This is a genomic window from Faecalispora anaeroviscerum (genome assembly GCF_947568225.1).
In the GTDB taxonomy this organism is placed as follows: Bacteria; Bacillota; Clostridia; order Oscillospirales; family Acutalibacteraceae; genus Faecalispora; species Faecalispora anaeroviscerum.
In genome coordinates this window covers 2,185,367-2,921,858 of record NZ_CANOOQ010000001.1, presented here as the reverse complement: position 1 = coordinate 2,921,858, position 736,492 = coordinate 2,185,367, and the positions used below count along the sequence as shown (strand labels likewise).

Annotated in this window: 658 protein-coding genes, 16 tRNA genes, 3 rRNA genes, 4 pseudogenes and 3 riboswitches (1 of these 684 only partly in view); of the genes and pseudogenes, 216 read left to right on the top strand and 465 right to left on the bottom strand. The window is 50.8% G+C overall.

The window, feature by feature from the left end; translation table 11 throughout:
- Together rpoC and rpoB are read right to left on the bottom strand one after the other, a co-directional pair.
- Positions 1 to 1,775, bottom strand: a 1,775-nt coding sequence (gene rpoC / locus QOS46_RS14225; protein ID WP_283610734.1) for a DNA-directed RNA polymerase subunit beta', incomplete at its 3' end; no start/stop codon positions are given.
- Between the two features lie 14 nt (positions 1,776 to 1,789).
- Positions 1,790 to 5,515, bottom strand: a complete 3,726-nt coding sequence (rpoB, locus tag QOS46_RS14220) for a DNA-directed RNA polymerase subunit beta (protein WP_283610857.1) — start codon at positions 5,513 to 5,515, stop codon at positions 1,790 to 1,792.
- Between the two features lie 445 nt (positions 5,516 to 5,960).
- Here rpoB and QOS46_RS14215 point away from each other — a divergent pair, with 445 nt between their 5' ends.
- The gene (locus tag QOS46_RS14215; protein ID WP_283610732.1) at positions 5,961 to 6,806 is read left to right on the top strand and encodes an Mrp/NBP35 family ATP-binding protein; all 846 of its coding nucleotides are present in this window, start codon (positions 5,961 to 5,963) and stop codon (positions 6,804 to 6,806) included.
- Between the two features lie 1,189 nt (positions 6,807 to 7,995).
- On the opposite strand, the gene QOS46_RS14210 is transcribed toward QOS46_RS14215, so the two are convergent.
- A complete protein-coding gene (locus tag QOS46_RS14210) occupies positions 7,996 to 8,619 on the bottom strand; it encodes a hypothetical protein (RefSeq protein WP_283610730.1) in 624 nt (207 codons plus the stop codon).
- A 268-nt stretch (positions 8,620 to 8,887) separates the two neighbouring features.
- Between QOS46_RS14210 and QOS46_RS14205 the strand changes: the two genes are divergently transcribed.
- Genes QOS46_RS14205 through QOS46_RS14195 form a run of 3 tightly spaced genes read left to right on the top strand, consistent with a single transcriptional unit; the run spans position 8,888 to position 11,828 of the window.
- The gene (locus QOS46_RS14205; protein ID WP_283610728.1) at positions 8,888 to 10,129 is read left to right on the top strand and encodes an ABC transporter substrate-binding protein; all 1,242 of its coding nucleotides are present in this window, start codon (positions 8,888 to 8,890) and stop codon (positions 10,127 to 10,129) included.
- Positions 10,126 to 10,827 (top strand): GTP-binding protein, encoded by a 702-nt coding sequence (locus tag QOS46_RS14200; protein WP_283610726.1) that lies wholly within the window; start codon positions 10,126 to 10,128, stop codon positions 10,825 to 10,827. Before QOS46_RS14205 ends, QOS46_RS14200 begins: the two co-directional genes overlap by 4 nt.
- On the top strand, positions 10,824 to 11,828 hold the full coding sequence (locus QOS46_RS14195; protein ID WP_283610724.1) for an ATP-binding cassette domain-containing protein: 1,005 nt from the start codon (positions 10,824 to 10,826) through the stop codon (positions 11,826 to 11,828). Before QOS46_RS14200 ends, QOS46_RS14195 begins: the two co-directional genes overlap by 4 nt.
- A gap of 151 nt (positions 11,829 to 11,979) precedes the next feature.
- On the opposite strand, the gene QOS46_RS14190 is transcribed toward QOS46_RS14195, so the two are convergent.
- From QOS46_RS14190 to QOS46_RS14145, 10 genes are all read right to left on the bottom strand, one after another.
- Positions 11,980 to 12,903 (bottom strand): RluA family pseudouridine synthase, encoded by a 924-nt coding sequence (locus QOS46_RS14190; protein ID WP_283610722.1) that lies wholly within the window; start codon positions 12,901 to 12,903, stop codon positions 11,980 to 11,982.
- Between the two features lie 45 nt (positions 12,904 to 12,948).
- The gene (locus QOS46_RS14185; RefSeq protein WP_283610720.1) at positions 12,949 to 13,530 is read right to left on the bottom strand and encodes a nitroreductase family protein; all 582 of its coding nucleotides are present in this window, start codon (positions 13,528 to 13,530) and stop codon (positions 12,949 to 12,951) included.
- 274 nt (positions 13,531 to 13,804) lie between these two features.
- Entirely contained in the window at positions 13,805 to 15,244 is a 1,440-nt protein-coding gene (locus tag QOS46_RS14180; RefSeq protein ID WP_283610718.1) for an MATE family efflux transporter, read from the bottom strand.
- A 156-nt stretch (positions 15,245 to 15,400) separates the two neighbouring features.
- Positions 15,401 to 15,766 (bottom strand): DUF1667 domain-containing protein, encoded by a 366-nt coding sequence (locus QOS46_RS14175; protein ID WP_283610716.1) that lies wholly within the window; start codon positions 15,764 to 15,766, stop codon positions 15,401 to 15,403.
- Positions 15,767 to 15,769: 3 nt separating this feature from the next.
- Complete coding sequence (locus QOS46_RS14170) at positions 15,770 to 17,041, bottom strand: NAD(P)/FAD-dependent oxidoreductase (RefSeq protein ID WP_283610715.1); 1,272 nt, start codon at positions 17,039 to 17,041, stop codon at positions 15,770 to 15,772.
- Positions 17,038 to 18,486 (bottom strand): NAD(P)/FAD-dependent oxidoreductase, encoded by a 1,449-nt coding sequence (locus QOS46_RS14165; protein ID WP_283610714.1) that lies wholly within the window; start codon positions 18,484 to 18,486, stop codon positions 17,038 to 17,040. Before QOS46_RS14165 ends, QOS46_RS14170 begins: the two co-directional genes overlap by 4 nt.
- Positions 18,487 to 18,644: 158 nt before the next feature.
- Positions 18,645 to 19,352, bottom strand: coding sequence for an MIP/aquaporin family protein (locus QOS46_RS14160; RefSeq protein ID WP_283610713.1), 708 nt, complete (start codon positions 19,350 to 19,352; stop codon positions 18,645 to 18,647).
- Positions 19,353 to 19,384: 32 nt separating this feature from the next.
- The gene (glpK, locus tag QOS46_RS14155) at positions 19,385 to 20,878 is read right to left on the bottom strand and encodes a glycerol kinase GlpK (protein WP_283610712.1); all 1,494 of its coding nucleotides are present in this window, start codon (positions 20,876 to 20,878) and stop codon (positions 19,385 to 19,387) included.
- 579 nt (positions 20,879 to 21,457) lie between these two features.
- Positions 21,458 to 22,024: a glycerol-3-phosphate responsive antiterminator gene (locus tag QOS46_RS14150; protein WP_283610710.1), complete on the bottom strand. Its 567-nt coding sequence runs from the start codon at positions 22,022 to 22,024 to the stop codon at positions 21,458 to 21,460.
- Positions 22,025 to 22,399: 375 nt separating this feature from the next.
- A complete protein-coding gene (locus QOS46_RS14145) occupies positions 22,400 to 23,146 on the bottom strand; it encodes a YitT family protein (RefSeq protein ID WP_283610708.1) in 747 nt (248 codons plus the stop codon).
- Between the two features lie 144 nt (positions 23,147 to 23,290).
- On the opposite strand from QOS46_RS14145, the gene QOS46_RS14140 reads away from it, so the two are divergent.
- The 3 genes from QOS46_RS14140 to QOS46_RS14130 all read left to right on the top strand — a co-directional run bounded on the left by QOS46_RS14140 (position 23,291) and on the right by QOS46_RS14130 (position 26,501).
- Complete coding sequence (locus QOS46_RS14140) at positions 23,291 to 24,121, top strand: MerR family transcriptional regulator (RefSeq protein WP_283610706.1); 831 nt, start codon at positions 23,291 to 23,293, stop codon at positions 24,119 to 24,121.
- A gap of 226 nt (positions 24,122 to 24,347) precedes the next feature.
- The gene (locus QOS46_RS14135; protein ID WP_283610705.1) at positions 24,348 to 25,178 is read left to right on the top strand and encodes an aldo/keto reductase; all 831 of its coding nucleotides are present in this window, start codon (positions 24,348 to 24,350) and stop codon (positions 25,176 to 25,178) included.
- A gap of 111 nt (positions 25,179 to 25,289) precedes the next feature.
- Complete coding sequence (locus tag QOS46_RS14130; RefSeq protein WP_283610704.1) at positions 25,290 to 26,501, top strand: GNAT family N-acetyltransferase; 1,212 nt, start codon at positions 25,290 to 25,292, stop codon at positions 26,499 to 26,501.
- 452 nt (positions 26,502 to 26,953) lie between these two features.
- Here QOS46_RS14130 and QOS46_RS14125 read toward each other — a convergent pair whose 3' ends face one another.
- From QOS46_RS14125 to QOS46_RS14115, 3 genes are all read right to left on the bottom strand, one after another.
- Positions 26,954 to 27,646, bottom strand: a complete 693-nt coding sequence (locus QOS46_RS14125; RefSeq protein ID WP_283610703.1) for an MBL fold metallo-hydrolase — start codon at positions 27,644 to 27,646, stop codon at positions 26,954 to 26,956.
- A 243-nt stretch (positions 27,647 to 27,889) separates the two neighbouring features.
- Positions 27,890 to 28,756, bottom strand: a complete 867-nt coding sequence (locus tag QOS46_RS14120; protein ID WP_283610702.1) for an EamA family transporter — start codon at positions 28,754 to 28,756, stop codon at positions 27,890 to 27,892.
- A gap of 197 nt (positions 28,757 to 28,953) precedes the next feature.
- Positions 28,954 to 29,790, bottom strand: coding sequence for an aldo/keto reductase (locus QOS46_RS14115; RefSeq protein WP_283610701.1), 837 nt, complete (start codon positions 29,788 to 29,790; stop codon positions 28,954 to 28,956).
- Positions 29,791 to 30,338: 548 nt separating this feature from the next.
- On the opposite strand from QOS46_RS14115, the gene QOS46_RS14110 reads away from it, so the two are divergent.
- Complete coding sequence (locus QOS46_RS14110) at positions 30,339 to 31,529, top strand: MFS transporter (protein WP_283610700.1); 1,191 nt, start codon at positions 30,339 to 30,341, stop codon at positions 31,527 to 31,529.
- Positions 31,530 to 31,584: 55 nt separating this feature from the next.
- Here the strand turns inward: QOS46_RS14110 and trpA are convergent, their stop codons facing one another.
- The 8 genes from trpA to QOS46_RS14070 all read right to left on the bottom strand — a co-directional run bounded on the left by trpA (position 31,585) and on the right by QOS46_RS14070 (position 39,016).
- A complete protein-coding gene (gene trpA / locus QOS46_RS14105) occupies positions 31,585 to 32,364 on the bottom strand; it encodes a tryptophan synthase subunit alpha (RefSeq protein ID WP_283610699.1) in 780 nt (259 codons plus the stop codon).
- On the bottom strand, positions 32,361 to 33,545 hold the full coding sequence (gene trpB, locus QOS46_RS14100; protein ID WP_283610697.1) for a tryptophan synthase subunit beta: 1,185 nt from the start codon (positions 33,543 to 33,545) through the stop codon (positions 32,361 to 32,363). The genes trpA and trpB overlap by 4 nt, the downstream gene beginning before the upstream one ends.
- Before the next feature lie 5 nt (positions 33,546 to 33,550).
- Positions 33,551 to 34,210: a phosphoribosylanthranilate isomerase gene (locus QOS46_RS14095; RefSeq protein ID WP_283610696.1), complete on the bottom strand. Its 660-nt coding sequence runs from the start codon at positions 34,208 to 34,210 to the stop codon at positions 33,551 to 33,553.
- The gene (gene trpC / locus QOS46_RS14090; protein ID WP_283610694.1) at positions 34,207 to 34,989 is read right to left on the bottom strand and encodes an indole-3-glycerol phosphate synthase TrpC; all 783 of its coding nucleotides are present in this window, start codon (positions 34,987 to 34,989) and stop codon (positions 34,207 to 34,209) included. The genes QOS46_RS14095 and trpC overlap by 4 nt, the downstream gene beginning before the upstream one ends.
- A complete protein-coding gene (trpD, locus tag QOS46_RS14085; protein WP_283610692.1) occupies positions 34,986 to 36,011 on the bottom strand; it encodes an anthranilate phosphoribosyltransferase in 1,026 nt (341 codons plus the stop codon). Before trpD ends, trpC begins: the two co-directional genes overlap by 4 nt.
- Positions 36,012 to 36,025: 14 nt before the next feature.
- Positions 36,026 to 36,592 carry an anthranilate synthase component II gene (locus QOS46_RS14080; RefSeq protein WP_283610691.1) on the bottom strand — a complete coding sequence of 189 codons (567 nt, stop codon included), beginning with the start codon at positions 36,590 to 36,592 and terminating at the stop codon, positions 36,026 to 36,028.
- A complete protein-coding gene (gene trpE / locus QOS46_RS14075; RefSeq protein ID WP_283610689.1) occupies positions 36,576 to 38,063 on the bottom strand; it encodes an anthranilate synthase component I in 1,488 nt (495 codons plus the stop codon). The genes QOS46_RS14080 and trpE overlap by 17 nt, the downstream gene beginning before the upstream one ends.
- A 614-nt stretch (positions 38,064 to 38,677) precedes the next feature.
- A complete protein-coding gene (locus QOS46_RS14070; RefSeq protein ID WP_283610687.1) occupies positions 38,678 to 39,016 on the bottom strand; it encodes a winged helix-turn-helix transcriptional regulator in 339 nt (112 codons plus the stop codon).
- Between the two features lie 134 nt (positions 39,017 to 39,150).
- Here QOS46_RS14070 and QOS46_RS14065 point away from each other — a divergent pair, with 134 nt between their 5' ends.
- The 6 genes from QOS46_RS14065 (at position 39,151) to QOS46_RS14040 (ending at position 46,031) form a co-directional block, all read left to right on the top strand.
- A complete protein-coding gene (locus QOS46_RS14065) occupies positions 39,151 to 39,543 on the top strand; it encodes a pyridoxamine 5'-phosphate oxidase family protein (RefSeq protein WP_283610686.1) in 393 nt (130 codons plus the stop codon).
- A gap of 315 nt (positions 39,544 to 39,858) precedes the next feature.
- Positions 39,859 to 40,464 carry a TetR/AcrR family transcriptional regulator gene (locus QOS46_RS14060; RefSeq protein WP_283610685.1) on the top strand — a complete coding sequence of 202 codons (606 nt, stop codon included), beginning with the start codon at positions 39,859 to 39,861 and terminating at the stop codon, positions 40,462 to 40,464.
- A gap of 20 nt (positions 40,465 to 40,484) precedes the next feature.
- Positions 40,485 to 41,612, top strand: a complete 1,128-nt coding sequence (locus QOS46_RS14055) for a macrolide family glycosyltransferase (protein ID WP_283610683.1) — start codon at positions 40,485 to 40,487, stop codon at positions 41,610 to 41,612.
- A 282-nt stretch (positions 41,613 to 41,894) separates the two neighbouring features.
- Complete coding sequence (locus tag QOS46_RS14050) at positions 41,895 to 42,353, top strand: MarR family winged helix-turn-helix transcriptional regulator (protein WP_283610681.1); 459 nt, start codon at positions 41,895 to 41,897, stop codon at positions 42,351 to 42,353.
- The gene (locus QOS46_RS14045; RefSeq protein WP_283610679.1) at positions 42,350 to 44,101 is read left to right on the top strand and encodes an ABC transporter ATP-binding protein; all 1,752 of its coding nucleotides are present in this window, start codon (positions 42,350 to 42,352) and stop codon (positions 44,099 to 44,101) included. The genes QOS46_RS14050 and QOS46_RS14045 overlap by 4 nt, the downstream gene beginning before the upstream one ends.
- The gene (locus tag QOS46_RS14040; protein WP_283610677.1) at positions 44,094 to 46,031 is read left to right on the top strand and encodes an ABC transporter ATP-binding protein; all 1,938 of its coding nucleotides are present in this window, start codon (positions 44,094 to 44,096) and stop codon (positions 46,029 to 46,031) included. Before QOS46_RS14045 ends, QOS46_RS14040 begins: the two co-directional genes overlap by 8 nt.
- 147 nt (positions 46,032 to 46,178) lie before the next feature.
- On the opposite strand, the gene QOS46_RS14035 is transcribed toward QOS46_RS14040, so the two are convergent.
- From QOS46_RS14035 to QOS46_RS14010, 6 genes are all read right to left on the bottom strand, one after another.
- Entirely contained in the window at positions 46,179 to 47,237 is a 1,059-nt protein-coding gene (locus tag QOS46_RS14035) for a YdcF family protein (protein WP_283610675.1), read from the bottom strand.
- A 133-nt stretch (positions 47,238 to 47,370) separates the two neighbouring features.
- Positions 47,371 to 48,561, bottom strand: a complete 1,191-nt coding sequence (locus QOS46_RS14030) for a GGDEF domain-containing protein (protein WP_283610673.1) — start codon at positions 48,559 to 48,561, stop codon at positions 47,371 to 47,373.
- Between the two features lie 324 nt (positions 48,562 to 48,885).
- Positions 48,886 to 50,049, bottom strand: a complete 1,164-nt coding sequence (locus tag QOS46_RS14025) for a GGDEF domain-containing protein (RefSeq protein ID WP_283610671.1) — start codon at positions 50,047 to 50,049, stop codon at positions 48,886 to 48,888.
- 140 nt (positions 50,050 to 50,189) lie between these two features.
- Complete coding sequence (locus QOS46_RS14020) at positions 50,190 to 50,984, bottom strand: polysaccharide deacetylase family protein (protein ID WP_283610670.1); 795 nt, start codon at positions 50,982 to 50,984, stop codon at positions 50,190 to 50,192.
- A 75-nt stretch (positions 50,985 to 51,059) separates the two neighbouring features.
- A complete protein-coding gene (locus QOS46_RS14015) occupies positions 51,060 to 51,602 on the bottom strand; it encodes a beta-class carbonic anhydrase (protein ID WP_283610669.1) in 543 nt (180 codons plus the stop codon).
- A 52-nt stretch (positions 51,603 to 51,654) separates the two neighbouring features.
- A complete protein-coding gene (locus QOS46_RS14010; RefSeq protein ID WP_283610667.1) occupies positions 51,655 to 54,177 on the bottom strand; it encodes a helix-turn-helix transcriptional regulator in 2,523 nt (840 codons plus the stop codon).
- A gap of 299 nt (positions 54,178 to 54,476) precedes the next feature.
- Between QOS46_RS14010 and QOS46_RS14005 the strand changes: the two genes are divergently transcribed.
- The 3 genes from QOS46_RS14005 (at position 54,477) to recQ (ending at position 64,939) form a co-directional block, all read left to right on the top strand.
- Entirely contained in the window at positions 54,477 to 54,740 is a 264-nt protein-coding gene (locus QOS46_RS14005; RefSeq protein WP_283610666.1) for a DUF2442 domain-containing protein, read from the top strand.
- A 123-nt stretch (positions 54,741 to 54,863) separates the two neighbouring features.
- Complete coding sequence (locus QOS46_RS14000) at positions 54,864 to 62,381, top strand: InlB B-repeat-containing protein (RefSeq protein WP_283610665.1); 7,518 nt, start codon at positions 54,864 to 54,866, stop codon at positions 62,379 to 62,381.
- A 284-nt stretch (positions 62,382 to 62,665) separates the two neighbouring features.
- On the top strand, positions 62,666 to 64,939 hold the full coding sequence (recQ, locus tag QOS46_RS13995) for a DNA helicase RecQ (protein WP_283610664.1): 2,274 nt from the start codon (positions 62,666 to 62,668) through the stop codon (positions 64,937 to 64,939).
- A gap of 197 nt (positions 64,940 to 65,136) precedes the next feature.
- On the opposite strand, the gene QOS46_RS13990 is transcribed toward recQ, so the two are convergent.
- The 12 genes from QOS46_RS13990 to QOS46_RS13935 form a co-directional block, all read right to left on the bottom strand.
- Positions 65,137 to 65,487 carry a DUF4183 domain-containing protein gene (locus QOS46_RS13990; protein ID WP_283610662.1) on the bottom strand — a complete coding sequence of 117 codons (351 nt, stop codon included), beginning with the start codon at positions 65,485 to 65,487 and terminating at the stop codon, positions 65,137 to 65,139.
- 164 nt (positions 65,488 to 65,651) lie between these two features.
- A complete protein-coding gene (locus tag QOS46_RS13985) occupies positions 65,652 to 66,641 on the bottom strand; it encodes a glycosyltransferase (RefSeq protein WP_283610660.1) in 990 nt (329 codons plus the stop codon).
- 5 nt (positions 66,642 to 66,646) lie between these two features.
- Positions 66,647 to 68,542 carry a motility associated factor glycosyltransferase family protein gene (locus QOS46_RS13980; RefSeq protein WP_283610659.1) on the bottom strand — a complete coding sequence of 632 codons (1,896 nt, stop codon included), beginning with the start codon at positions 68,540 to 68,542 and terminating at the stop codon, positions 66,647 to 66,649.
- Positions 68,543 to 68,571: 29 nt separating this feature from the next.
- Positions 68,572 to 68,907 (bottom strand): hypothetical protein, encoded by a 336-nt coding sequence (locus QOS46_RS13975; RefSeq protein WP_283610658.1) that lies wholly within the window; start codon positions 68,905 to 68,907, stop codon positions 68,572 to 68,574.
- Positions 68,855 to 69,127, bottom strand: a complete 273-nt coding sequence (locus QOS46_RS13970; RefSeq protein WP_283610656.1) for a hypothetical protein — start codon at positions 69,125 to 69,127, stop codon at positions 68,855 to 68,857. Before QOS46_RS13970 ends, QOS46_RS13975 begins: the two co-directional genes overlap by 53 nt.
- 66 nt (positions 69,128 to 69,193) lie before the next feature.
- Positions 69,194 to 69,913 carry an acylneuraminate cytidylyltransferase family protein gene (locus tag QOS46_RS13965; protein WP_283610654.1) on the bottom strand — a complete coding sequence of 240 codons (720 nt, stop codon included), beginning with the start codon at positions 69,911 to 69,913 and terminating at the stop codon, positions 69,194 to 69,196.
- Positions 69,914 to 69,921: 8 nt separating this feature from the next.
- Positions 69,922 to 71,007, bottom strand: coding sequence for a nucleotidyltransferase family protein (locus QOS46_RS13960; protein WP_283610652.1), 1,086 nt, complete (start codon positions 71,005 to 71,007; stop codon positions 69,922 to 69,924).
- 52 nt (positions 71,008 to 71,059) lie between these two features.
- Positions 71,060 to 71,683: a PglD-related sugar-binding protein gene (locus QOS46_RS13955; RefSeq protein ID WP_283610650.1), complete on the bottom strand. Its 624-nt coding sequence runs from the start codon at positions 71,681 to 71,683 to the stop codon at positions 71,060 to 71,062.
- The gene (gene neuB, locus QOS46_RS13950) at positions 71,680 to 72,762 is read right to left on the bottom strand and encodes an N-acetylneuraminate synthase (protein ID WP_283610649.1); all 1,083 of its coding nucleotides are present in this window, start codon (positions 72,760 to 72,762) and stop codon (positions 71,680 to 71,682) included. The genes QOS46_RS13955 and neuB overlap by 4 nt, the downstream gene beginning before the upstream one ends.
- A gap of 12 nt (positions 72,763 to 72,774) precedes the next feature.
- The gene (gene neuC, locus QOS46_RS13945; protein WP_283610647.1) at positions 72,775 to 73,923 is read right to left on the bottom strand and encodes a UDP-N-acetylglucosamine 2-epimerase; all 1,149 of its coding nucleotides are present in this window, start codon (positions 73,921 to 73,923) and stop codon (positions 72,775 to 72,777) included.
- Positions 73,920 to 75,128, bottom strand: coding sequence for a LegC family aminotransferase (locus tag QOS46_RS13940; RefSeq protein ID WP_283610646.1), 1,209 nt, complete (start codon positions 75,126 to 75,128; stop codon positions 73,920 to 73,922). The genes neuC and QOS46_RS13940 overlap by 4 nt, the downstream gene beginning before the upstream one ends.
- Entirely contained in the window at positions 75,125 to 76,135 is a 1,011-nt protein-coding gene (locus tag QOS46_RS13935; protein ID WP_283610645.1) for an NAD-dependent 4,6-dehydratase LegB, read from the bottom strand. The genes QOS46_RS13940 and QOS46_RS13935 overlap by 4 nt, the downstream gene beginning before the upstream one ends.
- Positions 76,136 to 76,294: 159 nt before the next feature.
- Between QOS46_RS13935 and QOS46_RS13930 the strand changes: the two genes are divergently transcribed.
- The 5 genes from QOS46_RS13930 to QOS46_RS13910 all read left to right on the top strand — a co-directional run bounded on the left by QOS46_RS13930 (position 76,295) and on the right by QOS46_RS13910 (position 80,359).
- A complete protein-coding gene (locus QOS46_RS13930; RefSeq protein WP_283610644.1) occupies positions 76,295 to 77,746 on the top strand; it encodes a DUF4183 domain-containing protein in 1,452 nt (483 codons plus the stop codon).
- A gap of 518 nt (positions 77,747 to 78,264) precedes the next feature.
- On the top strand, positions 78,265 to 78,573 hold the full coding sequence (locus QOS46_RS13925; protein WP_283610642.1) for an ArsR/SmtB family transcription factor: 309 nt from the start codon (positions 78,265 to 78,267) through the stop codon (positions 78,571 to 78,573).
- 89 nt (positions 78,574 to 78,662) lie between these two features.
- Positions 78,663 to 79,676 carry a permease gene (locus QOS46_RS13920; RefSeq protein WP_283610641.1) on the top strand — a complete coding sequence of 338 codons (1,014 nt, stop codon included), beginning with the start codon at positions 78,663 to 78,665 and terminating at the stop codon, positions 79,674 to 79,676.
- 15 nt (positions 79,677 to 79,691) lie between these two features.
- Positions 79,692 to 79,943 (top strand): 4Fe-4S dicluster domain-containing protein, encoded by a 252-nt coding sequence (locus QOS46_RS13915; protein ID WP_283610640.1) that lies wholly within the window; start codon positions 79,692 to 79,694, stop codon positions 79,941 to 79,943.
- A 71-nt stretch (positions 79,944 to 80,014) separates the two neighbouring features.
- Positions 80,015 to 80,359: a thioredoxin family protein gene (locus QOS46_RS13910; protein ID WP_283610638.1), complete on the top strand. Its 345-nt coding sequence runs from the start codon at positions 80,015 to 80,017 to the stop codon at positions 80,357 to 80,359.
- Between the two features lie 323 nt (positions 80,360 to 80,682).
- Positions 80,683 to 80,772, bottom strand: a riboswitch (cyclic di-GMP riboswitch).
- Between the two features lie 6 nt (positions 80,773 to 80,778).
- Here the strand turns inward: QOS46_RS13910 and QOS46_RS13905 are convergent.
- The 3 genes from QOS46_RS13905 to QOS46_RS13895 form a co-directional block, all read right to left on the bottom strand.
- Positions 80,779 to 86,067 (bottom strand): S-layer homology domain-containing protein, encoded by a 5,289-nt coding sequence (locus QOS46_RS13905; protein WP_283610635.1) that lies wholly within the window; start codon positions 86,065 to 86,067, stop codon positions 80,779 to 80,781.
- A 63-nt stretch (positions 86,068 to 86,130) separates the two neighbouring features.
- Positions 86,131 to 86,526, bottom strand: coding sequence for a response regulator (locus tag QOS46_RS13900; RefSeq protein WP_283610634.1), 396 nt, complete (start codon positions 86,524 to 86,526; stop codon positions 86,131 to 86,133).
- Complete coding sequence (locus tag QOS46_RS13895) at positions 86,523 to 86,903, bottom strand: response regulator (RefSeq protein ID WP_283610633.1); 381 nt, start codon at positions 86,901 to 86,903, stop codon at positions 86,523 to 86,525. Before QOS46_RS13895 ends, QOS46_RS13900 begins: the two co-directional genes overlap by 4 nt.
- Positions 86,904 to 87,185: 282 nt before the next feature.
- Between QOS46_RS13895 and QOS46_RS13890 the strand changes: the two genes are divergently transcribed.
- From QOS46_RS13890 to QOS46_RS13875, 4 genes and pseudogenes are all read left to right on the top strand, one after another.
- Positions 87,186 to 87,911 carry a LytR/AlgR family response regulator transcription factor gene (locus QOS46_RS13890; RefSeq protein ID WP_283610631.1) on the top strand — a complete coding sequence of 242 codons (726 nt, stop codon included), beginning with the start codon at positions 87,186 to 87,188 and terminating at the stop codon, positions 87,909 to 87,911.
- Positions 87,908 to 89,719 carry a peptidase gene (locus QOS46_RS13885; protein ID WP_283610629.1) on the top strand — a complete coding sequence of 604 codons (1,812 nt, stop codon included), beginning with the start codon at positions 87,908 to 87,910 and terminating at the stop codon, positions 89,717 to 89,719. The genes QOS46_RS13890 and QOS46_RS13885 overlap by 4 nt, the downstream gene beginning before the upstream one ends.
- A complete protein-coding gene (locus QOS46_RS13880; protein WP_283610627.1) occupies positions 89,712 to 91,625 on the top strand; it encodes a sensor histidine kinase in 1,914 nt (637 codons plus the stop codon). Before QOS46_RS13885 ends, QOS46_RS13880 begins: the two co-directional genes overlap by 8 nt.
- A 48-nt stretch (positions 91,626 to 91,673) precedes the next feature.
- A pseudogene (locus tag QOS46_RS13875) lies at positions 91,674 to 91,868 on the top strand (hypothetical protein); the annotation flags it as partial.
- Positions 91,869 to 92,357: 489 nt separating this feature from the next.
- Here the strand turns inward: QOS46_RS13875 and QOS46_RS13870 are convergent.
- The 20 genes from QOS46_RS13870 to QOS46_RS13770 all read right to left on the bottom strand — a co-directional run bounded on the left by QOS46_RS13870 (position 92,358) and on the right by QOS46_RS13770 (position 112,731).
- Complete coding sequence (locus tag QOS46_RS13870) at positions 92,358 to 93,107, bottom strand: GNAT family N-acetyltransferase (RefSeq protein ID WP_283610626.1); 750 nt, start codon at positions 93,105 to 93,107, stop codon at positions 92,358 to 92,360.
- 413 nt (positions 93,108 to 93,520) lie between these two features.
- Positions 93,521 to 94,075, bottom strand: coding sequence for a GNAT family N-acetyltransferase (locus tag QOS46_RS13865; protein WP_283610625.1), 555 nt, complete (start codon positions 94,073 to 94,075; stop codon positions 93,521 to 93,523).
- Positions 94,076 to 94,079: 4 nt separating this feature from the next.
- Positions 94,080 to 94,439 (bottom strand): recombinase family protein, encoded by a 360-nt coding sequence (locus tag QOS46_RS13860; RefSeq protein WP_283610856.1) that lies wholly within the window; start codon positions 94,437 to 94,439, stop codon positions 94,080 to 94,082.
- Positions 94,440 to 94,510: 71 nt separating this feature from the next.
- Positions 94,511 to 95,143 carry a Vat family streptogramin A O-acetyltransferase gene (locus QOS46_RS13855; protein ID WP_283610624.1) on the bottom strand — a complete coding sequence of 211 codons (633 nt, stop codon included), beginning with the start codon at positions 95,141 to 95,143 and terminating at the stop codon, positions 94,511 to 94,513.
- 12 nt (positions 95,144 to 95,155) lie between these two features.
- The gene (locus tag QOS46_RS13850; protein WP_283610622.1) at positions 95,156 to 95,725 is read right to left on the bottom strand and encodes a DUF1697 domain-containing protein; all 570 of its coding nucleotides are present in this window, start codon (positions 95,723 to 95,725) and stop codon (positions 95,156 to 95,158) included.
- A gap of 368 nt (positions 95,726 to 96,093) precedes the next feature.
- Positions 96,094 to 96,546, bottom strand: coding sequence for an 8-oxo-dGTP diphosphatase MutT (gene mutT, locus QOS46_RS13845; RefSeq protein WP_283610620.1), 453 nt, complete (start codon positions 96,544 to 96,546; stop codon positions 96,094 to 96,096).
- Between the two features lie 4 nt (positions 96,547 to 96,550).
- The gene (locus QOS46_RS13840; protein ID WP_283610619.1) at positions 96,551 to 97,321 is read right to left on the bottom strand and encodes a hypothetical protein; all 771 of its coding nucleotides are present in this window, start codon (positions 97,319 to 97,321) and stop codon (positions 96,551 to 96,553) included.
- 31 nt (positions 97,322 to 97,352) lie between these two features.
- Positions 97,353 to 98,117, bottom strand: a complete 765-nt coding sequence (locus tag QOS46_RS13835; protein ID WP_326521355.1) for a recombinase family protein — start codon at positions 98,115 to 98,117, stop codon at positions 97,353 to 97,355.
- Positions 98,118 to 98,315: 198 nt separating this feature from the next.
- A complete protein-coding gene (locus QOS46_RS13830; RefSeq protein WP_283610618.1) occupies positions 98,316 to 98,564 on the bottom strand; it encodes a hypothetical protein in 249 nt (82 codons plus the stop codon).
- A gap of 525 nt (positions 98,565 to 99,089) precedes the next feature.
- Entirely contained in the window at positions 99,090 to 99,443 is a 354-nt protein-coding gene (locus QOS46_RS13825; RefSeq protein ID WP_283610616.1) for a type II toxin-antitoxin system RnlB family antitoxin, read from the bottom strand.
- 22 nt (positions 99,444 to 99,465) lie between these two features.
- Entirely contained in the window at positions 99,466 to 101,172 is a 1,707-nt protein-coding gene (locus tag QOS46_RS14230) for a ribonuclease H1 domain-containing protein (RefSeq protein WP_326521350.1), read from the bottom strand.
- A gap of 271 nt (positions 101,173 to 101,443) precedes the next feature.
- Positions 101,444 to 103,105 carry a recombinase family protein gene (locus tag QOS46_RS13810; RefSeq protein WP_408611465.1) on the bottom strand — a complete coding sequence of 554 codons (1,662 nt, stop codon included), beginning with the start codon at positions 103,103 to 103,105 and terminating at the stop codon, positions 101,444 to 101,446.
- Positions 103,044 to 104,015 carry a recombinase family protein gene (locus QOS46_RS13805; RefSeq protein ID WP_283610613.1) on the bottom strand — a complete coding sequence of 324 codons (972 nt, stop codon included), beginning with the start codon at positions 104,013 to 104,015 and terminating at the stop codon, positions 103,044 to 103,046. The genes QOS46_RS13810 and QOS46_RS13805 overlap by 62 nt, the downstream gene beginning before the upstream one ends.
- A gap of 4 nt (positions 104,016 to 104,019) precedes the next feature.
- Entirely contained in the window at positions 104,020 to 105,612 is a 1,593-nt protein-coding gene (locus QOS46_RS13800) for a recombinase family protein (RefSeq protein ID WP_283610611.1), read from the bottom strand.
- 80 nt (positions 105,613 to 105,692) lie between these two features.
- The gene (locus tag QOS46_RS13795) at positions 105,693 to 105,905 is read right to left on the bottom strand and encodes an SHOCT domain-containing protein (RefSeq protein ID WP_283610609.1); all 213 of its coding nucleotides are present in this window, start codon (positions 105,903 to 105,905) and stop codon (positions 105,693 to 105,695) included.
- 644 nt (positions 105,906 to 106,549) lie between these two features.
- Positions 106,550 to 107,041, bottom strand: a complete 492-nt coding sequence (locus QOS46_RS13790) for a sigma-70 family RNA polymerase sigma factor (RefSeq protein ID WP_283610607.1) — start codon at positions 107,039 to 107,041, stop codon at positions 106,550 to 106,552.
- Between the two features lie 365 nt (positions 107,042 to 107,406).
- On the bottom strand, positions 107,407 to 109,041 hold the full coding sequence (locus tag QOS46_RS13785; protein ID WP_283610605.1) for a bacteriohemerythrin: 1,635 nt from the start codon (positions 109,039 to 109,041) through the stop codon (positions 107,407 to 107,409).
- Positions 109,034 to 109,588: a 4-vinyl reductase gene (locus QOS46_RS13780; protein ID WP_283610603.1), complete on the bottom strand. Its 555-nt coding sequence runs from the start codon at positions 109,586 to 109,588 to the stop codon at positions 109,034 to 109,036. The genes QOS46_RS13785 and QOS46_RS13780 overlap by 8 nt, the downstream gene beginning before the upstream one ends.
- A gap of 73 nt (positions 109,589 to 109,661) precedes the next feature.
- Positions 109,662 to 111,407, bottom strand: a complete 1,746-nt coding sequence (locus QOS46_RS13775) for a methyl-accepting chemotaxis protein (RefSeq protein ID WP_283610601.1) — start codon at positions 111,405 to 111,407, stop codon at positions 109,662 to 109,664.
- Positions 111,408 to 111,456: 49 nt separating this feature from the next.
- The gene (locus QOS46_RS13770; RefSeq protein ID WP_283610599.1) at positions 111,457 to 112,731 is read right to left on the bottom strand and encodes an EAL domain-containing protein; all 1,275 of its coding nucleotides are present in this window, start codon (positions 112,729 to 112,731) and stop codon (positions 111,457 to 111,459) included.
- A gap of 37 nt (positions 112,732 to 112,768) precedes the next feature.
- Positions 112,769 to 112,864: riboswitch (cyclic di-GMP riboswitch) on the bottom strand.
- Positions 112,865 to 113,088: 224 nt separating this feature from the next.
- Between QOS46_RS13770 and QOS46_RS13765 the strand changes: the two genes are divergently transcribed.
- Complete coding sequence (locus tag QOS46_RS13765) at positions 113,089 to 113,709, top strand: recombinase family protein (RefSeq protein ID WP_283610597.1); 621 nt, start codon at positions 113,089 to 113,091, stop codon at positions 113,707 to 113,709.
- Between the two features lie 208 nt (positions 113,710 to 113,917).
- On the opposite strand, the gene QOS46_RS13760 is transcribed toward QOS46_RS13765, so the two are convergent.
- Entirely contained in the window at positions 113,918 to 114,169 is a 252-nt protein-coding gene (locus QOS46_RS13760) for a helix-turn-helix domain-containing protein (RefSeq protein ID WP_283610596.1), read from the bottom strand.
- 15 nt (positions 114,170 to 114,184) lie between these two features.
- Positions 114,185 to 116,032: a VirD4-like conjugal transfer protein, CD1115 family gene (locus QOS46_RS13755; protein ID WP_283610595.1), complete on the bottom strand. Its 1,848-nt coding sequence runs from the start codon at positions 116,030 to 116,032 to the stop codon at positions 114,185 to 114,187.
- A gap of 93 nt (positions 116,033 to 116,125) precedes the next feature.
- Between QOS46_RS13755 and QOS46_RS13750 the strand changes: the two genes are divergently transcribed.
- Positions 116,126 to 117,079 carry a bacteriophage abortive infection AbiH family protein gene (locus QOS46_RS13750; protein ID WP_283610593.1) on the top strand — a complete coding sequence of 318 codons (954 nt, stop codon included), beginning with the start codon at positions 116,126 to 116,128 and terminating at the stop codon, positions 117,077 to 117,079.
- 48 nt (positions 117,080 to 117,127) lie between these two features.
- On the opposite strand, the gene QOS46_RS13745 is transcribed toward QOS46_RS13750, so the two are convergent.
- The 52 genes and pseudogenes from QOS46_RS13745 to QOS46_RS13490 form a co-directional block, all read right to left on the bottom strand.
- Entirely contained in the window at positions 117,128 to 118,075 is a 948-nt protein-coding gene (locus tag QOS46_RS13745) for a DUF3991 and toprim domain-containing protein (RefSeq protein WP_283610592.1), read from the bottom strand.
- An 11-nt stretch (positions 118,076 to 118,086) separates the two neighbouring features.
- Positions 118,087 to 118,212 (bottom strand): hypothetical protein, encoded by a 126-nt coding sequence (locus QOS46_RS13740; RefSeq protein ID WP_283610590.1) that lies wholly within the window; start codon positions 118,210 to 118,212, stop codon positions 118,087 to 118,089.
- 18 nt (positions 118,213 to 118,230) lie between these two features.
- On the bottom strand, positions 118,231 to 120,963 hold the full coding sequence (mobP3, locus tag QOS46_RS13735; RefSeq protein WP_283610589.1) for a MobP3 family relaxase: 2,733 nt from the start codon (positions 120,961 to 120,963) through the stop codon (positions 118,231 to 118,233).
- Entirely contained in the window at positions 120,963 to 121,385 is a 423-nt protein-coding gene (locus QOS46_RS13730; RefSeq protein ID WP_283610587.1) for a hypothetical protein, read from the bottom strand. The genes mobP3 and QOS46_RS13730 overlap by 1 nt, the downstream gene beginning before the upstream one ends.
- Before the next feature lie 434 nt (positions 121,386 to 121,819).
- Positions 121,820 to 122,065 (bottom strand): DUF6103 family protein, encoded by a 246-nt coding sequence (locus tag QOS46_RS13725; protein ID WP_283610585.1) that lies wholly within the window; start codon positions 122,063 to 122,065, stop codon positions 121,820 to 121,822.
- A 1-nt stretch (position 122,066) separates the two neighbouring features.
- The gene (locus tag QOS46_RS13720) at positions 122,067 to 122,450 is read right to left on the bottom strand and encodes a DUF3846 domain-containing protein (protein ID WP_283610583.1); all 384 of its coding nucleotides are present in this window, start codon (positions 122,448 to 122,450) and stop codon (positions 122,067 to 122,069) included.
- Positions 122,451 to 122,466: 16 nt separating this feature from the next.
- Positions 122,467 to 123,570 (bottom strand): M23 family metallopeptidase, encoded by a 1,104-nt coding sequence (locus QOS46_RS13715; protein WP_283610581.1) that lies wholly within the window; start codon positions 123,568 to 123,570, stop codon positions 122,467 to 122,469.
- A gap of 16 nt (positions 123,571 to 123,586) precedes the next feature.
- Complete coding sequence (locus QOS46_RS13710) at positions 123,587 to 123,820, bottom strand: hypothetical protein (RefSeq protein WP_226903821.1); 234 nt, start codon at positions 123,818 to 123,820, stop codon at positions 123,587 to 123,589.
- A 4-nt stretch (positions 123,821 to 123,824) separates the two neighbouring features.
- Positions 123,825 to 124,331 (bottom strand): gamma-glutamylcyclotransferase family protein, encoded by a 507-nt coding sequence (locus QOS46_RS13705; RefSeq protein WP_283610579.1) that lies wholly within the window; start codon positions 124,329 to 124,331, stop codon positions 123,825 to 123,827.
- Positions 124,332 to 124,343: 12 nt separating this feature from the next.
- Positions 124,344 to 125,402, bottom strand: coding sequence for an amidoligase family protein (locus QOS46_RS13700; protein WP_283610577.1), 1,059 nt, complete (start codon positions 125,400 to 125,402; stop codon positions 124,344 to 124,346).
- 14 nt (positions 125,403 to 125,416) lie between these two features.
- A complete protein-coding gene (locus tag QOS46_RS13695) occupies positions 125,417 to 125,887 on the bottom strand; it encodes a hypothetical protein (protein WP_283610575.1) in 471 nt (156 codons plus the stop codon).
- Positions 125,884 to 127,713, bottom strand: coding sequence for a VirB4 family type IV secretion system protein (locus tag QOS46_RS13690; protein WP_333782985.1), 1,830 nt, complete (start codon positions 127,711 to 127,713; stop codon positions 125,884 to 125,886). The genes QOS46_RS13695 and QOS46_RS13690 overlap by 4 nt, the downstream gene beginning before the upstream one ends.
- Positions 127,714 to 127,883: 170 nt before the next feature.
- Positions 127,884 to 128,339: pseudogene (tnpA, locus tag QOS46_RS13685) on the bottom strand (IS200/IS605 family transposase).
- A gap of 546 nt (positions 128,340 to 128,885) precedes the next feature.
- Positions 128,886 to 129,464, bottom strand: a complete 579-nt coding sequence (locus QOS46_RS13680) for a hypothetical protein (RefSeq protein WP_226903827.1) — start codon at positions 129,462 to 129,464, stop codon at positions 128,886 to 128,888.
- Positions 129,457 to 129,726, bottom strand: a complete 270-nt coding sequence (locus tag QOS46_RS13675; RefSeq protein WP_226903828.1) for a hypothetical protein — start codon at positions 129,724 to 129,726, stop codon at positions 129,457 to 129,459. Before QOS46_RS13675 ends, QOS46_RS13680 begins: the two co-directional genes overlap by 8 nt.
- Positions 129,704 to 131,491, bottom strand: coding sequence for a DNA cytosine methyltransferase (locus QOS46_RS13670; RefSeq protein ID WP_326521349.1), 1,788 nt, complete (start codon positions 131,489 to 131,491; stop codon positions 129,704 to 129,706). The genes QOS46_RS13675 and QOS46_RS13670 overlap by 23 nt, the downstream gene beginning before the upstream one ends.
- A pseudogene (locus QOS46_RS14300) lies at positions 131,433 to 131,798 on the bottom strand (DNA cytosine methyltransferase); the annotation flags it as partial. The pseudogene QOS46_RS14300 and the gene QOS46_RS13670, both read right to left, overlap by 59 nt.
- Positions 131,799 to 131,806: 8 nt before the next feature.
- Positions 131,807 to 132,178: a DUF7768 domain-containing protein gene (locus tag QOS46_RS13660; RefSeq protein WP_283610569.1), complete on the bottom strand. Its 372-nt coding sequence runs from the start codon at positions 132,176 to 132,178 to the stop codon at positions 131,807 to 131,809.
- Positions 132,179 to 132,199: 21 nt separating this feature from the next.
- The gene (locus QOS46_RS13655) at positions 132,200 to 133,105 is read right to left on the bottom strand and encodes a conjugal transfer protein TrbL family protein (protein ID WP_283610567.1); all 906 of its coding nucleotides are present in this window, start codon (positions 133,103 to 133,105) and stop codon (positions 132,200 to 132,202) included.
- 85 nt (positions 133,106 to 133,190) lie between these two features.
- Positions 133,191 to 133,493 carry a DUF6809 family protein gene (locus QOS46_RS13650; protein ID WP_133527987.1) on the bottom strand — a complete coding sequence of 101 codons (303 nt, stop codon included), beginning with the start codon at positions 133,491 to 133,493 and terminating at the stop codon, positions 133,191 to 133,193.
- Between the two features lie 90 nt (positions 133,494 to 133,583).
- Positions 133,584 to 134,018, bottom strand: a complete 435-nt coding sequence (locus QOS46_RS13645; protein WP_283610565.1) for a hypothetical protein — start codon at positions 134,016 to 134,018, stop codon at positions 133,584 to 133,586.
- Between the two features lie 58 nt (positions 134,019 to 134,076).
- On the bottom strand, positions 134,077 to 134,391 hold the full coding sequence (locus QOS46_RS13640) for a 4-oxalocrotonate tautomerase (RefSeq protein WP_133527989.1): 315 nt from the start codon (positions 134,389 to 134,391) through the stop codon (positions 134,077 to 134,079).
- A 347-nt stretch (positions 134,392 to 134,738) separates the two neighbouring features.
- The gene (locus QOS46_RS13635) at positions 134,739 to 140,621 is read right to left on the bottom strand and encodes an S-layer homology domain-containing protein (protein WP_283610561.1); all 5,883 of its coding nucleotides are present in this window, start codon (positions 140,619 to 140,621) and stop codon (positions 134,739 to 134,741) included.
- Between the two features lie 3 nt (positions 140,622 to 140,624).
- The gene (locus tag QOS46_RS13630) at positions 140,625 to 140,930 is read right to left on the bottom strand and encodes a DUF2442 domain-containing protein (RefSeq protein WP_283610559.1); all 306 of its coding nucleotides are present in this window, start codon (positions 140,928 to 140,930) and stop codon (positions 140,625 to 140,627) included.
- A gap of 171 nt (positions 140,931 to 141,101) precedes the next feature.
- Entirely contained in the window at positions 141,102 to 141,764 is a 663-nt protein-coding gene (locus tag QOS46_RS13625) for a response regulator transcription factor (RefSeq protein WP_283610557.1), read from the bottom strand.
- Complete coding sequence (locus QOS46_RS13620; protein ID WP_283610555.1) at positions 141,761 to 143,053, bottom strand: sensor histidine kinase; 1,293 nt, start codon at positions 143,051 to 143,053, stop codon at positions 141,761 to 141,763. Before QOS46_RS13620 ends, QOS46_RS13625 begins: the two co-directional genes overlap by 4 nt.
- 43 nt (positions 143,054 to 143,096) lie before the next feature.
- A complete protein-coding gene (locus QOS46_RS13615) occupies positions 143,097 to 143,273 on the bottom strand; it encodes a MerR family transcriptional regulator (protein ID WP_283610553.1) in 177 nt (58 codons plus the stop codon).
- 214 nt (positions 143,274 to 143,487) lie between these two features.
- Positions 143,488 to 143,829, bottom strand: a complete 342-nt coding sequence (locus QOS46_RS13610; RefSeq protein ID WP_283610551.1) for a DUF3852 domain-containing protein — start codon at positions 143,827 to 143,829, stop codon at positions 143,488 to 143,490.
- 20 nt (positions 143,830 to 143,849) lie between these two features.
- Positions 143,850 to 144,326: a hypothetical protein gene (locus QOS46_RS13605; RefSeq protein ID WP_283610550.1), complete on the bottom strand. Its 477-nt coding sequence runs from the start codon at positions 144,324 to 144,326 to the stop codon at positions 143,850 to 143,852.
- 14 nt (positions 144,327 to 144,340) lie between these two features.
- Positions 144,341 to 146,017, bottom strand: coding sequence for a hypothetical protein (locus QOS46_RS13600; RefSeq protein ID WP_283610549.1), 1,677 nt, complete (start codon positions 146,015 to 146,017; stop codon positions 144,341 to 144,343).
- A 66-nt stretch (positions 146,018 to 146,083) separates the two neighbouring features.
- The gene (locus QOS46_RS13595; RefSeq protein WP_283610547.1) at positions 146,084 to 146,647 is read right to left on the bottom strand and encodes a DUF6550 family protein; all 564 of its coding nucleotides are present in this window, start codon (positions 146,645 to 146,647) and stop codon (positions 146,084 to 146,086) included.
- Between the two features lie 90 nt (positions 146,648 to 146,737).
- Positions 146,738 to 147,289: a hypothetical protein gene (locus tag QOS46_RS13590; RefSeq protein WP_283610545.1), complete on the bottom strand. Its 552-nt coding sequence runs from the start codon at positions 147,287 to 147,289 to the stop codon at positions 146,738 to 146,740.
- Positions 147,290 to 147,378: 89 nt separating this feature from the next.
- On the bottom strand, positions 147,379 to 147,783 hold the full coding sequence (locus QOS46_RS13585) for a DUF4320 family protein (RefSeq protein ID WP_283610543.1): 405 nt from the start codon (positions 147,781 to 147,783) through the stop codon (positions 147,379 to 147,381).
- Positions 147,784 to 147,794: 11 nt separating this feature from the next.
- A complete protein-coding gene (locus QOS46_RS13580; protein ID WP_283610542.1) occupies positions 147,795 to 148,667 on the bottom strand; it encodes a secretion protein F in 873 nt (290 codons plus the stop codon).
- A 10-nt stretch (positions 148,668 to 148,677) separates the two neighbouring features.
- A complete protein-coding gene (locus QOS46_RS13575; RefSeq protein WP_283610540.1) occupies positions 148,678 to 149,607 on the bottom strand; it encodes a type II secretion system F family protein in 930 nt (309 codons plus the stop codon).
- Positions 149,604 to 151,124, bottom strand: a complete 1,521-nt coding sequence (locus tag QOS46_RS13570) for a CpaF/VirB11 family protein (protein ID WP_283610538.1) — start codon at positions 151,122 to 151,124, stop codon at positions 149,604 to 149,606. The genes QOS46_RS13575 and QOS46_RS13570 overlap by 4 nt, the downstream gene beginning before the upstream one ends.
- Positions 151,124 to 151,933 (bottom strand): AAA family ATPase, encoded by an 810-nt coding sequence (locus QOS46_RS13565; protein WP_408611477.1) that lies wholly within the window; start codon positions 151,931 to 151,933, stop codon positions 151,124 to 151,126. The genes QOS46_RS13570 and QOS46_RS13565 overlap by 1 nt, the downstream gene beginning before the upstream one ends.
- The gene (gene cpaB / locus QOS46_RS13560) at positions 151,930 to 152,751 is read right to left on the bottom strand and encodes a Flp pilus assembly protein CpaB (RefSeq protein ID WP_283610853.1); all 822 of its coding nucleotides are present in this window, start codon (positions 152,749 to 152,751) and stop codon (positions 151,930 to 151,932) included. The genes QOS46_RS13565 and cpaB overlap by 4 nt, the downstream gene beginning before the upstream one ends.
- A gap of 15 nt (positions 152,752 to 152,766) precedes the next feature.
- Positions 152,767 to 152,898, bottom strand: a complete 132-nt coding sequence (locus QOS46_RS13555; protein ID WP_283610533.1) for a hypothetical protein — start codon at positions 152,896 to 152,898, stop codon at positions 152,767 to 152,769.
- Positions 152,895 to 153,332 carry a prepilin peptidase gene (locus QOS46_RS13550; protein WP_283610532.1) on the bottom strand — a complete coding sequence of 146 codons (438 nt, stop codon included), beginning with the start codon at positions 153,330 to 153,332 and terminating at the stop codon, positions 152,895 to 152,897. Before QOS46_RS13550 ends, QOS46_RS13555 begins: the two co-directional genes overlap by 4 nt.
- Positions 153,333 to 153,338: 6 nt before the next feature.
- Entirely contained in the window at positions 153,339 to 157,280 is a 3,942-nt protein-coding gene (locus QOS46_RS13545) for an S-layer homology domain-containing protein (protein WP_283610531.1), read from the bottom strand.
- Between the two features lie 13 nt (positions 157,281 to 157,293).
- A complete protein-coding gene (locus QOS46_RS13540; protein ID WP_331654250.1) occupies positions 157,294 to 157,566 on the bottom strand; it encodes a DUF6133 family protein in 273 nt (90 codons plus the stop codon).
- Between the two features lie 38 nt (positions 157,567 to 157,604).
- A complete protein-coding gene (locus QOS46_RS13535) occupies positions 157,605 to 157,928 on the bottom strand; it encodes a SpoVG family protein (RefSeq protein ID WP_283610530.1) in 324 nt (107 codons plus the stop codon).
- A gap of 97 nt (positions 157,929 to 158,025) precedes the next feature.
- Positions 158,026 to 158,583, bottom strand: a complete 558-nt coding sequence (locus QOS46_RS13530) for a YodL domain-containing protein (protein ID WP_283610529.1) — start codon at positions 158,581 to 158,583, stop codon at positions 158,026 to 158,028.
- A gap of 16 nt (positions 158,584 to 158,599) precedes the next feature.
- Complete coding sequence (locus tag QOS46_RS13525; RefSeq protein ID WP_283610528.1) at positions 158,600 to 159,334, bottom strand: DUF3849 domain-containing protein; 735 nt, start codon at positions 159,332 to 159,334, stop codon at positions 158,600 to 158,602.
- On the bottom strand, positions 159,327 to 159,803 hold the full coding sequence (locus QOS46_RS13520) for a hypothetical protein (protein WP_283610527.1): 477 nt from the start codon (positions 159,801 to 159,803) through the stop codon (positions 159,327 to 159,329). Before QOS46_RS13520 ends, QOS46_RS13525 begins: the two co-directional genes overlap by 8 nt.
- Before the next feature lie 28 nt (positions 159,804 to 159,831).
- Positions 159,832 to 160,803 carry a DNA adenine methylase gene (locus QOS46_RS13515; protein ID WP_283610852.1) on the bottom strand — a complete coding sequence of 324 codons (972 nt, stop codon included), beginning with the start codon at positions 160,801 to 160,803 and terminating at the stop codon, positions 159,832 to 159,834.
- A gap of 82 nt (positions 160,804 to 160,885) precedes the next feature.
- A complete protein-coding gene (locus QOS46_RS13510) occupies positions 160,886 to 161,632 on the bottom strand; it encodes a phage antirepressor (RefSeq protein ID WP_283610526.1) in 747 nt (248 codons plus the stop codon).
- Positions 161,633 to 161,727: 95 nt separating this feature from the next.
- A complete protein-coding gene (locus QOS46_RS13505) occupies positions 161,728 to 162,927 on the bottom strand; it encodes a hypothetical protein (protein ID WP_283610524.1) in 1,200 nt (399 codons plus the stop codon).
- Positions 162,924 to 163,211: a DUF4314 domain-containing protein gene (locus QOS46_RS13500; RefSeq protein WP_283610523.1), complete on the bottom strand. Its 288-nt coding sequence runs from the start codon at positions 163,209 to 163,211 to the stop codon at positions 162,924 to 162,926. Before QOS46_RS13500 ends, QOS46_RS13505 begins: the two co-directional genes overlap by 4 nt.
- Position 163,212: 1 nt before the next feature.
- Positions 163,213 to 164,865: an antirestriction protein ArdA gene (locus tag QOS46_RS13495; RefSeq protein WP_283610520.1), complete on the bottom strand. Its 1,653-nt coding sequence runs from the start codon at positions 164,863 to 164,865 to the stop codon at positions 163,213 to 163,215.
- Between the two features lie 71 nt (positions 164,866 to 164,936).
- Positions 164,937 to 165,443 carry an SLOG family protein gene (locus QOS46_RS13490; RefSeq protein ID WP_283610519.1) on the bottom strand — a complete coding sequence of 169 codons (507 nt, stop codon included), beginning with the start codon at positions 165,441 to 165,443 and terminating at the stop codon, positions 164,937 to 164,939.
- A 103-nt stretch (positions 165,444 to 165,546) separates the two neighbouring features.
- On the opposite strand from QOS46_RS13490, the gene QOS46_RS13485 reads away from it, so the two are divergent.
- A complete protein-coding gene (locus QOS46_RS13485) occupies positions 165,547 to 165,789 on the top strand; it encodes a helix-turn-helix domain-containing protein (protein WP_283610516.1) in 243 nt (80 codons plus the stop codon).
- 6 nt (positions 165,790 to 165,795) lie between these two features.
- Here the strand turns inward: QOS46_RS13485 and QOS46_RS13480 are convergent, their stop codons facing one another.
- The 3 genes from QOS46_RS13480 to QOS46_RS13470 form a co-directional block, all read right to left on the bottom strand.
- A complete protein-coding gene (locus tag QOS46_RS13480) occupies positions 165,796 to 166,389 on the bottom strand; it encodes a hypothetical protein (protein WP_283610515.1) in 594 nt (197 codons plus the stop codon).
- Between the two features lie 221 nt (positions 166,390 to 166,610).
- Complete coding sequence (gene rlmD, locus QOS46_RS13475; protein ID WP_283610514.1) at positions 166,611 to 167,996, bottom strand: 23S rRNA (uracil(1939)-C(5))-methyltransferase RlmD; 1,386 nt, start codon at positions 167,994 to 167,996, stop codon at positions 166,611 to 166,613.
- Between the two features lie 760 nt (positions 167,997 to 168,756).
- Positions 168,757 to 170,562, bottom strand: coding sequence for an ATP-binding protein (locus QOS46_RS13470; RefSeq protein ID WP_283610512.1), 1,806 nt, complete (start codon positions 170,560 to 170,562; stop codon positions 168,757 to 168,759).
- A gap of 126 nt (positions 170,563 to 170,688) precedes the next feature.
- On the opposite strand from QOS46_RS13470, the gene QOS46_RS13465 reads away from it, so the two are divergent.
- Positions 170,689 to 171,219: a transcription repressor NadR gene (locus tag QOS46_RS13465; protein ID WP_283610510.1), complete on the top strand. Its 531-nt coding sequence runs from the start codon at positions 170,689 to 170,691 to the stop codon at positions 171,217 to 171,219.
- A 198-nt stretch (positions 171,220 to 171,417) separates the two neighbouring features.
- Positions 171,418 to 172,008 (top strand): hypothetical protein, encoded by a 591-nt coding sequence (locus QOS46_RS13460; RefSeq protein ID WP_283610508.1) that lies wholly within the window; start codon positions 171,418 to 171,420, stop codon positions 172,006 to 172,008.
- Positions 172,009 to 172,081: 73 nt separating this feature from the next.
- On the opposite strand, the gene QOS46_RS13455 is transcribed toward QOS46_RS13460, so the two are convergent.
- The 6 genes from QOS46_RS13455 to QOS46_RS13430 form a co-directional block, all read right to left on the bottom strand.
- On the bottom strand, positions 172,082 to 172,780 hold the full coding sequence (locus tag QOS46_RS13455) for a response regulator transcription factor (RefSeq protein ID WP_283610506.1): 699 nt from the start codon (positions 172,778 to 172,780) through the stop codon (positions 172,082 to 172,084).
- Positions 172,781 to 172,887: 107 nt separating this feature from the next.
- A complete protein-coding gene (gene phoU / locus QOS46_RS13450; RefSeq protein WP_283610504.1) occupies positions 172,888 to 173,550 on the bottom strand; it encodes a phosphate signaling complex protein PhoU in 663 nt (220 codons plus the stop codon).
- A gap of 69 nt (positions 173,551 to 173,619) precedes the next feature.
- Positions 173,620 to 174,375: a phosphate ABC transporter ATP-binding protein PstB gene (gene pstB, locus QOS46_RS13445; protein ID WP_283610502.1), complete on the bottom strand. Its 756-nt coding sequence runs from the start codon at positions 174,373 to 174,375 to the stop codon at positions 173,620 to 173,622.
- A 3-nt stretch (positions 174,376 to 174,378) separates the two neighbouring features.
- Positions 174,379 to 175,311: a phosphate ABC transporter permease PstA gene (pstA, locus tag QOS46_RS13440; RefSeq protein ID WP_283610500.1), complete on the bottom strand. Its 933-nt coding sequence runs from the start codon at positions 175,309 to 175,311 to the stop codon at positions 174,379 to 174,381.
- Positions 175,301 to 176,656 carry a phosphate ABC transporter permease subunit PstC gene (gene pstC, locus QOS46_RS13435; protein ID WP_283610498.1) on the bottom strand — a complete coding sequence of 452 codons (1,356 nt, stop codon included), beginning with the start codon at positions 176,654 to 176,656 and terminating at the stop codon, positions 175,301 to 175,303. Before pstC ends, pstA begins: the two co-directional genes overlap by 11 nt.
- A gap of 81 nt (positions 176,657 to 176,737) precedes the next feature.
- Positions 176,738 to 177,619, bottom strand: a complete 882-nt coding sequence (locus tag QOS46_RS13430) for a phosphate ABC transporter substrate-binding protein (RefSeq protein WP_283610496.1) — start codon at positions 177,617 to 177,619, stop codon at positions 176,738 to 176,740.
- A gap of 296 nt (positions 177,620 to 177,915) precedes the next feature.
- Here QOS46_RS13430 and QOS46_RS13425 point away from each other — a divergent pair, with 296 nt between their 5' ends.
- Positions 177,916 to 179,235 carry a hypothetical protein gene (locus tag QOS46_RS13425; RefSeq protein WP_283610494.1) on the top strand — a complete coding sequence of 440 codons (1,320 nt, stop codon included), beginning with the start codon at positions 177,916 to 177,918 and terminating at the stop codon, positions 179,233 to 179,235.
- 165 nt (positions 179,236 to 179,400) lie between these two features.
- Here the strand turns inward: QOS46_RS13425 and QOS46_RS13420 are convergent, their stop codons facing one another.
- The 3 genes from QOS46_RS13420 to QOS46_RS13410 all read right to left on the bottom strand — a co-directional run bounded on the left by QOS46_RS13420 (position 179,401) and on the right by QOS46_RS13410 (position 180,824).
- On the bottom strand, positions 179,401 to 179,673 hold the full coding sequence (locus QOS46_RS13420; RefSeq protein WP_283610493.1) for a DUF2087 domain-containing protein: 273 nt from the start codon (positions 179,671 to 179,673) through the stop codon (positions 179,401 to 179,403).
- Positions 179,660 to 180,016, bottom strand: a complete 357-nt coding sequence (locus tag QOS46_RS13415) for a GIY-YIG nuclease family protein (protein WP_283610492.1) — start codon at positions 180,014 to 180,016, stop codon at positions 179,660 to 179,662. The genes QOS46_RS13420 and QOS46_RS13415 overlap by 14 nt, the downstream gene beginning before the upstream one ends.
- 220 nt (positions 180,017 to 180,236) lie before the next feature.
- Positions 180,237 to 180,824, bottom strand: coding sequence for a nitroreductase family protein (locus QOS46_RS13410; RefSeq protein ID WP_283610491.1), 588 nt, complete (start codon positions 180,822 to 180,824; stop codon positions 180,237 to 180,239).
- A gap of 265 nt (positions 180,825 to 181,089) precedes the next feature.
- On the opposite strand from QOS46_RS13410, the gene QOS46_RS13405 reads away from it, so the two are divergent.
- A complete protein-coding gene (locus QOS46_RS13405; protein ID WP_283610488.1) occupies positions 181,090 to 182,682 on the top strand; it encodes a peptide chain release factor 3 in 1,593 nt (530 codons plus the stop codon).
- Between the two features lie 79 nt (positions 182,683 to 182,761).
- On the opposite strand, the gene QOS46_RS13400 is transcribed toward QOS46_RS13405, so the two are convergent.
- From QOS46_RS13400 to QOS46_RS13390, 3 genes are all read right to left on the bottom strand, one after another.
- Positions 182,762 to 184,120, bottom strand: a complete 1,359-nt coding sequence (locus QOS46_RS13400) for an MATE family efflux transporter (RefSeq protein ID WP_283610486.1) — start codon at positions 184,118 to 184,120, stop codon at positions 182,762 to 182,764.
- 27 nt (positions 184,121 to 184,147) lie between these two features.
- Positions 184,148 to 186,094 carry a 2-dehydropantoate 2-reductase gene (locus QOS46_RS13395; protein WP_283610485.1) on the bottom strand — a complete coding sequence of 649 codons (1,947 nt, stop codon included), beginning with the start codon at positions 186,092 to 186,094 and terminating at the stop codon, positions 184,148 to 184,150.
- Positions 186,095 to 186,390: 296 nt separating this feature from the next.
- The gene (locus tag QOS46_RS13390; RefSeq protein WP_283610484.1) at positions 186,391 to 187,665 is read right to left on the bottom strand and encodes a methyl-accepting chemotaxis protein; all 1,275 of its coding nucleotides are present in this window, start codon (positions 187,663 to 187,665) and stop codon (positions 186,391 to 186,393) included.
- A 381-nt stretch (positions 187,666 to 188,046) separates the two neighbouring features.
- Between QOS46_RS13390 and QOS46_RS13385 the strand changes: the two genes are divergently transcribed.
- The 3 genes from QOS46_RS13385 (at position 188,047) to QOS46_RS13370 (ending at position 190,010) form a co-directional block, all read left to right on the top strand.
- Positions 188,047 to 188,122 (top strand) — tRNA-Pro (locus tag QOS46_RS13385).
- A 250-nt stretch (positions 188,123 to 188,372) separates the two neighbouring features.
- Complete coding sequence (locus tag QOS46_RS13380) at positions 188,373 to 189,149, top strand: MBL fold metallo-hydrolase (protein WP_333782979.1); 777 nt, start codon at positions 188,373 to 188,375, stop codon at positions 189,147 to 189,149.
- 330 nt (positions 189,150 to 189,479) lie between these two features.
- Positions 189,480 to 190,010 (top strand): DUF1697 domain-containing protein, encoded by a 531-nt coding sequence (locus tag QOS46_RS13370; protein WP_283610483.1) that lies wholly within the window; start codon positions 189,480 to 189,482, stop codon positions 190,008 to 190,010.
- Positions 190,011 to 190,153: 143 nt separating this feature from the next.
- Here the strand turns inward: QOS46_RS13370 and QOS46_RS13365 are convergent, their stop codons facing one another.
- Positions 190,154 to 191,143: a serine hydrolase domain-containing protein gene (locus tag QOS46_RS13365; RefSeq protein ID WP_283610482.1), complete on the bottom strand. Its 990-nt coding sequence runs from the start codon at positions 191,141 to 191,143 to the stop codon at positions 190,154 to 190,156.
- A gap of 513 nt (positions 191,144 to 191,656) precedes the next feature.
- On the opposite strand from QOS46_RS13365, the gene QOS46_RS13360 reads away from it, so the two are divergent.
- From QOS46_RS13360 to QOS46_RS13350, 3 genes are all read left to right on the top strand, one after another.
- A complete protein-coding gene (locus tag QOS46_RS13360; RefSeq protein ID WP_283610859.1) occupies positions 191,657 to 191,836 on the top strand; it encodes a hypothetical protein in 180 nt (59 codons plus the stop codon).
- A gap of 108 nt (positions 191,837 to 191,944) precedes the next feature.
- A complete protein-coding gene (locus QOS46_RS13355; protein ID WP_283610480.1) occupies positions 191,945 to 192,589 on the top strand; it encodes a hypothetical protein in 645 nt (214 codons plus the stop codon).
- A 51-nt stretch (positions 192,590 to 192,640) separates the two neighbouring features.
- Positions 192,641 to 193,180 (top strand): methylated-DNA--[protein]-cysteine S-methyltransferase, encoded by a 540-nt coding sequence (locus tag QOS46_RS13350; RefSeq protein WP_283610479.1) that lies wholly within the window; start codon positions 192,641 to 192,643, stop codon positions 193,178 to 193,180.
- A gap of 151 nt (positions 193,181 to 193,331) precedes the next feature.
- Here QOS46_RS13350 and QOS46_RS13345 read toward each other — a convergent pair whose 3' ends face one another.
- The 14 genes from QOS46_RS13345 to QOS46_RS13280 form a co-directional block, all read right to left on the bottom strand.
- On the bottom strand, positions 193,332 to 194,204 hold the full coding sequence (locus tag QOS46_RS13345) for a DegV family protein (RefSeq protein WP_283610849.1): 873 nt from the start codon (positions 194,202 to 194,204) through the stop codon (positions 193,332 to 193,334).
- 260 nt (positions 194,205 to 194,464) lie between these two features.
- On the bottom strand, positions 194,465 to 195,781 hold the full coding sequence (locus QOS46_RS13340) for a pyrimidine-nucleoside phosphorylase (RefSeq protein ID WP_333782984.1): 1,317 nt from the start codon (positions 195,779 to 195,781) through the stop codon (positions 194,465 to 194,467).
- Between the two features lie 57 nt (positions 195,782 to 195,838).
- Positions 195,839 to 196,252: a cytidine deaminase gene (locus QOS46_RS13335; RefSeq protein ID WP_283610475.1), complete on the bottom strand. Its 414-nt coding sequence runs from the start codon at positions 196,250 to 196,252 to the stop codon at positions 195,839 to 195,841.
- Positions 196,253 to 196,332: 80 nt separating this feature from the next.
- The gene (gene deoC, locus QOS46_RS13330; RefSeq protein ID WP_283610473.1) at positions 196,333 to 197,001 is read right to left on the bottom strand and encodes a deoxyribose-phosphate aldolase; all 669 of its coding nucleotides are present in this window, start codon (positions 196,999 to 197,001) and stop codon (positions 196,333 to 196,335) included.
- A 15-nt stretch (positions 197,002 to 197,016) separates the two neighbouring features.
- Complete coding sequence (locus QOS46_RS13325) at positions 197,017 to 197,943, bottom strand: ABC transporter permease (protein ID WP_283610472.1); 927 nt, start codon at positions 197,941 to 197,943, stop codon at positions 197,017 to 197,019.
- Entirely contained in the window at positions 197,933 to 199,060 is a 1,128-nt protein-coding gene (locus QOS46_RS13320; RefSeq protein ID WP_283610470.1) for an ABC transporter permease, read from the bottom strand. Before QOS46_RS13320 ends, QOS46_RS13325 begins: the two co-directional genes overlap by 11 nt.
- Complete coding sequence (locus tag QOS46_RS13315) at positions 199,044 to 200,585, bottom strand: ABC transporter ATP-binding protein (protein WP_283610468.1); 1,542 nt, start codon at positions 200,583 to 200,585, stop codon at positions 199,044 to 199,046. Before QOS46_RS13315 ends, QOS46_RS13320 begins: the two co-directional genes overlap by 17 nt.
- A 94-nt stretch (positions 200,586 to 200,679) precedes the next feature.
- Positions 200,680 to 201,759 (bottom strand): BMP family lipoprotein, encoded by a 1,080-nt coding sequence (locus tag QOS46_RS13310; protein ID WP_283610467.1) that lies wholly within the window; start codon positions 201,757 to 201,759, stop codon positions 200,680 to 200,682.
- A 149-nt stretch (positions 201,760 to 201,908) separates the two neighbouring features.
- Positions 201,909 to 202,619 carry a purine-nucleoside phosphorylase gene (deoD, locus tag QOS46_RS13305; RefSeq protein ID WP_283610465.1) on the bottom strand — a complete coding sequence of 237 codons (711 nt, stop codon included), beginning with the start codon at positions 202,617 to 202,619 and terminating at the stop codon, positions 201,909 to 201,911.
- A gap of 18 nt (positions 202,620 to 202,637) precedes the next feature.
- Positions 202,638 to 203,807, bottom strand: coding sequence for a phosphopentomutase (locus QOS46_RS13300; protein ID WP_283610463.1), 1,170 nt, complete (start codon positions 203,805 to 203,807; stop codon positions 202,638 to 202,640).
- 2 nt (positions 203,808 to 203,809) lie between these two features.
- Positions 203,810 to 204,811: a LacI family DNA-binding transcriptional regulator gene (locus QOS46_RS13295; RefSeq protein WP_283610461.1), complete on the bottom strand. Its 1,002-nt coding sequence runs from the start codon at positions 204,809 to 204,811 to the stop codon at positions 203,810 to 203,812.
- 337 nt (positions 204,812 to 205,148) lie between these two features.
- Entirely contained in the window at positions 205,149 to 205,985 is an 837-nt protein-coding gene (locus QOS46_RS13290) for a YjjW family glycine radical enzyme activase (protein ID WP_283610460.1), read from the bottom strand.
- Positions 205,982 to 207,487: a YjjI family glycine radical enzyme gene (locus tag QOS46_RS13285; protein ID WP_283610458.1), complete on the bottom strand. Its 1,506-nt coding sequence runs from the start codon at positions 207,485 to 207,487 to the stop codon at positions 205,982 to 205,984. Before QOS46_RS13285 ends, QOS46_RS13290 begins: the two co-directional genes overlap by 4 nt.
- Before the next feature lie 71 nt (positions 207,488 to 207,558).
- The gene (locus QOS46_RS13280; RefSeq protein ID WP_283610456.1) at positions 207,559 to 208,263 is read right to left on the bottom strand and encodes a Crp/Fnr family transcriptional regulator; all 705 of its coding nucleotides are present in this window, start codon (positions 208,261 to 208,263) and stop codon (positions 207,559 to 207,561) included.
- Positions 208,264 to 208,721: 458 nt separating this feature from the next.
- Here QOS46_RS13280 and QOS46_RS13275 point away from each other — a divergent pair, with 458 nt between their 5' ends.
- Positions 208,722 to 209,807: a PfkB family carbohydrate kinase gene (locus QOS46_RS13275; protein WP_283610454.1), complete on the top strand. Its 1,086-nt coding sequence runs from the start codon at positions 208,722 to 208,724 to the stop codon at positions 209,805 to 209,807.
- Between the two features lie 133 nt (positions 209,808 to 209,940).
- On the top strand, positions 209,941 to 210,873 hold the full coding sequence (locus QOS46_RS13270; protein WP_283610452.1) for a pseudouridine-5'-phosphate glycosidase: 933 nt from the start codon (positions 209,941 to 209,943) through the stop codon (positions 210,871 to 210,873).
- A 462-nt stretch (positions 210,874 to 211,335) separates the two neighbouring features.
- Here the strand turns inward: QOS46_RS13270 and QOS46_RS13265 are convergent, their stop codons facing one another.
- Positions 211,336 to 211,836: an HD-GYP domain-containing protein gene (locus QOS46_RS13265; protein ID WP_283610451.1), complete on the bottom strand. Its 501-nt coding sequence runs from the start codon at positions 211,834 to 211,836 to the stop codon at positions 211,336 to 211,338.
- Positions 211,837 to 212,026: 190 nt separating this feature from the next.
- Here QOS46_RS13265 and QOS46_RS13260 point away from each other — a divergent pair, with 190 nt between their 5' ends.
- The 4 genes from QOS46_RS13260 to QOS46_RS13245 all read left to right on the top strand — a co-directional run bounded on the left by QOS46_RS13260 (position 212,027) and on the right by QOS46_RS13245 (position 216,351).
- Positions 212,027 to 212,485, top strand: a complete 459-nt coding sequence (locus QOS46_RS13260; protein WP_283610449.1) for a helix-turn-helix domain-containing protein — start codon at positions 212,027 to 212,029, stop codon at positions 212,483 to 212,485.
- Between the two features lie 426 nt (positions 212,486 to 212,911).
- On the top strand, positions 212,912 to 214,006 hold the full coding sequence (locus QOS46_RS13255; protein WP_283610448.1) for a class II glutamine amidotransferase: 1,095 nt from the start codon (positions 212,912 to 212,914) through the stop codon (positions 214,004 to 214,006).
- On the top strand, positions 214,006 to 215,514 hold the full coding sequence (locus tag QOS46_RS13250; RefSeq protein ID WP_283610446.1) for a glutamate synthase-related protein: 1,509 nt from the start codon (positions 214,006 to 214,008) through the stop codon (positions 215,512 to 215,514). The genes QOS46_RS13255 and QOS46_RS13250 overlap by 1 nt, the downstream gene beginning before the upstream one ends.
- A 105-nt stretch (positions 215,515 to 215,619) precedes the next feature.
- A complete protein-coding gene (locus QOS46_RS13245; RefSeq protein WP_283610444.1) occupies positions 215,620 to 216,351 on the top strand; it encodes a GltB/FmdC/FwdC-like GXGXG domain-containing protein in 732 nt (243 codons plus the stop codon).
- A 693-nt stretch (positions 216,352 to 217,044) separates the two neighbouring features.
- Here QOS46_RS13245 and QOS46_RS13240 read toward each other — a convergent pair.
- Complete coding sequence (locus tag QOS46_RS13240; protein ID WP_283610442.1) at positions 217,045 to 217,341, bottom strand: hypothetical protein; 297 nt, start codon at positions 217,339 to 217,341, stop codon at positions 217,045 to 217,047.
- A gap of 15 nt (positions 217,342 to 217,356) precedes the next feature.
- The gene (locus QOS46_RS13235; RefSeq protein ID WP_283610441.1) at positions 217,357 to 217,968 is read right to left on the bottom strand and encodes a polymorphic toxin type 50 domain-containing protein; all 612 of its coding nucleotides are present in this window, start codon (positions 217,966 to 217,968) and stop codon (positions 217,357 to 217,359) included.
- Between QOS46_RS13235 and QOS46_RS13230 the strand changes: the two genes are divergently transcribed.
- Positions 217,955 to 218,191 carry a hypothetical protein gene (locus QOS46_RS13230; RefSeq protein WP_283610439.1) on the top strand — a complete coding sequence of 79 codons (237 nt, stop codon included), beginning with the start codon at positions 217,955 to 217,957 and terminating at the stop codon, positions 218,189 to 218,191. The two genes, QOS46_RS13235 and QOS46_RS13230, sit on opposite strands and share 14 nt — an antisense overlap.
- A 285-nt stretch (positions 218,192 to 218,476) precedes the next feature.
- Here QOS46_RS13230 and QOS46_RS13225 read toward each other — a convergent pair whose 3' ends face one another.
- From QOS46_RS13225 to QOS46_RS13210, 4 genes are all read right to left on the bottom strand, one after another.
- Complete coding sequence (locus tag QOS46_RS13225) at positions 218,477 to 218,893, bottom strand: hypothetical protein (protein ID WP_283610438.1); 417 nt, start codon at positions 218,891 to 218,893, stop codon at positions 218,477 to 218,479.
- Positions 218,894 to 218,907: 14 nt separating this feature from the next.
- Positions 218,908 to 219,498, bottom strand: coding sequence for a hypothetical protein (locus QOS46_RS13220; RefSeq protein ID WP_283610436.1), 591 nt, complete (start codon positions 219,496 to 219,498; stop codon positions 218,908 to 218,910).
- A gap of 520 nt (positions 219,499 to 220,018) precedes the next feature.
- A complete protein-coding gene (locus tag QOS46_RS13215) occupies positions 220,019 to 220,453 on the bottom strand; it encodes a hypothetical protein (RefSeq protein ID WP_283610434.1) in 435 nt (144 codons plus the stop codon).
- A 1-nt stretch (position 220,454) separates the two neighbouring features.
- Positions 220,455 to 221,141 (bottom strand): hypothetical protein, encoded by a 687-nt coding sequence (locus tag QOS46_RS13210; protein WP_283610432.1) that lies wholly within the window; start codon positions 221,139 to 221,141, stop codon positions 220,455 to 220,457.
- Between QOS46_RS13210 and QOS46_RS13205 the strand changes: the two genes are divergently transcribed.
- On the top strand, positions 221,128 to 222,300 hold the full coding sequence (locus QOS46_RS13205) for a hypothetical protein (protein WP_283610431.1): 1,173 nt from the start codon (positions 221,128 to 221,130) through the stop codon (positions 222,298 to 222,300). The genes QOS46_RS13210 and QOS46_RS13205 overlap by 14 nt on opposite strands.
- Positions 222,301 to 222,382: 82 nt before the next feature.
- Here QOS46_RS13205 and QOS46_RS13200 read toward each other — a convergent pair whose 3' ends face one another.
- The gene (locus QOS46_RS13200; protein ID WP_283610430.1) at positions 222,383 to 223,078 is read right to left on the bottom strand and encodes a hypothetical protein; all 696 of its coding nucleotides are present in this window, start codon (positions 223,076 to 223,078) and stop codon (positions 222,383 to 222,385) included.
- Positions 223,079 to 223,448: 370 nt separating this feature from the next.
- Between QOS46_RS13200 and QOS46_RS13195 the strand changes: the two genes are divergently transcribed.
- Entirely contained in the window at positions 223,449 to 223,925 is a 477-nt protein-coding gene (locus QOS46_RS13195; RefSeq protein WP_283610429.1) for an SAM-dependent methyltransferase, read from the top strand.
- 188 nt (positions 223,926 to 224,113) lie between these two features.
- Here QOS46_RS13195 and QOS46_RS13190 read toward each other — a convergent pair whose 3' ends face one another.
- From QOS46_RS13190 to QOS46_RS13135, 12 genes are all read right to left on the bottom strand, one after another.
- The gene (locus QOS46_RS13190; RefSeq protein WP_283610428.1) at positions 224,114 to 225,388 is read right to left on the bottom strand and encodes a hypothetical protein; all 1,275 of its coding nucleotides are present in this window, start codon (positions 225,386 to 225,388) and stop codon (positions 224,114 to 224,116) included.
- Positions 225,389 to 225,478: 90 nt separating this feature from the next.
- The gene (locus QOS46_RS13185) at positions 225,479 to 225,703 is read right to left on the bottom strand and encodes an acetyl-CoA carboxylase biotin carboxyl carrier protein subunit (protein ID WP_283610426.1); all 225 of its coding nucleotides are present in this window, start codon (positions 225,701 to 225,703) and stop codon (positions 225,479 to 225,481) included.
- 153 nt (positions 225,704 to 225,856) lie between these two features.
- The gene (gene accC / locus QOS46_RS13180; protein ID WP_283610424.1) at positions 225,857 to 227,218 is read right to left on the bottom strand and encodes an acetyl-CoA carboxylase biotin carboxylase subunit; all 1,362 of its coding nucleotides are present in this window, start codon (positions 227,216 to 227,218) and stop codon (positions 225,857 to 225,859) included.
- A gap of 34 nt (positions 227,219 to 227,252) precedes the next feature.
- Positions 227,253 to 227,747 (bottom strand): acetyl-CoA carboxylase biotin carboxyl carrier protein, encoded by a 495-nt coding sequence (locus QOS46_RS13175; RefSeq protein ID WP_283610422.1) that lies wholly within the window; start codon positions 227,745 to 227,747, stop codon positions 227,253 to 227,255.
- An 84-nt stretch (positions 227,748 to 227,831) separates the two neighbouring features.
- On the bottom strand, positions 227,832 to 228,785 hold the full coding sequence (locus QOS46_RS13170; protein ID WP_283610421.1) for a 5-oxoprolinase subunit C family protein: 954 nt from the start codon (positions 228,783 to 228,785) through the stop codon (positions 227,832 to 227,834).
- Entirely contained in the window at positions 228,782 to 229,522 is a 741-nt protein-coding gene (gene pxpB, locus QOS46_RS13165; RefSeq protein WP_283610419.1) for a 5-oxoprolinase subunit PxpB, read from the bottom strand. Before pxpB ends, QOS46_RS13170 begins: the two co-directional genes overlap by 4 nt.
- A gap of 18 nt (positions 229,523 to 229,540) precedes the next feature.
- Positions 229,541 to 230,740 carry an NRAMP family divalent metal transporter gene (locus QOS46_RS13160; RefSeq protein WP_283610418.1) on the bottom strand — a complete coding sequence of 400 codons (1,200 nt, stop codon included), beginning with the start codon at positions 230,738 to 230,740 and terminating at the stop codon, positions 229,541 to 229,543.
- Positions 230,741 to 230,767: 27 nt separating this feature from the next.
- A complete protein-coding gene (locus tag QOS46_RS13155) occupies positions 230,768 to 231,541 on the bottom strand; it encodes a LamB/YcsF family protein (RefSeq protein WP_283610416.1) in 774 nt (257 codons plus the stop codon).
- Positions 231,542 to 231,953: 412 nt separating this feature from the next.
- Positions 231,954 to 233,315 carry a sigma-54-dependent transcriptional regulator gene (locus tag QOS46_RS13150; protein ID WP_283610414.1) on the bottom strand — a complete coding sequence of 454 codons (1,362 nt, stop codon included), beginning with the start codon at positions 233,313 to 233,315 and terminating at the stop codon, positions 231,954 to 231,956.
- 23 nt (positions 233,316 to 233,338) lie between these two features.
- Positions 233,339 to 234,958, bottom strand: a complete 1,620-nt coding sequence (locus tag QOS46_RS13145; RefSeq protein WP_283610412.1) for a sensor histidine kinase — start codon at positions 234,956 to 234,958, stop codon at positions 233,339 to 233,341.
- A complete protein-coding gene (locus tag QOS46_RS13140; protein ID WP_283610410.1) occupies positions 234,936 to 236,420 on the bottom strand; it encodes a sodium:solute symporter family protein in 1,485 nt (494 codons plus the stop codon). Before QOS46_RS13140 ends, QOS46_RS13145 begins: the two co-directional genes overlap by 23 nt.
- Positions 236,421 to 236,594: 174 nt before the next feature.
- Positions 236,595 to 237,509: an AEC family transporter gene (locus QOS46_RS13135; RefSeq protein WP_283610408.1), complete on the bottom strand. Its 915-nt coding sequence runs from the start codon at positions 237,507 to 237,509 to the stop codon at positions 236,595 to 236,597.
- A 217-nt stretch (positions 237,510 to 237,726) separates the two neighbouring features.
- On the opposite strand from QOS46_RS13135, the gene QOS46_RS13130 reads away from it, so the two are divergent.
- Positions 237,727 to 238,647: a LysR family transcriptional regulator gene (locus QOS46_RS13130; RefSeq protein ID WP_283610406.1), complete on the top strand. Its 921-nt coding sequence runs from the start codon at positions 237,727 to 237,729 to the stop codon at positions 238,645 to 238,647.
- A 985-nt stretch (positions 238,648 to 239,632) separates the two neighbouring features.
- Here the strand turns inward: QOS46_RS13130 and QOS46_RS13125 are convergent.
- Positions 239,633 to 240,571 (bottom strand): LysR family transcriptional regulator, encoded by a 939-nt coding sequence (locus QOS46_RS13125; RefSeq protein ID WP_283610404.1) that lies wholly within the window; start codon positions 240,569 to 240,571, stop codon positions 239,633 to 239,635.
- Between the two features lie 135 nt (positions 240,572 to 240,706).
- Between QOS46_RS13125 and QOS46_RS13120 the strand changes: the two genes are divergently transcribed.
- From QOS46_RS13120 to rpoN, 11 genes are all read left to right on the top strand, one after another.
- Positions 240,707 to 241,744: a uroporphyrinogen decarboxylase family protein gene (locus QOS46_RS13120; RefSeq protein ID WP_283610403.1), complete on the top strand. Its 1,038-nt coding sequence runs from the start codon at positions 240,707 to 240,709 to the stop codon at positions 241,742 to 241,744.
- Positions 241,745 to 241,785: 41 nt separating this feature from the next.
- Positions 241,786 to 242,973, top strand: a complete 1,188-nt coding sequence (locus tag QOS46_RS13115; protein ID WP_283610401.1) for an amidohydrolase family protein — start codon at positions 241,786 to 241,788, stop codon at positions 242,971 to 242,973.
- 37 nt (positions 242,974 to 243,010) lie between these two features.
- Positions 243,011 to 244,162 (top strand): M20 family metallopeptidase, encoded by a 1,152-nt coding sequence (locus QOS46_RS13110; protein WP_283610400.1) that lies wholly within the window; start codon positions 243,011 to 243,013, stop codon positions 244,160 to 244,162.
- A 177-nt stretch (positions 244,163 to 244,339) separates the two neighbouring features.
- Entirely contained in the window at positions 244,340 to 245,887 is a 1,548-nt protein-coding gene (locus QOS46_RS13105) for an ABC transporter substrate-binding protein (protein ID WP_283610398.1), read from the top strand.
- Positions 245,888 to 246,061: 174 nt separating this feature from the next.
- Positions 246,062 to 246,988, top strand: a complete 927-nt coding sequence (gene nikB, locus QOS46_RS13100) for a nickel ABC transporter permease (RefSeq protein ID WP_283610397.1) — start codon at positions 246,062 to 246,064, stop codon at positions 246,986 to 246,988.
- Positions 246,989 to 247,002: 14 nt separating this feature from the next.
- A complete protein-coding gene (locus QOS46_RS13095; protein ID WP_283610395.1) occupies positions 247,003 to 247,905 on the top strand; it encodes an ABC transporter permease in 903 nt (300 codons plus the stop codon).
- Positions 247,906 to 247,917: 12 nt separating this feature from the next.
- Positions 247,918 to 248,895, top strand: coding sequence for an ABC transporter ATP-binding protein (locus QOS46_RS13090; protein WP_283610392.1), 978 nt, complete (start codon positions 247,918 to 247,920; stop codon positions 248,893 to 248,895).
- Between the two features lie 3 nt (positions 248,896 to 248,898).
- Entirely contained in the window at positions 248,899 to 249,858 is a 960-nt protein-coding gene (locus tag QOS46_RS13085) for an ABC transporter ATP-binding protein (RefSeq protein WP_283610390.1), read from the top strand.
- 30 nt (positions 249,859 to 249,888) lie between these two features.
- Positions 249,889 to 251,166, top strand: a complete 1,278-nt coding sequence (locus QOS46_RS13080; protein ID WP_283610388.1) for an L-cysteine desulfidase family protein — start codon at positions 249,889 to 249,891, stop codon at positions 251,164 to 251,166.
- A gap of 42 nt (positions 251,167 to 251,208) precedes the next feature.
- Positions 251,209 to 252,105 carry a DMT family transporter gene (locus QOS46_RS13075; protein WP_283610387.1) on the top strand — a complete coding sequence of 299 codons (897 nt, stop codon included), beginning with the start codon at positions 251,209 to 251,211 and terminating at the stop codon, positions 252,103 to 252,105.
- Positions 252,106 to 252,489: 384 nt separating this feature from the next.
- Entirely contained in the window at positions 252,490 to 253,836 is a 1,347-nt protein-coding gene (gene rpoN, locus QOS46_RS13070) for an RNA polymerase factor sigma-54 (RefSeq protein ID WP_283610385.1), read from the top strand.
- A gap of 214 nt (positions 253,837 to 254,050) precedes the next feature.
- Here rpoN and QOS46_RS13065 read toward each other — a convergent pair whose 3' ends face one another.
- Complete coding sequence (locus QOS46_RS13065; protein WP_283610382.1) at positions 254,051 to 255,385, bottom strand: acetyl-CoA hydrolase/transferase family protein; 1,335 nt, start codon at positions 255,383 to 255,385, stop codon at positions 254,051 to 254,053.
- A 61-nt stretch (positions 255,386 to 255,446) separates the two neighbouring features.
- A complete protein-coding gene (locus QOS46_RS13060) occupies positions 255,447 to 256,655 on the bottom strand; it encodes an MFS transporter (protein WP_283610380.1) in 1,209 nt (402 codons plus the stop codon).
- 414 nt (positions 256,656 to 257,069) lie between these two features.
- Here QOS46_RS13060 and QOS46_RS13055 point away from each other — a divergent pair, with 414 nt between their 5' ends.
- Both QOS46_RS13055 and QOS46_RS13050 read left to right on the top strand, forming a co-directional pair.
- Positions 257,070 to 257,996: a LysR family transcriptional regulator gene (locus QOS46_RS13055; RefSeq protein WP_283610378.1), complete on the top strand. Its 927-nt coding sequence runs from the start codon at positions 257,070 to 257,072 to the stop codon at positions 257,994 to 257,996.
- 269 nt (positions 257,997 to 258,265) lie between these two features.
- On the top strand, positions 258,266 to 259,375 hold the full coding sequence (locus QOS46_RS13050; protein WP_283610376.1) for a glycerol dehydrogenase: 1,110 nt from the start codon (positions 258,266 to 258,268) through the stop codon (positions 259,373 to 259,375).
- 237 nt (positions 259,376 to 259,612) lie between these two features.
- On the opposite strand, the gene QOS46_RS13045 is transcribed toward QOS46_RS13050, so the two are convergent.
- The 14 genes from QOS46_RS13045 to QOS46_RS12980 form a co-directional block, all read right to left on the bottom strand.
- The gene (locus QOS46_RS13045; protein WP_283610374.1) at positions 259,613 to 260,992 is read right to left on the bottom strand and encodes a penicillin-binding transpeptidase domain-containing protein; all 1,380 of its coding nucleotides are present in this window, start codon (positions 260,990 to 260,992) and stop codon (positions 259,613 to 259,615) included.
- The gene (locus QOS46_RS13040; protein ID WP_283610373.1) at positions 260,989 to 262,968 is read right to left on the bottom strand and encodes an FtsW/RodA/SpoVE family cell cycle protein; all 1,980 of its coding nucleotides are present in this window, start codon (positions 262,966 to 262,968) and stop codon (positions 260,989 to 260,991) included. The genes QOS46_RS13045 and QOS46_RS13040 overlap by 4 nt, the downstream gene beginning before the upstream one ends.
- A 65-nt stretch (positions 262,969 to 263,033) precedes the next feature.
- Positions 263,034 to 263,336, bottom strand: a complete 303-nt coding sequence (locus tag QOS46_RS13035; protein ID WP_283610372.1) for a DUF6506 family protein — start codon at positions 263,334 to 263,336, stop codon at positions 263,034 to 263,036.
- 73 nt (positions 263,337 to 263,409) lie between these two features.
- Entirely contained in the window at positions 263,410 to 264,408 is a 999-nt protein-coding gene (locus tag QOS46_RS13030) for an aromatic acid exporter family protein (protein ID WP_283610371.1), read from the bottom strand.
- A gap of 240 nt (positions 264,409 to 264,648) precedes the next feature.
- Positions 264,649 to 265,170, bottom strand: coding sequence for a chemotaxis protein CheW (locus QOS46_RS13025; RefSeq protein ID WP_283610368.1), 522 nt, complete (start codon positions 265,168 to 265,170; stop codon positions 264,649 to 264,651).
- On the bottom strand, positions 265,167 to 265,418 hold the full coding sequence (locus tag QOS46_RS13020; protein WP_283610367.1) for a hypothetical protein: 252 nt from the start codon (positions 265,416 to 265,418) through the stop codon (positions 265,167 to 265,169). The genes QOS46_RS13025 and QOS46_RS13020 overlap by 4 nt, the downstream gene beginning before the upstream one ends.
- 12 nt (positions 265,419 to 265,430) lie before the next feature.
- A complete protein-coding gene (locus QOS46_RS13015) occupies positions 265,431 to 266,882 on the bottom strand; it encodes a methyl-accepting chemotaxis protein (protein WP_283610365.1) in 1,452 nt (483 codons plus the stop codon).
- A gap of 524 nt (positions 266,883 to 267,406) precedes the next feature.
- Positions 267,407 to 268,582: a tyrosine-type recombinase/integrase gene (locus QOS46_RS13010; protein ID WP_283610363.1), complete on the bottom strand. Its 1,176-nt coding sequence runs from the start codon at positions 268,580 to 268,582 to the stop codon at positions 267,407 to 267,409.
- A gap of 822 nt (positions 268,583 to 269,404) precedes the next feature.
- Positions 269,405 to 270,853 (bottom strand): sigma-54 interaction domain-containing protein, encoded by a 1,449-nt coding sequence (locus QOS46_RS13005; RefSeq protein ID WP_283610361.1) that lies wholly within the window; start codon positions 270,851 to 270,853, stop codon positions 269,405 to 269,407.
- A 112-nt stretch (positions 270,854 to 270,965) separates the two neighbouring features.
- On the bottom strand, positions 270,966 to 272,093 hold the full coding sequence (locus tag QOS46_RS13000) for a 2-hydroxyacyl-CoA dehydratase subunit D (protein WP_283610360.1): 1,128 nt from the start codon (positions 272,091 to 272,093) through the stop codon (positions 270,966 to 270,968).
- Positions 272,086 to 273,384, bottom strand: a complete 1,299-nt coding sequence (locus tag QOS46_RS12995) for a 2-hydroxyacyl-CoA dehydratase subunit D (RefSeq protein WP_283610358.1) — start codon at positions 273,382 to 273,384, stop codon at positions 272,086 to 272,088. Before QOS46_RS12995 ends, QOS46_RS13000 begins: the two co-directional genes overlap by 8 nt.
- Complete coding sequence (locus tag QOS46_RS12990; protein WP_283610356.1) at positions 273,377 to 274,174, bottom strand: acyl-CoA dehydratase activase; 798 nt, start codon at positions 274,172 to 274,174, stop codon at positions 273,377 to 273,379. Before QOS46_RS12990 ends, QOS46_RS12995 begins: the two co-directional genes overlap by 8 nt.
- A gap of 25 nt (positions 274,175 to 274,199) precedes the next feature.
- Positions 274,200 to 275,402 (bottom strand): CaiB/BaiF CoA transferase family protein, encoded by a 1,203-nt coding sequence (locus tag QOS46_RS12985; protein ID WP_283610354.1) that lies wholly within the window; start codon positions 275,400 to 275,402, stop codon positions 274,200 to 274,202.
- A gap of 70 nt (positions 275,403 to 275,472) precedes the next feature.
- The gene (locus tag QOS46_RS12980) at positions 275,473 to 276,255 is read right to left on the bottom strand and encodes an enoyl-CoA hydratase/isomerase family protein (protein ID WP_283610848.1); all 783 of its coding nucleotides are present in this window, start codon (positions 276,253 to 276,255) and stop codon (positions 275,473 to 275,475) included.
- A 593-nt stretch (positions 276,256 to 276,848) separates the two neighbouring features.
- On the opposite strand from QOS46_RS12980, the gene QOS46_RS12975 reads away from it, so the two are divergent.
- The 3 genes from QOS46_RS12975 (at position 276,849) to QOS46_RS12965 (ending at position 280,383) form a co-directional block, all read left to right on the top strand.
- Positions 276,849 to 278,042: a thiolase family protein gene (locus QOS46_RS12975; protein ID WP_333782978.1), complete on the top strand. Its 1,194-nt coding sequence runs from the start codon at positions 276,849 to 276,851 to the stop codon at positions 278,040 to 278,042.
- 41 nt (positions 278,043 to 278,083) lie between these two features.
- Positions 278,084 to 278,977, top strand: a complete 894-nt coding sequence (locus QOS46_RS12970) for a 3-hydroxyacyl-CoA dehydrogenase family protein (RefSeq protein WP_283610352.1) — start codon at positions 278,084 to 278,086, stop codon at positions 278,975 to 278,977.
- A gap of 227 nt (positions 278,978 to 279,204) precedes the next feature.
- Positions 279,205 to 280,383 carry a hypothetical protein gene (locus QOS46_RS12965; protein WP_283610350.1) on the top strand — a complete coding sequence of 393 codons (1,179 nt, stop codon included), beginning with the start codon at positions 279,205 to 279,207 and terminating at the stop codon, positions 280,381 to 280,383.
- A gap of 184 nt (positions 280,384 to 280,567) precedes the next feature.
- On the opposite strand, the gene QOS46_RS12960 is transcribed toward QOS46_RS12965, so the two are convergent.
- From QOS46_RS12960 to QOS46_RS12935, 6 genes are all read right to left on the bottom strand, one after another.
- The gene (locus QOS46_RS12960) at positions 280,568 to 288,730 is read right to left on the bottom strand and encodes an S-layer homology domain-containing protein (protein ID WP_283610348.1); all 8,163 of its coding nucleotides are present in this window, start codon (positions 288,728 to 288,730) and stop codon (positions 280,568 to 280,570) included.
- Positions 288,731 to 288,745: 15 nt separating this feature from the next.
- The gene (locus QOS46_RS12955; RefSeq protein ID WP_283610346.1) at positions 288,746 to 288,958 is read right to left on the bottom strand and encodes a hypothetical protein; all 213 of its coding nucleotides are present in this window, start codon (positions 288,956 to 288,958) and stop codon (positions 288,746 to 288,748) included.
- Between the two features lie 299 nt (positions 288,959 to 289,257).
- Entirely contained in the window at positions 289,258 to 290,544 is a 1,287-nt protein-coding gene (locus tag QOS46_RS12950) for a GHKL domain-containing protein (protein ID WP_283610345.1), read from the bottom strand.
- The gene (locus tag QOS46_RS12945) at positions 290,541 to 291,278 is read right to left on the bottom strand and encodes a LytR/AlgR family response regulator transcription factor (RefSeq protein WP_283610342.1); all 738 of its coding nucleotides are present in this window, start codon (positions 291,276 to 291,278) and stop codon (positions 290,541 to 290,543) included. The genes QOS46_RS12950 and QOS46_RS12945 overlap by 4 nt, the downstream gene beginning before the upstream one ends.
- A gap of 460 nt (positions 291,279 to 291,738) precedes the next feature.
- Positions 291,739 to 291,823 (bottom strand) — tRNA-Tyr (locus QOS46_RS12940).
- Between the two features lie 60 nt (positions 291,824 to 291,883).
- Positions 291,884 to 291,959 (bottom strand) — tRNA-Thr (locus QOS46_RS12935).
- Positions 291,960 to 292,463: 504 nt separating this feature from the next.
- Here QOS46_RS12935 and QOS46_RS12930 point away from each other — a divergent pair.
- The 9 genes from QOS46_RS12930 (at position 292,464) to QOS46_RS12890 (ending at position 304,844) form a co-directional block, all read left to right on the top strand.
- On the top strand, positions 292,464 to 294,536 hold the full coding sequence (locus tag QOS46_RS12930) for an RNA-directed DNA polymerase (protein WP_283610341.1): 2,073 nt from the start codon (positions 292,464 to 292,466) through the stop codon (positions 294,534 to 294,536).
- A gap of 174 nt (positions 294,537 to 294,710) precedes the next feature.
- Positions 294,711 to 296,537 (top strand): KAP family P-loop NTPase fold protein, encoded by a 1,827-nt coding sequence (locus QOS46_RS12925; protein ID WP_283610340.1) that lies wholly within the window; start codon positions 294,711 to 294,713, stop codon positions 296,535 to 296,537.
- 1 nt (position 296,538) lies between these two features.
- Positions 296,539 to 297,222 carry a hypothetical protein gene (locus QOS46_RS12920; RefSeq protein WP_283610338.1) on the top strand — a complete coding sequence of 228 codons (684 nt, stop codon included), beginning with the start codon at positions 296,539 to 296,541 and terminating at the stop codon, positions 297,220 to 297,222.
- A gap of 3 nt (positions 297,223 to 297,225) precedes the next feature.
- Positions 297,226 to 298,596: a Qat anti-phage system QueC-like protein QatC gene (gene qatC / locus QOS46_RS12915; RefSeq protein ID WP_283610337.1), complete on the top strand. Its 1,371-nt coding sequence runs from the start codon at positions 297,226 to 297,228 to the stop codon at positions 298,594 to 298,596.
- On the top strand, positions 298,593 to 299,321 hold the full coding sequence (locus QOS46_RS12910) for a TatD family hydrolase (protein WP_283610335.1): 729 nt from the start codon (positions 298,593 to 298,595) through the stop codon (positions 299,319 to 299,321). The genes qatC and QOS46_RS12910 overlap by 4 nt, the downstream gene beginning before the upstream one ends.
- A gap of 206 nt (positions 299,322 to 299,527) precedes the next feature.
- Positions 299,528 to 301,204, top strand: a complete 1,677-nt coding sequence (locus QOS46_RS12905) for a hypothetical protein (RefSeq protein WP_283610334.1) — start codon at positions 299,528 to 299,530, stop codon at positions 301,202 to 301,204.
- Between the two features lie 346 nt (positions 301,205 to 301,550).
- Complete coding sequence (locus QOS46_RS12900; protein ID WP_283610331.1) at positions 301,551 to 303,260, top strand: hypothetical protein; 1,710 nt, start codon at positions 301,551 to 301,553, stop codon at positions 303,258 to 303,260.
- A 187-nt stretch (positions 303,261 to 303,447) separates the two neighbouring features.
- On the top strand, positions 303,448 to 304,335 hold the full coding sequence (locus QOS46_RS12895) for an amidoligase family protein (protein ID WP_283610330.1): 888 nt from the start codon (positions 303,448 to 303,450) through the stop codon (positions 304,333 to 304,335).
- A gap of 44 nt (positions 304,336 to 304,379) precedes the next feature.
- Positions 304,380 to 304,844 carry a gamma-glutamylcyclotransferase family protein gene (locus QOS46_RS12890; RefSeq protein ID WP_283610328.1) on the top strand — a complete coding sequence of 155 codons (465 nt, stop codon included), beginning with the start codon at positions 304,380 to 304,382 and terminating at the stop codon, positions 304,842 to 304,844.
- Between the two features lie 339 nt (positions 304,845 to 305,183).
- Here the strand turns inward: QOS46_RS12890 and QOS46_RS12885 are convergent, their stop codons facing one another.
- The gene (locus tag QOS46_RS12885) at positions 305,184 to 305,504 is read right to left on the bottom strand and encodes a helix-turn-helix domain-containing protein (RefSeq protein ID WP_283610326.1); all 321 of its coding nucleotides are present in this window, start codon (positions 305,502 to 305,504) and stop codon (positions 305,184 to 305,186) included.
- A gap of 254 nt (positions 305,505 to 305,758) precedes the next feature.
- On the opposite strand from QOS46_RS12885, the gene QOS46_RS12880 reads away from it, so the two are divergent.
- The 10 genes from QOS46_RS12880 to QOS46_RS12835 all read left to right on the top strand — a co-directional run bounded on the left by QOS46_RS12880 (position 305,759) and on the right by QOS46_RS12835 (position 316,470).
- The gene (locus QOS46_RS12880) at positions 305,759 to 306,091 is read left to right on the top strand and encodes a hypothetical protein (protein WP_283610325.1); all 333 of its coding nucleotides are present in this window, start codon (positions 305,759 to 305,761) and stop codon (positions 306,089 to 306,091) included.
- 18 nt (positions 306,092 to 306,109) lie between these two features.
- A complete protein-coding gene (locus QOS46_RS12875; protein ID WP_283610323.1) occupies positions 306,110 to 306,289 on the top strand; it encodes a hypothetical protein in 180 nt (59 codons plus the stop codon).
- Positions 306,267 to 307,934 carry an Ig-like domain-containing protein gene (locus QOS46_RS12870; protein ID WP_283610321.1) on the top strand — a complete coding sequence of 556 codons (1,668 nt, stop codon included), beginning with the start codon at positions 306,267 to 306,269 and terminating at the stop codon, positions 307,932 to 307,934. The genes QOS46_RS12875 and QOS46_RS12870 overlap by 23 nt, the downstream gene beginning before the upstream one ends.
- 26 nt (positions 307,935 to 307,960) lie before the next feature.
- On the top strand, positions 307,961 to 309,268 hold the full coding sequence (locus QOS46_RS12865) for a transglutaminase domain-containing protein (protein ID WP_283610319.1): 1,308 nt from the start codon (positions 307,961 to 307,963) through the stop codon (positions 309,266 to 309,268).
- A gap of 31 nt (positions 309,269 to 309,299) precedes the next feature.
- Positions 309,300 to 310,892, top strand: a complete 1,593-nt coding sequence (locus QOS46_RS12860) for an RNA polymerase sigma factor (RefSeq protein ID WP_283610317.1) — start codon at positions 309,300 to 309,302, stop codon at positions 310,890 to 310,892.
- Positions 310,893 to 310,911: 19 nt separating this feature from the next.
- Positions 310,912 to 311,763 carry a hypothetical protein gene (locus tag QOS46_RS12855; protein ID WP_283610315.1) on the top strand — a complete coding sequence of 284 codons (852 nt, stop codon included), beginning with the start codon at positions 310,912 to 310,914 and terminating at the stop codon, positions 311,761 to 311,763.
- A gap of 909 nt (positions 311,764 to 312,672) precedes the next feature.
- Positions 312,673 to 313,530: a hypothetical protein gene (locus QOS46_RS12850; RefSeq protein ID WP_283610313.1), complete on the top strand. Its 858-nt coding sequence runs from the start codon at positions 312,673 to 312,675 to the stop codon at positions 313,528 to 313,530.
- Between the two features lie 140 nt (positions 313,531 to 313,670).
- Complete coding sequence (locus QOS46_RS12845) at positions 313,671 to 314,387, top strand: hypothetical protein (RefSeq protein WP_283610311.1); 717 nt, start codon at positions 313,671 to 313,673, stop codon at positions 314,385 to 314,387.
- 74 nt (positions 314,388 to 314,461) lie between these two features.
- A complete protein-coding gene (locus QOS46_RS12840) occupies positions 314,462 to 315,334 on the top strand; it encodes a hypothetical protein (protein ID WP_283610308.1) in 873 nt (290 codons plus the stop codon).
- A 530-nt stretch (positions 315,335 to 315,864) separates the two neighbouring features.
- Entirely contained in the window at positions 315,865 to 316,470 is a 606-nt protein-coding gene (locus QOS46_RS12835; protein WP_283610307.1) for a recombinase family protein, read from the top strand.
- Positions 316,471 to 316,716: 246 nt separating this feature from the next.
- Here QOS46_RS12835 and QOS46_RS12830 read toward each other — a convergent pair whose 3' ends face one another.
- The 3 genes from QOS46_RS12830 to QOS46_RS12820 are packed head-to-tail and all read right to left on the bottom strand — an operon-like array spanning position 316,717 to position 318,842.
- Positions 316,717 to 317,745, bottom strand: a complete 1,029-nt coding sequence (locus QOS46_RS12830) for a DarT ssDNA thymidine ADP-ribosyltransferase family protein (RefSeq protein ID WP_283610305.1) — start codon at positions 317,743 to 317,745, stop codon at positions 316,717 to 316,719.
- A 1-nt stretch (position 317,746) separates the two neighbouring features.
- Positions 317,747 to 318,610, bottom strand: a complete 864-nt coding sequence (locus QOS46_RS12825; RefSeq protein ID WP_283610304.1) for a macro domain-containing protein — start codon at positions 318,608 to 318,610, stop codon at positions 317,747 to 317,749.
- A 13-nt stretch (positions 318,611 to 318,623) separates the two neighbouring features.
- A complete protein-coding gene (locus QOS46_RS12820; RefSeq protein WP_283610303.1) occupies positions 318,624 to 318,842 on the bottom strand; it encodes an XRE family transcriptional regulator in 219 nt (72 codons plus the stop codon).
- Positions 318,843 to 319,191: 349 nt separating this feature from the next.
- Here QOS46_RS12820 and QOS46_RS12815 point away from each other — a divergent pair, with 349 nt between their 5' ends.
- The 3 genes from QOS46_RS12815 to QOS46_RS12805 all read left to right on the top strand — a co-directional run bounded on the left by QOS46_RS12815 (position 319,192) and on the right by QOS46_RS12805 (position 322,877).
- Positions 319,192 to 320,697 (top strand): tyrosine-type recombinase/integrase, encoded by a 1,506-nt coding sequence (locus tag QOS46_RS12815; protein WP_283610302.1) that lies wholly within the window; start codon positions 319,192 to 319,194, stop codon positions 320,695 to 320,697.
- A 230-nt stretch (positions 320,698 to 320,927) separates the two neighbouring features.
- Positions 320,928 to 321,686 (top strand): DUF5986 family protein, encoded by a 759-nt coding sequence (locus tag QOS46_RS12810; RefSeq protein WP_283610300.1) that lies wholly within the window; start codon positions 320,928 to 320,930, stop codon positions 321,684 to 321,686.
- Between the two features lie 30 nt (positions 321,687 to 321,716).
- Positions 321,717 to 322,877: a helix-turn-helix domain-containing protein gene (locus QOS46_RS12805; RefSeq protein ID WP_283610298.1), complete on the top strand. Its 1,161-nt coding sequence runs from the start codon at positions 321,717 to 321,719 to the stop codon at positions 322,875 to 322,877.
- Positions 322,878 to 323,313: 436 nt separating this feature from the next.
- Here QOS46_RS12805 and QOS46_RS12800 read toward each other — a convergent pair whose 3' ends face one another.
- From QOS46_RS12800 to QOS46_RS12740, 13 genes are all read right to left on the bottom strand, one after another.
- Positions 323,314 to 323,496, bottom strand: a complete 183-nt coding sequence (locus QOS46_RS12800; RefSeq protein WP_283610297.1) for a hypothetical protein — start codon at positions 323,494 to 323,496, stop codon at positions 323,314 to 323,316.
- Positions 323,497 to 323,687: 191 nt separating this feature from the next.
- Positions 323,688 to 324,167 (bottom strand): Cys-tRNA(Pro) deacylase, encoded by a 480-nt coding sequence (gene ybaK, locus QOS46_RS12795; protein ID WP_283610296.1) that lies wholly within the window; start codon positions 324,165 to 324,167, stop codon positions 323,688 to 323,690.
- A 109-nt stretch (positions 324,168 to 324,276) separates the two neighbouring features.
- Complete coding sequence (cysS, locus tag QOS46_RS12790; protein ID WP_283610293.1) at positions 324,277 to 325,680, bottom strand: cysteine--tRNA ligase; 1,404 nt, start codon at positions 325,678 to 325,680, stop codon at positions 324,277 to 324,279.
- Between the two features lie 66 nt (positions 325,681 to 325,746).
- Complete coding sequence (cysE, locus tag QOS46_RS12785; protein ID WP_283610292.1) at positions 325,747 to 326,424, bottom strand: serine O-acetyltransferase; 678 nt, start codon at positions 326,422 to 326,424, stop codon at positions 325,747 to 325,749.
- A 1,784-nt stretch (positions 326,425 to 328,208) separates the two neighbouring features.
- Positions 328,209 to 328,796, bottom strand: a complete 588-nt coding sequence (gene pgsA, locus QOS46_RS12780) for a CDP-diacylglycerol--glycerol-3-phosphate 3-phosphatidyltransferase (RefSeq protein WP_283610291.1) — start codon at positions 328,794 to 328,796, stop codon at positions 328,209 to 328,211.
- Positions 328,793 to 330,130, bottom strand: coding sequence for a 30S ribosomal protein S12 methylthiotransferase RimO (gene rimO, locus QOS46_RS12775; protein ID WP_283610290.1), 1,338 nt, complete (start codon positions 330,128 to 330,130; stop codon positions 328,793 to 328,795). Before rimO ends, pgsA begins: the two co-directional genes overlap by 4 nt.
- Positions 330,121 to 330,756, bottom strand: a complete 636-nt coding sequence (locus QOS46_RS12770; RefSeq protein WP_283610288.1) for a regulatory protein RecX — start codon at positions 330,754 to 330,756, stop codon at positions 330,121 to 330,123. Before QOS46_RS12770 ends, rimO begins: the two co-directional genes overlap by 10 nt.
- Complete coding sequence (recA, locus tag QOS46_RS12765) at positions 330,756 to 331,904, bottom strand: recombinase RecA (RefSeq protein WP_283610287.1); 1,149 nt, start codon at positions 331,902 to 331,904, stop codon at positions 330,756 to 330,758. Before recA ends, QOS46_RS12770 begins: the two co-directional genes overlap by 1 nt.
- Positions 331,905 to 332,158: 254 nt before the next feature.
- Positions 332,159 to 333,013, bottom strand: coding sequence for a peptide chain release factor N(5)-glutamine methyltransferase (gene prmC, locus QOS46_RS12760; RefSeq protein ID WP_283610285.1), 855 nt, complete (start codon positions 333,011 to 333,013; stop codon positions 332,159 to 332,161).
- Positions 333,010 to 333,963 (bottom strand): DUF1385 domain-containing protein, encoded by a 954-nt coding sequence (locus QOS46_RS12755; protein ID WP_283610282.1) that lies wholly within the window; start codon positions 333,961 to 333,963, stop codon positions 333,010 to 333,012. Before QOS46_RS12755 ends, prmC begins: the two co-directional genes overlap by 4 nt.
- Entirely contained in the window at positions 333,956 to 335,425 is a 1,470-nt protein-coding gene (locus QOS46_RS12750; RefSeq protein WP_283610281.1) for a sensor histidine kinase, read from the bottom strand. The genes QOS46_RS12755 and QOS46_RS12750 overlap by 8 nt, the downstream gene beginning before the upstream one ends.
- A 45-nt stretch (positions 335,426 to 335,470) precedes the next feature.
- Positions 335,471 to 336,175, bottom strand: coding sequence for a response regulator transcription factor (locus QOS46_RS12745; RefSeq protein ID WP_283610280.1), 705 nt, complete (start codon positions 336,173 to 336,175; stop codon positions 335,471 to 335,473).
- 24 nt (positions 336,176 to 336,199) lie between these two features.
- Complete coding sequence (locus QOS46_RS12740) at positions 336,200 to 337,567, bottom strand: FG-GAP repeat domain-containing protein (protein ID WP_283610279.1); 1,368 nt, start codon at positions 337,565 to 337,567, stop codon at positions 336,200 to 336,202.
- A 301-nt stretch (positions 337,568 to 337,868) separates the two neighbouring features.
- Here QOS46_RS12740 and QOS46_RS12735 point away from each other — a divergent pair, with 301 nt between their 5' ends.
- The 6 genes from QOS46_RS12735 (at position 337,869) to QOS46_RS12710 (ending at position 344,961) form a co-directional block, all read left to right on the top strand.
- Positions 337,869 to 338,243: an ArsR/SmtB family transcription factor gene (locus QOS46_RS12735; protein ID WP_283610277.1), complete on the top strand. Its 375-nt coding sequence runs from the start codon at positions 337,869 to 337,871 to the stop codon at positions 338,241 to 338,243.
- A 20-nt stretch (positions 338,244 to 338,263) separates the two neighbouring features.
- On the top strand, positions 338,264 to 340,597 hold the full coding sequence (locus QOS46_RS12730) for a heavy metal translocating P-type ATPase (RefSeq protein WP_283610276.1): 2,334 nt from the start codon (positions 338,264 to 338,266) through the stop codon (positions 340,595 to 340,597).
- Between the two features lie 511 nt (positions 340,598 to 341,108).
- Positions 341,109 to 342,269, top strand: a complete 1,161-nt coding sequence (locus QOS46_RS12725) for a lysylphosphatidylglycerol synthase transmembrane domain-containing protein (RefSeq protein WP_283610274.1) — start codon at positions 341,109 to 341,111, stop codon at positions 342,267 to 342,269.
- 282 nt (positions 342,270 to 342,551) lie between these two features.
- Complete coding sequence (locus tag QOS46_RS12720) at positions 342,552 to 344,252, top strand: DUF1538 domain-containing protein (RefSeq protein ID WP_283610272.1); 1,701 nt, start codon at positions 342,552 to 342,554, stop codon at positions 344,250 to 344,252.
- 18 nt (positions 344,253 to 344,270) lie between these two features.
- On the top strand, positions 344,271 to 344,606 hold the full coding sequence (locus QOS46_RS12715; protein ID WP_283610270.1) for a P-II family nitrogen regulator: 336 nt from the start codon (positions 344,271 to 344,273) through the stop codon (positions 344,604 to 344,606).
- A gap of 184 nt (positions 344,607 to 344,790) precedes the next feature.
- Entirely contained in the window at positions 344,791 to 344,961 is a 171-nt protein-coding gene (locus QOS46_RS12710; RefSeq protein ID WP_283610268.1) for a hypothetical protein, read from the top strand.
- Between the two features lie 48 nt (positions 344,962 to 345,009).
- Here QOS46_RS12710 and QOS46_RS12705 read toward each other — a convergent pair whose 3' ends face one another.
- Positions 345,010 to 346,788, bottom strand: a complete 1,779-nt coding sequence (locus QOS46_RS12705) for a methyl-accepting chemotaxis protein (protein WP_283610266.1) — start codon at positions 346,786 to 346,788, stop codon at positions 345,010 to 345,012.
- Positions 346,789 to 347,237: 449 nt separating this feature from the next.
- On the opposite strand from QOS46_RS12705, the gene sdaAB reads away from it, so the two are divergent.
- The 6 genes from sdaAB to QOS46_RS12675 all read left to right on the top strand — a co-directional run bounded on the left by sdaAB (position 347,238) and on the right by QOS46_RS12675 (position 353,177).
- Positions 347,238 to 347,945: an L-serine ammonia-lyase, iron-sulfur-dependent subunit beta gene (gene sdaAB, locus QOS46_RS12700; RefSeq protein ID WP_283610264.1), complete on the top strand. Its 708-nt coding sequence runs from the start codon at positions 347,238 to 347,240 to the stop codon at positions 347,943 to 347,945.
- Positions 347,918 to 348,793 (top strand): L-serine ammonia-lyase, iron-sulfur-dependent, subunit alpha, encoded by an 876-nt coding sequence (gene sdaAA, locus QOS46_RS12695; protein ID WP_283610262.1) that lies wholly within the window; start codon positions 347,918 to 347,920, stop codon positions 348,791 to 348,793. The genes sdaAB and sdaAA overlap by 28 nt, the downstream gene beginning before the upstream one ends.
- A gap of 278 nt (positions 348,794 to 349,071) precedes the next feature.
- Positions 349,072 to 350,601, top strand: a complete 1,530-nt coding sequence (locus QOS46_RS12690; protein ID WP_283610260.1) for a spore germination protein — start codon at positions 349,072 to 349,074, stop codon at positions 350,599 to 350,601.
- A gap of 6 nt (positions 350,602 to 350,607) precedes the next feature.
- Complete coding sequence (locus QOS46_RS12685) at positions 350,608 to 351,801, top strand: Ger(x)C family spore germination protein (RefSeq protein WP_283610258.1); 1,194 nt, start codon at positions 350,608 to 350,610, stop codon at positions 351,799 to 351,801.
- 3 nt (positions 351,802 to 351,804) lie between these two features.
- Entirely contained in the window at positions 351,805 to 352,044 is a 240-nt protein-coding gene (locus QOS46_RS12680) for a hypothetical protein (protein ID WP_283610256.1), read from the top strand.
- Between the two features lie 8 nt (positions 352,045 to 352,052).
- Positions 352,053 to 353,177, top strand: a complete 1,125-nt coding sequence (locus QOS46_RS12675) for a GerAB/ArcD/ProY family transporter (RefSeq protein WP_283610254.1) — start codon at positions 352,053 to 352,055, stop codon at positions 353,175 to 353,177.
- 127 nt (positions 353,178 to 353,304) lie between these two features.
- Here QOS46_RS12675 and QOS46_RS12670 read toward each other — a convergent pair whose 3' ends face one another.
- Positions 353,305 to 359,073 (bottom strand): IPT/TIG domain-containing protein, encoded by a 5,769-nt coding sequence (locus QOS46_RS12670; protein WP_283610253.1) that lies wholly within the window; start codon positions 359,071 to 359,073, stop codon positions 353,305 to 353,307.
- A gap of 329 nt (positions 359,074 to 359,402) precedes the next feature.
- Between QOS46_RS12670 and QOS46_RS12665 the strand changes: the two genes are divergently transcribed.
- The 4 genes from QOS46_RS12665 to QOS46_RS12650 all read left to right on the top strand — a co-directional run bounded on the left by QOS46_RS12665 (position 359,403) and on the right by QOS46_RS12650 (position 364,019).
- Positions 359,403 to 360,074, top strand: a complete 672-nt coding sequence (locus QOS46_RS12665; RefSeq protein WP_283610252.1) for a response regulator transcription factor — start codon at positions 359,403 to 359,405, stop codon at positions 360,072 to 360,074.
- Between the two features lie 21 nt (positions 360,075 to 360,095).
- A complete protein-coding gene (locus QOS46_RS12660) occupies positions 360,096 to 361,088 on the top strand; it encodes a sensor histidine kinase (RefSeq protein WP_283610251.1) in 993 nt (330 codons plus the stop codon).
- A gap of 142 nt (positions 361,089 to 361,230) precedes the next feature.
- Complete coding sequence (locus QOS46_RS12655) at positions 361,231 to 361,995, top strand: ABC transporter ATP-binding protein (RefSeq protein ID WP_283610250.1); 765 nt, start codon at positions 361,231 to 361,233, stop codon at positions 361,993 to 361,995.
- Entirely contained in the window at positions 361,992 to 364,019 is a 2,028-nt protein-coding gene (locus tag QOS46_RS12650; protein ID WP_283610248.1) for an FtsX-like permease family protein, read from the top strand. The genes QOS46_RS12655 and QOS46_RS12650 overlap by 4 nt, the downstream gene beginning before the upstream one ends.
- An 81-nt stretch (positions 364,020 to 364,100) precedes the next feature.
- Here QOS46_RS12650 and QOS46_RS12645 read toward each other — a convergent pair whose 3' ends face one another.
- The 6 genes from QOS46_RS12645 to kdpA all read right to left on the bottom strand — a co-directional run bounded on the left by QOS46_RS12645 (position 364,101) and on the right by kdpA (position 372,810).
- On the bottom strand, positions 364,101 to 364,919 hold the full coding sequence (locus tag QOS46_RS12645) for an undecaprenyl-diphosphate phosphatase (protein ID WP_283610246.1): 819 nt from the start codon (positions 364,917 to 364,919) through the stop codon (positions 364,101 to 364,103).
- A 108-nt stretch (positions 364,920 to 365,027) separates the two neighbouring features.
- Positions 365,028 to 365,738, bottom strand: coding sequence for a response regulator transcription factor (locus QOS46_RS12640; protein ID WP_283610244.1), 711 nt, complete (start codon positions 365,736 to 365,738; stop codon positions 365,028 to 365,030).
- A gap of 2 nt (positions 365,739 to 365,740) precedes the next feature.
- Entirely contained in the window at positions 365,741 to 368,434 is a 2,694-nt protein-coding gene (locus QOS46_RS12635; RefSeq protein ID WP_283610242.1) for a sensor histidine kinase, read from the bottom strand.
- Between the two features lie 48 nt (positions 368,435 to 368,482).
- Complete coding sequence (kdpC, locus tag QOS46_RS12630) at positions 368,483 to 369,031, bottom strand: K(+)-transporting ATPase subunit C (protein WP_283610845.1); 549 nt, start codon at positions 369,029 to 369,031, stop codon at positions 368,483 to 368,485.
- A gap of 23 nt (positions 369,032 to 369,054) precedes the next feature.
- A complete protein-coding gene (gene kdpB / locus QOS46_RS12625; RefSeq protein ID WP_283610240.1) occupies positions 369,055 to 371,112 on the bottom strand; it encodes a potassium-transporting ATPase subunit KdpB in 2,058 nt (685 codons plus the stop codon).
- Positions 371,113 to 371,124: 12 nt separating this feature from the next.
- On the bottom strand, positions 371,125 to 372,810 hold the full coding sequence (gene kdpA, locus QOS46_RS12620) for a potassium-transporting ATPase subunit KdpA (protein WP_283610238.1): 1,686 nt from the start codon (positions 372,808 to 372,810) through the stop codon (positions 371,125 to 371,127).
- Positions 372,811 to 373,717: 907 nt separating this feature from the next.
- On the opposite strand from kdpA, the gene QOS46_RS12615 reads away from it, so the two are divergent.
- Together QOS46_RS12615 and QOS46_RS12610 are read left to right on the top strand one after the other, a co-directional pair.
- Entirely contained in the window at positions 373,718 to 375,433 is a 1,716-nt protein-coding gene (locus tag QOS46_RS12615; protein ID WP_283610236.1) for a methyl-accepting chemotaxis protein, read from the top strand.
- A gap of 39 nt (positions 375,434 to 375,472) precedes the next feature.
- Positions 375,473 to 375,994, top strand: a complete 522-nt coding sequence (locus QOS46_RS12610) for a chemotaxis protein CheW (protein ID WP_283610234.1) — start codon at positions 375,473 to 375,475, stop codon at positions 375,992 to 375,994.
- Positions 375,995 to 376,254: 260 nt separating this feature from the next.
- Here QOS46_RS12610 and QOS46_RS12605 read toward each other — a convergent pair whose 3' ends face one another.
- The 9 genes from QOS46_RS12605 to QOS46_RS12570 form a co-directional block, all read right to left on the bottom strand.
- Entirely contained in the window at positions 376,255 to 376,512 is a 258-nt protein-coding gene (locus QOS46_RS12605; protein ID WP_283610232.1) for a helix-turn-helix domain-containing protein, read from the bottom strand.
- A 78-nt stretch (positions 376,513 to 376,590) separates the two neighbouring features.
- Positions 376,591 to 376,666: transfer RNA gene (locus tag QOS46_RS12600), tRNA-Lys, on the bottom strand.
- Between the two features lie 182 nt (positions 376,667 to 376,848).
- Positions 376,849 to 378,819 (bottom strand): methyl-accepting chemotaxis protein, encoded by a 1,971-nt coding sequence (locus QOS46_RS12595; protein ID WP_283610230.1) that lies wholly within the window; start codon positions 378,817 to 378,819, stop codon positions 376,849 to 376,851.
- 376 nt (positions 378,820 to 379,195) lie between these two features.
- Positions 379,196 to 379,459, bottom strand: coding sequence for a metal-sensing transcriptional repressor (locus QOS46_RS12590; protein WP_283610228.1), 264 nt, complete (start codon positions 379,457 to 379,459; stop codon positions 379,196 to 379,198).
- 28 nt (positions 379,460 to 379,487) lie between these two features.
- Positions 379,488 to 379,742 (bottom strand): heavy-metal-associated domain-containing protein, encoded by a 255-nt coding sequence (locus tag QOS46_RS14235; protein ID WP_333782977.1) that lies wholly within the window; start codon positions 379,740 to 379,742, stop codon positions 379,488 to 379,490.
- A complete protein-coding gene (locus tag QOS46_RS12585; protein ID WP_333782976.1) occupies positions 379,739 to 382,054 on the bottom strand; it encodes a heavy metal translocating P-type ATPase in 2,316 nt (771 codons plus the stop codon). Before QOS46_RS12585 ends, QOS46_RS14235 begins: the two co-directional genes overlap by 4 nt.
- Positions 382,055 to 382,743: 689 nt before the next feature.
- Positions 382,744 to 383,151 (bottom strand): hemerythrin family protein, encoded by a 408-nt coding sequence (locus tag QOS46_RS12580; RefSeq protein WP_283610226.1) that lies wholly within the window; start codon positions 383,149 to 383,151, stop codon positions 382,744 to 382,746.
- Between the two features lie 112 nt (positions 383,152 to 383,263).
- Positions 383,264 to 383,740, bottom strand: a complete 477-nt coding sequence (locus QOS46_RS12575; protein ID WP_283610224.1) for a desulfoferrodoxin family protein — start codon at positions 383,738 to 383,740, stop codon at positions 383,264 to 383,266.
- Positions 383,741 to 384,075: 335 nt separating this feature from the next.
- Positions 384,076 to 384,951, bottom strand: a complete 876-nt coding sequence (locus tag QOS46_RS12570) for an NAD(P)/FAD-dependent oxidoreductase (RefSeq protein WP_283610222.1) — start codon at positions 384,949 to 384,951, stop codon at positions 384,076 to 384,078.
- Positions 384,952 to 385,222: 271 nt separating this feature from the next.
- On the opposite strand from QOS46_RS12570, the gene ygiD reads away from it, so the two are divergent.
- From ygiD to QOS46_RS12555, 3 genes are read left to right on the top strand one after another with little or no spacing between them, the layout of a single operon-like run.
- On the top strand, positions 385,223 to 385,996 hold the full coding sequence (ygiD, locus tag QOS46_RS12565; RefSeq protein ID WP_283610221.1) for a 4,5-DOPA-extradiol-dioxygenase: 774 nt from the start codon (positions 385,223 to 385,225) through the stop codon (positions 385,994 to 385,996).
- 54 nt (positions 385,997 to 386,050) lie between these two features.
- Positions 386,051 to 386,602, top strand: coding sequence for an NADPH-dependent FMN reductase (locus QOS46_RS12560; protein ID WP_283610220.1), 552 nt, complete (start codon positions 386,051 to 386,053; stop codon positions 386,600 to 386,602).
- Between the two features lie 46 nt (positions 386,603 to 386,648).
- On the top strand, positions 386,649 to 387,194 hold the full coding sequence (locus QOS46_RS12555; RefSeq protein ID WP_283610219.1) for an HD domain-containing protein: 546 nt from the start codon (positions 386,649 to 386,651) through the stop codon (positions 387,192 to 387,194).
- 78 nt (positions 387,195 to 387,272) lie between these two features.
- Here the strand turns inward: QOS46_RS12555 and QOS46_RS12550 are convergent, their stop codons facing one another.
- The gene (locus QOS46_RS12550) at positions 387,273 to 387,815 is read right to left on the bottom strand and encodes a glycosyl-4,4'-diaponeurosporenoate acyltransferase CrtO family protein (protein WP_283610217.1); all 543 of its coding nucleotides are present in this window, start codon (positions 387,813 to 387,815) and stop codon (positions 387,273 to 387,275) included.
- A 208-nt stretch (positions 387,816 to 388,023) separates the two neighbouring features.
- Between QOS46_RS12550 and QOS46_RS12545 the strand changes: the two genes are divergently transcribed.
- Positions 388,024 to 389,202 carry a cadherin-like beta sandwich domain-containing protein gene (locus tag QOS46_RS12545; RefSeq protein ID WP_283610215.1) on the top strand — a complete coding sequence of 393 codons (1,179 nt, stop codon included), beginning with the start codon at positions 388,024 to 388,026 and terminating at the stop codon, positions 389,200 to 389,202.
- A gap of 185 nt (positions 389,203 to 389,387) precedes the next feature.
- Here QOS46_RS12545 and QOS46_RS12540 read toward each other — a convergent pair whose 3' ends face one another.
- Entirely contained in the window at positions 389,388 to 390,695 is a 1,308-nt protein-coding gene (locus tag QOS46_RS12540) for an NRAMP family divalent metal transporter (RefSeq protein ID WP_283610214.1), read from the bottom strand.
- A 183-nt stretch (positions 390,696 to 390,878) separates the two neighbouring features.
- Positions 390,879 to 391,733: a DUF6282 family protein gene (locus QOS46_RS12535; protein WP_283610213.1), complete on the bottom strand. Its 855-nt coding sequence runs from the start codon at positions 391,731 to 391,733 to the stop codon at positions 390,879 to 390,881.
- 338 nt (positions 391,734 to 392,071) lie between these two features.
- Here QOS46_RS12535 and QOS46_RS12530 point away from each other — a divergent pair, with 338 nt between their 5' ends.
- Positions 392,072 to 393,022 (top strand): LysR family transcriptional regulator, encoded by a 951-nt coding sequence (locus QOS46_RS12530; protein WP_283610211.1) that lies wholly within the window; start codon positions 392,072 to 392,074, stop codon positions 393,020 to 393,022.
- 113 nt (positions 393,023 to 393,135) lie between these two features.
- Here the strand turns inward: QOS46_RS12530 and QOS46_RS12525 are convergent, their stop codons facing one another.
- The gene (locus QOS46_RS12525) at positions 393,136 to 394,533 is read right to left on the bottom strand and encodes an MATE family efflux transporter (RefSeq protein ID WP_283610209.1); all 1,398 of its coding nucleotides are present in this window, start codon (positions 394,531 to 394,533) and stop codon (positions 393,136 to 393,138) included.
- 429 nt (positions 394,534 to 394,962) lie between these two features.
- Here QOS46_RS12525 and QOS46_RS12520 point away from each other — a divergent pair, with 429 nt between their 5' ends.
- A complete protein-coding gene (locus tag QOS46_RS12520) occupies positions 394,963 to 397,050 on the top strand; it encodes a glutamine synthetase III family protein (RefSeq protein ID WP_283610207.1) in 2,088 nt (695 codons plus the stop codon).
- A gap of 196 nt (positions 397,051 to 397,246) precedes the next feature.
- Here the strand turns inward: QOS46_RS12520 and QOS46_RS12515 are convergent, their stop codons facing one another.
- The 4 genes from QOS46_RS12515 to QOS46_RS12500 all read right to left on the bottom strand — a co-directional run bounded on the left by QOS46_RS12515 (position 397,247) and on the right by QOS46_RS12500 (position 401,723).
- Entirely contained in the window at positions 397,247 to 398,110 is an 864-nt protein-coding gene (locus tag QOS46_RS12515; RefSeq protein ID WP_283610206.1) for a carbohydrate ABC transporter permease, read from the bottom strand.
- A complete protein-coding gene (locus QOS46_RS12510; RefSeq protein WP_283610204.1) occupies positions 398,107 to 399,096 on the bottom strand; it encodes a carbohydrate ABC transporter permease in 990 nt (329 codons plus the stop codon). Before QOS46_RS12510 ends, QOS46_RS12515 begins: the two co-directional genes overlap by 4 nt.
- A 117-nt stretch (positions 399,097 to 399,213) precedes the next feature.
- Positions 399,214 to 400,605, bottom strand: a complete 1,392-nt coding sequence (locus tag QOS46_RS12505; RefSeq protein ID WP_283610202.1) for an ABC transporter substrate-binding protein — start codon at positions 400,603 to 400,605, stop codon at positions 399,214 to 399,216.
- A 110-nt stretch (positions 400,606 to 400,715) separates the two neighbouring features.
- Positions 400,716 to 401,723 carry a LacI family DNA-binding transcriptional regulator gene (locus QOS46_RS12500; protein WP_283610200.1) on the bottom strand — a complete coding sequence of 336 codons (1,008 nt, stop codon included), beginning with the start codon at positions 401,721 to 401,723 and terminating at the stop codon, positions 400,716 to 400,718.
- Between the two features lie 405 nt (positions 401,724 to 402,128).
- Here QOS46_RS12500 and QOS46_RS12495 point away from each other — a divergent pair, with 405 nt between their 5' ends.
- The 4 genes from QOS46_RS12495 to QOS46_RS12480 all read left to right on the top strand — a co-directional run bounded on the left by QOS46_RS12495 (position 402,129) and on the right by QOS46_RS12480 (position 408,182).
- Positions 402,129 to 404,555 (top strand): GH36-type glycosyl hydrolase domain-containing protein, encoded by a 2,427-nt coding sequence (locus tag QOS46_RS12495; RefSeq protein WP_283610198.1) that lies wholly within the window; start codon positions 402,129 to 402,131, stop codon positions 404,553 to 404,555.
- 60 nt (positions 404,556 to 404,615) lie between these two features.
- The gene (locus tag QOS46_RS12490; protein WP_283610196.1) at positions 404,616 to 405,941 is read left to right on the top strand and encodes a glycoside hydrolase family 1 protein; all 1,326 of its coding nucleotides are present in this window, start codon (positions 404,616 to 404,618) and stop codon (positions 405,939 to 405,941) included.
- A 223-nt stretch (positions 405,942 to 406,164) separates the two neighbouring features.
- Positions 406,165 to 407,157: a hypothetical protein gene (locus tag QOS46_RS12485; protein ID WP_283610195.1), complete on the top strand. Its 993-nt coding sequence runs from the start codon at positions 406,165 to 406,167 to the stop codon at positions 407,155 to 407,157.
- A gap of 176 nt (positions 407,158 to 407,333) precedes the next feature.
- Complete coding sequence (locus QOS46_RS12480; protein WP_283610194.1) at positions 407,334 to 408,182, top strand: transporter substrate-binding domain-containing protein; 849 nt, start codon at positions 407,334 to 407,336, stop codon at positions 408,180 to 408,182.
- A gap of 1,707 nt (positions 408,183 to 409,889) precedes the next feature.
- On the opposite strand, the gene QOS46_RS12475 is transcribed toward QOS46_RS12480, so the two are convergent.
- The 4 genes from QOS46_RS12475 to QOS46_RS12460 form a co-directional block, all read right to left on the bottom strand.
- Positions 409,890 to 410,156: a hypothetical protein gene (locus tag QOS46_RS12475; RefSeq protein ID WP_283610193.1), complete on the bottom strand. Its 267-nt coding sequence runs from the start codon at positions 410,154 to 410,156 to the stop codon at positions 409,890 to 409,892.
- A gap of 25 nt (positions 410,157 to 410,181) precedes the next feature.
- Entirely contained in the window at positions 410,182 to 411,150 is a 969-nt protein-coding gene (locus tag QOS46_RS12470) for a ComEC/Rec2 family competence protein (RefSeq protein WP_283610191.1), read from the bottom strand.
- A gap of 134 nt (positions 411,151 to 411,284) precedes the next feature.
- Positions 411,285 to 411,536 carry a hypothetical protein gene (locus tag QOS46_RS12465; RefSeq protein ID WP_283610190.1) on the bottom strand — a complete coding sequence of 84 codons (252 nt, stop codon included), beginning with the start codon at positions 411,534 to 411,536 and terminating at the stop codon, positions 411,285 to 411,287.
- 90 nt (positions 411,537 to 411,626) lie between these two features.
- On the bottom strand, positions 411,627 to 412,304 hold the full coding sequence (locus tag QOS46_RS12460; RefSeq protein WP_283610188.1) for an ABC transporter ATP-binding protein: 678 nt from the start codon (positions 412,302 to 412,304) through the stop codon (positions 411,627 to 411,629).
- Positions 412,305 to 412,448: 144 nt separating this feature from the next.
- On the opposite strand from QOS46_RS12460, the gene QOS46_RS12455 reads away from it, so the two are divergent.
- The 6 genes from QOS46_RS12455 to QOS46_RS12430 all read left to right on the top strand — a co-directional run bounded on the left by QOS46_RS12455 (position 412,449) and on the right by QOS46_RS12430 (position 419,077).
- Positions 412,449 to 413,969, top strand: coding sequence for a phosphohexomutase domain-containing protein (locus QOS46_RS12455; protein WP_283610186.1), 1,521 nt, complete (start codon positions 412,449 to 412,451; stop codon positions 413,967 to 413,969).
- Between the two features lie 211 nt (positions 413,970 to 414,180).
- The gene (spoVAC, locus tag QOS46_RS12450; RefSeq protein ID WP_283610843.1) at positions 414,181 to 414,630 is read left to right on the top strand and encodes a stage V sporulation protein AC; all 450 of its coding nucleotides are present in this window, start codon (positions 414,181 to 414,183) and stop codon (positions 414,628 to 414,630) included.
- Positions 414,631 to 414,644: 14 nt separating this feature from the next.
- Positions 414,645 to 415,655, top strand: coding sequence for a stage V sporulation protein AD (gene spoVAD, locus QOS46_RS12445; protein WP_283610184.1), 1,011 nt, complete (start codon positions 414,645 to 414,647; stop codon positions 415,653 to 415,655).
- A gap of 290 nt (positions 415,656 to 415,945) precedes the next feature.
- Positions 415,946 to 418,072 (top strand): 5'-nucleotidase C-terminal domain-containing protein, encoded by a 2,127-nt coding sequence (locus QOS46_RS12440; RefSeq protein ID WP_283610183.1) that lies wholly within the window; start codon positions 415,946 to 415,948, stop codon positions 418,070 to 418,072.
- Positions 418,073 to 418,222: 150 nt separating this feature from the next.
- Positions 418,223 to 418,546, top strand: coding sequence for a hypothetical protein (locus QOS46_RS12435; RefSeq protein WP_283610180.1), 324 nt, complete (start codon positions 418,223 to 418,225; stop codon positions 418,544 to 418,546).
- A 129-nt stretch (positions 418,547 to 418,675) separates the two neighbouring features.
- A complete protein-coding gene (locus QOS46_RS12430; protein ID WP_283610178.1) occupies positions 418,676 to 419,077 on the top strand; it encodes a hypothetical protein in 402 nt (133 codons plus the stop codon).
- 123 nt (positions 419,078 to 419,200) lie between these two features.
- Here the strand turns inward: QOS46_RS12430 and QOS46_RS12425 are convergent, their stop codons facing one another.
- From QOS46_RS12425 to serC, 4 genes are all read right to left on the bottom strand, one after another.
- Positions 419,201 to 419,530, bottom strand: a complete 330-nt coding sequence (locus tag QOS46_RS12425; protein WP_283610176.1) for a DHCW motif cupin fold protein — start codon at positions 419,528 to 419,530, stop codon at positions 419,201 to 419,203.
- A 197-nt stretch (positions 419,531 to 419,727) separates the two neighbouring features.
- Positions 419,728 to 420,747 carry a homoserine dehydrogenase gene (locus tag QOS46_RS12420; RefSeq protein ID WP_283610174.1) on the bottom strand — a complete coding sequence of 340 codons (1,020 nt, stop codon included), beginning with the start codon at positions 420,745 to 420,747 and terminating at the stop codon, positions 419,728 to 419,730.
- Between the two features lie 189 nt (positions 420,748 to 420,936).
- Positions 420,937 to 422,100: a 3-phosphoglycerate dehydrogenase family protein gene (locus QOS46_RS12415; RefSeq protein ID WP_283610172.1), complete on the bottom strand. Its 1,164-nt coding sequence runs from the start codon at positions 422,098 to 422,100 to the stop codon at positions 420,937 to 420,939.
- A gap of 124 nt (positions 422,101 to 422,224) precedes the next feature.
- On the bottom strand, positions 422,225 to 423,310 hold the full coding sequence (gene serC / locus QOS46_RS12410) for a 3-phosphoserine/phosphohydroxythreonine transaminase (protein ID WP_283610169.1): 1,086 nt from the start codon (positions 423,308 to 423,310) through the stop codon (positions 422,225 to 422,227).
- 333 nt (positions 423,311 to 423,643) lie between these two features.
- Between serC and QOS46_RS12405 the strand changes: the two genes are divergently transcribed.
- The 7 genes from QOS46_RS12405 to ruvX all read left to right on the top strand — a co-directional run bounded on the left by QOS46_RS12405 (position 423,644) and on the right by ruvX (position 429,883).
- Entirely contained in the window at positions 423,644 to 424,393 is a 750-nt protein-coding gene (locus tag QOS46_RS12405) for a YdcF family protein (RefSeq protein WP_283610167.1), read from the top strand.
- A gap of 210 nt (positions 424,394 to 424,603) precedes the next feature.
- Positions 424,604 to 425,881, top strand: coding sequence for a dihydroorotase (locus QOS46_RS12400; protein WP_283610166.1), 1,278 nt, complete (start codon positions 424,604 to 424,606; stop codon positions 425,879 to 425,881).
- Between the two features lie 163 nt (positions 425,882 to 426,044).
- Complete coding sequence (gene pyrF / locus QOS46_RS12395) at positions 426,045 to 426,974, top strand: orotidine-5'-phosphate decarboxylase (protein WP_283610164.1); 930 nt, start codon at positions 426,045 to 426,047, stop codon at positions 426,972 to 426,974.
- Between the two features lie 5 nt (positions 426,975 to 426,979).
- Entirely contained in the window at positions 426,980 to 427,750 is a 771-nt protein-coding gene (locus tag QOS46_RS12390; RefSeq protein WP_283610162.1) for a dihydroorotate dehydrogenase electron transfer subunit, read from the top strand.
- A 3-nt stretch (positions 427,751 to 427,753) separates the two neighbouring features.
- Entirely contained in the window at positions 427,754 to 428,665 is a 912-nt protein-coding gene (locus QOS46_RS12385) for a dihydroorotate dehydrogenase (protein WP_283610160.1), read from the top strand.
- 22 nt (positions 428,666 to 428,687) lie between these two features.
- Positions 428,688 to 429,344 carry a histidine phosphatase family protein gene (locus QOS46_RS12380; RefSeq protein WP_283610158.1) on the top strand — a complete coding sequence of 219 codons (657 nt, stop codon included), beginning with the start codon at positions 428,688 to 428,690 and terminating at the stop codon, positions 429,342 to 429,344.
- A 119-nt stretch (positions 429,345 to 429,463) separates the two neighbouring features.
- A complete protein-coding gene (ruvX, locus tag QOS46_RS12375; RefSeq protein ID WP_283610156.1) occupies positions 429,464 to 429,883 on the top strand; it encodes a Holliday junction resolvase RuvX in 420 nt (139 codons plus the stop codon).
- A gap of 89 nt (positions 429,884 to 429,972) precedes the next feature.
- Here ruvX and hflX read toward each other — a convergent pair whose 3' ends face one another.
- The 19 genes from hflX to QOS46_RS12280 form a co-directional block, all read right to left on the bottom strand.
- Positions 429,973 to 431,241 carry a GTPase HflX gene (gene hflX, locus QOS46_RS12370; protein WP_283610154.1) on the bottom strand — a complete coding sequence of 423 codons (1,269 nt, stop codon included), beginning with the start codon at positions 431,239 to 431,241 and terminating at the stop codon, positions 429,973 to 429,975.
- Between the two features lie 96 nt (positions 431,242 to 431,337).
- The gene (locus tag QOS46_RS12365) at positions 431,338 to 431,811 is read right to left on the bottom strand and encodes a hypothetical protein (RefSeq protein ID WP_283610153.1); all 474 of its coding nucleotides are present in this window, start codon (positions 431,809 to 431,811) and stop codon (positions 431,338 to 431,340) included.
- A 25-nt stretch (positions 431,812 to 431,836) separates the two neighbouring features.
- The gene (locus QOS46_RS12360) at positions 431,837 to 432,394 is read right to left on the bottom strand and encodes a hypothetical protein (protein WP_283610841.1); all 558 of its coding nucleotides are present in this window, start codon (positions 432,392 to 432,394) and stop codon (positions 431,837 to 431,839) included.
- A 10-nt stretch (positions 432,395 to 432,404) separates the two neighbouring features.
- Positions 432,405 to 433,478, bottom strand: coding sequence for a baseplate J/gp47 family protein (locus QOS46_RS12355; protein ID WP_283610151.1), 1,074 nt, complete (start codon positions 433,476 to 433,478; stop codon positions 432,405 to 432,407).
- Positions 433,479 to 433,482: 4 nt separating this feature from the next.
- Positions 433,483 to 433,842: a GPW/gp25 family protein gene (locus tag QOS46_RS12350; RefSeq protein ID WP_283610149.1), complete on the bottom strand. Its 360-nt coding sequence runs from the start codon at positions 433,840 to 433,842 to the stop codon at positions 433,483 to 433,485.
- The gene (locus QOS46_RS12345) at positions 433,842 to 434,192 is read right to left on the bottom strand and encodes a hypothetical protein (RefSeq protein WP_283610148.1); all 351 of its coding nucleotides are present in this window, start codon (positions 434,190 to 434,192) and stop codon (positions 433,842 to 433,844) included. The genes QOS46_RS12350 and QOS46_RS12345 overlap by 1 nt, the downstream gene beginning before the upstream one ends.
- Before the next feature lie 14 nt (positions 434,193 to 434,206).
- Positions 434,207 to 435,124, bottom strand: coding sequence for a hypothetical protein (locus QOS46_RS12340; RefSeq protein ID WP_283610147.1), 918 nt, complete (start codon positions 435,122 to 435,124; stop codon positions 434,207 to 434,209).
- Positions 435,121 to 435,645, bottom strand: a complete 525-nt coding sequence (locus tag QOS46_RS12335) for a LysM peptidoglycan-binding domain-containing protein (RefSeq protein ID WP_283610145.1) — start codon at positions 435,643 to 435,645, stop codon at positions 435,121 to 435,123. Before QOS46_RS12335 ends, QOS46_RS12340 begins: the two co-directional genes overlap by 4 nt.
- Positions 435,642 to 435,776 (bottom strand): hypothetical protein, encoded by a 135-nt coding sequence (locus tag QOS46_RS12330; protein WP_283610143.1) that lies wholly within the window; start codon positions 435,774 to 435,776, stop codon positions 435,642 to 435,644. Before QOS46_RS12330 ends, QOS46_RS12335 begins: the two co-directional genes overlap by 4 nt.
- Complete coding sequence (locus QOS46_RS12325; RefSeq protein WP_283610141.1) at positions 435,773 to 436,159, bottom strand: hypothetical protein; 387 nt, start codon at positions 436,157 to 436,159, stop codon at positions 435,773 to 435,775. The genes QOS46_RS12330 and QOS46_RS12325 overlap by 4 nt, the downstream gene beginning before the upstream one ends.
- Position 436,160: 1 nt before the next feature.
- Complete coding sequence (locus tag QOS46_RS12320) at positions 436,161 to 436,571, bottom strand: hypothetical protein (protein ID WP_283610139.1); 411 nt, start codon at positions 436,569 to 436,571, stop codon at positions 436,161 to 436,163.
- Positions 436,558 to 436,914: a hypothetical protein gene (locus QOS46_RS12315; RefSeq protein ID WP_283610137.1), complete on the bottom strand. Its 357-nt coding sequence runs from the start codon at positions 436,912 to 436,914 to the stop codon at positions 436,558 to 436,560. The genes QOS46_RS12320 and QOS46_RS12315 overlap by 14 nt, the downstream gene beginning before the upstream one ends.
- Complete coding sequence (locus tag QOS46_RS12310; RefSeq protein WP_283610136.1) at positions 436,911 to 437,267, bottom strand: hypothetical protein; 357 nt, start codon at positions 437,265 to 437,267, stop codon at positions 436,911 to 436,913. The genes QOS46_RS12315 and QOS46_RS12310 overlap by 4 nt, the downstream gene beginning before the upstream one ends.
- A gap of 20 nt (positions 437,268 to 437,287) precedes the next feature.
- Positions 437,288 to 438,298: a phage major capsid protein gene (locus QOS46_RS12305; RefSeq protein WP_283610135.1), complete on the bottom strand. Its 1,011-nt coding sequence runs from the start codon at positions 438,296 to 438,298 to the stop codon at positions 437,288 to 437,290.
- A gap of 19 nt (positions 438,299 to 438,317) precedes the next feature.
- Positions 438,318 to 438,659, bottom strand: a complete 342-nt coding sequence (locus QOS46_RS12300; protein ID WP_283610133.1) for a hypothetical protein — start codon at positions 438,657 to 438,659, stop codon at positions 438,318 to 438,320.
- Between the two features lie 99 nt (positions 438,660 to 438,758).
- The gene (locus QOS46_RS12295; protein ID WP_283610132.1) at positions 438,759 to 439,748 is read right to left on the bottom strand and encodes a hypothetical protein; all 990 of its coding nucleotides are present in this window, start codon (positions 439,746 to 439,748) and stop codon (positions 438,759 to 438,761) included.
- The gene (locus QOS46_RS12290) at positions 439,745 to 440,905 is read right to left on the bottom strand and encodes a phage portal family protein (protein ID WP_283610130.1); all 1,161 of its coding nucleotides are present in this window, start codon (positions 440,903 to 440,905) and stop codon (positions 439,745 to 439,747) included. The genes QOS46_RS12295 and QOS46_RS12290 overlap by 4 nt, the downstream gene beginning before the upstream one ends.
- Entirely contained in the window at positions 440,892 to 442,166 is a 1,275-nt protein-coding gene (locus QOS46_RS12285) for a PBSX family phage terminase large subunit (RefSeq protein ID WP_283610128.1), read from the bottom strand. Before QOS46_RS12285 ends, QOS46_RS12290 begins: the two co-directional genes overlap by 14 nt.
- A gap of 2 nt (positions 442,167 to 442,168) precedes the next feature.
- On the bottom strand, positions 442,169 to 442,489 hold the full coding sequence (locus QOS46_RS12280) for a hypothetical protein (RefSeq protein ID WP_283610127.1): 321 nt from the start codon (positions 442,487 to 442,489) through the stop codon (positions 442,169 to 442,171).
- A 376-nt stretch (positions 442,490 to 442,865) separates the two neighbouring features.
- Here QOS46_RS12280 and QOS46_RS12275 point away from each other — a divergent pair, with 376 nt between their 5' ends.
- From QOS46_RS12275 to QOS46_RS12255, 5 genes are all read left to right on the top strand, one after another.
- Positions 442,866 to 443,246 carry a GntR family transcriptional regulator gene (locus QOS46_RS12275; protein ID WP_283610125.1) on the top strand — a complete coding sequence of 127 codons (381 nt, stop codon included), beginning with the start codon at positions 442,866 to 442,868 and terminating at the stop codon, positions 443,244 to 443,246.
- Complete coding sequence (locus QOS46_RS12270; RefSeq protein WP_283610123.1) at positions 443,243 to 444,100, top strand: ABC transporter ATP-binding protein; 858 nt, start codon at positions 443,243 to 443,245, stop codon at positions 444,098 to 444,100. The genes QOS46_RS12275 and QOS46_RS12270 overlap by 4 nt, the downstream gene beginning before the upstream one ends.
- On the top strand, positions 444,100 to 444,738 hold the full coding sequence (locus QOS46_RS12265; protein WP_283610121.1) for an ABC-2 transporter permease: 639 nt from the start codon (positions 444,100 to 444,102) through the stop codon (positions 444,736 to 444,738). The genes QOS46_RS12270 and QOS46_RS12265 overlap by 1 nt, the downstream gene beginning before the upstream one ends.
- Before the next feature lie 45 nt (positions 444,739 to 444,783).
- Positions 444,784 to 445,419 (top strand): ABC-2 transporter permease, encoded by a 636-nt coding sequence (locus QOS46_RS12260; RefSeq protein ID WP_283610119.1) that lies wholly within the window; start codon positions 444,784 to 444,786, stop codon positions 445,417 to 445,419.
- 95 nt (positions 445,420 to 445,514) lie between these two features.
- Positions 445,515 to 446,165 carry an ABC-2 transporter permease gene (locus QOS46_RS12255; RefSeq protein ID WP_283610118.1) on the top strand — a complete coding sequence of 217 codons (651 nt, stop codon included), beginning with the start codon at positions 445,515 to 445,517 and terminating at the stop codon, positions 446,163 to 446,165.
- A 102-nt stretch (positions 446,166 to 446,267) separates the two neighbouring features.
- Here QOS46_RS12255 and QOS46_RS12250 read toward each other — a convergent pair whose 3' ends face one another.
- From QOS46_RS12250 to QOS46_RS12240, 3 genes are all read right to left on the bottom strand, one after another.
- Positions 446,268 to 448,247, bottom strand: a complete 1,980-nt coding sequence (locus QOS46_RS12250) for a trypsin-like peptidase domain-containing protein (RefSeq protein WP_283610117.1) — start codon at positions 448,245 to 448,247, stop codon at positions 446,268 to 446,270.
- A 24-nt stretch (positions 448,248 to 448,271) separates the two neighbouring features.
- Positions 448,272 to 449,789: a HAMP domain-containing sensor histidine kinase gene (locus QOS46_RS12245; RefSeq protein ID WP_283610115.1), complete on the bottom strand. Its 1,518-nt coding sequence runs from the start codon at positions 449,787 to 449,789 to the stop codon at positions 448,272 to 448,274.
- A 91-nt stretch (positions 449,790 to 449,880) separates the two neighbouring features.
- Positions 449,881 to 450,570, bottom strand: a complete 690-nt coding sequence (locus QOS46_RS12240) for a response regulator transcription factor (RefSeq protein WP_283610113.1) — start codon at positions 450,568 to 450,570, stop codon at positions 449,881 to 449,883.
- A gap of 286 nt (positions 450,571 to 450,856) precedes the next feature.
- Here QOS46_RS12240 and QOS46_RS12235 point away from each other — a divergent pair, with 286 nt between their 5' ends.
- Positions 450,857 to 451,279 (top strand): GtrA family protein, encoded by a 423-nt coding sequence (locus QOS46_RS12235; protein ID WP_283610112.1) that lies wholly within the window; start codon positions 450,857 to 450,859, stop codon positions 451,277 to 451,279.
- 38 nt (positions 451,280 to 451,317) lie between these two features.
- Positions 451,318 to 452,694 carry a glycine--tRNA ligase gene (locus QOS46_RS12230; RefSeq protein WP_283610110.1) on the top strand — a complete coding sequence of 459 codons (1,377 nt, stop codon included), beginning with the start codon at positions 451,318 to 451,320 and terminating at the stop codon, positions 452,692 to 452,694.
- Between the two features lie 150 nt (positions 452,695 to 452,844).
- Here QOS46_RS12230 and QOS46_RS12225 read toward each other — a convergent pair whose 3' ends face one another.
- From QOS46_RS12225 to nifJ, 4 genes are all read right to left on the bottom strand, one after another.
- Positions 452,845 to 453,372: a flavodoxin domain-containing protein gene (locus QOS46_RS12225; RefSeq protein WP_283610107.1), complete on the bottom strand. Its 528-nt coding sequence runs from the start codon at positions 453,370 to 453,372 to the stop codon at positions 452,845 to 452,847.
- A gap of 13 nt (positions 453,373 to 453,385) precedes the next feature.
- On the bottom strand, positions 453,386 to 454,144 hold the full coding sequence (gene ymfI, locus QOS46_RS12220) for an elongation factor P 5-aminopentanone reductase (protein WP_283610105.1): 759 nt from the start codon (positions 454,142 to 454,144) through the stop codon (positions 453,386 to 453,388).
- A gap of 3 nt (positions 454,145 to 454,147) precedes the next feature.
- A complete protein-coding gene (locus tag QOS46_RS12215) occupies positions 454,148 to 454,903 on the bottom strand; it encodes a 16S rRNA (uracil(1498)-N(3))-methyltransferase (RefSeq protein ID WP_283610104.1) in 756 nt (251 codons plus the stop codon).
- 272 nt (positions 454,904 to 455,175) lie between these two features.
- On the bottom strand, positions 455,176 to 458,733 hold the full coding sequence (gene nifJ / locus QOS46_RS12210; RefSeq protein ID WP_283610103.1) for a pyruvate:ferredoxin (flavodoxin) oxidoreductase: 3,558 nt from the start codon (positions 458,731 to 458,733) through the stop codon (positions 455,176 to 455,178).
- Between the two features lie 428 nt (positions 458,734 to 459,161).
- Between nifJ and QOS46_RS12205 the strand changes: the two genes are divergently transcribed.
- Entirely contained in the window at positions 459,162 to 460,658 is a 1,497-nt protein-coding gene (locus QOS46_RS12205) for a hemolysin family protein (protein ID WP_283610102.1), read from the top strand.
- Between the two features lie 64 nt (positions 460,659 to 460,722).
- On the opposite strand, the gene QOS46_RS12200 is transcribed toward QOS46_RS12205, so the two are convergent.
- The 7 genes from QOS46_RS12200 to QOS46_RS12170 form a co-directional block, all read right to left on the bottom strand.
- Positions 460,723 to 460,947, bottom strand: a complete 225-nt coding sequence (locus QOS46_RS12200; protein ID WP_283610101.1) for a cobalt ABC transporter substrate-binding protein — start codon at positions 460,945 to 460,947, stop codon at positions 460,723 to 460,725.
- Positions 460,948 to 460,953: 6 nt separating this feature from the next.
- The gene (locus tag QOS46_RS12195) at positions 460,954 to 462,318 is read right to left on the bottom strand and encodes a TRAP transporter large permease subunit (protein WP_283610100.1); all 1,365 of its coding nucleotides are present in this window, start codon (positions 462,316 to 462,318) and stop codon (positions 460,954 to 460,956) included.
- Between the two features lie 161 nt (positions 462,319 to 462,479).
- The gene (locus QOS46_RS12190; protein WP_283610099.1) at positions 462,480 to 463,631 is read right to left on the bottom strand and encodes an amidohydrolase family protein; all 1,152 of its coding nucleotides are present in this window, start codon (positions 463,629 to 463,631) and stop codon (positions 462,480 to 462,482) included.
- An 88-nt stretch (positions 463,632 to 463,719) separates the two neighbouring features.
- Positions 463,720 to 463,950, bottom strand: coding sequence for a hypothetical protein (locus tag QOS46_RS12185; protein ID WP_283610098.1), 231 nt, complete (start codon positions 463,948 to 463,950; stop codon positions 463,720 to 463,722).
- Positions 463,951 to 463,972: 22 nt separating this feature from the next.
- Positions 463,973 to 465,337: a TRAP transporter large permease subunit gene (locus QOS46_RS12180; RefSeq protein WP_283610097.1), complete on the bottom strand. Its 1,365-nt coding sequence runs from the start codon at positions 465,335 to 465,337 to the stop codon at positions 463,973 to 463,975.
- 15 nt (positions 465,338 to 465,352) lie between these two features.
- A complete protein-coding gene (locus QOS46_RS12175; RefSeq protein ID WP_283610096.1) occupies positions 465,353 to 466,330 on the bottom strand; it encodes a 2-hydroxyacid dehydrogenase in 978 nt (325 codons plus the stop codon).
- Entirely contained in the window at positions 466,327 to 467,325 is a 999-nt protein-coding gene (locus QOS46_RS12170; RefSeq protein WP_283610839.1) for a beta/alpha barrel domain-containing protein, read from the bottom strand. Before QOS46_RS12170 ends, QOS46_RS12175 begins: the two co-directional genes overlap by 4 nt.
- Before the next feature lie 225 nt (positions 467,326 to 467,550).
- Between QOS46_RS12170 and QOS46_RS12165 the strand changes: the two genes are divergently transcribed.
- The 3 genes from QOS46_RS12165 to QOS46_RS12155 all read left to right on the top strand — a co-directional run bounded on the left by QOS46_RS12165 (position 467,551) and on the right by QOS46_RS12155 (position 469,753).
- Positions 467,551 to 468,522 (top strand): LysR family transcriptional regulator, encoded by a 972-nt coding sequence (locus QOS46_RS12165; protein ID WP_283610095.1) that lies wholly within the window; start codon positions 467,551 to 467,553, stop codon positions 468,520 to 468,522.
- A gap of 225 nt (positions 468,523 to 468,747) precedes the next feature.
- Positions 468,748 to 469,092 (top strand): PadR family transcriptional regulator, encoded by a 345-nt coding sequence (locus tag QOS46_RS12160; protein WP_283610094.1) that lies wholly within the window; start codon positions 468,748 to 468,750, stop codon positions 469,090 to 469,092.
- Entirely contained in the window at positions 469,076 to 469,753 is a 678-nt protein-coding gene (locus QOS46_RS12155; protein ID WP_283610093.1) for a DUF1129 domain-containing protein, read from the top strand. The genes QOS46_RS12160 and QOS46_RS12155 overlap by 17 nt, the downstream gene beginning before the upstream one ends.
- 213 nt (positions 469,754 to 469,966) lie before the next feature.
- Here the strand turns inward: QOS46_RS12155 and QOS46_RS12150 are convergent, their stop codons facing one another.
- The 8 genes from QOS46_RS12150 to QOS46_RS12115 all read right to left on the bottom strand — a co-directional run bounded on the left by QOS46_RS12150 (position 469,967) and on the right by QOS46_RS12115 (position 477,337).
- Positions 469,967 to 471,358, bottom strand: a complete 1,392-nt coding sequence (locus QOS46_RS12150; RefSeq protein WP_283610092.1) for a hypothetical protein — start codon at positions 471,356 to 471,358, stop codon at positions 469,967 to 469,969.
- A gap of 233 nt (positions 471,359 to 471,591) precedes the next feature.
- Positions 471,592 to 473,472 (bottom strand): asparagine synthase (glutamine-hydrolyzing), encoded by a 1,881-nt coding sequence (asnB, locus tag QOS46_RS12145; protein ID WP_283610091.1) that lies wholly within the window; start codon positions 473,470 to 473,472, stop codon positions 471,592 to 471,594.
- Between the two features lie 101 nt (positions 473,473 to 473,573).
- Positions 473,574 to 474,206 (bottom strand): CpXC domain-containing protein, encoded by a 633-nt coding sequence (locus QOS46_RS12140; protein WP_283610090.1) that lies wholly within the window; start codon positions 474,204 to 474,206, stop codon positions 473,574 to 473,576.
- A 22-nt stretch (positions 474,207 to 474,228) separates the two neighbouring features.
- Entirely contained in the window at positions 474,229 to 475,296 is a 1,068-nt protein-coding gene (mnmA, locus tag QOS46_RS12135) for a tRNA 2-thiouridine(34) synthase MnmA (protein WP_283610089.1), read from the bottom strand.
- Positions 475,256 to 475,807 (bottom strand): flavodoxin family protein, encoded by a 552-nt coding sequence (locus QOS46_RS12130; RefSeq protein WP_283610088.1) that lies wholly within the window; start codon positions 475,805 to 475,807, stop codon positions 475,256 to 475,258. The genes mnmA and QOS46_RS12130 overlap by 41 nt, the downstream gene beginning before the upstream one ends.
- A gap of 11 nt (positions 475,808 to 475,818) precedes the next feature.
- Complete coding sequence (locus tag QOS46_RS12125) at positions 475,819 to 476,349, bottom strand: hypothetical protein (RefSeq protein WP_283610087.1); 531 nt, start codon at positions 476,347 to 476,349, stop codon at positions 475,819 to 475,821.
- Between the two features lie 150 nt (positions 476,350 to 476,499).
- Positions 476,500 to 476,961: an ImmA/IrrE family metallo-endopeptidase gene (locus QOS46_RS12120; RefSeq protein WP_283610086.1), complete on the bottom strand. Its 462-nt coding sequence runs from the start codon at positions 476,959 to 476,961 to the stop codon at positions 476,500 to 476,502.
- Positions 476,942 to 477,337, bottom strand: coding sequence for a helix-turn-helix domain-containing protein (locus QOS46_RS12115; protein ID WP_283610837.1), 396 nt, complete (start codon positions 477,335 to 477,337; stop codon positions 476,942 to 476,944). Before QOS46_RS12115 ends, QOS46_RS12120 begins: the two co-directional genes overlap by 20 nt.
- Positions 477,338 to 477,685: 348 nt before the next feature.
- Between QOS46_RS12115 and QOS46_RS12110 the strand changes: the two genes are divergently transcribed.
- The 3 genes from QOS46_RS12110 to QOS46_RS12100 all read left to right on the top strand — a co-directional run bounded on the left by QOS46_RS12110 (position 477,686) and on the right by QOS46_RS12100 (position 478,366).
- A complete protein-coding gene (locus QOS46_RS12110; protein ID WP_283610085.1) occupies positions 477,686 to 477,922 on the top strand; it encodes a hypothetical protein in 237 nt (78 codons plus the stop codon).
- A complete protein-coding gene (locus QOS46_RS12105) occupies positions 477,897 to 478,205 on the top strand; it encodes an RNA polymerase sigma factor (protein ID WP_283610082.1) in 309 nt (102 codons plus the stop codon). The genes QOS46_RS12110 and QOS46_RS12105 overlap by 26 nt, the downstream gene beginning before the upstream one ends.
- A gap of 84 nt (positions 478,206 to 478,289) precedes the next feature.
- Positions 478,290 to 478,366: transfer RNA gene (locus QOS46_RS12100), tRNA-Arg, on the top strand.
- A 401-nt stretch (positions 478,367 to 478,767) separates the two neighbouring features.
- Here the strand turns inward: QOS46_RS12100 and QOS46_RS12095 are convergent.
- The 5 genes from QOS46_RS12095 to QOS46_RS12075 form a co-directional block, all read right to left on the bottom strand.
- On the bottom strand, positions 478,768 to 479,190 hold the full coding sequence (locus QOS46_RS12095) for a winged helix-turn-helix transcriptional regulator (RefSeq protein ID WP_326521346.1): 423 nt from the start codon (positions 479,188 to 479,190) through the stop codon (positions 478,768 to 478,770).
- Positions 479,191 to 479,395: 205 nt separating this feature from the next.
- Entirely contained in the window at positions 479,396 to 480,829 is a 1,434-nt protein-coding gene (locus QOS46_RS12090; protein WP_326521354.1) for an aldehyde dehydrogenase family protein, read from the bottom strand.
- A gap of 39 nt (positions 480,830 to 480,868) precedes the next feature.
- A complete protein-coding gene (locus tag QOS46_RS12085; protein ID WP_283610078.1) occupies positions 480,869 to 481,912 on the bottom strand; it encodes a substrate-binding domain-containing protein in 1,044 nt (347 codons plus the stop codon).
- A gap of 167 nt (positions 481,913 to 482,079) precedes the next feature.
- Positions 482,080 to 483,072, bottom strand: coding sequence for an ABC transporter permease (locus tag QOS46_RS12080; protein ID WP_283610076.1), 993 nt, complete (start codon positions 483,070 to 483,072; stop codon positions 482,080 to 482,082).
- Positions 483,069 to 484,562 carry a sugar ABC transporter ATP-binding protein gene (locus QOS46_RS12075; RefSeq protein ID WP_283610074.1) on the bottom strand — a complete coding sequence of 498 codons (1,494 nt, stop codon included), beginning with the start codon at positions 484,560 to 484,562 and terminating at the stop codon, positions 483,069 to 483,071. Before QOS46_RS12075 ends, QOS46_RS12080 begins: the two co-directional genes overlap by 4 nt.
- Positions 484,563 to 484,904: 342 nt before the next feature.
- Between QOS46_RS12075 and QOS46_RS12070 the strand changes: the two genes are divergently transcribed.
- From QOS46_RS12070 to QOS46_RS12010, 13 genes are all read left to right on the top strand, one after another.
- Positions 484,905 to 486,866: a DUF5107 domain-containing protein gene (locus QOS46_RS12070; protein WP_283610072.1), complete on the top strand. Its 1,962-nt coding sequence runs from the start codon at positions 484,905 to 484,907 to the stop codon at positions 486,864 to 486,866.
- 302 nt (positions 486,867 to 487,168) lie between these two features.
- A complete protein-coding gene (locus QOS46_RS12065) occupies positions 487,169 to 488,068 on the top strand; it encodes a glycyl-radical enzyme activating protein (RefSeq protein ID WP_283610070.1) in 900 nt (299 codons plus the stop codon).
- A 49-nt stretch (positions 488,069 to 488,117) separates the two neighbouring features.
- Positions 488,118 to 490,340, top strand: coding sequence for a pyruvate formate lyase family protein (locus QOS46_RS12060; RefSeq protein ID WP_283610069.1), 2,223 nt, complete (start codon positions 488,118 to 488,120; stop codon positions 490,338 to 490,340).
- 16 nt (positions 490,341 to 490,356) lie between these two features.
- Complete coding sequence (locus QOS46_RS12055) at positions 490,357 to 491,094, top strand: cupin domain-containing protein (RefSeq protein ID WP_283610068.1); 738 nt, start codon at positions 490,357 to 490,359, stop codon at positions 491,092 to 491,094.
- A gap of 15 nt (positions 491,095 to 491,109) precedes the next feature.
- The gene (locus tag QOS46_RS12050; RefSeq protein WP_283610067.1) at positions 491,110 to 492,216 is read left to right on the top strand and encodes a type I phosphomannose isomerase catalytic subunit; all 1,107 of its coding nucleotides are present in this window, start codon (positions 491,110 to 491,112) and stop codon (positions 492,214 to 492,216) included.
- A 157-nt stretch (positions 492,217 to 492,373) separates the two neighbouring features.
- Positions 492,374 to 493,282 (top strand): AraC family transcriptional regulator, encoded by a 909-nt coding sequence (locus QOS46_RS12045; protein WP_283610065.1) that lies wholly within the window; start codon positions 492,374 to 492,376, stop codon positions 493,280 to 493,282.
- A 170-nt stretch (positions 493,283 to 493,452) separates the two neighbouring features.
- On the top strand, positions 493,453 to 493,863 hold the full coding sequence (locus tag QOS46_RS12040; RefSeq protein ID WP_283610063.1) for an RrF2 family transcriptional regulator: 411 nt from the start codon (positions 493,453 to 493,455) through the stop codon (positions 493,861 to 493,863).
- Between the two features lie 64 nt (positions 493,864 to 493,927).
- The gene (locus tag QOS46_RS12035) at positions 493,928 to 495,838 is read left to right on the top strand and encodes an acyl-CoA dehydrogenase family protein (protein ID WP_283610061.1); all 1,911 of its coding nucleotides are present in this window, start codon (positions 493,928 to 493,930) and stop codon (positions 495,836 to 495,838) included.
- 21 nt (positions 495,839 to 495,859) lie between these two features.
- A complete protein-coding gene (locus QOS46_RS12030; RefSeq protein WP_283610059.1) occupies positions 495,860 to 497,080 on the top strand; it encodes an FprA family A-type flavoprotein in 1,221 nt (406 codons plus the stop codon).
- A gap of 511 nt (positions 497,081 to 497,591) precedes the next feature.
- On the top strand, positions 497,592 to 498,599 hold the full coding sequence (locus tag QOS46_RS12025; RefSeq protein WP_283610058.1) for a CPBP family intramembrane glutamic endopeptidase: 1,008 nt from the start codon (positions 497,592 to 497,594) through the stop codon (positions 498,597 to 498,599).
- A 1-nt stretch (position 498,600) separates the two neighbouring features.
- The gene (gene tadA / locus QOS46_RS12020) at positions 498,601 to 499,116 is read left to right on the top strand and encodes a tRNA adenosine(34) deaminase TadA (RefSeq protein ID WP_283610057.1); all 516 of its coding nucleotides are present in this window, start codon (positions 498,601 to 498,603) and stop codon (positions 499,114 to 499,116) included.
- 233 nt (positions 499,117 to 499,349) lie between these two features.
- Positions 499,350 to 500,348, top strand: a complete 999-nt coding sequence (locus QOS46_RS12015; protein WP_283610055.1) for a choloylglycine hydrolase family protein — start codon at positions 499,350 to 499,352, stop codon at positions 500,346 to 500,348.
- Positions 500,349 to 500,693: 345 nt separating this feature from the next.
- Entirely contained in the window at positions 500,694 to 501,539 is an 846-nt protein-coding gene (locus QOS46_RS12010; protein WP_283610053.1) for a hypothetical protein, read from the top strand.
- 114 nt (positions 501,540 to 501,653) lie between these two features.
- Here QOS46_RS12010 and ilvD read toward each other — a convergent pair whose 3' ends face one another.
- The 17 genes from ilvD to QOS46_RS11925 all read right to left on the bottom strand — a co-directional run bounded on the left by ilvD (position 501,654) and on the right by QOS46_RS11925 (position 519,042).
- Entirely contained in the window at positions 501,654 to 503,309 is a 1,656-nt protein-coding gene (gene ilvD, locus QOS46_RS12005) for a dihydroxy-acid dehydratase (RefSeq protein ID WP_283610052.1), read from the bottom strand.
- 123 nt (positions 503,310 to 503,432) lie between these two features.
- Positions 503,433 to 504,191: a hypothetical protein gene (locus QOS46_RS12000; RefSeq protein WP_283610050.1), complete on the bottom strand. Its 759-nt coding sequence runs from the start codon at positions 504,189 to 504,191 to the stop codon at positions 503,433 to 503,435.
- Positions 504,192 to 504,198: 7 nt separating this feature from the next.
- The gene (lysS, locus tag QOS46_RS11995; protein WP_283610048.1) at positions 504,199 to 505,701 is read right to left on the bottom strand and encodes a lysine--tRNA ligase; all 1,503 of its coding nucleotides are present in this window, start codon (positions 505,699 to 505,701) and stop codon (positions 504,199 to 504,201) included.
- Between the two features lie 226 nt (positions 505,702 to 505,927).
- A complete protein-coding gene (gene greA / locus QOS46_RS11990) occupies positions 505,928 to 506,410 on the bottom strand; it encodes a transcription elongation factor GreA (protein ID WP_283610047.1) in 483 nt (160 codons plus the stop codon).
- A 179-nt stretch (positions 506,411 to 506,589) separates the two neighbouring features.
- Positions 506,590 to 507,903: a S41 family peptidase gene (locus tag QOS46_RS11985; protein ID WP_283610045.1), complete on the bottom strand. Its 1,314-nt coding sequence runs from the start codon at positions 507,901 to 507,903 to the stop codon at positions 506,590 to 506,592.
- 115 nt (positions 507,904 to 508,018) lie between these two features.
- Entirely contained in the window at positions 508,019 to 509,200 is a 1,182-nt protein-coding gene (locus QOS46_RS11980; protein WP_283610044.1) for a murein hydrolase activator EnvC family protein, read from the bottom strand.
- On the bottom strand, positions 509,190 to 510,098 hold the full coding sequence (gene ftsX, locus QOS46_RS11975) for a permease-like cell division protein FtsX (RefSeq protein WP_283610041.1): 909 nt from the start codon (positions 510,096 to 510,098) through the stop codon (positions 509,190 to 509,192). Before ftsX ends, QOS46_RS11980 begins: the two co-directional genes overlap by 11 nt.
- Entirely contained in the window at positions 510,088 to 510,780 is a 693-nt protein-coding gene (gene ftsE, locus QOS46_RS11970) for a cell division ATP-binding protein FtsE (RefSeq protein ID WP_283610040.1), read from the bottom strand. Before ftsE ends, ftsX begins: the two co-directional genes overlap by 11 nt.
- Before the next feature lie 194 nt (positions 510,781 to 510,974).
- Positions 510,975 to 512,060, bottom strand: a complete 1,086-nt coding sequence (locus tag QOS46_RS11965) for a PucR family transcriptional regulator (protein ID WP_283610038.1) — start codon at positions 512,058 to 512,060, stop codon at positions 510,975 to 510,977.
- 203 nt (positions 512,061 to 512,263) lie between these two features.
- Positions 512,264 to 513,469: a diaminopropionate ammonia-lyase gene (locus QOS46_RS11960; RefSeq protein ID WP_283610036.1), complete on the bottom strand. Its 1,206-nt coding sequence runs from the start codon at positions 513,467 to 513,469 to the stop codon at positions 512,264 to 512,266.
- Positions 513,470 to 513,750: 281 nt separating this feature from the next.
- On the bottom strand, positions 513,751 to 514,413 hold the full coding sequence (locus QOS46_RS11955) for a formate/nitrite transporter family protein (protein WP_283610034.1): 663 nt from the start codon (positions 514,411 to 514,413) through the stop codon (positions 513,751 to 513,753).
- 390 nt (positions 514,414 to 514,803) lie between these two features.
- Positions 514,804 to 515,694, bottom strand: coding sequence for a cysteine ABC transporter substrate-binding protein (locus QOS46_RS11950; protein ID WP_283610032.1), 891 nt, complete (start codon positions 515,692 to 515,694; stop codon positions 514,804 to 514,806).
- Between the two features lie 20 nt (positions 515,695 to 515,714).
- Positions 515,715 to 516,461 carry an amino acid ABC transporter ATP-binding protein gene (locus QOS46_RS11945; RefSeq protein WP_283610030.1) on the bottom strand — a complete coding sequence of 249 codons (747 nt, stop codon included), beginning with the start codon at positions 516,459 to 516,461 and terminating at the stop codon, positions 515,715 to 515,717.
- Between the two features lie 15 nt (positions 516,462 to 516,476).
- Positions 516,477 to 517,154, bottom strand: a complete 678-nt coding sequence (locus tag QOS46_RS11940; RefSeq protein ID WP_283610028.1) for an amino acid ABC transporter permease — start codon at positions 517,152 to 517,154, stop codon at positions 516,477 to 516,479.
- A complete protein-coding gene (locus tag QOS46_RS11935) occupies positions 517,135 to 517,794 on the bottom strand; it encodes an amino acid ABC transporter permease (RefSeq protein ID WP_283610027.1) in 660 nt (219 codons plus the stop codon). Before QOS46_RS11935 ends, QOS46_RS11940 begins: the two co-directional genes overlap by 20 nt.
- A 273-nt stretch (positions 517,795 to 518,067) precedes the next feature.
- Entirely contained in the window at positions 518,068 to 518,532 is a 465-nt protein-coding gene (locus QOS46_RS11930) for a GNAT family N-acetyltransferase (protein WP_283610026.1), read from the bottom strand.
- Positions 518,533 to 518,865: 333 nt separating this feature from the next.
- Complete coding sequence (locus QOS46_RS11925) at positions 518,866 to 519,042, bottom strand: hypothetical protein (RefSeq protein ID WP_283610024.1); 177 nt, start codon at positions 519,040 to 519,042, stop codon at positions 518,866 to 518,868.
- A gap of 114 nt (positions 519,043 to 519,156) precedes the next feature.
- Here QOS46_RS11925 and QOS46_RS11920 point away from each other — a divergent pair, with 114 nt between their 5' ends.
- Positions 519,157 to 519,393, top strand: coding sequence for a helix-turn-helix domain-containing protein (locus QOS46_RS11920; RefSeq protein WP_283610022.1), 237 nt, complete (start codon positions 519,157 to 519,159; stop codon positions 519,391 to 519,393).
- 150 nt (positions 519,394 to 519,543) lie between these two features.
- Here QOS46_RS11920 and QOS46_RS11915 read toward each other — a convergent pair.
- From QOS46_RS11915 to QOS46_RS11820, 20 genes are all read right to left on the bottom strand, one after another.
- Positions 519,544 to 519,619: transfer RNA gene (locus QOS46_RS11915), tRNA-Gln, on the bottom strand.
- A 65-nt stretch (positions 519,620 to 519,684) separates the two neighbouring features.
- Positions 519,685 to 519,761, bottom strand: a tRNA-His gene (locus tag QOS46_RS11910).
- Between the two features lie 6 nt (positions 519,762 to 519,767).
- Positions 519,768 to 519,844, bottom strand: a tRNA-Arg gene (locus tag QOS46_RS11905).
- Between the two features lie 8 nt (positions 519,845 to 519,852).
- Positions 519,853 to 519,926: transfer RNA gene (locus QOS46_RS11900), tRNA-Gly, on the bottom strand.
- A gap of 58 nt (positions 519,927 to 519,984) precedes the next feature.
- Entirely contained in the window at positions 519,985 to 522,267 is a 2,283-nt protein-coding gene (locus QOS46_RS11895; protein ID WP_283610020.1) for an ATP-dependent Clp protease ATP-binding subunit, read from the bottom strand.
- A 122-nt stretch (positions 522,268 to 522,389) separates the two neighbouring features.
- Positions 522,390 to 523,007 (bottom strand): CDP-alcohol phosphatidyltransferase family protein, encoded by a 618-nt coding sequence (locus QOS46_RS11890; protein ID WP_283610017.1) that lies wholly within the window; start codon positions 523,005 to 523,007, stop codon positions 522,390 to 522,392.
- Positions 523,008 to 523,042: 35 nt separating this feature from the next.
- A complete protein-coding gene (locus tag QOS46_RS11885; protein WP_283610016.1) occupies positions 523,043 to 523,729 on the bottom strand; it encodes a CvpA family protein in 687 nt (228 codons plus the stop codon).
- 179 nt (positions 523,730 to 523,908) lie between these two features.
- Positions 523,909 to 525,210: a DUF5711 family protein gene (locus tag QOS46_RS11880; protein ID WP_283610014.1), complete on the bottom strand. Its 1,302-nt coding sequence runs from the start codon at positions 525,208 to 525,210 to the stop codon at positions 523,909 to 523,911.
- Positions 525,207 to 525,962 (bottom strand): tRNA pseudouridine(38-40) synthase TruA, encoded by a 756-nt coding sequence (truA, locus tag QOS46_RS11875; RefSeq protein WP_283610012.1) that lies wholly within the window; start codon positions 525,960 to 525,962, stop codon positions 525,207 to 525,209. Before truA ends, QOS46_RS11880 begins: the two co-directional genes overlap by 4 nt.
- 10 nt (positions 525,963 to 525,972) lie before the next feature.
- Entirely contained in the window at positions 525,973 to 526,785 is an 813-nt protein-coding gene (locus QOS46_RS11870) for an energy-coupling factor transporter transmembrane component T family protein (RefSeq protein ID WP_283610011.1), read from the bottom strand.
- Positions 526,782 to 527,654 carry an energy-coupling factor transporter ATPase gene (locus QOS46_RS11865; protein ID WP_283610008.1) on the bottom strand — a complete coding sequence of 291 codons (873 nt, stop codon included), beginning with the start codon at positions 527,652 to 527,654 and terminating at the stop codon, positions 526,782 to 526,784. The genes QOS46_RS11870 and QOS46_RS11865 overlap by 4 nt, the downstream gene beginning before the upstream one ends.
- Before the next feature lie 27 nt (positions 527,655 to 527,681).
- Positions 527,682 to 528,530 carry an energy-coupling factor transporter ATPase gene (locus QOS46_RS11860; protein ID WP_283610006.1) on the bottom strand — a complete coding sequence of 283 codons (849 nt, stop codon included), beginning with the start codon at positions 528,528 to 528,530 and terminating at the stop codon, positions 527,682 to 527,684.
- Positions 528,531 to 528,610: 80 nt separating this feature from the next.
- On the bottom strand, positions 528,611 to 529,471 hold the full coding sequence (locus tag QOS46_RS11855) for a class I SAM-dependent methyltransferase (protein ID WP_283610004.1): 861 nt from the start codon (positions 529,469 to 529,471) through the stop codon (positions 528,611 to 528,613).
- A gap of 12 nt (positions 529,472 to 529,483) precedes the next feature.
- Complete coding sequence (glmM, locus tag QOS46_RS11850) at positions 529,484 to 530,836, bottom strand: phosphoglucosamine mutase (RefSeq protein ID WP_283610002.1); 1,353 nt, start codon at positions 530,834 to 530,836, stop codon at positions 529,484 to 529,486.
- Positions 530,837 to 530,922: 86 nt separating this feature from the next.
- A complete protein-coding gene (gene ruvB, locus QOS46_RS11845) occupies positions 530,923 to 531,981 on the bottom strand; it encodes a Holliday junction branch migration DNA helicase RuvB (RefSeq protein ID WP_283610000.1) in 1,059 nt (352 codons plus the stop codon).
- Positions 531,982 to 531,984: 3 nt separating this feature from the next.
- Positions 531,985 to 532,581, bottom strand: a complete 597-nt coding sequence (gene ruvA, locus QOS46_RS11840; protein WP_283609998.1) for a Holliday junction branch migration protein RuvA — start codon at positions 532,579 to 532,581, stop codon at positions 531,985 to 531,987.
- The gene (gene ruvC, locus QOS46_RS11835; RefSeq protein WP_283609996.1) at positions 532,582 to 533,091 is read right to left on the bottom strand and encodes a crossover junction endodeoxyribonuclease RuvC; all 510 of its coding nucleotides are present in this window, start codon (positions 533,089 to 533,091) and stop codon (positions 532,582 to 532,584) included.
- A 198-nt stretch (positions 533,092 to 533,289) separates the two neighbouring features.
- On the bottom strand, positions 533,290 to 534,627 hold the full coding sequence (gene bioA / locus QOS46_RS11830) for an adenosylmethionine--8-amino-7-oxononanoate transaminase (protein ID WP_283609994.1): 1,338 nt from the start codon (positions 534,625 to 534,627) through the stop codon (positions 533,290 to 533,292).
- Positions 534,628 to 534,639: 12 nt separating this feature from the next.
- Positions 534,640 to 535,362: a dethiobiotin synthase gene (bioD, locus tag QOS46_RS11825; protein ID WP_283609992.1), complete on the bottom strand. Its 723-nt coding sequence runs from the start codon at positions 535,360 to 535,362 to the stop codon at positions 534,640 to 534,642.
- Positions 535,359 to 535,895 (bottom strand): biotin transporter BioY, encoded by a 537-nt coding sequence (locus QOS46_RS11820; protein WP_283610834.1) that lies wholly within the window; start codon positions 535,893 to 535,895, stop codon positions 535,359 to 535,361. The genes bioD and QOS46_RS11820 overlap by 4 nt, the downstream gene beginning before the upstream one ends.
- A 241-nt stretch (positions 535,896 to 536,136) precedes the next feature.
- Between QOS46_RS11820 and ypeB the strand changes: the two genes are divergently transcribed.
- Positions 536,137 to 537,474, top strand: coding sequence for a germination protein YpeB (gene ypeB / locus QOS46_RS11815; RefSeq protein WP_283609990.1), 1,338 nt, complete (start codon positions 536,137 to 536,139; stop codon positions 537,472 to 537,474).
- A gap of 78 nt (positions 537,475 to 537,552) precedes the next feature.
- Here the strand turns inward: ypeB and QOS46_RS11810 are convergent, their stop codons facing one another.
- The 9 genes from QOS46_RS11810 to QOS46_RS11770 all read right to left on the bottom strand — a co-directional run bounded on the left by QOS46_RS11810 (position 537,553) and on the right by QOS46_RS11770 (position 548,261).
- A complete protein-coding gene (locus QOS46_RS11810) occupies positions 537,553 to 538,536 on the bottom strand; it encodes a DUF4349 domain-containing protein (RefSeq protein ID WP_283609988.1) in 984 nt (327 codons plus the stop codon).
- Positions 538,537 to 539,720: 1,184 nt separating this feature from the next.
- Complete coding sequence (locus QOS46_RS11805; protein WP_283609986.1) at positions 539,721 to 539,969, bottom strand: hypothetical protein; 249 nt, start codon at positions 539,967 to 539,969, stop codon at positions 539,721 to 539,723.
- A 251-nt stretch (positions 539,970 to 540,220) separates the two neighbouring features.
- Complete coding sequence (gene argF / locus QOS46_RS11800; RefSeq protein ID WP_283609984.1) at positions 540,221 to 541,123, bottom strand: ornithine carbamoyltransferase; 903 nt, start codon at positions 541,121 to 541,123, stop codon at positions 540,221 to 540,223.
- Positions 541,120 to 542,304: an aspartate aminotransferase family protein gene (locus QOS46_RS11795; RefSeq protein ID WP_283609982.1), complete on the bottom strand. Its 1,185-nt coding sequence runs from the start codon at positions 542,302 to 542,304 to the stop codon at positions 541,120 to 541,122. The genes argF and QOS46_RS11795 overlap by 4 nt, the downstream gene beginning before the upstream one ends.
- 18 nt (positions 542,305 to 542,322) lie before the next feature.
- Complete coding sequence (gene argB, locus QOS46_RS11790; RefSeq protein ID WP_283610831.1) at positions 542,323 to 543,180, bottom strand: acetylglutamate kinase; 858 nt, start codon at positions 543,178 to 543,180, stop codon at positions 542,323 to 542,325.
- A 27-nt stretch (positions 543,181 to 543,207) separates the two neighbouring features.
- Positions 543,208 to 544,428 (bottom strand): bifunctional glutamate N-acetyltransferase/amino-acid acetyltransferase ArgJ, encoded by a 1,221-nt coding sequence (argJ, locus tag QOS46_RS11785; RefSeq protein WP_283609981.1) that lies wholly within the window; start codon positions 544,426 to 544,428, stop codon positions 543,208 to 543,210.
- 29 nt (positions 544,429 to 544,457) lie between these two features.
- Positions 544,458 to 545,492, bottom strand: coding sequence for an N-acetyl-gamma-glutamyl-phosphate reductase (argC, locus tag QOS46_RS11780; protein ID WP_283609979.1), 1,035 nt, complete (start codon positions 545,490 to 545,492; stop codon positions 544,458 to 544,460).
- 75 nt (positions 545,493 to 545,567) lie between these two features.
- Positions 545,568 to 546,947 (bottom strand): argininosuccinate lyase, encoded by a 1,380-nt coding sequence (argH, locus tag QOS46_RS11775; protein WP_283609978.1) that lies wholly within the window; start codon positions 546,945 to 546,947, stop codon positions 545,568 to 545,570.
- A gap of 93 nt (positions 546,948 to 547,040) precedes the next feature.
- Positions 547,041 to 548,261 carry an argininosuccinate synthase gene (locus QOS46_RS11770; RefSeq protein ID WP_283609977.1) on the bottom strand — a complete coding sequence of 407 codons (1,221 nt, stop codon included), beginning with the start codon at positions 548,259 to 548,261 and terminating at the stop codon, positions 547,041 to 547,043.
- Between the two features lie 297 nt (positions 548,262 to 548,558).
- Between QOS46_RS11770 and QOS46_RS11765 the strand changes: the two genes are divergently transcribed.
- Positions 548,559 to 549,062 (top strand): flavin reductase family protein, encoded by a 504-nt coding sequence (locus QOS46_RS11765; RefSeq protein WP_283609976.1) that lies wholly within the window; start codon positions 548,559 to 548,561, stop codon positions 549,060 to 549,062.
- A 1,299-nt stretch (positions 549,063 to 550,361) separates the two neighbouring features.
- Here QOS46_RS11765 and QOS46_RS11760 read toward each other — a convergent pair.
- The 4 genes from QOS46_RS11760 to QOS46_RS11745 all read right to left on the bottom strand — a co-directional run bounded on the left by QOS46_RS11760 (position 550,362) and on the right by QOS46_RS11745 (position 554,628).
- Positions 550,362 to 551,156: an ABC transporter ATP-binding protein gene (locus QOS46_RS11760; RefSeq protein WP_283609975.1), complete on the bottom strand. Its 795-nt coding sequence runs from the start codon at positions 551,154 to 551,156 to the stop codon at positions 550,362 to 550,364.
- A gap of 12 nt (positions 551,157 to 551,168) precedes the next feature.
- Complete coding sequence (locus QOS46_RS11755) at positions 551,169 to 552,173, bottom strand: ABC transporter permease (protein ID WP_333782975.1); 1,005 nt, start codon at positions 552,171 to 552,173, stop codon at positions 551,169 to 551,171.
- Positions 552,174 to 552,313: 140 nt separating this feature from the next.
- Positions 552,314 to 553,357, bottom strand: a complete 1,044-nt coding sequence (locus QOS46_RS11750; RefSeq protein WP_283609974.1) for an ABC transporter substrate-binding protein — start codon at positions 553,355 to 553,357, stop codon at positions 552,314 to 552,316.
- A gap of 236 nt (positions 553,358 to 553,593) precedes the next feature.
- Positions 553,594 to 554,628, bottom strand: a complete 1,035-nt coding sequence (locus QOS46_RS11745; RefSeq protein WP_283609973.1) for an ABC transporter substrate-binding protein — start codon at positions 554,626 to 554,628, stop codon at positions 553,594 to 553,596.
- A 267-nt stretch (positions 554,629 to 554,895) separates the two neighbouring features.
- Between QOS46_RS11745 and trxA the strand changes: the two genes are divergently transcribed.
- The 3 genes from trxA to QOS46_RS11730 all read left to right on the top strand — a co-directional run bounded on the left by trxA (position 554,896) and on the right by QOS46_RS11730 (position 557,825).
- Complete coding sequence (gene trxA, locus QOS46_RS11740) at positions 554,896 to 555,210, top strand: thioredoxin (RefSeq protein ID WP_283609972.1); 315 nt, start codon at positions 554,896 to 554,898, stop codon at positions 555,208 to 555,210.
- A gap of 54 nt (positions 555,211 to 555,264) precedes the next feature.
- Positions 555,265 to 556,959, top strand: a complete 1,695-nt coding sequence (locus tag QOS46_RS11735; protein WP_283609970.1) for an FAD-dependent oxidoreductase — start codon at positions 555,265 to 555,267, stop codon at positions 556,957 to 556,959.
- A gap of 194 nt (positions 556,960 to 557,153) precedes the next feature.
- The gene (locus tag QOS46_RS11730; RefSeq protein WP_283609968.1) at positions 557,154 to 557,825 is read left to right on the top strand and encodes a Crp/Fnr family transcriptional regulator; all 672 of its coding nucleotides are present in this window, start codon (positions 557,154 to 557,156) and stop codon (positions 557,823 to 557,825) included.
- A gap of 106 nt (positions 557,826 to 557,931) precedes the next feature.
- Here the strand turns inward: QOS46_RS11730 and QOS46_RS11725 are convergent, their stop codons facing one another.
- From QOS46_RS11725 to QOS46_RS11710, 4 genes are read right to left on the bottom strand one after another with little or no spacing between them, the layout of a single operon-like run.
- On the bottom strand, positions 557,932 to 558,324 hold the full coding sequence (locus QOS46_RS11725) for a DUF2500 domain-containing protein (protein ID WP_283609966.1): 393 nt from the start codon (positions 558,322 to 558,324) through the stop codon (positions 557,932 to 557,934).
- Between the two features lie 14 nt (positions 558,325 to 558,338).
- Positions 558,339 to 558,950 carry a DJ-1/PfpI family protein gene (locus QOS46_RS11720; RefSeq protein ID WP_283609964.1) on the bottom strand — a complete coding sequence of 204 codons (612 nt, stop codon included), beginning with the start codon at positions 558,948 to 558,950 and terminating at the stop codon, positions 558,339 to 558,341.
- A 55-nt stretch (positions 558,951 to 559,005) separates the two neighbouring features.
- Positions 559,006 to 559,464 (bottom strand): GNAT family N-acetyltransferase, encoded by a 459-nt coding sequence (locus QOS46_RS11715; protein ID WP_283609961.1) that lies wholly within the window; start codon positions 559,462 to 559,464, stop codon positions 559,006 to 559,008.
- Positions 559,461 to 559,790 carry a hypothetical protein gene (locus QOS46_RS11710; protein ID WP_283609959.1) on the bottom strand — a complete coding sequence of 110 codons (330 nt, stop codon included), beginning with the start codon at positions 559,788 to 559,790 and terminating at the stop codon, positions 559,461 to 559,463. The genes QOS46_RS11715 and QOS46_RS11710 overlap by 4 nt, the downstream gene beginning before the upstream one ends.
- A gap of 227 nt (positions 559,791 to 560,017) precedes the next feature.
- Here QOS46_RS11710 and adhE point away from each other — a divergent pair, with 227 nt between their 5' ends.
- The gene (gene adhE / locus QOS46_RS11705; protein ID WP_283609957.1) at positions 560,018 to 562,651 is read left to right on the top strand and encodes a bifunctional acetaldehyde-CoA/alcohol dehydrogenase; all 2,634 of its coding nucleotides are present in this window, start codon (positions 560,018 to 560,020) and stop codon (positions 562,649 to 562,651) included.
- 231 nt (positions 562,652 to 562,882) lie between these two features.
- Here the strand turns inward: adhE and rbr are convergent, their stop codons facing one another.
- The 9 genes from rbr to QOS46_RS11660 form a co-directional block, all read right to left on the bottom strand.
- Positions 562,883 to 563,422: a rubrerythrin gene (gene rbr, locus QOS46_RS11700; RefSeq protein WP_283609955.1), complete on the bottom strand. Its 540-nt coding sequence runs from the start codon at positions 563,420 to 563,422 to the stop codon at positions 562,883 to 562,885.
- Positions 563,423 to 563,594: 172 nt separating this feature from the next.
- Positions 563,595 to 564,419: a 16S rRNA (cytidine(1402)-2'-O)-methyltransferase gene (rsmI, locus tag QOS46_RS11695; RefSeq protein ID WP_283609953.1), complete on the bottom strand. Its 825-nt coding sequence runs from the start codon at positions 564,417 to 564,419 to the stop codon at positions 563,595 to 563,597.
- Positions 564,416 to 565,156, bottom strand: coding sequence for a tRNA1(Val) (adenine(37)-N6)-methyltransferase (locus QOS46_RS11690; protein WP_283609950.1), 741 nt, complete (start codon positions 565,154 to 565,156; stop codon positions 564,416 to 564,418). Before QOS46_RS11690 ends, rsmI begins: the two co-directional genes overlap by 4 nt.
- Before the next feature lie 149 nt (positions 565,157 to 565,305).
- Positions 565,306 to 565,479: a DUF362 domain-containing protein gene (locus tag QOS46_RS11685; RefSeq protein WP_283609948.1), complete on the bottom strand. Its 174-nt coding sequence runs from the start codon at positions 565,477 to 565,479 to the stop codon at positions 565,306 to 565,308.
- Positions 565,480 to 565,570: 91 nt separating this feature from the next.
- Positions 565,571 to 566,440: a PSP1 domain-containing protein gene (locus QOS46_RS11680; protein WP_283609947.1), complete on the bottom strand. Its 870-nt coding sequence runs from the start codon at positions 566,438 to 566,440 to the stop codon at positions 565,571 to 565,573.
- A gap of 94 nt (positions 566,441 to 566,534) precedes the next feature.
- Entirely contained in the window at positions 566,535 to 567,404 is an 870-nt protein-coding gene (locus QOS46_RS11675; protein ID WP_283609946.1) for a DNA polymerase III subunit, read from the bottom strand.
- Positions 567,401 to 567,724 carry a cyclic-di-AMP receptor gene (locus tag QOS46_RS11670; RefSeq protein WP_283609945.1) on the bottom strand — a complete coding sequence of 108 codons (324 nt, stop codon included), beginning with the start codon at positions 567,722 to 567,724 and terminating at the stop codon, positions 567,401 to 567,403. Before QOS46_RS11670 ends, QOS46_RS11675 begins: the two co-directional genes overlap by 4 nt.
- Positions 567,725 to 567,784: 60 nt before the next feature.
- Positions 567,785 to 569,119, bottom strand: a complete 1,335-nt coding sequence (locus QOS46_RS11665; protein ID WP_283609944.1) for an aminotransferase class I/II-fold pyridoxal phosphate-dependent enzyme — start codon at positions 569,117 to 569,119, stop codon at positions 567,785 to 567,787.
- A 62-nt stretch (positions 569,120 to 569,181) separates the two neighbouring features.
- Positions 569,182 to 569,898 carry an HD-GYP domain-containing protein gene (locus QOS46_RS11660; protein ID WP_283609943.1) on the bottom strand — a complete coding sequence of 239 codons (717 nt, stop codon included), beginning with the start codon at positions 569,896 to 569,898 and terminating at the stop codon, positions 569,182 to 569,184.
- Between the two features lie 163 nt (positions 569,899 to 570,061).
- Here QOS46_RS11660 and QOS46_RS11655 point away from each other — a divergent pair.
- The 3 genes from QOS46_RS11655 (at position 570,062) to QOS46_RS11645 (ending at position 571,914) form a co-directional block, all read left to right on the top strand.
- Positions 570,062 to 570,138, top strand: a tRNA-Arg gene (locus tag QOS46_RS11655).
- Positions 570,139 to 570,358: 220 nt separating this feature from the next.
- Positions 570,359 to 571,126: an SDR family NAD(P)-dependent oxidoreductase gene (locus QOS46_RS11650; RefSeq protein ID WP_283609942.1), complete on the top strand. Its 768-nt coding sequence runs from the start codon at positions 570,359 to 570,361 to the stop codon at positions 571,124 to 571,126.
- Positions 571,127 to 571,425: 299 nt separating this feature from the next.
- Positions 571,426 to 571,914: a prolyl-tRNA synthetase associated domain-containing protein gene (locus QOS46_RS11645; RefSeq protein ID WP_283609941.1), complete on the top strand. Its 489-nt coding sequence runs from the start codon at positions 571,426 to 571,428 to the stop codon at positions 571,912 to 571,914.
- A gap of 220 nt (positions 571,915 to 572,134) precedes the next feature.
- Here QOS46_RS11645 and thiT read toward each other — a convergent pair whose 3' ends face one another.
- The 3 genes from thiT to QOS46_RS11630 all read right to left on the bottom strand — a co-directional run bounded on the left by thiT (position 572,135) and on the right by QOS46_RS11630 (position 574,161).
- Positions 572,135 to 572,707, bottom strand: coding sequence for an energy-coupled thiamine transporter ThiT (gene thiT / locus QOS46_RS11640; protein ID WP_283609940.1), 573 nt, complete (start codon positions 572,705 to 572,707; stop codon positions 572,135 to 572,137).
- Positions 572,708 to 573,079: 372 nt separating this feature from the next.
- Positions 573,080 to 573,742 carry an HAD hydrolase-like protein gene (locus tag QOS46_RS11635; protein ID WP_283609938.1) on the bottom strand — a complete coding sequence of 221 codons (663 nt, stop codon included), beginning with the start codon at positions 573,740 to 573,742 and terminating at the stop codon, positions 573,080 to 573,082.
- Between the two features lie 23 nt (positions 573,743 to 573,765).
- Positions 573,766 to 574,161 carry a thioesterase family protein gene (locus QOS46_RS11630; RefSeq protein WP_283609936.1) on the bottom strand — a complete coding sequence of 132 codons (396 nt, stop codon included), beginning with the start codon at positions 574,159 to 574,161 and terminating at the stop codon, positions 573,766 to 573,768.
- Between the two features lie 312 nt (positions 574,162 to 574,473).
- Between QOS46_RS11630 and QOS46_RS11625 the strand changes: the two genes are divergently transcribed.
- Positions 574,474 to 575,259, top strand: a complete 786-nt coding sequence (locus tag QOS46_RS11625; RefSeq protein WP_283609934.1) for a heparan-alpha-glucosaminide N-acetyltransferase — start codon at positions 574,474 to 574,476, stop codon at positions 575,257 to 575,259.
- A gap of 77 nt (positions 575,260 to 575,336) precedes the next feature.
- A complete protein-coding gene (ychF, locus tag QOS46_RS11620; RefSeq protein ID WP_283610827.1) occupies positions 575,337 to 576,431 on the top strand; it encodes a redox-regulated ATPase YchF in 1,095 nt (364 codons plus the stop codon).
- 657 nt (positions 576,432 to 577,088) lie between these two features.
- On the opposite strand, the gene QOS46_RS11615 is transcribed toward ychF, so the two are convergent.
- The 13 genes from QOS46_RS11615 to QOS46_RS11555 all read right to left on the bottom strand — a co-directional run bounded on the left by QOS46_RS11615 (position 577,089) and on the right by QOS46_RS11555 (position 588,972).
- On the bottom strand, positions 577,089 to 577,460 hold the full coding sequence (locus QOS46_RS11615; RefSeq protein ID WP_283609932.1) for a hypothetical protein: 372 nt from the start codon (positions 577,458 to 577,460) through the stop codon (positions 577,089 to 577,091).
- 658 nt (positions 577,461 to 578,118) lie between these two features.
- On the bottom strand, positions 578,119 to 578,883 hold the full coding sequence (locus QOS46_RS11610) for a DUF975 family protein (RefSeq protein ID WP_283609930.1): 765 nt from the start codon (positions 578,881 to 578,883) through the stop codon (positions 578,119 to 578,121).
- A gap of 507 nt (positions 578,884 to 579,390) precedes the next feature.
- Positions 579,391 to 580,398, bottom strand: coding sequence for a ketol-acid reductoisomerase (ilvC, locus tag QOS46_RS11605; protein WP_283609928.1), 1,008 nt, complete (start codon positions 580,396 to 580,398; stop codon positions 579,391 to 579,393).
- Positions 580,399 to 580,468: 70 nt separating this feature from the next.
- Positions 580,469 to 580,972: an acetolactate synthase small subunit gene (gene ilvN / locus QOS46_RS11600; RefSeq protein WP_283609927.1), complete on the bottom strand. Its 504-nt coding sequence runs from the start codon at positions 580,970 to 580,972 to the stop codon at positions 580,469 to 580,471.
- 17 nt (positions 580,973 to 580,989) lie between these two features.
- Complete coding sequence (ilvB, locus tag QOS46_RS11595) at positions 580,990 to 582,609, bottom strand: biosynthetic-type acetolactate synthase large subunit (RefSeq protein WP_283609925.1); 1,620 nt, start codon at positions 582,607 to 582,609, stop codon at positions 580,990 to 580,992.
- 71 nt (positions 582,610 to 582,680) lie between these two features.
- The gene (locus QOS46_RS11590; protein WP_283609923.1) at positions 582,681 to 582,893 is read right to left on the bottom strand and encodes a hypothetical protein; all 213 of its coding nucleotides are present in this window, start codon (positions 582,891 to 582,893) and stop codon (positions 582,681 to 582,683) included.
- 108 nt (positions 582,894 to 583,001) lie between these two features.
- Positions 583,002 to 583,400: a cupin domain-containing protein gene (locus tag QOS46_RS11585; RefSeq protein WP_283609921.1), complete on the bottom strand. Its 399-nt coding sequence runs from the start codon at positions 583,398 to 583,400 to the stop codon at positions 583,002 to 583,004.
- Positions 583,401 to 583,415: 15 nt separating this feature from the next.
- Positions 583,416 to 584,348 carry a transketolase family protein gene (locus QOS46_RS11580; protein WP_283609920.1) on the bottom strand — a complete coding sequence of 311 codons (933 nt, stop codon included), beginning with the start codon at positions 584,346 to 584,348 and terminating at the stop codon, positions 583,416 to 583,418.
- Positions 584,341 to 585,156: a transketolase gene (locus tag QOS46_RS11575; RefSeq protein ID WP_283609919.1), complete on the bottom strand. Its 816-nt coding sequence runs from the start codon at positions 585,154 to 585,156 to the stop codon at positions 584,341 to 584,343. Before QOS46_RS11575 ends, QOS46_RS11580 begins: the two co-directional genes overlap by 8 nt.
- Before the next feature lie 19 nt (positions 585,157 to 585,175).
- Complete coding sequence (locus QOS46_RS11570) at positions 585,176 to 586,012, bottom strand: carbohydrate ABC transporter permease (RefSeq protein WP_283609918.1); 837 nt, start codon at positions 586,010 to 586,012, stop codon at positions 585,176 to 585,178.
- 4 nt (positions 586,013 to 586,016) lie between these two features.
- Positions 586,017 to 586,895 carry a carbohydrate ABC transporter permease gene (locus tag QOS46_RS11565; protein ID WP_283609916.1) on the bottom strand — a complete coding sequence of 293 codons (879 nt, stop codon included), beginning with the start codon at positions 586,893 to 586,895 and terminating at the stop codon, positions 586,017 to 586,019.
- An 83-nt stretch (positions 586,896 to 586,978) separates the two neighbouring features.
- Positions 586,979 to 588,268 carry an ABC transporter substrate-binding protein gene (locus QOS46_RS11560; protein WP_283609914.1) on the bottom strand — a complete coding sequence of 430 codons (1,290 nt, stop codon included), beginning with the start codon at positions 588,266 to 588,268 and terminating at the stop codon, positions 586,979 to 586,981.
- Positions 588,269 to 588,279: 11 nt separating this feature from the next.
- Positions 588,280 to 588,972, bottom strand: coding sequence for a FadR/GntR family transcriptional regulator (locus QOS46_RS11555; protein WP_283609912.1), 693 nt, complete (start codon positions 588,970 to 588,972; stop codon positions 588,280 to 588,282).
- Positions 588,973 to 589,468: 496 nt separating this feature from the next.
- Between QOS46_RS11555 and QOS46_RS11550 the strand changes: the two genes are divergently transcribed.
- Together QOS46_RS11550 and QOS46_RS11545 are read left to right on the top strand one after the other, a co-directional pair.
- On the top strand, positions 589,469 to 590,650 hold the full coding sequence (locus QOS46_RS11550) for an iron-containing alcohol dehydrogenase (protein ID WP_283609910.1): 1,182 nt from the start codon (positions 589,469 to 589,471) through the stop codon (positions 590,648 to 590,650).
- A gap of 25 nt (positions 590,651 to 590,675) precedes the next feature.
- Entirely contained in the window at positions 590,676 to 591,041 is a 366-nt protein-coding gene (locus QOS46_RS11545) for a VOC family protein (RefSeq protein WP_283609908.1), read from the top strand.
- Positions 591,042 to 591,094: 53 nt separating this feature from the next.
- Here QOS46_RS11545 and QOS46_RS11540 read toward each other — a convergent pair whose 3' ends face one another.
- Positions 591,095 to 592,747 (bottom strand): sigma-54 interaction domain-containing protein, encoded by a 1,653-nt coding sequence (locus QOS46_RS11540; protein WP_283609906.1) that lies wholly within the window; start codon positions 592,745 to 592,747, stop codon positions 591,095 to 591,097.
- Positions 592,748 to 593,091: 344 nt separating this feature from the next.
- Between QOS46_RS11540 and QOS46_RS11535 the strand changes: the two genes are divergently transcribed.
- From QOS46_RS11535 to QOS46_RS11525, 3 genes are read left to right on the top strand one after another with little or no spacing between them, the layout of a single operon-like run.
- Complete coding sequence (locus tag QOS46_RS11535; RefSeq protein WP_283609904.1) at positions 593,092 to 594,729, top strand: BCCT family transporter; 1,638 nt, start codon at positions 593,092 to 593,094, stop codon at positions 594,727 to 594,729.
- Entirely contained in the window at positions 594,710 to 596,248 is a 1,539-nt protein-coding gene (locus QOS46_RS11530; protein ID WP_283609901.1) for an HAL/PAL/TAL family ammonia-lyase, read from the top strand. Before QOS46_RS11535 ends, QOS46_RS11530 begins: the two co-directional genes overlap by 20 nt.
- Entirely contained in the window at positions 596,248 to 596,526 is a 279-nt protein-coding gene (locus tag QOS46_RS11525) for a hypothetical protein (RefSeq protein ID WP_283609900.1), read from the top strand. The genes QOS46_RS11530 and QOS46_RS11525 overlap by 1 nt, the downstream gene beginning before the upstream one ends.
- Before the next feature lie 10 nt (positions 596,527 to 596,536).
- On the opposite strand, the gene QOS46_RS11520 is transcribed toward QOS46_RS11525, so the two are convergent.
- The 4 genes from QOS46_RS11520 to QOS46_RS11505 all read right to left on the bottom strand — a co-directional run bounded on the left by QOS46_RS11520 (position 596,537) and on the right by QOS46_RS11505 (position 601,311).
- Positions 596,537 to 597,037 (bottom strand): hypothetical protein, encoded by a 501-nt coding sequence (locus QOS46_RS11520; RefSeq protein ID WP_283609897.1) that lies wholly within the window; start codon positions 597,035 to 597,037, stop codon positions 596,537 to 596,539.
- A 556-nt stretch (positions 597,038 to 597,593) separates the two neighbouring features.
- Entirely contained in the window at positions 597,594 to 598,841 is a 1,248-nt protein-coding gene (locus QOS46_RS11515; protein WP_283609895.1) for an ABC transporter permease, read from the bottom strand.
- The gene (locus QOS46_RS11510) at positions 598,838 to 599,572 is read right to left on the bottom strand and encodes an ABC transporter ATP-binding protein (protein WP_283609894.1); all 735 of its coding nucleotides are present in this window, start codon (positions 599,570 to 599,572) and stop codon (positions 598,838 to 598,840) included. Before QOS46_RS11510 ends, QOS46_RS11515 begins: the two co-directional genes overlap by 4 nt.
- On the bottom strand, positions 599,569 to 601,311 hold the full coding sequence (locus tag QOS46_RS11505) for an HlyD family efflux transporter periplasmic adaptor subunit (RefSeq protein WP_283609892.1): 1,743 nt from the start codon (positions 601,309 to 601,311) through the stop codon (positions 599,569 to 599,571). The genes QOS46_RS11510 and QOS46_RS11505 overlap by 4 nt, the downstream gene beginning before the upstream one ends.
- 443 nt (positions 601,312 to 601,754) lie before the next feature.
- Between QOS46_RS11505 and QOS46_RS11500 the strand changes: the two genes are divergently transcribed.
- The gene (locus QOS46_RS11500; protein WP_283609890.1) at positions 601,755 to 602,504 is read left to right on the top strand and encodes an MBL fold metallo-hydrolase; all 750 of its coding nucleotides are present in this window, start codon (positions 601,755 to 601,757) and stop codon (positions 602,502 to 602,504) included.
- 88 nt (positions 602,505 to 602,592) lie between these two features.
- Here the strand turns inward: QOS46_RS11500 and QOS46_RS11495 are convergent, their stop codons facing one another.
- The 4 genes from QOS46_RS11495 to QOS46_RS11480 form a co-directional block, all read right to left on the bottom strand.
- A complete protein-coding gene (locus tag QOS46_RS11495) occupies positions 602,593 to 603,801 on the bottom strand; it encodes a cofactor-independent phosphoglycerate mutase (RefSeq protein ID WP_283609888.1) in 1,209 nt (402 codons plus the stop codon).
- 85 nt (positions 603,802 to 603,886) lie between these two features.
- A complete protein-coding gene (locus QOS46_RS11490; protein WP_283609886.1) occupies positions 603,887 to 604,576 on the bottom strand; it encodes a hypothetical protein in 690 nt (229 codons plus the stop codon).
- A gap of 1,766 nt (positions 604,577 to 606,342) precedes the next feature.
- Entirely contained in the window at positions 606,343 to 608,037 is a 1,695-nt protein-coding gene (locus QOS46_RS11485; protein WP_283609884.1) for a phospho-sugar mutase, read from the bottom strand.
- Between the two features lie 131 nt (positions 608,038 to 608,168).
- Entirely contained in the window at positions 608,169 to 608,636 is a 468-nt protein-coding gene (locus tag QOS46_RS11480; protein WP_283609882.1) for a metallophosphoesterase, read from the bottom strand.
- Positions 608,637 to 608,798: 162 nt separating this feature from the next.
- Here QOS46_RS11480 and QOS46_RS11475 point away from each other — a divergent pair, with 162 nt between their 5' ends.
- From QOS46_RS11475 to QOS46_RS11465, 3 genes are read left to right on the top strand one after another with little or no spacing between them, the layout of a single operon-like run.
- Entirely contained in the window at positions 608,799 to 609,044 is a 246-nt protein-coding gene (locus QOS46_RS11475; protein ID WP_283609880.1) for a hypothetical protein, read from the top strand.
- Between the two features lie 17 nt (positions 609,045 to 609,061).
- Positions 609,062 to 609,661, top strand: coding sequence for a hypothetical protein (locus QOS46_RS11470; RefSeq protein ID WP_283609878.1), 600 nt, complete (start codon positions 609,062 to 609,064; stop codon positions 609,659 to 609,661).
- An 18-nt stretch (positions 609,662 to 609,679) separates the two neighbouring features.
- Entirely contained in the window at positions 609,680 to 610,021 is a 342-nt protein-coding gene (locus tag QOS46_RS11465; protein ID WP_283609877.1) for a hypothetical protein, read from the top strand.
- Positions 610,022 to 610,093: 72 nt separating this feature from the next.
- Here the strand turns inward: QOS46_RS11465 and QOS46_RS11460 are convergent, their stop codons facing one another.
- From QOS46_RS11460 to QOS46_RS11385, 16 genes are all read right to left on the bottom strand, one after another.
- Positions 610,094 to 611,239, bottom strand: coding sequence for a hypothetical protein (locus tag QOS46_RS11460; protein ID WP_283609875.1), 1,146 nt, complete (start codon positions 611,237 to 611,239; stop codon positions 610,094 to 610,096).
- A gap of 65 nt (positions 611,240 to 611,304) precedes the next feature.
- The gene (locus tag QOS46_RS11455; RefSeq protein ID WP_283609873.1) at positions 611,305 to 612,558 is read right to left on the bottom strand and encodes a glutamate-5-semialdehyde dehydrogenase; all 1,254 of its coding nucleotides are present in this window, start codon (positions 612,556 to 612,558) and stop codon (positions 611,305 to 611,307) included.
- 249 nt (positions 612,559 to 612,807) lie between these two features.
- Entirely contained in the window at positions 612,808 to 613,602 is a 795-nt protein-coding gene (gene proB, locus QOS46_RS11450) for a glutamate 5-kinase (RefSeq protein WP_283609871.1), read from the bottom strand.
- 72 nt (positions 613,603 to 613,674) lie between these two features.
- A complete protein-coding gene (locus QOS46_RS11445) occupies positions 613,675 to 614,286 on the bottom strand; it encodes a phosphatase PAP2 family protein (RefSeq protein ID WP_283609870.1) in 612 nt (203 codons plus the stop codon).
- A gap of 518 nt (positions 614,287 to 614,804) precedes the next feature.
- Positions 614,805 to 617,024 (bottom strand): polyribonucleotide nucleotidyltransferase, encoded by a 2,220-nt coding sequence (locus QOS46_RS11440; protein WP_283609868.1) that lies wholly within the window; start codon positions 617,022 to 617,024, stop codon positions 614,805 to 614,807.
- A 201-nt stretch (positions 617,025 to 617,225) separates the two neighbouring features.
- Complete coding sequence (rpsO, locus tag QOS46_RS11435; protein ID WP_283609866.1) at positions 617,226 to 617,489, bottom strand: 30S ribosomal protein S15; 264 nt, start codon at positions 617,487 to 617,489, stop codon at positions 617,226 to 617,228.
- A 121-nt stretch (positions 617,490 to 617,610) separates the two neighbouring features.
- Positions 617,611 to 618,552, bottom strand: a complete 942-nt coding sequence (gene ribF / locus QOS46_RS11430; RefSeq protein WP_283609864.1) for a riboflavin biosynthesis protein RibF — start codon at positions 618,550 to 618,552, stop codon at positions 617,611 to 617,613.
- A gap of 109 nt (positions 618,553 to 618,661) precedes the next feature.
- Positions 618,662 to 619,576, bottom strand: a complete 915-nt coding sequence (gene truB / locus QOS46_RS11425; protein ID WP_283609862.1) for a tRNA pseudouridine(55) synthase TruB — start codon at positions 619,574 to 619,576, stop codon at positions 618,662 to 618,664.
- A gap of 10 nt (positions 619,577 to 619,586) precedes the next feature.
- Complete coding sequence (locus QOS46_RS11420; RefSeq protein ID WP_283609860.1) at positions 619,587 to 620,540, bottom strand: DHH family phosphoesterase; 954 nt, start codon at positions 620,538 to 620,540, stop codon at positions 619,587 to 619,589.
- Positions 620,533 to 620,922 (bottom strand): 30S ribosome-binding factor RbfA, encoded by a 390-nt coding sequence (rbfA, locus tag QOS46_RS11415; protein ID WP_283609858.1) that lies wholly within the window; start codon positions 620,920 to 620,922, stop codon positions 620,533 to 620,535. The genes QOS46_RS11420 and rbfA overlap by 8 nt, the downstream gene beginning before the upstream one ends.
- Before the next feature lie 3 nt (positions 620,923 to 620,925).
- Entirely contained in the window at positions 620,926 to 623,496 is a 2,571-nt protein-coding gene (gene infB, locus QOS46_RS11410) for a translation initiation factor IF-2 (RefSeq protein WP_283609856.1), read from the bottom strand.
- 4 nt (positions 623,497 to 623,500) lie between these two features.
- Positions 623,501 to 623,824: a L7Ae/L30e/S12e/Gadd45 family ribosomal protein gene (locus QOS46_RS11405; RefSeq protein ID WP_283609854.1), complete on the bottom strand. Its 324-nt coding sequence runs from the start codon at positions 623,822 to 623,824 to the stop codon at positions 623,501 to 623,503.
- On the bottom strand, positions 623,821 to 624,117 hold the full coding sequence (gene rnpM / locus QOS46_RS11400) for an RNase P modulator RnpM (RefSeq protein WP_283609852.1): 297 nt from the start codon (positions 624,115 to 624,117) through the stop codon (positions 623,821 to 623,823). The genes QOS46_RS11405 and rnpM overlap by 4 nt, the downstream gene beginning before the upstream one ends.
- Before the next feature lie 88 nt (positions 624,118 to 624,205).
- Positions 624,206 to 625,291 carry a transcription termination factor NusA gene (gene nusA, locus QOS46_RS11395; protein WP_283609851.1) on the bottom strand — a complete coding sequence of 362 codons (1,086 nt, stop codon included), beginning with the start codon at positions 625,289 to 625,291 and terminating at the stop codon, positions 624,206 to 624,208.
- A 6-nt stretch (positions 625,292 to 625,297) separates the two neighbouring features.
- The gene (locus QOS46_RS11390; protein ID WP_283610825.1) at positions 625,298 to 625,792 is read right to left on the bottom strand and encodes a ribosome maturation factor RimP; all 495 of its coding nucleotides are present in this window, start codon (positions 625,790 to 625,792) and stop codon (positions 625,298 to 625,300) included.
- Between the two features lie 107 nt (positions 625,793 to 625,899).
- On the bottom strand, positions 625,900 to 626,439 hold the full coding sequence (locus QOS46_RS11385; protein WP_283609849.1) for a stage V sporulation T C-terminal domain-containing protein: 540 nt from the start codon (positions 626,437 to 626,439) through the stop codon (positions 625,900 to 625,902).
- A 207-nt stretch (positions 626,440 to 626,646) separates the two neighbouring features.
- Between QOS46_RS11385 and QOS46_RS11380 the strand changes: the two genes are divergently transcribed.
- Positions 626,647 to 627,096, top strand: coding sequence for a hypothetical protein (locus tag QOS46_RS11380; RefSeq protein WP_283609847.1), 450 nt, complete (start codon positions 626,647 to 626,649; stop codon positions 627,094 to 627,096).
- 30 nt (positions 627,097 to 627,126) lie between these two features.
- Complete coding sequence (locus tag QOS46_RS11375) at positions 627,127 to 628,044, top strand: D-2-hydroxyacid dehydrogenase (RefSeq protein WP_283609845.1); 918 nt, start codon at positions 627,127 to 627,129, stop codon at positions 628,042 to 628,044.
- Between the two features lie 1,112 nt (positions 628,045 to 629,156).
- On the opposite strand, the gene QOS46_RS11370 is transcribed toward QOS46_RS11375, so the two are convergent.
- From QOS46_RS11370 to QOS46_RS11355, 4 genes are read right to left on the bottom strand one after another with little or no spacing between them, the layout of a single operon-like run.
- Entirely contained in the window at positions 629,157 to 629,747 is a 591-nt protein-coding gene (locus QOS46_RS11370) for an Rnf-Nqr domain containing protein (RefSeq protein WP_283609843.1), read from the bottom strand.
- Positions 629,748 to 629,749: 2 nt separating this feature from the next.
- Entirely contained in the window at positions 629,750 to 630,442 is a 693-nt protein-coding gene (locus tag QOS46_RS11365; protein WP_283609840.1) for an Rnf-Nqr domain containing protein, read from the bottom strand.
- Positions 630,429 to 631,361, bottom strand: coding sequence for an RnfABCDGE type electron transport complex subunit D (locus QOS46_RS11360; RefSeq protein WP_283609838.1), 933 nt, complete (start codon positions 631,359 to 631,361; stop codon positions 630,429 to 630,431). The genes QOS46_RS11365 and QOS46_RS11360 overlap by 14 nt, the downstream gene beginning before the upstream one ends.
- 7 nt (positions 631,362 to 631,368) lie before the next feature.
- Positions 631,369 to 632,607 carry a 4Fe-4S dicluster domain-containing protein gene (locus QOS46_RS11355; protein WP_283609836.1) on the bottom strand — a complete coding sequence of 413 codons (1,239 nt, stop codon included), beginning with the start codon at positions 632,605 to 632,607 and terminating at the stop codon, positions 631,369 to 631,371.
- Between the two features lie 77 nt (positions 632,608 to 632,684).
- Here QOS46_RS11355 and QOS46_RS11350 point away from each other — a divergent pair, with 77 nt between their 5' ends.
- The gene (locus QOS46_RS11350; protein ID WP_283609834.1) at positions 632,685 to 633,257 is read left to right on the top strand and encodes a hypothetical protein; all 573 of its coding nucleotides are present in this window, start codon (positions 632,685 to 632,687) and stop codon (positions 633,255 to 633,257) included.
- On the opposite strand, the gene rpe is transcribed toward QOS46_RS11350, so the two are convergent.
- The 8 genes from rpe to QOS46_RS11310 all read right to left on the bottom strand — a co-directional run bounded on the left by rpe (position 633,254) and on the right by QOS46_RS11310 (position 640,792).
- Positions 633,254 to 633,892, bottom strand: a complete 639-nt coding sequence (gene rpe / locus QOS46_RS11345; protein WP_283609832.1) for a ribulose-phosphate 3-epimerase — start codon at positions 633,890 to 633,892, stop codon at positions 633,254 to 633,256. The two genes, QOS46_RS11350 and rpe, sit on opposite strands and share 4 nt — an antisense overlap.
- A gap of 292 nt (positions 633,893 to 634,184) precedes the next feature.
- The gene (locus tag QOS46_RS11340; RefSeq protein WP_283609830.1) at positions 634,185 to 635,126 is read right to left on the bottom strand and encodes an AEC family transporter; all 942 of its coding nucleotides are present in this window, start codon (positions 635,124 to 635,126) and stop codon (positions 634,185 to 634,187) included.
- Positions 635,123 to 635,530: a hypothetical protein gene (locus tag QOS46_RS11335; protein WP_283609828.1), complete on the bottom strand. Its 408-nt coding sequence runs from the start codon at positions 635,528 to 635,530 to the stop codon at positions 635,123 to 635,125. The genes QOS46_RS11340 and QOS46_RS11335 overlap by 4 nt, the downstream gene beginning before the upstream one ends.
- A gap of 86 nt (positions 635,531 to 635,616) precedes the next feature.
- Positions 635,617 to 635,949, bottom strand: a complete 333-nt coding sequence (locus tag QOS46_RS11330) for a hypothetical protein (RefSeq protein ID WP_283609826.1) — start codon at positions 635,947 to 635,949, stop codon at positions 635,617 to 635,619.
- A gap of 146 nt (positions 635,950 to 636,095) precedes the next feature.
- Positions 636,096 to 637,283, bottom strand: coding sequence for a 3D domain-containing protein (locus QOS46_RS11325; protein ID WP_283609824.1), 1,188 nt, complete (start codon positions 637,281 to 637,283; stop codon positions 636,096 to 636,098).
- 620 nt (positions 637,284 to 637,903) lie between these two features.
- Complete coding sequence (locus QOS46_RS11320) at positions 637,904 to 638,107, bottom strand: hypothetical protein (protein ID WP_283609822.1); 204 nt, start codon at positions 638,105 to 638,107, stop codon at positions 637,904 to 637,906.
- Between the two features lie 405 nt (positions 638,108 to 638,512).
- Positions 638,513 to 639,397, bottom strand: a complete 885-nt coding sequence (locus tag QOS46_RS11315) for an NYN domain-containing protein (RefSeq protein ID WP_283609820.1) — start codon at positions 639,395 to 639,397, stop codon at positions 638,513 to 638,515.
- Between the two features lie 165 nt (positions 639,398 to 639,562).
- On the bottom strand, positions 639,563 to 640,792 hold the full coding sequence (locus QOS46_RS11310) for an LL-diaminopimelate aminotransferase (protein WP_283609818.1): 1,230 nt from the start codon (positions 640,790 to 640,792) through the stop codon (positions 639,563 to 639,565).
- A 225-nt stretch (positions 640,793 to 641,017) separates the two neighbouring features.
- On the opposite strand from QOS46_RS11310, the gene QOS46_RS11305 reads away from it, so the two are divergent.
- Positions 641,018 to 641,881, top strand: a complete 864-nt coding sequence (locus QOS46_RS11305) for a LysR family transcriptional regulator (protein ID WP_283609817.1) — start codon at positions 641,018 to 641,020, stop codon at positions 641,879 to 641,881.
- A gap of 10 nt (positions 641,882 to 641,891) precedes the next feature.
- Here the strand turns inward: QOS46_RS11305 and QOS46_RS11300 are convergent, their stop codons facing one another.
- From QOS46_RS11300 to QOS46_RS11280, 5 genes are all read right to left on the bottom strand, one after another.
- On the bottom strand, positions 641,892 to 642,371 hold the full coding sequence (locus QOS46_RS11300; protein WP_283609816.1) for a DUF6773 family protein: 480 nt from the start codon (positions 642,369 to 642,371) through the stop codon (positions 641,892 to 641,894).
- A complete protein-coding gene (locus tag QOS46_RS11295) occupies positions 642,368 to 642,565 on the bottom strand; it encodes a helix-turn-helix transcriptional regulator (protein ID WP_283609814.1) in 198 nt (65 codons plus the stop codon). Before QOS46_RS11295 ends, QOS46_RS11300 begins: the two co-directional genes overlap by 4 nt.
- Before the next feature lie 143 nt (positions 642,566 to 642,708).
- Entirely contained in the window at positions 642,709 to 643,110 is a 402-nt protein-coding gene (gene rpsI / locus QOS46_RS11290; RefSeq protein ID WP_283609812.1) for a 30S ribosomal protein S9, read from the bottom strand.
- 15 nt (positions 643,111 to 643,125) lie between these two features.
- The gene (gene rplM / locus QOS46_RS11285; RefSeq protein ID WP_283609810.1) at positions 643,126 to 643,554 is read right to left on the bottom strand and encodes a 50S ribosomal protein L13; all 429 of its coding nucleotides are present in this window, start codon (positions 643,552 to 643,554) and stop codon (positions 643,126 to 643,128) included.
- A gap of 284 nt (positions 643,555 to 643,838) precedes the next feature.
- Positions 643,839 to 644,564: a hypothetical protein gene (locus tag QOS46_RS11280; RefSeq protein ID WP_283609808.1), complete on the bottom strand. Its 726-nt coding sequence runs from the start codon at positions 644,562 to 644,564 to the stop codon at positions 643,839 to 643,841.
- Positions 644,565 to 644,749: 185 nt separating this feature from the next.
- Here QOS46_RS11280 and QOS46_RS11275 point away from each other — a divergent pair, with 185 nt between their 5' ends.
- Positions 644,750 to 645,298 (top strand): biotin transporter BioY, encoded by a 549-nt coding sequence (locus tag QOS46_RS11275; RefSeq protein WP_283609807.1) that lies wholly within the window; start codon positions 644,750 to 644,752, stop codon positions 645,296 to 645,298.
- Between the two features lie 131 nt (positions 645,299 to 645,429).
- On the opposite strand, the gene rrf is transcribed toward QOS46_RS11275, so the two are convergent.
- The 9 genes from rrf to QOS46_RS11230 all read right to left on the bottom strand — a co-directional run bounded on the left by rrf (position 645,430) and on the right by QOS46_RS11230 (position 655,260).
- Positions 645,430 to 645,546 (bottom strand): 5S ribosomal RNA (rrf, locus tag QOS46_RS11270).
- Between the two features lie 1,353 nt (positions 645,547 to 646,899).
- Positions 646,900 to 648,501, bottom strand: coding sequence for a putative ABC exporter domain-containing protein (locus QOS46_RS11265; RefSeq protein ID WP_283609805.1), 1,602 nt, complete (start codon positions 648,499 to 648,501; stop codon positions 646,900 to 646,902).
- The gene (locus QOS46_RS11260) at positions 648,498 to 649,214 is read right to left on the bottom strand and encodes an ABC transporter ATP-binding protein (protein ID WP_283610823.1); all 717 of its coding nucleotides are present in this window, start codon (positions 649,212 to 649,214) and stop codon (positions 648,498 to 648,500) included. The genes QOS46_RS11265 and QOS46_RS11260 overlap by 4 nt, the downstream gene beginning before the upstream one ends.
- A gap of 155 nt (positions 649,215 to 649,369) precedes the next feature.
- A complete protein-coding gene (locus QOS46_RS11255; protein ID WP_283609803.1) occupies positions 649,370 to 649,633 on the bottom strand; it encodes a helix-turn-helix transcriptional regulator in 264 nt (87 codons plus the stop codon).
- Positions 649,634 to 649,638: 5 nt separating this feature from the next.
- Positions 649,639 to 649,950 (bottom strand): DUF6442 family protein, encoded by a 312-nt coding sequence (locus QOS46_RS11250; protein ID WP_283609802.1) that lies wholly within the window; start codon positions 649,948 to 649,950, stop codon positions 649,639 to 649,641.
- Positions 649,951 to 650,255: 305 nt separating this feature from the next.
- Positions 650,256 to 653,091 (bottom strand): 23S ribosomal RNA (locus QOS46_RS11245).
- A gap of 265 nt (positions 653,092 to 653,356) precedes the next feature.
- A tRNA-Ile gene (locus QOS46_RS11240) sits at positions 653,357 to 653,433 on the bottom strand.
- Positions 653,434 to 653,503: 70 nt separating this feature from the next.
- A tRNA-Ala gene (locus QOS46_RS11235) sits at positions 653,504 to 653,579 on the bottom strand.
- A 162-nt stretch (positions 653,580 to 653,741) separates the two neighbouring features.
- Positions 653,742 to 655,260: ribosomal RNA gene (locus QOS46_RS11230) — 16S ribosomal RNA — on the bottom strand.
- The 16S and 23S rRNA genes sit together here with 2 tRNA genes alongside, the layout of an rRNA operon.
- Positions 655,261 to 655,751: 491 nt before the next feature.
- On the opposite strand from QOS46_RS11230, the gene sleB reads away from it, so the two are divergent.
- The 5 genes from sleB (at position 655,752) to QOS46_RS11205 (ending at position 658,172) form a co-directional block, all read left to right on the top strand.
- Positions 655,752 to 656,504, top strand: coding sequence for a spore cortex-lytic enzyme (gene sleB, locus QOS46_RS11225; protein WP_283609800.1), 753 nt, complete (start codon positions 655,752 to 655,754; stop codon positions 656,502 to 656,504).
- A gap of 217 nt (positions 656,505 to 656,721) precedes the next feature.
- Positions 656,722 to 656,907 carry a hypothetical protein gene (locus tag QOS46_RS11220; RefSeq protein ID WP_283609799.1) on the top strand — a complete coding sequence of 62 codons (186 nt, stop codon included), beginning with the start codon at positions 656,722 to 656,724 and terminating at the stop codon, positions 656,905 to 656,907.
- A 115-nt stretch (positions 656,908 to 657,022) separates the two neighbouring features.
- A complete protein-coding gene (locus QOS46_RS11215; RefSeq protein ID WP_283609797.1) occupies positions 657,023 to 657,355 on the top strand; it encodes a hypothetical protein in 333 nt (110 codons plus the stop codon).
- Positions 657,356 to 657,537: 182 nt separating this feature from the next.
- Positions 657,538 to 657,831: a hypothetical protein gene (locus QOS46_RS11210; protein ID WP_283609795.1), complete on the top strand. Its 294-nt coding sequence runs from the start codon at positions 657,538 to 657,540 to the stop codon at positions 657,829 to 657,831.
- Between the two features lie 155 nt (positions 657,832 to 657,986).
- Positions 657,987 to 658,172 (top strand): hypothetical protein, encoded by a 186-nt coding sequence (locus QOS46_RS11205; protein WP_283609793.1) that lies wholly within the window; start codon positions 657,987 to 657,989, stop codon positions 658,170 to 658,172.
- A 71-nt stretch (positions 658,173 to 658,243) separates the two neighbouring features.
- Here the strand turns inward: QOS46_RS11205 and QOS46_RS11200 are convergent, their stop codons facing one another.
- The 4 genes from QOS46_RS11200 to QOS46_RS11185 all read right to left on the bottom strand — a co-directional run bounded on the left by QOS46_RS11200 (position 658,244) and on the right by QOS46_RS11185 (position 661,463).
- The gene (locus QOS46_RS11200; protein ID WP_283609791.1) at positions 658,244 to 658,774 is read right to left on the bottom strand and encodes a hypothetical protein; all 531 of its coding nucleotides are present in this window, start codon (positions 658,772 to 658,774) and stop codon (positions 658,244 to 658,246) included.
- Between the two features lie 302 nt (positions 658,775 to 659,076).
- Positions 659,077 to 659,502 carry an EamA family transporter gene (locus QOS46_RS11195; RefSeq protein ID WP_283609790.1) on the bottom strand — a complete coding sequence of 142 codons (426 nt, stop codon included), beginning with the start codon at positions 659,500 to 659,502 and terminating at the stop codon, positions 659,077 to 659,079.
- 551 nt (positions 659,503 to 660,053) lie between these two features.
- On the bottom strand, positions 660,054 to 660,737 hold the full coding sequence (locus QOS46_RS11190) for a hypothetical protein (protein WP_283609788.1): 684 nt from the start codon (positions 660,735 to 660,737) through the stop codon (positions 660,054 to 660,056).
- 51 nt (positions 660,738 to 660,788) lie between these two features.
- Positions 660,789 to 661,463, bottom strand: coding sequence for a cyclic nucleotide-binding domain-containing protein (locus QOS46_RS11185; protein WP_283609786.1), 675 nt, complete (start codon positions 661,461 to 661,463; stop codon positions 660,789 to 660,791).
- Positions 661,464 to 661,556: 93 nt separating this feature from the next.
- On the opposite strand from QOS46_RS11185, the gene QOS46_RS11180 reads away from it, so the two are divergent.
- Positions 661,557 to 661,979: a DMT family transporter gene (locus tag QOS46_RS11180; protein WP_283609784.1), complete on the top strand. Its 423-nt coding sequence runs from the start codon at positions 661,557 to 661,559 to the stop codon at positions 661,977 to 661,979.
- A 15-nt stretch (positions 661,980 to 661,994) separates the two neighbouring features.
- Entirely contained in the window at positions 661,995 to 662,459 is a 465-nt protein-coding gene (locus tag QOS46_RS11175; protein WP_283609783.1) for a DMT family transporter, read from the top strand.
- Between the two features lie 71 nt (positions 662,460 to 662,530).
- Here QOS46_RS11175 and QOS46_RS11170 read toward each other — a convergent pair.
- The 18 genes and pseudogenes from QOS46_RS11170 to rpmH all read right to left on the bottom strand — a co-directional run bounded on the left by QOS46_RS11170 (position 662,531) and on the right by rpmH (position 677,114).
- Positions 662,531 to 662,898, bottom strand: a pseudogene (locus QOS46_RS11170) (DNA-3-methyladenine glycosylase I).
- 273 nt (positions 662,899 to 663,171) lie between these two features.
- Positions 663,172 to 663,248 (bottom strand) — tRNA-Val (locus QOS46_RS11165).
- Between the two features lie 43 nt (positions 663,249 to 663,291).
- Positions 663,292 to 663,366, bottom strand: a tRNA-Glu gene (locus tag QOS46_RS11160).
- Positions 663,367 to 663,368: 2 nt separating this feature from the next.
- A tRNA-Met gene (locus QOS46_RS11155) sits at positions 663,369 to 663,445 on the bottom strand.
- Between the two features lie 97 nt (positions 663,446 to 663,542).
- The gene (locus QOS46_RS11150; protein WP_283609782.1) at positions 663,543 to 664,271 is read right to left on the bottom strand and encodes an acyl-[acyl-carrier-protein] thioesterase; all 729 of its coding nucleotides are present in this window, start codon (positions 664,269 to 664,271) and stop codon (positions 663,543 to 663,545) included.
- Between the two features lie 121 nt (positions 664,272 to 664,392).
- Positions 664,393 to 665,685, bottom strand: a complete 1,293-nt coding sequence (gene serS, locus QOS46_RS11145; protein WP_283609780.1) for a serine--tRNA ligase — start codon at positions 665,683 to 665,685, stop codon at positions 664,393 to 664,395.
- A gap of 44 nt (positions 665,686 to 665,729) precedes the next feature.
- Positions 665,730 to 666,593 (bottom strand): ParB/RepB/Spo0J family partition protein, encoded by an 864-nt coding sequence (locus QOS46_RS11140; protein WP_283609778.1) that lies wholly within the window; start codon positions 666,591 to 666,593, stop codon positions 665,730 to 665,732.
- Positions 666,590 to 667,372, bottom strand: coding sequence for a ParA family protein (locus QOS46_RS11135; protein WP_283609777.1), 783 nt, complete (start codon positions 667,370 to 667,372; stop codon positions 666,590 to 666,592). The genes QOS46_RS11140 and QOS46_RS11135 overlap by 4 nt, the downstream gene beginning before the upstream one ends.
- Positions 667,373 to 667,556: 184 nt before the next feature.
- A complete protein-coding gene (locus QOS46_RS11130; RefSeq protein WP_283609775.1) occupies positions 667,557 to 667,745 on the bottom strand; it encodes a hypothetical protein in 189 nt (62 codons plus the stop codon).
- Between the two features lie 1,331 nt (positions 667,746 to 669,076).
- The gene (locus QOS46_RS11125; RefSeq protein WP_283609773.1) at positions 669,077 to 669,901 is read right to left on the bottom strand and encodes a ParB/RepB/Spo0J family partition protein; all 825 of its coding nucleotides are present in this window, start codon (positions 669,899 to 669,901) and stop codon (positions 669,077 to 669,079) included.
- Between the two features lie 108 nt (positions 669,902 to 670,009).
- Entirely contained in the window at positions 670,010 to 670,723 is a 714-nt protein-coding gene (gene rsmG / locus QOS46_RS11120) for a 16S rRNA (guanine(527)-N(7))-methyltransferase RsmG (protein WP_283609771.1), read from the bottom strand.
- Entirely contained in the window at positions 670,720 to 672,606 is a 1,887-nt protein-coding gene (gene mnmG / locus QOS46_RS11115) for a tRNA uridine-5-carboxymethylaminomethyl(34) synthesis enzyme MnmG (RefSeq protein ID WP_283609769.1), read from the bottom strand. Before mnmG ends, rsmG begins: the two co-directional genes overlap by 4 nt.
- A 112-nt stretch (positions 672,607 to 672,718) precedes the next feature.
- Entirely contained in the window at positions 672,719 to 674,104 is a 1,386-nt protein-coding gene (mnmE, locus tag QOS46_RS11110; protein ID WP_283609767.1) for a tRNA uridine-5-carboxymethylaminomethyl(34) synthesis GTPase MnmE, read from the bottom strand.
- A gap of 78 nt (positions 674,105 to 674,182) precedes the next feature.
- Complete coding sequence (gene jag, locus QOS46_RS11105) at positions 674,183 to 675,058, bottom strand: RNA-binding cell elongation regulator Jag/EloR (protein WP_283609765.1); 876 nt, start codon at positions 675,056 to 675,058, stop codon at positions 674,183 to 674,185.
- 33 nt (positions 675,059 to 675,091) lie between these two features.
- Positions 675,092 to 676,201 carry a YidC/Oxa1 family membrane protein insertase gene (locus QOS46_RS11100; protein ID WP_283609763.1) on the bottom strand — a complete coding sequence of 370 codons (1,110 nt, stop codon included), beginning with the start codon at positions 676,199 to 676,201 and terminating at the stop codon, positions 675,092 to 675,094.
- A 99-nt stretch (positions 676,202 to 676,300) separates the two neighbouring features.
- On the bottom strand, positions 676,301 to 676,558 hold the full coding sequence (yidD, locus tag QOS46_RS11095; RefSeq protein WP_283609761.1) for a membrane protein insertion efficiency factor YidD: 258 nt from the start codon (positions 676,556 to 676,558) through the stop codon (positions 676,301 to 676,303).
- Entirely contained in the window at positions 676,555 to 676,896 is a 342-nt protein-coding gene (gene rnpA / locus QOS46_RS11090; protein ID WP_283609759.1) for a ribonuclease P protein component, read from the bottom strand. The genes yidD and rnpA overlap by 4 nt, the downstream gene beginning before the upstream one ends.
- A gap of 83 nt (positions 676,897 to 676,979) precedes the next feature.
- Positions 676,980 to 677,114: a 50S ribosomal protein L34 gene (gene rpmH, locus QOS46_RS11085; RefSeq protein ID WP_009064849.1), complete on the bottom strand. Its 135-nt coding sequence runs from the start codon at positions 677,112 to 677,114 to the stop codon at positions 676,980 to 676,982.
- A 417-nt stretch (positions 677,115 to 677,531) separates the two neighbouring features.
- Here rpmH and dnaA point away from each other — a divergent pair, with 417 nt between their 5' ends.
- The 12 genes from dnaA (at position 677,532) to QOS46_RS11025 (ending at position 689,477) form a co-directional block, all read left to right on the top strand.
- Positions 677,532 to 678,845, top strand: a complete 1,314-nt coding sequence (gene dnaA, locus QOS46_RS11080) for a chromosomal replication initiator protein DnaA (protein ID WP_408611459.1) — start codon at positions 677,532 to 677,534, stop codon at positions 678,843 to 678,845.
- 339 nt (positions 678,846 to 679,184) lie between these two features.
- Entirely contained in the window at positions 679,185 to 680,291 is a 1,107-nt protein-coding gene (gene dnaN, locus QOS46_RS11075) for a DNA polymerase III subunit beta (protein WP_283609725.1), read from the top strand.
- 17 nt (positions 680,292 to 680,308) lie between these two features.
- The gene (locus QOS46_RS11070) at positions 680,309 to 680,521 is read left to right on the top strand and encodes an RNA-binding S4 domain-containing protein (RefSeq protein ID WP_283609724.1); all 213 of its coding nucleotides are present in this window, start codon (positions 680,309 to 680,311) and stop codon (positions 680,519 to 680,521) included.
- Positions 680,518 to 681,621: a DNA replication/repair protein RecF gene (gene recF / locus QOS46_RS11065; RefSeq protein ID WP_283609723.1), complete on the top strand. Its 1,104-nt coding sequence runs from the start codon at positions 680,518 to 680,520 to the stop codon at positions 681,619 to 681,621. The genes QOS46_RS11070 and recF overlap by 4 nt, the downstream gene beginning before the upstream one ends.
- Before the next feature lie 11 nt (positions 681,622 to 681,632).
- Positions 681,633 to 681,905, top strand: coding sequence for an extracellular matrix regulator RemB (remB, locus tag QOS46_RS11060; protein ID WP_283609721.1), 273 nt, complete (start codon positions 681,633 to 681,635; stop codon positions 681,903 to 681,905).
- A gap of 48 nt (positions 681,906 to 681,953) precedes the next feature.
- The gene (locus tag QOS46_RS11055) at positions 681,954 to 682,364 is read left to right on the top strand and encodes a hypothetical protein (protein WP_283609719.1); all 411 of its coding nucleotides are present in this window, start codon (positions 681,954 to 681,956) and stop codon (positions 682,362 to 682,364) included.
- A 36-nt stretch (positions 682,365 to 682,400) separates the two neighbouring features.
- Positions 682,401 to 684,344, top strand: a complete 1,944-nt coding sequence (gene gyrB / locus QOS46_RS11050) for a DNA topoisomerase (ATP-hydrolyzing) subunit B (protein WP_408611458.1) — start codon at positions 682,401 to 682,403, stop codon at positions 684,342 to 684,344.
- A 56-nt stretch (positions 684,345 to 684,400) separates the two neighbouring features.
- Positions 684,401 to 685,039, top strand: a complete 639-nt coding sequence (locus QOS46_RS11045) for a hypothetical protein (RefSeq protein ID WP_283609717.1) — start codon at positions 684,401 to 684,403, stop codon at positions 685,037 to 685,039.
- A 50-nt stretch (positions 685,040 to 685,089) separates the two neighbouring features.
- Positions 685,090 to 685,668 (top strand): YcxB family protein, encoded by a 579-nt coding sequence (locus tag QOS46_RS11040; protein WP_283609715.1) that lies wholly within the window; start codon positions 685,090 to 685,092, stop codon positions 685,666 to 685,668.
- On the top strand, positions 685,665 to 686,222 hold the full coding sequence (locus QOS46_RS11035) for a YcxB family protein (protein ID WP_283609714.1): 558 nt from the start codon (positions 685,665 to 685,667) through the stop codon (positions 686,220 to 686,222). The genes QOS46_RS11040 and QOS46_RS11035 overlap by 4 nt, the downstream gene beginning before the upstream one ends.
- Positions 686,223 to 688,790: a DNA gyrase subunit A gene (gene gyrA, locus QOS46_RS11030; protein ID WP_283609712.1), complete on the top strand. Its 2,568-nt coding sequence runs from the start codon at positions 686,223 to 686,225 to the stop codon at positions 688,788 to 688,790.
- Between the two features lie 267 nt (positions 688,791 to 689,057).
- Positions 689,058 to 689,477: a YjdF family protein gene (locus QOS46_RS11025; protein ID WP_283609710.1), complete on the top strand. Its 420-nt coding sequence runs from the start codon at positions 689,058 to 689,060 to the stop codon at positions 689,475 to 689,477.
- Between the two features lie 38 nt (positions 689,478 to 689,515).
- On the opposite strand, the gene QOS46_RS11020 is transcribed toward QOS46_RS11025, so the two are convergent.
- On the bottom strand, positions 689,516 to 690,238 hold the full coding sequence (locus tag QOS46_RS11020; protein WP_283609708.1) for a DUF3870 domain-containing protein: 723 nt from the start codon (positions 690,236 to 690,238) through the stop codon (positions 689,516 to 689,518).
- Positions 690,239 to 691,001: 763 nt separating this feature from the next.
- Here QOS46_RS11020 and QOS46_RS11015 point away from each other — a divergent pair.
- Both QOS46_RS11015 and QOS46_RS11010 read left to right on the top strand, forming a co-directional pair.
- Positions 691,002 to 692,594 carry an N-acyl-D-amino-acid deacylase family protein gene (locus QOS46_RS11015; RefSeq protein WP_283609707.1) on the top strand — a complete coding sequence of 531 codons (1,593 nt, stop codon included), beginning with the start codon at positions 691,002 to 691,004 and terminating at the stop codon, positions 692,592 to 692,594.
- A 65-nt stretch (positions 692,595 to 692,659) separates the two neighbouring features.
- Positions 692,660 to 693,991, top strand: a complete 1,332-nt coding sequence (locus tag QOS46_RS11010) for a TRAP transporter large permease subunit (protein WP_283609706.1) — start codon at positions 692,660 to 692,662, stop codon at positions 693,989 to 693,991.
- A gap of 353 nt (positions 693,992 to 694,344) precedes the next feature.
- Here QOS46_RS11010 and QOS46_RS11005 read toward each other — a convergent pair whose 3' ends face one another.
- Positions 694,345 to 694,890 carry an NUDIX hydrolase gene (locus QOS46_RS11005; protein ID WP_283609703.1) on the bottom strand — a complete coding sequence of 182 codons (546 nt, stop codon included), beginning with the start codon at positions 694,888 to 694,890 and terminating at the stop codon, positions 694,345 to 694,347.
- 238 nt (positions 694,891 to 695,128) lie between these two features.
- On the opposite strand from QOS46_RS11005, the gene QOS46_RS11000 reads away from it, so the two are divergent.
- The gene (locus tag QOS46_RS11000) at positions 695,129 to 695,971 is read left to right on the top strand and encodes a M14 family metallopeptidase (protein ID WP_283609702.1); all 843 of its coding nucleotides are present in this window, start codon (positions 695,129 to 695,131) and stop codon (positions 695,969 to 695,971) included.
- A 201-nt stretch (positions 695,972 to 696,172) separates the two neighbouring features.
- Entirely contained in the window at positions 696,173 to 696,826 is a 654-nt protein-coding gene (locus QOS46_RS10995; protein ID WP_283609700.1) for a lysozyme inhibitor LprI family protein, read from the top strand.
- Positions 696,827 to 697,612: 786 nt separating this feature from the next.
- Here QOS46_RS10995 and QOS46_RS10990 read toward each other — a convergent pair.
- From QOS46_RS10990 to QOS46_RS10975, 4 genes are read right to left on the bottom strand one after another with little or no spacing between them, the layout of a single operon-like run.
- Positions 697,613 to 699,085 carry a DUF4340 domain-containing protein gene (locus QOS46_RS10990; RefSeq protein ID WP_283609698.1) on the bottom strand — a complete coding sequence of 491 codons (1,473 nt, stop codon included), beginning with the start codon at positions 699,083 to 699,085 and terminating at the stop codon, positions 697,613 to 697,615.
- Between the two features lie 3 nt (positions 699,086 to 699,088).
- On the bottom strand, positions 699,089 to 700,831 hold the full coding sequence (locus QOS46_RS10985; RefSeq protein WP_283609695.1) for a GldG family protein: 1,743 nt from the start codon (positions 700,829 to 700,831) through the stop codon (positions 699,089 to 699,091).
- Between the two features lie 16 nt (positions 700,832 to 700,847).
- The gene (locus QOS46_RS10980) at positions 700,848 to 701,552 is read right to left on the bottom strand and encodes an ABC transporter permease (RefSeq protein WP_283609694.1); all 705 of its coding nucleotides are present in this window, start codon (positions 701,550 to 701,552) and stop codon (positions 700,848 to 700,850) included.
- A complete protein-coding gene (locus QOS46_RS10975) occupies positions 701,549 to 702,514 on the bottom strand; it encodes an ABC transporter ATP-binding protein (protein WP_283609692.1) in 966 nt (321 codons plus the stop codon). Before QOS46_RS10975 ends, QOS46_RS10980 begins: the two co-directional genes overlap by 4 nt.
- A 350-nt stretch (positions 702,515 to 702,864) precedes the next feature.
- Here QOS46_RS10975 and QOS46_RS10970 point away from each other — a divergent pair, with 350 nt between their 5' ends.
- The 5 genes from QOS46_RS10970 to nrdG all read left to right on the top strand — a co-directional run bounded on the left by QOS46_RS10970 (position 702,865) and on the right by nrdG (position 708,238).
- Positions 702,865 to 704,139, top strand: coding sequence for a DUF1015 domain-containing protein (locus QOS46_RS10970; RefSeq protein WP_283609691.1), 1,275 nt, complete (start codon positions 702,865 to 702,867; stop codon positions 704,137 to 704,139).
- A gap of 211 nt (positions 704,140 to 704,350) precedes the next feature.
- Positions 704,351 to 704,743 (top strand): winged helix-turn-helix transcriptional regulator, encoded by a 393-nt coding sequence (locus tag QOS46_RS10965; protein WP_283609689.1) that lies wholly within the window; start codon positions 704,351 to 704,353, stop codon positions 704,741 to 704,743.
- A complete protein-coding gene (locus tag QOS46_RS10960; RefSeq protein WP_283609688.1) occupies positions 704,736 to 705,233 on the top strand; it encodes a GNAT family N-acetyltransferase in 498 nt (165 codons plus the stop codon). The genes QOS46_RS10965 and QOS46_RS10960 overlap by 8 nt, the downstream gene beginning before the upstream one ends.
- A gap of 64 nt (positions 705,234 to 705,297) precedes the next feature.
- Positions 705,298 to 707,685 (top strand): anaerobic ribonucleoside triphosphate reductase, encoded by a 2,388-nt coding sequence (locus tag QOS46_RS10955; protein WP_283609686.1) that lies wholly within the window; start codon positions 705,298 to 705,300, stop codon positions 707,683 to 707,685.
- Positions 707,686 to 707,752: 67 nt separating this feature from the next.
- Positions 707,753 to 708,238 carry an anaerobic ribonucleoside-triphosphate reductase activating protein gene (gene nrdG / locus QOS46_RS10950; RefSeq protein WP_283609684.1) on the top strand — a complete coding sequence of 162 codons (486 nt, stop codon included), beginning with the start codon at positions 707,753 to 707,755 and terminating at the stop codon, positions 708,236 to 708,238.
- Between the two features lie 158 nt (positions 708,239 to 708,396).
- Here the strand turns inward: nrdG and QOS46_RS10945 are convergent, their stop codons facing one another.
- Positions 708,397 to 708,657, bottom strand: a complete 261-nt coding sequence (locus QOS46_RS10945) for a hypothetical protein (protein ID WP_283609682.1) — start codon at positions 708,655 to 708,657, stop codon at positions 708,397 to 708,399.
- Positions 708,658 to 709,524: 867 nt separating this feature from the next.
- Complete coding sequence (locus QOS46_RS10940; RefSeq protein ID WP_283609680.1) at positions 709,525 to 709,701, bottom strand: hypothetical protein; 177 nt, start codon at positions 709,699 to 709,701, stop codon at positions 709,525 to 709,527.
- A gap of 113 nt (positions 709,702 to 709,814) precedes the next feature.
- On the opposite strand from QOS46_RS10940, the gene QOS46_RS10935 reads away from it, so the two are divergent.
- Positions 709,815 to 709,973: an Arc family DNA-binding protein gene (locus tag QOS46_RS10935; RefSeq protein WP_283609679.1), complete on the top strand. Its 159-nt coding sequence runs from the start codon at positions 709,815 to 709,817 to the stop codon at positions 709,971 to 709,973.
- Positions 709,974 to 710,073: 100 nt separating this feature from the next.
- Here QOS46_RS10935 and QOS46_RS10930 read toward each other — a convergent pair whose 3' ends face one another.
- The 10 genes from QOS46_RS10930 to QOS46_RS10885 all read right to left on the bottom strand — a co-directional run bounded on the left by QOS46_RS10930 (position 710,074) and on the right by QOS46_RS10885 (position 721,654).
- The gene (locus QOS46_RS10930; protein ID WP_283609678.1) at positions 710,074 to 711,360 is read right to left on the bottom strand and encodes an anti-sigma-I factor RsgI family protein; all 1,287 of its coding nucleotides are present in this window, start codon (positions 711,358 to 711,360) and stop codon (positions 710,074 to 710,076) included.
- Positions 711,357 to 711,926, bottom strand: coding sequence for an RNA polymerase sigma factor (locus tag QOS46_RS10925; protein WP_283609677.1), 570 nt, complete (start codon positions 711,924 to 711,926; stop codon positions 711,357 to 711,359). The genes QOS46_RS10930 and QOS46_RS10925 overlap by 4 nt, the downstream gene beginning before the upstream one ends.
- Positions 711,927 to 712,176: 250 nt before the next feature.
- Positions 712,177 to 713,973: an aspartate--tRNA ligase gene (aspS, locus tag QOS46_RS10920; RefSeq protein WP_283609676.1), complete on the bottom strand. Its 1,797-nt coding sequence runs from the start codon at positions 713,971 to 713,973 to the stop codon at positions 712,177 to 712,179.
- A gap of 169 nt (positions 713,974 to 714,142) precedes the next feature.
- On the bottom strand, positions 714,143 to 715,441 hold the full coding sequence (hisS, locus tag QOS46_RS10915) for a histidine--tRNA ligase (RefSeq protein WP_283609674.1): 1,299 nt from the start codon (positions 715,439 to 715,441) through the stop codon (positions 714,143 to 714,145).
- A gap of 109 nt (positions 715,442 to 715,550) precedes the next feature.
- Positions 715,551 to 715,955, bottom strand: a complete 405-nt coding sequence (gene mgsA / locus QOS46_RS10910; protein WP_020074554.1) for a methylglyoxal synthase — start codon at positions 715,953 to 715,955, stop codon at positions 715,551 to 715,553.
- Positions 715,956 to 716,006: 51 nt separating this feature from the next.
- Positions 716,007 to 716,750, bottom strand: coding sequence for a nucleotide-binding protein (locus QOS46_RS10905; RefSeq protein WP_283609671.1), 744 nt, complete (start codon positions 716,748 to 716,750; stop codon positions 716,007 to 716,009).
- A gap of 138 nt (positions 716,751 to 716,888) precedes the next feature.
- A complete protein-coding gene (locus QOS46_RS10900) occupies positions 716,889 to 719,048 on the bottom strand; it encodes a peptidoglycan D,D-transpeptidase FtsI family protein (RefSeq protein WP_283609669.1) in 2,160 nt (719 codons plus the stop codon).
- A 13-nt stretch (positions 719,049 to 719,061) separates the two neighbouring features.
- Positions 719,062 to 719,583 (bottom strand): rod shape-determining protein MreD, encoded by a 522-nt coding sequence (gene mreD, locus QOS46_RS10895; RefSeq protein WP_283609667.1) that lies wholly within the window; start codon positions 719,581 to 719,583, stop codon positions 719,062 to 719,064.
- Complete coding sequence (gene mreC / locus QOS46_RS10890; protein WP_283610819.1) at positions 719,580 to 720,512, bottom strand: rod shape-determining protein MreC; 933 nt, start codon at positions 720,510 to 720,512, stop codon at positions 719,580 to 719,582. The genes mreD and mreC overlap by 4 nt, the downstream gene beginning before the upstream one ends.
- 128 nt (positions 720,513 to 720,640) lie before the next feature.
- Entirely contained in the window at positions 720,641 to 721,654 is a 1,014-nt protein-coding gene (locus tag QOS46_RS10885; RefSeq protein ID WP_283609665.1) for a rod shape-determining protein, read from the bottom strand.
- Between the two features lie 483 nt (positions 721,655 to 722,137).
- Here QOS46_RS10885 and QOS46_RS10880 point away from each other — a divergent pair, with 483 nt between their 5' ends.
- The gene (locus tag QOS46_RS10880; protein ID WP_283609664.1) at positions 722,138 to 722,971 is read left to right on the top strand and encodes a MerR family transcriptional regulator; all 834 of its coding nucleotides are present in this window, start codon (positions 722,138 to 722,140) and stop codon (positions 722,969 to 722,971) included.
- Positions 722,972 to 723,095: 124 nt separating this feature from the next.
- Positions 723,096 to 724,127 carry an NAD(P)H-dependent amine dehydrogenase family protein gene (locus QOS46_RS10875; RefSeq protein ID WP_283609662.1) on the top strand — a complete coding sequence of 344 codons (1,032 nt, stop codon included), beginning with the start codon at positions 723,096 to 723,098 and terminating at the stop codon, positions 724,125 to 724,127.
- Between the two features lie 158 nt (positions 724,128 to 724,285).
- On the opposite strand, the gene QOS46_RS10870 is transcribed toward QOS46_RS10875, so the two are convergent.
- The 7 genes from QOS46_RS10870 to QOS46_RS10840 all read right to left on the bottom strand — a co-directional run bounded on the left by QOS46_RS10870 (position 724,286) and on the right by QOS46_RS10840 (position 732,777).
- Positions 724,286 to 724,993, bottom strand: a complete 708-nt coding sequence (locus tag QOS46_RS10870; RefSeq protein ID WP_283609661.1) for an alpha/beta hydrolase — start codon at positions 724,991 to 724,993, stop codon at positions 724,286 to 724,288.
- Positions 724,994 to 725,063: 70 nt separating this feature from the next.
- Positions 725,064 to 725,261, bottom strand: a complete 198-nt coding sequence (locus tag QOS46_RS10865; RefSeq protein WP_283609660.1) for a DUF4177 domain-containing protein — start codon at positions 725,259 to 725,261, stop codon at positions 725,064 to 725,066.
- Positions 725,262 to 725,421: 160 nt separating this feature from the next.
- Entirely contained in the window at positions 725,422 to 726,819 is a 1,398-nt protein-coding gene (locus tag QOS46_RS10860) for an alanine/glycine:cation symporter family protein (protein ID WP_283609658.1), read from the bottom strand.
- Positions 726,820 to 726,966: 147 nt separating this feature from the next.
- A riboswitch (glycine riboswitch) is annotated at positions 726,967 to 727,062 on the bottom strand.
- Between the two features lie 393 nt (positions 727,063 to 727,455).
- The gene (locus tag QOS46_RS10855; RefSeq protein ID WP_283609656.1) at positions 727,456 to 728,133 is read right to left on the bottom strand and encodes a CPBP family intramembrane glutamic endopeptidase; all 678 of its coding nucleotides are present in this window, start codon (positions 728,131 to 728,133) and stop codon (positions 727,456 to 727,458) included.
- 118 nt (positions 728,134 to 728,251) lie between these two features.
- Positions 728,252 to 728,328 (bottom strand) — tRNA-Arg (locus tag QOS46_RS10850).
- A 117-nt stretch (positions 728,329 to 728,445) separates the two neighbouring features.
- Positions 728,446 to 730,290, bottom strand: coding sequence for a glycoside hydrolase family 13 protein (locus QOS46_RS10845; protein ID WP_283609654.1), 1,845 nt, complete (start codon positions 730,288 to 730,290; stop codon positions 728,446 to 728,448).
- A 39-nt stretch (positions 730,291 to 730,329) separates the two neighbouring features.
- Positions 730,330 to 732,777, bottom strand: a complete 2,448-nt coding sequence (locus tag QOS46_RS10840) for a glycogen/starch/alpha-glucan phosphorylase (RefSeq protein WP_283609652.1) — start codon at positions 732,775 to 732,777, stop codon at positions 730,330 to 730,332.
- A 399-nt stretch (positions 732,778 to 733,176) separates the two neighbouring features.
- On the opposite strand from QOS46_RS10840, the gene zapA reads away from it, so the two are divergent.
- The 4 genes from zapA to dut form a co-directional block, all read left to right on the top strand.
- Positions 733,177 to 733,803: a cell division protein ZapA gene (zapA, locus tag QOS46_RS10835; RefSeq protein WP_283609651.1), complete on the top strand. Its 627-nt coding sequence runs from the start codon at positions 733,177 to 733,179 to the stop codon at positions 733,801 to 733,803.
- Positions 733,804 to 733,844: 41 nt separating this feature from the next.
- Positions 733,845 to 734,030 carry a histidine kinase gene (locus tag QOS46_RS10830; RefSeq protein ID WP_283609649.1) on the top strand — a complete coding sequence of 62 codons (186 nt, stop codon included), beginning with the start codon at positions 733,845 to 733,847 and terminating at the stop codon, positions 734,028 to 734,030.
- A gap of 74 nt (positions 734,031 to 734,104) precedes the next feature.
- A complete protein-coding gene (locus QOS46_RS10825) occupies positions 734,105 to 736,195 on the top strand; it encodes a peptidase U32 family protein (RefSeq protein WP_283609647.1) in 2,091 nt (696 codons plus the stop codon).
- 24 nt (positions 736,196 to 736,219) lie between these two features.
- A protein-coding gene (dut, locus tag QOS46_RS10820) for a dUTP diphosphatase (RefSeq protein ID WP_283609645.1) crosses the window boundary here: on the top strand, positions 736,220 to 736,492 show its 5' portion. Its footprint extends 171 nt past the window's final position; only the first 273 of its 444 coding nucleotides appear in the window; it begins with the start codon at positions 736,220 to 736,222; the stop codon falls past the right edge of the window.

Here is a 736,492-nt window from a genome sequence, read left to right as displayed (position 1 = left end):
CCCACCAAGAAGTCGATTTCAAATTTCAGGCGGTTCTCCGGAATGGAACGATCCACATAGCCCAAATCCTGCGGGATAGGGCGGTTGAAGATAATACGGCCAACGGTGGTATCCACCAGGCCGGTGACCTTTTCCCCGTTGATTTCCAGCGTGCGGCGCACCTTGATTTTTGCGTGCAGCTGCACCACCTTGGTATCGTAGGCCATGAGGGCTTCATCCACATCACGGAAAATCTTGCCTTCGCCCTCTTCGCCGTCTTTATCCAGCGTCAGGTAATAGGAACCCAGAACCATGTCCTGTGTCGGGACGGTAACCGGGCGTCCGTCGGAGGGCTTGAGCAGGTTGCCGGCGGCCAGCATCAAGAAACGAGCCTCAGCCTGCGCCTCTGCGGAAAGCGGCACGTGAACAGCCATCTGGTCTCCGTCGAAGTCGGCGTTGTACGCGGTGCAAACCAGCGGGTGCAGCTTTAAGGCTTTGCCCTCAACGAGAACCGGCTCAAAGGCCTGAATGCCCAAGCGATGCAGCGTCGGCGCGCGGTTGAGCAGAACCGGGTGGTTCTTGATCACGATTTCCAACGCATCCCAAACCTCAGGCTTTGCGCGCTCAACCGCTTTTCTCGCCGCCTTGATGTTGCCCGCCAGGCCAGTTTCGACCAGGCGCTTCATCACAAAGGGCTTAAACAGCTCCAGCGCCATTTCCTTCGGCAGACCGCATTGGAACATTTTCAGCTCAGGACCAACAACGATAACGGAACGACCGGAGTAGTCAACACGCTTGCCCAGCAGGTTCTGACGGAAACGTCCCTGCTTACCCTTCAGCATATCCGAAAGGGATTTGAGCGGGCGGTTGTTCGGGCCGGTCACGGGGCGGCCGCGGCGGCCGTTGTCGATCAGGGCGTCAACCGCCTCCTGCAGCATGCGCTTTTCGTTGCGCACAATAATATCCGGCGCGCCAAGCTCCAGCAATCTTTTCAGACGGTTATTTCGGTTGATCACGCGGCGGTACAGATCATTCAGATCGGAGGTCGCAAAGCGACCACCGTCGAGCTGTACCATGGGTCGCAGATCCGGCGGAATCACCGGAACAGCATCCATAATCATCCATTCGGGGCGGTTGCCGGAAAGGCGGAACGCCTCAACAACTTCGAGTCTTTTCAGAATTCTGACGCGCTTCTGTCCAGAGGAATTCTCCAGCTCTGTTTTCAGCTCCTCAGATTCCTTATCAAGATCGATCTCAGCCAAAAGAGCCTGAATCGCTTCAGCGCCCATGCTGGCCTTGAAATCATCCTCATATTTTTCGCGCATATCGCGGTATTCTTTTTCATTGAGCATCTGCTTTTTTTGCAGCTCACGAACATTGCCCGGGTCGGTAACAATATATAGGGCAAAGTACAGCACCTTTTCCAGCATACGGGGCGAGATGTCGAGAATCAGGCCCATGCGGGAGGGGATGCCCTTGAAGTACCAAATGTGAGAGACCGGCGCGGCCAGCTCAATGTGACCCATGCGCTCGCGGCGAACCTTCGCGGTGGTTACTTCAACGCCGCAGCGTTCGCAGATTTTCCCTTTATAACGGATTCTTTTATATTTTCCGCAGTGGCACTCCCAGTCCTTCTGCGGCCCGAAGATCCTTTCGCAGAACAGCCCGTCGCGCTCGGGTTTCAGGGTACGATAGTTGATCGTTTCGGGCTTTTTCACCTCGCCATGCGACCACGTGCGGATGGTATCCGGAGAAGCCAGGCCGATCTTCATTGATTCAAATACGTTAAATTCCATATTGCAACCCCCTACTATTCGATGTCTTTGCTGTCAGAATCGCTGTCGAAAGAATCTTCCTCTTCGTTGTCTTCCTCCGAAAACAGATCCGGCTCCTCTTCATAGGAATCGTCCAGGTCGGGATCTTCCACCGTATATCCGTCAAAATTATCCTGAGTAGCGACAGTCGGCTCGTCAAACGTATCGCTGGACGGAGTAAATCCTACATCATCGTCATAGTTCACCTGCAGGTCGACTTCCTCGTTGTTCGCGTCAAGTACCTTTACATCCAGAGCCAGCGACTGCAGCTCCTTAATCAGAACCTTGAAGGACTCCGGCACGCCGGGCTTCGGAATGTTCTGGCCCTTAACGATGGCCTCGTACGTTTTCACACGGCCAATCACGTCGTCGGACTTCACGGTCAGAATCTCCTGCAGGGTATAGGCAGCGCCGTAAGCTTCCAGCGCCCAAACCTCCATCTCTCCGAAGCGCTGACCGCCGAACTGCGCCTTGCCGCCCAGAGGCTGCTGGGTAACAAGCGAGTACGGGCCGGTGGAACGGGCATGAATCTTATCATCAACCAGGTGATGGAGCTTGAGGTAGTACATATAGCCGACGGTGACGGGGTTGTCGAACAGTTCGCCGGTGCGGCCGTCTCTGAGCTCTACCTTGCCGTCTTCTCTCATGCCGGCCGCATTCAGGCAGGCACGGATGTCGTCTTCATGCGCACCGTCGAATACGGGGGTCATGATCTTCCAGCCGAGAGCCTTGGCCGCGCGGCCCAGATGAACCTCGAGCACCTGGCCGATGTTCATACGGGACGGAACACCCAGAGGGTTCAGCACAATGTCGAGCGGGCGCCCGTCTGGCAGGAAGGGCATATCCTCTTCCGGCAGAATACGGGACACAACGCCCTTGTTTCCGTGACGGCCCGCCATCTTATCGCCGACCGAGATCTTTCTCTTCTGGGCAATATAGCAGCGAACCACCTTGTTGACACCGGGACTCAGCTCGTCGTGGCTGTTTTCGCGGGTAAACACCTTGACATCTACTACAATTCCATATTCGCCGTGGGGCACACGCAGAGAGGTGTCGCGCACCTCGCGGGCCTTTTCACCAAAGATGGCGCGCAGCAGGCGTTCCTCCGCCGTCAGCTCGGTTTCGCCCTTGGGCGTTACCTTACCGACCAGAATATCGCCAGCACGAACCTCCGCGCCGACGCGGATAATGCCGTTTTCGTTCAAGTCGCTGAGCAGATCCTCGTTGACGTTGGGGATGTCGCGGGTGATCTCCTCCGGCCCGAGCTTCGTGTCACGGGCCTCAATCTCGTATTCTTCAATATGAATCGAGGTATAAACGTCTTCACGGACGATTTTCTCGTTGATGAGAACGGCATCCTCATAGTTGTAGCCTTCCCAGGTCATAAAGCCGATGAGAGCATTTTTACCAAGGCTGATTTCACCGTTGCTGGTTGCGGGGCCGTCGGCGATGACTTCGCCGGCTTCCACCTGCTGACCGCGATCCACCACCGGAACCTGATTGATGCAGGTGCCCTGGTTGGAACGCATAAACTTCGTCACGCGGTAGGTGTCTACCTCGCCGTTTTCCGCGGTGATGCGGATTTCATCGGCGCTGACACTTCGTATCACGCCCGCACGCCTTGCCAGCACACAAACGCCGGAGTCTACGCCCGCCTTGTATTCCATACCGGTACCCACGATGGGGCTTTCGGTTGTCAGCAGCGGAACCGCCTGCCGCTGCATGTTGGAGCCCATCAAGGCACGGTTGGCGTCATCGTTCTCAAGGAACGGAATCATCGCGGTAGCAACAGAAACGACCATGCGGGGCGAAACGTCCATAAAGTCGGCACGGGCGCTTTCCACCTGCACAAACTCATCGCGGTAACGGCCGTTGATCTTCGGATGGATAAAGTGTCCCTCATCATCCAAAGGCTCGTTTGCCTGCGCCACAATATAATCATCCTCTACGTCCGCGGTCATGTACACCACATCGGAGGTGACGCAATTAGTGCTTTTATCCACAAGGCGGAATGGAGCTTCAATAAAGCCGTACTCGTTGATGCGCGCGAACGTTGCAAGGTACGAAATCAGACCGATGTTCGGGCCTTCAGGCGTTTCAATTGGGCACATGCGGCCGTAGTGGCTGTAGTGAACATCTCGCACCTCGAATCCGGCGCGGTCACGAGACAAGCCGCCGGGGCCGAGGGAGGACAGGCGGCGCTTATGCGTCAGCTCTGCCAGCGGATTATTCTGATCCATGAACTGCGACAGCGGAGAGGAACCGAAGAATTCCTTGATCGCCGCCACAACAGGACGGATGTTAATGAGCGAATGAGGAGTCAGGATCTCAAGATCCTGCGCCTGCAGCGTCATTCTCTCGCGGATGACGCGTTCCAGACGGGAGAAACCGATGCGGAACTGGTTCTGCAGCAGTTCACCAACAGAACGGATACGGCGGTTGCCCAAATGGTCAATGTCGTCAATATGGCCGAGGCCCATCGCCAGGCAGTTCATATAGTTAATCGACGAGAAAATATCGTCAATAATAATGTGCTTGGGTACCAGCTCGTCAGTACGGGCGCGCAGAGTCTCTTTCAGCTCTTCCTCACCCTCGCAGCTTTCCAGGATTTCGACCAAAACGCTGAAACGGACGCGCTCATTGATACCGCATTCCTTCTTCGCGTCGAACGAAACAAAATCGTTCACGTTGACCATGCCGTTTGAAATCACCTTGATCTCACGCTCGCCCTGCTGCACATAGGCAGTGGATACACCCGCATTGTCAATCTCCATGGCCCTCTGGTGAGTGAGCACCTCGCCGGCCTCGGCCATCAGTTCGCCGGTCAACGGGTTCACAATCGGGCGCGACAGCTGCTGGTCGGTAATTCTGCCGGCCAAATTCAGCTTCTTATTATATTTATAGCGGCCCACGCGGGAAAGATCGTATCGTCTGGCGTCGAAGAACAGCCCGTTGATGTGCGTCTGCGCGCTTTCAATCGTGGGCGGCTCGCTCGGGCGCAGCTTGCGGTACACCTCAAACAGAGCCTCTTCGGTGTTTTTACAGGGGTCTTTCTCAATCGTGGCCAGAATGCGGTCATCTTCGCCGAAGTACTCGCGGATTTCTTCGTCGGTAGAGAGGCCAAGCGCACGAATAAACACCGTGATCGGTATTTTACGGTTCTTATCAATGCGCACATAGAACACGTCGTTCGCGTCGTTCTCATATTCCAGCCAGGCACCGCGGTTCGGAATTACCGTAGAGCTGAACAGCTCCTTACCGGTTTTATCGTATTCCATTTTATAGTAAACGCCGGGGGAACGCACAAGCTGAGATACGATTACGCGTTCCGCGCCATTAATCACAAATGTACCGCTGTCTGTCATCAGCGGGAAGTCGCCCATGAAAACCTCAGATTCCTTGATCTCACCGGTTTCCTTATTCAGCAGGCGGGCCGTTACCCGAAGAGCCGAAGCGTAGGTGGTATCGCGTTCCTTGCATTCCTCCACGCTGTAATTAGGCTTGTCATCCAGTTTATAGTTTACAAAATCGAGTACCAGATTCCCGGTATAATCCGTGATGCCGGAAACATCGCGAAAAACCTCTTTCAGGCCCTCTTCCAAAAACCACTGGTAGGAATTCTTCTGCACCTCGATCAAGTTCGGCATGTCCAGGACTTCATCAATCCGGGAGAAGCTCATGCGAGTATTCTTGCCTAGTTGTACCGGTTTGACATTCACCATTGGCTCAATCACTCCATTCATATATTTCACCATCTGTGTCAGATAAACAAACTTTCCTGCCGGCGCACACCACCGCTTCGGTAAAATTTTAAAAGATGCTCTTGCCTTTTTCCAAAAAGCATGTTAGAATAAATCTAAAGTAAGGGAAAAAAGTATACGTTTCCATGATGATGCAGTATATTATTTTATTACAATATATTGCGGTTGTCAAGTATATCCTGAAAGATAATTGGAATAATTGTGGGTAACTAATCATATTCTAGTATTTTAGAGATAAAAAACTTGTTTTCAGATCCTTTTCGCGCTGCGGAAGGGATTTTTTTATTGCCCTCACTTCTCCTGACCGCCGCGGTTGACTTTCCACTCAAATAGAGTATACTGTACAGGAATTAAATTGAAACGGGCCCTTCCCGTTCTGAAAAATAGGTCAAAGGAGCGTAAAGCCATGAGCGAAACCTGCAACCATTCCTGCGGCAGCTGCAGCGCCGACTGCGCCAGCCGCACCGAACCGGCCAGCCTGCTGGAAGCCCCCCACCGCCTGAGCCGAATCAAAAAGGTGATCGGCGTTGTCAGCGGCAAGGGCGGCGTGGGGAAATCCTCCGTAACGGCGATGCTGGCAGTCCTCGCAAACCGCATGGGTCTGGTCAGCGGCGTACTGGACGCGGACATTACCGGCCCCTCAATCCCCAAGCTGTTTGGTATCACAGAAAAAGCGCTGGCCGACCAGAACGGCATTCTCCCTGTTTTAAGCGAAACTGGTATCAAGCTGATTTCCGTTAATCTTCTGCTGGATCATCCCACCGACCCCGTGCTGTGGCGCGGCCCGATCCTCGGGGGCGTTGTCAAACAGTTTTGGAAAGACGTCATCTGGGGAGATTTGGACGTCCTATTCCTCGATATGCCGCCCGGAACCGGTGATGTGGCATTGACGGCGTTTCAGTCGATCCCTCTGGACGGAATTATTCTAGTCACCTCACCGCAGGAGCTGGTTTCAATGATCGTTTCGAAAGCGGTGAAAATGGCGGAGATGATGAACGTTCCCATTCTGGGCCTGATTGAGAACCTGTCTTATGTGGAGTGTCCCGACTGCGGCAAGAAGATTGCGGTGTTCGGCGAAAGCCACGTGGAAGAAATCGCGCAGCAGCATCACCTGAAGGTACTGGCTAAGCTGCCGATTGATCCGGCTCTGGCCGCGGCCTGCGACAGCGGAAGCATCGAAGGCTACCCCGCTGCCGCGCTCGAAGCGACAGCCGATTTGGTTGCCGGCTGGGAGAAGCCCGCAAAACAATAAAATATCTTCATAAAAACCTCCGGTTGCAGCCCGTTGCTGCGGCCGGAGGTTTTTTTTGCCCCTCGTGCCGGGGCGGGGCTTTCTTTTTTCTCGTAAGAGAATTTGTTTTTTCTCCGGGGGTTCCCCGTGGGAATTCTGCTGGCACAGGCTTGCCCCTCGTGCCGGGGCGGACACTTACTTTCGTGAAAGGACGAAAGTAAGCAAAGGCCTTCCAAAGGGCACCTTTGGAAGCCGTTTGGGAAACGATCCTTCATTGCACAAACGAAAGCCCTCAGAAAGGCGCTTCATTGAAAATGCCCATTCTCCGAGTTTCCTCCGTAAATAAGTCTTGCTGTCCCGTCTGTCGGTAGGCATTTTCAAAGCGCTCTCGTTAGCTCGGAGTTATTAGATGCGGCTTCGCCGCTGTAAGGCACGTGCGGACTCTCCGTCGTGCGCAAGAGAATTTGTTTTTTTCGGGGATTCCCCGTGGAATTTCTGCTTGCGCAGGCTTGCCCCTCGTGCCGGGGCGGGCACTTACTTTCGTGAAAGGACGAAAGTAAGCAAAGGCCTTCCAAAGGACACCTTTGGAATCCGTTTGGGGAACGGTTCCGACGAGTGCCGCCACTAGCCACCGGGAAGGCGCTCCATTGAAAATGCCCACTCTCCGAGTTTCATCTGGAAATCAGTCTTACTGTCCCGTCTGTCGGCGGGCATTTTCAAAGCGCTCTCGTTAGCTCGGAGTTATTAGATGCGGCTTCGCCGCATTTGCTCTGCAAATTGAAACATCGGAACTATGGTTGAACTTCCAATCAATCAAAGCTACCGTAAGGCTGCCCTTCTGCGAGCCAATGAGAGCACTCGGAAAGGGGGCGCCGCCGAACGAAACCGGCAAACTGCCTGTTCCCACTAAGCAAGGCGCGTGCGCACTTTCCACAGAGTGCCTTTCCGAAGGCTATTGTTAACGGGAGCCGAAACCGTTCCCCAAAACGGATTCCGAAGGCGGAGCCTTGGGCGATTCTTTGCCTACTTTCTTTTCGTAAAGAAAGTTGGGGCCCGCCCCGGCCTGAGGGGCAAGCCCTGCGCCAGCAGCATTTCTCCGTGGGAGAGCCCACAGAAAAAAACAAACAAGGCCCCGGCGCATAGCGCGCCGCCCCTCCGCGACATGGAAAGCAATTTCCCATGCGAACCGCCCCGCGATTGACACACAGGATTAATCTGCCATAGAAAACCACACCAGCCGCAGAACATTTCCATAGTGGTTTTCAAACAGCAGCTCGGCCGGGTACACCTCGCGCTCGCCGCAGTTCGAAAGAATCACCTGTTCGCCGTCGGCATCCTTACTCCAGCCGGTAATGGTGACCCAATGCCAGTTATTCTCTTTCATCTCCGGGGCGCGGTGCTTTAAAATTAGAAACGCGACTGGGTTTCCTTTGACAATCGCCTCTTTGAGAAAATTCATTCGTTCCTCACAACTGCGGCGGTGGAATAACGTGTGCGCCTGAAAAACACTCCCGTGCTCTCTGGCAAACAACAGGAATTTCTGCACAAAGCGCCCTGCCACCGGGAATCCCATCGGCCCCGGCGTCATGTATCGGTACATCTCTTCCATCACATGCAGATATTCCGGTTTGGAAAACCGCTCCGTCTCCCCGGAATACAGGCTGCGGCCCGCGGGAACCAGGGACGCGTAATATGCCGCCAGATTCGCGCCTGTAACGCTGGCGCAACCTGCGGTGCGCTGAAAAACCTGCAAAAACCATTCCTGGTTTCCCCCATACCCGGCCTGCACACCGTCTTTCCATACCACGGGAAACGGCAATTCATGTACTACCATAGCTCCACCTCCACTGAATCTCGTCTGCTTTCGCGCTCATTTTTATAATATGCGGACAACGCCTGCGCGAACCCAACCGAACCGCCAAATAGCACAAGTGCTGATATTCCCCGTATTATATCGCCCCTTGCCGCCACTGTCAACGCAAAATATCTACCTGTTTTTATAATGTTGCTTTTGCAACATACAAGCGACTCACTTTTTGGTATACTACAATCATTAAAAAGAAAATCCACCAAATCGACCGAGCTGAAAGGACGGAATTGGAATGAACGAATATTTTAAACTCATCGACACTGTTTATGATATTACTGAGAAACACCCGGAAGCAATCGAGCTGCTCGCTGCGCACGGCTTTGATCAGCTGAAAAACGACCTGATGCGCAAAACACTAGGCAAGACTATTTCACTGGAAACTGCTCTGCGCAGTAAAAAAATCAATCCGGAGCTGTTTGAGCAAAAGCTAGTGGATGTGATCGAACAGGGGCGGTATGCCGTCTCCACCGGGCTTACCGCCATGAAAAAGGAAAGCGGCGCGGAAATCAGAGTCGAGGGCGTGCTGCCCTGCCCCATCCGGATTCCGCTGCTGGAACGCCTGGAGGCCTGGCTGAAAGAAAACGACGAGCTGGCCGCACGCACCGATTACGATTTAAAGGCCGCCAGCATGGGACTCGATTCTGCCAAGGAGCGCGTGCTCGCCGCAGACGGAAGCCCCGAAAAGCTTTCGGATCTATACCTTTCCGCTGGCTTTGACCTTTTCTTTGACCGCCAGCTGATGGGCCGCTACCGCGAAGAAGGCGTGTTTCAGGACCTTTCGGGGCTTCCCCGATTGAATCCTGATTTTGAAAATCAGCGCATCAATTTAAGAGACCCACTGGGGCAGTATACGATCATTGGCGTAGTGGCATGCGTGTTTATGGTGAACACCGCTGTTCTGGGAGACCGCCCGTTCCCGACCGGATGGGAAGACCTGCTTCGCCCCGAATTCGAGAACAGCATTTCTCTGCCGGTGCGCGATCTGGATATGTTCAACGCGCTGACGCTGCACATCCGACGCTTTTACGGCAAGGAGGGCATTGAAAAACTCGGGCGCAATCTGCTCAGCGGCATGCACCCCGCGCAGATGGTAAAATCCGGCCGGCAGCAGCAGGCCCCCGCCGTTTCGATCACTCCATACTTTTTCACGCAGATGCTCGATGTCAACAGCCCGCTGGTTCCTGTATGGCCAAAGGAGGGCGCAATCATCAGCCCTATCTTCCTGCTGACAAAGGCTGCGTCCAAAGACAAGGTAAAGCCATTTGTTGATTTTCTGTTTTCCAAGGAGGTTGGCGAGCTGATGTCACTGAACGGCAAGTTTCCCTCGACCAATCCACTGGTGAACAATGGTCTGCGCCCCGACCAGCATTTTCTGTGGCTGGGCTGGGATTATATTCATGAGAACGACATTGGCGCGCTGATCCGCGAAACAGAGCGTGACTTTTATGCCGCCGCAGGAAAGGAGCAATTATGAACCTCACGATTTTTTCCGGCCCTCCATCCTCGGGCAAAACCTCTGTGATTTTAAAAACCATTGCCGCGCTGCAAAACCGCGGCCTGAAAGTGGGCGTCGTAAAGTTTGACTGCCTGTATACCGACGACGACGTCGCCTATGAAAAAGCGGGTGTTCCCGTAAAGAAGGGGCTGTCCGGCGCACTTTGCCCCGACCACTTTTTTGCTTCGAATATTGAGGAAATTGTGAAATGGGGCAACCGCATCGGCCTTGATCTGCTTATCAGCGAATCCGCCGGCCTGTGCAACCGCTGCTCCCCTTACCTCCGGGACATCAAGGGGGTCTGCGTGATCGACAATCTTTCGGGCATCAACACCCCGAAAAAAATCGGCCCCCTGCTCAAATCTGCCGATATTGTCGTCATTACCAAGGGCGACATCGTATCGCAGGCGGAGCGCGAGGTGTTTGCCTCTCGCGTCAGCTCGGTGAATCCCCGCGCTGTCGTGATGCACGTCAACGGCCTGACGGGCCAGGGTGCCTATGAACTGGGAACCCTCGTGTATGATGAATCAAAACGTGTGGATTCGGTGCAGGGCGTACAGCTGCGCTTCCCTATGCCGGCGGCCCTATGCTCGTACTGCCTGGGCGAAACGAGAATCGGTGAAACGTATCAGCTGGGGAACGTAAAGAAAATGGACCTGGGGGAGGATCTGGCATGATGGAAAAAACCATTTCGCAACTTTTAACGGAATATCCATTTATATCTGATTACTTTGCACTAAACAAGCTGGATGTAAACGGATATGAATCCATGACCTTCCCCCTGTTTTTAGATCACTTTTCCACTGCCGAGCTGGAGGATTTGGCAATTGACAAAGAGCGTCTGCTGGCAGACCTGCCAGTTTTTATTCAGCAGATGAACGACTTTCTGGGGCTTGATTCTTCTTCTCTTGTTCACTCGCTGACCCTCCTGCCGGGGCATGACAAAACAGGCACGCCGGAGGGGTTTGAGCGCCTGACGATCAACAGCTCGCAGATAATTTCCATCGTAGGGCCAACCGGCTCCGGCAAAAGCCGCCTGCTAGCGGACATTGAATGGGTGGCGCAGGGCGATACCCCAACCGGGCGCAGCATTCTCATCAATGAAGAAAAGCCAGACAACAAATGGCGCTTTTCCTCCGGCAACAAACTGGTGGCCCAGCTTTCGCAGAATATGAACTTCGTCATGGACCTGACGGTACAGGAGTTTCTGGAGCTGCACGCCCAAAGCCGCCTGTGCGAAAACCCAGACACGGTGATTGCCCGCATTATTGAGGAAGCGAACCGCCTCGCCGGGGAGCAGTTTTGCATAGATACCCCCGTCACAAGCCTGAGTGGCGGGCAGTCCCGTGCGCTGATGATCGCTGACACCGCGATTTTAAGCACATCGCCGATCGTTCTGATCGACGAGATTGAAAACGCCGGCATTGACCGCAAAAAGGCGCTGAAGCTGCTGGTTGCAGAAGATAAAATTGTTTTGATGGCCACCCACGACCCGCTCCTCGCACTCCTTGCTGACCAGCGGATTGTGATTCGCAACGGCGGAATCCATAAGGTAATTTCCACAAGTGAGCAGGAAAAACAGCTTTTGGAAGAACTGGAGCGAATGGATACGGTAATTCAGGGTGCCCGCCACAAGCTGCGCGACGGCAGTTCCCTCTCCGTATTGGATTTGAAATAATTCTTTTCGCAGACGGGTCTGAACCAGAAACGCAGTTCCCCCCGCAAACACGGAAGACAACAATCTTCTTATCAAATAAAAGCAGCAAAAGAGCGCGGATGTCTCCGCGCTCTTTTGCTGTGTAATCGTTAAGAAAGACAAAGCCTTCCTTTTATTTTATGTCGGTACGCTTGAACGAAATGGATAAAAACACAGCGGGAACCTTGGCTTCAAACCGCAGAAGCTTCCCTGTTTCCGGGTGACGCAACTCCAGAAGCCCGGCATGCAGGCCAAGCCGTTTAAAGGGGTTGCTTTTCGCTCCGTACTTTTTGTCCCCGACAACGGGACAGCCCATCTCTTTCATGTGTACACGAATCTGGTTCTTCCGGCCGGTTTGCAGGCGAACATCTACCAGGGAATACCCGGGGGCCACGCCGATCACCTTATAGTCGGTGATCGCTTCCAGTCCATTTTCGTCCTGTTCTCCGGAATAGACCAGCATCGTTTTTGTTTCGTGCAGCCAGGTGTGAATTTGCCCGCTCAGCGGCTGGGGGCACCCCTCTACCACGGCGGTATACGCCCTGGTTTTCACGATCGTGGCCCACTGATCCTGCAAAGCGTATTTCATCTCTGCGGTTTTAGCCGCCAGCAGCACACCAGAGGTGTCTCTGTCGAGCCGGTGTACAATGAAAATTCTGGAATCCGGGTCACTCTGGCGCACATGCTCCGTCATCTGGTGGTACGCGGTGCGCTCCTTTTCGTTTTCATTGGCAATCGACAGCAGCCCGGCGGGCTTATTGATGACTAAAATCGCATCGTCTTCATACAGAATCTCCAGCGTTCTGCCACCGGCCGGCGGAGCCTCCGGCGCCCAGCGAACCTGCACGGACTGCCCAGGACGCACAGGGTAATCGTGACGCGTCGCCACACGCCCCTCTACCAGCACGGCACCGCGGGCCAGCAGCGACTTAATGTTGTTTCGTGATTTTCCACGCAGATGATCGCGCAGAAAATCAAACAGAATCCCAGGTTCATTCACCAGCAAAATTACCGGTGCATGCGGATTCTTCCCTCGGGGCTTTTCTTTTTTTATCATGGGGTCCCCTTTCTTTTTAAAAGAGCGGCAGTAACCACCGCCCTGTCAGCGGATGATGTGAATTGCATCCTTGCGCGAGCTGGCGGAAGGGGGAGAACTTTTCGGCCAGCCAAGCGCAAGGGTTCCGTAAATATCGTGATGATCCGGAATGTCCAGTTCTGCCATCAGGCTGCGGATCACAGGATGGTGTGTCAGGCCGGGTAAATGATTCAGCCAGCAGGAGCCGATCCCAAAGGAATGGGCCGCCAGCATCATATTTTCCAGCGCCACGGCGGAATCGGCAAGGGCATTGACGTTTTCGCGGTCATTCGAAACAATGACATAGGTAGGAGCATGAAACAAAAATTCCGAATCCTCCCGCTCGGCCTTTGCCTTTAGGCGAACCACATACGGGTGCGTATCGGGTCCGGCCGAAACGTTACGCAAAGCCTCGCGCAACGCGGTATTGATATGTGCCAACACCTGTGGGTTCTGCACAGCGGTAAACTTCCAAGTTTGCAGGCTTCTGCCCGAAGGCGCATAGGTGCCGGCCAAAAGGATCTGATCCAGGCTTTCCGCCGGAATCTGCCGTTCCTCATAAGAACGGATACTGCGTCTGGTTAGAATGTTTTCCATCACCGGATTCATAGGACTGCCCCTCTCGCACGGCAAACAGTACAGACCGTGCTACTCTTAGTCTTATTTTATTATAACGCAGATCGCGATTCTTGTCGATAAAAGATGGAGTTGATATTTCTCTTCCACAATTTTCTGCGGAAAGTCGCCGCCTTCCTCCAAACACGTGGCGGCTCATAAAACCAAGCCGAAGCAGGGTGGAATCATCCGCCCTGCTTCAGCTGAATTATTTCTTATCAACACCATACACACAGAAAAAAGGAACTGAGAACAATCAGGCCACCTTCTATGGCTCTGTTCCTCCCTCCGGTTCCTGCGGCGGCATATCAGCCGGAGTATTCAATTTCTGATCAGCTGATTCTCCCTTTATCATATCCGGCTCGCTCTGCGCAAGCAGCCCTTCCTTTTTTGTTAACCGTACAAAGATCAGGCTGTGGAAAATGACAATCACAATCCAACCAATTCCGGTTGCGTAAGACACCGCGTCCATCCCCAGACTGGAAACAAGCAGATACGATAAAATCACACGCAGCGAAATGTGAAGGGTAGTGCCGATAAGCGGGATATTGACCAGCCCACTGCCACGGTAGAAGCCCACAAACGCGCTGCCGGTATAGCTTAAAAAGTAGAAGAAGCAAAGAATTTGAAGATAGGAGGTTCCATACGAAATTGTCTGCGCGCTGCCGTCGGGGACAAAAAAGCGCATCAGACTCTCCGCAGAGAAAAACAGGATGATCGACAGCGTACCGGCGATCGCCAGCATTCCTCGCAGGCCGGTGAAAAACCCCTTTCTTGCACGCGGCCGCTTCCCTGCCCCGGTGTTCTGTGCCACAAAAACAGAAATTGCCTCCGCTCCGCTGTCTCCCACCGCAAGAACGAGCCCCTCCACCCTCGTGGTTGCCGTATAGGCCGAAATAGCCGCAAGCCCCATGGTATTTACCGCACCCTGCACCAGGAGCTTGCCAATATACAGGCTGGACTGGTGCAGCGCCGACACCAGCGAAAACCGGGCGATTTTCGCAACCAGAGAGCCGTCGTAGCGCATATCCTTTCGCCCGACCCGCAAAAACGGGAGCGTTCGGCGAATATAGAAAAGGCACAGCAGTGCAGATAAAATTTGCGCCAGCACAGTAGAAAGCGCCGCGCCGCGCACGCCAAGACCAAGATGCGCCACAAACAGAATCGCCAGAAAAAGGCTGATGGCAATTGAAATCAGCAAAAACAGCAGTGCCGCACTGGTATTGCCGATTGCACGCAGCACCGCCGCAAAAAAATTATATAAAAAGCAGGCCATCAGCCCAAGAAAGATGGTATTGAGGTATTCCACCGCCAGAGCGGAAACCTCGGGTGGGGTTTGAATCAGCCGGAGCAGAAACGGCGTGCAGGTGAGGCCCAACAAGCTGATGAGCAGCGTAAACGACGCGCCGAACGCCAGCGACAAAAAAATTGCCTGCCGCAGCGCCGGGTGATCCCCCTTGCCATACAGCGAGGCCATAATAATAGCGATGCCGGTGCAGCAGCCGCCCAAAATAAAGATGAACAAATTCATCACCGTGCCCGCAATGCCAAGGGCCGCAAACGCAGCTTCCCCCAGGTAGCGCTCCACAATGATGGAAGAAATAATATTGTAACACTGCTGCAGGATGTTGCCTACCAGAAGCGGAAACGCAAGCCGCACCAGAAGCGGCTGTATCTTCCCCTCCGAAAGGGTAATTCGTGATGCCATAACGACCTCCCCAGATCTGAATGACTTCATTATACCGGAAAACATTCGTTTCGATAAGTACTTTTTTTACTATGACAAGATTTGTACCCAGTAATAGCAAAAGCGGGAGGCTCCATTTGGAGCCTCCCGCCGATCCCGAAAAATTCTATTGATTGCTTACCCTGCGTCTGAAACCCTGTTCATACTGCGCGTTACCACAAAATTCGCGTCGAGACCCAAAAGCTTTGGCACCACAATATCCCCCACATGCACCGGGGCCTGCAGCGTTACGCCGTCGAGCAGGCGCATGGCCTCGAAAATATCTTTCTTTGGGATTTCACGGTCCGTTTTCACCGGTACGCGCGCGAGGGACGCACCTTCGATTTTCACGGTGGAGGTGAGGGTACGAGTGGGGGCGATCAGTTCCTTTTTGCCGTAGGCTTCCCCCCGCGGGCAGGAATTGCCCGTTACCTTGTAGCCGTTCTCCTCATCCACATGCAGGCGGCATCCTTTGGGACAAACAATGCAAACCAGCTCTGTCATGCGTCATTCCTCCTTTTCAATCGAAACAATAAGCTCGCCGCTTTCCGCTTTTTGCAAAAGAGCCAGCGGCAGGGTAATCTTCTCCATCTCGCCGGGGGTGATATGCTCCCGGGGATACGAAGCAATCAGAGCTTCACCGCTTGTTACCGTTATCCTCGCGCCGCGAAAAATCTGGTTCACGCGGAAAAAGACATCCACGGATTTCTCCACGCCCTGCGGTCGGATTTTCTGCGGCACGGTATAACCGACGCCAAAGCCATTTTTTAAGCACAGCATGCCTTCCTCGGAGGGGCTGCCGGTCTTGCTGCACAGCGCGGCAGATTTGCCGGCGCGCTGACTTTCCGCAGTGACAAAATCCACCAGATCGTGCACATGAGCTACATTGCCGCACGCAAACACACCGCGGGCGCTGGTTTCCATGTTCTCGTATACCACGGGGCCGTTCGTGCGTGGGTCTACCTCAAGCCCGGCCTGGCGCGAAAGCTCGTTTTCGGGGATAAGCCCGACGGAGAGCAGCACGGTGTCGCAATCCAGTACCTCTTCCGTTCCCGGAATGGGGACGCGGTTTTCGTCCACCTTCTGCACGACCACCTGCTCCACGCGCTTATCGCCGCGAATTTCAGTAATGGTGTGCGACAAATGCAGCGGAATATCATAATCGTTCAGGCACTGCACAATATTGCGGGTCAGCCCGCCGGAATACGGCATCACCTCGTAAACACCCAGCACTTTGGCTCCCTCCAGAGTCAGGCGGCGAGCCATAATCAGGCCGATGTCACCGGAGCCGAGGATCACCACGCGGCTGCCCACACGGTCGCCCTCCAGATTCATATACAGCTGTGCCGCTCCCGCCGTGAACACACCTGCCGGGCGGCTGCCGGGAATGCCAATTGCGCCGCGCGTTCTCTCGCGGCAACCCATGGCCAGAACAATCGCCTTCGCTTTCAGCTCGAGATACCCGCGCTTGGGGTTAATGGCATATACGGTGCGCTGCTCGCTCAAATCGAGCTCCAGCACCATAGTGCCGGTCAACACCTCAATATCGCTTTTTTTCAGCTCGTCAATAAACCGTTCGGCATATTCCGGGCCTGTCAGCTCCTGCTTAAAATAGTGCAGTCCAAAGCCATTGTGAATACACTGATTCAGAATTCCGCCGAGGTCTGCCTGACGTTCCAGCAGTAATACACTCTCCGCACCGTTCTGCCGGGCGGAAAGCGCCGCCGCAAGACCGGCCGGGCCGCCGCCGACGACAATCACATCATATTCCTGTTTCACTGCTCCCCCGCCTCCTTCCGCTCTTTCGTCCGACCAAGGATGATATTCATCCCGGTGCGGTCCAGAGGCACCTGGCTCTCCGGAATCCCCAGTTCACGGGCAATAATCGCCTGTACCCTCGGCCCGCAGAAGCCGCCCTGGCAGCGCCCCATGCCTGGTGTACAGCGGCGCTTAATACCATCTACGGAACGCGGCGCAAGCGGGCGGTGCATGGCGTCCACAATCTCGCCCTCGGTCACGGTTTCACAGCGGCACACGATGGTGCCGTAAAGCGGGTTGCGTTGAATAGCTTCGCCGCGTTCCTTCGCGCTAAGGGATTTAAACCGCAGCACGCGACGCTTAGACACAAAATCAGGGTTCGGCGAAAGCTCCAGACCGGCGCGGTGCAGATGCTGCACCATATCGCGCGCAATCGCCGGGGATGAAGTCAGCCCTGGGGACTTGATTCCCGCAATGTTAAAAAAGCCCTCGCAGGCCTTACTCGGCCCCACAATAAAATCATCCTGTGTAGAAATGGCGCGCACTCCCGCAAAATTGCGGATGGAGTCGCGGAAATTGATGGTTGGAACGCTTCTGAGCGCCGCCTGCCGCACATTGTGCAGACCGTTGGAGGTGGTGTCGGCGTCATCCACGTCAACGTCTTCCGCGTTGGGGCCGACAATCAGATTTCCGTGTACGGTGGGCGAAACCAGTACACCTTTCCCCACCTTGGTCGGACACTGGAAGATCACACGGCTGACAAGCTTGCCCTGAGTGGTATCGAGAACAAAATACTCTCCCCGGTTCGGGGTAATCTGAAAGCTGTTGTCACCTGCCATAGATGCGATACGGTCTGTATATACTCCGGCAGCATTGACAACAAAACGGGCTTCCACCGGCCCTTGGGCAGTCTGGATGGTAAAGGACTCCCCATTTTTCTCAATACCGGTCACTTCCGCGTCCAGCATCACCTTCGCGCCGCCCTGCACAGCCGCCTCAGCCTGTGCAATCGCCAGCTCCCACGGATTAATAATGCCCGCGCTGGGAGCCCAAAGGGCAAACAGAGCAGTTTCGCTCAGCGCCGGTTCCATCCGGTGCAGCTCCTCTGTTTCAATAATACGCAATCCCGGCACGCCGTTTTCTACGCCTCTTTGATACAAAGCTTCCACCGTTGCGCGGTCCTCTTCAGAAAATCCAAGTACAAGTGATCCGATTTTATCATATAAAATATCCAGATCTGCGCAAAGCTGCTCGATGATCCGGTTGCCCTCCACATTGTAGCGGGCCATCAAGGTACCCGGCTCCGGGTCGTACCCCGCATGCACGATCGCGCTGTTCGCTTTGGTAGTACCGACGCTTACGTCGTTTTCCTTTTCCAAAAGCACCGCGTTCACCTTGTAGCGGCTCAACTCATACAGCAGCGAACAACCACACGCCCCACCGCCGATGATTGCTACATCAAACATCTGAAAACCTCCTAAAAGTATCGATCCGAGTCAAAAAGAGCCAAGCAAAACAGACCCATTTCACCATGAGTCTAGTTTGCCCGGCTCTTTCTCTCAATTCTCGGCAAATTTTAGTTTATGCCATTGTAGGGGTATTGTCAAGTAATCCTTCCAAAATCTTAGAAAATCGCTGCCGCCAACCAAGCGCCTAAAAGGCCGCCGCAGACAGGGCCTACTACCGGAATCCAGGAATAACTCCAATCGGAGTCTCTCTTATTGGGGATCGGCAGAATAGCATGAGCAAGACGGGGGCCCAGATCACGGGCAGGGTTCATCGCATAACCCGTGGTTCCGCCGAGGCTGGCGCCGCAAGCAAAGATAATTGCGCCCACACCGAAGGTACCCATTGCGGCAACACCGTTCACCGGAGTTTGTGCGATACCCAGAATCGCAAATACCAATACGAAAGTTGCGATTACTTCACTGATGAAATTATTGCCATAGCTGCGGATTGCAGGGCCGGTGCAGAACACGCCCAGCTTTGTGCTGCCGTCGTCGGTAGCCTCAAAGTGATCTTTATACATCACCCACACCAAAATTGCACCGACAAAGCCGCCCAGCATTTCGGCGACGATGTACCCCGGAACAACTGCCCAGGAAAGCTTGCCGATGGCTGCAAGGCCAAGCACCAGGGCAGGGTTAAATACCGCGCCGCTGGCGGTAAAGATCAGCGCCGGAATGAGTACCGCGCAGGCCCACCCGAATGAAATCACAATCCACCCGGAGTTCTGGCCTTTGGTTTTATTCAGGATCACGTTGGCAACTACCGCGTCGCCTAACAGGACAAGAAGGGCCGTACCCAAAAATTCATACAGATAGTTTTGCACAACAATTCCTCCTCTGCAAATTACGGTTCGAATTACTTGGCTGCCCAGCCAAAGGAACGTTTTACGGCTTCCTTCCAGCCGCTTACCAGTTCATGCCGTTTGGATTCTTCCATATTCGGTGTAAAGGTTCTGTCCAGCGCCACATTCTGGCGAATATCCTCTTTATCCTTGTAATACCCTACCGCAAGTCCGGCCAGGTACACAGCGCCCAGAGCTGTACTTTCAATAATCTTCGGCCGCAGCACGTTAATCCCCAGAATATCTGACTGGAACTGCATCAGGAAGTTATTGGCCGATGCTCCGCCGTCTACATGGATTTCTTTGAGCACTACGCCCGCGTCTGCTTCCATCGCTTTCATCACATCATAGCTTTGATAGGCAAGGCTTTCCACGGTGGCACGAATAAAGTGCTCCTTTTCCACACCGCGGGTCAGGCCGACAATGATTCCTCTGGCATATTGATCCCAATACGGTGCGCCAAGGCCGACAAAGGCTGGCACCACATAAACGCCGGCACTGTCCGGTACTTTTTTCGCATAGGCTTCGGTAAAGGCCGCGTTGTCGATCATCCGCAGCCCGTCACGCAGCCACTGAATTGCCGCGCCGGCCACGAACACACTGCCCTCCAGAGCATATTCCACCTTGCCGTCAAGGCCCCAGGCAATGGTAGTGATCAGCCCATTTTGAGAGGCGACCGCTTTTTCTCCGGTGTTCATCAGGATAAAGCAGCCCGTTCCATACGTATTTTTCACTAGGCCGGACTCAAAACAGCACTGGCCAAACAAAGCAGCCTGCTGGTCGCCCGCGATACCGGCAATCGGGATTTCTCCGCCCAAAAACTCCGGATCGACATTACCGTACACATAGCTCGAGGGTTTTACCTCAGGCAGCATGCTCTTTGGAATTCCCATTTCTTTCAAGATCTCATCGTCCCACTCGAGTGTATGTATATTGAACAGCATGGTACGAGAAGCGTTAGAGTAGTCGGTTACGTGACATTTGCCCTTGGTAAGCTTCCAGATCAGCCAGCTGTCTACTGTTCCGAACAGCAGGTCGCCTTTTTCAGCTCTCTCTCTGGCTCCCTCCACATTTTCCAGAATCCAGCGTACCTTGGTGCCTGAAAAATAGGCGTCTATAATCAGGCCGGTTTTGTCTTTCACCGATTGCTCAAGGCCTTTGGCCTTCAGCTCATCGCAGTACTCCGCGGTACGGCGGCACTGCCATACAATGGCGTTATAGACCGGCTGGCCGGTGTGGCGATCCCACACAATGGTTGTTTCACGCTGGTTCGTAATGCCGATGGCCGCAATATCAGAGACATCCACATTGCATCTGGCCTTTGCTTCAGTCAGTACCGCCAGCTGGCTCGACCAGATCTCCATCGGGTCATGCTCCACCCATCCCGGGTGCGGAAAAATCTGAGTGAATTCCTTCTGTGCCACATTGATGATATTCCCCTGCTTATCAAAGATAATGCAGCGTGAGCTGGTAGTCCCTTGATCCAATGCGATTAAATACTTACCCATTTACAAACTCCTCCTTCTGTTAATTCAACCTCGTACGTAGCTCTTTTTGTATCGCGCCACCCAAGAGGCGGCTTTCCGAAAGGCCTTGCCTTCCATCACAATCATAGTAATAGGCGCTGGTCACTGCTTTTCCGGGTGTCAAGATTCCCGTTGACAGAACATTGTCAGCGGATTTCCCCACAACCGAACGATAAAACGTCTTGGCTGCGGCGAACTGATCGTACGTCAGATTTTCTTTGCCGACGCACACAGGCCATCAGCGGCTCGCCGTAAACCTACACCATAAGGTTTGCCAGCATTACACTGCCTCCCCTCTTGCCGTATGATGCGCCTACCAGATCAATGCCGCACCCCAGTTTGGAACATCCGTCATCCTTCATACCGATGCCTCCTATTTCCATGTTTTTATATTTTGTGCGTTTGTTCTACAAACGCGGGGCCTCTGTTGTGTTGATTGAGTAGCAAAAAAGAGCAACAAAACCAAAGGGGTATCCCCTTCCCTTTTTGCTGCTCTCATTTCTCGCAATTTATATTCAATTTTTAAATGGATTCTCTTGGCTTTCTATTCAAAGCAATACGCTACATGTTCCAGAGCTTTTTGCAGCTGGTGGAAACCCCCATGGCCCCCATGGCCAAGCTGTCCATTGCGTTCTTTTTGGTACGGATCAGCCCGCCCGCAATGACAGGAACAGACGAACATTGGCTGATCTGATGAATGATTTCCGGCAAGATTCCCGGTAAAATTTCAATCGCGTCTACATCGCTGTTCTTTACGGTTTTATGAACGGTTTCGTAGGATTTGGAATCGAGAAGGAAAAAGCGCTGAATGACGAACACACCCACTTCCCTCGCGTGCTTTGCTACAACAGCCTTGGTCGTAATTACTCCGTCAGGACAAAAATATGTTTTCAAAAACTGAATTCCGCTGCGGTCGTTGGCTACTCCCTCCAGCAGATCGATATGTACATACATCATCTTTCCCGCTTCATGTACCTTATGGATCAGTCCTTTTAATTCACAGATGTTCCCGGACAAAAGGAAGATTACTTCACATGGCGACTGAAGTGCCTCATCCAGATCGGAAGAGTCAAAGATCGCCGCAATGACAGGGTTTCGTTCCAGTGCTTCTATAAATTCCTGGTTCATTTTGCTACCTCATGGTTTCATTTCAATTTTCCGTGCGCTTTGTCTTATATCATTTATATGCGAAAGAAAAGGAAAACTGAATAAAAAAGCGCACAAAAAACGGCCAGGCCGCTTTCTGCACGTCACAATTCTCAACGCAGACATTTGGTACCTATACACAATGCATTTCTTATCTTTTAAGCATTATACCCTGTTTTCGTTTTTAACACAAGCTAAAAAATATACAAAATACACACACTTCATCTGGTGCAATTACCATAAATTAGAGTAATTGGTCTTTGTTGTCGTTTGATAAATTATTCACATAATTTGCTGTTGCCTCTACTGAGCGGCCAGCCAAGGGGTTCCACTCCCAAAAAGATCGGGCATGCCCGATCAACACTCCGTCATTTCCTCCAGCTCCTGCTCAAAGGAGTCCGGCTCCTGAGCGTTTCCCGTCACTTCAGCTGCTTCCGAAGCCTCCCCTTGCTCGTAGCCTGTCTCTTCCTGAAGAGCCGGACTGCGGCCTGCGTTGTGAATAAAGTCGATCAGAAATGACGACACCGTTACCGTCACGAGTGAATAAGCAATGCGCCCCAGCGGAATATAAGAAAGAGAAAACAACAGCACGCTGATGTCCGTTGCGAGGTAGGCCCGCGCTATCCGGCAGCGCGTCACCTTAGAAATGGCAAGCGCCAGTGCGTCATCTCCGCCGCTCGAGCCGCCCTGCTGCAAAATCAGGCCGCAGGCGGTGCCGACGAACAGTCCGCCCAAAATTGCCGCGGGAAGCGGATAAGCGGACAGATCGGGCAGCATGGGCGGAAATTGCTCCCACAGCCGGAAAAACGCCGCCAGGCTGACAGTGGAAACCGCGGAAACCTTGATAAAATCCCACCCCAGCAGCCGGAATGCCAAAGCGTAGCACAAAAGATCCAGCATTGGCGAGAGAACGGACGGAGAAAGGCCCGTCCAATGATTCAACAGAAGAACCAGACCCAACACGCCGCCCTCGGTAATATCCACCCTTTGATGAATATTCGTAATACCAAAGGAACCGACCGCGGTGCCGAGCATAATCAACAACATCCGCTTTGTGGTAAACAATTCCTTGTTTTTTTGATAAAGAGCTTTTAATCTATTCATAACCGTCATCCTAATCTGCCTTTCTGAGCAAGCGCGCATTCAATATAAAGAGCATTGGCTATTTTCCGCTTTGACTACCTTTTCAGTATAAACTCTGGTACAATACGAATGTCAAGTTCCGTTTGTCCGAAAGGAGCCGCTGCGATGAAGGAATTTTATAAAATCAGTGAAATTGCAAAGCTGTACGGAATCGGCGCGGATTCGCTGCGCTACTATGAAAAGATCGGCGTGCTGCGGCCCCGCCGCGCCAAAAACGGCTACCGCATGTACGGCCTCAAGGATATTTACAAGCTGAGCATTCTGCGCGACCTGCGCCGGCTCAATTTTTCTGTGCCGCAGATTCGGGAATATCTGGAGCACCAGAGCATCGACCATACGCTGACAATGCTGGAGGAGGAGCGCCAGCTCCTGCACCGACAGCTGCAGGAGCTGAAAGGCCGGGAGCAATCTCTGCAAAAACGCATTTGTTCCCTCACCGAGGCACAGCGCATTTCACCGGGTGTGTTTGAGGTAAAGGAATTCCCCGCGCGGCCCTGCCTGCGGCTGAACGAATACATCACCCGCGACGAGGAAATGGATTTCGCCATTAAAAAGCTGCACCAAACGCATGAAAGCCGCATTCAGGATTTCGGGAATCAGGCAATCGGCGCGCAGGTTTCCCGTGAGGATTTGAAGAAAGGTCTGGAAAACGTGTTCCGTTCCGTGTTCTTTTTGCTGCCGCCGGGCGATCAGGAGGCTGACTTTACTCTGCCTGCCGGGCCATACCTGACGTACTGCTACCGGGGGGAATACACCCAAAGCCCCGGTAAAATCCGCGAAGCGCTGCACCATGCCGAAGCAAAGCATCTGCGGGTAACCGGTGATCCGTTTGAGCTGTACCTGATCGACAATCGCGACACAATTCTGCCGCAGGAGTTTTTCACAGAGATTCAGATTCCGGTGGAAACAGCTTGCAAAGATAACATAAAAGCATAAGCGAAGCGCTAGAAAAGTTTTTCCCTGATCCTTCCATTTTATAATTGACGAAGACTACCCGAGCGGGGTTATAATAGAATCAAATCACTTGAAAAGCTCCTTTTCATGGAGCAGCCATTCTTCCCCGTCTTAAGCGGGGAAGAATCGTAAAGTCTATTTTTAAAGCTGTAATGTCTAGAACCAGATTACTCCTGATGGTACCAACAGAAAGAGAGGAACGAAAAACATGGAGCTGAGCGACTACAAACTAGGAATGGGCACCTGGCAGATGGCGGAGAACCGCTCCCCCGGCCCGGAAGAACACCGGGCGCTCTCTTTCGGAATAGAAAACGGCCTGACGCTGATTGATACCGCTGAAATGTATGGCAGCGGCAGCGCAGAAGCTTTGGTGGGCGAGGTGATCCGCCCGGTGCGCCGGGATTCTTTGTACCTGGTTTCTAAGGTTTACCCGCACAACGCATCCCGAAAAAAGATGAAGGAAGCGTGCCATGCTTCCTTGCGCAGGCTGGGCACCGATACTCTCGATCTGTACCTGCTGCACTGGCGTGGCAGTGTACCGCTGGAAGAAACCGTTTCAGCCTTTGAGGAGCTGCAGCGGGAGGGTTGCATCCAGCGCTGGGGTGTTTCGAACTTTGACGTTGCCGATATGGAAGAGCTTTGGAGCGTGCCGGGTGGGGATGCCTGCGGTGCGAATCAGGTGCTGTACCACATTGCTTCACGCGGAGTAGAGTATGATCTTCTCCCTTGGCTTTGCGAACACCATGTGCCTCTCATGGCCTATTCTCCTCTGGCGCACAGCGCGTGTTACCGCAGTGCCATCGCGGCAAGTGCAGCGCTCCGCGAGATTGCCGCGGAGAAGAAGTCCTCCGTTTATCAGGTCATGCTGGCGTTTCTGGTCCGGCAGGAAAATGTCATCGCCATCCCGAAGGCTTCTACCGCAAAGCATGTGGCAGAAAATCTGGCCAGCCTGAGCATCCGGCTGACGCCGGAGGATTTGCGTAGAATCGACAAAGACTTTCCCCCGCCAACAGAAAAAGCCGAGCTGGATATGCTGTAAGCGCGTGATTCAATTTTCCGGAGCATGGCGGAGAGTACCGGCCACACCCCAAGGGGATTACCGGAATAACCGTTACGGCGGGAATCGCCCGCCCTTAAAAGGAGTCGTATTATGAGCAGAAGAAAACAGCTGAAAATGAAGTCGGTGAGCGTAAAGCACCTGGAGCAATACAATCAGCTGCTGAGGTATGTGTTTCAGGTCACAGACCGTGAGCTGCACCAGACCGGTTGGGAAGACGAAGAAATTATGAAAACCAAATTCCCGGTGCTGCAGCAGGCCGATGTGCTTGGGTGGTTCGACGGCGACAAGCTGATTTCACAGGTGGCGGTGTACCCGTTTCAGGTGCGTATTTTCGACCGCACCTACGACATGGGCGGCCTGACCGGAGTGGGCACCTACCCGGAATATTCGAATCAGGGACTGATGCACAAGCTGCTCTATCAGGCACTGGAAAATATGAGGAACAAAAAGCAGTCCATTTCTTATTTGTTCCCTTACTCCATCCCTTACTACCGCAGAAAGGGATGGGAGATTATCTCTGACCGCATTACCTATGAAATCAACGATTACCAGCTGCCAAAAAACAAGCAGGTACCCGGTGAGGTGGAGCGCGTGGACCCGGAAAGCAAGGAGCTGCGTCGGGCCTACCACCGCTATGCGATGCAGACGCACGGTGCCATGCTGCGCGACGACCTTGCCTGGGACGAATACTGGCGGTGGGATTTGGATGATTTGATGGCGGCGATCTATTACAACGAAAAAGGCGAACCGGACGGCTACGTGCTGTACTGGATTTCAGACGAGATTTTCCGCATTAAAGACATGATCTTTGTGGACGAAGCGGCCCGCAGCGGCCTGTGGAATTTTATCAGCGCACATTTTTCGATGATCTCGAAGGTGGTCGGCGACATTTACACCGATGAACCACTGGCGTTCCTGCTGGAGGACGCGGACATTAAGGAGTCGATTTCTCCCTACATTATGGCTCGCATCGTCGATATCGAGCAGTTCATCACCCGGTACCCTTTCAAACCGGATACCGGTGTGCGCGAATGGACCTTCACGCTCGACGACCCAATGCTTTCGTGGAACCAGGGCGTGTTCACGCTGAAAATCACTCCGGAGGGCCGGGGGAGCATCACGCGCAGCACGGAACAGAGCATTGACAGAACCGACATTCAAACCATGACAACCATGCTCCTTGGCTACAAGCGGCCCGACTACCTGCACAAAATTGGCCGGATTCACTGCAGCCCCGAAACGGTGGACTTGCTGGAGGACGCCATTGAGCAGCAAACACCCTACTTTTCCGATTATTTTTAATTACTAAGCTTTTAAAAAATAAGAATCTTTTTGTTATAAAAAATTTCATATTTTATAAACATCTTGCACATATTTTTACTGTATTCTTATCTTAAAGAGAAAGAGACTCTGGGGTAGACAAGCTCCCTTTAGTAGCTTTTTGCACACAAACTCCCTTGCAAAATCCGCGCGGGAATCGCCCGAGCAGCCTGCCTGGGAATATCAATGTCAAGTAAGAAGCTCTGTTCCTTTCTCTACCGCCAGAACACCTTGACTGTTGCCCGACAGACCAAGGCCCCAAAGAAGAAATCAAAATAAGCAGCGTGAGTCCGAACTCTTTCGGATCACGCTGCTTTTCCTTTGTTGTGAAAAAATCGGCCGGAGGGCAAATATGCTTCACCACCCGTTCTGCCCTGCTCCGGGTAAACGCCGAGGCAACCAGCGCGGTACCATGGTTACCCTGCGCGTCCGTCTTAAAGAATCCACCGGCCGCCATGGTAACAGACCAGCTCTTTTGCGCCGTACCCCAGAACCTTTTGCATCGATTCCTGCGCCTGTACCAGGTCCAGAGTAAACTGCGGGTTTGCGATCACCGGCGCGCCGTCTTCCAGCGCTACGGCATCACCTGTAATCAGCGTATGAAGCTCCCGTACATACAGCGAGATATGCCCCGGCGTATGTCCCGGCGTCGCAAGCACGGTGCAGCCGCCGCACCAGTCCAGAACATCGCCGTCGTTTACCTCAAGCTCTACCGGAGCGGGCTGTACACTTTTTAAAAGCGCGCAGAATGCCCGCCCAAATTCCTGCTGCTCCGGCGGAAGCTGCTCCTGCATGGCTTCGGCCTGCGCAAGGCGCAGGGACTTTTTTGCACCGGAAATATACGGGGCCTCCTCCCTGCCTGCCACCACCTGAATGCTCGGGTATTTGCTTTTAAACTCCGCCAGCGCGCCCATGTGGTCATGATCCTGATGGGTAATCAGAATATGGGTCAAATCCCCGGCAGAAAAGCCGTTTTCCGCCAGAGCCTGCTCCATTTGGGGCAGAAAGCCGACATAGCCGCAGTCTACCAGAACCAGGTGAGCATCATCCTGTAAAACCACCGGGTGAATGACACTACAAAGCTCCCCAAACTGAGCGCTAATGTTTAATATTGTGAATTGATTCATATTCCCTCTTTCCCCTCTGTTGATACAAACGGAGCCTTTTGTAGTAAATTCGGCTGCTCCGCCCGTCGCCTATAATGATCTTTATTATACCCGCTAAGATCGTTCCTGTCGATTTAAAAACCACACCTAAAAGGAAGCGGTGATTGAGTCGTTTCTACAAACCCACTCGTCCTGCCTATGAAAACACAAGAGCCACCTGCCGTGGTATTTTGCGGCAGGTGGCAATTTTTGACTTATGACTGTTTAAAGCAGCATCAAAAGAGTTCCGCCAATGATTAGCAGCAGGCCAACCAGCGCCTTTTTCGGCAGGTGCTCCTGCAAAAACATGCGTGAAAAAGCAATCGTCACTAGAATGCTTAACTTGTCGATCGGCACAACGACGCTGGCCGGGCCCTCCTGCAATGCCCGGTAATAGCACAGCCAGGAAAATCCTGTCGCAAGACCGGAGAACACGATAAAAAGCCAGCTGCGGCGATCAATCGTATGCAGATGCTCCTGTTTTTTTCGCAGCAGCACAATCCCCCATGCCATGACCAAAACAACAATCGTGCGGATTGCCGTGCCGAGATTTGATTCAACCCCCTGGATTCCCACCTTGGCCAAAATCGAGGTCAGAGCGGCAAACACCGCGGAAAGCACGGCATAAAAGGCCCACGACTTCCCGGTGGAGGGCCGTTCTGCCTCCGTCTCGCCCGGGCGCTGAACCATCAGAACCGTTCCAGCAGCCAGCAGCGCAAGACCGGTTAGCTTCCAAACTCCGGGCACCTCATTCAGAAACAGAAACGCCAGCAGGATGGTTAAAATCGTGCTGCTTTTATCAATCGGTGTCACTCGATTGACAGAACCAAGCTGCAACGCCTTAAAATAGCACAACCAGGAAGCCCCGGTCGCGCCGCCGGACAAAATCAGGAACACCAGACTGCGCCCCGAAACAAGCGTGAGCGCGCATTCGGAGCCAACCAGAAAGACCATCAGCCACGAAAACAGCAGCACAATCACTGTGCGCAGGGCCGTGGCCAGATCGGAATCTACCTTTTGCAGCCCTACCTTTGCAAGAACAGCGGTCATACCGGCAAACAAAGCCGACCCGAACGCGAACAAAATCCACATGGTGTTTTCTCCCTTCCATGCGAAAGCATCGCCTGCCTTATCAAAGGCCGGCGGAACCCTGTTTTTAAACAACAGTATGCCCGGCAACCGGGCAGCTTTGAAAGTAACGGACACTTTCTGCTGTTACAAGTAGAAACAAAAACGTCATGGGCAAAGTCTTTGCACGTCCGCGGCCTTTTTGATATTCTTCGGCAGAATTAGAATTCCTCGTAGCGGCTGGGATCCTGATCAAAGGTTCTGCCGTCCCGGCGGCTGAGTGCGCAGATTTTCTGCATCTCTTCCTCAGAAAGGGCGAAATCGAACACCTCAATATTCTCCTTCTGACGAGCCGGGTCAGACGATTTCGGAATTGGCAGCACGCCGAGCTGAACATGCCAGCGCAGGATAATCTGTGAAATGGTCTTGCCGTGTGCTTTTGCGATTGCTCCAATCACAGGGTCCTGCAAAACGCTGTTCGCGCGCCCAAGGGGGCTCCAGGATTCATTCACGATTCCATGAGCCGTATCCCACGCGCGCTGTTCCGCCTGATTAAAATAGGGATGCAGCTCAATCTGATTGATGCTGGGCGTGACACCCGTTTCCTGAATCAGGCGCTCCAAATGCTCCGGCAGAAAATTGCACACACCGATGGAACGGATCATGCCGCGCTTTTTGGCTTCGATCATCGCCTGCCAGGCCTCTACATACAGGCCGGTTTTCGGGTTCGGCCAGTGAATCAGGTAGATGTCGTAATAATCAAGTCCCGCACGGTATAACGATTCCTCAATGGTCAGCAGGGCTTCCTGATATTTTTGACGACGCCCGGGAAGCTTTGAGGTAACAATCAGCTCGCTTCTCGGTACACAGCTGCTTCTGGCCGCTTCGCCCACAGCGCCTTCGTTTTCATAGTTAAACGCAGAATCCAGCAAACGGTAGCCAATCTCTACGGCGTGCTGAATCGCCTTCACTCCCTCCCTTCCGTTGAGCTTGTAAGTGCCCAGGCCAATGGGCGGGAGTTTTAGGCCGTCGTTCAGGACAAATTCCTTTGCTTGCATAACAGACACCTCCTGAATTGATTGTCCCCCTTTCGGGGGCTATCTCTCTATTTCACATTCAGTATAGTGACGCGAAAGCCGTTTGTCAACGAGCAACCAATAGGTCAAATTTGAAGTGGATGACGGGAAGCTCTCGGTATCATACACCGCAAGTGCTGTATAGAAGCACGCATCAAACCAGTCAAAAAATCGTCTATCTTCCTCCCTATGTCAATTCATTTTTGGAAATATGCTTTCCATTTTTATGGAAAAATGTTATAAATAGAGTGATCTCATCAACTATGTTAAATTTATATCCTTGAAATTCTCTGCTGTTGAATCGGCTGACAAAGCCGACCGAGCCCGCAGTGCCAAAGCGCTTATGCTTTGGTGCGCATTACTCGGCAGAGCGCTTTCGGCCTTTGATGCACAGTTTCTCGCCACCGAACCGGGAACCCCAGCCAAAGGTTTTTACACAATAAAAAACGAGGGTTTCCCGCAGACCTGAGTTCTCTTACATACGGCCCTTTGGCCGAACAGATCCACACGGGAACAAAGGAGGTCTTCCATTGCAGCAGAATCACAGCCGTTACATTTACTTACTTTCCGCGGGGCATCTTTTTACAGATATGGGCCAAGGTGCGCTCCCCGCTATGCTTCCCTTTTTTATTTCAGCATACCATTTTAATTACGCGGAAGTCGCAAGCCTTGTGCTGGCTTCCACCGTGGTTTCCTCTGTCATACAGCCAATTTTCGGGAGTCTTGCGGACAAAACGCCCCGACCATGGATGATGGCGGCCGGAGTGTTACTGTCTGGCTGCGGCATGGCGGCAACCGGTTTTCTTTCGGACTTTCGCCTGCTGTTTCTATCCATTATGATCAGCGGAATCGGTGTTGCGGCGTTCCACCCGGAAGGCGCCCGAATGGCGAACAAAGTCTCCGGTGACAAAAAAGGAGCGGGTGTCAGCATCTTTTCGTTCGGAGGCAACGCGGGGTTTGCCGTAGGGCCGATTCTGGCCACGGCGTCCATCTCGCTGTTTGGGCTCAAAGGAACAGCGGTTCTGGCAATCCCCTGCGTCTTGATGTTTATCACGATTCTGTCAAAAATCAAAAAAATGAATCAGGCTTCATCCGAACAGATGGTTTCAGAAGTCGTACCTGTAAAACCTGCCGAGCCGGACAGATGGGTTCCCTTTACACTGCTCAGTCTGTTGCTATTTGGCCGTTCCATCGTATTCTGCGGACTGAACACGTTTCTCCCTCTCTTTTTTATACAGGTATTGCAGCAGCCGGAATCTGTGGGCAGCACGATCCTGAGCTTCTACTTTGTGATGGGAGCCGCCAGCACGCTGATTGGCGGTCGGCTGGGAGACCGCTTTGGCTTTGTTAAAATTACCCGCATCGGTTTCACTCTTTTACTGCCGGTGCTGGGTGTACTTACAATGGCTCAGAGTGTCGCGCCCGCGGTACTGCTGTTGATTCCGCTTGCATTCGCACTCTATTCTCCCAACAGCCTTACGGTAGTGCTGGGTCAAAAATACCTGCCCAACCGCATGGGCCTTGCTTCTGGAATCACCCTGGGGCTTTCTGTCAGCATCGGCGGAATGGTGGCGCCTCTTTTGGGGCGTTTGGCCGACGGCTTCGGCCTGATGGCCGCAATGTATGCAATTGCCGCAATTTCTGTGATACCGGCTGTTATGTCGTACACGTTATCGGACAAGGACAAAAAAGAGCCGGCCACACAGGAAATAAATTCCTAAAAAAATATCCCGGAGCTTTATTACAAAGCTCCGGGATACCATTTTTTCAGGCGGTTCAGCACAAACTGCGGACCGCCTCTTTCATTTTTTTCACATAGTCCGCCGCATATGGCGCGGCGTCTCTTCCATGTTGCCCAATGATTTTGACAATGGCCGAGCCGACGATTACCCCGTCGGAAATCGCGGCCATTTTTTGCGCCTGCTCGGGGGTGGAAATGCCAAATCCGATCGCCACCGGGGTATTTGTCACCTGACGAACCAAGGCGGTAATTTCGCCGATATCTAACGAAATCTGTGAGCGGACTCCCGTAACACCCAGCGACGACACACAATACAAGAAGCCTTCGGCCTCTTTAGCGATTCGCTTGACTCTTTCGTGAGAGGTGGGCGAAACAAACGAAATGAAATCCATGCCGTACCGCTTGCAGACCGGCTCGAATTCCTCCTTCTCCTCGAACGGAACATCCGGCAGAATCAGGCCGTTCATCCCGATTTCGGACGCGGTTTTCACAAAGCGTTCTGTGCCATACGAAAACACCACATTTGCGTAGGTCATAAACACCAGCGGAATCGAGACGGTCTTTCGCACGCGGCGCACCATCTCAAAGATGTTGTCGGTCGTAACGCCGTTTGAGAGCGCGCGAAGATTCGCCGCCTGAATCACGGGGCCCTCCGCTGTCGGGTCGGAAAAGGGAATCCCCATCTCAATCACATCCGCCCCCGCTTCCGCGATGGACTGGATCAGGCGCTCCGTCGTTTCCAAATCGGGGTCGCCGCAGGTGAGAAACGCCACAAACGCCTTTCCGTTTGAAAAGGCCTCGTTTAATCTGCTCATTCGCTCAGGTCCTCCCCTCTGTACCGCGCGATGGCCGCGCAGTCTTTATCGCCGCGGCCGGAAAGATTAATGACAAGGATCTGCTCCTTTGCCATGGTCGGGGCGAGCTTCATCGCATACGCAACCGCGTGCGCGCTTTCGATGGCGGGGATAATCCCCTCCATACGAGAAAGGTACTCAAACGCGTCCACGGCCTCGTCGTCGGTCACAGCCACATATTCCGCGCGCCCAATATCGTGCAGGTGCGCGTGCTCCGGGCCGATGCCGGGATAATCCAGCCCGGCGGAAATGGAATACACCGGTGCAATCTGCCCGTATTCATCCTGGCAGAAATACGACTTCATCCCGTGGAAAATCCCCAAACTGCCGGTGGCAATCGTCGCCGCTGTTTCAAAGGAATCCACGCCGCGCCCGGCAGCCTCACAGCCGATCAGCCGCACAGAGGAATCCTCGATAAAGTGGTAAAACGCGCCGATTGCATTCGAGCCACCGCCCACGCAGGCCAGAACCGCGTCAGGCAAGCGCCCCTCCTTTTGCAGCAGCTGCTCCTTAATCTCTTTGGAAATCACCGCCTGAAAATCACGGACAATCGTAGGGAACGGGTGCGGGCCCATCACGGAACCAAGCACATAGTGCGTGTCGGCAATCCGGCCAACCCATTCACGCATCGTTTCCGAAACAGCGTCCTTCAGTGTTGCCGTTCCGCTCGTCACGGGATTCACCTTTGCCCCGAGCAGACGCATCTTATACACATTCAGCGCCTGGCGCTTCGTGTCCTCCTCGCCCATGAAGATTTCGCACTCCATACCCATCAGCGCGGCGGCGGTGGCGGTGGCAACACCATGCTGACCCGCGCCGGTTTCGGCGATTACGCGTGTTTTGCCCATCCGCTTTGCCAACAGCACCTGCCCCAGCACGTTGTTGATTTTGTGTGCACCCGTATGGTTCAAATCCTCACGCTTGAGGTAAATCTTCGCGCCGCCAAGCTTCTTCGTCATGTTCTCCGCATAGTACAGCAGGGAGGGCCGCCCCGCGTAATTGTTGAACAGCTCCGTCAGTTCTTCATTAAACTGCGGGTCGTCTTTATAATGGTGATAAGCCTGTTCCAGCTCAATGACGGCAGTCATCAGCGTTTCGGGAATATACTGCCCGCCGTGAACCCCAAATCTTCCTCTCGACATTCTGCTCACTCCTTTTCGCCGAATGAATCCGGCCGATTTTTTGATTTCTCTTCTCTTGTAATTTCCGCACCTCTCGCCGCGGCGACGGCGGCGAGAATTTTTTCACGGTCTTTCTTTTTGTCTGTTTCCACACCGGAGCTGATGTCCACCGCGTACGGCTCAAACCGCGCAATTGCCTGCGGGATCTTCTGCGGTGTTAATCCCCCCGCCAGAAGAAAGGGACGAGAAAACCCCGAAACTAGCGACCAGTCGAAGGCTTCGCCGGTGCCGGTGCCGTTATCGAGCAATACAAGGTCTGCCGCGCTCTGCTCCGCCGCAACCAAATCCGCCCGGGTACGCACACGGAACGCCTGCCAGACTGGCACACCGGGAATCATGGCTTTCAGCCGCTCCACATCCTCCGTGCTTTCACCTCCGTGAAGCTGAACAATTTGAATCACTCCATTGCGGCACAGGGAAGCCATCTGCTCCTGCGGAGCATTCACGAATACCCCGACAGCCGGTATGGCGGGATTGATCTTTTCTCTGAGTTCCGCCGCCTGCCGCGCCGTCACGTTGCGGTGGCTTTTCTCGAAAAACACAAAGCCCGCGTAATCCGGCTTGGCTTCGTTTACAAATTCGGCGTCGCACGGGCGGTACAGCCCACAGATTTTAATTTTCGTCATTGTGCCGCCCTCCGGAATTCTGTCAGCGCCGCACGGCGGTCCGGCGATTTCATCAGCGCCTCGCCGATCAGCACTGCGTCCGCCCCCGCCGCCTTTAGGCGGGCAATATCCTTCACGCCCGAAACGCCCGATTCCGCGACGAACAGAACGTCCGCCGGGATTTTCTCCCGTAGGCGGGCGGCATTCCCAAAATCAACAGTGAAATTTTTCAGGTTGCGGTTATTGACTCCGATGATTTGTGCCCCGGCCTCTATGGCAGATGCGATTTCCGCTTCGTCGTGCGCTTCCACCAAAGCGGAAAGACCCAGCGCATCGCAAATTGCGAGATACCGTTCAATGGCTTTGGTATCGAGCAACGCACAGATGAGCAGTACCGCGTCGGCTCCCAGCACCTTAGCCTCGTAAAGCTGGTATTCCTCCACTGTAAAATCCTTGCGCAGCATTGGGGCAGCTACCTCGCTCCGGATGGCGCGGAAAACGGCATCCGACCCCAAGAACCACTTTGGCTCTGTCAGGCACGAAATGCAGTCGGCCCCCGCGGCTTCATAATCCTTTGCGATGGCAAGATACGGAAAATCCTCTGAAATAATCCCCTTGGAGGGAGAGGCCTTTTTCACCTCGCAGATGAAGGACACCCCCTCTTTTTGCAGAGCCTTTGTGAATTTCAAATTTCCTTTGGGGAGCAGCAGCGCCGCTTCGCGCAATTCCCCGAGAGAAACAAGCGTTTTGGAGTGCGCCACGCGCTGGGCGGCATAGGCCGCGATTTCATCCAGAATCATGACGCCGCCTCTTCCTTGCGGTTCGATTCCAGAATAAATTCCCGCAACTTCGCCATCGCCCTACCGCTGTCAATCAGCTCCGCCGCTAAACCAACGCCGTCTGAAAGGGATGCGGCTTTGCCGGCAATATACAGCCCCGCTCCCGCGTTGAGCAGAACCGCGTCGCGCTTGGCGCCTTTTATGCCGTTTAAAATATCGAGCGTAATTTGCGCGTTTTCCTGCGGCGTGCCGCCGACCAGCTCAGATTTTTCGCAGGGGGTCAGGCCAAAATTCTGCGGGCGGATCACATAGGTGGTAAACTGATTGCCATTAAACTCACAGACGGTGGTCGGCGACGAAAGGGAGATTTCATCCAGCTTATCCTGCCCGTAAACGACCATACCGCGCCGCACACCCAGGTTTTGCAGCACATGAGCCAGCGGCTCTACCATTTCTTCGGAGTACACGCCCAGCACCTGCAAATTCGCGTGGGCGGGGTTTGTCAGCGGGCCAAGAATATTGAAAATGGTGCGGATGCCCAGCTCCCTGCGCACCGGGCCGACGTATTTCATGGAAGAATGATAGGTTTGCGCGAACAAAAAGCAGATGCCCACGTTTTGCAGCAACGAAACGCACTGCTCGGGCGAAAGGCTGATGTTCACGCCCAGCGCTTCGAGGCAATCCGCCGCACCGCTGCGGGAGGATGCCGCCCGGTTGCCGTGCTTTGCCACTCGTACCCCGCCCGCCGCGATGACAATGGAGGAGGTGGTGGAAATGTTGAACGAATTCGAGCCGTCCCCGCCGGTGCCGACAATTTCGAGCAGATCGTCCGTATAATCGATCGGGAGCGCGTGCGCGCGCATTCCGGCGGCGCAGGCGGTAATTTCTTCAATGGTTTCACCCTTGGCGGAAAGCGCCGCGAGGAACGCTGCGGTTTGCACCGGAGAGGTACCGCCGCTCATGATTTCATTCATAACAGCCATAGCCTCGTCGTAAGTCAGGTCTTTTCGGTCAATTAGTTTTGAGATTGCTTCTTTAATCATGAAAAACGCTCCTTTCACAGCGCGAGGAAATTTTGAATCATCTGCATACCGTTTTCGGTCAGGATCGATTCCGGGTGAAACTGCACCCCGTAAATCGGGAACTCGCGGTGCATCACCGCCATGATTTCGCCGTCGTCGGTTTCGGCGGTAATTTTGAGGCATTCGGGCATCGTATCGCGGATTGCGGCGAGCGAATGGTAGCGCGCCGCCTTGATCTGCCCGGGAAGCCCGTAAAACAGCGGGCATTCCTCATCGAGCATGACAACGGACTGTTTGCCGTGCATCAGCTGCTTTGCGTGGGAAACCGTAGCCCCGAACGCCTCGCAGATGGCCTGATGCCCCAGGCAGACCCCGAGCAGCGGGATTGCCTGCCCCAACTCCTTGGCGGCCCGCACACAAATACCGGCGTCCCCCGGGTAGCCCGGCCCAGGTGAAAGGATAAGGTGCGAGGGAGCAAGCTCTCTCACCTGCTCCACCGAAAGCTCGTCGTTTCGCACGACGCGGATGTCGGGGTTTACCGTACCGATAAACTGGTACAGGTTATACGAAAAGCTGTCGTAATTATCAATCAACAGAATCATCTTCCAACCCTCCCTGTGCGGTTTCCAACGCACTGACAACCGCCCTAGCTTTCTGAATACATTCCTGGTATTCGCGTTCCGGCACGCTGTCGGCTACAATCCCGGCCCCGGAGCGAACGAACACCTTGCCTTTCTTTTTGTAGGCAAGGCGGATTGCGATGCAGGTATCGAGGTTCCCGGTGAAATCGATGTAGCCGATCGCCCCGCCGTAAATGCCGCGTTTGTTATTTTCAAGCTCGTTAATGATTTCGCAGGCGCGGATTTTCGGCGCTCCCGAAAGTGTGCCCGCCGGCAAAATTGAGTCAATCGCGTCCGCCGCGTCACAATCCTCTCGAAGGGTTCCGCGCACCGTGGATCCAATGTGCATCACGTGGGAAAAACGCTCGATCTCCATGTATTTTTCCACTCGCACGCTGCCGAACTCACTAATTCTGCCAATGTCGTTTCGCCCTAAATCGACCAGCATGTTGTGCTCGGCACATTCCTTTTCATCCGCGAGAAGCTCCTGCTCGAGCCGTTTATCTTCCTCGTCTGTTTCACCACGTGGGCGGGTACCGGCCAGCGGGAACGTGTGCAGAACACCGTTTTGCAGGCGAACCAGCGTTTCGGGAGAAGCACCGGCGATCTCGATGTCGTCACTTGAAAAATAGAATAGATACGGCGAAGGGTTTGTTGTGCGCAAAACGCGGTAAGTATCGAGCAGACTTCCCTCAAAATCCGCGTCGAGCCGGTTCGAGAGCACCACCTGAAAAATATCGCCCTCGCGGATGTACTCCTTCGCCCGCTCGACCATGGCGCAGTAGGCGGACTCATCGAACAGCGCGCGCACCGGAGAAGTCATGCGCCCCGGCTTCTCCGCCTTCGGCGCACCATTCAGGAGCAGCTCGCGAAGTTTTTTCAGTTCCATCTCTGCCCGGCGGTACTCCGTTTCCAGATCATTACACCGCGCGTTCACGATTAAAATAATCTTCTGCCGGAAGTGATCAAACGCGATCACCTTATCAAACAGCATCAGGTCCACATCCTGAAATTTCTCTTCGTCGTCTGCGTCCAGCACGAGAGACGGTTCGGCGTATTTGATGTAATCGTAGGAAAAATACCCGACAAGTCCGCCGGTAAATGGCGGCAGGTTTTCCAGGCGCGGGCTGCGGTTATCCGCAAGCACCTGCCGAATGATCTCTTTCGGGTGCTTGGTTTCCACTGTAATGGAGGAACCGGCCCGCAGGGTGAACTCGCCGTCTGTACAGGTTAGCTCGAGCGCGGGGTCAAACCCAAGGAAGGAGTACCTGCCCCAGATGCGGCTGCTCTCCGCCGATTCGAGCAGATAGCAGTGGCTGCTGACATTTTTCAACTTTCGCAGAGCCTCAATGGGAGTGATGCGGTCGGCATACAGTTCGCAGCTGATCGGGATGATTTTAAAATCGCCCGTCTGCGCCAGTCGTTTTGCCTCCGAAAACGCGGGATGTGCCATGTTTCATCATGCCTTTCTATTCGGGCTGTTTACAAAACCAGTGCTAGCCGAATTGAGTAGAAACAACCCCTGAATTTTCTGCCAGAGACAACAAAAAAGCCCGCCCCTGACAATTACTTGTCAAGGACGAGCTGAAAGGCTCGCGGTGCCACCCTGATTCACGATACAACAATCGTGCGCTTAGCAGGATACAAACATATCCCCGGCAACTAACGTATGCCTTCTCGTCGCAGAATACTCAGGTTTCCCCTTTGACTGCGCCCTCTGTGGTCCATTTGATGACTTGTTTTCTGCCCGACTCTCAGCACCGCGGGCTCTCTGTAAGAGCATGATCACCGTTATCTCCACATCAACGGTTTGGTTATTAAATTTAATTTAAAGTAACACAAAAAAACAGCGCTGTCAATAGCCTGTTTCACAAACCAATTGATTCCTCATTAAAACACAATATTCAAAGCTTCCTCTTTTTGTTCCACCGGAAGATTCCCTGTAACGCATTGACCAATCCATAAAACATATTTAGAATTGATTCTTCGCAGCTTTCACAAAGCGAAAGATAATCAAACAAATAAAAAAGTTTCCAGTGAAAGTCCCTGAAATTTTCAGAAATACGATTACTGAATTTCCTGTGTTTTCAGATAGGCGATATATTCCTGGCCCCAAACGCCCACCGCCTCCAAAACCGGTTCGAAATGTCGGCCCAGCTCGCTGAGGGAATACTCCACCTTCGGTGGAATCTGGTGATACACCGTGCGTTCAATCAGGCCGTTTTCCAACATCATATGCAACTGCTTTGTCAGCGTAGACTGCGTCAGGCGCGGTAGCGCCCGCTGCAGCTCATTAAAGCGCATTGTTTTCCTACTCAAATGATATAAGATCAAAAGCATCCATTTCCCTGTCAGCAGCTTTTGCGCCGTCACGTAGGGACAAATTCCGAACAGGTCCTCTTCCATATCTCAGGCTCCTATTAGTACCCAAAAAGATACTTACTATATAAAAAGATTGTACTTGAATTTAATTTAGTACTATGTTTAAATGATAACAAGAAATCAATCGTAAGTCAATTAAAATAATGGAGGCGTTACTCATGCAGGAAGTATACGAATTCTTAAAACAGTGCAATACCTATTACCTGGCCACAACAGAAGGCAGCCAGCCGCGCGTACGGCCTTTCGGTACAGTAGACATTTTTGAAGGCAAGTTTTATATTCAGACCGGGAAAGTCAAAAAGGTGTACCGTCAGCTAAAAGAGAACCCCAAAATTGAAATCAGCGGTATGACGGGCGGAAAATGGATTCGTTTAGAAGCAACCGCAGTGGAGGACGACCGCATAGAAGCAAGGCAGCATATGCTCGACGAATACCCCTCGCTGAAAAACATGTACAAGGCAGATGACGGCAACACCGTTGTTTTCTACCTGGAAAACGCCACCGCTACTATTTGCTCTTTTACTGAAGAGCCCAAAGTGATTCGCTTTTAATCACGATTCCATTCCGATTCCGATTTTTCTATTTTATCATAACCACCCGTAAAACGGGTGGTGTGCAAAGCCCTATAAGGGTATGTTACGAGCCAGCGTCTTTAGACGCTGGCTCGTACTTCGTTCAAGCCAGCTTGCATTAATTACCTGGCTAATCTCTAAAGGGGTCTTCTGCTTGCCGGTTACTATCCATCCTAAGTTCGGGAGCTACATCAAAGCATTAGCAAAACATTATTCTCTTAATTCTTGACCGCAAAGGTCAACTGTGCTAAGATATAAACAGAACAATATTCTGTTTATTAGGAGGGCTATAGTATGGCTCGAAAGCCTGTGCTGGAAGGTGGAAAGCGAGACGAAATACTTGATGTAGCAATTCAATTATTCCTAGAAAATGGATACGAGGGAACTTCTGTCCGTATGATATTGAATCATGTCGGTGGAGAAATTGGTATGTTTTATCATTATTTCGGCTCAAAACAAGAACTATTTGATAAAGCCTTGGAGCATTTTATGAAGCAACAAGAAATAACAATTTCACACATGCTGACCACCTCTCAAAATGGAACATCCCATTCTAAACGCATCAATCAACTCATGGATTGTTATGTTCACAGTATGGAGAAATTTCAAAAATTGTCAGGCGGCGCTGTGCATTGGTCCATTTTGTATGCTTTACATGATTTAACGGTAGAAGCTATGCTCCCAGCGGTAAAATTATCAATCTCTTCGCTCTATAAAGACTTAGGAATAGCAGTTGAGCTTTCCGATGTTGAATGGCTTGCTCCATATGTGCTAAAAGGCGTCAGCGGTTTGTTACATGATAAGCAGTTTTCTATGCTGCCGCAAAAACAGCAACAAACGATCATCATTAACCTGATATGCAGAACTTTAAAAATATCTACGTCCATTTTTGAATCTTAAAATAAAGGAGGCGGTACACAATGAATATTCTCTTTGTAAATTTACCCTTTTCGGGACACGTATACCCTACGCTAGGATTAGTAAGGGAACTTATATGTAGAGGAAATGAAGTCACTTATCTATTAACAGAGCAATGGAAGGAAGCTGTTTTGCAAACAGGTGCTCAGTTTGCCTGTTACCAAGATGATAAAAAACTCTCTATCCAAATGCAAAATGCTTATCATGCGGGAGTTAAGCTTGCGCACAATTTTGACTTAATTTTATATGAACAGTTTTTCTTTCTGGGAAAACACCTTGCAGAACAATTTCATAAACCTGTCATCAGAATATTCACTTCGCCAGCCTCTAACAAAGAACTGATGAAAGCGTATATCAACGCAGGCGGTATGATGGGCATTTTTCGTTTAAAGTGGATTTGCCAACAATGGACAAAACAAGTTAGCAAAGGAATCACATTGAAAACAGATTGCTGGCTGGAGGAGATTGTTCAAAATCCGCCAGAACTTAATTTGGTGTATACTATTCGTGAGTTTCAACCTTATGCAGATAGTTTTTCTGATGAGCATTACAAGTTTCTGGGTGCCTCCATCTATCCGCGTGATAAAAACCCAGACCTTCTCTTGGAGCAAATAAAACATCCTCTTATCTACATATCCTTGGGAACTGTTGTGAACCGAGCAAAAGGATTTTATCAAAAGTGTTTTGATGCATTCAGAAGCGAAAATGTTACTGTTGTTTTGTCTATTGGTAATTCGATCGATAAGAACAGTCTGCGTGAAATACCCGAGAATTTTTTAATTTACCCATTTGTACCCCAACTTGAAGTTCTGGAAAAATGCAATGTGTTTATTACTCATGGCGGATTAAATAGCGTAACAGAGGCGTTGTATTTTGGTGTACCTATGGTAGTCATACCATTCATGTCTGATCAGCCTATAAACGCAAATCGAATCGAAGAATTAGAACTTGGAAAGAGATTAGAGCGTAAACGCATTACAAGTACAGTCCTTAAAAATACAACAATGGATGTTATTCAAAATAAACGCATACTTCAGAATGTTCGATCAATGCAGAGTAAAATGCGTTGCGCAAACGGGAATAAATATGGTGCGGAAATTATTATAGACTATGGAAAAAGATATTGTTAAAACTAGTTCCATTTCAGTTTCTCCGGCATTGCATTATTAATTTGACTAAATTGACGCCGATTTCCGGCGCATGTTTTCATCATTTTATCTCTTGACGCATCTCCTGTTTTTGAATATAATGTTGTATATCAAACAGTTCTATATCAAACATTTTATCATAACCTCAACTCAATTAATGGAATTGAAGTATTCTCCCCGCCTGCGTCGGGGAGAATACTTCACCATTTAAAAAGCAGGTTACTTTTAAAATGCACTGACTGCGCCTTGGAAAGGAAATGCCCGATGAATAAAATGAGGGTCGGCCGGGAGCTTCGCTCTCTGAATAATATGATCCGGCGTTACTTCGAATTTTCTTCTCACCGAAAGGAGATCGAAACCGTTACCGGCAATAACGGATGGATCATCAGCTTTGTTGCCGACCGAACCGATCGCGACGTCTACCAGAAGGACATTGAAGTCTATTTCACCATCACACGCTCCACTGCTTCACGGGTGCTAAGCCGGATGGAGCAAAAGGGCCTGATTCAGCGCCTGGCCGTTGCACAGGACGCGCGCCTGAAAAAGATCGTGCTTACCCAAAAAGCGCTGGAAATTCGGGGGCTTATGCTGGAAGATGCCAAAAAAATGGAGGCAACTCTCATTCAAGGCTTTACGGAGGAGGAAATCAAAACGCTGCTGTCTTATCTGGAACGAATGAAAACCAACATAGCCAATTTGCAGGAGGAGCAAAATAATCCATGATCAAAAAACTTCTGTCCAGCGTACGGGAATATAAAAGGGAAACCATTCTCACACCAATATACGTTACTCTGGAATCTATCCTTGAAATTGTGATTCCTACCATCATGGCATTTCTAATTGATAATGGAATCAACCAAAAAAACATGTCTTATGTGCTCATGATGGGCCTTGTTCTTGTTCTGGCCGCGGCACTTTCCCTGTTTACCGGCATTTTGTCCGGGCGCAGCGCTGCCGTTGCTTCCGCAGGCTTTGCTAAAAACCTGCGCCACGATATGTTTTACAATGTACAGAACTTTTCGTTCTCCAATATCGATAAATTTTCAACCGCAAGCATCATCACCCGTCTGACCACCGACGTAACCAACGTGCAAAACGCATACCAAATGTTACTGCGCCTGGCTGTACGCTCGCCCGTAATGATTATCTTTGCGCTTGCTTTTTCCTTCCGGATCGACGCGCAGCTGTCGCTGATCTTCCTTGCGACCATCCCGGTGCTCGGCCTGGGCCTGTTCCTGATCATGTCACGCGTTCACCCGATTTTCGTGCGCGTGTTTCGCACCTACGACAAGCTGAATAACATCGTGCAGGAAAATCTGCACGGCATCCGCGTGGTGAAATCCTATATCCGCGAGGATTTTGAAGAGAAAAAGTTTTCGGATGTTTCTCAGGAAATTTTTGACGACTTTACAAAGGCGGAAAAGCGCCTTTCCTTTACCATGCCGCTCATGCAGTTCTGTCTCTACGCCAGTATGCTGCTTCTCTCATGGTTTGGGGCGAGAGAGATTATTGCCAGCGGAAACAGCGCGGCGATCGGTCTTTCTACCGGCGAGCTTGCCAGCCTGATTACCTACTCCATGCAAATTTTGATGAGCCTGATGATGCTTTCCATGGTATTTGTCATGATCATCATTTCGCGTGCATCAGCCGACCGCATTGTAGAGGTGCTAACGGAGGAAAGCGACCTGAAAAATTCCGAAAATCCAGTCCGCACCGTGCAGAACGGTTCCATTACCTTTGAGAATGTCACCTTCTCTTACGCACGGCAGACCGATAAGCCGGTGCTCGACAACATCACGTTTTCCATCGAATCAGGTCAGACCATCGGCATCATTGGCGGAACGGGTTCCTCCAAATCGAGCCTGGTTCAGCTGATTCCGCGCCTGTACGACCCCATGAGCGGCGTTGTCACCGTCGGCGGAGTCGACGTAAAAGACTACGACCTGGAAACGCTGCGCAACGAGGTGGCAATGGTGCTGCAAAAGAACGTACTGTTTTCCGGCACGATCAAAGAGAACCTGCGTTGGGGCAAAGAGAGCGCCACGGACGAAGAAATCATCCACGCCTGTCAGCTTGCACAGGCCGACAGCTTTATCCGTGAATTCCCCGAAGGCTATGACACCTATATCGAGCAGGGAGGCTCCAACGTTTCCGGTGGCCAGCGCCAGCGCCTGTGTATTGCGCGCGCATTGCTGGGGCAGCCGAAAATTCTGATTCTGGATGACTCCACCAGCGCTGTTGACACCAAAACCGACAGCCTGATCCGTCAGGCCTTCCGGGAAAGTATTCCGAACACGACCAAAATGATTATCGCGCAGCGCGTTTCCTCCGTGCAGGACGCGGATAATATCATTGTGCTGGACGACGGCCGCATCAACGCAGTCGGCACGCATGAACAGCTGCTCGAAACCTGCGCGATTTACCGAGAAGTTTATGAATCTCAGAACAAAGGGGGGATTCTGCATGAATAACCAATCCGCTGCTGCGAAAAGCAGCCAAAAACCGGCCGGGCGTCCGCAAATGCCGCGCTTTGCTCCCGGCACGATTAAAAGGCTGCTCTCTTATATGTCACAGTACCGGCTGCGTCTGATTTTCGTCGCCGTCTGCATTCTGCTCAGCGCCGCTGCGAGCGCGGCCTCCGCACTGTTTTTGCAGACCTTGATTGACCGTTACATTCTTCCGCTGCTGGGACAGGCCAACCCGGAGTTTTCCGGACTGTTCCGCGCTATTCTCATGATGGGCTGCATTTATCTGATTGGTATTTGTTCCACCCTCTTTTATAACTGGATGATGGTTATCGTGGAGCAGGGTACTCTGAAGAAAATCCGTGACAGTATGTTTACCCATATGCAGAGCCTGCCGATCCGTTATTTCGACACCCACCCCTACGGCGATGTAATGAGCCGCTACACAAATGACACCGACACCCTGCGCCAGGCAATCTCGCAGAGCCTGCCGCAGATGCTTTCTTCCATTGTTTCCGTCGCAGCGGCGTTTTTCTCCATGCTGTACCTCAGCGTGGGCCTTACCGCCTTTGTCTCTGTTTTCGCCGTTGTTTTGCTCAAGGTGATCAAAACTCTGGTCGGGCGCAGCGGCAGCTTTTTCGTCAAGCAGCAGCAGGCGTTGGGCGGTGTAAACGGCTATATTGAAGAAATGATCAACGGGCAGAAGGTCATCAAGGTATTCTGCCACGAAGATAAAACAAAGGAAGAGTTCGACCAAAAAAACGATGAGCTGTGCTACTGCGCGACCGAAGCGAACAAATACGGCAATATCACCATGCCTGTTGTTGGCAACATGGGCTACATGCTCTATGTGCTTCTCGCAATCCTCGGCGGCGCGGCGGGAATTGCCGGACTGCCAAACCTGAGTCTGACTGGAATTAATGCGCTGACGATCGGCACTATCGTTTCGTTCCTGACTCTTTCTCGCAGCTTCATCAACCCCATTGGCCAAATCTCGATGCAGTTCAATATGGTGATCATGGCGCTGGCTGGCGCATCGCGCATTTTTGAGCTGATGGATGAGGAAAGCGAGCAGGATGACGGGAGCGTCACGCTCGTAAACGCCTGTGTAACCGATGGAGAGGTAGCCGAATGCAGCGAGCGCACAGACATCTGGGCCTGGAAGTACCCGCACAGCGATGGCAGCGTTACCTATACGCAGTTGCAAGGCGACATCCGCTTTCACGATGTGGATTTTGAATATGAAGAAGGCAAACCCGTTTTGCACAACATCACGCTGTACGCAGAGCCGGGCCAGAAAGTGGCGTTCGTCGGCGCAACCGGCGCCGGAAAAACTACGATTACCAACCTCATTAACCGTTTTTACGACATTGCCGACGGAAAAATTCGGTATGACGGCATTAATATCAATAAAATTAAAAAAGCAGATTTGCGCCGTTCGCTCGGCATTGTTCTGCAGGATGTCAATCTGTTCACCGGCACCGTGATGGAAAACATCCGCTACGGCAAGCTGGACGCGACGGACGAGGAGTGCATTGCGGCAGCCAAGCTCGCAAATGCGAATGGATTTATCCGAATGCTGCCGAAGGGCTACCAGACTGTGCTGGAAAACGATGGCAGCGGCCTTTCGCAGGGGCAGCGGCAGCTCATTTCGATTGCGCGTGCCGCGGTGGCGGATCCGCCCGTTATGATCCTCGATGAAGCAACCTCTTCCATCGATACCAGAACCGAGGCCATTGTTCAGAAGGGCATGGATGCGCTGATGAAGGGCCGCACGGTATTCGTGATTGCCCACCGTCTTTCCACCGTTCAGAACGCCGACGTCATCATGGTGCTTGAGCATGGCAGAATTATTGAGCGCGGCAGTCATGACCAACTGATTGCGGAGAAGGGCAAATATTATCAGCTTTACACCGGCGCGTTCGAGCTGGAATAAAGTGTAGAAGCAAAACAAAAACAAGCGAAGAACCCATCCGACGCATTAAGCGAAGGATGGGTTCTTCGACAGGCTGGAAGGAAGGCGATGACGCCTTCCTTCTTTTTCTGCTTGAAAACAAAACACTCTTCTCTGTTCTTGATGCGGTCACAGCTGCCGCAGATACCAGCTCAGCAAATAGCCCGCGCCAAGCGCAAAAAAGGAAATCCCCAAAACGGTGACATATTTTTTGCGCCATAGCACCAGATAGGCGATCCATTCACGAATGAAGGCATTCAAGGAAAAATACAGCTTGGTACGTGAGCCGCGCCCGTCACAGGGGATTCCCAGATGCTTGGCCAAAAGCAACGCGCGAAACACATGGTAGCCATTTGTAACAACCAGCAGGTTGCCCGTACCTCCACGTGCTTCCTGCTGAATCAGCTGATAAGAAAATTGCAGATTCTCTTTTGTGTTTACAGACTGCTCTTCCACCAGAATATCCTCTTCCGGAATGCCGAGCTCTATGGCATAGCGCTTCATCGCCTCCCCCTCCGAGAGAGCTTCATCGCTTCCCTTTCCTCCGGAACACACCAGCCGGCTGCCAGAATTCTGGCGGTACGCTTCGATTCCCTTTTTCATTCGCCCTGCCAGCAGCGGCGTTACCTCCGTACCGTTCTGAAGCCCGCAGCCCAGCACAATGATATATTGATATGTTTTTCGATGATTCCTGAGCAAATTCAAAAAGCTGCTAATCGTATACAGTGCAAAAATTGACAGAGTAAAAAAGGACCCAAAGGAAAGATACGCATACAGAAAGCCCCAGAAATCATCCTTTCGAATGTCTCTCAGCATGGGCCAAACCACCAAATACGCAATATAGCTCACCCCGAACCCTAGCGAAAGCATATGAGAAAGGGAAAAGCCCTCCCTACGAATCAGCTGGATTCCAGAAATCAACAGGGTGGTAATGAGTGCAAACGGAAATAACAAAACAGCCGCCAAAAGCAGAATTGAACCCACTATGAGGATTCCCCAGGCAAAGGGCAGTTTTTCCAGCATTAGTAAAATAACGGCGCACAGGCCCAGTATCGGCAGCAGCGCCCCCAGAAAGGAAACCCCCAGCCAAAGGCTTCTCTTTTCTTTGCGGTATTGCCACACAAACCATGCCGTTCCCAAGGCGGCAGCCAGCAACATTGGGATTAAAAAGAACAGACTGTTTTCCATAAAGGTCTCCTCGTTTGGCGGCTGGCACAGTGCCGCCGCTCTAACCGAAAATCACGGCGGCCAAAACGGTCGCCGCAAAATTAAAATTTAAATATCTATTGGACATTTCCTGTCGACCATTCCGTTTTCCCGGTTATTCAAAAAACCGGCCGGAATGGTCGCTGCCTTTTTCGTACACATGAATGGAGTCACGCGTTTTTTTCGCTTCATACAACGCATAATCCGCATTGAGGAACAGCCGAACCGCATCCATGTGGAGAGAATAGGGTGCCAGGCCAAAGCTTGCGGTCAGTTTTAGTTCCGGGTGGCCCGGAAACAGCAGTTCGTCAAGCTTTGCCTGTATTCTTTCGCAGGTGTTTACCGCCTCCGTCATGCTGACATCTCGGAACAGCAGGCAAAATTCATCCCCGCCATAGCGAAACGGCGTGGAGCACCCGCAGTTTTCTCTGAGCACCTCCGCAAAGCTGACCAAAACTTCGTCGCCGACACGGTGCCCCCAGCAGTCGTTGATCTGTTTAAAATGATCGATGTCAACTATGGCCAGGGCATAGATTTTTTCCTCTCTGCTGTCTTCCATCTCCTTAAAGGCATTGTGCAGCGCTTTGCGGTTAAAAATCCCCGTCACCTCATCGGTGCGCACGCTCTCCCAAAGCTGGTAGCGTTCTACCGAGTTCTGAATACTGATCTGGTTTCGCTTCTTTTCAAAGCGAATCGTTACCATACAAACCGCGGAAAAGGCCAGCAGAACGAAAAGCGTGGTGAAAAAATCCCCCAACTGCAGGCGACTGGAAAAGACATCGATCTTATCCGGATCCCATTTGATGAATAATTCTGAGATCACAAAGCCGAGCATTGCCGTAAAGGCCGTGATTACCGTTACGCGGTAGCAGGCATAAATAATGGTCAGCATCACAGCACCCGAAAAAATGTAACACATTGCTGGGAAAACGCTGTGCACGGTATACAGAATAAACGAAATCGCTACATACGTAAGCGACACCGTATAGATTTTCTTTTGCTGCGAGATTTTCTTTGACCTTAGCACCACTGTGTCCAGGGCAATACAGGCAAAATTCGCTGCACCGGGCAAGACTATGTACTTCCAAATATATCTTTGCACAGAAATAGAGATCAGGTCGTAATGGAACAAAGTGACACCCATTACACACTCGCAAAGCATCGCAAATACCACACTTGCAAAAGAAATTTGATAGTGCAGCAAAAGCCAGTCACGATCTACCTTCGAATATTCTTTTTTAATCTCTTCCATATTCTGGCTATTCTGCTTCTCTTTCTGCCCGTGCGGCAGAAAACGTATACTCACCTTGTTCCCTCCCGGCCAGGCCCTGAAAACCACGAGTCCTCATTCAGAACATTATTTCTCAGAAACCCGTGCTGCAATATTTCGACCTGTAATTTAGGGCCATTTGTGCTGTTCCCTACGCTTTTCCAAACTGCTGCCACGCAGAATTTCACCGTAGCGTTTCACTATCATGGCACTTTTCTTATTTAAAGTCAATTGCATCCGAAAAGATACTATAGCATTTTAGAAAAGCGGTTCCAAAATCATAAAAGCGTGCATACCAACCGCACCTGAAACCAGTTTGTTCCAGCCCCGGTTGCTTATTTTCGACACACAGTTTTGCTATTAGGAAGGGTTCTGCTCTGAAGCTGTCTTGTGCTTTTGCTTGCAGCGGTACATTTCCTGATCCGCGGCCGCCAAAAAGGAATCCTCTGTGTCAGAGTCGCGAAATACGGAGTACCCTATGCTAAACAAAAGCGTGTAGGCCAACGGATGCCTGCGGTTATATTCGTCCGCATTGGTCTGGAGCGTTTGGACCAGTTGCTCCACCTCTGCTATACTGGAACGTTCCCCCACGATGATAAATTCATCGCCGCCCAGCCTGGCAATAAAATCTTCGCTCTTCCGGCAGGACTGCCGAAGCAGCTCCGATGCCTTGACCAAAGCGGCGTCACCCTCCATGTGTCCCCAGTAGTCATTGATTTTTTTAAAATCGTCGAGATCGAGAATCACAGCAAACAGCAGGCGACTTGCATGCCTGGTTCGAATCCTGCGCTGAAGGTGACGTTCCAGCCGCCGCCGGTTATATAGGCCGGTCAGGTAATCGGTGGAAACCTCCGTATTTTGTAGATTAAGATAGATGCTGGTACATGCCAGCATTGTGCCAACCCAGATGATGGACAGACCGAAGAAACGAATTTGCACCGCCGTTATCGCAATAATCAGGACGGGAAACGCAAGTAAAGGAAAATTGAGGAATCTGTTTTCTTCCCAGCCGTTAATCAGAATATCCTTCACAGACATGCCGCTGGAATACAGCAAACATACACTAGACAAAAACGCCATCACCCAAAACAGCGGCCCGCGCGTATAGTGATTTTCCTCACTGATGACAAAAAACCAGTCCGTAAAAGGAGTCAGCAGGGTCATAATGGTACAAACTGCAACCGGAATGGCATAGAACCACGCGCGCTTCATTAAGCCCGATTTACTCTCATGAATTTTGAAATCGGTATACAACAGCCACAAAAAGCTGATCAATGGGTTAAACAGATAGTACAAGGTAGTAGACACATAGTTGAGTGCGGCCAGCCCGGGGCCCGGAGCGCCGTCTAAGAGCCACATTCCGGTATCAAACAGAAAAATGAGCAGATTGCAAAACAGTACACCGTTAAAGATCTTCTGGTCAATGGACAGTTTTCCAAAGCTTCCCCCGTTTCGATTCGTCAATATTAGCAGAAGAACCATGGCCCCTACTATATTTACCTCAGCATATAAAAAGTTTAACAAACTCCCCCGCCTCTTTTCTTCCGCCACCTCACCACGAGGCTTCTTAGTCTTTCTTATGAAAAGCAGAGCGGTGTTTTTCTTAACTCTGTTTCATCTTTTCTATCCTTCTAATCAACAAAACAGTTTGTACTCGGCACCTACTAGAGCGACAAGGTTTCACCCGGCCCAATACAGACAGGATCGTTCTCTGCCAGAAACCATACCGTAATCCCGCTGGAATTGGAAACCCGCGTCATATCGGCACTTATTTTCAGATTTTTCACCGCTGTAACATAATCTTTAATTTTAATATTTGTGGTATACCAAATGTCGGGACGTCCGCCGGCATCGCGGCAAAACTCTTCGATCACCTGCCAGTTGTCATCGCGGGTAAATTCATAGCTATGCCCCCAAAGATAAAACAACTGCAGGCGAAAATCCACCGGGTGGTCGACAAAGCGCTGCCACAAATGGCCCAGGCGGTTATGGTGACAGGTTGGATTCCAGCGCATAAAATCACTTGGCACGCCAAACATTCCCGTTTCCTCCACCGTGCGCGAATATTCCATACCGCAGCTCCGCAGAACAGGAATGATTTCGTCGCTATACTCGCCGTATGGATAGCTCATTCCGCGAATAATTCCGTCTGCTGCCCGTTCCAGGATTCGCCTATTCTCCATAATTTCTGAAAGAAGGAGCGCCGGCGGAATTTGAATCAGCGAAGGATGAGAATGCGTGTGGACACTGATTTCATGCCCCCGGTACAATTCTCTGTACTCCACTGTCGGCAGGTATTCGGGCCTTCCTTCAAACGCTGTGTTCAGGTGGAAGGTCCCCTTGACTCCATACCGGTTCATGATCTCAACCAAGCGGCGGTCCTGTATTCTTCCGTCATCATAGCTGAGGGTCAGGCATTTGTTTTTGCCGCCGGGCCAAAGCGAAAACTGAAGTTTCATCTGTCTGCCTCCTCACAAATTTCCAAGAGCTTTATTGTATTCATAAAATAAAATGCAAAACAGAATTTGCCTAAATTAAATTACCTTCGTCAGCTCACCCGTTACGGAATCTATAATGAACCCATATACCATGATTTCTTTGGGAACAAGAGGATGCCTGCGTATCTGTTCTACCGATTGTTGAATGGAACGATCTAAATCCATAAAACCGCCTAGCCACAAATCAAAATCTATGCCCACGTCCTTTACCTGATCAATATCGTGCTGCGTGATTCCGCGTGCCTTCATCTTCTCTATTATTCTTTGAGCATCCGTACACCTTGCGCCACAATCCGTATGACCAATTACCAGTATTTCCTGAACATCCAGCTCATAAATTCCAATCAGCAGGCTCCGCATCGCGCTTCCAAACGGATGGGAAATGACCCCTCCCGCATTTTTGATGATTTTCGCATCACCGTTTTTTAATCCCAACGCTGCGGGCAGTAATTCCGTTAATCTCGTATCCATACAAGAGACTATGGCTATTTTTTTATCCGGATATTTACTGGTAATATATTTTTCGTAGCCTTTGTTCTGAATAAACATTTTATTGTATTCCAGTATTTCGTTAATCATTGCTCATCCTTCTTTCTGACTTAACACCGTTCGCATATGAATCAAGGTTTCATCATTTCTCCGGATTCTGTGAACTCTTTAACAACAGGTACTCATTGAGCTGAACGCGAGACTTAATCCCCAGCTTTTCGAAAGCATTTTTCAAATGAGCTTTCACCGTATGCTCCGTGATATAAAGCTGTTTGCTGATTTGCGGATTCGACAGCCCCTTTGCAGCTAATGCCGCAACCTCCTGCTCTCGTTCGGTGAGAGAGGCCAAGGCATCTGTAAAATGCTCCTTCCGAATCGCTTTGATTGAGGCGAAATAAGCGACATACAGCTTTTGGCATTGCGTTACAAATTCAGCGTGCTGATCAAATTCTTCTGACGCCTGCTGATGCTTTGTGCCCCAAAGGAGGCTCTCCAGGTATTTCCCATTTTCTACAAAAGGCAGATACAATCCATCGGCGGCAGCAATATTGAGCGCTTTGTTTAAGGATTCCACCGCATGACTTCGGCGCCCCAGCTGTTCGTAAGCTGCCGCCAGATAAATATAAAGATAGATTTGAGTCAGCAGATTCGGAAAAATAGTTGCGGTTCTTAGAAACAGTTCCGATTGTCCGATCAGCTTTAAATATTCCTTCTGCTCCAAAAGAATCCGTCCGTAAACCATATGCAGTGAGGGAACAGAGGGAAATAACATTTTGTTATTTGCAAAATTCCCCTGAGAAATCCAGACGGGAAAATTTTGTGTTTGCCCGAGCTGCGCATAAATGGCACTCTCACAAACATCCATTGTATGTAACAGGATATAGTGCTTTTGTCGAATCAGGTTTTCGCGCATTTGACTCAGCAGAGTAGCCGCAAAAGAATAATCTCCCTGGAACAGCGCGATACGCACCTGCAAAAATTCCGCACACAGGGCAACACTCCACTGATTTCTGCTTTGCGCATTTACCAAAGCCGTATGCGCGATAATTCTGGCGTTTTCCATATCACCGCCCATATAGCAGGTTTCCGCTTCCATCACATATTCGGCACCCATGCCATGCCCGCCGGTTACCTGGTAATAATACGGAAGCGCCTCTTTCATGATATGTAGATGCTTGGTGAGCATTCCGCTTTCGCGATAGAACATGAAAAGCACGGAGAAGGAGCTGAAGGTCCACATGCTGTCTGCGTCAAAAATGACGGACGCTCTTGTCATCAGCGAGCAGGCTTTCCGATGGTGTTCCGACATACCGGCAATATCGTTGTAGCACGCAAAGCTGCGGATGATTTCGTACTCACCGATTAAATTGTTTTTTTCCTCTTCGCTCAGGCTGTCGTCTTCCCTAATGTGCTTTATCGTTTCCTCACAGATTTTTTGAAAAAGCTCTGGCTGCCGAAAACCGAACAGCCTTTTTGAATAAATCAGCATTGCCAGGTGATGGTGGAAGCGTATCGAATCCGGGCATTCTGAAAAGTATTGAATCATAACCGTTTGGTTTTCCGCAGAAAAGCTGTTTCCCTTATCCTTTTCAATTGCAAAGAGCAACTGATCAAAATTTTTGGACTTAAAATAAAATTCCATTGAAGAAGCATATTCAGAATGATCAAAATACCAGTCTGCGGCGCAGTTCCAAATTTCTCTTTGCTCCATTTGTGGCAGCTGATCAAACTCCTCGCGCACACAGATGCTGAAAATATTATGCAAATGATATTCTCCCGTTAAACGGTCGCAGGTTATAAACGCATTGCAGGCAAGCAAATCGTTCAAAAGCCGCTCGGCATTGCCATGCTTCCACATATGCCGCACCTGCTCCTTACTGAACATATCAAACAGGCAAATGCGATTTAAAAAGGATTTTAATTCATCCCGTAAAGGGTCGTACACATTTTGATGAACCAACGTCGGAATATCCCGGGTAGGCGCAAAGCTGCCCCGCGATGTGTATTCCAGCAGAAACAGATATAATGCGGAGATCCAGCCTTCGCTGTAAGAAAAGAGCATGTCCCGTTCCGATTCTATGGTCACTACCCCGCACAGCCGGTAATATTTTGCAATATCATCCGGGGTAAACGCGAGAACATCCAGCCCAATGTAATTGACAAAGCCCTTGAGCCTCAGCTCGGAATTTCCGTTGAGAAAAGACATGCGGGTAAGAATGATTACATGCAGAAACTGTGGTAAATGACGCACCAAAAAAGACATGAATTCATCCACTCTGCTATCGCGGATAAAATGATAATCGTCAATGACCAAAAAGACAGGGATGTCACTATTTATCGTGTGAAGTAATTGGATGACCTCTCTCTGCCATACGCTGCCCATCGGCAGTTCCATTTGGTGGAGGTTATCTGCAAGTTCAGAATCCAGCTCTGAAAGAACGGAACAGAATCCCGCCCAAAAATCAGTGGCGCCGCTGGTATACACGTTCTGCCACAGAACCTTCGCATCCAAATTTCGCAGCGCTTCCTTAGCGGCAGTGGTCTTGCCATAGCCCATTGGCGCTTCCATCATGGTACAGGGATACTCCAAAAAAGTGCCCATGCTTTCGCGCAGTTTGTCTGTAAAATACAGGGCTCGCGTATTGTATTTTGGGGGGGTTAGCATTTTCATCGCCTCACTTTTTGCAGTAGTTTTTTGGAAGATCGGCTGAAATAATAAGTATCCTCAATATCCTCATTTTACAATTAATCATAACATAAAAAATTTAAATAATGTATAAAATTAGTAGAAAAAACTACCATGATTTTTGTTTTGTTCCATCTATTTTCAAATTTGGAAAATAGGACAGAGTAATTATTTGGAAAAGATTACTCTATGGCTAATATGATTTTTTGTCAATCTCAGATACTATTTTTATAGTGGATTTTCTCATAGCTGAAATAACCAGAAGGGAGGAAAACACCTTGCCGGGTATCGTAAGCGTTCAACCTGCGGAAAATTATTTGATGGAGATCAAGTTTGACAATGGAAACACCGTCATTCTGGATATGAAGACCAAAATACAAACCGCGCGTTTCTGGCAGCTGCGGGACAAAAAATTGTTTGAAGCCGCCACAACAGATGGCACCAGTATTCGGTGGAATGAGTTTACTGAAATTTATATGGGCGAAATTTTTGATATTGCGCAAAGCAATCGGAAGAAAACGCAGAACGAAACATGCGGGTAAGGATTTCAGAATTTCAAAAGCGGATCGAAGAAAAAGAAAACACCAGAAAAAGAACCGGATGACTCTGCGAGGGGAGAATCTGAATTATTCAGATAAAAAAATAAGTAAAGGAGGTATTCTTCAATGAAAAAAGCGCAAAAGGCGCTTTCTGTTTTTCTGGCCGCCTGTATCATCGTTTCTGCAATGCCGGCAGTTACACCCGCTGCGGCAGCGGCGTCGGCAGCAAGCAGTACCAATGTATTAACTGCGTTGGGCATAGACACCAGCGCACAGCCAAAGGGGTTTGACAGCAGCTCCACTGAAAATCCTTACGGAGGGAACACAACAACGGTTTCCCCGGTGGCGGAGCTTTACACCGAAAAAGACAGCGCGACAGCGGGCAGAGACCGCACCCTGTATGGAGATGGCCTTGCTCAAAACGCAACGGTCAACGACTTTTATTCCAGTGGAAAAACCAGTACCCAAGCCGCTGCCGGCAAATATAATGCTTACCGGGCGGCAGCAGGAAATTTCACCGGAAGCGGACTAAAGGGGCAAATGGTTACTGTAGCGGCCAATCAGGGAGGCGGTGTTTACCTGTACCTTGCCGACCCCAAAAACGGCAGTGCAGCCGGAACCACAAAAACACTGATGGATTCGAGCAAGCTGATTGGCAATAAAAGAACGGATTATACAGACGAAACCTTTGAAGAGGATTTTGCAAAATATCCGTATCAGCTTCAGAACTATATGCAGATTGCCACAGGCGATTTCACAGGAAGCGGAACGGATGAAATTGCGGTCTACGTTCCGGAGCAGGGGAATTCACGTATCGAGGTTTACCAGCTGAAAACCGCTGGAGAAGTCGGGAACGGCGACTGGATGAACACCGACAACTGGCAGCTTGCGTGGACTTATTCCCTGCGGGAAGGAAACGATGTTTCCAACATGGTTTCCTTAACAGCGGGAGATATGACCGGTGACGGAATCGACGACCTGGGAATTACCTGGGGTGTTTACTATGGTAAAAACCACAAAACCACTTGCAAAGCGGTTGTTCTTCTGGGCAGCAAAAGCGGCGATTCCTTGCAGAAGAATTCCACCATTGATCTGAAATACGGTGCGTCACAAACAGAAATCGTCCGCGCGGCCATGACGCTTGGCGACGCCGATGGAGACGGAAAAGACGAACTGGTGGTTGGTGGTCAGCTGGAATCGGATATTAACGCAGGGAATGCGAACACCCGTTTTCTCGCCCTGTATGAATACAACAGTGACACAAACGCCTTTATAGGTACCGCCTCGGGCAACATGGACCTGATTGAAAAAGACGATAAGGGCAACCTTGTTTCGGGTGAAGATGGTATTTATTGCAGCTCACCCGCCTGTGTGGTAAACCTGGCCTGCGTAAAACAGGACGGCCCGGGGACAAAAGAATATGTGTATCTGGACAGCGTGCTTTATCAGCAGGGAGGCAACGGCTTTTCAATTATAAAGGAAATGGATGAAAACAGCTCGCTCAAAACCAGCCGCAATTATCCCTATTACGCGGAGTACGGCGCCACCGCGGTAGACTTTAACGGCGATGGCAAGGAAACGATCGTGAGCATGCAGTATTTCATGCCTTATACTACAACCATCACCAAAAAAATATATTGGTGGATTTTCGCAATTGGTACACAGACCTACACAACCTATACGAACGGCGAAGGCTTTTTGAAGGAACTGAACACCTCAAAGAACAATAAAACGGAAAGCATTGCGGTAAAATCTATTGCTGTGGGCAGTACCCTGTCCTATGCCTTTGCAGCGCCCGATACCGACAATGATACCATTCAGCTGCATTACAGCGGGAAGCACTACCTTGCCTATTCAGACCCCAAGGTTTTGGCGGTGCTGGCTTCTCCTCCCTATTTTTCAGATTTGGCGCATCTGAACGGCGGCGATAGCTACGTTGGAAACAGCGAAACCGTTTATGGGGTCATTTCAAGTTCTTCCCAAAGCACTACCAAATCCTCCACCATCTCTTTGGGGGCTTATGTTTCTTTCGAGCATGAATTTTCCGTGTTTGGCGTTAAGGTCGGCTCGGTTGAGGCAGAAACGGAATTCAGCCATGGCTGGACAACAGAAACAGAAGACACCAGCACCATCACGCAGATCGTGGAATACGGCACCATGGGCGGGCAGGATACGATTGCCCTGTATTCCATCCCGATGGATGTCTATGTATATGACGCATATGTGCCGAAAAATGACGGTTCCGGCGGATATGACAAACAAACCATGACAGTCAACCTTCCCTATAATGCCGTGGTGAAAACCCTTCCTCTTTCCGATTATGATGAAATCGCGGCAGATTATAGCGAAGAGCTGCCCCAGATTGGCGGAACAATTCTGACCCACACGGTCGGCGACCCCGGCAGCTACCCCAAATCCACCGCCGGGCTTAAGAATGTCAACATGCCCTCCGGCGATTACATGGGCGTTGCTTATGGCGAAGGCGGCTATATTAAGCAGTCCATTGAAATTGACTCGGAACACAGCAAGGGCACAACCCAGACCAATTCCATCTCTGTAAAAGCGGGCGGTGGAGTCGGCGACGTGAAGGTTGGCATTACTTCGGGTTACGAGGCCGGCGCCGGCAAGGTCACCACCTCCCTGGACGGAAAATCCTTCTCCGGAACGGTGGTCAATATGCCGGCAGAGGCTCAGGGCTACGGTTACAACTACAACTGGAAAATCATTCAGTACACCTACGAAGGCAAACAGAATTTCCCAGTAGTAACGTATCTGGTCAACGACGTTGCTTCCCCGCCCAAGCTGCCTTCCAACTTTGATCTGGATGTTGAAAAGACGACCGATACCAGCGTTACCTTAACCTGGGATTCTCAGGATCTCTCCATTGCCGGATTCCAAATATACCGGCATTACGATTTCCCCGACGGCAGCGGAGATTACCCGGTAGGGGCAATTATTCCCGCAGACGGGCATACGACCAGCTATTCCTTCACAGATGAAAATCTGGCCCCCTACACCCAATATCAGTACCGGATACAGGCAATCAGCGCCTCGGCACCGTTCCAAAGCGTACTGGGTGATGTGCTGGAAGTGCGCACGAAAGCATCTGAGGGCCAGCCTACGATTACGCTGTCTGATGATTCCCTGTTGATCTACCCGGATAAGGAGGCCTCCGTCACCGTCACCGTCGCAAACAGCGCTGCGCATGCGCAGGCACCTATTTACCAGTGGCAGAAGAAAATTGACGGCGTATGGACGAACCAATCCGGAAAAACCGCCGCAACACTTACCTTTGCATCGGCAGGCTCGGCAGATGCGGGCGAATACCGCTGCCGTGTGAACCAGATTGTGGGTGAATATGCGATTTCCGCTTATTCCGCCGCAATACCGGTCACCTTCTCCAAGCGCACGGCACTCATGGAGCTTACCGTGACGAAGGATGCCTCCGGTTTGTGCCCCGTGCTGACAGCGGAACTGACCAACCCCGCTACCGACAGCGGCAGTATCCCAACCGGCACGGTGACGTTTGAAATTACCGGAAATAATTACTCCAAATCCTATACGGAGGCGGTAAATAATGCCGGAATCGCCACCTGCGATTCCTTGACAGCTTTGGCACAGGGCGTCTATCAAATTACAGCCTATTACAGCGGAAGCCTTGTATTCAAATCTGTCACCTCCGAAAGCAAGCAGTATCTGGCCGGAATCAGCAAGGGCTACTGGCTGGAAACAAACGACAGCATCATTTACGGGGACGGCCTGATTCCTGAAACCCTCAAATTTGAGGAGAATAGCGGAACCGTACAGCAAACCCCCATCACCGCGGGAAACGGCATTACCCTGGACTACACGGTGTACCGAGCCGTCAGCTACAATGAAGACAGCGCTGCGGTGCTTCAATATCTGACAAGTCAAGGCATTCCCACGGACAGCGATTCTTACTATATTGCCCACCCCGACCTACCTCTTTGGATTCCCATAACAGTAGAGAAGACAACAAACCCGACAACGGGAGCGACGACTATCACTCCCTCCGCCGTTGGTCAATACCAGCTGGAAGTGAAAATTGGAGAAAATGGCAGTACGTCAGATACGCTGACCAACGAGTTTGAGGTAACGAGAAGGCCGGTCACCATCACCGCGCCGACCAAAACAATGCCGCAGACCAGCGCGGCGCAGCCCAACGTCTCCGATTTAACCATTGTGAACAGTTCTGACGAAACGAGTCCGGCTTTCGCGGCAAACGACAGTGTCGCAGCTCTTGGTCTTGGCATACAGTGCCTAGACACCGGCGGAACAGTCAGGACTCTTGCGCCGGGCGTTCTTCCGGGCCTGTACACCACACAGGTAACCGCCAGCACCAATGCGGAGAAAGTAAAAGCGCAGACCAATTACAAATTCACCTTTGTGGACGGACTTTATACGGTAACCGGTACTACCTATACCGTAACCGGCACCGCTGAAAAGCTGTTGGGTGAAACAGTAGGTGAAGTACACCTGCTTTCTCCCGCAAACGCGGTGGAATGGAGCACAAAATACCAGGCGGGCACGCAGGTGATCTTTACCGCGTCCCCCGCGGCCGGCTACGCGGTTGCCGGCTGGAAAATCAACGGGAAATCGGTTGATATGAGTTACTTGAAGAATCCTAACCTGCTGGCCTACACCATGCTCGCCGGAAACCTGAGCATCAGCGTCAGCTTTAAGGTGTCTGAAAACACGCTGAGCTTCAGCGCGGAGCATGGAACAATTCAGTGCAGCTCAGCACTTCTCAAGAGCGGCGCAATCGTGATTCAGAATGCGGAATACACCTTTACGGCGGTTCCGGATACCGGTTACCATTTTAAGGAGTGGTGGCTCATCGGGGACGGAACCAGTTACCCGGCCGGCGATACGGACACAAACGGAAATCACACCTACACGCTCACCATGCCCGGCACCCCTTGCCATCTTTACGCTATTTTTGAGCGCGACAGCTATGAGCTGACCCTCGACGAGCACATGAAGGCAAGCTATTGGGCAGATACCGATCACAACACCTCCACCCCGAACGATCAGGTGTTTGTATCATCGGGCGGTATGGTTCCGGGCGATACGGTAATTACCGTAACTCCCGCGGCTGGTTACCTGGCTTCCCCAACAACAAGCACAGACCCGGTCACAGGACTCACCAGCACACAGTACCTTTGGAGTGCAGAACCCGCGCAGGCAAATGGTAAAATTGCGAGCGACGGACAGTCCTACACCTTTACCATGACACAGCCGACCAAAATTACCGTACCGTTGGAGCTTCAGAAATTCACGGTAAAATGGAATGAAGAGGCGGCGGGCAGTGAAGAAAACACCATTACAATTTCGGCAAACGGCAAAGAGATTGACCTTGCCAAAGGGGAAGCCCATGAGTTCGATGGCGGAACCGCAATCGAAATTACAGCCAAACCTGCCTATGGAGTCGTTTTCGACCAGTGGAAAGCGGGCGCGGGAAACAAAGCCGTGTATTCCACAAACGGAAATGTCCTCAGCTGCCAGACTCTGACCGGCGATTTGGATATCACCGCCCGGTTCAAAGCAAACGACAGCTATGACGTAACGCTCAAAAACAGTCTTCATGGCACCATGAACGCCACGCTGAACGGGGAGCCTGCCGACATCAGCAGCGGAACCCTGAAGGTATTTAAAGGGGATAAAGTCGTTTTGACCGCAGTTCCCGACGATGGCTACATGGTGGGCAAATGGAAGCAAAACAAGACTGTGACACAAACCACCGCCAAAACCTGGACCCTGAACAACATCAGCGCAAACACCAGCGTAGAGCTCAGCTTTACCGCTATGGCTTACTACACGGTTCATTTCGATGCGGGCACCAATGGCAGCATTGTCGCCGTGAAGGACGAAAGCGTCAATTTGGAATCCGGTGATAAGCCGGGTGGCGGCTCCGAAATTGTTTTCACCGCAACTCCGGATACCAACTATATGGTAGACCATTGGTCCGTAAACGGCAAAACACTGAAAACCGCGCTGGGTACTACCTATGTCAGCCAGGAATATACCATCAGCAGCCTGTCGATGGATACTGACGTAACGGTTACGTTTAAGCCCGTCAGTCTGCACACGGTAACCATTGATTCTCCTGCAAACGGCAGTATTTCTGACGTGTATGAGCCAGATGATTTTAAGGATGTACGCGACGGCGCGGCCGCGGTATTTACCGTAACCCCGAACGATGGCTACGCAGTAAAATCCGCCTCTGTGCGCAACACTGCCGGCAGTATTGGTTTTGACAGTGTCGTAAAAAACAAGGATGGCACCTGGACTTGTACGGTGAACAGCGTAACGGAGGATCTAACCGTTTCGGCGGATATCGCCAAGCTCTACACGATCACACTGAACAGCATGACAGGCGGTACCGCTACGGTAAACACCTTGCGTGCGATCGCAGGGGAGTCGATTGAGCTGAAAGCGGTAGAAACCGCGGGAAAATACCGGTTTATGGGATGGACGGCTCAGGCCGAAACCGATGGTGTTACTGTTACACTGAATGATTCAGCCGAGGCAAGCACCACCTTCACCATGCCGGAGAGCAATGTTTCCATCACACCGAAATTTGCCAAGATTTATACCATGACGTTAAAAAGCGACAACGGAGGAACGACAACCGCAAGCGATTCCCATGCTGTTGCGGGCAGCCTGATCAGCCTCTCCGCTTCTCCCTCCCTCAAATACAAGTTCACGGGATGGACTATAAAAGCGGATACGGCAGGGATTGTGGTGACCGCAGCTGACGCAGCCGCGGCAAACACCACATTTATCATGCCGGAGAGCAACGTTTCCGTCACACCGGATTATTCCTATACCGGCGGAAGCTCTGGTGGCGGAGGCGGCGGAAGCGGCAGAAGTTCCACCGTCCGCACAGTGGTCACGCCCACCAACCCAACTGTTCTGGTAAACAACAGAACAGGCGTGACCGCAGATGTTTCGGGTGCCGTTCTTCCTTCGGGAGTGAGCAGCGTGTCGCTGGACGTATCTGAGCAGCCGACAACCGAGAAAGCCGCTTTGGCATTAAATCGGCTCTTAGGGATAGCACCGGCAACCGGGGCAATTGGTACCCCTGTGCTTTATGACATCAGACTGCTGGATCAGAACGGAACTCCCGTTCCCAGCTTTACAGGAAAAATTAAGGTAAAAGTTCCTGTTCCGCCCGGAATGTCCGGAAATCTGCATGTGTTCTGGTATGATGATTCCGTCGGTACTTTGGCGGATATGGGGGCAACGTCTGAGAACGGCTTCCTCACGTTTGAGAGCACACATTGCAGCTACTACGCCGTTGTTCCCGTAGGCAATGCATTGGTATTGGATACGCTCAGTTATACGCTGGCTCCTAACGCTGTCTACGACATCGGTTCCAGTGTAATTGGTACAACAGCACAAAATTTGAAGGTGTATTCTTCGCGCAACAATATTGCAACTGTGACAAAGCTCAAAAACGGTAATTACCGCGTAACCGGCGTATCAGCCGGAGTCACCTACATTATGTATGATGTATATGACAAGAGCGGCAAACGGCTTGCACATGCGTCCGTTAAGATTACAGTACAACCCGGCGCTAAGATGCAGGGCATTTCAAAAAAACAAACAGCATTATTCTAACCATTCAAAAGACAAGGGAGGCGGATTTTCATCCGCCTCCCTTGTCTTTTTCTTATCCCCTTCTTTTGGATAGCCGATGATCACTTGGGCCTCTCCCACTTTCCTCCCTGTACTACATCCCATTCTGTTACGGTGTCTGACTGTATTAAATGATGTTAAAAAATAAACAAGTCGCCACTTTGTCGTGACGGTGAAGAAGGTTTTATGGTATGATATTTTTATCAAATACGAAAAAATCAGATTCACGAGAAAAACAGAGAGAACAAATCAGAGGTATTACAACGATGACAATTCAGCAAGCATTAAAAAAATATTTTGGGTATGACAGCTTTCGCGGGGGCCAGCAGGAGCTGATTTCGGCGAGCTTATCCGGGTGCGACGTTCTTGGAATCATGCCTACCGGTGCCGGTAAGTCCATCTGTTTTCAGCTTCCGGCCATTCTGCAGGAGGGTATCACACTGGTGGTATCTCCCCTGATTTCCCTGATGAAAGATCAGGTGGACGCGCTCAATCAGTCCGGAATTCCCGCCGCGTATCTCAATTCCACCCTCTCACCGCGCCAGATGGAAACCGCGTTGTACCACGCAAAGAACGGCAAATACAAATTGGTTTATGTTGCGCCGGAACGCCTGCTTTCACCGGAGTTTCTTGCCTTTGCTCAAAGTGTAAAAATAGAGATGCTCACAGTAGATGAAGCCCATTGTATTTCGCAGTGGGGGCAGGATTTTCGGCCAAGCTACGCGCAAATCCCGCAATTTATTGATCAGCTTGCGCAAAGGCCGAGGGTATCCGCGTTTACGGCAACCGCTACCCTACGTGTAAGAGAGGACATTGTTTCGCTCCTTTCTTTGCAAGACCCAACCGTTTTAGTTACGGGTTTCGACCGGCCCAACCTTTCGTTTGAGGTACAGGCACCCAAAAACAAAATGCAGGCATTAACAAGCTTTTTACATATCCATCAAAGTCAGAGCGGAATTGTCTACTGCGCCACCCGAAAAACCGTGGAAGAGGTTTGCGAGGAACTAAACAGGCAGGGTGTTTCCGCCTCCCGCTATCACGCAGGTTTAACGGACGAGGAACGCCGTACCAATCAGGACGATTTTTTATTTGACCGCGTGCAGATTATGGTCGCCACCAATGCGTTTGGAATGGGGATTGATAAATCAAACGTGGCGTTTGTGGTTCATTACAATATGCCAAAGGATATTGAAAGCTATTATCAGGAGGCAGGACGAGCCGGGCGCGACGGCAGTGAGGCCACCTGTCTTTTGCTTTACAGCGGGCAGGATGTCAGGACGAGTCAGTGGATGATCGAGCATTCCAAAGACGCATCTTATCCAGATGCCGAAACCGAAAAGCAGCTCAAGGAGCGGGATTACCAGCGCTTGCGTGAAATGACCTTCTACGCAACGACAAATGATTGTCTTCGGGCTTTTATTCTGCGGTATTTCGGAGAAAACCCACCCGGCTATTGCGGCCATTGCAGCAACTGCAATACGAAATTCCAAACGGTGGATGTCACTGAGGATTCCCAAAAAATTCTGTCTTGCGTGGCACGAGTAAAAGAGCGCTTTGGCGCGTCACTGGTGATTGACGTACTGCGCGGCAGCAAAAGCGAACGCATCCGGGATCTGAAATTCGACGCGTTATCCACTTATGGGATCAGTAAAAAAAGCGTGCACACCCTGCGCGCTGTCATCGAATTTTTAGTACAAAGCGGCTATCTTGAAAAAAGCGACGGGCAATATGCAGTCCTTCGTCTTACGCCTGAGGCAAAGAACGTGTTGAACGGCACCGTAGCGCTTGAAATGAAGTTGGCAGAAGAAAAGCCGGCAGCACCGGAAGAGGGCTCTGACGAGACGGCATATTCCAAAAACACGGTTCCCCCTGGCACCGAATCCCTTTTTATTCGTTTGAAAGAGCTTCGGCATGAACTCGCCGCTGAACAAGGGGTACCAGCATTTGTTGTGTTTTCTGACAGCTCCCTTGTCGATATGTGCGTGAGGTTGCCGAGAGCCCCTGCACAATTTTTAATGGTGTCTGGTGTAGGAGAAACCAAGCTGCAACGTTACGGTGAAAAATTTTTACAGGTCATTGCAGACTATTGCAGGGTAAACGCGGGGCTGGAACTGCCGGAAGAGAACGACCGCCCCACTATCAAACGCAAAAGGAAGGGCACCGCCTTTGCTGAAGTGATTCTACCGGACAGCGAAATCTGCAAGGAAGTTGAGATATTTGAAAATCCCATTCCAATCAGCTTTCTTGCCGCCGCCGCAAACGAGGTGCTTTCACAACACGCATGCTCAACGGTCTCCGCCGTGAAAATCGCAGATTGGCTTGTGTCAGAGGGATACCTGCAAATTGTGGAACAAAAGGACAGCCGTGCAAAAGTGCCGACCCAGAAAGGGATTTCGCTTGGAATTTTACAGGAAGAGCGTACCCACTCTAACCGTAATTATTGGATGAACCTCTACCCTTCGTCCGCACAGCAATTTATTATAGACCATATTTGTGACATCTTAGTCTATGATAAAAAGGGACTGAATGGTGGTCATTGAGAAGCCATACAGAGCTCGGGCGCCGCAATCACACGGAAGCCATTGTCTGTCTCCGGCTGAGCATGCCTGCCTTGCCACCCACATACCCGCTAACAATATTCAGGCTATCTATGATGCCTGATTTCTACGCAAAAAAGTCCAGCCGAAGCTGGACTTTTTCGACAGTATGAGCCTGCCTTGGGGCAGTTTTTTGAAAATTAAGGAATCGCCACCAGAGGCGTAGTGGAATTAGCGACAGTAAGTGTGAACGGAGAGCTTGCGGAAATCGTATAAGCTGCGGTTGCGCCCGTGAGGACAACCCCAGTAGAACTAACCGTATACAGTGAGCTCTGCTGCAATACACCGTTAATGAACAGATTGTAATATCCGTTTGTTGCTAACGTAAAAGCACCAGTACCTACTGCGGAGCCGTTACCTTTAATCCAAGTTGCTTTGGGAAGCGAAAAATCTACGGATGTTACCGTGATCGCTGTGGATCTTTTATAAAAATAACTTGTCTCACTTACACTAGAGTTGGTTGCCGCCAAGCGGAATAATTGTTTTGCCACTTGTTTTTTCCCCTTTCCTGTTTTATTTTTAATACCGAATAGCTCGGACCAGATTTGTTCAATACCGTCAAAACGTTCTGACTTAACCGAAACGGGATATCAGTATTAATTTAATATATACTATGCTACAAGTCCCACTTTGTGCGTGCTAACCGGTCAAGTTTTTATCGATTGCTCTTGTTCAGGTTGGCCCGAATTTCCTCCCACATCTCCTGAACAATGGAATCTTCAATTTCCGTGCAGGGCACGGAAGCGTTCGGTTCCATCCGAAGGGCGATACAGGCTTCCAGGTCCTCGAGCGCCTCCTGGTTCCGGTTCAGCAGGCGGTACGTTTCCGCGCGCAGAACCAGCAGGTCGTTGTAGAAGGAGATATTTTCAATTCCTTCGCCTAATACCTCTACCGCCTCTTGGTACCGTTCCAGGCTGATCAGGACAAAGCCAAGGCATTTATACAGGTGGGGGGCATACAGATACCCCCAGTTGACCGCTCTGCGCGCCTGATCGAGGGGAACAACGCTTTCCTCATACTCCCCCTGATTCAGCAGCTCTATGCCTTCCATATACCGCACATAGCTGCTCTGAGGGTGCTCCCTGACGTCTTCCTCCAACAGCCGAATTCGCTCTTCCAGCGGCCATGTGACGGTTTCCTTGCTGCGGTGTGTAATACGAATGCCGGTATTCCGCAAAGGGAAAATCACTTTATCCGGAAGATACTCAAAGGAACGATAACAAAAGCGATACTCCGTTCGGTTCCGGATCAGCCGCAGGAACTGCGCGGGAGAAGAAATCCCCCGCTCCTCTTGATTGTAGTCTACATAGAGGAGATACCCCTCCGCGCTGGGATTTTGCAGCAAAATTTTTAATTCTTCCCGCTGTTCCTGAGAAATCTTCTCATCTGCCTGCAGGAACAACACCCATTTTCCAGCTGCGTGCTCCATGCAGAAATTCTTTATTTTACTGAAATCTTCCTCCCACTCCAGCCGGTACAGCTTTGCGCCTGCCTGTTCTGCCAGTTTGAGCGTATCGTCATCGGAGCCGAGATCGACCACAAGAATTTCATCCGCCACGTCTTGCATTTCACTCAGACAATCCGGTAAAAACGCTGCGTCGTTTTTCGTAATCACACACAGGCTCAGCTGCTTTGTTCCCTCCATATTCTTCAGGCCTCCTTCTCATGGAATTCATGCAAAAAAGCGTTCAAGTCCTCTTCCGCTTCCTCCAGCGAAACGGACAGACTTTGACTGACCACGCTTAAATCATGGTAAAGCTGACCTTGAATATTGAAAATTTGTACTCTCTTCTCCTGTGTGTCAATGTTGCCCAGACGATTCATCAAGTAGAAATAAGCACAGATCAACTGCTGAAAAAAGCTGCGGCACAAATTGTCTTTTGCGTATTGATAAAATGCAGCGATATTCCTCTGATAAGTCTCATCCAGAATAGCGCTGTGTTTTTCATGATCTGCCGCCGCACACAGGCGCAGCATTGTTTCGGATTCCAGTCTGCGCAGATTCATTTCACTTGCCAGACTGCGAAACAAAGCAGCATAGCGCTGCACTTCCTCAAGAAATTTCTCAAGCCGTGTCCTGCGATCCGCAATGGAAAGGTCTGCTTTCTTTTCCGCGATTAATTCGTTTACCCGAACCGGAAGCGGTTGCGTACAGTACTGCTCAATTAAGTCACTGAGCTTTCCCCGTTCGGTTCCCCGTATTTTTGCTCCACCCTCCGTGGCATTGTAAAAATGATTCTCCGGTTGTTCGGCAATGATATGTTCCAAGCCCAACCGAAAATTCAGCCATAGCTGGTTGGAGGGAATCATTTCGCCATTATTGCCTTCTACATAAACCGTGGGAATGGAATGAAGAATATCCCTAGCCCGCTTTCCCTTTTCCTGAGAAGAAACCGCGTCCTTGCTGTGTGTAACACCCTCCGGGCCATAAGCAAAATCCTGCCCGACAAAGATAATGGGGTCAGCACCAAGGTACGTGGCCACATCCAGCGCAAGATGCGACACATTGCTGCCCGCGTTCAGCGCACTCATATCCCCCAGACTTTGGTTAAACCAGCGGTTCAATTCTTCTCCCTTGCGAAAAATAGGAATGATTTCGCCACCAAAGGAAGGATACACTCGCGGATCAACCAGAGCGAGCGAAAGCAGGGCAATATCCGGCGAGTAATTTCGATGTTCAAAATGATACAAATACGTGTATTTCGTCCGCTCCACAACCGCAAGCACATCCGGATTGATGCCGTTTTTTGTAAGCGGTACAATCGCCGATTCCACGCAAATAATCAGGCCCCTGCCCTGAATTTTTTTGAGTTGTGAAAGACTGAGATCCAGCGACGGCCCGTTAGAAATAATAAAGGCCGGAACATTCCGGTATTGATCTTTCAGACAGCTCAGGTACGGGTTTTTTAAAACCTCTTTGGTGTTGCGCATCAAATTGCGAAGGCCGATCATATTATCCTGATGATCATTCCCAATATAAGAGGTCAGTAAAGACAGCTCCCTGAAAATATACCGATGAATTTCGAGGTATTCTTTTTTGAAATTGCGCACCGCCGGAAGAGTAAACGCGACTGTTGGGTAAGTGGTGCTGAAAAAGATCAGGCTGTAAAACAGCTTCTCAAACGCTTTTTTAAATTGGGGACTGTCTCCGACAAAAAAGGATATTTTTTGCGTTTGAATAATAGGTGACAAATCAAAATAATACAGCATGGCTTTGAACAAATAGATGTTCTGCTCAAACACAATCACAAGTGTATGGGGCATTTTTTGCTCGAACAGCTGAAACAGCGCATATCCGAAGCCGGTACCATATAGAAAAACCTCGGTTGAACCCTGCTGCTGAATCGTTTTGGCCCATATTTCCGCTTCCTGAACCGGATGCTTGCTGGTAATATGGAAGCACAAGCCATCCTGATGATAGCGGCAAACAGGGTAGCCCTCTGCATTATAGGTAACCTCAATCTTTTCCCAAAGCTCCTCTTCGTCGATTGCCTTTACCGATTCCTTCAGCCACGGTGTTAGCAATTCCAGATTTTTTTCATACATTGCATTTATTTCATTTTGCTTTGCAATATTCATGCGTAGTCACGCCTTTCGAACCCATGTGAGATCAGCGGAAAAACGGTATCCTCCAGCAAGTCTGCAATTCCTGTCAGATCTTGATTTTGCACATAAAAATACAGCTCCCGCATGGCGGGCAGCAGTTGCTTCATCTCTATTTTCGGCTGCTGTGAATTCTGGTCGATTTCCACTACACGCTCCAATTCGTCTATACCACGTAAAAAGCTCTCCATTCCCAGAATATCCTCTCCGTTTCGGAAATGCTCGATTGCGGCGCGCAAAAGCTCCTGAAGCAGTTCATTTTTCTTTTGAAACGGGGTTTGCTCCATCATCACTGTCATCTCCTCCATCAACCAAATCTCTCCATCCACTGAGCTGATATATCTTTAAATTATTTAATGTGTTGAACGCCTGGCTTTGAATCGTAATATCGAATTCACTGATGATCCTGTTTTCCTCTTCCTTCTCCTCCTGAGTCAAAAACATCTTTTCCAGTACCTTAGATTCTGTTCGGATTTCGGTCATCAGAGTGCTAAATTCCCTGATTTCGGGATTTTTTTCTTGCTCCATCCATAACCCCCCTGTCAAGTGCGTTTACAGTTCGTCCGTAACGACTGCGGTTCTCTGTTTTTGATTTCATAAGATTGCTGTACCATATTGTTCCGCCCGTTTGCTCATTAAGAATTGGACAAACTCAAAATCCAGCTCCGAATCAATATCGGCGGAACGTTCTGGCGGCATGACATAAAGCTGTGTGTCCTCCACAAAAACCGAATCACAGCTGAGCAGCGATTCCCGCCGCCAAACATAAACCGATCCGTTCAAATCGTAGCACTTCGGGGAATCCTGCCGACAAAACACGGGCGCAGTCAGCTGCTTAGAAAGCTGCACCGCTCCCGTTTCATTCACTTCCACCAGATTAAAGTACGGAGAATGACGTGCGGGAGACCCGGTAATCACATTGGAAACACCGTTGGTCTCGAGAAGCGACACCGCACCCGCAATGTCGGAAAGATAGCGCAAGGGAGAGGTTGCGTCCAGATCCGCAATGACATCAAAGGTATGACCGGCTCGCTTTTCTGCTTCTTCCAGGCAGTGACGAATGGCGGGAATCTTTGGCGCGCTGTCTGAGGCAAGCTCGGCGGGTCTTAAAAATTGGTAATCCGCTCCCCACTCTTTGGCGGCCTGCAGCATTGCTTCTCCATCACTGCTGACCGCTACCGCCTCAAACAGGCCGCACTGCTTCGCCTGTAAAATGCTGTACGCAAGCAACGGCTTCCCTAACAGGCTGCGAATATTTTTACTGGGCACTCCTTTGGAGCCTGCCCGAACACAGATGGTGCATAATCGTCTCATGGCGTCACTCAGCTTTCCTGTATTGCCGATTTTCCGGCAACTTCAAATTGAAATACCTCTTCAAAATCTTTGGAAGCCTGATAGAAATCCTTAATTCCACCAATATCAATCCAATACTCTCGGATCGGGAAAATACAGACTAGCTCGTCATTCTGAAGCAGTGCTTCAAACAGGCTGTTCATGTCAAAATAGGAGTTTTGGGGAATATGCTTCAGTACTTCCGGATTGAGTACATAGATTCCGCCGTTAATAAAGCTGGTATAGACCGGCTTTTCCTCAAACCCGACCAGGCGGTCACGATTTGCTTTAATTACCCCATAGGGCACTTGATAGTCATAGGCGGTTACGGCAATGGTGGCTTTGGCCTGATGCTCCAGGTGGAAGCCGACCAACTGCTCAAAGCTCAGCTTCGTGAGAATATCGCCGTTGGTAACAAGAATCGGTTTCGTGGTTTCAAACGGAAGCAGGCTGAGGGACCCAGCGGTTCCCATCCGGCTTGTTTCATCAATATAGCAGATTTCCGCTCCCCACTTCGAGCCGTCCCCAAAATAATCTTTGATTTGCTCTGATTTATAGTTGACAGAAAAACAAAATTGGCGGAAGCCCTGACGGAGGAACTGTTCCACAATTGTCTCCAGAACCGGCTTTTCGCCAATTTTCAGCATTGGTTTGGGGCAGCTGTTTGTTAATGGTTCCAGGCGTTTCCCCAATCCTCCCGCCATCACCACCACCCAGTTATCATTGTGAGACTCGGTGAGCAATTCATCCAGGCACTCAATACCAATGATATGCCCCGCGTCATCCACTACCGGAAGGTGGCGGACTTTATTTGCTTTTAAGATCGTAAGAATATTTTTCCGGTCATTCAGCTTCGGGATCGTAACCGGATGTGAATTCATAATCTGGCTGACGGGGCTGTCCAAGGAAATCCCCTTTAAAATACCGCGACGGACATCACCGTCGGTAACGGTACCCAGTAAGATGCCGTCTTCAGTAGCCACAACGGCGATTTGCAGGGAATTCCGGTCAATCCGTTCGATTGCCTCATGAATCTTCATAGTGGGAAGAATCAGTATTTTTTTCCATTCATTCATTGCACGCCTCCGGCGTTCCAGGCAGCGTTTTTGATAAGAAACAAACGGTTTACTATCTAGCCGGAATGCCTTTTACTATTATATTATCGGAGACGTTTTGGGTGACAACCGCTCCCGCCCCCACCGTGGCGTAACGGCCTACTGATATTTTCTCTGTGATGGACTTCCCTTGGATGACACACGAATTTGCCCCGAGATAAGCCCCCTCCTGAAGCAGCACATTTCCGGAGATACTGGCTCCGGGAGACACAGTGACAAAATCTTCGATCACACAGTCGTGCCCAACCGTGCAGTTCAGATTATAAATTCCGAAATTCCCCGGCATAATCTGATTGGTCATTCTCACGCCGGCACAAACAATATTGCCGGCCTTTTTCTCCAATTCCTCCTGCTGGCGGTAACCGAAGGTTGCCGAAGGATGAATCAGGTTGACGTAATTCAGAAGAGGAAATTGTTCCCAAACTGCTTTCCGGCTTTTGGGACTTCCGATTCCAATCACAAAGGAAAACTGTTCGCAGAAAAGAGGAGAAAGTTCCTCCTGCGCGTGAACCGTAAAGCCTTGAATCGCGGTCTCCGGCGTTTTCCCAATCAAAACAATTTCTTTGTACCCGGCCGATAGGGCAAGGTCACGTACTTCCCGGGCAAAACCGGATGTTCCGAAAATGGCCAATTTCATTGAAGCACCTCGTTTTCCCGATAGGACCGGTTGGCCGCTCTCCCCAAAAGGTCAAAATACTCCATAGGAGACCTGCCGTTCTGCGGCCGCTTAACGGCTAAATTTCGGTCGGTGTAGCGTTCGCCCTGCTCGATTGGGCAAGCCGCAACCATGCTTTTCCGTGCAATCTGCCGGTTGCTGAGTTCAGATGGAGCAGGCCGCTTGACCGGACTGCCGAGCGACTGCTCCACCTGACGAATTCCCTGTACCATCTGGGTGAATTCCCAAGGCTCCAGCGAGGCCTTGTGATCGGGGCCGGGCAGGCTGCGGTCAAGCGTCAGATGTTTTTCCAATACAGAAGCGCCCAGTGCCACAGCAGCCAGAGGAATGGCGATTCCCGAGGTATGGTCAGAGTACCCGACCGGCAGCCCAAAGCACTGGCGCAAGGTTTGCATTACACATAGATTTACTTCTGAAAATGGCGCGGGATATTCCGTTGTACAGTGCAGCAGACTGACCTGACTACTTAGAACGGCCTGACCCGCATCGGACTGATAGGCCTGCCGAAAGGCTGCCCGGCAGGGGCTGGCCTTACTCCCCGCACGTTCCAGATAGCCGAAAGCAAGAACCCCGAGTGCTTCCTCGATCTCCCCTAAATCGGCCATTCCCACAGAAAGCAGAATCTTTTTACCAAATCCCGCCGCTTTGCGCAAAAGGGGCGCATTGGTGATTTCCCCGGAAGCAATTTTCAGCAGGGGGACATTCAAGGAAATGAGAAAATCAAGACTTTCCAGATCAAAAGCGGTGGAAAGAAACGTGATTTTCTTTGTGTTTGCGTACCCCTTTAACATCAGATGAGCCGGTTCATCCAGTTCGCATTTTTTAACCATTTCATACTGGCTTTCGCCCCGCGCCGTATTCTCTTGTTGGTACGCGGCTTTCGGCGCGTTCGGCACCATCACCTGCTCCGTGTGGAAGGTCTGGAATTTAACCGCGTCCGCGCCTGCCTGAGCGGCAGCGTCTATCAGTTGCTTTGCCATTTCAAGCGAGCCGTTATGGTTCACCCCTGCCTCGGCAATCACGGTAACCTTTTGATTCATAGTTCACCTGCTTTATAAGAGATAAAACTGTTTTTTCAGTAAAGCACGATAATCAGGAACCGATTCTAAAATCGTTATTATTTGTTTCGCACTGTCGCCCTGCCCATAGGGATTCACCGCCGTGGTACAGTCCATGGTCATTGCTTTGCGTATTGCCCGCAGAATTTCCTCCTTATTCGGGGAACAGCTCAGCACAGAGGAGGCAAGAAGCCTCCCTTTCTGGCGGTCGCCGATATTGACCGTCGGCTTGTGAAAGGAGGGAACCTCATACAGCCCGCTGGAGGAATTCCCCACAACCGCATCCACCTGCTGAATCAGGCTGAAATACCGAAACTGCCCCAGAGAGGAATACACTGCGGCATTGGGATGCACGGCTGCAAACTCCTCCGTCAGCCGGATCAGTTCCCGGCTCTGCGGGTCGGCATTGGGTTTGGTAAAAATCAGGCCAACGTCCTCGCCGAGTTCCTCCAGCGCATGCAGCAGTTCCTGAAGCTGACGGTCGGCAGGCTCCGAATCCAGCGTAACCGGATGAAATGTGATCAATAAATTTCTTTCTCGGAAGGCAACCCCCAGCGACTGCTCCAGCTCGGCGCGGCTCATGCGCGGCAGGTTGAAAATTTGGTCAATGCCAAGACTCCCTACCTTGTAAACCCGCGCGGGATCTTCCCCCAGCTGCCTGACCCGGCGGGCGGATTCCTCATTGGTTACAAAGTGAAGGTGTGCCATTTTGGTAATGCTGTGGCGGATGGCTTCGTCAAACGCGCCCTCTGTGGTATCTCCTCCGCCGATATGAGCAATTGGAATTTTTGCGACCAGAGCAGCCTGTGCCGCCGCCAGAATTTCATACCGATCACCGAGCAGCACAAGAAGGTCCGGGCGCAGCTGATCAAACGCCTCCGCAAAACCGATTACCCCCAGCCCGATGGATTTCGCGATTCCCACCGGAGTATCGCTGGAAACAAGCAATTCCACTTTCCGCTCCACGGCAAAACCATCCTGCTCAATTTCCCGGTAGGTCAGACCGAATTCCGGGGAAAGATGCGCACCCGTCACCACCAACTGAAGCTGAAAACACGGTTCTTTTTCAATCGCTTTCAGCAAAGGGCACAGCAGACCGTATTCGGAGCGGGTTCCCGTTACCACGCAAAGCTTGCGCTTCACGGCGTACCGTTCCCCGGTTTGCAGAACGCTTCTCCCAGACGCGCACCGCTCGGAATATTAATGACGCGCCGTGCAAGGCTTTCCGCAGTGGATAAATCCATACGGGGGCAGTTTCGGAACATGGGGAGCTGGTGCATTAATACCCATGCGGGGCGCGTCTGGATTCCCTGGTTATTCGTCTCTTCCAGAATCAAATCGCGCAGCGGTGCGTTTTCCTCTGATAAAATCAGCGTGTTCAGCCAGTAATTGCTCCTGGCCCAGGATTGCTCCGTAAAAAATTCGACTCCCGGTATCTCCGCGAAAGCCGTTCGGTACTCTTCCGCAAGCGCACGCTTACAGCAAAGGAAGTGCTCAATCTGTTCTAATTGGGCGCAGCCCAGTGCCGCGTTCAGGTTGGGCATTCGGTAATTATAAGCCACCTCGTCATGCACGAATGCCCACCGGTGAGGCAGCTTTGCCGTTGTGGTGAGGTGCTTCGCTTTCCGGTATAGCGCCTCATCGTTGGTCAGAACCGCACCGCCCCCACCCGTCGTGACAATTTTATTGCCGTTAAAGCTGAGAGCGGAAAGCTTGCCGAAATTCCCGGTATGAACATCCTGATAATAGGAGCCCAACGATTCCGCCGCATCCTCAATCAGTACCAGTCCATACCGCTCGCACACCTGCAAAATGGAGTCCAGACGCACCGGGTGGCCAAAGGTATGCATCGCAACCAAGGCTTTGATCGGCCGGTGGGTTCGTCTGTTATAACAGGAACCGTTTTGAAACTCCACAATTTCTTCCAGGTAGTTGGCCAGCTTCTCTGGGTTTACACCGAGGGAATCCATCTCGCTGTCGACCAGATGAGGAATCGCGCCGCAATAACACACTGCGTTCGCCGTGGCAACAAACGTAAGCGCCGGAACCAGCACTTCATCCTCCGGCTGCACACCCGCAAGCTTTAAGCAAACCTGCAGGGCGGCGGTGCCGTTGATTACCGCCACAGCATAGTTTACTCCCGTAAATCGGGCCAGTGCTTCCTCAAATTGATCTACATACCGACCGACGGAAGAAACATAGCTGGAATCCAGACAGTCTTTCACATCGTCCCATTCCCGTCCTGTAAAGCAGGGCTCATGCAGGGGTACCGGCTTTTTCTCCGGCTTCAAAACCTTCTGAATCGCAGCCGTGACTTTTGCCGGAGTCAATTTCTCCTCATGATTCATATCACATACCTGTCAGCCTGATAGCGCTTCAGGTTCTCCGGATTGCAGAACCATTCCGCGGTAAGCGCAAGCCCCTTTCTAAAACCATCTTTTCCGCCAAATTCCGGCTGCCAGCCGAACAGTCGCGCGGCCTTTGAAGTATCGGCGTAAAGGCGGCGCACCTCACTTTTTTCAGGCCGAACCCGCTCCTCTTTCGTGACTGCCTCAACGTTCGTATTCATCACCCGCGCAATCATCTGCACTGTCTCGCCGATGGAAACCTCGAAATTGCTGCCAATGTTAACCACTTCCCCCACCGCCTCATCGCAGCGGGCAACTTCCCAAAATCCTCGAACCGTATCACCCACAAAGCTAAAATCACGGGTTGGCATTAAGGAGCCTAGCTGAATCTTTCGATTCCCCTGTGCAATCTGGGTAATCACCGTAGGAATTACCGCCCGGTTCGACTGCCGCGGCCCATAGGTGTTGAACGGGCGGACAACGGCAACCGGAGTGGAAAACGAGCGATAAAATGAGAGTGCCAGCTGGTCTGCCGCGATTTTTGACGCGGCATAGGGGGACTGCGCCTGCAGCGGATGTGTTTCCGGAATCGGCACGTACTCCGCCGTTCCGTAAACTTCGCTGGTGGAAGTCTGAACAATCCGTTCTGTTTCCAATTCCCGCGCAGCCTGCAAAACATGCAGCGTTCCTTTTATATTCGTGTCAATGTATGCGTGTGGGGAATAATATGAATAAGGTATTGCGACCAGAGCAGCCAAATGGAATACCGCACTGCACCCCTGCATTGCGGCTTTCACGCGGTATGGGTCGCGAATATCCCCCTGATACACTTCCAAATTGTCTCGAACCTCTTTTGGGGACTGATCCAGCCATCCCCATGAGTTAAACGAATTGTAATAGACAAAAGCGCGAACGGAGCATCCTCTTCTCACCAGTTCTTCCGTTAAATGAGAGCCGATAAAACCATCCGCGCCCGTAACCAGAACCTTCCTTCCTGCGAAATTCATTTCACACCCCCGTTATTCGAACTATTTTTTACTATTCTGTACTATATTAATATTCCGATGCTGTTAAATTAGAAGTACAGATTGCCACGGGGACTTTTCCAGATTGGGAAAAAATGCAACTGCAGGATCATAAATTTTATATGCTTTGGAGTGACTGCTATGTCGAAATCCTGCTGTCCTTTGATTACTTGCCGGCTGACCGACCAAGACGGAAATCTTGTCAGCCCATACGAACCCGATTCTATTCAATATACCGTATTAGCCACTCCGGAACATTTCGGTGCAGGCGGGCGCTATTCGGTAACTCATAATTTACAGGTTGCAATTACAGGCTATATCGTCATTTATTCCAACGGGGAAAAAATTTCAGCTCCCATTCCTTTTTGCATGATTGAGACCCTTTGCCGTCCTGTTCCAAAAGGAAGCTGCTTCAACTTTCAGGTGAAAGGGTTTCATTGTTGGGCTGATCCCGTCTGGTGCGAAGAAAACTCTACAATGGAACGGATCAAGCTGCTCATCAGCGTGGAAACGCTCGCTTACACCAAAGCAACCGCCTCCCTGCTGGTTCCGCAGGTGGACTCCGATCTTCATGTAATTGACTGTGTTTACATTCAAACCAACCAGATTAGCGACGGAGTTCGGTTCCGCAGCGGAGGCTGCATCTGTTATAAAAACTATGCCCTGAAAGCGGATATTTCTCAGTACAACGCAATTTCTGACGGAGTAAAACGAACTTACCTCAACAGCGACGAGTTAACGCAGTACGGCCACCAAGGGATTCTTTCGCCACTGGAGGTTTCCTATTATAATGTGTTTGTCAACGCGGTACTGCAGCCGAAAGCGAACTACATTTTAAAAGAGGGCGAGCTGACCTTTATAACAGAGGATGTTCCCTCAAAAGATCAGGCTGTCATGATTCTGTTCAACACGCTGAAAGCCCCTGACGGCGAAAGGATGGAGGTCACCGACTGGCAGTACAATGTAGTTTCTGACGGCGTGAAAAAAATTTATACCAATGACGACGAATTAAAAGAATACGGAGATCATGGAATTCCTTCCCCAAGCGAAGTATCTTATTTCAATTTATATATTAACGGCGTTCTTCAGCCGCAAGTAAACTATAAAGTAAAAAGAGGCATTCTGGAATTGACTACCACAGACGCTCCTACGAAAGGATCGCCTATTATTTTGGAATCCATTGCAATCCGGGACCCGGCGGGGCAGCTTTTTCACATGGAAGCCTATGCGTACAATGCTCAATCCAACGGAGGTAATCTTTACACCAATCAGGATGAAATCCAGATGTACGGCAATCAGGGAATTTCAGGCCCGGACGAGAGTTTCTACCAAAGCTTGTTTGTCAATGGCGTTCTCCAGCCTGATGTGAACTATATGGCACAGAACGGATATCTCATTTTGGAAACGGAGGACAGCCCAACAATCGGGGCTCCGATTTCCCTGCAGTCCGTCAACAACAGTCCTGTTCCGCTATGCTGTAAAACGCTGATGTCTGATGCCGCTCTTGTACAATGGGAAAAAGAGTACGCGCATATTAAAAAGCCCTGCTTACCGGCGAAAATGCTACAAGGAACCTCCCAAACGGCAGAATAAAATCCGCCCCAAAGAAGCGTGAAAAATGCACTCTTGATTCCCCATGCCTCTTTTAGTAAATCTTTCTTATTTTCGCTCCGTCTGATCTGTTCTGCACCGTTTGAACAAGTTTTGTCTATGGCAAAACAACTTCCTTGCATTTACAACACGCAAGAATCTTTGACTTTAAAGTGGCGGCCGCAGCAGGGGCCGCCCTTTTTCTTATAAGTTAGATTATACTAACAAGCAAAGCTTAAAAAATCCACCAATATAGCGGGTGTAGCTATTCTGACCGTGACACTGATGCTGTATTTAACAGCTCCTTTACGGTAGTCGTATACAATGTGCGAGAATACAAGTTGGATAGCTTGATGAAAAAAATCGCCATGATGTTTCAGAATGTGTATCTCTTTAATGATACGGAATTATATCGTAGAGCGTCTATCCTCATTATCGAAAATCTTTTCAAACACATTGACAAAATTTGATTTGATGCATATAATAAAACATATCAAATATTTTTGATATGAGGTGATTGCTTGCAAACGAAATATGAAGAACACGCAAAGGTATTTAAAGCGCTTTGCGACGAAAAACGTCTTCGGATACTGGAGTTGCTGCACAACGGCGAAAAATGCGCCTGTGTTTTGCTGGAACAATTAGACTTGGGGCAGTCCGGTCTATCTTACCATATGAAGATACTGGTTGAGTCGGGTATTGTGGAAAGCCGGCAGGAAGGGAAATGGACGCATTACCAAATCAGCGAAAAAGGCAGCTCCTATGCCGAAGCACTTTTAAAGCAACTGACAACGCCAGATACAGATAACAATTCGTGCTGTAACCAATAAAAGCCATCAATTGGATGGCTTTTAAAATGCTTTACACATCAAAAATATTTGATATGATTTTCCTTTTGTTGAAAGTGAGGGTTTCCACCATGCAGATACTAAAAGCAATTTGGGACTTTTTCCAGTATCAGATTCTCGGCATGAAATGGCTGGATGGGCTGATTGGAAGTGGGCTTTCCGCACTGGGATTGGATATGTCCACACGCCTTATGGGAAGCATCGAGTTTTTTCTCTATGATGTCATAAAGATTACGATTCTGCTGTGCTTCCTGATTTTCCTAATCAGCTATATCCAGAGTTACTTCCCACCGGAGCGCAGTAAACAAATTCTCGGACGGTTTCATGGGATCGGAGCGAACTGCGTTGCGGCACTGCTCGGGACGGTGACACCGTTCTGCTCCTGCTCCTCTATCCCGCTTTTTATTGGGTTTACGTCGGCGGGGCTGCCTGTTGGTGTAACGTTTTCTTTCCTCATATCTTCCCCAATGGTTGATCTTGGATCATTGCTTTTGCTGATGAGCATTTTCGGAGCAAAAGTGGCCTTTCTCTATGTGATTGTCGGGCTGATGATAGCCGTTATTGGAGGAACAATGATAGAACGACTTCACATGGAGAAGCATGTGGAAAGCTTTATCCTGACCGCCGGAAGCGTGGATATAGCGTCTCCCGATCTAACGAAAAAAGACCGTCTAATTTATGCGAAAGAACAGATGCTATCTACCTTTAAAAAAGTGTTTCCTTACATCTTGATTGGCGTGGGTATCGGAGCGATTATCCACAACTGGATTCCGGAAGAATGGGTGGCGCTTGTACTCGGCAGCAACAACCCGTTTGGCGTCGTATTGGCAACGCTTGTCGGCGTTCCAATGTACGCTGATATCTTCGGCACTATCCCAATTGCGGAAGCGTTGTTATACAAAGGGGCACAGCTTGGCACAATTTTATCGTTTATGATGGCGGTTACCACCCTTTCCCTTCCTTCCATCATCATGCTCCGCAAGGCGGTTAAGCCGAAGCTGTTGGCGCTGTTTATTGCAATCTGCACCGTTGGCATAATCATGGTAGGCTATTTTTTCAATATCATTCAGAGATTTATTATATAGTAGGAGGAACATATTATGGCAAAGACTTGGTATCCTGTTATTGAGTACCTGACCTGTGTGGAGTGCGGCACCTGCATTGCAAAGTGTTCCCACGGTGTCTATGATTCCGCAAAGGCACCGTCTCCCGTTGTCACAAATCCGGAGGCCTGCGTCGACCATTGCCATGGATGCGGGAATCGTTGCCCGGTTGGCGCAATTACCTATGTCGGCGACGATACCGGATGGACACCGCCGAACGGCATGAAGGAATCTGAGGAAGCCGGTTAGCAAATCCGGCTGTTCCTGCGGGGGCAAATGCTGCTAACAAATAACATAATGAATAAAGGAGTGTAATGAATATGTCTCTATTCGGTAAGAGAACGGAAGAAAAGGCCGCTTGCTGCTGCGGAGGAAACTGCGATACGGAGAGCATGGAACAAGCGAATAAGGCAAAAGCCGAAGGTGCAGCTGTTAAAATTTTAGGCAGCGGGTGTGCAAAATGCAATCAGCTTGAAGCGGCAACAAAAGAAGCATTGGAACAACTTGGAATGGATACGACGATCGACCACGTAAAGGATTTTTCGCAAATTGCGGCCTACGGTGTGATGTCCACCCCCGCTCTGGTCGTCGACGGAAAAGTGGTTTCCTATGGTAAGGTGCTGAAAACAGAAGAGGTAGTGAAAATTCTGCAAAAAGTCAGGTGATAAGACAGGCGGTACTATTATGAAACGCAAGGTTTTATTTCTCTGCACAAGCAATTCGGCACGCAGTCCATCGCTTTTACACCCATTGGAGCACTCCTGCTTGGAATCAGAGGCGTGACAGTAGATGTGAATGAATCAGTTGAAATGCAAGCAAGGCACTCTACGGTTTGAGCGTAGAGTGCCTTGCTTTGTAACAAGTGCTAACAACAAACAGGCTATGAGTGTAAACGCCAGGCCAAACTCATTTTTCCCGCCCTGGGAGAGGGTTAGTGCGACGCCGGCAAAAATGAAAGGCAGCTTGTTGCACAGAGCCTTGCTCGGTTATTGGCAGCCAGGCTATCACAGCACCCGAAAGCACCTTAGGCCCTATGGCTTTGCGCCCCCCTCTTTCAATGGGTTTCCCCTAACGTTATTCTATATTATTTCGTTTTTCTCACACCGTTTGCATCAACTTCATAGCCATCAATCTTGGTGCTTGTGGCCAGGGAGCCGTCGGCATAGAAGTAATACCATTTGCCGTCGATCTGAAGCCACTTGCCGGATACCCGAATACCATCTCCGGTGAAGTAATAGCGCTTGCTGCGGCCGTTCTCGCCAATATCTTTCCAGCCGGTAACGGCGCTGCCATCAGAGGAAAGAAATACCCATTTCCCTTTTGCGTTTTGTCTCCAGCCGCTGGCGAAAGCGCTTCCGCTGCTGTCAAAGCAGTAAACCTTTCCGCCTATGGTCTGCCACCCGGTAAGGGCCTTGCCGTCTTTCAAGTACATCCACTGACCGGAATCATTTTTTGCCCAGCCCTGAGCTGTAGCAGGATGAATGGTGAGTTTGACATACCGGGTCAGCATAGCGGCAGCCTCCGCGCGGGTGGCACTGGAAGCGGGATGAAATACATTATTATTTTTTCCCATGATAACGCCTGCCTGCTGCATCGCTTTTACAGCATCTTTGTAAGCACTGCCGATGCTGGAGGCATCAGAAAATGTAGTAGCTTCACGAATCACAGGCAGCGTATAGCCGGTTGCCTTTGCGTAGTTTGCAAAGATCAGCGCGATTTCCTCACGGGTGACTGCTCTTTCCGGGGCAAACTGATTGTTTCCGATTCCCTGAATAATGCCCTTGCTGTACGCCCACTCGATGTAAGGCAGATAATAGGAACCTGCTTTCACATCTGTAAAGCTGCTCCTCATATAGGCTTTGGTATCCACACCCGCCAGCCTGCCGAGGGCGGTAACAAAGTCGCCCCTTGTGACGGCAGCATCGGGGTTAAACTTGCCCGCCGCATTACTGCCGAACAGCCCTCTGCCCACCACATAGTCGATGCTTTCCTTTGCCCAATGGGAGGAAATGTCCGTAAACTTTGCTGCCGAAGCAGTGTAGCCGATCCCGTACCGGGAGAAGTAATTAGTTGTAAAAATCACACTCCCGCTGTTCCTGTCATAGGCGGAGCCTGCAATGCGGGCGGCGTTGCCCTTTGCGTCTACATACACGGCGTACACGCCGCCCACCGCTTCGTTCTTGCCAAGTGTATACGGCAGGGACAGAGTTACGCTTCCCTTGTTCATCGAGGTAATGTTTACGGTTTTGCCGTTCTTTACCGTGCTGAGTGTAATGTCGCAGGCACTGCGGACATTTTTGACCGTAGCAGGCTTCAGCATCATTGTTATGTCGCCGGTTCCCTGCTCCTGCTGTTGTTTCAAGGAAGCCTGATCAAAGCAGAAGTTGGCTGGCAGACCAATGATCTGAAACAGCTTAACGTTCGTGCTAACCAATCGGTTCAGTGCAGCGCGTTCTGTAATGACCGTAAAGCTTTTCGCACCGGGAGCCGTAACAGACACCTCTGCACCGATCCCATTCGCCGTTTTGCCCTGTGCGCTTGCGGCAGACTGTGCCTTTTCGATAGCCGCTTTCACAATGCTGTCGGTAATGAGAACGACCGCATGACTATCCGTAACCTTGCCCGCGGCATTGACGCTGCCGATGACAGGCTGGTCAGGCTTCTTTTCCGGTGTTGTTGTGGTTGCGGTAGAACTGCTGCCGGAGGAAGAACTGCCGTTATCGTCATCCCCATCTCCGTTATTGTTATTTCCGCCGGGGTTTGTCGCCTTGGCAAAGGTGAGCATTCCGGTCTTCGCGCCCGTCAAGGTTACAAATTCAGGTTCCTCATTTTCCACACCCAGCTTGCCGTTTTTCGGTATCAGGCTCCAGTAGGTATGCTTACTGCCGCTAAAATCAGTCGTTCCTTTCATGGAAGCGATTTCGGTATCGGAAGGAGTGTTTGCCAGAGAAAGAAGCTCGCTCTGCGCCTTGGAGGAGGTGGTATCCAAAATGCAGAATGGGGCCACCGCACCGTTTGTAATCAATTTGCTGGTATCGTCCACCGTCAGCTTGCCGTCGATGAGGAACACGCCGTAGTCACAGCCCGCCGTCAGGGTGGAGCCGCCGGTGACGCTGACGTTACCGCCCGGTTTCACCGCTTGCACGCCGACGGAATCTGTGCCCTCGGCTTTGACAGTTAGGGTTGCGCCGTTTTCAACCTTCACATTTTGGCAGTAAACCGCATAGCCGGTGGAAGAAGAAACCTCCATCACCGTGCCCGAGCCTGTGACGGTCAGTACACCGTCCCCGCCTTCCCCCAGCGAGAGGCCGCCGTTCACCGTTACCTGTGCGCCGCTCTGCACGGTAACCGTATCGCCGTTTGAACCTGCGCTGATGCCGCCGTTGATAGCCAGCGGTGCGGCGCCGGTAAAGGTAAGATGCATGGTGGTGCCGCCGGCTCCTGTGATTCCACCCTGAATCATAGTGGCTGCGGTAGTGTTGACTGTTGCATTATTGGCAGGCAGCGTAATATTCCCTTGAATGAAAACGCCGCCCAGAGTCAGGGTGCTGCCATCCCAGCTGTAGCCGTCGTTCGCCACCGTTTTGCCGCTGTGGCCGTCGGTGGTCAGGTCAAGGTCGTCGGCGGTCTTGACCGCGACGCCGCCATTGGTGTAGAATTTTCCATCCTTTGAAGGCATACCATTTCCGTCAATGCTTTCGGGTACTAGCACAACACCGGAACCGGTCAGCTTCATGGCTTTGATTTGGCCGGCAGTGGCGCCAACAGGCAGGCATATCATCCCGTTGTTGATGATTTTGCCCTCAAGCTTCAGTTTGGCCATGTCCGTAACCATCAGCGGCTGACCAGAAGGAATGGTCATCTGCGCACCGCTTGGGATGTGCAGGGAAGCAGCGCCGAACTGCGATATGCCGATCGGTAGGCTAGTCATTATTACCGGCATGTCACAAGTGCCGTGGATTGTCATATCAAAGGTTCTAGGATCCACCTTTTCATTCACAACAACCACACTGCCGTTGAAGTTCGGCGCATGGAAGTTTCCTTCAATCATCACATCAGCCATTATGCCTTTTGCGGCAAATTTGGCAGTCGGTTCTACGGTCAGGTTTCCCCCTGTTAATACGGCGGAGCTTTTATGTGAAACCGCTGTTACGGAAGCGTTTCCGCCGATTGTGATGGTTGAGTCGTACTCTTCATTGAATTCCATGGTAAGCCCCATTGATTCCATATTCAGCGTACCGCCATTGGAGCTGGTGATGGTTAATGAACCATTCCCTACGATACCAATCCCATCCTTCGTATCTGAATGCAGGATGTTTTTGCCGCTCAGCTGCATCGTAACAGCGCCATCAGGCAGAATGATTGCATTATCTTGGGTATCTATGGTTGCATTTGTCAGTGCCAGCACGGCAGGGGTTCCCCCCTGTGCCGGGGTGTAGAGGATGGAACCCTTACCGGCAATATAGAACGTAGCGACCGCAGGCGGTGTCGATAAATTCAAGCACTCACTGGTCACATATCCGCCAAAGGCAGCCTGAATGGTCTGCCCGTCCTTGGTCCTGATGGTTGAACCGGTACTGCCCGAAACAACTACGACACTATTTTTGCTGGTGAACTGCTGCTCAGTCGCGGAAATAACCGGAACGGTGCTTCCGTCATCGTTCTCGCGCCGAACGATAATGTCATTGTCAACATCCAGCGTGAGTGATTTTCCGGAAAACACCGGCTTAGTTCCATCGTAACCAGCGATTTCGATGCTGCCATTGGAATTCACCGTACACGTTCCATTGTTGCCCAGTGAGATTCCACCAAGCAGCTGCAAATTGTCGCCCCCAGTGCACTTGATTTCTACACTTGGCTGTTCTCCGGTTCCAATCATCTGACCGTAGACTGCGACACCCTCGGCAGCTGTTATCGAAAATTTGCTGCCCTTCCAGTTCACGCCGGGTTCCCACATGTTATAGTTCATTACACTTACATTTTCAGCGGCTGATAGAATGATGTTTCCACCCACATCCAAAATCGGGTAGTTGCTGCTTGCCTCCAGGTTCACACCACCCACTGTTGCTGTCAGACTGACATCCTGCCCCGCACTTACCAGAATGCCATTGCTGGCTGAAGCAGAATGGTTTGGATTTAGAATTGTAATGCTTGCGCCCGTCATCTGAATAGAGCCGTCACAGCTGATAATCGGTGCAGAGCCTTTACCTTGAATTGCGATGGCACCGGTTGTGTTCAGGTCGATTTCCTCCATCTGTGAAAGTATGCTGCCCATACCTTCCAAACGAATAGCACCCGAATAGCCGTTTTCCGTTACGAAACTGCCTCCCAGCATGATGGGAATCCCTGCGGTGCTTTGGGCTTTGAAGTTCACCGCGCCCGCTAAAACAAGCGCCGCACCTGATTGAATATTAACGCACGGTGTGTTGTTGTTTTCAATGGTCAAGCTGCCCGAACCGACAATGGTCAGTGTGCCGCTTTGGATGCTGATTTGAGGGGTGGTAAAATTGAGATTGAGAGGATTTATCACATAAGCGCCTGTTACCGTCAGAACGCCGCCGTTGTAGTAGAGGTAGGGCGTACCGCCTGTTGGTACGGTGTCCAATACTTCTCCGGCTTGGTTGTAATATTTTCCGTCCTGCAAAGAAACAGCGCCGATTGAAGCTGACGTCTCGCCGGCCATCATCCGCATCATACCGCCGCCAATCCGCACACTGATTTCCGGCAGGCTTACGCCGTCCGCCACGGCATAGCCCTCCGGCAGAACGGGTACATAGGTGTAATAGGCGCCGTTTTCACTGGAGTCATACGTGTCGGAAGCGCTGTTTTCCGCATCAATCTCCCAGGTAATATTCTCCAGCGTGACGGTCTGTGTCGTTTTTAACGGCTCCCGCTCGGTGCCCTCCGTCTCCGCATCAATTGCGGCTCCGGTCGTGATTTCTACGGCAGGTGCTGCGCTGCTTAACTCATCCTGCGGTTCTTCCGCGTCGTTTCCCGAAACGGCAGAATCCTCGCCGGTGGGTTCGTCAGCCGCTGGTTCTTCCGGGGTGTTCCCGCCGGGCTGTGACTCCTCCGCAGTGCTTTCCGTTGTGTCTGTTGCAGGAACACCAATAGTCACCTCCAACGTATCCGGCAGATGAATGTCCGATTCCTTCGCGCCCACCGCAAGCTGCTGACCGGAAATCTCCCCGGACAGTTCCGCAAAGGCCGTGATGATTCCCGCTTCCTGCGCATGGACAATCGTGCCGTAGCCTGTGACCGGGTTCATCATCAAGACAGCCAGCGTTGCAGCCAATAGCTGCTTTACTTTTTTTCTAACAGGAACATTGTTTAGGCGCTCCGCTATTTGTTTCATTTCCATAATTCCCTCCATTGCTCAATGCCCTCCTTTTTGAAGCGGCATTGCCTTGTTATTTGTTTTTGAATCTTCTCTTGCTTATCTGCCGCTATAAGCAGCCGATCCGGCATCCGTCTCAAGGCTGGCACTGATCAATCGAGCGGCAAGTCGCTCTGTTCCGGGCGGGCTGGTGCCGTAAAAGCTTACGCCAAGCCGCTTTGCTTCCAACTCGAATTCTCTCCGGTCGCAAAGCCACAGGATGGGCAACGCGCGGTTCTGCGTTCGCAGATAATCGCAGGCGGCAAGCCCCTCGGCTCCGGGATAGCCCACGATGGCAAGTGCCACAGGCGGACCGTCTCGCAAATAATAGGCCAGCTTTACGTCCCCGCGCCGCTCCGGCTCGTCGCAAAAGCGCAGGAGCTGGTATCCGCCGCAGTGCTCCAGTGTTTGGGTTAGTTCTTCACCAACACCGCACAGCGCAATGGTTTTTGTCATTTTTCCGTTTCCTCCTCTCCTTTTTCTGAAAGTTTCAGGCAGCCTGCTACCGCTTCCCGCAGCTCCGTATCGGATACCGGCCTTCGCAGAAAACAGGTCACACGGTATTGGTAGCCAAACAGGCTGTAATCCTCATCGGAAATCCACAGAAGAGGCACGTCTGGTGCTTTTTCCCGAAGCTGCCGCACCGCTTCCAGCCCCGCCACGCTGTTTAAGGCCACAGCCAGAAGGGAAAACGGCTTTAATTCCAGCAGGGGCAACAGTGCCCGGGCGCTGTTACGCTCCGTAAGTTCAAGTCTTTGCGGGGAAGCGGCCGCCCGCAGACGGCTCTCCCAGACGTCCTCTTCCAAGAACGCCGCACACAATGCAACATTCACACGACCTCCTCCTTCCTTTATAAAAATCAAAAAACTACCAGGCCCCTTCATCAGAAGTCTGGTAGTTTTTATTAGGGTAGCATTTTGTCAAGAGGTTTTCAAGATGTTATGATCAAGCGGTCGAAAATCTGCACAAGCGGTTAAACTCTTTCCAAAATTTATGATATAATAGCCGCAAAGCGGCTATTATATCAGCTTTGCCAATTTAAAATATACCACAACGGCGCGCTGCGCCTGTGGTATAATGTTAAATGGAATATTATATGCAAAGGAGAATTTCAAATGAATGCGGCAATCGTAGATGATATGGCTACTGAGTGTGAAATACTCCGCAGCCTTTTAAAACAATATGAAGAAAAACAGCATCAGACAATAGCAATCAAGGAATTTCACAGCGGCAGGGAGTTGCTTGCCGATTACATACCGGGCCGATACGACATTGTTTTTATGGATATTTTCCTGAACAATGAAAATGGCGTGGACTGCGCACTCAAGCTGCGTCAGCTTGACGAGAATCTCAACCTTATTTTCCTTACCACCAGCTCAGAATTCGGTGTGAAAAGCTACGATGTTCGGGCAGCGGATTACATCGTAAAGCCCGCTACCTTGGAAAAGCTCTCAAGGGCGCTGCAATACTGCAAAATTGCAGAATCGCAGATTGATTCCTCCATCACGGTTACCACAAGAAACCAGCCGTTGGGAATTTCTCTGAGCCGTATTCTCTATGCCGATTACCAGAACCGCTGTACCTGTATCCATTTAAAGGACTGCCTTGTTCCGGTATCCGGTAGCTTCTCGGAACTTTCCGAACAGCTGACGGCCTATCCGCAGTTCCTGTCCTGCTTTAAGGGCATTGTGGTTAACCTAAAGGAGGTTCGCGAGCTTGGCGGCGATTATCTCATCCTGAAAAGCGGGGAGCAGTTGCCGGTCAGCCGCCGCCTGCAGCGGCAGGTGCAGCAACAGCGTCTGAGCCTTTCCGCGGGCTCTCTTCGGGGAGAAGAAATATGAAGCAGATATGGGCACTGATTTTAACCTTTCTGCTGCTTTGCGGAATGCTGGCGCCTTCCGTACTGGCGGCAGAGGAACCGGCCGCAGCTGCTGATACGATTGCGGATACCGATTCCGGCAGCGGCACTAATTCCGATATTTCCGCCGGTACAGCTGCTCCTTCTGATGCTGGAACGGTCGCTGACGGCGATGAAGCCGCTCCGGTGGTTACCGTAACGCCTTCGGCAATCACCCTGACCAGCTTTGATGAGCCGGACCGGACAGATGCCGTGGCATTTGCCGTCGGAACCTCGCAGAAGGAGCTTTCCGACTGGTTTGCTGATACCGTTGCAGGCTTTACCGGCTATGACGCAGACGGCAATCCCTATGATCTGGTATCGGGCGCATGGTCTTTGGATGCCGTGGATACCGCCACGGCCGGCGTATACTATGCTTCAGCGGCACCCGACCTTGGAACGGAATATACGCTGGCAGACGGCGTTTCTCTGCCACGGCAGCTTTGCGCTGTTTCCATCCAGACACTTGGTGAGCCGGACATCAACTGCTGCGTAGCCGGACGTGGCTTTCTTCGCTTTCCATGGATACTTTCTGCGGAGCAGCAGGAACAGCTGGACGAGTTTGCCGTATGGCTGCGGAAGGATGGCGGAGAATGGATACAACTGAGCGATGGTTTCCTGTTCACCCCCGGTGACCTTCAGCTTTCACAGCGTATCTTGAAATATGGAAGCGCTTATGAACTTAAGGTAACCTATCCCGGCGGTCAGACTGGCGTTCTGTCCTTTCAATATGACGGAGAGCTTAGTATCCTCGATTATTCAGGCGGTGACCGGGACGGCGGCGACGCTGGCGGCAGCGGCTCAGGAACAGGCTCCCAACCGCCCCCCACCTCTCCGGAGACACCCGACAGTCCCAATAAGAGCGGTGATGACGATGATTCGTCACCATCAGAGAGCAGCCCTGCTTCGCCGCCTGTCTCCGATGACACGCCGTCCGGTCAAGACCCTGTGACTCCTACCCCAACGCAAACACCGGACGGCTCCCAAAGCAGCAAAAGCCCTGATAATAATAGCAATTCGCAGGTTCAGACTCCGGTGACAGAAAAACCGGTGACCGGAATTCCTGCCGTTCCAACCGAATCGACGGTGCCGGCGTATTCCGATCCTGTTCCTTCTCATAAAACAGAGGAAACTTCACCGGAACCAGAAAATCATGCGGTATCCCAGCGGTTGGAGGAAAGCGCTGAAGCATTGCCGACAACGGTGCCTAAGACAGTCTCCGAATCACAGGAATCCACTGCCGTCTTTGAATCCTATTCACCAGAGCAAACCGTTATTTCCGGCCTGCGCCTGCGGGATTTGTGCGCGGACGGAGAAAGCGTAGTGTTCGGGTCCGGCGGGCTGACGGTCAGCATTCCAAGCAGCCTGCTCTCCGCGCTGAACGTGTCGGATTCAGATACCCTGACCGTTACGCTGACCCAGCCGGAAGATCGGCAGATACTGCTTGCGGTGGAGGCTGCGGAAGCTGCTGTCACAGAGCTTTCGGGGACGGTTATACGCCTGCGCTATACACCGCAGGCTGAGAATGCCCGAACTACTGTCCAAAATGAAGCGGGCGAACAAATTGTGAATACGGCCTATGAAGGCGGGCTTCTCTGCTTTACGGTGGATAAAGCGGGTACCTACACAATTTTAGAATCCTCCGGGATTCAAGAAGAAAAAAGGGCCTTGTCTTCGCTGCTTCCCGTATCTGGCGGGCTGCTTCTGACTGCGGGTGGGATTACCTATTTCCGGAGGCGTCGCCATGGATAAAAAGCCTTTTGTATTACGGTGTTCTTTGGCACTTCTTCTGACGATTTCCCTTTCCTCAGCGCTGTTTCTCTCTTTATATCACTTCGATAACAAGTACACAAAGTCCGCGCCCCAGGCCATCAACGGCACACTGTATGTTTCAGAAGCGGACTGGACGGACACGCCCATCCGTTATCTGCGGGACGGCTGGCGCTACTATGCAGACCGGCTGCTGACACCGGAAACCTTGCGGCAGCAGGGGGATGACTATCAGTACCTGTCCATCGCGGAGAAAGTCAATTTTGCTATGGGCGACGCCCGCCGCTCTCCCCACGGCAGCGCCAGCTACGCCCTGACGCTGTATCTGCCGGAAACGGAACACACCTATGCCATTGAGCTTCCGGAAATCTATTCCGCGTACCGGTTTTATGTAAATGACAAGCTGAAGCTGCAAATGGGTGAGCCGGAAGCGGAAGCCTATCAGGATCAGACCCAATGCCGAATCATCACCTTTGAAGCCTCCGGCAAGGTCACGCTTCTGCTGGCAGTCAGCGACCATTCATGGATATACAGCGGTCTTGTCTATCCGTCTGCCTTTGGCGAACCTTTAAATGTAAACACCACACGGGGACTGCGGATTGGAATTTGCCTGATTGTGGTCACAGCAACCCTGATGCTTGTTGTTTTCAGCTTTTATCTTGCCGTCCGCACCCGCCGCAGGAATAATATCTGGCTCTTTTTCGTGCTGTCTCTGGCCAGCGCCGTATTTACCGGATATTCCGTGATACATGGCATCCTGCTGCTGCCGGTTCAACCGTGGTATACGTTAGAATTGGTCAGCGGGTATCTGCTAACGCTGTTTGTCATCCTGCTTCACGGACGCATCTGTGATACGGAAAGACGTTTGCAGCTCATCAGCGGTATTGTAGCCGGTTCGATCAGTGTGCTGGCGCTGCTTTACGGAATATTTGCCGCACAGCTGACGCTTCCGGTAATGCTGGCCTTCTCCCATTTGGTTTTTCTCTTTAAACTGCTTACCGCCGTATATCTTTTGTTTACTGCCGTAATGGCGATGCGCCGGAATATCGACAAAGCGGTGATACTGCTCTGTGCGGATATTTTTTATGCCTGCGCCTTGGCCTGGGATCGCCTTCTGCCGAACTATGAGCCGATACTCGGAGGGTGGTTCCAGGAATGGGGCAGCTTAAGTCTGGTAATCGCAATTGGCGTGGTGCTGTGGTACGACGTAGCCATGGGTTACCGGCACAGTCTTGTCTATGCCGAGGAACAGCGGCAGATGAAACGCCAGCTTACCATGCAGGTGGAGCATCTGCGGCAAATGAACCAGAAGGTGGAGGAAAGCGCCAAGCTGCGTCATGACTTCCGCCATCATCTCCGTACCCTGATAACACTTTCCGAGGAAGGGCGCCGCGAAGAGCTTGAAAACTATATTCACGGCATTACGGTCATCAACGAGGGCACCCGGATCGGCCGCCTCACCGACAACATCGAGCTGGATGCTCTGGTGCAGTATTACAGCAATCTGGCACAGTCCAATGGTATCCGGTTTCGGGCAAGGCTTTCGCTGCCCACAAAGCTGCATTTCCCCATTGTGGATTTATGCGGCCTTCTTGGCAACCTGCTGGAGAACGCGGCAGAAGCCTGCCTGCGCCAGAAGGACGGAGATAAGACCATTTTCATCGCCGGACGTATTCAGGACGGACAGCTTGAATTTGTTGTGGACAACAGCTTTAACGGGAAACTGAACACCAGAGGCGGAAAATACTTATCCTCCAAACGCAGCGGCTTTGGCCTTGGCATTCCCTCTGTGCTGGAAACCGTGGAACGGTACGGCGGTGTAATCAATCTCTATACCGATGACAAGGGCTTTCATGCGGAAGTATCCCTGCCGTTGGGAGCGGAATAAAATTGCCGTTAAGCTCTCTTAAAGTGAGAGGTTCACCTTCATGGTTCACTAGGCAGCATCGGGCTTGTGATCTCCATTGTCGCCAGTAATTTTGGGAACATTTTCTACAACAACGTCCCTTTAACCTTGACGATCTTAATCCCCGCGATTGTCGTTGCGACGGCGGTCTGCATGGTTACAATTCTAATTTCGGCTTATATCCCGGTCAAAAAAGCCGCAAGCACTCCCGTTATGGAGAGTATGGACATCCAGTTTCTTGATGACAGCGCCTATCTGAATATTGTCCAGGGCCAGCGTACTCTTTGTGGTGTTCATTACAATGCTGTATGCCATTAGTAAGATAAAAAGAGAAAATATTATTGACGCGCTTCGGGATGATATGACTTGATTCAAAACCGATATCCACTTGATATAAAATAAAAAACATCTCGTTCCAGTGATTCGCAATAGCTTCTGCATCCACATCTCGCTGCCGACTTCAGTATGTTCCACAGGCACGAGGTGTGAAGCCGGGAATAAACTGCATTTCTATTTCTGATTTGAAGAGTGGAGTTTCACTGAAAAATCTTGTAAACATTGTAATCCGTCCTTTCGTTTTCCGTCTTATTTTTGGTAACAAAACAACGGCTGCGTTTTTCAGTTACGAAGAACACAGCCGTTAGTTGTTATTGCCTATGGGAAATTTTAAAATACAGTCCTAATAATTAACGGGAAAAAGCCAAGATTGTATTTTCATTTTTTGAGTATTCTCTTTAAATAGGAGACATCTAACAAATTCACCGTTTCAAAATTTCCTTTATAAAAAACACCCCAGTTATTGAAAACGCAAGGCAATTCCTTTGCTTTTTGTAGCGTATCCACTTGAATTAAAGATACAGGAACGTCATTCATTTCACAATACTGTTTTATCATCTCAATATTTTGATAGATATAGGGGCATTGCATATCATAATAAATTGTTAGCTCTTTGTTTTCTATTTCTTGGTTTTTAACATTTTGTGCGAACTTTGGCGTTGTTCCGTCAAAAGAAAGTGCAAGCAATTCATACCCATTATCGGTAGTATCAACAACCTCAAAGCCGAACTTCTTCGCAAATGATTGGTCAGAAAGCCAAGATTTTTGTTTTTTTGCTCCGAGCATACAAATGCCGGATTTACCCCTTTCTTTGGCATCAGCCAAACAATACTCCATCAGCGACTTCCCATACCCTTTTCCTTTGTAACTACCCTCAACCCATAAGCAATATACATAATAATAGTTGTCACCAATTATGGGAACCCAAGCTGTTTCAAGAGTAGCATATTCAATAAAAACCGTAGCCTTTGCATTTAGCTTTCGAAAGACATGGCCTTCCTTTAGTCGCTCTGAAAGCCATTGTCGCTTTGCGTTAATCCCTTGGTGGGGCTTTTTACTGCGGATAATGCAGCATAAATGCTCATTGAAAAGGTTTTCTGTTGTTAAGTTTACAAAATCAGTATTCATATGTACCCTCGCTTCAAATCTAAACTTGAGTTCTTGTTTGTTCGCCATAATTGCCCAATGAGTACAAGTTATTAATTACCTCAAAACCTATTTTTTCATCTGTCATTTCCCCAAAAAGCCGATGTCATCTATCAGGGCAAAATTCGGGCATTTGGGGGCCGATTTTTATCCGTTTTTCACTCAAGAACCACAATACATTGTAGTTTTACCTGACTTTTTATCCTTGTCACCACAACGCGTCATCATTATCACTACTTAAACATGTGATTTTTAGGCTATTGGGGGAACATGTCCAAAGTCAACGAAATTGCTTGATTGTAAAGGCTTTTTCGTTAGAGAATCTATTTCTTGACATCTAATCTATTGTGTCACGTAAGTAGGCTATTTGCTTTTTATACTTAGCAAACTAAAATTTACCCAAGCCATTCTTTTTTCAGAATGGCATACTGCACAGTGTTTTCATAGCAAGGTGTGCCGTCTGGGTTATTGACAAAGGATACGAATTCCTTAAATAATCCTTCCCGGCGCATACCGAGTTTTTCACAAAGGTGCTGGCTCGACAAATTGTAATCCTCGGTATAGGCGTAGATGCGTCTTGCACCCTTCTCACGGAACAGATAATCAAAAAAAGCGTGAGCTGCTTCATGTGCATAGCCTTTGCCTTGATAATCTCTGTTCAGCATCCAGCACGGGCTGAAGGTATCCAACGGCGAACTTGTATCGTGAGGTTCGCCACGCTCGGGATAGGCTTCTATCTCACCGATGACCTTTCCCGTTTCTTTCAGAACTATGGCGAAATAGTATTCAGTTTCACTGACTCGATTTTTCATTTTTGCTTTGGCTTCCTCAAGTGAGTTCAGTTTCATACTGGCAAAGCAGTTTACCGTTGGTTCTCTCAAATATTCCAATACATCTGTCGCATCGCTTTCAAGGAAAGAACGCAGAATCAATCTTTCTGTTTCAATCATGACTTCACCTCAACAAATTATGATTTCTTATCTTTCTTCCAACTATATTTCTTACTGCTACGATGAATACCGTCATTGTCCGTAACGACGTTACTTCTTTTCGCTCTTTCTTCCTGTACTGCCCTGAAGAAGTTCCGTTTGCAGCCCTCATCGCAAGCACCATACGAATATTTTCACTTCGGCTTTCATTTTCAGCTTGAGCTAAAGATTTCATCACCGAAATCATAAGATTGCTGTCGACTTCATCGGTATCCAGATTTTCTTCTTCAAATATGATTCTAACCCCTGCTGCCTTCAACCGATTGATTGCTGATAAGGTTTCAATCGTATCCCCGCCAAATCTGCTGATGCTTTTGGTGGATATGGAGGAATAAGGGCAAAAATGAGCAAGGTACTCTACGAAATTACATCGAAGGGTGCCTTTAAATATTTACCTTAAATATCCCTGATTTTCGTCAAATCTCCACTGCACAGAGAATCCAAATTATCAAATATTTTTTTAGCGGGCCAGTCCCACCATTTCAGCTCCAGCAGATAGGAAATCAAGTCGTCATCAAAGCGCTTGCGGATAATGCGTGCGGGGTTTCCTCCCGCAATATTGTAAGCCGGAATGTCCTTTGCCACAACAGAATTTGCAGCAACAATCGCACCATCTCCGATGTGTATTCCCGGCATGACTGTTACATTTTGCCCAATCCATACATCGTTTCCGACGACGGTATCGTCCTTGAGCGGCAGATCTTTGAGCGATGGAGTTACCTTTTCCCAACCTTGTCCCATAATGTTGAACGGATAGGTGGTGACACTGCACATCCGATGATTTGCACCGTTCATAACAAATTCGATACCTTTTGCAATGGCGCAGAATTTACCGATCATGAGTTTGTCGCCTAGAAATTCGTAATGATGGGTTACATGCTCTTCAAATCGCTCCGCACCGTCTGGGTCGCTGTAATAGCTGTAGTCACCCACGGTAATATTAGGACGGGTAATGGTATTTTTAATGAAACAAACGCTTTGTATGTTTTCATTTGGGTAAACGGCGTTTGGATTCGGCCCATACTGCATATAGATACCTCCCTAATTTTTTCGTATCGGTATATCTGCCATCATATCATATAAACTGCAAACACTTTTCCAATTTCGTACCGTAGCCATGTCAAATGCTTTGGACATGTAAGCAGCCAGTTTTGATTTTCGTATGCTTTGATGGCAAAGAAGATAGCACTCCCTTTTTCCCGCCCGCAGCATATCCGAACCGGCATACTTCCCGCATACGGCATCGAGCTGCGACTGCTCAGGCAGACTATCTAAAAAATAAACATATAGGTGTTCCACTTGAGGGTCGGCCGTTTCGGCAGCAGTTATCTCATCTGGCGAGAACGGAAGTTGCGCAATAAGATACTGAATCTCATCCATATTTCTTATGATCACGCCACTTTCAAATCCAAACCGTTTGACAAAACCATTGCAGATATTATTCTGTAAAGTGGTTTCATCAAGGTCGGACTCCAAAACCGCATTACCGCTTTGGACATACGTTTGAACGTTTTTCAATTCCAGGTCAAGCAGCAATTGCTTCAAGTCGTTCATTTTGACGATGTTTTTGCCACCGACATTGATTCCCCGAAATAACACCACATATTTCATCGGTTTCACCTCGTTTATCATAATGTTGACCTGTTCCCACGCGCACCTGAAAGCCCTCAAAAACATTTATCTTATTCTCTCACCAAGCCCCAAAAACACAAAACATCTATCCTGTCCTGTCGTAAAAGTCCGGTATCAATCCTGTTCTTTCGCGAACCGAATCCTACCCGATAGACTACTTTCCATGCACGGGTAAAATCACATTTTGAGTGTACAGTTTGAAAATCGCGAAATGACAAAAATGGCTTATTTACTGGAGTTTGTGTACATTTAGTCTTTTACCCTCGACATCAATACCACCGTCTCAACGTGTGATAGTGAGGCTGTGCAGGGAAATATGTCCATAAAAGCGTGAAATCCTTTATCTATTAGGGTTTTCGGCCATTCCGTGAATCAATGGCATACATCTCGCTTTCACGCAAAAGTAGGCTATTCTGTATTTTTTTAATCAATGTTATATCAGCGGGCAGCCAATCAACACCGTATAATTCGTCTTTGTTAAGCCACCTTGCAGCTTCTGCTTCTTTGAGGATAATTTCTCCGTCGACCACAACACACCAAAAACAATCCATACTTAAATGGAAAGTAGGGTAGTCATACTCAATGGTATCAATTAGTTCGCCAACTTTGATTTTCACAGCAAGCTCCTCTTTAATTTCTCTTATCAGAGCTTGCTGTGGTGTTTCGCCAACCTCAATTTTGCCCCCGGGGAACTCCCACTGTCCTTTGAATTCACCATGCCCTCTGGCAGTAGCAAAAATCTCAATTGGTTTTTTCAAAGAGTTACAAATAACTGCTGCCACTACTCTTATCGTTTTCAACACATTATCCCTCTAAATGCTGTTTTCTTAATCTGAACTTATACTCTTTGCGAACGTTTCCAGATTCGTCTTTGTCATCTTCGTATGTATAATCCTCCAAAGAAAATATACCTTGATAGTAATATTCCTGTGGTGAGAATTTAACAAACAAATGTATTATTTTACCGTCGCGCTCTGCATCTACAATTGCCTTATTGCCAAGAGTCATTTGCTGGTCTCCGGTTTTTCCTTCACCGGAATACATATAATCCCCGTCAGGGGTCCAATGGTCATGATATACAAAACCGGTCTTCTTTTTATCTACTGATGAAATAAGAACTACAGTTGATTGTGTTCTATTAATTCCTCGGCCAAAACCTGCAATCTTAATTCCAAATTGGTCCTCTACCTGCTGATAGGTGAGAATAGGCTGTCTTGCTAAATGCTTCACGTTATAATCAGGGTCAAAGCCATCCTCAATATTTCTTCTATTTCTTTTTATAGGAATAGCTTGTCTCCCTGCTGCACAGAGCTTTTCTTCAGTCTTATGGGCTTCCTCTGCCGCTTGCTGCTGTGCTTCAGCAGCAAGTTTTTTATTCTTGATTTCTTCTATAATTTCAGCTTGTACTGCCTCATCATCGGCTGTTATAAATTTTTCAAAAGCGTCTGGATATACAAACTTTGATTCCCTCATTGCAAATTTGATAATCAGATAATTGTCTGAGGTCTCCGTTATGACGCCTACTCCAAAAACGCTATGTTTTACTTTTAAATTTTTTAAATCCGCACAATACACTGCAATCGCCCACCTTATAATGCATAAGTTCTTATGATTTCTTTTCTTTGGAACTGTATTTTTCCCCTTTGCGATGGGTGCCGTTTTCATCTGTAATTACATTCGACCTGCGATTTTTCGCTTCCTGTGCATCCCGAAATACATCCTCCGTGATGATGGGCGGATGATTGTCCTTTGCCAAGTACTCATATTTTCCGGTAACCGAATCTGTCAGTCTGACGGTGCCGATATACTTCTCATTGGTAAGAATGTTCTCAACGGACCGCTTGCTCCATTTTGGTTTGCCGGTTGGGGAAGAAGTGTCTTTCTTTTCAAGTTCCTTGATGATTCCAAGGACGCTTTTTCCATCATTGTACCAGCGGAAAATATCACGGACAACCTGTGCCTGCTCTTTATTTAAAACCAACTCGCCCTCGGCGGTTTTGTCGTATCCGTACAGTCTGCGTCTGTATAAACCCGATGTCCCCTGGGCGGCCCGAAAATTCAGACCCATACGGATATTATCACTTCTGGTTTCGTTTTCAGCCTGAGCGAAAGATTCAATCACGGATATCATCAAATCGCTGTCCGTATTATCCGTATCCAGGTTTTCCTGCTCGAATATAACCCGTGTGCCGGCTGCCTTTAATCGACGTAGGGCCTCCAGCGTATCTACGGTGTCTCTGCCGAACCGGCTAATGCTTTTTGTCAGGATGACAGAAATGTTGTGTGCTTCGCACTCCTGTAGCATTCGCTCAAATTCCTTGCGGGGGACTTCTGATTTTGCGGAACCAATGTCGATAAAAGTATCACGCAGTTTCCACTACTCAACATGGGATACCGCTTTCGTCAATGCAGATATCTGGACAGCGAGGCTGTTCAACTGGTCTTTGTCAGAAGTACTGACCCGGCAGTATATACCGACGTTCTTCACAATTTTATCCGGTTTTGCCGGTATAAAAAACACCTTTGGATCCACTTCAATCCCTCCTTATGAACAGTCTGCCCAGATAAATTATACTTCTTCTGCAGGGTCTTTCTTCAACAGCTCATCTTCCAACTCACATTCTTTCTCTAAACAGGCGTCGCAAATGTCTGCCGCTTCGATAGAGGAAGCGCAGGCTGCTAATTCATAGAGAAATCCCGCAGGTTCGAGAACCGGAACCATCTGTCCACACTTCTTGCAGAGAATATAAACATTGTTGTCCTTGATGGGGTGGAATGTATCTTTGCCATTCTCGCCGATGCTTTTTACATATAACATAGTAGTACCTCCTATAAAATCGTACTACTATATACGCTCTAAAAAAGAACACAGTCAAGCAATATAATGACCCATTCCACCCCATTTTGCTAACCGTTATAGCCTAATTACATCATGGATTATTGCGAATAAAAAGTAGGCTATTTTCCTTTCTCGATTCAACCAAAACACAATATGTTGCGTAATTACTGCCGTGTTCCACTATATATTGCGCGTCATCAATACTACCGTCTCAACGTGCCTTGAGTAGACAAAAACTATGCTACTAAAACCTAGTGATTCCTTGGCGGTGCCTACTTTTCCGAAAATCTTCAATTGTTTTCGGCTCGACATTGGCTGTTGTACTACACAATTTTATCAATCTCATAAAATTGTACGCAATAAAACTTTCAAACATATTTATTTGAAGGCTTTATTCTATACAATTATATCATAGATTAAACTAACGCATATTGATAATCTAGAATATCAATAATTGAAAAAACCGTATCTTAAAGTAAATTAGAGATACGGTTAAAAAACTTCTTAAATCATACCAGATTTTAATAAAAACTTTAAGGAATTTGGGACTACACTATTTTGCACAACATCATGATTTTGTGCAAAGTAATTATGAGATATATTTTTAATGCACACATCTATTTCTTTTACTACAGAACAGGATTGTAAATAACTTTCACCTAGACGAAAATCACAAGAAATATATCTGTTGCTTTTTGTGCCATTTATTAATGTTAAGTCAAACAATATCTTAGCATGCTCTGCTTTAATCTCTTTGCTAATTTCGTCAATATGACTTAATGGATTTTCATATGATGTTGCAATGACGAGGAAGTCAAATGGTTCATTATTTAATTTTAAAATTTGATATGCCTCCATAACGAACCCTCCTTTCTTGTCGCTACTTATTTATACTTATATATGATGTTTCAATTAAATTCAATACATTATTTACAATTTCATCGGCTTCTTGTTTATCCTCTAGAATAGTCGTTCCTATTAGTATCTGCTCTGTATGAAAAATAACATGCCTATTATTGATTAAGTAATTATAAAGTCTTTCAAGTTCATGTTGGAAATTCACATCTGCAACTTTTGCTACAATATCAGCAGTTAGCGTACCATTATCAAAGATTTTATAAAAAGTATGCCCAATAGTAATTGATTTCATACCAAATAGATATTTGATATATCCTTCCAACGCCCTTAATGCCGGAAAAGCATAGCAAGAATAATCCTCCAACGGCATTTTAATTTTTCTTAACGAAATCGATGGTGACAACAATTTCAAAATCATTTCATCTAAATTTTTATAAGACCGAGGTAAAAGCACCTCCATCTCACTTCGCACATCTTCCGTTTTTAGATCCACATTATGGAGATTATTAATTGTATCTACGATGTCATCTACTGATACACTCTCGCAGTACGATAAAAAGGAGATTGCTTCACTATATAAATATGCGGGTTTTCCTTGTAAGGTTATTGTTCCATTATTGTAAATGTTAATTACTAACGTATCTCCAATACTGCTCGTAAATCTATAAACTTCATGTAATGGTTGCTTTTCTACTTTATCAAAAGCAGGTTCTTCTTTAACTAGCGTTTTTAAATATTGGATTAATTTCTCCGACCATTCAGTTGGTAGTTTCTTAAACGAGTAAGTTTTACCTTCTGCATCATTTGAATATGTACAGTTTTGTTCAAGAATAGCTTTTATGGTTGAGGAAATGTCTGTGTTTGTTCCTGTAGGAGATATCGTTGTTGATCCATTTGTATTAAAATAAAAGTCTAAAATTGCTTTTTTTCCATCAGCTACAATTTGGCATCTATACGGATTACCCGTCTTTACTAATTCACTTGCCTCAAAAGTTGTCCATTGCTCTTGCCCAATTTTTAAAATTGAAGGTCTAATTTCTTCTCTATTTATAAAAAATGATTTTTTCTTTGCCACTTTGTTTTCCTCCTTGGCATTGTATACTTCTTTGTGTATAGTGCCATTTACCATAGCTTCCTTTGCAAGGAGATCTGCTAACTCATTGTACTTATCTCCGGAGTGTCCTTTTACTTTTACAAAATGAATTTCCACAGTTTTTGCAGCTTCATCAAAAAAAGCTTTATATGCTTTCGTTCCTGTTTTTTTAGCTTGCCACTCACCTGTACACCATTTTGCAATGCCCTCATAGTCATGGTAAATTGTGATGCTATTTATCTTATTATCTAAACAGTATTGTATTGCTCGTTCAGAACCCTTAATTTCTCCCGCAACGTTATTCATTTCAGCTAAACTGTTATCACAAAACACTTCTGAAAAATGTTCTTCTTTTCCATTGTGAAAAAGCACTACACCGCATGAAAATCTATTAGTTACAGAGTCATAGCTGCCATCGACATAAGCTGTTGCAATCGTCTGAGGGAGTATCACATTGGGAGTATCCGAACTTTTTTTATCGACATCTCCTTGAAGATATTTTATAGCCTCATCGTATGTGGGAAAACTTTTATATACAGCACCAGAATAACCATGTATTTGCGATTGGCAATCGTTCCATGATTCATATATTCCTGGCTTAACGCCTTTTTTTACAGCATAAAATTTCTTTGCCATGGCTATCCTCCTGTATGAGAATTTTGTATTTTATCACATTTTCTTTTTAGTGTCAATATACCAAGATAATTATAGCAGATTATATTAAAAAATACAAGATTTTTTGCTGCCTGCTCATCTCACAACACAATAATTTCTTAAATTATTGTGATTTTATGCGGTTCCCTTACCTTTGATCACCAAGACTAAAACCCTCGGCAATCACCGAAGGCTTTAGTCTTAGCAATCACAGCTTAGGAGTAGGGAACATACCCTACTCCTATTTCACTGCCTATTCATAGTAGTCTACTTCCTGTTTTATCACGATTCCTGAGTGGAATTGTATCTCCAGTTTCATGTTCTTATGCACTTTGATGGAGGATATGAGCCGTTTCACAAGGTCTTGGTCGAATTCTCTCACCTGTGGATTGACAGTAGTGATGGTTTTGTCTAGTTGCTCTACTCTCTCTTTATAGCTTTCTGCCTTTTTCTTAGCTTGCACCATTTGGATTCTTGCTGTTTTTAGCCCATTGATCTGCTCGGATAGTTGCTTGTATTCTGTGTCAAAATCCTCGCTGACAGCTCCTTGCTTTGCATTGTTTTCGATAAGTGTCAGCATTTGCTGTTGTAGCTTTTCAATCTGCTCGTCATATTCTGTTGTGACACCTTGGGTGCTGTAGTTGCCGATAACTCTGATGACATTTTCTCGGAAGGTGCCGATAAATTCGCCAGTATTTTCAACCACACTGTTGATTGCCGTCATAATGGCATCGTGTAGCTGTTCTTCTTTCAATGTTGGAGAGTGTTGGCATCGTGACTTTTTGCCTTGCTTGAGCCTATCCTCACATCTCCACACTGCTGATTTATCACCATACTTGGACCATATCTGTCTGCGATAGGCGTGTCCGCATTCTGCACAGACCATGAGGTCGGTCAGTATGTATTTGGAGCTATATTTACTTTTCTCTTTTTCCTCTTTATTTTTCTTTCGGGTTACTGACGACTTGTGTAGGGAGGCTCTGCGAAGCTTTTCTTCCTGCACTTGGTGGAACAGCTCCTTGGGAATGATTGCTTCATGATTATCCTCTATATAGTACTGTCTGACATAGCCATCATTTTTAACCTTTTTCTTGGTGAGGAAATCTACGGTATAGGTTTTCTGCATACAGGCATCTCCACAGAATTTTTCGTTTGAGAGCATTTTATCTATTGTCCCCGGATGCCAGTGGTCAAGTCCTGTTACTGTCAGTATGCCATCGGCATCAAGCCCTCGTGCGATATTGATGATGCTTTTGCCCTCAAGGTATTCCCTAAAAATTCTCTTTACGATAACGGCTTCCTCTGGTACTACTACGAGGTTTCCATCCTCATCTTTGGTATATCCTAAAAATTTCTTGTGGTTGACTTGGACGATTCCATTTTCAAATCTTCGTGTCACACCCCATCTTGTATTTTCGCTGATGTTACGGCTTTCCTCCTGTGCTTGGCTGCTTAAGATGGTGATAAGCAGTTCACCACCGCTTTCCATGGTGTTAACACCTTCTTTTTCAAAAATGACGGGGATACCTTTCTCTTTGAGTTTTCGGATATTCTGTAGGGCATCTACTGTATTCCTTGCGAATCTGCTCACCGACTTGGTTAGGACTAAGTCTATTTTTCCCACAAGGCAAGCATCGATCATGGCATTGAAGTCATCACGCTTATTGGTTTGCGTTGCGGACTTACCGTCGTCAGCGAATATGCCTGCACATTTCCAGTTTGGATTGCTGTTTATTTTATTGGTGTAGTAATCTACCTGAGCTTCATAACTGCCTTCCTGTTGCTCAAGTAAGGTGCTTACTCGACAGTAGGCGGCTACACGCAAGGTTTTTTGCTCTACCCGAATCTGTTTATCATATTTCATCTGTGGCGGTATGATTGCCACACTCTTTTTCTGTACTGCCATTATGCTCATCCTTTCGTTTGTTTTCTATGATTTTACTGAACTTCAGTCCATTGATAAATTCTGTTTCTATTTTTCCATCTTGATAGATGATAATTTTCTTTACGATTTTCACCATCAGTTCTTCACTAAAATCGGTCAGTTCCTCAAGACCCTCTATACTCTCTTTTATCCTCTGAGTGTTGAATGGGCGGTCCTCTATTTGGGAAGCCTTGTAAGTAAGCTCTGCTCGTTTGAAGATAAGTGACGCAAGGTGGGAGGAGGAGAACTGTTCTTGTTCCTCTAATTCCTCGATTCGACTTTCTACTGCCTTTAGCTCCATATCCTTTTTCAGTGGTTCTTTTCGATAGGGCTTGTCAAGCAAGCTTCTTTTCCGTAGTAATTTATTGATTGCCGATGTTACAACAGCCTTTATCTCATCCTGGGTATAAAACAGGTTTCTGCACTGGACTTTGTTATTAAAAATGTATCGCTTGCACTTCCACCGCACTTTTTCGCTCGTCTTTCTACAGTGTTCTACATATTTGCGATAGGGTTCACCGCATTCTCCACAAAATATTCTGTTTGTAAAGGCATGGTGGTTATTCATGCTATTAAGCTGTGCCGTTCTTCCTAACTGTGCTGTTTTTTCCTTTCGCTTTTCCCGTGCTTTATGAAACAAGTCTTTGCTGATAAGAGGGGGATATAGGTCATCGCCCATGTATTTGGCATTTTGCAGGATTTTTCCCACTGCACCGTGGGTCCAGCTCGTTTTATTATTGGCATTCGGTATCTCATTTTCTTTGAGTTCCTTTGCAATGGTGAGCATGGATTTCCCATTCACATATTCGTTATAGATTTTCTTTACGGTATCTGCTTTTTGGGGGTCGATGTGAATTTTACCCTCCACCATTTTATAGCCAATCGGTAAGTGTGTTTGCATCTTTTCACCCCTTTGTAATGGTTTCCGTCAGTTCAAGGTTATTGATAAGTCGGAATGTGATATCGCCGTCTTTGCCGATGAGCACCTTATCTACGGTATGGATAAATAATTCTTCTTGATATTCCTCCATAATCATAGGATTATATCGGATGAGTTGCAGTAGTCTGTTGGTGCCCTCAATTTCTTTTTCAAATCCATTGTCATCAAGCAAGACATTTCGCCGTTTCTTATATTCTTCGATTTGGATATTTAGGGTATTTTGCTTCTCCATAAAAATAGCAGAGTCAATATATCCCTTTTGCACAACTCTGCTTAGGATATGACTCTGCTCTGTCAATTCTGTTATTTTATTGTTCAGCTCAAGAATTTGTTCTTCTTGTTCTTTGCTCATTCGAAGATTTCTTAGCGATTCTAAGAGGGGATAGAGGATTTCACTGTAGTTACTGACTAGCTTATTCCACATGGTGAGATAAGTATTTTTGATGATATCCTCTCTTACTGCTTTCATTTGGCACTGCTTGCTATTTTCAATATGGGTAATACAGCACCATTGTATTTTCTCATAAGGCTTGCCGATATAGATTTTTTGTCTGCGGAACGTACCTCCGCATTCTTTGCAAATAATCTTACTGCTGAACTCGTAGCGGTTTTGATACTTGCCACTATCATCAACACCCATCTGCATTCTGCGATAAGCATAGATTTCTCGTACTCTCTCTGCTTGCTGCTGTGTTATAATAGGTGGGTGGTTTTCTTTAATAGAATACATAGGAAGTTCGCCCTTATTTCGCTTTTTGGTAAAGGGTACTCCCTCTGTGGTATAGGTTTTCTGCATGAGCAGTTCCCCCTCGTAAATGGGGTTTTGTAAAATCTCCTTAATCACGCTATCGTTCCATTTTTCTCCGTTTCGGATGGTAGGTATGTTATCGCTGTTCAACCCCTTGGCTATGAGATAACTTCCTTTTCCATTTAGGTATTCATTAAAAATCCTGCGAACGATTTCAGCCTCATTTTCTTTGACGATAAGCTCGCCATTTTCATCCTTGGTATATCCATATGCTACGCAACCAATGTTGTAGCTACCATCTTGGAATCGCTTTTGGATGCCCCATCGGTTATTGGTAGAAATGCTCTCTGATTCTCCTTGAGCGATGGAGCTTAGGATGGTCAGCATTTGTTCGCTCTGCTCTGACATGGTATTGATGTTCTCTTTTTCGAAGAAGATTGCTACACCAAGAGATTTTAGTTTTCTGATGGTTTCTATGCTGTCTACAGTATTTCTTGCAAACCTTGTAACGGATTTTGTGATAATGAGGTCGATATAGCCTTTTTCACATTCCTTAATCATTCGCAAAAACTCATCACGATTTTTTACTTTCGTTGCAGTTTTTGCTTCGTCAGCAAAGATTCCGACATATTCCCAATCTTCTCGGCTTTGTATATACTGCTGATAGTATTCAGTCTGTGCGACATAGGAAGTATGTTGCTTTGATGAATCTGTACTTACTCGGCAGTAGGCACAGACCTTTTTCTTCGGCCGCAGTTCTTCAAGCACCTTTTGTCTGACTGGCTCTATGGTTTTCACTTTTTTAACCATAAATTTGTCCTCCTTTCCCGGAAGTTTACCTCCCGTTAGCAACATACAATACCACAAGCTTTTTCATATAGCTAGTGTTTTTACACATATACTTTACTAAGCGATGGAGAGAAGGATTGGCGATTTAAGGCATCAATTTGGGCATATTCCACATGGGTGATGATTCCTCGGCGTTTCAGTATTTCAAGCAATTTTATTGACATTTTATACTCTACTTCTTTTGTTGTCTGTGCAGTATCCATACGGAATTCTTCAGCAATTTCAGCACCAATTTCCATAATATCAAAATTCAAATGTATTTCCTCCTCTCAACATTAGCATTTCTTAATATCACAAAAATAGGGACTGCTCTTTAATCTGTACTCCTTGAATACATTTATGATAGACAAGGTTAACATTCAGAGCAATCCCCATTGCTTCTGACATTAAGTCTTTTTTTGCACTTAACTCGACACTACTTCCCAAGTGCTAATGGCGATTTCATAAACCGAGAGTGGGTAGCTCTCGTCATAGGACTTTCACCTCCCCGAGGATCTCTCCGGGCTGCCCTCCTTTGTTGCGACGGATCACCATATTACTATGGCTTCAACGCTCGACTTTAGGACGGGACAGAAGTATCATTGTAGGCTGATGAGGTTATGGCAAAACAATTCACCACAAATTGTTTCAAGGTCAGGAGGGTCCGCTCGCACCTTATATTGGCCGCTTTGATAGAGGAAAAAGAAGTCTGAACGAACTGTTAAAAATAAGGTGACTTCGCATTTCTTCTTTTCACCCTACAGGTGGTCTTGGCGCTCCTACCCATGTTGCTTGTCCATCTCTGGCTCATCAGCTAATGTATTTATAAAATCGGATATGAAATTTTCAAGGAACAGTGAAGGATCTGTATAACCCTTCACTGAATACCTCACTAAAAGGCAAAAAGTACCCCCTAAAATTAAAAATATTTTTTTATTTTTGATAAGGCACGGTCTATAGACTTTTTAACCCTTGTTTTTTGGCATTTTTCCAGCTGTCCAATTTCCTCATAAGTAAGTCCATTGAAGTAATAGAGAACCACTCGTCTGCGTTGTTTTTCGGGTAAAGTAGCAATGGCTTTGTATAGTTCTCTTTTTTGTAGGCTTTTATATACAGCAGTCTCTGTCTGATTTGAATGAAGTGTATCGAAAGTCTTTAATGCCAATTCAAGCTCTTTGAAATCGATATTTCGCTCTTTTTCATTTAGCTCAGACAAATCATCTAACTCAAATTGATTAAATATCTGATACAGCTCATCGCTTAAATCTAAGCAATGCAACACCCTTTGACCATCGACAAAAGACAAGGTATATATCTTACGGGCTTCGTCATACCCGATGGTGTAGGGGTTTTCTTTGGACTTTCTCCTTTTTGGAAGTCGATTGTTTTGTTGTGCTACGTTATTTGCCATTTATCTTTCCTCCAGTTTCTGAATTTTGATTTTGTTTCAAAATGTCAGAAGCGGGGGAGAACGGCAGTGGTAGATTGCCATTTGAATAGTTACTATATATAAGCGAAAAAACGCCCCAACTCTACCATTAAGAGTTGAGGCGTTTTTTCGCTTATTATAAAATTCTATATATAATGAATAGGTGGGCGGTCTATCTGCTTGTTGCATAGGAATACCTCCTTGCGAGGAGCTATTCCTGCCTTTGGCGGTCATCTAGCATATGGCCGTCATAATTCCTCATCGCATTACATCGAATAAGGATAAAAAAAACAGTACCACACTTGATAATTCAAGCACTGGTACTGCTTTTCTTTGCTTCGTAGTTTTTATTTTTTCTGAGATAATACGTGCTTGGCTACTTTTACATCTTCCGTTTTAATATGATTGATGAGCCATCCACCTAGCTGCTTATTTATTTCACCAACAAGCTGAATGGAGGGACCTTCCGCTTTTAAACGAGCAGAGATATCTTCCACAACCTTAATAAACCATTCATGATATTTCTTATGATTTGCGTAATCAGGATACCCTGACTGTATCTGCAAAGCTTGTTCATGTCCAAAGTGAGTCTTTGTATACTGATCTAAAAAATCCATCGTGTGGCTTAATTCACTTCTACCTTTTCCTGCGCTACAAGCCGCAAGCAGATTATTAATTGCCTGTATTAATTCCTTATGTTCAGCATCTATTTGTGCATTACCTGTTTCCAATTCTTTTGTCCATGTAAAAGCCATTGTTAAACCTCCTTGATTTCTTTTAATTGCTTTTTTTATATTTTTTAAAAGATACATTTTCTCATCTGCTTGCTCCATAATTGCCTCAGATGAAATTAAAGTTCCTTCTTCTATGTAGAGAACTCCATAACTAACTGACATAGAAAATTCTTTAGATAAGCCGATTATTGTTTGATCTAATTGCTCCATTTTAGTCCGCACGATTTGTTCATTACAGTTCGGAAATAGTATCGCAAACTCATCTCCGCCAATACGACAAATCATATCTGTAGATCGGGTTATTCGAGTCATTTCTTGTGCTACCAGTTTTAGATATCTGTCACCAGCTGCGTGTCCAAAATTGTCATTGGCGTATTTTAAACCATCCAAGTCTATCATACAGAAAGAGAACTCCGATTTTTTATCTGTTAGCTTATCCAAATTTTCTAAGCAAAATCGGCGATTGTATAACCCGGTTAGCTCATCGGTATATGCCAATCCCTCTATTTGCTCTTGATATTCCTTTTCTCTGGTAACATCTGCGATATAATGGGCATAGGCTAATTTTTCGTTCCATTGAATGGAATAGGTGCGTACACGGAAGATTGTCTTTCTTGTATCACACTTATGCTCATAAATGTAGCTATCATCACCGTGCTTATAGTTCTTCACATATTCAAATAATTCACAGCAGCAGTTACATATGGGTTTATCTGCTTCGGTATCATAAAAAAACTGTTTTGCTGATCGGTTTGCATAAATTATTTCGCCATTTTCTTTAGATGTAACAACAATCCAGTCTTTTAATCCATCCATGACCGATTTCATTAAATCAACGGTTTCTGTTAGCATAGAGGATTGAAGCTTTAATTGTGATTCTCGTTCAGCCAACTGATGGATCATTTGATTAAACGAAGTTGAAAAATCACCTAAAAAGCTAACGCTTTGATTGTAATCACCATTAGCAACCTGATTTGCCTGCCATGTTAAATGTTTTAGTGCGGAATGAAGCTCCTTTAGGTTTCCGGCAAGGAAATTGTGCCGGCTTGGAGCCTTTACATCAAGTTCACCCATCCATAAAGACTTTAAAAATTCATTGGATTCCGCTAGACAGTTTGATAAGTAAAATACTGCCTCTTGCAAATCTGCCAATTCTGCTGATTCGCTCCTTAATTCTTCCGTGAGAGGCTTATTCAATATTATATTTCTAATTTGTGCTACCAATAAGTCTACATCGTCTCTATTCATTACTCATCTCATCAGATTTCTTTATATTTGCTTCAAATCGGCAAACACGAGAACCGGTAGCCCAGCAATCCACCTCTGTAACTATATATTCTTTTTTTGTGTACACTTTTAAGATGCCTGCCAAAAATCCTTCGTCATAATTACAAACTGTTTCGCCTGTAATTGGCAGTCCCGAACAATCCAAATCTTCACCAACGGTCAGAACGGCTTCACCGGTATCCATATCAAATTTTTCTATGCGCAGTATACCAATTTTACTTTCTTCTAAAACGCCTTGCAGATGGGCAACGAATTCATTAAAAGGCAACTCTAAATTGAGTAGGTGATTTGCAAATTCCTTTCCTGCCAATTCTCCTGCATTTCTAAAAATATCAACCGTTGCATTATTACCAAAGCGTTTTGCTAACTCGTCTTTAATTGTGAATTGAAAAAGGCGATAGACATATACGGGCATGTTTTCGCCCAAGTTTCTCCTGCCGTCAATTACATCACTGATAGATTCCCAAGTAAATTTGTTTTCGTCTTCTGGATTAAATAGCTTAAACATTTCTTTCCACCTTTCTTAATAAGTAATTCCAAGATGCAGACATCAGGCCATTTATTCTGCTTATAACTACAAATTAATATTTATCAAACGAATGAACTTTAACTTCATTTGCATCGTTTGTTTCCATATTATATATGGATTTCATGTCATGAGACAGTTCAAATTGATCAATTAACGATTTCATTACGCCCGCCTGTCCACTAAGCTCTTCACTAGCTGCCGCACTTTCTTCCGATGTTGCAGAGTTCATCTGCACAACAGAAGATATCTGATCCACACCTTGAGAAATTTGAGAAATGGACAGGGACTGTTCATTGGATGCCTGTGCAATTTTTGCTACCATTCCTAAAATATCTTCTGCATATTTAGCTACTTCCTCAAAAGCAGCATCTGTACTGGCGGCTAAAAGTTCTCCATGTGATACATGCTGCAAAGAGTTTTCAATAAGCTCTGTGGTATCCTTAGCGGCTTCTGCTGATTTTTGAGCAAGATTTCGCACTTCATCTGCTACAACAGCAAACCCCTTACCTGCATTTCCTGCACGTGCGGCTTCCACTGCTGCATTCAGTGCTAGAATATTTGTCTGGAAGGCAATATCATCAATTGCCTTAATAATTCTTTGAATGTTTTCAGAAGCCGAAGCAATATCTTTGATTGCTTTCATCATTTGCTTCATTTCTACTTGACTTTTTTGAACGACTTCTCCTGCTTGTTTTCCTAATGTATTAGCCTTTTCAGAATATTCCGCTGTTTGAGAGATTTTATTAGATATATCTGCAATTGTGGCAGATAATTCCTCAACACTGCTGGCTTGTTCTGTTGCGCCTTGTGCCAAGGCCTGCGCACCATCAGCTACCTGACTGGCCCCTGCACTTACTTGAGCTGAAGCCATATCTAATTCCACTAATGTGTTGTTCATTTTAGCTTGGAAGTTTTCAATTGATTTTTGAATATGAGCAAAATCTCCAAGAAAAGTAATTGGGCATTCACAAGTGAAATTTCCTTTAGAAAACTCGCTCATTCCATAATCAATTGCATCCACATATTTAGATAACTCTTGAAAAGAAAAATTCATGCGTTCTGCTAATTCGCCAAACTCATTTTTTGCTTCGTATTCAATGTTAGCTTTTAAATTACCTTTTGATAATTCGAGCACAGCTTCCTTTACTTTATTGGTGGTACTCGTAATATTTGTCGTTGTTTTCATTGCAAAATACAAACTAATAATAAGTACCAGCATAAATGAAATGATGGAAATAATAATAAATGTAAAAATCAGCTTTTGCGCAGAGTCCTCAGATGCTGCTTTATCTTCATCTATTTGTGTGTTAATTTCTTTTACTATTTCAACAAGGTTGTTTAAAGCCGGGGAGCATTCATTTAAAACAATTTCTTTTGCGGCATCTTTATTTCCTTTTTCTATTTGATTAATAGCCTTCGTAGCAATGTTAAACCAGATTTCAAAAGCATCTTCATATTTTTGAGCCAAGCCATCTGTTTCTCCATGAGTTTGCTTAAATACAGAAATTTGCTCGTTTATTGTATCAATACTTTCCCCAATGCGTTCCTTTAATTTAGCATAATCCTGTGGATTATCAGTAATAACCATTTCCCGCAAATCACGGGCTGCTATATTAGCCTCTATTATACATGTTTTAACAGCTGATTCTGCTCCTAATGTTTTATCAATAAATACTTGCATATTGTCTTTTGTTTTCAAAAGCCCCACAGTGCCTATGGACGTAATGATAGCAGCTAAAACGATAATAATAGAGAATACGGTAAGTAAATATGGCTTCAACTTCATTTTTTTAAACATATATATGTCTCTCCTTTAAATATTAATGGGGGTTTATATAAATAAATTATTAATTACTAAAAAGACTCTCCATTGGCAAAGGTTTAGCAAAATAATACCCTTGTGAAAAATCAATATTTAATTGTTCAATAGATTTCTGTATTTCCATGCTTTCTACATGCTCTGCAACAACCCGCGCACCAAGTTTTTGGGAGAGATAAACAATTGCATCCAAAATAATCCTGTTTTTTGAAGATTCATTTAAAGCACGTATAATTCCACCGTCAATTTTTATGTAGTGTGGTGAGATTTGTGCTATTTCTAATAAATTAGAATATCCAGATCCAAAGTCGTCAATTGCTATCTTGACTCCGTATTTTTCAACCTCTGATACAAACTGTTTTAAAATAATGGTATCCTTAAATATCTCATCCTCTAAAATTTCAAAAACTAGTAACTTTTTTGATTTTCTTTGTGCTAATAATTCATATATGGATTTTCTAAAACCACTTGAATTAATGTCATACGCAGAGAGGTTCACAGAAACCTCCATATTTTTATCATCGATTTCCAACAGAACTCGTCGAATCATTGTTTCGCTTAACTTAGTGTATATATGATATTTTTTTGCAATATTTATAAATGAATTAGGCGGATAAATAGTACCATCATAATTTTTGATTCTCATTAACGCTTCATATTTTTCAATACACTTTTTCTTATTATCGTATATCCCTTGATAATAAGGGACTACAGCATTATTTTCTATTGCCCAATAAATAATGCTTATCATCTTTAATTCTTGTTCTGTTTCAAATGTTTTACTACTACATGGCTCACTTAAAATAAAGTGCTTCTGTGTATTACGTTCATCGCGTAATTCTTCTAATGCATATTCCAACATATTTGGTTGATTTATTACTACAACAAACCGTACTAAAATAGGGACATTAGTTTGATCCGGCTTCATGTATTGATAATTTTTGTAGAGTTTTTTAACAATTTTTAAAAACAATTCTTCTTCAATATGAGGCTTTCCTACAATTATAAAAGTACTGTTATCAATAAAGTAGGCAGAAAGAATACCATTAAACTGCTCTTCTTTCATATATTGATGTATTTCTAAAAGTGCCTTTTTCAAGAGATTTAAGTAACTCTTTTCTCCTAGATAGGCTAACAATAGATCAGAGTTTTCAATTTTAATCATGCATAGCTTATTAAAGTGGTATACTGATTTATCTGCATGGTATTGAATCATATTGCCTATAATTAAGTGTTTATCTATATACAATTCATCTTGACTCTTAAGGCTTTTTTCAGGATGTACATTACTTATATCACTCATACAAACAACTCCTTTACATAAATAAAGAATACTGTTAATATGCAACTGGTCGGCCTTCTTTCTTATAAACATTAGAAAGAGAAACCCTATAGCTTTGTGCCACTGTTTTTCAACAGCTTCACCAAACGTTTCACAAAGGTACAGCTTTATGCCAACAAGTTACACCTTATAAGCAATCAACTTTACACCTACAAAATAGTCAAAATTGCTTGAAATTTGCATGAATTTATAGTATTATTTAAAATAAATTAGTATATATCTTTTTTCATTTATTATAAGTCGAAAAGGTGTACCTTTTCGACTTGTTGGATAGAAACGGATTCCTCCTGCCATACTAATTATGGAAGGAGGTTTTTTATGAAAAATTTTTATGGTTACATGCGTGTATCCTCAATAGAGCAGAATATTGAGCGTCAAAAAGTGGAACTCCTTAAATGGGGAATTATCGATAAAAACATCTATTGTGATAAATTATCCGGCAAAGACTTTAATAGACCTCAATATCAGCGACTCAAGAAAAGGTTAAAAGAAGGCGATGTTCTCGTTGTAAAGAGCATTGACCGGCTAGGTCGTAACTATGATGATATACAAGAGGAATGGCGTGAGATTGTTAAAAATAAAAAAGCAGACATTGTTATCCTTGATATGCCTATTCTTGATACCCGAACGAATAAAGATTTAATTGGTACACTTATCTCTGATATCGTTCTGCAGCTGTTATCCTATGTAGCACAAGCAGAGAGAGAAAACATTAGACAGCGTCAGGCAGAGGGGATTGCTATCGCAAAAGCACAGGGAAAACACTTGGGTAGATTTCCATCTCCAATTCCTGATGAATTTTATCCTATTTATCAAAAATGGCAAAACCAAGAATATACACTTGAAAGTGCCAGTAAAGCGATGGGAGTTACGATAAGTTCTTTTAGAAATATGATTCGAAAATATAAAAAAGCAAAAAAAGAAGATAATTCAAACTAATTTACTAAACGAAGAAACTATAAGTAGAATTTTATTGATTCCTCTTATCCTGTAAGAGGAATGTAATTAAATCTATATACTTTCTTCTCTGTGATAAGCCTTTCTTAAAATGATATGTTCTGGGTGGTTCACTGTGAATGGACACTCCGTTCACCGAATAGCCGAATTTCCCCCTTGGCGGAAAAGTATATTTTTGCAGAATTGCTCACTAGATAAAATAACGGTTTGAAGTATGACTACCGTTCTCTCGGTATCTGCTCTCCTTAGTAAGAAAGCCATAACGGATTAGATCCGCTATGGCTCTTTTTACGGTACTAACCGACAAAGAAGTATCCTTTGCAATGGTCTTAACGGCTGGCCAACATTCACCATCCTTGTTGCTCCTGTCCTTGAGGTACATATAGACAATCTTTGCCCTTGGCGGCAAATCTTCTTTATAAAGCGTTCCGAAAAAACTCATATTTTCTATCATCTCCTATGGTCTAAATTTGTTTTTTGATTTTTGCTCCGTTATTTCCTGCTCGATAATCAGCGTATGCGACATTCCTCCACAGGCATTGTTGTTTTCCTTTGCCTCAGAGGAAGGTACAGAAGATTTTGCGTCGCTAATCGCATTTAAGATGTTTTCTACCAACTCCTCTTTGTCAGCATAATGAACCTTACGATGAGAGTGTTCCTCAGTTTCATAGGTCTTGTCAAAGGTGATACCCCAATCAAGGAACAGCTTGAGCTTGGTCTGCATAGGGTGTGCACCTGTTTTCATCACCACAAAGTTGCCTTTCTTTAGTGACTTCAGCTCGTCAGCCGTAAGCAAAGGACGTTCCATCATCTGCAAGGATTGCGACGGATCATTTTTCCCTCTGCTGATGCTGCCACTCATAACCGTGCGTGTGCCAAGTGCTTTGGATAAGGCTTCGGCAGTTTCGGAGTTGGGTGCAAAGCCACCAAAGATGGTGAGCTGACAGTTATCGGTGATGATTTCAGAACCTTCTTTGCCATAGTTTTTATCAAGCTGGGCAAAGGATTGAATGATAGGTACCACGGATATTTTTCTTGATCTGCCTGCGGACAGCATCATTTCAAAGCTATCAATTTTCGGAATAGTACCAATCTCATCGGCATAGATAACCACTCGGTTGGGTAGCTTTCCGCCATGTTCATCAGCTACTGCAAGCATTTCACGATAAAACTGTTGGAGGAACAGCGACACCATAAAATACTTGGTGTTATCTTCTTCGGGGAGTATTAAAAAGATTGCCGACTTCTCTGTGCAGAACTTTTCCGCATCAATGGCTGTATGAAAACACAAAATCTGTTCCATCTCGGTGTCGAGAAACGCATTGAGACGAGACAACACAGTGGAAAGTACAGAAGCCATTGCCGCTTCAGAGGAATTTAACGCAGCTCCTGCAAACCATTTTGCCTTGTGTGTGGAGGGTAGCAGTTCCATCAGCTCTTGAAACTGACTTTTGCCTTTGGCTTTGCCGGGAGCAGTAAGGTCTTGTACCATTTTAAACACCGAAACAATATGGCGCCTATCAACCATTTGTCCATCAATCTTTGTTGGCGGTAAAAATTCTGCAAGAAGCAAAATCACAGCGGAGAGCAATCCCTCGGCTGAATCATAGAAAAACGCATTTTGACCCATAGATGAGTTATCTCCATCGGTTGCAATAATGGTCTTTGCAATAATTTTTGCATACTTTTCGGCTTTTGCTTTTGCCATGAGGTTGTTGCTATCGTCACGGTAGATGTCCATATATTTGTTGACGAGGTGTAAGAGGTTATTTCCATCACTCTTGGTAGGGTTACGCAGGTCAATAACAGCTATGTTGTAGCCATAGTTTTCTTTTGCGATTGCTCCATAGTTTCGAGCGAGATCCCCCTTTGTATCGGTAGTAATGAAACTCATACCGCTGGCACAGGCATATTCCAAGTTGGGATAGAGAAAGAATGCTGTTTTACCAACACCGGCAGCACCAATCATTAAGCAGTGGACATCGCCTGTATCTACTAAACCAACAACCTCGTTTTTGCCTTTAATTCTATCAAGGACTGCTTTTGATGCAGACCCGACAACCAAACCCTGCTCGATTGGCAGGTTCTTTCCATTCCGCCAATGCTTAACATCGTAGGGTACTTGATTATATACTTGCTTAATTTCTTTCTTAGTCAGAAACCGTGCCACACCATGCTGACCATCTCCTACGGTTTTGGACTTAATGCCGTTAAGCGTGTAAAAGTGCGCCAACATAGAAAGACCGCCGATGACGATGAACATCAAGGCGGCAGAGGCTATTAAAATAATAAGTGGATCATTCATGAATAGGATTCCTTCCTTTTTTAAAAACGCTATGGTAAACTATATAACAATAAATATAAAAGCATTGGAACTGATTGGGGGCATCGAATTGATATGATAAATAATCTATTTGTAATAGGTAATGGTTTTGACATTGGGCATAAGATGAATACATCCTATTTGGAATTCAAAAAATGGCTTGTTGAAGAATTTCCTGAGGCTGTGGATACCTCTCGTTTTTCTCTTGCCTACAGCACCCTTATGCCAGATGGAGATGAGTACATATCTGATGAAGATTTGGCATCTTTTTTAGTCTATTGCATTGAAGAAACAGCAGGCGGAAATTGGTCAAATTTTGAAGCTGCACTTGGAGAAATAGAATGGTCACAATTTTTTGATGAAGTTGACGATGTAATGGATAGAGATGGTGAAATAGATCCATGGAAAACGGCTTATGCAAGAGAAGATTTTACAACTATGCTGAGTTTTAATACTTCTGCATTTTCCAAATTATTTTCAAGATGGATAAACACAATATCTTATCCAACCAATTGTACTTGCAACAACTTTTTATCTGATGAAATTAAGAATTCAAGCATTTTTTTGACATTTAATTACACTAAAACCCTTGAAGATATTTATGATATTTCATCTAAGCAAATTTGTCATATACATGGTGTTCAGGGTGGTGAAATTATAGTTGGTCACGGAATCGACAACATCAATGACGATGAAGATGAGGACGAAGATTATTTTGAACGCAGTTATGATTTTGGCATGGAAGGAATTGATGATATCCATAATTCACTGCGAAAACCAACCAAAAAAATAATTGAACACACACCATTTTTCAATGAACTACAAAATCACAGTGTCGAAAACATATTTTCTTGGGGATTTTCATTTTCAGAAGTGGATCAATGCTACATAAAAGAAATTTGCAATAGATTGGATACAAAATCAATCACATGGCATTTATATGATATTGGAAACGATGAACCTGAAAAATTCAGAGAAATTCTTTTGAAATGTGGATTTAAGGGTATCATCACTACTTTTAAAGCGTAATGCTTTATCACAGGGAGCAGTGTGATTTCTGCCCTCGGCTATATTAATTCACACCATCTTCAAACTCATTTCTTGTTTTGATTCTCTCTGCTGCTCCTGCAAATCTTCATTGAAATCTTTAAGGGTTGGCAGTAACTTTTTAACTGTAACCTCTCTTTGGGCAAGTAGCTTTGCAAACTTATCCGTAGCCTTTTGTCCGGCCGAGTCATTGTCAAGGCAAAGAACAACAGTGGTTAGATTTTGATTGTTATCAAGCTGTTTCAGCATTGCCTGTTCCGATAGACCGCAGAGAGCCACATAGCTGTGCTGTTGCCAATCGCTGTTTTTATACATACTGATAAATGACAGCATATCTATGGGTGCTTCAAAAACATAGAGCCTATCGCTTGTACCTTTACGGTTGAAGCTGTAACAAGGATTACAGCTTTCTATGTTGCCCTTGTAACTTTTGCCCTCGGAATAAATACCGCGTTTATGTGCGTGACGAGCAATGCCGTTTTCATCGTAGCCAACAAAGATTGCATTGTGAAACTCATTTTTTCCATCCTTGGATTTTTCAAGGCTCTCATAAATTAACTTATCCCTTGCAAATATCGATAGCACCTCACTGTCTAAACAGCGGTGCTTGATGAGATAGGCAAAGGTTCTTCGCATTTCCTTATTCTGTGGCGGCAATTCAAATGGCTTTTTGGGTTCTTCCACACGTTCCGATGCCTGATGGTAGACCGTTCCGCAGTTGCCGCCTAACAGCATGGTGACTGCATCGGGGAATGAAAGGTTATAAAAATTTTTTACAAAATCAATTGCATAACCTCCTTGCTCGGCAGCGTGATCGTACCACTCGTTGCCACGAACGGTGATGCTGTGGTCACTGGAGAGTCTTTTTTCTCTGCCGGAGGGAATGAGCTTTTCGCCTTGCTGTAACAAAAAATGTTCAAGATCAACGCTGTTTGCTCGTTCTTTTTCCTCATCGGTAAAATGAATGTATTTTGTCATAGGCTACCTCCTTAATTGTTTTTGCCCACTTTACGATGAAAGGCTACCCGTTTGATTGGGTAGCCTTTGGCATTCTGAGGGATATTGAATTTATTGGAACGGAACTTCTGATAGGGTTCTTTCTTATTCTTTTTCATAAAAGTGCAACTCCTTTTTTAATATTCCAAACGCTGTTCGTGGTCGTCCTGCTTATGACCCTGTGCCATTTTCTTTTCACGCAGTTTCCGCATACGCTTGCTGTCAATTTGTAAGCTAATAGAGGCTTTTTGCGGTGGTTGGTTATTTTCAAATATTCTACTCATATGGTGCATGAGCCTTGTCACTGCAAAGGATACCGAGGGTTCTTTCCACTTGTTCATATTGTTGAGGAAAAATTGGGCATACTCATTGCCTTGCTCTGCCGACATCTTAAACCATTTGATGGCTGTTTGCTTATCCTTTGGCACGTCCTTGCCCATAAGATATAGCTTGCCGAGAGCATACCCAGCAAACTGATTGCCTTGCTCCGCTGATGCAGTGAGATAGGAAACTGCTTTCTGGACATCCTTAGGTATCTGCGCACCTGTAAGATAAAGTTTGCCAAGCTGATACTGTGCAAACTGATTTTGCTTTTCTGCTGATTGTGTCAACCACTTTACAGCCTTTTGAATATCTCTACAGCTTTCCTCGGTAAGATAAATTTTACCGAGCGAGTATGCTGCCCACTTATTACTTTGCTCTGCCGACAGGGAAAACAGCTCCACAGCTTTAGCGAGATTCTGCTCTAAATGTTCGCCTTTGTAATAGAGCTTGGCAAGAGAATACTGAGCGAACTCATTTCCACTGTCTGATGCAGTTTGCAGATACTTTAATGCTGTTTGCAATTCTTGGGTAGTAGGATTATCTTCAGCAAGAATGAGTTTAGCCAAAGAATAGCAGGCAAAGGGATTGCCCAGCTTTGCTGATTTTTCAAAGTATTCCTTAGCTTTAGGAATGTCTTTTTCAGTACCAATACCATTTTGGAGCATCCAACCAAGGCGATATTGGATTTTGTCATCGTGGCTTTGTTTTTCTAAGCTGGCAAAACCGACATAGGCTTTTTCAAAGTGATGGTTGCTTTGTTCTTCATATTTTTGAGTACCAATGCCATCACGGAACATTTTTGCCACTTCAAAATCAGCATAGGGAAAGCCTTGCTTTGCACTGCGAAGATATAATTCAAAGGCTTTCTCATAGCTTTGCTCCACACCCTGCCCTCGATAGTAAAGACCTCCGAGAGAGTATTCTGCAAACTTGTATTTTTCTGCTACTGATTTATCAAACCACTTGGCGGCTAATTCGTAATCTTGATCTGTTCCCAAACCTTGTGCGTACATTTTTCCGATACGATATTCGAGGTATTTCCAAGGCTTTTTGTTTTCGAGAAATAGAAATCCATCAAGAGCCTGTGCGTAATATTCCTGTGCCTTGTCGGTATCAATTTCCACGCCAAGACCGTCAGCATACATTCTCCCTAAATCAAAAACTGCGAGCATATTCCCATTTTGGGATTCTGCTCGCAGTAGCTCTAAGGCTTGTTCAAAATCAGGCTCGTGGTCTGTATCCCCAAAGAGAAAAACACGAGCTTGTTTGTAATCATCTGTCCACTTGACATAGGGTGAAGTATTTTCCTCTGCTTCAAATTCTTCCTGTGCATCTATAGGTTCTGGAAAGCTGTTGTCAGTAATTGTTTCATCCTGCATAGGTGATTCATCCGGCTGCTCCACCTCATCAAGCTCTGCAAGAGTGATTTCACCCTTTGCAAGCCGATCCGCCTCATAGATGATGTGATTTTTGATAGACTTAAATTCTTTCTGCTGTGACAGGGGAAGTATCGGTTCGGGAGCATCACGATAGCTTGCGGTAATCTCACTTCGCATTTCACACCACAGCTTATAAGCGTGAGCTATGGTCGGTTCTTTAGCAAGCTCATCGGTAATGCTGTCCACTAACTTTTTTGTGCGAGGAGGGAGATAGCCATACACCCTCTTGCCCTGGGTGCATTTCAGATTTTCAGAAAGCTCCACAATCATTTTTTCAAGACCTGCCATTTGCACTTCGCCGGTAGAAATTTTCAACAGGAGCTGCTCTATCACTTTTTTACTTTCTGCTTTTAGCTCATCTCTCCGTTTCGTCTGCTGGGCATAAATAGCGGTCATCTCCTGTTTGAAAATTCCCGACACAAGTCCCGACTTAATTGTTGCAATCCCTTTTTTATCAAGAAAACCATGCCTTGCATTTTCGCAGTAGCAAATCATGTGGATATGGGGATGATGACTTTCATTGTGAAAGGAAGCATACCAACGTAATTCTTTTAAAGGGATTTTTAGGCTCTCTGCGATAGTCGGAGCATAAGAGGAGAGATAGTCTTTCCAACGCTGTGCATTATCAAAGCCTGTACTGATTGCATCCTCTCTCCTAAGAGAAATAATTGGCGTCCAAACATTTCCTCCATGCTCAGCCACTTCTTTTGCAACTTTGGACAACACAATCTCATCACTACCACCGTTAAACAATCCATGAAAAGATAACTTTTCTACACGAGGACGGTTTGCAATGTAGTCTACATAGTTTTCTTTCTTAGCTACCACATCAAGATTGTGTTCCAGTGCAATGGTGATAAACTCCGATGCATTTTCCATGGTTTTATTTTGGAGGTAGTCCTCGTACTCAAATAGATTTTTGGTATCGGAAAACTCCTTTAGGATTTGTGTGATGAGCTGCTCTTGCTTCCTAGTGGAAGGACAATTTTTATTTCGCACACTGATTTTCTGTACACCATCTCTTGTGGCAATGTATTTGACAAAGTTTTCTTTATGAGTGGTGTCACCGCTTTTAAGGTAGGGACACTTCAAGATAACTCTTGGCATTAGTCAATCAATCCTTGCTGATATTTTACGGCATCCTCCATATTGATTCTGCCCTTGTTACGTTTAACCTCTTGCACACATCTGCCACGGAGCTTTCGCATATCCTCATCACTGATTTCAAGACCAGCGGCAAGAATATTCATCATCATACTCATTTCTACCGACAGGCGAAACAGATTTGCTGACTGACGATTTTCATTTTCTTTTAGTGTTCCTGCAATGGCTTCCAATAAAATTTTGGACAGATAGGTCGTTGCATTTTGACTACCAAGATATCCGATATAGAAATCTACGGCTTTTTCTATAAACTCTGTATGGTTTTTCATGTCGTGGTTATCCATGAGGTTATTCATGTTTTCAATCATTTCTGGGTAGAGCCACGCTACTACTCGCTCTTTATTTTCATTGCTTTTTTGCTTCATAATGTTCTCCTTTTTTCTATATCACCCTAGACAGCACCTTATAAACGGGGGACTGGTGGGGTTTCTGATGGTATTACAGCACCTTGCACCACCAAAATGCCCATTTACAGCACCTTTTTCCCATATGAGATGGTGTCTTGAATGCTCTGTATTTCCTAAGAGAAAAGCGGTCGGCATTGCCGTCCGCTGTAACCGCAAGGGGCTGTTTACAGCACCTTGCTTTATCCTGCACAGAAATCGAACGGTGGGTTCACCCCTAATTCGTGGTATAAAACCGCTCTTTTCTCCTTGTGTTTCACCATCTTTTTTGGTGTTTGGCAAAGCTCCCTCAAACTGCCCTCATATCTGCCAATGGATGTTACTATCCTACCTATGGCGGTAAAAGCCCACACAGAGGCAAACAGGGGGGCAACACGAGGGAGTGTGCGGTTTTGTTAGATGGCGCTTTCACGGCTTGGCTGGTCAGCCGCTCTCGGTTTATTGGGTTTTGCCTTAGATTTGCTTTCCTCGGCGGCTTCATCAATGTACTCACGGACAGGTGACGGCACATATTTTTCATAGAGCTTTTGGAGTGCATCGGCAAGCTCCTGTTCCAAGGAAACGTCCTTTTTCTCCATGTACTTTCTTGTGGCACGGAGTTTTTCAGATTCCATCTGTACGGAAATGCTTTCTTTTTTCATCTTATCTCCCTCCAAAACAATCAAATCCGATGAACGTCATACGAGGTTCAAGCTCCGGTTCTTCACCTGTAAACTGCTGTGTAGGCGTAAATCGCAACGAGTATTTTTCGATTTGCTCATCGGTAAGCGAGGCGAAATTTTCATCGTCATCGCCACAAATAAAAAATGGACCGCAAATAATATCTGGACCCATTCTGCGATTCGGTTCCATACCGTTGATTTTACCTTCCTCATTGACCACTGCAATGCAGCCGTCATCAAGATAAACACATTCGATAAGTCCTCCCACTTCATCCTGTAACGTGTCTAAATCATTAAGAATTTCTTTTATCACTGGAGGCTCACCAACCTCAACCTTTACAACCTTGATCATATTTTCTTTCATATAATTCTTCCTTTCCTTACGGCAAATAGCTTCTTGGATTTTGCTTCTCACCGTTAATTCTAATTTCAAAATGCAGATGATTTCCCGTACTTCTGCCTGTGGTTCCTACCTCTGCAATGGTATCGCCTGCCTTAACCTGTTGCCCCTCATACACCAAAATTTTAGAGCAGTGGGCATACAAAGTGACAAACCCACCGCCATGATCCACCATGACATGGTATCCGTATCCGCTGTTTGAGTAGCGAACCACATAGACGGTTCCGTCCAAAGCAGAGCGAATTGGTGTGCCTTTGGGTGCGCCCATATCCAGTCCACTATGACCTTTGGTCTGCCCTGTGAAGGGGTCTTTGCGGTAGCCGAACTCCGAGGTGACCATGCTGCGCCAATGCTCACCTAACGGTGAGCAGAAACCGTCCGCCCCAATAAACGGTGCGTCCGTCAGATGAAGACCGTCTGACCACTCATCAAATTCTGAGCCATAGGTGGGTGCAGGCTTGCCATAAAGCACTCGGTAATAAATCTCCGTAGCATTGATTTGGTTTTCATGGGTAACGGCAATGCCCATGGTCTTTGAAATATTCGCATATACCACAGGCAGTTCCTTGATGGGAACTGCCACGATATAGGTTTCTTCCTCGGTGGTTTCATTGCCATCTGCATCGGTGGTGGTGACGATTCGGGTGCGTTCCTCATAGGTGACAAAGCAGTCTACAAACCGCCGATGATCCACCCTTGATGGACTATCAGCGCCGAAAAACAGAGCATAAAAAATAGCCTTAACTCTTACCGAGTCGAGGCTATCTCCATCTTCCATTTCACTATTTACTTGAGCAATCGTGCCATCTAAGAGGGTAAAGCTGCCACGCATATCCTCAATGTATCCCCGATAGTTCTCGGGGACATTACCCGAAATCACACCGCCCTCGAAGCACAAACCAACGGCTGTGTTATTGTGATCTGCTGTTCCTGAGAGCAGTCCACAGATTAAAACAACAATTAAAATCACAGGGGACAGGATAAGACCGATTGTCCAAGCAATGCCTTTGCGAAGCCGTTCATCGCTCAGAGCAGTGGCCGCCGCCTTTGCGACAAGCAGTGTCGTTGATACTGGTTCTGCCAAAAATAATCACCTCCACCTATAATTTCATATCCATCTCAGGCTCTTGTTCTTCAGCATACAGATATTTCTTCCTCAGATAATCTGCCTGTTCTGCCGTAAGACAGCCATTCCACAAATCTGAATTGATTGAGCCATATACCTCTCCCCACAAGCAATCCAAGTAAGAAACATTGTCTTTTTCTCCCTGTACATAGTCATCAATCGCTTTCTGCAGATGAGAATTTAATGATTTTTCAAAGTCTTTTTCCATAAGCTCACCACCATTTCATTTTGCCAAAGCCAAACAAGTTTTGTTGCTCCTGTTCCGGTTCTTCCGCCATACGCTGTGCAGTTTCCGAGATGGCATTTTCTAATACGGAGGGGTCAAAGCCAGCGGTTTCATACCCCTCGGCTATGGTATCCACATACCGATGGGAGGGCATTCCCAGCCGATGTCCCTCGGTCATCACATACACAAAGGCATCCACCGACTGACCGTCTACATCTACAGTCATATTTTCTTTCTCATAAAAAGTGGGGTAGCCTTCGTATATGTCCAGTGCCAGCTCATCTTTTTTGCCGACTGTCCATAAAAGAACAGGCACATTTTTGCCCTCGCAAGGTTCAACGGTGGCATAAGAGCCTGTCTTTGAACCACGAAACAACAGCTCATAGTCTTTAAGCTCCGACTTGCCAAGCACCTTTGCCGCGGGGCATCGCTGTGCCATCTGCGGTAGATTTAAGTTGCTGCCATAGGCGATATAGATTTTTTCTTTATTCACCAAAAGTACCTCCTACATATTCATAGACATAGAAAAAGCAGGAGCATCGTCCTCTGACTGCTCCTGCTGTGGTTCTATCTCATTTTCAGGTTGTTGTGTCTGTTGTATTTCTTCCTCCTGCTTTTTTCTAAGGCGTTCTCTCTGAGCGACAGCCTGTGCAGGGTCTTTCCATGCGATATTACCCTCCAAGTGATTTAGCAGATGGGTTCGTGCTGTTTTAAATTCATCGCCAATTAAACCGAGACGTAGCAACCAAACACGGAAGGTATACTTCTCATTTTCCGACACGGTTTTGGTCGGGCTGGCATACTTTTGGTTGTATGCCTGTGCGGTAATTGCCATGCAAAACTGAATATATGCCTTGATTTTCCCTGCGTGAATGGCACCCTTACTGCCCGAATCACCCGAATTAAAGGCTCGAAACTCTATGGTGCCTTTCTGAAATACACTATGCAAGTTGAGACAGTGGTATCGGCTATCGTGATAATGCTGATAGCTGCCGTCCTCTCCGTTATACCAAATACTTTTGAGATGGTCACGGGTAGTTGGTTTTTCACGGTTCAGCCGTTCTAAAAAGTTGGTGTCAATTTTTCGGCAGTATCGCTGTTCTCTGCGGGATTCCACCTGTAAAGCCTTATAAATCATATCCTCTTTCGCTGCCACGATATTGACAAGATTGCGGAGCTGCTTGGCTTCAAATGGAGCAGCATTGATGTGAATATGAATACCCACACTTGCATTGGCAAAGGCTCCTGCACCTCGCAAAGCTCGCACAATTTCCTGTACTGTTTCAATATCGTTATAGGTACAAATGGGACTGACAAGCTCAACGCCGTATTCTCGGCCTGCAGCAACCTTGCGGTTATCGATTTTCCTTTGGCACATAATACTGGCATCGCTCATGATTTTCCACTTGCGGCTTTGGCTGTCTAAAATATGATAGGCATCGTAACCACCACCGTCATAGTGAGAGCAAGTACCAAAATATTCAGCTACTACTTTGGCGGCTCGGCTGCGGGTGATGCCTGTCATTTCAATTTCGATACCGAAGTTCTGTTCTCTTAAATCCAAATTTCATCACCACCTCACCATCTGTTTTCACTGTCAATCACGGCAATTGCAGAAGACAGGCATTGTTCTTTCGCCGCTAAAGCAAGAAGCTGTGTTAGATGATCCTTACGCCAATTATCAATGAGCTGACCACAGCATTTGTCCTGCAGGTCATTGATGGCGGCAATGAGGTTTGTCAGCACAAGCTCCTTGTCAGAACAGCTTTGCATGTCTTGGAGATAGCCACGCAAGAGTTGTTCTAAGAGGTTGATTTCCTGTTCGCCATAATGCTGGTACACAGCATAGGGGTTGGGGTATTCCTTGCCGTCCATACATGCTCGGAGATTTTGCAAAATGGTCGGGCGAAGCTCTTTGGGTGCCTTGATATACTGCTCCATAAAACACAATAGGTCATTCTCACGACTCGGCGTGTACTGTAGGCACACACGCAAATCTTCAAGAATAACCCCCAATAGCTGCTCATATTCAGTTTTCAGCTTCATCATCGACCACCCGCCTTTCCGAATAATTTTTCCTTGTATGCAGGCGCATGAACAGCGAGATTATATCGCTCGTTGCCGCATTTATAGAGGCACACACCACGCTGCGGGAAACGAATGAGCTTGTATTCACTTTCTTCAAGCTGTAAGGTATCCATATAGAACTTGGCATCAACAGCTCCTGCATTGAACAAGAATTGATGTGTGGGGATAGAGAACAACGGCTTTGTCATCTCACGAATTCCCTCAATATTAAAGTCCTCCAAATTCTGACTACTTAGAATTACGGAGGACTCTTTTTTTCGTACTCGCTTCATAAAGTTGCGGATATATTCAATTGCGGTAAGGTTGGTGAGGAATAAATACAGCTCGTCAATGGCTGCGGCGGTGTTTCCCTCAGTGAGAAGCTTGTCGCTCATAAAGGACAGCACGTTAAACAACAGCGCATTCTTTACGTTCTTTGATGCTTGCAGAAGTCCTTTGACACCAAAGACAATGAAGCGATCAGAGGTGATATTGGTGTGTCCGTTAAAGAATTTACTTTCTGCACCCTTGCACATAGAATGCAGTCCTAAGAGGATTTCTTGCAACAGCTCGGCGGTATACAGCTGATGCTTTGCTGTATCGTAGCCTTGATATTCGTCCTCAATGAGCGTGTAAAGGTCTGATAGGATTGGGTAAGCTTTTGGTTCAAGGCTTGTGAAATCGGTGTTATCGCTGATGCTCCACTTGGTATATAGCTTGGAGAGCATGATTTCAATGACATCAATATGCTTGTCGGTGAAGTCCTTGTAGCAACGGAAGAAGTCTTTTAGGAAAGAAATGTGCTGACTTAATTTTGTTGCCTGCCTAAAGGTCATTGGAGCATCCTTGTCATGCACTGAACTGCCGTCATCCCAAGATTTAGGTTCAAGAGGGTTAATCATATATTGACCACTCATTAAGTCAATGAAGCAACCGCCCAAATTTTCGGCAAGCTCTGCGAACTCATGCTCTGGATCAAGGCAGATTACATTCTTACCACTTTCTAAGATATTGCACAAAATCAGTTTTAAGAGATAGCTTTTGCCTTGCCCGGAGTTACCCAAAATCAAGATACAGGGGTTGGTTTTGTCATCCTCTCGCTTATCGAAATCCACAAGGATATTCGAGCCAAACTTATCTCGCCCAAGATAAAAACCGTGGCTGTCGGTCTTGCCCGAATAGTTGAAGGGATACAGGTTGGCAACAGAGCTTGCGGGCAACACTCTCTCATACTGGTTTCCAAACACATCTCGCCCCGATGGACCGACACACAAAAAGCCTTGCTGCTGACGGAGCAAGAGCCTATCTACATTGAGTTTACTTCGTACAAGCTCGGTCAGCACATCGGTCTGCAACAGCTTTAGACTGTCATAGTCATTGGCGGTCAGCTCAATGTAGACTGCACAGTGGAGGAGAGGTTCTCGGTTGCGGTGCATGGTGGATACCAATGTCACCACGTCCTGCAAGTTGCTTTCGGCGGTAACCGTCTGCTGTAAATCGTTGGTGTTGCTGCTTTTCATACGGTTTTTATTGGTGGCATTGTGGATGATTCTTTTTTCTTCTGTCGGTGTTACTTGCCTTGTGTAAATTCGCAGGGTCACGCCATCTTTCTCACCAAGGTGACGGAGAATTGCCTGTTCAGATGTAGCTGTGGGATACTCTCGCAGTGCATAAACACAGCGGAAGGTGTTTCCACAGATGTAATGGTCGGTGTTAAACTTCACCACAGCAGGGGCAATCATATCCAAATAGGTTTTGATTTTGGTGTCGGTGGTGGTTTCTGTTGTCTGCTTTTTCACTGGTTTCATCATTCCTTTCTCTGTTTTAAAAATCAGCACCACCCGTCCAACGGGTGGTTTGCTCTGAGGCTATAAGCCTCTGTTACCGGCCAGCGCCTAAAGACGCTGGCTTTCACTTTGTTCAAGCCACTAAGCCCTTGCCACTTTTGCCGCCCCTTAAGGGACGAACGTACTACTTGCTACCCCTTAAAGGGGTCTTCGTATTCTTTTATGCTTAACTTATCAACCATCTTATCGTAGTTCTCCTGCTCTTGAATATATTTCTTTATGGTTGCTTCATTCAATCCAACCGTTGTTACATAATATCCTTCTGCCCAAAAGTGTCGATTACCAAACTTATATTTTAAATTTGCATGCTTATCAAAGATCATAAGTGCACTCTTCCCTTTCAAGTATCCCATGAAACTTGAAATACTCATCTTCGGAGGTATACTTACCAACATATGCACGTGATCTGTCATTAGATGCCCTTCGATAATTTCAACACCCTTGTGATTACATAGCGCTCTTAAAATTTCTCCAATGCTTTCTTTGTATTGATTATATATTATCTTTCATCTATACTTTGGAGTGAACACTATATGATATTTGCACATCCATTTTGTATGTGCCATTGAATTAGTTTTGTTAGCCATTAAACTCACCTTTCCTTTCTTAAATAGTAGCTTGAACAACTCTATTTTAACGGAAATGTGAGTTTTTGTATAACTTTTTGCCCCACCCGCATAGCAGGTGGTTTATTGTTTCGCACGCTTTGCGAGCTCAACAGGCTAAAGCCCATAATGAAAAAAGCAACCTCACGAATGAAGTTGCTTTAGGGTATTGTGGGATGGCATATTAATGCGTGTTCTAATTGTTGCTATAACGATCCGTCTTTCCGTCAGTTCTTTTTGAAATCAATGTTACTCGTGGAGTAATGCATGCTCTGATTTTAAATTCTTTTCCGCATTCAGGGCAGTAGTATTCTTCTGATTCGTTATGACCGTCCTGTAACTGACTCTCCATACGAAATACACATCCACAATAATCACAGGATTCGTGAACATCCTTATCTTTGTAAGGATGAGTAGCTGTCCAATTTGACATATATATTCTCCTTTCACAATTATATTTTAATAAGTCTAAAAAGAAATTTGTTATTTCTATTATATAACTTTGAAAGGATATTTTCAACCACACAATTACCTCTCACCAAGCACTACCCATCTTTCTCCGTCAAAATCCTCATACCTATCGCTTGTCACATTCTGCTCAAAGTAGACCGCAAGGATTCTTTTTATGTCAGCATTGTCGGCTCGTCTTGTGGTGAAGCCTTGGTCTTTCAAGCTTTTTTCAATGCGTGAGAGATAAGGGAATACATCACTATCTTTTTCATTTCTAAGACGAATGATGATTAAAAACTCTCTTGCCGTTGCCATCTGCACCTGCATTCTGTCAAGGTTTTGGCTGTCATTTTGGAGCAGTTTTCGGATAACGGGATTGGGTTCTTCCTCCATACGCTCCTGCAAAAATGCCTTGTTGTCATCAAAGTTTTCTTTGGAATTAAGGCAGAGCATCTCAATTTCTGCAATGCCTTTCAGCACTGTCATCAGTGCATAAATTCTGCTGCTGACACTACTCTCGGATAATACCGAGATATTGGTGGGGTGAATGATAAAATACACAAGCTCACCATGTGGAGTTTTAAGGCTGTAATCGGTGATACTCTCAATGTTCATAATGCTCTGGGTAGATACAGAGCCTTTCTCTTTTTTACTCATCGACTGACCTCCAATCATAGGTTTGTGGCTTTATAAAAAAGAAAGCCACAGCATATTTGATAAAATCAAGGATGCTTACATCCTCAAAGCGAATTGACAAAAAGGCATAGACAGCGGTGATTACCACCGGCAGGAGCAAGCCTGTCTGAGAAAGTGCAAAGACAGAAACAAGCAAACCGATAGCGATAATTCCAATATCACGCAGCTCCCACAACCACAAAGTTGCCTTTGCTTTCAGATTATCGGGGTATAGATATTCCATTGGATTCCTCCTTTTGTTGTTGTAAAAAATAAGCAATCCCACGCATGACAAAGTCAACGCACGGAATTGCTACACTGTTGCCAAGAGCCTTGTATCGTGGGCTGTCGGCAGCTTTTTCAATATTCGTCCACCCATCGGGAAAGCCTTGGAGTCTTTCACACTCCAAGGGTGTCAGCCTACGGACGAGATTTCTCTTGACGGCAAGGTTTTCACTGCCACCTCCGTTGGTTCCTCCACTTGCTCTTAGGGTACTGATACCCTCGGCAAAATCTGAATATCCAGTTCCACCAAACACAGCAGAACCGTCATCAATAATGCATTTGCCTTGCTCTACATATTGATTGCCGATGCCTTTTTCATCACCACTGCACAATGCACCGACTACATCTTGATAGGTTTTATCCACGATGCACTTGTCCTGATTCACATAGATAGTGTTGACACCCTTATAATCTCGGTGGCACAAAGCTCCCACCACCTCTTGGTAGGATTCCGGCTTGTAGATTGCATGGATATCAGAGGTGGTTAGTGTGTAGCTGACGCCCTTTTGCACACCCTGTCCGTTGCCACCGTTTTGTGGCTGGCGGTCTATGGTATTGGCGGCTATGCAGTAGCTTTCTTGGGGTTGCAGAATGGCAACTCCACCTTGATTTTTGCTTGGATCGGGGTTTGAGGTGTCGAGGGTTCTTGACTTATCTGTTTCTCTGCATCCCGATATGGGATTGCTTGATTTCATGGAATTGCTGTCCTTGCTGTCAAGGCTAAAGGCAAGTGGCTGTGTCAATAGCGGGATATTATTACCGCCTGTACCATAAACAGATGCCACTGTTGGTGCAACCTTTAACGGTCCATTGTAGCGGCAGTCCTTACCGTGATTGTCGAACAAAACAGGCTGATTGTTTCCCGACATGCCTGCACTGGCTGTAATGGTTGGGCATACACCCTCGGCAATTTCTGCACAGCCTTGCTGTGTTGCCATTACAATTGGCAGGTTTCCACCCATTCCTGCACGGAGGGTAGCAGTAATATCTTCGGTGATATCCATGCGTTCTCCACCTTGGTCATTAAGGCAGATGGCGGGTTCTATGACACCGTTTCTGCCGGTGCTGTTTCCGCAGTTGGTGCCAAGGGTAGCGGCTACTTGTCCTGTCACATCGCCTGCGTATCCATCAAAGCCTATTTTTTCTTTCTGATTTAATGGCTCTTTCACAAAGGTCTGCATCTGCATATTTTGTGTTGCCATCAATGCTCCCGACACATTATTAAGGTCAATGCCCTCATTTCGCTGATTGATATGATAGGACTTCAGCTCTGACATATCGAATACTGTTTCTTCAGCAGGTGTCAGTCCTGCCTGTATCTCAAGTGCTGTTTTGAGCTGCACAGGCAGTTCCTTATCCCTCGCTTTGGCTCTCCGCAAAATCCCCAAACAAGCAGTCTTGCTTAAATAATATTTGGGGAGCGGTGAGTCCTCCAAAATCTGCGACAAGGAAGATTCTACGACGTCGCTGGGCGACTCCCCAGTATTGAGCATCGATGACACGCCAAGCCAAGCTGAATTCATTTCCCAATATGGCAATCCCAGCAGATTGCCACTTCCCGGAGTCAGGTCGAGGAACATTACAGGCGCTGTCCTTAATGCGGATAATTTCTTCGAGGACCGCCCTAAAATCTTCACCCTCGGCACTGGAGAAAGCTCCGGGGACATTTTCCCAAACGAGGAATCGAGGTCGAACAAGGTGAGCTGGCATACCTCTTTGCTCATCGGCTTTTCTCATCTCCTTTGCTATACGAGTTTGCTCCATAAATAAGCCGGAACGCTCTCCCTCAAGTCCGGCTCGCTTGCCTGCAACGGATAAATCCTGACAAGGCGAGCCACCGCAGATGATGTCCACAGGAGGGAGGGTTGCTCCATTTAGCTTTGTAATATCCCCGACATGGAGCATATCGGGAAACCTTACCTTTGTTACTTCGATGGGGAAACTTTCAATCTCGCTTGCCCAAACAGGGGTAATTCCACTGTGAATGGCTGCCAAGGGAAAGCCACCGATTCCATCGAAGAGGCTCCCCATACTCATCATCAGAGTGTACCCATCTGCATTTGGGGAGCTTGATTTCTTACCTCGCCAACACGAAAACTTTGCTCATATTCCATTACTCTGCGTATGGGAATATGAAGTCTTTCCGCTTCTTCAATCTCTGCCATCATGCCATGAGAGATTCGCTCCCCAAAACACCAAAGCTCATCGCAGGACTCAAGCATTACAAGTCCCATATCCAATCCGAGCTGTCTTTCCTTGGGGTTATTCTCATCTAAAATGTTGGGATATAGCAAATGAGGACAAAAAAATGCGTGTCCTTGATTCATAACAAATCGACACGCACTCTTGGCAAACTCAGTATTCTTTTCAATGTCCCCGGCATAAGGGGATGCAACATAAATTTGTTTCATAGGCAAATTCCTTTCTCTATATTATTTAGGTGCTACTGCCTGCACCACAGTTCTTGTGGTGTTGACGGCTGCTTGTGCTGTGTAAACGGCACTCATCATATTTGCCTTAGTGCTTGTATCCAGTCCAAAGGCACCGGCAATTCTCGGCACTTCACCTGCTGCAAGCATAAGACCAAGTCCAAGCAGACAATGATCCTTTAGCACCATCAGACCTGCGGTGAGGATTGTTGCCTGCAAAAATGTCGTAAGGCACAACCCTACAATCTGCTTACACCACTGAATAAAGCCGTCATAATATCCTCTCGGAACAGAGAACATATATAGGCTGCCAACCGCTATTTGTATGAGCAGAATACCCCCTCGTTTGAGGTTTGCAAAGAACACTTTAATCACGGCATAGCCCATCATGATGATAAGAAACAGCATAAGAATTGGGCTTGTTATGGCACTGAGTCCTCCAAAGATACCGTTGCCCATTGCACTGTCAATCCCACCTGTGGTAGACAGTCCTGATATAATTTCATTTGCCACCTCGCCAAAGCTGGTGCCATATCCTGTGATGCCTGCCGTTAAACTGCTTTGCAGATTGACCGAAAGCTCAAACAATCTGATGGGAACAACAGTAAAGAGCGATACCGCCATAAAGCCTTTGAGTGCATTAATGAGGGATTCTTTAACGCTGCCTTTACCGTTTTGGTATTCGATCCCTGTTTCAAAGCAGGAAACCACAAGACCGACTACATACAGCGCCCATGCCAGATAAGAGAAAAACAGCACAATACTTTGCACCCAAGTCATTTCAAACAGCTCGACACCCATGTTGCCCATTTGGGAAAAGAAGTTGCCAAGAAAGCCAACCACCTGTCCATAAAGCCAGTCAATGATCTGATCCATTACATCGCCAAGGATAAAATCCCATATAAACAAAAACGACCACCTCCAATCGTAAAAGAATAAGGGCATACCGTTTTCACGATACACCCTTTGGTTTGGCATAAAAAATGACGAGCAGCTAACCGATTATCGGTTTTAACTGCTCGTCATCCTTTTCGAATATTTCCAGTATCATTCTTGCTCCCAAGCGAAAGCCACATATAAACTGTTCCTCAGCATTTGCATAGCCTAACTTGCTTTGTGCTGTCATAAAATCCTGCAACAGCTTTTTTCCCTGTTCGTCAAGGAGTTGATTGAGTTTTTCTTCCAATCTGCAAACCTCGGTTAAACTGTTGTGGTAATCGCTGTCATGCTGAATTGGTGCTGATGTGGGACTTATTCTGCCACGGTATAAATCTTTCAGTATTTTTTCTTTCTGCATTTCCATCACCTCTCTTTCAAGTACAACATATTACCACAAGATGTAGTAAATAGCTATACGAAATATCAACAATTACCTCTGTATATAGTTTTACATAGACATACCCATCTTAGGTTCGTTTGCTTCTGTCAGCTCATGGCTTTGTTCCATAAAAAGCTCTGCATAATCGTTAATCTGTTCCGAGAGCAGTTCCATATCTCTTGGTGTGGGCTTATACACATACCATTGTGCCTGATTGCCGTCCTTCCAAATATATGGGATAATGCCCTCACGAAAGTTTGGATTGCTCACTTGCTTTCTGCCCCAAACATCTGCAAATTTAATGGTGTTTCTATCGATTACGCCATTGTTCTTGTCTACAGCACTGATGCTGACGCCCTCATAATGGTCTGCATATCCAAGGGTGGTGAAGAACAGCTTCAAGCGATTGTTTTCACCCAAAGGGATATACATGGCATTGCCGATGCACTTTCGATTTTCAAATCCCTCGGTGCATTTCATAAGTTCATCTGTAAAAAAGCTCATAGTAGTTACCTCCATAAAAAATGGAGAGAGTGATATATCTCACGCTCTCCGTTAGCTGTTATTCATTAATTTCTTCTTGTGCTTCAATCTCATCCAGTGCCTTGGAGATAATCTCCGTAATAAATGCCTTTTGGGTAAGGTGCGGCGTGGCATCCACGTGCTTTTTGATTCGTGCGAATAGTTCCTCACTGATTTGTAGTGCCAGCGTTCTTGTCTGTGCCATATTTGAGTTCATCTCCTTCATTTCGTAGTATTCGGTAATAAGCTGTGTTACATATTGATTTAGGGTAAGTTCGCTTTGCTCCTTATTTGTGCATACCTTTTGATGTAGTACAAGCGGGATTTGTGCGCATAGATTTTTTGTTTCTGCCATTCTGTTTTCCTCCTGTTCATTGTGATTTTGCAAGCAAAGCATACCCTAAAGTGCAAGGAATAGCTATACCCAATACCAACAAGAAATGAAGTTAATTTGTAGCGTTGGCTGCTTTGACTACATACCCAATATCGTCCAGAGCATCCTTGCTCTAGTATGGTGAACGGATTTTTGCGTTCATGTGTTAACTCCCTCATATCTACAATTTATTATTTATATACTGCAAGACAAAACAGGTAGCTCTATGACAAACACCAATAAAGATAATTTAGGGAAAGCAAACTGGATACGGAAAGCAAGGGTGGGAACCGATATTGGCTCCCACCCTTGCCTTGTGTTCGTATGCGTTATTTACTTTTCCTTACACCGTTTTCGTCCACCTCATAGCCGTCGATTTTAGTATTCTTAGCAAGGGATCCGTCGGCATTGAAGTAATACCATTTTCCGTCGATCTCCAGCCATTTGCCGGATACCATCAGACCGTCCTTGGTAAAGTAATAGGTCTTGTTGTTTCCGTTTGCACCAAGATCCCACCAGCCGATTAACATTGTCTTGCCTGAATAAAAACTCCAGTTATCGCCGTCTTTTACCCATCCAGTTTGCAAAACACCATTTGAGTTAAAGACATACTTCACACCGTCGATGGTCTGTGTGCCGGTAAGAACCTTGCCGTCCTTGTAGTACATATACTGACCGTCATCGCCCTGCGCCCAGCCCTGCGCTGTGGCAGGGTTGATGGTGAGTTTGATGTAACGGTTCAGCATGGAGGAAACCTCCGCGCGGGTAGCATTTCCTTTCGGATTAAACTTGTTGTCACTGCCGCCCATCATAATGCCCGCCTGCTGCATCGCTGTTACCGCTGTTTTGTAGGTGCTGCCGATACTGGAAGCGTCCGCATAGGTTGTTGCCTCGCGGGTAACAGGCAGTGTATATCCGGTAGCTTTGGCGAAATTTGCGATAATAACTGCAATTTCCTCATGGGTAATTGCCCTGTCAGGTGCAAATTGATTGTTACCGATACCCTGAATAATTCCATTCTTGTATGCCCATTCAATGTACGGACGATATGCGCTGTCCGCATTGACATCCGTAAAGCTGTTTGTGGTGTGCACTTTTGTATCCACTCCCGCCAGCCTGCCGAGGGCTGTTACCAGCATTCCACGGGTCATGGCAGTGTCCGGTGCAAAGGTAGTTTCTGATGTGCCGGAGAGAAGTCCTCTGCCCACCACATAGTCAATGGCTTCCTTTGCCCAATGGGTGCTGATATCTGTAAACTTCGCTGTCGGTGCGGTATAACCGATACCATACTGTGAGAAGTGGGTAGTTGTGAAAATAACACAGCCGCTATTTGTATCATAGGCAGAGCCTGCAATGCGGGTTGCGTTACCCTTTGCGTCTACATAGACCGCATACAGACCGCCTACCGCTTCATTCTTGCCCAGTGTATATGGAATAGATACTGTTGCAACTCCACCTCCGAAGCTGGATACTGTTTTACCGCTGCCATAACCCACGGTGATGTCATACACCGGTCTTGTGCCGATGATCTTTTTTGCCGCATCTGAAAGATTTGTCTTAGGTGCAATAGCAATGCTGATGTTACCACTGCTTTGCTTCTGGATTTCAGCCAGCGCCTTTTTATCAAAGCTTACCTTTACAAGGGAGCCGTTGATTTTAAGGCTACTGACCCCAGCGCTCACAAGACTGTCCAAAGAGCTGCGGGTAAGGATTGCTATCAAGGAAGCTGTACCCTTTGGCATGGTGACATTCAGCTCCACTGAAATTCCATTTGCTGTTTTGTTCTGGCTCGCTGCATCAGACTGTGCCTTGGCAATGGCGTCAGTTACCGCTTTATCCGGTATAGACGCACTTGCCGCACCGTTCGCCCCTGCTGTTGCTACGACAGATGTCGTTGCTGTAACAGGCTGGTTGAGCGGAACTTGTTGCGATGTGGTGGCTGGAGGTGGTGTATAGCTTCCGCTGCCGGAGCCGCCGTTATCACTTCCACCACTGTCACCACTGCCAGAAGGCGGCATCACGGTTACGATGGCAGTATCGCTATCTACATAATCGGTGCCATCTGTGTTAAAAACGCAAAGATATCGATAAGTTCCTGCCGGTAAACCTTTAGGGATGGCTAATGTATTACTTGTTTCGCCAAGCATTAGCTGTGTGTTATCACTACCAATACCTCCGATAAATTGGCGCCACTGATAGAGAACAGTCTTGCCGTTGTTCGATACAGCTTGCGCCGTTAAAGTTGCGTTAATTCTGCCCTGTGTTACGGTTACATTCTGAGGATGCTTTGTGATGGTGATGGTTGGGGTATCGCCCGGCGCATTCACCGTAACGGTGGCAATGTCACTTCGCATACTGCCGCACTCTGCCGCTCTCAGATCGCAGTAGTAATAATAGTTGCCCTCAGTCAAGTCAGTGGGGATAGTAAAGGTATTGCTTGTGGCACCCGGTATTATAGAAGCAGTGCCCAATATGCTATCCTGATCAGATTTCAGCCATTGGTAGGTTACAGTTTCGCCATTGCTGGCTGTGCCCGATACAGAGAGGAATCCGCTGATTGCTCCCTCGGTGACAGACATATTCTGGGGCTTGGAGCTGATGGAGATCATATGCTTTGCAAATACGCCATCATTCCAATAGTAATGACCTGATGTCAGCCCGGTTGCAGATGAGGCGGCGGTGTATTCGCCGACTGTAACCGCTTCGCTTGCGGTCAACACGGTGCCGCGGTCACTGAACCGACCGTTTACACCCTCTGCTTTTGTGTCTTGTTGAAAACAAATCTTACCGCCCGTCGTGCCGTTCAGTGTACCGGAGCTAACTTGCAATTTAGTGGTTGTTACTGTTGTGCCCAGGTCAATACCTCTGTTGCCTGCCTGCCCCGGACCTACCGTAACGGTTCCGCCGTTTATGTGCAGGGTGCCGCCGTATACATTTATGCCCACATCAAAAAAGTCTTGAATATCAATTTTACCGCCACTGTTTACGGTGCAGGTGCTGTCACGTCCCACGGTAATCATGTTTCTCCTACTTCCATTATTGAGGGTGACTGCTGCGCCGCTGTTGATATTCAACGTGCCGGCATTTATGCCCAATTCGGATACTGCCACAGTGATATTCGCAAGGTTCAGCGTACCGGTACCACTCAGGCTGTCGTTCAAGCTGTAGGTGCTTGTGCCGCCGAGCGCCAGGCTGCCGCCGCCGTTTATGGTAAGCGTATGGCTTCCGAGGGCAATGTTCCCGCTGTCGGTGAAGCTGAGGGTTTTCCCGGAAGTGACCACCAGCGTGTGGCTTGCGCCCAACGTGATTTTTTCGGTTATGCCGATGTTCGCCGTCACGGTGATGGTGGAAGGTGCAGTGGCCTCAAGTGCCCCTTTCAGGTCTGCTGGGGTGGCGACAGTGACTGTGCCGCCGCTTGGTGCTTCAACCCGAATGGTGGCAATATTACTGGTCACCGTGGCGGCTTTATTTGTGGTCGCTTCGTTGTTGGTATTTGTGACTACACAATAATAGTAGGTCGTGCCGGCCGTGGCAGTGGATGGTGTATATGTGTAACTGTTCGTGCCGACTTCTGTTCCGCCAACGGTGCTGTTTGTCGTATTGCTATACCACTGGTAAGAAAGGGTTCCGCCATCCACTACGCTTGCTGTCACGGCTAACTCTACGGCCGTGTCATTCTGCGTGTAGGTTGCGCCAGTAGGTTGTTCGCTAATGCTTGGCGCCTGGGCGTTTGTCGGCGGTATGCCTCCCGCTGTTGGAGTAGTTATAGCGCTGGCCTCTATGCCGTTGCCCGCGCTATTGACCGCTCGTACCTTGAAGGTATAGCTTGTGCCGTTGGTTAGGCCGGTAAAGGTGTAGGATGTGTCGACCGCAGCCGTCACCCAAGACGCCCCGTTGTTGCTGGAAACCTCATAGCGGAGAATTTCCGCGTTACCGTTACTGGCGGGAGCATCCCATGATAAAACCACCTGCCCGTCGCCTGGAGTAACGGTGAAGCTCTGCGGCGCGCTGGGAACCGTCGCCGCCGACCCCGGCGCAATTTTGACATACGCAAATGTTTTCAAGCTGGCTATCGGGAAAGGGGTAACGCTGTGAAGTATTCCGTCGCCGCCGGGGTCAGAGATTGTGGTATTCGTCCAGTAACGGAAATCTGTGTAACTGTCAAAGCTAAGCGAGCCGTGGCTGTAGCTGCCGTTACCCGCACCTATAGCCGATGTAAGGCTACTCTTAGCTCTAGTTTTAACCGTGCCGCCGGTTATCCTTACATTACCGCCCGCGCTTTTTTGACCGCCGCCGATGCCCGCACTGCCGTAACCGCCTGTGGCTGTGACATTCGCATTATCGCTGATAATTATTGTACCGCCTGCACCATCCGCATCGCAGCTTGAGTTGTTCGCACCACCAATGCCCGCGCCGTAATCTCCTCCTGTAGCCGTGACAGTTGCATTGCCTTTGATTGTGATTGTGCCGCCTGCGCCTATCGCGCCGCCGATGCCCGCGCCGCTACTTCCGCCTGTAGCCGTAACATTTGCAGTACCTCCGATCGTAATTGTGCCGCTTGCGCTATTTGCACCGCCGATACCTGCGCCATTCGCACCTCCTGCGGCGCTAAGCGACCCTTCACCACCGAGTATCAGCGTTGTGCCTGCGGGAGCCTGTATGCCTGCGCAATTATCTCCAGCACTGAGGGTGTTGTCGCCCTCAAGGGTGAGCGTCACCTCCGCGCCGTTTTTTAGCAGCAGCGGTGACAGACTGTAGCCATGTGCAGAAATGCTTGCGCCGTCCAGCGTGATTGCGACTTTCGCGCTCACCGCAACCTCGACGCACCGTTGATTGAACTCGTTGCTGCCTGTAATGATTACATCCGCGTTATTTGCAATTGTGTAGACCTGCGTCCCACTGTCATAACTCCACCCGGTGCCGCTTGTGGAGGGGTAGTTTTCGCTTAGGTCGATGATATTGCTTGGTGGGGCCTGCGGCTCTATTCTTATGAATTTGAATATACCCAGGCTACTTTCCTGGAAAGCGGTGGTGCTGTTATGCGTCCCCGTCCCACCGGGGTCGGAGTTTGAGGTGTTCGTCCAATAGCGGAAATTTGTGTAACTGCCAAAGCTAAGAGAGCCATGGTTGCTGCTACCGGAACCACCGCCGATAGCGGCGCCGCCGTTTGTGCCGCCTATGGCTGTGACCCAACCGCTTAACCTTACACTGCCACCTGCGCCGTTCGCACCGCCACCTATGCCCGCGCCGTTGGCGCCGCCTATGGCTGTGACTGGATTGCCGTTTATCGTGATGTTGCCGCCCGCTTCATTTTCACCACCGCCGATGCCCGCACCATTCGTGCCGCCTGTGACGGTAAACGACCACGTTTCGTTGGGAAAGATTATCAGTGTTGTGCCTGCGGGGGCTTGTATGCCTGCGCAATTCCCTCCCGCACTGAGGATGTTGTCGCCCGCAGTGGCAAGGCTTACTTCCGCACCGCTTTTCAGCAGCAGTGGCGATTGGTTGTCACCAAGCCCAGAAATGCTTGCGTCATCCAGCGTAATTGTGGCTACCGCATCCGCAGCAACCTCGACACGCCGTTGACTGCCCGCGTTACTACCCGTGATGACCACATCCGCGTTGTTTGCAATGGTGTAGACCTGCGCCCCACTGTCGTAGCTCCAGCCGGTGCCGCTTGTGAGCGGATTGGTGTCGCTTAGGTGAATGGTATTGCCGCTGCTACTAAGCATCAAGACAGCGCCCCGCGCCATCTGCGTGACCGCTTTTTGCTCCACCGCCACGGTAATCGTCGGTGCAGTTATGCCCTCCGCCAGTGTCAAGCTCTCGGGCAAATCCAGCACTGGGGTAAAGGTGTAAATACCCGCCGTTTCGCCATTATACTCCGGTTCGGCAGTCCAATCGGACACTGCCACAGTAGTTTGAGTTTCTGCTGCTGCATCGCTGCCAGTTGCGGTATCGCCGCCCTCGATGACGGTGACCGCCAGCTCTTTTAGCAGCTTTAATTCATCTTTGACTGTACCGATATCAACATTTTGTTCGGCAATATCATCCTCCAAAGCCGCAAATTCGGTGATGATGCTGCTCACGCCTAAAGGCACACCGGAATCCACATCACCGGTTTCGGCAAAGGCCACCGTCGGCAGCAGGGTAAACACCATGCAAAATGCCAGAAACAAAGACAGTGTTTTGCTTGTTCGTTTTGTTATCATTGCTTATTCCTCCTCATAATTATTTTGGTTTTGTGTTACATTCCCATGAGACAAGAGCATCCCTAAAATCTCCTCCAGCGAGATGGATACCCCACCGGGCCAACAGATTGCTTTGCCGTCGGTATAGGGCTTGCAGAAATCCCTGCTTTCGATCAGTGTGGCAAAGGCAGGTTCTTTGATTCTGTGCTCCAGTTCCAGCAGGACGGTATGCCCGCTCTCCAGCGTAATTCCAAAGGTGTCTCCATCAAACGCCTCTACACGGACAATTCTTGACTGCTCCATTGCAGTTTGTTCAGATAGCATTTCCATAGCCACCTCCTCGTCTAAACACACGATTCGTAAAAGGTTAAAGTCTACTATAATCTGTGTATAATTTTACCATGCCATAAAATCAAAAGTGGCGAGAGTAACAAAATTGTTACTCTCGCCACAAGTATTATGGTTCCTAACCCAACGGGTGGTGTTGATTATTTCAAAATCCTATTCTCTCTCAAAGCAGTACCCCTCACCACGAGACCATGCAATTCGATAACCACTGCTCTTGATTTTGTCCCGCAGACGGTTAATTGTCGTTTTCAGTGTATTGCTGTTGCCCAACATGGGATGCTTCCACACCTTTTCATACAGATATTCCGCACTGATAAAACGCTCCTCGTTCTGTACGAAAATCAGCAGCAAGGCAAATTCCTTCTGGGATAGCAGCAAATCAGCGCCGTCAAGGGTTGCCTCATCAGCCGTCACATCAAGGCGGAGCCTGCCCTTGTGGATATGCTCCGGCACCTGCTGTGCACGGCGGAGCAGTGCTTCCACCCGTGCCAGCAGCACTCCAAAGTCATAAGGCTTGGGAAGGTAATCGTCGCCCCCCGCCGTAAGCCCCCGCACAATATCCTCCGGGGTGGTCAGTCCGGTCAGGAGCAGCACCGGTACTTGTGAATACTTTCTAAATTCTGCCATAAAATCCAGACCGCTCCCGTCTGGCAGCATAATGTCCAGCACAAACAGATCAGGCATCCGTGCCTGAACGGCGCTTCGGGCCTCTGCAAGGGTCAGTGCCGTGATAACCTCATAGCCCCGCCGTTTAAGCATACGCTCATTGCCCTGCATAATCTGCTCGTTGTCCTCCACCAGTAAAATCCGTTTCATACTCCTTCACCTCCATACTGTCCTTCATAAGTGGGAATGGCAAGAGTTACGATTGTGCCGCTTCCGGGTTCGCTTTCAATCCAAATTCGACCGCCGTGGGACTCCACAATAGCCTTACAAAGATACAGGCCAAAGCCTGTACCACCGGCAGAGATGCCCCGCTCAAACACATGGGGCAGTAGCTCGGCAGAAATGCCCGCACCAGTATCCGTTACCGTAATCAGAATCTCATGCCCGGCTTTTTCTGCATTTAAAGTGATCTCGCCCTGCTGGGTGTAGGCACCTGCGTTTTGCAGGAGATTTGCTACCACCTGCGCCAGCAGATCCGCATTGCCGAACACGGTCAGCCCTCCCGCAATTTCCGAAGTCAGGGTATTACCCCCCTTTTGCAGATGCAGGGTGAACATTTCCGTACTGCTGCGCAGCAGGGTGGAGAAATCCACCGCCTGCTTGTCTGTGTTTTCGCTCATGGCGGCCAGCGTCAGCGTCCCGCCTACCATGCGAGCCAGCCGCATAATCTCCCTCTGGGCGTTTTGGAGCAGCTCCGCTGCCTCCCCATCCTTTACCGCTTCACCCATGTCCTCTAAAATTTCTGCCACCGTCTGAATGTTCACCGAAATAACGGTCAGTGGCGTGCGCATTTCGTGGGAGGTATTGGACAGAAATTCTGTTTTCGCACGGCTGGCCCTCTCCAGGATATGGTTTTGTTCGTCAAGCCGTTTTTGCTGCTCGTTATAGAGCTTAAAGTGGAGATAGAGCATTGTACCAAGCACAGCGCTGACCGACACAAACCCCACCATCACATCTGCGAGCAAGTCTGGCTCCGTGTCCCAAGCATTGACCAAGTGAGGATAGCGAAAGGCAATCATGCAAATGGCAAGGTATAGGAGAATTTCGAGAGCTGACATCACAATGGCCCTTTTCCCCTCCAACATCAGGATAGTAAAGGCCACCGCAAATACAAAAAAACTGGGCATCCCACTATGGTATCCCCCCGCCGAGAAGAACATGATCGGGAAGAGCACCAGAAAAATGGCGACAATCGTGATGAAATAGCACAGCTGGTACCGACCGGTGCGCCGGGAATAGCAGAGCAAGGCGTAGGAGAGGGCGGCTGAAATGAAATTAGCCATGATATTTCCAGCCCCTGTTTTTATTGCAATGCCAACCAGAGCCATAGCCAAGCTGATGACGGTTCCGCCCATGGCCAGTACATTAAACAACCGTACCCGAAAATCGAGACCGGTGCCAAAAAATGTGCTGATAAATTGTGTTAGCCGATTTTTCATATTCTCACCTGCCATAATTTTATTCTGCAAAGGACAGCGAATTTCATCGCTTTTTCTTTCTCCTGCGCAAATCCGCAGGCCTTTCGGCGACTGCGGGAATAAGCCAAAGGTTTCCTTTTTTCACAGCGTCTGGGATGCGTCCATCCACAAGATGATAGGTAATAGAGCGGGTGGAGACACCCCACTTCTGTGCAGCTTCTTTGACCGTTATGTAATCCATATGCTTCACCTGTTTTCATGGGAATAATAGATGAATACATTATACTTCTTTTCGCGGAAGAATGCAAAGCACTTGTTTTTGTATTTTGACATTTGTCCAAGGGATGTGTTTGAGTTTATAGAAAATGATGATAGCTATTCAAATCTGCTTGTAGCACTCCATAATTTATAGAGCAGACCGACTCTATAAAAAGAGTTGGTCTGCTCTTTTTCGCCTACATACCAAGTATAGTCCAAATATAGAGCGGAGCAGTCAAGGTAAACACCAAGCAAGCAAAAAGAATTGCCGGAGCTGCCCACTCAAACTGACCTGATTTTCGATAATCAAAATACGAAAGCCCCAATTTGGCAAAGAAAAACACTGCCAAAATAAGGTCAATTGCAGGGAACACCACCTTGTTTACTACGGTTTTAATCTGCCCTGAGGCATCGTTCCAAGTGCTTTCAATGGCCCCTGCAACATCGCCTGTTCCTGCTGCAAATGCGGTAGTGCTGCAAAACAGGCAAAAGAGAAGGGCCACCACAAGAACAGTTGCTAACTTTTTATGATTCTTCATACATTGTATCCACCTTTCTTTCAATAGCAAAAGCCTTGCATGGTGGGAGCTTCTGCTGCTCTCATCTGTAAGGCTTCACTTATTTCTATAGCTTTTGGTTCTGACTGAAATTTCAAGTCACCACGATAACCGATTTTTAAGCTGCTGAATTCTTCTGCAAGAGACTTCTGCTCGGCAGAGCATCGGCTATCTATTTCTTGATTCCACTTTACCCACTCACCATTTTGATATCGTGGGGTAAGCTCTAAGATCACATACTCATCGGGCTGAAATTTAGGATATCGCTTTGGTAGCCCATCTACTCCAATATATAAGCCACCCTCATTCATAACAGTCAGTTCCATGAGTCTGAGCGTATTCTCTACAGAACTACAAAACCAACATTCTTTGTCATGAAATTTTCGGATTCTTCCATCTGCCAATATCTGTGGCAGATTTTCTTTTTTAGTGTAGTGATACAGTACCTCGGGTGGTGATGTAATGCGTTCGTATGCCATTTTTTCCTCCTGTTTTAAGGCTGCAAGGGACCAATATGCCAATCCTGCCAAAGTGATCCACGGATTGTTAAACTGTCTGTGAGATTTGCAGACAGCATTCCCGCAGGAGTCCATCCATCAATGAGCCAAGTGTTCACCTCATATTTTCCGTCCGGCATCCAAATCGGTGAGAAATGTGTCCGATTCTTATAGGTGGAGTAGTTATTCTTCTGAAATTCAAATCTACCGCCACCCATACGCTCTAACAAGCGCCAATAGGTTTGGTAGTTAAACTCTGGGAAATAGCTGACACTGTTCTGTGGCTGTGTAACAGCCGCGCTTTGGTTAGTACGAATACTGCCAGTTGCAGTCTGATTAATGCCATAGCCCGATTTCATTACACGACCATTTGCTGTTGGATTTTTGTCATCGCACTTGATGCTCATAGATGAGGTGAGGCTTGCATAATAGCGGCCTAAATCGAACTCCCACCACCCATGATCACACCAAAATCCGTCCTCATCATCACCGTGCCAAACCCAATATTCCTGCCACCACGGGTCCCATACCGTCCAATCGGCTCGGTCTTTTTCTGCCCTTTGTGGAACAGATTCTTGCTTGAAACTGTCGTTGCGGTCATCGGCAACAGGGTTTGGAGGTGGGTTTTTATCAAGGTCAATAATCTTACAGTTGATGGTGGTCTTGTCTGTACCGCCGGGGCCACGAATAGATACATGAATCACCATATCCTGCTCCGTAGCAGGTGTTGTCCATTTTACCCATGCCAACTGTGAATCGCCCTCGGGGTAATAGACATTGCCCACATTATAGGTTTTACCGCCAATATTGAAGCTGACTCTTGTAGGTGTGTCGGGATCAGACTGCCCACCACTAACAGTTACTGCGGTGATAACCTCGGTGTTTACCCTGTACTCGTAATCATAAGCAGAAACAACAGGAGGCTCTGGTTGCTCTGTAAAACGTACAACACCAAGCCCAAGGGAGGATTTGATGTCTGCATTAGAAGCTGCCTTGGTGGTACTTCCTCCCCAAGCCGGGTAGCCTAAATCCGATACCTCCAAAAACATGGCAAGAGGCAGATTCTTATGAGACAGCGACACCATGCGTTTTCGCAGAAGACCCCCGACCTGTTCATCATACATGGCGGCCTCAGTAGCAGTCGTGGCTATCATGACTCCTTCAAATTTGTAAAACGCTAAAGGTTCAAGAAGTAGCTTATACTTGCCACCGATTAACACATCGTAGTCCATGCCTGTAATATCAGCAATTCTTTTAATTGTATATTCGGAGCAAAAATATTTCTTAATTGCTTCGATGTTATTACTCCCATTTGTACTTACAATTCGTGGCATTGGCTGCACGGGATTAACAAATGCATACGCACTTTGACTTGGCGTTAATCCTGCTCCACCATTATAGCTTAGTTTACTTACTTTCCCAAAATGAACCCGAACATTAGTCGGTGATTTGTTTGTTAAATCAATGGGTGTTGTCACGGGTGAATGGTTTTCTGCTTTTACTACCGTTACTCGTACACCATCATTGCCCGGAGACCACACGTTAGAGCTGGTGCCTTCACCCATACCACCCCCTCCTGCATCAATATTTCCATCCCCGACTGCAAAGGCAGGAACAGAAAAACAGCAAGCTAAGACAAGAGGAAGGCACATTGCAATCAATTGTTTTTTCATTGAGATTCCTTTCCGCAAAGAAAAAATGCACCGCTTTTGCAGTGCATTTCCTTTACTTGATATATTCTATTCTCCCATGATACCGACCTGCTTGTTGATGTCACCATCACCATCAACGACAGTTCCTTGTCCTTCACCGATGTCATCTATCCAACCGAAGCCCGGCACATAAATCTGACCATCTTTTTTATCTCCGCCTTGAGGCTGATTATCGGTCTTAGGTGATGTAACAGGTTTTTCAACCTTATCGTGATCCTGCGGTTTGTCATTTTCGGTTACCTTATCACCCTTGGGCTTTTGATCTGGATTTTTCAGTTCTTCTTCAGTATAGTTAGGCTTTTCTGATGTATTCGGCTGAATGGTCTGCTCGGTACCTTTGTCCACACCGTTTGCAGATTCAGATTCCTGTGGGATTTGGATAGGCGGTACCGTAATACCATCCTCTTTTTCTGTGATATCAGGGGTATCCACCACCACATCTTGGGAGCTGCTGCTCTGAGACGGGATGTCTACATCCTGAATGGGGACTGTTCTAAACTGTCCTGCGATTGCCACCACGAGGACAGCACTTAGGGCAAAACCTCCGGCAATAAAAAGCCATTTCTTTGTTTTTTCATTCATATTCTTCATAAGGGGTTTCCTCCGTTCTTTTTTTGTTAAGCCACACATTACCATAGAAAGTAAGTAATAGCTACTGAAAGATTCCAAGTTATCAGAAACTTAAAATTTAGGGGTATAACCGGCGCTGTTTTTCACCTTAATTCGCATGGGCGGCAGAAGCTTTCCTCCAAAGGATACAGGAACTTCAAGCATAATAGAACTGTCTACTTGAAATCTGTAACCCTCACGATCTGATGTGGCAAGGGGTGCGTTTTCGATATTAACATCAAGATTCCATATTCGAAACTGAACTTCGGTGGTATCGCTTGCAGATTTGACATGGTATCCGTTTTCCACGGATAAGCCAAGTATTGTATCCATTTTAGCATAAATATCGCCGTAATCCAACGATTCTTCAAAGTCATCGGACAGTGGCTGATACCCACCTGAATATCCCTCACGCACTCCGTGGTAGACATCATCATAATTTTCGGTGACTGTTGCAATGACAGCATCTTGCAGAGCATCACGAACACCCTCGGCAACAATCATCAAACGAAAGTATTCTGAAATGCCTGTAAAAATCATCACCAAAACAAGAGTAATGGCAACGGCTAAAGGATAACCGTTGCCACGATTGTTTTTTATGGGTTTCAATAATTTTTCTATCATTTTTCTCCTTTCCACGAGGTTTTGTCGCAGGCACATTGGTTTGGATTTGCACAGATTGGGTGTGCGAATTGCCAGTGGCGGCTCGCCACTCATTTCCAATATACCTCGCTTTTTCCCATTGCCTCACCACGCAGGGTTACGGGGAATGAGCCGATGTCACCAAATAGTCCAATATCCATTTGGTAGGTTACCACCACAGTGATTTCCTCGTTAAGCTGAATCTTGCCTGTGCGTGACCAGTCCACATCGGGGTCAATCCCTGTCTTTTCAACAAGGATTTCCTCTCGTCTTGCTGTTTCTGAACCGACTCTGCCTGCAATCTCTGCTTCACGCATAAGCTCAGTGGCAAAGGTATCCACCTTTTGCTTTGCAATGTAGGCTGGGAATACCTTAACCGCAAGTGCCACAACAAGCATGGCACACAAGACAAGCACGACCACATCAATGTATCCCTCACCACGGTTGTTTTTCAGTGGTTTTAGTAGTTTTTGCATACTGCCACCTCCTACAGCATTCCGCCAAGAGAGCGGATAATTTCGAAGATGATAACCACCATGTACATCATGAGGAAGCACATAAGCATTAAAAAGCTGAACACTCGGATTTTCGGTGGGATTTTCATCGCTTCAGCTTTTAAGCGTTGCAGTTCCAACTGCTTCATATCGTGCGATAGCATTTGAAAATACATACTGCCGTCATCACCACGAAGCACTCCGATGAGTCCTCTAATAATATCGGAAAGCATAGGCGAGTTGAGCCTTGACTCAAATCTGGTGAGTGCTGCCTCATAGCTGCTTGAACGCATATCAGCAGTTACAATATCCAGTTCCTTGGCAAAGTCCTCACCGGCATTTTTCTTATAATGGTCAAGCATGGAGAGGACATCTCGGCTTGCTTTTAGCTCTTGGGTGATGGTAGCAACAAACCTCGGCAGTTCCACTTCAATTTTTTCTCGCTTTGCTGCGAGCTTTTCACCTGCTTTGCGTATTTCCTTGAAGTAAACAATCACCGCAAGGAACAGCACTACCGGAGCAAGAAGAGGAAAAACAAGCAGACAAGGGATTACCGCCAGTGCAATCAATCCTGCTTTCAGTATGGCATAGGCTGTAAATTCCTCCGGTGTTTCTTTCATGCCTGCGGCCGATAGGGTGTGCTGCATACGGATTTTTTTATACTCGTCCATAGGCAGATATTTCGCAAGTTTCACCGACCACGCAGTGATCATTGCATCTACGGATTTTGCTTTTTCGCCTGTTTGCTTGGTTGCGGTGAGCATTGCTTTGCCTGTGGCAAGGCTGGGTAGTTTCAGCACATCGGCAAGGACGAAGAACAATCCCAAACCGAAGAATGTGCCAAAGAGTAAAATTAAAAGTTGCATCTTGAACCTCCTATCTTCGGTATTCGATTGGCTGTGTCAGCTTTACCACAAATGCCATTGATACAAACATAATCACAAAGCAAATTGCAAGAACAATCTGCCCCGGCACAGTATGCATCAAGGTGTGGTACCAATCCTTGTTGAGAAAATACAGCAAGGGAATGTTGCAGAGCATCAGCACCTGCATGGAGATAAACTCCTTTCGTGGACCGAACACCAAGTTTTCAAGCTCCCCATTTACCACCCGCATATCGGATAGCTTTGTGACAACAGGCGTCAATGTACTTTTAAGGCTTCTGTCGTACTGACAGGAAATCATGGCATCGCACCATTCATGGAACACAGCGTTGTCAATCTGATCTCGCATGGCCCTGAGTGCTGCTACAATGTCAGGGTCAATCATCTTAATTCGGTAGGTAAATGCCTTAAACACCGATAGTACTGGAGGGTTAAGATATCCGATGTTTTCCTCCACAGCCGTTACAATATCCTCATTTCTGAGATAAGCGGTGGTAATGATAGAGAGTGCCGTTTCAAGCTCTGCGGAAATGTCCTTTTTAAAGTGGCTTTGGGTTAAGCGCACATACCAAAATGGTAACATCATCATTCCAACCGCAAGGACGGGTACGGCGAAGAAGTTGCCAAAGCCGATAGCAATAGCTGCCCCCACTGAAAAGAGTGCCAGTGAAAACAAACACAGAAAGGGGAACCGCGTACTTCTGCCTGTCACCCTTAAAATCTCTTGTACCTCGGTAATCTCTCGTTTGAAAAAGCCAACCTTTTTACGGTTGGTGCTTTCATTGATTTGTGCCTTTAAACTCTTGGAATTGGACAACAACTTTGAGAACACACCATCTGTAAATTCGGTTGGTGTAATGGAAAGCAAAATAAAAAAGCCTGTGATCATTCCCACACAGGCAAGGAGTAAAACTATATTCAAGCTGTTTTCACCTCACTTTTTAGATTTTCGATTTGTGCCAAAGGCATACCGTTTTCCAATAGTCGCTTAGAAAGGCTCTCCGAGATAGAGGCTCTTTGCTCATGGTGACCGTCAATGATGAATTTGCCATCTTCCATGCGATTTTCCGTGATGACATATTGGAAAATGGTGCGGTAAACTCTTTCGCCGTTAGGCAGGATTTCACACTCCATAACCTCCATCATGCGGCGCTGTTTATTCTCCAGTTGCTTACAAAACACAATGATAGGATAGGCTTCGGTCACATACTGCATGAGGGTTTCATCGCTCATATCCACGGCTCGTTTGCACAGGGATACCATTCGGCGGTAAGTGGCTTCACAAGAGTTTGCGTGAATGGTGGTCAGCACCGCAATGCCTGTTCGGGCGGCTTCCTGTGCTGCATTTGCTTCAGCTCCACGCATCTCGCCAACCACCGCAATATCAGGATTGAAACGAAGAGCCATGTCAAGTAGCTTGATTTGGTCAATCTTCTGGCTTTCGATTTCACTATCCCTTGTGAGGGTATGGATTACCGAATTTGTCACCTTGCCATTTTGAAAGCGTGTTAGGTCAAGCTCACGGGAACCATTTTCAATGGTGTAAATTCTCTTGTTATCGGGAATTGTGGTTAGCAACCAGCCAAGGACAGTGGTTTTACCGCTGGATGTAGCACCGGCAACGCAGACAGAAATGCCATAGCGAATGAGAGATGACAGGAAGTCAAGTATGGTGCCTGTGGCGGTTCCGGTGTTTACAAAGTCCTCTTTCTTCATGCTCTGTGGGTTTACGATACGAATGGAGGCAGAGATACCCACATCTTCGTCCACAATGGGCGTTTTCATAGCGGCAATACGAATGTTTTTGGAAAGATGTCCAAGGACAACGGGGCTGGCATTATCCAAGACCATTCCCGACACATGGAGCATTCTGCGCACCACATTTATGGCGTGCTCAGGGGAGTCAAAGTGTTCGTCCAGCTTGACATTTCGCCCATCGGAATACTGCACCTCAATGTCCTGCCACGAGTTGATGTCGATTTCTTCAATGTTTTTCCCAAAGATATATTGGGTCAAAAATCCGTACTCTGCCATCTCGGTATAGAGGGCGTCTATCAGTTCATTGCAGGTCATACCCTTAACAGCCATTCGCTTTTCCATGACGAATTTGGAGATATAGCGTTTCATCTGCTCCTTGGCATCCTCAATGGTACTGTCGGTGATGAGCTGGGCATAGTTTTCTGAGATGTATTCCTGTACCTCTTTTAGTACAGATGAGAAGTCCTTACCCTCGCTTTCAGGAGCAAAAAAAATAGAGTGGGTGTTTTTCTTAACGCCCAGCTCTATAGGTACAATATTTTCTTTTTCGGTTGTGATGATTTCTTCGGCTCGTTCCTGCACAACATTAACTTTTGCGTGGAGTTCTTGAGTCTGCAGTGCTTCTGTGATTGCCTTATCCTTGTAAAAGATGGAGTTTCCTCGCTTTTTACCTAACTTCATTAGCCGAATACCTCCTTTACAATTTTTTCAAGCTCACGGCGGAAATCTCTGCTATCTTTTAGGGTTAAATCTGAAAAGAGATTGCCCTCAAGGTACTGCTGTTCCAGTTCTTCAGAATGTGGGAGCTTGAAGCTAAGGCTTCCCATAGCACCGCCCATATGCTCTATGCCATGATTGCTTTTGATATTGGCGGCACATTTATACTGCTTTTCAAAGTCAAGGCCCGCACTTTGCAAGGTGGAAAGCTGACTGGACAGATAGCTGACCGATTTTAGGTCACAGTTTGCAAGACGAAGTACCGCATCGCTTTCGAGAAGTGCCACTGCGGACAGCACATCATTGGCAATATAGCTGCCACAGTCAATGATGATAAATGGTGCAATTTTGCGAAGAGACTCAATCAGCTCTCTTGCCTGCGTTTCTCCGAATGGGGTGTAGCTATATTCGTTCTCACCCTTCAGCATTCCCAAGATAGTCAAATGATCCATCTTTTTGTGGGTAATCATATGGTATTTCACCAAGGATTCATTGACATGAGGGGCGGCAAGAATACTGCCCAAGGACTTCTCACATTCCAAATCCGAGGGTGGACAGATGCAAGGAAGCATGGGTGCTGTCATATCGCACAAAAGCAAGACCACATTTTTTCGCTTGTCAGCAAGATGCTTGGCAAGCTTGGCTGCCACAGTGGTTTTGCCACTGCCGGGACTGCCCCAAACAGCAAGGACACCGCCATGCAAAACCTGTTCCTTGGGTTGTTCTGCCTTATCTGTTTTCTTAAATACGCTGTTTTTCATAAAATTCATTATTCACCCTCGCTTTCTCCAGTCTGCACATTTGTCTCCGGAGCAGGCTGGTTCTCATCCTGCGATACACTTGATTCTGCTGAGATTTCAGGGTGATGCAACTTATTAATCACTTCCTCTTGAATTGCAATAAACTGCTGTGCCTTTTCATTATCACCACGGAACACAAGGGACAAATGGCTCTTGCCCTCGGCTTCCAATTCAGCAAGGATATTGCCCTGTTCAGGAGTGACAAGAAGCGTCACAGTAGAGGGCAATTCTCGCTCATCTTCGCCAGTAGTCTGTTCGCCTGTGTTGGCATCATAGCCACTGGGTGCGGTCACAGAGATTACCTCCACATATTTAAGCTCGGGAGGAATGACCGTCAACCCTTGCTCTCTGAAATCGGCAGCAATGACAGAGACAATATCACCCGACTGTAGCTTGCCGGAAAGACCACCTGCAAAGGTTTTAAGGGTGAGCGAAATTGCTTGCTTTGTGCCATCAAGATTGTAGAGATAGGCATTTTCATAAGCAGGAGTCTGCGACACCTTGGTGTTTAGGATATAGTCACCCACAGCAAAATCTGCGGTTGCGAATGCGCCAATCACAGTTTCTTTGGTCTTGATAATATTTTCGGGCAGGTTATATGCTCCAACCTCTACGGTTTGTACCATATCCTTTGTGATTTCATCGCCTGTCTTAATTTCCTTTGCCACACGGACAATCTCCACCTTTTGACTGATGCTCTGATTGAAAAGCGGTGTAATTCCAAAGCAAATAAGCAGGGACAAGGCAATGCAAAGTATTCCCACTACGGTTCTGTTTTTCATAAATTTCATCATTACAAACCTCCCTTAAAACGATGTAGATGTATACTTTCTTTTCTTGCATTCAGCCACGATTTTCGGCACAAAGGCAAGTGCTGTGGCAATAGGAACGATGACACAAAGTGCCACGATGCTCTTTTTGTTCTTAATTTTTCTCATATGGTTAGTCCTCCTAATTTCATAAAATATGTGGTTAAAAATCCTACGGCTAAAAAAGGAGCAAGAGGCATGGCGTAGTTCCATGCCCCTTGCTTTGTCAGTTTCCTTTTGATTTGTTGAAATATCAGCAGCTCTAAGGTAAATGCGATGATGATTCCGTAAGCAGTAGCAGTAAAACCGATTAGAACACTTACGACAGTAGTCAGCTTAATATCGCCTCCGCCAAGCTGTTCCGGGCAAATCCATGTAGCACACACCCATAGAATAACGGGGATGCCAAGCCCTAAAAGATTTTCGGGATAAAAATCAAGTAGGCTTAAACAGGCAATTCCTATGCAAAGGTATGGGGATATTTCTCTTGTCTGTACATCTTTTACGGCGGCATAAATGAGTAATGCTGTGAACAAAATAGCTTGAATAACGACACTGGACATAGGCATTTACTCAAAGAAATACTCTACGCTGTAGGTGATGTTTGATTTCCCATACATGCAATTGTGATTTGTAAAATAATAGAACTCAAGCTTGGAATACAAACCACTGTTGAGGCTCTTTTCAAAGGTAATGCCGTTTGAAGTGGTGCCGTAGTCAAGCTGATCCCACTGCTTGGTCAGCACATTGTATCCACGCACTCGACCGTAATCATTGCCGTTGTGTCCACTGACCGGCGGAACAGTAAAGGTGTATTTGGTGATGGTTGCACCCTCAATACCGTTCTCCAAAATCGTAGAGTCGGGTCCTGTCAATGTCATACCACCACTGCCATTTCCGTCAGCCACAAAGAACACGATGGCTGCCCAAGGAGACTCTGCTCCCGTGCTGTCCACTGCTTTTACCCGAACCACATTTTTTCCAAGAGGATAGACATAACTTTCTGCTGGGCGATTTTCCCACACATAGGTGATGGCATCGCCGTCTGGATCAGTGCTGCTGGCGGTAATGGTTACCGCTGTTCCCGGTGTTACACTATTGCCGTTTGGTGTCCTTGTAATCACAGGGCGAGTGGGTGCAGAGTTTGCCACAGTAAATGTTTTGCTTACCCATTCGGAATAAGCTCCTGTGCTGTCCTTGGCACGGACACGAATGGTATGGGTTCCAACCGCATAATAGTTGTCGGCTGCTTTGTTTTCCCATTCCAAGGTAATAGCATCTCCATCAGCATCATTGCTTGTAGTAGAGATATTCACAAGGAACTTACCGTTTTTTACAGTACGGGTAGGTGTTGCTGTGAGTGTTACAGTAGGATTATTGCTCACAACAGTAAAGCTCTTTTCTATCCATTGGGAATATGCTCCGGCAATATCATTTGCACGTACCTTAATGGTGTGCGTACCAACAGCATAGTAATCGCCCTCGGTTCTGCCTTGCCATTCTAATGTAGCATCATCACCGTCTGAATCGGTGGCAACAGCAGTAATGTTTACAAGGAATTTGCCGTCTTTTACTGTTCTTGTCGGGGATGCGGTAAACGCGCTGATGGTAGGTGCGGCATTGATCACCTCAAAGGTTTTGTTTATCCATTCACCATAGGCTCCTGTGCTGTCCTTTGCTCGTACCTTGATTGTGTGCGTACCAACAGCATAGTAATCGCCCTCGGTTCTGCCTTGCCATTCCAATGTGGTGGTATCGCCGTCTGCATCGGTAGCATTGGCAGAAATCTTTACAAGGAATTTGCCGTCTTTTACTGTTCTTGTCGGTACTGCGTTAACTTCACTGATTACCGGCAGGGTGTTGGTCAGCGTGATGCTCTGGGAATAACGGCACTCTCTGCCCAAGATATCGGTGACAACCGCAGTCAGCGTAAATTCACCAATGTCATTGATTGCGATTGTTCCTCCATTCTTGGAAAGCTCGCCAACATAGGAGCAGGATTCACCATTCTTGCTTAAAGTCCATACCGCATTTGCTTGTTCTGTATGTTGAGATTTGCTGATTGCAACCTCGAAAGACTTGCCGTAATGCACTGTTGTGGGCATTGTAAAAGCAAAATCTACGATAGGCATAATGGTGATGCTTTCGCTGTGGGAATAGCTTCTGCCAAGAAGATCCACCATCTTGGCGGTCAGGACATATTCACCGTGAGAGGTAAAACGCACCTTTCCACCTAACTTATTAAGCTCCCCATCAGTAGCGGAGGATATTGCGATGCTCTTTCCGTTCTTAGTAAGTGACCACTCCATTGGCAGAGTATTGTTGTGACCACTGGTTCGAATGTCGATTTGGGTATCGGTGTAGGCAACCTCGGGGAGTTCGAAGCCAAGGGTCAGCACCGGCAGCACCTCGGTTTTGTTCTTAGGCTCAAAGAGGAATACTCTGCCTGTTTCATCGGTGGTTCTTGCCACAAGCTCATAAATTCCTGCTCGCTTAAAGTAAATATTTCCACCCTCGTTATTAAGATTTCCTGTAACAAAGGTGTCCCAGTCTTGATAACCGAAGCTGTTGTCTACAAGCCACTCCAAGCTAAGTCCGTCCAAGTCTGTGCCTGTGGTATTGATGGCTACCTTGGTATCGGTATGAATGAGCTTTGGCTGTGTATAGGTAACAGTGGGAACGGGATAGACCTTTGCTGCTTGCTCATAGGAATAGGCTCTGCCACCGTCATCGGTAAATGAGCATTTGAGGATATATTCGCCCTTATCCTTGAAACGGATATTGCCACCCTCATTGGTAAGTGTTCCTGTGATGGCATCAGATAGAGGAATTTCCTTGCCGTTTTTAGTGGCAGTCCAAGTGGCAATTTTCTCTCCGATTTCTGCAAGGGTGGTTTCCACCTTTACAGTATCATCAGTGTGGAGAATGCTCGGAATATAGAAGCCTACAGCACCCACAGGGTAGATGGTGATTTTTGCAGTATCAGTAAAGGTTCTACCAGTTTTATCCGTTAGGGCTACTATAAGTTGATAGACTCCTTTTTCCTTAAAACGAATGGTGCTGTCTGAGAGGCTCACATCGCCCTCAATTTGGCTTTGTAACTCCGCAGGCACACCATTCTTGGTCAGTGTCCAAGCTGCTGTCAAATCCTCTGTATTTTTGCTCTCTGTCTGTAAGGTGACTGCTTTATCGGTGTGGGAAATTGTAGGCAGTGTCAGCTTAATTTCGGCTACGGGATAGATGTCAATGTTTTTGGAAACAGTGGTTTCCTTGCCGATTTCATCTGTAATTTTGGCGGTTAATACATAACTGCCTTTTTCCTTAAACTGAATTGTTCCGCCTGCATGGGTAAGCTCACCGGCGATGGCTTTTTCAAGCTCAAGTGCCTTTCCGTCCTGTGTCAGCGACCATACCACAGTGTTCTGACCAAGGTTTTGGATTTTCAATTCTACAGGAATTGTTGTGTCGGTGTGTGCGGTTTTAGGCAGAGTAAAATCCATTGTAATTACGGGATATACCGTCACCGTTTGGCTATGAGTGCCCTCTCTGCCACGGCTGTTTTTAGCAGTAGCGGTAATGGTATATTTACCGACTTTCTTTGCTTTCAGTGTACCGCCATCCTTATTGAGTTCGCCCTCAAAGACGGAGGACAGCTCCACTGGAATTTCGTCCTTGGTGATGCTCCATGAAACCGAGCTTACATATTTGGCTTGGGGCGAAATCTTTACTTCCTCGCCTACATAGCTGTTTTTGGGAAGTGTAAAGCTAAACTGCGGAGCTGGGACATAGGACGAACCGCCACCGCCATTTCCACCACCACCGGAAGGCTTTTCATCCGGCTTGATCACAGGCGGCTTTTCCTGCTCTATTTTATCCTTGGCTTCTTCCTCTTTCACAAGCATTTCAAAGGCTTCGCCACGGGTAGCGTTATCGTTTGGCTTGGCTGTTTTGTCGGGGTAGCCCTTGATAATGAAATATTTTTCGCCAATGCAAAGATACATCCTATCCTCTTTTTCAAGGAGACTGATGTCAGTAAAATCAAGGTCACAAATGCAGTCCTTGCTATGGCAGTTATCGCCCAAGGCACGAACAAGCATTTTTACCATTTCTAAACGAGTTATTGGCTCGTTGGGTGAAAACAGCTTATTTTCATAATCATCGGTGTCGATAATTTTCTGCTGCACCAAATAGTGGATGCTTTGCTCTGCCCAGTGACCGCCAATATCGGTAAACGCAGCGGTATTTGCGTCTGCTTTAACGGTATCGGTCATCGTTCTTGCAAGCAAAGTAGCAAACTCTGCTCTTGTGATAATTTCATCGGGATGAACAAGCCCATCGGGAAATCCTGCAATTGCACCCTGCTCGGTGAGTGTTTTGATCGCATCTTCCGCCCAGTGTCCTTTGGCATCCTCAAAGTATCGGTGGGCAGCATAGGCGCTGCCCCCGAATACAGAGAGAACAAGGCAAAGGATAATGAGCAGAGAGGCGCTCTTTTTCAGCTTTTCTCTCATACTCTAATCCCCCTTAACCTGCGTAGTTGAACATTTCCTGAATTTTGGTTTTTAGCGTAGGCATAACCACATCTCCGAACAAAGCGTAAAGACCGGCAAGGAGCAGGCCGCCCAAAACCACAGCAATTAGAATTTTTACGGCACTATCGACATAATTTTCACCGCTGTTGTTCGCCACCGCAAGACGCATTTTATTCTTCTGAACCATAAGAAAGGTGGTTGCCTTAACGGCTGCATTGTTCACTGCATTCTTAGCCTTAGCGATCATGTTTTTAATGGTTTTCATAGTATTTTTCCTCCAATAATTTTATTTGGTTTATAGGTTTACATGGACATTTCGGGTTCGGTTTTCTGCTCCTGTTCATGGCTCTTTGCCATTTCCATCGATTGCTCATAGGCAGTTAAAACTGCATCGTTAAAGGCTTTTCGGCTTTCCTTGGTGATGGGGAAGAAAATATCGTCATATTCTCCCTTATGGTTTTTCACGCTGGGCATAGCCACAAAAAGCCCTTTGCTGCCCTCGATAATACGAATGTTCTTGATTGCAAAGGCACCGCCGATATTCACCGAGGCATAAGCCTTTACCTTGTCACCGCTTTGGGCGGGATTGACTCTTACATCAAGAGCCAAAGCATCGTTCTGCTTCATCTGTTTTCCTCCTGTTTTTTGAAATCGTTTTGTGGATACTGCATTTTTTTCTTAACCTCCGCAACACCATAGAAAATGTACACCATAGAAACTACGGCTACATTTTCATATCAAATTGCGGGGACTGCTCCTGTGCTTCAAAGCCAATCTCTTTAAATCCAAACCGATCCACATAATGAAATTCACTGCCGTTTTCGTCATACAGCTCCACTACATCGGACATGGAAAGAGAGTGACCCCTGTAGCCATCGGGGTGGTTGATGTTGCAAATCTCATAGATTGCATCAAGATTGTTGGTGGGCAAGCTGCCATCAAAGATCACTTCATAACTGTTCTTGTCCGGCTGCCCGAACTGCTTCTCAAATTCATCAAAGGAGATAAAGCGCATAGAAAAATCCGAATCGGATTTTAATTGCCAGATTCGGACATTCTTTAGGGATTCTTCATTTTTCATAAACTGTGATACATCCTCCTTCCTCGCAAGACTCTCAAAGATACCCTCAGAAAAGCAAGGCTGATACTTTTTATCTTTGCACCAAGCTAAGATTTCTTCACACTGAAACATGGTATCAATATTCGCCGTGCCATCCTTCAGATACCCTGAGGGGCTGCCATAATAGTAAATCAGGCTGTTTTTGAGTTTTACACTTTCCATGATTTCCTCCAATCTACTACATTTCAATCCCTCCCATCACAGGCGAGGACTGCTGTTGATTTGTCATCTCCTGCACTTTTTCTCTTGCCCAATCGGGGAGCAGCTCGGCTTTCAGCTCCCCGATATAGTCACTGCGGCCATACTGGCATTTTTCTCCGTCTGAAAGAAATCTGCCGAACACCTTTCTGCCGCTGGCCGTTGGACTGCAGCCAAAACCACCTTCACATAAAACAAGCTGATCACGAGGTGTCTTGTAATCGTCTTTTAAGCAGGTAGGATTGAGTACCATCACTCTGCCTGTGTAGTTAAGATGGGTTTTGTCGTTGCAGTGGGTGTAATTCCATAGATTGAGACTCTGATATTCCTTTCTCGCTTGGTTTACAAAGCCGTCAAGGACAGCGGGATGGCTGTCCACACGGAACTCGGCATTGGCATTCATACCGTTAATTTTATTTTCGGGGATATAGATACTCTTTGCCCACTCCTTGTTATCCCTCGAAAATCTGCCATCGTGGGACAGCTCTTGCAGGGTATTTGCAAGGACGAAGTTCACTCTGTCATAGCCAAACTCTGCAATCACCATTTTTGCAACATCGTGACCTAAGTGGTAACCGTCAAAATTGGCATTGATCGTGTCCTCAATAAAGTCAGCACAGCGGTTATTTTCTCGTAGAGATTCTTGGTACTGTTCCATTTCACCGTTTCGCTTGGCTTCGTTTAGACTGTAGGGATACACATATTTTTTATCCATGCAGAAGCTCCCCCTTTACCAAAAGTGCATCAAGTTCTCCGAGGCAGATACCATAATTGGAGAAAAGCTCAAGCAAGTGAGGCGGCACATCGGAGATGTCATGGTCGTACTCGGCAGGCTCAATGTGAATGATACCGGCATCTTCCTCCACAAAGGCATTCAGCTTTGTTCCTTCGGGGATTCCGGCAATCTCCAAAACCGCATCGGGCAAGTGGATACCCTCAAAGTCCAAATCCTCACAGTGACCGCAGTCATCGCACTCACCACAGTTTTTTGCCAAGATGGAGAGATACCCCTGTGTGATTTCCGCAAGGGAGTCAATGGTCTTAATCAGCTCCATTGCTGTCATTTTGGCATTGGCGATGACGATGGCGCCCTTTGTGTGGATGACTGCAATTTCATCTCCCAAGCCTGCTTTTGTAATTGCTTCATTGCTTACGGTTAAGCCCTTGTTTTGATTGTTTTTCATTGAAATTCCTTCTTTCTATAAAATAAAATTAAGCCTTCAAAGGTGATGAAGGCTCGTGGATGAGTTTGTATTCTCCTTCATTCAAAAGATTGATAAAAGAAAACAAGTTTAATTGGTGATTTTTCATTTGGAGATATGGTCTTGGGTCATAGTTGGTGATAATCAGTTCTTCATAAACATCTCCTTCCTTGTGGGACATACTGTTTGGTCTTGTAGTATGGAAAATATAGAAGTCTTGGTAAAGCTCTATAATTTCTGCTGAATTGTTGTAGCTGACCATGACATATCCCTGTGCTTTCTTAAGTGCATCTCTAAGCCTGATATGGTCGGCTTTTGGGAATGCCACGGCATAAAATCCCTCGGCATCATAGTACGGGGGATCGCAATAGATAAAGGCATTCGGTCTATCGTACTGCTTGATAAGGGCTTCAAAGTCCTTATTTTCAATGGTGACCTCCGAAAAGGCACGGTTAAACCGCCAAATATCCACAAAGAACCTGCGGACATCACATCGTTTGCCACCGTAGGTATCGCCATTGGCATTAAAGCTATAACGAAGCAGTTTGTAATAAATGGCGGCTCTCTTGATATCCTTTTCCTCTGCATTGGCAAGGAGCAGTTCCTTGGCTTCTGCTACACTTGGCGGCGAGAGCATAATTTCCGTGAGCTTTAACTCCTGCTTTAAATCTTCCTCGGTAAATTCTTCTTTTGCAATGAAACGCTTAAACACCTCAAAGTCATCACGGGCATTAAGGGTTAAAAAACCAATCTCACGAATGAGTGCAAGCGGCTTATCTCTGGCACACCGCATGAGATTCACAAGATTGGCATTGAAATCGTTATATACCTTTAGGGTACTTGGGGGACAGTCGAGGTTTAATGTCACTGTTCCGCTGCCACCAAACACATCAATGCTCCGTTCATACCTGGGCGGAGCAAGTAGGTTAATCAGCCACATGAGCTTGCCTTTGCCGCCCACCCAGCTGATAATGCTTTTCATCAATTTTTATCACCCCCTCAGATGAAAAACGGCACAAAAAAAGGCCGACTGCTCTGCTGTAAAAACAGCGGAACAATCGGCCTTAAATGCGGTTTTCTTTTTTCAGTTCTGTCAGCAAATAGAGCTTGCCATATACGGTAATCAGCGTTTGTTTACCGTGAAAGCCGTTCTTGCGAAAATCTTTAATTACAAACACGCCATCATGGACATAGGGCTGATAGGGAAGCACTTTTTGGTGTGTATCCCGATAGACATATTTGTTGTCCAAAAGAAATTGCGTGAATGCCATAGGCTTGATACCAAGCTCATGTGCGGTAATACGAAGATTGGTGAGCATTTCAGTTTCAATCAGCCTGTCATAATATTCACCCTTGGGTATAAGGACTGTGAGTTGCTGCTCTAATTCCTTGTTTTTCTGTGTTTCTGCAAGAAGCTGCTTGAGCAGAAGCTCCAAGCTGTCGGGGTTAGCCATAATTTCTTCAAGCTTTGGCATGGTGATGTATGCGCCATGCTTTCGGATGGAGGGCAGAACCTCGCCGGTTACCCAACGCTTGAACTTTTTAGCAGCAGGCAGCTTGCTGGACAGAATGAGCGAGTATAGACCGCTTTCATTGATAATAATTGGTTTCTGACTTCTGCCGATGGAGTCACGAATCGTTACCCCATCGGTTTTATCATCATCGTCCACATGATCAGCAATTGCTTTTCTTGTATTGCTATACTTCAAAATCTCAGCTATATCCCTACCCACAAACCAAGGCTCGCCGTCAATAAGCAGGGTTCGTACCTGCCCAAATTCCTCGTTTTCAAAAATCTTTATTTCATGCATTTCTATCTTCCTTTCCGTGAAAACAAAAAAGGCCGCCCCATCAGTGCATCTGCACCAATAGGACGGCCAATATTTTGGGATTCAGTTTTCTTGTCTTACATAGACATAGTCATTTCCACACAATCATTTTGCTTTTGAATTTGCTCAGACAGCTTGATTCCGTCATTGGGAATTAACATTCCATATGAAGTTTTGTCGATGCCGTTGTGCTTCATCAAGGCTTTACCATACCCATCTGTAGATAGGTAGTTGCTGATTTTCTCTTTCATGGGTAGGTCAAGGTTTTCCAATACCTTATCCACATAATCGGTGGCTGTGGTACAGCTACGGTCAAGGGTAAATTCATCCATATGCTCATAAACCACAATTGCTGTTTCAATATCCTTGCACTCCACAGTTTCAAGCATTGCCTTGAATTTTACAAGGTTGTCATTGTCAAACCGATTGATTCTTTCAGCAAGGTGATTTAGTGCATTAAAATCTTCATTGTCGCCATAGCAATCAGCAAGCTGTTGGACGATAAGGCTTTCATATCCGTAGAAGCAACAGTCATCCATACTTTTTGCACCTATTTCCTCCAAGGTTCTTAGAATATCCGCTTGGGCTGCGGGTAGCTTTAGGCTGATGGTATTTTGATCGTTTGGTTCATCACCTTGGGGCACAATGGCAATCTCCAATCGGAAGATGTAATCACAGGGCTTTGGCACAACAGGTTCTCCATTGTAGAACTGCTTGATTTCCTCGTTTTTTACGAAATACCCTACATAGGTGAACACTCCATGCTCTTGTTCACGCATTTCTTTACCGATTTTTTCTTTATCCAAGTGGTCACATACCCAGTCATACTGCTCATCGGAAAGGCTCTCCAAGTCGGCAAGCTGTGGAAGCAGTTCATTGTCGATGTAGAATTCACCGATTTCCTTATCGGTAGTGGCAGGAGCATGATGACAGTCGAGAGTGGGAGCATTAAGGGCAAGGTTGGTGATCTCTTTCATTTGAGGATATTCAGGGTTATAGCATTCCACAAGACCTGCAAATTGCAGCTGTTCATGCTCCTGCATTTTATCTATCAAGGTGGAAAAATAGTTCATCTCATAAAGGCTGCAGGATTGTATTTCCCTTCCTTGAAGAAGATCCACATCTCCAAGGAAGTATTTAACATTAACAGCACAGCTCTCGTTGGTGCCGTTTATCATCTGCAAGCAATCCGCTAATTCCTCATAGCTTGCAGGAAGCTCAATATCTGCAAAGGCTTCGTTTTCGGGGTTGTAGACTTGTGCTTTTAAGACTCTCATAGGCTCATACCTCCCATCTCCATTTTAGAGGTTTCCATTTCCTGTTCTTCGGGTTTTGAGATAACCTTGAAGCTGTCCTCACCAACCATCACTCCAAGACCACTCCCATTTTGCCATTTCATATGCAAGGTGCCAATATCGTCAGTTCCAATTACTTCACCACGCATACCTTGCTTGATGGGGTGGTAGGAGTCATCCATATCTGCTGTCAGTTCAATGACCGTACCAATGGGGTACTGCTCCTTGATTTTATTTACCTGTTCTTGTGTGGGAAATCCACGCATTTTACATCCCTCCCATAGTCAGTTCTTGTTTTGGCTCACTGATACCAAGTTCTTCGGCAGTTTGCAAGCTCCAATTTTTGCTTTGCCAGAAGCTCACATAAATCTCTTTTCCGTTACATTTGATTTCTCTTTGCTCAAAACCCTCACACCAGCCATCACTGGCTTGCCCGGAAATTTCTTCTTTTATTTTCTCCATTTCCTTATCCTCAAGAGGAGCATTTAACACTAAGGTGGCTATACCCATAAGCTTGCCACGAACATTTTCAACAGAGAAATCATAGCGTTTTACCTTGGCATTAACCGAATCATTTTCACCATAATACTTCATCAGCCCACGCTCTTTTTCTTCCGGCAGACTGTTATGTTCAATGGCTTCTAAAATTTCTTCTTCATATTCAGCAAGTTCTTCGGGATATACTTCTATTTCAAAATCCACTTGATACAGATCACCATAATCATTTTCATCATAGTAGGTGGTGGCTCTAAGGGGCATATACAGCTTAAGCGTTTGGGTTTCCTGCGGTTCAACCTCTATGCCGATTTCCGAAAGCATATTGGTAAGCTCCATATTGTAGCCGTGGTAGAGAATGTATCCTTGATCAGTGAAAACTCCGTTTTCCCATTTCAGCCTGTGACTTCCATATTTCTCAAAGTCGATGTATTCTTCAAGGTTTTCATCATACTCAAAGTGACCGCTGTCTATGATCATATATCTGCCATAGTCCTTTGCGGTATGGATGCCGTGGAAGATTTCAAACTCATGAAGGCTGTTCATAATGGTATTTACATCTTTTACTGTGCGAGGCTCAAGGCATTCTACAAGGGCATCAAGATATGGCTTTTCCCTTGTCCCAAGCTCTGCATACTTTTCGCTGAAATAGGATAGCTGCATCAACTTATTTTCAATCGGCTCTCCCTCTGTAATAGATGCGAGAATTTGGTCGGTTAAAAATTCACTATCAAGCTCTACATCACATTCGGATGTAGAGACAGCTCCAAGCCGTTCCATTGCTTTATTCAGTTCGCTTTCAGCAAAGGGCAGATAGAGATATTCCTTGACGCTGTCTTTGCTGATTGTGACGGTTCCCATATTATCGTCCCATAAATAGTCGGGGAAGTGGCTGCCGTCATACACTTGCTCATACTGATTTTTGTTTCTATAGAGAATGCCATATGGGGTAACTATGGGATTGGGGTTATCGGCAAGCACCTTTTTGAAATAGCCTTCGCCATCCAGTCGGTTTAATTCCTCCATAGTTACTCCACCTTGCTGGGTGAGGTACATATCCTTACCTATGGAATCAAGGTCGCTAAAATCCCTCACAACGCTGTAACAGTGGGTATTAAAAGTGTGGTTGATGAGCCTGTCGATGTCATTGTTCTTTTCGCTGTAGGCTACGGCATAAAAAGTAGTTAATTCATTTTTGTCGAAGCTGTCCAACCTTTTTGCAAGATAGTTTAACTTATCAAGGTTATAGGTTTTTCCCGAGAGAAGTGCATTGGCACGGTCATTCAGATAAACATAGTCTACTGTGATCTCTGTTTTGGAATTGTTTGTGGTGTCAAGGCCCTTGCAAAACTCTGCAATTTTTTCCTCTCTGCAAGGTAATTCAAGACCTGTCAGACCATGTTCGGTTTTAATTCTAATATTCAATTATTGTTCCTCCATTTCTGATTTAGGGCGTAAAAAATGAGCCACTCCTTTTGGTGAAGTGACTCATCTATTTAAGCTTCATATAGATTTATAATTTGCAATTGTTTATGCTCTGCATACTTTACGGTGTAAGCAGTCCCTCCACCGCTTCCATCATAGTAGCAAATCAGTCTGCTGCTATGATTCACCATGTAGCGATTACGCTCATGGTAGCAGCCTTGCTTGTAGTGGGTATTTAATGTTATGACCTCATCACACTGGGGAAGGGTGTCATAATAGATTTCTCTGTCTGATTCTTTCCAGCGTGCAGCCTGTTCCTCAAATGGAACTACTGCAATTAGCTTAATGTTTTTGGGGTCACTCATTTTGATCACTCGTTTTCGCTTTGCCACAATATCTGCACACATCAAATCGAAGCCATAGCAAGCACCGAAGTAGAAGGTGTCGATGCCGTTTTCAATTGCCCTGTCGATTTTCTCCCATAGTCCTAATTTCAATGTTTCCAGTTGTTCTGCCGTTTTCGGTAGTTTTTCGCTCCTATGTCCTGTGAAGCATAGGGAATGTTCTTTTAACTGCATAATATCTCTCCTTTCGCATAATACTATATACATAGTATCTATATAAATGTAAATAGTCAAGATGTAATCTTACATATAGACTATATGTAGAGAGGTGAATAATATGGATAATACTAACTCGATTTTTGAAATGAAAGATTATGGCAAAATTAACTTCCATGTAAAAGAAATCATGGATGCAAAAAATATGACACGGAGTAAGCTGTCTAAGCTTGCCAATGTTCGGTTTGAAGTAGCTGATAAATGGTACAATGGTAATATCGAGCGAATGGATATTGATGTACTCACTCGTATCTGCTATGTTTTGGATTGCAGTATTACTGATTTAATGAGCTATGAAAAATAGGGACTACTAAAGTCCAATATTATTTTGTGCTATGTGGCTCCCATTCTTTGCAATTAAGACACCATGAATAATTGCCCGAAATGCAAAATTGCCGATGAGCTGTTCATCGGCAATTTCATTTATATGGATATATTCTTTTCCTGTAGCAATTGTTCTCGCTGTCTGATACAACGCATAGCCATCCGTACTGATCCCTCGCAGGGGAATATCCATTAAACTTACCTCGTCGGAATGGATATTCCCCAAGGCACGATTCCATAAATCCTCATCGGCAGAAATCAGATAGATTATCGCACAAACCTTCTTAGAGGTATGGGGTTTGCAGATGGTCATAAATCTTTGCTCGTGGGCAGGTGTTAAAAACCACCCACCATTAAAGCTCTGAATGAGTTTTTGCAATCGCTTGTTCAAGTAGCGATGACGAAAGGTTCCAAAACAATTTTTTACCAATCTTTTATAGGTTGCATTACTTTGGCTGCTCTCAGCCGTTAAATTTTCCATAATAATCAGTCCTCTCTTTCTTGGGGTGAAATTTGGCACAAGCATCATCATCTGTTCAAATTCAGAAAATCTTGTGCCGTATAAAAAATATCTTGACATTTGAAAAACTCCTTTCTTCAAAATTTATGGCATAAAAAATAGGCAGTGGATTTTATAATTATCCACTGCCTATTTGCGTGCGTACTATTCAATTTTATCGGTACATCTTATGAAATACCCTATGTCATCTATATTTTCGCTGTTTTTTAGAGGTCAAAAACGGCACTTTTTAGCCTGTTTTTTAGCCCCAAAACCACCCGAAAACCACTACATGTTGTGGTTTAACCCTCGTTTTTTGTCTTGTCAACACAATACGTCATCAGAATTATCGCTTCTACGTGCTTCGTCCTTGGGAACATGTCCACGGGGGTAGCCGGACCGGCGGCGTAGCCGAGCTCATGGAAGAGTTTCAGATCGCGCGCAAGGGTGGCAGGATCGCAGGAAACATAAACGATACGCGACGGAGTCATATCGGCCACGGTACGGACCAGTTCTGGCGAGCAGCCCTTTCTGGGAGGATCGAGAACCACAACATCGGGGCGCTCTCCTCGCTGCACCAGAAGCTGCGCAGCTTCTACGGCATCCCCACAGAGGAATTCCGCGTTTTCAATGCCGTTCAGTTGCGCATTTTCGCGGGCATTTGCTACCGCCTGCTCCACCGACTCAACACCAATGACGCGGCCGGCGCGGCTTGCCATCGAAAGTCCGATCGTACCGGTACCGCAGTACAGATCCAGCACGGTTTCTTTCCCGGTGAGGCCGGCATATTCGCCTGCCAGCGCATACAACCGCTCAGCCTGGGCGTGATTCACCTGATAGAAGGAAATCGGAGAAATCCGGAATCGCAGCCCGCACATCTCGTCAGTCAAAAAATCCTGCCCCCAGACCGTTCGAAAGCGCCTGCCCAGCACAACGTTGGTATCCTCTCTGTTATTGTTAATCAGTACGCTTTTCAGGCCATCCACCCTTTGGCGAAGCAATTCTGCAAGCGAATCCTCCCCCTTCAGGCCGTTCCCATTGACCACGATACAGACCATCACCTCGCCGGTACCCTGTGCCATGCGCAGGTACAAGTGACGCAGCTTGCCATGATGCGTGGTTTCGTCATAGACGCTCTCTTCGCTTTGTCGCGCCCATTCCAGAAACGCGTCCAGCGCCTGCCCAAACGGCTTTGGCTGCAGGGCACAGCAGTCGCACCCCACAATGCGGTGGCTGTGGTTAGCATAAAAGCCTGCTATCAAATTTCCCTGCTTGTCCTGCCCAATCGGAATTTGCGCTTTATTGCGGTAGCCGTCGGTATACTCCGCCCCAACAATCGGTTGGATATCCGGATTCTGCAGCCCGCCAATCCGCTCCATGGCGTCGCGCACCCGGCTTTCCTTTGCCCGCAGTTCCTCGGCGTAGGTAATATGGCGGAACGCGCAGCCGCCGCACTGCAAAAAGCTGGGACAGTCCGGGGGAATCCGTTCGGAAGACGGCTCGAGTATTTCTTCAATTTTTCCGAAGGCATACGTTTTGGCCGTTTTTAAAATGCGAACCCTCAAGCGGTCACCGGCCGCCGCGCCGGGAACAAATACGGCAATTCCTTCCGCCCGGCCCACGCCGCTGCCCTCTGCGGTCATTCCGGTGATTTTCATTTCAACTATCTCATTCTTTTTCAAAAGCATCGTTTTCTCTCCGATCGTTTTTTCACTCTGATCCAAAATCACTGATAAAAACAAATGATTTATAATTACGATATCTCCCCCGACTTCGGTGAGGGAGATATCTCTGTTTTTATCTTTTCACAACAGATGTATTTCTTCCAAAAGTTTAGCATTTTATCGGGTCAAATACAAGAAAAGAAAATTATGTAAAATATTTTTCCTTTTTGAATATTCTCATGTAATGTGTCAATCATAATAAATATTAAATCGGTTTTCCATGCAATTTATGAAAAAAGCAGATTCATTATTAACCTTTTGTTAAATTCTTGACTTTACTGGATTTAGTGGTTTATACTAGGAATAAAGAAAAAAGATTTTTTTGAAATCTCCCTTAATTTGTTTATAAGACCACGGCGGATGCCGTACCTTTTTCAATACAACTCCTCCCCAAAAAGGCTGAAACCGGTAACTATTTACCGGTTTCAGCCTTTTTATTATGCCATCTGTCAATTTTTTCTCACATTCCGGCACACACACCGGCAGTCACACTGCCACTTGCCAATCATCTTTTCATCAAAACTTCGGCTTGCGTTGGTTTTTTGCATGAAGGCAGACTAGCTTCCTGCAAAAATACACAAAAATAAGATTCATTTTTAAATTTTATCATTATTTGCACAATCCCAAATAGGGTAAACTTGCAAAAACCGCACACAGGCAGCAAAAAGCAGGAAAAAATTACTCTGCAAAGAGCAGCCGGGCGCTTCGAACAGGAAAAAATCCGTCATTCCGCAGACAGCGGCAAACGAACCGTAAACGTGCTGCCCTTGCCGACTTCGCTCTCCACACTTACCTCACCGTGGTACAGCGCCGCCAGATGCTTTACGATGGAAAGGCCCAGGCCCGTGCCGCCGATTTCGCGCGAACGGCTTGTGTCGACCCGGTAGAACCGTTCAAACAGCCGATCCAAATGCTCCGGGGCAATCCCAATTCCCGTATCACGCACCCGCACAATTGCCATATGCCGCTGCTGCCGGGCCGTGACCGTTACCGTACCTTGCGGGACGTTGTACTTAATCGCATTTTCGATTAAATTACCGAACAACTGGCCAATGCGTGTGGGAGAACAGTCGCAATACAGCGAAGGGTCTGCGTCCAGCTCCAGCACAACCGAAGTCTTTTCGGCCACGGTGCGCAGCCGCTCTACGGTGGCTGTCAGCTCCTCCTGTAAATTGCAGCGGCGTGCCGAAGGATCGTCTTTGGCGTTTTCAATCTGTGAAAGCACCAGCATATCGTCGATCAGGTGGTGCAGGCGCTCTGCCTCAATATCCAGTACATCGTAAAAATACCGGCGGGTTTCTTCATCCCGGTCTCCACTGCGCAAAAGCTCGATACTCCCGCGAATCGAGGTCAGCGGTGTTTTCAGCTCATGGGTCACGTTGGCTACAAACTCGCTGCGCAGCTGTTCCAGCCGGCGCATGCGGGTCACATCGGCTATTACCGCCACCACCTCGCCGTCCTCCCGCTTGCCGGGGATCGGAGCGATATACACGGTATACTGCTGTTCCTTCGGGCCGCCGGTCGTCAGCGTTACGCGGCGCACGTCCTCTTGCTCCCCCTGCTTTTCGGCACTGCGCATTTGGTCGGCAAGCTGGCGGATGAGAAGGCTTCCGTCCAGAACTCCACCCTCCTTCAGGTCTCGGGCATTCAGCAGCTCACGCGCGCGCTGGTTGAGAAACACGATCCGATTCTCGCGGTCAATGCACAGCACGCCGTCATCCATCCCCTGAAGCACGCCTTCCAGCTGCTCCTGCTTTTTCTGTGTCTGAAGCACGGCCCGCTCGGTGCTTTCCGCCATCACATTAAACGAATGGGTCAGATCTCCAATTTCACCAGTATACTGCCCCTGCATGCGCCCCGAAAGGTCGCCTTCTGAAATACGCCGCGCCACTTTCGTTAAATTCCGGATGGGCAGGGTGAAGCGATCTGCCATAAACCAGGTAACCGTGCAGATCAGGATCAGGCCCAGCAGCAAACTGAGCAGAGAGCCGACCCAGAATTTCCCCGTCACACGGTCCAGATCCGCAATCGAAAGCGCCGCGCGCAAATACCCTTGCCCCGCCAGCTGAACCGCCGCATAATAAAAACGCTCGCCACGATTTTCGGAAAGACGCACATCGTACCCGCGCCCCGATTTCGCCGCCGCGACAATCTCCGGCCGGTTCAAGTGATTGCCTTTGATGGTGTCGTCATCCACATTCCCCGGCTGCTCGCTGTCCCCCAGCACATTCCCTTTTGAATCGAGTACGGTAATACGGATCTGCTGCCCCACAGCCGACAGGCGGTCGCTTTCGTCCCGGGCGTATTTCTGGGGATTCTCCCAGATTTTGCTGCCCTGCGTCTCCATGATTGCCAAAGAAACATCGAGCCGCTTCGTAAACTCCTCCTGATACTGCTTCTGCACCAGCAGTGCCACGAGCGCAAACGCCAGGAAAAAGCCCGCGCAGAGGATGATCGCGCTCGACAGCATCAGCCTCTGCTTGACAGAGCCATTCAATAGATGGATACGGATGCGTTTTTTCTGTTTCACCCGCAAATCCCTCCTTTTCTGTTGGGAAAAGCATATCACTTTTCCAGAAAATATGCTATGATAATAAGAGTTTTCATTGCTGTACAACGATCTGCAAATGACCATGAGAAAGGGTGCCAAAGACCAATGACCTCAGCCGAACGACGTGAAAAAATTCTTCAGCTTTTACAGCAGAGCCGCCAGCCGGTCAGCGCCGGGGCCATCGCCCGGCAGTTTCAGGTCAGCCGGCAGATCATTGTTGGAGATATTGCCCTGCTGCGCGCCGCCAATGAGAAAATAGCGGCTACACCCCGGGGCTATGTATTGGAGTCCGACGTTCCTGCCGGAGAATACCGCGTCATCATTGCCTGCCGCCATAACGGCAGCCAGATGGAGGATGAGCTGACCACGATTGTGGACAACGGCGGCCGGGTACTGGACGTAACAGTAGAGCATGCCGTTTACGGGCAGCTGAGCGGGCAGCTGCGCATTGGCTCGCGCCATGATATTGAGGATTTTCTGGAGCGCCTGAACGCCAGCAACTCTGCCCCGCTTTCAGATTTAACCGGGGGCATCCACCTGCATACCGTCGCGTTTTCCAGTTTACAGGACCGTGACCACACACTGGCCGCACTGACGCAGCGGGGCTATTTGCTGGAGCAGAGAGAATTTGACTGATTATACAAATGGAAATAAAATTTTCGCGAAGGTGTCTTGACACCTTCGCTTTTTTGTTCTACAATACTGTCAAGACACATGTAAAGCTAATAGTCGCTGATTTCATTTTACATGATTTATTACTTTCACTGGTTGGGGGAAGTAACCCAAAGCACTTAATAGCGGCATTGCTATGATGAAACTCTTGAGGTGATTGAGATGAAACAAACAAATCAAAAAATTCTGACGATGGTGATTGCGGCGCTGCTGTGCGCAGTGGGGATTGTCATTCCCATGTTTGCGCCTAAAATCGTACTGGAGCCCATGTCCTTTACACTGGCCAGCCACGTGGCGATTTTCATCGCGCTGTTTATCTCGCCCCCGGTGGCGGTGGCGGTTACGCTCGGCACCAGTATTGGCTTTTTCTTTGCGGGCCTGCCGCCGGTGATCGCGCTGCGCGCGCTGAGCCACCTCGGCTTTGTGGCCGTTGGCTGCCTGATTCTGAAAAAGTACCCGAACGTTCTTTTGCGGCCCGGAACAACCGTGCTGTTCAGCTCGATTCTGGCTGTGGTTCATGCCATTTGTGAGGCGCTCGTTGTCACAATGTTCTATTTTGGCGGAATGCTGAACAGCGGCTTCTACAACAAAGGCTTTGCGTTCTCCGTCCTTGTGATGGTCGGCGTGGGTACCATCGTACACAGCATGATCGATTTTGGCATCGCACTGGTCGTGTGGAAGCCCGTCAGCCGTATCATCCAGATTCCCGTAAGCGCCCCCAGCGCCCCTGCGCAGAAGCGTACGGCGCTGTAAGACAAATTACCCGCAAAACAAAATACCTCGCCCGGTAAATCTTACGTCAAAGGATTTACCGGGCGTTTGTCGTTTATTCCTGCTCCGTGAATTTATACCCGACGCCGCGCACTGTCTGCACCAGGCGGGGGGATTCGGGGTCTTCTTCTATTTTCTGCCGCAGGTAGCGAACGTGAACATCTACCGTGCGGGTATCTCCATAGTATTCCACGCCCCACACCTTGTCGAGCAGGGCATCGCGCGTCATTACCCGGCCGCGGTGGCGCATCAGCATGACAAGAAGGTCGAACTCCTTTGCCGTCAGCTCGCGCAGCTCGCCGTTTTTCGTCACCGTATGGCGGGCGATATCTACCGTCAGGCCGCCGCCGGTGATCACCTCTTCCTCCGTGTTCTGCGCCGCGCGCTCGCTGCGGCGCAGAACGGCCCGCACACGAGCCGCCAGCTCTTTCATGCTGAACGGCTTTACGATATAGTCATCCGCGCCAATCTCCAGCCCCAGCACGCGGTCAAATTCCTCGCCCTTGGCGGTCAGCATCAGAATTGGCAGATGCTTGCCCTCGGGGCTTTCCCGCAAAATACGGCATACCGCCAGCCCGTCCGGCGGCGGCATCATCCAATCCAGAATCACGGCGTCGGGCCGCTTTTGCCGCACCGCCGCCAGAAGAGAGGTTCCGTCCGCAAATTCCGCGCTCTCATACCCCGCGTCCTTCAGGCCGAAAGCCACCAGCCTGCGTATATTCGGTTCGTCGTCGGCAATATAAACCAGCGCCATTCCTTTTTCTCCTCTCGATCATCTCTTTAGCAAAAAATCCGGTCAGGCATTCTCCCCGCCTGCGGCGGGGAGAATGCCATGTTAAATTTGTTCTCCGCAAATTTGTATTATATTTTTTGGTTCAGCTCGGGGTGTACGCCGTTTTCAATGTAGATCACCCATTCGGCGATATTTGTGGCGTGATCCGCCGTGCGCTCAATGTATTTCGTAATAAAAATCAAATCGACTTCACACATCACATTCCGGGGATTCTGTGTAATGATGTCGCAGACCTCCAGAATGATTTTGGAAAACATGGAATCGATAATGTCGTCGTACTGGCAGATCGCTTCGGCCTCCTTGACATCGCGGGAAATGAACACGTCGATTGAGCGGCGGAACATACCGCGCGCCTCCTCCAGCATGCGCACCACGTGCGACTGCGCCAGGCTGTTGCCGTTGAAATCGCCGCCCGCGACAATGTCGCAAATATCGGCGCACTGGTCTGCCACGCGCTCCATATCCGTCAGAATTTTCAGGCACGCCGCAATCATGCGCAGATCACCCGCAATCGGCTGCTGCAGTGCAATCAGGTTCAGGCAATTCTTTTCGATCTGATGCTCCTGAATATCAATCTGGTCATCGCTCTGCGCCACCTGCCGTGCTTTTTCCAAATTCAACGTACGCAGGGCCTCAATCGTTTCGAGCAGGCGGCCGTCCACGTCGTTCCCCATAGAGATCATTTCCTGTGCAAGCTCCTGAAGCTCGCGCTCAAACATTTTTCTCGCCATCTGTTCCTCTCTTTCCGCCGCAGGCCGCCGGCGCTTGTCTTTTTATAGTATCAGACCAGCCTGGAAAAATCAACCGAATCTGCCCGTAATATAGCGCTCCGTGCGCTCATCCTTGGGCTGCTCGAACATTACCTTGGTTTCGGTGAACTCCACTACCTCGCCCAGCAGAAAAAAAGCCGTTCGGTCTGAAATACGCGCGGCCTGCTGCATGTTGTGGGTCACAATAATTACGGTATACTTGCCGCGCAGCTCATCGAGCAGATCCTCAATTTTCTGCGTGGAGATTGGGTCGAGCGCGCTGGTGGGCTCATCCATCAGCAAAACATCGGGGTCTACCGCAAGTGCGCGGGCAATACACAGACGCTGCTGCTGCCCGCCGGAAAGGCCCAGGGCAGACTTTTTCAGGCGATCCTTCACTTCGTCCCATAAGGCGGCACTCCGGAGCGATTCCTCCACGATCTGGTCAAGTTCGCTCTTGTTCTTAATTCCATGAACGCGCGGGCCGTAGGCAATATTATCATATACGCTCATGGGGAACGGGTTCGGCTTTTGAAACACCATGCCGGCGCGGCGGCGCAGGAGGTTCACATCGGTGCGGGGGTCGTAAATATCCTCTCCGTCGATCGTGACCTTGCCTTCAATGCGGCAGCCGGTCACCATGTCGTTCATACGGTTGAGCGTTTTCAGGCAGGTGGATTTTCCGCAGCCGGACGGCCCGATAAACGCCGTGATCTGGTTTTCAGGAACTTCAAGCGATATGCTGTGCAGCGCCTGAAAATCGTTATAAAACAAATTCAAATTCTGAATCGAAATTTTAGTTGCCATAAATTATTCGGTTCCTTTCCGCAGGGTTCTCGATAGCAGCCCCGCTAAGCGGTTGAGCAGAAATACCAGAATCAGCAAAACCGACGCGGTGGCAAAGGCAATGTTCATAGCGTCGGGCGTAGTCGCCTCTCTGGCGGTTTGGTACAGGTGCAGGGTCAGCGTGCGGCCGCTGCTGAAAATCTGCTGGAAAAAGCCCTTGGGCATCTGGTATGCGAGGCCGGAGGTAAACAGCAGAGCGGCGGACTCGCCGACAATGCGCCCCATGGCGAGAATGACCGCCGTCAGCACACCGGGCATGGCGCACGGCAGCACAATGCCGAGAACCACGCGCAGCTTGCCCGCGCCGAGTGCGAACGCACCTTCTTTATAGGAGGACGGAACGGAAAGCAGCGATTCCTCCGTCGTGCGCACAATCGTGGGCAGAATGCACAGCGTCATGGTCAGGCAGCCGGCCAGAATCGAAATTTGCAGCCGGAACAGGATGCAAAATACGGTATACCCAAATAATCCAAACAAAATGGAGGGAATTCCAGAGAGAATCTCAGTTGCAAAGCGTATTGCCTTTACAAGTCTGCCCTGCTTTGCGTACTGCGTGAGATAAATCGCAGAGCAGATGCCGATTGGTGCAGAAATCAGAAGGGTAATCACGACAATGTACAGCGTATTAATAATCATGGGCAAAATGCCCTTTAAATTCGCCTTCGTTTCGGAATACGGGGTGGAAAGGAACTGCCAGCTGATATAACTTACGCCGTTGACCAGAATATAGCCCAGAATGCCGACCAGAACCACCACGCACAGAAAAGCTGACCCGTTGATCAGCAGCTTCAATACAACGTCCATCGGCTTCGGGCGGCGATTGTAAAGGGATTTGCCTTCCATGACAAAATTCGCATTCGGAGCGCTCTGCTCCAGTACCCCGGATTTATTCGGCATGAATCTGCACCCCCTTCTTCGAAATGTAGTTAAACAACAGGTTGACGATCATGATGAACACAAACAGCACCAGCCCGATGGCGAACAGCGCCTCCCGGTGCAAACCCGACGCATAAGACATTTCCATTGCGATGCCGGTGGTGAGCAGGCGAACCGTACCGAGCAAGGACGGCATATTTGCCACGTTGCCGGCCACCATGATAACCGCCATCGTCTCTCCGATGGCACGCCCCACACCCAGAATCACGCCCGCCAGAATACCGGATTTCGCCGCCGGGATCGTTACCTTGAAAATGGTTTCGGTCTGCGTGGCACCCAGCGCCAGAGAAGCCTCCCGGAAAGCGGACGGCACCGCACGCAGGGAGGTTTCGGTCACGCTGACGATGGTCGGCAGAATCATTACCGCCAGAATCAGGATGACCGCAAGCAAGCTGTCGCCGATGGTATGCTCCGGCAATAGATTCCGGATTGCCGGAACGATCACGAGCATTCCGAAAAATCCATAAATCACCGACGGGATGCCCGCCAGCAGCTCCACGGCGGGGCGCACCAGCATAGCCAAACGCGGGCTTGCTGTTTCAGACAGGAACACCGCTGTCAGAATTCCGACCGGCACACCGATGACAATCGCCCCCGCCGTACCGGCAATCGACGAAAGAATCATCGGCAGGATGCCAAAAATATCAGACGCAGGCTTCCAGCTTTCTCCGAACAGAAACGGTACGGCGCCGATCTGAAGAATGGCGGGCAAACCGGCGGAAATAATGTAAATGGTCAACAGGATCACAGAACCGATGGAGACGCAGGCAAACACCTGAAACACCGATTCTGCGAGCCGCTCTGTCCCCTGCGTGCGCAACGCCAGAATAGACGAGAGAAACCCGCCCAGCAGCGTGCAGAAAAAGGGCCACAGAAAGCGCATTTCAATCTGGCTGACATTCAGCTCTGTCACCGCAGTCTGAATCGCGCCGGAGGCCGCCATCACCAGCAGCGGAGAAATACCGGACAGTAAAAACAGCAGCCCGGCCACAACGGTTTTTTTGCGCAGCAAAATCAGCACCAGCCCGCCTACTGCACAAAGCAGGCCCAGCACAACACTGGCACGCACCGCCAGCGGAATGGTAACAAGGCCGCTCTGCTGCGGCCCCACCACCCAAAATCCTTTAATAAACGCCAGCTGAATCCCGCTGACGGTATAGTTTAAACCACGGAACACAAAGGTGATATACGGCAGCAGAAAGGACAAAATGCTTGCCGCTCCCAGCCCGGCGGCAACCCACCGGTACACCGCGTTGCGCTTTTGCTCCCGCTCCCGGCCCTCTTGGCCGTTCATCGTACGCTCCATTTGTTACCCTCCTTCACCTAATGCCAAAGCGGCCCGGGGTATCCGCAGAGATACACCGGGTGCTTTTCTGTTCAGTCAGGCTCAGCCCTTTGTCACCAATCCGGCGTCTTTCACAATCTGCTGGCCTTCGTCAGACTTAATGAATTCGAACCAGGCTTTGACCAGCTCGTTGTCGCTGCCCTTTTTATAGATTTCGATAAACGGTCTCTGCACCTTGTAGGTGCCATCCGCAACGGTGGCCTCGCTAGCCGCTACTCCGTCAATCTTCAGAGCCTTGACGGAAGCGTTTACGGAATCCAGAGAAACATAGCCGATGGCAGCGGGATCACTGCTGACCTTTGATACTACCTCACCGGTAGACGAAAGCTCTGCGGACAATTTGGTTTTTTCCTTCACCTTGAAGATCGACTCAAAGCCGTCGCGGGTACCCGAGGTTGCCTCACGGCCGATGACGGTGATTTTCTGATCCGCACCGCCAACGTCCTTCCAGTTGGTGATTTCTCCGGTATAGATTTTTGCCACCTGTTCGCTTGTCAGGCCGTCAACCTTATTCTGTGTACTCACCGCGATTGCAATACCGTCGATCGCGATTTGGTTGATCTCAAAGTCGGAGGGCTTTTCCTCGTCCTTCAGACTGCGGGAAAGGTCGCCGATCAGCGCGGTTCCGTTATTGACTGCCTTTACCGCGTCGCCGGAGCCCGTGCCGCCTTTTTCTACCGTTACCTGCGGATATTTCTCCATAAATCCTTCGCCCAGCGCCTGAACCACCTTTGCCATGGAAGTGGAACCGTTCAGGGTCAGCTTACCGCTCAAAGATGCGGCGGACTGTGCAGTGGATGCCGCAGACTGCGCAGCCGCAGCGGACGAGGTATCACTTTTTCCTTCTACTGTGGAAGAACAACCTGTCGCCGCGGTGGCTCCCACCAACAGCATTGCAAGCAACGCCATCATTTTTTGCTTCATATTCTTATTTCCTCCTGAATTTCTCAATTTCTTTTTCGCATATTCTCATATTAAATGATCTTTGTTAAGTTCAGGTTAAACGAGATTTAGAAGTCGTTAAAAAACAAAAAGAAAAAACTAAATCAAAAAAATAGGAAAACAGAACAAATATCACTTACAGTTTTTGCAGAATTTGACAAATAACCAACTTCAATATATAATTAAAGTTGTTACTTATCTTTGTGTGGTTGGCAAAACAGAAACGGATTTACGGTTTTGCCTCACAATTCTATTTTAAGGAAAAGGAGTGGAGATCATTGCCTGAACAAAACACCGTAAAGGTAGGAATCGGTTTCGCTACCGGACGAAAGAGCTTTCGAAAAGTCTTGAAAACCAACATTTTAAACTGGCGCGAATGCGGGCTGACGCAGAACCGGAACATTAGCCTGAATGTATTCGTGGCGTACGACCTGAAGTATGAGGGCACGAAGGTAACGGATTATACCAACATCCCTCCCAACCTGCTGAATGAACTGGACGGCGCCTTTTTTCTAGGAGAAATAGCAATTAACCGGGAAAAGCGCGATTTGGTACGCAAAGGGATTCTATCTGCGGAGCAGGCAAGCCTGTTTTTCGAAGGAGGATATGCGGGCAAACGAAACGCGCTGCTTTACTGGGCTATGAAGAACCACATGGATTACCTGCTTTTTCTGGATGACGACGAATACCCGATGGCGGTCACCAATACCCGCAACTGGGCTGTTTGGAGCGGTCAGCACATTTTGCTGTCCCATTTGCAGCAAATGCAGAACACTGGTGCCAATATCACCCACGGGCACCACTGTGGTTATATTTCTCCAATTCCGTCCTTAGAATTCAATTCCACCCTGACAAAAGAGGATTTTCGCTCTTTTATTGAGGCGATCAGCAATGATATTGTAAACTGGGACACCCACGAGAGAGTGATGAAGCAGGGCGGCGTCACCTATGCAGACACAGCCATACTGACCAGTAATGAGCCACAGGAGGTTTTGTCAGTGAACAAATGTAAGTTCATTTCCGGATCAAACCTGTGCATCAATTTAAAAGACAGTGCCCGGGTCTACCCTTTCTACAACCCACCCGGCGCCCGAGGAGAGGACACCTTCCTAAGCACCCTGCTCGCAGACTGCAAGGTGCTTCGCATTCCCTACTACACCTTCCATGATGGGTTTTCCGCATACAATCATCTGATGGACGGCGTGCTGCCCATCCGGCTGAAGCCCGTATGTGGTGATCTGGATGTTGTGGTTGACCGGTTCTACCGCGCCTGTGTTGGCTGGGTGCGCTACAAGCCCCTGCTGCTTTACATTACACAACGGGATACCTACGAAAGCCGCATTCAGCAAATGCGGGAACAGCTGGCCGCTACCCTGCCGAAGCTTTCGGCCTATTTTGGGCGTTCGGATTTTCTAAATATCTCCAATGAACTGGAACAGTATCACAGCAGCGTAGAATCGCATTTCCAACAGTTTCAGCAGACCTTGCAGATCTGGCGAAAACTGGTTTTTTATCTGGAAACAGAACCTAAAATGCAGAGCATCTCTGCGCTAACGGTCAATCCACAAACTGCGGATTCTCTTCCCAGCGCGCTGTAAAGCTCCACCTGCTTTAAACTGTCTGGTCTGCATCCGACCAAAATAATACCGTAAAACTTTTTTCTTCATAAAAAAATAATTTTAATATTTTGGGACAGTAAAAACCTCCTTTTGTCTTTCGCACGGCACTGAAGCCATACGATTATCACAAAAGGAGGTTTTTATTTATTCGGCTTCTGCTCTCCAATAGCGGGACCCATTCGATTCCCGGCACAGCAGACCATGATCTACCAGCTCTCTTCTCAGCAGAAAGTAATCCCCGAAGGTATGCCACCGTTCGCAAAGATCATTGACCTCCCGCTCGGTATAGCTGCGGTCCGGCTCAAACTTCTGCGCAAGATAGTTCAGTATCGCCAACCGAACACTGTTTTTCTGAGGCAGCTGCGTAATTTTCCCCTCGGAGTTCAGAAATCGGACAATGTTCTTATTCTGTTCCAATCGGTTCCCTCCCCTCGCTCGGCTTTTCCTTCCAAAGCTCGAGCAGCGCAGAGACATCCTCCGAAAACTCGCGCGGTGTCTGCGTTTCTTTCTTTTCGATTTCTTCCAGCACCTCAAAAACAAAGCCGGCAGCCCTGTACTGCTCCCACGCTGGCGACATGGCCGATTCGGGGCATAAATTGGTGGAGCACTGAAACGCAAAGCGATTTTTCGCTCCCTGTAAATCTGCGCTGGTGTGAACCCAAGCTTCGCCCGATTGATCACAGCGGATTCGGTAGACCCCGCCAATCTGCTTACTGTTTTTATATTGGTTCTTCATTTCTCTTTTTAATGTTTCTTTCATCTTTCTCCCTCCATCTCTTCCCAATGCGTCTTTGCTCCTTGACGGGTCAAGCGCCCACACAATAAAAGTGCATTGATTTCGTACGCTTATTGTATCGCACCCCGCACCGCCAGGCAATCAACGCTCCGTAGAGTGCGCACCGTTCCAAAATAAAATGCAAAAAAACCGGAGCCTCTTTTTACGCAAAAGAGACTCCGGTAGGAATCGAAAGATAGAAAAATCAGATCAGAACGTCCTCCAGCCTGCGCTTCGGAACATAATGAACATCGTTTTCGTCACGATAATAGGCGACGCTCTCGCCCTTCTCTGCTTCCGTGAGCACAATGGTTTCATCCGGCTTGCCAATGGCGACGATCAGCATTGGGAGTAGGTGGGCGTCCAGTCCCAGCGCTTCTTTCACCGCGTCGGCGGAAAACGCACCCAGTATGCAGCCGCCAAGCCCCATCACCCGAGCGGAAAGCGCGATCGTCTGGCTGACAATTCCCACGTCGCGCACAAAGCCCGGGCCGGCCGCGGCAATCTGCGTATCGTGGCAGATCACAAGGAACGCCGGAGGGCAGTGCCCCTCGTGCGGCAGATGAATCCCTTTGAGCGCGCCGGCCCATTTGGTGAGCGCCTGCACCTTTGCCACCTCGTCCGGCTCACACACCAGGCGGTAGCGCAGGGGCTGCATATTCATGGTAGACGGCGCATAGCGTGCGCAGTCCACGAGCTGCACCAGCTCCTCGCGGCTGATTTTGCGGCTTTCGTCATACCCGCGTGTGCTGCGGCTGCTCTTCAGCAGGTCTTTCCATTCGTTGAACTCCATGAGAAATCCTCTCCTTTACCGGTTTCTGCTTCGGCCCGCAAACAGGTGTGAATCCCGAAAAAGCGGGCAGAATATTCTTGTTTTCTATCATACCACAATGCGGTACCCCGTCGCTATCTTTTTTGAGGAAGACGGAGGAAAAACGTCTTTTCATATCTCCTATTACAAATTTCCCGTTTTGCTGCACGAAAAATTGAAATTTATCTCTGCGCGTGGTATACTGTCTAGGTATTTTGATCCTACTGGATAGACGGAGGAACCTGACTTGAGTGACTATCGATCTTTGATTCAAAAGCGGAGAACCTTTGCGATTATCTCGCATCCCGATGCCGGCAAAACAACGCTGACTGAAAAATTTTTGCTGTACGGCGGTGCGATTGCGCTCGCCGGTTCGGTGAAGGGAAAAAAGAACTCCCGGCATGCGGTTTCCGACTGGATGGAAATCGAAAAGCAGAGAGGAATTTCTGTTACCTCCTCCGTTCTGCAGTTTCAATATGAGGGCTACTGCATCAATATTCTCGACACCCCCGGGCATCAGGACTTCTCGGAGGATACGTACCGCACGCTGATGGCGGCGGACTCTGCCGTGATGGTGATCGACGCTTCAAAGGGTGTGGAGGCGCAGACGAGAAAGCTGTTCAAGGTCTGCCTGCTGCGCGACATCCCGATCTTTACGTTTATTAACAAGATGGACCGCGAAGCGCGCAACTCCTTTGACCTGCTGGAGGAAATCGAGCAGGAGCTGGGTATCAAAACATACCCCATGAACTGGCCGATTGGCTGTGGTAAAGACTTTAAGGGCGTGTACGACAGAAACAGCAACCAGATTATTTCGTTTCGCGGCGACAGCGGCAAGCACGAGGCTGAGGCCACTGTTTCGGGCCTTGATGACCCCGGCCTGAAGGATTTAATCGGGCCGTACCTGCACGCGCAGCTGTGCGACGACATTGAGCTGCTGGACGGCGCGGGCTACGAATTTGACATGAACGCCGTGCGCCATGGCCGGCTCTCGCCCGTGTTCTTCGGTTCCGCTCTGACAAACTTCGGCGTGGAGCCGTTCCTCGAGGAATTTCTGCGCATGACGAGCGCGCCGCTGCCGCGCAAAACCACCGACGGCGAGGTAGACCCCTTCGACCCGGATTTTTCTGCCTTTGTGTTTAAAATTCAGGCCAACATGAACAAGGCCCACCGTGACAGAATTGCGTTCATGCGAATCTGCTCTGGCAAATTTGAAAAAAACATGGAAGTCCTGCACCAGCAGGAGGGGAAAAAGATCAAGCTGTCGCAGCCCCAGCAGATCATGGCGCAGGAACGCGAAATCATTGAGGAAGCCTACGCCGGCGACATCATCGGCGTGTTCGATCCGGGCATCTTCTCCATCGGCGATACACTGTGCGCGCCCGGCAAAAAAATCCTGTTTGAGGGAATCCCCACCTTTGCGCCGGAGCATTTTGCCCGCGTGCGCCAAATGGACACTATGAAGCGCAAGCAATTCGTCAAGGGCATGTCGCAGATTGCACAGGAAGGCGCCATTCAAATCTTCCAGGAGCTTGCCGGCGGCATGGAGGAAGTGATTGTGGGCGTAGTCGGTGTTCTGCAGTTTGACGTGCTGGAATACCGTTTAAAGCACGAATACAATGTAGATATTCGTTTAGAGACCTTGCCGTACCAATATATCCGCTGGATTGCGAACAGCAATGACAGCCTCGACCCCAAAACGCTGACGGTTACCTCCGACACGAAAAAGATACAGGATCTCAAGGGCCATCATCTGCTGCTGTTCACTAGCGAATGGAACATCCGCTGGGCACTGGAGCGCAACGAGGGGCTGGAGCTGACAGATTTCAGCCGCGAATAATCAATTCTCCTAAAAAAGCATTACCGCCCCGGTTTTCCCCCTGTTGTTCAGAGGAGAAACCGGGGCGGTGTTTTTTATTTTATGCGGCTTTTCCGGCAGCCTCCGCCAAGGCGGCGGTACGGCTGCGTTTGGTAACCGCCAAAAACAGCAGAAGCAGCAGCGTGGTAACAACATCCGCCACGGCCTGCGTGTACAAGATTCCCGTGACCGCAAACAGGCGGTCAAACAGAAGCAACAGCGGCAGAAAAGCCAGCCCCTGCCGGAAAATGCTGAATACAAAGCCAGCCTTGCTGTACCGGATGCAAAGCAGGTACACGGTCGCCATCGACTGAAAGCCATAAGTGAAAAACAGCAGACTGCCCGCGATCAATGCCTGAACGCCCACAGAGATGACCTCAGCATCGTTCGAAAAAGCGGATACGATCTCGCCCGAAAAGCCGATCTGCACAGCGGCAATCGCAAGACCGCCCAGCATCCCCCACAAATACGCCGTTTTGGTCGCCTGCCGAATGCGGTCGGGCCGGCCCGCGCCGTAGCAATAAGAAATAAAGGTCTGGTAGCCTCTCGAAAATCCAGTTACCCCCAGTGTCGTCATCCCGATCACCCGGTTGGCAATCCCGAGCCCCGCCACCACCGAGTCGCCGTACGGCGCGGCGGCAATATTTGCAGCCGCCATTGAGATGCTCTGGAATAGGCTAATGCACAGCAGCGGAACTCCGATTTTCAGCACCGGCTCCAGAATCCACCACTGAAAGCGCACCTTGCGAAAATCGAGCTTTAAATAACTTTTGCCGCGCAGGTAATACTGCGCCAGAATGCAGAAGGCCACAAACTGCGCCACCGCCGCCGAGGCCGCGGCTCCGCGGATTCCCCAGCCAAAGCCAAATAGGAACAGCGGCGTGAGCGCCACGTTTAGCACCGCACCGGTCATTTGAGAGATCATACTCAGCGACGCGTTACCCTCGGCCCGAACCAGATTATTCATGCAGACGGAAGGAATGTGAAACAAAAACGAAATGACGAGAATTTGACCATACTGCACCGCAAGCGGCAGCACGCCGGCGGAAGCACCCATGGAAACGAGCAGCACAGGCATGATTGGCAGCAGCAGCTGTGTCAGCACACTGAGAAGGATGCAGTAAAATGCGGTAGAGGCCAGCACTGTTTCCGCTTTTTCTTTCTCCCCGGCGCCCAACAGCTCGGCCATATAGGCTGCTCCGCCATTACCGAACAAAAGCCCAATCCCCGGCATGATCAGAATCAGCGGATAGACGATAGAGATCGCTCCCATCGCCTGCGTACCCATCTGCGCCACAAAAAAGCTGACAGCCAACTGGTAAAAGCCAGTGACAGAAAGCCCGACGATGGTCGGCAGCCCCAAATAAGCCAGCGCTTTGCTGACCGGCGCGCGCTCCATGATTTCAAGTCTTCGGTTCATTTCCTATCCTTTCGCTTGAGTGACGGATCAGCCTTCCTTCGTGTGGAACACGCAGCGGATTCCTCTGGTACGCGGCAGAGCAAAGCACTGGTTGCAATGGGTACACCGTGACTTTTCTCCGGACAACAGGCGGGGAATCAGGTCACCCTGGCAGATCAGCGGCCGGCTGAGCGAAACCAGCGGGATGCCGGCATCCATCACCTTGGCGATGTCCTGCAAGGAACACACCCCGCCAACCAGAATCAGAGGCATCTCGAGCTGCTGCTGCATCCGCGCCGCCCGCTCCAGATAGTATGTCCGCTCATTCGCACTTTTCCGCGTAAAGTCACAGCCGGAGAGCTCTGCGGCAGCAACGCCGAGCGCTTCCATCTGCTGCAGGTAGTACAGCAGGTCTTCTTCATACTGGCGGTCGTTTGCCTGAACATTGCTGTTATTCTTCACAAAAATTGGGAACGTATCGGAGGTGGTACGCCGCACCGCCTCTATAATCTCCGCGCAAAAGCGAAAGCGGTTTTCAGCAGAGCCGCCGTATTCATCCGTTCTGGTATTCATCATCGGCGTTAAAAACTCACTGAGCAGGTAATCGTGCGCCATGTGAATCTGCACGCCATCAAACCCGGCCTGGTAGGCGCGGGACGCTCCCTCGGCAAAGCACTCGCAGATTTCATCCATTTCTTCCCTCGTCAGCGCACGCGCCAGACGACCCTTGGAATACACCCGTTCCGACGGAGCCACAGGCTCCTCTACATCCGCGTTGCCACCCGCATGGTTCAGCTGGGCAACAATACAGCCCTCTTCCATGTGAACCACATCTGCCATGCGACGCATACCGGGCAAAAAGCGCCCGTCGTACACGCCATTTTGTGAGGGGGAAGCTTGTCCCCGCGGATGTACATAAAAATGCCCGGTAATGATCAGCCCCACCTCATGAGACGCGAGCGTGCGCATGATTTGCAGCTGACGTTCGCTCACGGTTCCGTCCTCATTCTCCACGCCGTCGCGCGTGGCGGAACGCACCAGATGGTTCCTCAATTGCAGGCCGCCCAGCCACATCGGGTCGAATGCCAAGGAATAACCCATGCTCCTCGCAATCATTTCATAGGTGGGCAGCTCTACCTGGTAGCGCTTTCCCATGCGAACCACCTCGAACAGCAGCTCGTTGATTTCGGACGGGCCACCCTTTTGCAGATCTCTCTGCATCGAGGTCGTGCTGTCCGGCGCGGAACGATCGAGAATCTCGAGATTTTCCTGAACCACATCGGTGGAAAAGGGAATTCCCATTGCTTGGGCGAGCTGGCCGATCTCGTCTACCAGACTGGCAAACACCTGTCGTTTTCTGGGGTTTTCGCGGATTTCTCCCATTGTATTCTGGAAGAATACGCCTGCGGCCGCCATCGGAGAAACACAGGAAAATTTCTGAAACGCGTCGCGGATAATATGATTCGATACAATCACGTCAATCCCGCTCTCGCGCAGGTCACGTTCAATCTCTAAGAAAATATCGGGGCAGCTTGAATCGCGGTTGCCATACACAATGCGGAACAGCGGGCCCTTCTGTGTAATTTCACCCGGGGCGGAAATATACGACACAATATAAACACAGCCGTCTGCCACCGTAAGACCCGGCATGCGAACCGCCATTTTTCCGCCGGTTCCATACACGTTCAGAATCGGTATGATCATGGTATCCGGCCGCGCAATCTGGCGGAGGAACGGACATACCTCCTCGATCGAATACCCCTTTACACATACAAAAATCACATCGGGGCTGTCGTGGTAGCTTTCCATATCGAAGGCCTGCGCATTCTCAATGCACAATCGTCCCCGCAGCTCAGAATCGACAACCAGCCCATTCTGGCGGATCGCCTCCAGATGGCTGCCCCTTGCGATAAAGGAAACGTCCTTGCCGCTCGCCGCCAGAAAGCCGCCGATGGCACCGCCCGTTCCTCCTGTTCCTACAATCAAGTACTTCATGGAAATCCCTCCGGTGATAAAATAACGCCGACCCCAACGAGCCGGATTTTCTAGCAATTTTTCCTAATGATAACACCTTTGTCCACTCTTTGCAAAGAGTGTTTTTTTCATGTTAAGCTTCCATAAAACATAGAATCGCGGCAGTTATCTCTCCTCCGCTTTCGACGACGGAGAGATAACTGCTTTTATTTTAAATCGCAGAATTATAAGACAAGGATTTGCCGGATTTCGGAAAAAGGAGCGGGGCGGGATCAGTCCCGCTCCGCTCTCATCTAAATTTGCTATCTTGCGCAGAATTACGCTTTTGTATTCTTGATCGGCGCGGAAGAGGCAGAGCGGAGCTGGAACTGCGACACCAAAGATTTCATCATCTGGGCCTGGCTGGAAAGCTCTTCGCTGGCCGCCGCGCTTTCCTCCGCCGTAGCGGAGTTTGTCTGCACCACCGCCGAAATCTGATCCATAACAGAGGTCAGGTGATCCACCGCCGTGGACTGCTCTTCGGTAACCTCCGCAATTTCGCGATGCTCTCTCTGCGTTTCTGCCATACTCTTTGTCACGGCCTGCAAAGCGCCGAGCGCATCCCCTACCATTCTGGAGCCTTCTGAAACCGCGTTCAGGGAATCCGTAATCAAAGCGGAAGTGCTCTTCGCGGATTCCGCACTCTTCGAAGCGAGGCTGCGAACCTCGTCCGCAACAACGGCGAAGCCCTTACCGGCCTCTCCCGCACGGGACGCCTCAACAGCGGCGTTCAGCGCCAAAATATTGGTCTGGAACGCGATATCTTCAATCGCCTTTACAATGTTGCTAATCTGAGAGGAAGTCTGCTCAATGCGCTTCATGGCCTGCACCATGCTCTGCATTTTGTCGTTGCACTGACCAACCTCATCCATTGTTTGGGTGGCCCACTCGCCTGCCTGAACTGCGTTCAGGGCGTTTTCCTTAACCTTATCGGACAAATGGTGAATCGCCGCGGCCAGCTCTTCAATAGAGGCTGTCTGCTCCGAAGCACCCTGCGCCAGACTTTGCGCACCGTAAGACACCTGCTCGGATTCATTGGACACCATATTGGCAGACTGATTGATCTGGCTTAAGGTATCATTCAGAGACAGCACGATTTTCTCAAAATTCTGGGACAGCGGCTGAAAATCTCCGCGGTACGCATCCTTCGCCTCGGATTTCACATTGAAATTCGAGTGGGAAAGGGCTTCCAGCAGCGAACCGAGATCCGAGATGATGGCGCGCAGATTCGTGACGATCCCTTCCGTCGCGTCTGCCAAACGGCCCGTTTCATCCTTTGTGTGAATCTGCGGCACAGGAGAATTCAAATCGCCCTCCGAAAGCGCATATAAACGATCAGAACAGATAGAAATCGGTTTTGCAATTTTACCCCCAATCCAAAAGGAAACCACAGCACCTACAAGACAATACACCACAGTTAAAATAATAATCCAAAAAACCTCGTCAGCTCCGGATTTGATTACCAAAGTACTGACAGCACCAAAGGAAACACTTAACAAAACGATAATTGCCAATAAAATTGAGGCGATTCTGAAACGGATGCTTTTCATCATAAAACAGCTCCCTTAACCTGATGTTGTGGGGGAAAACCTCCATATGTAATTTGTTCTTATTATCCTTTATGATAGGCCTTTATGAACAAGTCGATAAAAAGGATCAAAAAAATAGAACTACATTTAGTAATATCGACCCTATCGCGAAAAATTTTAGCTTTTTTCTAAAAAATCACAAAAATAACGATAAAAATGATTTATATTTCTTGTAATCGATCAATGATAAGGTTTCGCTTGTTGTATTACGCCGAAAAGCTTGACGAACCGGTTTTTTTCCGCTATAATTTCGAAGCAAGTATGCATTCTGGCAATCTCATTCATACTACACTTTAAGATTTTGAATGAGTATGGGTTTGAATGGCAATACGGCATCCAATATTTCCGGGTGTGGCGCAGCTGGTAGCGCGGGTGGTTTGGGACCATCAGGCCGCAGGTTCGAACCCTGTCACTCGGACCAAACGTCTTAGAAAAACCGCCTAAACAGGCGGTTTTTCTGCCTTTGTTGTTCAATTTTTAAATATTTTGACCCACTTAAATTTTCGTATTGAGGGTCAAAAAAAGAACCCGGCGGCGAGTTTCATTCTACCCCACTTTCGCCCGCAAAGCCAGCCGTGCAGCTTTTGCTGTACGGCCATTTCACCGTGCGCCCTGTGTACCCGGTACTGTGCGGTGGAAAATGAAATCCAAATTGATATGGAAGCGAAGCGATGATTATGAAATCCAAAAACGAGTGGTTTACCATCGACCGGCTCGATGAAAATTCTTACATCATCAGTGAATACCGTCACTGGGAAGAAACGCACTGTTATCTGCTCTGCGGCACAGAGCGCAGCCTGCTGATTGACACGGGGCTCGGCATTTGCAACATCTCGGAGGAAGTAAAAAAGCTGACGGACAAGCCCGTCACGGCCATCGCAACACATATCCACTGGGATCATATCGGCGGGCATAAATACTACCCGGACTTTTACGCCCATGAAGCGGAACTGAACTGGCTTCGCGGCGGCTTTCCGCTCTCCATGGATACCATCCGGGAAATGGTGGCCGACCGCTGCGATTTTCCCGAGGGCTACGATGTGAGCACCTATGAATTCTTTCAGGGAACGCCCACGCGGGTTTTGAAGGGCGGCGAAGTGATTGACCTTGGCGGACGCAGCATTGAGGTGCTGCACACTCCCGGCCACTCGCCGGGGCATCTGTGCTTTTGGGAAGCCGCACGCGGGTATCTCTTTACCGGTGACCTGGTTTACAAGGACACGCTGTTTGCCTATTATCCCTCCACCGACCCGCAGGCATATCTTACTTCTCTTGAAAAGGTGGCGGCACTGCCGGTAAAGCGCGTGCTTCCCGCGCATCACACGCTGGACATTCAGCCGGAAATTCTGATCCGGATGCGGGATGCGTTCCGAAAGCTCAAGGCCGACGGCAAGCTTCACCATGGCAGCGGAACCTTTGATTACGGCGACTGGGCAGTGTGGCTGTAACGATATTCTCAAGGAATTTTAAAGTGGGAGTATAATTGACTATGACAACAGAACGATTTGAAATTAGCGGCATCCCCGCGATTTGATTACTGGCGGCGTGGGAGCGGGAGAACATTTGAAACGAAGTGTGCGATGAACAACTACGAATGGCTGGACGAATATCTGCTTTCCAAGCCGGGCGCTGCGAAAGATTATAAGCTGGAATTCCGTCTTTCTCGACGGCGCGGTACCAGAGGAAGTGCTGCGTGATCTGTACGACCACTCCTATGAATTGGCGTTTGGAAAACTCACAAAGAAAATGCAGCGGGAAATCACCTGGGAGGCATAATAATGCAGTTTATTGCTCTTTTACGAGGCGTGACGCCCACGGGAAAAAATCGCATCCCCAGCATGGCGTATCTTGCCAAGATTTTGACTGACGCCGGTTTTCACGATGTGCGGACGTACATTCAAAGCGGGAACATTTTATTCGATACAGATCTTTCCCGCGAGGAAGCGGCGGCAAAAATTCACGACGTAATTTTGAACCAGATTGGCGCGGACTTATCCGTCATCCTCAAAATGCGGGAGCAGCTCGCTGTCGCCGCGGCGGAGAATCCCTTTGGCGAAGGCTACGACATTTCCCGCATTCACCTGACCTTCACGAATGATTCGGTGGATGCCGCGAAGGTCAAAACCATCGAGGAAACCGACTTTGGCTACGAGAAGTTTATTCGCGGCAGCGAGTGCTTTTATCTCTACCTGCCCCAAGGGGTGGCGCGCCGGGTACTTTACAGCGGGTATCTCGAAAAGCGCCTCGGCATCACGACCACTACCCGAAAGCTGAGTGTGGTGACGCGCCTGTGCGAGCTGGCGGAATAAGTGAGAAAAAGTGCAACCCGCCCCGATCTTGCGCTGATGCCCGCCGCTGACTGCGTGTGCAGGAAGCGGCGGGCATTCTATTTTCTGCCATTGCCGCCCTGCTGAACATATTCCCACAGAGTGTTGTATTTACTCATACCCGTTCACTCCTGATTTTCAAACATCGGTTCCAGAACCTCTTTGATAAAATCGATTCTGTCCCTGGGGCGCGGCACGAACCGGGACGCGATGGCAATGACCAAATTCTTCGCCGGATTCACATAGATCACGTTTCCGCCGTCGCCCATGGCCGCATAGCTGTGCTCTTCTTCGTCGATGACCCACCACAGGTAGCCATACTTTAGCCCAAGCTCGTCCCAGCGGCTGTGTTCCTTTGTGCTTTCGTCGATCCATTCGGCAGATACGAGCTGTTTGCTGTTCCATGCTCCGCGGTTTAAGTACAGCTGACCGATCTTTGCCATCTCCGTGGGCGTGAGGAAAAGGCCCCAGCCTGCCGTGTTAATCCCCTGCGGGTCCGCGGCCCAGCCGCTGATGTCATTCTCTTTCGTCATAATAGCAAGCTGCTCTTCCTTGCTCTGGAACACCACGTTGCGGTCAACGTGGATGCCCAGCGGCGCAAACAGGTTTTCACGGGCAAAATCGAGCACGGAGCGACCGGTCGCCTTGGTAAGAATTCCCGTCAGAATGTCCGGCCCAATGAGGGGCGTATAGCGGAACTGACCGATCTCACCTTTTCCGCCCAGCAAATCCAGCGCGGCTTTTACCCAGCTTTCGCTTGTGAAATACTTCGTGTATGGTGCCGACTTATATTTATACGGTGCAGTCATAGTCAGAATGTCCCTGATTGTGACGCACTGCGCAGTTTTTTCTCCGCGTTTCACCGTGTAATTCGAAAAAAAGTCCAACACCTTCTGGTCAACGCTGTTGAGATACCCCTGATCGATGGCAATGCCAATCAGCGCATTGACTATGCTCTTCGTCACCGAAAACACATGAAGAGCGCGCTCGGCAGTGTATCCATTGAAGTATCCCTCATATACTGTTTCGCCGTTTTTCTGCACAATGATCCCCGCGATATTGCTGTAGTCGCGGCAAATCGTTTGTTCCAGCTCTGTACTTTTTTCTTGGTTCATACCATCCATTTCCTTTCTTTTGTTTGAAAGGATATCCTCAAAAGAAAGGATATATCCATTAAAAATCATTTGCAAGGGGCATTTAAAATTTTCTTTTAAAAAATTGAAAACTCCGTGTTGGGAGTCGTCTTCTTACGGATTTCCCTGATTCACGATACAATAAACCAACAACAGAGAAGGAGGAGGCAAAGCTGGATCAGCTTCTGAGCATGATGTTTAACCTGGAGCCTCGTCACGCACAGAAGCCCGAATTCGGCGGTCCAATTACCGGACTTCTATAAGTACTATCATTCCATCCCGACCACAGGCACCTAATCCGCACCACTCAAAACAGATTGTTTATCTTAGAGAGGGGTTCGGATTTATACTTTATCTAAAATATTCCATAAACACACTTGACAAACAGGGTTACCCAACTATACGATTAGGGTGACCTTGCTTTTGCTAGGAGGTGTTTTACTGGAAACGGGTAAAAAGAGAGGCCCTAAGACAGGTAATCCGAAGCTGTACAGAATGGCAGTTAAGTATGACGAAGAATGCAAGCAGATATTAAACGCTTATTGCGAGCAGGAAAACGTCAACAAAATGGAAGCTGCCCGGCGTGGGATTAAGAAGTTAAAGGATGACCTCAAAAATAAAAGGAAGCGGCGCCAGCCTTGGGATCAGCACGCCACTTCCCCTACCGACAGATGAGCCAGGATGATGCGAAAGCAGTTCGTAAAGCCCAGGCTTGCCTTTACGCAGTACAATTTGGCAAGTTTGATACAAAGCAGGAGAATAAAACTTGGCCGGAGGAAGCATATGTTTGCAGTTAATACATATGAGCAGATCGAAAAAATGGAGCGTGAGCTTGGTGAGCAGCACATTATAATCTTATTGTTTGTTCGGCCGAGTCTGCAAGGCGCAAAAGAGATCATTGATGAATTTGATTATATCCATTATAATTCCGAAAAGCTCTGTTCGATTTACGCAGTGGGGTACACAAATGATTTGGATCTGGCCAAGACAAATGGGTATGGCAAATTGGATCGCAAGTACGGCGCGGACTGGTATTTTAGCGATAAAGCATTTGTTGAGTTTAAAAACAATCTGGAAAGCAGGCTGAATTGGAAATACTCCGGCGAAATTGAATTAATTGTCCTTCAAAGTAATCCCAACGGGAACCAGATACTGAATTTTCAAAACTATGTGGCCATTGATGTGAATTATGGAATCAGGAATGAATACATCGATTCCTTTCCCAGACTGATGGAATCGCTCATTCGAAGCTCACGTTCAGAAGTTACCGCAACTGAAGCTATGAGAAAAATGGGCCATTCTCGTATTAGTGTAAAAAATGTCGTACTAAACACGATTAAAGAATGCAAAAAAGTGCCGATCCCTGTGAAGAACATTGTGAAAGACCGTTTATTTTATTTGGTATCAACACATAACCTGAATGACTAAGAATTTACGCAACGCTGAACCGATTAAGCTTTTAATAAAACAGGAGGAAGTATGTTTTATTCAACACAGTATTCATCACCCGTAGGAAACCTTACTCTGGCAAGCGACAGTGAGCGCCTTGTCGGCCTATGGATACAGAATCAAAAATACTTTGGCGGCACTGTGGCAAAAAATATGACTGAAAACTCCAACTTGCCAATCTTCACCGCCACAAAAAACTGGCTGGACAAGTATTTTTCGGGTCAAAAACCTGCGATTGCCAATCTTCCTCTGGCGCCGAACGGGAGTGCATTTCGCAAAGCTGTGTGGGACATTCTTTGTGAGATTCCCTATGGTGAAGTCACTACGTATGGTGAGATCGCAAAAAAAATGGCGGTCTGGAGGAATCAGGAGCACATGTCCGCGCAGGCGGTCGGCGGAGCTGTGGGGCATAATCCCATCTCCATTATTATTCCCTGTCATAGGGTCGTGGGGTCAAACGGCAGCTTGACAGGCTACGCCGGCGGCGTTGATCAAAAAATTCGCCTGCTGGAGCACGAGGGCGCAGACCTGTCAAAGTTATTTATCCCGGCAAAAGGAACTGCGCTCTGAAGCGATCTACTCCGTCGCTTTTCCTGTCGCGCCTTTGCTATACGGGTGTGCATCCGCAGCGTGGAGGTGGAAAGGCTAAGAAACGACGCATTCGTTTCTTAGCCTTTTGTGTTATTGCCATTTTTATTTTTATAAAGGTCTTCTGTTCTGCCTAACCTAACGGATCCTCTATCAAGCCGATTCCCGCAGCGCCGGGGCCGGAATGCGCCCCTACGATAATACCAAGCTCACTTTGATGGATCGTTCCGGAAAAACCGGTCACTTTTCTGAAATAATCGATGGCGTAATCGGCGTCTGCTTGGAATCCCGCATTTTGCAGGGTAACAATCACTCGATTCCAATTCGAAATTCGTGATGCAGCAATATCGATCATCGTTTTTAATGAGTTTTTTCTTCCAATAACTGCCTTGCTTGGGCGAACAACTCCATCCACAAATTCACACACCGGCTTAATCTGAACCAGCTTCCCAACAAAAGCGGCTGCGCCCCCGATTCTGCCCCCGGCCTGCATATATTTTAAATGATTGACCACAAACAGCGTATTGATCGTTGTGGCAATCTGATGGATCGTATTGATAATCTCCTGAAACTCTCTGCCGCTATCAATCATTTTGGCAACCGCTATTTCTAACGCGGCTTGTCCGCAGGCACAGGTATTGGAATCAATCACCTCCACCTGTGCATCCGGGTTTTTCTCTGTAAAAGTATTTTTCGCCAAAACTGCATTTTGAAAGCTGGAGGATAATTTCGAAGAGATTGTTGTTACGATATACCGCTTAGCCCCCCTCGCATGCTGTTCCTCAAATACCGTCAGCCAATCATTGATATTGGGAGCAGAGGTTTGGGGAATGTCATCGGGATATTGCTCCATATGCTGATAAAACTCAGCTAAACTACAGTCGACATTTTCCCGACGATAATCCGTTTTCCCAAATTTAAAATAAAAAGGGACTTCTATGATCCCATGCTGTTGCATAAATGGCCTTGGTAATCCTCCCGAAGAGTCTATTATTTGACAAATCATACTTCTCATTTATTCGCATCCCTACTTAGATTGATTCTTTCCGTTACAGCATACCACGGTAACATTTGACTGATAAAGACATGATCACATAAACTTTGTTTTGCGTTATCCTCATTATAGTAGCTCAAAATTTATTTTTCAACCAAACATTGCCATTATACATATTACTGATTCTTTTTCGTTTTCTAAAGATTTTACACCGACGCGGCTTTCCAGTACAAAAACGAACCGCACCCACAAAAAGTGAGTGCGGTTCAAGCTTAAAACCGTTCCACGCCGTCGCACGTGACACGCGCGTAAACCAGAGGCATTTCTGCGGGAGCTTCGTCGCGAATCGTGACAGCGCTTTCAAACAGCTGTTCCGCTTCCGCACAGAGGGAAGCTTCCGAGGTGTAGAACACGGCGATCGGCTCGCCCTTCTTCACCCGATCCCCCACCTTCTTTTGCAGGATGATACCGGCGCTGTAATCGATTGGGTCTTCCTTCTTTTCGCGCCCGGCCCCGAGCTCGACAGAGGCGATTCCGCACTTTTCCGTATCCATGGCATAAAAATATCCGTCCTGCTGGGCGCAGACCTCGTGGCGCACCTTGGCCTTTTGGAATTTGCTGTTGTCGTCCAGAACAGCGGTATCGCCGCCCTGTGCCGCCACCATCTCCTTCAAGCGTTCATAGCCAGCGCCGTTGCGAATTTGCTCCATCGCCATGCGCTTGCATTCTTCGATGCTGCCCTTTCCCGCAAGGTACAGCATATTGGCCGCCAGCTCAATGCAGATGGCCGTCAAGTCAGCAGGGCCATGGCCTCTCAGCGTATCGCACACCTCGCAAATTTCGAGCGAATTGCCGATGGCATTTCCCAGCGGACGGCTCATATCGGTAATCAGTGCGACTGTTCTGCGGCCGACGTGCTCGCCGATCGAAACCATCGCCTCAGCCAGGCGGATGGAATCCTCTACCGTTTTCATAAACGCGCCGCTGCCCGCTTTCACATCCAGCAGGATGCAGTCGGAACCCGCCGCAATCTTCTTGCTCATAATGCTCGAGGCGATCAGCGGGATGCTGTCTACCGTGGCAGTTACATCGCGCAGGGCATACAGCTTTTTATCGGCCGGCACCAGATTGCCCGACTGGCCGATTACACTGACGCCGACCTTGCGGACAATATCGAAGAACCGCTCGCGGTCAAGAAAGGTCTGCATGCCGGGAATTGATTCCATTTTATCGACCGTTCCCCCGGTGTGCCCGAGGCCGCGCCCGCTCATTTTCGCAACCGGAACGCCGAGTGAAGCCACGATCGGCGAGATGACCAGCGTCGTTTTATCCCCAACGCCGCCGGTGCTGTGCTTATCTACCTTAATACCCGGGATGGAGGACAGATCGACCGTATCGCCCGAATTCGCCATGCTCATTGTCAGCGTGGCCGTTTCCTTTGCAGTCATTCCTTTCAAATAAATTGCCATTAAAAGTGCCGAGGCCTGATAATCCGGAATCTCGCCCGCAACATATTTGTGGATAAAGAATTCGATCTCTTCCTTGGTCAGTTCCCCGCCGTCGCGTTTTTTCTCGATAATATCATACATTCTCACTGTGGGTCACCCTTTTCCAATCGTATCGTCAATGCACTTGTTTCTGCCGCATCATGCAAGATCTTTGCCGCTGAAGCCGAGCGGAAGCAGCTCCGCCAGCGTATAAGACTGCCATTCTTCCGGGCTTTTCGCCAGAAGAATCCGGAAGGTGTCAGGGTCACAGAATTCCATCATCACCTGCCGGCAAACGCCGCAGGGCGCACAATATTCGCTGATCGGCTTCCCGTGCTTCCCACCAACAATCGCAATTGCGGCAAAATTGCGCTCGCCGACGCTTACCGCCTTAAAAAAAGCGGTACGCTCCGCGCAGTTGCTGGGGGTATAGGCCGCATTTTCAATGTTGCAGCCCGGATACAGCTTTCCGTCGGCGGTCAGCAGCGCCGCGCCCACAGCAAACCCGGAGTATGGCACGTAGGCCATTTCACGCGCTTCAATTGCCGCTTTTACCAGTTCTTTGTCGTTCATGTAAGCTCCTTCTCTCTGCTGTGATGGCAAAGGGCGGATCACGATCCGCCCTTTGCTTGCTAAAAAACATTCAGATCGTACTAATACTGCCCGCTGGAATCTTCGTTTTTCAGGATCTGAATGATCCGGCTCGTTCCCAAACGGGACGCACCAAGCGAAAGAAAGCGCTCCGCGTCTTCCATGCTTGTAATTCCGCCGGCAGCCTTAATCTTGATACCGGGGCCAACATGCTTTGCAAACAGAGCCACATCCTCAAAGGTTGCACCGCCCGTGGAAAAACCGGTGGAGGTTTTGATAAAGTCCGCGCCGGAGCGTGTGACAACCTCGCACATCCGAATCTTTTCCTCCTCTGTGAGAAGGCAGGTTTCTACGATTACTTTTAAAATACGCCCATCGCAGGCCTGTTTGATCTGCTGGATTTCTTCCGTCACCAGATCATAAAGACCATCCTTAACCCACCCGATATTGATGACCATATCGATTTCATCCGCGCCGTTCTGAACGGCATCCTTCGTTTCAAACGCCTTCACCGCCGTGGTGGAATAACCGTTCGGGAAACCGATGACCGTGCAGACTTGCATCGTGTCGCCTACATATTCCTTGGCCTGCTTTACATAAGAAGCCGGAATGCAGACCGACGCTGTGTGGTAATGTACCGCATCGTCGCACAGCTCTTTGATCTGCTCCCATGTAGCCACCTGTTTGAGCAGGGTATGATCTACCGAACCAACAATTTTAGAAAGTTCCATACGAATCTCCTTCTTTTAGCGTTCTCCCTTTTCATAGGGCAGTCCATCTGATTTCGGGGCAACGGAACGACCAACAAAGAGAACCAGCACAATAATTGTTAATATATACGGCAGCATGGCCAGAATCTGGCTCGGGATCGTCACGCTGCTGTCGCTGCCGCCGAGTACGACCGTAAGGGCCTGCGCCATGCCAAACAGCATGCACGCGCCATACGCGCCATACGGCGTCCATTTGCCGAAGATTACCGCTGCCAGCGCGATAAAACCCTGACCGCTGATGGCTGTTTGATTGAACTGAGAGATAATCGCCAGCGTCATGGAAGCGCCGCCGAAGCCAGCCATTACACCGGACAGCAGAACGCAGAGATACCGCGTGCGGGTCACATGGATGCCGAGGGTATCCGCCGCTGCCGGGTATTCACCCACGGAACGGATGCGAAGGCCCCATTTGGTTTTGTAGAGTACAAACCAGACAACCACCGTTGCAATGAGGGCAAGAAGAACCGTTACGTCAACATTCAGGCTTTCCGCCGGTGTACCTTGAAACGCATTTTCGCCGAACAGCTTCGGCAGCGTTTTTACGGGAGGCGTCATCGCCGCCTTGTCAAACAAAAGGCGGCAGAAGAACAGCGCAAAGCCGGGGCCGAGCAGGTTGATGGCGATGCCGGAAATCGTCTGATCCGCGTTAAAGGTGACGGAAGCAATGGCATGCAAAAGGGCGATCGCCGCTCCTGCCGCGCCAGCGGCCAGAAAACCAAGCCAGGGGTTGCCGGTAAAATAGCTGACCGACGCCGCCGCTAGGGCGCCCACCGTCATCATACCTTCAATACCGATATTGACCACACCGGCGCGCTCTGAGATCACACCGCCCAGCGCACCGAACACCAGAGGAGTGGAATACATCATTGTAATTCCGACCAAAAGCAAAAAATTAGTTAACATGTTCGGCACCCCTCTTTCCCAATCTGTCCGCCAGAACCGGAACAATCCGAGTCAGGGCCACAAAGAACACAATCGTACCGATCATGATGTTGATAATTTCGGTCGGTGCGCCAACCACCTGCTGAACGCTCTGCCCGCCGTACAGCAGCCCACCAAACAAAAGTCCCGCAAACACGCAGCCAACCGGAGAGGAACCGGCAATCAGTGCCACCGAAAGACCGTTAAAGCCGTTGTTTTCAAACGCGGCCAATGTAGAGATGCCGTGCGGCGCCGTGCCCGTAATCGTGAGCGCGCCCGCCAGACCGGAAAGCGCACCAGCGATCAGCATGGCGTCGATAATATTTCGGCTGACATTGATGCCGGAGAATTCTGCCGCGTCGCGGTTAAAGCCAACGGCGCGCAGCTCATACCCCTTAGTGGAACGGTACAGAAGAACCCAGATCACCGCGACCATAACAATCGCGATCAAAATTCCGAAATTCACGTCTGTACGGATCAGCATGTCGTACAGCCACTTGTGGGGCCTCAAAGCCTGCGTTCCCTCAGAGGAAACCTTCCACTGTGGGAGCAGCATCGTGTAGCTCGACGCATTCACCGGCAGGCTGGCGGTGGAATTCGGCTTATGATAGGCCTGCGAATTGACAATAAAATTGCAAAGGTACAGGCCGATCCAGTTCAGCATGATGCTGGTAATGACCTCATGAATCCCGAACCTTGCCTTCAAAAGACCCACCATTCCGCCAAACAGAGCGCCGCCCAGAACACCGGCCAGCACAACAATTGGGATCTGGAGTACCGGAGCCAGATCGAGCTTAACGCCCACCAAAACGGAAAAAACAGTGCCCGCAATGTACTGCCCCTCGGCGCCGATGTTGAACAGGCCTGTTTTATAGGCGAACGCCACGGAGAGACCCGTCAGAATAATGGGTGTTGCCTTAATGATCACATTGGAAATGTATTTTGGTTTAGAGAAAATTCCATTGAACAGCGCGCCGAACGCCTCAATGGGATTGTACCCCGCCAGAACCAGGACAATCGCCGCTACCAAAAAGCCGAACAGCACGGCAATCAGCGTGGAGGTGATTGGTTTTTTCAGTATTTTAACCAGCGTTTTCATTCCGCTCGCCTCCCGCCATTAATAATCCGACCGTGTTCTCGTCGGCTTCCTCCTGTGTGAAGGTGCCGGTAATCGCCCCATCGTAAATCACGCAAACGGTATCGGCCACATTCAGGATTTCATCCAGCTCCAGTGAAATCAGCAGAATACCCTTGCCTTTGTCGCGTTCCTGCACCAGCATTTTATGTACATACTCAATCGCGCCCACATCGAGGCCGCGGGTGGGCTGCACGGCGATCAAAAGATCGGGATCGTTGGAGATTTCTCTGGCGATGATCACCTTTTGCTGGTTGCCGCCCGAAAGGCCGCGGGCGGGATGATCTTCGCAATCCGCCGGGCGGATGTCGTAGTCCGCTACCAAACGCTTTGCGTAGGAGGTAATTTTGTCCAGCAGCAGCATGCCGCGCCTGCTGAATTCGCCGCTGCGGTATTTTTCCAGCACAGAATTTTCCGCCACGGTGAACGGCATTACCAGGCCGCGGCGCTGGCGGTCCTCATGAATGGTCGAAATTTTATGTTCAATGACGTTGCGCGGTGTCGTATTCTGGATTTCGGCCCCATTGATCTGAATGGTGCCGCTGTCCACTTTTGTCAGGCAGGTAATTGCCTCTACCAGCTCTTTTTGACCGTTTCCGTCAACGCCGGCAATCCCGACAATTTCGCCTCTGCGTACGCGAAGCGAAAGATTCTTGACCGCTTCGAGTCCGCGTTCGTCCTTTACTGTCAGATTTTTAATTTCAAAAACCACATCGCCGGGCTCGGCAGGCTTTTTGTCTACCACCAGCTTGACCTGATGTCCCACCATTTTCGTTGCAAGCTCTTCTTCGCTGACATCGGCCACCGGGAACGTGTCGATATATTGGCCGCGGCGAATAATCGTACAAACATCGGACGACGATTTGATTTCTTTCAGCTTATGGGTAATGATGATGATCGTTTTCCCACCCGCAGCCAGGCCGCGCATGATTTCGATCAGCTCTGCGATTTCCTGTGGGGTTAAAACTGCAGTCGGCTCGTCCAAAATCAGGATGTCCGCACCGCGGTACAGCGCCTTTAAAATTTCAACACGCTGCTGCATCCCTACGGAAATATCTTCAATTTTGGCGTCGGGGTCAACCTCAAGACCGTATTCCTTTACGATCTTCAGAACCTCCTCGCGCGCTTTTTTCATATCGAGGACGCCGAATTGACCCGTTACTTCTTTCCCGAGAATAATGTTTTCGGTAACTGTAAAATTGTCTACCAGCATAAAGTGCTGGTGAACCATCCCGATGCCGCGCGCAATGGCATCGTTCGGGTTTTTGATGGCGACTTTTTCGCCGTTTAAATAAACTTCACCGGCATCAGCCTGATACAGGCCGTAAAGCACATTCATCAGGGTACTTTTCCCGGCGCCGTTCTCGCCCAAAATGGCGTGAATCGATCCTTTTTTGACATCCAGATGCACCTGATCAAGGGCGCAAAAGGAACCAAATGTTTTCACAATACCGTGCATCTGTACTGCGTATTCCGGACTGATTTCCATAGTAAATCTCCCCTAACCTTGCGTTCTCTCTTTTACGGGGAAAGGCGCCCGAAGGCGCCCCTCCGTAAAAAAGTGTCTAGTCAGATGCAATCAATTATTTCAAGTTCTTTACAAAGGTATTGTAATCTGCTTCACTTGCAGGGGGAACCAGCTTGCCTTCTTTAATCTGATCCTGCAGAGCCGTAGCAGCCTTGTAGGTGTCATCGCCCATCAGCTTGTGCTCCTCGGGGATACCCGCAGCCTCTTCTTTCACGCCCAGGCTGATTGTGGTACCGCCGGTCTTTTTGCCGTCCATAATCTCTTTGGAGACTTCTTCCACAGCCTTGTCAACCTTTTTCAGAGCGGAGGTCAAAACGTTGTTGGGAGCAAGGAAAGCCTGATCCTTATCGACGCCAATCGCGTATTTATTGGCTTCCTTTGCGGCCTCGATTACACCGGTGCCCACGTTGCCCGCGGCATGGAATACGATGTCGCATCCGCCGGAGAACATCTTAGAAGCAATCGCCTTGCCCTTAGCGGAATCGACGAAGCTTTCGGCATACTGAGCAACGACCTCAACCTTTTTGCCCATCTCTTTCGCGCCGTAAGCAACACCGGCCTTATAGCCGTATTCAAACTGATTGATCACATCGCTCTTTACGCCACCCACAAAACCGACCTTGTTGGTTTTGGTGGTTTTTGCCGCAATGTAGCCTACCAGGAAGGAAGGCTCCTGTGCGCGAAACTCAACCGCAGTCAGATTGGAGGGGGTCTCTTTGTAAGAGTTGTCTACGATTGCAAACTGAACATCCGGGTTTGCTTTTGCAGCGGTCAGAATCGCGTCGCCCATCGCAAAGCCAACGCCCCAAACCAGGTTATTGTTGTCATCAACCGCTTTGTCCAAGTTTGTCGCATAATCGGAGTCCTGCTTGGATTCGGCATAGCTGACGTCCGCGCCGGTGTCGGTTTTTAATTTCTGCAGACCCTCCCAGGAAAGCTGGTTAAAGGACTGGTCGTTCACGCCGCCGGTATCGGTAACCATCGACACCTTGAAATCTGTTTTTGCTGCGGTGGAAGATTCCCCTGCGGGCGCCGTGCTCGGCGCGGTGCTGGACGCTGCCTTTCCTCCGCTGGAGCAGGCAGTGGCGGAGAACGCCATAGACGCTGCGAGTAACAGTGCAATGATCTTTTTCATACATTTTCCTCCTAAAATAATGTTATGTTATACCGCAGAATGCGGTATCCCTGGCTTTTTAGTGGGAGGCCAAGCGGCCTCCGGAATTTCGGTTTTCAGGCCGCCGCCGGAAAAACTTGAAAGCGGTTTCAGCAGCGGACAGAAATGCATCAGGCAAGTGCAAGGGCAATCTCCATCATTTGCGTAAATCCGGTCTGGCGCTCCTCGGCCGGTAACGATTCGCCGGCCAGCGGTCGGTCGGAAATCGTAAGCAGACAAAGGGCATTTTTTCCCGCGCGGGCCGCGTTCATATAAAGCGCCGCGGCTTCCATTTCCACCGCCAGAACGCCCATCTTCTTCCAGGCCGGGAGAGAGTCATCGTTGTCATCGTAGAAGGTATCACTGGAAAGAACATTGCCCACCTTCATGGAGATTCCGAGTTCCGCCGCGGCCTTGACCGCCCGGCTCAAAAGGCCGTAATCCGCAATCGGCGCATAGGTACCGGGCAGACGGTACTGCGCGGCAAAGCTGGAGTTCGTGCAAGCGCCCATTCCGGCCACTACGTCGCGGAGCTGAACCGTATCGGCAATTCCGCCGGCAGAACCGATACGGATAATGTTTTCTGCGCCATAAAAATTAAAAAGCTCGTAGGTGTAAATTCCAACAGAGGGCATGCCCATGCCGCCGCCCATGACTGAAACGGGGTGGCCCTTGTAGGTGCCGGTAAAGCCGAGCATATTGCGCACGGTATTGAAGCAGGTTACATTTTCAAGATAAGTTTCCGCAATGAACTGCGCGCGCAGCGGATCACCCGGCATTAAAACCGTTTTGGCAATCTCGCCTTCTTTTGCAGCGTTATGGGGCGTTGGTATGCTTGACATCTTGATTCCCTCCCGTAGTTAATGTAAAATTTCGTTCAGGCTGGATTTGCCTGTAATGCGTGGTTCTACTCCAAAATATTCCAGAATGGTTGCGCCGATATTAGCAAAGGTCGGTTTTGTTCCAAGGTTTGCACCGGCTTTGACCTGTTTCCCCGTAATCACCCATGGGATGTATTCTCTGGAGTGGTCGGTAGATGGTGTGGAGGGGTCGCAGCCATGGTCGGCGGTAATCATCAGCAGATCCTCGTCGCGCAGGCCCGCCAGAATTTCGGGCAGGCGCTCATCAAAATAAGCCAGAGCCTTCGCGTAGCCGTCCACGTCGTTGCGGTGACCGTAAAGCATGTCAAAATCCACCAGGTTGACAAAGCACAGGCCGTTGAACTCCTTTTGCAGATAGCTGAGCGTGCGCTCAATGCCATCGGCGTTGTTTTTCGTGCCAATCGCCTCGGTGATGCCCTTCCCCACAAAAATATCGTTGATCTTGCCCACGGCGATCACATCAAAGCCCCGCTCGCTGAGCTGGTCGAGCATGGTCACGGCCGGCGGCTGCATCGAAAAATCGTGCCGGTTCGAGGTGCGTGTAAAATTCGGGAACTCGCCGGTAAACGGACGCGCGATGACACGGCCAACACCGTGCTCCCCCTGGAGCATTTCCCGCGCGATTCTGCAGTAGCGGTACAGCTCCTCCGGTGGAACAACGGACTCGTGCGCCGCAATCTGGAACACGCTGTCTGCGGAGGTGTAAACGATCAGCGCACCGGTTTCCACATGCTCTTTTCCGTAATCCCGAATCACATCGGTACCGGAGTAGGGCTTGTTGCACAGCACACGGCGGCCCGTTTTTTCTTCAAATTCCCGAATTACGTCCTCCGGGAAGCCATTCGGGTAGGTGGGCAGAGGCTTTGGAGAGTAGATGCCCGAAATCTCCCAATGGCCGATGGTGGTATCCTTCCCCTTAGAGACCTCCTGCAGGCGACCATATGCACCGGAGGGAGTGCTTTCCTCCGGCCAGCAATCAACCCCATCAATATTAAAAAGGCCAAGCCGTTGCATATTGGGCATATGAAAATACGGGCTGGTTGCACAGGCAGCCAGCGTGTTGCTGCCCTCGTCGCCGTATTCCGCCGCGTCCGGCTCTTCCCCAATTCCACAGCTGTCCAGAACAATTAAAAACACGCGTTTATTCATGATTATGATCCTTCTTTCCGCTTCGTTGTCTCCCGGATTTTTAAAGAAACCGGCAAAATATTTTCTCGCTGCTTGATCGTGCCGCACTTTGTCTGCTCTACGATCAGCTGTACGCACAGGCGGCCAATCTCTTCAATCGGCTGTGCCACCGTCGTCAGCATCGGAATCATTAGGCGGCTCAGCTCCACATCGTCGTAACCCACAATCATTACGTCGTCCGGCACATTGCGGCACTGCTCGTGGAGTACCTTATACAGGGCAAACGCCACCAAATCAGTGGAGGCAAGAATCCCGTCTGTATCAGGATAGCACTCAAGCAGCTCCCGCGCGCTCTGAACTCCCTCGTCATAGCTGTATTTGTTGTTGACAAACCGCGGTTCAATCCCATGCTCCCTGCAAACATCCGCATAACCCTGGTAGCGCTGCTGGCTGCTGGAATACTGAAGCGACCCGCGCATTAGAACCAGCTTTTTGCACCCGCACTCAATCAAATGCTCTGTAGCGATTCGTGCGCCGTTGTAATTATCGGACTGAACGGAGGCCGCGTAAAATGCTCCAGCGCTTTTATCCATCACCACGATCGGAATGGGGCAGTTGCGGATTTCTTCATCGAGATGCTCGTTGTTCACGGTGATAATGATACCGTCAGCATTCATCCCCATCAGCATCTTAATGTAAGCTGCCTCCTTCTCCGGATTTTCGTCCGAATTGCAGAGGATCATTTTATAGCCGCTTCGGAATGCCTCGTCTTCAATGGCTCGGCCGACCTCGTTAAGGAAGATGTTCAAAATACTAGGAACAATATATCCGATCAGCCGGGAGGATTTTTTATAAAGAGAACGCGCAATCTCATTTGGATTAAAGCCCGTTTTGCGAATGGCTTCTTCCACCCGCCTTGTTTTTTCCTCGCTCACTTTAGCCGTACCGTTGATCACGCGTGACACCGTTGCGTTGGAAACGCCGGCCATGCGGGCAATATCGCTGATATGAACCAAAATGCTCACCCAAAATCTTCTGTTTATTTGAGTTCTGCTCCCTGTGCGGGGAGCAACGGCCTGTTACAAAATGCCTGTTTTGTTTGCAAAAAAGCATGCCCGCTGTTACCAAAGGGCTTGAAACCGGTTTCATTCAACGGCTTATTTGATCATATTATAAACCACTCTTACCAATTCGTAAATTATATTTATGGAAATTTATGGAAATTTTCTAAAAATTAAATGAAGTAACACATTTATGAAGATAAAAGAGCACTTCCAAAAGATTCCGCTCGTCGGCCAGTTCGTTCGGGAGAACTGGCCGCGGCGCAATCAGGAGGAAAAACATCTTTCAGGCATATACGATTTATTTTACTACAATCTTTCGAAACCCAACGGAAGCTGCCAGCTGCGCGAGCTGCTTCATCCGCTCCGAGGACGGAGAAGAGAATTTCGCGAATGGCCCTTTGACCCCATTGGCCCGAAAGGAAATCAGAAGCAGACGGGTGCTGCCGGTCAATGGGCCGAGCATCTCTGCGGTACCGCGGATCGCGTCCTGTGCATCTACATAGCCCTCCACATTGACAATGCGCACCTCCTCGAGCTTCCCGCAGGAGGAGAGGAACACAAGGTTATCCTTGACCGCGGCATTGTCGCCGCCCGTGAGCGCCCGGAACACCTGTGGCGACCATGCCTTCACATCGAGCATCACGCCGTCGCAGACTTTCATCAGCTCCGGGTATTTGGAAAAACGAACGGTACCGTTGCTGTCACACAAACAGGTGAGGTTCTTTGCCTTTGCCAGTGTGAACAGCTCCTGCAAAAACTGCGGGTACAGCGCGCATTCTCCGCCGGAAACGGTAATTCCCCGGATAAACGGAAGGTTCTTCTCCACTTCCTTCATCACGGCGGGGGCATCCATCCACCGAATTTTCGGGGATGCGCAGCGCGGACATACCGCAATGCAGGTATTGCATGAAATGCATTTTGATTCATCCCACACCACGGCTTCGTCCACCAGAGAAAGCGCACCCTCGGGACAGTATGGCACACAAACACCGCAGCTGTTGCAAAGTTTCTGCGTTTCGGGGTTATGGCAGTAGCCGCACGCAAGGTTGCACTTCTGCAAAAAGATCGAAGTGCGGCTGCCCGGGCCATCTACCGTGCTGAACGGAATGATTTGGTTGACGGGCACTTTTGTCATGCCATTCGAACCTTTCTTTCGGCAAGACGGTTGGTATCATAGCTCGGGGCGCCGAGCTGCGTGGTATTTTGCAGAACCGCCTCATGCTTTTTATACTTTTCCATTTCGCTGCGCTTAACCAGATAACCGGTAATGCGGATCAAATCCGTATCGGCGGAATAGAAGCTCATATATTGAACGCCGAGGGAAAACGCGCCCTTTACCACATCCAGCAGCGCGGCCGGGTTCTGATGAACATTGCTTGCGATGGGGAAAATATCGCCCACACCGGAGGGAAAATAATGGTGAAACCTGGAGCTATGGCGCAGGTGGTCAGCAAAAGAAGCCGGCTCGTCGCCGATAGGGATGCGCACACCGGACGTAATGCCAAGGTCGCTGTCGAGCCCCACCTGCGCGTGCAGCAGGAACTGATCGCCGGTAATGGGCGAATACAGCGCCTTGTACTGCGGTACAAGCTCGTTAATCCTCTCCATAATCCGTACGCCGAGATCGTCGGCCTCCGGGTCGTGCCCATATTTCTTGCCCTGTGCCTTCATCAGCGCGTTGACGCATTCCGCAAGACCGGTAACGCCGAACATGCCAAGGAAACGGTCTTTGGAGAGCAGCCCCTCCTTCACCAGAAAGTTCGACTCGAAGAAGCCGGATTTTTCAACGATAAAGCGAATGCGCTCGTTCATATAGTCGGCGATCAGGCCAAGGCATTCCGGCAGCAACTCGGTGAGGAATTGCTCCTCGTTTTTCGCTTCCTTCACCAGCTCGGTGAGCGTAATGCGCGTGAGTGTGTACGCTCCGCCCTGCGTGGGCAGAATGTTGTAGCAGCTTGCCACGCCGTACTGCCCGCCGAACGGCGCCCGGTTGGCCTGATCGTTGCAAATGGCCGGATTTGAACAGTCAAGGGAACACTGAATGGCCTGCTCCATAAAGGAATCCGGTGTCACATCCGGGTCGTATTTCACGGTAAAGTTGGGAACGGTATTTTTCAGTTCCGCTTCCACCTGCAAAATCAGGCGACCCGCACGGGTTTCTTCCGGCCCGAGGTTCGCGTGGCAGAACGAATCGGTGATGGTGCGGTCAAGATACGTGAGGAACAAACGGAGCTTCTCGCGAATCTCCTCATCTGTGTGGCCGTCGAGGTACGGCTCCATCAGCTTGTCGAGGCTGCCCAGATACACCGGGAAGTTCGTGATGGAGGGCACATGGCGGTACAGGATCATCAGGGAGAAAATCAGCTCATCCAGTGTTTTGGGCGGGCTCAGCTTTAAAAACTCACTGCCTTGCCTTACAAATTTCTCATAATCGGGAAGAATATAACGGGGGCGGTACGGCGCTCCCCCTTCAAACAGATCGTTAATGGCACCGGTTTCAAAAAAATGCTTGGTGCGCGGCGGAATATTCAGTACATCCAGCGCGTTCTCCGCGCATTTGGCCAGGCCCATCAGCTTCTGTTCATGGGTCAGCTCACGGGAGGTAACTGTTTTGTAGGTGTTTTCCAGATTGATCATGATCATTTCTCCTTTCCGATCTTCTGTGCGGGAACGATTCGCGCAGGCGGTGAACCATCCGAATGCAAGGGTTATTTCAAAAGAAAAGATTCCATCTCTTTTTTCAGGGCTTCATACTGGGCGGCGGTCATTTGCAGCTTCCCGTTTTTCACGCTCACAAGGTGCTTGCCCACGAGCCGTGAGACGGCACGGTTGACGGTTCGCACACTGTTACCCGTTGTTTCGGCAATCTCCAGGCGCGTGCAGGTCAGCCTTACGGTTTCGGGCATATCTCCGCATTTTTCATAGGCGCGGATCAAAAACTGAACCACTTTTCCGTCTGAATCAAGAAAATGCAGACTGCGCTCATTGGCCGTTTGGGTGATATAGCTGTTCAGAATCCAGCGCACATGCAGAAAAAACAACTCCGGATCACAGCGCATCCATAAAAGATAGGCCTCCACAGGGAAAGCAACCAGCTTACACGGCGTGACCGCGCGAACCTCGGCAATATAACGGGAGATTCCTCCCAACGCCTCATATTCTCCGAAAAATTCCGGTGCTGCGGCTTCCGTCAGGGTGTAGCGTGAAACCCGGGTCTGATTGGTAACAACGGACACACGGCCTTTCATGAGGTAATACACCATGTTACTCAAATCGTCCTCATGAATCAAACTTTCGCCCGCCGAAAGAGTAACCGGGTACACCTGGCCGTCTGCGGGATATTTCGCCAGCATCTTTCGAAGCTCTTTGCGGTAGGACTCGCTTTCCGCCTCTAAATATTCACCAACCTTCACTGTTCACCCTCCTGATTGCTTTTGAAGAGTGCCGCTTCTATCGTGATTTTGTAGCTTTCCCGCGCGCCGCAAGCACAGGAAAGCTACGGCTTCCTCTCCTGAAAGAAAACACTGCTTTAGTTGTATTGTATATCAATAGAAGCGAGAAACAAAAGGACAGATGTCCTATTTTTTGAAATATAGCATAATTTCTATTCGAAGTAATCTATTTTGTGCAAAAAGACGGTAATAAGGCTTTTTCTCTGCTTCCTACGTTTTCCTCTTGACAGTTTAAGACGGCATTGCTAAACTAAGTTTAGAACTTAGTAAACATAAGATTACTGATATAAACATTTGATTACATAGCCTCGTGCCGTGAGCGGCAGCAAGAGCCTTGAAATTCGAAACAGATGAATTATTTGCCTTCCGCCGCTGATCGAGGCAGAGACATTTGATTCTCGTATAAGGGAAGTGATAAAGTGATAACAGAACGAGAACGACAGATTTTGCAGTGGATTGAAAAGGACCCCACCATTTCGCAGCAGGAGTTGGCGGATAAGGCGGGGATTTCCCGCTCCTCTGTTGCGGTACACATTTCGAATTTGATGAAAAAAGGGCGGATTCTCGGCAAGAGCTACATTTTGCAGAAGGCCCCCTACGTCGTTGTGATCGGCGGCGCAAATATTGATATTGCCGGCAAGCCCCTGGCTCCTCTGGTTCAGCGGGATTCGAACCCCGGGAGGGTATCGCTCTCCCCCGGCGGAGTGGGACGGAACATTGCTCAAAACCTTGCCATGCTCGATGTGGAGGTGAAGCTCATCACCGCGCTCGGCGAGGACGCCTATGCGGCGGAGCTGGCGGGCAGCTGCCGCAGTGCGGGAATCGACATAACAGAAGCGCTCACCGTGCCGGGCGGCTCAACCTCAACGTATGTGTTTATCACAAATGAACACGGCGATATGGAGCTGGCGATCTCCGATATGCAGATTTATGAAAGCCTGACCCCGCAGTACCTGGAGCGCCGCGCCGACCTGATTAGCAACGCGGAGCTGTGCGTGATCGACACCAACCTGACCGCCGAGACGATCCGCTACATTGCTGAAACCTTCCATGTGCCGCTGTTCTGCGACCCGGTTTCTACCGCAAAGGCGGGGAAGCTTGCCGGCCTGCTGGGAAAATTCCACACGCTCAAACCGAACCTGCTTGAGGCCGAGCTGCTCAGCGGCGTAAAAATCCACGACGAACACTCGCTGGAGCAGGCAGCCAATGCACTTCTGCAAACCGGCCTTTCGCAGGTCTTTCTCTCGATGGGACAAAACGGGGTTTATTGTGCGAATCATCAGGAGCACGTCACCGTTCCCCCATACCCCAGCGAGGTGGTCAACACAACAGGTGCCGGAGACAGCATGATGGCCGCGATTGTGTGGGGCTGGATGCAGAAGTTTTCCATGGCAGACTGCGCCCGCGCCGGAATGGCTTCCGCGTCCATCTGCATTGAGAGCGCGGGAACCATCAGTCCGCAGATCAGCTGCGAAAATATCCTTCAGAAAATGAACACCATATAAAAGGAAACGCTCCCGCAACGTGATATAACCTAATTCGCTTGAAATGAAGTTGATAGAAACAAAGCAATCAACAGCCTTTTTTAAGTGCACGGATGATACATCACGCGGTAGCCCTGTTGAAAGGAGTCACATCATGAATCAACTGAAACAATATCTTACCATTTCGCCCGAGGTACAAGAGGCTCTTGCAGCCAACAAGCCGGTCGTCGCACTGGAGTCCACGATCATCTCCCATGGCATGCCATACCCCCAAAATGTGGAAACCGCTCTGAAGGTAGAGCAGATCATTCGCGACAACGGCGCTGTTCCGGCGACGATTGCGGTGATCGGAGGAAAGCTGCGCGCCGGACTTTCCAAGAAAGAAATTGACTATCTCGGAAACAAGGGCCTAAGCGTGACGAAAGCAAGCCGTAGAGACCTGCCTGTTCTGGCCGCGCGCGGTGAGGATGGCGCGACAACCGTCGCGGCGACCATGATTATTGCCGCATTGGCGGGAATCTCTGTATTCGCCACCGGCGGCATTGGCGGTGTTCACCGTGGCGCCGAAACAACCATGGATATTTCCGCCGATCTGGAAGAGCTTTCCGTCACTCCGGTGATGGTGGTATGCGCCGGCGCAAAATCCATTCTTGACCTTGGGCTGACTCTCGAATACCTGGAGACAAAGGGTGTTTCCGTTCTTGGCTACCAGACAGAGGAGCTGCCCGCGTTCTACACCCGCAAAAGCGGCTTCAAGGTGGATTACCGTGTGGATACCCCGGCGGAGCTGGCGGGCATCTTTCAGGCAAAGGAAGACCTGAACCTAAAGGGCGGGCTGCTCGTCACCAACCCGATCCCCGAGGAATTTGCCATGGATCATGATTACATCGCAAAATCCATTGATGACGCCTGCACGGAGGCGAACCGACTTGGCATCAAGGGAAAGGAAACTACTCCTTATCTGCTGGATAAAATTCAGAAGATCACCGGCGGCAAGAGCCTGGAGGCCAACATTCACCTGGTGTACAACAATGCCGCCCTCGGCGCCAAGGTGGCCGGCGAGCTGTGCAAGCTGCGCCAGTCCTGATCAAACACAACAAAAGCTCTCTTCCCTAAGGGAGCCTTTCCCCTTAAGATGTCCATTGACACCGCATGCATTAATCTCTGTTCCTAAAAAGGTTCCCCGCGCTGGGGAACCTTTCTATATTGACTGATTTTATTAATCTATAAAGAAACGGCCGGAGATGATTTCCATATTGGAATCATCTCCGGCCATTTTATGCATTTTTTTCACTTCGATTAGCAAGGGATATTCTTCATCATTGAGTATATTCCCTGTTTTGCTCTGTATTCGAAACATTTACCTGCCTGCACATTCGCTCAAAAGCGACACCCTGTATCTACTATGATAAAAGGGGATTGACCACAGGAACTGCACTCGGAACAGTCCCTCTCTTTCCTTTTAAAGTAATTTACCTTCAAATTATTTCGGGCCAGTTAGTTGAAACAAACTTTAAGATGTCACCTCTCCAGTTTACATGGCGTCATTCTAAACGTGCTGCATCTGCGCCCATACTGCTTTCAGGATCAAATCTTTGTTTTGCAGGAACAAATCCGAAAGGACGGGATCGAACTGGGTATTCGCACACCTTGCAATTTCGCAGAACGCTTCATCCGCAGATCGCTTATGGCGATAAGGCCGCCCGCTGATAATGGCATCAAAAGCGTCACAAATCGAAGTGATCCTGGCCACAATGGGAATATCCCGGCCTTTTATTCCAAAGGGATACCCCCGGCCATCCCACCGCTCGTGGTGGCCCAGCGCCGCTGATACTGCCAAACGAAGAAATCGTTCATCCTGAAAGCTATTGGAATTCAGCTTTAAGGATTCCAAAATATCCTTCCCATAGATCGGATGCTGCTGTACAATCAATACTTCTTCCGGCAACAGCTTATCCGGTTTTTCCAAAATAGAGCTATCCACCCACAGCTTCCCGATATCGTGGAAAAAAGCGGCTCGCCCAAACATCAGGCAGTCTTCCAAATTCATTTCCGGGTGCCTGTTGGATGCGATGCAAAAACAAAATACTCTCGTATACAATTCTACACGGCTCATATGTGTAAACAGACTATGGGGCATAATTTGGAGTATGTGATCAAGAGTTAGCTGGAATCCCGGCAAATCATTCATTTTTGTCATCTCCACAATCAAGTTTACCGTTACTGATAAGGAATAATAATTGTTCGTTATTAAATTATTTGGTCTAACTGCTCTTTTAGACCATTATAGCACGGTCAAACTGCACATACAATACAAGTATCAAATTTTATCGGAGGTAAAAGAGATCATGGTGGACTACCTTGATATTGGAAAGCGAATTCGTAAAACGCGAACCGCAAAAGGAATTACACAAGAGAAATTAGCGGAACTCATATGCACCGGTACAACGCACGTCAGCCATATTGAAACAGGGAACACGATCCCCAGCTTAAAAACCTTCATCGCTATTGTTAATGCGTTGGAGGTTTCACCGGATGAACTGCTTTGCGGAAATATTGATCATACAAGTTATGTCTTTCAAAATGAGATCACAAAAATTACCGCCGACTGTACAGCGAAGGAAATCCGTGTAATTGCGGAAACAATCACGAGCCTGAAAGCCTCTATGAGAAAGACGTTTAGCGAAGCAAAAAAGTAAATTCGACAGTGGCGAAAAGAAGGCCCCATAGTATGGGCCTTCTTTTCTTGTTTATGGGGCCGCCAGAGAAAACAATATTTTCCTGCGCACACAATATTTTGCGCTTTTGAAAACGGGTGTAATACGGCATGACGTCATTCCACAAAATGGAAGACGTTTCACCCTGTTGCAAAAGCAAGAAAAGCAACTGTTTTTTAAGTGCATTTTTTTAGTCTTTCTCTTTCATAAAATACACAATAATTATTAAAAAAATCAAAAAAAATCAAGTTCTATCACAAATATGAATTATAGTGTTTAAAATATTTCATTTTGCCTTGACAAGTAAAATTTTATGGAATATGATGGGGATGCTTCTTTTTGCAGGATTATAATTTAAATCATGCAAAATAAGAATCATTCACTTTACACGTCAGGGAGGTCGGTATTATGTTGAAAGAAGGCCAAGTCCGGATTCCATCCGGATGTGCTATCTCCGGAATTTTTTCACGAAATGGAAAAAGGCTAGGCGGAGAAAGAATTATTCAGTCTATTGAGACCATGCATGTGCGCAGCAACGGGCTGGGCGGCGGTTTTGCGGCCTACGGGATTTACCCCGAACACAAGGAATGCTATGCGCTCCATGTATTTTATGATGATGAAACAGCGAAAAAAGAAGCGGAAAAGCTTCTGATTCAATATTTTGATATTTCCGTATCGGAAAAAATTTCGACACGAGCTATGCCGCAGATTACCGACGCACCAATTATCTGGCGCTATTTTGCAGTTCCGGCACCCCACTTCCTTCAAGATAAGGAGCTGGAGGAAAAGGAACTGGTGGTGGAATGCGTCTTTAAAATCAATGCAGATATTGCAGGAGCGTATGTGTTCTCCTGCGGAAAGAATATGGGCGTGTTCAAAGCGGTAGGTTACCCCGAAGATGTTGGCCGCTACTATAAGCTGGAGGAATACGAAGGCTATTCCTGGACCGCTCACGGGCGTTACCCTACGAACACACCCGGCTGGTGGGGCGGAGCTCACCCATTTGCGCTGCTGGATTACACAATTGTACATAACGGTGAAATTTCCAGCTACGACGCCAACCGCCGATTTATTGAAATGTACGGCTATAAATGTTCGCTGCTGACCGATACCGAGGTGATCACCTACATGATTGACTACCTGCACCGCAGGAAACAACTCACTTTACCGGAGGTGGCCGACGTCATCGCAGCGCCCTTCTGGGAAGAGATCGACCGCATGCCGGAGGACCGCAAACGCTACTACACCTATTTGCGCAACATTTTTTCCGACCTGCTGATTACCGGCCCGTTCTCGATTCTGCTTGGCTTTGACGGCGGAATCATGGCATTGAACGACCGACTCAAGCTCCGCTCCCTTGTAGCGGCGGAAAAGGATGACATGGTTTACATTGCCAGTGAGGAATGCGCCATTCGTGCCATTGAGCCGAATCTTGACCGCATTTTTGCTCCCAAATACGGCGAACCGGTCATCTATACATTAAACAAGGAGGTGCAACTCTGATGTCTATGGATTTTTTATATCCTGATTATACCGTCGTACGCGATAAGGATTTATGCACCAACTGTCAGATCTGCGTAAAGCAATGCGGACTGGGCGTGCATTCCTACGATACGAAAACCAAAACCATGAAGACCGACAGCACCAAGTGCATCAACTGCCAGCGCTGTGTGGCGTTCTGTCCCACGCTGGCCCTCAAGGTTGTCAAATCCGACAACACCTACAAGCTCAACGACAACTGGACGGGTTCCGCGATTAACGAAGTGATTCAACAAGCCGGCTCGGGCGGCATGCTGCTCTCCTCCATGGGCAACCCCCGCAGCTACCCCATTTACTGGGATAAAATCTTAATTAACGCATCACAGGTAACAAACCCTTCCATCGACCCGCTGAGAGAGCCGATGGAAACACGCACCTTCCTCGGAAAAAAGCCGAGTAAAATAGAACGCGACGAACAGGGGAACCTGAAATTTGAAAAAATGCCACCGCATCTGACACTGAAGCTCCCCATTCTGTTCGCGGGTATGAGCTATGGCGCGGTCAGCTACAATGTACATGAAAGTCTGGCACGCGCCGCCGAGCAGCTGGGTACCTACTACAACACCGGCGAGGGCGGACTGCATCAAGACCTTTACAAATACGGTAAAAACACCATTGTTCAGGTGGCATCCGGACGCTTCGGCGTTCACAAGGATTATCTTGACGCCGGCGCCGCAATCGAAATTAAAATCGGTCAGGGCGCAAAACCCGGTATCGGCGGGCATCTGCCGGGCTACAAGGTTGGCAGTGAGGTTTCAAAAACCCGCATGATCCCCGAGGGCAGCGACGCGATTTCTCCCGCTCCCCACCACGACATTTACTCTATTGAAGACCTGCGGCAGCTGGTTTACTCGCTGAAAGAGGCAACGGCCTATACCAAGCCGATCATTGTCAAGATTGCCGCGGTTCACAATGTGGCGGCCATCGCAAGCGGCATTGCCCGCAGCGGCGCGGACATTATCGCGATCGACGGGTTCCGCGCAGGCACAGGCGCTGCTCCTACCCGCATCCGCGATAACGTCGGTATCCCCATTGAGCTGGCGGTAGCAGCCGTGGATGACCGCCTGCGGGAGGAGCATATTCGCAACAACATTTCATTGGTGGTTTCGGGAGGAATCCGGAACTCGGCAGACGTGTTGAAGGCCATTGCGCTGGGCGCGGACGCGGTTTACATCGCGACCCCCGCATTGATCGCTCTGGGCTGCCACATGTGCCGCAGCTGCCAAACCGGAAAATGCAATTGGGGTATTACCACCCAGCGCCCGGATCTGGTAGAACGACTCGATCCCAATGAGGGAACCCGCCGCCTGGTGAATCTGGTAACGGCCTGGCAGCATGAGATCATGGAAATGATGGGCGGCATGGGCATTAACTCCATTGAAGCGCTCAAGGGCAACCGCCTGATGCTTCGCGGAATCGGACTGAATCAAAAAGAGCTCGACATCCTCGGCATTCAACACGCAGGAGAATAGCAGTCAATAAGCACAGCGCTTGCCTCCCCCGCCGGAGGCGGGGGAGGCAAGCATCAGCTTTTTAAACAGTAAGACTAAAACACAATTTTACAGGAGGTGCTGGTTATGAGAATCAATGCGAAAAATAATCTGAATTTCCGACTGCTCAACGAGCAAATCAGAAACACCGAAGACAAAAACGTGATTATCGACAACTGCCTGGGGCAACGATTCATCGGCAGCGGCCTGGGGCAACGGCAAGTGACCATTAACGGTATTCCCGGGAATGCACTTGGTGCTTACCTAAACGGCGCTAACATTGAGGTAAACGGCAACGCCCAAGACGCGACCGGCGACACCATGAACAACGGCAGCATTGTAATTCACGGAAACTGCGGCGACGCAACCGGCTACGGCATGCGCGGCGGTGAAATTTACATTAAAGGAAATGTCGGTTTTCGGGCCGGGATTCATATGAAGGCCTATCAGGAAAGCAGCCCGGTCATGGTGGTTGGCGGCAAAGCCGGAAGCTTTTTGGGCGAGTACCAGGCGGGCGGCACAATCATCGTTCTCGGGCTGGATCAAGAGGAACAAGCGCCGGTCGGCGAGCAATGCTGCACCGGAATGCACGGCGGCTGCATTTACCTGCGCAGTGACTCCCTGCCGGAGAATCTTCCCGCTCAGGTAGTTTCCAGAAAAGCAACCCAAATCGATCTGGACAATATTGATGAATACCTCGACAGCTTCTGCGAGCATTTTGAGGTTGCGAAAGATCAAATTCTGGAGAAGCCCTTCTATGTTCTGGAGCCGAATACGAACAATCCTTATCGCTCCATTTACACCACTTATCTGGCGTAATAGAATACGCCCTACACTCTTCCAATTACTTTTCCAATATAAGTTAAATATTGAAAGCGTTTCTGGCGAAGAAATCAGCCCCCCTGCTGTGCCAAAGGCTCAACAGAAAGGGCTGATTTCTTTTCCGGTAAAAAAACAACAATGGGGCCAGCGATACTGTGCGGCGGTGCAGTGTACCACTGGCCCCTTTTCCATAGAAATTGGTCGTATTTCGGCAACATCCAAGGCTGTGTGCAGCTGATCCATGTGCTTCGGGGATGCCTTCGACAACACGGAGGAAAGTACTGTTTTTACCCTGCCGCTCCCAGAGTGACTCGCACTTACCGAAGCGGAATGCACTGCTCTTGCGGCGGATTTTACAGAAGATTTGACCGCAGAGGCCGCGCTGGCTATGGAAGAGGGTATCTGTTGTCAAGCGATTAGATAGAGCAAAGGCAGGAAAACCCTTGTGTTCGCCCGCCTCTACAATGATAGATTTTGATTTTATAAGCCTTGGCATAGGCAGGATAAAGGCACGTGGTCGCCTTACGCCTGCAACAAAGCACAACCGCCGGCAATGCCGACGGTTGTACGATGCTTATGACGTGGTCGAAATAACCCTTTGAGTGTCAGATAGGTGGTTGGCAATTCTTAAAAACCGCAATTTCAAGCCATTTTAAAGAAATTGTTCGGGTGTCTCTTTATAGTTGATAATTATTTCTCCCAAATTAGATCACCCTCAGCACTAAGAATTCTATCTGGAGAATTATATTGAGACACCTCAATCAACTCTCCCTTCTTATAGTTCACTTCACAGTTTTCATATGCTATGAATTTGCTTACCTCAATTGCACAGGCATAGTATTCAGCATAATCGGCACTATCTTCGTCATTCTCATTATTTGTTTCGTAAATTGTGTCAATTGATCCCTCTATTTCACAGTTTTGAAACTTCAAAATTAACTTGGTTCCATTATTTAATCGGTTTAGTGCTTTTAACAATTCATCCATTTAAATTACCATCCTTTATTTGGGTCTAGCTGGAACGATATGTGCGCCATTTTTACCGTAATGAATTATACCAACAGTAGTGTCAACAACTTCACCAGTTTCTGGATTTACATATTTCCCAATTACGCTACCAAAATCAACCCTTTCCTTATTTGTCCCAATCTTTCGTCCTGTTCCAGCAAAATCGCCAAGTAATTGCTGTGGATCAGCTGAAAGTATACTTTTCAATTTCCCATTGGCTAACTCTTGTTTATAGCTATTTGTTCCTGGAATATGTTTGTTTTGTTGCCCCATATTGATTTCTAACCCACCCTTAATAACGCTCTCTGCACTCTGAGCAACCTTCTCCGCGTCCTTGACATGGTCGGCGCCTTTGATTCCACCCATGACAACGCCGGACAAATGGGAGGCTTTCACCACCGCGCCGGCTGCCGAAACGCCTTTTGCCGCGGTTGCGGCTCCCGCTACCGCAGCGGTTCCCTTAATGGCCAAGCGCGCTCCTGTACCGACCGAGCCGATTCCAGGCACAAGCGCGGCTCCGGAGATTGCTGCATTCTTTATATCACCTTGACCCAAATAAATCAAGGCGTTTATGCCATCTGCCGCTTCTCCGATGACCGGTACCATTCCCGCAACATCCAAGGCTGTGTGCACGTCATTCGTGTGCTTCGAGGCCTCCGCCATCACGTGCGACACTGCCGCCGACACGTTCTTTACCCCGTCGCTTACGGCTTTGCCCACGCTTACCGCTGTAGACTGCGCTGTTTTCACAGCAGATGTTACGGTGGATTTTACCGCATTTAGCGCTTTAGTCGCCGCAGTAGACGTTGCTTGCTTTATCTGTGATTAAGCCATTAGATAGAGCAAAGGCAGGAGAACCCTTGTGTTCGCCCGCCTTTACAATGATAGATTTTGATTTTATTAGCCTTGGCATAAGAAGGTAAAAAATCCTTGTATTCGCTCTATACCGCATGTAAGAAGCGCGGTTGCGAGCAGCCGCGTTCGGGTCACTTGCGCCGGCAGTTCCGACGAAAGATATTTTTTTAAGTGGTCGAAACTGCCGCAAAACCGTTGTTTTTAACCTTCTACCATGTAATTTGAACGCTTTGTAATTATCTCCTTTAACTTTGGTAGCCTACCGATAATCTGAAAAACACTTTATCTCTGGTTCGTAAGCAGCAATTATATCCACTACCGAATCAACCGCAATGATTGAAAAGTGATGTAATGATTCACTATCTGATATTTCATAAGACTGATCTGACAGCCACTTCAGGTATTCTGATTGATCAACTTTAAAGATTGTCCATTTTGAGTAAAACTCACTTCCGTACTTGCAATCTAAATCTGTTATAATCTTTTGTCTATAGCTTTCATTCGTCGACCTATATGCATGTACAGATTCTGGAAATACTACTTGCACTTTTTCGCTCTCATTTTCACTGTCGGAAAGTGTAATAATGAATCCTTCTTTAGAATCACAAATCGAGTCTACATAGTATTTATTGTTTATTTTCTCTCTAGATTCCCATTTTTCCCAATGTTCTAACACGTTATCACCTCATATTATTTGTCATATCGTATTTTTGTACTTTTCTTTCCATCAAAGATTTCAAGAGTTGGACGTCTGTCTGAACTTTTTGTTCTTACATTCACAGTTCTTCCATCAGATAACTTGCCAATTTTACCGCCTGGAATATCTTTGATATCAGTCACTCCAAGGTCGTTAAAGTCATCTAGCGCTTGATCCAAACCGCCGGTTTTATTCCATTGAGTTGCTTTACCTTTTGTAACTCTACCAGGGTTCGCATTTTCAAGTATGTCATCGACTGATTTAAAAATCTTCTTAACGCTCTCTGCACTCTGAGCAACCTTCTCTGCGTCCTTGACATGGTCGGCGCCTTTGATTCCGCCCATGACAACGCCGGACAAATGGGAGGCTTTCACCACCGCGCCGGCCGCGGAAACGCCTTTTGCAGCGGTTGCGGCTCCCGCTACCGCTGCGGTTCCCTTAATGGCCAAGCGCGCTCCTGTACCGACCGAGCCGATTCCCGGCATAAGCGCGGCTCCGGAGATTGCTGCATTCTTTATATCACCTTGACCCAAATAAATCAAGGCATTTATGCCATCCGCCGCTTCTCCGATGACCGGTACCATTCCCGCAACATCCAAGGCTGTGTGCACGTCATTCGTGTGCTTCGAGGATGCCATCGACGACGCGGAGGAAAGTACTGTTTTTACCCCGCCGCTCCCAGAGTGACTCACACTTACCGAAGCGGAATGCGCCGATCTTGCGGCGGATTTTACGGAAGATTTGACCGCAGAGGCTGCGTTGGCTATGGAAGAGGGTATCTGTTGTCAAGCGATTAGATAGAGCAAAGGCAGGAGAACCCTTGTGTTCGCCCGCCTTTACAATGATAGATTTTGATTTTATAAGCCTCGGCGTAGACAGGTACAAGAACCTTGTATTCGCACTGTATTTGCCCTGTGCCGCATGTAAGGAAAGTGGTCACAAGCGTCCCACCTTCCAATCACTTTCGCCGGCAGTTCCGACGGTGTAGGGATTTGGCTTAAGTGATCAAAATGACCCTTTGTGTGTCAAGTAGGTGGTCAGAATTAAAACATTCTCCCAAAAGTGCAGGATTTATGCCGTATCCTCAATGTGTCATTAATCAAATTACCACTCACAGTTATCAAAAGTATCAAGATTGAGTTCTTGAACATATATGGAAATCCACCTAACTACATTTGTTTCCGCATCAGTTTCAATATACACACCTTTGTCTGTTTCCCATACTTCTTCAAATTCATCATACACAAATGAAGGTTCAATTTTTAACATTTCTTCTTCTGTTGTTCCAACACCTATTTTTTCAAACAACTTTCCCTTGTAGTTATCCAGTGTTGTTATTCGAAATAATTTATTATTTTTTAGATGAAACAACAACTCTATAGTATTCTGAATGTCGTATTGAATCCAATCGTTAAAAATAATCTTTGAATCAACACCTTCCATTTCTAATAAATTTCTCAATTCATCTCTTGTACTATATAATTTTATTTCTCCAAACCCTTTAAAGGGTATTATTGGAGCCGAAATATCTAATATCATATTACTTACCTCCTGAAAAAACAATTGTCGCTGTTTCTTTTCCATCTGTTTTATAAAGACTTTCTGAACCATCAATTATTTTTATTATACCTTGGTCTGTTGTACTTATTTTGATATATGGATTATTTCCATGTCTTCCTCCTCCTGGCGAAACCTGTACTTGAGAAATATTTTTTCCACCACCTGGATTGTTTATCTTTATAATTTCTGCTCCACTTTTTGACTTTGCAGATTTTTGAATTGTTACATCATAACCAGACTCTTTAAGAACCTGTGCTATCTCATCTGCTGACTTTCCACTAAATGCGCTTGGATTAGCTTTTATATCATCTATTGAGATACTTCCTTTTTTGAAGACTCTCTCTAACCCACCCTTAATAACGTTCTCTGCACTCTGAGCAACCTTCTCTGCGTCCTTCACATGGTCGGCGCCTTTGATTCCGCCCATGACAACGCCGGACAAATGGGAGGCTTTCACCACCGCGCCGGCTGCCGAAACGCCTTTTGCCGCGGTTGCGGCTCCCGCTACCGCAGCGGTTCCCTTAATGGCCAAGCGCGCTCCTGTACCGAACGAGCCGATTCCCGGCACAAGCGCGGCTCCGGAGATCGCTGCATTCTTTATATCACCTTGACCCAAATAAATCAAGGCATTTACGCCATCCGCCGCTTCTCCGATGACTGGTACCATTCCCGCAACATCCAAGGCTGTGTGCATGTCGTTCGTGTGCTTCGAGGCCTCCGTCATCACGTGCGACACTGCCGCCGACACGTTCTTTACCCCGTCGCTTACGGCTTTGCCCACGCTTACCGCTGTAGACTGCGCTGTTTTCACAGCAGATGTTACGGTGGATTTTACCGCATTTAGCGCTTTAGTCGCCGCAGTAGACGTTGCTTGCTTTACCGAGCTTGCGGTACGTGCGGCAGATAACGCTACTTTTTTGGCTGCGGAAGAGGCTACGGAAGAAACATTCCGTTTCACATCCGCCACGGTATTTCTCACCTTTGATTCCACATTTTTTACTGTCTCTCTAACCGTTCGACTCACACTGACGGAGGTGGAATGCACCGTTTTGGAAGCGGATCTTACTGAGGATTTTACAGCACTGATTGCCTTGGCTGCGGAGGAGGCTGCGGAAGAGGTCACCTGCTTTACTGAGCTTGCGGTACGCCCAGCGGAGGATGCTATCTTTTTCGCTGTCGAAACGGCGGCGGCAGAAACGTTCTTTTTTACATCTGCGACTGTGTTTCTAGCCGTTGCTGCAACACTCTTTACTGCCTTTCCAACAGACTGGCTCACGCTCACCGAAGTGGAATGCACCTGCTTTACCACAGATTTTGCAGAGCTTTTAGCAGACGCTGCCGCTTTGGAAACCTTGGCTGCAGCGGAAGAAGCCACCCGTTGCACCGAGCTTGCCGTATTTTTTGCCGAAGAAGTAACCTTTTTTGCCGCGGATGAAACTGCGGCAGAAGCACTCTTTTTCACAGAGGACACAGTTTTTGCAGCAGTTCTCGCTACACTTTTTACAGCACTGGAAACAGACTTGCTTACACTCGCGGCAGTAGATTTTACCGACTGTACCGCAGATTTTACGGAGCTTTTAACGGAAGACACCGCACGCGATAAGCTGAAGGAAGATTTGCTGGACGAGCTTTTGGTATTGCTCTTTGAGGAACTGACCCTGCTTGCAGATGCTTTGGAGGAGGAAGAAACCCGTGCAGTTGATGCCTTTGCAGTACTTTTCGTGCTGACGGAGGATTGCACGCGGGAAGTACTGCGTGCGGAGGTGGCAGATGTGGATTTTTTTGCCGCTGCCGCCTTAACTGTACTCGACTTTGAGGAAGAATAAGACGAACTGTGTGACCTTGAGATTCTTGCCATAATTATGCTCCTGTTCCTTTATTTCATTACATATTGTAATGATAGCGTTACTATAGGGTGCCAAACAGCCGCCCCTGCGCGGTATAGGCGGAAGAGCGAGTCAGGGTATATTGGTCTTCTAACACATAGCTGCCGTTTATGAACAGCTTTAACGTCCACAAGCCCTCCGGGTATTCCTTACCCGTTTCCTGTAATGGCAGCCAAAACCAAAGATAGACCGGATCATCGGGAGAATCTTCCTCTTGAAACAGCATATTTTCGGAATAATCAAAAAATTGCCCCCGGGCATCGAACCAAAGAGCGCTGATACAATGCAGGCCCTTTATATCGGTAAATCCAAATCGGGTTACCAGCTGTCCATCCATACCCAGATGAAACGTCTTTTTATTTACGGCTACCGGCAGATCTGTTTGAATCGACGTAACGGCATAGCTGTCGATATGTAAGCCATACTGCTCGTTGCTAAATAACTGCTGATCCTGCTCATTAATAATGATCACAGACCAAAGCTCATCCTCCACATGTGGAAGATAGATGTTGGCCTGAGGATCATTCAGCAAGAACTCCTGATTGACCAAAAACTTATAATAATGCTCGCCGGGCGTAAGACTCAGCTCGGTAACCCAACCGTCCCGTTCCCGTTCCATGGTTCCGGCTTTCTCATCATATCCGTTAAACGATCCTAACACCGAAACGCAATGGACGGAAAGGTATGGGCTGTCTTGAAACATCAGCCTAATCTTCATTGTTTTCCTTCTCCCCAATTAAATTAACGGAACAGAACTCCTTTCTGCCCCATTTGATTTCTTCTGTAAAACAAGAGAAAAACAACTGACCTTTGCATTTGTTCTAAAATCACAGAAGAAATTCTATTTAATATATCGAAAAAAATGAACCAAAAATTAGAAAATAATGAGAATAAATGGCATATTTTGATTCTATTTTAGAATAATAGTTATACGGTTTTGCGATAGCTGTTATAACAATTCAGGATAAGGCATGTCACTTTGCTGAAAAAGGCAGTAGATATATTTAAAAAATGCTTGTAGTATAGCCACACTTTGCTATACTGAAAATACGGTACCGTAAAAATCAAATCAAACGAGGAGATTCTTTATGGAAGGATTCACAGTAAAACAAATCGGTGTTTCCCGCGCCGATGAGCATAACTATTGGATTGAGCTGAACCCGGAGTACAGAGAGGCCATGGCCGGGCTGGAGGGCTTTGATTATCTGAATATTTTCTGGTGGTTCGACCGCTGCGACAATCCGCAGAGCAGATCGAAATTGGTGGAAGAGCAGCCTTATTCCAAGGGGCCGGCACTTTTAGGTGCTTTTGCCACCCGCTCACCGGAACGCCCAAACCCCATTGCGCTTACCTGCGCACAGGTAACGTATCTGGATATGGAAAAGGACATCGTTGGCCTTGCCTATTTTGACGCGCTGGACCAAAGCCCAATATTGGACATAAAGCCCTATACGCCCAGTCTGGATCGGGTAGAACAGCCCGGTGTTCCGGCCTGGTGCGCCCACTGGCCCCAAAATGTGGAAACCAGCGGAGAGTTTGACTGGTCTGCCGAATTCAACTTTTAAGGAAGGCGGTGCGTACCACTTTCGCGAGAAAAGCCACAGCATTTTTCTTGCCAGTAGTCTGTGTTCTCTGACTGCGCAAGCTTCTAATTGTACAGGGATAGGAATCTGATTCACAAAATAACCGAACTCGGTGAAACACGCTTACGAACAGCAAAAGACCCGCGGAAATTTCGCGGGTCTTTTCGGGCTTATTGATGCGCCGGTAGATACATAATGCGGGCGCTGATATTGCTTGAAGCTCTTCCTGTTGCCAAATCAGCATACCAGAAGAAGAGACCGGGCCACGTTTTTTGGCACCACCGTCCGCCAAACATAGAACTCTGCCATCCGTCGAACGTATTGTTCTGCTTGAAGTAGTCCCCAACAGGGCCTTCTTCCGTACCCTTCACCTCGGAAGTAAGGAACATAAAATCACATTCCTCACTGTACGCAAACGCGGAGGTAAAGCCGTTCTCCTTGCAAAGGGTAAAGCCGGTGTTGCGGTAGGGGGCTCCTTTATAGTCGTCTTGGTACTCCCCGTCGCTCCACCAAACGGCATTGATTCCGCTGCATTCAAAGTTAAGGCCGTCAACCAGCTTCCAGATATTTCCCCACAGGTTTTCTTCCCCGCGGTATGTAACCGAGGAGAAACCGTCGTCAGGGCCGCCGGAGCCGGAGGTGTTGCCAAGATGCGATGTACGACCGGTTTTTTCCGCACCGCTGCCGCCGTCGCCAACCTCCTTGTTCACCACACCTTTTCCGATTACCTTCTTCGAGTTGAAGCTTGCATATTCCACCAGCATCAACAGTTCAGTGGCATTGAGCGACAGGCAATCAATGAGCTGCCAGCCTTCCCCGCGATTGGCACTCAAAATACGCGCGTTTGCGCGGTTGAGCATCTGGCCGTTTGCACCGCTTACCGGCTTTGTGCCCGCAATGGAGGACAACGTGAGAGCCGAGCCTGGGTTAGCAGTGAAAACGCTCTCATCCTCGTAATAATACTTTGCTTTTTCCTTGTCGTAGATACCGGCTTCATATGCGCTGGAGTAAATGAAGTCGTATGTAACACCACGACGCAAGAAGCTTGGGTACACCCGAAAGCCCGGCTGTGCATACTCGCTCACCCACCAGCGGGCCCTGCGGATGTGATGCCCCTGACCTCCCTCAATCGGCTCTAAAGTAACGGGCTCCACCTTGTAGTAAAACTTGGGCTGTTCCACCATGACCTGAACAGGAGTTCCTGCCGGGTAGGTTTTTCCGTCCTTAACAATGGGAGTGTGCAGTGTGCCGGATTCTGAATACCCCTCGTCACCGTAATAGGCGACGACCGTGCCGTCGTCAGTCAGATTGCACCGCTTTCTTCCGCCATATATGCGAACGGCATCAAAATCCGCACCGGGCGTTTTCCCTACGGAAGCCCCCAGACGCTGAGCCGTGCCTGTAGTAAAATCAATGTCCACACCAAATGCGATATTGTTTTTCATAAAAATGATTGCCTCCATTTCCCATGATTTGTTTGTGCAAAGGCCCGCGGCAATTCCGCGGGCCTTTTGCTGTTAGCAGGAACGAAACGGTTACCGAATTGTGAGGAGAAGATCACCGGCACCGACGGAATTATTTTTTTCAACGCTGATTTTTTCTACAATGCCGCCTGCGGGAGCAAGCAGCTCGTTTTCCATTTTCATAACCTCCAGGAGGATCACCGGCTGGCCGGCAGTAACGGAATCTCCCTCATGTACCATAATATCTAAAATTCTTCCAGGGAAATCTGCCTTCATCATTGTTGCTTCTGCACTCATTGTCAAGACTCCTTTTCATTATAGAATAAATTTTTCACGGATGCTTCAGCTGCAAATTATTCTGACAGAAGCATCTGCATACGGGGAGTTTTCATACTCCCTGATATAAAAAACAGTGAAAGATAACCTATTTGGATAGAAAGCAAAATACCTTTACATCATTGCGGCAATGGTTTCTTCTGATTCCAGCGTACAAATATCGTACTGCGCGCTTTGGAACATCTTACTTTGCATCAGCCGCATTTGAAACGCCGCGTTGGTATCCACACCAGACACTGAAAACTCCCGGATTGCCTGCAGCATTTTCGCTGCGGCCTGTTCCCGGGTTGGGGCATAGGCAATCAGCTTAATAAGCAGGTTATCGTAATAAGGGGGAATGGAGTACCCCTCATATACAGCGGTATCGAGCCGGATTCCGTTGCCTCCCGGCAGACGGAGGTTCGTGAGCGTTCCCACAGAGGGGGCAAAGTTTTTTTCGGGCGTTTCCGCGTTGATACGGCACTCGATCGCATGCCCTCTGGGAAGCAGATCGCTCTGCCCGAAGGTCAACCTTTCCCCCCGGGCAACCCGAATCTGCCACTGAACCAAATCCACACCCCACACCAGTTCTGTAATTGGGTGCTCTACTTGAACACGAGTGTTCATCTCCATAAAATAGAAGCTGCCGTCCTGATTGAGGAGGAATTCCACTGTTCCCACGCCGGTATAGCCCACCTGGAGGGCTACACGAACAGCGGCTTCCCCCATTTTTCTGCGAATCTCGTTCGTCAAGGCCATGCTGGGAGAGGGGCATTCCTCCAAAACCTTTTGGTGCCGCCGCTGCAAGGAGCAGTCGCGTTCCCCCAGATATACCGCATTGCCGAACGAGTCCGCCAGAATCTGCACCTCTACATGCCTGGGATGCAGCAGTTTCTTCTCCAGATAAACATCCCCGCACCCAAAAAACCGCAGCGCTTCTTCCCGGGTGATGGTCAGAGCCTCCGGCAGCTGGCCCACACAATCCACCTGCCGAATCCCCCGTCCGCCGCCCCCGGCGCACGCCTTGATCAAAATCGGGTACCCTATGTCCTGCGCATACGCCTCGGCTTCCTTCAGCTCCCGTACCACGCCCGGGGAACCGGGAATCGTAGGCACACCCGCATTTTTTGCTGCGCGCTTGGCGTTGGCCTTATCCCCCATTGTGCGGATCACCTCAGCCTTTGGGCCTATAAAGCAGATTCCCTGCTGCTCGCACCGCTCGGCAAACTCCGCATTTTCACTTAGAAAGCCAACACCGGGATGCACTGCCTGGGCACCGGTTGTTTTGCACGCGGACAAAATCGCGTCGATATTCAAATAGCTTTTTGCCGACGTGGCCGGTCCCACACAGACCGACCTGTCCGCAAGTTGAACATGCATGGCGTTTTTGTCGGCCTGTGAGCAGATTGCCACCGTACCGAGCCCCAACTCGCCGCATGCCCTAAGAATTCGAACTGCAATTTCGCCCCGATTGGCGATCAAAACTTTATCGAACATTTTTTATCCCCCGCCACGCTGCCCAAAACAGCCGTTATTTCATTCGCAGAACCGGCTGGCCAAATTCTACTGCCTGCTCATTTTGCGCCAAGACTTCCGTAATCACTCCGTCGCGTTCGCTGGCAATCTCGTTCATCATTTTCATCGCTTCGATGATAAAGAGCGGATCTCCCTTTTTTACGATTTGACCCGGGCTGACCAGCGGCGGCTGATCCGGCGAGACGGAAGTATAGAACACGCCCACCAGAGGAGAGGTTACAATGCATTCCTCCTCTTTGGTACCGCTGCATTCCTCCAGCTCCTTTGCGGAATCTGGCGGTACATCGGCCTGCGCACCGGCGCTCTCCGTCGCGCCATGCTTCTTCAGGCAAATTTCTCGCCCGCCACCGTCACTCAGACGGAATTCCTGAACAGAGCTTTTCTCAAATTCGCGCATCAACTCGATCGCCTCGGGAACCTGAAGCCAATGCCCTGCCGGCTGTTCTGCCAAACGGGTATTCTGTTCCGCCTTTTCCTGATATTGTATCAAAATTTCTTGCGCTCCCTTCCTTGTCTTTTGATAGCAGTTTCCCGCATTCTCCAGTTGTTTCGGCGTGCCCTTCCAGCTCTCTCTTTAAGAATTTGCCGGGCGGCGAGTTCTTGCAAACGCATTGAGTTTCTCATAAAAGCCATGCAGCAGTTGCTGGGCCTCTTCTACGCTGACCTGCTGAAACCGGATTTTGGTGCCGGCCTGTGCCTGAGCCAACAGAGGAAGATCTGCCGTTGCCACGGTGGCAATTTTGGTATACCCGCCGGTGGTCTGCCGGTCTGCCATCAAAATAATGGGCTGACCGCTGCTGGGCACCTGAACCGCGCCCATTACAATACCGTCAGACACAATATCCGCTCCTGCCTTATGGGTGATTTCCTCACCCTCCAGGCGGTATCCCATCCGGTCATTCGCCGGGGTGACATGGTACTCCGTATTGAAAAAGCTGGCGATGCCCTCTTCGGTAAACAAGTCATCCTGCGGCCCAAGTACAGCCCTCAGAGTGATCTGTGTGGAGAATTTCGGAATCCATTCCTCACTGGCGGCCCACAGCTTTGCTTCCCCAGACGGCGCTTTCAGCGGCACCATGTCATCTCGTTTGAGCATGCGTCCCTCAAATCCGCCCATCTGCGCTTTCAGGTTGGTGGATTTACTGCCCATAATAACTGGAACATCCATTCCTCCGGCAAACGCGATATAAGCGCGGCAGCCGCTCTGAATGGGAGAAAACGACAGGCGATCTCCCTCTTTGACCGAGATAGTCTGCCACATAGGCACAGGCTGATCGTTGAGCTTCGGCTGCATCACGGCGCCGGTTACCGCGATTCGTGTGCTGCACTGGAATTCAAAAATTGGACCCATGAGGGTCACCTCCAGCACCGCTTCCTCCTGCGGGTTATCCACAAGAATATTGGCGGCACGGTGGCTGTAACTGTCCATTACGCCCGACACCGAAATACCGGACTGCAAAAAGCCGAACCGGCCCGCGTCCTGAACGGTAGTCAAGGCGCCCGGTGAAATCACTTTTACTGCGTTCATTCCTTCGCCTCCTTTTTGGGGTACAGGCGATACTGATACCTGCCCTCTGCCACCTGCTGTTCAATCTCAGCATATTCCTGTTCGCTGACGGGAACAAATTTCAGGTAATCCCCGGTACGATACAGGATGGGAGGATTGCGCTGCGGATCGTACAGCAGAATCGGTGTACGACCGATCAGCTGCCAGCCCCCGGGGCTGGCGAGCGGATAAATACCCGTCTGCTGCCCTGCAATGCCGACCGAGCCACTGTTGATTTTGGTGCGGGGTGTTTTCAGGCGCGGTGTTGCAATGCGCTCATCCATTCCACCCAGATAAGGGAAGCCTGGGGCAAAGCCCAGCATGTAAATCAAATATTCCCGCGAGGAGTGAATCCGAATGACTTCGTCGCGGCTCAGCCCGCTGTGCTGGCATACAAAATCCAGATCTGGGCCGCAATCTCCGCCGTAAAGCGTAGGGATTTCCATCACATTAGGCTTTGGCAGCTCCATTTTCTCAAGGTTGCCCTCCAGATTCTGCAGTGCTTCCAGCATTTCGCGGTATGGCGTTACCAGCGGATTATATTGAACCAGCAACGAACGGTAAGTAGGGGTCAAAGATACGATTCCCGGAAGCGCAGCCTTTTCAATTGCCAGATACATTCCGCGGACCCGTTCATTGATCTGCGGGGAGATTTCATTGCCGAACTCGACAACCAGCGCCGAATCCCCCGCGATGAGATATTTCGTCTGCGAATACATAAAATTCCTCCTGTCAGATTAAAACAAGCTGCCCAACCCTACGACAGCAAAATACGCGAACAAAATTGCTGAAACGATTCCGGTAATCGTCAGCCAAATCGGATGGTGGTAGTCTTCGCCCACAATGTCCTTTCGGTATGCGGCAACCAGGCTAATCACCAGAGCCAGCGGCAGAACAAGCGCATTCAGGGCGCCTGCGATAATCAGCAGCGTGGCAGGCTTGCCAAGCAGCAGCATAATCAGCATGGAGCAGGTAATAAAGGCAATTGTTACCGCCTTGTTGTGATTGGCTACCGTCTTGCTCAAGGATTTGACAAAGGAAAGCGAGGTATAAGATGCACCGATAATCGAAGTGATTCCGGCGAAGAACAGCAGCAAACCGAAAAGACGGTAGCAGAACTCGCCGCCGCCCTGCAAGAAGGCATCAGCCGCCGGATTGGAGGGGTCGAGCGAAACGCCTTTCGATACTACGCCCAACACCAGCAGGAACAGGAAAAACCGGCTGAAAGCTGCGATTCCGAGACCGCCGCAGGCACTGTTCACAATTCTTTTCTCATTTTCTTTTCCCACAACGCCACCGTCAATCAAACGGTGTGCGCCGGCAAAGGTGATATAACCGCCGACTGTGCCGCCGACCAGAGTGAGAATGGAGGGAAACAGAGCGGGAACTCCAGTGCTGGGCGCGAAAGTTTCTTTCAGCGCCATGCCCACGGGAGGCTGAACGATAATCATTACCACCAGAATTATGGTGATTTTCAGAATACTAAGAATTTTCGCGATATTATCCACAGCAAGCTGCGCATTTTTCACGGAAAAGACAATGACCGCGATGATGCCGGCTGTAACATAACCGGCCCGAAGATCTAGCCCCAACATGGCGTTCAGGCCAAGAGCCGCACCGCCGACGTTACCAATGTTAAATACCAGCCCGCCCGCAAACACCAGCAGAGCCAGGAAATACCCAAGACCCGGAAGAAGCTTATTTGCCACATCCTGCGCGCGCATATTGGCTACGCACAGAACACGCCAGACATTGATCTGTACCACGACCGACAGAAGAAGCGAAGTGATAATGACAAATCCGAAGCTCCCATGAAAATCGTTGACAAATTTCGCGGTCTGAGTCAGAAAACCCGGCCCCATGGCTGAGGCCGCCATCAAAAATACGCCGCCTATTGCTTGACTGCGCTTGCTTTTGGTTGTTGTTTCAGCGCCCATTACAAATCCTCCTAAATTATCCCAACATTATCTTTCAGTACAGGCCCGCAGATCAGCAATTTCGATTCCCTCTTTGGTCAGACTTTCGCGAATATGCTTCACAAATTCAACCGCCTCAGCGTTGTCGCCGTGTACACAAATCGACTGAGGACGGAGCGAAATCTGTTCGCCGGTGATTGCAGTTACCACATTGTCTTTTGCCATGCCGATAATCCGGCGCACGCATTCCTCCACATCGTGGATCACCGCACCGGGAGTTCCTCTGGCCACCAGGCTGCCATCCGCATTATAAGCACGGTCCGCAAACACCTCGCTGGCACAGGTTAAACCAACCTCTTGCGCGGCATCGAGCATTTTGCTGCCGGAAAGGCCCAGGAAGATCAGTTTGGGGTCTACCTCGTGAACCGCTTCGGCCAGCGCCATTGCCAGCTTCATATCTTTGGCGGCCATGTTGTACAGCGCACCGTGCGGCTTTACGTGGGCAAGCGGTACTCCGCTGGAAACACAGAACGCGTTCAGTGCGCCGATCTGGTATTTCAGGTAAGCCTTAGCCTCTGCGGGGGAGATGGTCATATTCCGGCGGCCAAAGCCCATCAGATCGGGAAATCCCGGGTGAGCCCCGATGCTGACACCCCTCTCTTTCGCCAGCTGAACCGTATGCTCCATCACGCAGGGATCACCCGCGTGGAAACCACACCCGACGTTTGCCGAAGAGATATACGCGATAACCTCTTCGTCACGACCAATGGTATAAGCACCGAAGCTTTCGCCTAAATCACAGTTCAAATCAATTCTGCTCATTTTTCTTTCTCCTTTTCTAAAAATTTTATGTATTAAGACCTCTGCTGCTAATATGTTATAGCAATAAGTGTGCCAACCTGTTATTTGGCGTATTTTTCTGTATTTTCGTACAAACCAGGTCCTTTTTTGCAAAAAATAAAAAAAGACCGTGCGAATTCGCACGGTCAACCTGTTCAATTTTGCACAATGTGCGATTTTGAACTGTTATAGTCAATTCACTTGAAAAGAGAATTGATCGAAATGCAGAGATTGCTTCTCCCGCCTACGGCGAGAGAAGCAATCAACAGCTTTTTTAAAGTGCAATGACTGCATACTCATTTCATCTGATCACAGACCCCGGGTTCTTCCTCTGCCTGCGGCGAATGAAGAAATCGATGTTCTCTCATGCAGCTCTCTTTTAAGTGAATTGGTTCTACTGCTCCAACCGGCGGCGCAGGGAAAACCGGCTGTACCCCAAAAGCTTTGCCGCCTGAGAATAATTGTCCCCAGTAATTTTCAAAGCCTTGTCAATATAGGCCTTTTCCAGCCGCTCCAGCTCCTTCTGCAAATCAATTGGGTGGCTTAAGTCCTGCATCGGCCAAAATTCTCCGCTAGGCGGCAGAGAAACGGCCGAAGCACCGCTCTCTTCCAGCAGTTGACCGGTATGCTCCAGAACATCGCCATCACAAAACAGCACGGCGCGCTCCAGTACATTGCGAAGCTCCCGCACATTCCCTTTCCAGGAATACTCCTTCAGCGTCTGCAAAAAGGCAGGAGAAATCTGCCGGATGTTTTTGCCCAGCTTCTGATTGAAAAAGTCGAGATAATATTGGCACAGCGGCTCAATATCCTCCGTCCTCTCGCGCAGCGGCGCGAGATAAAGCTGCACAACGTTCAGCCGGAAAAACAGATCTGCTCGAAAGGTTTTTTCTTCTATTGCCTGCTCCAACGGCCGGTTAGTCGCGGCGATTACCCGGACGTTGACTTCTACGTCACTCAGCCCGCCCACCCGGCGGAATTTGCGGTCCTCCAGAAAGGTGAGGAGCTTTGCCTGCATTGCCAGAGGCATATCTCCGATTTCATCCAGGAACACAGTGCCCTCGTTGGCCAGCTCAAACAGACCCTTTTTGCGAACCGCCGCCCCGGTAAACGCACCTTTTTCGTGCCCGAACAGCTCACTTTCAAACAGGCTTTCCGGCACGGCGCTGCAGTTGATCTTCACCAGCGGAAAATTCCGGCGCGCGCTTTTCTGGTGGATCTGCGCCACCACTACGCCTTTACCGCTGCCGGTTTCACCGCGCACCAGCAAATCTACATTATCCTTGGCGCTGAGCAGCTCCACCTGCTTTTTGATCTGCCGCATCTGCGGGCTTACCCCAATGAGATCGGGCGGCCCGCCGGAAGAAAGCAGCTCCAGCTTACGGCGGCTTTTCAGCTGATCGAGCGCGCGGCGAATGACAATATCGATGGCGTCAATATCGAAGGGCTTCTGCACATAATCGTAAGCCCCGCGGTGAATCGCCTGCACCGCCTGCGAAATCGAGCTGTAAGCCGTAATAATGATGATTTGAATATCCTCGTCCAGCTTTTTGATTGTTTCAATATATTCTATGCCCAGCACGTTCCCCAGCCGGTTGTCCAGCATTACTACGTCGGGCTTAAACTCCTCTGCCATCCGCAGGCCTTCCTCGATGGTTTCTGCCTCTTGTGTCTGGTAGCCCAGGTCTGTCAAACCCTCCCGCAGCGAGATGCGAATGAGGTACTCGTCATCAACGATCAGTATTTTATTTTGCATCAGCACATTTCCTTTCTTCCGCTCTACCGGCGGAAGGTGATCTTGGCCCTTGTCCCCTGCCCAGGCTCGCTTTCCATGTGAAAAGCGGCATCGTTTTGCCGCAGAAGCTGCGACACAATCGAAAGGCCCATCCCTCCGTCCCGGTTTTTCTCCTCCAGCCTTTCCGGCGGCATCCCCGGCCCGTCATCAATAATCCACAGACAAACGCAGTCCTCCTGCACACTGGCCTTCATCAAAATCTCCCCGCCGCTTTTCATTGCCTTGATGCTGTTATTGATCAGGTTAATCAGCACCTGCTTCATCGCGCTTTTATCCGCGTACAAAAGAATTTCCTTCGGGGCCTCGCACAGCAGACGAATATGGCTGTTTTCTGCAATTTTGGAATACAGCAGAAGAATTTCCTCAAACAGCTCCGCCACGGGAATCAGGTCTTTTTTCAGCTCTCTTTTTCGGCTCAAGCTGCACAGATTCTCTACCAGCAGATTGATGCGGTCCACCTCGCCGACTATAGTTTCGCACAGAACACGGTCGTTATCCTGCGTTACATGGCGCTCCACAACCTGTACTCCCACTCGGATTCCCGCCAGTGGGTTACGGATTTCGTGCGCAAGCTCCGCAGCCAGTTTTCCGGTATAGATCAGCTTTTCGTCCTGTACCGCCTGCTCCTCCATCATCTTGCGGTAGGTAATATCGTCCACGGTACAGAGTATGCCCCACGATTTTTGGTTTTCGTCCATCAGCCGCCATACGCCAAGCTCCACATCCAGCCGGTGGTTCTGCTCATCCGTCAGCTGAATTGGGTCGTAAATTACCTTTTGATTTTCAAGACATTCCTCCAGCAGGGCCGACAGCGTTTTGCCTTCACTGAGGTATTCTGTCCTTGCCAGCAAATTCTGCGCGCGGCTGTTGCTCAGCAGAATATTCTGCTCCTGGTCGTAAGCGATGACGGCCAGCGGCAGACTCTCCACGATCGTTTGATTCAGATTTTTTTCACGGCGCAGATCGGCCATATAGTGCTGAAGATTCCGCAGCATTCCCTGAAACGCCCGGGCCAGCTGCCCCAGCTCGTCGCCGCGATTGGTAAACTCTACATCCACCCCCCACGGATTCTGCGGCTGCTCGCTGACAGTGCGGCAGGCGTAGCTCAGGCGACGAATCGGCGTTGAAATATTATCTGCAATTAAAATACTGGCCTGAAGCACCAAAATTAACTGAGCAATGATGGCCAGCACCGTGTACTTCTGTTCGTGCAGCAATTCGGTTGTAAACACCTGCTGATCAATCGTGTATGATATATTCCAGCCAAGCGGATTGTCATTGCTGGAATACAGAACCTTAGCCTGACCTGCAGGACGCAGCCCGCCGATATACGTCCCGTCCCGATCCTCAACCAGAATGTGGAACTGCGGAAGCTCCTTGTACTTTTCCCTGAGCTGCTGCACCTCTCCCGTTCGTACGGAATAATCGATATCGAATTCCATCAGGGAGATGCTGCTCTGTGCCAACATCTGTTCCTTGGCAAGCTTTGTGTTTTTACTTGTATCATACAAAATAACACCGAACATTGCGGTGGAAACCACCCCAAGCACAAGGAAAGGAATCAATATTTTTCGCTCAATATCAAAGATCGCCCGGCGTCGCATCCGCAGTTCCCCCCTTCCATGTCAGACGGGATACGAGGAAATATCCCAATGCAGACAGAATCGTTCCCGGAAACGCCGGATGCACCGGCAGAATCTGACTATAATACAGCGGGTAAAAAACCGCGATGGCCAGGAGCCCTACAATCAGCGCCGCCCAGGCACCCTGACGCGTCGCCTTTGGGTACAAAAACGCGCCATACAGCGTGGGGAAAAAGATTACTCCAAAAATTCCCCAGATATCGCCGCCGTAAGACAGTAAACTGGCCGGAGGATGCGTGGAAAACAGCAGAGACAAGGTACCGCCGATCAGTACCCCAAGCCGCGTCAGCAGAATCGTTGTGTATTCCCGCGGCGGCTTAGGGCATAGAGGGCGAATTACATCATAGGCAAAGGAAGTGGAAAACAACAGAAGCTGAGAATTTGCGGTGGAAACGCACGCTCCCAGAATTGCAAACAGGAATAATGTATTAAGGGGCGTAAACAGTCGGTCGTTCAGAACATACACCACCACATCATCCGCATTGGAAACAGCGGCCAGCGACGGGAACAGCACACGCATCCCCAAGCCAATCGTTAAAAGAGCAAAATAGAAAATGGCCAGGTAGCACAGCGCGCTGCGCACGGTGTTGCGGGCGGTACGCTTGTCCCTCGCGGAAATCATGCGAATCATATACTGGGGATTCGTCGCCAGCCCCAGGCCCCACCCAAAGAACATGGTGGTACTCATGCGTGGGGTGAAACGCTCCCCATCAAATAGCCGGAATAAATCCCCCGGCTGATTGACCGAGGTGCTGCCACTGTGCGCAAAGCCCGAAACCTCCCCCGCGCGGCGGAACAGCTCGAACAGGCCGCCTGACTGCCCCACCACCAGAAAATACACAGAAACAGTGCCGAGAGTAAGCAATACAATATGAGCCACATCAATTCGGGTCACGGCCCGGTACCCTCCAAAGGTGGAATACAGGATAAACAGATAGATCATCAGCGTCGCCACATTGTACGGAATATTAAACAGGCCGGACGCCACAAGCCCGAAGCCTTTAATATGAATGATGATATACAGCGTATAGGTCACCATCATCACCAGCGCGAACAGAATCTGAAGCCATTTGGAGCCATATTTTTTGCCGATCAGCTCAGGGATCGTCAGCACATCGTAATCATACAAACGGCCGCTGATCAGATACAGCAAAAAGGCCCCAAAAAACCAAGGCACAACCGAATACAGCAGCGGGGCCAGCCCGCTTTCAAACACATTCCCGGTAAAACCCAGTATTGTTGCGGCGGAAATCCATGTTCCGATAAAGGTCAATGTGCTGCGAAACAGGCTCAGTTGCCGGTTCCCCAAGTAAAAATGCCGCAGAGTATTCTGCTGCTGTGTTCTGCTTTTCCCCACGACTACAAGGACCATGGAATACAGGGCAAAACACCCTAGATAAAGAATCTCCTTATCAAAATTCACCGCTTTTGCCCCCTTTGCTTTTGATTGAAAGCTCCGCCGAAAAAGCCTGATTCTTCCGTTAGAATTATCAGATGCTTTTTATATTAGCATATTATCTAAAAAAAGCAACGCAGGTCTTTCAATATTGTTTTCAAAAACAAAAGCTGTTTCAAGAGGAAGTAACGCCAATTTAGCTTAGCCGATGATATAACACCAGATTGGGATCGTCACCATAGAAAGCAGCGTGGTCAGCACAACGCATTTTGTCGCAAAGGGCGCGTCGCTGTTGTACCGTGCGGCAAAAATCGCCGCCGTCGCACCCGCCGGCATCCCCGTCATAATCACCGCAACACCCGTTGCGGTGGGCTCCAGCCCAAACAGCCAGCCGAAGGCCAAGGCAATCATCGGCAGCAAGACCAGGCGAAGCACACTGAACTGGAGTGTGGTTTTGTTCACTATAGTCTTAATGTTGACATCAGCCAGTATGGTCCCGATGATAAACATGGTGATGGCGGAGTTGCAGTTTCCAATATTTTTAATGGAGGAAACAAGAAGGGCAGGCAGTTGAATCTGTGTCATCATCAGAAACAGACCAATATAGACCGCCACAAGGCACGGGTGCGTGAGGATATTGCGGATGACCTTTTTCCGGTCTGTGGAACCCGCCACGAAATAAGACGTTCCGGCTGACCACATGACAACCCGCATCGGGATTAAAAAGATTGACGCGTACAGCAGCCCCAGGTTACCGTAAACACCCTCGGCAATCGGGTTCCCCAAAAAGCCGCCGTTCGATACGATTGTGCAGTATTGCAGCACCTTTTTCTGCTGCTCATTATAATGGTTGAACAGAAACCGGTTCAAAAAAACGCACAGCAGCTGCAGTAAAACACCAACAATCAGCAGTACGCTGCACGCTTTGAGCACGGAAGCATCAAAGGCGATCAGGCACGATTTAATAATATTGCAAGGAATGATAATGCTTACGCACAGATCGGTAAGGCACTTTTTTCCGGGCTCGTCAATAATCCCGCGGCGTTTCAGCACAATGCCGGCCAGGATCATTATAAACAGGTTCCCCTGCAAATTAAACAGGTCGATAACTTCCATATGTATTCACAGCCTCTCTTTCATAAAAGCAAATCGGTATGTGTCGGTATGTAAAACATTTTTTCAATTCTTTCTCTGTCTTCGACGGGAAAGAACCGGCGGTTTTAAATGCTTTTACTGTATATTGAAAGTATAGAAGAAAAACAGCTTATTGTATAACTGTTATTTTTGATATATAATACAGTATAAATACTGTAATTTTTCAGGAGGGCGGCAGTTGAACTTTTTAAGCATGACTTATTTTACAACGACAGCCAGAGAACGGAGCTTTACCAAAGCCGCCGACCAGCTGCATATTACCCAGCAAACACTAAGCGCTCATATTGCCGTGGTGGAACGCGAGCTGGGGTGCCAGCTGTTCCTTCGGCACAGCCCGTTGAAGCTTACCTACGCCGGAGAGGTCTTTTTGCAGTACGCTCTGGATTTTCAGCGAAAATACCGTTCCATGGAGCAGGAGTTTAGCGACATTTCTCAAAACCAGAAGGGCGTTCTGCGCGTGGGCATTGCATACACTCGGGGCCGCGCCATTATGCCGGCGCTGATCAACGAATACCAGAAAATCCACCCCCAGATTACCGTACAGGTAGTGGAAGCCAAAAACGACGAATTACAGCAAAACCTGCTCAAGGCCGAAATTGATCTGGCAATTGCCAATTTCACCAGCCGGATGCCGGGTGTGGAGCTGATGGATTTTTACGAAGAAGAGGTTATTCTGCTAATTGCGGAACAGCTTCTGCGCCGGATTTACGGGGAGAAAACAGACGCTGTGATCCAAAAAATTCAGTCCGAACAGGATCTGTCTGTTCTTTCCAATTGTCCTTTCTTGTTCAACAGCCGGGAGGACATCGCTGGAAAAATCGGCCGTCATCTGATCGCGCAGGCGGATTTTATTCCCTCTGTAAAAGCGCAGGCCAGGAACATCGAAACACTTTTGGATCTCTGCGCAAGAGGCCTGGGCGCCTGCTTCTGCCCCGAAAAATTAGTCCGCACCGCCCTTTCCGAAAACGAGATCTCCAGCTTGAGGGTCTTTCACTTCAGCGATTCTACGCGGTATCAAATCCGATTTGGGTGGCTCAAGCAGGCATATCAATGGAGTACAATCTCGAGCTTTACGGAGCTGGCGCTCCGGTTAATTTGATAAAAACACTATAAATGAAGATTTTTATGCTGAACGGCGCTTTCAGTACTAAAAAAGCGCCGTTCAGCCAAGTTTTCTGCCCCCAAAATTCGTGGGGAACGAGTTTTTATTTTTATTATAACCGCACAAAAAAAGTTGCAGTGCTTTCCAAATCGCAAATTTTGATATTGAATCCCGTAATATACAAACGAATATACACCATTTTTCCTGTGCTGTACAATCAAAATACGGTTTTATCCCGTGTGTCTTGTATGATAAAATATAAACTAATATAGGGCATACCCCTCCAATAGGAAATACAAACGGCAAGCAAAGAAGTTGGCTGAATCAGTCACTGCTTTGTTTGCCGTTTTTCATTTCCCATCCAAACACAGACTGGTACTGTTTTTCCCCACAAGCAACACTGCCCCCCCTTCGCCCAGATATTTGGAATGTATGCAGCGGGCATTCTCTGTTGCATACTGAATTTTCATTTTACATGCAAAAACAGCATATTCTTTTTTTGCTTTACATTTAAAAATTGGAGAAGGCCTTCCTTGACATCATTTTAAAAACGTAGTACTGTATTAAATAATAAATTCATATATGATTAAAATGAATAAAAGTCAAAGCCTTTTTAAAAATCTTTCTTTTCAGCTTTAGGACAGTCGCCGCTTTCTCCCAAAGGAAACCCGCAAGGAAGTTTTCCGCACAAAATCCGCATCGATTATCGCTCCTAGGCTCTTCTGCAGGCCGAAGCGACCCGGAACTCCGAATTTTCCCCAAAAATTTTCATTTTGGGGAGAAATGCCGGAAATTACAAGTATATGCCTGTGAATATCAAGGCAAAAACTGCTTGATTTCCTTGTTTTATCTGATAGAATGGGACTCAGAAATTGGAACTTGTTCCAATTTAGCCAACTCCGCGCAGTTCAGATCAAACAACAGCGGCAAACAAAGGCGTTGGCTGAACCAGCAATCTCTTTGTCTGCCGCTCTCTGATTTGTTAAAAAATGCGTTGGCCGAGCTTCGTTTTCGTGACAGAAATGAACTGCTGCATGGAGCGTGAAACAACCGCACGGTCCAAATAGCAGATGGCCAGACTGCGGCGGGTGTCTCTCTCGTTGATGGGGTAAATCCCCAGCAATTCTTCTGCGGAGGTTTGCCGCGTCAGATCCTGCAGCATCCCCGTAGGCGACAGGGTGATTCCCATACCAGCCCGGCAAAAGGCGATGGCCGTCTCCAAAAAATCTGTTTCCGTCACAATACGGGGGCTGATCTGATGGATCCGGAACAGCTCGTTGCAAGAGTCACGAACACTGCCCGTTCGCGGGAGAATGAAAGGACATTCCTTCAGAAGCTCGATCTCCGCAGAGCGGGAAAGTGCAAGCGCAACCTCCTGCGCATCGTCGTGAAATACATTCTCTAAAGAGGTCATCGGCGCATAAATGCTGATCGTTTCTTCTAGCACGGGTACCACCACTGTATTATTTGGGTACGGTGGCCGCGTCATGATCATATCGACCTTGTGCTTTTGCAGCAGTTCACTTAAATCTGAAAAATTTCTCTCGTAAAGCTCCAGCTTTACATAAGGACACTTTTTCATCAAATCCGGGAAGATTTGCGGCAGCAGGGTTCGAGCATAGGAGGATGCGATCCCGATACGCAGGTTCTGGCACTCCCCTTCAGAGAAATTCCACATTTCCTGTTCGAGCTGGCGGTGCAGAAACAAAAGCTCATCCGTGCGTTTATACAGCTGTTCCCCAGCCGCCGTCAGCGTAAGCGGACGCGTGCGTTCGAACAGAATCACGCCCAGATCCGCTTCCATCTGCGCAATGTGGGCACTCAGGGTCTGTTGCGAAATGTAAAGCTGCTTTGCCGCAGAAGAAAAACTGCGGGAATCGGCAACCACCATGAAATAGCGAAGCTGTAAAAAGCTGATCACAGTGCTCCCTCCTTTTTATTGTTGTATTTTAGCATAACCTCAGCACGTTTGACAACCCAATGCCTCCGCCCGGGTCGGCGGCACCGGGCGATTGAATGCAGATAAAATTTTGGAGAAAGAAAGGTTGTTTAATCAATGGCTTGGACGAAACGCGATCGTTTTCGTGCTGTGATGAACGGGGAACTGGCTGACCGTGTACCGGTTACCGCATACCGTCATCACACAGAATTTGAACACAGCGGGCCGCGCGTAATGGCGGATAAGCTGCTCGAGTTCCAGCGGGAATACGACTGGGATGTGATGAAGATTAACCCCCGTGCTGTTTACTACTATGAGGCGTGGGGAAACGAGTACGACTACGACCACTACAACGACGTGGTTCCCACGCGTACCAAAACGCTGATTCACGATTACCGCGACCTGGAAAAGGTTCTGGTACTACCGGGGGATCAGGGCGTATTTGCGGAGCAGCTGGATATGTGCCGGATGATCGTGCAGGACAGCGGCGGTGATGTACCCATCATCCAATCGGCGTTTACACCGATCGGCATTCTTCTGAACCTATGCGGCATGCGTAGTGTCGGACGCTACCGTCCCTCCCCCAGAGAGGAAAGTCCTCTCATTGAGCTGTGCCTTGATCACCCCGATGAGGTGAAGCGTGCGCTGAAAAATATAGCGGAAACGATGGCAGATTACTGCTCAAAGCTGATTACCACCGGGATTGACGGCGTATTCTTTGCATGCCTTGGCATGGCGCGTACCGGTTATTTTACAATGGAAGAGTGGAAAGAATTCGTCGAGCCGTATGATCTGATGGTTCTGGATGCCCTGAAAGGTTCTCAGATCATCATTCACACCTGCGGGATTCAAGGCAACCCGGAACGCTTTACCTCATGGCCGATCGACATGATCCACTGGGCCTCCAGCGCAACCGGCTGCCCGCCGATTGCGGGAAGCAAATCGTGGCTGAACGGCAAAATTGCGATGGGCGGCGTGGACGAACGTCCCTTTGGCCAGAACAAGGCCGAAGAGATCGGTCAGCTTGCCCGAACCACCCTGCAGAAAATGAAGGATCAGCCGTTCCTGCTGGCACCGGACTGTTCTGTTTCCGTACACACTCAGGATGACGAGCTGCGCGTATTCCGCGCCACCGTAGAAGAATCTCTGCGCTGAGCGGCGCACAGCAAAAGTTAAAGAGAGGATTGTGATTTCAGATGACCTATCTTCACGCCAGCAGAGCGATCACCGGCGACGGAAAAACAGTCTTGAGCCCCGCATGGATCGGCTTTGACGGAAAATTCATCACCTACGTAGATTCTCAAAAGCCCGGCGACGCCACACCGGAAAACACCGAGGAATTTGACGCCTCCGTCACCCTGACCCCCGGCCTGATGAACATTCACGACCATATCAGCCGCAAATCGCTACGTTTCCCAACACCCGGCAAAACCTTCGGCGAATGCGCCACCAAGCTAATGGCCAACGATCAGCCTTACCTGATTCTGCACAGCTACGTCAACATGCTCAGCTACCTCAAAGACGAAGGCATTACCTATGTGCGCGACCAGGGCCTGACCGGCTACACCTGCATCAATCTGCGGCAGGCGATCAACGAAGGGCTTGTCATGGGGCCATATATCAGCACATGCGGCATGTCCCTGAGCATTACCGGCGGCCATTGTTACCGCCAGAGCATGGAATGCGACGGCCCTGATGCGGTACGCCGCGCCGTGCGCATCCAGTGCAACAAGGGCGCCGATATTATTAAATTTATGGGCAGTGGGGGGCTGGAGCATTTTCCGGAGGAGGACCCCAGCATTCCGCAGTTCACACTCGAGGAACTCCGCGCCGGCGCCGATGCTGCGCACGATCTGGGTCGGGACTGCGCGATCCACGCCTATTCCAACGAGGGAATCCGCCGCGCAGTGTTCGCCGGAATCGACCATATTGAACACGGCTGCATGATGAGCGAGGACCTGATTGAAGAGATGGCCAAGCGCAGAACCCACCTGAACCCAACCATGACGGGAATCCGTGGGGCGGCAAAGGCCGGCCCCAACGCAAAATACTGGGATATGCTCCAAGAGCGCGTGTTCAGCAAGCAAGAACAGGGCATGCGCTGGGCCAAGGCGGCAGGCATTCTGATCGGCGCGGGCACCGACACCGCCGGCACGCTCCGTGACGAAATTGCCATGATCGCGGATACACTCGGTGAAGGCTCGGTCGAGGCAATCGGCCGCGCGACCGGTACGAACGCAAAGATCGCGAAGCGCGACGACATGGGTCTTCTGGAGGTTGGACGCATTGCAAATATCGCGGCGTTTGACGGCGACCTGACAAAAAGTCTGGATGGCCTCGCCCATGTGACACAGACCTGGAAGGACGGAATCCCCTGCAAGTAACCGTTACATGCAAATCCGGAGGAAGGAAGAAACAGCAATGATGCAGGAAGACCTGATCAGACGGGCCGAGCAGCGAGTGGACGAGCTGGCCCCCGAAATACTTACGATCAGCCATACTATATTTGAAAATCCGGAATTGGCGTTTCAGGAGTTCCAATCCGCGAGGCTTCTAGAGGACACTATAAAGGCACATGGCTTTTCATCGGTTCGCGGAACCGGGGAACTGCAAACGGCCATCCGGGCGGAGCATAAGCCGCGGAGCGATACACTGAACATTGCGTTTATTTCGGAATTCGACGCCTTGCCGAACGGGCACGCCTGCGGCCACAATCTGATCGCGGCCTCCGGCGTTTGGGCGGCCATCGTGTTCGATGAGCTGGTATGCCAGTGCGATCTGCCCGCAAATAGCATTTTCCTCGGCACGCCCGCGGAAGAAGGCGGTGGCGGCAAGATTAAGATGCTCGACGCCGGGATGTTCGACGGCATCGACTACGCCATGATGATTCACCCCTGTGACTCCACCATGGTGGAGGATTGGTCTCTGGCCGGGCAGACGATCACCTTCCGTTTTCACGGGCGCAGCGCCCACTGTGCCGCCAGCCCGTGGCTCGGCGCGAACGCGCTGGCCGCCGCCATGGAAACGGTGAACATGGTTAACGCCTGGCGAAGCCAGTTCCGCGATTACAGCCGGGTATTTCCCAATATTACCCATGGCGGAGAAGCGACTAATGTGATACCGGATTTTGCAGAATTGAAGTATAATGTACGCAGCGACGACGTCAATTATCATCAGGAGCTGATCGCTATTGTGGAAAACTGTGCCGAGTGTGCCGCAAAAGCGTTTGGCGTAACGGTAGAATCCGAAAAAACCTTTGCCTACGAGCCAGTGCAAAATAACAAAACGCTCGAAAAGCATATGGCGGCCGCATTTGGGCACCTGGGCGAAACCGTCATCCCGCGCTACCGCGACCACGGAATCGGCAGCACGGATATGGGCAACGTCACCCAGCGCCTGCCGGCGATTCACGGGCATTTGTTCCTGGCCAAGGAAAACACCCACACCGCCGCATTCCGGGAGGCCGCGGGCGGCGTGCCGGGGAATATCTACGTGATCAAGGCGGTCAAGGCCATGGTGCTCACCGCCATCGGTCTGATTACCGATCAGCAGGTTTTGAACAGTATGCAGTAGCCTCCCAATTTCCCCATCCTTCCTGTCGCTGTGCGGCAGCATGCAATACAGTCTATTCGCCTAGAAAACCTGCCATAAAAGCGGAAATTTTCCTCCCCGCCTTCGGCAGGGAAGGAAATCGGTAGGCTTTTTAAGGTGAATTATGATATTAGCAAGAAAAGAAAAAGGAGAAATGTTATGAAACGGATTTTAGCCATGCTCTTAACCTGTGTGATGCTCCTCGGCACCACCGCCTGCGGCAGCTCCTCCACCGCAAGCGGGGCGTCCGGCGCGGCCACCGCATCGGAATCCAGCAAAGGAAAAACAGATCTGATCATCGCAACAGCCGCCGAAGCGGTCACGCTTGATCCTCAGGGCGGCTGGGACGGCAATTCCCTGTATGTTATGCGTCAGCTGTATAACGGCCTTGTAAAACTGAACGACAAAATGGAGATCGTGGGCGATCTGGCGGAAAGCTGGAAATCCACCTCTGATACCTCCGTTACCTTTCAGCTGAAGCACGGCGTCAAGTTCCACAATGGCGACGAAATGAAGGCCAGCGATGTGGTTTACAGCATTGAACGTGCGCAGAAAAGTGCCAAAGTAAAGTCCTTTACAGCTAACATTGCCTCTGTTACTGCGAACGATGATTACACAGTTACCATCAAAACGAGCATTCCCTATGCCCCGCTGATGTCTAACCTGTGTCATACGGCCAATTCCATTGTAAGCCAGAAGGCGGCGGAAGCAGCCGGGGATAAGTTCTCCGCTTCTCCGGTCGGCACTGGCCCGTTCAAGTTTGTAAAATGGGATTCCGGCGATAAGATTGTTTTGGAGAAAAACGCAGATTATTTCGGCGGCACGGTAAAACCCACCTCTCTCACCTTTAAGCTGATGAGCGAGGGTTCCGCCCGCACCATCGCACTGGAAACCGGCGAAGTTGACCTGAACCTGAATGTGGCAGCTTCCGATGCTACCAGAATCAGCAAGGAAGACAGTGCGAAACTTGTCAACAGCATGAGCCCCAAGATTGAATATGTTTCCTTTAACCAGAAGGAAAAGCCCTTTGACAACTCCCTGGTCCGTCAGGCGATCAACTACGCGATTGACCGCAAATCCCTCAATACAGTTGCAACTGCCGGCTACGGTGAGGTGACTGACTCCGTTATGAACAAGCAAATCAACGGCTATACCGACGATGTTACCCATTACGACTACAATCCGGCAAAAGCCAAGGAACTGCTTAAACAGGCCGGCTACGAAAAAGGCTTTGAAACCACCATCCTTGTTTCCGGCGATACCCGCAACACCGAGGCCCAGCTGATTCAGGCAAACCTAGCCGAAGTGGGGATCACCGTTACCATCAGCATGGCAGAATCCACCGCCATGCTTGAGCAGATCAACAACGGCGACTACAAAATGTTTATCATGAGCTACAACAACACCACAGGCGACCCCGACACCAGCCTGTACATGCTGTTCAACTCCAAGGTTCCTGCTTCCTCGGGCAACCGTTCGTTTACGAATATCCCCGAAGTAGACCAGAAGCTGGAGGCCGCCCGTACGGAGACAAACTCCGAAGCAAGGCTGAAGATTTATGCGGAGCTCCAGAAAACACTGACCGAAAAGGCAGTTTGGGTTCCGCTCTACTGCGTGCCGAATCTGGTTGGCATTCGCAGCGGTCTTTCTGGCTACACCCCGCACCCGCTGGGCAACGATGTGTTTGATCAGCTTTCCTATGAGTAAGGACTTTCCCCCTGAGAAGTCCTGTTGAAATAGCAAGAGTCCGAGTGGGGCGCTGCTGCAAGTCTGCTTGCCGGCAGCGCCTGCTTGGAAATCGGGCGCTGTGCGATTTTGCGGAGCCAAAAGCCGCATCAGCCAAAACACACATATGGATCAAAACAAAAGTGAGGGAGTGCCGTGCATAAGTATATTTTCAAGCGCATCCTGATGATGATCCCTGTTGTCATCGGTGTATCGCTTATGGTTTTCATGGTTTTAAAAATGACTCCGGGTGACCCCGCACGTGTTGTAGCCGGATCGGAAGCGGACGAAGCAACCGTCATGCAGATTCGGGAGGAGCTAGGGCTGAACAAACCGGTATTGCAGCAGTATGTGGACTATATGGCCGGCATGCTGCACGGCGACATGGGCAACAGCTACACCACCGGCAAGCCTGTATTTTCAGAGATTCTTTCCCGCATGCCCACCACCTTCACCCTGGCATTTGCCGGTGTTCTGGTGGCTGTGCTGATCGGAATACCGCTGGGAATTATCTCGGCGACAAAACAGTATTCCGTATTGGATAATATCAGCACCCTGCTGGCTTTGACGGGCGTAGCGATGCCAAACTTCTGGCTGGGCCTGATGCTGATTCTGGTATTCGCCCTGCAGCTGGGCTGGCTGCCCAGTGGAGGCGTAACCTCGTGGCAGGGTTACATACTGCCCGCGGTTACCCTGGGCGTGGGCGCGACAGCGAACTTTATGCGCACTACGCGCTCGAGCATGCTCGAGGTGATCCGGCAGGACTACATCCGCACCGTGCGCGCGAAGGGCGCAAACGAAAAACGGGTGATCCTTCACCACGCCCTGCGCAACGCGCTGATTCCCGTCATCACAGTCATCGGTTTGCAGATCGGCACGCTGCTGGGCGGCGCGGTGGTCAATGAAACCGTGTTCTCGCTGCCAGGCGTCGGCATGCTGATGATCAATTCCATCAATAAAAAAGACGAGCCCGTCGTGCTGGGGTGTCTGATCACCTTTGCCATCGTGTTCAGTCTTGTGAATCTGTTCGTCGATATTCTGTACGCATATATTGATCCCCGGATCAAATCCCAGTACCGCTGAAAGGAGGGCTGAGCATGAAAGAATCCACTGCCGCGGCTGCCGCCGAAAAAGAGCAGTCCAGAAAGCGCAAGCGCAGCCAGATGACAGAAATCTGGCGCAGAATGCGGCGCAACAAGCTGGCGATGGTCGGTCTTGTGATCGTTTCCATTTTAATTGTTGTCGCACTTTTCGCGAGCCAGATTGCCGACTACAATACCATAGCCATCAAGCAGAATGTTGTCGAGCGCCTGCAGGGCCCCAGCGCCGAGCACTGGGCCGGAACTGATGAGTTCGGGCGCGACATCTTCGCACGACTGGTGCACGGCGCCAGAATCAGCCTTCTGGTCGGCGTTGTCGCCGTCTGCATTGCATTGATCACGGGCGGAACGCTCGGAGCGATCGCCGGTTACTTTGGCGGCACAGTTGACAACGTCATCATGCGGATCATGGATATTTTCCTGTCGATCCCGATTCTGCTGCTGGCCATCATGATTGTAGCCGCGATGGGCTCGAGCATGACCAACCTGATGATCGCCATCGGCCTAGCCAGTATGCCTACGTTCGCACGAATCGTGCGCGCCTCCGTCCTGAGCGTGAAGGACCAGGAGTTTGTGGAGGCCGCGAGAGCCATCGGCGCGAAAAACAACCACATCATTCTCCGCCACATTATGCCGAACTGTCTTTCCCCCATCATTGTTCAGGCAACACTGCGCGTGGCGACCGCGATTCTCTCCACCGCTTCGCTGAGCTTTATTTCCCTCGGCATTCAGGCGCCCGCCCCCGAATGGGGCGCCATGCTGGCCAGCGGACGTGCCTATATCCGCGACGCGCCCCATATTGTCATTATCCCCGGCCTGCTAATTATGATCACGATCCTGGCGCTGAACCTTCTAGGTGACGGCCTGCGCGACGCACTGGATCCGAAGCTCAAACGTTAAAGAGGTATTGTCATGAACAATAACAACACATTACTGGATATTCAGAATCTGAGCGTTGAGTTCCGCACCGACGACGGCGTTGTGAAGGCGGTAAACGAGATGAGCCTTCAGATTGAACGCGGCAAAACGCTCGGCCTGGTTGGTGAAACCGGCGCCGGCAAAACGACCACCGCACTCTCCATCCTGCGCCTGATTCCGGACCCGCCCGGCATTATCACAAACGGGAGCATCACGCTCGACGGCGAGGATATTCTGTCCGCAAGCAAACACCAGCTGGAGAAAATGCGCGGCAGCCTTGTCAGCATGATCTTTCAGGACCCGATGACCAGCCTGAACCCGGTGCTGCCCGTAGGCGAACAGATCGCGGAAGTTTATATTCTTCATGAGCACATCAGCCGGCAGGAGGCCGCGAAAAAGGCGGGCGAAATGCTTGAGCTGGTCGGCATCCCCGCTTCCCGCGGGCGCGACTATCCCCACCAGTTTTCCGGCGGGATGAAGCAGCGCGTCGTCATCGCCATGGCGCTGGCGTGCAACCCGAAGCTGTTGATTGCCGATGAGCCCACCACGGCGCTGGATGTGACCATTCAGGCCCAGGTTTTGAAGCTGATGAAGGAGCTGAAAGCCAAGTACGACATGTCGATGCTGATGATCACGCACGATCTGGGCATTGTGGCCGAGGTCTGCGACGAGGTTTCTGTGGTCTATGCCGGCCGGGTGGTGGAGCACGGCACGCTGGAGGATATTTATGAGCACACAGCGCACCCATATACGGAGGGATTGTTCCACTCCATTCCGAACATTGACGCCCGTGCGCACCGTTTGATCCCGATCCCCGGCCTGATGCCCGACCCGACCGATCTGCCGCCCGGGTGTCCCTTTGCTCCTCGCTGCAGCTACGCGGTGGAGGAGTGCAGCAAGGCCCTGCCCGCCAAAACACAGCTGAGCGACACGCATTATGTTTACTGCATTCTGCGCCAGAAGGAGGAATAAAGCATGGCAGAAGAACGTCCGATTCTTGAGGTGCGTAACCTGAAGAAATACTTTAAAACTCCAAAGGGCATGCTGCATGCGGTGGACGACGTATCCTTCAGCATTCAACGCGGCAAAACGCTCGGCGTTGTGGGCGAAAGCGGCTGCGGAAAATCCACCACCGGGCGCGCGATTCTGCGGCTGCTTGAGCCCACCGCGGGCGAGGTGCTCTTTGAGGGCCGCGACATACTGGGGCTGAGCAAAGACGAAATGCGTAAGATGCGCCAGAAAATGCAGATCATCTTTCAGGACCCTTACTCCTCGCTGAATCCGCGCATGACGATCAGCGACATCATCGCGGAGCCGCTCCGGCTGCACAAGCTCTGTTCCGGCTCGGCAGACTGCGAGGGACAGGTGGAGCGCATCATGGAAACCGTCGGCCTGGCGGAGCGCCTGGTCAACAGCTATCCCCATGAACTCGACGGCGGACGGCGGCAGCGTGTGGGAATTGCCCGCGCTCTTGTTCTGCAGCCCAGCTTCATCGTCTGTGACGAGCCGGTTTCGGCTCTGGACGTTTCCATTCAGGCGCAGATTCTGAACCTGATGCAGGATTTACAGGAACAGATGCACCTGACGTATATTTTTATTACCCATAACCTTTCGGTCGTCAACCACCTGGCGGACGAAATCGCAGTGATGTATCTGGGGCAGGTGGTGGAAAAGGCACCCGCGGTCGAGCTGTTCGAGCACCCGCAGCACCCCTACACCAAGGCGCTGCTGGCGGCCATCCCGGTGCCGAGCCTGAAAAGGCGCACCGAGGTGCAGCCGCTGACGGGCGAAATTTCTTCCCCGATTGACCCGCCGCAATCGTGCCGCTTTGCCCCCCGCTGCCCCTATGCCTGCGGCCGCTGCGCCGAGGGCGTGCCGGAGTTGAGAAATTTGGGCGGCGAGCATTACGTGGCCTGCTGTTTGTGCCAGCAGTGACCCGTACATCACTGGAAAGGAGGAACACCTATGGATCAGAAACTGTATCAAAATCACCTTGCCATTCTGAAAAGTGAGCTGATTGTCGCGCTGGGCTGCACCGAGCCAATCGCCATCGCCTTTGCCGGCGCCAAGGCCCGGGAAACGCTCGGCCGGATGCCGGAGCACTGTCTGGTGCGGTGCAGCGGAAATATCATCAAGAACGTAAAGGGCGTTGTCGTGCCGAAGTCGAAGGGAATGCGGGGCATGGACGCGGCCGCGGCCCTCGGCATTGTGGGCGGCGACGCCGCGCAGGAGCTGGCGGTTCTGGAGAGCGTGACAGACGAGGATGTGGAAACGGTGCACCGTTTGCTGGCACAGGGCTTTTGCACCTGCGAGCTGGCAGAGGGAGTGGAAAACCTTTATATTTCCATCCTGGTAAGCGCAGAGGAGCACAGCGCGGAGGTAGAAATTAAAGACTACCACAACAACATTACAAAAGTAGTGAAGGACGGCGTTGTGCTGTATTCCAAGGAAGAGCAGGGCGAGGCCGCTGATGTGAAAAAGGGAGAGAAAGCTCTTCTGAATTTAAAAAATATCCTCGAATTTGCGGATTGTGTTAAAATGGAAGATATTGAAGAAACCATCGGGCGGCAGATCGCCTACAATACCGCTATTTCCGAAGAAGGCCTTAAAGACCCGTGGGGCGCTCAGGTTGGGCGCACACTCGTGGAAAACAGCCGGGAAGAAGACATTAAGGTGATCGCCGCAGCAGCGGCCGCCGCCGGAAGCGACGCCCGCATGAGTGGCTGCTCCCTGCCGGTGGTAATCAACAGCGGCAGCGGCAATCAGGGAATCACGATCACCATGCCGGTTGTGGCCTACGCCAAGCGATACAAGATTCCGAAGGAAAAAATGTACTCCGCCCTGTGTGTTGCGAATCTTGTCAGTATTCATCAGAAAAAGTATATCGGCAGTCTCTCGGCCTATTGCGGCGCCGTGAGTGCCGCGGCCGGGGCAGCCTGCGGGATCGCCTATATGAACGGCGCCGGCTACGACGAAATCAGTCAGACCATCACCAACACAATTTGCACCGCCGGCGGCATCGTCTGCGACGGAGCAAAATCCAGCTGCGCGGCAAAAATCGCGGCGTCAGTTACGGCGGCGCTCACCGGGTGGCAAATGGCAAGCAAGCAGCGGGTATTTCAGCCCGGCGAGGGTTTGGTGGAAGAGAATGTGGAGGACACGATCGCCAATGTTGGCCGGATGGGACGGGAAGGCATGCGCTCCACAGACGTGGAGATTCTGAACATGATGCTTGGAAACTAAGCTGCGCTTTCGATCACTTTAAAACGGGAACAGGAGCCAATCATGCCTCTACTCAAACTCTTTCACAGCAAACATCAGGCGGGCGTTTGTCTGATTCTTGTCTCCACGCTCGGGTTCGGGCTGATGCAGATTTTTGTATCGCTGACCAGCCGCCAGGTTCCCGTCATGGAACAGACCTTTTTTCGCAATCTGGTCTGCCTGATTGTCGTCGGCTGGATGACCACGCAGCAGCACGTCCCATTCTGGGGAGAACAGGAATACTGGCCCCACCTTTTTTTCCGCTCCTTGTTCGGGTTTTTGGGTGTCGTTTTTCTGTTCTATGCGCTGCGGAACGCCACGCAGGCCGATGTGACGATCGTTACAAAAACTGACGTGTTCGCAACGACAGCGGCTTCGGTAATTTTTTTAAAGGAAAAGATCACGAAGGTGCAGCTGGCTGTGATGCTCACAGCGTTTCTCGGCGCTTTTATTGCGGTGAACCCGACGTTTGATTCCTCCGCGCTGCCTCTGCTGGCCGCTCTCGGGAGCGCGCTGAGCAGCAGCGTTGCCTATGCCCTGCTGTCTTATTTTGCAGGCCGAGTCCACCCGCTGACGATCGTTCTAAATTTCTGTCTGTTCAGCACACTCGCGGGCGGCGCCCTGATGATCCCGAGCTTTGTCGTTCCCTCCCCGGCAGATTTGTTCTGCCTGCTGATGATCGGTGTATTCGCGGCCATCGGGCAGGTTACCATGACCTGCGCGTACCTTATGGCGCCCGCGGGAGAAATCAGTATTTACAGCCAGGCCGCGATTCTGATCAACGCTCTGCTGGGCCTGATCTTTCTGCAGGAAGTTCCGTCGCTTCGAACCATTTTGGGCGGCCTGTTGGTCGTCGCCGCCTCCATCGTCCTGTTCCTGTATAAGGAGCATCCAAAAAAAGGATCGAGCGCTGACGGATGATCTGTTTGACTGTGCCGGACGAAACTCTATGATCAAACAACGAACGGCAGGGAAACCCTTCAACTGGCTTCCCTGCCGTTTTTCTTTTTATTTCAAGCAGCGTTACCATAAAACGCATACAAAATGTGCCGGCCCTGCAAAATACGGTCGTTATTTTTCTCACAAGTGCTTTTTTTCACTCAAAACAGCCGGATGGTAACTTTTTACTTTCAAACCTATTTGACTTCCGGCTAAACTACGGTATAATAAAATTGCAAAATTAAAAGAATATTGCGTCGATTTTTGTCGCATTCATACTGTTTTCTTTTGAAACAGGAGAAACCGGAATTTCATTTCTACTGTTTTGTGAAAATTCGTATAAGAGATAGAAAGGGGGAGCGATGTATGGACTTTGGCAATGAGCTCACGCTGGAACAGCGGCAGATTCTGTCACAAAAGCAATTGCAGTCGCTGCAGATTCTGACCTGCAACAATCAGGAGCTGGATGATCTGCTGGCAGACGAATACGCGGAAAATCCAATGCTGGAGCACACCGGCCCCCAGCGGGATGATTTTATTACCAATATTGATACACTCTACGAAACCAGCTCTTCCTTCCCACAAGGCACGCCCTATGGGGAGGATGAAGACGAGGAACGCAAGAACGATATTCCTTCCGTACCTGCCGATGTTTTAAAAAAAGAACTCTTGATGCAGCTGAGCCGCGACCGCTATTCCGTCGAGGAGTGGCGGTTGTTCCCCTTGCTGATCGACTGTCTCGACGACTCCGGTTTTTTCCCGTGGGACACAGGCGAAATCGCGCTCTTGGCCCGCTGCCCGGAATCAATGGTGCAGCGATGTCTGGAAACCTTAAAGCAGCTCGAACCGATCGGCATTTTCTCAAAGGATCTTTCAGAGTGTCTTCTCAGGCAGCTCGAGCACCAGGGCTGCGAGGACCCGATTATGCTGACGATCATACGGGATCACCTTCCCGATATTTTAAAAGGGCAGATCAGCAATGTGTCGCGCTCTTTGCATTTGAGCACCGCCGCCGTGCGCAAATACCTTCTGCAGATCGGCAAGCTGAATCCGCGCCCCATTATGAACGCGCAGGAAACGCAGACGGAATATATTGTTCCGGATATTCTGGTTACGCGCAAAAACGAGGAATGGGGTATTGCCATCAACGACAAATGGATGGGCCGGTATCAGCTGAACGAGTATTATATCCGCATGATGAAGAGCTCCGCCGACAGCGAGCTAAACTCGTATTTCCGCAATCACTTGGAACGCGCCCGGTTTCTGCTCCGCTGTGTGGAGCAGCGCCGTACTACGATTCTCAGCATCACCAAAGAGATTCTTGCCCGACAGCAGCCCTATTTTCTAAATCAGGGCGGTCTAACCTCCATGACGATGCAGCAGGTAGCCGAGGCGCTGCAGATTCACCCATCGACTGTCAGCCGTGCCATCCGGGGAAAATATCTGCAATTCCAGTACGGCTCCGTCCGAATGAAGGATTTGTTCGTCACAGGCGGCAGCGAACAGAAAAAAGCCGGTGGGTCTTCTCTGGATGCTGTTCGGGAGCAAATTCGGGATTTGATCGCGGGTGAGGATAAATCTGCCCCATACAGCGATCTTACTCTGGTTGCCGAACTGGAAAAACGAGGGATTCAAATTTCCCGCAGAACGATTGCAAAATACCGCGGTGAAATGGGGATTCCCAATTCCGATCAACGTCGGTATTTTTCCTGAGCCTTCCGGTGCAAATTTGTCTGCCGGCGGTTTTGCCTCTACCCGTTCAGACAATTTGTTACCGTTCCCTGCCGCAGGCTGCGCCCGTAGCAGGGAAAAGCCTCCCGCAAAGCTGATGCTTTGCGGGAGGCTTTTCATTATGGACCGCTATGTTCTCTTTGCACCCGTAAGCCGACTCCGTCGGCGCTCCTGTCGTTCCTTGGTATCAGTCAAATTACCAAATCATGTACTTTTCCGCCTGCTGACGCAGCTCATCGCGAAAATCCGGGTGTGCAATGTTGATCAAGGCCTCTACGCGCCGGCTTACATTTAACCCGCGCAGCCAGGCAATCCCGTATTCGGTCACCACATAGTCCGTGTCGTTTCGGGACGTAGTGACGACCGCGCCCTCCTGCAAAAACGGCACGATCTTGGAGTGAAGTTGCTTTTTGCCGGTGGCATCCGTTGTGGTATAGGTGGAGTGCATGGCAATAATCGACTTTCCTCCGGGGGACATCTGGGCACCCTGCACCGTTTCTGATTGTCCGCCGGTGCCGGACCACTGGGTATGGCCAACGGTTTCAGACGCGCATTGGCCGGTCAGGTCAACCTCCAGCGTAGCGTTCACGGAAACAAATTTGTTGTTTCGTCCAATGGTATACGGGTCATTGGTGAATGTGCAGGATTTGAACAGAACAGAAGGATTGTTGTCGATGTAATCATACAGCCGCTTGCTGCCCAGTGTAAAGGAGCAAACCGAATATCCATTCAGCAAACCCTTCTGCGAATTATCCACCGCGCCGCACTCAATCAGATCTATCATCGTTTCTGTAAACATTTCTGTATGGATTCCCAAATGCCGTTTCGTTTTCAGCTCCGCCGCCACCGCATTTGGAATATTGCCGATGCCCAGCTGAATGGTGGAGCCATCCTCCACCAGAGATGCAATATGTTTTCCGATTGCGGCGTCCGTTTCGGTATAGGGCACCAGGTTGCTGATGGGGATGGGTCGGTCTGACTCCACAATTGCCGCTATTTCAGAAACATGAACCTGTGTGTCGCCAAAGGTACGGGGAAAATTGGGGTTCACCTCAACAATGGCAATCGCCCCCCCATTGATGAGGTCGCGCTCATAAATGGCGCTGACAGACAAGGACATATAACCGTGCTTGTCCATGGGAGATACGGTAGCCAGCACAACCGGTCGGCGGCCTTCATAAGCGATACGGTCAAGGGTTTTACGCAGAACGGAGGTGGAGCTTTGAGGTGAGTTGCTCACCAGCTTTTTCTTCTGGGCGTCGCGCAAACCGGCGCTGAAAAACCAGCCGTTATGGGACATGATCCCCTGCATTTCAGGGTCCTTGAACGCCTCATAATATTTCAGAGGGAGGCAGGTGTTCAGAACGGTGTTTTTTACGCCGGTCTCTTTCAGGTGCTGAAGACGTTCAAGAATGGCCTGGGGCTCCCCTGTTGCCTGAGCAGAAAACATATAGTCGCCGTCGCGAATCAATTCCAGTGCCTGTTCGGCGGTCATCCGCTTTTCACGATATTCTTGTTCCAATGATTTCATAAGATAGCTCCTTTCAATCGGCAAACTCCGCAATCAAAGAATTGCGGCTGTATCGGCCCGGTCACTGCTTTTTTTCTTTGGATACACGGCCGGTTTCCGGGAGGAGGAACGAGCCGAGGAAGAAGGTTGCGCTCATCACCAGCGCTATGGTCAGCCCGGCCGAATACCCGGACTTGTCGATCACAACGCCGATCAGATAATATGCTACGGATTCGATTACATAGGACAATGCCCAGAACAAGCCCATAATGGTAGTCAGCTTGGCGGGGGTCATGTTCGGCAATTCCTGCGGAATCGTCATGAGCGAGGTAATCGGCAGAAACATAAACATACCAATGGCAAACGCGGCTATCATGGAAAGCATCCCGCTGCTGGTATAAAACATCAGTACGCCGAACAGGGTCATCGCCAAACCGCTCCAGCGGATTACGGGTAATCGCCTGAAGTATACCTTAGCCAGCAGAATCGCCAGAATTGAGCCGACAACACCGCCTGCCGCCACCAGTATGCTGAGAGTTTTGGAGTTGATTGCGGTTGCGCCGGAAATCGGAAAAATGTTGAGCAGCACAATATAGAACGTGAGCAGCCCAGAATAGGTAAACGGTAAGAACCAATTGAATTTTTCTTTTAGCGCATCTCCTGCCGTATATTTCTCGGCCACAGCGCCGGAAGAACGGTTCATCTCAAAGTCTTGACCCAAAACAGGCCATGCAAGGAACAACACGCCACTAATCGCCGCAAAAAACGCCATGCTGTACTGCCAGGTTTCCAGCCACCGGATGACGGGACCAACGATCAGCATTGCGAGAATTCCGCCGACATTGTAGGCCACGCCGTTGAGCGCATTGACGGTTGGACGCTTTTCGGGCGTAAAATAGTGGATGACCATCGGGCTGAAATAAACCACATACAGCGCGCCACCAAAGCCCATGCAAAAACGGCCTAAAATAAAAATCCAATACTGAGGCGCCAAAACAGCCAGCGCACTGCCCGCAACAATTAATCCGGAACCAAGCCCAATTGCCTTTTTGGGGAACAGCTTAATCAGAATACCGGCGGCCATAAAATTGCCAATGATTTTTGCAATAGTGATGGCATTGGAAATGAGGGTTGCCGACGCAAATGACTCCAGCTTAAAATATTTCATAATTTGCGGCGTCAGGGTGCTGCCGGCAATCCAATTGACTGCAAAAAATGCGTATGTAAAAAACATAACCATTTCAATCAGTATTGCCCTGGTTGAAGATACTTTTATTCTTTGCTCTTCCATGAAGTATTCTCCTTTCACTTGTGTGCAGACGCACCCAAGCTGTGATTTCAGTTACTTCGTTTGCTTTGGCCAAAGCATTTTTGCACCGTCATCATAGCATGGTGATTTTCAAAAGAGAAATACCACTTTTTCATGCCGCCATGAAGTAATTTCATACACATACTACATTTTCATCGCTGTTTTTTATAAAAAATTAGAGATTTTCATTGTAAAAATTCAAGATTTATGGCTTGCAGACTGGCTTTTTCAGCTTTTTGAGAAAATACCGTGAACGCTCCCCTTTTTGAATATAGCCCTACGCAGCACAGTCAACAAAACATCAATTTCCCAATAAGAAAAAAAGTGGGGATTGAAGCAAAGGTAATTTACTGTATAATAAAGTCAGAAGAGAATAATTGAGGAGGAGATTCCCCAATGACTATGATTCAGCTGTCTTATTATGTGGAAGTGGTCAATCAGCATCATTTTACAAGGGCGGCTGAGAAGCTTTTCGTCAGCCAATCAACCCTGAGCAAAGCCATTCGCGCATTGGAGAATGAATTTCAAGTGGAATTCATCAACCGCCGGGCGAAAGACTTACTGGTTACAGCGGACGGCCTGGTATTTTACGAATACGCAACCAAGCTGCTGGAATATTATAATGCGCAGACACAGGAGCTGTATCAGCATCTGCACTGCGCAAATGGCACGTTGAGGCTTGGTCTTCCCCCAACAGCCGGAACGATCTATTTTTCTTCTCTGCTGTATCAGTTTCGCGACGCTTACCCGGAAACCATTTTAAAGATTACGGAGAGCACCTCTAAATCGGTACTGGAGCTGGTAGACGAGGGGACGCTTGATCTGGGAGTGGTGATTGAGCCGTTTTCAGACAGCAAGTTTTTCAGCCAAATTGTTTACACCTCGGAAGCCGTATTGGTGGTTTCCAAGCAGCATCCACTTGCCGCCAAACAGTGTGTGGAGTTCCGGGAGCTTAAGCCGGAGCGTTTTCTCATGGTCACTCCGGACTATATGTATCACGATCGTGTGCTGGAGCGCTGCCAAACCGCAGGCTTTGTTCCAAACATCGTTTTTGAAAGCTCTCAATGGGATTTGCTGCTGGAGATGGTTTCAAACAATCAGGGAATCAGCATATTACCCAAGCCGTTGATTGATAAGGTTTACAGTGACCGTGTACACCAAATTCACTTGAAAAACCCGGAGTTTTCTTGGGCTCTCTCTGTCATATACCGAAAAGACAAATTTATTACCGTGCCCATGCAGCGCTTTTTGAAGCTGTGTGACAAAGCGCAGCAGTCCTCGACCATGCAGCCGCAAAGCAAACAAAATTCCACATATGATTAAAAAAGGGCTTTCCCCACAGGAAAAGCCCTCAGCTTGTAGACAAAAAGCAACCAACACCTCTATTCAATATGGTATCAAAAACCATACGGGCAGGAGTATTTCTATTTGCTGCGCATAAGAGGTTTATCGAAATTTTGCGCCTTTAATTTGGTGATTATTCACAATTTATGCTTTACTCTCTTTGGTATTGACATCAATTACTGACGAGAGTACAATAATAAAAACAGATTGATATTTTTCTGGCAAATTAAAATAAAGGAGGCTTTTTTATGGCAAATATCATTGGCAGCCCGGAACGTTATATTCAGGGCAGAGGTGTTCTGAAAGAACTGTGCAAGCATGTGGAACGCATCGGCAAGGCGCCTTTTATTCTGGTAAGTGCATCCGGGAAAAAGCGTGTGGAGGCTCCGATTGCGGAGGGCGCAAAGGAACACAATACCCAGTTGACCTATGAAGTGTTTGGCGGAGAATGCTGCCGTACCGAGATCAACCGTTTGATCAAAGCTTACGAGGCCTCGGGCAGCGACGTTATCGTCGGCATCGGCGGCGGCAAAATTCACGACACGGCCAAAGCGGTTGCGCACTACACCAACTCGCCGGTTGTGATCGTCCCCACCATCGCCGCGACAGATGCCCCCTGCAGCGCACTGTCTGTTATTTACACAGACGACGGCGTGTTTGAGGAATATTTGTTCCTGCCGAAAAGCCCCAACATTGTGCTGGTTGATATTGATATTATCAGCAAAGCGCCCGCAAGACTGCTGGTCTCTGGCATGGGCGACGCTTTGGCTACTTATTATGAGGCCCGCGCCTGCAAGCAGTCTGACGGACCGAACTTCCTCGGCGGAAAATGCACCGTTACCTCCATGGCGATTGCGCGGTTGTGCTACGACACGCTGCTGGCCGATGGCCTGAAGGCTCTGATTTCTGTAAAAGCAGGTTCCTGCAGCAAAGCGCTGGAAAACATTGTAGAAGCAAACACCTACCTCTCCGGCATCGGGTTTGAAAGCTGCGGTATCGCCGCCGCCCACGCAATTCACAACGGTTTTACCGCAATAGAAGAAACCCATCATTTCTATCACGGCGAAAAGGTCGCAATCGGCACGCTTTCTCAGCTGGTGCTGGAAAACGTGAGTAAGGCGGAACTGGATGAGGTTTACGGCTTCTGCCTGGATGTCGGTCTGCCCACTACGCTTTCTGATCTGGGAATTCAGGAGGTCAACCGTGAGCAGCTGATGAAGGTTGCCGAGCTGGCCTGCTCCCCGAACGATACCATGGGCAACATGCCCTTCGCTGTCACCCCGCAGATGGTTTGCGATGCGATTATCAGTGCGGATGCACTCGGCCATTACTACAAGGAGCAGCGCGCAAAGGCATAATTTTAATACCCATTCTCTTTTGAATCTATCCACAAAAGGCAGATGTATCCTTTGGTACATCTGCCTTTTTCAGTGAATCTTGTACAGACCGGCCGCTGGTGTCAATCCACACCGAACGACGCTTCTGTTTTTTTGTAAAGAGGGGGGAAATCTGGTGAATGGAAAAAACCGCAGGCTGACGCCCTGCGGTTTTTTCCAATAAAGACTATCTTTCAGCAAGATGAAAGTGTCCTGCCTTTACAGACCGAGTTTTGCTGCCTGTGTCATAATTGCCTTAGCAATTGGCCCGGCGGAGGTGCGCCCGTAATTCCCCTCCTCCACCACAACGGCGAAGGCATAGGGCGTTTTGGTGTCGGAGGAAAAACCGACCATCCATCCGTTCGGTTTCTTGCCGCCGCCAACCTCAGCTGTGCCTGTTTTAGCGCACACGCTCATGCCGGGAAACATATCATCACCGTAATCGCTGGTCACGTTGTAACGCATGAGCTGCTCCAGGGTTTGGGCGGTAGTGGGCTTAACTAGCTGAGTTCCCAGCTCCGTTTTGCCCTGCTGCTGCACAATCCCCAAGGTACTTTTGACCTGCTTGATGAAATAGGGCTGCACCGGCGTTCCACCATTTGCAATCGCCCCCATGAGCAGCATCATATGGTACGGGTTCGTCATATCGGTGTGCTGGCCAATCCCCGACCACGCCAGCGCCTGCTGTTCCGCACCCTTAACATCGTATTTGCTTTTAGAGGTATCGATTCCGTCGACGGAAAAGCTGCGGTTAAAGCCCATCGTATTGGCTTCTGCCGTCATCTTATCCGCACCAAGCTCCATAGCCAGCTGCGCGAACGCCACATTGCAGGATTTTGCCAGTGCTTCCTTGACATTGATGGTCCCGTGCGCATCGGTGCAGGTGATTTTGTTGCCATTGACCGTAATGCTGCCCTTACAGGTAAAGGTCTGAGTGTCCCAATCCGACAGATTTTCAATCGCGGCAGCGGTTGTGACGACTTTAAAGATCGAGCCGGGAGTATAGCTTGCGGAAAGCACCTTGTTCAGATAGGCCCCCTGATATTGGGAATTGGTGTCGATGTCCTTCGGCACATTCGCGGGGTCAAAATCCGGCGTGCTGACCATCACCAGCATTTCACCGGTTTTGTAGTTATACATTGCCACCGCACCGCGGCGGCCGTCGAGCTTATTGTATGCGGTTTTGGAAAGATCGGAGGATAGCGTCAGCGTAATGTCGCTGCCCAAGCGCTTACCCGTAGGCGAGGTCAGCCCGGTAATGAGATTGTACCCGCCAATTTCGGAACGGTAGCGGTACTGAACCCCGGTAGAAATATAGCCGTTGGTGTCCCCCACGGCATGCACCATCGCACGGCGGGTCGTTTCGTCGCTGCTGTACACTCGCTTGCCGTTTTCGCTTTTTGCCAGCACCACGCTGCTGCGGTCCAGCACGTCGCCGGCCGTGGTCAACTGGCTGTCGCCGGATGCATATTTATTGAATGGCTGCATGGCCCACGAGCCGCCATCCGTCACAAATCCGAACAAAAACACACCCATACCCACAAAGAAGCCCAGCACCATCAAATAGAGGACGCCGGCTCTGCCCCCAGTTGTTTTCATGTGCTTTTCCTCCTCCTTGCGGCATACGTTCTTTCATCCGATGCCTTGATGAACGCCAGTAGTCCCCACACAGACACCATACTGGAGCCGCCCGCGCTGAGGAAAGGCAGCGTGACGCCGGTCAGCGGGAGAACATCCGTTGCGCCGAAAATATTCAGCGCCGCCTGAAATAACAGCATACCAGCCGCCGAACAAGCCGCAATGGAATAAAAGGTGGATCGGCTGCGGGTCGCGTCAAGCTTGGTGTATACCGACAGCATCACAATGCACAGCGTAACCACAACCGCCAGAACCAGGCCCAGCTCCTCGCAGATCATGCCAAACATTAAATCGCTGGTTCCGGCAAACACGTTCTTTAAATAACCTTGTCCCATTCCCGCGCCGAACAAACCGCCGCTGGCGGTGTAAGAAAGCACACGGGTCTGCTGGTAGCCGGTGCCGTCTGAAAACTCCCATACATGCCGCCACGCGGCGAACCGGTCTGCAATATAGGGCTTAAATTGCAAAATCATAAACGCGCCCAAAGCGGCGGCCGAACAGGCCAGAATCACTGTTCTGAGACTGCCGGAGCGCATAAAAGAAATCAGCAGAAATGTGATAAAAAAGATGGACGCGGTACCGAAATCCTTCATCAAAAACAGCGAGCCGATGCAGATTCCCGAAAACACCAGGAATTCCGTCAAATTCTTGGCCGTCTGCAAACGGTCGAGTGAAGAAGCCCCCGCAAATACAAACGCAATTTTAATGAACTCCGACGGCTGAATCGTAACCGACCCAAGGCTAATCCAGTTTTTCGCCCCATGAGAGGCCACGCCAAACGCCAGGTTTACGGCGAACAAGACCACCGCGAATAATCCGATTGCAAGGCGCCACTTGGTTACGCGGTCCAGATCACCCAGAAAGGAAATCAGCAGGCCATACAGGATCATACCGCCGGCCAGCCCGGCAAGCTGCGTATAGGCCAGCTTTACATCCGCACCGGCAAGCAGCATGATTCCGATTCCACTGAGCAGAAAGCCGATCGTTTCTAGTTCAAAGCTGACATGGTGACGTACCCTCATAAAATAGTAATACAGTCCCCACTCCAGAGCAGCCAGCGCACCGAACGGAATCAGCGGCTGCCAGGCAAACGCCTCTCCACCAAAACAGAGCTGCGCCGCCAGAAAAATCTGAATCAAAAACACAGTACTCATCAAGCCAAACGGCGACGGCAGACGGCGATCAGATTGAAACAAGGCGCGCTTCTTTTTAAAGTCGCTTTCATTGGCTCGTTTGAGCATCAGGGCAGTCGAACCCATGGCGATGACATCCCCCGGCATCACAGACAGGGTTGGAGTCGCTTTTGTCCCGTTGACAAACGTTCCCGACTTAGAATTCGTATCTGTAACCAGCCAACCGGCTTCCCGGCGCATCAGCACCGCATGGTCGCGGCTTGCTGTATTATCCGGCAGAACAATGTCGCAGCTGCGGCTGCGACCGATTGAATTTTCCCAATACAACACCGGCAGCTTCACATGCGTCGTCATTTCCTCCAGGATAATGACCGGATCTTCTCGACGGCGGCCACGGCGAAGCGACACAAAGCAGCGCCACAGTACTACAAGAGACAGCACCGGTATCAGCACCCGCAGTGCAAACAGGATGACAGTCAGCGCAGTCCCCAAAAACTCCATAATCTGGGCCAGCAAGGGAATCCCCCTTTCTTCGTTCCAATACGCCTTTTCCTCTTTTTCGAATAATCGGAAAAAAGAGGAAAAACGCAACATCTGAACGATATTATACCCCGAAATCAGGCGAAAGTAAATGAACAAAGCTTTTACAAAAGATAACGGTTTTGAAAGAAATGAGGAGCAATATGGAATCCGCAGCGACTGCAGATCAAAGAAAAAAACGAGCATTCCAGCGGCATGGTGGTAGCCGATGCAAAAAGGCGGAGCCTGCTGCGCATGGTAGGCCGGGCCGCCCTGAATACACAAAACTCAAAAAATCTCCTCCGTCTTTCGGCGGGGGAGATTTTTCTGTTTTCCATTGAAGATCAGTATCAGCCCTTTGCAAAAAAGCGGGCGAACAGCTCGTCCTGCTCCGGCAGGTGCGTTACATAACCAATGGCAATTTTCCCATGTGTCAGGGCAATGAGTTCTTTGGTCTTTTCCTCGCCGAACGCGCCGCAAAGCTCCACGGCTCCAAAGCCTTCCTGTTCCAGCTCCGCTAGCTTTTGGCGTGCCTGCTGATCGTTCTTCACCGTAAAAATGCAGGTAATTTGCTTTTCTGTTTCAAAACAAACCTGATGCTGCTCCGGTGTGTAATGTTCTCCCATCAAAACAAACGCAAACTTCTTTTTCACAGCAATTCCTCCTATTTTAGTGTTTAGTGTTTTCTTCTGGATTAGAGCTGCCGGCCCAAAATAAAAGCGACAGCTACTTGTTCCAATAACGTGCCCGCTGTTCCGGGGTCAGCGACTGGGCAAAGGTACTCTTCAGCAACAGGAAATGCTCCAGCTCGTTAAAAATGTGCAGCAGGGCAGCGCGATCCTCAAATTCCTCACGAGTGCGGGGCAGCTCGCTGGCGCGGAATTCCGCGCGGATTTTATTCGCATCATCGAGCAGCGCCGCCGCATTATTCGATTCGCCGAAGGTGGAAGAAATCCTGCGCAGAAACTCGGCAATCTGCTCCGCCTGAGACGGAGCTCCGTTGAGCCGCAGAAGGCCGATCTGAATGCGCTGAAGAACCCGAAACTGGTTGGTACGCATGTCGATGTACTCCCGGTAATAGTTCAGGTCGAGGGTCAGCGCATTATCAGCAGCCCGGTTCGCCTGCGCACGCGCTTGCTCCAACAGGTGCTCCAGCTCAGAAAGCTTCGGCAACTGGGTAACCGATTGCTCCTGCACTGCGTCTGCAATTTGATCCAGTACCCGGCAGATGGCAGAATCGATCTCTCCCTGCGCTTTGCGAATCGCATGGAGTCCGACCGGTAAAAACAGGTTCAGCAGAATACCAATGCCGGCACCGATCACAAGGAGCAGCAGCTCGTTGCCAATCAGCCCGAGTGCCATCGAGCGCTCTACCCAATAATGGGTGACCAACACCGAACACATGGCGATATCCGCAGCGGCAGAAAAGGTATGGCACAGCGTAACAAACGCGAGTAGATAAACACCGAGGGCAGCAACCGTATAGCCCAGCAGCCCGAAGCTGCAAAAGGCAATCAGTGTCGCCGCCAGAAAGATCGGGATGCGCCGGCCGGCAGTCATCAGCGTTTCTTTTTTCGTTTCCTGCAGACTGAGCAGCATGATGATCCCGGCAGCCGTAGGGTACTGAAGCCCCAGCGCGAGAGCCACAGTGATGGCAGCGCTGGCCCCTACGGCCGCCTTTATCGCCTTGATCCATGCCGATTTGACCAAAGTTTTCAAGCGCATCCCACCTACCTGTTTTCTCAAGGTTCCGGAGCGCCGCAAATCAAAGTTCACGGTAGGCCGGCATTTACAGTATTTTGTTTCTATTATATGGAGTTGAAACCGCAATTTCAATAGCTTCTCTCTGACCACGCCCTGAAAAACAGCAAAAAGTGCATGGAACCGTTTTTCAGCGGTCAATCCATGCACTTTCTATCATAAGCGAGGCAGAATGAAGCCCGCTGGTCTGCACCCTGTTTTTTACTATTCCTGCACAGGTTCCGGTAAAGACTCCAAAGCTTTTTCATTCAGCACTCTTCCAGGATGAACAAGAAGGGCAACTTTATTCTTTTCATCATCCCCCGTACCCAGTCTGGCAATTCCAGTTAGATAAGTATTTACTTTTTCTTTATGAATGTTCGGCGGCAGAGAAATTTTTTCCGGCAAAATGTCGGTAACCTCGTCTACCTCATCCACAATCAGCCCAAAATCGCCGCCGAATATACGGGTAATAATAATGCAGGTTCGGTCTGTGTACGGTGCTTCCTTTTTCCCAAACCGAAGGCGCACATCCATCACGGGAATAATCTGCCCACGCAGGCTGATTACCCCTTTAGCATAGTCCGGCTGGTCCGGCAGCTCAGTGATTTCCTGCAATCCGACAATCTGAACCACCTGCGCAATTGGCATGCCAAACAGCTGGCGATCTATCCAGAAGGTCAGGTAGCGGTTTTGAAGCTCCTCATCCTCCAGAAGCTCGGGATTCAATCGATCCTGTTCTTTCATAGTAACCGCTCCTTGTCTTGGAAAGGCACCCGTTCACGACCACTCGCCAGCTTGAACTTGACGACCTCGCTCTGGAGGGCCTGCGCCTGAGCGGCCAGTTCTTCACTGGAAGCGGAGCTTTCTTCCGCGGTAGCGGCATTGGTCTGTATTACAGCAGACACCTGAGAGAGGCTCTCATTAATTTGCTCGATTGCTGCCGCCTGCTCCGAAGAGGCGGACTCTATCTCTCGAACGGCCTGATCCACCATCTGTGCCTTTTCCTAAACAACCTCCAACAGCTTCAACGTTTCTTCGGCAAGCCGCTCCCCATCAGATACTGTGGATACGGATTTTTGAATCAGGTCAGAGGTCTGCTTGGCGGCCTCAGCGGATTTTGCAGCCAGATTACGTACCTCGTCAGCTACTACCGCGAAGCCTTTTCCGGCACTTCCTGCCCGGGCTGCCTCCACCGCGGCATTCAGCGCAAGAATATTGGTCTGGAACGCGATGTCCTCCACCAGCTTGGTGATTCTGGAAATCTCCTGCGAGGATGCCCCGATTTCCCGCATGGCAGTATTCAGGCTCTGCATATGCCGATTGCTCTCCGCGGCACCTCTACCGGCCTGTTCCACAAAATCCATGGCTTTTCTTACACTGATTGCGTTCTGTTCCGCCTGCTGCGCAACGCTGACCGCAGAGGCATTGAGCTCTTCCACCGTCGCCGCCTGCTCTGTGGTGCCGGAGGACAGTGCCTGCGCCGCTGAGGATACTTGCTCCGACCCGGTATTCACCTGATCTGCCGCCACACTAATGAGCTGCAGCGTCGCACTGAGATCATCTTCAATTTTTTGCAGAGAAAGCCCCATCACATCTTCATTTGAGCGCAAGGGAACCGGCTGGGTAAAATCGCCATTGCCGATTCGCTCCGCAACCTGCACCTGTTTGCGAATGCCCTCCAGCATTCTGGTGAAGGCCGCTGCCAGCACGCCGGTTTCATCTTTGGAATTCACATCACTCAGATCAATATTCACCCTGCCCAATGCGATTTCTCCGGCGGCATCTGCCACGCGCCTGACAGGCTTGCTGATACTGTCCGAAATCCGGCGGCCTAAGAAAATTGCGGCGCCTGCGCCAAGTGCAATGATGACAATCAGCACCCCAATCAGCATCATGGCTGTCGTGCCATTGGAGTCACTGGTCTGCTCTACTGCATCCATGCGGTTTTCGACCAGTTTGTCAAGATTATCATTGATGGTGGTCATTTCATCGGATATATCCAGAATCGCCTTCATAGCGCTTTCCTTATCTCCCGATTTTGAGCTAGCGAAAGATTTTTCCACAGCTGGAACATACGTGTTTTCAATCAGCTTTGTGGTCTCATCATACAGCGCGATTGAGTCGGAACGGTACATGGTTTGTCTGTACGCCTGAATCTTGGTATCGTAGTCTTTTTTTTCTTGTAGATATTTCTGATAATACTCATCAACCTTTTGCGGTTCGCCCGCATAGATCATTCCGCCGCGAACCTCTGAGCGTATCAGCAAAAGGCTGGTGTTGGCCTCATAAAGATCCGCAATGGGGGCAGTTTGCTTTTCATACATATAAGTATCCATATTCTTGATTTGAACCATACCGAAAGCGCCTACACCACCTATGATGATCATGCACAACACCAGGCTCAAAAACCCCGTAAGCAGCTTCCGCGCAATACTTAAATCGCTGAATTTTTTCATAACCTTGAGACCCTCCTGTATCGTTTTTTGTTTACCGTGATACTTTTCTGTCATTCCGATGCAAGCCCGTCTCAATATTTTTCTACGAATCAAATAAGGGCTTACCTCTTATTCCAGCGAAGCTTTGCCGGTTTATGTCAACCTCCTCCATAAAACACAGCCCTGCCGAAAAAGTCCCTCGCCGGAATGGGAGCTTTTTTCGCAGCGGCTGCATTGATCTGTATCCCTGTGTAAACCTGGGATCGATTTGTTAAACTGCCTTGAATGAGTTTTTGCTGCCATATCAGAGTTTCTTAGCAAAGGATGACCTCTTATTTCTCTTTGCTGCACAACAATTTGTTCTTGGACGATCAGGCAGCTTCATTTCTATTTTGATCATATGTATTTTCGTAATCTTTGCCCCAAAAACCTTCAAATTAATTGTTGAATCTTTGACCCTAGCAGAGGATATAATAATAAAATGTGCAAGCTCTACAGTGTCGCAGTTTATCCTAAACGAAGCGCGATGTCGAATTCTTCTGGGTTTATCCGGCGGCATGAGTGGCTATGACGGCAGAATTGACGGCGAATGCCGTTTGATTCATGTACGTTACATGCATTTCGTTAAACTTTTCAATGGCGGCCTTTTTCTGTTCCATTAAAGAGTGTGCATACACATTCAACGTAATGTTCACATTGGAATGACCCAGTATCTCGCTGAGGGTTTTGATGTCAACGCCAAGTTCCAGGGCTCTCGTTGCAAAGGTGTGCCGAATTGTATGGAATTTTCGGTCTTTTACCCCTGCCGCAACCAAAACCTTCTTATACAGTCTTTGATAGATTCGCGGGTCGAATGGATCCGCTTTCCCGGAGAGCATATAACAATCATTCTCTTTAAAAGGAAGGCTGTATTCTTCGATCAGCTTGAGCAAAAAAACCGGTAATGGTATTTTCCTTAACGAGGTCTCGCTTTTGGGAGTTCCCACATGAAGAAATGTTTTTTCGCCGTTCGGATCACGATTTCGGACGCGTGATACTGTGCGCATAATGGACACTGAGCCAGCTTCAAAATCAAAATCCCCCCATTTTAAAGCACAGAGCTCACCAAGGCGAATCCCGGAGTAAAAGCAGAGTAGGATGCCTAAAAGCCTCTTATCCTCTGAGCGCTGCACGGTATTCTCGATTATCCGCTGTTCTTTCATTGAAAATACCAATATTTCCTTCCCGTTTTTCACTTTGGGTAAGGTAACGAGTTCCCCCAAAACAGGGTGATTCGGAATATCCTTACATATTTCTCTCAATGCCGTTTTGAGAATGGAAAGAATTTTTTTTCGATACGATACTGAAATGGAAGTATCTTCACTGATTTTTTCAACAAGGTATTTAATCGATTCTTCCGAAAGCTGCTCGTTCCCAGGAAGCTTGAAATAAGGGATTACATAGCGATTGATACAATGGTAATAATTTTCGTAAGTAGTTGGCTTCAGGCGGTTTATGGTCTCGCCAGACAACCATTTTTCAAACAAATCGGCAGCGTTTTTCTGGCTGCTTAACCTTTCTGTTTTGTTTGCTTTGTTAATTTCCTTTGTATCTTTCATTTTTAAGCGTACTTCCCGGTAAGTTTTAGCATAAAGATACCGATATTTCCCGTTCGGCTTTATCACCCTCCCTTCCCATCGTCCATCCTTGCGTTTATAAATATTTTCTCCTTTTCGAGACATGATCCTAGGACCCCTTTCAATATGACGATTCTTGCTGACGGCGATATTTTTTATATAAGCTAAAAAGGTCTGCATTTTCATTAAAAATGACTTGTGCTTTTTACCCCACGCTGTATTCTCCGTCAGATTGACAAGCAAAACAAGATATTATATAATAAAAATTGTCGTAGTATGTCAAATCGAAGGCGTCTTCGTTTAGGATAAACTGCGACATTTTTAGTGGTTTTTGACTGTTTTCGCCAACTTCAGCTGAGTGGGAACAAAAAATACGACTTATTTTTAAGCTGATAGTTTTTCTGCTGTCGATTTTATTGAAAAGCAATCGTATCGGCACATGATTGCGCCGATACAGATAATCCAAGTCGTAAATTTTCAAATTTAAGCTCCACTGTGTTGTTGTGAAAAATTGCTGCAAGAACTCAAAAAAGCGTTCCGATTGTTGATATCGGAACGCTTTTCTGTTTGTTTATGCATACAACAATTCCAAAGGGCATCAGTTCTCTGGCTGCACATAGCGAAACCCCCGATAACTTACATGTGCTCTCGGCAGCTCTGGGGGAGATTCTCCAAGATCAAGAAGGATTTGCTCTGACGCAAAAGCCGGCCGCCGTACCCGATGGCCTTCATCATGCCCCAGCCGCCACCCCGTGCATAGCCGCATACGCCGACGGTCGGGCAAGTTTCTCCCGGAAGGGACACAATGAGCGAGAGGTAACAATATCCGATTGACGCAAAGCAGGTAAGAAAACGGATAAAATACTCTTAATAAATAAAAGCGTCTTTGGTTTTTTCAAAAAACCAAAGACGCTTTTTCAGATATTGTTATTCATTTGAATTCTCATCCTGATAGTGGCAGCGAGAAGAAAGGTGGTACTCCCGAATCTTATACTGCAGCTTCCGGCGTGAGATTCCCAAATATTGTGCCGCTTTTTCTCTATGGTTGCCGCAAGTAGCCAGAGCGACTAATACCTCATCCCGGCTGGGGCCATCGGAGCGCTGTCCTGGATGGTTCTGGGGGGAGAACCCAGCAGATTGAGGCAGCTGTTGGGCGGTATCTGTCTCATTCGACAACATGCCGGAGGGAATGCTTTTAATTTCTCGGGTGGCGTGTGGGGTCATAACCACCATCCGCTCCACAAAATTTCGGATTTCCCGGACATTTCCGGGCCAGTTGTAGTTCCGAACCTCCTCCAGCACCTCGTCAGAGAAACTCTTTTGCAGATTATACTTCTGGCAAAGATGATGGAGAAAATGCAGACAGAGAGGAACGATATCCTCCTTGCGCTCCCGCACCGGCGGGATAGTCAAAGGGATGACATGGATGCGGTAGTACAGATCTTCTCGGAAGGTACCCCGGCGAACCATTTCCTCCAGGTTCTGATTGGTGGCGGCGATCAGGCGAAAGTCCACATTCTTAGCCCGGGTGGCGCCGATCCTCTGGACGCTCTTTTCCTCCAAGCAGCGCAGCAGCTTGCCTTGTACGTTCATAGGGAGGGAGTTCAGTTCGTCCAGAAACAGGGTGCCTCCATCGGCGGCCTCCACCAAGCCGGCCTTGCCCTCGCGATTGGCGCCGGTGAAGCTTCCCTTCTCATAGCCGAACAGCTCCGCCTCAATCAGATTCTCTGGAAAAGCGGCGCAGTTAACCGTGATGAGAGGCTTGCTTTTTCGGTCACTGTATTCGTGAATATAGTGGGCGATCACCTCTTTGCCACAGCCGGATTCCCCATAAATCAGCACAGTAGAGTCCAGCGGCGCGATGCTTTCGGCAACCGAGAGCAGCTGCCGAAATTGCGGACTCTTGGCAACGATGCTGACCTTTTCCGCTTGGCCTACTTCATTCCCGGATCTAAGAATTTTGTGCTCATTGAGCAGGGTGTGATACAGATCCTCAAAGTCCTGAACATCCTGCAATGTGGTGACGACATACTTCACATTACCCTGGCCGTCAAAGATTGGGGTACCGATGACAATACGCATCCGCGTGGGGCCGTCCACCTGCTGGAAGTCTTTGTAATACTGCAGGCGGCTGACTCGGCGCTTTTCCTGACAGACCAGGTCGAACACGGACACGTCCAGAACATGGCTGAAGTCATGGACGTTCATTTTCAGGTATTCCTTCCGGGGAATATTCCTCCAGTTGACCATAACGGTGTTCATGAAAATAAAGTTCCCCTGTGCATCGTAGAGGGCGATCCCTGTGTCGATATTATCCAGAACTTCCGTAAAGGGCAATGCCTGGCACAACTCCTGAAAGGACGAAAAATCCTGCATCTGATCTTGCCTCCCACCGAATCAAAAGTTATGCATATCATATCACAAAAGGAACAAGAAAAAAACGGAATTTATTTACAATAAATGGTTCATAAATTTGAACAGACCGGCATTACATCATGTCCCGAAATGTCTGCAATCGGGTGCGGAGCTGTTCGAAGCTGCCATTCTGCTGATCCACTTCGATCGACAGGGACGCAATGCCCGCCTCCCGCAGATCGGCCTCAACAAAGGGCTGGTCGTATTCCTCCGGGTCGCAGAACTTCATCATGCATAGAATGGCTCCCTGTGCCCCGGTTTCCCTGCACAAGTCAACCAGCATGCCGCCGCGGGGCTTGCCCAGCGTGTGGATCAGGCTGCAGCCGGATCGATTGTTCCACTGCAGAGCCAGCCGCTTCAGGCCGCCGCCTCCTTTCAGCGGAGTATCGGTGCGGTACTGGCGCATCTCCTGAGCGAGGTCATCTCCCACCACGGCAAACTGGTTTTCAGCCAGAATGTCCAGCAGTTCCTCCGGCTCGCAGGAGATACCGGTGAGAATAACCTTTTTGCCGGAGGTGGAGTAGACCGGCCTCTGCTTTAGCGCATCCACAATTTCCCGAACAATCGCGGTATGCTCGCTTTTCTCATAGAAAGAAGCGCTTTTCATTACCGCATGGCGAACCTTGGGGGTAATCACATCCAGGTGTTCCACAGCAACAGCGGAAAACTCCCGCATTGCGGCGTTGTGCTCGTTGTAGATCTGGATGCTGCGGCCGAGGGCGGCTTCGTTCATCATCCTGCCGGTAATGGTGGACAGCGTGGTCAGCACCGTCTCAAATTCGCTGATCAGGTAATCAACACTGGCGGGAGAGGTGCGGTTTTGTGGAAAGACAATGGGGATCATGGGAATGGAAGGCACACCGAAGCGCCAGTTCTGGGTCATACAGCGCAGGGTGTCACAGATAGCCGGGATAATGACGGCAGACATGCCGTCATAGGTGCCCTTCAGGCCAAATTCCATGTTGGACTGCATAATGGGACAGGCAAAGGCAGGCAAATATCTCTTGGCCAGCTTCCATTCGGTCTGGCCGCCCCACATGCCCATGGGGATCATGCCGGAGGCGTGAACCAGCTCCTCAGGAGCATAGTAAGGAAAGCACCCCACAACCTTTTTCCCCTGATTCAGATAATGCTCCAGCCGCTCCCGGGGATTGGCGCCGGCCCGCTGCAGCGTGGAAAGGTTTTGATTCAGATCAGCCATTGCACTTCGCCTCCTTTGTTTGCTCCATCACTTCTACCAGACCCTGGATGCGGGTTTCAAACTGGGCCTCACTGTAGTTGCGGTAGTCCGCCTGGTCGCCGTCGAAGGAGGTAAAGGGAACACCTGCCAGCTGAGAAAGCTGACGCTGCACCTCCATCATCTGGCAATCCATCACCTTACAGCTGCGGTTAACATGGTAGATGGTGCCCTCGCAGCCAAATTTCTTCAGACCTTCCAGCCGCCGTGAAATCATGGTGGTGGCATTGTCGCCGTTGGTGGAGGCGAAGCAGTAGGCCCGGGCCATGCCATCCAGATCTTCATATTCAATCGCCCACGCCTTTCCATAGCTGGAGGCGACCATGTTAATGCCGTACTTTTTCAGCGTGCGCAGATTGTGGCTGAGATAAGGCCAGCAGGCAATGCCGTCCCACGAGATTCGGAACCGCTCCTCCACCGGGAAGGTAGAAGTACCCTCGGCGATGTGCTGCTCAATCTCGGCGTTGAGCTGCTCCAGAATGGCGGTGGAGGATTCCTTGCCCCGGTTGCACACCATTGCGGACATGTAGTTGAACAGCTCGAATCCGCTCAGCGGAGCGGGTTTGCGGTCAAGCAGATCGTTGGCCCGCTCCCACAGATAGCTGTTTCGCTGGGAAATCTGCATGACCTTCTGGAACCGCTCCTCATCCCAGGACTTTCCGGTAAAGGCACTCAAATCGCGGATCAACTGGTCAATCTGTGCGCGGACATAACGCACCCGGGTCTCCGTCACATAATCGTAGGGGTTATAACAGGTATCGATGAAGAAAACGGGAATGTTCATCTGTCTGGCCAGGTTCTCGTACCACTTGGTCAGCTGGTTGCAAATGTTGTTAGTCAGCAGCAGGAAGTCGGGTTTGACCATTTTGCCCTCGTCGGGCAGCTCCACCCCGCTTTCGCCGTTCAGAACGGCGGCATAAGCCAGGTTCAGCTTGGCGTAAGCGCACAGGTCGTTGGAGTAGCCCAAGGGCCCTTCGCACTCCTGCAGAAGGGGGTCCGCCTGGTGACGGGCCGCGATGCCTGCGGCGTGGTTTTCCGGATAAAGCACGTTCAGGCCCAGCGTCTCTGCGATCTCCTGAGGGAAGATCGAGGCGGACCACCCTACCTTTTCGCCCCGCTCTTTGGCCAGCCGGGCGTTGTCAAACAACGCCTGCGTTTGCTCGCCCAGCATAATCATAGACTTTGGCTTTGGGCGTTTGGGCTTGGGCACCGGTGTTGCGGCGGCGGTTTCCGCCGTGGCTGTAAGTTCACTCATGATAATTAACCTTCTCCTTTTTTAGCTTTTCCCATGCCAGAACGGCGGCGCCTATGGCGCCCGCAGACTGGCATAGCGGATCGACCAGAATTCGGCATCCCATCTCCTGCTCCATAGCATGAACGACACCAATGTTCAGGGCCACCCCTCCGCTCATGGCCACGTCGGGGCTCCGCTCCAGGCGCAGCGACATGCCCGCCACGCGCTTGGCCACCGAGCTGTGAATGCCTGCCGCAATATCTTCGATGGGAACCTTGGAAGACAGCTGAGAGATCACCTCAGATTCCGCGAACACGGTACAGGTATTGCTGATGCTCACCGGGTTCCGGGATTTTTGGGACAAAGGACCCAGTTCACTGATCTCTACATTCAGAACCCGCGCCATCACATCAAGAAACCGACCCGTTCCCGCCGCGCATTTGTCATTCATTTGGAACGCGGTGAGCTGGCCCTTGTCCGTGATGCTCAGCGCCTTGGCGTCTTGCCCTCCAATATCGATGACAGTATGTACACTGGGCAGCAGGAAGTGAATTCCCTTTGCATGGCAGCTCAGCTCGCTGATTTGCTCGTCGGCGTAGTCGCAGTTCATCCGGCCGTAGCCCGTAACCACTGTATAGCTGATGTCCTCTTGTGTGAGGCCGCGCAGCCCAAACACTTTTTCCAGAACGCGTTCGGGGCCTACCGTACCGGTGCCCAGCGGTTCTACCGCGTGAGCGGCAAGTAAAGTACCGTCCTGTAGGATCACAGCCTTGCTGGAAGTGGAGCCGATATCGATTCCGAGAGTATACATAGGGCGCCGAATCTCCTTTCCGGAATTATTTGATCTCGTCGGACTGATGCATCGCATGGATTTCGTCATCTGAGTAGCCGCATTCCTTCAGAACCTCATCCGTATCCTGACCGATGGAGCCGGAAGTCCGGCAGGGGATCGCAGAGGGATCGATGGAGCCAAAATGAACAGGGCCGTTAGAAAACACGGTTTTGGTTCCGTCCGAATATTCATGGAAATAGGTATAGTGGTTCGCCTGCACCTGCGGGTCGTAGGGAACGTCCTTATAGTGATACAGAACCTCATGTGGAAGATCGTGGGCATCCAGCAGCTCATGCCAGTAAGATACCGGCTGTTCCGCAAATTTTTTATCCAGAATCCTGGTAAGCTCTCCCCTATTCCTGTAATACTCCTCCGATGTGGAGAATCTGGGGTCTGTTGCGATCTCGGGCAAACCGACCACCTGGCAGAATTCCGGGAAACGCCGGTAATCAATGATGGCAAGATAAAACCACTCCCCGTCGGCCCCCTGGTAGGTGTTGCTCCCAGCGTGTCCGCAGTCGTAACGATCACGGGGCAACTTGCGCCCGTTAAAGCCGTTTAAGATACCGGTGCAGTTAATGAAGGTGCCGGCCTGCAGCAGGGAGACATCCACCTTATCGCCCTCCCCTGTAACAGATCTTTGATAAAGCGCGGCGGCGATTCCCCCGGACAGCGCAACGGCCACGCTGTGGTCACCTATTCCTCCTACGGGGATGAGGGGAGGGCCTCCGGCCGGAGCTAAATCGGCCATCAGACCGGTTCTGGCAAAAAATACGGTGTAGTCATATCCGGGGCGCGAGCTCTCCGGGCCCTCGCTGCCATAGCCCAGCACGGAGGCATGGATCAGACGGGGGAATTTCTCCTTCAGCTGATCATAAGTAAGGCCCATGGGCTCCAATGCCTGAACGCGGTAGTTCGTGATAAAAACGTCTGCTCCGGACAAAAGCTTCATCATGGCGGCGTGCCCTGCCTCCGTTCGCAGGTTCAGGCAAACAAAGCGTTTGTTCATGTTTTGCACGTCAAAATTGGGGTTTGCTTCCTTCGTGCAGGGGGAAAGCGTGGTGCCCGCCTGCTTGCGCCATGCGTCGCCGTTGACGGATTCCACCTTGATCACATCGGCACCCCACTCTGCCAGAATCCGGGCCGTCATAGGGCCGGCCAGCATAGTGGACAACTCTACCACACGAATACCTTCCATTGGTTTCATAATAATATCCTCCCTAATGCTTTCTAATGAATTATTTTCCACTTCATTTGTGTAGCGGTGCGGCTAGCGTTCAGCGCCCCTTGAACTGTGCGGGCCGCTTCTCCAGAAAAGCGGCGGTGCCCTCTTTCCTGTCCTCGGTGCTGAACGCGATGGTCTGAGCCAAGCGCTCAATCATCAGGCCGGTGTTCATGTCGGTCTCATAGCCCAGATTGATAGCCATTTTTGCCATGGTGATCGCCACCGGCCCCTTAGCCATAATCTGGTGGGCCATCTCCTCCGCTGCGGCCATCAGGGCGCTTTGGTCGTCCTCGGTCACCTGGTTAAGCAGGCCAATGGCCTGCGCCTCCTGTGCGGTGATGATTTTTCCGGTGTAGATCAGTTCCCTGGCCTTGCCCAGCCCCACCAGCCGGCTCAGTCGCTGGGTTCCACCGGCGCCGGGAATGATGCTCAGGCCAACTTCGGGCTGCCCGAGCTTGGAGCGCCTGGTAGCGATTCGAATATCACAAGCCATGGCCAGTTCACAGCCGCCTCCCAAGGCATAGCCGTTAATCGCGCAGATAACAGGCTTATACAAATCCTCCAGATTTTTCAGGGCCACCGGCGCCGTGCCCACCAGCATTTTTAAATAGTCGCGGTCATGAATTTCGCGAATGTCCGCTCCGCTGGCCAAAGCCTTTTCCCCAGCACCGGTGATGATAACTACCCTGATGGAATCATCCTCCCGGGCGCATTGTACAGCAGCGCTGATATCCTTCCACATCTCTGGGGTAAGGGCGTTCCGGGCCTCCGGGCGATTCAGAGTCAGATATAAAATGCCACCCCGGACCTCATAGAGAATATTTTCAAATTGTATTCCCACTATGTTTCAATCTCCTTTCCAGAATTCAGCAAGGCAAGCTCCTTGTGTGTTTCTACCCAGGTGATTTAGCAAAAATCGTGCCAAATTGTTCTCCACATTTCAAAAGTTTTACCCATAAAAAAAGCCGGTCCTACCCGAAAAGTTCCGGCAGGCCAACCCGGCTTGGGAAGGCGTAACTTTTATTGTGTAAAAAACGGACTGGCTGTAAAGTGCCACTTCGACAGAATTTTCCGAATTTTTGGTCGCATGTAAATGCATTCTAAACTAAAAAATGAAATCAAATGCAAAAATATTGTGCAACGGCGCTGCACAACAAGTGCAAATGCACAACAATTTGTGCATTCCACAAGAGAACGACTGCTGTACTCAAGTCGTGACACGCTTTTCCCAAACCACAAGAATTTGCGGGAAACACCCGAATTTGGTGAAGCTACAAACAAAAAAGGGCCCTGCTTCCCTATCAATTTTATTTTCCCCTTTATCCCATAATGAATTGGCACGGAGATTGCTTTAACACGTTGATATAGAATGTGTACCAATTCAGTCTGCTGCACTGCGGCAGGACTTTGTGAAAGGGGAATCTTTTTATGGAAATGGAAACCGTTTATATCATGGGCGCCGTCCGCACCGCCGTGGGGAAATACGGCGGCTCTCTGAAAAGCGTGCCTGCCCACACGATGGGCGCGCTGGTTATTCAGGAAGCCTTGCGGCGCGCCAATGTGAACAAAGATTGGGTAGACGAGGTTATTTTTGGCGAAGTGCGGCAGAGTACCGAGGCCTCCAACATTGCCCGGTGCGCCGCGCTGGAGGCCGGTCTGCCGGAGAGTGTACCCGGTTTTACCGTCAATCGCCTGTGCGCCTCTGCCATGCAGGCTCTGTTCAGCGGCTGCCAGGAGATCTGGTGCGGCGAAGCCGACGTCATTGTGGCTGGCGGTACCGAGAACATGAGCCGCGCGCCTCACTATCTGCGCCACGAGCGCTGGGGGGACGGCCCCTTGACCCTAGTGGACTCCAACATAGAGGCGGGCACCACAGCCCAGCCCGCATCCATCTACGGCACTGCTCTGAGTATGCCCAGGACAGCGGAGAATGTGGCCGAGCGCTTCCACATCAGCCGCGAGGAGCAGGACAGCTTTGCTGCCGAGAGCCAGCGCCGGGCTGCCTCCGCCATTGCTGCCGGTCATTTTAAAGAAGAAATTCTCCCGGTGGAGGTAAAAGAAAAAAGAAAAACCTTTGTATTTGATACCGACGAGTTTCCCCGCTCCGGCACCACCATGGAAATTCTGGCTGGACTGAAGCCCATCGTCAAGCCGGACGGAACCGTAACCGCGGGCAACTCCTGCGGCCTCAACGACGGAGCCTCTGCTCTGGTGCTGATGTCTGAGCGCAAAATGAATGAGACGGGGCTGAAGCCTCTGGCGAGAATCGTAGGCATCACCAGAGCCGCCCTGGACCCGGCCATTATGGGCTATGGCCCGGTGGTCGCAACCCGCAGGCTGATGGAGCGTACCGGAATGACCGTGGACCAGATGGATTTGGTGGAACTGAACGAGGCCTTCGCCTCCCAGGCATTGGCTTGTACCCACGACCTGGGTTTGAATCCGGAAAAGGTCAACATCAACGGCGGAGCCATCGCTCTGGGGCACCCCCTGGGCAGCACCGGCACCCGCCTGATCGTTACCCTGCTGCATAACCTCCAGCGTACCGGCGGCCGGTATGGATTAGCCACACTGTGCATCGGCGGCGGGCAATCCATGGCAACAATTATTGAAAAGCTGTAATTCCAATCCAATGACTTTTATTATAAAATGAGGTGTGTCAAATGAACATTGAGCAGGTCAAAACCATTGTGGTGATCGGCGCTGGGGCCATGGGTCAGCAGATTGCTATGAATACCGCTCTCAACGGTCGGGCCAGCGGCTACCAGATCATCCTCTGCGACCCCTTCCCCAGCGCGGTGGAAAAGGCGCAAAAATGGGCCGACGACTATCTGGCGGGCCGGGTGGCCAAGGGCCGCATCACGCAAGCCGAAGCCGACCAGATCTCGGCCAGTTTGTCCTTTTCTCAGGATGTAGACGGCGCGGCGACCCAGGCTGATTTGGTCATTGAGGCCATTATCGAAGATCTGGAGATTAAGCGGGAGTTATTCGGGCGAATCAGCAAGCTGTGTAAGCCAGACGCCATTCTGGGAACCAACAGCTCCAATATCGTCAGCTCCAAGCTGGCCGAAGTCACCCAGAACCCCCAGCGGCTGCTAAATATCCATTACTTCAACCCCGCCCTGGTGATGCAGCTCGTGGAGCTGGTTCGCGGCCCCCATACCGCTCCGGAGGTCATTGAGACCGCCAAGGCCTTTGCCGTCAGCACCGGGAAAGCTCCCATTGTCATCAACAAAGAGATTGCCGGCTTTGTGGCCAACCGCATCAACGCGGCAGTGACCCATGAGGCTTGTTCCCTGCTGGAGAAGGGAGTCGCCTCGGTAGAGGACATCGACACCGCCTGTGAAAAGGGTTTGGGGTACCCCATGGGTCCTTTCCGCCTGATGGACTTGACCGGCATCGACGTCAACTACTATGTTCGCCGGGATCGCTACGCCGAAAGTGGTGACGAATATGACAAACCCAGCCCTCTGGTCGTAGAAAAGTTCCAAAAGGGCGAATTTGGGCGGAAGACCGGAAAGGGGTGGTATGACTATTCCGAAACCGGCAAAAAATAAGGGTGAAAATTGTCCGGTTTCGGTAACGGAAATCACCTGGACTCGCGCGACTGTTAGAGTGTGATACATAAGACGGAATCATTCCAAGGTATGCTAATCAAAGGAGGATGAGGTTGGGAGCGATCTTCTAACGAAAAACGGATGAAAATACAGGTATCTGTCTGCTTGATAACAGCCTTTCAGAGCCTGTGGGCACGGGTAATATTTTATATTGAGGAGATGTGACGATGATTAAAACCAATCAGCCCAAAATTCAGTGGTTTGTGGCGCTGGGCGCAGCTTTCGCATGGTTTGGAAACCATTGCGGGGCGGGATTTTGCTCCGGCTTAACTTTATTAAAATATTTTACAAGGTCAGGATGGGTATCGCTTTTCACCACGTTAGTCCCATTCATCATTCTTGGTTTCGTGTTTTACTATATGGGAGAGTATTCACGGTTAATTCGTGCCGACAGCTACAAAGATGTCGCATTCTCGCTGTATTCCAAAAAGGAATCCGTTGGAAAGGCTATGGTGGTAGTTTTTGATGTGATTGTCTTAATCTCCCTCCTGGTAAACAGCAGCACGGTGCTTGCCGGTGCGGGAACCTTCCTGAATAAATCTGTGGGTATGAATTATACCCTTGGTACGTTTGTGTGCCTGCTGATTGTTGTGGCTATTTCCATGTTTGGCGCGACCGTAATGGCGAAAATCGACCTGCCTCTCGGGCTGATCATGACCGGTGCAATTCTCATCGTGGCGTTTGTTCTGCTGAAAGAGAACTGGGGTGGTGTCGTAAACATCGTACAGACCAAAGAGACGTTCAACATTTCAACCGGAACGGCAATTGGTGATATGCTCTGGTACACCGGCATACAGGTTGGATTCTGCAGCGCTTACATAGCGATCGCAGGAAAATTCACCAGCAAGAACGATTGCAAGGTGATGGCTATTTTCGGCGGATTTCTCAATGGATTTATGCTGTTTATCGTTTCTCTCGCCGTTCTGTCCCGCATGCCTGGGATCAGCACGAGTGTCATTCCGATTTACGATATGATCGTCGAGCGTTTTGGTTCCACCGGTATTTTGTCCCTCATTTATAGCGTGGGCTTGTTTTTGGCCTATGTTTCCATGTCGGATGTGGTGGCCGTTTGCGCGCGTTTTGGCCCCTGGTTCAACCCCAAGAAAAAGTATAACCAGGTTGTTGTAGATATGATTTTCGGCATCGTTCTTCTGGGTCTGTCGCTGGTTTTGGCCCAGATTGGCATTGTCGCTCTGGTCACGAAAGGATATCAGCTGATCTCGTTCCTCCGCATTCCCACCTTCATTGTTGGCGGCTTGGTCTTTGCTCCCTGGCGGATTCACCAGATTAATAAGCAGCGCGCCGCCCTTGCGGAGAGTGCTGAGCTGGAGCCGGCGCTCAAGTAATCAAACACTTTCGGGCGTTCAGGCCGCAGCCTGTCGTACCCCGGTAATGGTATCAACTAAGGCTACTCCAAAAAGGAAGAGAACCACTGAAACAAGCGATTGTTCCAGTGGTTCTCTTTGTTCTTCTGTTCTATTTTACCCGGATTTCACCGGGCTTGCTCTTGGTTTTATTCTGCTGTTCTGGTTACTTGGTTTTTCGCACGCCGTTTTCATCCACCAGATAGCTGTCAATTTTTGTACTCTTGGCTAGAGAGCCGTCGGCATAAAAGTAATACCATTTGCCATTGATCTGGAGCCATTTGCCGGCAATCCTGACGCCATAGGTATCAAAATAATAGCGTTTCGTATTTCCTTTTGCTCCAATGTCTTTCCACCCAGTAACCGCGCTGCCGTCTGGGGACAGGAAGAGCCATTCGCCTTTGGCGTTCTGCTTCCAGCCGTTGGCGAAAGCACCGCCCTTGCTGTCAAAGCAGTAGACCTTTCCGTCCACGGTCTGCCAGCCTGTGAGAGCTTTGCCATCTTTAAAGAACATCCACTGGCCGGAATCGTTTTTTACCCAGCCTTGAGCCGTATCGCTGAAAATCGCCAGTTCCACATAGCGCCGCAGCACCGCCGAAACCTCGGCACGGGTAGCCGTTCCCTGGGGGTCATAATAATTATTGTTTTTGCCCTGAAGAATGCCTGCCATCTGAATGCGCTTTACGGAAGCTGCCGCCCACGCACTAATTTTGGCATTGTCGGCAAAGGTGTTCTGTGCGTGAACTTCCGGCAGCTGGAACCCAGTAGCCGTGGCATACTTGTCCATCATAACCGCCATCTGCTCACGGGTCACAAGACCGTCCGGGTCGAACTTGCCGCCACCTACGCCTGCCAATATATTATTCTTGACGGCCCATTCGATATAGCCCATGTAATATGCGTTGGCCTTCACATCGGTAAAACTGGACTGCTTGTAGGCGCTTGTGTCGGCATTTGCCAAACGCCCGAGTGCTGTTACAAACATCCCCCGTGTCATAGAACCGTTGGGGCTGAACGTGGTAGCACTGGTGCCAGTGATAAGACCGCGGTTTGCGGCAAAAAGAATATCGTCTTTCGCCCAATGACTGTTAATGTCGGTAAAATGGGAGCCGACGTTGTAGGCCACACCGTAGGTGGAGAAATGACTGGTGGAAAACACTACCGTTCCGCGCTTTGCATCATAGCTGGAATCGTCGAGATAAGCCACTTTGCCGTTTGCGTCCACATACACAGCACAAACATTGCCCGCAACTTCGCCTTTTTGCAGGGTATAAGGAATCTCCACACTGACACTGCCATTACCAAAATTGCTTACGGACTTACCGCTGCCATAGGTTGCCTTGAAATCAAAGGTTGGTCGGTTGCCAATGGCGCTTCTTGCATCGCCGGACAGCTTGGAGCTGTTCATGCGGGTAGCGGAAAGCTGAACATCGGCTTTTGCCTGTTGGTTGATTTCCGTCACCGCAGCACGGTTGATGCCGAGGGTGAGGTCAGAGCTGTCAATGACAAGTTGAACATTGGAAATCTTGTTGCCAATGACCTGCTCCTGTGTGGTCTTGGGCAGATTGACCGTCACAGTGTTTGCGTCCTTTCCGCCTGTCGTAACGTGAATCACCGCCGTGATGTCGCCTGCGTTCACGCCTTTTTTCGCTGCTGCAGCCTTTGCGTCCGCAATGGCGTCAGTGATGTTGTTGTCAGTCAGGCTGACGCTGGCGTTGCCCTTATCGTCCACCGTAGCCTTATTTTCCGTGCTGCCGCTGACAGGCGCGGTTGGCTTGCTTGGAGTATCGGAGGAGCTGCCGCCAGTAGAGCCTCCATCGCCGCCGGAGGACGTGCCGTTCGTCGTGACATTAAGCGCCGTGCTGGTTGTGCCGGCAAGCGTGGCAGCAGTGGCCTTAATTCGAGCCACGAAGCTATACGCGGTACTGCCGTTCAGGCCAGAAAACACATTGCTGATTTGCCAAGTAGTACCGCCGTCCTTCGAATATTCATAGCCCGCAATCGCATGGAGCGTCACACTGTTAGCGGTTTTGCTATCCAGTGTTGGTGTGGTGGATGCTGCTGGAGCTGCAATGGTTGCAACGGTGCGTTCGTTAGTTGTTTTGTCTTTTTGTCGAACCTTTACCGTGCCTGCCGTAAACGTTAGGTTTGTAGTTTCTCCTTGTGTGCAAGGTTTCCAGGTACTGCCGCCATCCAGGCTGTATTCCATATTTGCCGTCGTGCCGGTGAGCTTTCCGGTAGCTACGTTACAGCCTACGCCGGTCAAATCAAGAGAAGTGATTGCCGCCTTAAAGGTTACATCGATTGTTACCGCATAAGCGGGCATGGTGAAGGTGTTGTTGCTGACCGCCACCGATGCGTTTGCTTCACCAGTTTTATAAACCGAAATGGTGTCCAACTCATAGTCGCTGCTTGCGGTGGGGGTGATGACGACTTTTTCGTCGGATTGTGCCGAGGTTACCGCGCTGCCATCCACCTTCACGGTGTAGCTGCCATTGGTGGCGGCATTCGCGGTGATGGCATAAGTGGCGAAGCTGACTTTCACGGCATCGCTGCCGGACATGACGAGCTTTTTGCTCGCAATGCTGCCGCTGCTGCTTGTAATCGCGTTTGTGCCGTCTGTGGCATTTTCAATAGTGGCAAGTTTTTCGGTGCCGCCAACGGTGAGTGTACCTTGGTACACATTTATCGCCGCAGAAAGCACCCCTGTTGCACCATTTTTAGCGGTAACCCTTCCGCCGGTAACAGTAACCGAACTTATGGCTGCGATGCCGCAGCTTGCGTTGCCACTGGCTGCATTGCCGCCGGTGGCGGTGACAGTTCCTTGGGAGATTTCTACCTTATCAGCGAAAACACCGACGCTGGCAGACGAGTCATCAGTACCAGTCGACGCACCGCCTGTGGCGGAAACCGTGCCGCCGGTGACGGATATTTTCGCTGTTCGCGCGATGATACCTATACTTGTACGGAGATTTACCGCTCCTCCTTGACCCGCAACGACACCTCCGGTAATTTTAATATCACCTTCGGCTGCGATGCCACCGCTTTCAGCCTTTCCTCCGCCGCCGTTGCCGGTGACGGTGCCGCCGCTGATGTCGATGGTTGAATTGGAATAGATACCGTAGCTTTTATTTTCAGCGGCTGTTGGCCCACTGAAACCGCCTTTGGCAGAGATTATGCCTTCGGTGATGTTGAGCGCCCCGGCACTGTAAATACCGTAGCTGAAGCCTCCATAGGAATTGTTGCTTTTGGTGTATGCTGCTGTGCCGGCAAAGGCGCTGAGCGTGCCGCCGCCTTTTATGTTCAGGGCACCAGCACCATAAACGCCATAGGTATATACAGCTTCACTGTCCGAGCTGGTATAGCCGCTCCTTGCGGAGTTTATGGTACCCTCCGTGAGCACAATGGTTGTGCCGCCAGGAACCTTCAGGGCGGTGGCGGTAGCGGCGGTGTTGATGTTCAGGCCGGAGAGGACAAGGGTGTTGGCGGCGTAGGTATTGCTTCCCACTGTGGTTTTGGCGGCGTACCATGTCCAGCCCTCAGCGGCATTCGTGTATACGTCACCGCTTTTGGTTGAGCGGTAGAGGTTGGACTCGCTGATATCCGTCAAATCCAGCGCCGTAGTGCGAACGGTTTTGCCGTTCTTGATCCACTTGGCGTAATAGCGGGTACCGGCGGTGCCATCGTCGCTGTCGCCCAATTTCGTACCATCGCCATTCTGCTCGGTATACCAGCCGTCAAAGTCGTAGTGGTATTCACCCATATAACTACCGGGGTCGTCGGGCTTTTTCGTATGGATGTCTTTGAAGCAATTGTCGAAAACCGGGGTGGTCGTACCCCACAGCGCGTCGAATACTGGGTAGCCGCCGTTTATGCTCCCTGTATCGTCTTGCCATGTGTAGTAGTCACCGCTGGCTTTGGCGTAGACCCAGACGTTGAGGGCGTCAGAGAGGATGGTGCCATAGGCAAGGGTCTGCTGAGAGGTAAACTGCTCCTCCGTGCCCGCCGCCAGTGTGCTATTGTTGCTGCCAATCGTGCCGCAGCCTGTGATGACAGGTTCGCAATTGGGGTACACACGGCCAACGCCCTTTTCCGGCATACCTGTACCGCCGTTCAAATAATAGCAATCCTTGATTGTGCCAGCGCCTATACAGCCTGCCACACCGCCGGAATGGCCGCCTGTGCCACTGGTGGTGACGCTGGAGGTACTGTAGCAATTGCTGACAGTGATGTCGTCGCTGGCAAAGCCCACCAGCCCTCCGGCGTAGGAACCATAGCCGCTGCTGGCGCTCACGGTGCCTCCCATGACAAAGCAGTTCGTGATGGCCCCATCGAATGCTTCGCCTGCCAGACCACCGGCAAACACCTGCTTAGAGTCAGTAGAGGTGTTGGAAACGACGATTGACGCCTTCGCCAACCCTACGTTTTTAATGGAACCGCTGGTCATGCCAAACAACCCGGCATAGACTGCTTCATTACCCGCGTAAATATCCACCGTCAGCCCTGTGATGGTATGCCCCTGTCCGTTAAAGCTGCCGGTAAAAGAGTCTGCGCCTGTTCCCACCGGTGTCCACAGAAAGTTAGACACATCAATGTCATCGGCGAGAAGGATCGTGTAGTCAAGATAATTCTTGCTGCTCGCCGACCAGAACGCCGCACCCTTTGCGGTTTTGATGGTGAGGGTCTTTTTAACGGAATCGAGCACATAGTCGGTATTGGAAGCCGCCGCCGGAGAAGCCGACGCGTACTCCGCCGCCGTGGGAAGAGAAGATGGTACAATGCGAATGTATTTGAAGGATGGAATATTGATATCACTCAGCGTATTCCTTACGGCATCCGTACCGCTCGCAAATCTGCTTGTCATAACTACAGGTGCAGGCTTGTAAAAATATAAAATTGGCTTTTTATTTATAGCGGCAGAGCCTTCTGATGCGCCGTCATTATCGGTGGTGCTGGCCGTCACGGTTCCGCCCGATATCTCAAAGCTATTATTATTAGAGATAAAAATACCGTAGCTTTGGTATTCCGCCGCGCCACTGGTGGCGGATAGGCTGGCACTGTCTTTCACTTTGGTGTAACCGAAGACGTACACACCGTAGCTGCTCCCATTTTCTCCTGTTGAAGTACCGCCGGTGACGTTAACGGAGGCGCTCCCTTGAATGGTAAGGGCATCGCCAACCAGAACACCCCAACAGTTCCCATTTGTTGCGTTCCCGCTGTTGACGTTAACGGTAGCATCGTTTTGAATGCTAAGGCTATTTGTGATATACAAACCGTAGCCGCCGCCATCTGAAGTATCTCCGCCGGTAGCATTTAAGGTTCCGTTACCCATTATCGTTAGGTTCCCATCGTTGTATACAGCGAAGCTGCACTTGCCGCTGGACGGGCTAATTCCGGTAATCGTGTTATCATTTTTTAGTTCTAAGTTTAAATTACCCTCTGCATCAATTCCGGCGGGACCGTCGAAATTCTCTATCAAATGACCGCTGGTAATCGTCGCACCGTCTAATGTGAGAGTATTGGTGTCGTGGTTGTAGGTGACCGTACCCGTAATGCCATCCCCTGTAATTCCATTGGAGTTGGCACTGGTAACTTGAACATTACCTACCCAAACGTTATATTTCGTAGCGGGCGCTTCCCACTTTTCACCGAACACGGGGTAACCCTTGTTTACCGGGTCGCTTGTGCTGTCGGCTTGCCATGTGTAGTAGTCACCGCTGGCTTTGGCGCCAACCCAGGCGTTGAGGGCGGCGAGAAGACCATTTCCATAGGAAAGGGTTTGGGCACTGCCGCAGTTATCGGCGGTGCCCGCCGTCAGCACACCGCCGTTATCCGAAAAGGTTCCGCAGCCGGTGGTAGTGGCTGATCCATAAAAGTTAGTGGTTACCTTACTTGCATTTGTGGAATAGCAATTTGTTATGGTTGCGCAGTTTTTGGCGCAGATGCCTCCGGTAAGGGCTTCGGTTGCGCCGGTCGCAGAAGAAGTGCCGATGTTGTAGCTGTTGGCAATGGCGCCACTGTTGTTGAATGCGCAGATACCGCCGGCATAGGCGTAGCCCGGACTCGCGTTTGTTGAGTTGTTCGCAGCGGTAACAGCGCCGCTGTTCCGGCAGTTTTCGATTGTGCCACTATTTAGAGCGGCAATCCCCCCGCCTTTGGCATTCGCATAACTGGAGTTTCCGCTGGTACTTACCGAAACGGCGGCGTAGTTGGCGCAATTGGCAATGGTGCTGCCCTCGGTATTGTAGCCGACAATTCCGCCAGCGTAGCACTCGCCCGACACATAGCTTGCCGTCACGCTGCCCGAAACTGTAAGGTTTTTGATGGTCGCACCGCTTGCATAGCCGAACAGTCCGGCGTATCGTACGTCTGTAGTATTTATTGTAAGGCTGCTAATGGTATGCCCCTGTCCGTTGAAGCTGCCGGAAAAAGAGCCATCGTCTGTTCCCACCGGCGTCCACTGGAAAGCAGACACGTTGATGTCCTTGGCAAGAAGGATCGTGTAGTCAAGATAATTCTTGCCGTTTGCCGACCAGAACGCCGCACCCTTTGCGGTTTTGATGGTGAGGGTCTTTTTAACGGAATCGAGCACATAGTCGGTATCGGAAGCCGCCGCCGGAGAAGCCGACGCGTACTCCTCCGCCGTGGGGAGAGAGTCAGGCGGAGTGTCTCCGGTAACCTTTACTTTAATAGTATAATTACTGCTTTTGTCATTATCATCTATAAACGTGGCAGTAAATATATAAGTTCCCGTTTCTGTTGCATAAAAGTAAATTTTCTCCAGAGTATTAGATCCAATTCCGAAAGAATTATCCCCATATGGGATTAATTGGGTTTTCGCTGAATCCCAGTATAAGTTTGCAGTTTTGCTTCCATCTGTTGGTTGTGTAAACCCTTGCGAAGCAACCATATTATCCACTTGAGGGTCCCCATAAATAGGTAGAACCTTAATCTCGAGCGCCGTATTCTCAGCAACGGTGAAAATAATGGGTTCTATAGCGACATACTGTAAATTGGTTGAAGTCCCTGTAAATGCTGTCGCGCTGGCAGCATCTGTTCCAGCCTTGACCGTATAGCCATCACCCACGGTAATTGTGCCTCCGCCGTATTGGGTGGCGGAGCTGATGGCAATACCCCCATTACCGCTGCCGCTTCTGGCGATAAGGGTAGCCTCACCGGAGACATTCACATTGCCAATGATACCTATACCGCACAAGCTCATTCCTTGACCACTTGTACCGCCGGTCACGGTAAGCGTTGCCGTGCCTGTGACGGCAATATTCCCGCTGATGCCGCAGCCGCCCATTGCACCGTAGTTCGTATCAGGGTCGGTTTCTGATCCTCCGGCACCGCCAGTCAGAGAGCTGTCCACAATAACATTCAAGGTTACTGTGCCGGTTGTCACGGTCAAGGCAGCCGCACCGTTATCACTCCCGGCACCTTGCGGTGCAGTAATGTTTACGCCGACAAGGTTCAGCTTGACACCATCGGCGGTGACTTTAATCACGTTGGAGGTGGAAGTCTTTCCATCAGCCATTCCAACGGTATATTCCCCCGCCGTGCCAAACGTCAGCACGCCGTCATTATGCGTCGGCGCCGCGCCATCTTCATCTACGCTGACAGAAAAGTCGCCGTAGGTAACGGGCGTACCCGTTCGCAGAGCCGTCATCAGGGGCTGCGTACCCACCGTCACAGTAATCTCAGGCAGATCGGCGCTCACCGTATAGCCTTCTATTACCGGCGTAAATACATACTCACCGTTTTCATTTCCGTTATATTCCGGCTCGGACGTCCATGTCACCGGAACGTCCACACTCGTTTCTTCCCATTCGGGGTCGGCCGATTCCTGCTGCTCATTCACATTCCCTTGTATGGCAGAGCTGGTGGTTGCCACTGTGGAATTACCCGATGTGGAATCCTCTTCCGGGTTTTCTGAATTGATTACAGGTTCCTGGGAGGTACCGCTATCGTCCGCCTCCTGCTGGTCATTCACATTCCCTTGTACCGCAGAGCTGGAGCTTGCCTCTGCGGAATTACCCGATGTGGAATCCTCTTCCGGGTTTTCTGAATCCTGCGCGGGTTCCTGGGATGTACCACTGTCCGCAGCCGCGGCTGTTCTCACCGTTGCCGTTAGGGTTTCAGGAAGCCCTAAATCCTCAATCGCTGTGCCGGTAGCTACCGACTTTTCTGTTTCGTCAAGCGGTGCAAAGGCTATAATTTCCCCACTTGCGCTCATCGAAGCATTTGCGTCTTCCGCCATAGCGGCAACCGGCAGCAATGTCAGTACCATGCAAACCGAAAGCAAAATACTTAAAATTCTTTTTCCCATTTTCTTACGACCCTCCTATAATATCTTTTTCGGCCAGTAGCACACGCCCACATCCAACGCGCGGGGCTTGTCCAGATGAAAGTCGGCATACCGACAGTACCAGCACTGCCGCAGACCCCTCGGTGTGTCGGTTCTCGGTTCAAAGGCAGGGCAAATCTGCTTTGGCCACACATTTCCCTCGGAATTGGGGACTTTCAGCGGTACATCTTCACGCCTGCGTTTTTCCATTCCGTCATGCTCCTTCCGGCGAGAACACAGTGATATTTTTCTGAACACTTCGGCTTGCCGATTATTTTATATTGGCAGATTCAAATTTCAATTGCCCAGCTTCTTCATCGCTTCAATCATTGGGAGCTACCGGTCGGTTTCAAGCCCTGATCACCCAATGAAATCTTGCAAATTTCTGTTTAGATATTAATCCAAAAAATAAAAAAAATGAGCCTTTACACTTAAAAGACTCATTTTTACACTTAAAAAGTAGCTATTCAATTAAAATTTGCTCTTGACAAACAAAAGATTCCGTATATTTAAACCAGAAGGCGTACCTGAAAAACACCAATTTCGATTTTATACAGCAGCTCTCCATCATACTTTTTTGCAAAGGCAATGACGCTCTTGCTGCCGATTCCATGGCCTTCTTCGCGGGCAACAGGATAGCCGCTTTCATCGAGTACGGTATCCTCGGTGCAGGAATTTTCTATTTCCAGTAACAGCCGCCCCACACTTCGGCAGGTAAAACGGAGATAGGGATTTACTCCGTCAGCCAAACATCCACAAGCCTGAATGGCATTTTCCAATAGGTTTGATACCACCATGGAAAGCTCCAAGGAATCTACGGTTAGCTCTCTTGGAATATCCAGTTCAATCTCTGTGGGAATACCTGCCTGCTCTGCAACCCCTGCATAGTGGCAGACAGCGGCGTTGACGGCGGGGTTTTCACAGTAGACCTTGCTGATGGTGTGTGTCGCTTGATTTTGATTTTGCAGCAAAGCGGCGGCCTCGTCGGTTTTTTCCTGCTCCAAAAGCTCCAGAAGCACATTGTTAAAGTGGCGGCGGTCATGGGCAGCGCGGCTGTTCTTCACCGACACCTCCTCCATCAGTTTCAGACGCCGAGACATATTGCCCGCGGCCAGTTGCAGGTATTCCCGCTCCGCCTGCATTTTCTGATTTTCTTCCTTGATCCGATATTCTCGCATAAGATTTTTGAGGGAGAGGAGAATGGAGCCGTAGGCGGCAAGCCCGATAAAAATCACCAGAAGCAGCGGTATGGCCTGTTCCGTCAGCATCACGATAATATCGTCCGCAGACAAAACGTAGTAATTAAAGGTGATGTAAAGCCCCAGCGCCACGGCGAAATATGCCGTCCAATGCTCCACCGCCTGCCGATACAGCGGACGTACATACCGCGACAAAATCAGCAGAAAAGCTCCGAATAGAATTAAGCGCAGCAGCGAGTTGGCGTAGAGGGGATAAGGCAAATACCTGCAGACTTCGAAGCTAAGGATAATTACGATGTCGCTGATGTTTTGGACGGTGATATAGGAAAACAGCCACTGCATGAAGGTGTCTTTGAATAATGGCCGTACCGCAAAGCAAAGCACTGCAAACAGGATAATATCCAGCTTTGAAAGCAAGGTCAAATTGCCGCTGAGATAGCAATAAACCGCTGTACCCAAATCAGCTGCAAGAACGCCGAGCATGGTCAGCAGTGTAATTTTTTTAGAATACTTCGGCTGCAAAAGCGTCATCATCAGCAGAACATTGGCGGTAGTGGAAATCACCGCTCGCAATAAGTCAGGAAAAATTTCTATCATTGCCGTCCTCCCTTTGCCATCAGGTAGTCCATATAGGTATCCCTCACCGCAGCGTATTGCTTTGCCGTAATGGGGACGGTCTTGCCGCCGCACAGCGTAAAGCTGTCCTTGGCAAAGCGTTCCACCCGCCGCAGATTGACCACAAATGAGGTATGGCATTGCAGAAAATGCCTGTCTTTCAAAATAGGCAAGGTGTATTCCGAAAATTTCTCCCGAATCGTGCGGCTTTGCACTTCCTCACCGTTCTTTAAGCTGAAAATGACAGCGTGACTGCGGTATTCACAGCAGTCCATATCCGACAGCTTGATCACCCGCAGACTATCGGCGGTTTTCACAGTAAACGTCTTCTCTTCGGCTAGGTCTGCTTTGGAGATGGCGAGGGTCAGCGTATCAAACAACTGCCGCTTATCAATTGGTTTAATGAGATAATTGATGGGGCTTGCGGCGTATGCCTGCAGAGCAAACTGAGGTTCGGTGGTGGCATAGATAATCTGTGCCTCGCAGTCAAGGCGGCGAATTTCTTTGCCTAACTCCAAACCGTTCACCATTGGCATGACAATATCCAATATGTAAAGATGGAAGCTCTCTGTTTTAAGGGCAGTCAGCAATTGATCCGGATGAGAAAATTCTTTCATTTCCGCTTCCAGTGTATGGGTGTCAAGGTATTCTGTTATGTGTTCGTTGATGATTTCCAGTTCTCTCGGCTGGTCATCGCAGACAGCAATATGTAGCATGGCAATCACTTCCATATGGTATGTTCTTTTCGAGGATCGGTAGGCTTTTTGCATCAGATGGAATAACCCAAGAGCGCCCGAAATGCGCCGGGATACGCCCGGCTTAGCAGTATTGATGCACGCGCCGTTCCCATATTCCCCATAAGTATTAAAATACCGAGTATATTATATACGAATATCCGTATGGTTTCAATAACATACCTAAAAAGAAGATGATGTGCGTCAGCACAAGCAAATTTTCAAATGCTGGTACATAATTGCTATGTGGGAAAAAAAAAGACATCCACAGGTAACCAACCGTCTGCAAAACAGTTGGCTACCATGCGCCCTAAGGGTCTCTGCGACCACTTATGACTTGTGAATGCCGTTTGTGCGCTGCTATTCTAGTACGCATAATGGAGATACATATCTAAATAGAAAAGCAGATAATAAAAGCATTCCTGCTCTTATTATCTGCTTTTGGTGGAGGAGGGTGGATTCGAACCACCGAAACGTAACGTAACAGATTTACAGTCTGCCCCCTTTGGCCACTCGGGAACTCCTCCATATTACCTTTTATCTCAAACAGATCAAGTGCTTGTCCCGTTCAGCTGAACGCCGAAGCGTGGAGCTGGTGGACGGATTCGAACCCCCGACCTGCTGATTACAAATCAGCTGCTCTACCAACTGAGCTACACCAGCATTTCTGAAATAGAATGCTTGAATAATATATCACTTTAATGTAATTTTGTCAACATATTTTTTGAAAAAATCGTTTTTTTAGAGAAAGGCGCAGAAACTGCACTGAAAATCCTATTTGAATAGGCTTGATAGAAGATTTGTTGCACTCTCTGAGTACAGTATTGCTTGGATGCAATAGATATTTCGTACTGCGAGGTGGATACCTTTGGATACCCGTGGATACCAAAGCTCTCTCACTCGTGTGCTGCACATACTTACTCGGAGTTATATTCTATTAGAAATATGTATAAAAATGGAATAAATTCTTATTTTTAGTTGATTTGCAAGATATAAGAAAGTAAAATAGAATTAAAGTTAAAATTTGGAATTTATTACTTATTATAGCAATTAGACGAAGTTTGCACAGCTTAGAAAATATTCCGTAAAGAAAATGCTAATATTGCATATTTTGATAGAACTTGTTGGTACGAAAGGAAATATATTTAATGGAAGAGGTGGATCAGTGTGTTTTCAATTAGGGATGTGGCTAAGAAGGATAACCTGATCCTTGCATATAATCGCTTATTAACCAATCCCGAAAGCACCTACAAGAACTTCTTTAGAGATACTTATTCAACCTATGGAATGGCTGTTGAAGAGAACATCACTTTGTTAAGGGATAAAGTAAAATCAGGATATCTGCCAATAAATACAATACGGGTGTTTATGCCGAAGGCAAATGGTTTAAGCAGAATGTATACGTTGATGTCAATTGAGGACCAAATTGTATACCAAGCATACGCAAATGTCTTAGCAGAAGCACTATCGACAATTTTAAAGGTTAAAAAAAGATATAGAAAGAGCGTATTTGGCAACCTATATTCCAACAATCAGAGTCTCTTTTTCTATCAGAAATGGCAAGATTCCTATAAAGCGTACACTAAGGCTGTTATCAAGGCATATGAAGAAGGAAGCAAATATATTGCGTCCTTTGATCTTACTGCCTGCTATGACAGCATTAATCATCATTTGCTTCGGACTGTATTGAAGGACAAATGTCGATTTAGCGATACTTGTGCCAATTCGTTCATTCAATTGCTAGAACAGTGGGAGTCATCGAATGGGTTGGAGCTTGCTACAGGAATACCTCAGGGGCCTCAAGCGTCTGGTATAGTTGCTGAAGCTGTATTGGCTGAATACGATTCATATATCGAAGAGTTGCAAAAAGAAACTTCCTTTCGGTATTTTAGATATGTGGATGATATTCGGATTCTGGCTGATAATGAAGAAACAGTTCGCTGGGTATTGTTTCTTCTTGACAAGAGGAGCAAGGAGCTCGGATTATTTCCGCAGTCATCTAAAATTACCGTTCATGAAATTTCAAATATTGATGATGAGATCAAACGTATCAGTAAGCCCCTATTTGAAGATGAATTTGATCATGAGAAAAGGGCTGAAATCGCAGTAAATGCTATAAAGCGATTAATTAAGGAAAACCCTGCCGATCTTACAACCATCAAACGCTACTTTCAATATGTCAAGCAAGATGCAAAATCAAATAAGCTTGCCATTGCTACAGTTCAGAGATTTCCAAATATGATTCATTCGTTTGCATTTTACATACAAAGATATCCAAGGAAAATCCCCCCCACCCTTAGTGATTTTATTTATGGATGCTGTCAAGATAAAACTCAGCAATTTTCTTCTGGAATATTGTTGGAGGCAGCTATTGGAAACTTAAATTGTAAAGATGCAGATAGATTTACAGAGCTAGCAAAAAAATTGCTCAATGTCGATAAGAAACACGCGTTTATAGTTGATAGCAGGTATCGTTCGCAGCTATTGGCATTCATTCTTCTTTACGATTCAAAATTTGGCATTAGGCAGAAGAACTATGTTATGAAAAGCAATTGGTGGGTTAGAAGCAAGTTTGCTTATCAAGCACAAAAACACGAATTGGCAGATAAGCTTGGTGCGACTTTCTTGGAAGATTACATTAAAGCACCAGAATGTGAGTTGGCTACGGCTGGTGCGAATTGCTATTTGTTAGCGCCTGTACCCAATCAATTACCTCCGGTTAATGCAATTTCTCCATATGCACAGAATATATTTAAACGAGCCAAAATAATACAGCGTAATAGATACTCAAATAGTCAAATAACTCGATATCTATACGAGTTAACAGGTGTTCAGATGAAGTTCCAATGGAAAAAAAGATTCGGGAAAGAGCATGATCAGATTGAGCGGACACTTTTTACGGCTTTAGGTTATTGGAAAACGGATCTCACAGCATTTGTGAACCTTTGGGATACAATTGATGATAGAATTTGCAGTCTTCTTAAAAATGATCATGCTGAACTCGGCGGATATATCCTTGGGAAAATTGGTGGAATTGAAAAGAGCAAAGGTTTTATTAATTATATCCCCAAATTTCATAAGATGTGTATGGAACTGCATCAACTTAGACTTCATTCACATTTATCACATTCAGAAATAAAGAACACTCATCAGTATACAGGTCCAGTCCCTCAGGGCAAGCGAAAGCCAATTTTAAAGTTTATAGTCGAAGGAATCCAAGAGCTAATTCTGTTTTGGTAATCAGCGTTTTTGCAGTATAAATTCGTCATTAAGAACAATGATTCAAAACGGATAATGTCAATTGCTCGATTTGTTTATGATGGACATGCTGATTGTAGCAATACTATGAAGTTGGATTTTTATATATAGCAATGAAATTGCTTATGCACCGAATGGAATAAGGAGAGTGACATTATGTGGCTAGACAATGCATCTGATATCGATATTCTATTTTATGGGCCTTATGCTAAGCTGATTGCTGACATTGCGAAAGATGAGACCAACAATCCCCTTACCATAGGAGTTTTTGGACTTTGGGGTGCAGGCAAATCAACATTATTGAACCTAATTGACCAACAATTAACCAAAGAAAAAGAAAACATAATCTGCGTGAAAATTAATGCATGGATGTTTGAGGGATATGAAGATGCAAAAACCGCATTAATGGAGGCGCTTCTAAAAGAACTATATAATAAGAAACCGTTTGAGGAAGTTAAAGATAGTATTAAAAAGTTATTTCAGCGCGTTGATCTTTTTAAGCTTGCAACGTCAACGGTTTCTATAGGTGCGTCGGTTGTAGCAAGTGTGGCAACTGGGAATCCATTACCTATAGCAATGAGTGTCCCAAGAAATGTAAAAGAAGTTGCAGAGGTATTAGAATCTGCTGCAGAAAAAGTCTCAGATGAAAAAGATGCATATATTAAGAATGAAACAACTGTAGATAACATTAGAAATTTTAGAAAAGACTTCGAACAGATGCTAATAAATGCTGATACAAACAATGTAGTAGTGATAGTTGATGATCTCGATAGATGTACTCCAGAACGGATAATTGATACGCTAGAGGCGATCAAACTATTCTTATCTGTTGAACGTACAACATTTATCATTGCTGCCGATGAGAATGTCATACAGTATGCAATTAGGAAAAAATACCCTCATATCGACGGATCAGATGTAGAACTATCAACGGAATATATTGAAAAAATAATTCAGCTACCAATTTACATCCCAGAGTTGTCTTCAAAGGATATAGAAAATTATCTGTTGTTACTGGTCACTCAAAGGTATCTCTCATCCAACGATTTCAAATCATTGCTGGAAAAAATTCACGCCGAAAAGTACATAGTTAGGGATGCTCGTATTACCCTTCCAGAAATGAAATTACTGATTTCGAATTTACATCTGGAATATGCCCCATCAGAAGCAAAATTCATGGAAGATGCTAATATTATAGACAGTATCAGAGACATCGTTTCTTCTATGTTAAAAGGAAATCCAAGGCAGGCAAAGAGATTCTTGAATACTTTTATCACTAAGAAATCGCTTGCTCAAATGTATTATGGAAGCGATATTGATATACGCATCCTTGCAAAATTGTTGGTGCTACAAAAGTTGGATTCGGATTTGTTTAATCAACTTAATGAGTGGAACAAGGAATTTACACTTTGCAATGATAAATTTAAGACAATGTATGATGCTGTGATGGCAAGTACAAATAGTGTGGAGTATACAAAATGGGCAATTCCATCAATTAAAAAATGGCTTGAATGCGAACCGAAAGATTTTTATAGCCAGCGGTTAGACAGATACTTCTATTTAACACGTGAAAATCTGGCTGGAAATATCATTGATTCGCAAAATTTCAGTATTCAGGCCCGTCAGGTTTTAGATCAACTGGGATCAGTTAAAGAAGGTACAATCAGTGGGATCATGGAAGCAATGAAAGCATTATCTCCGGTTGATATTGATAATGTTTTCTCAGTTCTACTTCCCCGCATAAGGAACGGGTTGCTTGGCTATTTTGTTATAAAAGAGCTTTTCTTAACATTTACTCCATACCAAGACAAGATTTTAGATGCTGTCGGCAATGCAAAACAGACGATTACCCTTGCTGACTCTATTTATTTATCAGCAATGTTTAATGCAAACACCACTAAGGTCTTGCCGATGCTTGAAAGGATAAAGGGTGGCAGATTGAATGCAAAATTGTATGATAAGATAATTGGAAAGAAGGGGTAATATGGGGACTTCAAAAGGATACATTCCTCCTACTCGTATACAATGGACTCAGGCAAAACGTGCGGTTACACAAATGTTGAGTGATAATGATTCTGCATCTATTGCTAAAGCGGGAAGTAAATTTGCTACGGCCATGAAAGCTGACACTACCTCTGGCAGTACATTTTCTCATGCTGTCTCTGGAATCTTAGGTCTGTCAAAAAATATTGCAGGCCATGGAGCGGCATACGCATTAAATCAAATCAATAGACCCGACTTGATAGGAAAGCCCCCCATAGAGATACTAGACGAATTGTTCCATGAATATACGCATAATGGAGAAACTGTAGAAGATGCCTTGGCGGCAGACGCCTTATCTAAAGCGCTGAAAAATCTGGATATTGAGGACTTCGAGCAGTTGGGAAACATATCTCCAGAAATTTTTCTAAAAGAAACGTTGATTGACTATATATCTATTAATTTTGATTTTCGTTTTGCAGAGAAAATTGGAAAAGATCGGACCCCAGCAGAAGCACGTAGGATACTAAAAGAAATGCAGGATTACATAAGAAGTAGCTTGTACGAAAGCCTTAGCTTCGGTGATATTAGCACAATTGATTTTTCCAACTTGTCAGGCAGTGAGTATGTTGATAGGGCTCTAAATAACGCTTATTCAGTGTTTGAAGAACTTTATACGGAGGAATAGCATATGAGGATATGGGTTAATAAAAACAACTCTGAAATTCCAGATGTAAATTATATGGATGCCTATGTCTTTTCGCTTAACAGAAAAGGATACAGTACGATTTATACCAATTTGGCCGATACGTGGCTTAGACTTGGCGCATTATCCATTCAACCAATCTATGAGGATTTATTTATTATTGCAATCTCAATATTTGCTATAGACAAGAGGGTTGCACGTTCACACTTCAAAGACTGTTGGACTCGTCAAATCGATGTATCCATCCCGGTCATTGAAATTGAGAAGTGGAAATCAGTAGAAAAATTATGGAATAAAACACTGAATTTTTTAACGGGTGATTCTTGGAACTTATCTTTTCGTAAAACAGAAAATCAATATGGCCTGAGAACTCATCCTAGCCGGATAAAACTGGATGTTTCAAAATGCAATGTGGTTTGCCTGTTTTCGGGGGGATTAGATTCTTTTTGCGGAGCAATCTCGTTGCTTGAAAAAGGTAATTCACCTTGTTTGATTGGTCATAATGAGTACCCAAAGCTGAGAGCGAAACAAGAAAATCTGGCTGCTATGTTTCGGGAAGAATACAAAAATCAAACCGCTGAATTTTTAAGTTTCACGGCCAATTCGCGAGCACCTGTAAATGCAACGGGAAAGCTCGATGGAGCTGAAAATACTTCAAGGGGAAGATCTCTATTGTTTTTATGTGGAGCACTGACTGTTGCAAGTATTATGGGGAAGGATATTCCGGTTTATATCCCTGAGAACGGATTTATAGGCCTGAATATTCCACTTACAGATAGTAGAAAAGGATCATGCAGTACAAGGACAACACATCCATACTTCTTGAAGTGCTTTAAAGAAATATTAATCGCAGCAGGAATAAATAACCCTGTCTTGAATTTCTTTGCATTTAAGACAAAACGGGAGATAGTTGATATGGTTAAAGGTACAATTGCCTTTAATCGTGGCTTTGCGGATACAATATCATGTTCCCATCCTTGCAACAGAGGTTTAAATAAATATGGTGTCCGAGAATATCCACTCAATTGTGGTTATTGTTTTCCTTGTTTGATAAGAAAAAGTTCCTTACTGGATGTTGATACATCACATGAAAGATATTGGAGTAAAAATATATCACTGGATTTTTTAAAAAGATTTTCACAAGGCGATATAGTAAATGATGCCTCAGCTGTCATAAGTAGCATATACAGATACCAAAATCAGAATGATAATGAAATTAAGCGATTAATAAAATGCACGGGCCAATTATCGACTAATGAAGTTGAGAGTTTTATACGCGTTTATAGAAAAACAATGGAAGATCTAATTGAGCTATTCTCAACAGATCCGGAGATGAAAGAGTATATAGGATTATGACTAGAAAACTCATAGATTCACATTTCCATTTAGACCACTATAGAAATCATAAAGAATTGTATGATGCCATTAACAGACTTGAGCAATATACACTATGTGTGACAAATACTCCGGGAGTATTTGTCTCTTGCAAGAATTTGTATAAAGAAACAAAGTATGTGAAGTTTGCTCTGGGATTTCATCCACAAGAAAAGTCCTTGTCTGCTAAAGATTTTTCAGATTTTATGATTTTGATAAACAGAACAAATTATGTTGGTGAAGTAGGGATGGATTTTTCTTCGGATGATTATATTACCAAGGAGCAGCAATTAGATTTTTTTGGGCGAATTGTTGACTTGTGTGCAAGTAGAAATAAATTGTTGTCCGTGCACTTACGAAAATCAGAGACTGAGGCGATAGATATTATAAGAAGATACCATCCCAAAAGGTGTATCATACACTGGTTTACTGGAACGACTACTCAGCTGGAAGAGCTCATTACATTAGGTTGTTATTTCTCTATAAATAGCAATATGGTTCGAAACAAAAGCTCAAATTCAAAATTGTTGGTTATCCCGCAAAATAGAATACTAGTAGAGAGTGATGGGCCATTTACAAAAGTTGACGGCAAAAAATACACACCAGAATTACTATTGCCTGCTTATCAGACTATAGCTCAATACTTTCAAAATCCTGATATTATTGATCAAGTATATATAAATTTTAAGAAATTATTGCTAAGGTAGATTATTGTGGCACTTTTAATGCATTTACAATGACAACAGACTTATAGAAAAATCGATTGATTCACTGGTTGTTCTGACCATTTAAAGTCCGAAGAGAATAAATCTTTGTATTATCAGTTTTCGTCCGGAAAATTGATCATTCCGGTATTCAATTATACGAAAATCTCCGATGTTTTACGAAAATAAATTCTTGAGATGGTGACATAATGAAATGTATTAATTGTAAAAAACACACGGTATGCTTATATTATTACAACAATGATAAAAAGGCGCCTCTCTGTGATGTTTGCATCAAAGAAATAATAGACGTGAATATGTGTGAAGGATTTCGCCTTTGGCAACAGGCGGTGGATTATGATCAGAAATACCATAACAATGCAAAGCGCCGTATATCTAACCTCTTCAAAGAATTTTCAGCTTGTGAGAACCTTCCTGACATGGCTATCATGGTTAGGGATGGCCTTATATGTCAAATTAAGGCACATCTGCAGTTTTATAACCGCGACTGCTTAGTCGCGTTATGTGTACTCATGAAACAGCGCTTCCTTGCAGGTATGGATGGTGCTTCGTCGGATTTCTGGCACTCTTCTACAGAGTATAATGTTGCCTGCACAATAATCAGGTATTGCTATGAGATAGAAGAATTCGAGGGAGGTATGCTGTACGAATCGGAAGAGCCGGGTGTGTTCGACCTTATAACAGCAATTGTCTTTTTAAGGATTCTATTGGTATTAGAAGAAAATATCCAAATTTGCGAGCGTATTGGATATAAACAAAGAACAATCCAAGAGTTGCTTTATGAGCCTATCGAATGGAAAGAATCCGAAAAATACTTCGAGGAATATGTGGCTTCAAGTCGCTTTGACAAACCAGAGGACTACTCCTTTAAGTATCACCCCCTAGAATTAAAGCTTCGCTCAGAACACAAGGATATGAATAGCATTATATTACAGGCCGACAAGGAAATTGAACAGTCTTTTGGCTTTAATCTTGATGTAATGATGAACATTATGATGGATCCGATGCGTAAAGTACAGGATACTAGAAAAGGCGGACATCAAGATTTGTACAAAATAGTTTCGGTAAGTGAACTATACAAAAAGTTCGAGAGTATATCCGATTTTAAAACAGTGGAGAGGATTCTTGATACATTTACATTACGCAAGGCGCCAGAAGATTTCACTGACTTGCAGACCCGAGGATTCTATGAGATTCGGAGTATTGTTCGGCTTGGCGATCAGGTTATGATGACGCCATTTGACATGTTTCAATGCGCATCAGTGTTTCGAGGTTATGCGTTGTCGGGACATAACATCGAACTCTATTTGCCGAATGTCGACACACAGATAAATCTGTCATCTGTTTTGAATATTACATCGACTTTTGTTGTATACACTATGGTAGATGTTTTAAAGAATAGCGGTTACACTCTCCCGCAGGAAAAGAAAAAGATAGATGGTGTGTTGTATGTCGTCCCGATGGCAGAAATCAAAAAAGTGATGAAAGATGGTGTCAATCTCCTGAAGCAAGATGAGAACCTGATTGACATTGACATTCTGGCCTGTAATGAAAGTAGTAAAATAATATATAATATCGAGGTTAAGCATTACAAACCGGCAGTTTCGGTGAAGCAGATGTTGTTGGGAGATCAGTCAAAGATTGAGGGGAAGCAAACCGTTCGCAAGACCTTGGCGCGAGAATCTCTGATTTATAGAGAACAAGAGTCCTTCTTGGACTTTCTAAATGTACGGACAGATGAGAAGTATACGGTAAAGTCTTTCATCGTCTCATCCCGTGCAAACTACTATGCGCAGTTGTGCGATAGTGTGGAGTGTATCACCTGGCAGAAGTTTTGTGAGCGAGCGAAAAATAAAACTCTGTAGTAAGGTGTATCATGAGTCTCAACAGGTGACAGTTATCTATTTTTGGCCCCAAAATAGCAGTACTCGTTTACAATTGGCTCTATAGCGAAAGTTTTATTTTCAAATCATAAACAGTTGCCTCACATTTTCTAAGAAATTGCTGTGATTTTAAAGATATGGCTCTTTATATTAGAGAATGTGGGACTTTTTTTACCTTTTTGAGGCTTTTATGAGTTAATAAAAAAAATTTGCAGTTGTCGGAGGAGTGTAAATATATGAATTACGATGTGGTTCACATCGAATTTGATATGTGCACTGCACAGGAAAGCGTAGGTAAAAAATGGATAACTGTTTAGCAACTATGAACGTGGAAAATCAAGACAAGCAATGGATGGCTGCTGTCAGCTTTGTGCTGAGAAAAGAAAAGGAGGTGCTAACAGAGGATCTGGCAATGGAGTTGTATCGCATTGCCGATTTCAGTTTGGAGGTTCGATATGATTTTAGCTCGTCTAAAGACATGGCGATATTTGTCCCTAATGACGGGATAAAAAAACCTGCTGCGCTACCTGTCACCGAGATTTTAAAGGATACAAAATGCCTTTTTAAAATTCGTGATAGTGTTCCAATTGATGAGCGTCTTTTCCCTATCATTCGTAAAATGATAGATCTGGCCCAAAAAAACCGCTCTCAGACTTACACTCACCAGCAGATTGGATTTACATCTCTTCCCGCAGGCGATGTTTTCCTTTATAAAAATGTTGTTGGTCTAGCCAAGGGGAAGTATGACTTCTTCTATAGTGGTTGTTTGGATCTTTTCTCCAAAGGCACAAAAGATGCCATGATTTCCTTTATTCGTGAGCATGTTGTTGGTAATTTGTGCATGGAAGTCGCCTTGATCTCAGCCTTTCTCGGTGTGATCACGCAGGCATTGGGATTGGAGTGGATTTCTTCTCTCATTTTCTATCTCAACAACTACAAGGAGCAGAGGACACTGAACCAGTTTTTACTGGGATCAATTTGTAATCCTCAAAATGTCTTCCAAAGTTTCACTCAAATTAGAAACCAAAAGGGCACGGATTGCTTTCAGCGTCTTCAACAGTTAAAAGTAATTCCATACTGCATTACAGGCCAAGAAATCGAAGAAAGTGAGTTACAGCCTATCTCCATAGAATTAGCTCATATGATTCAGAATGTTTTTCGAGATAAGCAGAGTCGAAAAGACTTCATGAGTGCTAATCATGATACAGAGTACTTCTCCCCTCTTATACTCTCTCTGCCTGAGCAAATGTCCAGTACATTTGCAACGCAGTTAAGCAAGGATCAATACTTTAGTGTGTTGGAGTTGAGATTTCCAGATTCCGGTACCATACAAAAATGCACAAGAGAGTTAGAGCGTCTGCTGCGAAATAATCGTGCCGTTTTGATGGAGCCGTTTGTCCAGTACCTTTTTGATAGCGGAAATTTAGGTGATAACCTACTTGACCGCTACGATGATATTGTAGACCAGCTAATTGCTGATAATGAAGATGTCCCCTACTGGGATACTCTTTGTGACAGAATGGCATTGCTGATATTAACTGAGCAACTGGCAAATGAAGCGTTTGGCTTAAACTGCAATATTGACACAATGGAGCAGTTCCTTATCGAACAAGCTAAAGAGCAAATCATAGCTTGCAAAACACAAAAGTACTATGAAGATTTTCTACGAAAGTTCGTGGAAGAACATGAGGTTAACTTTGCCGATTGCAACGAACGATTTGAATTTAATTCTCCCATGATAGGAGAATGCCTCGGTGTCATTCGCAACCTTTCTAATGAGGGAATCGAAATTACTATTCCCTCGGATAAGATAGGCAAAATCTTTCAACACCCAAATGATTCTGAAAATACTGATACTCTAGGTAACAAGGCAAATACAACTGCTGATAAACACTTTCTGAATCTTGCTTTGGCAGCACTTGATAAAGCGGGTGTCATTCAAAAGACACATACAAGAAAGGGAGAACGCTCTTGCAACCGTAAACTCGGCTCTTATGACAGTCGATCTGTGTCTTGCTATGTCTTTCGCTTAGAATAAAAATTGCCATGTGTGGTCTTGGGGTATCCCTCATTGCACACATGGCTTTCCTTTTGTCCAGAACTAGGCACAAGCAACACAAAGAAGTCCACACAAACGTCATTTTACATATGGAATGAAAAGCACAACAGAGTTAACATACACACAGTTCCAAAGAAGAAATAAAAGCTGTGTGGAGGTTACGAAAATGGACTTGCGGAATCAGCGTTTCGGAATTGAAATTGAGTTTACTGGTATCACCCGGTCACAGGCTGCTGCAGTTGTGGCAAAGCATTTTGGTGTATCGGCGCAGCATACTGGCGGCTCGTATGACAAATACGTCATCTATGAATCAGGTCGGGAATGGGAAATCCTGCGAGACAGCTCCATACGCACCCAACGGAAAAGCGGAGCTGCTGCCGGTGACGAGTATCGGGTGGAATTTGTATCCCCCATTTGTATCTATGAAGATATCGAAACCATTCAGGCGATTGTACGAAAGCTACGAGCTGCCGGAGCGATTACCAATTCCAGCTGCGGAATCCATGTCCATGTCGATGGAGCTGCCCACACCGTGACTAGTCTGAAAAATCTACTCAGTATTGTCCATGCCCGGCAGGATATGATTTATAGAGCTTTAGATGTAGATTCTAGGCGCACTACCTACTGTAAAAAGTTACCCTCTCCGATGGTGGACAAAGCGAAAGCCACAAAGAAAATGGAACGGCTGGCGGATGTGTGGTATGTAGACGATGGCAGACGCAGCGTTCACTACAACGACAGCCGCTATCATGTGGTAAACCTGCACAGCTACTTTCTGAACCATAATATCGAGTTCCGCTGCTTCAATTCTACCTTGCACGCAGGAGAGGTCAAAAGCTACATACAATTTTCGCTTGCTATCTCCACACAGGCCATTAATCAGAAGTTTGCAAGCAGCAAGGCGGTACAGACAGACAATGAAAAATATAGCTTTCGATGCTGGCTGCTCCGCTTGGGGCTGATTGGGGAAGAGTTCAAAACCTGCCGACATCACCTACTCAAGCACCTGACCGGCAATTCCGCTTGGAGATATGGGGAACCGATTCCGGCATAAGCCGGGATTCTCCCCATGTGAAATATATCAAAGGAGTTATCACTATGAAAAAGAAGCTTTATATCGCATACGGTTCCAACATGAACAAACAGCAGATGCAAAACCGCTGCCCTGATGCGGAAATGGTCGGGGTAGCCGAATTACCAAATTACCAATTACAATTTCGCAGGGTACTTACGATAGTTCCCTGCCCCGGCTGCAGTGTACCAATTGCAGTCTGGCGAATTTCTTCAAAAGATGAGGCAAATTTGGATGTATATGAGGGCTACCCCAGTTTCTATCGGAAGGAACAACGTTCTATCCATTTTTCTGACGGTTCTACGCACAGTGGCATGATTTATCTAATGAATGGTGGCTTTATCGCACCGCCATCTGTCCACTATTTTAACATAGTGGAGCAGGGGTATCGGGATTTTGACCTGAATATCAGTCCCCTAAAAGAAGCGTTACAGTCCAGTCTGCTCGAAAAGAAAAGTTCTCTCCAGTGCGACTTTCAATATGGAGTGTAAAAACGATTTAGAATATAGGCATAGAAGAATTCTGAGCAAATCGAGCGATTACCAAATTACCAGAGTTTAAATTGAGGAATGGTATACAACTTTCATTCTCAGTTTGCTCAACGGTCAGGATATAGAATATAGGGGTATCTGGAATGGGACAGGTTCTATTTTTGAAGTGACACACTTTGCAGGAGCTGGGGTATATGGGTATTACCAAATTACCAAACTTCATTTTGTATCGTGTACAACCGCAAGGAGTTCTACCATATGGGGTATCCCATATCGCACCTGACACAGATGCAGAAAGCGGACTGCATCCAACACAGTCCGCTTCAATCCATATAAATTCTATTTCTTTTTAGAGCCATATTTCCGGTAGAGCAGTTCAGTGTATTCGGCTGCCTTGTCTTTCTCCCTTTGAGGTAGAGCAGAATACTGGCGCAGTAGGTGTTCCGCAGACTCATCCGGGGCTAGTCCTAGCAAGTAATCGGAGGATACATGGAACAATTCACACAACCCCTTTACCGTATGTAGATTGGGTTCCCGGATGCCGGTTTCAAAATGACCATAATGGCTGGCTGATATGTCTAATATCTTGGCAACGTTCTCTTGCGTCATGTCCGAGTCAATTCGCAAATCCCTTAAAAGCTCATGAAATTGCTTCTTCATTCGTTCACCCACCCTCTGAAATGATATGAAACCATTATATGGGAGGGAAAGCAGGTGTTCACAAAACAATCCATTTAGAATTAATTATATGTATTTACAATCCTATTTGTATAAATTATAATATGAGTAGCATCCAAATTTTAAGAATATTTCGTACGAATAAAAAATTATTGGAAATATTTTTCAAAATATAAAACCTACTGCACTTTTGATCCGTCTTATGTCCAGAAATAAGAAAAATGGAGGAAACAAATATGTGGGCTCAAGTTCGTGATGGAATACAGGCATATGAAATCAGCAAAGAATTCAGTGGAAAGGTTGCTTTAGAAGGACTGGCGGTCGCAATCATTTTAGGAGTTATGACGCACAGTTTATGGGTTGGGGTAATTATGTTTTTGGTCATGAACTTTTTATGGTTTGTTCCTATCATTGGAACCCTTTTGATGTTTGCTTTTTCATTTATCTATGGTGCTTTAGCTTTCTGCCTGCTGTGTGAGTTTGGGGTACCAACTGCGATTTGCTTTGGGATTGCTGCAATGATTTTTTTATCTTCTCTTGGCTCTCACATAGCAACTCTTGGACATTAAAAACAAGGGGGGATTTCTATGACACTTGGAATATTTTTAGAAATCTTGAGCAGAGAATATAAAATCAGCCAAGAAAAAGCACAGCAAATTTTGAACACTCTGCTTTTTCGGGTAAAACCTCACGAAATAGTGTCGAGATACAATAATGGGGATATTGTAAAAAAGGAGAATATTGATGAAAATGACATTTGCAAATAAACTTGCAACAATCAAAGAAACCATGAAACGAGTTTTTGGAAGAATTACTCATGGGACAACCAAAACAAAGATTTTAGCAGTATCGGGAGCTGTCGTTATCGTGGCAGCTACAGCAACAGGCAGCATTTTATTGAATAAAAAAGGCCCGGATACAATCGTTTCCTCATCCTCTAGCACTGTGCTAGAACCTGCTGTCACCACTTTATCATTGTCTCAGGATACGCTGACTTTAGAGATCGGTCAAACAGCTCAGATGTCCGCTTCTCCAAAGCCTGAATCATCGGACAAAAAGATTGCTGTTGTATGGACAAGCTCAGATGAAAAAATAGCCACTGTTAGCCCGGATGGGCTGGTAACTGCGGTTAGCAAGGGAACCTGCACCATCACCGCTTCTGTTGATGCGGCAGTCAGTGCTTCTGCACAAATCACCGTACAAGACCCGGGCGAAGAAGAAATTGCTTTATTAAAAGCATATCTGAAAGATAGACTACAAGCGCCGTCAGTAAAAAGTCTGAACAAATCCTCAATATATCCAGATGGAATGCCTGCAGAGGTTACCATCAAACAGCTTAACGATGCAGCAATTGTCGACTTAAATGGAGACAATCATTATGAAATGATTGTGGAACACCTTTTTCATATGATTCCCATTCGCAGTGAGGACTACGGTTATGAGCCGTTTTATGAAATATATTACATAGAGGATGGAAAAGTACAGAAAAGCCCAACTCTCATCGGGGCGGAAAATGGAGACTATATGGGAGGAATATGGTGCTCCATTACTCAGGACACCCAAACACAGCAGTATTTCCTGACGACCAATGACGTTTACCGACCAGATATTGATCGGAGTTTAATAACTCAGTTTAATACATTAGATGGGGCCAAAATGACACCAGTCATGTCTTCAGAAGGGGGTATTGCAATCACACTGTCAAAAAAAGAAATTCGCTCTTCTAATCAAAAACTTATTTATGCTTTGAATGAAAAGGAAGTGGATTTACAAGCCTTCAATGAAGCGCAAAAGCGTTTCAAGCCGGTTCACTTCGATCTGCCACAACAGCGAACGCAAGAGGGGATCGGTATGTGGCAAAACCATGTTGAAAATAAAAATTTTAATATCGACCAAATCAAAATCTTTAAAAACAGCACTGCGCCAAAATCTTCCTTCGATGATATGATACAGCCTGCGCAAAAACGTCTGATTTCAGAACCAACAACTTTACTTGGAATGTCATTTTACAGGGCCAAAGCCCTTTTAGGCGATTACCATTCTATCACTGTACCCCAAAATACTCCCTACTATATTGCTATGGATAATGACAATCTGCTGGAATTCGATAATTATCCATTCATCGTAGAGGGGCCAGACTCTTCAGAAGATGCCTATATTTCTAATATTCTCATACGCAAGGAAGGCACGAATTTTTATAAAGATGCAAAAATCGGAATGAATTTAACTCAAATCAGTCAAACTGAAAGCAATCTTTCCATAGGAAACTCAGAAGAAGGAGATTCGAGGAAGGTGTATATGCAACCCTCAGACCAGAAGTTCCCCTATACATACCAATTGTTTTTTGATCAGGATGATGTCACTCAACCTTCTGCAAAATGCATTTGGGCAGTGATCAGTGATATCAATTAAACAACATTTTGATAAGGAGAATACCTATGAAAAAGTCACATCGTTTTTTATCATTTGTGCTTATTTTCACAATAATGATTGGTACTTTTATGCCAAGTACTTCAGTTTATGCTGCCAGTCTTTCAAAAAGTCAGCAAGCTGAGCAAGTGGCAGAACAATTGGTAAAAAAGCATATTAGCGCAGATATGTCAGTGGAAGAAAAATATTATGCGTTGGCTCTTTTAGAGCAATGTACTTATGACAAAACATTTGCTGCAGACAGCTACACGGCATATGGCAGCTTAGTCAATCATAAAGCGGTTTGCAGTGGTATGGCTCTTGCCTATCAGCTTCTCTGCAAAAAGGCGGGGCTTTATTGTGATTATATCACCAGCAGAAAAATGGATCACGGCTGGAATATTGTAAAAGTTGGAAACCACTACTATCACATGGATATGCAATCCATTTTTTATGGAACATTCTTGTTGTCCGATGAACAACGTTTTCGTTCATATCAAGGGGGAAGGACTTTAATGGATGGCTATCAATCTATTCCTGTCTGTGACGACGGTTCCAAATTCAGTGCACCTAAAAACGAAAAATATAACGCTATTATTACTTCGGGGCTCTCCTTTCAAGGAAAATCCGGAACAGTATCTTGGCTAATCCGTCCTGTAAAAAGTACTCTGCCCAATTATTTTGATAGCCTGTCTAACTATGAAATTTCCCTTACAGATTCTACGGGAAAAATTAAAAAAGAGTTTACTATCATGGATTGTGACTCTTATCAAAAGAATTACAACCTTCAAAACTATGGATATAACGATACTAAATTTACTTTTATTTTTGATGTTTATGATGGCCACGATGTTATACAAACTGCGTATTCCTTTGATTGGAACGGAAATCTGATATCAAAGAAAAATTGTGACGATCATGATATGGAAGGGTTTAATTATCAAGGAGTCATGTACTCTATTCGTTATGATGAAAGCTCTAACACCAGCACACTGGTTGCAACTGATGCAGACTTAAACAGCCGCGATCTGTCAGTTTTCACTGAAAGTAAAATGTATGCCAATCAATGTTATCCCAGTGGAAAAAATGGTTCTCTCTTCTTGCTAAAAAACACTGGAATTTCCATTAAGGGAAATCAGGTTTCTGATTTAGTGAAAGTGGATGTTGTAACCGGAACAACAACTACCTTGCTAAAAAACATTTGTAGTATTTGGATGCTGAAAGGTTACATCCGCGAAAAAGATGTGTTTGGCACAGGGTATTGCTATTTTTATCCTGAAAAAACAACCTTTGAGGACTATATGGCCAATGTGTACAAATCCATCTACGTTATTTAAATAAATACGAATTGCTGTGAGGGGATATAAAATGGAGGCAGAACAATTATCTAGTATTGTGGAACAAGCCAAAAATCAAGATGTACAAGCAATTACACAGCTTTATGAGGAGTACCACAACGGGTTGTACTTTTTGTGCCTAAAAATTGTAAAGAATGAAGACGATGCGCTGGATTTGGTGCAGGATAGCTTTTTACAGGCATTTGATAAGCTAGAAACCTTACAAAATACCGAGCGGTTCGGCTCATGGCTCAATCAAATTGCGGCGAATAAATGCCGGGATTATCTGAAAAAGAAAAAGCCGCTTTTGTTTTCTCAAAAGCAAGGCGATGAAGATGGCGCCGGAGAAGAGTTTGAAATTGAAGACCGTAATGAAACCCTGATTCCAGACCAGTCGCTTGACACACAAGAAACCCGGCGGTTGATTATGCAGATCATTGACGCACTGCCAGACCTGCAGCGGATGACGGTGATGCTGTATTATTACGAAGAAAAGCCGGTCAGTGAGATTGCCGAGATCATGGAATGCTCCGAAAACACGGTAAAAAGTCGCCTAAACTATGCACGCAAGCAGATTCGGGCCGGTGTGCTGGAGCTAGAGCAAAAGGGCACCAAGCTGTATGGCGCAATGCCGATGCTCTTCCCGCTCATTCAAAATGCAGCGGCTGGATATACAATGCCGGCAGGGACTTCTGCCTCTATGTTGGGGAGCATCACTTCTTTTCTTCCCTCACAGAGTTCTGTTAGCACCATTTCTTCTTTATCTGCCAAAACCTTACCTCAAAAGCTTCAAACAGTTTTAAACGTAGTGAAATCCTCCAGTCTGCCGGTCAAAGCAGTTTCTGTCCTTGCTGCAGCAGCCATAGTCACCGCAGCAGGAGCAAATCTGTTGAATCATGATACGTCAATTAAAACGGAAAAAACCGTCAGTTCTGTTGCAGTTCAGACTGAAACGGTAGATGAAACAGTGATATTAAAAAATTATCTTGATTCCTTGCCTTCAAAAACTGAGTTTGAAGTAAAAGGGTATCCTGACGAAGATAATATGCCTTTCCCTGCTCCTATGGATTATCCTTCCATACAAGTTCCTGTGACAAAACAATTACTCGCTGGGAAAATAATTGATTTTAAGGACACTCCTCATAAACAGCTTGTCTTAAAATATCAATACGGTAGCACTTATTCAGGCAAGCTGGTTACTATGGATGTGTATAGTGTGGTTAAAGTTGTTTCTTCAAAAGCCCAAAAATCAATTACTGAAACTTCAATTTATGAGGATACCATTGAATCTAATGATATACCTAGCGATGGTGAAGAGCCAGGTAACCAATTTACCTATAGCCATGTATTACATTGCTTAATGGATGATTTTTCAAAAGAAAAAAATTCAACTGCTGATTTCGCTTTATACCATAAAGAAAGAGTGCTGAAACATAGAAAGACAAATCAGATTAGTATTTTGTGGATCGAGGGGACGGATAATCCAGAGGATGATCATTATTATTATTTGAAGATAGGCCCCAATGGCAACAATATTTCAGCCGAAGATAAGGAAGGCGATGATTACAAAAAACTTCAAGCTACTTTAGCGGAGTATGATGATATTACAGACCAAATCAAATAAACATAAAGGAGTTATTCAAATGAGAAAAACAAGAAAAGCAATCACATTTCTGTTGACACTAGCGCTTGCAGGTTCCTTATCTCTTTCAGCTTTCGCAGAGGTCAACACTGTGCCGCATTTTTCTGCCAGCGCAGGGGAAGCCGGGGATCCCACGCGCTCTTCTGAATTTGCGTGGGTGGCTGCCGACAATGCGTTTAAGCTAGATACCTTGAGCTACACAATGGCCCCCGGAAATCTTTACGATTTTAAGGTGACCTTAAAGGGAAATCTCACTCAAAATGATGTGAAGGTAACAGATTCCCGAAACGGCAGTGTGGTCAAGCTTTCGCGTATTAAAGGCACAGATAAATACCGCATTCAGGCGGTGAAAGAAGGAACTTCTTATATTGTTGCACAGGTTGGAAACGCTCATCTCTCCTTTGCTGTACAGGTGAAAAAGGGAGTAAAGCAAAATGGCAAAGCAAGTCACTCCAACTATGCAGTGGTTTCTAAAGCTTCAGACAAAACTGTTCCCAATGAAAACAAACCTTCTGCCGGGCAGACAAAAAGTCTCACTCTGAAAGGAACTGAGGATCCGACTTTCAGCATTGTGATCTCTGATGTCATCAGCCAGAAAGATTATCCGAACAATGAAGAAACAGTAACGGTTTATTCTGTTCCGGTTGGCACCCGTGTCACCGGCTACAGTCAGGGAAAAGAAATTGGCTTGAATTATGCAATTTATCCTAACATAGCGTCTATTAGTGAGGGTACTGATAATATGGATCAATTGGATTCTTCTGTTACTTTTACCAAGGATATGATAGGACAGGTATTTAACTTCTGGTACCCAACTGATTCCCAAACACTAACGTGTATCGTAGTGGGATAATAATATAAGAACGTTTTACTACACATTAAAATTTTGCAGATTAAGAAATCATTTTGGAAAATAGAATAAAAGCTCCAGATTGCAAACAGTATGGCAATCTGGAGCTTTTTACATGAATTATATAGATATTAAAATACACATAAAAGTGTTTAAAATAATTCTCATCAAATCTTTAGATAAGAGGTGGGAACCAATATGGTAGCTCATATGGTATCAAAATGGTAGCTTGAAATGTATATCATTTGGGGTATCAAATCGTACTATATTGTTCCGTTAAAAGGAAATATACAAGCTGTTATATAAGGATTATAAAATAGCTAAATTATAGTATGAAGGTCTTTTCATAGACAATTTTATCATCTCCCGGATTGAGTAATCAGTCCGGGAGTTTTTTATGAGCTAAGCTGCCAGCAATGCAGTAATATGCGCACCCAGATAGATTAACTTCAATTGATTCATAATTTTGAAGAATGTCTTTTCCTTTAAAAGCATTGTTATATACAATCTAATTACAGTCTTTTTAATAAAGAGCAGTTTACAGATTCTTTCACTGATTTTGATAAAATGTGTGTTTCAAATACTTTAAAGCGGGTTATAAAACAGAATTTTATAGCCCCGAAAATATCTTAATTTTTTTACGGAATTTTTTGAGGGTATATATTTTTTATTTTTTTAGCCTACCAGCTGCATTTTTTACTATTTTACAAAGCTAATAATCGGAAAAGTCTTAAATTTTTTTTGGGAGAATCTATTGTTTGAAAATATGTATAGCTCTTTCTAAAACAAAAAAGAAAAGACTTTGATGATAAGATATTTACTTTTATTTTGAAGATAAGCACCACGATTTGGCACAGTCAAATATACCTCTTTATAGGACTACAACTTACAGCCGAAAGGAGAAATTTAAGCATGCTCAAACATGAGGAATATTGGGCACAGGGACGCTTTGACACAGAGGTGAATCTGAATTTGGGGTATGCAAATAACCATTGTTATCGGCAGCTGCTAGATACTATAGCGAGAGATCTGCGCTTGCCGGTGGCAGGAAAAACTCATCCCGGTTTACAGTTTTCTATCTCTGCAATGCAAGGGGTATTAAATGCACAAAAATCATTGGGACTGGAAATGGCCCGAGCGCAAAGAAACTTTCTGAATATGGATGGGAGTTTGAGCAATTTGGCATATCCCTATCTATACAATACTTGTTCGGAGGCTCTGAACATCTCATACTTGCTAGATACTTCTATTTGCTGCGTGAACACGGAGTCAGGAGTTGAGTTTCACACAAGGAACATTAAATTGATACAAGAATTTCTGACAGATCTAAGCGAAGAAATTGAATTATCCTTATCAGGTTTTCTTCTAAATGACTTGGAAGGACAAATCACACAAGGACAAGTTTCTAGTATTCTTTTGCATGTTTCTAAAAGAGAGATAGAATGTTCTGTCGTTTCCACTCAAAGCACAGTAAGCCCTCACTGCTTGGTTAAGAAGTATTCTCAGGTACTCGTACAAAATTTACAATACCATTCTGCATGTCTGCATTATGAGAGCGAAGGGGAAATATCGAGATGTACCGTAAGCCTAGAAAGTAAATATTTAAAGAAGAAATTTGACGTTCAGCCTGAAATTTATAGAAAGGTTGCATGGGATGGCGGAAGTCCTGAAATCATTCTCCCAGTACATCGAATTTCAAAGGAAGGGCATCTATCACTAGAGTCGTTCTGTATTTTCTGTTTACGTGATATTCAATGGTTTGACTTTTAAATATTCTTACAGTTGGTAAGAAAAAAATAAAATGAATAGAAATTCTGAACAGTAGGTTGATGAGATAAAGCATCCATTTTTATACCTCCATAGAAACGCGAAACCTTTTCGGCAAGCGTTAAATAAGGAGGCGTATTAATATGGACGTACTAAAGCAAGGAAAAGCATCGCAAGAAACGATGTTCAAGGTTCTGAGTAAGATTCCCGGAGGAATGTCTGGAATGGCTTCAACAAAGACTTTTGCAGTCTTTGATTCCCAAACAGATATTGTCCTCTTGCTTCGAAAGGATTCCACTGATACCATACAGCTTTGTGGTATCACAGACCAAGCAAGTTGCAATGCGGTATGGCCAACAATTGACTACATCGTTCCTCACAAGAAGGATCGTGAGCATAAGAATGTAAAGTGCTCACGGCTTTATTGGAGGTCTAGACGTAGCTTGTTGGCAAATATCTTGGAAAGTCTGGGGTATCCCAAAAATGGTGAGGATATAGTTGCACACCATTGCAACGGTAACTGCTATGACCATCGAATCAGCAATGCGCTGTTTTTAGCAGAATCTGTTCACAATGCATTTCATGCTAGAGTAACTAGGACGTTAGTTCTAGGATATGATGCTTTCATTGCAGCCGTTGAAAAAGTTGGATGTTCTGAATTGCTTTTACGTTACGTCAATAGCCAGAAAGAGATTCTGTATCGTAAGGAAAGTGATGCTCAGATGCAAGACCGTGTTATTCGAGAGTTTTGCGGTTCAATAAAGGCTTACGAACAGATCTGCAAATCTCTATTGGAAATAACAGAAACACAAATTGAAAAGGAGATTCAATTCTCTATACCGAGGCCAACGGAAAATTGATTGACAGTATTGCTCGAGTCCGATTTCTTACTTTGAAATGGACTCGGGCAATCTTCTCTATTAGGAGGGAAGTTATGAATAAAGAATTAGTTGCAAGACTAAATTACATCTACGGTGGAACTCAATTTTGTAATCTTCATATTTTACAAAATCCCTTTTATAGGAAACTGTTGCAACTGGTGCAAGAAAGACAAAAACTACCCATAGTGGGAAAACCCATAACTGAAATGCAACTACCATTGGAAGAGATTCCATGCATTACAAAAAACTTTCCTTCTTTAGCTACAGAGATAGCTTACTATGAGCAGCGCGTGTTAGAGGGAAAAGGCCTACATTTGCCCCCAGATTACTATAAACGGCACACACAAGCTTTAGATGCACTGTATCTACTAAGCACATCAACAAGTATGGTTGTTAAAAAAAGTGAGCTTTCCAAAGCTTCTATCCGTACTACTAGTCTTGGGGTACTACATTCTTTTCCTACCAAAACAGTGGAGAATTTCTCTCAACAAAAGCTGCTTGACTATTTCAATGTTGACGAAAGAAATGACCTTGAAAAAGGTGTGTTTCGCAGCATTGAACTTCGTCCGACCGGAAAAGAGTCCTATAAACTTCACAAAATGCAATTGCCGGTTAATAGTAATATTCTGTTCCCGGAAGTTCTGTTAAAGGCATATACAGGATACTTTCTGCAGCAATTGACAAAAAAAGTAGTAATCCTACAGTACCAAGTTTCCAGCAACGAGGTTGTGTTGATGCATACTTCTCTAAGAAAGGACTTTTTACAGAAGTATTGTGGCAATCAGGCACAGGCAGTTTATAATCGTTGCAGAAATTCTTATAACGATATGGAACTGACTCTGGTTGTTGTTACAGAGAAGACTCATAGGGTAAAAATAATGACCATCAATATTTTACAGATCAATTCTACCACTACAAATATTTGATTGAGTTATTTCACTTCCACGGCTCCCGCTACTCCCTCTACTTCCGCTGCTCTCCATAGGTGTGCGGCGGGGCAACGCTCGTACAAGCGGTTTCTAGGGGTATACGGGGGCTACCGACTCTGTTCGAGCCACACGGCGGCTCACGGCGGTCACACCGTCGGACTGCAGGTTGGGCTGTATTCTGCAAGGTTTACCGCCCGCCTGCTCTCGACGCTTTGGGGTGTAGGGGTATCGTCCTCACCGCTTTGCTACGGCGGTCAACGTGCCATGCACGTTTGCTTGGGGTATTAGGGGCTGTCCCCTGCCTGTTATCGTCACACGGGGCGAACACGGGCGCAACACGGTTCGGGCTGCTGTATGGGGGCAGCCCACTGCGTTGTATGGGTTCCTTGTTTGTTAGGGTGTACTTTGAAGGACTATCCGGTCGCTCCCTGTTTCCTAGAGGTTTTCTGTTTTAAAAGATTATGGGTAAATCCGGAAAATGGGCAGCTGAGGCGTTGATGGTTTTCGGACAGATTGGAGGAATTTTTATGCGGGTGTATGGCTACGCTCGGGTTAGTAGTAAAGAACAGCACTTAGACCGGCAAATCGCAGCTCTGCTCCAGTATGGGGTAGAAGAGCGCAATATCATAGAAGAAAAGGCTTCCGGCAGAAACTTCAATCGTCCCCAGTATGCAGTATTGCGAAATGCGCTGCTTCGCGAGGGGGATACACTAATCGTAACTTCCCTTGACCGGTTATCCCGTAACAAAGTCGATATCAAAGCGGAGTTGGAGTATTATCGCCAGAAAAGCATCCGAGTCAAGGTGTTGGATTTGCCGACTACTCTGATCGATTTGGAGGAGGGACAGGATTGGATTTTGGATATGGTGAATCACATCCTGATTGAGGTTCTTTCCAGCATCGCAGAACAGGAGCGTGTCACCATCCGAAAGCGTCAGGAAGAAGGAATCGCCGCAGCAAAAGCAAAAGGAAAGAAATTCGGTCGACCTGAAATTATGATGCCGGAAGATTTTCCGCAGCAGTTGGAACGAGTCAAAAGACATGAGGTTTCGGCAAAGCAGTTGATGCAGGAGTTGAGCTTGAAACGAAACACTTATTACCGCTTTGTACATGAGTTGGAGCACTTATCTTAACCATAGTTAATTATTTTACAGTAACAAGGGAGTACTGCCTGTAAATTACAGACAGTACTCCCTTGTTACTTTTAGAAAACGGCACAGTGTTTTACTATTTGAAATGCAAACTTTCAAATATGATAGGTAATATTATAAGTATACTTATAATAACCCTTGGATATTTTAAAACTTTTACTTTTTATATCCCTTATGAGGCACAAACGATCCGCATGTGTCCTCACTTACTGCTGGAAAGAGTATTCGTTATAAAAGCTCCAAACTATCTATCGCACGTTCAATACAACAGACTAGCTTTCCCTCAAGCGTCAAAGTAACCATCATACTTTTAGAGCCTTTATACTTAGGTAATTTGTTAAACACAATTTGCTCTGGATTTTGGTAATCAATTTCTCTTTCAAACGAGATTTCAGCAATACTGTTCCCATTTCCAGCAACCCATTTAAATTGAAATTCTGCTGAAACAGGAACCAAACTTTCACAATCAAGCTTAAACATTTGCGACTGCTCATATTTACTTTTGAGATAGGTATCTGCAAAAGCAAAGCTGATAGAATTCATACCGAATGAAACATTCTTCAAAAACAAGCCATTATTTTCGAACATATCAGCTTTACAAACTTTTATAATGTTTTTGTATTTATAATAGCTTTTTGAATCTTTTTTCTTCAGCAGAGTCATCAAAGTGGTTTTTTCAATTTCGCTCCGACATAAAACAAATTTTAAGCTGTTATCAATCTGATATGAATTGGGATAAAGAATTTCAGCATGACGATATTTTCTAACTTCTTCCTCAACATATCCCTTGCTGTAAATTTTATTGAAATCCAATTTCTGAAATTCATCAATTCCACTAAAAATCGGGGCGCTATGACCTGCTTGACTAAACTCAGAAAATTTTGTAAGAGGTTCCTTTAATAATTTTTCTAGATCAAAAAGAAAGAATACCGGCACCGGAACATTTGCATTTTCATCATTGCAATAACGAATTGCCTCATGTTTAAAGCCCTCGTTATAATATTGCGTGGGAGTCAACGGTCGAAAATAGAACCGAACGGAGGAAGTCGCCGCACTTTCCGTCATGTTAATCACTTGAATACTTGCGTTATCATTGGCCATAGCCTTTGTTTCTTGTGCTTTTATTCTACTGTATAAATAACCTGTGGATAAAATATTGACTGCGTTAGACACATCGGTATAATGGTACGCATATCTTGGCCACCATCTCACCGAAGCCGTATCACAGTTTTGCCGGATAATTTCTGAGAATGTCATATTAACACTCCTTTACGCCGTATGCCCGGCCAAGTCCTTCGTTTAATTGATAGCCGTCTAACATATTTCCAGACTTACTGTCCTGAATTCGAATTTTAGAAAGATATCCTAGCTTAAGAAGTAATCTATATACCAAAGAACTGCGAAAGGAAGCATCAGCTGCAAACACACCGTCGGTGCGTATAACATCCCATAGCTGATACATCTCATCATCAGAAACAACCTGTGTTTGTCCTTTATATTCAAATACGATTCCATCTGAATATTTAACGGTTACCTCACTTTCTTCATATAAGAAAGTTATCGGTAACAAGGCGGCTTGATACGCAATATCATCAATCAGTCCTTTAAAAGACATGTCTTTCGCATTTTCATGCAGCCATGCCATTGTTTCTTTCTGTGCCTTGTGCTCCGGCACAACATCTGGCCCTGTCCCAATATAAATATAAACATCAATCGGGAGGGAGCGTAGATATTTCTCCATCAGTGGACGAACGTCATCCCAATTTAATTCACCGTTTCCACATCCGAGCCTCGGAAATGCAATAGAGGTAATGCTCTTTTCTGCATAAGTTTGAACAAACTTCACCAGTCCAGCTTCAATGTATTCTAACTTTGAAGGATATCTCCAATTTTCTTTTGTTGGAAATAAAAGAATCCAATGATCTGGAGAATAAAACAACATCAGTTTTCCTGTTTTCAATAGGTTCTTTTCACATGCACGCCTGTAAGATTGAAACATTTCGGGGTATCTTTTCTTGAATGATAATGCGAGACCCTTGCCCATAACGCCTACAGTGTTAACTGTATTTACAATTACCTGTGCAGGACTGTTAAATATGTCGCCCTCAATATATTCGATCATTACGACTCTCCTTTCACTGAATCTGTATTCTTTCGCCATTTGGCAAAACAAAACTACACTCCAGTTTGCAATCTGTAACCATAGCAACCTGATCAAGATCATCAATGGTAAATGTCCCCCGCTTCACTTTCTGACAAAATGCTTGTGGGGTTTTATTTAATCGCTTTGCAATTTCTGACATCGTCAGATCTGTCTTAATACAAAGTATTTTTATTGGCTCATCAATTCTCATTTCAAATCCCCTCTCGTATAAATATTAAACATTTATATTTATAATGTCAATATAAATGTAGAAATGCACTTACATTTAATCTGTTTTTATCGAATTAAAAGAAGAAGCAAATTTTAAAATGAGTTCAGCACAAATCAAAACAATATACTAAACCAGTTTACCGTTTGGGGAAAAGGAGTTGAGCCTTCTCCCCTTTCTTTTTTGCTTTTTGGGCAGCAGTTGAGAAAATATTTTTCGATGATTGTCATTCCCCAAGGAGTTCAAGTAATATTTCCAGTTGAACAAACAGTCTGGTTATAAAAACCGGCGATGCGAAGTATCGACTACTGTAATTAGGCTGGTATGAAAAATGGAACTGAACGAAAAGTATGGCAAGCAGGCTTTGACGCTGGAGGAAACGGCAAAGGAATTGGGAGTTAGTGTCCCCGACCTTGATCTTCTTATCGAGAACGGAGAATTATCCGTTAAAAAGATCGGGAAACGCACTCTTGTACCAATCATCTCTCTGGAACGGTATTTGGGACTTGCTGAATCAGCAGGTCAGAGTTATACTACCGAACCAAACGACGAAGAGGAGGTTTTCAGAATGGCAACGCCGCATAGCTCCGGCAGCATTTTATATGTAAAGGCAAGGGATGAGTTCCGATACGCCATCAGTCGGGGAAAAGATCCGGTAACAGGAAAACGGGAACGACTGATTAAGGGAGGATTCCTTACTCGTGAGGACGCAGAGGAAGCTCTCCAGAAGGCACTGAAAGAGATGGATGGGGTGTTGTTACCTGATTCTGGGGTATCTTTTACAGCACCTGCCACTCCCCCCACTCCAAATGCTCCACGCATTACCGTTCGGGATTATTTGGATCAGCATCTCTTTACAATGTTCTCGGCTCCGACTGCACGTACAAAGCATTGCTATGCTACCAATGCGAAGCGAATTGTAAAATCAAAACTTGGAGATATGTATTTAGATGAGCTAACACGAATGGAGCTTCAGGAATTTCTGAACAGTATGTCCCATATGTCCCAGAGCACACTGGATAAGGTTCGTCTTGTCCTGCGTAAAATGACTGCTGTTGCCGCTGAGGACGAGTTGATCCCGAAAGATGTGGGACGGATGGTCAAAAAAGCGAGATCCACTCAAAGGGATTTACGTTCAGATGACGAAAAGGTGTATTCGAAAGAGCAAATCAACACCATTTTATCTTGTGCGAAACAGGAAAGTGATCCTATGATTTACACAGTTCTTTTGCTGGAAACGCTAACTGGAATGAGACCGGAAGAAATTCGTGCCTTGCTGAAAACCGATGTGAATTTCAGCACATGCGAGATTCACATCCATCAGGCCGCAGTAATGAAACCAATACTGGGCAACAGCGCATTTTCCAAAAGCACTGGTAGAGAGTCTGCGATAGGCCCCACAAAAAGTCCGGCAGGAATTCGGACTTTGTACATTGGCGAGCAGGGAATTGAGGCAATCAAAGAATGGTTGGGGTATTTGGAAAAGAACGCCCCTGCAAAATATCAGAACCGGTTCCTGTTCCCCTCATCAACTGACGTTCCAATGCGGGACGATGTTCTAAACACGGCATTCAATCGCTTCAAAAAACGACATGGTTTTGGGAAAGAGTACACGCTGTATAAATTTCGGCACACCTTTGCCACAACATTAGCAGAATCGGGAGTCCCGGTCAAGACCGCCATGTGCTTGATGGGAGACTCCACCACAAATGTGATTTTAGGTGTCTACACTCACGTTAGAAGCGATGAGGCAAAACGTACCGGTCAGCAAATCAATCAGGTGTATTGTGATATGCTTTCATTAGCGGAAATAAAAGAGAAAGTCAATAGAGTGTAGAAACATTAACACTGCTCTTTAATATAGCAAGGACCGAAATTGATACAATAAGTCAATTCCGGTCCTTGTCGTAGATATATCATTATTCCTTTTTCACTATTAAACGCTTCATATACAAATATTTAAGACCAGTATTTTTTACATTTCACATTATCAAGACTTTTAAACTTGACATTTTATATAAAAACGCCTATAATTATAAAAATTATGTATTTTGAGGTGAAAGCAGGATGGATAAAGGGTTCAAATTGACATGTGGAGAACAATTTATTACCAAAGTTGTTCATTGTGTAAACGATGCCGTTGGAGACAGCATTAGAGAAGATACATATTATCTCAAAACAAAAAATAGCACACCAACTAGAATCTGGGATATATTAAATACAAAACTATGCAATGAAATGCCTAAAATATCTTGTGTAGCCGATTCCACACAACGAGGTTCGTGGCAAATGGTTCCCGTTTTTTCTCAAGAAAAAAGAATACTTTTTACATTTATGAGAGAGAGCCGTTTTGAACAGCTATTTAAAAATCTTAAAAAGAGAAAAAATCCTCATTATCTAGACGGTCTTGTAAATATATTGAACGCAAAACTATTAAATAATGATCAGATGACCCTTTATCCAATTGACTTGTTTGATGAAGATAATATGAAGGACATTGTTCAAAAAATTTTATTTGATTTGAAAGTGGAACGAGAATTTATTGATCATCACGCTCTAATATTATTTGAAAGCCATAATTTTGAGTTAATTTCAATTCGAGCCGTAGTAATAGATAAAAACATGAAGATAGTATATGAAGAAAATTGGAATCAGTATATTACTGCGGATGTAAGTACGATTATGCAATCTGCAACGGAATTTTCAACTGCGTCCAACCATCCTGAGCGCGGTTTAAAGTTATCTGAGAAGGCAAATAAAAGAAAACAACATAACATTAAAGTACGGCCGTCCGAAACAGATGATGAAGAAAATTTAAATAATTAGTATAACTTAAATCAATCATAGTATTGTGAGGTGTCCTCATTGAGAGAGGAACTAGTTTTTAACGGAGATAGGCTTAAAAAAGCTCGTATCTATAGAGGTTTTACAGTGGCTGAGTTAGCTGAGCATCTTGATTGTCAACGACAAACTGTATCGATGTACGAAAACAAAAAAATTGATAATCCAGATTCAACTATTGTTAATAGAATGTCGGATATCTTAAAATTTCCAAAGAAGTATTTTTATGAAAAAGACAATAGTATCAATATTGGATCAACGTATTTTAGAGCTTTATTGACCACCAATAAGAAATATCGCAACGAACAAATACAAAAAATGGAATTTGTTTCAAATATATTTGCTTTTATAAAAGAATATATTGATTTTCCTCAACTGGATTTACCGTCAATAAGCACTACCTCTACACCGGAAGAGGCTGCAGAACTATTACGAGATAAATGGAATCTTGGGAGACGTCCAATAGAAAACTTAATTTTTGAAACCGAGCAAAAGGGAATTGTTATTACTTCCTTTGAGACTGCCACAGATAACATCGATGCTTTTAGTCAAATGATTGACATCAATGGAGATGACATTTTTACTATTGGCTACTCAAGTAATAAAACATCCGCTGCAAGGCTGCATTTTGATATTGCCCATGAATTAGGACATATCTGTATGCATGAATGGAGTGAGGATATCGAGATACTATCAAAAGAAGAATTTAAAGAACGTGAAAACGAAGCAAATCAATTTGCCTCCGCTTTTCTTCTTCCTAAAGACACCTTCTACTTTGATGTTAAGCAGAATCCGACTAGTATCCCTTACTATATTGAATTGAAGAAAAAATGGAAAGTATCTATTGCTGCTATGATCCGCCGGGCATATACATTAGCTGTGATTTCATATGAGGAATACCAATCATTGATGCGCGTTCTTCAGCGCAGAGGTATGCGAAAAGAAGAGCCACTAGATAATGTACTGACCACAGCACAACCATCCTTATTAAAAACTGCTGTTCAAATGTTATTATCTGAAAAAGTGTTTACAGCCAAAGAATTTATAGATGAGTTGTCTTTTAGCTATAATCTTACTCTTTATCCTAATGAAATAGAGCATTTACTTGGACTTCCAGTAGGTACCCTAAAAATTGATAATGTAATTCCGCTGCATAATTTACAACTAAAAAACTAAAGGTATACTGCTTACCCAAAAGAGTAAAAGCCGGAGTTGACAAGGCCTGTCAATTCCGGCTTTTGCGTATGGAATATTATTCATTTATAAGTTATATTTTTATTTCCTTTTTATCAATAACTTTTACTGTTTATTGGATACCTCTGGATACCCGTGGATACCATTTTGCCCTTTTTGCGCCCGGTGTAAAATTAAAAAACGTAGGATTCATGCGGGTTTCCGCAATTCCTACGTTTGTTTTATTTCTATTTCTTGGATTACAAATCAGCTGCTCTACCAACTGAGCTACACCAGCACGACTCAAAATTGAACGCTTGAATAATATATCATTTTTATCTTACTTTGTCAATACCATTTTCGCAAAAAGTGGGCGAGAACAAAGAGAGGCGCATCCCCTTGCTAAATCGCCACAATCCTTGCAAAACGAACCTGCCCGTCAGTCAGAATCCTGCTCCTTTTCTTTGGTCAATTTCATCGCACTGTCCATCAAGCTTAACAGCTCGATCTCGCTGCGAAAAGCACTTTCCTTATTGCCCTCAACCCAACGCAGATTTCCCTGCCATGTGGAATGCTGCCGGTACAGCATATCCACAACAAAGGTCGCCTTATCCTCTTTCATCCCGTTTCTCTCCCTTTTTACATTCCCGGTTCTCTGCCAAAACCGGTACTTGTAACTACCTTTTTGATAATAATCAAAACTATGCTTTCGGTATCTTCCCCCGCCTTGCGCTAAGTAAGATACCGCCATTTTGATCGTGTATTGATTCTGGATCAATCATATAAAATTTGTCGGAATTTGTCAAATTTGGATCATTTGCAAAGGGGCGCGGTGGAGGCTGCAATCAGCGTGATCAGATCAGCGGGAGCAAGCTCCACCTGTGTGCCGATCTTGCCGCCGCTGACGATAATGGTGGGCAATTGCAGACAGGATTCGTCAATTACCGTTTGAAACTGCTTCTTCATGCCAACCGGTGAACAGCCCCCGCGGATATAACCCGTGATCTGGTTGATTTCACTGACGTGGACCATCTCTACCGATTTTTCGGAAACCGACTGTGCGGCTGCTTTTAAATCCAGCTCCTCCTCTACCGGAATGACAAACACATAAAAGTTCTTGCTGGCCCCGCGCGTTACAAGCGTTTTAAACACCTGCTCCACCGGCTGATTCAGCTTATGAGCCACAGAGATGCCGTCGATCTGGCCATCTTCGTGAGAATAATAATAAAACTGATACGAAATCTTTTCTTTCTCCAGAATTCGCATTACATTTGTTTTATGTTCCTTCGCCATCTAAAATCTCTCCCTTTTCGAAACACAGCGTTCCCCGGAACGCATAAACAACCCTCTGTAAAAGCGAACAGCCGTATCTCGACGGCTGTTCGCGCTGCCAGCGGCAGAATCATTCTACAATTTTCCACTTAATGCCCTGGGGGGTATCCTCCAAAACCACGTGGCGGGCTTTCAGCTCGTCGCGGATTCGGTCGGCGGTGGCCCAGTCCTTGGTCTGGCGCGCTTCGGTACGCTGCTGAATCAGCGCCTCAATTTCCTCATCCAGCGACTGCTTCTTTCTCTGGTACAGCAGGCCAAGCACATCCGCCAGCTCGTTATACAGCGCCAGAGCCGCGCTGTACAGCTCCCTGCTCTTTTCGCCGGGAATCAGGTTGGTATTCATCTCGCGGGCCAGATCAAACAGCACCGAAATCGCGTCGGCGGTGTTCAGATCATCGTCCATCGCGGTGATGAAGCGCTGGCGGAACGAATCAAGCGCATCAATTTGCTCCTGCTCCCCGGCTTTCAGTCCTTCGGGCGCGTTGTCTCTGGCAAACGTCAGATTGTCGCGGCAGTTATAAAGGCGATCCAGAGCAGATTTGCACTGCTCGATGATCTCCACGCTGTAATTGATGGGGCTGCGGTACTGCGACGAAACCATCAAAAAGCGGATTGGCTCATAACCGTACACGTTCGCGACCTCACGCACTGTGAAGAAGTTATTGAGGGATTTGCTCATTTTATGGTTATCGACGTTGATATAGCCGTTGTGCATCCAGTAATGGGCAAAGGGGACGCCGTTGCAGCATTCGCTCTGCGCAATCTCGTTTTCATGGTGGGGGAAAATCAAATCCTGCCCGCCGCAATGAATATCGATCGTATCCCCCAAAAAGTGACGAGCCATCGCGGAGCACTCAATATGCCAGCCGGGGCGGCCCTTGCCCCACGGGGAATCCCAGCTCGGCTCGCCGGGCTTTGCGGACTTCCACACGGCAAAGTCCATCGCGTCCTCTTTGATCTCATCCACGCTGATGCGCGCGCCGGCCTGCAAATCGTCCAGCGGCTGGTGAGACAGCTTACCGTATTCATCGAATTTTTTGGTGCGGAAGTACACGTCGCCGTTCGGGGTGGCATAGGCGTAACCCTTTTCCACCAGAGTTTCAATAATTTGCAGAATATCGTCCATGCTTTCAGTCGCCAGCGGATGAACCGTAGCAGTGCGCACATTCAGGCCGGAGGCGTCGGTTTTGTATTCCTCAATATATTTGCGGGAAACCGTCAGGTAATCCGAACCCTCCTCATTTGCCTTGCGAATGATTTTGTCATCAATGTCCGTAAAATTCTGGACATAAGTCACCTTCAGGCCACGGTATTCCATATAACGGCGCAGAATATCAAACACACAGATCGGTCTGGCATTGCCGATATGAATAAAGTTGTACACCGTGGGGCCGCAGGCATAAATTTTTGCTTCTCCCTCTTGAATGGGGATAAACTCTTCCTTTTGTCTTGTCAGCGTATTGTAAATTTTCATAGAAAACCTCCCGCGCAGTTGCGCCGTCATTCTATTGTTATCTTTGTCTTTGGGCAGTCCTTCCATTCACGAATCCCGTTTCACTGTTCGCTCTTTCTGGCAGGATTCCAGACGATCCAGCAGCTCTTCAACCTGCATGCTGAGCGCCGTGCAGACATTCTGCAGATCGGTCATCTCCTGCTCAACAGGGTCAGACACATGGATCTGATCGAGATCGTAAGGCTTCTCACCGTTAATCCGCACAATCCTGGCAGGTACACCTACGGCGGTTGCACCGGCAGGAACTTCACTGAGTACGACGGCACCGGCGGCAACACGCGCATTGTCCCCCACTTTAAACGGCCCAAGAATTTTTGCACCGGAGCCCACCATCACATTATTGCCGAGGGTGGGGTGACGCTTCCCGTGATCCTTGCCCGTTCCGCCCAGAGTTACCCCCTGGTACAGCGTGCAGTAATCACCAATCTCGGCCGTTTCGCCGATCACCACGCCCATGCCGTGGTCGATGAACAGGCCCTTGCCTATTTTAGCGGCAGGGTGAATCTCCACCCCTGTTTTATGGCGCGCCCGCTGCGAAATATATCTGGCAATCAGTTTCCTATTATGACGATAAAACCAATTGGCCCAACGATAGGAACGCACAGCGCGAAACCCTGAGTACAGCAAATAAACCTCTAACCGGGTTCTGGCCGCAGGGTCCCGATCCAGAATAGAATCCAGCTCTGCTTTTAAATTATTGAACATACCCGATTCCTCCATTATGGCAATACAATTTACAATACAGATAAAACGGCAACAAAAAACGCCTCTCGTCCCCATAAGGGGACGGAGGCGGTAACATTCCGCGGTTCCACTCCGTTTTATCACTTGGCGGCAGTAACGGTGCCTGACCGAACAGAGATACTGAGGACGCACCAAGACGTCTGTTCCCCCTGCCTGCTTTCCGTTTTACGGAACACGGGCGCATGTTCGCCGAACTCCCCGCAAAAAGCGCTTGCAGCCGGTGGCGCTTTCTCTCTGTTGCGTTTGTCTCGGGTACTTCTCCCGTTTGCAGCATTTGAATACTATTGTATGCAACTTTGTCAAATTGTTGCCATGTTTCAGTATACAACAAAGCTCTCAGCTTGTAAAGAGCGGGGTTTTTGCCATTTTAGCAGGATATTTTTATTTTGAAGAAATAAAAATGTGCTTAATTTCAGTTTTTAGGAAATTTTTACATTGATTTCTAAAATTTAATATTCTTTTCTTGTTTTAGCATATATGCTTTATATGTTTTTAGCTTCAACAATTCTTAGTGATTGAGAAGGCAGTTGTTTTTCTCTCAATTTTAATTTTTTTTGCGGCTTTCTCCGCGCGGAGATTCTGCTGGCGCAGGGGTTGCCCCTCGTGCCGGGGCGGGCGTTCCCTATTCTCAAAAGACTTCGTGTTTTTCCCGCGGGGATTCCCCAAAGAAATTCTGCTTGCGCACGACGGAAAGTGCGCACACGCCTTAGTGCGGCGAAGCCGCCTAAAAACTGCGAGCCAACGAGAGCGCTTTGAAAATGCCCGCCGACAGACGGAACAGCAAGACTGATTTACAGATTAAACTTGGAGAGTGGGCATTTTCAATGAAGCGCCTTCCCGGTGGCTAGTGGCGGCACTCACCGGAACCGTTCCCCAAAACGGATTCCAAAGGTGCCCTTTGGCGAGCCTTTGCTTCCTTTCGCCTCGTCGCGAAAGGAAGTGCCCGCCCCGGCACGAGGGGCAAGCCTGCGCAAGCAGAATCCCCACGGCGAACCCCCGCAGAGAAAAATTCGCTCTCTCACAAAAAGTGTAGATAAGAAAATAGGCGCCCGCCCTGACAGCAGGGGCAAACCCTGCGCAAGCAGGCAGGCTGAGCCTGCAAAAAAAAACAGCGCCATCCCTCAAACGAGGGACAGCGCTTTCGGCCAAAATGGCCGGCAGCCGCACACGGGCGATGCGTGCGGGAAAAGCTTTCTTACAGACAACAGCGCGGCGGAGCCGGGACCGCAGTGCCGGGGGAGGCCCGCGGTTTTAAAGGCTACGCAAATCAGAATGGGGAATCTTAATAGGTAATTAAATTCACAGAATTTCCAGAAACCCGGCTCCGCTTTGCCTTTGTCTGTAAGGCAGCAAAAAAGCGCCTGTTACGGAACCCCTCATAAGGGGGTGCTTCCATAACACAGCGCTCAATATCACAAAGCACAGTACACAACCCCCGCAAAAAGAAGGGCCAGCCCATTCGGGTTTCTCCCTCCCCTCTGTACAAAAGGGAGAAAATGGGTTATAATGTGTATGCAAATGTGCGGTATATCCGTTGTGTATGGAGGTCTGTTCTCCGTATGCAGGGGATGAGGTGTTCGTGGCACCTCGTCCCCGCTTTGCACTTTAATTGTGCCTTACAAGGTAAATTATACCATTTATTGTAATTAATTGCAACATATATTAGAGATGTGTGCAAAAATGTCACATTTTGAGCAGAAGCGCCGGATTTTAAAAATCCGGCGCTTTTTTACAGGCTGACAGATTCAACCTGCCGTTTTCACAATCTGCCAGTTTTGCTTTAAATAAATCCCTCCGGATACCACCGAAAGAACTGTGGCAACCAGAATGAGAAGCTGACCGAGCAGCGAAGTAAGGGGTTCATTTGCCGCGACGGGCAGCGCCACACCGGCCACCGTTAGCTCCTGCCAATATTGCAGCAGCAACACCGCCAGAATTGCGATGATCTGGCTGACGGTTTTGGCCTTGCCCCAATTGTTTGCGGCAATCACCTGCCCTTTGTCCGCCGCCACAAGGCGGATGGACGTGACCATGAATTCGCGCGCAATGATCAGCAGCACGAACCATACATTGGCAAGGTGCAGCTCCACAAAGCAGACCAGCGCGGAAATCACCAGCACCTTATCTGCAAGCGGGTCCATGAATTTCCCGAAATCCGTAATCTGATGATACTTGCGCGCCAGCATCCCGTCAAGATGATCGGTATACGACGCCACGGCAAACAGCACCGCAGCAATCAGAGAATGGTGCGGCAGCGCCGAAGCCAGCAGCACCGCCACAAAAAACGGAACCAATATCAGGCGCAGCATGGTCAGCTTGTTGGGCAGATTCATAACAGCTCCTCCACTTCCCCAATCAAATCGCACTCAATAAAATTCGTGATCTTCACGCGGGCAAACTGCCCGGGGTACGGCTTCTGATCCTTCGCAAAGAAAAACACCTTGCCGTCAATCTCAGGCGCGTCCTGTTCGCTGCGCCCAAACCAACACTCCGCGTAGCGGTCATAGCCCTCGGTCAAAACCAGAATGGTTTCCCCAATTTTGCTTTGACACTGCTCCTCCATGATGCGCATCTGCTGCTCCATCAGAAGCTCGCGGCGGTGGTGCTTGACCTCTTCTTCGATCTGGTTCGGCATTTTCGCCGCTGCGGTACCCTCCTCCTGCGAATAGGCAAAGCAGCCCATGCGGTGGAACCGGATTTCTTTGACAAACTCGGAAAGTTCGGTAAAATCCTCCTCGGTTTCACCGGGGAAGCCGGTGATCAGCGTGGTGCGCAGCGTGATGCCCGGCACTTTTTCGCGGATTTTATGGAGCAGCGCCGTAATGGACTTTCGGTCGCCGCCGCGGTACATCGATTGAAGCATCCGGCCCGATACATGCTGCAACGGCAAGTCGATATACTTGACTACCTTTTCCTGTCGGGCCATCGTATCCAACAGCTCATCGGTAATGTAATCCGGATAACAGTATAGCAGACGAATCCAGCGTAACCCGTCGATTTCGCACAGCTGGTCGAGCAGCTCGGGCAGCATCAGGCGGCCATACAAATCTTCGCCGTAGCGGCTCGTATCCTGCGCAATCAGGATCAGTTCCTTTGTGCCGTCTGCCGCAAGACCCTTAGCCTCCTCAACGATGCTTTCCATGGAACGGCTGCGGTAGCGCCCGCGGATCATGGGAATGGCACAGTAGGCACAGCGGCTGTCGCACCCCTCCGCCACCTTGAGATACGAAAAGTAGCTGGGCGTGGAGTGAACACGCTCGCCATACAGCGGCAGGCGGTTTTTCGGCGGGAAGGATTCGGGATTCTGCCCGTCGAGCGTCTGCCGGATGATATCGGCAATCTCGGCATTCGCACCGATGCCCACCACCGCGTCTGCCTCAGGCAGCTCCTTGCGGATTTCCTCGCGATAACGCTCCGCCATACAGCCCGTCACCACAATGGCGCGGATTTGCCCCTCTTGCTTGAGCCGGGCCAATTCGAGAATCTCATCAATTGATTCCTTTTTGGCGTCCTCGATAAAGCCGCAGGTATTCACAATCGCCACATCAGCCAGCGCCGCGTCGTCTACCAGAAGGAACCCGTCATTTTTCAGGGTTGCCATCATCATTTCTCCGTCTACCCGGTTTTTGGCGCAGCCCAGGCTGACCATTCCTACTGTTATTGCCATATTTGCTCCTCATCCAATTCTATGGTTTCGTCCAGATAGCGCAGCGCCTGCCGAATCTCCGGCAGGCGATACCCCATCCGCTGCAGGGCATTCACCGCCCTGCGCCGCTGTTTTTCATCCCTTGCGGCAAGGGGGTATTTCTTTTCTAATAGCTGCCGGATTTTTTCCTCCGGCGGCGGTGCCAACTCTTCGACGATCTCTTCCGCCAAGGCGGAATCGAGCCCCTTGCGGCACAGCTCCATCCGCGCGCGCGAGGACGAAAAGCCTTTTCTCCGCAGCAACTCCCCCGCCAGCTGCCGCCCGCAGGCAGCATCATCGAGAAGCCCCAGCTCCTCCATATGGTCGGCGGCAAGCTTTGCGGCCTCGGCCGGGAAATCCCGGCGCAGTTTTTCTTCCAGCTCCCCTTTAAAATGCGCCCTATGCTCCAGCAGGTACAGCGCCTTTTCTCTGGCGCGCACCTCGTTTGACTTCTGACACAGGAGGTACAGCTCCTCGTCGGAAAGCTCCGCCCCCACGCGGATTCCCTCCCGGTACAAAACGCCGGAATCCAGCTCCATCGCCGGTTCTCCGTCCAGTACCAACAGGGAAAGACCCTTTCTGTGGGGCCGGATTGCCGTGATCTGCATCAATCATCCACCAAAATGTCGATATTCGCTTTGGAGGATGCTCTGCCGGAAGCCGCGGGCTTTGCCGGCGGGGCCGCCTGCTCGATTTCAACCGGCTTGGCCGCTTCGGACGGTGCCGACGGAGCCGGTGCCTTCTTGGACGAAGCGGATGCCTTTGAGGGCAGGCGGTCGGCATTTTCACGCAGCTTCTGCTCGATTTCCGCACTGATGTCAGGATTGTTCTTCAAAAACTCCTTGGAGTTATCGCGGCCCTGACCCAGACGGGTTTCACCGTAGGAGAACCACGCTCCGCTCTTTTGAACAATGTCGAGCTTGGCCGCGAGATCGAGAATCTCACCCTCGCGGGAAATGCCCTGGCCATACATCACGTCAAACTCCGCCTCGCGGAAGGGAGGCGCAATTTTATTCTTAACCACCTTGGCGCGCGTCCGCGTGCCGATTTGCTCGGTGCCGTTTTTCAGTGTTTCAATCTTGCGAATGTCGATGCGCACGGAAGCGTAAAATTTAAGGGCGCGGCCGCCGGGGGTCACCTCCGGGCTGCCGTAAATCACGCCTACCTTTTCACGCAGCTGATTGATAAAAATAGCCACGCAGTTCGATTTGGAAATCGCGCCCGCCAGCTTGCGCAGCGCCTGCGACATCAGCCGGGCCTGCAGGCCGACGTGAGAGTCGCCCATTTCACCCTCAATTTCCGCACGGGGAACGAGTGCCGCAACCGAGTCCACCACGATTACGTCGATCGCACCGGAGCGCACGAGCGCTTCGGTAATTTCGAGCGCCTGCTCACCGGTATCCGGCTGAGAAACGAGGAGCGCGTCCACATCCACGCCGAGCGCACGGGCATAGATCGGGTCCAGCGCGTGCTCCACGTCAATAAACGCGGCATAGCCGCCGTTTTTCTGCCCCTGCGCAATGCAGTGCAGCGCCAGCGTTGTTTTACCGGAGGACTCCGGCCCGTACACCTCTATAATGCGCCCTCTGGGCAGGCCGCCGATTCCCAGCGCCATATCCAGAGAAAAAGAGCCGGTAGAAATTGCTTCCACCTGCATTGCCTGATTCTGCCCCAGGCGCATAACGGCGCCCTTGCCAAACTGCTTTTCAATTTGAGCCAGTGCCGTATCCAGTGCCTTGCTTTTATCCACTGCCATGGGAAAACTCCTCCGCTCCAAAATTCTTTTCATTAATCCGCCGAAAGCCAAAATATCTTACTTTATAAGCATACAGCGTTCCATTCGTTTTTTCCCGCCGCCTTCGGCAGAGAAAAAAGCGCCGTATTTAAGCAGGATGCCCGTTCCGTTGTTTGGTTCTAGTATACTGTATTCCAAACGCAAAATCAATGGATTTGGCGAAAAAATCGAACGAATGTTTTGTGTGCCTGCCTCTCAAAATTCCGAGCAGGAATTCAAATCCTCTGGTACACGCCGGAAACGACACGATCGAACCCGTTAAAATCCTGATGAACCCGAATGCGAAGAAGGCCCGCCTGCCGAAACAGCGCTGAAACCTGCTCCGCCTGTTTTTCCCCAATCTCAACAGCGGCAATCCCGCCTGGCCTGAGCCTCGGCAGCCAGATATTCGCGATTGCCCGGTAGAAGTCAAGGCCGTCGCCGCCGCCGTCGAGCGCTGTGGCCGGCTCGGCCTGCACCTCTTTCTGAAGCTGCGGCAGCTCTGCCGAATCAATATAGGGCGGGTTCGAAATCACCGCGCTGAGGTTTGTAAGCTCCGGCGCGGCATCCTCCTGTGTAATATCGGCCTGCACCGCCGAAATGCGGTCTTCACCGTAGCGGGACAGGTTTTCGTTCAGATAGGAGAACGCCTGCTCATACCATTCCACACAGGTCACGCGGGCGTCGCCACGCAAGCGGGAAAGCCCCAGCCCAACGGCGCCCGTACCGGCGCACAGATCCGCAACCAGCGGCGCGGGGTGCCCGCCGAGCAGCTCCGCCGCCGTATAAACCAGCAGCTCCGTTTCCTCCCGTGGAATCAGCACGCCCTCCCCCACGGCGAGGCGCATCCCGAAAAACTCCCATTCCCCCAAGATATACTGCAAGGGGCGGCGAGAACTCCGCTCCTCAATGGTGCGAAAAAATTCCTTGGCCTGCATGGGCGGAGCCTGTTCTTCTCCCCGCAGCAGAAGACCCTGACGGTCCATGCCAAACGCCCGCCGAAACAAGCAGATTGTGTCGAAAGCGGGGCTTTCCACCCCGGCACGCTGTAATAAGCTTTTTCCTTGTTGATAGGCCTGCTCAAAGGTCATCTCACAATTCTGTCCTCTCCGTTTTCCGGAATGACTTCTTTCATGGCGCTGATCGCTACCTCGATCATCGAATCATCCGGTTCTTTGGTCGTCAGGCGCTGCATCCACATGCCCGGCGCAGAAATAATGCGGGTAAAAAGATTGTCGTATTTGCCGCAAACGCGGATCAGCTCATACCCGATTCCCATGAGCAGCGGCACGCACAAAATTTTGGCCGCACTGCGCACAAAGGGGTTCGTAAATGGAATGAAGTACCCGGCGATAATACCGAGCAGTAGCATAATCACCATAAAGCTGGTGCCGCAGCGCGGGTGAAAGCGCTGGTGACGCCGAACGTTTTCCACCGTGAGTTCTTCTTCATTTTCGTAGCAAAAAATTGTTTTATGTTCGGCCCCGTGATATTGAAACACGCGTTTAATATCCGGCAGGCTGGCGCAGAACGCAATGTAAGCGATGAAGATCGCGATTTTTAAAAAGCCCTCAAATACGGTGCGCCACTCGGCAAAGCCAGGGCCCCACAGGTAGGTCTGCCCCATGTTGAACAACCAGGTGGGCAGCCAGAAAAACAGACCCACGGCGATCAGCACACCGAGAACGGCGCTGAATGTCATAATCGCGTTCATCAGCTTATCGCCGAACACCCTCTGCATCCACTGGTCGAACTTGGAGGGCTGCTCGTCATCCTCCAGCCCGGACTTTTCCGCTGAGATGCTCAGCGCCTTATAGCCGACGACCATTGCGTCAATAAAGCCGGCCACGCCGCGCAGGATCGGCAGACGCAGCAAGCTGTGGCGGTCCCGCAGGCGGTTGGTCGCAATCTGTTCGGTAGAAACGGTGTTGTCAGGCATGCGGACAGCCAGTGCGGTTTTGAACGGGCCCTGCATCATAACGCCCTCCATCACGGCCTGCCCGCCGATGCTTGTGATCATTTTTGTTTTTTCTCTAGACATTTTGTTCGGGATTCCTTTCTTCCGTCGCAGGCGCCGGCTTTGCCTCCGGCGCGGACTGCCTGAGTGTGGGTATCGTAATGGTCACGACAGTTCCGACCCCTTCCTGGCTTTCCAGCTCCAGGCGGCCGTCATGCAGGCGCATGATCTCGTCCGCCAGAGCCAGTCCAATTCCGGAGCCTCTCACCGTCTGGTTTGCTTTGTAAAACTTCTTTTTCACGTTGGGAAGGTCTTTTGCGGAGATGCCGCAGCCCGTATCGCTGATCACGACGCGGATTTGCCCGTTTGCTTCTTCCGCGGTAACGGTGACGGTATCCCCCTCTTTTGTATATTTCAAGGCGTTGTCAATAATATTGACAAATACCTGCCGCAGACGGTTAATGTCGCCCAAAACCGGGGACAGAAGAGCCGGTTCCTCATACACCAGAAACTTCCCCTCCGCCTGCGCACGGTCGGTAAACATGTACACCGCCTCGCCAAGCTCCGCCAGAATATCGATTTTGTCCATCATCAGTGTCATGCGGCCGTTCTGCATGCGCGAGAAATCCAGAAGCTCCTCCACAATTCCCGAAAGCCGCTCCGATTCGCGGATGATGACACCCATGCCCTTCTCGTACGTTTCGCGCTCGGTGTCGTCCATCCCCTGCATTGTTTCCGCCCAGCCCTTAATGGCCGTGAGGGGCGTACGCAGCTCGTGCGATACCGAAGAGATAAAGTCGTTTTTCATTTTTTCCGCCGTGCCTAGCTCAACCGCCATTTTATTAATGGTATCGCACAGCTCACCGATCTCGTCGTTCTGGCGGTTCTGAATGCGGGCGTTAAAGTCGCCCTGCGCAATCCGTTTGGCGGTTGCGCTGATCAGCTTGATCGGGTCGACAATCGACTTAATAAAATAGGTGCTGGAAAATACCACAAACAGGATGACCAAAAAGCCCATCACCAGCAGACCACCCACAATGGTGAAAATCTGCCGATCGGCTTCCTCCAGAGAGACAATGTAGCGGATGCTGCCCAGGGCCGAACCGCCCTGGTTGCGGATCACCCGTGTAACAGCCATTACCTTTTCTCCCGAGGAAAGGCGTCCCTGCCACGTGCCGTAACCATCTTTGTTTCCCTGCGCCAGCTGAACATCCGGCATGGTCTGAGTCTGATCAGGAGGGAAGCCCGTGGAAGTGACGAGGATCCGGCCTGAGGCGCTCAGAACCATCATTTCCATCATTTGTTTGCTGGGCGAGTTTTCCACATAAGTGCGAGCCGCGGCGGAAAACTCCACCGCCGTTTTATTGTCGTAATCGGCAAATACATTGGTCAGCTCACCCGAGCGCCCGTTAACGGTTTGCTGAATGCCGTTGTACACATAGCCCTGCACCACCAGCGAAAGGCAGAGGATGAGGGCGGAAAGGATGAGCAGGATAATACCCAGACTGTTCAGAATCCACCGCCGGGTAATGCCCCAAATCTTCATGCTATCCTCTCCTTTCCCTTCGCCCTGCCGGTTCAGGCGGGCTGTTTACGCTTCCCATTTATAGCCCAGCCCCCAAACGGTAACGATATGCTTGGGGTTGGACGGTTCATCCTCTATTTTCATCCGCAGACGCCGAATGTTCACATCCACGATCTTTTCTTCTCCGTAATAGGCATCCCCCCATACGTGCTTGAGGATGTCGGATCGGTCGAGCGCCTTGCCCGGGTTTGAAAAGAAATATTCCATGATTTGGAATTCCACCTGCGTCAGCTCAATGGGAATATTATCTTTCACTAACGCGCGGTTACGCAGGTTCAATGAGAAAATGCCGGAACGGATTTCTTCGCGGAAGTTGTTGCCGCTGCGCATTTCCGCCAGCGCCACTCGGCGGTACACCGCATCTACGCGGGCAACCAGCTCGCTGGGGGAAAACGGCTTTGTCACATAGTCGTCCGCACCCATCATCAGGCCGCTCACCTTATCCATCTCCTGCGTTTTGGCCGTGAGCAAGATAATGCCGATCGAACCGCTTCTCTGGCGAAGCTCACGGCAGACCGCCAGGCCGTCGTGCTCCCCCGGCATCATAATGTCGAGGATTGCAAGATCAAACATGCCTTTTTCCTGCTCGTACAGCACCAGAGCCTGGTCTCCGTTTTCCGCCTCAGTCACCTCGTAGCCCGCGCGTTTGAGATTAATCACAACAAACTCGCGAATGGTCTGCTCATCCTCCGCTACCAATATTCTCTTCATTGTCTGATTCCTCCTCTGCCTCTCTTATTCCTGCGATGTCATCAGCCGGAAGCCGTTCGTAATATCGTTAATGTTCAAGGCCAGAGGATCATCTGGCTGAAGAATGGAAGCCGCGTAAACAACGGCATTTTTTTCCTGCAACTTGTAAAAGCCCTTTGTAACCACCCCGGCGTTCCATTCCTGCTCGGTGAATTCCTGCAGCTTGAGCAGACCCGTGCCAACCGCGCCCGCAGTGGAATTGTTCACCGCATTACTGGCAGCATTGCTGGCCGGAATCCATTTATAAAAGGTTAACGAGCGAGTTTCCCTGTCTACCTTTACGGTGATCTTACCGCGCCACATATCGGGAATCAAAAACCAATAGCCGCTTTTCTGGTTGATAACCATACTCATCACCCGCTGCAGCGAATTATTCACGCTGTCGTACCGGTACCAGTTTGTCGCGGCGCACGCCTCATCCGGCAAAGGCGACGAATACCCCGGCATCGGGTTGACAATCGGGATTTCGATCAGGGTATCCCCGTTAATGTCGCGCGAGGTCACGCTCGTACTGCGCTGTGTATAGTTCGCCGTCTGCGTTCCCGAATCAAAGAACGGCGACTGTAGCAGCTTCTTCTGAGAATCCCAGAACAATACCTCTGTAACATAATTGCCACCGGCCTTTGCGCCGTCGAGCACAATACCGTACTGCGCGGAATTGATCATCCCTGCCGTAACCGACGCGTATTTCGTCACACCCGTATCCAGGTGCGCCGAACCGATGGTTTCCACCATATTGTCCGTCACGCGCAGCAGGCGCGCAATCGCCGTCTGCTCTGCCGTAGAAACGGAGGCTGTAAAGATTTCATCATAGGTATCTCCGTCGAAATCGCGCACTTCCATTTCATTGTAAGGCTGATTATAAGAAAGCTCGGTCATTTTGCCGTCATGGTACGAATAAATACTGATCGACGACGTCTGGTTCAGCACGCTGCCCCAGCCAACAATTACATCATCCACGCCGTCACGGTTCACGTCGCCGAAGCACACCTTATCCACCTGAGTGGACGGGCTGTTGAAGGAACCCACCTCCGTCCAGGTTTCTGTGCCGCCGCGAATGAAAGAAATCGTCAGGCCGCCCTTCTGGTCAGTATTCTGATACAAGGCAACGGCATCCTCGGTGCCGTCGCCGGTTAAATCCCACATTAAAATAGCCGAACGGTAATCCCCACGGCTCGGGTAGCTCAGCTTAAGCTGGTTATTCGTCTTTTTCTCCAGCACCTTGTGAATCTGCTCTTTGTTGCCGGTGGCGCGCGGCGGACGCATCAGGGTTTGAGGGTCCAGGCTGACCGAAGAGCAGCCAGAGCACAGCACGGCCAAAGCCAGCACTGCGGCAATCACCCGTTTCCTCATGTTCATTTCACGTCCTTTCTTTGCACGGCACGGCCGGCTGTGTATGAGACACAAAACAAAATGCTCCGCACTTTTAGACAAGTAGTACCCGGAGCAGCTCTGCTGTATACTATAACTAATTTGTTATTATAACATTTTGACAATTAAAAAAACAGTCCCATTTCTCATATTTACGGTACAAAACAACGGTAAAAATAGTTTTGAATTGAGCGCAATCATTTATTGACTTTTTTTCCAAAGATTCATATAATACATATGAACAGTTATTCATATGTTCATATGAGCAAAGGAGAATTTAATGATGGCTGAAAGAATAGAAGAACTTGAACCGTGTGAAATGACGGGAATTCACCCCGAATCCATTCAGCAGGCAAAAGAACAAATGCCCTGTGAGGATCATCTGCTTGATCTGGCGGATTTTTTCCGCATCTTCGGCGATTCCACAAGGGTAAAAATCGTGTGCGCCCTGCTGTCGACCGAGCTTTGCGTCTGTGATATAGCAGAACTGCTGGAAATTTCGCAGTCTGCAATTTCGCATCAGCTGCGGGTACTCAAGCAGGCTCGGCTGGTAAAATCCCGCCGGGCGGGCAAGGTAGTCTACTATTCGCTGGACGACGAACACATAGGAGGCATTTTGAGTCTGGGCCTGAGCCATATTAAAGAAAAACAAGTATAGGGAAAGGTGGGAATCAATCGATGGCTGCCAAAGAATTCGCCGTGGAAAACCTGGGATGTGCCCACTGCGCGGCAAAAATTGAACATGAGGTCGGTAAACTGGAGGGCATTTCGCACGCTTCGCTCAATTTTGTTTCAAAAACACTGCAGGTAGAGCTTGTGGATGAAGAGCGTTTTGACGAGCTTTCCGGCAAAATGCAGGAGATTGCCCAGAGCCATGAGCCGGACATCCGGCTCACCGAGCGCAAAACCGTACAGGCCGGTGAACGGATATTGTACCTAAAGGGTTTGGACTGCGCAGACTGCGCGGCAAAAATAGAGCGCGAAATACAAAAGCTGGACGGCATACGCGAGGCACAGGTGAGCTTTGCCGCACAGCGCGTCCTGCTCAAAGCCGACGACCGGGAAAGCCTGCCGGCGCTGACCCGCGAGGCGGTTCGCATCATTGGCGAGTTGGAACCGGACGTCACAGTTTCTTTCCGCGAGGAGGAAACCGACGGGGACGAGGATGAAAAAAAGGAGCGCCTTTCCCGTATTCTGCTTGCCATCGGCGTAGTCCTGTTTGTCGCCGCCATGGCGATTCCAATGGCGGAGCTTCCATCGTTTCTTCTTTTTCTGGCCGCTTACCTTCTAATCGGCGGCGAGATTCTTCTCGTGGCCGTGCGGAACATTCAGCGCGGGCAAATTTTTGACGAAAACTTTTTAATGTCAGTCGCCACCGTCGGCGCGTTTGCCATCGGGCAGTTCCCGGAAGGCGTTGCAGTTATGCTGTTTTACCGCGTCGGCGAGCTGTTTCAGGATATAGCGGTCAACCGCTCTCGCAGCTCGATTAAGGCACTGATGGACATTCGCCCCGATTTCGCCAACCTCAAGCTGGGCGACGAGGTTCGCCGCGTTTCGCCCGAAGAGGTGGGAATCGGCGACCTGATTCTGGTGAAGACCGGTGAGAAAATTCCGCTGGACGGCGTGGTGGTGCAGGGTGTTTCCTCCCTCGACACCTCAGCCTTAACGGGGGAATCCCTGCCGAGAGATGTGCAGCCCGGCAGCGAGGTTTTATCCGGCTCCATCAACCAGAGCGGCCTTTTGACAATTCAGGTACAAAAGGAATTCGGCGATTCCACCGCGTCCAGAATTCTGGAGCTGGTGCAGAATGCCAGCGGTAAAAAGGCCCCCACCGAAAACTTTATTACCAAGTTTGCCCGTTATTACACCCCGGCAGTCGTATTTGCCGCGGTGGCACTGGCGATCCTTCCTCCACTGGTGATCCCCGGCGCGGAATTTCACACCTGGATTTACCGTGCTCTAGCATTTCTGGTTGTGTCCTGCCCCTGCGCGCTCGTGATTTCGATCCCCTTGAGCTTCTTTGGCGGAATCGGCGCGGCGTCGCGTCAGGGAATCCTGATTAAGGGAAGCAATTATCTCGAAGCTCTCAACTCTCTGGATACGGTTGTGTTTGATAAAACCGGCACTCTTACCAAAGGCAACTTTACCGTGACAGACATTCTGCCGGAGAAAATGGAAAAAGCAGAGCTGCTGCGCTATGCTGCGCTGGCGGAAAGCGTATCCACCCACCCCATTGCCCAGTCGATTGTAAGAGCGTACGGCCAGCCCATTGACGAAAGTCAGGCACTGGAGCATACCGAAATTGCCGGTCACGGCATCCGCGCCATGATCGACGGAAAAACAGTTCTGGCCGGAAACAGCCGGCTGATGGAATCGGAAAAAATTCTGTTTGAACCCGTGTCCCGCCCCGGCTCTCTGGTATATTTGGCGGTAGACGGTAAATATGCCGGCTGCCTGGTGATCTCCGACGAAATCAAGCCCGACAGCAAAAAGGCAGTGGAAGCGCTGCGTCAGACGGGGGTACGTACCATTGCGATGCTGACCGGAGACAGCCGTACAGTGGCCGAAAGTGTTTCCGAAGCCATCGGTATTGACACCGTTTACGCCGAGCTTCTGCCTGATCAGAAGGTAGAGCGCGTGGAGCTGCTGGATCAACAAAAGGCTCCCGGAGGGAAACTTGCGTTCGTGGGCGACGGCATTAACGATGCACCGGTGCTGGCCCGCGCCGACATTGGAATCGCCATGGGTGGTATCGGCTCCGATGCCGCAATCGAGGCCGCAGACATTGTTCTGATGACCGATGAGCTTTCGAAGCTCCCCACCGCGGTGAGAATTGCAAAAAAGACCCGCCGCATTGTCTGGCAAAACATCTGGTTCGCGCTGGGTGTCAAGGCCATCATTCTGGTTCTGGCCGCATTCGGAATCGCCACTATGTGGGCCGCCGTGTTTGGCGACGTAGGCGTTGCACTGATCGCCGTTTTGAACGCCATGCGTGCCTTGAAAACGAAATAAACGATGCGATTTTCAGCCACAGATTGCGGCTCTCTAAAAGCAGAGCCGCAGTCTGTGGTTTTTTGTCTTTTTCGAGCAAAAATCCCGCTTCTGCGGTCATAAAAAGGAAAAAACTTTATTTTCTGTAATAATTAGGATATAATAACCTCACGCCGCACGCAAAAGCAAAGCTTTTGGCGGCTGAGAGAGCATTGAATCATCAGCAATGCAATTGCGCAACTATGATGGGAATGATTCTAAACCGGTTTGAGGATTTATGATATAATAACCTCACGCCGCAGGCCGAAGCAAAGCTTTTGGCGGCTGAGAGAGCATGGAATCATCAATCTGTTAATTCAAAGCCTTAGCCGGTTTTGGTAAGCTTATTTGATGATTTATGATATAATAAACCCCATGGCGAAAGCGAAATAACGCTATCAATGCCCGGAAAACAAGGATGGATCAGCCTGGTGGTTTCGACCACGCGGGTGAATTTTTATTGGCTTGTTTTATAATTGATGATATAATGGGAATGTTTTGGACGGAAAGACTGCAAAAGCAAACTACCACTGAACGCCTGCCAAGCCGCTGCGGCGTAGGTACGCCCGGGCTAAACCAAGCGGGAAAGGGGGATGGAAGGATGCAAGGCTCGTCTTCCAATTTCAAAAAATCTGAAGACCCTAAGAAAGAAAAACAAAAAAAATGGTTTACCACCATTACTCTGTTCCTTTCCATCGGCGTCATTCTCTACTTTCTGTTTACAACCGACGGTGTGGAGACCCTGCTCCATATTTCAAAGAATATTCGCCTTCGGTGGCTGGGGATTGCGCTGCTTGCTGTGCTGGCCCGCTACGCGATTGAAGGTTACGTTCTCTATCTGCTGTGCCGTCATCTGGATCCTTCTTGGTCCTTCCGCAAATCCTTTACCGTTGGGATGATCGGCTTTCTGTACAGCGCGCTGACTCCCTTTTCCGCCGGTGAGCCGATGGAAATTTACACGATGGATAAAATGGGGATGAGCGCGGGAGCCTCCAGCGCAGTCATCGCGCTGAAATCTCTGATTTATCAGATCGTTATGATGGTGTACAGCCTGTTCTTTATTGCGACGGAATTTTCGTACTTTCAAGCTGTACTTGACAATATTGCCCTTGTCATTCTCCTGACGCTGGTCATCAACATGACAATTATCAGCGTAATTTTGATCGTGATGTTTAACACCCGCCTCACGCAAAAGCTGCTGCGTTTTCTCATGGCTATTCTGCTGCACATGAAGTGGTGCCGCCACCCGAAGCGCTTGTACCGCAAAATTCGCAGTCAGCTGTATAAGTTCCACGACGGCGCGGCGCTGATGGGCCGTTCTACCACGCTTTATGTGAAAGCAGGCCTGCTGACGCTGGTGCAGATCACCTGCGCGAGCATTATTCCTTACCTGATTCACCGCAGCTTTAACCTGCACGGCGCTCCCTTCTACACCATGATGGCGGCGGATACCTTTGTTGTGATGGCCGCGGCATTTGTTCCCCTGCCGGGTTCCTCCGGCGGTGCGGAGGGCGGGTTTTACCTGTTCTTCCACGACATGTTCGGCTCTGCGATTTTCCCCGCGATTCTTCTGTGGCGCATTCTCGCGTATTACAGCAGCATCGTGTTTGGCTACCTGACCACTTGGGTGGCCGCGAAAAAAAACTGGATGTGACTTCCCTGAAAACAGAAGCACCCTCCCCTGTTCTGCCCCGTTTTACGGGTAGGCAGGGGATTTTTTCTGCCCTGATTCACCCCAGCAGTCTGCCATTTTTGGGGAAATTCGGGAAAGAAAGCCTTTTCTCCCCCTGCGATCTATGTTATACTAGTTAAGTAACCTAACCATTTTTAGAGATTCCGGATCGGTCTTATCAGTGCCAGACGCCTGCCGACCCCCTTTCTTTCGCCGGCGGCCGCTAAGACCCCATCCGAAGATAGATGCGAAAGGAAGTAAGGAATGAGAGACATTTTAATTGACTCACTAAAAGAATCCACCCAGTCCGTTCTGCCGATCTGCGCCATAGTTCTTGCCTTCTCATTTATACTGCCCTTAACCACCGTAGCTTTATTTCTGGCCGGTGCGGTGCTTTTGGTGATTGGCCTGAGTATCTTTACTCTTGGCTCAGACATGGCGATGATTCCCATGGGCGAGGCCATAGGCTCAGAGCTGACGCGGTCCAAAAAAATCGGCTGGATCGCGGGCGGCGGCTTTTTGATCGGTGTGGTCGTCACGATCGCGGAGCCCGACCTGCAGGTGCTGACAAAGCAGGTACCTGCCGTACCCGACCAGGTTCTGGTGGGAGCGGTTGCCCTTGGTGCGGGGTTCTTTCTGCTGCTGGCACTGCTGCGCATTGTGTTCCAGATCAATTTGGCACACTTATTTATTGCTTCGTACCTGCTGGTTTTTCTGATTGCGGGAATGATCTCTCCCGATTTTTTGGCAGTGGCCTTTGATTCCGGCGGCGTAACCACCGGCCCCATCACAGTGCCATTTATTCTGGCACTCGGCATGGGTGTTTCCACCGTCCTTTCTGGAAAGAACAGCGAAGAAGACAGCTTCGGCCTGTGTGCGCTTTGCTCCATCGGCCCAATTCTCGCCGTACTGATTATGGGCTTTTTTTATGATTCCTCCTCCTCCGGCTTTGCGTTTGAGTCACCGGCGGAGCTGGACAGTCTTTCGCAGATCCCGTTGCTATACGCTACACAGTTTATCGCCTCCCTCGAAGAGGTGATTGCCGTACTGCTGCCGATTTTGACCATTTTTATCCTGCTGCAGATACTGCGACTGCGACTTTCGCGCACAAAGCTGATCAAAATACTGGTGGGTATTCTCTATACCATACTGGGCCTGTCGATCTTTCTGACGGGCGTCAACGTCGGCTTTATGCCCGTGGGCCGCTTTTTGGGCGGACATATCGCAAAATTCTCCCACAACTGGATTCTGCTCCCACTTTCCGCCCTACTGGGATTTTTTATCGTGGCGGCGGAGCCTGCGGTACACATTCTGAACAAGCAGGTGGAGGATATCACCAGCGGCGCGATTTCGCAGCGAGTGATGCAGATTGGGCTTTCCGTCGGCGTCAGCCTTGCGGTATGCCTTTCGATGATCCGAATCATGTATCAGATCGACATCTGGTATTTTCTGCTGCCCGGCTATGCCATCGCCCTGCTGCAGACGCGCTTTACCCCCAAGGTATTTACCGCGATCGCATTCGATTCCGGTGGAGTGGCCGCCGGTACGATGGCCGCAGCGTTCCTGCTCCCGTTCGGCGTGGGCGTCTGCGAAGCGCTGGGCGGAAATGTAATGACCGATGCATTCGGCATGATTGCCATGATCGCCACACTGCCCCTGATCACAATTCAGGGGATCGGCATTCTGTTCCAGTACAAGAGCGGGAAGGCCGCCTCTCTGGAGCTGCAGGCTGCCGATGCTTCGGATGATCTGATCATCGACATGGACACTGACGTTGCACAAGCCGCCCCACAGCTCGGTGAAGGAGCTGCGGATTTGGACGGAAAACCCGTTCCCGAGCGGAACGAGGCTGCCGGAGAACCGGAGGAGGAAAATGCTTCTGCGGGCCGTGGGCCGGACGCGAAACCATCCTCTGAAACCGAAATCAAAGAAGATACCCCCCTGCCGGAAAAAGATACCGTTTGACTGTATAGGAGGTTTCTCATGGAGCAAACATTTGAGCACAGCATGATACTGGTGATTGCGAACCAGGGTTTTTCCGCCGAAATTATGGAAGATGCCAAAGCGGCTGGAGCAACCGGCGGAACGGTGGTACACGCCACCGGGTCGGGGCTGGAAAATTTAGAAACTTTTTTCGGCCTGATCTTAAAGCCGGAGAAAGAACTGATTCTCATTCTAACTCATCAATCCCTGAAAAAGGGAATTATGCAGGCTATGATGAAAGCTCACGGTTCCGGAACAGACGCAGACGCATTCGTGTTTTCCCTGCCGGTGGATCAGGTCGTGGGTCTTACTTCAGAAAAAAGCGATAAAGAGTAAGATATAAAAAAACAAAAAGATGTGTCCGTCCACTTGTTGTGGATGGATGCATCTTTTTTCTTTCATCCAAAAAAATTTTGCGCGAAAAGGGTCGTTTTATGGATTTTCCATCCTATTTTTTCATGATACAATAATAGAGAATTTTGGAAAAAGCTGGTAAAATTCGGCGAGAAAGGGATTATGCATGAAACAGAAAGTGAATTTGCAACTAAGACTCATTAATCACACACTAAACGCCATTGTAAAAAACCAAATTTTGCTGTATCTCAAAATGGAGGAGCAGGACAAAAAGCTTCATCAGCTCTCCGTCCTGGTGCGTCAAGCCGAAAAAGAGCACTGGGGAGAGCCGAAGTAAAACAATTTCCCCGGCAGGCGACGCCTGCCGGGGAAACCCCGTTTTTATTTACTCGTGCCCAAAGCCGTATCCAAAATCCGCTCTTTCCGCATCAGATGGGCGCATGCCCGAAGAATTCAACAAACGGAACTTGTCCAGCTCGCGATACAGCAGCTGAGACTGCGAAGATAGTTCTTCACTCGATGCGGAGCTTTCTTCCGCCGCAGCCGCGTTGGACTGCACCACACTCGAAATCTGCTCCAACCCCTGCGTAATACGGGAAATCTCCTGAGCCTGCTCAATGCAAGCCTTTTCTATTTCACTGACTGCCGCAGAAATCGCATTCGTTTTCTCCACACTATCATCCACCATTTCAGAAACCGTCTGCGTCAGTCTGGCTCCTTCGGAAATGGCCGAAATGGCGCTTGCGATCAGGCTGCCGGTTTCTTTGACCGCCTGTGCCGTCTTAGAGGAAAGTGAGCCCACCTCTGCCGCAACAACGGCAAAGCCCTTGCCGGCCGCACCGGCTCTGGCCGCCTCGATGGAAGCGTTCAGGGCCAGAATGTTTGTCTGCTGTGCGATTGATTCGATCAGGCTCGTAATATCCCCAATCTTGGAAGAGGTCTCCTTCACTTGCTCCATCGCTGTGTTCAGCTTGTTCATCTGTTCCTTCGTGCGGCTCATGTCTTCGGTAACAAGACCCACCTGACCGGATACCTCCTGCGCTCCAGCAGCGTTCTGATTGGCGGCCGCCTCAACCTTCTCAACAGAATCCGCCAATTGCTCCACAGAGCTGGACTGTTCGGAAGCGCCTGACGCCAGCGACTGGGAGCTGGAAGAAACCTGATCCGCCCCGGCATTTACCTGCTCGGCCGAAAGGCTGATCGTCCGCAGTGTTTCATTCAGCGAGCTGTAAATCAGGGCCAGGGATTCCCCAATCGGCTGAAAATCCCCCATATAATCGTGGCTGACTGTGGCGCGCATATCTCCCTTAGAGATGTGATCCAGATGTTGTGTTACGTCCCCAATCATACCGGCCATTGTTTCAATCAGCGTTTTGCAGGCAAGGGTCAGCCGCCCGGTTTCATCCTGGCTTTCCACAAGCTCGGCTGGCGGTGTATGCACATCCCCCTCTGAAAGCAGAGCCAAGCGCTCAGTAACTGACTCGATCGGCTTGGTCAGCTTTGCCACCCAACGCAGCATAAAGACCAGGTTTAGCACTCCCACAATAATGCTGACAGCAACCAGAATCATTCCATCCTTGCGCTGCTCCTGCTGATTATGGGCCATGCTTGTCTCAATATCATCAAAATAGTTTCCCGTGCTGATATACCACCCATAGGGTTCAAACAGCTCCGTATATGCTCTCTTTTTAAAGACGCCATCCTTCCCGGGCTTTGTAAAATAGAATTCGGTAAATCCACCCCCGTTGTCGCCGGCGGAAATCAGGTTGCGAATATAATAATTCCCCTGCTTATCCTGTACGTCGTAGCGCATCTGACCCTCATAATCCTTATTCATATGTACGGCACACAAACCGTTCTTTTCATCCGCCCACAAATAACCTTCACCATTATTGTAGCGGGTGTCGCGCACGATCGTTTGCGCATTCTGGAGCGCCTGCTGCTCGGTGATCTCTCCGGTCTTCCGTCGTTCCTCGTTCGCCTGCAAATCGCTGATGACGGTATCCACCGCATTTTTTGCCTGATTGTCAAACGCCGTTTTTTGCTGATCGTTCACCGCGCCGAACGCGCCATCTAAAAAGAAAAAGGACAGCCCGGATAATACCACGACAATTTCAAGTAACAGAATACCAACAAAACGCACAATTTTGTGCTTTAACTGCAATTCCTTTTTTTTCCTGAAAATTTGCTTTTTCAAATTGTTTCCCCTTGCCTTTCTGATATTCCCCTGTTTTTCCAAACCAAGAAGTAGAAAAAGCCGCAAAGCATTATAATAACAGTAGGTGTTATTACGATTGCTTTGCAGCGTCCCTGATTCATTTCAGTCAGACCCACTCTGTTCACCTTGTTTTTTGGAGAAAGCAGTGATTGACGAAAAAAGAATTCCTTCGAAACCCGGAAAACGCAAACTCTATTTATTCTATGAGATTAAAAATCATTCTTCTTATATTATCGTAGTTTTACAGTAATACTTTAGATTTGATAGGTAAAAACACGAATATAATTGATTAAAAATTGATTTCTCTCCTTTTGGGGAAACAATAATTCCTGAGAAAACGATTCCGCTCCTGAGTCGGGTAAATTCGAAAAAAACATGCGAAAGAGGCAAAAAATATGGAACTCAGTGTTTTTGAGGTGATCGGCCCAATCATGATCGGCTCCTCCAGCTCCCACACTGCGGGCGCGGCTAAGCTGGCCCGGGTCGCGAGGATCATTGCAGGAGAGCCGTTTGACCGTGTATCGTTTGGGCTGCACGGCTCCTTTGCGAAAACATACCGCGGCCACGGAACCGACCGGGCGCTGGTGTTCGGCGCATTGGGGTATTATGAAGACGACGAGCGACTGCCAAACGCATTTGAGATGGCAAAGCAAGCCGGCCTTTCGTATGATTTTTACGAAACGAAGCTGGAAGGAGCGCACGAAAACACAGCCGTCCTCAGTTTTTACCGGCAGGATCACCTGATCAGCCGGGTCATCGGCTCCTCCATCGGCGGCGCACAGATCATTATTACGCAGATCGACGATTTCCCCACGCACTACACCGCGCAGTCGCCGGCACTGATTTTAAGCTATCAGGACCGCCCTGGGGTCATCAGTAGGCTAACCGGGGTTCTGGCGGAATATAGGATCAACATCGCGGTAATGAAGGTCAGCCGACTGCAAAAGGGCGGCACCGCGCTCTGCACAATCGAAACCGACGAAGCCATTCCGAAGCAGGCCGCCGAGCAGCTGAAAACTGTCCCAAACGTGTTTCAGGTGCGCGCGATTAATCTTTTCAGAGAGGGGGAAGTACCGTGTACCGTACCGCAGAAGAACTGCTGAACGAAGCACAGGAACGGACTGTTCCCCTGTGGCAAATTGTTTTGGAGAACGAAACCGCCCTGACAGAAAAGACAGAGGAGGAAGTATTTGACCGCCTGGAACAAACCTACCGAGTGATGGAACGCTCGGCGACCAAGGCGCTTTCCTGCCCACAGCACGCCATTGGTGGCTTGATTACCGGCGTCAGCCAGATTCAAAACGAATACTCCAAGACAGACACTTCTCTGTGCGGCTCCTGGATGAACCACTCCATGGCCATGGCCTTTTCGTGCAGTGAGGTCAACGCGGCGATGGGCAAAATTTGTGCGGCTCCCACTGCCGGTGCCTGTGGGATTCTGCCTGCGGTGCTGATTTCTGTGCGGGAAAAGCAAGGATTGACTCTGCGGGAAACCCTGTGCGGCCTGTTAACCGCCGCGGGGCTTGGGGCGGTGATTACGCGCAACGCTACGGTAGCCGGAGCGGAGGGTGGATGCCAGGCAGAGTGCGGCGTGGCGGCCGCCATGGCGTCGGCCGCCGCCGTTGAGCTCTGCCACGGCTCGCCGCAAGCAGCCCTGCACGCCGGGAGCTTCTGCCTGATGAACGCAATGGGGCTGGTCTGCGACCCGGTTGCCGGGCTGGTACAGGTACCCTGCGCACAGCGCAACGCCTCCCAGACCGTGAACGCCCTGCTCTGCGCGGATTGGGCGCTGGCGGGCCAGCGCTGCGTGATCCCGCCTGATCAGGTGATCGGCGCGATGTACCACACCGGCAAGCTGCTGCCAACCCAGCTGCGCGAAACCGCGCAGGGCGGGCTGGCCGCCACCCCGGCAGCAAAGAGTATATTTGAAAACATTTTTATTAAACATTAATAACATTCTCAAAAGAGAAACGGTCTGCCGTCTGTATGAAAACAGGCGGCAGACCGTTTCTATAAGAAAGAGAAAAATGATTGTCCGTGATTCCTCATACATGGTGATATAACAGATTTCTGAAGTCATCGTGAAATAAAAAGCATTTCCAGCGAGAAAAGCTTGGATCGCAAATCGTCTTTTCCAAAAAACTTACATAATATTGGCGGTGAACAGCCATAATAGTTCAAATGCATCTAAATGAAAAGTGCAGAAAAATAATTGCAGCAGGTAACGATATGAAAAAAGATAACTCGATCTCCGTTGATTCCAAGATCGACTGGATTCGGCAGCAACTGGGCAACGGCAGCGATCTTTCAATTCAAAGGATGCGGCTGCATGAAGGTTTAAGCAATGTTTTGATTGCGATCATTTTTTTCAGCAGCCTTGTTGACAAAGCGAAGATTAGAGAAATGAGTCTGGAGATCAATAAGCTCTCTAACTCGATCAAAGGCATAGGAAACAAAACAGAAATCTATTTTGAAATGCTGCAAAACACCCCCCTATGCGGCTCGAATGTCACAACCGGTTCGAATGACGAGGAAATCATTCAGCAAATATTAGAGGGCCATACGGTTATTATATTTGACGGAATCGAGCCCTTTCTTTGCTACAACACCTATGGCCCGGAGGGAAGAGCGATTGAGGAGCCCACCTCTCAAACCGTAATCCGAGGGCCAAAAGAAGGCTTTACCGAAAAAATTGAAAACAATATTTCTCAAATACGGAGAAGAATCAAGGATCAATCCCTGCGGATCGAGCCTTTGAAGCTGGGGACAATTACAAAAACCAATGTGACGCTTCTGTATATTGACGGCATCGCTCAGGAGAGCAATATCAATGAGGTAAAAAAGAGGATCGGTAAAATTCAGATCGACGGTATTTTTGAAAGCGGAAATATTGAGGAACTGATTAAGGATGACCCATATTCCCTTTTCCCAACTATTTATAACACAGAGCGCCCAGACACCGTGTCCTCTGCCCTTCTGGAGGGGAAAATCGCGATTTTTGTGGACGGCAGCCCCTACTCCCTGATCGCTCCCACCACCTTTATGGAGTTTTTCATCTCCAGCGAAGACCATTACCACAGTCCATTTGCCTCGGCACTATTTCGGTTAGTTCGCCTGCTCTCGCTCTTTTTAACGGTTTTGGTACCGGGCGTGTATATTGCTTTAACAACATTTGACCAGGAATTAATCCCCACACCCCTGCTGCTGAATATTGCGGCCCAACGCGAAGGCGTTCCTCTGCCTGCTTTTTGGGAAGCAATCATCATGGAAATCACATTTGAAATTTTACGGGAAGCAGGAATCCGAATGCCTCGGGCAATCGGCCCCGCCATCTCCATCGTTGGCGCTCTGGTACTGGGCCAAGCCGCCGTTCAGGCTGGGTTTGTTTCGGCCGCAATGGTGATCGTGGTGTCGATTACCGCTATCGCAAGCTTTTGTATTCCCAGCACCTCTATGGCGGATGCTTTACGAATTATTCGGTTTATTTTCATGCTGCTAGCCGCCTTTATGGGGCTGTATGGAATCTTCATTTGTATCATCGGACTTACCCTTCATCTTTGCAAACTCAAATCTCTTGGCGTTCCGTACATGGCCCCCTTTGCCCCTGTATTATCAAAGAAAAATCAAGATGCAATTTTCCGCGCTCCGCTATGGTCAATCAAGCAATATCCGAGTTTAATCAGCAAAGCGAAAACAGAGAGGTGCAGTATGAACGGCCCCACTCAAAAGGGTCAGACCCATACTCCCGAAAGGAAATGACATGCTGTGAAGAAAAATATCTTCGCATTACTTCTGGTTTTAGTTCTCAGCCTTTTCGCATTAACAGGCTGCTGGGACCGCAACGAATTAAATCAGCTGGGGTTTGCAACAGCTCTGGGATTTGATAAAACAAGTGATGGAAAAATTATGATTACTGCGCAGGTCTTAAATCCACGGGCCATTGCCGCACAGAAAACCACCAACGAAGCAGCAGTGGTGGTGGTGACGGCACAAGGAGACAGCATCTTACAAGTCTTACGGAGCATGAGTACCGAATTATCCAGAAAACTGGTTGGCACTCATATGCAGACAATTGTGTTCGGAGAAGCGTTCGCAAAAGAAGGAATCGCAGAGGCAACCGACTTTTTACTGCGCCATTATCAAACCAGCTCGGAACTGTATTTTACCGTTGCAAAGGGAACCACGGCGAACAAGGTTTTGAATAACTTGACAAAGCTGGACAACGATCCCTCGGCAAAAATCAATTCATCAATTGTGATTTCTCAGCAAATCTGGGCAGAAACAAACGAAATCAAATTGACGGAGCTGGTGAATTGTATTGTAAACAGTGGAGTAAACGCCGTCATTACGGGCGTTGAAATAAAATCCGATACTCCAAATAGTTCTTTAGAGGATTTAAAAAAGACACAGAATGACCCAATTCAATTGAGCGGCAACGCAATTTTTAAAGTAGACAAGCTAGTTGGGTGGCTCAATGAAGGGGAAAGCCAAGGCTGCAATTATATTTCTGGAAATATCGTTTCTTCCGCTTTTGTTCTGGAAGGAAAGGAAACCGGCAAAATTACACTGAATATGAAAAAGGGTTCTGCCAAGCAGGAAATATCAATGTCTGGAGGGACTCCAAAAATGAAAGTAAAAATAGAAATGCTGTCTACGGTACAAAATATCGATGGGAATTTTGATATTACAAAACAAGAAAACCTGAATAAAATACAGGTGCTGGCGGAGGAAAAGCTAAAAGAGACCTGTATGACCACTGTAACAAAAGCAAAGGCATTGAAAAGCGATTTTTTGGGATTTGGCGACACCCTTCACCGGGCAGACCCACAGCTGTGGAAATCGTTAAAAAGCAGCTGGAACGACACCGGCTTTGTCCATCTGCCTGTTGAAATTGAAGCTGATGTGAAGATCATTGGAACAGATTCCATCAGCCAATCATTTCTCTCCAAAGAGGAGTAACTTATGGGCGTTATTGCAATTGTCTTAATCATTGTCTTTGTGTTTCTTTTGTCTTGGATTGAAATTCCCAAAATGCTAAGAGGACGTTTGCACAAAGAACTGATTCTATATTCTATCATCTTACTGTTTAGCGCCGTGGTAGGAATATTAGTGAGTGTTGATATTAAAGTATTCAACCCCTCTGATGCGATCGCGTCTTTTCTAAGCCCCATTGTAATTGTAGTAAAATCAATTTTAGGTTGAGAGAAAACATGAATAAAGAAATAATTACCAACCATCAGTTATTTTCGCTGACTGCCTGTGCCACCTGTGGCTCGTCCATCATTGTTGTTGCTTCCCCAGTTACAGAATTATGTCAACGCGACGGATGGATTGCCTCTCTTCTCTCCAGCGTGTTTGGTGTCGTTTTCCTATTGCTCTATTACTATTTGGGGAAGCTGTTCCCCAACAAAAATTTAATTCAGATCATCAATACGGTGTTCGGCAAATGGCTGGGTGGAATCATTTCCATTTATTTTATTATTTTCTGCATCCACAGCGGAATACAAATTACCGATTATATCGGCCAGTTTATCACGACAGAATACCTCATTCTTTCGCCCGTTTACGCCGTCAATCTATTGATCATTGTTATTCTTGCAATCGGCTTACTCTATGGTCTTGAAACCACTGCGCGTTCCTCTGAGATGTTATTAAGGCTTGCCATTATCATTTTGTCCTTCCTGATTATCACAAATATCACCAATATTCAAATTAATTACGTTCTTCCGGTGCTGGAAAACGGGTTCTATCCGATTCTGAAGGGAAGCCTGTTTATTACCAGCTATCGTATCTGGCCGCTGATTTTTTTAAACATGATCTATCCGATTCACACGGATCATTCCTCTTCCGCCTTAAAGTCGATGCTCAAGGGATACTTTCTGGGTTCCTTGATCATGTTTTTGATTATGCTGATGTCGATTTTGGTACTGGGAACCCACGTAACCTCCATTTCCACATATTCCACTTATTTTCTCGCAAAGCAGATCAGCTTTGGTTTTTTGTCCCGCGTAGAAGGGCTTATTGTCTGCGCGTGGCTCGTCACCTTATTCTTCAAAGGTTTTTGTTATTTTTACGCAGGCATTCAGGGAATCTCGAGCCTGCTGCATTTAAGGGATTACCGAAAAATTGTACTCCCTATTTTATTTTTAGTGCTGATTTATTCCAATATTGTGTACCCAAGCAGCGCTTACCTGGCTTACTGGGACAAATATGTTTGGATTTCGTATTCCTTTACGGCAGGGGTTATTTTACCGGTTGCCATTGTACTCGTTCATTTTATCAAAAAGGCCTTTCTCAAAACCGGCCGCCCCGAATTGGCGCAGAATTCGGCCTGATTGCTCCTTTCAAAACTTCAATGGAATGGCAGGCTGCCATTTGCACCTCGCCTTTTATTCTGCAAGACAAAAAAATCAGCGCACGGGCTGGAAAATCCAGTCTGTGCGCTGATTTTTATTCATTTGGTTATGCTTTTCGTACACCGTTCGCATCCACCTGGTAACCGCCAATCGTGGTGTTTTGGGCCAGGGAACCGTCTGCGTAGAAATAATACCACCTGCTGTCCACCTGGAGCCATTGACCAGCTACCATATTCGCGTAGGCATCAAAGTAGTAGCGCTTCCTTGCGATTGTCTGCCAACCGGTAACGGCGCTGCCGTTCGAAGAAAGGTAGAAGCTTTCTCCCTTACTGTTTTTTCTCCATCCGTTTGCATAGGCACCGCCGCTGCTGTCAAAGCAATATACCTTGCCGTTCACCGTCTGCCAGCCAATGAGTGCTTTGCCGTCTTTGTAGTACATATACTGCCCGCTGTCGTTTTTCGCCCAGCCCTGTGCAGTGGCGGGGTCAATGGTCAGCTTGACGTAGCGGTACAACATCGCGCAAATCTCCGCACGGGTGGCCGCCGCCTTCGGGCTGTATTTGTTGTTATTGCCGCCCATCACGACACCGGCCTGCTGCATGGTTCTGACTGCATTCTGGTCGGTGCTACCAATGCTGGTGCCGTCTGCAAAAGTGACTGCCTCGCGGGTAACCGGCAGAATGTAGCCGGTCACTTTGGCATAGTTTTGAAGAACAGCCGCGACTTCTTCACGGGTGATAGCGCGCTCCGGCGCAAACCGATTGCTGCCAACGCCCTGAATGATGCCGTTTTTGCAGGCCCACTCGATATAGGGAAGGTGGTAGGAGTTTGCTGGAACGTCCGTAAAGCTGCTCTTCGTGTAGCTGCTGACATTTGCTCTGGCAAGCCTGCCCAGAGCGGTGATAAAATCGCCCCTTGTAATAGCGGTGTCGGGCCCAAATTTTCCGCTCGCTCTGCCACCGAAAAGTCCGCGTCCAACCGCAAAATCGATGGATTCCTTTGCCCAATGGCTGCTGATGTCGGTGAATTTGGCGCTCGGCGCTGAATACCCGATACCGTATACAGATAAGTGATTGGTCTCAAAGATCAGGCAGCCACTGTTCCTGTCATAGGCAGAGCCCGGAACACGGGTAACGTTGCCGCTGCCGTCCACATAAGCCATGTACAGATACCCCACTGCCTCATTGCTCGCCGGCGTATAAGGGATACTGACAAAAATTCTTCCGTCCCCAAAATTCGTTACGCTCTGGGTACCATTCTGATAGGTAGCGTGGAAATCATAAACCGGGCGGCTGCCAATGGCGTTTCTGGCCGCTGGTCTCAACTGAGGATCACGCGATCTGGTCGCGGTAATTTGCACATCGGCATTGGCCTGCCGGTTAATTTCGGAAATCGCCGCGAGATTCATGCCTAGTGTAAAATCAGAACGGTTAACGATTAGCTCAATACCGGCAATCCCATTGTTAATGACCTGCTGCTGAGTGGTTCTCGGCAGATTCACACTCAGGGTAGAAGGATTTGCACTGCCGGTAGAAACATTGATCGCCACCGTGATTTCGCCTGCATCAGCGCCCCTTTGAGCAGCCTGCGCTCTGGCATCGGCTATCGCGTCGGCAATATTTTGATCGGTAACACCAACACTTGCGGTTCCGTTTTTGTCAACGATTGCCGTATTAGTGGTTCCGCCGGTGACCGACTCCGTCGGCTTTGAAGCAGAAGAGGTGGAGGAACCACCGCCGGAAGAAGAATGATCGGAAGACGATCCGCTGGAACTGGATGCTCTCTTTACCGTCACACTAATACTCGTTGTAAGGGGAATGCTCCCCGAATTGATCACATCACTCGGTAAAGTAACCGTTCCGCTAACGGTAAAGCTTTGCTCCGCAGAGCTGGACGATTGATAAGTGCTGGCGGCTACATCCCATGTCACATCTGCCTGCACCTCACCGCTGTCAGTATTCAGTGTTACCTTGGCGGGCAGCCCCAGAGCGGCGGCTGTTTTAGCCGTACCATTTGCCACGCCCGTAATTGCCACCGGTGCGGTGATGGTGCTTAAGATTTTTTTCATGGTAATGGTGAATGCTACCACCGTGTGGTTACCGGCCGTGTCCGTTACAACCAGAGTATAGCTTCCCGACTCACTGATGGTGGTACCCGAAGTGTACTCCCCAGGGGTTCCACCGTTCTTGGCCAGCGTTGCCGTTGCCTCGGTAAAAGTTGCCGCTTTCCCGGTATTGTAATTCTCGCTATCGGTTACGCCGGAAACCGTCGGACCAAGGGTGTCGATGATCACAGAGCAAGCTGTGGATAAACTGCTGAGATTCCCTGCCTCATCTGCGGTCTGTGCTGTAAAGCTGTGGGTTCCATCGCTCAATGCGGGTACTGTAAAGCTCCAGTTTCCAGAGCCGTCTGCCGTTGCGGTTCCGATCAGAAGACCCTCAACAAACACCTTTACTGTACTATTTGCCTGCGCCTGACCGGTAATGGTCGGCGTTGTATTACTGGTAATGTTATCCGCCACGCCCGTGTCCGATTCGGCGGCAAGAGCCAGAGAGAACGGAGCAGCCGGGAGAATATTGTTGACCGCGGCATTTGTTGTATCCACCGTAGTGGTAGAACCTGCCGGGTTGACCGCGGTGACAGAAATATTTTTATTCGTACCATTGATGCTGCCCACCGTGATGGTATAGGCAGCTCTCCAAACACCGCCGGACTCCGTGGCGGTGACTGCCGCGCCACCGCCAAAGGCGGTAAAGTTCATTGTCACTCCGGTGACGCCAGTGCTGTTGTCTCCCGAGGTGGAGTTGTTCCAAGCTACCGTTACGGTATCTCCGATTTTATAGATTCCGCCCGTCCCCGTTGCTCCGCTAATTGAGATATTCGCGTCGGTGACAGTCGGTAACGGCGCAGTATAGGTAAACTGACAGGAGGTACCTGTCGCACTTGTGCCGGCTGGCGTTGTAACCGTTACATCTACCGCACCTGCACTGTGCGCCGGTGACGTTGCGGTGATTTTTGTGGAAGAGTCTACGGTAAAGGACGTTGCGGCCGTACCCCCGAACTCCACCGCTGTCGCATCTGTGAAATCTGTTCCTGTGATGGTTACAGAGGTTCCTCCTGCGATCATGCCACTCGTGGGAGAGAGCGAGGTGACGGTTGGCGCGACTAAAGCAGCCTGAGTCGCAAAAGTCATATCTTCGCCGTAGGAGGTTCCAGCACTATTGGTTGCGTATGCACGAATGTGGTAGGTTGTGTTCGCCGCAAGGCCGGTGATACTGCCCGTAAAGGCACCCGTTGCCGAAACGGCACCCTGTTCCGTTTTAGAATTGGAGGTGGTCGGATTCGCCGAGGTACTCCAAACAAAGCCGTGTTGTGTCGGGTTAGACGAACCTAAATTGGTAACATTACCGTTCCCAGTCGCCGTCGTCTGCGCAACACTGGTTGCCTCCCCTGTTGTGACGGTTGACGCGACTAAAGCGGCCTGAGTCACAAAAGTCACATCCTCGCCGTAGGAGGTTCCAGCACTATTGGTCGCGTATGTACGAATGTGGTAGGTTGTGTTCGCCGCAAGGCCGGTGATACTGCCCGTAAAGGCACCCGTTGCCGAAACGGTACCTTGTTCCGTTTTAGAATTGGAGGTGGTCGGATTCGCCGAGGTACTCCAAACAAAGCCGTGCTGTGTCGGGTTAGACGAACCTAAATTGGTAACATTACCGTTCCCAGTCGCCGTCGTCTGCGCAACACTGGTTGCCTCCCCTGTTGTGACGGTTGGCGCGACTAAAGCAGCCTGAGTCGCAAAAGTCACATCCTCGCCGTAGGAGGTTCCAGCACTATTGGTCGCGTATGCACGAATGTGGTAGGTTGTGTTCGCCGCAAGGCCGGTGATACTGCCCGTAAAGGCACCTGTTGCCGAAACGGCACCCTGTTCCGTTTTAGAATTGGAGGTGGTCGGATTCGCCGAGGTACTCCAAACAAAGCCGTGCTGTGTCGGGTTAGACGAACCTAAATTGGTAACATTACCGTTTGCAGTTGCCGTCGTCTGCGCAACACTGCTTACCTCCCCTGTTGTGACGGTTGGCGCGAGCGCTGGCTCGGTATAGGTAAACTGACTGGAGGTACCTGTCGCGCTCGTGCCTCCTGCCGTTGTAACTGTTACATCTACCTTACCCGCACTGTGCGCGGGTGAATTGACAGTAATTTTCGTGGAAGAGTCTACGGTAAAGGACGTTGAGGCCGTACTCCCGAACTCCACCGCTGTCGCATCTGTGAAATCTGTTCCTGTGATGGTTACAGAGGTTCCGCCCGCAGTTGTGCCGCTCGTGGGAGAGAGCGAGGTGACGGTTGGCGCAGCCGGGGACGTAGATGTCTGCTTTAAGTCCGTAATTTCAAAATCCTGAAACAGCGTGTAGTTCTCTGAAGATAACACAACCGAGGTTACATCGTTTACCGAGGGCTGAACGATGGTATACCCCTTACTGACGTTCTGCGTTACATCGGCAGAACCGAAGGAGTCCGTATCCTCTAATGTACCAATATAAATTTTACTAACACTGGATAAATCCGCCGCAAACTTAAAGCTGGAAAGGTCGAAGGAATAGCCGGATGGAACCGAAACCTGGAGCATGACTCCCGAAGTCGTAGCTCCTGTATATGCTAAACTATACAGTCCTCCCGGGGACCCAGTATGATCGTGGTTCGGAGGATAAACACATGTCCAAGGAGTATTTTCGCCCACTTTCACCGTAGAAAAGCTTACATTTACCGTTCCTCCGCCTTCCACAAGCAGTTCCCTGATGATTGTATTGGAAGAAATGCTCTCGCCAGGAGCGTCATTGTCTGAATCGCTGAAGTTAACATCGTCAATATCTGTAACCGTGATTGCAACATCCTGCGTTGCCTCGTCTGTGCCGTCCGTTGCTTTCACGGTAATGTCGTAGACGTTGTCCTTATCTAAATCCTGAGGTGTTTCATAGTCCGGCGCACCAATAAAGGTTACTTCGCCGGACGATGAGTCAATGTTGAACCGGTCTTTATCATTCCCGCCTGTTATGGAATAGGTAATCGTTCCCGTGCCAGCCGCCTGCGCGGTATAGGCAGAGTCCGACTGATTTTCGGCATAATCCGCGGTTGTACCAGAAGTAAATGAGAGCGATGAAGCGGACGTATAGGTAAACTGACTGGAGGTACCTGTCGCGCTCGTGCCGCCTGCCGTTGTAACCGTTACATCTACCGCACCCGCACTGTGCGCGGGTGAATTGGCAGTAATTTTTGTTGCAGAATCAATGGTAAAAGACGCCGCAGCTGTATCGCCGAACTCCACCGCTGTCGCATCTGTAAAATCCGTACCGGTAATCGTGACTGAGGTTCCCCCTGCGGTCGTGCCGCTCGTGGGCGAGAGCGCGGTGACAGTTGGCACTGCGTAGGATTTTTCATACGTAATTTCAACCGATTTGTCAATATCAGGGTGTATATCATCAGAATAAAATGCGTAAAACTGGTAAACACCTGGCTGGGGGAAAGTAAACTTTAATTGACTATTGTTAACATATGCCACTGGATCTGAATAGAGTCTTCCGTCTCTATTATAAGCACCATAAATATAAGGATCGGTATTCGGATTAGAATCTGCACCCTGTATCATTGCCACAAAACCATTGCATACAGGCTGAGTTAACATGCCATTTCCAAGATCAGCATAGGAATCCAGTTCTGTTGAACCAAATATTTGGGATGCGGTAAAGGTAGCGGAAGCAGTCGTACAAGAAAGCTCCACATCCGCACCAGCTGCGCTCACCGGCAGCACCGGAAGAAAACCCACAACCAGCGCCAAAGACGTAATCCACGCCAAGCCCCTTTTTAATATTGTCCTCATCATTTTCACCCTTCTCAAAATCTCCGCTTAAATTTCAATCAATCTTACCCGCACTCTTATATTGGGATTTTGACTTCTGCATAGAAGGTGAAAAAAAGACTCAACATCATTCTTTTTCTCAGACCGAATGTATGCTCCCAATCAATTTCATTATGATAATATCCCATGCTGGGATTAATTGTCAATTAGCTGGAAGGCATATTGCAAAAAATATTTCTTCTTATTTTACATAAAACCTTTGGTATTCTTTTAAAAGTAGGCAGCTAACCATTGGGCTTGTCAACCAACGGCAGGCAGGTTACAATAAGGGACAGAGAAAGCAAGGTGATGCCATGTACCGGATTCTGATTGTGGAAGACAACTCGGGAATTGCGGCCGCAATGAAAAAGCATATTGAGGCATGGGGACTGGAAGCGAAGTGTGTTGAGGATTTTCAAAACGTGCTTTCGGTGTTTTCCGAATACAACCCTCACCTGGTTCTGCTGGATATTTCGCTGCCTTTTTTCAACGGATACCACTGGTGCAGTGAAATCCGTAGAGTGTCAAAAGTCCCCATTGTTTTTATTTCTTCGGCCTCCGAGAACATGAACATTGTTATGGCGATAAACATGGGCGGCGATGATTTTATTGCCAAGCCCTTTGATCTGTCTGTCTTCATGGCGAAAATACAGGCGATTCTGCGCAGAACCTACGATTTTTCGGGGCAGGTTTCTGTGCTGGAGCATCGAGGAGCCCTGCTGAACACCGCCGACGCTACGCTGACCTATCAGGGGGAACGCATCGACTTAACGAAGAATGATTACCGTATCCTCCAGGCGCTGATGGAACGCAAGGGGCAGGTGGTAAGCCGTGAAAAGCTGATGGAACGGTTGTGGGAAACCGACAGCTTTGTAGACGAAAACACACTGACCGTAAACATGACTCGCCTGCGCAAAAAGCTCGACGCCGCAGGCCTGCCGCATTTCATCACCACCAAGGTGGGAATGGGCTACTTGGTGGAATAGAGTTCTGGAAAGGGGCAGACTATGAAATTATGGAACCGCTATCTGAAGGCGCACACAAAGCAAACTTTCGTCTTTTTTCTGTTTTGCGCCATCTTTTTTCTGTCCTTCGCTTTATATCATCTGCCACTGGCGGCAGTGCTTTACCCTACGGCCATTTGCACGGTTTTGGGACTGGCGGTACTTCTTTTGGATTTTATCTCCTTTTTCGCGCGGCACAAAGAGCTGTTGGCTCTCTATTCTGAGGTTGCCGTTACCGTAAAGCGGCTTCCTCGCGTATCGAATCTGCTGGAGGAAGATTACCAGCAGATCATTTTGTCTTTGTTTCAGGAAAAGGTGAATTTAGAAAACCGGATGCAAAGCCAATATACCGATTTAATCGAATATTATACCGTTTGGGCGCATCAGATTAAAACCCCGATTGCATCCATGTATCTAAGCTTGCAGGACGACGACTCCCCTTTCAGCCGCGAGCTGACGGAGGAGCTGCAACACATTGAACAATATGTGGAGATGGTGCTTTGCTACCTGCGGCTGGATTCCTGTTCTACGGATTATCTGATCCGCAGCTGTGATCTGGATCCCATCCTTCGGCAGTCCGTGCGAAAATTCGCCTCTCAGTTCATTCGCCGTAAAATCAGGCTGGTTTACGAGCCGACCGAATTCTCTGCTCTGACAGACGAAAAATGGCTTCTGTTTGTTTTGGAGCAGCTGCTTTCCAACGCGATCAAATACACAAAGGCCGGCGGAACTATCTCGATTACAATGAACGAGCCGGGTATTCTCTGCATCAGCGATTCCGGCATCGGCATTGCACCGGAGGATTTGCCGCGTATTTTTGAAAAGGGCTACACCGGCTATAACGGGCGCGGAGACAAAAAGGCCAGCGGAATCGGCCTGTACCTGTGCCGCCGAATCTGCGGCAATCTGCGGCACCGAATCACGGCTGAGTCTGCGTTGGGAAGAGGTACCGTAATCACTTTGGATTTAAACCGCACAACGCTGGAGCGGGAATAGCGCCCCAAGAGAACCTGGAAATCCGTGTATGGCCACGGCACCTTTCAAATTTGTAAGACACTCGAGGGGAAATGTAAGCCGATTCGATGGCGGCCCATTTCTCCTTTTTGCTACAATAAGCCCATACAAGGAGGAATGCCAAATGTCTATTCTCGAAGTTAACAACCTAAAAAAGGTTTATACCACCCGCTTTGGCGGGAATCAGGTAGAAGCGCTGAAAAACGTTTCGTTCAGCGTGGAAAAGGGCGAATATGTAGCAATCATGGGTGAATCCGGCTCCGGTAAAACCACGCTCTTGAATATTCTGGCCGCTCTCGACAAACCCACAGGCGGCTCTGTGCTGCTCGACGCACGCGATTTTTCCAAAATAAAGGAATCGGAAATCGCCGCGTTCCGCAGAGATAACCTGGGCTTTGTATTTCAGGACTTCAATCTGCTCGACACGTTTTCTCTGATGGACAACATTTATCTTCCTCTGGTGCTGGCCGGCGTGCCGTACCAGGAGATGGAAAAACGTCTTGCGCCGATTGCAAAGCAGCTCGGCATTTCGGAGCTTTTGAAAAAATATCCTTATGAGGTATCGGGCGGGCAAAAGCAGCGGGCTGCCGTGGCCCGGGCGCTCATTACGAACCCCAGGCTGATTCTGGCCGATGAGCCGACCGGCGCGCTGGACTCAAAATCGACCGACGAACTGCTCCACCTGTTCGCGCAGATCAACTGCGGCGGGCAGACCATTTTAATGGTGACCCATTCGGTCAAGGCCGCCTCTCATGCGGGCCGCGTTTTGTTCATTAAAGACGGCGAGGTCTTTCACCAGATTTACCGCGGCGGCAGTACCAAAGAGGCAATGTACCAGAAAATCACCGACACGCTTACCGTTCTTGCGACAGGCGGTGAACGGAAATGAAGCACGGCTTTTATGCCCGTCTCGCCTGGACGGGGATTCAAAAGAACCGCAAGACCTATCTGCCATACCTTCTCACCTGCGTGGGAATGGTAATGATGTATTACCTGATCAGCTTTCTTTCCAAAAATGCAAATGTTGCTCTCATACGGGGCGGCACCACCCTGCAGAGTATTCTGAGCTTCGGCACCGGGGTGATCGCCGTTTTTGCCCTTATTTTTCTGTTTTACACCAACTCTTTTCTAATTCGCAGAAGAAAAAAGGAATTTGGGCTTTATAATATTTTGGGCATGGGAAAGGGAAACCTGACTCGCATTCTTCTCTGGGAAAGCGCCGCGATCTGCGCGATTGCTCTTTTGGGTGGACTCTTCCTTGGCATTCTGTTTTCCAAGCTGGCGGAGCTGCTGCTGATAAACCTGATGGGCGGCACAGTAACCTTCACCTTTTCGGTGGAGCCAAGTGCCATCACGTCCACATTCGTGCTATTTATCGGCATTTTCGCTCTGATTTTCCTCAATACCTTTCGCCAAATTCATGTTGCAAAGCCCATTGAGCTTCTGCACAGTGAAACGGTTGGAGAACGCCCGCCGAAAGCCAACTGGGTGCTGGCTCTTTTGGGGGTTGTGATTTTAGTCGTCGCATATTATCTGGCAATTACCATTCAAGACCCCATCTCTGCCCTGCTGTGGTTTTTTGTAGCGGCCGTCATGGTCATCGTTGCCAGCTACCTTTTGTTTATCGCGGGCTCGGTTGTTCTTTGCAAGATTCTGCAAAAAAACAAGGGCTATTATTACAAAACACGCCACTTTGTATCGGTATCTTCCATGATGTACCGCATGAAGCGCAACGGCGCTGGCCTGGCCTCGATCTGCATTCTGTCTACGATGGTGCTGGTCATGCTGTCCTCCACCGTCTGCCTGTTTGTGGGAACGGAGGATTCTCTTCATGGGCGTTACCCCAGGGATATTTCGGTCCAGACCAACACTCTGGAGGAATCCCAAACAAATCAGGTCCATCAGGCTGCGGAGGCTGTACTGAAAAAACATCAGCTTCAACAAGAAAATTTCCTGCAATACCGTTGCCTCAGCCTGACGGCAATTCTGGAAAATGATAAGGTAGACTTCAATCGCGGGCTGCTGGATTCCTCCGCGTTGAAAAATACCAACCTGATTCGCCAGGTGTTCGTTCTGCCTGTGGACGAATACAACCGCCTGACCGGCTCAAACGAGGCTCTGGCTGCGGACGAGGTACTTCTCTGCAGCACAAAAACCGACTATACCGGCAATACCATTACATTGCAAAATCAAAGTACAAAAAAAATTAAGAAGATCATTCCGAAATTTTTGGAAAACGGAACCGACTCCGCGCAGATTTTTTCGTCCCTGTTTTTGATCGTGCCAGATTTTGAACAGGAACGCGAGGCGTTTCGCAGCTGGGCAAAAACCTACTCGGAGTATGAAATTTCTGCTGAGACTGATTATTACGGGTTTGATCTCTCCTGCGACGACTCGGAGGAGATCGCCATCCGAAAGGAAATCTCTCAGGCGATTCAGAAGCTTCAGCAAGAGGACCCGAAATTTGCAACTGTATCCGTTGAAAGCCTTGCAAATAACCGCTCAGAGTTCTATGGCCTGAACGGCGGCCTGCTCTTTTTGGGTGTTCTGCTGGGGATCGTGTTCGTTTTTGCCGCCGTGCTGATTATGTACTATAAGCAAATCTCGGAGGGCTACGAAGATCAAAGCCGCTTTGAAATTATGCAGAAGGTCGGCATGACAAAGCGGGAAATTAAGAAGAGCATCAATTCCCAGGTGCTCACCGTATTCTTTCTGCCCTTGATTGCAGCCGGGGTACATGTAGCCTTTGCGTTCCCGATGATCTCAAAGCTACTTCTGCTGTTCGGCCTTTACAACACCATGCTGCTCGTTGTTGTTTCCCTCATATGCTACTTGACCTTTGCCCTGTTTTATGTGCTGGTATATCTCATTACCTCCCGCGCGTATTACGATATTGTCAGCGGAGCAAAATAATTCTCTTTTTCCGCAGCCTCTCACCTGTAATCTCACAAAAGGAAGGCCACCCTTTACAGGGTGGCCTTCCTTACTCTTACATTAAAACAGAAATGTCAATATCACGATGATGCCAAGAACGATTCGATACCAACCGAACACTTTAAAATTATGCCGCTTGATATAGACCGTTAAAAACCGGATTGCAAGCAGCGATACGAGGAAGGCCACCAGCGTTCCCACCAGCAAAACGGTGATTTCCAAACTGGTACCGGGCAATCCGTACTTTAGCATTTTCAGTAAGCTTGCACCGAACATCACCGGGATCGCCAAATAGAACGTAAACTCTGTGGCCGCAACTCTGGATGTTCCAAGCAGCATTGCGCCGATGATCGTTGCTCCCGAACGGGAGGTACCGGGGATGAGCGCCAAAACCTGAAACAGGCCGATGAAAAGCGCTGTTTTATAATTCATTTGATTGACGTCACGTATTTTTGCAGTGGAATCCTTGTGGTGATTCTCGATGATAATAAAAAGAATACCATACAACACCAGCGTAAAGGACACGGTCTGGTAGTTATAAAACAAAGCATCGATCGGATCATCCAGCAATAGCCCGATGACCGCGGCCGGGATACACGCAACCAATATTTTCATCCATAAAGAAGCCGTATCCTTCTCAATATGTAATTTCCCTTGGTTCGAAAAAGGCCATAGCTTTTTCCAATAAAACACAATGACGGCCAAGATTGCTCCCAGCTGAATCACCACAAAAAAGAGCTCTTTAAATCCATCTGATTCGTTCAGCTTTAAAAACTGATCCACCAGAATCAAATGGCCGGTACTGCTGATCGGCAGCCATTCGGTGATTCCTTCCACGACGCCTAAAAAAACTGCCTTTAAAATCTCTATTACATTCATCCCTCTGTTATGACTCCAATTCTGTTAGGATAAGCAAAAGATTGCCGCTTTCTGCCTCTGACCGCTAAAATCCGATTTTGCCTTCGCTCTATCATAGAATAAAATTGCTTATTTTTCAACCGGTTCTTCTGCCATTCGGTAACCAACACCCACTTCAGTGAGGATATACCTGGGAGCTCCGGGGTTCACCTCTATTTTTCTTCGGATGTTTGCCATGTTCACACGCAAGGTATGGCTTTCATCTGTGTAAATGCCCCATACCTCTTGTATGATGAAATCATGTGTGAGTACCTTGCCCGCATTTTTAGACAATAAAACCAATATTTTATATTCGATAGGGGTCAGGTGAATTTTCTCTCCGTCCCTGCACACCACCCGTTTGTTATAATCGATTTCCAGCTCTCCGATGGTCACTTTTTCCGACCCCAAAGTATTTGTGCCGGTCAATGGGAAACTATGCCGCATTGCTGTTCGGATTCGGGCCAGCAGCTCAGAGGTTCCAAAAGGTTTCACAATATAATCATCCGCCCCCAAATCCAAAGCGGCAACCTTTTCACGCTCGTGCCCACGGGCGGAAACCACGATGATGGGGGTCTTTGACCATTGGCGTATTCTCTTTAGTATCTCGATCCCATCCATGTCTGGCAGGCCTAAATCCAGAAGAACAATGTCCGGAATATGAGAAGTAAACAGAGAAAACCCTTCCTCCCCTGTTTTGGCTTTCACCACCTGATAGTGATTCGAGGTTAAAACGGCAGAGATAAAATTACAAATGGCTTCCTCATCTTCAATGATTAAAACCGTGGGCTTGATGTCCATATTCATTCACTTCCTTTCAAGGGCAAAGTGAAGCGGAACACCGCTCCTCCATTCTCCCTGTTCTCGGCCTCCAAACTGCCCTGATGCGCTTGAATAATGGTTTTGCAAATAGATAATCCAATTCCCATTCCTCTGGAGGAATCGGCGCTCCTGCTTTCGCTGGGCTGGTAGCTTGTAAAAAGATAGGGGAAATCTTCAACGGAAATGCCCCTTCCGCGATCCAGCACTTCAAACTTGGCCCATTCTCCTTCCCTCTCTAAGCGAATTTCCACAGAAGAATCATTGGGGGAATATTTGATGGCATTTTCCAGAAGATTGATGAGCACCTGTACAATCAAGGTTCCATCCATGGGAACCTCCAGAAACTCTTCCGGAACATGAACTACAATCTCTCGTTTCGGGAATCTTTGCTTGATGCGGCTGACCGCTTCCCCTACCACTTCCTCCGCAGCCTCCGGGTTTTTCACAAGATTTGAGGCGTTTTCATTGATTCGCGTTACAGAAAGCAGGTTTTCGACCATGCGTATCAGCCATTGTGATTCCTCCTGTATATTGGCCACCAAGCTGTCCCTTGTCGTTTGATCCAGCATTGCTCCACTTTCGCGGATCGCAGAGCTGGCCCCTAAAATACCGGCGAGAGGGGTGCGCAGGTCATGAGAGATCGCTCGCAAAAGAGTGCTGCGCATTTTTTCTTTTTCCGACTCCACCATCACATTGCGCTGCTCATCTGAAAGATGCTGGCGCTCCAAAGCCATGGCTACCTGTGAGGCAATCATGCGTAAAAACAGTCGTGTATTATGATCCAGAGTTCCTTTCAAACAGGAAATTCCCCAAACGGCCAGTACCTTTCCCTGAGAGATGACCGGCATATAAAACGCTGCCGCTCCCATGAGGGTATCCGTTCCCGCCCCGGCACGCTTTTGATTGAGAAACACCCAATGTGCAACTGCTTTTTCATCGGCGGAATTCAAAACATCGGCACCCAAATCATCGGCCGCCTGCATTACGCTTCCATCTTCACCGTGTTCGGGATCAATGGTAAAAAAGATGATAGAACGCCCGAACAGCTTGACGATAGAATCGTTTGTCAGGTCTACAATCCGGTCAAGCCCTCTGGTTGCGAGAAGTTTCTTGTTGATCTCATACAGAACCTCAGTGCGGTGTTCCCGTTTCACGGCCAACCGCGCCTCCGCTTTGATCCGCACGGTTAAGGTGCTTGTTGTCAAAGCAATCAGCAGCATAATAATAAAAGTAAGTGGATAGCCGGATTGTATCGCGTTTAATGTAAAATACGGTTCTGTAAAAAAGAAATTGAAGGTCAGCACACTGATTACAGAAGCGGCAATTCCATATAGATACCCCTCCGTCACCCGTGAAATCAGCAAGACAGAGAAAATATAAACCATAATAATATTCTGGTTCATCATATCCAATTTGTGGATTCCAAAGGAAAGCAGAGTAGCAGCCACTAAAATAGAAAGGGATTTGATCACATCCGCCCAAGAAAAGCAGAAGTTTTCATTTTTCATCTTCGGATAGGGCTTCTTATAACTGCGTTTCGCCGCGCCCCCGGGTATGATATGAACCTCTATGCTGGGCAACAGAGAAATCAGCTGATCTTCAAAATCCATGTCAAATAGATTTTTAATTGTTTTTTTATTTCTGCTTTTACCGACTACGATATTGGTAATGCCGGAGAGCTTTGCATATTCTGCTACGGTAACCGCAATATCGTGCCCGGTCAGGTTGACAACTTCCGCTCCAAGCCTTTCGGCTAAATCCATGTTGGCTCGAATCGTTTTTTGCTGCTCCGCGGTAAGCTGCTCGCTTTCAATATCCTCCACATACAACGCAACCCAGCTTGCGTGAAAGGCCTCCGCAGCCCGCGCCGTCCACCGAATACATTTTGCAGACGAGGGAGAAGCCCCGATGCAGACAAGCAGTTTGGTGTTCGCCATTTTATCGGATAAGCTCCGCTCGTTTTGATTCTCCAAGCTGATTTTATCCGCAGTGCAGCGAAGAGCAATTTCACGCAGAAGCCGCAGATTTTCTCGTGTGAAAAAATTCTGCATCGCTGTTTCGGCACGTTCCGGCCGGTAAATTTTGCCGACTTCCAACCGCCGCAGGAGTTCATCCGGCTCAATGTCGACCAATTCAATTTTTTCAGCGCGGTCAAAAACAGAATCGGGTACGGTTTCCTGCACTCTGATTTTTGTGATGTTCTCAATAACATCGTTCAGGCTTTCCATATGCTGAACATTGACCGTCGTATACACATCGATTCCGGCTCCCAGGAGTTCCTCGATATCCTGATACCGTTTTTTGTTGCGTCCGCCCTGTGCGTTGGTGTGGGCCAGCTCATCCACAAGAATCAGCTCCGGTTTGCGCCTCAGGGCTTCATCCAGATCAAATTCTTGCAGCTCCATATTGCGGTAGGGTACCATTTTCGGTGGAAGCACCGGCAGACCATGCAGCTTCTGCATGGTCTCGGGGCGCGTATGCGGTTCCACATAACCAACCAAAACATCCATTCCGCTTTTATAGCGATCCTGTGCATCCTCGAGCATGGCATAGGTTTTGCCGACCCCTGCGGCATAGCCAAAAAATATTTTGAGTCTGCCCTGCCGCTGCTCCCGATGCGTTTGAAGCTCCTCTAATATGGCGTCGGGGTCCGGTCTGTGATCAAAGGATTCCATTCAACACTCACCGCCTTACTCTTTCAAACATCATACCACTTTTGAAGGTTACAGCAAACCATCCAAAGCTAAATTAACCTTCAAAACATTGACGGCCGGCTCACCGATCACCCCAAGAAAGCGTCCGCTGGTGTAGGTTTGAATTACGCGCTTTACTTCATCCACAGTGATGTTTCTGGCCGCCGCAATCCTTGCCGCCTGATATTCCGCTGCCTCAGGGGAAATATTGGGGTCAACGCCGCTGCCCGAAGCTGTCACTAAATCCGCTGGAATATCCGCTGTGTTGCCCGGATCAAAGGAATGCCACCAATCGATGCGTTCCTGAACCAGCTTTTTCTGCTCGTCGCTGGTAGGGGACAGATTTGATACACCGGTCTGTCTTCCAATCAGGTATTGAGACTTGGTAAATTCTTGGGCAATCAGTTCAGAGCCATATTCTTTTCTTGTTCCGTCCTTCAGGGTAACAGTTAGAATACTGCCGTTCGCCTGACTTGGAAAGAACAACTGGGCAGCACCCGTAATCGCGGCCGTATAAAGGATACCGCACAACAGCGTCATAAGGGCGAAGCATACCAGTGCGGGCTTCAGTAATTTCATGCTTTTCATTGTTTCTGTCCCCCTCACACAAGACCGCAAACGGTCAGAATCATGTCAATCAGCTTAATTGCAACAAAAGGAGCGGTGATCCCGCCCAATCCATAAACCAGGAGGTTTCTTTTCAGCAGCTTCCCGGCGGGCAGCTCCCGATACTTCACACCCTTGAGCGCCAGAGGAATCAGAGCGATAATAATGAGTGCGTTATATAGAATTGCTGACAGCATGGCGCTTGTGGCACTGGTCAGCCCCATGAAATTCAGGGCGGCAAGCTGCGGGTAAATCCCAAAGAACAGCACCGGAATAATTGCAAAATATTTTGCCACGTCGTTGGCCACGCTGAAGGTGGTCAACGAGCCTCTGGTCATTAACAGCTGCTTACCGATCCGTACAATATCGATCAGCTTGGTAGGGCTGGAATCCAGATCCACCATATTTCCCGCTTCCTTCGCGGCCTGTGTTCCCGTGTTCATGGCAACCGCGACATCTGCCTGCGCCAGCGCGGGGGCGTCGTTCGTGCCGTCGCCCGTCATGGCAACCAGATGCCCTTTGGACTGATAGTCCCGAATGAGCGAGAGCTTCGCTTCCGGCGTGGCCTCTGCCAGAAAATCATCAACGCCTGCCTCCGCGGCGATTGCCGCCGCAGTCATGGGGTTGTCACCGGTAATCATAATGGTTTTAATTCCCATTTTGCGCAAATCCTCGAAGCGTTCCTTCACGCCGTTCTTCACAATGTCCTTTAAATAGATCACACCCAGCACCTGATTGTTCTTTGCGACCACCAGAGGAGTACCACCGGCACCAGCCACGCGCTTTACCTGCTGCTCACATTCCTCCGGGTATTCGCCGCCCTTTTCCAGCACAAATGCTTTCACGGTATCTGCGGCACCCTTTCGGATTTCATTCCCCTGATAGTCAATGCCGCTCATTCTTGTTTTCGCGGTGAATTCCACAAAGGTTGCGCCAAGCGTTGAAAGCTCCCGGCCGCGCATCCCGAACCGTTCCTTGGCTAAAACAACAATACTTCTGCCCTCTGCCGTTTCGTCCGCAAGAGAAGAAAGCTGTGCGGCATCGGCAAGCTCCCGCTCCGAAACCCCGCCAACCGGCAAAAATTCACTTGCCTGACGGTTCCCCAAGGTAATGGTTCCTGTCTTATCCAGCAGCAGCACATCTACATCGCCGGCGGCTTCAATCGCGCGCCCGCTCATGGCCAGAACGTTGGCCTGGTTCAGGCGGCTCATGCCCGCAATGCCAATGGAAGAAAGAAGCGCGCCGATCGTGGTCGGTGCAAGGCACACCAGAAGGGCAATCACATTGGTAATGGAAATCGCCGAACCGGAGCCGGATTGAGTGCTCGCAAAGCCAGTAAAAGGCAGCAAGGTTGCGGTAACCACAAGAAAAATAATGGTGAGCGTAATCAGTAAGATTTGCAGGGCAATCTCATTGGGTGTTTTCTTTCTGGCAGCGCCTTCCACCATAGAAATCATTTTATCCAGAAAGCTTTCTCCGGCCTCCGCTGTTACCTGGATGATCAGCCAGTCAGATACCAGGGTCGTGCCGCCTGTAACTGCGCTCCGGTCACCGCCGGATTCGCGGATCACCGGCGCCGATTCACCAGTGATGGCGCTTTCGTCAACAGAGGCCGCGCCGTCAATGACTTCTCCGTCCATGGGAATTTGCTCACCGGATTTGACGTAGACAATATCGCCTTTTTTCAGCGCATTGGAAAGAACCTCCGTGTAATCCTCGATACTGGATGCGGATTTCAATTTTTTTGCCTTGACATCTTTTCTTGCACTGCGCAGGCTGGCTGCCTGCGCCCGTCCGCGCCCCTCCGCAATTGCCTCGGCAAAGTTGGCAAACAGCACGGTAAACCATAAAATCAACGAAATGGCCAGGGTATAGCCTGCACTTTCATCCTTTAGCCCCGTAAAAGAAAGAAGATATAATGCGGTAGTTAGTATCGCTCCGATATAAACCACCAGCATGACAGGATTTTTCACCTGCACACGGGGAGCCAGTTTTACAAGGGACTGCTTCAGCGCATCCGCAAAAATGTTCTTGTTCACATTCTTCTTTTCCATTTGAATCCCCTTCTATCGCGTCGTAAAAAAATCGGCAATTGGGCCAAGCGCCAGTGCGGGCAAAAAGCTCAGTGCGCCTATGATCAGGATCACTCCGATCAAAAGTCCCACAAAGGTTGCATTACTGGTAGATAAGGTTCCTTCACCGGCAGCAACCGTTTTCTTCTGCGCCATATTCCCGGCGAGAAAAATCGTTGCTGTCATTGGAATAAAACGAACCAGCAGCATAATGCTTCCGCCTAAAATGTTCGTAAACACAGTGTTCGCCTGAAAGCCCGCAAAGGCACTGCCGTTGTTATTTGCCATAGAAGAAAAGGCGTACAGAATCTCTGAAAACCCATGTGCCCCCGAATTTGTCAGCCACAAGGCAGCGTCAGGGCTAACGACAGCGGCCGCGGTTCCGAGCAGGGTTAACAGCGGCGGGGCAAGGACAATTAAGCACACCATTTTCATATCAAATGGCTCTACTTTTTTCCCTAAATACTCTGGCGTCCGGCCAACCATCAATCCCGCGATAAAAACTGTGAGCAGCACGAACGCAATCATCCCGTAAAGCCCGCTGCCCACGCCGCCAAATACAATTTCACCAAGCTGCATGAGGAACATTGAGACCATTCCGCCCAGTGGGGTAAGACTGTCGTGCATCGAATTGACGGAACCGTTTGAGGCCGCCGTAGTAACGGTTGCCCATAAAGAAGATGCGCCAATGCCATGAATTACTTCCTTGCCCTCCATATTTCCCGAGGCAGCCACCCCTTGCAATACCGGCGCGGCAAATTGTTCGCTAAATGTTGTAACAGTAAGCGCAGCAACAAAGAAAATCATCATCGTAATGTAGATAGACCGCCCCTGTTTGCTGTCTTTTACCGCTTTCCCAAAGCTCACGCAAAGCGCAGCGGGAATCAGTAGAATAGATAAGGCTTGTATCAGATTGGAAAATGGCGTGGGATTCTCCAGCGGAAACGCGGAGTTCATTCCAAAAAAACCGCCTCCGTTTGTTCCAAGCTGCTTGATCGCAATCTGGCTGGCCGCAGGGCCTAACGGAATCGTTTGTGCAACCCCATTTTCCAGCATGGCAACCTCTTTGTATGGGCTGAAGGTCTGCACAACTCCCTGAGAAACAAGAAGCAGCGCTACTACAAAAGAGAGCGGGATTAAAATATAAAGAACCGCTCTGGTCAAGTCTACCCAAAAGCTGCCCAGGGTTTTGTTTTGCTTTAGGATAAACCCCCGGATCAGCGCAAAAAGGACCGCCATGCCCGTTGCTGCCGATACAAAATTCTGGACGGTAAGGCCTAAAAACTGCGTTAAATAAGACAAAGTGGATTCGCCCGAATAGGCCTGCCAGTTTGTGTTAGAAATAAAGCTTGCGGCAGTATTAAAAGCAAGGTGCCAGCTGGTGCCCTCCATTCCTTCCGGATTAAATGGCAGAAACCCCTGCACCAGCAGCAGGAGAAAAAGAAAAACAAAGCCAACCGCACTGAACAGAAGAACGGAAAATGCATATTTTTTTGCATTCATTTCTTCATCGGCAGAGGTACCCATCAGTTTATAAATTCCTTTTTCCACAGGAGCAAAAGCCCTTGTTAAAAATACCTTTTGTCCTGTCATCACGCGGTAGATATAGCCACCCACCGGAATAGACATTCCAATTAAAACAACCAAGTACAATAGGTCTTGTATCATTATATCACTCATAACCAATCACCTCGAAACAGAACGTAAAACAGGTAAATTAGCAGAGCCATACCAATCAGGCCCACTGCCATTAAGATAATCTCCATGCTCTCATCTCCCAAATATATCTTTCTTTGCGTACTCAAACCATTCAAATGCTTTTAAGTATTTTCGCCCGCTATGTTTAATAATACAAATGGAAGAATACTCCGCATTGAAAGAGGACTGAACTTTTAATCCAAACTATTATTATTATTATTATTTTTATCTCACATCCTTTGTATTCTGGTCGATATAATCATAGCAGAGAAGAAATCAAAATGGTGTCAAGATAGAAATGCTGCGTGTCAAGAAATTGGCAAGATGAGTGTTTCAATCATGCGTGTAAAACATATTCTGATGCATAAATCTGCGGTATCAAAATTCCGTGCAGAAATTACTAAAATTAGTACGTGAAATTTTTCCAATTAATCATAACACCAGATTCTTTATCCTGTTTGATAGGGGCATATTTAGAGGTTCCTTTCTGACGATTTCGCGCGCGATCCAGGTGTGTAAAAATGGAATTTTCTCTGCAACCGCCACTGATTTAGATCGATCAATTTCTTACATTTTTTGCGATTTTTATTTTTCTATTAAACTCTTTTTCAGCGCTTGTTCAGTTGCAGTCACACATGGATTCACATGACTACGATTACATAAGAAAGGAGCGTTCTTTTTCAACCAAATTTTAAGTTAGAAATAAGGCATATCTCATTCAGTTTGTATAGCAAGTGCGAAATTTGTCGAAAAAAGTCATTAGAGAAAGCTCCCGCGCTGCGTCCAAACAGAAGAATCTCTTTTTTAATTACTTGAGGGTATTACTGGCACCGGATTTTACACAGTTCCGTTTTTTGTACGGAAACACAAAAGCAGGAGGGTATTAATGATGAAAAAGTTTAAAGATTATAGTATTAAGCGCAAATTATTAACCGGATTTTTAAGTATGACAGTTCTTATGCTTATTATAGGCGGCATGGGAATTTTCGGAATGGTTCATATTAACAATATGGACACTTATCTGTATGAAGGCCAAACAGCGCCGATAAAGAATTTGATCAATTCATTAGAGAGCATCTATCAGATTAGGGTAGATGTGCGGGGAGCCGTGATCAGCGCGGGGGATTTGAAGCAGATTGAAACGTACGAATCAAATTATCTCAGCAGCAAACAAACCTTTTTAGAGGAGTCGGCCACCTATCGCAACTCAATTAAAAACGTAGATACACTGGCTCTGTTTGATGAAACGCAAAAACTTTTTACTGATTCTTTCGACCCGGCAATCCAAAAGAGCTTTGAATTGGCAAAAACCGGAGATCAGAAGGCAGCTAACGCAGTTTTAGTTGCAGTTCAGGATTCAATGCAAAAACTATATGACAACTATAATTCGTTGACAGACAAGCGGATGCTCGCCGCAAAAGAAACCAGTGCTTCCAATGATTCGACCGCTCTTTTATTAACGGTGATCCTAATTGTCATTCTGATGGGTGGAGCTGGCGCAGCAGTTTTTCTGGGGCTGCGAATCTCCAACATTATCAGCAAGCCAATTAGCCGTGTGGTAGAAGCCTCGAATCATATTTCGCTCGGGCGCGTAGATATTGACCTCCATGACCTGGATTCCAAAGATGAAACCGGTATGCTTGCTTCCTCCTTTACCCAAATGCTGGAGGGAATCCGTGCGCAGGTAGAGGTTGCCAAACTGATCAGCAACGGTGATTTTACACAAACGGTTCCCCTGCGTTCCAATGAGGACGCTTTGGGCCTTGCACTTAAAAAGATTGAAATCGACCTAAGTCAGACGCTTCAGTTAATCAATACAGCCGCAAATCAGGTCAACTCCGGCGCGGAGCAGGTGTCCTGCGCATCGCAGGCTTTGGCTTCGGGCGCGGCGGAACAGGCGGCAGCTGTAGAAGAGCTGAACGCCTCTATTATAACGGTTGCTCAGCAGGCGGAGCAAAATGCGGTTAGCGTTCACAAGGCCACAGAATATGTGGGGCAGGCCGGCACTGGGGTTGCCGAAAGCAATCAGTATATGCAGAGCCTGTATACCGCTATGAATGAAATCGGAGATTCTTCTCAGCAGATTTCCAAAATCACAAAGCTTGTGGAAGATATTGCTTTCCAGACCAATATTCTTGCCCTCAACGCCGCTGTGGAAGCCGCCCGTGCAGGAAACGCCGGCAAAGGCTTTGCCGTAGTGGCGGATGAGGTACGTAGCCTTGCGGCAAAATCGGCAGAGGCAGCCAAGCAGACGGCAGAGTTGATAGAAAAATCGTCTCTCACCGTATCCGAAGGGACACGGCTGGCTTCTGAAACGCTGAAGGTTTTGAGCAATGTATCTGAAAAATCACAAATGGCGGAACAGTCAATCCGCGAAATCGAACAGGCCTCCACTGAGCAAGCCACTTCCATTGAACAGATTACTCAGGGCTTGTCGCAGGTATCCTCTGTTGTGCAAACCAACGCGGCTACTGCCGAGGAAAGCTCTGCTTCCAGCGAAGAATTGGCAGCGCAGGCACAAACCTTACAGGGCGAGGTGGCAAAGTTCCAGTTGTCAGGGAATGCCGGGCACGCCTCAACGGAAACGCCTGAGTATTATTTCTAAAAAAGCACCCTGCTACAACTTTGAAAAGGAGTTTTGTGAATGGAAGCACAAAACAGATTCCAGAAAGAAAAACAAACGGACGAACTCAGCATACGATACCTCACTTTTTGGACGGATCATCAACTTTTTGGAATCCCCATTACAGAGGTAGTTCAGATTGTGGGAATACAGGAAATCACACAGCTGCCGGAATATCCGGCTTACTCGAAAGGAGTAATCAACCTGCGCGGACAGATCATTCCCGTAATCGATGTGCGGCTGCGGTTAGGAAAAACGGAAATTCCATACAATGACCGCACCTGCATTATTATTACGCATGTACTGAATCGTGATTTTGGGTTAATCGTTGACGAGGTGGATGAGGTAACCGACATCCTGCCGGAACGGATTTCTCCTCCACCAAAAGTCCATTCGGGAAAAACAAATCCTTACTTTTCCGGTATTGCCCGACTTGAAGCCACCAGCACCCAAAAGGATCGTGTGGCCCTGCTTCTGCACGCGGCGAAAATCCTTGGTGAAAATGACTGCGAGTGTCTGGCACAGACAGCAAAAACCTGCTAGATAGAATCCGATTGGACTGTGGTTTCAGTGTATCAGAGCTGATCCATTAGTCAGTGTAACAACAGCACCATTTGTCTTCGGTAAATGAAAAATCTCACCGAAAATAAAAAGACACCGATATCACCGGTGACACATCAGCGCTAAAAAACACCCCATTGTATTGAATGGGGTGTTTTTGATGAAGCCTTAGGAATTCAAATTTTTAATATCCTGATGAAAAGTCTTAGTGACCCAATATCTCTGCTCGTAACCGCTGGTTCTCAGCGAGAAGGTTTTCTTCCACCTTCGCCGGCAGCTTCGGCAAACAGCCCCTTGCTGCCCCGACCACGGCGCTCTACGGCAAGACCTTCCGGCCCTTCTGTAGGATAAATTCGCTCCCAGTTCTGTACCTGATGATGGCTATTAACGTCATATAGCCTTGCTGCTTCCCGGCAGATAATTCCGTCTTTGCGCATCGTTTCCACTACCATTACCTTGAACTCCGATGTGTAGCGCTTGTTTGACACTCCCTTTGGCATAGAAAAACACCCCAATCGTTATTCAGTATATCATACTGTCTAACAATTGGGGTGTTTTTCAGTCAGATGGGCTGTTATTGGTGAACCATCGGGGATTCGAACCCCGGACACCCTGATTAAAAGTCAGGTGCTCTGCCAGCTGAGCTAATGATTCATCTGAGTTGAGAACTTGTATATTATAGCAATTGAATAGGGGCTTGTCAACACAAAACGAGATTTTTTTTAATTTGGCGCGCGCTTCGGCCCGAAAAATAGAATTCCCCGCCGCCCTCCAATCATACGCCCGGGCAGGGAATTCATCCCATGCCCGGGATATCTCCTTCTATAATTGATCGTTTATTCGTCGCCGCTTTGCGGGTGTTGCGTGGCTGCGCTGCCCTTCGTCTGGAAGCGCTGCATCAGCTCTTTGAGCATCTCAGATTGGCTGGAAAGCTCTTCGCTGGCCGCTGCGCTCTCCTCTGCGGTTGCGGAATTTGTCTGCGTGACCGAAGAAATCTGGAGCATGCCATTGTCCAGTTCTGTAATTGCCTTGGCCTGCTCATTGGATGCCTCGGCAATCCGGTTGATCAGCTCGTTGACCTGCCCGCTCTTTTCTACCATCTGATCGAGCGATTCCGCAGTCTGATCTGCGATTACCATTCCCTTTTTTACGGAATCAATGGCCTTCTGGATCAAATCGGAGGTGGTGGTCGTCGCCTGGGCGCTCTTCGAAGCCAGACTGCGCACCTCGTCCGCCACAACGGCGAAGCCCTTGCCGGCCGAACCCGCGCGGGCCGCCTCTACGGCCGCGTTCAGCGCCAGAATATTCGTCTGCGCCGCAATATCATCTATCACCTTAATGATATCTGAAATCTCGTTTGCAGCATGGTCAATGTCGCGCATGGACTGAAGCATCTGGTTCATCTGCTCATTGCCCTGCTGCACAAACCGGATGGTTTCATTCGACAGCCCTTCCACGGAGGTAGCGTGTGAGGCATTGTTCTTCACATGCTCAGAAACATTCTGTAAAGAAGTATTCAGCGATTCCACTGTGCTGGCCTGCTCCGCGGAGTTCTGCGCCAGATTCTGCGCTCCCAGTGCCATTTCTTCGGCTCCGGCATTCACCTGGTACGCCGCCTGCGAGATTCCCTCAAAGGTTTCGTTAAGTGACTCCAGAATCCGTGTCAGTGATTCCCGAATCGGGGCAAAATCACCGCGGTACTGTACGCCGCTCTCTACGGTCAGATTATTGCGGGAAACCGCATCGAGTACATACGAAATATCCTGAATGTATAAGCGAAGCTCCTGAACCGTGTGACCCAGAGCAGTGGAAAGGCGGGCAATTTCATCGCGGCTCTTCACCTGCGGCACATCGGTTTGCAGGTCCCCCTTCGCCAGCAGCTCAATTCTCTCTGTGGCATCCTCAATCGGCTTTGCCAAACGAGCCGCAAACATCCCCGAGGCAACCAAAGTCAGCAGCTGAATCAGCACCGCAACTCCCACGTTGATCAACAATGTACGGTACAGATCCTGCATGATCTGGCTGATCGGGCGGGAAACCGCAATTGCCCATTTCTCCGGACCGGAAATCTGCGTAAAGCCTACTTGCCTTTTCTCGCCCTGATAAATTGTATACTCGATTCCGGTTTCTCCGGAAATTGCACGGCTATACAGTTCTGCCACAGGCTGTACGCTTTTATCCGTTTTGGCTTTTTCGGCGTAATTCACCGGATTTGCGACTGTATCCTTGCTGGGGTGCAGCACGGTCTTGGAATCCTGACTGATGACAAAAGCATACCCCTCGTCACTGATTTTAATATTTTCCTGCATTTTGGCAAACGCGTCGTACGTGATTTCGCCATAGATCACCTGACCGCCGCTCACCGGCGCGCCGATGGTCAGTGTGAGGTCATCTCCGCGGCGGCTCTTGACCGGGTCGCCGATATAGGCTGTTCCGCTTTTGGCGGACTGGAACCATTTTTCCTGCGATACATTTCCATCCTGCTGCGTATTGCCCTGACTGTCGGCCAGCGCAAAATACACAAAGCCGTCCTGCTTAGCCTGTTCCTGTAAATACTGCTGCCGCGCCGCCGCATCCGCAGAGCTTAAAACAGCAGACTTCGCAACAGCCTCCGCCTCTTTGCGATATTTGTTCATCTCAGAACCCAAAAACTGCTTGTAGGATTCTGCCAGATACGACGAGGTTTGTTCGGCCTGCGTCATGGAATTCCGGTAAGACAGCCAGCAGGTAACGCCCGTAGCAAGTACGTTGGTGAACAGCACCAATATCATAATAAAAAGATGTAACTTCGACTTTAAAGACTTCACAGCGCAATTCTCTCCCTTTGCACAAATTTAACCGGGCCGACAAATAAAAACAAGAAACAGCAACTCCCGTTTTTCGGTCAGTCCATTGGGGCTGTACCTTTTACAATACACCTACTTATATTATCGGACGGAGTTTGCTTTTTTTAAACAAAAACATCAAAAAGGAAAAAAGAAACCAGAGCATTTATGCGCTTGCATAGAGTGTATGTAGTATTTTGTTAGTTTGCGAAATTTGCCGTACTTTTTCCAGTATGGGCAGCTGGTCTTTACGGAAAGCTCTTGCAGGTATGGCGACAGATTCCGCATTGCAGAAAGGAATCGCACGATCTTCAAGAAAAAAGATTCTGCCAAACGGCAAAACCTTTTTTCAGACGATCTATTTTGAGAGCTTATCCATCACGCCAATAATCTCATCGATTTTTTTTTGCTGCTCTTCGCTGTTCAGTGCCTGACTGACGCAGCTGGTTAAATGCGTGTGCAGCACCTCGCGGTTAATACTGCGCAGAATCGCCTGCGTAGCCATCAGCTGGTTGGAAATATCGATACAATATCGATCCTCCTCAACCATGCGGATCAGACCATCCATCTGGCCGCGGGCTGTTTTCAGCAACCGCAGCGTTTTTTCTCTGTCTGCCTGCATCCTTTGCACCTCTCTATCTGGAGCCGAATCAGCCGAACAAGCCCCGCTTCTCTGTGACAGAAACCAGCTGATAGCCGGCGTCGTCCAATACCTTTGCGAACTCCTCGTCGGGCACGTCGCGGCTGAGGGTAACGGTGGCCTGCTTGTGCTTCAGGTTCACCTTGGCCTCCACGCCATCAATTCCGTTCAGCGCTTTTTCCGCCTTGGCCTGGCAGTGCTCGCAGTGCATTCCTTCAATGGTAATCAGCTTTTTCATAGTACCGTTTCCTTTCTGATTTGTCAAATTTCGCTCTCCCCGTCAAACCGGCGGCGGGGCCTAAAGAATTTCAGCCGCAGGGCGTTCGTCACCACACACACGGAGCTAAGGCTCATCGCCGCCGCCGCAAACATGGGATTCAGCTTCCAGCCCAGCAGCACATAGAACACGCCGGCCGCCAGCGGGATACCGATGCTGTTGTAGAAAAACGCCCAGAACAGATTTTGCTTAATATTGCGAATGGTTGCGCGGCTGAGCTGAATCGCCGTCACCACATCCATCAGATCGCTCTTCATCAGCACAATGTCTGCGGATTCGATGGCGATATCCGTACCGGCGCCGATGGCGATGCCGACATCGGCCCGGGCCAGTGCTGGAGCATCGTTAATGCCGTCGCCTACCATGGCCACGCGCTTACCGGACGCCTGAATGGAACGGATTTCCTCTTCCTTATCCTGCGGCAGCACCTCCGCGACCACACGGCCGATGCCCAGCTGCCTGCGGATTGCTTCAGCGGTGCGTTTGTTGTCGCCGGTCAGCATGACCACATCTATGCCCATGGCGGTAAGCTCGCGCACCGCCTGACGGCTGGTGGGCTTAATCACATCGGCTACGGCGATTACGCCGAGAAGCCGCTCTCCCTTGGCAAAAAACAGTGAGGTTTTGCCTTGCTCAGAAAAGGCTTCCGCCTGCTGCCACAAAGCACCGGTATCCACCTTCTTCTCCTGCATCAAAGCCAGGTTCCCGGCCGCATACGGCTCGCCGCCGATGCTGGTGAGGATTCCCCGACCGGACACGGCCTGGAACTCCCCGACCGGCGAAAGTACCAGCGAAAGCTCGGCAGCCTTTTCGACGATCGCTTCGGCCAGCGGATGCTCCGACGGCTTTTCAATTGACGCGGCGGCGGCAAGAAGCTCTCGCTCCTCAATACCGGGGGCTGGCAAAATATCCGTTACGCGGGGCTTCCCCTCGGTAATCGTGCCGGTTTTATCGAGTACCACAGCGCCCACGGTGTGGGCTGTTTCAAGAGCTTCGGCAGATTTGATCAGGATGCCGTTGGAAGCGCCCTTGCCGGTACCGACCATGATGGCCACAGGGGTTGCAAGCCCAAGCGCGCAGGGGCACGAAATGACCAGCACCGCAATCGCGATGGAAAGTGCAAACTCAAACGACTGCCCCAGCAGCAGCCAGACGATAGCGGCTAGCAGTGCAATTCCGATCACGACTGGGACAAACACGCCGCTGATTCGATCCGCGAGCTTTGCGATTGGCGCTTTGGACGAGCTGGCTTCCTCCACCAACTCGATGATCTGCGCCAGAGTGGTATCGCCGCCTACCTTTTTCGCTTCCATTTTGAAAAATCCGGTCTTGTTCAGCGTAGCGGCAATCACGGAATCGCCCACGGTCTTTTCCACCGGGATGCTTTCGCCGGTAAGCGCGGACTGATCAACCGCGGAGGAGCCCTCGACAACCACGCCGTCAACCGGGATGCTCTTCCCGGGGCGAATCAGCACGATGTCGCCCACTGTGACCTGGTCGACGGGAATTTCGACTTCTTTTCCGTCGCGCAGCACCTCAGCTGTCTTTGGGGCCAAATCCATCAGCTTTGAAATTGCCTCAGAGGTTTTGCCCTTCGAGCGCGCTTCCAGATATTTGCCGAAGGTGATCAGCGTTAAAATCGTACCCGCGGATTCAAAATACAAATCCATCAGGTAATGGTCGGCCATCATCATATTATCCGTGCCCAGCGCATAGCCAATTTTATAGATGGCGAAAATGCCGTAGGCGATCGCCGCCGTAGAACCGATGGCAATCAGCGAATCCATGTTGGGCGAGCGCTTCCAGAGTGTTTTGAAACCAACCTGAAAATATTTCCGGTTGACATATACGATCGGCAGAAGCAGCAGAAGCTGGGTAAACGCAAACGGAATTCCATTCTCCGCACCGTGGAACGCGTTCTTAATTGCATCCGGCACCGGCAGGCCGATCCATTCGTTGAGCATATGGTGCATCGCCAGATACATCAGCGGAATCCAGAACACAAATGACACGATCAGCCGCATGCGCATGGATTTCAGCTCTTCCTGCACCGGGTCCACTGTTTTCTGCGCAACCGGAGCCGCGCCGTGCGTAAGGACGCTGGCACCGTAGCCTGCGCCCTCCACCGCAGAAATGATGCGGTTGTCGTCCAGAATACTTTCATCAAAATGAACCGTCATGCTGTTCGAAAGCAGGTTGACGTTCACGTCCCCTACGCCCTCGAGCTTTTTCACGCTCTTCTCCACCGCAGCGGAGCAGGCTGAGCAGCTCATTCCAGTTATATTGTATTTTTGATTCATAATATTGCCTCCCTATACCCCGGGTGGGGTGTATCTATACTTTACTCCCTGCGCACCAGTTTGTCAAGAGTAACAAAAAAATTCTTTGAAGATAGCTTTCCCGATTTTCATTTTTCTATTTTTAAATGATTTTGCTGGAGAGGCCTCCCGGAAATGCTTCTTCATTCGGCGCAAGTCTTTGGTTTGCGATAGAAGAAGGACTTTTTTCTTTGCGAAGTTTTTTGCGATGTGCGTGCAGGCTTGGCCTATCTGCTTGCGCGGGTTTACCGCCCATGCCGGGTCAAGCATTTCTTAAAAAAGAAAAAGCTTTTCTGTGCGGCTTTGACGCAGGGTGATTCCTGCCCGCGCAGCCTTGCCTCTCGTGCCGGGGCAGGCACCTACTTTCGCGAAAGGGCGCTTTTGTTGATGTGTTCCGGAACCGTTCCCCAAACGGATTCCGAAGGCGGAGCCTTGGGCGAATCTTTGCCAACTTTCTTTTCGTAAAGAAAGTTGGGGCCTGCCCCGGCCCGAGGGGCAAGCCCTGCGCCAGCAGAATTTCCATGCGGAGGAATTCCGTTGGAAAATTTCAATAAAAATAAAAAAATTTTTACGATGCGAAAAGCTGTTTCTCCTGTGAACTTCCCCGCGACGTGCGTGCAGGCTCAGCCTGCCAAAAAAAGACGCTGCCCGAAACGGACAGCGTCTTTTACTTATTTCTGATGCTCTCGGATGTACTTTGCCATCTTCAAATCCTCACGCTTGATGTGGTTGACCAGCCAGCCGCCGATGGCGGTGTTGACCTTAGCCACCAGCGCAATATTTGCACCGTTCTGGTTCAGCTCCTGCTGAAGATCGCGGATGATCTTTTTGTATTCCTCATGGAATTTATGGTGCTTGTCGTACTCCGGGTACGTATACTGGCGCTGCAGCTTTTCCTCATCGGAAAAATGCTTGTCCACATATTTGCTCAGGAAATCGAGAGTCTTACCGATTTCCGCGCGTCCCTGCCCCTTGGAGCAAGCATCCAGCAGAGCGTTGATCGCATCAAACAGCTGCTTGTGCTGTGTATCGATCATGCTGTTGTTTGTAATCAGGTCACTTGTCAATGTATAGGCCATCAATAGCACTCCTCTACCATTCAGGCACGGGTGGCACCGGCTCGTACCCACCCATACCCGTTCTTTGGTTTGTTTCTTTATCAAGCTATGTGTTCAGAAAATCGGAAACGCTTTACAGCTCCGCCTTCCACAGCCCATGCAAATTACAGAACGCATACACCACCGCGTGAGAGGCCGCCTGCTCGCGGTACACAAAATTGCAGGGATTGCCTTCACAATTGGGAACAATCTCATCGTTTTCACCGGCGAAAATCTCGTCGTGAGCCTCACCCGGATGGTAGGTGAATTCCGCCCTCGGCTTGTCGCCCGGGTGCAGCTTAACAATTTCAAGCCGGTCGCCGTCTTCCAATGCGATCCACTCGATATAATGCTCGGCAATCATCGGGTGTTCCACAGAGCCAACCTCAACGATCAGGCGGTTCCCCGCCACACGGGCCACCGGCACATGCTTTTCGTGCGCCGCGTCGGTCACATTGGCCTGCAGCTGCACCATCGGGTCTCCGCAGCAGGTTAATGTGCCGCCGCCAAAGCCGACAAGCGCCACCAGATTACCGCAATGCTTGCACTGATAAAAAACAGCAGATTTCATGTTGTCCACTCCTTTTTGAAATTTGGAAACAGCCGTTGTGCCCCAAAGCCGCCGTACCCGCCGCGGGACAAAATGCAGCCTAGTTTGATTGGATGAGATCTCTTTCCAGAAATTTCAATTTCATCTTATCTCTTTTTTAATAAAAACGCAAGGCTTTTCAATCGATTTCCAGAAATAAATAATAATTATTCTTGTTTTTAAAAGTTCCTCTGTAAATTACAACCTCGCTGGATTTCCTGTTAAAAGCTGTATTTGGCAGAGCGGGAGCATATGAATGCGCAAAAACGCCAGCCTGCAAAGCAGACCGGCGATCAAAACAAAACCGCATGGCGATGTTATGCTTTTATTGTTTTTGCCATGGCGCGCACGAATTTAACGGCTTCCGTTCCCGCCTTCGCGCCTTCGTAAACAGCCTTGGAAACCTGAAGCAGACCCCCGGTGCAGTCCCCGGCCGCATAAAGCCCCGGAATATTCGTCGCCATATTTTCATCGACAACAATCTTGTTGTTTTCCACCTCTGCCCCCAGCTTACGGGCCAGATCGGTACTGCCGGCCACGCCGACTGCCACAAACACTCCCTCTGCCGCCAGAGAGGAACCGTCCTCAAACCGCACACCGCTCAAAACCGGATCGCCGTCGAGCGACTGAATCTCTTTTGTGCAGAGTCCAATGCCTTCCGGCACAGAAGCAAGCATCTTCTTGCCGTTGGTTAAAACCGTGACGGATTTTGAGGTATGCAGCAGTTCAAGCGCCTCATGAATGGCATAGTCGCCGTTACCCAAAACCGCCACCTCTTTGCCGCGGTAGAAAAACCCGTCGCACACAGCACAGTAGCTGACGCCGTGGCCCTCCAGCTCCTGCAGGCCACGAATGCGCGGTGCAGAACGGGTGGAACCGGTAGCGAGGATTAACGCGTCTGCCGGGTATTCGCCGAGCGCAGTTTTTACCACCAGCCGCCCGTCATACGAAATGCCGACTACCTCATCCTCCACCATCTGAGCGCCCAAACGTTTGGCCTGCTGAAGCCCGGTCTGCACCAGATCCATGCCGGAAATAGGCTCGGGGAATCCATAATAATTCTCGATCTTCTCCACCTTTTCCAGCGTCCCGTTGTCTTTGCCGATAATTGTCGTTGCCATTCCGGCGCGCAGGGTATAAAGAGCGGCGGAGATACCAGCGGGCCCTCTGCCGATGATGACGATATTTGCCATAATTGAGCCTCTCCTTTTCCGATTTCAATGTTTCATGGAATATTATTCTAGTATAGTATATCATTTTCAGAAAGAAAAGTATCGTGATGAAGTCACAAAACCCTTTTTCTCCATAGAAACAATCAAAGGGCCGCACACCCAGCCCCAAAAACTGTCAGAATCACAGTGGTTTTTCACTTGAATTCGATATATAATAAAGCTGTAACAGGAAAATTTTGCCGTTTGATTTAGAAAACAAAGCATAGGCCCAGCGTCTGTAAGGAGGATTCTTATGCCGGAAAGAATGCCTGCGCTGTTTGTGGGACATGGCTCCCCAATGAACGCAGTAGAAAACAACAAATATACAAAAAAATGGCAGGAAATTGGGCGTCAGCTGGCGCACCCCCGGGCCATTCTGATGATCTCTGCTCACTGGTATACTCACGGAACCAGAATTATGGATACGAAAACGCCGCGCCTGGTGTATGATATGTACGGGTTCCCGGAAGAGCTGTACCGGGTGCAGTACCCCTCGCCCGGCTCACCGGAGCTGGCCGGCCGTGTGCAGGAACTGCTTTCCGTTCCCGTGCGGGCAGACAACAGCTGGGGAATCGACCACGGCGCATGGTCTGTGCTGTGCCGCATGTTCCCCGAGGCCAATATTCCCGTGGTGCAGCTGAGTGTAGACGGCACCGCCGACGCACAAACTCATTTTCAAATAGGCCGGGAACTGTCGAGCCTGCGTGACGAGGGCATTATGATCATCGGCAGCGGAAACGTGGTGCATAACCTGGCAAAAATTCAATGGGAAGCAGAAAGCGGATTTTCGTGGGCCGAGGAATTCGACGGCTATATTCGGGACAAAATCAAACAGAGAGAATTCACAGACGTTGTGGATTACCGAAAAGCCGGTTCCTCTGCCAAAATGGCGTTCCCCATGCCCGATCATTTTTACCCGCTGCTGTCTGTTCTGGGGGCATCTAACGAGGCGGATCAGCTGACCGTTTTCAACGAGGATTGCCTGATGGGTTCGCTATCTATGACCAGCTACCTGTTTCAGCCATAAAATGCTGCCAATCCCTATCAAGTTGTACCGAAAAAAAGAAAGGAGCTATTTATTATGAACACCATTAAACTTGTAGGATTTACCGGAAGCCTTCGCAAAGGCTCTTATAATCGCGGCGCGCTACGCGCTGCCAAGGAACTGCTGCCAGAGGGCGCAGAGCTTGAAATTCTGGATTTGTCTGCGATTCCTTTTTTTAATCAAGATCTGGAGGGCGGCGAGCTGCCGGCCTCTGTTACAGAGTTTAAGAAAAAGATTGCCGAGGCTGACGCTCTGCTGATCGCAACCCCCGAATACAACTATTCGATTCCACCCGTACTGAAAAACGCGCTGGACTGGGCATCCCGCGATCCATCCCGCCCGCTTTCCGGCAAGCCCGCGGCAATCTTCAGCGTTTCCAGCAGCGCGCTGGGCGGCGCCCGCGTGCAATATCACCTGCGCCAGGTTGGCGTTGCGCTGAATCTGAAGCTCGTAAACCAACCGGAGGTCTTTATTTCGTTCGCGCGGGACAAATTCGATACCGACGGCAACCTCAAGGATGAGGACACAAAAAAGCATCTGTCCGCTCTCGTGAACGCGCTTGTCGACCTGGCCAAGGCGGAGAAATAATCCGAGCCGTGCTGCCAGTATGTCATCCAGATGGGGAAAACGATCCATGAAAAACAGTCGAAATGAAAATCAGTTACCGTCACCCCCGCAAACAGGCGAAACGCGCAGTCTGCGCGTTTCGCTGACACCACGGGAGCGCGAGCAGTTTGACCGGTATGCGCGGCAGCTTTTGGAACACCCTCAGGTGCTCCGAATGGAGCAGTTCATTCAGCACGGTTCGGTCAGCTGCCTGGAACACAGCGTGGCGGTTGCTGAACTCAGCTTCTGGCTTTGCCGCAGGCTGGGTCTGCACGCCGATTGGAACAGCCTGGTGCGCGGTGCGCTGCTGCATGACTTTTTTCTGTATGACTGGCATCAAAAAGATCCGAACCGCCCCGGCCTGCATGGCTTTACGCACCCCCGCGCGGCGCTGAAAAACGCCGAGCGCCTGTTCCCGCTGAGCGAGCGGGAACGCGACATCATCGCAAAGCACATGTGGCCCCTTACGCTCGGAAGCTGCCCCAGATTCCGCGAATCTGCAATTGTCTGCGCGGCAGATAAATGCTGCTCCCTGTGGGAAACATTCTTCTGTCGTTCCACTAAAAAGCCCTGACCAAAAGGGTCAGCACCAATAAAAGGCACCCGGCTGACCCTAAAGGGCACACCGGGTGCTTTTACTATGTTGTTATTTTCAGGAAATCGACCGCAACGCGGTTTCTTTGTTCCGAGACTCCAAGCTGCGGACCCGCGCCCGCTCCTTGATCAGAGTGTCGCGCAGCGCTTGCAGGCGAAAGCGGTTGTACCGCTGAATACAGACAAACGGCAAATTTGCGAGCAAAATTAGCCCGGAAAAAACCAACCCCATAATCAACGAGGAGTTTACAATCACCACCACTACCACGCAGATACAGTTTTTCAGATGCATCCACTCACCGCGGCAGGTTTCCAGCATAAACTCATCCAGATATTCCGGGGAAACGCGTGTCAAATGCTTTTTGGAAAATCCGTCTTTTCCAATATACTGGGGTACACTGTCTTTCCACAGCTGAATCTTTAAATTAATGCGGTACCACCTGCCGTTCTGCTCCCAGCGGAACGCCTGATAACGGCTTTTCACGGGATCAAAGGTTTGCTTCGGCAGCTTGACGCAGGCAAAAAACACCACACAATGCCACATGGTGATCATCATAACATTCCACATGATCGCGTGAGTCAGAGTAGCATTTTTGAACATAACAATTCCTTCTTCAAAAAGTAACAGCAACTACGTTTTATTCATTATTATCATAGTCTTTTTTTCAAAAAAAATGTTAACAAACTATGAATGAAGTTTTTTCACCAGTGCTTTCTCCCTGTTATATTGCGGCTTTGCGATGGGGTATGGTAAAATAAGAAAAAAGCACTATCTTCCCTATTTCCGCCAGATCTGAAAGGGCGTTTCTATGAAAAAACCATGGCTGCTTATTATGATTGTATGCGCCGCACTGATTGGTTATCCCTGCCGTGCTTTTGCCGCAGCAACAGAATATTTTTCGGCGGCTCTTTCCGCACAAGCCGTTTATCCCGGCGAAACCGTGCGCGTGGAGCTTTCGGCGAATTCCGGCGCGCTGGCTGAGGGTGAGCTTCCGGCAGCATTCCGCGCCCGGCTTGGATACGACAGCGCGCGATTGCATTTTTTGCGGACAGAAACCTCCGATCAAATTCAGAGCGGGGCATTCCAGTTTTATGACGACGGAGAGAGTGTGACCGGCGTGTACGCCTGCGACGGCCTTTCGGCCCCCAGACTGAACGGTGTGTGCATCACCTTCGTTTTTTCCGTACCGGAGGACGCCGACCCCGGATCCGCCGCCATTACGGTCGATATTGATCAAACCGCCGACTGGGCTGAACGCCTGCTGCCGCAGTACGACAGAGATACTCAGCTTTCCTTTTCCATTAAACCCGCTTTGTCGCAGGACGCGAGCCTGCAAAAGCTGGTGCCCTCTACCGGAAGGCTGCGCCCCGATTTTTCGCCCGATATTGCCGAGTACGATTTGCGGGTTGGTTCGAATATCAGCTCGGTGAAATTTCAGGCGGACGCAGCAGACAGCGGCTCGGTACGGGTCAGCCGTCAGTCGCTGCAGCGGGCGGGCGAAACGACCGAAATCGTTGTAACCGTAACCGCAGCGGATAAAAAGAGCAAGTCGCAGTACCTGATCCGTGTGAACCGGTCCGAGAATCCAAGCTCTGCCGAGCCAGAGCAAAGCGCAAAGCCCGCAGCTTCTTCCACCCCGGAAAAACAAAGTACAGGAAAGCAAACCGCGGAGAAAACCAGCTCCGCGCAGAAAAGCAAGGAGGATGCTACTTCAAGAGCCACTGGCAGGAGTTCCTCCAAAGCTTCCTCCTCCAAAACATCCTCCAAGGCATCCACAAAAGCGTCCGATAAGAATCACTCTTCCCCGGCTGCGTCCGACCCGGGAACAGCGGCAGAAACGCAAGCCGTACAAACCGCCGGTACAAGGAACCTGTATCTCGTCGGCGGACAAACAGACAGTCTGCCAATTTGGATTTTAGCCTGCTGCGTAATGGTTCTAACCGCGCTGACGGCCTGGAATGCCTGGAAGAGTCGCGAAAAAAAGTAGAATGGAGCGGGGCTCGCTCTCCCGGCTAAGTCTGCACGGGGGAATCATAATGATATGCATAAAAGGCCGGCGTCCTATGGGCACCGACCTTTTATCATTAGCAGAAGCTTCTCTGCCGTTTGTCTTAAAAAGCGTACTTTGCATGCGGCCCCAGCCACAAGGGAGATTCCATACCAGACTGTTTTTTAGTCCAGCCACATTGCCGGAATTCCGGTAAAGGAACGGATCGCCATATAGCTTGCGATGGCCACTACTACCCATCCCATAACGGTCATGATCTTGGAGTGCTTATAGTCCCCAACAATGTCCTTTCTGTGCGCGGCAATCAGCATTGCGCCCAGTGCCAACGGCAGAATGAGTGCATTCAGTGTGCCGGAAAGAATCATCACCTTGACCGGCTGACCGATAAATTCAAAAAGAACGGTAGAAAGCGCAATAAAAGCTACAATAGAACCTCTTTCATGGTTATTAATTGTTTTAGAAAGGGTCTTGAGGAAGGACACGGAGGTGTATGCCGCTCCGACTAAAGAATTCAGTGCTTCCGAGAAAATCAGGACGGCGAAGAGAATAGCTCCCACGGGGCCCATTACAAATGAGAAAACTGATGCCGCGGGGTTGGAAGGATCCAGTTTAAATCCGGACACGACGGCGCTCAGCGCGGCAAGGAACAGCATGACTCTTACAATGGTGGTAAGAACAATGGCAAGTGTTGCATAGCCGCCAACTTTTCTCAAATTTTTCTGGCCAACAACGCCTGCGTCTACAAGCCGGTGTCCGCCTGAAAAACAGATAAATCCTCCGACTGTTCCGCCGATGAGGGTAACGACAGGGAATAAGGGCAGCTCTTTGGGCATAAAGGTCGATTGTATTGCGAGGCCTACCGGCGGATGGCTAGCAATACCAAGATAAATAAGCGTGACCAGCATAAAAAGTCCGGTTATCTCGCAGAATTTATCTACCACCACGCCGATGCTTTTATATGTAAACACGACGATTCCGATCACCCCGATCACAAGCGAACCATACTTGTAATCAAGTCCGAACAAGATATTCATTGCCAGAGCGGATGCTGCGTTATGTGCCAGACAGAACGCTAACCCACCGAACGATACAAAAAACGCAATGACATGGCCAAGACCCGGCAACACCTTGTTTGCCACATCCTGAGCGCGAAGCCTGCTGGCGGCAATGATTTGCCATATGTTCAGCTGCGCGAAAATCGAAATAAACGTCACCACCAGAATGACAAATCCAAATGATTCCCGGTATTGTTCCGTAAAAGTAGTCGTCTGCATCAAAAAGCCCGGACCAATTGCCGACGTAAACATCAGAAACGCCGCTCCCAATAGAGCCGACTGTTGTCCCGTCCCCAGAAGGCCCTTCAGCTTCACCCATAAGTTGTTTCCACCCGCTTGAGCTGTTTCGCCGTTTTCCTCGACATCGGCAGACTGACTGCGGACATCGTTTTCCTGATCAACCAAATTTTTGCTCATTTCTTCACCCCTAGCTGTTTTTCTGAATCAAAAATCTTTTTTCCGCTACTTTAAAAATCGCCGGCAGCTTTACTGCCGTGAATCATTTCTTTTTCTCGCCCCACCCCCTTATTTTAAAGCCCTTGTCCACATTTAGCATTCTTTCTCTGTAGTTTAAGCCAATTTTTTGTCGCCCCTGTTCCTTTAGGCCAGAAGCGATTGCGGAACAGAATGAACCATAGTTTTGATTTCTCGGTCTGAAAAGCCCTGTTCTAGCAGCAATTCAATGAAATGCAGCATTCCTTCCCGTGGGGTCTCTTTTCCCATTTGTCCCCTGTCTGTTGCGATAAATACATGCTCACAGCCTACCAGACGAATATTGCGCATCATCGTTTCTATGGAGCAGGTACCGTCTGCAACATTGATCCAGTCTTTTTCAATCATTACTCCCAGCTCGGCGAGCTGCGCCTGCACTTCTCCAGAGATGACAGTGCGTTCCCATTCCGGGTGCGTCAAAACTGTGCGCACTCCCATCTGGCGCGCCGCCTTACAAACAATGACCGATTCTCTAGGGCTAACATGGCCGGTAGCAAACACGGCATTATACCGCCTTACTACCTCTAACACCTCGTAAACAGCCGGCAGAAGCTTTTCATTTTCATCCAGAATGCTAATTCCTGGTCTGTCAAAAAAGTCACCCGGCATGTTTCCGTACGTCAGGCAGTTGGCTGCATCCCGGGTCGGCAGCCACACAAAACTACCTCCCAGTTTCAGCGCGCTTTCGGCGGCATATGGATTCAGCCCTCCGGCCGGCCAGTTCAGTACAATTCCTCCATAGGCTCTAGTCGCAAGACCACTTCGCTTGTTCAGAAGTGCGGCCCGCGCAGCGGTAGATTCATAATGGTTCTTGATTAAAATACCGGCCATTTTTGCTTCACTCGCCTGCTGCAATACCTCTACGTCATCCAGTATTCGTTTGATGTGAGAAGGGGCGCTGTGAACATGAAGGTCATAGCCGTCCTCCAGCAGCTCCGTCGCCTTTCGTTGATTGTATTCCATAAAAAAAGTCCCCCGATATCACAATTTTCTATCCGTTTCATGAAGCTTCATTGATAAAATTGTAGCATGGTACGGTCAATTTGAAAAACAAGTATTTTTACATTGAATGGAAAACTGCGACTTGTGAAAACAGGTTTTAAATTAAATAATCATATTTTTGGATTAAAAAGAAAAAAGCTTGCAGCATCTAGCATCTCAAGCTATAATAGTGTTAATTTTCAGAGAAAAACGCTTAAATGCAAATCGTTACTAAAATAATACACAAGAATAAATCGCTTATATACAAGTAATTACTTGTGCATGAAAAGGCATGTTGCACCGGCGAAAGGGAATGCATAATGAAACAAAGTTTTAAGATTTTTCTCCTGACGGCTGAGGAGCTAAGCATCAGCAGGGCGGCAAAACGCGCCTATGTAACACAGCAATGCGTTAGCGACCACATTAAACGGCTGGAGGACGAATACGAGGTAACACTATTCGAGCGAAAGCCAAACCTGCGTCTGACGGAAGCGGGAGAAACCATGCTCAGGGCCTTGCGCAGCGTGCATATTTTAGAGAACAACATGGAGCGCAACATCCAAGAAATCGCTGACGGGCGCAAGGGCTCCTTTACTGTTGGAATGAGCACCTCACGCGCTCAGATTATTTTGCCGCTTATGCTCAAACGCTATTATGAGCATTTCCCCAAGGTGAACGTTTCTTTTTATGTAAACGACACAGTGATTCTGGAAGAAAAGCTGCTGGACGGCACAATTGATTTATTTCTGGGGGCCAACGCCTCCCTGAACCCGGTGTTTCACACCATGCCTTTGGCTAATGATCAGATGTACCTAATCATTAATGAGAACCTGTTTCAGCAGCATTTTGGCAGCAAAGAAATGAAGGAATTTGAACAAGGCGCAGATCTTTCGCGCTTTTCAGAAGTTCCTTTTTCGTTATATTACGAAACCGGAGCCGTCAACCTGATGATTCAGCAGCATTTGAAAGACTACGGAATCCACCTTTCGAACACACCCTATCACATCAGCGACTGCGACACGCATATCTTTTTGTGCGCATCTGGTTTGTGTGCCGCCTTGATTCCTGAAATGCTGTCTCTGCGTATTTACGAGTACAATACCAAGTGCGATCCAGACAAATACGTTCACATCTTCCCTGTAAAAAACTTCCACTATCCTCTGCGCATCGAGCTAATCTGGCATAAGGATATCCGACAGCCCTTTTACATTAAAGCTTTCTGCGAGATGCTGGAGGAAGAGGTTAACAAATTGATAAAAAATCATAAGTAGCCGCAGGTTTACGGCCATTTCAGCGATTCAAAAAAAAGATACAGAAAAACCCCGCGTCACGGTGACGCGAGGTTTTTCTGTATCTTCCTCTTTATTGAAAAAATTGCCTGCCTTTATTCCTTTTCTTTCGGCGGTGTAGGGTCACGATTGGGCAGAACCGATTCCCACGGCATGCGCAACACCATCAGCGTGATGATCAGGGCCGCCATCAGGTTTGAGAACAGATTTCCCCAAAACACGGAAAGCACGCCGAGGTACTTCTCCGTAGCCAGAATGAACAGGTAGCGCAGAAACCAGATGCGCAGAATACTGATCACCAATGGGATACGCGTGCGCCCCAGGCCGATAAACGCGCCCTGCTGCACCATGCAAACACCAAAACCAACAACGGAGTAAATATAAATATGCAGGGAGGTACGGGCCATTTCCAGCACCTGCGGGTTGCGGGTAAACAGCGCGGTCAGAGGCCCGACAAAGGGAACAATCAACGCGATCAGCACCGCGGCGGTCAGCGCACTGAATACGCAGGCAATCCACATACTGCTGCGGGCACGATTCTTCTTCCCCGCGCCCATATTCATGCTAACCATCGTCGTTACGGTTGGGCCGAACGCGCCAGTCATCGCAAAACAAATGCTCGTAATGTTGCTGGCGATCCCTTGGCCGTTTAAAACGATTGCACCGTATTTTTGCACCTCGTTATTAATCAGATAAAAACCCAGGTTCATCGTCACGCTCGACAGCATCGTCGGCAGACCAATCCGCATTAAATCAGCGGCAATTTCGCGGTCAAGATGAAAGCCCGGCCATTCCAGTCTCTCCTCCGACTCCCGGATAAACAGCTCATAAAACATAATGACACAGACAATCACGTTTGACAGCACCGAAGAAAGGACACAACCGACAATACCGAGGGGAAACAGATAGATAAAAAGAAAATTAAACAAAATCTTTAGCAGCAGAAGAAGAAGCATGCGGACGAAGGTTGCCTCAGGCTGACCGGCGGCATTCTTGACGGCGTTGTACACCGCCTCCATAAAATAGAACGGCATTGCGAACGAATTGAGCACAAGATAAAGCCAGACAATGTCCGATATTTCTTTTGTGACGATCGCCGAGATCGGAAAAGCCAGCAAAATCATTGCCGGAATAGACGCGATGCCGAGCAGGAACGCCAGCAGAATCAGTTGTGAAGAGATCTTTCTCCCCCGCGCAAAATCACCGCGGCCGTTTGCCTGACCGATCACCGCCATACCCGCTGAGCCAAGCCCCTGCGACAGCGCGATCACCATATTGAGGATTGGCAGGCAGTAGGTGACTGAGCTGGCGACAAACGGCCCTGCAATATTATTGATAAACAGCCCGTCTGACAGCGGCATCATGGACTGCACCAGTCCCATCATCAGCGATGGCATTGCGAGCAGCATCAGCGTTTTGGGGATGCTGCTATACAAAATCATGTCGCGCCGTTCGCCGACGCTTCCGTTTAAAAAGGGTATTTTCATGCGCATTTGTCTTTCTGCCTCTTGCGGCGACCACACTATCGGGGCCTGTGTTCCGGCACCCGAACATACGAATGATCTTATTGTAGAGGAATTTTATGGGAATGTAAACCATTCTTTCCTGTAAAACAACAAACGAAGTCTGTTTCGCTTTTAGAACTTTTTTCTTGTTACTGCATAAGATGGCGATAACATTCAAACGGTACGCCCTTCCATGTCTGCACTTAAAAACGTGCTGCACAATCGTGCAAACCACCAAAAAATTAAATTTTAGGGGCATAAATTTCGCTCTGATAGCGAATACTTTTTTAGTGCGGAGCATTGACAGCTAGTAATCCGTTTGCTATAATACTTGTGTGAAAACAGTAATGGCGCTGTGGGTTCTTAGGACACCCGCAGCGTTTTTTTCTGTTTATAAACCCTAAAGGAGGCAGCCGTATGAGTAAGATTCCGGAAATTTTTGGAAGCTTTGTATTTAACGAAAGCGTTATGAGAGACAAATTGCCCAAGGATACTTACAAGGCATTAAAGAAGACAAGAGATGAGGGGATTCCTCTTGATGCTCAAGTGGCGAATGTTGTTGCAAACGCCATGAAAAACTGGGCTATAGAAAATGGTGCAACACATTTTACCCATTGGTTCCAGCCTATGACAGGCATTACCGCCGGTAAACACGACGGGTTCATCAGCCCCACCGGCGACGGCACGGTGATTATGGAATTCTCCGGCAAAGAGCTGATTCAGGGCGAACCGGATGCGTCCAGCTTCCCGAACGGCGGCATTCGCGCCACCTTCGAAGCCCGCGGCTACACCGCGTGGGACCCGACCTCTGACGCATTTGTCAAAGACGGCTCCCTGTATATTCCTACCGTATTCTGCTCCTACGGCGGAGAGGCTCTGGACAAAAAAGCGCCGCTGCTGCGCTCAATGTCCGCTTTGAACAAGCAGGTTCTGCGTGTTCTGAAGCTGTTCGGCCATGATGACGTGAAGCATACTACCGTTACCGTCGGCCCCGAGCAGGAGTACTTCCTCGTTCCGGAAGAGATGTTCTTGAAAAGAGAAGACCTTGTATACACCGGCCGCACCCTGTTCGGCGCAAAGCCGCCCAAGGGTCAGGAGCTGGATGACCACTACTTCGGCGAGCTGAAGGTAACCGTTGGTGAGTTCATGCAGGAGATGGACGAAGAACTCTGGAAGCTCGGCGTTCTGAGCAAAACCAAGCATAACGAGGTTGCTCCGGCCCAGCATGAAATGGCCCCTATCTTCTCCGTCTGCAGCCTGGCTACCGACCAGAACCAGCTGACGATGGAAGTGATGAAGAAGGTTGCCGCCCGCCACGGGCTGACCTGCCTGCTGCATGAAAAACCGTTTGCCCGCATCAACGGCAGCGGCAAGCACAACAACTACTCCATCGCCACCGATACCGGCATGAATCTGCTGGATCCCGGCGATTCCCCGAGAGAGAACGCCCAGTTCCTGCTGTTCCTCACGGCGATCATCAAGGCGGTCGACGAGCATCAGGATCTGCTGCGCATTGCCGTAGCGGATGCCGGCAACGACCATCGCCTGGGCGGTAACGAAGCACCTCCCGCTATTGTCTCCATCTTCATCGGTGAAGAACTGGAAAATGTTCTGGCTGCCATTGAAGACGGTACTGAATATAAGGCCAAGGGCCGCCGGTTCGTGAAAATCGGTGCGGATGTACTCCCCCCGATCCGTAAGGATTCCACCGACCGTAACCGCACCTCTCCCATGGCGTTTACCGGCAACAAGTTTGAATTCCGCATGCAGGGTTCCTCCAGCTCGATTGCGGGCATCAACATTGTGCTGAACACCACGATCGCAGAGGTGCTGGCAGGCTTCGCGGACGAACTGGAGAAAGCGGATAACTTCTCCGAAGCGCTGCCCGAGCTGATCCGCAAGACGCTCAAAGCGAACAAGCGGATTGTCTTTAACGGCAACAACTATTCCGCAGAGTGGGTTGAGGAAGCCGGGCGTCGCGGTCTGCTGAATCTGAAGAGCACACCCGAAGCACTGGCTTACTACCCCCGCAAAGAAAACATCGAGCTGTTCGAGCGCCAGGGCGTATTGACGGAAACCGAATTGAAATCCCGTTATGAGATCATTTTGGAGAAATACATCAAGCAGGTTCATATCGAAGCCTTGACGATGCTGGAAATGATCCACAAGGATATTCTACCGGCCGTCAGCTCCTTCACCGGCGACCTGAGCGCACAGGCGATTAACAAGAAGAACCTTGGAATCGACAGCGCTTTGGAAAAGGCACAGATTGAAAAGCTCAGCGTTCTTTCCGCAAAACTGTTTGAAATGGCCGACAGTCTGCAGGGCAGCGTTGACCATACAGATGAATCCGGCGATTTCCTCAAGGAAGCCAGGTACTACCGCGAGGAAGTGCTGTCTCGCATGGAAGCGGCCCGCGCAATTGCGGACGAAATGGAGCTTCTGGTGGGCAGAACCTACTGGCCTTTCCCGACTTACGGCGAGCTGCTGTTCGGCGTAAAGTAATGTAATTGCTACGTGCCCCTCATACGCGGGGCCTTGCAACCTCATAAAAAAGCGAAGCGACCTCCGGACAAAATTCGTTCGGAGGCCTTTCGTTGCATCAAAACAGGACAGCCCGCGCAAGCTGCGTGGACTGTCCTGTTTTTTGTTCCGGTGTGGGAAGCACCGGAGCAATATCATGATTTGGAGGAAAACGAAATCAGCCTTTTACGCTGCCCAAAGCGACGCCGCGCACAATAAACTTGGAAAGGCAAAGATATACAATCATCACCGGAAAAATTGCCAGTGCGATCAGCAGGTAAACCTGACCCATGTCAAACTTCATAAAATCGGCGCTGCGCAGCTGTGCAATCAAAATCGGCATGGTCAGCTTCTTTTTGGTATCAAGAATCAATGCCGGCAGAAAGTAATTGTTCCAGGAGCTGACGAAGGTGAAAATCGCCTGCACCGCAATGGCCGGCTTCATCATGGGGATCACAATGCGGTTAAAGGCGTAGAGCTCGCCCGCTCCGTCGATGCGCGCGGCTTCGATGACCTCCAGTGGCAAAGAGCTTTTCATGTACTGTATCATAAAAAAGAACACAATGGGTGAGGCAATTGCCGGAACCGTCAGAGGAATAAAGGAATTCTTAAACCCCATGCTCGCCATCAATCGAACAAACCCAAGAGCCGTAACCTGCGTGGGAACCATCATCACCATCAGAATCATCGAAAAGGCGGCCTGATTCAGCCGAAACCGATACGCATGAATTCCAAACGCCGTCATAGTGGAAAAATAGGTGGCAAACAGTGCCGACAGCGACGCCACCAGAAGGCTGTTCATCAGGCCGGAGAACACCGGCAGGTTCGCATTGTGCATCAGGTTGTTAAAATTAGCCCCCAGAGAGCCGCCCGGCAGAAAGGAAAACCCCTTCTGAATATCCGGGTGGGAGCGCGTGGCATTGACAAAAAGAATATAGAACGAAAACAGGGACAGGAAGATCAGAAAAATGAGAATCAGATATGCCATACCACGCCGCAGGCGCAGCAGACCCAGATTTTTTTCCGCAGCGTTGTCTTTCATCCCCCGTTCTCTCCCTTCGGCTGTTTTTTCTCACGGATACTGAAGAACACAATGACGCTCAGCACTGCGGAAACCACGAACAGCACAACCGAAACAGCGCCCGCCATTCCCACGTTTTCACTGAACAGGTGCTTATTCAGGTACATCACCAGAGTCAGGCTCGTGCGGTTGGGATTGCCATTGCCGTTGGTCAGAATCTGCGGCACATCGAACATCTGAATCCCGCCGATCAGCGAGGTGACCAGCACATACACCAGAATGGGGCGAATGAGCGGCAGGGTGATCTTCTGAAAGGACTTAAACGCCGTTGCTCCGTCGATCTCGGCCGCTTCGAACAGCGATGTGTCAATTCCAAGAATTGCTGCCATCAGCAGAATAGTTGTATTGCCGTACCACATTAAAAAGTTCATCAGGGCGATCAGCCCGCGGGTACCCCATACACTCGAAAGAAATCGGTACGGTGATTCCATCCCCATTGATAATAAAATGCTGTTGACCGGCCCGGAATCGGAAAACAGGGTGAAAAACAGCATAGAAAACGCCGCAGCCATAATCAGGTTGGGCAGATAGATGACGGTTTTAAAGAATCCGGCGGCACGCAGGTGCAGGCGCAAGTCGGTAAACCAGGATGCCAGCAACAGAGCAAACACGATCTGCGGTAAAAACCCCATGGACCATATGATCGCGGTATTACCCGCGTAGGCAGAAAGATCGCCGTCGGAAAAAAGAGTCCTGTAATTTTGCAAGCCCACAAACTGGGGACCAACCTGGGTAAGTCCTACCCAGTAGTTTTCGAAAAAGCTGTTATAAAAGGTTGAAACCAAAGGAATCAGAGAAAACACAGCAAACGCAAGAAAGAACGGCGCGATAAAAAAGTATCCCCATTTGGAATAGCTTACGCCCTTGCTTTTCTTTTTTGTGCCGCTCGGGGCGGGGCTTTGCTGCGAAGAGGAAGCTTGGGGTTTTATTAACGTGGTGCCGGGCATAGAGTTCACCTCAAATCAGGGGATTGTGGAAACACAGGCTCCCGACCCCAGGGAGCGGGGCAATCGCCCGCTCCCTGAAAGGGAGGACGCCTAGAAAGATTGATAAATGGAGAAAAATTAGGAGGCACGTTTGAGATTGGGATATTTTTCAATAATGGCCTTGTAGAAGTTATCCAGCGCCTGGTCTTTGGTGACGTTGCCGTCAAAGTAATCTTTAAACGCTTTCTGGAATTCTTCTGTCATGCCCTGATCGTATTTAGAAATATTTTTCATATTGATCTTGGGAGCTGCCTCGGCAAACAGAGCAATGTGGTTCTGCCCGCCCAGGAAGGCGGATTTGTAATCGCTCTTGGCCAGTTCGCCCATCGCGGTCTGGTTGTTCGTAAAATCTTCGGTATCCTCGGTAATCTTCTTCATGGTAGCCGCATCGCAGGTCAGCGTCTTCATCACATCGCGAACGAGGTCGACATTGTCGCTGCCCTTGGCGCCGCAAATCCAGCTGCCGCCCCAGTAGTAGTTTGCCGGGCCCTGGCACACCGCGTAATCGCCGTAGACACCGTTGCCCACTTCCTCTTTGCCGCCCTCTGTTACAGGTTTGGCCAGAGAATTCTTGAGCAGTGTAAAGTTGATTCCCCATGTGGAGTAGAAGAAGCCGAACACCTTGCCCTTCGGGCCCTGGTCGGCGCCCCACTCGGGAGCCCACAAAGAGGTCTTGTTGTTGTAGCTCTTATCAGTGAATTCCTTCGTCTGATCAACCCACTTCATCATAATGGGGTCAACGTGGATCGTATTGTTCGCATCTACCCACGGGGAAGAGATGTTGTTCGCGAAGGTACGATAGGAATCGTCGTAGCCGGAAAGCATCTTGTAGCCCTTTCCGGACGCGGTTTTCGCGACGGCGTTAAACTTATCCCAGTCGCTCAGAGCCTGCTGCACCTTTACAGGGTCATCGGTGCCCAATACCGCCTTGGCGATCGAACGGCGATAGGCGAACAGCCCGGGAGTGGCCTGCCAGGAAACTGCCTTCAGCTTCTTGTTGCTGTCTGTCGCGATGTCCTTCGTGTACTCGTACTGATCCTTCAGGTCGGCGTCGGTCAAGCCGACATCGCCCTTCACATCGAGTGTATATTCGGAATCCACATATTTGAGCGCGTAGTCAGCCTCAATCAGGAAAATGTCGATCTTGTCGGTGGCAGAATCCTGTGCCTTCAAATCCGCATCGAGTTTGTTCTGGTAGGCGTTGTTCTCGTTCGGAGTAATCACCCACTCCACGTTAATACCCTGCGGCACCTTACCGGCATCTTTAAAATACTTGTTGAATCGGTCCTGGAACTCCGTATTCCAGCCATAAATCCGAAGGGTTTTGGCGGAATCCGTATTGGCTGCCGGGGCGGAAGACTCCGCTGGAGCCGCCGACGAAGCGGGGGTGGTGTTGCCGCCGCAGCCCGCCGAGGAAACCAGCATCAAAGATGCCAGTAGGGCGGCCGTGGCCTTTTGGAATGATTTCATAACATAGCTCCTCCTTAAAATAATGCGTTTTATAACCTTTATAAAAAAGGGAAACTGACACAACACAAAAAGAGGGTTCTGCAATCCCCGCACCCGCCGAGAGTATGCCGTTACAGCTTTCGAACAGAGCTGCCGGGAATCAGATGCCCCGCCACCATCACCTGCTGTGGGATGGCAAGCTTGGGGCGTTCGATCGCCTCAACGAGACGCGCCGCGGCCTCACGCCCCAGCACGCCGGTATCCTGCCGCAGGGTGGTAAGCCTGGGGCGCAGAACCTGGGAAAGATAAATGCCGTCATAGCCGGCAACGCTGATGTCCTCCGGAATATGCAGGCCGTGCTGCTCTATCTCGTTCATGCCGCCAATAAAGGAAAAATCGTCGGGGTAGAGAATGCAGGTGGGCCGATTGGGGAGCTCCAGCAGTTCACGCGTGGCCAATCCGCTTGACTTGGGGTCGTGGTACAAGGCGCCTTTTACATATTCATTCGGCACCTCAATCGAAAGCTCCGCACAGGTGCGGTAAAAGCTGGCCAGACGCTTCTGGGTAACCGAGGTATCCTCACCGTGAATATACGCAATGCGCCGGTGCCCGTACTGGTAAACGTATTCCACCAGATCGCGGATTCCCTGTACATTATCGGACAAAATGGCGGTGCGGCCGTTAAATACATGGTCGATGGTAACCGTGGGAATTTCACTTTTCACCAGCTCGATCACCATCTCGTCGCTGAAATCCACGCTGGCGATTACAACGCCGTCGCACCCGCGGTATTTGCAGTGCTCATAATAGCTCATGGAGGCTGAACCGATGTTGCGGCTGATGAAGGTGATGTCGTACCCCAGGCGCTCCGCTTCCACTTTAAAGCTTTCAAGAACTGCTGAAAAGTACTCATGGGTCAGTCCGCTGCAGGTTTTGTCTACGAACAAAACGCCCAGATTATTGGTCCTTTTGGTTTTGAGCGAACGGGCCGCGGCGTTGGGCAGGTACCCCATTTCGCGGGCGACGCTTCGAATGTGCTGGCCGGTGCTCTCGCTGATATCCTTATGCCCGTTCAGCGCTTTGCTGACCGTTGCGCGGGAAACACCGCATTTTTCAGAAATATCCTTGATCGTGACCATAAATGGATCCCTCCGCCTCAGATTCTGGGATCATTATAAAGGATTTTCAGAACCGGGGCAAGTGGTTACTTAATCGATTTCTGAAATCATATTACCACTGTATTGAAGTTTTTTCAATAGATTTTTAAAATATTTTTTCTGTTTTTTGTGATAATATGTAAATATAAACGAATGCAGCCTAAAGGAATCTGTGCTATTTCTTGTGAAATCGCTTAAAATATTACAAAACTTAGAATACGTTTTCGAAAATGATTATTTAGATAAAAATCAATTACAGTCAAAAATTGTTGGAAATAAGAGATATTTAGTGCTTTTCCAATTGGGTATTGCTTTTTTTTCGTGCCAGCCCTATAATGTCAATATACTTAAACGATTTCGTAAAGCTGATATTAAGGATGGAGCGCCATGAAATACGGATACTTTGACGACTGCGCCAGAGAATATGTGATACAGACCCCGGCCACTCCTTTGCCGTGGATCAACTACCTGGGGAACAGTGGTTTTTTCAGCCTGATCTCTAATACAGGCGGCGGGTACAGCTTTTACCAGGATGCCAAGCTGCGCCGCATTACCCGCTACCGCTATAATGAGGTACCCGCCGATATGGGCGGGCGGCGCTACTACATAAAGGACGGTGGCGATATCTGGAACCCCGGCTTTCTGCCGTGCAAGACAGAACTGGAGGAATACCGCTGCCGACACGGCCTTGGCTACACGGTACTGGAGGGACAGCGCCGCGGAATCCACGCAGAACTGACCTGCTTTGTGCCGCTGGAGAGGCCGTGCGAGGTCAATCTTCTGCGCCTTGAAAACACAACGGATACAGAGAAAACGATTCAGCTGTACAGCGCGCTGGAATGGTGCCTGTGGAACGCGGTGGACGACGCACAGAATTTTCAGCGGAACCTGAGCATTGGCGAGATAGAGGTAGACGGCAGCGTATTGTACCACAAAACCGAATACCGCGAGCGCAGAAATCACTATGCGTTCTACGGGGTCAATGTTCCTGTTAATGGATTCGACACCGACCGCGAGTCTTTTCTCGGGCAGTTCGGTTCATGGGAGTCCCCCGCGGCGGTACAGCAAGGTACCAGCTTTGGGAGCATTGCCAGCGGCTGGTCCCCCATCGCCTCTCACCGCGTCGATCTCGTTCTGCAACCCGGCGAAAGCCGCGAGCTGATTTTTGTGTTGGGCTACGCAGAGCTTCCTCCCGAAGAAAAATGGGAAGCGCCGAACGTGATTCAGAAAGCGCCCGCGCGCCGCTTAATGGAGGCATTCGCCCGCCCGGAGCAGGCCCGCGCCGCGCTCCGTGAGCTTACGGACTACTGGGAAGCTCTTCTCGGCCGCTTTCGCCTCGAGAGCGAAAACGATAACCTGAACCGCATGGTGAATGTGTGGAATCAGTACCAGTGCATGGTCACGTTCAACATGAGCCGCAGCGCCAGCTATTTTGAAAGCGGAACTGGGCGCGGCATGGGCTTTCGCGACAGCTGCCAGGATCTGCTTGGCTTTGTTCATCTGATTCCCGACCGGGCGCGCCAGCGCATTCTCGATATTGCCGCCGTCCAGTTTGAGGACGGCAGCACCTACCACCAGTACCAGCCGCTGACGAAACGAGGAAACGGCGACGTCGGCTCCGGCTTCAACGACGACCCGCTGTGGCTCGTGGCCTGCACCGCCGCTTACCTGAGGGAAACGGGCGACGCAACCATTCTGAATGAACCGGTCCCCTTTAATAACCGCGCAGGCTCAGAACAAACCCTGTTCGAGCATCTGCGCCGTAGCGTCACCTACACATTAAATCACCTAGGGCCGCACGGCCTTCCGCTGATCGGCCGGGCCGACTGGAACGACTGCCTGAACCTGAACTGCTTTTCGGAGGAACCGGGAGAGAGCTTTCAAACCACCCAGAACTTTGACAGCAAAACGGCGGAAAGCGTGCTGATCGCCGCCCTGTTTGTGAAATATGGCCGCGAATACGCGGAAATCTGCCGCCGGTACGGCGACGCCGAGGAGCAGCGGTGGATGGAGCAGCACGTTTATCAAATGGAAGCCGCCACGCTGGAACATGGCTGGGACGGCGAATGGTTCCTGCGGGCCTACGACGCCAAAGGACAAAGGGTGGGCAGCCACGAATGTGAAGAGGGCAAAATTTACATTGAGCCGCAGGGCTTTTGCGTGATGGCGGGCATCGGCGTGCAGCAGGGTCTGGCGCAGCAGGCGCTTAAAAGTGCCCGCAAGCTGCTGGGCAACCGCTTCGGCGTAGAACTGCTGACCCCCTGTTACACAAGCTACCACAAGGAGCTGGGCGAAATCACCAGCTACCCACCCGGATACAAAGAGAACGGCGCCGTATTCTGCCACAACAACCCGTGGTTCAGCATCGCTCACACTGTTCTCGGCGATGGTGACAACGCGTTCGACCTGTACCGCAGAACCTGCCCCGCGTGGGTGGAGGAATTTAGCGAGATTCACCGCACGGAGCCTTATGTATACAGCCAGATGATTGCCGGGCGCAGCGCAGCGCGGTATGGTGAGGCCAAAAACAGCTGGCTCACCGGAACCGCCGCGTGGTCATTCGTGAACATCAGCCAGGCTATTCTCGGGATTCAGCCGGATTTTGACGGACTGCGGGTTCACCCATGCCTGCCGCAGGAGCTTTCGCACTACCGGGTGACCCGGTGGTTCCGCGGCACCGAATACCACATTTCGGTACGGCGCGCGCAGGAGGGCGAGCGGCCCGGCGTTTTGGCAGACGGTAAGGCTCTGCCGGACGACCTGATTCCCCATCACCCCGGCCAAACCGAATGCTTTATTGCAGTTGTTCTCTAATTTTATTTGTCTTTCCTCCGCCGAAGGCGGGGGAAAACAGTTTGCTTCAGTGAGGTGCCTATGGAATTTCCACGCGATTTTATCTGGGGAGCCGCAAGCTCCTCGTACCAAACCGAGGGTGACCGAGCCGGGCGCGGCGACAACATCTGGGATGAATTCTGCACCCGCCCCGGAGCAATCCGAAACGAAGAAACCGGCAACATCGCCTGCGACGGCCTGCACCGCTTCCGTGAGGACGTGCGTTTGCTGAAACGGCTTGGTCTTTCCGCCTACCGCTTTTCCATTTCGTGGCCCCGCATTTTCCCCGATGGACGCGGTGAACCGAACCGCGCGGGCCTCGAGTATTATGACAATTTGATCAACCAGCTTCTGACCGAAGGGATCACCCCCCACGTTACGCTGTACCACTGGGACCTGCCTTTGGCACTGGAGCGTCAGGGTGGCTGGCGCAGCCGCGCAACTGCACTGGCCTTTGCAGAGTACGCAGGCTTTATCGCCCGGCACTTTGACGGCCGAGTACGCCATTACTGCACGTTAAACGAGCCCCAATGCTTTATCGGGATGGGCTATGGCACGGGAGAGCATGCCCCGGGCTTGTGCCTGAAAACCCCTGAGCTGTTCGACTGCGCCGCAAACGCGCTTTTGGCACACGGGCTGGCAGTACAGACCATCAGGCAGGCGAGTGGAAGCCCGGTGCAGGTCGGCGCCGCCTCCACCGGCAAGCTGTGCTACCCTCTGCACAACACCGCTGAAAACCGCGCAGCCGCCGAACGCGCCTCCTTTCTCGCGAAAGGGGATCGGTGGTGGTTTACCCACACCTGGTTTCTGGACGCCATCGTCCTCGGCACTCTTCCGCCCGAGCTGCAAGGGCTTTCCCGCAGCATTCCGGCACAGGACTGGGCAGTCATTTGCCAACCGCTGGATTTTCTGGGCGTAAACGTGTACAACGGTACTCAGGTAAAGGAACACGGAGAATATGCCGAGCGGATTCCGGGGTTCCCGCGTACCGCGCTGAAGTGGCCGGTAACACCACAGGTGATGTGCTACGGCCCGCGCTGGCTGTACCGGCGATACCATCTGCCGATGTACATTACAGAAAACGGACAGTCCTGCAACGACCGGATTTTTCTGGACGGCAAGGTGCATGACCCTGACCGCATTGATTTTCTGCACCGGTATCTGCTGGAGCTGCGCGAATGCTGCGCCGAGGGCGTGCCGGTAAACGGATATTTTCACTGGAGCCTGACCGATAACTTTGAATGGAACAACGGCTTTGACGAGCGGATGGGTCTTGTGTATCTTCATTACCCCACCCAGCGCCGCATCGCAAAGGATTCCGCCGTATGGTATGCCCGCACCGTACGGACAAACGGACGCCTTTTGTAGCGGGCTTTCAATCGGCCCGCTCCTCCGGGCCACAAAAAGGCCCCGGCCCGCAGATCAAATCTTCTGCGTCCGGGGCTTTTCTGGCGCATCGGCAGAAAAGTGAATGAAAAGAGAAAGAATTTCAAATCCGTTCACGAAATCCAGGTTGTATTTTTTCCCAGTTTTGTGCTATGATAAATTCAATTTACTTTTCTGAATGATAACGACCGGAGGCTTCTGAACCATGGATACATCTACCCACAAACGGCGCAAGCTTCTTCCTGCGGCTGCAGCCGTTCTTTTCAGTTTGTCGGTTTTTTCCGCCACCGCTTTCGCAACCAGTGATGTGCCACCGAAGGGGCAGGAAATCAACGCCGGAATTTCGCAGGCAACGACAGACAGCCTGCCGACTCCGCCCGACGTTTCGAACGGCGCTGCCGAACTAAGCAACGGCGGCCAGACTGATCCCGGCGACACAACCGGCAGCGGAGGGAATCAAAACTCCTCCGGAACAGGCGGGCACACCAGCAGCAGCTCCGGCACGGATGAGAATAACGGAACCGAAAGCGGCATTACAAGCACACCCGACGAACCGGTTAGCAACCAGCCAGCCGAGAATTCCGGTGCAACCAGTAACTCCTCCAAACACTCAAGCCGTGGACAAACCTCTTCCAAAGCACCCGTGTATGTTGCACCGCCCGCGGGTGTGGCCTCCGCCGCACAGGACAGCAGGTCGCCCACAGATTTTACTTCTGAGGATTTGCAGGGACTGCTTTCCGGCGCGGGCAGCAGCCTTGCCAGCACTGACGGATTTTTGAGGGAAGACACGCCGACAAACGGCAGCAGCTCCTCCGGCGGCATTTCGAGTCTGCTTCTCGGCGGCATTGCATTGATCTTAGCCGGGCTGGCCGGTGTGGTATTGTTTGTATATCGCCAGTTTTTTTTAGTCAAAAAGCGCCCGGCCGCAACCGGAGTTACCGGCCCGATTCCCGCCATCCCCATGTCGAGGCCCGCTCCCGGCAAAGCTCCCGCGGCTCGTCCCCAGGCACTCGGTGAAAAAAACCAGTCTGCCACTCAGGCGCAGCCACAGCTTGAACCGCAAGAGGCGGCAACCCCCGACCTGCCCTCCGGTAATTATACCGACATCAGCTCCGGCCGCACCCCCGGCCCCGACCGCGATGGTTTTGACTGGGATCAGTTCTTTAAAAACATTCCTCCGGAAGATTCTTCCAAATAGCGGAGAAAACGACCAATTTCTGGATTAAATTATTTCTAATTCATGAACATTATGTAAAGGTTTTTCGAATGCACTTTACCTTTGGAACTTTTTTGAGTAAAATGATTACAAATATGTTACACTAGTTAAAATGATTTTACTTTTACTAAAGATATTCCAAAGAGGAGAACCTAATTATGAAAAAAGCACTTTCAGCGCTGTTGCTGGTGTGTGCGATGGGATTTTCCATGGGAGGCTGTTCCGGAGTGAGTTCGAGTTCCTCCTCTCCCACGGATCCGTCCTGGAATACAATACGGTCTAAAGACACATTGGTAGTAGGTGTGGAAGAAAATTTTGAGCCGCTGTCTTTTTACGACAAAGACGGCAACCTGACGGGATTCGCTGTGGAAAGCGCCCGCGAGGTGGCAAAAGAGCTTGGTGTTGCGGTTGAGTTTAAAACGCTCTCCCCTTCCAAATCTCAGCAGGCTTTAAGCGATGAAGACATTGACTGCTTCTGGAGCAGTTACAGTAAGCCCACCCAGCAGAGCGAATCTGCAAACCTGACGTTTGGCTACATGAAGAGTAATCAGGTTGTGTTCGCACTGGCCGATGGCCCGCTGAACAATCTGGCTGATTTAAAGGGCCAGCGGGTTGGTGTAAAGGATGGCTCCGGCGGCCAGCAGGCCGTAGAAGCTTCCACCGCATTCAAGAGCTGCCTGGCGCAGCTGGGCACGTATCAGGATTACGCCGAGGCGAAAAGCTCTCTAGACAGCAAAAAAATCAGCGCGGTAATTATGGACGAGGTTTCCGCGGAGTATTATCTCAAGCAAGCACCTCAGCAATACCGCATTTTGGGACAAACTGGGTCTGAACCGGCTGAAACGCTCGAAACGGGAAACTATTCCGTGGCCTTCCGAAAAGCGGATGAGAGCCTGACGGTAAAGGTTCAGGAGGCACTCAACGAGCTGTCTGAAGATGGCACGATTTCAAAGCTTTCAAAAAAATGGTTTGGAACAGATTTATCTGCCGCTTCTTCAACCTTATAAGTTGGACAAGCTCCGAAAAAGGAGTAACCCCTGTGCTTCAATGCACAGGGGCTTTTTTATTCCTATCTCATCTTTCGCATGGTTTTCTTCTTTGATTATGTCAAAAAAGCGCCGGATTTTCAAAACCCGGCACAGCTTTTCTAATTGTGACAATTCGCACATACCTCTAATACATCTTGCAATTAATTACAATAAATGGTATAATTTACCTTGTAAGGCACAATTAAAGTGCAAAGCGGGGACAAGATGCCGCAAACACCTCATCCCCTGCTACGGAGAACGCACCTCCATAACAACAGCTTTCGCTGCGAATTGCAAGCACAATTATAACCCATTTTCTCCCTTTTGTACAGAGGGGAGGGAGAAAGCCCCGAATGGGAATTGTGAGTTGCACTTGAAATAGTAGCGCTGTGTTATGGAAGCACCCCTTATGAGGGATTCCGTGACCAGCGCTTTTTTGCTGCCTTACAGACAAAGGCAAAGCGGAGCCGGGTTTCTGGATATTTATAGGATAGACCAGGAATTCAGTAAGCAGATTCCCAACATGATATTGCAGTCCCTTTAAAACCGCGGGCCGCCCCCGGTACCGTGGTCCCGGCTCCGCCGCGCTATTGTCTGTAAGAAAGCCTTTCCCGCACGCATCGCCCGCGTGCGGCTGCCGGCCATTTAGGCCGAAAGCGCCATCCCTTGTTTGAGGGATGGCGCTGTTTTTTTTGCAGGCGCGGCCTGCCTGCCGGGGCAGTGCTTACCCTTCCTGTCAGGGCGCCTATTTCCTTATTTACACTTTTTGTGAGAGAGCGAATTCTTCTCTCCGGGGTTTCCCGTGGAAATTCTGCTGGCGCAGGCTTGCCCCTCATGCCGGGGCGGGCACTTCCTTTCGCGACGAGGCGAAAGGAAGCAAAGACTCGCCAAAGGGCACCTTTGGAATCCGTTTGGGGAACAATCCCTCATTGTTTAAACGAAAGCCCTCGGGAAGGCGCTCCATTGAAAATGCCCACTCTCCGAGTTTCATCTGAACATAAGTCTTGCTGTTTCGTCTGTCGGCGGGCATTTTCAAAGCGCTCTCGTTGGCTCGGAGTTATTCGGTGCGGCTTCGCCGCTCTAAGGTAAGTGTGGACTTTCCGTCGTGCGTAATAGAATTTGTTTTTTTGGGGTTCCCCATGGAAATTCTGCTGGCGCAGGCTTGCCCCTCGTGCCGGGGCGGGCACTTCCTTTCGCGACGAGGCGAAAGGAAGCAAAGACTCGCCAAAGGGCACCTTTGGAATCCGTTTGGGGAACAATCCCTTATTGCGTAAACGAAACCCCTCGGGAAGGCGCTTCATTGAAAATGCCCACTCTCCGAGTTTCCTCTGAAAATAAGTCTTACTGTTCCGTCTGTCGGCGGGCATTTTCAAAGCGCTCTCGTTGGCTCGCAGTTTTTAGGTGCGGCTTCTCCGCTGAACGGAAACGGCAAACTGCCTGTTTTCACAAAGCAAGGCGCGTGCTTGTTGGCTCGGAGAAGAATGCTTTCTGTCAGCAGAGAGCTTCTTTTTTGTTTTTGTGTGCATCAAAGCTTTCTTACACACAAGCTGCGCGCACAGGCTTGTTCCTGTGCGGAATTTCCCTCCAGAGCGGGAGCTCCTCCCGGTTTCCAAAGGCAGAGCCTTTGGTCGTTGAGAGGGGATCCAAGGGGAGAGAATCGAAACTCTCCCCTTGGAAGGCCTTTGCTTACTTTCGCCCTTCCGCGAAAGTAAGTGCCCGCCCCGGCATGAGGGGCAAGCCCTGCGCCAGCAGAATCTCCTCGCGGGAACTGCGATAAAAAACACTCTCCCTCTCGCCAAAGCGAGAAAAAAACAACATGCCCCGGCCTGAGGGGCAAGGCTGCGTAAGCAGAGAGATCGTGCGGGAGAAGCCTGCAAAGAAAAAAATCGCATCCAGTACATGGGGCATACTGAACCCATCATGCACAAAAAAGCCTGTGCCAACCATCAGCACAGGCTTTTCTCTGTTAAACTATCTCTCACGCTGCCGCCAGCAGAGGCAGCCCTGTTTTTACCGCCAAATCGGTACCGTTGCTGTTTACCAGAATAGTTCCCTGTTCATCGGTGCGGTAAACCGCAGCCTTGACCGCAGAAAGGCGGCTTAGAGTCTCTTTGTGCGGGTGACCGTAGTCATTGTTCTTCCCGCAGGAAATAATCGCGTATTTGGGCGACACCGCTTTCAAAAAGTTAGCAGAGGAAGAGCTGTTGCTGCCGTGATGCCCAACCTTCAGTACATCGCAGCGCAGCTCGCCGCTGTATTTTTGCAGCATCTGCTGCTCGCTTTCCTTCTCCGCATCTCCGGTAAACAAAAAAGTACGCTGCCCAAAGGTAAGCTTCGCTACAATGGAGTAGTTGTTCAGGTCATCCTGCTTTTCTTCCACCGGAGCCAAAAACTCCAGCCGCGTATTCTCCTGCTCCAGAACCGTCATGCCTGCCTTGCCCTGCGTCAGCTGCAGGCCCTTTTTTTTCACAGCGTCGAGCATATCCTCATAAGTGCGCGTTGTGGGGACCTGGCTGTCCGCAACCTTTGGCACATAAATCTTGCCAATCTCCAGTTCATTAATGACCTGTGCCATTCCCCCGATATGATCTGCGTGCGGGTGGGTGGCGATCAGGTAATCAATTTTGCTCACACCCAACTTTTTAAGATACGCCGTGAGCTTATCCGCTCCGTCGGAAAGGCCCGCGTCGATCAATATGTTCTCTCCGCTAGGCAGACAGATCAGTTCGCTGTCCCCCTGGCCAACATCGAGATAATAAACGGAAACACTGCCGGCTGCGCCGCTTGTTTCACTGCTGACAAAATCGCCGGATGGTACGTTGGGATTTCCCGGACTTCGATCCGGATGAGATGCAAAAAACCAGCTTGCCAGAATTAAAATAACCGCCGCAAACACAACCGGGATTGATACTTTTTTTCGCCGTGTGATAGGAAACAACCCTTTCAATAAAAAAGCCGCTCATTCGGAGCGGCCTTTGCTTTTTTAGATAAACGTTCCAGCTCAAAGAAAGCCGTGGCACAGAAGCTCTGTATTACGAAGATTCCTTTTTAAGACCGTTGGCTTTTCCGCTGGAAACTCGCTCAGGACTTTTGAAACAAATTATAACGAAACAGCATGCTTTCGTCTTCGGGGTTTTCGCACTCCAAAAATGCTTCGGCAATTTTTCCCCCCTCAATCAGATGAGTCAAACCCATCAGTTGAGAAAGTTTGCTGCGCAAATTCAGGCGGTCTCCCTCACGTGTTACCAAAAACACGTTTCCCTTGCACTGCTCCAACACACGAATAAAACCGGGTACATCCAAATCATGTAATTCTAAAACAGATTTTCCCATAAAATTTCCCCCGTTCTAAATAAGGGTTACCGTACCGCCTAAAAAGATCAATAATATTATATCAGTTTCCCCTTATTTGTCAACCGACTGTTAAGAACTGATTTCTACAATTTTGCCATCCTGAATTCGGATTTTTCTATCTGCCTGCGCCGCAATTTTATCATCATGCGTAATCAGGATGACCGTTCTGCCCTCGCCGTTCAGGCTTTTTAGAATACCCATCACCTCTTGCCCGGACTGCGAATCCAGGTTTCCCGTCGGCTCATCTGCCAGAATCACCGGCGGGCTGGCCGCGATGGCTCTGGCGATTGCCACACGCTGCTGCTGGCCACCGCTCATCTGGCCCGGGCGGTGGAACAGCCGGCTTTCAAGCCCCACGCGCACCAGCGCCTCACGGCTCAAGCTCTGGCGCTCTGCCTTGCGCAGGCCGCGGTACACGAGCGGAAGCTCCACATTTTCCAGCGCGTCGAGCGTCGGGATCAGGTTAAAGCCCTGAAACACAAAGCCAATCTCTTTATTGCGGATGCGTGATAGCCGCTCCTCCGACATCTTCGCCACATTCTCCCCGTTTAAGTAATACTCCCCGCTTGTAGGCAGATCCAAACAACCCAACACGTTCATCAGCGTGGATTTACCGCTGCCGGACGGCCCGATGATCGCGACAAACTCCCCCTCTTCAATCTTCAGATTTAGATCGTCGAGCGCTCGGATTTCCTCCTCTCCATTCCAATACCGTTTTTTGATTCCCTCTATGCGAATGAGTTCCATGTCAATTCCTCCTTATGATTCTGCGGGCGGGGCAATCCGCCCAAAACGGCGATTTACTTTCCCGCCGCTTTATTCTATAATAGAGCTACAATTCTCGATTTATTTTCGGCGCGCCCGCGCCCACCATAAAAGGAGCAGGATGTTATGCTGACAAAAGAATGGAAGCAATTCAAAAGCGGCACCGATATTCGCGGGGTAGCCAGTGAAGGCCCCGAGCCGGTGAACCTGACCGACGAAGTGATTGAGCGCATTTCGCGCGGATTTGCCCTCTGGCTTTCGGAGCGCACCCGCAAGGCGGCGAGTGAACTCTCCGTGGCACTGGGCCATGATTCGCGCATCTCCGCTCCCCGCGTCAGCGCGGCGGTGACCCGTGCCCTTACCGGCTGCGGAATCCGTGTGCTCGACTGCGGCCTCGCCTCAACGCCGTCTATGTTTATGGCAACATTGGATATTCCCTGCGACGGCGCGGTGCAGATCACCGCCAGCCACCATCCGTTCAACCGGAACGGGCTGAAATTCTTTGTAAAAACCGGTGGACTGGACGCTCCCGACATTGAAGCCCTGCTGCTCTACGCACAGGAAAGCAAGGCTCCCGCAGCAGACAAGCCCGGCAGCGTGGAGCAAAGCGACCACATGAAAATTTACAGCGCACACCTGCGCAGCATCATCAAGCAGGGTGTAAACTCGGAAAACTACGACCGCCCGTTGGAGGGCTTCCACATTGTGGTGGATGCCGGAAACGGAGCCGGCGGCTTTTACGCGTACGACGTACTCGAGCCGCTGGGTGCGAACATCAACGGCAGCCAGTTTCTTGACCCGGACGGCATGTTCCCGAACCATGTGCCGAACCCCGAAAACCAACAGGCGATGGATTCCGTGTGCAGTGCTACGGTGCTTTCCGGCGCGGATCTGGGCGTAATCTTCGACACCGACGTGGATAGAGGCGGCGCTGTGGACAGCCAAGGCCTCGAGATTAACCGCAATCGTTTGGTGGCGCTGGCCTCCTCGATCGCACTCGAGGGCAACGATGGCGGCACTATTGTGACGGACTCCATCACCTCCGACGGACTGAAACGCTACATAGAAACAACGCTCGGCGGCGTGCATCACCGCTTCAAGCGCGGCTATAAGAACGTGATCAACGAAGCCGTTCGCTTAAACGAGGCGGGCGTCAACTGCCCTCTGGCAATTGAAACCTCCGGCCATGCCGCGATGCGCGAAAATTACTTTCTTGACGACGGCGCTTATCTGGTAACAAAGATCATCATTAAGCTGGCGGTGCTGCGCAAGGAAGGCAAAACGCTGGAAAGCCTGCTCGAGGCACTTTCGGAGCCGAAGGAAGCGACGGAAATTCGCCTGCCGATTACCCAAGAAGCATTCCGCGAATGCGGTGAAAAAATTCTGGCCGACTTGGAGCAGTATGCCAAAAATCAGGGCTGGCAGATTGCTCCAGACAACCACGAGGGTCTGCGTGTATCGTTCGGCAACAGTGAAGGTAACGGCTGGTTTCTGCTGCGCCTGAGTGTACACGACCCCATCATGCCGCTGAACATTGAAAGCGACGCGGTGGGCGGTGTTGCCATCATCCGCGAAAAGCTGGCGAAATTCCTTACCACCTGCAGCGGCCTGAATCTTGCTCCGTTGCTGGAGCAGCCGCGCGCGTAACGCCGGCAAGACCAGTTATTTCGTTCTCCCGTCGTTGGCGGGGGAATCAATCAAAATTGAATTGTGAATTTTTTAAAGTGATACACCCTATAAAAAATAAAAAAGGAAATCCCGCGCTTCGGTTAGCATGCCCGAGCGCGGGATTTTTTTGCATATTCCTTTTTCAAAAGGAAAAGATAGCATTGTTAACGCAATCAAAAGGGGATGAATTCTGTTGAAAAAAATAACAAAAGAAGAATACTCCAAAATGACGGAAAAGGCGTCGCCGCCCAGCCCAATCCTGAAAAACTGCCTGATGGCATTTCTGGTTGGCGGAGCAATCTGCACGTTCGGCCAGTTTCTCGTGAACTGGTTTCAAGGCTCCGGGCTTGATTTAAAGGAAGCCCGCGCCGCGGAATCCACCGTGCTGATCGCCCTAACGGCACTCTTTACCGCACTGAAAGTCTACGATAATTTGGCAAAGCATGCCGGGGCCGGCACGCTCGTACCCATTACAGGCTTTGCAAACTCGATGGTATCGCCCGCCATGGAATTTAAGCCCGAGGGCTTTGTGACGGGAATCGGCGCGAAAATGTTTATCATCGCCGGGCCGGTTCTGGTATATGGCATCACCGCCTCGGTTCTGTACGGGCTGATCATTTACCTGTTCGGCTGGTACTGAGGGAGGGAGGGCACATGGCACAACGAATTGGACGCTACACCCTGCAAATGACCAATCGGCCCACCATTGAAGGCTTTGCCTCTGTTGTGGGCAAAAAGGAAATGCAGGGGCCACTGAGCAGTTTTTTTGACCTTTCCTTTGAGGATACGACACTTGGCGAAAGCAGCTGGGAAAAAGCGGAAAGCCGCCTGCAAACGGAGGCCGTCAATCTGGCGCTGCGCAAAGCGGGCGTAACCGCACAGGACATCGACTACATTTTCGCTGGTGATCTTCTCAACCAGTGCATTTCTTCCACGTTCGGCCTCCGCAGTCTGGATATTCCCTTTTTAGGGCAGTTTGGCGCTTGCTCCACTATGGCGCAAACGCTGACGCTGGCCTCGATTCTGGTAGAGAGCGGCGCGGCCCGCAAGGCGGCGGCCGTTACCTCCTCTCACTTCTGCTCGGCGGAGCGCCAGTTCCGCCTGCCGCTGGAATACGGCGGGCAGAGAACCCCCACCGCACAGTGGACGGCCACGGCTTCCGGCTCCGCAATCGTTGGAACCAGCGGAAAGGGGCCGTTCGTCAGCGATGTGACGGTGGGGCGCATTGTAGACCTCGGCATTAAGGATGCCGCCAACATGGGCGCCGCGATGGCCCCGGCCGCCGCGCAGACCATTTCAGATTTTTTGCAGGACACCGGCACCATGCCAAAGGACTACGATCTGATTTTAACCGGCGACCTGGGTTTGATCGGCACAAAGCTCGTGCGCCAGATTCTGGCCGACAACAATCTGGATGTTACAGATGTTCACAACGACTGCGGCATGATGCTGTATGACCGCGAAAAGCAGGATGTACACGCAGGCGGCTCCGGCTGCGGATGCTCCGCGTCGGTACTCTGCTCGGTGATTCTGCGGCGCCTGCAAAGCCGAGAGCTGAACAATGTGCTGTTCGTCGCCACCGGCGCGCTGATGTCCCCCACCTCTCAGCAGCAGGGCGAAAGCGTACCCGGCGTGGCGCATCTGGTGCATTTGACTTCAACGTAATATTTAGCCAGACAAACAAAGCAGTCTCAGAAGCCCGGATTAATCGGGCTTTCTGCGGCTGTTATTTTTTGTCCACGATACTAACGGAAATATTTATTTCTTTTAACCATAATTTTATTGCTTGTATTTCTATAATATGGTAATATGTTACTGGCAAATATTTACATCTATGGGTTGAGATCCAGTCCACACGAAAAACAGCCGTGCTGACGAAAAATGTTATAAGGATATTTGCGGTTTTCAGATGTTCTGCCGAATACCGGCAAATAAATATACAAGGAGCGGTATTTATGAAAAAGTTCTTTTTCAAGAAGCGCTTGGCGCTTACGCTTGCGCTTACCCTGCTTTTCACGTCCTTCGGAAGCATAGCCTATGCCGCCGAGACCCCTAAAGAGGGGGATCAGGCAACCTTTCAGATTTTATTTACAAGCGACACCCATGGTTCTATGACAAGCTACAACTACGCAACCGGAAAATCCACTGTAGGCAGCTTTTCCCAGGTGGCCACTCTGATCGAACGAGAAAAAGCCGCTTTTAACGGAAGAACCTTCCTGGTGGATAACGGAGACACGATTCAAGGAAACGGAACCAGCTTTTTCATTAACAACGATGAATATAAGCCGTTCCCTCTTGTGAAGGCCATGCAGAAAACCGGGTACGAAATTATGAGCTTGGGCAACCATGAGTTTAATTTTGGAATGGATGCTCTCAACAAGGCCTATAGCGGCTTTACCGGGGCTAAACTCTGCGGAAACGTACTCAAGCAAGACGGTTCCCTGATGGACGGCTTTTCCGCATACAGCATCAAAACGCTCGACAACGGCTTACGGGTAGCCTTTATTGGCGCCGTTACACCAAATATTGACCTTTGGGACACCTCTAATTTGAAGAAAGCAGGCTTACATACCATCAGCGCAGCCGATTCCATAAGGAAGTCGATTGACGAGCTGAAGAAAAAAAATCTTGCAGACGTATTTGTAGCCGTTACCCATATGGGGGATACGGGCGAATACGGCAGAGAAGGTTCCGGCGCTGTTGATGTAGCAAAAAAGAACCCCGAGCTCGCTGCCATTTTGGGCGCGCATTATCATACGATTACAGGTACTGCCGACAAGCAGGTGGTTCTTTCCAACAACGTTAAATTCGTTGAAAACAAGAATGCCGGCGGTTCCTTGGGAAAGGTGCTTGTAACCGCAACCTATGAAAACGGCCAGTGGGTTTTGAAAAACAAAACCGCTACTGACGCAACGGCAAGCGTGAAAACAGACGTTATCTCCGTTACCAAGGATATTCCTTTAAACACAAAGGTAGAAAGCTCGATTCAAAAGGCAGACCAGGCTGCAAGAAATTACATTACCCAAACCGTAATCGGCAAGCTGCAGGGCGGCCCCCTTGTTCCCGAGCCCCAAATCAAAGGGACGTATGAGGGCTACCTGGGTGATACCGCGCTGATTGACCTAATCAACAACGTCATGTTTTATTATACAAAAGCAGATATTTCCGGCACAGCTCCCTTAGATGCAAACGCAAACCATACCCCCGGTGAAATCACCATCGGCGGTGTCGTGCAGATTTATAAATATGATAACAACACGCTGTATAAGCTTTCAATGACAGGCGCACAGGTGAAGCAATGGATGGAATGGAGCTACAGCTATTTTGGTTCTACCACAAACGGTGTATTTAATAACAATCTGCCTGCCGTGAACACCAAAACCGACCTAACGATTCCTACCGGCACAATGCAGGGCTACAACCAGGATCAATTCTCCGGTATTAAGTATGAGGTAGACCTTACAAAGCCTGTTGGGCAGAGAATCCATATTCTCTCTATGTCTAACGGAACCGCCTTTAACATGAATAAGGAATATGTGGTTGCGGCAAATAACTACCGTTCCTCAACACAGCTTCTCACCACCTCTCCCACGGGCGTATTTAAACCCGGTGAAAAGACTGCGAAGCTGATTGCCTCCGACATTCAGGCGCCTAACGGTTCGACCAGCATGATGGATCTGATTATTGATTACATCGGCAAGCAGCCGAACAAAACAATTACAAATACCTGCGACCACAACTGGAAGTTCGTAAATCTGAACTGGGATAAAGCACTGCGCGCAAAAGCGATTCAATACATCAACAGCGGAGACATCGTAACCGATTTTAAAGTTCCTGTTACAAAGGCACAGGTTCTGAAAATCATGGCACAAAAGGGCGATAAGCTTCCAGATATTTCTACTCTCCCTGCTTCCACTGATAACGGAACCTACACCGTAAAAAATGGCGATACCCTGAGCAAGATTGCAAAGGATTTGTTAAATGACTCCACACAGTGGAAGAAAATCTATGAATTGAATAAGGACACGGTGAAAAATCCGAACCTGATTTATCCCGGGCAGAAGCTTGTGATCCCGGCATAAAAAGAAAAACCATCCCCCCCAGCATAACAAATTGAGGCCGGTGATAAAATCATCGGCCTCACGCTTTTGCCGCCAGGCCCGCATCCACCTGATTCTCTTATTGTTTGGGATTTGGGTGATTCAATCTCTTTTAGAAAGCAGGTATAGCATATGAAATATAAAAGCAAACCAAATTGGATTTCACGAACCATTCTTTTCCTCTGTATGGTTGCTCTGCTCATCAGCGGAATGGCGAAGCACTATGCGCCCTGGGACCCTGCCCGGCAGCGGTTTGAACTGGCCAATGTGGTTTTATTTTTTCTTTTTCTTATTTATTTTTTATACGACTGGGTACAAATGCGGCATTATTACCAAAACCAAGGAGCAGATACCTCCCCTCAAATTCGCCGCAGGCAGATACTTTGGTACACAGCAGCGCTTGTCTTGTACGTGGGCTTCCTGATTTGGATCGTGGCGGATTTTCTGGGGCATTGACCAGATGAAAGCTAACTTTACGGAGCGATCACAAGAAGTGATCCCGCTTTAACCCCATAGAAGCCGGGCGAAATTTGCACCTGCTCATAGAATATGGTAAACTATAAAAAAACAGCACACTGTGAGGAGGTGCAGACCACGAAAAAGAATCTGGAAGCAAAGCCGGACGAGAAAGAAAAAGAAAACACTTTGCTGAAAGGCACCTCTATAGCCATCGTTATTATCGGTGTTTTAAAAGCATTTTTTAAATTCCAAAACTCTGCGATTCGATGGTTTGAGCTTTTTCTTGCTGTCGCTTTCTTTTTCGCCTTCATCGGTACTACCTATGATCTTGTGAAAAAACTTCGTCTATCTCGAGCGCAAGAGATTGAGCCTCTGTGTGAAATGAGTAAAGCGCCGCAACCTCAGCGCGTCAAAGTACTGCTCAGCGGCCTGCCCGCTATTGCAATAGCTTTTTTAGCCTCCCTGTTCGCGTTTGCCAAATTCACCGGACTCTCCGTGTCGGAACTGATGTCCACACTGATTCAATAAGCATAAAAAGGCTGCCGCAACATTGCGGCAGCCTTTTTAAAACGGATTTTCTTCTGCTCGGAGCAGAAGGAGACACTTTACTCATCAAACCTTGAGCCTCTGAGAGCGTGCCGCAGAGCAGATTTAGTCCACAATGAAAAGCTTTGCTCCCTTTTCCGTGTGGGAACGGTGCGGGTTACTGTCTTCGGCAACCTGATAGCTCATCCCGGGCGTCATCGTAAACTCTCGCCCGTCTTCCAGCTCAGTTACCAATTCACCTTCCAGAACAAGAAGGACATGGCCGCGCTTACACCAGTGGTCTGCAAAGTACCCCGGAGTGTATTCCACCATGCGAACCCGAATGTTTCCCATTTCAAAGGTGCGCCAGTAAGCTTCTCCGGTCACTCCCGGGTGTACTGTGGGCTCGATTGCGCTCCAATCGACAGTGCAGAACGGAACTCCCTGAATTACCATAGTATGACCCCTCTCTTTTTTTCAACGCGCCAAGATCAGGCCGTATTTACGGAAAGGTACGGGTTGTAACCGTAGACCTCCATTCTCAGACTCTTGGCGGTGTTTGCATTGGCACGGGCGTGTGGAACACCGCGATGCCTTCTTCCTTGGATTTTCTACCGGAATATGGTTGATACCCGCGTCTAGGTAATTGCCGGCTACCGATTGTAAATCAATACAATGTCCCTTAGGATAGATGCGGCGGCGGCAGTAGTACCCGACGCCCCGCCAATCAACGTCAGCTCCCCCAGGGTGTCTGATTCATATCTGACCGCCTTATTTTTGCCGTCTACGTGGTAAAAGGCATGCCCCTCGCCCAGCTTTTCGGGCCTGACCACCATATGGAGGGTTTCCCCTTCCCGCGTTGCCCGCCCAATCAGCTTATAGCGCTTGCCTTCCCCGTGGGCCAATTGAATCTCCTCAGGGGTTAGGCCTGTAATTCCTTCGATTTTAATATCGGATAATTTTTTATTCTGCTTCATCACGACATTGGTAAGGATCAACAGTTTCAGGGCCGTGTCCCACCCTTCCACATCAAAGCTCGGGTCTGCTTCCGCTATTCCGGAGGTCTGTGCCTTTTCCAGCGCATCGCGATAAGTACAGCCCGTGTCTTCCATCTCTTTTAAAATATAATTTGTGGTGCCGTTCAGCACACCCTCGATGGAGTAGACCTGCGAACCGGCCATTTCGATGGTTCCGCCATTGACAGAAGGCAACGCCCCGCCGCAGGTACACCCGATTCCTAACTGCACTCCGTTTTCTTTTGCAGCCTGATCCAATTCCCAATAGCTGTGAACAATCGGGCCTTTATTGCCTGTTACCACATGGATTTTATTTTCCAACGCTTTTAAAATATAGCTCCGTGCCGGTTCTCCTGTTTCTTTATTTGTGCTAGTCAGCTCCACCAGCAAATCGATGTCTTTGTTTTGCAGCAGAAATGCAGGGGTGATTTTCCTGTTTTCCTCCGTATCTGCAATCGTTATGCTTTCCCCATCCTTCGAGGCAGCCAATAATTGGGCGCAATTGATTCCCTGGGGGTTGTAGAGCCCCCGTTTAGAGCCCATGATGTAGATCACTTCAAGGTCAAGCCCCTGCGCCTTTAGCGCAGAGCCTTTCTCTACAATCAACTTGATAAAGGCCTTCCCTACACCGCCATATCCAATTAGACCAATCCTCATTTTGTTTGCTCCTCCGTTATCGTCCATAAACTGAATAAAAGGGTAAAAAAAGAACTGCTTTTCAAGGTTTTACCATTGTCACTGGGTTCCAGCGGCCACCAAAAAAAAGCAGTTCATTATCACTTACTATTCCCCTGCGCCCTCCGCTTTTGCTGCGGGGCGGCGGGATACGCCAGGTTTAGAACGGGTTCAGCGAATCACACGCAGGCGGATAATTTCCTCCATCTGCTTGAGCGGCTCCAAAGCCGCGTCGTCCACCTCGCCGGTCACATCCAGAATCGTGTAGGCAAAGTCGCCTCTCGATTTACTCTGCATATTTTCAATGTTGATGCCCGCGTTGGCCATCACGCCGGAAAAACGGCTGATGGTATTGCGAACATTGCGGTGAAGAATGCAGACGCGAACCGCGTGAGCGCGGGGCATATAAATCGCCGGCATGTTGACGGAATTACGGATATTGCCATTCTCAAGAAATTCTTTCAGCTCATCCACCGCCATGCGGGCGCAGTTCTCTTCCGACTCGGGAGTGGAAGCGCCCAGGTGAGGAATCGCCAGCACATTTTCAACGCCGATCAGATCATCGGACGGGAAGTCGGTGGCATACGCGGCAATCTTCCCGGATTTCAGGCCATCCAGAACGGCGGCGCTATCCACCAGCTCGCCGCGCGCAAAGTTCAGAATACGGACTTCGTCTTTCATCTTCTCGACGGATTCGGCATTCACCAGCCCCTTGGTGTCGGGGGTCAGCGGAACGTGAACGGTTACGTAATCGCAGTTTGCCCACACTTCATCGAGTGTTCTGGCATGGTGTACCGAACGGGAGAGACCCCATGCGGCGTCTACGGAAAGGTACGGGTCGTAGCCATAAACCTCCATGCCAAGGGATTTGGCTGCATTCGCCACCAAAATACCAATCGCGCCAAGGCCGATTACACCGAGGCTCTTGCCCTTGATTTCGGGGCCAGCGAACTGTCCCTTGCCTTTTTCAACCAGCTTGCTGACATCGCTGCCCTTCCCTTTGAGTGTTTTGGTCCACTCGAGGGCGGGGGCGATTTTACGGGAGGTAAGAAACAGGCCGGCAATCGCCAGCTCTTTGACGGCGTTGGCGTTGGCGCCGGGTGTGTTAAATACCACAATGCCTTTTTCGCTGCATTTGTCGATCGGGATGTTATTAACGCCCGCACCCGCTCTGGCAATTGCCAGCAGCTCTGTGGGAAGCTCCATGTCGTGCATGGCGGCGGAGCGAACCAGAATCCCCTCGGGATTTTGAATGTCGTTGCCGTACTCATAGCCCTGCCCAAAACGGGAAAGGCCTTCTTCTGCAATATTATTCAGTGTTTTAACACGATACATTTTTTTGAACCTCTGTTCTTTCTGCATATTAAAATCATTTCCCTCTAAAAGGTCGCTCATTTTCTCCCCGCCAAAGGTGGGGAGAAAATTCCCGTTTGAACGGCAGCTTTTTTAGAGGAAGGAATCAGGCGTTGTTTTTCTCAAACTCCGCCATGAATGCCACAAGCTTTTCCACACCCTCAATGGGCATTGCATTATAAATAGAAGCACGCATACCGCCCACGGAACGGTGACCCTTCAGGTTGATAAAATCGGCGGCTTCTGCCTCTTTGACGAATTTTTTATCCAACTCGCCGTTGCCGGTTACAAATGGCACATTCATCAGGGAACGATCCTTTTTTACGACAGTGCCGCGGAACAGTGTGGATTGATCGAGGAAATCGTATAGAATCCCCGCTTTTTTCTCGTTATGAGCCTTCATGCCCTCCAACGAGCCGAACTCGCTCTTAATCCACTCAAGCACCAGCCCGCAGATATAAATCGGGTAGCAGGGCGGGGTATTGAACAAAGAACCGTTATCCGCGTGAACCTTGTAATTGAACATGGTGGGAGTAAACTCCTTGGCATGACCAATCAGATCCTCACGAACAATCACCATGGTAAGACCCGCGGGCGCCACATTTTTCTGCGCACCGGCAAACAGCAAGCCAAATTTAGAAACATCGATCGGCTCGCTCAGAATGCAGGAAGAAATATCCGCAACCAGCGGCACGTTCCCGGTTTCGGGCAGCTTGGTATAACGAGTGCCATAAATGGTGTTGTTCATGCAAATATAAAAGTAATCTGCATCCGGCGTAAAGGTCTTGGGGTCAAGCTCGGGGATATAGCTGAAGGTTTTGTCTTTGGAGGAAGCCACAATGTGAGCCTCGCCGTAGCGGGACGCTTCCTCCTGTGCCTTTGCCGCCCATTGGCCGGTCACGACAAAATCCGCCTTGCCGCTCCCAACCATCAGGTTCAGCGGAACCATGGCAAACTGCGACCAGCCGCCACCCTGCAAAAACAGCACTTTATAGTTCTCCGGAATATTCATCAGTTCGCGAAGACAACTTTCCGCGGACTCAATGATTCCTTCAAAGATTTTAGATCGATGGGACATCTCCATAACGGACTGGCCGCTGCCCTGGTAATCTAACATTTCTTCTGCCGCACGGCGCAAAACCGCTTCCGGCAGAACGGAAGGACCCGCAGAAAAGTTATACACGCGTTTCATAAATGAACCTCCAATTGGTTAATAAAATAGTATTGTTATTATAGCCCTTTCCAAAAATCAAGTCAATTCCCCATGATTTAAAAGAGGTTGCCATATTGCCCGTATTTTCCCGGCCAAATCGGCGATTTTCCGGCATTTATTCCTGTTTGCTCTCTCGCTTACCCCCGGTTCTCTTTTCATTTATTGCTTTTTTTGTTATACTTAAGAAAAAACCAGGTTTTTCGCCGTTCCTCCAAAGAAAAAAAGAATGCGTCAGGTGTAGGAAAACGCCCGCCCGCTTCCGCTTTTTGAGGCTAAGAGTGAAAACAAACCCTGATAAAAGGAGTACTCCGTGTGAAAAGGCTGATCTTGCTGTTACCCGCCGCCGGGCTGATTTGGTACCTGTGGCCCGGCAGCGTGGGCATTTGGAATGTTGGAAATTTTCTTGGCATGGGCCTGTGCCTCTTTTTTCTCCTATGGGGCGGATTTTCACCGCTGCTGAAACGCCGGGCCAAGGATACCGGGCACCTCAAAGCCTACCAAACCGGCTCACGCATTCTGTTCGGTGTGCTGGCTGCCGGATTTTTATGGGCGGGGATTCTAACGGTGCAGATGATTTCCGCCGCGAACCACACGCCCCCAACCAACACCCCGGCAATTGTTCTGGGCAGCCAGGTTCGGGGAGACGAGCCCAGCCTTGACCTTTGGGCGCGCATCGGTGCGGCGGAGCGCTACTTGAAAGAAAACCCCAAAGCCATGTGCATCGCCAGCGGCGGTCAGGGCGAGGGCGAAAACCGCAGCGAAGCATCGGTGATCCGCGAAAAGCTGATCGAGCGCGGCATTTCAGCCGACCGGATTCTGCTGGAGGACCGCTCCGAAAGCACGGAAGAGAACATCCGGTACTCCAAGGAGCTGCTGGAGAAGAACAGTTTTGGCTCCAGCGCGGCGATTGTAACCGATGAATACCATCAGCTGCGCGCCTCATGGCTGGCCAAACGGCAGGGGCTGACCCCCTATGCCGTGAGTGCAGAAAGCCCGCGCAATATTTTATCCGCCATGTACACCCGCGAGCTGCTGGCGCTCACCGCCTCACTGTTTTTCTAAAGACTGCCCACAACGGGCAGGACGCAGAACAACAGATGGACACATTGGCAAAGAAGTTTCGGGAAACGACCCGCTTTTTCGGGACAGTTGCGCGGTTTACGGACTTCCCCAAATCATGTATAATAGGAAAAAAGGCCGTTTCTTCCCTCGCTTTCGCGGGAAGAAAGAAAGAGGTATGGCTACAAAGATAAGATACAGGAGGCGGCACATATGGCGGAACAGCTTCTCATCCGGGGCGCCCGGATCGTTAGCCCTGCGGACGGGATCGACCTGATCGGCGACCTTTTGGTACGGGACGGAGTCATCGCTGCAATCGGCGAGCAGCTTTCGTCCGACGGCGCGAGAGTGATTGACGCAAAGGGACTGACGGCGGCTCCCGGACTGGTGGACATGCATGTTCACCTGCGTGACCCGGGCTTTACGCAGAAAGAGGACATCCTGAGCGGATGCCGTGCGGCTGCGGCGGGCGGGGTAACAAGCCTTTTGGCGATGCCGAACACAAACCCTGTAACCGACACACCCGGGGTGGCGAGGGATATCCTATCTCGTGCGGAGCAGGCTGACGCGCGCGTGTATGTGACCGCCGCAATTACCACGGGCCTGAAAAGTGAGGCACTCACCGACATGGCCGCTTTGAAGGCGGCGGGCGTCACTGCTGTTTCGGACGACGGACGGCCCGTAACCGACACCCAGCTGATGGCCGAGGGAATGAAGCAGGCGGCACAATTGGGTCTGCGGGTGGTTTCTCACTGTGAAGACCTCTATCTGGCCGCAGGAGGCCTGATGAACGAGGGCGAGGTCAGCCGCAGGCTCGGTGTGCCGGGAATTCCTGCTGCCGCCGAGGAATGCGGCACCGCGCGGGACATTACGCTGGCCGAATCGTACGGCGTGCCGATTCACATCTGCCATGTCAGCACGGCGATCGCCGCCGCGATGATCCGCGATGCGAAACGACGTGGGGTTCAGGTAACGGCGGAAACCGCACCGCATTATTTTTCGCTGACGGAAGAGGCCCTGCTCTCGAAAAACGGCGACTGCCGAATGAACCCTCCCCTGCGCACCGAGCACGACCTGCTCGCCATTCGGGATGCGCTGCGCGACGGCACGCTCGACGCGATTGCAACCGACCATGCGCCTCACACCCCGGAGGAAAAAGCAAATTTTCGCACCGCGCCGAACGGCTCCATCGGGATGGAAACCTCGCTCGCCGTGGGAATCACTTATCTAGTGAACACCGGCTGCCTGACTCTTTCGCAGCTGATTGAAAAAATGTCGGTTCTCCCGGCAAAGATTCTCGGAATCCCCGGCGGCACGCTGAAACAGGGCGCGCCGGCAGATTTTGTGCTGTTCCGCGAACAGGAGCGCTGGACGGTAGACCCCGAGCGCCTGCATGGAAAAAGCCGCAACACCCCCTTTGCCGGGATGGAGCTTTGCGGCAAGGTCAAATATACCGTATGCCGCGGCAGCATCGTCTATCAGGAATTATAATCGGCGGAAGCGGAGTCATCTTGGCATTCCGTGTGCCTTTACAGCCAAAACATTTTAAAAAAGATATTTCATTCCTCCGTCTTTAGAGGGGAATGAGTTAATAACCGGTTGTCAAGAAGCAGCATTACAATAGAAGGTATTTTTTAATATTAGGAGGAGTCTTATGTCACTGGACACGCTGATTGAAAAAATCATCGAGAAGCAAAACCCCACCGTTGCGGGACTCGACCCCAAGCTGGAGTATATCCCCCGCTTTTTAAAGGAAGAATCCTACGCGAAATTCGGCAAAACATTGGAAGGCGCAGCCGACGCGGTGCTGCGCTTTAACTGTGCGCTGATCGACGAGCTGGCCCCTATTGTGCCGGCGATTAAACCCCAGTGCGCCTACTATGAAGCGCTGGGCTGGCCGGGAATGCGCGCTCTGGCCGAAACGATGGAGTATGCCCGCAAAAAGGGGCTGTTCGTCATCACTGACGGAAAGCGCAACGACATCGGCACCACCATGGAGGCTTACGCCAACGCGCATCTGGGCAAAACAGACGTGGACGGCGAGTTGCTCACCCCCTTTGCGGGCGACGCGCTGACAGTGAACGCGTACCTTGGCTCCGACGGGGTCAAGCCGCTGCTGGGCCTGTGTAAGCGAGAGGATAAGGGGATTTTTGTTCTGGTGAAAACCTCGAATCCTTCCTCCGGGGAACTGCAAGATCAACAACTGAAAAACGGGAAATCCGTTTATTACCAAATGGGCGCAATGTGTGAGCAATGGGGCGAGCTTCTGCCCGGTGCGTATGTGTATTCGGGCGTGGGCGCGGTGGTAGGCGCCACCTACCCCGAGCAGCTGCGCGAGCTGCGCATTGAATTCCCCCATACCTTCTTCCTGGTTCCGGGTTACGGAGCGCAGGGCGGCGGTGCCGACGACGTAGCGCCGGCCTTCGATGCCTCCGGCCTCGGCGCGGTGATCAACGCCTCCCGCAGCATTCTGTGCGCATGGCAGAAGGAAAACGCCCCCGAGCAGGAATTCGCGGAGGCCGCCGCCAGGGAAGCCGTGCGCATGCGCGACGCGATTACCGCAAGAATCGGGAGGATCGGATAACGCCTATGAAATATGATACGATGCAGTGCGAAATTATTTACCAAAAGCAGCCCGCTCCGGGAATCCACGACTGGATTCTGGATGCGGAGGACTTTGCCCGCGCGGCAAAGCCGGGGCAGTTTGTTCACGTGCTGGTGCCGGGCAAAACTCTGCGCCGGCCTATCTCAATTTGCGACATTGACGCGGAGAACGGCACGCTGCGCTTGGTGTTTCAGGAGCGCGGCGAGGGCACCGCGATGCTGGGCCAAAAGCACCTAGGCGATTTTGTCGATCTGCTCGCCCCGCTCGGCAACGGCTTTTCCTTGGGCGACACTGCCCGCCGGGCGCTGTTTATCGGCGGCGGAATCGGAGTGCCTCCTCTGCTCGCGGCGGCAAAGCACTTTGGTCAGAACGCCACGGTGATTCTTGGTTTTCGCAATCAGGAATCCGTGATTTTGGCGCGCGACTTCGCGCTGGCGGGTTGCCGGGTATTCATTGCAACGGACGACGGCAGCATGGGCTTTCACGGCACGGTGGCAGACTGTGCGCGCCAGTACGCCGCAGAAACCGACGTGCTGTTCGCCTGCGGCCCAAAGCCGATGCTCAAAGCACTCGACGCGCTGGCACAGGAGTACAGCATCCCCGCCCAGTTTTCTCTGGAGGAGCGCATGGCCTGCGGTGTGGGCGCGTGCCTTGGCTGCGCGTGCAAGGTTCTGCGCGACGGCAAAGAAATCTACGCCCATGTCTGTAAGGATGGCCCCGTCTTTGACAGCCGCAGCATCGTTTGGGAGGAATAACGCATGGCAGATTTGAAAGTAACCGTTGCCGGGGTCGAATTTCAGAACCCGCTGATCGCGGCTTCCGGCACCTTTGGCTTCGGCCATGAATACCAGGAATTTTTCCCGCTCTCCGCTCTGGGGGGCATCTCCTGCAAGGGGATTACGCTCAAAGAGCGACCGGGCAATCCCCCGCCGCGCATCGCGGAAACCCCGGGTGGAATGCTGAATTCCGTCGGATTGCAGAATCCGGGTGTTGATACCTTTATCGAAAAGGATCTGCCGTGGCTCTCTCAGCAGGGCACACGGATCATCGCGAATATTGCGGGCAACACTCCGGCGGAATACTGCGAAATGGCGGAGCGCCTTTCCGGTACCGCTGTGGATATGATTGAGCTGAACATTTCGTGCCCGAATGTGAAGCAGGGCGGCGTACAGTTCGGCACCTCCTGCGCCGGGGTGGAGGACATCACCGCACAGGTGCGGCGGTTCTGCAAAAAGCCGCTGATGGTCAAGCTCTCACCAAATGTGGCAGACATCGGCGAAATCGCCGCCGCCGCGGAAAGCGCCGGAGCTGACGCCCTTTCGCTCATCAACACACTTACCGGCATGCGCATCGATATTAAAAGCCGCAGGCCCATTCTGCACAACAATACGGGCGGTCTTTCCGGCCCGGCGGTGTTCCCGGTAGCCGTGCGTATGGTGTGGCAGGCCGCCGCGAGGGTGAAAATTCCCGTGGTCGGCATGGGCGGCATCTCCACCTGGCAGGATGCGGTGGAAATGCTGTTAGCCGGCGCGAGCGCACTGCAGCTTGGCACCGTGTTTTTCAGCGACCCCAAAGCACCCCTGAATATTCTGAAGGGGCTGAACGAATATATGGAGCAGAACGGAATTTCTTCCGTAACCGAGCTAACCGGCGGCGTAAAGCCCTGGTAACGACAAGGAAAAGGAGCAGCGAATGACCAGAGTGATCTTAATCCGCCACTGTGAGGCGGAAGGAAATGTAAAACAAATTTTTCAGGGGCATACCGATGCTCCGATTACTGAGAACGGGCGCCGTCAGCTGGAGTTGCTGGCGCTGCGCCTGCGCAATACCAAAATTGACGTGCTGTATTCCAGCCCGCTGGTGCGCGCGTATGAAACGGCCTTGGCCGTAAACCAGTACCACCACCTGCCTATATTACAGGAGCGCGGCCTGATGGAGCTTGACGGCGGCGAATGGGAGGGTGTCCCGTGGAACGATCTGCCCGAGAAATTCCCTGAAATGGCGGAAGTTTGGTGGAAAGCGCCATACGAGTTTCTCTCTGAGCAGGGGGAAAGTATGCGTCAGGTCTACGACCGCATCTGGAACACCGTTCTTGCTCTGGTTCGGGAAAATCCCGGTCAAACGATCGCCGTTACCAGCCACGGCTGCGCAATCCGCAATTTTCTATGCCGGGCCGAAGGGTGGCCCATCGAGCAGCTCAATGATATGGATTGGAGCGACAATACCGCGGTGAGCATCGTCGATTTTGATGAGGAGTTGAACGCAACCATCCGCCTGAAGAACGACGCTTCGCACCTGGCCGGGGAGCCTTCCGTTATGATTCCCCATGACTGGACGCGCAAAGAATAACGATCGTCCATTCACTTGAAATTCCCGGCTTTCTTTCTCCGCCGAGGGTGGGGAGCATAAAAGCTGCGGCTTCCTCTTTTGAAAGCAGCATTCCGAATCTAATCAATGGAGGCTTTGCCATGAAAATACTGGCGGTAGATTTGGGCAAGGCGCGCACCGGCCTTGCCGTATGCGATGAGGGTGAGCTTCTGGCCAGCCCGCTTGCAGTGGTGCAGGAACACAATGCAGAGCGCCTGTGCCGGGCCGTTGCGGAAGCGGCGAGGGAGCAGAACGCAAAACTGCTGGTGGTCGGTTTGCCGCGCAATATGGACGGCAGCGAGGGAGAAAGTGCCCAAAATGCCCGCGCGTTCGGGGCCAAGCTCGAGCAGGAAAGCGGCGTTCCCGTGGTATTCTGCGACGAACGCGGAACAACCATTACGGCGCACAATTACCTCAACGCGACCGACACGCGCGGCAAACGCCGCAAGGCCGTTGTAGACGCCGTGGCCGCCACCATCATTCTGGATAATTACCTCGCGTACCGAAAAAACCGAAAGTAGGAATAACGAGGCTCTTTTTCGCTTATCAATATAAAAAAGTCCAGGGGAACAAATTACTGTTCCCCTGGACTTTTTATGAATACTGTCAATTAGCTCTTCGGCTCTTCGGAATCGACCAGATAGCGTGAGAGCTGCTCCAGCAGCTCCGGCCCTACCCGTGCAATAATTTTGAGGCCATGCTCGGTGTATTCTTCCTTCTGCAATACGCCGTCCTTGCGCACACGGGCCGCCAGCCCGCTTTCCGCAAACGGCAGCAGTGCCTCCACCTGTACGGTGCGCACCGGCAAATTCCGCTCAATGGTTCGGAGTAGCTCATCGACACCCGCTCCCGTGGCAGCGCTGATGCGCACGGCATTGCCGATCATGGGCACGGCGTCGAGCTCGGGAACCAGATCGCACTTGTTCAGCACCGGGATGAGCGGGCGGTCCTTGCAGCCCAGCTCCGCCAGCAGGGAGCGTGTCACCTCTAAGTGCGTTTGTGCCTCCGGGCTGGACGCGTCGCACACATTCAGAATCACGTCCGCTAAAGCGGCCTGCTCGAGCGTGGAACGAAACGCGTTGACCAGATGATGCGGCAGTCTGCGCACAAAGCCGACCGTGTCGATCAGCATTACAGTAACGCCGCCGGGCAGCTTTAAGGCTCTGGCCGTGGGATCAAGCGTTGCGAATAGCTGATCCTTCGCTAAAACGCCCGCCTGCGTCAGGTAGTTCATCAAAGTGCTTTTTCCGGCGTTCGTGTAGCCAACCAGCGCAACGGTAATCACTCCGTCCTTCTGGCGGCGGCGGTTGATCTGCTCGCGGTGCTTCTCCACCTCGTCCAGCTGCTCCTTAAGACCCTCAATCCTGCGGCGAATATGCCGGCGGTCGGATTCCAGCTTTGTTTCACCCGGGCCGCGCGTACCGATTCCGCCGCCAAGGCGCGACATCGCAGTGCCCTGGCCGCTCAGGCGCGGCAGCAGATAACGAAGCTGGGCAAGCTCAACCTGGAGCTTGCCTTCCTTTGATTTTGCCCGGGCGGCAAAAATATCGAGAATCAGCATGGTGCGGTCAATCACGCGCACCTTGGTCAGCTTATCCAGATTGCGAATCTGAGTGGGCGAAAGCTCACAGTCAAAAATAAGCAGGTCCATTTCATACTGTGTACAGTAATCCGCAATATCATTCGCCATACCGGAGCCGACACAAGTCGCGGAATCCGGCGACGGGCGCTTCTGCACCATCGAGCCAATCGGTTCCGCACCCGCGCTGCGCGTGAGCTCATACAGCTCCGCCATTGAGGCTCCTACGTCATATTCTCCTGTATCCACCGCCACCAAAAGCGCACGCTCGGGGCGAACTTCATTTTCAAATAGTTCCATGAAAAGCTCCTATCCGCAATCCGGAAAACAAACCGAAATCTCCGGGAATGACTTGTACTTTATCATAGTATAAAAATCCCGGTTCGTCAATCACCGCTACCGCACGGCCAAATAGATGTATTGCCCGTAAAGCTTATTCAAATTCAGCAGCGTGCCACCCGCTTCGGGGGTGGTTTTGCTCTGCTTGAAATTCACCTTATTCCCGCTGATGGACACGCCCGCCGTATTTCCCCACTGCGTGGCAATTCCACTGTTTACCACCACATAGCTGCCAGACGCACTGTAATCCATCATCGGTTTATCCTTCGAAAATACAAAAACCAGCTTCGGCTCAAAATCAAATGTGACCGAAGCCTCCTCAGCACCCGACCCGGCGCGGCTGCCCGCAACCAGGCTGTTACTCAGCTTTATCCGGTCGGCTGCGGTCAGGTGCAGCACTGTGTCGGCCAAATGCCCGCTGATAATCGTATCCAGAATCGTATTATCCTGAACAAAGTCTTCGCGGCGGGGCTTATCAGTGTCTACCCAGCTATTTAGCCCCAGTTGGGGCGTTTTATTCGTGGACGGCATTTTGATTTCCTCCCAGTTCTTTCCATTATTCTAACTCCCGAATTTGCTCCCAGGTGTATTCGAGCTCCGCCAGCTTCAGAAATGTTTTTTCTGTTTTGTGCAGGTAGTCCCATGTCACTTTCCCGAAATCAAAAATGATTTCCAGGTGGGCGGGCAGAAAGCGCAGCGCAGATTCTTTTAAACGGTATCGCGTCATTTTTTGATCCAGCACCTCGTAGCAGATTACATACAGCTTTTGCTCGCGGGGAGACTCCCACAGCTGTGCGCGGAGTCCCACCGAAAGCAGCGCGCGCTCTACGCTCTGTTTGGTGTTGTCGTTCACCGTAACCGCACCGCGGTACAAGAGCATTTCGCGCCGCAGCTCCAGCGGCAAATCGGTACGCTCCGAACCGAAGGTGCGCTCGAGCATCGCCAGACCCACCCCCTGTGCCGTGGGAACAAACGCCTCCTGTGTCAGGTTTTCGAGCGCCTGATACACCAAATCCAATCCTTCGGCCACGGCGGAAAGCTCGGCTTCCACCCGGCTGCTGCCGTCCATGCGGTACAGCCGAAGCGGCAGCAGCTTTTCTCTTATGGAATCCATCGCCCTCACGCTACACCACGCTCCCCATCTGCTGCACATACACCGGATCCGGCACCGCCAGCTGCGAAATCTCCATTTTTTTATCCTTGGTCAATGCGTCGTCAAAATGGTAATTGCGAATCAGCCCGGTATCCATTAACTGCTTGCCGAGCTGTGCCAGAATGACGGATTCCCCAACGGAGAGCAGGCTAAAATACAACCGGATAACCTGCAGCGCCTGGCTGGTGGCCGCCGCAAGGGTACACCCCGGCGTGGGATCGATATAAAGAGAGATCGGGAATTTCACAAGCTCCGGCGGATGCACCGTTACCTCCACGTTCACTTCGCGCAGACTGTTCAGTTCCTGCTGAATCTGTGTCAGCAGTGCATCCGGCGGGGCAGCGCCCTGGCCGGCGGCGTATATGGCAACCGTTCCGTTTCCGTCTACGCGCGGCAAAACACTTGCGGACTGAATCCCGTCGTACTGCACAACATAGCTGCGGTAAAACTCTGCGTTGGTGCCGTTTGGCAGTACCTCATAGCTTTTCAGCAGGCGTTTGCGCAACTCCTCGTCGGTCTCCTCGTTGGCTCCACCGGTAAAGGCCTGCGAGTTCGTCACGGTTTCCACGCCCGCCGGCGGCGTGAGCAAAAGGGTCACCGTACCCGCCGCCGCGTTGGATTCTCTTCCGCCTTGCTGCGACACCGCCGGCCCCTGCACCGTCTGCGCACCGGCCGTGAGCGTGATGTCCTGCGTTGTTTCAAAGCGTGGGCCGTCTTCTCCTGAAACAGCACAAACTGTCCCCTTGGGGATCAGTACATCATATGGTAGGCTACCGGAACGCCCAAACACGAGCGTTCCCGAAGATGGCACTGCGCTTTTACGTGAAAGCCCACGCTGGGCGGCGTGCATCTCCAGATATTCGCCCTGTGACGTCTGGGGGAACATTTGATTCTTCAGCCATTCCACTCCACTCAGAAGGGAGTAGACCTCCCCCGCCAGCACCTTCAGCCTGATTCCCAAATCAGATGCGTCATCCGCGGAAAAGCCCGCCAATCCCTGAAAGGTTTGCTGCATCCGCTCTAAAACAGAGTTGTAACTTTCCATTCTGCTATCCCTCCTTTCCAGTCAATTCCAGCGAAACGGTTCCTGCTCCCCAGGGGGTATTCAGTGCCACCGTCAGCCGGGCGCGTGCTCCGCCGAGTGGCGTGCAGACGACCCACTCCACCGAAAGCTCTGGCATCGCCGAAAGCGCTTCTTCCGTAAGCTCACGCGCCCGCGTATTTAAATCTGTGCCGGTCAGCACCAGCGTATGCAGCCTGCTTCCTAACTCCGGGTCATACGAAAAGCTGCCGCGCGGCACCGAAAGGCGAATCAAAGCCCGCTGCAGCAGCTCTTCCTTCCCGCTTACGGAGTCTGGCAGGCCATTGGACCCAACGGCAAAATCGCCTTGATCAAGCCTAATATCCATTATGCTTCCCCCGCTTTGGCAAAGGTCTGGCCGTTAATGACCACCTCGCCGGAATTCTTGAGGCAGATGCGTGCTCCTCCTGCGGAAAAAAGCAGAAGCTCGCCCGGTTCAAGTCCTCCGGCCTCCACAATTGTTCCGGCACAAACCGGATTTTCCACCCCACCGAGGATTACCGCCCTTGCTCCCGCCGGCGGCAGGTAGGCGATTCCCCAGGGAGCTGCCAGCGCCAGACGGCGGTATTCGTTTTCCCCTTGCGCGGCAATGCAGGCATCTTGCCCGCCCGTCACCTCACCGGAAGCCACAGCGCTTTCCGCAGTGCGCGAACCTGCCATTTTTTCAGAAATCCACATTTCTGTTCCCTCCTTTATTCCCCGGCCCGGCGCAGCGTGACGGTGCAGAGCATCCCACCGGTGTCTAAGTCATAGTCCACGCTCCACACCCGCAGCCCGGCACCCCGACCAAAGGTGCGGTCGTTCAGCTCCGCGTTCCGGCCCGGGCGCACATCGGGCCAGCCGGGCAGTACCAGCGTGTATTCCAGCGATTTCTGCCGCGCGCTCGCCAAAGCCTGTTTTGCGCTGATTCCCGAAGAAGAACTCAGGCAGCGTCTGCGGCAAATGCCCTCACGCAGTGCCTGCTCCTCCGTTACCGAAACGGTATAACGCCCATCCTTGGCCGAACGAACCAGAATCTCGCTAATCCGCTTATACGCTTTCTGCGTTTTGGTCAGCGAGAGATACCTTAGCCCCTGATTTCCAAACAGCAGCGTTTCGCCTAATTCCGATGCCCCAACCGTCAGCTCGTTTCCGTCCTGAAAAACAGGGGAAGCACTCCACGCACGGCGGCAGAAGCTTTCGAGCACTTGCCATTCGCTCATCCCCTTGGTCACCGTAAACTCGCCGATTTTCTCCGTACTACCCGGCACCCGGCACCGCGAAAATCCGTACGGTGCGGCGTGGCGGGAAAATACCGTGGAAAACGGCGGGGAATAGTACGTTTGCGGCACCGCCTCATTGTCGAGCAGCAGCGCCGCAAGGCTTCGCCCCTCCACTCGAAGGAACGCGCCCTTTGGTGAAATCCGCTCCTGCTGCACATCCACAGGGCCAAAAAAAACAATGCGTTCTCCATCCGAAACCCGCAGGCGGTACAGCGGCGGCAAAGCGCTCCAAGGGAATTCACCGATCAGCTCGTCCGCGGGCGCTCCCGCTCCCCGGCTGATGCGCACGGAAAGCGGTGTGCCCAAAGAACAGACGATTCCCCCGGCGGTAATTCCTTCGAACGTCACGGAATCACCACCCTTTCTCCCTTCCGCAAGTAGTTCGGCCAGCGCAGCCCCGGATTTTTCTCCAGCAGTTGCTCCACCGTTACGGAGTACGCCGCAGCGATCCGCCATAAATCGTCGCCCTCACTGCATTCGTAGATCTGCCCGGAGAGCAGATTCCCGGCAGATTCCGCCGCGCCGTCCTCCCAGAAGATAAAATGATATCGCACAAGATCCGGCTCGGGGTTTCCGATCATCTCAAGCGTAACAAAGCGCGCGAAAAAGGGAGGAACATTGGGCAGAGTCAGCACGGCCCGTTCTGTTTGTTCCAGTTGAGCATACAGCTGTTGAAACTGCCCGATGCAATCCACGCCGTAAAACTCGCCCTCGCCCTCCACTACGCGCTTCTGCACCCCGTAATCCTGCAAAATACTGCCGGCAAACGGTGCCTGCAGCTCTTTCACTGCCCTGCGGCAGGTGACCGTCAATTTTTCCGGGTTATGCGGCCACGTGTAATCCCCGTATTTCATCGGCTGCAGCTTCATGCCAGCTCCTCCTCCGAAATCGGGTGGGGGTAGCGCCTGTAATCCCGCTCGAGCGCGCGGCTGACGTACTCTGCCTGCTCACTTTCCTTTACGGCGGAGAGTTCTCCGGCCGAATATGCGGTTTCATTCACACTGACCCCTCCTCTCTCGTCTTCTTTTCGGCAGTGATCACGGCATGCTCCGCCAGAAACCCTTCTCCGGCATCCGCCTGCTCCGTCAGCTCCTGCCACTCACAGCCGCTGTACGTCGTGCGCACGCCGTCCTGCACCGTCACCAGGCGAAAACCGCTCATCTCCGAAAGGGACGCTCCACTCTGCCCCAAAACACTCAGCTGCGAAAGCTCCAGCCGGTAGGAGGGCGCGCGGTCCAGCCAGGCCACCGGCTCTGCTTCGCCGAACGCTCGAATTGCCCGTCGCTCTTTGACGCACACACACTTTACCGCGCTTGCGGCAGCCACCTTCTCGCCGTTCAGCTCAATCGAAACGCTTTGACGCTTTGGCACCAACAGTTCCATCTTATCCCCCACCTTCCCGGCAGTACGCCGTCATGCCTACCTCGGCGCTCATGCGGAACGCTCCGGCAGCTTCGGAATACTCCACCTTCCCGCAGGAGATGGTCTGAAGGCACAGCCCATTTTCACCAAACAGCAGCGCATCACTGATACGCGAGAAGGCGTCGACACAAGCAGTGCCGCCCAGCGCCTTCGGCGCCGAAATCCAGATGCTCACCGTCAGCTCCGCCCGCCGCAGGGATTCATCCAGCGAGGCAGGAACAAACCGCGCAGGCAGGATTTTCAGAAAGGCGCTGATTCCTTCCGATCCGCCTCGCCGGTTTTCCCACGCCGCCGCGAACCGGATGTCCCGGAGGGACTCCTTCTCCTGCAGCTGACGCAGCAGCTCCTGCTCCAGCAAATTAAATTTTGTCATTCGTTGCCTCCCCCGGCAGCTCGCGCAGAACCGCCCATACATATAAAATCCGGTTTCCCGCCGCAAAGCCCTGCGCGCGGATCACTCCGTATTCCCGCCCGGCGCAGCACAGCGCCGCCCCTCTCATCTGGTCAAGCCGGCAATTCGGCGGCCCGATGTAAAAGAAGTGGGAATTGTCAAAGTACCCCTCCGGCATCCATGCGTCGTCGGGGTACCCCTTGCTTTTATAGTTCATGGCCTGAATCATCGCACGCACGGTTACCGGAGCTTCCCCCTGTACCGTAACCACAACCTCAGTGCCGTACTGCTCCAGCATCCGCCGGAGGAACGCCGCCCGGGTCATGAGCGCACCTGCCCAAAGAAAAATTCATCGTCGCGCAGGTACGGCGCGGCGGAGCGGCGAGCCTCCCGCCACAGCCGGTGCGCTGCCTCCATTCCGGCGGCGCTTTTCACAACGCGAATCTCCCCGGCGGAAAAATCGCTCTCCGGCCCGCTGGACTGCGCCGCCGAATAGCGGTAAAAAGCCAGGGCCGCGGCGGCGGCGTTTAATAACGCCGCCCCGCTCTCCGCCCCGGGCAATACCCGGGCATTCAGCTCCTGCATGGCTTCTCCGCACAGACCCTGCCAGGGCTGCGCCTCTTCCGGGGAAAGCCCCGAAAGGCAAAGAAATCGTTCCAGAATCGCTTCCGGATTCATCGGCTTTCCCTCCTGTCCTTTTATTCGCCGGTATAGCTTACGGCACGGCAAGCTCCCGCAAAAATTTTCGCAAACCCGGCGATCACGCTGATGGAGGCGCGCTCGAGCTGGCGGTCGATCAGCTTGTCGGAATCGGTCAGAACATCACCGGCCTGCACCATTTCGAGCGCGCAGTTCTTGTCAAGGCCGATCAGGCGGCTGCCGGAGAGTGAAGGCACATGCAGCAGCTTTGCGCCGAGAGGCGTGGCAAGCTTGCCGGTACCCTGAAAATCCAGCCCCGCCACGGAATCCTGAAACTCCTTCAGATTCAAAACATCTTCCACCGCCGGGGTAGAGGCCAGAATCGTGTTCAGCTCGTAGGGCTGCAAGGCGCTCCACAGGCTGACCATGTTTTTGTACGAAAGAGCGCCGGTCACCGATGTTACCGGAGCGGGGTTGCTGTTACCGTCACCGTCGAGCAGCACGCTCACCGCGTCGTCGAGCTGTGCTCTGGCAATGTGCGCACCAATCTGCCGCAGCGTAACGGTAAACAGGTCGAGCTTCTGGAAGCGCAGTGCCTCATACGACGCCACTAGCATGCGGCCTCGCTTGTGCAGGCGCACCAGGTTCTCCTGGGTCTTTACCACTGTGCGGGGGATTTCCGCGCCCTCCGCCACCGGCAGAAGCTCCTTGTCCTGCGGCAGGGGATCGGACGTGATCGTGCGGTAATCCATGGAATTGATTTTGGTTACTGTCGCCACAATACCGGGCAGCAGGTCGGCCCGCTCCATTCCCTGCCGCACTGCGCGGGAAACGTATTCGGGGAACAGCGCCGCGCTGTCGCCGGTCTGAAAAAATTTCTCCACTGAGTCGGAGCCGGGGCCACCCACACGGATGTCAAAGCGCTTGAGCTGACGCTGGTAGGCGTCCAGCCCACCGAGCGGCGTGCCCTCATAATTTGCGGAGGGGTCGAGCTCCTCCAGAACGCGGGTAAAGCTTTTGCCCGCGCCGTACATTCCTTTTTCGAGTTTCAGAGTATCGTAAAAAGCCATGTTTTTCTCCTCCTCTAATTTACAGAATCACGCCGCATACCGCGCCGGCGGTGTCGACATCCACTACCAGAAGCGACCGGCCAGCCGCATCCGTCTTGATTTTGCCCGTACCGTCGCCCACCAGAGTCTGGTAACCGACTGCCGGAGCTGTGCCCGTGTAAGGCAGGCGCACATATCCCCCAAGCTGTACCGCGGCCAGTCCGTCTCGCACATTTACCGCAACGCCGCAAAATGCCTTGCCCGCTGTGCAGGAGGCCACCGTTCCGCTTGCGCTCATCATCACCGGCACACCGGCCGCAACGCCGGCCACCGCCTCAAAGGTGGCCATTTTTTCCCCGTATCCGCCAAATGCTACTTTCATGCTCTTTCCTCCTGTTTTTGTTTGATACTGATTGTCCGTAAAAACGGAGAATTCGTTTTGTTCCCCACCCCCTGTGGGAAAACAGCTCTGTCTTTTGTGTTAAATCCGGAACATCTCGTTCCCTCTGTCCGCCGTATCCGGATGCTCCGGCGCGAGCTGCGGGCGCAGCGGCAAAACGCCGTCCGCCTGCTGCTTCAGTGCTTTTTCAAAGGCAAGCAGGTCGTCGAGCTCCATGCTCTGTGCCGCCCGGCTCATCGCCTTCGCCGGAATCCCCGTTTTACCGAGCGCGCACAGCCGCACCACGTTTTTGCATACACTTTCGCGGTACTGCCGCCCACTCTCCGCCAAAGCCTCCAGCTGCTCCAAATGCTTTGCCAGTTTTTTGGCCTGCATGGCGGTCAGCGTCACCTGTTCCCCCGCATGCAGAGATTTTCTGATCTCTTCCATGGATTCTGTTTCCTCCTTTCCGGGCCAAAAGGCCTTGATCACTCCGGCCGCCCGCTGGGCGGGCACCGCCACAAACGACCATTCATAGGCGTCTGCCGGCTCGTCGAGTACGGTGCAGCAGAGCTGCTCCTTCCCGGCGCCGCCGTAGCTGCGCCCTTTCACATGCTCGCATCCCTGCTGGGCCCGATTCGCCCCGCAGACCGAGCAATAGGATTTCCCCACCGCACAGCCCACGCTGACTTCTTTTTTGATGCCTGATTCCAGCTCCAGAATCAGGTCGGCGTTTTTCTCCGTTTTCGGCAGGTAAGCTCTGGCCACCAGCCGGGTGTACGGTTCGCCCGCCTGCGTTGTTTGATCCGCGTCTGTTTCTACCTGAGTGGAAAAAATTCGGGCCGTCTGGTCACCGCTCTTCATGCTGTGGTCAAATAGACCTGTTTTGCCGAGGAACAGTTCCCCCAGGCGGTGCAGGGCAGGAATTGTAAAGCGCTCAAAATCGCGGTCAATCTCGTTGTCGCACAGTACCACTGAAAACACATACAGCTCCTCCGGCGAAAATGCCCGCCGGGTGTAGCGGCCAATCTGCTCCAGCTCCTCGGGCCCGGCAGTGCTCTGCGCGCTCTTGATTACATAGCCCTCTCTCATGCTTTCCCCTCTCTTTCCTTCTGAACTTCCCATTCCAGCTTCGCCGCCTGCGCGTTTTTGAGCCTGGCTCCCGCCAGATCCACCGTATCCTGCAAACTGATGTCGTCCCAGTCGATCTCCAGCCACTCGGAATATCCGTTGATCGAGAGCCACATGCGGCAGATTTTCTCAATCACCGGTTCCAGCAGACGGCGGTAGCTTTCCAGCTCACTCGTCAGAAGGTCTGCCTGCTGGGAGGACATCCGTTCCGTGGAGGACCACGAAAGCCCCAGCAAAAACGGCGGCACGCCCAGCTTCGCGACAATCTGCTCCAGCAGCTGCCTCACCGGAATCTCGCTGTCCAGAATCTGGTTGTCCGCGCCAATGACACGGATATTCACATCACCCACGGCGACAAAATCGCTCACCCCGGCCCCCGGCTGCATCGCGCGGCTCCATTGCTCGGCAATTTGCCGGGCGCGCTCGGCGGCATAGGCCCGGTCGCCCTCACCGGAGGGCTTGTAGGTTACGGCAAAGCGGGTGTTGCCCACCCTGTCCCAGTTGACGCCGATGGTATTGTAGATTTTCATCAGCACCTCCCCCAGAAAGGGCAGGCCCCGCAGAATCGATACGCCACGCACCTCTCCCGGCTCGGGATTCAGCGCCGACAGCAGCACCAGATCGGGGTACTTCACCGGCACAGACTCACCGGCTGTTCCCCGCACACACAGCTGCACCTCCATCGGGTTCTCTCCGCGGCGCAGCTCCAGATGCTCCAGCCGTGCGTTATAAAGTCCCGCGATCCCCGTCCCGTCCGCTCTGGGGAGGATTTCCCCCACGGCGGTGCCATACAGAAGCAGCTGGTCGAGATACGTGCTCAAAAAGCTCTGAATTCCCGTCTGCGCCGCTCCCACCGGCACATGGCGCAAAAATTCCGCCAACCCCCGCCTTGCCGCGGCGTCGGGGCACTCAACCTGAAAGGTACCAATCAGGCGCACCGTTTTTTCCAGTGCTGCGGAAATAATCGGTACCGATTCCCGCAGCGCACCGTACAGCCGCTCTTCCCCGCCCGCAAGCGGAGCGTACCGGTTCCATTCCCAGCCCGCCTGCCACCCCGCGCGCGGGGCCGTCTGCGCGGCGGGTCCGGCCGGTGGCCGTTTTGTTTTAAACCAACCCATCACACTCTCCTGTCCGGCGCGGCGCGGCCACCGCAAAGCAGCCCACCGCGTCCTGCTGTAATATTGTTGCGGTAAAATAGCGAATATCGTCCATGGCGTGGTCGTTCTCCTTGATCGGCGCGTCCCTGGTGGAGTCGGAGCTCCAGCGGTACAGCGAAAATTCCCTCATCGCATCGGCGCACGTGTCGCAAACGCGCAGATGCCCCGCTTTGAGCGCCGCCGCCACCTCGCGGATTCCGTCCAGCACATCGTTTTTTGCCGGGATCACCCGAAAATCTCCGTGACGTCGAATTACCGCCATAAAGCTCGCGGCGGAGGGGTCGGCCACCACGCAGTCAATTTTTCTCTCCCCGGCGAGCTTAGAAAGCCCCGCGTAATGCTCCTCGTCGGTGCGCTGAAAGCCCTCCCGCCGGGAATCGTAGTAATACTCCGCCAGCCGGTACCAACAGCCGCTCTGCTTTCCCCATAATCCAAAGGAAGAGGGATTCACAGTTCCGTAATCGCACGAAATCACATACCGCTCAAACACCCCGCCCGGCACAGGACAAAACTGCTCCTGCTTCATAAAAGGATACACCAGCCCTTCGGCGGCCACCCATTCCCCCAGCACAAACCGGCGGTAAAACGTGCCGGAATACAGCCCCCGGTAGCGCTCCAGCATTGCCTGCGACAGCGACGGATTGTCCTCCATCTGAAAATGCAGGTACAGCGCGTTCTTTTTGGCAGCGTTTTGAATCCACTCGCGGTAAAACCAGTGCTGCGGGTGTTCCGGGTTGCAGTTGAACCAGAACGTCGAGCCCTCCACCGAACAGCGGGCCAGCGCCTGCTCCACAAACGAGCGGGGCATGAGTGCCACCTCGTCGAACAGCACACCCGCAAGCGTCATTCCCTGAATCAGGGCAGAGGAGGATTCATCCTTGCCGCCGAACAGGTAAAACCGGTTCTCGCGCCCGCCCGCCGAGATGATCAGCACGTTCTCCGAAAGCCGCAGGGAGCATTCAAAGCCATTTTCCCGCAGCACCGGCAGCAGGGGCACGACCAGATTCCGCCGCAGCGAACGGATGGTTTTTCCGCACAGCGCGAACGACTGACCTTCAAAACGGTAGAATGACCACGCGATAAACGAAATTCCAAGGCAAAGCGTTTTTCCGCTGCGCACCGCGCCGTCGCAAATCACCGCGCTGTACCGCTCGAAGGGGCTGCCCCGGCACCACCAGCTCAGCGCCTGAAGCTGCTTTTTCGAAAAAGGGTGAAATTCCAAGCTCAGCCCTCCTCCGGTGAGTCCGGCTCAAAGCTGCGCACGCTTTGCTCCAGCGCGCGGTAAAAGCCGCCCGGGCCTTCCTGCCGCTCCTCATTCATCTGCTCCAGGCATTGCAGCGCCTTAATGCGATCAAAAAATTTGATTTCCATTCTGCCGCCCTTCGGGCGCTTGATCTCCGCTACATTGAATAAATCCATTCCGCGAATTTCCAGCTGATCCGGGTCGTCGCTGAACATCAGCCGCACAGCGTCAGCAATTCCTCCGAACGCAAGCTTATCGTAGCCGCGCATGATTTTTCGTTTGGCCTTGTTCGAGTCCGTCATACGCCCTCCTTCCCCGTTTTCAGACCCAATGGTCTGTTTTAAAGCAAAAAGTCCCCACCGTTCTTTCCCTCTGGCAAGATTTCGCCCATGCTTTGCACGGTTAGACAAATCCGCTTCTTTTTCCAATCGGCACGGCAGGTTCTGACTCCCCAGAGCAAAACAAAAAAACTTTCCCCACAAAGGGAAAGCTTTCGAAAATATCTTTATTTTTTTGTAAAACAGCGAAAAATTCAGTGGAATTTGTAGAATGCAACAATCTATATACTATTTGTATATTTTGTTCGCGCTTTACTAAGAAAAATCCTCTTGACATTTTCACTTTCTTGCGTCATACTGTGTATACAGTATATATACAATATCCAGAAAGGAGAGCGCCGTGGATATTTTCATCAGCAACTCCGACAGCAGGCCGATCTACGAACAGATTACCCACCAAATCAAAAATCAGATTATCAGCGGCAGGCTGAAAGAGGGCGACGCCCTGCCGTCGATGCGCGTGCTGGCCAGAGAACTGCAAATCAGCGTAATTACGACCAAGCGTGCATATGAAGATCTGGAGCGCGACGGGTTTCTTGTTACCCGCGCCGGGAAGGGCAGCTTTGTCGCGGCACGCGATGTTTCGGCCATTCAGGAAGAGCATCTGCGTCAAATCAGGGAGCTGATTTCGCAGGCCGTGCGATTGGCACAAGCCGGCTCTATTCCCCTCGAGCAGCTTTCTGAACTTCTTACGCGACTTTATAAAGGAGAATCGATATGAACAATTTACTGGAAGTACGCAGCCTGACAAAACGTTTTCCCTCCTTTGCTTTACAGGATGTCAGCTTTTCTGTTCCGGGCGGAAGCATTATGGGAATGGTCGGCGAAAACGGTGCTGGCAAAACCACTACCATCAAGCTGATTTTAAACGAGCTGAAGCCGGATGCCGGCGAAGTTCGAATTTTCGGCTTCGACGCGCAAAAGGAAGAGCGAAAAGTAAAGGAGCAGATTGGCGTTGTATTTGACGACTGCTATTTTCCCGGGGATTTCCATTCCCGGCACATCAGCGGCCTGCTGAGTAAGTTCTTTCCGAACTGGGATGAACTGCTGTATCAGCGCTATCTGAAAGAATTTCGTCTTCCTCTTGAAAAACCGATCAAGGATTTTTCCAAGGGAATGCGGATGAAGCTGTCCATTGCGGCGGCGCTGGCCCATCGCCCCCGCCTGCTGATTCTAGATGAAGCCACCAGCGGACTCGACCCCGTCATGCGCAGCGAGATTCTGGATTTGCTGCTGGACTTCATTCAGGACGAGGAGCATTCCGTGCTGTTTTCGTCGCATATCACCGCAGATCTGGAACGCATTGCGGATTATGTCACCTTTATCCACGAGGGCCAGGTGCTGCTGAGCGGCTCAAAAGATGAAATTCTCGATTCCTACGGTGTTGTCAAATGCGGCGAGGAAGAGTTTGCCCGCCTGCCGGAGAGCGAGTATCTGCGCAGCCGTAAAAACGCCTTTGGTTGCGAAGCACTGATTGCTCACCGGGCGGATTTTGCGGCGCGCCACCCCGAACTGACGGTGGATTTCGCCGGAATCGACGACATCATGGTATTTTACGGAAGGGAGCAAAACTAATGAAAGGCTTATTAGTCAAGGATTTGATGATTTCCCGGCGGAGCCTGTTTGCTTTTGTCGGCATTCTGCTGGTTTTGCTGCTGCTTTCTCTGACGATGAAAAGTGATTTTTCCATGCTCGGCGACGGGCTTCTGTCCTTTATGAGCGTTTATTTCATGGTGTTTTTGGCCATCAGCCTGTTCGCGTATGATGAAACCTGCAAATGGAACCTCTGTGCGCTGTCGCTGCCGGTCAGCAAGCGCCTGCTGGTTCGCAGCCGCTACGCCTACCTGTTGCTGATGATGCTTGCGGCCATCTGCCTTTCCTTCCTGTTCCAGGTGGCGAACGGCTCTCCGTTCGAGGTGCAGGCCCTGCTGCAAATTGCAAGCTCCGTTGCGGTTTCGCTCCTTCTGGTGGGCATTCTGGTCCCGCTGATGTACCGCTTCGGCACCCAAACCGCGCGCCTTCTTTTGATGCTGGGCTTTACCCTTGTGTTTCTGCTGGGCTTTCTCCTGCAAAAGGCTTCCGTGTCGCTTGACGTCTTGTGGGATCAGAGCATTGTTTTTCTGGTAATCACCGCCTGCGTGGCCTGCGTGCTCCTGTTTTTCGTGTCCTATCTGATCTCCTGTAACATCATGGAGAAAAAAGAGATACAGTAAACCCTTTTTTCTTCTCAATCCCAACAAAATAAAGGAGGCTGGATGATGAAAGGACTTCTACGGAAAGATTTTATGCTCCAAAAAAAAGATAGCCTGATTCTATGGGGTGTTTTTACTCTGCTCTATCTGTTTTCCGCGCTGTTTCGCAGCAATGCCTCCTTCCTGATTTCCGTCGCGCAAACAACATCGGTCATTATGGCGGTGTCTTTATCCATGAATATTTTTTCACTGGACGATGCCTGCAAATGGAATATTTACGCCCTCTCTCTCCCCGTCGGCAGGCGCTTGTTGGTCGGCGCGCGGTATGTATACCTCAGCCTTATGACACTGGCTCTCTGTGTTTACTCCTTTTTGGGCGTGATGCTTACAGTCCGTTCCGGTTGGCAGGAATTTTTCTGGGCACACCTTTCTTTTTACTCGCTTTCACTTGTGATGATCGCCCTGATCTGCCCTACCGTCTACCGCTTCGGCACGCACGACGCCCGCATTCTGCTTGTGGTTCTCACCCTGTTTTTCGCCCTGCTCCTGATTCAAATTGATCTCAGTCCGCTGACCGTTCCAAAGTTTGACCTGCAGGGGGGCGTCCCCTTGCAGGGAATTTTCTTCGCGGTTTCCGCCGCCGTTCTGCTGCTTTCCTACGCGCTCTCCTGCCGGATTCTGGAACGGCATGATGTACGGTGATTCCGCTGCGTGCCGGCACAAAGGTCGGCACAACTTGCCGAAAACTCCCACCTTGTTCTGTGTGAATCTGAAAACTTGATAAGGAGGCCGTTCTTGTGAAAGGCTTGTTGTACAAGGAATACCTTCATTTGCGCAATTTTCATTTTTTTCTGGCAATCGTGTTTCTGGTCGTGTATTTTATGATCGGCGAGTGGTACATCCCGGAGCAGTCGGAAAACAGCCGGATTTTAAACGGCTCCTTTGTTTGGTGCATTATGGACTGGGCCACCCTAATCGCCGCCTATTTCTCTTTTCAGGTGGATGAAAAGGAAAAATGGAATCTCTGTGCGCTGTCCCTGCCGGTCAGCAAAAAACTGCTGGTAAAAAGCCGGTATCTGTCCTTGTGCTCCATCCTGCTTGCGGGCAATTTTCTAGGGGTGCTGCTCACCGTGCTTTCCCCCGGTTTCCAGCCGGATGTACTTGTCAAGTATTATTGCTGGGATTTGGGTTTCATGCTGGTTCTGCTCAGCGCTTTTTTACCGTCGGCCTATCGAATGGGGGCGCAGGGCTCTCTCTGGATTGTGATTCTTGTGTATATTCTTGTTTCCATCGTCATGGTGGCAGCAGAAAGGCACGGGTTTCTTTCCTGGGCCGACTCCCTGCTTTTCGGTGCGACCCCGGTGTTTTTCCTGGCATTTGCGCTCACGCTGTTCCTCGGTTCCTATTTTCTTTCCTGCAAAGCATTGAATACAAGTGATCTCCATTAAGCGGTAACACGCTTCGTATCCGGAATATAAAAAATGCGCACCAGATCGGTTTCTGAATTCCCGATCTGGTGCGCACTTTTTTGAGCAGGGCATTCAACCCTGTTATTTCACGCTCTGCTGCGTTTCACCGTTGTCTGCCAGCAGCGTGACCGTCACTTCAAAGGACTTGCCCTGCTGGCCAATCGCACCCGGTCGGTAGATCGTCATCTTCATCGTATCTCCCGGCTTGTGCAGACCCAGCTTCTGGTACAGCTCCGTCATGGTGGAAATCGACGTACCATCCACCTTTGTAATAATGTCGTTTACTTTCGCCTCGGTACCCTGAAACGCGCTTTCAGAATCAATCGCGACAATGATCACACCCTGAGGCCAGCCCAGCTGCTGTTGCAAGCTGGTAACCTCATTCGCGCCGATCCCCAGACGCGCCCGCCCGGACACATACCCGTTCTGAATTAGGTTATCCACAATGCTTTTGGCGCGCGCAATCGGAATGGAAAAACCCATCCCCTCATAGCCCTCCGCCACCAGCTTTGAGGTGTTTACACCAACCACCTGCCCATACAGGTTCAGCAGCGCACCGCCGGAGGCTCCGGGGCTGATGGCTGTGTCGGTCTGAATATACGTCATATTTGCCTTGTCGCTGTAACCCACCGAACGGTTGAGTCCCGAAACAACACCGCGGGTCAGCGAGCTGGCAAAGGTCATTCCGCCGGGGTTGCCGATTGCGAGTACCCAATCGCCGACGGCCAGCGCATCGGAATCACCGAAGGTGGCCACAGGCAGATTTTTCGCTTCAATTTTCAAAACAGCCAGATCGGTCGTCTTGTCAAAACCGACCACCGCCGCATTATATTGGCTGTTGTCATGCAGAATTACGCGCAGCTTCAAATGACTTTTCGAGTCCGTAATCACATGCGAATTCGTAATGATATAGCCATCCGCACGGCAGATAATCCCCGAACCGGAGCTGGTACCCTCCTGCGTTTCGCAAACCACACCGATAATGGAAGGCGATACCTTCGCGTAAATATCCTTGGCGGTGCGTTCCCCGCCCGAAGCGGTCGAAGTAATCTTCAGCCCCGCGAAACCCGGGTCGGCCAGCGTTCCGGTGGGTGCAGGCTCCGCGTCGTCCGTACTCTGCGAAGACGAACCGGATTCCGGCGGCGCCTCGGAGGGTTCCTCCGGCTGTTCGGAGGACGAGGAAGAACCGTTTTGCTCCGGTAAAAGCGCCGTATAGACGCTGAAGCTGAAAAATCCAAGCACAAAGATCACTGTCAAAGTCGCGAGTGCGCCAACAAACAGACGGTACCCTCTGCTCTTCGGCGGCTTTGGGGTATATTCCGGCTGACGAAACGGCTCCCCGCCCACGCCCTGCCCATAAGGAGCATAAACACGCGGGGGCTGGTACCCAAACGGCGGCTGCTGCCCCTGCGGCGGATAGGGCGGGTAACCGTACGGTGGGTATGGCGGGTAACCCGGGTACTGCTGCCACCCATTTGGAGGCACCCCATAAGGATATTGTGGAGGCTGGCCCGGTGTGGGGTTTTGCTGTTCTCCGTTCTGCGCGGAACCATAGGGGCTGTAGGGCGGCACCCACTGGCCCGGTGGCGGGCTCTGCTGTTCCCCACTCTGTGCGGAACCATAAGGGCCATAAGGCGGTACCCGCTGGCCCGGCACAGAATTTTCCTGTTCTGGGGCCGGGTTCTCCTGCGGTTCCTCCGGAATCTTGGAATCCACTCCCGCAACCGGGCTTTCCGCCGGTGCATCTTCTGACCCGGCGGCTACTCCGTCTGTGTCCGGTTCACGGTTTTCTGCTGATTGGTTTTCTTCGTTAGAAGCGCTATCGGCAGTATCCGATCCCGACTCCCGACTCAAATCATCACCGGGCAATTCCGAATCTGTCCGCTCCAAATTCGGCAAGCTGCCCTGTGGAGGATTGTTTTCCTCTTCCGCCGCACTTTCAGAATGCACCTCTCCCTGCGGATAAAGCCCTTCCGAAGCATCCGGCTTTGGTTCCCGGGGTCGCTCCGCTTCGTCGGTCTCTCCCAGTCCGTCAGGTTTTTTCCATTGAAAATCGTCCATACGTAACCCCCCCAGTAAAATGGTCTACCCCTTCGGTTCTTTTTTATCCTTCGGAAGCTCTTTAAACAGTGCATCCTCGGCCTCAGCTTTGATCTGCTTCTCTTTGTTTTTGGGCAGCCAGAACTGGAATTCACAGTATTCATTTTCCACGCTTGCAACCGCAATCTCGCCGCCATGCAGCCCGATGATGGTACGGACGATATACAGTCCCAGTCCCATTCCGTTTTTATCGTAGCTTCTCGATTTGTCCGTTTTATAAAAGCGCTCGAAGATCATGTCGACCTCGTCGGCCGGGATGCCGGCGCCGCTGTTCTTCACCCGTACCAAATTCCGGTCGGCTTTGTCCTCCACATGAATCTCAATGTAACCGCCCTCGTTGGTAAACTTTACGGCGTTTTCAATCAGATTATACATCACCTGATGAATCATGTCCGGGTCGCCGTCCACAAACAGGCTTTCTGCATCCTCCAGTCCGCGCACCTCCAGGTGCTTATCCTCAATCGCCTTTTCAAACGAAAGCAGGGCCGAAAGAATGGTGTTTGTCAGATCAAAACGTCCCGGTCGCAGCTTCAGCTCACCGTTATCAATGCGCGAAAGGTCGAGCATTGTGCGCACCAGGCGCGACAGGCGCTTCACCTCGGTAGAAACGATCTTCAGGTATTTTTCCTGCTGCTCCGGCGGGATTGTCCCGTCCAGAATGCCATCGATAAACCCGGCAATGGTCGTCATCGGTGTTTTCAGCTCATGAGACACATTGGCAATAAAGTTGCGGCGCACCGTTTCGCCGGAAGCCAGCGATGCCGCCATATTGTTAAAAGCCAGCGCCAGCTGGCCGATTTCGTCGTTGCTCGTCACCGGAACACGCACTGAAAAATTCCCCTCACCAAAGCTGTGCGCCGCCAACGACATTTCATGAAGGGGCCGCACCAACCGGTACGAAAACAACCAGACCATCACGAACGACAGCATAAAGACCACCGCCGCCGCAATCAGGAACATCCGCAGCGCCTCGGTGCGGTACACCTGAAGGGAATAAATATTAGAGGCGGTAAACACCGCGCCAATCGTCACCGTTGTGCCATTGTCACCCGTCACCTGAATAGGCACACCTACAATATAGTGGGGCTGCTGATAAATCCCCTTAATCGTTCCGGTGCCAATGTAGCCGCCCTTCATCACCTGATTCATGATGTCCGAACTCACAGTTCCGTCGCCCACATCTCCGCTGCCGGTATAGGCCGAAAGCAATCGGGCTCCGTTTTTATCAGTCACGAAAATATCCGCGTCAATGTTCACCGAAAACGCGGAGATAAACGCCTGCATGCGTTTGCCGTCCACCATGTACTGGTTGTCCTGAATCATGATGACGCTTTCTGATGCCACAGCCGCCACGCTCTGGGCATTTTTGCTCAGCAGCTCCCGCTTTTCATCCTGCCAGTAACGAGAAATAAAGGTGATCATCACAACACCCAGAAAGATAAAGCTGACAAAAATAATCAGCAGAGTGATCCGCAGATATTTTTTAAACAGAGTTTTTTTCACTCCGCAAGACGCCCCTTCTCCATTGTAATCCACGCTCCCCGTGTAGGGGGGCGAAAGACGTTCTTGCCGCCACCGAGAAACACGGTGCCGCTTATTCCTTAACCTCGAATTTATAGCCTACGCCCCAAACGGTTTTCAAGGCCCATTTTTCTGAAACGCCCTCCAGCTTTTCGCGCAGACGCTTTACGTGTACGTCTACCGTGCGGGAATCGCCGTAATAGTCGAAGCCCCACACCTCGTCGAGCAGCTGGTCGCGCGTAAACACACGGTTCGGGTTGCTTGCCAGGTGGTAAATCAGCTCCATTTCCTTTGGGGGCGTGTCCACCTGTACGCCGTTTACACGCAGCTCATAGTTCGTCAGGTTAATCGAAAGCTTGTCGAACTTCACTTCCTTAATCAGCTCGTCGCCATTCTTTCCCACGCGGCGCAGCACCGCCTTAATGCGGGCCACAACCTCCTTGGCTTCAAAGGGCTTTACCACGTAGTCATCCGCACCCAGCTCCAGACCCAGCACCTTATCAAACACCTCGCCCTTCGCTGTGAGCATAATGATCGGGCACTGCGACTTTTTGCGGATCTCACGACAAACCTGCCAGCCGTCAAGCTCCGGCAGCATAATGTCCAGAAGGATCAGGTCCGGGTTTTCCGCATCGAACAGGTCCACCGCCTTTTTGCCGTCATTGGCAATTGCCACATGAAAGCCTTCCTTTTCCAAATACAGCCGCAGCAGCTCGCAGATGTTCTGGTCATCGTCAACTACCATAATTTTTCCTGCCGCCATAGTACTCTACTCCTCCCGTCCTGTCTATATCATATAATTTGATATTACGGTTATTCCGTATTATTATACCAGTTATTATACTAAAACGGGCAATAAAAAGGATGAATATTTTATAAAGCTTTCGTCTCCCGGCACATCTCCTCCCCGCTCTGCGCCTGTATCATGCGGGGTGACCGCAAACGTTTTTTCCTTTTTTTGTTGCGGGATATTTCGCAAGAATTTTACTTGCAGGAAACGCCGCACAATGGTACACTGTAATGTATGGCTCGCAGGAGGGATTCCCGAAATGAATAAACTTACTAAGCTGTGGCGATTTCTTACTACGCCGGAGATGCTGTCGTACCTGGTGTTCGGCGTTCTTACAACGCTGATCAACATTTTGCTGGCCGGCCTTTTGTACGATTTTCTGCACTGGAACCTGTACTTGGCCAACACGCTGGCCTGGGTTGCTTCCGTCGCGTTTGCCTTTTTCACCAATAAGCTGTTCGTGTTCCAAAGCAAAAGCATGGCGCCCGCGGTACTGCTGCGGGAATCGATGTCTTTTCTGGGGGCGCGCCTGTTTTCGCTGGGGGTAGATACTCTCGGCATGGGGCTTTTGGTGGATCTTCTGCACTGGAATTTCTGGGTGGCCAAAATCCTGATGAACGTGATTGTGGTCATTCTGAATTATATTTTCAGCAAGCTGCTGATCTTCAACCAGAAAAAATAAAGGGGCGCAGCCAGCGTCCCGAAATCGGAGGATGAAACATGTTAAAGAACAGCGAAAAAACCATGGACAAGGTTGTCAGTCTGTGTAAGAACCGGGGATTTGTTTATTCCGGCTCCGAAATTTACGGCGGACTTTCCAACACCTGGGATTACGGCCCGTTGGGAGTGGAATTTAAAAATAACGTAAAAGCGGCGTGGCGCAAAAAGTTCGTACAGGAAAGCCCATATAACGTAGGGCTCGATTCCGCGATTCTGATGAACCCGCAGGTATGGGTTGCCTCCGGCCACGTGGGCGGATTTTCCGACCCGCTGATGGACTGCCGCGACTGCCACACCCGTCACCGCGCCGACAAGCTGATTGAAGAGGCCGGCGGTGACGCAAACGGCATGACCTTCGAGCAGATGTCTGATTATATTAAGGAGCATGACATTGCCTGCCCCGACTGCGGCTCGAAGAACTTTACAGACATCCGTAAGTTCAACCTGATGTTTAAAACCTTCCAGGGCGTTACCGAGGACGCGAAGAACGAAATCTTCCTGCGCCCCGAAACCGCCCAGGGTATTTTTGTAAACTTTACCAATATTCAGCGTACCACCCGCCGCAAGATTCCGTTCGGCGTGGCGCAGATCGGCAAATCCTTCCGCAACGAAATCACTCCCGGCAACTTTACGTTCCGCACCCGTGAGTTCGAGCAGATGGAGCTGGAATTCTTCTGCAAGCCCGATACTGACCTCGACTGGTTCTACTACTGGAAGGACTACTGCAAGAACTGGCTCTTAAACCTTGGCCTGAATGAAGAGAACCTGCGCCTTCGCGACCATGAGAAGGAAGAGCTTTCTTTCTATTCCAAGGCCACGACGGACATCGAATTCCTGTTCCCGTTCGGCTGGGGCGAGCTGTGGGGCATTGCGGACCGTACCGACTACGATCTCAAGCAGCACCAGAACCATTCCGGCAAGGCGCTGGATTATTTTGATCCCGAGAGCAACGAGCGCTACATCCCCTACGTCATAGAGCCGTCCCTCGGCGCGGACCGTGTTACACTGGCCTTTTTGTGCGACGCGTACGATGAAGAAGAGCTTGGCGAAAACGACAGCCGTATTGTCATGCACCTGCATCCGGCTCTCGCGCCGTATAAAGCGGCCATCCTGCCCCTCTCCAAAAAGCTGAACGACAAGGCGCAGGAGGTTTACACACTGCTCGCGAAACACTTTATGGTCGATTACGACGATGCCGGCTCCATCGGCAAACGTTATCGCCGTCAGGACGAGATCGGCACCCCGTACTGCCTGACCTACGACTTCGAGAGCGAAACCGACGGCTGCGTCACGATTCGTGACCGCGACACCATGCAGCAGGAGCGTGTTTCCATCGACAAGCTCATCGAGTATATCGAAGCTAAAATCGAATTTTGATTTTTTTAATTTTATAAAAGTCTCCCGCTGTTCATTCAGAACAGCGGGAGATTTTTTCTTTACCAAAAACAATTCACACGCAAGACGAAGAGCCGCCTGCTCCGTGAGTATGCTGTACAGAATCCATTTCATGAATTTTTTCCTAAAAAATTACAGCAGTCCCTTTACATACTCCACCAAAGGAGCAATCGACGCTTCGTCAATAAAATTCACGGATTTCCCATACGTTTCCAGCATTAGCCGGTCCTCGTCCGTCCGGTCTTCCGGCGCTTTCGGATCAATCGTCATTTTCTTCATCATCGCCATCATGCCTCGGTGAACCGGCCCCAGCCTGCCGTAATCCATCGCGCCGCGCAAATGGAACACTTTGAGCTTTTCCCTCTGCTTCGGGGGGAAATTTCGATTCAGAATCTCCGAATAATCTGTAATTGCCGGGTTTGCCAGCCCCACCGTAAACACCACCAACGAGGGGCAGGGGTGCTTTGCCACCAAATCCACACCGGCAATACCGCCGGCATACAGGCCGCCACCATACACGACCACATCAAACTCTCGCAAAGATGCCGGCAAAACGGTGGAACGCTCCAGAAGCTCCGCTCCCAAATTCCGGGCGATCCACTGTGCGTACTGCTTAGTCGCACCGTATTTTGACTGATAGATCACTGCAACGCGCTTCATCTATTTTCCTCCATCAACCGATCACCATGCCGCCGTTGACCCCCAGCACCTGTCCGGTGATAAAATCCGACCGGCTATCCGCCAGAAAGAGCACGGCCTCCGCAATGTCACGGCAGGTGCCGAGCATGCCGAGCGGCGTTTCTTCGCAGAGCTGTTCCAGCGTTTCGGCCGCAAGTGCCCCGTTCATCTCGGTATCGATCACCCCGGGAGCCACGCAGTTCACCTGAACCCCCGACGGCCCCACTTCTTTTGCCAAAGCGCGCGTCATACCGATCAGCGCAGCCTTGGCGGCGGAATAATGCACCTCGCACGAGCCGCCGATCTGCCCCCACATGGAAGACACATTGATGATCTTCCCGCTGTGCCGACGAACCATCCCCTGCAAAGCGCGGCGGCTGCAATAAAACGCGCCGTCCACATGTACCGCGAACATCCTGCGCCAGTCGTCGTCCGTCAGGTCGGTAATCAGCTTCTGCTGCGCGATTCCGGCGTTGTTCACTAGCACATCAATACCGCCGAAGTGAGACTCCGCCTCGTCAAACATTTTCTCTACCTGCTGCCGGTCGGCAACGTCGGCACAAACGGGCAGCACCCGCTCCCCGGGGGAAACACCAAGCTGCAGCTCCAATGTTTTCGCCAGCTCCCGCGCCTGTTGTTCGCTTCTATTGTAATTCAGCACAACCCGGTACCCAGCAAGGGCGAACCGGCGCGCGATTTCGCTGCCGATGCCGCGCGAGGCCCCGGTAATTAAAACTGTTTTATGTTCTTCCAATGGTCATTCCTCCCAAACCGCGTCCTGCTCCATGTTCCCGGTCAGCATCATCAATGCCGAGAGAGCCGCAACCGGCGCCGTTTCTGTGCGAAAAATCCGCGGGCCCAGCGTCGCTATCTGTGCGCCGCTTTCGCGGGCCAGCTCCACCTCGTCTACTGCGAAGCCACCCTCTGGCCCGATGAACAAAGAAATACGCTTCTCATTTTCCAGCCCCAGGCTGCGCAGGCTCTGCCCGCCGCCTTCATAAAAGAACAGCAGTCTGCCACCGTCCGCCTCTGCCCGCTCCACCGCCTTGGCATACGGCGTGATCTGCGCAACCTCCGGCACAATTCCCCGGCCGGACTGCTTGGCCGCCTCCAGCGCGATTTTCTGCCAGCGCTCCGTCTTCTTGCGCGCCGCTTTCTCATCCGGGCGCGACACACACCGCGCGCTGAGTACCGGCACTACGCGGCACGCGCCACACTCCACCGCTTTCTGCACCACGGCATCCATCTTGTCCGCCTTTGGCAAAGACTGATATACCGTCACAAAAACAGAGGGCTCACTGATGCTCTTCGTCTGCTTCAGCACGCGCACCTGCGCACGGGCCGATTCCGTCTGCAACAGCACGCAGTGGTAATCCGTCCCATTCCCGTCGCACAGCGTCATCGTTTCTCCCTCGCGCATCCGCAGGGATTTGACGATATGCGCTCCGTTTTCTCCCTCTACCCAGGGCTCATCCCCCGGCGCGCAGGGAAATTCGATAAAAAATCTCGGCATGCAGTTTCACTCTTTCCGGCCGGCGGCCTGTTCTCATCATTTGCTTTATTATATTCCAGGAAAAAAGAGAAAGTCAATCCCGGCACAGCCACAGATCAAAAATGCTCATTTGAAAGCGAAATAATCAGAAAGCATCTTCTCCCAACATCGTCTAAATTTGCTCCCGATCGTCACATAAATGCCAAATTCCCCCGCCGGGCCCGGCGGGGGAATTTGTTTACACCGCAATCACAGGTTGCGGCAAATGATTGATTAAATGGAACGAAACCGAATTATTCCTTCGCTCTCGCTTCCAGATCCTCGTAAGTCTTCTTCGCGTCTTCCTCGGCCTTTTCGAACAGCATCTCCGCACGCTCAGGGAACGCACGGGTCAGCGAGCTGTAACGAACCTCGCCCAGAATAAAGTCGCGATAGCTGTCAGTAGGAGCCTTGCTGTCGAGCTGGAAGGGATTCTTGCCCTCGTCCGCACGGCGCGGGTCGAAGCGGTAGTTGTGCCAGTAGCCGGAAGCAACTGCTTTCTTCTCTTCTGCCTGTGCAACGGTCATGCCGCCCTTAATGCCATGGTTGATGCAGGGAGCATACGCAATGATCAGGGACGGGCCATTGTAGCTCTCCGCCTCGTGGAACGCCTTCAGGCACTGGTTGTAATCGGCACCCATCGCAACATGAGCAACGTATACATAGCCGTAGGTCATGGCAATTCCGGCCAGATCCTTCTTCTTGATCGCCTTGCCGGTTGCCGCAAACTGTGCCACAGAACCAGTAGGAGTAGATTTGGATGCCTGTCCGCCGGTGTTGGAGTACACCTCGGTATCGAATACCAGGATGTTCACGTTCTCACCGGAAGCAATCACGTGATCCAGACCGCCGAAGCCAATGTCATACGCCCAGCCGTCGCCGCCGAAAATCCACATAGACTTCTTCGCGAGGTAATCTCTGTCCTCCAGAATCTGTCCGGCCAGTCTGCCAAGCTCGCCGCCCTTGGGCTGAACCTTCTCCAGCTCTGCCAGCAGAGTCGTCGCGGCCTTCTGGTTTTCGCCGCTGCTTGCCAGAGTGCTAACATAGTTCTGTCCGGCTTCCTTCAGTTCTGCGGAAGCATCATTCAGCGCCACAATCTGATCAACGTAATCAATCAGACGGTTGCGAACAGCCTTCTGGCCCAGGGCCATGCCAAAGCCAAACTCAGCATTGTCCTCAAACAGGGAGTTGGACCACGCGGGGCCGCGGCCCTGACGGTTTACAGTGTAAGGGGTTGCAGGTGCGGAACCACCCCAAATGGAGGAACAGCCGGTTGCATTCGCGATAAACATTCTGTCGCCGAACAGCTGAGTTGTCAGCTTGGCATAAGGAGTTTCACCGCAGCCTGCGCACGCGCCGGAGAATTCGAGCAGCGGCTGGTGGAACTGGCTGCCCTTTACGGTAGTATCCTTAAACTTTTCGAGCAGCTCCGGTTTCTCGGAGAGGGTTCTGCCGTATTCAAATACCTCTGCGCCGGCCAGCTGAGTGTCGATCGGCTTGAGAGTCAAAGCCTTGTTGCCCTTCATGCCCGGGCAAACCTGTGCGCAGGAGCCGCAGCCGGTGCAATCGAGGGTAGAAACAGCGATGGTGAACTTCAGGCCCGGCAGACCGTTCAAATCCTTAGACTTGGTCTGTGCGGGAGCCTTCGCCAGCTCTTCGGGAGTCATAACGAGCGGGCGGATGACCGCGTGCGGACACACATAGGAGCAGAAGTTGCACTGGATGCAGTTGTCGGGGTTCCACTCGGGAACATCCACGGCAATGCCGCGCTTCTCATAAGCGGCGCTGCCCTGCGGCACGGTGCCGTCTGCATAATCCTTAAAGTCAGAAACCGTCAGCTTGCTGCCGCGGAAGGCGTTGACCGGATCAAGGATGTTCTTCACATAGCTGATCAGCTCGGGACGATCGCCCTTGATTTCAACCGCTTCTTTGGTATCGGGAGCGTTCTTCCAGCTCTCGGGTACCTGAACCTCACGGAATCCATCAACACCACGGTCAATCGCCGCATGGTTCATCGCAACAACCTTGTCGCCCTTCTTGCTGTAAGACTTGGTTGCAGCGGCCTTCATGAATTCCACAGCCTGCTCAATCGGGATGATGTTCGCGATTTTGAAGAACGCAGCCTGCAGAATGGTGTTGATGCGTCCGCCAAGACCCAGTTCCTTACCGATCTTAATGCCATCGATGGTGTAGAAGTGAATGTCGTTCTGAGCAATATATCTCTTCATCTTGCCGGGCAGACGATGATCGAGCTCTTCCACATCCCACGGGCAGTTCAGCAGGAAGCTTCCGCCCTTTTTCAGATCCTCAACAATATCGTATTTGTCGATATAAGAGGGGTTGTGGCAGGCAACAAAGTCAGCCTGGGTGATATAATAGGTGGATTTGATCGGCTTGTCACCAAAACGCAGGTGAGAAACCGTCAGGCCGCCGGATTTCTTGGAATCATAATCAAAATAGCCCTGCGCAAACATGTCGGTGTGGTCACCGATGATCTTAATGGAGTTCTTGTTCGCGCCAACAGTACCGTCTGCGCCAAGGCCCCAGAATTTGCAGGAATGAGTTCCCTTGGGAACGGTGTTTACTCTCTCCGGAATGGGCAGAGAAAGGTGAGTCAGGTCGTCCACAATGCCAATGGTGAAGCGCTTCTTCGGATCTTCAGCCAGCATGTTGCGGTATACGGCGATTACGTCGTCGGGCGTGGTGTCCTTGGAACCAAGACCATAGCGGCCGGTGTATACGGGCACATCCGAGAAATCGCTGTCGGCCAGAGCAGCCAGCACATCCAGGAACAGGGGCTCGCCGATGGAGCCGGGCTCCTTTGTTCTGTCAAGAACAGAAATCTTCTTTACCGATTTCGGCAGCACGTCGAGCAGGTACTTCGCAACGAAGGGACGATACAGGTGAACCTTCACCAAACCAACCTTCTCGCCTGCGGCGTTTAGGTAATCGATAACCTCTTCGGTGCAGTCGCAGATGGAACCCATGGCAATGATCACGCGATCAGCCTCGGGGTGTCCATAGTAGTTAAAGGGCTTATAGTCTGTGCCGATCTTCGCGTTGACCTGATTCATGTAGTCGATCACGATCTCGGGCACGGCGTCATAATAGGGGTTGCTTGCTTCTCTCGCCTGGAAGAAGATATCGCCGTTCTGAGCGCTGCCGCGCAGTACGGGATGCTCCGGGTTCAGCGCACGGCGGCGGAACGCAGCCACAGCGTCTTTATCAAGCATTTCGTCCAGATCCTTATAATCCCACGCAGCCACCTTCTGAACTTCGTGAGAAGTACGGAAGCCGTCGAAGAAATGGAGGAACGGAACTCTGCTGCGAATCGCGGCAAGGTGCGCAACCGCACCCAAATCCATAACCTCTTGTGGGTTATTGGAGCACAACATGGCGAAACCGGTTTGGCGACAGGCATAAATGTCGGAATGATCGCCAAAGATAGAAAGTGCATGAGTTGCAAGGGCACGCGCGGAAACATGAATTACCGCAGGCAGCAGCTCACCGGCCATCTTGTACATGTTCGGGATCATCAGAAGCAGGCCCTGAGAAGCGGTATAGGTAGTCGTCAGCGCGCCTGCCGCCAAAGAGCCGTGCACAGCACCGGCCGCACCAGCCTCAGACTGCATTTCCGTAACCTGAACCTCTCTGCCGAACAGATTTTTGAGTCCATTTGCGGCATACTTGTCCGTCTCATCCGCCATCACAGAGGAAGGCGTGATCGGATAGATGGCAGCAACGTCCGTAAACGCATAAGAAACATGCGCCGCGGCGGTATTGCCGTCTATGGTTTTTGTTTTTCTTGCCATGTAATAATTTCCTCCTTTAAGGATACAGAATTAGTAAGCGAGCATAAAAACCTGCACAGCCCTATACCTTTCTGTGCCTGCGTTCATTTTATCATTTTTTTACTATAGTGTAAAGGCTGCCGGTTCCGAATTTTGGCTTTTCAGTGCATTTTTCGAAAAAACAATTAAAGAATGTTTTCTTAGCAAAAAGCATTGGCATTCCCGCGCCAGTACCCATTTTCCCCCATTTTGGCGGCAATCGGGTCAAAATAGTCGCACATCGTATTCTATATCCCGCTCACAATGCCTCATCTGCGCGCGCCCTGCGCTGCTCGGGCTGGGGAGGTTTGACATGCCTACTTGAAATAAGATACAATAGAAACTAACTAATTTACAGAGCCTTGGGGAATCATACTGAATTATTTTACAATTCGAAAGGGGAAAAATACATGCCTCCCGAACCTGCGGGCATATTATCCGGCGCACCGATGCTGCTCAGCATGCAGACCGCCGAAGCCGTCGATCCAGCCTTCCATCCGTTTGTTTCATTGCTGATTCTATTTCTTCTGATTCTGGTCAACGCATTTTTTGCGGCATCAGAAATTGCCATTATCACACTTAACGACAACAAAGTTAAAAAAATGGCGGAGGATGGCGATAAAAAAGCGGAAAAAATTCTGAAGCTGACGGAAAACTCCAGCCGATTTCTTTCCACCATCCAAATTGGTGTCACGCTTTCCGGGTTTCTGACCTCCGCATCGGCCTCCCAGAGCTTTGCGGCGATCCTGGCGGAAAAACTGAGCTTCCTGCCGGTTTCCACCTCCTTGCTTCACGGCATCTCCACCGTACTTATCACCATCATCCTGTCGTACTTTTCGCTTGTTTTGGGCGAACTGGTGCCAAAAAAAATCGCCATGCAAAAGGCAGAAGAACTCAGCTTCCGCTTTATCGGCATTTTAAGTGCCACCGCTTCGGTTTTCAGCGTTTTCATTTCGTTCCTTACTGTGTCCACCAACTTTGTCCTGAAGCTCCTCGGTCTTGACCCGAACTCCACGGAGGACACCGTCACGGAAGAAGAGATTCTGATGATGGTCGATGTCGGCGAAGAAAAGGGCCTGATCATTGGCAGCGCCAAAGACATGATTGAGAATATTTTCGATTTTGCCGATACCACGGTGGAAGAAATCATGACGCACCGCACCGACGTGGCCGCAGTAGAAGATACCAGCGCCATAAGCGACGTGGTATCGCTGGCCATTGAAGAGGGATATTCCCGCATTCCGGTATTTCACGAGGATTTGGACACAATCCTTGGCATTATTTATGTGAAGGATTTGCTCAAATATGTAGGCAACGAAATTAACGGCAGCGTAAAAATCACCGATTTAATGCGCCCAGCCTACTTTGTACCTGAAACAAAGCGCTGCACGCAGCTGTTTACCGAATTGACCGAGAAGAAAGTGCAGATTGCCGTGATCGTCGACGAATACGGCGGCACCTCGGGCATCATCACGTTGGAAGACCTGCTTGAGGCCATCGTGGGCAACATTCAGGACGAATTCGACGATGAAGAGGAAGAAATCCGCCGCGTCAGCGATAACAGCTACACGGTGGAAGGCAGCACCTCAATCGATGAAATATCGGACCTGGTGGGTGTTGACCTTCCGGATGGCGATTATGACACGATTGCCGGCCTGGTGGTGGAAATGCTGGGTCGGATTCCCAAATCCGGCGAACACCCCACCGTTCGTGTGCAAAACCTGGCTCTGACTGTGCAGGAGGTAGAGGAAAACCGTATTTCCCGTCTGCTGATCGTCAAGGATCTCACACCCCCGGCTCTGGAGAAAAAATCCGGGAAAGAATTCGATACTTCGAACAAAACGGACGTACCGCAGGAGCATCACCACCATCACCATACCTCCTCCTTTATCGATACGGAACTGTAACTCATTTCTGCAAGCAACCCCGCACCGAATTCTCGGTGCGGGGCTTTTTAGTCGGTCATTCGTATCAATCTTCTTTTGCCGTTTTAGATAGATAACTCAGCAAAAAAGCAACCAACGCGGAAATAGAACAAAGAACACAAACAGGTGTTTGCAGGGTACTCTTCGCCCAAATGGCCAAAGCGCCATTCATGGTAATAACAGAAACGATCTGAATGGCAACCAAACCTAAGGCGAATACGATGGATAAAATCAAGAACAAAAGAAATATATTATTGACGATATTTTTCATGGTACATCAACCCCCTATGATGGGTAAAATCCCCAAAGCGACCAGAACGCCTACTAGAACAAGCGGAATTAAATAGTTAAAAATTAAAGGCTTGAACATAACGCTGACGTTTTCCACACCGGCAATACTGCTGGAAATAAAAATTGGGGAGGACATGGGAGGGGAACAGCCCTCGGTAGAAACAAACAGCAGAAACGCCACTACAGCAGTAACAGGGGGAACTCCCACAGCTACCATGGCAGTATAGGCAACCAGACCAAGGCTGACAGTGGTAGCGGTAGCATTCAGCGGGCCCGCCACCAGAGCGACCACAAATCCGATCAGAAGGATCATGGCAATCTTGGGCAGATTCAAGCTCCCCAAAATAGTACTCAGGCCATCTCCAAAGCCGATCAAAGTCAAAGCGGAGCTTCCGGTCAGAGCAAACAGGGAAACCGCACCACAGGAGCAGACTGTTTTGGAGGTGGAGGAAAGAAGATTCTTCCAGCCGTCCCAGGTTTTCGGCAGCAGTTTACGACCCAGGATTAAGCAGATGGACATGATCAGTACCGGAACCCAGATGATGATATTAATGGCGTTCACAGCCTTCTCCCCAAAGGAAGCCTGACTCTTCAGCACGGCACCGACAGGGCCAATGGTCAAAACCAGCGGTATGATAATACCCAAAAACATCAGTAACGATGTACCGCCCTTCTTAACCGCAACACTCAGTTTTTCAGCATTGCTGTCCATAGCGGGAATCTTGTATTTCCATACATAGTAACGTACTACAAGCAAACGGTAAACCAGAGCCCAAAACGCACCGCACAGCAAAGGCACATACAGGTCGCCGTAGCTGACCGCCTGTGCAATGGGAGCGAAGCTCAGCATCAGAAATAAAGAGGAAGCAGCCGGGCCGCAGATTCCAAGATCCGCATTGCCAGTGTTTATGGTGGCGGCCGTCTCCTTCGGCCATCCGGACTCCAGCATCCACGGAACAGTGATGGAACCCACGGTGGCGGAGTTGGCACTGCTCGCGCTTGCCACCATTCCAAATAAGCCGCTGGCGCAGGTGGAAGCATAAGCCGGGCCGCCGCGAACACGCCCTAATAATGAATTCAAAATGTTAACCAAATGGTTGATAATTCCTGTTTTCGTCATAATAGAGGCCATTACCGTAAACAGAATAATAGCTGCCATTACATTTTCCTGTACCGCATCCGCAAAGCTGCTGGCCAGTGTAGCGGGAATCTGATTAATTCCGTTGAAAGCACAGGCGATGATCATCCCTAAGAACATCGCCTCCGCGATGGTGCGTTTTAACCCGAGATACCAAAACATTACAAATAGAATATAGACCACAAAGGCCCAAATTCCAATCCCAATCTCCATAGATCAACCCTCCTCTTAAAATTTTTTATTAGAAACGGAAAGCAATTGAGCGTTAACAACATCGCGCATTATCACTGTTTCTGCTAAAGATGTAATCTTATCCTCGATAAAAGGAATCATCGCATCGGCCAATCTTCCTTTTGTCGTCCTAAAATTATGTTTTACCGATCAAAATAATTAATATGATTGAATACCCATTCGCCGTCAAGAATCGTACCCATTGGGATCAGAAGTTCTTCTCCTTTTACCTCGTGATTTTTGATGTCATCAAAGAAGAACTTTCCCTGTCGTCTCTCCATAATTGCAATATTTGCTACAGTGCCTTTTTGGAGACACCCAAATCGACCCTCGCAGTTCATCAGTTTTGCCGGAACCGTTGTGACACAGCGAAGTACCTCCCGAAAGCTCATACCCATTGCCATAAAACGAGACATCAGATAAGGCAATGAAACAGCGGGTAAGTATCCGAACGTATTTCTGGTGAGATCCCCTGAAATAATATCCGGTAAGAATCCAGCCTGAATTGCCCGAGCTGCCACCTCATGCCCGAAATGGCCTTTTCCGCAGGCAGATTCAAACAGTATGCCTTTTTCTCTGCCTTTGAATATTTCTCGGGATAGCTTTCCATTCTCTATAATGCCTTTATGCGGTGTGAATACATGGCAGAAGATATCGCCTGGGCGTAAAATATCAATCAGTTCAGATAATTCGCCTTGAAAATCAGGCATATGGACTGAAATACGGATACCGCACGCATCGGCAATACGAACCGCTCCACGGAGAGCTTCAAAGCTGGTCGTTCGGCTGAAATCTGCAATATCTGCACTGATGCGAATTTTTAGGCCGACGATGAATTCTGGATAGCTTTTACACAATCTAGCAATCTTTTTTTCGTTAAAATACTGAGGATGAATATTTTCAGCATGTTCACCCAAGCAGCTCAATCCTTCTGAAGAAACGTTCAAGAAAAACTTAGTATTTCTTCTTTCGCGCTCCGTAAGAATTTCGAAAAACGAAACCATATTGGAATCTCCCGCACTCCCCGCGTCAACGGCGTTAGTGACTCCCGTTGGAAGGTACGAAGCAAACTCCAGTGACGTATTTGTACCACCGCTAAAGAAATGTGCATGATAATCTATCAATCCGGGAATAACTGTCAATCCTTTAAGGTCCACGGTATTCTTTGCCTCAGACTGAATATGCTTATCAATACATTCTATAACTCCGTCTTTTATTGCCAGATCTCCTATACTGCCATCCAGTTCACCTTCAGAATTTGTAAGCGCCCCATTTTTCAGCAATAAATCATACATATTCGCTTTCCCTTTCCGTTTCGTAACCGGACAATCCCATGCCGCCGACTTTTCCGCACATTAGCAAAGCTGGCGGAGAGGCTCTTATTCAGGATTTCATCTCACCTCTGCAATATCCAAGGGCAATCGAAAGAAGCGCAGTGACTGCAGCAAAATAGCCGGCCGGCTTAGCTAAATAAGAATATACCGCGACGCTTAGTTCTCCATTCAGCATCATAAGCGATCCCGCCTGCGCAATAACCAAGGCTGATGCAATCAGAACGTACATGATTGAAGTGACTACACATATTTTGCTAATAACACTTTCAAAAGTTTTCAAAGTTACACTTCCTTTCGGCAAGTTACTGGAAGACAGGCAAGATGCCAACACTTACTAAAACGCCAAGCACTAAAAGCGGTAAAACGTAATGCATAATTAACTTTCCAAAAATGACCTGGGGATCTTCAACCTCTGCAAGACCACAGGAAAGGAAGATAGGTGCCGAGCTTGGGGGAGAAGCTCCTTCGGTCGAAATACAGATCATAAATGCCGCAATCGCCGCCAGAGGGGTTGCCCCGGCGCTGACTAACGCGTTGAACGCCACCGCGCCAATCGCCGCAGTAGTGGCAACTGCACTCAACGGGCCGGCCACCAGAATAACAACGATACAGGTAAGAATAATCATGAATAGGCTCGGCAAATTTAGAGCTTCCAAAACAACGGCTAGATCCTTGTCAAATCCGACCGCATTCAGAACATTGGAGGCCGCAATCGCAAGCAAAAGTACTGCGCCTACATTGCAGATTGATTTCTGGCTTCCACGGAAAATTTCCAGCCAGCCATCTGAGGTTTTGGGAAGATTTTTCCATCCCACAAGAATGCAAATGATGCAAATTACAATAGGAACCCATAAAACAATATTAATAGATGCAATTCCGGCTTTTCCGACGGACTTAATTCCTTTCAAATATTTCGAAACAGGTCCCATTGTCAAAAGGAGCGGAATCGCGATTCCGACAAGCATCAAAAGCGATGTCCAGTTATCTCGAAAAGATTGCCCGATGGGTTTGATCCGATCCGCTGGAACAGGCTGAACATCATATTTTCGTGCATACAGCCACACTCTAATAAGTCTGTATACAAAAGTCCATGTACCACCGCAAAGAACTGCCAAATATGCCTGCCCAATATCCATAGTCGCCGCGACAGCCGGCATACTGACTAAGAGAAACATGGCTGTGCAAGAGGGCATTGCCTGACCCAATCCGGCATTGCCCGCATTCATAGTAGCTGCCACTTCTTTTGGCCAACCACTTTCCTTCATCCAAGGAATTGTGATTGCACCAACAGTTGCGCCGTTTGCTACCGCATTGCCAGATACAAGTCCGAAAAGGAAGCTTGCGCATGCAGAAACATATGCCGCGCCACCTTTCACTTTCCCAATCATAGAGTTCAATAACTCGACGAGTCTGGCGATAATTCCCGCCTTTGTCATAATGGTCGCCATGATTAGGAAAAGCATCGTACACAAAAATGGGGTTTCCTGCGCTGCCTGATTTACAGACGTTACAATAGTCTGGATGGTCTGCGCAGGGCCATTAAACAGCGCCACGACAATCAGACCAACACCCATTCCCTCTGTTACATTTCTTTTTAAGGCGAGCATCCATACAATAATTGTGGCAATATAGACCACAAAGGCCCAAATTCCAACCCCGATCTCCATGGATCAACCCTCCTTTTACAAATCTTTTGTCTCAAAACCGGGAAGCCACTGAACGTTAACGACATCACGCATCGCCCCTGTTTCTGCCAGGGATGTAATCTTTTCCGCAATAAAAGGAATCATCGTATCGGCAAGATCAGCCGTAGTGCCACCAATGTGCGGCGTTATGATGACATTGGAGCATTGCAGAAGCTGAGCTGTAATTTCGGAATCTTCTTCCTCCACACAATCCAGCCCCGCGCCAGCCAAATATCCATTTTTCAGCGCCTTCAACAAAGCAGCTTCATCGATCAAACCGCCTCTGGCGGTATTCAGCAAACATGCTGACGGTTTCATCGCGGCAAGCTGTTCCACGCCGATCATGTGCCGGGTGCTGTCCAGCAGGGGAACGTGGAGTGATACCAGATCTGAAGTAGCCAGGAGCTGTTCCAGCGACACAAAGGTCATGTGGTTTTGCCGTTCCACTTCCTCTGGCAGGCGAAATGCATCATAATATTGAACTCTGGCCCCCAGTGCCTGCGCTAACGCAGCTACTCGACGGCCGATATTTCCTCCGCCGATGAGACCCACCGTTTTGTAATTGAGGGAAATAGACGTGTCTGCGTAAGCTCCCCTATCCCAATTTCCGGCCTGTACATTACAGCTGTAACCCATTATTTTGCGGTTCAGCAGAATCATCAGGCCCAAAGCCAGTTCTGCTACGGCATAGGAGTTGACGCCGGGCGTGTTCGCTACCATAACACCACGTTTTCCCGCTGCTTCAATGTCCACCGAATCGTATCCGGCGCCCCAGCGGATCACTGCTTTCAGGTTTGGATTATTTGCAATGACAGCTTCCGGAGTTTTTAAAATCCGGACGATGATACACTCTGCATCAGTCGTGGCGTTATAATCCTCCTGCGTCAGAACCTGAGTAACGCGATGCTCCGGAAGGAGCGACTGAAAGCGCTCCAGAGTACCTGTGGAGTAAGGGCCTGCAAGTATCACATTCATGTTTTTTCCCCTTTCGCCTGAATGCGGGCAGCGGTTGAGCGCATTAATTCCTCGCTGGGATTTTTCCGGTCGATTTTGGAGGTTTCCACAATCAGCGGGTACAGCCCCACGCCGCACTCCTGCGCTACTTTGCGGAAGGTGGCCATAAAGGCCGAGTGGGCGCCGCTGTAACCAAGGATCAGATCCTTTGGTTTAATCGGGGTATGATATCCCTCTTTTTCCATCACAGGGATCAGCTCCCGATCTTCAAAATTCAGAAGCTGATACAGATCGACCTCCTGTGCAGCCCCTTTCATCTGCATCAGCGCCACAGCCACCTCAGTAGGAAGATTTCCGGCGCTGCGGGCCATGCCCAGCAGACCGCAATCCAACACATCAACGCCATTTTCGTAGGCGGCCAAAGCATTGGCGGTGCTTAATCCCAGATTATTGTGGCAATGGAAGCCAACCGGAATATGTAAGCGCTCTTTTAAAGCCTTAACATATTGACCGGCATCCTGCGGCAGCATCGTCCCGGCCGAATCCATAATGGTGATTTCATCCAAACCGTGAGCCTCTAACCCGGCTGCCTCTTCGGCCAACTCCTCTGGGGTGAGCAGATAGGCTTTCATCAAAGAGTACCGTGCCGTAATGCCATGCTTTTTGACATCCTCAATCACAGGATAGGTCTTGGCTCCGTCACCGGCATCCATGCCTATGCGTAAAAAAGAGATTCCCTTGTCTGCCGCCATTGCCACATTTTCCGGTTCATAGCGCTTGGCATTTAAAAACATGCCTATGTCCGCCTGAGACAGGTAAGGGTGGATTAAGTCCAGATAAGCGGCGTCGCTGATTGGAGCAGGACTTCCCTTTTCTGTTGCTCCAAGCCCTTTGGCATTCCCCATTTCAATAATGTGAATATTGCTGCGGATCAGGCCCTCGATCATTAATTTGGTCAGCTCAGGGGAAAACCCGTTTCCAACCACATTCGCACCGTCACGCAGCGTACAGTCCATAATTCTCACAAAATCACTCCTCAATCATATTCATTGATGTATTTTTTAACCATATTTACCATACAGGAAATCCTTCCAAATGTGAAACACAGGTATTTTTTCATCACAACAAAATTTTTTTGTTTATTGATTGAATTTTCTACACTTTGACAAAAATCGGGAAGTCAGGTATTCTGTTTTAGAAAAGGTTATTTGTAAAATGCGGATTGCTTGAGGAGGTAGAGTATGGATACAGCCAGTCTTTTTTATTTTACAGAGGCGGCCAAAGACCTTAATTTTACGCAGACAGCCAACCGCCTATTTTTGTCACAGCAAAATTTGAGCAATCACATTGCCCGAATGGAATCCATCTTGGGGTGTAAGCTTTTTCAGCGAAAACCGAAGCTGGAGCTGACTTATGAAGGTGAGCTGTTTCTTTCTTACGCCAAAGAAGCGGTTGCATCGGAAAACAACATGATGGCATCGATTAAATCGATTCAAAATGAAAATGCGGGGGAATTGCGTATTGGTATCACAACGCCCCGCGCAAGCATTATTGTCCCTGAAATTATGGAGGTATTTAATGCGTCCCATCCGGGAATCCATATCAAGCTGTTTGACCAGCCTTCCTATCTCTTGGAAAAAATGCTGGTGGACAACAGGCTGGATTTTTGCATCGGAGTCATTTATTCCGAATACCCCGAGCTTCAATCGACTCATCTGTTAACCGATAAAGTGTATCTTTGTGTATCTGACAGGTTACTTCGCAGCTGCTATGGCGCACAGGCGGACGAATTACGGGAGAAAGCGAAATACGGGGCAAATGTTGCTGATTTTTCTCAGCTGCCATTGGTTATGTCCACAGACAGTATTCCGTTGACCCGCGCCATCCTCTCCTGCTACGAAGAAGTGGGCAGCCAGCCTAACGTTCTGCTGACCACCACTTATCCACAGTTTTTTCACTCCCTCTATTACAGCGGGATTGCGGCCGCTTTCATGACGGAAATGATTCTGGCCGATATTCTGCGCCACCAGCAGCAGGGAGCAGAAACTCTTTATGCATTTCCCCTGCTACGGAACGGGGACTTTTTATGCCGGGACATCACCCTCACCGTCAACTGTCACCGGTACTTGTCCAAACCGGCCAAGCATTTTATCTCTCTGACACAAAATATCTTTTCCTCCATTGCGGAACAAAGAAAAAACGAGAACAACTGAATCAGGCTGCTTACAAAACAAATTGCGGCAGCCTTACATCATTCCAATATTATGCGCTTTGAAATGCCTCTAACAGGCTGCACAGAGCGCATTTTTTCATATCACTTTACATCCTTGTCCCCGTTTTTCCGAATGCAGAGCTTGACATTCCCACTACTATGTAATACAATGTAGCAAGTACATTGCATTGCATAGTAGAATTGCCCGAACAGGAGGAACCCCCGCATGATACCATCACAAATGTTAAAGGGTACGCTGGAGGGCTGCATACTGAACATCATCAGCAGGCAGGAAACCTACGGCTACGAAATATCGCAGCAGCTGCAGCAGTATGGATTTTCCGACATTTCGGAGGGGACCATTTACCCTCTTCTGCTTCGGCTCGAAAAAAGTGGGCTCATCACCGCTGAATCCCGGGAATCCCCTCTGGGACCCCGGCGAAAATATTTTTCTCTATCCGCTGCGGGCCGAGCTGAGCTCGACGAGTTTTTCGCAAACTGGAAGGAGCTCGAGCAGGCGGTAAATAATCTGTTCATTCATGGAGGGAATCACGATGAATCAAAAAGCTAAGCTGCTCAACCGCAGCAACAATCAGCTCGATCAGCGTCTGACCACTGAAAATGACCGGGTAATGACCGATATGGTCTGCTACCTGCGCGCGTCAAGCCTGTCGGAATACAATCAAGAGCTTGTCCGGCAGGATCTGCTGGAGATGATGCTTTCCGCACAGGAGCGCGGCGATAACATTGAAACCGTAATCGGCGGAGATTACCAAAGCTTCTGCGACGAAATTATCGCCAGCATACCGCCAAAAAGCACTCTGCAAAAGGTATGCGGCGCTTTCAGCACCTTTTTTCTGTGTGCCGCAATCCTGTGTACCATCGGTATCGCATTTTCAAAAGATACCTTCCAGCTGATCCACTCAGCTTTCACCGGTCAACCACTCAATTTTCAGATTTCCGTACCGATCAGCAGCCTGGTTTTCTTTGCCTTGATCATTTCTTTTTCGGTTTTTGTGGTGCAATATATCTGCAAAACAGCCTTTCGCCCAGAAAAGCCAAAGCTAAACCTTGGAAAGAGCTTTTTGCTTGGTGCAGGCATCATGGTATTTTTTGTGGTGGTGGTATGGTTCGGGCGCGCCGTGGCCTTTACCGTATCTCTCTGGGCCGCCTGCGCAGGGATACTCGTAATGCTTGTGCTGTACCGGGTTTTGGAGCAGTACGAAGGATAACGCTCTCTTTTTACTTTTCTGTTCTTCTCCAAGCAGGCTGCCAATTTTACTCAAAAACCAAATCCCTATGTTTTAATTTAAGCCTTTCTTCTAAAAGAAAGGCTTTCTTTTTTACATGGAGCAATTGTGTATCTTAGCAGTTGCAAATAGAAAGACACGCCAAAACAAGGTTTTGGCGTGTCGATTTTATTTTCTCGCGGTGTGGGGTCGCTTTCAGGAAGTAAAATAGCTCAGATTACGAGCCGCGACACCGTTCTGCTTGATTCCGGCCGTCACCATCACCCGAATGGAGGAATGCACGCCCCGCACGGTAGAACTCACGGTGGTGGGGTCGGCGCTGGCCCGGAGAGCGGTGATGCGGTAATACACATCCACCAAACCATCGCTTCTGGTCTCGCGGCGCAGCTCCTTCACCGATGCAATGTGCGGTCGGCTGGAAGCCGTCTGCACCTCGCTGGCGGCAGCGCCCGAAAGCGTTACCTTATAATCGTAAATATTGCCCGGCGCGAACTGATAGCTATCGGTATCGATCATGACCCACCCGCTCTTTGTCGTCGGTGTTGCTGCTGACGATACCGTCAGTGTATAGCTGGTGCTGGTTCCGTTGGAGGATTTTACGGTAAACACCGACGTACCTGCGGAAAGGCCCTGCACCTGGTATTGGGTACCGCCGTTCACCGAGGCTCCCGACCCCAGCACCTGTGCAACATTGGGATTGCCCGACGTTACCGTAAATGTACCGGAGGTAGGCTTCTGAATGAAAATGGAAGTAGTTCCGCCCACCGCAACCGTACCGGAATAGCCGCTCAGCTGCACCGAATCCGTGGTAGAACCAGAGCTGATGTTTCCGCTGGAGCCGGAACCGGAAAGCCCCAAATTGGTGGGAGTAAGCACATAAGATCCGCCATTGGAAATACCAACCTTAAATTCATCGTCATCATTCAGCTTGAATTTCGAACCTGTCACGTACGAAAGCTTCGAGCCGGAAAGCTTATACAGATAAAAAGAGTTCTGCTCTGCGTTGTCCAGATCGTAGAAAACAGGATAGGTGGTTTTGGTATCATCGCCTTTGTCCATCGGGAGAATCAGAACCGTGTTTTTCGGCAGAGCTGCCGTATGTTTCATCTGGATTACCGCACTGTTAACAGTAATGGGGTCTGTCAGCGTCACAGTGGAAACATTAGCAACCTTCAGCGCTAAATTAATGTCCGTGAGGGTATCCATTTTCCCGCTGCTGAATTCCCAGGCATATTCCATATCGCCGCTTTGGGAGTAGATTTCAAATGTGGCTTTCTTCCCACTTTTTTCAATTGCCTGCAGCGTAGATTTCGGCACTGTGATCGAGCTCATATCCTGCACCGCCTTGGAAGTAGCGGAAGTGGATTCAAAATTCAGCTGAACCCTCACATTTTCGCGGTCATTTGTCAGGATATATTCAATCTCTGAAAGCGTCGCCGCAGTAAATTTAAAACTGGAAGTGCTTGTTATATCAACATCCACGGTTTGCTCGCTCGTCGCAGCCTGAGCTGTCTGAAAAGGCACTGCAGTCCACATCAACCCCAGCGACAACACCGCTGCAATCCATTTTTTGCGCGTTTTTTTCATGGCTCTGATCCTCCCTGCATTCATGCCCGCTCCCCGCAGGCGCTTTTCTCTATTTCACTGATTGGACGATATATCACAAATTTCCTGTTTTTCCCTCTCATTATATATAAAATCTAACTGTCAGTCAAGGAACTCACTCTTTTTTCTCTTTTGCAAACAAGCGGCGGACACTTCTGCCCGTCGAAGTGTCCGCCGCTTGTTCTATTGTTCAAAGATCGTGTAACCTTGGAGCATTATTTCTGATTGCTAGAAAAATCAGGCATGTCGCCCTCTTCGTGGCCGGCGCCCTCAAAATAGACCTGATACCACAGCAGGAACACAAATACCGTCCAAATGCGGCGGCTGTAATCCCGACGGCCCTTGAAGTGCTCGTCCAAGTAGTGCAGAAGCTCCTCAGTATGGAAGAACTGCTTGGCCAGATCAGACGAAAATGCATCCTTCACGATTTTATAATACCGCTCGTCACGCAGCCACACACGGGTAGGCACCGGGAAGCCAAGCTTCTTCTTCTCCGCGGTGCGGGCGGGCAGATGCCGCAGCGCCGCCTGACGCATGGCGTATTTGGTGGTGTTGTTTTTCAGGCGCAGGCTCTTCGGAATCGACGCCGCCACACGGAACACCTCTTTATCGAGGAACGGCACGCGCAGCTCCAAAGAGTTCGCCATGCTCATGCGGTCGGCTTTGAGCAAAATATCGCCCACCATCCACAGATTGATGTCAAGATACTGCATGCGGGTCACGTCGTCCAAATCCTTCACACGGTCGTAATACGGCTTGGTGATCGTCTGCGGACGCGTCGCGATGGACGGATCCCTGAGCAGGCGCAGCTTATCCTCGTAGCCGAACATTTTGGCGTTGCCGATAAAGCTGTCGTTCGTGGGAAACTCGCCGCGCGTAATAAAGCCCTGTCCGACAAAATGCCACGGCACCTTCTGCACCACGCGGCGCAAAAACGTGCGCAGCCATTGGGGCAGCTTATGGTAATTCCGGAATACATCCGGCTCGTTGTAAACGGTGTAGCCGCCGAACAGCTCGTCGGCACCCTCTCCGGACAAAACCACCTTCACATACTCGCTCGCAAGCTTCGAAACAAAGAACAGTGCAATGCACGACGGGTCAGCCAGCGGCTGATCCATATGGTACTGCACCTTTTTAATGTTGCCCCAAAACTCCTCCGAGGTAATCAGCTTTTTGTGGTGCTCAACGCCGATCTCCTTTGAGAGACTCTCCGCCCAGTCAATCTCGTTGTACTTCTCGCCAAAATCAAAGCCGACGGTAAAGGTTTTCTGCCCCGGGAAGTACGTCGCCACATAGCTCGAATCCACGCCGCTGGACAGAAAGCAGCCGACCTCTACGTCGCTGATCTTGTGGCACTCGACGGATTCCTCGAACACCTTTTCAATGCGATCAACCGCTTCCTCCTCCGAGAGGGACTCATCCGGCTCAAAGCGCGGCTCCCAGTAACGGGTGGTGGTCACCTGGCCGTCGCGCAGCCACAGGTAATGGGCGGGCAGCAGACACGAAACGCCCTCAAAGAACGTTTTGGGCGGAACGGCGTACTGAAACGACAGGTAGTTGTTCAGTGTATCGTAATCCAGTTTTTTCTCAAAGCCCGGGAACTCCAGAATGCTCTTGATCTCAGAGCCATACACAAAGTGATTCCCCACCATCGTGTAGTGCAGGGGCTTGATGCCGAAGAAATCCCGCGCGATAAACAGGGACTTGTCCTTTGTGTTCCAGATTGCAAACGTAAACATGCCGCGCAGGCGGTTGAGCAGGTCTTCCTGCCACTCCTCAAACCCGTGGATCAGCACCTCGGAATCCGTTTGTGTCCTAAAGATATGACCCTTCTCAATCAGCTCCGCGCGCAGCTTCTGGTAGTTATAAATCTCACCGTTGAAGGTGAGCACCAGCGTTTTATCCTCGTTAAAAATCGGCTGATCACCCGTAGACGACACGTCGATAATGCTCAGGCGGCGGAATCCCATCGAGATATCCTCTGTCTGAAAAGCACCGCTGCTGTCCGGCCCACGGTGTATGATTTGGTCGGTCATGCTTTTCAGCACGGCCTCCCTGTCAACAATTTCGCCTGTAAATCCGCATATTCCACACATAATCTGATTTGTTCCCCTTCTCCGGTTGAAAGTGTTTCCCCGCAAGAAATATTGATGTGTCTTTCTCCGCCGAAGGCGGGGAAAGACACGAATATCCCTTTTTATTGCTCCAGCAGCGTTCTGGCCAACGCCAGATCTACCAGCTGAAAGCCAGATTCGTGAAAATCCACACGCTCCGCGGCGCGAAGCGATTTTTCATATACTTCCAGCCACACTCCCTGATATACCGGCTTTTCTTCCCCTTGCAAAAACATGGAAAAGCCCAGGTAGTCCAGCTCTTTGCTTTCTGTTAAAAAGAACATTTTGTCCACCCGCGTTTGCTGTTTGCGCTCGGTCAGCTCCTGCAGCGCCAGCTTGACCATCTCCAGCGCCACGTCATTCAAACCGCTTTCGAAGATCATCACTTTTTCCTTCAGCTCTGCGGGCGTAAGCACCAGCCGTTTTTTCAGCCCAGCAAGGGCCGGGTGCCGCCGCTCAGCCTCAACCACCTGTTGAGTGCGCCCTGGCGGCGAAAGGCAGATCAAAAAACCGCGCTCCTGATCATGATACAGGCAGGGGTATACCATCTGCGCCTGGTAGCTGCAATCCGGGCACTCCCATGAGAAAAAGGTTTCATTTAAAATCCGCTCCCGCTGCTCCGGATCGGCCGAAGCGTCGATCTCGATCCACATGCGGCTTTTGTTCACAGCCCCGCAGCCGGGGCAGCTAAGCTCTTTTGTGATACAGGCTGCCATGATCACACCCCATTGCTTTTGATTATAATATCGTTCCGCCGCCCACTACCAAATTTTCCTGGTAGAAAACGACTGCTTGTCCTGGTGTAACGGCGCGCTGCGGCTCGTCAAACAGCACGCGCACCTGTCCCTGTGCATCGGGCAATACCCGCGCGGTCGCGGGCCTGGCCTGGTAGCGAACCTTGGCCTGCACATGCAACTCAGCCGGTGGCTCGTCGAAGGCAATCCAGTTTAAATCACCGGCAATCAGCTCCGAAGCGTACTGGCTGCCCTCCGGCCCCAGAACAATCCGGTTGTGTTCGGCGTCGATTTTAGTCACATACATCGGCTGCGGAAAGCTGATTCCAAGCCCCTTGCGCTGGCCTACAGTATAATGAGTGATTCCCCTATGGCGCCCAAGCACATGGCCCTCGGCATTCACAAAATCGCCCTTGGGCAGCTCTTTGCCCGTATATTGGCGAATAAACCCGGCGTAATCCTTGTTTTCCACAAAGCAAATTTCCTGACTGTCGGGCTTTTTCGCCACAGGCAGCCCGGCCTCCTGCGCCATACGGCGCACCTCAGGTTTTTCCAGCTCCCCCAGCGGGAACAGTGTATGCGCCAGCTGATACTGCGTCATGGAATACAGCACATAGCTCTGGTCTTTTCCGGCGGGTGAGCGATACAGCAGCCACCGGCCATTTTTATCCTGCCGCACAATCGCGTAATGCCCGGTGGCAACAGCGTCAAAGCCAAGCTGCCGCGCCCGGCGCAGCATTTCCTCAAACTTTAAATACCGGTTACAGTTGATGCAGGGGTTCGGGGTACGCCCGACCTGGTAGTCCCTCGCAAAGGGTTCGATCACATCGCGCTGGAATTCCTCGGTGAAATTCATCACCAGATGCTCAATCCCCAGCCGGTAACAAACGCGGCGCGCGTCATCTATGTCATCCAAAGAACAGCATCCACCGCTCTGGCTGCTGCACATGTACTCGTCCGGGCGCAGACGCATTGTCACACCCGTGACCTCATAGCCCTGTTTCTGCAGCAAAAGAGCAGCGACAGAGCTATCAACCCCGCCGCTCATTCCCAGCAGTATTTTTTTGATCATTGTTCTTGTCTCCGTCCTGCTCCCGCAGCTCCAGCTTACCGTCGTCTGTCAGGCGGAACGCTTTTCGCTCCGCCTTCACATCGTAAATCAGTTCCCGGTTTGCCTGCAAATCCAGCACATCGGGGCAAACCGCTCCAGCCTGTTCCAGCTCCTGGCGCATCAGGTTCACGGCCTCACCCGAGCCGCCGGCGTGGGTCATCAATCCGTATACCGTTTTGCCGCGCAGATCATATTCCCGAATAAAATCGTTCATTGCAGGCGTAAGATTCCCGGCCCAAACCGGTGACGCTACAATCAGGGTATCATAAACGGAAATATCGGCATCCACGGGAAGAATATCTCCGCTCTTGCGGCGGATCGCGTCATACACGCCCAGCGTATATGCGCTCGCCAGACCCCGGTGGGCAATTTCTTTCAGCTCCACAAAATCGGCGTCCAGCGATTTTGCCATGCAGCCACACAGCTTTTTTGTTTTCCCGGTTTGGGAAAAACAGACGATCAATGGTTTCATACCGCGCACCCTTATTCTTCGGTGGGGGGGATCACACTGCCGTCTTCCTCGTCGGCTGCTTCACCGGATGTCTTTGTCTGTGAGACACTGAACTCATCGTCGTATTCCGACGTTGCGTGAGCATGGTGACCCCCGACCCCGTCTACCTCTCGCAGCTCGCGCTCATCCTCATACGTGTCGCCATCGTAGCTGTCAAACTCCGCATCGTGCGCCTGGCAGGCATAGCAGTCCTCATAATCCTCGTACTCGTCGTAATCGTCCTCATCCTCGTCGGTCAACTCCTCCAAACGGGTCAGAGCACGATCCAAACGGCGGCGGGAATTTTCCAGGGACAAACAGTGGCGTTCCGTTTCCTCCAGATTTTTGTCACGCAGATTGTTGAAATAGTATTTTCCCAGAGCAATATACGCGCGGTCGATGTTCTTTTCCTCGCAACGTACCACAGCCTTGATCCGGTTAATCAGCGCGTTCTTTCGGTTGGCTTCCACTACAAAATCAATCGCTTTTGTCACATTGGATGCGACGGAAGATAAAATTTTCATAGCTTCTCCTTTATCAACTGCACCGTTCCGTTTGAATTGCCGGGTTACCCGGCCGAAACGGCAATTTTTTTCAAATGCTGCCCTTATTATATCGCAAAAGGCCCCGGAATAACAGAAAATTTTTGTGAATTTATTTTTAGAAACCTCATTTCAGGAAACGAGCGCATGGCCGTCGCCCACACAAAGGTTCACCACGCGTGCCGGCAAGCCCGAAAGCTGGGCCACACGCTCCACCGTCAGCGGGCTGTACCACTCTCTCCAGTCCGGCAGACTGTCCTGCAGCAAAAGGCAGGCGGCAAAATAATCCGCCTGATTTTCCAACCGCGGCATACACAGATTTGTCAGCTCCTCGAGCGCTAGCGCATTCGTTTTTCCGTGCAGCAGCACATGCCCCAGCTCATGCGCGCACACATAGGAGCGCAGCTCCATTGGCACAGAGAGATTCAGCACAATGGTAAACCGCTGCTGAAAGCAAAGGCAGAAGCCATTGACCGACCGGGGCAGTTCCTGCCACAACACAGGGATGCCCAAATGATCGCACAGCTCAAAAACGTCGCCGCCAAACCGCAGCCTGAGCGAACGCACCAGCCGTTCAATCCTTTGATTCGTCATTTTCTCCCTCCTCCGGAATGGCGATCGCTGCCGCTACCCGGATTGCATTCACTATTTTTTCGCGATCCGACTCAGAAAGGGGTGCACCGTTAAACATCAGCCCCTGCTGATTTTTGAGGATATTCGTAAAGCGGTCGATTACAGTATTGACCTCCTGCTGCGTCTGCGACTCCTCCCGAACACCAAGCAGCGTGTCAGTGCTAACGTGGAACATGCGCGCCAAACGGGCCAGAAGCTCGCTGTCCGGCTCGCGCCGCCCCTGCTCGTACATGCCCACCGCCGAGGCGGAAACGCCGAGACGCTTTGCCAGCTGCGCCTGCGTCAGGCCGTATTCTGTCCGTAACTTTTTCAGTTCCACCCCAAACATAGCACTCACCCATTCCAAAATTTCGCCTCGCCCCGTCCGGAGCGCCCCCGCGCTAGGCGGACGGCGCGACGCCCGTTCAAACGGCTTTACCGTTTGCGGCCGTGCTCTTTCATGGGGGCATTCTATCACACATTTCGTGTTTTTTCAAGATTAATTTGAAAAATTTTATTCCAAACTTAACCATTGTCCCATTTATCTCCCTGTGATAACTTTATCGAACATTTGTTTATAGTTTCTGTTGCAGTGCGGGTATCACTATGCTATGATGAAATCTGACAAGCCCCGGTAATTTCATTCCACTCTGCCGTGCTTTGTCATTTAAACTACACGTTTCGTGTATACAAAAGGAGAAATGACATGGATTTTATGAGTTGGGGAGAAGAATACCTGCAGGAGGCCAATGTGCTCAAGGCCAGAGTAGACTTTTTGAGGCACCAGCTGAAAACGGCTACTCCCAATGCAGCCAAAGCCCTGAACGAACGGATTGTGATGATGTACTCGATGTATTTGGACTGCCGGGAAACCGGGCGGCTGCTGCAAAGCTATGCAAGAGAAAGGGGGGCGCACCGTGAGAAAGAAACGCTTATCCCTTGACCAGTTTACGGAGAGCCTCGCCGGAATTCAGGAGTACCGCCGCCAGGGAGAATCGGCAGATGCGGAATACCACCGTATGCTGCATACACTAAACCGAGCCATGGAAGGCGAGCTGACCGACCGGCAGCGGCAGTGCGTGCAGCTCTGCTTTTTTGAGGGTCTCACTGCGCGGCAGGCGGCACAGGAGCTTTGCATCCACGAATCGACCGTCAGCCGGCACCTGAAAAAGGCGCGGCAGCGGCTGGAGCGCGTGCTCCGCTACTCGTTCAACCGGCTGGAATAATGTTGACAAACACCCTGTCCTGCTGTAAAATGTAACAGTTAATCGCCCAGCAGGGCAGAGTGTTGTTTGCATCCCTTCCTATCTGTCTCCGTAGCTCAGCTGGATAGAGCGTTCGCCTCCTAAGCGAAAGGCCGCGCGTTCAAATCGCGCCGGGGACGCCATAGAAAAGCCACACCAGACAGCCACTTATTGGTTGTTTGGTGTGGCTCTTTCAGTATCACTTAAATTTTATAAAATTTGAAAATGTCATTAATAATAAAATACAAGTCAACGTGCAAGTCAAAACAATAGATCCAGTTTGATTCTATACTAAAGAAAACAAGCCACCACGTCAATGGCCGGGAGAACGGGTACGCTCCTTTTGACCCTTCATTAACATCAGGTTCTGATTCATTTCATGGTCAGGCCGAATTTACGTTTGGATTCAGTTTCCGCTTCTACAATTAATCAAAAGTCAAAAGGCGCCGGAAAGAATTCTTTCCGACGCCTTTTTTGTATCATTGTTTTATGTGCAGCAGCCATTTCATTGCAAGATTTAGACCCAGAATTGCAGGCCCGTCTGTCAATTCTCCTCTTCCTCTTTTTCCTCACAATTAGGATCGCTCTGGATGTTTTTTTTCGCAAGCTCCGCATAATACCGCATATTCGTCTTTCCCCACTCAAACATTTCGTCTACAATCGGCACCAAAGTTCTGCCAAGCTCTGTTAGGTGGTACTCCACTTTGGGCGGAACTTCATCAAATACATTCCGGTAAATGATCCCATCCTGCTCCAGCTCACGCAGCTGTTTGGTCAGAATCCGGTTGCTGATGTTCTTAAACAGCCGGAACAGCTCCCCGTACCGAAGCGGGCCTTCGTGCCCAAGGTGCCACAAAATCACAATTTTCCATTTGCCGCTCATCAAAGAGAGCGTAAGTTCTTTTTCGCAGTTGTACTCTCCGTTCAAAAGCCGTTTCTGAAGACTCTGCCTTAGCGTCAGTACCAAAACAATGGCCTCCCTTTTCTGAAGATCTTTTCTGCATCCTTTTTCATGCTCTTTGTAACCAGTATAAGGCAGTATTTTGAAAAAGTAAATAAAAATAAGGGAGATCAATTGAATATTTTCAAACAGGAATGCCAAATAAGACCCATCACCGTTTGTAATGAGCCTTATTTGGCATTGGTACAATCTATGCTATCACTCAGGAGGGTTACGCGTGTAAAATATTTTTCAGAATATAGGATTTTTCCTGCGTCATTTCATCCAGCGTGACACTGATTCCTTCCCGGCCGACTCCGCTCATTTTCCACCCGCCGAAGGGCTGGTCGGTATGGCGGTAATTGCCCGAGCCGTTAATGACGACTCCGCCGCACTCCAGCTGTGATGCAACCCGCATTACCTTTTTCATGTCGCGGCTCATTACGCCGGCCTGCAATCCGTAAATGGTATGGTTCGCGATTTGAATCGCTTCCTCCTCCGTATCGAACCCGATGATCGGGAGGACAGGCCCGAAAATTTCCATGTCGCAGGCGACATCCATCTCGGGCGTCACCTGATCGAGAACGGTCGGCTCAAAGTACGACTCGTTGTAAACGCTGCCGCCGTACAGGAGACTCGCCCCCTGTTCCACGGTGTAATCTACCTGCCTTTGAACCTCCTGCGCGGCCCTGGGGCTGATCAGCGAACCGAACTCCGTCGCTTCGTCGAGCGGGCTGCCCAGCCTGAGATGCTCCAGCCTTTCGATCACCCGGCGGATAAATTCCTCCTTGACGGAGTTCTGCACCAGAAAACGTTTTGGTGCACAGCAGGTTTGCCCCGCGTTCTGCACACGCCCCTGCACCGCATCGGCCACAGCCAGCTCCATATCCGCATCCTCGAACACAATAAAGGGGTCATTGCCGCCCAACTCCAAAAAAATGCGCTTGAGTGTTTCCGCTCCGGCTTTTGCAATGCCCTTTCCAACTGCGGTGCTGCCGGTCAAGCTAATCGCGTTGATTCCGTCGCTGCCCACCAGCAGGTCTCCCACCACGGCCCCGCCGCCTGTCACCAGCTGCAGCACGTTGCCGGGCACACCGCAGTCAAGGCAAAGCTCCACAATCTTCATAATGGTCAATGGATTATCGGTGGCGGGCTTAATGATGACCGCGTTCCCCGCCGCCAAAGCCGCAGCTGCTTTCTGTGAGCAAAGCTCTACCGGGTAATTAAACGGAGAGATGCAAGCAACCACACCGAGCGGTTCCCGCTGGGTGAAAATCATATCGTTTTCCGTACCAATCTGATAATCTGTCATGGTTTTCCCGTAATGGTGGTTTGCAGCCTCCGCAAAGCCGCGGAAGATCTGCGCGCATACGCGGATTTCTCCGCGCGCCTCGCGGATGATTTTTCCCATTTCGGTAGAAAGACTTACGGCGAGCTCTTCTCTGCGGGCGTCGATTGCATCCGCGCATTTTGTCAAAATGCGCGAGCGCTCGTGAACGGGAGTCGACGCCCAAACCCGTTTGCCAACCTGCGCCGCGTCGACCGCACGCTGAACATCCTCCGCGGTCGCCACCGGAATCGTGTCAAGGAATTCCTGCGTTGCAGAATTCAGAACGTCGGCGGTGGCCGCATTCCCTGCGTCAACACGTTCCCCATTAATAAACATTTTCAATGTAAGGCACCTCACCTGTCTGTTGAATTTTAATCAGAAGGAAGCCTTCGGGTCGTAGTATTTCTCCACGTTTTTCTTGCTGACGCTGACCGGGTCCAGATAAATGGTTCGGGAAACATTTTCGCCACCGTACCATTTCAGCACGGTTTCCAGTGTAAGCGTTGCGCATTCCTTCGGGTCGTTTCTGCCGGTAGCCAGCACCTGGCTGCCCTCTTTGATCAGGCGGTACATTTCCTTCTGGCCATCCACACCAACAATAACGATGTCGCTTCTCTTTGCCGCCTGAACGGCTTTCAGAGCACCCAGTGCCATGTCGTCGTTTTCAGCGACGATGCAGTTAATGGAAGGAGCTGCCATCAGCATATCCTCCGCTGCGGAAAGGCCGCCCTCCTGGTTCCAGCTGCCCCAGCCCTGCGTCAGAACCTGCACGTTAGTCTTGTTGGATTTGCCAAGCTGCGTTTCAATAACGCCCTTCATAACACCCATTCTTCTGTCTACGCCCAGCGCGTTGCCCTGATTGCCGCTGAGCAAACCGATTTTAATTTCCTTGTCGCCGAACTGCTCGGCTAGGTCGATACCAACCTTGTTGCCCAGCTCGTAGTTATTCGACTGAATCATCGAAATGTAATCCGCAGTGGGGTCAATTGTATTATCCATAATGAATACTGCAATGCCGGCCTTAGTGCATTCCTGCGTTGCGGGAATCGCGCCCTTGGGGTCTTTAGGATTGATGACAATCACGTCGCAGCCCTTTGCAATCAGGTCTTCAATGTCTGCCTGCTGCTTCGTCATATCCCCGTTGGCATTTGCCGTAAAGCAGGTGATTCCCTGTTTGGCGCAGGCCTCCTTAAAGGAGCTTTCCTGCGTTGCAAAATATGCGCCGCCCAACGTTTGCATCGAAAGGCCAATTTTCAGCTCTTTCACGTCCTTTTTCGTTTCCGCCGACGAAGACGTTCCGCTTGCCGGAGTTGCCGCCGGCTTTTCTCCCGTAGAAACCGCGCCCGCGCAGCCGAATAAGGATGTTCCCATCATGCAGGCCGCCAACAGCACGCCTGCCGCCTTTTTCCTGTTTTTCATTACTACAATCCTCCCTGTCAAATGATTCACACCTAATTTGTCTCTTGCAGAATCCCCGCTCCGGGAAAAACGCCTTGGTAGTGCGTGGGGCGTTTTCTTCCCATTGCAGGGGAGTCCAGGTATTTGAACGGCGGCACTACTCGCCGAACCCCTGCCGTAACCGGATGCTAATTTTTTTTGCGGCTGCCCTGCAGCAGCACCGCGACAATAATGATGATTCCTTTGATAACCTGCTGCGGGTAACCCGCTACATTCATCAGGTTCATAATATTTCCGATCAGCCCAAGGATCAGAACGCCCACCAGCGTATTAATCGCCGTGCCGCGCCCGCCCGAAAGGCTGGCGCCGCCAATGACGCAAGCTGCGATCGCGTCCATCTCCATTCCGCTACCGATGGTGGGTGAGCCAACCCCGGTGCGCCCGTCGCTGATAATACCGGCAAACGCGCACAGAAAACCAGAAATGGTGTAGACCATCCACTTGTAGTAGTTCACCCGGATGCCAGAGAGGCGCACCGCTGTTTCATTGCTGCCGATCGCCTGCACAAACCGGCCGAAGCTGGTGTATTTCAGCAGAAACGCAATCACCAGAAATACCAGCAGCGCCGTGATCACCGGGAACGGGATAGAGTATAAAGAGCCCTGCCCAAAAATTGAAACCGACCTGCTCTGAATCGGGATTGGCGTTCCCCGCGAAACAATATAAGCCACACCGCGCGCGGCCGACATCACCGCCAGCGTGACAACAAACGGCGCCATGTTCTGAAACGCCGAAAAATAGCCGGAAATCATACCGCACAGTGCCGCGAACAGAAAAGTCAGCAACAACGCGACCGGCAGACTGGTAAAGGCAGCAAAATAAGCGAACAGAACGCCGCTCAGCGCAACCACCGAGCCAACCGAAAGATCAATGCCCCCGGTCAGAATCACCAGCAGCATCCCCATGCTGACGATGGTGGTGCCCGAAAGCTGCCTCAGTAGGTTAGAAAGGTTCTTCTGCGTAAAAAACGCGTCCGACAATGTACTTGAAATAATAATGAGCAGCAAAAGCACCACAAGAGCTATGTACTTCTTAAAAAGCTCAGACGCACGGGCCTGCCCTGTGGATTTTCCGCTCAGCCCGCTTTGCAGCTTCAAATCACCGCTTGCAGAATGGTTCATTTCGCATTCCCTCCAACCGCTAGTTTCATAATGTTCAGCTCAGACAGCTCCTCTTTCTCCAGTTCTCCCTTTTTTTCACCGTTGTCGATCACAATTGTGCGGTCGCACATCCCGATAATCTCGTTAAGCTCGGACGAAATGATGATCACGCCCAGATTCCGATTGGCAAACTCGTTGATCAGATTGTAAATCTCAATTTTCGCCCCAACGTCCACTCCACGTGTCGGCTCGTCGAAAATGATCACCTGAGAATCTGTGTTGAACCATTTGGCCAGCACTACCTTCTGTTGGTTGCCACCGCTGAGCTGATGCACCGCCGCATCGATGCTGTCCGTTTTCACTGTCAGCTTTTCCACAAGCGACTCTGCCAGGCGATTCTCCTGTCCTCGCCGGATAATGCCAAGCGCTCCACGAACACTGCGAATATTTGGCATTGTAATGTTGTGCTTAATGGGAAAATCCAGCACCAGCCCCTGCTCCTTGCGGTTTTCGGGGATAAGACCGATCCCGAGCCTCACGGCGTCCTTTGGAGAACGGATCGTAACCTCCTGCCCGTTTAAATATACTTTTCCAGATTTTTTCCTGTCCGCGCCGAAAATCGCGCGCACGATCTCGCTTCTGCCGCTGCCCACCAGTCCAGAAATGCCCAGCACCTCGCCGCGGTGTACACGGAAGCTGATGCGACGAAAGACGTCGCCCTCGAGCTCCTCCACCCGCAGAATCTCTTCCCCCATCTTCACGCTGCGCGGTGGGAACAGGGTGGAAAGCTTTCTGCCGATCATCAGCTCAATCACCTGGTTCATCTCCAGCTCGTCGCGCCGGCCCGTGCCGGTCACCTCGCCGTCGCGCATGATTGTAATGGAATCTGCAATCTGAAAAATTTCTTCCATGCGGTGAGAGATGTAGATGATGCTGACCCCTTCGCCGCGCAGCTTATTCAGCGTTTCAAACAGCGCCGCAGTTTCCTTCGGGCTAAGCACGGCGGTTGGCTCATCCAGAATCAGAATCTTCGCATTCTGCGAGAGTACCTTTGCAATCTCTACTACCTGCTGGTACGCAACACTCAAATCCTGCACACGGCTTTTCACGTTAATTTCAAAATTTAGGCTTTTTAGCACAGCGTCAGCCTTTTCATAAAGCCGCTTCCAGTCGATCAGCTTTCCACTGCTCAAGCGATCCAGAAAAATATTTTCCGCCACCGTTAAATCGCCGGCCAGCTCAAATTCCTGGTAGATGATTCCGACCCCCAGCTCTTTCCCCCTGCGGGGGGAACCGATCTCCACCGGCACGCCGTCGATCGAAATCGTTCCTTCGTCTTTTTGATAAGCGCCGGACAAAATCTTCATCAGCGTGGATTTTCCGGCCCCGTTTTCGCCAACCAGCGCATGAATTTCCCCGGGCTTTACCGCAAAATCCACACCGCTCAGCGCTTTCACGCCTCCGAAGCTTTTTTTGATTCCTTCCATCCGCACACGATACCTGTCCTCCAAGGTTCTGCCTCCTTTCCCCCTAAGACACCCGCAACGCTCCTATTTGTTATATTTACCAAAAATAACCATTTTTTAATTTTAATATTATTATAATCATCTTGGAGTGAATGTAAAGTACGCACATTTTTGTTAGTGTGACAGTTACAAAAATGTGCGTACTTTACATTGAGAAAAAATGAGCTATACTGCAATCAAGAAGATAATTACAAAATTTACCATTTATGTAATATTTTTATATTTAAAATCACATTTAGGAGGTGATACCCATGTTCTAGCCTCACAAAAGCTCAGGAACGCCTAATTGAAGGAAGCTTGAGAAAAAGAAAGGAAGCGTGAAAAATCATGAAATCGTGGTTCAAGAAACTCTCCGGTCTTGTAATGGCGCTGACTCTGGCATTTTCCACTACAAGCGTAGCTTTTACAGCCAACGCAGAAGAAAGTCCTTCTCTGACGCTGTATGATTCCACTACCACTTTCCGACATTTTGATTTTACATTAAACGCTGATAATTCCTTTAATACCGGTAATTCCTCCAGCATTGTCAATCAGGTTCTGAACACCAAGGTCATTGAAAATTCCTATATTAAGGCAACGTTCCTGCCGGATTACGGCGCAAGGCTGATTTCCCTCATCTACAAGCCAACCGGAAAAGAGCTTTTGTACCAAAATCCTGTCGGAACTCCGTATGGGATCAACGAATACAATTTTTATTACAATTGGCTGATGGTTTACGGCGGAATCATGCCAACCTTTTCTGAGCCCGAGCACGGAAAATACTGGCTGACTCCCTGGAGCTATCAGGTCGTCGCGCAGGATTCCGAAAAAATTTCTATTCAGATGACAAAGACCGACGATGTTAATTTTGCAGCCACACCCGGTAAATTTAATAACGGCGCAACCGGCATCACCTGCAAGGTAACCTACACGGTTTACGCGGACAAGCCGTCTGTGGAAATGAAGGTCAACCTGAAGAATAATAAAAATCAGGCTGTCAATTATGAATACTGGACCTGCAACACGCTGGCGCCAGGCTCCACCCCAGGCAATACCGTAGGTTCCTCCTCCATGGAGATTGTCGCGCCGATGACCGAGGTGAAGAGCAAAGATGACTGGTGGCCCTGGATGGCTACCGTAGACGAAGCGGTAGACGCCTCGAATCACATCTTCAAGTTTGACAACCTCGCTCATTTCTCAAATTGGGACGACATGGGCATCGCCTATGCCAATAATCTTTCCGACAACTGGTGGGGCGTAATCAATCACGATAACGAGCAGGGGATTCTGCGTATCGCCGACAACGCCAACGCCACACCAGGCATGAAGCTCTGGACCTGGGGGCACGACCAGAGTTATGCCGTTAACCCAGAAACCGCCTATGGCAATTCCGCACGTCCTTATATTGAACTTTGGGGCGGAAACTCCTCCGAATTCTTTGCCGACGCAACTCTGCAGCCTCTTGAGGAAAAAGAGTGGACAGAGTATTATACTCCTACCGTAGGGCTCAGCCAGGTTACCAAGGCGAACCAGAATGCCGCGGCCTACCTGACCAAGAGCACGACGGACACACAGGCCACCTTCAACGCAAAGGTCAACACCACCCTGCCGGGTAAAACGATCCGCGCCACAATGAAGCTGACCGGCAGCACCAATTATACCCTTCTGGATACCACCTTTACCGCCCAGGCAGACAATGCACAGACCCTGACCGCGACCTCCGATCTGGACAGCATTGAGGCCGGCAGCTACACCTATCAGCTTGAACTGAGGGATTCCTCCAATCAGGTGCTGCTCATCGCCTCCATTCCCTTTACCAAATCCGGCGGCGGTTCCTCCCCCAATCTGCCCAGCGCAACCTGGTATTTTTACAATCAAAGCGTCAGCGGCACTTCGCCCAGCGGCCAGAACCTGCAGACCGCCAACAGCGGGATCTCCGGCTGGCAGCCGATCCGTGAAATCACCTCCACTCCCGCTTATTGGTATAGCCCGGAATTAAACGGCACCTATGCCGCCGGAAACTGGGATTTTACCCTTTGGACCTCCGCACCCGCGGGTACCTCCAACGTAACGGTAGAACTGTATCAAACGGATCTTAACGGCGCAAATGCCACATTAATCGGCTCACAGACCAAAGATATCTCTCTTACCGGCACCGGGAACCATCCTTCTCTATACACCTTTAGCAACGTTGGCGCAACTACATTTTCCGGCCAGCGCCTGATGGTGAAAATCACAAAGGCCTCCGGTGCATCTGTCAATATGGCCTACAATACCAATGACTTCCCAACTCGGCTTGTCACTCCATAATTCAGAAACAGCTATGCGGGCAGCCCATCTGCTGAACTGCCATATCTGAGAAAAAGGGGGAGAAGCAGAAGTTCTCTTAGCTCTATACCGGCCGGCCTCACTGAAAATGAGGCCGGCCGGTATTTTATTCGGTCGGCGGCGTGCCGGATGCCCCAGATCAAACGACCCCGGCATCCCGGTGAAATTTAACAAAACCCTAAAAAACGCAAATATTCAAACTCTTTTCGAAAATTTGGAAGCGGCATATCCACTATAATCAAATCAACAAACAATCTTTTGTTGATTTGATGGAGGAATGAAATATGAAAGGCATGGTTACAGACATACAGCGCTTCAGCCTAAACGACGGGCCGGGCATTCGCACCACCGTTTTTTTGAAAGGCTGCAATATGCGATGCGCGTGGTGCCATAATCCCGAAACCATCGACAGAAGGCCAGAGCTGCTTTTTTATCCGCAGAACTGTATTCACTGTTATAAATGTGTCTCCGTCTGTCCATCCAAGGCCCATAAGCTGATTGGCGGGGAGCACCGCCTGTTCCGCGGCCTGTGCATCCGGTGCGGCAAATGCACCGCCGTCTGTTACGCACAGGCGCTGCAGATGTCCGGGAAACTGATGTCGGTGGAGGAAATCATGCGAGAGGTTTTGCAGGATCGCGCGTACTATGTCGATTCCACGGGCGGCGTTACCTTTTCCGGCGGGGAGGCGTTCTGCCAGCCGGAGTTTCTGCTTTCCCTGACAGACGCATGCCGGCAGGAGGGGATTCATACCGCGATCGAAACCAATCTGGCCTCCCCTTTCAGCGTGATGGAGCCGGTCCTGAAAAAGACAAACCTTGTGATGTGCGACCTCAAGCTTTGGGACAGCGAGGAGCATCGGCGCTGGACCGGAATCGGCAACGAGCAGATTCTGAAAAACCTCAAAGAACTGGATACGCTCAGCATTCCCTTTATCGTGCGCACGCCGCTGATTCCCGGCGTAACCGACAGCGAGGAAAACCTGGAGCGAATCGCGGACTTTTTACAGGGGCTGCGCAATCTCCAATATTACGAGCTTCTCAATTTCAACCCGCTGGGGAACGGAAAATACGACGCCATCGCACAAGAAAACCCGTTCGCTGCGCATCGGCCGCTTCCCCAGCAGCAGGTACAGCCGCTGCTGAACGCCCTTGAACAAAAAAACCTTACGATCAAATTTTCTTAATGGATAGAATGGCAGCCAGATTGAAAACGGAAGAAAGGAAGGAGTCATTATGTCACAGCTTCAGTTTCTCAATGAATTTCCCGCAGACGAAGTGTTCTCATATGATAAGCGCATCCGCCTGTTGAAGCAGCGCAAGCTCCGCCAGACGCAGGAGAAAATAGACCGCGAGGGGGGCCTCGATGAAGACGATTACGGGCGCGTGGTTCCCCCGGAGAATGTTCATTTTGATTTTGTTCCCACCCATGAAAACGGCTCGTTTTATGGCTACAACGGCTGGACGCTGAACTATACCCATATTTTAAACCAGCACCCGCTGTACTGCGACCCGCTGGACGCGTTCGTCGGCAGAGGCTTCTTCTTCATGACCCGCGCCAAGGGCGAGATCTGGAATCCGGATTATCCCTATCCGGAGCTAAAACGGGAATTCAGCAAATATAATATCGTCTGCGGCATCGGTAGCGACGGTCACTTTACGCCAGATATCCAGATGGGGCTGAATCTTGGCTGGGGCGGCCTGCTGGAAAAGCTCCGGAAGGCCCGCGCCGCCAACCCTGACCTGGAATGCCGGGAATTCTACGACAGCGAGGGGCAGATCGTGGAGTGCATCATCGCGTTCCTGAAACGGATGGCAGGCGAGATTCATGCCCTGTCAGAACAGGAGCGCAACCCTTCGCTCAAGAAAAACCTTCAGGAAATGGCACAGGTCAACCTGAAAATCAGCGATCAGAGCCCCTCTACAATGCGCGAAGCCATTCAGTGGATGTGCTGGTTCAGCTTTTTCTCCCGCCTTTACAACCGCGGCCCCTCCGGCGGGCAGCTGGATGAGCTCTTACGTCCGTTTTTTGAGGCGGATCTTGCCGCGGGCAGGATCACCGAAGAGGAGGCCAAATTTGATATTGCCTGCCTGTTCCTGAACGACACTCGCTATTACCAGCTCGGCGGCCCGGATGAAAGCGGCAAGGATATGACCTCACGCATCAGTTACCTGATTCTGGAAGCCGCCGACTGGATCAACATTGCCTGCAACCTGACAGTGCGAGTGCACGATCATTCCGATGAAGAGCTAATCCACAAGGGCGTGGAATATTTGTTCAAGAACAAAACGGGCTGGCCGCGCTTTTCCGGAGACAACAGCCTGGTGAACGGCTTTGTCAAATGCGGATACAGCAAGGAACTGGCGCGCCGCCGCCTGGCGGGCGGGTGCCACTGGATGAGCATACCGGGCATGGAATACACGCTCAACGATCTGGTGAAGATCAACGCCGCCAAAGTGTTTGAGGTAGCCTATTACGATATGATGAAGCACGAGGAGCAGCCCTCGGTCGCTCTGCTGTGGGAGTATTTTGAACGGCACCTGGGCAAGGCGGTCGCCGCTACCGCGAAGGGCATATTGTTTCATTTAAAGTATCAGGAGAAAAATGAGCCGGAGCTGATCTGCAACCTACTCAGCCATGGCCCCGTAGAAGAGGGTCGTGATATTACGAAGAGCGCGCGGTATTTCAATATGTGTATCGACGGAGCAGGGCTGGCCACTGTGGCAGACAGCTTTGCCGCGTGTGAGCAGCGCATCGAGAAAGAAAACAAGATCACCTTTGAGGATTTGACGCGCCATATGCAGTTCAACTATTCCGATTTTGACGGAGAATACATCCGCCAAATGATGCTGCACAGCGAGCGCTACTGCGGCGGAGACACGGCGGGTGACGACTGGGCGCTGCGCATCAGCAAAACGTTCTCCCAAATGGTTCGGGGGCAGAGCCAGCTCTACCCCGAAATCTGCTTTATCCCCGGCTGGTTCAGCTGGTCGAACACACTGGAATTCGGCCACAATGTGCGCGCAACGCCGAACGGCCGACACGACGGCGAGGCGATCAGCCACGGGGCAAACCCTCATTCCGGCTTCCGCAAGGACGGCGCGGTCACGGCGATCGCCAATTCAATCGCCGCCATTCAGCCGGGGTACGGCAACACCGCTCCCTTCCAGCTGGAGGTAGACCCCGGGCTCGCGAACAGCCCGGAGGCCGTAGATAAAATAGTCAGCCTGATCCGCACGTTGCTCGAGCAGGGCAACACCCTGCTGAACATCAATATTATCGATAAGGATCAAATTTTGCGGGCACATCAAAATCCGTCTCTTTATCCCGACCTAGTTGTTCGCGTTACAGGCTTCACAGCCTTCTTCTCCATGCTGTCGCCGGAGTTTCGACAGCTCGTGGTGGATCGGGTGTTAGCTGTCAACGCGGCGTCAGAGGAAGAACGGCAAAGCATTTAGCAAAGGAGAGGAAAAGATGAAATCATCTGACATCCGGCAGGAAATTTTGAACCTGAGCAAAACAGCACAGGCGGAGCTGACCCTTCTGCCGCAGGAAATTCCGGGGGCGCTTCCCTGCCTGCACGTGCTGCAAAAGGGAAGCCACAAAACGCTGGAGGCCACCGGTGATACCCTGCGTGTGCTGTTCCTGATTCAGGGCAAAATTGAGTTTTGGGGACGCGGGCACAAGACGGTGTATTCTGAAAAAGCCGTCTACGTAGAGCATCCGCAGGAGGCGGTAACAATCACAGCCCTGGAGAACGCACATCTGCTGGAAATACGCTGGCTGCTGACGGAAAATGAGGTTCAGGCGATGGAACATGCCTCTCTCCCGTTTATGCAGACCTACGAGCAGGCGCAGAAATACCGTGATCCCTTTAAAAGCGAGAAAACGATCAGCCGCGCGATTGTACCGCACCGCGTCCTGCCCCGTTTTGCAATGGGCTCGGTGGAAACGCACGGCACCGACCTGATCGGCCAGCACTCGCATCCCCTGCTGGACCAGTTTTTTTACAGCTTTGCAGAGAACGACTGCATCCTGCTAATCGACAGTTTACAGCACCCCATGAAAGGCAACACCATTTTGCATATCCCGCTCGGCAGCAACCACGGGGTCTTTGTGGGAGAAACGCAATGTGCTCATTATCTGTGGATCGACTTTATTCCAGACGAAAGCGGACTCATCTACTTGGACGAAGTGCATAAACCTGTATAAGACGGGAGGAGCAACATGAAATCATCGGATCATCTGCCGTCGTTCGCCAAAGCTCCTTTCGCGCTCGACAATCCCCGCGTCTGGCGCACCTGTTTGGGCGGAAAGCTGTTGGACGCGCTGCATGGCAGAACAGTACAGGAGGACTCCCATTTTCCGGAGGAATGGATCGCTTCCACCGTCACGGCGCGCAATGCCGGGCGGGAACAGATTGCCGACGAAGGACTCAGCCACCCGGAAGCAGCCCCGCAGGTGAGCCTGCGGGAGCTGATCGGGAGCGATCCGGCGGCGTACCTGGGGGCAAAGTCCGCACAGCGCGACGGGCAGATGGGCGTGCTCATCAAGCTGATCGATTCCAGCGAGCGGCTTTCCATTCAGGTGCACCCCAGCCGCCAGCAGGCAAAAGCCCTGTTTCAGTCGGAATACGGAAAGACGGAATGCTGGCATATTCTTGGTGGCAGGGAAACCGACGGAGAAAAGCCCGCGATTTATCTGGGCTTTCGACCCGGGATTACCCGCGAATACTGGAGCGAGCTGTTCGAGCGGCAGAACATTCCGGGTATGCTCGAATGCATGCACCGCTTTGAGGTCAGCCGCGGGAATACCTTTCTCATTGAGGGTGGCACGCCGCACGCCATCGGCGCGGGGTGCTTTCTGGCGGAAATTCAGGAACCGACCGATTATACCATCCGCGTGGAGCGCAGCACACCCTCCGGCCTGCACATTGCGGACTCCATGTGTCACCAGGGTCTCGGCTTTGAAAAAATGTTCGACTGCTTTAGCTACACCGGCTATTCCGACGAGGACACTCTGAAAAAATGGAAAATTCCCGGCCGGGTTGAAATCGAAGACACCACCCTGCGCACACAGCTCATCGGCTATTCCAATACGCCCATGTTCCGCATGGATTCCCTTTGGATTCCGTCACGTGCGCACCTGCAACAAATCGGTGAGTTTTCCGTCTTTTGTGTTTTAGCCGGAAGCGGCCGGCTTGTCTGCGGCACTTCGGAACTTCCACTCTCCCCGGGGCGGCAAGTGTTCTTTCCTGCACAGTCCGGCGACTGTGACGTGCTTACCGACGGTGGCGAACCGCTGGAAATTCTGCAATGCTTTGGCCCGCTTTAAACTCTGAGTCAACCATTTTGAAGGACAGCGATGAGAAAGCTCTCGCTGCCCTTTTTGCTATTTGAAGAGAAAAATTTTATCGTTCTGAACAGCAGAATTTACCGAGTTAATTTGCTATAATAGTAAAAAACAAATAGCGATCGGGTGGTGAGTTTACATGGGGCATTATGCTCAGTATAAAGAAAATTTTAGTAACGATTTCTCAATTGAACACAAGGTCTCCACGCAAAGCGAAAAAATTAATTTTCATATTCACGATGTGTTTGAAATCCTGCTAAACCTCTCCGACAATATCCAGTGCATGATACAGGATAAAACCTATATTCTGCGTCCCAACACGCTGCTGCTGTTCAACAACATGGATTTACACCTGATCCGCATGCTGCCTCAGACCAAACGGAACGACCGTTATGTGCTGTATTTTAAACCGGAGCTGATCGAGCCTTTTTCCTCCGCGTCCACTAATTTGCTGGAATGCTTTTTCTTTCGCCCTTTTCCCGATGCCAGCTTGTTGTATCTGAACCCGGATGAAGCACAGGACATTCTGGTACTTTTGAGTCAGCTGAATTATCAGCAGAACCATTTGAAAGAGGAGCAGAACCACCCACAAGAGCCATTTGGTCAAGACCTGATGATGAAATTTTTATTTGGGCAGCTCCTGATCAAAATCAACCGCATTTATCGAAGGCAGCACAGCCTGTGCGATGCTATCAACACTGAAACCTACGGCCGCATCTACGAAATCATTCAGTATATCCATAAAAATTACACGGAAAAGCTGTCCTTAGATTTTTTATCGCAAAAATTTTATATTAACAAATTTTATCTGTGCGAGCTATTCCGAAAAGTCATGGGTATGACCCCTACCCAGTACCTCATCAGCTGCCGTATTTCAAAGTCGAAGGAACTGCTCCTGAATCAATACTCCGTGGACGATGTGTGCGCTCTCGTCGGCTATAACAGTCTGGCCCACTTCAGCCATTCCTTTAAACAGCATACCGGAAAAAGTCCGAAGCAATATCAAATGTCCCATGAGAATAACAGTCTGTTTCCAACGCTGAAATAACGCAAAATCTACCTGCTCAATTTCTCCCGATTTTTTGCTCAAAGAGAATTTTGTAATAAATCGATAAAAGTTTTGCTGATTTTATCTGCAAAAACAGCTTTTTATTCAAATTAATCTTGACAAAAAACATCCAGTTTGCTAGAATGCAGACAGAAAGTGGAGGTGACACCTTGCTCATCACAAAAGAGACCGACTATGCACTGCGAATTCTGCGCGCATTGGCAGACGGCAACCGCATGACTGCCCCAGAGCTGGCCGCAAATGAGCAAATCCCTCAGCATTTTGCCTATAAAATTCTGAAAAAACTCGATAAAGCGGGCTTTGTCCAAATCGCGCGCGGAGCCGACGGAGGCTACACCTTAGCCGCCGATCTTAGCAGCGTTACGCTGTACCGGCTCATCCGCGCAATGGAACGGGACGCCGCTGTGAGTGCTTGCACCGCTCCCGGCTATAAATGCCAGTGGCGAAAGGCGCATGGAGGCGAGCTTTGCAAGGCGCACATTCATCTTGCGCAGATTCAGCAGACGTTGAATCGCGAACTGGATTCACACACCCTGCAGCATATTTTGTTTGGCAGCTGAACCTTCTCTCTCTATACAGGCAGAAAAACCCTAACGATACACAGTCGCAAAAGGAGGAAGCAATATGTTATTCAAGACCACACAGCAGCACGAGGAACTCCGGGCGAAGGTTCGGAACTTTGCAGAGGAACAAATCAAGCCCCTGGCCTTCCTGCTGGATAAGGAAAACGAGTTTCCGGCGGAAGCAGTAGCCGAGCTGGGAAAAATGGGACTGCTGGGCATCCCTTACCCCAAGGAATGGGGCGGCCTGGGACTGGATATCATGAGCTACGCTATTGCCGTAGAAGAGCTCTCTCGGGTAGACGGCGGAACCGGAGTCATTCTTTCGGCACATACCTCTTTAGGCACATGGCCCATTTTTGCCTTCGGCAATGAAGCGCAGAAGAAAAAATACTTAATCCCGTTATGTAAGGGCGAGAAGCTCGGCGCGTTCGGCCTCACGGAGACAAACGCGGGGTCAGATGCCGGCGGCACGGAGACTACTGCCGTAGACAAGGGCGATTATTACCTGCTGAACGGCGGCAAGATTTTCATTACCAACGCCCCCAAGGCAGATATATACGTAGTCTTTGCTGTGACCACACCCGACATTGGTACCCACGGAATTTCGGCCTTCATCGTAGAAAAAGGCTGGAAGGGCTTTGAATTCGGCGACCATTACGACAAAATGGGCATCCGCTCCTCCTCCACAGCCGAGCTGATCTTTAATGACGTGAAGGTTCCGAAAGAAAACCTGCTCGGCAAAGAGGGCGAGGGCTTTAAAATTGCGATGGCCACGCTCGACGGCGGCCGCATCGGCATTGCCTCGCAGGCGCTCGGCATCGCGCAGGGTGCATTCGACCAGGCGGTGGATTACGCGAAGGAGCGCGTTCAGTTCGGCAAGCCCATAGGCTTCCAGCAGTCCATCTCCTTTAAGCTTGCAGATATGGCAACCAAGCTGCGCAACGCGCGGCTTCAAATTTACTCCGCAGCCGAGCTGAAAGAAAACCACGAGCCTTACGGCATGGAATCGGCTATGGCCAAGCAATACGCCTCCGACATCGCTCTCGAGGTCACGAACGACGCGCTCCAAATCTTTGGCGGCACCGGCTACCTCAAGGGGATGGAGGTGGAGCGGATGTACCGCGACGCCAAAATCACCACGATTTACGAGGGAACCAACGAGATTCAGCGCATTGTCATTGCATCCCACATTTTGGGCAAGCCGCCCAAGAAGGCCGGCGGAGCCGACCGCCGCATGCAGAAGCCCGCTCCGATTACTGGAGTGCGCAAGAAAGTAATGTTTCGCGATGGCGTTGCGAAAGAACAGGTTCAGGCCTTGGCGGAAGCACTCAAAAAGGACGGCTTTGACTTTACGGTCGGAATCCCGATGGACACCCCGATTACGAAGGCTGAGCGCGTTGTTTCCGCGGGCAAGGGCATTGGAGACAAGAAAAATATGAAGCTGATCGAAGCGCTGGCGAAAGCCGCGGGAGCCGCTGTCGGTTCCTCGCGCCCGGTTGCGGAAACGCTCAAATATCTTCCCCTGAACCGTTATGTCGGTATGTCCGGCCAAAAGTTCACCGGCAACCTATATTTTGCCTGCGGCATTTCCGGTGCGACCCAGCACCTCAAAGGCATTAAGGACGCCTCGATCATCGTGGCAATTAACAAGAACGCCAACGCCCCCATTTTCAAAAACTGCGATTACGGTATCGTCGGCGATGTGAATGAGATTCTGCCCCTGCTGGCCGAGGCTCTCGGCACCGGCGAAAAGCAGCCGGCCCCGCCCATGGTAAAAATAAAGCGCCCGCAGATGCCGAAGCCCGAGCCCATCGGCCCCCGTTACGTCTGCAGCGGCTGCGGCTACGAGTATATACCGGAGCTGGGCGATGAGGAAAGCGAAATCGCACCTGGCACCCTGTTCCGGAACCTGCCGGAGGACTGGGTTTGCCCCGAGTGCGCCGAGCCGAAGGATCAGTTTATTCAGGCATAATGCCAGAGGGAGGAAAAATTTATGTATTGCGTCAGAAATGTAACCGAAGATTTATACTGGGTGGGAGCCAATGATCACCGGCTCGCCCTGTTTGAAAACGCATATCCCATCCCCAGAGGCGTTACCTATAACTCATACCTTCTGCTGGATGAAAAAACCGTGATGTTCGACACGGTGGACTGGTCTGCCTGCCGTCAACTGGTCGAAAACGCTCAGCACGTGCTGAACGGCCGCCCGCTGGATTACCTTGTCATCAACCATCTGGAGCCCGATCACGCGGCTTCCATCGACGAAATTCTGCTCCGCTGGCCGGATGTAACGCTGATCAGCAACGAAAAGGCCTTTATGCTGATGCGCCAGTTCGGGTTCCATGTGGATTCTCACAAAACCATTGAGGTAACCGAGGGCGACACCTTCAGCTTCGGCAAGCACACCGTTACCTTTGTGTTTGCGCCCATGGTTCACTGGCCCGAGGTGATGGTCACGTTCGACACAACCAACGGCGTTCTGTTCTCCGCCGACGCGTTTGGCACCTTCGGCACTCTGGACGGCAAGCTGTTCGCGGATGAAGTCAACTTTGACCGCGACTGGCTCGACGACGCCCGCCGGTACCTGACAAACATCGTGGGCAAATACGGCCCTCACATTCAGCTACTGCTGAAAAAGGCGGGCGGGATTCTCGACCAAATCAAATATATCTGCCCGCTGCACGGCCCCGTGTGGCGCAAGGATTTAATGTACTTTATCCAGAAATACGACACCTGGAGCCGTTATGAACCGGAAGAGAAGGGCGTCCTAGTTGTCTATGCCTCCATGTATGGCAATACGGAATCCGCCGCACAGGCACTGGCCGCAAGGCTCTGCGACAAGGGCATGACCAACGTCGCGCTGTACGACGTCTCCTCAACCAACGTATCTCAGCTCATTTCCGAAACCTTCAAATACAGCCACATTGTGCTGGCCTCCGTCACCTATAATCTGGGTATATACCCCGCCATGCACAACTACCTGCTGGACATGAAGGCCCTCAATGTGCAGAAGCGCACCGTAGCCATCGTAGAAAACGGCTCCTGGGCCTGCACCTCCGGCGACCTGATGCAAAAGTTCCTTACCGAAGAGATGAAGGATATGACCGTGCTCAACGAGCGCATCAGCATGGCATCTTCCCTTGGGACAGATAAGGAAGTGGAGCTGGATACTCTGGTAGATGCGATTCTGGACTCCATGAACGAGAAAAAATAACCAAATACCCTGCGGTACGTCAGCTGCTACTCCCCTAACTTTAACCGCCGCGCGGCGAAACCAGATGCTGACGCGCGCAGACTGATCCCGCAGACGGATCGCCGGACTCTTGCCGGTCCCCCACCTTAGGCAAGAATCCGGCGGTCTTTTTCGTTGTTCATGGCATCTATCGTCACAGTGTAAGGTTCCCTCAAAATTCACCGCTCCAGTTTCAATTTACTTTTTCATGTGTTATAATAACCTCACGCCGCACTCCGAAGCAAAGCTTCGGGCGGCTGAGAGAGCATTGAAACAGCAGCCCGGAGAAAAAACCGCTTGGCGGGTTGTTTTGGTCACTTCTTGCTCGTTTCTGTTATAATAACCTCACACCGCATTCCGAAGCGAAGCTTCGGGCGGCTACCCTTTTTTTGCGCATATGGCCGCGAAAAATTTTTTCCCAGTGCGCAAAAAATGCAATCATAAGTAGAAATAACACAACTGTTCTTGATATCCATGGAAAAGGAGACTTCGCATGAAGCAGCAAGCAACCGGCTTCCCCACCGATTTTGGCCGGTACTCCGCCGGGCAGGAAAAAAAGGCGCTTCGCTGGGAGGCAAACCGTCTTTGCGTAGTTTTGATCGCAATTCAGGCACTCGTGGCGATTCTGTCCGTGCTGTCTCGGCTGTATCTGCGCCAGCTGAACCTCATGGGCTACTCGCTTGACGCCTTTCAGGGTATTCCTCCCATTCTGTACTTTTTGTCCTACGCATCTGTGTATCTCGTCGGCCTCACGCTGCCGGTGTTCTTCTATTGGGGAATCCGCCATATTTCGCCCGTGCGAGCCCTGCGGTTTGAGCCGGTTCGGCCCGCGACCGTTTTTTGGATGGTGCTGTTCGGTGTTGGAATCTGTACCACCGCAAACATTCCTTCTAACATGGTGGTAACCTTTTTCAAATCAATGGGATACAGCGGCAAGGTCCCCGATCTTCCCCTGAACGAGGACCCCTTTGTGCAAGCCCTGTTCTTCGTTACGCTGGCAATCATTCCTCCCATTACAGAGGAACTGATTTTCCGCGGAGCAATTTTAAGCGGGCTGCGTCAATTTGGCGATGCGGCGGCCATTTTTGGTTCCGCGTTTCTGTTTGCGCTCTACCACGGCAATTTTGCCCAGATGGTATTTGCGTTCCCGTGCGGATTGGTGCTGGCTTTTGTGGTGATCAAAACCGGAAATTTGTGGGTTTCCATCCTGATTCATTTTATTAATAATGGAACCTCGGTTCTGTTTCAGCTTTCGCAGTTTTATACCAATGAGGCAACCGCATCCGCGGCTTACACGGTTTACTTTATCAGTTCGGCCCTTGCGGGCGTTGGTGCGCTGATCTTTCTTTCCAGACGTGACAAAAACCTGTTTCGCCTCGATGACCACAATTCCGTTCTGACAACCGCGCAGAAGTTTGTCACCACGCTGTGGAACCCCGGGGCCGTCGCCCTGATTCTGCTTTCGCTTGTCAGCGCGGTTTATGTTTTGGAGACCTACTGATATGACGGATCTGGAGCGGGACGAAAAAATGATGCGCCGCGCGCTGGAGCTGGCGCGGCAGGCTTCCCTTGAGGGCGAAGTACCCGTAGGCGCTGTCATTGCCCGCGGGGACGAAATCATTGCGGAGGGCCGAAACCGCCGGGAAGCCTGTAAAAATGCTCTTTGCCACGCGGAAATAGAAGCGATTGACGCCGCGTGCCGCGCACTCGGCGGCTGGCGGCTGTGGGAATGCGATCTGTATGTCACATTAGAGCCGTGCCCCATGTGTACGGGGGCAATCCTAAACGCCCGGATTGTCCGGGTTGTCTTCGGCGCAAGTGACCCCAAAGCCGGTTCCTGCGGCTCCGTGGTCAATCTGTTTGATCTGCCGTATAATCACCATCCCCAACTGGTATCCGGTGTTTTACGCGAGGAATGTGGCACGGTACTCACAGATTTTTTTCAACAGCTTCGTGAGAAGCGGGCTGTCAAAAAAGCCTGCGCAGAAGAAGCTCCCACAGAAAAACGAACAGAATAACCACCGGGGCTTTCCGTTTCACTCTATTGATTGCAATCGGAATCAGCTTAAATGCCGAAATTTGTCACATCTCTCCTGCCGCGCGATTCCCGCAAGATGAGGCCTCACATAAATTCTCCTCGCGGATTATAATGGCATGAGAGAAACCAACACGGAGAAGATCACAGAACAGCAGCCTGCCAATTTTGCAGGCTGTGATTTTTATTCTATTGATGAGAGGACGGAAAGCCGATATGTGTACATCGATCACTCTGCTGAATGCGCAAAACGAAAACTTTTTTGGGCGAACCATGGATTTTTCTTACGATATTGAGCCGGAGCTGTATGTTCTTTCGCGCAATTATGTGTGGCACGGCGCCTACGGCAGCCAGAAAATGCACAATCCTTATGCCATTATCGGTGTAGGGCAGGAAGATGGGCCTCTCATGGTGTTTTATGACGGCGTAAATGAAAAAGGGTTTGCCGCAGCCTCCCTGTATTTTGCCGGGTACGCCGCGTACGAAACAAAGCCAATGCCGGGGAAAATGCCGGTGGCTTCAATGGATTTCCTCCATTATATGCTGGCAAACTGCGCCTCTGTGGAGGATCTGGAAAAACTGGTTTCACAAGCTTCCATCATTGGCGTGCCGGACCCGGTGACAAATATTGCAGCTCCTCTGCACTGGATCGCCACTGACCGCAGCGGGAAAAGCGTCGTCGTGGAGCGCACCGAGCAGGGCACACGGGTATACCCCAACCCGATCGGGGTAATGGCAAACAGCCCGGACTTCCCGTGGCACATGACGAATTTAAAAACCTACGCGCAGGTATCGCCCCGGCAGGCGACGGAAAACCAGTGGGGAAATCTCACGTTAAAACCATTTGGACAGGGTGCGGGAGCCTCGCTTCTGCCCGGCGGCTACACCTCCCCGGAGCGCTTTACGCGCGCGTCCTACCTCAAAACGCACCTGCCCATCCCCCAAACCAGGGAAGAAACGGTAATGGCCTGCTTCCATGTGATGGAAAGCGTATCCATCCCGAAGGGCGCGGTGATCAGCAACCGCGAAACCTTTGATTACACACGTTACACGGTGTTTTTGAACACCCAGACCTGTGAGTATTATTTTAAAACATATGAAAATTCACAGATTCACACCGCCAGCCTGTGGGAAAATTACCGGGACGGGGAATCTCGAATTCGTTTGGGCCGTTTGAGCCGTCCCGTTCAGTTTGGAAAGGTTACCGTGGTTTGAGTCAATCCCTATCAGGTCTATTCGCAAAAATGCGGCACCAACATCTACAACAAGTTAAAAGGAAAGCGTTTTCAACAAATGGTTAACTATTTGTTGAAAACGCTTTCCTTTTTTGAGACAAATCATTCCCTTCTATTGGTGTTTGCAAAACGCACAGATAATCGCTTTTGTTTTGTATACTATTCCTATTTATAAAAAATATTAAATTTTTGATGAAATTATGTAACAAATCAAGAGGTTGAAACGTTATGTTAATAGAAGGGAAAATTTGTAATTAAATTATCTTTCCATTTTTTGTCTTTGAATTTTAACAGAATAAAAATGACTTGATAAAGGAGTTGTCCCATGGAGCATTCAATAAAGAAAAAAAGATTGTTTTTCGGCATTCTAGCAGTGGCCTTAGTTACAGCTATGGTCGGGCTTACCTTTCATCTGTTTTCCATTCACAAAACAGACGCGGGCAAGCTTCTTCCTGTTCTGGGCTCAATCAACGTGCGTGAAAACGACAGTTTTCTACTCTCTTTTGACTTTTTAACAAACAACGGCTCTAATATCGAGTTTTTAAACCAGACAGAGGATTTAAAATTAACCGCGGACAATAAAAATTTTGAAGTATTAAATTATACGGTAGATAAATCCTCCGGCGGCAATCCCTATGTCTATGTGTTTAACGCCACGTGCCGTGTTCGGGGAAGCGACCCAATCGAATTGCACGAACTGACCATTCAAACCAAAACCGCCAAATATACCTACGACCTCGGTAAAATAAAAATAGTTCCCCATAACCAGCTGCAAGAACCTGACCACATGAAGCTGATAAGCAATCGAGTTGCGAATTTAAGAGATGGAATTGGGGGCTACGACGCGGAATATGTCAACGAAGGTACCGAACCGGCTGTCATCAAGCAGATTGTAATCGATCGCGATTTTCAGGCCTTTCACCCTCAGGTATACCTGAATGATCAGCTCATTTCAGACCCACAGAACGTTCATTTTTCTGTGCCGCCAAAGGAAAGTGTAATGCTCTTGATCAAATTTCAAAAGGAAGACAGTCCTTACGAGTTCTTTCGATTCGCCCCCACAATCGTACTGGAATCCTCCACAGAACTCCGTTGCCCTTATGCAAACAGTGGCGCTTCGCTGGATCAAAAAGGCATAAAAAGTTTATATCAGAAATATTTGAAGGACTAATTGGCATTGATATGTCGCAGTGTCCTGAAAATATATAAATTAAGAGCAAAAAACATAAAAAAGCGGTTCACCCAGCTTCAGCCGGGTAAACCGCTTTTTATTTCATTAATTTATTTATTTCTCAAATACCGCGCCGCGTGAACCGGAGGTCACATGCTGCGCATAGCGCTTGATGTACCCGGAAAGCTCTTTGTGGGGCGCTTTCCATTCCTTGCGGCGGCTTTCCAGCTCAGCCTCGTCCACATGCAGGTTCAGCACGCGGTTTGTGATGTCCACGTCGATAATATCGCCCTCGCGGATCAGCGCGATGGGGCCGCCCACAGCGGCTTCCGGTGAAACATGGCCAACCGCCGCGCCGCGCGTCGCACCGGAGAAGCGCCCGTCAGTGATCAGCGCCACGCTGGAGCCAAGACCCATGCCCGTAAGAGCAGAGGTAGGAGTCAGCATCTCGCGCATGCCGGGGCCGCCCTTCGGGCCCTCATAGCGAATCACAACAACGTCACCCGCGTTGATTTTGCCGGAGAGAATCGCGTTCGAAGCGTCCTCCTCACAGTCAAAGCAGCGAGCCGGGCCGGTGTGCTGCATCATTTCGGGAGCAACCGCACCCTGCTTGACCACCGCGCCGTCGGGGGCAATGTTGCCCTGCAACACGGCGATGCCGCCGTCCTTGCGGAACGGGTCTTCCAACTTACGGATAATCTCGCCGTCCGCGTCTGGCGCATGACTGATGCGGTCCGCCACGGTGCCAAGAACGGTTTTACAGTCGGTGTTGAGCTTACCGCCACGTGCCAGCTCTTTCATGACGGCAGGGATGCCGCCTACCTGATTCAGGTCGGTGATAAACACCTGGCTGGCCGGGTTCAGCTTGCACAGCTGCGGGGTATCGCGGCTGACGCGGTCAATATCGGTAATATCGAGCTTCACGCCGCGCTCATAGGCGATGGCGGTCAGGTGCAGCACCGAGTTGGTGGAGCAGCCGAGTGCCATTTCGGAGCGCAGGGCATTCTCGAAGGATTTTTCGGTCAGGATGTCGCTGGGGCGAAGATCCTCGCGGTACAGCTCCAAAATGCGCTCACCGGCGGTTTTCGCCAGCTGAATGCGCTCAGACATCACAGCCGGGATGCTGCCGTTGCCGGGCAAAGCCAGACCAATCGCCTCAGTAAGACAGTTCATGGAGTTTGCCGTGTACATGCCGGAGCAGGAACCACACGTGGGACATGCGGATTTTTCCAGCGCAGTCAACTCGGCCTCATCGATTTTACCGGCGGCAAAGCTGCCCACGGCCTCGAACATTTCAGAAAGGCCAAAGCGAACACCGTTGTGCAGACCCGGCAACATGGGGCCACCGCTGACAAAGATGCTGGGCAGATTCAGGCGGCAGGCGGCCAGCAGCATACCGGGCACAACCTTGTCGCAGTTGGGGATAAACACGACCGCATCGAGCGGGTGCGCGGTGAGCATCACTTCAACGGAGTCGGCGATCAGCTCGCGCGAACACAGGGAATATTTCATGCCCTTGTGGTTCATGGAAAGCCCGTCGCAGACACCGATGGTATTAAACTCAAACGGAACACCGCCGGCATTGCGAATCCCGGCCTTGACCGCCTCACTGATGTCTTTCAGATGACGATGGCCCGGAATGTAATCGCTGGCGGAATTGACCACCGCGATAAAGGGGCGTTTCATCTCGCTTTCCGTCAATCCCAGCGCATACAGCAAAGAGCGATGCGGGGCACGTGCGGCGCCTTCTTTCATTAAATCGCTTCTCATCGTGTTTTCCCTCCTAAAAGTGCCTTATTATGTCTTACATCCAATCAGCGTATTACAGTTGTTCCTTCTCCCCCACCTCCGGCAGGAAAGACAAATCAGTTTTTTAATTAGAAATTCAAAAGTCTATTTTCCAGACACCAGCCGATCAAATAACGTGCAGCTGGCTGTGTAATAGGATACTTTTTCCGGGTTCTGCTCCAGTGGGGTTCCGCTGAATACCCGCAGTGAGGCACCCAGCCCGTCGAGCTGCTGCATCACCTTTTGGCGGCTATCCGCATCCAGCATCCCTAAATCAGCCTCGGTTATCAGGCTTGACAGCGGCTTTGCGTCCTTCCAGGGCAATCGCATGGCGGCTTCCTTCTCTTTTCCGGCCTTCGGCACGGTGCCGTCCAGATTCGAGAACATCTGCCGTGTTTTCTGGTGTGCCCGAAAGCTCGCGTCGTCTGTCAGGAAGATCATGCTGTCTCCTGCTTCCAAATCCGAAAGGAATTTGGCTACACTCGCCATCTGGAAAGAGGGGTCGCTGACCTCCTTGCCTTCCTCCATAACGATCAAATAGGAATTCACGCGCACAATCACACGGCCGTCCCCATTCAAATCCTTCCCGTACCGGGCAATTTTCTGTTCCAGCACAGTGGCGGCTTCATCCGAAAACTTGGTTTGGGTCAGAACACCAATCTGGTAATCCGGCTCCTCCTTCGTCGTCAGCTCATACACAAAGCTGACAATCAGAGCAATGACCACCAGTGCTATCAACAGATGAAACTTATGGTAATACCAAAAGTTTTCCCATTTTCCCTTGGGGGTTTGAAGAGTTACCGCCTCACCGTCCCGGTGGATGGTCTCCTCTCCCGCGTTCCACAAATACCGATCCCTTGCCAAGTGAATCTCACTCCCTGGGTTTCATAGTGGGGAACAAAAGCACGTCGCGGATCGACGCGCTGTCCGTCAGAAGCATCACCAAACGATCAATTCCCATGCCCATGCCACCCGTGGGGGGCATGCCATATTCCAGAGCGGTGAGGAAATCCTCGTCGATCATGTTGGCCTCTTCATCGCCGGCCTCTCTGAGCTGCATCTGGCGCATAAAGCGCTCGCGCTGGTCCACCGGGTCGTTCAGCTCAGAATACGCGTTTGCAAATTCGCGGCGAGTAGCAAACAGCTCAAAGCGTTCCACCAGCTCCGGCACGTCCTTCTTGCGCTTTGTCAGCGGAGAAACCTCTACCGGGTAATCGTAAATAAAGGTCGGCTGCACCAGCTCGCCCTCCACCTTCTCTTCAAAAAACAGGTTCATGATGTCACCCCAGGAGTGGGTAGGCTTCGTCTCAAAGTGGAACTTCTTCGCCTCCTCGAGCGCACGTGCTGTGTCGCCCTTAAACGACAGAAAATCCACACCGGTAAACTGCTTGATCGCATCGTTCATCGTCATGCGGCAGAACGGCAGCTTCAGGCTGACTTCTTCGCCCTGGTAGGTAATCTCCTCAGTGCCGCACACCTCTTTCGCGCAGGCGTTGATGAGGTTCTCAGTCAAGTCCATCATGCCGTGGTAATCCGTGTACGCCTCGTACAGCTCGATGGTCGTAAATTCGGGGTTATGCTTTACATCCATTCCCTCGTTGCGGAACAGACGGCCAATTTCATATACCTTTTCCATGCCGCCGACAATCAGGCGCTTCAAATACAGCTCCGGCGCAATGCGCAGGTACAGGTCGAGGTCGAGCGTATTATGGTGCGTGATAAACGGGCGGGCCGTGGCACCGCCGGGGATCAGGTTCAAAACAGGGGTTTCCACCTCAACGTAGCTGCGTTCGTCCAGAATGCGGCGGATCGTCGCAATCACGCGGCTGCGCTTTTCAAAGGTGTTTTTTACCTCGGGATTCACAATCAGATCCACATAGCGCTGGCGGTACCGCAGGTCGGTATCCTTCAGGCCGTGGAATTTATCCGGAAGCGGCAGCAAAGATTTCGCCAGCAGCGTAATGCTCTTTGCATGAATGGATATTTCCCCCCTGCGGGTGCGGAACACAAAGCCGCTGATGCTCGCGAGGTCACCGATGTCCCAATTTTGCAGGCCATGGTAGGTTTCCTCGCCAATATCATCTATTTTCAGGTAAACCTGAATTCTGCCGGTGCGGTCCTGAATATCCATAAAGCTGGCCTTACCCATGTCGCGCCAGCTCATAATGCGGCCGGCCACAACAACATCCTTGCCCTCTAGCTCTTCAAATCGGTCACGAATGTCCTGTGCGAACGCGTCGCGGTCGCAGACCGTAATTTCAAACGGGTCCTTCCCCGCCTGCTGCAGTGCAGTCAGCTTGTCCCGGCGAATTTGAAGCAGCTCGCTAATATCCTGCTGCTCCTGCTCCACAGGCTCTTTTGTCTTATCGCTCATCACTATTCTACTCTCCCTGTTTTCTGTATTCCTCCGCCGCACGGCGGTCTCCTGGTATGAATCCTCTCTATAAAGCAGTAAACCAGGCTTATGTTTCTGCGCCTGCGGCGAAGAAGCATAACGGCTCTTCACTTTGTAATTGCAGATTCGTATTCCTATGCAAAAACGGGGCAGGGTGAAAATTTTCACTCCCGCCCCGCGCTGTTTTGTTCTGTTTCGGAATAAATTATTTGGAAATCGCGAGGATCTCGTAATGAATAATTCCAGCCGGAACTTCCACCTCGATTTTATCTCCTACACCGTGGCCCAGAAGGGCTTTTCCAACCGCGGATTCATCTGAGATTTTTCCCTGCAAGGGATTTGCCTCGTTGGAACCGACAATTTTATATTCCTTGATCGACGAATCTCTTCCATCGGGAGTGACACGAACTTCCACCTTGGAGCCAATGTGGATGTTTTCGTTGTTCAACTCGTCTTCATCGATCACGACTACCATTTTGAGCATAACCTCAATATCGGCAATGCGAGCCTCCATGATCGCCTGATCGTTTTTCGCTTCATCATATTCGCTGTTTTCGGACAGATCGCCGAAAGACAAAGCTACCTTGATTTTTTCGGCAACTTCTTTTCGTTTTACCGACTTTAAATATTCCAACTCCTGCTCAAGGGCCTCCAAGCCCTCCTGGGTTAAAATGACCTGCTTTGCCATCAGCTGCTTACCACCTTTTTCAGAGTGAATCGATCGCCATACAAATTGAAACGGGATTGATTGTTCCCCCGCCTTCGGCGATGGAAGAATCACCGTTTTTCAGGATTCCGTGTGTTAAATTGTCCGGCGATACGTCGCAATATATCTATTATAGTGAACAAGTATGCGTCTGTCAACGCTTATTTGGAGGCCGCCACGGAGGAGGAAGCCGCACCGGACACGGTATCTTCCATGTTGCCGCTGTCGGTACCCGGAATCTGCTCCACGTCCGCCCCCTGCTCTACCAGAGCGGTTATGGCTGTTTGAATCTGGGGATCCTCCAGCGCGGTAAGGGAACGGCGCAGCAGCAAACCTTTCTGCTCCTGGGTCATCTCGACCGCCATATCCACATCCACACCCGTGCCGTTGAAAGTCTTCCCGTCTATGCGGGTATAATTGCCAACGGAAAGCTGAATCGCCGAGCCGTCGGACAGGGGAATGATCTCCTCCTTGGTACCGTGACCCGCGGTTTTTTCCCCGATCAGCTTGCCTTTTTTGTAATCCTTAATGTCTGCCGCAAAAATTTCCGCCGCGCCATACGTATTGGCGTCAACCACCACGCTGATTGGCAGATTGATCTCACCGGATTTCGAGCTGTACTCCACCGTGATCTTGCCGTTCTTGTCGGCATAACTCACCAGACTCACCGCCGGCAGGAATTCGTCGAGTACCGAGGCCATTACCTCTACGCTGCCGCCGGAATTGTTGCGCAGATCAACCACAAGGCCAGCTACCTTCTTCTCGGTAAGGGTGTTGATTGCCGAAACGAACTGATCCTTTGTGGAGCTTTGGAACTCCGAAATCGCAATATAGCCCACGTTGCCGTTGATCACGGAAGAGGAAACCGTTACGCGCTGGTATTCGGCGCGGGTAACGGTCACATCCATTTGCTTCGTAGTAGTCTTACCGTCTGCCGTTACCTTACGCAGCAGGCCGAGCTTAACCGTGGTGCCAACAGTGCCGTCAAGCTTGTTCACAGCCTCGCCATAGCTCAGGCGAATGACCTCTTTGCCGTCCAGCGAAAGAATCACATCTCCCTTTTGCAGTCCGGCTTTGCTGGCCGGCGAGTTGGGCAGCACCTCAATCACTTCCATATTCCCGTCGGCATCCTGAACGGTGCGAACACCCACGCCAACTGCTTTTTTAGAGGTGGAACCGAGATAATTCTTATATTTTTCTGCAGAAAGATATTTTGCATCGGCATCGCCCAGCCCAGCCATATAACCGGCGGCAATGCCGTCGTTCAGGCCGGTCTCCCCAATTTTTTCAATATAATCCTGCCTTACCTTTTGGTCGATTTCACTCAGCTTGGTATACATGGCCTGGCGTTCGTTCACATCGGCCACTTTTTCATTAAAGCGCCCCATCGCAAAGGTATACGTTAGAGAAACCGTAATGGCGGCCGCTACCAAAGACATCGCCGCCGCTGCGCCGAGCGACACTTTTTTGCTCATATGCTTCCCTCTATCTTTTTGGTATCGTCAAATTGCTTTCAGAGGAACCCTTACGTGAAAACAGCGATTTCTTCCCCCGCCTTCGGCCGGGGAAGAAATCAACCGCCTGCTTCGCTTAGCCGAACCACTTCATTGGGTTCTGCGCAACACCGTTCACGCGGATCTCAAAATGCAGATGCGGCCCGCTAGAATCTCCGGTACTGCCCACATAGCCGATCACCTGGCCCTTTTTAACTACATCGCCGGTGTTGACCACCACATTGCTCATGTGGCCGTAGCGGGTGGAATATCCGCCGCCGTGGTCAAGGTAAGCGCAAAGTCCATAGCCTCCGCCCCAGCCGCTGTGATTGGCAAGAATCACCTTACCGCTGTCTGCCGCAACGATTGCCTTGCCGTAAATGCCCGAGCCGGCAATGTCAATGCCCTTGTGCCCGCGCCCATCACCCCAATAGGAGCTTAGCTTAGTATAACCGGGAACCGGCCAGGTAAACTGGCCCTTGCTCACGTAGCCGCCGCTGGCCTGATTGTTGTTGTTATTATTCTTAATGCTGGCGTAATAATCCTTGTACCACTGATCCACCTGGGCATCCACCTTTTTGCGCTCGGCAGCCAGACGGTTATTTTCCGAATTGGTGTCAACCACGTTGGCCGAAATTTCCGTCAGAACGCGCGAGCTTTCCGCCAGCAGCCCCGTCAACTCCGAGTTTTTGGTATCCAGATCCTTTTTGGCCTGCGCCACGCTCTGCCGGTTCTGCTCGATCTGTTCCTTCTGGGTTTTGATGGAGGCCATATCGGCTTTCAGCGTCTGAATCACCTGCTGGTCATGCTGCGAAATCGAGCGCACCAACTCTGTTTTATCGAGAAAATCCGTCACATCCTGCGCACCGAGAATCACTTCCAGCTGTGAGGATTCCCCCAGCAGATAAATGGCGCGCACACGCTGCTTGAGCTGCTCAATGTTGGCGTCGATGCTCTTCTGCTTCTCCGCAATCTGCGATTCCTTCTCTTTAATGTCCGCGTCCAAAGCGGTCACCTGAGCATTGAGCGTATCGATCTGGCTCTGCACGTTCTGCACCTGGGTATCCAGCGTATTTTTATACTCCTGCTGTTTGGCCTTATCGGCCTTGAGCTGCTTGAGCTTTGACGCAGTAGCCTGCTGCTGCTTTTTCAGCTCGTTCTGCTTCTGCTGGAGCTGATTGATCGTGGAACTGGCCTGCACACCGGACGGAATCCACGAAAAAGCGACGATAACCGCCAGCACCAGCGCCAGAACGGAGCGCTTGCCTTTACCAGCCAATGGAATTTCCTCCCTTCAGATATTTACTGATGGAAATACCGCCGCCAAGCGCGCCGAACAGGGCACCCGCAGCAATAAACAGCAATATAATCTGCCCCATTACACTCCCGAGCGGTAGCGGCTGGAAGAAGGGGACAATATTCGTAATGGTATTCAGTGTTTTGTCGTAGATCAGCGCCAGTAAACCACTGGCCAGAAGGCTCGAGAACAGGCCGATCAGTATTCCCTCCACAACAAACGGCAGCCGAACGAAGCTGTTCGTTGCACCCACGGATTTCATCACGCTGATTTCCAATCGGCGCGAAAACATGGTAATCCGGATGGTGTTGGAAAGGATGAACACCGAAACCAGACTCAGAATCGAAATAATCCAGAAGCCGGCCGTCGTCACGAGATGGTCAAGGCTTGTCAGCTTCGCCGCCACATCGGAGTAATCACGAACCTTATAGACCCCCTCCAGAGAGCTGATCTGCTTCGCGGTTTCTTTATACAGAGAAAGGTCCTTCATTTTGACCTTAAATACGTCGTTCAGGGGATTATCGTCACCTAAAAGACTGCTAAACACGCTGCCATCGTCGCCCATAGATTTCATCAGCGCCTCGAGTGCCTCGCCCTTTGGCACATAATCGCAGCTTTCCACGTTGTCGAGCTTTTTGATCTCCTCGCCCACCTGCACCGATTTCAGCGTGGGCAGGCCATTTGCCATGTACACAGTAACGGAGTTGTCATTCTCCAGCGTCTGCATCGCCCTGTTCAGGTTCATCGAAAACAGCGTGGCCGCTCCCGTCATTAACAGGCATGCCACCAGAACGCCGATCGAGGCAAAGGCCATCATGCGGTTGATCCAGACGTTCTTGACGCCTTCCTTCAGTAAATATCTGATGCTGCTAATTCTCATCGGGTACCTCCAAAGCCAGATTGCAGCTGTCGGCCACAACCTGCCCGTCGTGAATTTCCACCACACGGCGGCGGAAATGCTTGACCAGCCGGTGTTCATGTGTAACCATCAGCACCGTGGTACCCCTGCGGTTGATTTCACTTAACAGGCCCACGATTTCAAAGGAAAGGGCCGGGTCAATGTTGCCGGTAGGCTCGTCCGCAATAATCATGCTGGGGTTATTCACCAGCGCGCGCGCAAGCCCAACTCTCTGCTGCTCTCCGCCGGAGAGCTCCTTCGGGCGGCAGTTGGTCTTTTCCTTGAGCCCCACAAGATTCAGTATGTATGGCACACGCTTTTTAATCTCTCTTTGAGAAGCGCCCACCACGTGCATGGCAAATGCCACGTTGTCAAATACCGTCATTTTGTCAATCAGGCGAAAATCCTGAAACACCATTCCCATTGTGCGCCGCACATAGGGAATATCTCTGCTCTTCACAGTAGAAAGCTTCCGGCCGTTGACGATGATCTCGCCGCTGTTCGGAGCCTCTTCACACGTAATCAGCTTTAAAAAAGTGCTTTTTCCCGCTCCGGAAGAACCAACGATAAAAACAAACTCGCCCTTTTCTACCTTCAGATTCACATCCCGGAGCGCTTCCGTACCGTTGCCATAGGTCTTATTCACATCTATAAATTCTATCAATGTCATCGCTCCAAAAAATAATTTCCCCGTGCAAACCGCTGCCGGGCACACCAAGGTGCTCCAGAAAACAGCAGTGTTTCTCCCTAAAAATCAACACCCATTGGTATGTTTACATAATACCAATGGGCGAAAGATTTATTGTTCTAGAAAAGAATAAATTTGTAATTTTTCTGTAATATTTTTATTCTTCTCCGTCAAAATTTAACCGGATTCGAGGACAGATATTTCTTAACCATCAGAGCCACCTTAAACACAATCGCATCCTCGAACTCGCGCAGATCCAGCCCGGTAATTTTTTTAATTTTTTCCAAACGGTAAACGAGTGTGTTGCGGTGAACGAACAGCTTGCGCGAAGTTTCGGAAACGTTCAGGTTGTTTTCGAAAAAGCGCTGAATCGTGAACAGGGTTTCATGGTCAAGCGATTCAATCGAGCCGCGCTTAAATACTTCCTTCAGGAACATTTCGCACAGAGTGGTGGGCAGCTGGTAGATCAAACGGGCAATGCCCAGATTGTCGTAGCTGATAATGGATTTTTCAGTATCGAACACCTTGCCGACCTCGAGAGCGACCTGCGCTTCCTTAAAGGAACGCGCCAGGTCCTTAATGCCGACGACAATGGTGCCGATTCCCACAACACAGTGAGTGTAGAATTCGCTCGACAGCGTATCCACAATCGAGCTGGCCAGCTTATCCAGATCCTTCGGCTCAATGCCGGTACGGATTTCCTTGATCAGTGCAATATCTGATTCATTAATGTTGATGATGAAATCCTTGTTCTTGTCGGGGAACAGGTTCTGAATCACATCGTAAGCGGAAATATCGGATTTGTTCGAAATTTTGATGAGCATACACACGCGGCTTACATCCGAATTGAAGTGCAGCTCGCGAGCCTTTAGGTAAATATCGCCGGGCAGAATGTTGTCGAGAATCACATTCTTAATAAAATTGCTGCGGTCGTACTTCTCGTCGTAATACTGCTTGATGCTGCTCAAAGAAATAGACAGCAGATTGACATATTTCATCGCCTCGCTGTCGCTGCCCGAAACAAACACGGCATACTCCGGCCGGGGACGGCTGCCAAAAGACTTGTAGGTATATCCTCCTACTACAAAGGGATTGGGCGAAGCAATGGTGTCCGGAGTAATGCTTTCGTTCACTTCACCGATACGACCCAGCTCGCTGCAGGCAATAATAACCGAGGTCTCGTCAATGACGCCAATCGTTCTGTCAATCGCGTCGCGCATTTGGTGAATAACTCCCTGAAACAGTCTATTTGACATGATGCTCCCTCACTTTATCAGTTTTCCAGATAGTTCTGGATGAATACATGCAACCCTAATTGATATTGTCCAATATATTTTACACAAATTTTGATGAAATTTCAAGCTCGTATCCGATTATTTGTTAAAAAACTTTCTCAAAACGACAGAATAACGTTCTAAAGTAAAAAATGACGCGGCCCTCAAAAAGCCGCGCCAAAAAATCACTCTTTTTTGTTCTTTGCAGCCTCCACAATGCTGCGGTAGGCCTCGGGGTCGGTATCACCCTCCGTGCTAAACAGCAAAACGGTTGCGTTTTCATCCAGGCCCATGCGCTGCCGCTCGGCGCGCATTTCCGGCGCAAGGCACAGGTGCACAAGTAAGCCAAGGCCAACCGCACCCGATTCGCCCGAAACCACCCTGGTGTCGCCGTCATTCGGGTGCGCAAGCGTACGCATACCCAATTCGGTCACCCAGTCGGGGCAGGCGGCATAGCACGACGCAAAATCGCGCAGTACCGGCCAGGTGAGCGGATTCGGCTCACCGCAATTGAGGCCCGCCATGATTGTTTCGGGATTCCCGCCAATCGCGGCGGGTCTGCCGGTGCCACTTTTGGCTGACTCAAAAATACAGGCGACGGCATCCGGCTCAACGATCACCGCATAGGGCGGGTTTGCGGTGAGCCTTTGCTCCAGATACGCCAGAACGCCTCCCGCCATGGAGCCGACACCCGCCTGCAGAAACACGTGGGTCGGTTCCGCTTCGCTCTGCGCCTTCATCTGCTCGAGCGCTTCCGCCGCCATGGTGGTATACCCCAGCGCAATATCGCGCGGGATTTTCGTATACTCCGCGGTGCCGGTGTCCTGTACCAGAGTTTGCCCGTTCTCTTTGGCCCACTCCGCCGCAAGACGCACCGCATCGTCATAGTTCAACTCGGTAACCTCAACCGGTGTGTCGTTGATGGCTCGGATTGCCTGCACGCGGCTCTCCTTGGAGCCCTTCGGCATATACACCCGGGCCTTACAGCCAAACACGGAGGCCGACCACGCCACGCTTTTACCATGGTTACCGTCGGTCGCAGTCGCAAAAACCCGGTTGCAGGCATGCGCTCTGGCCTCCGGTGTCGTCAAGGCGGCATAATCCGGTGCGCCGGTGAGTTCCAAATCCTCCCATAAAAGCCGGGCAATCGCAAAAGAGGCCCCCAGCCCCTTAAACGCGTTTAGTCCAAACCGTTTGGATTCGTCTTTGAGAAAGATATTTTTAATTCCCAATCTCTGCGCCAAACCATGCAGAGAAACCAGAGGCGTTTCCTCATACTGAGGCATGGAGCGGTGAAACGCCTGCGCAAAGGAAAGCTCCTGCTCGGTAAAATACGAAAAATCCGTGCGATGGTCGGGGGCTCCGGCCAAAAGTGATACCGGGCGATCCATAAAATTTCTCTCCTCTCTTGGTGTGACAAATGTTTGGTATTAGAATCTCACGCCGTTCACGGCAACAAGTTACCGACGGCTGGAAAATCTGAAACCTAAGACAGAGAAAGCATTTGACTTCCTGCCGTATTGATAGATACAAGTGACTGCTCATTTTGTTATAAAAAAAGCCGTGCGCGAAAACGCATGGCTTTTTATCCGCTCCACCATGGGTGCTTACCAGGTGGAAGATTCTGTAAAAATTAGTATAGCAGTTTGCCCCCACAAATGCAAGGGCACACTTATTTCTCCTTAGCCGCCTGCGGCTCTTCAATCAACCGGCCGCTCAGTCGGTGCAGTGCGGCGAAGCCGGCTCCGCCAACAATGTTACCAAAGGTGATCACCGCAAGGCTAATTAGGCCGTGGCCCAGAGCGCCCGCCATCCAAAAATAGAACATGTCGGCAACGCAGTGCTCAAAGCCGCTCAAAATAAAGACCATTACGCTGAATACGATTCCCAGGTATTTGCCCACCGGGTGCGGATTGCTGCGGTAGCCCTCCACTGCCACATACATCAAAAGGCCGCAGAAGATTCCCAGAATGAACAGGCTGAGCAGACTATCGCCCAGCTTAATCTCAGCCAGATGCACAGCCTTTTCATGCAGCTTCGCGCCCTGGCGCGTGACAGACATCACCACGCTCATCAAAAAGGTTCCCAACAGGTTCCCCAGCCAGATCAAAAACAGCCAGAGTACCTTCTGCGGGTCGCGGTATGATATATACGCCAATTTACCGGTAAACAGGTTCCAACGAAACACTAAAATTGTCATCAGTCCCACTGAGAACAGAAAGGACCCTATCACCGCATTTTCCTGCAACATGTAAATCACACAGCCAATACCAATGCTGAACCCCGCCAAAACGGCCAGAAGGAATGTTCCTGCCCAAGATCTGAATTTATCCATAAAGACTCCCCTTTTTCCCAGCGGGCCGTGCCCGCGACAGATGTTACTAACACTCGCCTATTTTAGCACAGAACTTTTTTCATTCCAATCTTGGCGCGTCTTATATTCGTCTATCCCCCGGCATTAGCAATAAAGTGTAATTTGTATATTAATCTAAAACAGGTGTTGCAAACCCACTTTATCTCGTTTTATAGTCTATTTTAAGAATACAGAAACCATAAAAACGTTTTTTACAGCATTTTAATACTTATGTAGAAACACTTGCAACAGATACTCCATTTACCTCATAACAATTATTGCACATTATAAACCGTTCTCTGTTCGCAAAAAGCAATTAAGGGCAGTCTTTCACAGACTGCCCTTAATTGCTATGCAGGTTTCACCTGCCGCTTATTTCACTTCGCCGCTCTCAACCACCAGGCTGTCGGGAGTGACCGCATCACCATAAACAGGCTTCAGGGTCTCTTCAAAGTCCTTATGGAAGAAGCTCTCTTTGCCCAGGGTCTTAATTTCATTATTCAGCCAGTCAAGCAGTTCCTTGTTGCCCTTCTGCACCGCGGGAGCGATGGTGTCGACATCGCCAAGGCTCTCAATGCCAACCTTAAAGCCGGGGTTCTTCAGCGCCCAGGCCAAAACCTCCGTGTTGTCTGTGGAGAACGCGTCGCCGCGGCCGTCCAGCAGGGCGTTGTAGGTCTCGGTATATTGGTCAAATTTGACCAGATTGATCTCGGGGTGGTTTGCGGTAAAATAAGTTTCCGCCGTCGTACCCTTGGCAACAATCAGCTTTTTGCCGGCCAGCTGCTTCACGTCGGTAATCAGCGCTTTTTCCGGGCTGACAACGCCCAAAGCGACCTTCATGTAGGGCAGTGCAAAGTCGACCGCTTCAGCACGCTCTTTGGTTACGGTGAAGTTGGCGAGCACGATGTCAACCTTACCGGTTTTCAGGTATTCCACGCGGCTTGCGGGCTCCAAAGAAACGTATTCCGGAGTAACTCCCAAATCCTTTGCGATGCGCTCCGCAAAATAAACGTCGTAGCCTTGATATTTGCCGTTCGCGTCTACATAGCCAAAGGGATTTTTGTCACTGAATACGCCAATAACGACCTTGCCGCTCTTCTTAATCTCATCTACCGATCGTGCGGTACTGCTCCCAGTTCCCTGTGCAGCGGAAGACGCGTCTGCACCGGAGGAAACAGCTTTATTCGACGAGCAGCCCGCGAGAACTCCAACGGACAACGTCAGTGCAAGTGCAAGAGATAACGCCTTAATTTTATTTTTCATAAAGTAATCCCTCTTTCCAGTTATTCAAAAGTGAAGATATTCAAAAAGCGCTGAAGCCGCTCTGTTTTCGGCTTCGTAAAGAACTCCTCCGGCTCACCGGATTCCACGATCTCGCCACCGTCCATAAAAACCACGCGGTCGGCAATCGCTCTGGCGAACTGCATTTCGTGCGTGACGATCACCATGGTCATCCCGCCCTTTGCCAGCTCGAGCATCACGTCGAGCACCTCGCGCACCATTTCGGGGTCGAGAGCCGCGGTCACTTCGTCAAACAGCATGATCTCCGGCTGCATCATCAGAGCGCGCACAATCGCGACTCTCTGCTTCTGCCCGCCCGAAAGCTGACGAGGATAGGAACTCTTCTTTTCCAGAAGGCCCACACGTTCCAATAAGGTTTCCGCCATTTTTACGGCTTCTTCTTTTTGCCGGCCCTGCACCTTTAAGGGTCCGAGCAGAATGTTATCCAGCACCGTCATATGAGGAAACAGCTCGTAGCTTTGAAACACCATGCCGATTTTCTGCCGTATCTGGCTCCATTTGGCGGTGCCGTCTGTCAGCACCTGCCCGCTGAGCAAAATCTCTCCGGACTGGATGGGCTCCAGCCCGTTGATACATCGCAGCAGGGTGCTTTTTCCGCAGCCAGAGGGACCGATTACCACAACGACCTCACCGCGCTTCACCGTCAGTGAAACGTCCCGCAGCACATCGGCGGAACCGTAATCCTTTTTAAGATGCCGGATTTCCAGCAACGCATCTGTTTTCTCCATCCGTTTCTACTCCTCCTATTCCTGCCATCTTTTTTCCAATCTTCCCGCCAAACGCGAAATGGGGAAGCATACCAGAAAATACAGGAAGAAAATCGCACCGTAAACCCACAAAGCCGCGCTGGGCGCCGTGTAACGGTTTGCCTCAATAATCTGCTGGCCCACCTTGAGTACCTCCACCACGCCGATCAGCACGATGAGAGAGGTGGTTTTGACCATACGGGTGGCCAGATTAATTGCAAGCGGCAGCAGCCGCCGAATTGTTTGCGGAATAATGATGTATTGGTAAATCTGTACGCCGGTCAGACCGAGCGCCCGGCCGCTTTCGTACTGATGCTTCGGGATTGAAATCAGCGCGCCGCGCACCAAATCGCCCATCTCCGCCGTGCCCCAGAACACGAACACAATCACCGCGGAGACCTCACCCGAAAGGTGAATGCCAAACGTTTTTGTCACCCCAAAATACACCAGAAATAGCAGCACCAGCTGCGGCATGATACGCACCGTTTCAAGGTACACGCGGGAAAGCGCCTTCGTAATCGGATTTTTCAGCGTCATCACCATGCCAAGCAGAACACCCAGCACCATCGAAATCACCACGGAAAGCAGTGCAATGCGCACCGTAACCCAAAGGCCCTCCAGCAGTCGGACGAAATTGCGCCCGTCAAGCAAAACGCTAATTCCCAAATCCTGCATAGCGCAGCCTCCTTTCCAGAAGCGAAGAGGCAATCGAAATCGGCAGCAGGATGATGAGATAGGAGGTCACAAGCAGAAACAACGCCTCATCTGTTTTGTAATACAAGCCGATCAAATCCTTCGCAACATACATCAGGTCTGCTAGAGCCACCACGCTGAACACCGACGTTTCTTTGATTAGAAAAATCACATTTGCGCACAGTGCCGGAACCGAAACGGAGAGCGCCTGCGGCAGCACTACATAGCGGATGATCTGCGAATGCTCCAGCCCAATGCTGAGCCCGGCCTCCAGCTGACCTTTCTCCACAGATTCAAGCCCGCTGCGGAACGCCTCTGCCATATAGCTGCCACCCAGAAAGGCCAGCCCCATGACGGCGCAGCTTTCAGAGTCAATAACAACGCCCAGCTTTGGCAGGCCAAAATACAGAAAAAACAACTGAACCAACAGCGGCGTATTGCGCGAAAGCTCAATGTATATGCCGACAATCCGGCGCAGCACAGGTACCTTATAATATTGAATAAGGCTGCAGAACAGCCCAAGTAAAAACGAAAACAAAACGCCCCACAGAGCGATTCGCAGTGTCAGCAGCGCCGCAGTCTGATACATGGGCACATTTTGCCTGATAAACTCAAAATCCAAAGTCTGATTCCTTCCTCATATGTCATATCAAATACTTTGAAAAAATATTTTAAAATACTTTTTCTATGATACGGCGTTCCCAGAAAAGAGTTCCATTTATTTCGTAGTAATCATATATGAATTAATATATTATATATTACTACATCCTTACCGCCGTGTCAACCGTCTGTCGGAATTTTTATAAAGGCCGCAAAAAGCCACGCGAAAGAGCCCTCTGAAACAAGTGGGCGGCAGCAAATGCCTCTCTTTCACGCAGCATCCGGTGGGTTCTGCTTACAGCTCGAACACCATGGGAGTATAGTGTGATTCCGACTTTTGGAACCCAAGGTATTCATACAATTTTCTTCCCTGCGCGGTTGCCTGAAGATCCACATGGCACAAGCCTCTCTGCCGCGCATCCTCCAGCGCCATGGTGACCAGCTTCGCACCCAGACCCAGCTTGCGGTACTCGGGGAGAACATAAACGTTCATCAGCGTTCCGGTTTTGCCGTTGAGCGCAGACGGCCCGGCGGGCTTCTCCACAATCAGCATCAGTACCGTACCGGCCAGGCGCCCGTTTTCTTCCGCCACATAGGCAGTCAGGCTTTCCCCCAGATCACGTTCCAGATAACCCGGCAGCTGTTCTTTCACCGCCGCTTCCTGCTCTTCCGTCAGAGTTCCCCAATCCGCTTTCAGGTATTCCACTCGCATTTCCGTCAACTGTTCGCTGTCGGAGCGCTCTCCGTTTCGGAATATCATCTTTCTATACCCCTTTCCCGTCCCTGTAACAGCAAGCAGCGCTGTTTAAAAACCGCACGGTTCGCATTACAGGGTTATGATTGATTTGCATTTATAAAAACAAGTATATCATAGAACAAAACGAAAGAAAAGAAGCTTCCACTTATGTGAAAGCTTCTTTTCTGCAGCAGACGTATTTCAACTCTTTTGATAATTCATTTCAGCCATTCTGCCTTTATTCCTGTTGCTGCCAAACATAAAGCACACGTTCCTTATCGTTCAGCCGCTGAATTGTTAAGAAAAGAGTCCGAACGCAATTTGCGTTCGGACTCTTTTTCTGGATTAGTGGTGATTTTAACTCTTTGATTTCAGCTGCTCTTTCTCATTCAAAGTATTCACTGATAACTCACCTGCAAGTTTGAACAGAGAATCCACTATCACTTGCTCCTGATTCCTACCGCCGGCATTCTCTCCGATCTTTTCATAAAATTGGTATAAATAATCATCAATCATTATGGTAACCTTTTTCAAGCACATTCACCTCTCTCGTTTAAATTGGACTCAAATCAGTCCCATTATATCATTTGTTTCTTCTACAATCAAGATAAATGGACTAAAATCAGTTCAAGCATGGAGGGCATAGTGATGAGCGATCAAAAGATTAAGCAAGATGAAATTCATATCGGCCGAAACATCAGAGAGATCAGACTGAAAAAGAAGATTGGTCAAACAGAATTAATCCGTCAACTTCAGCTTTCCAATGTCGAAATGACGCGAGAAACTCTCGTAAAAATTGAACGGGGAATACAACATATCTACGCAACGCAGCTTCGCGGAATTCGTGACGTGCTTGGAACATCATACGACGAATTGCTCAAATAGAAGGCTTACATACCTATGTAAAAAGCAAAGACCATCGATAAAATCGGCGGTCTTTATGATACTCAATATCAATGCAGGCTTTCGGCGCGGGCATAAAACAAAACGCACCCACAAATGTGAGTGCGCGATTTGTGTCCAGCTTCAAGCTGGTGGCTGGGCTGGATGGATTCGAACCATCGCAATGACGGAGTCAAAGTCCGTTGCCTTACCGCTTGGCTACAGCCCATCAGCAATTGAAAAAGGTAATAAGAACGAGGCAAAAATTTTCATCTTTGCCTCGCCTCATTTTAGTGGGGTGGAAGATGGGATTCGAACCCACGATCTCCAGTGCCACAAACTGGCGCTTTAACCAGCTAAGCTACATCCACCATATATGGCGCGCCAAAAGGGACTCGAACCCCTGGCCTACTGCTTAGAAGGCAGTTGCTCTATCCTGCTGAGCTATTGGCGCGAATGTCTTGGAGCGGGTGATGGGAATCGAACCCACACGACCAGCTTGGAAGGCTGGAGTTCTACCACTGAACTACACCCGCAATCAAAAGCGACGTTATGAATTATAACACGCTCCAAGACAAATTGTCAAGACAAGCATCAAATTATTTGCAACTTTATTTCATCATTTTCTTCTGTTACGGCAATTCCAGACAAAGATGAATCGCTGTGTTCCACAATCTCTGCGGTGATGCGATCCTCCACCTTGCGGCGGATCAGATTGCGCAAATCACGCGCGCCGCTCTTGCCGCCGATGGCATGCTCTGCGAGCCACTTCACGGCCTTTTCGTCGTAGGCGAACCGAATTCCACGCTCCGTGAGGGCTGTGGTGTATTCATCGAGCATCAACGCGGCGATCTTCTGGTAATCCTCGGCGTTCATCGCACGGAAAACAATCACCTCATCCACACGGCTCAAAAATTCAGGCCGCAGGAATTCGGAAAGAGCCTTCATCGTTTTTTCTCGGCTCACGTCAGCGTCGGTCTTGGCAAAGCCGAGCGCGCCCTCGCGTTTTTCGCTGCCCGCGTTCGAGGTCATAACAATGATCGTATTTTCAAAATTGACGGTGCGCCCCTGCGCGTCGGTGATTCGGCCTTCATCCAGAATCTGGAGCAAAATGTTCATCACATCGGGATGCGCCTTTTCAATCTCATCAAACAACAGCACGGAATACGGGCGGCGGCGCACCTTCTCGGTGACCTGACCGGCCTCATCGTAGCCCACATAGCCGGGCGGCGAACCGATGATGCGCGAAACGGAGTGCTTCTCCATAAATTCAGACATATCGAGGCGGATAAGCGTTTCCGGTGTATCGAACAGCTCTTTCGAAATCACCTTGGCCAGCTCGGTCTTTCCCACGCCGGTGGGGCCGACAAAGATAAACGAAGCCGGGCGGCGGCGAGGGCTGATCTGCACCCTGCTGCGGCGGATAGCCGCGGCTACGGCGGCAACGGCCTCCTGCTGGCCGATCACCTTTTTGTTGAGCAGCTCCTCGAGGCCGGCGAGCTTTTTCAGCTCGCTTTCCTGCACACGGCTGGCCGGAATCCCCGTCCAAAGCTCGATTACATGCGCCAGATCCTCAAGGCCAACATCACTGCCGAGCGCTTCGGGCATCAGCTGGCGGGTTTTCTCCTCCAGACTGGCGATTTCATAGCGTACCTGTGCCAGCTTCTCGTAGTCCGGGTCTACCCCGTCCGCCGTCAGGTCGGTTTCCTGCTGACGCAGGGAATCCAAACGGAAGGAAGCGGTGTCGTAATCCGCCATTTTCTGATTACGCAGCGCGGCGCTGGCGCACGCTTCATCCAGCAGATCGATCGCCTTGTCGGGCAGGAACCGGTCGCTGATATATCGTTCGGAGAGCACCACCGCGCGGCGGATCACATCGTCCGGCACATGCACGCGGTGAAAATCCTCGTAATAGCTTTTGATGCCCAGCAGCACCTGCGTCGTCTGCTCAACAGACGGTTCGCCGATCTTCACGGGCTGGAAGCGGCGCTCAAGCGCGCTGTCTTTTTCAATGTATTTGCGGTATTCGGTAAAGGTAGTCGCGCCGATCACCTGAATTTCTCCGCGAGAAAGGGCTGGCTTTAAAATATTAGCGGCATTCATAGAGCCTTCGGCGTCGCCGGTGCCAACCAGATTGTGCACCTCATCGATGAACAGAATCACATCACCGTCGGCCTTCACCTCGTCCACCAGCCCCTTAATGCGGCTTTCGAACTGGCCGCGGAACTGCGTACCGGCCACCAGCGCGGTGAGATCAAGCAGGTGAATTTCTTTTTTGCGCAGGCGGGCGGGCACGTTGCCCTCCGCAATGCGAATCGCAAGTCCTTCCGCGATGGCGGTTTTGCCAACGCCGGGCTCGCCGATCAGACAGGGGTTGTTCTTGGTTCTGCGGCACAGAATCTGAATCACACGGGCAATCTCCTGATCACGGCCCACAATGCGGTCGATTTCGTGGTTCTTGGCCCGCTTCGTCAGATCGGAGCAGTAGGTGTCGATATTACGGCGCTTCTTTTTGTTTTCGGGTTTTTTATGCTCCACGGTCTGGGTCGTTTCGCCGCCGGATTCCGGAGCGGATTTTCCACTTCCAAACATGCTCTGAATGAGCGGGAACGTGGCCGCGCCGCCGGGCACAAAGCCATCGCCGTCGTTGTCACCATCGCCAGATGTCTCCGCCAGCCCGCCCATCATCTCGTCGAGCTGATCCTCCATCGTTTCCAGCTGATCCTCCGTAATGCCCATCTGGTTCATCATGTCCTTTACAGGCTGAATCCCCAGTTCTCTGGCACATTTCAGGCAATATCCTCTGGCGTCCTTTGCGTCTGAACTGGAGGCAACAAACACAACGGCCGGGCGTTTTTTGCATCTTGAACAAATCATCTTGTGAATTCTTTCCTCCGCTGCCGCTACGGGTTACGAGAGTGTTTCTTTGCTTGAACCAACACTCTGCGGGTGATTTTGGAGGTGCTGCCCTGCGGCGAAATTGGGGCAAACCGGCACCGTTATCCCTGCTTGCGGGAAATGGTGCGTCTGGCCTTCAGCTCCAGGTCAACCGTATCCTTGGGGTCTTCGGAATGAAGCGTCGTCCAGAAAATTTTAAAATATTGAAGAAAGGCATAGACCATCATTCCGACGGTCGCCGATAACAGCGTAATGGTAAGGTAAAAGTTTTCGTATTGAAAAAAGCCTTTCAGCACATAAATAACCGAAAACGAAACGTAGAACATCGTTGTAGCTACCTTGCCGTACCACTTTGCAGCCGTGGGGCGCTTTTTACGCCTCAGCAGCACACAGGCCGCAATGATCATCACCGTTTCTTTGAGGACAAACACTGCCAGAAACGGCACCAGAACCGGCTCCGCAATTGCCATGCACACTGCCACCGCGGCCTGCGTCAGCTTATCCGCAAGCGGATCAAGCAGCTTACCCAGTTCGGTGATCTGGTTAAAATGGCGGGCAATATAACCGTCCACCAAATCCGTCAGGCCGGATACCACCAGTACGACTCCGGCAGCACGCCACTGCTGTGCCAAAAAATAAAGCACAAATGGCGGAATCAGCAGGATTCGAAAAACGGAAAGCGCATTCGGAATCGTGATGTTCTTGTTGATGTCCCTCATTTCTCCACTCCCATCTGCCTCTGGGCTATCCCCCATTATTCCTCAGGGAACAGGAAATTAACCGGGCTTTTTTCATAAATAGACTGGTAGACCCAGGAAGATTTCAAATCACTCTGCGTAATACCGAACAGACCACCCTTCATCATGGGCAGGCCGATCTGCAATAGCATGCAAAGCAGCAGCACGATCGCGCAGCCACTGAAAAAGCCGACAACGCCACCGGCAGCCATGTCAATCTGGTGAAGAATCGGCAGGCGGAACGCCGAACCAAGCAAGCGCACCAGAAGACGGACGACAAAATAAAGCGCCGAGAACAAAACCACCGTAATCACCAGGCGGGTAAAACCGATCACCGAAGGGGACAGCAGATTTGCGATCTGCGGCGCAGCCTTCTCGATCGAGCCGTTCAGCGTCGATAAAAGGCCGTCGCCGGAAAGACCACTTCCCAGGAAGGACGGCAGCGAATCCTGGAGCGCCTGAGCCTTCTGCTCGGCTCCCTGGCCCGCTGTTTTCTGCAGGGTCTCTGTAATTTTCCCCACCAGATTGTCATAAATAAAATTCTGAAACAAAGCACCCGCCGCCATGCGGCCGATCACAGCCGCAGCAGCAGAGGCGATCACATAGCCGACAAACCCGGCCACGGAACGGATCAGCCCTTTTTCGCAGCCAACAATTGTAAACCAGGTGAGAATCGCAACCAGTATTAAATCAATTAAACTCACAGGCAACCTCCCGAATTTCACAACCCGCCGAGCGGGTCTTTTCTCTATAATATATCACAAAGCAAATATTACGGCAAGGTTAGAAAAAAAACAAAGTGTAAACAATCGCCCTGTCGAAAAGAGCAGAAAACGGCCCTTTCTCCCCTGCCGGAAACCGGAGGGAAAGAGCCGTTTGTTGATCAGCCCGAGACCGCGCTCCCGGCGGCGTTCTGCGCTGTGTTCTGCTCCTGCTGTGCGGCAAAGTGTTCTAAGCGGATTTCACTGAAGCCCAGCACGTACACCGAGCTTTCATCCCGCAGTGTGAGCGCGCGGGCATCTTTCCCGCCGCTGCACGCACCCTTTTGCGCCCCGCCGGACGCGGTGTAGGCATGAATTGTTTCATCACTGAGCAGCACCGCGGCGGTGTCGCCGTACAGCGATATGGATTCTGCCTTTTGCCCCATTGGCACTGAGGCTGTCTGCTTACCCTTCGCGTCGACCAGCACCAGGCTGGCGGAATCCGCGTTGGCATAGGGCGCCAGCAGAAGCGCCGTGCGGCCGTTATCCACCGCGCTGCCAAGGTAGCTTTGTGAACCGTAACCGTAATCCGTTTTTTCGCCATTTTCTGAAATCACACTCGTGAGCTGGTCGCCCACCGCAACAATGGCGCCGTTCTGCCCGTAATCGAGGGAAAGCACCAGATTATCCTGATAAGTAAGCTGCGACACCGGCTTCGGGCTGCCGAAATCGAACAGATACACCACCGAAACCATTGCGCCGTTCTTCGCGGCCACCCCGGCCACAGCAGCGCGGGTGCCGCTGCGATTCAACGCAATATGAGTAATGTAGTATTCTGAAAAATCGTAAGTATAAAACGCCTTGCCATTTTCTTGGTATACCGTCATGCGCGAATGGTACCCCTGGCTTTCAGTCGCAAGGGCTACGCGCCCGTTACCGGAAATCGCTCCAGCGAGAATATCCGAATCGGCAATGCGGCGCTCCCCCGCTTTGGAGATGCTCTCCACCTGGTAGCCCGTGCCACCCAGATTATACACCAGTACGCGCTGGCCCCAGGCTTTGGCCACGGGATTGGAAAAGCTGTGCTGGCGGCGCGCCAGCTCCTTGGCGGTAGAGTTGAGCATCGTAATCGAAGTATCGCTGACCACAACCACGTTTTTGTCCGCGGCAAAAAAATTGCCGGGGGCCACGTTGCGTCCATTGTCAAGCGCGGCGGGGTAGCCGTCGCCCACGCCCATGCCAACCACCTTTGACTGGATCCACCCGCCGATGTTCTGCGGTGACAGGTTGTCTCGGTTAAACCATACGAGCAGACCCGCCACCGAAATCAGCAGAATCAGAATCACGCGGTACAGCCAGCGGGGCATCTGCGGGAACACGACCCGCTCGCGGCGCTCTCTTGCGTTCGGGTTTCCCTCACGGCCCAGCTCCTCCAGATCGCTCTCATCGTCCAAAAAGCGCTTTCCCTTGGTTTTTCGGGTCATCCCATCACTTCCTCATCGTAAAAGACACGGTTCAGATACAGTCCGTCGGGAGGAGCAGTAGGCCCTGCAATGTGGCGGTTGCGCTGCTCCAGAATCTGCGAAATCTGCTCCGGCTCGAATTTACCCTGGGCCACGCGCAGCAGCGTGCCCGCCATAATGCGAACCATATGATACAAAAAGCCGTTCGCCGCCACCGTAAACCGCACCATATCTCCCTCGCGGCTCACCTCGGCCTTTGTCACAGTGCGAACCATATTGCCGGGGTCGCGCGCGTCAATTGTGCAGAAGGAGGTAAAATCGTGCGTACCAATAAAATGAGCGGCTGCGCGGTTGAGCCGTTCCAAATCCATCGGGTACCAATAATGCAGGGCGTAACCGTACAGAAACGGGTCGCGCACCGGGGCGTTCCAGAACTGATAAACGTATTCTTTGCCCCGGCACGAGTAACGCGCGTGAAAGTCCATCGGCATTTCACGGCAGGAAAGCACCGCAACATCCGGCGGCAAAAAGTGATTCATCGCGGGCGTAAGCCGCTCGCACGGAATGTCGCGCTCGATCTTCGCGCTGATGCAGAACTGCCGCGCGTGTACGCCGGTATCGGTTCGGCTGCAGGCCTTTACGTCCGGCACACAGCCAACCACCTGAAGCATCGCCTGCTGAAAGACCTCCTGCACCGAAACGGCGTTGTTCTGCACCTGCCACCCGTGGTAAGCGGAGCCGTCGTAGGCAATGTTAAAAAGAATGTTCCGCATGGCACCCCCCCTAAAACAGGCTGGGCAGCAGCACGGCGCATGCCAGCGTACCGGCGCACGCAGCGGAGGAAACCGCAATCGCCCACCCGTCCAGAGCAGTCATGTGCAGGCTCTTCATCTTCGTGCGGCCCTCGCCGCCGCGGTAACAGCGGCACTCCATCGCCATCGCAAGCTCATATGCCCGTCGAAACGACGACACAAACAGCGGAATCAGAATCGGGATCAGCGCCTTAGCGCGCTGAATGGCCCCGCCGCTTTCCATATCGGCCCCGCGCGCCTTCTGCGCGCTCATGATCTTATCGGTTTCTTCCAGCAGCGTCGGCACAAAGCGCAGCGCGATGGTCATCATCATCGCGATCTCGTGTACCTTGATGTGAAAGACCTTAAGCGGCTTCATAATGCGCTCGAGCGCATCGGTCATGTCGGTCGGCGACGTGGTGAACGTCAGCACCGAGCTAAACAGAATCAGACTGATGATACGCACGGCGATAAACACACAGTTGATCACACCGCCGGTGCGGATGGTCAGAAAGCCCAGTTGCACCAGAATATCGCCGCTGCCGTAAAACAGGTTCAGCACCGCCGTGAGCGCCACAACAATGATGACGGCCTTCAGGCTTTTTAAATACTGCCGCACCGAAATGCCCGAAAGCAGCATGGCGCACAGTACCATTCCCACCATCAGCAGCATGGCGGGCAGATTGTTCGCGATAAAAATAAAAATAATAAACACAAAGGTTAGAACGATCTTCACGCGGGCATCCATGCGGTGAACAAGGGATTTCCCCGGAAAATACTGGCCGAGCGTAATGTCCCGAATCATCGCACGCACCCCCTTTCGCGCAGCAGCGGCAGCAGATCGCGCAGCGCTTCGTCCACTGTGAGCGCGCCCTCATTCACGGGGTAGCCCTTCGCACGGAGCAGACTCATAATTTTTGTAATCTGTGGCACGCGCAGACCCATGCTCTCCAGCTCATTCCGGCGTGAAAACACCCGCTGCACGGTATCGAGCATTACGGCCTTTCCATGGTTCATCACCAGCGCGCGGTCTGCCACACGGGCAATATCCTCCATGCTGTGCGACACCAAAAGCACCGTATTGCCGCGCTTCTGGTGGTAGCTGCGGATTTGCTCCAGCAGCTGGTCACGGCCCTGCGGGTCCAGCCCCGCGGCGGGCTCATCCAAAACCAGCACCTCGGGGTCCATCGCGACCACACCGGCAATCGCCGCCCGGCGCTTTTCACCGCCCGAAAGCTCGAACGGGGATTTTTCCAGAAGCTCGGGTCGAAGGCCTACAAACTCCGCCGCGCCAAGAGCGCGGTCCTTGACCTCGTCCTCCGAAAGCCCCATGTTACGCGGGCCGAAGCAGATGTCGCGAAACACGGTTTCTTCAAACAGCTGGTATTCCGGGTACTGGAACACCAGCCCCACCTGAAAGCGCACCGCGCGAATTTTCTTGGGCTCCGCCCAAATATCGTTTCCGTTGAGCAGCACCTGGCCAGAGGTAGGGCGCATCAGGCCGTTGAGCTGCTGAATTAGCGTCGATTTTCCCGAACCGGTATGACCAATCACACCCAGGAACTCGCCCCGGCGAATCGAGATATTGACCTCGTCCACCGCAACCTGCTCCAAAGGCGTGCCCACCCCGTACCGGTATGTTAAATTTTTTGTTTCCAATATGACTTCGGACATGCCGTTTTGTTCCTCCGTTTCGCCGGATCAGGCGTTCAGCAGCAGCTCCAGGGCGGCCACGCATTCCTCTTCGTTCAAAACACCCTCGGGTACGGTACAGCCGGCCTTACCCAGCCGGTACAAAAGCTCCGTGGCCTGGGGAACGTCCAGCCTGTGTTCCCGCAGTAGCTCCACATGGGAAAACACCTCGCGGGGCGCACCCTCCAGCAGGATTTCTCCGCTGTCCATCACGATCACACGGTCGGCCTGCACGGCTTCGTCCATGTAATGGGTGATGAGCACCACTGTAATCCCATGCTCGCGGTTTAACCGGCGGATGGTTTCCATGACCTCCGTGCGGCCGCGAGGATCGAGCATGGCGGTCGGCTCATCCAGCACAATGCAGTCGGGCTGCATCGCGATAATTCCCGCAATAGCGACGCGCTGCTTCTGCCCGCCGGAAAGCTTGTATGCGGAATGCGAAGCATATTCCAACATTCCCACCGCTTCGAGCGCCGTATCCACCCGTTTGCGGATTTCCGCCGGGGGCACGCCCAGATTTTCCGGTCCGAACGCCACATCCTCCTCCACAATGCTGGCCACCAGCTGATTGTCGGGATTTTGCAGCACCAGCCCAACGCGCCGGCGGATTTCGTATTTGAGGCTCTCGTCGATGGTATCCATTCCATCCACATACACCCGGCCGCCGCTGGGCAGCAGCATGGCGTTAAAGTGCTTGGCCATCGTGGATTTCCCCGAGCCGTTATGCCCTAAAAGGGCGACGAACTCACCCTTCCTGATTCCCATGGAAACATCGCGCAGCACTTGCTCCGCCTGTTCCCCTTCCTCCGCCGCGTCGTAAAAAAACGACACGTGTTCCGCCTTGAGATATTCCATAGCTGCTCCATTTTAAGAAGGATGTTCCTTCTTTTCTCGCAATTAATAATTTTTAGCTTGTCCCTCGAGCCGGGGCAGGTTCAACCCGCCCAGATCGCGGTATTGCCGCAGGGCAGCACCAGGCCGCTCTGGGTGACCGGCAGTCCGATTTCATCCGCCGAAACGGAGCCCCCGAACTCCTTTTGTAAAAGGGTTGCCAGCAAATATGCCATCACCGAGGGGGAAAGCCCCGTGGTGTAGGAATTCAGGACAAAAAACAGGGGATTCTTCGAAAGCAGCGGCACGCAGAGCTGCACCAGCGGGTACAGCTGCTCCTCGAGCTTCCACACCTCGCCGCCCGGCCCGCGCCCATAGGAGGGCGGGTCCATAATGATGCCGTCGTAGGTGTTGCCCCGGCGCTGCTCGCGCTGCACAAATTTAACGCAGTCGTCCACCAGCCAGCGAACGGGCTTGTCCGTAAAGCCACAGGCCGCCGCGTTCTCTTTGGCCCACGCCACCATTCCCTTGGAGGCGTCCACATGGCAAACCTCGGCTCCCGCCGAAGCGCACGCCAGCGTAGCCGCGCCCGTGTAGCCGAACAGGTTCAGCACCTTGATCGGCCTTCCCGCGCCGCGAATTTTACCCATCACAAAATCCCAGTTCACAGCCTGTTCGGGAAAAATACCGGTGTGCTTAAAGCCCATGGTTTTAAGCTGAAACGTCAGCTCATGGTATTTGATTTTCCACATGCCCGGCACCGTGCGGTATTCCTCCCAGCGCCCGCCGCCCGTATTCGAGCGCAGGTAGCGCGCGTGGGCGCGCTTCCACATCGGGTGCTCGCGCGGTGTTTTCCAAATAATCTGTGGGTCGGGTCGGATTAAAATAATCTCGCCCCAGCGCTCCAGCCGCTCCCCGTCCGAAGCGTCAAGCAATTCGTAGTCTTTCCAGTTTGCAGCTCTCAAATGATTCCTCCGTTAGGCCAGGCGCTCGCGCACCACATCGGCCAGCTCATGTGCCAACGCACTAATTTCATTGTGATCCTCACCCTCGATCATCACACGCAGCAGCGGTTCCGTACCGGAAGGTCGAACCACAACGCGGCCGCGGGTACCAAGGCGTTCTTTGGTACGCTCTATCGCCTCGCCAACCTCAGAGTCGGTATAGAAGCGCAGCTTGCCCTCGCGGCTGACGGTCACGTTGACCATCACCTGCGGGTAACGGGCCATCAGCGTCGCCAAGCTCGACAGATGCGCCGAGCGGCGGTTGAGAATCGTCAGCAGCTGCACGCCGGTCATTTGTCCGTCGCCCGTTGTGCCGTGGTCGAGAAAAATGATATGCCCGCTCTGCTCGCCACCGAAGTTATAGCCCTCCTGCAGCATTTCCTCCAGCACATAGCGGTCGCCCACCTTGGTGGCGGCAAACTTTATTCCGTTTTCCTCACAGAAGCGGATAAAGCCCATATTTGTCATGATTGTGCCCACGGCGGCGCTTTTCGCCAAACGGCCCTGCGATTTAAGATCGAGTGCGCAGATCGCCATGAGAAAATCGCCGTCTACCAGCTGGCCTTGCTCATCTACCGCAAGGCAGCGGTCGGCGTCGCCGTCAAACGCCAGTCCGGCATCCATTTGATTCGCTTTTACATATTCCATCAACGGTTCCATATGGGTAGAGCCGCAGTTGTCGTTAATATTCACCCCGTTCGGCGCATCGGAGAGCATGTGGCACTCGGCCCCCAGCTCGGTGAACAGCGTCTGCGCGGTCGTCGCGGCAGAGCCGTTCGCGCAGTCCAGCGCAACGCGCAGGCCTTTGAGCGCACCCTCCGGCACCGTGCTTTTCACATGATCGATATAATCGCGCAGCGCCTGGGGCGCGGCAGAAATAGAACCAACCTCGCCTCCGGTGGGGAACTGGGGGTGCTCCTCGTGGTCAAGCACAATCGCCTCAATTTGTTCCTCCAACGCGTCGGGCAGCTTATAGCCGGTGCTGCTGAAAATCTTAATGCCGTTGAACTCGCAGGGGTTGTGCGAGGCGGAGATCATTACGCCCGCGTCGGCTCCGTATTTCTTCACCAGATACGCCACGGCGGGGGTAGGCACCACGCCCAGGTGAACCACATTCGCGCCAATGCTGCAAAGCCCCGCCGCCAATGCGCTCTCGAGCATGTCGGAAGAAATGCGGGTATCCTTTCCGATCAGGATTTTCGGGTGGCGTCTGCCGCCCTTGCCTAACACCATGGCTGCCGCGCGGCCGATATTCATTGCCAGCTCACACGTTAAATCTGCGTTCGCGACGCCTCTGGCGCCGTCGGTTCCAAATAGTCTTCCCATCTTGCGTCTCCCATCGATCATTGGATCGTTATTTATTCTGCGTTCTTTTCCCTCGCCATCGGCGGGGGGAATCGTATCTTTTAGAATTAAAACAGCTTTTGCTGCGCTCCACCCAAATCCTCCGGCGGAGTAAGGCCCAAATGCAGGTATGCCGCCCGCGTTACACAGCGCCCGCGGGGGGTACGGCTCAAAAAGCCAATCTGAATGAGGTACGGCTCGTAAACATCCTCGAGCGTAACGGATTCCTCGCCGATGGCGGCGGCAAGCGTATCAAGGCCGACCGGGCCGCCACGGTAATAGTCAATCATCGTGCGCAGCATGCGGCGGTCGTTCGCGTCCAGGCCGATTTCATCCACCTCGAGCCGGTTGAGCGCGCGCCGCGCGGCCTCCACCGTAATGACTCCGTCGCTGATCACCTGCGCAAAATCGCGCACACGGCGCAGCAGGCGGTTTGCGATACGCGGCGTGCCGCGTGAGCGCGAGGCTAGCTCGAGAGCGCCGTCCGGGTCAATGGGGATCGCTAAAATCCCGGCGCTGCGGGTGACAATCTTCGCCAGCTCCTCCGGCGAATACAGCTCAAGCCGCAGCACAACGCCGAAGCGGTCGCGCAGGGGCGCCGAAAGCTGCCCGGCGCGCGTTGTCGCGCCCACAAGCGTAAACGGCGGCAGCGGCAGGTGATACGAAGCCGCCATCTGCCCCTTGCCGGTAATAATGTCGAGCGCGAAATCCTCCATGGCAGGATACAAAATCTCCTCCACACTGCGCGACAGGCGGTGAATCTCATCAATAAACAGCACATCGCCGGGGGAAAGGTTCGTCAGGATTGCCGCCAGATCACCCGGCTTTTCAATCGCCGGTCCGGAGGTAATGCGCACCCCCACTCCCATCTCGTTCGCGATGATCCCCGCGAGCGTCGTTTTGCCAAGGCCCGGCGGGCCGTACAGCAGAACGTGGTCGAGCGTTTCTTTTCTCTGCTTTGCCGCCTCCATGAACACCGCCAGATTTTCCTTGACCTTCTGCTGGCCGATGTATTCCGAAAGCACGCGCGGACGCAGGGGGTTTTCCACCTCGGCGTCCTCAGGGTTATAGTCAGGGGCGACGACACGGTTTTCCAGATCGAGTTCGTTTTCAAAGGAAAATTCCATGCCTTATCGTCCTCCCATCGATTTCAGTGACAGCCGAATCAGCTCCTCCACCGGCAGGGCACTGTCGAACCTGCCGACAATCTGCGCAGCCTCGGTGGGCGACCAGCCCAGCACTGCCAGCGCGCTGACCGCGCCCGCCGCGTTGCCGATGGCAGGGTTCACAGCCAATTCCCCGGCGGAAGCCGTTGCCACGCCCATCTTTTTTACTTTATCCTTCAGCTCCAGCGCGATGCGCTGCGCGAGCTTGGGGCCAACGCCGCTGGCACGGGACAGCGCCTTGCTGTCCCCCGAAGCCACCGCGAGCGCCACCTGCTCCGGCGACAGCTCCGACAGAATCGAAATGCCCACCTTTGCGCCCACCCCGCTGACAGACGTCAGCATCTTAAAGCAGTTCAGCTCCGTCATCGTGTAAAATCCAAACAAATCGAGTGCGTCCTCACGCACGCTCAGGTGCGTGAACAGGCGAACCTTCTCGCCGATCTGCGGCAGGGAACGCTGTGTACTCATCGAGGTAAAGCACTTAAAGCCCACACCGCCGCATTCAATCACGGCTAACGTGGGTTCCGCATGAATTAAGATGCCCGATACACTGTAAAACATTTATCTGATTCCTCCCGACAGAATGGCCCTGCGCAAGGGCGAGCCTGCCGCCTGCCCATGGCAGATGGCCATCGCCAGCGCGTCCGCGGTGTCATCCGGCTTCGGCAGCTCTGTCAGGCACAAAAGCTTTCGGGTCATTTCCATCACCTGCGGCTTTTTTGCCTGCCCGTAGCCCGTAACGGCCTGCTTTACTTGAAGCGGTGTATACTCAAACACCGGCACTCCGGCCTTGCGCACCGCCAGCAGAATGACTCCGCGCGCCTCCGCAACGCCGATTGCGGTTGTTTTGTTGTTCGTAAAATACAGCTTTTCGATGGAAACCGCATCGGGTCGGTTATGCGCCAGAACCGCGCACAGGGAATCGTAAATCGACACCAGGCGCTCTTCAAACACCTCGCCTGCCGGTGTAGTGATCGCGCCATATTCCATCGGGCGGTATTTGCCCGAGCGCGCGCTCACCACGCCGTACCCGACGATCGCGTACCCCGGGTCAATTCCCAATATTACCATTTCACCGCTCCGCTCCGTTTTCGTTATATAATCTGATTTGTTATTATACCATAAAACCTGAGCTGTGAAAAGCATTTCGGGCAAGCGAATGAGAGAATCCGAACACAGAAAAAAACAGAGGAATGACTCCCGGCCGAAAAGGTACCGGCCCGGCAGCAGACTGGGAGAAATCTACCGCCGGGCCCGGCACGAAAAACACTATAAGACGTCGTTCATGGCCGCTACACAGCGCTCCACCGCGCAGTCAATCTGCTCTTCGGTGATAATCAGCGGCGGATTAAAATAGAGGACATTCCCGAGCGGGCGCAGCAACAGTCCCCTCTTCAGGGCTTTTTGATAGATTTGATATCCCACCCGCAGCTTTGGGTCAAAATCTGTTTTTGTTTTTTTGTCACGTACCAGCTCCACTGCGTGAATCAGGCCGATATGGCGGATTTCGCCTACATTCGGGTGCTCTTTGAGCGCCCTGTTCAGCGTCTGATTCAGGTATTTTGCCCGTCTGGCCGCATCCTCCAGAACCGGTTCTGTGCGAAATATCTTTTGGACTGCCAAAGCGGCGGCGCACCCCAACGGGTTACCGCTGTAAGTATGGCTGTGCATAAACGCCTTGCCTTCGCTGTAATCGGCATAAAAAGCGTTGTAAATTTCGTCCGTGGTCACGGTGATGGCCATCGGCAGGTACCCACCGGTCAACCCTTTTGAAATGCACATAATGTCGGGAGAAATCCCCGCGTGGTCGCAGGCAAACATTTTCCCGGTGCGGCCAAATCCGGTGGCAATTTCATCGGCGATCAAAAGAACGCCGTACCGGTTGCAAAGAGCGCGCAGCTTTTTCAGGTACAGGGGCGGGTAAATCCGCATGCCAGCGCTCCCCTGCAGCAGGGGCTCCACAATAATGGCGCAGGTTTCTGCGGCATGCTGTTCGAACGCCTTCTCGGCGTGCTCAAAGCACTCGCAGGCGCAGTCCTCCCTGCATTTTCCATAGGGACACCGGAAGCAATCCGGCGCCTGAATGCGGATGGTATCCAGCAGAATGGGGCGGTACAGCTTTGCGTAAAGGTCCAGTGTGCCTACGGAAAGAGCGCCCACAGTTTCGCCGTGGTAGCCCTCCGAAAGACACATAAACCGGGTTTTTTCCGGGTGGCCGGTCTGGTTCTGATACTGAAAGGCCATTTTTAGGGAACACTCCACTGCCGCCGACCCGTTATCTGAAAAATTGAATTTTGTCAGCCCCGCAGGCAAAATCTTCACAAGCTGCTCACACAGCCGGATTGCTCCCTCATGGGTAAAATTAGCAAAGATCACGTGCTCCAGCCGGTCCAGCTGTGCCTTGATTTCCTCATTGATGCGGGGATTGCAGTGACCCAGCAGATTACACCACCAGGAGCTGACAATATCGATGTACTCCTTCCCGTCCTCTCCATACAGGTACACGCCCTGCCCATGGTCGATCACAATCGGGGGCAGAGTTTCGTAGTCCTTCATCTGAGAACAGGGATGCCAAATATACTTTAAATCCTTCTCCACTAAATTCATTTTCTTTTCCCCTTATTCATACAACGCTTTGATCGTCTCCGCAGAACAGTCCATATTTTGCTGCCCTTCCTTTACCCGTGCAATCACCGGCACACCAGAAAGCTTCTCGATCATATAAAGATTATCCTCCTGCATCTTTCCGCCGGAATACCGGTTCAGAATGATTCCCCGCACCGGAATCTGCCTGTTCCGCAAATATTCCACCGTCAGCACCGCAGCGTTGATGGTGCCAAGCCCGGAATCGGCAACCACTACCGTTCCCAGACCCAGCGCTTTTACAATATCCTCCAACAGCAGATGCTTTTCTTCGTCCCAGCGAATGGGGCAGACAATTCCGCCGCTGCCTTCCACCGTCACGTAATCATACCGGGAGCAGGCCGCCCGGTAATCCAGGAGGATTTTTTCCAACCGAACGGGATTTTCTTCCCACTGTGCCGCCAAATGGGGGGAAACCGCATTCTTGTATAGATAAGACAGCAGAAGCTCCTCCCTCTGGCCAATCTCCGCGATGCGGTTCACATACCCGGCGTCGCTTTCTCCAATGGAGTCTGCTCCGCTGAGGGCCGCCTTGTAATACCCGGCGTTATACCCGGCCTGCCGCAGCGCTCGCACCAGCAGTGCGGTGATATAGGTTTTTCCCATATCCGTTCCGGTGGCGGTCACGAACAAGCCTTTTGTTCCGCACTTTTCACGAAGCTGCTGCCGTTCCTTTTCTTCCAGCACATTCTCGTTCACCCGACGCTCACCTCTCTTTGCAGCGTAGGGCGAACCCGTTTGGCAACCACAGCTGCCAGCAAGCACAGCGCAATATCTCCCGGTACAGCCAGAAGAAAGCAATATAAAAACAACGGCCAAAGCCCGATGGGTGTACCCAGATAAAAGGCGCTGATGAACGCGTAATAGGCCATCCCGCAGGAATAAACAATCGCAAGCCCGACAAAATTGGCAAACAGAAGCCTGCCATACCCCAGAGATACGTCCCGCCCTGCGAGCTGCCCCGTCACATAGGAGGCAATTGCAAAGCCAATAATGTACCCAAAGCTGGGCTTCAGCAGATACCCAATTCCGCCGCCCTCTGTAAAAACAGGCAGCCCAACCAGCCCCATAGCAATATAAATGCCTACGCTGGTCGCACCCAAACGCCCGCCCAGCAGCAAACCTGCCAGCATCGTAAATAAAAACTGCAGAGTAAAGGGAACCACCGGAATCGGAATCCGGATAAAGGTGCCTACCACAATCAATGCCGCAAACAGCGTACACATCGTCATCTCGCGGATTTTGCTCTCTTTCAAAAATCAAATCCTCCTTTATTTTTTAGGTTTGGTGCAGTCATGATCCGCAGAAACCCCATCAGCCAACCGGTCAACAAAATCTAGTATAACAAATCGGAAACTATTGTCAACCTTGTTTTAAAAAATAAGTTTACAATTTAGTTGCAATGTATTTTCCTTTGTTTGCATATTTAGCGCCGCCCAGCTCAAAATATATGACGAAACGGAGGGAACGCAAATGACCCGCAGAAGGAAACTACAAATCGGCAGCGTAGCCGCCGCGCTGGTACTGCTGCTGACCGTCACCGCCATTGGCGGCTGGTGGACCGCGAACCGTTACCGCACCGATCTGGAATATAGCTACCGACGCTCGCTCAGCGATTTGGGCGACTATGTGTCCAGCCTTGAAACAACGCTCACCAAGGCGGTTTACGCCAACACCTCCACACAGCAAAACGGCGTGGCCGCGCGCCTGATGCGCGATTCCAGCAGCGCGAAAGCCGCTCTTTCCGCCCTGCCGCTAAAAGGCGACGAATTTGACAACATGAGCAAATTTCTGGCGCAGGTTGGGGATTTCTCCACCTCCCTTTCCGCCAAGGTCAGCGCCGGGGGGAAAATCAGCGCAGACGAATATACTCAAATTCAAAGCCTTGGCGGCTATGCAACTAAGCTAAGGCAGGGGCTTTCGCAGGTGCAGGATGAGCTTTCCGCCGGTGAGTTGCAGATTGGTGAAACGGAATCGCTCGTCAAAGGCCTGCGGGCGTCGCAGCCGGTATTCAGTGATAAGCTGGAATCTGTGGCTAAGGATTTCGAGGATTACCCCAAGCTGATTTATGACGGCCCGTTCTCCGATCATATTGGCCAGCAAGCACCAAAGCTGATTGAGGGAAAGGCCGGGGTGCCGCAGGGCAACGCACAGCTCCTGGCCGCCAAGTTTCTAAATGTGGACCAGTCTAAGCTGACCCACACCACAGACAACGAGGGCGGTCTGCCGGCATATAATTTTTTATACGGCGATATTCGGGTATCGATCACCAAGGCGGGCGGTGTGCCTGTTCGGCTGATCGACCCGCGTGACATCGGCACTGACAACCTGGATTACAAGGCGGCGCTGAAAAAGGCAAAGGAGTTCCTGGATTCCCGCGGTTTTACTGATATGAAGGAAAGCTACTACTTCATGCACGACGGCAAATGCACTATTAACTTTGCGTACGCCATCAAGGGTACCGTGTATTATCCCGATTTGATCAAGGTATCCGTCGCCATGGACAACGGTGAGATCGTCGAGGTGGACGCCACCGGCTATGTCATGAACCACACTAACCGCGCGGTTCCCAAGGTGGCGCTGACCATGGCCGAGGCACAAAAAAATGTCAGCCCATATCTCACGGTAAAAGAAGGGAGGCTCGCCATCATCCCGACCGCCGGTCTCAACGAAGTAACGACGTATGAATTTTTATGTGAAAGCAAGGATAAAAAAAAGGAACAGGTGCTGGTGTATATCGACGCCAACAAGGGCTTTGAGCGCGATATTCTGATCCTGCTGTTCTCAGACAACGGTGTGCTGACGCAGTAGCCGCCGTGCTGCATTGAATTGAAAACAGGGCTTACCGTTTCCATCCGTTTTGGATGGAACAGTAAGCCCCGTTCTGTTTTATTCCTGCGGCGGAAGCTTCGGAGGATTGCCGTCCTCTTCCCCGTCCTTTGGCGGGGCGGCCGGCTGCGCACGGCGCTTCTTGCGACGCGTCACTAGCCAGACAATGCCGCCGGCCACTGCGATCAGCAGCAGAATCGGCAGCCCGCCGATCACTACAACGAGTGCGCCCTCGCCCGCGTCACCCAGCCAGCGCAGCGACTGCCGGAACTGGTACGCGATTTTTTCGCCGAGCGTTACGGGTGTTTTGTCGATAATCGTCGCCTTGCTCACCTCGTACAAATCCACCGTGATGGTGCTGTAATTCACCAGAGAATCGTACTGGCGCAGGGTGCCGGTAAGCTGTTCAATCTGGTAGGTAACATCGGCCAAGGCCTTTTCCAGCTCCACAATATCGGCCATTTTGTCGGCTTTTTTCATCAGCTCCAACAGGCGTGTTTGCTGGGTGCGCAGCGCGCTTAAATGCGCTTCGGTGTCGTAGTAGCTTTCTGTAATGTTTTCGCTGCTGCTGGAAACGTTCAGCACCGAGCCGATGGTTCCGGACTGTTCTTTCCACGCCTTTAGCTTCTCCTGTGGAATCCGCAGTACATAATGGGCCGTGCGGCTGTCATTTTTCTGCAGCGCACCGTCGCCGTCCACACCGGATTCCTGAATATAGCCGCCCAGCTGCTCTGTGAGCGTTTGCAGCGTTTGAATCGATTTGTCAAATTCCAGCGTTTCCATATGGTAGTTCAGCCGCTCGATAATTTTCTGGCTGGAAAGTGCTTTCTGCGCGGCAGCGGTATCGGCTCCGCTACCGGCCACGCCTGCATTTTCCTCCGACTTCGCAATGGCCGTAACCGACGAACCCGCCGCATCCATAGTTTGAGCCGCGGTGGTGTTGGGAGCAGCGCTGCTGGCAGAGCAGGCGGTAAAGAGCAGGGAGGCTGCCGCCGCCAACGCAATGGCTGAAACAGCCATCGAATATTTTCTTTTGGTTCTCACGGGGATCGGCTCCTTTCTTTTCCTAAAAGGGTTCCATTCTTCCGCGGGTTCCACCCGCCCGTTTTGTCTAGATTATAGCAGTCAGCCCTATTTTCTGTAAAGAAACAATCCCGTAACCGGGCAGAGCCCCTTACGCTCTTTTTCTTGTAAAAGAATTTGTTTTTTTGTGAGGATTCCCCGTGGGGATTCTGCTGGCGCAGGGTTTGCCCCTCATGCCCGGGCGGGGCTTTGCTTTTTTCTTATAAAAGAATTTATCTTTTCCGGGGGTTCCCCGTGGAATTCTGCTGGCGCAGGGCTTGCCCCTCATGCCGGGGCAGGCACTTCCTTTCTTGCGAAAAGAAAGGAAGCAAAGATTCGCCAAGGCTCCGCCTTTGGAATCCGTTTAGGGGAACAGCTCCTGAAAGCATCACCGACAGCCACCGGAAAGGCGCTCCATTGAAAATGCCCACTCTCCGGGCTTCATCTGAACATAAGTCTTGCTGTCTCATCTGTCGGCGGGCATTTTCAAAGCGCTCTCGTTGGCTCGGAGTTTTTGGGTGCGGCTTCCCCACTGAACATAATTAGTTAACTGCCTGTTTTCCCAAAAACAACGCGCGTGCGCAATGTAAAAGAATTTGTTTTTTCTGCGGGGATTCCCGTGGAAATTCTGCTGGCGCAGGATTGCCCCTCATGCCGGGGCGGGCACTTCCTTTCTTGCGAAAAGAAAGGAAGCAAAGATTCGCCAAGGCTCCGCCTTTGGAATCCGTTTGGGGAACAATCCCTCATTGTGTAAACGAAAGCCCTCGGGAAGGCGCTCCATTGAAAATGCCCACTCTCCGAGCTTCCTCTGAAAATAAGTCTTACTGTTCCGTCTGTCGGCGGGCATTTTCAAAGCGCTCTCGTTGGCTCGCAGTTTGTAGGTGCGGCTTCGCCGCTGAACGGAATTAGTTAACTGCCTGTTCTCACAAAGCAAGGCGCGTGCTTGTTGGCTCGGAGAAGAATGCTTTCTGTTAGCGGAGAGCTTCTTTTTTGTTTTTGCGGGCATCAAAGCTTTCTTACGCAGAAGCTGCGCGCACAGGCTTGTTCCTGTGCGGAATTTCCCTCAAGAGCGGGAGCTCCTCCCGGTTTCCAAAGGCAGAGCCTTTGGTCGTTGAGAGGGGATCCAAGGGGAGAGAATCGAAACTCTCCCCTTGGAAGGCCTTTGCTTACTTTCGCCCTTCCGCGAAAGTAAGTGCCCGCCCCGGCACGAGGGGCAAGCCCTGCGCCAGCAGAATTTTCCCTGCGGGAACTGCGATAAAAAATAATTCCTCTCTCGCGAAAGCAAGAGAGGAATAAGAACCGGCGCGAAGCGCCGCTCTCTCCGAGCCAGCGAGAGCGCTCGGTAAGGGTGCGCCGCCGAACAGAACCGGTAAACTACCTGTTCCCAAAAAGCAAGGCGCGTGTACACTTACCATAGAGCGCCTTCCCGGAGGCTATCGGCAGCTCTCACCGGAACCGTTCCCCAAAACGGATTCCGAAGGCGGAGCCTTGGGCGAATCTTTGTTTGCTTTCTTTTCGTAAAGAAAGTAAATGCCCGCCCCGGAATGAGGGGCATGGCTCTGCGCCAGCAGAATTTCCCGTGCGGGAACCACACTAAAAAACAAACCCATATTTAGAAAAAAAGAAAGCCCGCCCCCGGCATGGGGAGCGGGCAAACGGGCTGAAATCAACCCAAAAGCTTTACCAGAACCGCCTTTTGCGCGTGCAAACGGTTCTCGGCTTCTTCAAAAATTTCATCGGCGTGCGCTTCGAACACCTCTTCGGTGATCTCTTCGCCGCGGTGCGCTGGCAGGCAGTGCAGCACCATCGCCTCCGGTGCGGCCAGCTTCAGGTTTTCCGAGTTGATCTGGTAGCCGGCAAAATCACGCTGGCGCTTCTCTTTTTCTGCTTCCATGCCCATAGAGGACCAAACGTCGGTAATCACCACGTCCGCTCCCGCAATGGCCTCTTCAGGCTTATCCGTCAGGAAGAAGTTCGGGTTGCCCTTCGCGAATTCCAGCACCTGTGCGTCCGGCTCATAGCCCTTGGGGCACGCGGCCGAAACCTTCATCCCCATTTTCAGGCCGCCGACGGCCAATGAATTGAGCATGTTGTTGCCGTCACCGATAAAGCACATCTTCAGGCCGTCGAGCTGACCGCGCGCCTCGCGAATCGTCATCAGATCCGCCAGCACCTGGCAGGGATGAGCGAAATCCGTCAGGCCATTGATAATCGGGATCGAGCCGTACTCCGCCAGAGCCTCTACCTCAGACTGCTCAAAGGTGCGGATCATGATGCCGTCAAGGTACCGCGACAGCACTCGGGCGGTGTCCTGCACCGGCTCACCGCGGCCAATCTGCAAATCGTTGGACGAAAGGAACAGCGGGTACCCGCCGAGCTGGTACATGCCGGTTTCAAACGACACACGGGTACGGGTGGAAGCCTTCTGAAAAATCATGCCCAGCGTTTTTCCCGCAAGGCGCGGGTGCGGAATGTTGTGCTTCTTCTCATATTTCAGTTGATCCGCCGTGTTGAGAATATCTGTAATCTCCTCCGCGGTCAGATCAAGCATTTTCAGCAAATGTTTCATAAAAGCTCCTCCTCGAGCGTCTTTTGCAGGATTTGCATGCCCTTGTCGATCTCTTCGTAAGAAATCGTGAGCGGAGGCAGCAGCCGCAGTACATCGTGCGCAGTTAAAATCAACAGGCCGTTCTTCACACAGGCCTTTGCAATCACACCGGCCTCGCCTGTTTTCAGCGACGCGCCGAGCATCATGCCCATGCCGCGCACTCCGGCAATCTGGGGCATAGCCAGTAGTTTTTCCCGAAGGTAAGTACCCTTTTTCTGAACCTCCTCCAAGAAACCGGGGGCAGTCACGCGCTCGAGTACGGCCAAACCGCCCGCCGCGCACACCGGGTTGCCGCCAAAGGTGGTGCCGTGGTGACCGGGGCCAAGTACATCCTTCAGCTCCTCGGTGCAAAGCACCGCGCCGATGGGCAATCCGCCGCCAAGACCCTTCGCACACGAAACCACGTCGGGCGCTATGTCATACTGCTCAAAGCTGAAGAAGCTGCCTGTGCGGGCAACGCCCGTCTGCACCTCATCCACCAGCAGAAGGATGTCGTTCTCTTTACAGAACGCGGCTACTCCCTGCACAAATTCCTTGTCGAGTGGCAGAACGCCACCCTCGCCCTGAATCATCTCCAGCATCACGGCGCATACGGTTTTGTCGGCCAATGCCTTGACACTTTCCAGATCATTGGCTTTCGCATACACAAAGCCCGGGGTAAAGGGAGTGAAATACTGGTGGTGCTTCTCCTGGCCGGTCGCGGTCAGCATGGTGATCGTGCGGCCGTGGAACGACTGGATCAGCGTGATCACCGTGCCACGCCCCTCGCCGTATTTGTCGCTGCTGTATTTTCTTGCAAGCTTAATCGCACCTTCGTTTGCTTCCGCACCGGAGTTTGCAAAGAAAACCTTGGAAAATCCGCTGGCCTTGCACAGCTTTTCACCCAGTTTGACGCTGACAGGGCTGTAATACAGATTCGAGATATGCTGCAGTGTCGCGGCCTGCTCAGACACCGCCTTCACCCACAGCGGGTCGCAGTAGCCAAGCGAATTCACGCCGATGCCGCTGCCGAAATCGATGTACTCCTTGCCCTCGGTGTCCACAGCCTTTGCGCCGGAGCCGCTGGCCAATGCTACTGGAAAGCGGTTGTAGGTAGACATCAGGTATTCCTTTTCCTGGTTCTGAACCTCTTGAAACAGCATTTCGTTTCCCTCCTGTCTTTAATAAAACATGGTGCCGATCCCCTCGTCGGAGAACAGCTCGATTAAAATGGAATGGGGGGTGCGCCCGTCGATAATATGCGCCTTGGGGACTCCGCGCCGCACCGCCTCTACGCAGCAGTCGATCTTCGGGATCATTCCGCCGCTGATGATGCCGTCCTTTTTCAGGCGCGGCACGTCGCTGACGTTCACCTGCGGAATGAGGGTATCTTCGTCGTTCTTATCTCGCAAAAGGCCGCGAATGTCAGTCATCAGGATCAGCTTTTCTGCGCCCAGCGCCGCCGCAATGCGCGACGCCGCCACGTCGGCGTTAATATTGTATACCGTTCCGTTTTCATCCGCGCCAATTGTCGCGATAACCGGAACATAGCCTGCCTGTGTCACGTCGGTAATCACGGAGGTATTTACGTTGGTAATATCTCCCACCAGACCCAAATCTTCTTCGGCCTGCAGCTTCTGCACCTGAATCATGCCGCCGTCAAGCCCGCACAGGCCAACCGCGCGGCCGTTGTTGCGCTCGAGCAGCTGCACCAGGTCTTTGTTCACCTTACCGGCCAGCACCATCTGCACAATATCCACCGTCTCTTCGTCGGTGTAGCGCATCCCGTTGACGAAGCGGCTTTCTTTTCCGATTTTTTTCAGCATGGAGCTAATTTCGGGGCCACCGCCGTGTACCAGCACCACATGGATGCCCACGAGCTGCATCAGCACGATGTCGCTCATCACGGCCGCTTTCAGGTCTTCGTTAATCATCGCGTTTCCGCCGTATTTGACCACCACGGTTTTGCCCTTGTGCGTTTGAATATAAGGCAGCGCCCGAACCAATACTTGCGCTCTGTCACTGTTCGAAATTTTCATTTGTTCCATCCTCATTCCGCCCGCCAATCAGGAGCGGTAATCTCCGTTGATCTTGACGTAGTCGTAGGTTAAATCGCAGCCGTACGCCGTGGCCGTAGCGTTGCCGTCGTGCAGCAGCACATTGATGTTAATTTCGTCCTCAACGAGAATCTTCTTCGCCACATCCTCATCAAACGGGATGCCTGCACCGTTGCGGCAGACCGCGATGCTTCCCGCCGCAGACGCAAAATCGAGATCGACCTTCATAATATCTGTTTGCGCACCGGCATAGCCAATCGCGCACAGCACACGCCCCCAGTTGGCGTCTGAACCAAACATCGCCGCTTTTACAAGGCTGGAGCAGATGACGCTCTTCGCGATCACCTTTGCGGTCGCTTCATCCTTGCCGCCCTCAACATGGCACACCAGAAGCTTTGTCGCTCCCTCGCCGTCCTTCGCAATTTTGCGGGCCAGCGCGGTGCAGATTTGTTTCAGACCCTCTGTAAACAGCGCAAAGCTTTCGCCGTCCGCTTCAATCTTCGCATTTTCCGCCTTACCGGAAGCCAGAATCGACACCATGTCGTTTGTGGAGGTATCGCCATCCACACTCACCATGTTGAACGTATCGTTCACCGCAAGGCTCAGCGCTTTGGAAAGCACCTCCGGCGCAATCTGCGCGTCGGTCGTCAAAAAACCGAGCATCGTCGCCATGTTGGGGTGAATCATACCCGAGCCTTTGGCGATGCCGCCGATCACAAAGTTAAGACCTGCGCCGGTTATTTTCAAAGCTACCTGCTTTTTCTCGAGGTCGGTCGTCATAATCGCCTCGGCCGCCGCGTCGGAGCCTGTGGCAGAAAGTGCCTTCACCAGCTCCGGCACACCGGATTCAATCGGTTCGATTGGCAGAGTCTGCCCGATCACGCCTGTGGAGGCGACAATCACGTTTTCCGCCGGAATTCCAAGCGCCTCGCCGGTAATCTGGCACATGCGCAACGCCTTTTCCTCGCCGTCTGCATTACAGGTGTTAGCATTGCCGCTGTTGCAGATGACTGCCTGCGCCACGCCGTTTTGCAGGTTTTGCTTTGTGATGACCACCGGCGCCCCTTTGACAAGGTTTTGGGTGTAGGCTCCCGCTGCCGAGCAGGGGGTTTCGCTGTAAATCATCGCGAGGTCGCTCTTGGTTTTATTTTTGCGGATCCCGCAGTAAATGCCGCCCGCTGAAAACCCTTTGGCTGCCGTTACGCCGCCTTCGATCCATTCAAAATTCATGTTGAATTTCCCCTTTCCTGCTCTCCGTGTTAAAATGCCGGGGGCATCATCATCAGCCCTGCGGTTTCCTGTAAGCCAAAAATCAGATTCATGTTCTGTACCGCCTGGCCGGCCGCGCCCTTGACCATATTGTCGATGGCAGAAATCGCGATCAGCTGCCCGCAGCGCGGGTCTGTGTAGAGCGATACATCGCAAAAGTTCGAGTATCTCACGTTCTTTACATCCGCGCTCATACCCTTCGGCAGCAGGCGGAGGAATGGTTCGTTTGCGTAGGCCTGTTCATATGCCTCGCGAAGCTGCGCCTGTGTGACGCCCGGTTTGAGCGTAGCGTAACAGGTGGCCAGAATACCGCGGTTGACCGGCAGCAGATGCGGCACAAAGGTGAGCCGGATTTGCTCCCCCGCCACGTGCGAAAGGGTCTGCTCCATTTCGGGGGTGTGGCGGTGACTTGCCACCTTGTAGGCGGAAAAGCCTTCGTTCAGCTCGGGGTAATGCGTGTTTTGGGCGGGCTTTCTTCCTGCGCCCGTCACACCGGACTTACAATCCGCGATGATGCCCGAAAGCTCCACCAGGCCGTTCTTCACCGCTGGCGCCAGAGCCAGCGGCACCGCCGTAGTGTAGCAGCCGGGGTTCGCGATCAGTTTTTTGCCGCGAATATTATCACGAAATAGCTCCGGCAGGCCATAGGCCGCCTCGCTGTGCAGCTCCTTGTTTAAAAAGCTGCCGCCGTACCACTCGGTGTATTCCGCCTCGTCCTCCAGCCGGAAATCCGCCCCCAGGTCGACAAACGCGCGACCCTTATCGTGGCACTGCTGCGCCAGCTCCTGGGAAAGCCCATGAGGGAGCGCGGCGAACACCACGTCGCTTTTTTCAATGACCTCTTCCTGATCGGTGCAGGTCATGTCACATCGGTTCAGATACGCCGGGTATACCTCGCTGAGTGCCTGCCCGGTAAAGCTGACCGAACTGATTGCCGAAAGCTCCGCCTCGGGGTGGGCCAGCAGTAAACGAACGAGTTCCGCTCCCGCATAGCCGGTGGCGCCGATGACTCCCGCTTTGATCATGTTTCATTCCTCCTCATGGGTCGCTGCGGCGTGTGCCGCAGAATGGTTTTATTTTGTAGGGCTTTCGCCACAAACTTATTTCTTCTCTTTCAAAAGCTCCAGCACACGTTCTGCCTGTGCCCGCACATTTTCGGGCGAGGGAGCGCCCGTTACACGACGCCCTGCCACGCAAACTTCCAGTGAAATGGCCTGATACACGCCGTCGTCAAATGCGGGGCATGCCTTTTGGTATTCCGAAAGGGGCAGGCTTTCCAGCGTTTCGCCCTCTGCGATGCACTGGGCCACCAAAGCGCCCGTTATTTTATAGGCATCGCGGAACGGCAGGCCCTTGCCCACCAGGTAATCCGCGCAGTCTGTCGCGTTGATAAAGCCCTTAGCCGCCGCCGCCCGCATATTCTGCGGAAGCACCTTCATCGTTTCAATCATCGGGATGAACGGGGTCAGGCACAGCTTTAAGGTATCTACCGCGTCGAAAATGGCTTCCTTGTCCTCCTGCATATCCTTGTTATACGCAAGGGGCAAACCCTTGAGCATGGTCAGCAGAGTCATCAAATCGCCGAATACGCGGCCCGATTTGCCGCGAACCAGCTCGGCAATGTCCGGGTTTTTCTTCTGCGGCATAATGCTGGAGCCGGTGGAAAACGCGTCGTCCAGCTCCACAAATTTGAATTCCCATGAGCACCAGAGGATAATCTCCTCCGAGAAGCGGGAAAGGTGAACCATCGCCAGCGACACAGCCGCCGCCAGCTCCACGCAGAAATCGCGGTCGGCCACTCCGTCGAGGCTGTTCTGGCTCACACCCGAAAATCCCAGCAGGCGGGCAGTCAGCTCGCGGTTTAAGGGGTAGGTGGTTCCCGCCAGAGCGCCGGAGCCGAGCGGCAGCACATCCATGCGCTGATACGCGTCGCCGATGCGCTCCACGTCGCGCAGGAACATCTCCGCATAGGCCATCAGGTGGTGCCCGAAGGTAATCGGCTGTGCCCGCTGCATATGGGTGTAGCCCGGCATTACATCCTCGCTGTGCTGAATCGCCCGGCGGCACAGAACCTCAATGAGCTGCCGCAGCTGCGACTGCAAAGTTCCGCATTCCTTTTTCAGGTAGCAGCGCAGGTCAAGAGCCACCTGATCATTTCTGCTGCGGGCGGTATGCAGGCGCTTACCCGCGTCGCCCACACGGGCGGTCAGCTCACCCTCCACAAAGGTATGAATATCCTCCGCGTTGGGGTCAATGGAGAGCTTCCCGCTTTCAATATCCTGCCAGATGCCCTGCAGCCCGTTGCAGATGACATCGGCCTCATGCTGCTCAATGACGCCGCACGCGCCCAGCATGGTGGCGTGGGCGATGCTGCCCTCGATGTCTTCTTTTGCCATCCTGCTGTCAAAGGAGATAGAAGAGTTAAAATCATTTGTTTTTGAGTCCGCTTCTTTTTGAAATCGTCCTGTCCAAAGCTTCACTGTGATTGCCTCCGTCATTTTGTTCTGAAAAGCAGACGGGGGCGAACAAAAATTGTCCGCCTCCCGCCAAATCCCGCGCCGAAGCCGGCAGGATTATGATTTTCTCTTCTGCGCCATCACCTTCAGCGGCAGGCCGAACAGGTTGATGAAGCCCGTAGCATCTGCCTGATTGTAAACCTGATCCTCGCTGAATGTGGCGACTTCCTCGTCATACAGGGAGTTGGGAGAGGTCACGCCGGCGTCGATAATATTGCCCTTGTACAGCTTGAGCTTTACATCGCCGGTTACATACTGCTGGGTGCTGTCCACAAAAGCGGAAAGCGCCTGACGCAGCGGGGTGAACCACTGACCGTTGTATACAATATCTGCAAACTTCAGGCTGATCCCCTGCTTGTAGTGATACGTTTCCTTGTCGAGCGTAAGCTCTTCGAGCTTATTGTGCGCATGGTACAGAATTGCGCCGCCGGGGGTTTCGTATACACCGCGGGATTTCATTCCGACCAAACGGTTTTCCACCAAATCGACAATGCCAATGCCATTTTTGCCGCCCAGCTCGTTCAGCTTTTGAATCATTGCAATGCCGTCGAGCGCCTCGCCGTTGAGCTGAGTGGGCACGCCCTTCTCAAACGAAACAGTGATATAGGTCGGCTCATCGGGAGCCTGCTCGGGCGAAACGCCCAGCTCCAAAAAGCCCTCTTTATTGTAGTGCGGCTCGTTCGCCGGGTTTTCAAGATCCAAACCCTCGTGAGAAAGATGCCACAGGTTTTTATCCTTAGAATAGCTGGTTTCCTTCGTAAAGCTCAGCGGAATATTGTGGGATTCCGCATACTCAATCTCTTCTTCTCTGGACTTGATGCTCCAGACTCTCCACGGAGCGATCACCGTCATTTCGGGAGCCAGCGCCTTGATGGTCAGCTCGAACCGAACCTGATCGTTGCCCTTGCCGGTGCAGCCGTGGCAAATGGCGTCGGCGCCTTCGGCCTTAGCAATTTCTACCAGTCTTTTGGCAATGATGGGTCTTGCAAAGGAAGTGCCGAGCAGGTATTTGCTCTCATAAACAGCGCCTGCCTTCAGGGTCGGCCAAATGTAATCTTCCACAAAGGTCTTTTTCAGGTCTGCGATATACAGCTTCGCGGCACCGGTTTTTCTCGCCTTTTCTTCCAGGCCGGCCAGCTCGCCGTCGCCTTGGCCTACGTCCGCCGCTACCGCGATGACCTCACAGTCCTCATAGTTTTCCTTCAGCCAGGGGATGATGACAGATGTATCTAAGCCGCCGGAATACGCCAGCACAATTTTCTTGATTTGCTTCGCCATAAGTAAGCACTCCTTTTTCATTAATCTTTTTTCCACACTTAAGTCTTGTGTTTAATTATACGCTTAAACTTTCAAAAATCAACCCTAATTTGCATAATTATTCAATTTATCCATTCGTAACAAAGATTCCCCGAAAAGATTGTCCTGTTTATGGTAGATTGAATAATACCCGCACAGAAAAGGGTTTGCCGCAAAATCCGCTTGCATTTTTTCCACATGCTGGGTATCATAAAAATGATAACCGTCTTTTCTGAACGCTCGGGAAAAGCAAATCGAATTAAAATGGAGGTTGCAATAATGTTGGAGAAAGTGAAACCGGAGGACCTGTCAATCAACCCGTTCACCTTAATCGGCAAGGAATGGATGCTGATTTGCGCGGGAACGGAGCAGAAATATAACATGATGACCGCCAGTTGGGGAGCCTTGGGCGTATTCTGGGGCAAAAATGTTGCCAGTGCCTATATTCGCCCCCAACGGTATACCTTGGAATTTGTGAATCAGCAGGAATATTATGCCCTAAACTTCTTTGATGACTCCTACAAAAAGGCACTGGCCTACTGCGGCGCTCACTCCGGCCGGGACGTAGACAAAACAAAGGAAGCTGGCCTGACCCCGGCCTTCGACGAAAAGGCGCCCTATTTTAAAGAAGCAAAGCTGGTGCTGATCTGCCGCAAGCTGCACCACCAAACGCTCGACCCCGCCGGTTTTATTGACCCCACCCTCGATGAACGTTGGTACCCCGAAAAGGATTACCACAATATTTTTCAGGGTGAGATTGTAGAAGTATTGCAGAAGAAATAATTTTGTTGCCGTGAAGCCGCTTCCGTTTCGGGAGCGGCTTTTTATGTATCTCTGTTTGAAAGTTTGTTACTCGGGCCGGAACCGGCTTGCCCTCGCTTCCGATTTCTCGTCAACTCGCAGAATGGCGGCGCTTCGCGCCGGTTGTTTTTCCTCTCTCGCTTTCGCGAGAGGGGCTGTTTTTTTATCGCGGTTCCCGCAGGGGAAATTCTGCTGGCGCAGAGCCTTGCCCCTCATGCCGGGGCGGGCACTTACTTTCGTGAAAGGACGAAAGTAAGTGCCCGCCCCGGCATGAGGGGCAAGCCTGCGCAAGCAGAATCCCCACGGGAAATCCCCGCAGAGAAAAATTCGCTCTCTCACAAAAAGTGTAAATAAGAAAATAGGCGCCCGCCCTGACAGCAGGGGCAAACCCTGCGCAAGCAGGCAGGCTGAACCTGCAAAAAAACAGCGCCATCCCTCAAATGAGGGACAGCGCTTTCGGCCTAAATGGCCGGCGGCCGCACGCGGGCGATGTGTGCGGGAAAGGCTTTCTTACAGACAATAGCGCGGCGGAGCCGGGGCCACGGTACCGGGGGCGGCCCGCGGTTTTAAAGGGACTGCAATATCATGTTGGGAATCTGCTTACTGAATTCCTAGTCTATCCTATAAATATCCAGAAAACCGGCTCCGCTTTGCCTTTGTCTGTAAGGCAGCAAAAAAGCGCTGGTCACGGAATCCCTCATAAGGGGTGCTTCCATAACACAGCGCTACTATTTCAAGTGCAACTCACAATTCCCATTCGGGGCTTTCTCCCTCCCCTCTGTACAAAAGGGAGAAAATGGGTTATAATTGTGCTTGCAATTCGCAGCGAAAGCTGTTGTTATGGAGGGCCTTTCTCCGTAGCAGGGGATGAGGTGTTCCAGCACCTTGTCCCCGCTTTGCACTTTTATTGCGCCTTACAAGGTAAATTATACCATTTATTGTAATTAATTGCAAGATGCATTAGAGATATGTGCAAAAATGTCACATTTTGAGCAGACGCGCCGGGTTTTAAAAATCCGGCGCACTTTTAATAACAATTTATTTTGCCAAAACTACAAAATGATTGAAGCCCTTTCCGCTTTCAAAACGGAAAGGGCCTTCTTTCTACCCAATTCTACTTTCTTATGTGCTTCAGCCATGTGACGGAAGTTTTTCATTGAAAAATAAAGAAATGGCACCAAGCAGCAGTTTTGTCATACTGTTCCTCTCTCCCCTCATATTCTCCGTCATACAGAAAAAAGGGCTTGCTATGCAAGCCCTTTTTATAAGCAAAAATTTCGGTCAGGAAAGCAACATTCTGTCGTTCACAAGAGCATCGCCCTGCGCAGACTGGAAGCGCTTGAGCAGTTCCTCCACCGTGAGGCTTTTCTTTTCCTCACCCTCAATATCGAAGAGAATCCGGCCCTCGTTCATCATGATGATGCGGTTCCCGTAGGCCAAAGCATCCTTCATGTTGTGTGTGACCATCAGCGCTGTCAGCTTATCGCGCTGAATGAATTCGTCCGTCAGGCGCAGCACGGTCGCGGCCGTTTTGGGGTCAAGCGCCGCCGTGTGCTCATCGAGCAGCAGCAGCTTCGGCTTCTGCAAGGTCGCCATCAGGAGCGTCAGCGCCTGACGCTGCCCACCAGACAGCAAGCCCACCTTGCTGTCCAGCCGGTCTTCCAGACCCAGCTCCAGCACCTTAAGCTGCTCGCGGTAAGCGGCTCTCTCTTCTTTGGTAATGCCCCAGCGCAGCGTGCGGCTTTGGCCGCGGCGATTCGCCAGCGCAAGGTTTTCTTCAATCCACATGCTGCCCGCCGTGCCGCGCATCGGGTCCTGAAACACACGGCCCAGCAGCTTTGCACGCTTATATTCGGGCAGGAACGTAATGTCCTGCCCATCCAGCAAAATGTTACCGCCGTCGCACGGGAACACACCGGCCACCAGATTCAGCAGGGTGCTTTTGCCCGCGCCGTTTCCGCCGATCACCGTAGCAAAATCGCCCGGCTTCAGGTGAAGATTCAGGTCGACCAGCGCTCTTTTCTCATTGACCGTACCTTTGTTAAAGGTGCGGCACACATTTGTTAATTTCAGCATCGCCAATCCTCCTTAACCCTTCTGATTCGGCTCATCGGGGTCTTTGTCCGAATCGTCGATCGCATCCTCAAGAGCCTTGTCGGGCACCATCCTATTCGGGCTGTTCGCCGCACGGCGAGCCATATAATCCTGAGACATTCTGCTCATGGTGGGCGTGAACAGCGCCAGCGCCACCACAATGGAGGACAGCAGCTTCATATCCTGCGATTTCAGGCCGTAGAACAACACCACGGCAATAATAATGCGGTACACCACCGAGCCGGCGATCATGGCGATCAGGCGCGGCAAAAAGCCCATAATGCGCCCCAGAAGCACTTCGCCGATAATAACAGACGCCAAACCGATAACGATGGTTCCGATGCCCATGCTTACATCGCCGAAGCCCTGCACCTGCGCCACCAAAGCACCGGAAAGGCCAACAAGACCGTTTGAAAGCACCAAGGCCAGAATCACCATGGTATCGGTATTCACACCGAGCGAACGCACCATGTGGGGGTTGTTGCCGGTTGCCCGGATCGCGCTGCCCAGCTCGGTTCCAAAGAACCAGTACAGGAAGAAAACCATCGTCACCGCAATCACGCCGCCCAGCATCAACTGCGCGTTATAGCGGGAGAGCATGGGAAACCAGTTGCCCACCTGTACGTCCACCGTATCTACGCCCAGCAGCGGAACATTGGCCCTGCTGTGCATTAAGCGCAAATTGATGGAATACAACGCTGTCATCGTCAAAATTCCCGCCAGGATTCCCGGGATTTTCATCTTTGTGTTTAAAAATCCGGTGATAAATCCGCAGAGCATACCACCCGCCAGCGCAAAGAGCAGCGTGAGAAAGGGGTTCATCCCACTCTCAGTCAAAATAGCAGAAATTGCGCCGCCGGTAGCAAACGAACCATCCACCGTCATATCCGGAAAATCCAGAATCCGGAAGGTAAAGTAAACACCCAGCGTCATAATTCCCCATAAAACGCCCTGGGCCACTGCGCCGTGAACGGCACCCAGTAAATTCATTAGATCCATATCGTTCCTCTATTCCAGTGTATTGATAACAGTTTCAGGCGGTGGGCCGCCCCACCGCCTGATCCCCGCGTTTTGCATCAGCCAAAACACGAGCGCACTCAATTTATTATTGTAAACGAAATGAATAAGGATTGCAACCCTTATTTCTGAGAAGACGCCGCGGGAGACACCGCGTCCTGCCCGTTTTTAGTAATGGATTCCGGCAGCACCAAACCCAGCTTGGCAGCCATTTCGCTGTTGTAGTAAACATCCAGCGTATCCTGGTATTCAATGGGCATATCGCTGACCTTTGCCTCGCCCTTCAGCACCTTAATCGCCATTTGGCCGCTCTGGTAGCCCAGCTTTTCGTAGTTGATGCCCACCGTGCAGGTGCCGCCGTCAGTTACCATGCCAATCGCGCCGGGTACTACGGGGAGCTTATTCGCGGTGGTGACCGAGGTTACGTTCTTCATGCTCGAGGCCATCAGGTTATCGGTAGGAATATAAACGCCCTGCACCTTGCCCACCATCGACTGTGTCACCTGCTGCACCTCGTTGGAGCTGGAAGCGGTGAATTCCTGATATTTCAGACCAAGCTCCGCGCAGGCCGCCTTGGCCCACTCAATCTGAAGCTTGCTGTTCGTTTCGCTGGAGCTGTACAAAAACCCTACGGTCGTCATATTGGGAACGAGGGTTTTGAGCATTTGAATCTGCTCTTTCACTGGCGTTTTGTCGCTGGTGCCGGAAACATTTCCGCCGGGCTTTTCATTGCTGGCCACCAGCTTTGCGTCCGCCGGATCGGTAACCGCCGTTACCAGAATCGGGGTATCGGTGATGACCTTGGCCACCGCCTGCGCCGCCGGGGTGCCGATCGCCAGAATCAGGTCGGGCTTTTTATTCGCGAAGGTATTGGCAATTGTGACGCAGTTGGCCTGTTCGCCCTGTGCATTTTGTATGTCATAGGTTACGTTCTGGCCTTCCACATAGCCCGCATCCGCCAGTGCCTGCTGAAACCCCTTCAGCGAAGCATCCAGAGAAGGATGGGTCACCAGCTGTGACACGCCGATGGTAATCATTTGTTTGCCGCTTGCGGCAGAACCTTCCGCAACAGCAGACGAAGCGCCACCCGCATTCCCGCAGGCCGTGACAGACATCGCCATGACCGCAGCCAACGCTGCCGCAGCGATTTTGTTTCTCATTTTCATACTCGTCCTCCTCTAGACGCTTTATCGAGATGAAGTGTTCATTGTTTTAAAGCATCAAATCAATAGCTGTATTTTACTCTGCCCCGAAAAAAATGTCAAGTACCGATTTCTCTCTTTCTGCCGCAAAGAAGCCGAAATGATCCATTTTCTCCGCTTTCCACAAACGGCCGGGCAGAAAAAAGGCAGGCGGAACGCGTTCCGCCTGCCTCAACCGGCATCCTTCTGCCGGAAATTGCTTATTTTGTTTTCGCGACATCCTCACCCTTGAGAATCCGGTCGGGAAGGGTAATGCCCAGCTGCTTTGCAACCGCGCTGTTGTAAGAGATGTCGTAATCAGCCTGGTATTCAATCGGCATGTCTGCGGGCTTCGCCTCGCCTTTGAGTACCTTCGCAGCCATCAGGCCAGTCTGGTAGCCGAGCTTTTCATAGTTGATGCCGACGGTGCAAAGGCCGCCGTTCTGTACGGGGCCAACCTCGCCCACGATCAGGGGCAGCTTCGCGGCATTGGTCACCGCAGCCACATTCTTCATACCGGAAGCCAGCATGTTGTCGGTGGGGATGTAAACCGCCTGCACCTTGCCAACCATCGACTGCGCAACCTGCTGAATTTCGTTCGTGTTCGAGATGGTGAATTCCTGGTATTTCAGGCCCATCTCCTCACAGGCTGCCTTGGCCCATTTGGCCTGCAGCTGGCTGTTCGTTTCGCTGGAGGTATACATGATGCCGACCGTCTGCACGTTGGGAACGATCTCTTTCAACAGCTCCATCTGTTCCTTTACCGGCGTTTTGTCGCTGGTGCCGGAAACATTTCCGCCGGGCTTTTCATTGCTGGCCACCAGCTTGGCTTCCGCCGGGTCGGTTACCGCCGTAATCATGACCGGTGTGTCGGAGATCACCTTCGCCACAGCCTGCGCCGCCGGAGTCGCAATCGCGAGAATCAGGTCTGGCTTTTTATTTGCAAAGGTATTTGCAATCGTAATGCAGTTTGACTGATCGCCCTGCGCGTTCTGAATATCATAAGTAACGTTTTTGCCTTCCTCAAAGCCCTGCGACGCGAGAGCAGCTTTAAAGCCCTTTAACGAAGCATCCAACGCGGGGTGAGTCAGCAGCTGAGCGACACCGATATTGATCATCTTCCCGCCTTCAGCAGAAGCTGCCGCCGAAGAAACCGCCGCAGACGAAGTCGCCGCGCCGCCGTTTGCGCATGCACCCAAAGAAGCCGCCATTGCAACGGTCAGAACCGCCGCGATCATTTTTCTAAATTGTTTCATATTCTCCTCCTTTTGCGGTACTCCAATCGACCGCAAACGATTTATTGGTTTAAAGCATCAATAGCTAAAAGTAATTGTACTCGCCGCGTAACAAAAAGTCAACCCCTCAAGAATTTTTCTTTTCTCTGAACCCAATTCTTCTTTGATTTTGCTTCCCCCAAGCAGCAGAATCAATTTGTTTTTTGCAGAATTCCTTTTTGTAATCTAGTCACAGACGATTCCGGGGAATACTGCTATACTGTAAAAAAAAACAAGGGGGCTATTCAAATGGCAGTCATCCATTTGACCAAAAATAATTATCATAACGAAGTTCTCGAATCCGACCAGCCGGTGCTGATTGATTTCTGGGCGCCCTGGTGCGGACCCTGCCGGATGCTCGGGCCTACCGTGGAAGAGCTTAGCCACGATTTGGAAGGAAAAGTAAAGGTTGCAAAGGTTAACGTAGACGAAGAGCAGGAGCTGGCTCAGTCCTTCCGCGTGATGAGCATCCCCATGCTGGCGGTAATGCGGGGCGGCAAGCTGATTTCTTCTTCCGTTGGCCTGCAGCCCAAAGCAAAAATTCTTCAAATGCTGGAAAAATAATCCCCCAAAAGCCGGGATAAAGGCTGGAGTTACACAAGAGAGGACGGCATACGTATGAAGGTCATTATCATTGGTGGGGTGGCGGGCGGCGCATCTGCGGCGGCTCGCCTGCGCCGACTGGACGAAACGGCGCAGATCATTCTGCTGGAACGCGGTCACTATATTTCTTACGCCAACTGCGGGCTGCCATATTATGTAGGCGGCGAAATCAACCGAAAAGAGGCGCTTACCCTTCAAACGCCGCAGAGCTTCCGCCAGAGGTTTGGTATTGATGTGCGTACCGGACACGAAGCCGCGGCAATTCGCCCAAACAAAAAGACGGTGCTTATCCGGGATCTCGCCGCCGGAACAGAGTATGAGGAATCCTATGATCAGCTGATTCTCTCCCCCGGCGGCGAGCCGGCGCGCCCGCCGATTCCGGGTACCGATGACGCGCGTGTGTTCACGCTGCGCACCGTGCCGGATTCCCTGCGCATCCGGGAATATATTGAGCAGAACCATCCACGCCGCGCGGTCGTGATGGGCGGCGGATTCATCGGCCTTGAAATGGCCGAAAACCTAATGCGTGCCGGCGTAGCCACCACAGTGGTAGAGGCAATGGATCACATTATGGCCGCGTTGGATTACGACATGGCCTGCGAGGTGCAGCAGTACCTGCGCCACCAGGGGGTAGGCCTGGTACTGTCACAGAAGGTCACCGCAATCGACCCTCAGACGGACGGCCTGCGTGTTCATCTGGAGAACGGAGAAACACTGGAAGCCGATCTTCTCCTGCTCTCGGCGGGCATCCGGCCCGAAAGCACGCTGGCACGCGACGCCGGCCTTACCGTCAACGAGCGCGGCGCCATCCGTACCGACAGCCACATGCGCACCTCCGATGAAAACATCTACGCGGTGGGCGACGCAGTCGAGATCACGAATCTTGTCACCGGCCTGCCCGGTTATGTGCCGCTCGCAGGCCCGGCCAACAAACAGGGGCGTATCGCGGCAGACTGCATCTGCGGGCTCGGCAGTGAATACCGCGGCACGCAAGGCTCTTCTGTGATGAAGCTGTTCGATATGACAATCGCCTCCACCGGCCTGAATGAAGCCGCGGCAAAATCCGCCGGGCTTTCCTACGATAAAATCCACATCTTCTCTCCCTCGCACGCAACCTATTACCCCGGCGCAGTGAACCTGACGATCAAGGCGCTGTTCGAGCAGCCGACCGGGCGAATCCTCGGCGCGCAGGTGGTCGGGTTCGACGGTGTCGACAAGCGCTGCGATGTGCTGGCTACGGCAATTCGCGCGGGGATGACCGCCTTTGATCTCGCGGAGCTGGAGCTGTGCTACGCTCCCCCGTATTCCTCCGCCAAAGACCCGGTCAACATGGTCGGCTTCGCGATTGAAAACATCCTAACCGGCAAGGTGCGGCAGTTCCACTGGAATGAAATTCCCCGCGTAGTGGATGACCCGAATGCCGTGCTGCTGGACGTAAGAACCGACATGGAATGGAACAACGGCGCGATCCCCGGCGCGGTTCACATTCCGCTTGATTCCCTGCGGGAGAACCTCACAGGACTCGATCCTGAAAAAGAAATCTACGTTCACTGCCAGAGCGGCCTGCGCAGCTATTTGGCCTGCCGCATTCTCTCTCAGCACGGTTTTTCGTGCTATAACCTCTCCGGCGGCTACCGCCTGTACAGCATGATCCGCGGCAACCAATCCTACGACAGCGCGCCCGCTCACCCGTGCGGATTAAAGCTCTGATTCCGGAATTTGTCGCTTAAAAAATTTCCCCGGCCTTGAATAAAATAAAAACAGACCTTATACTGATGATACAGCAATCTTTTTTTAAAATGATATGATTTTCCCGCTTCGCCTTTGGCCCAGCGGGGAAATCAACCATTTTTTCAGCTTGTATCGCAATACAGATAAGGCCTGTTTTTTTGGGGGGTGTTTTCATGGAACAGACGCCGATTACGCTGGAGCAGATTTTTCCCCAGTGGGAAAAGCTGACGCCCCGGCAGCAGCAGCTGGTGCGCGCGCAGACCCATTCGAAGCGCTTTACGCGGGGGCAGATCGTACACCAGGGGCACAACGACTGCTCGGGCCTGCTTCTGGTGCGAGATGGTCAGCTGCGCGTTTTTATCGAATCTGCCGGCGGCAAGGAGGTTACCTTGTACCGCCTGTTTAACTGGGATATTTGCCTGTTCTCCGCGTCGTGCATCATGAAAAACATCAGCTTTGAGCTGCATGTGCAGGCAGAGCGTGATTCTGATGTTTTTATCGTGCCCGCCGCGCTGTACGAAAGCCTGATGAAGGAATCCCTGCCCGTTGCGGATTACACCAGCCAGCTGATGGCCTCCCGCTTTTCCGATGTGATGTGGATGATGGAGCAGATTCTGTTCACCAGCTTCGACAGCCGCCTTTCCGCGTTTTTGCTGGAGCAGAGCGAAATTGAAGGCTCCCCTTCGCTCACGATGACCCATGAGGAAATCGCGCGGCATTTGGGCAGCGCCCGTGAGGTAGTGAGCCGCATGCTGAAATATTTTGCCGATGACGGCCTGGTTCAGCTCTCGCGCGGCCATGTCACCCTGCTCAACCCAAAGCGCCTGCGCGAACTAGTGCAGTAAGAGAGTTTTTGTGGGTTGAAATCAATTCTCGTATGGAAATTACTTGTTTAAAAAGGATCAGGAGTTCTGCAAACAGAACTCCTGATCCTTTTTATTTGAATTGTGTTTATCCTCTGTCGCGTTCAAAATTTAAATAGCGCGTCCCCTGAAAGGTAAGGCGACCCCGGTCGCGTTCAGCTAGCATCCCGTATTCCGTACTTTTGATATGGAACTCAATCCGGTCGCCGCTTTCCACCTCAAAGGTGACAAAATAGGTAGTAGAGGTATTGGTCGTCACCATGTCCGGGTTGGCATTGCTCGCATAATGATGCACATCGGCCCGCTTGGCTACGATATGCGCCTGCACGGTTAAAATGGGGGATTCGTTGTTCTTCTTCCACTGTGTGGCGCCCCTCACCGCAGAAATAAGGATCATACCAAACACCACCACAAACATCACAACCACAATCACCGGTATGATGCTGAACATAGCCCCTCCGAATCCAAAAGCAGAATCCATCGCTTCTTCTCCTTTCAACGGTTGACGCCGCCGCTCTGCGCGGCACAGGCAAACGGGTCATCATCGCGGTCGCGGTTCCAAAGGTATTCCGCTCCTCGCGCGGCTTCCTCGGCGGCCTCTTGGCCAAGCCGGTCAGAAAGAAAACCCAGCGTCATATCCATGCCCGCCGAAACGCCCGAGGACGTGTAGAATTTGCCGTCAACCACCCACCTGGCGCTGCGCACCCAATTCACCGCCGGATTCACTGAAACCACCCAGTCCATCGCCCGCTTATTCGAGGTGGCCCGGCGGCCGTCCAGAAGGCCGGTTTTTGCCAGCAGAGCCGAGCCGGTACAGACGGTCAGGCAGTAATCCGCCTGCTGTGCGGCCTCCCCCAGCCGTGCGAGAAAGCGTTCCTCCTGAACGAGTGAGCGCGTTCCCATTCCGCCGGGTACAAGCAGAGTGGCTGTTCTGTCCACACTGTCCAGCGCCCGGGTCGCAATCTCCGTTCCCTGCCGGCTGCGCACCAGGCCACCGTCAATCGATACAAAGTGCAGGAGGTAATTGCTGGGCCGCCCTAAAATTTCTACCGGGCCGAACGCGTCGAGCGTTTCAAAGTCCGGGAATAACAGCACATTAACTTCCATCCTTCTCACCCTTTCCGCAATCCCCTAACGCCAGAGGATTGCCAGCCCTCGTTTCTCACTCCGCAGCACCCCAGCGCATCACATACTCCGCTTCGCCGGTCGCGGCATCCTTCTGCCGCCGAACCGTTGAAAAGCCCTCCCGCAGGTAAAACGCAAGGGCCTTTTTGTTTTTCTCATAAACACAAAGGGTTAGGGTGGGGAACCGCTGTTTCCACTCATCCAGCAGCGCCTTTCCGATTCCGTTGGAACGCGCCGGAGCATCGACAAAGATTCCCTCAATATGCCCGTCGTCCAGCCCTGAAAAACCCAGAATTCTTCCTTCCGCCTCGCAGACCAGCACCTGAGCCTGCGGTAGCAGCAACCCCACCATCGGCAGGTTTTGCCGCCAGTATTCCTCCGGGATAAAATCGTGCGCCTGCAGATTCGCGGAAAGCCAAATCTCCAGCACCGCAGGCAAATCTTCCTCTTGCAGCACACGAATGGTAAAGCCCTTCGGCCCCTGATGCAGGCTCATTGCGGCTTCCTCCTCAGCTTGACGATCTGCGTGCCAAACACGCCGCCGATCAGGCTGGCCAGCGCATAAATGATCGCGTATATCCACGCCCCTTCGTAAAAGATAAACGCAGACGGCAAAAAGAGCAGCCCGGCCAGCAGCGCAAACACAAAGCTGCCGAAAGGCCGGAAGATGCCGTAAATCAGCGCACAGAAGAAACAAACCGCTAGCATAACCCCCAAGAACGGAAGCAGCACCATACCCATGCTGACCAGAATCAAAGGCGGCAGATAAAACAGAACCGCCAGCACCAATAAAAACGGAAGCATTCCCGTCAATCTTTTCATATTCTCTCACCCGTACATTTCCAATTTTCCTTAGCATACCATAAATGCAGCGAAAAGGCAAAATGCGGCGGATAAAATTCTCCTCTTTTAGAAAGCGAAAAAGATTGACAAACAATTAACATATTCGATATAATAGGAATGTAGCGATAGTTAAAAAAATAACAATATATTTTCTGTTGTTCATCCATCCTGTCACCCATTCCTATTTTTGAATCGGAGGAATTGATATGGCCACAATAAAAGCTCCCAAAGCAGCCGTACAGAACCCCACCGGGTTCGTGACCAACGCAGAGACCTTAACTTCACGAATTACCGAACTGCGCAAAGCTCAGAAGCTTTTTTCAGGCTATTCCCAGGAACAGGTTGATCGAATTTTTCTGGCCGCCGCCATGGCCGCAAACCACCAGCGTATTCCTCTTGCAAAGCTGGCGGTTGCAGAAACCGGCATGGGGATTGTAGAGGACAAGGTGATTAAAAACCACTATGCTTCCGAATCTATTTACAACGCGTATAAAAACACGAAAACCTGCGGTGTTCTGGAGAGGGACGCCTCGTTCGGCATTCAAACCATCGCGGAGCCAATCGGCGTGATCGCCGCGGTGATTCCGACAACCAACCCAACCTCCACCGCTCTTTTTAAAGCACTTCTTTGCCTGAAAACCCGAAATGCCATCCTCATCTGCCCGCACCCCCGCGCCAAAGAAAGTACGATTACCGCCGCCAGAGTGGTTCTGGATGCAGCTGTGGCCGCCGGAGCGCCTAAAGGCATTATCACCTGGATTGACGCCCCCTCTGTGGAGCTGACAAATCAGGCTATGAAGGAAGCGGATCTTATTCTTGCTACCGGGGGCCCGGGCATGGTGCGGGCCGCCTATTCCTCTGGCAAGCCGGCCATCGGCGTCGGCGCGGGCAATACCCCCGCCATTATCGACGGTTCCGCAGACCTGATTCTGGCCGTAAACTCGATCGTACACTCCAAAACGTTCGACAACGGCATGATCTGCGCTTCAGAGCAATCGGTGATTGTGCTGAGCGACGTTTACGAACAGGTGAAAGCCGAGTTCGCAGCGCGCGGCTGTTACCTGCTCAACCCCGAAGAAACCGAGCTGGTTCGCCGAACGATTTTGATCGACGGCGCACTCAACTCCAAAATTGTCGGTCAGTCCGCGCACGCCATCGCAAAGCTCTCCGGCTTCGACGTGCCGGAACACGCGAAAATCCTGATCGGCGAGGTGGAAAGCGTGGAACCGGCGGAAGCCTTTGCCCATGAAAAGCTCAGCCCTGTTCTCGCTATGTACCGCGCTCAAAACTTTACCGACGCAGTTCAAAAGACGGAGCGACTGGTGGCCGACGGCGGCTACGGCCACACCTCTTCCCTGTATATTAATCCCGTGACTGAACCGGAAAAGATGGAGCAGTTTGTCGCCGCGATGAAAACCTGCCGCGTACTCATCAACACGCCTGCCGCGCAGGGCGGGATTGGCGACCTGTATAACTTTAAGCTGCCCCCTTCGCTAACACTCGGCTGCGGCTCATGGGGTGGAAACTCCGTTTCGGAAAACGTGGGCGTTAAGCATCTGCTCAACATGAAAACCGTAGCAGAGAGGAGAGAAAACATGCTTTGGTTTCGCGCTCCGGAAAAGGTATATTTCAAACGAGGCTGCCTGCCGGTGGCTCTGGGCGAGCTGAAAGACGTACTCCACAAAAAAAGAGCGTTTCTCGTCACCGACGAATTTCTGTTCCGCAACGGCTATACAAAGAGTATTACCGATCGCCTCGACGAACTGGGGATTGCGCACACCACCTTTTTCAATGTTCAGCCAGACCCGACTCTGCACTGCGCAAAGGAAGGCGCCGCAGCCATGGCCGCGTTCGAGCCAGACTGCATTATCGCAATCGGCGGTGGCTCCGCAATGGATGCCGGCAAGATTATGTGGACCATGTATGAGCATCCCGAGGTAGATTTTATGGATCTCGCCATGCGTTTTATGGATATCCGCAAGCGGGTGTACACCTTCCCCAAGATGGGCGAAAAAGCTTATTTCATCGCCATTCCCACCTCGGCCGGCACCGGCTCTGAGGTAACGCCGTTCGCTGTGATTACCGATGAGGCTACCGGCATCAAATATCCGCTGGCCGATTACGAGCTGATGCCCAAAATGGCGATTGTCGATGCAGACCTGATGATGCACATGCCGAAAAGCCTGACAGCTGCTTCCGGCATTGACGCGATGACCCACGCACTGGAGGCCTACGCGGCCATGCTGGCGACGGATTACACCGACGGCCTTGCGCTGAAAGCCCTGAAAAGCATCTTTACCTATCTTCCCCGGGCATACGAGCGGGGTGCGGAAGACCCCATCGCGCGTGAAAAAATGGCGGATGCCTCCACCATAGCGGGCATGGCGTTTGCAAACGCGTTTCTCGGTGTGTGCCACTCCATGGCGCACAAGCTAGGGGCGTTCCACCACGTGCCGCACGGCGTGGCAAACGCGCTGATGATCACCTATGTCATGCGCTTTAACGCCGACCCCTGCCCGGCCAAAATGGGGACCTTCCCGCAGTATCAGTACCCACACACACTGGAGCGCTACTGCGAATGCGCCGACTTTCTCGGCATTCCCGGCAGCAGCGACGAAGAAAAATTCAACGGCCTGCTCGCCGCGATAGAGGAGCTTAAGGCAAAAGTGGGCATTCCAAAATCGATTCAGGCCTGGGGCGTTAACGAAGCCGTGTTTCTAGAAACCCTTGACGAGATGACCGAGCATGCCTTTGACGATCAGTGCACCGGTGCAAACCCCCGGTACCCGCTGATGAGTGAGATTCGGCAGATGTACCTCGATGCCTACTACGGGAGGTAAGCGGAGCAGTTGCGTGCCGCCGCAAAAGGAATCTATAATAACAAATTGCGGAAAGCATTAGATCTAACAACACAAAAAATACGCCCTGATCAGGCTTGAAAAGCCGAATCAAGGCGTATTTTATTTTAGAAAGGCTGTTTACAGCAACACCTTCCAGCCGTACGCAGTCCTTCTGCCAAACCGGCAATTTGCATTGCCGGGAAAACGCCGCTCCTATGGAACAGGAACTGCTTAATAGTTTTCAGCCTTGCGCTCGAAGAAAGCCTGGGGATGCTTGCAGGCAGGACAGATCTTGGGAGCTTTGTCGCCAATATGAATGTATCCACAATTGCGGCATACCCAAACGGTCTGTTCGCCGCTCTGGAACACAATATCCTCCTGAATGTTCTTCAGCAGCTTGCGGTAGCGCTCTTCATGGGATTTTTCCACAGTGCCTACCAGCTTCATCGCAGTGGAGATCTCCTGAAAACCTTCCTTCGCGGCAGTCTCGGCGAACTCCTTGTACATTTCTGTCCACTCGTAGTTTTCGCCCTGCGCGGCATCCAGCAGGTTGTCCTTTGTGGCTCCTACCTCGCCGCCATGCAGATATTTGAACCACAGCTTAGCGTGCTCCTTCTCGTTGCCGGCGGTTTCCTCAAAAATAGCTGCGATCTGCTCGTAGCCTTCTTTTTTCGCCTGAGAAGCGTAGAATGTGTACTTGTTTCTGGCCTGAGATTCCCCGGCAAATGCAGCGAGCAGATTTGCTTCGGTTTTGCTTCCTTTCAGTTCCATACTGTTCGTCCTCCTTGTAAAAATGAGTAAGAGATGCCACCCCGCTCCAGACGCTTTGTGCGGCGGAATAAAACGCCGGTTCACCGGCGTTTTGAAATAGGATGTGATCGCTTCATTTCTATTATACTAAAAAATGTCAAAAAAACAAGTGGAAACGGTAAAAAATTAAGAATTATTCGCAAATTTTTTTGTAAATCTCCGCTTTGGAGTGCCCGCTTTCCTTTGCGGCGCGTTTCGCCGCCTCCGAAACAGAGGCTCCCTCCTCCAAAAAGGTGCGCGCAAGCTCTATGGTGTCCTCCAGCGTGAGCGGCTCCTCCACAGGGATAGGGGCCCCCTCGATCACCAGCACGAATTCCCCCTTGGGGCTCTCTTCGGAATACCGGCGCGCCGCTTCGGAGAGCGTGGTACGGATGACCTCCTCGTGGATCTTCGTCAGCTCGCGCACGAGCGCGATGCGGCGGTCGCCCCAGGCGGCGAGCATATCGACCAGAGTAGCGGCCAGCTTATGCGGCGCCTCGTAGAACACCATGGTGCGGGTTTCCCCCTCCACCTGCTGCAGATGCTCGCGCCGGGCGCGCTTATTCACGCTTAGAAAGCCCTCAAACGTAAACCGGCCGGTAGGCAAGCCCGAAATCGCCAGCGCCGAAATCACCGCACTGGGGCCGGGCACCACAAGCGTTTGAATCCCCAGCTCCGCGCATTGGGCCACCAGCAGCTCGCCGGGGTCCGAAATCGCGGGCATTCCCGCATCGGAAACCAGTGCGCAGGTTTCCCCCTCCAGAATCCGGCGGGTAATCATACCTCCGCGCTCGAGCTTATTATGCTCAAAATAGCTCACCATCGGCTTTTTAATTCCCAGATGGTTCAGCAGCTTCACCGTCACCCGGGTATCCTCGGCGGCGATAAAATCCGCTTCAGCGAGCGTCTGCGCCGCGCGGGGCGAAAAATCCGATAAGTTCCCAATGGGCGTACCCACCACATACAGTTTTCCGGTCATTCGTGCCCCTCCTTGTAGGATCCGTAAATCTCCAGCATTTCCCGGGTAAAGGTTCCGTCTTTGTTGTGCAGAATCAGCGGTGGCTCCACCAAAAGGCCGCCGGACTGCCCTTTCTTGCGGGCCTGGAGCAAAAACAGCTTCGGTGCTTTTCCATCGCGGGCCTGCACAAACCGCAGGCGCTTCGGCTCCAGGCCGTTCTCACACAGGGTTGTGAGAATATCTGCCAGGCGCTCCGGGCGCTGACACAGGCAGAAGCGCCCACCATAGCGCAGGCAGGCCAAGGCCGCGCGCGCCACATCCTCTATGGTGCAGGCTTCCTCATGCCGAGCCAGCCGTTTGCCCTGCTCCGGGTTCCCAATCCCTGTCCCCTGTGCCTTATACGGCGGGTTACACGCAATGAGATCGCAGTTCTTCAGCCACGGATCGCGCGGCTTCCCAAGCTCCCGCAGATCGAGATTCAGCACCCTCAGCCGGTCTGTTACGCCGCAATACTCGGCGGATTGCCGCACCAGCTCACAGGCGTCTGGTTGCAATTCCACCCCGCAAATCTGTGCGGGCGCATACCGGGCCAGCCAAATCAGCGGAATCGCGCCGCAGCCGGTGCCGAAATCGGCGCACCTCTCACCTTTTTTGGGGGCAGCGAAATGCGCCAGCAAAATCGTATCCGTATTAAAGCGATGCGTCTGTGAAACAAACACGGAGATATGGGGAGAAAGCGGTTCCAGCTCAGGCTGCATGGGGTACCTCCGGAGGATGATTAATCAGGGGAAGAAAATTCTATTCTAAAACAAGCAGCGGGCAGCAAAAATCCATACCCGAAGTCTTGTCCAAAATTTAAGGCGGAGCTAATAACGCTCCGCCTTAAATTCAATGCAGTGATTGAGCCTTAAGCCTCGGGATTCGGGGCTCCTACGGGACACACGGAAGCGCAAGCGCCGCACTCTGTGCAAAGCTCGGGGTTAATTACGTACTTGTCAGCACCATCAGTGATAGCGCTCACGGGACACTCACCTGCGCAAGCACCGCAGGAAATACAATCACCGTTAATTACATATGCCATTGTTAAGCACCTCCAGAATAAGTATTACTCCCCTATTCTAACACACAATGGCAGAATTGCAACTGATTTTTATGAAATTGTGAATCTAATCTCAATCTTTTTCCAGCTCTTTAAGCTGGTCGAGCTCTGCCTTGTTCACGCGCAGCTGAGCATCCTTAATGAGCTTTACGTCCCTGGCCTTATAGGTGGAGGGCGCGGCGTCCGGCGCTTTGTCAAGCCGAACCTGCAGCACACCGGTCAATAAATTCTGATCCACCACAATGCCGCGTCCCTCGGGTGTCATCACAATGGCGTTGAGCTTGGGGGTGGTGCGCAGCAGATCCAGGTAGGCCTCCTGCTCATACTTCAGGCAGCACATCAGTCGCCCGCACGTGCCGGAAATTTTGACCGGGTTGAGGGAAAGATTCTGCTCCTTGGCCATCTTGATGGAAACCGGCTGAAAGCTGCCCAAAAAGGTGGAGCAGCAGAACGGCCGGCCACAGATTCCAAGGCCGCCGAGCATCTTTGCCTCATCGCGTACGCCGATCTGGCGCAGCTCAATACGCGTGCGAAACACCGAAGCCAGGTCTTTGACCAGCTCACGGAAATCCACGCGGCCGTCGGCGGTAAAGTAAAACAGGATTTTGCTGTTGTCGAAGGTGTATTCCACGTCCACGAGTTTCATTTCCAGCTTGTGGGCGGCAATCTTTTTGTTGCAGACCTCGAAGGCGCTCTTCTCGCGAATCTGATTTTCCGCGAGTTTCTTCAAATCGTCCTGATTCGCAATGCGGATCAGCTTTTTCAGCGGCTGCACAATTGTTTCATCGTCTACCTGGCGGTTTTCCATGGCAACCTCTCCGCATTCCACCCCGCGAGAGGTTTCAACAACGACCATGTCGCCCTTTTTCAAGCTATTTCCATCGGGGTCAAAGTAATACACTTTGCCCACGTTTTTAAATCGTACGCCAATTACTTCGGCCATAGTTCTCTCCTTTATTGTGTACTACAAAATCTTCCATAAAGCAAGGTGTCGCAACAGGCGTTTCTCCCCCGCCGCTCTTTGACTTGTAGAGTGATTAATACCCTGCCACGGCGCGCAGCTGCGCACAAAAAACCGTGACCAACAGGGTACTGTTTGCGTTTTGGTCTATGCGGCGGCGGGTCTGGATACAAAGCTCCGTCAGCGCCAAAAGGCGATCGCGGGTAAGCTGGCGGGCCAGCTCCTGCGCGGAAAGGTCGCGGGTTAAAGAGGTTCCGCCGGCACGCAGCACAGCGGCGTCACGGAACAGCACCGTCAGGCGGTCAAGCACCAGGCGCAGAAGCTCGCGGTTCTGGATCAAGGGTGCACACGTTTTCAGTACCGCAGACTCATCCGGCAGAGGGAGCTCGCGCAAAATCTGGGCGGCAAGAGCCTGAACCTCCGGGTGTTCGCCGGCCTGCTCGCGCGGCTCCAACGTCAAAATCAGCGAACGAGAGCGGATGGTGGGCAGTAGCGCGGAGGCAGACGGACACGTGAGAAGGAACAAAATCCCCTCCGGAGGCTCTTCCAGAATTTTCAGCAAGGCGTTCTGCGCCTGTTCAGACATGGTTTGAGCCTCAAACAGGCAGTATACTTTTCGCGAAGCCTCGTTCGGCTTAATATACGCGTCGGAACGAACACGACGTACGGCGTCCACATGGAACGACCGCGCGGCGCCTGAGCCGCTCTCCACAATAATGTCGGGGTGCGACCCCGCTTTTGCCTTCACACAGGCCGGGCACACACCGCAGGGGCGCTCACCCTGGGCGGTGCATACGCAGGCTCTGGCCAAAATCCCCGCCAGAGTGCGCTTGCCGCTGCCGGGCGGACCCTCCAGAATCACCGCATGAGGAAGGCGATCCTGTTCCAGCGCAAGCGAAAGCTGCTGACGCAGAGAATCGTTACCGAAAAATCCTTCAAAAATCATACTTTTTCATACCGCTCAACATTCATCACAAATATCGTCGACCCTCCAACCGTGACCTCCACGGGGAAAGAAGCGTAAAGCCCCATATCCATGGCGGAAGCGCTGGGCACGATCTGGGTTCGGCGGCTGCTGTGCGCGGCAATTTCCGAAATGACTTCTTCTACTTTATCGTCCTCCACACCGGCGATAAACGTGGTGTTCCCGGCCTTTAAAAATCCGCCGGTCGTCGCCAGCTTCGTGATCGGGAAATGCTTTTTCGTCAATGCGGCCTGTACCGTGGCACTGTCGTCACTGCTGACAATGGCAAGGATCAGTTTCATAAAATATCCCTCCTATACAGGTTGCGGAACGTTTCAAAAAGCGAAAACAGGGTATCTGATTTATTTTACCACTTTTAATGAAAAAATGCCATACCCACGTAAAAACTCGGCAATTTCGTCGGTTATTTTTTCACCGGGCATCACCACCGGCACGCCGGGTGGGCATGGGCAGCTGGTTTCAGCTGCGATTCTGCCGACGGACCGCGCGAGCGGAACCTCTTCGGCCGGGGAAAGCAGCGCCTGCCGGGGCGTCAGCAAAGCAGGCGGCAAAGCGGGCAAAGCGGGCTTCGTTTCTGGTTTCGTTTTACCGGGGTTCAGCGCTCGAATTGCCTCTTCCAGCCGCTGAAAATCCGTTTCACTGTTAAACGGCGTGGCAATCAGCACCAGCTGGGCAGAATCGGCGTATTCCGGCTCTACGCCATGCCCTCGCAGAAGCTCGGCGGCGTCCGTCCCCAAGATTCCCGCCTCGGCGGTACGCAGAGTCAAACGAACCGGATCACATTCTCCCTCCGGAGCGGGAAATCCCAGCCGGGCCGCCAGCTCCCGCACCGCCGCAGCCCGCTCCTCCAGAGCGGCAAACGCGGCGCGTCCGTTTTCTTCGAGCCAGGCACGCGCCAGATCGAGCGACGCCATAATCGGGTACGACGGGCTTGTGGAGCCGAACAGTGCCATCGCCCTTTTGGCATCCGGAGCAAAAGACGGCTCGGCGAGATTGAGCCACGCACCGCCGGTCAGCACCGGTAGTGTTTTGTGCGCCGAGCAGGCCGTGGCGGAGGCTCCCAAATACAGAGGATGCCGGTTCTCTTTTAGAAAAGCCAGGTGCGTGCCGTGGGCGTTGTCCACCAAAAGGGGAATCCCTCTCTCTCGGCAGACAGCAGAAACGGCTGGGATGTCCGCCAGTACCCCGTAATAATCGGGGCTGGTAAGGAACACCGCCTTCGCGTCGGGGTGCTCGCGCAGGGCAGACAGAACATCTCGGCTGTCGACCCGGCCGGGCAGGCCTCTCCCCGCTGAGGGGCGCGGAAGAATCCAGACCGGCGTAATGTCGAGCAAAGCCATGGTATGAACCACGCTGCGGTGCAGCACGCGGTCAAATAGAATCGTACCGCCTCGGGGTGCGGCTAAATACAGCATCGCCTGAAGGCAGAGCGTGCAGCCCCCTGCGGAAAACAGCGTGCGCCTTGCCCCAAACAACTGTGCCGCCCGTTGTTCTGCCGCAAGGATCGCACCGTCAGCCTCAAAAAGGCTGTCGGTATCCGGCAGCTCGGTAAAATCGAGCGAAAGTAAATCCCTCGGCAAAGCGCCCGGCGCATTTTTATGCCCCGGCGTATGAAAAGAAGAACGGTTTTTCTGTTGGTGCTCCAAAAGCGCAGTATAAAGCGGCGTGTCTGTCATAAAAAATCCTTTCGGAGTGAAAGTTTTGTTTTTCTGTATTATATCGCACCATACCGTGCTTTTCAATCGCCCATGCGTCCCGTAAGAATCCGGTAATCCTTTTCCCAGATCAGGATGCCCAGGGCATCCGCCGGTGCGGCATCGTAGAGCGAGTGGCGTGAAAGCTCTGCCAAAGCCGCCTCCGTGCCGGGTGCAGGGCGGTAAGGCCGGTGCGAGGTCATGGCCTCAAACACATCCGCCACCGCCAGAACTCGTGCCTCCGGCAGGATTTCCTCCCCCTTCAGTCCACACGGGTAACCGGAGCCGTCCATGCGCTCGTGGTGCTGACGGATAATCTCCGCCAACGGGGTGAAAAAAGAAATGTCCTTAATCATCTGGTAGCCGGTTTCCGCGTGAGTGCGGATCAGCGCCATTTCCAGCGGAGTAAGGACTGCGGGCTTCGTTAACAGATCGCCGGGAATGCCTATCTTACCAATGTCGTGAATCATTGCGGCGCGGCGCAATAGATCGCACCGCTCGGGAGCCCAGCCCATTTCCAGCGCAATATCGCTGGCCAGGCAGCTCACCCGCAGCTGGTGCCCGGCGGTGTAGGGGTCCTTCTGCTCCACCATGCGCGCCATGACAAGCAGGGTGTCGTCCATGGCCTGCTCCAGCAGGCTGGCCTTTTCGCGCAGCTCCCGATGGCAGCAAAAGCGCTTGTTTCCGCCGGGCGTGCCGGTGATCACCTGATACAGGGCACCGGTGCACCGGGCCGAACGTGAAGATTTTGGAAATTGCATGGCAGCTTTCTCCTTTCCATAGCTTGTTTCATTGTATGCGGCGAAGTACCAAGGTTTGCACAGCGGCGCGCACGCGCGGAAAGGAAATTTTATGGAAAAGGAAAATCGAAGGACAAGGATTGCATAACTGAAGTGGTTGTGCTATACTAATGCAGTAATATTTCCGCCCGTGGCGAAGCTGGATATCGCAGCAGATTCCGATTCTGAAGGCCGGGGGTTCGAATCCCTCCGGGCGGGCCAATACAAAAGCCCGGAAAGTCGCATGAATGCTAGCTTTTCGGGTTTCTTTTCAGCATATTATATGGTTTGGGTTTATTTTGAGTTTATGGGGCTTATGCACTCGATTGAAACAGAAATAGATTCAAATCATTTTTTTAAAGTTTAGTTTCCTATATCTAAAGTTAGTCCTTTTATTATAAACCCAATGTTAATTAAATAACAAACTTATAAGGAGGACACTATGAAAAACTATTTTGATTTAACTGGCAAAATTGCGTTGGTTACAGGAGGCTCTTCAGGCCTGGGTGTGCAATTTGCAAAAGCTTTGGCAAACCAAGGCGCGGATATTGCTCTTTGCGCTCGGCGCATGGACCGCCTGGAAAAGGTCAAAGCGGAAATTGAAGCAATCGGCTCTAAATGCTATGTTCACGAATGCGATGTAACGAAACCGGACCAAATTGCTGTTACCGTAAAAGATACGGTTGAACATTACGGCAAATTGGATATTCTGGTCAACAATGCAGGTCTTGCCATTTTTGACGCTGCAACAGATATTTCTAATGAACAATGGCTAAAAATGATGGATACCAATTTAAACCAAGTCTATTTCTTCTCACGGGAAGCGGCGAAGTATATGATTCCGGCACATTATGGCCGAATTATCAACGTAGGTTCCATCCATTCCACTGTTTCAATGACCGGATTTCATCTGTCGGCATATGGCACTACAAAAGGCGGCGTCTTAATGCTGACAAAATCTCTGGCAAACGAGTGGGCAAAGACCGGTATTACAGTCAATGCAATCGGTCCTGCTTATTTTTCGAGCGAAATGACTAGTGCCGCTCTTTCAAATGACAGTGCAATTGAACTGATCAAGACATATTGCCCCATGGGAAGAATTGGTCAGCCTGGTGAATTAGATAGTGCAATCATCTATTTTGCTTCTGAATCTTCCAGCTATACGACAGGTCAACTCTTACAAGTGGATGGTGGTTGGACGACTATCTAATGATCACGATTTCAACCGGCATTTAAAATGGGCTAATAACACAAAAAATGCAGTTCAACCCTTGCGGTTGGGCTGCATTTTTTTGCGGGAGGTTTTGACGCGGGAAGCACACAACTGCCCTAAACGCCTAAATATTGGGCTTGCCGCCATAAAATTTCTTCGGGCGGGCCAGAAAATTTCAATTTAATTGTCTGTTCCTTTTTGCTTTCTGCCACGCTATAATAGAAGCGGATTATTTGTTACACACAAACCAACAGAAGCTTATCAAGCCATATGACGAATGGGAAAGGTTCATTGAAATGCTGGATAAAAAAGACACATATGATCTCTTGGATAAGCATCAGCTTATTTATGAAGCCTATGAGCATCCCGCCGTTTACACCATTGAGGAGCTGGACGCTCTGAATATTCCACACAGCGAACAGATTGCAAAAAATCTCTTCCTGCGCGACGATAAAAAAAGAAATTATTATTTGGTTACCGTGCCGGGGCATAAAACAGTAAACTTAAAAAGCCTGAGCGAAAGGATTTCCAGCCGCAAGCTAAGCTTTGCCAGCGAGGAGTCACTCGGAGAATTGTTGATGCTGGAAAGAGGGCATGTGACTCCGCTTGGAGTTCTGAATAACACGCAGAAAAATGTAATTGTGGTATTCGATAAAAGCTTGCAGAACCAGCGAATCGGAATCCACCCCATGGAAAACACCGCGACAATTTTTATCGCTTTTGAAGATGTTAAAAAACTGATAGAAGACCATGGAAATACCATTGTGATGTGCGACTTCGATTAGCAGCAGAGAAAAATCAAGAGGGAAAACCACTCTGCGGTTTTCCCTCTTTTGCGCCTGTACGGCACGATGAAATTTATCTTGAAAATAGGAGGAACATGAAATGGAAGAAGGCGTTCGGCTCACCTGCTCTATTTTATGACAAGCCTTCGCTTTTGCTCACTGGTCTGTCCCCACTTTGTGGACTTCCCCAAACAAGCCCTCTCGCCTTTGGTAAGAGCGCTTATGCCGCGTGCGCGGAGCCTTGGCGGCCGGTGCGGTCAAGCACCTTGACCAGCGCTACGGTAACAACCGAGGTGATCACCAGCTCGGGCAGCATATAGCTGCCGTTATATACCAGGGAATACAGCCACACCGGAGTTCCTTCGGGCGCATACTCTCCCCAGATGAGGATGCCGGACATAAAGCTGCAAAGAAAACGCAGGAACACGGCAACTGCCGCGCCAAACGCAATACTGGCGGAACGGCTGCGGATCGGTTTGCCCCAGAATGCCGCACTGCCCAGCACGGTATAGGCCAGCACATAATCGAGCAGCACCACCAAGACAAACGCGGTAAGCGTTTTTGCAGGCGGAGCATTGAACTGCAGCAGTATTTGCAGCAGGCTGTGAACAAACGCCGTGCCAAGGCCCCATTTCACCCCGTGGCGGTACGAAACCAGCACCAAGGGCGCCATGCTGGCCAGAGTGATCGATCCGCCCTGTGGCAGCTCGAACACCTTGATCATGCTCAAAACGGTGGAAAGGGCGATCATCAGCGCGCACTCCACCAAAATGACGGTATTGTTTTTTTTCATAAAGATCCTCCCACGCCAATTCATACTGCACTCCCATCAAAAAGAAAATGCTCCTTGTTTTGTTTTCTTTCCCTGCCTCGGGTGAGATAACAAAACGGTTTTTTCACTTGATTACAGGTCTGATTCGGGCGCGTCCGCTGTTCCGGTAACGGAAAACCAAAGTGTGAACTGCGATCTTTCCTGAAAAACATGCCGCACGCAAAAAGACGCATTGCGGGTAATACCACAATGCGTCTTGCTGTGCTGCAAAAGTTTCCTACGCTGGCATTATCCAGATCAGGTCAAAGGGACATAGGCGTCAATCCGTCTCATCTCAGCCGCGTATACGCAGCGCCCCGTATTCAGTTCCAATATCACTATATCGGTATCCGCTCAGTTTGTCAAGAGCAAACGCTCCAGCTCGGTAAAATCCGCGGCAAACCGCGCGCCAAGGAACTTCTCCTGCATCTCCTCGCGGGTACCGTAGCCGTGCAGCATCCCGATAAAATCCGTGCCCGCCAGGCGTGCGCCCTCGGCGTCAAACTTGGTGTCACCGATCATCACCGCGTTTTGCGGCTTCATCGAAAACCGCTCAAGGCCGGCGATAATCAGCTCTGCCTTCGAGCTGGCACGCTCTTCACTGCCGGCGGGGCCCGTAACAAAATCCACGAGCGGGGCCAGCTTAAAAATCTCTACCACGCGGTTCGCCTGCGGCAGAGGCTTCGAGGTGGCAATGCAAATCTTTGCGCCCGCCTGCCGCAGAGCGGAAAGCAGCTCCCGCGTGTGCGGGTACACCGAATTTTTGTAAATGCCCTCGGTTTCGTAAAGGCTGCGGTACAGCGCAACCGCCCGGTCGCTCACATCGTCCGGCAGGCCACAGGTCTGTGAAAAGCTTTGGAACAGCGGCGGACCGATAAAGGTGCGCAGCAGCTCAGGCGGCGGCTCCGGCAGGTCTAAGCGCTGCAGCGTCTGCTTTACGCAGCTGAGGATTCCCGGGCCGGACTCGGTCAGGGTACCGTCCAGATCAAATAAAACGATGGGGTAAACAGTTTTCATCAGGAGTTCCTTTCGTCAGAGAATTATTGCTTGGCACGCTCCGCCACTCTTTTCAGATAATTCTCACGCTTCACACTGGCGCGCACATGCGTGCAGGTAGAAATCAGGCCCACGTTGTCCGACGCCTGCACGTCAAAGGTAAATTTACGGCCGTCGCTTTCAACCAGCGTTGCCGCAATGTGAATGGTAACACCCTCCACCGTGGGTGCCAGATGCTTAATATGCACTTCGGAGCCAACCGAGGTGATTTCTTCTGGAAGAGAGTCTCTCAGCATCCGGGCGCAAACGCCCTCCATCAGCGCAACCAGCCGGGGCGTGGCAAGCACGTCTACACTGCCGCTGCCGAGCTTCGAGGCCAGGTCTGCGGAGGTAACCGTATAATCCTGAGAAATGGTTTGTCCAATTTTCAGTTCACTCATTGTAATTCTCCCTTTCCTTACTGTATAATAAAATAAAAGGTAATCTGCCGGCGCAGGCTATGCCCGCCGAACATTCAGCGCAATTATTACAAGCTTAGTATAACATGATACAGCTCCGGTTTGAAGCGGTATTTTTGCTTATGTTCCCACAAAAATTCAGCAATTTTTGTACACTCAACTCATGATCAAAATACCTTGCGTGAAAATGGCAAGTTCTTCCTCCGCCTATAGTGGGGGAAGAAAAGCTCGGCTTTTATTACTAGCAGCAGGGTGGTTTGCAATCATTTTTTGTACTTGGCGGGAGGAATCAATTTGAGCGAAAGCACACCGGCCCCGGCTGCGGCCACGCGCCCCCGGCTTCACCTGATGGACGAGCTTCGTGGCTTTGCAGTGTTCTGCATGGTATTTTACCACGCGTTTTACACCTTTGCCTTTTTGTATGAGATTCGCTGGATGATGGTGCTGTTCCGCTTTTTCACCCCGGCGGAGCCATTTTTTGCAGCGCTGTTCATTTTTATTTCGGGCATTTCCTCGCTGCTTTCGCGCTCGAATCTTCGGCGGGGACTCAAGCTGTTTGCGGTCGCGCTGGCGGTCACGCTCGTCACCGCACTCGTCACGCCCGAGTATGCCATCTGGTTCGGCATTCTGCATTTTCTTGCGGTCTGCATGATCTTATACGGTCTGCTGGGGCGGTACCAGAAAAAAATCCCCTTTTCTTGGCTGCTGGTACTGTTGTGCATCTTCCTTTATTTCTTTACCCGGCCGATTCCTTCGGGCTATTTGGGCTTAGGCCCGGTTTCCGTATTTCCTCTGCCGGATGCGGTCTACCACGTAAAATGGCTGTTCCCGCTGGGGTTCTATGATTCTTCGTTTACGTCGTCGGATTATTTTCCGCTTTTGCCATGGGGGTTTGTTTTTCTTGCAGGCACCATCGTGGGGAAGCCGGTAGCCGAGGGATTGGCCCCCAAATGGATGTACCGCCGGCGCGTTCCGTTTTTCTCACAGATGGGTCGCTGGGCATTGGTGATATACATTGCGCACCAGCCGGTCATCTACGCCTTTGCGTGGGTGCTGGAGCAACTGGGTCTGATTGGCTGAAAGAGCCTTGCGCGTACCACAGAAAAAGAATATAATAAGCTGAATGCTTTTGAGACAGAAAGAGGTTGATGAGTGAAATGAAGCTGGGAATCGTCGGGCTGCCCAACGTTGGAAAGAGTACGCTGTTCAATGCCATTACCAACGCCGGAGCGCAGTCCGCCAACTATCCTTTTTGCACCATAGAGCCAAACGTCGGCATAGTAGCCGTGCCGGACAAGCGTCTGGATCGTTTGGCCGAGATGTACCACCCGGAGAAATACACCCCCGCCACGATTGAATTTGTGGATATTGCGGGTCTGGTGCGCGGCGCCTCCAAGGGAGAGGGCCTGGGCAACCAGTTTTTGGCGAATATTCGCGAAGTGGACGCGATCGTTCATGTGGTACGCTGCTTTGAGGACGACGACATTATTCATGTAGACGGCAACGTAGACCCCGCACGCGATGTAGAAACGATTAATCTGGAGCTGATTCTCTCCGATATGGAGGTACTTGACCGCCGCTTAGACAAGACCCGCAAGATGCTCAAGGCGGACAAGAAATACCAGACCGAATGCGAGTTCTTTGAGCGCGTGCGCGCCGAGCTGGATGCGGGCAACACCGCGCGCAGTGTGGAATGCACGGAGGAAGAGGCCGAGCTTTTGGCCACGGTTTCTCTGCTGACAAACAAGCCGGTGATCTACGCGGCTAACATGAGCGACGCCGATTTTAAAGGCGGCGTAGAAAACAACCCCTATTTCGCCGTGGTAGAAAAGCTGGCGGAACAGGAAAGCGCGGGCGTTCTGCCGATCTGCGCGGAGGTAGAGGCGGAAATTTCCGGCATGGAGCCGGAAGAAAAGCAGATGTTCCTGGAGGACATGGGCCTTTCGGAATCGGGTCTTGACCGCCTGATTCGCGAGTGCTATACCCTTTTGGGTCTGATTTCGTACCTGACCGCCGGCCCGCAGGAGGTGCGCGCCTGGACGATTCAGAACGGGACAAAGGCCCCTCAGGCCGCCGGTAAAATCCACACCGATTTTGAGCGCGGCTTCATTCGCGCGGAAATCGTCGCCTACAACGATTTAATGGCCTGCGGCACCATGGCAGCCGCCAAGGAAAAGGGTCTTGTTCGTTCCGAGGGCAAGGAATATGTGATGAAGGACGGCGACGTAGTGCTGTTCCGCTTTAACGTATAAATAGCAATTCTTTTGCGCAGTGCGTCCGCGAGGATTCTGCTGGCGCAGGGCCTGCCCCTCGGGGCGGGTCTTTGCTTTTTTGTAAAAGAATTTGTTTTTTTCTCCGGGGAGTTCCCGTGGGAATTCTGCTGGCGCAGGGCTTGCCCCTCCGGCCGGGGCAGGCCCCAACTTTCTTTACGAAAAGAAAGTTGGCAAAGATTCGCCCAAGGCTCCGCCTTCGGAATCCGTTTTGGGGAACGGTTCCTGAAAGCATCACCGACAGCCGCCGGTAAGGCGCTCCATTGAAAATGTCCACTCTCCGAGCTTAATCTGGAAATAAGCTTTGCTGTCCCGTCTGTCGGCGGGCATTTTCAAAGCGCTCTCATGGGCTCGGAGAAAGCGACGCTTCGCGCCGGCAGTTCTTTTTCTCTCGCTTCGCGCGCGAGGGAGTATTTTTATCGCGGTTCCCGTGGGAATTCTGCTGGCGCAGGGCTTGCCCCTCATGCCGGGGCGGGCATTTACTTTCTTTACGAAAAGAAAGTAAACAAAGATTCGCCCAAGGCTCCGCCTTCGGAATCCGTTTTGGGGAACGGTTCCGGAAAGTATCACCGAAAACTTTCGGGAAGGCGCTCCATTGAAAATGCCCACTCTCCGAGGTTCCTCTGGAAATAAGTTATGCTATCCCGTCAGTCGGCGGGTATTTTCAAAGCGCTCTCGTTGGCTCACAGAAGAATGCTTTCTGTTAGCAGAGCGGTTCTTTTTTGTTTTTGCGGGCATCAAAGCTTTCTTGCGCACAAGCTGCGCGCACAGGCTTGTTCCTGTGCGGAAAATTTCCTCAAGATCGGGAGCTCCTCCCGGTTTCCAAAGGCAGAGCCTTTGGTCGTTGAGAGGGGATCCAAGGGGAGAGAATCGAAACTCTCCCCTTGGAAGGCCTTTGCTTACTTTCGTCCTTTCACGAAAGGAAGTGCCCGCCCCGGCATGAGGGGCATGGCTCTGCGCCAGCTGAATTTTTACGCGGGAGAAGCCCGCTAAAAAATCTTCTTTTATCAAAGAAGAATCTATTACCTGCGACACAAAGAGTTGTTTCTTTTGAGAACACCCCCGCAACGCGCGCACAGGTTCAACCTGCCAAAAAATAAGCGCCGTCCCTCAGCGAGGGACAGCGCTTTCGGCCTAAGTGGCCGGGTATCCGCGCACAGTCAGGCGTGTGCGGGACTGTTTTTCTTACAGACAAGAACGGCGGAGCCGGAGTAACGTCCGGATGAAATTCGGGGGAGAATGTTCATGGAAAACTCTCCGGCCCATGCCGGGGCTTGCCTGTAAGGCAACAAAAAAGCGCGTGTTACGGAATCCCTCAAAAAGGGATGTTTCCATAAACACAGCGCCTATATCACAAGTGCAATACACAACTCCCGCTTTGGTGGGATTCCCATTTTTACCACACCCCCCTCTGTACAAAAGGGGAAAAATGGGTTATACTGTGTCTGCATGGTGCGGCTTTGCCGTTGTTTATGGAGGGCTGTTCTCCGTAAGCAGGGGGCGGGGTGTTCCTAGGCACCTCGCTCCTGCTTTGCACTTTAATCATGCCTTACAGGTAAATTATACCATTTTTTGGGGATTATTGCAAGATAAAATACAAATATGCGAAAAAATGTCACATGAATAGAAAAGCGCCGGATTCTAAGAATCCGGCGCTTTTTTGGCAGACTCAGCCCGCCAGGTTCAGTTCCCCGGGCTGCACCATACCGGTTTGAATTGCACGGTCGCGCAGGTAAATATACAGTTCGGCAATTGTTGCATAATAATACGGCATAACCAGCGCAAACCCCAGTGTGATCACAATATCCTGTATCAAGTCGGACGCTCTCGCCATCTCGAGAAGCATTGACAAAGCGATCGGGATCAAAAACCACCCGATAAAAGAAAGAGACAGCACGAGGATCGCACCCTTCTCCCCATCGGTCATCAGGCGGCTGATCTGCCGCACCCTCCGGCCCGAAAGCCGGGGATTATCCGACAGCAAAAACGGAACCATGACGTACTGCAACGTCTTGTAGATACCGGGAATAATCAGCAGCAGTGCCCATAACCCGATAAACAGGTTCGTTACGAAGCTGGTGAGAACCACATTGCCATACCCGTTGCGGAACCCCAGAGTAACGTCGGAAAGCTTCCCTGCATCAAACCGGTTGCGCACAAAAAAGCCATACACTCCCACGATCAACGGCAGAAGAATAAAAATATTCAGCAGCACAAACCCCAGATTATACCCCATGAATACGCTTGTTTCAATTTCATGCACACCACTTTGCATGCCTGCTGCCCATTTGTCGTTAACCTCACCGTAACCGGTGACCCATTCAAGTAACGAGGGTACAACCATAATAATGGCAGAAACCAGAAATGCCGTCCAATACTTTCCGCCTCTAATTGCCGCCTTTGCATTGCTCTTGATAATCTCTCTGCTCCACATTTTCTATTAAGACCCCTTTCGCTCATTTTCTGTATCATACGATACTGCCCTTGGCCGCTATTCCTAAATACGGCCGTGCCGCACACAATTAATTTCTTATTTAAAGGCAAAACACGCCTGTTCGTCGAAAAAGCATCCTCTTTCAAGCGCTTTTCCGCATGTAAATCTCACACGCAAACCGTTCGCCGGCGCTCTGCAAGCCGGAGTTCCTCCCAGTGAAAACCAATCTTCTGTTTCCTTAGCGGCCAACCGCCGCTTTCTCATGGTATGTTTCTTCTGACCAAACTGCGACAAAGATAAAAAAGGATCAGGTAATCGGTGTTGTCCGACTCTACCTGATCCCTTGTTACCGATGTTGCTCTGCGTTATAAGATCCTCTCGCCGTTAGCGGCAACAGTCGCCGACGGCTGTGAGAGCCTTGAAACTCGATGCGGGAGATACACCACTCGCTGTGAAGAAAGCGTTTTTCCCGCGTCCGATTCTCTTTTTCAGACTCAACCGCCCGAATTACTCGGCGTATTTGTCCTCTTCACTCCAGGAGTACATCTTGCGCAGCTCTTTGCCGACGGCTTCCAGTTCATGCTCCGATTCATTGCGGCGGCAGGCGCTGAAATGTGCGCGGCCGTTCTTGTTCTCTGCAATCCACTTGGAGGCAAAGGTGCCGTCCTGAATTTCGTTGAGAACCTTCTTCATTTCCTTCTTGGTCTCGTCGGTGATCAGGCGCTTGCCGGTTTCGTAATCGCCGAACTCCGCGGTGTCGGAAATGGAGTATCTCATCAGAGAGAAGCCGCCCTTGTAGATCAGGTCAACAATCAGCTTCATCTCATGGATGCACTCAAAGTATGCGTTTTCGGGAGCGTAGCCCGCTTCCACCAGCGTTTCAAAGCCAGCCTTCATCAAAGCGGTTACACCGCCGCACAGGACCGCCTGCTCGCCAAACAAATCTGTTTCAGTTTCCACACGGAAGGTGGTCTCCATCACAGCTGCGCGCGCGCCGCCAATGCCTGCGCCGTAAGCCAACGCGACGTCGAGCGCATGGCCGGTATAATCCTGCTCAATCGCTACCAGGCAGGGAACACCCTTGCCCTCCTGGAACTCGCTGCGAACGGTATGTCCGGGGCCCTTAGGGGCGATCATGAACACATCCACAAACTTGGGGGGCTTGATTTGGCCGAAATGAATATTAAAGCCATGGGCAAACGCAATTGCCTTGCCCTCGGTCAGGTTCGGCTCAATGTCTTTCTTGTACATATCTGCCTGACGCTCATCGGGGATCAGAATCATGATAATGTCCGCAGCCTTGGTGGCCTCCGGCACGGTCATAACCTTGAGGCCTGCCTTTTTTGCGCGCTCCGCGCTCTTGCTGCCCTCATAAAGGCCTACTACAACATCGACTCCACTGTCATGCAGGTTTAAAGCATGGGCATGGCCCTGGCTGCCATAGCCAATAATCGCTACTTTTTTCCCCTTAAGTACGTTGATATCGCAATCGGCTTCATAATAAATCTTTGGCATAACATGTTCCTCCTTCAGCAGGTGTAAATAATTTATAAGACAGAGTTCAAGTTTCGTTTGCCAAGTCCGCTCAAACGCTCTGTTTTCTGGTTACCTGGGGCCCTTGCTCCAGTGCGACGGTACCCGTGCGGGCGATTTCTTTAATGCCGTAGGGCTTCAGCAATGTAAGCAGTGTTTCTGTTTTTTCAGTGGTATCCGCAAACTGAATTGTTAAAGAGCTGAGGGAAACATCCACCACACGCGCGTGGAACAGCTCCGCGATCTGAAGAATTTCGGGGCGGTACTGCGGCGTGCAGCTCACTTTAATCAGCGCCAGCTCGCTGCTGATGAACGGGCCGGTGTCGTCAAGGCGTTTGACCTTGATCACGGGAATCAGCTTGTTGAGCTGTTTTTCCACCTGCTCCATCACATATTCGTCACCGTTGACGACGATTGTCATGCGGGAAATGGCGGGGTCTTCCGTCACGCCCACGGCAAGGCTGTCAATGTTGAACCCGCGGCGCGAAAACAGACCCGAAACCTTAGACAGGACACCCGGCTGGTTTTCCACCAGTACTGAGAGAGTATATTTCATTTTAGCTCCCTCCCCCTTCAAATCGACGGCAAGGTCGGATCAACCTTGCACACCAGCAGATACGGTTTATTCGACGCCAGCATTTTCTTCGCCAGCTCTTCCGCCTCGGGATTGTTCTCCGCCTGGGCGGATTCAATGCCATAGGCCCTCGCCAGCGCTACAAAATCGGGGTTTCCGTGCAGCTCGGTGGCCATGTGCCGCTTGCCGTACAGCTTATCCTGAATCTCGCGCACCATGCCGAGATGCTCATTGACCATCACGATAATCTTGACACCGACGCCGCTCTGCATGATTGTGCCGAGCTCGCACATCGACATCTGGAACGAGCCGTCGCCGCAAACCGCTACTACCTGGCGGCGGGGCTTGGCCAGCTTCGCGCCGATGGCCGCAGGGATCGAATACCCCATAGTGCCAAGGCCGCCGGACGTTAAAAAGCGCCCTTCCTTTACGTTAAAGTTGTTGACAGACCAAATCTGGTTCTGGCCGACGTCCGCAACGAGAATCGCGTCATCCTTCATCATGGAAGAAAGCGTGCGCATAAACGAGCGCGGCTCCACAAAATGCTGCGAAGGCTCGCCATGCGGAATCTCAGCCCGCCGCAGCTCCTGAACCTTTTGTAGCCATTCCTGCGGGGCGGTGCAGCTCACCTTATCTGCCAGACTGCCCAGCACCAGGCGGATGTCACCTACGATCGGGATGTGCGCGGTAATATTTTTGCCGATTTCGGCGGGGTCTACATCAATATGAATGATCTGCGATTTGGTTCCCAGCATTTCAGGGGCAATAATAGCACGGTCGCCTACTCTGGCACCGCACAAAATGACCACGTCCGCGCCGAGCAGCGCCTGATTGGCACTCTTTTTGCCATGCGAGCCAACCATGCCCAGGTAGGAATCGCTGTCCATCGGAACAACGCCGATGCCCATCATGGTAGACACCACAGGAATTCCCGTTTTCTCCACCAAGGTCATCAGTTCTTTTCTGGCACCCGCCAGCACAACGCCGCCGCCGCAGCAAATCAGCGGACGCTGCGCGGAGGAAAGCACCTCCACGGCGCGCTTGATCTGCAGGGCATGTCCCTGCGTGCGGGGCTTATATCCGATAATATCCGCGTGCTGCGGGTATTTAAACTCTTTAATCTCGTTTTGCTGCACATCCACCGGCACATCGATCAGAACGGGGCCGGGGCGACCCGTAGAAGCAATGTGAAACGCTTCCTTGAACACGCGCGGCAGATCGGCGGTGTCTTTTACCAGGTAGCTGTGCTTTGTAAACGGCTCGCACGCACCGGTGATGTCGGCCTCCTGAAACACATCGCGGCCGAGCAGCTCGGAACGAACCTGCCCGGTAATGGCAATGAGGGGTACCGAATCCATATAGGCGGTCGCAATCCCTGTAATGAGGTTGGTCGCGCCGGGGCCGGAGGTAGCAATACACACACCGGGCTTTCCGCTCGAGCGTGCATAGCCGCTCGCGGCGTGGGCGGCGTTCTGCTCCTGCCGAACCAAAACATGCTGGATGGAAGACAGAGATAGCTGATCATAAAAAGGACAGATCGCCGCGCCCGGATAGCCGAACGTTAGGACGACCCCTTCCTGCTCCAGGCATTTCACCATGATTTCCGCTCCGCTGATCATCGTACTCCACCTTCCTACCAAATAAATACTTTTTTATATTGATTTTAATAAACCCAAAGATTTTAGACTTCTTATCTCTCCCAACCGGTGGTGGGGAGAGATACCGTATTTTTCTTAATTAAAATTGCACTGCCAAAATAGGTACAAAATAACCCGGCTTCTTTCCATTCGCCTTTGGAGGAGAAAGCAGCCGCCGCTTTAAAAGCACATTTATTGAAATTACCTTTTATTATAGTATGATACTTTAAATCAGTCAACTGAAAAAGCGGTGCACCGCCTCCCAAAGGAACACGGCACACCGCCTTACTTTTGTGCAATTCTGCTATGATACCACGGGCGCAGAGCGCCGTTGTGGTATCTTTATGAATTGGCGGTAAAATAGCCGCTTGCGGTTATTTCACCAAAGATTTCAGCGTTTCAATCTGAGTAGGTGTCAGGTCGATCACATCGCTGTTCTCCATTCCGGTGGAAACATCCTCAATGAGAACCATTTTGGTATCCTTCTGGGTCACGGTGTTGTGCCACAGAGACTGAGGAATATTGTAAACCTTGAACGGCTCCATCTCCAGCGCTTCCAGCTTCAGCTCGCCGTCAACCTCTTCCGCACTGATCAGAGTGCAGCGGCCGTTGAGCAGTACAAACAGCTCGTCGGTCTTGTTGTGGCGCTCCAGGCAGGTAGTGCCGGTAATGTCGTTTGCGGGCTTCCAGTTTTTAATGCCGATGGTCCACTTTTCATTCTCGTAGACTCTCTGCATGCCTTCGCCGTTCATTTCAAAGCTTTGAATTTTCATGGTTGCGTCTCCCTCTTATTTCAGCAGAGCCTTGGCTTTTGCCACAATGTTTTCCGGAGTCAAGCCGTAAATGCGGAACAGGTCTGCCGGTTTGCCAGATTTACCAAACTTATCCATTACGCCAACGCGGTCGAACTTCGCGCTGGAATGGCCCGCCAAAGCCTCTGCAACGGCAGAGCCGAGGCCGCCAATGATGGAGTGCTCTTCCACGGAAACCATCGCGCCGCACTTCTCAGCCATCTTCACGATTGTCTCGTTGTCGAAGGGCTTAATGGTGTGAACGTTTACAACCGCAGCGCTAATGCCATCCGCCGCCAGCAGTTCAGCAGCCTTGAGCGCTTCGGGAACCATCAGGCCGGTGGCAACCAGGCATACGTCGGTGCCGTCCTTCATGATGTTGGCTTTGCCGGGAATGAAGGGGGTACTTTCTTCCGTAATCACGTCGCACACAGGGCGTGCCACGCGGATATAAACAGGGCCGTTGATTTCTGCCGCGGCAAAAACAGCCTTCTTGGTTTCAATCGGATCACAGGGGACAAAGATGGTCATGTTGGGGACCACGCGCATCAGCGCCAGATCCTCAATAGACTGGTGGCTGCCGCCGTCCTCACCCACACACAGGCCGGAATGGGAAAAGCCGAATTTTACGTTGGCATTCACATACGCAACCGAGTTGCGGATCTCTTCGTATGCGCGGCCGGTGCCGAACAGTGCGAAGGTGCTGGCAAAGGGGATCAGACCGGAATGTGCAAAGCCCGCTGCCGCGCAAACGAGGTTCGCTTCCGCAATACCGAAGTTGAAAAAGCGGTCCGGATATTTGTCGAGGAACATGCTGCTCATGGTAGCGTGGGCCAGATCGGCATCCATCGCGACTACCTTATCGTTTTTCGCGCCAAGCTCAACAAGAGCCTCGCCGTAAGCTACTCTTAAAGATTTTTTCTCAGCCATCGATCGTTACCCCCAGTTCCTTCATTGCCGCCGCAAAATCATCCTTAGACATCGGCTTGCCGTGCCATCCGTGGTTATCTTCCATAAAGGAGATGCCGCGGCCCTTATGGGTATGGCAGCAAATAAATTTGGGCTTGCCGACGACCGGCTTCTTGATCGCTTCCGTAATCGCGTCAATGTCGTGTCCGTCCACTTCCAGGCATTCAAAGCCGAATGCGCGGAATTTTTCAATCGGGTCGCCAACACTCATTACCTGATCATTGCTGCCGTCAATCTGAAGATGGTTAAAGTCGAGAAGTACCGTGAAGTTATCGAGATGGTAATGAGCCGCGGACATTGCCGCCTCCCATACCAGGCCTTCCTGCATTTCGCCGTCGCCGATCAGAGCGTAAACCTTGTAATCTTCTTTTTTATATTTTGCCGCAAGCGCCATGCCGCCGGCAACCGAGATTCCCTGCCCCAAAGAACCGGTGTTGCAGTCAACGCCCGGGGTCTTGGTCATATCGGGATGCCCCTGCAGGTGAGAATCTGCCTGACGCAGGTGCTGAAGATCCTCTTTGGGGAAGAACCCTTTGTCCGCCAGAACCGCGTACAGCGTGGGGCAGGCATGTCCCTTGCTCAGTACAAAACGGTCGCGGTCTTCCATATGCGGGTTTTTGGGGTCGTACTTCATTACATTGTTGTACAACGCCAACAGGATCTCTACACAGGACAGGGATCCGCCGGGATGACCCGACTGGCAGGCATAGAGCGATTTTAAAATATCGGCTCTAATCTGCGTGGCTTTTGCGTTTAGTTCGCTGTTCATTTCGATTACTCCTTTACAATTAACCCTTCACGGCCCCCGCGGTCAGGCCTTCCACCAAACGCTTCTGCGCGAAGAAGAACATGATACAGACGGGGATGATCGTTATAATTCCGCCGGCCGTCAAAAGATCCCACTGGACCCCCAGCTGGCCGATCAGATTCTTTAGAGCCACAGGAATTGTGCGGTTCCGCTCGTTAGTGAACATCACGGCGAAAGTGTACTCGTTCCAGGAGGTCATGAAGATGTACACACCCGTGGCAACAAGACAGGGCACCAGCACGGGGAAAATAATGCGGGTAAATGCCTGCGCCCGATTGCAGCCGTCTACCATGGCGGCTTCCTCCAAAGACAAGGGCAGGTCGTTGATAAAGCCATTCAGCAGCCATACCGAGAACGGAATGGTGAATGTGGCATAAGAAAGCACCAGAGAAAGAGGGGTGTACAGAAGGCCCATACTACGCATAATAGCATAAAGAGGGATCAACAGCAAGACCGTGGGGAACATGTTATTGGTCAAAAACAGAACCATGAAAGCCTTCCGGCCGGCGAAACGGAAGCGAGAAAACGAATACGACGCCAGCATGGATACGGTCAATGTAATGAGGGTGGTAATAATTGCCACCGTAAAGCTGTTGCCCATGGGCTTTAAAAAGTTAAAATCCACAAAAAGCTTTCTGTAGGATTCAAATGTCACGTTATGGGGCCAGTAGGTGACCACGCTGCCATACAGCTCTGCTTCCGGCTTAATGGAGGTAACAAACGTCCAGTAAAACGGGAACAGCAAAAACAGCAGAATCACAAAAAGAGGCAGGTACAGCAACAGTAAATTTTGCATGGGTGTTCTTTTATGCTGCATAACATTACGCCTCCTGATTCGCAAACATATTTTTCAGATACGGAATCGCTACCAGCAGCAGCAGGAATGTGAGCAGGAGCGACATGGTCGACGAATAGCCCAGATTCAGGGCGTTCGCCTTGTTGAATACGTAAACGCTCAGCGTCTGCGAAGCGTAAGCGGGTCCGCCACCCGTCATGTTGAAGATCACGTCTACCGAGTTTGCTACCCAGATAATGCGCAGCAGCGTGGTGACGAAGATCGTATTTTTAATGGCGGGAATGGTAATGCGGAACAGCTTCTGGAATCCCGTGGCACCGTCAATGTCGGCCGCCTCGTACAGCTCGCCGGGCACGCCCTGCAAACCGGCCAGAAGCATCAGGGCAAAGAACGGAATGCCCTGCCAGATAATTGTGAGTATCACCGACGGCATTACCGTGGATTCCTGCGCCAAAAACGGAACCGGCGCATTGACCAGGCCAACCTTCATCAAAAGGTCGTTCAGCACACCGTAGCTGCCGTCGTAAATCCAGCGCCACATGAGGCCGATGAGCACACCGGGGGTTACCCAGGGAATCAGGCTTACCGCGCGTACAATACCGCGGCCGTGGAAGCTCTTATTCAAAAGATTCGCCAGAATAAAGCCAAAAACAAACTGGAAGCCTACACCGAAAACAACCCACAGGATTGTTCTCCAAAGGGATGCCCAGAACAGCTTATCCTGCAGAACGTCGATATAGTTGGAAAGCCCAACAAAACCAATACTGCTCGGTCTTCTTAAATCGTAACTTTGAAAGCTCATTAAAATCGCGTTAAGCGCAGGGAATAAAACAACCGCGATAATAATCAGCACCGCAGGCGTGATCAGCAAATACGGCCAAATATTGATCTTTTTACGCTGCACTGTATTTTCACCTCTTTGAAAGAATGGAGCTGCGGCCGGTTTTTCCCGACCGGCCGCAGCCCACGGAACCACTGTCTTCGATCTTATTTCTTACCGTACAGGCCTTCCTGCAGGGTCTTCATGGCGTCTGCAGCGGTCTCTTTGCCGGTCAGAGCCGAAGCAACCGTGTTGGGCCAAATTGTGCTGATCCACTCGGTGGTGGTGTCTTTGATGGGGATGATGCCCGCGTAGGACTGACCAGCAATGGAAGCCTTCATAAACTTGTTATCCTGGAACTCAGGCAGAGCCTGCACTTTCTTGCTGACAGGCACGTTGCCGGTAATCTTGCACCATTTCTCCTGGCCTTCGCCGGCTGCCAGATAAGAAACCCACTCAAACGCGGCGTCCTTGTTTTTGCTGGCCTGGAAGATCACGTTCTCGGTATCGCCCATGGAGGTCCACTGGCCCTTGCCCTTGGGGAACGGGAATGCGGCAACGTCGTCGCCGAAGGTTTCTACCATGCCCTTGGAAGAGCCGGTGTGGTGAATGGTCATCGCGGTTTTGCCGGACTTGAAGTTGGCAATGATCTCGTTAAAGCCGTCCTGAGTAGCCGTGGGCGGCACATAACCGTTCTTGTACAGATCGATATAGTCCTGCATGCCCTGAACGGATTCAGCGCTGGTCAGGTTATCGAAGCTGCCGCCGCGGCCGTAGATGAAGCTGCCCCAGGGTTCCTGGCCGCCCTTCGCGCCGCGCATACCAAAGCCGTAAATATCGGTTTTACCGTCGCCGTTGGTATCCATAGTCGTCTTCTTGATTGCCTGGAGGAATTCCTCATACGTTGTCGGAACCTCTACGCCGGCCTTTTTGAAGATAGACGGACGATAATACACATACAGAATCTGAATGTTCCAGGGCATAACGTACATTTCGTTTTTGCCGCCGGCCTGCTTCATAATGTTGTAAATGTTATCATCAATATCGCCCTTGTTTTCCCACTTGGCCACATAGTCGTCCAGGCTGGCCAGCAGGTTGTTCGCGGTGAACAGCGGAGTAGCCGTCAGCTTCCATGCCGCGGTGTCGGGGCCGCCACCGCCCATAACAGCATTGAACAGGTTCTCACTGTACGCGCCGCCGTCCCAGGGGTATTCTTCAGCTTTGACTGTGATGTTGCTCTTGTTGGATTTGTTGAAATCCTCAACAATTTCCTTCATTTTGGCGGAGTAGTCGGAGCTGTCTGCCCAGTACCAGTGGGTAAGGGTAACCGGTTCCCCAGTAGCAGCCTGAGATTCCACCGCGCTGGACGCAGTTTCGGACGGTTTGGCGCAGCCGGCAAACGATGTGACAGCCATTGCCAGCGCCAGGGTAAGTGCCAGTACTTTTTTCCTCTTCATTTTCATTCCTCCTAATATTTGAGCTGAGAATCGTCCATGGCCTGCAAAATGTGCCGTCTTGTCTCCTCCGCCGCGGCATCCGGATTTTTCTCCCGAATCGCCTCGAAAATACGGATATGAGCCTCGATGGCCCGCTGATGCGTGCCAGGAACATTCATCGTTTCGAGATAACCTTCCCGAATCGACTCACAGATTAAAGGCAGAATACGCTTTAACACGTCATTCTGCGTGCACTCGGCCACCGCCGTATGAAAATCCACGTCACGGGAAGGATACTCCAGCCCATTGTAACGCTCCGCGGTTTCCATCTCTTCAATTGCCTGGCCAAGCCTGTAAAGATTCTCGCCGGTGGCCCTTTGTGCCGCCAGCCTCGCGATCTGCGGTTCTATCAGAAGCCTGCTTTCCAGCAGGTTTTGAAGCAGTTTGTTCGGATTTGCAAAGTGCAGCCCCAAAGGATCGTTCTTGAGCCCGGGACTTTCCGTAATAAAGGTGCCTGTCCCCCTGTGAATTTCAACAATATTATCGGCGATCAACAGCTTGACCGCCTCGCGCACCGTAGAGCGCCCTACACCGAACATGGCCGCCAGTTCCCCCTCGCTGGGGAGACGATCGCCGGGCTTCAGATTTTTTTCCACAATCATTTCCTTCAGTTTTTTGGAAATCAAGAGGGGAAGTTCTCTGGTCCCAAACAAAATTTGACTCATGTTCACACTCCTCGGTTTTTGTTGCGCTCCGCGCTCCATCCCTCCCGGACAAAGCCTGCATTAAATCGGACTTTTTGTGCAAATACACAAATTCAACGATTTGATTATACCAAACCCCAAATCAGATTTCAAGACTATTTATAAATATATTTCTTTTTCCAGACTTAAATTATCAAAGAGTGCTAAATTTTCAACAAACGTCATGTGACGTCTGATGACTGACATCCGATTAGATTTTGGCATCTCTTCGGAAAACCCTTTCAAAATTCACATGCTTTAGGCGCACACATTCTACTGTTTTCGCGCTTTGCAGCCCGCATTCGCGTTTCGATTTCACCTCCAACCTTATTGTCTGCAAGCATTTCAAAAACATACAAGCTCCTGCTCACCTCACATATGGGCGCTCTTACGCTTGACTTTGCAGGTTCCCGCGATATAGAATAAGAGCAGAAATTGCGCAGAACGAAAACCAGCTAAAACAGAAAGGGTGTTCATTTTGGAAAGCTTCGTGTATCAGGTACCTACCAAAGTCATTTTCGGAAAAGACGCAGAGCTTCAAATCGCACCGGAAGCTGCATCCCGTGGTGTGAAACGGGCTCTTTTGGTATACGGCGGCGGCAGCGTTGTGAAAAGCGGACTGCTGGCCCGGATGGAAGAATCCCTCACAAAAGCCGGGGTTGAGGTGCAGACTCTGGGCGGCGTACAGCCGAACCCGAGGCTTCAGCTGGCGCGGGAGGGCGTGCGGCAGGCGCTGGAATTCGGCGCGGAGCTGATTCTGGCCGTGGGCGGCGGCAGCGTGATCGACACCGCCAAGGCCGTCGCGATTGGCACGGCGAATCCCGATACGGACATCTGGGAATTCTGGCTGCGCCATAAAGCCGTTACAAAAGCCCTGCCGGTAGCCGTAGTGCTTACGATTTCGGCAGCGGGCAGCGAAACGAGTGATTCCGCCGTTCTCACCGATACGGAAACCAACACCAAGCGCGGGCTGAACTGCCCGTTTAACCGCCCGGCTTTTTCGGCACTGAACCCCGAGCTGACGATGACCCTGCCCAAATTCCAGATCGCCTGCGGCGCTGTGGATATGATGATGCACACGATGGACCGCTACTTTAATCCTGTTGTGACCAATCAGGTGACAGACGAGATTGCGGAAGCCTTGCTACGGGTAATCATCCGCAATGGCCCTGTCGCGCTGAAAGACTCACACAATTACACCGCTATGAGTGAGTTGATGTGGGCCGGCAGTCTTTCCCACAACGAGCTAACAGGGCTTGGCGGGCAGAAGGACTTTGCCCCTCACCAGTTGGGTCATGAGCTGAGCGGCAAGTTCGACGTAGCGCACGGCGCATCGCTCTCCGCCATCTGGAGCTCTTGGGCAACGTATACCCGTGCCACAAATCCCGAGCGCTTCGCCCGTTTCGGCAAAAACGTGTGGGAACTGACCGGTACTGACACCGAGGAACTCTCGAAAGCTGCGATTCAAGCTGCGGATCGCTATTTCCGCTCCCTCGATATGCCGACGAACTTTACCGAGCTGGGCATCGGTGTGCAGACGGAAGAGGTCATTGAAGACCTGGCCTGGCGCTGCTCGTTCCAAGATACCCGCACCATCGGCACCTTCCAGAAGCTGAACCGTCAGGATATTGCGAAAATCTACCGCCTGGCAAACAAATAAAGAATGGCCGAAAAGGAGAGCTTCTATGAAATCGACCTTCCTTCATTTCAATTTTAATGTTTTCGACCTGCAAAAAAGCCTTGCATTTTACAGCAAGGCACTGGGTCTTACGGAAAAGCACCGTAAAACGGCCGCTGACGGCTCGTTCATCCTCGCATATCTCACCGACGGCTTCACCGATTTCGAGTTGGAGCTGACCTGGATGCGCGACCGCAAGGAGCCGTATAACCTGGGCGACAACGAAATCCATCTGGCTGTGCGCGTGCCCGACAAAAAGGAAGCCTATGAGCTGCACAAGAGCATGGGCTGCATCTGCTACGAAAATCATGAAATGGATCTGTATTTTATCAATGACCCCGACGGATACTGGATTGAAATTCTGGATCGCTGATCCCCTTCCCACAAAACACCCCCACCGGCTGTGCCGGCGGGGGTGTTTCGACCCTACTGAATGATTCCGTACTTCTTCATGCGGTACTGCAGACTTTGGCGGCGCAGACCAAGGCAGTCTGCAGCACGTGTAATATTGCCGCCGTAATATTCCAGAACCGCTTTCAGCACCTGGCTTTCATAGGAATCCATCGTATACTGCAAATCATGGTGCAGCCAGCTTTCCTCCTGATGCTCCCCGACGGAAAGGACCTGTGGCTTTTGAATATCCTGCAGGTAGCGCGGCAGATGGGCGGTCCCAATCATCGGGCCGTCCACAACATTCAGGACAAAATCCAGAACATTATAAAGCTCGCGCACATTGCCCGGCCAATTGTACTGAGAAAACAGTGTGATCACGTCCGGGCCGATGCTTTGAATGGATTTTGCGTATTTATAGGCCTTGACCGAGATATATCCCTCCGCCAGCAGCGGAATGTCCTCCGGATGCTCCCGAAGCGGCGGGAGATCGATCGTTACGGTTGACAGCCGGTAATACAGATCCTTACGCAGAACGTTGTCCTTCAGCAGTTGCGCAGGGATCTCGTTGCAGGAGGAGATAAAACGGATGTCAGTCTTTTGATCCTGATTGCCGCCGATTCGGCGGAAAGTACCCTCCTGAATAACGCGCAGCAGCTTCGACTGCATGGAAAGGCTCATAGAATTCAGCTCGTCCAGAAACAGCGTGCCACCGTCGGCTTCTTCCAGCAGTCCAGAGGAGTTGGTGCTCCCTGTAAAAGCCCCCTTCTGGGTACCGAAAAAGACCCCTTCGATCAGGGTGTCGGGAATCGCCGCACAGTTGATGGCCACGAATTTTTTGTCCTTCCGCAAACTGAACTTGTGGATGCTTTGCGCAAAAACTTCCTTCCCGGTTCCTGTCTCGCCCACCAACAGTACGCTGCTGTTCTGAGCCGCCACTCGTTTGGCAAGATTTACCGCATCCATTAACTTCTGCGACGTACCGATAATGTTACTGAAGGTGTAACCTGAAAATTTCGCCAGAGGCAGCTTTTCCTCCTGATCAGTCAGTGCGATGCGTATTTTTTCAAGCCAGGCGATCTGGGCCTGAATCACCTCAAGGTTCTGCTCAAAAACCACCACGCCCGCCAGTTCCTTGTTCTGAAAAACCGGGTATCCTGTGTTTACCGTGGCCACATCGCTGCCGTTCGTCGTTTTGAAGGTATCGAAGCGATTCAGAACAGGCGCGGCCGTTCTCAGGCACGTCAGCACCGTGCTGATGGATTCCTCCACATCGTACATATCCAGCAGGTGCTTGCCGCGCACGGACAGGCTGTCGGGAATCTCGGAAATCTTCCTGCTGTTTTCATTCAGGTAAACCAGGCAGGCGTCCTTGTCATAAATCTGCACCCCGTCCATCACCTTCTCCAGCGCGGACTGGTACAGAAAATTAGCATCCGTATGTTTTTTCAGGTAGTAAACCGCGCCGCAGTCCGATTCCCATCGGATAAAGTCAAAAAGCTCGTCGTTCCAGCTCAGTTCTCCATGGCTCCGGCTGAAATCTGTCTGAGAAAACAAAACGGAGAACGGCTGGTACAAAAACGACGACCAAACATGCGCGCAGTTGCTTTTCAGCGCTATGTCCATCCACTCAAAGGATTGAATTCGCTTTTTCTGATCCAGCACAATCGCTACATCGGCCATGCTCATAACTGGCACCTCCCCAACATTTCAGATGATGGAAAATCACTTTTTTCAAATCATAGCACAAGGCGTTCTGCTGGTCAATAAGTGCAAAATGACTTGCCTAAACGCAAAATAATTTGGCGCTTAATGAAGAAACATGCCGGCGAGTGCTTTTTTACTTTACCGCAAAAGCGGCAGAAACTGCGGTTTTATTCTGTTTTATTCTGTTTTATTCTGTATTTTTCACTTGGCACGAAAAGTGCTACTATACTCAATTGCTAGCAAAAAAGGCCCTGTACCAAAGGAAGAAAAAAATATGCGGATACCATCCGGAGGGATACAGGCCATGATAAAAGGAGGAAAACAGAATGCACGAAACGGATACCAAACAGAAGAAGCCCCTTAGGATGGGGGTTTTTATCCCCTCGTTTCTCATTACCGGCGGCGCGGCCATTCTTGGGCTGGTAAATAACGAGTGGCTGACATCGGCTACCTATACCGTTTTTGAATGGTCCCTGACAAACTTTGCCTGGCTTTATCAGTTGATTGCCATGTTCACTCTGGTCATCATTACGATCATGACCTTTTCCAAGGTCGGCAAGATCCGGTTTGGCGGCCCGCAGGCCAAGGCAAAATATTCCTTTGCGTCCTGGTTCGCCATGATACTTACCGCCGGCATTGCAACCGGACTGATCACCTACGGGGCCAATGAGCCGCTGATTTATTTCGGCAACATCTACGGCGAGCTCGACGCCTCGGGCATTCAGCCCGGCACACCCGAAGCGGCGTTTTTCGCCATGGGACGCGTGTTTTACAACTGGTCGTTTGTCCCCTATGCGATGTATGCTCTTTCCGGCGTAATCATCGCTTATTTGTACTTTAACCGGGGGCAGGAGCTTTCCGTATCCGCCTCCCTCACGCCCTTGTTCGGGCCAAAGGTAACAAAAGGTATAGCGCGCGATGTAATCGACACCCTGTCTGTTCTGGCCATTGTTCTCGGCCTGGCCTCTTCTCTGGGCGCGGGCCTCGCCCTGGTGGGCAGCGGCCTGCAGTCGGCCTACGGAATCGCGCAGGGGCCAATCCTCTGGTTTGCTCTTGCGGCAGTCATCACCGTCGCTTTTACCGTTTCTTCCGTTCAGGGAATCGACAAGGGTATTAAATGGCTGGCGGATTTGACCTCAAAAATCTTTTACGCTCTGGTCGCCGCTCTGATTCTGATCGGGCCGACCCTTTACATCCTCAACATGATGAACGTCGGTATGGGCTACTGGCTGGATCACTTCTGGTCCTGGGGCTTTGACCCCTACGTCATGGGCGGCAAAGCGCTGGTCACCTGGTGGACTATGTATGACTGGGCCATCTGGATCGCCTACGCGCCGCTAATGGGAATCTTCTTCGCAATGATCTCTTACGGCCGTACGATCCGCCAGTTCCTGGTCGTCAACTGGATCGCCCCCTCCGTTTTCAGCATTGTGTGGTTCAGCATCTGGGGCGGCACTGCTCTTGACTGGCAGGCCTCCGGCAAGGCGGATATGATCGCCATCATTCAGCAGAACGGCGCGGTTGCCGGTATGTGGGAATTCTTAAAGCACATCCCGCTGAGCGTTGTGTTTATCCCCATCGTGATTATCACGCTGATTGCCGAATACGCCAACACGGCCAACGGCATGGCGACCACAATTTCTTCCATCTGCACAAAGAATTCGCGCCATGATGAAGAACCGGCCACATGGCTGAAAATTCTCTGGGGCGTTACCATCGGCGTAATTGCCGCAATCATGGTGGCGTTTGGCGGCGGTGAGCAGGGCGTTGACGGCGTAAAATACCTCGCGGCCTGCGGCGGGTTTGCTGTTCTGTTTGTGTTTATCCTCCAGGTTGCAGCCACGTTCAAGGTATTCTTCTTGGATAAGGAAACGCGGAAGGATATTGTGGACAGCGAAGATTTAGTAGAAACACCTGAGCAAGAGGCCGGAAAGGAGAAATCCCGTGCAGAAAGCATATCTTAAAAGCATTACGTTGGGACCCGATATAACGCTGGAGGATCTGGTTTCCGTGGCGCGCCACGGAGCCAAGGTAGAATTTTCTGAGGATTACCGGGGGCGGGTTAACCGTTCCCGGGCCCTGGTAGAACAATGGGTAGACCAGAATCGCGTCATGTATGGTGTTACCACCGGCTTTGGGGCCCTCTGTACACAAGTGATTTCGAAGGAAGAAACAGCCCAGCTGCAGCGCAACATTATCCTTTCACACGCAACCTCTGTGGGCGAGCCGTTCACGCAGGAGCAGGCCCGCGCAACCATGCTGATGGTTCTGCAAAATCTGGGGCAGGGCTTTAGCGGAGTGCGGCTGGCCATACTGGAAAAATACCGCGAATTCCTGAACCGCAACCTTGTTCCGTGGATTCCCCGGGAGGGTTCGGTGGGCTACCTCAGCCCGGAGGCCCACATGGCGCTGGTACTGATCGGTGAGGGCAAAGCCTATCTTGACGGCCGTCTGCTGCCGGGCGCCGAGGCGCTGGCCGAAGCCGGAATTGAACCGATCGAACTTAGCTCAAAGGAAGGGCTTGCACTGGTTTCGGGAACAACCTCCGTCACCGCACTGGCCTCACTTGCCCTGTACGATTTACTGAGTGCCGCAAAATCGGCAGATGTAATTGCCGCCATTACCTTAGAGGCCTCCAAGGGCTTGATCCGGGCCTTCGACGACAGAGTGATGCGGGTTCGCCCGCACCCCCAGCAACGCGAAACAGCCACCAACATACGCGACATTCTGGCAGGCTCCGAAGTGATTGATCACTACCGGAATGCCCGCATTCAGGACGCGCTTTCTCTTCGCTGTATTCCGCAGCTGCACGGGGCCGCCAGAAAAACTCTGCTGGATGCCCGCAAGACCATCGAAACCGAAATCAACTCCTGCTGCGACAACCCCATTATCTGGAGCGAACCGGGCGAGGAGGATGTTATCTCCGCCTGCAATCCAGATTCCTCTTTTGTCGGAATGGAAATGGACAGTGCCTGCATCGCCGCAACCTGCCTTGCCAAAATGTCGGAGCGCCGCAATAATCGGATGATCGATGAAACCCTTTCCGGCAATCCTTGGTTCCTGATTAAAAATCCGGGCCTCAACTCCGGGCTGATGATTCCCCAGTACACACAGGCCGGGCTGTTGGGCGATATGCGGATACTGTCCACCCCTTCTACGATCGATAACACTCCCACCTGCGGCAATCAGGAAGACTATGTGGCGATGGGTTACAACGCCGCGAAAAAATCGGTTCAAATTGTCGAAAAGCTGGAATACATTCTGGCGATTGAGTTGCTTTCGGCGTATGAATCACAGGAGTTTCTGGACAAAGCTCTTGCGCGCAGCCCTGTAACCGCGCAGATTCTGGCCGAGATCAGCCAACATGTACCTACGATCGATCACGATATCTTCCTGCACCCTCACATTGAATATCTGCGGAATTTCATCCATTCCGGAAGGCTGGCTGAAATTACCGAACAGGCCATCGGGAGGTCTTTGTAATGAAACGCGCGGCACAGGTGTCTACCCCGAAAGGGGTACAAACATTAAAAATGAATTTGGCTAAAATCTTCTTCACACCGCCCAATACGAAAAAAGAAAGAATCATCCTGCTTTTGCTGCTGGTGATCACTTTTATGATTTTTTTCGGCCCGATTTGTTTTTCAGATATTCCCCCCTTTCGGGCCATTCTGCTCGCCAGTATGCCGGCCCTCTCCATCTCCTGGGGGCTGATAGTTTTGCTGCGCGCACGGTTCCGAAAAAAAGAGTTCTGCAAATAAGTTTCCCCTTTTACTGCTCTCTCCCCGAGCCAACGAGAGCGCTCGATAAGGGCGCGCCGCCGAACGGAACCGGCAAACTACCTCTTCCCACAAAGCAAGGCGCGTGCGCACTTTCCATAGAGCGCCTTTCCGGTGGCTGTTGGCAGCACTCGCCGGAACCGTTCCACAAAACGGATTCCAAAGGCGGAGCCTTGGCGAATCTTTGCTTCCTTTCTTTTCGCAAGAAAGGAAGGGCCTGCCCCGGCCCGAGGGGCAATCCTGCGCCAGCAGAATCTCCCGTGCGGGAACCGCAATAAAAATAGTCCCTCGCGCGCGAAAGCGAGAGAAAAAAGAACGCCCGGCGCGAAGCGCCGCTCTCCCCAAGCCAACGAGAGCGCTCGGAAAGGGCAAGCCCCAACCCAGCAGAAATCACACGCAAAATAACCGTAAATCTATTGTTTGCGACATAAAAAGCCCCGGATTTCTTAAATCCGGGGCTTTCCTTCACAATGTGATAATTTTTCTCACACATACAATTCATCTTGCATCTTATGGAAAATAATGGTACAATTACCTTTGTAAGGCACAATTAAGTGCAAAGCGGGAACGGAGTGCACCACCACCCCGTCCCCTGCTACGGAGAACACGCCTCCATAACAACAGCTTTCGCTGCGTTCTGCAAGCACAATTATAACCCATTTTCTTCCTTTTGTACAGAGGAGGGAGAAAGCCCCGAATGGCAATTGTGTATTGCACTTATATAGTAGCGCTGTGTTATGGAAGTACGCCCTTATGAGGGATTCCGTGACCAGCGCTTTTTTGCTGCCTTACAGACAAAGGCAACGCGGAGCCGAATTTTTCTGGATATTTATAGGATAGACCAGGAATTCAGGAAGCAAATTCCCAACATGATATTGCAGTCCCTTTAAAACCGCGGGCCTCCCCCGGCACCGTGGCCCCGGCTCCGCCGCGCTATTGTCTGTAAGAAAGCCATTGCCGCACACGGTCGATGTGTGCGGCTTCAACCAAAACAAAAATCCTCTCCATTCCCGGAGAGGATTTTTTCTGCCCTATGGGGAAATTTCTCTTTATTCGTAGCGCAGCGCCTCAATTGGGTCAAGCTTCGCGGCCTTGTTGGCAGGGTAATACCCGAAGAACAGACCGATCGCCATGGAGAAGCCGACTGCCACCAGAACAGAACTGAGAGTCGGAACTACCGGCTGACTGATCAGTATCCCGCCGACGTATCCCAGCGCACCGCCGGTGACAATTCCCAGCGCACCACCAATCACACAAATGATCATCGACTCCACAATAAACTGAATCCGAATGGCACTGTCTTTTGCGCCCAGCGCCTTGCGGATGCCGATTTCGCGGGTACGCTCGGTTACGGACACCAGCATAATATTCATAACGCCGATACCGCCTACCAGAAGAGAAATTCCCGCAATCACCGCGATCGCCAGCGACATGGTACTCATAATGTTGTTCATCTCGCTCAGCTGAGAATCATAGCTCATGGCACGTACCATAACCTGCTCGTTATTCGTATACCACTGGTTGAAAAACTCCTGGCTGTCCAAACTGGTTTGCGAATAGTCAGAGCCCATCAGCGCGCTGACCGTAAAGGAGGAGTATCCGTCGTCGGCATTCAGAATCCGTGTGGCCATGGCGAGAGGCAGATACATATTCGTCGTATCCGTCACGCCCATCATCGCCTGCATTGCCCCACTGCCAATCGACACATCCTCGTAAATTCCCACCACAGTAACCGTTTCACGGCCCGTATCCAAATCAACCTTAATCTGCTGCCCCAGCGGATTCGAGTTGGCGGGGAACAAAATTGCGGCCAGTTTTTCCGAAATCACGGCAATGCTGCTGCCCCGCTGCACATCGCGTTCCGTCAAAAAGCGCCCGCTTTTAATCTTTACGTTTTTCGTAATGGCATAGCCCGGGTTCACGCCAGAAACATCCACTTTGTAGGTTTCGCCCCGGAATTTGATCGTACCGGAACCAACGCTGCGTGAAAGGCCGATGCCGTTGATCCGATCGCTGAACCGCTCCTGGTATTTCTCGATCATTTCATCCGTAATCATGTCGTCGTCATCCATCGAGATGCTTCTGGCATTATCCTTGGGAGAAACGTATATCTCAATGTTTGTAATACCGAAGGTTTCCAGCGCGCTGCTAACCGAGTTTGTCATTGCAGAGCCCACGGAGGAAATCGCGATAACAGAACCGATGCCGATAATGATTCCCAGCATCGTGAGCAGGGCGCGCATTTTGTTTGCGAACAGTCCAGCCACCGCCAGGCGAACATTTTCCGTTAAGTTCATATAGCCGCCTCCTTTTCCGGGAGGCGCGAGCGCCCACGGTTATCCACATCGTCCACAATATAGCCGTCGCGAATCGTGATGACGCGGTCGGTCTCCTCGGCCAGCTCCTGATTATGGGTAATCAGCACGATCGTTTTCTTTTCCTTTTCGTGAAGCGTATGGAACAAATCCATTACTAGGCGACCGGTGGCGCTGTCGAGTGCGCCGGTAGGCTCATCGGCCAGAATAATAGCTGGGTCGTTCGCCATAGCGCGGGCAATCGCCACGCGCTGCTTCTGCCCGCCTGAAAGCTCATTCGGCATGTGGCGCCCACGCTCCGACATTTCCACCAGCTCTAAAAGCTGCTTAGCCCGCTTCACCCGCTGTGCGTGGGGAACGCCGGCATACAGCATTGGCAGCTCCACGTTACCGATGGAGGTAGAACGCGGAATCAGGTTAAAGGTTTGGAACACAAAGCCGATCTTGCGATTGCGGATGTCGGAAAGCTGATTGCTCGCCATATCACGGATGGAAACGCCGTCGAGCTGGTATTCCCCAGAGGTGGGCCGGTCAAGAGCGCCGATCAGATTCATCAGCGTCGATTTGCCGGAACCCGACGCTCCCACGATGGAAACAAATTCGCCGTCGTATACATTCAGGTCGATTCCATGCAGGATCTCCAGCTCATTCGGTGTGCCGAGATAATACGTTTTTACAATGTCGTGCATTTCAATGATGGTTTTTTCGCTCATGACGAAGCCTCCCCGGAAACGCCGCTCACCGCGTTCGCCAGGGCAGACGCGCCGTTTGACACCGTAATGAGCAGCCCGGGCGATATGGATTTTGCATCGGTAATCACCGGTGTTCCGGCCGTGAGGCCTTCCCCGGAAACCTCTATGGACAAATCGGTCTCAAGCCCGGTTTTTACCGGGATCGCCACCGCCAGATACGTGTTATCGGGCTGCTTTTGCGGGGTATAGACCACGGTTTCACCCTTTTCGTTCGTGGTCAGCGCATCATATGGCACCGCCAGAACGTTGGCCTTCTCCTGCGTGATAATCTTCGCCTTGGCACTCATGCCAATGCGCAGGGGCGTGTTCGGCGTTTGAATCAAAACATCGGCTTCAAACTCCACGTTGCTTTTGGTTGTGGTGGTCGTAGCGGCCGTCGTTCCCGTGGCGCTGCCCGAGCCAATCGCGGCCGGAGCAATTTTCTGCACAATACCCTCATATTCCACGTCGCCGGTGGCGTCCGCTGTAACAACTGCTTTCATGCCCTCCTTGATCGAGGGAAGATCGTATTCCTTCACCTTCACCTTTACCTGGAGCCCCTCGGTGTTCTCAATCGTGAACATCAGGCCGGTTGCGGTCGCATTTTTCTCCGCGTACACAGCGGTAACGGTTCCGGCGGCGGGCGCGGTAACGGTGCATTTCTTCAAATTATCGTTCAGCGTGCGAATCTCTTGCTGCAAAGACTCTGTGTTCGCCGCTATTTTCTCTGTGGTAACGGTGTCCTTGGCGCTGTCCAGCGACTGGCTGGCGGCAGTCTGCGCTGCTTTGAGCGACTTCACGGCACTGTCGTAGGCCAGCTGGGCATCTTCAACCGCCTTTACAAAATTCTTCATCTTATCGGTGGCAGAGTTCTTTGCGTCGATCGTCGCGGTGTTCAGCGCCTTCTGGGCGTTGTCATACGCAAGCTGCGCGTCCTCATACGCCTGCCGCAGCGTTTTCAGGGAAGTAAACGCACCAGTATTGTCGTCCTCAATTCCCTGATTCTCTTCGAAATCGTCAATTTCTTTTTGTTTCTTGTCGATCTCATCCTGAGTGGCATTTTTCTGCTTTAACTCCTTGAGCTCATCCTTCAGGTCGTTCAGATCATCTTTGTAATCCTTTTTGGCGTCGTTATACGCCTTGGAAGCCCGGCTGAGCGCCGACTTGGTGGTATCCACACTGGCATTCGCAGAGAGCAGCTGGCTTTTCATTTCCTGGTCCACGCGGGCCTGGTTGACGTCGCGGTCGTCAATTGCCTTGCTGAGTGTGCGCTGAGTGGTCGTAACCTGATCCTGCGCGGTGTTGATCTGGGTATTAAGCCCTTGATCGAGATTATTCTTGGCCTCGTTGTAGCTCTTCTCCGCGGTTTGAATCCGCTGCTGTGAGCTTTCCATGCCGGTACGCAAAGCGATTTGCTTTTGCTGAAGACTGTTATGTATGTCGGTATCATCCAGCTGCGCCAGCAGCTGCCCGGCCGCGACTTTGTCGCCCACCTTCACCGGCACACTCTCAATTGGGGCGGAAACCTCGGCATACACATAAACCGTATCGGTGCTTTCCAAATTGCCGCTGGCTTCAATGGTGCCACGCAGCGACTGCTCTGCCAATGTTTCGGTCTGAACCGGTGTAGCCGTCGGCCCCTTCTGGGAAAAAACCGCAAACGCTGCTGCGATTCCGATCACCGCAACACCGGCAATAATGATTACTTTCTTTTTTTTCACGGCGTTATCCTCCAATGGAAAAAATACGAACCTTACTCATATTTGTATTATTCAATTAGTACAATAATACACTATTATTTCGATAAAATCAATCTTTTGCAGCTGCAAGAGCCCCGCTCATCATAATTTTACAGAATAGTCACAATTTCGCGGAAAACCTTCTTTCCTCACGTTAATTGTTAATAACATTAACTGTATAATAAGAGCATTTATTTTGATTGTCAAGGCAAAAGTATTTGAAAGAAATACCATCCAGAAAAAAGGCAGTTTTATCCTCGTGTTTTTTATGGTACAATGGCCTTAATCTTACGCTGGCGCTGGCAGGTTCACTCCAGCGGTTACCCCTATGCCCTGCCGGGACAAATGTTCCCTCGGGCCGGGGCAGGCACTTCCTCAGCGGGCACTGCGTGCCCACTTCCGCATAAACCAAAGGAGGCATCACCATGCAGCTGCAAGGATGGTATTTGTATAACAGCGCGTTCGTCTTAAAGACGGCGACACAGTGCTTTATTTTTGATTATTACCCGTACGCGGGGCAGCCGAATACCGGCTCTCTGGACGCCGGGCGGCTCAATATTCCGCAAATACGCGAATTCGGCCTGCCTGTAACGGTATTCGTTTCTCATGCGCACTATGACCATTTTGACAAAAGTATTTTTACCTGGCAGAAAGAAATTCCGGGACTTCGGTATGTCCTCTCCGACGACGTTCCCGCTCCGTATGGTCTGGAGCGAGACTCTGTATTAACGGTACAGGCCGGGCAGGAATATGAGTGGAACGGGCTTGTCATCCGCACTCTGCTGTCTACCGACCAGGGCGTCGCGTTTTTGATCCGCACCCCGGACGCCGTAATCTACCATGCAGGCGACCTGAATTTCTGGGACTGGGAGGGCGAAAGCAAGGCCTACCGCCGCCAGATGGAGCGCGATTACAAGGAGCAGATCGACCGCATTGCGGGAGAACGAATTGACTTGGCGTTTGTACCGCTGGACGGACGGCTTGAGGGAACGTACTGGAAAGGGCTGGATTATTTTATGCACGCAACCGATACCCGCCACGTGGTTCCAATGCACTTCCGCGACCAGTACGAAGTATTCGACTGGCTGCGCCGCCAGCCCGAAGCGCAGGAATACCTGAGCCGGGTACAAACACTCACGCATCAGGGGCAATCCTTTGTCTTTCCCGTGGAATGATGCTTTGTTTTGACCGGGAACGAAAAGCGCGGAGAGGGAATTTCCCTTTCCGCGCTTTTTTACGCGGGCAATTTCACCGGCGGCAAAATCAGCCCTTGATGAATTTTCCCATGAGCAGATGCCCTGTATCTACCCGCAAGCCGGTCGCCGCCGCAGATGCCTCCGAGAAGCAGTCTACACCGGGGTATTCCTTGCTCTTACGGTAAATCAGGAACGGCACGGGGTCGTTCGTATGGGTACGCAGTGCCAGCGGAGTCGGGTGATCCGGCACTACCAGAATGCTGTAATCGTCATACTGCTCCATGCCCTCGAGCAGCAGCTTTAAAATCCGGCCATCGATGTATTCAATGGATTTCACCTTATTCTCAATCTCGTGGCGGTGCCCGCACTCATCGGGAGCCTCCACATGAATGTACACAAAGTCCTGGCCGTCTGCCAACTCCTTCAGCGCGGCCTGCGCCTTGCCCTCAAAGTTGGTGTCGATATAGCCGGTGGCGCCCTCCACATGCACAACGTGCATTCCGGAGAACTTGCCGATTCCTTTGAGCAGATCAACCGCCGAGATCATCGAGCCTTTGAGGCCGTACTTCTCCTCAAACGGAGAAAGCTGCGCGCGAACACCCTCTCCCCACAGCCACATGCTGTTGGCCGGGCGCTGGCCGCGTGCCACGCGCGCCTGATTCACCGGGTGATCCTTCAGCAAATCGTACGATTTTATCATCATATCATACAGCTTCTTCGCGTTAGGGTGCGTGGGAACATACTCGCGGATCGGCTTGCCGGTAATATCATGCGGCGGGGTGAGGGTACCCACCTCCAGCGTGCCGTTGCTCCAAATCAGGCAGTGGCGGTAGCTTACGCCGCTGTACAGCCGGAACTCCTCGCTGTCGAAATGCTCCGCGAGGAACTTCACGAGGATTTCCGCCTCTTCGGTGGAAATATCATCGGCACAGTAGTCCAGAATCGTCTTGTCGGCGTATTCCGGCTCGTCCGAAAGCGTGACCAAATTGCAGCGGAACGAAACATCCGTGGGCTTCATATCGATGCCGATGCTGCCCGCCTCCAGCGGAGAGCGGCCGGTATAATATACTGCGGGATCATACCCCAGAACCGACAGGTTTGCCACGTCGCTGCCGGGCTTGAGGTGGTCTGCCACCGTTTTCACCAAGCCGACCTGTGACCGCTTGGCCAGGGAATCCATATAGGGTTTATGGGCGGCCTGCATGGGGGTTTTATTTCCCAGCTCCTCAACCGGATAGTCCGCCATTCCATCGCACAACAAAACAACGTATTTCATGGAGAGATGTCCCTTCTGTATGATATTAAAGTTTAGTTTAGTCTATTCTAACACAATCCAAACGGGATTTCAAACGCTTCGGCGATCACAGCCAGCCATGGCTGTAAATTCCGCCGACCAGTTGGATTACCAGCACCGCGGCATAGATTGTGCCGCACAAGGGCAGCCTGCTTTTACCCGAAACCGGAAGCGACTGATGCAGTGCAAACACGCCAGCCAGCATCCCCAGCACAAAACCCAGAACGCCGAACAGCAAAAGCCCCGTCGCCATCAGTACCGGAATCATCACGGTAGCCCAAAGGGGAATCTGCGACATCGGCACATACGGCTTGCCCGATTTGAGGTAAACGCCGTCCACCGCCACATCAACGTGGTTGCCCATCGCCATAAGCCGAATGTCTTTGCCGTCCACAGACACATCCTCGTCGATCACGCGAACAAACTGGTTCTTGCTTTTCGCAGGGCGTCTTTCTCCGTCCACATGCACTGTGGCGCGAAAAATTCCAAATTTAATCCCGACCTCGTGCGGTTCCCCGTTTACGGTAACCGTCCAGTTTCGAAAGCCGTCCATTCCCTTTTCCTCCGTTCCGCCGCGATAACCGGGCTGCGCCCGCACCGCTGGTGGTTCCTTAAATCGCATTAAAATGCTTTTAAAGTTATTATACCACCGGCCGCGTTCCGGCGGCAATAGGGCAAACCCAAATCCGCGGGCCGGAAAACAGCAAAAAACCCGCAGACGAACATCCGTGCCGCAGGCAATAAAAAAAGCAGCCAAGATTTCTCTTTGCTGCTGAATGATCGTTTCATTATACAGACCTGGCCGTTCCGGCCTGTTGCCGGCCCGGTATGCTTTTGCATGGCGCTAATTCCAATATATCGCGCGGACTCCGTTTGTCCGTCCTGTATAACTTGTTTATAGTATAACCTCACTTATCCGATTTGTCAATAGCGTTCTTTTAAGTTTACCCATATTTAACAAATAATTAATATTTATCCTTATTTTCACTTGGAAGCAACCCCCTTCTCGGGAGTGGCAACCCGATTGTGCCCCTCTTCGGGCAGAGGCTTTGCTTTTCTCGTAAAAGAATTTTTTTCTGGGGGGTTCCCCGTTGAAATTCTGCTAACGCAGGGCTTGCCCCTCATGCCGGGGCGGGCACTTCCTTTCGCGACGAGGCGAAAGGAAGCAAAGGCTCGCCAAAGGGCACCTTTGGAATCCGTTTGGGGAACAATCCCTCATTGCGTAAACGAAAGCCTTCGGGAAGGCGCTCCATTGAAAATGCCCACTCTCCAAGTTTCCTCTATAAATAAGTCTTGCTGTCCCGTCTGTCGGCGGGCATTTTCAAAGCGCTCTCGTTGGCTCGCAGTTTTTCCGTGCGGCTTCGCTGCCGAACGGAATTAGTTAACTATCTTTTCCCACAAAACAAGGCTCGTGCACAATATAAAAGCGTTTGTTTTGTCTTTGGGGGATTTCCCCGTGGGGATTCTGCTGGCGCAGGCTTGCCCCTCGTGCCGGGGCGGGCACTTCCTTTCGCGACGAGGCGAAAGGAAGCAAAGGCCTTCCAAAGGGCACCTTTGGAATCCGTTTTTGGCGAACAATTCCCGACAATGCAAACAAAAGCTGACCGTAAGGCGCTCCATTGAAAATGCCCACTCTCCGAGCTTCCTCTGAAAATAAGTCTTGCTGTCTCGTCTGTCGGCGGGCATTTTCAGAGCGCTCTCGTTGGCTCGGAGAGAAGCGGCCTTACGGTAGCTTTGACTGATTATAAGTTCACCCTGCAAGCAGAATTTCCCCTTGCGGGAACCGCGATAAAAAAACAGCCTCTCTCGCGAAAGTGAGAGAGGAAAAAGAACCGGCGCGAAGCGCCGCCCCTCCCCGAGCCAACGAGAGCGCTCGGTAAGGGTGCGCCGCCGAACAGAACCGGTAAACTACCTGTTTCCAAAAAGCAAGGCGCGTGTACACTTACCATAGAGCGCCTTCCCGGAGGCTGTCGGCAGCATTCGTAGGAACCGTTCCCAAAAACGGATTCCGAAGGCGGAGCCTTGGGCGAATCTTTGTTTACTTTCTTTTCGTAAAGAAAGTAAATGCCCGCCCCGGCACGAGGGGCAACCCCTGCGTTAGCAGAATCCCCACGCGGAGAAAGCCGCAATAAAATTTTATTTTGAAAAAAATATGAATTTTATAAAGTATAAAAGTTATGCCGCCCCAACCCGAGGTACAAGCCCTACGCCAGCAGAAATTCCCCTGCGGGAACCCCAGTAAAAATAGCCCCTCTCGCTTAAGCGAGAGAAAAAACAAATTTTGTTAAAAAAGGTATAAATAAAAAAAGCAGCTAAGATTCCTCTTAGCTGCTGAATGATCATTTCATTATACAGACCTGGCCGTTCCGGCCTGTTGCCGGCCCGGTATGCTTTTGCATGGCGCTGATTCCAATATATCGCGCGGACTCCGTTTGTCCGTCCTGTATAACTTGTTTATAGTATAACTCCACTTATCGATTTGTCAATAGGCCCCTCAAATTTTTACACAAACTTCACAAAAGCTTAAATTCCGAGCAGCTTCGGCGATGCCTCTTTGAGCTGGTCTATCATTTTCAAGGCCTCCGGTTGATCTGCCCCGCGCGCGGAAAGATAAATCTTAATCTTTGGCTCTGTGCCGGACGGACGCACCATCAGCTTGCAGCCGTTTTCCATGCGGCATTCCAGAACATTCGATTTTGGAAGATCAATGGGGCTCTGCGCATCGCCGTCAAATCGAATTCTTGTTTCGTAATCGCTGTGACCAATCACGCGGTAGCCGGCAATCTGCTCCGGCGCGGCTTTCCGCAGTGCATTCATCATAGCGGACATCTTATTCATGCCGTCCTGCCCTTCAAACGCAAAGTTCAGCAGGTCGTTCCTATAATAACCGTGCTTCTGATACAGGTCATCCATCGCATCTACCAGCGTTTTGCCCTGGCGTTTATAATCAAGCGCCATCTCGCAGATCAGCATGCTAGCATTTACGGCATCCTTATCTCGCACATAGCCGCCCGAAAGGTAGCCATAGCTCTCTTCGTACCCGAAAATAAAGCGATCCTGCTCGCCTTTGGCTTCCAGCTCACCGAGCTTTTCCCCGATGTACTTGAATCCCGTCAGTACCTTGAACAGCTCGATCCCGTATTCTGCCGTGACCGCCTCATTCATATCCGTGCTGACGATCGTGCTGATCGCCGCCGGGCGCTCCGGCATGGTGCCGTTTTGGCGGCGCATGCGCGCCACAAAATCGAGCAGAAGAACGCCGACCTCATTGCCGTTGAGCAGCACAAAGTCGCCGTTGTGCCTCACAGCAATGCCCGCGCGGTCGCAATCTGGGTCGGTTGCCAGGAGCAGGTCGGGCTGCAGGCGCTCGCTGAGCTCGAGTCCCTTTTGCAGAGCCTCACGGAATTCCGGGTTGGGATAAGGACAGGTGGGGAAGTTCCCGTCCGGCTCGGCCTGTTCGGGAACAACCGTAACATCGCGAATGCCAATCTCTTTCAGAATACGGGTCACGCACATGCGTCCCGCGCCGTTGAGGGGAGTATAAACCACCTTCAGTCCGCCGTCAATATCATGGAGCAGGCTCTGTTGTTTCACAGCCGCCAGATACGCGTCCGTCACCTCCTGCGGGATGGTCTGAATCAGGCCCCGCTGTACGCCGTCCTCATAAGAAACATGCTTTACGTCGCTGAAAATATCGAGACTGTTAATTTCCTCCAGAACGCGGTCCGCCATTTCCAGTGCGATCTGGCAGCCATCACTGCCATACGCCTTGTAGCCGTTGTATTTTGCGGGGTTATGGCTCGCCGTTATGTTGATGCCCGCATCGCAGTGCAGGTGACGCACCGCGAAGGACAGAGCGGGCGTAGGCATCAGCTCGGGGTACAGATAAGCCGTGATGCCGCTGGCAGCCAGAACACCTGCGGCCTCTTTTGCGAAAAGCTCGGAATTGATGCGGCTGTCGTGGGCAATCGCCACCGAACCGCCGGGCTTCTTTTGATTGAGGTAATTCGCCAGGCCCTGAGTTGCCTTACGCACGGTGTAAATATTCATCCGGTTGGTTCCCGCGCCTAACACACCGCGCAAACCGCCCGTGCCAAATTCCAGATTACGGTAAAACCGGTCGTTGATCTCCTCCGGCTGATCGGCAATGTCTTCCAGCTCCTGAGTCAGCTTCGGGTCTTCCAAAGGGGTATTGCGCCATCTCTCATATTCTGTCATGTCTGGTACGTTCCTTTCCTTTCGCCCGATCAAAAGACGTTATTTTTATACCCTTAGAGTAGCATTGGCAAATGGTTTTGTCAATGCAAAACAAGGCGGTGCGCTTTGCGGCTAAAACCGTTCCGGCCCCCTCAATTCGCGCGAATTACATTTGTCACTACACCCTGCGGTGTCAGGTCAACAATGCCATAGCTTGCATCCGCGCCGCGCAGCGAGCCCGGGTTCATTACATACAACCCCTTGTCGTACTCTGTGTACGGCGCATGAGTATGCCCAAACAGTAGAATATCCGCCTTTTGCAGGCGCGCCGCCAGCTTGATTTCATCCAGTGTGTATTTTACATTGTATAAATTACCGTGAGTATAAAAAAGTTTGCGGTTTTCGAGCTTGATTTCACCAAGCGGCGGCAGAGCGGAACCCCAGTCGCAGTTACCGCGAACCTGTAAAAACATCTTTTCCGGGTGAATAAAGCGTTCATCCTCCAGATCGTCGCTCCCGTCCCCCAGGTGAATCACTACCTCCGCCCTTGGCTGCGACAAAATCACGCGGTGCAGGGTCTGTCGATCCCCGTGTGTATCTGATAGTACCAAAATTCTCATGGAATGCTCCTCCTATTGCCATACCACGTTTCATATCCTTAAACTTTGCAGTTCTTTTCCCCGCCGTTTTGGGGCAAAAAACTACCGATTTTAACGTGTTTTCCACTTTAATTTTCATATCCCGAACCTCTGATTCATATGATAGGAAAAGGGGTGATAACAATGCAGTCTAATCAATCTAACGAAAAGCAACTTCTGCTGAATCTGCTGGCGCAGCGCCTGGGCAAACGCCCGGAGGAAATCATGCAGTACGCGGAAAACGGAAATTTATCCGCGCTGATGCAGAATATGAGCCCGAATGACGCGGCCGCTCTGCAAAAGGTGCTGAATGACCAGCAGACCATTCAAAAACTGATCAGCACGCCGCAGGCGCAGGATTTGATGCGCCGCCTGAACGGACAGAAATAAGAAAAGGGTGTGAGGGTATGGACGATCTCACCAGCAAAATCAACGAGGTGCTCAGCGACCCGCAGGCCATGCAGCAACTGAACAGTCTGGCCGCCTCGCTGGGGCTGGGGAACGCCGCGCCCAACACTCCCACGTCCCCGGGGCAAAACGCGCCCGCCGGGAATCCCCTGCAAGGGCTGGACCTGAGCAGTCTGGCCAGCCTTCTGGGGAATGCGGGCTCTGCCGCCCCGGGCGGCGGGAACATACCTCAGCCCCCCGGCACTCCCGGCGGGCTGGACACCGGAAAGCTTGCCTCCCTGATTTCAAGCCTTGGCGGCGCAGGCGGACTTGGCGCACTCTCCGGCCTGCTTGGCGGCAACGGAGGAGGAGGACTCGGCGCTCTCTCCGGCCTGCTGGGCGGCGGAAACGGAGGTGGGCTGGACGGCGAAACGCTGCAAACCGTCACCAAAATACTGCCTTTGCTAACCACCTTCCGGCAGGAGGACAACAACACCCGGCTGCTGCACGCTCTGCGCCCTCTGCTGGGGCCGGAGCGCCAGAAAAAGCTAGATGAAGCCGTAAAAATGCTCTCGATGCTGCGCCTGCTGCCGGTGCTGCGCGGGCAGGGAATTCTGTAACGGAAGGGGGATTTTGCAGTGGCGACCAACGATACCAACGACATGCAGCGCATGCAGCAGGATGCCATTCGGCGGGTACGCGAAATGCAGGGCCGCGCCCAGCAAAGCCTGAACCGAACTCCGGCTGTACTGCCGGAGCCACCAAAACAGGAGTCGTCTTCGCAGCACCACCACGGCGCCCCCCCGCCCCAGAGTGCGTTGCCCGCTCTTCCGCTGCCGCAGCCCAGCACGCTTTCAAACTTGTTTGACGGGCTGCTGCAGGATGGTGAACGCACGCTGATTCTGGTCCTAATTTTGATCCTGGTTTCGGAAAAGGCCGATACCGGCCTGATCTTTGCGCTGATGTACCTGATTATCTGATCCTGTCAATTCCATATTTGAAAAGTGATTTTCCCTGCCTTCGGCGGGGAAAATCACTTTTTAGAGGACTCATTAAGACGCGTTGTCCGCACGGACAGCCGTCACATATTCACTTTTGCCGTCCGCTGTCTTCTTCAGAACATACTGCATGTATTTCACTGGCTCGGGTGAAGTGCTTTCGCTCTCGGTACCATCCTGCCAGTCGCCAACGACATAGCCAACCCGCAAAATCACGGAATCACCAGATTTTTTGCTGCTGACCGTATACGGAGAGAAGCTGCTCTGCGAGCTGTACGGAGTAACGCGGAACACGTTTTGCTCCGAATCATATTCAAAGAAGGTTTCTTCCTGCGGGTTTGTGGGCTGCAGGTCGCAATCCGGGCCAAACAGAGCGTGGCAGGCATCCACCACGTCGCCCAGAGGGACAAGGGTGCGCCCTTGATCATCATAGCTGTTATACTGGGCTCCGTTTTGCGTTACAGCACGCCACAGCGAGGCCTTCATAATCATTTCGGCATCCGCTTCAGCGGGGCTTTCAAACGGCTCGGGATCCTGCATTACAATCGGGGACAAGAGCGTATCGTATGCGCGCAGCTGGCTGTCGTCGGTAGCGGCACGGTAAATCTGCCGACCCACACCCCACACAATCACCGAAAGGCCAACAAACGCAAGCACCATAATCAACGCGCCTACGCCCATTCCATAACGGTATTTGCCGCGTCTGCGCAGCGACGGAGTCCGATCTGCGGCAGCGGATGCGGCAACTTCCTGACCCTCCGAAGCCTCCTGCTGTTCCTTCTCCTGCTCTTCTTGCTGTTCCTCGGGGGAACGGGAGCCCTTCTTAATCAGTAGAATATCCTCATGGCCCGCGGTTTCTCCCTCCGGCAGAAAATCATCCAGCTCCGGTTCCGGTTCAGCGTCGGGTGCCTGTGCAGCCTGCGCCAGCTCGGCCGCCATTTTCTGCGCCTTGATTCTGGCTTGCTCCGCCGCTTCCAGCGCCGCGCGTACCTTCTTTTCTTCCGGACTACGCTTTGTGGATTTTTTTCTCTTCTCCGGTTTTTGCTGAAAGGCCGAACGATAATCCGAAGAAACCTGCGTCTCCGCGCTCTTCTTGCTTTCGGCAAAGCGATCAAAATCGATTTCCTCTACCAGCTCTTCCGGAAGCTCGCCGTGTTCCGCGGCCTGTTCCCGTTTCTTTTCATTTTGCTCTGAGTTCATGGCCTCTCCTTTTTATTGTAATCCGTCTTAAAAGCGGTTGAAATTCAACCCGCCGTACTTTCACCTTATTCTCTGATCTGCCCGTCACCGGTTATAATAAATTTCTGGGATGTCAGCTCATTGACGCCCATAGGCCCCCGCGCATGCAGCTTCTGGGTGGAAATGCCGATCTCGGCGCCCAGGCCAAACTGCCCTCCGTCGGTAAAGCGAGTGGAAACATTCACATACACCGCAGCGGCGTCCACGCGCGAGGTGAACTGCCGGGCATGCTCGTAATTGTTTGTCACGATGGCCTCGCTGTGGCCCGAGGAATACCTCGAGATATGCTCGATCGCCTCATCCAGAGAATCCACCACGCGCACCGCGAGAATATAGTCCGAAAACTCGGTTGCCCAGTCGTCTTCCACAGCGGGAATCACCATATTGCAGGCTTCCAGATTTTGCAGGGCACGCTCATCGGCACGCAGCTGTACTTTTTTCTCGTCGAGCATTTTCTTTGCGATGGGCAGGAACCGCTCGGCCACAGCACTATGAACCAAAAGCGTTTCCGCCGCGTTACACACCGAGGGACGCGAAGTCTTGGAGTTGAAAATGATTTTAGCGGCCATTTCCAGATCAGCGCCGTCATCCACATACACGTGGCAGTTTCCCACGCCCGTTTCAATCACAGGCACGTGAGAATTTTCTTTAACAGAACGGATCAAGCCCGCGCCGCCGCGGGGGATCAGCACATCGAGGTATTCGGTCAAGCCCATCAGCTCAATCGAGCTCTGGCGGCTGGTGTCCTCAATGAGCTGGATGCTGTCGCGGGGAAGTCCTGCAGATTCCACTGCGTCACGCATTACTTCCGCAATGGCGGTATTGGAGTGAATTGCTTCTTTGCCGCCGCGCAGGATGATCGCGTTGCCGGCCTTGAGGCACAGAACCGCCGCGTCTGCCGTTACGTTGGGGCGAGCCTCATAGATCATTCCGATCACCCCCAGAGGGACAGCGACTTTTTCAATCTTCATGCCGTTGGGGCGAACCTCGCCGGAGAGAATACGCCCGATGGGGTCTGTCTGTGCGGCTACCTGCAAAGCGCCCTGTGCCATGTCTTTGATGCGGGCTTCGTTCAGTGTCAGGCGGTCGAGCATCGATTCGCTCATGCCGCCGGCTCGCGCCTGTTCCAGATCTATTTGATTCGCATTGATTATTCTTTCCACATGAGCCACCAAAGCATCCGCGATGCTTTGAAGCGCGGTGTCTTTTTTCGTGCCGGCGTTGGCCAACACGCGGGCGGCCTCTTTGGCCTTGTGTCCCATTTCTTGTAGCTTTGTCATAAAAAGCTTCCCCTTTCTATTAAAAACAATTCCATACCGGAAAACGTAAGGTTCTATTCTTGGCTTCTCCCCTACCCCTGGCACGGGAGAAGCCCCTTTTTTCGGGTGTGTTTCCTGCGGTGCCGTGAGTGCAAAAAACGCGCGTCCGCCGGCAGCGCCCCTATGGAGGGCTGCCTTTGCACGGGCTCCCGGGGGAATCCGTGCAAACCGATGCCGAACAGGCATGGGGCGTGCGCGCGTGATGTGTTTTTATTCCGCTTCGAATACCGTCCCCAGGTCCTCTCCCGCCATCAGGCGATACAGATCCTTTGGGGCAGCGCCGTTGATAATGCCACACGGAATCCCGGCCGCGGTAGAAACCGTTGCCGCAGAGATTTTGGTGTGCATTCCCCCGGTTCCTCTTGCAGAGCCTACCCCGCCGCCGAGCGCTTTAATCTCATCGGTAATTTTTGTTACGCGCGGGATTCTCTTGGCATCGGGATTCTTTCTCGGGTCGGCGTCGTACAGTCCGTCAATGTCGGTCAGAAGCACCAAAAGGTCTGCTTCCGCCAATACCGCCACCGTGGCGGACAGCGTATCGTTATCGCCGATATGCGCACCCATCAGCTCGTCGATGGACACCGTATCGTTCTCGTTGACTACCGGAATAATACCCATATCGAGCAGCGCCCGGAAGGTGTTCTGTACATTGCGCTTGCTGATTTCCTCGGTCATCACATCGCTCGACAGTAAAACTTGCGCCACAGTATGATTGAACTCCCCAAAAAACTTATCGTAAAGGAACATCAGCTCACACTGGCCCACCGCCGCGACAGCCTGTTTTTTCTCGATCTCTCGCGGTCGTTCCTTCAACCCCAGTTTGCTCATGCCGACCGCTACCGCTCCGGAGGTAACCAAGATCATTTCCTTGCCGGAATTCTGCAGATCGCTAAGTACTTTGCAGAGCTCCTCCATGGTGCGGAAATTCGCCTTCCCGTTATCGTACGTCAAGGTAGAGGTGCCAACTTTGACAACGATTCGTTTGGCCTGTGTGATTTCAGACATTCATCTCACTCCTTTTCCTGGTACTATCTATATGCAAAGCAGGCCGTGCCTGCCCTACCAGCGCAAATCCGGTCATCCGTTGCCGGATTCCCCCACTCCCGCAGTCGTTTCTTCCTCACCTCTGCGGTACCGGGTTTTACCGCAGTACACGCACGCGCACAGCGCGGCGAACACCAACACCAGCGGTTCGCTGGCAGCAGAAAGCCCCAGAACAGCCCCTGTCAATACATCTGACGGGTAGTGAACAAATAAATAAAGGCGGGAAAATGCCATCAAAAAAGCGAAAGTAAAAGCGACGATACCGAGCGACTGGTTGGCGTGAAAAATAATCAGCGCCGCTCCAAAGGAAGACATTGTGTGCCCGGACGGGAACGAATAATCTGTTGGCCGGTTAACCAGCAGCTTTTGGTCCGGGTATGTATGGCAGGGCCTTGGCCTCGCCACCAAAGGTTTCAGCACAAAGTTCGTAAGTACCCCGCAGGCGGCCAGAACAAAAAACATGACGACCCCCGCCTCCCGGTAATGCGGCATCAGGAAAAAGACTACCATCACAGTCGCCCACACCGCCCCTACATTCCCTACCAGAGAAATGTACGGCATCACCGCATCGAACAGGCTGCACCGAAAATTCCGTTGAATCATGCGCAGCAGCTTTATGTCGATTGTCTGTATCCGATCAAACATCAAATAATTCCTTTCTGATCCCCTCGAGCAAAGCCGCTCGAAACACGGCCCGGGGATTTCTTCTCCATGAAACACCATTCATTCCTTATGTTAGGTAACATAATACTTCTCGCTGTGATATTCTTACCTAGTATTATACCTTATCTGAAAATAACTCACAAGGGATAAAGCCGCGAAAAAGTGAAAAGTTTTGGTGTAAAAGCCGTTAAAAAAGCACAGTTAGGGGCGAAAAGCGGCTCTGCTTGCATCAAAGCCGCTTTCGGGAGTTTCTCTTTCTTTTGCCGTACCGGTTATAGAAAATGCTCGATGATATACAGTATTTTAGAGGGCTCCGCATAGTAAAGGTGCCTTCTGGTGCTTCCATGCAAACCGGGCCAGCAGCAAGCGGACTCCTCTATGTAGGATCGTCTACTAAAACTTTTATTCTTTCTGAACTAAAAAGCTTTATCTTAAATTTAGCTAAAAAAGGAATGCCGCCCGCAACCGGACGGCATTCCTTTTTATTTCAGCCCACAGCCTTACTGGCGCGGCTTATTCGTATTGGGGCGAAAGCCGTTGCTGCCGCGGTGATCGTCTCTGCGATCATCTCTGCGGGGGGCGGGACGGCGAGGCGCGTCGGAAATCTCGTTTTCCGGCACAAGGCCCTCTACTTCAATCAGCGCGTCGCGGCGGGAGAGGTTCAGGCGACCCTTATCGTCGATCTCGAGTACCTTAACCATCACTTCGTCGCCGACGTTGACCACATCGGTCACCTTCTCGGTGCGCTTAACATCCAGGCGGGAAATGTGAACCAGACCTTCCTTGCCGGGGGCGATTTCTACAAACGCGCCAAAGTCCATCAGGCGGGTGACTCTGCCGTTGTAGATGGCGCCGGCCTCGGGATCATTCACAATCGTATCAATGATTGTCATCGCGCGGCGGCAGTTGTCGATGTCGATTGCGGAAACAAACACGTGTCCGTCATCCTCAATATCGATCTTTACACCGCATTCGGCAGAAATCTTTTGAATCACCTTTCCGCCGGAGCCGATGACCTCCCGGATCTTCTCCACGGGAATTACGGTAGACAGCATCTTGGGTGCATACTTCGAAAGCTCCGTACGCGGCTCGGCAATCTCCGGCAGCATAATGTTGTCGAGGATATAATCGCGGGCCTTGTGGGTTTTCTCGAGAGCCTCTTTGACCATTTCAGGGGTCAGGCCGTCGATCTTCAGGTCCATCTGAATGGCGGTGATGCCCTCGTGGGTACCGGCCACCTTAAAGTCCATATCGCCGAAGAAATCTTCCAGACCCTGAATGTCCACCATGGTCATCCAGCGGTCGCCCTCGGTGATCAGGCCGCAGGAAATACCGGCAACCGGCGCCTTGATCGGCACGCCGGCATCCATCAGCGCCAGAGTGCTTCCGCACACGGAGCCCTGAGAGGTGGAACCGTTGGAGGACAATACCTCAGAAACCAGGCGCAGCGCATAGGGGAATTCCTCCACAGGGGGAATCACCGGCAGCAGAGCGCGCTCGGCCAGAGCGCCGTGGCCGATTTCGCGGCGGCCAGGGCCGCGGCTGGGCTTTGTTTCACCAACGGAATAGGACGGGAAGTTATAGTGGTGCATATAGCGCTTGTACTGCTCGTCGTCGATGCCGTCGAGCAGCTGGCGGTCTGTTACCGGTCCAAGGGTGACGATTGTCAGCACCTGAGTCTGGCCGCGGGTAAACATGCCGGAGCCGTGTACGCGGGGCAGCAAGCCAACCTCTGCCGCAAGCGGGCGGAGCTCGTCCATTTGACGTCCGTCTACGCGCTTCTGCTCGTCGAGCAGCCAGCGGCGCACCACGTATTTCTGCGTTTTATACATACATTCGTCAATCTTTGCCGCGCTGTTGGGGTAAAGCTCGTCGAATTTCTCATGCACTTTTTCGTAAATCGGCTTTAAGCGGGCATCGCGCACCGTTTTGTCGTCGGTATCGAGTGCCACACGGATGTCTTCAATCGCAAATTCCTTCACCGCCGCGAGCATCTCTTCGTCGGGCTCGTTGCTCGGGTAGCTGAACTTATCCTTGCCGATTTCTTCCTTCATCTTCTTGATGAGCTCGATGATCGGCTGATTGGCGGCGTGACCTGCCATGATGCCGTTGTACATCACTTCGTCGCTCACTTGGTTCGCACCGGCCTCGATCATCGCAATGCGGGAATCGGTGGAAGCCACGGTCACGGCCATCTGGGATTTTTCCTTCTGCTCGGCGGTGGGGTTGATGACGAACTCACCATCCACATAGCCGACGGAAACAGCGGAGATCGGCCCTTTCCACGGGATGTCTGAAATGCTGATCGCGATGGAGGTGCCTACCATAGCGGCAACTTCAGGGGAGCAGTCGGGGTCTACGGACATTACCGTGCAGACGACGGAAACATCGTTGCGCATATCCTTCGGGAATAGCGGACGAATGGGGCGGTCGATCACACGGGAGGCCAGAACCGCCTTTTCAGAGGGGCGGCCTTCTCTCTTTAAGAACGAGCCGGGGATTTTGCCAACTGCGTACAGCTTTTCCTCAAAATCTACGGAAAGCGGGAAAAAATCGATTCCGTCGCGGGGCTTGGCGGAAGCCGTTACCGCCACGTGAACGGCGGTTTCGCCATAGCGCACGAGGCATTCGCCGTTGGCGAGCTGGCCCATTTTACCGGTTTCGATCACCAGCGGACGGCCGGCAAAATCAGTTTCATATACCTTGAAATTCTCAAACATCAAAAAATCCTCCTTTTAACTTCTTTGTTCCATGCCCGGGAGGCAGCAGGCTTAGCAATAAAACCAATTGCTACGCGGAATCGCCTAGAAACTCGTTTCACTGCTAAAACCCGGTTCCTCCCGTGATAAGCGGAGCATTCGCGCACAAAATGCCTAAAAGGCAGACGGCTAAAAAAGCCGTCTGCCCGAAACAGCGTGCTATTACTTACGAATTCCCAACTTCTCGATGATTGCACGATAACGCACAATATCCGTCTTGGTCAGGTACTTCAGCATACTTCTTCTCTGTCCGACCATTTTCAGCAGGCCGCGGCGAGAGTGATGATCTTTCTTGTGAATCTTGAGGTGATCGGTCAAATCGTTGATTCTCTTGGTCAGGATCGCGATTTGAACTTCGGCGGAGCCGGTGTCTCCCTCGTGCAGAGCATACTGCTGCATAATTTGCTGTTTTTCTTCTTTTAACATGGTTTTCCACCCTTTCCGTGCGGGTTACGCACCTTCTATACCCTCAACCCCAGCAAAAGGCCGGTGAATTCCCCGATGGGGCTTACTCCTTGTTCCGGGAAAGGGGCAAATAACTAAATGATTATACCATAGCTTCCTGTGTTTGTAAATAGGGGCTGACAAGGCTGCGAGCCGTCTGGGCGTCACGCAGAATCGCCTGCCGCAGCTGGTCAAGATCGTCGAATTTCTGCTCGGACCGGAGGAAGCAAACCAGCCCCACTGGCACACGGCGGCCATACAAATCGCCCGAAAAGCCGTCGATCATCGTTTCGGCCAGAACGCCATCGGAACCCACAGTGGGCCGTACCCCAATATTCGTCACACCGGCGTATCTTACGCCGTTCACGGTTACCACCGAAGCGTACACGCCGAACCGGGGACACAAAAAGCCCGGCGGGAACGGCTGGTTGATAGTGGGCGCGCCCAGCCTGCGCCCCAGCTGGCGCCCATGCGCCACTGGGAAATCCACCGTGTAAAAGCGGCCCAGCAAGCGGGCAGCCTCAGTCGTGTCGCCCTCGTGTAGCGCCCGACGGATGCGTGTGGAGCTTACCGGCTGGCCATCGAGCTTGAGCGCCGGCACAACCGCCACTTCTATTCCAAACTCCGCGCACAGCTCTTTGAGCTCCTCACTGCCGGCCTGACCGCCGCGGCCAAAATGGAAATTAAAGCCGCAGCTCACCTCTTTGGCGCGCATGACCCCGTGCAGCACCTTTTCCACAAATTCCCGCGGCGTGAGTGTTCGAACCTCTTCAAAGCGGGGCATGTACACCCGGCGCACACCAAGACCCTCGAAAATCCGCAGCTTGCTTTCACCGGTGGTCAGGCGCAGATCGCCTTCACCCTTGAACATCTCCTGCGGGCTGGCGTCGAAGGTAAAAACCGATGGAACCAGCTTGCGGGCCGTAAAGGTCACACACGAAATCACTCTCTGATGCCCCAGGTGGACTCCGTCAAAAACGCCCATGGCCACCGCACTCTCTGACGGGGCAACCTGTTTTAAATCATGGAACACCTGTAATCTCAAACCAAACCCTCCCGATCAACGCCGTTTGCATCGTCAACACACTTAAAAGCCCAGCCGTTTTCTCTCTATTTTCGGCGAGGGAGAAAGCATACTCACTTGGAAGCTGCTGTTAAACGCCATTGCTGCAAAACAGCCGCAGCACAGCCAGCTCCCGTGTTTCGGCGTCCACCCGGCCAAGACCCAGAAACTCCCCCTCGGGGGAATTGACCCGCACCCGCGCATCCGGCGCGAACGGCCCGCTGTTCAGGCGCAAACGCTCCAGTGCCAGCGCGCCGCCGTTTTGAAACCGTACACTCTGCGCGGCTGTTACTGAAACAGCCGGGTACTCCTCAAACAGGCTCTCCACTGGGAGAACCCGGCTTTCGAGCTGATTCTGCTCCGCGAGGGCACGGGCTTCGTCAAGCGAAACCGCCTGCTCCAATGAAAAACCGCAGGCCCGGGTGCGCCGCAGCGACGCCATGATACCGAGGCTGCCGACGGCTTGTCCCAAATCGGCGCACAGCGCACGGATGTACGTTCCCTTCGAGCATTCGATCAGCAGGCTGCCCCGCCGCTCAGGCTCGTTGTATTCCAGCAGCTCCAGCCGGTAAATCGTCACCGGCCTCGGCTCGCGTTCAATTTCAATCCCCTGCCGCGCCAGCTCATACAGGCGGCGGCCGTCTTTGCGAACCGCCGAATACATCGGCGGCGTCTGCAAAATATCTCCCCGGAAAGCGGGTAGCGCCGCAAGCAGCTTCTCGCGGCTGATAGGCACGCCGCTCTGCCGAAGCACAGCGCCGGTAGCATCCTGCGTATCGGTTTCCACCCCGAGCTGCAATTCCGCCCGGTACACCTTGTCGGAATCCTCCAGCAGGGAGGCGGCGCGGGTCGCCTTGCCCAGCAGCAGCGGAAGCACCCCGGTTGCCATCGGGTCCAGCGTACCGGTATGCCCAATTTTTCGTTCGTGGCTCAGGCGGCGCATGACCGCCACCACGTCGAACGAGGTGAAGTCACAGGGCTTATCAATTACCAGGACTCCGTTCATCGGGGTCACCTCACATTGTTTCCAGAACCTTGCCGATCGCGGCCAAAAGCTTTTCGCGAGCAGGCTCAAAATCCTCTTCTATGGTGCAGCCGGACGCCGCCGGATGGCCGCCGCCGCCGAACTGTGCGCAGATTTTTGCCGCGTTCACCTGCGGCTGTGTGCGCAAAGACACCTTGTAACCCCCAATTTTGCGTTCCCGCATCGTCACGCCCACCAAAACGCCTTCAATCTGGCGGGGGATCGCCGAAAGGCCGTCCAAATCGGCCTCATCCGCACCGGAAGCCTCAATCATTTCGCGGCTGATGCGCATGACCGCACAGCGCGCGTCGTAGTAAAACACAATGGAATCCAGAACGCTGCGCTCCATCTCAAGCCGGGCGCGCGTTTTGGTTTCGAACATCTGCCGGTTGATGTCCCCGGCGTCGATGCCCGTGCGGATCACCTGCGCGGCGATCTCATGTGTACGCGCCGTCGTATTCGAGTAGCGGAAGCACCCGGTATCTGTCGTAATGCCGGTATAGACCGCCTGCGCGATCACCTGATCTGGCACCACGCCCAGGCGGCAAACCAACTCATAGATGATTTCGCAGGCCGCGGCAGCGGTGCTGTCCACATACGTGTTCCGCGCAAAATCCTGATGCGAACCGTGGTGGTCGATACAAAGATCAATCTTACCCGCGTGCTTTGCCGCGAGCACCGGCCCAAGCAGCTTACTGTCCGCCACATCGACGCTGACGACGAATTTGGCGGGGAACTGCTGGCGCTCGATTTCTTCAAACAAAAAGCTGTATTTTTCCGAAACCGGATCTGCGCAGGTACAGCGGGCGCGTTTCCCTAGCAGGTGCAGCGCGCGGCAGAGTGCCGCCGCGCAGCCCAGCGTATCGCCGTCGGGGTAGTGGTGGCTTAAAATCTCGATATCCTCGGCACCGCGCAGAAGAGAAACCGCCTGATCCAAATCAATCATCGTTTTCCTCCCCGTCCTGTTCCTCCAAGTTCGGCTCTTCCCCATCTTTCCAGTCCGACAGCAGCTTTGAAATATTAGCGCCGTATTCAATGGAATCCGTGGCGCGGAACAGCAGCTCCGGCACATGGCGAAGCTTCAGGCGCAGACCAAGCTCGCGGCGGACATAGCCGCCGGCCGATCTCAGACCCTCCACCGCCATTTTGGCCTTATCCAGCCCTTCCATGGCGCTGATATACACCGTGCAGTACGACAGATCCTTCGTCACGTCTACGCGTACAATGCTGATCAGCCCTTGCACACGGGGATCTTTCAACTCACGGAACACCGCCGTCAGTTCCCGGCGAATATCTTCCGTTGTCCGCTGAATCCTATGGCTTGGCATTTCTTAACCCTCCCGGTATTCCTCCATGGCAAATGCTTCGAGAATGTCGCCCTCTTTCACGTCGTTAAAGCGCTCTAGCGCAACACCGCAGTCATAACCATCGGCAACCTCTTTTACGTCATCTTTAAAGCGGCGCAGAGAAGCAATTTTGTCTTCGGTAATCACGATGCCGTCGCGCACCACGCGAACCTGGGCGTTTCTGATGATTTTGCCGCTCGTCACATGGGCGCCGATAATGGTACCCACATTCGAAACCTTATAAATTTCACGGGCCTCCACACGGCCAAGCTGAACCTCGCGGTATTTCGGGGCAAGCATGCCCTTCATTGCGGATTCAATTTCGTCGATGCAGTCGTAAATAACGCGGTACAGGCGCATATCCACACCGTCGCGCTTGGCGTTTTCTTCGGCGATGGGATCGGGCCGCACGTTAAAGCCGACAACAATTGCGTTGGAAGCGTTCGCCAGCATCACGTCAGATTCGCTGATTGCACCTACACCACCGTGAATGACAACTACGCGCACTTCTTCGTTCGTAAGCTTTTCGAGCGACTGGCGCACAGCCTCAACAGAACCCTGCACGTCGGCCTTAACAATAATTTGCAGCGTTTTCATATCGCCCTGCTGCATCTGATCGAACAGATTGTCGAGCGTAACCTTAGTCTGGGAGCGGAACTGCTCTTCCTTCTGCTCGTTGTAGCGCTGTTCTACCAGCTCGCGGGCCAAACGCTCGTCAGAAACGACGTTCAAAATATCGCCGCCGGTGGGAACCTCACCGAGACCGGTGATCTCCACGGGCATAGAGGGGCCAGCCTCTTCCACGCGGTTGCCGAGATCATCCATCATGGCGCGCACACGGCCCACGCTGGTACCGGCCACAATAGTATCTCCCACGCGCAGGGTGCCATTCTGCACCAGCACCGTGGCGATGGGGCCGCGGCCCTTATCCAGCCGAGCCTCAATAACAGTGCCCTTTGCCGCACGCTCCGGATTCGCGCGCAGTTCTTTCATATCTGCTACCAGCAAAATCATCTCAAGCAGATCGTCGATACCCTGCTGTGTCTTAGCAGAAACGGGGATGCACGGCGTTTCGCCGCCCCATTCCTCAGCCACGAGGCCGTATTCGGTGAGCTGCTGCTTCACATGGTCGGGGTTGGCGCCGGGCTTATCCATTTTGTTCACGGCTACGATAATCGAAACGCCTGCGGCCTTGGCGTGGTTAATCGCCTCAACCGTCTGCGGCATCACGCCGTCATCGGCGGCCACCACCAGCACAGCGATATCCGTTACCTGCGCGCCGCGGGCACGCATGGTAGTAAACGCCGCATGGCCAGGGGTGTCGAGGAAGGTGATGGGCCGATCCTGTACCTGCACACGGTAAGCACCGATGTGCTGGGTAATGCCGCCCGCCTCGGAAGCCGTTACTTTTGCATTGCGGATCGCGTCGAGCAGAGAGGTCTTGCCGTGATCAACGTGTCCCATCACAACAACGACCGGCGCACGGGACACAAGGTTATCGTCCTCGTCTTCGCTGTCATCAATAATCTGCTCTTCAATGGTGACGACAACCTCTTTTTCCACCTTGGCGTGGAATTCCAGCGCAACGAGCGCTGCGGTGTCAAAATCGATGGTATCATTGACTGTGGCGAATACACCTAAAGCCATCAGCTTTTTGATGACCTCGGCAGCGGTGGCCTTCAGGCGCAGCGCAAATTCACCAACAGTGATTTCTTCGGGAATTGTGACCGTCATCTGCTTCTGCTTACGCTCCTGCGCAATACGGCGCAGACGCTCGCCCTCGGTTTCGCGGCGGGCATTTCTCGGCTTGCCGCGGTACTGTGAGCTGCGCTGGGTCAGCTTCTGCTTTTTCACGACGTTGTCTGTCTTTACCTTTTCGGAAGCCATACGGTCATACTTTTCATTATAACGGTCGAGCTCCACATTTGAGGTGCGGGTGTCGACAATGCGGCCCTGCGGCTTTCTGACCACACCGGAATCGGCTGCGGAGGCGGAACCGTTGTTGTTCTGCTGCGGCTGGCCGTTCTGGCTGTGCTGCTGCGGGCGGTTCTGCTGGCCCTGCTGGTGGGCGGGACGCTGCTGACTCTGCTGACCCTGCTGCGGGCGGTTGTGGTTCTGCTGCTGACTCTGGGCGGTGGTTGGCTTCGGGCCCACCGGGGTAATCTTGCCCGGTTTTACCGCTTTTCTCACCGGCGGCGCACCGGCGGCTGCCGCCGGTGCCGGAGCAGCTGCAGCTGAAGCCGGAACAGCTACTGCCGGAGCCTGCTCCGGGCGCTGTGCGGGCGCAGCGGGCGCGGCCGGTGCGGCAGGCTGTGCCGCCTCCGGTGCCGGAGCGGCCTTGGGCTCATTCTGTGCGTTGTCGGCAAAGTACGTGTCTAAAGAGCCCACGCTGTTCTTCTGCGTAATGGAATCAAACACCATGTCAAGCTCCTGCTCCGTCAACGCGGTCATATGTTTTTTTGTTTCGTCACAATACTTTTGCAGAATATCGATCACGACCTTATTCGGTACGTTCAGATCCTTCGCTACTTCGTGCACCCTGTATTTCATCATCATTGACTCATCCCTCCCGTTTGTCTGCAGCCTCTTTGGCCAATTCCGTTAGCCTCTTGGCAAATCCCTGATCATTCACCGCAATCACTCCGGTTTTTTTTCCCAGAGCAATGCCGATTTCCTCCATGCCGTCCGCAAGGGCGATCCAGGGGACCTCTGCCTGCAGTGCCGCCTTCTGTGTATGGGTGGCGGTGCGCTCGGAAACATCCCGAGCCAGTATAATCAGTTTTGCCTCTCTCTTCTTCAGGGCTTCTTCCACGGCATCATGGCCCAGACTGAGTCGGCCCGCGCGCCGGGCGATGCCCAAAAGAGAGAGAACCTGATTTTTCATTTTCCGATCTCCTCCTCTAGGCGGTCGTATACCTCCGCCGGTATGGGGCAGGAAAAAACCCGCTCAAACCGTTTGGACTTACGCGCCGCTCTCAGACAGTTAATATCCTTACATACATAAGCACCGCGCCCGGGTTTGCGGCCGGTTAAATCCAGCGAAATCTCGCCCGGCCCAATGATCTGCCCGGATTCATCCTTCACCTCCGGCGCCTTGACCACCCGAACCAGCTCTTTTTTCGACTTCATTTCTCCGCAGCCTGCGCACATACGCAGGGGCACGCGCTTTTGCATCATACGATCTTACTCCTTCCCGCGCACTTGCGCGGCAATTCTCCCGTTGGAAGTGGGGAGGGAGGGTCCCCCGGCCGATTGCCGACTGATTTTATTCGTTCACAGGCTCCGCCGGCTTACCGACGACGGGCTCTTCCCCGAAAAATCCGCTTTCGGGCTTAATGTCTATCTTCCAGCCGGTCAGCTTGGCAGCCAGACGGGCGTTCTGCCCCTTGTTGCCGATCGCGAGCGAAAGCTGGCTGTCCGGCACAGTCACGCGGCATACACGCGAGCCGTCCTCCGCTACCTGAACGGAAACAACATCCGCCGGGGAAAGCGCCGACGCAATGAACTGAGCCGGGTCGTCGTTGTACTCAACAATGTCGATCTTCTCACCGCCCAGCTCGGTGACGATATTTGAAACACGGGCGCCTCTTGCGCCGATGCACGCGCCGACCGCGTCAACATCGGGGTTATGGCTCTGCACTGCAAGCTTAGTGCGCGAACCCGCCTCGCGGGAAACGGCCTTGATCTCGACCACGCCGTCGTAAATTTCGGGAACCTCGGTTTCAAACAGACGCTTCACCAGATCGGGGTGGGTGCGGCTGATCATGGCGCGGGGACCCTTTTCGGTCTCCTTCACGTCTACCACATACACCTTGATGTGATCGCCCTCTTTGAGCTGCTCATCGCCCACCTGCTCGCTTTTGGGCAGCACGGCCTCGGCCTTGCCGATTCTCAGCGTGGCCGCTCCCGAGCGGGGGTCTACGCGCTCTACCAGCGCGGAAACCAGCTCCTGATTCTTGCTCTGGAATTCCTGCATCATCTGGCCGCGCTCGCCGTCGCGGATGCCCTGACGAATAATGTTTCTGGCCGTCTGCGCGGCGATTCTGCCGAACTCCTTGGTGTTCAGCGCCACATTGACCTTATCCTCCACACCGGCGGAGGGGTCAATTTCTCTGGCCTGCGCCAGCGAAATCTCCTTGCCCGGGTCTTCGACCTCTTCGACGACTACCTTGCGCAGGAACACTTCAAAATTGCCGCGGGCGGCATCCATATTGATGAGTGCATCTTCGTTACCGTAGCTGTTCTTGCATGCGGTCAAAATCGCCTTCTTGATTTTGTCCAGCATAAAATCGACCGGGATGCCCCGTTCCTTTTCCAACAAATTCAAAGCTTCAAAAACTTCGCTGTTCATCTAAACTTACTCCTCTTCAAAATCGTCATCCAACAGACGCACCGATGCGCTGTCTTTCTGGGCAATGGTAATCATTTCCTCCGCCTCGTCGCGCAGGTGGATCACCCCATCCGCCAGAGAAAGCAGTTCCCCATACAGCTCCCGGCGGCCATCCGGCAGCGGGCGAATTAATTTAACCCGCACCGGCGAGCCGGCAAAACGCTCAAAATGCTCCGGGCGGGTTAATTCTCGGTTAATACCCGGAGAGCATACCTCCAGGCAATAGCTTTGCTCAATCGGGTCTTCTTCATCCAACAAAGCGCTCAGCGCACGGCTAACCGTTTCGCAGTCGTCAAGGCCAATGCCCTCAGGTTTGTCAAGAAAGATCCGCAAAAACCAGTCCGCGCCCTCTTTGACGAAGCGGACATCCCAAATTGTTACACCTGTGCCGCTTGCGGCCCGTTCTGCAAGAGCCCAAACAGCAGCCGCCGTATTCCCTGATTTTTTCTTTTCAGCCAACACTTTCACCTCATAGACAAACAAAAGAGCGGGTCACCCCACTCTTTCATCCTCACCGTTATTTACTCGGTATAGTATAGCATATTCTTTTGGGAAATGCAACTTTATTTTCAGTTTTCGATTTGCCGCGCCAGAAACGACGCCGCGGCCTGTGTGAGCTTAATATCGCTAGCGTCGGGCTGCTCGGAGGAATCCCCTGCAAGCAGTACCACAGCGCCCATTACGTCGCTCGATGCAATGATGGGGTACACCACCGAAGCGGCTCGGTTGATTCCTTCCACCGGTTGCAGCGGCGGGCTGTTCTGGTCGCGCACATACGTGTGGCGGGCGTGCATCGTTTCTTCCAGATCCTGCGACACGCGTCGCTCCATATACTCCTTGCGGGAGGCTCCCGCTACGGCGATTACATGATCACAGTCGCACACCAGAGCCGGCCGGTTTGCAATTTTACTCAGCACGTCTGCATACTGTGCCGCGAAAGTGGACATCTCCCCAACTGCCGAATATTTTTTAAAGATAACGCCGCCCTCGGCATCCGTAAAAATTTCCAGCGGGTCCCCCTCACGAATTCTAAGGGTTCGGCGGATTTCCTTTGGGATAACGACGCGGCCTAAATCATCAATTCGTCTGACAATTCCTGTAGCCTTCAAGTTAATACTCCCTCCTGCGGTTTGATTTATGGTTATTATCCGCACTCTGTTTTCTCTTATTCATGCCTCTTCCAATTCCACCAAGGAATCCCTATGGAGGATTTTAACAATTCTTTCGACGGCACGCGCTGTTCATTTCCACTTCTTTGGTGTATAATAAGCAAAAATCAATTGAAAATGGATTCCAAAACACAGGAGGTACCCCCGTTGAAACAAAGAACGCTTTTTTCATCGGCCCTGCTGGCGGTTCTGCTGATGATGGCCCTAACCGGCTGCTCCGCGCGCACCGCCGTGGACGCAAATGACTTTAAAACCCTGGCAGAAGGCGCAGGCTACACCGTAACGGACAACACAGCTCAGCTGACCGGCGCAAAAAGCTACCTGAGCGCGACGGACAAAAGCGGTAACGAGCTGTATTACGCCGCCCTTTCGGATGAAAGCACCGCGCTGCGCCTGTACAACTCTATGAAAGACAGCATCCAGACGGGCGGCAACAAGCCCGCAAATCTGGATTCCACCCCATACGCGAAATACACGGTGACGAACGGTGAGCTGTACTACCGCGTCAGCCGCGTGAACAACACAGTGATTTACGGAAAATGCCTCGTTACCAGCCAGTCCTCGCTGGATCAGCTGCTGGATTCCATCCATTACTGATCGGCAAACGAATTTTCGGGGAGAGTGCGCATGAAAAACGTTTTAGTTCTGCTCCGTTTATCCAATGCTCAGAAAGCGCTTCTGGAACACAGCATTCCCCGCGCAGCTTTTACTTATGCCACTTTTAAAACCGTTACGGACGACCAGCTGCGTGGGGCAGACATCATTCTGGGGAATCCAAAGCCCGAAAAGCTGATTGAACTGCCCCGCCTGCGCCTGCTGCAGCTGCGTACTGCGGGCAGCGACAATTATGAGGGCGAGGGGATTCTGCCGCCCAGCTGCACCATGTACAGTGCGAGCGGCGCTTACGGCGTCGCTGTTTCAGAACATATGCTCGCGCTGACGCTCGCGTTCTGCAAAAAGCTGCATCTGTACCGCGACAACCAACGGCAGTCCCTGTGGAAGGACGAGGGCGAGGTACTTTCTCTCGCTTCCATGAAGGTAGCGGTCATCGGCGCAGGGGATATCGGCAGCCACTACGCGCGGCTGTGCCGGGCGCTCGGCTCCTACACCATCGGTGTGCGGCGCACCGCGGGCGCTCCCTCGGCAGATTTTGACGAGCTGCATACGCTCAGCGAGCTGAATCAGATTCTTCCCCGGGTAGATGTTGTGGCAATGGCTTTGCCGTACACACCTGAAACCGACCGCTTCCTCGATGAACACCGCCTTCGGCTGATGAAGCCGGGCGCACTGCTGATTAACGGCGGGCGCGGCAAGACAGTTGACCAACAGGCCGTGCTGGCCGCCCTGCAAAGCGGGCATCTCGGCGGCTTCGTCACCGACGTCTGCGACCCCGAGCCATTGCCGGAAAGCGATCCCTTGTGGCAGGAAAAGAACGTAATCTTAACCCCGCACATTGCCGGGCTGTTCCATCTGCCCCAAACGCTCGACCTTGTTCTCGAGCTGGCGATACGGAATATCAACCGTTTTCTGGAAGAAACCCCCTGATTTTATTATGATTAGATGCAATGAATCCCCGCTCCGTTTTCGGACGCGGGGATTTTTCTATTTCTGGTTTATTTTTTTCGCGATGGCTTTCAACAATCTATTAACTTTTTGTTAAAAACTATTCTAATTCTACCTACTGTTTTGAAAGAATGCATTTCTTTCGCAGGGATTGCCCCTCAGGCCGGGCGGCGCTTTTCTTTTTTTCTTGAGCGTATTTGTTTTTTCTCCGGGGTTTCCCGTGGGAATTCTGCTGGCGCAGGGCTTGCCCCTCGGGCCGGGGCAGGCCCCAACTTTCTTTACGAAAAGAAAGTAGGCAAAGATTCGCCAAGGCTCCGCCTTCGGAATCCGTTTGGGGGAACGGCTCCTGAAAGCATCACCGACAGCCCTCGGGAAGGCGCTTCATTGAAAATGCCCACTCTCCGAGCTTCCTCTGAACATAAGTCTTGCTGTTCCGTCTGTCGGCGGGCATTTTCAAAGCGCTCTCGTTGGCTCGGAGTTTTTCGGTGCGGCTTCGCTGCTAAACATAATTAGTTAACTGCCTGTTTTCACAAAACAAACGCGTGCTTGTTGGCTCGCAGAAGAATGTTTTCTGTTAGCGGAGAGCTTCTTTTTTGTTTTTGCGGGCATTAAAGCTTTCTTACGCACAAGCTGCGCGCACAGGCTTGTTCCTGTGCGGAAAATTTGCTCCAGAGCGGGAGCTCCTCCCGGTTTCCAAAGGCAGAGCCTTTGGTCGTTGAGAGGGGATCCAAGGGGAGAGAATCGAAACTCTCCCCTTGGAAGGCCTTTGCTTACTTTCGTCCTTTCACGAAAGGAAGTGCCCGCCCCGGCATGAGGGGCATGGCTCTGCGCCAGCAGAATTTCCCCTGCGGGAACCGCGATAAAAAACAGTCTCCCTCTCGCCAAAGCGAGAAAAAACAACATGCCCCGGCCTGAGGGGCAAGCCTGCGCCAGCAGAATTTCCTCCTGCGGGAACCGCGATAAAAAACAATTCCTCTCTCGCCAAAGCAAGAGAGGAAAAAGAACCGGCGCGAAGCGCCGCCTCTCCCCGAGCCAACGAGAGCGCTCGGTAAGGGGGCGCTGAAAAAACAACCCTCATTTTATAGGCAACCCTTCTAAAAGAGCTTGCCTCCGGCAAAGCCGAACATCGCCAACGAAAGAATTCCCACATATAAAAACACCGAGGGCAAGCCCTGAAACGCCTTTGGCATATCGGGGTTCTTCAGCCGCTCCATCGCGTGGGACAAAACAAGCGCCGCCGTAAAAAACGCCACACCTGTTCCGATCGCATAGCCGGTAATCTGCCAGCCGGTCATGCGGAACACCCGCTGAACAAACGGCATGGCTAGAACGATGCAGTTAATCGCTGAGGATGAGAACACCGGCTCCAGCCGTTTATAGCGCGCGGCAAAAAACACACGGTACAACAGCGCAACCAACAGGTATACTGCCGCAACGCACACCGCAAAAATCGCAGGGCGGTAAAACGCCGCAGGACTAATGCCCGGCACCAGCTGGTTCACGGCGATGCCCATCCAGGCAGAAATCAAGGTGAAAATGCTCAAAAGCCCGGCGTACGAAAGCAGTATTTTCGGTCTGCGCGCCGCGCGCAGCACCCGGCTGAACCCCACGCCACCGCAGAAGATTACATTCTGCGCCGTCAGAGCCAGAATGGCATACAAAAACAACTGCGCTGCCATCTCCATTCCTACTTCGCCTTCCTTTCCGCCACAGCTCGTTTGGCATTCGCGTGCTGAATCATCGCCGCGATTGCGCCCAGCAGCAAAAATCCGACTAAGGGATATGCGCCGGCATGCTCCATTCCGCCCGTATTCTTCACAATGTTGCTCCAAATTTCCCTAAGGGCCGCTACCAGAAAGAGTACCGCGGAAAAACCTGCCGTGCAGCCCAGCGAATCCATCAGCACCGCCAGCGAGATGTGCGACGGCGCGTAATCATTGGCACGGGACAAAATAATCGAATTGCCGATCATCAAAACGGTGTATACACTCAGAGCCGAAAACGCCTGCGGCATCAGCCAATTGACCAGCGCCGCCGCGGGCAGGTACATCACGCCGGAGAGTACCAGCACCGCCGCAGGGCGAACCCATACCGGCATTTTGAGCCAGCCGCTGAGAAGGCAAACCGGCAGCATCATAATCAGCATCATCAGCGAAAGCGCTGCGGCGTTCTGCAGGGTATAGCCCGCACCCACCACGGCAAACAAGCCCAACGCGCCGATTGCCACGGGGTTGCGGAACACCAGGCCATTCAGAAAAATACCGATGCTTTCCTTGATCAGACGCTTCTGCACCGTTTTCTTCGAGCCTCTTGCCGCTTTGCGCAGGCCACCCTTTTCCATTAGCTGCGACTCTGTCTTGGACTTCTTACTGCTGCTCATTTCGCTTCGCCTCCCTCTTCGCCGTCACGGCGATCACAAAGCTGTCTATCACAGGGGAAAGCGCGTTCATCAGCAGCACCGCAAAGCAGGCTGCCTGCTCGAACGCTCCATAGCGGCGCATCAGCATCAGCAGAACCCCGGCCGCCGCTCCGTACAGCGCCTTGCCCACATGTGTGCGGGGCGACGTAACCGGATCGGTAATCAAGAACACCGAGCAGAACAACAGTGAGCCCGACAGCAGCTCGTATTTCAGCGAAGTGAGCGGCGTTACCATGATGCGCGGGAACAGCAAGGCCATCAGGCTCGCCGCCGCGAGAAAACACACGGTAATTCGCCAGTTCACCGTTTTTTTCACGATTAGATAGATCGCGCAGGCCACGATCACCAGCACGGCGGTCGTCCCGATCGACCCGCCGTCGGTGCCCCATAGCATTTCAGAGGGGATTTGGTTGGGCTTAAGCCCTTCCTTGAGCACGGAAGCCGCCGACGGCTTCGAAAACGAAAACACCTGCTGCGGCCAGAACACAGTTACAAACGCCACTCCGGCGGCGGCGGGATTGAACGGGTTATTCCCGGTAAAGCCAAACGGCACACGGGCCACCAGCACCGCAAACGCGCTCGCCAGAATCGGCAGCCACAGGGGTGCCAGCGGCGGCATCAGCATCGCAATCATCAAACCCGTCACCACCGAGGAAAGCTCCGAAATATCCACCTGCCGCTTTGCGAGCATACAGGCGGCAATTTCAGAAACAAAGCAGGACGCGATTGATGCGAAAGCAACCCACAGCACGTGCATACCGTAGTGCACTGCGGGCAATGGCAAAAGAAGAGCCAGCGCCAACAGCATGTCCTTCATCATAGTAGAAACCGTTTGTCCGCTGCGGAGAAACGGCGGTTTTTGAATCATAAGCTGCTGCATTCGGCGCTTATCCCCTTTCCTTGATTTCCATCGCACGGGCCACCGCTCCCGAAAGCTCAAGACCCGACGGGCATGCCACCGAGCAGGCGTTGCAGGCACAGCACCGATCAACGCGCAGCAAATGCCGCGCATCGGGGTATTCCTGCCCTTGCAGACGGCGGTAGATGTCCCAAGGCATAATTCCCACCGGACACGCCGCCTCGCATTTCCCGCACCCGATGCACGGGAACACCTTGATGGTCTGCGTCGCTTCCGGCAGAACGATCAAGCACCGCAAATCTGCGGTAACGGGCGCAGAAAGATCCTCCACCCGGTTCCCTGTAATGGGCGAACCTGCGATTACCACCGTGCGTTTTTTGCGCCCGCATGCGGAGAGCAGGGCTTCGATCGGCATTCCCAGCGGCACCCGCAGGTTCTGCCAGCGGGAAAGACCCTCCCCCGCCACGGTAACAACCGTTGTGGTCTGGGGGATTCCACGCTCCGCCGCCTGCGCAAACGCTTCGAGGGCCTGCGCGCCGATCAGTCCGGGGTTGTGCCCTTCGCGGCGCAAGCGCTTCAGAAGGCCGGGCAGCGCAGGGTAACGCCCTCCGCTGCCAACCAGCAGCTCGGCCATATGGCCCGAAACATGAGAGTAGCTGCGGTCACGCAGGCCGCTGACAACCGCCACACCGGTTTTCTTCGCGTCCACCGCCAGAGCCGCCAGCTCCAACCCCTGCCGAACTCCATCCGGGTTTTCGCGCAGGACAGCCAAACCGCTGCAAACATACGGCTCGTCATCCAGCACATTCGCACCAAGCCAATCAAATTTCATTCTGCGAAGCCGTTTCAGCTTCTTAAACAAGGGTATCCCATCATATTCATCAATAATCCCGGCAGCCGCCGCAAGCCGAATCAGGCTGTCCGGCGTATGCTCCACTCCGGGGGCATCCAACGTCAGCTCCTGCGGCTCGCCGTCCTGCCGGATTACCGCGCAGTCTACAACTCCCCGCACCGGGTGCGGCAGAGTCTGAAAGCCGGTAACCTCGCCGCTGACCGGTGAGGTTACCGCGACATGGCTCCCGGGCATAGAAAGCTGAGAAAAGCGCAGCACCGTCTCCCCCGCGCGCACACAGCGGTCTGAGAGCGCCTGAGCGCCCGGAAGCGGCACAAACAACACCTCCGGCGCAGGCAGCGCCAAAATCTTCGCTTTCATCGTTCGGCTCTTTTGCTGCTCCAGCCGGATGCCGGAGGAAAAAAACGAAATCATTGAAAATCACCTCTTACAAAATACCGGGGCGTTAATATTATAGTAGTGAAGCTCTTATTGTGATTGGGGGTGTCAATTTGAAGACAAAAGCCCTGGATGCTTCTCACCTGCTGATCATCCTAACCGCGCGGGAAACCCGAGCCTTAGGGTTGATGCAGGGACTGAGCTGGAGCAGCCTGCACTGCCGGCTGACGATCGCCCGTATTTTTGCCGCTGCTTGCGCCAGTACCAACTTTACGTTAAAGAGAGATCAGGTCGCGATCCGTGCGATGGCAACCGCAGACGGCGAAACCGTGCTGATGTTTACCGCGGTAGCCCCTGTGAAAGCCAAAAAAGGAGAACCTCGTAAAATTTACCGGATCAAATGCTCTGGGCCTTATGTGTATGAACTGGAAAACGCCGGAGATCTTCTGGACGTTCTGGAGCATCTGCACCACATCAACACGCTGGGCGGATGCCAGCTGCTGCGGTACGGCACCAGCTACCGGCTGATTCTTTCCCCGTATTTTGCTATGAAAGAAAAAACAGAAGCCTTTTTAAAAGAATATGCCCGGCTTCGCGGCATTGGCAAAACAGCCGCAGCCCTTTCTCTGGAACACGGCGAGCTGCTCTCGCGCGACGCGGTGAACCAGGTGGGCGGGTGCCTTTAGCAGCCGGCCGACTGCAGCTGCCGAATCGCCGCGGCGGGGTCCTCCGCTTTAAAGACCCCAGTGCCGGCCACGCAAACGTCCACGCCCGCCCGTGCGCATTCCAGAACTGTTTGGGCGTTGATCCCTCCGTCCGCTTCAATCAGGACGGAGGGATTTTTCTCTTTTAGCTGCCGGGCCTTTAAAAGCGGACCGGACATAAAGCTCTGCCCCCCAAAGCCAGGTTCCACCGTCATGATCAGCACCAGATACAGCTTGTCCAAATACGGGAAGATCAACTCTGCGGGGGTCTTGGGCTTTATTACCATCGCGGGGTGCGCGCCGTGGGTGAGGATTTCGGCGATTACCTCATCAGGATCGTCGGCACATTCCACATGAAACGAAATAATATCGGCGCCAGCCGCCACAAAATCGGCGATGTAGCGCTTGGGGTGCTGGATCATCAGGTGAACATCAAACGGCAACGTGGTGTGGGGCCGCATGGCCGCGATCACCGGCGCGCCAAAGGAAATATTCGGAACAAACGCACCGTCCATTACGTCCAAATGAACGAAATCGGCGCCGCCGTCGGTAATTTTTTTCAGCTCGTCCGCCAGATGTGAAAAATCCGACGCGAGCATCGAGGGTGCTACTAACATGGTTCAGAACTCCTTCCTGCGCAAAGCGCAGCGGCCTTTTTTTGCAGTACTTTTCCTGGGGAAAGCTCCGGCGCTCCCTTTTTTCCGCCCGGAGCGCCGTCCCCTCTTTCGATCTGTTCTATTTTACCCCAATTGCCGCTCTTTTTCAAGCGCGCGTCTTTCCCCCAAACACGTCCAAATAGAAAATGCCCGCCACAGCCGTAACGACTGAGGCAGGCAATCTATCTGAAGCGGTACTCAATCTCGCCCGCAATCCATACTATGCGCTTTCCCGCACACACGCCACTTCTTTTTAGAAGGCGGAGGCCAATTTTTGCGCCATCGCCGCAATCACCGGCATTGTGATAATCGAAAGCAGCGTGCTAAGCGCGATCATCTTACAGGCCAGCTGCACGTCATTGCCGAGCTTGATCGCAAACAGCACCGCATTCACCCCAACCGGCGCGGCCATCAGCAGCGCTGTTGTCACCATCACATCCGAATCGGGCCGCAGCAGCCACAGCAGCAGCAGAAAAGCCATCGGCACCACAAAGAGGCGCAGCGCCGTTATCAGGCGGACCTCGCGGTCTGAAAATATCTCCCGCAGGTTTAGCTTCGCCATGTACGTACCCACCACGATCATCGCCAACGGCGTGTTCATTCCCCCGATGGAGTCAAGAGTCTGAAGCAGCGGCGCGGGCAGATGAATGGACAGCGCGTAAAGCGGCAGGCCAACCGCAAAGCTGACGGTACCGGGGTTCAGCATCGCCTTTTTTAGCATTTGCCTGCGGTCCCCCGCGGCTCCGCCCAGTATGAGATACCCATGCGTCCATGTCAGAAGGTTAAACGCCACCACGCACGCCGAGGCATACACCACACCCGCGCTGCCCAAAACCGCCTGAGCCAGCGGCAGACCCATAAACCCGCAGTTAGAGTATACCGCGCCATAGCGCAGCATCCCTGCACGGCTTTTTGTCTGCTTTCGGAACAGCAGCTGCATTACCAAGGCGGTAGCGATCATCCCCGCCAGAAATAAAAAAATAGTCAGCAGGATTTTCCCCGTGCTGACTCCGGCCGAATCCGCCTGAAGGGCCGCGATAATCAAGCACGGCCCAACAATGTATAACAGCAAGTTCGTTAGCTGAGCCGCGCCGCGTGAGGTGATAATCCGCTTTTTAAAGCAAATATACCCCACTCCCATCATCAAAAACATGACGAACACTTTTTCTGTCAAGATGAGGATCGATGCGATCAAGGCTGGTTCTCCCCGTGGCTGTCCGGAACATCGTCGGCCGGCTCGGAATTTCCTTCCAAAGCTTTCTGCGGCAGAGACTGTTCTTCCGACTCGCCGTACTTCTTATCCTGCTCAGGAGCTTGTCCGGCCTTCTCCTGCTCCTGAGCGGCCTCGGTCCGCTTTTTTTCGCGGTAGAAGGCAACGCCCACCACAGCCAGCGCGACTGCGGTGACCCCGCGCAGCACCCACCCCATGGTTCCGCTGAACATGTGGTAGTCCGGATACAACAGGTTCATCAGCCACCATCCGCCGAGAAATAAAAAATAAATCCCTGAAAAAATAAAAATCTTGTTTTCCTGGCGCAGTTTAAAAATCATAATCAGACCCGCTGCAAACCAAATTATGGGGTAAAGATATGCCATCATGCCGTTTTCTCCTGTTCTCTAAAAAGAGAATTTTCTAGAAAGATTCAGCTTTTAGTATAAAACCGGAGGATGGGATTGTCAAGGACTCACGCACACCGGCCCACGCCGTGGTGATCCCCCGGCACCGCAAGCCGGGGGCAATCCTTTCCGGCACGGCGGCGGGAATGCAGAAAATGCGCCCTTCTCTCTTTCGAGATCCGTTCCTTGCGAACGGCCAGCAGGCAGCAGCCCACAAGCAGGCCCTGCATCAGGCTTTGCACGATCTGCAACGCAAAGGAACCTCCCGGTACCAAAAGGCCCAAGGCTCCCGCGAGCGCGCACAGCGCCCAGATTTGGCGCGTTTCTTTCCGCCGGGGCCGCTCCCGCAGAAAAACCAGCATTGCAATTGCCAGGGTTAACACCGTTATCATTGTACTCATCGTTCCGCCTCCCGAAACCGCTCATACGTTCGATTTATTCCATAATATCAAATGTTTGTTCGATTTGCAAGAGGGTTTGCAAAAAAAAGAGGAACAGCAGATTTTCTGCCGTTCCTCTTTTTCGATCCCTCGCGGGGATTCCACGGTCAGTCCAGAATATAAATCAGCATATTGCGCACACCAAAGCTATTACACTGACTTTCCGTGTTGTAGTACAGGTCGACCAGAACCCGGCCGCTGAGCATTGCTCCGCCGGTATCGGCCGCCTCGGCATAACCGTATACCACTTTGCCGTTGGACGAAGTAATATACAGCTTTGTTCCATAAGGAATAATTTTGGGGTCAACCGCCACATAGCCAACCTGAGCCGGCTTGCCGGTTGCGGTGCGTCCGCCATTCGAGGTATAAGCGGTTGCCTTGCCCTTAAGCACTTTGCTGTAAGTGACCTGATTGCCGTTTTTGTCCGTAAAGGTGGGGGCGGATACCTCTTCCACTGTCTCCTGATCGGGAGCCACCAGCTTTACTTCTGCAACAGGCTGTTTTACAATCGCGCTGCTGACGGTTTCGGTCTCATTTACAATACCGTCCACCAGCTTTTCACGGGCGACAACTTCACGCTGGCCGGTTTCACCGACTGTCGTAACGCGGTAAGCGCCCTGCGAAATAGTATCGTCTTCTTTTGTTACCGTTGTATACGGGATTTCTTCCGTCTTTGTCACTTCGCGGTAGGTGACTCTTTTTACGGCAACCACAAGACCGTCTCCCACCGGTGTTTCCGGAGAGGGAGTCACGATGTCATCCTCACCCAAAGAGATACCGCTCTCCTCGAGCGCCTGCCCTACGGTTCCCTCAGAAACCACGGGGCTTACAAAGCCGCCGTCGAGCAAAACGTGGATTCCATACTGCTTTGTTACCTGAACCTGGTCGCCCTCAGAAAGATCTTTGTCGAGGGGAACACTGACCTGGTCTTTGTCACTCACCTGTACCCCGGCCTTTTCGAGCGCCTGGGCAGCGGTTTCATTCGCATACACGATCACCGGAGTGGTTTTCCCTTCGGCTGTAACGTTTACCTCGTATCCTCTGCGAATATGAATTACGATTCCATGTTCATCGTCTCTTGTTACCACATCGTGGGGGCCAACTTTCACTTGGGCCTGTGCCAGAATGTCTTCTGTTTTAGAAGACAGCACCTGAATCGTATAGGTGTTATTATCATCCACAATTGTGGCGGCAATGGTGGTTGCAACCGCTGTTACGACGGAGCTTAAAAAAATAATCATCGTCAGCGCAAACGCGACGAATTTTTTCGCCGGAAAATGAAGTTCCAACTGCATTGTCTCCTTTCTTCTTCCTCAACTGCTTTGAATATGAAAAAGCCGCAAAGAAACTTTGCGTCGTTGAGGTAAGGAATTCGGATGTGCGTCAATGGAGCTATTATATCTGCACATTATGGATGCTGTCAAATTAATTCGCGTTGTATTTTTGTATTGTTTGCACAATTCAAAAAAATTATAATTCTTATCAGAAACAATAATCACCTGTTTTCTCCTGTTTTCTATTTTTTCACCCTTGGATATGGGGGCGTTTTCTGTGCAAACTGCAAGAAAATCACCGGTTACAATCTTGTTACAATCGTTACAGGCCTGTTTTTCTTTGTAAAACCAAAAGAAAAACATAAATTTTTTATTAATAAAAAAGAAATTTAAACCTTAAAAATCCAGCAATTGCTGATTTTTTGAACTCACCTTTCTTTTTTTCCTGTTTAACAGAACCTGTAAAATTTTGTATGAATATCGCGAAAAAATCTTATTATAAAATGGCTTTACGAATTTGATTTTTGAGATTTGCAGATCCTATTAATGAATTATTCATGAACTTGTCCATTAGGCCTTTTAAATAAAATATCTGTTGTGCTAAGTTTTGATTTGGATAATATTCTCTGTAATATTATGGGTTAAAAAAGAATATCTATGCTTTCCTCTTCGTTTTCACTTCCAGATTCTTTCGTTTTTTTAAGCTTGTGATTTACTGCTCCTTTGGGGAAGTTTTTTCCCATTTTAAAAGCCCGCAAACAACAATTTTGAGAAAAGAAACGGTATTTTACACGGCGGATTTTTGCCGTGAAACAATCTGAAAAACGCCCACGTTTCCTTTTCATTATATATAGGGAAATCCGGCGGTTTTTCGTGCTGCCAGATTTCTCAAAAGACTGGCTGTGCGCCTGGGTTTTGGCCTTTTTTTAAATGGTCTTGCGCTAAAAGCATTCCGTGCCGGGGAGCTTTTTGTTCTTTTGGGTTGAATCTTGTTGCAACGTGGTGCCAAAATGCGTTTTGAATCTTCTACGGCCACTCTGTTTCACGAGGCCGCCTTCGTTTGTTTTGCTGCAAAAGGTGACGCTTTGGGTCCCTGCACTCTCCTCCACAACAGGCAAGGATTGCACAGCGAATTCGTCCGGTTTTTTCTATATATAATGAAAAGGGACTTTACAAAAAAATCCCCGCGCTTTCCAAATGGAAAACACGGGGAAATCGACCGGGCTAAGCGAAGGACTCCGCACCGGCGACTAGTCACTCAGCTTTTTATAATAGTCATACTTTGCTTTCACGACGGACTCCAGATCAAAATCCGGCAGAATGGCTTCCTGCGTCAGGATCCCCTTTTGGATTAACAAATCCTTTTTATCGGTTGGCAGCATCGCAACAAATGACCTGCCATTATACAGATAGTGATAAAACAACACCTTGCCCTGCCGATACAGATCCAAAAGAACATTGGCCATCTCATAAATCATAATTTTCGAGAATGCGATCTCGTTTTTTAGGTTATACTCCAGCGCATATTCCTTGAACACGCCGGTTTTATCAAACTCTGCAATTTTCTCTTCAATATATCGATTGAATTTCTTCCAGTACAAGTCGATAATGTCATCGAGAACCCGGTGCGAAACCTCCGTTTTAACAATCTCCTCCAGCCGAATATGCTCATCGGCAAAAGCAATCAGAGCTTCGTTATATTGATCGCCAGTGGTGATAACCGACACATTTCGTTTGTTGGCACGGATGACATTGAGCAGCGGCGTCATGTCTTTATCGTTGGACATGATGAAGAATTCATCGATATTGTGGTTGGAGTAGATCGAGGTCAGCACATCGATCGTAATTTTCAGATCCGCATAGTTCTTGCCCTGATTCGCGGTGTGAATCGTTTCCACCCCGTAGGACTGAAGCAGCGACTGATGATAGGACTCGTGGAGATCGGTGTTGTCAAAATTGCAGTACACCGCAATTTTAATCACCCGCTTCCCCTGAATTCTGCACCACTCGCGAAGCTTTTCAAAAAAAGCCAGGCGAAGCATATTCTGATTTTGCTCGAGCAGACACTTGTATACATTTTCGTAGTCTACGAACACGGCTACGTTAACCGGCTCCGGATTCCTGATTTCATTCATAATCTCACCTCACTCCTAGCGTAACACAATTGCCCCGCATTTACAATCGCCGCACTTCCGCCTATTCTGCGTAGATTTTCTGTGCAGCCACAGGGAATATCTTATTTTTTACCCGCTGTATGAAAAGGCTCCTTCCTATCTAAAAAACCGGAAGACAACTTTCTTCTAAAACACCAGCTTACAGCGGGCCAGACGACGCTCAATCTCCTCTATCATCCGTGCTTCCTCCTGCGGCCCGTCAGCTACAAACGTGACGGATATTCGAATGTAGTGCCCTACATCATCCCACGGAACCGTAGAAATCAGCGCATTGCGCAGCAGGTAATCCGAAAACTCATCGGCGGTATGAAAAATGCGGCCGTCCCGGGTTCCCTTGGGAATCTCCATATACTCATAAAAGGAGGCTTTGGGCGGCGCGGCCTGAAAACCGATTCGGCGCAGCGCGGCAGACAGCAGCTCGTGCCTCCTGCGGTACTTTTCGCAAACCGCCTCTGTGAGCTCCGGGTGCCCGAGCGCGTAGGCACCCGCGTGCTGGATCGCGATAAACTGCCCGGAATCGTTGTTATCCTTCACAGCTGCGACCGCTTTCACGATTTTCTCGTTTCCCGCGAGAAAGCCCAGGCGCCAGCCGGTCATATTATAGGATTTACTCAGCGAATGAACCTCAATCCCAACCTCCATGGCTCCCTCAACCGACAAAAAGCTGAGCGGACGTTCGCCAAAGGTCAGCGCACTATAGGCGGCATCCTGAATTACGATGATGCTGTTCTTTTTCGCAAATGCGATCACATGCTCGTAGAATTCTTTCGTTGCCACCGCGCCAGTTGGGTTGTTGGGGTAATTCAGGTACAGCAGCTTCGCCTTTTGCAGTACTTCTTGCGGAATCGCGTCCAGATCGGGGAGAAAATCGTTCTCCTTCACCAGCGGCAGCGGATACACCTCGCCGCCAAGCCATGTTGTTTTCGTCCCGATGATCGGGTAGCCCGGCACAGTCATCAGCGTAATGTCGCCGGGGTTGATGAACGCCTGCGGGATCATCGCCAACGCGGATTTAGAGCCCATAGAGTGCAGAATTTGCGTTTCCGGCTGCAAACCGCTGACACCGAACACGTTTTCCAGATACGCCGCCGCGGCCTGCTGGAATAAAAGAATTCCGTTATCCGCATAACCTCTGTTCTTCCACTCCCTGGCCTGCTCATACAGAACGTCGATTACCCCTGCATCTGCCATGGCGTCCGGCTCGCCCACCCCCAGATCAATCATCGGAATTTCGGGATGCTCCCGCTCCATCTGACGCCTTGTTTTTTTAATCTTTTCAAATTTGTACAGCTCCTCCCGCTTCCCGAACGACGTTCCGCCAATGCGGTCTGCAAACAGCTGCTGAATATATTCCAATTCAATCCATCCTTTCTCGTGGGCTTTTCCTCGCTTTTCACTTAAAAACCGTCTGCTGCTCCTTCCCCCGCCGTAGGCGGGGGAAGGAGCAGATCCCTTTCTAAACCGGCGGTTCAAGTGAATTTACTCTATTGATCAGTATAACAGGATGGTGTATGATATGTAAAACTGATATAACCGATTGTTATGATTCGTTTTTTCGATTATAAAAAAGGAGGTAGACTCATGAATACCGATACGCTCAAAACCTTCCTTTTGCTGGCGGAGCTGAAAAATTACACCCATACTGCAAACCAGTTGTTTGTGGCACAGTCTACGGTTACTAACCGGATTCAGGAGCTGGAGGCCGAGCTGGGAAAGGCTCTTTTCGTGCGGAGCAGAAAGTCGGTTCAGCTCACGGAGCAAGGCGAACGCTTTCTGGCCTATGCCCGGCGCATTTTGGAGCTGACACAGAGCGCGGCTGAGGAGCTAAACAGCATGTTGCACTACCGCTCCTCCCTGCGGATTGGCTCGACCAACACGATTTACGACTGCCACCTTTCGCGCAAGCTGGTGGATTACTCCCTGAATCACCCCGACACCAAGCTGAACCTTGTGATCGCCCATTCTCATGCGCTGATCCAGATGCTTCAGGACCGCACGCTGGACATCGCATTTTCTTACGTACCCTGCGCAAAGAACGCCCTTCAATGCTCCCTGTTTACCACGGATGAGCTGCTGCTCGTTACAGGCCCGCAGAATCAGGCTTACCGACACGGGATTTTGCAGCAGGAGCTGGCAGGCATTCCTTATCTCTACTGTGATTTTCCGTTTCAGGAGGTGGGCAGCTACATTCGGGATTTATTTCCGGCAGGGCACGCCTTTCCGCTGGAGATTGACCGCAGCGCAAACCTTCTGCCGTTTTTGTATGGCGGGAAAGGGTATTCCTTCCTGCCCGCCAGCATGGTGCGGAATTCCATCGACCGGGGCACCCTGTTGACCGTTCCTCTGCTTGACTTTTCGATTCCCCGCGTCAACTGCTATCTGCTTACCCGTGGATCATTGGAAAGCGATGCATTGCTGGCGGCATTGCAACCAGAATCCTTCTAGCCGCCATCGCTTAATCATCTTCTTCATTGAGTCGTTTTTCAATCCTTTTTTGCCCTTTGTTATTGAGCCAATATAACAATGCAAATACCAGAGAGGTAAAAATAACAGCAGACAAAGATGTGATTAAGATGGATACAATGAAATGCGCATCAAAGATACCGGTGTATTTATCACCGTAAAGAGAGTAATTCTTCACTCCTGTAATAATGCCTATTATAACGCTTAAAACCAGAATGGCTGATACTGTTAAAACCTTTCCACTTTTTGAGGTGCTCATAAAACTATTCCCAAGCATTATGCTTCGAATCGAGATGTAAAGCGTAGATATTATAAGAATCCCAAACTCCACCACATACTGCGAAAAGGCTAAATTTAACACATAGGATTTCACGATAATGGATGCAGTAGCAAGGAAAACTACAACCTCATAGGCTTCACTTTGAATCTTATTGTTTAATTGAAGAACACGTTCATCTTTTATTTTCATCATGATTCCTCCCAAAAGATATCATTTAATGTTTTATTAAGCGCTTTACAGATTGCCGTGCAAAGCTTTAGTGTTGGATTATAGTTTCCGGATTCTATTAAACCGATCGTTTGCCGTGTAACACCAACCAAATCAGCTAAATCCTCTTGGCTCATCTCCAATTCTATTCTAGCCATTTTGAGTTTTATGTTTTTCAAAAGAACCCTCCTCTCTGACCTGATTGTATATTATACATTGCAATTTGCTTTTAATATAGATGCGATTGACATGGAACAGATAAAAACAAAAACCCCCGAAGCGAAAAGCTTCGGGGGTTTCGTATCTTCCAAATGGAAGAAAATTATCTCTTGGAGAACTGCGGTGCGCGGCGAGCCGCTTTCAAACCGTACTTCTTGCGTTCCTTCATTCTGGGGTCGCGAGTCAGGAAGCCTGCTCTTTTCAAAGTGGTGCGCAGGTTCTCGGTGTCATACTGCAGCAGCGCTCTGGCAATGCCGTGGCGAATCGCACCGGCCTGGCCGGTGACTCCGCCGCCTGCAACGCGGCAAACAACGTCGAACTTGTCAGCCACATTGGTCAGCTCCAGCGGCTGACGAACGATCAGCTTCAGGGTTTCCAGGCCGAAATAATCGTCAATTGTTCTGTCATTGATGGTTACCTTACCGGTTCCCTGATACAGTCTGACGCGGGCCACAGAGCTTTTTCTTCTTCCAGTTCCGTAAAAATATGGAGCCTTATCGTACATGCTTATCCCCCTCCCTTAAAGCGCCCACTCGGCGGGCATCTGTGCGCTGTGCTTATGCTCAGCGCCGGCATATAGGCGCAGTCTGGTGAGCGCCTCGCGGCCGATGGTGGTGTCCGGAATCATGCCTTTTACAGCAAGCTCCATTGCCTTTTCGGGCTTCTCACGCATCAAAGTGTCGTAACGAACTTCTTTCAGGTTACCAATGTAACCTGTGTGGTGGTAGTAATACTTCTTCTGAAGCTTAGAACCGGTCAGAACGGCCTTTGCACAGTTGATGATTACAACATGATCGCCGCAATCCACATGGGGGGCGAAGGTGGGCTTGTGTTTGCCACGCAGCAAAACAGCGGCCTGTACCGCAACACGGCCAAGCGGCTTGCCGGCAGCATCAATCACATACCACTTGCGGTCAACCTGACCCGCTTTGGGCATATAAGTAGACATGAGCGTTTTCCTCCTAAAAAATCTTCGGTTTATTCCTCGCAAACCCAACAGGGGTTTTTCCTAAAAGAACAGCTTCTCTGCGGAAGCGATGGAACTGTATTTCTGATACTACCACAAATTCGGGGGGCTTGTCAAGTGTGATTCCCCGTTTTTTTGATTTGTTTTGAATTTCCTCTTATTTTCGCCTGTTTTTATTGCTTTACTCTCTGTTACTATCTCTTCATTTCATATTTTTTATATGCTCGTGACAAAGAAAAGGCCCTCCACTTTTGGAGGGCTTGCGCTTAGTTTCCATCGTTCTGAATCCGCTGCGGAAAAACGACACTGTCCAGCTGCCAGTTTTCACCTTGTTTTTTCAGGTGCAGGCTCTTTTTCATGGGAGCAGAGCCCTGGGTCTGCAACGTCAGCTCCACGGTGATCTCATCCACCGTTTGCCGCATGATCACCGACGTATCAACCAAGTATTCCATCGCGCTGGGGGATAGAACCGTCTGATCCTGCGAGAAGTACAGCACCCCGTCAATCTCCTGCAGAATCGGGTCTGTTCCCTCAAACAGCTCAGAGTAGTATTCCTCTGCCGCTTGGGGCGTATAAACCGACTGCATTCCCTCGCGTATTTTGCCCGCGGAATCATATTCTCCACTGTTTACCGGGATCAAACCCTCCAGCACACGTTTGCCTGCGGCCTCAGAACTCTGTGCAGCTTTGTCTGCATCCATAGCATCCTGTGTGCTTTCAATGGAAAAAGCCGCTATGCGCTTTTCGCTTGATCCCGACAAGTCCTCTATCATAATCTGCGACTGTACGTCCTTTGCCTGGTCGAGAAGCCCCTGTACGATTCCCTTCACTTCCTCCGCAGACAGTGGCTGCTTTTGGACAAAACTCTGCACCCCAAGCACCTCAGCCTTTTGAGGCAGCGTTACAGATTCTTCCTTTTCCAGCGATTGGGCGCATCCCCACATCAGGAGAAAAGCCGTCAGACAGAGCGCAACTCCAGATAATCTGTGCATTGTGCTCATCCTTTCCTAAAAAGATCCTAGTATTGAATATAATTTGCAGTATTAGCATTTTACACTAAAAAATCAAGAACTACAAGAAACGTTTTTGTAACCATCATTGTCAACCATAATAACAACAATATGTTGACAATCCAGACACCTTTCTGTATAATACAGTTTATGAGGAGGTCTTAAAGATGAAGACAAAAAATTTGGCGCTGACCGCTATGTTTACAGCGCTTACAATGGTTTTGGGGCCATTGGTAATTGTGCTCCCGTTTACACCGATTCCGATTTCGCTGGCGATGATCCCGATTTATCTGTGCGGTGCTCTGCTGCCGAAAAGAAACGCGTTCAGCGCACTTATTGTTTATTTGATGCTGGGAGCTGCGGGCCTGCCGGTTTTCAGCCAGTTCCGCGGCGGACTGGGCGTTCTGGTGGGGCCGACAGGCGGATTTTTGCTAGTCTTTCCAGTCATGGCGTTTGTGATTGCGCTTCTTCTAGAAAAGCTGCCGCAGAATCGCTTTTATTCTCTGGTAATCGCCTTTGCGGTTGCTCTTGTGATCTGCTACACAGCCGGCTGCTTGATGTTTATGGCCGTGGCTCACGCAGATCTGACAAAAGCACTTACTTTGACGGTGCTTCCGTTTATTCCGTTAGATCTGGCAAAAATCGCATTTGCCGCAGCAGCGACTCTTGCTCTGAAAAAGGCTTTGTACCACGCAAAGCTGCTCCCTCTTACCTAATCGAATATCATCTATCACAACATAAAAAATTGCTCCGGAGTTCCGGAGCAATTTTTTTACCTATTTCAATTTTTCTAACATTGCTTTTGAGATAAAAAAACAACCACCCTATTGGGTGGCTGCTTTTATGGTGTTGGCGTCATCCTATTGTCCCGGGCCGTTACCAGCCAAGTATCTTCGGCACTGATGAGCTTAACTTCCGTGTTCGGAATGGGAACGGGTGGACCCTCACCGTCATCGACACCAACTATTCATTTTCGTTGCCGCTCTTTGCGACTTGATTATAATATCACAGTGTCAGACAAAATGCAAGTGTTTTTTTAAATTATTTTTTAAAAACTTTCATTTTGCGTTTCAGACCCCGTTTTCTGCGGCAGAACGTGTCGCAGAAAGTGATTTTTGCATTCAAATACAGAACCCCAAGACTTTTTCTCTTTCTGCGAAACATGATTCAGTACAGACTTATCTACTGCGAGGCAGGCACCAACAGAGCGCCGCCCCTCCCCGAGCCAACGAGAGCGCTCGGAAAGGGTGCGACGCCGAACGGGAATGGAAAATGCCTATTCCCACAAAACAAGGCTCGTGCGCAATGTAAAAGAATTTGTTTTTTCTCGGGGATTCCCCGTGGAGATTCTGCTGGCGCAGGGTTTGCCCCTCGTGCCGGGGCTAGCTTTTCACCTTTTTTCGTAAGAGACTTCGTTTTTTTCTCCGGGGGTTCTCCATGGAAATTCTGCTGGCGCAAGGCTTGCCCCTCATGCCGGGGCGGGCACTTCCTTTCGCGACGAGGCGAAAGGAAGCAAAGGCTCGCCAAAGGACACCTTTGGAATCCGTTTGGGAAACAGCTCCCGACAGTGCAAACAAAAGCTGACCGTAAGGCACTCCATTGAAAATGCCCACTCTCCGAGCTTCATCTGAATATAAGTCTTGCTGTCCCGTCTGTCGGCGGGCATTTTCAGAGCGCTCTCGTTGGCTCGCAGTTTTTTGGGTGCGGCTTCGCCGCGCAAGGCACGGGAGCACTGTTAGCGCAGAGGTTCTTTTTTGTCTTTGCAGGCATCTAAGCTTTCTTACGCACAAGCTGCGCGCACAAGCTTGTTCCTGTGCGGAAAATTTGCTCCAGAGCGGGAGCTCCTCCCGGTTTTCAAAGGCAGAGCCTTTGGTCGTTGAGAGGGGATCCAAGGGGAGAGAATCGAAACTCTCCCCTTGGAAGGCCTTTGCTTACTTTCGTCCTTTCACGAAAGTAAGTGCCCGCCCCGGCATGAGGGGCAATGCTCTGCGCAAGCAGAATTTTCCCTGCGGGAACTGCGATAAAAAATAATTTCTCTCTCGCCAAAGCGAGAAAAAAACAACATGCCCCGGCCTGAGGGGCAAGCCCTGCGCCAGCAGAATTTCCCTTGCGGGAACCGCGATAAAAAATAATTCCTCTCGCGTGAAAGCGAGAGAGGAAAAAGAACCCGCGCGAAGCGCCTCCTCTCTCCAAGCCAACGAGAGCGCTCGGAAAGGGTGCGCCTACTCGCACATTGCAGAAACCTTCACAGAAAAGACAAGGCACGCAGGAGCTACCGCCTGCGTGCCTATCTTTAAAAATCAAGCTCAAATCAAGTTTACCGCATTTCTGGAGCTTCCAGAATATTGTGGCAAGCAGAATAAATACCCAGTGTGACAAGAATACACCCGACAGAAAACGCGATTCCCGCCAAATACCAGGGCAGATGCAATGCCACAAGGGCAATCAACGCAAGGAGTCCGCCCGGAATCGCCAGCGCAAGCAAAATGAGCAGCTGCAGGAACGCGAGTAACCCTCTCGGCGCAGGTTGACCAAACAAACGGAAGAACAGAATGCTTGTTGATGTAAACAGGAATCCAAAGCTCGCGTACATCAAAATGGAGCAGATCCAGATGATTGGACTGACCCGAAGATACAGCCACAGCACCGTAAATGCTAAAGCACCATCGACAAGAGGTTTTGCCAACGTGGTGGCGCTGGCCCAAATTAATCTGGACAGCGAGGACGCCGGTACAAGATAGATATACGGCTTTTTCAGCTCCGACACCCAATCGGCTGCCGCCTGAAAAAAGAACAACAAATAAATTTCTGTCGACAATACGGAAGCATACATTGCCTCCGCATCCATCGGGTCGCTGTCACCGCGCGAGATGCGTTCCAGAAAGATCGCCATTCCAACTGCGATCAGCACGACCATGATGGTGGAGGTGGTCAGAAAGCCAAAGCGATTTTTGCGGCGCATTTCACACAGCTGCTTATAAAAGAAAGTGCTGGCTCCCCACCCGCCACGAAACCCGCCTTTTTTTACGGCGTGACGGTTACGGAACCGCGCCAGGCCTGCGCCGTTTTCATTTGCCTTCTTCTCCTGCATCGCCTCATAGGTAACCTCTGTGCTTTGCAGCACATCCTCGTAGTAATCGGGATTGCCTTTGACGAGCAGAATCAAACTGACAACAGTGATCACTAGAATCAGTGCGGTGTAAAGCCACATTTGGCCGCCGGGGCCGGAAACCGCGCCAAAAATCGCGCCGCGAATCCATCCCGCCACCGGGAATGCGTCGAGCAGCGGCGATGACCCGGCCTGCAAGGCACCCTGATACACATTTTCGGAGCGAAGTGCGTTCGCAGCCACAAAAAGAGTCGGCAGAGCAGCCGCGCCGTAAACCGCAGAGCTGATCACCCTGCGCCGCGCCGGGCTGCCATTGCTGATGTTATACAGTAACATAGATAAAATCTGCGCGAGAATCAGCAGAAAAGCCAGGCCGACAATCATCATAAAAATTTGCCACGGCGTCAGGTCGAACATTTCCATCAGCATCGGGGAATACAGCATCAGGAACACTACCACCAGAATCATCGAGGTCATCTGCTTTACCAGCCCATAGGCCAAAATCAAATTCGGTCGCAGCGGCGAAACAAACAGCAGATTCACGTCTGGCATACTGAAAAATGTGGAGCCGGATTTAAGCCCAGACTGCAGAATCATCATCAGCAGTCCCAGAAGAATAAAAAAATAAACCCCTTGGATTAGCCGGGTATCAGGAACACTCACCATATCGGTGCTGCTCTGCTTAGTAAATACCGAAAACACGATCATTGCTATCACAAACAGATATGCAATCAGTTTGGCAGGGTGTCGGAGCATGTCCAGCAGCGAATTTTTCGCCTGACAATAACTTAGGTAGCAAATGGATCTCATTCTGCGGTACCTCCGTCTCCATTTTCCGTAATGGAGAAGAAGAGCTGCTCCAGATTTTCTCCGCTTTGCTCAATCTCCGTGCGGGTACGGATCGTCATGATCTTCCCGGATTTCATAATCAGGGCCTTATCCCAGAACTCAGCGACGCTGTCGAGCATATGCGTGCTAAGCAGCACGGCGCAGCCCTGATCTCGCAGCTCCATCAGGATGGTTTTCAGCTCCTTAATCGCATGCGGATCCAAACCCACCAGCGGCTCATCCAGCATAATTACCTTTGGCTGCGGCAAAAGAGCGCAGCAAAGGCTTAGCTTCTGCTGCATTCCTTTGGAAAGCTCCTGCCCCAGCTTTTCCTTTTTATCGGTCAGCTCCATTCTATCCAGCAGCGCCTCGGCACGCTCCTGCCAATTCTGCAGTTGATACGCCCGGGAAATAAACTCGATGTGCTCCCACACCGTCAAAAGTGGAAACAGCGCGGGCAGTTCCGGCACATATCCAAATACGCGTCGTGCCGCCTCTTTTTTGTTCGGCACCCCGCAGATTAAAATGCTTCCATGAAAGCGGAGCAGCCCCGCGATACATTTAATCGTCGTTGATTTTCCTGCGCCGTTCGGGCCCATCAGCACCGCAATCTCGCCCGGCTGTACCTCAAAGTTCACGTCGTCGTTTGCGAGCAGGCTGTCATATCTTTTTGTTAGATTCGAAACTGTCAGCATATTGTTTCCTTTCATTCTCGTATGAGACAACTCTCTCATTTTTGATTCATCTTAAAGATACAGGAAGCATACTGAAATGTCAAGGAACGGCAAAATTTCCTAAGCATCTGTAATACTTAATGGATCTATTCCGATCACACTACGTTCAGTATGTTTTATGGTTCTTCCGGTATTGAGCTTTCTCTGGGTTTGAGCGGCACAGGCTGTTCCAAGTTAAAGTAAAATACCTCTTCAAAGGTCTTTTCCAGAGCCACACAAATGAGCAGTGCCAGGCGCGCGCTGGGGCAAAACTGCAGGTTCTCAATCGAGCTGATCGTCTGACGCGACACGCCCACCAGCTCTGCCAGATCGCCCTGTGAAATACGTTTTTCCGCCCGCCACATGCGGATGCGGTTTTTAAAGATCAGTTCCTGCTCCATATTTCTCACCATGTCTCAAGGAGATAAGAAAGCAAAAAACCAAGCGCAGCTACGATACCACCAATTGCGGCGACCAGATCAGCCTTCTGGTGATATTCTTTGTATTTATACAAATTGGTCACAGCGGTGTAAGCCCAAAAGACCGTCATTAAATCGTAGCTGTGTATTCCCTTAAAAAGGTTGTACCCCATGAGTAGAGCCATAAAGCACATCAGCACGAACTCACCCTTTTGCCTTGCGCGGTTGTCTACGAACTCTGTGCCTTCATCGCGGATACGTGCCTTTTTATTGGTATTTAAAATAAGATTTCGATCCATTTGATACTGTCTCCTTTGCTGTAATTGCAAATACACAATAGCATACGGAGCTGCAATTTGTCAAGTATGCAAGACATTAATTAAATTATACTTGTCAAATTTATTGAAGCAAGAGGCAAAGTGATTTTCATAAAAAACGCTCTATAATAAGAAAAAGCACCGGCTCCATAGGGGGCCAAGTGCAAATCAAAAATAAAAAACGAGAGCAAAATTGCTCTCGTAAAATACAATATTATTTCGGGCACTGAAAACTGAATAAAGAAGAAACAGAAGAAAGCGATTGAGCAAGGCATTAACCAAGATTAATGGTCAAGCCCTCGACCGATTAGTACTGCCAAGCTAAATGCATTACTACACTTACACACGCAGCCTATCAACCTTGTAGTCTTCAAGGGGTCTTACTAGCTTACGCTATGGGATATCTTATCTTGGAGTCGGCTTCACGCTTAGATGCTTTCAGCGTTTATCCGATCCGCACTTAGTTGCCCAGCTGTGCCATTGGCATGACAACTGGTGCGCCAGAGGTGCGTCCATCCCGGTCCTCTCGTACTAAGGACAGCTCTCCTCAAATATCCTGCGCCCACGACAGATAGGGACCGAACTGTCTCACGACGTTCTGAACCCAGCTCGCGTACCACTTTAATCGGCGAACAGCCGAACCCTTGGGACCGAATACAGCCCCAGGATGTGATGAGCCGACATCGAGGTGCCAAACCTCCCCGTCGATGTGGACTCTTGGGGGAGATCAGCCTGTTATCCCCAGGGTAGCTTTTATCCGTTGAGCGACGGCAATTCCACTCTCATACCGCCGGATCACTAACTCCAACTTTCGTTACTGCTCGGATTGTCATCCTCGCAGTTAGGCTAGCTTACGCGTTTACACTCAGAGGCACGGTTTCCGTCCGTGCTGAGCTAACCTTTGAGCGCCTCCGTTACCTTTTAGGAGGCGACCGCCCCAGTCAAACTGCCCGCCTAACAATGTCCCCCGGCCGGATTCACGGCCGCAGGTTAGAATTTCAACCATCTAAGAGCGGTATCCCAAGGATGACTCCACCACGGCTGGCGCCGCGGCTTCCTAGTCTCCCGCCTATCCTGTACATAAATGATCAAAACCCAATATTAAGCTGCAGTAAAGCTCCATGGGGTCTTTCCGTCTTGTCGCGGGTAACCGGCATCTTCACCGGTACTACAATTTCGCCGGGCGGGTAATTGAGACAGTGCCCAGATCATTACACCATTCGTGCGGGTCGGAACTTACCCGACAAGGAATTTCGCTACCTTAGGACCGTTATAGTTACGGCCGCCGTTTACTGGGGCTTCAATTCAATGCTTGCACATCTCCTCTTAACCTTCCAGCACCGGGCAGGTGTCAGCTCCTATACTTCATCTTTCGATTTGGCAGAAACCTGTGTTTTTGCTAAACAGTTGCCTGGGCCTATTCTCTGCGGCCACATTGCTGTGGCACCCCTTTTCCCTAAGTTACGGGGTCAATTTGCCGAGTTCCTTAACTACCCTTCTCCCGTTGGCCTTAGAATTCTCTTCCTGTCTACCTGTGTCGGTTTGCGGTACGGGCGCCTTAGATATACACAAGACTTTTCTCGCCCTCGTCCAAGCATACTTCCCTACTCTAATTTCGGTCCCTTACGCCCAGGTCAACCAACGCCTGGGTTATGCCCTTTCAAGGTGTCCTCTTGCTTAAATCTTTTGGCGGCTACGGAATATCCACCGTATGTGCATCGGCTACGCCTTTCGGCCTCACCTTAGCTCCCGGCTTACTTGGAGCGGACGAACCTTCCTCCAAAAACCTTAGACTTTCGGCCAATATGATTCTCACATATTTCTCGCTACTCATTCCGGCATTCTCACTTGTGTAAAGTCCACCAGCGCTTCCGCTCTGACTTCACCCCTTACACAACGCTCTCCTACCATAACACTTACGTGTTATCCCAAGCTTCGGTATACGATTTAGCCCCGTTAAATTTTCGGCGCAGGGGCACTCGACCAGTGAGCTATTACGCACTCTTTTAATGAATGGCTGCTTCTAAGCCAACATCCTGGTTGTCTGTGCACCCCCACATCCTTCTCCACTTAACCGTATTTAGGGACCTTAGCTGTGGGTCTGGGCTCTTTCCCTTTTGACAATGAAACTTATCTCACACTGTCTGACTCCCGTACATCAATTATCTGGCATTCTGAGTTTGATAGGGTTCAGTAACCTTTCGGCCCCTAGCCCATTCAGTGCTTTACCTCCAGTAATCTAATACGAGGCTAGCCCTAAAGCTATTTCGGAGAGAACCAGCTATCTCCGGGTTCGATTGGAATTTCTCCGCTACCCACACCTCATCCGCTACTATTTCAACAGGAGTCGGTTCGGTCCTCCATGGAGTTTTACCTCCACTTCAACCTGGACATGGGTAGGTCACCCGGTTTCGGGTCGAATACAACTGACTTCACGCGCCCGTTTCAGACTCGCTTTCGCTGCGGCTCCGGACCTTAAGTCCTTAACCTTGCCAGTTATACTCACTCGCCGGACCATTCTACAATAGGTACCCGATCACCCATTGACGGGCTCTCGGTGCTTGTAAGCACAAGGTTTCAGGTTCTATTTCACTCCCCTCCCGGGGTTCTTTTCACCTTTCCTTCACAGTACTTTTCGCTATCGGTCACTGAGTAGTATTTAGGCTTGGAGGGTGGTCCCCCCATGTTCCCACCGGGTTTCACGTGTCCGGCGGTACTCTGGATACAGCTAGCCGACTCAAAATTTCGCATACGTGACTCTCACACTGTTTCGTTGGCCTTCCCATGCCATTCTGCTATTTCTTGTCGTACATGTTGCTGTCCGAACCCCGAGGGTATTGCTACCCTCGGTTTGGCCTCTTCCGCGTTCGCTCGCCACTACTAGCGGAATCTCTGTTGATGTCTTTTCCTCGCCCTACTTAGATGTTTCAGTTCAGGCGGTTCCCCCTGCATGACTATGTATTCATCATGCAGTGACTGGACATGACTCCAGCCGGATTGCTCCATTCGGAAATCTATGGATCAATGCCCACTTACGGCTCCCCATAGCTTATCGCAGTTAGTCGCGTCCTTCATCGGCTCTCAGTGCCAAGGCATTCCCCTTGCGCTCTTTGTAGCTTGACCATGTGATTCTTGGTTCTTGCTTTGTTCTATACAATACAGTCCTGAACTCGATAGAACTGCATTGTTTGGTAAATTGTAGATTTAGATAAAAAACAATTTTTCTCGCTTTATCTGCTTCTTTTCTTTATTCAGTTTTCAATGTCCGGTGCACTCGTGCACTTTTTAGTCGCGATCGTCGATTCCGAGGAAAATTCCTCACAGTCGCGTTCACAACCAAACTGCCGTTGTGCCCTGCATTATGCAGTTGTTTCCAAGCGTAGCTTGGTGGTGGGCTCAAGTGGACTCGAACCACCGACCTCACGCTTATCAGGCGTGTGCTCTAACCAGCTGAGCTATGAGCCCATATCTTCGGCTAGAGGCCGTCGGCTTCTCGCTTGCCTCTGTTACCCGTTTTGTTCCAGACTAAGTCTGGTGGTGGAGATGAACGGAATCGAACCGATGACCCCCTGCTTGCAAAGCAGGTGCTCTCCCAGCTGAGCTACACCCCCATATTCTATTGAACACTAAGGCTTCGTTCTGCTGTTTCGATTTCTTTCATTTCCTGAAGTCCCTTTTCAGGGCCTTCAAAATTAAACAACGATAGTAGACTAGGTTCCGTAATCCTGACCTTGGATGTCTGACGAAGCCTTAGCTCCATCAAGTCTCCATAGAAAGGAGGTGATCCAGCCGCACCTTCCGATACGGCTACCTTGTTACGACTTCACCCCAGTCGCCAATCCTACCTTCGACAACGTCCTCCTTGCGGTTAGACTATTGGCTTCGGGTATTACCGGCTCCCATGGTGTGACGGGCGGTGTGTACAAGGCCCGGGAACGTATTCACCGCGGCATGCTGATCCGCGATTACTAGCAATTCCAACTTCATGTAGGCGGGTTGCAGCCTACAATCCGAACTGAGATCGTTTTTGGGGGTTTGCTCCACCTCGCGGCTTGGCTTCCCTCTGTTAACGACCATTGTAGTACGTGTGTAGCCCAGGTCATAAGGGGCATGATGATTTGACGTCGTCCCCACCTTCCTCCGTTTTGTCAACGGCAGTCTGATTAGAGTGCTCTTTCGTAGCAACTAATCACAAGGGTTGCGCTCGTTGCGGGACTTAACCCAACATCTCACGACACGAGCTGACGACAACCATGCACCACCTGTCTCAACTTTCCCCGAAGGGCACCTAATGCATCTCTGCCTCGTTAGTTGGATGTCAAGACCTGGTAAGGTTCTTCGCGTTGCTTCGAATTAAACCACATACTCCACTGCTTGTGCGGGCCCCCGTCAATTCCTTTGAGTTTCAACCTTGCGGCCGTACTCCCCAGGTGGATTACTTATTGTGTTAACTCCGGCACGGAAGGGGTCAGACCCCCCACACCTAGTAATCATCGTTTACGGCATGGACTACCAGGGTATCTAATCCTGTTTGCTACCCATGCTTTCGTGCCTCAGCGTCAGTTAAAGCCCAGTAGGCCGCCTTCGCCACTGGTGTTCCTCCCGATCTCTACGCATTTCACCGCTACACCGGGAATTCCGCCTACCTCTACTTCACTCAAGCCTTCCAGTTTCGAACGCAATTTGTGGGTTAAGCCCACAGCTTTCACGCCCGACTTAAAAAGCCGCCTACGCACCCTTTACACCCAGTAAATCCGGACAACGCTTGCTCCCTACGTATTACCGCGGCTGCTGGCACGTAGTTAGCCGGAGCTTCCTCCTTGGCTACCGTCATTATCTTCACCAAGGACAGAGGTTTACAATCCGAAGACCGTCTTCCCTCACGCGGCATTGCTGCATCAGAGTTTCCTCCATTGTGCAATATCCCCCACTGCTGCCTCCCGTAGGAGTCTGGGCCGTGTCTCAGTCCCAATGTGGCCGTTCAGTCTCTCAACCCGGCTACCGATCGTCGCTTTGGTGGGCCTTTACCCCGCCAACTGGCTAATCGGACGCGAGTCCATCTTTCAGCGGATTGCTCCTTTGATATCAGTACCATGCAGCACCGATATATTATGCGGTATTAGCGTTCTTTTCAGAACGTTATCCCCCTCTGAAAGGCAGGTTACTCACGCGTTACTCACCCGTCCGCCACTAAGTAAGAGCTAAGCAAGCTTCTCTCTTACTCCGTTCGACTTGCATGTGTTAGGCATGCCGCCAGCGTTCGTCCTGAGCCAGGATCAAACTCTCTAAAATATTGTATTAAAATGACCGAAGTCAATCTAATCTATTTTAGAGCATTTTATCTGCTCAATTAGTACGCTTTCGCGTTTCTCAGTTTTTATAGAGTTCTGAGAACTCTTATCCGGAAGTACTCACTTCTTTTTCAAGAAGCTTTCTCTCAAAAATTACGGGTTCCTTCTTGTCTTTCTCGTTGTTTAATTTTCAAGGTCCTGTCCGATTCTACCGGGCTTTGCGGCCTTTCGTTTCGTGCGCCGTTCTGTAAGGCGCTTGACTATAATACCAAACCATTCACCTATTGTCAATGCTTTTTTTAAAGTTTTTTCGGGTTTTTTTAAAAAAGTTTGTTTTTCGACCTATTTCTCCAGGTTTTAAGCCATTTTTCGCCCTTTCGGGGTAAAAAAGAAATCTGTTCCCGTGAAAAACAGGCGCTTTGCTTTCCTGAATAAATCCGCTCCGTATGGGAATTCTTTTGGTAAGCACTGAAAGAATGGATTGTGATAACAATGAAACACGCTCAAAAAAGAGAATTTAAAGAATTCGGGAAATACATCTGGCGCATTCTAATGATACTGCTGGTAAACCTGCTGATGATCTCCGTAGTCAGCGGCGTGGGAGAACAGGCAGTCACACGTCTGCGCAGCGCAGCATCCGTAGAAACGCTTTCGAGAGTTGGTTCGCGCGGTGATGAGGTCAAGCAGATTCAAACTAAACTAAAAAGCTGGGGCTATTACTCCGGCAGCGCAGACGGCATCTTCGGCGAACAGACAAAGCAGGCGGTCATTAAGTTCCAGAAAAAGAACAATTTAACGGCAGACGGAATTGCGGGTCCGCAGACGCTGAAGGCAATGGGGATTTCGTCCTCCTCTTCCTCCGGCGATTCCGGCGGAGGGCAGGGACAATACAGCAGCAGCGACATCGATCTGCTGGCGCGCGTCGTCTCCGCGGAATCACGCGGCGAGCCTTACGCCGGTCAGGTTGCGGTAGCCGCGGTGATCCTGAACCGCATCACACACCCCTCGTTCCCCAATACGCTGGCGGGTGTGATTTACCAGCCGGGAGCGTTCTCATGCCTGAATGACGGCGGCATCAACGCGCCGGTGGCGGACTCAGCATATAAGGCGGCGCGCGACGCCATTAACGGCACCGACCCTTCCGGTGGAGCGATCTATTATTATAATCCCGAAAAATCAACAAGCAAGTGGATCTTCTCCCGCAAGGTCATCACAACCATTGGAAAACACCGCTTTGCAATCTAAACTGTATATAGATATCAGAAGAACATCAAAGGCCGGGGCTGTGTCATGCAGCTCCGGCCTTTTTTTGTTTCTTCGCTCCCCTGTTTCTATATAAAAGCAGAAGCGATTGGGTTCTTATTCCTTCCTCCACTGCGCTGTTATAAAAATAATTTAAAATGTTTCAGAAAATCTGTAACAAAACGGAGGTCTCAAACGTTATATTAGCAGAAGGAAAAATTTGCAGGTATTTAATGACTTAATTACATACGTTATTGACATTGCCCCACCCGGAGAGTCAATACAAGACATTGCAAAAGTTCTGGCACAAAAACAAATTCCCATTCTTGCATGTGTAGGACTGGTTTCAGTAATTACAGGGCTATATGCCTCTTCTCAAGGTTATAACGGCTATGAATTACAATAAAGTTGTGTATGCTTATAATAATGGTGGGTTTGCAAACTGGGTATATGGGCCTACAATAGTAAATGGATACAAATATACTTCACAAAATTTCTTTCAGTAAAATGGAGTAATATAAATGAATAAGTTAACGAAATATTATGTATTACAAATATTGGTCTTTTTCTATATCGTATTTTCTTCTGTTTTGCTCGTCACTGCCATCGTATCCGGTGAACTGAGGATGAGCTTATATTTGATTGTTCTAATTCTTTATCTCATTATGCTTATTTTAGGAACAAAGCTCCCTATTAAGCCGCCCTCAGAAGAAGAGCAGCTGCAACTGATGGGAAATCAAATCTATCATGTTCTCTCTGTTATAAACTCAAAAGTTCCAAAAGTATTGTCTTGGGCGTTTTTAATTGTACTGGTCTATTTATTCTTTTTTGGCAATAGCAGCTTTCGTATTTAAACCGATAATGTCCAGAAAATTTCCTCTATAAACTCCAGAAAAACCTTTTCTTCATACCGGTGCAAAGGTTTTTCTACGGCCGTATGTATCTGATTGCTAATTTTCAGCAAATGAACTACGATTGGAAAAAAGAGATATACTGTTGAACGTGAAATAGATAAAGAAGAAAGAAGGCGCCTATTTTGAAAAAATCCACCTTTGGTATGATGTTATTTCTCGTTGGGGCAATGGGATTTTTGGTGCTTAGCGTGTTTCTGGCCCTTAATCCATTTGACATTACGAACATCGGAGAAACAACTCGGAATTACACCGGGACGCTGGGCGCGCTGATCGGGAACCATTTGATGCTGCCGTATCTGCTTTTCTGCGGCTTCGGTCTGGCAGGCTTATGGATTTGTGTTTCTGAAACCTACTTACGGGAATGTGCAGAAAGAAAACGGGGAGCCGAGCCGCAGAAAGAGGGAAAAACACGATAAACAGAGATTCTCTTTTGAAAAAACTTTGATCCAATGGCTTTCTAAACCGCGCATATATGGACAATCCCACACTCATATGCAGAATTCAGCATTGATAAAAAAGTGTGAATGGTTCAAATACGATTCTATATTCTTTCTTTTTGGAGGACTTCCTATTGAAAAAAAGTACATTTGGCATGATGTTATTTCTCGTTGGAGCAATTGGCTTTTTAATTATCAATTTGGTGAGTGTGGTAAACGCACTATTAGTAGAACAAATCTTTCTCCCTCTGATCATGTTCTCTGTTTTGGGAATTGCCGGCTTTGTGATCTGCCTGCGGGAAGCTTATTTTAAAAAATAATCTGGTTATAAAAGTAAGAAGGCCTTTGCTCCGGTATGAAGCAAAGGCCTTCTTACTGCTATTTAAAAAGATCACTTCTGAAAATTCTGAAAAATCGTTTTAACCTCTTCCGCGCGCTGTGTATGCACGTCGCCGGTCTGTGTGTCTGTATAAACCATCAGGTAATCACCGTTCAAAGTAGCGGGAACCTGCTTCTCCATAATCGTAAAGGTACCCTTGTCCTTCACATCGGCCAAAACCTGCTTCGCCGCATCGTTCAGATTAGACGAATCGTACTGGTACAGCTCCAGCGTAACATTCTCTTTGCCTTCGTAGCTGCCGCGGTATCTGACGCCTTCCTTGGCGCCGATCAAGCTGGCCTCCATGGTGGTGGGGTCACCTGCAACCGCTCCCTTCGCCGTCATATACTGCTGCAAGCCCTTCAGGGAGTTTTCATATTGCACCTCTGCCTGACTTTGCGCCGCCTGAGAAGACGCCGCCGCTGCCTGAGATGCCGCCGCCTTGCTGGCCATATACTCCGCACTGCCAACATCGCCCGCGCCGCATCCCGCAAAAGAAACCGCCATCACTCCGGCAGCCATCATTGCCATCCATTTTTTCATAGGGGATTAACCTCTCTTTTTGTAATTAGCATTATTATAGCACAAATTCGAAACTGAATTAACACAACCCGCCCAAGAAAAGAAAATCACCGGGCTGGTGCTTCAATGCTCTCTCAGCCACCCGAAGCACCGCTTCGGAACGTGGCGTGAGGTTATTATAACAGGATTCCCTGTCGTCATACCATGTGTATTGAATGCGGCAAGGAAAGCCTGTGCTGCCGCAGTTTAGTGATTATTATACCGTATCCCACGAAAAAAAGCAACCGGGCGGCGCGCCCCCAGAGCGGAAACCCACGAGCCTTTTATTTGGTAATCAGGAAGATGCCCAGCACACAGATTCCCATGCCAACCAGCTGACGCGCTGAAAAGCTCTCTTTGTAAAACACTAGGCCGATCACAAGCAGCACACACGCAAGCCCTACATTCGCAACCAGCGAACCCATGCCTACCTTCCACCCGGCTCGGTACACAAACAGATACCCCAGCTCCAGTATTACAATAGATAGCCCCAGAGTAAAGCTTGTCCAATTTACCTTATGGACTTCCTGCAACAGATTTTTATTTCCTCCCACCAGAAAAAACAAAATCAGAGAACAGGCCGTTGCCGTCAAATAAGTAACGGTAAGAGCGGCCAGTGGCTCCACAGTAGCCGGGGTTGACTTTGCACAGACATGATACAGCGAGTTTGCCGCGATTACCATTAATATCGGCCAGATATAATTCCACATAGTTTCCTCCTGAAAAAAACGCAAACAAGGAAAATCCTTGTTTGCGATAGAGATCTTTTGAATGGTACTATCTTCTATTGGATTCTGCCTGCCTCCAGCGGGATGCCGGCTAAAGGAATGCCCTGCACTCCAAACCCAAAGCACATCTATTATTCTTTGCCGTGTCTGGTAAGCGCCCATGCCACCACACCGATGATTACAATTGCTACCGCAATCGCCGCAATTAGTAAAATACTGACCATACTCATTCCCGAAGGCTCCGAAGACACTATAATAGAAGTTGGACCATCTGCACTTCCGATTACTCCCATTTATGCCATTTCCTTTCTTTCATTCTATAACCGAATGATACCATTTTCAGCCAGTTTTGTAAAGGGCACCGCTCCGGCAGCAGCACAACTACCAATGGCAATTCACAGGGCGGACCGTACAGGTGGCATCATGCTGTCTTCCTACACAGTTTGGCAGGCTTAAGCGGGCGTTGCATCAGAAACCCGCAGTGGATATAACCCGGCGCTATCACCAGGGAAATATCTCATTGTTCCAGAGCTTTAACAAAGCTGATCCAGGTAAGCAAAATCGGAAGCGGTATGCTCTGTTTCCCACCGCGGGCGTTCCCGCTCCAGCCGCTCTCTTGCGCCCGGGCGATCACCCTGCGCCAGCCGTTCAAAGATTCCCAATACGACAAGCAATGCACCGAGCTGCGGGTGATCGCTCAGCTTTGCAAAAGCGGCTCTTTGCTGTTCCAGAATCAACTGCGCCTTCTCCTCTTCCTTTAAATAAAAATAGACATACGCCAGATTCGCCCAGTAAACAGACCGATTGATTCCGGTGAGCTTTCGGGGATTGATCTGCAAAAGGAAATCCTGGGCTGTGTGGTACTCCGCTTTTTCGCAGTAGGCTGCGCTCAGGTTCAAAAGAAAAATACTGCGGATATGGGGCGACTTCTTCCCCTCCAGCAGGGCATTGATTTCGCTGATATACCGGTCTGCGTCATGCTCCTCCAAAAGAACCGACTGTAAAGACATCAGCTTACGGTTGAGCTCACGGTACCACAGAAGATCGATCCCGATGCTGGTAAGGGAAAGTATGGCGAGCCAGACGGCCACGGTCATATTTTTTGTGAACCGGTCAAGGGAAAAGGCAGCCAACCCAACCCCCAGCAGAGCAGACCCGACAATCAGTACCAACCAAAAAACGAATCGAATTTTACTTCTGTTTTTTTCCATCCACATCACAGTTGCCTTTCTTTCCCGTTGATTTCTTGCAGAACGCGTGCTGGCCTATTACTGCCGGTAAACATTCCCCGCAATCTTTTCCAGCGCGCTGATATTGGCCAGCCGGTACCCAGCTTTTGTTTTTTGAAGCAGACCTTTATCGCAAAGGGCTCGAAACGTGCGCAGCAGATGCCGCAGGCTGCAGCCGAGGGATTCGGCCAGCAGCGTATAATTGGCCGAAAACACCTCGCTCTTTTGCATGGCTAGAACATAGCCGGCCAACCGCTGCTCAAGCGGGTACAGCAGGTTGATTGCGATGTTCGAATTGTTGCGTTCTGTTTTGGCGCAGGTTTGTCGGCACACGAACTGCAAAAAGGAGTTGTCGGCGAGCAGCCGCTCCCCCTGCTCCTGAACAAGGGCCGCGAGGCAGTAGGTTTCCGTCAGGGCCTGCACATTGGTTTTAGCAATGGGGTCGCCGAACAGCTCAAACTCCCCGATTACCTGAATATCGTCGTAAAGGCACAACAGTACAGTGCGGCCATTCTCAAGTGTTTTAAATACCTTACAGCTGCCGGAGAGCAAAATCAAAAAGCATCCGGCCTGCCTGCCCTCTGTGTACAAGAATTCTCCCGCGTCAAACCGACACAGACGAAAGCACCGGAATGCCGCATCTGATACTTCCGACTGAACGCTGCGTACCTGCTCCGCTAATTCCGGCCGTTGCCCAAGCTCCAGATACTTCATTGGATTTCCTCCCCTTATGACATCTGTCATAACTGTTCTCGTGAACTTTGTGCCATAATAATACCATAAATCAAAGCGCGAAGGGGCTTTTAAATGAACTTTTTACTTTTACTATTAAGCGGTATCTGTTTGGGGCTGATGGTCAGCCTGAACGGAAGGCTCGCTGCCGATTTCAACCTATTCGAGGTCAGCTTTCTGGTTCACGGGATCGGGGCGGTAATTCTGCTGGCCGCCGCAAAGCTGGTTCAAAAAGAAAAGATACAGCTTACGGGCGCTCCGCTTTATGTCTATTTTGTGGGATTTTTAGGCGTGGCGTTAATTGTAACCACCAGCCTCAGCACGGCATACATCGGCGCGGCCTTGACCATGGTGCTGTCGATTACCGCTCAGCTGGTAAGCTCCGCCGTTGTAGATCATCTGGGGTGGTTCCATGTTCCGGTCAACAAATTCAGCCGTAGGCGAATTCCTGCTTTTGCAGTCATTCTGGTCGGTCTGCTTCTGATGATTTTTTCGTAAAAAGGAGGAACTCTAATGCTGTTTTTTATTTTACTCGCCGCAGTGAACGGCTTTGTGACGGTGATTAATAAAATGATAAATCTGGAGGCGAAAAAATCGCTCGGCACAATAAACGGCACCTTAATTAACTATATTGAAGGAACTTTGATTTCACTCGTGGTTGTCCTTTTTCTCGGCAACAGCCGCCTTACCGACCTTTCACACTGGGCTGCGGTTCCGCCAATCAATTTACTGGGCGGTGTTTTTGGCCTTGTGGCGATGGTGCTGACCGTAATTGTGATGGAGCGGGTTCGCGTTTCGTACTCCACTATTATTTTACTGGCTGCTCAGCTGGGCACCGGTTTTGTTCTGGATGCCATTGCAGCCGGGAACGTAGTTCCTCTGAAGCTTCTGGGGCTGATCATCGTAATCGCTGGGATATTCATCGATCAGTTCGCCAATAGCAAAGAGGAAAAAAGCACTTTGAGGGAAGAAGAATAAGGCTTCCAAAACAGAATGTACATGCAAAAGAAAAATGGAGTACGGATTTTTATTTGTGCTTCCTTTTTCTTTTATTTACGGCAGTAAAAATCACAGTAGGTTAGGTGATCGTTCACCATTCCAACCGATTGTATCAGTGCATAAATTGTTGTTGTTCCAACAAACTGAAAGCTAAGTTTTTTCAGCTTTTTGCTGATTGTATCAGAAAGAACCGTGCTGACCGGAACCTCATCTATGTAAGACCATCCGTTCACAATCGGCTGAAAGCCAACAAATGTCCACAGAAAATGATCTAAAGAACAATGTTTTTCACTAGCTTAAAATAGGTTTTTGCATTATTAACTGCAGCCTTCACCTTCTGCCTGTTTCGGATAATCCCCGCATTTTGCAAAAGCGCTTCACCTGCATAGACACAATTCAGCCTTCCTCTAAAAATCATAATTTTAGGCGGTTTGAATCTGCACTCAATCTGGCATCTTCCCGCACAGTCAAGCTACTGCTCACCGTTCGCTATCTCTTTTAATGCCTCTTGAATATCTTAACAAAGATAGGCACATTGATTGTCTTTCCCTTTTAGGCCGCAAACCAGCTCCTGAATGTTGTTCATCGTATGCACGGCTTTTTCATAAATTAAAGCTTCTGCTTTCATTCTAGCATATACAAGGAAAGAAGCCGATTCCATATGGAATCGGCTTCTTTCCTTGTACTGTATTGGTGGACGCAGGGGGACTCGAACCCTCGACCTCTCGCGTGTGAGGCGAACGCTCTAACCAGCTGAGCTATGCGTCCTAATAACGATTCCCCCGAAGGACTCGGGGGAATGCGGCTTGTGTGGTGACCCGGACGGGATTCGAACCCGTGAACCCGCCGTGAAAGGGCGGTGTCTTAACCACTTGACGACCGGGCCGCTGGTAGCGGCAAATGGACTTGAACCATCGACACTTCGGGTATGAACCGAATGCTCTAGCCAACTGAGCTATGCCGCCATATGAATCATACACAAGCGGAGCGTTACTAATTATAGTATATACTTGTCCCTCTTGTCAATACAAAAAGCAAAAATATATTTTTTATGGGAAAGAATTACTTTACCCGGCCCTGATATTCAAAGCTGACTCCCCGCGGATTGACTCCCCGCATCAGAATCTCACCGTCGCGCTCCTCGCGCTGAATCTGCAGCACCTCGCCCTCAAGGCTTTCCATGACATAATGAATCTGGAATTCGCTCAGCGCCCGCCCGTGCATTCCGCCCGGCACATAGTCGCAGAAAATATCGCTGTAAACCGAATTGTTCACGTGTCCGTTATAATCCAAATCGGAATACCGGACCTCACGCTCGCCTACCACGGGCATCTCCTTTGGCAGATTCATGCGCTCCAGCTTCTGCCCGCTGTTCTCCCCCGCACCCACTCCGTACTCCAAAAACACCTTCGGGCGCAGCAGCTTATGCTCCTGTGTGCTGACAACGACGGAGGCCTGCAGAATCTCTGCCAGAGGCTCGTCGCCGCAGTAAAAATCAAAACTGCGGTAAAACTGCACGCCAACCACGCCGCATGCCCGCGTAACAATGGTGATGGGGTCGTTCTGGCGCGGCCAGCGATGTACTACACCGCCCGCACGGGTAAACACAAAAACAATCCCGTCCCCTTGCATCTTTTCGTGCGTCAGCCCGTAGCAGGCCAGGTGCAGCTCGCAGGCCTCCTGGCAATAGCGCAGCATGGCAGAAGGACGCAGGGTGTTGTTTGCATCCATATCGTATGTTGTCAGCTTTACCTGCTGTGTGTATTCGCTCAATTTCGGATTCAGTGCCATATATACGCTCCTTTGGAAGAACCGCCCCGGGAATTCCCGGGGCGGATTGAAAGTTGATTTCCCTCCCGTTTTTGTTTTAAACGGGAACCGGCTACCTACCGGCTGGGGAAGCTGCCAGTGCTTATTCCGGGCGCCCGATCGCATCTACGCCCATGAACGGACGCAAAACCTCCGGAATGGTAACGCTGCCGTCGGCATTCTGGTAGTTTTCCAAAATCGCCGCCACAGTGCGGCCAATCGCCACACCGGAGCCATTCAGTGTATGCACCAGCTGTGCCTTGTCGCGCGGGGTCGCCTTAAAGCGGATCTGCGCCCGCCGCGCCTGGAAATCCTCAAAGTTCGAGCAGGAGGAAATCTCTACATAACGGTTATAGGAGGGCATCCAGACCTCAATGTCGTACGTCTTGGCGGAGGAGAATCCCAGATCACCGGTGGAGAGACAAACCACGCGGTACGGCAGGCCAAGAAGCTGCAACACGCGCTCGGCGTCATTCGTGAGGGACTCCAGCTCCTGATAGGAGGTAGCGGGGTCCGCAAATTTGACCAGTTCCACCTTGTTGAACTGATGCTGGCGAATCAGGCCGCGGGTATCGCGCCCGGCGGAACCGGCCTCGGCGCGGAAGCACGCCGAATACGCGCAGTATTTCATCGGCAGGCTGGCGCCATCCAGAATCTCGCTGCGGTGCATATTCGTTACCGGAACCTCGGCGGTGGGAATCAGGAAGTAATCCTCAGCCGTGTCTTTGTTGATGACCCTATATGCGTCCATTTCGAACTTGGGCAATTGGCCGGTGCCGGTCATCGATGCGCGGTTCACCATAAAGGGCGGGAAAATTTCAGTGTACCCGTGCCCGGTATGTGTATTGAGAAAGAAGTTGATGATCGAACGCTCCAGCCGTGCGCCAAGTCCCTTATAAAAATGGAAGCGCGCACCTGTAACCTTCGCCGCCGTTTCGGGGTCGAGGATTCCAAGTTCCTTCCCCAAATCCCAGTGAGCCTTCGGCTCAAAGTTGAACTTGGTAGGCTCATGCCAGCGGCGCAGTTCTTTATTTTCGGTATCATCCTTGCCCAGTGGCACATCTGCCGCCGGAATATTCGGCAAGGTGAGCAGCAAGTCAAGCTGCTGCTCTTCCAGCTCGCCCAGCACCGCATCCTTTTCCTTAATCTGGTCGGAAAGCTGCTTGAGCTGAGCCATCAGCTCCGTAGTGTCTTTCCCCTCTTTTTTCAGAATCGGAATTTGCTTGGTGTCTGCGTTCTGCTGTGCCTTAAGGCTTTCGGTTTCGCCGGTAACGCGGCGGCGGTCCACATCGATCTGCAAAATGGATTCAATCACCTGATCCGCATCCATATTTCTGGCTTTCATGGCCGCTTTGACTCGATCCGGATTTTCGCGGATCACTTTAATATCCAACATGTGCGTTCTTCTCCTTTATTATTAGTGCAGGGACTTGTTCCGGTTCAATCTGTGTGAAATTTCAGACTGTTGACCAGATTCGCTAAATCCTCTTCACCATAAAATTCAATTTGCAGCATTCCTTTGTTTTTGCCGCCCTCCACCTTTACCTTTCGGCCCAGATGGGTATTCAGGGCAAGCTCCACCTCTTCAAAATAGCGGGGCTTCTTTTTTCTGGATGCGGCCGGTTCCGTCTCTGTTTCGTGCGACAGAAATTTCTTTACCATTTTTTCCAGTTCACGCACAGAAATACCATGCTTTACCGTTAACTGTGCCATTTCGAGCATGTCCTGCGCCGATGGAATCGGCAGCAACGTTCTTGCGTGCCCGGCGGAGAGCTTCCCCGTGGCAACCATCTCACGCACGGCCTCCGGCAGGTTTAAAAGCCGCAAAGCATTTGCCACGGCGGGTCGCGATTTGCCGACGATCTTCGCGATCTCCTCCTGCGTAAGCTCATAGGATTCCATTAGTGTCTGATAGCCCTGAGCCTCTTCCAGCGAGGTTAAATCCTCTCGCTGCAGGTTTTCGATCAGCGCAAGCTGCATCACCTGCTGATCAGACATCTCCCGCACAACAGCGGGCACTTCGGTAAGCCCGGCCATGCGCGCCGCACGCCATCGGCGTTCGCCCGCTACGATCTGGTACCCTCCGCTGACAAGCGGCCTTACCAGAAGCGGCTGCAGCACCCCGTGCTGAGAGATAGAATCCGCCAGCTCTGCCAGAGCGCCTTCGTCAAACTGCTTTCTGGGCTGGGCACGGTTCGGCTCAATCTCGCGCAGAGGAAGCGCAATGGAAGAATTCTGATTCTCCGTATCGTTTTCTGCAAAGATGGCGTCCAGGCCCTTTCCAAGACCGCCCCTTTTTTTCATTCCGTACGCCCCTCTCCCTGATTGTTTTGAATGATTTCCTTCGCCAGCGCTTCGTAGGCCACAGAGCCCTTCGACATGCGGTCGAAATACAATACCGGCTTGCCAAAGCTTGGCGCTTCCGACAGCCGCACCGTGCGCGGCACAACGGTGGCAAATACCTTACGGGGGAAATACCGCTTTACCTCATCCACAACCTGTTGAGTCAGATTCAGGCGCCCATCGTACATGGTGAGAAGCACTCCCTCAATGTCGAGCTGCTCGTTATACTGCCGCTTGACACGCCGCACCGAGTTCATCAGCTGCGAAAGGCCCTCGAGCGCGTAATACTCACACTGAAGCGGAACCAACAGCGTATCCGCAACGCAAAGCGCATTTGTTGTGATAATTCCTAGCGAAGGAGGACAATCCATAATGATGTAATCATACTCCGCGCGCAGCGGCAGAATCGCGCGCCGCAGAATGGATTCGCGGTTTTTGAGGCTAACCAGTTCCAGCTCCGCCGCGGCCAAATCCATACTGGATGGAATCAAATCCAGATTCTGAAAGCCGGTGTGGATCAAAACCTCATTCGGCTTCGTCTCGTCCAACAGAATTTCGTAAACGCTGTTTTTCAGCTTGCGGCGATCCACTCCAACGCCGCTGGAGGAATTTCCCTGCGGGTCAATGTCAATCAGGAGCGTCTTTTTTCCCAAACTCCCAAGAGAAGCCGCCAAATTAACGGCGGTGGTTGTCTTGCCCACACCGCCCTTTTGGTTTGCAATCGCAATGATTTTGCCCATGACATTCGTTCCCCGCTTCTCTTAATAGGATAATTTTATTTAAAACACGATCAAAATGCATAGCCTGTGCTTTTCACAGCGCACTCTTTAGCCGTTGACGCTTCTTCTGTTTCTACTCTCTCAGCCGTCAAAAACTGCACTGTAAATCATTATAGCACTCTTTTTGAATCTGATAAAGGGCTTTTCAGTAAAAAGTACGTGTTTCACGTGGAACAACCGCTGGTTTTTCTTCTTTATGATCACTCTTCAAATTTTCCACTGATTTTCTCCTTTCTCTGTGGAAAAGTCGTGATTCTTGGAAATGCTTTTCTTTCTGTTCTTTTCCACTACGTCGGTGGAATTGTTTTGACGGATGAGCTGTAACGTTTTCCACAAACAACCTCTGCCTGATTTTCCACAATCAGATTATTTCTGTACTCATTCGGTGTAGGTCTTGTGCCCGTGCCGGTGCGGGGCTTTACTCCTCCCGGCAAAAGTTTTTTGTTTGTAAAAAAATAAATTATTTTTGCGGGAGATTTCCCGTGACAATTCTGCTGGCGCAGGGCTTGCCCCTCGTGCCGGGTCGGGCACTTCCTTTCGCAACGAGGCGAAAGGAAGCAAAGACTCGCCAAAGGGCACCTTTGGAATCCGTTTGGGGAACAATCCCTCATTGTGTAAACGAAAGCCTTCGGGAAGGCACTCCATTGGAAATGCCCACTCTCCGAGCTTCATCTAAAAATAAACTTTGCTATCCCGTCCGTCGGCGGGCATTTTCAAAGCGCTCTCGTTAGCTCGAAGTTTTTCGGTGCGGCTTCGCTGCCGAACGGAATTAGTTAACTGCCTGTTTTCACAAAACAAGGCTCGTGCGCAATGTAAAAGAGTTTGTTTTTTCTGCGAGTTTTCCCGTGAAAATTCTGCTGGCGCAGGGCTTGCCCCTCATGCCGGGGCGGGCACTTCCTTTCGTGAAAGGACGAAAGGAAGCAAAGGCCTTCCAAAGGGCACCTTTGGAATCCGTTTGGGGAACAGTTCCGACGAGTGCCGCCACCAGCCACCGGGAAGGCGCTCCATTGAAAATGCCCACTCTCCGAGCTTAATCTAAAAATAAACTTTGCTATCCCGTCTGTCGGCGGGCATTTTCAAAGCGCTCTCGTTGGCTCGCAGTTTTTCGGTGCGGCTTCGCCGCATTTTTAATCGACATATCAGAACTATGGTTGAACTTCCAATCAAAGCTACTGTAAGGAGGCTCTTCTCCAAGCCAACGAGAGCGCTCGGTAAGGGTGCGCCGCCGAATGAAACCGGTACACTGCCTGTTTCCAGAAAACAAGGCGCGTGCGCACTTACCATAGAGCGCTTTTCCGACGGCTATTGTTAATGGGAGCAGGAACCGTTCCCAAAAACGGATTCCGAAGGCGGAGCCTTGGGCGAATCTTTGTTTCCTTTCTTTTCGTAAAGAAAGTAAATACCCGCCCCGGCATGAGGGGTATGCTTGCGCCAGCAGAATCTCCCCTGCGGGAACCGCAATAAAAAAACAGCCTTCCTCTCGCGATATCGAAAGGAAAACAATCTATTCTTAAGTAACAGAAACACGACTTCAGAAAAGAAGCAAACCCTGCGCCAGCAGGCACTGTAAGCACATATAACAGTAAAAGAGCGGAGCAAATGCTCCGCTCTTTTACTGTGGAAAATAAATAAGGGAATGGGGAAATTCCTTGTAAGTGAACTCATTCAGGCCGGTCTGCGTTTGTTTGTGACCGCCTGCTCCTTTGGGATACGCACCACGTACTCAATAAACTCTTCAGTTTCGCGGTTCTGCTCTACCGCGTCAATTCCGGACTGGCGCATTGTATCTACCGCGTGCCGGATCGTATTTAAAAACAGCCGCACATCCTTAATTACAAAGGTACGCTTATTCTTTACAGCTTGTGGCTGTGTACGCTTTTCAATTTCTTCGTTAATCAGCTCTTCCGTCTGGCGAACGTTCAGGTTCTCTTCAATAATCCGGTTTAAAAGCCGGATGCGAACGGCCTCGCTCTCCACACGCAGCAGCGCGCGCGCATGGCGCTCGGTTAATCCCGCGTGAGAGATCATAGTTTGCTCTACTTTTGACAGACGGAGCAGACGCAGCTTATTTGCAATTGCGGACTGACTCTTCCCAAGCCGCGACGCCGCTTCCTCCTGAGTAACGCCCCACTCCTCAATCAGCCGGCGGATTCCCTCCGCCTCTTCGAAAATCTGCAGATCCTGCCGTTGAAGATTTTCGAGGATTGCATAAATTGCAGACTGCTGTTCGTCGCAATCTACCAATATGCTCGGTGCGCTTTTCATCCCGGCCATAAAACAGGCGCGCAGTCGGCGCTCTCCGGCGATCAATTCATAACCGCCCGGCACCTTGCGTATGGTAAGCGGCTGCAGCAATCCGTTTAAGCGGATGCTGTCGGAAAGCTCTTGCAGTTCACGCGGCGCAAAGATACGGCGCGGCTGCGACGGATTGGGCCGGATTTGATTCAGCGGAATATCGTGTACCCGCTTCTTTTCTTGGAATAATAACAAATCGCCGCCTCCCTGCTTGTCTGTTTTCTTCAGAATAGCACAGGCGGCGGCGAATGTTCTGTTGAATTATGACTTGTCCAAATAATTTTTTGCTTGGATTTATGACTATTAAAGGGGAGTTTTCGCAATTTTTGAGCCGTGACGCGGATATTTGTCGGAGGTGGCCGCTATTTTACGGCAGAGAATAATATTCCGCTCGCTGCCGTCCGGCAGTGTAAAAGACTGTGTACTTTCCGCGTGCGCGCCCAAAAGCGAAATTGCTTTTGCTGCGGCAACCGATTCCTCTGCCGCGCCCGGACCCTTCATAGCCGCAAAAGCGCCGCCTCGCCGTACAAACGGCACACAGTACTCACACAGCACCGGCAGCGGCGCGACGGCACGCGCACATGCCAAATCAAACTGTTCGCGAAGCTTTGGCTGCCGGCTGCCCTCTTCCGCTCTCGCGTGAATCAACTCGGCAGAAAGACCCAATGCATCGCACACCGCCTGCAAAAAGGTCAGGCGCTTCTGCAAGCTGTCAAGCAAGGTCAGGCGAATGTCTGGCCGATACAGCAGAAGAGGAATTCCGGGAAATCCCGCGCCGGTGCCAACATCGATTACCTTCCCATTCTTGGGAATCTCAACGGCCTTTATCAAAAGCAGGCTGTCAAGAAAATGCTTCTCCACTACCTGCTGCGGCTCCGTGATTGCCGTCAGGTTCATTTTTTCGTTCCAATCCAGCAGCAGCTCCATGTACGTTTGGAAGGCTGCGGTCTGTTGGGCGCTGAGAGGAAGGCCGTACTGCGCAGAAAGCTCGATCAGACGCTGCTCAATATTGATCAAAGGGCTGCTTCCTCCTTTCCGTCCTGCCGGGCGAGCCAGATCAGGAGGACCGAAAGATCCGCCGGGCTCACGCCAGAAATGCGCGAGGCCTGGCCGATGCTCGCCGGGCGAATTTTTTGCAGCTTTTCCCGCGCTTCAAGCCGCAGGCCGGTGATTCCGGTATAATCAAAGCCCTTAGGCAGCAGGCGCTGCTCCAAGCGGCGCATTTCCGCAATGTCCGCTTTCTGGCGGCGGATATACCCTTCGTACTTAATTTCAATTTCCACATTTTCCAGCACGGCAGAAGGTAACACGGGTCGTCCGGTATCCACCGGGGCCAGTACCTCATAATTGAGTTCCGGGCGGCGCAGCAGGTCGATCAGGTGTACGCCGGTCGAAACCGGTGTTGTTCCACGTGAAACAAGAATCTGATTCAACTCTTCTGTGGGAGAAAACACCGTCTGCTCCGCGCGCTTTCTCTCCTGCTCCTTCAAGGCCTGTTTCTCCTGAAAGCGAGCAAAGCGCTCGTCGCTGATCAGCCCGAGTTCATGTCCCAGCGGGGTCATACGCTCGTCCGCGTTGTCCTGCCGCAGTACGAGCCGGTATTCCGAGCGCGAGGTCATCATACGGTACGGGTCGCTGACGCCCTTCGTGACAAGGTCATCCACCAGTGTGCCGAGGTACGAGCCTGCACGGTCGAGAATCACCTGTTCTCTGTTCTGCGCGCGCCGCGCGGCGTTGATGCCCGCAAGCAGCCCCTGCGCGGCGGCTTCCTCATAGCCTGAGCTGCCGTTGAACTGCCCAGCACCATACAGGCCAGGTAAATCTTGAAATTCCAGCGTAGGGTCGAGCTGCAAAGGGTCAACGCAATCGTACTCGATTGCATAGGCACAGCGCATGATCTCCACATGCTCCAGTCCCGCAATCGTACGGTAAAAGGCTAACTGCACCTCCTCCGGCAGAGAGGAGGACATCCCCTGCAAATACAGCTCCTCGGTATCAAGGCCGCAGGGCTCAATAAACAGCTGGTGGCGCTTCTTATCGGTGAATCGCATAATTTTATCTTCAAAACTGGGGCAATAGCGCGGCCCCACCCCTTCGATCTTACCGGCATAGAGCGGTGACCGATGAATATTTTTCAAGATGATTTCCTTCGTGGCGTCGTTTGTCCATGCAATATGGCACACCGCGCTATTCTTTGGCAGCTCGGTGGTATCGTAGGAAAACGGGACAACCGGTTCGTCGCCCGCCTGCACCTCCAGCCCGGTAAAATCGATGCTGGAACGCAGCACACGCGCGGGTGTACCTGTTTTAAAACGGCGCAGATTCACCCCCAGCTTGCGCAACGGCTGAGATAAAAACGCGGCCGGGAACAATCCATCCGGCCCGCTTTCGTAGGAAACATCGCCCACATAGATTTTTCCACTGAGATAAGTTCCAGTAGCGAGTACCACGCATTGAGCGGTGTAGCCCGCGCCCATGCGCGTCACCGCCTGCCAGGAGCCGTCCTCGTTGCGGAACAGGTCTACAATTTCACCCTGCTTGAGCTGTAGGTTTGGCTGAAGTTCGAGCTTGTGCTTCATGAGCTTAGAATATTCGCGCCGGTCAATCTGCGCACGCAACGAATGCACCGCCGGGCCTTTGCCCAGATTCAGCATTCGATTCTGCAGTGTGCAGGCATCCGCTGTTTTGCCCATTTCACCGCCCAGCGCATCGATTTCACGCACAAGATGCCCCTTTGCTGTTCCCCCGATAGAGGGGTTGCACGGGCAGTTTCCCACCGCATCCAGATTAATTGTAAAGATAACCGTGCGGCAGCCCAGCCGCGCGGCGGCCAGAGCCGCTTCAATTCCGGCGTGGCCCGCGCCGATCACAACCACATCATATTGATCTGCCTGATACATATTTGTTTCGCACCTGATTCCTTTCCGCCCCGAAGGCGGTATCCTGAAATTTTCTCATCTTATTTTCGAAAGGCTTGCCCTTGAAAGGGCAAGTTCGCTGAATCAATTTCTTTTATTTACCGACACAAAAATGAGCAAACACCATGTCTACAATCTCATTTGTCGCGCGCTCACCCGTCAGCTCCAACAGCGCGGAGACAGCGCTCTCCACCGAAACAGTCACCGCATCAAGCGTCAAGCCGCCGCAAAGCGCATCCATTGCTTCCTCCAGCCGTTCTTTCGCACGGCGGGCGGTGTCGCGCTGGCGCTCTGTAAACAGAATGCCCTCAGAGGGATTCAAATCCGCCGTGTGGAGCAACTGCTCCACCACTTGTTGAAGCTCGGCAAGACCGTCGCCGACTTTTGCTGAGATATATACATATTGTTGAAAACTATCTTGAATATACTTAATGTCTATTTTTTGTTTGAGATCGCTTTTATTGATCACCGCAATTGCAGGCACCCTGGTCAAGTGGGCGATTAGCTCTTTGTCCTCTGCCGTCAGCGGCGACGAGGAATCGAACACCGCCAGCACCAGCTGTGCGGTATTCAGGCGGTTCTTTGCACGATCAACGCCAATACTCTCCACCGGGTCGCTTGTTTCGCGCAGGCCCGCCGTATCGGCCAGGCGGAGAGGAACACCGCCGAGCAGCACCGTATCCTCTACAATATCGCGCGTGGTTCCGGCATACTCGGTCACAATGGAGCGCTCACATCCTGCCAATAGATTCATCAACGTTGATTTACCGACATTCGGACGCCCGACAATTACGGTATCCACGCCCTCACGCAGCACACGCCCGGCGTCAAACTGATCGAGCAGGCGGGTCAGATCATCCCGCACGCTCTTCAGGGAACCTTTGAGGGAATCCTCGTCCAGCTGGGGGATGTCCTCCTCCGGGTAATCCGCCCACGCGGAAAGATGGGCCGCAATCGTAAGCAGCTGCTCCCGGCTTCCCTGAATCCGATGAAAGAGAGCGCCCTCACGGCCCGCGCGCGCAGTGCGGAGCGCCTGACTGCCCTGGGCACCAATCAGCTGCATTACCGATTCTGCCTGGGTCAAATCCATTTTACCATTCAGAAACGCCCGCCGGGTAAATTCGCCCGGCCCGGCCGGGGAAGCACCCGCGGCTAAAACAGACTCCAGTACGCGGCGCAGCAGGTACAACCCGCCGTGACAGGAAAGCTCTACCACATCCTCGCCGGTATAGCTATGGGGCGCAAGGAACACGGTGGCCACCGCCTCATCCAGCCGCTCGGCCGGCTGACTGCCAAAACGGCACACCCAGCCATACAGCGCTGTATACCCGGGGATTTTCTCGATTTTCTGCCCCTTCGCAGAAAGAAACACACGGCCTGCAATCTGCCGCGCGCCAGGGCCGGAAATCCGGATAACACCAATCCCGCCGGGAGCCTGTGCAGTTGAGATCGCCGCAATGGCGGAAGCATTCTGTTCCATGATTCTCTCCTTTTGTACCACAAAAAGCGGCTCGTTTCACGAACCGCTTTTCTTTCGTTCTTATCCTTGAGAAAAAGGTTAATCTTCCTTTTTCGTTTCTATCTTGCTGTACAGAGGGCTGTTCCCTTTTTTGACAGGACGGTCGTCCGCCGGGTGTGCAAAGGAACTCCTCTGGTCCTGCGCAGGCCGTCTGTCTCTGGAATCTCTGGAAGAAGAGGGACGGCCTCCAAAGTTCTTGTTTCCGCCCTGCGGGCGTCCGCCGCGATCTTTTTGAAAATCCCTGCCACCGCGCGAACGATCACTTGGCCGACGGAACGCGGGTTTTTCGCCGCCCTCCGGACCAATCACCACATGGCGAGCCAAATCTTCGCCTTCACTCCAGGATTTAACGCCCTCAACCTCCTGCACCGCCGTATGAATAATGCGGCGCTCGTAGGGGTTCATAGGCTCCAGGGAGCAGTTGCGCTGGGTTTTGAGGGCCTTTGCGGCCATCTTTTTGCCGAGCGATTCAAGAGTTTCTTTTCTCTTTTCACGGTAATTTCCAATATCGAGTGTTATTCTGTAATAGGAATCCTCCACATGGTTTGCTACCAAGCCGGAGAGATACTGAAGGGAATCTAATGTTTCTCCTCTGTGGCCGATGATAAAACCAATGTCGTCACCGGTGAGGCTCAAAAGAGCGCCGTTCTCCTGCTCGGCGATTGTAATCTCCACCGAGGGGATACCCATCTGCGCCAGAACTTCTCTGAGGTAATCCGCGGCCGCCTCAGCGGGGCCGGATTTGATGAATGCGCGTACTTTCGCGGGTGCGCCGCCAAAAAGGCCGAATTTCTTTTTTTCGGGAAGCTCCAAAATCTCAAATTCCGCTTCGTGTGATTCTACTCCAAGCATTTTGCAGGCCTCATCAAACGCCTGCTCCACGGAATCTCCCGTTGCAATCGCTTCTTTAACCACCTTCGCACCTCCAAATATTGAATCAGAAAACCGCTATTTTTTCTTCCCAAGATAGCTGTCTGAGCCACCTGTGGGTTTTCCGCTCTTCTTTTTCTGGCCGGATTCTTTTTTCACCGAGGCCTGCTCGTCCTTTCGATTCTCCTGGAAAACCGTTTTTTCCGCAGATGACTGGCGAAGATGTGACGAAAGCGGTTCTTTCTTTACTTCCTCCAGCTCCAACAGCGCAACACGCTGAGCCTCTGCCTTTGCGGTAAGGGACGCCGGGCTGAAAAACGCGTGAACAATCATCACCTGGAACAGGCTGGTGATCGTAGAAATAATCCAGTAGAAGCCAACCGCCGCAGGGACGGACATGGCAAAAACGGCAGAAATCAAAGGAAGAACATACAGCATCATCTTCATTGCGCCCTGCTGCTGCTGCATGCCGGGCTGCAAACGCATGGTAATAATCTGAGTAATAATAGAAGAAACAAGGCACAACACAGGAATCAGCCACAGATTCGTCTGGAACATGGAAACGAACTTTCCAAAGAAATTGACGGCGGCGCTGTCTGTGGGCGTGCCCAGAAGATTTAATCCTAAAAAGTTAAAGCCGGAGCTCAGCGACTGTATTTTAGAAATCTCGTCATCCGTAAACATCGTCAGATAAGGACGCAGCACGGAAAAATGACGGACAATTTCCATCTCATTGTAAAAACCGTTCTGATACGTAAACGTTCCGCTGATGCCGGGGATGGTCTGCAGTACCGCAACCGCCTGGGCCACGGCCTCTTTTCCAAGATGCAGAGCATTCGAAAGAGGGTTTACCACGGTATAATACAAGCCGATCATAATCGGGAAAGGAATCAGCATTGGCAGGCAGCCGCTGGCGGGGTTATACCCCTCCTTCTCATACAGCTTCTGCATTTCTTCATTCATTTTAATACGGTCGTTGCCGTATTTTTTCTGCAGCTCCTTTTGCTTTGCGGAAAGCTTCGAGTTTGCCGCCATTGATTTCTGCTGCTTGATGGAAAACGGGAACATCACGATTTTAAGAACGATGGTAAATAAGATAATCGCTACGCCGTAATTTTTAAAGAACTGATAAAAAATCCACAGCAGATACCCCAGAAAACTGCCGAAAAAATTGCCTATTCCAGCCATATAAAAACCTCTCTGTATGAAGATTACGATTTCAATCCACGCCCCCAGTACAGGGAACGACACAATCGCGATCGCGCAAAGCGCCATGCGGCGCGCTGTTTACTTTCTTTTTTCAAAAAGCCTGCTGAACAGTCGTTCCTCCCGCTCCGGAACGGGGTCGTAGCCTCCGGGGTGAAACGGATTGCAGCGAAGGATACGCCAAACGGCCAAAAAAATCCCCTTCACTACGCCAAACCGCTCAATCGCCTGAATCGCGTATGTGCTGCAGGTAGGAATATACCGGCAGCTGGGCTGCCGCTTCATAGGGGAAACCCATTTCTGGTATCCCTTAATTACCGCAATGAAAATGCGTTTCATTTTAAAATACCGGCCTGAAACAAATGCTTTCGCATATCGCAGAGGATGTCCGTACTTTTGATAAATGGTGTTTTCGCCCGCGCCACAAAAACCAAGTCGTATCCGGCCCTCTCGGGAAGCTCCGGTAAGAGCTGCCGAGCCGCCTCGCGGATGATACGGCGGGAACGGTTGCGCTTTACTGCGTTTCCCGTTTTTTTGCTGGTGGTAATCCCCACCCGAATACAGCGCGCACGATTTTTCAAAACATAAGTGACTAAAATCGGCGACACAAAAGATTTTCCCTTGGCATAAGCGCGGCGAAAGCTGCTGTTTTCACAAATTGGGACTATTTCGCTCACTGTGAAACTCCAACCTCCCCATATTCGGCCTTTCTGAAAAACAAAACAAAGAAAGGCCACACTGCGGTGGCCCTTTCAAAGCTTCAGTAAGACAAACGCGCTCTTCCCTTGGCCCTGCGGCGCGCCAAAACTTTGCGGCCGTTTCTATCGGACATTCTCTTTCTGAACCCATGCTCTTTTTTTCTATGGAGCTTCTTAGGCTGATAAGTTCTCAGCATGAAAAACCCTCCTTTCGGGTACAAACCTTGCAATTTAGCATTATAGCCTAATCAAAGGCAAACTGTCAATAAAAAAATACAAATCCGCCCGATTCCGCTTTTGCATCATCATACCATACAACAGCACAAAAGGAAAGTGAATCTTCCACAAATTTTCAAAGAAAACAAAAATATCCACTCATCCACAACATGTTGTGAAAAATCAGCCGGAAGGCCAATAGTTTTACAAAGTTTTTCACAGTCCTGTGGATAAGATGTTTAAAACCATTTGAAAATTTTTTCTGTTTATGCTATCATAATATTAATTATCCGCATCTAACCGAGTTTGCTTCCAGCATATTGTGTTTGTCTGATTTTTGAGGCAACAGCTCGGTTTTTCTTTATTTTTTTATCCCACCGAAAGGTATGATTATTTTTATGGAATCCTTTACCGAAGCCTGGGGCCTTGTTTGCGATTTCTGCAAAGCCCGCATTACAGAGGTGGCCTATACCACCTGGATCCACCGGATCCGCCCTGTCAGCCTGGATTTTAACAAGGGAATCGCCGTGCTGGAGGTGCCGAATGAATTTCACCTCCAAACTCTTACTCGGTGCTATACTTCTCTTCTTCAGGAAGCGTTCAACGAAATCTTCGGCGAAGGGATTCAGATTCAGCTCTGCACGCCCGAACAACTGGTGCAGAACAAAAAGCCGGACGCCGTGCCTCTTTCAAAAGATGACTATGAATACACCTTCGATACCTTCATCGTAGGCCCTTCGAACAAATTTGCCCACGCGGCCTCCATGGCGGTGGCGACGAAGCCTGCGGTGCTGTACAACCCCCTGTTCATTTATGGAAACTCGGGGCTGGGCAAAACGCACCTATTGTACGCCATCTGCAACGAGATATCGAAAACTTACCCCGAGATGAACATTATCTATATTAAAGGTGATGAATTCACCAACGAACTGATCGAAGCAATCCGCCGCGGTACTACCGTGGAATTTCACCAGCGCTACCGCAAAGCGGACATTCTCCTCGTGGATGATATTCAGTTTATCGCCGGCAAGGATTCGACGCAGGAGGAATTCTTTCATACCTTTAATACTCTGTATGAGGCGAAAAAGCAGATTGTTCTGACCTCTGACCGGCCGCCAAAAGACATCGCGACGCTGGAGGAACGGCTTTTAACCCGATTTGAGTGGGGCCTGACCGCGGACGTGCAGCCTCCGGATTTTGAAACGCGCATCGCGATTATCAAGCGCAAGGCGGAGCTGCTCGAAATTGATTTGCCCGACAACGTGGCAGAGTACATCGCCAACCGCTTGAAAAACAACATTCGTCAGCTCGAGGGCGCTGTCAAAAAAATGAAGGCGTATTACCTCCTTGCCGGCGAATCGCTGAGCATCTCCACCGCGCAGGCCGCAATCAGCGATATTATTAATAATCACCAGCCCGCGCCGATGACGATCGAAAAAATCATTGAAGAGGTGGCTCGCACGTTTGGCACCTCCCCCGAGGATATCCGTTCCCCAAAGCGCTCGGCCAATATCTCCGCTGCGCGGCAGATCGCGATCTACGTGGTACGCGAGATCACCCAGCTGCCCATGACCTCCATTGGTGAGGCGTTTGGCGGCCGAGACCACTCCACCGTGGTGTACGCAATTCAGCAGGTCGAAAAGAACATTGGCCGCGACCCGAAAACGCGCGACACCGTTCAGGACATTATCAAAAATATTCGTGATCGCTAACCATGTGATTACGCACTGTATTATTACAGATAGTATAATCTTAAAAGTGGAGGATTTCTCCACTTTTCCACAAATCAGGGGAAAACACGTTTTTTTCCTGTGAATTCTTTTAAACTTCTTTTCAACATTCCCCACAGAGTTTTCAACAGCCTGTTAAAACTCAAAAAATCACTCCATACTCTTAACAAACACTCCACAGTGGCTTCTGGAAAACTAAACGGTCTTTCTCCCTAGGTACTTCTCACTTCTCACCGTTTTTCAACTTTTCAGACTCCCCTACTACTACCTCTAAATCATACCTACTCTTTCTACTCTAAATAACGTAAGGTGGTCAGAACGATGAAGATAATATGTGACCGCAAGGAATTGGTGGAAGCAGTGTTGAATATTCAGCGGGCCGTTTCCTCCAAATCCTCCATTCCCGCCCTGGAGGGTATTCTCTTGCAAACAAAAGGCTCCGATCTTTTTTTGTGCGGCTATGACCTGGAGTTGGGCATGACGACGACTCTACCGGCCCGAATCGAGCAAACCGGCAGCGTAGTGCTTTCGGCCCGACTGTTCGGCGACATTGTTCGGCGTTTACCGGGCGACGATGTTTTGCTTTCAGTGGATGAAAAGAATGTGGCCTCTATTATTAGCGGAGCCAGTGAATTTTCAATCTCAGGCATTCCTGCTGAGGAATACCCCGAGCTACCCTCGGTTTCAGGTGAAACCTCAATCGAGGTGCCGAACGGTATTTTGAAAAGCATGATCCGCCAAACCTTGTTTGCCGTTTCTGAAAGTGACATGAAGCCGGTACATACCGGAACGCTGTTTGAGCTGGGTGAAAATAAAATCCGCCTGATTTCCGTAGACGGGTATCGGCTCGCGGTGCGCGAGGAGCCGATTGCGTGCGATCAGGATACCAGCTTCGTGATTCCGGGAAAAACTCTTTCGGAGGTATTAAAGCTTCTGCCCGAGAATGAGGAAAATTTATCACTGTCAATCGGCCGCAGGCACATCTTGTTCCAGATTGGCAGCTATACGTTAATCTCGCGTTTGCTCGAGGGCGACTTCCTCGATTACCGTGCGGCAATCCCGGCTTCCCATACGACAGAAATTTTAGTGAAAACCAGAACCTTTATCGACAGCGTGGAGCGCGTTTCGCTCCTAATTACAGATCGCCTGAAAAGTCCGCTGCGCTGCGTATTCGGTGAAAATCTGATTCAGCTTTCCTGCTCCACGGCGATTGGCCGTGCCAGCGATGAACTGGAGGCGCAAGGCATAGGCGGAACTCTCGAAATGGGCTTTAACAATCGGTATCTTCTGGATGCGCTGCGCAATACCGAATGCGATGAGGTGAAAATTCAGCTTAGCGGCGCACTCAGCCCCATGAAGGTGGTTCCGAAGGACGGCGGAAGCTTCCTGTTTCTGGTCCTGCCGGTTCGTTTGAAGAGCGGTGTTTGAGTTTGGTAGGAGGAACTATGGAAATTATTACAATTGATACGGAGTTTATCCGTTTGGATGCACTGTTAAAGCTGGCAGGCGCGGTGGAAACCGGCGGCCACGCGAAGCTGGTGGTTCAGAACGGAGAGGTTCTGGTCAACGGCCAGGTTTGTACCATGCGGGGCAAAAAAATGCGCGGCGGTGACCGGGCGGAATATCAGGGCAGAAGCTACGAGGTGAAAACCCTGTGATCGTCAGCCGGCTTTCGTTTTTATATTACCGCAACCTGTGTGAGGGGGAGATTCTTCCAAATTCGCACATGAATGTGATTTTTGGGCAAAACGCGCAGGGAAAAACAAATTTACTGGAAGCGTTGTGGCTGTTTACAGGCGGCCGGTCGTTCCGCGGCTCGCGTGACAGCGAGCTGATTGCCTTCGGCCAGAATGCCGCGCGGCTGCAAATTGATTTTTTCAGCGAGGAACGTGATCAGAATGCAGTTCTGACGATTCAGAACAAAAAACGCTCTGCCGCCATCAACGGTGTAGAATATGGCGGTGTGATGGAGCTGGTGGGAAAGTTCCGGGCGGTGATTTTTTCGCCGGAGCATCTTTCACTGGTAAAGGACGGCCCCGCTTTGCGCCGCTCTTTTTTGGATGGTGCGCTGTGCCAGCTTCGCCCGGTATACGCAAAGCTTTTGTTTCAGTATAACCGGGTGCTTCAGCAGAGAAACGCGCTGCTCAAAGACATCCCTCGTCATGCCGAGCTGCTCGACACGCTTGAAATCTGGGACGAAAAGCTCGCTCAGCGCGGCGCGCGGCTGATTTTGGAACGGAGCGAATATGTTCGCCTGCTTTCCGAGCCGGCCCGGCGGATTTATGATGGAATTTCGGGCGCGCGGGAACAATTCTCCGTGTGCTACCGCACAATTTCCGGAGAGGAGCCGCAGACGGAGGAACAGTGGAGGCAGCTATTGCTCGATTCGCTCGGGCGCTCGCACAGGGAAGATCTCTCTGCGGGATTTACAACCATCGGCCCGCATCGGGATGATCTGGAGATTCGGGTGGACGAAAGGCCCGCGAGGAGCTTCGGCTCGCAGGGTCAGCAGCGTTCCTGCGTGCTGGCTTTAAAGCTGGCGGAGGCGGAGCTTCTGCAAACTCTTTCCGGAGAAGCGCCGGTGATTCTGCTTGATGATGTGATGAGCGAGCTGGATTCCGGCCGGCAGGATTTTCTTCTGCATCAGCTTGGGGAAAAACAGGTGTTTTTAACCTGCTGCGATCCCGAAACGGCAGCTCGCTATTCCGGCGGCGGAAGATTTGAGATGGAGCAGGGACGGCTGACCGTCCGGCAGTAAGGATGTGTTTTATGTATCTTCACCTGGGACAAGACACCGTCATTCAAACGAAAGACATCATCGGAATTTTCGATTTGGAAAATTCCACGATTTCTAAATATACCCGCGAGTACCTTGCAAAGGCAGAAAAAGAAGGCAAAGTGGTCAACGTTAGTATGGAAATGCCGAAATCCTTTGTGCTTTGCTGTGACAAGGCGGAACAAATAACAGTTTATATCTCGCAGATTTCTTCCACCACCCTACTCAAACGAAGCAGGTTTATGGCAAACCTTGCGAATGTGTAAGGGCTTGCCGCAAGGCGGAAGAAATGAGGAAAGGAATGGCGAAGGGCTATGAAGCTGCAATTGCCGGTCTGCCCGCACTGCGGGCAGAAAGTCGGTTATGTGAGAGCTTGGTTTTTAAAGCAGGAGGGAGAGTACCGCTGCCCGAACTGCGGTGGGTTTTCCGGTGTTTTTTTAAGTACCGCAGCACCAATGTTCGGTTCAATAGCAGTGGTGATTTCAGTAATCGTATTTCTTACACTCCGCCTGATCACCGGCGGTCTACCGTTTTATGGGGTTCTGCTGATGGCTCTCCCCTATGTTTTGTTTTTTCTTGCCGCCCCATTCCTCGTCCGGCTTAGAAAACCGGGCGTACGCAAGAGGCCGCAGGCTCCGCCGCGGCCCGGCAATCCGCCGCCGTATCCCCCTGGGAAAAATCCCGGACAGGGTTCTGACGAAAATCATTCCTTCAGACGTTTTTAACTGATTACAATCTGTTGATATATAGGAGGGTTCTACTTGGAGTTTAGCGAAATGACCCAAACTGACCAAAATTACGATGAAAATCAAATACAGGTTCTCGAAGGCCTCGAAGCGGTGCGTAAGCGTCCCGGTATGTATATTGGCTCCACCGGTCCGCGCGGTCTGCACCATTTGGTGTACGAAATCGTAGATAATGCCATCGATGAAGCGCTGGCCGGCTTCTGCGACCGCATTACCGTTAAGATTCTGCCGGGCAATATTATCAGCGTGGAGGACAACGGCCGCGGTATTCCCGTGGGAATTCAGCATAAAATGGGCATTCCTGCGGTCACCGTCGTGTTTACCGTACTGCATGCCGGCGGCAAATTCGGCGGCGGTGGGTACAAGGTATCCGGCGGTCTGCATGGAGTTGGCGCTTCGGTGGTCAACGCGCTTTCCGAATGGCTGGAGGTAGAGGTTTACACCGAAGACGGCGTGTACGCTCAGCGGTTTGAGCGCGGCGTGGCTGTAACGGAGCTGATTCGCAAAGGTGACAGCGACCACAACGGAACCATAGTACGCTTTCAGCCGGATCCTGAAATTTTTCAGGAAAGCACCGTGTTCGACTACGACACTCTGCAAAATCGCCTGCGCGAGCAGGCCTTCCTGAACGCGGGCGTGCATATTGAGTTGGACGACGACCGTGATCCGGAGCATCCCGTTCACAATTCGTACCGGTACGAGGGAGGCATCCGCAGCTTTGTCGAGTACCTGAACAAAAAACGCTCCGCCGAGTTGATTCATGAGGACGTAATCCATTTATATTCCGTCGCACCCGACAACAACGCCACCGCTGAGGTTGCGATGCAGTACACCGAAAGCTATAATGAGCTGATGCTGTCGTTTGCGAATAATATTCACACCACCGACGGCGGCACACATGAGGATGGATTTAAGCGTGCGCTGACCCGAATCATGAACGACTATGCCCGCAAATATAATATTCTGAAGGAAAACGATAAAAACATGTCCGGCGAGGACTTCCGTGAGGGCTTGACCGTCATCATTAGCGTGAAGCTGAAGGAGGCGCAGTTCGAAGGGCAGACAAAGGCGCGCCTCGGCAATACGGAAATCAGCACGCTGGTTTCGCAGATGATGACCGACAAGCTCACGACTTACCTGGAGGAAAATCCCGCCGTTGCGCGTGCTATTTTTGATAAAGCGATGTCTGCGGCAAGAGCCAGAGAGGCTGCCAAAAAGGCGAGGGAGCTGGTGCGCCGCAAGTCCGCACTCGAATCCGCCGCGCTGCCCGGCAAGCTTGCGGACTGTCAGTCCCGTAACCCGGAAGAAACCGAAATTTACATTGTTGAGGGAGATTCTGCCGGCGGCTCCGCCAAGGGCGGACGCGACCGTAAATTTCAGGCGATTCTGCCGCTTTGGGGCAAGATGCTCAACGTGGAAAAGGCCCGTCTTGATAAGGTGTACGGCAACGAAAAGCTGATGCCCGTCGTCACCGCGCTCGGCTGCGGCCTTGGCGAGGAATTCGATTTAAGCAAGCTGCGCTATGGCAAAATCATCATCATGGCCGATGCCGATGTCGACGGCTCGCATATCCGCACATTGCTGCTCACGTTCTTTTTCCGCTTTATGCGCCCGCTGGTGGATCAGGGTCACATCTATCTGGCACAGCCGCCGCTGTATCGTATTACCCGGGGAAAAAATCACCGGTATGCATACTCCGATAAGCAGCGCGACACTATTATGGCGGAGCTGGGCGGAAGCAATTACGATATTCAGCGCTATAAGGGCCTTGGTGAAATGGACGCCCAGCAGCTGTGGGAAACCACTATGGACCCGGACACCCGCACCATGCTGAAGGTGGAGCTTGAGGATGCCGCAGCGGCAGACGAAACCTTCACGATTCTGATGGGCGATAAGGTAGAACCCCGCAGACTATTTATTGAACAAAACGCCAGGTTTGTTTCAAATCTGGATATTTAACACGCCGGTGTCCGGTTTGGGCACCGACCGAACAAAAATCGGGAGGAAAGTCAAAAATGGACGACAATCATCGAGCACAGTCAAATGGAATAGACCAGGTGGAACAGGAAGAAACCGCGGAACCTCCGCAGCCGGGTCATTCCCAAAAGCTGAATCTGGTGGCGGATGAGGATGCCGCCGAGTATGAGGAGCAGCAAACTGGGGTGCGCTTTTCGTATATTCTTCGGCAAGAGGAATGCTACGAGGCGCTGAAACAGCAGGACAGCCGCAGCCAGGCCTACAAAAAGAAGGTTCGCTGGCTGATGCTGGTCGGCGCTGTGGTTGTGATCTGCCTGATTCTGGGAATCGCCATACCGGAGCAGGGGGGCCGGCTGCTTCGGGTTGCGATTCTGGGCGCGTTGGCAGACTTTTTCGTGTGGATTTCGCCGCGTTTGCGTATGAACGGAATGGCAAAACAGCTGACAACGGGAGAAGAAATTAGTGTGGCTGTTTACCCGGATGAGATTTCGATCACGGTGGGGACCAACCACTGGAACATACCGCTGGATGATACGGCGAAGATGGATTTAACCCCGCAGCTGATTTTGCTGTACAGTGAGGGGCGTGGGCTGGTGATTCCGCAGCGCAGTATCGACCCGGCCATTCGGGCGGATGTGCTTGCGATCCTTACAGCCGGTACACAAAAGTACGAATAAGCCAATCAGTAAGTCAAATACTTTGAGTTTCGGAAAAGGAGGCGGCGAAAATGGCGGAGCTTTCCCGCGAGGCCCCGGTTTTAGTTTTAGAGCAGCAGCTCAGCGCAGAAGATTACGCGCAGGCGGCCCTGCTGTATGAAAATACCCTGTTCCCTTTTCGCCGGTACTGGGTGCGGGCGGGCGTGTGTATTTGCGCCGCAGTTCTGGTGGCGTCGATGATTCCGTGGTATTTGTCGCGCTTTTCCACGGCATTTGTTCCGGCTTGCGGGGTTGTGTTTTTTCTGGCGCTCGCGCTGTATTTCTGGCGGGAGCAGCCACGGCGGCGGCTGCACGGAGCGGTGCTGCAGTTTTGCGGCAACAGTCTTTTGCGCCTGCCCGGAAAAATTTCGATTTACCAGAACGGAATTGTGCTGGAAAACGACGTGGAAACACTCAGTGAATTCTGGACTGATTTTTCAGGCTGTGTGGAGGGGCACGCGTATTATGTGCTTTGGGGCGGCATCTCCCGCCCGCTGCTGATTCTAAAAAAGAGCGCGCTTTCCCCCGAACAGGCCGAGCGACTGAGTGCGCACCTGAGAAATACGTTTGCGAGGCGGTGTCGCCTGGCAAACGGCGGGAGATTTCGGTGACCGGCCGGGAGCAAGGCGGCCAGACGGTGGCCAGCTTTGTCTTGACCCGGGAGGATTATGTGAGCGCCCGCTTGGCGGCGGCGCGTGCGGCCTGCCGGTCGGCAGAAATTCAGATTCTTCGCTGGGGCGGGTTCTTTCTGGTGGTTACGGGCATTGTTCTGCGTGTCTTTTTTGCGGTGAATGAGTACAGCCGGATTCTTTCTACCCTGATGGTACTGCTGGGCACGGTGATCGGCTTTGCGATCGACAGCTGGCAGCCGCTGCTGATTCGGCATCAGGCGCAGCGCTATTACGATACGCATGGGGAACGCATGCTGGCCCAGACCATGATATTTGAGGAAGAAACCATGTCCGTCCAAACAGACCGGTACCGGGCTAAACTGCCCTATTCCTACCTGTACCGGGTGTATGAGGACGGAAAGGTGTTTTTATTATATACAGGACAAAACGAGCTTTGGGTTCTGCCCAAGCGGGCGCTGCCCCCCTGGGACCTGGTAAGGGTTCGGGAGCTTTTGAAACGGAATGAAAATTACAAGCGGGAAGGTGTCCGATAAATGGAGGAAATGCAAACAAACCGGGTGATTAACGTTGACCTGGAAAAAGAGATGAAACAATCCTTTCTGGATTATTCCATGTCGGTAATTATATCGCGTGCGCTGCCCGATGTGCGCGACGGACTCAAGCCGGTGCACAGAAGAATCTTGTACACCATGTTTGAAAATGGTCTGATGCCTGAAAAGGGCTACCGTAAATGCGCGGATACGGTCGGCGCCGTGCTGGCCCGGTACCATCCGCACGGCGACGCGTCGGTTTACGACGCTTTGGTGCGTTTGGCACAGGATTTTTCCATGCGATACATGCTGGTAGACGGCCACGGCAACTTCGGTTCCGTAGACGGCGACCCGCCTGCTGCCTACCGTTATACCGAGGCGCGCCTCGGTAAGCCCGCCGTTCGCATGCTCACCGATATTGAAAAGGACACGGTGGATTTCCGCCCGAACTACGACGACCGTTTGAAGGAGCCTGTGGTTCTGCCGGTGAAGTTCCCGAATATTCTGGTCAACGGCTCTACCGGTATTGCCGTCGGTATGGCGACGAACATCCCGCCTCATAACATGGGCGAGGTGATCGACGGCCTGTGCGCGCTGATCGACAATCCCGACCTGACCATGGAAGAGCTGATGGAGCACATCAAGGGGCCGGACTTCCCCACCGGCGGCATCATCATGGGCCGCAGCGGAATCCGCGCGGCATACGGCACCGGCCGCGGCCGTGTAATCGTGCGTGCCCGCGCTGAAATCGAAGAGGAAAAGAACGGCCGCTTTAAGATCATCATTTCAGAGCTGCCGTATCAGGTGAACAAGGCTCGGCTGATTGAGTATATCGCCGAATTGGTGAAGGATAAGCGCATCGAAGGAATCTCGAACATTGAAGATCACTCCGACCGAAACGGCATGCACGTCGTCATCGACATCAAGCGTGACGCGTCGCCGCAGATTGTGCTGAATCACCTGTACACCTACACCCAGATGCAGACCACCTTTGGTGTGATCATGCTCGCGATTGTAGACGGCGAGCCAAAAACCCTTACGCTGCGGGAGATTCTGCAGGAATATGTTCGTTTTCAGGAAACTGTCATCGTACGCCGCACGCAGCATGAGCTGCGCAAGGCGCAGGAGCGGGCTCATATTCTGCGCGGCCTGCAGATCGCGATCGACAACATTGACGAGGTTATTTCCATCATTCGCAGTTCCAAGTCTATCCCGATGGCGAAGGAACGCCTGACCGAACGCTTTGAGCTGGACGATATTCAGACTCAGGCGATTGTACAGATGCCGCTGGGCCGTTTGACTGGTCTGGAGCGCCAGAAGCTGGAGGATGAGCTTGCCGCATTAATGGGTAAGATTGCCGATCTGGAAGATATTCTCGCCAGTGTTCCCCGCCAGCTTGCCATCATTAAGGAAGAGGCCTTGGCCGTTAAGGCGGAGTTCGGTGACGAGCGCCGCACTGAAATTGCGACAATCAGCGGTGAAGTTGACATTGAGGACCTGATTCCGCAGGAGGAATGTGTGCTGACAATGACGAACTTTGGCTACGTTAAGCGCCAGAAGGTCGACACATACCACATTCAGCGCCGCGGTGGCCGTGGTGTTTCGGGTATGACCCGCCGTGAGGAGGATGTGGCGACGGAGATGTTCGTCATCAACAGCCACGACTATGTTCTGTTCTTCTCCAACCTGGGCCGCGTGTACCGCTTGAAATGCTATGAGGTACCGGAAGGCTCCCGTACCAGCAAGGGCATTAATATTGCGAATCTGCTGCCGCTTTCCGCCGGAGAAAGCGTTACCTCCATGCTTCGCGTACCGGAATTCGATGAGGAAAGCTACCTTGTCATGGTTACGAAGAACGGTATCATCAAACGCACCGTGCTTAGCGCCTACAATACAGCCCGAAAGGGCGGCGTAATCGCCATCGATCTGGATGAAGGCGACGCGCTGAGCTGGGTTCGCCGTACCGACGGCAGCCGCGAAATGCTTGTGGCGACGAGAAAGGGAATGGCAATCAGGTTCCGCGAAACGGATGTGCGCGCCATGGGCCGTACCGCGCGCGGTGTGAAGGCCATCACGCTGAAGGACGGCGATTGTGTCACCGGGCTTTCTACGATCCGCGAGGGTGGCTTGGTGCTCACTGTTTCTGAAACCGGCTACGGGCGTCTGTCCCCCATTACCGATTACCGCACCCAGTCCCGCGGTGGCAAGGGCCTGCTGAATTACCATGTTGCAAAATACGGTGATGTAGCGTCTATTAAAGTGGTTGACCCTGACGATGATGTGATCATCATTTCCTCCGACGGCGTCATCATCCGCATCCATGCGGCATCCATCCGCGTTTGTGCCCGCCCAAGCAAGGGCGTGCGTGTCATGCGTGTGGATGGCATAGAAAATCGCGTTGTCACTCTGGCCAGAGCGCCCCACGACGACGAGGAAGAAACCGACGATTCCATGATTGAGGACGACGGTTCTGCCGAGAGCGCCGAAGATCTGGTGGAGGAAGAGGTTCTCGATGAGGCGGTTCCCGAAGACGCCGCATCTGAGGGCAATGATACGCCCGGGGAAGAATAAGCTTCCGTTACTCTTTTCAATTATCATCCTCTGAATTTGGAGGAAATAGCCAGCGCCCGTTTTCCGGCAGTTTGCCGGAGCGGGCGCTGTTTTTTTTGTCAGCAAAGCCAGTTTGATGAATTGACATCTGATTCAATCAACGCTAGAATAAAAGCGCAAAGATAAAAACACAGTTCCGGTTGGTAGTCCGGACGCGGCGAGAGCTGTCAGTAACCTGCCTCCTTGGTTGTCCGTTCTTTGCAGGGTATCAATAAAGGAGGATGTACAATGGAACGAATTTTTTCCAGACTGACGGTGTATTTTGAAGACCCCTTCTGGGTGGGTGTTTACGAGCGGGAGTGTGGCAACACGTACGAGGTGTGTAAGATCACGTTCGGGGCCGAGCCAAAGGACTACGAGGTGTACGAGTTTCTTCTCAAAAACGATCAGCGGCTTTTGTTCCGGCCGTCGCTGAGTGCGGCGGCAGTTTCTGAGAAAATCAGGAACCCGAAGCGGATGCAGAGAGAAATCAGCCGGCAGCTTCGCCCCGCCGGTGCCGGTACAAAGGCACAGCAGGCTTTGCAGCAGGCGCGGGAAGAAACCAAAATGGAACGCAAGGCACTCTCAGCCGAGCAGCGGGAAGCTGAGAAAGACCGCCGGCACGAGCTGCGCATGAAAAACAAAAAAGAAAAACACAGGGGCCATTAGCCCCTGTGTTTTTATCTGTATGGCGTCGTAATTGTCTTTTATGAATTTTGCCCGTTCTTTTTCTTTTCGTTTTCCAGCTTCCAATTAAGCACCTTATTGTTCGCATCCCGTAAAATCGTAATCACCGCACGGTTGGAATCCTCCCAGTACTGATCCTGAATCCGCCGGATCATCTCCTCCAAATCTGTGTAAAAGCTCAGCCCCAGAATTAGCTGCGACAAAAATTCCGAGGTTTTGGGACAGATCGTGTTAAACTGAACATCGAGAATTGCTCCGGTTCCCGTTTCAATCAAAAATGAGCCGATCAGCAGCTGGTTACCAATGACGATAGGGTTTTTATTGACGGCCTTGGAAAATCCTACCACGCAAATGGTATCCTCCCTGTGCTGCTGCAAAGCGATCCCCTTCTTTCCTTCGTTTGCCTTTAACAGATCTTCGCGACCCATCTGCCGCAGCCGGTCGGTCACCTTCGCGAGTGCGTCCTTCATGCACACAATCAGTGCGCGGCGGGAAAGGCCCCAGTAACGGCTTTGAATATTTTCCATAATTTGCGGAATATCTGAATACAGGCAGTAGCCCGTCAGCAGGCTTTTCATAAAATTGCGGGTGGTGCTGCAAATCATGTTTACCTCTGCATCTACAATCTCGCCGGTTTCCGGCTCAAAGAGTAAAATCACCAGAAGCCGGTCGTAGTTTACGGCAATCGGATTTTCCGGCGTAGGCCGTGCAATTCCGGTTACATATACCAGGCTGTTTTTCATCCTGCCTTTTCCCTTCCTTTCAAATAACCGCCTGTGAAGCGCTTCACAAGTCAAAACTGATTTTAGGGTAGCATATTGCAGGGGCAAAGTCAATCGCCTTACAAAGCTTTTGGAGGGGCACTATTCACACGTGAAATGAAAGTTCCATATATGTAAAATTCATTCATAAATTAGTCACAAAGTTAGTTGCAGTTAATAATGTTGATTTTTTTAGATAATTTGTGTTATAATTTGAATGTTTTCAGTAATTTATTGATTGTTCATACGAAATAATGGATTATGTATTGACGGCGCGATTCAACTGTGGTATTAATATATGCAAGACTTCTATTAAAAAATTTTTTCCACGCTTCTGCCGCCCGTTCGGGGAGGAGGAATCCGAAACAACCTTTTCGGTTTTCGTTTTTTCGGATGGACGGCAAACCACACACAACTAAATCATTACTGACATAGGCAAATGATTTGATTTACAGAGATCGGGTATCCCCCGGTTTCAAAGTAAAAAGGATCCTAATGCGTTGCAATTTATTTTGTGACTGTTAGGGTCCTTTTGCGTTTTTGTTTGGAATATCCTGGCATAGTGCCATGATAATAATAACCTCATCGAAAGCTTTGCTTTCGATGCCTGAGAGAACACGGCATTATCCAACCGGGCAAGGAATAGAGCTTCGCATTTTTTAATAAGCTTGCTTTGGAGGGATGATAGAACAGGGGTACTGGTGCAAAAGCTCAGTGCTAAATGATTGACAGGAGGTGTTTTGGTTTGTATGATCTGGTGATCAAAAACGGAGTACTGGCAGATGGTACGCGCTCGAAGCCGAAAAAAGCAGATGTCTGCATTGAAAATGGAGTGGTTGTGTCTGTCTGCGAGCAGTTTGAGGGCCAAGCAAGGCAGGTGGTGAATGCTGAGGGGCAAGTTGTCGCGCCCGGGTTTATCGATATTCACACACACTCCGACGCAAGCCCGCTCGTCCAGGATTTTGAACCGCAGGCAAAGCTGTTTCAGGGGGTGACGCTCGAAATTACCGGCAACTGCGGAATCTCTACGATCCCAAATAACGACCGGTATCGTGAAGAGATCAACCGCTATTATCAGGGGACCCTGGCGGTTCCCATGGGCCGCCTCGAGCTGCATGAGGATTCTGTTTCGGATGTGGCCAAACGGGTCGAACAGGCGCCGCCGTCGATCCACTACGGGATGCTCATCGGCCATGGTACGCTGCGCGGCAGTGTGATGGGCTTTGGCCTGCGCGACCCTGAGCCGGCAGAGCTGGAGCAGATGGAGCAGGTTCTCGACCGCGAAATGTCCCGCGGGGCGTTCGGCATGTCGCTGGGGCTGATTTACCCACCCAGCAGCTTCGGCAAGGTTGACGAGATCGCGGCGCTGGCCAAGGTGGTTAAAAAACACAACGGTATTGTTTCGGTACATATGCGCAGTGAGGGCCCCAGAATCTTCGAGGCGGTGGACGAAATGCTTGAGGTCACCCGGCGGTCCGGTGTTCACCTGCAGATTTCACACCTGAAGCTGATGGGCAAACCCCAGTGGGGGCGTTCGGAGGAGCTACTCCAAAAATTGGAGGACGCGCGCGCCGAGGGACTCGAGATTACCTGCGATCAGTACCCGTACACGGCCACTTCCACCAGCCTGACGGCGCTTTGCCCCAAATGGGCGTTTGACGGCGGGTTGCAAAAGCTGGTTGAGCGGCTTGTGGAGCCGACGCCACAGCTGCTTTCCGACATCCGTGCCGAAATGGAGAACCGTGGCGGGGCCGATGCGGTGATGATCGTTTCCACAATGGACCGTATGCTTGAGGCGGTCGGCAAAAATCTGGCGGAGCTTTCAGAGCTTCTGGGCTGCCCGCCCGAAGAAGCGGCGGCTCGCTGCCTGGTTCAAAGCCAGGGCGCCGTGGCCTGCAATTATTTTTGCCTAAATCAAAACGACATGCTTCGTATTATGAAGGATATGCGCATTGCGGTGGGCAGCGACGGCGTGAACTACCCGTTTGACCACTCTGTAATGGATGTAGAGGTACATCCCCGCAGCTACGGTACCTTCCCCCGTTTTCTCCAGACCGTGCGCGAGCATCGGCTGATGCCGCTGGAGGACGCGGTGTATAAGATGACCGGCTTGCCCGCGGAAATCCTCGGCCTTTCCGACCGAGGCGTGATCGCGCCTGGGAAAGCGGCGGATCTGACCATCTTTGATCAGAATACCGTGGAGGATCGCTGCACCTATCTGAACTCCATGCAAAAGCCGGCAGGAATCTCCCATGTCATCGTCGGCGGCGTGCCGGCTTTGCTGAACGGCGAACGTACCGATTCCAAATCAGGAAGAATTCTTCTGCACACAACATAAACATGGTATTGCGGCAAAGAAACGTATTTGCCATTGCGGTAAAAGAATAGAAGGAGGTATATTTTATGGAAATGGGTAGCTGGGCACTGTTTTCCGCCCCATCCCTGCTGGCGCTGATTCCCCTGGTTGTCTACATTGTTATGGTGTTCATGGGGAAAGACAACACCTCTGGCATTATTGTGGGTATCGCCATCGCGGCGGTCATGATGGGCCAGAACCTGAAGATGCTGGCCGCGGCCTTTGCGCAAAGCCTTGGCTCCACCACCGCGCTGATCGGTGTCATCATCATGACCGGCGCCGGACTCGGTGTACTGATGACAGAAACTCGAGTCACCCACACACTGGTGTACTGGATCGTGAAGGGCATCGGTGTCAACACACAAACCAAAGCAAAAATCGCACTGATTATCTGTTCCATTCTCATCTGCGGATTGCTGGGAACCCTTGGCGGCGGCAACGCGGTCATTGCCCCGATTATGATTCCGGTGATGGCTTCGCTGGGGATTACCCCCACCGTGGTGGCAGCCCTGTTTAAGGTATCCGGTGAAATCGGGCTTATTTTAGGGCCGCTGACCGGCGTGACCCTCATCACCATGGAGGTGACGAAGCTTTCTTACAGCCAGCTGATGCTGGGCGCGGCAATTCCGTTCTCCATTTTTTGGCTGGGCGGCATGTGGTTTGCGGTAAAACGCACCCAGAAGCGCACCGAGGGCAAAGAGAAATATGAACTCGGTGACGGCATTACAAACCTGGACGACATCGTGATTACTCCTAAAGAGCGCATGACCACTATCGCGTTTCTGGCTTCCTTTGTTCTTCTGGTTGCGTATGGAATCATGACCAAGCAGGGCACCAACTACGCTTTGATCGTTATGATCCTCTTGGCGGTTGTGATCAGCGTATTTGCACGCATCAGCATTGACCATGCCGTAGCCTCTATTTCAAAAGGTATGGCCAGCCAGGCGCATATGTTTGTTGTGTTCGTTACTATTGACGTTCTGCTGAACCTGATTACATTGGGCGGAGGCTTTACGGCACTCTCCAACCTTTTGGGCAACGTTGCGGGCGACAGCCCAACGGCTGTGATGCTGATTGCTTCCGTTGTCGGCGGCTTCGGCATTGAGGCTGCGGCTGTGGCAGAGATTAAGATCATTGCTGAGATGTTCGGCGCGGCGGCGGTTTCCGCCGGCCTGCCGATGAGCATGTTCGCAATCTCGATTCTGGCGGCAACCCGCCTCACCGGCTCCGTGTACCCCACCACCAACATGATCGGCCAGCTGGGTATCGCGCACTCCAACAACACCAAAGAGATGCTTCAGGCCTCGTGGATCGCGTCCGGAACCGTTGTGGTGTTTATCCTGTTGTGGGCGTTCATCGGGCCAATGATTTTAACCTAAGCGTATTTCTTTTTTATGGCTTAACAGCCATTACAGAAAAATATTCTCCTACAAAGAAAGAGCCGCGGAAGTATTTCCGCGGCTCTTTCTTTGACTCGCAGGGTTAAGCCTATGTCCCATTAGGGGTATGGGTATCGCTACCCCATTGGTGGACGGATTAATGCTTTGGCAAAGCCTTTTGATGTTCCGTGTGGGTTTCGTGACTGTTATTCACAAAAATAGCAGAAATACACATTTGAAATGGAAGCGGTTCTCGCGGAGACGTCTGTATAAAGCAGCGCTTCGGAGGAGCATTATTTCACATAAAAAAGTTTTCCACGATTTGCCCGGGCTTCGTGGAAAACTTTTTTATTTTATAATTTTCCGGCACGCAGGAGCGCGTCGATTTTTAAGATAATGGTTTGGGTTTTGGCGTCCGGCAGCTTGTTTTCCAGCACCAGCTGCACGGCCTGCTCCAGCGGAATGCGCTCCGCTTCCAAAAATTCGTCTTCGTCCGGGCGGCTCTGCCCTACGGATTCTATACGGCAGGCAAACAGCCGGATTTTTTCATCGCAGTAGCCAGGCGACGGGTATAAATCCCCCAAAAACTGGTAATCCTTTCCAACAGTTCCCGTTTCTTCCAACAGCTCGCGCTTTCCGGCTTCCAGAGGGTCTTCCCCACGCTCCAGCTTCCCGGCCGGCAGCTCTGTTACCACCTCTCCGTAAGGGTAGCGGAACTGCCGCACAAACAGCAGCTCGTTTTTTTCCGTCAGCGCGCCCACGCATACGCCACCCGGATGCTCCACAACCTCACGCAGAGAGGTGACTCCGTTTTCAAGTAAAGCCTGATCGACCCGCAGGTTGACGATTTTCCCCCGGTAGCGGTATTCCTGCTGCAAGGTTTTTTCTGAAAGCTTCATCAATGAATCCCTCCATAGCCTGTTTTGCTGCCTGGTGAGGCGACTCCGGGTACAAATGCCCGGTTTCTTTCCGCCAGCCTTGTGGGGCTCCGCGAAGGAACCGTGTTTGGCACCAAAAATTGTAAGCTTATTATAGCATGATAGCAAGGGTAGAATCAAATCGGATGGCCTATCTGCGACAAAGTTTTTGGTGGAGCGTCACTTATACTGGGATTACCAGAAAAAAGGGAGTGATACGATGGAACAGCAGATCATGCCGCCGGATTATTGTTATTTAAAGCAGCAAATGCGGGAGCTGGGAAAATTCCCGTTTGCGAGGGTGGGCTCCATTGGGTGCAGTGTGTGCAGCCGTCAGATGTTTTCCTTTTCGGTCGGCTCCTCTGCGGAGCGGGTGCTGTTTGCAGGTGCGTTTCACGGAATGGAGTGGATCACCACGATGATTTTGCTGCGGTTTGCCAACAAATTGTGCGAAGCGCTGCGTGACCACACGCCGCTGGCCGGTGAAGACGTGACCGCGCTGCTGCAAAAGCGGGGGCTTTGCATCATCCCCTGCGTGAATCCCGACGGGGTGGCGATTCAGCTGTGTAATCCAGAAAAACGGTGGCAGGCCAATGCCCGCGGAGTAGACCTCAACCACAATTTTGACGCAGGCTGGTGTGAACTGCGCGAGCTGGAGATAAAGTCGGGGATCACCGGCCCCGGCCCCACGCGCTACGGCGGGCCCTGCCCCGAGAGCGAGCCGGAAACCGCCGCGATAACCCGCCTGTGCCGCCGGCATTGTTTTTGCCAGGCGCTGGCGTTCCACAGTCAGGGTGAAGTGATTTACTACGATTTTGGGGAACATACTCCGCCCTGCTCGCAGCAGCTGGCGCAGCAACTGGCAGACGCGGCGGAATACCAGGTGGCAAAGCCGGAGGGCCTAGCGGTGGGCGGCGGCTTTAAGGACTGGTTTATCGATTGCCTGCGCCGCCCCGCGTTCACAGTAGAGGTTGGCATGGGCGAAAATCCGCTGCCCATTGAGCAGTTTGAGCCAATTTACCGGCAGCTGGAGCCAATGCTGGTTTTGGCGCTGCATCTTTAGGCTCTGTTGGCAAAGCCAGAAGACTTACGGCTGAAACGGCGTCAGACCGCACGAAAAAAGCTCGGAACCTATTTGCTTAAGATTCTAGTAAGATTTTTTTCAGATTCCTGTGATTGCAAGTCAGAGGATGTTATGGTAAAGTAAATTTGCTGCCAAAACGTGAAGCGTTTGGAAATTTACTTTGGAAAGGATGTCATGGTGATGAAGAGAATGAAAACAGCATCATTGCTGATCGCTTCGATAATGGTTTTTTCGGTGTTTTTTGGGTGTAACAGGAGTACGGAGAACACGTCGTCTCTTGCGTCAGAACCGACGCTGTCTGCCCCGGAGACCTCTCAAACTCCGTCGAAAGCGCCGGCCAGTTCCTCGTCTGCGACAACATCGTCGTCTGGTACATCGTCCGCGGCGGAATCCAGCCCGGATGACAAGGCCACCTCTTTGAAGAACATTGTAACGAGCAACAAGGAATTCAACAAGCTGTTTATAAAGAACCCGATTGATAAAGCGTATTTGGCGGAGATGGAAAAAGCCTCCTCCAACGCGGATATGATTAAGGTCAATGAAAAGTATACGAAGCTCTGGCAGACGGAAATCGATTCCGGCTATAAGAAGCTGCTGGCGAAAGCCCCCGACGCCAAAAAGAAGAGCTACCAGAACCGCCAGGAAAAATGGGTGAAGAATACGCCCGACGAGCTGAAGGAGATTACGGAAAAAGCGCAGAGCGCCGGTTCCATGGCACAGCTCGAGGCCTCCGGTGAAACAATGGAATATTACAGAGAACGCGCCGCCGCGATCTATAAGAATCTGTATACGCATGATCCCAAGTTTACCTATGCCTATTCCGCGAAAAAGTAAGTTTCTTTAAAAAAAGAATAAATAAAAATCGACCTGCGGCTGTTCATCCCCGCAGGTCGATTTTTTTGTTTTTCTGCGGTTTTCCGCACAGAAAATTCTGCTGGCGCAGGGCTTGCCCCTCATGCCGGGGCAGTACTCCAATTTCCGCTTGCAAGGGATCGGAATTTTTGGCGGGCTTCTCCCGCTCGTGAATTCTGCTGGCGCAGAGCCTTGCCCCTCATGCCGGGGCAGGCACTTACTTTCGTGAAAGGACGAAAGTAAGCAAAGGCCTTCCAAGGGGAGAGTTTCGATTCTCTCCCCTTGGATCCCCTCTCAACGACCAAAGGCTCTGCCTTTGGAAACCGGGAGGAGCTCCCGCTCTGGGTCTGTTTCACGCACAGGCACTGCCTGCGCGTGAAGCAAATGCGTAAGGGGAACTTGTAATGCCCGCAAAGGGATTGACAAGCATTTCTGCGAGCCAACGAGAGCGCTTTGAAAATGCCCGCCGACAGACGGAACAGCAAGACTTATTTCCAGAAGAAGCTCGGAGAGTGAGCATTTTCAATAAAGCGCCTTCACGAGGGCTTTCGTTTACGCAATAAGGGATTGTTCCCCAAAACGGATTCCAAAGGCGGAGCCTTGGCGAATCTTTGCTTCCTTTCTTTTCGCAAGAAAGGAAGTGCCCGCCCCGGCATGAGGGGCAAGCCTGCGCCAGCAGAATTCCCAGAGAAGTCCTCAAAAAAAGAACCCCCATATGGAGGTTCTTTTTTTGATCTATCGCTATCAATGGAAGAGAAAAAACTGGAGTTACAGTCCTGCCTGTACCGCGCCGTTTTCGGCGACGGTGGCAGTGTCTGCAATCAGGCCGGTGATGTTTGTCGCGGTCACAAGCCCTTGGGGTACGTTATCTACCACCGCCAGGTAGCGCCGGTCACTGACGGGATAATACTGCACCGTAATCGGTTTTTTGGCAGAATCGTAAAAGCGGAAGCGCACCGTGTAGGCGGATTGGCTTCTCATCGCGGTGGCCACGCCGTCAGAATCCGCGTTGGCCTCTTCCAACAGCTGCACGGCTACCACATTCTGGTAATATTTTTGAAAGTTCGGCTCATACGCAACCGCCTTGCCGTTACAGGTGACCGTGTAATCATACACCTCGCTGTCTGTGGTAGATTTTGAAGTGTTCTTGGTGCGGGTCTTTTCAAAGGTGTACGTCTTGCTGTTCGCCGTCACATCCAGCCCGCTCACGTCGACAATATTCGGAATCTGAACGAATTTGCTGCGCAGGCTGAACAGCGTGGCTGTGGACCAGACGGAGGCGGTGTCTTCCTTAATGCCGAAGATGGCGTCGATATGATCGGCCATAATATACCGTGTGCCATTCTCCGTGCTGCCGGCCAGGAGAGTGTGCGATTCCTTATTCGCTGTAAAGGACAGCGTCATGGAGGGGGTATCCAGCCCATACTGCTTTTTCTGTTCCGCGGTGGGGTGAATTGCCGTCACTTCGTCCGCCGTTACGGTCGAGATGGCCGTGGCCAGCGCGGAATACTGGGTGTCGTCTACCGAGAGGGTCTGTTTCCCGTCCGAAACGGTGACCGAGCTGTTTTTGTTCGTGATGCTCAGCTGCTCGCCCAAATGGGTGCTGCTCAGCGAAATAGAGTCAATGGCGGGTGTTTCCTGCCCGCTGCTGGCATTTGTGAGGGAATACAGCCCTTTCTGTACAAAATCCTTGGTGCCGTTAAACATGCCTTCATCAACGGAGACCACATACACGTTGTCGGAGTCCTTGCCGGCCATGTAGTAGCCGTCGGAGCCGGCCGCCTGGTTGCCCAGCAGGTAATCGAAGTTCGTGCCGTCTTTAAAGTTCACCTGAATCTCGGCCGTAGGCTTATCCAGACCGTAGTCCGTGAGGCTGCTCACACTGCCTACATTCTTAGACGCAACCAGACTGAAGCCGTCCTTTACCACGTTTTCTGCGGCGGTTTCATACAGGGGAAGACCTTCCAGGCCCTGCACGGTATAGGTGGTTTGGGAGGAGGTGCCGGAAGCGGCGCTTTCCGTTGTCGTTTTGGGTTCGATCACAAAGCCGCCTTTTTTGTTTTTTACCTGCATGGACTTCACGTCCTCAATTTGCTTGGAGAGCAGGCTGATCGCGGTGTCATCTGCCGCTGAAGAAGCCGTTTCCGGCTCCTTTTCCGTCAGCTTCAGGGTGGCGAAGGCGCCGCCGAGCACGACAAGTACTGCTGCCGCCGCCAGTAAATTTCTGGTAGTGTGTTTCATAGATTACAGGTGCCTCCTCTTCAGGAAAACGACGAAGCCCGCCGCCAGAACGCAGAGGGGGATCAGAATGGTAAACACGCCGAAGCCGAGAATCACACTCGCGGACTGCGAGAGATTAATATCCACCTGATTCGTCTGCACCGGGGTGACGAGAATGCCAGTGTTGGAATCGGTTTCTCCCGTGGCGTAGCGGATCAGGTCGGTCACATATTTGCCGTTACCATAGGCCGAGGCGTTGATCACGCCATCAGCAAACATGGGAGAGCTGCCCGCAACGATCACGTTTTGCTTGTAGATCGTGCCGTCCAGCGACAGGTTTTTCTGCGCCAGAGCTACTGTGGTGTAAGCTTGCTGCTTTGCGTTTTTCACGGTATCCTGGGTCGAGCTGGAATCCACCAGATAGGTTGTGTCATACGACTGCGCCAGCGAATGGGTGGTAACGCCGTCGCGCGAGGTAAACAGCAAATTCACCGGGCTGGCCTGGGGCATTACAACGTTGTCGTACTGGGTGGATTCGGAATTCAGGGTGACAGTGGAATCCACATTCGTTTGTGTCAGAATGAACGAAGCGTCTGATTCAGCAATATGGCTCTGATCGCGCTCCACGACCATCGAACGTGGAACCTCGATGCCCCATTCCTTGAGGAAGGCCGAAAGGTTCGGCAAGGCCTCTTGGCTGGGGTAGAAGGTAATCAGCAGGGAACGGTCTGCGGTGAGCTTGTTGTTCTCAAGGAACGTATCCAGCTTTTTCAGCTCCTGCGGTGTGTAGTCGGTCGCCGGCGACGCCAGCATTACCATCTGAGCGTTTGCGGGGATCGCGTCGGTCAGAATATTAAAGCTTACGGTTTCAAAGCTGGCGTTTTTCAGCACGCCCTGCAAGGCGGTGGAGTCATAGATCTCCTCGTGGCCCGTCGCAAAGGCGATCACCGGGAGCTTTTCGCTGTTCACCTGGCTGATTGCCGAGGCCAGCGCGGTGCCAACCATAGAATAAGAGGTGGCGGAGCCGGTGGTGTAGTCGGTCTGCTGACTGAACAGATCGGTAATTTGCAGTACGCGGTGGCGTTTTTCGGTGCTGACGACGACACAGCCGGCGGTCAGGTTCGATTCGCCAAGCTCTGAGGCATACGTCGGGTTTTTATCCAGGTCAACGTATTTGACCGTAATGTTGGAGTTGCGCTCCTTAATCTTATCAGACAAAATGGCGACCTGGCTGTACTCAAAGCCATAGCCCGAATATAAAACGTTGTCGCGCACATCGGCCTCCGACCCCAGAATCGTAATGGTTGTGGGCAGCTTGACTGCGTCTACCACCTTGATCGAGTCTTCCGTGAGCGAGTTGGTTTTTTGCGCGGAAAGATCGAGGTTGATGGAGGGGAACCGGGTACTCAGCATGGATACGATCACGTTGAGCAGGATGATCACCGCGAGGAATACAGCGGTGAATACAGTGGAGATGCCGCGGCGGCGCATTTTTTGTGAGGAAAGCACCTTGCCAAAGGTGTTTTGTTTGTTTTTTTTCTGTTTCGCCTCTTCTGGGAGGAGTTCTTCCAGCTCTGCTTCGTCCTCGCCGATTTCTCCGGCGGCGGTTGCTTCTTCCGTACTCTCCTCTTCGGCTGTTGCCTGCGCGGTTTGCTCCGGCTCCGTTTCGGCCTGCGGTACGGTACTCTGCATTTCCTCTGCGGGAGTCCGGTCCTTGTGCTCTATGGTTTCCTCCGCGTCCTGCGGAGTCTTTTTCTCTTCACTCATTCCGATCAGCCTCCCTTCAGTTCCAGCGGCGGCTTTCCAGACGCCGCGCGGTGAAGAACAAAAATACCGCAGCAACGCTCAGGAAAAACACAATACTGGACACATTGAACACCCCCGTGGTAAAGGGGGTGTATCTGCTGTTAAACGAAATCCAGCCAATCAGCTTGGCCACTACCGCGTTCGAAACCGAACTGGAGAGCTGGTCGACGATCAGCAGGAACATCGACGCGGCAAAGGTGCCGATCGCGGAGATGATCTGGCTTTGGGTCAGGCTCGAGATAAACACGCCGATCGAAATCATGGCGGCGCCGTACAGCAGCGCGCCAAACACGGTGCCAAGTACCGTTACCCAGTTGAGTGACGACACAAACGAAATCACAAGAGCAGGCAGCAGGCTGCCCAGCAGCGCGATGCCGAACACGCTCAGGCACGCCAGAAATTTGCCCATGACGATGCCTGTCACACCTACCGGGGCGGTGAGCAGCGCCTGGTCGGTCTTGTTGCGGCGGTCTTCACTCATGGAGCGCATCGTCAGAATCGGGACGATCATCATACACCAGATGAACATGGTGCCGTAAACGCTGGTAATGTAAGAGGTGGAGCGGGAATTCATCACCATCGCGTAGTAAAACCCAAACAGCGCGAGAAGCACCGCCACACACACATAGCCGATGGGAGACGAAAAATACGATTTTAGCTCCCGCTTGAAGATAGCTCTCATGCGATTTCCCCCTCCTTTTGTTCGGATTGTTCGTGGCCGTCCGTCAGGCGCAGGAAAACTTCCTCAAGCGTGAGGTCGTTTGTGCGCAGGGAAAGAATCGGCCAGCCCTTGCGGGAGGCCAGCGCAAACAGATCGCGGCGCAGGTCGGCCCCGGGCTCGCCCTCTACGGTAAATTCAAACACGCCCGGCTCCTTTTCGCCCAGCGGCTGTACCTCTTTTATCTTGTGCAGGGTTTTCAGGCCCTGCACAAGCTCATTTTCGCGGCCCTCCAAGCGTACCAGCAGCTTGTGGTTGCCGGTCATCTGGTGCGAAAGCGTGTCGGGCGAGCCGTCCGCTACAATGCGGCCTTGGTTGATGACCAGAATGCGCTCACATACGGCCTGCACCTCAGACAGAATATGCGAGCTCAAAATGACGGTGTGGCTGTCGCCCAGCTTCTTGATCAGGTTGCGAATCTCGATGATCTGCTTGGGGTCGAGCCCGACGGTGGGTTCGTCCAGAATCAGCACGGGCGGGTTGCCCAGCAGCGCCTGCGCGATGCCGACCCTTTGGCGGTAGCCCTTTGAAAGATTGCCGATCAGCCGGGGGTACACATCATCAATCTTCACCAGCGCGCAGATTTCTTTAATGTGCTTTTCGCGGGGCAGCGAAACCTTTTTCAGCTCGTACATAAAATTCAGATATTCCTTAACGGTCATATCCAGATACAGCGGGGGCAGCTCCGGCAGATACCCGATTTTTTTCTTTACCTCGTTCGGGTAATCGAGAATATTCTGCCCGTCGACGGTCACCTCGCCGCCGCTGGCGGAAAGGTAGCCGGTAATAATGTTCATGGTGGTGGATTTTCCGGCGCCATTTGGCCCCAAAAAGCCCAGAATCGTGCCTTCCTCCACGGTAAAGCTGACGTGATTCAGTACCGTTTTGGAGCCATACCGCTTTGTGAGGTCTTTTACCTCTATCATAACAAACGTCCCTCCTTCAGACCGTACTGAAAAACAGAACAGCACCCGGCGGCCCTGTTTTTTCAGAAAAGTCATTAAACCTATCATAACAATGCAGCCCCCTTAAAATGTAAACAAAGTTTTAAGAATTTACTGCTTTCCCATGAAAATGAAAATTCGTCGCGATTCTTCGTTTTTTTCGATTCGCTTGACGAAGTTTCGCAAAAGCCCTACAATAAAATAATATACGTGAAAACCTGTTGACCGTTTTCCTTACCGGCCAAGGGGGAAGAGCGCAAAAACGCTTATTTCACCCTTTTGAAAGCAGGATTGCGATCTTTTCTATTAAAATGAAATCAGGAGTGGTATCTGTGGCAGAAATCAAAGCATTCCGCGCGCTGCGCTTTTGCACCGAACAGGCCGGCAGCATCTCTGAGCTGACCTGCCCGCCCTATGACATTATCAGCGAGGAGGAGCGACTCGCCTTTCTCCAGAAAAACCCGCACAACATCATCCGTTTGGAGCTGCCCCGCGGCGAGGAGCCCTATGCCAAAGCGGGTGAAACGCTTTCCCAGTGGCTCTCTGAGGGTGTTTTGCGCCGCGATACCGACCCCGGCCTGTATCTTTACGAGGAAGAGTTTGAGGCTTACGGGGAGCTTCACCGCCTGAAGGGCTTGATCTCTCTGGTGCGACTGGAAGAATTTTCTGCCGGTGTGGTTTTGCCGCACGAGGAAACCCTCAGCAAGGCCAAGGCCGACCGCTTTGAGCTGATGAAGGCAACCAACTGCAATTTCAGCCAGATCTATTGCCTGTACATGGATGAGCAGCATCAGACGCTCGCGCGCATCGACGCCCTGTCGAAGGACACGCCCCGCTATGAATTCAGCGACGGCACCGTTACCCACCGCCTGTGGCTCGTGAATGATCCCGTCGTGAACCGCGCGATCTGTGAAGATTTTGCAGACCGCAAGCTGTATATTGCCGACGGCCACCACCGCTATGAAACCGCGCTCAATTACCGGAACGCCTGCCGAGAGGCCGGCGCCGCGAACCCCGCACAGGATTACGTAATGATGATGCTGGTTGACATGCAGCACCCGGGGCTGGTAGTATTCCCCACGCACCGGCTGATCCGCGGACTTGCGGACTTTGATTCCGCCGCGCTGCTCGAGCGCTGCCGCGACCGGTTCAACGTGCAGGCCATGGAGAGCAAAGAGGAGATTGAAGCCGTTCTTTCGGAGCAGTATGCAGAGGGTAAAAAGGCGTTTGCCTTTTACGACGGCGGAGAGGGCTGGCATCTTCTGGTGCTGCGCGATCTTTCCGTGATGGCACAGCTGCTGCCTGATAAGAGCGCCGCTTCGCAGGGGCTGGATGTCACCGTTCTGCACAGCCTGATTTTGGAGCGCATGCTCGGTATTGATAAAGAGAACATGGCGCAACAGACAAACCTGACCTATAACCGCTCGCTGCCGGAGGCGCTGGCCTCGGTGCAGTCGGGGGAAGCTCAGTGCGCCTTCCTGTTGAACCCCACCCGCGTGGAAGAGATTCGCGATGTTGCCGCTGCCGGGGAGAAAATGCCGCAGAAATCCACGTATTTTTACCCAAAGCTGATCACTGGCTTGGTGATGAACCAGCTTGAAAACTGATTTTAACAAGCACCTGATGACGGGAGCTGCGAATCTGTTTTCGCGGCTCCCGTTTTGCGTGGCCGGGCGGCATCGGGTCTGGGTCGGCGGCCGAATCGGCGCATGTATGTTTCCCCTTTCCGGCCCTCAAACAGACGTACATTTTTCTTGAACTCGCCTGCCATCTGTGCTACACTCGATAATGATGAGAGGGGCTAAGGAGGGAACTCGCGTGAAAAAGGAAAAAGAAAAAAAGAAGAAGCGTGCCCGTGCGGCGGAGGAGCCGGAGCTGCCCGATTTGCCCCAGACGCCGGAGTCCGGCGGCACGAAGGATTCCCTTTCTCTGCTTCACCAGAAGCTGGGTGGAAAATGGAAGCCCCGCATTCTATGGGTGCTGCGGGGCGGCGAGAGCCTGCGCTACCGCGAGATCAAGGCCGGGATCGCCGGGATTACGGACATGATGCTCAGCCAAAGCCTGCGCGAGCTCAGCGCGGACGGCCTCGTGGAGCGCCGCCAGTTTCAGGAGATTCCGCCGCGGGTGGAATACCAAATCACCCCGGCCGGCGCAGGCGCGCTGCCGGGGCTGGAGCTATTGGCCAAATGGATGACAAATAACTTTGAGTAAGGAGAATATGATGCACAGCTATTGGTTTCTGATGGAGCAAGGGCTGGACAAGCTGGAGGACGCCAAGGCGATCCGCCACACCGTTTTTGTGGAGGAACAGGGCTTTCAGGACGAGTTTGACGAAATAGACCCCATTGCGCATCACCTTGTGGTATACAGCGAAAATACCCCAGTCGCAACGGGACGCGTGTTCCTCGGCACCAAGGGAGAGTATATCATTGGCCGCATTGCGGTGATCCGCCCTTACCGCGGCGAGGGCTTTGGCCGTATTGTAATGGAAAATCTGGAGAATCAGGCCCGTGTGCTTGGGGCTCAGTCGGTTACCCTTGCGGCACAGACGCAGGCTCGCGGCTTCTATGAATCGCTGGGCTATGAGGTAGACGGCGAGGTCTTCCTGGAGGAGCACTGCCCCCATATCTCAATGAAAAAGTCTTTGCTTTCCACAGAATCTGGTATAGATTCCCTTGACAACACACATCATACGGTGTAGAATTGAGCTTAAAGCTCTATATATAGCGATTTGTGAAAAATCGAAAGATGAGAGGGAACGAAAAATGGCTGTGTCGAAAAAATCAAAAAAAGAGATTGATCCCGGAACTTTTTCTTCCATTATCAAACGCAACGGAGTGACCGCGCCGTTTGACGCGGAGAAAGTCCGTAACGCGATCTTTAAAGCAAATATTCAAATTGCCGATGAAAGAATCAGCGACGATGCGCTGAGCCGCCTGACGTATTCTGTGATTTCTTCCATGCCCGCCGGAGAAATCCCCACGGTGGAGCAGGTTCAGGATAAGGTGGAAGAAAAACTGATCGCCGCGGGCTATGCGAAAACGGCGAAGGCCTACATCTTGTACCGCGCGGAGCATACGAAAATCCGTGAGATGGATCAGAACCTGATGAAGATTTATGAGGATCTGACCTTTAAACCGTCCGCAGAAGCGGATCTGAAGCGTGAGAACGCGAATATTGACGCCGATACCGCGATGGGCACGATGCTGAAGTATGGCTCTGAGGGCGCGAAGTGTTTTTACAATACATACGTATTGCCCCCTGATATTGCAGAGGCGCACCGCAGCGGTGACATCCATATTCATGATATGGATTTTTACGCGCTGACGGAAACCTGCTGCCAGATTGATTTGATCAAGCTGTTCCACGACGGCTTTTCTACCGGCCATGGCTTTCTGCGTGAACCGAACGACATCCGCAGCTATGCGGCACTGGCGTGCATCGCGATTCAGGCCAATCAGAATGAAATGCACGGCGGCCAGAGTGTGCCGAACTTTGATTACGCGATGGCTCAGGGCGTTGCCAAAACGTTCCGTAAGGCGTATTTTCGCGCGCTGATTCAGTATCTGCACATTAAAGAGGAGCTTTCTCTTGAGGATGCCGCTTTGCTGGTGGATGAAATCAAGCATTCTATTACGGAGCCGGTCACGCTTGGCAATATGGACCATTACCGTGAGGTCATCAGCAACTGGCTGCCGGAGCATCAGAGAAGCCATATGTTCCAGGAAATCAGCTGGGTATCTGCGGCAGAGGCGCACGACTATGCCCGTGAAACGGCAACGCGCGAAACAAACGAAGCTACCTATCAGGCCATGGAAGCGCTGATTCACAACCTCAACACCATGAATTCCCGTGCGGGCGCGCAGGTGCCGTTCTCTTCCATCAACTACGGAACCGATACCTCCCCCGAGGGCCGTATGGTGATGCGCAATATGTTGATGGCAACCGACCGCGGTCTTGGCGAGGGCGAAACCGCCATCTTCCCCATTCAGATTTTTAAGGTGAAAGAGGGCGTCAACTACAACGAGGGCGACCCCAATTATGATCTGTTCCAGCTGTCCTGCCGTGTTTCGGCTAAGCGGCTGTTCCCGAACTTTAGCTTTATCGACGCACCGTACAATCTGCAGTACTATAAGCCCGGCCATCCCGAAACCGAGATCGCCTACATGGGCTGCCGTACCCGCGTGATCAGCAACGTGCATGATCCGGAGCGCCAGGTGGTAAACGGACGCGGAAACCTGAGCTTCACCTCGATTAACCTGCCCCGCCTCGGGATTTTGGCGGAAGGCAGCCTCGATCAATTCTATGAGTTGCTCGACGACCGCATCGATCTGGTCATGCGCCAGCTGCTGCATCGCTTTAAAATTCAGTGCGGCAAAAAGGTGTATAACTATCCTTTCCTGATGGGCCAGGGTGTCTGGATGGATTCTGATCAGCTCGACGTTACCGACAGCATTGCCGAAGTATTAAAGCACGGCACTCTTTCCGTCGGCTTTATCGGTCTGGCAGAAACGCTCGTAGCGCTGATTGGCAAGCACCACGGCGAAAGCGAAGAGGCCCAGAAGCTGGGTCTTGAAATTATTGGCCATATGCGCAAGCGCATGGACGATGAATGTGAACGCACCGGTTTGAACTGGAGCCTGCTGGCTACCCCGGCGGAGGGGCTTTCCGGCCGCTTTGTCAAGATCGACCAGAAGCGCTTCGGTAAGCTGCCCGGCATCACCGACCGCGCTTATTATACGAACAGCTTCCACGTGCCAGTGTACTACCCGATCTCGGCCTATAAGAAGATTCAGGTGGAGGCCCCCTATCACGCGCTGACAAACGCGGGGCATATCAGTTATGTGGAGATGGACGGAGATACCTGCAAGAATCTGGAGGCCTTCGAGTCCGTGATCCGTTGCATGAAGGATGCGGGCATCGGCTACGGCTCGGTCAACCATCCGGTAGACCGAGACCCTGTGTGCGGCTTTAACGGCATTATCGACAACGAGTGCCCGAAATGCCACCGTCATGAGGAGGAAGGCGTTCGGTTTGAGCGCATCCGCCGTATTACCGGATACCTGGTAGGCACCACAGATCGCTGGAATAACGCCAAGCGTGCGGAAGAGCGCGACCGCGTCAAGCACAGCTGCGGTTGTACCGGCAAATAATCTTGCGTGATAGTTCTCCGCCTTCGGCGGGAGAACTATGCTTATCATGAAAAAAGGAGCAATGAGGATGCTGATGCTGTCTGGCATTGAACCGGAGTCGATTGTGGATGGAGCGGGCATTCGCTACGTGATTTTTGTGCAGGGCTGTCCCCACCATTGCCCCGGCTGTCATAATCCGCAGACCCACCCGTTTTCGGGCGGCGCACCGGCAGATATTCCGGCGATTCTGGCCGAGCTGAAGGAAAACCCGCTGTTAAAAGGCGTTACCTTCAGCGGAGGCGAACCGTTCTGCCAGGCCGCCGAATTAGCGGAGCTGGCAAAGCAGATCCGCAGGGAGCTTCCCCGGCTGGATATTACCGTGTACAGTGGCTACACTTTAGAGCAATTGCAGCAGATGCAGGATTCTGGGGTGCAGGAGCTGCTGAGCCAGGCCGACTGGCTCATTGACGGCCAGTTCCTGATCGAACAGCGCGATCTGACGCTGCGCTTTCGCGGCAGCAGCAACCAGCGCATTATCGATCTGCGCGGGCAGGAGCCCCAAATAGTTGAATAAAACAAAGCGAGAGCTGTAAAGCCCTCTATATAACGCAAAAAAGGCGTCCTGATCAGGCTTTCAAAGCCATTTCAGGGCGCGCTTTATATTTAATGATAACATTAAAATGTCGACGTTTATAAGGAACTGCCGTAAATATGTTGCAACGGCTTCACATATCATTTTACTTTTTTATTAAAAAGAGGGATTACCTGAATGCTTGCATCATCGGCCCAATCAAGGAGTTGATTGACAGCTACGCGAGTGACTTTTGCGTCCTCTTTCAGAATTTCAACATCTTCCTGCAGCTTATTCAACCTGCTATCCATAGAATCCAGTCTGCCGTCCATAGAATCCAGCCTGCCGTCCATAGAATCCAGTCTATTATGTATTGGCGTTAACAATTCCGCGATTGCTTGCAGATCGTCTTTATCTAACACTTCAACACCCCCTCTACGCAGTAGTATATCATGTGAGCGTACCAGTTTCAAGGCGCTTTTTCTTGACGGCCATTTTTAGAACAAGAAGGTTTTCAACAAATTGTTAACTAGAAGTTGAAAACACATTCGATTCAACGATGGGTTATGGATGATCTTTCCACAGAGGGGCTCTTTTTATTACGCTTCCCGCGCTGAAATTTTGCTGGCGCAGGCTTGCCCCTCGGGCTCGGGCGAGCATACCCTATTCTCGAAAGAGAATCTGTGTTTTTCCCGCGGGGATTTCCCATGGAAATTCTGCTGGCGCAGAGCCATGCCCCTCATGCCGGGGCGGGCACTTCCTTTCGTGAAAGGACGAAAGGAAGCAAAGGCCTTCCAAGGGGAGAGTTTCGATTCTCTCCCCTTGGATCCCCTCTCAACGACCAAAGGCTCTGCCTTTGGAAACCGGGAGGAGCTCCCGCTCTGGAGGGAATTTTCCGCACAGGAACAAGCCTGTGCGCGCAGCTTGTGCGTAAGAAAGCTTAGATGCCCGCAAAAACAAAAAAGAACCGCTCTGCTCACAGAAAGCAGTTTCTGTAAGCCAATGAGAGCGCTTTGAAAATGCCCGCCGACAGACGGAACAGCAAGACTTATATTCAGATGAAGCTCGGAGAGTGGGCATTTTCAATGGAGCGCCTTCCCGGTGGCTGGAGGCAGCACTCGCCGAATCCGTTTCCCAAAACGGATTCCAAAGGCGGAGCCTTGGCGAATCTTTGCTTCCTTTCTTTTCGCAAGAAAGGAAGTGCCCGCCCCGGCATGAGGGGCAAGCCTGCGCCAGCAGAATTTCCACGGGAATCCCCGCAGAAAAAAATTTGTTTCCTCACAAACGATCTATCTTTCCAGTTTATCCTCTTCTTCTTTCTCCACAGAAAAGGGAACCATTGTAAGATTTGCTTCACAAGAAGAGAGATAACACTCTTCACACTCTAGCTGTGCCTGAATCAGTGTACATACGGCCTGTTCCGAGGCGCGCGCCATTTTCAAATATAACTCTTTGTAGTCCGGCATCTAAAACGACCTCCAATAAATACATTTTAAACATGTTTTATATCTATATGTCGTATTATAGCATAAAAAAGCCATAAAATAAACATACTATATATTTATTTTGAGGTGAAATTATGGCTATAAAAAGTCTTTCTATTCGGATTGATGAAGAACTGCTAAACAAACTGCACGTTGTGGCAGATTATGAGGGGCGTTCCGCGAACAGCCAGATTCTAATTCTAATTCGAGACTGCGTGGAGCAATATGAAAAGCAGCATGGTAAAATCGAATAAAAAAAGCCCCGCCCTTTTAAAAGGGCGGGGCTTTTTTTCGCTGTACCGGAATCTTAAGCCTATATCCCGGGAGGAAGCTATTTGCGAAGAGGCTCCCGATTTAATCAGAGGAACCGGTTTTCTGAGAGGAATCACCGGACGCGGAAGAAGAATGGCTGGAAGACGCTTTTTCGGAAGAGCTCGGGGCGCTGTGTTCCACTGCGGACGAAGAAGAGCTGCTGCCCGAAGAAGTAGCTTGCGAACTTTCGCTGCTGGAGCTCTTGCTGGAAGAACTCTGGCTGCTGCTTTCTACGGCAGAAGAAACTTCGTCGAATGGATAAGACGGCACGCCGTCGGGATCTTCCATGTCGTCAATATCCGGCGGATCGTAAATCGGATCGTCGCTGGATACGGAGCTCTCTCCCTCTTCGCCGGAGGTTGCGCCGTTTTCGGAAGAAGCATGCGACTGCGGCTTCGAAGACGAAGAATTTTTGGAGGTCGTTCCCGACCCAAAGGGTTCTTCTGTCTGTGAACCGCCCGTATTGCCTTCCGGAGTGGAGCTCTCCTGGCCGGAGGAAGAGGGATCTTTGCCAGGCTGGCCGGAAGAAGCGGAAGAACCGCCTTCCTCGCCTACCACCAGTCCGCTGACTTCAAGCTGTTTGCTTTCCATCAGCGCATTCAGATCTTTCAGCGACATTTTACAAAGAGCCGCCGCGTCAAGAGAAGAATCCTGTTCCGTCAGCTTGCGGACCAGGTCCGCTTTACCGAGAGAAACGCTGTTTTGGCTGGCGAATTTTTGAAGATCGTCCGATAAAGTATCCGTTTGGCGCAGCACCGTAGCGCTGGCATTATTCTCTTTCAGGACGTTTTCAATACCGTCCGCCATTTTTTCCTGCAGCTGTGTTGGGTTTTGCCCATTCCGGCTTGCTACGGAGATTAGGATCGCATTGTCTGTACTGTTCTTTGTCAGGTAGCCTTTTTCCAGCAGCTGATTCACGATTGTGCCGGTGGCCTCCTGCAGATCCTTATCCCGCAGATTCATATTCTTCAAAATTGCGGCCGCGTCATCATTGGATGCCTTTGACTGGATGACCCGGTCATTCTGATCAATAGTTAGCTCTATGCTGGGATTCACGTCAATACTGACGATGGAATTCACCTTCGGCTGTGCCAGGTAAAAGACGCTCAAAAACACAAGACACACGGCTGCCATGACGCATGCAATCTGAAATTGGGGCCTTTTTCTCGGCACAGTCGTTTGGTTGATTCCGCAAAGGGCTTCCTCTGCCGCCGAAGACGGCAAAGAGATTTCTTCTACCGAGTAGCCCGGCAGAAGAGTAGGCAATAAGTCCGGGGTGGATTGCAGAACAGCGAATTTGAGCGATTGCTTCAGCTCAGATCGGTTCATTGAACTGCCCCCTCTCGGACGGATTTCTGGAGCTTGCGCATCGCACGGTGATAGGAAGATAAGACCGTGCCAAGCGGTGTTTCCGTCAGGGATGCAATCTCAACGAATTTCATCCCGGCGGCCACGTGCAGCAGCACAATTTTGCGTTCCCGTTCCTCCAAAATGGTCAGAGCGCTTTTTAAAACGATGTTGTCGATCGCCTGCGAAATATTATCTTCGCCGGAGGCATCCTCATGATCATCGAAATTTTCGGCTCCCTGTTTATTGGCGCGGCGCAGCTCCTGATAGGCAAGGTTTTTGGCAATGGTAAAGATCCACGCCATCGGCTTGCCCTGAGGGATATAAGTACCCACGGACTGACGGATGCTAAGATAAGTATCCTGCATCAGATCCTCAGCGGTTGCGGGGTTTTTGACCAGTGAGAGCAGCAATGCATAAACCGCGTGCTGCGTACTCAGATAAAGCTGAGCGAAGGCCTGATCCTCCCCCGCGGCAACCTGCCGCATGAGTTGGTCTGTGGGGGCTTGATATGATTGATGGTTCCCGTTTCCGTTTCCAGTCACCATATAGAAACTCCCTCTGTTAGAATAATGAAATTCCGTGCCGTTTTATTGCACAGTTCAAGAAAAAAAAGGAAAAAATTTTGGTTTCAGTAAAAAAACGCCGCTCTGGTACAGAACGGCGTTGAAAAAGGTTTCTTTGCCGGCTGATGAAAAAGTGGGCTTCGACTCTGGGTGCCGTTTGGGATTCACTGGGTGAACTGCAACCAGAAGACCCCATTCGTACAACCCGGCGTAAAACCGCGGGGCACAAAAATTAGGTGTTTTTTTCCGCCTGCGGAACAATCGAAAGGCCAAGCTCCACCAGCTGCTTGGGGTCTACCACGTCCGGCGCGTTGCTCATCAGCTCACTGGAATTTGCAACCTTCGGGAACGCGATCACGTCGCGGATGCTGTCGCAGCCAAGCATCAGCATCACAAGACGGTCAAGCCCGAATGCCATGCCGCCGTGGGGCGGGGCACCGTAACGGAACGCGTCGATTAAGAAGCCGAAGCGCTGCTGAGCCTCCTCGGGCGTAAAGCCCAGTGCTTGGAACATTTGGCGCTGTACCTCGGGGGTGTTGATGCGGATGGAACCGCCGCCGACTTCATTTCCGTTAAGAACCATGTCGTATGCCTTGGCACACACGCTGCCGGGGTCGGAAACGAGCTTGTCAAGGTCTTCCTCACGCGGTGCGGTGAAGGGATGGTGCATCGCCACATAGCGGTTCTCTTCCTCATCGTACTCAAACAGCGGGAAGTCAGTGACCCATAGCAGGCACGGCTTGGAGTCGTCGATGAGGCCAAAGCGCTTTGCCAGCTCGCAGCGCAGCGCCCCCAAAGATGCGAATACCACGCTGTTTTTGGGGCTGGCCACGAGCAAAAGAACGTCGCCGGTTTCGGCGCCGAGCGCGGTTCTAACCGCAGCGGCCTCCTGCTCCGACAAGAATTTTTCATAGCTGGAGCTTTCGCCGTTCGAGGTCAGGCGCGTCCACGCCAGACCCTGTGCGCCGTAGGCCTTGAGGGTTTCGGTGAGCTTATCAATCTCCTTGCGGCTCAACTCGTCGGCCTTACCCTTCAGGTTAATGCCGCGCACCGATCCGCCAGCCGACAAAGCACCGGCGAACACGCGGAATTCGGTGTCTTTGAGCGCATCGCTCAGGTTTACAAGCTCCAGACCGAAGCGAAGGTCTGGCTTATCGGAGCCGAAGCGATCCATCGCCTCGTGCCACGTCATGCGGCGGAACGGGGTGGGGATGTCGATATTCTGCAAACGCTTGTACACGTCGCGGATAAAGCCCTCCCCGATTGTCATCACGTCATCCGGCTCAATAAAGGACATTTCAAGGTCGATCTGGGTGAATTCCGGCTGACGATCTGCGCGCAGATCCTCATCGCGGAAGCAGCGTGCCACCTGCATGTACCGGTCAAAGCCCGAGAGCATCAAAAGCTGCTTATACTGCTGGGGCGACTGCGGCAGCGCAAAGAAATTCCCCGGGAATACGCGGGAGGGCACCAGATAATCGCGTGCGCCTTCGGGAGTGGATTTGATGAGAATCGGAGTTTCAATCTCAAGAAAGCCGTTGTCATCAAAGTAATCGCGGGCAATTTTTACAATCTTGTGGCGCTGAATGATCTTGTCCTGCATGTCAGGGCGGCGAAGATCCAGGTAGCGGTATTTCAGCCGCAGTTCTTCTTTAACGTTGGAATGCTCCACAATTTCGAAGGGCGGGGTTTCAGCCTTTGCGAGAATCCGCAGCTCCTGAACCTCAATTTCCACATCGCCGGTGGGAAGTTCGGCATTTTTGGCGGAACGCTCGCGAACCAGGCCGCGAACTGCCAGTACATATTCCGCGCGAACGCCGGCGGCCTTTTCAAAAATCTGCCGGTCGGTCGTATCGCCAAAGGCCAGCTGCAAAAGCCCGGTGCGGTCGCGCAGATCCACAAAGATCAGCTGACCCAGATCGCGCTGCCGCTGCACCCAGCCGCATACTACTACCTCTGTTCCGACCTGTTCCTGCCGCAAGCTGCCGCAGTAATGGGTTCTCTTCAACCCGCTCATAAATTCTGCCATGGTATCGTTCCTCTATCCTCAGGCTGTGCCTGCCAATTTCTTGTATAAAATATGCCGTTCAAGCGGCTAATTCTTCCTTTCTTTCCCCGCTGAGGGCGGGAAAAGAAAGGAAGGGCTTCCATGCTTTGGGAATAACTACCTTTTATTATAGTAAAAAAGAGCGACTCCGTCAAATAGAGGAGTCCGCGCCGACCGCCGTGGTGGCCGCCAGGAACTCCGACGCAAAGGTTTCCTCGTTCAGAGAAATTTCGGTCAGCTCGCCTGTTTTCATGTTCTTCAGCTTGCCGCGTCCGCTCTGCAGCTCATCGTCGCCCAGCACCAGCGTGTAGGCCGCGCCGATTTTGTCGGCGTATTTCATCTGTGCCTTCAAGCTGCGCGCGCAGGAATCGAACTGCGCAAACACAGAGCATTCACGCATGCGGCGGGTAAGGCCGAACGCACTTTTCTGCGCGGCCTCGCCAAGGGCGGCGATAAACAGCTCGCACTGAGACTGCACGGGCAGCTCGATGCCCTGCGCCTGCAGAATCATCATCACGCGCTCCAGGCCGATTGCATAGCCAAGCGCGGGCAGGGGCTTGCCGCCCATTTCGGCCACCAGGCCGTCGTAGCGCCCGCCGCCGCAGAAGGTGCTCTGCGAGCCGAGGTCATTCGACACAAATTCAAATACCGTGCGGGTGTAGTAATCCAGTCCGCGCACGATGGTGGGGTTTACTTCGTATTTTACGCCGGCGTCATCCAGGTAGCCCTTCACGCCGTCAAAATGCTCGCGGCAGTCGTCGCACAGGTAATCGAGCATAATGGGTGCGCCCTTTGCCACCTCCGCGCAGGGCGGGTTTTTACAGTCCAAAATGCGCATGGGGTTGCGGTCCAGGCGGTCCTTGCAGGTATCGCACAGCTCGTCGATGGACGCCGTGAAATAGTCCCTCAGCGCCTTGTGGTATTTGGCGCGGCATTCGGGGCAGCCGATGGAGTTGATCTCGATGGTGTAGCCGCGCAGTCCGAGGCGGTCGAAGATCGACTTGCCGAGCAGAATGGTTTCCGCGTCGGCAATGGGGTCGGCGGAGCCGAAGGCCTCCACGCCGAATTGGTGGAACTCGCGCAGACGGCCTGCCTGCGGTTTCTCATAACGATAGCACGAGGTAAAATAAAAGAGTTTTACCGGCAGGCCGTCGTTGTAAAGTGCATGCTCAAGCAGTGCGCGTACCGCGCCCGCGGTGCCTTCAGGACGCAGAGTAATGGAGCGCCCGCCTTTATCGTTAAATGTGTACATCTCTTTTTGAACCACATCGGTGGTTTCGCCTACCGAGCGCTGAAACAGCTCCGTATGCTCAAAAACAGGGGTGCGGATTTCGCCATAGCCATACAGCGACGCCTCTTCGCGCATCACCTGCTCTACCACCTGCCAGCGCGCAGTCTGTTCGGGCAGAAGATCCTGTGTGCCTTTGGGTCCCTGAACCAATAATGCCATAAAAAACACTCCTTATTTTCTGTTCCCGCCTTAGGCGGGCGAGTTAAAACAAAACCCCCCGCTCCGCTGAGAGCGAGGGATACTACCTGAATAGAGATAAACCCCAAGATCAGTACTTCGGATTTAGGATGTTGCGCCAGTCGAGGTCACCACGCTCCAGACCGTGGATAAGAACCTCTGCGGTGGCAATGTTGGTGGCTACGGGGATATTGTGCATGTCGCACAAGCTTAGCAGATTCATATCGTTCGGTTCATGTGGCTTCGGATTCAGGGGATCACGGAAAAACAGAAGAAGATCTACTTCATTATACGAAATCCGTGCCGCGATCTGCTGGTCGCCGCCCTGCGCTCCGCTTAAAAAGCGCTGAATACTCAGCCCCGTGGCCTCCGATACCAGCTTACCTGTGGTGCCTGTCGCGCACAGACTGTGTCGGCTCAGTACCCCGCAGTAAGCGATGCAGAACTGAACCATCAGTTCCTTTTTGGCGTCGTGGGCAATCAATGCAATATTCAATGCTTAATCCTCCTTCGTCTGAATTTAATTAGAATCATTGCTGCGATGAATTTACAGCTTTTCCAGCCTGGCCAAGGGAACCGATTCCCCTTCCAACCGGGCTGCCAGGCGGTGAAAGGCCTGCATTGCTGAAAAATAGGGTGAAACTGGTTTGCCGCCGGTAAACGCGGCGGCGGTTTCCGGGTCTTCCGGAACAATGCCGATCAGCCGGATTCCCGCTGAGTCAATTACGTTGTCCAGATCGTGGAACAAGCCGGATTTTACAAAGTTTTTGTAATGAAACCGATTTAGAACCAGCCTCTGGGACGAAATGCCTGCCTGTGTAAGCAGCAGCCGCACCTTGTCGCTGCCGCGCAGGCAGAGCGGGTCGGGTGTCGCCACCACAAGGGATCTCTGCGCCGCGGCTGCGGCCGATTCAAATCCTGCGCCCAGCCCGGCGGGGCAGTCAATCAGAACATGATCGTAGTACCGTGCAAGAATCGGTACCAGCTGCCGCATCAAATGGGGCGGAACAATGCTTTCCTCCCGGTACGGTGCAGGCATCAGGTACAGCCCCGGCACACCGCATTCGTAAATGGCCCGAATCGGCTCGCAGGAGCCGGAAACCACGTCGGAAACATCGAACATCACCTGATCATCCAGAGCGAGCATGCGGTCCAGACTGCGCAGCCCGGCATCACCGTCGATCAGCAGAACCCGGCGCCGCCGCTCAGCTAGAGCTCGTCCCAAACCGGCACAGACGGTGGATTTTCCAACGCCGCCCTTGCCGGACGTGATTACAGTTACCGCTCCCATAAGTCACTTCCTCGCTTACAATACTAACACAATTGTGAATCTCCGTCAAAGATTTTTTTCAAATTTTGAAGGACAATGGTAACAATTCATAAATTACTCAAAAAAATAGAACACAGCGTCAGGGGTGGGGCAAATCGGTCAGCCTGCGGCGCGCTCAGACGACGCATTTGACGAGACTCCCGAAGTAGTTCCAGACGTAGTGCCGGAGGACGTGGTCGTATCCTTTTTTGCGGGGAACACCAGATTCCCGGAAGCATCCACGGTTTTACCGAAGAAATACGCATCGAAAAGATCGCGCGCGACTGCAGTGGAGTATTTGCTGTATGCGCCGTATTCCAGCACGACCGCCACGGCAATTTCGGGATTGTCGTACGGGGCAAAGCCCACGAACACCACATTGTCAGAATGGGGCGGCACCTGTGCGGTACCGGTTTTAGCAGCCACGGCGATGCCGTAATTCGCGAACGAGGAGGCGGTTCCTCCGGCGCTGGTGACGGCTCGCATGCCCTTTTTCACGGTTTCAAGATTTTCCTTAGAAACACCTACGTTGTCGACCACCGTGGGGGAATTCGGGTCGTTCTGCATAATAACCTTGTCACGGTTGTAGTCGGTGATTTTGCTGATGAGGTGTGTTTTCAGGCGAGTGCCGTCGTTGACGAGCGTTGCGACATAGGTAGCCAGCTGCAAAGGAGTAAAGGAGTTGTCAGCCTGACCAATCGCGGCCTGCACCACATCGCCGCCGTTCCATACACCCCCGGCCGCAACGCGCACCTGCGGGCTGGAGAGAACGCCCGCGCCCTCGTTGATCTCAATGCCGGTCTTCTGCCCGAGGCCAAAGCGCTTGGCGTACAGATCGAGCGTGTCGATGCCGAGGCGACGCCCGGTATCGTAGAAGAAAATGTTGCAGGATTTCTGCAGTGCGGTAATCACGTTAATGGTGCCGTGGTAGCCCATGCACGTTGGCTGGTAGTCGTCCCAGAAGGTATACACGCGGTGGCAGGTCACGGTAGAGGAGGCGGTGATGACTCCCTCCTGCAGAGCCGCCGAAGCAACCACCGGTTTAAACGACGAGCCGGGCATGAACGAGCCGACCAGCGCACGGTCATACATCGGCTTTGTCTTATCTTGAAACAAGCCAGATACATAGGAAGGATTGCTGTTGTACTGGTTCATATCGTAGTTGGGGAACGTTGCCGCTGCCAGCACGGAGTTATCTTTGATGTTCAGCACCACAGCGCCGCCCGCAGTACAGTCCGCCCCGCCCTTGCTGCCGCCGTTCTTCCCCTCGGTCTGTGCATTTTTTACATTGTTTGCAAGGGAAACCTGCGCTACCTTTTGAAGGTTCTTGTCAATGGTAAGGTAAATCGAATCGCCCGCAACCGGTGCCTGCGTCACCGCGCTGGAGGCCACGGCCCCGGTGCGCGTGGTTTCAATCACCTTCAGGCCGTTTGTACCTCGAAGGTATTTTTCAAAATAAGACTCCACGCCGCTTTTGCCGATGGAATCATTATAAGCATAGCCGCCCAGATTATCCAGGCTGTACGTATTTCCCTGTTTCTTTTCTTCGGCGTATTCCTCCTGCGAAATGGAACCCAGCGTGCCCAGAACGTGCGGAGCAACCGTGCCGTCGGGGTAATCGCGCACGGTGGTTACCTCAACCATGGCGCCGGGCAGGTTCTGCGAGTTTTCGCTGATGATGCCGACGGTATCGCTTGAAACGCCCGTAGCGAAGGTGTACGGAGTGGAAACGGAGAAGCCCGAACTGTCCATATTATAGCGCACCGAGAGAATGGCGCGCGTTTGGTTTGGGGAGTAGCCGTCGCATTCGTAGTCCTTTTTCATCTGGAGGACGCACTGCTCGGCGGTGGCGTAGGTGTTCAGGCGTAAATGCTTGATGAGAGCCGATACGTCGGAGTCTCGACCCGAAATAAACTCATACGCTCCAGCGGCCGTTACCTGAATCGGCAGCTCGTCCACCCAGGTTTCCCCACGCTTTTCGAGCAGGGAAACAAGCTGAAGAATCGTTTTGTTCTGCGTGGCCTTTGTCATGGAGGACTTATCGAACACAATCGCGTACACGGTTTTGTTCACCGCGAGCGCGTTGCCCTTGCGGTCCAGAATTTCGCCGCGGGCAGCTGTCATTTTGACCGACGAGGTGTTGGTGCGGGTAGAAACATTCAGCCAGTAGGCGCCGTTAATGATCTGCCAGTTGATCAGGCGCAGGCCGTACACGGCGAATGCCGCCGTGATGACCACAATACAGAAAACATAACGGGACAAGCCCTTGAAGCGATTCATGGAAAACCTCCTGTCAGCCGGCGCTTTCCCGGATATTCAGTGCAAAGGCCCGGTTAAAGGCATAAATCAAAGGCACCGGAAGCAGCGTGTAAACAATGCGGGGAAGAAAATGGCTGATGAGCGCAAAGCCGGGATATTCGTACCCCGAAAACACATAGTAAAACAGCCACTGCAAAAGCAGAATCAGAACAATAACGGCGGCGGAAAGCAGAAGATCTGTCAGCAGATTGGCCCGCAGCAGATGAACCGCCATTAGCCCGGCGCAGTAGCACAAAACAGAAAGCAGCAGCGTGTGGAACCCCAGCGCCGCGCCGCCGCTCATGCCAAAATCGAGCAGAACGCCGCAGAAAAGGCCAAAACCCATGGCTGCGGATTCGCTCTCAAATACAGCGATGGAAACGGCCACAGGCAGTAGCAAAACGGGGCGTGCGCCAAAAACAGGCGGAATCAGCCCCGGTGTTTCATTGAGCAGATAGATCACAACGATTTCGATGGTATAGGCAAAGTAGCGCAGAAGCTTTTTCTTGTCGGTCATTTGGACGCCCCCGAGCCGGATGCCGTGCTGCCGGAAGAGGTGGTTGTGCCGGAAGAGGCCGTTCCGCCGGACGGAGTGCCGGAGGGCTCGGGCAGCGAGCTGAGCGCCTCTCCCTTGCCGAGAAAGCCGGTAATAATGAACACGTCACGCACGGTTTTCGGGTCAACAAACGGCTTGATCACTGCCATATAAGAAACGCTGTAATCCTCCGGCCCGACCGAAATCACCTTGCCCACCGGCAGGTTTTTGGGGTAGATGCCGCCAAGGCCGCTGGTGACGATGATGTCGTCCTTCTGCACCTTGGTTTCGGAGGAAAGATACCCCAGCTTGGCATAACCCTGCTCATACAGCTTAATGTTGCTGCTGACCACGCCGCTTTCACGGTTCACGCGGTCAAGCGCCGCCATATTGGTATCAGGAGAGAAAATGGTGGTCACCTGGCAGAACGTGGAGCTGACGCTCGATACCCAGCCCACCACGCCGCTTTCGGTAATCACAGGGCTGCCTGCGGTTACGCCCGCTAAGGTGCCCTTGTCTACAGTAAAGCTGCCGAACACATCGTTCGGGTCACGCCCTACCACGGAGCCCGAAACAAAGGTAAAATCCTTATTTTCGTTTTTCAGCTCCAAAAACGTGCGGTACTGCTCGTTTTCCTGCTTGACCTGGTAGTAGTCAATCAGCTTGGTGCGCAGGGCGTCCACTTCTTTTTTCAGCTCTTGGTTCTCGCTTTCCAGATCACCGGCAGAGCGGCCTACGCTGACTGCCGCGTTGTTGGAAATGACGGTAGAAACCTTCTGCATCGGGGTAAATATGTGCCCCAGAAGAGAAGAAAAAACGGAGCCTCCTTCGGCCCCGGCCGAGTAGATCATAATGCCCAGAACAACAAAGACAATGCCCAGCAGGGCTTTAAAGCCCCGGCTGTGAAACACATCTCTCAAAACGTCACCTCCATCGGCGTAGACGTCGGGAGCGCCACATGGCGGAATCCCCCGTTTTCAGCGGAAAAAGCGGAGAGCCACCAAAGAACCCTCCGCGAAAGCACTATTGCAGGCAAGACTTATCTCTTCCGCGCCTTGTAGTATTCCGACGGCATGGTAACCTCCAGCCGCTTTCCGGTTCCGTCCACTACGCAGTCGAGCGGGCTGTCCGCCACATGTACCGGCATGTTGGTCTCCTGCGTAATCAGCAGATCCAGGCCGCGCAGCAGCGCGCCGCCGCCGGTGAGCATGATGCCGTGGTCGATAATATCTGCCGAAAGCTCGGGCGGAGTTTTCTCCAGCGTGCTCTTTACGGCATCCACAATCAGCGAGAGCGGGTCTGCCAGAGCCTCGCGCACCTCGTCGGCGTGGATTGTTACGTTCTTCGGCAGACCGTCGAGCAGGTTGCGGCCCTTAATAACAACAGAAGCATCTCTGGTTTCTTCGGTGGGGTAAGCAGAGCCGATGGAAATCTTGATTTCCTCGGCGGTGCGCTCACCGATCAGAAGATTGTACTTTTTCTTTACGTAGGAAATAATCGACTCGTCGAATTTGTCGCCCGCTACGCGAACGGAGCAGGAGGTTACGATGTCGCCGAGCGAAATCACGGCCACCTCGGTGGTACCGCCGCCCAAATCAACCACCATGCTGCCGGTGGGTTCGGCTACGGGCAGACCCGCGCCGATCGCCGCTGCCATGGGCTCCTCGATCAGCTCCACCTGGCTCGCGCCGGCCTGGCGCGCGGCGTCCTCCACTGCGCGGCGCTCCACCTCGGTAACACCGGAGGGAATGCACACCACAATGTGGGGCTTGCTGAACATATTCGATTTGGTTGCTTTTTTGATAAAATGCTTAAGCATTGTCGCGGTGATGTCGAAGTCGGCGATGACGCCATCCTTCAGCGGACGAACCGCCACAATGGAACCCGGGGTGCGGCCGATCATATCCTTGGCCTGTGTGCCGACGGCCAAAACCGTGTCGGAGCGAATGTCAACCGCCACAACCGACGGCTCGCGCATCACGATTCCCTTTCCTTTCATGAACACCAAAGTATTGGCTGTCCCTAAATCGATTCCAATATCCTTTGAAAACATGGATGTTCCCCTTTCATTCCCGCCCGTTTTATATTAATCAAAAATTACATTGATAGAGTTTTTTGTTAATTCCTGAAAAAGGGCGCAAAAACCCATTTAGTCCGAATATCCCTATTATAACCGCTGTACTGCTATTTCTCAACAGGAATCCGAAATAATCACAAAAAATTCATTTTTTCAGAGAAGAATAATCTTTTGTTTTAAAGAAGAACGGGCACGGGGTCTCTCCAAAGCATTCAGTTCGCGAAAAAACGGACGGCCCGCAAAATCAAGGGCGCAAAAAACCGCGAAACGGCAGAAAACATTATTGCAGGTGTAATGTTTCTTCCGTTTCTTTGACCCGTATGCTTAGGCTGAAAAAAGCGTATTTCTGCCGGGCAGACCTGCCTTTTGCCGGAGCTTCGGAGTTTTTACAAGAAAAGCGCGCCGCCCCCCTCAGCCTTATGATATAATAACCTTATTATATCATAAGGAGGCACCGGAATGGAACGGCTGACAATCGGGCAAATGGCCAAACTGAATCATATCACCGAGCAAACACTTCGCTTTTATGACAAAATCGGGCTTCTCACGCCCGACACAGTAGACGCGCAGACCGGGTATCGCTATTACAGCGTCAGCCAGATTGCGTATCTGGACATGATCCAGTACATGAAATCCCTTGGAATGAAGCTGCGCGATATTCAAAAGCAGCTCGAGCTGCGGGACCCCACGCTGATCAAAAGTATTCTGTGGGAACGGGAGCATCGCATCGATTCGGAAATCCGCCTGCTGCGGCAGCAGAAGCGGGCGATTGAGCGGACGCTGCAAAGCTATCAGCATTACGAAACCGCTCCGCCGGATGGCACGATTGTGCTGGAATACCTGCCCGAACGTTGGATCTACTGTATTGACGCGGGTGTGAACTTTTATGATTACGGGATCGAGGCTTATGAGGAAATGCTGCGCAAGCTGAAAGAGAGCCTGATTACCGACCATTTGCCTCAGATTTATTTCTGCAACGCGGGTACGATTTTGCTGCAAAAGGAGCTGGAGCAGCGCCGGTTTTATTCCAGTCGGATTTTTGTGCTGGTGGATCGCGAATTTGTGGCGGATCAGCTGACGGTTTCCGTTCCGGCAAGCACTTATCTGTGCATCTATTGCAATGAATTTGAAAAAGAAAAGGAGTACATTCACCGCCTGCTGGACAAAATAGAGAGCGAGGGCTATAAAATCGCCGGGGATTATATCTGTGAGGTGATTGCCGAGTTTCCGCTCTTAGACAGAAAAAAGAGAGGAATGTTCCTAAGATTGCAAATTCCGATTAAATTTAATTGATTTTCTATAAATTTATGTTGACATTATCCATACAATAGCCCTTATGATAAAACCAGAACCTGAAAATCGGCAAGAAGTCTTTGCCGAAAACAATAAATACGGAGATCAGAAAGGGGCGTTTTTTATGTTTCAGCAGAAAATCCGTGTGGTGCAGTATGGTTGCGGAAAAATGTCGAAGTATACCCTGCGTTATCTGTATGAAAGTGGAGCGGAGATTGTGGGCGCGATCGACGTGAACCCGGCTGTGGTGGGAATGGACGTTGGCGATTGGGCCGGCCTTGGCACGCAGCTCGGTGTGAAAATTCGCAGCGACGCCGACGCGGTGCTGGACGAATGCGACGCGGACATCGCGGTTGTGACCCTGTTTAGCTTTATGGGAGATGTAATGCCGCATTTCGAGCGCTTGGTCAGTCGCGGTATCAATGTCATCACCACGTGCGAAGAAGCAATCTATCCTTGGACGACGGCATCGGCCATTACCAACAAGCTGGATAAGCTGGCGAAGGAACATAACTGCACGATTGCCGGATCGGGCATGCAGGACATTTTCTGGATCAATATGATCGGCTGTGTTGCGGGCGGCGTTCACCGCATAGACCGCATTGAGGGTGCCGTCAGCTACGACGTAGAGGATTACGGCCTGGCGCTGGCAAAGGCGCACGGCGTAGGCCTGACCCCGGAGGAGTTTGAAAAGCAGCTGGCGCACCCGGAAACGCTGGAGCCGTCGTATGTATGGAACTCCAATGAGGGGCTTTGCTCCAAGATGGGCTGGACGATCAAATCCCAGAGCCAGCAGTGCGTACCATATTTCCATGATTCCGACCTCTACTCCAAAACTTTGGGGGAAACCATCCCAAAGGGCAACTGCATCGGCATGAGCGCCGTGGTAACGACGGAAACCTTCCAGGGCCCCGTGATCGTAACCCAGTGCATCGGCAAGGTGTACGGCCCGGATGACGGCGATATGTGCGACTGGAAAATCATCGGTGAGCCAGATACGACCTTCTATGTAAGCAAGCCCGCAACGGTGGAGCATACCTGCGCGACCATCGTAAACAGGATTCCCAAGGTAATCAAGGCCCCAGCTGGGTATTATACCGTTGAGAAGATGGATAGTGTGGAATATTTGTCTTACCCCATGCAGCTGTATGTGTAAGTAAAGCTCGGCGGGGAAACAGAATAAGAAAGCGCGCCCCGGTAAACCTGCGAAGGGTTTCACTGGGGCGTGCTTTTCTTTTGTTTCAAGATATAAGGGGCGTTTTTGGGAAAGCGTTCCTACGCTGCCGCAACAGCATTCTGCCGGCAAGCCTATCATCAATGCAGATTCTGCCTCAGCCAAGCGGCAAAGGCGGAAAGCTGTTCCGGTGTGTGAAAAAAGTGTTCCCCATTGTTTAACACGTCTAGCCGACAACCGAATCGCTGGGTAAACGCATTAATGGTATCGCGCTCGCACAGGGTGTCGTTCGCGCCATACAAAATCGAGGTTTCACATCCCCAATGCTCGATGGGATTCTCCTTGACATAGCAGTAATAATCCCAGTACAGGGTCTGGCCGATCGGCGTCTGAACTTGGCCGAGATCCTTCAGCTTTTCTTCGGACACCTCAAACCAGGTCATCATATTCTCAATGATGCGCTGCATATCCACCACGGGGGAAAGGAACAACGCCTGTTTAAGCGGCTCCGTTTGATATTCCAGCAAGCTAAAATAGGCGCCCATGCTGCATGCGAACAGGTTAATCTGACTCCAGCGGCTTTTAGCGTAGTCCATCACTTTGCGCAAATCTCGCACGCAAAACTGCACCTTGCAGGGAGTACCCTCACCAGTTCTCTCCCCATGTTCCGGCAGATCAAAGCTGATCACCTGAACGCCGCGGAGCGCGGCTTCCTCGGCGAGCAACTGGATGACCGTGTCTTCCTTGTGCGAAAGGTTCCCATGAACGGCGAGAAAAACCCGTTCCGCCGGCTCTCCCCAAACAATGGAAGGGATGTGCTCTATCTGTAATTTTTGTGTTTTTATCATTTGTATTTTTCTCAGATCCTTTCTGCGATAACGTGCAAAAACCGCATGCTATGGTAGGTCACAAAAAGAATTACGGAATTTTGCGTTTAAATGTGGAGATAATCCAGCGGGTACTCCCGTAGCTTTGATTCGCTGAAACAGAACTCACTAGTTCCCACCCCTGGGCGCCAAACTCGTTTAACTTCCTCTGAAATTCGTTTTCGTCAACCTTTCCACCCAAGAAGCCCTTGGCATCCGTAAACAGTGTTTTGTATTCAAATCGATCCATGACTTTTTACACCTTTCGTTTCATCAGATTATTAATCGCATGTTACCATAAAACAAAAAAGAAGTCGATTCTCTTAGAACCGACTTCTTTGGAATCCAGCGAAACGGAGCAGCTTTCGCCACTGTTTTTTTCAGACGCTTCCTTAATGGCTCAGGCAATTTTAATCCTGATCTGAATCGGAAGAATACACTTCTCCTGCTTCCCAGCTCTTGGTTAGCTTGGCGACGACCCCTCCAAGGAGCAGCAGCGACAGAATATTCGGAATCACCATCAACCCGTTAAATAAATCTGCCAGGCTCCACACCAGGTCAACCTTCAGTGCACAACCGACGCCTACAAAAACGGAAACCAGTACCGCGTACACGGAAACAGCTTTTTTCCCGAAAAGGTATTTTACGTTGGCAAGGCCGAAAAAGTACCAGCCCATAATTGTTGCAAAGGCGAAGAAAAAGACGCAGACCGCGATAATCACATATCCAAAGTGGCCAAACACTTGGGAATAAGCGGCCTGAGTCAGCTCGATACCGGTAACGAAGTTCCCCTTTGTATCGGTGGAGCCCAATACCCCCGAGGTTAAAATAGCCAGAACGGTCAGGGGCAGCAAAACGATTGTATCGATAAAAACACCCATCATGGCAACAAGACCCTGCTCGCAGGGGTTTTTAACGCGTGCCAGAGCATGCGCGTGCGGGGTTGACCCCATGCCGGCCTCATGCGTAAATAATCCACGTGCAATGCCGAACCGGATTGCCTGCTGTACGCTTACGCCCAGGACGCCGCCTAAAATCGCCTGGGGATAGAATGCGCCGACAAAAATATCATAAAAAGCGGGGATGATGTTCTGGAAGTTCACAAAGATCACGACCAGAGAAGCTACGGTGAAGAAAACCGCCATAAAGGGAACGACCTTTTCCGCAACAGCAACAATACGCTTTACGCCGCCCAGGAAAACCGACAGAGAAATCAGCGCCAGTCCGACTCCCACCATTTCGGAAGGAATGCCAAAAGCCGCTTCCATAGCCCCGCCGACAGAGTTCGCCTGTACCATATTGCCCATAAAACCGAGAGCAAAGATGATCAAAACAGCAAACACAGCAGCAACCACCTTCCCTGCCGGGCCCTTGATAGCCGCACGGATGTAATAGGCAGGCCCACCGACCAGCGTTCCGTTTACTGTTGCTTTATAGCGTTGGGCAAGAGTGGCTTCCGCATAAATGGTAGCCATGCCTAAAATAGCGCTGACCCACATCCAGAACACCGCACCGGGGCCGCCGGAAACCATTGCGGTAGCAACACCCGCCAAATTCCCAGTTCCAATTTGAGCCGACACAGAGGTAATCAGAGACTGAAAGGAGGTCATGCCCTCTTTCTCGCTCGCTCTCTTGCCGCTGAAAGTAATCGAGCCAAAGGTTGACCGAAAGCTTTGCTTAAATTTTCGAAATTGTATGCCTTTGGTCAGGATCGTAAAGTAAACACCGGCTCCGCAGAGAAGAATAATTAAAAATACATTCCATAATACTCCGTTAATACTGCTGACTAAATGAGAAAACAACTCCATAAATAAGTACCCCTCCAGAATTGAAACAAAAGCCGCCAAGGAGACTGTGATGATTGCCGCATCCGACCTTTTTAGACAAATAAAAAAGCCAAACCATACATTGATGGTTTGACTCCGGGTACACACAAAAAGGCCCAAAAATTCTGGGCACAAATCTCTGTCCTTTTGCCTGAGAGATTAGCTCGAATGATTCGAGCCTTACACCTTCGGCACCCAAAAATGGGATTCTCCAGAGTTACATCCATTCATAGTCCTCACCTGAATTATCAGGCACCTGAGAGTGTTACTCCTTCGGCAGGCTGCGGCCATTTTCCTACGAACTTCTCTTGTTTCAGTAAATATATTTAATTGATATTATAATAACATATGGATAAATTAAAGTCAAATAAAGCTTGTGCTACCGTCTTTTGCGTTTTTTACAGCAGTTCATTTCTTCCTTATTATCTTGGAAAAATGATTCCTTTCCCAGTCTGTATCCGTGGGCTTCTCCCCCAAAGAGGGAGCGCTCTGATGATAAGGAAACAAAAAAACAGAGCAAACATTACGTTTGCTCTGTTTTGGCGCGCCACGTTGTATTAAGATATCATTGGATTTTATTGTTGAGATTTGAACTGTCATCACTAGTGAGTTTGCTCATTAGCCTATGTAAAAGAGAAAAGCCGGAAGCAAATATGCCGATAAAATGTCATAAAACCCATGAGCTATCATAAGCGGAACAATGCTCTTGTTTTTGGATTTGTATAAGTATAGGCATAAAAAAAGCGTATTTACAGTAATGTTAAAAAATTCTCCAAATATAAATCGTACTGGTGGCCAGTGAAATGCGTAGAATGCGAGGCAGTTGACCAGAATAACAACAGCTTTCCATTTGCATAGCTCTTGTGTTTTTTGTAATATAAATCCTCTGAATATTAATTCTTCTACAAAACCCACGCACAAGAAACAATACAGTGACATAATGATTATGTTGCCCCAATCAGGCTTCACAGCAAAGGCAGTATAATCCATTTTCATTAAAAGAAGTGGTATTTGCTGCACGATGAACATACACAATCCAAGTATTAAACCTTTGGGTATGTCAATAAAAAGAGGCTTTTTTATTCCAACATACGCAACGGTCTTTTTTTCCACTTTAGTTACATAGACAATAATTGCTGAAGCAGATGCAAAATAGGCCATAATGCCAACCCAAAGTCCGTCGGTTTTCAAAATGCTGGCGATTCCACTGAAAACAGAGTTAAATACCAACATCAGAAAAAAACAAATAATGATTTCTATTAATAGAATCCCTTTATTCACTTTTGTTGAACCCATACAGTCTCCTTCATATCATTGTTTTAGATTATATCAATAAACTTTATTAAATAATATGATATCATAAAAAAACAGAAAAGTCATTTGTGAGTTCAAATCCTCACAAATGACTTTTCTTTGGCGCGCCCGAAGGGATTCGAACCCCTGACCTTCTGATTCGTAGTCAGACACTCTATCCAGCTGAGCTACGAGCGCAAATTGCTGCTGCATGTCCTAAGACCGAACAGCTTTATTATTATATGCAAAGTGGGCGGAAAAGTCAAGTGATTCTAAAAAATAATTTTCTGTAATATGCCGATGGCCCGCCGCCTGTTACAGCAGCAGAGCCGAAAATCCAATGGACGGGAGCGTCAGCATGCCGCTCGAAGGCGATTCTCCGAGCAGGCAGGCGGCCTTCTCCCAACCTGCGGGCAAGGGGATTTGTTCTGCCGCGCTGCCGGAATTGATCGCGACCAGCAGGCGTTGCGTTTTCCCCTGGCGAATATAACAAAGGCAGCGGCGGAACGCACCTACCGGTACCATCGGGGAATCCTCCAGCGCGGCTCGGGCCGTCTGTCGCAGCTTTGCCAGCAAGCGGTACCACTCTGTCAGCGACGTGTCCTCATGCCCCCACGGGAAGCAGCTGCGGTTGAACGGATCGCGGTAGCCCTCCATTCCGGCTTCGTCGCCGTAATAGACGCACGGAACGCCGGGTAGGGTATACTGCATCAGCGAAGCGGCCCGCAGCCGCCGCAGGGCAATCTCACGCTGCGGTGCGCTCAGGCGCTGCCGGCTCTGCCATTCGCGGCTTCGCCCGTTCAGGGCTTCGCCGCCCAGAACGGTGAGAACGCGTTCGGTATCGTGCGTGCCAAGGTGGTTCATCAGGCATCGCAGTACCTGCGGTGGGTAGTTTTCCTGCACCGTCAGCAGGATTTCCATTGCGTCCTGAGCGCGCATACCGGTTAAAAAGCCCAGCACCGCATTGCGGAAGGGGTAGTTCATCACGCTGTCAAGCTGGCGGCCCTGAAAATAGCGGCGGCGCTGCCCGTAGGCCATCTTATTCGAGGCGTCTTCCCACACCTCACCCAGAATCAGGGCGTCGGATTTCTCCGCCTTGGCCGATTGAGAGATCAGGTCGAGCAGCGGATCGGAAAGCTCATCCGCTACGTCCAGCCGCCAGCCCGCCGCCCCCAGGCGCAGCCATTTGCGCACGATGCCGTCCTTGCCGCACAGGTACTGCCGGTAGCTTTCGCAGCACTCGTTAATGCAAGGCAGAGTGAGAAAACCCCACCAGCAGTCGTATTTGTCGGGCCACGACTGAAATTCATACCAGCCGTAATAAGGAGACTCCTTTGATTGGTATGCGCCGGGCCCAGGGTAGCGCTCTTCGCGGTTAAAATAGACGCTGTCGCTGCCGGTGTGGTTGAATACCCCATCCAAAAGAACGCGGATGCCAAGCTGTTCCGCTGCGCGGCACAGCTCTGCAAACTCCTCCTCCGTGCCCAGCAGCGGGTCAACGCGGCTGTAATCTGCCGTATCGTACCGGTGGTTGGAGTGAGATTCTAAAATCGGGTTCAAATAGAGGCAGGTGACGCCCAAAGACTGCAGATATGGCAGCTTCTGAGTAATGCCCTTTAAATCGCCGCCGAAAAAATCGCGGTTTGTGATCTCGCCGGTTTCGTCGGGGCGCCACTCCGGCTCCTCTCCCCATTCGGCGTGCATTTTGCGGCCGGAAGGGATGCTCTCCTTCGTTTCACCGGAGGAATAAAAGCGGTCGGGAAAAATCTGGTACAAAATTCCTCCGGAGAGCCACCGGGGCGTTTCGAACCCCGGCTCGTATACGGTGAGTTGCCATTTGCTCGCGCCGGACAGTTCCCCCCGGCCGCCGAACGCACGGTTCAGGCCGAGCATGCCCCGGGTCGTCTGCAACGAAAAAGAGTAAAAATACAGTCCGCTGCGCGGCGGGATAAAATCGCATTCCCACCACTCCTGGTCGTCCCCGTTCATTCCGCACCAGAACATTTCCCAGTTGAAATGCTCGCCGCCGTCCTCCTGCATGCTCAGTATGGCGGCGGTGCAGCCCAGGCTGCGGGGAAGCGTGATTTTAAAATGAATGCCCTGCCCTGCGGGGGTAGCCCCCACCGGATTTTTATACACAGGGTTTCTGGAATCAAACATACTCTAAGAAGCTCCTTCTTGCCGTTTTTCGGCGGAGCGTTATTGCTCCGTCTTTTCCGCGTGTTCCTGTCCCGCCTCGGGCACCGGCTCTGCATTCCAAATCTCCGTGGCATACTCATGGATGGCTCGGTCAGCGGAAAAGCGCCCCGCGTGGGCGGTATTGATGAGCGCAATGCGGTACCACTGGTCGGGGTCTTGGTACAGCTGCTGCGAAAGGCGGCGCGCGCGGGAATAGTCGTCAAAGTCCGCCAGTACCATGTAGGGGTCAGAGTTTTTCAGCGAATCCGCGATGGAGCGGAAGCTGACGCCGCCGAAGCCGCTGCCCATTTCGTCCAGCGCCTGGCGCAGAATGGGGTGGTTTTGGTAGATTCCCGCGGGGTAATACCCGTCCTTTTTCAACTGTTGCACCTGCGGAGTGGTCATGCCGAACAGCAGGATGTTTTCATCGCCCACAGCGTTGTGAATCTCCACGTTTGCACCGTCGAGCGTTCCGAGCGTCACCGCGCCGTTGATCATAAATTTCATGTTGCTGGTGCCCGAAGCTTCGGTGCCGGCGAGCGAAATCTGCTCGCTGATGTCTGCCGATGGGATGAGCAGCTCGGCGAGCGTTACGCGGTAATCCTCCAGATAGACGATCTTCATTTTCTGATTCACGCGTGGGTCGTTGTTAATGGTGTTGCCCAGATCTACAATAAATTGGATGATCTGCTTTGCCATATAGTAGCCCGGCGCGGCCTTCGCGCCGAAGAAATACGTTCTGGGGGTAAAGTCGGCATTCGGGTTGTCGCGCAGCCACTGGTAGGTGGTAAGGATTTCGAGCGCGTTCAAGTGCTGGCGCTTGTATTCGTGCAGGCGCTTGACCTGAACGTCAAAAATGGAGTCGGGGTCAATCTCTATGCCATTGCTTTTCAGCACATAAGCCGCAATGCGCTCCTTGTTGCCGCGGCGAATTTTCGCCATGCGCTCCAGCACGGCTTTATCGTTCTGGAATTTGAGAAGGCGGTCAAGCCGGGCGGCATTGTGGATGTACTCCTCCCCGATCAGCTCGGTGAGCAGAGCGGCGTATGCGGGGTTCGACTGATTCAGCCAGCGGCGGTAGGCGATGCCGTTTGTTACGTTGCGGAATTTTTCCGGCATTTCGGAGTAGAAATCTTGGAATACGGTCTGCTTCAAAATATCGCTGTGCAGCTGCGACACGCCATTGATGGAGTGCGTGCTGACCACTGCCAGGTTTGCCATTTTTACATAACCGTCGTTGAGCGGAGCCATGCGCCCCACCTTGTAACCGTCTACGCCTTTATTGTGCATTTCGGCACAGAAGCGGCGGTTAATTTCCTCCACGATCTGGTAGATGCGCGGCAGGCGGCGGCGGAACAGATCCACGCCCCAGCACTCGAGCGCCTCGGCCATCACGGTGTGATTTGTATACGCCATCGTGCGGTGAACAATGCTCCAGGCCTGATTCCACCCGTAGCCGCACTCGTCGAGCATCACGCGCATCATTTCGGGGATGGCCAGCACCGGATGTGTGTCGTTCAGGTGAATTGCAATCTTTTCCGGAAGGTTGTCAAGCGTGCGATTCACAGACAGATGCCGGCGGATGATGTCCTGAATGGTGGCGGAAACCAGAAAATACTGCTGTGTCAGGCGCAGGCTCTTGCCCTCGGGGTGGTTGTCTTCGGGGTACAGTACCTTCGTGATGACCTCGGCCATCGCGTTTTGCTCCATGGCGCGCAGGTAATCGCCGCCGTTGAAGAGCTTCATGTCGAAGTCTGCTTCGGCAGAGGTGGCGGCCCACACGCGCAGGCGGCTCACGCCCCGGCCATCCATGCCGGCCACGTACAGGTCATACGGTACCGCCAGCACCTTTGTGTAGTTTTTGTGGCGTACAATGTGGTACTGGTTGTTCCACGATTCCTCAATCGTTCCGTCAAAATGCACCTCAACCGCACGGTCCGGTACCGGCTGGAACCATACGCTCCCGCCCGGCAGCCAGAAATCCGGCAGCTCGGTCTGCCAGCCCTCCACCAGCTTTTGGCGGAAGATGCCATATTCGTACCGCAGCGAATAGCCCATCGCCGGGTAGCCAAGCGTGGCCAGCGCGTCGAGAAAACAGGCCGCAAGACGCCCCAGACCACCATTGCCAAGGCCCGCGTCCGGTTCCTGCTCGTAAACGCTGTCCAAATTCACATTCATGCCGGAAAGCGCCTGGCGGAACGAATCCTCCAGCCCGAGGTTAAAGAGGTTATTTTTGAGCGAGCGGCCCAGAAGGAACTCCATACATAAATAGTAGATGGTTTTGGTGCCGGTTTTGTTCGCATCCTCGCGAAATTCCTTTCGGCCCTTTACCATCATATCGCGCACGACCAGGGCCACGGCCTTGTAGTACTGCTCATCGGTGGCGTCCTGCCATTCCACACTCATTTCATGGCTCAGCGTTTCTTTGACGCGCGCCTGAATTTCTTTTTTTGAAAGCGTATAATTCATCTGATCATATCCTCCAATTCTATTCCAAAAGAAAGCAACTTTTTTCCCTATCATATGCCAAATAAGATTTATGTTTATTGTATACCAAAAAGAGCCGAAATACAATTCCAATAAACTGACAGAATAAATAAGAAAAAAACGTAAATTTTGCCCGTATTCCCATCAAAACAAAGTAAGTCGCATTGATTTTGCGCTGGTTCCTTACCAGGAGAAAACGGGCGTAAATTTAGGCAAATTAAACAAAACCGGTTTTGAGTGGGGCGCCGTTTTTCCGCGCGCGTGCGAAAGAAAATCCGGCAAAACGCGACAGGCTCTTTCCTAATTGCTGAAAATGGCTTATAATAAAAGAGATTGTATGGAATGCCGGCCTGCTGCCAAGGCTGTGAAAGGATGGTCACCATGAATAAGATTAAGGTGCGTCTGAATATTTGCGGAACCGAGTGTACCCTTACCTCGGAGGATAACGAGACTTATGTGCTTGCACTTGGGGATGAAGTGGAAAAAAGCATTCAGAGCATTATGTCCAAAAACGACCGGGTTTCTTTAACCCTGGCCGCGATCATAACCGCTTTGTCGTTCTGCGACGAGTCGAAAAAAGCCGTGGCGGCGGCGGATAATCTGCGCTCGCAGATTAAGGATTACCTGGAGGATTCCTCCCGCAGCCGTTTGGAGGCCGATGAGGCCCGCCGTGAAATTGAGCGTATGAAGCAGGAGATTCAGACCCTGCGCGCCCGTCTTTCGGCAGGCGAAGCCGCCCAGAGCGCGGAGCGGGAGCTTGTGCGCCCCGCCCCCGCCGCACCGGTGCAGGAGAAACCCGAGCCTTTGCCGGAGCCGAAGCCTCTGGAAGAGCCGGAAGAGTTCGAGCTTTCTGCTGAAGAGCAGAGTTTGGAGGAAGCACGGCCCACCGCGCCCGCTGTGCCGAACGTGCATACCGGCCACTACTCCCGCCCGGCGTCCGCACAGGTGCCGGAGGAGCTGGACCGCAGCAGCTTTATGAGCTTTTTTGAAAAGAAGGAAACGGACTGAATACCGAATATACCCATGCGGAGGAAGAAAGGGACACTGTGATGAGCAACCGTGATTATGCCGTAGTTCTGGTGCTTGCGGCTGTCATGTTTCTGGTGGGCTATAATGTTCTGGGGACGCTTATAAAGGAGCCGTCTTCCACCTCTACGTACGGGACGATGATGGTTGTGGTGTTTGCTCTATACGTGATGTATTTGGGAAAAAAGAAAAAAAGGCCAAAGCGGTAGCGCCATTTTTCGGGAGCGGCGTTACCGCCGCTTTGCTGTTTATTTTATGCTGAATAAAGGTTGGGATACAAACCATGGAAATTTTATCTCCCGCTGGGTCACCGGATTCCCTGATTGCCGCGGTGCGCTCCGGCGCGGATGCGGTGTATTTGGGCGCCAGCGCGTTTTCTGCGCGGGCGGCTGCGAAAAATTTTGACGATGACGCCCTGCGGCAGGCAGTGGAATACTGCCATGTCCGGGGCGTTAAAGTCTATCTGGCGCTCAATACCCTGCTGCGCCAGGAGGAACTGCCAGCCGCGCTGGAGTTAGCGGAATACGCCTGCTCCCTCGCGGTGGATGCGCTGCTTGTGCAGGACCCGGGCTTGATTGCGCTGCTGCGGGAGCGCGCCCCGGAGCTAAGGCTGAATGCATCAACCCAGATGTCGATCACCAACCCGGCGGGCGCCAGGCTGATGGCGAAAAACGGGTTTACCCGGGTGGTTCTGGCGCGCGAGCTGTCTCTTGCGCAGATTCGCGAAATCAAAGACGGTACAAAGGACACGCCCATCGAGATTGAGAGCTTTGTGCATGGCGCTTTATGTATGTCGGTGTCGGGCCAGTGCTATTTCAGCTCGGTACTCGGCTCGCGCAGCGGCAACCGGGGCATGTGCGCCCAGCCCTGCCGCCTGCCCTTTTCCGTGCCCGGCGGCACGGGCAACGACCTGAGCCTGAAGGATCTTTCGATGATTACCCGTATTTCGGAGCTGGAGGCTGCGGGTTTGACCAGTGCGAAAATTGAGGGCCGCATGAAGCGCCCGGAATACGTTGCCGCGGCGACAGCCGCCTGCCGGTATTCCGCCGACGGTCAGCCGATTCCGCCGGAGCTGACGGAGAATCTTTCCGCCGTATTTTCCCGGTCGGGCTTTACGACGGGCTACCTCGACGGCAAGCTGGGGCGTGAGATGTTCGGCATCCGTTCCAAAGAGGATGTGACCGGAGCCACCAAGGATGTATTCGGGCAGCTGCATGCCCTGTATAAGGACGAGCTGCCGCGTGTTCCGGTGCAGTTGGAGCTGATGGTGCGGGCCGGGAAGCCGGTTTTGCTCTCCGTCACCGATGCAGACGGCCATCGCGCAGAGGCTTTGGGTGAGTGTCCCGAGCCGGCGGTTAACCGGCCGATCGACGAGGAGCGCTGCCGTGTGCAGCTGCAAAAGACCGGCGGCACCCCGTTTGCCGCGCAGAATATCCAGTGTGAAATCGAGCCGGGGCTTTCTCTGCCCCTCTCCATGTTAAACCGGCTGCGCCGCGAGGCGCTGGAGCAACTTATGGTTTTACGCGAGCGGCGTGAGCCTACTGTATTTACGCGCCTCCCCATTCCGGCTGGCGAGCCGCATCAGCCGGCAAAGCTGCCGCGTTTGCGCGCTTCCTTTCGGAGGGCGGAGGATGTGCCGGAGCTGGCACAGCAGTGCGAGCTGGTGTATCTACCGGTGTCCGTGCCGGAGAAACAGTTCGAACAACTGCTTGCCTGCGGTTTCCCAATGGCGGCGGCCTTGCCGCGCGGAATTTTCGGTTCGGAAAACCGGCTGAAGGAAAAACTGACTGCGCTCAAAGCAGTTGGAATTCGCGATGTGTGGGCCGGAACGCTCGGCGCGGTCGGTCTTGCGCTCGAAAGCGGGATGACGGTGCATGGCGGATTTTCACTGAACGCGATGAATACTCCGGCTTTGGATTGGCTGAAGAATCAGGGTCTGCGCGATACGGAGCTTTCATTTGAGCTGACGCTCGCACAGGCGGCGGCGCTCGGCGGCAATCTGCCGCGCGGGCTGGTGCTGTACGGTCGACAGCCGCTGATGCTGTGCCGCAACTGCCCCGGTAAAAACGGCACGCAGAGCTGTGCCGAGTGCGGCGGTAACGCCTGGCTGACAGACCGACGCGGCGTGCGGTTCCCCGTACAGTGCGACGGCGACGCGAGCGAGGTGCTGAACTCGGTTCCGCTGTATCTGGCGGACCGTATGCGCGAAGTTCGCGGGCAGGATTTCGGAGTTTTAAGATTCACTGTGGAAAACTCTGTGGAAATTGAGGAAATCTTTCGGAATTACCTCGGTTTGCGGGCTGTGGAAAATACAAAACGTGACAAAGATCAGCACCCTTTTACACGGGGGTTATATTATCGTGGGATTGAGTAGCAAAATCAGGCAGGAGGAACAACAATGGAACCCATTCGATTTCAAAAATTGCACCCGAATGCGGTGATTCCGCAGAGGGCCACCCCCGGCAGCGCAGGGATGGATCTTACGGCCTGCATGGAGGAGCCGGTGCTTCTGCCGCCGGGCGGCCGGGCGATGATCCCAACCGGGCTGGCGATGGCGTTGCCCACGGCGGAGTGGGTGGGGCTTGTATATGCCCGCAGCGGCTTGGCCGTGCGCCATGGCATTACCCTTTCGAACAGTGTCGGCGTCATCGACAGTGATTACCGGGGTGAA

Excerpts from the sequence above, each read along its gene's own strand:
- QOS46_RS11445 (WP_283609870.1), bottom strand. The coding sequence starts at position 614,286 with ATGTTTGATCGGATACAGACAATCGACATAAAGCTGCTGCGCATGATT.
- QOS46_RS14205 (WP_283610728.1), top strand. The coding sequence starts at position 8,888 with ATGAACGAATATTTTAAACTCATCGACACTGTTTATGATATTACTGAG.
- QOS46_RS12560 (WP_283610220.1), top strand. The coding sequence starts at position 386,051 with ATGAACACCATTAAACTTGTAGGATTTACCGGAAGCCTTCGCAAAGGC.
- QOS46_RS12225 (WP_283610107.1), bottom strand. The coding sequence starts at position 453,372 with ATGAAGCGCGTTGCAGTGATCTATCAGTCAAAATACGGTGCGACTAAG.
- QOS46_RS13975 (WP_283610658.1), bottom strand. The coding sequence starts at position 68,907 with ATGGAGGAGATGACAGTGATGATGGAGCAAACCCCGTTTCAAAAGAAA.
- QOS46_RS12380 (WP_283610158.1), top strand. The coding sequence starts at position 428,688 with ATGACCAGAGTGATCTTAATCCGCCACTGTGAGGCGGAAGGAAATGTA.
- QOS46_RS11405 (WP_283609854.1), bottom strand. The coding sequence starts at position 623,824 with ATGAAAAATCAGGTTCTCTCTCTTTTGGGCATCGCCCGGCGCGCGGGC.
- trpD (WP_283610692.1), bottom strand. The coding sequence starts at position 36,011 with ATGATTAAAGAAGCAATCTCAAAACTAATTGACCGAAAAGACCTGACT.
- QOS46_RS12125 (WP_283610087.1), bottom strand. The coding sequence starts at position 476,349 with ATGAAAATTTTATCTTCCGTCGCATCCAATGTGACAAAAGCGATTGAT.
- serS (WP_283609780.1), bottom strand. The coding sequence starts at position 665,685 with ATGTTGGATATTAAAGTGATCCGCGAAAATCCGGATCGAGTCAAAGCG.
- QOS46_RS11955 (WP_283610034.1), bottom strand. The coding sequence starts at position 514,413 with ATGGATAAATTCAGATCTTGGGCAGGAACATTCCTTCTGGCCGTTTTG.
- infB (WP_283609856.1), bottom strand. The coding sequence starts at position 623,496 with ATGATGATGAAATACAGGGTGCACGAAGTAGCGAAGGATCTGAACGTA.
- QOS46_RS13195 (WP_283610429.1), top strand. The coding sequence starts at position 223,449 with ATGGAAGGATTCACAGTAAAACAAATCGGTGTTTCCCGCGCCGATGAG.
- QOS46_RS12860 (WP_283610317.1), top strand. The coding sequence starts at position 309,300 with ATGGAGGCAGAACAATTATCTAGTATTGTGGAACAAGCCAAAAATCAA.
- QOS46_RS13390 (WP_283610484.1), bottom strand. The coding sequence starts at position 187,665 with ATGATGAAAAGCATCCGTTTCAGAATCGCCTCAATTTTATTGGCAATT.
- QOS46_RS12420 (WP_283610174.1), bottom strand. The coding sequence starts at position 420,747 with ATGAGGATTGGTCTAATTGGATATGGCGGTGTAGGGAAGGCCTTTATC.
- QOS46_RS12460 (WP_283610188.1), bottom strand. The coding sequence starts at position 412,304 with ATGGAACTCATTCGCATAGAGGGAATCAAAAAACGGTATTGGAATGGA.
- QOS46_RS14135 (WP_283610705.1), top strand. The coding sequence starts at position 24,348 with ATGGAGCTGAGCGACTACAAACTAGGAATGGGCACCTGGCAGATGGCG.
- hflX (WP_283610154.1), bottom strand. The coding sequence starts at position 431,241 with ATGGAACTATTTGAAAATGAAGTTCGCCCCGAGCGTGCGCTTTTGGTG.
- QOS46_RS11525 (WP_283609900.1), top strand. The coding sequence starts at position 596,248 with ATGAAACGCGCGGCACAGGTGTCTACCCCGAAAGGGGTACAAACATTA.
- QOS46_RS11865 (WP_283610008.1), bottom strand. The coding sequence starts at position 527,654 with ATGTCCGAAGTCATATTGGAAACAAAAAATTTAACATACCGGTACGGG.
- QOS46_RS12175 (WP_283610096.1), bottom strand. The coding sequence starts at position 466,330 with ATGAATGTGATACTTGCAGGCCCTTACTCCACAGGTACTCTGGAGCGC.
- QOS46_RS11535 (WP_283609904.1), top strand. The coding sequence starts at position 593,092 with ATGCACGAAACGGATACCAAACAGAAGAAGCCCCTTAGGATGGGGGTT.
- QOS46_RS13870 (WP_283610626.1), bottom strand. The coding sequence starts at position 93,107 with ATGAATACTGATTTTGTAAACTTAACAACAGAAAACCTTTTCAATGAG.
- QOS46_RS14140 (WP_283610706.1), top strand. The coding sequence starts at position 23,291 with ATGAAGGAATTTTATAAAATCAGTGAAATTGCAAAGCTGTACGGAATC.
- QOS46_RS12965 (WP_283610350.1), top strand. The coding sequence starts at position 279,205 with ATGATTAAAACCAATCAGCCCAAAATTCAGTGGTTTGTGGCGCTGGGC.
- glmM (WP_283610002.1), bottom strand. The coding sequence starts at position 530,836 with ATGGGAAGACTATTTGGAACCGACGGCGCCAGAGGCGTCGCGAACGCA.
- QOS46_RS12575 (WP_283610224.1), bottom strand. The coding sequence starts at position 383,740 with ATGAAATCTGCTGTTTTTTATCAGTGCAAGCATTGCGGTAATCTGGTG.
- kdpB (WP_283610240.1), bottom strand. The coding sequence starts at position 371,112 with ATGGAAAAGAAGAATGTGAACAAGAACATTTTTGCGGATGCGCTGAAG.
- QOS46_RS12755 (WP_283610282.1), bottom strand. The coding sequence starts at position 333,963 with ATGTCTAGAGAAAAAACAAAAATGATCACAAGCATCGGCGGGCAGGCC.
- QOS46_RS13765 (WP_283610597.1), top strand. The coding sequence starts at position 113,089 with ATGAAAAATTTTTATGGTTACATGCGTGTATCCTCAATAGAGCAGAAT.
- QOS46_RS12945 (WP_283610342.1), bottom strand. The coding sequence starts at position 291,278 with ATGCTACATATTGCTGTCTGCGATGACCAGCCGAGAGAACTGGAAATC.
- QOS46_RS13310 (WP_283610467.1), bottom strand. The coding sequence starts at position 201,759 with ATGAAAAAGATCATTGCACTGTTACTCGCAGCGTCTATGGCGTTCTCC.
- QOS46_RS14230 (WP_326521350.1), bottom strand. The coding sequence starts at position 101,172 with ATGGCAAAGAAATTTTATGCTGTAAAAAAAGGCGTTAAGCCAGGAATA.
- QOS46_RS13675 (WP_226903828.1), bottom strand. The coding sequence starts at position 129,726 with ATGGAATATCTATACCCCGATAATCTGAAAGCAAAGGCAACTTTGTGG.
- QOS46_RS11250 (WP_283609802.1), bottom strand. The coding sequence starts at position 649,950 with ATGGATCGAAATCTTATTTTAAATACCAATAAAAAGGCACGTATCCGC.
- QOS46_RS11710 (WP_283609959.1), bottom strand. The coding sequence starts at position 559,790 with ATGAAAAGATTGACGGGAATGCTTCCGTTTTTATTGGTGCTGGCGGTT.
- QOS46_RS11965 (WP_283610038.1), bottom strand. The coding sequence starts at position 512,060 with ATGTCAAATAGACTGTTTCAGGGAGTTATTCACCAAATGCGCGACGCG.
- QOS46_RS12920 (WP_283610338.1), top strand. The coding sequence starts at position 296,539 with ATGGGGACTTCAAAAGGATACATTCCTCCTACTCGTATACAATGGACT.
- QOS46_RS10825 (WP_283609647.1), top strand. The coding sequence starts at position 734,105 with ATGGAAATTTTATCTCCCGCTGGGTCACCGGATTCCCTGATTGCCGCG.
- QOS46_RS11630 (WP_283609936.1), bottom strand. The coding sequence starts at position 574,161 with ATGAGTGAACTGAAAATTGGACAAACCATTTCTCAGGATTATACGGTT.
- QOS46_RS14055 (WP_283610683.1), top strand. The coding sequence starts at position 40,485 with ATGAATATTCTCTTTGTAAATTTACCCTTTTCGGGACACGTATACCCT.
- QOS46_RS13085 (WP_283610390.1), top strand. The coding sequence starts at position 248,899 with ATGGCAGAAGAACGTCCGATTCTTGAGGTGCGTAACCTGAAGAAATAC.
- QOS46_RS13985 (WP_283610660.1), bottom strand. The coding sequence starts at position 66,641 with ATGGAGGGAACAAAGCAGCTGAGCCTGTGTGTGATTACGAAAAACGAC.
- QOS46_RS12535 (WP_283610213.1), bottom strand. The coding sequence starts at position 391,733 with ATGGAATACAATCAACGAAAGGCGACGGAGCTGCTGGAGGACGGCTAT.
- rimO (WP_283610290.1), bottom strand. The coding sequence starts at position 330,130 with ATGGCAATAACAGTAGGAATGGTCAGCCTGGGCTGCGCCAAAAACCGG.
- QOS46_RS11715 (WP_283609961.1), bottom strand. The coding sequence starts at position 559,464 with ATGAGCCTGCATCAGGGGCCGAAGGGCTTTACCATTCGTGTGCTGCAA.
- QOS46_RS10830 (WP_283609649.1), top strand. The coding sequence starts at position 733,845 with ATGAGCAACCGTGATTATGCCGTAGTTCTGGTGCTTGCGGCTGTCATG.
- QOS46_RS13915 (WP_283610640.1), top strand. The coding sequence starts at position 79,692 with ATGGCAAAGACTTGGTATCCTGTTATTGAGTACCTGACCTGTGTGGAG.
- QOS46_RS13680 (WP_226903827.1), bottom strand. The coding sequence starts at position 129,464 with ATGAGTAAAAAAGAGAAAGGCTCTGTATCTACCCAGAGCATTATGAAC.
- QOS46_RS13745 (WP_283610592.1), bottom strand. The coding sequence starts at position 118,075 with ATGACAAAATACATTCATTTTACCGATGAGGAAAAAGAACGAGCAAAC.
- QOS46_RS12065 (WP_283610070.1), top strand. The coding sequence starts at position 487,169 with ATGAAAGGCATGGTTACAGACATACAGCGCTTCAGCCTAAACGACGGG.
- QOS46_RS12640 (WP_283610244.1), bottom strand. The coding sequence starts at position 365,738 with ATGGACATCAAGCCCACGGTTTTAATCATTGAAGATGAGGAAGCCATT.
- QOS46_RS12045 (WP_283610065.1), top strand. The coding sequence starts at position 492,374 with ATGGGGCATTATGCTCAGTATAAAGAAAATTTTAGTAACGATTTCTCA.
- QOS46_RS12810 (WP_283610300.1), top strand. The coding sequence starts at position 320,928 with ATGGATAAAGGGTTCAAATTGACATGTGGAGAACAATTTATTACCAAA.
- recQ (WP_283610664.1), top strand. The coding sequence starts at position 62,666 with ATGACAATTCAGCAAGCATTAAAAAAATATTTTGGGTATGACAGCTTT.
- QOS46_RS12260 (WP_283610119.1), top strand. The coding sequence starts at position 444,784 with ATGAAAGGACTTCTACGGAAAGATTTTATGCTCCAAAAAAAAGATAGC.
- QOS46_RS12440 (WP_283610183.1), top strand. The coding sequence starts at position 415,946 with ATGAAAAAGTTCTTTTTCAAGAAGCGCTTGGCGCTTACGCTTGCGCTT.
- QOS46_RS14010 (WP_283610667.1), bottom strand. The coding sequence starts at position 54,177 with ATGCTAACCCCCCCAAAATACAATACGCGAGCCCTGTATTTTACAGAC.
- QOS46_RS13810 (WP_408611465.1), bottom strand. The coding sequence starts at position 103,105 with ATGAGCATAATGGCAGTACAGAAAAAGAGTGTGGCAATCATACCGCCA.
- QOS46_RS11420 (WP_283609860.1), bottom strand. The coding sequence starts at position 620,540 with ATGATTGATTTGGATCAGGCGGTTTCTCTTCTGCGCGGTGCCGAGGAT.
- QOS46_RS13145 (WP_283610412.1), bottom strand. The coding sequence starts at position 234,958 with ATGCGACGCCGGGCGATCTTTGATATTGAGCGAAAAATATTGATTCCT.
- QOS46_RS12815 (WP_283610302.1), top strand. The coding sequence starts at position 319,192 with ATGGAACTGAACGAAAAGTATGGCAAGCAGGCTTTGACGCTGGAGGAA.
- QOS46_RS12500 (WP_283610200.1), bottom strand. The coding sequence starts at position 401,723 with ATGGTCACGATCAAGGATATTTCTGAAAAATGCGGTGTTTCCCGCGCA.
- QOS46_RS13780 (WP_283610603.1), bottom strand. The coding sequence starts at position 109,588 with ATGTTTAAGCTATTTAATCCAGAAGACGAAAACAAATTTACTTGGGAA.
- QOS46_RS11745 (WP_283609973.1), bottom strand. The coding sequence starts at position 554,628 with ATGAAACAATTTAGAAAAATGATCGCGGCGGTTCTGACCGTTGCAATG.
- QOS46_RS13080 (WP_283610388.1), top strand. The coding sequence starts at position 249,889 with ATGGATCAGAAACTGTATCAAAATCACCTTGCCATTCTGAAAAGTGAG.
- QOS46_RS12230 (WP_283610110.1), top strand. The coding sequence starts at position 451,318 with ATGTTAAAGAACAGCGAAAAAACCATGGACAAGGTTGTCAGTCTGTGT.
- spoVAD (WP_283610184.1), top strand. The coding sequence starts at position 414,645 with ATGGCACAACGAATTGGACGCTACACCCTGCAAATGACCAATCGGCCC.
- QOS46_RS12270 (WP_283610123.1), top strand. The coding sequence starts at position 443,243 with ATGAACAATTTACTGGAAGTACGCAGCCTGACAAAACGTTTTCCCTCC.
- QOS46_RS11725 (WP_283609966.1), bottom strand. The coding sequence starts at position 558,324 with ATGGATTCTGCTTTTGGATTCGGAGGGGCTATGTTCAGCATCATACCG.
- QOS46_RS11315 (WP_283609820.1), bottom strand. The coding sequence starts at position 639,397 with ATGAATGAAATCAGGAATCCGGAGCCGGTTAACGTAGCCGTGTTCGTA.
- QOS46_RS11540 (WP_283609906.1), bottom strand. The coding sequence starts at position 592,747 with ATGAGCATGGCCGATGTAGCGATTGTGCTGGATCAGAAAAAGCGAATT.
- QOS46_RS11735 (WP_283609970.1), top strand. The coding sequence starts at position 555,265 with ATGAAGGTCATTATCATTGGTGGGGTGGCGGGCGGCGCATCTGCGGCG.
- QOS46_RS12415 (WP_283610172.1), bottom strand. The coding sequence starts at position 422,100 with ATGTATCGTGTTAAAACACTGAATAATATTGCAGAAGAAGGCCTTTCC.
- QOS46_RS12250 (WP_283610117.1), bottom strand. The coding sequence starts at position 448,247 with ATGGACGATTTTCAATGGAAAAAACCTGACGGACTGGGAGAGACCGAC.
- QOS46_RS13090 (WP_283610392.1), top strand. The coding sequence starts at position 247,918 with ATGAACAATAACAACACATTACTGGATATTCAGAATCTGAGCGTTGAG.
- QOS46_RS11025 (WP_283609710.1), top strand. The coding sequence starts at position 689,058 with ATGGAACGAATTTTTTCCAGACTGACGGTGTATTTTGAAGACCCCTTC.
- QOS46_RS12550 (WP_283610217.1), bottom strand. The coding sequence starts at position 387,815 with ATGTTCAAAAATGCTACTCTGACTCACGCGATCATGTGGAATGTTATG.
- QOS46_RS11545 (WP_283609908.1), top strand. The coding sequence starts at position 590,676 with ATGAAATCGACCTTCCTTCATTTCAATTTTAATGTTTTCGACCTGCAA.
- QOS46_RS11005 (WP_283609703.1), bottom strand. The coding sequence starts at position 694,890 with ATGAAGCTTTCAGAAAAAACCTTGCAGCAGGAATACCGCTACCGGGGG.
- QOS46_RS11690 (WP_283609950.1), bottom strand. The coding sequence starts at position 565,156 with ATGCAGCCTGAGCTGGAACCGCTTTCTCCCCATATCTCCGTGTTTGTT.
- argJ (WP_283609981.1), bottom strand. The coding sequence starts at position 544,428 with ATGAATTTTGAATGGATCGAAGGCGGCGTAACGGCAGCCAAAGGGTTT.
- argF (WP_283609984.1), bottom strand. The coding sequence starts at position 541,123 with ATGAAACATTTGCTGAAAATGCTTGATCTGACCGCGGAGGAGATTACA.
- ypeB (WP_283609990.1), top strand. The coding sequence starts at position 536,137 with ATGACCCGCAGAAGGAAACTACAAATCGGCAGCGTAGCCGCCGCGCTG.
- QOS46_RS12540 (WP_283610214.1), bottom strand. The coding sequence starts at position 390,695 with ATGAGCAAAAATTTGGTTGATCAGGAAAACGATGTCCGCAGTCAGTCT.
- QOS46_RS12195 (WP_283610100.1), bottom strand. The coding sequence starts at position 462,318 with ATGGAGATTGGGATTGGAATTTGGGCCTTTGTGGTCTATATTCTATTT.
- QOS46_RS13730 (WP_283610587.1), bottom strand. The coding sequence starts at position 121,385 with ATGAAGCAAAAAAGCAATGAAAATAAAGAGCGAGTAGTAGCGTGGCTC.
- QOS46_RS11455 (WP_283609873.1), bottom strand. The coding sequence starts at position 612,558 with ATGACAAAGCTACAAGAAATGGGACACAAGGCCAAAGAGGCCGCCCGC.
- rplM (WP_283609810.1), bottom strand. The coding sequence starts at position 643,554 with ATGTCTACTTATATGCCCAAAGCGGGTCAGGTTGACCGCAAGTGGTAT.
- QOS46_RS13690 (WP_333782985.1), bottom strand. The coding sequence starts at position 127,713 with ATGAAACCAGTGAAAAAGCAGACAACAGAAACCACCACCGACACCAAA.
- QOS46_RS11195 (WP_283609790.1), bottom strand. The coding sequence starts at position 659,502 with ATGTGGAATTATATCTGGCCGATATTAATGGTAATCGCGGCAAACTCG.
- QOS46_RS12110 (WP_283610085.1), top strand. The coding sequence starts at position 477,686 with ATGGATTTTATGAGTTGGGGAGAAGAATACCTGCAGGAGGCCAATGTG.
- QOS46_RS12615 (WP_283610236.1), top strand. The coding sequence starts at position 373,718 with ATGAAAAAGTTTAAAGATTATAGTATTAAGCGCAAATTATTAACCGGA.
- QOS46_RS14000 (WP_283610665.1), top strand. The coding sequence starts at position 54,864 with ATGAAAAAAGCGCAAAAGGCGCTTTCTGTTTTTCTGGCCGCCTGTATC.
- QOS46_RS11135 (WP_283609777.1), bottom strand. The coding sequence starts at position 667,372 with ATGGGCAAAATCATTGCGATTGCAAACCAAAAGGGCGGTGTGGGCAAG.
- QOS46_RS13510 (WP_283610526.1), bottom strand. The coding sequence starts at position 161,632 with ATGCATGAAATAAAGATTTTTGAAAACGAGGAATTTGGGCAGGTACGA.
- QOS46_RS12295 (WP_283610132.1), bottom strand. The coding sequence starts at position 439,748 with ATGAGAGAGGGCTATGTAATCAAGAGCGCGCAGAGCACTGCCGGGCCC.
- QOS46_RS11320 (WP_283609822.1), bottom strand. The coding sequence starts at position 638,107 with ATGAAAAGGAAACGTGGGCGTTTTTCAGATTGTTTCACGGCAAAAATC.
- QOS46_RS14045 (WP_283610679.1), top strand. The coding sequence starts at position 42,350 with ATGATCAAAAAACTTCTGTCCAGCGTACGGGAATATAAAAGGGAAACC.
- QOS46_RS13370 (WP_283610483.1), top strand. The coding sequence starts at position 189,480 with ATGCAGTTTATTGCTCTTTTACGAGGCGTGACGCCCACGGGAAAAAAT.
- QOS46_RS11300 (WP_283609816.1), bottom strand. The coding sequence starts at position 642,371 with ATGATGAAAATAAAAGATGAACGTGTTCTTCAATTAAACAATAAGATT.
- QOS46_RS13725 (WP_283610585.1), bottom strand. The coding sequence starts at position 122,065 with ATGAAAAAAGAAAGCATTTCCGTACAGATGGAATCTGAAAAACTCCGT.
- QOS46_RS11670 (WP_283609945.1), bottom strand. The coding sequence starts at position 567,724 with ATGAAACTGATCCTTGCCATTGTCAGCAGTGACGACAGTGCCACGGTA.
- QOS46_RS11275 (WP_283609807.1), top strand. The coding sequence starts at position 644,750 with ATGAAGACAAAAAATTTGGCGCTGACCGCTATGTTTACAGCGCTTACA.
- QOS46_RS13465 (WP_283610510.1), top strand. The coding sequence starts at position 170,689 with ATGACCTCAGCCGAACGACGTGAAAAAATTCTTCAGCTTTTACAGCAG.
- QOS46_RS13720 (WP_283610583.1), bottom strand. The coding sequence starts at position 122,450 with ATGAAAGAAAATATGATCAAGGTTGTAAAGGTTGAGGTTGGTGAGCCT.
- QOS46_RS11665 (WP_283609944.1), bottom strand. The coding sequence starts at position 569,119 with ATGACAGACACGCCGCTTTATACTGCGCTTTTGGAGCACCAACAGAAA.
- QOS46_RS13650 (WP_133527987.1), bottom strand. The coding sequence starts at position 133,493 with ATGCAGAAAGAAAAAATACTGAAAGATTTATACCGTGGCAGAATAAGT.
- QOS46_RS13060 (WP_283610380.1), bottom strand. The coding sequence starts at position 256,655 with ATGGAAGAGCAAAGAATAAAAGTATCTTCAACCAGGGCAATACTGATT.
- QOS46_RS10865 (WP_283609660.1), bottom strand. The coding sequence starts at position 725,261 with ATGGATCGATTTGAATACAAAACACTGTTTACGGATGCCAAGGGCTTC.
- QOS46_RS13500 (WP_283610523.1), bottom strand. The coding sequence starts at position 163,211 with ATGCGTGGATTTCCCACACAAGAACAGGTAAATAAAATCAAGGAGCAG.
- QOS46_RS14015 (WP_283610669.1), bottom strand. The coding sequence starts at position 51,602 with ATGATTAACGAAATACTGGAATACAATAAAATGTTTATTCAGAACAAA.
- rbr (WP_283609955.1), bottom strand. The coding sequence starts at position 563,422 with ATGGAACTGAAAGGAAGCAAAACCGAAGCAAATCTGCTCGCTGCATTT.
- QOS46_RS13245 (WP_283610444.1), top strand. The coding sequence starts at position 215,620 with ATGAGAATCAATGCGAAAAATAATCTGAATTTCCGACTGCTCAACGAG.
- QOS46_RS11185 (WP_283609786.1), bottom strand. The coding sequence starts at position 661,463 with ATGAAGTATCTGGAGCTTGGGCAACGGCCGGAATTAGCGGAGCAGGTA.
- accC (WP_283610424.1), bottom strand. The coding sequence starts at position 227,218 with ATGTTCGATAAAGTTTTGATCGCCAATCGGGGCGAAATTGCAGTTCGA.
- QOS46_RS13315 (WP_283610468.1), bottom strand. The coding sequence starts at position 200,585 with ATGGAAATCAGTCCGGAATACGCAGTACAGATGCACGGTATTGTGAAA.
- gyrA (WP_283609712.1), top strand. The coding sequence starts at position 686,223 with ATGGAGGAAATGCAAACAAACCGGGTGATTAACGTTGACCTGGAAAAA.
- mnmE (WP_283609767.1), bottom strand. The coding sequence starts at position 674,104 with ATGGAACAGAATGCTTCCGCCATTGCGGCGATCTCAACTGCACAGGCT.
- QOS46_RS12715 (WP_283610270.1), top strand. The coding sequence starts at position 344,271 with ATGGAGCAAACATTTGAGCACAGCATGATACTGGTGATTGCGAACCAG.
- QOS46_RS12085 (WP_283610078.1), bottom strand. The coding sequence starts at position 481,912 with ATGAAAAACAGGAAAAAGGCGGCAGGCGTGCTGTTGGCGGCCTGCATG.
- QOS46_RS12650 (WP_283610248.1), top strand. The coding sequence starts at position 361,992 with ATGAAGCACGGCTTTTATGCCCGTCTCGCCTGGACGGGGATTCAAAAG.
- QOS46_RS12435 (WP_283610180.1), top strand. The coding sequence starts at position 418,223 with ATGAAATATAAAAGCAAACCAAATTGGATTTCACGAACCATTCTTTTC.
- rbfA (WP_283609858.1), bottom strand. The coding sequence starts at position 620,922 with ATGCCAAGCCATAGGATTCAGCGGACAACGGAAGATATTCGCCGGGAA.
- QOS46_RS12400 (WP_283610166.1), top strand. The coding sequence starts at position 424,604 with ATGGCGGAACAGCTTCTCATCCGGGGCGCCCGGATCGTTAGCCCTGCG.
- QOS46_RS11760 (WP_283609975.1), bottom strand. The coding sequence starts at position 551,156 with ATGCTGAAATTAACAAATGTGTGCCGCACCTTTAACAAAGGTACGGTC.
- QOS46_RS13250 (WP_283610446.1), top strand. The coding sequence starts at position 214,006 with ATGTCTATGGATTTTTTATATCCTGATTATACCGTCGTACGCGATAAG.
- QOS46_RS11100 (WP_283609763.1), bottom strand. The coding sequence starts at position 676,201 with ATGGCTGGAATAGGCAATTTTTTCGGCAGTTTTCTGGGGTATCTGCTG.
- QOS46_RS12880 (WP_283610325.1), top strand. The coding sequence starts at position 305,759 with ATGTGGGCTCAAGTTCGTGATGGAATACAGGCATATGAAATCAGCAAA.
- QOS46_RS14130 (WP_283610704.1), top strand. The coding sequence starts at position 25,290 with ATGAGCAGAAGAAAACAGCTGAAAATGAAGTCGGTGAGCGTAAAGCAC.
- QOS46_RS14150 (WP_283610710.1), bottom strand. The coding sequence starts at position 22,024 with ATGAACCAGGAATTTATAGAAGCACTGGAACGAAACCCTGTCATTGCG.
- QOS46_RS11580 (WP_283609920.1), bottom strand. The coding sequence starts at position 584,348 with ATGGCTGAGAAAAAATCTTTAAGAGTAGCTTACGGCGAGGCTCTTGTT.
- QOS46_RS11560 (WP_283609914.1), bottom strand. The coding sequence starts at position 588,268 with ATGAAGAGGAAAAAAGTACTGGCACTTACCCTGGCGCTGGCAATGGCT.
- QOS46_RS12505 (WP_283610202.1), bottom strand. The coding sequence starts at position 400,605 with ATGAAATCATTCCAAAAGGCCACGGCCGCCCTACTGGCATCTTTGATG.
- QOS46_RS12010 (WP_283610053.1), top strand. The coding sequence starts at position 500,694 with ATGGAGCATTCAATAAAGAAAAAAAGATTGTTTTTCGGCATTCTAGCA.
- trxA (WP_283609972.1), top strand. The coding sequence starts at position 554,896 with ATGGCAGTCATCCATTTGACCAAAAATAATTATCATAACGAAGTTCTC.
- QOS46_RS11730 (WP_283609968.1), top strand. The coding sequence starts at position 557,154 with ATGGAACAGACGCCGATTACGCTGGAGCAGATTTTTCCCCAGTGGGAA.
- QOS46_RS12190 (WP_283610099.1), bottom strand. The coding sequence starts at position 463,631 with ATGTATGATTTATTGCTGAAAAATGGGGCGCTTACAAATTCTGAAGGT.
- ruvA (WP_283609998.1), bottom strand. The coding sequence starts at position 532,581 with ATGTTTTACAGTGTATCGGGCATCTTAATTCATGCGGAACCCACGTTA.
- QOS46_RS11585 (WP_283609921.1), bottom strand. The coding sequence starts at position 583,400 with ATGAAAATTCAAAGCTTTGAAATGAACGGCGAAGGCATGCAGAGAGTC.
- QOS46_RS11860 (WP_283610006.1), bottom strand. The coding sequence starts at position 528,530 with ATGGAATATCTCAAGGCGGAACACGTGTCGTTTTTTTACGACGCGGCG.
- QOS46_RS13960 (WP_283610652.1), bottom strand. The coding sequence starts at position 71,007 with ATGAATGAATGGAAAAAAATACTGATTCTTCCCACTATGAAGATTCAT.
- QOS46_RS13775 (WP_283610601.1), bottom strand. The coding sequence starts at position 111,407 with ATGTTTAAAAAAATGAAGTTGAAGCCATATTTACTTACCGTATTCTCT.
- QOS46_RS10940 (WP_283609680.1), bottom strand. The coding sequence starts at position 709,701 with ATGCCGGACTACAAAGAGTTATATTTGAAAATGGCGCGCGCCTCGGAA.
- QOS46_RS13980 (WP_283610659.1), bottom strand. The coding sequence starts at position 68,542 with ATGTATGAAAAAAATCTGGAATTGCTAACACCGTGGCTGAAGGAATCG.
- QOS46_RS10990 (WP_283609698.1), bottom strand. The coding sequence starts at position 699,085 with ATGAAACACACTACCAGAAATTTACTGGCGGCGGCAGCAGTACTTGTC.
- QOS46_RS10995 (WP_283609700.1), top strand. The coding sequence starts at position 696,173 with ATGAAGAGAATGAAAACAGCATCATTGCTGATCGCTTCGATAATGGTT.
- rpmH (WP_009064849.1), bottom strand. The coding sequence starts at position 677,114 with ATGCTGAGAACTTATCAGCCTAAGAAGCTCCATAGAAAAAAAGAGCAT.
- QOS46_RS13240 (WP_283610442.1), bottom strand. The coding sequence starts at position 217,341 with ATGGATGAATTGTTAAAAGCACTAAACCGATTAAATAATGGAACCAAG.
- QOS46_RS12305 (WP_283610135.1), bottom strand. The coding sequence starts at position 438,298 with ATGGCTTTTTACGATACTCTGAAACTCGAAAAAGGAATGTACGGCGCG.
- QOS46_RS12825 (WP_283610304.1), bottom strand. The coding sequence starts at position 318,610 with ATGATCGAATATATTGAGGGCGACATATTTAACAGTCCTGCACAGGTA.
- ilvN (WP_283609927.1), bottom strand. The coding sequence starts at position 580,972 with ATGAAATATACTCTCTCAGTACTGGTGGAAAACCAGCCGGGTGTCCTG.
- QOS46_RS11495 (WP_283609888.1), bottom strand. The coding sequence starts at position 603,801 with ATGAAATACGTTGTTTTGTTGTGCGATGGAATGGCGGACTATCCGGTT.
- ilvB (WP_283609925.1), bottom strand. The coding sequence starts at position 582,609 with ATGATCAGCGGAGCGGAAATCATGGTGAAATGCCTGGAGCAGGAAGGG.
- QOS46_RS14070 (WP_283610687.1), bottom strand. The coding sequence starts at position 39,016 with ATGGAAGAGGACCTGTTCGGAATTTGTCCCTACGTGACGGCGCAAAAG.
- trpB (WP_283610697.1), bottom strand. The coding sequence starts at position 33,545 with ATGTCGAGAGGAAGATTTGGGGTTCACGGCGGGCAGTATATTCCCGAA.
- QOS46_RS10955 (WP_283609686.1), top strand. The coding sequence starts at position 705,298 with ATGGCTGTGTCGAAAAAATCAAAAAAAGAGATTGATCCCGGAACTTTT.
- truA (WP_283610012.1), bottom strand. The coding sequence starts at position 525,962 with ATGCGGAACATTCTTTTTAACATTGCCTACGACGGCTCCGCTTACCAC.
- QOS46_RS14040 (WP_283610677.1), top strand. The coding sequence starts at position 44,094 with ATGAATAACCAATCCGCTGCTGCGAAAAGCAGCCAAAAACCGGCCGGG.
- QOS46_RS10840 (WP_283609652.1), bottom strand. The coding sequence starts at position 732,777 with ATGAATTATACGCTTTCAAAAAAAGAAATTCAGGCGCGCGTCAAAGAA.
- pstC (WP_283610498.1), bottom strand. The coding sequence starts at position 176,656 with ATGGAGCGTACGATGAACGGCCAAGAGGGCCGGGAGCGGGAGCAAAAG.
- nrdG (WP_283609684.1), top strand. The coding sequence starts at position 707,753 with ATGCTGATGCTGTCTGGCATTGAACCGGAGTCGATTGTGGATGGAGCG.
- QOS46_RS13540 (WP_331654250.1), bottom strand. The coding sequence starts at position 157,566 with ATGAAAACCATTAAAAACATGATCGCTAAGGCTAAGAATGCAGTGAAC.
- QOS46_RS13350 (WP_283610479.1), top strand. The coding sequence starts at position 192,641 with ATGTTTTATTCAACACAGTATTCATCACCCGTAGGAAACCTTACTCTG.
- QOS46_RS11795 (WP_283609982.1), bottom strand. The coding sequence starts at position 542,304 with ATGCTGTTTCAAGAGGTTCAGAACCAGGAAAAGGAATACCTGATGTCT.
- QOS46_RS12770 (WP_283610288.1), bottom strand. The coding sequence starts at position 330,756 with ATGCAGATCACGGCAATCCGGCCCCACAGAAAGGGTCTTTCCCTGTTG.
- QOS46_RS12735 (WP_283610277.1), top strand. The coding sequence starts at position 337,869 with ATGGCTGAAAGAATAGAAGAACTTGAACCGTGTGAAATGACGGGAATT.
- QOS46_RS13055 (WP_283610378.1), top strand. The coding sequence starts at position 257,070 with ATGACTATGATTCAGCTGTCTTATTATGTGGAAGTGGTCAATCAGCAT.
- QOS46_RS12950 (WP_283610345.1), bottom strand. The coding sequence starts at position 290,544 with ATGATAGAAATTTTTCCTGACTTATTGCGAGCGGTGATTTCCACTACC.
- QOS46_RS14190 (WP_283610722.1), bottom strand. The coding sequence starts at position 12,903 with ATGATAAAAAAAGAAAAGCCCCGAGGGAAGAATCCGCATGCACCGGTA.
- QOS46_RS10880 (WP_283609664.1), top strand. The coding sequence starts at position 722,138 with ATGGAACGGCTGACAATCGGGCAAATGGCCAAACTGAATCATATCACC.
- QOS46_RS14185 (WP_283610720.1), bottom strand. The coding sequence starts at position 13,530 with ATGAATCCGGTGATGGAAAACATTCTAACCAGACGCAGTATCCGTTCT.
- QOS46_RS12510 (WP_283610204.1), bottom strand. The coding sequence starts at position 399,096 with ATGCCCGGCACCACGTTAATAAAACCCCAAGCTTCCTCTTCGCAGCAA.
- QOS46_RS12080 (WP_283610076.1), bottom strand. The coding sequence starts at position 483,072 with ATGAACCATTCTGCAAGCGGTGATTTGAAGCTGCAAAGCGGGCTGAGC.
- QOS46_RS13595 (WP_283610547.1), bottom strand. The coding sequence starts at position 146,647 with ATGAAGAATATGAATGAAAAAACAAAGAAATGGCTTTTTATTGCCGGA.
- deoC (WP_283610473.1), bottom strand. The coding sequence starts at position 197,001 with ATGGAACTTTCTAAAATTGTTGGTTCGGTAGATCATACCCTGCTCAAA.
- QOS46_RS12155 (WP_283610093.1), top strand. The coding sequence starts at position 469,076 with ATGAATCAAAAAGCTAAGCTGCTCAACCGCAGCAACAATCAGCTCGAT.
- QOS46_RS13095 (WP_283610395.1), top strand. The coding sequence starts at position 247,003 with ATGAAAGAATCCACTGCCGCGGCTGCCGCCGAAAAAGAGCAGTCCAGA.
- QOS46_RS13825 (WP_283610616.1), bottom strand. The coding sequence starts at position 99,443 with ATGGAGGCATATCAAATTTTAAAATTAAATAATGAACCATTTGACTTC.
- QOS46_RS11070 (WP_283609724.1), top strand. The coding sequence starts at position 680,309 with ATGGAAATTATTACAATTGATACGGAGTTTATCCGTTTGGATGCACTG.
- qatC (WP_283610337.1), top strand. The coding sequence starts at position 297,226 with ATGAGGATATGGGTTAATAAAAACAACTCTGAAATTCCAGATGTAAAT.
- QOS46_RS13900 (WP_283610634.1), bottom strand. The coding sequence starts at position 86,526 with ATGACAAAAACCATTGCGCTGTGCGGTGTTGGTGAAGAACTAACCCAA.
- QOS46_RS13935 (WP_283610645.1), bottom strand. The coding sequence starts at position 76,135 with ATGAATTTCGCAGGAAGGAAGGTTCTGGTTACGGGCGCGGATGGTTTT.
- QOS46_RS12335 (WP_283610145.1), bottom strand. The coding sequence starts at position 435,645 with ATGAAGCTGCAGCCGATGAAATACGGGGATTACACGTGGCCGCATAAC.
- QOS46_RS12320 (WP_283610139.1), bottom strand. The coding sequence starts at position 436,571 with ATGACAAAATTTAATTTGCTGGAGCAGGAGCTGCTGCGTCAGCTGCAG.
- QOS46_RS14095 (WP_283610696.1), bottom strand. The coding sequence starts at position 34,210 with ATGACGAAAATTAAAATCTGTGGGCTGTACCGCCCGTGCGACGCCGAA.
- QOS46_RS12990 (WP_283610356.1), bottom strand. The coding sequence starts at position 274,174 with ATGTATACTCTCGGAATCGATATCGGCTCCACTTCCAGCAAGGCTGTG.
- QOS46_RS12820 (WP_283610303.1), bottom strand. The coding sequence starts at position 318,842 with ATGAGAATTGATGAGCCAATAAAAATACTTTGTATTAAGACAGATCTG.
- QOS46_RS13850 (WP_283610622.1), bottom strand. The coding sequence starts at position 95,725 with ATGAAATATGTGGTGTTATTTCGGGGAATCAATGTCGGTGGCAAAAAC.
- QOS46_RS11045 (WP_283609717.1), top strand. The coding sequence starts at position 684,401 with ATGGACGACAATCATCGAGCACAGTCAAATGGAATAGACCAGGTGGAA.
- QOS46_RS13515 (WP_283610852.1), bottom strand. The coding sequence starts at position 160,803 with ATGAAAAGCATTATCAGCTGGGTGGGCGGCAAAGGCAAGCTCATGTGG.
- QOS46_RS12030 (WP_283610059.1), top strand. The coding sequence starts at position 495,860 with ATGTATTGCGTCAGAAATGTAACCGAAGATTTATACTGGGTGGGAGCC.
- QOS46_RS12970 (WP_283610352.1), top strand. The coding sequence starts at position 278,084 with ATGAACATTGAGCAGGTCAAAACCATTGTGGTGATCGGCGCTGGGGCC.
- QOS46_RS11985 (WP_283610045.1), bottom strand. The coding sequence starts at position 507,903 with ATGAGCAAAAAAGTGTCGCTCGGCGCAGCGGCGGCGATGTCTTTGGTA.
- QOS46_RS12360 (WP_283610841.1), bottom strand. The coding sequence starts at position 432,394 with ATGGATTCCATAAGAGAAAAGCTGCTGCCGCTTCGGCTGTACCGCATG.
- QOS46_RS12745 (WP_283610280.1), bottom strand. The coding sequence starts at position 336,175 with ATGAAGAGAATATTGGTAGCGGAGGATGAGCAGACCATTCGCGAGTTT.
- QOS46_RS12515 (WP_283610206.1), bottom strand. The coding sequence starts at position 398,110 with ATGAAAGACAACGCTGCGGAAAAAAATCTGGGTCTGCTGCGCCTGCGG.
- QOS46_RS10875 (WP_283609662.1), top strand. The coding sequence starts at position 723,096 with ATGTTTCAGCAGAAAATCCGTGTGGTGCAGTATGGTTGCGGAAAAATG.
- QOS46_RS12605 (WP_283610232.1), bottom strand. The coding sequence starts at position 376,512 with ATGCCAAAGGGAGTGTCAAACAAGCGCTACACATCGGAGTTCAAGGTA.
- pstA (WP_283610500.1), bottom strand. The coding sequence starts at position 175,311 with ATGCCGAATAAATCCGGGGTACTGGAGCAGAGCGCTCCGAATGCGAAT.
- QOS46_RS13335 (WP_283610475.1), bottom strand. The coding sequence starts at position 196,252 with ATGAACGACAAAGAACTGGTAAAAGCGGCAATTGAAGCGCGTGAAATG.
- QOS46_RS11305 (WP_283609817.1), top strand. The coding sequence starts at position 641,018 with ATGAATACCGATACGCTCAAAACCTTCCTTTTGCTGGCGGAGCTGAAA.
- QOS46_RS12290 (WP_283610130.1), bottom strand. The coding sequence starts at position 440,905 with ATGGGTTGGTTTAAAACAAAACGGCCACCGGCCGGACCCGCCGCGCAG.
- ygiD (WP_283610221.1), top strand. The coding sequence starts at position 385,223 with ATGCCGGAAAGAATGCCTGCGCTGTTTGTGGGACATGGCTCCCCAATG.
- QOS46_RS12670 (WP_283610253.1), bottom strand. The coding sequence starts at position 359,073 with ATGATGAGGACAATATTAAAAAGGGGCTTGGCGTGGATTACGTCTTTG.
- QOS46_RS13555 (WP_283610533.1), bottom strand. The coding sequence starts at position 152,898 with ATGAGAAAAATTAAGAACAAAAAGAGCATCGTGGCACTTTGTGTCATC.
- QOS46_RS11200 (WP_283609791.1), bottom strand. The coding sequence starts at position 658,774 with ATGAAAAAATGGATGGCAATGATGGCTGCCGGAGTGATGGCGGTTTCT.
- QOS46_RS12525 (WP_283610209.1), bottom strand. The coding sequence starts at position 394,533 with ATGCGCATGAAAATACCCTTTTTAAACGGAAGCGTCGGCGAACGGCGC.
- QOS46_RS12555 (WP_283610219.1), top strand. The coding sequence starts at position 386,649 with ATGAAAAACAGTCGAAATGAAAATCAGTTACCGTCACCCCCGCAAACA.
- sdaAB (WP_283610264.1), top strand. The coding sequence starts at position 347,238 with ATGGAACTCAGTGTTTTTGAGGTGATCGGCCCAATCATGATCGGCTCC.
- QOS46_RS13380 (WP_333782979.1), top strand. The coding sequence starts at position 188,373 with ATGATTATGAAATCCAAAAACGAGTGGTTTACCATCGACCGGCTCGAT.
- QOS46_RS13485 (WP_283610516.1), top strand. The coding sequence starts at position 165,547 with ATGGATAATACTAACTCGATTTTTGAAATGAAAGATTATGGCAAAATT.
- QOS46_RS11515 (WP_283609895.1), bottom strand. The coding sequence starts at position 598,841 with ATGAACTTAACGGAAAATGTTCGCCTGGCGGTGGCTGGACTGTTCGCA.
- QOS46_RS13630 (WP_283610559.1), bottom strand. The coding sequence starts at position 140,930 with ATGGAAATGCTATCTGAACAAACTGCAATGGAGCAGTCAAGAATTGTC.
- QOS46_RS11480 (WP_283609882.1), bottom strand. The coding sequence starts at position 608,636 with ATGAGAATTTTGGTACTATCAGATACACACGGGGATCGACAGACCCTG.
- QOS46_RS13265 (WP_283610451.1), bottom strand. The coding sequence starts at position 211,836 with ATGAATTTGGAAGACTGCCTGATGTTTGGGCGAGCCGCTTTTTTCCAC.
- QOS46_RS13105 (WP_283610398.1), top strand. The coding sequence starts at position 244,340 with ATGAAACGGATTTTAGCCATGCTCTTAACCTGTGTGATGCTCCTCGGC.
- kdpC (WP_283610845.1), bottom strand. The coding sequence starts at position 369,031 with ATGAAATTACTGAAGCCCGCACTGGTATGCTTCGCCCTTATGACGCTG.
- QOS46_RS12840 (WP_283610308.1), top strand. The coding sequence starts at position 314,462 with ATGAATAAAGAATTAGTTGCAAGACTAAATTACATCTACGGTGGAACT.
- QOS46_RS12995 (WP_283610358.1), bottom strand. The coding sequence starts at position 273,384 with ATGAGTGAACTTACAGCCACGGCGGAAACCGCCGCCGCAACACCGGTG.
- QOS46_RS13400 (WP_283610486.1), bottom strand. The coding sequence starts at position 184,120 with ATGAACCGAAGACTTGAAATCATGGAGCGCGCGCCGGTCAGCAAAGCG.
- QOS46_RS11020 (WP_283609708.1), bottom strand. The coding sequence starts at position 690,238 with ATGAAAAACAGCCTGGTATATGTAACCGGAATTGCACGGCCTACGCCG.
- QOS46_RS12910 (WP_283610335.1), top strand. The coding sequence starts at position 298,593 with ATGACTAGAAAACTCATAGATTCACATTTCCATTTAGACCACTATAGA.
- QOS46_RS13740 (WP_283610590.1), bottom strand. The coding sequence starts at position 118,212 with ATGAAAAAGAATAAGAAAGAACCCTATCAGAAGTTCCGTTCCAATAAA.
- QOS46_RS12720 (WP_283610272.1), top strand. The coding sequence starts at position 342,552 with ATGAGAGACATTTTAATTGACTCACTAAAAGAATCCACCCAGTCCGTT.
- QOS46_RS12485 (WP_283610195.1), top strand. The coding sequence starts at position 406,165 with ATGGATACATCTACCCACAAACGGCGCAAGCTTCTTCCTGCGGCTGCA.
- QOS46_RS12240 (WP_283610113.1), bottom strand. The coding sequence starts at position 450,570 with ATGGCGGCAGGAAAAATTATGGTAGTTGACGATGACCAGAACATCTGC.
- QOS46_RS13325 (WP_283610472.1), bottom strand. The coding sequence starts at position 197,943 with ATGTTAACTAATTTTTTGCTTTTGGTCGGAATTACAATGATGTATTCC.
- trpC (WP_283610694.1), bottom strand. The coding sequence starts at position 34,989 with ATGATTCTGGATGAAATCGCGGCCTATGCCGCCCAGCGCGTGGCGCAC.
- QOS46_RS13415 (WP_283610492.1), bottom strand. The coding sequence starts at position 180,016 with ATGAAAGAAACATTAAAAAGAGAAATGAAGAACCAATATAAAAACAGT.
- QOS46_RS13160 (WP_283610418.1), bottom strand. The coding sequence starts at position 230,740 with ATGGGCGCTGAAACAACAACCAAAAGCAAGCGCAGTCAAGCAATAGGC.
- QOS46_RS13695 (WP_283610575.1), bottom strand. The coding sequence starts at position 125,887 with ATGATGAAGCTGAAAACTGAATATGAGCAGCTATTGGGGGTTATTCTT.
- QOS46_RS13535 (WP_283610530.1), bottom strand. The coding sequence starts at position 157,928 with ATGAAGCAGAACGATGCTTTGGCTCTTGATGTAAGAGTCAATCCCGCC.
- zapA (WP_283609651.1), top strand. The coding sequence starts at position 733,177 with ATGAATAAGATTAAGGTGCGTCTGAATATTTGCGGAACCGAGTGTACC.
- QOS46_RS14050 (WP_283610681.1), top strand. The coding sequence starts at position 41,895 with ATGAATAAAATGAGGGTCGGCCGGGAGCTTCGCTCTCTGAATAATATG.
- QOS46_RS13460 (WP_283610508.1), top strand. The coding sequence starts at position 171,418 with ATGAAACAAACAAATCAAAAAATTCTGACGATGGTGATTGCGGCGCTG.
- QOS46_RS12580 (WP_283610226.1), bottom strand. The coding sequence starts at position 383,151 with ATGGCCTATACATTGACAAGTGACCTGATTACAAACAACAGCATGATC.
- QOS46_RS13660 (WP_283610569.1), bottom strand. The coding sequence starts at position 132,178 with ATGAAACAAATTTATGTTGCATCCCCTTATGCCGGGGACATTGAAAAG.
- QOS46_RS13210 (WP_283610432.1), bottom strand. The coding sequence starts at position 221,141 with ATGGTACCAGTCATCGGAGAAGCGGCGGATGGCGTAAATGCCTTGATT.
- QOS46_RS13235 (WP_283610441.1), bottom strand. The coding sequence starts at position 217,968 with ATGGTACCGGTCATCGGAGAAGCGGCAGATGGCATAAACGCCTTGATT.
- QOS46_RS13000 (WP_283610360.1), bottom strand. The coding sequence starts at position 272,093 with ATGGCTGATCTGAATCAAAACCTTTCCACGCTGCAGCGGGCCGGCGCC.
- QOS46_RS12235 (WP_283610112.1), top strand. The coding sequence starts at position 450,857 with ATGAATAAACTTACTAAGCTGTGGCGATTTCTTACTACGCCGGAGATG.
- QOS46_RS12875 (WP_283610323.1), top strand. The coding sequence starts at position 306,110 with ATGACACTTGGAATATTTTTAGAAATCTTGAGCAGAGAATATAAAATC.
- QOS46_RS13065 (WP_283610382.1), bottom strand. The coding sequence starts at position 255,385 with ATGAAATCATTGGAACAAGAATATCGTGAAAAGCGGATGACCGCCGAA.
- QOS46_RS12665 (WP_283610252.1), top strand. The coding sequence starts at position 359,403 with ATGTACCGGATTCTGATTGTGGAAGACAACTCGGGAATTGCGGCCGCA.
- QOS46_RS13230 (WP_283610439.1), top strand. The coding sequence starts at position 217,955 with ATGACCGGTACCATTCCCGCAACATCCAAGGCTGTGTGCACGTCATTC.
- QOS46_RS11175 (WP_283609783.1), top strand. The coding sequence starts at position 661,995 with ATGCTGTTTTTTATTTTACTCGCCGCAGTGAACGGCTTTGTGACGGTG.
- QOS46_RS11575 (WP_283609919.1), bottom strand. The coding sequence starts at position 585,156 with ATGAACAGCGAACTAAACGCAAAAGCCACGCAGATTAGAGCCGATATT.
- QOS46_RS13885 (WP_283610629.1), top strand. The coding sequence starts at position 87,908 with ATGAAGCAGATATGGGCACTGATTTTAACCTTTCTGCTGCTTTGCGGA.
- QOS46_RS13185 (WP_283610426.1), bottom strand. The coding sequence starts at position 225,703 with ATGAGTGCAGAAGCAACAATGATGAAGGCAGATTTCCCTGGAAGAATT.
- QOS46_RS11895 (WP_283610020.1), bottom strand. The coding sequence starts at position 522,267 with ATGATTTGTTCAAGATGCAAAAAACGCCCGGCCGTTGTGTTTGTTGCC.
- QOS46_RS11880 (WP_283610014.1), bottom strand. The coding sequence starts at position 525,210 with ATGACCCGAAAAACCAAGGGAAAGCGCTTTTTGGACGATGAGAGCGAT.
- QOS46_RS13670 (WP_326521349.1), bottom strand. The coding sequence starts at position 131,491 with ATGAGCAAAGAGGTATGCCAGCTCACCTTGTTCGACCTCGATTCCTCG.
- QOS46_RS10975 (WP_283609692.1), bottom strand. The coding sequence starts at position 702,514 with ATGATAGAGGTAAAAGACCTCACAAAGCGGTATGGCTCCAAAACGGTA.
- QOS46_RS13855 (WP_283610624.1), bottom strand. The coding sequence starts at position 95,143 with ATGCAGTATGGGCCGAATCCAAACGCCGTTTACCCAAATGAAAACATA.
- QOS46_RS11265 (WP_283609805.1), bottom strand. The coding sequence starts at position 648,501 with ATGAGATCCATTTGCTACCTAAGTTATTGTCAGGCGAAAAATTCGCTG.
- QOS46_RS11930 (WP_283610026.1), bottom strand. The coding sequence starts at position 518,532 with ATGATATTCCGAAACGGAGAGCGCTCCGACAGCGAACAGTTGACGGAA.
- QOS46_RS11510 (WP_283609894.1), bottom strand. The coding sequence starts at position 599,572 with ATGAGCGAAAAAACCATCATTGAAATGCACGACATTGTAAAAACGTAT.
- prmC (WP_283610285.1), bottom strand. The coding sequence starts at position 333,013 with ATGACCTTTGAGCAGGCCTATCAACAAGGAAAAAGCTTATTACAGCGT.
- QOS46_RS13365 (WP_283610482.1), bottom strand. The coding sequence starts at position 191,143 with ATGAACCAAGAAAAAAGTACAGAGCTGGAACAAACGATTTGCCGCGAC.
- QOS46_RS10985 (WP_283609695.1), bottom strand. The coding sequence starts at position 700,831 with ATGAGTGAAGAGAAAAAGACTCCGCAGGACGCGGAGGAAACCATAGAG.
- QOS46_RS11645 (WP_283609941.1), top strand. The coding sequence starts at position 571,426 with ATGCTGGATAAAAAAGACACATATGATCTCTTGGATAAGCATCAGCTT.
- mreD (WP_283609667.1), bottom strand. The coding sequence starts at position 719,583 with ATGACCGACAAGAAAAAGCTTCTGCGCTACTTTGCCTATACCATCGAA.
- glpK (WP_283610712.1), bottom strand. The coding sequence starts at position 20,878 with ATGGGTAAGTATTTAATCGCATTGGATCAAGGGACTACCAGCTCACGC.
- ruvB (WP_283610000.1), bottom strand. The coding sequence starts at position 531,981 with ATGGAATTTTCCTTTGAAAACGAACTCGATCTGGAAAACCGTGTCGTC.
- QOS46_RS11940 (WP_283610028.1), bottom strand. The coding sequence starts at position 517,154 with ATGCAGGATTTGGGAATTAGCGTTTTGCTTGACGGGCGCAATTTCGTC.
- QOS46_RS12925 (WP_283610340.1), top strand. The coding sequence starts at position 294,711 with ATGTGGCTAGACAATGCATCTGATATCGATATTCTATTTTATGGGCCT.
- QOS46_RS11460 (WP_283609875.1), bottom strand. The coding sequence starts at position 611,239 with ATGAACTCAGAGCAAAATGAAAAGAAACGGGAACAGGCCGCGGAACAC.
- rpoN (WP_283610385.1), top strand. The coding sequence starts at position 252,490 with ATGGACTTTGGCAATGAGCTCACGCTGGAACAGCGGCAGATTCTGTCA.
- QOS46_RS11055 (WP_283609719.1), top strand. The coding sequence starts at position 681,954 with ATGAAGCTGCAATTGCCGGTCTGCCCGCACTGCGGGCAGAAAGTCGGT.
- QOS46_RS11180 (WP_283609784.1), top strand. The coding sequence starts at position 661,557 with ATGAACTTTTTACTTTTACTATTAAGCGGTATCTGTTTGGGGCTGATG.
- QOS46_RS12200 (WP_283610101.1), bottom strand. The coding sequence starts at position 460,947 with ATGAAAAATATCGTCAATAATATATTTCTTTTGTTCTTGATTTTATCC.
- QOS46_RS10845 (WP_283609654.1), bottom strand. The coding sequence starts at position 730,290 with ATGTTTGATTCCAGAAACCCTGTGTATAAAAATCCGGTGGGGGCTACC.
- QOS46_RS11520 (WP_283609897.1), bottom strand. The coding sequence starts at position 597,037 with ATGTGTGAGAAAAATTATCACATTGTGAAGGAAAGCCCCGGATTTAAG.
- QOS46_RS12035 (WP_283610061.1), top strand. The coding sequence starts at position 493,928 with ATGTTATTCAAGACCACACAGCAGCACGAGGAACTCCGGGCGAAGGTT.
- QOS46_RS11720 (WP_283609964.1), bottom strand. The coding sequence starts at position 558,950 with ATGGAAGTTAATGTGCTGTTATTCCCGGACTTTGAAACGCTCGACGCG.
- QOS46_RS12750 (WP_283610281.1), bottom strand. The coding sequence starts at position 335,425 with ATGAAGATTTGGGGCATTACCCGGCGGTGGATTCTGAACAGTCTGGGT.
- QOS46_RS13255 (WP_283610448.1), top strand. The coding sequence starts at position 212,912 with ATGTTGAAAGAAGGCCAAGTCCGGATTCCATCCGGATGTGCTATCTCC.
- mobP3 (WP_283610589.1), bottom strand. The coding sequence starts at position 120,963 with ATGCCAAGAGTTATCTTGAAGTGTCCCTACCTTAAAAGCGGTGACACC.
- QOS46_RS11680 (WP_283609947.1), bottom strand. The coding sequence starts at position 566,440 with ATGGCCGAAGTAATTGGCGTACGATTTAAAAACGTGGGCAAAGTGTAT.
- QOS46_RS13800 (WP_283610611.1), bottom strand. The coding sequence starts at position 105,612 with ATGGTTAAAAAAGTGAAAACCATAGAGCCAGTCAGACAAAAGGTGCTT.
- QOS46_RS13605 (WP_283610550.1), bottom strand. The coding sequence starts at position 144,326 with ATGGCATACGAACGCATTACATCACCACCCGAGGTACTGTATCACTAC.
- QOS46_RS12480 (WP_283610194.1), top strand. The coding sequence starts at position 407,334 with ATGAAAAAAGCACTTTCAGCGCTGTTGCTGGTGTGTGCGATGGGATTT.
- QOS46_RS12655 (WP_283610250.1), top strand. The coding sequence starts at position 361,231 with ATGTCTATTCTCGAAGTTAACAACCTAAAAAAGGTTTATACCACCCGC.
- QOS46_RS10870 (WP_283609661.1), bottom strand. The coding sequence starts at position 724,993 with ATGATAAAAACACAAAAATTACAGATAGAGCACATCCCTTCCATTGTT.
- QOS46_RS12060 (WP_283610069.1), top strand. The coding sequence starts at position 488,118 with ATGTCACAGCTTCAGTTTCTCAATGAATTTCCCGCAGACGAAGTGTTC.
- QOS46_RS12680 (WP_283610256.1), top strand. The coding sequence starts at position 351,805 with ATGGGCGTTATTGCAATTGTCTTAATCATTGTCTTTGTGTTTCTTTTG.
- QOS46_RS10925 (WP_283609677.1), bottom strand. The coding sequence starts at position 711,926 with ATGGTGACTGGAAACGGAAACGGGAACCATCAATCATATCAAGCCCCC.
- QOS46_RS13170 (WP_283610421.1), bottom strand. The coding sequence starts at position 228,785 with ATGAACGCAGTAAAAGTGATTTCACCGGGCGCCTTGACTACCGTTCAG.
- QOS46_RS14035 (WP_283610675.1), bottom strand. The coding sequence starts at position 47,237 with ATGGAAAACAGTCTGTTCTTTTTAATCCCAATGTTGCTGGCTGCCGCC.
- QOS46_RS11890 (WP_283610017.1), bottom strand. The coding sequence starts at position 523,007 with ATGAGGGACATCAACAAGAACATCACGATTCCGAATGCGCTTTCCGTT.
- QOS46_RS13025 (WP_283610368.1), bottom strand. The coding sequence starts at position 265,170 with ATGAAAGAACAGGATCGATTGAATCCCGAGCTTCTGGAGGATGAGGAG.
- QOS46_RS13625 (WP_283610557.1), bottom strand. The coding sequence starts at position 141,764 with ATGAAACGGATTTTACTGGTGGAGGACAACGAGCAGATTATGCAGGGC.
- pstB (WP_283610502.1), bottom strand. The coding sequence starts at position 174,375 with ATGGCAACTAAAATTTCGATTCAGAATTTGAATTTGTTTTATAACGAT.
- QOS46_RS14145 (WP_283610708.1), bottom strand. The coding sequence starts at position 23,146 with ATGAATAGATTAAAAGCTCTTTATCAAAAAAACAAGGAATTGTTTACC.
- rlmD (WP_283610514.1), bottom strand. The coding sequence starts at position 167,996 with ATGCTTTTGAAAAAGAATGAGATAGTTGAAATGAAAATCACCGGAATG.
- QOS46_RS13805 (WP_283610613.1), bottom strand. The coding sequence starts at position 104,015 with ATGCAAACACACTTACCGATTGGCTATAAAATGGTGGAGGGTAAAATT.
- QOS46_RS14060 (WP_283610685.1), top strand. The coding sequence starts at position 39,859 with ATGGCTCGAAAGCCTGTGCTGGAAGGTGGAAAGCGAGACGAAATACTT.
- QOS46_RS13015 (WP_283610365.1), bottom strand. The coding sequence starts at position 266,882 with ATGAAAAAATTCAGCGATTTAAGTATTGCGCGGAAGCTGCTTACGGGG.
- QOS46_RS14080 (WP_283610691.1), bottom strand. The coding sequence starts at position 36,592 with ATGATTCTGTTGATTGATAATTACGACAGCTTTTCGTATAACCTGTAC.
- QOS46_RS11040 (WP_283609715.1), top strand. The coding sequence starts at position 685,090 with ATGGCGGAGCTTTCCCGCGAGGCCCCGGTTTTAGTTTTAGAGCAGCAG.
- QOS46_RS13020 (WP_283610367.1), bottom strand. The coding sequence starts at position 265,418 with ATGGTGGATCAGGCCGTTCGAGAGATAGAGTCCGCCTCTTCGGAGCAG.
- ychF (WP_283610827.1), top strand. The coding sequence starts at position 575,337 with ATGAAGCTGGGAATCGTCGGGCTGCCCAACGTTGGAAAGAGTACGCTG.
- QOS46_RS13395 (WP_283610485.1), bottom strand. The coding sequence starts at position 186,094 with ATGAAGTACTTGATTGTAGGAACAGGAGGAACGGGCGGTGCCATCGGC.
- QOS46_RS13270 (WP_283610452.1), top strand. The coding sequence starts at position 209,941 with ATGAATCAACTGAAACAATATCTTACCATTTCGCCCGAGGTACAAGAG.
- QOS46_RS12865 (WP_283610319.1), top strand. The coding sequence starts at position 307,961 with ATGAAAAAGTCACATCGTTTTTTATCATTTGTGCTTATTTTCACAATA.
- QOS46_RS13965 (WP_283610654.1), bottom strand. The coding sequence starts at position 69,913 with ATGAGACGATTATGCACCATCTGTGTTCGGGCAGGCTCCAAAGGAGTG.
- QOS46_RS11325 (WP_283609824.1), bottom strand. The coding sequence starts at position 637,283 with ATGCAGTTGGAACTTCATTTTCCGGCGAAAAAATTCGTCGCGTTTGCG.
- QOS46_RS12955 (WP_283610346.1), bottom strand. The coding sequence starts at position 288,958 with ATGGAAAAACGCAGGCGTGAAGATGTACCGCTGAAAGTCCCCAATTCC.
- QOS46_RS12975 (WP_333782978.1), top strand. The coding sequence starts at position 276,849 with ATGGAAATGGAAACCGTTTATATCATGGGCGCCGTCCGCACCGCCGTG.
- neuB (WP_283610649.1), bottom strand. The coding sequence starts at position 72,762 with ATGAATCAAAAGGTTACCGTGATTGCCGAGGCAGGGGTGAACCATAAC.
- QOS46_RS13005 (WP_283610361.1), bottom strand. The coding sequence starts at position 270,853 with ATGCAGGATTTTTCGTCCTTTCAGGAGTTGTGCCAGGCATTGCCCTTT.
- QOS46_RS13340 (WP_333782984.1), bottom strand. The coding sequence starts at position 195,781 with ATGTATGATATTATCGAGAAAAAACGCGACGGCGGGGAACTGACCAAG.
- QOS46_RS13300 (WP_283610463.1), bottom strand. The coding sequence starts at position 203,807 with ATGAATAAACGCGTGTTTTTAATTGTTCTGGACAGCTGTGGAATTGGG.
- QOS46_RS12645 (WP_283610246.1), bottom strand. The coding sequence starts at position 364,919 with ATGAATGTAATAGAGATTTTAAAGGCAGTTTTTTTAGGCGTCGTGGAA.
- QOS46_RS12120 (WP_283610086.1), bottom strand. The coding sequence starts at position 476,961 with ATGACGAATCAAAGGATTGAACGGCTGGTGCGTTCGCTCAGGCTGCGG.
- aspS (WP_283609676.1), bottom strand. The coding sequence starts at position 713,973 with ATGGCAGAATTTATGAGCGGGTTGAAGAGAACCCATTACTGCGGCAGC.
- QOS46_RS11870 (WP_283610011.1), bottom strand. The coding sequence starts at position 526,785 with ATGATTCGGGACATTACGCTCGGCCAGTATTTTCCGGGGAAATCCCTT.
- QOS46_RS13030 (WP_283610371.1), bottom strand. The coding sequence starts at position 264,408 with ATGCGCTTGAAAACTTTGGTCAAATCGGCATGGATCAAGGCGATAAAG.
- QOS46_RS12740 (WP_283610279.1), bottom strand. The coding sequence starts at position 337,567 with ATGAGGAAACGGGTGATTGCCGCAGTGCTGGCTTTGGCCGTGCTGTGC.
- QOS46_RS14120 (WP_283610702.1), bottom strand. The coding sequence starts at position 28,756 with ATGTGGATTTTGTTCGCGTTCGGGTCGGCTTTGTTTGCCGGTATGACC.
- QOS46_RS13455 (WP_283610506.1), bottom strand. The coding sequence starts at position 172,780 with ATGGCGCTGGTTTATATTGCCGACGACGAACCGAATATACGCAGGCTG.
- rpsO (WP_283609866.1), bottom strand. The coding sequence starts at position 617,489 with ATGTTAAAAGAAGAAAAACAGCAAATTATGCAGCAGTATGCTCTGCAC.
- QOS46_RS10980 (WP_283609694.1), bottom strand. The coding sequence starts at position 701,552 with ATGAGAGCTATCTTCAAGCGGGAGCTAAAATCGTATTTTTCGTCTCCC.
- greA (WP_283610047.1), bottom strand. The coding sequence starts at position 506,410 with ATGGCAAAGCAGGTCATTTTAACCCAGGAGGGCTTGGAGGCCCTTGAG.
- QOS46_RS13865 (WP_283610625.1), bottom strand. The coding sequence starts at position 94,075 with ATGATTGAAACAGAAAGATTGATTCTGCGTTCTTTCCTTGAAAGCGAT.
- QOS46_RS13905 (WP_283610635.1), bottom strand. The coding sequence starts at position 86,067 with ATGGAGGGAATTATGGAAATGAAACAAATAGCGGAGCGCCTAAACAAT.
- QOS46_RS11485 (WP_283609884.1), bottom strand. The coding sequence starts at position 608,037 with ATGACAGAATATGAGAGATGGCGCAATACCCCTTTGGAAGACCCGAAG.
- QOS46_RS12675 (WP_283610254.1), top strand. The coding sequence starts at position 352,053 with ATGAATAAAGAAATAATTACCAACCATCAGTTATTTTCGCTGACTGCC.
- QOS46_RS13640 (WP_133527989.1), bottom strand. The coding sequence starts at position 134,391 with ATGGCAGAAACAAAAAATCTATGCGCACAAATCCCGCTTGTACTACAT.
- QOS46_RS12265 (WP_283610121.1), top strand. The coding sequence starts at position 444,100 with ATGAAAGGCTTATTAGTCAAGGATTTGATGATTTCCCGGCGGAGCCTG.
- QOS46_RS12140 (WP_283610090.1), bottom strand. The coding sequence starts at position 474,206 with ATGGCAGCCTGTATCACAAAAGAGCTTAGCTGCCCCGGCTGCGGGGCT.
- QOS46_RS13355 (WP_283610480.1), top strand. The coding sequence starts at position 191,945 with ATGTTTGCAGTTAATACATATGAGCAGATCGAAAAAATGGAGCGTGAG.
- QOS46_RS14195 (WP_283610724.1), top strand. The coding sequence starts at position 10,824 with ATGATGGAAAAAACCATTTCGCAACTTTTAACGGAATATCCATTTATA.
- rpe (WP_283609832.1), bottom strand. The coding sequence starts at position 633,892 with ATGTTAGTAGCACCCTCGATGCTCGCGTCGGATTTTTCACATCTGGCG.
- QOS46_RS13200 (WP_283610430.1), bottom strand. The coding sequence starts at position 223,078 with ATGAAGATTAGGCTGATGTTTCAAGACAGCCCATACCTTTCCGTCCAT.
- QOS46_RS13710 (WP_226903821.1), bottom strand. The coding sequence starts at position 123,820 with ATGGAAAAAGACTTTGAAAAATCATTAAATTCTCATCTGCAGAAAGCG.
- argB (WP_283610831.1), bottom strand. The coding sequence starts at position 543,180 with ATGAAAATTTCGAACAGTGACAGAGCGCAAGTATTGGTTCGGGCGCTG.
- QOS46_RS12690 (WP_283610260.1), top strand. The coding sequence starts at position 349,072 with ATGAAAAAAGATAACTCGATCTCCGTTGATTCCAAGATCGACTGGATT.
- cpaB (WP_283610853.1), bottom strand. The coding sequence starts at position 152,751 with ATGAAATTTATGAAAAACAGAACCGTAGTGGGAATACTTTGCATTGCC.
- QOS46_RS13610 (WP_283610551.1), bottom strand. The coding sequence starts at position 143,829 with ATGAAGAATCATAAAAAGTTAGCAACTGTTCTTGTGGTGGCCCTTCTC.
- QOS46_RS13410 (WP_283610491.1), bottom strand. The coding sequence starts at position 180,824 with ATGGAGTTCAACGAATGGAAAGACCTGCTGAAGAGCAGCCGCAGCACA.
- QOS46_RS13750 (WP_283610593.1), top strand. The coding sequence starts at position 116,126 with ATGATAAATAATCTATTTGTAATAGGTAATGGTTTTGACATTGGGCAT.
- proB (WP_283609871.1), bottom strand. The coding sequence starts at position 613,602 with ATGTCTGAAATCACACAGGCCAAACGAATCGTTGTCAAAGTTGGCACC.
- truB (WP_283609862.1), bottom strand. The coding sequence starts at position 619,576 with ATGAACGGAGTCCTGGTAATTGATAAGCCCTGTGACTTCACCTCGTTC.
- QOS46_RS13760 (WP_283610596.1), bottom strand. The coding sequence starts at position 114,169 with ATGAGTTTTTTCGGAACGCTTTATAAAGAAGATTTGCCGCCAAGGGCA.
- cysS (WP_283610293.1), bottom strand. The coding sequence starts at position 325,680 with ATGAAAATTTACAATACGCTGACAAGACAAAAGGAAGAGTTTATCCCC.
- QOS46_RS12660 (WP_283610251.1), top strand. The coding sequence starts at position 360,096 with ATGAAATTATGGAACCGCTATCTGAAGGCGCACACAAAGCAAACTTTC.
- QOS46_RS13580 (WP_283610542.1), bottom strand. The coding sequence starts at position 148,667 with ATGCAACTTTTAATTTTACTCTTTGGCACATTCTTCGGTTTGGGATTG.
- QOS46_RS10855 (WP_283609656.1), bottom strand. The coding sequence starts at position 728,133 with ATGGGTTCAACAAAAGTGAATAAAGGGATTCTATTAATAGAAATCATT.
- QOS46_RS12725 (WP_283610274.1), top strand. The coding sequence starts at position 341,109 with ATGTTTTGGACGGAAAGACTGCAAAAGCAAACTACCACTGAACGCCTG.
- QOS46_RS11375 (WP_283609845.1), top strand. The coding sequence starts at position 627,127 with ATGAAAAACGTTTTAGTTCTGCTCCGTTTATCCAATGCTCAGAAAGCG.
- QOS46_RS13360 (WP_283610859.1), top strand. The coding sequence starts at position 191,657 with ATGGCAGTTAAGTATGACGAAGAATGCAAGCAGATATTAAACGCTTAT.
- QOS46_RS12165 (WP_283610095.1), top strand. The coding sequence starts at position 467,551 with ATGGATACAGCCAGTCTTTTTTATTTTACAGAGGCGGCCAAAGACCTT.
- ruvX (WP_283610156.1), top strand. The coding sequence starts at position 429,464 with ATGAAAATACTGGCGGTAGATTTGGGCAAGGCGCGCACCGGCCTTGCC.
- ilvD (WP_283610052.1), bottom strand. The coding sequence starts at position 503,309 with ATGAGAAGCGATTTAATGAAAGAAGGCGCCGCACGTGCCCCGCATCGC.
- QOS46_RS13190 (WP_283610428.1), bottom strand. The coding sequence starts at position 225,388 with ATGAAAAACAATATCGCATTTGGTGTGGACATTGATTTTACTACAGGC.
- QOS46_RS13570 (WP_283610538.1), bottom strand. The coding sequence starts at position 151,124 with ATGAAGTTAGGTAAAAAGCGAGGAAACTCCATCTTTTACAAGGATAAG.
- QOS46_RS11675 (WP_283609946.1), bottom strand. The coding sequence starts at position 567,404 with ATGATTTTTGAAGGATTTTTCGGTAACGATTCTCTGCGTCAGCAGCTT.
- recA (WP_283610287.1), bottom strand. The coding sequence starts at position 331,904 with ATGGCAGTGGATAAAAGCAAGGCACTGGATACGGCACTGGCTCAAATT.
- QOS46_RS13050 (WP_283610376.1), top strand. The coding sequence starts at position 258,266 with ATGGCAAATATCATTGGCAGCCCGGAACGTTATATTCAGGGCAGAGGT.
- QOS46_RS13890 (WP_283610631.1), top strand. The coding sequence starts at position 87,186 with ATGAATGCGGCAATCGTAGATGATATGGCTACTGAGTGTGAAATACTC.
- QOS46_RS13620 (WP_283610555.1), bottom strand. The coding sequence starts at position 143,053 with ATGAAAAATCGGCTAACACAATTTATCAGCACATTTTTTGGCACCGGT.
- QOS46_RS12845 (WP_283610311.1), top strand. The coding sequence starts at position 313,671 with ATGGACGTACTAAAGCAAGGAAAAGCATCGCAAGAAACGATGTTCAAG.
- QOS46_RS11610 (WP_283609930.1), bottom strand. The coding sequence starts at position 578,883 with ATGTGGAGCAGAGAGATTATCAAGAGCAATGCAAAGGCGGCAATTAGA.
- tadA (WP_283610057.1), top strand. The coding sequence starts at position 498,601 with ATGACGGATCTGGAGCGGGACGAAAAAATGATGCGCCGCGCGCTGGAG.
- remB (WP_283609721.1), top strand. The coding sequence starts at position 681,633 with ATGTATCTTCACCTGGGACAAGACACCGTCATTCAAACGAAAGACATC.
- QOS46_RS14065 (WP_283610686.1), top strand. The coding sequence starts at position 39,151 with ATGCAGGAAGTATACGAATTCTTAAAACAGTGCAATACCTATTACCTG.
- QOS46_RS13755 (WP_283610595.1), bottom strand. The coding sequence starts at position 116,032 with ATGAATGATCCACTTATTATTTTAATAGCCTCTGCCGCCTTGATGTTC.
- QOS46_RS12355 (WP_283610151.1), bottom strand. The coding sequence starts at position 433,478 with ATGGAAAGTTACAACTCTGTTTTAGAGCGGATGCAGCAAACCTTTCAG.
- QOS46_RS11475 (WP_283609880.1), top strand. The coding sequence starts at position 608,799 with ATGCAGTCTAATCAATCTAACGAAAAGCAACTTCTGCTGAATCTGCTG.
- QOS46_RS12635 (WP_283610242.1), bottom strand. The coding sequence starts at position 368,434 with ATGGAATCCTTTGATCACAGACCGGACCCCGACGCCATATTAGAGGAG.
- QOS46_RS14200 (WP_283610726.1), top strand. The coding sequence starts at position 10,126 with ATGAACCTCACGATTTTTTCCGGCCCTCCATCCTCGGGCAAAACCTCT.
- QOS46_RS11365 (WP_283609840.1), bottom strand. The coding sequence starts at position 630,442 with ATGAGCAGCAGTAAGAAGTCCAAGACAGAGTCGCAGCTAATGGAAAAG.
- QOS46_RS13075 (WP_283610387.1), top strand. The coding sequence starts at position 251,209 with ATGCCTCTACTCAAACTCTTTCACAGCAAACATCAGGCGGGCGTTTGT.
- rpoB (WP_283610857.1), bottom strand. The coding sequence starts at position 5,515 with ATGGTGAATGTCAAACCGGTACAACTAGGCAAGAATACTCGCATGAGC.
- QOS46_RS14215 (WP_283610732.1), top strand. The coding sequence starts at position 5,961 with ATGAGCGAAACCTGCAACCATTCCTGCGGCAGCTGCAGCGCCGACTGC.
- ybaK (WP_283610296.1), bottom strand. The coding sequence starts at position 324,167 with ATGGCGAAGGAACATAAAACAAATGTAATGCGAATTCTGGAGAAAGAA.
- QOS46_RS13120 (WP_283610403.1), top strand. The coding sequence starts at position 240,707 with ATGGCTTGGACGAAACGCGATCGTTTTCGTGCTGTGATGAACGGGGAA.
- QOS46_RS13920 (WP_283610641.1), top strand. The coding sequence starts at position 78,663 with ATGCAGATACTAAAAGCAATTTGGGACTTTTTCCAGTATCAGATTCTC.
- QOS46_RS12015 (WP_283610055.1), top strand. The coding sequence starts at position 499,350 with ATGTGTACATCGATCACTCTGCTGAATGCGCAAAACGAAAACTTTTTT.
- QOS46_RS11950 (WP_283610032.1), bottom strand. The coding sequence starts at position 515,694 with ATGAAAAATAAAATTAAGGCGTTATCTCTTGCACTTGCACTGACGTTG.
- QOS46_RS13590 (WP_283610545.1), bottom strand. The coding sequence starts at position 147,289 with ATGATAGAAAAATTATTGAAACCCATAAAAAACAATCGTGGCAACGGT.
- QOS46_RS11260 (WP_283610823.1), bottom strand. The coding sequence starts at position 649,214 with ATGCTGACAGTTTCGAATCTAACAAAAAGATATGACAGCCTGCTCGCA.
- QOS46_RS12570 (WP_283610222.1), bottom strand. The coding sequence starts at position 384,951 with ATGGCAAATATCGTCATCATCGGCAGAGGGCCCGCTGGTATCTCCGCC.
- QOS46_RS13645 (WP_283610565.1), bottom strand. The coding sequence starts at position 134,018 with ATGAGCTTTTTTACAGATGAACTTATGAAATGCACCGAGGGATTTGAA.
- QOS46_RS12385 (WP_283610160.1), top strand. The coding sequence starts at position 427,754 with ATGGCAGATTTGAAAGTAACCGTTGCCGGGGTCGAATTTCAGAACCCG.
- QOS46_RS11555 (WP_283609912.1), bottom strand. The coding sequence starts at position 588,972 with ATGAGTCAAATTTTGTTTGGGACCAGAGAACTTCCCCTCTTGATTTCC.
- pyrF (WP_283610164.1), top strand. The coding sequence starts at position 426,045 with ATGTCACTGGACACGCTGATTGAAAAAATCATCGAGAAGCAAAACCCC.
- QOS46_RS12830 (WP_283610305.1), bottom strand. The coding sequence starts at position 317,745 with ATGACATTCTCAGAAATTATCCGGCAAAACTGTGATACGGCTTCGGTG.
- QOS46_RS13530 (WP_283610529.1), bottom strand. The coding sequence starts at position 158,583 with ATGGAAAGTGTAAAACTCAAAAACAGCCTGATTTACTATTATGGCAGC.
- yidD (WP_283609761.1), bottom strand. The coding sequence starts at position 676,558 with ATGAAACGCATTTTCATTGCGGTAATTAAGGGATACCAGAAATGGGTT.
- QOS46_RS12610 (WP_283610234.1), top strand. The coding sequence starts at position 375,473 with ATGGAAGCACAAAACAGATTCCAGAAAGAAAAACAAACGGACGAACTC.
- QOS46_RS13220 (WP_283610436.1), bottom strand. The coding sequence starts at position 219,498 with ATGGTACCGGTCATCGGAGAAGCGGCGGATGGCATAAATGCCTTGATT.
- QOS46_RS11255 (WP_283609803.1), bottom strand. The coding sequence starts at position 649,633 with ATGGAGCAGGAACTGATCTTTAAAAACCGCATCCGCATGTGGCGGGCG.
- QOS46_RS13785 (WP_283610605.1), bottom strand. The coding sequence starts at position 109,041 with ATGAATAGAGACGATGTAGACTTATTGGTAGCACAAATTAGAAATATA.
- QOS46_RS12985 (WP_283610354.1), bottom strand. The coding sequence starts at position 275,402 with ATGAAACCAATGGAAGGTATTCGTGTGGTAGAGTTGTCCACTATGCTG.
- QOS46_RS11945 (WP_283610030.1), bottom strand. The coding sequence starts at position 516,461 with ATGGAGAAAACAGATGCGTTGCTGGAAATCCGGCATCTTAAAAAGGAT.
- QOS46_RS12070 (WP_283610072.1), top strand. The coding sequence starts at position 484,905 with ATGAAATCGTGGTTCAAGAAACTCTCCGGTCTTGTAATGGCGCTGACT.
- deoD (WP_283610465.1), bottom strand. The coding sequence starts at position 202,619 with ATGTCAAGCATACCAACGCCCCATAACGCTGCAAAAGAAGGCGAGATT.
- QOS46_RS13970 (WP_283610656.1), bottom strand. The coding sequence starts at position 69,127 with ATGGAGCAAGAAAAAAATCCCGAAATCAGGGAATTTAGCACTCTGATG.
- QOS46_RS10930 (WP_283609678.1), bottom strand. The coding sequence starts at position 711,360 with ATGAACCGATCTGAGCTGAAGCAATCGCTCAAATTCGCTGTTCTGCAA.
- QOS46_RS12390 (WP_283610162.1), top strand. The coding sequence starts at position 426,980 with ATGAAATATGATACGATGCAGTGCGAAATTATTTACCAAAAGCAGCCC.
- argC (WP_283609979.1), bottom strand. The coding sequence starts at position 545,492 with ATGATCAAAGCGGGAGTCATCGGCGCCACCGGCTATGCGGGAGCGGAA.
- rnpM (WP_283609852.1), bottom strand. The coding sequence starts at position 624,117 with ATGATGCAAAAGCGCGTGCCCCTGCGTATGTGCGCAGGCTGCGGAGAA.
- QOS46_RS12055 (WP_283610068.1), top strand. The coding sequence starts at position 490,357 with ATGAAATCATCTGACATCCGGCAGGAAATTTTGAACCTGAGCAAAACA.
- QOS46_RS10905 (WP_283609671.1), bottom strand. The coding sequence starts at position 716,750 with ATGGGAGCGGTAACTGTAATCACGTCCGGCAAGGGCGGCGTTGGAAAA.
- QOS46_RS14180 (WP_283610718.1), bottom strand. The coding sequence starts at position 15,244 with ATGGCATCACGAATTACCCTTTCGGAGGGGAAGATACAGCCGCTTCTG.
- QOS46_RS10935 (WP_283609679.1), top strand. The coding sequence starts at position 709,815 with ATGGCTATAAAAAGTCTTTCTATTCGGATTGATGAAGAACTGCTAAAC.
- QOS46_RS11150 (WP_283609782.1), bottom strand. The coding sequence starts at position 664,271 with ATGGCACTGAATCCGAAATTGAGCGAATACACACAGCAGGTAAAGCTG.
- dnaN (WP_283609725.1), top strand. The coding sequence starts at position 679,185 with ATGAAGATAATATGTGACCGCAAGGAATTGGTGGAAGCAGTGTTGAAT.
- QOS46_RS12855 (WP_283610315.1), top strand. The coding sequence starts at position 310,912 with ATGAGAAAAACAAGAAAAGCAATCACATTTCTGTTGACACTAGCGCTT.
- QOS46_RS12465 (WP_283610190.1), bottom strand. The coding sequence starts at position 411,536 with ATGGGAAAATCTGTTTTAGAATTACATGATTTGGATGTACCCGGTTTT.
- QOS46_RS13010 (WP_283610363.1), bottom strand. The coding sequence starts at position 268,582 with ATGTCTCGAAAAGGAGAAAATATTTATAAACGCAAGGATGGACGATGG.
- QOS46_RS12545 (WP_283610215.1), top strand. The coding sequence starts at position 388,024 with ATGAAAAAACCATGGCTGCTTATTATGATTGTATGCGCCGCACTGATT.
- QOS46_RS12345 (WP_283610148.1), bottom strand. The coding sequence starts at position 434,192 with ATGTGGATTTCTGAAAAAATGGCAGGTTCGCGCACTGCGGAAAGCGCT.
- QOS46_RS11765 (WP_283609976.1), top strand. The coding sequence starts at position 548,559 with ATGTTGGAGAAAGTGAAACCGGAGGACCTGTCAATCAACCCGTTCACC.
- QOS46_RS11280 (WP_283609808.1), bottom strand. The coding sequence starts at position 644,564 with ATGCACAGATTATCTGGAGTTGCGCTCTGTCTGACGGCTTTTCTCCTG.
- nifJ (WP_283610103.1), bottom strand. The coding sequence starts at position 458,733 with ATGGCAAGAAAAACAAAAACCATAGACGGCAATACCGCCGCGGCGCAT.
- QOS46_RS11805 (WP_283609986.1), bottom strand. The coding sequence starts at position 539,969 with ATGGTAAGTGTACACGCGCCTTGCTTTTTGGGAACAGGTAGTTTACCG.
- QOS46_RS13155 (WP_283610416.1), bottom strand. The coding sequence starts at position 231,541 with ATGAGCAGAATTGATTTGAACTGTGATTTAGGCGAAAGCTTCGGTGCT.
- QOS46_RS12730 (WP_283610276.1), top strand. The coding sequence starts at position 338,264 with ATGGCTGCCAAAGAATTCGCCGTGGAAAACCTGGGATGTGCCCACTGC.
- pxpB (WP_283610419.1), bottom strand. The coding sequence starts at position 229,522 with ATGTATTCGCAGACGAAATATCTCATCGCGGGGGATTCGGCGCTGGTT.
- trpE (WP_283610689.1), bottom strand. The coding sequence starts at position 38,063 with ATGGCACATCCCGCGTTTTCGGAGGCAAAACGACTGGCGCAGACGGGC.
- QOS46_RS11660 (WP_283609943.1), bottom strand. The coding sequence starts at position 569,898 with ATGCAATTTCCAAAATCTTCACGTTCGGCCCGGTGCACCGGTGCCCTG.
- asnB (WP_283610091.1), bottom strand. The coding sequence starts at position 473,472 with ATGTGTGGAATATGCGGATTTACAGGCGAAATTGTTGACAGGGAGGCC.
- phoU (WP_283610504.1), bottom strand. The coding sequence starts at position 173,550 with ATGGCGAGAAAAATGTTTGAGCGCGAGCTTCAGGAGCTTGCACAGGAA.
- dnaA (WP_408611459.1), top strand. The coding sequence starts at position 677,532 with ATGGAATCCTTTACCGAAGCCTGGGGCCTTGTTTGCGATTTCTGCAAA.
- QOS46_RS13615 (WP_283610553.1), bottom strand. The coding sequence starts at position 143,273 with ATGGATTACATAACGGTCAAAGAAGCTGCACAGAAGTGGGGTGTCTCC.
- QOS46_RS11820 (WP_283610834.1), bottom strand. The coding sequence starts at position 535,895 with ATGACGATGTGTACGCTGTTTGCGGCATTGATTGTGGTAGGCACCTTT.
- QOS46_RS12710 (WP_283610268.1), top strand. The coding sequence starts at position 344,791 with ATGAAACAGAAAGTGAATTTGCAACTAAGACTCATTAATCACACACTA.
- QOS46_RS12895 (WP_283610330.1), top strand. The coding sequence starts at position 303,448 with ATGGACTTGCGGAATCAGCGTTTCGGAATTGAAATTGAGTTTACTGGT.
- QOS46_RS12300 (WP_283610133.1), bottom strand. The coding sequence starts at position 438,659 with ATGAAAGTAGCATTTGGCGGATACGGGGAAAAAATGGCCACCTTTGAG.
- trpA (WP_283610699.1), bottom strand. The coding sequence starts at position 32,364 with ATGAGCAGATTAAACGAGGCCTTTTCAAACGGAAAGGCGTTTGTGGCG.
- QOS46_RS13940 (WP_283610646.1), bottom strand. The coding sequence starts at position 75,128 with ATGAATCATGAGGAGAAATTGACTCCGGCAAAAGTCACGGCTGCGATT.
- ilvC (WP_283609928.1), bottom strand. The coding sequence starts at position 580,398 with ATGCCAAAGATTTATTATGAAGCCGATTGCGATATCAACGTACTTAAG.
- QOS46_RS13480 (WP_283610515.1), bottom strand. The coding sequence starts at position 166,389 with ATGTCAAGATATTTTTTATACGGCACAAGATTTTCTGAATTTGAACAG.
- ftsX (WP_283610041.1), bottom strand. The coding sequence starts at position 510,098 with ATGAGAATTAGCAGCATCAGATATTTACTGAAGGAAGGCGTCAAGAAC.
- QOS46_RS13490 (WP_283610519.1), bottom strand. The coding sequence starts at position 165,443 with ATGCAGTTAAAAGAACATTCCCTATGCTTCACAGGACATAGGAGCGAA.
- QOS46_RS11685 (WP_283609948.1), bottom strand. The coding sequence starts at position 565,479 with ATGGCATATGTAATTAACGGTGATTGTATTTCCTGCGGTGCTTGCGCA.
- QOS46_RS13205 (WP_283610431.1), top strand. The coding sequence starts at position 221,128 with ATGACTGGTACCATTCCCGCAACATCCAAGGCTGTGTGCATGTCGTTC.
- QOS46_RS12350 (WP_283610149.1), bottom strand. The coding sequence starts at position 433,842 with ATGGATATTAGGCTTGATCAAGGCGATTTTGCCGTTGGGTCCAATGGC.
- QOS46_RS11920 (WP_283610022.1), top strand. The coding sequence starts at position 519,157 with ATGAGCGATCAAAAGATTAAGCAAGATGAAATTCATATCGGCCGAAAC.
- QOS46_RS13115 (WP_283610401.1), top strand. The coding sequence starts at position 241,786 with ATGACCTATCTTCACGCCAGCAGAGCGATCACCGGCGACGGAAAAACA.
- QOS46_RS11190 (WP_283609788.1), bottom strand. The coding sequence starts at position 660,737 with ATGTGGATGGAAAAAAACAGAAGTAAAATTCGATTCGTTTTTTGGTTG.
- ruvC (WP_283609996.1), bottom strand. The coding sequence starts at position 533,091 with ATGGTAATATTGGGAATTGACCCGGGGTACGCGATCGTCGGGTACGGC.
- QOS46_RS13790 (WP_283610607.1), bottom strand. The coding sequence starts at position 107,041 with ATGGCAAATAACGTAGCACAACAAAACAATCGACTTCCAAAAAGGAGA.
- QOS46_RS12585 (WP_333782976.1), bottom strand. The coding sequence starts at position 382,054 with ATGAATCAAAAATACAATATAACTGGAATGAGCTGCTCAGCCTGCTCC.
- QOS46_RS12160 (WP_283610094.1), top strand. The coding sequence starts at position 468,748 with ATGATACCATCACAAATGTTAAAGGGTACGCTGGAGGGCTGCATACTG.
- QOS46_RS10900 (WP_283609669.1), bottom strand. The coding sequence starts at position 719,048 with ATGAATCGCTTCAAGGGCTTGTCCCGTTATGTTTTCTGTATTGTGGTC.
- QOS46_RS11330 (WP_283609826.1), bottom strand. The coding sequence starts at position 635,949 with ATGAGTACAATGATAACGGTGTTAACCCTGGCAATTGCAATGCTGGTT.
- QOS46_RS12050 (WP_283610067.1), top strand. The coding sequence starts at position 491,110 with ATGAAATCATCGGATCATCTGCCGTCGTTCGCCAAAGCTCCTTTCGCG.
- rpsI (WP_283609812.1), bottom strand. The coding sequence starts at position 643,110 with ATGTACGATAAGGCTCCATATTTTTACGGAACTGGAAGAAGAAAAAGC.
- mnmA (WP_283610089.1), bottom strand. The coding sequence starts at position 475,296 with ATGATCAAAAAAATACTGCTGGGAATGAGCGGCGGGGTTGATAGCTCT.
- QOS46_RS11570 (WP_283609918.1), bottom strand. The coding sequence starts at position 586,012 with ATGCAGCATAAAAGAACACCCATGCAAAATTTACTGTTGCTGTACCTG.
- QOS46_RS12495 (WP_283610198.1), top strand. The coding sequence starts at position 402,129 with ATGAAATACGGATACTTTGACGACTGCGCCAGAGAATATGTGATACAG.
- QOS46_RS12520 (WP_283610207.1), top strand. The coding sequence starts at position 394,963 with ATGAGTAAGATTCCGGAAATTTTTGGAAGCTTTGTATTTAACGAAAGC.
- QOS46_RS12025 (WP_283610058.1), top strand. The coding sequence starts at position 497,592 with ATGAAGCAGCAAGCAACCGGCTTCCCCACCGATTTTGGCCGGTACTCC.
- QOS46_RS13345 (WP_283610849.1), bottom strand. The coding sequence starts at position 194,204 with ATGATTTGTCAAATAATAGACTCTTCGGGAGGATTACCAAGGCCATTT.
- QOS46_RS14175 (WP_283610716.1), bottom strand. The coding sequence starts at position 15,766 with ATGACAGAGCTGGTTTGCATTGTTTGTCCCAAAGGATGCCGCCTGCAT.
- QOS46_RS13290 (WP_283610460.1), bottom strand. The coding sequence starts at position 205,985 with ATGACAAAAGTGCCCGTCAACCAAATCATTCCGTTCAGCACGGTAGAT.
- cysE (WP_283610292.1), bottom strand. The coding sequence starts at position 326,424 with ATGTTCAATAATTTAAAAGCAGAGCTGGATTCTATTCTGGATCGGGAC.
- QOS46_RS11010 (WP_283609706.1), top strand. The coding sequence starts at position 692,660 with ATGGAAATGGGTAGCTGGGCACTGTTTTCCGCCCCATCCCTGCTGGCG.
- QOS46_RS13110 (WP_283610400.1), top strand. The coding sequence starts at position 243,011 with ATGATGCAGGAAGACCTGATCAGACGGGCCGAGCAGCGAGTGGACGAG.
- QOS46_RS11370 (WP_283609843.1), bottom strand. The coding sequence starts at position 629,747 with ATGGAGATGGCAGCGCAGTTGTTTTTGTATGCCATTCTGGCTCTGACG.
- QOS46_RS11440 (WP_283609868.1), bottom strand. The coding sequence starts at position 617,024 with ATGTTTGAGAATTTCAAGGTATATGAAACTGATTTTGCCGGCCGTCCG.
- QOS46_RS13635 (WP_283610561.1), bottom strand. The coding sequence starts at position 140,621 with ATGATAACAAAACGAACAAGCAAAACACTGTCTTTGTTTCTGGCATTT.
- QOS46_RS13550 (WP_283610532.1), bottom strand. The coding sequence starts at position 153,332 with ATGTCCAGTGTCGTTATTCAAGCTATTTTGTTCACAGCATTACTCATT.
- QOS46_RS13930 (WP_283610644.1), top strand. The coding sequence starts at position 76,295 with ATGTCGAAATCCTGCTGTCCTTTGATTACTTGCCGGCTGACCGACCAA.
- QOS46_RS13880 (WP_283610627.1), top strand. The coding sequence starts at position 89,712 with ATGGATAAAAAGCCTTTTGTATTACGGTGTTCTTTGGCACTTCTTCTG.
- lysS (WP_283610048.1), bottom strand. The coding sequence starts at position 505,701 with ATGAGCGATAAGACAAAAGAGCCTGTGGAGCAGGAGCAGCAGGATATT.
- QOS46_RS13525 (WP_283610528.1), bottom strand. The coding sequence starts at position 159,334 with ATGGATAAAAAATATGTGTATCCCTACAGTCTAAACGAAGCCAAGCGA.
- QOS46_RS11355 (WP_283609836.1), bottom strand. The coding sequence starts at position 632,607 with ATGATTTCGTTTTTTTCCTCCGGCATCCGGCTGGAGCAGCAAAAGAGC.
- QOS46_RS11215 (WP_283609797.1), top strand. The coding sequence starts at position 657,023 with ATGAATAAGTTAACGAAATATTATGTATTACAAATATTGGTCTTTTTC.
- QOS46_RS13215 (WP_283610434.1), bottom strand. The coding sequence starts at position 220,453 with ATGATATTAGATATTTCGGCTCCAATAATACCCTTTAAAGGGTTTGGA.
- QOS46_RS12590 (WP_283610228.1), bottom strand. The coding sequence starts at position 379,459 with ATGCAGGCAGACAGAGAAAAAACGCTGCGGTTGCTGAAAACAGCCCGC.
- QOS46_RS12455 (WP_283610186.1), top strand. The coding sequence starts at position 412,449 with ATGCTGACAAAAGAATGGAAGCAATTCAAAAGCGGCACCGATATTCGC.
- QOS46_RS13600 (WP_283610549.1), bottom strand. The coding sequence starts at position 146,017 with ATGAAAAAACAATTGATTGCAATGTGCCTTCCTCTTGTCTTAGCTTGC.
- serC (WP_283610169.1), bottom strand. The coding sequence starts at position 423,310 with ATGAAACGCGTGTATAACTTTTCTGCGGGTCCTTCCGTTCTGCCGGAA.
- QOS46_RS12205 (WP_283610102.1), top strand. The coding sequence starts at position 459,162 with ATGCCTCCCGAACCTGCGGGCATATTATCCGGCGCACCGATGCTGCTC.
- QOS46_RS14115 (WP_283610701.1), bottom strand. The coding sequence starts at position 29,790 with ATGCAAGCAAAGGAATTTGTCCTGAACGACGGCCTAAAACTCCCGCCC.
- QOS46_RS11360 (WP_283609838.1), bottom strand. The coding sequence starts at position 631,361 with ATGCAGCAGCTTATGATTCAAAAACCGCCGTTTCTCCGCAGCGGACAA.
- QOS46_RS12090 (WP_326521354.1), bottom strand. The coding sequence starts at position 480,829 with ATGTTTATTAATGGGGAACGTGTTGACGCAGGGAATGCGGCCACCGCC.
- QOS46_RS12130 (WP_283610088.1), bottom strand. The coding sequence starts at position 475,807 with ATGAAACCATTGATCGTCTGTTTTTCCCAAACCGGGAAAACAAAAAAG.
- QOS46_RS13955 (WP_283610650.1), bottom strand. The coding sequence starts at position 71,683 with ATGAAATTGGCCATTTTCGGAACATCCGGTTTTGCCCGGGAAGTACGT.
- QOS46_RS12215 (WP_283610104.1), bottom strand. The coding sequence starts at position 454,903 with ATGCCGAGATTTTTTATCGAATTTCCCTGCGCGCCGGGGGATGAGCCC.
- QOS46_RS12150 (WP_283610092.1), bottom strand. The coding sequence starts at position 471,358 with ATGAAAAAAACGCGCAAAAAATGGATTGCAGCGGTGTTGTCGCTGGGG.
- QOS46_RS11000 (WP_283609702.1), top strand. The coding sequence starts at position 695,129 with ATGGAACAGCAGATCATGCCGCCGGATTATTGTTATTTAAAGCAGCAA.
- QOS46_RS11755 (WP_333782975.1), bottom strand. The coding sequence starts at position 552,173 with ATGGATCTAATGAATTTACTGGGTGCCGTTCACGGCGCAGTGGCCCAG.
- QOS46_RS11770 (WP_283609977.1), bottom strand. The coding sequence starts at position 548,261 with ATGGCGAAGCAAATCAAGAAAATTGTGCTGGCGTATTCCGGCGGCTTA.
- QOS46_RS11470 (WP_283609878.1), top strand. The coding sequence starts at position 609,062 with ATGGACGATCTCACCAGCAAAATCAACGAGGTGCTCAGCGACCCGCAG.
- rsmI (WP_283609953.1), bottom strand. The coding sequence starts at position 564,419 with ATGACCGGAAAACTGTATGTGGTGGGTACGCCCATTGGGAACTTATCG.
- QOS46_RS12870 (WP_283610321.1), top strand. The coding sequence starts at position 306,267 with ATGAAAATGACATTTGCAAATAAACTTGCAACAATCAAAGAAACCATG.
- kdpA (WP_283610238.1), bottom strand. The coding sequence starts at position 372,810 with ATGAGTGATATAATGATACAAGACCTATTGTACTTGGTTGTTTTAATT.
- pgsA (WP_283610291.1), bottom strand. The coding sequence starts at position 328,796 with ATGAATCTGCCCAACAAGCTGACCATGCTGCGCCTGATATTGGTTCCG.
- QOS46_RS13045 (WP_283610374.1), bottom strand. The coding sequence starts at position 260,992 with ATGAAAACAACTGGGGGCAGAGCCGGCGTCCTCTATTTGATGGTGCTG.
- QOS46_RS11750 (WP_283609974.1), bottom strand. The coding sequence starts at position 553,357 with ATGAAAATGAGAAACAAAATCGCTGCGGCAGCGTTGGCTGCGGTCATG.
- QOS46_RS12180 (WP_283610097.1), bottom strand. The coding sequence starts at position 465,337 with ATGGAGATCGGGGTTGGAATTTGGGCCTTTGTGGTCTATATTGCCACA.
- QOS46_RS11635 (WP_283609938.1), bottom strand. The coding sequence starts at position 573,742 with ATGAAAACTGTTTACCCCATCGTTTTATTTGATCTGGACGGTACCCTG.
- adhE (WP_283609957.1), top strand. The coding sequence starts at position 560,018 with ATGGCCACAATAAAAGCTCCCAAAGCAGCCGTACAGAACCCCACCGGG.
- QOS46_RS12960 (WP_283610348.1), bottom strand. The coding sequence starts at position 288,730 with ATGGGAAAAAGAATTTTAAGTATTTTGCTTTCGGTTTGCATGGTACTG.
- QOS46_RS12885 (WP_283610326.1), bottom strand. The coding sequence starts at position 305,504 with ATGAAGAAGCAATTTCATGAGCTTTTAAGGGATTTGCGAATTGACTCG.
- QOS46_RS12905 (WP_283610334.1), top strand. The coding sequence starts at position 299,528 with ATGAAATGTATTAATTGTAAAAAACACACGGTATGCTTATATTATTAC.
- thiT (WP_283609940.1), bottom strand. The coding sequence starts at position 572,707 with ATGAAAAAAAACAATACCGTCATTTTGGTGGAGTGCGCGCTGATGATC.
- mnmG (WP_283609769.1), bottom strand. The coding sequence starts at position 672,606 with ATGTATCAGGCAGATCAATATGATGTGGTTGTGATCGGCGCGGGCCAC.
- QOS46_RS13430 (WP_283610496.1), bottom strand. The coding sequence starts at position 177,619 with ATGAAGCAAAAAATGATGGCGTTGCTTGCAATGCTGTTGGTGGGAGCC.
- QOS46_RS14210 (WP_283610730.1), bottom strand. The coding sequence starts at position 8,619 with ATGGTAGTACATGAATTGCCGTTTCCCGTGGTATGGAAAGACGGTGTG.
- QOS46_RS11140 (WP_283609778.1), bottom strand. The coding sequence starts at position 666,593 with ATGAAAAAAAGGGGCGGTCTTGGAAAGGGCCTGGACGCCATCTTTGCA.
- QOS46_RS12490 (WP_283610196.1), top strand. The coding sequence starts at position 404,616 with ATGGAATTTCCACGCGATTTTATCTGGGGAGCCGCAAGCTCCTCGTAC.
- QOS46_RS12835 (WP_283610307.1), top strand. The coding sequence starts at position 315,865 with ATGCGGGTGTATGGCTACGCTCGGGTTAGTAGTAAAGAACAGCACTTA.
- QOS46_RS13320 (WP_283610470.1), bottom strand. The coding sequence starts at position 199,060 with ATGAAAACGCTGGTTAAAATACTGAAAAAACCAATCACCTCCACGCTG.
- QOS46_RS12325 (WP_283610141.1), bottom strand. The coding sequence starts at position 436,159 with ATGGAACTGTTGGTGCCAAAGCGTCAAAGCGTTTCGATTGAGCTGAAC.
- QOS46_RS13770 (WP_283610599.1), bottom strand. The coding sequence starts at position 112,731 with ATGAGTGATATAAGTAATGTACATCCTGAAAAAAGCCTTAAGAGTCAA.
- QOS46_RS13150 (WP_283610414.1), bottom strand. The coding sequence starts at position 233,315 with ATGCAAAATAAAATACTGATCGTTGATGACGAGTACCTCATTCGCATC.
- QOS46_RS14020 (WP_283610670.1), bottom strand. The coding sequence starts at position 50,984 with ATGAAACTTCAGTTTTCGCTTTGGCCCGGCGGCAAAAACAAATGCCTG.
- QOS46_RS12280 (WP_283610127.1), bottom strand. The coding sequence starts at position 442,489 with ATGACGGACTCGAACAAGGCCAAACGAAAAATCATGCGCGGCTACGAT.
- QOS46_RS13545 (WP_283610531.1), bottom strand. The coding sequence starts at position 157,280 with ATGAGAGAAAAGCTGAAAAAGAGCGCCTCTCTGCTCATTATCCTTTGC.
- QOS46_RS10885 (WP_283609665.1), bottom strand. The coding sequence starts at position 721,654 with ATGTTTTCAAAGGATATTGGAATCGATTTAGGGACAGCCAATACTTTG.
- QOS46_RS11500 (WP_283609890.1), top strand. The coding sequence starts at position 601,755 with ATGCAGCTGCAAGGATGGTATTTGTATAACAGCGCGTTCGTCTTAAAG.
- QOS46_RS12170 (WP_283610839.1), bottom strand. The coding sequence starts at position 467,325 with ATGGACTGTACGCTGCGTGACGGTGCGAATGTGGTTGGAAACGGGTTT.
- QOS46_RS12850 (WP_283610313.1), top strand. The coding sequence starts at position 312,673 with ATGCTCAAACATGAGGAATATTGGGCACAGGGACGCTTTGACACAGAG.
- QOS46_RS14125 (WP_283610703.1), bottom strand. The coding sequence starts at position 27,646 with ATGAATCAATTCACAATATTAAACATTAGCGCTCAGTTTGGGGAGCTT.
- QOS46_RS13830 (WP_283610618.1), bottom strand. The coding sequence starts at position 98,564 with ATGTTATATGTAAAAAGCATCGGCGAGAATGGCAAAGATACATTCCAC.
- QOS46_RS12425 (WP_283610176.1), bottom strand. The coding sequence starts at position 419,530 with ATGGTAATTCAGGGAGTTCCGTTCTGCACTGTCGATTGGAGCGCAATC.
- nusA (WP_283609851.1), bottom strand. The coding sequence starts at position 625,291 with ATGAACAGCGAAGTTTTTGAAGCTTTGAATTTGTTGGAAAAGGAACGG.
- QOS46_RS13135 (WP_283610408.1), bottom strand. The coding sequence starts at position 237,509 with ATGGAAGTTATCGACCTGTTTAATTTGCAGGGGAACCTGTTTATAATG.
- QOS46_RS13910 (WP_283610638.1), top strand. The coding sequence starts at position 80,015 with ATGTCTCTATTCGGTAAGAGAACGGAAGAAAAGGCCGCTTGCTGCTGC.
- sleB (WP_283609800.1), top strand. The coding sequence starts at position 655,752 with ATGAAACACGCTCAAAAAAGAGAATTTAAAGAATTCGGGAAATACATC.
- QOS46_RS13505 (WP_283610524.1), bottom strand. The coding sequence starts at position 162,927 with ATGAGAGTCTTAAAAGCACAAGTCTACAACCCCGAAAACGAAGCCTTT.
- QOS46_RS13585 (WP_283610543.1), bottom strand. The coding sequence starts at position 147,783 with ATGCAAAAACTACTAAAACCACTGAAAAACAACCGTGGTGAGGGATAC.
- QOS46_RS10860 (WP_283609658.1), bottom strand. The coding sequence starts at position 726,819 with ATGGAGTTGTTTTCTCATTTAGTCAGCAGTATTAACGGAGTATTATGG.
- QOS46_RS12365 (WP_283610153.1), bottom strand. The coding sequence starts at position 431,811 with ATGCCGTCCACGAATAAAACGCCCCAACTGGGGCTAAATAGCTGGGTA.
- bioA (WP_283609994.1), bottom strand. The coding sequence starts at position 534,627 with ATGAATTTAGTGGAGAAGGATTTAAAGTATATTTGGCATCCCTGTTCT.
- QOS46_RS13520 (WP_283610527.1), bottom strand. The coding sequence starts at position 159,803 with ATGAAAAACAATCAAAACAAGGGCTTAACCGTAAGCAATGAAGCAATT.
- QOS46_RS11960 (WP_283610036.1), bottom strand. The coding sequence starts at position 513,469 with ATGGATCGCCCGGTATCACTTTTGGCCGGAGCCCCCGACCATCGCACG.
- QOS46_RS12800 (WP_283610297.1), bottom strand. The coding sequence starts at position 323,496 with ATGAAAGAGGATAAGGCGACCTTTGTTGTGGATATGCTGTACCGGCAG.
- QOS46_RS12890 (WP_283610328.1), top strand. The coding sequence starts at position 304,380 with ATGAAAAAGAAGCTTTATATCGCATACGGTTCCAACATGAACAAACAG.
- QOS46_RS12530 (WP_283610211.1), top strand. The coding sequence starts at position 392,072 with ATGAAACAAAGTTTTAAGATTTTTCTCCTGACGGCTGAGGAGCTAAGC.
- hisS (WP_283609674.1), bottom strand. The coding sequence starts at position 715,441 with ATGGCATTATTGGTTCAGGGACCCAAAGGCACACAGGATCTTCTGCCC.
- QOS46_RS12315 (WP_283610137.1), bottom strand. The coding sequence starts at position 436,914 with ATGACCCGGGCGGCGTTCCTCCGGCGGATGCTGGAGCAGTACGGCACT.
- QOS46_RS11650 (WP_283609942.1), top strand. The coding sequence starts at position 570,359 with ATGAAAAACTATTTTGATTTAACTGGCAAAATTGCGTTGGTTACAGGA.
- QOS46_RS14165 (WP_283610714.1), bottom strand. The coding sequence starts at position 18,486 with ATGTTTGATGTAGCAATCATCGGCGGTGGGGCGTGTGGTTGTTCGCTG.
- QOS46_RS11335 (WP_283609828.1), bottom strand. The coding sequence starts at position 635,530 with ATGATGGCATATCTTTACCCCATAATTTGGTTTGCAGCGGGTCTGATT.
- QOS46_RS13285 (WP_283610458.1), bottom strand. The coding sequence starts at position 207,487 with ATGATCAATCTGGAAAACACCTACAAAACAGTTACCTCCCGTGAGCTG.
- QOS46_RS12310 (WP_283610136.1), bottom strand. The coding sequence starts at position 437,267 with ATGAATCCGGAAGCGATTCTGGAACGATTTCTTTGCCTTTCGGGGCTT.